The following is a 922746-nucleotide window of genomic DNA, read 5'->3' as shown; positions in this document are numbered from 1 at the left end:
AAGAACTTATCGCTATTGAAAGCGTATGTGGCGGTTTGACCTTTTTCGCTTTGCAAAGTTACACGATTAAACCCAACACCAATGACTTTAGCTTCCACCACTTTGTCGTTGATCGTGGCTTTGACTGACGCCCCTACTTTTAATTTATTTTCATTTTGAAAACCCATAAAATACTCCTTGAAATAAAATTTTATTTTGCTTTAAAAATCCGTTTCGATCGCCCTATTTAAGGTTGTTTATTTCTTTAGCATGGCTTTTTCCTCCTTGCGATGGGTTAAAGCGAAAAATAGCGCCCAATAAAGAAGCGCTCTTTTTGACTATTTCATTGAATCTCTTTCAAAAGATTGTTTTTAAAAGCTTTAATCTCGCTTTCACCCACTAATTCAGTGATGTTGTAATGTGCGATTAAAAAGTCTAATAATTTTTCGCTCCTTTCTTTAATCTCTATAAGCCCAAAAGAAGCGTGTTTAGCTACTTCCTTTTCGCTATAAGAGCCTTTCATATACTCTTTTCTTTTTTCATCAAAAGGCTTGTTGCTTAAAGAGCTGTTAGCGTTTTTAGGGATTAAGAGCAAATTCCCCAAAGCATGCACGACATGGGGATTTTTAGCCCAATTTTTTTCTTTATCGTTATAGCCTTGATCGGGTTTTTGGGGCAAGATATGTTCAATGCTCTCTATACTGCCATCAAAATTCAGAGTCGTTTGAGGGTTGTGGTGCAATTCGTATTCATAAAGCAAGTAATTCAACGCCTTGCCCCATTCATACCATTTTTTAGGTTTCCTTTTAGAATGGATATTCTCTTCAAGAAATTCTAAACCGCTATGGTTTTGTTTGTTGAAGAAATGCTTTTCTAGCTTAGGAAGCTCTTCAATCGTTAGATTTTCTTCCCCCTCTTCATACGATCTTATCGCTTGAAAAGCCGGTTTGATCAATTCGTTTTTAGCCGTATCCCTACCAGCAACCCCATAGACTAAAAACCCGAAACGCTCTAAATATTCTAATAATTCCTCTAATTCCTTAGTGGCATAAGGTTGTTTGCCACCATTTTTCCCAACACACTGTATCGTAAAAAGAGAGAGTAATAAAGGCATGAATGCATTATCGCTCAAAGCGTTTAAGCGCCGCATTTTTTCTAACAAAACACGCATTTTAGGAGTGATTTCAATCTCAAGCTTTTTGTGATCGCTAAAAATAAGGGTCATAGCCTTTTCATCAAGCGTGTGCAAGAAATTCCACGCTTTAGAAGAACAAGAAAGATAAAATAACAAATCGTCTATTTTTTTATATTCATCATCCAGGTTTGCGTCATCGTATTTTCTGTGGGCGTTAAACTCCATTTCCAATAGCCTCTCTTTAAACTTGCTGCCATTTTCGCCATAGTAATACGCCACAAAATGCTTTAAAAACCTTTCCAAATCATCGTCTTCAAACGATCTCAAATCGTAATAAATGAAAGTGTAGTTGTCGTTGATATTTTCTTGAAGGTTTTCTAATTCTTTTCCATCACAAATCTTGTGCGCTACAAAATGCAAGCGGTTTTTTAACAATTCCAAAGTGGATAGATCTTTACCACGATTGTTAATCGTTTCAAAAGAGCTGAATGGATCGATCCGGTTGTCATTCAATTCCACCACGCTAAAAAGCATTTTCTTAGTGAGAGCGTCAAGCATTTTTTCAAGCGTTTCAATGGGGGCATGAGTGATTTTTTCTTTAAAAAACGCATAAGCGTCAATCAAATTTTTAGCGTAAAAAGAAGTTTGAAACTTTTTTAAGTTTTTTTCTTCTTCAGTGATCGCCCTAAAAGCTTCACTCAAACCATAATACTTATAGGACAGAACGGGTTCAAGGTTCATTGAATCATACTTTGGGTCTTTATGTTTAGTGATCTTGGCTAAAAGGCCTAGTAAAATCAAGCTTGTAGCCAATCGCTGCTGGCCGTCTATGATTTCAAAAGCGCTATCTCCAAAATCATTCTCAAGCTCCCTTAAGGTTAGGCTATGCATGTAATGGAATTTGTTTTCTAGCTTAGAGACATGCTCTAAATCATTCCAAAAATCCTTTAATTGCCTTATCTGCCATGCATACCCCCTTTGATAGCTAGGGATTTCAAACACGCCTTTTTCAATCACTCCGTCTAAATCCAACAATTCCATTAAAATCCTTTCTTATTATTAGGTTTATGAGTTTTATAGATTATGGGTTAAAAACCCATAACCTTTTTAATTTTTTCGCTCAATCAATTTGGGTTGTCCAAGTCTTGTGCTGCGCGTGAAATGCCAAGTGTTTTTATTGACTAATTCTTCGTATTCTTGGCTCCCTTTTTGAGCGCAAACGCCCTCAACCTTTAACGCTCCTTCTTCATCAGTCCCGATAGTGTCATGATCAATCTTTAGGGCAAAAACGCTCCGTTGGACTTCAGCTCCTCTAGTGGTTGAATCCTCATTCACAATGCCAATCACATAATCCGCCTTACGCATGAGTTCAAAATGCTTGTGCTGAGCCGCTTCGCCTCGTCGTGGGCGAAAATAATCCAAAGTGCATTCATCGCACAACTCTTTAAAATCCTCATTTCCTGGAATAGTCCCTTTATAAGCGCCTGAAACCATGCACAACAACAAATTGTATTTTTCATGCGCTTTTAAATCTTCTAACTGAGTCATCGTTTTTCTCCTTTGAATTTAACTCTGTAAGCCCCACTGATAAAAATGGGGCTTATTGAATTAAATTTTCTAAAAAGGTCGTGTTGGTTAAAAAAGGGGTGGATAATAAAAAGTAGGGGATTTTTAAGTAGATTTTTATAAAAACTATGATAGCGTTGTTCTGTTTTTTGGCTTGGTTTTAATGTCTTAATGTATTTAATTTATTTGTTTGTATGCTTTGTTTTAGTAGCGATGGGTTGTTGGGTTTTTAATGTCTGAATGATTGTTTTAATGGTGTTTTTATTTCTCTTGTTTTAACTTTTTTTGGGCTTGGATTGGGTTGTTGGGGGATTGTTGTTGGGTTGTTTTGGGGGTTGGTGTTTTTTATCGCTTAGTATATTGAGTTTTTTTACTTATTACAAGTTTTTCTTATATCTAAACCCACACTCTTTTTAATGGAGCAAAAAACGCTCTCTTTTTATCCCTTTAAATTCACTCAAACGATCCTTTGAAAAAGCCCAAAAACTCTCAATATTATTGGAATGGTTTTTCCTTCTACAAACTCATTTTTTGAGCGTTTGACTCTATAGTGTGTTTTTGCTCCATGATCTACTAATCCATCATAAGACTTCCAACCATCGCCATAAATAAGATTTTCATTTAATCTATCAAATACTGGCATTTTTTAAAAGAAGTTCCACGCTCTCTTTTATTCTTTGCTAACCACATCAATATTGACTAAAATTGAGAAAGCCCTAACTCCCATAAATTTTTAAAGAATTACTCAGAGACTTTTAAATACACCATTGCCCTTTATGAGAAAATCTTACAGAGCAGTGTCTGTTGATAACGCAACGATAAAATCCATTAAAGCCAAGCTAGGGAAAAACCATTGCCATATAGTAAGCGGTAGTCAAGCAGGGGGTATGTGTAAAATAATCTCTAGGTTCAACACTCAAAACCCTTTTTCATTAGACAGTGTTCTAGGTAACACTTACAAACCCAAACCCCTTAAAGCCACTCCATTTGTCGCTAACGCAGGGTTTGGCGTTTGAGTGGTGATAGTAAGGTTAGTTTTAAACATGCTAAAATTAGCCCATATATAAAATAAATTATCCCATCGCTTTTAGCGATTTTTGCAAGGAAAGTTTATGGATGAAATTAAAACGCTCTTAGTGGATCTTTTTCCACAAGCAAAGCATTTTGGAATAATCTTAATCAAGGCGGTCGTTGTTTTTTGTATAGGTTTTTACCTTTCGTTTTTCTTGCGCAAAAAAATCATGAAACTTTTATCCAAAAAAGATGAAATTTTGTCGGATTTTATCGCGCAAGTTACTTTTATTTTAATCCTTATCATCACTACAATCATTGCACTCAGCACTTTAGGCGTGCAAACCACCTCCATTATCACCGTTTTAGGAACGGTGGGGATTGCGGTGGCGTTGGCTTTAAAAGATTACCTTTCAAGCATTGCAGGAGGGATAATTCTTATTATTTTGCACCCTTTCAAAAAGGGAGACATCATTGAAATCTCTGGCTTAGAGGGCAAAGTAGAATCGCTCAATTTTTTTAACACTTCTTTACGCTTGCATGACGGGCGCTTGGCGGTTTTACCCAATAGAAGCGTCGCTAACTCTAATATTATCAATAGCAATAATACGGCGTGTCGGCGCATTGAATGGGTTTGTGGGGTAGGGTATGGGAGCGATATTGAATTGGTGCATAAAACTATAAAAGAGGTCATTGACGCAATGGAAAAAATTGATAAAAACATGCCCACTTTTATTGGAATCACGGATTTTGGACAAAGTTCATTGAATTTCACTATTAGGGTTTGGGCAAAGATTGAAGACGGGATCTTTAATGTGCGAAGCGAACTGATTGAACGCATCAAAAACGCCCTAGACGCTAACCATATTGAAATCCCTTTCAATAAATTAGATATTGCTATTAAAAATCAAGACTCTTCTAAGTGATTGGTGTGGGGTGTGTTGATTTTAGCAAGAGCTAAAAGGTTTTTTATTAGTAATAACTGGATATAATAACTTTTTAAAAGGGGTAGAAATGGCACTAAGCGTTCAAGCGTTCAAGCGTTCAAGCGTTCAAGCAACGCTATCATAGTTTTTATAAAAATCTACCTAAAAATCCCCTACTTTTTATTATCCACCCCTTTTTTAACCAACACGACCTTTTTAGAAAATTTAATTCAATAAGCCCCATTTTTATCAGTGGGGCTTACAGAGTTAAATTGCAAGGAGAAAAACGATGGCAAAAGTAGAAGTGGAGTTAAAAAAACTCTATCAAATTTTAGTGGATGCTGAATATTTTTACCAAGTTCCCGATTACCAACGCCCTTATGTATGGGATAAGGATCATTTAGGGGCTTTGATTGATGATTTAGTGGGCAGCTATACCAACAATAGAGAAGATGAGTATTTTTGCGGCTCTATTGTGATTGCTGAAAATCCAAAAGATAAAAGATGGGATGTTGTGGATGGCCAACAGCGGCTAACAAGTTTTATTATCTTGGCTTGCACGATTTTAAAGCTTTATAAACACAGGTTAGGGCAAAAATCTAAAGATTTTATTGAAGGGAGTATCTATGATAAATACGATAAAGAAAAAGAGCGTCTGAAGTTCTTAACCGCTCAAAATTACAATAGCATTTTTGAAAACACGGTGCTAAAGAGTTTAGAGTTTGAAGACAATATTAAAAAGAGCGAGTTGAATAAGAAATTTGAAGAAAACACTTATTTGCGTAACGCCTACTATTTTAAGGAGTTGTTGGATGAGAGCATGGAAAATGGCGCAATAAGCAATATTGATGATTTTGTGATGTGGTTTTATGATCACATTGTTTTGACTAGGATTATTTGTTTTGAGCAAGACAGCGCGATGCAAATCTTTCAGGTGCTAAACGATAGGGGCCAGCCCTTAAGCCCTATTGATATTTTAAAATCCAGTTTGATGCAAGAAATCAAGCAAGATGATGAAAGGCGTAAGGACTTTATAGCCACTTGGGATAAGATAGTTGATGCTTGCAAGAGCGTTGAAGGCATAGATATTGATTTAGAAGACTTTTTTAACATGTATTTAGAATACGCTGATCCTAGCTCGTCTAAAAAGAGAGCCGATAAGGGATTAAAAAAGGTGTTCAAAGACAGCAAGAAAAACGCTTGCGAGTTTATCTATGAAGTCAGCGAGTTTATGAAGTCTTATACCGATTTGCTAAAAAAGCAAGATCGATACATTTACTTATTAAGATACCTTCCCTCTAGATTTTGGGCTAGTATTTTAACGACAGCCCTTTATGTCAAATACCCTGATTTTGACGCTTTGAAAAAGCTTTTGGTGTCTTATTATTATCAAACTTGTATTGCAGGAGGCACCATCACGCGCATCAAGCAAACAAGTATCAACATTATCAAAAATATTAAAAATAATAAGGATATTGAAACCATCCAAGAGCTTATATTGGATAATATAGCGTTTCATAACACCTTTAACCAATACCACTATAACTTATGGGATAGCTCTTCGGTTTATCCTAGCAAATGGGTGTGCCCTGTATTAGCCCTAGCCAATTATTTCATGACAGATGACGAGGAACCTAATTTTATTGCCATGGATGCAGAAACCCAAGTGGAGCATATTTTGCCTCAAAAACCCAAAAGAGGCAGTCAATGGAATGCAGATTTTGACAAAGAAAAAAGAGAAGAATGGGTAAATAATATCGCAAATCTAACCCTTTTAAAGCGTAAAAAGAACGCGCAAGCTTTAAACATGGATTTTGATGAAAAAAGACAAATTTATGGCGGCAAAGATATGAGCAGAGTGATTAGCTGTTATCACATCACTAAAGAGTTGTATAGCGATTATAGGAAGTGGAATGAGAACTCCCTCCAGAAGCGATACGACTTTTTGTATGAAATTATCACGCCTGTTTTACACATAGAAGGGCAAGAAGAGGATGAAGATGACTTTGATTTAGAATGATGGAAAACCGCCCATAAGGGCGTAAAACAAAAAAGAGTAAGTCATTTTATTGAACTATGGTTTTTTAAACCTGAATTTATTGCTGACTTCACTGAAAGTGAGCGAGAAAAACAAGTTTATAAAAGTAGTTATAAACATTCTAAAGTAGACAGAGTCACTAAAAACTGGAATGGCGACCCTAATCTCACAGATACCTATTATTTTGCTGACGCTTTTTGAGAGAGAAATAAGACTATTGCTCTTAAATTATCTGCAAGCATTGGGTAGGGCGTTTGTGGATAAATTTATAGACAGCCACAATGAAAGATTTTAGTCTAGTCAAGAATTTGTTAAAAGATACCGCTACGCAAACAAAGACAATACAAACAGAATAAGACAGCTAAAATCATTTTTAAGCTAGATTTTCTCGGTTATGTTGAAGTGGTGGGGTGTTGGAAAGAGATTTTAAAAGATGGTCTTTTATCCGATAAAGAAGTCAGTTTTTTTGTATTCCTAAATGAGCTTATTAGCGAGCCTAATTGTTTGAAAGTTTATTGATGACTGCGGGTAGGTGGTTTAACAAGCGGCTATTTGCTATTGTAATAACACTGCAGCTGATAAGAAAAACATTGTAGTGGAGTTAATCAGCGCTGATAGCTATGAGTTGGTGTGGGCAAAATTTACAGAGATTACTTTTTCTGTTTTAAAAGATTTACCTCAATCTCTCACAAAAATTAAAAGATAAGACCCATACCTTTTTTGAGAAAAACCATGATATTGATAATTATGGCGTGGCATTTAGCGGTATTGTTAAAACACGGATAGAAGTCTCTTATGGTGCTTTATAATCTTTTAGAGTGCGATTTTAGCGCTGACTTGGTATTGACTATTTGCACTTTACAGAATAAAGGATACTCTAAAGTTTTCTCTATTGAAGCAATCCGTGAAATGGAAAGAGAAGCTTATTAAAAACCGAGAAGTTGATAGGCGTGAGAGTAGTGATTGTGTGAGAGTGTATAACAGACGCCTTGAAATCATTAAAATCTCTAACGCTCTGGAAGAAGGTAAGAATGTAAGCGATAGTCTTATGGATAGCGTGTTAAACAATACTGATAAACCTAACAAAGCCAAACCTAACAATGAGTAGAGGGTTTAACTCTTATTTCTGCGTTGATCAAAGGTATAGCTTATAACAGCTTTCTGGCGTTTCATTAACTTATAAGAATAGGGGGTGTTTTGAAATAATTCCCCCTTAAAGCGTCTAAACCCCCCCCTAAAACTTAAAAGTCAGCGAACTGAAACCAAGCTTTTTAATTGTATTTTAAAAAATATTTTCCAATATTTTTTAAGTTCTTTATCATTAATGTTCAATGAAAGCGAGACTAACAAACCGCTCATTTACTAGGGCCCCACAAAAACAAGGGGCAAAAGCAAGGGTTACAATTAATCTCGTTGGATTCTTATGGCTGTGGGTGTGGATAGCTCTTCTTCAGTAGGGATTCTCAAATACTCGCCATTACCCACTTTTCTTGTTGGCTTCACTACAGGTTGAGAAGGCGTAGCGATAGACTCTAAACTCGCTCCATTGTTGTTTCTTTCAGCACCGGTTGCAATGATAGTAACACGCACATGATCAAGAGGGATATTTTCGCTAGTGTGTTGACCAAACTTAACATCAACATCTTGATTGGCTCGTTCTTGAATGGACTCGCAAGCTTGAGAATAAGCATGCATAGGGTAATCAGGGTGGTGCTCAAAAAAGACAATAATACTCTTAGCCCCATCAATAGAAGCGTCATCAAGGAGAGGCGATTGGATCGCATTTTCCACCGCTAATTTAGCAGACTCTTCGCCAGTGGCTTCACCAATACCCATTAGCGCAAACCCTTTAAAGCCAAGAGCACTTTTTAAATCGGAAAAATCAACATTAATATCCCCAGGTTTAGTGATAATGGTAGAAATACCGCTCACAGCCCTAACTAAGACATCATCAACTTCCTTGTAGCATTCTTTAATGCTGGCGTTTTTTTTCATTGTCAAAAGAACTTTATCATTAGGGATAACCAAAATAGAATCGCTAGATTGCTCCAATTCCTTCAATCCCTCTTCGGCTTTCTTGCTTTTTTGAGACCCTTCGTATTTGAAAGGCTTGGTAACGATAGCGATCGTGAGCGCTCCCACTTCTTTTGCAATTTTGACAATGGTAGGGGTGGCTCCAGTCCCAGTCCCTCCTCCAAGTCCTGTAGAAACAATGACCAATTTGGCGTCTTTGATCGCTTCTCTAATTTCATTAGCGCTTTCTTCAGCGGCTTTTTTACCCACATCAGGAATCCCTCCAGCGCCTAAACCTCCAGTAGATTCTTTGCCTAAAAGGATTTTAACCGGAGCGGGATTGTTTTTGAGGTGTTGGCCATCAGTGTTTGTTGCAATGGGGGTAACATCTTGATGCACGCCGTATTCAACCAAGTGTTTGATCATGTTAGATCCCCCACCTCCAACACCGATGACGACAATCTTAGCCCCTTTATAAGCTGGATCGCTTACTTCTTCAATATCTGCTTGACCGATATTATAATTTTCCATCTCTGATTGATGAACCATAGCCACTTTCCCCTTGAGATACGATTTTTGCAAATCTAAACTTTGATAGATAGTTAGGGGATTATACCATATTTTCTAGCTTTTGATAACTATCAAGGCGTTTTTATCGCATAAGAAACCGCTATGCTTTAAAAGATTTTAGAAATCTTATCAAGAAAACTTTTAAAAAAACCTTTTTGCTCAATGGGTTTTATAGGCAAGAAGTCGTCATTTTTAGCGGTGCTTAAAGGAACGCTAGGGGCTTTTAAATCGCTCAAATTCCTTTCTGTGGGCGATGAATGGATATGGGGGGTGGAGATTGATTGATGGGGTTTTCTCATATAATCATCGCTTTCATGATAGCGGATAATCCCTTTAGAATCTCTTTCATAATTGGTATGCCCCCCTGCTTTGTATAAAATCAAGCCGACCACGACTGAAAAGCGAGGGTCTTTCAAATCTTCAAACATGCCCATGATATTGTATTTTTCCATAGGGGTTGCCAAACGCACAGGATAATTAGTGAAATGGATTTTGGCTAATTCTTTGATCCCTTTCATTAAAGCCATTCCGCCGGTTAAAACAACGCCTCCGCCTAAATGCTCTTCTAAGCCGCTGTCTTGAATGCTCCTGTGGATAATCTTAAAAGTTTCTAATGCTCTTTCCCTCATGATGGATTGGATTTCACTAAGCGGCACGATATGGTTTTCATTGCCATCTGATCCAGTGGTGGGGATTTGGACATTTTGAGAGAGCGTTTCTCCTTCGCTTTCAAAAGAAAGATCGCCGTATTTGATCTTCACTTCTTCAGCGCAAGGGAATGGGGTGTTGAGCATGTACGATAAGTCGGTGGTTAAATGGTGAGAGCCTATGGGTAAATATTGGTTATAGCGTATAGAATTGCCGCTATAAATCGTAAGGTTGCATGTCTCTCCGCCCATATCTACGCAAGCCACGCCCAATTCTTTTTCGTCATTAGACAAGGTAGCAATCGAGGCTGCATAAGAATTGATCACGATGTTTTCAATCTCTACCCCAGATTGAATCATGATCTTTTCTAAATTTTCAATGTTATTTTTTTCTGTATAGACAATGTGGATAAAGACTTCTAAGCGAGTCCCGCTCATCCCTAAAGGGTCATTCACTTCTTGCTTGTCTAAAGTGAAGCGGTAGGGGAGGGCATGTAAAATATGTTTGTCATTATCTAAGCCTGCTTTAGCGCATGCGTTATTGATAGCGCGATTGATTTCATCTATAGTAACCACATTATCTTTGGTGCTAGCCACACCGGCAACATCTCTAATGCTTTCAGTATAAGCCCCAGAAAAAGAAACGATCGCTTTAGTTTTAGGGTGATACGATTCTCTAAAGGAGGAAATGGGGTTATTCTTATCTTCATCAGCGTTCAAACCTGCCATTTTTTTAGCGCTATTGATCACTTCTTTAATGGCACTAGAAGCATGAGCAAGGCTATTGATACGACCTCTTTTAATGGCTTTTGAATTGATTTCTTTAGAGTCTTGATGAGCGGTGCCAATGATGCGTAAAATCCCGTCTTTAAATTCAGCCACTATCGCGCAAATCTTCCTAGAGCCTATATCAACCCCTATAACAATTTCTTTATGTTCCATTATTTCCCCTTGCATTTATTGAATGTATTTGACTATCTTATAGCGTTTTTTTAATTCTTCCATCAAAGCCTTATCAAAAAATTCCGTTTTAGTGTTATTGACCAGACGCTCCATATACTGGCTTTCTTCGGCGCTAAAGGAGTGGTTGAAATTTTGTTCTGTGATTTGATAAAGCACCACTTTATCGCCTATAGTAACAAATCCCTTTTTTTCTTGGCGGTTAAAAAGGGTGTTGATGAATTTAGAGCTTTCTTCTTGGTTAAGTTCACTAATAGTGCCTCCAAAATTAGGGCTTACATAGCCCACGCTTTTTCCCTTAAAATCCTTAAGCTTTTCTTTGGCTAAAGTTTGCAACGCCGTAAGGGTTTTTTCTTGAGTCAAACGGGTTTTAAGAGCGCTTTTGGCTCCATCAAAATCTTGCAATGCGTCTTTAGTTTGAGAGACAAGCTGTACCACAATAAAACCATCTTTAAAAGGCTCAGGCTTTAGGATTTCAAGGGGCTTGAGAGCGGTGAGTTTTTGCGTGATTTCAGTGGTATAGGGGGAGTTGTTTTCTTCAAAATCTTGCGTGGTGTAATTTTGCGTGTTCCCCTTTTTTAAAGCGATATAACTCCTTAAAGCTTTTTCATTCGCTTTTTGCATGTTCAAATCATGCTTGACTTGCTCTTGAACGCTTTTAAAATCCTGCAATTTCCCCTCTTTATCCAAATAAGATGCCTTGTTTTTGTTGTAGTATTCCTCTAATTCTTTCAAATCAGATTTTTCTAAATTAGCGTCAAAATATAAGGATCGTGTTTTAAAGCTCGTGGGTTTTTTAAAGTCCTTTTTATGGGACTCATAATACTTTTTCATTTCTTCTTCATTAAGAGAGACTTTAACATCGCTAGGCTTTAGGATAAGAATGTCTAACTTGTCTTGCAATTTCGCCCAAAGCGACAGACTGGATTGCTCCAAAGGGGTGGTGGTTTTGGGGAATAGAGCGCTGATTTTTTGAACGATCAAAAGCTTTTCAACGCTTTCTTCAAAGTGTTTGGGGCGGTAATGGTTTTGTTTTAAGATATTTTTATACAATTCTTCATCAAAAACGCCGTCTTTTTGAAAAACGCTTGTTTTTCTAATCTCTTTAGCGATTTCTTGCTTCGTGGCTCCAAGCCCCAAATCCAAAGCAAGATTTCTTAATAAGGCTTGATTGATGAGAATATTAAGAGCGCTTTTTTCTAAATGCATGGCTTTGATTTGCTCTTCAGTGAGTTCTTTAAAATCAGGGATAGACTCAGCATAGGCGTCTTTAAGGCGGCGGTATTCTTGGGCTAATTCTTCTTGAGAAATCTTAATTTGTCCCACTTTAGCAGCGTTATTACTATCTAATGAAAAGCTGTATTGCCCCCAGCCTATCATTCCGGCAGCAATGAAAGCGATCGTGCTTATCCATATTGTAACTACTAAATATTTTCTATGATTTTGCATCCATTCAATCATAAGAACTCTAATCCCTTTTCAAAAACACGAATTTAGGTTTAAACAACCTTATAGTAAAATCAAATAACCTTATTTTAACCAAAGGTTATTAAAATTATCCTTATTATAGAGAGTTTTTAACATGAATTTTCAAGAAAATCTGGCCGCTTTGGATTTAGAATACCTTTGGCACCCTTGCTCGCAAATGCAAGAGCATCAAAATTTCCCCATTATCCCCATTAAAAAGGCTCAAGGGATCTATCTCTATGACTTTAACGATAACGCTTATATGGATTTAATCAGCTCATGGTGGGTGAATCTTTTTGGGCATAATAACGCCTACATCAGCCAGCAGCTCAAACATCAAATTGACAATTTAGAGCATGTCCTTTTGGCTTCCTTTAGCCATAAGCCCATTATCACGCTCTCTCAAAGGCTTTGCCGGCTTACAAACATGGACAAATGCTTTTATGCAGATAACGGCTCATCTTGCATTGAAATCGCTTTGAAAATGAGCTATCATGCCCATTTGTTAGAAAACCAGACGCACAAAAAAAAGCTTTTTTTATCGCTTTCTAATTCCTATCATGGCGAGACTTTGGGAGCGTTAAGCGTGGGCGATGTGAAACTTTATAAAGACACTTACACCCCCTTATTACTCAAAAATCTCACCACACCCGTGCCTAAAAATGACAGTGAGATAGAAAACGCCCTGAATGCTTTAAAGCGTTTGTTAGATGCGCATGCTAAAGAAATTTGCGCTTTTATTGCAGAGCCTCTTTTGCAATGTGCAGGGAATATGCATATTTATAGTGCGAAATATTTAAAGCAAGCCGTTTTATTGTGCAAGCAAAAAAATATCCACATTATTTTTGATGAAATCGCTACCGGGTTTGGGCGCACAGGGAGCATGTTTGCTTATGAGCAATGCGAGATCAAGCCTGATTTTTTATGCTTGTCTAAAGGGATTAGTGGGGGGTATTTGCCTTTAAGCGTGTTATTAACCCACAATGAAATTTATAACCGATTTTACGCCCCCTATGAAGACAATAAAGCGTTTTTGCATTCGCACAGCTACACAGGAAACGCCCTAGCTTGTGCATGTGCAAACGCTACGCTGGATATTTTTGAAAAAGAAAATGTTATTGAAAAAAACAAGGCTTTGAGCGAGTTTATTTTTAACGCGCTCCAAAACGCATTGAAAGACTTGATAGATCAACAAGTGGTGTCTCATTTAAGGCATTTGGGCATGGTTTTTGCCTTTGAAGTCTTTATCCAAACCAAAGAGCGCTTGAGTTTGGCTATTTTTAAAAAAGCTTTAACTAAAGGCTTATTACTACGACCCTTAAACAACACTATTTATCTCATGCCTCCTTACATTATCACGCATGAAGAAATTAAAAAAGCGATCATAGGGGTAGTGGAAGCGATTAATGAGTTAAAAAAAGCTGAAAACAAATGAAACAATAAAGAGCTTGAATTTAATCAAAGCGATCACTTCTTTTCTATCTATTTGATTTTAAAATCAAGCTTTTAACTTGATACTAAATTTATTCAATAAAACCTATTCAATGATTTTGGGCACTACGAAATAATGATCCTGGCTGTGCTTGTTCTGGCTTAAAATGTCTTTAGCTGTGTTTTGGCTCTTTGGCTCATCTTCTCTTAAAGGCGTGCTAAGATGTGCATCTGTTTTTAACCCATGAGTTTCTAAAGCAAAAATATTTTCCACAAAGCCTAAAATTTCTGCTAAATGGCCTTTCACGCTTTCTTTATGCTCGTCTTTAATCTCTAGCATGCTCAATTTTTCCAAGCGTTGCAATAGTTTATCATCAATTTGCATTCTTTTCCTTTAGTTTAAAATAGGGGTTCGTCCATCGTTGCTGGGGCTTTAAGGCCCATGAGTTTTAACACGCTGCTAGCGATATTGTTTAACGCTCCGTTTTTTATGGATTTTATCCCATTCCCTAAAACAAAGCAATACACGCTCCCGGCGGTGTGGTTGGTTAAAGGGTTTTGGTTTTCATCTTTCATGCATTCGCAATTCCCATGATCGCTTGTTAAAAGCATGGCGTAATCCAATTCTTTAGCCAATGAAAGGATCTCCCCTAAGCATGCATCCACCGCTTCCACCGCTTTAATACTCGCTTCAAAATTCCCTGTATGCCCCACCATGTCGCCATTAGCAAAATTCACAATGATCAAATCTGTGCCTAAATGCATTTGCTCCAACACCGCAAGGGTTACTTCTTTAGCGCTCATTTCAGGATTTAAATCGTAAGTAGTAACTTTTGGGCTTTGGATAAGCACTCGGTTTTCATTTTTAAAAGGGGTTTCCACTCCGCCATTAATAAAAAAGGTAACATGCGCGTATTTTTCAGTCTCAGCGATATGGCTTTGGGTCAGGTTGTGTTGAGAAACCACTTCAGCGAGCGTGTTTTGAACGTTTTCTTTAGGGAATAAAATAGGGTAGGGGAAAGTTTTATCATAAGGCGTCATGGTAGCGATATGGAGTTTTTTAAAAGTTTGGCGCTCAAATCCATCAAATTCTTTTTGGCCTAAAGCGCTCACAATTTCTCTAGCCCTATCATTCCTAAAATTGATAAAAATAAAGCTTTCATCATCTTGCATGCCGCAATAATTTTTAAAACAAATGGGCATGATAAATTCATCGGTGATATTTTTATCGTATTGGCTTTGGATATACTCGCTAGGGCTTAAGGGCGTGGGGTCAGTAAGCCCCATTAGGCTATTATATGCAAGTTCAATCCTTTCAAAGCGCTTGTCCCTATCCATCGCATAAAAACGGCCGCTCATCGTAGCGATTTGAACGTTTTCATTGCAGATATTTTGCATTTGCGCTAAATAAGTTAAAGCGCTTTTAGGGGCGACATCGCGCCCGTCGGTGATTAAATGCAAACAGACTTTTTTATGGAATTTTTCGCACTCTAAAGCCAGAGCGATAAAATGCTCAATGTGTGAATGCACGCCTCCATCGCTCATCAAGCCCATAAGATGCACCACGGAGCTTTTTTGGATTGCGTTTAAAAAAGCGGGGTTGTTTTTTAACTCATCGTTTTGAATACTTAAAGAAATTTTGACTAAATCTTGATACAGCACCCTACCAGCCCCAATGCACATATGCCCCACTTCGGAATTCCCCATTTGCCCTTTAGGCAATCCCACGCTCAAGCCATGCGTGTCAACCAGGCTATAAGGCAAGGTTTTAAACATCAAGTCATAAGTGGGTTTTTTGGCATGGAAGAAAGCGTTATAATCGCTATCTTTACGATACCCAATGCCATCAGTGATGATCAAAAGAGTTTTTTGCACCATTTTCAGACTTTAAAGCTCTTGCATAAGAGTGATGCGGTTCGCTAAAATCGCATTCCTTTGCCCTGGAGAGCAATTTTTGCACACTTCTTTATTTTTGGAATTTTTGGAAGCGGTTTTGGTGTTAGTTTTAGCGTTGTTTTTTGGGGAGCGTTGGCTGGTTTGAGCTGATTTTTTGGGGTTTTTAGGTTTGGCGTTTTCAAAAGGAGTACCATCCATTTGAGCCAAATACATGGGTTTATCTTTTTCTTTTTTTGGCTTGTTGGTGATTTGCTCGCTAGCTGTTTCTTTCATTTCTTGATTTTTTTCTGTTTGATTTTTTTCCGTTTGAGATTCTTGGGCGGCTAAGGTTTGGGGCATGGCGTTGCCGATAGGATCTAAATCCAAGTTACCATTAGCACTTTTTTGCAATTCTTGGTCATTACTAGACTGCGAATCAAAGATTTTGGATTCTTTCAAACGCCTGATCCTGTCTTGTATGTCTTCGTAATACTTTTCAGCTTCGGCGTTAGATTTTTCGTTTTTTTCCCAACGACTGCCCTTGTTGTAGGATTTAATCATGCCTTTTAGATTGTCGTGGTAGCGCGTTTTCCAATACATTAACTCTTTGAGAGCCACTTCAGAAGCGAACGCATCATCTTTAATGAGCAATTCCCCCATCACATTACGCAAAAAAGGGCTATCATTATGTCCATAACTTTTTAAAACGCTGGGGATATAAGAATGATACACTCCCGCGCTCGGATCCGAAAAATTGATTTTATAAACCCCTGCACATGATTCTTTCCACGCAATGCCTGCCATTTCATAACCTAAATTTTCTTTAGATCCAAATTGATAGGCGAACTTTAAGGCTTCTTTTTGCTTGGCACTAAATTCTTTAATGTTATCGCAATTGGTCATCATGACTTTAGTAACAGGCGATTTAGGTTTGTTTTTAACCCCTTTAGCGGACTTAGGCTCTGTTTTAGTGGGGTTTTCTTCTGCGGCTAAATTCAAATTTAAAAACACGCTTAAGGCTGTGCCTAACAACAAGGCTTTAAAAGGAGTGTGAGTGAGTGGGGTTAAATGTTTCAAAACGCTTACCTTTTGTATTAAGAAATAAACTAAACTAAGAATAAATTCAAGTATAATTCTAACACAATTTAGCTGACTTAAAGAGTGATTTTGTTTTCTAGGGAGAATTAAAATTTTGCATTCAGATGAATTATTAGTAGAAGTTTTGACTGAAGAATTGCCCGCGCAAGCGTTGTTGAATGAATATAAAGAAATGCCTAAAAAACTCCACGCTCTTTTTCAAAAGCATGCTATAGAGGTGCGAAATGAAACGCAAAATGAAGTGCAAAATATAGAGATTTTTTATACCCCTAGGCGTTTGTGCGTGTTGGTTAAAGATTTCCCCCTTTTCACTAAAGAAACTAAAGAAGAATTTTTTGGTCCTCCTATTGAAATTGCGTGCAACCATAAAGACAAAGCGCAAGGGTTAAACGTGCTAGGTTTAGGGTTTTATCAAAAACTAGGGTTAAAAGATCCCAAACATTTCCAAAGCGCTTTTAAAAACAATAAAGAGGTGCTTTATCACGCTAAAACCAACCCCAAACAGCCCACAAAAAACTTGATCATGCCCATTGTTTTAGAATTTTTAGAAAGTTTGAATTTCGGGAAATCCATGCGTTGGGGCAGTGTGGAAAAAAGCTTTATCAGACCCATTCATAATATTTGCGTGTTGTTTAATGGGGAAGATTTTAACGATATTGAAATCAAAGAGTATGGCTTTAAAACCAAGCAAGCCACAAAAGTGCACCGACAAGAGGGTTTTGATTTTATTGAAGTGCATAGCCCTAAAGAATATTTTGAAGTTTTAGAAAAAAACCATGTCATTTTAGACCCTAAAAAGCGCGAAGAAAAAATCTTACAAGAAATTAAAGAGCTAGAAACAAAGCATCACATCATTGTAGAGGTGGATAGGGACTTGTTAGATGAGGTGATAGCGATCACGGAATACCCTAGCGTGCTTTTGGGGGAGTTTGACAAGGCGTTTTTAAAATTACCCAGTGAAATCATTACCACTTCCATGAAAGAAAACCAACGCTATTTTGCAACTTTCAACCAAGAGAGCCAAAAAGAGGGTCAAAAATTGCACAACGGCTTTATCGTGGTGAGTAACGCTATTAATAAAGACAAGCAAAAAATCATTTTAGGCAACCAAAAGGTTTTAAAAGCCCGCTTGAGCGATGCGGTTTTCTTTTATGAAAACGATCTTAAAAAGCCCTTAGACAACGCCCCTTTAGAGAGCGTGGTTTTTGTGCAAGGTTTAGGGACTTTAAGGGACAAAATGGAGCGAGAATTGATCATCGCTCAATATTTGACGCAAAAATACGCTTCATCATTAAACATGCCTTTAGAAAAAGCCCTTGAATTGATAAACCGGGCTGTTCAGATCGCTAAAGCGGATTTACTCAGTGAAGTGGTGTATGAATTTACCGAGCTTCAAGGGATCATGGGCTATTATTACGCTTTGAAACAAAACGAAAACGAATGGGTCGCCTTGAGTTTGAAAGAGCAGTATTTGCCCGCAAGCGAAAACGCCCCCTTGCCCTCTAGCGTTTTTAGCGCGATCGTTGCTTTGAGCTTGAAATTAGACAGCTTGTTTGCTCTTTTTAGTGCGGGTAAGATCCCTAGCGGATCTAAAGATCCTTTTGCTTTAAGGCGCTTGAGTTTTGGGCTATTGAAGATCATTGCGCATTACGGGTTAAGATTTGATTTAAAAGGGGATTTAAAAAATCTCTTTGAAAAAGTGGGCGTTTATCAAAGCTTTGATTTAGAAGTTTTAGAGAAGTTTTTACTGGAGCGCTTCAATAACTTGATAGATTGTAACCCCTCTATTATAAGGAGCGTGTTAAACACTAACGAGCGAGATATAGTTGCAATCATTCAAAAAGTCAAAGCCCTAAAACGCTTTTTAGACGACCCTAAAAACGCTCAAAAAAAAGAGTTGCTTTTTAGCGCTTTCAAACGCCTAGCCAATATCAATAAAGATCAAGACCCTAACCAAACAAGCGAATTTTTTGCAAATCTTTTTAAAGAGCCGCAAGAGCATGCCCTTTTTGAAGCGTTCAATGCCCTTAAAACGAGCGCTTTTGAGAGTTTGGATAGCAAAATAGAGGCTTATTTCAGTTTGCATGCACCTTTGGAAGAATATTTTAAAAGCGTGCTAGTGATGGATAAAGATTTAGAAATCCAAAAAAATCGTAAAAATTTCTTGTGGAATGTGTATCAAAGTTTCTTAGAGATTGGGGATATTAAAGAAATTGCGATTTAGTGGCTTCAAACGCAAAATCCAGCGTTTTTTAGGGGTTGTTTTTTTTATAAGCGTGCTTAGTGGGGGTGTACTTAGCGCTAAAATCTTTACTTTGCAAGAGTTTTATAAAGAAGTAGAAACCAACTCTATGGAATTGATTGGTAAAAAAGCCGATTTCAAAAGCCGTTTGAATGAGCAGCGTTCCGTCAATTCATGGGATTTTCCCTATATTTATAATGAAACTTCTATGGTGAAAAACTTCCAAGGCATTGTAGAAGCGCAGCCAAGAACCCTTTTAATGGTAAGACCCAAGCTCCCATGGGTGAGCTCGCTTCTATCCAAAAGCCTTTCTATTAAGACCATTCAATACGATAAAAGCTATCAATTGAATAAAAATCTCGCTTTTATTGGCGCTAAACGCCTTTATTTGACTTATATCATGACTAAAGAAAAGTATCAAGTGTATGTGCAACGGGAAGCGAATTTTTATTCGCAGCTCAAAATCGCTAAAGAAAAAGTCAAAGCCGGCAGCATGAGCGAAAAGGATTATATCAATTTCAACAATTCTTACTTAGAATCCAAGCTCGCTAAAACCAATGTGGAAACCAAACTTATAGATTTAGAAAAAATGCTAGACACGATGCTAGCGATCGTGGAGCCGGTTAAAGAGGGGGCGCATTTTGACACTTATTTAGACCATTTGCATGATGTCAAGGTGATTGGTTTAGAATTTGAATACGTGCGCATAGAGCCTGAAGCTTTGAAGTTCAAATTAGATCGCTCGTTGTATGTGGATATTTTGGATTTGACGGCTAAAGATTATCAAGTGAATGCGAAATTGGCTAATAGAGATGTGTTTAATGAATTTGAGTTTGGGATTGGCGCTGAAAGTTATAACTCTTCAACCAACCTTTCTGTGGAAGTGCGTATCCCTTTGCCGGTAACGCCTAAAAATATCTATCAAAAGCGCAAATTCTTGGACTTGCAAAGCGGGACGCTCGCGCAAAATGAAGTGATGAAACGAAACATACGAATCAACGCCAACTCCTACTTAAACCAACTCAAAACCAAAGAAGCATATATTGAAACCCAAAAAGAAGCCATTGCGAACAAGAAGCGTTTGATGGAAATGGGGCGCATCGCTTATGAAGCCCAAAAAATCGGGCTTTTTGAATACCTCATTTATCAAAATTCTTACATGGACGCTCTTATCACTTTAGCTGAAGCTAAGATTGAATACATTGACATTAGCGCGCTTTTAGAAGAGACTTTAGGGGAGAGTTTGACCAGATTAGGAGAGTTGCATTGAAGCGGTTGTTATGGTGGCTCATTTTAATGGGTGTTTTTTTAAAAGCCAAAGAGTATCCAGAAATTGTTTTAGAAGAAAAAAACTTGCAACCCATGGGGTTAAGGGTGATTAAATTAGATAAAGAAATTTTTAGTAAAGGGCTTCCTTTTAACGCTTATATTGATTTTGACAGCAAGAGTTCTGTAGTGCAAAGCTTGAGCTTTGATGCGTCTGTGGTCGCGGTCTATAAAAGAGAGGGCGAGCAAGTGAAGGCTGGAGATGTGATCTGTGAAGTGAGCTCTATTGATTTGAGTAATTTGTATTTTGAATTGCAAAACAATCAAAATAAATTAAAAATCGCTAAAGATATTACTAAAAAGGATTTAGAGCTTTATAGAGCCGGTGTCATTCCTAAAAGGGAGTATCAAACGAGTTTTTTAACCAGTGAAGAAATGGGCTTGAAAGTGGAGCAATTAGAATCCACTTTTAAAAGCTTTGGCGTGGATCCCAAAAACCCTAAAGGGCAATATGGTTTTAGGATTGTGGCTAGAGATAGCGGTCTTTTAGCGTTAGCGCCTAAAAATGTGGGTGAAAAAATTCTGGCTTTCACTAGTTATGTTCGTATTTCAAAAAGCGATGATCTAATCGCTCAAATCAAATTACCAGTAGGCGTTTCTAAATCCATTAAAAGAGATTCGCCAGTCTATAATGAAGGGGGGGAAAAAATTGGCAAGATCCAAAGCGTTTCGGTGGTTTTAGACAAAGGCTCTAACACGATTTTAGCCACCGCTTTATTAGATGAGGGCAATTACCATGTGGGGGAAATGGTAGAAATGTATATTCAAGGCTCACAGCCTAAAGACTCGGTGTTAATCCCTTCAAACGCTTTGATAAGGAACGGGAAAGATTACTTAGTGTTTGTGAGAACGCCTAAAGGTTTTAAGCCTGTGGTGGTTCAAGTTTTAGAAGAACGCAGTAAGATTTTTATCGTGAGCGCTCAAAATTTGCACCCCAATGACAGCGTGGCGGTGGGATCTTTGATAGGGTTAAAAGGCATGATTAATAATTTAGGGGAAGAGTGATGCTAGCCTCTATTATTGAATTTTCCCTACGCCAGAGGGTGATTGTGATTGTTGGTGCGATCCTTATTTTATTTTTTGGGACTTATAGTTTTATCAACACTCCAGTAGACGCTTTCCCGGATATTTCGCCCACTCAAGTTAAAATCATTCTAAAACTCCCTGGCTCTAGCCCTGAAGAAATGGAAAACAACATCGTGCGCCCTTTAGAATTGGAACTTTTGGGCTTGAAGGGGCAAAAATCTTTAAGGAGCGTTTCAAAATATTCTATTTCAGACATTACGATAGATTTTGATGACAGCGTGGATATTTATTTAGCGAGAAATATTGTCAATGAACGATTGGCTAGCGTGATGAAAGATTTACCCGTAGGGGTTGAAGGGGGCATGGCGCCCATTGTTACGCCCTTATCAGATATTTTTATGTTCACCATTGATGGCAATATCACCGAGATAGAAAAACGACAGCTTTTAGATTTTGTGATCCGCCCGCAATTGAGAATGATTAGCGGCGTGGCGGATGTCAACTCCATTGGAGGCTTTAGTAAGGCGTTTGTGATCGTGCCGGATTTTAACGATATGGCAAGGCTTGGGGTGAGCATTTCTGATTTAGAAGCCGCTGTAAGGGTGAATTTAAGAAACAGCGGAGCGGGGCGCGTGGATAGAGATGGCGAAACCTTTTTAGTCAAAATCCAAACTGCATCTTTGAGTTTAGAAGACATTGGCAAGATCACCGTTTCCACTAATTTAGGGCATTTGCACATTAAGGATTTTGCAAAAGTCATCAGCCAGTCTCGCACCCGCTTAGGGTTTGTTACTAAAGATGGCGTGGGTGAGACCACAGAGGGCTTGGTGCTTTCATTAAAAGAAGCCAACACCAAAGAAATCATCGCTCAAGTGTATCAAAAATTAGAAGAATTAAAACCCTTTTTACCTAATGGCGTGTTTATTAATGTTTTTTACGATCGCTCAGAATTCACGCAAAAAGCCATTGCGACCGTTTCTAAAACCCTCATTGAAGCCGTTGTTTTGATCATTATCACGCTCTTTTTATTTTTAGGGAATTTGAGGGCGAGCGTGGCTGTGGGGGTGATTTTACCCTTAAGTTTGTCCGTGGCGTTTATTTTTATCAAGCTCAATAATTTGACTTTAAACTTGATGAGTTTAGGGGGGTTGATCATTGCTATAGGCATGCTCATTGACTCAGCCGTGGTGGTGGTGGAAAACGCTTTTGAAAAATTGAGCGCTAACACCAAAACCACTAAACTTCATGCGATCTATCGTTCATGCAAAGAAATCGCTGTTTCAGTGGTGAGCGGGGTGGTGATCATCATTGTGTTTTTTGTGCCGATTTTAACCTTACAAGGTTTAGAGGGTAAGATGTTTAGGCCTTTAGCGCAAAGCATTGTGTATGCGCTTTTAGGCACTTTAGTGTTATCTATCACTATCATTCCTGTGGTAAGCTCTCTTGTCTTAAAAGCCACGCCCCATAGCGAAACCTTTTTAACGAGGTTTTTAAATAAAATTTACGCCCCTTTATTGGATTTTTTTGTGCATAACCCTAAAAAAGTGATTTTGGGGGCGTTTGTTTTTTTGATCGCAAGCCTTTCTTTATTCCCTTTTGTGGGGAAGAATTTCATGCCCGCTTTAGATGAGGGCGATGTGGTTTTGAGCGTAGAAACTACCCCCTCTATTTCTTTGGATCAATCTAGAGATCTCATGTTAAACATTGAAAGCGCGATTAAAAAGCATGTCAAAGAAGTAAAAACGATTGTCGCACGCACAGGGAGCGATGAATTGGGACTGGATTTGGGGGGGTTGAATCAAACCGATACCTTTATTTCTTTCATTCCTAAAAAAGAATGGAGCGTCAAAACCAAAGACGAATTGTTAGATAAAATTTTAGATGCTTTAAAAGACTTTAAGGGGATTAACTTTTCTTTCACCCAACCCATTGAAATGAGGATTTCTGAAATGCTTACAGGGGTTAGGGGGGATTTAGCGGTTAAGATTTTTGGAGATGATATTAGCGCCTTAAACGAATTGAGTTTTCAAATCGCGCAAGCTTTAAAAGGGATTAAAGGCTCTAGTGAAGTGTTAACCACGCTCAATGAGGGCGTGAATTATTTGTATGTAACCCCTAATAAAGAAGCGATGGCGAATGTGGGGATTAGTAGCGATGAATTTTCCAAGTTTTTAAAATCCGCTTTAGAGGGTTTGATCGTGGATGTGATCCCTACAGGGATTTCACGCACCCCAGTGATGATCCGCCAAGAGAGCGATTTTGCAAGCTCTATCACTAAAATTAAAAGTTTGGCTCTCACTTCCAAATATGGCGTTTTAGTGCCTATCACTTCTATCGCTAAGATTGAAGAAGTGGATGGGCCTGTTTCTATTGTGCGCGAAGATTCAATGCGCATGAGCGTGGTACGCAGCAATGTCGTGGGGCGCGATTTAAACTCTTTTGTAGAAGAAGCTAAAAAAGTGATCAGCCACACTATCAAACTCCCCCCAAGCTACTATATCACTTACGGGGGGCAGTTTGAAAACCAGCAACGGGCCAATAAAAGGCTTTCTACCGTTATCCCTTTAAGCATCTTAGCGATTTTTTTCATTCTTTTTTTCACTTTTAAAAGCATTCCTTTAGCCTTGCTCATTCTTTTGAATATCCCTTTTGCGGTTACCGGAGGCCTTATAGCGTTGTTTGTGGTAGGGGAGTATATTTCAGTGCCAGCGAGCGTGGGCTTTATCGCTCTTTTTGGGATTGCGGTTTTAAATGGCGTGGTGATGATAGGCTATTTTAAAGAGCTTCTCTTGCAAGGAAAAAGCGTAGAAGAATGCGTTTTATTGGGCGCTAAAAGGCGTTTGAGGCCGGTTTTAATGACCGCTTGCATTGCCGGTTTGGGCTTGATACCCTTATTATTTTCTCATAGCGTGGGATCAGAGGTTCAAAAACCTTTAGCGATCGTGGTGCTTGGGGGCTTGGTTACCTCAAGCGCTCTAACCTTGCTCTTGCTACCGCCCATGTTCATGCTCATTGCTAAAAAGATTAAAATCGTGTGAGTTAAAGGGGTTAAAATGTTAGCTTTGGAAATTTATATTGATATTTGCTTGAAAGACGCTTTAATAGATTATTTATTTGAAAAAGGCTTTGATGATTTTTTTTATGTGGAATGCTATAAATACGCCGCTTCTTCGTTGCTTTTAAGCCAAAAAGAGCAGGTGAGCGGCCGTAAAGACTACGCTAAATTCAAGCTTTTTTTAAGCGATGAAGTGGCTTTATCTTTAGCCCAAGCTTTAAAAAACCAGTTCGCTTCTAAAGCAATGAAATTGTTTTATTCTCAAACGCATGAGTTATAAAATGCAAAAGTTCATCAAACGAAATTCTAAGTAAAAATATGTTATAACACAAACCAATAAAGGAGCTAAGATGTATGCTGTAACTTTTGATCTTGACACAAATTGCTTGAATGAAAACGGAGTGAATCTGTCAAAAGTTTATTCTGATATTCGTAAGTTCATGGAACAACACGGCTTTAAATGGCAACAAGGCAGCGTGTATTTTGGCGATGAGACCATCAACGCTGTTACTTGTGTCGCTACGGTGCAAATTTTAGCTAAGCAAATACCATGTTTTGCAAATTGCGTTAAAGATGTCAGAATGCTAAAAATAGAAGAAAACAACGATTTAATGCCAGCTATTAAAATCGTTCTATAAAACATGGCTTATTGCGAGTTTTGATAAGCAAGAGGATTCTTGTGTTATATTCGTAAAAATCAAGTATAATACCCACCATTAAATGGTGTTAGGAGCTTGTAATGGTTTTCATTCTTAAAAATTACGCCTTCTCTCTCTCTCTCTCTCTCTCTCTAGTCAGCCGTTTTATTTTTTCACACCCATATAAACCCACCCCCACATAAAAAGATAAATTCCATACAGCCCTGCCCATTTTTTAGGGATTTTTGCGTTTTATTTAAATTTTAATATAAAGGATTGATGATGTCTTTACACACACAGACAAATTTTGTAAAGTTTTTAGAACAGGTTTTAGAAGTTTTAAAAGAAGTGGAGATCGATAAATTAGAATGCTTCACGCTTTTAGAAAGCATTCAAAAACAACAGCTTGTGATACCTGTTGTGGGGAATTTTAGCGCGGGCAAAAGCACGCTGTTAAACCGCTTTTTAGGCAGTAGCGTTTTGCCTACGGCGATCACGCCAGAGACTTCTTTAGCCACTGAGTTGCACTATAGTGCGAATGAACGCATAGAAGCTTTTTTAAACAATAATGAAAAAGCAGAAAGTTTTGAATTGAATGAGCGAAGTTTTGAGGCGATTAAAAACAATGCCTCTAAATATGCCTACCTTAAGGTTTATTTGAATCAGCAAGCCCTAAAAGAGAGCGCGCCTTTAGTGTTTGTGGACATGCCTGGGTTTGATAGCCCCGTTTCAAGCCACACCCAAGCCATTGTAGAATATTTAGAAAGGGGCGTGCATTTTGTCATTCTTACAAGCGTAGAAGAAGGCACCCTCACTAAAAAAATGGTTAGGGAATTAAAAACCTTTTAGAGTTTGATAAGGGCCTTAGCTTTATTTTGAGTAAAACAAATTTAAGAGCGCCTTCGCAAGTAGAAGAGGTTTCTAGCCACATTGAAGAGCAAATTAAAGATCAGCTTGATTTGACAACGCGCCTTATCCGTTCCAATAAAGACAATAACGCTCTTTTAGAGGTGGCAGATAAAATAGACGCTGAAAGGCTTTTTAGCGCTTTGTATTTGAAACGATTGAAGTTTTTAAACTCCCAATTACAAAAAAGCTTAAAAAGCGTGATAGAAAGCTTTGATTACTCTAAAGAAAAAGCGTTAGAAGAAATGCAAGCGTTGGATTTAAGCGTTAAAGACATTGAAAAAACCTATGAAAAATTAAGGGCTAATTTAGAAGAAGAATATTCTAGCGTGGCTGTGGGATCTGTGGTTAAAGCAATAGTCAAAGATGTCAGAGAGCAAAAGCCTTATTTAGCCTCTTTAATCAACAAGCCTAACGAACTCAATAGCGAAATAGAAAGCATCATGCAACAAAGCTTGATCAAAAACGCTAAATTAGAGATTGAAAAAATCAACCTTTCTTTTTCAAAAGATTTTAGTGCAGAATTTGCCGCATTGCAAAAACCAGACAGCCCGCAATTTTCTAACAAATTGTCTGTGAGTTTTGATCGTGGAGTTGAATTAGGGATCAACGCCTTAAGCGTGATTTTAACCACGAACCCGGCTACAAGACCCTTCGCGCTGATCTTGCAAGGGTTAAAACCTCTTTTAAAAGGTTTATTGACATTCTTGTCCGGTATTTTTTCTTTCTTTAGAGATGAGGAAAAAGAGCGAAAAAAATTAGAAAACTTGATTACAGAAAAAGCGATACCAGAGGCTCAATACAATCTTAAAAAAGTTTTACCGGGCTTGTTTAACGAATGCTTGGAAAAATCCCTCAAAAACTTAAAAGACCAATGCGAACTAGAAATCACGTATAAAAAACAAGAAATCGCGCTCGCTCAAACAGAAAAAGAAAAACACCTAAACGATCTAGAAGATCAAAAACAAATCTTAGCAAACAAAATTAACGCTTTAAGCGATCTAGAACAACAATATTTAAAGGATTGATAATGAACGAACAAGAACTCACTAAAAAAAGCGCTTTGATTGAAAAGGCCATTACAGAGTATGGTTTGACAGAAAGAGCGAGGCCTTTTATCAGCGAAAACGCCGTGATTACAACCGAAGTTTTAGAGCAAACTCTAAAAGACATGCGGCCTAAAGACAGGAATCTTAAAGTCGGTATCATTGGGCGCGTGAAAGCGGGTAAAAGCTCGCTCTTAAACGCTTTGATTTTTGAGGGTAAAGAAGTTTTACCCAAAGCGGCAACGCCCATGACGGCTAGCCTTACCGTTTTAAAATACGCTGAAAAACTGAGCGCTGAAGTGGAGCTTTACAATGAAAAGGATATTGCAGAGCTTAAAAACGAACATGAAAGGTATGAAAAAGAGTTTAAAAGGATTGTTGAAGAAGAAGTCAACAAACAAAAAGAAAAACAGAGTTTTTCAAATAGGGCTAAAGAAGGGCTTAAGAATTTTGGCAACAAGTTTGGCAGAAATAAAAGCGAAGATGCGCCCAAAGAGAGGGTTTTAAGCGATGAAGAAATCTTAGCAAAGGCTGAAAGGATCGCTAAAAATGCATTCAAGGAGAATGACAAGCTCGTTTCATCGCATGATCAATACGAAAAAATAAAAAACAGCGGGGTCAATCTTAAAAGTATAGACACGCGCATTCAAGCCGATAATTTGGGAGAGTTGAATCAAAAATTGCTCCAATTCGTGGGCACGAACGGGAAGTATATGCCCTACACTAAAGCGGTGCAAATTTATTTGAATAACCCCAACCTTAAAGATTTGGAAGTGATTGACACCCCGGGCGTGAACGATCCGATCGTTTCTAGGGAAGAACGCACCAAAGCTTTATTGAAAGATTGCGATGTGGTGTTTATCATAAGCCCTTCTAGTCAGTTTTTAACGGATAGCGATATGAGTTTGTTTGACAGGGTTTCTAATAAAGAAGGCCTTCAAGAGATTTATTTTGTGGCAAGCCAGATAGATAGCGCTCTTAACAACTTTAGTGAAGTGGAAAAATCTAACCACCATCTCCCTACAGCTTTAGCAAACGCGCAAAAAGTCCTTTCATCTCAATTGGATCAAATCATGGAAGCGTTGATTAAAGCTTACCCTAACCAACAAGAGATTTTTGAAAAAGCGAAAAAAAATGGCGTCATTGTAACTTCAGGGGTGTGCTTTAGCATGCATAAAGATTTTGAAAACCAAGCTTTTTGGGAAAAAGAAAAAGAAGAGTATCACAATGCATTGCGGAATTTAAAAGGCGATTACCCTGACGCTTTTAATAGCGATGAAAAGTCCAAAGAAAGCCTGTTGTTAGTGAGCAATATGGGCGCGATTAAAGAGCGTTTAGAAAAAGCCGCTCAAGAAAAAGAAAAAATCATTTCTCAAAGATTGCAAGGAATTGTAGAAAGTCAAGCTAATAACCTCCATAAATTAATAACGCAGTTATTAGAAGATTTAGAAGGAGAAAAAAAGAGGATCGAAAGCACTGATATGGGCACGATCAAAAAGCAAATAGAGGCTTATGAAAAACTTTCTGGCGAGATTGAGACAAGTTTTAAAGAGGCGTATGAAGTATTTATCCATGAGTTTATCAAAAAGATTAGAGATGACTTGGAAGCAACATTAGAGAAATTTATCCAAAATACTGAAAAGAATAATGAACACCAAAAAGGTAAAGACGATGAATATTTTATCAAAAAAGTTAAACAAGATGGCTTTGTGAGAAATATTGCAAGATTTTTTGGCCAAGCGTTTAACGATGAGTGGGGTTATGATAAAAAAGGAAGCTGGAGAAAAGTAACGGCCATTAAAGCCGGAGCGGTGGTTGATCATTTGATAAAGATGCATGCTGATTGCGAAAAGGCCTTAAACGACAGTGCTCATTCTTTTAAAATCGTTTTTAGAAAAGAACTCTACGCTAAAGTCCTTTCTAGAATGATCGAAATTATTCATGATAATAGTTTGATTGATAAATACGCTTTCAAAAAAAGTGTGATGGCTGTCTTGGATCGCATTGAATTTAAAGAGTTTCATTACACCGATAAACTCCCTAGCGAGATGAGAGGGATAACGGGTCATTTAAAAGGCGATGAAGCCGATGCTTTTATAAAAAGTGTGGACATTCATGTAAGGGATTTTAAAGCTGAGACTAGAGGAGATGTGAAAAACTATACCAACGATTTAAGAACGAATTTAGAAAAGCAAAATTTCGCTAGCGATACGCTTCAAAAACTTCAAGAAAACACTCAAACACTGCTCGTTCAAGTTCAAAACAAAGAACAATCCATCGCTCAATTAGAAACACAAATCAAAGCTTTAAAAGGGATCCAATGAGGGCTGATTGTTTTAATGGCAATGATAGGGGCAAAAACCATCACCATCTAGGGAGTTTAGAAGAGCGCTACGATTTGATCGCTCGTATTTTGAACGCCAAAATAGAAAATCAAGGGCTGATTCAATACCAAAGCATCTTGGATAACGAGTTTTTAGAGTTCGCTAATGGCGTGGATTCGCTTAAAGGAGAGGCTCTGGCGTTATTAGCTCTCCAAGAAATCCAAAAAGAATTGCAATTAGTGGCGAGCTTCCCCAGTTTGTTTCAAAAAACCATGGTTGCAGTGGGGGGAGGGTTTAGCGCAGGCAAATCCGCTTTTTTAAACAACTTGTTGAATTTGAAATTAAAACTCCCTGAAGACATCAGCCCCACTACCGCTATCCCCACTTATTGCTTAAAGGGTAAAAGGGAAGTTTTGATGGGGCGCTCTCAAAGTGGGGGTATGGTGGAATTACCCCACCTCGCTTTTGATCGTGCGTTTTTAAAAGCCTTTGGCTTTAATTTGAAAGAGATCATGCCTTTCATGCTTTTAGGCGCTCCTAGCATGCCTTTTGAATTTCTATGCTTCATAGACACGCCTGGCCATAACCCCGGCAATCAAGGCTATACGAGTGAGGACAAAGAAGCCTCTAAAGAATACTTAAGGCACGCTAAACACATTTTATGGCTCATTAATTGCGAGTGTGGGGAGATTCAAAGCGATGATTTAGACTATTTGCAAGATTTATACGACGAAGGCAAGCAAGTTTTTATCGTATTGAGTAGGGCTGATAGGCGCACAAAAAGCCAACTAGAAGAAATCGCTAATAAAATTAAAGAGACTTTAGAAGATCATGGCATTGAGTTTAAAGGGATTTGCACTCATAGCTCTACAAGGTATCAAGAATATAAAGAGTTCAGCGAAAAAAGCCGTGTTTTCAATTCGCTTGAAAAATTTTTAATAAAGTTAAACAAGAGGAGCGAAAAACAAAGGGAAATTTTAGAATATTTATATAATGTGTTTTGGAGGTATGAAAGGGATATTAAGCGAGACGCTAGTAAATTCAAACGCTACCAAAGCGAATTGCGTTCTGTTGGATTGGATTTTATGCAAAAAGGTTTTGATGATTTTAGTGATAAAATTTTTAGAAGAATTGAGATTTTAGAAAAAGAATTTTTTCAACAAGAACAATCCAAAAGAGAGAATTTAGTGCAACTAAACGAAGTGATTAATTTGTTTAAAGAAAGCATTGATGCAGTCTTTGATAGCGCGAGCGCTTTCACTTGGGAAAAATACAAAGAACAAAACGGCAACGAAGAGGACGAGGAAGAAAATTACAGAGAGTTTGAAGAAATCCAAAAAAGGCTTAAAAGATATAAAGAAAGAAATAATGGGGTTTATCAAGATTGCTTAAACGATGAAAGGCTTCAAAATAAGTTGCAGAAATGGAGAAGAACAAAACGGCGGTGATCTGGATCGGAGCGTGAAAGAGATTTCTGATTTTTACACCCTATTTTTAATCAAAGACAGCGTTTTGATTGTAAGGGCTATTTTAAACTTATTATTGTAAAATGGCGAGTTATACAATCAATGAAATTAGGAATTGGATGGAAATTGCAGTATTTGGTGGCGGGGCGTGGGGGAGGGCTTTAGCCTTTGCTTTTGGAGAAAAGAATGAAGTGAAAATCATTTCAAGGCGGGATTTAAACGAGCCGTTAAAAAAGCTCAACGACGCTCTAATCTCTAAAGGCTCTGCCCCGATAGAGCAAGTGGATTTAGAAACAGGCTTAAAAGCAGCCCTTTATGTTATCGCTATCAGCGTGCAACATTTAAGAGAATGGTTTCAAAACGCTTCTTTACCCAAAAACGCTAAAGTTTTAATCGCCTCTAAAGGGATAGAAGTTTTAAACAAGGCGTTTGTGAGCGAGATCGCAAAGGATTTTATTGATCCTAACCATTTGTGTTTTTTAGCCGGCCCGAGTTTTGCGGCTGAAATCATTCAAGGCCTGCCTTGCGCGCTTGTCATTCATTCTAATAATCAGGCTTTAGCGCTAGAATTTGCCAATAAAACCCCCTCTTTTATCAGAGCTTACGCCCAACAAGACATTATAGGAGGTGAAATCGCTGGTGCGTATAAAAATGTGATAGCCATTGCTGGGGGGGTTTGCGATGGCTTGAAATTAGGCAATAGCGCTAAAGCGAGTTTATTGTCTCGTGGTTTAGTGGAAATGCAGCGCTTTGGGGCGTTTTTTGGGGGGAAAACAGAGACTTTTTTAGGGTTGTCTGGGGCTGGGGATTTGTTTTTAACGGCTAATTCTATTTTATCCAGGAATTATCGTGTGGGTTTGGGGCTAGCCCAAAACAAGCCTTTAGAGGTGGTGTTAGAAGAGTTAGGCGAAGTGGCTGAAGGGGTGAAAACGACCAACGCCATTGTAGAAATCGCTAAAAAATACGGCATTTATACGCCCATTGCGAGCGAATTGGCCTTGCTTTTAAAGGGTAAAAGTGTGCTAGAGAGCATGAACGATTTGATTAGACGCGTTTAAAGGAGAAAGCATGCAAGATTTTTCAAGTTTGTTATTAAAGTTACAAGAGTATTGGAAGAATCAAGGTTGTTTGGTGATCCAGCCTTATGATATTCCTGCAGGCGCGGGGACATTCCACCCGGCCACGCTTTTAAGGAGTTTGGATAAAAAGCCTTGGAATGTGGCGTATGTCGCGCCCTCTAGAAGGCCTACTGATGGGCGCTATGGGGAAAACCCTAACCGCTTGGGGAGTTATTACCAATTCCAAGTAGTCATCAAGCCAAGCCCCTCTAATATCCAAGAATTGTATTTAAAAAGTTTAGAAGTGTTAGGGATAAACCTTAATGAGCATGATATACGATTTGTAGAAGACAATTGGGAGAGCCCCACTTTAGGGGCATGGGGGCTTGGCTGGGAAGTGTGGCTTGATGGCATGGAGGTTACGCAATTCACTTATTTCCAGCAAGTGGGGGGCATTCCTTGCAACCCTATCCCTGTAGAAATCACTTACGGCTTAGAAAGATTGGCGATGTATGTCCAAAAAGTGGAAAATATTTTAGAGATTGAATGGGCTAAAAAGGATCACAAGAGCGTGCATTATGCGCAAGTGCATTTAGAGAGCGAATACGAATTTAGCAAGTATCATTTTGAAGTAGCGAGCGTGAAAAGGCTGTTAGAAATGTTTAAAAACGCCCAAGCCGAAGCCTTGCATTGCTTAGAAAACAAGCTTCCTTTACCGGCTTATGATTTTGTGATGCTATGCTCGCATTTTTTCAATATTTTAGACGCTAGAAAGGCGATTTCGGTGGCTGAAAGGCAAAATTATATCTTGCAAATTAGGGATTTGGCTAAAGGGTGCGCCATTCTTTATAAAGAGCAAGAAGAAGAAAGAGAAGAGCGCCTAAAAAACGCTCTCTCAAAGGCTTAAAATGGCGTTAGTCAAGGAAGTGTTGGGAGTTTTGAATCGCCTTTCGCCTTTTGAACTCCAAGAATCGTGGGATAATAGCGGGCTGAATTTAGGGAGTGAAAATGACGGATTTAGCCGCATTATCGCATGTTTAGAAATCACGCTTAATATCGCTCTAAACGCGCCACAAAACGCTTTAATCATCACGCACCACCCCTTAATTTTCAGGCCCTTAAAAACGCTAAATTATGAGGCTTACCCAGGGAATATTTTAAAAATCTTGATCCAAAAAAACATTTCAGTCATCAGCATGCACACCAATTTTGACAAAACGCATTTAAACAAGTATTTTGCCCACACCCTTTTAGGGTTTGATGGTTTGACAGAAAAAGGCCTTATGTTAATGAAAGAAGGCGTTAATATGGAATTTGATGCGCTATTAGAAAGGATTAAATCTTCTTTAGGGGTGGGAAAATTAGCGTGCGTTAAAAGTTCTCCAATCATTAAAGATTTAGCGTTTGTGTGCGGGGCAGGAGCGTCCATGTTTTCTTCTTTAAAGGCGCAAACTTGTTTAATTACAGGCGATGTGAAATACCATGACGCTATGATCGCTCAATCTTTAAACATCAGCTTGATTGACGCCACGCATTATTATAGCGAGAGAGGGTTTGCACTCATTGTGGCTGAAATTTTGCATTCTTTTGATTATTTGGTTACAATAGAAAGTTTTAAAAACCCCTTGCAAATCATTTAAAGGAAAGCGATGAACACCCACCTCAAACAATTGATTGAAATTTCGCATTTGGATAAAGAAATTGACTCTTTAGAGCCATTGATCAGAGAAAAACGAAAAGACTTGGATAAAGCCTTGAGTGATAAAGAAGCTAAAAATAAAGCGATTTTGAATTTAGAAGAAGAAAAATTAGCCCTAAAATTGCAAGTTTCTAAAAACGAGCAAATTTTACAAGACACCAACGCTAAAATCGCTAGTATCCAAAAGAAAATGAGCGAGATCAAATCTGAAAGGGAATTGCGCTCTTTAAACATTGAAGAAGACATCGCTAAAGAGCGATCCAATCAAGCCAATAAAGAAATTGAAAACTTGCAAAATGAAATCAAGCACAAAAGCGAAAAGCAAGAGGGCTTGAAAAAAGAAATGTTAGAGCTTGAAAAGTTAGCGCTGGAATTGGAAAGCTTGGTGGAAAACGAAGTCAAAAACATCAAAGAAACCCAACAAATCATCTTTAAAAAGAAAGAAGAATTAGTGGAAAAAACCGAGCCTAAAATCTATAGCTTTTATGAAAGGATTAGAAGATGGGCGAAAAACACGAGCATTGTAACGATCAAAAAACAGGCTTGTGGGGGTTGTTTTATCCGCTTGAACGATAAGATTTATACTGAAGCGCTAACGAGTGGGGATATTATCACTTGCCCGTATTGCGGGCGTATTTTATACGCTGAGGGTGCGTATGAAAACAGCGCTCCAAAAGAAAGCCAAAAAGAAAGCCAAGAATCAGTTTGATTGTTTAAGTTTTTTTATCTTTTATGTTTGACTTTGGGGCATCTTATTAGTGTACCTTTCATCTTTTTTTGGAGTTTTAAAGAAAAATACCGCCATTCTTTAAAGGCTCGTTTTTTTCTCAAAGACAATTTTTTAAAAAGTGAGCCGGTTTTTTGGTTCCATGCATGCTCTTATGGGGAAGTCAAATCGTTAGAGCCAATCATTCACGCTTTAAAAGAGCCGATTTTAATCAGCGTTACCACCAATACCGGCTTTGAATTAGCCGCTCAAACTTATCAGCATTCTAAACACATAGAAGTGCGTTACCTGCCTTTTGAAACCTTATTGTTTGCATGGAAAAAAAATTTGAAACACTTAAAAACTTTAGTGGTTACAGAAGCGGAATTGTGGTTTAATGTGTTTGATAGCGCTCAAAAATTAGGGGCAAAAACCATGCTCATTAACGCTCGCATCAGCGTTCGCTCTTACCCCAAGTACCAGCGTTTTTCGTTTTTTTATGCGCTTTTATTCAAACGCATTGATTTGATTTTGGCGCAAAGCAAGGACGATAAAAAGCGCTTATTGAATTTAGGGGCTAAAAAAGTGGTGGATTTTTTGAATATCAAGCGTTTTTCAAAGCCTGTGATCACTTCGTTTTACCCCAAAAACCCTAGCGCTTTAAATGTGATTTTAGCCAGCACGCATGAGAGTGAAGAGGAATTAGGGTTAAAAGCGTTTTTGGAATTTAAAAAGACTTTTAAAAATGCAAGACTGATTGTCGTTCCGCGCCACCCGGAGCGTTTTAAAAGCGTGCAAAATTTATTGCAAGATGCTTTAAAAACGACGCCTTTTAGTTTGGAATGTTTTTCTTCAAAGGGTTTTGTGGAATGCGATATTTTGTTAGTGGATAGTTTGGGGGAATTGAATAACTTTTATGCGATCGCTGATGTGGTGATCTTAGGGGGTTCGTTTATCAAAATGGGGGGGCATAACCCTTTAGAGCCGGCATTTTTTAACACGCGCCTAATCACAGGGGAACATATTTTCAACCAAGTAGCGTTGTTTGAATTGGTTAAACCCTATAAAATCGTTCAAAAAGAGGATTTATTAGACGCTCTTTTGGATTATGAGAATTTAGGCGTGGTGCGGTTTTTAGAAAACGGGCATGATTTAAACGAATTGCTCGCATTCATTAAAGGATAATATTAAAAAGGATAAATATGGAAAAAGCTTATAAATTATTGAGCGTCCAGGAAAACATTTCGCACAAAAAAGCTAAAGCTTTGATTGATTCGGGGTTAGTGAGTATAGGGGGGAAAAAATTGATGGTTGCTAGAAAGGAATTACCCCAAAACACATGCTTTAATGTCCAAAAAATTGAAAAGCCCAGCGTGATTTTTGAAGATGAAAACGTTCTAGCCCTTTTTAAACCCCCTTTTATAGAGAGCTATGATTTAGTTTCTTTTTTTAAAGGTTGGACGCTGTTGCACCGCTTGGATAAAGAAACAAGCGGGGTGATTTTACTGGTGAAAGAAAATTCAGAATTCCACTTGAAAGCTAAAAAAGCGTTTAAGGAAAGGGCGGTTAAAAAAGAATATTTAGCGCTAGCTCAAGGGATTGTAGAAGAAGAGCAAGAAATTAACGCTCCCATTCTCACCATTAAAACCACTAAAGCGTTCAGCAAGATCTCTAAAAAAGGGCAAGAAGCGATTACTAAAATCACGCCCTTAAAAATCATCAATAAAAAAACCCTTTTAAAAGTGGAAATCAAAACCGGGAGAACCCACCAGATTAGAGTCCATTTAAAGCATATCAACCACCCCATTATAGGCGATACGCTTTATAATAACGAACCAGGTTCAGCCAAACGCTTGATGCTCCATGCGCATAAAATTGCGTTATTGGGATATGAATTTGAAGCGATCGCTCCTAAAGAATTTGAATTTTAAGGATGAACATGAACGCTTGGAATACGATTTATGAGCGCTTTAACCCCATCGCTTTTAGTCTTGGCAATATTGAAGTGCATTGGTATGGTTTGGCGTATGCGTGCGCGATTGTTGTTGCATTTTACATGGCGTTAAGAATGATCCAACAAGATCCCAAACGATTCCCAGTTGCAAGAAAGGATTTTGAAAGTTATTTTTTATGGGCGGAGCTTGGCATTGTGTTAGGGGCAAGGATAGGATACATTCTTATTTATGAGCCTAACTCTGGTTATTATTTGACGCATTTTTGGCAAATCTTTAACCCTTTTGATAGCCATGGGAATTTTATTGGCATTCGTGGGATGAGCTATCATGGGGGGTTGGTGGGGTTTTTGATCGCTTCGTATCTTTACAATCGTAAGGATTTGAAAAAGCTTTTAATTTATTTGGATTTGATTGCAATTAGCCTGCCTTTAGGGTATGTTTTTGGGAGGATTGGGAATTTTTTAAACCAGGAGTTGGTGGGAAGGATTGTCCCCAAAGACAGCCATTTAGGGCAAATCATAGGCATTGTGGTGGATAATGAATTGCGTTATCCTAGCCAACTCATTGAAGCGTTTTTAGAGGGGGTTATTGTGTTTTTAATGGTAATGTGGGCTAAAAAACACACCAAAACGCATGGACTGCTCATTGTGGTTTATGGTTTGGGGTATTCCTTGATGCGCTTTATTGCGGAATTTTACAGAGAGCCAGACAGTCAAATGGGGGTTTATTTTTTGAATTTGAGCATGGGGCAGATTTTAAGCCTGCTTATGGTAATTGTTTCGTTAGGGATTTTATTGTATGCTATAAGACATTCTAAAAAAATAAAGGAAAACTAATGAAATTTTTGGATCAAGAAAAAAGAAGACAATTGTTGAACGAGCGCCATTCTTGCAAAATGTTTGATAGCCATTACGCATTTTCTAGCGAAGAATTAGAAGAAATCGCTGAAATTGCCAGACTATCGCCAAGCTCTTACAACACACAGCCATGGCATTTTGTGATGGTTACTGACAAAGATTTAAAAAATCAAATTGCAGCGCATAGCTATTTCAATAAAGACATGATTGAAAGCGCTTCAGCGTTGATGGTGGTGTGTTCTTTAAACCCTATTGAATTGTTACCGCATAGCCATTACATGCAAAACCTCTACCCAGAGTCTTATAAAATGAGAGTGCTTCCTTCTTTTGCTCAAATGCTTGATTTAAGGTTTAACCACAGCATGCAAAAACTAGAAAGCTATATTTTAGAGCAATGCTATATTGCGGTGGGGCAAATTTGCATGGGCGTGAGCTTGATGGGATTAGATAGTTGCATTATCGGAGGCTTTGATGCGTTAAAAGTGGGCGAAATCTTAGAAAAGCGTATCAATAAGCCTAAAATCGCATGTTTGATCGCATTGGGTAAGAGGGTGGCAGAAGCGAGCAAAAAATCAAGAAAATCAAAGGCTGCTACAATTACTTGGTTGTGATTAAACGAAATCAAAAACTTTTTAACTATAATCAAATCTAAATTAAGTTAGGAGTGGTATTTTGTTTAAAAGAATGGTTTTAATCGCTCTTTTAGGGGTGTTTTCAAGCGTTTCATTGAACGCTAAGAGTCTTTTAAGAGATGATGGGATTTTGATCTCTGATTTAAAGGGCATGAAATCGGAATTGTCTGATGCTCCTGCTTGGGTTTTTGAAGACCCTAAAGTCCCTTATGAAGAAATGGGCGTGGCGTATATCCCTGTCAATAATAAATATTTAGGGATTGAGCAAGCGACCTTAAACGCTAAATTGAGTCTTATCGTGGTTTTTCATGAAATCATGATGAAGTATAAAAAACGCTTCATGGAGCAATTCCATGAGTCTGAGCAAACGGCTACGAATATCAGCTACGCTATCTATAATTACCTAGCGACTAAGATTCAAGTGTCTGACACTTACACGAATTTAAAAGCTGAGATAGCTGTGGTGAAAATCAAGCTAGAGGGTTGCCAGATCGATCAGATCAAAAGGTATTTGAAAGCGAGCGTTGAAAACCTTAACGATAATGAAGTAGCCTACATTGCTAAAGTCGCTCAAAAAGAATTTGGTAATGTTTGCGCGTTAAGGTAGTTTATAGCATTCTAGCGAGCATGTTTAGGGCATGCTCTACGCTTTTATTTTGGACACTCTCTCTATCGCCTTCAAAAAAACAGCGATCAATGAGGGCATGAGATCCTGACTTTTGCACGCCAATATAAATCGTGCCTACAGGATTAGCCTTACTCCCCCCATTAGGGCCAGCCACCCCGCTAATCGCTAGCGCTAAATCCGCTTTAAAATTTAAAAACACGCCTGATAGCATTTCTTTCACGCATTCTTCGCTATAAACCCCAAAGATTTTTAAAGTCGTGGCATTGACCTTTAATATTTCGCGCTTGACCTCTTCATTGTAGCACACAATACCCCCCATAAAAACCGCTGAAGCCCCACTAACGGAAGTGAATGCATGCGATAGCAACCCCCCAGAGCAGCTTTCAGCCACTGCGATTTTTAAATTTAAAGATTTCAAGCGCTCTATTAAAGCGTTCGCGCTTTTTTTGTTATCGTCTAATTCCACAATGTTAGAGTTAAAAAGCGTTTTAAGATAAATTCTCGCTCGCTCTACATTCTCGCCTTTCAATTCAATGCAATTCTCTTTGACTTGAGAAAAAAGTTTCAAGCGCTTCAATTCCTTTTCAATCAAAATAAAACCGCTCTCATTATCCATATTCAAAAATTTAAATTTCATTTCCAACCTTTTAAAACCCTAAATTCAGCGTGCGCCACAATTCTTCCACTTCTTCTGTTTCTAAAAAAATCGTGCTTTGAGTGCGAAAAAAATTTTGGATTTTTTCTAAATCCAAGCTTTTAGCTTTCAAACAAGAGGGGTGCGCTAAAACAAACCCTTGCGCTAAAGCGACGGAATTTTCTAATTTCTTATCGCATAAAAAACAAGAGTTTTGGCTTTGCAAGCGCCCTTCAAAATTCAAAAGCGTTGCATACATTTCTAAAATCACTCTTAAGGGGTGCTGTTTGGAGAGTTTGTTAGCCCCATCGTCTAAAGTGTCAAAATAGATGCTATCCAAAGAATGCACGCCCTCTAAATGCTTGAACAACAAAAAACAAAAGCGCTGCCAAAAAAACAAGCGTTCCATTTCTCTTTCCCAAATATAGCCTAAATGCAAAATATTCCTTATTTTGGGTAAAAACTTATCATCGTTTTCTTCTTCAAAATCAATCTTACGCCCCACATTCAGCACGCTGTGGCGTTTGCCGTAGAAACGATAGAGGGTTTTGAGGTGGTTTTTAGTCAAAACGTGCACGATTAAATCCTCATCTCTTATGCTTTGTGTTTGTAAAAGAAACCCTTGCATCGCTACTCTTAAGCTAATTTTGTTTTATTATAAGCAAAACTTGGATACAATCACAATAAAACTGCAAAATTAAGGAAAAACATGGGATTTGCAGATTTCTTTAAAAATTTCAAGATCAATAAATTGCGAGAAGCGCCAAGTAAGAACGAACAACCAAGCCATTGGGTGAAATGCCCTAAATGTTATGCATTAATGTATCATAAAGAAGTGTTTAGTAAATACAGCGTGTGTTTGAAATGCCATTACCATTTCCGCATGAATGCGACTGAAAGGATTGAATTTTTATGCGATGTGGGGAGTTTTGAAGAATTTGATAAGCATTTACGGCCTAATGACCCTTTGAATTTCGTGGATAAAGAAAGCTACAAACAGCGCATTAAAAAATACGAGAAAAGGACCAACCGCCCAAGCTCAGTGATTAGCGGTGAGGCTAAAATCAACCGCATGCCTTTGCAGATCGTGGTGTTTGATTTTAGCTTTATGGGGGGGAGTTTAGGCTCTGTGGAGGGTGAAAAGATCGTAAGAGCGATTAATCGCGCGGTCGCCAAAAAAGAAGCGTTATTGATCGTTTCAGCGAGTGGGGGGGCCAGGATGCAAGAATCCACTTATTCACTCATGCAAATGGCTAAAACGAGCGCAGCTTTGAACCGATTGAGCGAGGCTAAACTCCCTTTCATTTCGCTTTTGAGCGATCCCACTTATGGGGGCGTTAGCGCGTCTTTTGCGTTTTTAGGGGATCTCATCATTGCAGAGCCAGGAGCGATGATAGGTTTTGCAGGGCCTAGGGTCATTAAACAAACCATAGGGGCGGATTTGCCTGAGGGCTTTCAAACAGCGGAATTTTTATTAGAGCATGGCTTGATTGATATGATTGTGCACAGGAAGGATTTGAAGAAAACTTTGAGCGATTTGATCGCTATCACCACGCATAAGACTTCAAAGATTTTTTAAAGTTTTTAAGATTGATGCGTTGTGTGGTGTATTCTATCGCTAAAAGTTCGCCTTTAGAGTTGGTGAAAAGCTATCAAAAACAATGCAAACAATTTGATTGCGAATTAGAATTAGTGGATTTATTCCCTAAAAATATAGTCAACGCTCAAAAAATTTCTAAAGAACTCGCTCAAAAAAGTTACTCTCTAGCCTTTGAGCCGTATTTCAACCCTAAAGCGATCAATATTGCATTGCACCCTAAAGCTAAAGGGGGCGATAGCTTTGCGTTTAGTAAAATGTTAGAAAATCATCTTAATATTAATTTCTTTATCGCTGGAGCGTATGGCTTTGAAGAAAAATTTTTAAAAGATTGTCAGGCTTGGAGTTTGAGCGAGATGACTTTTAGCCATGAAGTGGCTAAAATTGTTTTATGCGAGCAAATTTATAGGGCTTTAAGCATTATTTTTAAGCATCCATACCATAAATAGGAGGTACGCATGCGTTTTTACATTATCTTTACATTTTTATTTATTGTGGGTTTTGGCGTGTTTGTTTATAGCATTGATCCGCAAGCTTATGCTTTCAATTTGGGGAGTTATAGCTTTAATTTGCCCATAGCGGTATGGCTTATGGGCGTTTTGGGCATGTTCGCTTTTTTTTCATGGGTTTTTTTATTCAAACACAACATCAGCCATAAAATCCGCCTATACCATGAGAAAAGGGATTTTGACAAATTGCTCAAACAAATCCTGTCCCAAGACACTCAAAAGACTTTTTTAAAAACGAAATTTAAAAGCGATCTCGCTAAAAACCTTTCTCAAATCTTAGCCCGCTATGATTTAAAGGCTGATTTAAACACGCCAAATAGCGGGTGTGAAAAAGTGGATAACCTTTTTAAACATTACCACAACATAGAAAACAACACCCTTGAACCTAAAGATCACACCAAGCACTCTCTGGCTTATGATCATGCTTATTTTTCTAAACGCTTGAAAGCTTTCATGCATAACGATTTAAAAAACGCCTTTGAAGTTTTAACAAACATGCAAATCCCTTTAGACTTACGCCATTACGCTTTTATAGAAATCGCCCAAAAAGGAAGTAAAAAAGAGGTTTTAAAGGCTTTGAATGCAATGCAAGATGATTTGAACAAAGAATGCGTGAAGTCTTTTTTAAAAGCTTTTTTTGAAAAATCCTTAAACACAGACACTTTAAAGATTTCAGAGCTTTGCAAAAAGGTGGGTTATGACAAGAACGATTATTTAAAGCTCGCGCAAAAAGCGCAAAAATTCCTTGTGCCGGACAAATGGTTCCAGTTTTTTGAGATTTTAAGCCAAGAAGACGATAAGGCCCAAAAAGCCTTTTTGTTTGTGTTGCTAGAATTAGAAATGAATGATCTCGCTAAGGAGCATCTAGCGGTTTTATCTTTTGAAGAATACATGCTTTTAAACGCTTACATGGATTTGAAAAAAGAGCATCAAAAAGCCTATAAATTAGAAGCGTTTTTGTAGGGGTTTGTTTGCCTCCGCATTTTTAAGGCGGATAAAAATAGGCGGATTATGATAGGCTGTGAAACCGCCCCTTTCTAAAACAAGGGGCTTCTTAATTAAAGTATCCCAACGGACACTAACCAACGGACACTAACATGAAAAGCTTTGTTCTTTAAAGCCTGCATGGACATTTCCTACCCCAAAAAGACTAGAGGCATTTGGCTACCTTTTAGTTTAAATATAGTCTAACGGCTATGTACTTACTGCACCCTAAAGGACAGAGTTTTTCATGTTGTTGGAATAAAATGGCTCATCAAGGAATGGGCTAATTGAGTCGCCTTTAGCGCCAAATGATAAGAGGAAAGATGCTAATCCCCTAAACCTTGATAGAACTAATCCTACCATAAAAACACCTGAAGCCAAAAACACGCCTTAATTAACTATAAAAGTTTTAGCGATCAAAATTTGATGAAAACAAAGCCTTTTTATATGGATTGCAAACTTTTTTTATCCAACACTTCTTGTTGCAACGCTTTAGGGAGATCTTTGATGCATTCTTTTTTTTTGCGCTTCCGTTTTAGCATGCCTCAAACAATCCAACGCTTCGGTTTCTAAAAGTTTCCTAGCTTCAGGCGTGAGCAATTTCTCACATTCTTTTTTTCTTTTTCATTGGTGGCTTTGCTGATGTAATCCATATGAAAGGTGTCTTACAACTTTAGAAAGAGCTAAGATTAAATCCCAACTTAACTTGAAGTGAGTTTTTATTTTTCTCCTATGGATTTTTATCAATGTTTTTGAAATATTTTATTCAATATAATGAAAAAAGCCCTAAGAAGATTAAAAAAAGAAACAAACTTGTGTTTTTAAAGATTTGTATTCTTAAAAGAATGATAAGGGTATTAAGAATACCCAAAATAAAACTTTAAAAACGCATCACCATAGTGGCCATGTATGAGCCTGATTTGAAGTTGCTAGGAGCGCCTTCAGGCAATTTGATATGGAAATACTTTTGACAACCATTAACCGCTTTTTCATAATTCTTAGTGAAAGAATGATGATGGCGGTTTTCCAAAGGTCCTTTCATGTGTTTGCTCATCAACGCAGAATGCTTTAATTTGACAAACAAAAGCAAGTTTTCACCAAACAACGATTTCATTGTGAAAGTGAACGCTCGTTTGTAAAATGTCCGCTTATCAATATCAATCCCAATGATCCCACTGCCAACCGAATAGACTAAAGGTTTTGAATACAATCTCAGATCGTCGCCATTCAAAACGCTTAACAAAATCCCTAAACTTATTAGTGTCCTAACCCCATTTTCTTTCCTTAGATATAACATTATCCGTATGTTTAACAGATAAGGAAATTTAACTTAAAACACCTTAATAGTTGATTAAAAAATTAAAAAAAATGTATTTTTTTAAAAAGCGTTACGATTTAGAGTTTTGTGAAGATTTTTACAATTAATGGTTATTTTTGAATAATTTATTTTAATTGATTGATAATAAAACAAGATTTTTCCCCAATCAAATAGGGATCGCTAAAACCTTATTTTAATTTTTAAGTTTTTAGATTTTCGCCATAAAATTTTTTCAAAAGATAAAACACCCCCACAAGCAAAATGATACCGATTAAAAGCGCGAGCGAGCGAGAATGCATAAAACTTGCAACCCCCAAACTCACCGCGCTGCAAAGCATCGCAATAGTCGCATAAGGGAGTTGCGTGATAAAATGGCTTTGCACCGAACACCCCGCCCCAGTAGCCGATAGTATAGTCGTATCAGAAATAGGGCTTGTGTGATCCCCATAAACCGCCCCAGAAAGAATGGCTGAAACGATCAAAATAATATCGCTTTCATTAGCCATGCCCGCTCCAATGGGTAGCATGATTGCAAACGCTCCCCAGCTTGTGCCGGTAGAAAAAGCGATAAATCCGGAGATTAAAAAAAAGATTAAGGGCATATACACCCCCCCTCCACTATTTAAAAACTCCTTGCTTACTTGAGCTAGGTAAAGCCCCGTTTGAGCGTCATCTCTAATCACAGGCCCAATAGCCCAAGCGAGCGTTAAGACTAGCATCGCTGGCCCCACACTCTTAAAGCCATCCAACATGAGTTTTAAAAACCCCCCTTTTTCTAAAAACTTGTAAGCTAAAAGATAAGTGATAATGAGCGAAAACAGCCCCCCATAAAAGAGTGAAAAGCTCGCATCGGTGTTTTTTAAGATTACTCCAGTATAAAAAATCAACGAGGAAATGGAGATAATCAACAAAAGAATAGAAAGGGGTAACAAGCTTAAGGGGGCTAGCTTTGAAAGATCCTCTTCTTGCTCGCTATAAAAATCCTTCACGCCTATGTTTTGATACTTTTTCATGCTAGGGAGGTTGATTTGCCACAAAATAGTGAGAAACACCGCAATGAGTGCAAAAATCGCATAATAATTACTGCTTAAACTTTGCATAAGCACCGAAAAACTATCTTTCAATAAAGGCGAGTTGTCGTTATTCATGATCCCCATAATATAAGCCCCCCAACTAGAAATAGGGACTAACAAACACACCGGCGCTGAAGTGGAGTCTATGATATAAGCCAAGCGCTCTCGTGTGGAATTGTGGGCGTCGTTTAAAGACTTTGAGATTTGCCCCACGGTCAGGGCGTTAAAATAATCATCTACAAAAATAATGATGCCTGAAAAAAAAGCGATAAATTCAGGGGTTTTAGCGTTTTTAGAGTATTTTTTGGCTTTTTTGACAAAATTTTGCACGCTACCGGATTTTAAAATCACTTGACTTAAAACGCCTAAAAAGATTAAAAACCCAAAAACATAGAGGTTGGAAAGATTGAAATGAAGCCCTTTTTCTGGCTCATAGGTATAAAAAACGGCAGTGATTTTAGTGTAGGTATATTCTACGATATTTGTGAGGTTTAAAGAATGCAACAAAACAGCGCTGACTATAATGCCCACAAACAAAGAGAGCGCGACTCGTTTGGTGAAAAAAACCATTAAAATAACGCTAAGAGGAACAATAAGACTTGATGCTGACAATCCCACCGAATAAAATCCTTTAAATCAATCCTTAAATTTCAATTAAAAGAGACAATCAACATTCACAAAATTCTTTATTAAAAGAAGAGATGAATTGGTTAAAACCAATCGCTTAAAAGATTTTAATCAAGTGGCCGGGAGAGAGGGATTCGAACCCCCGGAGGTATGACCCTCAACGGTTTTCAAGACCGCCGCTTTCAACCACTCAGCCATCTCCCGCTATTTTTACAAAAGTCCCTTGCAAAAGCCCCTAATGACTACAATAATGGAGGCGACACCCGGATTCGAACCGGGGAATCAAAGTTTTGCAGACTCATGCCTTACCACTTGGCTATGTCGCCTTAATCTCTAACACTCGCATTTTTAAAAAATAAAATCACGATCAAAAATGGTGCCCAAAGCCGGACTTGAACCGGCACGGTATTGCTACCGAGGGATTTTAAGTCCCTTGTGTCTACCAATTCCACCACCTGGGCAATTCAGGCTTTAAGCCTAGAGTGGAATGAAAGATGATTCAACTACGCTCTCTAGCAAGGCTAGTCGCCTTGAACGATTGTGGTGTATTTACCAACGATGCCTAAAAAGTTGTTAGCCTCACGGCTCACCATTTTAATCTTAGTGATACCGCCACTCTTAGCTGCCTTTTCTACAGAACAATTACCAGCGGCTACAAGACTAAAAACGCTCCAACAACTCGCACGCCCCTCTTTAGAGTATTGCGTATCGTTTCCGGAAACTGGAACCGTTACCATAGTGAAAAGAGATCCAGTTGGATAAGACGACGCACAACCGCTTATCAAAACGCCCAAGCACACGCTAGCTAATTTGATCAAACGCAATCTTAAATCCTCTTAAATATTACTTAAGTTATGGAGCGGGAAACGGGGATCGAACCCGCGGCCCCGACCTTGGCAAGGTCGTGCTCTACCACTGAGCTATTCCCGCACTCTTTTATTTAAAAAGACGATTGTTATTGTATCTAAACTCAATAATAAAAGTCAAGGTTTTGTTAAATTTTCAAGTTTCTTTTAAAAATAAATTCTCTCTAATAATTTCAATAAAAATACTCAAAGGCATTTTTCAAAATAAACTATAAAAGAGCTTGCAAAAAGAGCTTATAAGCAGGTGATAGCTTTTAAAAATTGATGATAACAAAGCCTAAATTCCCAACAAAACCCATTTAAGAATTTCTAAATATGGGTAAAAAATATACAATACCTTATAATAAGATGAAAATTCATGGCATTTTGCACTCATTTTTTATTTCTTTTTAATTTGATTGCATAATAATAGCTAGCATAACACACAATCATAGGAGTTTTAATCATGAAAAAAGTCATTCATTCAACTCTAGCCCCAAAGGCTATAGGTCCTTACTCTCAAGCTATCGCTACGAACAATCTTGTCTTTGTCTCTGGCCAATTAGGCGTTGATGCAACTACCGGCGAATTTAAGGGTGCGGACATTCATTCTCAAACCACCCAATCCATGGAAAATATCAAAGCGATTTTAAAAGAAGCTGATTTAGGGATGGATAGCGTGGTCAAAACGACTATTTTATTGAAAAGTTTAGACGATTTTGCAGTGGTGAATGAAATCTATGGGAGTTATTTTACAGAGCCTTATCCGGCTAGGGCGACCTTTCAAGTGGCTAAATTGCCTAAAGACGCTTTAGTAGAAATTGAAGCGATAGCCATCAAGTGATATGGATTAAAAGGGGCTTATAAGCATGAAAAAAGAAGTGGTTGTTATAGGCGGTGGGATTGTAGGGCTTTCTTGTGCGTATTCTATGCATAAATTAGGGCATAAGGTCTGTGTGATTGAAAAAAGCGATGGCAAAAACGGCACTTCTTTTGGGAATGCCGGACTCATTTCTGCGTTTAAAAAAGCCCCGCTCTCATGCCCTGGTGTGGTGTTAGACACCCTTAAACTCATGCTTAAAAACCAAGCCCCTTTAAAATTCCATTTTGGGCTTAATTTGAAGCTTTACCAATGGATTTTAAAATTCATGAAAAGCGCGAACGCCAAATCCACCCACCGCACCATGGCGTTGTTTGAACGCTACGGGTGGCTGAGCATTGATGCGTATCACCAGATGCTAGAAGACGGCATGGATTTTTGGTATAAAGAAGACGGGCTTTTAATGATCTACACTTTAGAAGAAAATTTTGAAAAAAAGATTAAAACTTGCGATGACAGCGGTGCTTATAAAATCCTTAGCGCCAAAGAGACCAAAGAATACATGCCGGTTGTTAATGACAATATCTGCGGGAGCGTGCTTTTAACCGAAAATGCGCATGTGGATCCGGGCGAAGTGATGCACTCTTTGCAACAATATTTACAAAACGCGGGCGTGGAGTTTCTTTATAATGAAGAGGTTGTTGATTTTGAGTTTAAAAACAACCTTATTGATGGCGTTATCACGCATAAAGAAAAAATCCAAGCAGAAAAAATCATTCTAGCCACTGGGGCTAACCCCACTCTCATCAAAAAAACCAAGAACGATTTTTTAATGATGGGGGCTAAAGGTTATAGCATCACCTTTAAAATGCCTGAAGAATTAAAACCCAAAACCTCTTCTTTATTTGCGGATATTTTCATGGCAATGACCCCACGAAGAGACACCGTAAGGATCACTTCTAAATTAGAATTAAACACCAATAACGCCCTCATTGATAAAGAGCAAATCGCTAACATGAAGAAAAATCTAGCCGCTTTCACGCAGCCTTTTGAAATGAAAGACGCCATAGAGTGGTGTGGTTTTAGGCCCTTAACCCCTAATGATATTCCTTATTTAGGCTATGACAAACGCTATAAAAACTTAATCCATGCCACAGGACTGGGGTGGCTTGGCATCACTTTTGGCCCGGCCATTGGTAAAATCATCGCCAATTTAAGCCAAGACGGAGCGAATGAAAAAAATGCCGATATTATGCTTTTTTCTGCATTTTTTAGGGATTAAGGAATTTCTTTTTTAAACCCTAGTTTATTAAGGAGTTTTTATGGAAACGATTGATTCGGTGGTACGCTATTTATCTAATTTTGTGTGGGGGATTCCCATGCAAATTTTATTGGTAGGCACCGGCTTGTTTTTGACCTTCTATCTTAGGGGTTTGCAATTCAGTAAAATCTTTTATGCGATCAAAATCCTTTTTGACAAAGAGTCCCAATCTAAAGGCGATATTTCGCAATTCTCCGCCCTCATGCTCTCTTTAGGGGCAACCGTGGGTATTGGGAGTATCGTAGGCGTAGCGACCGCAATCAGCATTGCAGGGCCAGGGGCAGTATTTTGGATGTGGGTTACCGGGCTTGTTGGCATGGCGACGAAATATTCTGAGGGGATTTTAGCCGTGAAATACAGAGAAAAAGGGGCGTTTGGATACAATGGAGGGCCCATGTATTACATTAAAAACGGCCTCAACATGCCCAAACTCGCCATGGCGTTTGCGATTTTTACCATTATTGCAAGCATTGGCACCGGTAACATGACGCAATCCAACGCGGTTTCTTCCATTTTAAGCGAACAAGCGAGCTTGCCCAATTGGGTTTCAGGCTTATTGCTCACCCTTTTAACCGCTGTTATTGTCATTGGGGGGATCAAATCCATTGGTAAATTCACTTCTTATTTAGCCCCTATCATGGTACTTTTATATTTAATAACTATTATTTATGTTATTGTCAGCCATTTTGATTTAGCCCTTCAAGCCATCAAGCTTATTTTTGAAGAAGCCTTTAACCCTAAACCCGTTGTGGGCGGAGCGGCAGGCGCGTTGATGACGACGATGATAAAAACGGGCGTGGCTAGGGGGTTGTATTCTAATGAAGCGGGGTTGGGGAGTTCAGCTATCATTGCCGCAAGCGCTCAAACGCACCACCCAGTACGCCAAGCTTTAGTTTCTATGCTCCAAACTTTTATTGTAACCTTAGTGGTGTGTTCGGCGACAGCGAGCGTGATTTTAATGGCGCCAGAATATAACACCTTGCTCCCTGATGGCACGAAAATGAGCGCTAATTTGCTCACTTTAAAAAGCACGGAGTATTTTCTAGGCTCATTAGGGACGGTGGTGATTTTTTTGACCATGATCTTTTTTGCCTACTCTACGATCATTGGCTGGGCTTATTATGGGGAAAAATGCACTGAATACGCCTTTGGTGAGAAAAAGGTTAAATATTACCGCTTGATCTTTTTAGCGAGTGTCATGGTAGGGGCTATGGCTAAAATTGATTTTGTGTGGAATTTGGCGGATCTGTCTAACGGGCTTATGGCTATCCCTAATTTGATCGCTTTGATTTTATTGCATAAAGTGGTGTATTCTGAGACTCGTTGGTATTTTAGCAAGCACTCCAACAAATAAAATAACATGTTAAAAAGGGCGAGTTTTGTGGAGGTGGACACTTCTTCTTTAAGGCATAATTTTAATGCGGTCAAAAACGCTATCCCTAAAGACGCTCATATCATGGCGGTTGTCAAGGCGAACGCTTATGGGGTGGGAGCGATTAAAGCGAGCGAGATTTTTTTGCAAGAGGGGGCGCATTATTTAGGGGTAGCAACCTTAGATGAAGCCTTAGAATTGCGTTTTCATTTTCCTAAAACCCCTATTTTGATTTTGGGTTATAGCCCTAATTCTAACGCTCAAATGTTGGTTGACAATCATTTGAGTGCCATGATTTTTAGCCTTGAACAAGCGGAGGTTTTTTCTCAAATAGCTTTAAAATCCCAAAAACGCTTGAAAGTGCATCTCAAAATTGATACCGGAATGCACCGCTTGGGTTTAGAGCCTAATTTTAAAAGCGTAGAAATCATTAAAAAAATCCAAGCTTTAAAGGGTTTGGAAGTGGAGGGGATTTTCACGCATTTAAGCAACGCTGATGCCAATATCAAAACCCATGCTAAAAACCAGATGAAAGCCTTTAACGCTTTTTTAGAGCAGCTTTTGGATCAAAAAATAGAGTTCCAATACCGCCATGCTTATAATTCCGCCGGCATCCTTTCTTTGTGCAACAACAATGAAGATCGCTTTTTAAACCTTTATCGCCCAGGGATCATGCTCTATGGCTTCTACCCTTCTAATGAAATGAAAGGATCGTGTCCCACGATCTTAAAAAATGTTATCAGTTTAAAAGCTCAAATCGTTCAAATCAAACGAGTCAAAAAAGGCGAGTTTATTGGCTATGGCAAGCATTTTTACACGAATGAAGAAACTTTAGTGGGTGTTTTAGCGCTAGGGTATGCGGACGGGTTAGCGCGCGCTTTGGGCAATCGCATTCAAGTCGTAATCAATAACCAACTAGCCCCCTTGATCGGTAAAGTGTGCATGGATCAATGCTTTATTAAACTTAATGGCATTGAAGCTAAAGAGGGCGATGAAGTCATTTTGTTTGGGGATAAAAGCACCAAAGCTAACGACGCAAATGAAATCGCTACGCTTTTAAACACTATTCCTTATGAAGTCATCAGCACCCTATCCAAACGCTTGGAGCGCGTTTATGCGTGAAACCAAACCATGCAAATTTTATTTTGTGTTAGAATGCTTGAAAAAAACTTAGGATTAAAATACTAATGAAAAAAGTTTTATGCTTGATAATAAGCCTTTTTTGGGGTTTTTTGAACGCTTCTAGCTTGTATGAAAAACTTATCAATAAAGAAACGATCAGCGTTGGCACAGAGGGCATTTACCCCCCTTTCACTTACCATGACAAAGAGGGTAAGCTCACCGGCTATGATGTGGAAGTGGCTAGGGAGCTGGCTAAAGAGCTTGGCGTGAAAATCAAATTCCACGAAACTTCATGGGATATTATGCTTACAGGCTTGAAATCAGGGCGTTTTGATATGGTCGCTAATCAAGTGAGTTTGACGACTAAAAAACGCCAAGCGACTTTTGATAAAAGCTTGCCTTATAGCTACTCAGGCACAATCATGCTCGTTAGGAAAGATGAAAATCGCATTAAAGACATCAAAGATATTAAAGGCTTGAGAGCGGCTAACACTTTAAGCTCCACTTATGGGGAGATCGCTTTCAAATACGACGCTCAAATCGTTTCAGTGGATTCTATGGCGCAAGCGTTGTTATTAGTGGCGCAAAAACGAGCCGACTTGACCTTAAATAGTTCTTTAGCCATTTTAAACTACCTAAACACCCACAAAAACAACCCCTTTAAAATCGCATGGGAGTCCAAAGAAAAAGATGGGGGTGCTTCCTTTGTCATTAACAAACACCAAGAAAAAGCCCTAGAGCTTATCAACCAAGCGATGCAAAAATTGATCAATAAAGGGGTTTTGAAACGCTTGGGCGAACAATTTTTTGGAAAAGATGTCAGCCAGCCCTAATTTGTCTTTGTTTTTTGAATCTTTAGATTTGAGCAAAGAGCGTTTGGAATTGTTATTAGAGGCTTTTTACCCCATGCTAAAAGCCGCTTTTTGTATTTCTTTGCCTTTGGCGATCATTTCTTTTATTTTGGGTTTATGGCTCGCTATTGTGGTAGCGCTCATTAAGATTGCACCCCCTAAACGCTTTATTCATAGGGCTTTATTAGCGGGCGTGAATTTCTATGTGTCAATCATCAGAGGCACGCCTTTATTGGTCCAAATCGTGGTGGTGTTTTATGGTTTGCCCGCTCTTGGGGTGTATATGGATCCAATCCCGGCAGGCATCATTGCGTTTTCCTTTAATGTGGGGGCATACGCTTCAGAGACTTTGAGAGCGAGCTTTCTTTCTGTCCCTAAAGATCAATGGGATTCTAGCTTGAGTTTGGGTTTGAATTACTTGCAAACCTTTTGGCATGTCATCTTTTTTCAAGCGCTCAAAGTCGCCACGCCCAGCTTGAGTAACACTTTCATCAGCCTTTTTAAAGAAACTTCTTTAGCTTCGGTGGTTACCATTGCAGAGGTTTTTAGAATCGCACAGCAAAAAGCTAACGCTAGCTATGACTTTCTCCCTATTTATTTAGAAGCCGCTTTGATTTACTGGCTTTTTTGCTTGGTTTTAGAGATCATTCAAAAGCGTGTGGAGAAAATCTTAAATTAGGTTGGATCATTCTATTTTTAATCAATATTTGATACAATAAAGCCTAAAAAATACAAGATAAGGGGATTTTCATGGGTGTGTTTTTGGATAAGAGCATTAAAGATGTGATAGATGAATTGAATGTTCGTTATTTTTTGCCTGACATTCAGCGTGAGTATGTGTGGCTCAAAAAAGCCAATGAAAAAAAGATAGAGCAACTTTTTGACTCCATTCTTAGGGGTTATCCTATCGGCTCTTTTTTATTTTGGAAATTACAAAAAGAGGATATAGCCAAGAGCGACGAACAAGATAGCGATAAACTCAATTTCCAACTTTACCAATTCATTACAAACTACGATGAGCGAAAGCCCCACAATGAAAAAATCCGTATTGAACAAATCAAGCGCGATGATTTGTCTGTTGTCCTAGATGGCCAACAACGCTTAACATCGCTTTATATCGGGCTTAAAGGCACTAGAACGCTTAAAAAAAAGAACGCTAGAAACGATAACCCTAACGCTTATGAAGAGAAGCGTTTGTATTTGAACTTGAAACACCAACCAAACATGGACAATCCAAAAGACAATTACCAGTTTGAATTTCATGCCAAAAAGCCTGAAAACGATAAGAAACATTGGTGGTTTAAGGTGGGGGATATTTTAGAGTTGGAAAGTCTTTTGAATTATGCGCAAGAACATGGTTTAAAAGATAATGAATTGAAACTTCTAGAAAAGCTAAACGATGCTTTTCGCACCAAACAACTCATCTCATATTTTGAAGAAACGGAAAAAAATCTTAATAAAGTTTTAAATATCTTTATCCGTGTCAATAGTGGTGGGGTCAAGTTAAGCTATTCTGATTTATTGATGTCTATTTTGACAGCAAGTTTTTCAAGCGATATTAGAGAAAGAATGAACGAGCTAGTGGATGCCTTAAAAGACAAAGGCTTTTCAAAAATGGAACAAGACCAAGTGCTAAAAACCTGCTTGCTTCTCATTGGTAAAGACACTACTTTTGAATTAAATAATTTTAATAAAAATAATATCAGAGAAATTGAAGACAATTGGGAAAAAATTACAGAAAGCATTTATAGTGCTGCAAAATTATTAGAAACTTTTGGTTATGTAAAATATCTAGGTTCAGCTTATATTCTATCTAGTTTGGCTTATTTTTATTTTTTAAATCCAAAAATGGATAAGAACGATAAAGAACAAGCCCTAAAATTTGTCCGTAACGCTCAAATCACGAGTTATTTTACTCCTTCAACGGACACAAAATTAGGCATCATAGCCAATAGCATGAAAGATGCGCAAACCTTTGAGCGATTCAACCACAATTTAGCCAAACATGAAACAAGCCCTTTAAAAATCACTAATGATACTATAGAAGAAGAAGTGATGTGTTCTAGTAGCGATGCTAAAGTCTTTCCCATCTTGCAAATCTTATACCCAAACTTGAACTACCAAACCACCACTTTTCATATAGACCATATTTATCCAAAATCCAAGTTTAATGAGAAAAATAAAAAATTAAATAAAGATTTCTCTAAGTGGGGGAATCATTTATTCAACCTCCAGCTTTTAGAAGGTGCAAAAAACAGCACCAAAAAGGATAAAGACCCCGAAGTGTGGCTCAAAGAAGAATATAAAGATCAGCAAGCCATAGAAGAGTATAAAAAAAGAAACTATATTGACCCTACCTTAGAGTTAGAATGGGAAAATATAGAGGAATTTCGTAAAAAAAGAGAAGAAGCCATCATTAAAAGATTAAAGGAAGTGTTATTATCTCAGTCTTAATAAGGGTTTTTTAGCGTTAGTGGGTTTTGGTTATGGTAAAATTCTTAAAATGCATTTTTAAAGTTTTGTTGTCAAACGCTTAAGGGGAGAGTGAGCATTCCCCTAACCCACAACTAAACCCCCTAAGAAAACCGCTTTTTTTAAAAATTACTGCTTGATAAAACAAGCTTTAATTTAAACGCTAAAAGCATTTTTAATAAAGAATAAACCCTTGTTTTTGTCATCATTTTCTAGCCCTTAACTAAGGGTGTATCAAATGGACGCACCAATTAAGACAAAATCTTTTCCATAAAAATCGTAGGGAAAATTAAAGTCTCTTTGCCCAATTTCACCACGCAATCCTCTTCTTTGATTTGCAAAAAACCCAATTTTTGATAGAGGTTGCATGCCTTGATCTGGCTCTTGCTCACATGCAGAGAGATTTTAGTATAGCCCTTAATAGAAGCGTATTTCTCCACGCTTTCATAGAGTTTTTGACCCAACCCTTGAGATTGATAAGCGGTTTTTATGTGGAATTTGCACAACTCTGCTTCTTTTGGATTGACATGATTAAGCCCGCAAATCCCAATGAGCTTCCCCTTATCCCTCATTTCAAAAAATTCCCCGCCATGCTCGTGCAATTTTTGAACAAATTCGCTAATGCTGGGTAAAAGATCCAAGCGTTGGATAAACCCTAAAGGGTTATCAGCGATGCGCTCAGCGTAAAAATCCTCTAATTCATTAAGATACTCAGGCGAAAAAACTTTGATAGTCATGATTTCCTAACTTTAAAGATGAAATAATTCAATCTTTCAATGAGTGCAATGATAACAATTTTTAGCTTAAAATAATAACGCTATCTTGTATTGTTGAGTCTTTTAAAACCCTTTTTTGTTGTCCCACAAGCGGATATGAAGCCTATCGCTCAATCTAAAGCCATGCTCTATGGCTAGGGGGGCTAGGGTTTTTAGATTTTTGTCTAATTCGTTGTTAGTTGCGCCTAAAGGCATTAAAAAGATTTCATTGTTTTTTAAGGAGAGTTGTTTCAAAAGGCTTTGAATTTCTGCGATAGATTGCACGGCGTTTTTGCTGTCCAAAACAAATTTAAAATGCACGCTTTTAGCGTTATTTAAGATATTTTGTAGGGCTTTAAGGTTGATTCGTTTGTTTTCTTTTTCTAAAGATAAAGAGAGCTTGACGCTTAAGGTGAAATGCAATTCTTTCAAAATAGGGCTAAATTCAAAAAAAATAGAGCCGTTACTCTCCACAAATAAAGGGATTTTTTGGCGGTGGAAATGCTCTAAAACACTCAATAAAATAGGGTTATTGAAATACAAGCTTGGCTCCCCGCCTGTGAGAATGAAATCAAAATTCTTGTGATTGGGGGTTAAACGGGCTAATCGCTCAATCAAGGATTTAGGCTCATTATAATAATCCCAAGATGTTTTAAATTTAGGATGCACCGCATACAAACTATCGCAACCTGTTAAAATTTCATCGTTCAATAAGGTTTCACAACCAAATCCTTTGCAAGAAAGGTTACACCCCCCTAAACGCAAAAAAAGACTGGGCTTGCCTATCCTTTTTCCTTCGCCTTGTAAGGAAAAAAAGCTCTCAACGACCGGGAGTTTCATTTAAGGGATTTGGTGTAAGGGTTTAGCGTGAAAAAAGCATTTTTCTTTACCGCTAATGATTTTATTGAAAAAGTCCTTGTCTTGCCACGAGCTTTGAATGCCTTGCGAAAAGGAAATGCAATGTGGATGCACTAAAGCTTTAAAGTGGGGGTTTTCTAAATCTTTTAAAAAGCTTTCAGCATAGCCGTTTTTGGTCTCATGCACGCGCACGCTAGAGACTTTTAACTCCCCTTCGTTATTAGAAAAAACGCTTTTTTGTAAAATGCGTGAAAGGTAGTATAAAAACATGAGAGCGTAACTCTCCGCACTCAAATTAAACGAGCATTTCACGTAACGCACGCAATGATTTTCTATAAAACGCTGGAATTCAATGCTTTCTTTATCCCAAAAATGATGGGCATGATCAAAGGAGTCTATAAAGGTTTGCATTTCTTGTTGCATCAATCCAAAATCTAGCGCCATGTTCGCGCTATCTAAGCGGTTGGTTTCAATAAAGACTTCCACTTCATAATTATGCCCATGGATATTTTGAGCGCATTTTAAAGAAGAGCAATTGCGCACCACATGGCTAGCGCAAAATTTATACAATCGCCGAATAATCATTACTCATTGCCTATAACATGGCTGATAAAGGGGCAGTCTTAAATTGTAGTAGTAGCGTTCAGGGCGGTTGAAATCAATGCGCTTGATCGTGCTTTTTATCAAATCTCTATAAAGCATTTGATAGCCGCAAGTCCTCCCGCTCACGCTCCCATCTACATACAAAACCCGTTTTTGCAACACCACATCATACCAGTCCAAAATAAAATGCGAATTCGCGCTCATTAAAATTTGCTCGCTAAAGCCATTGATAGCGTAATAATCTGTAGGGGTTTGGGAGCAATAAAACTGCCCCCCAAGAAAATAACAAGGCTTATTGACTTGATCAATCAGCTGGTAATTGTATTGATAAAACGGCACAGCCGAGATATTACGAACAATGCGCGCATAAATCACATTTTTTGCTTTATCCAGTGGGAATTCCGCTTGCGTGAAGACATTATAAAAGCCTAATTTTTGCAATTCATAAACAATCACATTAATATAATAAGAAGTCATTGCATCGCTTCTGTCATAAGCCACCACGATCGTGGAATTATAATTAAACAAATAATCCCCTGTAACTTCTGAATAATACCCCATGTGCAAGCGGTGCTGGCATGCATTAAAGAAAAAAAGAACCCCAACAAGCAGTCCTAAAAAAGTCAAGCGGTAATTTTTACTCACTTTAACATTCCCCTATGCCAAGATTCCAAGCTTTTCAAATCGTCATAACTCGTTAAGTCTAAATTTAAGGGCGTGATAGAAACATGGTTTAAAGCGATAGCGTCAAAATCAGAGAGTCTTTCTTCATTTTCACGCTTTTGCCATTCTAAAGGGTGCAACCCTAGCCAAAAATAGCTTTCATTTTTGGGGTCTGTGCGCCTGTGCACTTCTTTTTTATACACTCTATAGCCTTTAGGGGTGATGCATTCGCCCTGATATTCTTGTAAGGAGCAATTGGGGATATTCACGTTTAAGAGTTTGCGCCCTTTTAAAGGGTAGCCTTTGGTGAAAATGTTTTGGACTAAATCTTGGATAATCTTTTGAGCCAGATCAAAACTTAAGGGAGTGTTTTTATTTTTGTTAGAAAGGATTTGGGAAATCGCAATGGAAGGCACGCCTTGGATGGTGCCTTCAATCGCTCCGGCCACCGTTCCTGAATAAATCGTGTCTTCGCCCATGTTAGATCCAAGATTGATCCCTGAAATCACTAAATCAAAAGAAACATGTTTAAACAACTCATTGATAGCCAAATACACGCAATCGCTTGGCGTGCCATCATCAATCCTATAATGCCTGCCTTCTTTGCCCTTAATTTTTTCGGCTCTTAAAGGCGCGGTAATGGTGATGCATTGCGAACATGCGCTTTTTTCATGTTTGGGGGCGACCACATAAATTTCTGCCATCTTTTCTAGGGCTTGTTCTAAAGCTTTAATGCCTTTTGCATGATAGCCATCATCGTTAGTGAGTAAAATTTTTTTCATGTTTTGCCTTTAAATAGAGTGTTTAGTAATGCGTTTAAATTTTCTTTCAATAAAATATGAGTGGGTTTTAATGCATTTAAATCGTTTAAAATCTCTGTTTTTAAAGTTTGGGCGTAAGCGCTCGCCTTTTCTAGCCCTAATAAATTCACAAAGCTGTTTTTAGCGCTGTCTAAATGAGTGGTTTTACCGCTTTCTTTTTCATCTTGTGTAACATCTATAATATCATCTAACACTTGAAAGCAAAGACCCATTTTTAACCCAAAATCTTGAAGCCATTTGAAAAGTTCTTCATCTTTATTGCCGCTTGCAACAAGCCCCATCATCAAGCTTGCGCTAATCAATTTAGCGGTTTTATGCTCGTGCAAGAAAGTGAGTTGCTCTAAATTTAAGGGCGTGTTTTCAAAATAACAATCCAAAGCCTGCCCTAAAATCATGCCTTTAATCCCCCCATTAGCGCTTAAGATTTTGACTAATTCCACAATGATATGGCTTTCCAATAAAGCGTTTGAGAGCAATTCAAAAGAGTAGGTGTTGAGCGCATCGCCGATTAAAACGGCTGTGGTTTCATCGTATTTAGCGTGTAAAGTGGGGTGGTTTCTTCTTAAAGCGGCATTATCCATGCAAGGCAAATCGTCATGAATGAGCGAATAAGTGTGCAAGCATTCAATGCTTAAAGCGATTTTAAAATATTCTGTTTGTTGGTTTAAATAATCTTTTTTACCCACTAAAGCACAAAGCACGGCTAAAAAAAGCTTGGGGCGAAACCTTTTGCCTCCATTAAGCACCATTTCAAAAAAGGCTTTTTCCAAATAAGGGTGGAAGCTTTCAAGGTGTGGATGGTGGTTTTTTAAAAAGCCTTCAAAACGCTCGCACTCGTTATGATAAAAGGATAAATTAGGGCTATTCATGCTTAGAATTATAACCTAAGATTTTAAGAGTTGCATAAATTCAGCTCTGGTTTTAGGGTCTTTTTTGAACAGGCCTCTCAACGCGCTTGTTTTAATGATCGCATTTTGCTTTTGCACCCCTTGCATGCTCATGCACAAATGCTTGGCCTCACAAATCACAATCACGCCCCTTGGTTCTATGATTTCATCAAAGGTTTCTGCAATTTGAGTGGTCAATCTTTCTTGGATTTGCAGGCGTTTGCTATAAATTTCAATGAGTTTAGCGATCGCGCTAATGCCGACAATCTTTTCTTTAGGGATATATCCCAAGCTAATATTCCCAAAAAAAGGGAGTAAATGATGCTCGCAAGTGGAGTAAAATTCAATGCGTTGAGCTATGATCATTTCATCGCAAACGCCTTGAAAATACGCGCTTTTTAAAGCCACTCTAGGGTCTTGTTTATAGCCTTTATACAAGAAATTCCATAATTCTTGAACCCTTTTAGGCGTGTCTTTTAGGCCTTCTCTGTTCTTGTCTTCGCCGATGTTTTCAAAAAATTGGTTGAAAAAATTTTCCATTTAAACAACGCGCCTGGATAAAGATTGGATACGATTTTTAATGCTAGGGTGGGTGCTAAACATTTCAGCGTTAAAAAGATAAGCCGCTGATCGGGTGCTATTAGTGTCTATTTCTTTATAATCGTTTTCTTTGTAATCGTTAGAAATTTTTTGTAAGGCTCTGATCATGGGCTTACTATCATGCATCAAAAAGGCCGCCCCGCTATCGGCCATGTATTCTCGTGTGCGGCTCAAATACATTTGCAAAATGAGCGTTAAAAAAGGCAAAATGATTTGCAAAACCCATAAAATCATTCGCGCTAAATTCGCCCCGCTATTCTTGCGATTCCCCATGAAAAAATACACGCTAAAATTAGCCGCTAACAGCATGATATTGCTTAAAATCCCCACGCACATGGTCAAGCGGATGTCATTGTGCCTGATGTGGCTGAGTTCATGAGCGATCACGGCTTTTAATTCATCTCTATCCAACCTTTCTATTAAAGCGCTTGTAAGAGCGATAAGGGAATTAGTTTCATTCCAACCGCTCGCAAAAGCGTTCATGTAAGGGGCGTTAATGATATAGAGTTTGGGTTCAAAATGAAGTTTAGCTTCTTTTAAAAGCTCTAATAAAAGGCTATGGATTTGATTTTCTTTAGAGCTTAAAACTTTGCTTGGATCAATAAGCTTGTATTCATCACCGCTTAACATGATAGAGCTAAAATTTTGAATGCAAACAATAATAACGACAAAAGCCACTAAAAACATGACAATAGTAATGGTAGGGGAAATTTGAAAAGTGATGAGTTTAAAAAGGGTTATGCCTAAATCGTTAGCGTTGATTCTAACAACATCCACTAACAACCCAATCAAAGCAAAAATCACGCCATAAGTGATTAAAACCGCATTCGTTTTGAGCCTGTTTTGCGCGATAATCTTTTCAAAATTCATCGTTATTTTCTCCTTTCTCATGCTTGATTTCTTTGAGCAACGCGCTTGCATAACTCCCTTTAGGCAAGTAAAATTCCAATTCAAATTGCGCTTTTTCTTTAATATATTTGGAAGTTAAATTTTCTGCAAACACCCAAAAAAACCGCCTAGAGCCTAGCGTTTTAGCATGGTTACTTAAAATGGGGTTTTGGAATTTTTTTTCAATTTCCAAACTCAAATTTTTTGCATAAAGAGCCTTTTTGCCGTCTAATAACCCGGTAGGTGCAGCTTCTTTTTTTAAAAACCTTTCGCTTTCTTTTTCTAATTCTAAAGCGTCAAAAAACTTCCCATAAGGGTAGTGGCACATCACATCGCCTTCTAGGATTTTAAAGGGGTGATTTTGGTTTTTAAGGGCTTTTAGGGCGTTTGAATGGATATTTAAATGTTTTTGTTTAAAAAACTCTAAACCCTCTTTTAAACTGAAATCGCTGATGATTTTACTGATTTCTAATCGTTTGCTTAAAAGCGAATTGAATAAATAACTTTGATAGCTTGAGATTAAGAAAGCGTTTAATTTTTGATTCTTGAATTTCGTTTCATTTTGTAAGATTTTTAAACCTTCTTGGTGGTTGTCATTAAACTTCCCGAAGCGTTGTGAACCAAAATAATTCGGCATGCCAAACTGCATGATTTGTTCTAAAACCTGCTCTGTTTTGTGAGCGTTTAGGGGGGTCATTTTCTTAAAACGCATAAAAAAGCGATTCCCCTTTAAATGCCCTAATTTGATCTTATTATGGTGGTAATTCAAAGATAAAATCTTAAGGTTTCTTTCTTGAAAGTTGCTCGTGTTTTTTTCTAATAAAGGAGCGTATTTTTTAGGGAGTGAGACAAATTGAGTCGTTAGCGCGTTTTTATCTTTCAGGCCTGCATAACCCAATTCGGCGATTTTTACCCCTAAAATTTGAGAAAAAATTTGAAGCATTTCTAAAGTGCTTAAACCGCTTTTCCTCACTTGAATAACGGCATGTTCGCCCGTGTTACTAAATTCATACAAAGGCACTTCATGCACGCAAAAATCCCTAGCGCTAGAATTGAAATGAAAATCAATGCTCGCATGGTTATAAGCATGCAATAAGGGCATAAAGTTTAAATTCATGCTTTGATCCTTGAATTGAACGCCCTTGAAAGCGAGACTAAGTCAATGTTTTCAAAATTCACTCCAGTAGGCACGCCTTGAGCGATTTTAGTGAAAGTGAGGCGGCAGTGTTGCAATTTATCTTCAATATAAAGCATTAAAGAATCGTTCGCCAAAGTGGGAGGGAAAGCAAAAATGATTTCTTTAATCTTTTCTTTAACCAGGCGTTTTTCTAGGGCGTTAAAATCCACATTTTCTATGGAATTTAGCACATGATAGCGCCCTAAAAAGTCCTTTAAATCTTCTAAAATAAACACATCTCTTGGGTGTAAAACCATGCAAAGCTGAGAATTTTGCCTGCTTTCATCAGAGCAAATCTCACAAATTTCACTCTCGCTGAGCGCGTTGCAAGATGCGCATGTTTTAAGGTTTTCTAGGGCGTTTTCTAAAGCGTGCGTGAGCTTGAGCGCCAGAAACGGGTTTTCCAAACCCAAATGATACGCCATTTTAAAGGCAGATTTTTTACCCACATTGGGGATTTTTTCTAAACAATCCACTAGATTTAAAAAGTGGTTCAAACTATTTTTATAAGTATTCATTTTGTTAGTATATCCAACTTGAGTTGAAAGAGATTAAAAGGGCTTTTATTGTTTTTAAAAGAGGGTTTAAGATGAAAAAGCGCTATAATACGCTATCTCAATTTTAAGGAATAACATGCCGCTTATCAATATCAAGCTTGTGCCAGAAAATGGAGGGCCAACAAACGAGCAAAAACAGCAATTGATTGAAGAGGTTTCAGATTTGATGGTTAAGGTGTTAAACAAGAATAAGGCTTCTGTCGTGGTCATTATAGATGAGGTTGATCCAAATAATTATGGTCTTGGGGGCGAGAGCGTTCATCATTTGAGGCAAAAAAACTAAAGAGCCTTTATAAAGCTCAAAGGTTGCGGTATGTCAACCTTTAAGGGGTGCTTGTTTTAAAGAGAATACGATTTTTTGCATGGTTATCCCACTATGAACCTGTTAAAAATAGGCTTAACGCTACCTTTAAAAAGCATAGCGCATACCAATATTTCCGGTAATATTTATATCTTTATAATCAAGCCCAAACCTAGCGCCTATACCGGCATTCACATAAAAGGTTTTGAATAATCTTAGCTCTCCGCCTGTGATAATGCTAGCAAAAGTGTTGTATCTGCCACCATCTCTATAGCTTAAGGTGTTATTACCAATGAAACGCACCATTTTATCCCCCATAGAATTAATAAATAAGTCTCTGCCCACATCCGCAATCACAAAATAATAAGAATTTTTATTGAAGTAGTGCCGACTTTCTAGGGCAAAATTGATGGTTAGAACGGATTTTTTATTAGGGTCAGCATTGGCCCTGAATTGATCGTAAATAGGATCATCCATAATACCTCTTAAACCGGACAAACCAATGTAATAATAGGCTAAGCCTACTTGGGGTTTAAAAATAACGCTTTTATCTTTAAACATGAAGTCATAGCCATAATTGATTTTAGCGTCAGTCGTCCAAGTGTTGTATTTGTAAGACTGATTGATGATTGAGAGTAGGGGGTCATAAGAGTTGATGAAAGTTTTATTGTATCCCCAAGTTTCATTCAAGCTCATCGTCAATTCGCTCCTTTTGATAAACGCTCGGCTATAAACGCCCATATTGACATTGCTAGAACCTGATTGAGTGATATTTCCATGAAAACCGCTATACCCATAAGCGGCATAGCCCCCTACAATCACGCCCTTAATAAATCGGTCATACCCTACATTGATACCATATAAAGTTCCAGTGCCTCCATTAATGAAACTAGCCCCTCCAACTCCTGTCGCCCATACATTGTTTTTGACTTTATTCCTTTGAGAGTATTTTAAAATCACATCCATAGCGTTAGGGATTGCATCAGCAAAGCGCTTGTTTTTAAGGGCTTCTAAGCGTTCTAAGAAATCAGAACGAGCGAAAGTTGAAGTGTCAGAGAGCTTGGCTAAACGGCTCATTTGTTGCGTGTAGGTGTTGATCTGTAAAATGTTAGTGGCATCATTTTTAAAATCAGGGTTAGCGATGACTTCTAAAGTGTTAGCAATATCTCCAGCGATCGTGGTTAAATCTTTAACGGAGTGGCTTTCCAAATAATAGGGAGCGAATAAAGGACTTCCTTTAGTTTCAAAGATTTTATTAAGCCAATTAATCGCTTGACTGCCCCCAGCTTGATCAATACTATCCACGCTTTGAACGCCTTGAATTTGAGCGATATATTGTTTTAAAGTGGGGGCTTGCAAGTCATTGATGGGGTCGTTAGAAACAGCAATTCTCACTTTATTATAAAGAATGGAAGTGTAAATGTATTGATTTTGAGAATCCTTAAAGCCTACAACTAAACCGCCATCTTTAATACTCACGGCTTGCCCATTATAAGTTAAGCCGTTGTTAGTCATCACCATATGCTTGCCATTAATATCAATGAGGGTGTAAAGCTTAAGGTAATTATCTAAACTGCTGCCTCCTGTGATTTGGTTGTTATACCCGTAATAAATGGCTTTAGAGCTATCAACAAGCGTGTAAGTGCCGACTTCTTTTGAAGAAGTGTTGAATTGGATTAAAGGGTTGTTGCTATTAGCCATAAGCGTGGCTGTGCCTTGAGCGTTGATAATGGCATGATTAACAGAATGATTGAGATTAAACACTAAATCGCCATAGCTGTTAAAATTCCCCATGATATTCAAACCACTAGCGTTAGTGCTTAAAGTCGCTTGCTGGTTTAAAGTGAAATTACCACCAATATTGGCGGTAGAGTTAGAAGCGTTGTTCAAAGCGTTAGTGATCGTTAAATTATTAGCCTGTAAGGTCGCATTCTCGTTAAGATTGAGCGTGCCTATGACGCTATTGTTTTTCACTTGAGACAAATCAATAGCCCCATTAGAAGCGATGGTGCCTAAGAAAGTGAAGTTGTTAGCGCGCACGCTTAAAGATTCATTCGTGGGGGTTACGCTAGAGTTTGCAGAAGAGCTGTTTTTGGTTGTGGGGCAACTGGCTAAATTGACACAAATTTCCCCTTTTTGAACGCTCACATTATTCAAACCTGCATTAAGACTCAAGCCATTCGTAGCGTTTAGGGTGGTGATATTAATATTAGAAACATCATTAGAGGCAAAGATCAATGCACCTTGATACTTGCTAAAGTCAATCGTATTATTACCATTAAAGATAATAGACTTGTTAGCGACAAAATTCAAACTACCCCCTGTAGCGTTACTAAAGGAGCTATCATTGACAAAAACATAGCCATTACTTAAAAAGTTAAAATACCCTTTTTGCCAAAAATCATGCAAGCCTCTAGGCAATAAAAGAGAGCCTAAATTGTTTTCTTTGAGCGCGTTTTGTAAAGAGGGCGGTAACACGCTCCCCAAACCTTGATTATAAATACCGCTCAACCCGCCTTGAGAAATGATATTGTTGATGATGTTATCCACTAAACCTTGACTTTCTAGCTTTTTAACCACATCTTGTCCTAAAAACTCGTTTAACAAGTCGTTCGCTACCACACCAATGTCTTTTTGCAAGCTTGCAGGAGGGTTAGTAATATCCTTTAAAATCACGCTTAAAATAGAGCTTATCTCAGAAGCGTCTATATACCCACCAATAAAATTTAAAAGCCCTTTATCGTCTAACATGCTTTTTAAAGACTGCTTAGCAAGGTAGTTTTCTATGATGGATGGGGTAACAAAATTACCAAAAATGCTTAGTTTTTTACTGATAATGTTTTGGATTCCATTCATGACTCCACTATTATTCAATAAATTGTCTAAATTATTTTGACCTATAAGTTGGCCCAAGGTTTCATTTTGCAAGCTAGCGGGTAATTCTTTACTCAAAGGGCTTAGAGCGTTTTCTATAAAGTTTCCTAAACCGCCGGCTTGCTTGATTTTTTCCATAGCCATTTGACTAAGGATATTCGCTAAATTCCCTTGATTAAAGATTTCATTAATCCCTTTTTGGCCCAAAAGGTTAAAAATATTGTCTGTAGCTTGAGCTTCTATGTTGGCTTTATTCAACACTAAATTATTAGCACTTTGAAAGGTTACATCCGCGCTCCCTCCGCTTTCAAAAGCGTTACCGCTTCCCACTGTTCCAGTGATATAAATGCTTTTAGCTTTAAAATCAGCGTTAATGTAGCCCAAATAAGCGGAAGTTGAGCCTAATAATTGTCCCAAATAAGTGTTTCTAAAAGAATAACAAGTGGCGCTATTTAATGTGCAAGGACTGCTATAGCCATCGCCTCCAAACCAAATAGAGCTAGTAGAGTTTGTAACATTATCTTGAGTAGCGCCTATAACGAGGTTCCCGTTACTAAAGGTTTGATTGATGTCGTTAGTTAAATGGTTGATAGTGTCTAGGAGCGCTTGCTTTTGCGCTTGGGTGATTTTAATCTTATCCAAGAGTTGCAACACTTCATTAATATTAGTGATATTGTCTAATTGATTGGATTCAATCATTTCTTTTAAGGTAGCGGAATTTTGAGAAAGAATCCCTAAAAGCGTTTTTAAATTCCCGCTAGAAAAACCCTTGTTATAGATATTTAAACTATTCAAGGGCTGGTTAAACGGGCTATAAGTGCCTGGGGTTTGAGGAGTTTGAGAGCCTTTAGGAGTGAAAAGACCTTTAATATTGCTTGTCAAGTAGTAAGTACCTGCTTGATTACTGCTATAATCATAGCTATAGCCGGTAGGATTTTGCTTAGAAGCTTGGTAATTATAAAGCTCAGGGGCGATATTAAAAATAGTGTTAGAAGCCGAGTTGGGGTTGTTTAAAACTTCTATAGTTAAATCCCCGTTTTTAATACTCTCTTGAATGATTTGAGAAGAATTGAGAGGGTTTATAAACGACCAAGTTTGAACATTATTATTATCGCTGTAGGTAGCGTTTTGGATTTTCATGCCATAAAAAAGGATTTTTTCATAGCCATTAGCCCCACTAATGCCAGCGATCCCTTTTTGAGCGTTTAAGATGTTGTAAGTTACAGATTTGGTAATGTTGTCAAAAATATTGATGTTGGATAAATCAATATCCCCATTATTCCCTAAAACAAACTGCCCGCTAACGCTCATTAAAGCCTTAGATGAAGAAGGCGCATAACCATTAAAATTTAACGCTCCATTAGCTGTAAGGTTGTTAAAACTCAATGAGCTTGCGCTGTCAAAATTAAAGCTTGCTGTATCAGTAGTCGTGTTGCCTCCAAAATGGGCTTGGCTTGTGCCTTGAAAATTGATATTAGCGTTTAAAGCGCTTGTGTTATTCGCTGATAAAACGCTGTTGTCTAAATTGATAGTGGTGTTGTTTGAAAAACTAGCGTTAGAAGCGTTGAGCTTGCTACTGGCGTTAAGGCTGAGTGTCCCGCCATTAAAAAAGAGGCTGCTAAAGGTTGCTTGACTCCCATTATAAATATTGAGACTCGCTTGATTGTTAAAAGCGCTTGCGCCAGTTGCATTTAAAACGCTTTGATTGTCTAAGCTTAAATTAGAATTATTATTAAGCGTTAAAGAGTTTTTAAAAGTAACTTGACTTTTATTGCCAAGCGTGATATTGGCGTTATTTTGCAAGGTTGTGTTGCCACTAAAATTGAGCGAACTTTGAGAGCTGAGCGTGAAACTGGTGTTGCCTAAAAGCTGTGTAGTAGCGTTAAAGTTGCTTGTCCCCCTAGAATACAAGACATTAAAAACCGCTTGCGTGTTATTGAAAATAAGGCTACCAGCCTGCAAATTATAAACCGCCCCGCCATTCAAACGAGAATCTGTAAAGCTTAAAGAATTGGTAGCGTTCGTGCTGATAACGCTTGATCCGCCAGGGTTTGTAAAACCGCTAAACGAAGCGTTAGAAAAGGAAATATTCTTAGCCGTAAAACTGAATTTCCCCCAAGTCATGTCGCTAAAACTAGAATTGGTTGCACTGATATTATTAATAGCGTCAAAAGTAGCATAGGAATGCTGACTGGCCCCCGTTTGAATCATTTTAGTAACGGTTTCAGCGTCATTGTAATTCAAGCCATCCATAGTGATGTTATCGCTTGCTTTAAAGGTAATGTTCGCTCCTCCGCCATCTGAGCCTGAAACGCCTTCACCGGTTTTAAAATTATTGGTCAAATAAATGTTAGCCGCACTAAAAGTCCCCGTAATATAGCCAAAGCCCCCATGCCCTATCCAAATCAAGCCGTTATCATTCACGCTCTCTGTATTATTCCCTATAATCAAAGTGCCATTGTTAGCATTGACGCTAAAACTCCTTCCTAACAAATTAGCCGTATAAGTGCTGAGCGTGTTGCCGCTTTGACCGCTTTGTCCTGAAAGATTGGGATCAATGTAATAAATGCCTTGTTTTGAGTAGGTTTGATTTTGAAGCCAATAAACCCCACCCCACACGCTTTCTGCAGATGGATTTTGAGTAGGGGGCGTGGGTGAGACTTTACTAGGGGGTGTGTTTTGCGCTGTGTGTTTTGTGGGGCTTGGTGTCGGATTTGGTGTTGGGCTTGCATGTTTAGCGTTAGCTAACTTACTGAGATCCTCTTTATAGGTGCTTTGAGCTTGTTGTTGTAAATCATCTCCTAAGAATTGAGCGATGATGGATTGGCTATTAAAAGTTTCTTGTAAGGTTTCATCTTGCCCGTTAACATCAAAGGTTGCATCATAAGTATTCTTACCCACTTCAACATGGCTAATGGCTTTATCGCCCTTATAGTTGATCAAATCCCATAAATAGCTTTGATAAACCCCATATTGGATCGCCCCATTTGTGGTGAGAATATCATAGGTTTGGTTAGCATTAAGGGTTTGATTGAGGTTAAAGATCGCGTTAGAACCAAAAGAAACACCACCTTTAAGACTAGCAAAAGGCGAACTTGAATTTAAAGTGTTCGTGCCTGAAAAACTCACCTTACTTGTATTGAAGCTATAAGTGCCTTGGTTAAAGGTGTCGTTATTAAAGCTAGCGTTGTTACTAAAATCATAAGTCCCTTGATTGAAGGAGCTGTTTTCAAAAGTGGATTGATCGCTGTTAAAATTGTAAGTCCCTTGATTGAAGTTACTGCTATCAAAGCTTGAACTAGCGCTGTTACTAAACTTATAAGTGCCTTGATTGAAATTGGTTTGATTGAAGGAGATGGTGCTGTTGTTATTATTGCCGCTAAAACTAAAGCCCCCATTCGTGTCATCTTTAAAACCGCCACTCCAGCCATTTCCGGTTGTGATATGGCTAGAGTTAAAATTAATCGTTTGAGCGTCATAAGTGCCTGTGATATACCCTAAATAACCTCCTTCTCCAAAACGGATATTCCCCCCTATATCAAGCGTGCCGCCATTGAATTTTTGCGTAAAACTAGCCCCACCACTGCTATAAGTGGTAAGAGTGTTTAAATAATAAGTTCCAGAGCCTTGAGCGCTACTAAAAAGACAATAGGAGTTGTGCGTGGGCGAATTAGCACCGCTTGCAATATTGTCTTGATAAGTCCAAGACGACCATGACCAAGTCTTACAATCGCTAGCCCTTAAGTGAGACAATCCCCCTAACGCTCCTATCAGTAAAACCGAAGCTTTTAAAAAAGATTTGTTTTTATTAAAGGGCTTTTTAACAGGTTTTAAAGCTTTTTTATGGCGTTTCAAGGATTTTTCACGCTTTAAGATCCGATTCAATGGGAAAAATTTCCTTGAAACTTTATCCAATTTGAAAGATCTCTTTGAAATAAATCTAGAAATCAATCTAGCCTTTTTAAGCGTCATTTAAAACCTCAATCGTTTTTGTAAATCCCACATTATACAATTTAATGTTAAACAAGCTCAAAAAGATTCGCAAAATGACTCAATAATGACACATAAACCGCGCCATATCCACCAAACGATTAGAATACCCCCATTCATTATCATACCACCCCATGATTTTGACCATATTCTCTAGCGTGAAAGTCAAATCAGGCGCGACAATGACGCTATGCGGGTTAGAAATAAAATCAGAGCTGACCCTTTCTTTCAAATCTATCTCTAACACGCCTTTTAAAGCCCCTTTTGAAGCTTTTATTAATAATTCATTGATTGACTCTTTAGGAGCTTTTTTTTCCAAAAACAAGCTCAAATCTATCATGGAAACATCAAGGCTAGGCACCCTCACGCTATGCCCATGCATTTTATTTTTGAGATTGGGTAAGACTTTATGCAAGGCTAGAGCGGCTTTAGTGCTTGTGGGGATAATGTTGCTTGCAGCCGCTCTAGAGCGCCGTTTGTCTAAAGGGTGGGCTAGATCAATGAGTTTTTGATCGCTCGTGTAGCTGTGAATGGTCGTTAGCATGCCCTCTTTAATACTAAAAGCTTTATCTAAAATCGCGCAAATGGGCGCGATAGCGTTAGTCGTGCAAGAGGCGTTAGAAACAATGGCTTGATTTTGATAGAGGGAATGATTGATGCCATAGACTAAAGTAGGGTATTGTTTCTCATCGTATTCGCCGATAAAGGGAGCGGATAAAAGCACCTTTTTAGCCCCAAGCAAAAGGTAATTTTCTAACATTTTAGGCTCTAAAAATTTCCCAGAACACTCTATGATAACATCCACACCCTTTAAGTCTTTAATGCCACTAAAAACAGGGATTTCTAACGATCCGATAATAAGTTTATGATTAGAGTAATGCACTTCTTTAAAAAGTAGCCCATGCACGCTGTCATGCTCCAAAAGATAAGCCAAAATTTCCCAATTAGCAGGGTCGTTGATGCCTATCACTTCTAAAGGGGGAGTTGTGTCGCTACGCTCCAAAATCGCTCTTAAAACGCATCGCCCAATGCGGCCAAATCCATTGATAAAAATTTTCATCGTAACTATTATCCTATTTTTAGACTTCAATTTCAATTTTTAGGGGGTTTTGTTTGGTATTTTACTACATTTTGCGCTATTATATTGGACCTAGCTATAGGGTTAATTAAAATTATTTATTGAGTTGAATTCAAGGAGTAAGACATGGCGTTGTATGACAGAGCGAATTCTCGCAGTGCGTATGCAGAAGATTCTTTATTGCATGAAAGCGAGCTAGTGAATTTTGTTAAAACGACTTATAAGTTCTTTGCGGGTAGCTTGTTACTAGCGACTGTTGGAGCGTTATTGGGTTTAATGAATTTTCAAGCCGTAGTGCAGTATAAATGGGTATTTTTTATCGCTGAAATTGCGGCGTTTTTTGGTTTGATGTTTTCTAAATCCAAACCTGGGTTGAATCTCTTCATGCTCTTTGCTTTCACTGCGTTATCAGGGGTTACTTTAGTTCCTTTGTTGGGTATGGTGATTGCAAAAGCTGGTTTAGGAGCGATCTGGCAAGCTTTAGGCATGACGACTATTGTTTTTGGTTTGATGAGCGTGTATGCGCTTAAGACTAAAAACGACTTAGCGAATATGGGTAAAATGCTCTTTATCGCTTTGATCGTGGTGGTGGTGTGTTCGCTCATTAACTTGTTTTTGGGTAGTCCTATGTTTCAAGTCGTCATTGCGGGAGCGAGTGCGGTTTTATTCAGCCTTTATATCGCTTATGACACTCAAAACATTGTCAAAGGCATGTATGATAGCCCCATTGATGCGGCGGTGAGCTTGTATTTAGACTTTTTGAATGTCTTTATTTCCATCTTGCAAATCATTGGTATTTTTTCAGACAGAGACAAATAGTTTGAAAAAATAGGGGGGAAATAACGCAAAAACCCAACTTAAAAATATTTTAACATTGATAACGCTTCGTTTATATTTTCTTTTTTAAGGATTGTTCATGCCTAAACGCACCGATATTTCCAATATTCTATTGATAGGCTCAGGCCCTATTGTGATCGGGCAAGCTTGCGAATTTGACTACTCAGGGACTCAAAGCTGTAAAACCTTAAAATCTTTAGGTTATAGAGTGATCTTAATCAATTCTAACCCAGCCACCGTGATGACTGACCCTGAATTTTCTCATCAAACTTATATCCAGCCCATCACCCCAGAAAATATCGCCGCTATCATTAAAAAAGAAAAGATTGACGCTATTTTACCCACAATGGGCGGGCAAACCGCTTTGAATGCGGTCATGCAAATGCACCAAAAGGGCATGTTAGAAGGCGTGGAGCTTTTAGGGGCTAAGATTGAAGCGATTAAAAAAGGCGAAGACAGGCAGGCTTTCAAAGAAGCGATGTTAAAAATCGGGATGGATTTGCCTAAAGGGCGTTACGCTTATAACGAGCTAGAAGCCCTAGAAGCCATTAATGAAATTGGTTTTCCAGCCATTATCAGAGCGAGTTTCACGCTGGCTGGGGGAGGGAGTGGGGTCGCTTATAATATTGAAGAATTTCAAGAATTGGCTAAAAACGCCCTAGACGCTTCGCCTATTAATGAAATTTTGATTGAAGAGTCCTTATTGGGTTGGAAAGAATACGAAATGGAAGTCATACGAGACAGCAAGGACAATTGCATCATCGTGTGCTGTATTGAAAACATTGATCCCATGGGCGTTCATACCGGCGATAGCATCACCATCGCTCCAAGCCTGACTTTAACCGATAAAGAATACCAACGCATGCGCGATGCGAGTTTTGCGATTTTGAGAGAAATTGGCGTGGATACGGGCGGGAGCAATGTGCAATTTGCGATCCACCCAGAGACTTTAAGAATGGTCGTGATTGAAATGAACCCACGAGTGAGCCGCAGTTCTGCGCTAGCGTCAAAAGCGACCGGTTTTCCTATTGCAAAAGTGGCTACCATGCTTGCGGTGGGCTTTAGTTTAGATGAAATCAAAAACGATATTACCAACACCCCGGCGAGTTTTGAGCCTAGTTTGGATTATATTGTGGTCAAAATCCCTCGCTTTGCGTTTGAAAAATTTGCCGGTGTTTCTAGCACTTTAGGGACCTCTATGAAAAGCATTGGCGAAGTGATGGCCATAGGGGGGAATTTCTTAGAAGCCTTACAAAAAGCGTTATGCTCTTTGGAAAACAATTGGCTAGGGTTTGAGTCTTTAAGTAAAGATTTAGAAACTATAAAAAAGGAAATCCGCCGGCCCAATCCCAAACGCTTGCTCTATATCGCTGATGCGTTCAGGCTCGGCGTTTCTGTAGATGAAGTGTTTGAATTGTGCCAGATTGACAGGTGGTTTTTATCTCAAATTCAAAAGCTAGTCAAAGCAGAAGAAAGCATTAATTCTAGCGTTTTAACGGACGCCAAAAAATTAAGAGGGCTTAAAAATTTAGGCTTTAGCGATGCAAGGATTGCCGCTAAAATCAAAGAAAATGAAAATTTAGAGGTTAGCCCTTTTGAAGTGGAATTAGCCAGAATCAATTTGCAAATCACGCCCAATTTTGAAGAAGTGGACACTTGCGCGGCGGAGTTTTTATCGCTCACGCCTTATTTGTATTCCACCTATGCCCCTAACCCTTTGCCCCCCATTTTAAAAAAGGAAGAAAAGAAAGAAAAGAAAATTTTAATCATAGGCTCTGGACCTAATCGCATTGGTCAAGGCATTGAATTTGATTATTGTTGCGTGCATGCAAGCTTTGCTTTAAAGGATTTAAACATTAAAAGCGTCATGCTCAATTGCAATCCAGAAACCGTTAGCACGGATTATGATACCAGCGATACGCTCTATTTTGAACCCATTCATTTTGAATGCGTGAAAACCATCATTCAAAGAGAACAAGTGGATGGCATTATCGTGCATTTTGGAGGACAAACCCCTTTAAAACTCGCTAAAGATTTAGCCAAAATGCAAGCGCCCATTATTGGCACGCCTTTTAAAGTGATTGATATTGCAGAAGACAGAGAAAAATTTTCCCTCTTTTTAAAAGAGCTTGACATCAAGCAGCCTGAAAACGGCATGGCTAAAAGTGTTGATGAAGCTTATAGCATTGCTAATGTGATTGGTTTCCCTATCATTGTGCGCCCTAGTTATGTGCTAGGGGGACAACACATGCAAATTTTAGAAAATATTGAAGAATTGCACCATTATTTAGAAAGCATAACGCATTCTTTAGAGATTAGCCCTAAAAACCCTCTCCTTATTGATAAGTTTTTAGAAAAAGCGATTGAATTAGATGTGGATGCGATTTGCGATAAAAAAGAAGTCTATATTGCCGGCATTTTGCAGCATATTGAAGAGGCCGGAATCCATTCAGGCGATTCCGCTTGCTTTATCCCTTCTAATCTAAGCCCTAAAATTTTAGATGAAATTGAACAAGTGAGCGTGAAAATCGCTTTGCATTTGGGCGTAGTGGGGCTATTGAATATCCAATTTGCTGTGTATGAAAACGCGCTTTATTTGATTGAAGTCAATCCCAGGGCCAGTAGGACCGTGCCTTTTTTAAGCAAGGCTTTAGGCGTTCCTTTAGCCAAAGTAGCGACTAGGGTGATGGTGTTAGAAGATTTGAAAGAAGCCCTTAAGTTTTATGATAAAAAAAATATAGTAGAGTATTCTAAAGGCGTTTATAAGCCTAAAATGCCCCATTTTGTGGCTTTAAAAGAAGCGGTTTTCCCCTTTAATAAACTTTATGGATCGGATTTGATTTTAGGGCCTGAGATGAAAAGCACCGGCGAAGTGATGGGGATTGCTAGATCTTTAGGGCTTGCTTTTTTCAAGGCGCAAACGGCTTGCTTTAACCCGATTAAAAACAAGGGGCTTATTTTTGTCTCTGTTAAAGATAAGGACAAAGAAGAAGCATGCGTTTTAATGAAGCGCTTGGTTGAGTTGGGCTTTGAATTGTGCACCACAGAAGGCACGCATAAAGCTTTAGAAAAAGCCGGGGTAAAGTCTTTAAAAGTGCTTAAAATCTCTGAGGGCCGCCCCAATATCATGGACTTGATGATGAATGGGGAAATCAGTATGGCTATCAACACCAGCGATCACAAATCTCAAGATGACGCCAAGCTCATTCGCGCTTCTGTGCTTAAAAACCATGTGAGTTACTTCACCACTTTAAGCGCGATAGAAGTCTTGCTTTTAGCCCTAGAAGAAAGTCCCAAAGAAGATGCACTATTGGCCTTACAAGATTATTTAAAATAATTTGATGGCGTTAGTGTATTTGGCTCAAAGCGATACCACTATCGGCTTGCTTTCTAAAGATAGCGAAAAACTCAACACTTTAAAAAAACGCCCTAAAAACAAAAGCGTTTTAATAGAAAGTGCTGATTTTACCACTTTAAAAAGCCTAGTGCGCGCACCCAATGCCTTTAAAAACCTCATTAGAAGAAGCGCTAAAACCACTTTTATTTATCCTAATTCAAAGGCTGTTCGTGTGATTAAGGGTAGGCATGGGGATTTTTTAAAGCGTTTTAAAACGCTTTATAGCACTTCAGCCAACCTCACCCAATGCGCTTATGATAAAGAGATCGCTTCCAATCTCGCTGATGTGATTGTGAGCGATGAAAGGGGTTTGTTTGAAAGCGCTAGCTCTAAAATATTCAAACTCTATAAAAATAAAAAAGTGAGAATAAGATAAAAATTATCAATAAAAGAGCTTGACGCTAGTCAAGTGATAATTTCTTAAAAAAGCGGTCTTCTCGGGCTAGGGGGTTTCTTAAGGGGGAGAGTTAAGTGCAAAACACACCCTATCCCCTTAAGGAAATGAGTTTTTATACCATAAAATAAAGTAACCGAGAAAAATCTTGTCCAAAAAATAACACTTTTTTAGTTATAATAACACTTTTGTTTTTTAAAAAACAATAATTATTATAAATAGGATTTTAAGAATGAACGATAAGCGTTTCAGGAAATATTGTAGTTTTTCTATTTTTTTGTCCTTATTAGGAATGTTTGAAGCAGAAGCCAAAGAAGAAGAAAAAGAAGAAAGAAAGGCAGAAAGAAAAAAAGATAAGAACACCCAACACACTCTAGGCAAGGTTACCACTCAAGCGGCTAAAATCTTTAATTACAACAACCAGACAACCATTTCAAGTAAAGAATTAGAAAGAAGGCAAGCCAACCAAATCAGCGACATGTTTAGGAGAAACCCTAATATCAATGTGGGCGGTGGCGCGGTCATAGCGCAAAAAATTTATGTGCGCGGTATTGAAGACAGATTGGCTAGGGTTACGGTGGATGGCGCGGCGCAAATGGGCGCGAGCTATGGGCATCAAGGCAATACGATTATTGATCCTGGAATGCTTAAAAGCGTGGTGGTTACTAAAGGAGCGGCTCAAGCGAGCGCAGGGCCTATGGCTTTAATTGGCGCGATTAAAATGGAAACTAAAAGCGCGAATGATTTTATCCCTAAGGGTAAAGATTATGCGATAAGCGGGGCTGCAACTTTTTTAACCAACTTTGGGGATAGAGAAACCGTGATGGGCGCTTATCGTCATAATCATTTTGATGTTCTTTTGTATTACACGCATCAAAATATCTTTTATTATCGTGATGGGGATAATGCGATGAAAAATCTTTTTGACCCTAAAGCGGATAATAAAGTTACAGCAAGTCCTAGCGAGCAAAACAATGTGATGGCTAAAATCAATGGTTATTTGAGCGAAAGAGATACCCTAACGCTCAGTTATAACATGACCAGAGATAACGCTAACCGCCCTTTAAGAGCGAATTTTACAGGCACTTTTTTGCCCTATTCTTGCGGTGATTTTAACGCTTTCCCAAACGAGAAAAACCCTAGCGATTGTTTGTTTGAAAATGACGCTAGTTTGTTTAAAACTTATAGCGTCAATTTAGTGCATAATGTGAGTTTGAATTATGAAAGAGAAGGGGGGAGTCGTTTTGGCGATCCTAAATTAAAAATTAATGGTTATACGAGCGTTAGGAATGTCCAAATTGACCCTCTTTTCAGGCCTAATGACATAGCGACCATCATTCCTTTTGCCCCAAGCTTACAACCCTCTCAAAATGAAGAAAACAAATGCGTGGCTCAAGGGGGTATTTATGATGCTATTAAACAAACTTGTGCCATTACTTTTAAAAGCCTTGGAGGGGGGTCTGTTGTCGCTAATAAAAATTTATTCATCATCAATTCCGGGTTTAATGCGAATGTGATCCACACCATAGACCATAAGAATGACAATCTTTTGGAATACGGGTTGAATTATCAAAATTTAACCACTTTTGATAAAGCGATCCCTGATAGCGAATTAGTCAAACCGGGCGATGCCCCTGACGCTTGCTTAAGGATTACAGGACCCAATGATCCTAACATGAACGGGCGCTGCCAACGGAATGGCGCTACTGCAAATGTGGTTGGGGTGTATGCACAAGCGAACTACACTTTGCACCCTATGGTTACTTTAGGAGCAGGGACTCGTTATGATGTCTATACTTTAGTGGATAAAGATTGGCAATTGCACATAACCCAAGGGTTTAGCCCTAGCGCGGCTTTGAATGTCTCGCCTTTAGAAAATTTGAATTTCAGGCTTTCTTATGCGTATGTTACTAGAGGCCCTATGCCTGGAGGCTTGGTGTGGATGCGTCAAGACAATTTGCGCTATAACCGAAATCTAAAGCCAGAAATTGGGCAAAATGTGGAATTTAACACCGAATACAGCAGTCAGTATTTTGATTTTAGAGCCACCGGTTTTGTCCAATTAATCTCTAATTACATCAATCAATTTTCTTCAACGCTTTTTGTAACCAACTTGCCCGCACAAGATATTATTTATGTGCCGGGCTATGAAGTTTCAGGGACGGCTAAATACAAGGGCTTTTCTTTAGGCTTGAGCGTGGCGCGATCATGGCCTTCTTTAAAAGGGCATTTGATCGCTGATGTGTATGAATTGGCGGCTACGACCGGCAATGTGTTTATTCTAACGGCAAGCTATGCAATCCCACGCACCGGGCTTAGCATCACTTGGCTTTCACGCTTTGTTACTGATTTGGATTATTGCTCTTATAGCCCCTATCGTAACGGCCCTACGGATATTGACAGACGGCCTAGCAATTGCCCTAAAACGCCCGGGATTTTTCATGTGCATAAGCCCGGTTATGGGGTGAGCAGTTTTTTTGTCACTTACAAGCCCGCTTACAAAAAACTTAAAGGGTTGAGCCTGAACGCTGTGTTTAACAATGTTTTTAACCAACAATATATTGATCAAGCAAGCCCGGTGATGAGCCCTGATGAACCCAATCAAGACAAATATGCAAGGGGCATGGCAGAGCCTGGCTTTAACGCTAGATTTGAAATTTCTTACAAGTTTTAAAATTTGAGCGTTGGTGTGGGGGGACTATTTTCTTTTAAGCGATCAAAAAGTAAAAAAATAAGAGCGCTCATACAAAAAGAATAAAGCTAAAAATGAGGGTTTCGTGTGGTGGGTCTAATCAAAAATGGACATTCTTTAAAAGTAACAAATATATGATTTTAATTATTTAATTTTAAACCAAGTTATAATCAAGGGTTGTTTTTTGTAAAATAGGGTTGTGGATTTTAATTAATTATTTTAATTTTTAAGTTGTTTTTGATTATAATTATAATCCTAACAAAAAGGATTAACAAAGACTTACAATTAAAATTAGGGAGAGTTGAATGAGGCAAGAAAAGTATTTCCTGACTTCTTCTTTATCGCTTTTATCGTTTTTATTATGTCCTGTGGAAGCTTTTGATTATCGGTTTAGTGGTCGCGTGGAGAACTTTTCTAAAATTGGTTTTAACAATTCTCAAATCAACACTAAAAAAGGGATTTATCCTACTGAAAGTTTTATAGATATTGTAACTTTAGCGCAAGTCAAAGTCAACTTGCTCCCCAAAGGCACTGAAAACCATAGGCTTTCTGTTTCTTTGGGCGGGGCAATTGCAGCCATTCCTTACGATAAAACTAAGTATGATATTAACCATGCTAACGGGAAGATTTTTGGCTCTATTGTAGAAAATTTCATTGGGGGCTATCATGGATACTTTTTCAATAAGTATCTTGGTCCTGCTTATGCGGGGACTTCCCAATCAGCGAGCTATCATGCAAGGCCTTATGTGGTGGATACCGCTTTTTTGCAATACGACTACAAAGATGTTTTTGGGTTTAAAGCGGGGCGCTATGAAGCGAATATTGATTTTATGAGCGGTTCTAATCAGGGGTGGGAAGTGTATTATCAGCCCTATAAGACTGAAACGCAAAGGTTAAGATTTTGGTGGTGGAGCTCTTGGGGTAGGGGTTTAGCGTTCAACTCTTGGATTTATGAGTTTTTTGCGACCGTGCCTTATTTGAAAAAGGGAGGCAACCCTAGTAACAGCAACGATTTCATCAATTACGGCTGGCATGGGATCACCACGACTTATTCTTATAAAGGTTTAGACGCTCAATTTTTTTATTATTTTGCGCCTAAGACTTATAACGCTCCTGGTTTTAAACTGGTTTATGATACGAATAGGAATTTTGAAAATGTGGGCTTTCGCTCTCAAAGCATGATCATGACGACCTTCCCTTTATATTATAGAGGGTGGTATAACCCAGAGACAAAAACTTATAGCTTAGAAGACAGCACGCCCCATGGCTCGTTGTTAGGGAGAAATGGGGTTACTTTAAACATCCGTCAGGTTTTTTGGTGGGATAATTTTAACTGGTCCATTGGCTTTTATAACACCTTTGGCAATTCAGACGCTTTTTTAGGCTCTCACACGATGCCAAGGGGTAATAACACTTCCTATATTGGTAATGAAATCTCAGTAACGACTAGGCATGCTGGAATGATTGGCTATGATTTTTGGGATAATACGGCTTATGATGGGTTAGCAGATGCGATCACTAATGCGAACACTTTCACTTTTTACACTTCTGTTGGAGGGATCCACAAGCGTTTTGCATGGCATGTTTTTGGGCGTATCTCTCATGCGAATAAGAATGCGTTAGGGCAAGTGGGGAGGGCTAATGAATATTCCGTGCAATTCAATGCGAGCTATGCATTCACTGAATCCATTCTCCTTAACTTTAGGATCACTTATTATGGGGCAAGGATCAATAAAGGCTATCAAGCAGGGTATTTTGGAGCGCCCAAGTTCAATAATCCTGATGGCGATTTCAGTGCCAATTACCAAGACAGAAGCTACATGATGACCAACCTCACGCTCAAATTTTGATTTTAAAAGATTTGTTTAAAGAAGCGGATATTTGTGGGGTTAGATCTAGTCAAATTCTTAGAAGAAGCCCTAAAAATTTAATCAAGTGGTAGCGTTAAGATTACTACTAAAACTATCGCTATAAAAATAACTTTCCAAAAACGAATTTCATGGTGGTGTTTCCCTAACGGAGTGTCGTCCGCTTGCATTTTCCTAACCCATTTATCCTAACCGCACGAAAAACTCTGTTCTTTAGGGCGAGAAGATGCAAGCGCATAGCCGTTAGGCTATATTTAAACTAAAAGATAGCCAAATACCTCCAGTCTTTTTAGGGCAAGAAATGTCCATGTAGACTTTAAAGAGCAAAGCTTTTCATGTTAGTGTCCGTTGGTTAGCGTTTGTTGGGACGCTTCAGTTAGGAAGCTCCTTGCTTTAGGAAGGGGCGGTTTCACTCAATGTTTTACTTTGCTCCAATTGGGCATGATCATAAAAAATGTTTTTAGCATTTTTTACAATCAATACTAAAGAGCTTGCACAAGCAAGCGATAACTCCTTGAAGCGGTCTTCTTGGGTTAAGAGGATACTTAAAGGGGGTTGTAGGGGGAGAATGGTTTCAAAATATCCCCTATCCCCTTAAAAATGAGTTTTACCATAAAATTTAGAATGATAAAACAAAGTTTTAAACCACAGAAACCCTAAAGCCTTGAGCGTTTGATCACTTCACCATTAAAGCGTTCTTGGGAGATAATCCCAATATTTGACAACATTTGATAAATATTTTGGGTTGTTTTTCTAAGTATAAAAATTTTAAAGCGTTAAAAAGCTTTTTGAATAATAGTTATTAATCAAGCGTTTTAAAATCTCAATAAGTTTTGAGCGTTAAGCTTTTTGTGAGTGGCAGCTTTTAATCAAGCGTTCTTAGGGGGTTAATCTCAATATTTTATAAAAGGATTTAGATCATTTTTGGAGAGGGGTTAAAGGGTTTCGTTCAAAGCCTATAAAAGGCCTTGAATTTTTTTAAAAGGCGTAGCCATAAACCCAATACACGCTATAAGGGCGGAAATATTTCACTTCAGCACCGCCAGCTTTATAGTAAGTGTTGTAAATCGTAGGGATTTGCACACCGATTTCTATAGAATGCTGGTTGTGGCTTTTCAAGTCTTTTTTCAAGATACCAAAGTTCATGCGTAAGCCCAAGTCAAACAAGAACTGGAATTTTGTAGCGGTAGGTTTGTTTGCAAGTTGAGGGCTATTTCTTAGCGTGCTGATATAGGTATCCCCTGCGAGTTGGATCCCCCCAAAGAAGCCCGCATTAAGACTTCGGCTACCAAAAGAGCGGCTAAACACATTGTAAAGCACATCAGTCCCCACCCCATAAGTGAGCAGATTGACTTGATTGTAAGTAGGGCCATTACCCACGCCCGCGCCATTATAGCTGAAGAAGCCATAGTAGCGTAAACCCACATTCTTGTTTTCTCCAAAGAATTGCTTATAACCGATTTTAGTGATAAACCCATTAAACGCATTCACTTGAGAGCTGTTACCGGCAGCGAAATTCCCAAGCCATGGGTTGGCTTTAAGCTCGTTATTCAAAGCGGTAACTTTAGCCAAAGTGTTTGTGGTGTTGTTTAACAGCTGGGTGGAACGCACCTGATTAATATCGCCACCATAGCTCACTTGATAACCGGTTGAATTGCTGATGTTAGCGTTGTTGGCTAAGGTTAAAGCGTTTTGAGAATCATTGACGATATTTTGCACCAAGCTAGTGAATTCCTTAGCGCTCAAATCATTCCCGGCGTTGGCAGAGTTGAAGACATGTTGCGCTAAAGCGGCATCCAAAAACGCTGTTGCAGCCCCGCTATCACCGCTTGGCCCCATAGTGATTGAAGCTTGCTTCAGGATGTAAGCGATTTGTTGGGCAGTAACCCCATTCCCATAAACTTGATTGGTGTTATTTTGAAAAATCCCACCCGCTTGGTTATTGGCGTTTAAGAACGAGTTCATGTAAGTCAAATAAACGCTAGCGGTGTTAAGCTCGCTGAGTTGGTTGGAGAGGTTTGCGCTCGTGGTGTTGTTATCGCCTTGAAAAATATTATTTTTGATTTGCTGACCCAAGGTTTTGATAGAGCTAACCATGTTGTCATAAAGTTGCAAGTTACCTTGGAAACAAGAACCACTGTTAGTAGTAGTGGCAGTGGTAGCACCACTAGAGGCTGTGCCGTTACTACCACATTGTTGAATGCTTGAAGTGTTCAAAGTAGGATACAAATCAATCAAATTGCCCAATTGGTTCATAAAAAGGTTACCCAAAGTCCCAGCGACATTGCCTCCTGTGCCTGCAACATTAATATTGGTGTTGTTTGTTGTGGTGGAGTTTAACAAGCCTGCTAATTCTTCAGCTTTGATCTTACCCGGGTTTTTCACTTGCTGGACCACCTGACCTAATTCATAACCAAAGGTCATAAAGCCCCCATCTTCTTCAGCGCCCAATGGGTTGAAACTCAAGCTTAACGCTAGGCTTAAAGGGGCTAAGAATCTTACTTTTTGAGATTGTGTCATTAAATTTTCCTTAATCATTTTGAATGGCTTTAAATTTTGTTTCATGTTTGTCTCTTCCCCCCTTTCTTAGAATGAATACCCATAAGACCAATAAACGCTATAAGGACGGAAATACTTCACGGTAGTCCCTGCGGATTTATAATAAGTGTTATAAATCGTAGGCACCACTACGCCAAATTCCACCGTGTGCTGGTTGTGGCGGTTGGATTTCCCGTCTAATTTACCGAAGTTCATGCGCATACCGAAGTCAAAGAGGAATTGGAAATGCGTGTTATTGACTGTGCCATGCAATTTCACATTGGGGTCATCTCTGAGCGTGGATTGGACGGTTTCACCGGCTAATTGGATACCGCTAAAAAAACCCATATCCACAGAGCGGTTTTGATACGAGCGGCTAAAGATATTATACAACACATCAGTGCCTACCCCATAAGTGTATAACCCTACGCTATTTTGAGTGGATCTAAAGCCCACGCTCGCTCCGTTATAAGAAAAGAAGCCATAATAGCGCAAGCCGATATTCCTTTTCTTCCCAAAGAATTGCTTATAGCCTATTTTGGTGTAAAAGCCGTTCATGATATTCGTTGAACGGCTGTTCCCGGCTCTGAATTGAGGCAAGTAAGGCATGCTTCTGACTTGATTGTTGAGCGCGTTGATCTTATTCAAGGTTACTTCTGCGTTGTAAAGAGCGTTAGGGAGCTGACTAGCGCGCGTGTTCACAGCGTTGGCTTGGTTGCTATTTATCTCAGCTCTATTAACTGCACTCCCACTAATGGTGTTTTTAGTCAGCTCGTTATAAACCGCTTGAGATTGATCAATAATGCCTTGCACCAAACCTGTAAAAACCGCTGAATTGAATTCTTTATTCCCAATATTGGCGGCTACGGCAGAGTTGAAAGCTTCTAAGAGCAATTCATCTTGCTTGAGCAAGTTCGCTGCGCTATTGAGAATGGTTTGTTGTTCTTTAAGGTATTGAATGGCTTGTGTAGAGTAAGTTTGACCATTTTGACTAGTTGCACCACTTGTACCACTACTAGTGCTTCCATTATTCTTAGCTATTGACTCTAAAGCGTTGTTCATCGCATTAAAAAACACATTCCCTGCATTCAAGTAAGTGAGTTGCTGTTGCATGTTAGGGAAATTGGTGTCTGTGCCGTAGTTGGTTTGGCTGCCAATCGTGCTTAAAACCCTGTCAGTCAAGCTAGGGAGCCAGTAATAGCCCGCAGCGGTACAAGCGCTTTGAGTGTTGAGAGAACTGCTACCAGCCGTCCCTGCAGCCGCGCAAGTCCCATTGCCTACTGCGCCTTGTAAAAGAGCGTTCGCAGCCACATCATTACCATTAAGCTTCTCTGGATAAGCCCCTAAAAGCGAATAAAGGTATTGAGAGAAAGCGTTGCTCAACGCCCCTGCGACATTGCCTCCGGTGTTGTTGTTGAGAATGTTGTTCGTAACATCAGCGTTAAGCTCTCTGGCGAGTTCGTCCCTTTTAGTGCCACCTGGGTTTTGGACATCTTGCATGACTTGCCCAAGCTGATAACCGACGGTAAAAAACCCTCCATCATCTTCTGCATAACTTATGCTAGCACAAAGGGCTAGACTAAGAAACAGCGTTCTATTTTTCTTTATCATAATTTTCCTTATCAATGGGATGCTCCTTGATTGAAGTTTAAATTCAGGATTTAGTTACATCAAAGCTTGCAAATAGTGTTTAGTAATACAAATTATTAGATGTAATTGTGATATTCTCACATAATAAAAATTAAACTAACCTTAAAAAACCCCTTTAAAACCCCTTATCAAGGAAATAAAGTTACAACAATTGGAGCGTTTTTACAAAAAAAAAAAAACGGGATTTTATAGGGGGTTAGCGTTAAATTTTTGGGGTTTTACAAAACGCTTTTTGGCATTTCTAAGTTTTTTAATGTAAAATCACGCCAACGCAAATAGTCATTTTAAGTTATCTCTTTTGTTGTGAAAATTTGGAGCATGTTAGGGTTTGGGGTAATAGTGGGTGGTTATCCCGGAAAGGAGATAACCAACTATGAAATTACTATTAGTGATCATAGTTTTAATGGCCACCGCAACGCCATTATACTAAAATTTTGGCTCTAGCGCAAGCTAGAGTTAAAATCTATGGTTGCTAGCGTTTTGTTTGACTAGCGTCAAGCTCTTTGATTATTGGTTATAAAAACACTTTCAATATCTTTTGAGATTTTTTAATGTAAAATCGCACTAACGCAAATAGTAATTTTTAGGTTATCTCTTTTTGTTGCGGTTATTTGGAGCATGTTAGGGTTTGGGGTAATAGTGGGTGGTTATCCCGGAAAGGAGATAACCGACTATGAGATTACTATTAGTGATCATAGTTTTAATGGCCACCGCAACGCCATTATACTAAAATTTTGGCTCTAGCGCAAGCTAGAGCTAAAATCTATGGTTGCTAGCGTTTTCATGCTTTCTTAATATTTTATAAAAATCCCACTTACGCTATAATACTCAAACGATATGACATGGTAGTAGTCCTAGTGTTAAACGAATTTGGAGTAATTAGTTTACAAACTGATGGGTTGGGAGATTGTAGTGGGTGGCACTCCGTTAGGAGACACCACCATGAAATTCGTTTTTGTAGCGATAGTTTTAGTGGTTATCTTAACACTGCCACTTTATTAAAAACGAGCTCTTAAGAGTTCTCAGCTCTTAGGGGCTTAACTATCGCTATAATCGTATCATCTTTTGCTTAAACAAACAACAAAAATTTTTACTATCTTATTGTGGTTTCAAAAGCCCTGCTTCATACAGAAACACCGAAGGCTTATGCTCTTTAGGTTTGGCGTTTTCCCTCAATTCATTTTTCGCATAAGAGAGCCATAAATTTTCTTTAGCCCTTGTGATAGCGACATAAAAAAGCCGCCTTTCTTCTTCAATGCCCCCACCGGTATTCATAAGCTTATGGTTAGGGAAGCGCCCTTCCATTAAATCAATGATATAAACATCCTTAAATTCCAAGCCTTTAGAAGCATGCACGCTCAATAAATTCACGCCCTCGCCTTGCGTGGCTTCATTTGAGCCTATTAAAGTGCCGTTTAAAAAACGCCCTAAATCCTGGTAATTTTTCGCCAAAGAGATCAGTAATTCCATTTTTTCATTGAAGCGTTTTTGCGCTTGGAGTTTTTTAAATTCGTTATAAGATCCGTCCTTATTCTTGGAGCGCTCTTTTAAAAGGCGTGTTTTAATCGTCTGAAAAAACGCGCTTTCTATGGTGTGTTTGATTAAAGCGCTAGGGGAATTAGGGGCATGGGTGTAAAGGGTAAAAAAATCGCTTAACATTTTAGCCCCATTGAGTGAGATTTTAGGGTGCATCAAAACTGGGTGCGAATGGAACGCTTTAGCTATCACGCTATTAAATCTTGAGCTGTTTTCTAAAGCAAAAATTTCTTCAAAAAGCCCCATGGAGGTGATTTCTTTTTTCTTGGTGTAAATTTTGGCTTCTTTATTGGGGTGGGTTAGGGCTGATTTGAGATCCCCATTGCCTAAAAGCATTAAGGCTTCATGAATGTCTTTAGCGGTGTTAGAGCCAATATCATTCGCATAGCTTAAAACATGAATGGCTGCCATAATGTCTTTAGGGTTAAACACCAGCGTGCAAATATCTAACGCTAACGCCACTTCTTTGGATTCAAAAAAACTCGCGCTCCCCTTTCTTTTGCTTGGCACATTGTTAGCTCTTAAAGCGGCTTCTAATTGATCCGCGCTAGCATTATTCCTAAAAATCACTGCCACTTCTTTAAAGTTCTTTCGCATCACAATGCGTTTGGCGATGTCTTGGCATTGCGCGATATTGTCGTTGTAATTTAAAAGCGTGGGCTTGTTAAAATCCCCTGATTTCACCACTTCTAAATTTTTAGGGTAAATGCGTTGGTTGTGCTGTATCACTTGGTTAGCGAGATCTAAAATTTCTTTAGAAGAGCGGTAGTTTTTAGTGAGCGTGAACACCCGGGCGTTTTTGTATTTTTGAGTGAAATTAGAAATGATAGAAATATCCGCCCCGTTAAAAGCGTAAATACTTTGATCGTAATCGCCCACGCAAAACAAGCTTGGAGGGTTGATAGCGTCTAAAATGGATTCTTGTAAGGGGTTGGTGTCTTGAAATTCATCGCAAAGCACTTCTTTATAAGGGCTAGGCGTCTCTAGCATCGCTTTTTTAAAGAGCAGTAACAAATCGTTATAGTCAATATAATTGTGCTTTTTTTTGGTGTTTTCAAATTCTTCTAAAATGTTTTCATAAAAGGTGGCGTATGGGGTGTGTTCAGGGTTTTTATTAGAAAGCCATGCGCTAAAATCTTCTTGTTTTAGGGCGTTGGTATAAAGAGAATAAAGGGCGTATAAATGCTGCGAAGTGTAGGGCTTTTTATCGTCATCTATGGCGTTTTTAGTGTCCACAATGCTTTCTAAAAGCTTTCTTAATTCTTTGGGTTGTTTTAAGCTTAAGTTAGGGTAATGCTCTTTTAAATAGCGATACGCCACCGCATGGAAAGTGCCAGCTTCAATTTTTGAGCTTAATTTGGAATATTTAGCCACCCTTGCAATCATTTCACTACTCGCTTTATTGGTGAAAGTCAAAAGCAGGATTTCTTCAGGCTTGATGCCGTTATCAAGCAGGTGTAAAATGCGCCCCACAATCGTAGAAGTCTTTCCTGTGCCAGCGCTTGCAATGATTAAATTATGCCCTTGTAAAGCCGAAGCCGCTTTTAATTGCTCAGGGTTTAATTGTAAGGTTTCTAGCACCATTTATCCTCAAAAATCTTTAGGCAAAAGAGCGTTTTCTAAAGAGCGTTGCGAGAATAAAAAACGCCCGTCGCACACAAAGCCTAATTCCTGCCAGTTGATGGCGTTGAGTTTATCGCAGAGACTTTGCAAATCTAAATTTTGGTTATAAGGGAATAGAGCTAAAATAGAGCCGTCATAATTAGGGCATTGGTGGATAAAAAAAGGGTTTTTTTGGCGCGTTTTGGTGTTGACATAAATGCGTTTTTTAGGGGATATGTGATGCATTCTCCCCCACTCAAACCAATTATTTTCATTGAATTTTTTAATCTTTCTTCCCATCAAGCTTTCTTTATGCTGGAGTAAATAATCATTAGGTTCATCCACAAAAACCATTTTTTCTAAAGCGTTAGTTCTTCTCGTGATTGAGGTGACAAATTCTAAATTCCCATGCTTTTCGTTTTTAAAAATTCTATCGCACCCGCTCACTGCCCCCACCTTGACCTGAAAAACCTCGCTTAATTTTTGCTGTAGGATTGGTTAAGGAAATACAAAATGCCTTTTTTGCACTCAAATTGCAAACCATCGTTGGTGATTCTACTGAAATTACGCTTACAAAAACGAAAAATCACGCAATTAGGCATGGCGTTTGGGAAAATCTTTTGATCGCCCAGTTCAAAAAAATGCGTTATCGTGCCTTCTTTATAGATAAATTCGTTTAATTTCACGCTGGAAGTGGATTTCAAAAAATCCCTTGGGGTGATGAAAATCAATTCGTCTTTAGGTTTTAAATGCTTGATGGCTTTTTCTATGAAAAACAAGTAGAGGTTACTCCTTTCATCAAAAAGGCTGTAATTGAGTTTTTCTTTGGTGCTTGGGGCAATATCCTTGTGCTTGACATAGGGCGGGTTACCGATAATCGTGTCAAATTGGTTTTCTAAAGGGTAGTCAAAAAAGTCCATGCAAAGGGCATTTTTAGGGCAAATTTTAGGATCGATTTCAATCCCCACAGCCTTTTTTAAGTGCTTTAAAAAACTCCCATCGCCCACACTTGGCTCTAAAACGCTCCCTTGATTTTGCCTTAAATGGAGCATGAAATCCACTATATTGTTAGGGGTGAAAACCTGCCCTAAGGTTTTAACATCTAATTGATACAAAAAAGTCTCCAAAAAATTCTCTTAATAAATATTAGCCCTTCATTTCACGCTTTCAGCTAGGGCGCTTAAAATGAAGTTTTTATTTTCCATAAAGCTTCTTTGAACGATTTCTCTGTTATTATCCCACTTGCATTGAAAGGGCAAGTTATTGGGTTGAAAAGTTTGAATACCCTTTAAAGAATTGATAAAAATATCTTTAGGATCGTTTTTATTGATTATTAAAAAATAATAATCTCTGTTGGTGTTTGTGCCTAAGTTTTTATGAAGTTTTTGGAAATATTTCTCCCATGCAATTTCATTATTGAACTCCGGCAATAAGCCACACAACGCATAATAAATCCCTAATTTGCAATTAAGATTGTCGGCGGTTTTGGTGGTAGTGATTTTAATGTTAACGGGATAAAAAATATCGTTTTCTTCAAAACCAAAATCCCACCACTCTCTGGCTTTTGGCAGTTGGATAGAAAAAGGACCCTTGATGGTGTTTAAAATTTCTTCTTCATTGACAGATGAATTTAAACGCCAGTCTTGTAAAGGTTGGGACAAACTATAAGGGTTTGTTCTTAAAAATTCTGCAATTTTGCTAAGCTGTGTGGGTATCATTAATATCCTTAATCAAAGAGGGTATTTTACCACACTCCTTATTTTAGCCTCTTATTTTTTCAAGCTAATGGCTTCTTTAATCATGTCATCGCCCGCGCCAAAGGCTTTAGCGTTCATAGAATAGCCTCTTTGCATTAAAATGAGATTGGTTAGGGCGTTCCCAGCATTCACATTGCTCGTTTCTAAATATTTATGCCTGATTTTCCCAAACTTGAGCTTACCCTCTTCGTCCCACCCTAAAATAGGGTTACCGCTTAAGGGTCTGTTTTCGCCATTGATCGTGCCTTCTTGCATTTCATAGAGGTTGCCGCCGATTTTCCTTAAGCCTTGATCATTAGTGAAAGCCAAAATCCCAATGCGAGCGACCGGCTCTACCACTCCATTACTAAAAGCGAGAGAAATCACGCCATTTTCTTCAATGCGCATGTCTCTAAAAATACCCCTAGGCTTGCCGTCTTGACTCGCTTCTAAGAGTTTAGAGTCTTGATAAGTCAAATCGCTAGAGTCATGGTTTTCGCTTTTATCTAAAGAATAAGTGAGCTTATTACCCTTAAAATCCAAAGTCATGGGGGCGGCTTTCATCTTATGCGTGGCTGAATCAAAGCCGATAATTTCCCAAGTAGGCTCATTGATAGGGGTTTTATTTTTAGGATCCACGATATAGCTTTTCACTTCCCAAGTTTGGTTTTTCCTTTTACTCGTGGGGCTTGATGTGGGATCGTTGGAATTAGTCATGTAATATTCGCTTTGAAGCAAGTATTTATCCCCGGCTTTATCATAAATATCCACTTCTGTGCTGTAATAAGGGATTTTAATCGCCACTGAATCCCTGCTAATACCCTTTTTCAACTCCATTTCATTTGCATTCAAGCCCAATTTATCCGCAATACCCCCACTCAAGCTAAAAGTGATGGGCGTTTCGCTAGGGTTAGCGATCTCTAGTAAAAGGGGGGGCTTTTTGGCGTCTTTTTCGCTTTTGATGAGGTTTAAGTCTAGCCCGGTTTTTTCTTTAAAGAGTTTTTGCAAATCGCCTAAAGTTTTGAATTGGTTTTCCCCTTTTTCAGCGTCCCCATAAGTGAAAACAAAATCTTCTTTTTTGCCATTTTCTTTTTGGATACTGATGTTTAATTTACGATTGGTGATCGCATCTATAGGTTCGTTATCATCGTTCGCTAGGGCGTTTATATCCTGGTTTAAAAAACGCTCTTTAATCACTTCGCCCTTGTCGTTTAAAAGGAATTCTTGAGCGCCCTTTAAATGGTCTTTAGGGTTTAGATTCACGCTAATACCCACTTTCGTGCTAAGCACCGGTTGGTAAGTGAGATCTTGGGGGATTTGTAAGGGCGAAAGGGTGTTGCCATGCAATTTTTCAATGTCTTCATCTCTAGCCGTGGAATTGAGCGTGCCATCTTTGATTTTTTTCAAATCAATACCATAGACATAATAACCCTCTGGGGTTACTAAATAGCCATCAGCGTCTCTGGCGAAATTGCCCGCACGAGTGAGAAAATTATCCTGTTTTTTGCTAAAGCCATCTTTATTAATGGTCATTTCCCCGTTTTTATTAGGCCCTATCACAAACCAACCTTTGCCTTGATACGCCATGTGGAATTCCCCTTCACTAGGCATGTATTCCCCATCTTTATTAGAAAGCACATTCCCTGAGCCTGTAACGCCGTAATTTCGGTCATTAGCCACAACGGATTTGGCGTTCAAAGCGTCTAAATGCGAAGAAAACAAGGTCTTAAACTCCGGATCATTGGAGCGATAGCCTAAAGTATTGACATTGGCGATATTGTTAGAAAGGCTGTCAATACCAAACTGGTGGGTCTTAATCCCGCTATAAGCGTTTAATAAAGTGTCATTCATGCGGTCTCTTTAGAGAGGGTTTGGGGTTGTTTTTGCTCTGAGAGTTTTTGATTAGGGGCTTTTTGTTCAAGCGGTTTTTGATCAGCAATGGGCTTTTGATCGGAGAATTTCTGTTCTAGTGGTTTTTGATCAGAGAATTTTTGCTCAATGGGCTTTTGATCTAGTGGTTTTTGATCCGGTTTATAAAACTCTATCGCGCTGTCTATGGGCAAAATCATTTCGCCCATTCTTAGCATGGGTTTGCCTTTGTCAAAAATCACGCTTTCCACCTCGCCCCTACCAATGCGCGTTTGCAAATACTGCTTGCTTTGTGAGTCTAGATTGTATTCAGCCTTGATCTTATAATTGCCTTTAGGGACTTTTTCGCCCTTTTCGTTTGTGCCGTCCCATTCAAAATGGATATACCCCTTTTGCCCGTTATAATTTTTCAAAGAAATCGTTTTGACTAACTCGTTGTTTTCATTCAGGATTTGAATGGCTGGCACTCCTTTAGAAGCGTCAATTTTTTCATCAAAAAAGAGCGAAAAAGAAAGCTTGTTGTTGCCATCAAAATTCGCCCCGCTCACATCGGTTTCAGCGATTTTACCTATCATGCTCACAGAATTAAGAGCGCTCACTTCCCTTAAGGCGTTATTGGCTTTTAGGCTATCGTCCATGCCTTTATTCAAGTTTTCCATCGTGTCTTTTAGAGCGCCTTGAAAGTCTTTTAAAGATTCGTTAGTTTCTTTATTGGATTTCATGGCACTTGCAACTTCTTGCATGGTCTTTTTATTTTCTTCTTGCATTTCCACTTGCGTGAGTTGGGCGGTTTGGGTGATGATTTTATCCGTTTCCATGGGGGCGGTGGGGTCTTGATTTTTCAATTGCTCTAAAAAGAGTTTCATGAAAGCGTCTTTATCCAACCCATTAGCGATTTGTGGCTGCTCTTTTTTCCTTTCTTGTGCGGCTTTAGCTCCTGTAACTTCTGCTAAATCAATGGCCATATCTTCTTCCTTATTAAAGATGCCCTATTATAGAGCAAACTTGCTTAAAATCACGCATAAAGAGTGATTTGCATGCTCGTTTCTTTGTGTTCATTGTCCGTGTTTTCTTGGTAACTTTTTAGGGCGTTTTCTTTTAAAGGGCTTAATTCCTGCTCTTTTAGTTGATCCTTTGGGGCTTGTTGCTCTTTAGAAGGATTTTGCGAAAAGCTCAAATCCACCCCTTCAAAGCCTAAAGCGTTCAAGCTGTTTTTAAGATCTTGTTGGTTATCCAAAAAGGTTTGCAAGCTGTTGTTATGAGAGATCACGCTCACTTTAAGGTTTTTACCCACTTTTTGAATCACCACTTCAACCTTACCCAACTCTTTAGGGAATAAATCCATAGAGATCTTACTCATGGGAGGTTTGTATTCTTGGATTTCTTGCTTTAATTGTTGGGTGAAATGCTTGATCGTTTCTTTAGGGGCGATGCTTTTATTGTCGCTGTTTGGGGTGTTTTGCACGTTTTGAGTGCTATTACTAGACTCTTTAGTTTTTTCTTTATTTTCGCTCACTTCTTTAGATTTTTCTTCTTTTTCTAGGGGCGTTGGAGCGTTATCGTTAGGGGGGTTAGCTCCCATTAAGGGCATTAAAAGGGGCGTTTTAAGGGCAAGTTTTGGGGTATTTTCTGGCGTTGTGGCTGTGGCTTGGCTTTTAGTGGGGGCTTTTTCTGGCTTTTTTTTAGAGAGCGTTTTATCCCTTTTAATAGCGTTCATTTGTAAAGCTTCCTTTAAAGGGGGCGTTTTTTTTTCGTTATTTGTAGGGCTTGTGTGTTCTTTATTGGGCGCGTCTTTTTTTTCCAACGATTGCAAGACGCTAGAAAGGTTGGCGGTGTTTTTAGCGTCGTTTTTGGCGAGAGTGGGGTTGGTCGTGGGGTTTTTGGGCGTTGTTTTTAAGGCAAGATGATCGCTTGCATTTAAAGGGTTTTTATTTTCTGGCGTTGTGGCCGTTTGAATGTTGCTAGCGTTCAAATCATGCTTTTGGCTGAGCGCATGAATATCTTTAAGGGTTTTTGGCTTGGTATTGTCAGTAGGGGCGGTGGGTTTTTGGGTAGCGTTAGTATTGTTAGCGTGATTGGGGGTTATAGGGTTTTTATGGAGTAAATTAGCTTGATGGGCGTTAGAAAGGGCTTCATTAGGCTTTTTTTCATTCTTGTTTGGGGTTTCGTTAGGGGTTGTTGGGTGGGTTTTTTGAATGGTTTCATGCTGGGTTTCATGTTTAGCTGTTGGGTGGCTTGTTGAATGGTTTTCTTGATGGTTGAGCAAGTCTTTTAGGGTAGGGGCTTGTTGGTTTTTAGCGATCTCTTTAGGCGTTTGAACGTGTGGGGTAGGGGTTTTTTCAAGCGTGTCTTTGGGCGTGTTTTTTAGCGCGTTTTGTGGCGTGTCTTTTAAAGCGCTAGGGTTTAAATTTTTAGGTTTGTCTTTAGGCTCTTCTTTAGAGATTTTTTGGTTTAAAAGCTTGCTGAAATCCTTTGATGCGCTTTTAGGCACATTTTTGGTGTCTTCGTTTTTAGCTTCATTCTTTAATGCACTGGTGCTAGCGCTTGTGTGAATGGGATTGATAGGAGATGGCATGGTTATCCTTTTAAACAACTCTTTTATTTTACATGGTGAAAGTCAAGCAAAAAGAGTTCCTTAAGACGGGTGATCAAATGTAAAAACGCTAAAAGCCTTTTTAAAAAATCATGGTTTCGTTTGGGTTTAATTAAAATTTGCTACAATTAGACAAAAACGATGATTTTAGGGAGATTAGCATGCAAAGTTTATGGATTTACCCGGAAAATACAGAAGCGTTACAGATCGCTTGTAAGAGCCTTTTAAAGGCGCTAAAGCCACGCTATCAAAAAATCGCTTTATTTTCGCCCATTAATGGGGAGTGCGAGGGCTTGAACTCTTTAGAGTTTCATAGCGCTATAGATAAACAAAAAGCCTTAGAGCTTGTGAGCGCTGATCAAGAAGAGTTACTATTTGAAACAATTCTCAAACGCTACGATGAAATACAATCTGTGCATGATTTTGTGATTGGTTTGGGGTATGTGCCGGATTTTTTCTTAAATACTCTTTTAGATTTAAACACCGTTCTAGCCAAGCATTTAAACGCTCCCGTTGTGGCTGTCGCGCAAACGAGTTTAGAATATCTGAAAGCCATGCATTCTCATGTTATCAAAAAAGAAGCCCCTTTCGCTCTAGGGCTATTGATGGGCGAAACGCTTGAAAAACCGGATTTTTTGAGCGCGTCTCTTTGTAAGGGCGAATTAGAAGCGAGCGTAGTTGAAAAATTATTGCACACAAAAAGCAAGATCACCACCCCTTTAGCCTTTCAAAGGAGTTTGGAAAAAAAGGCTAAGGAGCAAATTAAAAAAGTGGTTTTGCCAGAGAGCGAAGATGAAAGGATTTTAAAAGCCGTGCATCATTTGAATTTAATGGGTGCGGTGGGATTGATCTTATTGGGCGATGAAAAAACGATCCACTCTCAAGCGAAAAACCTTAACTTGAATTTAGAAAACATTGAAATCATAGACCCCAACACTTCTAGCTATAAAGAAGAATTCGCTAATCATTTGTATGAATTGAGAAAATCAAAAGGTTTGAATCGGCAAGAAGCTGAGCAATTAGTGTTGGATAAGACTTATTTTGCAACCATGCTCGTGCATTTAGGATACGCGCATGCCATGGTTTCTGGGGTGAATCACACCACGGCTGAGACCATTAGACCCGCTTTGCAAATCATTAAAACTAAGCCTGGCGTGAGCCTAGTTTCAAGCGCGTTTTTAATGTGTTTGGACACCCAAGTGCTAGTCTTTGGGGATTGCGCGATTATCCCTAACCCTAGCCCTAAAGAATTAGCCGAGATCGCTACCACTTCCGCGCAAACCGCCAAGCAATTTAATATCACGCCTAAAGTAGCTATGCTTTCTTATGCGACAGGCAATTCCGCTCAAGGCGAAATGATAGACAAAATCAACGAAGCCCTAAAAATCGCACATAGTATCGATCCCCAATTAGAAATAGATGGCCCTTTACAATTTGACGCCTCTATAGACAAAAGCGTAGCGAAGAAAAAAATGCCAAACAGCCAAGTGGCCGGGCAGGCTAGCGTTTTTATTTTCCCAGATTTAAACGCCGGGAACATCGCTTATAAAGCGGTGCAACGAAGCGCTAAAGCCGTAGCGATAGGGCCTATCTTACAAGGTTTGAACAAGCCCATTAACGATTTGAGTAGGGGCGCTTTAGTGGAAGATATTATTAACACCGTTTTGATTAGCGCCATTCAAGCGCAAGATTAATTGATAGGAGAAATTGATGGAAATTTTAGTTTTGAATCTGGGCAGTTCGTCTATTAAGTTTAAATTGTTTGACATGAAAGAAAACAAACCCTTAGCGAGCGGTTTAGCCGAAAAAATTGGCGAAGAAATAGGGCAATTGAAAATCAAATCGCATTTGCACCATAACGATCAAGAGCTTAAAGAAAAGCTTGTGATTAAAGATCATGCGAGCGGGCTTTTAATGATTCGTGAGAATTTAACGAAAATGGGGATCATTAAAGATTTTGACCAAATTGACGCTATAGGGCATCGTGTGGTTCAAGGGGGGGATAAATTCCATGCACCTGTGTTAGTGAATGAAAAAGTCATGCAAGAAATCGGTAAGCTTTCTATTTTAGCCCCCTTGCACAACCCGGCGAATTTGGCCGGTATTGAATTTGTCCAAAAAGCGCACCCCCATATCCCTCAAATCGCCGTTTTTGATACCGCATTCCATGCCACTATGCCTAATTACGCTTACATGTATGCTTTACCTTATGAATTGTATGAAAAGTATCAGATCCGGCGTTATGGTTTCCATGGGACTTCGCACCATTATGTCGCTAAAGAAGCGGCGAAATTTTTAAATATCCCTTATGAGAAGTTTAACGCTATCAGTTTGCATTTAGGGAACGGCTCAAGCGCAGCAGCCATTCAAAATGGCAAGAGCGTGGACACTTCTATGGGGTTAACCCCTTTAGAGGGCTTGATCATGGGCACAAGATGTGGGGATATTGACCCCACTGTGGTGGAATATATCGCGCAATGCGCTAATAAGAGCTTAGAAGAAGTGATGAAAATCCTAAACCATGAAAGCGGTTTGAAGGGCGTTTGTGGGGATAATGACGCCAGAAATATAGAAGCCAGAAAAGAAAAAGGCGACCAACAAGCCGAGCTTGCTTTTGAAATGTGCGCTTATCGCATTAAAAAGTATATTGGGGCTTACATGGTGGTTTTAAACAAAGTAGATGCGATCATCTTTACAGGGGGCTTGGGGGAAAATTACTCCGCTTTAAGAGAGAGGGTGTGCGAAGGTTTAGAAGGTTTAGGGATCGCTTTACACAAACCCACGAACGACAATCCGGGTAATGGGATAGTGAATTTAAGCCAGCCTAACACCAAGATCCAAGTTTTAAGAATCCCTACGGATGAAGAGCTAGAAATCGCTATACAAGCTAAAGAAATGGTAGAAAAAATAAAGGTTTCTAATGAAAATAGTTAATTTTTTAGAGGGCGTTTGTTTTGAAAAACTCCACATTGAAGCGTTGAGTGAAAATTCTTCCAACAAAGAAATCCGCATTTGCATGCCCAAAGGAGCGGTCATGGACAAACACAAAGCCCCAGGGGCTATTAGCGTGCAGGTTTTAGAGGGTAAAATCATTTTTGAAGCAGAAAATGAAAAAATAGAAATGCCTAAGGGAGCGTTAGTTAGCCTAGAAGCTCAAGTTTTGCATCGTTTGGACGCTTTAGAAAATAGCGTGATAAGATTGTCTTTAAGTAAAAAATAAGGAAAGTAAAATGATGAAAGTTGTTTTCATGAATGTTTGGTATTTGCTTTTAACCATCATTTTATTAATCATCATATGGAGGATCATTAAGTTAGTCTTAAAAGATAAAGATGACAGCAACGAAAAAGGCTAAAATAAGCGGATTTTTCTAAAAAATTAGCTTGAGAGGATAAAAAAAGTTGTTAAATCATAGCCGTTTAATTAAGCACGCTACAATACGAAAATTTTAAAAAAAGGAACAAAGATGAGCGAGCAACGAAAAGAATCGTTACAAAATAACCCTAATTTGAGTAAAAAAGATGTCAAAATCGTGGAAAAGATTTTGAGTAAGAACGACATTAAAGCCGCTGAAATGAAAGAGCGCTATTTAGAAGAGGGGCTGTATGTGTTGAATTTCATGAGCTCTCCTGGCAGCGGTAAAACCACGATGTTAGAAAATCTAGCGGATTTTAAAGACTTCAAGTTTTGCGTGGTAGAGGGCGATTTGCAAACCAATAGAGATGCGGACAGATTGCGTAAAAAAGGCGTGAGTGCACACCAAATCACCACCGGTGAAGCGTGCCATTTAGAAGCGAGCATGATTGAAGGAGCGTTTGATTTGCTCAAAAATGAGGGAGCGTTAGAAAAAAGCGATTTTTTAATCATTGAAAATGTGGGGAATCTGGTTTGCCCTTCAAGCTATAATCTAGGGGCGGCGATGAATATCGTTTTACTTTCCGTCCCAGAGGGCGATGATAAGGTGCTAAAATACCCTACCATGTTCATGTGTGCAGATGCAGTCATTATCAGTAAGGCGGACATGATTGAAGTGTTTAATTTCAGGGTTTCTCAAGTCAAAGAAGACATGCAAAAATTAAAGCCTGAAGCCCCCATTTTTTTAATGAGCTCCAAAGACCCTAAAAGTTTGGAAGATTTTAAAAATTTCCTTTTAGAAAAAAAGCGTGAAAATTACCAATCCACGCATTCGTTTTAATGTGTTTAGCGATCCCTTCTAAAGTCATAGCCATTAAGGACAATGTGGCTCTTTTAGAGACTTTAGGCGTTCAAAGAGAAGCGAGCTTGGATTTAATGGGCGAGTCTGTTAAGGTGGGCGATTATGTGCTATTGCACATCGGCTATGTGATGAGCAAGATTGATGAAAAAGAAGCCCTAGAGTCCATTGAGCTTTACCAAGAAATGATCGCCAAAATGAACGAAACGCATGAATAATCCCAATGAGCGTTAATCACCTCATTTCGCCTTTTAGAGACAAGCAAACCATTTTGGCGCTCTCTGATGCAATCAAAAAACTCGCCTCCAAACTTGAAAAAAAATTAGTCATCATGGAAGTGTGCGGAGGGCATACGCATTCTATAATGAAATACGGGCTTTTGGATTTGATGCCTAACAATTTAGAGTTTGTGCATGGGCCAGGCTGCCCGGTATGCGTGATGCCAAGAGCACGCCTTGATGAAGCTTATGAGCTTGCAAGCATGAAAGATAGCGTGATTTTAAGTTTAGGGGATATGATGAAAGTCCCTGGGAGCTATGGGAATTTGATACAAGCCAGAGAAAAGGGGCTGGATGCACGCTTTTTGTATTCGCCCATGCAAGCTTTAGAAATCGCTAAAGAAAACCCGCATAAAAAAGTCATTTATTTTGCGATCGGTTTTGAAACCACCACACCCATGACAGCTAGCGTTTTACTGAATGCAAAAAAAGAAAAAATCAAAAATCTTTTTTTCCACATCAACCACATTTTAGTGCCTCCAAGCGTGAGCGCGATTTTAGAAGATCCAGCATGCCGAATCAACGCCCTTTTAGCCCCTAGCCATGTGAGCGTGATCAGCGGCGCTCAAATCTATGCCCCTTTAGTGGAGCGTTTTAAACTCCCCATTATTGTGAGCGGTTTTGAGCCGGTGGATATATTAGAAAGCGTATTGATGCTATTAAAACAAGCCCTAAACAAAGAATATAAGCTAGAAATCCAATACAAAAGAGCGGTGAGCTATAAGGGGAATACAAAAGCGCAAGAGTTAGTGCGTGAATGCATGGAAATAAGAGAAAATTTTGAATGGAGGGGGTTAGGGAATATCAAAAACTCCGCTCTCAAACTCAAAGAAGAGTTCGCCTCTTATGACGCTGAAAAAGTCTTTAAAGAACATTTAACCCACAAGATCACAAAAGAAAACAAAGCATGCAAATGTGGGGACATTTTAAAAGGCATCGCTAAGCCCCTAGATTGCCCATTATTTGCTACAACTTGCACCCCACAAAATCCGATCGGCAGTTGCATGGTCAGCTCTGAGGGGGCGTGTGCGGCGTATTATCGTTACAAGCGCGTTTGAGCTTTGAAAATTGCTCTTTGGTGAAAGCGCTCAAACCCTCACAATCCACATTCACGCTAACCGGTTTTTTAGGGGGTTTTAGAACCGGTTTTTGGTAAGGCCTTTTCCTCACGCTCGCTTGAACGCTTGCAAAATCCAAGGGGCAATTTAGGGCTTTGAGCGTTTGTTTTGTTTCTAAAAAATGCGTTTTTAAGTGGTGGGTGTAGCGCTCTTCTTCTGTTTTAAAGGCTTTCAAGAAACTCGGGTGCGTGAAATAGATTTTTAGGATTTTATATTCTATTTTAGCGTATCTAAACCCAAGCTTTAAATCCCCTAAAGCTTGAGCCACACACTCATTAAGCAACGCTTTTTGCTTGAGCTGGAGTTTTAGATTGTTAAACGCAGACATTTGGCCGATTTTTTTAAACAGCAAAAAGGTTTCTTTCTTTTTTAAATAGCGCTCATAAATCAAAGGGTCAAAAGGGTTTTCCATGATGAAATGATAGCATTTTAGCTTGACTTTTTTAAAAAGCTTTTGTATAATGTTTCTTTTATTTTATCGTTGGGGTGTCGCCAAGCGGTAAGGCACCAGGTTTTGGTCCTGGCATTCCGAGGTTCGAATCCTTGCACCCCAGCCATTCTTTTTCTTTCATTAGCGTATCGCGGAGTAGAGCAGTCCGGTAGCTCGTTGGGCTCATAACCCAAAGGTCAGTGGTTCAAATCCATTCTCCGCAACCATCTCTTTTAATTGAACTTTTTAATTGAATCCCGTTTATGAAATCTAAAAGTGCTAAAAAGCATTTTTTAAAATATTGAATAGCAAAAAGCTTGCGAAAAACGCTAACAAACAATAAAAGAGCTTGCGAAAAGCAAGCGATAACTTGACTAAAAAGCGGTCTTTTTAGGGGGATTTAGTGGGGGTTAAGGGGGAGAGTTAAGCGCAAAATACCCCCCTATCCTCTTAAGAAATGGAGTTTCAAATTAAGAAATGGAGTTTCAAATTAAGAAATGGAGTTTCAAATTAAGAAAATGAGTTTCATTAAAGAAAATGAGTTTCATTAAAGAAAATGAGTTTCATTAAAGAAAATGAGTTCCCTTTAAAAACAACGCTTAAATATCGTTTTACCCCTAAACGAAACAAAAAACGCTAAAATCAAAAAAATTCTAAAATTTTTCCAAAATGACAAAAAAAAAAAAAACGCTTTTATGCTATAATGCTCCAAATACATATCAATGTATGGACTTTAATCACTACTAAAATCAATTTAATTTCAAAAAAGGAGATTTAATGAAAAAACACATCCTTTCATTAACCTTAGGCTCGCTTTTAGTTTCCACTTTGAGCGCTGAAGACGACGGCTTTTACATGAGTGCAGGCTATCAAATCGGCGAAGCCGCTCAAATGGTGAAAAACACCAAAGGCATTCAAGAGCTTTCAGACAATTATGAAAACTTGAACAACCTTTTAACCAAATACAGCACCCTAAACACCCTTATCAAGCTCTCTTCTGACCCGAGTGCGATCAACGGGGTGCGTAACGATTTGGGCGCGAGCGCGGCTGGCTTACTCAATGACAAAAAGAATTCCCCCGCCTATCAAGCGGTGCTTTTAGCCATCAACGCGGCGGTAGGGTTTTGGAATATCGTGGGCTATGTGACGCAATGTGGGGGTAATGCCAATGGCACAAAAAGCACTTCTTCAACGACCATTTTTGACAACGAGCCAGGGTATCGATCCACTTCCATCACTTGTTCTTTGAATGGGTATATTCCTGGATACTATGGCCCTATGAGTATTGAGAATTTCAAAAAGCTCAACGAGGCCTATCAAATCCTCCAAACAGCGTTGAAACAAGGCTTACCGACGCTGAATGAAAAGAACGGGACCGTGAGCGTAACTTATAGCTATAAATGCGCAGGAGAAGGGAATGATAACTGTAATGTGTTAAATTCCAATGGAAATAGTGGAACAAAAAGCGAAACCCAAACCATAGATGGCAAAACCGTGAACACCACGATCAGTTCAAAAGTTGTTAAATGGAGCACAAACGGTAACACCCAATCTTACACTGATATTACTACCAAAATGGAAGGAGTGCCTGACAACGCTCAAGCGCTCTTAGCGCAAGCCAGCACGCTCATCAACACCATCAACACTGCATGCCCGTATTTCCATGCACCTCATAGCCAAGCTAATGGCCCGAAGTGGGAATGGCCCTCTAACAAGCTGTGTGGCGCTTTTTCAGAAGAGATCAGCGCGATCCAAAAGATGATCACGGACGCTCAAGAGATGCTCAATCAAGCGAACATCGTTAGTGCTAACGGGCAATCATCAAACCCGGTAGATAGCCATTTCAACCCTTTCACGGGGAATACCAGCTTTGCTGAAGGCATGCTCGCTAACGCGCAAGCGCAAGCGCAAATGCTCAATTTAGCCAACCAAGTGGGGCAAACCATTAACCCTAATAATCTCACCGGGACTTTTCAAAATTTTGTTAAAGGCTTTTTAGCCACATGCAACAACCCCTCAACAGCTGGTACTGGTGGCACACAAGGTTCACCTCCAGGCACAGTTACCACTCAAACTTTCGCTTCCGGTTGCGCGTATGTGGGAGAAACCATAACCGCCCTAAACAACAGCATCGCGCATTTTGGCGCTCAAGCTGAGCAAATCCAACAAGCCGAAGATCTCGCCTACACTTTAGCGAACTTCAGCAGCCAATACAAAAAGCTAGGGGACACTTACAACAGCATCACTACCGCTATTTCAAGCTTGCCTAACGCTCAAGCTATCCAAAATGTGGTGAGCAAAAAGAATAACCCCTATAGCCCTCAAGGCATACAAGAAAACTTAAAAACCTTTAACTTCTCTCTCTCTCTCTCTCTCTCGTTTTTGCTCCACGCTGAAGACGACGGCTTTTACATGAGTGCAGGCTATCAAATCGGTGAAGCCGCTCAAATGGTGAAAAACACCAAAGGCATTCAAGAACTCTCAGAAAATTATGAAAAGTTAAACAATCTTTTAAGCAATTACAACACTCTAAACACCCTTATCAAGCTCTCCGCTGATCCGAGTGCAATCAATGATGCAAGGGATAATCTAGGATCTAGCTCTAGGAATTTGTTGGATATTAAAACCAATTCCCCAGCGTATCAAGCGGTGCTTTTAGCCTTGAATGCAGCGGTGGGGTTGTGGCAAGTTACAAGCTACGCTTTTACCGCTTGTGGGCCTGGTAGTAACAAGAGTGCGAATGGAGGTATCCAAACTTTTAATAATGTGCCAGGACAAGATACGACGACCATCACTTGCAATTCGTATTATGAGCCAGGACATGGCGGGCCAATATCCACTGAAAATTATGCGATCATCAATAAAGCTTATCAAATCATTCAAAAGGCTTTGATATTCAATGGATCCAATGGAGAAGGGATCCCAGTTTTGAGCAACACCACCACAAAGCTTGATTTTACTATTCAAGGAGATAAAATAACGGATGCCACACCAAATGAAACCATTAGTATACCAATGGAGTCATAGGAAAGCTATTTCAACCTCGTGGAATGGCGGAATATCAACACCAACCTCAGAAACTATCAACACAGAAAATAACGCTCAAGAACTTTTAAAACAAGCGAGCATCATTATCACTACCCTAAATAGTGCATGCCCGAATTTCCAGAATGGTGGTAGTGGGTATTGGGCAGGGATAAGCGGTAATGGGACAATGTGCGGAATGTTTGCTAATGAAATCAGCGCGATCCAAAGCATGATCGCTAACGCCCAAGAAGCCGTCGCGCAAGCCAAGATTGTCGCTGAAAACGCACAAAATCAGAGCAACCTAGACACTGGAAAACCCTTCAACCCCTACACAGACGCTCAATTCGCTGAAGGCATGCTCAAAAACGCGCAAGCGCAAGCGGAGATTTTAAACCAAGCCGAACAAGTGGTGAAAAACTTTGAAAAAATCCCTACAGCCTTTGTAAATGACTCTTTAGGGGTGTGTTATGAAACGCAAGGGGGCGAGCGTAGAGGCACTAATCCAGGCCAGGTTACTTCTAACACTTGGGGAGCCGGTTGCGCGTATGTGGGACAAACGATAACGAATCTTAAAAACAGCATCGCGCATTTTGGGACTGAAGCCGAGCAAATAGTCAGCAAGTGAATTGAAAGGACTTGTCCTTTCAATTAGGGGTTTTAGGGGCTTGCCCCTAACAAACTAAAGCGAATGAAATGAGCGACAAACCCTTTAGGGTTAGTAGTTTGTAAACTACTAATCCTTTTAGCAAGCTAAAACCGACAAGTCGGCAAGAGGTTTAAGTTTGCTAGCGGCAAGCCGCTAGAATACAAGGCGACAAGTCGCCTTATGTTAGGAGAACAAGCTCCTTAAAATCATGTTATCATTACAAAAAAGGAATAAGCATGGCTAACACTTCTAGCGTGAAAGACTACTCAAATTTAAGTAAAAGACAGCTTTTCAATCTCATGAATAAAAAAGAACAAGAAATTGAAAAGCTAAAAAGAGATAGGGCGTATCTTGAAAAGAAAATGGCTAAAGAGCTAGAAAAAAAAAGATAAAGGTTTTCATAACAAATTAGAAGAGTTGAATAAAATCTTACAAGAAATCAACAAAAGAGCTAATGATTGTTGTTTTGGGCATGAAAACCCAAACATTGAAACGCAACAAGCCATGAGAGAAGCGTTCAATGGTGAAAATTTAGAAACTATTGAATACTTTTCTGCATGGACAAATGAGATCAAAAGGGAAGTGAATGCTGAAAATTAAGCATCATATCTTTTTTAAAAAAGATTTTAAAAAACTTGTTAAAAACGGGTTTGATGATAGCGTTTTAAAGGAAGTCATTCTGACCTTGAGAAAGAAAGAACCGCTACCCCCCAATTCAAAGATCACGCTTTAAGGGGAGTTTGGAAGCCTTATAGAGAATGCCATATCAAAGCTGATGTTTTGCTTGTGTATTTAGTGAAAGATGATGAGCTTATTTTGTTAAGGTTAGGCAGTCATAGCGAGTTGTTTTAATGGGCAATTTAGCGAGCGGTCATTTCAAGCCCACGAACAATATCCAAGAACAACACAACGACAGAACGCTGTCCCCAAGCTATCTGATCCCCCAAGAATTTAGGGGTCAAAACGAAGTCAATTGCCATTCAAAGCAAGCAATGATTTTGAAAAATCAAATCATAGAGAACGCCCACGAAACCTACTTGATGACATTCAAGCAAAAAAGCCAAGCTAAAAGCTACCAATGGAGCTTAGTGGTCAATACCAAAGAAACGACTACCATGTCAGATTTAGAAAAATTAGCCGAGCATTTTGAGATCAAGTATGGATTTCAATGCTACCAAATCGCCATACACCGAGATGAGGGATATATGGACGAGAACAACCAACCTCACATCAACCACCACGCCCACATGGAATTTATCACTCTCAACAAAGAGAATGGCAAAAACATGTGGGGGCAAATCAATAAAGTAAAATTACGCCAAATCCAAACCGAGATCGCTCAAATTTTAGGCATGGAGCGCGGAACAGACAAGCGAGTGAGCGGGACTAAACGCATAGAACCACACAAATACGCCCAAATGAAAAACAAAGAGCGTAAAGAACGCTTAAAAGATGCCAAGTTGATAGATGAACTAACAAGTAGCATGAGCGAATTGAACACTCACGCTACAACACTCAAACAAGAACTTGAAACTAAAGCCAAAGAAATCAGCACCCTTAAAGACACCAACCAAGAACAAGCCACTAAAAACCAAGCGTTAGTCAAAGAAATAGCCAAACTAGAAAAAACCAATAAAGACTTACAACGCCCTAGTTTGTTGGACATCATCAACGAAAAATACATTGACAGCACCAAGAACAAAAAGGAAGTTGAGAGACTACAAAAAGAAAAAGAGAAATTGAAAGAACAATACGAAGAAGTGCAACAAGAACGAGACGCTTTGGAAAAAGAAATCGCTACCGCCCTAGATACCGCTAATGAACCTTTCTTTTTCACAAAAAAAACACTACAAGAAGCTGTTGAACGCAACAAAAACTTGGCTGAAGAATATGCTTTACTAAACTCAATCAACCCTACAGATGAAAATGCGGAAAAAAAAGCCGAAAAATACGAGTATTCCCCAATATTCACCAAATTTTGGAACGCTATCAAACTATTCTACAATATCATTGAAAAATTGTTTGGCGACAAGAATGCCAAAAAAGACCACCAAGACATACTAAACACCATCAGCGAACTCCAAGAACGCCCCACAAGACAAGAACTCCAAGCCAAACTTTTTACTGATTTTTTAATCTTTTAATCTTTTAATCTTTTAATCTTTTTGCTTTTTACAAAACAAAGTTGTTATTTTCAAACGCTAATCATAAAAAACACTCAAAGGCGTTTTCAATCCCACTCTATCGCTTGCGCTATAATGAACCAATATTTTTAAAGGAATCAACATGCCCAACACCACTGCCAAAAAAGATTACACTAAATACAGCGAAAAACAGCTTTTTAACTTGATCAACAAATTAGAACAAAAAATCAAAAAAATGCAAGAGGATAGGCTTTTTTTCAAAGAAAAAATGGCTAAAGAATTAGAAAAAAGAGACAAAAACTTTAAGGATAAGTTGGACGCAGCCAATGAGCTTTTGCAAAAAATCAGCCAAGCTTTTGGTGATAAAAAAGATTGTTGTTTTGGGCATGAAACCCCAAACCTTGAAACGCAACAAGCCATGAGAGAAGCGTTAAATGGTGAAAACTTAGAAGCTATTGAAGACTTTTCTGCATGGGCAAATGAAATCAAAAAGGAAGTGAATGCTGAAAATTAAGCACCATATCCTTTATAAAAAAGATTTTAAAAAACTTGTTAAAAATGGGTTTGATGATAGCGTTTTGAATGAAGTTATCCTAGCTCTAAGAAAAAAAGAGTCGCTACCCCCCCAATTTAAAGATCATGCTTTAAAGGGAGTTTGGAAGCCTTATAGAGAATGCCACATTAAAGCTGATATTTTGCTTATTTATTTGATCAAAGATGATGAGCTTATTTTATTAAGACTAGGCAGTCATAGCGAGTTGTTTTGAAGCATGTTATAATGAATCTGTCTTAATTTTAACAAAGGAATCAACATGCCCAACACCACTGCCAAAAAAGACTACACTAAATACAGCGAAAAACAGCTTTTTAACTTTTTAAATTCTATAAAGACCAAGCAAAAAAAGGCGTTAGAAAAATTGAAAGAAATCCAAGCTCAAAAACAAAGGATTAAAAAAGCGATCCAACTCAAAGAATTAAACCTAACCGAAAATGGATACACCATAGAAGAAGAGCGAGAAATCTTAGCAAGGGCTAAAGATACCAAGAACCACCTTTATTTTAAAAACATGGAGGATTTTAAAAAGCATTGTGAAAATTTATAGATAAGATTAAAAAATGCTGGTGATTGAAACGAGTAAAAAATTTGATAAGGATCTGAAAATCCTTGTTAAAATGGGTTTGATTTAAAGCTTGTATAAAGTGGTTGAAAATTTAGCCAAAGAGCAACCCCCTAGATCCCAAATACAAAGACCACCCGCTCAAAGGCAGTTTAAAAGATTTTAGGGGATGCCACCTCAAACCGGATTTATTGCTTGTCTATAAAATCTAAAAACAAGAAAATATTCTCTTATTATTAAGACTAGGCAGTCATAGTGAATTGTTTTGAACCCACCCACACCATTAATAACGCTTAACTTGTTTTATTCTAACAGCACGAAAAACTCCGTCCTTTATAGGATGCAAGATGCAAGTGCATAGCCGTTAGGTTATGTTTAAACTAAAAGGTAGCAAAATACCTCTAGTCTTTTTGGGGCAAGAAATGTCCATGCAGGCTTTAAAGAACAAAGCCTTTCACATGTTAGTATCCGTTGGTTAGCGTCCGTTGGGACGCTTTAGTTAGGAAGCCTCTTGCTTTAGCAAGGGGCGGTTTCATTACCCCTTTTTAGTAGGGGTAAAACACCGCTCACGCTTTTTTGCTTTTTAAGCACCCTCGTGTTTCCCGCTTTTTAAATACCCTCGTGTGCGCATTTCTTTACGCTTCAAAGCCCCTTCATAGCGGCGGATTTCAACCTCTGTTTTAGGCTCGTATTTAGGCATGGGGGTGGGTTTGCCATTTTCTACAGCCACCATGGTGAAATAGCATGAATTGGTGTGCGTGATTTCACGAGTTTTAATATCTTCGCTCAAAACCTTAATCCCCACCTCGCACGAAGTGTTGCCCACGTAATTGATGCTGGCTAAAAAAGTGAGCAAATTCCCTACAGGAATGGGGTATTTAAAAGTAACCCCATCCACGCTTAAAGTGACCGTCCCTTTAGCGCAATAACGAGTCGAACAGACATAAGCGACTTTATCCAACAAATTCAATAATTCCCCCCCATGCATGACATTGTTGAAATTAGCGGTTGTAGGCACGACTAAATAGCTCATCAATAATTTAGTGCGATCCGCTGTGTCTATAGTGAAATCAAAATGATTGGAATGCGATGATTGTATTTGAGGCATTGTTTCTCCTTAATTAAGATTGGTGTTAAAAATGTTTTTTGTAAAAAACATTCCAAGAACTATATATTAGTAAAAATTAAGTAATATTAAGTGAATATTAGAGGCATTAGAAAAATAATAAGAGGGTTAGCGTTAGATAATGGGTGTTGGAGAGAAAAAAGAAAGCCAAAAGGTGGCAGTTATCACAGGGGCGAGTTCTGGGATCGGGTTAGAATGTGCGTTAATGCTGTTAGATCAAGGGTATAAGGTCTATGCACTCTCTAGGCGTGCGACTTTGTGCGTAGCCTTAAACCATGCGTTGTGCGAGAGCATTGATATTGATGTGAGCGATTCTAACGCTTTAAAAGAAGTGTTTTTAAACATTAGCGCTAAAGAAGAGTATTGCGACATTTTAATCAATTCCGCCGGTTATGGGATGTTTGGGAGCGTAGAAGACACGCCTATTAATGAAGTTAAAAAACAATTCAGCGTGAATTTTTTCGCCCTTTGCGAAGTGGTGCAACTTTGTTTGCCCTTATTGAAAAACAAGCCTTATTCTAAGATTTTTAACCTTTCTTCTATCGCAGGGCGCATGAGCATGCTTTTTTTAGGCCATTATAGCGCGAGTAAGCATGCCTTAGAGGCTTATAGCGATGCCTTGCGTTTAGAGCTTAAACCCTTTAACATTCAAGTGTGTTTGATTGAGCCAGGGCCGGTGAAAAGCAATTGGGAAAAAACCGCTTTTTCAGTTGAAAATTTTGAGAGCGAAGATAGCGTTTATGCGTTAGAAGTGAATGCGGCTAAAACTTTTTATGCGAGCGTGTATGAAAAAGCCTTAAACGCTAAAGAAGTGGCGCAAAAAATCGTTTCTCTTAGCATGAGTCAAAAAATCAAGCCTCGTTATTTGATCGGCTTAAAAACCCAATTGTTATTAGCGTTGTATAAAATCCTCCCTAGTAAGTGGTATGACTCTTTATTCAGATTAATCGTTCTTGGGAGGAAAGCGTGATGCTTAAAACCTATCATATCGCCTTAGCTTGTGTGATTTTAGCGGTGGTGGTGCTGTTGTTTGGAGGGGAGTCTTTGAGTTTGGAAGAATGGCAAGAAGTGGTTATGAATGTGAAAAACCATTTCTTACACAATGAAGAACTGAGCTCTTTAAGTATTATTATTTTAGAAATACGACTACCACGAGTGATTTTAGCGCTTTTAGTGGGAGCGAGTTTGTCCGGGAGTGGGGTGGTGATGCAAACGATTTTTAGAAACCCCTTAGTTGACCCTTTTTTATTAGGGATTTCTAGCGGGGCGATGCTAGGCGTGGCGGCAGCGATAGCGATCTTTGAATCCAATATTGCCATTTTGGCGTTTTTTGGGGCGATTTTAGCCAGTCTTGCTGTCTTAGCGATGAATAGGGTTTTAGGCAATTCCGTCCTTTCATTGGTGCTTTCAGGGGTGGTGTTGAGCGCGTTTTTAGGAGCGTTAGCCGGAGCGATAAAATTCTTTGTGATCCCCCAAAAAGCGCAAGCGATTGTCGTATGGCTTTTAGGGAGCTTGTCTTTAAGCAGTTATAAGGATTGCTTGGTGGCTTTCATAGGGCTTTCTTTAGGCTTTATCCCGCTTTTTTTGTTAAGGTGGCGCATCAATTTATTGAGCTTGAGCGATGCGCAAAGTTTGAGTTTAGGCATTAACCCGGTGCTGTTACGATCGCTGTGTTTGGTGTGCGTGAGCGTTGCGAGCGCTTTAGCGGTGAGCGTGTCTGGCACGATCGGCTGGATTGGGTTAGTGATCCCGCATGTAGCGAGGTTGTTTTTTGGGGCGAATTTGCAAAAATTGCTTTTAAGTTCTTTGTTAATGGGGGCGTTTTTCTTGCTTTTAGCGGATGTGGTAGCCAAAACCATTACCCCATATGACTTGCCGGTAGGCATTGCGACAAGCGTTTTAGGAGCGCCTTTTTTCCTGTGGCTTTTATTTAGAACTAGGGGGGTGTGATGGTTTTAGAAGTTAAAAATTTGTCTTTTAAATATTCTCAAAAACTCATTTTAGATCACTTGAGTTTTAGCGTGCCAAAAAACAGCATTACCAGCATTTTAGCGCCTAATGGATCCGGTAAAACCACGCTTTTAAAATGCCTTTTAGGGCTTTTAAAGCCTTTAGAAGAAACTGAAATTAAGGCGTGTAACAAGGATATTTTACCCCTAAAGCCTTATGAAAAAGCCAAGCTAATCGCTTATATCCCCCAAGTGGAGTATTATGCGTTTAATTTCAGCGTGTTGGATTTTGTCTTAATGGGGAAAGCGACGCATTTGAATCTATTCGCCACCCCTAAAGCCAAGCACATTAAAGAAGCCACGAATATTTTAGAGCGCTTGAATTTAGAGTCTTTGAAAGATCAAGGCATTAACGATTTGTCCGGCGGTCAAAGGCAAATGGTGCTTTTAGCCAGGAGCTTGTTGCAAAGAACGCCCTTATTGTTACTAGATGAGCCTACGAGCGCTTTAGATTTAAAAAATCAAGCCCTTTTTTTTGATGCGATTAAAGAGGAGATGAAAAAACGAGAATTAAGCGTTTTGGTCAATATCCATGACCCTAATTTGGTTGCCAGGCACTCCACGCATGTGGTCATGCTCAAAGATAAAAAACTTTTTTTGCAAGCTTCCACGCAAATCGCTATGACTTCGCACAACTTAAGCACGCTCTATGACACGCCCCTAGAAGCGATTTGGCATGACAATAAGCTTGTGGTGTATGCGTTGTAAAAACAGAGAGTTTTGAGTTATAATGTCTCGTTTATTTTTATTTTCAAGGAGTTTGTGTGAAACTTAGTGCATCTGTTACCCCCCCCCCCCCAACTCTCAAGCATCACTATCCCTATAGTAGTAGCTTTTGACAATAATTATTGCATCCCTGCTAGTGTGAGTTTATACTCCATGCTTTCTTGCGCGAAGCGAGAAAAAGATGGGGTGAAACTTTTTTATCAAATCCATTGCTTGGTAGATAATCTAAGCGCTGAAAATGCAGAAAAATTAAAGCAAACTGTAACCCCTTTTAGCGCGTTTTCTAGTATTGAATTTTGTGATATTTCAAATAATAACGCTTACCCCTTTAAATTGGTTTCTGAACTTTTCTTAAGGCTCAATTCTTTCGCTAAAAAGCGTTTTTCTAAAATGATTTTATGCAGGTTGTTGTTGGCGAGTATTTTTCCCCAATATGAAAAGATTATCATGTTTGATGTGGATACTTTGTTTGTGGGCGATATTAGTGAGAGTTTTTTTATCCCTATGGATAAAGAGTATTTTGGGGCAACTAAAGAAGATTTGTCATTAGTTGGTATTCATAGCGCTAATGATTTGTTTTCATCTCGTCTTAATTGGTCTAGAGGAATGGGTGTTAAACTCAATCATAAAAGCCCAACCTTTCAAGAAGTGGAAATTCTATATCAAAACCCTTTTAATGCAGGTTTTATGCTGGTTAATTTGGCATTGTGGAGAGAGCATAATCTAGAAGAAAAGTTGATTGATTTTTTTAAAACAAGAGATGAAGGGCTTTTGTTGCCAGAGCAAGACTTGTTTGTGCTTGTTTGTCAAGGGCATATTTTAGAAATGCCTTGCAAGTATAATGTCCATCCACGCATGGTTGGGACAAAAATGATACCTAAAAAATCTGACGCTTGCATGTTGCATTTTTATGCTGATGAAAAGCCCTGGAAACATTTTAGCTACCCGTATTCTAAAGAATGGCACCAAGTAGCTTTTAAAACCTCTTTTAGCTCTTTAGCTTTTGAGAATTTAGTGGGTACAATTGAAACTTTTACTAAACTCAATAACCACAACAAAAAAGATTTTTTTGAATTTTTAAACACCAAGTTAAATAAAAAACTTCTCATACAATACATATTGTTTAAGATTTTTAAAAAGCTAGAGTCTTTTTGTTTGCGTTAGCGGGGCTTGTTAAGGGCTAATCTCTTAGGGGTTGGTTTATCAATAAATGCATTAGCATGGCTTGTGCCACCATTATACCAATTGTTTCCCCCCAATCTCACCCTATAATATCCCCCATAACCCATGGCTAAGCATGGGTTTAAAAGCGGCATTTAGAAGCTATACCTCATTCCTAAATTGGAAGCGAAATGGCCCGCATTGGAAATCAAGTTATGCCCGTAAATAAAGCCCAGATTCAAATACACTTCTTTAGCTAATTGCAATTCCCCACCCATCATCACTCTGGCATGCGTGTTTAAAGGGTTGCGAGCGGCATTGACTTTAAAGGTGTTCAAAGACACCGCATTGTGAGATCCAAAATTCGCAAACTCTTGCAAAACTCCAGCATTCAAATAGAAGTATGAAGTGTCCCCATAGTAATAGCGGGCTTCTATGTTAGCGTTAGCGTTGAATAAATGCTGACTGCTCGCGCCATTTTTTAAAGCCACTTGGTTGCTGTTGCTTTTAAAGTTGGTTGAGCCTAAATGATTGTAGCTCACGCCCACGCTTGGTTTTAACACTAAAGCGTTCCTAAAAAACGCAAAGTCATAACCATAGCTCGCTTTTGTTGTGGCGCTATAAGCTAAGTAACTATAGCTTTGATTCAAATCTGATAACAGAGCGCTTTTGAAATTCAAGCTTGATTGATCGCTCCCTACAGCCCCTTGAGCTTCAAAGTCAAATTCATGATGGTTAGCAAAAAGACGGCTATACACGCCAAAATTAGTGTTATTAGCCCCAGAGTTAAGAGAGTTCGCGCGATTACTCAAAGAGCTATAACCATAGCTTCCAAACCCGCCCACAATGGCTTCCACTTCCCCATTAAGGTAAGCATCTACGCCTACGCTTGTGCCATACAATGAAGCGTTGCCGCCACTATTCAAGCTCGTTCCCCCAATCGCATTAGCCCAAACATTGGTGGGTTTTTCATATTTAGGAGCGAACTTATACACCACTTCTGCTGCACTTTCTAAAGAAGCGAATCTTTGATCTTTTAAAGCTTGCAAGCGTTGGGCAAACGAGTCAATATTGTTGGTGTGTTTCCTAGAGAGATTGACTAAACGAGAATTTAAAATCATCGCATTGCTCAAGCTCAAAGTTTGTAAGCCGCTTGTTTTATGCTCTAAACTGGCTATGTTGTTTAAAGTGTCAGTGGCCGCATTCAATTGCTGGGTGATTTCATTAGCGCTTGTGTGATCAATCATTTGTCTGGCATAACCCGCATTATGGCTATCAACCAATAAGGTTTGCAAAAGATTTCTGCCTTGTGCGCCTGAATGGGCATAAAGCGTGTCAATATCTTTAGAGCGATCAGCCAATTCAAACACGCTTTCAATGGTGCCAAAATCATGCTGATTGATAGCGACTAAATTAGGAGTGGCTCTGTGAGCGAAAGGAGCGTTCTTTACGAGAGCGTAAGCGAAACGCGCATTGCTAGTGGTGTTGGTGGGTAAATTTGTGGTATTGCTCTCAGAACTAGTAGGTGTAGAATTATTGCCCAAATTAACAGCGATTGTGGTGTTGTTAGCGGTTTTACTAATGCCTGTATTTTTCCATGCCTTACCTTCAAGATACTTGTAACTTTCAGGGTTGTTCACCATGCTTTGGTTGCCGATGGCCATTCCGCATGCTTTAATGTCATTGAGATTGTTTTTTCGCACCACACAAATATCCATGCGGTTGTTGTTGTTATAAAGGGCTAGGCGCTCTTTGAATTGTTCTTGTGGATTAGTGCCATTAGCGTTTGTGGAAACATTATCATAGCTGATGTTTTGCGCTTTCACTAAAACATGCTCTTTATTTTTAGTGAGATTTTGAGCGTCATTAATCTTAATGAGCGGTTGGTAAAATCCGGTCGCACTATCCACATTGTTATTAAACTTCATGGCCGCTGTCTTGCCTACATTCAAAGTCGCTACACGCCTATCTTGGACAAAAAGATTCATGAGCGACCGATTGTTAGTGAAATTCCCTTGAATGGTTAAATCCAAATCTTTACCATAATCCATGCTAGCGTTATTGGTTAGGGCTAGGTTATTAAACATAAGCCCCGTTTTGCCCGGAATGTTTCCTGGAGCTCCAAAAAGAACCCTCTTAGTGATTTCAACATCGGTAACATTCCTAGCGTCAAAATAATTCCAAGGGGCATGGTAAAGCTCATCTATGACGAGTTTTTTACCGCTTTTAAAAGTAACACCCCCAGAATAGGCCGGGCTATATCCCGTTTGCAAGCTCACGACATTGATGCGCGATTTATCGCCTATATCTTCGCCAAAAATACTGTATTGACCAAAACTCTGAACACGGGTTGTAACCACCAATTCCTTAATATCAAAGTTTTTAATGTTCACATTAGTGGCAGCTGTGGTGAGTTTGTTGATATTGACCTTATCGGTAACGCCGCTAAGATCCAAAGTGCTAGTGTTTAGCCCGTTATCGCTTTTGCTGGCATCAATATCCTTAAAATGAGCGGTGTTGGCATTCACTTTTAAGTTTGTAGATTTTCCTAGATAAACATTGCCATTAAACTTAGCGGTATGGGCATCCACTCTTAAATTCACCGCTTTTCCTAGATGGATATTGTTATTAAAAGTAGCGGTGCCGTTGTTGGTATCCTCGCCAGCCTTAAATTCAAAATTCGCGCTTGAGCCTGCCAAAGCAGAACCACCCACTTGGTTATTCACTCTTAAAGTCCCCTCAACGGTGATATTCCCGGTTAGATTTTCCACTAAAAGAGAGCGCCCACTCGTTGAATTGGATAAATTGACACCGCCTTCGCCGATATTCAAATGAGCCGCATTGGTGGTAAGAGAAGCTTTATACCCTCCTGCTTTAATCGTGCCATCAGCGTTAGTGTTTAAGTGGAAAATATTCACAACCGTGTCTTTACCACCTGCAAAAGGCCCGTCAATAACTTGCGTGGGTTCAGTTTCTGTTTTTTGCGTATCGTTTTTAGTACCGCCTTGAGAAGTGTCCTTATTTTTACCCTTATAGCCTTCTTCTGGAGGGGTAACAATGTTTAACCCTGCGCTTTGCCACAAATCCAGCGTGCCAATATTAGTCTTTTTATTAGCGATAATGCCTGCTTGAGCGCCGTTGTGATCCCCCACAACGAGATGACGGAAATTCGCTTCCCCTGTTACTTTTGAAGTGTCTATCGTGCTGTATGAAGGGGCCAAATACGCTCCCACATATTGCAAACGGCCCATCCACACCTTACCCCATAGATCAACGCTCTGGTTTGAGCTTGAAACCAAATTAAGCGTCGCGCCATCATAAAGAGAGATTTCAGCGTTTTCACGGCTAGTGATTTTTTCTGAACTTTTCAAGGTTAAAACCGTAGAGCTGGCTTTCCTCCCGGCCCCAGAACCCACACGATTGTTGATTTCTAAAAAATTATCAATTAAGATATTTTTAGCGTCAAAATTCACCCTCGTAGTGCGATCAGCGCTGTCCTTGAAGCTTGTGAAAGAATTGCCATTGAATTGGCCTAAGCGCAAAGTGGCTTTTTGCATATTCACGTCTAAATCCCCACCGGTATAGTTTATAAGCCCTGAAAGGTTATAAGTCCCTACAGCGTCTTTCATATCCACTTCAAGCTTATTCCATTGCCCGCCTTTGACCCAATAATGCCTAGCAGCATTCCCCCAGTCCCAACCTCCTTCAATCTTACTGGATAAAAGGGATTTGTATAAGTCGTATTGCTTATGAGGGAAATTATTAAAACCTCTTCCTGCTTGAATGTGCCAAATTTTATCGGGTGTATCTGGGGCTTTGTTGGCTTGTTCGGCTTGTTTGAGTCCCCAGCTAAGAAGCCCTGAAACCGTTCCTACAGCGGTACCAGTAGCGATACCACCAATAATGGCTGGAATGATCACGGTGGTGAAAAAGGCACGATTCTCGCTATGTATGGGATCATTTGGCGTATTAGCCCCTAGTTCGGTGCTCATTAATGCCCCCGCTAAAGCGAGAGAAATAATAGGGCGATTGATTTTGCGGTATGTTTGTTGCGATTCCATTTTTTTCCTTTCTTATTATAAAACGATTTTTGCACAAATGGTGCGACTCTAAACGAGATGATTTCTGTTGCATTTACAATTAAGGTTATAAATATACAAATCTACAACCGATGGTTAATTTTTATCAATTTAATATAAATGAACGCAAAATCTAACAAGATTAAAAAGTAACATGGTTGAAATTTTTGGCTAGAGTGTGTAAATAGGTAAAATTTAAAAAGCTTAAAAAGTTTCTCTTGTTGGAAGTTTTGGCTAGAGTGGGTAAATAAGTAAGGTTTGAAAAGCTTAAAAAAGCTTCTCCCATGTAGTGCCTTGTGGGGTGTCCATCAAAGCGATTTTGCACTTTAAAAGCTCTTCTCTGATGCTATCGGCTTTCATGAAATCCTTTTGCTCTTTGGCGTATCTCCTTTCTTCTATCTTTTTTTCAATTTCTTGTTTTTCGCTTTCATTCACGCCTAATTGGAAATATTCAGTAGGGTTTTTAAACCCGATGCCAAGCAATTCTTCTACGAATTTCAAGTTCGCTAAAATTTCGCCTTTCAAAGCCTTGTTTTTAGGGTTTTGATCCAGTTTTTCATTCATAGAAGAAAGCATGCTTTCTAAAACGCTCAACGCTTTAGAAATGTTTAAATCATCTTGCATGCACTCTAAAATTTCTTTTTTAAAGTTTAAATCAATGTTTCCAAGAGATCCCAAAACGCGCTGTTTCAAGCGATAGATTTTATCCAAGCGTTTTTTACTCACCAACAAATCTTCTTCGTTAAAATTCAAAACAGAGCGATAATGCACCCCTAATAAATAATTGCGCAAAATTTCGCCATCATAGTTTTTGAGCGCGTCTTTAATAAAAAAGCTGTTGCCTAAACTTTTAGACATTTTTTCATTATTGATATTTACAAAGCCATTGTGCATCCAGTATTTAGCGATCTCCACGCCAAAGGCGCAACGGGTTTGGCACGCTTCATTTTCATGGTGGGGGAATAATAAATCCACTCCGCCTGCATGAATGTCAATTTGATAGGGGGTGTCAGCGAGCGCTAAAGTTTCAAAAACCATGCTAGAGCATTCTATATGCCAGCCAGGGCGCCCCTTGCCTAAAGGGCTATCAAAGCCCACATCATTATCCCCCTTATAGCTTTTCCATAGCGCAAAATCCTGTTCGAGCCGTTTTTCTTGCACTAAACCAATGCGGCCAAATTCAATACTGCTATTATGCACGCTCAAAGAGCCGTAATCTTTATCCTTGCTCGTGTCTAAATAAATATCCCCATTAGAGACTTGATAAGCGATATTTTTTTCTAAAAGCGTTTCAATCATGCGCACCATAGCGTCTAAATACTCGCTCGCTTTAGGCTCTAGGCTGGGTTTTTTCACATTCAAAGCGTTTAAATCTTTCGTGTAAGATTCAATGTAAACACTGCTTAATTCTTGAATGCTTTTATTTTCTTTGAAGGCCTTATTGATGATCTTGTCATCAATATCGGTGAAATTCCTAACCAACACCACTTCATAGCCGCTCAATTCAAGCGTGCGCCTCAACAAATCAAAAGCGATCGCGCTCCTGGCATGCCCTAAATGAGCGTCATCATACACCGTAGGCCCGCACACATAAATATTCGCCTTTTTTTCAACTAAAGGCTCAAAAAGGACTTTTTGTTTTAATTTGGTATCATAAATCAACATTTAAAAACCTTGAAAATAATAAAATAAATATAAATGTGTTATTAACGACTTGAACGCTAAGAGCAATAAGATTTCTGCGCAAGCGAGAAAAAGAATCACAAGCCATAATTTTAAAGGCTTAATTATACCCAAGAATGCTTGAAAGCCAAACGCTTTAATCGTTAAAACAAATAAAAATAACCCGCTCAAACTATTCGCTAACGCTAAACCCAAAACCCCTAAAAAGGGCATCAAACTTAAAGAAGCCACTAAACCTAAAAAAAGCGAAATTAAAGAGATTTTAGCCGCTTTTTTTTGTTCTAATTTCGCATAGAGCCATAAAGAAAAAAGTTTGGTTAGCCCAAAAGGGAGCAAGCCTAAAAGATAGAGCGAAAAGACTTGCGAAGTGATTAGAGTGTCTTTAGGGCTAAATTGCCCTCTTTCAAATAAAAGCTCTGTGATTTCTTTGCTTAACATGATCCCCCCAATGCTGCAAAAAAGCAAAACCCCCACCAAAAAAAACCACGCCTTTTGCAAGCGTTGCAAGATTAAATCCTGATGGTTGTTTTTAAGCGCGATTGCAATGCTAGGGAAAAGGGCTGTGGAGATAGCGATAGCAAATAAGGCTAAAGGGAGCTGGAAGACTCTATTAGCGTAATACAAATAAGACACGCTCCCGCTCGCTAAAAAAGAAGCGATCGTGGTGTCTAAAAAAGAAGCGATTTGCGCGCTGGAATTGCCTAAAACGCTGGGGAAAAATTGTTTGAAAAACCCTTTCAAATCCTTTTTAACTTGATTGAAGCGGTATTCTTTTTTGAGCGCGTTTTTAGTCTTAAAGCTTAACAACCCTTTTGATAACAAATTGAATAAACCTAATCTCACTAAAGGATAAAAATGCAATAAAATTTGAGCCACGCCCCCTAAAAGCACGCCATAACTCAAATAATACAACGCTTCTAAGTGCGGTTTTTCTTTAGAAATAAAAAGGGCTAAAATCATGCACAAATTGAGTAAGCTTGCGCTATAAGCGCTGGCAAAAAAGCTGTGTTTGTATTGCAAAAGCGCGCCTAAAAAAGTGGCGATAAACACCAATAAAAGATACCAAAAATTGATCGCTACAATCGGGACGCATAATTTGAGCGTCTCTTCATCAAAGCCGTAAGCTAGGAGTTTGGTTAGCCATAAGGGATTGAGTGCCACCAATAAGCACCATATGAATAAAACGCCACAAAAAATAAGCCCCACTAAACTTGCAAAACTCCCTTTAATAGAGCTTCGTATAAAGCTCGGTAAAAAGCTTTGCGAAAACGAGCCTTCCGCAAAAATACGCCTGAACAGATTGGGCAATTTGAAAGCCACAAAGAAAATATCGCTAAACACCCCGGCCCCTAGAATATTAGCCATCATCAAATCCCGTAAAAAGCCAAAAATCCTAGAGCATAAAATCCCTAAACTATTCGTTAAAAATATTTTTTTTAGCATACCAATCGCAGTTATTACCTAATTTTCAGTGTTTTTTTGTTAGCATTATGTTATTTTTCATCTTTTTATATTATACCATTTAAGGATTAAAAAATGAGCTTGGAGCGTTTTGCCCCTATAAAAATTGAGCGGTGCAAAGACATTCAAAAAGAATTGAAAAAAGCGGCCGCTGAAAATAAATTGCAAACAGAAGATCTGTGGTTTGAGATCTTAAAAACTTCTATTTTTATCAAAAACAGCGCTAAAGATGAGTTTAGCGAGGCTTTTAGTGGGGAATTGCAACAATTAGAAGAAGAGGAATATTATGAAAAAAAGGAGCTCACCCTCTATCAAACCCACGATATTAAGATCAAATTAAACGCTTACAAACGCTTTTTTGAAGTGAAAGTGGATGAAAATTTGAGCAAGATTGAGATCATTTTAGACGAGTGTTTTATTGTCCTAGACACTGAAGAGCATTACCAAGAAATGTTTGGGTACATTAAAGAGCGTTTAGCCTTTGAGGGCGTGGTGTTTCGCCACCTTCCAACAATGTATGAAAACCTAAAAATAGAATTAAGAAACCATAAAAACAAAACCCAAACCAAGCGCTTTACTTTATACGCTTCTTTAACCTTTATCCCTAATATAGAAGAAAAATCCCATTTTTTATTAGAAGAAGAATACCTTCCAACGCATTCAATCCCTTTAAGCGAACAAGAAGAATCCTTTGTTAAAGAAAATTATTATATCGCTAAAGAAAATCAAAAAGTCGCTTGGGTGAGTTACCCTAAACAAGGCAGAGAAGGCCGTAACCTTAAGGGCTTTTATGTTGAATTGCCTAAAGTTGCTAATTCGCCCACCCCCATAGGGCATGACAAAAACGCTTTTGAAGAAAGAGAAGAAAATAACGCTTTAGTGTATTACTCCAAAGCCTTACAAGGGGTTAAAATGGAGAAAGGGCGTTTGGTTTCTAAGCAAGATTTTATCTTTAAAAACGGGATCAAATCCATTGAAACGCCCAATCTTTTGGGGGGAGTGGAGAGCGATCTGGTGTTAGAAATTCAAGCTAAAGACGAGCTGAATGATGCGATTGATTCTAACCTTATTTTAGAAGCGAGCGCGATTAACATTAAGGGTAATGTGGGTAAGAATGTGATCTTAGTGGCTAAAGAAATCAATATAGAGGGGCAAATCCATCCTGAAAGCTATGTCTATGCCAATAAAGCGCGCATCACTAACCATAAAGGCGTGTGCTACGCTAAAGAGTTGGAGTGCAAGTATTTAGAGCGCGCTAAAGTGTATGCCAATAGCGTTAAAGTAGAAGCGAGTGCAGGGAGCGTGGTTTATGCGAAAGAAATCGCTTTAGAAAAGCTTAAAAGCGATAACAAGCTGTATTTTTCCAAGCAATGCTTGATTGATGAGGTGGATGGTAATGGCAACCGCTTTATTTTTTACGCTTTTGGGGGGCGAGAAAATCAAGAAGAATTAAAGATTGCTAAGCAAAAGCTCAATGCATTGGGGTTAAAATCTAAAAAAATCATCGCTCAGCACCAGTCCTTAAACCACCTGGTTAAAAACAATCAAACGATCATGGAAAAGCTTAAAAACGCCACCGAAGAAATCAAACGCTCTTTAATGCAACAAGAAAGCGTGAAAGACGCTTATAGTGAGTTTATGTTCGCTTTGAAGCGTTTGAAAATCTTAAAAGCCCAAATGCTAGAATTGCAAAAAATCAATAACGAATGCTACGCTAAACTCATTAGCATAGAAAACAGCTTCCAGCATGCAAGCATTACGACTAAAAACCCTTTCAAGCAAGAAAATATCGTGATTTATCATCGCAATTACCCTAAAGTGAGCAATTTAACCGCCATGTTAAGCCATAATGAAAGCGTGGATGTGATCTATGAAGATTATAAAATCAAAAAAATCCCTAAAAAGCGCTAAAAAAGCTAAATCATAAGAAAGAGACAAAAATGATCGTGGGTTTAATAGGGGTCGTGGAAAAAATTTCCGCTTTAGAAGTGCATATAGAAGTGCAAGGCGTTGTTTATGGGGTGCAGGTTTCTATGCGAACTTCTGCTTTGCTTCAAGCGGGCCAAAAAGCGCATTTGAAAATCTTGCAAGTGATTAAAGAAGATGCAAACCTTTTATACGGGTTTTTAGAAGAGAGCGAAAAAATCCTTTTTGAAAGGCTTTTGAAAATCAATGGGGTAGGGGGGCGTATCGCTTTAGCCATTCTTTCAAGCTTTTCACCGAATGAATTTGAAAACATTATCGCTACTAAAGAAGTCAAAAGACTCCAGCAAGTCCCAGGCATTGGCAAAAAGCTCGCTGATAAGATCATGGTGGATTTGATTGGCTTTTTCATTCAAGATGAAACTAAGCCTGTGCATAATGAAGTCTTTTTAGCTTTGGAGAGTTTGGGCTTTAAAAGCGCAGAAATCAATCCCATTTTAAAAAAACTCAAACCCAGTCTTAGCATAGAAGCAGCGATTAAAGAAGCCTTGCAACAACTGCGCTCTTAAAAAAAGATAAGTTTTTGGCTTTAGCGATTATTTTAAGCGGAGCGTTAAATACCATGTTAAGCGAGCGCTAGAAAAAAGCCATGCAGAATGGATTTAATAAAAACCTAAATTTGTTTTAAGATCTAAGGAAGCGCTTGAAAAGTTATTAGAGAGAAACAGAAAAGCAGTAAGGGATCGTTATGCGGTTACAAGTTTTGAAAAAGATGAAAAGATTTTAAGGGAGTTAGGAACCATTGCACCACTTTCTAACGATTGCAGAGATGGCGATAGCGCCTCAAACTTTAATGGTTTTGATCCTAATATAAAAAGATTCAGTTTATAAAAAACATTAGCAAAATCTCAGAATAGTGATTGAACATCAGTTATGAGCTGAGTGCTAGACATACTTGAAAAAGCTAATGCGTTTTGAAACTATAACATAAATAACCAGTCAAGGAATAATAAAAGAAAATAAATCAAACACCTGCAATCAAATCAGAGAATAAACGAGAACGATAATTGACAAGGAGAGCCATTAAGGAGTGAGCGGGTTATTACGGAGTTTGAAGTAGATAAATCAAGGAACGGGCTAATTGAGTCGCCTTTAGCACCAAATTACAAGGGGAAAGATACTAATCCCCAACCTTGATAACCCTAATCCTAACACAAAAGAATAAGAAAAGAAATAATGCTACCCGCTAAGCGTTAAAAATAAGCCTAAAAACCCATTGAAAAACTTTAGCCCTACTATAATCAAATATCAACAATTCTCATCGGAGTTTTTAAAAATCATTTTTAAACCCTCTAAAAATCAAGCAACCTTTTTATAGTTTAGTTTAGGCCCAATTGGTTTTAGTGAGGTTTTCTCTGATGGAAAAAAGCTTGTCTTTAACTTCGCTGCTACTCAATTTCCTCACTTTATCCGAATTGTATTTCAAATCGTGGCTAAGAAGAGACAGCCTGTTAGACAAATCAGCAATATCCACCCTTAACCCCTCATCTCTGGCTAATTTTAGCGCTGGGATTAGATCCGTATCTTTTGAAAATATCAAAATCCTATCGGCTATTTTTTTAAAGGCGATCCTTTGAATGTCAAGTCCCATGAGCATATCCACCTGCTTTTGTTCTAATAACGCCCTATAGCTCCCATCAAACTCCACTCTTATTGCGTTTAACTTCGTTCTGCCTAACCTCAATTCCACTTGATCCAATGAAGCGAGATCGTGTTGGAAATTTTCTACATCGCTATAGATTTTCTCCCATTTAGTCGCTTCACTGCTTTGTAAGATCTCTTCAATATCGCTGCTGGTGAAGATTTTCATCTCTGTCCCAGGACTTTTTTCATTTTGGAGCGTGTCATTCCTTTTATCCCACAACGCATGCCTAAAATCAAAGGGTGGGGTGGTGTAAAAATAAATACGAATAATCCTTTCATCATCTAGCAAAAAAGCCCTAATGGTAACGATAACATCTAAAGCGATATTGTAATTAACGCATTTTGTTTGCTTAATATCGCGCCTAAAATTCTCCCAATCCACTAATATGATCGTGTTTGCTACCATTTATCACTCCCTTATGCATATACTTAAAAACCCTCAATATAATCTTGTGTTTTTATTCTAACAAGAAACATGGATATAATAATAGCGTTTTTTAAACCTTGCAATTAAATAATAGGAATGATTGATGCGTATTTTAGGAATAGACCCAGGCAGTAGGAAATGCGGGTATGCTATCATTTCTCATGCTTCTAACAAGCTTTCTTTAATCACAGCCGGGTTCATTAATATCACCACAACGCGCTTGCAAGAACAAATCTTGGATTTGATAGAAGCACTAGATTGTTTATTGGAACGCTATGAAGTGCATGAAGTGGCGATTGAAGACATTTTCTTTGGGTATAACCCTAAAAGCGTGATCAAACTCGCGCAATTCAGGGGGGCGTTGTCCTTAAAGATTTTAGAAAGGATTGGTAATTTTAGCGAATACACGCCCTTGCAAGTTAAAAAAGCTCTCACCGGTAACGGCAAAGCTGCTAAAGAGCAAGTAGCCTTTATGGTCAAGCGCCTACTTCATATCACAAGCGAGATCAAGCCTTTGGATATTAGCGATGCCATAGCCGTTGCCATCACGCATGCACAACGCTTGAAACTCCAATAATCACCACTTATACGCCACTTCAAAGCGTGCGTTAAAACCAGGCTCTGCAATCGCTCTTTTGACAGCGTCAGTGCCTGGCATGTCTGGGCTCATGACATAGGGGCTTGTTTGATCCACATAGAATTTATTAAAAACATTGTTAAACACCGCCGAAAGCAGCAAACCTTTCCAGCGGCTTTTGGTTTTAGGGCTCCAATTGACATAAAAATTACTCACGCCATAGCCCGGTTTATGCATATGCACTAACCCTAATTGGGATCCGCATTTGGCTAGATCCGTAGGGGTTTTGGGTTTCTCAGCCGTCCCATAATCGGGCAAGTAAATATCAAACCCGCAATAATCTAAACCGGTCACAAAACGGCTAAGCCATGCAAGATTGATCCCTGTTTTAGGAATGGTGTAATCCAATTTGACGATAAAAACATTACCGGTGCTTGCAGCAAGCTCATAGCTATCCGCCATTAAATACCCCCTAGTGGTGGGCCAAGTGCGCGAGATCCCTACATTCAAACTCACGCCCTTGTATTTGAAAGTCCCGCCCACTTCATAGCCATAAATCCTAATCGCTTGACTCAAATTGGTTACAATCAATCTTTGTGCGTATTGGGAGATGAAATTATCCAAAGCTTGATAAAACGCCGCAGCCCTTCCGCTAAAATACTGGCTTGAATAATCAATATTAAATTCAGCGTTAGATCCCACTTCAGGCTTGATGTTTTTAGCGTATCGTAAATCGTTTTGGCGCATATACACGCCATCTCCTGGCATAACCCCCCTTGTTACTTGAGAATAAGTGATCTTTAAAGATAAAGGCTCAATGGGGCTAATCACAAGAGCCGCGCTAGGGCTAAAGCCTTGAGTGTAGCGGTAATTCCAATCCTTATCATAAAGCGTGTATGCATCCCATCTTACCCCGGCTCCAAAAGTGATGATTTTATGAGGCGCATAATTCGCTTGCACATAGCCTCCATAAATATTCCCATTGGCTTTCCCTCTTTGGCATAGCGTGGGGTCATTGGGGTTATTATCCACAAGACTGCAAGCGATTTGTTTTTGCCCTTTATCATTAATATAAACTTGATTGGGCCTGTATAATTCTGATTTAGGGATGCGAGCGTCAAAAACGCTTAAATTTTGGTAGTTGAATCCGTATTCAAAAAGGCTGTCTGTGGCTTCATCAATCACATGCGCGACTTTTAGGTTTAATCCGGTATTGTTTAAGAATAAATTCCTAGGCTGTGAGCTTGGCTTATCCACATCTGAAAAGCTTGGGGTGCAATACCCGCCCTCAACGCATGGGTAATTTTCTCTTTCCCATTCGCTCGCTAAAGCAGTGGGGAATTTGGCATAAACGCCGTTAGGGTCAAATAGGGGGTCAAATTGGGCGTTTCTAATGCTTGTATAAAGGGTAAAATCTAATCGTGGGTCGCCAAAAGAATTTCCCGCTTCCCTTTTGTATTGCAATGAAAGATTGTTGGCGCTATTGACAGAATGATACAAATACCTCGTAAAACTATCCAGCACATTAGGACACCCTTGAGCGCCATCAGGGCTAAAAGGGGCTTCACAAGGATAGGCTAACCCTATAGCGTTACTCCTTAAGGGGCGTGTGGCGTTATCTCGTGTCATGTTCCAGCTGAAAGTGAGCGTGTCTCTGTCGCTCAAATAGCCATTCATTTTAATTAAAGCGTTGTTTTGCTCGCTAGGCGTTCCTGGCTCCTTATCGGCTTGCGTGGGATGGAATAGGTTTTTCATCGCTGTAGCACCGCTTCTATAATAAAAAATATTTTGGTGCGTGTAATAAGCGATAATGTCAAAATGCGCGCTTTGATAAGCCGCTCTAAAAGTCTCTCTGTCCCCAAAATTGGTATAAAAACTCACCGCCCCACTCGCCGCATAATTTTTCCCCCTAGGGATAAAATCAGCCGCTCCTTTAGTTTCCATTTTAATCACTCCTGCAATCGCTCCTGGCCCTGCGCTCGCATTCGCTGCCCCTTTGGTAACTTCCACGCTTTTGAGCATGCCAGGGTCAATCACGGTGTTGCCTTGGTGGTGGTAGATATTACCATTTTGTGCAGCCCCATCCACCGTAACCCTTAAAAGCCTGTCTTCAACGCCTCTCACATAGATTTTCTGCCCCATCACGCTCCCTCCGCCGACATTCACATCAGGGTTAGTCCTAAACAAGTCTTTGACTTCATTGCTTTGGCGTTGATCCAATTCTTTAGAAGTAACCTTAAACTCATTGTTATAAGTGAAAATCCTTTTAGCTTGCGTGGTAACCTTATCTAAAGTGCGCTCTTCGCTATAGCAAGCCTCAGTGAGTAGGGGGAAACATAAAGCGTATCTAAGCTTTGGGTATGATCTTAAAAGCATCCAACAATTCTCCTTAAATTTAAAAATTCAAAAAATAAAAATCAAAAAAAAAAAACAAAATCCGCTAAAACATTGAGATAGAATAGTATGATAATTATTATTAAAACCAGATTAAAAATAAAATTTAGCGTTTAATCTTTCTTATTTTTATTAATTGTTACAAATAGAAATACTTAAGGGGGTTTTTTATTCTTAAAAAAAGGATTTTTTAAGGAAATTGAATCTTGTTAGTCTTTGTATAACAAATTATGTAATAATCACCACAAGTAATTGGTCTAGTATCATATTACGAAGTTCAAAATCATAAAAGGAAAAAAGATGGTTAATAAAGATGTGAAACAAACCACTGCTTTTGGCGCTCCCGTTTGGGATGACAACAATGTGATCACGGCTGGCCCTAGAGGTCCTGTTCTTTTACAAAGCACTTGGTTTTTGGAAAAGTTAGCAGCGTTTGACAGAGAAAGAATCCCTGAAAGGGTTGTGCATGCTAAAGGAAGTGGGGCTTATGGCACTTTCACCGTGACTAAAGACATCACTAAATACACTAAAGCGAAAATTTTCTCTAAAGTGGGCAAAAAAACAGAATGCTTTTTTAGATTTTCTACATGTGGCTGGTGAAAAAGGCAGTGCGGATGCGGTGAGAGACCCAAGAGGTTTTGCGATGAAGTATTACACTGAAGAAGGTAACTGGGATTTAGTAGGCAACAACACACCGGTTTTCTTTATCCGTGATGGGATCAAATTCCCTGATTTTATCCACACTCAAAAAAGAGATCCTCAAACCAATTTGCCTAACCCCGACATGGTATGGGATTTTTGGAGCAATGTTCCTGAAAGTTTATACCAAGTTACATGGGTTATGAGCGATAGAGGGATCCCTAAATCTTTCCGCCATATGGATGGTTTTGGCAGCCACACTTTTAGCTTTATCAACGCTAAAGGCGAACGCTTTTGGGTGAAATTCCACTTTCACACCATGCAAGGCGTTAAGCACTTGACTAATGAAGAAGCCGCAGAAGTCAGAAAGTATGATCCCGATTCCAATCAAAGGGATTTGTTCGATGCGATCGCTAGAGGGGATTTCCCAAAATGGAAATTGTCTGTTCAAATCATGCCAGAAGAGGATGCTAAGAAGTATCGATTCCATCCGTTTGATGTTACTAAAATTTGGTATCTCCAAGATTATCCGTTGATGGAAGTGGGCATTGTAGAATTGAATAAAAATCCGGAAAACTATTTCGCAGAAGTAGAACAAGCGGCTTTCACTCCGGCGAATGTCGTTCCTGGAATTGGCTATAGCCCAGACAGAATGTTGCAAGCTCGTTTATTCTCTTATGGGGATACACACCGCTACCGCTTAGGCGTTAATTACCCTCAAATACCGGTTAATAGACCAAGATGTCCGTTCCACTCTTCTAGCAGAGATGGTTACATGCAAAATGGGTATTATGGCTCTTTACAAAACTATACACCTAGCTCATTGCCTGGTTATAAAGAAATAAGAGTGCGAGGGATCCTAAGTTCAATTTAGCTCACATTGAGAAAGAATTTGAAGTGTGGAATTGGGATTACAGAGCTGAGGATAGCGATTACTACACCCAACCAGGCGATTACTACCGCTCATTGCCAGCTGATGAAAAAGAAAGATTGTATGACACTATTGGAGGGTCTTTAGCTCATGTTACTCATAAGGAAATTGTGGATAAGCAATTGGAGCATTTCAAGAAAGCTGACCCCAAATACGCTGAGGGAGTTAAAAAAGCTCTTGAAAAACACCAAAAAATGATGAAAGACATGCATGCCAAAGACATGCACCATATGAAAAAGAAAAAGTAACCCTTTTCTTTAAGCGTTCTTTTTTAGGAATGCTTTGTCTTTCAAAATTTAGGTTTTTGGACACTCACCAATTTTTTGGTGTGTGTCTTACTTTTTCATTCATTCAACGAATTTAAAAATTACAAAAAGAGTTATAGTTATGAATATGAAACGAAGGGATTTTATTAAAACGACTGCTTTAGGCGCTACAGGCGCTGTTTTAGGAGCGCAAATTCTACAGGCAGAAGAACGCAAGGGGAGTGTTGCAAAATATAAAATAGATGCTCATTATAGCATTGATTTTGATTCTGCAGAACACACTTCGTTGTTTATTCCCATGCCGAGCGTTGTAGCGAGCAATGTGAAATTACAAGGCAATCATGCTAATTATCAAAGCATGCTCAATTTTGGCGTGCCTTATTTGCAAGTGGATTTTTCAAAAAGCGCTCAAAAAAAGCAAGTCCATTTGTCTTATGAGGTCGCTAGCTACCAATTAAAGGATCGTTTGTTTGATGCGAACGATTTTGTAGCGATGGGGCGTTATGAAAGAGACGATGCGAGCGTGGCTAATATTGCCAACCAGCTCAAAGGGATCACTCCCAAAGAAAGCGTTCGTAATTTCTATGCGTTCATTAAGCATGACATGCCTAAAAGACAAAAGGCTTTAGAGGGTAAAGAAAATTTACCGAAACGAGAGAGTTTGCCTTGGTTTGCGACCATTTCAAAAGAGAGCATGTTTGTGTCCTTATGCCATGCGTGTGGGATTAAGAGCGCTGAAGTGCAAGGCTTGAAGCTAGGCCAAAACAGCGTGGTGAAAAACGCTTCTAGGGTGGAAGTGTATTTGCAAGATTCCTTATTGGCGTTTGATTTTCAAAGCGATCGCAAGGAAGTCTTTATCCCATTGAACCGCCATAAAGACATGCAGTTAGATTCTGCCTTATTGGCAACTTTTGGCGAGGCTTTCGCTCTTGTAGATGGTAGGGATTTAGGCAATTACGAGAGCAAACTTTTTGAAAGAAGAATGTCTTATACGGCTGTCTAAGGGCATGAGATTTAGGGATTTTCCTTAATGGTAAGCTTTCCTTTTTAGGGAGGGTTTGCAAAAAAGATTTAAAGGGTTGTCCTATGCGAGAATTTTTTAAGAAACTTGGATTAGAATACGCTTCTAAGCTATTTTTGGTTTATTGGCTGAGATGGATGTTGAGCGCGTTAGTCATGCTGCCTTTCATGGAGGTTTTTTATTATTTTAATTTTCCGCTGTGGCTCAATCTTTTCTTAGGGCAAACCATTGGAGCGGTGATTTTTTTCAAATTGGATAAGTTGATTTTTTCTAAAAAATAACCTTTTACAAGTTTAAAAAATCCTTAAGTTTTTTATTTCTAGGCTTTTTTAAGAAATTCAGATTTTAAAGACAAGTTCTGCCCTTCCACTTTGCAATCCACATTGTGATCGCTATTGACAAGCTTGATGTTTTTGATTTTGGTGCCTTTTTTAAGCACTAAAGATGGACCTTTAACCTTTAAATCTTTAATGAGAATAACGGAGTCTCCGTTTTGTAAAACATTATTGTTGCAATCTTTAACGATCAATTCTTCATCATTAGCCTTGCTTTCATTCCATTCATACAAACAGCTAGAGCAAACCAATTGCGTGCCGTCATGGTAGGTGTATGCGTCGTTGCATTTAGGGCATGGGGGTAAATCTTGCATGGTAATGTCCTTATTTGATTTGATATTTTCATGTTATCTAAAGCAGGGTTATAAAACGCTTTATTTTGATAAGGATTCTCTCTAACCCTAAAATCGCATTACAAAAACTATCGCTTGCTTTTTGCAAGCTCTTTTATTGTGTTTATTTTAAAAAATACCTTTGATTATTTTTAAGTTTTCTTTAGCTAGTGAGTGTTCAAAAAGCTCTTTTTTAAAACAAGTTACCAAATGCCACCAATAAGTTAAAACTCGATCCAATAACCATAATAATTAAAGTTTTTTAGGTTAATATTAAAAATCCATTTACAAACAAGGAGTAAAAAGATGAAAAAAATGGGCTTTCTTTTTTCGGCGGTGGTAGCTATCGTTGTTATGACTCATAGCTTAAGCGCTAAAGATCCGAATGTGTTGCGTAAGATTGTTTTTGAAAAATGTTTGCCTAATTATGAGAAAGACCAAAACCCATGCATAGAAGTCAAACCCAATGCCGGCTATGTGGTTTTAAAAGATATTAACGGCCCGTTGCAATATTTGTTGATGCCAACAACTCGCATTGATGGCGTTGAAAGCCCTTTGTTGCTTGATCCTTCTACGCCTAACTTTTTTTACTTATCCTGGCAGGCGCGCGATTTTATGAGTCAAAAATACGGCAAACCCATTCCTGATAGCGCAATCTCTTTGACGATAAACTCTCGCAAAGGCCGTTCGCAAAACCATTTGCATATCCACATTTCTTGCATTAGCCCTGAAGCGCGCAAACACCTGGATAACAATCTAAAAAACATCAACAGCCGTTGGTCGCCATTACCGGGCGGCTTGAACGGGCATAAATACTTGGCGCGTCGGGTAACAGAGAGCGAGTTAGTGCAAAAAAGCCCGTTTGTGATGCTTGCCAAAGAAGTGCCAGGAGCGCGCAAACGCATGGGAGATTATGGGTTAGCGGTGGTGCAACAAAATGACAACTCATTTGTCTTGTTAGCGACGCAATTCAATCCACTGACTTCCAATCGCGCTTCAGCCGAAGAGATTCAAGATCATGAATGCAAGATTTTAAATTGAAGCGAGTCAAAATTTAGGGCTTGAGCGATAATTTTAAACAGCGTTGTTAGGGGGGTGTTGCAAAACCCCCTATCTCTCTATCCCTTATGAGTTTGACTAACTCTTATCCATAACACTTCCAACAAAACCTTAAATCCGCAATCAATCGTTTTAAAAAGCCATTTAGGAACGACTTTTGCTTTATTTGGCATAGATTGAATTTCTTTACATTAAAGGATAACCATGCTTAGGTCTTTATGGTCTGGTGTTAATGGGATGCAAGCCCACCAAATCGCTTTGGATATTGAAAGTAATAATATTGCGAATGTGAATACTACCGGTTTTAAATATTCTAGAGCTTCTTTTGTGGATATGCTCTCTCAAGTCAAACTCATCGCTACTGCACCCTATAAAAACGGGTTAGCGGGGCAGAATGACTTTTCAGTGGGGCTTGGGGTGGGCGTAGATGCGACGACTAAAATCTTTTCACAAGGCAATATCCAAAACACGGATGTCAAAACCGATCTAGCGATTCAAGGCGATGGTTTTTTTATCATTAGCCCTGATAGGGGGATCACTCGTAATTTCACTAGAGATGGGGAGTTCCTTTTTGACTCGCAAGGGAGTTTGGTTACCACCGGCGGGCTTGTGGTGCAAGGGTGGGTGAGAAACGGGAGCGATACCGGTAATAAAGGGAGCGATACGGACGCTTTAAAAGTGGATAATACCGGTCCTTTGGAAAACATTAGAATTGATCCAGGAATGGTGATGCCAGCCAGAGCGAGTAACCGCATTTCTATGAGGGCGAATTTAAACGCTGGAAGGCATGCGGATCAAACAGCAGCGATATTTGCTTTGGATTCTTCAGCCAAAACCCCCTCAGATGGCATTAATCCGGTGTATGATTCAAGCACGAATTTAGCTCAAGTCGCTGAAGACATGGGCTCTTTATACAATGAAGATGGCGACGCTCTTTTATTGAATGAAAATCAAGGGATTTGGGTGAGTTATAAGAGCGCCAAAATGGTCAAAGACATCCTCCCTTCCGCAGAAAACAGCACGCTTGAATTGAATGGGGTTAAGATTTCTTTCACGAACGATTCTGCGGTGAGCAGGACTTCAAGCTTAGTGGCGGCTAAAAATGCGATCAATGCGGTTAAAAGCCAAACAGGGATTGAAGCTTATTTAGACGGCAAGCAGTTGCGTTTGGAAAACACCAATGAATTGGACGGCGATGAAAAGCTTAAAAACATTGTGGTTACTCAAGCCGGGACCGGGGCGTTCGCTAACTTTTTAGATGGCGATAAAGATGTAACGGCCTTTAAATACAGCTACACGCATTCTATTAGCCCTAATGCGGATATTGGGCAGTTTAGGACCACTGAAGACTTGCGTGCATTAATCCAGCATGACGCTAATATCGTAAAAGATCCTAGCTTAGCGGATAATTACCAAGACTCAGCCGCTTCTATAGGGGTTACTGTCAACCAATACGGCATGTTTGAAATCAACAATAAAGACAATAAAAATATTATTAAAGAAAACCTTAATATTTTTGTGAGCGGGTATTCTTCAGACAGCGTAACGAACAATGTTTTGTTTAAAAATGCGATGAAAGGGCTTAACACCGCTTCTTTGATTGAAGGGGGAGCGTCAGCAAGCAGCTCTAAATTCACCCATGCTACCCATGCGACAAGCATTGATGTGATAGATAGTTTAGGGACTAAACACGCCATGCGCATTGAATTTTATAGGAGTGGGGGGGCGGAATGGAATTTTAGGGTGATCGTGCCTGAGCCTGGGGAATTAGTAGGGGGGTCAGCGGCTAGGCCGAATGTGTTTGAAGGAGGCCGTTTGCGTTTCAATAATGACGGATCGCTCGCTGGCATGAACCCGCCTCTTTTGCAATTTGATCCTAAAAATGGCGCTGATGCCCCCCAACGCATCAATTTGGCCTTTGGTTCATCAGGGAGCTTTGACGGGCTCACGAGCGTGGATAAGATTTCTGAAACTTATGCGATTGAGCAAAACGGCTATCAAGCGGGCGATTTGATGGATGTCCGTTTTGATTCTGATGGGGTGCTTTTAGGGGCATTTAGTAATGGCAGGACTTTAGCGCTCGCTCAAGTGGCTTTAGCGAATTTCGCTAACGATGCGGGCTTGCAAGCTTTAGGAGGGAATGTCTTTTCTCAAACCGGAAACTCTGGGCAAGCTTTAATCGGTGCGGCTAATACGGGGCGTAGGGGTTCGATTTCAGGGTCTAAATTGGAGTCTAGTAACGTGGATTTAAGCCGGAGTTTAACGAATTTGATTGTGGTCCAAAGGGGCTTTCAAGCGAACTCTAAAGCGGTAACCACATCTGATCAAATCCTTAACACGCTATTAAATCTTAAGCAATAAACTAAAAGATTACTCTAATACAATATAATAGGGTAAATTTAAAGATTAAGGTTTAGTATGCATGAATACTCGGTCGTTTCTTCTCTGATCGCTCTTTGCGAAGAGCATGCGAAGAAAAATCAAGCCCATAAGATTGAAAGAGTCGTGGTCGGTATTGGTGAAAGAAGCGCTATGGATAAGAGCTTGTTTGTGAGTGCGTTTGAGACTTTTAGAGAAGAATCTTTGGTGTGCAAAGACGCTGTTTTGGATATTGTAGATGAAAAAGTTGAACTAGAGTGTAAGGATTGTTCGCATGTTTTTAAGCCTAACGCTTTGGATTATGGGGTGTGCGAAAAATGCCACAGCAAGAATGTAATTATCACTCAAGGCAATGAAATGCGTTTGTTGTCTTTGGAAATGCTAGCGAAATAACCACTAATGCAAGAAGAATTAAACGCCTACCAGCAAGAAATTAAAGACACTAGAGAAGTTTTAAAAAAAATCCGTTTGGAATTGAAACAAGTCCAAGAAATCTTGCGTAAGAAAAAAAATACCTTAAAGGGTTTGAAACAAGAAATCTATCAAAAACAATTAGAAAAAGAAAACTCCCACTCCAACAAAAAACCACAAAATACAGAAGAATGGATTTTCCCTAAAGCCCTTGAAGAAGTGGAAATTTACACTAAAGACAATCAAATCATCAAAGCTAAACCATGCAAGCGTTTGTTTAATGAAGGGCTTTATTTGCAACACCGCAGCGTTTTGCGCGAAAACAGGCTTTTAAAAAACCACCTTTCTAAAAAAGATTTTGAAATTGCGTTGCTCAAAATTGAATTGAGGGATTTGCATAAAGAAATCAAGCTCTATCAAGTCCAAAATCTTTTGAAGGACAAATAATGCCCACGATTTTAGTGAGCGCTTTAGAAGCGAGCTCCAATGTGCATTTGGAGGAATTACGCCGTAATTTGCCCAAAGATTATCGTTTCATTGGCGTGTTTGAAGGTAATGGCGCGCTTTATAGCCCAAGGGAATTTTCTATCATGGGTTTTAAAGATGTGATAGGCCGTTTAGGTTTTTTACTCAAAGTGCATAAAGAAATGGTCCAATTAGCCAAGCAAGCGGACATGGTGCTTTTAATGGATGCTTCTTCTTTCAATATCCCCCTAGCCAAAAAAATCAAAAAACAAGACCCTCATAAAAAAATCATGTATTATATTTTACCGCAAGTTTGGGCATGGAAAAAATGGCGCGCTAAAACCCTTGAAAAATATTGCGATTTTTTGGGCGCGATTTTGCCTTTTGAAGCGGGTTATTACCAACAAAAAGCCCAATACGTAGGACACCCCTTACTAGATGAGATTAAATATTATAAAAAAGATATTAAGGGTGAAACTTTAGTGTTTATGCCAGGGAGCCGAAAAAGTGAAATCGCTAAAATATTCCCTTTGTTTGTTGAAGTGGCTCGCATTTTGGAGCAAAACGAAGGGTTTAAAAGGCGTGTGTTGGTCGTGCCGAGTTTCTTTAAGGGGTTGGATTTGAAAGCTCTTTATGGAGAAGATATTGAATGTTTTGAAATTTCTTACGATGCGCATAAGAGTTTATTTGAAGCGGAGTTTGCATTCATTTGCAGCGGCACGGCGACTTTAGAGGCTGCTCTGATTGGCACGCCTTTTGTGTTAGCGTATAGGGCTAAAACGATGGATTTTTTGATCGCTAGAATGTTTGTCAATTTGCATTACATAGGGTTAGCGAATATCTTTTATAACGCCTTAAACGATGAGACTCCAGGGCTTGGGGAGAGCCAGTTACACCCCGAATTGATCCAGCATTTTTTGAGCGTGGAGAGTTTGTTAAAAGCGTATGAAACGATGGATAGAGAACGCTATTTTAAAGAAAGCTTGAGATTAAGGGAATATTTAGCCAGTGGGAGTAGCAGAAAAGTCGCCAAAGAGATGGCTTTTTTGCTGAATTTAACTTAATTTTTACTATAATCTCTACTGAATAAGCTTAGGAGATTAAATGAATAAAGAACCTATGAGTATGCATGGATACAATAAAATCTGTGCGGAATTGAAGCAATTAAAAGAGGTGGAACGACCTAATATTGTGAAAGAAATTGATATTGCTAGAGGGCATGGGGATTTGAAAGAAAACGCTGAATACCATGCCGCTAAAGAAAAACAACGCTTCATTGAAGCGAGAATCGTGGATTTGAGCGAGATCATTTCTAACGCTCAAGTGATTGACCCAAGCGTTTTAACGCACCATAAAGTGAGTTTTGGGAGCACGATTAAAATCCTTAATTTGGATAACGATAAAGAGTTTTCTTATACGATAGTAGGGAGCGTGGAGAGCGATCCGGCTAAAGGGCTGATTTCTTTTGGTTCACCGATTGCAAAAAGTTTGATCGGCAAGAGCAAGGGCGATGCAGTCAGTATCCAATTGCCTAGTGGGGAAAGCGATTTTGAAATTTTAGACATTTATTATAAAGAGATTTGTTTTGATGAAAATTAAAATCCAAAAAATCCATCCGAACGCCCTTATCCCTAAATACCAAACCGAAGGTTCTTCAGGCTTTGATTTGCATGCGGTAGAAAATGCAATCATCAAACCTCATAGCGTGGGGTTAGTGAGAATAGGGATTTGTTTGTCTTTAGAAGTGGGGTATGAATTGCAAGTGCGTACCCGTAGCGGATTGGCGTTGAACCATCAAGTGATGGTGTTAAATTCTCCTGGCACGGTGGATAATGATTATAGGGGCGAAATTAAGGTCATTTTAGCGAATTTGAGCGATAAAGATTTTACAATCCAAGTAGGGGATAGGATCGCTCAAGGGGTGGTTCAAAAAACTTATAAAGCCGAATTTATAGAATGCGAACAATTAGATGAAACTTCAAGAGGAAGCGGGGGGTTTGGCAGCACGGGAGTGAGCAAGGCATGAGCATTAAGGAAAATTTAGAGCAGGTTAAGAGCGAGTTTAAAAGCGATGAAAAGCTTTTAGAGGGGGCGTTTAGATTAGAAAAATTTTTCAAGCGCTATAAGTGGGTTTTATTGTTTATCGTGGTGGCTTTTATCGCTTATTTGGGGGATACAAAGTTGCAAGATTACAAGCATGAGCAAACTAAAGAGCGGATCACTCAAATTTATAATGAAGCGCTAGAGAGCCCTAATAATATAGCCTTACAAAACAAACTCAAAGAAGTCGCCCCACAATTGTATGATTTGTATCAATTCGCCAGAGCGAGCGAGCATAACGATGTGAATGCGTTTAAAAAACTTTCGCAATCGTCTAATGAAATCGTCAAAATTTTTGCACAATATTCTTACGCATCGCTCTCTAGAGATAAAAACTTGCTTGAAAAAAGCCCCATTCTTAAAGAGATGAGCGCTTTGCAAGCGGTGGATTTATTGTATGAGGAAAATTCTAAAGATGCGATCACAAACGCGCATAAAAATTTATCAACTATCCCTTTAAGTTCTTCATTATATGCTATGATTTCTGTTTTAAAACATTATGGAATATTAGAAGATACCCAACAAAACCTTTCCAAACCAACCCATCTAAAAAAAGAAACTATTCAAGGAACGCATTGATTTGATGAACAAACAATTTTTAATCTTACTGATAACTCTCATTATCTTCAGTGGCTGTAACATGAGAAAATACTTCAAACCCTCTAAATCCCAAATTAAAGGCGAAGCGTATTTCCCTAACCATTTGCAAGAAAGTATCGTTTCGTCCAATCGTTATGGAGCCATTTTGAAAAACGGGGCGGTGATAGGCGATAAAGGTTTGACGCAGCTAAGAATCGGTAAGAATTTCAATTATGAAAGCAGTTTTTTAAATGAGAGTCAAGGGTTTTTTATCCTCGCGCAAGATTGCTTGAATAAAGTGGATGAAAAAACAAGAAAAAGCAAGGTGGCTAAGACTAAAGAAACGGAATTGAAATTAAAAGGCGTTGAAGCAGAAGTTCAAGATAAAGCCTGCCATCAAGTGGAATTGATTAGCAATAACCCTAACGCCAGCCAACAATCTATCATTATCCCTTTGGAGACTTTTGCCTTGAGCGCGAGCGTTAAAGGGAATCTTTTAGCGGTGGTGTTAGCGGACAATTCAGCGAATTTATACGACATCACTTCTCAAAAATTGCTTTTTAGCGAGAAAGGTTCTCCGAGCACCACGATCAATTCTTTAATGGCGATGCCTATTTTTATGGATACGGTCGTGGTGTTCCCCATGTTAGACGGGCGTTTGTTGGTCGTGGATTATGTGCATGGAAACCCTACGCCTATTAGAAATATTGTTATTAGCAGCGATAAGTTTTTTAACAATATCACCTACCTTATCGTGGATGGCAATAACATGATCGCTTCTACAGGAAAGCGCATCCTTTCAGTGGTGAGCGGTCAAGAGTTCAACTATGATGGGGATATTGTGGATTTGCTCTATGATAAAGGGACTTTGTATGTGCTGACTTTAGACGGGCAGATTTTGCAAATGGATAAGAGTTTGAGGGAATTAAACAGCGTGAAATTACCCTTTGCTTCGCTCAATACCATTGTATTAAACCACAATAAATTGTATTCTTTAGAAAAGCGCGGGTATGTGATAGAGGTGGATTTGAATAGTTTTGATTCGTATAATGTCTATAAAACACCAACGATAGGTAGTTTCAAGTTTTTTTCATCTAATCGTTTGGATAAAGGGGTGTTTTATGACAAAAATCGGGTGTATTACGATCGCTATTATTTAGATTATAATGATTTTAAGCCAAAACTTTACCCCCATGCGGCTGAATTCAAGCCGTCTCAAAAAGGAGAAAAAGGAAACGCTCCTATTTATTTGCAAGAAAGGCATAAAACTAAAGAAAATAAACAGCCTTTAGAAGAAGACAAAGCTAAGCCAAAAAATAGCGGTTTTGAAGAAGAAGAAGTTAAAGCTAGAAGGCGTGAGCCTATTAATGATCAAAATAACGCTATTAAAAAAGGTGCAGAGAATAACGCTCCAAAAGAAGAGCCAAAACTCAGTCCTAAAGAAGAAAAACGCCGCTTGAAAGAAGAAAAGAAAAAAGCTAAAGCCGAACAAAGAGCGAGAGAATTTGAACAAAGGGCGAGAGAACATCAAGAAAGAGATGAAAAAGAGCTTGAAGAAAGAAGAAAAGCTTTAGAAATGAATAAGAAGTGAGCCTATGCCAGCTGGGCAATCTTTTAAAGATTTGAAAAACCTGGTTTTATGCGATATAGGCAACACGCGCATCCATTTTGCACAAGGTTATCGGCTCTTTTCAAGCGCTAAAGAAGATTTAAAGCGTTTGGACATTCAAAAGGAAATTTTTTACATTAGCGTGAATGAAGAAAATGAAAAAGCCCTTTTAGATTGTTACCCTAACGCTAAAAATATTGCAGGATTTTTTCATTTAGAAACCGATTATATAGGGCTTGGGATAGACCGGCAAATGGCGTGTTTGGCGGTGGCTAATGGCGTGGTGGTGGATGCAGGGAGCGCGATTACGATAGATTTAATCAAAGAGGGCAAGCATTTAGGGGGGTGTATTTTACCCGGATTAGCCCAATATACCCATGCGTATAAAAAAAGCGCTAAAATCTTAGAGCAGCCTTTCAAAGCCTTAGATTCTTTAGAAATTTTACCTAAAAACACCAGAGACGCCGTGAATTATGGCATGATTTTGAGCGTGATTGCTTGTATCCAACATTTAGCCAAAGATCAAAAAATCTATCTTTGTGGGGGCGATGCGAAATTTTTGAGCGCGTTTTTAGTGCATTCTGTTTGTAAGGAGCGCTTGGTTTTTGACGGCATGGAGATCGCTCTTAAAAAAGCGGGGATACTAAAATGCAAATGATGCACAATTTGAGTTTTTTAGGCATGTTTGTGGCCGCCTTGAGCATGTCTTTAGGGCATTGTGTGGGCATGTGTGGGGGGATTGTGAGCGCGTTTAGTCAAATAAGATTGTCTCAAACGACAAGTTTTTCTTACCAGCTCGCTTGCCATGCCTTTTATAATTTAGGAAGGATCAGCACTTACATGCTTTTAGGGGCTATAACGGCAGGATTAGGGCATAGCCTTAGCGTGGGCATGGGTTTTAGGGGCGCTTTATTGATGGGCATGGGGATTGTTTTAATCCTTTTAGCGCTTTTAGGATCTAAAGTGGAAAAATTAAGCTTTGAAATCCCTTTCATTTCTCTTTTGATGAAAAAAACCTTGCGATCTCAAAGCGTTTTGGGGCTGTATTTTTTAGGCGTGTTGAACGGGTTTTTGCCTTGCATGATGGTGTATTCGTTTTTAGCGAGCGTGATTCTTAGTCATAGCGCGTTTATGGGGGCGATGCTAGGCCTTTCTTTTGGGCTTGGCACTAGCGTGCCGTTGTTTTTAATGGGGGTTTTTTTGAGTAAAATTTCTACCTCTTATAGGAAATTTTTCAATCTTTTGTCTAAAAGTTTGATGGGGGTTTTTGGGCTTTATGTCCTTTATATGGGGATCATGCTCATTAACCACCAAACACCCCATGCAATGCAGCACCAAAGCGATATGATGCACCACCAAAACCACACCACACCACACCAAGAAAGCCACCATGAGCGCTAACAAAGCCCTTTTTTTAGACAGAGACGGCATTATTAATATTGATAAAGGCTATGTGAGCCAAAAAGAAGATTTTGAATTCCAAAAAGGGATTTTTGAATTGTTAAGGCATGCGAAATCTTTAGGTTATAAACTGCTTTTAATCACCAACCAATCCGGGATCAACCGAGGCTATTACACCCTTAAAGACTTTGAAAACCTCACCGCATACCTCCAAGAAAGCTTGCTTAAAGAATTAGGTTTTAATTTAGATGGCATTTATTTTTGCAGGCACGCCCCAGAAGAAAATTGCGCTTGCAGGAAGCCAAAACCCTCTTTGATTTTACAAGCCTCCAAAGAGCATCAAATTTGTTTGGAAAAATCTTTTATGATAGGCGATAAAGAAAGCGACATGTTAGCCGGCTTGAACGCTAAAGTTAAAAATAACCTCTTATTGAGCGCAAATTTTTTAAAAACTCCTCATTCTTGGATACAATGTAAAAATCTTAAAGAGATGATTGATTGGATTAAATAAGGATAATAATGCGTTATATTGATGATGAATTAGAGAATCAAACGATTTTAATTACCGGTGGGGCTGGTTTTGTGGGCAGTAATTTGGCCTTTTATTTTCAAGATAACCACCCTAAAGCTAAAGTGATCATTTTAGATAAATTCCGTAGCAACACGCTTTCAAGCAATGGTCGTCCGAGTTCTTTAGGGCATTTTAAAAATTTAATCGGTTTTAAGGGGGAAGTGATCACGGCTGATATTAATAACCCTTTAGATTTAAGGCGTTTAGAAAAGTTGCATTTTGATTATTTGTTCCACCAGGCCGCTATCTCTGATACAACCATGTTAGATCAAGAATTAGTGATGAAAACCAACTATCAGGCTTTTTTACGGCTTTTAGAAATCGCCCAACCCAAAAAGGCTAAAGTGATTTACGCTTCTTCAGCAGGCGTTTATGGTAACACCAAAGCCCCCAATGTGGTAGGCTCAAACGAAAGCCCTGAAAATGTTTATGGCTTTTCTAAGCTTTGCATGGACGAATTTGTCCGATCCCATTCAAGCGATCTCATTCAAGTGGGCTTACGATTTTTTAATGTCTATGGGCCTAGGGAATTTTATAAGGAAAAAACCGCCTCCATGGTTTTGCAACTCGCTTTGCAAGCGCTAGCGTTTAAGGAAGTCAAGCTTTTTGAATTTGGCGAGCAGTTAAGGGATTTTGTCTATATTGAAGATGTGATCCAAGCGAATGTGAAAGCGATGAAAGCCCAAAAAAGCGGGGTTTATAATGTGGGTTATTCGCAAGCCAGGAGCTATAATGAGATTGTTAGCATTTTAAAAGAGCATTTAGGGGATTTTAAAGTGAGTTATATTAAAAACCCTTATCCTTTTTTCCAAGAGTACACGCAAGCGCATCTTGAACCCACTATTTTGGATTTAGACTACACCCCCTTATACGATTTAGAAAGCGGCATTAAGGATTATTTGCCCCATATCCATGCGATTTTTAAAGAACAATACGCATGAAAAAAATCTTAGTCATAGGGGATTTGATCGCTGATTATTATTTATGGGGGAAGAGCGAACGCCTTTCGCCTGAAGCCCCTGTGCCTGTTTTAGAAGTCAAAAAAGAGAGCAAGAATTTAGGCGGAGCGGCTAATGTGGCCAATAACCTCATCTCTTTAGGGGCTAAAGTCTTTTTATGTGGGGTAGTGGGCGATGATTTAGAGGGCAAGCATTTCATTAACGCTTTAAAAATAAGAGAGATTGACACTTCAGGCGTCTTAGTAGATAAAACCCGTTGCACCACGCTCAAAACGCGCATTATCGTGCAAAACCAACAAATCGTGCGCGTGGATAAGGAAATCAAAGATCCCTTAAACGCCGATTTAAAAAAACATCTTTTAGACTTTATCGCAGAAAAAATCCAAGAAATGGATGGGGTTATCCTTTCAGATTACAATAAGGGCGTTTTGGATTTTGAACTCACCCAAACCATCATTGCATTGGCCAACACGCACCGCAAGCTCATTTTATGCGACCCTAAAGGGAAAGATTATAGCAAATATTCCCATGCGAGTTTGATCACGCCCAATCGTTTTGAATTAGAGCAAGCGCTCCATTTGAAATTAGACAGCCATGCCAATTTATTAAAAGCGCTTAAAATCTTAAAAGAAACTTATCATATCGCCATGCCTTTAGTCACTTTGAGCGAGCAAGGCATCGCTTTTTTGGAAAAAAACGAGCTAATCAATTGCCCCACCATCGCTAAAGAAGTTTATGATGTAACCGGGGCAGGCGATACGGTGATTGCAGCTTTAACGCTTTCTTTATTAGAGTCAAAAGATCTTAAAAAAGCTTGCGAGTTTGCCAATGCAGCAGCGGCTGTGGTGGTGGGTAAAATGGGGAGCGCGTTAGCGAGTTTGGAAGAAATCGCTTTGATTTTAAACCAAACGCACCCTAAAATCCTTTCTTTAGAAAAGCTTTTAAACATTTTAGAGCATCATAAACAAAAAGTCGTTTTCACCAATGGCTGTTTTGATATTCTCCATAAAGGGCATGCGAGCTATTTGCAAAAGGCTAAAGCTTTAGGGGATATTCTCATTGTAGGGTTAAACAGCGATGCTTCCATTAAAAGGCTTAAGGGGGATAAACGCCCCATAGTGGGCGAAAAAGACAGAGCTTTTCTTTTAGCGAGTTTGTCTTGCGTGGATTATGTCGTGGTGTTTGAAGAAGACACGCCCATAAAATTAATCCAAGCCCTAAAGCCTGATATTTTAGTCAAGGGGGCGGACTATCTCAATAAAGAAGTCATAGGGAGCGAGTTGGTTAAAGAAACTTGTTTGATGGCGTTTGAAGAAGGGTATTCTACAAGCGCTATTATAGAAAAAATTAAAAGGACACACAATGATTAAGGATTTGATTAAAAAAGAATTTTTAGCCCATAAGGAAGCGTTAGAAAAAAGTTTAGAAAGTTTGGAAGGAGCGTTAATCCAAAGCGTCCAACTTTTGATAGAAACTTTAGAAAATCAAGGAAAAATCCTTATTTGCGGTAACGGGGGGAGTGCGAGCGATGCGCAGCATTTTGCCGCTGAATTGACCGGGCGCTATAAGTTGGAAAGAAAGGGTTTGAGCGCGATAAGTTTAAGCACGGATACCTCAGCCCTCACGGCCATTGCGAATGATTATGGCTATGAAGAAGTGTTTGCCAGACAATTAGAAGCGCTAGGGAATAAAGAAGATGTTTTGATAGGGATTTCTACAAGCGGTAATTCCAAAAATGTCCTAAAAGCTTATGAAAAGGCTAAAGATTTGGGGATTAAAACGATTAGTTTAGTGGGGCGTGATGGAGGAAAAATGAAGCCTTTAAGCGATATAGCCTTGATTGTCCCTAGTGATGATACGCCACGAATCCAAGAAATCCATATTCTTGCCATCCATATTTTATGCGATTGCATTGAAAGGCATTTCGCTCATAAAAATTAGCCCTTAAACGCTATGCGTTTGAATTTAAACAGAAAATGATCCAATAAGATGCAATGAAAATAAAGAAAGGATCAAAAAACAATAAAAAACCCAATCAAAGCAAATCGCTTGAAAAATAAGCCCATTTTTCTGTCTTCGCTTTCATTGATCTTCTTTAGAGTGTGTCTCCATTGAAAATTGAATTTTTCACAATCACATAATCAACTTTTCGAATCGCTTCAAGGTCTCTCCCACCTGCATAAGAGATCGCAGATTGTAGATCTTGATGCATTTCAATCAGCGTATCTTTTAAGGATCCTTTATGTTGGATCCAAATTTTTTTACCTTCGATATTTTTCTTTTCACCTTTTTGGAATTCTGATGCAGATCCGAAATATTCTTTATATGCGATACCATTTTCTATTTTTGTTTCTCCAGACGATTCTTCATGCCCTGCAAAAAGCGAGCCAATCATGACCATTGTCGCGCCAAAGCGTATTGATTTTGCAATATCCCCATGCGTGCGAATGCCACCATCTGCAATAATCGGCTTTCTTGCTGCTTTAGCGCACCATCTAAGAGCCGCCAGTTGCCAACCACCAGTGCCAAAGCCTGTTTTGATTTTGGTGATACACACTTTCCCGGGCCCGATGCCAACTTTCGTAGCGTCAGCACCGGCATTCTCTAATTCACGGACTGCTTCTGGCGTGCCAACATTTCCGGCAATCACAAAAGTTTCTGGTAAATGCGTTTTGATGTGTTGGATCATTCTAATGACAGAATTTGAATGGCCATGCGCAATATCGATCGTGATATAGTCTGGCGTTAATCCTTGTTTGGCCAACTCTTCTACAAAAAGATATTCTTCCTTTTTTACCCCCACACTGATTGAGCTAATTAATTGGCGTTCCTTCATTTTTTTGATAAATGGGATTCTTGCCGCTCCATCAAAACGATGCATGATGTAGAAATAGCCATTTTCTGCTAGAAATTCTGCGATCGAGTCATTGATGATTGTTTGCATATTTGCTGGCACTATGGGCATTTTAAATGTGTGTTTACCTAATGTAGTGGTCGTATCGCACTCTGAACGGCTATTCACGATACATTTATTGGGGATTAGTTGGACATCTTCATAATCAAATACTTTCAATGACACGATCCTTTTTGCTTTAAAACATTATTTTTACCTTAATTTGAATAAAAAAGCAAGAGAAAATGATATAGGCTCGAACAAGGTTTGGGCGTCAAAGACCTTACAGATAACCACAATAAACAAGAGATACAATATTGCAAAGAAAACGCTACAATAAACTTTCTATAAGTCTAATCACAAAAAATAAGGAATCATAAGATGCTGCAAACCATCAACTTAACGCAACGCTATGCGACTAAAAAATTGTTTGAAAACGTGAATATCAAGCTGGATAAAAACAAGCGCTACGGGCTTATTGGGGCTAATGGCGCAGGAAAGTCCACTTTTTTAAAGATTTTAAGCAAGAGTATTGATTGCAGCAGTGGGGAAGTTATCATCACAAGCGGGATGAGAATGGGGGTTTTAGGGCAGGATCAATACGCTTTTGAAGATTTGAGCCTTAAAGATGCGGTTTTAATAGGCAATAAGCGTTTGTATGACGCTATCAAAGAAAAAGAGCGCTTATACACTGAAGGCGATTTGAGCGATGATAAAGTGAATGCGAGACTAGGGGAGTTGGAAACCATTTGCGTAGAAGAAGATCCCATGTATGAATGCGAAGTGGTGATTGAAAAGATTTTAGAAGATTTAGGCATTCCTAGCTCTAGGCATAACGATTTGATGAAAACCTTGCCAAGTAGCGATAAATTTAAGATCCTTTTAGCTCAAGTGTTATTCCCTAAACCGGATATTTTGCTTTTAGATGAGCCTACAAACAATTTGGATTTAAACGCCATTGAATGGCTAGAAAACAATCTCAAACGCCATGAAGGCACGATGGTGGTCATTAGCCATGACAGGCATTTTTTGAATGCAGTATGCACGCATATTTTAGATTTGGATTTCCATAGCGTGCGCGAATTTAGCGGGAATTATGACGATTGGTATATCGCTTCTACTCTGATCGCTAAACAGCAAGAGGCTGAACGCAATAAAAAACTCAAAGAAAAAGAAGAGCTAGAAAAATTTATCGCTCGTTTTAGCGCTAACGCTTCCAAAGCCAAGCAAGCCACCAGCCGCCAAAAACAACTGGATAAATTAGACATTCAAAGCCTAGCGGTATCTAGCAGGAGGGATCCAAGCATCATTTTTAAACCCAAACGCACCATTGGCAACGAAGCCTTAGAATGCGAAAATATTTCTAAAAGTTATGATGGGCAAATTGTTTTAAATCAAGTGAGCTTGAAAGTGATGCCTAAAGATAAAATCGCCCTCATAGGGCCAAATGGCGTGGGAAAATCCACGCTTTGCAAAATTTTAGTAGAAGAATTAAAGCCCGATAAGGGCGTGGTGAAATGGGGGGCGACCGTTTCAAAAGGCTATTTCCCTCAAAACGTGAGCGAAGAAATTAGCGGCGAAGAGACCTTGTATCAATGGCTCTTTAATTTCAATAAAAAGATTGAAAGCGCTGAGGTGAGAAATGCATTAGGGAGGATGCTTTTTAATGGCGAAGAGCAAGAAAAGTGCGTGAACGCTTTGAGTGGGGGCGAAAAACACCGAATGGTTTTATCCAAGCTCATGCTAGAAGGGGGGAATTTTTTAGTCTTAGACGAGCCGACTAACCATTTGGATTTAGAAGCGATTATCGCTTTGGGCGAAGCGCTTTATAAATTTGATGGGGCGGTGATTTGCATAAGCCATGACAGAGAGTTGATTGATGCGTATGCAAACCGGATCATTGAATTAGTCCCAAGCCCTAAAGGCGCTCAAATCATTGATTTTAAAGGCAGTTATGAAGAATACCTAGCGAGTAAAAAATGAAGCCACGAGACATTGAAATCATTCAAAGCGTTTTAGAAACGATTGATGAGCCTATTAACCCTACTAAAATTTATCATAAGGCCAAAGAGCTTTTTGAAAAAGGCAAGATTGCAAAAATGTTTGATTGTGGGGGCAAAACCCCACACCAGAGCGTTAGCGCTTATATTTATGAAGCCTTAAACAAGGGCGAAGAAGTGCCTTTTTTTAAGGTGCAAGAAAAACCAATTTTAATCGCTTTAAAAAGCGCGGCAAACGAGCCGGCTATGAAAGAGCCGGATTTAAGCGCTGGAAAGCCAAGCGTTCCAATTACGCATGAAAGGGATTTGCACCCTTTTTTAACCTACATGGCTTTTGATAATGAAAATTTGAAATGCTACACAAAAACCATTTTTCATGAAGAAAGTTCAAAATCGCAAAAAGGCATGGACAGATGGCTTTATCCGGACATGGTGGGGGTTAGGTTTTTACACGCCGAGCTGTCTTTGGCGTGATTGATTTAAGGACTGATGAAGATAAAAGCGCTATTTTATTGAACGCTAGATACAAAGAAAAAATTGACTACACTATGGCTCAAGAACTCAGCGAAAAAAATAAAAAATTCCGTGATTTTTTAAAGAGCGTTGTGGATTATGATCCAAAAGAGTCTCACCGCTATAAGGCCGAGTTTGATGAAATCAAAAAGAAAGATGAATTATACCCTAACTCGCAACTTTCTTTTTAAAAATGAGGTTTTAAAAAACGCTTAAAGCGTTTTTTACAAAAAATAGCAAAGAGCTTGATTTTAATCAAGCGATAGCTTATTAAAAAAGCGGTCTTCTCGGGTTAAGGGGTTTTCTTAAGGGGGTTAAGGGGAGAATTATTTCAAAATACCCCCTATCCCCTTAAGGGAATGAGTTTTATCAAAAAATAGAATTTTAAAAATTAAAAATTTTAGTTATCAGTGTTTGGTAAAAAAAGCCTTTATTGATTATAAGGGCGTTTCAAAACCCCTAAATAAAGCGCTAAAGAGCAACACGACCAAGCAATCCCTAAACAAAACCCTCCTAACACATCGCTAGGGTAATGCACCCCTAAATAAACCCTATCATACGCCATTAAAAAAATCCAAAAAAGTAAAATGATAGCGCCAATGGTTTTAAAGCGAGCGTTTGCATTAGAATAGCACAACAACAACGCCAAAGAGCCATAAAAAAGTGCAGAAGCCAAAGCATGCCCGCTAGGGAAGCTGAAGCCATGCGCTAAGGCTAATTCGCCATTCGTTGCAGGCCGTGGGCGCGCGACTAAATGCTTAAGGAGTTTTAAGGTGATTTCACCTAATAAGATGCTAGAGAAAAACCACACCCCTAAAGCGATGCGTTTTTGAAACCCAAACCACACGCTAATGAGTAAAGCGATAGAAGTGGTGAGCTTGCTTTGCGCAAACCAAGTGCTAAAAAACACGAAAGAAAGCCACGCGCTCCCTTGAATGGGGGCTGGGTTGCGGATCAAATCTATAAAAAATAAATCTAATTGTTGCACCCACTCTTGGCGTGAAGCCACCCCACTTATCATTATGCCAAATAAAATAAAAAAAACGACCCCCACCACCCCAAGCGTCTTAGCCGCTTTTTTCTCTCTCACGCTTATCGTTCTGTCAAACACCATTCAAACCCCTTTTAATTCTTTTTAAAAAGGGGATTATAGCTGATTTGTTTAAAAAATAAGTTTTACAACAACCATAAAATGGAGTAATTAAAAACCATTTTTTAAAAAATTAACAATAAAGTTTTAATTATTGGTATTTGATGAGAATAGAGTCAAAATTCCTTGTCTAAAATGCTGTTATAAAAACTGCAACACTCACAGGAATGGAAAGCAATTTAATATCAAATTTCAAGCTTGGTTCTACTTTAGAGCTTGTATTATAAATGCGTAATGAAAATGACCACCCTTCATTTAAAACTAATTCTAATGTATTGAAACTTTTAGGTTTGAAATCAAAATGAATCATTCTAGTAGGCAATTTGCTTAAAGGGATAATTCTTTTAGGCTTATTTTTCACGCTGCGATTAAGAGTGTTATTAAAATGGTATGCCTCTAATTTAGTTTTTTGCTCTCTTTCTAACAAAATCGCTTTGTAAAAATCGTATTTACCCAACAAATACTCAACCATTTTTTGTGGGACTTTATTTTTCTTATTTTCATTAATTCTTAAAACCTCTTTTTTGAAAGCTTGTAATAACGGGGCATAAATTTCTTGTTCTTTATTAGGAAAATCCCTCCACAACATGCCTTCTTTTTTAGCGTTTTTTAGTCTTTCAAAGAGTGGTTTTATAGCGTCTTTGTAATTTTGAGACACTCCAACACTCAAGCCATTTTTCTCCAAAATCCAAGTTTTTAGAAAGCCTAGAATGCTTTATGCCATCATGGTTATGTTTAACGCTTAACCCTATGCAAAATCTATCAAGATCAATTAAAATATCTCGGACATCACCTGCTTCACCGAGTTTGTCTTTTTGTAAAGATAGTGTGATTTCATTTTGCGAGTTATCTATGACTTCGCTTAATAACGGCTCACAATCCAACAAAAGCAACACGCCTTGTTTAGCGCTTTCTAAATAACGCTCTTGTAAGGATTTTTCTAAACTTCCATAAGCCCTATAACATGCATTAAACCCGTTTTGTTTATCCACTATAACCTTTTTAAAAACGCTTAATTTTTGCTCTAAAGCTAAAAACCATGCGTATTCATACGCCCTACCTTGATTGTTGCTCTTATCGCTCAATATAACACCTTATAAATACTTACAGCAATCTCTTTAGCCAAACTTACAGGCACAGCATTACCTATCATTTTATAAGCGTCGTTAAGATTTTCATAAACAAAATAAAAACCATCATCAAAACCTTGAATCCTCGCACACTCCCGCACGCTCAAACGGCGGTATAAATGTTGGTAATCTTCTATAAATCTGCAATCATTTTTGCCAAACTTAGCCATTTTGGGGGCTTGTGGGTGCAGTTGGCATTGTCTTCCTGATGCTTGTATCGTAAAAGCTTGTTCATCCCAATTTTTTACACGATTCCTGCTCATAAAGATCGGCGAATAAGAACCAATAAAATATTCATGATTGTTAATGGCGTTAGGGTTATGTTTGTTTTTGGCTAAAGCGCACACCACGCTATCTTTTAGATCCCAAATAACATCTTTTAAAGTGAGTTTTTTTAAACGCGTTGAGCCTTTAGGAAAAGCGTAATTGACTTTTAAATCCTTCCTAAAACCAATATAAAAAACCATAAGCCTTTCTTGCGCTACCCCATAGTCTTTAGCATTCACTAAATGTGTATTGACTTCATAGCCGCACTCCTTAAAAGCATCAAGGATATTTTTTACGCTCTTTTCGTGGCGTTGAGCGAGCATGCCCCTTACATTTTCAGCTAAAAAAAATTTGGGCTTAAGCTCTTTTAAAAGGCACAAATATTCATAAAATAACTGCCCCCTAGCGTCATCAATCCCTTTTAAATTCCCCGCTTCTGACCAACTCTGGCATGGCGGACCGCCAATAATCCCATCAACAGAAAAGTTAATTTCACTGGTTTGTAAATTTTTAATGTCTTTTTCTAGCAGTTGTGTATTTTTATGGTTGAGTCTGTAAGTGGGTGCGATATTTTTATCGTATTCATTGGCAATGACTATTTTAAACCCTGCTTTTTCAAAGCCTAAATCCAGCCCTCCGGCTCCAGCAAATAATGAAAGTAAATTCAAAGAATGATCCTTATATTCTGTTCAATCTCAATATCTTATAATGAAAGAATTTTACAATAAAATCGGGCTATCCTAAAGAATGGGTTAGCATTATTTAAGGTTTTAGTTATCAGTGTTTGATTAAAATAAAGCCTTAAATTTTTAAAAACCGCCAAAACAAAAACAAAAAAGGGGCTTATCTCATGGAAAACACAAACAAAGCGAGCGCGAAATCTAATAACCATGCTTCATCAGAGCGCAACGAATTGCACAACGCCATTTGGAAAGTAGCGAACGAATTGAGAGGCTCAATAGACGGCTGGGATTTCAAGCAATACGTTTTAGGCATTCTTTTTTACCGCTACATTTCAGAAAACATGACTAATTACATCAATTTAGAAGTGCGAAAAGATGATCCGCATTTTGATTACGCCAAGTTGAGCGATGAAGAAGCTGAAATCGCAAGAGGAACGATAGTTGAAGAAAAAGGCTTTTTCATCCCGCCTAGCGCGTTATTTTGTAATGTGTTAAAAAACGCGCCCAATAACGAAGATCTCAATGTAACCTTACAAAACATTTTCACCGAGATAGAAAAATCCAGCCTTGGCTTTAAATCAGAAGACAATGTCAAAGGCTTGTTTGCGGATTTAGATGTCAATAGCAATAAATTAGGGAGCTCTCATAAAAATAGGGTGGAAAAATTGACTAAAATCCTTCAAGCCATAGGGGGCATGCAATTAGGCGAATATCAAAAAAGCGGGATCGATGTTTTTGGCGACGCTTATGAATATTTAATGGCGATGTATGCAAGCAATGCCGGCAAAAGCGGAGGGGAATTTTTCACCCCCCAAGAAGTGAGCGAACTGCTCGCTAAAATTGCTCTGCACAACCAAGAGAGCATTAATAAAGTTTATGATCCATGCTGCGGGAGCGGATCATTGCTCTTGCAATTTTCTAAAGTGCTGGGCGATAAAAATGTCTCCAAAGGGTATTTCGGGCAAGAAATCAATTTGACCACCTACAACCTTTGCCGTATCAACATGTTTTTGCATGACATCAATTATTCTAAATTCCACATCGCACTAGGGGACACGCTTTTAGACCCAAAGCATGAAGACGATGAGCCTTTTGATGCGATCGTTTCTAACCCTCCTTATTCCACTAAATGGGTAGGCGATAAAAACCCTCTTTTAATCAACGATGAGCGTTTCAGCCCAGCCGGCGTGCTAGCGCCCAAAAACGCCGCCGATCTCGCCTTCACCATGCACATGCTTTCTTATCTTTCCAATCAAGGCACTGCTGCGATCGTGGAATTTCCCGGGGTGCTTTATAGAGGCGGTGCGGAAAAAAAGATCAGAGAATATTTAGTGAAAAATAATTTCATTGACTGCGTGATCGCTTTGCCTGAAAACCTCTTTTTTGGAACGAATATCGCTACTTGCATTTTAGTGCTTAAGAAAAACAAAAAAGACGACACCACGCTTTTTATTGATGCGAGTAAGGAATTCCTCAAAGAAGGCAAACAAAACAAACTCAAAGCGCGCAACCGAGAAAAGATTTTGCAAACCTACACCGAAGGAAAGCCATCAAGCATTTTTCGGCTCTAGTGGCTATGGAAGAAATCAGAGAAAACGATTACAACCTATCGGTGAACCGCTATGTGGAGCAAGAAGATACGAAAGAAATCATTGACATCAAAGCGCTTCAATTGGAGATTGCTCAAGTGGTGGGAAAGCAAAGCGCTTTACGAAACAGCCTTGATCTAATTATCAAAGAGCTAGAAGCTTAAAAGGAGGCAAAATGAACAAAATAGAGCGCTTACTCCAAACCCTAGCGCCTGATGGGGTGGGGTTTAGGAAGTTGGGGGAGGTGTGTGAAAGCACAAATAAAAAAACGCTTAAAATAAGTGAAGTGAGCGAAGTAGAAAGAAATGGTATGTATCCAGTGATAAATTCAGGGAGAGATTTGTATGGTTATTACCATGATTTTAATAATGATGGAGAAAATATAACTATTGCATCTAGGGGAGAATATGCAGGATTTATAAATTACTTTAATGAAAAATTTTTTGCAGGGGGCCTATGCTATCCCTATAAAGTTAAAGATACTAGCAAACTTTTAACAAAATTTTTATACTTTTATCTCAAAACTAATGAAAGCCAAATTATGGAAAATCTTGTTTTTCGTGGTAGTATCCCCGCTCTCAATAAAGCAGATATTGAAAATTTTCTCCAAAACAAGGGATAACATGAATTACGAAACCATCGCAGAAAGCAATGAAAGCACGGTAGTAGCGGAATTTCATAGCGATAATGAAAGGAAAAGTGCTTATGAGAGCGAGGTGCAATTAGAAGGGGAATTTATCGCGCTTTTACAAAAACAAGGCTATGCATTTAAAAACATCCACAACGAAAAAGAATTGAAAGACAATTTAAAAGAGCAGTTAGAAAAGCTTAATGATCATCATTTCACGCCCAAAGAATGGGAGACTCTTTATTCTCAATTCATCGCTAATAAAAACGATGATTACAAAGCCAAAACGAGGAAAATCCAAGAAGATCCGATTTTTAACCTAACCCTTGAGAACGGGAAAACCAAAAACATTAAAATCATTGATAAGAAAAATATCCATAAAAACGCCTTGCAAGTGATCCACCAATACAGCGCTAAAGGGGGGAAGTATGAGAACCGCTATGATGTGAGCATCCTTGTGAACGGCTTGCCTTTAGTGCATGTGGAATTGAAAAAAAGGGGCGTGGCGATCAGAGAGGCGTTTAACCAAATCAAACGCTACAAAAGGGATAGTTTTAGTGCCGAAGATGGGCTTTTTGAGTTCGTGCAGATTTTTGTCATCAGTAACGGCACGAGCAGCAAATACTATTCAAACACCACAAGAATGGCGCAAATTGAGAAAAACAACAAGGCCGATACTTTTGAATTCACGAATTATTGGGCGGATAGCCAGAATTGCAATATTGAAGATTTAATGGATTTTGCTAAGGCGTTTTTTGCAAAGCACAGCCTTTTGAACGTTTTAACGCGCTATTGCGTTTTCACCAGCAATGAGGTTTTATTGGTGATGCGGCCTTATCAAATCGTGGCAGCAGAAAGGATTTTGGAAAAAATCAAAGCCACGCATAATCATAAAACTTATGGGAAAAGCCAAAGTGGAGGCTATATCTGGCACACGACAGGGAGCGGTAAAACCTTAACGAGCTTTAAAAGCGCGACTTTAGCCAAAGAATTAGAACATGTTGCAAAGGTTTTGTTTGTGGTGGATCGAAAAGATTTAGACTATCAGACCATGAAAGAATACGATAAATTCCAAAAAGATTGTGCTAATTCTAACACCAGCACCAAGATTTTAAAAGAACAGCTTGAAAACCCTAACGCTAAAATCATTATCACCACGATCCAAAAATTAGACAAATTCGTTAAATCGCACCTTAAAGGGCATGCGATTTTTAATGAAGAAATCGTGATGATTTTTGATGAATGCCACAGGAGTCAGTTAGGCTCAATGCATCAAATCATCACTAAAGCGTTTAAAAAATACCACCTTTTTGGGTTCACCGGCACACCCATTCTTCCACAAAATTGCGATAAAAACAACCCGCTAGGCACGACAGAGCAGAAATTTGGGACATGCCTCCACCAATACACCATTATTGATGCGATCAGGGATAAAAATGTCTTGCCCTTTAGGGTGGAATACCACAACACCATTAAAGCTAAAGAAAATATTAAGGATAAAGACATTAGAGCCATTGACGCGCAAAACGCTCTTTTAGACACTAGGAGAATTAAAGAAATCGCTAAATGCATTTTAGAGCGTTTCAATCAAACCACTAAAAACAAAAAATTCAATTCCATTCTGGCATGCCAAAACATAGAAATGCTGAAAAAATACTACCAAGCCTTTAAAGAAGAAAAACACGACCTTAAAATCGCTACGATTTTTAGTTATAGCCCTAATGAAGATTTTGATGCATTAGAAGATGAAAACAATGAAAACACCGCTGGGCTAGACAAAAGCTCAAGGGATTTTTTAGAGGGCGCGATTGCGGATTATAATCAAAGGTTTAACACTTCTTTTGACACTTCGGATCAAAAATTCCAAAGCTATTATAAGGATCTTTCTCAAAAAATGAAAAATCGTGAAATTGATCTTTTAATGGTGGTGAACATGTTTCTTACCGGGTTTGACGCTACCAGGCTTAACACCCTTTGGGTGGATAAAAACTTGAAATACCATGGGCTAATCCAAGCTTTTTCACGGACTAACCGCATTTTAGACAGCGTCAAAACGCATGGGAATATCGTTTGTTTTAGGGATTTAGAAGAGGATTTGAATGCCGCTCTCACGCTTTTTGGCAACAAGGACGCTCAATCTGTTGTGTTGTTAAGAAAATATGAAGACTATTTGAAAGGCTATATTGATGAGAATAAAGAATACGAGGGCTATGAGAGTTTGATTGAAAGGCTTTTAACCGAGTTTCCCCTAAAAGAGCCGATCATTTCAGAAAGCCAGAAAAAGGATTTTATCAAGCTTTTTGGCAAGATTTTGAAACTAGAAAATATTTTAAACAGCTTTGAAAATTTTAATAAAAACGATTACATCAGTCCTAGGGATTTTCAAGACTATCAAAGCAAATACCTTGATTTTTACGATGAAATGAGGCCAGAAAAAAGAGGGGATAAAGAAGAGATTAACGATGATTTGATTTTTGAAATTGAACTCATTAAGCAAGTGGAAGTCAATATTGACTATATTTTAAACTTGATTGAAGAGTTCGCTAAAGAGCATCATTTAGAGATCCAAGGCGTTAAAAATAAAATAGAGCCGATCGTTAACTCCAGCATAGAATTAAGGAATAAAAAAGATTTGATCATGGATTTTATTGATCAATACAACAACCAGGATCAAGAAGTCCATGAATATTTTCAAAATTATATCCACCAAAAACGAGAAGAGGAATTCCAAAATATCATAGAAGAAAACCGCTTGAATGAAGAAAAAGCCTATTCGTTCATGCAGCATGCCTTTAAGGGGGGCGAAATTGATTTCAGCGGGACAAAATTCCCTGAAATCATTGAAGAAAAACCCTCCATGTTCAGCTCGCGCTATGCAGAGGTGAAAGAAAAAGTCGCTGCAGCCCTTTCTCGCTTTTTCCACCGCTTTTGTGATCTCACTAGCGCTATCTTTAAAAAAAATGGGGTTAAAAAAGATGAGATTAATGAAAAATAGTTCATTTTGTTGAACGCTTTCACATTAAATTTCAAAGACAAGCACCGCCTGATGGATTTTTTTGTAAAATACAAGAAATTTTAAGGAGGTTTTAAAATGTTGAAAGAATTACGCCAAAAACGCCCCTTAGTGCATAATATCACTAATTATGTGGTGGCGCAATTTGTGGCTAATGGCTTGTTAGCCTTAGGGGCATCGCCTTTAATGAGTGATGCGATTGATGAAATGCAGGATTTAGCAAAAATTTCTGACGCGCTCGCTATCAATATTGGTACTCTCAATGAACGCACTATTTTGTGCGCTAAAGAAGCTATCAAACATTATAAGGCTTTAAATAAGCCCATTGTGTTAGATCCGGTGGGGTGTTCAGCAAGCGCTTTGCGTTATAACACAAGCTTAGAGCTTTTAAAAAGCGAAGGGGTTAGCGCGCTTAGGGGTAATGCTGCAGAATTAGGCTCTTTAGTGGGTATTTCTTGCGAAAGCAAGGGGTTAGATTCCAAGCATTCTACCACGCCTATAGAAATTGTCAAATTAGCGGCTCAAAAATATTCTGTGATAGCGGTAATGACGGGTAAAATAGATTATGTGAGCGATGGGAAAAAAGTTTTTAGCATCACTGGGGGGAGTGAGTATTTGGCTGTGATTACTGGGGCTGGGTGTTTGCACACTGCAGCGTGTGCGAGCTTTTTAAGTTTGAAAAAAGACCCCTTAGATTCTATGGTGCAACTTTGCGCGCTCTATAAACAAGCCGCTTTTAACGCGCAAAAAAAAGTGTTAGAAAATAACGGCTCCAATGGTTCGTTCTTGTTTTATTTTTTAGACGCTCTAAGCTTGCCCATAAAGTTAGAAAATAGCCTTATTGAGGAAGCGTTATGAAAGTTTATCCGCAAGTTTTAAGCATTGCTGGTAGCGATAGCGGTGGGGGTGCTGGGATACAAGCCGATTTGAAAGCGTTCCAAACTTTAGGCGTGTTTGGGACAAGCGTGATCACTTGCATAACCGCTCAAAACACACAGGGCGTGCATGGGGTTTATCCATTAAGCGTGGAGAGCGTGAAAGCGCAAATCTTAGCGATCAGAGATGACTTTTCTATCAAAGCGTTCAAAATAGGAGCGTTATGCAACAATCAAATCATTGAATGCGTAGCGGACACTTTAGAAACCTGTGATTTTGGGTTTTGCGTTTTAGATCCGGTGATGGTGGCAAAGAATGGGGCCTTGCTTTTAGAAGAAGATGCGATTTTAAGCTTAAAAAAGCGCCTTTTACCTAAAGCCAATTTACTAACCCCTAACCTCCCTGAAGTTTATGCGCTTACAGGCGTTCAAGTGCGAGATGATAAAAGCGCTTCAAAAGCGATGGGCATTTTAAGAGATTTAGGCGTTAAAAACGCTGTGATTAAAGGGGGGCATACAGAACATTTTCAAGGGGAGTTTAGCAACGACTGGGTGTTTTTAGAAGACACTGAATTGATCCTAAACGCCAAGCGCTTTAACACGAAAAACACGCATGGCACGGGTTGTGTTTTATCTAGCTTGATTGTGGGCTTACTCGCTCAAGGGTTGGATTTAAAAAACGCTATTATAAAGGCTAAAGAACTTTTAACTATCATCATTCAAAACCCCTTAAATATTGGGCATGGGCATGGGCCTTTGAATTTGTGGAGCGTTAAAAAGCATGTTTGATGCGGATTGCTTAAAACTCATGTTTGTGGCTGGTTCGCAAGATTTCTACCATATAAAAGGCGATAGGATAAACGCGCTTTTAGACACTTTAAAATTAGCTTTACAATCTAAAATCACAGCGTTTCAATTCCGCCAAAAAGGCGATTTAGCCTTACAAGATCCCACTCAAATCAAACAATTAGCCCTAGAGTGTCAAAAATTATGCAAAAAATACGGCGCGCCTTTTATTGTCAATGATGAGGTGCAACTGGCGTTAGAATTAAAGGCTGATGGCGTGCATGTGGGGCAAGAAGACATGGCTATAGAAAAGGTGATCGCTTTGTGCAAGAAGCGCCTTTTTATAGGTTTGAGCGTCAATACTTTAGAGCAAGCCCTAAAAGCGCGTCATTTAGATAGTGTAGCCTATTTAGGGGTAGGCCCTATTTTTCCCACACCATCTAAAAAAGACGCCAAACAAGTTGTAGGCATAGAACTTTTAAAAAAAATACAAGATAGCGGGGTGAAAAAACCCCTTGTAGCGATTGGGGGCATCACGACAGATAACGCTTTAAAAATACAAAAATTTAGTGGTATCGCCGTCATTAGCGCGATCACACAGGCTAAAGATAAAAGTTTAGCGGTTGAAACACTTTTAAAAAATGCGTGAGGAATTCTAAAATTTTATATAAATTTTATCCCACTAGCACGAAAAATTTCGTCCTTTAGGACGAGAATATGCAAGCGCATAGCTGTTAGGCTATATTGAAACTAAAAAATAGCCAAATACTTTTAGTCTTTTTGGGGGCAGGAAATGCCCATGCAGACTTTAAAGAACAAAGCCTTTCATGTTAGTTTAGCGTCCGTTGGTTAGTGTTTGTTGGGACGCTTTAGTTAGGAAGCCCCTTGCTTTAGGAAGGGCGTTTTCACATAAATTTTATATAGATTAAAGATAAAGGCTTTGTTTTAGTGGGGTAATAAAATTAAAAACGCTAAGAAAATAGAGCTTAAAAAAACAAAATTTAAAAATAAAGTTTTTCGTTATTGAGATTTAGAGCGGATTAAAAAATCTAGCCTATCGTATCCAACAAACGCTCTTCAAATGCAAAAAGCATGGGGGTTTTTTCGCACGCAATTTCCACGCAAGAAAAGCCTAAAAGGGTGTTTTGAGCCTCTTTTAAAATTTCTTTAGTCCTTTGGAGGGTGGTTTTTAAAAAAAGTTGTTTTTCTTTTTCTTTCAAGTAGATAACGCCGCCAATTTCGCCTAAATTAGGATAGAGGGCGTAAAAATCAACGCTTTGTTTTTTGGCTTTCATTTGCAAAAAGGCTTTTTTGCGCTCGTTTTGAACCACAAAGCTTAAAACCTGCGATTGCAAGCTTAAAAGCATGTTGGCTATATTCAAAAACTCTTGAGAATTTTTAGCATGGACTAATTTTTCGCTTAAAAGTTCTTTGTATTCTTTTAAGGGGGTGCTGTCTTTAGCGCTTAAGATTTCTTTGATTTTTTTCATTTCAAGGGTGGGCAAATCGTCCAATGCGTCTAAGATTTTTGGGGCAGGCACTAAATTTTTAAGCACAATATCGCCCAATTGGTTTCTTTGCATGGTCGCAAAATAGGGCTGATTGATTTTCAATTCCTGTTCGCTTTTAGTGGGGATAATTTTATTACCCACTTGCAAAAGAAAAAGGCCTTTATCTTGTTTTTCTAGCACCTTTAAAAGAATGGGTAAGGTAGCGTTAAAATGGTGCGTAGCGTTTTTGGAATGAAGAGCGTTAAGCTGACTTATAGCGTTTAGGGCTTCTAGCATTAGAGGGCGTTGTCCTTGATAAAATCAAGGATTTTAAAACTGGCTTCTAGTTTGTTCATAGAAGGGATTTTTTGGGTTTTTTTATGACTGAAGAGCCATAATTCATTGTCTAATGATCCAAAAGGGCGTGAATCTTTAATGAGGTTCAAAGCGGCCACAGAACAATCCTTGCCGTTATCTTGAGAAGGTTTTAAAAGATTTTGCGCATTTTGCATGGCGTTTTGTTGATCGTCTTCGGCTTTAAAACCGATTTTAATAAATTGATTGGGATCAACAGAAGCTAACAAATCCTTATTTTGAACGCATTCAATGTTTAGCGTTCCACCCAACTCGCTTTTTTTAAGCTTATGGTTAAAAGAAATTTTAGGCGCATAGTCGCTAATGGCGGCTAGATTAAAGAGTAGGGGTTTTAAGGCATGTTTTTTTAAGTTTTTAGCGGTTTTGTTTAAGGCGTTTTCATAAGATTGGGTATCACTGACTAAAATTTTTGCGATTTCTTTAGGCAAAGGGGTAGGGAAGTTTGAGGCAATGAAAGTAACTTTTGCTCCCTTAAAATATAACGCCAAAGCCAACGCGCTCGCTTGAATCCCGCTAGAAAGATTGCTGATGATTCGAACGCTGTCAATCTTTTCCACGCTCGCGCCGCCCATAACTACCACTTCTCTGTTTTCAAAATAAGCGTCTTTTAAGAGCGTTTGAGCGGCTTTAAAAAGGATTTCTAAAGGCTCAGCCATCGCTCCATCGCCTTTAGTATCGCATGCTAAAAGGGCGTTTTGAGTGTCTAAAATGATGTGATTGAAATCCTTTAAGCGTTGCAAATTGCTTTGAGTGATAGGGGATTTAAGCATGTTAGTGTTCATGCTAGGGGCTAGGATTTTAGGGGAAGTGCAGGCTAAAAACGCCGCGCTAACGGTATTATCCGCTAAAGCGTGAGCGATTTTAGACAGGCTGTTAGCGCTTAAAGGGGCAAAGATGAGCAAATCAGCGTTAGCAGCGCATGCGATGTGGTTATGGTGCAAGGCGTTTTGGTGGTTGTAATGCCATTTTTCATTGTGATCGTGTAAGACCTTATGATGGCTCAAGGCTTCAAAGCTTAAGGGTTTGATGAATTTTTTCGCACCCTTGCTCATCACCACTTGAACACTAGCCCCGCTTTTAAACAACAAGCGCACTAATTCTAGGGATTTATACACCGCAATAGAGCCGCTCACGAGCAATAAAATGCGTTTGTTTTCCAATAATCTTAAAGGGTAAAATAAATCTTCTAAAAAATTCATAATAATTTTAATAAATCATCAGGCTCTAGCCATTGGCTATTATTATGACTGCTGTATTCAAAGTCAGGGGCGACTTTTTGGCCTTTTTCGTAGAGTTTAGTGAGCGTGTAATCTTTGGGCGTTTGAAAGCTTATAGTAGGCTGAATGATGAAAAAGTCTTCAAATTCTAGGGCTAAATGGCTTTCATCTTTAGGGATCATCACTTCATGGAGTTTTTCGCCCGGGCGAATCCCTATGATTTTAGTGGGAATATTAGGGGCTAGGGCTTTAGCGAGATCAGTCATTTTCATGCTAGGGATTTTTGGCACAAAAATTTCACCCCCATGCATTCTTTTCAAGCTTTTTAACACAAAACAAACCCCTTCATCTAAAGTGATCCAAAATCGTGTCATGCGAATATCCGTGATAGGGATTTCACTCGCCTTGTTTTGGACTAATTTCTTAAAAAACGGCACCACGCTCCCACGACTCCCCACCACATTACCATAACGCACCACGCTAAATTGCGTTTGAGAAGCGCCTTTAAAGTTGTTCGCGCTCACAAAAAGCTTATCGCTGCACAATTTAGTCGCGCCATAAAGGTTAATGGGGTTAGCGGCTTTATCGGTGCTTAAAGCGACAACCTGGCTGATTGCATTTTTTAAGCATGCATTAATCACATTGCTCGCTCCCATGATATTGGTTTTAATGCATTCTAGGGGGTTGTATTCTGCGATGGGGACATGCTTGAGCGCGGCGGCATGGATACAAATATCCACGCCCTCTAAAGCGTAATCCAAGCGCTCTAAATCCCTCACATCGCCGATAAAAAAACGCATCCTGCTGTCATTAAATTCCATGGCCATTTCGCTTTGTTTCAATTCATCTCGGCTATAAACGATGATTTTTTTGGCGTTGGTGGTTTCTAAGACTTTACGAACAAAGCATTTGCCAAAACTCCCAGTGCCTCCGGTGATTAAAATCGTTTTGTTATCCAGCATGGTTTGATTCTTTGGCATGTTTTACCAGCGATAGCCTAAAGAAGCGCTAAAGATTCTTAATTGCCCAATGTTTGGGGATTGATACAAGCTAGAGCGGTTGCTTTTAAAAGTGAAACTTCCTGCTACGCCCAAATCAAAGCCCCTAAAGTTGTATTTCGTCCCAAAAGCCACAGTATAGCCATTAGAGTCCGGAATGCCTATCGCATCTTGGGGGCTTGGGGCTTGGTCATAATCAAAAGCGCCCATCAAACGCAAACTTTTACCCATGTAAGTTACCCCTAATCTAAAGGTGTTCGTGTCCCTCCAGCCAGCCCCCATGTTCATCACGCTTTTAAAATTCGCCAAACCCACCATTTTTTTAAGCGTTTCAGCGTCTAAGGAAGCGACCGTTCCGCTCAAGCCCTTGTAAGTAGCGTTCGCAAAATCAGGGGTTACTAAGAATTTATTCCCTTGACTCCAAAAAGTGCGTTCAAACACCCCCTCAACCCTTAGGCGATCTTTAAAAAATTGATGGGCGTAGGCCAGGCTTAGAGTTTGGGGGAGTGAAACATTGATATTCAAACTGCCTTTAGTCAACACGCTCCCTAAAGAAGGACCAAGCTCTGTGATAGCCACTAAACCGCCTTGCATGTTAAAGGTAACCGAAGAATTATACACCACTGAAAACATCCCATGATCAAACACGCGCAAACTCGAACCCACCCTATAGCCCCCTGATATGCCTTGCCCGTTAGACTTTTGCACCACTTCAGTCGTGCCATAAAGATTCGCGCTCGCTTTCACTAAACCGCTATAGCCCATGATTTTTTTCAAGCCATTGTAAAACTCTTGACAGCTTTGATTGTTCATATCCCCACCGGCTTTTTGGCAATTAAGCGCCGGCTGATAGCCGATATTGCCTAATAAAGTCATCATGTTGCTTGGCACTTGATTGGCAAAAACATTATTGGGTAAATTTAAAATTTGCTCCGCGCTCAAGACCGAAGCGCCCTCTAAAGGCACATAAACGGTGTTATTAAAGCTCCCGGTCGCATAAAGCCCCCTCAAACCCACCCCCACAGAAAAGCGGTTATTAACAGTGTAACTCATGCTAGGGGCAAGCTCTACCATCATGATGAAAACGTCATGCAAAAATTCCCCCCCTTTACCATTCCATTTCATGCCCAATCCGCTAGGAGCGGTGAAACTCCCCCCAAAAGTGAAGCCGTTATGCGTGCGCGTTTTATAAAAGAATTTGGGTAAAACAAAATTAGTCGTGCCTGTCCAGCCATTCACGATTTGAGTGTCAGGATTTGAAGCGAGCGTTACGACTTTTTGATTGGTTAGATTCATTAGCCCTTGAACCCGATTGATTGCTTGTTGCAAGCCATCTGTAGCGGCCGTATTCCCGAGCGCTTTAAGGATATTGCCTAATCCTATAGTGTTGATGATGCCTAAAATATTTTGTTGGCTTTTATTGATTTCTAAGCTCGTTACCGAATACAAGCCTTGATTGGTTGTAGGGACTTTAAAGCTAAAGGCCGGGATGTTAATCACGGTGGTGGTCATTTCAAATTCGCTTCTGTTTTCGCCCCAATCGTTGGTAAAGCCCATGTTTGCCGGGTTGTAAAAAGAAGCGTCAGCGCCCCTAGCCCCAGCGACATAAGCCGATCCTAAAGCCGTGCCATTCAGGCTTTGCTCTTGGATTTTAAAACCATTCGCATAAGAGAGTAAGGGCAAGCTCAAAGCGAGTAAATGGCGTTTTTTGAACTTTTTAAGACAATAGAGTGGGGAAAAGTTTTTCATTGAAGCTCGCTATCAGCGTTTTCATTGTCTTCTAAATCTTGTAAAGAAGGCTCATAGGGTTCAATCCTAATGGCGATTTTTTGCGTCAAATTCTGGAAAGAAATCAAACCATTTTTTCTTTCATAAAGGATAATTTCTCCGCTTTTTTGAAACCTTTGGATCACATATTCAGGGGTTAGGTGGCGTTTTCCTAAACCTTTAAAAATATCCCTCCCTAAAACAATGTCATCAAACAAATCCCCATAGCTCACCTTACCAAACAAATCCCTTGCAGCAATCCATTTGGCCGAACATTTTTGGCTAAAACAAATGTTTCGTTTAGTCATATAAATATCGCCCACTTTTTGGCTGAGCTTGTAAAGGGTTACTTCAGTGTTGCGGTCTTTATCGGTTTTAATCGTGCCGTAATCATAAAAGCGAAAAACCGGCGTGTTGATATAAATGAGCCTGAACTGGCGCAATGCATTCAAAGTTTCTTCTCTTTTTTTACGAGCTTCTTCTTGTCTGATTTGCTCTCTAGTCTTAGGGGTTTGCTTAGAAAAAGGGTGTTTAGAGCAAGAGACAAAAAAGAGTGTCATGAAAAATAGCAAAAAAGCGCTTCTAAAATACCGCATAATTGATGAGGTAGAGGGTTATCCTCTCGCTCCGCTCAAAATGCGATACCAAATCCTGCCGTCTAATTTAAGCTCCATGCTCACTTGACACAAGCCGTCTTTATAGATGGTTTCAGTGATTTCAGCGTTACGAATGAGAGCGTTGACCCTCGTTTTAATCACAGAATTTTGCAAAACCATGTCTTTGACGGTGTCTTGGGCGTTCACCCTAATACCATACATTTTTTCCCCTAATTGGCGGTAACCATCAACAATAGCCGCTCGCTTGGCTAAAGCTAGAGCTTGAGAGGGCGAAATGGTGGATTCTGGAGCCACACCCATGCCTACTGCATTCAACTCAATGACATTATTAGGCGTGAGGATAGGGGTGTTAGGGATAGCGTTAGTGGGGTTAGAGCTAATGATAGGCTGATCGTTATTCTCAATGCGTGGGCTAGGGAGAGGCTGAACGCTCTTTCTAGGGGTGAAGTTGGTTGGGGGATAAATTGGGGCTTGCAAGCCATTAGCTGAAGGGGGGATTAGCTGGGCGTTAGTGTTACGCTTTTTAAAAAGACTGCAACCACTTATCAAAAGAGCGGCAACAAGCAACGAATTAATACCAAAAAAGGCAGTGTGCAAACGCATGGGCATTTTCCTTAAAATGAGTTCATCAAGGCTATTATATCATTTTTGAATGGATTTGTCATGTTGGAGTCTTGCTAAATTGTAGCAAGGTTTAAATTGATTAAGCGTTGATCATAGATCTAAAAAAGGCTCAAAGGCATTTTTTAAGATTAAATAGCAAGGAGCTTCATTTTAATTGAGTGATCATCTCTTAAAAAAGCGCTCTTTGGGGGTTATGGGGGGAGAATTTTTCAAAATACCATCTATCCCCTTAAGAGAAAGAATTTTACTATAAAAATGAGACAAAGTTCAAAAAACATTTTTAATAAAAAGCTTTAGTTATTGCCAATCAAGTGAAGCACCCAAACATTAAAGATGTTTGGGATTTTTGTTAAGGTGCTTTAAACAAAACCAAAAATTGAAAACCAAAAATTAAAAAAAGTAAAATTTTTGAAACGCTTCTTTAAGAATGGGGCTAAATTTTTTAAAATGAGTCAAAAAAGAGTTTATCAATTGCTTTTTATTAATTGCTTTTTTAATTATCAATTTTTACAAACAACGATTATTTTTAAATCCCTATATAGTAAAAATCGTGCAAGTGGTGTCCTTGGCGGGATTCGAACCCACGACCTTACGATTAGGAATCGTACGCTCTATCCAGCTGAGCTACAAGGACATTTTAGATATATTATAGAAAGTTATAAAAAGCAAGAAACTTTTTTATAAGTCCCTTGCTGAGTGAATCAAGCTTACTTGCCTTCTTCAACTTTTTGTTTAAGGATTTTACCGGCTTTGAATTTAGGCACTCGTTTGTCTTCAGTTTTATAAGTTTTATCGCTTCCTGGCACTTTGCCCTCTTTGCCTTTTTGCTCTACAGTTTCAAACTTGCCAAAACCGATCAGCTCCACGCTCTCACCCTTGCTTAAAGCTGTCTCTACCGCTAAAGTAAAGGCGTTGATCGCTTCTTCGGCTTCTCTTTTGCTGTTGTATTTACCTGCTTCTTTAACCAAATCAATAAATTCCGCTTTGTTCATGTGGATAACCCCTTTTCTAATGGATGCCAAAACTCAAGCTCATCGCCTAGCATTGACTGACTGTGAGCAATAATTATAATCAAATCCTAAAGATAAATCAAGCAAAAACGCTTTTTTAAGGGGGTTTAACCTTTAAAAAAATTAATTGGTTTGAGCGCTCTTTTTATCTTTAGCGTTAAGGATTAAAGGCGTGCCTAAAAAATTAAATTCTTTCCTTAAGGTGTTGATCAAATAGCGTTTGTAGCTGAAATGCAAGGCTTTAGGGCGATTCATTACCAGCGAGATTTGAGGGGGCTTGGTGGCAAATTGCGTGGCGTAATACACTTTCACTAATTTCCCTCCATCGCTTGGTAAAGGGTGTTTTTGGGTGGCTTGAGAAATCACGCTATTGAGCAAGCTTGTAGGAATGCGTTTAGAAAAACACTCATAGACTTCTATAATTTTATGTTTGATCTCTTCAATATGGCGCGTTTTTAAGCAGCTGGTTGTGATCACAGGGGCGTATTCTAAAAAGCGGAATTTCCTTTTTAAGACCGCCATGATCTCTTCATAAGGGGCGTAGCGGATGTCCCATTTGTTTAAAATAAGAATGATCCCTAAAGAGTGTTTATCTGCTAAAGAGCTGATCTTTTCGTCCAATTCCACAAAAGGAGCGCTCACGTCTAAAACTAAAAGTGCAATGTGGGATTTTTCTAAGGCTTTTTGAGTGCGTTCTAGCGCGTATTTTTCAATGCCTAAAATTTTGCCCCTATGCCTGATGCCAGCGGTATCCACAAAGCAAATTTTTTGATTTTTCACTAAAATGGTTTCATCTATGGGGTCAATAGTCGTGCCAGCCACGCTAGAGACGATGCTTCTTTCTTTTTTTGTGAGCGCGTTTAAAAGCGAGCTTTTGCCCACATTCACCCTACCGATAATACCCACTTGAATGATTTCTTCTCCATTATTTTCTTCTTCTGCGTTATTAGGGGTTTCTAAGCTTTCTAAAATATCTGTATCCAAATCTTGCTCTATGACTTTGGTTAAACCTAACGCATTCAATATTGCATCAATTAAAACGCTAATGCCCCTGTTGTGCGAAACGGAAATATTAAAACTCTTTGGCATGCCAAAAGAAGAAAACGCATAAGCTCGCTCTTTTTCTTTGTCGTTATCAATTTTATTAATCACTAAAAAGCAATTAGGATTGATCTTAAAAACCTCTCTAAAAAGCTTGATGTCTTCATCGCTAGGGATAGACTTGCCATCTACAACATACAAAATCAAATCGCTCATTTGAGCGGCTTTTAAATTAAACGCTTTGATTTCTTTAGATAAAAAAGCGTCTTTAGCCATGCCCCCTGTATCTAAAAGCTCCACTTCATGACCATTTAGCGCGATTTTTCGTTTGTTAATGTCTCGTGTTGTGCCTGCAAAGTCTGAAGTGATAGCGATCCTTTCTTTAGCCAAGCGGTTAAATAGTGAACTTTTCCCCACATTAGGCTGGCCTAAGATCGCAATGGTTTTTAAGGTGCTTGCATTCATCTTTCTTATCGCTTCATTTTAATCAAAATTAGATTACAATATTATAGTTATTTAAAGCTTAAATAAGGGTCTGGCATTGTTTTTGGTCAAAAAAATGGTTGTGGCAATCGTGGTTTTGTGCTTTTTAGCTTGCTCGCAAGAGGGTTTCATTAAATTGCAAAAAAAAGCCCAAGAGCAAGAAAATGACGGCTCTAAACGCCCTAGCTATGTGGATTCTGATTATGAAGTTTTTAGTGAAACGATTTTTTTAAAAAACATGGTGTACCACCATGCACACCCTACAAATGAAACACACGCTTTCGCCCAATTAATAAACGATGGAGACAATGACCCTAAAGAAACCCCTTTGATTTTATTGAATGAACCCAACGATAATGAAAAAAACCCACCCCTATACCAAAACGAGTCCCATAACAACGCTAATAATGAAAAAAACCCGTTCCTTTACAAGCCTAAAAAAGAAACCAAAAATCCAAGACTCATTGAATATTCCCAACAAAATTTCTACCCCCTAAAGAATGGGGATATTGCTTTAAATAGAGATGGGGATCAATTTTTGATAGAAATCAAATCCAAAGCCTTGAAGCGTTTTTTAAAAGATCAAAACGATAAAGATCGCCAGATCCAAACTTTCGCTTTTAATGACACGAAAACACAGATCGCTCAATTTAAGGGCAAGATTTCTTCGTATGTTTATACCACCAATAACAGCGATTTGAGTTTAAGGCCTTTTTATGAATCGTTTTTGTTAGAAAAAAAGAGCGATGATCTTTACATGACGGATAAGGCTTTAGATGCGATTGAGGTTTCAAAGTGTCAAATGGTGTTAAAAAAGCATTCAACCGATAAATTAGACAGCCAGCATAAAGCCATTAGCATTGATTTGGATTTTAAAAAAGAACGATTTAAGAGCGATACGGAACTCTTTTTAGAATGTCTTAAGGAAAGTTAGGGCTTTTATTATAATAATTTAGATTTTTTGGGTAGCATATAAATTAAATATTACAAAGTGATGAGAGAATGTCAATGTGGATCACCCAAGAAATCACGCCGTATTTGCGTAAAGAATACACCATAGAAGCGAAATTATTAGATGTTAGAAGTGATCATAATATCTTAGAGATTTTTAAATCTAAGGATTTTGGCGAGATTGCGATGCTTAACCGCCAGTTGTTGTTCAAGAATTTTTTGCATATTGAAAGCGAATTGCTCGCTCACATGGGGGGTTGCACTAAAAAAGAGCTTAAAGAAGTTTTGATTGTAGATGGGTTTGATTTGGAATTAGCCCACCAGCTTTTTAAATACGATGCGCATGTGGATTTTGTGCAAGCAGATGAAAAAATCTTGGATAGTTTTATTAGTTTTTTCCCCCATTTCCATGAAGTGAAAAACAATAAGAATTTCACGCATGCCAAACAACTCTTAGATTTAGACATTAAAAAATACGATTTAGTTCTTTGCTTGCAAGAGCCGGACAAGCATAAAATTGATGGTTTAAAAAGAATGCTTAAAGAAGATGGCGTGTTGATTTCGGTAGCCAAACATCCGCTATTAGAGCATGTGAGCATGCAAAACGCCCTGAAAAACATGGGCGAGTTTTTTTCTGTTGTCATGCCTTTTGTAGCGCCTTTAAGGATTTTGAGCAATAAGGGTTATATTTATGCGTCTTTAAAAACCCACCCCTTAAAAGATTTGATCACACCAAAAATAGAAGCGCTAAAAAGCGTGAGGTATTATAATGAAGACATTCACAGGGCCGCATTCGCTCTCCCTAAAAATCTACAAGAAATCCTTAAAGACAATATCAAATCTTAAAATGGTTTTAAAAAACGCTATCGCTCTCACAGGGGGGATAGGCACCGGTAAAAGCACCACCATTAAATTATTGCAATCGCAAGGCTATCAAATCTTAGATGCGGATAAAATCGCCCATCAATTGTTGCAAGAGCATCGGCTAGAGATCGCCCAACATTTTGGATCAAGTATTTTAGAAAAGGATGTTCTTGACAGAAAAAAACTTGGCGCGATCGTGTTTCAAAATGCTAATAAATTAAAGTGGCTAGAGGATTTTTTGCACCCCTTAATCCGTGAGTGCATGCTTAAAAAAGCCTGTGAATTAGAGAAAAATCATCAAGTGTATTTTTTAGACATCCCTTTGTTTTTTGAAGTGGGGGGTAAAAAACGCTATCCTGTGAGTAAAGTGGTCTTAATCTATGCGCCAAGAGCTTTACAAATTGAGCGCCTTTTAGAGCGAGACAAACTCAAAGAATCTGAGATTTTGCAGCGCTTAGCTTGTCAAATGGATATAGAGCAAAAACGCGCCATGAGCGATTACATTATAGACAACAGCTCCAGTTTGAAAGATTTAAATAAGCAGGTTGAACGCTTTTTAAAAACGCTCTTATAAGCTCGTTTTATACCTAAGCATGTTAAACTACCATTAAATTTTTTGTAAGGCTAAAACATGATCACTTTAAAACAAGCCCTTTCTTTATCCCAAGATGAATTAGAAACCCTTAAAAACGAAATTGACGCTAAGGTTAGAGCTTCAGATTTGAACGCTTATATTAAAGCCCCTAGCCTTAATGGCGCTAGTGCTAAGGGTGTGCCGATCCTCATTAAAGACAATATCAGCGTTAAGGGGTGGGAAATCACTTGCTCCAGTAAGATTTTAGAAGGCTATGTCGCCCCTTATCATGCGAGCGCGATTGAAAACTTGCACCAAAACAGCATGGCAGGGTTTGGGCTTTCTAACATGGACGAGTTTGCGATGGGGAGTACCACGGAGTCTAGTTGCTATGGGATCACTAAAAACCCACGAGACAAAAACAGAGTGCCTGGGGGGAGCAGTGGGGGGAGCGCAGCAGCGGTAGCTGGTGGCTTAGCGGTGGCGGCTTTAGGGAGCGATACGGGCGGGTCTATCAGACAGCCGGCGAGTTATTGCGGGTGCGTGGGGTTAAAACCCACTTATGGGAGGGTGAGCCGTTATGGTTTGATTGCGTATTGCTCTAGTTTTGATCAAATCGGGCCTATCACGCAAAATGTAGAAGACGCTTCTATTTTGTTTGACGCCATTAGCGGGTATGACAGCAAGGACTCTACGAGCATAAATCTCAAACCCACGCAAACCTTTAAAAACCTTAACAGAGACAAACGCTTTAAAATCGCTATCTTAAGGGATCACATTAAAGATGCGAGCCATGAAGTGCAACTCGCTTATGAAAACACCCTTAAAGCCTTGAAAGAAATGGGGCATGAAATTGTAGAAAAAAAGATGCTAGATTCGCATTATCAAATCTCTATCTATTATATTATTAGCATGGCTGAAGCGAGTTCCAATCTGGCTAGATTTGATGGGGTGCGTTATGGGAGAAGGGCTCAAAATATTAAAGATTTAAAAGAATTGTATCTTAAAAGCCGCAGTGAAGGTTTTGGCGATGAGGTGAAGCGCCGTATCATGTTAGGGAATTTTGTCTTAAGCAGCGGGTATTATGACGCTTATTATTTGAAAGCCCAACAAATGCGTTTGATGATCAAAGAGCAATACAACAAGATTTTTGAAGAAGTGGATTTGATTTTCACTCCTGTAGCTCCTACGAGCGCCCACTTATTCAACTACCATGCAACCCCTTTAGAAATGTATTTGAGCGATATTTACACGATTGGGGCGAATTTGAGCGGTTTGCCAGCCCTTTCTTTGCCGGTCGCTAAAGATCCTTTAGGCTTGCCCATAGGGATGCAATTCATTGCTAAGGCTTTTGATGAGCAAAGCCTTTTAGATGTTTCCTACGCTTTAGAGCAGGAATTGGATTTAAAATTAGATTAAGGATACAAAAATGAGAATTTTACAAAGGGCTTTGACTTTTGAAGACGTGTTGATGGTGCCTAGAAAATCTAGCGTTTTACCTAAAGATGTGAGCTTAAAATCTCGCTTGACTAAAAACATTCGTTTGAATATCCCTTTTATTAGCGCGGCTATGGATACGGTTACGGAGCATAAAACCGCTATCGCTATGGCGCGCCTTGGGGGGATTGGCATTGTGCATAAAAACATGGATATTGAGACGCAAGTCAAAGAAATCGCTAAGGTGAAAAAAAGTGAGAGCGGGGTGATCAATGATCCTATTTTTATCCATGCGCACAAAACGCTAGCGGACGCTAAGGCTATAGCGGATAATTACAAGATTTCAGGCGTGCCTGTGGTGGATGATAGGGGGTTGTTGATTGGGATTTTAACCAACAGAGATGTGCGTTTTGAAACGGATTTGAGTAAGAAAGTGGGCGATGTGATGACTAAGATGCCTTTAGTTACCGCTCATGTGGGCATTAGTTTGGATGAAGCGAGCGATTTGATGCACAAGCATAAGATTGAAAAATTGCCCATTGTGGATAAAGATAATGTTTTAAAAGGCTTGATTACGATTAAGGACATTCAAAAACGCATTGAATACCCTGAGGCCAATAAAGATGATTTTGGGAGGTTAAGAGTAGGGGCGGCTATTGGAGTGGGGCAATTAGATAGGGCTGAAATGTTAGTTAAGGCTGGGGTTGATGCGTTGGTGTTGGATAGCGCGCATGGGCATTCGGCGAATATTTTACACACTTTAGAAGAGATTAAAAAAAGCTTGGTGGTGGATGTGATTGTAGGGAATGTGGTAACTAAAGAGGCTACAAGCGATTTGATTAGCGCGGGAGCGGACGCTGTTAAAGTGGGTATTGGGCCAGGGAGCATTTGCACCACTAGGATTGTGGCTGGGGTGGGAATGCCCCAAGTGAGCGCGATTGATAATTGCGTGGAAGTGGCGTCTAAATTTGATGTTCCTGTGATTGCCGATGGAGGGATCCGCTATTCAGGCGATGTGGCTAAGGCTTTGGCTTTAGGGGCATCAAGCGTGATGATAGGCTCTTTACTCGCTGGCACAGAAGAATCTCCTGGGGATTTTATGATCTATCAAGGGAGGCAATATAAAAGCTATAGGGGCATGGGCAGTATTGGGGCTATGACTAAAGGGAGTTCTGATAGGTATTTTCAAGAGGGCGTAGCGAGTGAAAAATTAGTCCCTGAAGGCATTGAAGGGCGTGTGCCTTATCGTGGTAAGGTTTCGGATATGATTTTCCAATTAGTAGGGGGCGTGCGTTCTTCTATGGGGTATCAAGGGGCGAAAAATATTTTGGAATTGTATCAAAACGCTGAATTTGTAGAAATCACTAGCGCGGGGTTGAAAGAAAGCCATGTGCATGGCGTGGATATTACTAAAGAAGCCCCTAATTATTATGGGTGAATTTTAAAAGAAAACAAGACAAATTGTTAAAAAACTCGTTAAAAAGCTTGGTTTAATGAGTTTTTAAAACTTAATTGCTACAATTAAGGAAATTTTCAATAAGGCTTAGAGAAACTTTTTCATGGAACACAGAGTATTTACTATTGCTAATTTTTTTAGCTCCAATCATGATTTTATCACCGGTTTTTTCGTTGTTTTGACAGCGGTTTTAATGTTTTTAATTTCTCTTGGCGCATCGCGCAAAATGCAGATGGTGCCTATGGGGTTGCAAAATGTGTATGAAAGCATTATTAGCGCGATTTTGAGCGTGGCTAAGGATATTATAGGCGAAGAATTGGCCCGCAAATACTTCCCCCTAGCTGGCACGATCGCTTTGTATGTCTTTTTTTCTAACATGATAGGCATCATTCCTGGTTTTGAATCCCCCACGGCTAGCTGGAGTTTCACGCTGGTTTTAGCGCTGATTGTGTTTTTTTATTACCATTTTGAAGGCATTAGGGTGCAAGGCTTTTTTAAATATTTCGCCCATTTTGCAGGTCCTGTGAAGTGGCTTGCGCCTTTCATGTTCCCTATTGAGATCATTTCGCATTTTTCTAGGATCGTGTCTTTATCGTTTCGTTTGTTTGGGAATATCAAGGGCGATGACATGTTTTTGCTCATCATGCTCTTATTGGTGCCTTGGGCTGTTCCTGTAGCGCCCTTTATGGTTTTATTTTTCATGGGGATTTTGCAAGCTTTTGTTTTTATGATTCTCACTTATGTGTATTTGGCAGGGGCTGTTTTAACCGATGAAGGGTATTAAATAAATATTTTTGTTTAGGTATTGCAAGCCAAAGTTTTATTTGGCTTTAATATTTTTTAAGGGTCAAAATAAGCTCTCATCAAAATCATCAAACCAATTCAAAAGTTTAATGAGAATGCGAAAACACTATTTAATTAAATGGTAGAAGTGGATTAGATGAAAGTATCATTTGTAGCGATAATTGGAAGTCTTATGGTGGGTTATGGGTTATAAAATAAAACGCTCAAAAAACGAACTTGCAAAAAGAAGAAACCATATCAATTAAGATAGTGAGCTTTTAAAAGGATCGTTTGAGTGAGTTTAAAAGGATAAAAAAATATTTTTTGCTTGATTTAAAAGAGTGTGAGTTTTTAGGTATAAGCAAAACTTGTATTAAGAGATACGAGAAATCCGCTTAAACTATCTTAACTTTTGTTTTTTAAAACTTTGTTTATGGTAAAACTTTTAAAAGGATAGGGGGTAATTTTGAAAGCATGCTCCCCCTAATAACGCTTTTTAAAATCACCGCTTGCTTGCGTAGGTTCTTTTGTATTTTATTATCAATACTCAATTTTAATAGCTTTTATAATTTTTTAAGCAATCATTGGATACAATCCATCATACTTCTGTTTTGGATGTGTTTGGGTTTTAGAAGTGTTACTTTTTTATAACTTTTTCATATTCTTATGGGTATGTTGTTATTTTTTTAGTGGAGAATTTTATCTTGAAAAACATTTATGTAGGGAATTTGGTTTATAGTGCTACCAGCGAGCAAGTCAAGGAGCTTTTCAGTCAATTTGGCAAAGTGTTTAATGTCAAGCTTATTTATGACAGGGAAACGAAGAAACCCAAAGGTTTTGGCTTTGTAGAAATGCAAGAAGAGGGCGTTAGTGAAGCGATCGCTAAATTGGACAATACGGATTTTATGGGCAGAACGATTAGGGTAACCGAAGCTAATCCTAAAAAATCTTAATCTTAATAGCATTAGAAAATTAGAAATCGTTTTCTAATGCACTTCATTCTCTTAATGCGTCTTATTTAAATTGTGCGTAGAAGCTAAAAGGGGTTGAAACTCTTTTGAAATCCATTTAAAACTTTAATCCATTCTCAAAGCGATTAAAAATCAGTCTTGTTCTAATCAAAAATTAAAGCCTTAAATGTTTTTTAGTATTTTTATCATCTTTTGCAAGTCATACAAACTGCCACCATTTCAAATATTTAAAATGGAGTTCTCTCATTAAGGCGATTTTGGGGCTGTAGGGCTCTTCTTTTCGCGCTATCGTAGAAATTTGCTCATCATCAGCGATCGCAAAAGATTGTAACACCAGGTTTTTCACGCCATGGATAAAAGTAGCGTCCATTATTGTATCCACAGGAACAACCCATCTCTGGCTGTATTTTAAAAAAACTTTGGCGATTTTGGGCGTAATCACATAGCCTTGCGTCCCCACCCCTTCGCTATAAGCCTTAATGATCCCTATATATTCTTGTATCTCTTGGTTTTGATGATCTAATGGCTCACTTTTGACATTGGGATCATATGGTAAATGCATCAAACGCACATAGCCTAATTCTTGAATGTGTTTTTCTAAAAAATCCAAGTCCTCTTTAAAATTTTCTTTCAAAGTGATGTCATCTTCTAAAATACAAATCGGCTCATTCAAATCTATGCATTTTTCCCATAAAGAATAATGACTCGCATAACACCCAAGCTCTCCCAAACTCATAAATTTCGCATGGTATTTTAAAGCGTAATAAAACTTAGAAAACTCACTGATGAGATCGATTGCAATCCCCATGTCTTTGATGTTTTGCGCGATGAAATAGGGGTGCAAGCGCTTTTTAACTAGGGGGTGCAACCCGCCTTCAAAAGTCTTAGAATAAATCGCATCAAAAATTTCGGCTTTATGGTGGGTGGCGTTGATATTATTGAGTAGAGTTGTAGTGTCTCTAAAAACTAAACCAAATGTGTCGCACACTTTTTTATTTAAAGAAATGATAAAAACACGCAAGCCAAACTCCCATAATTTTTAATCCATTATATCGTTTTTAGGCTCTGTTTTATCATAAAACTCTTAAGGGGATAGGGGGTAAAATAGTTCTTCCACCCACAACCCCCAACTAAATCCCTCTAAAGAGCGCTTTTTAAGAGATTGCCGCTTGACTAAGCAAGTTCTTTTATCATGTTGATTGTAAAAAATGTTTTGAAGCGTTTTTAAATTTTGCGATCAATTTTTAATTAAAAATAAATAGCGAGAGAGTGAAATTGCATTGCAACTAAAATAACAAAAAACTAAAATACTTTATAAGCTTTGAAGAGTCAAATGAATGTTTGGAGCAAAAGCCCATAACCCTAAATCTAGGGTTATAAGCCTGATTTAATGGTGTTCTAAATAAGAAATCACGCTTAAAGCCGCCGTAGCACCATCGCTTGCCGCGCAAACCACTTGTTTAGGGGCAAAAATGCGAATATCTCCCGCCGCAAACAAACCTTGAACATTTGTTTTCATGGAAAAATCCACGACTATTGAGCCGTATTCATCGCATTTGCACAGCATCGAGCCGTCCTCTTGCTTCAATACCGCATTATTCACATCGTAACCCACAAAAACAAAAAATCCCGGCACAACCAATTCGCTTGTTTTGTTAGTGGCTGTATTTTTAACGCTTAAAGAAGACACACCAGCACTATCGCCCTTGATTTCTTCCACCACATAAGGGGTTAAAAACTCAATTTTATCGTTCTTTTTAGCATGCTCTAAAGTGATAGGTGCACACCTAAAGCCATCTCTCCTGTGGATGAGATAGACTTTTTTGCAGATATTGGCTAAATAAATCGCTTCTTCTACGGCGGTATCGCCCCCACCAAGCACCGCTACTTCCTTATTTTTATAAAAGAAGCCATCGCATGTTGCACAAGTGCTCACGCCTTTACCCCAATACTCTGACTCGCCTTTAATGCCTGTGCGTTTAGGACTACCGCCGGTAGCGATAATCACGCTTTTAGCTTCAAAAGTTTTGCCGTCTTCTGCCAAAATAACAAAATGAGTGTCTTTTTTGGAAACCCTTTGAATGGCAGTCATTTCGTGCTTTAAGCCAAAGCGAAAGCATTGCTCTTGCCATGGTTGCATGAAATCCAACCCGCTCACCACTTCCTTCACGCCCGGGTAGTTTTCAATCTCGCTACTGCTAGTGATTTGCCCTCCAGGCATTCCTTTTTCAAACAAAACGGCGTTCTTAACACCGCCTCTAGTGGCATAAAGCCCCGCACTCAAACCTGCAGGACCACCTCCAATAATCGCGCAATCTATCATGGCTACTAGCCTAAAAGTTTGTTCAATTGTTCTTTTAAAGCGACTTTAGTTTGCACGCCCACTAGCTGATGGACGACTTCGCCATCTTTTGTGAATAAAAGGGTAGGAATGCTTCTAATCCCAAATTTCGCACTCAATTCTTCTTGCTCATCGGTATTGACTTTACAAATTTTAGCCTTACCTTCATATTCGCTAGCCAATTCATCAATCACAGGGGATAGCATCTTACAAGGACCACACCATGGCGCCCAAAAATCCACTAACGCAACCCCTTTTTTAATGGTGCTTTCAAAATTTTCTTCAGTTAATTCAATATAGTGACTCATTGGTTACTCCTAATTATTTTATGATTTTGATTAACGAGAATTATATTAGCTTAATAATGTTAATGAAAACGCATTTATTTCCTGTAAAAATCTAAAAAGTGATATTTTCTAAAAGCTCAAAATTACCTTTTTTCACAATGAGAGCGTCAATGCAAAAATCGCTATTAGGATCTTTTTGAGACAAATAACAGCGGATCGTTTGAATGATTTTTTGTAATTTACTCGGCGTGATCGCATAAATGGGATCAAAATTTTCCCCGCTTTTGACTTCAACGAAATGCAAAACCCCCTTTTTAAAAGCGATAATATCAATTTCGCCAAATTTTGAAAAAAAATTCCTTTCTATGATTTCAAAACCTAACGATTTTAAAAACTCGCAAGCTTCTTCTTCGGCCTTTAAGCCCTTTTCTTTATGCTTGTTGTTGAAAAAGTGCATTCAATTTTCCAAGCGGATCATTTTAGGGGTATCCAACACGCTTTTTAAATTTTCAAGCTCTTTTAGGGCGTTTAGAAACGATTTTTCGCTCGTGGTGTGCGTGGAAAATAAGATTTTAGCCTTGTTGGAATGCAAGATTTCTTTTTGCAAGACATTGTTGAGCGAAATATCGTTTTTGGCTAAAATCGCGCTGATTTGAGAAAAAACCCCTTTTTCATCGCTCACCAACAAACGCGCATAATAAGCGCATTGGATTTCTTCTTTGGGTTTTAGGGGGAGTTTTTGGGGGGTTTCAAAGCCTAGCATTAAAGAGCTTTTTTTCCTTGCGATTTCTATAATATCGCTAATGACTGCACTTGCGGTAGGCTCTCCCCCAGCCCCAGCCCCATAATACAAAGTCTCGCCCACCTTATCCCCTATGACGCTGATAGCGTTCATCACCCCATCCACTTTAGAAAGCATGGATTCGTTTTTAATCATGCTTGGATGCACCCTTAATTCAATGCAATCTTGGTGTTTTTTAGCGATGCCTAAAAGTTTGATGCTATAACCAAACTCTTTTGCAAACTCCATGTCATCTGGCTCTATTTTTTCAATGCCTTCAATGAGAATTTCTTCTAATTTCGCATCAATGCCATACGCTAAAGACGCTAAAATCAAAAGTTTGTGCGCTGCATCAATGCCTTTAATGTCAAATTCAGGGTTCAATTCCGCATAGCCTAAATGTTGCGCGTCTTTTAAAGCGTCCTTAAAACTCGCTTGATTTTTAAACATTTGGCTTAAAATGTAATTGCTTGTGCCGTTTAAAATCCCTTTGAAAGAAAGGATATGATTAGCGCTCAAGCCGTCTTTTAAAGCCTTGATAATAGGGATCCCTCCGCACACGCTCGCTTCAAAGCCTATGGGGGTGTTTTTAGCGATTTGCTCTAATTCATAGCGGTGGTACGCTAACATGGCTTTATTGGCTGTAACGAAAGCTTTTTGTTTGGCTAAAGTTTTTTTAGCTAAAAGATAAGGCGCTTCAACCCCACCCATAAGCTCCACAACAATATCAATCTCCTTATCTTCTACCAAGCTTTCTAAATCGTTACTGATTTCAAAAGCATAGCCCTTGTGTTTTTGAATGTCTCGCACCACCGCTTTTTTAATGGCAATTTCCACACCGGCTCTGTCTTTTATAATCTCTTGATTTTCTTGTAAGATTTTAGCGACCGCGCTCCCCACACACCCTAAACCCACAAGCCCTATATTCAATCTTTTTTTCATGCTTTTTCCTTTAATTTCGTTTTTTTAAAACGGCGTTTTTTTCTTGCTCGCTCGCTTTTTCTATCGCTTCAAAACTCCCAAAATAATCCAACAATTTTTTCACGCTGGCTTCTCCTATGCCCTTTTCTTTTAAAAGAGCGATTTGTTTCATGTTTTTAATTTTAGTGGATCGGTGGAAGTTTATCGCATACCGGTGGCTTTCATCGCGCAATTTTTGCACCCATTGCAAGCGTTTGTCGCTAGGGAGCAATTTAAAAGTATCGCTAGGCGTATGGATAATGTCTTTAGCGCCCCCTTTAGAACGATAAGCTTTAGAATCCCTTTTTTCTTTAGAAATAGCGATCACTTCTACAAAACTCCCGCTGCTTTTTAAAATTTCTAAAGCGATGTTTAATTGCACCCTCCCTCCATCTATCACCCACAAATTAGGCGGTGGCTCTTTAATAAAATCTAAAGCCCTTCTGGTGAGCAATTCGCTCATTTGAGCGTATTCATTCAAACCTTTTAAATGGTAGCGCCGATAAGAGTTTTTTTGGAATGCATTATTTTCATACACGACCATTCCCCCCACGCATTGGCTGTTTGCATGGTGGCTTGTGTCAAAGATTTCCACCCTATAAGGCACGCACTCTAAATTGAAGAGCGAACGCACCTCTTCTAAAATTTCTTCTTCATTGGAGGTTTTTTCTTGGCTAAAAATCTCTTGAGCGTTTTTCATAGCGATTTCTATTAAAGCGAGCTTATCGCCCTTTTTAGGGATATTAAGAGTGATTTTTTTAGAGTGTTTATGATTGATAAACTCTTGCAATTCTTTAAGCGTTTCATTAGAGCAAGCACTCAATAGAATTTGTTCAGGCATTAAAGGCAAATGCGATTGGTAATGGTTAATGATTGCTTGTTTCATCGCTTCATCAGCGTCAAACCCGTTGAGGGAGTGGATTTTTTCAAACGCTGAAGAAATGATTTTACCCCCACGCATGAACATTTTCACTAGCACCGCCTTGTTGTTTTTGCCATAAAAAGCAAAAATATCCAGATCATAGAGTTTGGCTAAATCCATGCAAGTGAAAGGGGCGATTTTTTGGATTTTAGCGATCCTATCTCTATAGATTAGAGCTTCTTCAAAACGCAAATTACTAGAAAGGCGATCCATTTTTAATTGAAGTTCTTTGATGAGCCTGTCTTTATTTTCAATCATCTCTAAACATTCTTTAGCGATTTTTAAATATTCTTCTTTAGTGATTTTATCCTCGCATGGAGCTTTACAACGCTCTATTTGATAAAACATGCATGCCTTTTTATCCTTAATGCAATTTTTCTTTTGAACCAATGGGAGCAATTCATACAAACTATCCAAAATATCTTTAGCCCCGCTAGTAAAAGGGCCAAAATATTTAACGCCAGGCTGTTTTAAAATTTTTCGTGTGATTAAAGGGATAGGGAAATCAGTGGAAAAATCCATATAAATATAAGGGTAAGTTTTATCGTCTCTTAAAAGAATATTGTATTTGGGTTTGAGCTGTTTGATTAAAGAATTTTCTAAAATCAAAGCGTCTTGCTCGTTTTCTACCACAATCGTTTCTAAAAAAGCGATTTGTTTGACCATCATTTGAATGCGCAAACTTGCACGATGGTTGGGCGTGATTTCATTATTACGGACAGAAAAATAGCTTTTGATGCGCTTTTTTAAATTTTTCGCTTTACCGATGTAGAGTAATTGGTGGTTTTTATCAAAATATTGATACACCCCACTGCTATTAGAAAGGTTTTTTAAACTGGACAATAAATCAGCCATTTAATTCTCAAAAAAACTGCGTTGGTAGTGGATCAAAGAGCGCGCTTTTTCAAAACATTCATGCAAATGAGCGTCTTTAATGGGGTTATGGAACAACCCTAAAGCGCTAGGGCGATAAAATTGGGCTTGCTTTTTAACAGGGGCATAAAAATTGGCCTTTTCTAGTGAATCTTTAGGCACATAAGCCACAATTTCTAACGCATCTAACCCATCAAGCCTGCAAGCATGCCCTTGCACGCTTAAAAAATGATTGATTTCTTTAGCGACTCGTTGGTTAAATTCCTTACACGCCCAAAGATCTTTAAATGCAAAAAGCAATTTAGAATCTTTTATGAAGATAAAAAGCAAATTTTTTTGTAAACTTAAAGGCATAAAAACCTTAAGCTTTTTGAGTTTCAAAAGAGTTTCAAGCTTTTTATAAGACTTTTTTTGAATGAGTAAGGAGAAAATATTTTGTTCCATAAACTGATCTTAACATGCTTTTTAACGCTTGTGGCGCTAACCATTCAAGCTTGCGGCTATAAAGCCCCTCCATTTAATGAAAAGCCGGCTAAAAAAACTTCAAACAGCTCTAATTCTTCTATGCAAACGCCCACCAATAACACCACGCCAGAATTTTTAAATCAGCCTTAAAAACACTACTATTTAAAGGCTTTGATTTCTAGGGTTTTTGTGGCCAATCTTTGGGCCTCGCTCTCATCATGCGTTACCATAATAAAAGTGGCGTGAGAATTTTGGTGTATCTCTTTGATGAGATCTTGCAAATTCTTGCGATTAGAACTATCTAAAGCGCTAAAAGGTTCATCTAATAAAATGAGTTCTGGCCTGTGGATAATCCCCCTAATAATGCCCACTCTTTGGGCTTGCCCCCCACTCAATTCGTTAGGGAATTTATCCATAATATTCTCATCTAACCCCATTTTTAACGCTAAAACTTTGGCTTCTTTTTGAGCGGCTTGTTTGTCAATGCCTTGCAAATTAAGACAAAAAGTCATGTTTTGTAAGGCGTTTAAATGAGGGAATAAGGAATTACCTTGAGCGATATAGCCTATTTTTTGGCGTAAAAAAGCGTTGTTTGAATCAAGGGTTTCATTAAAGATTTTAATCCTCCCCAGATTGGGTTTTAAAAGCCCTAAAATCAAACCTAAAAGCGTGCTTTTACCGCTCCCGCTCTCCCCTAAAATGCATAAAAAATCCCCTTTTTGAATGCTTAAATTAAAATCTTTAAAAATCGCGCGATTGTGGTAATTAAAAGATAGATTCTCTATTGTAACGATTTCTTCCATGCTTATAACCCCATGCTTTCTAAAAAGTCTTTAGCCACTATTTGGGGGCTTTTTTTCAACACTTCCACCTGATAGTTTAAATCTTGCATTTTTTCATCGCCAATCTTTATTTTTTCTAAGAGTTCTAACACTTCAGGGTATTTTTTGACAATTTCTTTTCTTATAACAATACCGGCTTGATAATTAGGGAAAAAGCCTTTATCGTCCTTAAGCACCTTTAAATCAAGCTCTTTGATTTGAGCGTCTGTCGTGAAAACATCTAAAGCGTTGATTTTATGGGATTCAAAACTCTTATAACGCAAATTAATATCCATTTCATGCAAACTTCTAAAATGGAAGCGATAGGCTTTCACTAAACCCTTAAAAGCGTCCTCTCTTTCAAAAAAGTCAAACTCCGCGCCAAAATCAAAATTAGAGCTATGAAAGGCTAGATCGCTGAAAGTTTCAATAGCGTATTTTTGAGCGTCCTCTTTAGAAATCGCTAAGGAATAGGTGTTGTTAAAGCCCAAAAGCCCCACCCACAAAAGATTAAATTCTTTCTCATAACGCTTTTTAATCGTTTCAAAATCCACTTTTTGAGTCAAAGGGTTTTTGAGCGTATTCACCCAAGCGGTGCCGGTATATTCCACATACAAATCAAAATCGCCCCTAAGTAAGGCCGGATGGATATTCATCGTCCCTCCACCAATGCCAAACGCTCGCTTAATGGGAATATGGTGTTTTTCTAACAAAAGGCTTAAAATCTCGCCCAAAATATACTGCTCGCTGTTAGGTTTTGTCGCCACGACTAAAGGCTTTTCTTCTATGGTGTTTCTAGGCGCTAGCCATAATACGCTCGCTAGCAATAAAAAGAGGAATACCGCTAAACTGACATAAACCCTTCTTTTTTGTTTTTGGGTAGCGTTTTGAGAAAGCAGGCGTTGCAAGGCGTTTTCATGCTGGAACACGCTCACAAATTGATCCGCTAAAACGCTAAAAACCGCAATAATGAAACTACCCGCCACTAAAAGCGTGGTGTTTTGTGTGTTTAGCCCTCTAAAAATCGCTTGCCCTAATCCCCCAGCCCCAATGAGCGCCCCAATCCCAGCCATCGCCACCAACATCACCACCGCAATCCTTAAGCCCACTAAAATTTGGGGGATAGCGAGTAAGAATTGCACCCTAAAAAACAACTCTTTGGGGTTACACCCTAGCCCAATAGCGGCCTTAATGACTTCTTCTCTCCCCTCTTTTAAAGCGTTATAAGTGCTATGGACAATCGGCAATAAGCCGTATAAGACCAACACTAAAAGGGCGTTTTTTAACCCCACCCCAATCAACGGAATAAATAATGCAAATAACGCCAGCGAAGGAATGGTGTAGAGGAAATTCACCACAGGGAGTAAAAAGGCTCTAGCCTTTGAATTGTAAAACACAAAAACCCCAATCAAAACCCCAAACACCAGCACGATAAGACTAGAAAGCGAAACGATGATAAAATGTTGCGCGATCAAATCTATAAAATAAATAAAGCGATCATGAAATTCTTTTATCAAATATTTTACCACGCTTATTTTTAACACCATTGCAACTAAATGTTGTATCGCTATATCTAAAGAATGGATCAACCATTCATACAATTCTTTGATCAATTGTTTAAAAACGCCCATGCTTAGCATTATAACCAAACTTATTCTAATAAAGGGGTTTTAAAACGCTAAAGGCATTCTTTAGCGTTAGTTATAGGTTAAAATTGAAAGGTTCGTTTGCCTAAATTCGTGCTAACTTCTATCCATAAGGGCTGGTTTTCGCATAAAATTTCATAGGCTACGCTTTGATTCCTCACTAAAGAAACGCTTTTTGGCGTGGGGTAGAGCGCGCAAGAACGGCCTTGATTGATGTCAATTTTTAAGATGACCACACTCTCTACTAGAGCGCTCACCTTTAAATAATACGATTCTCTAGCCCCTTGCCATTCCAAATAGGGCGTTTTTTGGGGGACAATTTCTAAAGCCACCAAAGGGCTTTGAGCGATTTTTAAACGCATTTTTTGCTCTTGCTCTTTTAATTCTTGTTCTCTATTAATCCCTTTATCAATCAAATCAAAAAGGTTTGAAGAAGCGTCCTTATCTCTAGCGACAAGGCTTGTTAAAAACAGAAAGATTAACAAAAAAATTGGTTTCATGCGACTTATTCTTGCTGTTTGTGGGGATTGAACTCTTCATCTAAAATAGAATGGATCTTGCTCAAATCATTCGCATCGGTTGAAAAAAAGATTTCCACACGGTTGTTTTTCATTCTGTTTTCTAGGGAGTCATTAGGCGCGATAGGGTTTGTAGAGCCATAAGAAGAAAAAGACAATTGATTAGGGTCTACGCCGTATTGCATAAGGACTTTCATCACCCTATAAGCGCGATTAGCGGCCAATTCGTAATGGCTTTTAAAACGGGTTTTAGTTAAAGGCGTATCATCTGTAAAACCTCTCACATTAATATGCACCCTTTTAGGGAGTTTTTGAATGATTTTAGCGATCCGTTCAATATAAAGCATCATGTCTTGATTAATGGTATCTGAAGTAGCGTTTTCAAACAGCAAACTAGAGGGGAGCTTTAAAACAGAGCCTTGATCAATTTGCTCTAAAACACTGCCTTCGCCTTTGCGAGCGATAGTGGCTTTTGTTTCGGTGTTTTGTGAAGCCGGCTTGGAGCTTTCACTCGCCATTTGTTCTTCTTCTTTTCCTGAATCAGGGGGGATCACTAAAACCGGCTGCATCGCTTCTGGTTTGGGAGCGTAATTGAAAATTTTAATGAATTCGGTTTTTAAGGCTTCCACTTTGGATTTATTGACCGCTGAAATCGCATAAAGAGCGATAAAAAGCGCAAGCAACAACGACAAAAAGTCCGCATAAGGAACCGCCCATTTTTCGCCGGCGGGGCATTCGGTGGGTTTGTTTTTCTTAGCCATGTTTAGCCTTCAAATTGAGACTTTTTAGGCTCACCGGGAGCGATGTAATTTAAGAGTTTGTTTTCTAAATCCCTTGGATTTTCCCCATTAGCGATGCCTAAAATCCCCTCTAAAAGAACGGTTTTTTCTTTAATAATGTCTTTAGACTTAGCCTTGAGCTTATGCCCAAAAGGGCCAAAAATCGCATAAGAACACATAATCCCTGTAACAGTAGCCGTAAATGCCCCAGCGATCCCTGCTGCCATTTCAGCCGGGTTGTCTAGTTTTTGTAGAGCTAGCATAAGCCCCATAACCGCCCCCACTAACCCCATCGTAGGCGCGGTTTCGCCGGCAGTCTCCCAATAATGAGCGGCGCCGTGGTAGTATTCTTCCATTTCTTCAATGCTGATTTCTAAGCTTTCTTTAACGGATTTGAGATCCTTACCATCTATGATCATAGACAGGCCATTACGGGTGAAATCGTCTTCAATTTGCGCCACCCGCCCCTCTAAACTCAATACCCCATCTTTTCTGGCTAAAGTGGCCAATTCCACCAAATTTTTAATGGTTTCGTTTAAATTGATTTTAGGGTTTAAAAAAACAATTTTTATTTCTTTGTAAGCGGCTTTCACGTAACGTGCATGCGTGCCTGTCATGGCGGCAAAAAGCGAAGTAGGCACGATGATAATGACTGAACTCAAATGGATAATGTGCAACGGGTTACCATCTTCTAAAATATCGCCTAGCGAAATAGAAGCGACCGCCAATACCAAGCCTAGTATGGTTGATAGATCCAAAATTTACCCCTTAATCTAAATTTCATAATCTTGTAAATGCGTGATTTTATGCGCGCCACAAACCCTACATTCAGGGTTTTTGGAAGCTTGAATTTTTTTAAAATCCATCGTTTTAATATCGGCTATAAGTAAAGTATTTATAAGTAAAGTTTCAAACCCTAAAAAATATTTAAGGCATTCACTCGCTTGGATACACCCTAAAATTCCAGGCAAGACCCCAAAAAGCCCTGAAGTAGGATTTAATCCCTTTTTAGGGGGCTTGTCAAAAACACACGCTAAACATGCGCTATGGGGTAAAACGCTCATGCTTTGTCCTCTGTATTCTAAAACTCCAGCATGCGAATAGGGTTTTTGGGCTAACACGCAAGCGTCATTAATCAAAAATTTAGCGTCAAAATTGTCTGTAGCGTCTATGATAAAGTCATAAGGCCCTATGAGAGAAAGAGCGTTATTGGCCTTAAAGCGTTCTTCAAAAATCTCTATTTCAATACCCGCATTGAGTTGTTTCAAGCGGGCTTTCGCGCTAGAGACTTTAGATTGGTTTAAAAAATCCTGTGAATGGATGATTTGGCGTTGCAAATTACTCATCTTTACTACATCAAAATCTACAACGCCTATTTTTCCTATCCCAGCAGCACACAAATACATTAAAACCACTGAGCCAAGCCCCCCAGCTCCAACGACTAGAACGCTAGATTGTAAAAGCTTTAATTGGCCCTCTTCGCCCACATCTTCTAGCATGATATGGCGCAAATAACGCTCTTTTTCTAGCTGGCTTAGCAATTAAGCCATCCTTGAAACCCAAATTTTAGAATGCTCTCTTTCAGCAAAAAAACTCGTTTTATCCCCATGCCCTGGATAAATCTCTATGTCTTTAGAAAAATCTAAATTTTGAAACCTTATCAAGGACTCTTTCATGTCTTTTTCATTAGAATAAGGGAAATCATAACGGCCAATGCTGCGATAAAAAATAAAATCCCCGCTAAAAATCACCCCTTCTATTTCTATGATAGAACAGCCGGGCGTGTGTCCGGGAAAATGCCAGTATTTAATGGTCGTGTTTGCTATCTCTAAAGTCGTGCAACCTTTGTTGCAAGGCACGCTAAAATTGGGGCTAAAAACGGGCATGCCCAAATGAAAAATATCATTTTCTAGCATGAACACATCATCTTTAGGGGCGTAAATGGGGGTATTTTTAAGGATTTTTGATAGTTGGGCGCTATCCCAGACATGGTCATAATGCCCATGCGTGATTAAAATCGCTTTAGGGTTTTTGGCGTTTTCTAACACCCATTCGCTGCTAGAAAATCCGGGATCTATAATGAAATCTATCCCACTAGAAAGCTTCACAATATAAGCGTTTTCTTCCACCGCCCCACATTCTCGCCTTAAAATTTCCAAACCACTAACTCCCTACTAAACTAGCTTAAAAAATCATCAAATATCATAGCGCAAAAATAAGGCAATTTTGACTAGAATAGCGCTCTCTTATTGCGATTGAGATGAGTTTAAATGAAAGGAAAATCGTGCGTTCGTTTGGGAATTACATGCAAGAGTGGCTTTATGGAAAAAAAGGGTATTACAGAAAGGCTAGTATCGGTCAAAAAGGGGATTTTTACACTTCGGTGTCTTTGAGCAAGTTTTTTGGGGGTGCTATGGCGTTTTATATCATCAAACTTTTAGAAGAAGAAAAATTATTTTTGCCTTTAAAAATTGTAGAAATTGGCTCTCACCATGGGCATTTTTTGAGCGATATAGCCAATTTTTTAAACGCTTTGAGCGAGGGCGTGATAGAAAAATGCGAGTTTGTCAGCTGTGAGCCTTTAATAGAATTGCAAAATATCCAACAAACCACTTTTAAACAAGCCACACAATTAGATTTAACCAACTGCGATTTAAAAGGGCTTGATTTGAAAAAAAGGAAAGTGCGTTTGTCGTTTCTAATGAATTGTTTGACGCATTCGCTTGCGAAATTATCAAAGACAATCAAATGCTTTTCATCACCCATGATCACCAAAGCGTTTGGGATAATATCAACGAGCCTACAAAAGAACTTCTTAAAACCTTGAATTTAAAAGAAGGGTGCGCGCCGTTATTTTTGAACGCTTTTATTAAGGATTTGTTAGAAAAATTGGATAAGGCTTCTTCTTGGGTGTTTTTGAGCTTTGATTATGGCGATACAATAGAGAGGAAAGACATGCATTTAAGGGCTTTTAAAAACCATCAAGCGTTGGATTTCAAGGATATTTTAAACCATTTAGCTTCTTTGTATCAGCAAAGCGACTTGACTTATGATGTCAATTTTTCTTTGGTGCGTTTTTTGTTTGAAAAACACCATGCGCAATTTTCATTCTTTAAATCGCAGGCTAACGCTTTGCTTGATATGGGGCTTATGGAATTGTTGGAGGTATTTTCAAAAAGCGTGAGTTATGAAAGGTATTTAAAAGAAGCCGCTAAAATCAAACCCCTAATTAGCCCCGGAGGTTTAGGGGAGCGTTTCAAGGCGGTGGAGTTTGTGAAAAAGGGGTGAAATATAAAAAAAGATCAAAGCATTTTTAAGACTAAATCATAAAGAGCTTGCGTGTTTTTAAGGGGGGAGCTTATATCTTGGAATTTTTAGAATATTAAACACTAAGTATTTACTATTAAACATTACGATTTCAAAATTAGTTTGTTGGAAAAATGAGAGCGGCTAACCCACTTTCTCAATTAAGGTAAGAGTATCAGGACATTTTAATGAAAAAGTTTATTAAAATGCTAAGTTATAGTAAAGAAGGAAGGAATATAATACGCCTTTTGCTCTTACCTGGCGACATTATACCAAAAAAAAGGTGTTACTTGAACCCTACTTTTAACATTCTATTTTTCTTTTTTACAAAATGAAACAATTTTTAGCTTTATTTAGTTAAGGTTGGTGTTTAAAAGAAAGAATTGCTATAATTTGAAACAATTTAAAACTATTGAAAGTAAAAAAGGGGTTTTTTTGAAAATTTTTCTTTCTTGCAAGTCTTTGTTGCACCAAAAAAGTTTGGAATTTTATTTGAGCGATTGCCTTTCTCCTGTGGAAGCTTGCGACTTTGTCTTAAGCGATGATGAAAAGCTAGAGATTAGTAAGCCCCTATGCTCCATAGAAGAATGCTTAAGAAAGCCTTTCACCAAACAGAGCGTGAAAGAAGATGTAAAAAATTTTTATTGCGCCTTAAAAGAGAGCGAAAAACCTTGCGAAGAAATCAAATATTCTAAAGAGCAAGAGATCCAAAAATTATTAGAAGAATACACTCAAAAATTATGCCAAATCATCAACCAGTAAAAAAATTTAAGATTATTGGGGGGGATTGCAAGGGGCTAGGGTTGAATTTGCCTAAAATTTCTAGCACACGCCCCACCAAAGCGATCGTAAGAGAGTCGTTTTTTAACACTTTGCAAGCAGAAATTAAAGGGGCGCATTTTATAGAAGCGTTTTCAGGCAGCGCTTCTATGGGGTTAGAGGCTTTGAGTAGGGGAGCAAAGAGCGCTTTGTTTTTTGAGCAAAATAAAGACGCTCATGCCACGCTTTTAGAAAATATTTCTCTTATTAAAAACCGCTTGAAAAAAGAAATTGAAATCCAAACCTTTTTAGATGACGCTTTCAAACATTTGCCCACGCTGCGCTTAAAAAATGGCGTTTTGAATATCCTTTATTTGGATCCGCCTTTTGAAACAAGCGGGTTTTTAGGGATTTATAAAAAATGTTTTCAAGCGTTAGAAAGGTTGTTGGAACGCTTTAATCAAACAAATCTTTTAGTGGTGTTTGAGCATGAAAGCACGCATGAAATGCCTAAAAGTCTTGCAACTTTAGCTATAATCAAACAGAAAAAATTCGGGAAAACGACTTTAACTTATTTTCAATAGGAATAGGCATGGCAGAAGAACAAGAAAATACCGCACAACAACCCCCAAAAAAAAGCAAAACCCTTTTATTTGTCATCATTGGGAGCGTGTTAGTGATGCTTTTATTGGTGGGGGTGATTATCATGCTGCTGATGGGGAATAAGGAAGAATCTAAAGAAAATGCCCCTAAAAACGCCCAAGAAGTTCAAGCTAATCCTATGGCGAACAAAAATCAAGAAGCCAAAGAAGGCTCTAATATCCAACAATATTTAGTGCTTGGGCCTTTGTATGCGATTGATGCGCCTTTTGCGGTGAATTTAGTCTCTCAAAATGGCCGACGCTACCTTAAAGCTTCTATTTCGTTGGAATTGAGTAATGAAAAACTTTTAAATGAAGTCAAGGTCAAAGACACAGCGATTAAGGACACGATCATAGAAATCCTATCGTCTAAAAGCGTGGAAGAGGTGGTTACTAATAAGGGTAAAAACAAGCTTAAAGATGAAATTAAAAGCCATTTGAATTCGTTTTTGATTGATGGCTTTATTAAGAATGTTTTTTTCACTGATTTTATCATTCAATAATTTTAAATGATTGGCATAGATATTGTCTCTATTGCTAGGATAGAAAAGTGCGTGAAACGCTTTAAAATGAAGTTTTTAAAGCGTTTTTTATCGCCAAGCGAGATTCTTTTATGCAAGGATAAATCAAGCACGATCGCCGGGTTTTTCGCGCTCAAAGAGGCTTGCTCTAAAGCCCTTCAAGTGGGCATTGGCAAGGAATTGAGCTTTCTAGACATGCACATTTCTAAAAGCCCTAAAAACGCCCCCTTAATCACCCTTTCCAAAGAAAAAATGAACTATTTTAACATCCAAAGCTTGAGCGCGAGCATCAGCCATGACGCTGGTTTTGCAATAGCGGTTGTAATGGTTTCTTCGTCAAATTTATAAATAACGCACCCTAAAACCCCATAACATTCTGTTTTTAAAAAACGCTTAAGCTGTTTAAAAAACACAAAAACCTTTTTCAAATTGTTTTAATAACAAATTGTAAATAAATAAAATCAAACTTCAATTCTTAAGATAATTATAATAATTATTCTTATATAGTATGCCGGTTTTTAATTAAATGAGAAAGGTTATCATAATGAATGATTATTTGATAGTAAAAGCTCCTTATTTTTTAGCGTTGGGTGTTTTGACTTTTTCTTTTAGCTCTTTGGTGGGCGCGAAAGATAAGCACCATTTTTTAAAAAAAGTTACAACCACTGAGCAAAAGTTCAGTTCAAGCGCCCCGCTTTCTTGGCAAAGTGAAGAAGTGCGTAATGCCACAAGTTCTCGCACCGTGATTTCCAACAAAGAACTCAAAAAAACGGGTAATTTGAATATTGAAAACGCCTTGCAAAATGTGCCAGGGATTCAAATTAGAGACGCTACAGGCACAGGCGTGCTGCCTAAAATTTCGGTGCGCGGTTTTGGTGGGGGCGGTAACGGGCATAGCAATACGGGCATGATTTTAGTCAATGGTATCCCTATTTATGGCGCGCCGTATTCTAATATTGAACTGGCGATTTTTCCTGTAACCTTCCAGTCAGTGGATAGGATTGATGTGATTAAAGGAGGCACGAGCATCCAATACGGGCCTAACACTTTTGGGGGTGTGGTGAATGTCATCACGAAAGAAATCCCTAAAGAGTGGGAAAATCAAGCGGCTGAAAGGATCACTTTTTGGGGGCGTTCGTCCAATGGGAATTTTGTAGATCCCGAAGAAAAGGGTAAGCCCTTAGCCCAAACTTTAGGCAACCAAATGCTGTTTAACACTTATGGGCGAACGGCCGGGATGTTGGGTAAGTATATAGGCATTAGCGTGCAAGGCAATTGGATTAATGGGCAGGGTTTTAGGCAAGATAGCCCCACAAAGGTGCAAAACTACTTGCTTGATGCGATTTATAAGATTAATGCGACCAATACTTTTAAAGCTTATTATCAATATTATCAATACAACTCTTACCATCCAGGCACTTTAAGCGCGCAAGATTACGCTTATAACCGCTTCATTAACGAGCGCCCTGACAATCAAGATGGAGGGCGAGCCAAACGCTTTGGGATCGTGTATCAAAACTACTTTGGCGATCCGGATAGGAAAGTGGGAGGAGATTTTAAATTCACTTATTTCACGCATGACATGAGCAGGGATTTTGGGTTTTCCAACCAATACCAAAGCGTGTATATGAGCAGTCAAAACCAAATTCTCCCCTTTAAAGGGAAAGGAAAGATTAGCGCGACTAACCCTAATTGCGGGTTGTATTCTTATAGCGATACGAATAGCCCTTGTTGGCAATTTTTTGACAATATCCGCCGCTTTGTGGTGAATGCCTTTGAGCCAAAACTCAATCTCGTGGTCAATACCGGCAAAGTCAAGCAAACTTTTAATATGGGAATGCGGTTTTTAACTGAAGATTTATACCGCCGATCCACCACCAGGAAAAACCCTAGCATGCCTAATGGGAGTGGGTTTGATCCAGGGACTTCACTCAATAATTTCAACAATTATACCGCCGTGTATGCAAGCGATGAAATCAATTTCAACAACGGCATGCTGACAATCACGCCAGGGTTGAGATACACTTTTTAAATTATGAAAAAAAAGACGCTCCCCCTTTTAAGGTAGGGCAAACCCCAAAAACGATTAAAGATCGTTATAACCAGTGGAATCCCGCAGTGAATGTGGGCTATAAACCCATTAAAGATTGGTTGTTTTATTTCAATTATCAAAGAAGTTACATTTCGCCCCAATTCAGCAATATCGGTAGTTTTGTAGGCACAAGCACGGATTATTTTCAAATCTTTAATGTCATGGAGGGCGGCTCACGCTATTATTTCAACAATCAAGTGAGTTTTAACGCGAATTATTTTGTGATTTTTGCGAACCACTATTTTACCGGGCGCTATGGGGATAACAGAGAGCCGGTGAATGCGAGATCGCAAGGCGTGGAGTTAGAGTTATATTACACGCCTATTAGAGGGCTTAATTTCCATGCGGCTTACACTTTCATAGACGCTGTTATCACAAGCCACACGATGGTTACTAACCCTGCTGATCCTAAAGGGCCTAAAAAAGACATTTTTGGCAAGAAACTCCCTTTTGTAAGCCCGCACCAGTTTATTTTAGACGCAAGTTACACTTACGCTAAAACCACGATAGGGTTAAGCTCTTTCTTTTATAGCCGAACTTATAGCGATGCGCTAAACACCGTGCCTTTCACTCAATATGCGCCCACGATTAAAAATGGGGCTATCACCACCAAAACAGCGGGCATGACGCCGTGGTATTGGGTGTGGAATTTGCAAATTTCTAGCGTTTTGTGGGAACGCAAAAAGCAAAGCGTGAGCGCGAGCTTGCAAGTCAATAACATTTTTAACATGAAGTATTGGTTTAGCGGGATAGGCACTAGCCCTAATGGTAAAGAAGCCGCTCCTCCTAGGAGCATCACGGCGTATGTGAGCTATAATTTTTAAAATTTAGGGTTTCAATGGCTTGAGCAGTTGGGAATAAAAAATAATATTTTGTTTTAAATGGTTTCTTAGGGTTTGGTAATTGGGGCAAAAGATTTCCACGCAACGCCAAAAATTTTTAGAATGGTTTTTGTGGATCGTGTGGGCGAGCTCATGAATGATGACATAATCAATGGCTTCTTTTTGAGCACCAATCAACAATAACGCAAAACTCAAGCGGTTATGATAAGAGCAGCTCCCTAAAACCTTGGCGTTGTTTCTAATATTAAAACTGGTGTATGCAGTTTGCATTTTTTGCGCGATTAAGGGGAGTTTGTGATCCAAGTAAGTTTTTAGGATTTTTTTAAGATCTTTTAGGGTGTAATCGTTAGCGTTTTTAACCTCATCAAAGATGAGGATTTTGTTTTTATAAGTTTGTAGGTTAGTTTGTAGGAGTGAGTATTTTTCTTGCATGATTGGAAAGGTTTTTTTTAGCCAAATTTCTTGCTCTTTTAAAAAAGCGTTCGCCCTGGCTTGAGAGCAAGAATAGGGCATTTTGAGAAACACTTCTAAAGAGGGCGTTACGCTCAAACTTAAGGTTTTAATCTTTTTACTTTTTTGAATGGTGATAGGAATATTTTCTAACATGATGCGTATTTTACTAAAATTTGTGCTAGAATGTAATCAAGTTTAACATTGATTTTATTTGTATTAAGAATTAAGGCTAACATGCGTGTTTTTATTATCCATTTAAGCCCAAAAACTTGTCATGATTTTTCTTTAAAAGAAACCCGTATCGCTCCCCTTTTAAAGAGTCTCAAACTTCAAGGGATCTCTTATGAAATCTTTGATGCGATCTATTCTAAAACCTCTCCCACTCAATTGCACCCCTTGATTTTAGAGCATTTGCACCCTTCTTTTGCGGTTGGAGATTTGTTGGCTTTTTGTAAAGATAAAAAACACCCCCCATGCGCGTTCAAAAATTTCTTTTACGCGCTCAAGCATTGCGGGAAGAGGATGGGGTTTGGGGAGCTTGGGTGCTATGCGAGCCATTATTCTTTGTGGCAAAAATGCATAGAACTCAATGAAGCGATCTGTATTTTAGAAGATGACATCGCTTTAAAAGAGCATTTTAAAGAAAGCCTAGAGTTTTGTTACCAACACATCAACGAATTAGGCTATATCCGTTTGATGCATTTAGAAGAAAATGTGGCTAAAAAAAAGACTTCCGTTAAAGGGGTTTCTCAAATCTTAAATTTTAAAGATGGTATTGGCACTCAAGGGTATGTTTTAGCCCCAAAAGCCGCGCAAAAATTATTGAAATACAGCGCGCAAAAATGGGTTATGCCCATAGATTGCGTGATGGATAGGCATTATTGGCATGGGGTTAAAAACTATGTGTTAGAAGAATTTGCGATTTTTTGCGATGCAATGAACGCTCAAAATTCCAACACAGAAAAACAAAGGCCTAAAAAATTACCCTTAAGCATTAGGATAGGCCGATCTTTGCATAAAGGCGCGATCAAACAATGGAATATCTTGAAATTGCTTTTTCCTCACTAACAATAAAGTAATAATCGTTATTAAACATGCTATATTTCTTTTTTCACAATCTCAATTAAGTTTTGATTGGATGAGATTAGGGGGAATGAGATTTAGGGAGTTAGAATGGTTTTAAAACGAGTTACTGAAGCTTTAGAAGCGTATAAAAATGGCGAAATGCTGATTGTCATGGACGATGAAGACAGAGAAAATGAGGGGGATTTGGTTCTAGCCGGGATTTTTTCCACCCCTGAAAAAATCAATTTCATGGCCACGCATGCCAGGGGGTTGATTTGCGTGTCTTTAACCAAAGATCTAGCGAAAAAATTTGAATTACCCCCTATGGTTAGCGTGAATGATTCTAACCATGAAACCGCTTTCACGGTATCCATTGACGCTAAAGAAGCCAAAACCGGGATTTCTGCTTTTGAAAGGCATTTAACGATTGAATTATTGTGCAAAGACACCACCAAACCGAGCGATTTTGTGCGCCCGGGGCATATTTTCCCTTTGATCGCTAAAGATGGAGGCGTGTTAGCGCGCACGGGCCATACTGAAGCGAGCGTGGATTTGTGCAAATTGGCTGGATTAAAACCGGTGAGCGTGATTTGTGAAATCATGAAAGAAGATGGCTCTATGGCGAGGAGAGGGGATAAATTTTTGAGCGATTTTGCCCTTAAACACAACCTTAAAACCCTTTATGTCTCTGATTTGATCAGCTATCGTTTGGAAAATGAAAATCTGCTTAAAATGTTTTGTCAAGAAGAAAGAGAATTTTTAAAACACCAAACGCAATGCTACACTTTTTTAGACCACCAGCAAAAAAACCATTACGCTTTTAAGTTTAAAGGTGCAAAAGCCAACGATTTAGCCCCTTTAGTGCGCTTCCACCCTATCAAAGAGGATTTTGATTTTTTAACGACTGATGCGTTTGAAGTGTTTTTTAAAGCGTTAGAATATTTGAAGCGCGAGGGGGGTTATTTGGTTTTTATGAACACCCATTCTAAAGAAAATAATATCGTTAAAGATTTTGGGATTGGGGCGTTAGTGTTAAAAAATTTGGGGATAAAGGATTTTAGGCTTTTAAGCTCTTCTGAAGACAGGCAGTACCAAGCTTTGAGCGGGTTTGGGCTTAGACTTGTAGAAACGATTAGCCTTTAAAGCTTGTTTCATTTGATTGAATGCGTTGCAATATTTTTAAGATATAATAAACTCTTTTTAAGTCAAGCAATAAAGTTTGCAACCTGATGAGAGTAATAATAGAGTTTATGCTAATTTCATTAAAAATATTCCTAAAAATACTATTAAAAATATTTCTAAAAATACTATTAAAAATATTTCTAAAAACATTCCAAAAAATTTGGGTGGTTTGCGTGGTGGTTTGGGGGTTAGGCTGTAGTTTTTTAAACGCTAATAGCATTCAATTAGAAGAAACGCTCAGACGCCCCTCTAAAAATCTTATCTGGCAACACTTTAGAAAGAAGTTTAAAAAAAGCAATACGATCCCTTATGCCCCTAATAGCCGTTGGAAATATTTAGGCACGAGCATTGGGATTTTGGGCGTATCGTTGGTGATAGGGATTATAGGGTTGTATCTCATGCCAGAGAGCGTAACGAATTGGGATAGAGAAAAGTTTGGCATCAAAAGTTGGTTTGAGAATGTCCGCATGGGGCCAAAACTAGACAACGATAGTTTTATTTTCAATGAAATTTTGCACCCTTATTTTGGGGCTATGTATTATATGCAACCGCGCATGGCTGGGTTTAGCTGGATAACTTCGGCGTTTTTTTCTTTTATCACTTCTACGGTTTTTTGGGAATATGGCTTGGAAGCGTTTGTGGAAGTGCCTAGCTGGCAGGATTTAGTGATCACGCCTTTATTAGGATCGATTCTAGGGGAAGGGTTTTACCAGCTCACGCGCTATATCCAACGCAATGGGGGTAGGCTTTTTGGCTCTTTATTTTTGGGGCGTTTGGTTATTGCACTGATGGATCCTATCGGTTTTATCATTAGGGATTTAGGGCTTGGGGAAGCTTTAGGGATCCGCAATAAACATGAAATCCATTCCAGTCTAAGCCCTAATGGTTTGAATTTGACTTACAAATTTTAAAAAAGAAACCTTATGTCAAGCGACTTCAAAAACATTTTCATTAGCGCTAATAATTCTAAACGCACCAAGCTTGATTGATAACGAAAAAAGAACCAAGTGGGTTCCTGCATACTCCTATGACCTAAACAATTCCTTTACTATGGATAGCGTGCTAGGTAACACTTACAAACCCCTTAAAGCCACTCCATTTAACACTAACGCTAGGTATTGCTTCATTAACGAACAAGACCTACTCAATCAGCTCATCAATGTTGGCGCTAAGTTATCCAACGACATTTCATTAGCGATAAGACAAACAGAGAAAATAGACCTAATTTATGCGTTAGTAAAAGACATCACATACAACAGCTTAACCAAGCACTATGATTTTATCTTTGAGATGGATAACCTTTTAAGCGACCAAGATATTAATCAGTTAGTGATTGAAGTCCCTAAATCAGCCCTAAAGGGAGTAGAACTCAATCAAGTCAAAAATGTATTGATTTCTCAAATCTACAATAGAGCAACTAGTTTTAGGGGCGATGGGGATATTAAAGAATATATCAAAGAATGAACCCTTGGTATTTTAAAAGATTTTATTAAAAAAAATTATAAAGAGTTTTGATAGAATACCTTTTTTTAAAAGATGCGTTTTTAAACTAATTTTAGGAGTATTCTTGAAACGATTAGAAGTTTCTAACCAAGCCAAATTACCCACTCAATTTGGGGAGTTTTATATCCAGTGTTTTAGAGAAAAAAACTCTAATGGCTCTAAAGATCATTTAGTGATTTTCACCCTTGATTTTCCAGAAAATCCTTTAGTACGCTTGCATTCAGAATGCTTAACCGGCGACGCTCTAGGCTCTCAAAAATGCGATTGCGGAGGGGCGTTGCAAATGGCGTTAGAAAGGATTTCTAAAGAAGGGGGGCTAGTGATTTATTTGCGCCAAGAAGGGCGTGGGATAGGGCTGTTTAATAAAGTCAATGCTTACGCTTTACAAGATAAGGGCTATGATACCATTCAAGCCAATGAAATGATAGGGTTTAAAGACGATGAAAGGGATTATAGCATTGCAGGCGAGATTTTAGAATATTACCGCATTAAAAAAATACGCTTGCTCACGAATAACCCTAAGAAAATCGCCGCTTTAGAAAAATACGCTGAGGTTACAAGAGAGAGCTTGATCGTGTGCGCTAATGAACACAATCAAGGGTATTTGGAAGTCAAAAAACTTAAAATGGGGCATTTATTGTGAAAACCATGAGTGCCAAGGGGTTTTAAAAACATTTTAAAATCATGCTTTTAAGAGATTTAATATAAGGGTAAAATGATGGTAGAAGTGCGGTTTTTTGGGCCCATAAAAGAAGAAAATTTTTTCATCAAAGCGAGCGATTTAAGGGAATTGAGAGCGGTTTTACAAGAAAAAGAGAGCCTAAAAGAGTGGTTGAGCGTTTGCGCTGTCGCAATTAATGATCGTTTAATAGATAATTTAGATGCGCCTTTAAAAGATGGCGATGTGATTAGTTTGTTGCCACCGGTTTGTGGGGGCTAGGTGTTAAAAATCATTCAAGGGGCGTTGGATACTGACAAGCTTTTAAAAGCCTATCAAGAAGAGGCTTGTGCTAAAAACTTTGGAGCGTTTTGCGTGTTTGTGGGGATTGTGAGAGAAGAAAATCACCTTCAAGGCTTGAGTTTTGATATTCATGAAGCGTTGTTAAAGGCTTGGTTTGAAAAATGGCACCATAGAGCCAAAGATTGGGGCGTAACGCTGAAAATGGCGCACAGCTTAGGCGATGTTTTGATAGGGCAAAGCTCATTTTTATGCGTTTTAATGGGAAAGAATAGAAAAAACGCCTTAGAATTATACGAAAATTTTATTGAAGATTTTAAGCGTAACGCCCCTATTTGGAAATACGATTTAGTCAATAATGAACGCATCTACGCCAAAGAAAGAAGCCACCTTTTAAAAGGGAGCGGGATTTTAGCTTAAAAAGGAGTTTGAATGCAAACGATTCATATAGGCGTTTTGAGCGCAAGCGACAGAGCGTCAAAAGGGGTTTATGAAGATTTAAGCGGTAAAGCGATACAAGAAGTGTTGCGTGAATATTTGCTCAATCCTTTAGAATTTCATTATGAAATTGTCGCTGACGAAAGAGGATTGATTGAAAAATCGCTGATTAAAATGTGCGATGAGTATCAATGCGATTTAGTCGTTACTACAGGAGGCACAGGCCCTGCTTTAAGAGATGTAACCCCAGAAGCCACAGAAAAAGTGTGCCAAAAAATGCTTCCTGGGTTTGGAGAGCTTATGCGAATGACCAGCTTGAAATACGTGCCTACAGCGATTCTATCGCGCCAAAGCGCTGGCATCAGGAACAAGAGTTTGATTCTCAATCTTCCCGGTAAGCCAAAAAGCATTAGAGAATGTTTAGAGGCGGTTTTTCCAGCCATTCCTTATTGCGTGGATTTGATTTTAGGAAATTACATGCAAGTGAATGAAAAAAACATTCAAGCGTTTCGCCCCAAACAATAAGGAAAAAAGAATGCCACTCACTCATTTGAATGAAGAAAATCAGCCTAAAATGGTGGATATAGGGGATAAAGAAACCACTGAAAGAATCGCTCTAGCAAGCGGTCGTATCAGCATGAATGAAGAAGCTTATAACGCTATTGTTAATCATTGCGTTAAAAAGGGTCCGGTGTTACAGACTGCAATTATTGCTGGGATTATGGGGGCTAAAAAGACAAGCGAGCTCATTCCCATGTGCCATTCAATCATGCTCAATGGGGTGGATATTGATATTTTAGAAGAAAAAGAGACTTGCAGTTTTAAACTCTATGCAAGAGTCAAAACTCAAGCTAAAACGGGCGTAGAAATGGAGGCTTTAATGAGCGTGAGCATAGGGCTTTTAACCATTTATGACATGGTGAAAGCCATTGATAAGGGCATGGTGATTAGCGGTGTGATGTTAGAGCATAAGAGTGGAGGCAAAAGTGGGGATTATAACGCTAAAAAATAGAAAAAAATCTAATAATCTAAAGATGTTAGGGTAAAATAACATTTTGACAACAAAAGCGTGTTGGTTGCTTCGTGTTTGTTGTAGAATTTTAAAATATTACAATCAAGGATAGAACGATGAAAAAAAATGGTCATTTTAAGGATTTTGCATGGAAAAAATGCCTTTTAGGCGCGAGCGTGGTAGCGTTATTAGTGGGATGCAGCCCGCACATTATTGAAACTAATGAAGTCGCTTTGAAATTGAATTACCATCCAGCTAGCGCTAAAGCTCAAGCGTTAGACGAAAAGATTTTGCTTTTAAGGCCAGCTTTCCAATATAGCGACAATATTGCTAAAGAGTATGAAAATAAATTCAAAAATCAAACCGCAATTAAGGTTGAAGAGATTTTACAAAATCAAGGCTATAAGGTTATTAGCGTGGATAGTAGCGATAAAGACGATTTTTCTTTTGCACAAAAAAAAGAAGGGTATTTGGCTGTCGCTATGAATGGGGAAATTGTGTTACGCCCTGATCCTAAAAGAACCACACAGAAAAAATCAGAACCCGGGTTATTATTTTCCACTGGTTTGGACAAAATGGAAGGGGTTTTGATTTCAGCCGGTTTTATCAAGGTTACTATAATAGAGCCTATGAGTGGGGAATCTTTGGATTCTTTCACGATGGATTTGAGCGAGTTGGATATTCAGCAAAAATTCTTGCGAACCACCCACTCAAGCCATAGCGGGGGGTTAGTTAGCACTATGGTTAAGGGAACGGATAATTCTAATGATGCGATTAAGAGCGCTTTGAATAAGATTTTTATGGATATTATGCAAGAAATAGACAAAAAACTCACTCAAAAGAGTTTGGAATCTTATCAAAAAGACGCCAAGGAATTGAAAAACAAGAGAAACCGATAAAACAGATAAGAAAAAGAACGCTTGAACAGGTTTCTCAAAAGGGGGGTTTTAGCGTTCTTTTTAAGCGCATGTTTAAGGGCTGATGATTTAGTTACCTATACGGTCGTCAAAGAAGAAGATCTAGGATACCAACGATTTTTAGCCAAGAAGTGTTTAAGGGGTAAAACCCACCCTCCGTGTTTCACTAAGCCTAAAAAGCCAACGAGAAAGCCTTTTAACATAGACAAAAGTTCTCATTATTACGGCACAAGCGTGGTGCAAATGTCATGGCTACAGAGTAGGGAAAAATTTGAAAACCATTCAAAATACCGAGACATTCCTTTCGCTGAAGTCAGTTTGATTTATGGCTATAAACAATTTTTTCCTAAAAAAGAGCGTTATGGTTTCCGTGTTTATGTTTCTTTGGACTATGCTTATGGTTTTTTTCTTAAAAATAAAGGCATGTTAGGCGATAGTTTGAGAGAAAGCTCGCAAATCCCTAAAAGGTATAGAGAAAAATTGCAAAGGAAAGAGACTTTTATTAACGCTATTTTTTATGGCGTGGGAGCTGACTTTTTATACAAACGCGCGTTTGGAACGCTGATTTTAGGAATGAATTTCGTGGGAGAAACTTGGTTTTATGAAACAAATATTTTTAAAAAGTGGGCTAAAGATCCTTCAAGCATTTATCACCCTTACATGTTTCAAGTGATGCTGAATGTGGGGTATCGCTACCGCTTTTCAAGGTATAAGAATTGGGCGATAGAATTTGGCGCTCGCATTCCCTTTCTAACCAACGATTATTTTGAAACCCCCTTATACACCCTTCATTTCAAGCGCAATATCTCTGTCTACCTCACTTCAACTTATGATTTTTAGTTTTTTTAAATTTTTGAAAATTAGAATTAAAAGCGCTTTTTATAAACCGGAATTAAAATAAATTAAGCTATAATGACTATAAAACTTTAATTTTTAACCATTAAGGAAAAAGATGAATCTTGAAGTGAAAAAGATTGACACCGCTAACGCTTGTTTGAGTGCTAAACTTTCCATTGAAGATTTAGAAAAGCGTTATGATAAAATCGCTCAAAAAATCGCCCAAAAAGTTAAGATTGACGGCTTTAGAAGAGGTAAAGTCCCCCTTAGTTTAGTGAAAAGTCGCTATCAAGCTCAAGTTGAGCAAGACGCCCAAGAAGAAATGTTTCAAGAGATTTTAAAAAACGCTCTTAAAGAATTAGGGATTGAAGCTAAGGATCTCATCGGTAGCCCCAATTTCACTAAATTTGAAAAAAAAGACACGCATTTTGAAATAGAAGCGGATATCGGCTTGAAACCCACGATCGTGTTAGACCAGATCAAAGAGTGTGTGCCTAGCGTGGGAGTGGAAGTTCCAAATGAAGAAAAGGTTAATGAGCGTTTGAAACAATTCGCTAAAGACTATGCGAAGTTTATAGACACTGACGCTCAAAAAAAAGCTCAAAACGACGATAAATTAACGATTGATTTTGAAGGCTTTATAGACAATGCGCCTTTTGAAGGGGGCAAGGCTCAAAATTTCAGTTTGATTTTAGGCAGTAAGCAAATGCTAGGAGATTTTGAAAAAGCTCTTTTAGGCATGCAAGCAGGTGAAGAGAAAGAATTTTCTTTGACTTTCCCTAGCGATTATCATGCAGGGCATTTAGCCGGTAAAGAAGCCCTTTTTAAAGTGAAATTGCACCAGATTCAAGCGCGTGAAGTGTTAGAAATCAATGACGAACTCGCTAAAATCGTCTTAGCTAATGAAGAAAATGCGACTTTGGAGCTTTTAAAAGAAAGGGTTAAAGGGCAATTATTTTTAGAAAATAAGGCTAGGCTCTACAATGAAGAGTTGAAAGAAAAATTGATTGAAAATTTAGATGAAAAAATCCTTTTTGATTTGCCTAAAACGATCATAGAGCAAGAAATGGATTTGTTATTCAGGAACGCTCTTTATTCCATGCAAGCAGAGGAAGTCAAATCCTTGCAAGAAAATCAAGAAAAAGCCAAAGAAAAGCGTGAAAGTTTTAGGAATGATGCGACAAAAAGCGTGAAAATCACTTTCATCATTGACGCTTTAGCTAAAGAAGAAAAAATTGGCGTGCATGATAATAAAGTCTTTCAAACCTTGTATTATGAAGCGCTGATGACAGGGCAAAACCCAGAAAATCTCATTGAGCAATACCGCAAAAACAACATGTTAGCAGCGGTGAAAATGGCGATGATTGAAGATAGGGTGCTGACTTATTTCTTAGATAAAAACCTATCTAAAGAGCAACAAGAAATTTTAGAAAAAATGAGGCCCAACGCTCAAAAAACTCAAGTGGGCTGAACGGCTAAAAAGGAGAGATGATGGGATACATTCCTTATGTGATAGAGAATACCGATCGTGGGGAGCGCAGTTATGATATTTACTCGCGCCTTTTAAAGGATCGCATCGTTTTATTGAGCGGTGAGATTAATGACAGCGTGGCGTCTTCTATTGTGGCCCAACTCTTGTTTTTGGAAGCTGAAGATCCTGAAAAAGACATTGGTTTGTATATCAATTCTCCTGGTGGGGTGATAACAAGCGGTCTTAGTATTTATGATACGATGAATTTTATCCGCCCTGATGTTTCTACGATTTGCATCGGTCAAGCGGCTTCTATGGGGGCGTTTTTATTGAGCTGTGGGGCTAAGGGCAAGCGCTTTTCATTGCCTCATTCAAGGATTATGATCCACCAGCCTTTAGGGGGGGCTCAAGGGCAAGCGAGCGATATTGAAATCATTTCTAACGAAATTCTCAGGCTTAAGGGTTTGATGAATTCTATTTTGGCTCAAAATTCAGGGCAAAGCTTAGAGCAAATCGCTAAAGACACGGATAGGGATTTTTACATGAGCGCTAAAGAAGCTAAAGAATATGGCTTGATTGATAAAGTGTTGCAAAAAAATGTGAAGTGATCGCATGGCGTTATTAGAAATTATCCATTACCCTTCTAAAATCTTAAGAACGATTTCTAAAGAGGTTGTTTCTTTTGATGAAAAACTCCACCAACAACTAGATGACATGTATGAAACCATGATAGAAAGTGAAGGGATAGGGTTAGCGGCGATTCAAGTGGGCTTACCCTTAAGAATGCTGCTTATCAACCTCCCACGAGAAGATGGCGTGCAGTATAAAGAGGATTGCCTAGAAATCATTAACCCTAAATGGATAGAAACGAAGGGGTCAATGATGTATAGAGAAGGGTGCTTGTCTGTGCCGGGGTTTTATGAAGAAGTGGAGCGTTTTGAAAAGGTTAAAATAGAGTATCAAAACCGCTTCGCTGAAGTGAAAGTTTTAGAAGCGAGCGAGTTGTTAGCGGTAGCCATTCAGCATGAGATAGACCATCTCAATGGCGTGTTATTCGTGGATAAATTGTCCATTTTGAAGCGTAAAAAATTTGAAAAAGAACTCAAAGAATTAAATAAAAATCCCAAAAACAAGTCCTAGCCATGATTAACACGATATTTTGCGCGACCATGCAAAAGGGGGTGGCAGAAATCGTGGCTGTGGAAGCGACTTTCACAAGGGCTTTACCGGCGTTTGTGATTTCAGGTCTTGCTAACAATTCTATCCAAGAAGCCAAGCAGCGAGTCCAATCAGCCTTACAAAATAACGATTTCACTTTCCCGCCTTTAAAAATCACCATCAACCTTTCGCCTTCAGATTTGCCTAAATCCGGGAGCCATTTTGACTTGCCTATCGCTCTTTTAATCGCTTTGCAAAAACAAGAATTAAGCGCTAAAGAGTGGTTTGCTTTTGGGGAGTTAGGGCTTGATGGCAAGATCAAACCCAATTCTAACATTTTCCCCATGCTTTTAGACATTGCCATTAAACGCCCCCATGCAAAAATCATTGCACCTAAAGCGAATGAAGAGCTTTTTTCGCTCATTCCTAATTTGCAATGCTTTTTTGTGGAGCATTTTAAAGAAGCCTTAGAAATCTTGCAAAACCCTGAAATCAAAGCGCACACCCACATTAAAAACCTCCCTTTTGAAACGATAGAAATCCACCATAAAGAGTATTATTTTTCAGACACCTACGCTTTAGATTTTAAAGAAGTTAGGGGGCAAGCTATCGCTAAAGAAGCCGCTTTGATCGCTAGCGCCGGGTTTCATAACCTGCTTTTAGAAGGAAGTCCAGGGTGCGGTAAAAGCATGATCGTTAATCGCATGCGTTATATTTTACCTCCCTTAAGTTTGAATGAAATCCTAGAAGCCACAAAATTACGCATTTTAAGCGAGCAAGACAGCGCCTATTACCCCTTAAGAAGCTTTAGAAACCCGCACCAAAGCGCTTCAAAATCCAGCATTTTAGGCTCAAGCTCTTTAAAAGAGCCAAAACCTGGCGAAATCGCATTGGCACATAACGGCATGCTTTTTTTTGACGAATTGCCCCATTTTAAAAAGGATATTTTGGAAGCCTTAAGAGAGCCTTTGGAAAACAATAAATTAGTGATCTCACGAGTGCATAGTAAGATTGAATACGAAACCTCTTTTTTGTTTGTAGGGGCTCAAAACCCTTGTTTGTGTGGGAATTTACTCAGCACCACTAAAGCATGCCGTTGTCAAGATAGAGAAATCACGCAGTATAAAAACCGCTTGAGCGAGCCTTTTTTGGATAGGATTGATTTGTTTGTGCAAATGGAAGAGGGGAGCTATAAAGACGCGCCGTCGCACTCTTGGACTTCAAAAGAAATGCACCAATTAGTATTATTAGCTTTCAAACAGCAAAAGTTAAGAAAACAAAGCGTTTTTAATGGTAAGCTTAATGAAGAGCAGATCGAACGATTTTGCCCTTTAAATTTTGAAGCGCAAAAGTTGTTGGAGCAGGCGGCTGAAAGGTTTAATCTGTCCATGCGCTCTATCAATAAAGTCAAAAAGGTCGCTAGAACGATTGCAGATTTAAACGCTTGCGAGAATATAGAAAAATCTCACATGCTTAAAGCGTTGAGTTTTAGAAAAATTTCTTAAAATTTTTTAATAAGGGAGAGAAAATGCAAGAATACCACATTCATAATTTGGATTGCCCTGATTGTGCAGCTAAATTGGAAAGGGATTTGAACAAACTAGACTATGTGAAAAAAGCTCAAATCAATTTCAGCACCAGTAAGTTGTTTTTGGATACGAGCGATTTTGAAAAGGTTAAGGCTTTCATCAAGCAAAACGAACCGCATTTGAGCCTGTCTTTTAAAGAAGCCGTAGAAAAGCCCTTGAGTTTTACCCCACTCATCAGCACGATTATTGTCTTTTTGGGCGCGATTTTAATCTTGCACCTTGATCCTAGCCCTTTCATTGAAAAAGCGGTGTTTGTGGTGCTAGCATTAGTGTATCTCATAAGCGGTAAAGATGTGATTTTAGGGGCGTTTCGTGGGCTTAGAAAAGGGCAATTCTTTGATGAAAACGCTCTCATGCTCATTGCGACTATTGCGGCTTTTTGCGTGGGGGCTTATGAAGAAAGCGTCTCTATTATGGTGTTTTATTCAGCGGGTGAGTTTTTGCAAAAACTCGCTATTGCACGCTCTAAAAAATCCCTTAAAGCTTTAGTGGATGTCGCTCCTAATTTGGCTTATTTGAAAAAGGGCGATGAGCTAGTGAGCGTTGCACCTGAAGATTTGCAAATCAATGACATTGTGGTGGTGAAAGTGGGCGAAAAAGTGCCTGTTGATGGCGTGGTGATCAAAGGCGAGAGTTTGCTAGATGAAAGGGCGTTGAGCGGGGAGTCCATGCCTGTTAATGTTAAAGAAAATTCCAAAGTTTTAGGGGGGAGTTTGAATTTAAAGGCGGTGCTTGAAATTCAAGTAGAAAAAAGGTATAAAGATTCTTCTATCGCTAAAGTGGTGGATTTAGTCCAGCAAGCCACGAATGAAAAGAGCGAAACGGAGAAATTTATCACTAAATTTTCACGCTACTACACCCCAAGCGTTTTATTCATTGCGTTAATGATCGCTGTATTACCGCCCTTGTTTTCTATGGGGAGCTTTGATGAGTGGATTTATAGGGGGCTTGTGGCTTTAATGGTGAGCTGTCCTTGCGCGTTAGTGATTTCTGTGCCTTTGGGGTATTTCGGAGGCGTGGGAGCGGCGAGCCGAAAGGGTATTTTAATGAAAGGCGTGCATGTTTTAGAGGTGCTTACCCAAGCTAAAAGCATCGCCTTTGATAAAACCGGCACCTTGACTAAAGGCGTTTTTAAGGTGATGGATATTGTGCCGCAAAACGGGCATTCTAAAGAAGAAGTTTTGCATTACGCTTCTTGTTCGCAGCTCTTATCCACGCACCCCATCGCTTTATCCATTCAAAAAGCTTGCGAAGAAATGTTAAAAGACGATAAGCACCAGCATGACATTAAAAATTACGAAGAATTGAGCGGAATGGGGGTTAAAGCGCAATGCCATACGGATTTGATCATCGCAGGGAATGAAAAAATGCTCGATCAATTCAATATCGCGCACAGCCCTTCCCCAGAAAACGGCACGATCGTGCATGTGGCTTTTAACCAAAATTATATCGGCTACATTGTCATTAGCGATGAGATTAAAGATGACGCCATAGAGTGTTTGAGGGATTTAAAAGCGCAAGGGATAGAAAATTTTTGCATTTTGAGTGGGGATAGGAAAAGCGCGACTGAAAGCATTGCAAAAACTCTAGGGTGCGAATATCATGCGAGCTTGTTGCCTGAAGAAAAAACGAGCGTGTTTAAAACCTTTAAAGAGCGCTATAAAGCCCCGGCGATTTTTGTAGGCGATGGCATCAATGATGCGCCAACTCTAGCGAGCGCTGATGTGGGGATTGGCATGGGGAAAGGCTCAGAATTGAGCAAGCAAAGCGCGGACATTGTCATCACGAACGATTCTTTAAATTCGCTAGTGAAAGTCCTAGCGATCGCTAAAAAAACAAAAAGCATCATCTGGCAAAATATCTTGTTTGCTTTAGGGATTAAGGCGGTTTTTATCGTGCTAGGGCTTATGGGGGTAGCGAGCTTGTGGGAAGCGGTCTTTGGCGATGTGGGGGTTACGCTTTTAGCCTTGGCTAATTCCATGCGTGCGATGAGGGCTTAAAGCCTTGATCTAATCATTAAAGAGCTAGAAGCTTAAGGAGGCAAAAATGAACAAAATAGAAAAATTACTCCAAACCCTAGCGCCTGATGGGGTGGGGTTTAGGAAGTTGGGGGAGGTGTGTGAAATAATTAGAGGTAAAAGGGTTACAAAAAAAGAAATATTGGATAAAGGAAAATATCCTGTTGTATCTGGTGGGATAGGATTTATGGGGTATTTGAATGAATATAACAGAGAGGAAAATACAATCACTATAGCTCAATATGGAACCGCCGGATTTGTCAATTGGCAAAATCAAAAGTTTTGGGCGAATGATGTTTGTTTTTCTGTTATTCCAAACGAAACCCTAATCAATAGATACCTTTATTATGTATTAACAAACATGCAAAATTATTTATATTCTATTTCAAATAGAAGCGCTATACCTTATAGCATTTCTAGTAATAACATTATGCAAATCACAGAATTAAACACAGAATTAAAAGCGCGAAAAAAGCAATACGAGTATTACCGAAACATGCTTTTAGACTTTAACGACATCAACCAAAGCCACAAAGACGCTAAAGAAAGATTAGCGCACAAAACCTACCCCAAACGCTTGAAAGCCTTACTCCAAACCCTGGCGCCTGATGGGGTGGGGTTTAGGAAGTTGGGGGATATTGGGGAATATATAAGAGGCGTTACTTATAAAAAAAATCAAGAAATCAATGACCTAGAATGTGGAATTAAGGTATTACGAGCAAATAATATAACGCTATCAAATTATTTAAATTTTGAAGAGATTAAGGTTATCAATAAAAATGTAAAAATTAAAAAAGAGCAATACCTTAAAAAAAACGACATTTTAATTTGTGCTGGGAGTGGAAGTAGCGAACATATAGGAAAAGTAGCTTTTATCAATACAGATCTTAACTATGTTTTTGGTGGCTTTATGGGAGTGATTAGAATTCGTGAGGTAAATAGTCGCTTTGTGTATCATATTTTTACAAGTAATATTTTTAAACAATATTTAGAAAAATCTTTGAATACAACAACAATAAACAACTTGAATGCAAACATACTACAAAATTTTTTAATCCCCATCCCACCCCTAGAAATCCAACAAGAGATCGTTAAGATTTTGGATCAATTTTCAGCTCTAACCACCGATTTGCAATCCGGTATCCCCGCCGAAATAGAATTGAGAAAAAAGCAATACGAGTATTACCGAGAAAAATTATTGGCGTTCAAACCACTAAACCCACAAAAAGAAGTTAAAAAATGAGCATTTTTTACAATCAATAATAAAGAGCTTGATTTTTATCAAGCGATAGCCTCTAAAAAAAGCGGTCTTTTAGGGGGATTTAGTTGGGGGTTGTAGGGGGAGAATGATTTCAAAATACCCCCTATCCCCTTAAAAAATGAGTTTGAAATAAAACTTAAAAAATGAGTTTTTAAGTTTTGCTATAAGCTTAATAAAACAAATTTTAAAATGATAAAACAAAAAAATCCCATTTTTAAAAATAAAAGTTTTAGTATCACAGAGCCAAAAATACCCATAGCGTAGTGAAACCGCCCCTTGCTAAAGCAAGGAGCTTCCTAACTAAAGCGTCCCAACGGACGCTAACACGAAAGGCTTTGTTCTTTAAAGTCTGCATGGATATTTCCTACCCCAAAAAGACTGGAGGTATTTTGCTATCTTTTAGCTTAAATATAGCCTAACGGCTATGCATTTATATCTCCGCCCTAAAGGACGGAGTTTTTCGTGCGGTTGGGATAAAAAAACTTAAAAATTTTAACGCTTTTTGCAAACAAGTCTTAAGCTAAAAGGGGCGGTAAAATGGTTTTTGATTTAAGATTAAAAATGAAGTATCAGCTATTTTAACGGGTGTTTATGGCTAGGCGTTTTTAACAACCCCCTTTAAAAAGGGGTGTCAAAGGGGTTTAAAGTTTCCACACTATCTCGGTAAAAATGTGGCTTCTGTCTTGATCGGTTGCGGGTTGGCTGTCTAATTTTGGCCCGTTCCACCCCATTTTATAGCCTTGATGCATCAACACATTGTAATACTCAAACTTAATGTCGGCTGAGAAATTTTTAGTGAATTTATAGCCTAAGTTGAGCGATAGGACTTGTTCATTAGCCCTAGGCCCGTAAGTCAAACGCCCTAATAAACCCCAAAGGAGTTTCCTATGCACGCCACCGCCAAAGGCAAACACAGTAAAAGCGTTCGCATCCATCATATAAGACAAAGAGTTAAGGGTGTTCGCATAAACGCTGTTCGTCCAAAAGTCAAAGCCTAAGCGGTTACCATGGTAGCCTATCATCCAGTTAGCGTTCCCAAAGGATTTATAAATCCCAAAACCAAAATTGTATTCATTCCATTCAAACTTTTGTTTGATCATCAAGCTGTGCGCGTTTTTACCGGCTGGCATGCCAAATTGATAGGTGTCCCAAAAACTTTTAGCGTAAAAAGGATTAAGCACGGTAACATCCGTTTGAGAGCGGAACCCTAAACCGGTAAAAGTGGGGTTACTATCATAAGTGATCGTAAAGTTAGGGTCGTATTCGTTAAAGGGTGAAAAATAGACAAAAGGCTGAATGCTCCAACCCTTATAATTCCAAATGATGTAAAAGGCATGCACCCCAGGGTTTATGGTTTTTCCGTTTTTAAGGGTGTAGGTTTTGGGCGAATAGAAATTATAAAGCCACTCGTTATAGGCAAAGCCACGACCAAAAGAGCTAAACCACCAGAATTTGAAATTCCCTAAATTTAAGGTCATATCCAAGCCTTGGTTGTAACCACTCATGTAATCCGCTGGGGATTCGTATCTCCCGCCTCTAATTTCAAAAATATCTTTGTAGTTGTAGCGCAAGTAGGCGTTATAAATCACATAGTTTCTCGTGTGATCGGCATAAGTTTTTGCGCAAGTGGAAGCCGCTAAAGCTTCTTGATCGGATAACTGCGTCATTTCAGCTTGAGTCATCTTATCGTATTGGCCTTGGGTCAAATTCCCTGTAGCTAGCCCGCAAGTTGCCCATGGTTTTTGCCCCACAAGACCGCCCCAATAACCCACATAGTTCCAAGCCATAGATCCATAGGGTTTCCCTGTAACTTCGTTAATAAAGTCTTTAGTGCTATCATAAATAACAGCACCCCCCCAACCTCCAAGACTCCCGTCTAAATGATGCCCGTTAGCCGTAGCGCTTTTGGGTAAAAGCTCGGTAAAATCCACCTGCATGTAAGCCATAATCGTCATAAAGGTTTCGGTAGGGTAAATCCCTTTATTGGTATTGATGGGCTTATTGTTAAAGCCGACTTTAGAGAAACTTTCAGCACCCGCTTTAATTTTAGCGATTTTACCCAAATCAAAAGCCTGACTTTGAGAAGAGAATAAAAAAAGAAGCGTTGCGATATTTTTAGCAGATGCAACTTTATAGTTCATGTTAACCCTTAGTATAAACTAAAAATTCTAAATTGAGTAAGCCAACACCATTCAAAGAAAATTTTTTCTTACAGATCTTAGACATCTAATCAGTCTGTTCATCTTTCATCCTTTTTGCTACGAAGTCCGACTTACAAAGTTAACCCTTAACTAAGTCGTGCGTTAATACTAGCATAATATTATGGTTTTTTTTTTAATTTTAAGGATAAAATTTGCCTCTGTTAGTCAAATATGGAAACTTAAAAGCCTTATTTAATCTCAATATTATTTATTTTTTTAATTTATTCATTCCTTAACACGCTCAAAGCGTCAATATGAGAAGCTTTTTTAGACGGGTAATAAGAAGAAAGGGCTACGATAACCACCGATCCTATTAAAGTGAGGAGAAAATCCATTAAAGACAAATCTAAAGGCAAGGTATTGATGCCATAAACGTCTTCTGGGAGCGAAATGATAGGGAACACGCTCAAAAGATACATGCTCACAAACGCTAAAACCACCCCAAGGATCACGCCGCCCAAACCAATGATATTCCCCAAATAAAAAAGGTTTTTTGGATTTCTTTTTGACTGCTTCCCATGCTAAAGAGCAGGGCGATTTCTTTACGCCGGTTCATCACCACCATTAAAAGCGAGCTGATAATATTCAAAGACGCCATTAAAATAATGAGCATTAGCACAATGAATAACGCTCTTTTTTCTAACTCCATTGCTGAGAAAAAATTCCCGTTTTGTTGCCACCACCCTTCAATGCCTATGCCATGGTGGTTGATTGTTTTAAGGGTGTTGCGGATATTTTCAATATCCTTCATAGGCGTTTTAGAATAGACATGCACCCCATCATAAAGCCCTAAAGGCAATCTTCTGATCGCGCTTAAGGCTTGAATGTTAGTGTACATGTAGCTCATGTCATAAGATTTTAATCCTGAATCAAAACCGCCTTTGATGACAAAGCGTTTCATGATAGGGGAGAGGGTCAGGCCTGTTGGCTCTAATTCAGTGAAAAACAAATCGGCTTTTTGGTTGAGATCCAAATTCAAGCTATACCTCAAGCTTTTCCCTATAATCAAACTAAAAGGGTTTTTGATAAGTTCTTTTTCATCTATATTTTTTAAAGCGTCGTTTAAAACTTCATTGATGCGTCTTTCTTTAGAAAAATCAACCCCAAACACAACCCCACCATTCATAGAATGCGCGCTTTTAATCAAACTTTGGGTTTGCAAATAGGGGCTAAAAAGCAAGTTAGGGAATTCTTTTTCTAAGGCTTGAACCACCCCTTCGCTAATCCCATAAGGGCTTGTGGTATAGAGCGTTAAGGGGTAATTCATCACAAAAAGCTTTTTTTCAAATTCCTTACTCATGCCGTTCATGATCGCCATAGCCACAATTAAAACCATCACACCAACCGCCACGCCAAAGAAAGCCAACAAAGCGGTGATGCTAATGAAAGGCTGGCTTTTATCAAAACGCAAATAACGCTCGATAAGGAAAAAGATTAAGGATCTATTTGGCAAACAAGCCCTTTTTAGGCCCGCTTTTAGCGCAACAATCTTTATATTTTTTACCGCTCCCGCAAGGGCAAGGCTCGTTTCTTTTAGGGGTTTTAGAAAAAGCTTTCATGGCCACATTCAAGTCTTCATCTAAAGCCTCTTCATGGCGGTAAGTTACGCTCTCATGCTCTCTTTCTTCGCTAAAATTGTCCAAATAACGCTCTGCATCGCTAGAATCCTGCTCGTTTTCAAACTGGATCTTAGAAAAGGTTTTGATCGCTTCCATTTTAATGTCTTCAATGAGTTCTAAGAAAAGGTTGTAACTCTCTTTTTTGTATTCTACGAGAGGGTCTTTTTGGTTATAGCCTCTTAAATTAATGCCAGTTTTGAGGTTATCCATCGTGTAAAGGTGCTCTCGCCATGCGTTATCTAAAATCTGCAAATACACAATGCGTTCGATCCGGCTTCTTTGTTCGCTGTCTAAAGCTTTCATTTTGTTTTCATAATCGTTTTTGAGTTTTTCTGCGACAAAATTTTCAATAGAGTCGGCTTGTTCTAAATTTTCTAGCTCAATGTTGGTGTTAAAATCTTCTTTTAAGATATTTTTAAGCCCTAAAAGTTCCTCTTTAGATAAATTTTGATGGTCAAAAGCTTTGAGTTTAGAAAAGATTTGATTGAGCGCGTATTCTCTGTTTTCAGCGATTTTAGCGCCAATATTGTAATTGACATCTAGTAATTCATCTCTAAACTTATACACGCTTTTTCGTTGCTCATTAGCGACATCATCGTATTCTAACAAATGCTTACGGCTTTCAAAATGCAAGTTCTCCACTTTTTTTTGCGCGTTTTCCACCGCCCTTGTTACAAGCTTGGATTCAATGTGTTCGCCATCTTTAAGCCCTAATTTTTCCATCACCCCCTTAATCCTGTCGCTCCCAAAAATACGCAACAAATTGTCTTCTAAACTCAAATAAAATTGGCTTGTTCCCGGATCGCCTTGTCTTCCGCTTCGCCCCCTTAATTGGTTGTCAATCCTGCGGCTCTCATGCCTTTCAGTGCCAATGATATACAGCCCCCCAAGCTCTTTAATCTCATCGGTGAGCTTAATATCAACGCCTCTTCCGGCCATGTTAGTTGCAATCGTAACCGCCCCTTTAAGCCCGGCGTCTTTGATGATTTCAGCTTCTTTGGTGTGTTGTTTGGCGTTTAAAACGGTGTGAGGGATGCGCTCTTTTTTGAGTAAAGCATGCAAGGTTTCACTCTTTTCAATGCTGGCCGTGCCGACTAAAACGGGCTGACCCTTATCGTGCAATTCCTTAATCTTAAGAATCACTGCATCAAATTTTTCTTTTTCGCTTTTATAGATTAAATCGTTCAAATCTTTTCGTTTGATCGCTAGATTAGTGGGGATAGACACCACTTCTAAATTATAAATTTCTAAAAATTCTGTGGCTTCGGTTTGAGCCGTGCCTGTCATTCCAGAAAGTTTAGAAAACATCCTGAAATAATTTTGGAAAGTAATATCCGCTAAAGTCTGGCTCTCTTCTTTAATGCTCACGCCCTCTTTAGCCTCTAAAGCTTGATGCAAGCCCTCACTAAAGCGCCTCCCCTCAGACAAACGGCCGGTAAATTCATCCACAATCACCACTTCATTATTGGCTACAATATAATCTTTATCAATAAAAAAGAGATAATTCGCTTTCAAGGCTTGATCTAAATGGTGCGATAAGGCAGCGTTTTCAATCTTGTATAAATTATCCACTCCAAAAAGGTTTTCGGCTTTTTTAATCCCCTCTTCAGTGATCAAAATCGCGCGGTTTTTTTCATCGATCGTGAAATCGGTTTCCACTTGCATGCTTTTAGCGACTTCATCAGCCTTATTATAATTTTCCATGCGCCTATCCACAGGCCCTGAAATGATTAGGGGGGTTCTCGCTTCATCAATTAAAATAGAATCCACTTCATCAACAATGGCAAACGCATGCGATTTTTGCACCTTATGCTCTAAAGAATATTTCATGTTATCCCTTAGATAATCAAAGCCAAATTCATTATTAGTGCCATAAACAATGTCTTTAGAATAAATTTCTAAGCGTTCATCATCGTCTCGCACGCTCGCCGTGATCGTGCCTACGCTATAACCTAAGAAATGATATAAAGGCTCCATTTCTTTAGAGTCCCTATGCGCTAGGTAATCATTAACGGTTACCACATACACGCTTTCGCCCTTCATTGCATTCAAAGCCACCGCTAAAGTAGCGACTAAAGTTTTTCCCTCGCCGGTTTTCATTTCAGCGATTTTGCCGTCATTTAAAACCATGCCCCCAATGAGTTGCACATCAAAATGGCGCATGTTTAAGACTCTTTTGCTCGCTTCTCTAGTGATGGCAAAACTTTCTGGTAAGACTTCTAAAAGGGTTTTTTTTTGCAAATCTTTTTCTGCGGATCGCACGCGCTTTTTTAACTCTTCAAAAGCGTTTTGCAGCTCAGCATCGCTCATTTTTTCATAAGTAGACTCTAATGCATTGATAGCTAGGACTTTTTTCTTGTATTGTTTGATCCAGCGATCGTTTCTAGTGCCAATGATTTTTCCAATGATTGCTTTTATCATAGTAGTAATAACCTTATTAAGAGTGCTTCAATATTTTAATATAATAAAGCGTTAGTTTTTAGCCCCATTTTAGCATGGATAAAATAAAAGTCTTGTAAAATAGAGAGTTTTATTGGAACAGGATATTATTTTAAGGTTTGATTGATGAAAGCTTTTTTAAAGATTGTGATGGTTTTGATTTTTATGGGTGTTGCTCACGCTAAAGATCCTTTGATTGTTTCTAAAGAAGAAGAGGTTTTGAGCCATTTAGAAAGTTTTAGCGCGCATTTCAAACAGGTTTTAAAAAATGAAAAGCCTTTAGTTTATCATGGGGTTTTAAAGGCTAAAGCCCCTAATTGGGCTTTATGGGTTTATGAAAAACCTTTAAAAAAAGAAATTTACATGAACGATAAAGAAGTGGTGATTTATGAGCCTAACTTGTTTCAAGCGACCATTACGCCCTTGAAAGACAAGACGGATTTTTTCACCATTCTTAAGCGATTGAAAAAGCAAGATGACGGCTCTTTTAAAACGATGATCAATAAAACCACTTATCGTTTGGTGTTTAAAGACGGCAAGCCTTTTTCGTTGGAATTTAAAGATGAAATGAACAATCTTGTAACGATCACTTTTTCTCAAGTAGAAATTAACCCCAAAATCCCTACTGAAATCTTTGTCTTTAAGCCTAAAGATGAAAATATTGACATCGTGCGCCAATGATTTTAGCGATTCATTAATAAAAATTAGTTAGAATAACCAAGCTTTTGAAAATTATGGGGCTGATCTTGGATTTCGACAAATTTCTTGTCGCGCAGATAGCATGTCAAGTGCTACTTGTAAAACAGCAACAAAAATAACTGTAAACAACACAGATTACGCTCCAGCTTACGCTAAAGCTGCGTGAGTTAATCTCCTTTTGGAGCTGGACTGATTAGAATTTCTAGCGTTTTAATCACTCCATAACCTTAAGCTAGACGCTTTTAAAAGGTGGTTCGCCTTTTAAACTAAGATTAAGAACTCTTGAAACTATCTTAAGGTTTTAGAAAGTTGGACCAAAGCTAGTTTTAAGGCTAAAAAGCTAATCAATTTTCTAAGCATGTAGAAGTTTGTGTTTAGGACAAGATTTTTGGACTGGGGTTCGATTCCCCACAGCTCCACCAAATTAGAAAAAAGTATCATATAGCGTATTTAAGGAAGGTAAATGCAGAAGTTTTTCTCTCGTTTTAGAAAGTGGGCGTTGCCCTTTTATTTTGTGAGCGCTTTAGCAGCGATTGATATTGATGAAGTGACAGAAGCTCAAGCTAACAGCGTCAAATTAAGCGATCAGTTAGTGAGCCTGAGCGATAAGCTTTTAGAAAAAGCGGTGGATAGGGGGCGAAATACCGATCACTTAAAAGATCTTAGCGATTTGCATGAAAAAATCAAACATTTGCGCTTGATTTTAGAGCCTAAGCCTAAGGACAAAGAAAATAATCCTAACTTAAAAGATCATCAAGGTTCTGAAACGATTGAAATCGGCGAAGCGGTTAAAAAGGCTTTAGGTGATCCGGTATTCCCCCAAGACGCTCTAGATGCCGCTTTGCAAATTGACAAACAGCTAGATTCTTTCAAGCAAGACAATTTGATTGATGTTAAGCCCTTAAAAGATGTTTTAGCCCAACTAGAAACCGAATTGAGAAAAGCCATTGATTTCCAAAAACAATGGCTCAATTCTACCAAACCTAATTGATAGGGTTTAAAAAAAGAATTTCACGCTAACCATAAGGTTACTCCTGTCTTGTGCATCAGCCTTGAAGGCTTTGTTGAAAGGGCCGGTGAGATAGTCTAGTTTATAGCCGTTGTGCATGCTGACCACATAGTATTCTAAATCCACATCAACTCTAGCAAAAGAACCCCATTTATAGCCCAAGTTCAAGTTAATGGATCTTTCGCTCGCTCTAGTGGCATAAGTGTATCTGCCTAAAATCCCCCATAAAAACCCTCTATACACCCCCCCCACCAAAGACATACCCAGAAACAGCGTCTGCGGTAATGGCGTTACTAAAAACCCCACCATAAACGCTGTTATTTCTTATATTAAAAGGGAGTGGGTTACCATACCAGCCAATCCTTGCGTTAGCGTTGCCAAAATTTTGATAATAACCAAAGCCAAAGTTAAATTCGTTGTAGTCAAAGCGTTGGTGGATAAGAAGCGAAGAGCCCCACTCGCCGATTTTAGAGTTACGCCAATACACATCGTATAAATCTTTAGCATAAATAGGGAAAATCACATTGATAAGGGTTTGAGATCGTAACCCTAAGCCTTTGAATTTAGGGTTGCTGTCAATATGGATTTTAATCCCGGGCGCTCCGTAAATCTTAGGTGAAAAATAAAAAAAGGGCGTGGCTTGAACATGCTTACTAGAAAAATAGACTTGCACAGCATGGATGCCATCATCAACTTCTTTTCTGCCATCTTCAGTGACAATAGGGGCATACCAATCTCGTATCCATTGCCCAAAAGCCAAAGCCCTCCCAAAAGAGCTGAACCATTTTAACGCTATTTTAGAGTTGATTTTATAATCCAGTTCAAAACCCTGTGTGTAGGAACTCATAAAATCCATGTTAGAAAGGTAGCACCCTAGCTTTAGGTGGAATTTATCGCCATAAGAATAAAACAAATAGGAATTATACAGCACATAATTACGGGTGTGAGCGTCAGATTCTATGATGGAGTCTTTCCAAGGAGCGTTGCCTAAAAACCCCCACCAGCGCCCTATATAATAATAAAGCTCTGAGCCATAGATTTGGTGCGTGGATTGATCAATTAAGGTTTTGGTAGAATCGTATGCAAGCGCTCCTAAAATCCCCCCAACGCCTATTTTTAAGCTGTGTTTTTCAATGTTTTTAGGGAGCAAGTTGGAATCCACTTGAAGTTTGATCGTAGCGGTTACAAAAGTCGCTGTAGGGAAAATCCCTTCTTTAGAATTGAGTTTGGAATGGTTAAACCCCACTTTAGAAAAAGATTCCGCTACCCCACTAAACTTATAATCAAAAGCCAATAAAGGGCTTTGAGTGTAAAGAATAGAAACAACCATTAGAGGTAATTTTTGAAATTTTAACACAGAATGAACCTTTGTTTAATTTTCAATCGTATCATAAGCCTATCTTTCTTAAAATCTTATTAAAAATAAAAATATTAAGATTTTATTCTTTGTTGGTTTGCATCAATTCAAACGAATACCCTAAAGCCTGATAAATTTGATTGTGGTAATGGACTTGATTGTCTTCTAAACTCTCTTGAAAAGACTTTTTAAAATGCGGATCCAGTATGTTTAAAAACATCTCTAGCCCTATCACGCTGGAATAATTCACCCAGTCATGCTTTAAATCACTTTCTAATAAAGAAGCGTATTCTATGAGGTTGGCGTCGCTATTTTGCAAGGCATTGACAATGAATAAATCTTTTCTGTCTTTAGGCTGGGTGAGCAAAAGCAAAGAAGGGTTGAAATTGATTTGCGTGGAAAGGATTTTAAAGGGCTTATATTCTAAAAGCCCTATTTGAGAAAGGATCAGACCGCTTTTAGTGGTGGGGGTGTTTAAAATCAAGATGGAATTTTTAAAAAACGCATCATTTTTTCTAAAATTTTTAGAAAAGCTCGTGGCTTGCTTATAAGAAATATTTTGTTGGTGTTTGACTTCAATGTTTAAAGACTCCGTGATTTGCCTCAAACGCTCGCCTATCAAACCATCATCATCGTATTCAATCACGGGCGAATTAGGGCTAATAAAAGCTGTGAGCATGCTTAATTGCTCTTTATAATCAATCCCTCCAAAATACAAGCGCTCGCTTAAAGAACGCTCGGCATGATTTTCTAATTGCGTTTTATTCACCGTAGGCACATAAGTAGGGATGCTAATCGTCGTGTTTTGGAGCAAATTTTCCACGCCCTCTTTAGTCAATAAGGCTATCACAAAAGGGAATTTTTCTTTTTCAATTTCCTTATAAGTTTGCTCTAATTTTTCAGGGGTTTCTTCATCGCTGTCAAAGACTTGGATATTAAAATCATTGTCTCTGGTGTTCAAATACGCTAAAAGGGTGTTCATCACCGAAATCGCATAACGGCCCACAACCCCTTTAGGCAGTAAAATCGCTAATTCAATCTTAGGCTCATAGCTTTCTTTAGTGGGGTTTTGAGAAGCGATGAATACGGGGTTGAGTTTGTTTAAAATGTCTTGATAATAAGTTTTTAGGCTATTATCTTGATTGTTATCATCGTATTGAGACACAAAAGAAAAGATTTGATTTTGCAGCATCAAGTCTTTCAAGCATTCCAAAGAGCAAGGCTCTGTCTTAATGATTTGCTGGTGCGCTGGGGGCAAGGGGGAAAACAAATAGCTTTTAGCGTTCAAGCTTATTGCGCAAAAAGTGGAAACAACCGAAACAACCAATATAAAGCGTTTGAAAAATCTTTTTCTTAAGGCGTATGGCATTTTCTAATATCTTTAAAATGAATTTTCTAAAATTTTATTATTATAGAATAATTTAACCCTAACAAGGGGACTGATTTTACCCCTACAAAACTCAAGAGAATTTTTCTAAGACGCACAAGATCTCAGTAAAAAATGATCCTAAACCCTATAAAACCCCTATTATAGGGACACAGAGCGAGGATTAAACCCTCTTTAACTTTAATTTTTTAACCATCAAAGGGTTAAATTGCGTGCATTTTCATGCTTTGATTATCCCCTAGCGCCAATTATAGATATAAGGCCTTAAGCTAATGCAATAATCTTTGGTGGTTAATATATCCGCATGCATGCTCCCTAATTGCCCGGATAAGACTTCTTGCACTCTTCTTAAATTGTTGATCTCAGTGCTTTGCGTGCTGATTATTTTTTTCAAGTCCCTTATTTCTTTAATCAAATCCGCATTACTGATCACCTTATTGGCTTGCACTGGATCCGCACTTAAAAAAACCAACGCTACACACCAACTCACAACGATTTTTTTCATTGCCACTCTCCTTTTTATTCTTTCTGCTCAGCCACAGCCAAAGGGATCACCCCTTTTAATGGAAAACAAACTAGAGCTTGAATTTTTCCATCAAGTTAAAGTTCATGTAGCGATAGATCTTGTCCTTTTGACCCTCTAGCTTTTCGCTCACTAAATTCATGTATTCTTCTTTAGTGGGGATTCTCCCTAGTAAAGCGCACACCGCCCCAAGCTCTGCGCTGCCTAAATACACTTTAGCCCCTCTACCCATACGATTATCAAAATTGCGCGTGGAAGTGGAAAAGACGACCGCATTATCCCTAACCCTCGCTTGATTGCCCATGCACAAGCTGCAACCCGGGACTTCAGTCCTTGCCCCGGCAGCTCCAAAAATCGCATAATAGCCCTCATTAATCAGCTCTTGTTCGTCCATTTTACTGGGTGGCACTACCCAAAGGCGCGCTTGACTGGGGGGAGCGTTTTTAACGATTTCGCCAAAGGCTCTAAAATGCCCGATATTTGTCATGCAAGAGCCAATAAACACTTCATCAATAGCGTGAGGCCTTTTGCCGGTCGTATCCGCTAAAACTTCGCTCAAAGTGGCGACATCATCAGGATCGTTGGGGCAAGCCAAAATAGGCTCAGTGATTTCTGTTACATCAATTTCAATGACAGCGGCGTATTGGGCGTTACTATCTGGCTCTAATAGCACCGGCTTATCCACCCAAGCTTGCATCGCATCTCTGCGTTTTTTCAAAGTCTCTTTATCTTCATAACCGCTTGCAATCATCTCATCAATCAGCTTGATATTGGATTTCAAGTATTCAATCATTGGCTCTTTATTCAAACGTACCACGCAAGCAGCCGCGCTCCTTTCGGCGCTTGCATCGCTCAATTCAAAAGCCTGCTCCATTTTAATATTAGGCAAGCCTTCAATCTCTAAAATACGGCCGTTAAAGACATTGATTTTGCCTTTTTTCTCCACCGTGAGTAACCCTTTTTTAATCGCATAATAAGGGATCGCATTCACTAAATCCCTCAAGGTGATCCCAGGGTTCATTTCCCCTTTAAAACGCACCAACACCGATTCTGGCATGTTCAAGGGCATCGTGCCTGTAACCGCCGCAAAAGCGACTAGCCCACTCCCTGCAGGGAAACTAATCCCTAGAGGGAAACGAGTGTGGCTATCCCCCCCTGTGCCTAAAGTGTCAGGCAATCCCATGCGATTAAGCCATGTGTGGATCACGCCATCGCCTGGATGCAGTGCCACGCCCCCTCTTTGAGTGATAAAGCTCGGTAAAGTCGCATGTAAACTCACATCGCTGGGTTTTGGGTAAGCGGCGGTATGGCAAAAACTCTGCAACACAAAAGGCGCATCAAATTTCAAGCTCGCTAATTCTTTAACCTCATCTCTAGTCATCGCCCCTGTGGTGTCTTGACTGCCTACAGTGGTAACCTTTGGCTCGCAATAAGAGCCAGGCAAAATCCCCTCTACCCCACAAGCACGGCCTACAATTTTTTGGGCTAAAGTGTAGCCTTTAGCGTCGCTTTTAGGAGCTGATGGCTTTTTAAACGCTTCCGATTCGCCAAGCCCTAAGAATTTACGCGCTTTGTTAGTCAAACCCCTACCAATGATTAAAGGGATACGCCCAGAAGCCCTGACTTCATCTAATAAGGTTTCAGGCTCTAGCTTAAAGGTGCTAACCACTTTATCATTCAGCGTGATTTCGCCTTTATAAGGGTAGATTTTAATCAAATCGCCCTCTTTTAAGTCTTTAACATCAGCCACAATGGGTAACGCCCCGCTATCTTCACAAGTCGCAAAGAAAATCGGAGCGATCACCCCCCCAATCACAATGCCCCCACTCCTTTTATTAGGCACGAAAGGAATGTCCTTACCAAAATGCCACATGATAGAGTTTGTCGCGCTTTTTCTAGAGCTTCCTGTGCCTACCACATCGCCCACATACGCCACAGGAACGCCTTTAGTTTTAATGGCTTTTATGCGTTGTTCGTAATTTTCAATCCGGTTTTTTAACATGGCTTTAGCGTGCAAAGGAATATCGCTTCGTGTGAAAGCATCGCTCGCTGGGCTTAAATCATCGGTATTGGTTTCGCCATCAATTTTAAACACGCATGCTTCAATGCACTCATTCAAAGGCTCTTTATTCAAAAACCATTCTGCATTCGCCCAAGACTCTAGCACTTCTTTAGCCAAAGCGTTAGTTTTACTCATTGTGGCGATTTTATCAAACGATCCATAAACTAAAAGAGTGGTTTTTAAAGCTTTTGCGCTCTCTTTAGCGATTTCTTTATCTTGGCTTTCTAAACCCATAATCAAAGGCTCTACATTATACCCTCCAAGCATCGTGCCCAAAAGAGTGGTCGCTTCTAAAGCGCTAATGCACGTGCATTCTAGTTTTTTTTGAGATAATTTGGCTAAAAATTCCGCTTTGACTTTCGCCCCCTCATCAACCCCAGGGCTCACTCTGTGAATGAGTAATTCTTTAGCAAAAGCGGCGTTTGCGGGATCCTTCATCAAAATCTCAACGACCGCTTCCACTTGTTTAGCGTTTAAAGGGAGTGGCGGAATGCCCTCACTTTCTCTTTCTAAAACGCTTTTTTTGTAATCTTCTAAAAAATCTTTCATTAAATTTCTCCTTTTTAAATGGCGTTACTCACTAATGCATTACAAACTACTCCATGATAACAAAACTCTTTTTACTTTTAGTTAAGTTGTAAGAAACTTTAGCTACCATGCGATACAAAAAAGGATTTTAAGTGCGTTTTGGTAAAATTGACTATTTGAACATGCTCCCTTTTGATGCGTTTATCAAATCCTACCCCACCCCTTGTCATTTCAAGCAATTTTTACGGCTTAAAAAAACCTACCCCTCCAAACTCAATCAAAGTTTTTTATTCAGGCGTATTGATGCAGGCTTTATTTCTTCTATCGCTGGCTATTCATTCGCGCTTCATCCTTATTCTTTAGGCATTGTGGCTTATAAGGAAGTTTTGAGCGTGCTGGTTGTAGATACAAAAAACGCTTTTGACAAAGAGAGCGCTTCTTCAAACGCCCTTTCTCAAGTGTTGGAGTTAAAGGGCGAAGTTTTAATCGGCAATAAAGCGCTGCAATTTTATTATTCCAACCCTAAAAAAGATTTTATAGATTTAGCCGCTCTTTGGTATGAAAAAAAACGCTTACCCTTTGTTTTTGGGCGTTTGTGTTATTATCAAAACAAGGATTTTTACAAGCGCTTGTCTTTAGCGTTCAAACACAAAAAAACAAAAATCCCTTACTATATCCTTAAGGAAGCGAGCTTGAAAACCAACTTGAAACGCCAAGACATTCTGAGCTACTTAAAAAAAATTTACTATACTTTAGGCAAAAAAGAGCGATTGGGCTTGAAAGCGTTCTATCGTGAATTGTTATTCAAACGCATTCAAAAGCCTAAGCGTTTTTAAGCAAGATTAGGTTACAATCGCAAGTTTTATTAATTGATTAAGAAGGGATCATGCAAGCAAAGATAAAAAACAAACGGGTTTTGGTGAAATTTTCTGGGGAAGCGTTAGCTGGGGACAACCAGTTTGGGATTGACATTCATGTGTTAGATCATATCGCTAAAGAGATCAGAAGTTTAGTGGAAAACGATATTGAAGTGGGTATTGTGATTGGTGGAGGCAATATCATTAGGGGGGTTAGCGCGGCTCAAGGGGGGATCATCAGGCGCACGAGTGGGGATTATATGGGCATGTTAGCCACTGTGATCAATGCAGTAGCGATGCAAGAAGCTTTAGAGCATATTGGATTAGACACAAGAGTCCAGAGCGCGATTGAAATTAAAGAGATTTGTGAAAGTTATATTTACAGAAAAGCGATCAGGCATTTAGAAAAGGGTAGGGTGGTGATTTTTGGTGCAGGCACGGGAAACCCGTTTTTCACTACCGATACAGCCGCCACTTTAAGGGCGATTGAAATTGGATCGGATCTAATCATTAAAGCGACTAAAGTGGATGGCATTTATGATAAAGATCCTAACAAGTTTAAAGACGCTAAAAAATTAGACACTTTAAGCTATAACGATGCCTTGATAGGGGATATTGAAGTGATGGACGACACAGCGATTTCTTTAGCTAAAGACAATAAACTCCCCATTGTGGTGTGTAACATGTTCAAAAAGGGGAATTTATTGCAAGTGATTAAGCACCAACAAGGCGTATTTTCTATGGTAAAATAAGCCCTTAAAATTTAATGTTTTATCCTAACCGCATGAAAAACTCTGTCCTTGTAGGGTGCAAGTAAGTGCATAGCTGTTAGGTTGTATTTAAGCTAAAAAATAGCAAAATATCTCTAGTCTTTTTGGGGCAAGAAATGTCCATGCAGACTTTAAAGAACAAAGCCTTTCGTGTTAGTGTCCGTTGGGACGCTTTAGTTAGGAAGCCTCTTGCTTTAGGAAGGGGCGGTTTCACCAACTTAAAATAAAAGGATCGGTTTGAAAAAAGAAAGAACAGAGAGTTTAGTCGCTCAAGCCTTAAAAAATATTGGGAACGACCGCTACATGCTGGATAATTTGGTTTTCGCTCGGGTGAAGCAATTGAACGCTGGGGCTAAAACCTTAGTGAACATGGACCCTAAGCGTCATAAATTAGTGGATATTGCTATCAGAGAAATCGCTGAAGGGAAAATTGATATAGACAGGATAGATGAACGAAATTGACAAATCCGTTGATATCGGATTCTTACGGATTTTGGATGTTATTAAAAAAGTTAAAACCCCAAAGGGTGGCATTGAAGTCTTAAGGACTTTAATTGATTTCACGCCCAAAATTGAAAACGCCCTAACTTTGGCGACCAAAAGCCATAAGGGGCAATACCGAAAAAGCGGCGAGCCTTATATTGTCCATCCCATTTGTGTGGCAAGCCTAGTGGCTTTTTGTGGAGGCGATGAAGCGATGGTATGCTCCGCGCTCTTGCATGATGTGGTAGAAGACACGCCTTGCAAGATTGAAACCATTGAACAAGAATTCGGGCAAGATGTGGCTAATTTAGTGGATGCACTCACCAAAATCACTGAAATCAGGAAAGAAGAGCTTGGGGTGAGCTCTCAAGATCCTAGAATGGTGGTCTCTGCACTCACTTTTAGAAAGATTCTCATCAGTGCGATACAAGATCCAAGAGCCTTAGTGGTAAAAATCAGCGACAGGTTGCACAACATGCTCACTTTAGACGCTTTGCCCCATGACAAGCAGGTGCGTATTTCTAAAGAGACTCTAGCGGTGTATGCCCCCATAGCGAGCCGATTGGGCATGTCTTCCATTAAAAATGAATTAGAAGATAAGAGCTTTTATTATATTTATCCGGAAGAATACAAAAATATCAAGGAATATTTGCACAAAAACAAGCAGTCTTTACTCTTAAAACTCAACGCTTTTGCGAGCAAATTAGAAAAAAAACTTTTTGAAAGCGGGTTTAGCCATTCGGATTTCAAACTCGTTACAAGGGTGAAACGCCCTTATTCTATCTATCTTAAGATGCAACGAAAGGGTGCGGTCAATATTGATGAAATTTTGGACTTGTTAGCGATTCGGATCTTATTGAAAAACCCCATTGATTGCTACAAGGTTTTAGGGATTATCCATTTGAATTTCAAGCCCATTGTTTCTCGTTTCAAAGATTACATCGCTTTGCCCAAAGAAAATGGCTATAAAACGATACACACGACCATTTTTGATGAATCTTCTATCTATGAAGTGCAAATCCGCACCTTTGATATGCACATGGGAGCGGAGTATGGCGATTCAGCCCACTGGAAATATAAAGCTGGGGGCGTGGATAATGAAGATCATCATGGGGGCATGAGGTGGTTGCAAAATTTCAAATACCATGACAGCGATTTGAAAAACGACCCCAAAGAATTTTACGAACTCGCTAAAAACGATTTGTATCGTGAAGATATTGTCGTTTTTTCGCCCCATGGGGACACTTACACCTTACCGGTAGGGGCGATCGTTTTAGATTTTGCTTACATGGTGCATAGCGATTTGGGCGATAAAGCCGCAAACGCTTATGTCAATAACAAAGAAGCCTTACTCAATCAAGAATTAAGGAGTGGGGATGTGGTTAAGATCGTGAAAGGCGATAAAGTAACGCCTCGTTTTATTTGGATGGATCAGCTTAAAACTTCCAAGGCTAAAAACCATTTGCGCATCCAAAGAAGAAACCGCCTAAAAGAAATTGACACTAAAAGCATGATAAATATTCTAGCGACTTTTTTCGGGCGTCCTGTTTTTGAAAATGTGGATTTGAAAGATTATAAAAACTTTGAAGAAAAATTAATGGATTATGGGGTGGAAACCACCTTAACAGAAGCGATGAAAAGCTTTGAAAATTTATCCAAACTCACTGAAGAAATTGAAAATAAGGTGTTTTCTTTAAAAGAAGAAGCGATTTTAGAATATCAAGAAATGAGTTTATGGACTCGAGGTTTAAGGTATTTGGGTTTTAAAACCAATGTTTTGAATTTTTTAACCCCCAATCGGCAATGGCAGTGCAAGGAATTAGAGCATTTTAGCGTTTGTTCAAGCAACGCTTTAGAAATCAAACAAGTGTTATTGAATGATTGTTGTTACCCTAAATATGGCGATGAGATTATTGCGATTGTAACGGATTTAAAAGATCCAAAGGTGGTTGCACACCATAAATTTTGCAAAAAAGCGATGGTGGAAGTGGACGCTAAAGTGCCGATGGTTTATATAGAATGGCATAAAAGGGATCGGACGATTTATAAAATGATGTTTTATTTAGGGGAGAAAAAGTCGGTCTTAGCGGGTTTATTAACTTTTTTAAACAGGAATGAATGCAATATTGTGGGCGTGTCTTACTTAGGCTATAAAGACAAATATTCCAGCCATTGTGAAGTGAGTTTTGAAGTGGCGACAGATAAATCAGATTGGATTAGGGCTTTAATCAATCGCAAATACCAAGACAGGATTGTAGAATTGTCTAGTTTGGGCGATGCTTATGAACTATAATAAGCCCCATTAAGGAATCAACATGGAACAAAAAATCAGTACCGCCTTAAAAGAAATCGCTAGAGGCGCTAATGAAATTATTGGATTAGAATACATTAAAAAGCTGGTGAGAAAATATTATGAAACCAATGAACGCTTTATCGTTAAAGCTGGGTTTGATCCGACCGCTCCTGATTTGCATTTAGGACATACGGTATTGATCCAAAAATTGGCTTTGTTGCAACAATATGGGGCGAGAGTCAAGTTTTTGATTGGGGATTTTACCGCTATGATAGGCGATCCCACAGGAAAAAATGAAACAAGAAAGCCCCTAAATCGAGAGCAAGTCTTAGAAAACGCAAAAACTTATGAAGAGCAAATCTATAAGATTTTAGATCAAAAACACACGGAGGTGTGCTTTAATTCCACTTGGCTTGATCATTTAGGCGCAAAAGGTATGGTAGAATTGTGCGCGAAATTTTCAGTCGCTAGAATGCTAGAAAGGGACGATTTTACCAAACGCTACAAAGAAAACCGCCCCATTAGCATCGTGGAATTTTTATACCCCTTGCTGCAAGGCTATGATTCAGTGGCGATGGATGCAGATATTGAGCTTGGGGGCAATGATCAAAAGTTTAATTTGCTAGTGGGGCGCTTTTTGCAACGCGCTTATGGCTTGAATAAAGAGCAGTCTGTCATCACCATGCCGTTATTAGAAGGGCTTGATGGGGTGCAAAAAATGAGTAAAAGCTTGGGGAATTATGTGGGGATCACTGAAGAGCCTAATGCGATGTTTGGGAAGCTTATGAGCGTGAGCGATGATCTCATGTGGCGGTATTACACCCTTTTGAGCGCTAAGACCTTAGAAGAAATTGAAGACTTAAAACATGGCATTTTAAATCAAACCTTACACCCTAAAGCCGTTAAAGAAGATCTCGCTAGTGAAATCGTAGCTCGTTATTATGACAATGATCAAGCCATTAAGGCTAAAGAGCAATTTTCTAAAGTGTTTAGCGCGAACCTTTTGCCAGAAATCTTATCAGAGAGCGATTTTGATGAGGGGGTTGGGATTTTAGATGTGTTAAAACAAATTGGCTTTTGCCCATCCACTTCACAAGCCAGGCGCGATATACAAGGGGGGGGAGTGAGGATCAACCAAGAAGTAATAAAAAATGAGAGTTATCGTTTTGTTAAAGGAAATTATGTTATACAACTTGGTAAGAAAAGATTCATGAAACTAAATATTAACTAATATTAAGGAAAAAGCTATGGTATCAACACTCAAACCGCTAAAAATCGGTAAGCACACCATAAGATTCCCTATCTTTCAAGGGGGCATGGGGGTGGGAATTAGCTGGGACGAACTAGCTGGAAATGTTGCTAAAGAAGGGGCTTTAGGAGTGATTTCAGCCGTAGGGACTGGCTATTATAAAAACATGCGTTTTGTGGAAAGGATTGTGGCTAAAAAACCCTTTGAAGCGTTGAATTTTTACTCCAAAAAAGCGTTGAATGAGATCTTTGCAAACGCTAGGAAGATTTGCGGTAACAACCCTTTAGGGGCGAATATCTTATACGCTATCAATGACTATGGCCGTGTTTTAAGGGATTCTTGCGAGGCGGGAGCGGATATTATTATTACAGGGGCTGGCTTGCCCACGAACATGCCTGAATTCGCTAAGGATTTTAGCGATGTGGCGCTCATCCCTATTATTTCTTCAGCGAAAGCCTTAAAAATCCTTTGCAAAAGGTGGAGCGATCGTTATAAAAGAATCCCGGATGCATTTATTGTGGAAGGGCCTTTGAGTGGGGGGCATCAAGGCTTTAAATATGAAGATTGTTTTAAAGAAGAGTTTCAGTTAGAAAACTTAGTCCCTAAAGTCGTGGAAGCTTCTAAAGAATGGGGGAATATCCCCATTATTGCAGCTGGGGGGATTTGGGATAGGAAAGATATAGACACCATGTTAAGCCTTGGAGCGAGTGGGGTGCAGATGGCGACTCGTTTTTTAGGCACTAAAGAGTGCGACGCTAAAGCGTATGCTGATCTTTTGCCCACGCTCAAAAAAGAAGATATTTTGCTCATTAAATCGCCTGTGGGTTATCCGGCTAGGGCTATTAATACGGGAGTGATCAAGCGCATTGAAGAGGGTAATGCGCCTAAAATCGCATGCGTGAGCAATTGCGTAGCGCCTTGCAATAGGGGTGAAGAAGCTAAAAAGGTGGGCTATTGCATCGCTGATGGTTTGGGGCGCAGTTATTTGGGTAACAGAGAAGAGGGGCTTTATTTCACCGGGGCTAATGGCTATAGAGTGGATAAGATTATCAGCGTGCATGAATTAATCAAAGAGCTTACAGAGGGTTAAGTTGTAGTGCTTGTAAGGTTAGGGGTTGTTGCATGTTTTTTGTGGTTGCATTATGCTTATGCTACAACCCTTAAAATTATCAACATCGTGCCTTTTGGCTCTAGCAGCGTTAAAATCATCTTCAATCAAGAAGTTAAGAAATTCAAAGAAGTTTCGCTCAAAAATTTTAAGAGTTATTTGGAATTAGAAGCCGTTTTAACCATCCCTAAAAAGCATTACCAATTTTCTCATCAATCTTTCATTACGATCGCGCAGTTTAGCCCTAAATTAGCGCGAGTGGTCATGGGCTATACCCCTAAAATGACTTATGAAGTCAAAACCCTTAAAGACAAGCTCTATGTTTCTATCGTGGATAAAAAGCCCTTCAAAGGGCATAAGATAACGCCCAAACCACCCAAACACACCGCAATAAAACCTACCCCTAAGGTCGTTAAAAAAGAAACTAAAGAAACTAAAAAGACCAAAGAGATTAAAGAGGCTAAAGGAAAAACGCCCCATAAGCATGCACGCTCAAAGCATGTGCATCCTCCATTAAACGAAAAGAGCGCTAAAAAAGAAATTCCTAAAAAGAAATTCCTAAAAAAGAAATTCCTAAAAAGAAAAATTTTCCTAAAAAAAGAAATTCCTAAAAAAGAAATTCCTAAAAAAGAAATTCCTAAAAAAGAAATTCCTAAAAAAGAATTCCTAAAAAAGAAATTCCTAAAAAAGAAATTCCTAAAAAAGAAATAGAAAATGAGAATAAGAACCAAGTCTTTATAGAGCAAAACAATGATGCTTGGATCAAAACCAAACGCAAAAAACACAAAAAAATCGTTTTAGACGCGGGGCATGGGGGGAAGGATTGCGGGGCGATGAGCGCGAATTTGGTTTGTGAAAAAGACATTGTTTTAGAAGTGGTGAAGTGTTTGCATAAAGAGCTTAAAAAAAGAGGCTATAGCGTTTTATTGACAAGGGATAAGGACATTTATATTGATTTGGTGGCTCGCACGGAATTAGCCAATAAAAAAAGCGCAGATTTATTCATCTCAGTGCATGCCAATTCCATCCCCAAACACTCCACCTCCAACGCTCATGGCATAGAGACTTATTTTTTATCCACCGCAAGGAGTGAAAGGGCTAGGAAAGTGGCTGAGCAAGAAAATAAAGACGATGTGAATTTGATGGATTATTTTTCTAAAAGTTTGCTTTTAAATTCACTCAACACGCAACGATTGATCGTTTCTAACAAATTAGCGATTGATGTGCAATACGGCATGCTCCAAAATATCCGCAAAAATTACCCTGATGTGGTAGATGGGGGCGTGAGAGAGGGACCTTTTTGGGTGTTAGCCGGGGCTTTAATGCCTTCAATCTTAATAGAAATTGGTTATAATTCCCATGCGATAGAATCTAAACGCATCCAAAGCAAACCGTATCAAAAAATCTTGGCTAAGGGCATTGCTGATGGCATTGATAGTTTCTTCAGCAAGAATGATTAGGCAATGATTAGGTTATAGATGAATTTTTACCAAAAAATATACACGCATAAGGTTGTTTTTTCTTCTTTGTTTTTTTTGTTGTTTTTGTTTAATGTGGAAACTTTGTTGTTTTCGCATTTTAGCAACGATTTTTCCCAATTGTTTTTTTTGTTTGAAAACCATGTTTATGATTTTATTATCAAATTAGGTTACTTGGGGCTAATAGGCGTTTCTTTAATTTATATGCTTGTGCTTATTTTAAAGCCTTTCACCCTCACGCGCCAAAAATGCGCTTGCATAGGGATATTATGCCTTTCTTTCTACGCTTGGAATTTTCCCATTAAAGATTCTTTAATGGTGCTTTATTTTTTCTATTTTGCGCTGTTAGGGACTTTATTGTGGCGTTTTTTAGGGGCTAGCATGAAGCAATCTTTCTTGCCCTCTATGAATATTTGCATCGTGTGGATTTTTGCATCTTCTTTACAGAGTTTTAGGTTTTTAAGCGTGTCTGATTGCGTGGATTTTTCCCTTTTTATACTCGCTCTTATTTTGTTTATACTGGTTTTAATCTATCACAAACGCCTTTTTGGGCTGTATGAATACGCTAACACGCTCATTTTGATCGTAGGGCTTTGTGTGGTGGTGCTATGTTCTAGCATGTTCGTTCAAACCAAAGAATATTACGGCATGCGATTAGGTTTTTATCTTTTGGGTTTGTTAGGGTGGCTTTTAGAATATGTGCATAACACTTTAAGGCGCTTGGAGCATAAGATTTAAACTTGGCTCTCATTTAATAGGGATAGTTAAAGCCTTTTTGATTTCAATCAAGCGTCCTTAAAAGCTTAAAAGCGGATTTATAGCAATTTTAAAGAGGTTTAAGGATCTTTTGTTTTTGGCGTTCTTGCTCCAATTTAGCCACTTGAGCGAAGACAATCGCTACCGCTTCAAACAATTCTTCCGGTATGGCAGCGTTTAACTTCACATCTCTATAAAGCTCTCTGGCGAGCGTTTTATTTTCTATGATTTCTATATCATGCTCTCTGGCAATGCCCTTAATCCTAATGGCTAAATGATCCGTGCCTTTAGCCACTACAATAGGCACAGGGTGCTCTTCATCAAATTGAAGAGCGACGGCGTAGTGGGTGGGGTTAGTTACCACGACATTGGCTTTAGGGATTTCTTGCATCATTTTGTTAGCGGCGTTTTTCATCATCATTTGGCGGATTTTGGCTTTGATTTCTGGGCTTCCTTCTTGTTGTTTGTATTCGTCCTTAACTTCTTGTTTGGTCATTTTTAAAGAGTGGGTGTATTGGCGGCGCTTGATCACTAAGTCTATAAAAGCCAAAACAAAAAATAAAAATAAAAGCGAAGAAATGAGTAATAACGCTTTGTTTTTAAACCACAATAACTGGCCTTTTAAATTCAAAAGAGCCGCATGGTTTAATTCCCCTAAAAATAAAGAAAAAATGAAAAACCCTAGAAAAAAAGCTAAAAAAACCTTTAAGGTGATCAAACTCCCATCAAGAAGCTTTTTTAAAGAAAAAAGGTTTTTAACGCCATTGATAGGGTTGATTTTAGAAAATTTAGGCTCAATGGCTTTAGGGGCAAAGAGCCAGCCAAATTGCAAGACATTAGACAAAAACGCCACCATTACTAAAATGATTAGAATAGGCAGGATCAATAAAAAAGTGTCTTTAGCGAGCTGGTTAAAAAGCTCTTGAACGCTTTCCTTGCTAAAATCTAAAGAAAAGTCTTTCAACGCATAACGATACATCTCGCTAAAGCCATCCACCCACCATATAAAAAAAACAAAAATACTCATTAGCCCGGCCAGTAACCCTAAAAACCCCACCACTTCCATGCTTTTAGGCACATTGCCTTCTTCTCTGGCTTTTTGGATTTTTTTCGTGCTAGGGAGTTCAGTCTTTTCTTCTTCAGCCATTTATTCCCTTTTTTAAGATTTGAACGGATAATTCATAGTCTTTTAGGGTGTTGAGGTTTAAAAATTCTTCTTTTTTGTCAAAATTGATAGCGATTGAAGAGGCATTTTTTACAAGATCGCTCAGGCGGTAATTGTGTGTTTTAAGAGCGTAAAAAAGAGCCTTAAGGACACTTTGATGCCATAAAGAAATCAAATAATGTTCTTTTGTAGGATCTTTAGCATAGACCACGCTAAAGTTTTGGACTCCACAAAGAGCCTTAATGCTTTCAAAGGACACTAAGGGCGTGTCTATAGCGATAAAAAAAATATAAGGGGTTTGCAGCGTTAAAAAAGCGTTATAAATACCAACAAGGGGCGAAAAAAGATTGCTTTCTTTTTCTAAAAGATAGGGAGCGTTTAAGGTATAAGATTTTTTAGTGCTAATAACGACTTGTTTGAAAAGTTTTAAAAGGCGTGTGTATTGGTATTCTAAAAGGCTAGAATAGGATTCAAAAGGCATGAGAGCCTTATTGGATTGAGCGCCATTGATGATAAAACGAGAGCTTTTGCCCCCAGCCAGTAAAACGCAAGGAATATTACTAATAATAGGGTTTTTCAAAAGATTTATCCATGTTTGATATTGTTAAGTCGTCGTTTATTATGTTACACTAAAAGCTTAAATATAAGGGTATAAGGGATAAAGGGAGTGTTAGTAGATAGTTTTAATAGGGTTATTGACTATATTAGAGTGTCTGTAACCAAACAATGTAATTTCAGGTGTCAATATTGCATGCCTGCTACGCCATTAGATTTTTTTGATGATGAAGAATTATTGCCTTTGGATAATGTTTTAGAATTTCTTAAAATCGCCATTGATGAAGGCATTAAAAAGATTAGGATCACGGGTGGGGAGCCATTATTACGAAAGGGTTTAGACGAATTTATCGCTAAATTGCATGCTTACAATAAAGAAGTGGCATTAGTTTTAAGCACTAATGGTTTTTTACTCAAAAAAATGGCTAAGGGTTTAAAAGATGCCGGGTTAGTGCAAGTGAATGTTTCCTTAGATTCTTTAAAAAGCGATAGGGTTTTAAAAATCTCTCAAAAAGACGCCCTTAAAAACGCTCTAGAGGGGATTGAAGAAGCCTTAAAAGTGGGTTTAAAAGTTAAAATCAACATGGTTGTGATGAAAGGCGTTAATGATGATGAAATCTTAGATCTTTTAGAATATGCAAAAGATAAGCGCATGCAAATCCGCTACATTGAATTTATGGAAAACACGCATGCTAAGAGCTTTGTTAAAGGCTTGAAAGAGCGAGAAATTTTAGATTTGATCGCTCAAAAATATAAAATTATGGGCATGGAAAAACCTAAAAAAGGGTCTTCTAAAATCTACACGCTAGAAAATGGCTATCAATTTGGCATTATTGCCCCACATAGCGATGATTTTTGCCAATCTTGCAATCGTATCCGTTTGGCTTCTGATGGCAAGATTTGCCCATGTTTATACTATCAAGACGCCATAGACGCTAAAGAGGCGATCATCAACAAGAATACAAAAACTATAAAAAGGCTTTTAAAGCAATCCGTCATCAATAAGCCAGAAAAAAACATGTGGAACGATAAAAACAGCGACACTCCCACAAGGGCGTTTTACTATACAGGGGGGTAGGGGCTAAAATATTTATTATTTTAAACCTTTTTATTAAAAATAAGGCGGTTTGTTTAGGATTTTTGGTTATAGGGGCTAAGATCAAACAAAAAGGAGATTTTTATGGAAAAAATCCTAGCGTTTTTTATTTCCGGCGTTTTTAGTTTCCGGTCTTTCGGGGGGGGGGGGGGTTACTTATAAGCCTACCCTAAACCTTTTAAAATCCCCAAAATTTCTCGCTTTTTTTAAATCTCTTGTTTTTGGAGTTGAGCCATGAAAAAAGATCGAGAAAAAAATCAAAAATACAGCAACATTACAGATGTAACTATCATGGGTTCAACTAGCGAAGAGAGTGCACTTCATGCTAGGGCCAATAGAGAGCATTTCTCTAGCTTGCCTAGACTAGAAGAGATCTCAAAAGGAAAGGTAAACCCCAAGTATATTAAACAAAATATCAACCAACAGGCGGGGTATTCTGCTGAAATCAAAGAGCAAGCCCGTGTCAATGCGAATAATATTCTTGCAGGAAAACCAGAAAGGATAGCACAGTATGATGATCTTTCTAGCGGGCAAAAGGCTCAGGTTAAGACTCTTTGCCCAAACCATGCGACGCCCAAGAAGAACCACGAGATCGTGGATTATACTAGTGTGGATAAAAAGGGGAATGTCATTCCTGACACGCTCACGCAAAGTAAATTTGTGGGTAGAAATGGTGAGGAGTGTTTTAAAAAATTCTTATCTAAACCCTATAAAAAATACTTTGAAAATGGTGCGAACATGAAAATCGCTAAGGATCAGTATGGGGATTTTCAAAAAGCACTCAATACTAAGATCAAGAGCCTAGAATCTCAAATTGCGAAACAAAAGGAGTTTGGCAATTTTCAAAAAGCCGCTCATTTAGAGGAAAAACTCCAACATTGCAAAACAATCAAAGCCCATACAAGGCCTGCGAGCGTCACTAAAGGAGAGGCGATTGAAGCCAGATTGAACCCAAAGCTCTCCACTAGCAAAGATGTTGCTAGCATTTCCCATAAAGCAGGAATGAACGCTGCACAAACCGGCGCGTTGATAAGTGGTGGGATCTCAGCAATAAAAAATATCTATGAATGTCTTGCAAAGGGTAAAGATCCCAAAGAAGCGATCAAGCACACCGCCATTGCTACCCTAAAGGGTGGAGCGTTTAGTTATGGTAGCGCGTTTGCAAGCTCATCTTTTGGAGGTTGGATGCAAAGCAGCGCTAATAAAATCATCCAAAGCCTTGGCAAGGGAACAGCACCTGCGATGATTGTGACTGCTTGTGTGACAAACGCTACGGTTTTAACTCGCTATTTTTCTGGAAAGATCGATGGAACAGAGCTTTGCAAACAACTTGTGAAAGCCAACACCACTCTTGTAAGTAGTGGGGCTATGGCAGTTGCTGGTCAAGCGCTCATCCCTATTCCTGTAGTTGGAGCGATGATTGGGGCTTTTGTGGGTGCGATTCTGAGTGAAACTTGTTTTAATGCCTTTCTAAAGGCTCGTGAAGAGGCTAAATTGGCGCGCCAAAGGCGTATAGAGATTGAAAAAGAATGCCGTGAATTCATCAAGCTGTCAGAGGCGTATCAAAATCAATTTAAGGAGGTGTTTGAGTCATATTTTCATGAAACCACCAAGTTTTTCAATCAGAGTTTTGATGAGCTTGAGCGTGCACTTTATGCAGGCGATGCGGATTGGGCCATAGGAGTCAATAATAAGATCCAAGAATGGTGTGGTCAAAAGGCGTTGTCTAATAACAATCAAGAACTTTGGGAATTGATTACCAGCAATAAAGACATAAGAATGTAAAGGAGAAAACATGGAAAAAAATGATAAATATGCGGTTGTAACCAATGTGGTAGAGTCGCTAGAAAAGGGTGGTTCTTTCAATCAAAGAGATCGTGAGAAATTCGTGCAAGCCGCTAGAACGCATGGGATTGAAGACAGCGTTATTGAAGAAATGATTGACATTGGTCAAACACTCAGCCTTATCTACCGCCATGAAGATCTGATTGATGCAAGCGATTTGCCAAGAGAACAAAAGAAAGCCGTGCACGCTGAGCTTCAAAAAAGCATTGATGAAAATCTAAAAGCTTTGAAAAGTATCAGACATAGTATTCTTAATGAGAGATCTAATGCGTCCTTGGTTAGAGGAGTTTAACCATGGTTAGAGAATTTCAACCATATGGGTTTTTTTCAAGAAATCTTAAACAACAAAAATAACATTTAAAGGAGAAAACATGCCATTACCATTTATTTTAGGAGGCATAGCCCTAGCGGCAGCAGGATACGGAGTCAAAAAAGGGATTGATGCGCTCGATGCCGATTGCGAAGCTGATGAATTTATCAAAAAGGCAGAGAGCTTAAAAGAGGAAGCAACTAAAAAGGCTGAGTCTGCGGAGTCTGATTGCAAGCGCGCTTTTATGAGGTTTGGCGAGAAAAAACTCCATGTTTTAAGCCATACGGTTTCAGGCTTTTTGGATCACTTCCACCGATTGAATCGCAGTAGGATCATTATTGAAGGTATCAACATGCAAGACATTGAAGCTCAAGTATCAGATGCACGAAAAATCACCAATCAATATCGTGAAGTGGACTTTTTGGATGCTACCGGCACGCTTGGTGCGAGTGTTTTGGGGGGAGTGCTTGCAGCTTATGGTGCATACGCTGGGGTGGGCATGCTTGCTAGCACGGCTAGTGGTGTAGCGATCGCTGAGCTTAGCGGTGTTGCAGCGACAAACGCTACCCTTGCTTGGCTTGGTGGTGGGGCGCTCTCTGTGGGTGGCTTTGGTATGGTTGGGGGCATGGCAGTGCTTGGAGGGCTTGTTGCCGGGCCTGCACTCGCTATTTTAGGGGCTTTTAGCGCTTCTAAAATGGAAGAAAAGCTAGAAAACGCCAAGGCTTATTACTCTCAAGTTGAAGCAGCCGTCAAAAAAGCGGATGTGATGGTTGATAATCTTAGATCGGTTGAAAAAATGGCAGATCTTTTCACCAGACAAATCACAAAATTTGATGCGCTGTTTTTCTCGCTCTCCATAGAGGCCATCGCCACGATGAAAAAGCATAACTACGATACTTCTCGTTACACTCAAAAAGAAAAAGATCAGCTCTGCGTTACTTTTTCAACGCTCTCTAGTTTGAGCGCTCTTTTGAAAGTTTCTATCATGGATAAACACCAAAAGCTCAATGAAAAAGCAAAAAAAGCGTTCAATCTCATGCGAGATCAAATGGGTAGCCTAGAAAATGGGAATTATAGCTTGGGTGGTATCAGATTTAGGCAAGCGCAGCTTGAAGATCTAAGAGACGACGATAAGACTTCTTAAGGCTATGGTTTAAAAGAGGAAAAAAGGCAAAAAAGCGAGCATGGAAGAATCAAAAAAGCAAAAAATTCTCGATCGTTTCCCTTGCACCTCTTGTGGGCTTTGCTGTAAAAATATTACTGGGATTGTTGAACTTATTGAGTTTGACACCGGCAATGGGGTGTGCAAGTTTTTGGATTTGGAAACGAATGGGTGTAAGATTTATGAATCGCGTCCGTTAATTTGCAGGATTGATGAGGCGCATAAGAAGCTTTTTCCTCATATCCCGCGCAAGGAGTTTTATGCCAAAAATGCAGAAATTTGCAACGCCTTACAGGAAGCAAACCACATGGATGTGAGTTTTAGGGTTATTCTTACGAAATAGCATATCATAAAAATGCTAAAAAACATTTTTTATAATCAATAATAAAAGAGCTTGACGCTAGTCAAGTGGTAGCTTTATTAAAAAAGCGGTCTTTTTGGGGGTTTCTAGTTGGAGATTGCAATGGGAATTGTTTCAAAATACCCCCTATCCCCTTAAGGAAATGAGTTTAAAAACAAAGTCTTAAAAACTAAAGCAAAAAATAAAAGTTTAAAAAGGTTTTTTTATTGTTAGTTTATTGCTCCACAAACACCGCATCAACCAGGTCTTCTATAAAGCGTTCTTCATCAAAAGCGATCAAATCGTCTTCTTTTTCGCCCATTCCTAAATAAAGAATGGGTAATTTCAACTCATACAGCACGCTTAAAATCGCTCCGCCTTTAGAAGTGCCATCAAGCTTAGTCATGATCACGCCATCTAACGCCAAAGTTTCATGGAAAATTTTCGCTTGCGTTAGTCCAGAACTCCCTTGCGTGCCATCTAAAATAAGGAATTTATAAAAGGGGGCGTCTTTTAAAACTTTAGAGCAGGTACGCGCGATTTTAGAAAGCTCGTTTTTGAGATTGGTTTGGTTGTGCAAGCGCCCGGCGGTGTCTATAAAGACTTCATCTATATTTTTAGCGATCGCGCTTTCTATGGTATTGTAAGCTAGAGAGCTTGGATCGCTCCCTTCTTTAGCGCTAATGACTTGAATGTTAAGCCTTTCGCCCCATAACTGGAGCTGTTTGACTGCGGCCGCTCTAAAGGTATCGCCGGCTCCTAAAAGCGCTTTTTTATGCTGTTTTAAAGAGAGCTTGGCTAATTTAGCGATCGTTGTGGTTTTACCCGCCCCATTAACCCCCACGATCAAATGCACTAAAGGTTTGGTGGTGATGGTTTTTAAGCGCGTTTTGTCATAATAGCTTTCCCCACGCACAAAACGCAACAAAGCGACTTCTAATTGCTTGGGCGTAACCAAATCGCCTAAATGCTGTAACAAGCTCTCTATCAAATCGTATTGGATGTCAAAGCCAATCAAAATTTCTTCTAATTCTTCTTTAGGAATATTTTCACGCTTTTTTTCTTTAACCTCTTCACCCTTGATTTTATTGACAATTTTTTTGAAAAAATTAAACATAATTGTTAGTCCTTTAAGTGGGAAATATCAAATTGGAGCATTTCTACTGGCACGATCCCTTGATAAACATTGATGAGTTGGTGCTTGTGGTATAAAAGCATGTTAAAAGAATGATTTAAAGGGTTTAAACGATCAAAAAGGGCGGTGTCTTTAGGGTTTAAAATAAGGAAACCATCTTGAGAAAGCGCACTAAAATCTTTGATTGCATCGCTTGAGTAGGGCTTATTGAGTAAAACAAGAATATTCAAACGATCTTTAAAAGTTTTTTTTAAGATGTTAAAGGTGGGGGCGTAGTCTTTTAAAGAATCGTCTAAAGCGCTTAAAATCAGTAGAGTAGGGGCGTTAGCATCAGGGCTTATGTTTAAAGAATCTAAATCGCCTGTAATTGTGTATTCTTGGTTGTTTGAAGCGATAGCGCTGTAGGTTTTAGGGCTATTTTCTTGGGGGGTGTTGTTTTGAGAATCTTGAGATTTTTGAGAATTTTTGCACGCATTAAAACTTAACGCAACGATCAAAACAAACGCCATAAAACGCAACAAATAAGCCTTAATTCTCATTATGAAACATCCTTAAGAATAATTAAAATGGTAACTAATAACCTGAAATTATACTATAATGTAAGCCTAAAATTTAAGGATTATAACCATTAAAACGATTTTTAGAGATTTTTGTAAAGAACGCTTGAAAAAGGTTCAAGTAGCTAGAATAGTTAGAGATAAACTAGCTTGCAGGCTTTTGTTTTTGAAACTCAAAGATTATCAAAATATTTTATTGTATAGCCCATTGGGGCATGAGCTTGACATAAGGCCTTTGATTTTTAAGTTAAGACAAAAAAATAAGCGTGTGTGGTTGCCTAAAAGCATTAAAAAAGGTGGCGGTTTTTCTAAAGAAAATTTTAGTATTGCACCCTTTAGGTTGCCCTTAAAGCGTTTGGGGTGGTTTGATGAGCCTAATGCATCGCGCTATTATAAGCAGGAATTAGATTGCATTGTGGCGCCGATTTTAGGAATGGATACAAGCTTTAGGCGCGTGGGTTTTGGGCTAGGCATGTATGATAAAAGCTTGCCCCAATTACTCAAAAAGCCATTAAAACACCCCTTAATCGTATTTGTAAGTAGGGAGTTAGTGGTAGCTAATGGTATTCTTACAAATGCCTACGACATTGAAGCGAATCTTTACATGAATGCTCGTATCGTTATGAAGAATAATAAAAGGAAACATTATGAGCAACGGGTTAATTTACATTTCATTAGAAGTCTTGGTAGCGTGTTTGATTACCGCTCTAATCATGTATTATGTGATGAAAAAGATCTATTATGCTAGAGGGCAAACCATTTTAAAAAGCGCTTCCGCTAAAGCCAAGCTAATGGAATTTCAAGCGAAATCTTTTGTGGATGCTGAAGAGATGCGCATGAAAAGCCAAGAATGCAAATTGCAACAGCAATATGAAAACAAGAATTTGCAACTCCAAACCCATTTTGACAAAAAAGAAGCGCATTTGAAGCATTTAGAAGCGCAACACAAAGAATTTGTGAGAGATGAAAAACGCTATTTGGAAAAGGAAAAAAAAGAGCTTGAAAAAGAACGCCAAATTTTAGAACAAGAGAGGGAAAATTTTAAAAAACAGCGCGCTATTTGCAAAGAAGCTCAATCCAAGGCGCTAGACGCGATGCTCAATTACATGGCTTACACTAAAGATGAAATTAAAAGCATGATCTTAGAGCAATTAGAAGAAGAATTAGAAGCGCAAAAAAGCGCCTTAATCAGGCGTTATGAAAAAGAAGCCAAAGAAGAGGGTAGGAAAAAATCGTATGCCATTTTAGCGGAAGCGACAGCCCGTTTTGCGGGCGATTATGCGACAGAGAATTTAACAACCCGTATCGCTTTGCCGTGCTCAGATTATATTGGCCGTGTGATAGGTAAAGATGGGAAAAACATTGAAGCGTTTAAAAAGATCAGTGGGGTGGATATAGAATTTAGCGAAGATAGTAACGAATTGTGTTTGTCTAGTTTCAATCTTTATCGGCGTGAAGTGGCGAGCGAAACGCTTAAAATTCTAATAGAAGACGGCCGTATCCAGCCTAATAGGATTGAAGAGGTTTATAATAGAGTTGTGCGTAACATGGAAAAAGAATTGCTTTCTGAGGGAGAGAGCGTGGTGTTAGAATTGGAGCTTGGGGCTATGGAAGATGAGCTTAAAATCTTGCTGGGTAAAATGCGTTATCGCTCTAGTTTTGGGCAAAACGCTTTACAGCATTCTAAAGAAGTCGCCCTTTTAGCCGGCTTGATTGCAGAGCAGCTTGGAGGGGATAAAAAGCTCGCTAGAAGGGCCGGTATTTTGCATGATATTGGTAAGGCGCTCACTCAAGAGCTTGGGAGGGATCATGTGAATTTGGGCGTTGAGGTGTGCAAGCGCAATAAAGAAGATACGGTCGTTATCAATGCGATCTATGCCCACCATGGGCATGAAGAAATCATGAGCGTGGAGTGCGCGAGCGTGTGTGCGGCTGATGCGCTTTCTGCGGGGCGTCCTGGGGCAAGAAGAAAGAGCGATGAAGAATACGCTAAACGCATGCAAGCATTAGAAGAGATCGCGCTAGGGTTTGAAGGGGTTGAAAAGGCGTATGCGATGGAGAGCGGGCGAGAACTAAGAGTGATTGTCAGATCCAATCAAGTCAGGGACAATCAAGTGCCAATTATTGCAAGAAAGATCGCTAAAAAGATAGAAGAGAGCGCTCAATATGTGGGCGAAGTGGGCGTGCAAGTGGTGCGAGAAAATCGTTTCAAAACCACAGCCACGCTCAAGCAATAAGCGTTTTTAAGCCTTTTTCCCGCACCTTTTCCAAATGCCTTTAGAAAAAACTTTATAATAAATGAGCGAGCGCAAAAAAGTCTCTAGCGCGATCACTGCAAAAATAAAATCCACTTTGAAATGATAAGTTAAAAGCAAGTAAATAGGCGTGATCCTTAACCCCCATAAGCTTAAGGTGTTAATATATAACGAAACTTTAGAAATGCCAGCCCCCCTAAAGACTCCATCTAGCACAAAATACCCGATTAAGGGGGCTTGAGAGAGGCCCACAGCGATTAAATAAGAGCGCGCCACTTCCAAAACTTCTTCATCTTGAGAAAAAAGGCTCGCAAATTCTTTGGCAAATAGGATTAAAACAATCCCTAAAACCCCCATTAAACTCATAGAGATTTTTAAGATCAAATGCGCGTATTGTGTGGCAATTTTTGGCTTGTTCGCTCCTAGATTTTGCCCTATTAAAACCATTGCCGCTATCATAAACCCAAATCCGGGCATGAACGAAAAGGTTTCCACTCTAATGCCTATTTGCATGCCCGCTAACACCTTATCCCCATAGCTCGCTACAAATTTGGATAAGAGTATTAGAGAAAATAAGCTCAATAAGCGCTCAAACCCGGCCGGCCAGCCCACTCTAAACATGGTTTTTAAAAAAGAAAAATTAAAGGTTGTTGTGAATTTTAAAGGGATTTTTTTGATTTGTATCCAAACGCCAAGCGCGGCTAATTCCAAATAAGAGACGATTACATTCGCTAAAGCCGATCCCACAATCCCCATTTCTTTAAAGCCAAAATCCCCAAAAATCAAGGCTTGATTCAAGAAAATGCATGCAATGACCATGACGATTTTAACGATAAAAGGGGTTAGGGTGTCTGAAAAACTAGCGAGCGCTGAAACTAAAACATTTTTTAAAAAAATACTCGGTAACGCTACGATTAAAACTTTTAAATAATCTTGCGTCAATTGGCGTGAAGGATCTTGCAATTGCATCCAATTTAAAAAAGGCTCAATCAAAAAATAAGAAACAAACAACACGCCTAAACAAATCACAAACGCCCCAATGAAAATACTAGAAAAAGCGTTGTTGATTTGAGCAAAATCCCTAGCCCCTACAAGCCTAGAAAGAATGGCGTTAGTGCCGGTGTATAAAATGGTATTGATCCCATAAAAAAGCATCAAAAATTGCAAACCCACCCCTAAAGCCACGATATGATGGTGCGAAATTTTACCCACAAAAAAGACTGAAAGCGCGACCACCAGCACATCTAAAAAGGCATTGACCCCAGAGGGTAGGGCCAAAGAAAAAATTTTCTTAATTTGATAGATTAGCCTAATAATAACGCTCCAACCACTCCAAAAAGAATCAAAGGGAGGTTATAAACTAAAAAAGTCGGCACGCATGTGTCATAGATATGGTTGTGCTGGTTGTCTGCATTAAGCCCGCAAGTAGGCCCCATGGTGCTATCGCTAGCCGGTGAGCCTGCATCGCCTAAAGCTGCGGCTATGCCAACGAGTAAGATTGTAGATTCCGTGCTAAACCCTAATTTCGCACACAAAGGGACATAAAACACAGCGATGATAGGAATCGTGCCAAAAGAAGTCCCTATCCCCATAGTGATAAAAAGCCCCACCACAAGCATTAAAAAAGCCCCTAAAAGCTTCCCTTGGACTACGCTTGTGATCGCATTCACTAATCCCTCTATGGCATGCACTTTTTGCAACACTTCTCCAAACCCGCTAGCCACCAGCATCACAAAAGCGATAAACGCCATCATTTTCACGCTATCGTCCATTAAAGAGTCTGTTTCTTTAAACTTAATACCACGGCCTAGTAAGATGATCGCTAAAGCCAAAAAGGCGGCTAAGGGCATAGAATCGGTGGCTAATTGGATCACAAAAGCCACAATAATCCCTATAAAAGTCAAATAGTCATGGTAGTTTAATTGAAGCGAGGCGTAATTTTCTATATCAAAAGATTTTTCTTTGTAGCGCCTTGGTTTTTTGTATAGCGTTAATACCGCTAAAAGCAACCCAGCAACCATCGCTAACCCCGCTATCCACATCACTCCTGTGATTTGCGCTATGGTAGTGTTCATGCCATTAGCTTTTAATTGCTCTAAAATCGTGGTTTGAAAGATCAAGCCAAACCCCACAGGAAGCACCAAGTAGGGGGCTTGCAAGCCAAAAGTTAAAGCGCAAGCCACCGCTCTTCTATCCAATTCTAGTCGGTTCATCAAGTGCAAAAGAGGGGGGATCAAAATAGGGATAAAAGCGATATGCACCGGCACTAAATTTTGCGAAAAACATGCAATAAAAGCGATTAAAAAGCAAAAAGTGGATCGCTTGTAATCCATTAAATCTATTAATTTACTCAAAGCGACTTTAATGAGGTTGCTTTTAGCGATCGCTACCGCTAAAGCCCCTAAAAGGATGTAGCTTAATGCAATGTTTAAATTGCCTTTCATGCCGTCTATCATCACATTAAAACTCTCTGTGATTCCAAGCCCTCCCATAAGCCCTGCTATGAGAGTCGCGCTAATCATAGAAAGCATGACATTGAGCCTTAAAAGGCTAAGAACGCACATGCAAATGATGGCCACAAAGGCAGGATTGCTCCATATAGAGCTATTTTCTAGCATTTTTGCTCCTTGTTAAAGTGAAAATACCGCGCAAAAATGATAGAATTTTTGCGCTTTTTTAGCGCAAGAAACTACACCTATCATGTTCAATCCTTTCTAACCTTATTTTCTAAATCTTAAATGACTAGCTATAGCGTTTCAACAAATCGTTATAAAAATCAATGCGTCTGTCTCTTAAAAACGGCCACATTCGGCGCACTTCTTCGGTGCGTTTTAAATCAATTTCTGCATACAAAATTTCTTCTTTATCGCTCGCTTTAGCTAAAAACTCGCCTAAAGCCCCCACCACAAAGCTAGAGCCAAAAAAAGTAATGCCCCCCTTAATCACGCCACTAGGATCTAATTCCACGCCCACTCTGTTAGTCGCAATCAAAGGCAAGCCATTAGCGATCGCATGCCCTCTTTGGATCGCCTCCCATGCGTTTTGCTGGCGTTTTTTTTCTTCATTGGAATCTTCTTCTAAAAACCCGATCGCGCTAGGATAGATTAAAATTTCTGCCCCTTTTAAAGCCATAATCCTAGCCGCTTCAGGATACCATTGATCCCAACACACCATAAGCCCTAATTTCCCTACGCTTGTAGCAATAGGCTCAAAGCCCAAATCCCCTGGCGTGAAATAAAATTTTTCATAAAACCCCGGATCATCAGGAATGTGCATTTTACGATACACTCCAGCGATTGAGCCGTCTTTTTCAAACACAACCGCGCTGTTGTGATACAACCCTTTAGCGCGCTTTTCAAACAAAGAAGTAACAAGCACCACCTTGAATTTTTGAGCTAAAGCGCTAAAAAAGGCCTTATCTTCTTCAAAATACTCGCCCAAATCAAAAAATTTAGGGTTTTCGCTTTGGCAAAAATAACTATAAGGGTTTAATTCTTGCAACACCACTAAATTGGTTTTAGGGTGTTTTTTGAGCGCTTGTTCAAGCAAGTGCGCTGTATGCTCTATGGTCTTTTTTCTAGAGCCGCAATAAGCGTGCTGGAGAATGCTCGCACAAATCATTTTTCACTCTTCTTCATAATCAGAGCTATAATCTTCATAATCGTCATCATCATAGACATTCTTATAATCATCATACCCCTCATCATCTTCTTCAAAGCCCTCTAATTCTTCTTCTTCAAAATCTTCCAATTCGTCTTCGTAATCTTTCATTTCACTGCCTTTCATGTTTGATAATATCTTGCACGACTTCACTCGCTATTTGCAAACCAAAACTCGCCGTAACCGCATTAAAACTCCCAAGCTCTATGCAATGCGGAGCTTCAGGGCTAAAAACCACTTTAAAATCCCCCTTAAAACGGCGTTTTTTTAAAAAATCCCTAAATTTACGCCCGAATTTATCGCCGTAACTTTCCCACACGCTCCCCACTTGGATGTGTTTAGGGTTCAAGCGTTTCGCGCTCCCCATAGAGCTAATAAACTTCCCGTAAGCGAAATTTTGACATTTTATCGCCAAACTCGTTTTAATAGGCAAATCGTCCATGCAATCTAAAATATAATCATAATCTCTAAAATTAAATGAATTTAAAAACGCCTCATCTATGCGGCAATTTAAAGCTTGTATGCCTTTATAGAGATCTTGTAACACTAACACTTTAGATTCTCCTACCCTTTCTGATCCGATCTGGCGATTTTGATTGGTTGCATCAAACACATCTTTATCAATGATAGTGATTTGCCCTATCCCCACACGATACAAAGAATCCAGCGCAAAGCCCCCAACGCCCCCCACGCCACAGATTAAAACCTTTTGTTGGCGGATTTTTTCAAAATCGTTTTTAAACAACCACCTTATGCGCGTGAATCTATCTATGGGTTCGGACAATCTTTAGCCTTCAATAAAAATAGTGTTTTTATTGTATCGTAGTTTAAAAAATCTAAGACAAAAATTTTTGAATCTTCTTAGCCTTATGCATTTGTGATTGCAGTTCTTCTTTTTCTTTTTCTAACAATTCAATGCTTTGGGCTATCATTTCCTTAAGGCTTAAAAGCGTTTCTAAATCCAAGTTTTTTATTTGCTCTAAAGAAAGGCGCTCTATCAATGAAAAAGCCTGCTTAGAATCTTTTTTAATAAGAGCGATTTTAAAGGAATTTAATAAAATTTCAGGTGAGTTCATCCGAATGGATTTCCCTCCATGCCTCTAACAACCCCCTAGCCACATTCAAAACTAAATCAATCTTACTCGCATCATTTTCCACATTGGCTTGCGTTAAAACTTTGATTTGATGGGTGTATAAGCCTGTAAGATACACCGCCACCTCCCCCCCTTTTTCGTAATCTAAAATATTCAACAACTCCGTGAAAATATCCGTAACTCTATTAATATAATAGATCTTCTTTTCAATGTCTTCATTCTCAATACAGCGTTTGGCTTGCGAAGAAAATCTTAAAATCCCTTCATAAAGCATTTCAATGAGTTTTGCTGGGGACTCCACACTCACTCTATTGTGCTGGTAAGCTTGATAAGCGTTAGCGTATTGCATGGGTTTAATCCTTTATCCTTTAAAATTTAATCGCTCTTTTGTTTTTAATTCTTTTTGGCCGCCGCTTGATCGATCATCATTTGCACGGAATTGAATTTTTGATTCGCTTTAGAAATTTGACTATCATAAGCCGCAAAACGCTCCGCCATGATGTTGTAACGGGTTTTTAAAAGCTCTTGAGCGTTTTCTTTGTCTTTGGTCAAGCTTTTAGCGTCTCTGTCTAGAGAATCTTCATAAATCTTTAATTTAGCGTTCCCTCCGTCTATAAGATTAGCAACCACTTGATTGAATTTAGAAAAAATGCCCTCTTGGTGGATTTCTCTACCCCCCATATCCTTGCTATCGCTCCCATAGAAAAAATCTTGAGCCGCTTTAGGGTTAGAATTTAACGCGCTACTCAATTTAGCTTCATCTAAACTCATCACGCCCTTATCGTCTAAACTAAGCCCATATTTCATCAAGCTTTCTACCCCGTTATCGGTATGCACGCTATAAGAAAACACATTATTAAGAGAAGAGCGAATCGTGCGAATATCGCCCACGCCGTTAAAGATCCCAGCAATCTTAGTGTCTGCATCATAGCGCGTGTCTTCGTCTAGTTTAGGGATAAGCTCATTATAGGCTTTCACAAACTCAGTCAAGCTGTCTATAATGGCTTGATTGTCCCTGCTCACGCTGATAATGGCGGGTTTATTCGGCTCTGTGGTTTGCTCTAAAGTGATATTAACCCCGCTGATCACATCATTGACCTCATTAGTGGGGCGTGTGATGCTCACCCCATTATAAGTGAATTGTGAATCGCTCGCTTTTTGCAAATTCTTAGCCCTAAAAAGCGTGTCTTGTGAAGCTTCATAAGATTGCACCATGCCAGCATTCAAGCCTAAATCCTTCAAACTGGCCTTGCCTAAAGCGTCTTCCCCCTTGATAGCGAGCATTCCGGTTTTAGAATTGATCACAAGCTTGCCTTCTGCATTCTTAAACGCACTCAAGCCTTCTTTAGCGTTGATCGCTTGGATGATAGCGTCTGTGTTCTGCTCGCTGGTGTTGCTTTCTTTGGTTAAGGCGCTTAAATCCAGTTTTTGGCTATTCAAGCTAACCACCCCTTCTAATTTACCCTCTTTGATGGTGCGAGAGCTTTTTAGCAAATCGCTTTCTTGCGTGGTAGTTTGTAAAAACCCTAGCTCTTTAGCCTTATTCCCTTTAACTTCAATTTTTTCCCCACGCCTGTCATTAATGATTAAAGAATCCCCCCCATGAATCACATCTACAGAAATATCCCCATTAGCGATTAAATCTTTAAAATTAGGGTCATTTTCTAAAGCCTGCTCTATCGCTTTTTGGATTGCGGTGTTTTTTTGTTTGATAGAAGAGCTTTCAGGGAGCTCTAGTGTAATGGGGACTTCATGCATGCTCCCATCAGCCCCCTTTAAATTCAAACTCACTTCGCTTTTACCGCTTTCATCAACCCCTAAAGAAAGGGCGTTTTTGTTAGCGAGCGTGGATTGGAGGTGTGAGCCAAAATAAATGCGGTTGTCTTCGCCGGTGTTTTTGGTATTCACCATCAATTGGTAGGGGTCATTCCCCCCTGTTTTCATCACAATGCCCATCACTTCGCCATTGGTAGCGTCTGTGATGCTTTGAGCCACATCGCCTAGAGTCATTCCGGATTTAATATCAATAGCGTAATCCTTGTTTTGCGTGTAAAACTTGAGCGTGGTATCCACTTGGCTAAAAATATCGTCTCTTGAAGAGAATTTCGCCCCTAATTCATTAATATCGCCTTGTGCTAAATTTTGCACATCCACTTTAATGTCTTGGATAGGCACGCCAGCCCCCACACTCGCGCTCAATGCATCGCCTGTAACATTGCTTTTTCGACTGATATAAGTGGAATAATCAGAGAGCGTTTTAATAGGACCTTTTAGAGATGAAAGGAGCGTTTTGATTTCTACAAGGGCTTTTTGTTTTTCAACATTTTGCTCCATTTTTTTGTCTAAGGGTGCGATCAATGCCTTTTCATCAGCGTCCTTAAGTTTGTCAATCACATCGTAATTCAAAACCTTACTGCCAAGCCCTAATGAGCTTAATGAACCTATTGCCATTTTTTACCCCTAAATTTTAGCCTTTTTTATCAAAGATAATGCCTATCACATCGCGCATTCTTTGCATAAGATCCACGGCTTCTTTAGAGGGAATTTCTCTTAACACCTTATCCCCATTAGCGTCTTTGACAGAAACCACTAACCCTTTGATCGTGTCGTTATAACTAAAATTAATATCCGTGCCAATACGCTTCATTTCTTCATTCAAACGCTCGCTCAATAATTCTAGCTTGGGTTTGTATTGCTCAGGATCAATGGTTGTTTTAGATTCATCTATAGTGTTTTCTATAGCGTTTATAGTATTAGTGCGATTAATCTCTTTTGTAGGGGTTGTTTGAACGCTTATATGAGATGTAGAAATCCCAAGCCCACTCCCTTGAACTTCATTGACCATAAAAACCTCCAAATTCTTGCCTATAAATGTAATTATTTCTTTGTTTGTATAACCAAATATCGGCAAAAAGACGATTTGTTAAATCTTAATTGCGCGCGATGAGTTCCAAAGGGTTAATGTGTTTTTCTCTCATGGTAACTTCAAAGCCTAATCGTTGCTCAATGCGCCCTAAAACATAGCCTTTTTGGATCCGCATGCCGCTTTTAATGGTAGGGGCGATTTTATCTAGTTGGGAATAAATCGTGCGGATGCCGTTTTTATGCTCAATGATCACGACTTTTTTAAGCATGTTGATTTCTTTAGCGAACACGATTTTCCCGTCTAGCACATTACGCACCAAAGCATTTGGGGTTTTTGACACGAGCGTGATGGATTCGCTAAAGATTTTTAAATTATACACCGGGTCAATATAAGGGCCAAATTTTTGCACCACTTCATAATCGTTCAAAGGAGCGATCGTTTTTGGCCCGTTATAGCTCGTGGTGTTGATATTTTGATAAGAGCTCGCCACTTGCTTGACTTCTAAGGCTTGAGAAGATTTTTTCAAACTGACTTTCTCTTCATTTTCTCTGGTTTGTTTGATGATATTCAAGCGTTTCAATAGGGCGTTTAAATTCTGGCGCTCTTTTTCTAAAAGCGCTAGTCGTTGGTTATAGATCGCATAATCTTTTTGCATGCTCAAAATGAGCTTGTTTTGTTCGGTTTGTAAGGATTTTAAGGTTACTTCACGAGTTTTTTGCTCATCTATGACAGATGAGATTTTTTGGATACTGCTTTTGACTTTTAAGGCTTGCGCGTTGAGTTCTTTTTCTTCTTGGCTCAATTGCGACATTTTGGATAGGGTGTTTTGGTGCAAGTTTTCAAACGCCACTTGCAAAATAACATCGTTAGAAGAGGCTAAATTTTGCCCCTTTAAGGCTTGCGAAAAAAGAAAATCTTGCAAAAGTGCATCAAAGACCCTTTTTTGCAAAAACGATCGTTGTTTTTGCAAATTATCCAAAGACTTGCGGTAGTTGGTTAGGACTTTTTCTTGCGCCAAACTTTCGTTACGATTTTTTTCAAGACTCTTTTTTAAAGCCGTCATTTGGCGCTCCATCTCCACTTTTTGAAGTTCTTTAGAGCGGATCGCTTCACCCAAAGAACTCAAACGGCTGTTTAATTGGTTTTTTTCTTCATGGGTTTTTTTTAAAAGGGTTTCTTTATGTTGAATATCTTTAGCAATATCGCTCACTTTTTGCGTGTTAGCTAATAGTAGGGTGGCTAACAAAAACACCCCTAATTTATGCATGTCTACTTCTCCAAGCTACAAGTAAAACAGAAACAAATGAGACCACAAGGCTAAAAAGCAGTCCCCATAAAAAATGGTTTAAAATAAAAGTGCCTCCTATAATACCCAAAGTATCCATCGTTTTTTCAAAACCTTTTTGTGAAGTGATATAGAGCATGAGCATGGGGGCTATGAAACTAGCGATTAAAGAATCCATTAAAGCGATTTTATACAAAAACCCATTTTTAAAAGACACCGAAGCCCCCAATAAATCCATAATCTCCAACCTCTCATGGTATTGGTAGATCCAAATGCGGACTTGCTTAAACATCAATAAAACCGACAAGACAAAAACCACCAACGCAAAAATATAGACAGCCACTTTAATAAAACTTAAGAGATCATACACTTGCATGTAAGTTTTAGCAAAGACTTCAACTTTTTGAACGCCAGGGATTTTGAGCAATTTTTCTTTAATGCTTTCTAAACGCTCTTGAGTGGGGAAACTAGAAAGTTGCAAAGAATAAAAAAAGGGTAAATTTTTTTTTAATTCCTTAAGCCCGTCTAAGCCTAGAGTTTTTTGGAGAGGTTCTAAGGAATAATTAGGATCGATTTCTTTTAGCGCTATAATTTCGCTAAAATTTTGACGCAACAATTCCAAGCTTAATTTTTGCGTGCTGGCTAACACGACCGAATAATCTTCAATCAATTTTTTTTCTTTTTGCACGATCGCTTGATTGATAAATAACACGCACTCCAAGCTAAACAACAACGCCACAAGGGGAATGATAAAGGCTAAATGTTTTTTAAGAGTATTCATAAACTTCCCCATCTTCTATATAAAATTTTCGGTGATAAGCGCTAAAATTTTTAGGGAATTTGTGCGTAACCACCACGATCGTAGCGTTTAATTGCGTGTTCATGCCCCTTAATAAGCTCCAGATTTTATCGCTAGAATAATCGTCTAAATTCCCAGTAGGCTCATCGGCTAAAATGAGTTCAGGGCAGTTTGCCATAGCCCTTGCCATCGCCACTCTTTGCTGCTCGCCCCCGCTGAGTTCTTTAGGGTAGCGGTTAGCCTTATGGCGCAAATCAATATGCCCTAAAAGTTTTTCTAACTGCAAGTGGCATTCTTCTTTTTTAACACCACAAATCACCATCGGCAGTTTGATGTTTTGCTCAATCGTGTAATCTTGGATCAATTTATAGTCTTGAAAAACCACGCCAATATTTTTACGCAAATCTAAAAGCGTCGTTTTTGAAGCGTTATTCATGTTGATATTGCAAACTTCTAATTTACCGCTAAAAACTTTTAAATCCCCATAGAACGAGCGCAAAAGCGTGCTTTTACCGCTCCCGCTAGGCCCTGAAATGAACACAAAATCCTTCCGTTTGATGCGTAAATTAGCATGTTTGATGACCGGCTCGTTTTGCTGGTATTGTAAGCATAAATTATTCGCTGCAATGATGATACTCATCAAATTCCTTTAGGATATTTTGAAGCAAAAGATGCGCTTTGTAGTTGTTTAAAGTTTTTAAGGGGCTTTTATTGAGGTAAAAAACTTGATTTTTTGCCAATAAAACAAACAAACGCACAGGCCAGTCAAAATCCCCCATGCTCAATTCCACTAAAAAATCCCCTTGATTCTCATAAATATTGCAAACATGCACAAAATACCCTTCTTTAATGATTTTTGGGGTTTTTAAAATCGTTCCAACGCTCTTTTGATCAAGCGTTATTGTATCAAAAGAAAAATCAAATGCATGGTTATTGCAAGGGGTTTCATTGGATTCTAAAGAATAAATTCTTAAATCATAAATATCTTTTTTGAGTTTATTCCAACGCGCTTCATACTTGCTGACAACCGGGATTTGAGCGTTTTTTTTGATTTCTATTTCGCTTTTAAAATGTTTTAGGGCTAATTTTAGGCTGTCTTCAAAATAAAGCGCATCATCGGTGCGTAATTCCAAAAACCCTTTAGGTTTTAAAACCCTTAAAGCTTCATTTAAAAACCTTTCGCTTAACACTCGGCGGTGTTTTTTCTCATTCCATGGCACAGGGAAATGCACAAAAATTTTCTCGCATTTATGGTGTGGCATGCTCTCTAAAATTAAACGGCCATCGCCTTGCAACACATGCAAATTTTTTAAATCCCATAACTCTATTTGTTTTAAGATTTGCGCGATAGAGGGGGTGTAAATTTCTATCCCTAAACATGTTTTAGTGGGGTTGTTTTTGGCTAATTCTATCAAATGCCGCCCGCTCCCAAAACCAATTTCGGCTAAAATAGGGGCTTGATTTTCTTTGATAAAGTCTTCAAAATTCTCTAAATCAAGGGCTTTTTTTTCGCTTGCATGTTTAGAATTTTCTTGCAAATTATGCGAAATCACTTCAAAAGATTGCGAATAAATCCTTAAAGCTTGTTTTAAAACCTCTCTTTTTAAAGGCGTTGCTTTTTCGCTTTTGATTAAAAAATCATTGGCTCGCCTGATTTTTTGCAATAAAAAAATGTGATTTTTAAAACTTGCATACACACAGCTTTTAGTGGGGTGTTTTAAGCTTGAAAATTCCCTATGAAAACAAAAATCCCCATTTATTAGTGGGTATTCTAAAGGTTTGGAATCTAACTTGGCTAAAAAATGGGGCATTCAAACTCTTTTAGCGCTCTAAAAACAAACGCACTTCTTTGCTGGGGTGCGATTCTAAACCATCTTTATCCACGCTCACTACTTGATAGCGATAAGGCACACCCACTTTCATGTCCTTATCCACGAATTGGTTTTTGGTGATATTCCCAAAACGCAAAGGGGTTTTGGAGTTGGCTTCAAAACGATACACCGCGTAAGTGGCTATCTTAGCGCTTGGGTTGTTTTCCCACTGGATTAGGGCTGAAGAGTCTTGAATAGCCCCTTTGACGATAACAGGGGCTTCAGGCCTGTCAGCGGTCTCACCCATTGCAGGCTCTTTGGGTAAAGCCCCTTCAAGGTGCGTTTTGTCTAGGGCGACGACTTTATAATAACGAGCGAGGTTGTCTTTTTCTATCTTATCCACATAGGAAGTGTTGGTGGTTTGAGCGATGAATTTGTATTTATCGTTGCGGTTATTGGAAGCGTAAATGCGATAAGCCACCACATCTTCTTCTGGGGATTTATCCCAACTCAATTCAATTTGTCGCGTGAGGTTTTGACTCACTCTGACATTAGTGATTTCTTTGGGTAAATCTTTGGTTTTTCCCTCCACTATGATGCTAGGCCTAGATTTATCGCCCATGAAATTTTCTGCAACGACTTGGTAGCGGTATTTTTTCCCGTCTTCTAAATCTTTATCAAAAAATTCCACAAACAAGCGGTTTCTAACAGCCCCCACGCTGACAAATTTGCCGTCTTTATTTTGCCTTTGAATGATGTATTTAGAAACGCTAGGGTTAGGGTGCGGGCTCCAAAAAACTTTCACGCTTTTAGGGTATTCAAGGCTTGCAAACACGCTTTCTACGGGATTGATAAAAGAGGTTTTGACTGAAATAGGCTCTGAAAGGTTAGAGACTTTATCGGCTTTGTAAGTGGCGATCTGATAAGTGTAAGAACTCTCTGTTTCTAGCCCCTCATCATAATAGTGGGTCGCATAAGGGTTTTTAATGGTAGCGATTCTTTTGAGCTGGGAGTCTTTTTTCAAGCGATATAAAATAAACCCGTCAATATCGTAAGTGTCATCAATTTTAGGCCATTCAAAGCCCACTGAACTCACATCGTTAATGGTTTTAACAGAATGGACTACCGGTAGCTTTGTGTCTATATTTTCTTTATTGTTAAGGGCTGAAAAAGTATGATTCCTGGTAGAAGAACATCCTATAAAAATCGCTAATACCACACTACTTTGCACTAAAAGCATGAAGTATTTTTTCTTCATCCAAGACCTCATCTAAATTCTCCTTGTCAAAAATTTTTTTAAGATATTCTAACATATCCTTTAATAGGGGAACTTTAAAGCGCAGTTTTTGCTCGCTTCTAGGGTGTTTGAACTCTATCAAATAGGCATGCAGCATGATTCTTATTTCTTCTTTAAGGAGCGCTTCATTAAGCCCGTAAAGATTATCGCCTATGATGTGTCTGTTTAAATATTCTAAATGCGCTCTGATCTGGTGCGTGCGCCCGGTGTATAATTTAGCCCCTATCAAATTGAAGTTATTTTGAGAAGTCAGCAAGCTAGTAAATTCGCTTTTAGAATAACGGCCTTTTTCGTTTTTAATCGCCATCATTTTTAGGCGGTTATTGGGGTTTCTTGCCAAATAACATTCCACGCTCATTTTTTCTTCCTTACGGCTTAAGGGCGTTGAAAGCAAGGCGATATAGTAGCGCCCCATCATTTTAGTTTTGAGTTGTTCGCTCAAATGAACATGGGTAAAATTGTTTTTAGCAATGACAATCCCTCCGCTTGTGTCTTTATCCAAACGATGCACAATCCCATAGCGCTCTTTAGAGCCTAGATTAGAAAGCTGGTAATTTTTAGATTTTAACCAATCCACTAAAGTAGGTTCTTTCACGCTTGGGGCTTTATGGACGACTAGATTAGGGGGCTTATTCAATACTAACAAATCGTCATCTTCAAAAATGACTTCTATTTCTAAATCAAGCTCTTTTTTTAAGGGTTTTGGCGTAATTTTAGGCGTTAAAAGCGCGATTGCATCGCCCTCTTTTAAGGCTAATCCCCCCTTTTTGACCTCCTTTTTTTGACAAAACACCAACCCCTCTTTAATTAAATTCAATACCTGATTTTTAGAAATTTGCAATTCTTTGGCTAAAAATTCATCAATGCGTTTGTAATTTTTGGGGGCGATGAAAACTTTTTGCATTCAAACCTTTTATTATTTTTGCATTTTTAAAAACCATTATTCTACTCAAAACCTTTAAAAAATCCTATTCCATTATTTTAATACGCTATAATCGGCGTGCCACCACTTTAGTGGCTTAGATCATTTGTAAAGGGGGTTCTAATGGAACACGACGGATATAATAAATTGAACGGCATTTTGCGTGGATTTTTAGGCGACTCATTCACGCTTGATGGGAAAGAGGGAGGATTGAACATGAGCAAGATGCTTGAATTCATCAAAAAGGAAAAACCCAAGATGAATATTTTGCTCATGGGGGCTACTGGGGTGGGTAAAAGCTCGCTCATTAACGCTCTATTTCGTGAAGAAATCGCTAAAACAGGCGTAGGAAAGCCTATCACTCAGCATCTTGAAAAATACATTGATGAAAAGAAAGGCTTGATTTTGTGGGACACTAAAGGCATTGAAGCTAAAGATTACCACGACACCGTGCAAAGCGTTCAAAAAGAAATGGAAGAGTCTTTTGAAAAGCTTGATGAAAAAGAGGCTATTGATGTGGCGTATTTGTGCGTTAAAGAGACTTCTGGTAGGGTTGAAGAGAGAGAGAGAGCTATTAAGCTTTACTAAAAAATGGAATATCCCAACGATTGTCGTTTTCACAAACACTCAAGCCGAAGCCGGCGATGCATTTGTCCAAGAAACTCAAACAATCATCAATGAAGAATGGGGGTTTAAAGATTCCATTAGAGCCTATGTGAGGGTTAATTCCGTTGCATTTTCATTTAGGGGGTTGAAAGTCCCTGTTGAAGGTTTAGAAGAATTGGTAGATGAAACGAAAAAATGCCTTTCAGACGCTATAAAAAATAAGAAAAACCATTTTTTGCGTATTCAAAAGGTTAAGATCCAAACAAGAAAACAAGCTATGATAGAGGAATGCAAGACCATTATCCATGTTGCATCAGGCGCTGCAGGAGCGGTTGGGCTTATCCCCATACCCTTTAGCGATGCACTCGCTATTGCGCCCATTCAAGCAGGAATGATCTATAAAATGAATGACGCTTTTGGAGTGGATTTGGATAAAACTTTAGCCACAAGTTTGATCACAGGGTTGTTAGGCGTAACCGCTGTCGCGCAAGTAGGGAGAACGATCGTTAATGGTTTCCTTAAATTCATTCCTATTGTGGGGAGTGTTTCAGGGAGTGCAACCGCTGCCATTATCACAGAAGGCATTGGGTTTGCGTATTTGAAAGTGCTAGAAAAATGCTTTAATGATGAGACGGGTGAAGTCAATTTGCCTGAAATTGATATGATAACTTCTCTCTTTAAGGAGAGTTATTTCAGTTTGGATTCAATCAAACAATTAAAACCATAAAATTAAGGGGTGTGAAAAACACATGGCAGACAAAAGGATTTGGATGCATTTTGATCTTTTGCCTTTTGTGTTTATCATCCCCTTATTGGTGGTTTCTTTTGTATTGATTTTTGAGAGCAGCACGGTTTTGAGCTTGAAGCAAGGGATTTATTACACAATAGGGTTTGCGCTCTTTTGGATCGTGTTTTTTATCCCTTTCAGGAAGCTCGATCGGTGGCTTTTTGTGTTTTATTGGGCATGCGTTATTTTGTTAGCGTTAGTGGATTTTGTGGGATCGAGCAAGCTTGGGGCGCAACGATGGCTAGTCATTCCCTTTACTTCTATCACCCTACAGCCCAGCGAACCCGTGAAAATCGCCATTCTTTTATTGTTGGCGCATTTGATTAAAATCAACCCACCCCCTTTTAAGGGCTATGATTGGGGCATGTTTTTAAAGCTTAGTTTTTACATTTGCTTACCGGCGGCTTTGATTTTAAAACAGCCTGATTTAGGCACGGCTCTTATTGTGCTAATCATGGGGTTTGGGATTTTATTGATCGTGGGTTTAAGGACTAGGGTGTGGCTCCCTCTTTTAATCGCTTTAACGGTGGCTTCGCCTATCGCTTATCATTTTTTGCATGATTACCAAAAAAAGCGTATTTCAGACTTTCTTTCTGAAAAGCCTAATTACCATGTTATGCAATCCATTATCGCTATTGGCTCAGGCGGTTTTTTAGGCAAATCCAAAGAAGCTTCCACTCAAACCAAATTCAAATTTTTGCCTATTGCAACGAGCGATTTTATTTTTGCTTACTTCGTGGAGCGTTTTGGGTTCTTAGGGGCTATATTGCTTTTTGCGATTTATATAGGCTTAACTTTGCATTTATTTTTTTATATGTTTGAGAGCAACAGCGATTGGTTTTTGAAAATTGTAGCCCTTGGGATTTCTATTTTAATCTTTGTTTATTCCAGCGTGAATATCGCCATGACTTTAGGGTTAGCCCCTGTGGTAGGCATTCCCTTACCCTTATTCAGCTATGGGGGGAGTAGTTTTATCACTTTTATGATCTTGTTTGGGATCTTAGAAAACCTGCTTGCTTTTCGCTATATTTTTGGATACAATAGCAAACCGTCCTTTGGGAATTTTGGATTCTTAGCTCAGCTGGTCAGAGCGCTCGGCTCATAACCGATTGGTCGTAGGTTCAAGTCCTACAGAATCCACCACTCCCACACTTTTATCCCCTTTTTAAGTGAAGAGCGATTGAACGCTTTCGTTATGATAAATCCTTCTAATGACTTCTGCAAATAAAGGAGCTACGCTTAAAGTGGTGATTTTGTCGCATTTTTGAGCCAAAGGAATGGAATTAGTTACCACCACTTCATCTAACGCGCTTTCTTTAATGCGCTTGATTGCATTCCCGCTCAAAACCGCATGCGTGCCTAACGCCATCACAGAAGTCGCCCCTTGCTCTTTTAAAGCCAAAGCGGCTTTACAGATCGTGCCTGCCGTATCAATCATGTCATCTACTAAAATCACATCTCGCTCCTTGGCAGAGCCGATAATGTTCATCACTTCGCTTTCATTGGCTTTTTCACGGCGCTTATCCACGATGATTAAATCCAAGCCCATTTGATTAGCAAAATACCTAGCCCTTGTAACCCCACCCACATCAGGGCTAGCGATCACGGGGTTTTTGAGCGCTTTAGAGCGGATATAATCTCTAAAAACGATAGAGCCGTATAAATTATCCACCGGCACATCAAAAAAGCCTTGGATTTGCCCGGCATGCAAATCCATCGTGATGATCCTTTCAATCCCCACTTCTTGCATCAAATTAGCGACCATTTTAGCCGTGATAGGCACTCTTGGAGCCGCTTTTCTGTCCTGTCTTGCATAGCCAAAATACGGCAACACCGCCGTGATAGAATTGGCCGAACTGCGCCTTAAAGCATCTACCATGACTAACAATTCCATTAAATTGTCATTCACAGGCACGCAAGTGGGCTGGATAATAAAAATATCTTTACCGCGCACCGATTCGCTGATTTGGATATTGATTTCGCCATCGCTGAATTTCCCGATCATCGCTTTGGATAAAGGAATGCCTAAATGCTTTGACACTTCCTTACCAAAGGCAGGGTGAGCGCTCCCTGAAAAAATCTTAAACCCACGCATCTTTGTTTTAAACCCACACGCTTTCATCATTGACACTCCCTAAAATGAATTAAAAATAATTGTAACACACCCAAACTAAAAGCGTTAATTTTCAACCAAGCTCCTTTTCTAATAAATTTTTTAATGCGAGATAAGTTTCATTCAAATCAATCCCGCACACTCTGGTTTGAGCGACAACACTCATAAAATTGCTATCCCCTAAAAACCTAGGCACTAAATGCATGTGCAAATGCTCTGGGATCCCTGCTCCGGCGTTTCTGTGCAAATTCAAACCTAAATTGATCCCTTGAGCGCCATAAGCATACAACGCTTTTAATACTTTAGGCGCTAATGCATTCATGTTCAACCAAGTGTTAATCTCTAAAAGTTCCACGCTCGCTTGATGCGCATGGGGAATGATCAACAAATGCCCTGGGTTATAAGGGTAGGCGTTCATCACGATAAAAAGATCACTATCTCTATAAAGCACTCTGTTTTCTAAATCTTTTGTAGGGTTTTGAGAGATCTCGCAAAAAACACAATTCTTAACTTTCTCTTTCAAATAATGTTCGCGCCAAGGAGCGTATAAATGTTGCATGTTCATTTCCTAAATGTAATTGGGGGCGTCATTAGCAAATAAAATCAAATCGCCTTGAATCGTAGTGGCTTGCAAGATATTTTCTAATTGCCCCTTATCTTTGAGTAAGATTTTTTGAGGTTTCTTTAAATGGGATGCAATCGTTTTAGAATTTAACTCCCCTGTGATGATAGCGACATCAAAGACTTCATTGATTTTTTCCGCTAAAATTTCATTGTTTTCTGTATTGCTTTCCACTAATCCTGGCGTTACAATGACCTTACGCCCTTCATACAAGCTCGCTAAACGAATGCCCTCTAACATGCCTTTTAAATTCCCATTAAAGCTATCGTCTATAATGACTTTTTGATTCACTTCCAAAAGTTGCAAACGATGGGCAATAGGGTTGAGATCCAACACAAGCCGTTTGATCCTTTCTGTTTCTAAACCTAAATGCTTGGCGATTAAAATAGCTAAAGCGATATTATAAGCGTTAAATGCACCTAAAACTTTCGTTTCAAAACTTTCCCAAACGCCGTCTAAAAGCATTTCAAAAGAAGTGCCTTTTAAAGTGGATTGGATGTTTTTAACCAGGCTAGAATAATCTATTAAAGGGGCGTTATTAGGGGCATAGGGTTTGATTTTTTCTATGGAGTAACAAAAGGCGTTTTCTAAGCGTTTTGAATCTAATAATTCCGCTTTAGTCTCGCAAATATTTTCTAAAGTTTTAAAATATTCTAAATGCTGTTCGCCCACTTCTGCGATCACGGCAAGGTGCGGTTCAATGAGGCGGGTGATGTCTTTAATATCGCCCTTATTCCTTGCCCCGGCTTCAGCGATATAAATTTCGCTACTATCCTCTAAATTTTGGTTAATGTCGCTTGCAATGCCTAAAAGGGTATTGACGCTTTTAGGGCTTGCATGCACATTGAATGTGGTTTGCAAGATTTGATGCAAGAAATTTTTGGTGCTGGTTTTCCCAAAACTCCCGGTAATGGCGATGACTTTTAGATTTTTTAAAGAGGCGATTTTATCTTTAGCGATTTGCAAATACTGCTTGGATAAGACTTTTTCAAAGATTAAAGAAGCACTTAAAACGAACACGAATAAACACAAATAACCCAGCGCGAGCGAGATTCCGCTTAAAGAAACTAATTCTATGTTTAAGATTTCATGCAAGATTAAAAATAGCAATAAAAAAATAAAAAAGCGCTTCACCCTTGGCGTGAAAACTAGAGGCTTGTCGTTGCGCTTAGCCCAAATAACGAGCATGGGTATTTGAATAACGCCGCAAAAGAAATCAAAAACAAATGGCATTTTGAAAGCATACGATAGGATAAACACCCCTAAAGGCAACACAAAATAAATCCCATGCCAACGCATTTTATGATGCTTGGTTAAGATCCTAAACACGCTGTAATGATACCATTGCAACAAGGTCATTACATAATAGCCAAGCCCTGTTACAAAGAGCCAACGAAACGCTAAATCCAGCCAACTAGGACTTTGCATGATCATAATTCTCCATGAGTTTTTCAATCTCTTTCGCTTGGTTTAAAAAAAAGAAATGATCCCCTTCTAAAACAAATAATTTGCTTTTTTTTAATAAAGTTTGCATTTTTTGAGCGGAGCTTAAGGGGGTTGCTTTATCATCTTTACCCCAAAATAATAAAACTTCTTTCTCGCATCGTTTGAAATGATCGCTAAAGTCTTCAATAACGACTTTTTTAAAGGTTTCATACATCACTTGATTAAGATTAATGGCGTCCTTGCTCCTCAAAAACCCTAGATTCAAGCCTAATTTTTTAAAGATTTTAGCTAAAAGGATTTTACAACGCACTTTTAAAGGTTTTGGCTCTAAGATCCCTGCACTGCTCAACAAAATAAGGCGCTCGTTTTCACACAAGATCGCTACTTTCCCTCCAAAACTATGCCCAAAAATAACATGCGCTTTTTTACCCACGCTTTTTAAGAATAGATTGATGATATTAGCATAATCTTTAGTTTCTAAGACTTTTTCATCATTAGGGCTTTGATTGAAACCGGGTAAATCCACATACAAATGGTTGTAATTTAAAAAACAGCGTTGAAACGCTTGTTGCATCACTTCCTTAGAACTCCCCCAACCATGCAAAAACAGGGCGTTTAAAGGGCTATGGTGGTCTATAAAAGTGTAGGAAATGTCAAAAACGCTCCCTAAATAAGCGACACTGCGTTTGGCCATTACTTATTCTTTTGGATCTGCAACAAATAAGAGTTTTTGATTTGGATTTTAGGGGTTTTAGGTAATGATTGGGCTAAATTTTCTAGCGTTGTTTTAAAATCATCAAACAAATAATGCGCCAAACTGCCAGGAATGGGGTTGATCTCATTAAGATACACTTCATTATCTATGACAAAAAAATCGCAACGAATGATCGCGCCATCAAACAAATCGTTATAGAGTTTTTTAAAATTTTCTCTCAATTGTTCTTCTAAAGCGTTAGGAATGTCAGCTTTAGGGGCTTTGGCGCGTGAAAAATCCAAATATTTTTGCTTGAAATCCAAAAACTCTTGTTTGTTAGGCTCTTCAACATAGGAAAAATAAAAATCCTTTTTGATCTTGCAACCGGCCAAATTGTATTCTTTCACGCCTTGAATGAAGGGTTCTATCAAGACTTCTTTGGAATATTCAAACGCGCCATCTAAAGCGTAGGCTAATTCTTTTTCTTCTTTCACAACACTCACCCCTAAAGAGCTCCCGGCGCTATTAGGTTTGACAATGAAAGGAAAATCAAACTTGATCAAATCTAGGGCGTTAGCGCGGTTTTTTTCATTCAAAAGAATGTGATCTAAAGCCTTTACCCCTAAATTTTTAGCATAAAGCTTGGTTAAATGTTTGTTATAGCTCAACACGCTCGCTTCAACTCTAGGGCCTATAAAAGCGATACGATAAAATTCTAACAAGCTCGCTAATTTCCCATCTTCGCCATCGCCCCCATGCACAAGATTGATCATTAAAGGTAATTCTATGGTTTTAGCGCCTAAAAACGAGTTTTTAAACAAACCATTGTGTGCAAGCATTAGGGGGGGTAATTTTTTTTCTTTGATTTGAGCGAAGTATTTTGAATGCATGTTGGATTTTTCAATCAAGTAAAAATGATGGTTTTCATCTAAAAAAATAAAATATTTAATTTGATCTTTCAATGCTTCTTTAAGCGCGATCGCGCTCACAATGCTGATTTCATGCTCAAAACTCGCCCCACCAAATAAAACGCAAAATTCCACCATAAAACTCCCTAAAAACGATTGCAATAAAGTCTATCTATTTTACCTAAAAAAAGGCTTTTGAATTTTCTTAACTTCAAAGTTTGATGTTAAAAAACCCCAAAATATTGATCACCAATAACACGCTTAACCCAGCTAAAACGCCAGCCAAAGCGTCATCAGCCACTACCCCTAACCCTCCTTTAACTTCTTTGTCTATTGTGCCAATGAGTGAGGGCTTAGTAATATCATAGATCCTAAAAAAGATAAAGCTCAAAACCACCCCCGCTAACGATAACCCGCTAATCGCCATAGCAAGCCACATGCCCACTAATTCGTCTATCACAATGTAAGAGCTGTCATGCCTTTTAGTCTCTTCTTCTTCTTTGTCTATTTGAGCGATAGCGATAAGCCCAATAAAGATTGCCCCTAAAAACAAAGTGTTAGCCGAAAAAGCTAAAATAGGTAAGCCTAGTAACAACGCCACTAAACTCCCTATCGTTCCAGGAGCTTTTTTAGAATATCCGCTAAAAAAAAGGGTTAAAAAACACGCGTGCCAATTAAATTTATCCAATCATTGCCTTAAATTCTTTTTAATGAGAGCATTTTAGCATTTTATCCCCATTAAAAAGCGATTTTTAAACAATAAGGCTTAATTTTAAGCGCGCTTTTAGTATGATCGATTCTAAATCTTCTTTAAAAATAAAGGTTAATTTTAAAATGTTGCTTTTTACTCCAGGCCCGGTGGCGATTAGTGAAGAGATGCGTTCAAGCTTTTCTCAGCAAATGCCCCACCACCGCACCAAAGATTTTGAAAATATTTTTCAAAGCGTGCGAGAAAATTTAAAAAAAATGACAGGTTTAGAAGAAGTGTTGCTTTTAAGCAGCAGCGGGACAGGGGCTATGGAAGCGAGCGCGCTTTCCTTGTGCCAAAAGGAATTGCTGTTTGTTAATGCAGGTAAGTTTGGCGAAAGGTTTGGCAAGATCGCTAAAGCCCATTCAATCAAAGCCCATGAATTAGTCTATGAGTGGGACACGCCGGCCAAAGTAGATGAAATATTAAACGCACTTAAGGCTAACCCTAATATTGATGCGTTTTGCATCCAAGCATGCGAGTCTAGTGGGGGGTTAAGACACCCTGTAGAAGAAATCGCGCAAGCGATCAAAGAAACCAACCCAAATATTTTTGTGATCGTGGATGCGATCACCGCTTTAGGGGTTGAACCTTTAGAAATAAAACATATAGATGCACTCATTGGGGGGAGTCAAAAAGCGTTCATGCTGCCTCCGGCGATGAGTTTGATTGCATTGAGCCAAAAGGCCATTGATCGCATAGAAGAGTGCAACATAGGGTTTTATTTCAATTTAAAGAGCGAATTGAAAAACCAAAGGAATAACACCACAAGCTACACCGCTCCTATTTTGCACACTTTAGGCTTGCAACGCTATTTTGAATTGGTGCAAAATTTAGGGGGCTTTGAAGCGCTCTATAAAGAGACTAAAAGAACCGCTCTAGCCACTCAAAAAGCCGTTTTAGCGCTAGGTTTAAAGATTTTCCCTAAAAGCCCAAGTTTGAGCATGACAACGATTGTTAGCGAGCATGCTAAAGAATTGCGAAATCTTTTAAAAGAAAAATACCAGGTGCAATTTGCAGGTGGGCAAGAGCCTTATCAAGATACGCTCATTCGCATCAATCACATGGGAATCATTCCTGTTTATAAAAGCGCTTACGCCTTAAACGCCCTAGAATTAGCCCTAAACGATTTGCATTTAAGGGAGTTTGATGGCGTGGCGAATGCAACTTTTTTAAAGCAATATCATGAAATTTAAGGATCACAATGCATTATTCTTATGAAACCTTTTTGAAAGACAGCTTGGAGTTGGTGGAACAAGTAGAACGCATTTGCGGTATCCCAGAAGCCCTTGTGTGCGTGATGCGAGGGGGCATGACTTTGGCGCATTTTTTGAGTTTGCACTGGAATTTAAGGGAAGTTTATGGCATCAATGCGATTTCTTATGACACTACTAACCGACAAAACGCCCTAAAAATTGAAAATATCCCCACGATCAAAGAGCGTTTAAAAACCATTTTGGTGGTAGATGAAATCGTAGATAGCGGTAATTCTTTAGAGGCGGTGCTTAAAGTGTTGCAAGAAAAACACCCTGATAAAAAGTTTTATAGCGCGAGTTTGTTCCAAAAGACAAGCGCGAAATACAAAGCCGATGCGTTTTTAAAAGACGCTCCTGAATGGATTGATTTCTTTTGGGAAGTGGATTTGAAAAACTTCAAAAGCCATTAACATGCAAAAAGAAAACAAACAACTTTGCCTGATCTCATTGGGTTGCTCTAAAAACCTAGTGGATTCAGAGGTGATGTTAGGCAAGCTCTATAACTACACGCTCACTGATGACGCTAAAAACGCCGATGTGATTCTGATTAACACTTGCGGTTTTATTGAAAGTGCTAAACAAGAGAGTATCCAAACCATTCTAAACGCTGCGAAAGACAAAAAAAAGGACGCGCTTTTGATTGCGAGCGGGTGCTTGAGCGAGCGCTATAAAGATGAAATCAAAGAATTGATCCCTGAAGTGGATATTTTTACCGGAGTGGGGGATTATGACAAGATTGATATTTTAATCGCTAAAAAACAAAACCAATTCAGCGAGCAAGTGTTTTTAAGCGAGCATTATAATGCGCGCATTATTACGGGTTCTAGCGTGCATGCGTATGTTAAAATTTCTGAGGGCTGTAACCAAAAATGTTCTTTTTGCGCCATTCCTAGCTTTAAAGGGAAATTGCATAGCAGGGAATTAGACTCCATTTTAAAAGAAGTGGAAGATCTAGCGCTTAAAGGCTATAAGGACATGACTTTTATCGCTCAAGATTCCAGCTCATTTTTATACGATAAGGGGCAAAAAGACGGCTTGATCCAACTCATCAAGGCGATTGACAAACAACAAGCCTTAAAGAGCGCTCGTATTTTATACCTCTACCCCTCTAGCACCACTTTAGAGCTGATTGGCGCGATTGAAAACTCGCCCGTTTTTCAAAATTATTTTGACATGCCCATCCAGCATATCAGCGATTCCATGCTTAAAAAAATGCGCCGTAATTCTAGCCAAGCGCACCATTTAAAGCTTTTAAATGCCATGAAACAGGTTCAAGAAAGCTTTATAAGAAGCACGATTATTGTAGGGCATCCGGAAGAAAATGAGGGCGAATTTGAAGAATTGAGCGCGTTTTTAGATGAGTTCCAATTTGATCGATTGAATATTTTTGCTTTTAGCGCTGAAGAAAACACGCATGCGTATTCTTTGGAGAAAGTGCCTAAAAAAATCATCAACGCTCGCATTAAAGCTTTGAATAAAATCGCTTTAAAACACCAAAACAATTCTTTTAAGGCTTTATTGAATAAGCCTATTAAGGCGTTAGTGGAAAATAAAGAGGGCGAGTATTTTTACAAAGCAAGGGATTTGAGGTGGGCGCCTGAAGTGGATGGGGAAATTTTAATCAATGACAGCGCCTTAACCACCCCTTTACAACCCGGGCATTATACGATTGTGCCTAGCGCTTTTAAAGACAATATCTTACTCGCTAAGGTTTTAAGCCCTTTTTAAAAAGTCAGCCATAAGGCTAAAAGCGCGGCCAGAGCGTGGCTAGAGTGGGGGGGTTTGCGTTTTTTTTTTTTTGTTAAAATGCGTCAGAAAAATCTGTTTTGAGGCAAAAAATGAAAAACATTTATCTTGGCGTAGAAAAGAGTATTAAAGATCTTCAAAGTATTTTTAAAAACACTGATGATAAAGATGAAAAACTGCAACAATTCAACCAAGAAGCGTTAAAAGAATTCCAACAATTAGAATCTAAAAGTTTGAAAGAGCTTGAAAGCTTGAAACATAATGAAGAATGGGAAAATTTTAGCATTGCATTTTATGGGGAAACCGGTGCCGGTAAATCAACCCTTATTGAATGTTTGAGGATGTTTTTTAAAGAACAAAAGAAAAAAGATCAACAAGAACGATTCAAACAACTTGATTCACATTATCAAAAGAACTATCAAGATGATGAACGCCTTATAGAACAATACGATACTGAAATTTCTGACATTCAAAAAACATTGCAAGATCTTGAAAATAAACTGACCTCTTTAAAAGAATGCAATATATTTTTTAAAATTTTCCACTTTCTTACAGGAAATAGAAAATTTAAGGAAATATCAAAATGTTTTCAAAAATCTCAAGACGAATTAAATGATACAGAACTAAAAAAGAAAAATTATATATCTGAAAAACAAGCTATTTTAAATGAAATGGAATCATTGCAAGATGGGGCGATTATAGGCGATGGGAGGAGCGATTTCACTTTAAAAACACAATCTTATTCTTTCCAATACAACCATCAAACTTTTGTCTTGCTTGATGTTCCAGGGATAGAAGGCGACGAAAAAAAGGTTATTGATCAGATTTCTAATGCAACACAAAAAGCCCATGCTATTTTTTATGTTACCAAAACGCCTAAGCCTCCGCAAAAAGGAGAAGAGGATAAAGAGGGGACGATTGAAAAAATCCAAAAACAACTTGGTTTGCAAACAGAGGTATGGACGATTTACAATAAACCAATCCTTAGCCCAATAGCCTTAAAAGATGGGCTTATTAATGAAAACGAACAAGAAAGCTTAAAAATTTTAGATGAAAAGATGGAAGGCGTTTTAGGCAAACATTACAAGGGCCATAAGGTAGTTAGCGCCCAAGCGGCTTTCTATGGTCTTGCACAGGCTTTGATCCCAGAGACTGATTTTTATGAAAAGAAACAAAAATTTCTAAAAAGTTTTAAAGAAGAAGAATTATTGAATCAATCCCATTTCAAACCATTAGGGAGATTTATAGCCGAAGAGCTTATTAAAAACTCGCGCGCCAAAATCATAGAATCAAATTGCAATAAAGCCTTAAAAGTGGTAGAAGAATTAAAAATAACAATTCAAAATAAGATTGAAAAAAGAATCGATCCAATGATTAAAGACATGCAAGGGCATCAAGAAGAAGTTGAATATAGGTTGGATCGTTCTAAAGATAAATTTATATCAGATTTGAAAAATTCAGCACACAACGAAATCAATCAATTTGAATCTGATTTTAGAAAAGAAATGCATGAACGCATTAAAAGAGGTATTGAAGATGAAGAATGTAAAACAATTTTTAAAAATGAATGCGAACAAAGAGTTAAAGAATTGTGTGAAAACATGAAATGGCGGTTCGAAGAATGCGCGAAACGATTTGATGAACAGATAAAAGAAGATATTGAACAATTTAAAGAAAGAATTCAAGATTCTTTAGCGATTACAGAACGCATCAGCATTGATAGTGGTAATTTTGATTTTAATACTGATTTTAATATTGCTAGCGGCATTGATGGATTCGCGTTATGGGCTTCAATAGGGGGTTTGGTTGTGCTTGGGATAGTTAATATTTGGAATCCTATGGGTTGGGTTGAACTAGGTCTAGCGGGTTTTGGAATAGCGATTGGGATGGTTAAAGCAGTGTGGAGCTTTTTTGATTCAGACTATAAAAAATCCCAACAAAAAAAGAAGTGGATAAGAATTTAGTGCGAATTCGTGAAAAAAATGCACAGAAAGTAGAAAGCCTAATTGAAAGCTACAAGAAAGTCGTATTGGAAAAAATTGAAGAGCTCAAAGTTAAGCTTAACGATTCTTCTATTGGTAATTGCGAACGCATGAAAAGATTATTAAAAGAAGCCCATGAAAAATTAGGAGACATCTCTAATGACATCAATCTAATCACATCAAAACAAGGAGCAAGCAATGAATGAAACGCTAGAACAATTTAAGAAAAATCAAGAGAGGAATCAAAAAAACCTCCAAAAATTACTGGATTTTATTAAAACTGGTGAAAAATACGGCATCAATATTGAAGATTCTTTCAAAGACAAAATCCGTAATGCGATGGAAAATGTGGGCGATCAAAAACTCAAAGTGGCTTTAGTGGGAGGTTTTTCTGAAGGGAAAACATCTATAGCGGCAGCTTGGATCGAGCGATTAGACAATAGCATGAAAATAAACCACAAAGAATCCAGCGATGAAGTTAAAGTCTATGATATAGATGGCAAGATTGAGCTGGTTGACACCCCGGGATTGTTCGGGTTTGAAAAAAAAGAACACGATGACGGCAAGATAGAACGCTATAAAGATATTACAAAAAAATATGTCAGCGAAGCCCATCTTATTTTGTATGTGCTTAACCCATCAAACCCCATCAAAGAAAGCCATAAGGCCGATTTGAATTGGTTGTTTAGAACGCTCAATCTTTTATCCAGGACGATATTTGTCATCAGCCGTTTTGATGAAGAAGCGGATATTGAAGACGAAAAAGATTACAATAAAAGATTTGAGATTAAAAAAGAAAATGTTCAAAACCGACTGAATGAACTGATTTCTTTAAGCGAAGAAGAAAAAGAGGGTTTAATGATTGTCGCTGTGGCGGCAAACCCTTTTGACTTGGGGTTTGAACACTGGCAAAAGCATAAAGAAGAATTTCAAAAACTTTCGCATATCAAAGCTTTGCAAGACGCGACACAACAAAAGATTAAAGAAAATGGTGGGGAATTAACCATCATAGAAGAAGCCAAAAAAAGCGTCATTCAAGATGTTATTTACAGGCAAGCACCGCTTGCAAAACAAGCGTTGCAAGGCATTAGTAGAGAAATGGAAATCTTGAATAAAGCGATTGAAAAAAGGCGAAAGGATATTCAAGATCTAAACGGAGAAATTTCTCAAGCCCGCATTCATTTAAGGGAATTTATAACGAGGTATTTCAGCGATCTCATCCTTCAAGTTTCTGGCACCAGCCTAGAAACCTTTAATGATTTCGCTATAAGAGAAATAGGCAATGAAGGTATCAATATAGACACAAGAGTCCAAAATGAATTTGAAAGGCAAACGCAAGGGATTGTCAATGAGATTGTTAAAATCGGGACGAGTTTTAACGCTGATGTGAGTTCTTTTGAAAAATATGCCACAACGCTTGGAAGATCTGGAATTAATTTTTTAAAACAAAGCGGGTTTATCAATGCAACTAATATCAAACTGGCTAGAGATGGGATAGTGGCTGTGGGAAAATTTGTAGGCGTAGATTTGGCTTTGAAATTCAAACCTTGGGGCGCTGTCAAATTGGCAGGCAATTTGAACAAAGCTTTACCGCTTATCAGTCTTGCTTTTGAAGCATGGGATTCTTGGAACACACACCAAAAAATACAAAAATTTGAAAAAGCTAAAGAAGGAATGAAATCCGATTTTGAAAAACAAAAAGAAGAAATCTTAGCTCTCATCAACGATGAAACCGAATTCAAACAAAGATGTTTCCCAATCATATTTGAACTAGAAGAATCGTTTCAAGAATTAGAAAAAACCATTAAAAAAACGCAAGAGTTTAGTGAAGGACTTGAAAAGTGGATTAAAACTAGCGAACATTTTATCAATGGCGAAGATATTATAGATGTTGAGCCTGAAGAGGAATGAACTGAATTTGTGTTAGAATTTCAAAACCGCAAAAAGGCTTGTTGGTTAAGCTTGAAATGGGCTAAGCCAACAAGCGGTGTTTTAAATATTTTAATAAGGATAAGGTAATGATTTCTAAAATTTGTGCATCTTTTAAGCTTGCAAACGCATTCAAAGGTTTTTTATGCAAACGCATTTCAAGTCCTGGGCAAAGCACTCGCATTACCAAGATGATTTTGGATATAAAAAAGGCTTTTGATGATAATAAAGATCCATTGAATAACGCTTGTGAAGCTTTGGATTTGGTAGTGAAGTTTAAAAAAGAGCACCCGCAAGATTTTAACGAATTGTTTGAAATTTTAAAAGATCTCATTCAAGAATACGAACAAAACCCTGATGAAATCAAGCAAAACCTCAAAGAAATCCTAAAATAAGGCAAGGCATGAACCATCTTTTGATCCTTTATAACCCTTACTATCAAAAAGATGTCATCCAACAACATTTAAGCATTTTGCAAGAAAAATCCCAAGTGGGTTTTGGCAAGATCCGATCAAAGCTCAACGATCAAGAAAGGCAGCACTCCTTAGAAGAGATTTACAAAGCCACCAATGAAGAAAATTTTTTGCAGCTTTTTTTGAGCGATTACGCTAATTTGTTTGTCGCTAAGGTCATAAAAGTTTCTAAAGAGATTGATGAGAGTTTGATCCCTAGCTATTATAAAGAAAAAAATTTGGAAGTGGAAGACTTTTTCATTATCAGCGATTTAAAAGAATTAGTCAGGGAAGATTTTAGCCTTTTAAGGGATCAATTTTTAGTCAATTTCATCACGCCCAACAACCACACTTACGCCATTTATGGGAATAATTATATTTACCCTTTGCCGGTGAGGTTAAAAGAAGAGCGTTCTTATTTTTTAGGGGACGAAAAGCATTATCTAAGCGTGTATAAAAGTAAAGATTATTTAGCCATGCAAGAAAATTTCATGCGCTTTGTTTTTGGCAAAAGGCTTTTTTACCTCTTGCACCCTGATAGCATCAATAATCTCATTCATGCAGAATTAGAGCTTTTGCAAAGCCAAAACGATTTTTTGAATGATTTTACCAGCATTATCGTTAAATACTCTAAAACATTAGAATATGAAATTTATACTTTTGCTAAAAAAGTTCTTTTAAAAGCATGCAAAAAAGATCCCAACCTTTATGATTTAGCTTATGAAGTCCAAGGAAAATCTTTTACGCTTAAAGATTTTTTCACTAAAAAGCCTAATCTTGGGAGCATTAAACTTTTACTCAAACACGAAAAAGTCCAATGCCATTTAGAAGAAAGCTTGAACAAATTCATCAATTATTCTTTTCAAAAAAGCCTGAGCCTCATTCAAAACATCCGCAATGAAGCCGTTCATCAAAAAGCTCCAGGTTTGAAAGAAGTGGAAAAAATAAGGAATGAAATTTTAGGCATAGAAGGTGCAAGCTTACTAAAGGGCATTTTAACCCATAGGGAAATTTCATGAAAGAAAGCGATCTATTAAGCATGCGTTTAGCGCGAATTTGATAGTGCAAGATTTTAAAACCTATTTAGAGCTTTTAAGAGAAGGTCAAAATTTATTGGGTTTTTCAGGCGGGGTGGATTCTACTTGCTTGTTTCATCTTTTAGTTCAAGAAAATATCGCCTTTGACATCGCTTTAGTGGATTATAACACCCAAAAACAACGCCTTGAAATCATCAAGCACGCCCAAAAACTCGCCCAAACACACCATAAAAAATGCTATATCCATTACGCTCAAAAAATCACGCATGATTTTGAAATGCAAGCGAGAAAAATCCGTTATGATTTTTTTGAAACCCTAATCAAAGAGCATTCTTACAAACATTTGATTTTAGCACACCATTTGAATGACAGATTGGAATGGTTTTTGATGCAATTAAGCAAAGGGGCTGGGTTGAACACGCTTTTAAGCTTTCAAGCTTATGAACAAAGAGGGTTTTATGCAATTATTCGCCCCTTGCTCTACACCCCTAAAGACACTCTTAAAACGCTTTTTAAAGACATGAAATTTTTTGAAGATGATTCTAATTCTTCTTTAAAATTCAAACGCAATTTTTTTAGAAAACATTACGCCAATTCCTTAATGCAAAATTATTCTAAAGGCATTACCCGAAGTTTTAAATTCTTGGATCAAGAAAAAGAGCGTCTCTATCCTTTGACCCCCATTTCACAAATGCATGGGATCACTTTTTTTAAATATTCGCAAAACGCGCTGTTTATGGTGGATAAAATCTTAAAACAAAAGGGGTATGTGTTGAGTTTTTCTCAAAAAGAAGAAATCAAACACCATTTTTTTAGTTTAGAAATCGCTCAAAAATTCATCATTGAAAAAAATAAAGAGCATGTGTTTATCGCTCTTAAACCTCAACAAACTTTAAGCATGCCAAAGGATTTTAAAGACAAAGCTAGGAGATTGAATATCCCTAAACGCTTACGGCCTGTTTTATACGCAGAGTTTTTAAAACAACCAACGCATGATTTTTTAATTCGTTTTAAACAGGGTTTAATGGATCTATAAAAGAGCTTAATTTTAATCAAGCGCTCATTTTAAAGCGCTTTTTAACCTTGATTGTGTCAAAATAGGGCAAAAACTTTAATATGAGAGCGTATGGACTTTAAGAATAAAAAATGGCTTTTTCTAGCCCCTCTGGCAGGCTATACGGATTTGCCTTTTAGAAGCGTGGTGAAAAAATTTGGCGTGGATGTTACCACAAGCGAAATGGTGAGTTCGCATTCGTTAGTGTATGCGTTTGACAAAACTTCTAAAATGTTAGAAAAATCCGCTTTAGAAGATCATTTCATGGTGCAAATTTCAGGCTCTAAAGAAAGCGTAGTCAAAGAAGCGGTTGAAAAAATCAACGCTTTAGAGCATGTGAGCGGGATTGATTTTAACTGCGGTTGTCCTGCCCCCAAAGTGGCTAATCATGGTAACGGGAGCGGGTTGTTAAAGGATTTAAACCACTTGGTGAAACTTTTAAAAGCGATCAGAGAAAACACCAACAAAAAAATCACAAGCGTGAAAGTGCGTTTGGGCTTTGAAAAGAAAATCCCCCAAGAAATCGCCCATGCTTTAAATGACGCTCCAGTGGATTATGTGGTGGTGCATGGGAGGACACGAAGCGACAAATACCAAAAAGACAAAATAGATTATGAAAGCATCGCTTTAATGAAAGGGATTTTAAAAAAGCCTGTGATAGCCAATGGCGAAATTGACAGCGTGAAAAAAGCCTTTGAAGTCTTGCAAATCACGCAAGCGGATGGGCTAATGATAGGGCGAGCGGCTTTAAGAGCCCCATGGATATTTTGGCAAATCAGAAACAATACCACCGAATTACCGGCGGTTGTAAAAAAAGACTTGGTTTTAGAACATTTTGATAAAATGGTGGAGTTTTATGGGGATAGGGGGGTGGTGATGTTCAGGAAAAACTTGCATGCTTACGCTAAGGGCGAAATGCAAGCGAGCGCGTTTCGTAACTGCGTCAATACCCTTACAGAAATAAAGAGCATGCGAGAGGGCATAGAGGAATTTTTTAATCAAGAAATGTTGCAAGGTGAAGTGCCATTATGGGTAGAATTGAATCAAAAAAGCGTTTGAGGGCGGTTATTTTTTTAGCCAGTTTGGGGGTTTTATGGGGTAATGCCAGTGAAAAAACGCCTTTTTTTAAAACGAAAAATCATATTTATTTGGGTTTTAGGCTAGGCACAGGGGCTAACACGCGCACAAGCATGTGGCAACAAGCCTATAAAGACAACCCCACTTGCCCTAGTAGCGTGTGTTATGGCGAGAAATTAGAAGCCTATTATAAGGGGGGTAAAAACTTGTCTTACACCGGTCAAATAGGCGATGAAATAGCTATTGACAAATACCATATTTTAGGCCTAAGGGTGTGGGGGGATATAGAATACGCTAAAGCGCAATTAGGCCAAAAAGTGGGGGGGGATACCCTTTTATCTCAAGCGAATTACAACCCAAACACCCTTAAAACCTATGATTCTGCTTCAAACACTCAAGGCTCGTTAGTCTTGCAAAAAACCCCAAGCCCCCAAGATTTCCTTTTAAATAACGGGAATTTCATGGCGTTTGGTTTGAATGTGAATGTGTTTGTCAATCTCCCCATAGACACCCTTTTAAAACTCGCCTTAAAAACGGAAAAAATGCTGTTTTTTAAAATAGGCGTGTTTGGTGGGGGTGGGGTGGAATACGCCGTGTTATGGAGCCCTAAATATCAAAACCAAAACACTAAGCAAGAGGATAAATTTTTTGCCGCAGGCGGAGGGTTTTTTGTGAATTTTGGGGGTTCTTTGTATATAGGCAAGCACAACCGCTTTAATGTGGGGTTAAAAATCCCTTATTATAGTTTGAGCGCGCAAAGTTGGAAAAACTTTGGCTCTAGCAATGTGTGGCAGCAGCAAACGATCCGACAAAACTTCAGCGTTTTTAGGAATAAAGAGGTTTTTGTCAGCTATGCGTTTTTGTTTTAGTGTGGCTTTCGTTCTCATTAAATATTGCTCATAAAATTCAAAAGATCATTTTATCGTTACAAAAATCCACCCTTCAAAGATAAGATAAATGGGTAAAAATACCCCAAAAATCTCTTTTTTTTTTTTTTTTGAAATCCAAAAAGTCAATTTTGCTTAAAATTTTAGTAAATCTATATCAAAATAAGCCCATTGTAAGTGCATTATCACTTCATGATATTCTTACAACAAAAAAATTACTTTAAGGAACATTTTATGAAAAAACGATTTTTACTCTCTCTCTCGCTTGCGGCATCATCGCTCCACGCTGAAGACAACGGCTTTTTTGTGAGCGTGGGCTATCAAATCGGTGAAGCGGTTCAGTCCGTCAAAAACACCGGTGAATTGAAAAACTTGAACGAAAAATACGAGCAATTAAACCAGTATTTAAACCAAGTGGCTTCATTAAAACAAAGCATTCAAAACGCCAACAACATTGAGTTAGTCAATAGCTCTTTAAACTATTTAAAAAGCTTTACGAATAACAACTACAGCAGCACCACCCAATCGCCCATTTTCAACGCCGCGCAAGCCGTTATCACTTCGGTATTGGGTTTTTGGAGTCTTTATGCAGGGAACTACCTCACTTTTTTTGTAGGTAATGGAGACAAACCCGCTAATGTCACTGGTAACCCTCCTTTTTCAACAATTATCAATAACTGCTCAGGATTAGAAAACTGCGCGATGAATCAAACCACTTATGATGAGATGAAAAAGCTTGCTGAAAGCCTCCAAGCAGCCCAACAAAACGCTACCACTAAAGGGAACAATCTTTGCGCTTTATCCGGATGCGCCACAACAGACTCAGCATCAAACCCGCCAAATTCAACCGTGAGCAGCGCTCTTGAAACCGCGCAAAAGCTTATGGACTTGATCGCAAGCACTAAGACCGCTATGATGTGGAACAATATCGTCATCAGTGGTATTGCAAATACATCTAGCGCTATCACATCTACTGGCTACCCAACGCAATACGCGGTGTTTAATAACATCAAAGCGATGATACCCATCTTGCAACAAGCGGTTACGCTTTCTCAAAGCAACCACACCCTATCCAGTCAGTTGCAAGCTCAAGCCACAGGTTCTCAAACAAACCCTGAATTCGCTAAAGACATTTACACTTTCGCTCAAAATCAAAAACAAGTCATTTCTTACGCTCAAGACATTTTCAACCTCTTTAACTCTATCCCTAAAGATCAGTATGAGTATTTGCAAAAAGCTTATTTGAAAATACCCAATGCGGGTTCAACGCCTACTAACCCTTACAGGCAGGAAGTGAATTTGAACCAAGAAGTTCAAACGATCCAAAACAATGTAGCTTATTATGGCGACCGGTTGGATGCGGCTTTAAGCGTGGCTAAAGATGTTTATAACCTAAAGTCCAATGAAGCAGAGATCGTGAGCGCTTACAGTAACGCTAAGAATTTGAGCGAAGAGATTTCTCAATTCCCCCATAACAAGGTCAATACAAACGACATCGTTACCCTAGTTAACAATCCAAGCGCTCCAGCAGCGGGCCAATACAACTACCAAATCAATCCAGAACAACAATCCCAACTCTCCCAAGCTTTAGCAGCGATGAGCAAGAACCCCTTTAAAAATATAGGCATGATTAACTCTCAAAACAATAACGGGGCGATGAACGGGCTTGGCGTGCAAGTGGGCTATAAACAATTTTTTGGCGAAAGCAAAAGATGGGGGTTAAGGTATTACGGCTTTTTTGATTACAACCACGCTTATATCAAATCCAGCTTTTTTAATTCGTCTTCTGATGTATGGACTTATGGCGGTGGGAGCGATTTATTGTTTAACTTTCTCAACGATAAGGCCACTAAAAAGAATAACAAGCTCTCTATGGGGTTATTTGGAGGTATCCAACTGGCAGGGACGACATGGCTTAATTCTCAATTCGTGAATCTAACGAGTTTTAACAACGCCTACAGCGCCAAAGTCAATAATTCCAATTTCCAGTTCTTGTTTAATCTCGGCTTGAGAATGAATCTCGCTACAGCCAAGAAAAAAGACAGCGAACATTCCGCTCAACATGGTATTGAATTAGGCGTGAAGATCCCCACCATCAACACCAATTACTATTCTTATCTAGGCACTAAGCTAGAGTATAGGAGACTTTATAGCGTGTATCTCAATTATGTGTTTGCTTACTAATGGTTTAAACCCTTTTTTATAAGGGGGGTTTTATAAAATACCGCTTGATTAAAGCCAAGCTTTTGGATTATAAAACCTACAAAACCAACGGCGCGACAACAAACCCTAACGCCACGCTTAAAAAAACGACTAAAACCCCAGGGATCAAAAACGCATGATCAAACACATAACGGCCCATTTTAGTGGTGCCGGTGTTATCCATAGCGATCGCTCCTAATAAAGTGGGGTAAGTGGGTAACACAAATAGCGCTGAAACGCTCGCAAAAGAAGCCACGATGATATACAAATGCTCCGTGTGATGAGCGCTAATGCCTAAAGCGGTGATCACGCTTGGGATGAGCGCTTTAGAAGTGGCGGCTTGCGAATACAAAAGCATGGAAGCCAAAAAGAGTGCCACGGCCAATAAAAACGGGTAATCTGCGATCAAAAAAGAAGCGTAGCGCTTGATTTCATCTATATGGTTGCTCACAAAAGTATCGCCTAGCCACGCCACCCCAAGCACGCACACGCACGCTTGCATGCCGGATTTAAACACGCTTGAATGGGCGATTTCATTAGCGTTGATTTTACAAAAAAGTGTAATTAAAGTCGCCACGCTTAGCATGAAAGACACGATCGCTTGATCTCTTCCTAAAATCACTGGGCTAATCAAAGCGATATTTTTAGAAATTGCGCTCGCATAAAAAACGATCGCTACAACCCCACCAATAAAAATCCATAGCGATAATTTCGCGCTTTTTGAGACTTCTTTTTCTTCTTTGATTTTAGGGGGCGAAATTTTGCCTTCTTTCAAGCGTTCTAAATAATGCGGATCGCTATCTAATTTCAAATCAGTAAAACCCATGATAAACGCCGTGAGAATGCATGCTAAAAAAGTCGTAGGGATCCAAATCATTAAAAGAGTGAGATAATTCGCCCCCAAAGGCTCTAAAATACCGCTCATAAACACCACCGCTGCACTCACCGGGCTTGCAGTAATGCCCACTTGACTAGAGACAACCGCTAAACTCAACGGCGCTTTAGGCTTAATGTTTTGGCTTTGGCTCACTTCCACAATCACCGGAATCAAGGAAAAAACCGTATGCCCGGTGCCGGATAGTATCGTTAAAAAATACGCCACGCTAGGCGCGAGATAATTGATTTGCTTGGGGTGTTTTCTTAAAATCCTTTCAGCGATTTTGACTAAATAATCTAACCCTCCGGCCTTTTGCATCGCACTAATTGCGCTAATGACTGCCATGATAATTAAAATCACATCAAAGGGGATTTTGCCCGGGTTTAGCCCTAAAAACAAGCACAAAACAAGCACGCCCAAGCCCCCCGCATAGCCCACCCCCAAGCCCCCTAGCCTTGCCCCTAAAAAAAGCGAAAAAAGCAACACGATAATTTGAAAAAAGGTATCCACAACTAACTCTTTTTAAATTTATTTTAACAACGATTCACTATACTACAAAATCTTTAAATCCTTTTATTTTGTTTGAAAGGGCAAGTCATGGCTAAATATTTACCCACTATCGTTTTATTAGCGACAGGGGGGACGATTGCTGGGAGTGGCACAGGCAAGAGTTTGGGCCGTTATAAGAGCGGTGAGTTGGGTATCATAGAGCTTTTGAGGGCTATCCCTAGTCTCAATAAGATCGCTCATATACAAGGGGAGCAGATTTCTAACATCGGCTCACAAGACATGAATGAAGAGGTGTGGTTCAAACTCGCTAAACGCGCTCAAGAATTGCTCAATGATAGCCGTATTAAGGGCGTGGTCATCACGCATGGCACAGACACTTTAGAAGAGAGCGCGTATTTTTTAAATTTGGTTTTGCACTCCACAAAACCGGTGGTGCTAGTGGGAGCGATGCGTAACGCTACTTCTTTGAGTGCAGATGGGGCGCTTAATTTGTATAACGCCGTGAGCGTAGCGATCAACGAAAAAAGCGCGAATAAAGGCGTGCTGGTGGTGATGGATGATAGTATTTTTAGCGCTAGGGAGGTGGTTAAAACGCACACCACCCACACTTCCACTTTTAAAGCCCCAAATAGCGGTGCGATAGGGAGCGTGTATTATGGTAAGGTGCGCTATTACATGCAACCCTTAAGAAAGCACACCATAAATAGCGAATTTTCCATTGTAGAACTCAACCCCCCCTTACCTAAAGTGGATATTATTTACACGCATGTCGGCATGACCCCTGATTTATTCCAAGCGAGCCTAAAATCGCATGCAAAAGGCATTGTTATCGCCGGGGTGGGTAACGGGAATGTGAGCGCTGGATTGTTAAAAGCCATGCAAGAAGCGAGCCAAATGGGGGTTTTAATCGTTCGTTCTAGTAGGGTGGGTAGCGGTGGGATTACTTCAAGCGAGATTGACGATAAGGCCTTTATCGCAAGCGATAATTTAAACCCCCAAAAAGCCAGAGTGCTTTTGCAACTCGCTTTAACTAAAACAAATGATAAGGCAAAAATCCAAGAAATGTTTGAAGAGTATTGAAATAGTCTTTTGGATTGTTTGAAACGCTAAAGCGATTTTAGATTTTGCTTTTTGATTGGGATTTTAATCAAATCTTGGTCAAGATAGAAGTTGCCTTTAATCGCAAATTCGGTGCTTGTTTCTAAATCTCTAACATTGAAGTCTAATGTTACTTGTTTTATCACACATTGATACCCTGCATCGTCTTTTAAAACACATTCGCCTAAAATAGAATTTTGCATCCTTGCGTTAAGCCCTATTTTATATACAGAGCTTGTTTTAAGAATGGGGATTTTAATGGTTGTTGGCATATAAATGTTAGCGCTCGCTATGGTCTGCGTGGTGGCTGGCAACCTATTCACGCTCGGTCTTTCAAAAGTGCACTCCATTTGCTCGCCGCCTAAATCAAAAGGTGTAATATCAAATGTTGGGTTATTGCTAAACACTGCGGTGTTAAACGCTCGCCCTAAAATATTCATTTCATTATTTGGGTTATATGTATAAGCCATATAATATCCTTTATTAAAAAATTTAAATGGCTAAAATTATACAATACTCTACTTAAAAAACCAACAAATACAAATTACTAATAATATTTTATACAATAGATAACAGCACGCACCCCAAACGCTAAAAAGCGTTTAGGATTTCTGCTTAAAGAATTTGAAGCTTTGATGGAGAAAGGGGAGCGTTTTAAGCTTTATTTTTTATCTTCGCCATGATCATCATGATCGTGGTCTTTTTTGCCTTGTTCTTTGCCATGCCCTTTGCCATGTTTATCATGATCACCATGTTTATGGTGTTTGTGCATTTTTTCGCATGATCTCAATCCCAAATCATCATCCATGCCTTTCATGTTGCTTTTTTTAAGCACTTCTTTAACGGCTTTTTGATGGGCTTCAAAATCCGCCACGGTCATGTTGTCTGTGTTTTTAATCGCATATTCATGCAACTGCTTGTGGAACGCTTCTCTTTTGTCTTCAGGCATTTTTTTCATGCGCATTCTCAACTCTTTTTTATAATCCACAATATCCTGCGGAGCGACAATTCCAGCCATTTTAGCCAAATCTTCATCGCTCGTTTTACTGAAATCTTTGGCGTTTAGAGCCACAAACAATAACGCACCCATAGAAAGTATTTTCAACGCTTTTTTCATGTTTTATCCTTTTAAATTAAATTTTATCTCACTTAGGAGAACAATGTTCGTCTTTTTTCTTAACAGCCCTACACCAAACTTTTCTCGTATCGCCGCTGCAAACGCTCACATTAAGCCCTTTTGCCTTAATTTCTGCATCGCTTAGACCTTTGGTTTTTTCTTCTAATTCCTTACGCACTTCTTCGCGCATTTTTTTGAAATCTTCTTCACTCATTTGCGAAAGATTCTTTTTAGCGATCCGACTGAAATTCGCGCGGAATTTCTTAGCCTCTTCAGCGTTTAAGGCTTTAAGGCGTTTGGACACTTCCATGCGATAATCAATCGCTTCGCTAGAAGGCAGAGTGCCTGCTAATTTTAAAAGCTCTTCGTTTTTGAGTGGCGAAAAATCTCTAGCGCCTAAAACCTGCAGTCCAAGCAAAGCTACTAGGCAAAAAGCCAAACTCTTCCTCATTCCCAATTCCTTTGTCTAAATTTTTGCTACTTTAGCAAATTTCGGCATTTTAGCATGTTAATTTAAACCCACTATTAAACTCCGCTAAGAGTAGTAAAAAATGGGGTTTTTAAATTTTGTGCAATCATCATTTAACTTTTATTTATAAAGGTCGTTTTAAACCCTAAAATTTTAAAATACCATTTTGAATGGTTTGGTTGTATGGTGTTAATAATTTTGGCTTATTTTGAGTGAAAGGACTTGAGTAAGATGTTTGTGGTTTTTATAGAAGGTTTTGGCTTGGCTATCTCTTTGTGCGCAGCGGTGGGGGCGCAATCCTTGTTTATTATAGAGCGAGGCATGGCTAGGAATTATGTGTTTTTGATTTGCGCTTTGTGTTTTATGTGCGATATTGTGTTAATGAGCATGGGCGTGTTTGGCGTGGGGGCTTATTTCGCTAAAAATTTTTATTTGAGCCTGTCTTTGAATCTATTTGGGGCGCTTTTTACCGGGTTTTATGCTTTTTTAGCGTTAAAAACCCTTTTTCAAACCTTTAAAAAAAAGCAAGTCCAAACCCCCAAAAAACTATCCTTAAAAAAGACTTTATTGTTCACTTTAGGCGTTACTTTACTCAACCCGCAAGTGTATTTGGAAATGGTGTTCCTCATTGGCGCGAGCGCTTTGTCTTTTAACCTGGCTCAAAAATTTGTCTTTCTAGCCGGTACTTTATCGGCGGCTTTTTCTTGGCTTTTATTGTTATGCGTTTTGTCGTTACGCTATGGCTCTATGCTTTTAAACAACCAAAAAATCTTTATGGGCGTGAACCTCTTTGTAACGGCTATCATGGGGACGCTTAGTATTAATTTGTTTAAAGATTTTTTAGCGTTATTGAGCAAAACCTAAAAAGGGGCTAGTTTTAAGTCATTTTGCATTACAATACTTCTAAACAAGTTTTAAGGGTTAAAAATCAATATGCAAGTTTTAGCGTTAAAATACCGCCCCAAACATTTTAGCGAGCTAGTCGGGCAAGAGAGTGTGGCTAAAACGCTTTCTTTAGCCTTAGACAACCAGCGTTTGGCTAACGCTTATTTATTCAGCGGGTTAAGAGGTTCAGGCAAAACCAGCTCGTCTAGGATTTTTGCAAGGGCTTTGATGTGTGAAAAAGGGCCAAAAGCCGTGCCTTGCGATACTTGTGCCCAATGCCAGAGCGCTTTAAACAACCACCACATAGATATTATAGAAATGGATGGGGCGTCTAACAGGGGGATTGATGATGTCCGTAACCTCATAGAGCAAACGCGCTACAAACCAAGCTTTGGGCGCTATAAAATCTTTATCATTGATGAAGTGCATATGTTCACTACCGAAGCGTTTAACGCGCTTTTAAAGACTTTAGAAGAGCCTCCTAGCCATGTGAAATTCCTTTTAGCGACAACGGACGCTCTAAAATTGCCCGCTACCATACTCAGCCGCACCCAGCATTTCAGGTTTAAAAAAATCCCTGAAAATTCTGTTATTTCTCATTTAAAAACCATTTTAGAAAAAGAACAAGTGCATTATGAAGCAAGCGCGTTAGAAAAACTAGCCCACAGCGGGCAAGGGAGCTTGAGGGACACGCTCACCCTTTTAGAGCAAGCCATCAATTATTGCGATAACGCTATCACAGAAAGCAAAGTAGCTGAAATGTTAGGGGCGATTGATCGAAGCGTTTTGGAAGATTTTTTTCAAAGTCTAATCAACCAAGATGAAACTAAATTGCAAGAGCGTTATGAAATTTTAGAAAATTATGAAACCGAGGGCGTTTTAGAAGAAATGATGCTTTTTTTGAAAGCGAAATTATTAAGCCCTGATACTTATTCCATCCTTTTGATAGAGCGCTTTTTTAAAATCATTATGAGCAGTTTGAGCCTTTTAAAAGAGGGGGCAAATTCTGGTTTTGTGTTGTTGTTATTGAAAATGAAATTCAAAGAAGCTTTGAAACTCAAAGCCCTAGACGATGCGATTTTAGAATTAGAGCAAAGTAAAGAAAACGCTTTGAAACCTTTAAACCAACACGCTAACGCTATCCAACAAGAAAATCAAGCGCTAAAAGCCCCACCACCAAAAACTCCAATAATAGAAACCCCAGTAGCAGAAGCCCCACAAACGCCCATGCTTTCCGCTAAAGATCGCATTTTTTACAACCTTTTCAAACAAGTCCAAAAATTGGTTTATGAGCGCAACTACGAGTTGGGGGCGGTGTTTGAAAAAAATATCCGTTTCATTGATTTTGACAGCCACACTAAAACCTTGACTTGGGAGTCTTTAGCGCTTGATAAAGATAAGGAACTTTTAAGAGAGCGTTTTAAAATCGTGAAAAATATCGTTGATAGCGTTTTTGGCAAGGGCGAAAGTGTCAAAATCGCTTTAAAAAGTCATTTAGAACTTAAAAACGCCCCATTAGAAGAGACAAAAGAGTTTGATTTTTCTTCTTTAAGGGAAAAAATCTCACCCAAACCAGCCACAGAAACGACGCCAACGGCTGAAATTGAAAAAAAAGAAGTGGTTGGAAAAGAAACAAAAGCAAAAGAGGTTCAAAAAAACGACACTAAAGAGGTTAAAGAAAAAGAAACTAAAGAGTTTAAAGAAACCCAACCAAAAGAAGCCCCAACAGAATTGCAAGAATTTTTGGCTAATAATTCTGATCTCATTGAAGAAATTAAAAGCGAGTTTGAAATCAAAAGCGTGGAATTGTTATGAGAGCGCATTTAGACGAGTTAGACAAAGTGGCGGCTGCAATTTTAAAAGATGATTTTAAGGGGGTGGTGTTTTTAAAAGGCGTTGTAGGGAGCGGTAAAACGACTTTAGTTCAAGCGTGCTTGAAGCATTTGGGTTTGGATATTCAAGCGACTTCGCCCACCTTTAGCGTGATGCATGCTTATAGCGAGAGCGTGTTCCATTATGATTTTTACATGCGCGATTTAGAGACTTGCTTGGAGCTTGGCATGTTGGAGTGTCTGTTAGAAAAGGGGATCCATTTTGTGGAATGGGGCGATGAAAAATTAGAAAAAATTTTAAAAAAATACGATTTAGCTGTTAAGGTTGTAGAAATCAAAACCGAATCAAATAGCCGTTTTTATACAATAAAGATCGCTTGAAGGGTCGCTTGAATGGATATTTTAAAAGCAGAACATTTAAACAAACAAATCAAAAAAACTAAAATTGTTTCAGATGTTTCTTTGGAAGTGAAAAGCGGCGAAGTGGTGGGGCTTTTAGGGCCTAACGGAGCGGGTAAAACCACCACCTTTTACATGATATGCGGGCTTTTAGAGCCTAGTGGGGGGAGCGTTTATTTAAACGATGTGAATTTAGCCAAATACCCCTTACACAAGCGCTCTAATTTAGGCATAGGTTACTTGCCTCAAGAATCCAGCATTTTTAAAGAATTGAGCGTGGAAGAGAATTTAGCCCTAGCAGGGGAGACCACTTTCAAAAACTCTAAAGAGAGCGAAGAAAAAATGGAAAGTTTGCTTGACGCTTTCAATATCCAAGCCATAAGAGAGCGCAAGGGCATGAGCTTGAGTGGGGGAGAAAGAAGGCGTGTAGAAATCGCTAGAGCTTTGATGAAAAACCCTAAATTCGTGCTGCTAGATGAGCCTTTTGCAGGCGTGGATCCGATCGCCGTGATTGATATTCAAAAGATTATTGAAAGCTTGATTGAATTAAACATTGGCGTATTGATCACTGATCACAATGTGCGAGAGACTTTGAGCGTATGCCATAGGGCGTATGTGATTAAAAGCGGCACGCTTCTAGCGAGCGGGAACGCTAATGAAATTTATGAAAACGCTTTGGTGCGCAAGTATTATTTAGGGGAAAATTTTAAGGTGTGAATATGGCGGTTTTACGCGCAAACCTTAGCCCTAAAAATAAGTTAAACGCCACTTTAAAAGGGTGGTTACCCATTTTACAAAGCGAGCTTGAAGATTTAGAAGAAGTTTTAAAACAAAACGCCCTAGATAACCCCTTAATCAAAATTGAAAACAAACGCATTAAAAGTTTTAGCGATCGCTTCAACACCAAAAACAGCAACGATCATTTAGAAAATTTTGCAATCGCTTCCAAAAGCCTTTTTGAAACCCTAGAAGCTCAAATCATTCCCCCTCTTTTTCCCACTGAAATTTCTCAAAAAATCGCTATGGATATTATCAACGGGTTGAATCATGAGGGGTATTTTGAAGAAAATATTGAAGAAAGGGCTAAAATTTTAGGGGTAGAGAGCGGAATTTATGAGAAAGTGCGCAAGCGTTTTAGCTACCTTAATCCAGCCGGCATTGGTGCTAGAGACGTGAAAGAGGGCTTTTTATTCCAGCTAGAGAGTAGGGAATTAGACGATAACGAGCTTTATGAAGAGGCGCGAAAAATTATTTTGCATTTAGAAAAACACCATGAATTTTCTAAAGATTTTTATTATGAAAAGGCTTTAAAAATTTTAAAATCCTTTAAAAACCCTCCGGCTATTGAGTTTTTAGAAAAAGAAATAGAGGTCATTCCTGAGCTTTTTATTATGGAAGTGGATAATGAAATCATCGTCCGTTTGAATGATGAGAGCTACCCAACGATCAGTTTAGAAGAAAAGCACTCTGAAAATAGCGATTATTTGAAAGAGAAATTAAAAGAGGCTAAAGATTTGATTGACGCTTTAAATTTAAGGAAAGCCACGATTTATAAAATCGGACTCATGCTTTTAGAGTATCAATACGATTTTTTTAAGGGTAAGGAATTGCGCCCTTTAAAATTATTGGATTTAGCTAATGAATTTAACCACTCTGTAAGCACGATTTCAAGGGCCATTTCTAATAAATATTTGGCGTGCGAGAGAGGGGTTTTCCCTATTAAGCATTTTTTTAGCACCGCTTTAGACAACAGCGAGACTTCAAACGCCGTGATTAAAGACTACCTTTTAGAATTGATTAAAAATGAAGACAAAAAAGAGCCTTTGAGCGACGCTAAAATTTTAGAACTCATTGAAGAAAAATTCCATTTGAAAATGGTGAGAAGAACGATCACCAAATACCGCCAATTACTCAATATCGCTTCATCAAGCGAAAGGAAAAAGCTCTATTTGATGCGCGCTTGAAATTTAAAACATGATTTTTTAAGATTTATTTATTCTTATTCAATATCATTTGCCCTTGTATGCGTGTGAGTTCGAACTCTTGGGATACTTTAGCGAGTTGGTATAAGCTTTCTGTATTGTGCGTGTCTAAAGCTTTAATGTAAGCTTCTTTTTGTTCTTTGGTAATCACAAATGGCACTAAATTTTGCTCTAATACGCTATAAAAGATTAGCATTCTGCCTACCCTACCATTGCCATCGCTAAAAGGGTGGATTTTTTCAAACAAAATATGTTGTTCTAAAATAGCTTTTAATTTCTCTTCTTTATCTTGTAGGGCATGCATCTTATAATTGAGATTGTCGCACCATTCTTTTATAGCCATAGGCACTTGAAAATGGGGTGTCGTTTCAAAACTGGCTCCTAAAATGATATTATCAGTCGTTTTAAAAGCCCCCTTGTTAGGGAGTAAAAAATTCATTAAAATCCCATGCAACTCTCTTATAAAAAAGCTATCAACACTTTGTCCTCTATTCAGGTTTTCTAATAGAAAAGGGAGTATATTTTGATAGTTTTTCACTTCAAAAAAGGCTCTTTGAGGCATTTCTCTAGGAATGTATTCAGTAGTTAAAATGCTTATGGTTTCAGCAAGGCTCAAAGGATTGTTTTCAATAGCGGTGCTATGGTGCGCCATACGAATCGTTAAATCCATAGCGTAATCGTTAAATTCTAGTAATTCTTTGCAGTGCATCATTAAATTCTTTTTCGCATATTATAATCAAATGCTGATAATTAAATTTTTATAGTCTCAAAACTTTGTGTTGTTTAAAACTTGTTTTTAAATTTATAATTAATAATATATTAAAATAAAACCTAAATGACTTCAAAAACTATTTAAAATTCCTAAACAATTTTCCTAAATCCAAATCAAGCAATTCTGTTTGGGATCGCAATTTCAAAAGATTTTCTGCCCCTTTGATTAAATCGTTGCTAGAAATGCCATGAGAAAGAGAGATTTTAGCTTCTAAAAACGCGCTCAAATGATCGCACACTTTTAAAAGCTCCCCACAAACCCCTTGATAGGTATCGTGGTTAAAAAAAGTGAATAACTCTTCAGCGTCTTTAGTGAAAACGATTTGATGGGATTTGTCTTTATAGCGGTTTTTGAACTCGTTTTCGGTGAAGTATTTTAAATCTTCTTGAACGCCCAAAGAGACAAAGGAATAGACCTTGTTTTGCATTTCCTTTTTTTCAATCTCTTTAATGCAATGATCAAGCCCTGCAACGCTTTGTTTGATAGGCGTGATAATGTCTCTGGTTAGAATCTCGGGTAAATCATGGAAAAGCCCGCCCAAAAAATGATTGATCCGCATGCTTTTACAAGCTTTTAAATCAAAACTCAATAAATACCCCATAAGCGCCACGCATAAGGTATGCCCTAGGACGCTCGTTTGTGGCACTCGTGGGGTTTGACTCCAACGCTTTTGGAAACGCAACTGCCCAAACATGCTCACCAATTTTTTCAAATCTTCTTTTTCCCCAAAAAGCCCTTCAAACAAATGCTCGTTATTGTGGAGTTGCTTGTCAATTTTTTCTTTAATCTCTTTCACGCCATACATGTTGGGGTTAAAATGATAAATAATATCAAACTCCCATTTAGACGCATAAAAATGCGCTCTCTCTAAAATTTGGGTTTCTAAAATTTGGGGTTTGTGGCTTAAATACTCTTCTAATTCTTGCAAAGAAAAATACGCGCCAATTTCATCTTGCAAAATTTGCGCGACATAGGAGGCTAATTCCTTGCTATGGGTTTGTTGGAGGGCGTAAAAAATAGGGGGTTTAATATCGGTTAAAACCAAGCGCTCCAAAAATTCAAAGCAAAAATACTTGATTAAAAGATCTAAATCTAATTCATTGCCCCTATCTTTTAAATCTTTAGCGAGCAAATAAGCGATCATCGCTTTATGGGCTTGTTTGTCTAATTCCACAAAATCCAAAGGGCATGCTTGATCATTCCAGCGCCTAATAGACGCACCCACAAACACACGCCTTAAAAATTTAGTTTTGAGTTTAGGGGTTTTTAGGGGTTTAACAGGATGAGCCGCATACATGACTTTCCTTTTTATATTATTTTGAATATTAAAGCTATGAGCTTATTAAGAAATATTGATTTGATCGCAAAAACTTGAAAATTCTTAGCGTATCGCTATCAATATCAACTTAAATCTTATTATACGAAAAAAAGACAAAAATAAGGCTTTTATTTAAAAAAACATTATTTCTGTCAATAGATTTCGCGCTTAATGGATTTTATATTTAAAAAATCCACCCGTAATTAAAAAACACCTTAAAATGACCAGCCCCTTCATTGAAAACAAAAGAGTTTGTATAATCGCCGTTAGCAGAAACGACGCTAGCTTTTCTTTGGATTAAAGGAATGCTAATGCCTACAGAATATTTAGAATGCTTATGGCGGTAATTCAACCCGGTAGCCACATCTAAATTACCGCTCCCTTTGACTTTGTTTAACACATAGTAGCTGTTATACAAGCCCCTTAACCCACCAAAGATACCAAAAGATGAAGAAAAATTTCTTTTAACTAAAATATCGTTTTGGTTTTTATTGGTATAGGTAGTGATAAAATCAAGCAACAAATCCACCCCCCCACCATAGCTTAGTTGTTGGACTTTTTCGCTGCTCGCTTTAGCGTAATTGTATTTGATAATGCCATAATACGCTAATCCTATAAAATCATTAAAGTAGTTTTGATAACCTATCTTAGCGTTAACCCCTAAAATAGGGCTTCTAAAATTTTGTGAAGAGCTTGAAGAGTGGTAATTGGTAACGCTAGAAGTTACAAAAGTTTTTTGAATGGTGCTGAGCATGGAATTGGCTAAATCTTGCGTGTTTAAAGTAGCGTTTAGATTGTAGTTTTTTTGAGAGCTCAAATTAGCGTAATCAATGGGTAGGGCGTTTTGATTGATGAGCTGCTGCCAAACCGCCGTTGTAACCCCCACAAACCCAGCTGGGACATCTGCACAATTATGATAGATGGAATTAGGGTAGTTGCTAGGGAAAGCGGGTTGATTTGGACCATTGAAACGAGAACACACATTATAGGGGAGGCCATCAGTGTCCTTTGGCTTGCCATTATTATCCTTTTCAACTTGACCATCTTTCATCACCGGCACTCTTTGATAGGTCATGTTCCCATTATGGGTATAGCCTTTAGTGTGGCTAAATTCATGCAAAATGACTCTTAAATCTTGTAAATTGATGGTCTTAAGATTATCGCCAAAGAGTTTTTTAGGCTCTAAGGTATAAGTTTCTACTCCTAATGTGCCATATTCACCATCACTACCATATCCATTAGCTAACCCCACAACCCCTGAATTTTTTAGAACAACCGCATCAATTTCTATTTTTTTTCTAAAATTATCAACAATGCCTTGTGGTTTTAATACATGTTGTTTGGCATCTTGAGAATTGACAACCCCATTTGTTCCGGGATTCACGCAATCATTCTCCTTGCCAGTATCGCATTCTCCTCCATCTTTATTGGTAAATTCAAAAGGAGCGTTTAAAATCGCATCACCCCAAGATTGGGAATCTAAAACAGCGATCATGTTCAACATTAAATTAGTGAATTCTTTTGCGGTTTCTGGGGTAAAATTTTGCCAACAATCATTCTTGCTTGTATTATTATAACAAGTATTGAAATTGTTTGGTTTCTCATTACTATATTTCATCATAAAATTTGTCTGAATATTATTGAGCGCTTCAAACACCCTCTGCGTGTTAGCGTCAGAAGCTTGGGTGCTAGTGGCTTCAAATTTTGGGAAAAAGAAAGTATAAGGGTCAATTTTAGCAAATGCCTCTCTTAGACTATCAAATGCCTCCCCAGGTAAAACGATTTTAGAGTGTTTAGGGATAGTTTCTATCACGCCTAAATCAATCACATTACCTTGAGCGTCTGTAAAACTAAGCTTAACATTGCTTAAATTATAAGGCAAGAAGTTTTCTATAGTTAATTTACCGCCAACATATAACACTCTAACAGGGGATAAAGATGAAAATTTTAATTGTGATATAGATTTAGCGTCTGTGAACAGATTAGCCGCTCTTTTTAAAACAGCGTCTGTGGGCAAATAATCGTAAGTTGCATAAGTGTTTTTCGTGGTGGTGTATCTTTTTTCTTGCGTTTGTGTGCCTTCTAACAGCCCGGTTTCAAACCCCGCTTCTATAAAAAAGCCATTTTTTTGGTTAGATTCTAAAATACTGAACAATAAAAGTGAAGTGAATAGTTTTTTCATGATTATCCTTTGTTAGTTTATAGCGTTTTCATTATACAATTTAAGGGAATTGTTTGTTTATTTTCTTCCAAAAATTAAAGTTTTAAAAGGGTTTAAAAGAGCTTTATATTTCAAATAGAAACAAATTTTTAAATACAAGCGTTTGTTTGAGAGCTAATTTACCATTAATTAGGCTATTTTGATAAAAACTTGACGCTCAAAACTTTTAAAACCCCTAGCAAAAACCCACTCGTATTTAGCGATTTGGAACGCTTCACCCCTTTATTTTTCAAAAAAGCGCTTTACTTAGCGCATTTCTTCGCTTCAATATTCCATTCTGCGCCAGATTTAATCTGGTATTTTTGCGCGAAATTATCCATATTCAGCGCCACAGAAACATTCAACAAGCTGTTAAGATAAACCAAGGGATGGCCTTCTGGCACATTACCAAAGCTTGCGACATACGGCATTTTCCCTTCGTATTTTTTCTCAGAACCTTTAAAAATGGTTACACACAGCGTGTCATTGAGTTTGATCCCTGCTTGATTCAGTATTTTAGCGCTAATATTGCTCCAAACATTGCCGTATTGAATATCCAAAATCGGGATATTGCCTTTCACCTCCCCTTTTGTCGCTTTAGCTTTTTGATAAGGAATTTCAACAACTTTTGAAGGGAGTTTTGGCCCGACCTGCTCAAATGGGATCGCTCCAGAAGCTAGGCGTGCACCGGTGTAGGCATACACATCACGACCATGGAAAGTGTAGGATTTTTCAGAACCTTTCAAGCGGTTAGCTTTTTCATCAATTTCTCGCACGCTATCAATCCCCAAAGTTTGCGCCACCAAAGTCAGCGTGCCGTTATCTGGCGAGACGAAATACTGATTGTTTTTAGTTTTTAATACCACCGATTTACGATTAGTGCCTACGCCCGGATCAACCACGCTCACAAATACCGAACCCTCTGGCCAGTAACTAGCGGTTTGATACAAGCGGTAAGCGCCTTCCCAAATGTTATACGGAGGGATTTCATGCGTTAAATCAAAGATTTTAAGGTTATGATCAACGCTGAAAGCAACGCCTTTCATCGCCGAGACCGCCCCATCTTTTAGGCTAAAATCTGTTTGCAAAATCAAAGCGTTATTAGCATAAACAAACCCTATCTGCGCTGCTAAAAACAACGCTAAAATCGTTTTTCTCATCTGTATTCCCTTATTTGATGTTGCTCTGTGCGTAACGCTGAACAATAAAGATGAAGCGAATATTTTTCCATGGTTTCTCCTTGATTAACTTTTATAGGATTTTAGTTTGCTTTATTATACCATTTAAGAGGGACTCTGTTTTTTTAAAAATCAAGGGTTTAAAAGGATTTATTATTTTATGTTAAAACAAATTTAAAACAAGCGTTCGTTTTAGGGTGTTTTTGTGGTGTTTTTGTGGTTTAATTGCTCTTTAATGTTTCTAAAAATAGGGTTTTAGTGGCTTTGTTTTGTTTGATGCAAGCTTTTGATGTTTGATTGAAAAATGTTTTTTGTCGTTTTTTGGCATTAAAACGCAATATCGCCAATATTTTCACTATTCTCTATGTAGTATTTAAAGCGCTCTTTTTCTAATTCGTTTTTTAGGATTTGTTGTTCTTCTAAAAGCAGGCGTTTTTGGTCTTCTAGGGCGTTGATTTTACGGCTGATGTAATAAATATTGTTGCTCAAATAGATTTTTGGCGCTAACAAGGCTAAAAACGCGCCCCCAAAAACCAGTACCCCTATTAAAGCCATTAAAGAAAGACCATGCGAATTTTCATTTGCAGTCCCATCAAACAATTCCTTCTTTTCACTCTCTTCTATACGCACAAAGCGTTCTTTTTCATTCAAAAGATGGTTTTCTACACTCATGGCTTACTCATGGCTTGAATTGAAACGCTCTCATTTTAGCGCTTCGTGAACGCCTGTTGCGTTTGATTTCTTCTGGGCTTGGAGTGATGGGCTTTTTGGTTAAAATTTCGCCTAAAGCGTGGTTGTTGGAGCAAGTGCATTTGAAACTTAAGGCATCGCAAATGCAATTTTTAGCGTAATCTTTAAAAGCGTTTTTCACTAGCGCGTCTTCTAAAGAATGGAAAGAAATCACACACAAAATCGCCCCCTTAAGGTTTCTAGCGTCTTGTAAAAATGCTTTTAACTCTTCTAATTCGTGATTGACTTCTATGCGGATGGCTTGAAACACCAAAGTCGCTGGGTGGATTTTTTTATTTTTAGAAAGAGAGCTTAAAAAATCGCTCAAATCTTTAGCGTCTTTAAAGGGTTTTTTCGCGCGCCTTTCTACAATGTGGTGGGCGATTTTTTTGTATTCTTTGATTTCGCCATAGTCTTTGAAGATTTTTTCCAAAGCCACTACAGAATAGGAGTTGATGACTTTTTGAGCGTTCAATTCGCTTTCTAAATCCATGCGCATATCCAAAGTAGGCGAGTGGAAATTAAACCCTCTATCATCATCATCAAGCTGCAAGGAGCTCACCCCTAAATCCACTAAAACCCCCTTAATTTGCTCGCCATGCGTTTCTAGGGCTTCTTTAAAGCGTTTGGCAAACCCTCCGCTTAAAATGTGATAACGCCCTTCAAAGGCTTTCAATCGTTCTTTAGCGATTTCTTGAGCATGCTTGTCTTTATCAATGCCAATGAGTTTAAGGTGGGGTTTTTGGGATAAAAGGGCTTTAGAATGCCCCCCTAACCCTAAAGTGCAATCTATCAAAACCCCTTTTTCTAAAGGGGCGAACGCTTGCAAAACTTCTTGTAACAAGACACTTTGGTGTAAATTTTCTATTCCTTGCAAACAATCCCCTTAAAACCCTTAGGTGAATTTTTCAAATTCCTACTCAATGGTATCAGTTTTGTTAGCTACGCTCAAAAATTTCTTTTGATGGATAACCTTGCTTTTAAGGCGTGAAAATTCAAACCAAAATCCTTTTTATAAAGACCAAAAAGGGCTTAAAGATACCCTTTAAAGAGTTTAAAAAGTGTAGTTATACCCTAAATAAAGCGAATAATCCCGTTTCAAATGGTAATAAAGATTAGTAGCGTTAGGACCTGCACTCAAGAATTTGTTGATGAGTAGGGGAACTCTCACGCCAAACTCTACGCCGTTATGCTTATAGATATTAGCTCTCACGCCAAAATTCAACCACACTTGAAAGGCGACGGTTGAAGTTTTGGTGCTATAAGGAGCGTTAGGGTTGCAATAAGTGGGGGTGCAAACATCAGGACCTTTGGCTTCAATGATTTGTTCTTTCCAATAGTTCGCAGCCGAGCTTTTCCATGTGTTACCGCCGATAGCAACCCCACCAAAAATACCAAATGAAGCGTTATCGTTATCAATAATATCAGCTAACAAATCGCTCCCCACACCCCAAGAGACCATATCCAACTGGATTTTATTAGGTGCATAAACTTGCTTGCCTAAAGTTGCATGCCCATAATCAAAAAGCCCATACACCCTAAAACCAAACCACTTGCTTGTCATATCAAAAGACTTAAATTGGAAGAACTTTTTATAACCCACATTCAACCCAAGACCATTCAAAGCCCCATTAGCGTATTTAGCATGCCAGTTAATATTCGTACCTCCTGGGTTATGCTTATTAGCGGTAAGACCTGGGGGGCAACCTACAACGCTCCCTGTGCAATCCCCTGTGTTATAGATGTTACTATTCAAACGGGCTTGCCCAAGCTGATAATTAGTCCCTATATAAACGCCATCACCTTCAGCTAACAACGAAGAGCTTAAAACTGCGGATAGAAGCCCTAAAGCTACAAACTTTTTCATAAATTCCATTCCTTTACATTCCTATCTTTAAAATTGTCTCATAAAATAATAGCATGTTTATCCTTAATCAAGCAAATATTTTTAACTATTACGAACAAGAAATGATAATAAAACCATTCTTTTTTGAAGTATAATAGCTCCTTTTAATCCACTTTCTTATTTTAAGGAAACTCTTGCAAGATAAAACCATGATGGATAAAATCATTATTCAAGGGGCTAGGGAAAATAACCTCAAAAATATTTTTTTAGAAATCCCCAAAAACCAATTTGTTGTTTTTACCGGATTGAGCGGATCGGGTAAATCCACTCTGGCGTTTGACACTTTATACGCTGAAGGGCAAAGGCGTTATTTAGAGAGTTTGTCTAGCTATGCAAGGCAATTTTTAGACAAAGTGGGTAAGCCTAATGTGGATAAAATTGAAGGGCTAACCCCTGCGATCGCTATTGATCAAAAGACCACCTCTAAAAACCCCAGATCCACGGTAGGGACGATCACTGAAATCTATGATTATTTAAGATTATTGTTTGCAAGGATTGGGGAGCAATTTTGCCCCACATGTTCAGAGCCTATTACTTCTATGAATGCGAGCGATATTATTTCTCAAATCTGTCATTTAGAAGAAAATTCTAAAATCATTATTCTAGCCCCTATCATTAAGGATAAAAAAGGCACGTTTAATGATAAATTAGAAAGCTTGCGTTTAAAGGGGTATGTGAGGGCTTTTGTTGATGGGGTGATGGTGCGTTTAGATGAAGAAATCCATTTGCACAAAACCAAAAAACACACCATTGAAGCGGTGGTGGATAGGGTGGTTGTCAATAATGAAAACGCTTCACGGATCGCTAGCGCGGTAGAAAAAGCCCTTAAAGAAAGCTATGGGGAATTAGAAGTGGAAATCTTGCAAGAGAACGCCCCAAGCATTAGGAAGCATTACAGCGAGCATAAGGCATGCTTTAAGTGTAAGATGAGTTTTGAAGAATTGGAACCTTTGAGTTTTTCATTCAATTCGCCTAAAGGAGCGTGTGAGAGCTGTTTGGGCTTGGGGACAAAATTTAGCCTAGATATTAGTAAGATTTTAGATTCTAACACGCCTTTAAATCAAGGAGCGATCAAGGTGATTTTTGGGTATAACCGCAATTATTACGCTCAAATGTTTGAAGGCTTTTGCACTCATAATGGCATTGATACTGCGCTTTGTTTCAATGAATTGGATAAAGAGCAGCAAGACGCTCTTTTGTATGGGAATGGCACTGAAATCAGCTTTCATTTTAAAAATAGCCCTTTAAAACGCCCTTGGAAAGGCATTATCCAAATCGCTTACGACATGTTTAAAGAGCAAAGGGATTTGAGCGATTACATGAGCGAAAAAACCTGTCCTTCGTGTAAGGGGCATCGTTTGAAAGCCTCCAGTTTGAGCGTTCAAGTTGCTGGCTTGAAAATGGCGGATTTTTTAACTAAACCCATTGAAGAAGTTTATCACTTTTTCAATGATCCCACGCATTTTAGCTACCTCAACGAGCAAGAAAAAAAGATCGCTGATCCTATTTTAAAAGAGATTTTAGAAAGGGTGTTTTTTTTATACGATGTGGGGTTAGGGTATTTGACTTTAGGGAGGGATGCACGAACGATTAGCGGAGGAGAGAGTCAAAGGATACGGATCGCTAGTCAAATAGGGAGTGGTTTGACAGGGGTTTTATATGTTTTAGATGAGCCTAGCATTGGCTTGCATGAAAAGGATACGCTCAAACTCATTAACACCCTTAGGAATTTGCAAAAAAAGGGGAACACGCTCATTGTCGTAGAGCATGATAAAGAAACGATTAAGCATGCAGATTTTATTGTGGATATTGGGCCAAAGGCTGGAAGGCATGGGGGCGAAGTGGTCTTTAGCGGGAGCGTAAAAGAGTTATTGCAAAACAACCATTCTACCGCTTTGTACCTCAACGGCACTAAAAAGATCGAACGGCCCAAATTTGAACTCCCTAAAGAAAGGCATTTTTTAGAAATTAAAAATGTCAATATCAATAACATTCAAAATTTAAGCGTTCAAATCCCCTTAAAACAATTGGTGTGCATTACTGGGGTGAGCGGGAGCGGTAAAAGCTCATTGATTTTACAAACCCTTTTACCCACGGCTCAAACCCTTTTAAACCATGCTAAAAAAGCTAAAAGCTTGAATGGGGTGGAGATTGTGGGTTTGGAACATTTGGATAAAGTGATTTATTTGGATCAAGCCCCCATAGGCAAAACCCCCCGAAGCAACCCTGCCACTTACACAGGAGTGATGGATGAAATCAGGATTTTATTCGCCGAACAAAAAGAAGCTAAAATTTTAGGTTATAGCGCGAGCCGTTTTAGCTTTAATGTGAAAGGAGGGCGGTGCGAGAAATGCCAAGGCGATGGGGATATTAAAATAGAAATGCATTTCTTGCCTGATGTGTTGGTCCAATGCGACAGCTGTAAGGGTGCTAAATACAACCCCCAAACTTTAGAAATCAAGGTGAAAGGCAAATCCATTGCTGATGTGTTGAACATGAGCGTGGAAGAGGCTTATGAATTTTTTGCTAAATTCCCTAAAATCGCTGTGAAGTTAAAAACCCTTATAGATGTGGGATTAGGCTATATCACTTTAGGGCAAAACGCTACCACTTTAAGTGGGGGGGAAGCTCAAAGGATCAAATTAGCTAAAGAATTGAGCAAAAAAGACACAGGCAAAACCCTTTATATTTTAGACGAACCCACCACCGGTTTGCATTTTGAAGACGTGAATCACCTCTTGCAAGTTTTGCATTCTTTAGTGGTGTTAGGCAATTCCATGCTAGTGATTGAGCATAATTTAGACATCATTAAAAACGCTGATTACATTATAGACATGGGGCCTGATGGGGGGGATAAGGGTGGGAGAGTCATTGCGAGCGGCACGCCTTTAGAAGTCGCGCAAAATTGCGAAAAAACTCAAAGCTATACGGGAAAATTTTTAGCTTTGGAGCTGAAATAGCTTTTTGCAGGTTTTGTTTGCTTTTAATGATTGCTTAAAGTAATCCGTATACCGAACGCATGGGGGATAGATTGTATAAGTTGGATATTAGCGAAAATAATTTAACAATACAAGAATTAGTAGCCATGCCTTTAAAATTGCATGAAAGTTTGAAAAATGAGAAAATATTAAGGGGGTTAGAGACCAATGGGACACTCTCTAACCATTATAAAGACGGCATCAACTATAGCGTCTCAAACCTAAAATAGTGAGAATGAGCTACCGTTCCTCCTTATAGCTCAATTACAAGAGGTAGGCTTGGGAACCTCTAAACTCACTATTTTTAATCCTACACAAAAATTATTAATAAGGCTCTGTTATCATTAAGTGTTAATCATAAATTATAAAAAATGCTAAAAAATATTTTTTACAATCAATAGTAAAGAGCTTGATTTTAATTGTGCGATAATTTTTGTAGTGCGATCTTAGGGGCTAAAAAATGACTTTTAATTTAAAAAACTAAGAAGATTAAAACCCAACAAGATTTTATTTCTTATTGTTTTCCATCCGCATCATAATCGCTTGAATGGGATCTTTGCCGAGGAGGTTGCCAAACAAAGACCCCCTCAACAACTCGTAAAACACCTTGCTTGTTATTTTAACGGCTGTCCTCTTTGAGTCTTCAAGATATTTGGGGAATTGCCTTTTAACTTCTCTATCAATCATAGACCCCCACTTTTTATAGTGGAATTTGATCAAAAATTCCGTTTCTCGTATCCGCTCTATTTTGTAACTCCTAAACCCAACCTCCAAATACTTTCTCATCAACCACTCAATGTTGTAAGGCCCTCTATCCAAAAAACGCCTGATATTTGTGGAATTGGTTTCATAGTATCATAGTATATGGTAGGCTCGCCATTTTCAAGCAAATCAGCAAGAGTGGTGTTGTTATTATCAATCATAGGGGGCACATAAAACCCTAAACACTCATCAACCCCTAATTCCTTAACGATAAACAATCTGCAATTGATAAAATCACCATTCTTATCGTTAAGAACATCAATGATTTTATAAGAGCTACCATACCCAAAATAGATCGAGTTAGGTTTCTTCTTTATTGGCCTTTAATTCATTAAATTCATCAAAAATACCCGCCATGAGATCATCATCATTTGCAGAATGTAAAGCGGTTTTGCTATCCAATCTAACAATCGTTTCCTTATCCAATTGAACAACCACTTCGTTAGTCTCTTTATCCACTCCAACACCAATCACTCTATAGCCAAACCTATCCACTCTTTTACTCAATTTGTTGCACAACAAACCATGCAACTCCTTGTTTTTTAATTGCTTAACCATAAAATCATTCGCTAACATAAAAACTCCCCATTAATTGAACTTTTATCTTTAAATCTCTTTTTAAATCCCTTTAAGCAAAACTCCCAAATCAAGCGTTTCTAATAAATGCTTTTTTAATAACTTCATGAATTATTATAAAGAAGTTTTACAAACTACCTTTCCAAAAACAAATCTTTCTCTTTTATTTCTTTTTCTTCACTTAAAATCGCTGCCCTTTCCACTACGCCTAAAAGCTCTCGCACATTCCCATGCCAAGAGTATTCCAAAAGGCGTTTTGCGGCGTTTTTTGAAAAAGATTTTTCCCCTAAATGATACGCATCGCACACTTCTTTAAGCTTGATTTCAGCAATGGGTAAAATCTCTTCTGTCCTCTCTCTCAAGGGCGCGATGGTTATAGGCACAATTTGCAAGCGGAAAAACAAATCTTCTCTAAATTCTTTTGAAGCGATTTTTTCTTTCATGTTAGCGTTGGTGGCTGAAATGAAGCGCGCATCAATTTTAACACTCTTATTATCGCCAAGGCGTGTGATTTCTTTTTCTTGAACCACTCTTAAAAGCTTGCTTTGCAATTGAAGGGGCATTTCAGCGATTTCATCTAAAAAGATCGTGCCTTTATTCGCGCTTTCAAAAAGCCCCATTTTAGGAGCTGTGGCGTCCGTGAACGCACCTTTTTGATACCCAAAAAGCTCGCTTTCTAATAAATGCTCTGGGATAGCGGACATGTTGATTGCAACAAAAGGGTGTTTAGAGCGCTGGGAATGTTGGTGGATAAAATGAGCAAAGACTTCCTTACCCACCCCGCTTTCGCCTAATAGCATGACATTAGCGTCTGTGCTTGCGACTTTTAGGGCTTGCCGTTTGCTCTCTTCTAACGCTTTTGAAGTGGCTAAAAAGCTGTGTTTGTGTGGTTTTTTTAAAGGTTTTTCTAAAGGGTGTTTTTTTTGAAATTCTAAAACTTTTTTGGTGCGATAAATGGATTCTAACAGCAATTCTGGTTTAAAAGGTTTTTGGAAAAAGTCTTTCACGCCCAAACGAATGGAATCAATGGCTTTATTTAAGGTTGCATTACCGGTAATCACAATGGATTCATACTTGCCTTCTAAAAGGCGTAAAAATTCCAAGCCGTCCATATGGGGCATGTTAATATCTGTAATGACTAAATCAAAGCTTTCATCAAGTTTCGCTAGCGCGTCTTTAGGGTTTTTAAAACTCACAATCTCTAAATCATCTTGAAGCTCAAAAAAAAGCTCCAGGCTTTTACGCATGTTAATATCATCTTCTACAATAGCGATTTTCATTCTTCTTCCTTTCTAAAAATATCTAAAGACAGTGCATCCCCCACTAAACTCGCTTTAACGCTTAAGGCTTTGAGGTTAAGAATGCTTGTGGTGGTCGTGCCATTTTTATAACTGCGATCATAGTGCGTGATAGCGACTTGGCTTTTTAAAATGCAATCAATGACTTGCTCTTTTTCCTTTTTTAACGCTATTTCTAAAAGGAAGCGCTCTAATTGCGTTTTAAGTAGGGGGTCTTTCAAATTGGGCAAGTTGTGGGTGGTGATGGAGCAATGATAGTCTAAAACATAGGGGGCTGTTTGAATGCGGCTAACGATGGGTTTAGAGACAAAATACTCTTCGCCCATCACTCTAGAATCAACGATTTTCAAGCGGTACGAAATTAAAAATTCTTGATCTTCTAGGGGGCTAAAAGCATGCAAAAAAGCCCCTAAAAAATAAAATAAAGGACACAAGAATAAAAGAAAACGCATCACTCAAACAAATTTTGTGGTTTTTGTGCAGGAGGGGTTTCTAAATTTTCTGGCTCTTCTTCTTTAGGGCAAGAATTGACATACACGACTTTATCAGCGGTGTTTATGAGCTTTACCCCACTGGCATTTCTTCCGGTTTCTCTAATATCTTTAATAGAAACCCTAATCATTTTCGCGCTCGCAGTAAGGATCATGAGATCTAGGTTTTCATCATCTACGCTGATAACGCTCACTAGATTACCGGTTTTTTTATTGAGTTTCATGCCAATGACTCCCTTACCCCCACGATTTTGCTTTCTATACGCTTCGGCTAAGGTTTGCTTGCCAAGCCCGTTTTCACTCACGCTCAAAAGCTTGTTGCTATCATCGCTAACAACGACCGCGCTGACAACAAAATCATTTTCATTCAATTTAATGCCCCTAACCCCATGAGCGCTTCTTCCCATTTCGCGCACATTTTCTAAAGGGAATTTAATGAAAGTTCCAGAATGCGATGCGATGAGCAAATGCTTAGAGTTTTTATCCACTATTTTTGCGCTAACCAATTCGTCATCTTCATCTAAAACAATCGCTCTGATACCACAACTCCTGTTGCTCCCAAATTCGCTCAAATTGGTGCGTTTGACCACCCCATTTTTTGTGAAGAAAGCCAAAGAGCGTTCATCGCTAAAATCTTTAGTGCTTAGAGTCGCCATGATTTTTTCATCCGGAGCGAGCGAGATTAAATTCACAATAGCTTTACCCATAGCGATCCGGTTCGCTTCTGGGATTTTATAGACTTTCAAATGATACAATTGACCCTTATTGGTAATAAAGAGCAAAATATCATGCGTGTTAGCCACAAAAAAGCTTTCAATAAAATCGTCTTCATAAGTGCTGCCTGAAAGCTTGCCCTTACCGCCACGATTTTGCCTTTCATAGACTTTTAAATCCACTCTTTTCACATAGCCTTTATAGCTCATGCTCACGACCATAGGCTCATTAGCGATCAAATCCTCTATGTCAATATTTTCATAAGATTCTTGAATTTCAGTGCGCCTTGGAGAAGAAAATTGCTCTTTGACTTCTAAAAGCTCTGTTTTAACGACCTCATTCAAGCGATCTTCGCTCTTTAAAATGCCATTGAGTTCCTCAATAAGCTCTAGCAAGTTTTGGTATTCTTCTTTGATCTTATCCCTTTCAAGGCCTGTTAAGCGTTGCAAACGCATTTCTAAAATGGCCTTGCTTTGGATTTCGCTCAAAGTGAAACGCTCCATTAGGGCGTTTTTAGCCATTTCGGGACTTTCGCTCGTTTTAATGAGCTGCACGATTTCATCAATATTATCCAGTGCGATCAAATAACCCTCTAAAATGTGCGCTCTGGCTTTAGCCTTTTCTAATTCAAAAATCGTACGCCTTATGATAATGGTTTTTCTGTGGTTTAAGAAAAGGTGCAACAACTCTAAAAGCGTGAAAATTTTAGGCTCTTTGTTATAAATCGCTAGTAAAATGATGCTAAAAGTGGTTTCCATGGCGGTGAGTTTGTAGAGATGGTTTAAGACAATTTCGCTCATTGCATCTCTTTTTAACTCAATCACCACTCTAATGCCCTCCCTATCGCTTTCATCGCGCACTTCGCTAATGCCTTCAATTTGTTTTTCTCGCGCTAGATCGCTGATTTGTTCCACTAATTTGGCTTTATTGGTTTGGAAAGGCATTTCATCTAAAACGATAACCTCTTTATGTTTTGTCTTTTCCACATGCACTTTGGCCCTCACTTTCACGCGCCCTCGCCCTGTTTTATAGGCTTCAACAATCCCTGCCTTACCATAGATGATCCCACCGGTGGGAAAGTCAGGCCCCATAACAAATTCCAAAACTTCATTCAATTCAGCGTTGGGGTTTTCTAAAACATGCACTAAAGCGTCTATGATTTCATCAATCCTGTGAGGGGGTATAGAAGTCGCCATCCCTACGGCAATCCCATTAGCGCCATTGACTAAAAGGTTAGGCAGACGGCTTGGTAAAATATCCGGCTCTTTTAAAGTGTCATCGTAATTAGGCACAAAATCTATGGTGTCTTTATCAATATCCCTTAAAATTTCTTCGCTCGCCTTAGTCATTCTGGCTTCAGTGTAACGCATCGCCGCAGCGTTATCGCCATCAATAGAGCCAAAGTTTCCTTGCCCATCCACCAATTCCAAACGCATGGAAAAATCTTGCGCCATTCTCACTAGCGCATCATAAACCGCGCTATCGCCATGGGGGTGGTATTTACCAATCACATCACCCACAATCCTAGCGCTTTTTTTATAAGCGACTTTGGAAGTAAGGCCTAATTCATGCATCGCATACAAAATACGCCTATGCACAGGCTTTAAACCATCTCTAGCGTCCGGTAAAGCACGCCCTATGATCACGCTCATAGAATAAGCCAAATAACTCTCTTCAATAGAAGAATCAATCCCCACTTCTACAATATTTTTTGTTTCATTGACTAAATGATCTTGCATGTGTCTCCCTAAAATTTAATTACTTCAAATAAAGCGTTAAAAGATAACGCCCCCAAATCAAAGCCCAAAAAATAAGCCCTACCAACTGGGCTGAACTGGCTATGTCTTTGGCCTTTTTAGCTAAGGGGTGGAACTCTGTGCCTGTGAAATCCACAGCCTTTTCAATAGAGCTATTAATTAATTCAATAATCACCGATAAAAAACAAGGCGTAATCAATAGCCCCCATTCTAAAAAATCTTTGGCTAGACAGCTCGCCAAAATGATGCAAAAAAGAGCCAAAATGATAATTTGTCTGAACGCGCTCTCTTCAATCCATGCGCATTTAAGCCCGTCTTTAGAATAAAAAAGGGCTTTAAAAAGGCGTTTAAACCCTTTAGCTTTAGGAGGGACTTTGAAATCACTCATGGCTTATTTTATACGATTTGAAGAAATTTGTGCTAAGACTTTCTAACAAAGCGTTAAAAGTCAGCTTGGTGTTGTCTTTGATTTGGGCGTTAAGAGTGATCTGGGATTGTTTATCTTTAGCCATAGAGACAAAGGCTTGTAAAAATTCTTTAAAATTTTGTTGGAGTTCTGTATCATCTTTAAAATGGGATTGGAACAAAGCCATAAAATATTTTTCTAAAGAAGTCAACACGCTTTCATAAGAAACGCTAGGGGTTTGAGCGCGCAAGCTAAAATAGGGGGAAAAAAAGCCCAAACTCTCTTTATTTTGGTTGTAAAAGGCTTCTAAAAGGTTTTTAAAATGGTGCGCTTGGATAGAAACGCCTAACTTTGGTGCTAAAAAACGCAGTTTGTCTTGCAACTCTTCTATGGCTTTAGCGTCTTTGGAATTTAAGGTTTTAAAAAGAGTTTTAAGAGAGAGATTTTTTGGCATCTCCATTAAACCCTCTTGAAAAAAAGTGTAAGAAAGGATATGGTCGGTATTAGTCAAATCGCATTTTAAATTATCGTTTAAGGTTTTTTCGTCTAAAGCGTTGAATTTTAAAGAGCAGTTCAAGCGCGTGGGCTTGATTTTTTCCAACAAGCTATTCAAGTTTTTTAAAGGGATTTGATTTATTTTTTTCTGGATGGATTGTTCTAAAATAGGGGATTTGATTTGCGAATTGATAGAAAGGATAAGAGAGCTTTTATCTAAAGAATGGAGTTTGATATTTAAATCTTTAAAACCCGCAATAGGGGAGTTTTGAGAATCTAAAAAACTCACTTCTTTAGAAACGCATGCAATTTTAAAAAACCCCTTACATTCAAAGGGAACGCCTGTAATCCCCATGCCTTTGATGTTTGGGCGTTGCTCTAGATAAGCGTTAAGATGAGCGGCTAAAGATTTTTTAACCGACATGCTAGTAAAGAAGATAAACACCCCTAAAAGCACGCAAATTAAAGCCCCAATAACCACGATCCAAGACATGAATTTTTTAGTCAAAAACACCCTTTATTTTATTGAAAGTATAGTGATAGAATCCATAAAATGCGTTTTCTTATTTTTAGAGATATTGACAACATCTTGCAGTAATTTTCCACAATTTTCTTCTTCCCAAGTGTAGTTTTGCTGGTGTACAAGAATAGAAAATATCGTGTTTGTTAGGGCAAAAAAGTCGTTAGTGATGCCTTGTGTTACTTTCATAGTTTTTCCTTGTTAGGTGGAATTAAGATTATACCGAGTATTAAATCAAAAAAAAAGAAAAAGAGCTTAAAATTTTGAAAAAGTCCTAATTTGTGGCTAAATTTGTTGGGATTGAAGAAAAATTTGCTTGAGTTAAGTTATAACCCAAGCTTTTTAATGCACCAAAGAGACATAAAGTCTCTTCATAAAAAGGATTGAGCGATTTTAGCGTCTTTCTGGGGGTTGTATCCCTAGCCAATCTTTATAGAATGTCTCTATATCAGGCTCAAAATCATGGATCACAGGATACCAAGGAGTCGGTGCCTCCACATCCAAAAGAATACCGCAATCCGGACAAATATACTCCCGATACACTTGCCAGTTAGTATCGCTGGCTAAGAGTTTAGGATACACCTCTTCCATTTTTTCTGCCGTGTCGCGCACATAGATATTTGCATGCAATTTCCAATTTTCCTCTGGAGTGCAAAACGCATGACCGCATGAACATTTGATCTCCCACTTTTTTTGAGGATTTTGCACCACAAATAAATGCGGCCCCAAAGGTAAGACTATTTTGTCATCAAAATCCACCTTGTCTTGCAACACATTCAAATACATTTGAAATCTCTCATGATCTTTAGGCATGCTCAGCATTTTTAAGATCGTGTTCCAATCCAAGCTCCCCTCTACTAAATTTTTGATTTGTTCTTGTGTGTATTTTGACATAACCATTCTCCTTTATTTTTTTAAAAACTTATTTCTCATCAACCAACACAACCGTACGTACATCAGGCAATTTGCTCAAATCCATTCTGTATTTAGAGCCATAGGTGAATACACCAAGCTCATCTTCTTGCATAGTCCAGCTCTTTGGCAAGTTCCAGAATTTTTTAAAATCGCTCAAAAACTTTGGCGAAAGATCAAAGCTAGTCGCATACATGTGTTTAACCTGTTTGGAAGCTTCTTTTTCAAGGATAGCGTTTCTTTCTTGCTCCATCCATTGTTTTACCGGTATGGATCTCGCCTTCCTGGTTTCAAGAATTTCTTTTCTTCTGGCTTTCGTTTTAGTTTCATCCCCTACCCAAATGCCGTCTTTATTTTGACTCACAACCGCACCATAAACCTTGTAAGCGTATTCTGGCAATAGCTGTTTGCTGTTTAGATCTTCTAAAATAGCATTCAAATCCCTTTCAATCGGATCGCCAAATCCAGGACCGCCTTTGATGTAGTTCAAATACAAGTCATAATTGTCAAAGCAATTTTCTGTGGTGATGCATTGCTTATCCCTTTTGACTTGAGACGCATGAGAAATATGCTTTTCATAATCTCGATCAGTCGGGTTAAAATCACCGCCCAAAGGCAAGCTGGCGTTATTTTTAATCCTGTTTTCTAAATCGGTGTTGTGCGCTTCAAACCTATAGCCACTAGCTGCTGGATAGCCCCCCATCATACCCCAATCGCTATTCATATAGCCATTACCCATAAAGAACATGGTCCAATCATGCGCACCCCACACCATTCTTAAGGTTTCAAACCCATTACCGCCTCGATATTTCCCATACCCACCGGTATTGGCCTTGACATTCCTGCCTAAATAAAGAAGAGGCTCTGCCATTTCCCAAATTTCAACATCGCCCATATCGCCTTCTGGATTCCAAATAGCTGCCGCATGGTTCAAGCCATCTTTAATTGCACAAGCACCGGTCCCACAAGAACTCGTTTCAAAGCTATTCACCGCATGGATTTCTCCATCCTGGTTGATACCACCGCCTTGCAACCAATTGGAAGTGTTAGCGTTTCCAGAATTGACCTCTTCTAAATACCCTCGGCTGTAATACGCTTGAGACAAGCCTCTCCACAAAGCACTCCAGCCGGATACCAAGAAGTGCCATGCATAAGCATGCCCGGTGCGCCTATCATCTGGATTCATCCAAGTCCCTTTTTTGAGTCTGAATTGAGTTGCAAAATAAGCGCCATCATTGATGCGAGAAGTGGGGATCAATGTTTGAGTCATCATTACCCAAATACCGCTAGTAAAGGACACTTGATTGCAATTAAAAGAGTGCCACCCCCACCTAGACGCACCATCAAAGTCTAATTTCCATGTAGCGTCCTTGTTGATAGTGATTTCTACCGGAGAATGCATGATTGTGTCTAATTTAGCAAACTCAGAGCACACGCCAATATCCTTATGTGCATAAGGCACATCCACAAACGCTACTTTTCTATACTTGCCCGGTATGGTCATGGATTTGATCCTAGAAATAAGGCCTCTTCTTCCTTCTTCAATCACCTCATCAATGAATCGCATGTAAGAATCAATGCCATCTTCTTTAATCACTTCCATCACAAGATCCCTAATCATATGGCATCCTGCAATCCTAGTCCTTTCATCCAAAATCCAATATTTAGGCGTTCTTACTGATCTTTGGGATTCATGCAACCAGTCTTTAAAACTCTCATCATTCGCCCCTGTCTTACGGCAAGTGATCATGTATCCATCCCCAAATCTTTGAACCTGTCCGGTGCTCATCGATCCTGGAGTAACGGATCCGGTATCGATCACATGCGTAACGCCACCTACCCACCCAATCAATTTTTCATCGTGAAAAATAGGCACAAGGGTCATAATATCGCATGGGTGCACATTCCCAATCGCGCAGTCATTATTGGTGAAAATATCCTTATCATTGATGCCGGGGTTATCTTCCCAATCATTCTCTACCATGTATTTGATAGCCGATCCCATAGTACCCACATGGATAATGATACCCGTAGAAGTCAGCACGCTATCGCCCACAGCGTTATAAAGCGTGAAGCACAATTCCCCCTCTTGCTCAACGATAGGGCTTGCAGCAATCCTTTTGGCTGTTTCTCTAGCATGCACGATACCGCCTCTCAATTTAGAAAACATTTTTTCATAACCGATCGGATCGCTTTCTTTGAACTCTAATTTTTCAAGCCCATTATAATAACCTGTTTTTTCTGTCCTGGCTAGGATTTCATCTCTAGCTTGTTTTAAAGTTTTGCCGTTTTTCAATAAATTTGCCATTTGGAACTCCTTTATTTAATTTCTTTCAAGTGGAACAATCGGTGTTTGTCTAACTTTGTCGCAAAGCCTTTGGGTACCACGAATGTGGTTGCATCTGATTCTATGATCGCAGGTCCTATCACTTCATTTCCAGGCAGTAATTTTTCCATTTGCCACACATCTGCATCCACCCATTTCTTATGGCGATAGAATTTCCTAACGCCTATTTTGGCTTCTTTTGAAGGTGTAGCACCATGCTCTTTTTCAACCGGAATCACAGGTTTTTGTGTAGCCACAACCCCACGCATAATTACCCCAGTCACACTAAAGCCAAGCTCTGGAGAACAAGCGGATTCAGAATAAACCCGAGCGTAGGTTTTTTCATATTCTTTGACTATCTCTTCCCAATCAGCCACGCTTTGAGCCTTTGATACAGGAGAAGTGATTTCTAAATCATTCAACTGCCCCATATACTGCATCCGGTATCCAGGTCTTAAAATCACATCTTTTTGAGAAAATCCATTGATTTTAAATTCTTCAATCACTTTTAAAGTCAATTCATCCCATGCATCTTGAATAATTTTGCATGCTTCTTTTTTTGACTCGTCTGAAGAATACTGCGGAATGGCTATATCAACGCTCTTGTCGTATCTGTATTCAAAATCAGCACAAGCGCAACCAAAAGCGCTAAACCCAGCCGCCCACGCAGGCACTACCACATCCTTAAACCCTAAACCTTCTGTATAGCCATAGGTATGCACAGGCCCTGCACCACCATATGAAAAACACACAAAATCAGACGGACTATACCCTTTAGCGCTAATATTGGATCGCAAGTATTCTTTAAGCTCCAAATCAAGCAACTCAATCACACCCGCAGCCGCATCTTCTACGCTAATGCCTAGCGGATCAGCGATTTGCTCTTTAATGTGTTTTTTAGCCCTTTCCACATCTAATTTGATTAAACCGCCTAAGAAATTATCCGGATTCAAATAGCCTAAAACAATGTGACAATCTGTCACCGAAACCGTATCCAATCCGCTGTCTTTCCAACAAGTGCCAACTCTATACCCCGCACTATCAGGCCCTAGTTTGACTGATCGGCTGTGCGGATCAATACGCACAAAGCTCCCTGCACCTGCACCAACAGAATCCATAGCCACAAGCGGTAGAGAGAGGACAAGGCGTGCCATATCAGGGTCAGAAGCGATATTAAAATTGCTCTTAACAATAAGCGCCATATCAAAGCTCGTGCCGCCAATATCACTGCATGCGATATTGTCATAGCCAAGCGTTTCGCCCAGCAGTTTAGATCCAATCACCCCTCCAATAGGACCGCTCACAATCGTCCTAGCGAGCTCTTTAGCTTTCCAACTAATGGTGCCTCCATGCGTTGCCATCACACGAAGATCAAATTTAGCGCCATGCTCTTTGAAGCGGTTGCTGACTTTAGAGAGAGTTTGCCTGCTTGGTTCAGCCGCATAAGCTTCTAAAATGGTGGTGTTCATTCTGTGGCTTTCTTTTCTTTGAGGGTAGTAATCCACAGAAGCGAATACAGGGATATTTTTACCCAATTTTTCAAGCTCTTTGAGTGCAATATCTCTAACGATCCGCTCGCTTTCAGCGTTTTTATGAGATTGCAACAAGCAAATGACAATAGCTTTTGCACCCGCTTCTACAAGCTCCTTAACAGCAATTTCAACATCTTCTGAACGCACCGGAATAACCACTTGCCCCTTGACATCGGTTCTTTCTGTAACGCCTCTAATCCTTTTTAAAGGGATCAGCGGATCATCATATTTGTGCGTGTTAATATGAAGCCTTTCTTCTAGTGCATACCCAAGGTAAGATTGCAACGCCCTACCCATAGAATGCATTTGCTCAAAACCCTTATTGCAAATCAGACCCACTTCCATACCTCTTCTTTGCACGACCCGATTGAGCATCGCCGTGCCTGAATACACACAAGTGAGCAACTCTGGATAAACCTTACTGACATCTGATTTCCAATGCGATAAAGCGTCTTGCGAGCTATTATAAATAGCTAAGCTCTCATCTTCTGGGTTGCTTTGGGCTTTACCAACTACGAAACTACCATTTTCTTTAACAAAAAATGTGTCCGTCATGGTGCCACCGGCATCAATACCCATCACCTGAACTCTTGCGTCTTTCATATTCTACTCCTTTGTATTAAAGTGTTGCTCAAGGCAACCTATTAGAAGTATAGGACAGAATTTAAAATGGAAATCGTTTATTTCAAAATTAATCAATGACAATGTGAAAATTTAGTATTGTAAAGTGAATAATAGTAATAAAATCGCTCCATAAACGCCAATAATACCCATCAAAACCGCTAAAAAGTATCAAATAAAAAGAAAAAATTAAATTTATATCAAATCAAAAGGCGAAATTCAATTCTAAGGTGCCGATTTGATGGTGCTTAGGTTGGGATTGGAAAGTTTTACTAATATCGGTGATCGTAAAAGCCACCCTAAGGCTACGCCACATCATAGCCGCTCCTATTTCGCTAGCATAAACAAAGTATTCTAAGTTGGCAATCCCCCTAGTTTCAGGGCTATTGCCTTGAATGAAAATATTAAGGGGTTGGAAGCGCCCAAAAGCCCCTACAAAAAAATAGATGGAAAACTTATCGCTATAAGGCATGCCCCCATCAAAAGCGGTATTGACCTTATTGACACCGTAATCAGCGTCCAAGTTATACCCAGCCCTAAAGAGCGAGCCTAGTTGGAAATAATCCCTCGCATTGCCCAGCTCCACATTAAACCCAGGCATTAACTCCATAGAAAAAAAACGAGTCTTTAAAAGAGGGACTTTTTTAAGCAATTGGTAATGCAATTCAAAAATAAATTCGTTTTTGAGCTGTGTGTTCCAGCCATAAAATTGGGGGTCATGGCCCCATTTGTGGATAAGACGCTGTGTTTGGGCGGCTAGAGAATCTTGCCCTGTTGTGCCTAAAGAAAGCGTGAACAATTCCATGAAAGTTTTATGGCGGTTATACACATTCAAATTCACCCGTAAATACCCCCCATAAGGGTGGTTGTCATGCAAATGCACTAATTTTCTGTTTTCAAGTGAGGGGGTGTACATGTCTTGAGCGAGAGAAATGCCAAAACGAGTAACCCTAGGGCTTTTGTTAAAAAATCCTAAATACGAAGTCCATTTCATCGCTTTATTTTTAGAAAAATCAAATTCTTTAGTAGAAAAGCCTATTTGATTGCCTGCCGTGTAATACTCATCAATATAAGGATTGATATAGCCATCATTTTCAGTCATTATATTGATAGAATAGCGTTTAGAGGGCGTTAATGGGGTGGGAATATCCTCTTTTGCCCATGCAAACATTCCTAACAATAAACATAAAATAAATTTGAAAAACAAAACACTTCCTTGATGGGTGATAGGGTTATTGTAACGAAATAAGCCTTAATTATAGGAGCGTTTAAGGAATAAAAAGAAAAAACTTTTCACGCCATTTCAAAGAGTGCGGGTTTAGATAAAAAACTCACACTAAAAAATAAAACACCCCACACACGACTAAGCCTACAAAAATTAAAGTCAAAACGCAATACCCCATAATGTCTTTAGCGCCCAAACCAGCGATCGCTAATGCAGGCAAAGCCCAAAAAGGCTGTATCATATTCGTCCAAGCGTCCCCCCAAGCGATAGCCATAGAAACCACGCCCGGATCCACCCCCAAACTTTGCCCTGCAGGGAGCATGATAGGAGCTTGAATCGCCCATTGCCCCCCACCAGACGGGATGAAAATATTGACAATCCCTGCGCTCAAAAAAGTCATGAGCGCGAAAGTTTTTTCATTAGCGATGTGCGTGAACGCTAAAGAAAGCATTTGCGCTAAAGAATGCCCCCCTTCACTATGCCCTGCCATCATTCCCATAATCCCAGCATAAAAAGGGAATTGGAGCAAAATCCCCGCCACGCTCCTAGTGGAATGGTTAATCGCTTTCACATAAGCTAAAGGGGTTTTATGGAGCAAAATGCCTAAAAAAAGGAAGATCGTATTGACAATGTTTAAACTAATCCCTCCCCCTTTAAAAAAATAAACACCAAGATACCCAAAACCCAAAAAAACCAAAAGATAAGAAAGCAAGGCACTGTTTTCCAAAAAATGCGCAATCGTTTTGTCTTTTTGGTGATCAATGAGTTCAATCTCTTTGTACTCATCTTTTAAAAGCTTTGCATCAATCTCAACAATCTCCTCTTTTTTAGGGTGGATTATTGCCATTAAAAAGGGTAACCCTATAAGAATGATCCCTATAATGATCAAATTATAAGCGGAAAAAATCGTTTCGCTAATGGGGATAGCCTTTTCAATCACCCCAGCGCTGATTTTAGACAAATTCTCATTTTGGGTCGCAACGCTTAAAGGGATTGAGCCTGACAAACCGCCATGCCAGATCACAAAACCCGAATAAGCGCTAGCGATAAGCAGTCTGTAATCCACCCCTTTAACATTTTTAGCGATCTCTTTTGCAAAAATCGCGCTAATCACCAAGCCAAAACCCCAATTGATCCAATTAGCGATTAACGATAAAAAAGTAACCAACAATAGAGCCGTATAATACCCTTTCGGTAAAGACGCCAGATATTTTAAGAGTTTTTGGACCAATTTAGCGCTAGCCAAAGCCTGACCTAGCACCAAAATAAGAGCCATTTGCATAGAAAAGCCTAAAAGCGTCCAAGCGCCATTCCCCCAGCTAGAAATCACAGACGATGCATCTTGCCCTGTCAAACAATAAACAAGAACAAACACAATGAACGATAGAAGAGTCACTAAAACAAAGGAGTCCGGCAAGCATTTAGAAGCCAAAAACACGCACGCTGAAGTCAAATGCCTTAATAAAAACATAAACACCCCTTTTATAAACTACAAGTGCACTTCAAATTCAGCTTCTGTCTTTTCCTTAACTTGATCAACGCTCACCCCCTCTTGCAATTCCACTAATCTCATGGCGTTATTGGAAAACTCAAACACCGCTAAATCCGTTATCAATTGATGCACCACGCCTTTTCCCGTTAAAGGCAATGAGCATTCTTTTTTCACTTTAGATTCCCCGTATTTGTTGCAATGCTCCATGATGACAATCACTTTCTTAGCGCCATGCACAAGATCCATAGCCCCTCCCATGCCTTTTATGAGTTTTTTAGGGATCATCCAATTCGCTAAATCCCCATTTTGCGAGACTTCCATGCCCCCTAAAATCGCTAGATCAATATGCCCCCCACGAATCATGGCAAACGAATCTGCACTATTGAAAAACGAAGCGCCCGGCACCACGGTTATGGTTTCTTTTCCTGCATTGATAAGATCTGCATCAACGCCCCCTTCTAAAGGGTAAGCGCCAATCCCTAACAACCCGTTCTCGCTTTGGAATACGATATTCATCCCACTCACTTCATTAGCCACCAGCGTGGGCAAACCTATCCCTAAATTCACATACATGCCCTCTTTTAATTCTTTTGCCGCTCTTTTAATGATAGCCTCTCTCATTTCGCACTCCTTGTGGTGATTTTTTCTATGCGTTTTTCAAATTTCTCGCCTTTATAAATGTGTTGCACATAAATTCCTGGCAAGTGTATTTCATCGGGGTCTAACTCCCCAGCCGGAACGATTTCTTCCACTTCAGCGATGCATATTTTTGACGCCATCGCGCACAAGGGGTTGAAATTCCTAGCCGTTTTTCTAAACACCAAATTCCCAAGAGTGTCGCTTTTATAAGCTTTAATAAGCCCATAATCGCCTGTTATCGCTCTTTCTAAAATATATTCTTTGCCGTTAAACTCCCTTGATTCCTTGCCTTGAGCGATCAGAGTCCCAACACCGGTTGGGGTGTAGTAAGCGGGTATCCCAGCCCCTCCAGCGCGCAGATTTTCAGCGAGCGTGCCTTGTGGGGTCAAAACGACTTCAATTTCTCCGTTCAGCATTTGTGATTCAAAAATCTTATTCTCCCCCACATACGAAGCGATAATCTTTTTAATCTGTTTTTTTTCTAAAAGAATGCCCAGCCCAAAGTCATCAACACCGCAATTATTGCTCACCACAATCAAATCTTTGATGCCTTTTTTATAAATATAATTAATGGCGTATTCAGGTATCCCGCACAACCCAAAACCACCCACTAAAATGGTATCCCCATCTTTTAAGCCACTCAACCCTTTGTCTAAATCCGTTATAACCTTATTCATCTCATTCTCCTTATTTTTGTTCAACTACCACTGATATTCCTTGCCCGCCACCCACGCACAACGACGCGCAACCCACGCCATGCCCATTTCGCTTCATTTCATGCAAAAGGGTAACCAATATCCTAGCGCCGCTCGCTCCAATAGGATGGCCAATCGCTATCGCGCCGCCATTCACATTCACGATATTGGGGTTGAGTTCAAGCTCTTTTAACACGGCTATACTTTGCGCGGCGAAAGCTTCATTGAGTTCAAAAAGATTGATGTCGTTGATGTTCATTTTGACATTTTTAAGGTTGTTTTTAATCGCAATGCTTGGGCATATACCCATTATATCTGGACTGCAACCGCCCAAACCAAACCCCTTGATAGTGGCCATGACTTTTAGCCCTAACTCTTGCGCTTTTTTGGCGCTGCATAAAACCACTACGCTAGCGCCATCATTGATCCCTGATGAATTTCCTGCTGTTACCGATCCGTCTTTTTGGAAAGCAGGTTTGAGCTTTGCAAGGGATTCTAGCGTCGTTTCTCTAGGGTATTCGTCTTCTTTGAAAACAATCGTGCCTTTTTTACTCGCTATTTCAATGGGAGTGATTTCTTCTTGGAATTTCCCTGCATTGATAGCGGCTCTTGCTTTGAGTTGCGATTGGAGCGCGAACGCGTCTTGTTCTTCTCGGCTTATGTGGTATGCTTTAGCGATATTGTCTGCGGTGATCCCCATGTGGTAATCATTGAACGCATCCCATAGCCCGTCATGTATCATGGAGTCTATCATGTTTGCATTCCCCATTCTCTTTCCCTCTCGCATGTCAAACGACAAATAAGGCGCTGCACTCATGTTCTCCACGCCACCGCACACCACCACTTCATCGCGCCCAAGCACAATGCTATCATGCGCTAACTGAATGGCTTTCAAGGACGATCCGCAAACCATATTAACGCTAAAAGCATGCCGATCATTAGGGATGCCAGCGTCTAGTTGGATCTGTCTGGCGATATTTTGACCCAAACCAGCGCCTAAAACATTGCCTAAAATGACAGAATCTACATCATTTGGCTCAAGTCCGCTCGCCTTCAAAGCGTCTTTAAGCACGCTAACGCCCATTTCTCTAGCGCTCACATTTTTTAGAGAGCCTAAAAAACTCCCTACAGCACTACGCTTTGCCGCCACTATAACCACTTCATTCATGTCTTTGCCTTTAAGTTGATTTACTCAGTTCATGGTATCACTTTTAGGTGATTGACACCCTAACAGGTTTGATTTTGTTTTAGGTTTTATTTTGGATTAAGGGCGATCCGTTTATTTTTTTCACAAAAATATTATTCTTATCGTTCAATGATTGTTGCACAATTTTTTACATTCAATACAGATTGGTTTAAAAATATAAATTATTAGCTTTTAGACTAAATTATTTATTATAGATTAAAAGTTTTATTAGCGTGCAAGTTGGCATAAATGCCTATAAGGTTTTAATAGGGGTTTAATAGAGGGTTAAACAAACTCCCTAATTTCTTTTTCTAAAGCGTTGATAAACACGCTTGAATAAGATTTTTCCTTAGGGAATTTTTCTAAAAAATCGCTCAGTAACCCAAGGTATTGTTCCTTATTTAAAGCCCCTTTCAACACTTCGTATTTTAAAAAAAGCCAATAGGTGTTAAGTGCATCGCTTTGGCAATAGCTATCAATAGTGTCTTTTTTCTCCTTTTGGCTTAAATCAGGGTTATAATAAATCTTATGCACTAAATCCCCACTCACATCAAATTTACCAGGAATATTCGTCATGGAGCAAATACCATTCAAATTCAACCCCCTAACCACCCCATGATGGCTTAAGCTATCCATTAAATCCAAATGAAACTGCTCGCTATAACGGGAGCGGTAATTTTCCCATAATCATAAAAAAAAATATTTTTAGGGCTTTAAAAAATAATAAATAATTTTTCTAAAATTCACAATATTTTAAATAATAGAGTATAGATTTGTTATAGGTAATTTATTAATGGTATATCTAAACGCTTACAGAGCTTTTTAAAATCTAATATAATATTGGAATTATTTTTTAGGGCTAAATAAACAATATTTAAACTTTCAAGCTGTTGTTTATTTTGTTCACTTAAGGTGTAAGCTATAAAAATATCCGTATCTCTTGCAATGACTGCATCAGCACTTTCGGGATTGCCTTTACTCATTAATTTAACTTCTACCCTATAAACTTTACTCCTATCCTTGTTATAAAGTTTAAAATCTACTTCTCTATCATATTCTAATTTTTTGTCTTTTTTAAAATTAGTTGCGTCAATATGACTTTCTAAAATACCACAACGCTTACACAATTCCAACATTAAAGGCTTTTCAATTCTTTTTCCTATCATAGAATATGCACTTCCTCTTAAAGCAATTTTCTTGGTTGCTAGGGCATTAATGATAAGCAAGCTTTCTTTTAAGTCTAAATTAACACTAATATCTTTATAGGTAATTTTAATATTGATACCTAAATCTTTCATGTTGTCGTTTTCTAAATTTTGCAATATTTCATATAGATATTTTAAATTATTTTGTGCAATATCTAAAACAACTTCTTTAGTAGAAGTCCCATAAGTATTAAAAATAGTTTTGATATTGGTTCCACACAAAATGGCTATATCTTTTGGATCTTTGTTATCCATAACATATTGCTGATACCAACTAAAATTTATAGATTTATCATGCATTTTTGCGTAAATAATATCTTTAAAAAAAGATATAGCAAAATCTAAAAATTCTGTGTTAATAGTGTTTAAAACTACTTCTCTATAATCTTTTCCTTTTAAGAGTAAATCAATCGTATGATTTAAAGCTAATTCATTAAAATTCATTTTTTTAGATTTCCTTAAAACCAAGTTTGATTAGATTTTGAGCATATTTTGGATGTTGTTCACATAATAAAGGAATGCGTCCCATAGATTTTGCAACTATTCCAAAAGTACCACTACCGGCAAAAGGGTCGCATACAACTTCATTTTCAAAAGAATAATAATTTAGAACTCTTTCACAAAGACTTTCGGGGAATACTGCCGGATGGTCTTTACTAGACTTTGGAGCAATATACCAACAATTAGTGGTTTCTATAGGCAATTCTTTTTTTCCAAATAAAGTATTATTTTGTTTATTTGATTTTAATCGTTTTTCAGCCATTTTAATATTTTTATCTAGTAGGAAAGGGGCTTTTTTGCGATAAACCAACAAACTTTCACTCACACAATTAGGTTTGTATCCCAAAGGTTTTTTATTTTGTAAATACCCTCCAATACGATTAGGCACGCTAAAATCAGGTTTAATCCATAAAATTTCATCTACAAAGTAAAATCCATTGTCAATTAAAATTTGATGGAAATCAAAATGAATAGGGTAACGCACACTTTCAAACTCACGCCCAGCTCTCTTAGTAATCACAGGCGAAACATTAATGATAATAAAACGCCCTTCTTCTAGCACTCTAAAACAAGCCTTTAAACTTTGCGACATAGCACTTAGATAATCTTTGTAATTTTTATAATTATTATAAATTCTAGCATTATAGTAAGGTGGGGAAGTAAAAATAAGATTAATGGAATTAGGAGCAATTTTATTGAGCGTTTGTGCATTATCTCCAACTAATAAAGAAGGTTTTTCAATAATATTTTCTGTAATTTTTAAAGATGATTTTTTAGTATGGCGGTAGTCATAGTATTGTTTCATTTTTTGCATGTTTTCATTTTGATAGTATTGCAACAAGTCATCGCATAATTTTGCAAATCGTATATCCTTAGACTTATACAAAGCAGTGCGTAAAAATTGATAAATGACTTCCATGTAATGTTCTTTAAAAGCTTCTTGCTTTAAGAAAATATAGATTGTATCATCATCAAGTTGCCTACCAATAGAGCTTGCTATCTCTCTTTTTAGATCAACATTTAAATCTTGTTTAAACAATTCTAGTAATTTGTTTAAATGGTCTTCGCTAGGGTGAGAACCCATATCCTTAATGTGTTTAATTGTGTAAAACTCAAAATTTTTAATAAAACCATATGGTTTATTTTTTGATATTGTAGGCATAAAATACTCTTTATTAAAAATGTTAGATATATTGTTTCTATAATCAATCATAAATTTTCAAGCAAACTCCCTAATTTCTTTTTCTAAAGCGTTGATAAACACGCTTGAATAAGATTTTTCCTTAGGGAATTTTTCTAAAAAATCGCCCAGTAACCCAAGGTATTGTTCCTTATTTAAAGCCCCTTTCAACACTTCGTATTTTAAAAAAAGCCAATAGGTGTTAAGCACATCGCTTTGGCAATAACTATCAATAGTGTCTTTTTTCTCTTTTTGGCTTAAATCAGGGTTATAATAAATCTTATGCACTAAATCCCCGCTCACATCAAATTTACCAGGAATATTCGTCATGGAGCAAATGCCATTCAAATTCAACCCCCTAACCACCCCATGATGGCTCAAGCTATCCATTAAATCCAAATGAAACTGCTCGCTATAACGGGAGCGGTAATTTTCCCATTTGTTTTCTTGATGATAAAAAGCGTCTAAAGTTAAATTGTGTTTAAGGGCTTTGAGCGTGAGTAGGGGCATATCAAAGCCTCTACCATTAAAACTAATCAGGCGCGGCTGCTTTTCGTTAAAATATTTAAAAAAGTCTTCTAAAAGCTCTTTTTCGCTTATAAAATCCTCTTTATTCTCGTGTTTTTGACCAAAATTCCCCACTTTGACAAACTTTCCGTAATCATCGCCAATGACTGCTGCAATAGAAATAATCTCATGCAAATAAAGGGGCAGAAACTCGCTCCCGCTCTTTTCTTTTTGCCTTTTAAAACTCCATTCACAGATTTTTAGCGCATCATCTTCTTTTAATTCAAAATGCTTTTTGCACAATTCTATGTTAGGAATAGTCTCTATATCAAACACACACAACACCACATGCCCCTTAAATTTTAATACTCTGTATTTCCTTATTATATAATAATTAGTCTTATAGCGCTATAATGCTAATTTTTAATACGAAAACTATATGACAAAAATTAAAAAACTTTAATGCGGAGAATTAGAAGTGGAAGAAATCATTGTCGCTCTTGTGGGCCAGCCTAATGTAGGGAAATCATCTCTTATTAACGCTTTAAGTAACGCCCATTTGAAAGTGGGGAATTTTGCCGGGGTTACCGTGGATAAAATGGAAGTGAGTTTGATCCATAAAGAGCATCAAATCACTATCATTGATTTACCGGGCACTTACGCGCTCAATGATTTCACCACTGAAGAAAAGGTTACTAAAGATTTTTTAGAAAAGGGGCAATACGATCTCATTCTTAATGTGGTGGATTCCACCAATTTAGAGCGCAATCTAGCCTTAAGCGTGCAATTACTAGACACGAATCAAAAAATGCTGCTCGCACTCAACATGTGGGATGAAGCACAAAAAGAAGGCATTAAAATTGATACAGAAAGGCTTTCTAAAGAATTGGGGGTTGTGTGCGTGCCTACAAGCGCAAGATCCAAAGAAGATCGCTTGAATACAGAGCTTTTATTGGATGAAATTGTCAAACTTTATTCTCAAAAGACTACCAATAATGAAAGCATAAAAGTTCCGTCTCAAAGCTTTAAAGAGTCTTTAAAATACAGCCAGAGTGCTCAAAGAATCGCTAAATCAGTGATCCGTGAAAACCAACAAAATGCGAGCTTTGAACACACTTACAAGATTGATAAAATTTTGATGCACAAGCGTTATGGGATTTTGATTTTTCTAGGGTTCATGTTTATCATTTTCTCTTTGAGTTTTTTAATAGGGGGAGGGTTGCAAAAATTGCTAGAAGAGGGGTTTAAATTTTTAAGCGATAGCATTAAGGAAAATGTGGCTAATGAAGATTTAGCGTCTTTGGTGGGCGATGGCATTATTGGGGGAGTGGGGGCGACGGTTTCATTCTTGCCGTTAATCGTGGTGTTGTATTTTGGGATTTCTTTACTAGAAACGACGGGTTATATGAGTAGGGTAGCGTTTTTATTGGATGGGATCTTGCATAAATTTGGCTTGCATGGGAAGAGCTTTATCCCTTTAATCACCGGTTTTGGCTGCTCTGTGCCAGCTTACATGGCGACAAGAACCTTGCAAAATTATAACGAACGATTGATCACGCTTTTTGTAATCGGGTTTATGAGCTGCTCAGCAAGACTGCCTATTTATGTGCTGTTTGTGGGATCGTTTTTCCCCTCTTCAAGCGCGGGGTTTGTGCTGTTTTGCATTTATATTTTGGGGGCGGTTGTGGCACTAGTGATGGCTAAATTACTCAAATTAAGCGTGTTTAAAGGACAAACCGAATCCTTTATTATGGAAATGCCCAAATACCGCTTGCCTAGTTCTAGAATGATTTATTTTAGCATTTATACCAAATCGCTTTCTTACCTCAAAAAAGCCGGGACTTATATTTTAGTGGGAGCGATTTTAATCTGGTTTATGTCTCAATACCCTAAAAGCGATGCGGCCATGAAAACTTACAAACAAGAAAGCTTATTAGTGAATAAAGATACCACTCTTTCAAGCGAAGCTAAAGAAGAAAAATTAAAAGAATTGAAAACGGAATTGGATAAAAAGAATTTAAAAAATAGCATTGTGGGGAGAGGGGGGGCGTATTTAGAGAAAGTCTTTAGCCCTATGGATTTTGATTGGCGTTTGAGCGTCTCGCTTGTAACCGGGTTTATGGCTAAAGAAGTGGTCGTTTCCACTTTGGGGGTGTTGTTTTCTTTAGGGGATCAAAATGAAAAATCTGACGCTTTTAGAGAGGTGATTAGAAAAGAAGTCAGCGTGCCTAGCGGGATCGCTTTTATCGTGTTTGTGATGTTTTATATTCCTTGTTTTGCAGCGACCATCACTTTTGGTAGGGAAGCTGGGGGGATAAAATTTGTAGCGTATTTATTCATTTTTACAACCGTTGTGGCGTATTTCTTTTCACTGATAGCTTTTTATGCGACTAAAATCTTTTTTTAAAGCTTAATGATTAAACTAAAGGGTTTAAACCCTTTAAATGTTTAAAAATCCATCTCATTCTTAAAAAAATATTAAAAAATTTTTATTTTTCTTTATATTCCAATCCTTTCTGTAAATGTTCGCATCAACCGGCATTCTTTATTAAAAAAAACCATTAATTTTTATTTAAATAATAATTGTTTAAAAATTTAAGCTAAAAATAAGAATAATTATTATAAATTACGCCTTGTTGTAAAAAGGAACATTTCTTATAAAAGGTGGTAAATGAAAAGAATCTTAGTCTCTCTAGTTGTTTTGAGTCATGGCGTGCATGCGATGAAAACTCATAATTTGGAAAGGGTGGAAGCTTCAGGAATAGCTAATGATAAAGAAGCACCCTTGAGTTGGAGGAGTAAGGAAGTTAAAAACTATATTGGTTCTCGCACGGTGATTTCTAACAAACAACTCACTAAAAGCGCGAATCAAAGCATTGAAGAAGCCTTGCAAAATGTGCCAGGCGTGCATATTAGAAACTCTACAGGTATTGGAGCTGTGCCTAGCATTTCTATTAGGGGGTTTGGTGCGGGAGGTCCAGGACACTCCAATACGGGAATGATTTTAGTCAATGGGATCCCCATTTATGTCGCTCCCTATGTTGAAATTGGCACGGTTATTTTTCCTGTAACCTTTCAATCTGTGGATAGAATCAGCGTAACTAAGGGTGGGGAGAGCGTGCGTTATGGCCCTAATGTTTTTGGCGGTGTGATCAACATTATCACCAAAGGCATTCCTACCAATTGGGAGAGTCAAGTGAGCGAGAGGGCCACTTTTTGGGGTAAATCTGAAAATGGGGGGTTTTTCAATCAAAATTCTAAAAACATTGATAAAAGCTTAGCCAATAACATGCTTTTTAACACCTATTTAAGAACGGGGGGTATGATGAATAAGCATTTTGGGGTTCAGGCTCAAGTGAATTGGATCAAAGGGCAAGGGTTTAGATACAACAGCCCTACAGATATTCAAAACTACTTGCTAGATTCGTTGTATCAAATCAATGAGAGCAATAAAATCACTGCTTTTTTCCAATACTACAGCTATTTTTTGACAGACCCTGGGTCTTTAGGTATAGCTGCATATAATGAAAATCGTTTTCAAAATAACCGCCCTAATAACGATAAAAGCGGGAGAGCGAAGCGATGGGGGGCTGTGTATCAAAACTTTTTTGGGGACACGGATAAAATAGGGGGGGATTTCACTTTCAGTTACTATGGGCATGACATGTCAAGGGATTTTAAATTTGATTCTAACTATTTAAATGTCAATACCAATCCTAAATTAGGCCCTGTTTATACGGATCAAAATTATCCAGGATTTTTTATTTTTGATCATTTAAGGCGTTATGTGATGAACGCTTTTGAGCCTAATTTGAACTTGGTTGTCAATACCAATAAAGTTAAGCAAACTTTTAATGTGGGCATGCGTTTTATGACGATGGACATGTTCATCAGATCCGATCAAAGCACATGCGAAAAATCAGACATTATTGATGGGGTGTGTCATATGCCTCCTTATGTCCTTTCTAAAAAACCTAGCAACAATCAAGAAATGTTTAACAACTATACAGCGGTATGGTTGAGCGATAAGATAGAGCTTTTTGATTCTAAATTAGTGCTAACTCCAGGGCTTAGATACACCTTTTTAAACTACGATAACAAAGAGCCAGAAAAGAACGATTTTTCCGTATGGACCAGTAAAAAACAGCGTCAAAACGAATGGAGTCCGGCCTTTAATATTGGCTATAAACCTATGGAAAACTGGATATGGTATGCGAACTACCGCCGTAGTTTTATCCCCCCACAACACACAATGGTGGGCATTACTAGGACTAATTACAACCAAATTTTTAATGAAATTGAAGTGGGGCAACGCTATAGCTATAAAAATCTATTGAGTTTTAACACCAACTATTTTGTGATTTTTGCCAATCGTTACTATGCAGGAGGCTATAGCCCACAGCCTGTGAATGCCAGGAGTCAAGGGGTGGAATTGGAATTGTATTACGCGCCGATTAGGGGTTTGCAATTTCATGTGGCTTACACTTATATTGATGCACGCATCACTTCTAACGCTGATGACATTGCTTATTATTTTACAGGCATTGTCAATAAACCCTTTGACATTAAAGGGAAGCGTTTGCCTTATGTAAGCCCTAACCAATTCATATTTGACATGATGTATACTTACAAGCACACGACTTTTGGTATTAGCAGCTATTTTTATAGCCACGCTTATAGCTCCATGCTCAATCAAGTCAAAGATCAAACCGTGTGCTTGCCCCTAAACCCAGAATATACAGGGGGGTTGGAGTATGGTTGTAATTCAGTGGGGTTGTTGCCCTTGTATTTTGTGTTGAATGTGCAAGTGAGCTCAGTTTTATGGCAAAGCGGTAGGCATAAAATCACAGGGAGTTTGCAAATCAATAACCTTTTTAACATGAAGTATTATTTTAGGGGGATTGGCACAAGCCCTACAGGAAGAGAGCCTGCACCAGGGAGATCTATTACAGCGTATTTGAATTATGAATTTTAAACCTCTCTCAAGCCATTTTTTTGGCTTGAATTTTTTAACGCTACACCATTTTAAAACTCGCTACTAAATTTTCGGTCAATAAATTAAACCCATCCACTAAAATAAACACTAGAATTTTAAAGGGTAAAGAAATCATTACAGGCGGGAGCATCATCATACCCATCGCCATTAAAATAGAGCTGATAACCATATCAATCACCAAAAAAGGCAAGTAGAGTAAAAAGCCGATTTGAAACGCTGTTTTCAATTCGCTTATCATAAACGCCGGGATTAAAACGCTCAAACTCACATCATCAGGGGTTTTGGGGTTAGGCAGGTTTCTGATCCTAAAAAAAAGGGCTAGATCCTTTTCTCGTGTGTTTTTAAGCATAAACTCTTTAAAAGGCAGAGCGCTTTTTTCAAACGCTTCGGTGTAAGAAATCTTTTTATCCATATAGGGTTTGATCCCTGTGTCATAAGCCTTTTTCAAGCTAGGCTCCATGATGAAAAAAGTCAATATCAAAGAGAGTGAGACTAAAATTTGAGTGGGTGGGGTTTGTTGCGTGCCTAAAGCGGTCCTTAAAAAAGAAAACACCACGATCAAACGGGTGAAACTCGTCATCACTAAAATCAACGATGGGGCTAAAACTAAAAGCGTGAGTAAAGCGATGACATTAAGAGTGGTTACGAGTTGCTTGGGATCATTGGGGGCGTTTAAAGAGAGATTGACGCTAGGTAGTGCACTATCAGCGCTCATTAAAGGGCATATTAAAGGGCAAATGAGAATGAAAAAAATGAAAAAACGCAAAATTCTAGCCTTAAATCTTTGATGGAAAACAAGGTCAAATTATAAGATAAGGCATGTTAAAATTCTCTAAAATAACCCCTAAATTGAAGGATTTTAATGCTTTCTGTGATCATACTAGCCGCTGGAAAAGGCACTCGCATGCACTCTAGCCTGCCTAAGACTTTGCACACTCTTTGCGGGGAGCCTATGTTGTTTTATATTTTAGAAGTGGTTTTTTCAATCAGTAACGATGTGCATCTTATCTTGCACCACCAACAAGAACGCATTAAAGAAGCGGTTTTAAAGCGTTTTAAGGGAGTGGTTTTCCACACTCAAATCGTGGAAAAATATTCAGGGACAGGTGGGGCTATCATGCAAGAAGACAAAACGCCCATTCTTACCCAACATGAGCGGATTTTAATCTTGAATGCAGACATGCCTTTAATCACTAAAGACGCTTTAACCCCCTTATTGAAAAGCCACAATAACGCCATAGGATTATTGCATTTGGCTGACCCTAAAGGTTATGGGCGCGTTATTTTAGAAAACCATCAAGTTAAAAAGATTGTAGAAGAAAAGGACGCTAATGATGGAGAAAAAGCCATTAAAAGCGTGAACGCTGGCGTGTATTTTTTTGAAAGAAAGTTTTTAGAAAAATACTTGCAAAAACTTCATAACCAAAACGCCCAAAAAGAATACTACCTTACGGATTTAGTCGCTCTGGGTATTAAGGGGAATGAAACAATTGACGCCATTTTTTTAGAAGAAGAGTCTTTTTTAGGGGTGAATTGCCAAACAGAAAGAGCAAAGGCTGAAGAAATCATGCTAGAAAGACTGCGAAAAAACGCTATGGATTTGGGGGTAGTGATGCAATTACCCAAGAGTATTTACTTAGAAAAAAGCGTGAGTTTTAAGGGGGAGTGTGTTTTAGAACAAGGGGTGCGTTTGAGCGGGAATTGTTTGATAGAAAACGCGCATATTAAAGCTTATAGCGTGATAGAAGAGAGCCAAATTATTAACAGCAGTGTGGGGCCGTTTGCCCATGCGCGCCCTAAAAGCGTGATTTGTGATAGCCATGTGGGGAATTTTGTAGAGACGAAAAACGCTAAACTTCAAGGCACTAAAGCAGGGCATTTGAGCTATTTGGGGGATTGTGAGATAGGGAAAAACACAAATGTAGGGGCTGGCGTGATCACTTGCAATTATGATGGCAAAAAGAAACACCAAACGATCATCGGTGAAAATGTCTTTATAGGGAGCGATAGCCAGCTAGTTGCGCCCATAACTATCGGCTCTAATGTTTTAATTGGCAGCGGCACCACCATCACTAAAGACATTCCTAGCGGTTCTTTAAGCCTTTCGCGTGCCCCTCAAACCAACATTGAAAACGGGTATTTTAAGTTTTTTAAAAAGCCTTAAGGAGCTTGAAAAGAACTGCTGTTTTAAAACCTTATTGAGCGTATTTTTAAATAACGATTTACCTTAATCATATAATTTGTGAATAAACAAAACACTTATTGAGATTTTTGTGATATTTGGCTGATCTGTAACAATGCTTTTAATAGGGTTGTGGTATAAATATTCTTATCAAGGTGTGCCAAACATGCCTTGAATCTCAATTGATGAAAGGATTTGTTATGAGCGGGTTAAAAACATTGAGTTGTGTAGTGGTTTTATGCGGTGCAATGGCTAATGTGGCTATAGCTGGTCCTAAAATAGAGGCAAGGGGTCAGCATGGCAGAGATGTAGGAGGAGCTATTGGAGGATATTTAGGAAGAGGTGAAGGGCCTTTAGGAACTATTGGAGGGTATTTGCTTGGTCAGGAAATAGGCGATAGGGTAGAAGATCTTATCCATGATTTCATAGACAGAGAACCACAAGCTAAAGAACCACAAGCCCCAAGAGAACCTATCCGTGATGTTTATGATTACGGCTATAGTTTTGGGCATGCTTGGTAGTCTCAAATGAGCCAAGGTGATGGGGAAAGAAAATAACATGGATACTACAAAAGAGAACTTGAATGGCTCAAAAGAGCGTTTGAGTTATACTGAATACAAGACAGCAATGGGTTTGGTCGTTACAATTTGTTTCTCCATAACCAATAGGATTTTTTATGACATAAATGGTTCGGCTAGCGATCCAATCTTTAACCCTAAATACAGCTATTATGTGTGGCTAACGACTCTAATAGCGGCTTTGTTGTCTAACCTCTTGTTCAACCCAAAAGGCAGGTCGGCAGGTTATTTCATTATTGAAACTTGGCAAGGATTCCCCAAGTTTTTTAAAGCCATTTTTAAGGCTAGGTTTTTTGGCGCGTTTTATGACGCTGTGTTAGGAGCAAGACTAAGGGATTTTTATATGGTGCTTTTAACGATACCCTTTGCTATTGCTATGCATGAAATTTCGGCGTATTGTGGGCATCCTAGCAACTTCCTTATAGAGGGTTTGGTCATCGTGGGGTTTCAATATTTTCTTAAGCTTTGCGCTAAATGGGGGTGGTGATTTAACTCAAATAGCATTAAATGGGGGGGTATAAAAAAATTAAAAAACTTTAAAACTCATTCTCATTAATAGGACAGAGCCAACTTGAACTTTTCTTTTTCTTAAGCTTTTATTGATACAATTCCAAATTTAAAAAACAAACGATTTAATTCAAATTTAAGGAAAAATTTTGATTACGGTGGTTAAACGAAACGGGCGCATTGAGCCTTTGGACATTACAAAAATCCAAAAATACACTAAGGACGCTACGGACAATTTAGAGGGCGTGAGCCAAAGTGAGCTAGAAGTGGATGCAAGGTTGCAATTTAGAGACAAGATCACTACTGAAGAAATCCAACAAACTTTGATTAAAACCGCTGTGGATAAGATAGATATTGACACGCCTAATTGGAGCTTTGTCGCCTCAAGGCTTTTTTTGTATGATTTATACCATAAAGTGAGCGGTTTTACAGGTTATAGGCATTTAAAAGAGTATTTTGAAAACGCTGAAGAAAAGGGTCGTATCCTTAAGGGCTTTAAGGAAAAATTTGATCTAGAGTTTTTAAACAGCCAGATCAAGCCTGAAAGGGATTTTCAATTCAATTATTTGGGGATTAAAACCTTGTATGATCGCTATTTGTTGAAAGACGCTAACAATTACCCTATTGAATTGCCTCAACACATGTTCATGAGCATTGCAATGTTTTTAGCGCAAAACGAACAAGAACCTAACAAAATCGCTTTGGAATTTTATGAAGTTTTAAGCAAATTTGAAGCGATGTGCGCGACCCCCACTTTAGCGAACGCTCGCACCACCAAGCACCAGCTGAGCTCATGCTATATTGGCAGCACGCCGGATAATATTGAAGGGATTTTTGACAGCTATAAGGAAATGGCGTTATTATCCAAATACGGTGGGGGGATTGGCTGGGATTTTTCTTTAGTGCGATCTATCGGGAGCTATATTGATGGGCATAAAAATGCGAGCGCTGGCACGATCCCCTTTTTAAAAATCGCTAATGATGTGGCGATTGCAGTTGATCAATTAGGCACACGAAAGGGCGCGATTGCGGTGTATTTGGAAATCTGGCACATTGATGTGATGGAGTTCATTGATTTAAGGAAAAATAGCGGCGATGAAAGGCGAAGAGCGCATGATTTATTCCCGGCTCTTTGGGTGTGCGATTTGTTCATGAAAAGGGTTTTAGAAGACGCGATGTGGACTTTATTTGATCCTTATGAGTGTAAGGATCTCTCTGAACTTTATGGGCAAGAATTTGAAAAACGCTATTTAGAGTATGAAAAAGATCCTAAAATCATTAAAGAATACATTAACGCTAAAGATTTATGGAAAAAAATCTTGATGAATTATTTTGAAGCCGGTTTGCCTTTCTTGGCTTTTAAAGATAATGCTAATCGGTGCAATCCAAACGCTCATGCAGGAATTATTCGATCGTCTAATTTATGCACGGAGATCTTTCAAAATACTGCGCCTAATCATTACTACATGCAAATAGAATACACCGATGGCACGATGGATTTTTTTGAAGAAAAGCAGTTGGTAACCACAGATAATAACATCACTAAATGCGCCAACAAGCTCACCAGTACGGATATTCTTAAAGGCAAACAAATTTATATCGCTACTAAAATCGCCAAAGATGGGCAAACGGCGGTGTGTAATTTAGCGAGCATCAATTTAAGCAAGATCAACACTGAAGAAGACATTAAAAGAGTCGTGCCGATCATGGTCAGGCTTTTAGACAATGTGATTGATTTGAATTTCTACCCTAACCGCAAAGTCAAAGCCACCAATTTGCAAAATAGAGCCATAGGGTTGGGGGTTATGGGTGAAGCGCAAATGCTCGCAGAACACAAAATCGCTTGGGGGTCTAAAGAGCATTTAGAAAAAATTGACGCTTTAATGGAGCAAATCAGCTACCATGCGATTGACACGAGCGCGAATTTAGCGAAAGAAAAAGGGGTTTATAAGGATTTTGAAAATTCAGAATGGAGTAAGGGGATTTTCCCTATTGACAAAGCCAATAATGAAGCCTTAAAACTCACTGAAAAAGGGCTTTTTAACTACGCTTGCGATTGGCAGGGTTTGAGAGAGAAAGTCAAAACTTTTGGCATGCGTAATGGCTATTTAATGGCGATCGCTCCTACTAGCTCTATTTCTATTTTAGTGGGCACAACCCAAACGATTGAACCCATTTATAAGAAAAAGTGGTTTGAAGAAAATTTGAGCGGGCTAATTCCTGTGGTTGTGCCTAATTTAAGCGTAGAAACTTGGAATTTTTACACATCAGCCTATGATATTGACGCTAAAGATTTGATTAAAGCCGCAGCCGTGCGCCAAAAATGGATCGATCAAGGCCAAAGTATTAATGTGTTTTTACGCATAGAAAACGCCAGCGGTAAAACCTTGCATGAAATCTACACGCTCGCTTGGAAATTAGGGTTAAAATCCACTTATTATTTGCGCAGCGAAAGCCCTAGCATTGATGAAAAAAGCGTGTTGGATCGCTCGGTGGAGTGTTTTAATTGCCAATAATATAAGCTTAAATAAGCTAATCTTTGCTAAAATGAGATTTAAAATGATTTAAGGAAGATGAATGCTTTTTGCTATGATTGGTTCAGGGGGGTTTATCGCTCCCAAACACTTACAGGCTATTAGAGATACAGGGCATTTTTTGGATTGCTCTTTTAATATTCATGATAGTGTGGGGGTTTTAGATGAGTATTTCCCGCAATCAGAGTTTTTTACGAATATTGAAGATTTTGAAAAGCATTTAGAGCAATCTAAGGCTATGGGTAAAGAAATCAACTATTTGAGTGTTTGCACGCCCACGCACACGCATTTTGATTATATCCGTTTCGGGTTAAAATACGGCATGCATGTGATTTGTGAAAAACCTTTAGTTTTAGATCCTAGCGAAATACAGGAATTGAAAGATTTAGAGGTGAAATACCAAAAAAGGGTGTTTAGTCTTTTACCTTTGCGCTTGCATTGCGACACGCTGGCTTTAAAAGAAAAAATTCAAAGCGAATTGGAAAAAAACCCGAGCAAGGTTTTTGACATCACGCTCACTTATATCAGCGTTCAAGGGAAGTGGTATTTTTCTTCATGGCGAGCGGATGTGAATAAAAGTGGGGGGCTAGCCACTCAAATGGGAGTGAATATTTTTGATACTTTATTGTATTTGTTTGGAGGCGTTAAAGACAAAATCATCAATAGGGAAGAGCCTGATTGCGTGTGTGGGATACTCTTTTTAGAGCATGCTAAAATAAGATGGTTTTTTTCCATCAACCCAGAACACATGGGAGTGGCTAAAGAAAAGGTCTATCATAAAATGATCCTAGAGGGCGAAGAAGTCAATCTCACGCAGAGCTTTGATAATTTGTATATAGAAAGCTACAAACAGATTTTAGCTCAAGAGGGGTTTGGTTTAGATGAAGCTACGGCGTCTATCAAATTGGCTTATGAATTAAGAAACCTCTCTCTTAGCGAACCCAATGAAGATTCGCATGTTTTGTGTTGCAAGAACAAAACAGACCAATAAAAGTACCACTTTAAAAGCGTTTTTTAGGGGGGTTTAGTTATTGGTATTGGATTAGAATGGGGCTATTTTAATTTTCTTTTAGAGGGGGTTTTACTTCTTTAAAGGTTTTTTATGGATATTTATGGGTTATACATAACAATAGGGCTATTTACGGGCATTCTATCAGGGATCTTTGGCATTGGCGGAGGAATGATCATTGTCCCTATCATGCTCGCAACCGGGCATTCTTTTGAAGAATCCATTGGCATTTCTATTTTGCAAATGGCGCTTTCATCGTTCGTGGGCTCTGTGTTGAATTTCAAAAAAAAGTCGCTTGATTTTTCTTTAGGCTTGTTGATAGGGGCAGGGGGGCTAGTGGGAGCGAGTTTTAGCGGACTGATTTTAAAAATTGTTTCCAGTAAAATTTTGATGGTTATTTTCGCTCTTTTAGTCGTGTACTCTATGATCCAATTTATCTTAAAACCCAAAAAAAAAGATGCCGTAGCAGACACCAAACACCAGCATTTGCAAGGTTTAAAATTATTTTTAATTGGCGCGCTCACAGGGTTTTTTGCCATCACTTTAGGCATTGGTGGGGGGATGCTCATGGTGCCTTTGATGCATTATTTTTTAGGGTATGACTCTAAAAAATGCGTGGCATTGGGGTTGTTTTTTATTTTGTTTTCTTCTATTTCGGGAGCTTTTTCTTTAATGTATCACCACATCATCAATAAAGAAGTGTTATTAGCAGGGGCCATTGTGGGTTTAGGCTCTATTATGGGCGTGAGTATTGGGATTAAATGGATCATGGGGCTTTTGAATGAAAAAATGCATAAAGCTTTGATTTTAGGGGTGTATGGTTTGTCGCTATTGATTGTTTTATACAAACTCTTTTTTTAATTGATGAATCTATACCACTGCTATTTTAAGACCCCTAAGAGTTTCCCTTTAAAGTATTTGCATTTGTGCGCTAATGAGAGCCATTTATTGAGATTGGATTTTGATAGGACCAATTTTTCTATCTCTATGAATACCCCATTAAAACTCAGCGTTCAAGCCTTGGAGCGTTATTTCTTGGGACAACTTTTTGAATTTGATGTTCCTTTAGATTTGATAGGCACTCCTTTTCAAAAACAAGTTTGGTCTGTGCTATTAACTATCCCTTATGGCAAAACAAAAAGTTACGATGAAATCGCAAAACTCATTAATAACCCTAAATCTTATAGAGCTATTGGCAACGCTAATCACAATAACCCTATTTCTTTGATCGTGCCTTGTCATAGAGTGGTGCGTAAAAATGGTGCTTTAGGGGGGTATAATGGGGGCATAGAAGTCAAAAAGTGGCTGTTAGAATTTGAGCGTAAAAATTTAAACCAACACGCTAAAAACTTTTTAATTTTTTAAAAATGAGGTTGTAGTTGTTTTATGGTAAAAATCATTTTTTAAGGGAGTAGGGGGTGTTTTTTAACTTTCTTCCCAAATACTCGCCACTTCTTCTAAACGCTGTTTGTCAAAATGCGTGTAAATCCTGCTCGTGTTCAAGCTCGCATGCCCTAGAGCTTCTTGAACTAAAATCAAGTCATGGCGTTTTTGATAGAGCAAGGTTGCAAAAGAATGCCTTAACATGTGCGCCCCATTTTTCTCTCGCCTGAGTCCTGCAAAATTGATGATTCGCTCCACTTGCCTATACAAATACGCTTGCGTTAAAGCCATGCCTTTTTGATTGCAAAACAATAAATCATTTTTAACAGGATACAATTCCCTCTCTATGAGCCATTCCTTTAAAAGGCTTTCAATGTGGAAAGCTTTGAGCATCACCGCTCTGTATTTATCGCCCTTACCTTTAATCAAAATGGTATAACAGCCATTTTCTAAAGTAAAATCCTTTATTTTAAGCTGTAAGGCTTCATTAGAACGCATGCCTGTAAAAACAATGATTTTAATGAGTAGGCGGTTTCTCGCGCGCACTTTAGCGGACATTTCTATGGTATCAATGCTTTCTAAAAATTTTTCTAATTCTTCGCTATTTAAGTGGGTAGGGAGCTTGTTGCCTGCGCTTTGATTCGCTCCGCTGATATTTTTAAGCGTGATATTGTAGATATAAGATTTTTCATTTTCATCTTGATTTTGCTTGTCTATATAACTAAAAAGTCCTAGTAGGGCAATCCTATAATTTTTCTTAGTGGCTAAACTCAAACCTCCGGTATAAATACTCAAAAATTCAGCCAACATGACTTTGTCTATATTTTTGAGCGATTTTAAAGAAAGCTTTTGAGCGTATTCGTAAAATTTGAGTAGGGGCAGTGCATAAGTGTTGATACCCAGCAATCCAGCACTGCGAGCTTTTTTGCAAACTTTTTCTAAACGCTCTAAATTGCACGCTTGATTCAATTCATTCAAGCATTCAAAAACCTTATTTTGGTCTTTCACTTGGGAATTAGACAAGCTTGTGCATTTGTAACGCAAAAAGCGCCCAATCCATAGTAAAAGATTCTCTATTGGGTCATTTAATTCTTCTAGGGGGTGTTTCATTTAGGGGTTTTAAACTGATCTAAATCGTCATCATGCGGCGTATCGCTGGGTGCTTTTTGCGTTATAAGCACGTTCGCAATAAGTTTATGACTAACTACCTCACCTTGTTTTAAATCATCAGCAATTTTATTGATTTTAAGGTTCTGTGCTGAACCTATTTTATGTTTTTCTCTTTCTTCAATAACTTCTCTTTCTATGCTCTCTATTTTTTCAATATCAAAAACTTTAGGATAACCACGCCACTGGTTACGCTTAATAGATAATTTTATGTCATCTTCAAATGTCCCAGTAACAATCTTAGGCATGCATGTTACTTTTATTTGAACCTTATCAATTTCTTTAAAACTCATACCGCAATTGCCACTAGGCTGTTTTGAAAAGAATGTAGCTATCTTATTTTTTAAGTGTGTGAGAGATTGCGGTAATTGACTAGGCACTGAGAATATAATGTCTGGGAATTTAGTCCACACCTTATTAAAATCACTAGATAAGGCACTCACCAATTCCACCCTATAAGCGTTTTCTTTATTATGAATAGCGTTTTCACAATAGCAGATCACCTCTTGATTAAACAATCTTGCCAATAGCAACAAATAATTCCTTAAATTGAATGTCTTGCTTGGCTCGTTTTGAAATACAAAAAAACTTATTTCTTTGTTAGGCAAAAGATCGTTTTCTACCTTTTCTTTCCAATAACCAATCACTTGAATATAACCAATGTAAAAGCTCCTTTAAAAGGTCTAAACGCTGAGATAATCCCAAAAGGTAGTCCGCTCCTAATCTTCTCATACACTCTATTAAGCTTAGCGCCCTCAATTGCATAAATTTCAGCAACATAAGCCTCAGTAGGGTTGTCCTTAATATTAGAGATTTCATCGCCAAGAAAAATCTTATCGTCTTTGTCGCCAATGCCAAAAAAATCTAAAATATTTACATGCAACTTATCGTCTATCACTCTAACTTTTTTATCATTTTCAAATTCTAAAAAATCATAATTTAACAACATTTAGCACACTCCCTTTACTTTATTTGCTAAAAAGAAAATAGCCTAAGAAACTAATTCTAACACCAAAACCAAAACCATTCCCAAATGGTAAAAACAATTTTAGTCATTCCTTAATTTATTTTAGTTATGAAAACTGCACTTTTCAAACTTTTAAATCAAACCATATTATACCACTATGCCGCATTAAATCCCCCCCTTTTTAATACAAATTTTTATCCCTTTGATTTGACAAAGCGAGCGATGCGTTCGATCCCCTTTTCAATCTGTTCTTCTGAGCAAGCAAAAGACAAGCGGACATAACCTTCTAAACCAAAAGCCTTTCCAGGCACTAACGCCACGCCTTCTTTTTCCAATAACTCATGGCAAAACTGCATTGAATCCCCCCCACAAAGGCTACCGATATGGATAAAAAGATAAAACGCCCCATCAGGTTTTAAAGCATTCAACCCTTCAATCGTATTGATTTTTGCGTGGGCTAAATTGCAACGCTTTTCAAAAGCCTGACGCATCGTTTCAATTTCTTTATCCACTAACCCTTCAAGCGCCACAATGGAAGCCATTTGCGTGATGGAATTGATATTGGAAGTGCATTGGCTTTGCAAGTTATTCATCAATTTGACTAATTTTTTATCCTTGCTCGCCGCATAGCCTATCCGCCAGCCTGTCATCGCCACTGACTTGCTCAAACCATTAATGGTAATGGTGCGCTTTTTCATCTCTTCATTCACCGCCGCACAAGAAACAAACTCGCCTTTATAAATAAGTTTTTCATAAATTTCATCGCTAAGCACCCAAATTTGAGTCTCTTTTAAAACTTCGCTTAAGGCCTCTAATTCCGCCCTACTATAAAGCATACCGGTAGGGTTTGACGGAGTGGTGAGAATGAGCATTTTCGTTTTGGGGCTTAAGGCGTCTTTGAGCTGTTTAGGGGTGATTTTAAAATGGCTTTTTTCATCGGTTTGAATGAATTTGCTCACCCCCCCACTGTATTTCACAAGCTCAGGGTAAGTTACCCAAAAAGGCACAGGGATAATCACCTCATCGCCCTCTTCAATTAAGGCTTGAATCGCATTAAACAAGCTTTGCTTAGCGCCATTACTCACTAAAATTTCGCTTGGTTCATAATCCAAGTTGTTTTCTTTTTTTAATTTAAAAGCGATCGCTTTGAGTAATTCAGGGATTCCAGCTACCGGAGTGTATTTGGTAAAGCCGTCATTTAGGGCTTTTATGGCCGCATCTTTAATCGCTTGTGGGGTGTCAAAATCAGGCTCGCCCGCTGAAAAACTTAAAATATCTTTTCCTTGCGATTTTAATTCTTTAGCGAGCATGCTAATAGCGATCGTCGTGGATTCTGAAAGGGATTGGATTTTAGAGGAATACAACATGCTTAATCCTTGTTAAAAATTTGGACTATCATAACATGATCAAAAAGATTTTAATTCTAATTTTCAAAAAACTTTTAAAAATGTTTCAAAAGAAAGCGGTGGCTTATACAAGAAAACTCTAATTGAAAATTCAATTAGAGAAAAAACCAATCTTAGAAATTGTAACGATACCCTACATAAAGGCTGTATTGACGGCGGTAGGTAAAGCTCAAATTCCCATGATTAAAATAATAAACATTAATGGTAGGAATTTTCACGCCAAAGTCAAATTCTTGATGCCGACCAATATGAGTGCGAATCCCTAAATTAAAAAGGAACTGGAAAATCGCCGGATCAAGGCTATAGGAGGTGTGCTTATAAGGGCTTTTGGTTTCCAAAAAGGCCCCTGTCGTATTCCCCCAAGAGTTACCCGCAATTTGAGCTCCAAAAAAGAACCCAAAACTCGCATCTTCTTTATTGATGACATTATACAAAGTGTCAATACCCACACCATAAGTGAACATGTCAGACAGATTGCCCATAGTCCCTACTTTGGTCGCACACGGTTCGTGAAGCTCGCACACTCCGCCATTATCTGAAGTCAAAGCATTCGCTCCAAACACGGCATGACCATAATCCATAAAGCCATAATAGCGTGCACCAAACCAACGCTTTTCTCCAAAAAACTGCTTATAACCCACAGTAAGCCCCAAGCCTTGCATAACGGCTAAATAATCGGTTTTACCCACAGGGAATTTAGGGTAGTTAAACTCACTGCTTTTTGGGGGGTTTTTAACGGTTTGGGAAGCCTGACCGACTTGATAGCTAATCCCCAGATACCAAGCGTTTTTCTCGCCCTTCACTACTTTATACTCTTTTGGCTTTTCCAATTGCTTCTGCACATCTGCACCGCCTTCTGCTGCCAAAAGACTATGACCTAACACTACCGATAAACAGAGCGTTTTAAACACTACAAACTTTTTCATACAACATTTTTCCTTCTAAAAGTCTACATTTCGTATAATAATAACATAATAATCTATAAAAAACCTAAATTCTTAAGAAAAATACCCCTAAAACTTAGAATTTTAAATTTTCTAAGGGGTTTTAGCGGATTTTGCTCTGCAATTTTTCTGTTTTTGGGGGTTTCTTAATAAAGTTTGATAAATTCCAATGTTTTAAATAATGAGTATTAGGAAATAATTTATTCTTTTTTAAAACTATTCTCACAACTTTTAAGCAAAGCGAGTATTCTATTATGTGCATCTTCTTGTATTGCTTGTTTAAGTAGTTGCTCATGAATAGGTTGTTCATTATTGAACTTTTTCGTTGTTTCCTTATTCATGTATTTATTTTTTAGTTCCAAGAATATTTTTTGAAACTGCTCGCTATTTAAAATGCCTATTCTGTGCATGTTGCATGTTAGAAGTAAATAGGCTTCATCTTCTTGTATGGTCTTTCTATTTTGATTCTTCTCCCAAATATTGAGCAGAAATTTTTTTACATTTTGATTGACATCGTCGTTATTTTTTGTAATAGGAAATAAATCACAAATTAAAAGATTGGAAATCCATATCTGTGTGTCATTAGGAAGTTCCATTATTTTTTTAATGAGCGTATTGATTAGGGCTTGCTGTATGAGATCTAGCTCAGTATTATACTCAATATTGTATTGTTGTAAAATAAAGAGCAAATTTTGCATACAGCGTGGTGAACTTTCTAGGATTATTAAATACCCTCTAAAGTTCTCAGTCAGTTTTCTAATAAAAGAAAAGAGAATGCGATCCAAAATAGAAAACTTGATCTCTGTTTTAATTTTCATTTTAAATTTATTCCATTGTTTTGTAATGAAATATCCCATCGAATCGTAACTATTCCGTAGAATGTCTTCATCTATTTTTTCTTGGCATATTTCAACAATGGCATCAAATGTATTCTGATCTAACTCTATCCAAGCGCTTAATACCAAAAAATTCTTAAAAAGTCTGCTAAATTCAGTTTCAAATATATCTATTTGAACAAACTGAGAAGAAATATTTTTAAAAATCCCTATCAAGTTCTCCATTTCTACTTTAAAAACAATGTTTGTTTCTTGAAAATATTGATTGAGTTTTTTTATTAGAGTTTTATTATCGTAATATTTCAAGATGCAGTAAATTTGTCCTGATCTCAAAGTAATCAGTATTGCTTCATTATTGTTTCTTCTTTTTTCTTGGATTTGATATATTCTTAAAAAAGAAAAGAATATTTCAATCATTTGTTCAAAAAACTTCTCTTGATTTCCATTAATAATAAGGAAGCGGAAATATTTTAACAAGGTTTTTTTGAATATTCTATAAGCTTTGTTTTGATTGTTATTGAAGCTAAAAGAACTATCGCCACTACTCCATATTTCTAAGTCTCTTGTTACTTTTTCTTTTAGCTGGTAGGCTTCTATCAAGTTAATATTGAGTGTGGTGTTAATGTCTCTAAGGTATTTTATCTGTTCTCTTTTTTGGAAAGGTAATTCATAAAAACTCTCATTTAGATCTATTGATATTCTTTCTTTATGATATTTTTCTAATTTTTTATTGTTTTCATCACTATACCCATAAAATAGCGGCATATTGTACATATTATACAAACTAATATACCAAATATCATAGTTTCTTTCACGAAAGGCTTGTTTGGAATTTATTTTTAATGTCTCAAAAGCTTGAATGTCTTGTCCAAGATGGTAGAGTAAAAACGCTTTTTCTAATTCATTAAGAACACTAGAACTTTTTAGTGATATTTCACTAATTCTTTTTTTTATTGCATTATAATCAAAATTAAAAATCATTTTTCTTAGTTGTTTAGTTGAAAAAATAATTCCGCTGTAATTTTTAGAAATATCTTTTGGTTTAGCTTTTATCTCTTCTAAAAAACTTCGCAGTTCATCAGAGTGTCCTTTTTTTTCAAAAAGTTCTTGGGTGTAAAGAATGTGGATATTTTTATTTTTGTAAAATTCAAATTCAATCCTATCAAATTCTTTGGCTGTTTTAATAAAATAGATTGGTTTTACACTTTTTGAGTGAGAATTTACCCAAGAAATAATTTGTTTTACATTTTGATCACTCAATGAGTAACCGAGCAAAATCACTGTATCTGTTGAAAAAACTCCTTTAATATAGTTTTCAATCAAAGGGAAATGCTTACTATATTCTAGGTAGTCTTGCTCTTTAAATACAATGTTGTTTTCATCTAAACTTCCGTGCATTTTAATAAACTTTGCAAAGCCGGTTGAACTTCCAATATCCTTATCACTCTTTATGATATTAAAAAATCTTCCCTCTTCATTGATTGCTTGTTCAAATAGATTGTCCCAATTTGTTGTGATTAGATTTTTAATATTCAATTTGACAATTCCCAAATGCAAATCATTTTTCTTTGCATTATCAGGGATTAGAGATTTTAAAGTTTGATAATAAGAATATTCTCCAAATTGATTGTAAAATTTTTCTGCAAGGACAAGGTAATCCTCATCCTCTTTAATACCACTATAAAGACGCTTTTGAAGCTCATTGATCAAATCACCCCATTTGGGCAATTTTGATTCAGCACTTATTCCAGCTCCTGCAAATATGCTTAAGTAGTTTTCATTGTGGGCTTTCCTAATATTTTCTATTGATGTTTCAATAAACTCTTTGTATTGTTGGTTATTCACTCAAACCCCTTTTCGCTAATCTTTTCAATCAAATCCACGCTTTTTTCAGAGAGTTTGATGATCCTACAAAGGAGTTCAAAAACATATTTTCCGCCCGCATAATCGTTCGGGTTGTTTTTGATCAAACTCCCTTTGTCCTTTTTGTTGTCAATAGTGATTTGATAGCGTTCGATCACCCAGTCAATCGCGCTCTTGCCATTCAGTACATAGTCAAAGGCTTTTTTAGGGATTTTAGTGATGGTGATATTGTGGTTATAAATGATGCTATCCCCCTTTTTTGTCATTTTGCTCACATCATAATAACCCTCTATTTCGGCGTTCATTAGCGTTTTATATTCAACGCTTGTGTGCATTTCCCCGCTCTCATAGTTCAAATGCAAATCGGCTAATTCCTTGCCAAGAGTAGAGAGCGCTTTAAAATCCTTACTCAAAGCGATGCGCGGCGCTTCTTTGGTTAAGGAATTTTTGTATTTTTCCAAATAGCCTTTATGGTGGAAAATCGCATAAATGTAATAAAAAATCCATTGCTTCTGATTTGCTCAATGGCTTTTTGGGCGTTAGAGGTTAGATCGGAAGTGGTGATGATGATCCCTTTTTTAAACCTAACCTCCCCCACCCCACTTTGCAATTGGGTGAAAAAAGTCGCAAGCTCATTGAGTGAGACGCTGTCTTGATGGAATTTGCATTGCACAGCGATGTATTCTTTTGAAGTGGTTTGTATCACCATATCAATCCCGCAATCGCTATTATTCCCCCTTAATTCCCAATCGCTCCAAAGCTTAATAGACTCGTATTCATTAGCGCTATCATGCTCTTCTAAAAAACGCTTGCAAACCTTTTCAAACAAGCTCCCTTTAAGGCGTTGGTTGGGTATGGCTTGCAGTTTTTCTTTAATGAGTTTGTAGGTGTTGATTTCTGACATTTTCATTCCTTGTAGTGGCGTTAAAGTTCTGTATTATGTGAAACCGCCCCTTTTTAAAGCAAGAGGCTTCCTAACTAAAGCGTCCCAACGGACGCTAACACGAAAGGCTTTGTTCTTTAAAGTCTGCATGGATATTTCCTACCCCAAAAAGACTGGAGGTATTTTGCTATCTTTTAGCTTAAATATAGCCTAACAGCTATACACTTACTGCACCCTAAAGGACAGAGTTTTTCGTGCTGGTGGGATAAAAAATAGGATTTTAATTAACTTGCTTTATTGTTTTAGATTTTATTTTATTGCAAAACTCTTGAGGGGATAGGGGGTATTTTTTGCACTTAACTCTCCCCTTAATCCCCAACTAAAAACCCCCTAACCCAAGAAGACCGCTTTTTTAAAGAGATTATTATTTGCTTTTTGCAAGCTCTTTTATTGTTTATTTTTAAAAAATGCCTTTCAGCGTTTTTAATCTCTATTCAGCGCTTTTTAAAGCCTTAGCGATGAGTTCTAGGGGGTGTAAAAAAGAGGGGGTGTTGGGGTTGTCTAAAGATTTTAGAGCGTTATTGAGTTGCATATGGCATGCCCCACATTCTGCGCTCAAAATTCCAGCTTTGGTGTCCATGATTTCTTTAGCCCTAAGAAGCCCCACTTTAAAAGAAAACTCTGCCTTTTCGGTTTGCATGGTAATCCCCCCAAAGCCGCAACAATTATCCGGCATTTCCTTGATTTCATAATGCGAATTGAGCAAGTTTCGCACTTCTTTATGGGCGTTTAGGGTTTTTTTGGCATGGCAAGGGTTATGATAAGTAATCACTTCCTTTCTTTCATTAGGGGTTTTTTCTAAAAGATTTTTTAAAGGGGTGTGTTTTTCTAAAAACACGCTCGCAAGATAGATTTTAGGCGTGATTTTTTCCAAACGCTTCACATACAAATCCTTATCTTTTTCGCCTAAAAACACCTTGTAATAATCGTTAATGAGCATGCTAGCGCATGTGGCTTCAGGCACGATGATCGCATCCACTTCATTTAAATAGCTTTCAAACCATTCAATGTTTTTTTTCACTAAAAAAAGCGTGGTTTCTTTATCGCCGGTAAAATATGCAGGAGCCGCGCAGCATTCTTGTTTAGGAATGATCGCTTGAATGTTAAGCTTTTCTAAAATATACAACAAGCTCTCCCCTACTTGCTGGTAGTGGTAATTGCTCAAGCACCCTATAAAGATCGCCACTTTTTGAATGGGGTTTTCTAAAGGCTTAACCTCTGTGTGTTTTTGCAAAAAACTTTTTTGATTTAAAGGAGGCAGAGCGCTTTTTTTAAAGCGTTTGAACAAGCCTTTAAACGCCACTCTAGGCTCTAAACTATCCCCTACTTGCTTGAGAACGCAAGGGGCTAAAAAATGCGCCACCGAAAACACCCTATCCATTCTTTTGCGGTTTTTTAAAAGCGAAAAATAGGATTTTTTATACCATGCAATGCCATGCTTTTGAGCGATTTTTTCCCTGGCTTTTTCTATTAAGGTGTCTATGGGCAAATGAAAAGGGCAGGTTTCCACGCAAGCGGTGCATAAAAAACAAGTTTCTAAAAGGTGTTTTAAATTCGTGTCTAATTTAAGCTTGTTTTGAGCGTTTAAGCGCATCAAATCTAAAAAGCCCCTAGGCGAAGTCGCCTCATCTTTATGAATGCGGTATATGGTGCAACCTGGCACGCATTTAGCGCATTTAACGCAAGCGTCCCCTACTTCTTCAAAAATATTTTCACTCATAGCGTTTTACTGAAATGTTTTTCGCCCCCACGCAAATACGCGTCAAATTCCATAGCCATGTTTCTTACGAGCATGCCCCCTGTTCTTGTCATCTCAAAGCCTTTAGCATTGAATGAAAGCAAACCCGCTTCTTCATAAGGCTTTAATTTTTCTAATTCTTTTTTAAAATGCGCTTTAAAATCAATAGAAAATTTTTCTTCAATTTTAGAGTAATCCAATTTTAAATTGCTCATCATTTGCATGATCACTTCTTTCCTTAACACATCTTCTTTGGTTAGCGCTACGCCCCTTTCTACCGGTAAATGCCCCAAATCAAGGGCTTTTTCATACTGGTTTAAATCTTTATAATTTTGCGTGTAATAATCGCCCCCTTCGCCAATGCTCGTAACGCCAATGCCAATGGTTTGAGTGAATTTTTTCGTGGTATAGCCTTGAAAATTACGGCGTAACTCCGCTTTTTGAAGGGCTAGATACAATTCATTATCGCTTTTAGCGAAATGATCCATGCCTATCATTTGATAATTTGCTTTTTCTAAAAAACTAATCAGGGCTTCTAGAATCTCTAATTTGTCTTTAGGGCTTGGCAATAGGGTTTCATCAATTTTACGCATCGTTTTTTTCACCCAAGGCACATGCGCGTAATTAAACACCGCTAATCGGTCCGGATCCAGTTTCAAAACCCACTCCAAAGTTTTTAAAAAACTCTCTTTAGTTTGGTTGGGTAAGCCATAAATCAAATCAAAATTAATGGATTTAATGCCATAATCTCTAGCGAGCTTCACCGCATCTTGAACCATTTCAAAAGGCTGGATTCTATGAATGGCTTTTTGGACTTCAAAATCAAAATCTTGCACCCCAAAACTCAAGCGGTTAAACCCTCTATCAAATAAGGTTTGCATATGCTCTTTAGTGAAATGCCTAGGGTCAATCTCGCAACTCATTTCAATGTCTTGGCTGAAATTGGGGAAAACTTCTTGAATGCTTTGAGTGATCTCATCTAATTGAATGGGCGAAAAAAAGGTTGGCGTGCCGCCGCCATAGTGGAATTGCGCCACTTCTCTGTTCGTGTCCATCGCATTTTTTAAAAGGGCGAGTTCTTTTTTAAGATAGCTAATATAGCGGGTTTTTTTCTCTTCCAAACTAGTGTAAATGACCGAACAAGCGCAAAAATAACACGCGCTCCTGCAAAAGGGCAAATGCGTATAAAGCGATAAGGGCATGGGGTTTTTGAGGTTGTCATGGGAAAAAAACGCTTTTTTCAAACTCTCTTCGTTAAAATTTTCTTTAAACTCCACCGCTGTGGGGTAGCTGGTGTATCGTGGGCCGGGCTTAGAGTATTGTGAAAATTTTTCAAAATCAATGGTTTGCATTAAAAATTTTCCTCATCATTGCTGTCAAAATTTTCAAAATTATTTTCATTAAAAGGGGGTTGTTTGAACATGTTGTCAAAATTAAAAAACAAATTAGGGTGTTCTTTTTTGATTTGTTTGACAAAATTTAAGGTGTTGATATTGGGTAAATTCCCATCTTTTTGGCGTAAATTTTCTAATAATTGCAAAGAAACTTCGCGCACGTCTTCAAAATCAATCGGCGCTTGAATGATAATATCCCTTTCTAATTCCGCTTTAAGCCTGGCTTCAAAAGCTTTTCTGGCGTTTTCTGCCAAAAGAGAGATCACATTATCTGGCACTAAAACATAATTTTTATCTTCTTCATCAGAAATAAAATAAGCTTCATTTTTTTTAAACGCCCCTTTTTCTAACTCTAAAAGCATTTCATTAGCGCTGATTTTTTTAAGCAAAGCTCTGTTTTTTTGGGTGGTAAGGCTATTGATAAGTTTTTGTGATTTGGTTTTAGAAACTCGTTTTTTAGGTAACTTTTCCATTTATATCCTTTTTAAGCTGATTGTATCCAATTTCGTTTAATTCTCATTATAAATCGTTTTTAAATACTCTATTTTTGAAGTCAAATTGAGTAATACCATATCGGCCAACACTAACGAGAGCAAACTCTCACACACCACACTCCCTCTAATCGCAATGCAAGGGTCATGCCTGCCTTTTAACAAACATTCGCATTCATTACCCTTAATGTCTATGGTTGGTTGAGGTTGGAAAATGCTTGGCGTGGGTTTAAAATGCACTTTAACAATGATCTCTTCCCCATTGCTCATGCCCCCTAAAATCCCTCCACTACGATTGCTCAAAAACCCTTTTTGATCCATCAAATCATTATACTCTGAGCCTTTTAATAAAGAGCTTTCTACCCCTTTGCCAATTTCAACCGCTTTCACCCCGTTAAGCCCCATCATCGCTTCAGCGATTTTAGCGTCTAATTTAGCGTATAGCCCCTGGCCTAATCCAATGGGGAGTTTTTGATTTCTTTTCACGCTCCTTGCTCTAATCAAAGCCACCCCCCCTATGCTATCGTGGTTTTTGATAGCGTTTTGAATGGCTGTTTTTTGCGCTTCTTCTTGTTCTTTATCCAGGGCAAAAATTTCACTTTCTAAAGCATGATTGAAATCGTAATTTTTGGCTTCAATGCCCCCAATCTTCATAATCCCGCTTTCACAAACAATGCCAATTTCTTTTAAAAGCATTTTAGCAAACGCCCCAGCTGCCACTCTTATAGCGCTCTCTCTGGCCGAACTCCTCCCCCCACCCCTAAAATCTCTGATGCCGTATTTATAAAAATAAGTGAAATCCGCATGGCTAGGTCTGAAAAGGTTTTTAATGTTATCGTAATCCTTGCTCCTAGCCCTTTGATTGTGGATTAAAAACCCTATGGGCGTCCCTGTGCTGAAATCTTCAAAAACCCCGCTTGTTATTTCCACTTTATCGTCTTCTTTTCGTGGCGTGGTGAAAACATTCCTCCCCCCTTGACGGCGCTTCATTTCATTTTCTAATAATGCATAGTCTATTTTAATCCCACTAGGCATGCCGTCTAAAACCCCCCCTATGACGCTCCCATGCGATTCTCCAAAAGTCGTTAGCCTTAAAAAATGCCCTAAAGTATTCATTTTATCCCCTTAAGTTTTTGGAGCGCTTGATAGGCGCATTGCTGTTCGGCTTCTTTTTTACTCTTGCCTTTAGCGGTCGCATACATTTGATTTTGAATGTATAAAGCCATTTCAAATTCTTTATGGTGAGCGGGCCCTTTTTCTTTGAGTAATTGGTAAGTGGGGATCACGCAAAATTGCGCTTGGGTCAATTCTTGCAAAGCGGTTTTATAATCCACAGACAAATGTTCCAAATCCAAACGCTTGTAAGTGCGATTGAGCAAATTTTGCATGATTTTACGCACTTTATCTAACCCTGCCTCCAAATACACCCCAGCCATTAAAGCTTCAAAGGCGCTTGATAAAATAGAGGGTTTTTCCCTCCCTTTAGAGGTTTCTTCAGAAGAAGAGACGCGCAAATAATCTTGCAAAGAAATCACTTTCGCTAATTTCGTAAAACCCTGCGCGCTTACGATAGAAGCCCTTAATTTGGAGAGTTTCCCCTCATCGTATTGATAAAATTTATGGTATAGCAACTCCCCTATCACCAAGCCCAACACCGCATCGCCTAAAAATTCCAAGCGCTCGTTGTTTAAAGCGAGCTTGCATGATTTATGCGTTAAGGCTTGCTCCAATAAATGCTTGTCTTTAAAAGAATACCCTAAAGCTTTTTCTAGCGTAATATAAGGGCAATCTGCAAGCTTATTGTTTTTGTCTTTCATCTTATCCCTTTCAAGTGGCCGTTTTGACCCATTTTTGCGCTTCTAATTTAGCGAGACTATCGCACCGCTCATTTTGTGCATGCCCGTTATGCCCCTTGATCCAAACAGCCACAATAGAATGCCCTTGAGAGACTTCTAAAAATTCTTTCCACAAATCCACATTTTTGACTTTAGCAAAATTCTTTTTTTGCCAATTAATCAGCCACACATTGATCGCTTGACACACATATTGCGAATCGCTATAAAGCGTGATATTGCATGGGCGTTTTAAGATTTTTAAAGCTTCATTCAACGCCCTTAATTCCATGCGGTTATTGGTGGTGCATTGTTCGCCCCCACTGATGATTTTTTCTTTATCCTTATAGCGTAAAATCGCCGCATACCCGCCTGGCCCGGGATTGCCCAAAGAAGAGCCATCGCAAAAAATTTCAATTTCTTGCATCTAATCCACCCCCATAACATGCGTTTTTCTAGAGATTTTAAGCACCATATCCATAAACGCTAATTGGTAACACACAGGGCATCTATGGCTTTCAAAAGGAAAAATTTGTTTGCAATGCTTGCAGCGGTATTCAAAAGTCAAATTCGCTTTTATAGGGCTATTCAATAAAGCGCGTAAAACCTCTAATTCAAAGATTTGACAAAACTTACCATCTAAAAGCAACCCTTGAGAGCGCGCGATGTCTTGCAAAAGAGCATGTTTTTCTAAAATAAAAGCAGGGATATTTTGATCCCATAAAAGATCGATTAAATTTTCTAGCCGTTCGGTTTTATCGATCTCTTGCCAAAAAAGATTTTCATCGCAAGATTTTAAATAATTCAAAGCGATTTTTTTCAAATCTGGCGAATTTTTTGCCACATGCAAGATTTTATTCGCATCTTCCTTACTCTCTATTAAATGCATTAAATAAAGGTAGTTTTTGATCGTTTCAATTTCAGGGACCTCTAATTCTTCCAAGCATTCTAAAGTCTCTAAAGCCTTTGAATAATCCTTTTCTAATTCATACACATGCATGAGTTTCAATAACGCTTCCACATTCCTTGGAGAAAAGCGCAAAATCTCTTTCAAAGTGTCTTGCGCTTTTTGCAAATACCCCACGCTAAAATAATTTTTAGCCAATAAATCCAAAACAGCGGTTTTTTCTTCATCTTTTAAAGGGCGCGCTAAAAGCCCTTTTAAGATTTCAATACTCATTTCTATGTCAGCGATTTTAGAATACGCCCTAGCTAAAAACATCAAACTAGAAAATTTTACATGCTTGAAAAGCTCGTCTAAATTTTCACTACTCACATAAGCGTTTTGGTTTTGAGCGAATTTTTGTAAGAATTTTTTGTTTTTCTTTTGGGTGAAATACGCCCTAGCCTGTTCTAATAAAATGACAAGAGCGATAACAAAAGTTAATAAAGCGATAGAAAAAAGAGAATCTTTATAGAAAAAATTAAAATGTTGCACGATCTAAAGATCACTCTCTAATCATCACAATCCTAGACTTGACGCGCACTTTTTCAAAATGCTCTTCTAAAATCTTATCTTTAGATTCTTCCACTAATTTTTGAGCGATGAATTGCTTAGCTTGGCTGAAGCTCACTTCATTTTTACCCTTTTTTTCCTTGATATAAAAGGTGATAAACTGCCCCCCACCCCCATTCATAACAGGCGTAAAAGAGCCTTCAGCATGAGAAATAAAGACTTGAGCGATTTGAGGGTTTAGGGTTTTCATCTCTATTTTTTCATTGGCCTTAGTTACCCCTGGAATTTCCAAATTAGGATCTGCCATAGCCCTTTCTAAATCCTCTTGACTCGTTGAAGTGTAGCGCACGGTTTCTACTTCTGTGGGGATACTGAATTGCTCTTTGTGTTTGTTGTAATACTCGCGCATTTTGGTTTCAGAGCTAGTATCCACATTAGTGAGCAAAATATTACGCAACAATTCTTGCATTTCTAAATGTTCCTTAAGCTGTTCTCTATAGAGTTTATAATGCCCCTCAGTCATAAGCATTTGTTTGAAATGATCCAAATCCATGCCTTGCTGTTGCGCCATCATCGCCATTTCTTGGTCTAGCTTGTCATCATCTACATGGATTTTTAAGCGTTCAATTTCTTGGTTTTTAATGCGTTCAGCGATCAAGCGATCCCTTGCTTGGGCTTTGCTCACTTTAGATTTTTCTTGCTCTTCTTGGATTTGATACAGCGTGATAGGCGAGCCATTAACGAGTAAGGAAATGCCCCCCACGACTTTATCTTCAAGGGTGTTATTGGTAGCGTTATCAGGATTGCCAAAAATGGAATTGAATTGCGAGCCAGGGCTTGTCCCTTTATTTTTTTCAAGAGTTTGAGAGGTTGTCTCTTTTTCCTCAGGTTTTGGCGCATTACTTTGAGTGCCTTTATTTTGAACGCCTTTAGCGCTCTCTTTAATTTTAGGAGACGCAATTTTTTGAGATGGGCTTTTAGCGTCCCCATGATGGACTTCTGCTCTGGGCTTTCTTTTGGGTTTTACTTCTTTCTTTTCTTCGGTCTTTTTCTTTTCTTCTTTACTTTTTGCTTCCTTGTTTTTCAACTCCTTATTCTTCAATTCTTGGCGGATTTTTTTATCCAAAGAAGAATCTTGTTTCTTCCCCTCTAAGGCTTCCACTTTAGATTCAGGCTCTGCATAAACCACCCTAAACAACAACAAAACTTTTAAAACATAAGAAAAAATTCTTCTCATTAATCCAATTTCTCTTTCAAAATAGCATTCACCACGCTAGGATTAGCGCCTTTGAGATTTTTCATCGCTTGGCCTACAAAAAACCCAAAAAGCTTGTCCTTACCGCTTTTGTATTCAAGCACCTTATCGGCGTTGTTTTTAAGCACTTCTTCTATTACTTTAACTATCGCTTCTGTATCATTGACTTGAGACAAGCCCATTTGTTCAATGAGTGCATCCACATCGCCCCCACGCTCTTCTAAAAGCCTGTCTAACACATCTTTAGCGCTCTTGCCAGAAATTTTGCCCTCATCGATTCGTTTGGCTAAAGCGCCTAGCGTGTGAGCGCTAACCCCGCAATTTTCTAAAGTGATCTCAGCTTTCAAGCGCCCTAACAATTCCACGCAAAGCCATGTAACGCTCGTTTTAGCCTTAACCCCAAGATTAAGCATGCTTTCAAAATACTCTGCCAATAAAGGATCGCTCACCAATAAATTCGCATCGTCTTCTTTAAGGTTAAAATCTTTCATGTAGCGGATTTTTTTCGTGCTAGGCAATTCGTTGATCTTTTGAGCTTCTTTTAAAAATTTTTCATTGATAAACACAGGATACAAATCCGGATCTTTAAAATAGCGGTAATCCGCCGACTCTTCTTTATTACGCATAGAAAGGGTGATCCCTTTAGCAGTGTCAAAAAGGCGCGTTTCTTGAACCACCTCTTCATTATAACGCCCGCTTTCCCACGCCGCGCTTTGGCGCTCTATTTCATATTCAATCGCTTTAGCGATAAATCTAAAACTATTTAAATTTTTAATCTCCACTCTTGTGTAAAGCTTTTCATCGCCCTTAGGCCTGATGGAAACATTCGCATCGCACCTGAAATTCCCCTCTTGCATGTTCGCATCAGAAATCCCTATAAAACGCACGATAGCATGAAGCTTTTTCAAATACGCAATGGCTTCTTCGCTATTTTTCATGTCCGGCTTACTGACAATTTCTAATAAAGGGGTGCAAGCGCGGTTCAAATCCACCAAAGAATAACCGCCCTCATGGATATTTTTACCGGCATCTTCTTCCATGTGAGCCCTTTCAATACGCACGATTTTGACGCCCTCTTGAGTGTCAATTTCTAATTTCCCATCGCTCACAATAGGGACTTCAAATTGCGAGATTTGATAAGCTTTAGGCAAATCAGGGTAAAAATAATTTTTTCTTGCAAAAATGGAATTTTGATTGATATTGGCTTCAAGGGCTGTGCCTAATTGGATGGCTTTTTTAACCACTTCTTTATTCAATACCGGCAAAGCTCCCGGCAAGCCCAAACACACAGGGCAGGTGTTAGAATTAGGGGATTCTCCAAAACTTGTAGAGCAAGAGCAAAAGATTTTGGTTTTGGTGTTGAGTTGGACATGGACTTCTAGCCCGATTACAGCTTCAAACGGCATTATTTATCCTTCTTCTTATTGCTCACAATGGCAAAGGTCAAATCATTGATTTCGGTGTGCGCTTTAATGAAATCGTTGATTTCTTTCAAACTCATTTTTTGGATTTGATCAAGCAATGTTTTTTTAAAATCTAAAGGCAACCCTAAATAAAAATAGTTGTAAGTGGTGTTCAAGCGGCTAGAAAGCGTTTCATTCCTTAAAGGCTCAGAGCCTAGTAAAAACTTTTTAGCGTCGTCTAATTCTTGTTGGGTCATGCCTTTTTCTGCAAATTCCTTAACGATTTTTTTAACTAAGGCGACGCTTTTAGCTTGAGTGCTGAGCTTGGTTTGCAAATACCCGCTTGCAAAATGCGCCACTTTAGAAAAATTAGAATGGATATACACGCTATAAGCTAAGCCCTCTTGAACCCTGATTTTTTCCATCAAACGAGAGCCAAACCCTCCCCCAAGCACAAACATCATCACTTTAGATTTCGCTAGATCCTGTTTTAAGTCTTTGATTTTAAAGGGCGCGCCAAAATACACGAAAGCCTGCTCGGTGTCTTTATAGAGGATTTTTTCGCTCTTTTTATCGCTTGTTTCAAAATAAGGCTCTTCATACGCCTTACCTTGCGGCAAGAAATTAAGAGCGTTATCCAAACGCTTAAGGGTTTGATCCATTTTTAAATCGCCCCCAAGCACCACCACGAGCTTATTGAGTTCAAAAACCTTAGTAAATTGTTGTTTCAAATCGTCTAGCTTGATTTTTTGAAGGCTCTCTTTAGTGCCTAAAGACGCATTAGCTAAAGGGGTGTTAGCGAAAAGTTCTTGTTTTAAAGTCAATTTGGCTAAATAGTCAAAATCGCTTTCTTTTTGCAAAAGTTGGGCTAACATTCTCGTTCTAACTTTTTCTAAGGCGTTTTGCGTGAAATTAGGGGATTTTAAAAGCTCTTTTAAGCGCGTTATGGCTTCATCTTCGTATTCTTTCAAAAATTCTAAAGTGATTTGCAAATCTTCTGTGCTGGTATCCACATTCAAACTGATCGCTTTTTGCTCTAAAAGTTGTGCAAACCCCACCGCGCCAAGCTCTTTAGTGCCTTCGTTTAAAACTTGCGCGAACAATTTCGCTAAGCCCAGCTGATTTTTATCGCCCAAGCTCCCACCCCCCCTAAAAGCTAAATGGATAAACCCCATGGGCAACAAATGGTTTTCTTCATAAATCACAGGGACTTTAGCTTGATTGATCTCTTGGTGTGTCAAAGCGCTCGCTTGTAACCCCATAAAAACTCCTAATAATAAAATGATTAAAATTTTTTTCATGCTCTTTATACCTTTGCTCTAACAGGGTATCGTTTTAAGATTTCATAAGCGGTGTTTCGTTTAGCCGCCACACTCCCAATGTCTTCAATAAGCTCTATCATTTCCGCTTCATTCATGCAAAAACTCGTCCCGGCCGCTTTCACTACATTTTCTTCCATCATCACGCTCCCTAAATCATTCGCTCCAAACAATAAGGCTAACTGCCCTATCATAGAGCCTTGAGTAACCCATGAACTTTGTATGTTTTGAATGTTATCTAAAAAAATCCTACTGCATGCCAAATAGCGTAAATACCGATTGGAACTCGCTTTTTTAATGCTAGGGATTTCTTCTTTTAGGGGGGTGTTATTAGGCTGAAAGCTCCATAAAATAAAAGCCCTAAAGCCGCCGGTTTCATCTTGCAAATCGCGCACCCTTTGGAGATGCTCTATCACATCTTCTTCATTATCCACGCTCCCAAACATCATGGTAGCCGTGCTTTTGATCCCGCAAAGATGCGCCATTCTATGGACTTCAACCCACCGATCACTGCTCAATTTTTTAGGCGCGATCACATCGCGCACCCTATCGCTTAGTATTTCTGCACCGGCCCCTGGAATGGAGCTTAAACCGGCGTTTTTCAACCTTTCTAAAACTTCTTTTAAGGACAATTTAGAGATTTTAGAAATGTAATCAATTTCAACCGCACTAAAACCATGGATAGTGATAGTGGGGAATTTTTGAGCGATATGGCTCACTAAATTTTCATAATAGTCTATTTTGAGCTGCGGGTGCACCCCCCCTTGAAAGAGGATCTGCGTGCCACCAATAGCGAGCAATTCTTCAATTTTTTGATCAATTTCTTCATAGCTCAACACATAAGCGTCTTTTTCTTTTAGGGTGCGCTTGAACGCGCAAAACTTGCAATCCACAAAACAAATATTGGTGTAATTGATATTCCTATCCACAATGAAAGTCGTCAAGTTTTCAGGGTGCAAGCGTTGTTTCACTCTCAAAGCCCTTTGCCCTAATTCTTTCAAGGGCGCGTTTTTCATTAGATCTAACATTTCTTCTCTGTTGGTGCGCATTTTAAAACCTTGTTCCCATAGAAAATTCAAAGTGTTGCGTGTAATCGTCCATGTTAGGGTTGAAGCATAGCCCTTTACATTTCTTGCCATTGCCATCGCCCCACTGGTTGAAGAACGCTATAGGGAAGATGAGCACCAAAGGCCCCATGGGCGAAATCCATTCAATTTGTAAGCCTGTAGAAGCCCTCCAAGTCGCTCTTTCAAACCCAGCCCCTACAACGCCATAGTCTTTAAAATTCGCTGTCGTGGTGGGAGCGTTATAGAAGAAACTCCCTCTAGTTGGGGTTTTAAAGGTCAAGAAACCAAAGTCAAAAAACCACGCTAAACGCATTTTAGCCGCTTTCAACACGCCATAGCTCAATTCAGTAGAAGCGGTAAAAATCCCATCGCCTCCAAGCCACAAGCCATATTCATCTTTAGGCGTGATGGAGCCGTTCCTAAAGCCTCTCACCGTGGTTACGCCCCCCATGTAGAAAGTGGAGTTCAAGGGCAAGTAATCATCGGTGTTATACCTAAAGATATAACCTCCTTGCGTTTTAAAGCGAGCGATCAAATCTATCAATAAATATTTTTGCAAATGGTGGTAAGCGGCGAATTTACCATAAACTTTAGTGTTACGGACATTCCCGCCTAACCCGTTCCAAGAATTGAGCGTGCCAGAGCTTGGCAAACCGGACATCGTCGCATAGGAACTAAAGATAACCCCATTTCTAGGGAAATAATAATCATCGGTGTTGTCATAGCTTAGATCAAGAGTGAAAGAGCTAGTGATAGGCGTGTGGTAATCCCTATCCCAAATACCTCTTATTTCTGGTGAAGTTGTAATCGCCCCAGGACTAGAACAGCTTTCAGGTTGTAGCGGAGTCTTACCGCCTGATAAGCGGTTGATAATCACCGATGCGGGGGTAGAACATTGTCTTGGAGAAACCACTTCATTAACAGAGGAGTAGTAGCGGTTGTATAAGGGGCTACTGAAACCAAGGAGTTTGGTAACATTCAAGTTATACCCTAAGCTAATATGAGTCCTATTACCCAGCATGCGCCCAACATTCACGCCAAAGCCTCCGCCCTGCTGAATGTATTGATAGCTTATCCTATAATCCGCATAAAGGTTGATCGTAGAGCTATACCAGCTGTCAAAAATCCTTGGGTTAGTCAAGCTCAAATTCCCAGCGAACATACGCCCCGCTCCCTTTGGCATGCCAGGATAAGATCTCCCCCCCCCTGTAGCAATGTTAGCATACAAGCTCATGTTTTGCCCTGTGCCAAAAAGGTTTCTTTCGCTCACGCTCCCATTAAACATAAGCCCTCCATAAGAGCCATAGCCTAACCCGAATTGCAACTGCCCAGTGCGCCCCTCTTCCACGCTCACTAATAAATCCATAAGCGAGCTATTAACCCTTTTTTCTTCAATTTTGACTTTAGAGAAAAACCCTAAACGCCTCAAAGAATTTTCAGAATTTCTTAATTTAGTCAAGCTGTATTTATCTTTTGGCCCTAATAATATCTCCCTTCTAATGATCCTATCGCTCGTGCGCTGATTCCCTGAAATGATGACATCATTAATATGCACCATATCGCCCACTTCAATGCGATAAATGACTTTCACAAGCCCGTTTTTTTCGTCCTTATCCAAGTCTGGTTTCACCACTGCAAACGCATAGCCCTTATCAGCGATTTCGGTTTTTAAAATTTGTGCATCCGCTCTTAAATGCTCAATGTTAAAGACATCTTTCCTTTTCACTTTAAGCGCTTTTTCTAAGGTTTTTAAGGGGACTACTGGGTTGTCAATCTCTATTAAAATATCTGAAATCCTATACTGAATCCCTTCTTTGACTTTATAATGAAGCTTAGCGTCATGGGTAGAAAAATCCGTTTTCAAGAAAGGCGAAGAAATATGAGCGTCCAAATAACCCCTACGCATATACACATCTTGGATACGCATGGAGTCGTATTCTAGCTGATCTAGGCGTAACTTTCCGTCATTCAAGCCCCACATCCAGCCCATGAAATCTCGTTGCTTGTTCGCGCTCAAAGACTCAATCACACGGCGTTTTAATTTGTCGCTGCCTTCATAAATAGATTGTTTGATGTAAATACTATCCCCCCTATTCACATCAAACACGATTAATAACGCGCCCTCGCTGACCTTTTCTGTGCGCACTTCCACCACGCTCCCATAATAGCCCTGCCCCTCTAAAGCCGTTTTTAAAGCCGTTTTAGCATGCTCTAATTTTTGCTCATCAAAGGTATCGCCCTTTTTGATCCCCATTTGGGATTTTAAGCCGTCTTTTTCTTTTTCAGTCCCATAACCTTTGATTTCTACCCCGGCAATTCTGGCTTTTTCATCAAAATGAAATTCCAATATACCGCCTTCAAAAGTGGCATAAACATCTTTAAAATACCCTTGATTGAACAAGGCCAAAACAGCGGTGTCTATTCTTTTAGAATCCACAATATCGCCCACACGAATCTTTACAATCTCATTAGCGAGCATGTCAGACATGTAAGAAAGCCCCACATAAGAAATGGACTTGACTTTCATTTCTTTAGGCGTTTGATTGGCTTGAGAGGTTTCGTTTTGGGCTTCATTTTTTTGAACTTCGGTTTCTTTTGGAGAAGCCAAATCGCTTGGTTTAGAGCCGTTGTTTTCTAAAGCTTCAACGCTGGTATTCATACATGCGAAAACAAGAGAAGATAGAATAAATTTTTTAATACTGATTTCCTTAATAGATTTTAGCTTGAGTGTTGTTAGTAGCGTTATTATAACTAATCATTCTTAAAAACGCTAAAAATTATTAAAATTTCTGTATAAAATTATACAAACTATCCCTTTCTACCGCAACAAACCCAGAATCCTTGATTTTAAATATCAAATCTTCTTTGTCTAAACCATGCCGGCTCTTCGCGCCTGCTGCGCTTTGAATGCTCTCTATTTCTATCGTGCCGTCTAAATCGTTAGCGCCAAATTCTTGAGCCACTAAAGCCAAATTCAAGCCCAAAGTCGCCCAATAAGCTTTAATGTGGGGGATATTGTTTAAAAGAATGCGAGATATGGCGATGGTTTTTAAGATCTCTATTGCGCTGGGGGATTTTTCTATTTTTAAATAATTGTTTTCTTTTTGATACAACAAGGGGATAAACGCATTAAAACCCCCTTCTTTGTTTTCCACTTTAGTTTTAGGGCTTTGAGTTTTTTTGATTCTTAACATGTGATCGATGCGATGGATTTTATCTTCAATATGCCCAAACAGCATGGTAGCGTTACTCATTTTGCCTAATTTGTGCCAATAAGCATGGATTTCTAACCACCGAGAAGATCCCACCTTGCCCTTACAAATTTTACGCCTGATCTCTTCATCAAAAATCTCCGCCCCCCCACCTGGCATGGAATCCACCCCGGCTTTGAGCATGTCTTCTAACACCAATTCAAAAGGTTTGTTGAATTTGGTGCTTAAAAAATGCACTTCTGCAGCGGTCATAGCTTTTAAATGCAAGTTAGGCATTTCTTGTTTGATGGTTTCAAACACCTTTAAATACCATTCATAAGAGTAATTAGGGTTATGAGCGCTCACGATATGGACTTCTTTAATCCCCTTGTTGTAGGAGTTTTTAACCTTTTCTAGGATTTCTTCTAAACTCATTTCATAGGGGTTAGGGTTTTTTCTGTGGGCTGAAAAGGCACAAAATTTGCAAGCGTCCGCGCAAATATTGCTGGGGTTTAAATGCCTATTGACATTAAAATACACGATCTTTTGGTGCATGCTTTGGCGCAAAGAATCCGCTGCTTCCCCTAGCGTGTATAAATCGTAATCATAAAGTTTCACTAATTCTTTACTTTCAGTGATTTGATGGTCTAATACTTTTTCTAAAAAGTCCATGGTTAAATTGCCCTTTCATTTTAAAGATAAACATTGTAGCATTTTTAGACTGAGAATGCTTTTTATATATATTAGTGTAAAAAATCCCCTTTTAACCCCCTATTCAATCAAACCCCCTTTTTATCCAACATAATTCTTAATATAATGCTTTTTATGATAAAATCTAAGCCCTATTGAGCCATTAGCTGGCGTTCTTTCTCATTTTTTATAAGTTTTTAAAAATTTTCATACTCTTGTTTACTTTTTCATTATCATTTATGCTATAATTATGGGACAACTTAAACCAACACAAAGGAGATACTATGTTATCAAAAGAAATCATTAAGTTGCTAAACGAGCAAGTGAATAAGGAAATGAACTCTTCCAACTTGTATATGAGCATGAGTTCATGGTGCTATACCCATAGCTTAGATGGTGCGGGGCTTTTCTTGTTTGATCATGCGGCTGAAGAATACGGGCATGCTAAAAAGCTTATCGTTTTCTTGAATGAAAACAATGTGCCTGTGCAATTGACCAGCATCAGTGCACCTGAGCATAAGTTTGAAAGTTTGACTCAAATTTTCCAAAAAGCCTATGAACATGAGCAACACATCAGCGAGTCTATCAACAATATCGTCGATCACGCCATAAAAAGCAAAGATCATGCGACTTTCAATTTCTTGCAATGGTATGTGGCTGAACAGCATGAAGAAGAAGTGCTTTTCAAGGATATTTTGGATAAAATTGAGTTGATTGGTAATGAAAACCATGGCTTGTATTTGGCTGATCAATACATCAAAGGGATCGCCAAAGGCAGGAAATCTTAATTTTAGGGTCATTGGGTGCAAAAACTAGCCGTTTTTGATTTTGACTCCACGCTAGTGGATGCTGAGACGATTGAGTCTTTAGCGAGGGCGTGGGGGGTTTTTGATGAAGTGAAAACAATCACTTCAAAAGCCATGAATGGCGAGACAGATTTTCATAAGAGTCTTATTTTAAGGGTGTCCAAACTCAAAAACATGCCCTTAAAACTAGCCAAAGAAGTTTGTGAAAGTCTGCCTTTATTTGATGGAGCGCTTGAACTCATTAACGCTTTAAAAGAGAAAAACTACAAAGTGGTTTGCTTTAGTGGGGGGTTTGATCTAGCGACCAATCATTATAGAGATTTATTGAATTTAGATGCGGCTTTCAGTAACACGCTCATCGTGGAAAATGGCGTCTTGAATGGCTCAGTAACGGGGCATATGATGTTTTCGCATTCTAAAGGCGAAATGCTACTCTCTTTGCAACGCTTATTGAATATCAGTAAAGATCGCACTTTAGTCGTGGGCGATGGGGCGAATGACTTGAGCATGTTCAAACATGCCCATACAAAAATCGCTTTCAACGCTAAAGAAATCTTAAAACAACACGCCACGCATTGCATCAATGAGCCTGATTTAGCGCTCATCAAGCCTTTGATTTAAAAAATTTTTTTTGTAAAATACTCCTTTAAACCATAAGGACAACCATGTTTCAGCCCCTACTAGACGCCTATATAGACAGCGCTTATTTAGATGCGATAGACCATAAGCCCCCCTTAAATATAGCCCTAGCGAATTGGTGGCCTTTGGATAAAAGAGAAACCAAAGGGTTTAAGCGTTTTATCTTGCATGTTATCTTAAGCCAATATTACGAAATCACTTATCACCGAAACCCTAAAAAGCATGTAGACCTAGTTTTTAGTAATCCCATTGAAAGAGCCAGAAAAATCCTCTCCTACCAAAACGCTAAACGAGTGTTTTATACGGGTGAAAATGAAGTGCCTAATTTCAACCTCTTTGATTACGCCATAGGCTTTGATGAATTGGATTTTAAAGAGCGTTATTTGAGAATGCCTTTGTATTATGCAAGTTTGCATTATAAGGCTCAAAGCGTGAATGACACCACTGCACCCTACACTCTTAAAACTGACTTTTTCAAGTGCTCATGATTTTTTGACAGAAAAATTTGTCGCTTGTCTTTCTTTCAAAATGGCAGTGTATCGCTCAATCTTTTCTAGTTCTATTTTTTGGCAGTTCTTAATAATGCCAACTAGAGCGTTAGAGTCTTGTTCCCTCATAGCATGCATGTATTCGCTTCTAGCGCTTACTTCAATCACAAATGGCGTTAAATTAGCTTTTATGGTTTGGTAGAACATCAAGGCTCTTCCTGTGCGGCCATTGCCATCACTAAAAGGGTGGATCTCTTCAAATTCTATGTGGTGTTCTACTATCTTTTTTATTTTTTCTTCACCGCTCAAATTCAATAGCGCTTCATCTTGTATTTTCAAACACAGATCATTGATTCTAGGTTGCACCATTATTGGACTTGCAGTCGGTTTTTTAGCCCCTATGATTTCATTATAAGTGTTTTTGAATTTTCCAAAATCAGGCAGGATATTACGCATCAAAACAGAATGAAAATGGCCAATCAAATGTTCATCTATGATCTTATCTCTCTCTAAAAATTCTAAAATAAGGGGAACAAAATTGCGATAATTTTCTATCTCATGCACTTCATCCAAGCTCACCGACTTGATAGGGGTCTTTCTGTCTATTAAGATACTCATTGTATCACCCAAAGTCAGGTTGTTGCCCTCCATAGCGGAGTTGTGGTGTGCCATGCGAATAGTCAGATCCATAGCGTAATCATCAAATTCTAACAATTCTTTATAATCCATCACTTTGTCCTAGTATCTAAAATTAGTTAGCATGCATCTGTCATTGTTAAAACCGATTAAGGAGTTGGAGCGCTATTTTAAAATGCGTGAGCGCTTCTTTTTTGAGCATGGGGTTTTTGAGCATGTCTTCTAAAGCATAAGTGCTTAAAAAATTTTTTGTTTTTAAAGACACGATGCGCCCAAAGGATTCTTCTTTAAAAAGGTTTAAAAGGCGTTTGAGCAAAATCTCGCCAAACAGGATAATGACTTTTGAAGCGCTGTTGTCTAATTGCCAAGTTAAATGAGGCAGGCATGCGTTAATTTCTTCTTCTAAATTAAGGCTGTTGGAGTCGCATTTAAGGAGCGATAAAATCGTGCAATCTTTCAAAGAATAGCCAAACACTTTTTGGATAATGCTCTCTAGCATGAGCGCTTTTAAATTGTTTAAAAAATTTAATTGACTATCCAGCATGGGGGTGAGCGTGATAAAAGTGATCTTAGATTGAGCGTTTAAAAGCCCCACTACCGGTTTTGAATGTTGGTAGCGTTTGCACAGATTGCAATTTTCTATGCCCTCATGGACTTGTTTGTTAAGGGGCTTGTTTTGGGGCTTTGTAAGATTGATGTTAGTGTAAGTTTCGCCTAAAAGACGCTCCATATAAAGGGAGCGTAAAACTTGAAGGCGCGAGTGTTGCAAGGCGTTTAATCTTTATGCTTTTTGAAAGCGTGAGGGCTTAGCATGTTTTCTGGCTTGAAAATATCGTCTAGCTGCTCTTTAGTTAAGATTTTCTTTTCTAAAGCGATGTCATAGATAGAACGACCGCTTTTTAAGGCTTCTTTAGCGATCATAGCGGATTTTTCATAGCCGATGTGAGGGTTGAGTGCGGTAACGATACCAATGCTGTTAAAGACATAATCTTTGCAAATCTTTTCATTAGCCGTGATGCCTTCCACGCATTTAGTCGTCAAAGTTTCAATCGCGCGCCCTAAAATCACAAAAGAATGGAAGAGCTTGTAAGCGATAACCGGCTCAAACACATTGAGTTGCAACTGACCGCCTTCTGCAGCTAACGCCACGCTCAAATCATTCCCAATGACCGCAAAACACACCTGATTGACCACTTCAGGGATCACCGGATTGACTTTACCCGGCATAATAGAGCTACCCGGTTGCATTTTAGGCAAATTGATTTCATTCAATCCCGCTCTAGGGCCTGAGCTGAGCAACCTTAAATCGTTACAAACCTTAGAAAGTTTCACTGCAATACGCTTTAAAACCCCACTCACTTGCACATACGCCCCCGTGCTTTGAGTGGCTTCTATCAAATTGTTAGCCATGACAAAAGGACGGCCCGTTACTTCTTGGATTTTCTTTTCAATCAAGTTGCGATAATCCGGGTGCGAATTGATCCCTGTGCCAATAGCGGTGCCGCCTAAATTAAGCTCTCTTACCCAATTCCTAGCGTCTAAAACCTGCTCAATATCCCTATCAATCATCAAAGCATAAGTTTCAAATTCTTGCCCTAAAGTCATAGGTACAGCGTCTTGAAGCTGGGTGCGCCCCATTTTAATCACATGAGCAAATTCCTTAGATTTTTGAGCGAAAGCGTCTCTTAAGGCTTTTAAGGGATTGACTAAATTGCTCAAGCGCTCATAAATCGCAATTTTTAACGCGCTAGGATAGGCGTCATTGGTGGATTGGGAGCGGTTGACATGATCGTTTGGGTGGCAAAATTGATACTCGCTCTTTTTATGCCCCATGTATTCTAAAGCCAAATTAGCAATGACTTCGTTCATGTTCATGTTTGTGCTTGTGCCAGCCCCCCCTTGAATCATATCCACAACGAATTGATCGTGATATTTACCATCAATCAACAAATCGCACGCATGGCAAATCGCAATTTTAAGCTTTTCATCAATCAAGCCTAATTGCGCGTTAGCTAGAGCAGCCGCTTTTTTGACTTGAGCGAAAGATTTGATAAAAACAGGATAACTGCAAAGCTTGTCGTTGGTGATAAAAAAGTTTTCACTCGCCCTTAAAGTCTGAATCCCATAATAAACTTCATCGCTAATTTCCATTTGTCCAATGAAATCATGCTCAATACGCATAAAAGCTCCTTGTGTAATAATTGAAAAACATTCTAGCTATTGTAACCAAATCTTGGGTTATTTTTCTTTTAAACGCAACACTTTTGCCCCTAAAGCGTTGATTTTATCCTCTAATCTCTCATAACCCCTATCTAAGTGGTAAATCCTATGCACCCTACTCATGCCTTTAGCCACTAAAGCGGCTAAAATGAGAGCCGAAGAAGCCCTTAAATCGGTTGCCATCACATCGCTCCCGGTAAGCTCTGTGGATCCGTGAATGGTAGCCACATTGGTTTTTAGGCTAATGTTAGCCCCTAATCGTTGCAATTCGCTTGCATGCATGAAGCGGTTTTCAAAAAGCGTTTCTTCAATCACGCTCGTCCCCAAACATTGCGTGGCTAACGCCATGAATTGCGCTTGCATATCCGTGGGAAAGCCCGGGTATTCTTTCGTGGTGATTTCAAAGGCTTGGCGTTTTTTAGCCGGATAAATTTCTATGGAATTTTTTTGAATGTCTAGCGAGAAACCAATTTCTATGAGCTTATCCGTGATCGCTTGGAGGTGGTTAGGGATAATGTTATTAATTTTAAGCTGGCTGTTAGTGATAGCCCCCACGCACAAATAAGTGCCTGCTTCAATCCTATCCGGTATGATTTGAATGTCTTTTAAATGCAAAGCATCGCCTTCTACCCCTCTAATCTTTAACTCGCTGCTCCCAACGCCTTCAATTTCTACGCCCCCGCTTTGCAAAAACGCGCACAATTGAGTGATCTCTGGCTCTTTAGCCGCATTAATGATGCGCGTTATCCCTTTAGCTAGACTTGCTGCCATGAGGGCGTTTTCTGTGCCTGTAACGCTGATTTTATCAAATAAAATATCATTGCCTTTTAAGCCCTTTGTGGCCTTTGCATGGATATAGCCTTGCTCGATTGTGATTTCTGCTCCCAATTGTTGCATCGCTTTTAAGTGCAAATCCACAGGCCTTGCTCCTATGGCGCACCCACCGGGCAAACTCACTAAACATTCTTTAAAGCGCGCTAATAACGGGCCTAAAACCAAAATAGAAGCACGCATTTTACGCACCAAATCGTAAGTGGCTTCGGTGTGGTGCAAGGATTTAGCGCTGACTTGAAGCGTGTTAGGACTAAGCCAATTTAATTCTGCACCTAAATTTTGCAATAAGAGCGCCATCGCCTTTATATCCACCACTTGGGGCAAAGCATTGATGGTAACTTCTTGTTGGCTTAAAAGCGTGGCGGCTAAAATGGGGAGCGCGGAATTTTTAGCCCCAGAAATTTCTACCCCCCCTTTTAAAGGGATTTGTCCCACAATCTCTAAAAAGTCCAATTCTATCCTTTTTCTTTTTTGTTCTTAAGGGCTAAGCCGGTAGCGTTAGCGATTTTTTGCGTGTAATTAGGGTTAGCGTTTTCTAATTCTTGCCCAAAATTGATAGCGTCTTCTAATTCAAAAAATTCTGAAGCAACTAAATTTTGGATCGTTTCTAGCCACAGAGTTTCTTTATCTTTAGGGCAAATCTTAAAACGCTCATTAAAGCTATTTTTAAGTTTTTGCAAGGCTGGTTCGCTTTTAAGGTTTTTGATTTGTTCGCTCAAACTTTCTAAAGAGATGCTTTTAGGCATTTCTTGCTTTAAAGGGGGGCGAGAAAGCCTCCAAACAAGCCCCACCAATAACACCGGGAATAAGCATGCAAACAAAATCAAATACATGAAAGCGTAATAAGTCAAATTGCCCATGTTGATAAGGTTTATAAGCGTTTTTTATAATAAGCGTTGCTCGCTTCAATATAGCCTTCCACGCTCCCGCAATCGTATCGTTTGCCTTTGAATTGGTAAGCGATGATGCGTTTTCTTTTGGCCTGAGTGAGTAAGGCGTCTGTGATTTGGATTTCATTGTTTTTACCCGGTTTTGTTTCGCTTAAAATCTCAAAAATATCCGGGGTCAAAATATAGCGCCCTATCACGGCTAAATTGCTTGGAGCGTCTTCTTGGCTTGGTTTTTCTACCATGTCTTTAATCTCATACACCCCCTCTTCTAACAATTCGCCCCTAATCACGCCGTATTTTGAAACTTCTTCTAACGCCACTTCTTCAATGGCTACGATAGAGCATTGGTATTTTTGATACAATGAAGTCATTTGCTTTAGCACGCTCGGGTGATCGTGGCTTATGCATAAATCATCGGCCAAAATCACTGCAAAAGGCTCATTGCCTATAAGGGCTTCCCCGGTTAAAATCGCATGCCCTAAGCCTTTCATTTGTTTTTGGCGCACATAGGAAAAACAGCATTTTTCTATAATGTTACGAATGCTTTTTAAAGCGTTTTCTTTGTTGGTGCCTTGGATTTGATGCTCTATTTCATAGCTTGTGTCAAAATAATCTTCTAAACTGCGCTTGTTTCTTCCTGTAACAATCGCCATCACTTCACAGCCAGCCTCCATCGCTTCTTCTACGGCGTATTGGATTAAGGGCTTATCCACAATGGGCAGCATTTCTTTAGGGATGGTTTTAGTGATGGGCAAAAAGCGCGTGCCATAGCCAGCGGCAGGAAAAAGGCATTTTTTAATCATTATTTGTCCTTTGTAAGAGTTTGTTCTAAAAATGTATCAACAAAAATAAAATTCCCAAAAATTTCTTGATAAATCAAGTAATTGAGCATGACCCTAAAGCCATACATGCGAGTCTCGCTATAAGGCATAAGCTCCATGCTAAGCCATGGCTCAAAATGATTTTTTTCTCTGAATCGTTTGGAGCTTTCTAACCACCTCCTTAAAAACCCAGGCCCAGCGTTATAGGCGTAGGCGACAAAAAGGGGGTGGTTAAATTCTTTTTTCAAATGGTTCAAATAATAATTGCCAAATTTAAGGGCGATATTGGGGTTAAACATGTCGTTTAGATCAATATTGTCCATGCCAAGGCTTTTAGCGAAAGGCCCTACATTAAAGGGCATGATTTGCATAAGCCCTAGAGCAAAGGAGCGAGAGATTAAAGCCGGGAGCAAAAAGCTTTCTTGCCTAGCGATCGCATACGCCATCGCTTTTTCATCCACGCTTTGCCACTCAATAATGCCCTCATAAGGGGATAAGTAATAATAAGTATTGTCTTTATTGCGTTGGCTTAAAAGGTAGGTTAATTCAGGAGCGCTTTTTTCATAATACAAGCTTTTTAACATCGTATTAAACGCCCCTTCATCTTTCAAACTCAAAGTTTTTTCCTTAAAAATTTGCCATAAAAAAGGATCGTAAGTGTTAAAGGGAGGGTCTTCTTGGCTTAAATTTTGGAGATGCGAAATGATGCGGTAATTGGGCGTAGCTTTGAGTTTGCGGTTTGCATAAAGGCTATAGAGGTTTAAGGCAGGGCTTTGTGAAAGGCGCTCTAAAGTTTTTTTCTTTTTAGAAACCAGGTATTGCCAAAAAATCGCTCTATTTTTTGAAAAATCATCGTCTTTGACAACTTCTTCAGATCGTTCAAAATATTTGAGCGCTTTAGAGAGTTTTTTGCGTAAAATTTCATTGATCCCTAAAATAAAAAAGGTTTGCGCGTTGCTATGGGTGGCGTTACTTTTGGCTAGAGCGTCTTTAAAATGATCCAACTTGGGATCTAAAATCACTTGATAAATCAAGCGGTTAAACGCTGGGTAATTTTCATCTAAAAGGCGGTTTAATTCCTTAATAGGAATATGCTCTTCAAAAAGTTGGAGCTTTTTTTCATAACTCAAATGGTTAAAAAGCACGCTAAACACTTGCGCGTTAGCCTTAAACAAAGAAGCGCTCACATTCTTGCTTTGCAAAATTTCTAATTCTTCATAAAGAATGGGGTAAGACTCTTTGATTTTAGCTTGCAAGATCTTAAGGGTTTGGATAGGGATTTTATCAAAATCCTTGATTTTTGATTTTAAAGCGATAGCGATACAGCTATTTTGGAAAGCGTCTAACTCTTCTAGCATGCTTTCTAAAGCGATCTGTTTGCAATAAATATCTTCAGGCATTTTGGCATCAGGGGTTTTATCTGCATTGTCTAAGCCTTTTTCTTGCATGGCTTTTTGTAGGGCGTTATTTTTATTTTGAGTCAATTCATAGGCTTTTTTAGCGTTTTCTAAACTGGTTTTTTTATCGCTGATATAACGCCACAAATAATAATCCCTAACGATCCCGGCGGGCTTTTTCTCTAAATCTTTTAAATCCAATTCGGTTTGAGAAAAACCAATGCCAAGCATACCCATAAAAAATAAAATAAAAAAACGCATGCTTTTCTTTAGAAGCTTTTAGCGAGCATGAAAAGCCATTGGATTAAAGTCAAATCTAAAAACTTCAAAACAATGACCACCACTAAAGGAGCGAAATCCAACCCGTTAAACACCAGCTTGAATTTGGAGCGTAAAAAATAAAACACCGGCTCACACAAGCGAGCGAGGATTTGCATAACAGGGTTATTCGGGTTAGGCTGCACAAAGCTGATGAGCGAATAAATGATCACTACCCACATATAAATCGTAATGAGCGAGCTTAAAATCACGGCTATCGCATTGAGAAGAGTGGAAAATATCATGCTTTTAGCCTTAAAATTTCTTGATAATGGCTTTGAATATAAGGGAAAATCAACGGCAATTCAACGCCATGCGAGTTCCCGGTTAAAAGAATGCGCAAAGGTTTGAAAAAATCCTTACCTTTAAGCTGGCTCAATCGCATGGCTTCTTTTTTAAAACTTTCAAAATCCTTATACGCTTGAAAATCCATGCTTTTTAGGGCGTTAAAAAGCGCTAAACAACGCTCTTTGAAATCTTCGTTTTCGTAAGTTTTAACAATATCTTTTGGCTCTAAAAACAACGAAATTTTTTCTTTCAATTCTAAAAGCGTGCCGCATTCTTCTATGAATAATCTTAAAAGCCCTAAAAGATTTTTATCTTTTATTGAAGCGAGTTCTAATAATTTTTCATCGTCTAAACGCTTCAAATGCTGGTGGTTTAAGTGTTTTAAATATTTTAAATTAAAATGAGCTGGGGAATTAGAAAGGTTTTCCAAACTGAACCATTCTATCGCTTCATCAAGGCTAAAAACTTCTTTAGGCACTTTATTGCCAATAGTGATGAGGTAATTCACAATCGCAACCGGCAAAAACCCTTGGTTTAAAAGCCATTTCACGCTAGAGGCTTCGTCTCTTTTGCTCATCTTTTTACCGCTTGCTTCATCTAAAATAATGGGCAAATGCGCATAAATAATAGGATCGTTTGAGCCTAAAGCTTGTTGGATTAAAATCTGTTTAGGGGTGTTACTCACATGATCTTCGCCCCTAATGATCAGACTGATTTCATAAAGCAAGTCATCGCATGCGCAGGCGAAATTATAAGTCGGGCTTTTATCCTTTCTTAAAAGCACAAAAGAATCCAATTCATAAGGTTCAAATTTCACTTCTTTTTTGATCGCATCATTAAAAGAAACCGCATGATTTGGGGCTTTTAAACGCACCACAGGATCATGATGCTTGTCTTTTTCTAAAGTCGCCCACTCGTCTAAATACCTGAAAGGGCGTTTTTCGTTTTTGGCTTTTTCCTTTTCTTGCTCTAAAAACTCCGCGCTCGCATAGCAATAAAACGCTTTATTTTCCTTAAGCAATTTTTCTGCCATTCCTCTGTGGTAATCTATGTTATGGCTTTGATACACAAGTTTATCCCAGCTTATCCCCATAAGCTTTAAAATCTCTAAAATCTCTTGATCTTTGCCTTCAATGTTGCGTTCTTTATCCGTGTCTTCAATGCGAATGAGAAAGGGTTTATGTTGCTGTTTGGCCACAATGTAGTTAAAAATGGCTGCCCTTAAATTCCCTATGTGCATATCCCCAGTAGGCGAAGGTGCAAAACGAAGCATAAAAACCCTTTATTAAAAAATAGTTTTTGATTATACCTAAAGAATACTTAATCATGCTGTGGTAGTTCTGTTTTTAACATGAATAAGTTTTATTTAAGAGATTATCGCTTGGCTAACGCCAAGCTCTTTATGATTGGTTATCAAAAAGCTAAAAGCATTTTTTATTCAATCACTTCATAAATAACTTCTGTCTTCCAACGGGTTTTAGGGGTGATTTCTTGATTGCGATAACCAAAACTAGCCATTACTGATACCCCAAATTCTGCGGTGTTCAGGTAGCCTTTTTCTTCTAAATAAGCCTCCACTTTTTCTTGATCATACCCTTCAATGGGGCAAGAATCAATCCCTAACATGGCCGCTGCCATCATCATGTTCGCCATTTGAATGTAAGTCTGCTTGCTGGCCCAATCAAACAGGGATCGTTCGCTATTGAGTTTCATGTCATTCTCTTGGAAATTTTTGATGATTTGAGCGAACCTTGAATGAGAATCATAATCCCTTTTTTTAACTTCATGCATCACTTTTTTAACATAATCGCTATCATAGGTAACGCCTTTTCGTGCAAGATAAATGACAAAATGACTCGCTCCCTCTAAACTAGAAAGCGCTCCCCAAGCCATGGGTTTTAAATCTTCTTTCATGCGTTCATTTTTCAATAAAAGCATTTTCCATGGTTCAAGCCCGACTGAAGAAGGGGCTAACCTCCCCACTTCAACCAACGCTTCCCAATCCTTTTGGGAAATACGGCGGTTAGGATCGTATTTTTTTGTAGCGAATCGTTGGTGCTGTAAAGCAATCACTTGTTCTCTGTCCATTTTAATGATCTCCTTTTTTTAAATAATGATAAACGGCTGCCATATCCATTTCGCCTAAACCGGATTTTTCTGCTTGAGAATAAAGTTCTTCTGCTTGAAATAAAAATGGCAACTTAATCGCCTCTCCTGCTTCATTTTTGGCTAAACGAATGTCTTTGAGCATGAGCTTCAAACTAAAAGCGGCCGGATAGTTATCTTGCAGCCACATGCCTTTTTTAGCTTGAAAGAGAGGGGAATTCATGCCAGATTGGCTGACAACTTGCAAGAATTGCTCTGCATCAACTCCTAAATGTTTGGCTAATAGCAAAGCTTCTGAATAAGCAACCCCCATTTGAGCTAAAAGGCTATTAATGGATAATTTAGCCCCTGTCCCTTGACCAATTTTTCCTAAATAAAAGGTTTGACTCCCCAAATGCGCAAAAACAGGTTTGAGTTTAGAAACAACCTCTTCTTCACCGGCTGCTAAAACCAATAAAGCCCCGGTTTTTGCCGCACCAACCGATCCCGAAACGGGCGCTTCAAGGTAAGTTGCTTGATGCTCTTTAGCGGTTTTTTCTAAAGCCAAGCTTTCTAAAGGAGCGATAGTGCTCATATTCACCACGATTTTTTTAGACATCTGTTCCCAAAATTTTGGTGCTAAAACAGCATCAATCGCCGTTTTATCCGAAAGCATGATAAAAACAAGATCAACCCCACTGGCCAAATCTATAGGGTTAGTATAAACCGCTACGCCTTTTTCTTTTAAGGGCGTTGCCTTGCTCTCTGTGCGGTTATAAACCGATACCTTTAAACCTGCATCGCACAAGCGAGCCGCCATAGGAATCCCCATGGCCCCAAGTCCAATCCATCCAATTTTCATTTAACTCTCCTTAAACTAGCGTGAATACGCTACCAAACCATCTAACCAAGCTTGATGGCCATTTAACATCGCATTAGGCACAGATTTCGCTAAAGCTTTAGCAGGGACTCCCAATTGGCTTTCTTGCGTTAAAATACGCACACGATTATTATCTAGTTTTTCAACTAGCCATGCGTGATAAACTTCAAGATACTCATCGCCTTTAGCTTCATTCCAACCTCTCCAAGCCAAACGCAGTATGGTATCTTTCAATTCAAATTCTTCCACTTCTGCTTCCACCAAAAAGCCAAAAGTTTCAAAGCAAAAACGAGTCTTATCGGTAAGAATGGTGTTATCTTGATTATACATGTGGATATTCCCTGAATTTTTGTAATATTTTTCCCAACAAGATGCATCTCTCAAATGTTGCACCACTTTTTTAAAATCCAAACCCTTGATGATAACTTCATTAGACACGAAATTATCAGTCTCTCCTGGTGTCCATTTCTCAGGCCATTGAATCGCATTCATGGTGGTCATGTTTTTCTCCATTTTTAATTTTTATTTTTTTGCCCTATTGGCGAAAGGTTTATAGCATCATTAGGTAAATACCTATCTTTAACCCACTCAATCAAAAACTCTAAAGAATTGTGTTTAGGGTTAACGATGACTAAATCCAAGCATGCGTTTAAAATTTCGCCGATTTTTTGGTGCTGGTAACCCAAGCTTTGAAGCGTGCCGCCCTTAAGGGCTAAATGTTCTTTTTTAAAAGGCTCGTTAGCGTTGAAAATTTCTTTGAATAAGCCTTTGATTTTTAAGGCGTGTTTAGGGTTTTCTAGCGCATAAAAATCTAAAGCCAAATTAAAAGGCTCTAAATCATAGTTTTTTAATAAAAATTTTAATTCTGTTTTGTTATGGGTATTCAAAAAAGCTTGATGGCATTCTTTGGCTTTAGCGAATAAAACGATTATTTTTTTAGGGTATCGTAAATTTTCTAAACTTTTTGGATATTTAAAAAACCCTAATAATCTTAATTCCAAATTAAAGGGAGCGTTTTTTAAAAACTCTACTTCTTTTATTTTTTCTTGAATAACCAACTCTAAAATTTCTTGATACTCTTTAATGACTTCATGGGCGTTTTTCCCCATAAGAAGCTTATTTAATTCGCTTTGCAAGCGCTCTTTAGAAAGGTGTTTTAACAAATCCTTATATGCAAAAACCGCTTTTTTGGTGTTTATCTCTATCTTAAACCCTAAAGTCGCGCTAAATCGTAACGCTCTTAAAATCCTTAAAGCGTCTTCAAAAAACCTTAATCGCACATCCCCCACGCATGCAATCAATTGATTTTTAATCGCATTTTGCCCCTTAAAAGGATCGATCAAGCCTTTTGTAGGGCTATAAGCGATAGCATTCATGCTAAAATCGCGCCGTTTTAAATCGTCTGTTAAACGCGCGCTAAAAACCAATTCTTTAGGCTTTCGGTGTTTGATATGCCCTTTTTCAACCCTAAAAGTTGTGATTTCATAGCTTTGATGGTTTTTAAGGGCCGTGATCGTGCCATGTTTGATACCGGTTTCTAGCACCCTAAAATGGTGTTTTAAAAGAAGCTCTTTACTTTCACTCACTAAAGCGTTTGAGGTCAAATCGTAATCTTTAGGGGTAACACCCATCAAACAATCGCGCACGCATCCCCCCACCAAGTAAAGCTCATGACAAGATTTTTCATAAATGTCAAACAATTCTTTTAATTCTTCTTCTAACTCAAACACGCTTTTCACTCTTAATTTCTTTGTGTTATTATATCTTTTTAGAATTTTAAGGAATTTTGATGGGACAAGAAATTTGCGTGATCAGTTTTAGCGGGGGGCAAGACAGCACCACTTTAGCCGTATGGGCGAAAAAGCGTTTTAAAAAAGTCTGTTTAGTGGGGTTTGATTATGCGCAAAAACACTCCGTGGAATTAGAATGCGCTCAAAAAATCGCTTCTCTTTTACAACTCCCCTATGAAATCATCCCATTAGATTTTTTAGAAAATATCACCCACTCCGCGCTTTTTAAAAACTCTAACGATTTAATGGGGCATTCGCATGCGCAAAATAAAGATTTACCCAACTCTTTTGTGCCTAATCGTAACGCCATTTTTATCACCCTTTTGCATTCTTACGCGCAAAAACTAGGGGCTAGTAACATCGCTTTAGGGGTTTCACAAGCGGATTTTAGCGGCTATCCGGATTGTAAAGAAGATTTTATTAAAAGCATTGAGCATGCCCTAAATTTAGGCTCAAACACGGCGATTAAGATTGTAACGCCTTTAATGTTTTTAAGTAAAGCGCAAGAATTTCAAATGGCTAAAGATTTAGGGGTTTTAGATTTGATCATCAAAGAAACGCACACCTGCTATCAAGGAGAGCGAAAGATTTTGCATGCTTATGGCTATGGCTGCGATAAATGCCCGGCATGCCAATTGAGGAAAAAAGGCTTTGAAGAGTTTCAAGCCAAGTTGTAAAACATTTTTAAGACAAACAATCAAAGAGCGTTTAAAAAGCGTGTTTTAACGCCCTTTAAAGGTATATGCATAATTAAGATAAACGCTCACCACCCTTTTATAATCTAATTTATCCCCATAATTATCGCTATAGTAATTGACTTTAAACGCTGGCACTTTAACTCCTAATTCAACGCTAGAACCTCCAAGATATGTTTCATTACCATAACCGATCAATATCGTATTCATCACTACTCCAACGAACGCCAAATTTCCCTTGTAACTGAAAAATCGTGCGGCTCTTGACTTGATTAAAAGGGGTGAGATTGTTGCTTGCAAACCAAGTACTAGCCCCTATATCCATGCCAATCACAAGCCCTGAAGATTTTCTGGATATGTGTCTTGACGCTCTTTTTAATGTATCAGCGTCTAGCGTTCTGCCGGTCATATCTTTATAAAATATAGCGCTCGCTTTTATTCTCCGTTCAACGGATTTTTGGGATTCCCGCTTGTCGTTGGTCCAATTAATGAGCAAATCCGTATTGAAACCATAGGGTAAAAAAGCTATTAAACCGCTGCCAGGAACAGAACCAACGCCACCAAGTTGGTAACCGAAAAAAAGAGAGTGCCTAAACCCTATAATCCTTTTTTTACCCAAAAAAATATTTATACCCCAAGCTGAGTTCATTGAAAATACCGCCAGACCCACCATTTCCTGCGAATCGGTTAGCGATTTTTTTTGAATCTTTCACTTTGTTTAAAGCGTTTTGTGCATCTCTTATGGCTTTTGCACTTTGTTCGGGGAATGCTGAAATTTTTGCGTTATTGATCGCTTGATTTAAGGCGTTTTCTGCTGAAGCTTTTTCGCCGATGCTACCTTGTCCTTGAATATAGCTTCCTTCTGCAAAATTTAAACCTAAATAAAATCCGTTCCTTTCAGCGTGGAGCCAAAACGAGAGAGAGAGAGAGTTAGTAAGAGGGCTTTTTTCATGGTTTTTCTTTGGTTTAAGATTTGATATTATTGCTAGGTATTTTATCATAAAATAAGATTTTAGTATGGGGTTTTAATGAAAAACAAAGTTAAAATGAAATAACCCTAAAAACCACCGCTTAACCAACATTAAATCAAAAACATGTTAATCTTTAGTTATTTTAAAATTTAGGAAAACCCATGCATCAAAACAATAAAACTTTTTTACCCAACCAATCCGCTCATTTTTCTAAAACCATTCTTTTTTTAAACACCGGCTTTTTAGCCTATCTGTTATGCGCTTGTGGGGCGAATGTGCCTATAGAAGAAGTGATAGTCAAAGACCCTAAAGAAACCAAAGCTCAAGAAGTCGCCAGAGAAGAAAACGCCATCCAGCAAGAAAACGCCACTATTGATGCACACACCACGCCTTTAGTTAATCGTTTCAGTAATTATAGTGCCTATGGCTCTTTAAACGGCTTTTACAATTCCATAGACAACCTCAATTCACCCATGCAAAACGGGATGTATGGAGGCTATTACATGCCTTATTATTACATGCCCTATGGTTTCATGCCTTATGGATCGGGTCTTATGCCTTATGGGCCTTATGGGTATGGAGCACCGGGATACTTCCCTTACGCTTTTTATTGATTAGTTTATTCTAACATGCTATGGTAGTGTGATAAAGAAAGGCTATATAAGAGGAGATCTTATGCGTATAGTTAGAAATTTATTTCTTGTATCGTTTGTGGCGTATAGTAGCGCGTTCGCAGCGGATTTAGAAACCGAAACTAAAAGCGAAAAAAAGAGCGGTAAAAAATTTTACAAACTCCATAAAAACCATGGCTCAGAAACCGAGGCTAAAAACGACAAAAAGCTTTATGATTTCACTAAAAATAGCGGATTAAAAGGCGTGGATTTAGAAAAAAGCCCTAACCTTAAAAGCCATAAAAAAAGCGACAAAAAGTTTTACAAACAACTCGCTAAAAACAATATCGCCGAAGGGGTGAGCATGCCGATTGTGAATTTCAATAAAGCCCTGTCTTTTGGGCCTTATTTTGAAAGGACTAAAAGCAAAAAAACCCAATACATGGATGGCGGATTGATGATGCATATCCGCTTTTAAGCCCCTTATTCGTAATCCAAAAACGCATGCACTTTAAGGGTTAGGGTTTTGGGGAAATATTGCACAAACAAATCCAAAAACACTTTTTCGCCAAAAAAATCCCCCACAATAGTTACTTCTTGGACACTGAAATTTTGTGCATTATCCCAAATAAAATTCCCTAAAAATTCCGCTAAAGAATCCAAAATCCCCAAACTCAAAATTTCATTTTCCACGCCTGCGAGCCTGAAACTCATCGCACTGTGCATGATTTTTGAAAAGTTTAAAGCCATTTTCAAAGAATCGTCTTTAAGGATTTTATAATCAATCCTAGGGCCTTTAGGGCGTAAGCACTCTTTCGCCAAAGAAATAACGCTCTGCGTGCAAAAATCCTCGCTATAACCCAAAACAAACCCCAAAATGTGAAAAAAATCCAATAAATTCGCCCCCCCTAGCTGGTGTTTAGAAAGCTCTAAAAAGCGTGCGTAAAAATCAGGGAATTTGGCCTCGTAGTTTTTTAGCATTCTAGAGGCTTTTTCATCTTGTTTGAGGAGATCAAACGTTTCATTGAAATCAAACCTAGTGTTTAAAAGCGTTTTTAAAGAGCCATTAGCATGCAATAGTAGTCTTGTAGGGTGTTTGAAACTAAGATACACGATAATAGAATGCGGCGTTGTGCTTAAAAACTCTAGCTCATCTTTAAAAGGAATGGGAGCGAGATGGTTTTCTAGCGCGAATTTTTTAGTCGGCACAATCAAGCGCTTAGGGGTTTTAAAAAGCGTTTCATAATTTAAAATCGCTTCATAAGAATTATTTTCACAAAAATTATTTTCATGTGCAAAAACAAATTCTATCCCCTCATCTTGTAAAATGTGGCACAATAAATTTAATATGGGGTCGTAGGGCAGTTGGGCTATGACTTCATCGTTTTTAAAAGTGTCCTTAAACACGCTTTTTAATGGGGCTTTGATAGAGGGTTTTTCCAAACTGGCCAAATATTTAGCGTCTTCTAAAAGCAATTTAGTGCAGGTTAAAACGCTAGAAAGAGCGCTAAAAATAACGCTTTGAGAGGGCTTGTTTAAAGAAAGGGATAACGCCCCCCTAGAAGTGAAAATAGGGATAAAATCTTGCGTTTTGAGCGTCTCTTTTAATTGCGTTAAACAATCTATAAGCTCTTTAGGGCTATGGATTGCTTCCCCCTTAAAAGTCATGTTGGTAACAAAACCTGAAGTGTTGGCATAAAAAGATGCATTTTTATCCAAAAAATCTTGATTCTCTTTAGCGTTCATAAAAAGGGGTTTTGAAAGGCTTGTTGTTTGGAAAAGATTTTCATCTAAAGGCTCTGTTACTTCATTTAAAGACAAAAAGCTAAAATCTAAAGAAAAGGGTAAAACAACGCTGAGTTTTTGCGCGAACTCTAAAGTAATCTCAGCGCTCGCTTGGAGGTAAAAAGAAGTTATTTTATCCCTATAAACGCTATAAAAATGCACTTGTAAATGGAGCGCCATTTGCTCTAAAAGGGGCGTAAAAATCAAGTTTGTCTTTTCATCAACGCATTTAAAAAGAAAAACAAACGCCAATTCAAAAACCCTTGTAAGAAAGTTCAGCGATACAATCTAGGGCAATATTATTGGTGCGTTGCATGCTCACTCCCCACGCGTTGAGTTGGGTTTCTATGGCTTGTAAGGCTGTCTCTAAAGCGTTTAAAACCTCTCGTGAAAGCTTAAAAGTGGTCTCGCTCCCTATCACAAAAGGCACAAGCCCCACAATAAAAGTCTTAGGCAAATCCCCTAAAAACTCCGTGAGCCTTAAAGTGTGCAGCATTTCCACTTCATGCGCGCTCCCAGCCCATGTGATTTCTTTAGGAGCGTCCTTAAAATCAAAAGCATAAACTGATCCAATTTCAACGCCTTTAGCGCTCACGCAATCCAAAATCAAAACCTTTTCATACGAAGTGATTAAAGGAATGAGTTGCTGAGCCATAGTCCCCCCATCTACAATATCCACGCTAGGGAAAAAAGAAAAATTCCTCTTGAGATAGTGGGCTAGATGCACCCCAATCCCTTCATCGCCAAAAAGGATATTGCCAATGCCTAGAATTAAGATTGTTTGACTCATTCTTTGGTATAACCATAGCCATTAATCATAGAATCCGCCCCTGAACTATCATACCGGATAGAATGGAAAAACACCATATAAACATGCACGGGGACAAATAAAATAAACCCCCAAGTCGCTAAATGGTGGATAAAACGCACATTCGCTAACCCCCCACAAAGCGCCTCAAACCATTTAAAAGCGCTTCCTAAAAACGCCCCAAGCCCAGCGTGATAGACATTATAATAAAGCACCACCCCACTCAAACTCATCAATACGATTAAAACAACCAAAGTGAAATAAGCCACGAGTTGGATAGGGTTATACGCCCCTTTAGTGTTGGGTTTGCCGCTGATAAGAAAATACGCTTTCATTTGATCTATCCATGCTTTTGGGCTTAAAAGTTGGCTAAAACTTTTGCGTTCCACTAAACTTTCTTTAGTGAAAAAAAGATAGGTTCTAAAGATTAATGCACTAATGAGTAAAAACCCAAACATGACATGAAAAGAGCGGATATAGGCTTGTAAAAAATACATTTCTTTATAAAAGCTAGATCCAGGTTGCAAAAAAGGGTAAGCGATGTAAAACCCCGTAGCGATTAAAGCAAAAATACTCAAAGCCCTAACCCAATGGAAAAAGCGCACAAAACCTGAATACTCTTTGTGTAAAACGACCTTTTTATCCATGCGTATCCTTTTTAGAATTTAGCGAAATTAGGCTCTACTTTAAACTCGTTTAAAGACTGCCCTTTAAAATCCATCACATGCACTGAACATGCGATGCATGGATCAAAAGAATGGATGGTTCTAATGATTTCTAAGGGCTGGGTTAAATCAGAGATTTTAGTGCCAATCAAGCTCATTTCATAAGCCCCCCTTTGGCCTTGAGAGTCTCTAGGCCCAGCATTCCAAGTAGAAGGCACGACCGCTTGATAATTTTCTACCACGCCGTTTTTAATACGCACCCAATGGCTTAGCATGCCCCTTGGCACTTGACCAATGTAGCGCCCTTTATATTCTTTGTTTTTATCAATGTGATAAGGAGCGCAAGTGCTTTGATCGCTCTTTAGATTTTCCACTAACGCATCAAACGCTAAAAGGCCATTATCAGCAATCGTCTTGGCTTCAATACACCTTGCTGCCGTTCGCCCAAGCGTTGAAAACAACGCCTCTAAAGGCAATCTAGTGTCTTTTAAAAACTTAGTAGCCACTTCAGTAACGTAAGGGTTTTTAGCCGCTAAACCCACCACGACAGAACTTAAAGGGCCTACCTCCATGGGCTTACTATTATACCTGGGCGATTTGATCCAAGAATATTTATCCTTAGTGTCTAACACTTTAGTAGGGATTATTTTATTTTCAATCCCCACGCTCTCGCCGTCTTTAAAACCGGTATAATGCGGATTGGTTTGCCCGTCATAAGGGTGGAGTTGCACTTCTTTAGTGTATTCATATTGATACCAAGAATGCGTAACCTCTTCTTTAATCAAACTCTCATCAATGGGGTGTAATTTAGAAATATCCCCATCAAGCACCACCCCACTACTCAAAAGGTATTTATCCTTCCCGAGCAACACTTCTTCATAAGCGATAAAGTTCTTTAAGCCGCAGCCTTTAATGACAGATTGCTCGTTAGCGAACATTTCGCCTGCCATCACCAAATCAGGGTAGTAAGCATGGTTGATGAAATTGGCCACCACTTCAAACTTGCTCTTCCATTCCGCCAATCTCGTCGGATCTAATATATCCATCACGCTCGTAACACCCCCTACAGTTAGGCTTTGCGGATGAGGCTGTTTGGCTCCAAAAATAGCGGTCATTTTCGCCGCTTCCCTTTGGATTTCTAAAAGCTTGAGGTAGTGGCTTAAGACGATTAAATTTTGCTCTGGGCTTAAACGATAGGTTTTATGCCCATAGTAGCCATTACTAAAAGGCCCTAAAGATCCGCTTTTAGCGAAATCACTCAAGCGTTTTTGAACCGCTTTCAATTCGCCTGCACCGGTATTGATAGGATAAGGGCTGTATTTGAAAGAAAGTTTTGAAGCTTCAATAGGGTCTGCTTTTAAAGCGCTCATAATATCGCACCAATCAAGCCCATGCAAAGTATAGAAATGCACCACATGATCGTGAAAAAGCAGTGCCATGTTCATCAAGGATCGCACCAATTGCGCGTTTAATGGAGGAGTGATGCCTAGAGCGTTTTCTACCGCAGTAACACCGGCTTTGTAATGCGAATAAGTGCATACCCCGCAAATCCTTTGAGCGATAAAGCCCGCATCTCGTGGGTCTCTGCCCTTAATGATCGTCTCTAGCCCCCTAAAAAGCGTAGAGGAAGAAAACGCATCGGTGATCACATTATCATCATCTACGATCACTTCAATCCTTAAATGCCCCTCAATCCTAGTGATTGGATCAACTACTATTTTTTTTGACATCTTAATCCCTTATTGCTCTTTATTTTTGATCGCTTTAGAAAGGAGCGCATGCGCAGCGATCCCAATAGCGGTCGCGCTTAATAAAGTCGTGCCGACTTTATCGGCCACTTTATCAGCCCCTAAGCCATCAAAGGCGGTTTTAATGGAGCGGTTCGCTAAAGGCTCTTCAAAAGGGCTCATCGTATCCCAAAAATTAGGCTCAGAACACCCTATGCACCCATGCCCTGCACCTATGGGCCAAGAAGTGTGCGAGTTGAAGCGGAGTTTGGAGCAATTGTTGAAAGTGTAAGGCCCTTTACAGCCCATTTTATACAAACAAAAGCCCCTTTTAGCGTTTTCATCGCCAAAATGTTCTACAAATTCGCCCGCATCAAAATGCCCTCTCCTTTCGCACAAATCATGAATCCTGTTCCCATAAGCCCAAGAGGGGCGGTTATACGCATCCAGTTTAGGGAGAGCCCCAAACATCAAGTAATAAAGCACATTCCCCACGATATTTTTTTCACTGGGCGGACAACCGGGTACATTGATCACGGGTTTATCAATGATTTTGTGTAAGGGTTGCGCGTTAGAAGGGTTAGGGTAAGCCGCTTGCACGCCCCCAAAGCTTGAGCATGTGCCTATGGCAAAAATAGCGGCTGCGTATTTAGCGGCTTTTCTGCATTCTTCAGCCCCCGTTTCAGCGTTTGGGCCTTGAGTGAGGAAGTATTCAGTGCCTTGCGGGATACCGCCTTCTACCATTAAAATGTAATTGTTTTTATGCTTTTCTATGGCGTCATGCAAGCTTTTTTCAGCTTGAAAACCGCTCCCTACCATGATGGTCTCGTGGTATTCTAAGTTGATATAATCAAAAATGATGCTATCAATAGTGGGATCCGCACTCCTTAACAAGCTTTCGCTACAGCCGGTGCATTCTGCCATGTGCAACCAAATCACAGGCAACCTGTTCGCCACTTCCACCGCTTTTAAAGTCAAGGGAGCGAAACTAGCCGGCAAAGCTAAAGTCGCGCTCATCATGCCCGCCCACTTCAATAAATCGCGCCTAGAAATACCCGCACCCTTAAACTCATCTTGCAAGTTTTTATGCTCGTTATGAGCGTTAAACGAGCTGACTATTTCAAGGCGTTCTTCAATCTTTTGATAGGTCTTTTTTTCATCATAGAACATGACCACTCCTTAAGAGAAATTTTCATTATCTTAACATAATAAAAATAATATAGTTGTAATTGATTGTTTTTTAATTTTTATTCAGGTTAAGGGATTTTCTTTAATATTAAGTTTCATTGGATAGAATGTCCTTTTATTTTATTAAAAAAGGAACAAAATGAAAAAAGTACTCATCATTAACGGAGCCAAAGCGTTTGGGTCTTCTGGGGGGAAACTCAATGAAACCTTGACCCAGCATGCAAAAAAAACTTTAGAATCTTTAGGGTTAGAAGTGGATACAACGATCGTGGATAAAGGCTATGAAAAGAGCCAAGAAGTGGAGAAATTCTTTAACGCTGATGCGACTATTTGGCAAATGCCCGGCTGGTGGATGGGAGAGCCTTGGATTGTGAAAAAATACATTGATGAAGTCTTCACTTCAGGGCATGGAAAACTTTATACTACCGATGGCAGAAGCTCGCAAAATCCTACCAAAAACTATGGGAAAGGAGGCTTGATGCAAGGCAAAAAATACATGCTAAGCTTGACTTGGAACGCTCCCATTGAAGCCTTTAACGATCCTAATGAATTTTTTGAAGGGGTGGGCGTGGATGTCGTGTATTTGCATTTGCATAAGGCGTTCCAATTTTTAGGGCTTTCAGCATTGCCTACTTTTATTTGCAACGATGTGGTGAAAAACCCCCAAGTGGAGCAATACCTTAACTCCCTCACTACGCATTTGCATCAAGTTTTTGGTAAATAGTCTAAAATAAGGATTTTTAAACCCCCATTCCTTTAAGGGGGGCGGTTGGCTTGGTGCGGTATTCAAAGCCCCATGCTTTGTGTTTTTGGCTTAAACCATAGCATTAGCCATAGTGCCAAAATGAGGCGCTACCTACTCCACAATAAATTCTCTAGGATCCAGCTCGCAACCTACGATAAGATCCCTAAGGTTACTGCCCACAGTTTTGAAACTCGCATTGCTTACAAAGTAGAATCCGTATTTTTCAAAAGGCACGACCAAAGTGCCATCTCTATCCCTTATTTCAGCTTTTGCTTTATTCCAACAGATGTATTTTTGAGATTCATCGTCTGTGTAATATTCAAAGGCTTCTCTAGCATTTTCCAGTAAATAATTTATGACAACGCTAGCCAATTCCTTAGCTTTTGTTGCTGTTCGCCTTTGGCCATTGGGGAGCTTGACGCTTGAAAGTTTTTGGTGGGTTAAGTCATCATCAAGGGTTTTGTTAAGCTCTCTTGCGCGGTATTCTTTAGGCAAATCCTTAAACAACGCCACTTGACAAAATTGATTTGCCAGATACTCGCTCCTAGCCTTCACTTCCTCTATCCCCCAAGAGTCTGTGTTATTGATGAAATAGTCGTTTAAATGCAAGGAGCTGTGTTGTTCCATAAGCTCTATTTTTGCCTCGTAAGATTTGTTGCCAAGCCTTGAATTTTGCCCGGTTAAGGTTAGATTCCCAAAATTATTGAGGTAATTTTGTTCAAAAGTGAAATAGTCTCCCACCTTATCGCGCCATTCTTGAGTGGGGGTTTTGGGGTAGAAATGTTCCACTTCTAGATTTTCTTCTCTTGGCGGTTCGGCGTTACTTAATTTTTCTATCTCAAGCAGGATGAATTTGCACACTTGAACTGCCGATGCATTATGCGCAAGAAACGCCGCTTTAAGGCGATCGTCATTGGGGAACGCCGCTTGACCAACGCTCTTGCCCAAATACCGCTTCAATGCATCGGCTGAAACATTTTCTTCTAGCTGTCTGTATAAAGAATAAAGAACTTTGTTAAGCGCAGCGGTAGGATCTCCGCACACGCTCCGGCGCACATAGTAGCTGATAAGGATTTGCAAAATTTCATGGAAATTTTCATAATCCAATTTGCCTTCCTCAAAGTCTCTGGTGCAACGCAAGATAAAGGGCTTTGCCACGCCAAATTTGATTTTCACAAGATCTTTAATACACAAGCGTAATTTCGCCAACTGCTGCGAGTCCCCACGCTCTAAAAAATGATGATCTCTGTCTAAAAAGATTTGATAGATTCTGCCGTATTCACGCATATCGCTCATAAGGGCTTGTATGTCATTAGGGAAATTGTCTCTGTGGTGGGCTTTTAGCACGTAATACACTTCTCGCTCTTCTTTTTTTAATTTATCTTCAAAATAGATTCTTAAATAAGTTGTAATAAATTCATTCAAATCCTTTTCGCCAAGCCAATTTTCTAAAGGCACCCAATAAGTCTCATAAAGATGTTTCTGTCTGTCAGAATTTTCTCCCATCATCAGGTAGTTGCGGATGAGATCCAGCCCTTTTAATTGCACGCCGGTAGCGTTAATGCTTTCAAACACCACTTGCGGATCGTCTTCGCCTATCTTTAATCTTATGGCTACGATGTTAAGCCGCAAAAACGCGCCATAAATCTCTTCTATGCGATACCCTTTGTCTAGACACTTGTCAAGCTCTTTGGTGAAAAATTTATAGTTATTTTTAATGTGTGATACGCCTTGTATTTCATGCGATCGATTTTGCATGACCAGATCAAAGGCTTCTCTGTCGCTTTTAATGGGTTTTAAGCGCAACCTTTGTCCCGAAAGATTGAGTAGATTACCAATCTCTTTTTTTATCCCTTCATTTTGTATCTTTGTCTCTATGGCTTTAAGCAAAAGCATGATGGTAGTAATCCTTTGCTGCCCGTCAATAATGACAAATTCTTGCAACTGCCTCAAACTTTTTTCATCATCAATCAAATGCAAGATACAAGTGATAGAACCCATGAAATGCGTTTTTTTATTTTGAGAGATATTGATAATATCTTGCAGTAACTTTTCACAATTTTCTTCCTCCCAAGTGTAGTTCCTCTGGTATACAGGGATAGAAAAGATCGTGCCTGTTAAGGCAAAAAAGTCGTTAATGGTGCTTTGCGTTGCTGTCATAGCTTTTCCTTTTGAATGAAATTAAAATTGCATTGAGTATTAAATCAAAAAAAAAAAGAAAGCTTAAATTTTGAAAAAACCGCAATTTATGGGAAAAAATTTGTTGGAATTGAAGGAATTTGCTTTTTTTAAAAAAAGGATTTTGATTACTTTTTTATCATTTTATATTTTATTGTAAAAATTATTTTTTAAATAAAATCCATTCTCTTAAGGGGATAGGGGTATTTTGAAATAATTCCCCCTACAACCCCCAATTAAACCCCCATAACCCAAGAATACCGCTTTTTAAAGATGTTATCGCTTGATTGAAATCAAGCTATTTATTTTGATTGTAAAAAATGCTTTTTAGTCTTTTTGGTCTTTATGGAGCATCATAAGAGTTATACGGCATGAACAAGCGCCCATAATTAGGGTTCATGCGCAATAAATGTTCTTTAAAATTCCCATAATTACGACAGCTTGATTCAAAACCATTATCGCACGCATACGAGAACAAGTCTAACGCTCTTTGGTCATCTTGAGGCACGCCTAAACCCTTTTGATACAACACGCCTAAATTGTTACAACTCCCCAAAATCCCCCCATCGCATGCCATTTGGAAATATTTCGCCGCGTAGTGGTTATTCAACGGAGCCCCCAAATCCCCATTCGCATAAATCCAGCCTAAATTCGCGCACCCCATCATATCCCCTGCATTACAAGCCAAATAATTCAAATCCACTTGACTGAGTTGCGCCTTATCAATGCCATAAATATTATTCACATTAGACATCAAGCCGAGATTATAGCACCCCATGTCATTCCCATTTTCGCATGAAAATTTATAATAACTTATCGCTTTGTAATAATCTTTTGGGGCCCCACTCCCGTTTGCAAACATCCACCCCAAATTATTGCATGCAATCATATCCCCCCCTTGACAAGCCACCGCATACAATTGCAAAGCGTTTTCTTTATCGTTTGCATCAGCGTTTTTCTTGTTTTCATACATTTGAGCCAGATTCGCGCAAGCGGTCGCATCGCCCCCACTGCAACCCATTTCATAGTAGCGAGCGGCTTTCAATCGGTTGGTTTGAATGCCCACCCCATTAGCATACATCGCCCCCACTGCAAAACACCCGGCCGCATTGCCGTTATCGCATGATTGAGAAAAGAGCTTAAAAGCCCCTTGATAATCGCCTTTTTTAGCCAGATCAATACCGGCAGAAAGCTCGGTTTGAGCGTTTTCAGGAGAACCTAGTTTGTCCAATAAATTAGAATTGTTTTCTTTAGGGTTGATTTGGGTGTTAGGGTTTGGCACGCCCTTAGCGTTAGCGGGGTTGAGTTCAGGGGGCGTGTTTTTTGGGGCTTGATTGTTTTCTTCAGCGTTGCCAATCTGTAAGACTAAAAAAACAAGTAAAAACAAACTTTTTTTGAGCATTCTTTTAATCCTTAATGCAGGTTTTGATTCAACTCAATTTTTTTCACGCTCCTAAAAGCAATCAACTTACCATTTTGGCTATTTAAACGAAAATGCACGCCATTTTTCCCGGAAAGCTCTTTGCCCTTATAAAGATTGTTGGCATGTTTTTCTAAATTGTTATTCACTTCTAAAAGCTTTTTAAACTCATTTTCTTCAACTTCTATCACGCTCCCGGCTAGTATCGCAACGCCTGCATCCACAATACAGCCATCGCCTAGACTGATACCGGTAACGCTATTAGCCCCTAGCAAACAATTTTTGCCGATGCTAATAGGGTTGTTATTCCCTCCGCTTAAAACGCCTAAAATACTCGCTCCTCCACCAATATCAGTGCCTGCTCCAACCACGACTGATGAAGAGATGCGCCCCTCATTCATGCACACGCCCATCGCCCCTGCATTAAAATTCACATAACTAGCCCCGGGCATTTGGGTATAACCTCCGGTCCCTAAATACGCCCCAAAGCGCGTTTTTGAGCTATCTAATAAGCGGATATTATCAAATTCAGGGATTAATTGCATCAAATAGCGCGGGAATTTGTCTATAAAATCAATACTAGGGAAATTGCCTCGCATTTTTAAAGCCACTTCGTTCGTTCTGAGCCATTCTAATTCATAAGGTTGATTCCCACTCCAAGCCACATTAGAAAGCTGGTTAAAAATGCCCTCTAAATTCAAACTCCTCAAAGGGGCTTTACCTAAAGAGAGCGCTAGAAGTTTCATATACGCGCTCTCCACGCTCTCGCAAGGCTTGTCTTCAAACAAGATCACCAAGCGATAGAGAGACTCCCCACTACTATTTTTCAAGCGGTTTTCTTCTAGTGCTTTTAAAAGCTCTAAAACCACCTGGATATTTTTATGGACCATTTTATTAGAGTAGGCTTCATTCAAAAAGGGCGTATAAAAATCTAGCGCTTTTAACACAAAACTTTCATCAATCTCAACGATGCATTCGCTAGCGCTCTCTTTTAGGATTTTTTCTTTAGAAAATGCATTGCAAAACACTACATAAGAGCCTAGATTTTCATCTTTCCAGTTCAAAATGGGGTAAGTGGCGCATAAAATCTTTTTGGAAATAGGGGCAATATCCACTCTGGCAATACCAAAACCTAAAGGCTCTTTATAATGATCAGATTGCTGGTAATTGCTCACAAAATTTTTAAACTTATTCATCTTTTCCATGCCTTTAATTTAAATTTTTTTCTCTTTCTTTAGCTAAATTTTCCACTTCTGTTACAAAAGTTTCAAACAAATCCTTTTCAGCCAGCTTGTGAATGACTTTACCTTCTTTGATAATCAAACCGCTGCGATTCCCAAAAGCGATCGCCATGTCTGCATGTTTGGCTTCACCTAATGCATTCACCACGCAGCCCATCACGCTAATGTCTAAAGGGGTTTTAATGTGGCTTAGGCGTTTTTCTACCTTGCTTGCCATATCCACTAAATTGGCTTCAATGCGCCCACAAGTGGGGCAAGAAATCCAATTGATCCCCTCTTTCAAACGCCCGCTATGGCGTAAAATTGCTCTAGCCACTTTGATTTCATTCTCTAATTCCCCTGTGATAGACACGCGCATTGTATCTCCAATACCCTCCATCAAAAGCCCCCCTAAAGCCATGGCGGATTTGATGCTGGAGCTAAAAAGATTACCCGCTTCAGTAACCCCCAAATGGAAAGGATAGATCACAAGCGGGCGCAACATTCTATACGCCTCTATGGTGCGCATCACATCGCTCGCTTTTAGAGAAATCTTAAAATTGGTAAAATCCAAATCTTCTAAAAGTTTAGCGTTATACAAAGCGCTTTCTACCATGCCTTTTGGGGTTGGCCCGTATTTTTGATCAAATTGTTTTTCTAAACTCCCGGCGTTCACGCCAATTCTTATAGGAATGTTTTTTTCTCTACAAGCATCAACCACCGCTTTAATTTTGTCTTTAGAGCCGATGTTTCCGGGATTGATTCTGATTGCATCCACGCTTTGAGCGGCGATGAGAGCGAATTTATAATGGAAATGAATATCAGCGATTAAAGGCAACGGAGAGACTTTTTTCAATTCTTTTAAGGCCAAAGCGTCCTTTTCATTGCTCACTGCCACCCTAACCAAATCAGCCCCGGCGAGTTTCAATCGGTCAATTTGATTTTTAGTGCTTTGAATATCAGCGGTTTTACTAAAGGTCATGCTTTGCGTGCTTATGGGGGCATCACCCCCTATGGCTACGCCACCGATAAAAATTTGCTTGGTCTTAACCCTATTTTCTAGCATCAAACCTCTTTATAAGTTAAATTCTTTCGCTATTATACTCTTTTATATTCTCTTATACTCTTTTTTAGTTCTTTCAATAATAAACGCTTAAATTTTAGGTAAGATTAACTATTCCATTTTAAGATTAAAGTAGCCCTATGACCTTTGAGCCTTACCCTTTTGAACGATTAAGAGCCTTGTTTAAAGAAATTACCCCTAAAAAAAGGGGTTTAGATTTAGGCATCGGTGAGCCACGATTTGAAACGCCTAAATTCATTCAAGACACCCTTAAACAGCACACCCATTCGCTCAATATCTACCCTAAAAGCGCGTTTGAAGAAAGCTTGAGAGCGGCTCAAAGGGATTTTTTTAAACGCCGTTTTAAAATAGAACTCAAAGAAAACGAATTAATCTCTACGCTAGGCTCTAGAGAAGTGTTGTTTAATTTCCCTAGTTTTGTTTTATTTGATCACCAAAACCCCACTATCGCCTACCCTAACCCCTTTTATCAAATCTATGAAGGGGCGGCTCAATTCGCTAGGGCCAAAAGCCTTTTAATGCCTTTAGTAAAAGAAAATGATTTCACTCCAAGCCTGAATGAAAAAGAGTTGCAAGAAGTGGATTTAGTGATCTTAAATTCCCCTAACAACCCCACAGGAAGAACCCTTTCTTTAGAAGAATTGCACGCTTGGGTCAAACTCGCTTTAGAATATGATTTTATTTTAATTAACGATGAATGTTATAGTGAAATTTATGAAAACGCGCCCGCCCCTTCGCTTTTAGAAGCTTGCATGCTCGCTGATAATAAAGATTTTAAAAATGTTTTGGTGATCCATTCGCTCTCCAAACGCTCTAGCGCTCCAGGGCTTAGGAGTGGTTTTATCGCTGGGGATAGCCGCATTTTAGAAAAATACAAAGCCTTTCGCGCTTATTTAGGCTATACGAGCGCTAATGCGATCCAAAAGGCGAGTGAAGCAGCTTGGCTAGATGAAGAGCATGCAAAATTTTTCCGTAATGTTTATGCGAATAACTTGAAACTAGCGCGAAAAATCTTTAAAGACACGCTCATTTATCCTTATAGTTTTTATGTGTATTTGCCCGTTAAAAACGGCGAAAATTTTGCTAAAAGACTTTTTGAAAACGAAGGCATTATTACTTTACCGGCTTTATATTTAGGGCGTAATCATATCGGTGCTGACTACGTGCGTTTAGCCCTTGTTTATGACACCCCCCTTTTAGAAAAGCCTTTAGAAATCATAGAAACTTACCGAGAAAAGCATGCTTGAAACCCCAAAAGTTTTACTCAAAAATTTGCAAGATTGCAAGATCCATTTCATTGGCATAGGGGGGATTGGCATTTCAGGTTTAGCCAAATACCTTAAAGCGCAAGGGGCTAAGATCAGCGGATCTGATATTGCCATAAGCCCTAGCGTTAAGTATTTGAAAGCTTTAGGCGTAGAAATTAATATCCCGCATGATCCAAAGGCGATTAAAAATCAAGATGTGATCATCCATTCAGCCATTATCAAAGAAGACAATACCGAAATACAAAGGGCTAAAGAATTAGAAATCCCTATTTTATCCCGTAAAGACGCTTTGTATTCTATCCTTAAAGACAAGCGGGTTTTTAGCGTGTGTGGGGCCCATGGAAAGAGCAGTATCAGCGCGATGTTGAGCGCGATTTGCCCCACTTTTGGGGCGATTATTGGGGCACATTCTAAAGAGTTTGATTCCAATGTGCGAGAGAGTGCGAATGTTAGCTTGGTTTTTGAAGCGGATGAAAGCGATTCAAGTTTTTTATTTTCTAACCCTTATTGCGCGATTGTGCCTAACACCGAGCCGGAACATTTGGAGCATTATGATCACGATTTAGAGCGATTTTTCTTCGCTTATGAATATTTTTTAGACCATGCGCAAAAAAGAGTGATTTATAAAGAAGATCCTTTTTTAAAAAACTATTCTAAAGATGCTATTGTTTTAGAAAAAAAAGACATTCGCAATATTCAATACATTTTAAAAGAGGGCGAGCCTTACACTTCATTTGAATTGAAAGATTTAGGGACTTTTTTAGTGTGGGGGTTAGGCGAACATAACGCCACGAATGCGAGTTTGGCGATTTTGAGCGCTTTAGATGAATTGCATTTAGAAGAAATTAGAAATAATTTATTGAATTTCAAAGGCATTAAAAAACGCTTTGATATTTTGCAAAAAAACGCGCTCATCCTCATTGATGATTACGCCCACCACCCCACCGAAATTAGTGCCACTTTAAAGAGCGCTAGGATTTATGCTGATTTGTTAAACACGCAAGAAAAAATTATTGTCATTTGGCAAGCACACAAGTATTCGCGCTTAATGGATAATTTAGAAGAGTTTAAAAAATGTTTTTTAGAGCATTGCGACCGATTGATCATTTTACCCGTTTATAGCGCGTGTGAAGTTAAAAGAGACATTGATTTGAAAGCCCATTTTAAACATTATAACCCCACCTTTATAGACAGAGTGCGTAAAAAGGGGGATTTTTTAGAGCTGTTAGTCAATGATGAGGTAGCAGAAACGATTGAAAAGGGGTTTGTGATAGGCTTTGGAGCGGGGGATATTACCTACCAATTAAGGGGCGAAATGTAATGGGCGTAGCGGTTGTTTTATTTTTAACGCTGGTTTTATTGTTTTTAGTTTTAAGGGATTTTGGTTTAATGAGCCTTAAACAAAAAATATTAGCCTTTTTAATGGTAGGGATTATAGGGGCAAGCATCAGCGTTTATACTTACAAGCAAAACCAACAAAATCAAAAAGAAATCGCTTTGCAAAGAGCGTTTTTAAGGGGGGAAACCTTGTTGTGTAAGGGCATTAAAGTGGATAATAAAACCTTTAATTTAGTGAGCGGGACTTTGAGTTTTTTGGGTAAAAAACAAACCCCCATGAAAGACGTTCTCGTGGATTTAGACTCTTGTCAAACGCTTCAAAAAGATCCCTTAATCCAACCCTAATGATGAATAATAACAATGAATAATACTCCGTCAAAACCCCTAGAAGAAAGCCTGGATTTAAAAGAGTTTATCGCTCTTTTTAAAACCTTTTTTGCAAAAGAAAGAGGTACTATTGCTTTAGAAAACGATCTCAAACAGGCTTTCACTTACTTGAATGAAGTGGATGCGATCGGCTTGATCGCCCCTAAAAGCGTGAAAGAAAGCGATCTTATTCTTATCAAGCTCACCAAATTAGGAACGCTCCATTTAGATGAAATTGATGAGATTGTCAAACGATTGCGCTACATTGTCGTTTTACAAAACGCTTTTAAAAATTTCACGCATTTAAAATTTTACGAACGCCTTAACGCTATTATTTTACCCCCTTTTTTTAATGATTTGATCGCTTTATTGGATGATGATGGGAAAATCAAACAAGGGGCTAACGCTACCCTAGACGCTTTAAACGAGAGTTTGAGTCGCCTTAAAAAAGAGAGCGCTAAAATCATTCGTAATTACGCGCATTCTAAAGAGCTTGCCCCTTATTTAGTGGATACCCAAAGCCATTTTAAGCATGGTCATGAATGCCTTTTGTTAAAAAGCGGGTTTTCTAGCGCGATTAAGGGCGTTGTGCTAGAAAGGAGCGCTAATGGTTATTTTTATCTTTTGCCAGAAAGCGCACAAAAAATCGCACAAAAAATCGCGCAAATTGACAATGAAATAGATTGTTGTATTAGTGAAATGTGTCAAACTTTAAGCCATAGCTTGCAAAAACACCTTTTATTTTTAAAATTCCTTTTCAAAGAATTTGATTTTTTAGACAGCTTGCAAGCACGGCTCAATTTTGCTAAAGCCTACAATTTAGAATTTGTCATGCCAAGTTTTACGCAAAAAAAAATGGTTTTAGAAAACTTTTCGCACCCCATTTTAAAAGATCCAAAGCCCTTAAATTTGAAGTTTGAAAAATCCATGCTCGCTGTTACTGGCGTGAATGCGGGCGGGAAAACCATGCTCTTAAAATCGCTTTTAAGTGCGGCGTTTTTAAGCAAGCATCTCATTCCTATGAAAATCAACGCCCATCATTCCATTATCCCTTATTTCAAAGAAATCCACGCCATTATCAATGACCCCCAAAATAGCGCGAACAATATCTCTACTTTTGCAGGCAGAATGAAGCAATTTAGCGCTCTTTTATCCAAAGAAAACATGCTTTTAGGCGTTGATGAAATTGAGTTAGGGACTGACGCTGATGAAGCGAGCAGTCTGTATAAAACCCTGTTAGAGAAATTGCTCAAACAAAACAATCAAATCATTATCACCACGCACCACAAACGCTTAAGCGTGTTAATGGCAGAAAACCAAGAAGTGGAATTACTAGCCGCTCTTTATGATGAAGAAAAAGAACGGCCCACTTACACTTTTTTAAAAGGGGTTGTTGGCAAAAGTTATGCGTTTGAAACTGCTCTGCGTTATGGCGTGCCACGGTTTTTGATTGAAAAAGCGAAGGCGTTTTATGGCGAAGATAAGGAAAAATTGAACATTTTGATTGAAAATTCCAGCGCGCTAGAAAGGGAATTGAAGCAAAAAAATGAGCGTTTAGAGAACGCTTTAAAAGAGCAAGAAGAGTTAAAAAACGCTTGGCTTTTAGAAATAGAAAAACAAAAAGAAATCTTTCACAATAAAAAATTGGAATTGGAAAAATCCTACCAACAAGCCTTGAATGTGCTAAAAAGCGAAGTCGCTTCAAAAGACACCAGCTCTATGCATAAAGAAATCCATAAAGCGAGCGAGATTTTAAACAAACATAAAAATAGCCATGAAACCCCACAAATTACAACAAGCTTTCAGGCTAACGAAAAAGCGCGTTATAAAAATGAAAGCGTGCTGATCGCTCAGATTTTGGATAAGGGCTATTATTTGATAGAAACCGAGCTTGGCATGCGTTTGAAAGTGCATGGGAGTTTGTTGAAAAAAATCCAAAAACCCCCTAAAAACAAATTCAAACCCCCTAAAACCATCATTCCTAAGCCTAAGGAAGCGAGCTTGCACCTTGATTTGAGAGGGCAACGCAGCGAAGAAGCTTTGGATTTACTGGACGCTTTTTTAAACAACGCGCTTTTAGGAGGCTTTGAAGAAGTGTTGATTTGTCATGGCAAAGGGAGTGGGATTTTGGAAAAATTTGTGAAAGAATTTTTAAAAAACCACCCTAAAGTGGCAAGCTTTAGCGACGCCCCCATTAATTTAGGCGGTAGTGGGGTTAAGATCGTTAAATTGTAGTTTTTAGAGCTTATTTGATTGGAATTGATGCAAAAACCCACTTTAAGTTATCCTAAAGCAATTTTATATACCAACGCTCAATGAGAACAAAGCCTTTTAAAAGAGAATCAAAAGGGCTTTATGGCTTTAAGCCAAAACCTTTAAGATCTTTAGCCTTGATAGGCTTTTATGGCTTTTTCTAAAACTTTAATCGCGCTCTCTTTGTTTTCAAACCCCTTGACTTTCACCCATTTATTAGGCTCTAAATCCTTGTAAGTTTCAAAAAAATGTTTGATTTTATCTAAAGTGTGTTTGGATAAATCATTAATATCTTTGACATAGGAATGCGTGGGATCGACCTTATCTACCGGCAGAGCGATTAGTTTTTCATCCATCCCGCTTTCATCTTCCATGTTCAAAACCCCAACCAAGCGTGCTTTCACCACGCTCCCGGCTTGGAAAGCCACATCGCTTAAAACCAGCGCATCTACAGGGTCGCCATCAGCCCCTAAAGTGTTAGGCACAAAGCCATAATTTGCAGGGTAATTTTGCGCCCCATAAAGCACCCTATCCACCATTAAAGCCCCACTTTCTTTATCCAATTCATACTTGATATTAGAATGCTTGGATATTTCAATCACCACGCACAAAGCGTTAGCGTCATGGCTTGTTTTTAGTTTGTCTAAATTCATTACAATCTCCTTTAAATAAGTTAGTAAAAAGACTTATTCTAGCATAAAGCCCACTCTTTTTAAACCTCTTTAGGGGTTTTTAAAGGAGCGTATTGTTTGCTGTATTTGTGAAAGGCCTTTAAACACTTTCTAGCATTAAACTTATGATAAAAAAGGTTATCATAATAAGATTTTTTAGGGGGTTTTAATGAAATGTCAAGCTTTTTTGCATTTTGAATGGTGCTATTGAAAGCATGCTTGTTCAAAGAAACAGGGCAAGGCAAATAGGTAAAATTAGCCACATCATGGTAAGTGGGGTTGTTCATAAACATATCCACCGGCTCTATGATTTTAAAACGCTCCGTGGCTTCTATAAAAGTTTTAGCACCTTTAGGCGTGAGATAGTAGCCTGCCGTAGTGGCCACATACACGCTGGTGAGGTAGAAATGCTCTAAAAATAGCGCTTCTTTTTCACTATCAGCGCGAGATTCCCAAAAGGTCTCTTTAATGTTTGTTTCTTTTGCCAATAGGGATTCGTATTTTTCGGTGAGTTCGTCGTATTTTCCTATGAGTTCGTCGTATTTTCCTATGAGTTCGTCGTATTTTCCTATGAGTTCGTCGTATTTTCCTATGAGTTCGTCGTATTTTCCTATGAGTTCGTCGTATCTTGCTACGATACCCCTATACACTTCTGTCCGGGCTAAAATATTTCCAATGAAGCGGTTGAGTTTTCTTTTAATTTTTCTAAAAACCCTTTTATTAAAAGAGATTTTTGGGGGTGCTATGCAAGGATCAGATGATTCTTGTTGTGTTTCAATAATAGGGTCTTGTTGTGTGTCTTGTGTGGAATTGGGGGGGGGGGGGGGTAACTTCATTATTTTCAATGGGCGTTTCTTCAATAGGTGTTTCAGTATTCTTAACCTCTTCGATCTCTTCAGTATATACAGGCAATGCACACAAATTGGTTTTATGGCCTCCCCAATAATGCCCATAGAGTCTCACAAAATCAAAAGGGCTTTTCAAGCAATCTTCTAAAGCTTGCATGAAATTAGGCTCTAAGGCTATATCATCTTCTAAAATAACGACCGGTTGGTTTGTTTTGACGCATTCTTTCCATAAAAAATAATGGCTCAAATAGCACCCAAATTCCTGGGGTAATAATTCCTTATAACAATAATCAGAATGAAACCAATCGGATTTTAACAAACTTGGGGAATCATAAAGCTCTTGAAGTAATTTTTCAAAATCTTGGTGTTTAGGGCTAATGGCGTCAAAGATTTGAAAAACACAACGCCCTTTAAATTTTTCATTAGACTCTAAAACGAGTCTTTCCGTGTCTAAACGCCTTTGACTTTCTTTTAAAGAAATGATATAAACTTGTGTCAAATGAACTCCTAAATATTTGCATTGATTCTATCATAAAGCCCACTCTTTTTAAATCTCTTTAGGGGTTTTTAAAGGAGCGTATTGTTTGCTGTATTGTTGAAAGGCCTTTAAGCGTTTTTTAGCGTTAAGGCTATAGTAGAAAAGATTTTTAAAAATTGATTTTTTAGGCGGAAGCGGGTAAGATTTCAAGCTCTCTTTTTTAGGCTTTTGGATCGTGCTGTCTAAAGAATGCTCATTTAAAGAAACAGGGCAAGGCACATAAGTTAGATTCATCACATCATGATAAGAAGAATTATCCATAAACATATCCACCGGCTCTATGATTTTAAAACGATTCGTTGCCTCTATAAAAGTTTTAGCGCTTTTAGGGGTTAAGTAATAGCCGGCTGTGGAAGCCACATACACGCTAGTAAGGTAGAAATGCTCTAAAAAAAAGGCTTCTTTTTCATGCGTTTCGTAATACTTTTTTTGTATTTTTTTTAGGATATAGTGCATGACCTTATGGGTAGAAAGATTTAAAAATCTAGAAACATTAAAAAATTTTTTAAATTTTTCTAAAATAGGGTTATTTTTAAAAGGATAATCAAAGGGAGGAAATACAAATTCTTTGGGTAAAACATGGAATTTTGTCTCGTGGTAATACCAATAACACCCATAAAACCTGACAAAATCAAAAGGGCTTCTCAAACAATCTTCTAAGGCTTGAATAAAGTTAGATTCTAGCGTTACATCATCTTCTAAAATGATAACCGGTTGGTTTAATTTGACGCATTCTTTCCATAAAAGATAATGGCTCAAATAACACCCTAATTCAGGCAAAGTCAAACCAGCACCCACATAAGAATGATACCAATCAGATTGCAATAAACTCGGAGCGTCATAAAGCTCTTGAAGTAATTTTTCAAAATCTTGGTGTTTAGGGCTAATGGCGTCAAAGATTTGAAAAACACAACAGCCTTTAAATTTTTCGTTAGACTCTAAAACGAGTTTTTCAGTGTCCAAACGCCTTTTGCTTTCTTTTAAAGAAATGATATAAACAGAGATCACAGCTCATTCTTTAGTCGCATTTAATTCCCAAAAGACAAAATATACTCTTGCATTTCATGCACGATTTCTTCAATGCTTCTTTCGCCATTGATGGTTTTATACACCTTCTTAGCCTTGTAGAAATTTTGGATTTCCATTAAAGGGTCTAAAAACACGCGCATGCGGTTATGAAACACAACCTCATTATCATCAGCCCCCCTAGAGCGCCCTAAAACCCTTTCTTTAGCGGTTTTTTCACTCACTTCTACCTCAATCACGCTTTTTAAGATCACTTCATTTTGAGCGTTCAATTCCTTGTCTAAAGCTTGCATTTGCTCCACGCTTCTAGGATAGCCATCAATTAAAATGATCCCTTTGCTAGAACTTTTAATCGCTGAAAGGATCGTTTCTACCACAATTTCTAAAGGCACTAATTCGCCTTGAGAGGTGAATTTCTCAATCAATAAGCCTCGATCGGTCTTTTTAGCGCTCTCAGCTCGCAATAAATCCCCGGTTGAAAAATGAGCGATTGTTGCGCTGTTGTTTTTAGCAATCCATTCCGCATCCGTGGTTTTACCACTCCCTGGGGCTCCAATAATCAAAAATAGTTGTTTCAAATCATATCCTTATAAATTTATTTTCTCAAGCGAATGTGCAATTCTCTTAGTTGCTCTTCGCTAATAGGGCTAGGCGCGTCAGTCAATAAACATGAAGCTTTTTGCGTTTTAGGGAAAGCGATCACATCTCTAATGCTATGAGATTGAGTCATTAGCATGATTAATCTGTCAAAGCCTATCGCAAAGCCCCCATGAGGAGGAGCGCCAAATTTTAGCGCTTCTAGTAAAAAGCCAAATTTCTTTTGCGCTTCCTCTTCATCAATATTGATCCTTTCAAAGACTTTTTTTTGCATGTCTTCTTTATGAATCCTAATGCTCCCCCCGCCAAGCTCCACGCCATTAAGCACCACATCATACGCATACGCTTCAATTTCTTCTATGTCTTCACATTCTATATTTTTAGGCATCGTAAAGGGGTGGTGTGCAGCGTGATAGCCATTTTCAGTTTTTTCAAACATGGGGAAATTGACTACCCATAAGAAATTCAAGGCGTTTTTATCAATCAAATCAAGCATTTCAGCCACCTTTAAGCGCAAGCGCCCCATGTAATCTAACACGATTTTTTTATCCCCTGCGCCAAAAAAGACAATATCCCCAACTTGCGCGTTAGTCCTTTCTAAAATATTTTTAAGCCCCTTTTCGCTTAAAAATTTAACCAAAGGCCCTTTAATTTCATCTTCTTTAATCTGCAAATACGCCAAGCCTTGAGCCCCAAACTGGCGCACAAATTCTTCTAATTCCTTTAAAACGCTGCGGCTAAAAGTTGCATCAGCCCCCTTGACATTTAAAGCTTTGATGCGTTTGTTTTTAGGATCTTGCGCAATATTGGAAAAAATAGCGTTGGAGCTGTCCATAAAACAATCCCCCACTTCTATTAAAGGCAATCCAAAGCGTAAATCCGGCTTATCGCTCCCATAATTTTCCATCGCTTCCTTATAAGGCATGCGTTTAAAGGGTGTAGGGATAGTATGCCCAATCGCTTTAAAAACCTCTTGCAACAAATCTTCTACCACGCCCATCACATCATTTTCATCGCAAAAACTCATTTCTGCATCAATTTGCGTGAATTCTGGCTGCCTGTCCGCCCTCAAATCTTCATCTCTAAAGCAACGAGCGATTTGAAAATACCTGTCCATTCCCCCCACCATTAAAAGTTGTTTGAATAACTGCGGGCTTTGAGGAAGGGCAAAAAATTCGCCCTCATGCACCCTGCTTGGCACTAAATAATCCCTAGCCCCCTCAGGCGTGGTTTTGGACAAAATGGGGGTTTCAATCTCTAAAAAGCCTTTTTGAGCTAGAGTGTTACGAGTAATCAGAGCCACTTCGCTGCGCAATTTAAAGATTTCATAAGCATTCAAAGAGCGTAAATCCAAATAGCGGTATTTCAAGCGCAAATCTTCGTTCACATTTTTATTGCCAATTTCAATCGGTGGGGTAGCGCTTTTATTTTCAATGACTAATCCTTCTAAAACGATTTCAATTTTTCCGGTCTTTAGTTTAGGGTTTTCTAACCCAAGCCCTCTCAAACGCACCTTTCCTTTAGCCACCAGCACAAATTCGCTCCTCACTTCTAAAGCCTTTTCATAAGCTTTAGAGCTAGGATCACACACTAATTGCACTAAACCGCTTTTATCCCTTAAATCAATAAAAACCACGCCTCCGTGGTCTCTATAAGTGTTGCACCACCCGGCCACTTTGATGATTTTACCCACATCTTTTTCACTAATTTCTGTGCAGAAATGACTTCGCATGTTTTATCCCTTTAAATTAAAACAAAAATTAAATTTATGAAAGCGTTTTTTTAAGCATTTCATGGATTTCAAGAATGTTAGATTTTACCACAAAACCATCCGCTTCTAAAGATTGGGCTAACTGGCGGTTAGAATCGCTGCTCATGGACGAATTGATAATCACAGGAAGATGCTCAGTCCTGTGATCAGCTTTAATGGTTTTTAGCACTTCAAACCCTGAAACATTAGGCATTTCTAAATCCGTAATGACCACGCCGACTTGTTGGTAATGTTCTTTTTCATACAAATAATCCAACAATTCCCTCCCGTTTGGAAAGGCTAAATAACGCAATTCTAAAGTTTGAACGATCTTTTCTAAGGTTTTAAGAGCGCTTAGGGAGTCTTCAGCGATTAAAATGAGTTTTTGGCTTTGAATGGCTTTGATGCAACGCAAGGTCAAATCGTCTAAATCTTTCAAGCTAGGGAAAACATCGCTGATCATTTTTTCCACATCTAAGATTTGCATCACTCGTTGTTCATCAAAGCGAGTGAGAGCGCTGAGTTTGTTATTGGCTTCAATGCCTTGTTTATCCCCGGCGCTAATTTCAGTCCAATTTTTATGAATAATCCTCTCAATTTTTAAAACCTTTAGGGCGATTGAATGGTTAGAAAAATGGCACACGATCACTAAATTATGGTTATCTTTAACGCCATATTCTTTCAAATCACGGCTAGGATCATTTGCATCATAATGCAACCACCTTTTCACATCCACTAAAGGAATGGACTCGCCCCTAACGCTAAGAAACCCGAGCATCACGCCATCGCTCCCCCCAAGAATCTCCGTAACCTCCCCATCATAATGGATAATTTCTCTGATCTTAAAAATATTCACGCCATAAAGTTGGGCGTCTTTTTCTGTATCTAATCTAAAGCATAGAAATTGCGCTTCGTTGTTTAAGTGTAACGAAGTCGTTTTGTTAATGTCTTTTACCACCTATTCCCTCTAAACCCTATCAAAGATTAAATGTTATAATACTACCCTAATTTAGTTTAAAAGGTTTTTAGAATATGATAAAAAGCCAAAAAGAATATTTAGAAAGAATTGAATATTTAAACACCCTATCGCACCACTATTACAACCTTGATGAGCCGATCGTAAGCGATGCAGTCTATGATGAACTTTACCAAGAATTAAAAGCTTATGAAGAAAAAAACCCTAGCCGCATTCAAGCTAACTCCCCCACCCAAAAAGTGGGGGCTACCACAACCAATCCATTCAATAAAAACCCTCATTTAATGCGAATGTGGAGTTTAGATGATGTGTTCAATCATAACGAATTGCAAGCGTGGTTGCAACGCATTTTAAAAGCCTACCCTAGCGCTTCGTTTGTGTGTTCGCCTAAACTTGATGGGGTTTCGCTCAATCTTTTGTATCAACATGGCAAACTAGTGAAGGCGACCACTAGGGGCAATGGCTTAGAAGGAGAGTTGGTTACCACAAACGCCAAACATATCGCTAACATTCCCCACGCTATCCCTTATGATGAAGAAATAGAAATCAGGGGCGAAGTGATCATTTCTAAAGAGGATTTTGACGCTTTAAATAAAGAGCGCCTAGACGCTAACGAACCCCTATTCGCTAACCCTAGAAATGCCGCATCAGGGAGTTTAAGGCAGCTTGATAGCAAGATCACTAAAAAGCGTAAATTGCAATTCATTCCTTGGGGCGTGGGCAAGCATTCTTTAAATTTTCTAAGCTTTAAGGAGTGTTTGGATTTTATTGTCTCGTTAGGGTTTAGCGCTATTCAATATTTAAGCCTAAACAAAAACCACCAAGAAATAGAAGAAAATTACCACGCTCTCATTCAAGAAAGAGAGGGCTTTTTTGCCCTTTTAGACGGCATGGTGATCGTTGTGGATGAATTGGATATTCAAAAGGAGTTAGGCTATACGCAAAAATCCCCTAAATTCGCTTGCGCTTATAAATTCCCCGCCCTAGAAAAACACACCAAAATTATAGGAGTCATTAACCAAGTGGGGCGCAGCGGAGCGATCACCCCAGTCGCTCTTTTAGAGCCGGTAGAAATCGCTGGGGCTATGGTTACGAAAGCGACCTTGCACAATTATTCTGAAATTGAAAAAAAGAATATCATGCTCAATGATAGGGTTGTAATCATTAGAAGCGGCGATGTGATCCCTAAAATCATCAAACCTTTAGAGTCTTACAGAGACGGCTCGCAACATAAAATCATGCGCCCCAAAGTTTGCCCTATATGCTCGCATGAACTCTTGTGCGAAGAGATTTTTACTTATTGCCAAAACCTTAATTGCCCGGCGAGATTGAAAGAAAGCTTGATTCATTTTGCTTCTAAAGACGCTTTAAACATTCAAGGCTTAGGCGATAAAGTCATAGAGCAGCTTTTTGAAGAAAAACTCATTGTTAACGCCTTGGATTTGTATGCTTTAAAATTAGAAGATTTAATGCAACTAGACAAATTCAAAATCAAAAAAGCTCAAAATTTATTAGACGCTATTCAAAAGAGCAAAAACCCCCCTTTATGGCGTTTGATCAACGCTTTAGGGATTGAACATATCGGTAAGGGAGCGAGTAAAACGCTGGCCCAATACGGCTTAAATGTGTTAGAAAAAAGCGAAGCTGAGTTTTTAGAAATGGAGGGCTTTGGGGTGGAAATGGCGCGTTCTTTAGTCAATTTTTATGCGAGCAATCAAGAGTTTATCCAATCGTTATTTGATTTGTTAAACCCTAAAAATAGCGATGCAGAAGAAAAACAGGAAAGCTCTTCTATTTTCAGTGATAAAACGATTGTTTTAACCGGCACGCTTTCTAAACCACGGCAAGAATACGCTCAAATGTTAGAAAATTTAGGGGCAAAAATTTCTTCAAGCGTGAGCGCTAAAACCGATTTTTTGATCGTTGGAGAAAACGCCGGCTCAAAACTTTCTCTAGCAAAAAAACATGGCGTGAGCGTTTTGAATGAAGAAGAATTATTAAAATATCTTAAAGAATTGGATTCAAATTAAGCCCTTTTGTGATTTGTTTTAAAATCTTATGTTTCATATCCAGTGAAATTCTAAAGAAAAAATTCTAATTTTTATTCTTATAATAGAATTTACCTACAAAATCCTATTTTGTGGTAGAATGCGAAAGGATCTTAAAATTAGTTAAAAATTGAAGGTAACCAAATAGATTAAAGGAATGATAATGGAACACCATAAAGCGCACACAACCATTCAAGCTTTACAAGCGAAACGCAAAAGGTTGTTAACCGAATTAGCCGAGTTGGAAGCAGAAATAAAAGTGGGCAGCGAACGAAAGAGCAGTTTTAATATTTCGCTCTCGCCCAGTTTGTTGGCCGAAATAGAAGAGATAGAATACGAAGAAAAAATCAGTAAAGAGCGAAGAATCAACCATAGCGTTTTACTCTCGCCCAGTTTTATGGCTAAAGTGGATGAGTATATGAAAGAAAAAGGTTTTCCTAATCGTTCGTTTCTCTTTGAAAAAGCGTTGGAGTTTTATATGTTAAAACACCCATAAACCAATAACGGACAAAAATGAGAGAATGTCTGCATGAGAGTTTTGATAATGAAAATCAAAAACTCCGTTTCTCTAGTTTTTTAGGGGATTTCTTTTTTTAAGCTTTGGCTTTTTCCATTTTTAGAGTTGGAACGCTTTTTAAAATCGTTCCACTCGCTTGGAGTGGGTTTATCAGTAACGCTATCGCTCGTATGGTGCTAGGAAATCAACGCTTATCAACACTTCTAGGCATTAGATCAGACTATAGTTTTAAAGCACAAAACAATAATATTCCATACCACGATAATATTATACCACAAACAATTGGGAGTTGTCTCTAACCTATTCAACTAGGATTAAACGCAAACGACCTTTTTAAATTCTATCAATCTTTTTATAAAAAATGCACTCTAAATCTGTTTGAAAAAAATCTTGTGAATAAAACCTACGAACAGCGATGGACAAAAACAGCGCTTAAAAATTGACTTGGCTCTTAGCCACCACCCCCAATTGATTATTATGGATGAACCAGAAATCAGTTTAGAGCAAAACGCTCTTATAAGACTATCAAATCTCATAAGCTTGTACAACACCCAACAACTTACAAGTATCATCGCCACTCAGATCTTATCGTTTTAGAGAGTTGCGAATGGGTCTTGTTGGAATGGCAACATTGCTCAATACGAACCTTTAGATTCTATATAGAATCTATAACTAAAATTTTTAACTTTAAAGAAAAACCAACCGCAAAAGACTTATTGGCATTACTAAAGGATATTTAATAAGGGCAACTCTATCTGTCTTAAAACTTAAAATCAAATCTTATCTCACCAATACAAGTGCGCTATTTTGGACTTTTATCTATCCTGTTTTAATGCTTTTATTACTAATTTTTGTTTTTTCAAAAAATACCACTGATTTTTTTACTTTAATAGCATTATAGGTTTAATGGGACTAATTATTATTTCTAGTGCAATCTTTGGTCTCACACAAGCTATAACAAGCTTGAGAAACGCATAATATATTCTTGTTCTGCATGCTATCACCAGCAACTTTCAAACAAATAACTCTAGCATTAACCGCTTCAAGATTAATCATTGTAATCGCTTTTATCTTTATTATTCTCTCTTTTTATACGCTCAATATCATCACTATTCTTCATTTTAAATCGCTTATTTTGGGGTTTATTAGTGTTTTTTCAAGTGCATTGTTTTGTTTTTGCTTAGCAATTTTTGTAGCTAGAATTTTTCAAAACGAACAAACCCCTATTTGTTAAAACCTTAATACCACCACTTATCTCGTTTAATGGCTAAAAAGGGGGTAAGCTCTCATGCCCCCTAAAACGCTAAACGCATTCCAATATTTCCGGTGATATTAATCATTTTATAATCCAACCCAAACCTAGCCCCCACCCCAGCATTCGCGTAAAAGCTTTTAAACAACCTAACCTCTCCGCCTGTAGTGATGCTCGCAAAAGTGTTATAAAGCTCGCCTTTCCTGTAACTCAAAGTGTTGTTACCAATGAAACGCACCAACTTATCCCCCATGGATCGCACCAGCAAATCCCTACCAATGCCACCAATCGCATAAAAATAAGAGTTTGTATTGAAATAATGGCGGTTTTCAAAAGCAAAATCAATCGTTAAAACGGATTTTTTAGACGGATCAGCATTCGCTTTAAACTGGTTATAGATCGCATTGTTCATCACCCCTTCTAAACCGGTCATGCCAATATAGTAATACCTCAAACCGATTTGAGGTTTTAAAATGATGCTTTTATTTTTAAACATGAAATCATACCCGTAATTGACTTTCGCGTTCGTTGTCCATGTGTTGTATTTGTAGGATTGATTGATCATAGAAAGCAGAGTGTCATTGGAGCTAATTTGGGTTTTATTCGCTCCCCAAGTTTCATTGACGCTAAAAGTTAGCTCGCTTTTTTTGATAAAGACTCTCGCATACAAGCCCACATCCACATTATCGGATTTAGAATTAGTGATGCGTTCATAAAAACCGCTATACCCATAAGCTGCATACCCCCCAACAATCACACCCTTAATAAATCTGTCATAGCCCACATTGACACCATAGAGCGTTCCTGTGCCATTTTCCACAAAGCTCACGCCCCCAACACCAGTCGCCCAAAGGTTGTTTTTTAATTTATCCCTTTGAGAGTATTTTAAAATCACATCCATCGCATTAGGAGTAGCGTCAGCAAATTTTTGGTTTTTAAGACTGCTCAAGCGTTCGCTAAAATCCGTTGAATCAAAAGAAGCGAAATTAGAAAGCTTGGCCAAACGCCCCATTTGTTGCGTGTAAGTGTTGAGTTGCAAAACATCGGTAGAATTGTTTTTAAGATTGGGTTTAGAAAGCATGCCTAAAGCGCTAGTAATATCTTTCATTAAAGTAACAATGTGTTCAGTGGGATTGTCTTGCAAATAATAAGGAGCGAACAAGGGATTACCTCCCTTAGCCACAAAAAGCTCATGCAACCACATAATGGAATGATTGCCCGCAGATTTGATTGCATTCAAACCTCCGCCGCCTTGAATGCGTTGGATATAGTATTCCAAACTAGGGGCTTGAATGTTAATGGGTTTATCAGAAACCGTAACTTGAACCTTATCATAAAGGATAGACGAATACACCATTTGCCCTTGATTGTCTTTAAAGCTTACCACAAGACCCCCGTCCTTAATATTGACCGGTTTATCATCATAGCTTAGTGAATCACCCTTTAATTGCATGCGTTTGCCGTTAAAATCAATGAGAGTGTAAAGCTTGAGGTAATCGCTCAAGCTCCCTCCAAGAATGGTTCGATTATCATAGCCATAAACCATGCGATGAGCGTCCATAAGCGTATAAGCGCCTTGCTTTTGAGCGTTAAAATGGATTAAAGCTTGATTATTGTAAGACATGATCGTGGAAGCGCCAGCCACGCTGATGATCGTTTGATGGGTTGGGCGCTTAAGATTGAAGATTAATGGCCCTTCACTCTTCAAATCCCCTCCCACATTCAAACCATTTTCATTCGTACTAAAAGTTGCGCCCTTGATCACATTGAGATTACCGCTAATATTAGCCCTATCATTAGAGTTATTATTAAAAGCGTTATTCACAATCAAGTTATTCGCTTTAAAAGTGGCGTTTGGCTCTAAATCTAAAGTCCCAATAGTCGTATTGTGCAAGACTTTTGAAAAATCCACTAAGCCATTGGCTTTAATGGTTCCTAAGAATGCAAAATTATTCGCATTCACTTCTAGCGTTTCATCGGTTGTGGGGGTTGCGCTTAAAGAAGAATTAGTTTGAGTTGTTGTTCCTTTAGCGGTCATGCAATTTAAAACATTCACGCAAATTTGACCTTCTTTAACGCTAATATCATTTTTAGGCGCATTGAGCGTCAAGCCGTTGGTAGCGTTTAAAGTGTCCAGCGAAATGTTAGAAAAATCTTGAGAAATGAATGAAAGCTTACCTTGATATTGCGTGAAATTAATCGTATTTTTCCCGTTAAAGATAATAGACTTGCCCGCTACAAAATTCAATTCCCCTCCTGTAGCGTTACTAAACGATCCGTCATTCACAAACACATGGTTTTTAGCCACAAAATTGAAATTCCCTTTTTGCCAAAGATTGTGCAACCCTTTAGGTTTGAGCAAAGACCCCATGCCCAATTGTTTCAATTCATCTTGCAAGGATTTAGAGAGTATTGAGCCTAGACCTTGATGATAAACTCCCCCTAAGCCCTTATCGGCGACAATTTTATTAATCATTTGTCCTAAGACTTGATTGCTCATGATTTTGGTTACTACGCCCTCGCCCAATAAATCATTTAACGCTTTTTCGCCTATATTAGAAATAATGCTAGACAGCTCTTCGCTAGGGTTAGTGATGCTATTGAGAGCGATATTGACTAACACGCTCAAATCCTGTGGACCTAACCACGAAATGAGCTTGTTGATTAAGGGGGCTTGCTCAATCATTTGATTGAGAATATCCCCAAAAGTCGTTTGCTTCAAAAAGCCTTGCAATTCTTTAGAATCAGCGCTAGAACCTATTTTATCCAAGGCTTGATTCAAACCTCCAGGCACAAAATTATTCGCAAAAGCGCTCAAACTTTGCTTGCCATACCAGTTATTGATGAAATTCTCTACATTTTCAATCCCTAAAGTTTTAACAATGAATTTTTCAAACCCTGAAGAATGGGCTTGGATTTGCTCTAACAGCATTTGATCGATTTCTTTTCTTTTGACCGGATCAAGCGCGTTTAAAAGCCCGTTTTCGCCAAAAACATCGCCCACCGTTTTAGCGTTTAAAATCTCCATGATCGCGCTTTTAAAAGCGCTCACGCCTAAAAGATTATTCACTTCAGTAGGGCTAAGCAATGAGCCTAAAGTCTTAGATCCAAAATCTTTAGGGATCATGTTGGCTAAATCTTTGGGGATAGCGTTATTATTCAAGCTCTCTTCATAAACCATATTAGAAAGGATATTCGCTAAGCCTTTTTCTCCAAAAAGCTTGTCAATGCCATCTTTCCCCAAATAAGAAAAGATTTTATCGCTCCCTTGAGCGTCAATATTGGCTTGATTAAGCACTAAATTCGTCGCGCTTTCAAAAGACACATTCGCGCTCCCTCCGCTCCCCCAAGCGTTCCCGCTGCCGATTGTCCCAGTAATATAAATGTTTTTAGCTTTAAAATTAGCGTTGATATAGCCTAAATAAGGTGCGCTAGAATGAAGCAATTGCCCTAAACTAGTTTGTCTAAACATCTGGCAAGTGTTATCCCCAATCGTGCATGGATTTTTATACCCATCGCCTCCAAACCACACCACGCTATTCGTGTTGGTTCGCCCTTCTTTGATCGCCCCTACAACAAGATTGCCTTGAGAGAGATCGTAATGAGCCGTGTTGGAAAAACCATTGATAATACCCAACAAGCTTTTCCAATTTGCTTGGTTGATACTAATATCGTATTTCTTTAAGACTTTAAGAATGGTATCAAAACTATCCGCACTCTTCAAATTAAGGTTATCCAAATCCCCTGAAGCGATAAGATTAGCCATTTTAGGCAAAAACTCCTTACCTAAATTAGCAATTACGCTTAAATCTTGCTTAGTGATAGCCTGGTTATAGATGTGTAGGGCTTGTAATGGCTGGTTTTGCGCGTTATAAGTCCCAGGTATCTCATTGTTTTGATTAAAGCCTCTAATATTGCTAGTCAAATAATAAGTGCCAGCTTTATCGCTCGTGTAATTATAGGAATTAGCGCTTTCATTATAAGGGTTTTGTTGGTAAAAATACAAACTAGGAGCGAGATTGAACATTGTATTATTAGAAGTATTGTTTTGAGAGATCTGCACTTTCAAGCGGTTGTTGTATAGGGTTTCTGTAATCGTTTCGGTTGTGTTGAGCGGGTTAGTGAAACTCCAAGAATGAACGCCGTTATTAAACGAGTAATTGGCCTTGTCAATCTGTATGCCATAAAAACTAACTTTTTGATAGCCATTATTTCCTGTTAAGCCCTCAATGTTTTGAGCTTTTAAAATCTCATAAACTAAGGGCTTGTTTTTTGCATCAAATAAATTCACATTAGACAGATTCAAAATCCCTTGAGATCCAAAGCTAAAATTCCCGCTTGCATTAATCGCTAGAGCGTTACCGCCATTGCCTAAAAGGCTTAAAGAGCCATTTAAAAGAACGCTTTGAAAATTCAAGGCGCTATTATTGCTCAAATCAAATGAAGCGTTTGCGTTAAAAGTTGCCAAATTGGTGAAAGAGATTTGAGAATTGTTGGCATAGAAACTCACAGGGGCGTTAAAAACGCTATTACCATTGAAATTCAATAAACTTGAGCCGTTGAGGTTAAAATTCGTTTCCCCCACTACACTAAGAGCGTTAAAACTTGCTTGAGAACTTTCAGCTAAATTCATCGTAGAGTTATTTTCAAAAGTAGAAGCGCCTTGAAAATTGATATGGATATTTTTAGCCCTTAAATTGAGTGTCGCTTGATTGAAATTCGTATCCCCATTGAAATTAATAAGACGCACAGAGTTACCAAAATCAGGCGTTTTGCCAAATAGCGGGATGCCATAAAAGGTTACATTAGCGTTATTGAAATTCGCTTGATTGAAGCTTAATTGAGCGTTAGGGTTCAAGTTCAAGTAAGACACGCCCTTAAAAGTGGTTGCGCCGTTAAAATTCGCTACGCTGTTGTTATAAAAAGAAAGGCTTGAAGCGTTTTCTAAAATCGTTTGGGTTTGGCTATCCCCAATATTGATAGCGGCGTTGGATTTGACAGAAAGCCTGGAATGATTGAAAGTAACATTCCCATTCAATGAAGATTGATTCACATTCTTAGACACATCAATGACTATTTGAGAGTTATTGAAAATAATGTGTTTGGCTTTCAAATCGTAGCGAACGCCCCCACCCAAAATGGAATCAGTAAAAATCAAATCCGTATTGGCAACCATATTCACATACGATGAAGCGCTTTCTGTCGCTCCATTGATATTCGTCCAACCGCTAAAAGTGGTGTTTTCAAAAGCGATACGCCCTGAGTTAAAATTAAAGCCTCCCCATGTGAAATCCCTAAAGTTAGAGTTTTTAATCTCCATAGAAAGCCTGGAGTTAAAATTCGCCCATGAGTGCTGGCTCGCACTAGTTTGCAAACCCATAGCCACGGTTTGGAAATTCGTGTAATTCAGCCCGTCAGCGTTTAAGGTTTCATCAGCGTTAAAATGAATCGTTGCCCCACCGCCGGCGTTAGGATTGCCGACATTAAAATTATTGGTTAAAAAGATATTAGTCGCATTGAAATTGCCATGCAAATACAACAAATTGTTTTTACCAAACCAAATAGACCCCCCATTGTCATTAGCCTTTTCTTGAGCGCTCCCCAACAGCAAAGTCCCTACCACCGTAGCCCCAAAATTAAGCGACCACGCAAAAGCGCTAGATCCGATAAGATCTTGATTTTTATAAGGCGCGATATAGCACACCCCAACACACACAGGGGTTTTTCCTGGAATGAAATCAAATTGCTTTTTCACTTGACTCCAAATATCCTTAGAATCATCGTCTGAATGGAAAAGTGAAGAATGGATAGTGAAATATTTATAGGTGATAGAGCCAGGATTAAAAGTCTCTTCAAAAACGAATTTTTGGCCATTACTCTGGGTGAATTGCACAAAATAAGTGTTGTTATCCGTTCTTAATAAAGTCCCTTGTTCGCCGTCATAATGGATCAAGTTCCACAAATTTTTTGAAAAAAGATTATCGGCTAGAGTTTGGTTGTTATACTTGATGCTATCCCCGCTCAAAAGCGTGTAAGTGGTTTTATCTGTCAAATTCCTTTGAATGTTAAAAATACTATTGTCATTGATAGCGACTGAGCCTTTAAGGTGGCTGAAAGGGTCGCTGTTAATGAGCGTGTTTGTGCCTTTAAGGGTGATATTTTTAGTGTCATTAAACGAATAGCTACCGCCATTAAACGAGTTGTTATTAAAAATAAGGTTTTGCACCCTTGCGTTGATATTGTAGGAATTGAAGGTGTTGTTTTCTAAGGTTAAAGAATTCCCGGCGTTGTTTTCGCCCCCTTTATAAATCAAAGTGCCGTTATCATTGAAAGTTACGCCACTGATGGTGGTTGTGCCATTACTATTGGCGTTATCCACGCCAAAATTCCCCCCTCCACTCACAGACCCTTTATTCCAAGTAATGTTATCGGCTTTAAGATTAAAGCCTCCATGCGGGGTTTGGTTGCTAAAATTTGCGTTTGTTGCATTCACATTGCCATTATTAACAATGAAATTCATCCATGAATTTTGTAAACCGGCTTTATCGTTATTTAAATTTGCATTAGCGATATTCAAACGCTCTTGAGCGTTAAAGACTAAAATCGCTCCCCCACCGGTTTTAGCCCCATTACCGGAGCGAATCGTACCGGTAATATCAATTTGATTGGCTTTAAAAACGCCATGAATATAGCCCACTAGCCCCCATTCAGCCCCTGAAGTTTTCCCAAAACTCACCACGCTATTAGAAGTGGGATTCGCTCCATCAAGAAAGGGGGTGGTTTGGTTGAACACTAAAACGCTGTTAGCGCCGCTATAATCTTGCGTGAAAACGCCTGTGCCAGCGATCTTCCAAGTCGTCATGCCATTGAGATAGAACACGGTATCGCTCGCGCTATTATTGATATTTTTAAGATAAAACGCATTGTCATGGATATTCACGCAATGCGTGTAACCTAGAGTACATAAACGAGTGAGCGTGATCCCGTTGTTAAAATTTTCTTTAATGTAGTAAGTCAAGCCGTTATCAGTGAATTGGACATTGTAAATTTTAGTGTTGTTTGGTGCGGATTTATCCTCATCCACTAGCGTGCCGCTAGGATTTCCTCCGCTAGTCCAGTGCAGCATTTGGTATAAAGTGTTATTATTATCCTTATAATCCACGCTTTTAGCGTTGAGTAATTGATAAGTCTTGCCCACGCTCAAGCTATTCAAAAGCCCTTGCATGTTGAAAACAACGCCCTTATTGAAGCTAAAAGTTGTTTGAGGGCCATTCAGTTTGAATTGGTTATTCACATTAAAAGTGTCGTTATTAAAATTGGCTTTAGGGGTATTGTTGAAATCAAACACGCCCCCATTAAACGAGTTCCCACTAAAATCCACTTGTTTGGCGTTAAAACTAAACGATCCGCCATTGAACGAGTTGTTATTAAAAGCGTCTGTCTGCTCTGCATGGCTAAAATGAAACGATCCATGGTTAAATTTGCTAGAATTAAACGCATTGCTTATGCCTTCAAAAGAATAAGCGCCATTGTCTAAAACAGAATTATTTTCAATAGTGGTGTTGCCTTGAAACTTGAAATTCCCGTCTACAAAATTCGTGTTTTTAAAAGTGTAAGTATTATCAGCCCCTTGAAACTTGTAATAGGCTTTATTGAAATTCACTTTATCAAAAACGCTATTACCGGTAAAATCATACCCCCCATTCGTCCAATCGTAAAAATCAGATTGAAAAACATTAATTTTACCGCTCCCAGAGCTATCCCCTAGCGCCATAAAAGTCATGTAAGAGTTTTGTGAAGTGGTTTTTAGGTTTTTAAAATCAGCCCCGGCGATATTGATTTCAGTCGCGCCCACAAAATTTAAAGTCGCCCCTCCGCCGGTTTGAGCGCCATTCCCAGACATCATGTTACCGGTGATATAAACCCTATCGGCTGTGAAAGTGCCGGTGATATAACCCGTTTTCCCCCAATTAATTCCCTCATACCCCCCAAAACGCACCGTGCTACTGGATTTAGGGTTTGCACCATTAGCCCAAGGGGTCGTAGCGTTAAAGACTAGAGCGCTATTATTTCCGCCATAAGTTTGAGTGAATTTCGCATTAGTGTAATTCCAAGTGTTTAAGCCATTGAAATAAAAAATCGTGTTTTCTTTGTCGTCTTTAATGTTTTTTAAATTAAAAACATTGTCATGGATATTCACGCTATTGGTGTAATGGATATTATTTGCGCCATAATAAATGGATTGTAAAACAATAGAATCAGGGCTAAAAATTTGTCTGAAATGATAGAGCGTGCCGCCTAAATTGTAAGTTACATAGTGAGTGTGGGTGTTGTTAGAAGAAGCGGCGTTTTTGTTGTTGTCTTTTGTGGCTTGTGTGTTTTTAAGCCTGATAATATTCCACAAATCACTCACACCATTATAAGTGATGTTGCCATTTTTCATGCTAAAAAGCGTGTAAGAACTCCCTATGCTAGGCGTGTAATTTTGAATGTTAAAAATCGCATTAGGGTTAATGGTAACTTTACCGGTCATGTTTAAAAAAGGCGAAGTGGGGTTGTTGATCGTGGTTGTGCCTTGAAAGTTAACATGAGCATCAGGCCTATTAAAAACAAACCAACCTCCGTTAAAGGTCAAATTGTTAAAAGTAATATTGCTTGCATTAAGGATATAAGCTTCCCCCACGGTGTTAGCGTTGCCATTAGGCATGCTCCCTAAAGCACTGTTGTTAAAGGTAATACTATTAGCGTTAAGATTGAGCTTGTAATGATTGATACTAGAGTTAGTGAAAGTGATGCTCCCCCCAATGCTATTACCCCCCTTGTAAGTGAGCGCGCCATTATCATTGAAAGTTACGCCGCTAATGGTGGTTGTGCCATGACTATCCACATTATCAAAGCCAAAATTCCCACCATTAATAATCCCGCTGTTATAAGTGATCTTTCGCCCCATGACATTAAAGCCCCCATGCGGGGTTTGGTTGCTAAAATTCGTGTTTGTCAAATGCACGCTATGATTGGAAATCAAATTGATCCACGAATTTTGCGTCCCGGCTCTATTATTTTGAAAATAAGCCCCATTAGTGGTCAATTCGTTTGAGCTTTCAAAAACAAGTATTGCACCCCCACCGGTTTTCCATTCATTGCCTGATCCAACATTACCTGTAATAAAAATGTCTTTAGCCTTAAAAACCCCTGTAATAAAACCTATATAGCCCTTTTCCCCAAACCATATAGAATTATTGTTGGGCGTTGCGGAAGCGTTTTTTGTCCCTATATATAAATTGCTGTTGTTGTAATTTTGCGTGAAATTCCTACTCCCCCCAGCCCAAGTGCGTAAAGGGCTGATATAGTAAGATTTGTTGCTGTGATTTTCATTCACGCTGTTTAGCCAATACACTGAACTATTATAATCTTCACTTTGAGCGCTCAAAGCTGAGACAAACCCTAGCCCTAAAAAGATTTTTTTATTGAGAGAAAAGCTTGAATGCGTTTTGAATGCATGAGAAATTGAAGGCGAGTTTTTGATTTTGTATTTTTTAGCGATTTTCTTTTTAATGCCCTTAAAAGAGCGGTTTTTACTAAAGCGTTCATTCTTTAAATCTATTTTGCTACTTCTATAAGTCATATTTTGAACCCTTTCATGTTATATCACTACATTTCTTAATACTATCCAAAAAAAGCTCATTGTATTAATTAAAAGAAAACGACGCAACCCCTTTTATGTATTTAGTAACCAATCTCATTTACAACAACCATTAATTGGTTACTTTTTGCAACATATTTCCCTTAGAATGCATAACTATAACTCGCATGGATAAAAACGCTCTCTAAAAAATAAGAATTTTTAAAAGAATTTCTGGTTTTTGAAAAAGGGATTTTAGCCCCAAGCTCTATGCGGTGGTGTTTGTCAATCGTGCTACCAAGCCCCACATTAAATAGCCCGTTATACCCCATAAACGAACTATTTTTCATGCCTAAATGGTTGTTTTGATAAAAATACCCTATCCCAAGCCCCCCATACACCCCAAAGCTGTATTTTTTATAAGTGTAAAAGTCGCTCAATGCATCAATGTTTAAACTCAATAAAGAAGTGTTAATCGTATGAAACGCTGTGGGCTTGATGGCCATGAGATAGGAAAATTCACCCCTTAATGCTAAAGCTTTTAAAAAAGCGAATTGATACCCCCCTTTAGCCCCCCATAAAAAAGCGGTATAAGAAGAATCGCTAGCCGGTTTTATTTCAATAGGGGCTAAACCCACCATAGCCCCAAAATAAATATGACTTTTTTTAGACTCAAACGCCCCTAACAAACCCACCCCTAAAGCCAAAATTAAAACAATTTTTTTCATTCTAAAGCTTTTTGGTTTTGGTAAAACCGCTTGATTTTATCGTCTATGGGAGCGAGCAAACGATAAAACACCGGCACAATGAGTAAACTTAACACCATAGAAATCATCAAGCCCCCACTCATCGCAATCCCTATAGGGGATTTCATCGCTGATCCATCCCCACTCGCTAACGCTAAAGGCAACATGCCACAAACCATCGCAATGGTGGTCATTAAAATCGGTCTTAGACGGGTTTTGCCGGCAAATAAAATGGCTTCTTGAATGTTCAAGCCTTTTTTACGCTCTTCGTTGGCGACATCAATTAAAAGCGTTGCGTTTTTACCCACCATACCAATGAGCAAGATCAAACCTATCATAGAAAACATGCTCAAAGGCTGGTGCGCTAAACCTAAAGCAAAAAACGCCCCTGAAAAGCTTAAAGGCATGGTAACCATGATAATAAAAGGCTCTAAAATGGATTCATACAACGCTGCCAAAATCATATAAATCAACACAAACGCCGTCGCTAGAGCGATCATAAACTCCCCATTGCTTTCTTTAGCATTATCCGCTTCACCGGTGAATCTGTAATTCGCCCCTTCAACCAGCCATTCTTTAGTGTTTTTACTCACTTGCGTTAAAATTTCGCCCAAAGAAACGCCCGCACTCCTATTAGGCTGAGCGAGCACCGTAACGCTACGCTGGCGGTTGTAGCGAGAAATGCTCGACGGGCTTTGGGTTTCTGTGATTTCCACTAAAGCGTCTAAAAACATCAATTTATCGTATTTGTTACGCACTTGCAAGCGTTTAATATCTTCCACAGAAACGCGCTTATCATCAGGCACTCTAATGATCATGTCGTATTCTTTACCATCTTCTTTGAACACACTCGCTTGAGAAGTCCCAGAGAAAGCAGAGCTTACCACTGAACCAATGGTTTGAGCGCTCACGCCGTATTTGTTAGCGTTTTGCCTTAAGATTTTGAGTTGCAATTGCGGTTGCGATTCGCTCGTGCTTGTGTGATAGCTTTCAACCTTGCCTTTTAATGCAGGGCTTTCTAATAAGAATTTCTTCAAATTCGCCACGCTTTTATCCACCGCTTCTTGAGAGTGAGAGAACACATAGGTTTGAAAGGGCGAACTATCCCCACCACCTCCTATAAGAGAAACTTCAGTAAGATTGATATTCTCTAAATCTTTAGCTTCCGGTAAGCTTCTTAATTCCTTCCTTAAAGCGCTCATCAATTCAAATTGCCCCAATTGGTGTTCTTTTTTACGCTCTTCTAAAGGCTTGAGTTGCACAAAAATCTTCGCTTTAAAAGGATTTTGCGAGGTGCCATAACCCACTTGCAAAGTGGTAAATTCCACTTCAGCATGCTTTTCAATCGCTTCTTGAAAGATCTTACTCTTTTGCGTCATGTAATCTATGCTCACGCCCGGTTTAGCCTTAAGCCACACTTGAAACCTCCCCCTATCTTCTTTAAGCATGAAATCCATGCCGAGCTTAGAAGCCACAAAAAGTGAACCCACAAACACCAAAACCACCGCTATAAATATAATGAGCTTGTGGTTTAAAACCCATTGAAGTAACTTGGTATAACGAGACTCTAAAGCTTTAAAAAAAGGCTCACTCCACACATAGAAACGAGAATGCCTAGGATTAACGACTACCGAGCTTACCATGGGGATAATCGTAACGACCACCACATACGACAAAGCGATCGCTAAGGCCACCGTGATCCCAAAACTTTGAAAAAAGCGTCCGATAATGCCTTTCATGTTCCCTATAGGCACAAAAACTGAAAGCAACATTGCTGAAATCGCCACTAACGCAAAGCCAATTTCCCTCACTCCCTCATAGCTTGCTTTGCGTTTTTCCATGCCCATTTCTAGCTTTTTATGGATATTTTCAATCACCACGATCGCATCATCAATAATGATCCCTATAGACAGAGTTAAGGCTACCATGGTGAGCATGTTGAGCGAAAAGCCCATCCATTGGATAAGCGCAAAAGTCCCCATGATAGAAACAGGGATAGAAATCGCTGAAACTAAAGTGATCGTCCCGCTACGCAAGAATACAAACACCACTAAAACCGCTAAAATCGCCCCTAAAACCAAGTCAAATTTCACATCTTCAATAGAAGTGCGAATGAAAGTTGTCGTGTCCATAAAAGGCCTGATTTCATAGTTAGGGCTTATGGCTTGAATGTGTTTTAAGGCTTCATACACCCTATCTACGATTTCAATTTCATTCGTTCCCGCAATCTTTTGGATTTCTAAAACCACACCGGGCTTATCTTTAAAGCTTGCAAAAGTGTTGTCTTCTTCTAAACCGATTTCAATTTTTGCAATATCGCCAAGACGCACATGATTACCCACTTGGATCTTTTCTACATCCGCAACGCTATAACTATTCGCATTCACTAAGATTGATAATTCTCTTTGACTATTGACAATGCGCCCCCCATCAACTTCCACATTCTCCGCTTTAAGCGTGCTGAAAAGATCCGCATAAGTCAAGTTGTATTTATTCATCAAAGTAGGGTCAGCATAAATTCTAATTTGGCGCTCCCTAAAGCCGTTGAGTTGCACGCCTCCCACCCCATTGATTTTTTGGAGCATGGGTTTAATGGTGTTTTTAGCGTAATCGTTCAAAGTCGTAGCCGGCACGCTTGAACTGCTCACAAACAATGAAATAATGGGTTGGCTGTCGGTATCAAATTTATTCACGGAGGGTTTTTTAATATTGGAGTCATCAAAACGCACCGAAGAAATTTTATTGACCACATCGTTTAGGGCTTCTTCATTAGGCTTTTCTAACTCAAATTCAATGACCACGATACTCACATTTTTAGAGCTAGTGGAAGTAACCTTTTTGATCCCATCAATCCCCATCACCGATTCTTCAATCTTATCGGTTACCTTACTTTCTATGATTTCAGCGCTAGCCCCAGGATAAGTCGTAGTAACCACCACCGTAGGCATATCAATTTTAGGGAAAAGCGCCACGCTCAATTTTTTAAAGCCCATAGTCCCAAAAAAGACAATCGCCAAAGCAAACATTAAAGTCGTAATAGGACGATTTATCGCTGTTTTATACATGATAATATCCTATTGTTTCGTTTGGATAAACCCATCGCCAAAAAGCCCCACTGCCATAGGATTAGACAAAAGGGCTTCTGCACTCACTTTTCGTGTGTTTTCATCAACGGTGGGGTAAATCTTAGTGATTTTAATTTCATGTTTATTGGAATCCCCGTCTATAGAATAAGTGTAAGTATCCCCCACTTTGACCGCATTAATGTATTTGGAATCAAATTCAATGACTAATTTTCTAGCATGACTGACTAATCTCAGTAACACCGTGCTGTTCGCGCTCACCCCTTCGCCCACTTGAATGTTTTTGCTCGCTATCACGCCATCAAAAGGGGCTCTTAAAATGGTTTTATTCAATACCGCAATAGAATAAGCGTAATCAGACTCCAAGCGTTTATAAGTAAATTCATAGCCCTCTAGAGTGTTTTTATCCACCGCGCCCCCAATTTTGCTGTATCGTTGGTATTGTTTTTTAGCAAAAATGAGCTGTTGCTCGGTAGAATCGCTTTGAGCTTGCTTGTCTTGGTTATACAAAAGCAACAAAACATCGCCCTTTTTGACCACACTCCCCTCAGTAACCTTAATGCTATCCACAATCCCTGTGCTATCTAAGGTGAGCTTGGAATCTTGCATCGCTTTCACATTGAAAATCGCATACACTTTTTCGCCAGCTTCCAAACTCAAAAGACTTAAACACAATCCTATTAAAATTTTTCGTATCATTTCATTCCCTTAATGCACATAATCTTGTATTCTGTGTCCGCTATTGAAAATGTAATTGGCTTTTTGCACTTCGTAATTATTGAGCGCTAAATTGTAAGCCACTTCTGCATCAAAGCGCGTGGTTAAACCCCTTAAATAGGTCGTAAAATCCACTAAATTAGCGTCGTATTTCCTTTTAATGTTGGCAAAAGAAAGGTTAGCCGCATCCAAACTGGCTTTGGAAGATTCAATCTTAGCCCTAGCAATATCAAGCGATTTTCGGTAAAGTTGTTCGTCTTTTTCTTGCTCTAGCTTTTTATAGGCTAAATTCTTTTCATTCGCTAATTGGCCTAACATGATGGATTGCTTTTGCAAACTCAAGCCTATATCATCAAAAATATTCAAAGTCGCAGTAACCCCAGCGGTGTTTTGTTGATTGGGGTAGAAATTCCCAAAACGCCCTGTGGCATAAGCGGGTTTTTGAATCCAAAAAAGCCATGAGTCAAACACATCTATCTTGGGGTAATAATTGAGTTGCTTGTTTTGGTATCTGATTGCAGAAATCTGCTCCCTCAAAGAAACCAAATCCTGCCTTTCTCTTAGTTGCAAATTAGGCGCATCAATCGTGGTCTTTTTCAGATTTTTCACATTGAGGTTAGTGAGATACTCTAAAGTCAAGCGGTTTTGCTCCAAAGCAAATTGCATGTCCAAAATATCGTATTCGCTCAAATTCCCTTGCGCTTTCAAACTTTGCAAATCATCAATCGTCGTTAGCCCTTTGTCATAGAGCTTAGTAACCCTTTTAATGTCCGTTTTGATTTGCTCTAATTTCTTTTGCAAAGCGATCATGCGAGCGAGGTTGTTAAAATACTCATAATATTGTTGCACCACTTGCAAATACACGCTTTGGCGGCTGTATTCTAAATTAGCCACAGTGGAGCGGTAAGTCGCAGACTTTTCTTTGACATTATTCACATCGCTAAAACCATTAAACACATTCAATGTAACTTGAGCTTGGAGTTGTTGGGTGTTATAATGCTTATATTCTGGGGTATCCCTAGCTTCATTTTTAAAATTATAACTCGTATTCAAAGTGGGCAAAAACATCGCTTTGGCGATGGTGTGGTTTTTCATCGCCTGCTTAACATTGAGTTCTTGCGCTTGCAAACTGAGATTAGTGCTAGCCCCTTTAAGCAATTCATTCAACCCTAAAGGGGCTTTATCGCTTTTTTCATGGTATTTAGCAATCTCTTGATTGATCGTGGTCGCTGTTTCTTTAGGCGAGGGCAAAAAACTCGGTGTCGCTTCTAAAGAACTTGTCGGCGGATCAATGAGCTTTAAATTCTTATGGCTATAATTGTTAAGAATTTGTTTGATTTCAGCTGGAGTTTTAGAAGGGGTTTGGGCTAGGGCTAAAGCAACGCACAAACCTAATAAGCTAATGCATCTTATCAAAGTATTCATCAATCCCTCCTAGTGCTTGGTTTTAGTATGCACTAATTGCACTAAATACTTGGCGTTTTCTCTGGGTAAATCCGGCAGCATCCCATGCCCTAGATTAAAAATATGCCCTTGATTGCCCATGATTTTTAGAATCTTTTCAACGCCTTCTTCTAAAGCGTTTTTATCATAAAGCCTAGTGGGTTCTAAATTCCCTTGCAAAACATATTTATCGCCCAAAATCTTTTTTGCCATTTCTAAAGGCGTGCCCCAATCCACGCCAAACACATCAAATTCCCCATCTATGCTATCCAAATAAGCGCCAACCCCTTTAGGGAAAAGGATAACCGGAATGCGTGCATAGCGTTTTTTAAGCTCTTTGGAGATTTTTTTCAAATAATGCCAACTGAATTTCAAATAAGCTTCTTTTTCTAAAGCACTCGCCCATGAGTCAAAAACCATCACCGCATTGACCCCGGCTTGGATCTGAAGGCTCAAATACTCTATCAATTCAAGGCTTAATTTTTCTAAAAGCGCATGCAAAACTTCAGGCTCGCTATAGAGCATTTTCTTGCTTTTAGCATACGATTTACTCCCTTCGCCCTCTATCATGTAAGTCGCCAAAGTCCAAGGCGACCCGCAAAAGCCGATCAGTGCTTTCTCTTTAGAAAGTTTTTGGCGCGTTTGAGAAATCGTATCATAGACATAATTCAGCCGCTTATACGCCCCAACTTTAAGGCTATTCACGCTTTTTAGATCCGTAATCGTCTCTAAAAAATGCGGCCCCTTTTTAGGGATAAATTCCAAATCTAAGCCCATTTCCAAAGGCACTACCAAAATATCGCTAAACAAAATAGCTGCATCCACGCCCAAAATCTCTACCGGCTGTAAAGTTACTTCTGTGGCTAGATCGCTATTTTGACACAATTCCAAGAAACTCCCCGCTTTTTTACGGCTCTCTTGGTATTCGCTAAGATAACGACCCGCTTGCCTCATCATCCAAATGGGCGTGTAGGGTGTTTCTTTTTTAAAACATGCATCAATAAAAATCATCGTCAATCCTTAAAAGTTTGTCTAATGGTTGTTTTTATACTTTATAATTTTTAAAAAGAGTATTTTACCCTAAAAATCTAGTAAGATCATAAAAAGTGAAAGTGATACCAACAGAATAGATATTCAATCGTGGCGTGCCAAAGGCTTTAGAAAATTTGCTTTGGATAAAATAAAAAGGAATGCCACCCCTTGCTTCCACGCTCAAGCCAAAATTTTTAGCCGCATTGAAAAACAAGCCCACACTCCCTACCGCTGATTGGATATTGAATTGATACTTATCAATCTTAGTCCCTAAAATTTGAAGCTGATAACCTAATGCGATTTTAGGGATAACCCACCCCTTAAAAAGCCTAACCCCAGCCACTAATCCAGCGCTCATGAAATACGAACCGCCCATTCCTGCATCCAAATACCCCCCTAACAAAACTTTCTTTTTTAAAAGATACCCTGCATCAAAACCCAAAGAAGCGTCATGATAAATTTTATCCATTAAAAGGGGAGGGCGGTTTTTTAGGCGGATGGGGGCTCTTTTGATCGTGTTTGCATGCTGGTAAAGATAGCCGATTTTAAAAGATCCAAAATAGTTTTTAGTAGGCTCTAAAGGTTTAAAAAAATTTAAATCCTTTTTGGCTAACAAAACCCCTAAAAAAAGGCTGAAGGCGTAAAAAAATCTAAAAATCAAAGCTTTAATTCCAATTTTTGCTTAGAAAATTCCACGATTTTTCCATGGAATCTCGCATAAAGTTGCGCTAAAGAAATGCTGTTTTCATAAAGCGCTAAAGCGGGATTTAAATTCTCTTGAATGCCTTTTTCAAAAAAATTTTGCAATTCGTCATAATCTTCGATCTCTATGCCTAATTTTTTTAAAAAAAGATAGCTGTATTTATCCACCACCATCACTTCTTTAGCGCACGCATAGCACAAAATCGCATCTGCACTTTCTTTGCCAATGCCTTTTTGATCTAAAAGCCATTCTCTGGTAACTTCTTGTTTAAAATTTTCAAAACTTCCAAAGTCTTTTAAAATGTTTCCGCTTAAAATAATCATGCGTTTGGCTTTTTGGTTATAAAACCCGCTAGGGCGGACACATTCCGCAAGCTTTGAAAACTCTATAGAAGCGATTTTTTTAAGATTGATCTCATCATCGCTCTCTAAAATGAAAGCGTTTTTTAGATTTTCCAACGATTTTGAAACGGCTTCAAATTTAGTGTTTTGCGTTAAAATCGCCCCTAATAAAGCTTCAAATTTAAGCGCGTTTGGCCACCACCAACTAGGAGCGTTTTTCAATAGATCCAAACCCTTTAAAGCCTTTAAAATTTCAAAACTATCTAACACAATAACCGCCTGTAATGAAAAGAAATAAAAGAGTATTTTATAAAAAAGAAGTGAAAATGAAAGCAAAAAAGCCAACGCTTAAAGCGTTAGCCCCATACAGACACCTTACACAAACACCTTTCTTAAAACTAAGTTAAAAGCCTTAAGATGTTTTGTTGAACGGTATTGGCTTGACTCATTGCATAGCTGCCTGATTGCGCCAAAATGTTGTTTTTATTGAAATTCGCGCTCTCTTCAGCAAAATCCACATCCCTGATTTGAGATTCAGCCGCTTTGACATTCACTTGAGTGATGCTGATGTTATTCACGGTACTAATCATTTGATTTTGCACAGAACCTAAATCAGAGCGGACTTTATCCAACATTTTCATCGCCGATTCCGCAATATCAATCACCACCATCGCGCCTCTTAAAGTGGTTACCCCAGCTCCTAAGCTTTGATTGCCACTAGCGATTACTGCATTGTAGTTCGCACCACTAGCTGATTTGACATTAGCGTTAAAATTCCCAGTAACATCGCGCAAATTGACCGTGGTTTCTGCCACTTGAGATTCCCCAAAACCAATCGCTGTGAAACCTAAATGCTGAGAGTCAGAAGCCGAAACGACATTAATGCTCTTAGCGTCTAAGCGTGTGAGAGAAAGCCTTCCGTAGTTAGTAGAGCCTTTTGTTAAATCCTGGCCGCCATTGACCATCGTTAAAGCGCTAGGCACACCATCAGTGCTATCGGTTTTGATTTCAATCCCACGACCATCTAAACTGCGCAAATTCAAGCGCCCGTTTTGATCGGTATAAGCTTCCACGCCGGTTTCTGAAGTAACCGCATTGATCGCTGCGACTAACCTTCCGTCTGAGTCGTTTTTCTTAATGTCTGCGATATTACCCAAATGGATCCCGTTTAAGGTTAAATTACTCAAATTTCCTGATTGGACCGCCACATCGCTCGTAGTGATGACATTCGCATAAGCTTTAACCCCTGTTTGGTTAGAGTTTTTGTTGATCACTTCTGCTAACACGCCAATCCCTGTGCCTGCTGAACTAGAGATTTTCACGCTCTCTAAAGTTACATCATTCACGCCATCCACTTGTTTGAAAGTTAAGCTAATATCCCCAGAAGCCGTGATTAACGCACCTGTAGCGATACGAACTTGACCGATTTTATCTGAAGTGGTAGAGCCGATAGAAGCTTTAATGCTTTGGTTAGAATAAGCCCCTACTTGGAATTCTTTGTTGGTGAATTGACCAGACAATAACGCTTGCCCATTATAAGTAGTCGTATTACCGATATTATCCAAACCTTGGATCAAGCGAACGATGTCTGATTGGATCGCTTTACGAGACTCTGTAGTCTGCCCATCTTGAGCCGCTTGAGTCGCTTTAACCTTAACGGTGTCTAAGATTTTTAACTGCTCATCCATAGCCTTATCTGCAACTTGGATAATCCCCATGCCGTCATTGGTGTTGGCAATCGCTTGACCCAAACTGCTCGCTTGTGAACGCAAAGAATCCGCCACCGTCATGCCTGATGCGTCATCAGCCGCTTTGTTAATCCTTAAACCTGAACTCAATCTCTCCAATGAAGTTTTAAGCGCATTTTGAGTGAGTGCGGATTGCACATGCGCATTCATCGCATTGATATTTGTATTGACCTGAAAAGCCATTGTTGTAACTCCTTGTTATAAAAACCCAAAGGCATCCTTGCTTTTGGTTGGAACTATAATCGGTTAAAGTTTAAAATCTTAAAGAGCTTTGAAAATAAAAATTGAAAAAGTATGAGTTTAGGTATAATTAAAGAAAATTCACATGTAAATCTGATTGCAATGGATACCATAAAAAACATTCCATTAAGAACTTTTGTTTTACTCTATAAAAGCTCACCAAAATGTGTTGTGTTGGCATCAATTACAGTGCTATTTATCGGCATTATTCCATCTATAAATATTCTTGTTATGATAAGATTGATTGATATTGTGGTAGACCTATTGCAAAATCATACGCATTTTGAATACAGCTTGCTGTTACCAACTTTGCTACTATGGGGAGTCTTGCTGTTTTTAACGCATGTGTTCTCAGGAATTTTATCAAGCTTGCAAACCATTATTGCCGAACAATTTTCTATAAGCATCATCACTCAGCTTGCCAATAAACTCACACAGGTTAAAAATCTAAGTTTTTTTGAGGATAAAGACCATACTATCAAGCTTAACACTATCCATAATGGACTGCACATCCGCCCCCTAAATTATGTCAGTAATCTATTTTTTAACTTGCAACGCATTATAGGGCTTATTAGTCTATTTGGTATATTATTTTCTATTAGTATTTATCTACCCTTTATAATGATTTTTGCAACAGTGCCTTGTATTTTCATCTCCAACCATATAGCAAAAAAACATAGTGCTTCCATAGATAAGCTTCAAGACAAAAAAGAGAGCATACAAAATTATCTATATTCTGGACTAGATAACCAAAAGAACAAGGACAACCTATTATTTAACTTCATGCTAAATTTTCATCATAAATTTATTGAAAACAAAGAATTATATATCAATCATTTTGTGAAAATCGCCCAAAAAAACTTAATGCTTACCATATATGCTGATATTTTAATCACTACTCTAAGTATCGCACTATTTTTTCTAATGGTTTTTATTATCCTTTCAAAATTAATTGGTGTGGGAGCAATTGCTGGGTATATCCAAGCATTTAGCTCTACCCAACAGCAACTACAAGATTTATCATTTTATGGAAAGTGGTTTTTTGCTATCAATAAATACTTTGAAAATTATTTCTGTATTTTAGATTACAAAATGCCAAAACCAGAAACACAAATCAAATTAGAAGAAAAAATCCATAGCATTACATTTGAAAATATTAGTTTCTCTTATCCTAATTCAAAACTTATTTTTGAAAACTTTAATCTCTCTTTACACTCTGATAAAATTTATGCACTAGTCGGCAAGAATGCTAGCGGAAAAACCACGCTGATTAAATTATTGCTAGGGTTTTATATCCCAAATTCAGGTCAAATTATTATCAATAACAAATACTCGTTACAGGATTTAGAGCTAAACAGCTACCACCAACAAATGAGTGCCATATTCCAAGATTTTTCTCTTTATGCTGGGTATAGCATTGATGATAATCTTTTCATGCAAAACAACCCCACAAGAGAGCAATTAAAGCAAAAGAGAGAAATGCTAAAATCTTTTGATGAAAATTTTCAAAATTGTCTTAATGATTATAGCAACGCATTATTTGGAACACAGTATAATGGGATAGATTTTTCTCTGGGTCAAAAGCAACGCATAGCCACTATAAGAGCCTTTTTAAAACCAAGTCATTGTGTTGTTTTAGATGAGCCAAGCAGTACTATTGACCCCATTATAGAAAAAGAGTTTTTGGATTTTATTTTTAAAAAATCGCAATCTAAGATGGCTTTAATCATTACACACCGCATGGGTAGCGTCAAACAGGCTGATGAAATTATTGTGTTAGATCAAGGCAGACTGATAGAACAAGGCAACTTTGAAACCCTTATGAAAAAACAGGGATTATTTTATGAATTGTTTTTGAAGCAACAATACTAAAGCGATTGAGTGCTTCCTTGATTTTAAACGCTATTTCAAAAAATGTTTGGTTATTTTTAGGTATAATCTCAAAAGAATCAAATTTAAATAAGGGATACCACCATGTTTGGGAATAAGCAATTGCAACTCCAAATCAATCAAAAAGATTCTGAGATTGCGGAGTTAAAAAAAGAAGTCAATCTCTATCAAAGCCTTTTGAATCTGTGCTTGCATGAAGGTTTTGTAGGTATTAAAAACAATAAAGTGGTTTTTAAGAGCGGGAGTCTTGCAAGTTTGAACAATTTAGAAGAGCAAAGCATGCATTTTAAAGAAAATGCAGAGAGCGTTGATTTGCAAGGGGTTTCTTATTCTTTAAAGAGCCAAAATATTGATGGCGTGCAGTATTATTCATTGGCTAAAAAAACAGGTTGTGTTGGGGAATACCATAAAAGCGATTTGTTTAAGACTTTTTGCTCGAGCTTAAAAGAGGGATTGGAGAACGCGCAAGAAAGCATGCAATATTTCCATCAAGAAACAGGCTTGTTGCTCAATGCGGCTAAAAATGGCGAAGCGCATTCTGCTGAAGGATTAGGAACTGTTAATAAAACAAGCCAAGACATTGAATCGCTTTATGACAAGATGCAAAACGCCACTTCGCTAGCGGACTCCCTAAACCAACGGAGCAACGAAATCACTCAGGTCATTTCTTTGATTGATGATATTGCAGAGCAAACCAATCTCTTAGCCCTAAACGCCGCTATTGAGGCCGCACGAGCGGGCGAGCATGGGAGAGGGTTTGCGGTGGTGGCTGATGAGGTGAGAAAGCTCGCTGAAAAAACCCAAAAAGCCACTAAAGAAATCGCTGTTGTCGTTAAAAGCATGCAACAAGAAGCGAACGATATTCAAACCAACACCCACGATATTAACTCCATTGTAGGATCTATTAAGGGCGATGTGGAAGAATTGAAATCCACCGTAAAAAACAACATGATTGTCGCGCAAGCCGCAAAATACACCATCTATAACATCAATAACCGAGTGTTTTGCGGTCTAGCTAAACTCGATCATGTGGTCTTTAAAAACAATCTTTATGGCATGGTCTTTGGTCTTAATTCCTTTGATATTACCAGCCATAAGAATTGCCGCTTAGGAAAATGGTATTATGAGGGTGCAGGCAAAGAGAATTTTTCTAACACTTCAGGCTATAGAGCTTTAGAAAGCCACCATGCGAGCGTGCATGCTGAAGCCAATGATTTGGTTAAAGCCGTTCAAGAAGATCACATTACCGATTCAAAATATCTAGAACATAAAGTGCATTTAATGGAAGATAGCGCTAAACATGTTAAAGAAAATATTGATAAGATGTTTTATGAAAAACAAGACGAACTCAATAAAATCATTGAAAAAATTCAAAAAGGCGAATGATTGAAGTGCATAAAGTGTTTTCATGTTTTCTAAATCTTTAGAAGCCTTACACCATGCCAAACGATACCGCAAAAGAGAGTTGTTTGACCCTTTATTAAGGGATTACGCTTCTAATGATTATTTGGGCTTGAGCGTTAAAAAGGATTTGCTTCAAAACGCTTTTAATAAGCTCCAATTCTTTGACACTCATTCCCCCAAAGCTTCCATGCTCGTGAATGGCTACCACCCTTTGCATGCACAATTAGAAAACCAATTAGCCGCTTTGCTAGGGTTTGAAAGCGCTCTTTTAGTGGGGAGTGGTTTTTTAGGCAATCTGGCTTTAATAGACACTCTTTTAGTCAAAAACGCTCTCTTGTTTATGGACGAACACTACCATGCAAGCGGGATTTTTAGCGCCAAAGCCAAACCTAACCAAGTGGTTTTTTTCTCGCACAATGACGCTAAAGATTTGAAACAAAAACTCTTTAACGCCCCTAAAAACAAACTCAAATTCATAGCCATTGAGGGGGTTTATTCTATGGATGCAAGCATCGCCCCTTATGATTTTTATGAAATCATTCAAGAAATCCCTAACGCTTTTTTAATCGTAGATGAAGCCCATAGTTTTGGGACTATCGGCGAAAATTTACTAGGCTTTTTAGAATATCATCGCATCAAAGAAAAAGAAAAGATTATCAAACTCAGCACTTTCTCTAAAGCGCTTGCAAGCTATGGGGCGTGTATTTTAGCCCCCTTACAAGTGGTAGAGTTTTTAATCAATCGCGCCAAAAGCGTGATTTACACCACCGCTTTGAGCTTGTTAGACACCGCTTTGACTTTAGCCCATTTAGAATACTTTATTGTGCAAAAAAAAGAGTTGAAAACAAAGCTCAATCAACACCAACAGATTATTTTTGAAACCTTAGGCGTTAGAACGCTCGCAGGATTTTTTACTTTAGAATTTGAAAACAATCCCGCTCTTTTAAACGCCCATCATTTTTTGAAAGAAAAAGGGTTTTTAGTGGGAGCTATCCGCCCTCCTACGGTTTCTAAACCTCTTTTGCGCGTCTCTTTATCTCTTAAAAACAGCCTAGAAGACACCAAAGAGCTTGCAAACACCCTTTTAAATTATTCTAAAATACAATCTCCTTTTAAAAGTGGTTAAATGCTAAAAAAGATTTTTTATGGTTTTATCGTTTTATTTTTAATTATTATAGGGTTATTAGCCATTCTTGTCGCTCAAGTTTGGGTGAATACGGATAAAGATATTGCCAAGATTAAAGATTATCATCCGAGCGTTGCTTCACAAATTTTAGACCGAAAAGGGCGATTGATTGCCAATATTTATGACAAAGAATTCCGTTTTTACGCGCGTTTTGAAGAAATCCCCCCACGATTCATTGAAAGCCTTTTAGCGGTAGAAGACACCCTCTTTTTTGAACATGGGGGGATCAATTTAGACGCTATCATGCGCGCTATGATTAAAAACGCTAAAAGCGGTCGTTACACCGAAGGGGGCAGCACCCTTACCCAACAGCTCGTTAAAAACATGGTACTCACACGAGAAAAAACGCTAACCAGAAAGCTCAAAGAAGCGATCATTTCCATACGCGTTGAACAAGTCTTAAGCAAAGAAGAAATTTTAGAGCGTTATTTGAACCAAACTTTTTTTGGGCATGGGTATTATGGCGTGAAAACTGCAAGTTTAGGGTATTTTAAAAAACCCCTTGACAAACTCACGCTCAAAGAAATCGCTATGTTAGTCGCCTTGCCAAGGGCCCCGAGTTTTTATGACCCTAACAAAAACCTAGAATTTTCACTCTCTAGGGCCAATGACATTTTAAGGCGGTTGTATTCTTTAGGCTGGATTTCTTCTAATGAGTTAAAATCCGCCCTCAATGAAGTCCCCATCGTGTATAACCAAACTTCCACGCAAAACATCGCCCCTTATGTCGTGGATGAAGTGCTGAAGCAACTAGATCAATTAGACGGGTTGAAAACTAAAGGCTATATTATAAAGCTCACCATAGATTTAGATTACCAACGTTTAGCGTTAGAGTCCTTACGTTTTGGACGCCAAAAAATCTTAGAAAAAATCGCTAAAGAAAAGCCAAAAGCCGATGCATTTAATGAGAGCGAAGACGATTTAAACGCCAGCATGGTGGTTACCGACACGAACACCGGTAAAATTTTAGCCTTAGTGGGGGGGATTGATTATAAAAAAAGCGCTTTCAATCGCGCCACGCAAGCCAAACGGCAATTTGGGAGTGCGATCAAGCCTTTTGTGTATCAAATCGCTTTTGACAACGGCTATTCCACCACTTCCAAAATCCCTGATACTGCGCGAAATTTTGAAAATGGCAATTATAGTAAAAACAGCGAACAAAACCACGCATGGCACCCTAGCAATTATTCTCGCAAATTTTTAGGGCTTGTAACCCTGCAAGAAGCCTTAAGCCATTCGTTAAATCTCGCCACGATCAATTTAAGCGATCAGCTTGGCTTTGAAAAAATTTATCAATCTTTAAGCGATATGGGGTTTAAAAACCTCCCTAGGGACTTGTCTATTGTGTTAGGGAGCTTTGCTATCTCGCCCATTGAAGCGGCTGAAAAATATTCCCTCTTTTCTAATTATGGCACCATGCTTAAGCCTATGTTGATTGAAAGCATCACCGATCAACAAAACGATGTCAAAACTTTCACGCCCATTGAAACCAGAAAAATCACCTCTAAAGAGCAAGCCTTTTTGACCCTTTCAGTGCTGATGAATGCGGTAGAAAATGGCACGGGGCGTTCAGCGCGCATTAAAGGTTTAGAAATCGCTGGCAAAACCGGGACTTCTAATAACAATGTTGATGCTTGGTTTATTGGCTTTACCCCCACCTTACAAAGCGTGATTTGGTTTGGGAGAGACGATAACACGCCTATTAGCAAAGGAGCGACAGGGGGTATTGTGAGTGCACCTGTGTATTCGCATTTCATGCGTAACATTTTAGCGATTGAACCTTCCTTAAAAAGAAAGTTTGATGTCCCTAAAGGCTTGCGTAAAGAAATCGTGGATAAAATCCCCTACTATTCAACCCCCAATTCCATCACACCCACCCCCAAAAAAATAGGCGATAGCGAAGAACGCCTATTATTTTAAGCCTACATGGCTATAGGGACTTTAATGTCTCCGTAGTTGATAGAATCTTTAAAGATTTCTTCCACTTTAGCCACAAGGATACTCACCGCTTGATTGTCTAAAGATAATTTATGCAACCCTTCGCTCAAAACATCCTTATCAAAGGAACGCGCACGCACCAACGCAAACACTTCTTCATTATTAGGATTGATATAAATGCCTAAACGATCCACATTCATTAAGCTATCATAAATGGCTTGCGTCATTTGGATAAACATTTCATTAGTGATCTTTTGCTTAATGCGGTTGGATTTGGAGAGATAATCCTCTTTAAGTTTATGCACGATATTTTGAGCCACTCTTATTGTCGCTCTTTTGGTAGCGATTTTTTCTATCTCTTCAGTTTTTTTACCATCTACAATGTGCGAGCTATCCACCCCTTGCGTGAGATACTGACTGCGATTTTGCAACATCCAATAAGGCACATCTTGTAAAAAAGAATTTCTTTGTGAAGTGTTTGGGCAAGTGCAAGCCTGTAACATCAAAACGCCCAGTCCGCATAAAACTAATTGCTTGCTTTTTAAGAAAGATTTTTCTAACACGCTATCCCCTTTGATTTTGATTTTACAGAGTGTAACACAAATCTTTAAAAATTTAAACAATAATTAGGTAAAAAAATAAAAAAAATAAAATAATTAAAACTTTGTTTAAAAAATCAACACGCAACCCATAAAGCATTAGAATAAGCCGGGTTCTGTCAATGGATGGCCATTTATCTAGGGAATATTTTGCAATATTCCTCAAGCGAAGCGTGTATTAATTTAGACTTACCATGCACTTCTTGCTACAAATTGGGTTTGCCAAACAAGCTAAATTGCTCTAGCTTTGGTGGGCTCTTACCCCACCCTTTCACCCTTACCTTAAAAAGGCGGTTTGCTTTCTGTGGCACTTTCCCTTAGCTCACGCTAGCCATCCGTTAGATGGAATTTTGTCTAATGTAGCCCGGACTTTCCTCTATTTATAAAAATAGCGACCATCTTCTAATGCGTCAGTATATTAGAAAAAAGTAGCTTTAAAAGAGTTTAAAAATCAAGGGTATAGAGGATATTTTTATTCTCTTCATAGCTCACAAGGACAAGCTCATTGTTTCTAAACCCTCCAGCGCTGATGTTTTTAATCTCTTTAGGCAAGCCATAAACTTCAAGGATCTCTTCTTTTGTGGGGTCTATGACTAAAAGCGTGTTAAACTCCTTACTGAATGCATAAAGTTTATTGTCTTTTAAAGCTAGCGCGCTGATCATTAATTCGCCCAATTCCCTTTTTTCTTTAAGCTTGGCATGGCCTAATTCAAGCAAAAACTCCCCATGCACTTGTTTGTCGCTATTGAGCATGGAGATAATGATCAAATCTTTATAGCGTTTGTTAGGAGCGCTGATCAAATAAGTCAATTTAGCCCCTCTTCTTGCAGCGCTAATGTAATAATTTTTCGCCCTAGAAGTTTTTAAGCGGCTGCGTTCCACTTCATCAAAAGAGTTAGCCCCCTCTAAAAAATAAGGGAAGTTTTTAAGCGCATTAGCGTTTTTGTTAGGAGTGATTTCCACGCTCGTTTTATTATTGCCCATGATCACAATGTTTTCATCTTCATTGAAATCCGCCCCCACAAACGACCCCACCGTCGCGCTATAATAGCTATCCAACACCATGTGGCTATGAATGGTTTTTAAATCGTTACCCACAAGATAAAGGCCTTGGTTTTCTGTGATAAGCATCGTATTGTCTTCATTGAAATTCAAATCCGTAATCGCGCCATTCAATTTCAAAAAAAGCTCTTCTTTTTTTTCAATCTTTAGAGTTTTAGTAATTTCTAAAGGCGAATGGTTGTAATCATTGTCTTTAGGCAAAGCGCTCAATTTCAAAGGCTCGCCCACATCTCTTCTGCCCAAAACGCTTCGTGGGAATTTCAAATGATCCCAATTCTCCATAGACCAGACAGCTTCTTTCAAATTCCAAGAAAAGCGCACCGGATCGCTTTGCCCTATATAAGGGAAAGGCCCGGTAGAAAAAAACGCCTGTATCGCATTAGAACCCACCACAATAAAGAAAATAAAAAACGCGCTTTTTTGGAACGCGTTTAATGAACGATCTTTAAAAGGTTGGGTATTGGGGGCAAAAAAGAGTAAAAGCGCTAACAGCGCCACCACGCTAAAAAAGACAAAAAGCGCCCAAAACTGCGTGTGCAAGCCCAAAATAGCGAGCGCAAAGCCTTGCCCCACATCTTCTAAAGCATGGCTACTAGTATGATAAAAGCTCTCATACAACCCGCTGCTAGCCATGAGCAACAACAAAGCGATATATTTAGGCTTAAACCCAAAACGCACCACCAAAAGTGCCACCGCCCCTATTAAAATCATGTTGATGCGTTGCACCCAGCAAAAAATACAAGGGGAATCTTTCAAAACATAGCCAAAATAAAAATTCGCCAAACCCACAGGAAAGATCAAAATCCCTAAAACCGCTAAAGAAAAAAGGTTGTAAAATCTAGCTTCTTTATTCATGCATCCCCCTTATAAATTCATATTAGGCAAAACGCTAGAGCTATGGGCTATAAAAATAATAAGCTCCACCAACCACACCACAACCAAAATCCCAAACGCCCAATTTTCTTTTTCAGGCTTTTTTAACGCTATCCAAATAGCAGCTAGACTTAAAATCAGTCCTAAAAACTCCATGCCGTTCCTTAAAATTTTCGTAGGATTATACTCAAAAACGTATTATTGAATAAATAAAAAATTATCTAGTGGATAATTTTTGAGAGAATTATTTTAAACAAGAATGAGTTTTGCTATAAAATAAAATGCAAAATTATACAATTTGATTAGAATAGAGCCAATTACGATTTCTTTTTTAACTTCCCATAGATTTTTTTGATTAGAGATAATATTTTAAACAACCTCTCTTGCTTGTTTGTCCTAAGACTTCTTTTTAATATGCCATAACTTTGTGAAGGTCTTAAAATGCAAGACAATAAAGAAACATCGTTGCAAAACAAGGGCAGAGCGTTTTTATGCGTTGCGTCTGGAAGAAAATAGATTTGTTTAAACCGCTCTTGATCTTGAATGCTAGGGTTGTCAATAAAGAAATTTACCCATTCTATCACATCATGAATGTCTAAAGAAACTTGACTTTCTTTAAAATACAAAGCATATTCAACAGCCCCTTCTACTATTTTTTGATAAGCTTCAGAGCGGTGTTTTTCACAAGATGAAACATCTTTTTGATAGATTGGAACGCCATTTTCTACATTTAAAATAGGGTATTCAGGGCTTGTTAGCAAAAACTCCATAAAATCCCAATTATGAAAATAAATGGATTTAGGGTGTGAAAAAGGCAAGAAACTCACGCAATCATAATTTAAAATTCTGATGAGATCCACATAGCATCCAAAAACTTCTTTATTTAAAGCTTTTTGCATTAATTCTTGCGAAGAATAACCCATAGTGATCGTATCCACAATAGCAATATTGCCTTCTAAATTTTGTGAAAACAAATATTTTCTATAATTATCCAAACATTTTAACGCTAAATGGCGGCAATGTTCAAAGTTGCTATAAATATACGCGTATGCTTGTTGGTTAGTGGTGATTTGCTTCTTTTTAACTTCTTCTTCGCCTTCTAAAATACGCAAAATTTCCAAACTCTCATTCTCCACGACTTCCAAAAATACCGCTTTTTTTAAAATTCTAGGAGCATAGACATAAGCAGTTTTATATGAATTTGGATATAAAATATTAAAAATTTTTTGCAACAAATAACCATCTCGTGCAACAAACACCAAAGTGCCAATATTTCTTTTATGAATCTCTTTATAGATAAACCGGCAATAAGCAACGGCTACAATCCCTGCTTGCATCACTCCCAAAAGAAACCAATAGTCAAATTTTTCATGTGTTTGAATATAGTTCTTATAAAAAACGCACAAAGATCCTAAAATAAAGCTTTGTGCAACACTGGTTGGACTAAATGTTTTGTATTTAGGAAAAACTTCTTCTAATTGCTTCAACACGCTTTTTCTAAATAGCGTCGCTATACCTAAACTTTTAGGCATAGCATCATCTGCCCAAGAATTATCACCAATATGCAACATTTGCGTGTGAGCAATATTTTCTTGTTTTAAAACATGTTTAAACAAATCTTTTGAATGTTTAGTAAGCATTATATGATTACTGAGATAGAAATTTGTATAACCACCAAAACCTTTAGAAACTAAAATGTCTTCAAGGACCTCTAAAGGCAAATACATATCTGATACAATAACCACTCTCTTATTGTTCTCTTTAGCGAAATGATAGAGTTCTAACATCTCTAAATTTGGAATGAGCATCTCTTTTTCAGTGGCGATTTCTACTTCCTTATACGAAGAAAACTCTTTTGGAATTTGATGATAAATTTCATCTAGAGTGATGTCTTGTTCTTTACTCACTTCTCTAGATTGCATTTCTGCTAAAATCCTTGCTTGACAAAAACCTTTGATATTATATTTGGTTTCAATATACGAGAACAAATCTGTGGGTTTAATAAAAGGTCTTAAAAGAAGGGTGTCAAAAATATCAAAAGAAATCACATCATATTTTAAAACCTCACTTTTTGCCCCATCCAAAAATTTGCGCATACAAGAATCCTTTATAAAATTCAAGCATTATATCATTTTTTTTTTTTTCAAAAATACAAAAAAAGAAAGGTTATAACTAAAGAAGTGAGATAAGGAGTTACCCCCTTATTTTTTCAAAGCTTCTAAAGCGTGTTTTTTGCCAATTTCAAAGGCTTTTTTGTTTGTTTCAGCGACTTTTGCAGGGACTTTTTTAAGCATGGTGTCTAGCACGATATTTTCTTCTACGCATTTAGTAAGCTCCACAGTGATCGCTAACGCCACCACAGATTGCGTGATAATGTTACCCACTTCATCTTTAGCGATGCTAATAATGGGGATTTTATAGATTTGATACTTTTCTTCATCTTCTTTAGTAGGGGTTACTAAATTAGGGTCAATAACAACGATACCGCCCTTTTTAATATCGCTTTTAAATTGGTTATAGCTTATTTGAGCGACTGAAAGCATGAAATCAATCTCGCCCTCTTTAGCATAAGGGAAAATAATCTCATCTCTATCCAGCAAAATATCCACTTTAGTAGGCCCGCCACGCACTTGCGAAGTGTAAGTGGAAGTCTTAGTGCCATAGCCTCCGCTCACGATTTTCGCTTCAGCTAAAATTTCTCCCGCTAGCAACACGCCCTGCCCTCCAACGCCTGTGAATCGTAATTGCGCTTCCATTATTGTTTTCCTTGTGCTTTTTCAATGATTTCTTGATACGCTTCGCAATATTCTTTCCTGTCCGTGTCATGCTTTAAAATACCGGTAGGGAATTTATCCACCCTTTCTTCAGGACTCATGGCTTCAAATTGGCGTTTGCTCACTAACCGGCTTTCCATCCATTTTAGCATTTGAGACGCTTCGCCCATTTTATTCTTACGCCCTAAATTGATATGGCAATTACTATGGACATCAAAAAAGCTAAAGCCCTTGTGTGTAAAGCCTTCTTTAAGCACTCTTTCCAATTTTTGAGGGTCTAAAACGCTTTCTCTAGCCACAAAACTCGCCCCAGCGGCGGTGGTTAAAGCGCATGGGTCAAATTGGTTATCAATATTCCCCCATTGAGCCGTAACCGTCCACATGCCATTAGGCGTGGTGGGTGAAGTTTGGGAGTTGGTCAAACCATAGATGAAATTATTCACTAAAATAAAATTCAAATCAATGTTTCTTCTGCACGCATGCATGGTGTGATTACCCCCAATAGCAAAGCCATCGCCATCGCCAGAAACCACGATCACATGCTTACTTGGGTTAGCTAGTTTAATCCCTGTCGCATACGCTACGGCTCTACCATGCGTGGTGTGAACGGTGTTGCAATTCACATACGAACTCATGCGCCCGCTGCAACCAATCCCACTCACCAAGCACACATCATCCATTTTCCAGCCTAACGCATCAATCGTGCGGATGATGGATTTCAAAATCACGCCATCGCCACAGCCCCAGCACCACAAAGTGGGTATTTTATCCACACGCAAATATTCATCATAATTAAACGCCATTTTAAAGCTCCTTCAACTTTGCGATGATTTGTTTGGGCGAAATCGTGCGCCCATTAGCTTGCCCAAAGAAATGCACTTTCCTTTGCATAGCCCTTTCAATTTCTTCTAAATACTGCCCTTTATTCAATTCAATCACAAGGATTTTTTCGTATTTTTCCCCTATTTCTTTCAAGCGTTTAGCCGGGCTTGGCCATAAAGTTTTGGGTCTGAAAAAACCGATTTTTTGCTTGCTTTCTTTGTTGTAATCTTTCAAAGCTTCTTTAACCGCTAGAGAAACCGAACCATAAGCGATGATGACAATTTCAGCGCCTTCTAAATCCATTTCTTCATTTTCATTGATAATGTCTTGCTTGGATTCAATCTTATTGAACAATCTATCCATTAAATCCCCACCAATTTTAGCGTCTTCAGTAGGAAAGCCGATAGGCCCATGGTGCAAGCCTGAAACATGGTAGCGATACCCTTTAAAGAACGGGTTTAAAACAGCCGGTTCATCTTGCGCGACCCCATAAGGCTTATAGTCTTTTTTATCGCCCACAAATTCCTTGCGATTGATCGTCATTTTTTGCACTTCTTCTAAATCCGGAATTTGCACCTTGCCATACATATGCCCCACGGTTTCATCCATGAGCAAAAACACAGGAGTCATGAGCATTTCAGCCAGATTGAACGCGCGAACGGTTTCGGTGTAAGCTTCTTCCAAACTTGCAGGAGCGAGTGCGACGGCTTTAAAATCCCCATGTATGGGGTGTTTTAAGAAATTCACATCGCCTTGAGCCACACGAGTGGGCATTCCGGTTGATGGGCCTGAACGCATCACATCAGCGATCACTAAAGGGATTTCTGCCATGAAAGAATAGCCGATTTGCTCCACTTTTAAAGAAATACCAGGTCCAGAGCTCGCTGTCATAGACTTCGTCCCGCTCATGCTCGCTCCTAAAGACACGCTAATCCCGCTGATTTCATCTTCCATTTGGATAAAATGACCGCCGCATTTGGGCAGAGCCACGCTCATTGCATGCATAATATCCGAACTTGGCGTGATAGGATAGCCTCCAAAAAACCGACACCCCACTTCAATCGCCGCTTTAGCGACCAATTCATTCCCATCAGAAATAATCTCACGCATCACTTGCCTCTCCCTTCTAAAATAGTTTCCTCTAAGAGCATGTATTTGTTGGCTTTAACTTTTTCGCTTCTTTCTTGAGCGTCTTTAGAAACTTTAGCGAATTTAAAATCCTTCCTGTCAGCCACATAAATTGCAAAATCCGGGCAGTGTAATTCGCATTGCATGCAACCGATACAACTCTCTGGGTAAGCCACTTTGGCGACTTTTCCAAGCACCCTTTCTTTTTCAACCCCCATGCCAAGAACTCCAGCTGGGCATACCGATACGCAAATATCACAACCCTTGCACCTGTCTTCGTTCACCCAAACGGCGATCCCATCTGGAGCGTTCATTTTAGCCATTCATTCTCCTTTGTGCTAAAAGCTGTATTTTAAGCCCTAGCAACCAAAATTTGCCTAAAATTGTAGCAAGCCTTTTTTAATAAAATCTAAAATGTTTTAATAGTAAGAATATAAAATTAAAATGAGAAAATACTTAACACTTTTTAGTGGATTTAGGAGAAAAAACGCCCCATTAACCCTAATCATAAAAATGATTATTAGAAAGATTAATGTTTTGTAAATGCTCCTTATAAGTCGCGCTGAAAGCATGTTTTTTGTTGGGCATTTTCACAAAATACAAAAAGTTGGTTTCTTTAGGGAAAATCACAGCCCTAATCGCTTCTATACTCACGCTCCCTACGGGGTTTTTAGGCAAGCCTTTAAACCTATAAGTATTGTAGGGGGTGCTATCGTTTTTAATGCGATCTTTAGTTACTTTAATATGCGAAAACTCTTGGTAATTCAAAGCCCCATCCATTTGCAAAGGCATGCCTTTTTTTAGGCGGTTAAAAATCACGCTCGCAATCAGGGGCATTTCTTCAACATTGGCGGCTTCTTTTTGCACAATAGAAGCGAGAATGATTTTTTCAAACCACTCTTCTTTGTGGTAATACCCAAGCCATTGTTTGCTTAAAGCTTCGTGTTTTTTTAGAGATTGACCGATCAAAGCTTGCATGATTTTAAACGCATTCTCTCCTAAAGGCAAATGGTAAGTGTCCGGTAGTATCACCCCATCTTCTATCACAGAGCCGTTTAATCTTGGCGCGATGCTTTCATAAGCACCATTAAGTTCGCTTATTTCTAGTTGGTAAGTCTCGCTCAAAATTTGCGTGAAAAAATAGCGGGTTTCTCCAGGGATTAAAGTAACGCTTCTAAGAGCCACCTTCCCCTTAATCAAACGGATTAAAAAATCCCCTTTCCTTAAAGCCCCATCGCCCATGTCAATATAGCCTTTTTTAGGCATGCCCATTAGGCGTAAAAAAAGCAAATCCAAAGCGTTAATATCCACGCCCTGCTCTTTTAAAGAAAAAAACACTTTTTTGAGCGAACCTTGTGGGACAACCACCACTTTGTTAGGATAAATTGGTATACTTAAATAAAAAAGAATACTAATGAATAAAAGAAAGCATGTATCTAAGAAAGTATTTAATGTCATTATCTTGTTTGTGGTAGTATTCGCTATTTTAGTCGTCATTCACAAAACCCTTTCAAACGGCATTCATATACAAAATTTAAAAATTGGAAAGCTTGGCATTTCTCAATTATACTTAAAACTTAACAACAAGCTTTCTTTAGAAGTTGAACGGGTTGATCTCTCTTCTTTCTTCCATCAAAAACCCACTAAAAAGCATTTAGAAGTTTCTGATTTGATTAAAAATATCCGTTATGGCATTTGGGCGGTGTCTTATTTTGAAAAACTTAAGGTTAAAGAAATTGTTTTAGATGATAAAAATAAAGCCAATATCTTTTTTGATGGGAATAAATACGAGTTAGAATTTCCAGGAATCAAGGGGGAATTTTCTCTAGAAGACAATAAAAATATCAAGCTTAAAATCATCAATTTGCTTTTTAAAGACATTAAAGTCCAAGTGGATGGCAACGCCCACTATTCACCCAAAGCTAGGAAAATGGCGTTTGATCTCATTGTCAAGCCTTTAATTGAACCCAGCGCTACGATTTATTTAAAAGGGCTAACCGATTTAAAAACCATAGAATTAAAAATCAACACTTCTCCAATGAAAAGCCTAGCGTTTTTAAAACCCCTTTTCCAACGCCAGTCGCAAAAAAATTTAAAAACATGGATTTTTGATAAGATCCAATTTTCTAGCCTTAAAATTGATAACGCTTTAATTAAAGCCAATTTCACCCCTAGCGAGTTTCTCCCATCGCTCTTAGAAAATTCTGTAGCTAAAGCCACTTTGATTAAACCTTCAGTCGTTTTCAATGATGGCTTATCGCCCATTAAAATGGATAAAACCGAATTGATTTTCAAAAACAAACAACTCCTCATACAACCCCAAAAAATCACTTATGAAACCATGGAATTAACCGGCTCTTATGCCACTTTTTCCAATTTGTTAGAAGCCCCTAAGTTGGAGATTTTTTTAAAAACGACCCCCAATTATTATGGCGATAGCATTAAGGATTTATTGAGCGCTTATAAAGTCGTTTTGCCTTTGGATAAAATCAGCACGCCATCTAGCGCGGATTTGAAACTCACCTTACAATTCTTAAAAAACACCGCCCCACTATTTAGCGTTCAAGGCAATGTCAATTTGCAAGAAGGCACTTTTTCACTCTATAATATCCCCCTTTACACGCAAAGCGCTCAAATCAACCTAGACATCGCCCAAGAATACCAATACATCTACATAGAAACTACCCACACGCGCTATGAAAACATGCTCGATCTAGACGCTAAAATCGCTTTAGATTTGAATAAAAAAATCCTCTCTTTAGATTCTCTAGTCCATAAAATACGATTCAACACTAACAATAACATCAACATGCGTTCTTATGGCTTGAATAATACCCAAGATAACCCACAGCCTACTAAATTTTCTTTAGATTTAAAAAGTTTGCATTCCATTATTCAAGCGGGGGAAGACTCAGAGGTTTTTAGAAGAAAAATCATAGACACCATTAAAGCCCAGAGCGAAGACAAATTCACCAAAGATGTTTTTTACGCTACAGAAGACACTCTTAAAAACCTTTCTTTGAATTTTGATTTTTCTAACCCCAATCACATGCAATGGAGCGTGCCGCAACTTTTATTAGAGGGCGAATTGAAAGATAGTGCCTATGTGTTCAGGATCAAAGATTTGAAAAAAATCAAGCCCTATTCCCCTATTATGGAGTATTTCGCCTTAGAAGATGGCTCTTTGGAAGTTTCTACAAGCGATTTTATTAATATTGATTTTTTCGCTAAAGATTTAAAAATCACTTTACCCATCTATCACAGCAACGGCAAGCAATTCAATTCCCTCTCTTTATTTGGCTCTATCAATAAAGATGAAATTTCTGTCTATACTCCAAGTAAAAGCATATCCATAAAAGTTAAAGGGGATCAAAAGGATATTACCCTTAATAACATTGACTTGAGTATTGATGATTTTTTAGATAGTAAGATGCCAGCTATTGTGGGATTATTCTCCAAAGAACGAAAAGAAAAGCCCAGCTCTAAAGAAGTCCAAGATGAAGATATTTTTATTAGCGCGAAACAACGCTACGAAAAAGCCCATAAAATTATCCCTATTTCCACACGCATCCATGCTAAAGATGTCGTATTAATCTATAAAAAAATGCCTTTTCCTTTAGAAAATCTTGACATTGTCGCTCAAGATGACAGAGTGAAAATTGATGGCAATTATAAAAACGCCATGATCATGGCGGATTTAGTGCATGGGGCTTTGTATCTTAAGGCCCATAATTTTAGCGGGGATTATATCAATACCATCCTCCAAAAGGATTTCGTAGAAGGGGGCTTATTCACGCTTATTGGAGCTCTTGAAGATCAGGTTTTCAATGGCGAATTGAAATTCCAAAACACAAGCTTAAAGAATTTCGCCCTCATGCAAAATATGATCAATCTCATCAACACCATTCCCTCCCTCATTGTCTTTAGGAACCCCCATTTAGGGGCTAATGGCTATCAAATCAAAAAAGGGTCTGTTGTTTTTGGGATCACTAAAGAATATTTAGGGTTAGAAAAAATTGATCTTATTGGCAAAACGCTTGATATTGCCGGCAATGGGATCATTGAATTAGACAAAAACAAATTGGATTTGAATTTAGAAGTTTCCACTATTAAAGCTTTGAGTAATGTCTTGAATAAAATCCCTATTGTGGGCTATCTTGTCTTAGGAAAAGGAGGCAAAATCACCACTAATGTGAATGTCAAAGGCACTCTAGATAAGCCTAAAACTCAAGTAACTTTAGCGTCAGATATTATCCAAGCGCCTTTTAAAATCTTGCGCCGTATTTTCACGCCTATTGACATTATCGTGGATGAAGTCAAAAAAAATATTGATTCAAAAAGGAAGTAAAATGACGCTCAATGAAGCCGTTAAAGACAAAGTTTATGAAATTGTAGGAATCACCAACTGCGATGAAGCCCTTAAAAAACGCTTCCTCTCTTTTGGTATCCATGAAGGGGTGCGATGCACGCTTTTGCATTCTTCTATGAAAAAAGCCACGCTTTCTGTTAAAATCAATCATATTCAAGTGGCTTTAAGATCCCATGAAGCACAATACCTTATCGTCAAAGAAAGCGTATAAAATGAGTGTGAAACGCGCTAAAACGCGCCAAAAAGCCCAGCAAATCAAAGAACTACTCTTAAAACATTACCCCAACCAAACCACCGAATTGCACTATAAAAACCCCTATGAATTATTAGTGGCTACCATTTTAAGCGCTCAATGCACGGACGCTAGAGTGAATAAAGTAACGCCTAAATTATTTGAAAAATACCCGAGCGTGAACGATTTAGCGCTCGCTTCTTTAGAAGAGGTTAAAGAAATCATCAAATCCGTTTCTTATTTCAACAACAAAAGCAAGCATTTAATCAACATGGCGCAAAAAGTGGTTAGGGATTTTAACGGCGTTATCCCTTCTACACAAAAAGAATTGATGAGCTTAGATGGCGTGGGGCAAAAAACCGCTAATGTGGTGCTTTCAGTGTGCTTTGATGCAAATTATCTCGCCGTAGATACCCATGTGTTTCGCGCAACCCACCGCTTAGGCTTAAGCAACGCTAAAACGCCCATCAAAACCGAAGAGGAATTGAGCGAGCTTTTTAAAGACGATTTATCCCAACTCCACCACGCCTTAATCTTGTTTGGCCGTTATACCTGTAAAGCCAAAAACCCTTTATGCGATGCGTGTTTTTTAACAGCATTTTGCATTTCTAAAGCTCGCTTTAAGGCGTAATAGCTTTATTTGTTATAAAATTTATAGTAAAATTAAGATTTTATAATCAAAGTCAAATCATTCTTGAAAGAGTAGAGTTTAATGCCAGAAACAGAACTTAATAAGTTAAAAATAGCCGAAAAAGAGAAAGAAAAAGCTAGTAAGGAAAGAGAACTAGAGCTTTCCACTTATTTAGAAGAACTCATCTGCGATTATAAAAACCTTTTGGATATGGAGATCGTTTTTAGCGCCGAGCTTGGCTCTACGCAAATTCCTTTATTGCAAATTTTGCGTTTTGAAAAAGGCTCTGTGATTGATTTGCAAAAGCCCGCCGGAGAGAGCGTGGATACTTTTGTGAACGGGCGGGTTATTGGTAAGGGTGAGGTGATGGTTTTTGAAAGGAATTTAGCCATTCGTTTGAATGAAATCCTTGATTCTAACGCCATTGTGTATTATCTCGCTAAAAATTCATGAGATTGTTATTCTTGATACTGAGCACTACTTTGATGTTATTGGCTGACGAAAAAATACCTTTAAATGATGACGCTCCCATTAAACTTACGCATTGGCAAAATGTTTTAAAAGAAGTCCAACCTGATGAAAATACCAAAACGCCCCCTATCAAAGCCGTTCAAACCACGCTCACTTTTGAAACGCCCTTTAATAAAACGCCAAAAATCATGGAAGTTGAAGGCCAAAAAGTGATCGTTTTAAAAAATGCTAAACTGGATTCTAAAAAAACCATGGGTTTTAAAGAAGCCTCTTTAAACGCCTTAGAAATGTTTTCCTACCAAAATGACATCTATCTTTTGTCTAAAAAAGCCAAAGATTTAGAAGTCCAAGCTTCAAGCAGCAAGGATAAAAAACAAATCCGCTTTCTTTTTTTACCCAAAGGTTTTCACTTGGCCCCACCGCCTAGCCTTAAAGAAAACTCTCAGCAAACTAACCTTGCACAAAAAGACACCAACGAGCAAGCCCAAAACCCCTTAAACGCTTTAGAGCTAAAACCCCCACTGGATTTAAGCCATGCTTACAAGGCGTTAGCGGTTATTGCTGTCTTGCTCTTAATATTGTATATAATCAAAAAAAAAATTGTTCCTACACAAGGGTCTTTTTCTGCAAAAGATTTTAAGTTAGAAATTAGTGTTTTGGGTCGTGTGGATGCACGCCATAAAATCGTTTCCATAGAAACTCATAAGGAGCGTTACTTGGTTTTATTAAGCGACAAATACGGCCTGCTTTTAGACAAAATAAGCCCCAAAACATCTAAAGAAGATTTGATCAAAGAAACTGAAAATAATATAAAGAATTCAAAATTAGGAAATTTATATGCCGGAAAATTCTAAATTACAATCTGTTAAGTTAGGGAAAAATTTTGATCCCGTGGATCATTCTAACAGGAATTTTTTCTTTTCTCTCATTCTGTCTATATTGTTGCATTGGTTGATTTATTTTTTATACGAACACAGAGAAGATTTTTTTCCTTCAAAACCCAAGCTCGTTAAATTAAATCCTGAAAACTTATTGGTTTTAAAAAGAGGCCATTCGCAAGATCCAAACAAAAATAATCCAGGCGCTCCTAAACCCACGCTAGCTGGCCCCCAAAAACCCCCAACGCCCCCCACTCCGCCAACGCCCCCAACGCCCCCAACGCCCCCCACTCCGCCCAAACCTATAGAAAAACCCAAACCTGAGCCAAAGCCTAAACCCAAACCAGAACCCAAAAAGCCCAATCACAAACACAAGGCGCTTAAAAAAGTGGAAAAAGTGGAAGAGAAAAAAGTAGCAGAGGAGAAAAAAGAAGAGAAAAAGGTGGTGGAACAAAAAGTAGAGCATAAAAAAGTGGAAGAGAAAAAACCGGCTAAAAAAGAATTTGATCCTAACCAGCTTTCTTTCTTGCCTAAAGAAGTTGCACCACCCAGACAAGAAAACAATAAAGGCTTGGACAATCAAACTAAAAGGGATATTGATGAATTGTATGGCGAAGAATTTGGGGATCTAGGCACAGCCGAAAAAGATTTCATTAGGAATAATTTAAGGGATATTGGGCGCATCACGCAAAAATATTTAGAATACCCTCAAGTAGCCGCTTATTTAGGGCAAGACGGGACGAATGCGGTGGAATTTTACTTGCATCCTAATGGCGATATTACCGATCTTAAAATCATTGTTGGCTCTGAGTATAAAATGCTTGATGACAACACCTTAAAGACCATTCAAATCGCTTATAAAGATTACCCACGCCCTAAAACTAAGACTTTAATCCGCATTAGAGTGCGTTATTTCTTAGGGGGCAATTAAGGAGACAGCATGGAAATCACGCTTTTTGACCCCATAGACGCCCATTTGCATGTGCGAGAGGGCATGCTTTTACAAGCGGTATTGAAATATTCTAGCGAGCCTTTTAGCGCTGCAGTGATCATGCCCAATCTCAGCAAGCCCTTACTTGACGCTCCAATCACCCTTGAATATGAAGAAGAAATTTTAAAAAATTCTTCACACTTCAAACCTTTAATGAGTTTGTATTTTAATGATGGTTTGACTTTAGAAAAATTACAGATCGCTAAACACCAGGGCATTAGGTTTTTAAAGCTCTACCCCAAAGGCATGACCACAAACGCGCAAAACGGCACTTCGGATTTATTGGGTGAAAAGACTTTAGAAATTTTAGAAAACGCCCAAAAATTAGGCTTTATTTTATGCATCCACGCCGAACAAGCTGGGTTTTGTTTGGATAAAGAATTTTTATGCCACAGCGTTTTAGAAACTTTCGCCCATTCATTCCCTAAACTCACAATCATTATAGAGCATTTGAGCGATTGGCGCAGTATCGCTTTAATTGAAAAGCATGACAATCTCTATGCGACTTTAACCTTACACCACATAAGCATGACTTTAGATGATTTATTAGGGGGGAGTTTGAACCCGCATTGTTTTTGCAAGCCTTTAATCAAAACTAAAAAAGACCAAGAAAGGCTTTTATCCCTTGCTTTAAACGCCCACCCTAAAATTTCTTTTGGTTCTGATAGCGCCCCGCATGTTATTTCTAAAAAGCATAGCGCTAACATTCCAGCAGGCATCTTTTCTGCACCTATTTTGTTGCCTGCATTGTGCGAACTTTTTGAAAAACACAACGCTTTAGAAAATTTGCAAGCCTTCATCAGCGATAACGCTAAAAAAATCTATGCACTAGACAATTTGCCGAGCAAAAAAGTGCATCTGTCTAAAAAACCCTTTATAGTCCCTACACACACGCTTTGTTTGAATGAAAAAATTGCTATCTTAAGAGGGGGCGAAACGCTATCTTGGAACCTTCAAGAAATCGCCTAAAAAATACCGCTTTTTTTGTGGGGCTTTTTGTTATTTTATTTTTCATTGCAATGACGCGCCAAACCCCCCCCCTACGCTTTTATACACAATCAAGCCCTTGTTACTGAAACCCCCCCCTATTTCACTCAACTTATTATCCCTAAACCCCATGACGCTTTAAGCGTGCATGCAAGCACGCTAATCAGCCTACCTCATGGCAATCTCTTGAGCGCTTATTTTAGCGGCACTAAAGAAGGGGCAAGAGACGTGAAAATCAGCGCTAATCTTTTTGATGGTAAGTCCAATCGTTGGAGCGAAGCTTTCATTATTTTAACCAAAGAAGAGCTTTCTAAAAACGCGCATGAATACATCAAAAAATTGGGTAACCCCTTACTTTTTTTGCATAACAATAAGATTTTGTTGTTTGTCGTGGGGGTGAGCATGGGCGGGTGGGCGACTTCTAAAATCTATCAATTTGAGAGCGCTTTAGAGCCGATTGATTTCAAATTTGTGCAAAAACTCTCTTTAAGCCCTTTTTTAAACTTGAGCCATTTAGTAAGGACTAAACCCTTAAACACCACTGATGGCGGTTTTGTGCTGCCGATCTATCACGAATTAGCCACGCAATACCCTTTGTTATTGAAATTTGACAAACACCATAACCCAAAAGAGCTTTTAAGGCCAAACGCTTTAAACCACCAGCTCCAGCCAAGCCTAACCCCCTTTAAAGACTGCGCTATCATGGCGTTTAGAAACCATTCTTTTAAAGATTATCTCATGCTAGAAACTTGCAAAAACCCCACCACTTGGGAAAAAGTCATTGCAACGAATTTGAAAAACTTAGATGATTCTTTGAATTTACTCAATCTAAACGGATCGCTATATTTAATCCATAACCCTAGCGATTTGTCCTTACGGCGTAAAGAACTCCTGCTTTCTAAATTAGAAAATATAAACTCGTTTCAAACCTTAAAAATTTTGGATAAAGCCAATGAAGTGAGTTACCCAAGCTCTAGCCTTAATCCTTATTTTATAGACATTGTCTATACCTATAACCGCTCTCATATCAAACACATCCGTTTCAATATGGCTTATTTAAATTCCCTTCTCAAGTAATTGTTATGGTTCTATCTTCTTATGTGCTGAGTTTTGTATGGCTTTTTTTAATTTTCTTTTTTTTCAAACATAAGGCGTTAAAATTAAGGCTTTCGCTTTCGTTTGTAAGCGTGATTTTAAGCAATATCGCTTTTAAAAACTCTCTGTCGCTCAATGCTTTTTTAAGCAGTTTTATGGCATCCTTAAGCCCCTTTAGTTGCCTTTTAATCCTTGCGTATGTGAGCTTTTCGTGCAATTTACTCAAAAAACCCCCTTTAGAAACCTTGCAATCTTATAGCGTCATGCTATTTTTTAATGTGTTGCTTTTGATAGACATTTTAGGGTTCTTGCCTTTTTCCATTTACCACCATTTCATGGCTTCTCTTATTTTTAGCGCGCTTTTTTGTGGCAGTTTGTTTTTGAGTAGCCCTTTATTAGGCGTCATTGCTTTAATGGCTTTAACTAGTTCGCTTTTTGTCCGCTCTAACTTTCAAATCTTGGATTCTTTATTGGATTTCCCTTTGCTTCTTTTTGTCTTTTTTAAGACTTTATATCTTGTCCAAAAAAGGTTGTATCAACGCTTATGAAACCCTTATCTAATGCCCTTTTTTCACTCTTTTTAAAAGGTTTTTATTTCACCTTTTTTATGAGTTTGTTGTTTGTGTTCAATCGTATCGGCTTTATCCTTTATACAGGCTATTATAAGCATGCTTTAAAAAACCCTGTTTTTGATGAAATCATTAAAACCCTACTCAATGGGGCAAGATACGATAATCGTGTGGTTTCAGGCCTAGCGATTCTTTTTATCATCATCGGGTTATTAGGGTTATTTATCCCTAAACACCAAACCAAAATGCTCAATGTTGTAGCTTATTTTTCTATCGCCATGATTTTATTTTTAAATATTGCTAACATCGTTTATTATGGCATTTATGGGAATGTGTTTGATGAAAATTTATTGGAATTTTTCCATGAAGACACGCTCACTATTTTAAAAATGAGCAAGGAATACCCCATCCTTTCTAGTTTTTCACTCTTTGTGGTTTTGAGCGTTTTAACTTCTTTCATTTATTTCAAACTCCAAAACACCCTTTTTAAGCAAAAAAACACCTATCCAACCACCAAACCCCTTAAAACTTTCATTTTATTCATTCTTTTTTCGCTCACGCAAATGTTTTACATTAACGCGCAATTGAGCTTTGTGGGCGCGTCTTTAGATCTCAGTATAGAGCCAGCCAAAGATCCCTTTTTGATGAAAATCACCCCCGGAGCGTTTCGCAGCCTTTATCTTTTAGCGCGCAATTACAGAAAAAGCCATAACCTTAAATTCAGCGATTTTTCTAAAGAAACGCCTTTAGAAGTAGCGAAAAATTATTTTAATCTTAAAGAGAACTCCCAAAACAACCTCTATGATTTGCTTTCTCAAACAAGCCACAATAATTCCAATCAAACCATTAAGCATGTTTTTTATATCGTTTCAGAGTCCTTAAGCTCATGGCATTTTGATAAAAAATTTGATGTTATAGGGCTAACGAGCGCTTTACAAGACTTGGTTAAGAAAGATCATGCCTACATGCTCTCTGCTTTTATTGAAAGCGCCCCACGAACCGTAAAAAGCCTGGATGTCCAAATCACAGGCTTACCCTACATTAACGATAATAACTTGATCAATTCTGGAGTGATCCTGCCTAGCTTCCCTATGGCGATTGGCAATATCACAAAAACTCTAGGTTATAGAAACAACTTTTATTATGGCGGTAGCGGGATTTGGAATAAACTGACGAGTTTCACTAAAAAACAAGGTTTTCATGCCCTTTATTTCAATAACCACCTTTTAGAATTTGCAAAAAACAAGCCCTACCCTAAACCCATAGAGAGCAACTGGGGAGTGCATGATAATATTTTATTTGACTATATTTTAGAAAACACCAACCCTAATGAAAAAACTTTCAGCATGGTGATGACTTTGAGTAATCATGCAATCAAAAATGTGAATCTCAAAGCCTTTGGCGTGCCTTTAGAAAAGATCCAAAATTTTGTAGAAAAAACCCCCAAATCGCAAAATCTACCGGACGCTAATTCTTTAGGGCATATTTACTGGTATGACAAAGTGGTAGTCAATTTCATCAAAAAAGCCAGCCAAAAATTCCCTAACTCGCTTTTTATCATCACAGGGGATCATTTTGACAGGAGTTACGAATACGCTAAAAACGATTTGTATATCACTAAATCCGTGCCGCTCATTTTATATGCCCCTACCCTAAAGCCTAAAATAATCAGTCAAGTCGGCTCGCATTTAGACATCGCCCCTAGCATCATTGAATTAGTCGCTCCTAAAGATTTCCCTTTCGTGAGTTTTGGGAAGCCTTTATTTTCCAACAACACAACAAACCCTCCAAGCCACCCCAATTACGCACTAGGCTATGAAGCGATCGCTACTAAAGATTATTTTTATAACCCAAGCGTGGGGTTAAGGTATTTGAACGAAAACCACAAAGAGCAAGAGGATAAACAAAACGACAAAATAGAAGCTTCTAAGTTTTACCAGCAATTAGAATCTTTAAAAGCGCTCAGTTATTACTTGCTCTATCATGGGGCTAATCTCAAAGATTTGCAAGACAAGTAGAGTTTTGATACAAAAACTCTATTCTTATTAAGTATCAATCATAAGATTTTAAAAAAGCCTTTAAGCGTTTTAAACAAGAGTTTTTTACCTTAAACGCATAATTTTTGCTACAATAGTAAGATTTTAATTATATAAAGGACAAATGGGCATGCCAAATAGGGGCGTTGTTTTATTAGACGGGCAAGCGCTAGCTTACAATATAGAAGAGGATTTGAAACATAAAATCCAAACAATAACCGCACAAACGCACAAACGCCCCAAATTAGCCGTGATTTTAGTGGGGAAAGACCCTGCGAGCATCACTTATGTCAACATGAAGATCAAAGCATGCGAAAGGGTGGGCATGGATTTTGACTTAAAAACCCTTCAAGAAACTATTACTCAAGATGAATTATTATCCTTGATTAAAGATCATAATAGCAATGAAGATATTTCAGGCGTTTTAGTCCAGCTCCCCTTGCCCAGGCACATTGATTCTAAAATGATTTTAGAAGCCATTGACCCCAATAAAGATGTGGATGGTTTCCACCCCCTTAATATCGGCAAGCTCTGCACCCAAAAAGAATCCTTTCTGCCAGCCACCCCTATGGGCGTGATGCGTCTTTTAGAGCATTATCATATTGGAATCAAGGGTAAAGATGTGGCGATTATTGGGGCGAGCAATATCATTGGCAAACCTTTGAGCATGCTCATGTTAAACGCTGGGGCTAGCGTGAGCGTGTGCCATATTTTGACTAAAGACATTAATTTTTACACCCAAAACGCTGATATTGTCTGCGTGGGCGTGGGTAAGCCTGATTTGATTAAAGCGAGCATGTTAAAAAAGGGGGCGGTAGTCGTGGATATTGGGATCAATCATTTGAATGATGGGCGTATCGTGGGCGATGTGGATTTTACAAACGCCCAAAAAGTCGCCAGTTTTATCACCCCTGTGCCTAAAGGAGTGGGCCCTATGACGATTGTCTCGCTTTTAGAAAACACTTTAATCGCTTTTGAAAAACAACAAAGGAAGGGATTTTAAATGAAATTTTTACGCTCTTTTTATGCATTTTGCTCTAGCTGGGTAGGGACGATCGTTATTGTGCTGTTGGTTATCTTTTTTATCGCACAAGCCTTTATCATTCCCTCTCGCTCTATGGTCGGCACGCTCTATGAGGGCGATATGCTTTTTGTTAAAAAATTTTCTTATGGTATACCCATTCCTAAAATCCCATGGATTGAGCTTCCTGTTATGCCTGATTTTAAAAATAACGGGCATTTGATAGAGGGGACTCGCCCTAAACGAGGCGAAGTGGTGGTGTTTATCCCCCCCCATGAAAAAAAATCTTACTATGTTAAGAGGAATTTTGCCGTTGGAGGCGATGAGGTGCTATTCACTAATGAGGGGTTTTATTTGCACCCTTTTGAGAGCGATACGGATAAAAATTACATTTCTAAACATTATCCTAACGCCATGACTAAAGAATTTATGGGTAAAATTTTTGTCTTAAACCCCTATGCAAATAAGCATCCGGGTATCCATTACCAAAAAAATAATGAAACTTTCCATTTCATGGAGCAATTAGCCACTCAAGGTGCAGAGGCTAATATCAGCATGCAACTCATTCAAATAGAAGGCGAAAAGGTGTTTTATAAAAAAATCAATAACGATGAATTTTTTATGATAGGCGATAACAGGGATAATTCTAGCGACTCGCGCTTTTGGGGGAGTGTGGCTTATAAAAATATCGTGGGTTCGCCATGGTTTGTTTATTTCAGTTTGAGTTTAAAAAATAGCTTGGAAATGGATGCAGAAAATAACCCTAAAAAACGCTATTTGGTGCGTTGGGAGCGCATGTTTAAAAGCGTTGAAGGCTTAGAAAAAATCATTAAAAAAGAAAAAACAACGCATTAAGGTTTTTTGTGCAATTTTTTGATTTCTCTTTAGAAAGCGTTATTACAACCTCAATGAAGATCTTAGCCCTTTTAATCGCTATCATAGGGCATGAGATCATGCATGGCTTGAGCGCATTTTTATTTGGGGATAGGAGTGCAAAAGACGCTCATCGTTTGAGTTTAAACCCTATCAAGCATTTGGACATGATGGGTTCGGTGCTTTTACCTGCTTTATTACTCATTTTTCAAGCCCCCTTTTTGTTTGGGTGGGCCAAACCCGTGCCTGTGGATATGCGCTATATTGTCTCTCAAAAAGGCTCTTTAGCATGCGTAGTGGTGAGTTTAGCCGGAGTAATCTATAATTTCACTCTAGCCGTTCTGCTCGCTTTCATCACGCATTTGAGCTTTCAAAAACTAGGGATTGGTGCATTAAGCGTTGATGAATTGAATCTTTATCAGCTAGCCTTAGTAACCTTTCTCATTCAAGGCGTTCTCTATAACCTTGTCTTAGGCGTGTTCAATAGCCTCCCTATCCCGCCTTTAGACGGCTCAAAAGCGCTCGGCTTTTTGGCGTTGCATTTTAAAAGCGCGTTTTTATTGGAGTGGTTTTCTAAAATGGAACGCTACGGCATGTTGGTTGTGTTTGTCTTTTTATTTATCCCCCCTTTATCGGAGTTTTTTATCCATGCCCCCACAAGATTTTTATTTTCCTTACTCCTTTCTTAATCTTTTATCAAGGAGAGCTTATGAATAAGCCTTTAAATATTGCTCAAGTTTTCATAGGAAGCGATCATGCAGGGTTGCATCTTGCAGAATTTGTCCAGCATTTTTTAGAAGACAAGCAATTTAAAATTCAAGCTTTTTTACCCACGGCTAGAGTGGATTACCCTGATTATGCGAAATTAGTGTGCCAAAAAGTCCTAGAAAATGCGCAAAGCTATGGTATTTTAGTGTGCGCTACAGGGATAGGCATGAGCATGGGTGCTAATCGTTTTAAAGGCATTAGAGCCGCTTTATGCCTTGATGCTTACATGGCTAAAATGACTCGCTTGCACAATAACGCTAATGTCTTGTGCTTGGGCGAAAAGATTAGCGGTATTGGCGTCGTGGAAAGCATTTTGGAAGCGTTTTTCTCCACCGAATTTGAACAAGGCCGCCATGCGTTGCGCATCCAAAAGCTAGACGAATCGCTGAAATCATCAACCTAATATAGTATAATGGTATCGTTTCGCTAAAAAGGATATTGTAATAGAATGTTTACCCAATGGTTTATCATCACTATCGCTGTTGTTTTTATCCTTTATATGGGGGTGCGCACTTTCTTTTTTAAAACCGTAGCCAAACGGCAAGAGCGCACCAACGCATCCATGAAGCTCACCTTGCAAGAAGCTGAAATTTTGATCCAAAAACACCAATTACAACTCCAAAGGGCTTTAGGCAATATTGATATTCTCACTCAAGAAATGAGCTCGTTAAAAACAGAACTGAAAGCCCTTAAACAAAGGAACTCTGAATACAAAGGCGAATCGGATAAATATAAAAATCGTATTAAAGAATTGGAGCAAAAAATAGAAGCTCTCCTTTAAAAACGCTATAATAAATCAAAATTCTACAACCAATCAGTTATACTTATAAGGATATTAAAATGAATGAAACGCTCAAACAAGAACTTTTACAAAACATTAGAGAAGTGAAAGATTACCCCAAAAAAGGGATTTTGTTTAAAGATATTACCACGCTACTCAACTACCCTAAACTTTTTAACAAACTCATTGATGCACTCAAAAAACGCTACGCCCCTCTCAATGTGGATTTTATCGTGGGTATTGAAGCGAGAGGGTTTATTTTAGGATCGGCTCTCGCTTATGCACTTGGGGTGGGTTTTGTGCCTGTGAGGAAAAAGGGCAAACTCCCTGCACACACCCTGTCTCAAAGCTACAGCCTAGAATATGGGAACGATAGTATAGAAATCCACTCTGACGCTTTTAGGGGGGTTAAGGGGGTAAGGGTGGTGTTGATTGATGATTTATTAGCCACTGGAGGCACGGCTTTAGCGAGCCTTGAACTTATCAAAGCCTTACAAGCTGAATGCATAGAAGCATGCTTTTTGATAGGCTTAAAAGAATTACCGGGCCTCCAACTTTTAGAAGAACGAGTGAAAACTTTTTGTTTGTTAGAGTGCTAAAAGGGTGAGTTTTGGAAGAATACATCATTGAGTTATGGAATCAGCATGCAGCGACTTGGGGGTATCTTATTTTATTTGGGTGGAGCATTTTAGAAGGCGAGATCGGACTCATTTTAGCCGGGATCGCTAGCTATACCGGTCATATGCATTTAGGGTTAGCCATTTTAGTCGCAGGGATTGGGGGTTTTGTGGGGGATCAAATCTATTTTTACATCGGCCGCACCAATAAAGCTTACATCCAAAAAAAGCTAGAAAAACAACGCCGAAAACTAGCCCTAGCCCATTTATTGTTGCAAAAACACGGCTGGTTTATCATCTTCATCCAACGCTACATGTATGGCATGCGCACTATTATCCCTATTAGTATAGGCCTCACGCGCTATAGCGCTTTAAAATTCGCTATCATCAATCTCATCAGCGCGATGGTTTGGGCGAGCATTACCATTGTTTTGGCGTGGTATTTGGGAGAAGAACTATTGCATGCGTTAGGGTGGCTTAAAAAACACCCTTATGCGCTAATATTACTATTAGTATCTTTCTTGGGGTTAGTGCTATGGTATTTCCAATACTATAGTAAGAAAAACCACTAAAGTGCAATACAATCCTAGTTGAAAGATATGAAATTAAAAAAGGAGACTTTATGTTAAAAATCAAATTAGAAAAAAACGCTTTTGAAAACGCAAAAGCGGAATGCAGTTTAGTTTTTATTGTTAATAAGGATTTCAATCACGCTTGGGTCAAAAATAAAAAATTGCTAGAAACCTTTAAATACGAAGGCGAAGGCTCATTTTTAGACCAAGAAAATAAAATTCTGTATGTGGGTGTCAAAGAAGACGATGTGCATTTGTTAAGAGAGGGTGCATGTTTAGCCGTTCGCACCCTTAAAAAACTCGCTTTTAAAAGCGTTAAAGTGGGGGTTTATACTTGCGATACCCATTCCAAAGATAATGCGCTTTTAGAAAACTTGAAAGCGTTGTTTTTGGGCTTGAAATTAGGCATGTATGAATACGACACCTTTAAGTCCAACAAAAAAGAAAGCGTTTTGAAAGAAGTCATTGTCGCTTTAGAGTTGCACAAACCTTGCGAAAAAACTTGTGCAAATTCTTTAGAAAAGAGCGCTAAAGAAGCCCTAAAATACGCTGATATTATGACAGAAAGCTTGACTGTCGTTAGGGATCTAGTCAATACCCCCCCTATGATTGGCACCCCGGTTTATATGGCTGAAGTGGCGCAAAAAGTGGCTAAAGAAAGCAATCTAGAAATCCATGTCTATGATGAAAAATTTTTAGAAGAAAAGAAAATGAACGCCTTTTTGGCCGTCAATAAAGCCTCTCTTGGCGTCAATCCCCCCCGTTTGATCCATCTAGTCTATAAACCTAAAAAAGCGAAGAAAAAAATCGCTTTAGTGGGTAAGGGCTTGACTTATGATTGCGGAGGTTTGAGTTTGAAGCCGGCCGATTACATGGTTACCATGAAAGCGGATAAAGGCGGTGGCTCTGCGGTGATTGGGCTTTTAAATGCGCTTTCTAAACTAAGCGTGGAAGCTGAAGTGCATGGCATTATTGGTGCTACAGAAAACATGATAGGTCCGGCCGCTTATAAGCCTGATGATATTTTGATCTCCAAAGAAGGCAAAAGCATAGAAGTTCGCAATACCGATGCTGAAGGGCGTTTGGTTTTAGCGGATTGTTTGAGCTACGCTCAAGATTTAAACCCTGATGTGATCGTGGATTTTGCGACTCTCACTGGGGCATGCGTTGTGGGATTAGGCGAATTCACTTCAGCGATCATGGGGCATAATGAAGAATTAAAAAACCTCTTTGAAACTTCAGGGCTAGAGTCCGGTGAATTATTGGCCAAACTCCCCTTTAACCGCCACTTAAAGAAATTGATTGAGTCTAAAATCGCTGATGTGTGCAATATTTCTTCTTCACGCTATGGCGGTGCGATCACAGCGGGCTTGTTTTTGAATGAATTTATTAGAGATGAGTTTAAAGATAAGTGGTTGCACATTGACATTGCAGGCCCTGCTTATGTGGAAAAAGAATGGGATGTGAATAGTTTTGGAGCGAGTGGGGCTGGTGTGAGGGCATGCACAGCTTTTGTAGAAGAGCTTTTGAAAAAGGCTTGAAATGGGCTTGTCTGTAGGCATTGTGGGTTTGCCTAATGTAGGCAAATCCAGCACCTTTAACGCGCTCACTAAAACCCAAAACGCAGAGAGTGCGAACTACCCTTTTTGCACCATTGAGCCTAATAAAGCCATTGTGAATGTGCCAGACAAGCGCCTTAATGCGTTGGCTCAAATCGTAAAACCTGAACGCATCTTGCATTCTGTGGTGGAATTTGTGGATATTGCTGGGTTGATTAAGGGAGCGAGCAAAGGGGAGGGTTTGGGCAATCAATTTTTAGCCAATATCAAGGAATGCGAAGTGATCTTGCAAGTGGTGCGCTGTTTTGAAGATGACAATATCACGCATGTGAATGATAAAATTGACCCCCTAAATGATATAGAAACCATTGAATTGGAGTTGATTTTAGCGGATCTTGCCACTTTAGACAAAAGGATCGAACGCTTGCAAAAAGCCTTAAAAAGCTCAAAAGACGCTAAAAATCTTTTGGAATGCGCTTTGAGTTTAAAAACCCATTTAGAAGAATTAAAGCCGGCGAAAACTTTTCCCTTGAATACAAGCGAGGCTTTTTTAGAGTTGGACAAAGAATTGCGTTTTTTATCCCATAAAAAAATGATCTATATCGCTAATGTGAGCGAAGAAGATTTAAGCGATCTCAATGAGCATGCAAAAAAAGTCAAAAACCATGCGAAAGAGCAAAATAGCGAGTTTGTTGCCTTGTGCGCTAAATTAGAAGAAGAAATGGTTTCTATGAATGAAAATGAAGTCAAGGAATTTTTACAAAGTTTGGGCGTAGAAGAAAGTGGGCTAGAAAAGACCATTCGTTTGAGTTTTAAGGAATTGGGCTTGATCAATTATTTTACCGCCGGAATCAAAGAAGTGCGTTCATGGACGATCAAAAAAGGCTCTAGTGCGCCTGTGGCTGCTGGGGTGATTCACAAGGATTTTGAAAAAGGCTTTATTAGAGCTGAAACTATTAGCTATGATGATTTTATCGCTTATAAGGGCGAAGCTGGGGCGAAAGAAAAGGGAGCGTTACGCATTGAAGGTAAGGATTATATCGTTCAAGATGGCGATGTGTTGCATTTTCGCTTTAATGTTTAATGAAAATACGATTAAGCGTTATTTTTCATAAAATAATTGATACAAGAAAAAAAGCCTTTTAAAAAAATCTATGTAGAGTTGAGCGATATTTGCGGGTTGCAATGTGGTTTTTGCCCTAACCCCAAAAATATAAGGGGCGTGATGTCTTTAGAATTGTTTGAAAAGGTTTGCAAAGAAGCCGCCCCCCTAACTCCTATTATCACCTTGCATGTCTTAGGCGATCCTTGCAAGCTCAAAAATTTAAATCTCTATTTAAGCACCGCCAAACGCTTTTCTTTAAAAGTGGATTTAGTAACCAGTGGGGTGTATTTGCATGACTTTGAAACGCTTTTGCAAGATGTAATCTATCAAATTTCTATTTCTTTAGACGCAGGGCTAGACGATCACAACAAGCTCAACCAACACCGCTATATCCAAAAAATTTTAGAATTTTGCCATTACAAATTTGAAAAAAATAGCGAAGTGTTTTTGAATTTACGCATTCAAGATAGCACTCTTGAAAAACACCAAGATGCGATTAAACCTTTTTTGGAAACATTTGAGGTTATTTCTTTGGAAGCGTTAAAATCACAAGACCGCGCTCGTTTGTTTAAAAAAAGTTTTTTGAATATTCAAAAAACCTTTAAATGGCCGAGTTTGAACGCCCCAAACCCTTTAAACCAGGAGCCAAAAATCCCCTATTGTTATGGCTTAATCAAACAAATCGCTATTTTATCTGATGGCGTTGTCGTGCCGTGTTGCATGGACACACAAGCGAGTATTAACCTTGGCAACTTAAACCATGCACCTTTAAAAGATATTTTAAAGAGCCAAAAAGCTACCGCTATCAAAACCCATTTTTTAAAGGGCGAAGCGCTAGAGCCATTGTGTAAAAACTGCTCATACCCGTTAATCCGCTGTGAAAAATAAAACTTTTCTTTTAAGGCTAAATTTTACTTGATCCTTGAAAAAACTATTGTTTTTTAGCGCATTTTGCAATTCTCTTAATGATTCGTTAGTCATTTATTTCACAACTCTAGCGTTGTTTAGTTCACTTTAAATAAGTGGCCATTAAAAGCTTTTTTACTCTTTAATATTCTTATATTTTTTAATTTGTTAGCTCTCTCGCTTTTGTGATTGGATATTGATAAAAGCCCTACTAAAACGATGTTTAAAAAAAGGAATACAAAGATCACTAAAATTCTCACCTTAGCCACGCATAAACCCTTTTCTTGTGTTTTATCACAAAAGCTATTGATTTATTGATTCTTTTTGGTAGGATTATTTTCAAGGGGTGGTTTCCAGAGTGTAGACTGGCACCCATGAGGTTAATCTTTATCATTATAAAAATCAAAAAACTTATTTTATTCTCTGATTTAACTGAAATTTTACGCCGTTATTTTTTTATTCATAAGTGCACCTAAAACTATTTTCAAGCTTTCAAAACGATCTCAATGGTGCATGTTCTTTATCGTTTTACTCAATGTTTATCAGATTGTTTATTTAAATGGATTTTATGGTAAAATTAGATCCAATAGAGTTTAAGGGCTGAATCTCGCTCTTTATGATTTAATGGAGATGTATATAAACTTCCATTATTCTCTATTTTACAGCTCGTTACTGCTCGCATATTGGATAATTTTCACTTTCTTAGTTATCTCTTTAATCTCTATACTTTTTAACTATTTAATATTTTATCTTTAGATTTGTATTATAATTTCAAGGCAAGCCCATTCCATTGGTCTAATTTAAGCGTTCTTGCCGGCGGAATGAAAGAGTGGATAATGTCCGCATTTCCTACATGATTTTTCATCATTATTTTGTGTGATTGGCATATAATAGCATGCATTGTGTTCAGCATTCGCATGTTTCTTGCTCTTTTTGAATAAAATAATTCTCATACAAACGCAATAGTGCAATAAAAAACGCCGTAATAGTAGGCCCTACAATAATCCCCCAGAAACCAAATTGTGAAATCCCAGCAATCATAGAAAAGAAAATCAGCATTTCATTGATTTTAAGGGTGGTTTTAAAGATTCTTTTTTTGATAAAGACAATTAAAAACGGCTTGATCACGCTATCAATCAATACACCAATTAATAAAATGGAATACAAAACAATAAAAATAGTCCCATTCACATTCCCATGGTAAAGCTCATAAATAGCGATAGGGATCCAAATCAAGGCCCCCCCAACAGCCGGCACTAAAGATGCTAATCCGTATAAAATCCCTAAAGACCACCCATCATGCCCAAACCATACAATCATCACCCCAAACGCTACACCCTCTAAAATAACCGTGATCAGGGAAGTTAAAAGCACGATGCGTAAAATCCCAGCCACTTCTTCAAAAACCTTTTTGCTTTGATTGTTTTCAAGAGGTAAGACCCCTAAAAAATAACAATAAAACCTCTCCCCATAATAGAAAAAGAAAAACAACAACCCCAAGATAAACAAAGCGTCTGTAATGAGTTTGAAGCCGTATTTCCCCACATAGCTGCTTATTTTCAATAGATAGCCCGTAATGGAGGCGGCGCTAAAATTTGCTAAAAACTTGCTCACTTCATCATGAATGGTAGGAAAATGCAATAAATTTTCGGTAATCGTGTGTTTAAGCCATTTGATTAAGGCGGAAAGTTTTTCAAAATTGATTTCAAAAATAACGTTAGAACCCTTATAAACAATAAAATACAACGGCACAATCAACACGCTCGCTAAAACCAAAACGCATAAAAACGAACTGAAAACATTAGAAAAACGATCAATATAAAAATACTTAACATGAGAAAAACGCTTATTCAAAAAAACTTTCACTTGGAAAAGCCCCACGCACAAAAGCCCAGCAATCAGTGCATCCATTAAAAAATCTTGATACAAATAGAGCATCCAATAAAAACCAATTAAAAAAAGAATCCAAAAAAAATACTGAGCTTTCATGAAATTATCCCTATTAAACTAAACCAAAAATTATCAAATGTTAGCTAAAAAACGCCCTTTTTAAGGATAAAATCTCTCAATAATTTATCATTAAAATCAAAAAGGCTTGCAATTAATGGTGTTTTACAAATATTCAGGGAGCGGGAATGATTTTTTAATCACCCAAAGCTTCAAAAAAAAAGATTTTTCCAATTTAGCCAAACAGGTGTGCCACAGGCATGAAGGTTTTGGCGCTGATGGGCTTGTAGTCGTCTTACCGAGCAAGGATTATGACTATGAATGGGATTTTTACAATTCAGACGGCTCTCAAGCTGGCATGTGCGGGAATGCGAGCCGTTGCGTGGGGTTGTTTGCTTACCAACATGCTATAGCCCCTAAAGAGCATGTTTTTTTGGCCGGAAAAAGAGAGATTTCTATCCGCATAGAAGAGCCAAATACCATAGAGAGCAATCTTGGTAACTACAAAATCCTAGACACCATACCCGCTTTAAGATGCAAAAAATTTTTTACCAATGACAGCGTTTTAGCAAGTATCCCCACTTTCTACCTTATAGATACAGGCGTGCCGCATTTAGTGGGATTTGTGAAAAATAAAGGGTTATTAAATTCGCTTGACACGCTAGAATTAAGGGCTTTAAGGCATGCGTTTAACGCTAATGTTAATATCGCTTTTATAGAAAATCAAAAGACGATTTTTTTACAAACTTATGAAAGAGGGGTTGAAGATTTCACCCTAGCTTGCGGGACAGGCATGGCGGCGGTTTTTATCGCTGCATGCGTTTTTTATGACACGCCCCAAAACGCCACCCTTATCCCTAAAAGCAACGAATTTTTAGAGCTTTCGTTAAAAAATGATGAAATTTTTTATAAAGGCGCGGTGCGTTATATTGGCATGAGCGTTTCGGGCATGGGTGTTTTTGAGAATGGGTATTTTTAAGTATCATTATTATAATAGTAATCAAAATGATTTTATTTTAATTGAGCATAATGCGCTATCATTTCCAAGCTGTTTTTAGCAATATAAAAAACATCTTAAAGGAATAAAATCATGCAAGCGTTAAAATCATTGCTTGAAGTAATTACAAAACTCCAGAATTTAGGCGGCTATTTGATGCATATAGCTATTTTCATTATTTTTATTTGGATCGGAGGGCTTAAGTTTGTGCCTTATGAAGCCGAAGGGATCGCTCCTTTTGTGGCCAACTCCCCTTTCTTTTCTTTCATGTATAAATTTGAAAAACCTGCATACAAACAACACAAAATGTCTGAATCCCAGTCCATGCAAGAAGAAATGCAAGATGATCCTAAAATCGTTGAAAACAAAGAATGGCATAAAGAAAACCGCACTTATTTAGTGGCTGAAGCTTTAGGGGTTACGATTATGATCTTAGGTATTTTGGTGCTTTTAGGGCTTTGGATGCCTTTAATGGGTGTGATTGGAGGCTTGCTTGTCGCCGGAATGACTATCACTACCCTATCCTTTTTATTCACAACGCCAGAAGTTTTTGTCAATCAGCATTTCCCATGGCTATCTGGGGCAGGAAGGTTAGTGGTTAAAGACTTGGCGTTATTTGCCGGAGGCTTATTTGTGGCTGGGTTTGATGCGAGACGCTATTTAGAAGGGAAAGGGTTTTGTTTGATGAATCGCTCATCAGTAGGGATTAAAACTAAATGCTCTAGTGGGTGTTGCTCTTAGGAGTGAATGCCTTCTAGTAGGCTTAAAGCCTACTAGAAGAATCATAAATTGATAGAAGAATCTTGATTAGTGCCTTTTTTGTAAATAATAGTCTTTAGAATATGGCGTTTTACAAAAGAATTCACGCTCTCTACTTCTTCATCAGCTAATCGTCTTAAAACATCATGTTCTTCTTTAGACAGATAAAAAGTTACTGAAAAGTTGCGTTTCAGTTCATCTACAGCAACGCGCTTACGACCGGGTTTTATATTTTTATTTTCTAATTCCATTAAAATTTCCTTTTTTAGTTATGTGTAATGCAACATCACAAAGGCTATTCTAACATGAAATAAACGCTATTTTATATTAAATCTAAAGAAAAATATTTTTAGATGTGCTAGAATAACCATTTGTTACAAGATAATCTTTTTTATCAAAATAATGATGACACAGGGGTAACAAGTGGCAATAAACACCTTTTTAAAACATTCTTCTTTGGTCTGTTTGTTAGCGGTTAATTCTCACGCTTTTGATTGGAATATTTTTAAATACAATTTGGGTTTCAACATGTTTATCATGGACCATGAAGGTTCAACGCCTTATTGGGTCAATACTAACACCAATCTTAAAACCCGTCTAACTCCAAATTTTGGGATCCAATTTTATACAAAAGGTGTGGAGCAAAGCCTAACTGTGGGGGCGTATTTTTTTCAAAACTTCCATAATTATAGCACCAATTTCCCCTACCGTTGGGGGCCTACGATGTATTATAAGGCTAGGGGAAAACGTTTCACTTTTTATGGAGGGATCTTTCCTAGAAAAAACCTCTTAGGAAGGTATGGTTTGAATATTTTTGCCCCCTATTATTGGTTTATAGATCCCAACGCTAGAGGGTTTTTATTGCAATTTCAAAACCATTATTCGCCCTCAAAACCCTATTATGGGCATGCGGAGTTCATGCTAGATTGGTTTGGGGGGAATTGTTACAACACCTGTAAATTCGGGAGAAACCCTTATGGGAATGCAATGGATAGGTTTCAAATGAATGGCTCTGTTGCTTATAATTTCTTTAAGGATTTATTGGGTATTGGAGGGTATTTTGTCTTGTTCCATAACGAAGACAAATACCTTTTAAATGGGGCTGATGGCATGAAATTTAACGAAAAAAAAGCGATTGATAGTAATAATATTTATCTTATGGATCGCCTTTATTTTAACGCTTACATAGGGACAAGCCTTTTAGATATAGCCCCCTTTATGGAAAAGCTCAACGCTAGTTTTGGTATGGTTTCTGAGTCAAGCCGATTGAGGCAACTTCACAAAAATGTGCCTTTTATGAATAGCGTGGGAGGGCAATTTGACGTAGAGATTCAATACAAAGGTTTTGGAATACACAATTTATTTTATTTTGCCAAAACCCCCGAAATGCCTTTTTACAACCAATATCAATATGTTGAAATGTATTGCACGCCCTCTTATTGCCCCACACCTATTTATCGTGGCGTGCCATTCTTTCAAGCCAATTTATACAATCGTTTTGATTTGTATTACAATTGGAAAAACGACTTTGCATCCGTTAGAATCAATTTCGTGCTTAATGCAATGCGTGGAGGCTTTGATAGAAGCTTGCCTTGGTCAGAATCTTACCAAGTGTATATGACAGTTGCCTTTGATCCTTATAACCTTATTAACAAAATTGCTAGAAAAAAGTGAAAATTCTTGACAACCAGTTAATTCGTCTTATATAATGCTATTTCATTTGTAGCCATTGTTAAGCAATGATTTTAAGCTATGGAAAAGAGGTGATAGCAGTATGCCAGGGATTAAGGTTAGAGAAGGCGATGCGTTTGATGAAGCTTACCGAAGGTTTAAAAAGCAAACCGATCGCAATCTAGTGGTAACAGAATGCCGTGCAAGAAGATTCTTTGAGTCTAAAACTGAAAAGCGCAAAAAACAAAAAATCAGCGCTAAAAAGAAAGTTTTAAAGCGTCTTTATATGTTAAGGCGCTATGAATCAAGACTATAAGAACTTGAACGAATTTAAAAGTTAAGGATTATTAAAGAATGCAATTCACAGGGAAAAATGTTCTCATTACGGGAGCTTCTAAAGGCATTGGGGCCGAAATTGCAAAAACTCTTACTTCTATGGGGTTGAAAGTTTGGATCAATTATCGCAGTAACGCAGAAGTGGCTGACGCTTTAAAAAATGAACTTGAAGAAAAAGGCTACAAAGTGGCTGTCATTAAATTTGATGCGACTTCTGAAAGCGATTTTGTTGAAGCGATACAAACCATTGTCCAAAGCGATGGAGGTTTGTCTTACTTGGTGAATAATGCCGGTATCGTGCGCGATAAATTAGCCATTAAGATGAAAACAGAAGATTTTCATCATGTCATAGAAAATAATCTCACTTCAGCTTTTATAGGTTGTAGGGAAGCTTTAAAGGTTATGAGTAAAAGCCGTTTTGGGAGCGTGGTCAATGTCGCTTCTATTATTGGTGAAAGAGGCAATATGGGGCAAACAAACTACTCAGCGAGTAAGGGGGGGATGATTGCGATGAGCAAGTCCTTTGCTTATGAGGGAGCTTTAAGGAATATCCGTTTTAACTGTGTAACGCCAGGCTTTATAGAAACCGACATGAACGCCACTTTAAAAGATGAAGTCAAAGCGGATTATATGAAAAATATTCCCTTAAACAGGCTAGGGTCTGCTAAAGAAGTGGCAGAAGCGGTAGCGTTTCTTTTGAGTGATCACTCTAGTTATATCACTGGAGAGACTCTCAAAGTCAATGGCGGGCTTTATATGTAGTCCTAAACAAAGGATTCTTTTAGCAATAAAAGTTTGTAAGTAGCAAAAATCATGCTACCATTATGAGGTTATTCTAAAACAAAGAGGTTATTGTCAAATGGGGATTATTTATTTAATATTGTTTCTCATTGTAATTTATTTGTTGTATAGGATTTTAGATGTTTTGGAGCAAAAATAAACGCTCCAATAATTCAATTTAATTTTTACAAAACAAGGGAGTTTTAATCATGGCTTTATTTGAAGATATTCAGGCAGTTATTGCTGAGCAGTTGAATGTGGATGCGGCACAAGTTACGCCAGAAGCGGAATTTGTAAAAGATTTGGGCGCGGACTCTTTAGATGTCGTGGAATTAATCATGGCGTTAGAAGAAAAGTTTGGCGTTGAAATCCCTGATGAGCAAGCGGAAAAAATCGTCAATGTGGGCGATGTGGTGAAGTATATTGAGGATAATAAACTAGCCTAATCTTTTTAACCTGGAGCGTTGGTCTCCAGGTTTTATCTAAAAATTTAGTTTTAGCTAAAATCTAGTTTTATTGAATGAAAGTTTTTGAAATGAGGAGCTATTGGTGCGTCGGATTGTAGTAACTGGAATGGGAATGATCAATTCGCTAGGTTTAAACAAAGAAGATTCTTTTTTGGCGATCGCTAAAGGGGAATGCGGTATCAAAAACATAGAAAGCTTTGATGCGAGCGCGTTTCCTGTGCGTATTGCTGGAGAAATCACTGACTTTGACCCTACAGAGGTGATGAATCCCAAAGATGTTAAAAAGGCAGGTCGTTTCATTCAATTAGCCTTGAAAGCCACAAGAGAGGCGATGAAAGATAGTGGGATTTTAGACGCTCAAAATAGATGCCCTGAAGAATTGGCCAATCGCATGGGCGTAAGCTCTGGCTCTGGGATTGGCGGATTGGGGAATATTGAAGCGAATTCCATTTTTTGTTTTGAAAAAGGCCCTAGAAAAGTCAATCCCTTTTTCATCACTTCTGCGTTAGTGAACATGATCGGAGGTTTCACTTCCATTGAGTTTGGCATTAAAGGGCCTAACCTTTCTAGCGTAACGGCTTGTGCAGCCGGCACTCATGCGATTATTGAAGCGGTTAAGACCATTTTGCTTGGTGGGGCTGATAAAATGCTAGTCGTGGGAGCGGAATCCACCATTTGTCCTGTGGGTATTGGTGGGTTTGCAAGCATTAAAGCCCTTTCTACAAGAAATGACGAGCCTAAAAAAGCTTCAAGACCCTTTGATAAGGATCGCAATGGTTTTGTGATGGGGGAAGGCGCTGGGGCTTTAGTGCTTGAAGAATACGAGAGCGCGAAAAAAAGAGGGGCGAAAATCTATGCAGAATTTGCCGGGTATGGTGAGAGCGGCGATGCTAACCATATCACAGCCCCAGCCCCTGAGGGCGAAGGGGCTTTTAGAGCCATGAAAATGGCTTTAGAAATGGCGAAAGTGGAAGTAGGCTATGTGAATGCACATGGGACTAGCACGCATTATAACGATTGGTATGAAAGCATCGCTCTTAAAAATGTGTTTGGCTCTAAAGAAAAAGTTCCTCCCGTTAGCTCCACTAAAGGGCAGATTGGGCATTGTTTAGGCGCTGCGGGCGCTTTAGAAGCCGTTATTTCCATCATGGCGATGAATCAAGGGATTTTACCTCCCACCATCAATCAAGAAACGCCTGACCCAGAATGCGATCTAGATTATATCCCCAATACGGCTAGAGAAAAGCAAGTGGATGCGGTGATGAGCAACTCGTTTGGTTTTGGTGGCACTAATGGTGTTGTGATTTTCAAAAAAGCCTAGTTTCACAAAGTTAGGATTTTGAATGGCCATTTATTTAGATTTTGAAAATCATATTAAAGAAATTCAAAATGAAATTGAACTAGCCCTTATTAGAGGCGATGAGGACGCTAAAGAAATCTTAGAAAAAAGATTGGATAAGGAAGTTAAAACCATTTACTCCAATCTCACTGATTTTCAAAAACTCCAGTTAGCAAGACATCCTGACAGGCCCTACGCTATGGATTACATTGATTTGATCTTAAAAGACAAGTATGAAGTCTTTGGGGATAGGCATTACAATGATGATAAGGCGATCGTGTGTTTTATAGGCAAAATTGATAATATCCCGGTTGTGGTGATTGGGGAAGAAAAAGGCAGAGGGACTAAAAACAAGCTTTTGAGGAATTTTGGCATGCCCAATCCTTGCGGTTATCGTAAAGCTTTGAAAATGGCAAAATTTGCTGAAAAGTTTAATTTGCCTATTTTAATGCTTGTAGATACGGCCGGAGCGTATCCAGGAATTGGTGCAGAAGAAAGAGGCCAGAGCGAAGCGATCGCTAAAAACCTCCAAGAGTTCGCCTCCTTAAAAGTCCCTACTATTTCTATTATTATCGGTGAAGGGGGCAGTGGTGGCGCGTTAGCGATTGCGGTGGCAGACAAGTTGGCCATGATGGAATATTCCATTTTTAGCGTTATATCCCCAGAAGGTTGTGCAGCGATCCTTTGGGATGATCCTAGCAAGACTGAAGTGGCTATTAAAGCGATGAAAATCACGCCTAGAGATTTAAAAGAAGCAGGGCTTATTGATGATATTATCCTAGAGCCTAGCAAGGGGGCTCATAGAGATAAAATCTCAGCGGCCAACACGATCAAAGAGTATTTTTTAGACGCTCTAAGGACTATCCAACAAGACCCTCATTTCCTTGACAACCGCTATCAAAAATTAATGTCGCTTGGTTCGTTTGTAGAAAACATGCCGCACTGAAACATTGCATTAAATTTTTATGATTTTATAGAGTGAAAAGTAACGCTCTTATTTAAATCAAAAGATTAGCGTGTTGTTTAGAATAGTATAAAAACAACATTGTGTTACTAATCTATCATTTTTCTCCTTTGATTTGAATACAAAAAGATAATGCTATGCTCAATGCGTTAGATGAAAGATTTTTATTTTACAATACAAAAGTCAAGTCTAATAATTATTCCAAAAAATAAAGAAACCCCATGATACATGTAATATATGAAAAAATCAAAAGCCGTTTTTCTAAGAATTGGTCTTTAAGGGATAGGGGCAGGCATTTTGCATCTGCAAGCGTGTATTTTTTCTCACTTCTTGTCATTACAGCGGTTAATAGAAGTAGTGCAGTTGATTGGTTGTTGATGCCTGAACATTTGATTTGGTTTTTTTTGATTTCTCTTGGTGGGGAATTTGTAATAGACATGGCGTTTGGCAAAAAAAGTAAAATCTTTAAAACGCGCTTTGGGATTTCTATTGTGAGCGGCATTTCACTATTGCTTGGCTTTTTACCGGCGCATTTGTTTTTTGTAAGGTTTGGTTTTATCAATTGGTGGGCTGTCCTTTTTATAGAAGCGGGAGCTGGACTATTGGTGGGCTGTGTGATACAAAAGATTTTTTTTGGTAAATATTGGGTGGATCGCTATTATTAAGGCTCTCTTTTTTCAAATTTAAAAACGGATTTTTCATTTTAAAATTGGATAAAACTTACCCCTACTTAAGGCATCGCATCAAAAACCACGCTAATCCCACTTTTTAAAATGATAGGGTTTTTTGCATCAGTGATTTGGATAAAACGCACGCCATTGAGCAAATTAAGAGCGATTTCTTGTTGTTTGTTTTCTTTGGCAATGATTTGAATGATCTTTAAATTTTCATCATAAAAAATGATTTTTGGCTGCCATAAAGGGTTATTGGAGCTTATTTTCAAATACGCGTTTTGATTCACGCTAAGCCAATATTTCCCGCTTGCTTCCTTAAATTCTACAGGATCGCTATTTACAACTAAATCTCTTGCATTGGGGAGCTTGATCTTTTGTAAAATAAAGTCGTATTCCCACTCTTTCAAAGACACCCGTCTAATATCTATAAAATCAAAACCATGCCTTTTCATCGTCTCTATCAAAATGTTAGGGTCTAAGACATATTCCGTTTTAAGCTCGTAAGAAAAAATATTCTCACCCGAAGAGCTTTGCATTTTAATGGGCAGAACATACGAATACCCCATCATGCTCAAAGAATTATTGATGCTTTTAGCAAACGCTAATGGGTTGCTTGAAGCCTTGAAAGTGATTTTTAACATGCTTGGCTTGTCAAAATTAAACGATAAAAGCCCATTTTCTTTTAAAGTGTTGAGCAATTTTAAGGAATCCAAACGCCCCATTTGATAAAAATCCTTACGATTTTTAAACAAACGCTCTAAAAAAAGCTTGTTCATGTGATAAGATCGCTCCCCCATTAAATTCTCAATCTTATTGTTTAAAGCATCAGCGTTTAAAAGCATTCCCCCAACAATAAAGGCTAAAAAAAGATTTTTCATTGCTGGAGTTCTTTGTACTGAGACTCATTGATGGGGGTCAAACCTTTAGCTGGCTCGTATAAAAATCGTTTGGTTTTGCCATCGTTATAATCTTGCTCTTGATGGTTATTTTTAAGAGTGAGATGCCCATGCCCAAAACGCAATAACAAGCGGTGGTTTTTGGCCTCTAAGGGGTAATTTTTTTTAAAAACCTTTTGAAAAGAGTTTTTCTTCTCATCTAAATCAATCACTTCTACCCAAATATCTCGTTTAGGCATGATATAAATGGTGTCAGGATTTTCTTTGATCGCTTCTTTTTCTTGTTTTTCTGCTTTTTCTTGTTCTTTTTGTTCTTTTTGCTTTTCTTGTTTTTTGTCTGGCTTAGGCGTTGGTTCTATCTTGTTTTCTTCTGCGGGATGAGCTTCATTGAAAGAACTATTTTTAGTGCCGGATTTAATAGCGTTTTCTCGCTCTCTTTCTTCTTTTAAAGAAGAAATGTTTTGAATGATAACGATCGCTAAAATAATGACAATCACCCCTAAAACCAAAACAAAGGGTTTCCATTTGGACAATCCTTTAGACAATTTGATATTAGCCTGATTGATGCTGTAATCTATCTCAACTTTCAAAGGGTTTTTGGTTGCTTCTTCAGGGTTGGTTTCTTTATCTGGCTCTTCGCTCACGCTCTCTTTAAAAGTGCACACCCTGTCAAACTCTTTCATCCATGCACTCAAATCAAGCTTGTATTCGCGCTCTAAAATCTGTATAAAACCCTTAGCATGCACCCTTGATAAAGACTCATAACGCTTTTCCAGTATGTAGTTGATATTTTTAGAAGCGATTTTGGTCGCTTTATAAATTTCTTGCACCCCAATTTCTCTTAAAATTTGCAAATTTTTATCCAAAGTCTTAAGCGATAATTCTTCTAATGCCGCACCAGAAATGTCTTTAGAGTTTTTTTGAACATCAGAAAGATCTAAATTTTCCAAACTTTTTTTATTCTGTTCCATTCATTGACCACCTAGTTGATTTTATCCATCAAAATCCCTGCTGCCACACTCACATTGAGCGAGTCAAAATCGCGCCGCATTTTTATACTTAAGATCGTATCCATTTTAGCAAGGATTTTTTTTGACAACCCCTCATGCTCGCTCCCTAAAAAAAGAGCGCATTTTTTTAAGGCTAAATCTTCTCTTGGGCTAGAGCCTTGCATGTTCGCACCCAAACACAAAAACCCGCTCGTTTTCAACTCATTGATTAAATCCAGCGTGTTAGGCACAACGCTAAAAGGCAAATCATACATAAGCCCCAAGCTGGATCGCACAATCCCCTCATAAGCCAATTCTTTAGCAAAATCTAAAATAACGCCATCCATGCCCAAGCAATACGCGCTCCTAAAAATACCCCCAATATTCCCCACATCTGTAATACCGCAAAGCACTAAAAGTTTTTGAGCTTTTTTAATCTCTTTTAAAGAAATGGCTAGAGGCAGTTCCACTTTAGCTAAAACCCCTTGATGATTCCCCCCCTTAGCCAAGCTTTGCGCTTTTTTATTATCCACTTTAATGATATTTGGGCATGCTTTTTTGAGCGCAAAAAAAAGTTTCTTGTCTATTTCTTTAGAAAGATAGATTTCTTGCAATTTTTCTTGATGAGAGTTTAGAATATGCATAATCACTTGCTTGCCATAAACCACTGCTTGCATGCTAAACCCCTTTTATTGATCTTTTTCTTCTAACAAACGCTGGCTATAAAGCTCTTTAGCGTTTTGTTGTGTCATAGCGGCTTCAATTTTAGCCTTAATTTTAGGAGGCAAATCCAACTCCAATAACGCCGATAGCCCCATGCAAGGCTCTATTTTTTTCTCATTCAAAAGCACTAAAACCCACTCCCCTTGGATATTATTCTTTTGCAACTGCGTTATGATTTGAGAAATTTCTCCTAAATAATAGCGCTGGTGGAGTTTGGTAAGCTCCTTAGCCGCAAATAAATGCATGCCCTTAGCCAAATCGTTTAAATCCTTTAAAGTCTCTAATAATCGGTGCGGGCTTTCATAAAAAACCACTGGGGTATTTTCTTCCAAATACGCTAAAGCGTTTAAAATTTTAGCGATCCTCAAACGCCTTTCCTTGCTCTTATGAGGCAAAAAGCCGGCGTAAAAAAAACGCCCTTCTAAAAACCCGCTCGCGCAAAACGCCGTGGTGAGCGCATTAGCCCCAGGCAAAACATCGTATGGGATATTATGCTTTAAAGCGTAAGCGACTAAACTCATGCATGGATCACTCAAGCTTGGCATGCCCGCATCGCTCATCACAGCGATTTCTTTATCAAAAAAAGAAAGCTCTACTTGGCTTAAAAACTCCTGGTCATTGTGCGAATGGAAAGCGATAAATTCCCTTTTTTTAGTCGCAATATTAGGGAAAGAATGGCTAATGATAGGGTTTTGTGCAAGCAAGTGCAACAACCTCTTACTCACCCTTGTATCCTCACACAAAAAAACCTCGCAACGCTCTAAAACTTCTAAAGCGCGTAGCGTAATGTCAGCGAGATTACCTATAGGAGTGGGCAAAAAATGCAACACAAAAAGCCACGCTTTTTAAAAGAGTTACTTCAAATTGTAGCGTTGCTTAAATTTCTCTACTCTCCCTGCAGTGTCAGCGATTTTATCGCTACCGGTATAGAAAGGGTGGCAAAAACTAGAAATATCAATACGCATTTCAGGTTTAGTGCTTAAAACTTCAATTTCTTTCCCGCTCGTTACGCAAGTAACTTTGCATGGGATGTATTCTGGGTGGATGCCTTTTTTCATTAAGTGTCCTTTATTCTTAAATTTAAACTTAAAATTATAGCATAAGTAATAATAAATTAAAACCACTCTAAAGTTAAAATAAAATTTGACTTTGTTAAAAAAATTATGATAGCATAGCGAAGCATTACGAAATTCAACACTTGTGGCATGTGCCACTTATTAGCATCTTTTGGTTACACTAATTTTTTAAGAATGCTTTAGCTTTTTGTATTCATCTTAATTGAAACAACTAGAAACCTCTTTTTAATTAAAAGGAAATTTAATGAACGAAAACGCGCCTACGCATAAGAGTTCGCACAAAGTCAAAACACACACGCCAGTGAGCGGTTATCACATTGAAGATTTACGCACCTACCCTACTGAAAAGCTTTTAGAAATCGCTAACAAGCTCAAAGTAGAAAACCCTCAAGAATTCAAGCGCCAAGACTTGATATTTGAAATTTTAAAAACCCAAGTTACGCAAGGCGGATACATTCTTTTTACCGGGATTTTAGAAATCATGCCTGATGGCTATGGCTTTTTAAGGGGGTTTGATGGGAGCTTTTCAGACGGGCATAATGACACTTATGTCAGTCCTTCTCAAATCAGACGCTTTGCTTTAAGGAATGGCGATATTGTTACCGGTCAAGTGCGATCCCCTAAAGATCAAGAAAAATACTACGCTCTTTTGAAGATAGAAGCCATCAATTACTTGCCTTCAGATGAGATTAAAAACCGCCCTTTGTTTGACAACCTAACCCCCCTATTCCCTGATGAACAAATCAAATTGGAATACGAACCCACTAAAGTTACCGGTAGGATGCTGGATTTATTCAGCCCTGTGGGTAAGGGTCAAAGGGCTTTGATCGTCGCGCCCCCAAGGACCGGGAAAACAGAGCTGATGAAAGAGCTCGCCCAAGGCATCACTTCTAACCACCCTGAAGTGGAGTTGATTATCCTTTTAGTGGATGAGCGCCCTGAAGAAGTAACGGATATGCAGCGAAGCGTTAAGGGTCAAGTTTTTAGCTCCACTTTTGATTTGCCCGCAAACAACCACATAAGAATCGCTGAATTGGTTTTAGAAAGAGCTAAAAGACGAGTGGAAATGGGCAAAGATGTGGTGGTTTTACTAGATTCTATCACTCGTTTAGCGAGAGCCTATAACGCTGTAACGCCCTCAAGCGGTAAGGTCTTAAGTGGGGGCGTGGATGCAAACGCCTTGCACAGGCCTAAACGCTTTTTTGGAGCTGCAAGGAATATTGAAGAAGGCGGGAGCTTGACGATTATCGCTACGGCGTTGATTGAAACGGGTTCAAGAATGGATGAGGTGATTTTTGAAGAATTTAAAGGCACTGGGAATAGCGAAATCGTTTTAGCGAGGAATATTGCAGACAGGCGCATTTACCCGGCCTTTGATATTTTAAAATCCGGCACACGAAAGGATAATATCTTACTTGGAAAAGATCGCTTGACTAAAGTGTGGGTTTTAAGGAATGTGATGCAACAAATGGATGATGTGGAAGCTTTAAGTTTTGTGTATTCTAAAATGCAACAAACCAAAGACAACGAAGAGTTTTTAAATTTAATGAACGAAAAATAAAATCTTAAAATCCCATTAAAATAGTGTCATGAAAATAGGCGTTTTTGATAGCGGTGTGGGAGGGTTTAGCGTTTTAAAAAGCCTTTTAAAAGCGCAATTGTTTGATGAAATCATCTATTATGGCGATAGCGCTAGAGTGCCTTATGGCACTAAAGACCCCACCACGATCAAGCAATTTGGCTTAGAAGCTTTGGATTTTTTCAAACCCCACAAGATTGAATTATTGATTGTAGCGTGCAACACAGCGAGCGCTTTAGCTTTAGAAGAGATGCAAAAACATTCCAAAATCCCTATTGTGGGCGTGATTGAGCCAAGCATTTTAGCGATCAAACAACATGTGAAAGATAAAAACACCCCTATTTTAGTGCTAGGGACAAAAGCGACGATCCAATCTAGCGCTTATGATAACGCCTTAAAACAACAAGGTTATTTGAATGTTTCGCATTTAGCCACTTCGCTTTTTGTGCCTTTGATTGAAGAAAATATTTTAGAGGGCGAATTGCTAGAAACTTGCATGCGTTATTATTTCGCCCCGTTAAAGATTTTGCCTGAAGTGATTATTTTAGGTTGCACGCATTTTCCTTTAATCGCTCAAAAAATTGAAAGCTATTTTATGGAGCATTTTATCCTTTCAAAAACCCCCCTACTCATCCATTCTGGCGATGCTATTGTAGAATATTTGCAACAAAAATACGCCCTTAAAAAGAACGCCTATGCATTCCCTAAAGTGGAATTTCATGCGAGCGGCGATGTGATTTGGCTAGAAAAACAGGCTAAAGAATGGCTCAAATTATAAGGATTTGGCATGTTTAAAGATTGTTATCGCGCTATTTTTTCTCGTTTAAAACCTTTATTGCTTTCATTAGGTTTATTGTTGTCGTTTTCGCTTTGTATAGCTGATGAATATATTAGCATAAGTGATGATTGGGATTTATTTACACGACAATATAAGACATATTATTTTGAAAATGGTTTGGATAATTTTAATAAAGGCCAATACAAGCAAGCCTTTAAAGATTTTAAAACGGCAGAAGAATACGGCATTGGGCTTGGCAGTGTTTATTTAGCCAAAATGTATTTGGAGGGAAAGGGCGTGAAAGTGGATTATAAAAAAGCGCAACTCTATGCACAAAACGCTATCAAAGGGTATGGGAGCGGCATGTTAGGAGGCGCTTTAATTTTAGGATACATGCAAGCGCAAGGCTTGGGGATGAAAAAGGATTTGAAACAAGCACTCAAAACTTACACCCATATGGTTCGCATATTTTCCAATAAAGGCATAAATGTTTATAACCATACTTTCTTTAGTTTCGCTATTGCATCGCAATTCATTGATCTTTCAGGTTTGAGCGCGAATCCTAAAAGATTTGGAAAACAATTTGAAAGACTTGAGAATCTTAAGTCATCCCTTCAAGGCAACGGTGAGATACATAATATGACTTCTTACGAAGATATTGCTGAAATTTCAAGCAATATTATTTTACTCAAACAACAAATGGGGGAAATCCTTTATAGAATCGGAATCGCTTATAAAGAAGGGCTTGGTGTTAGAAAACAAAAAAGTAGGGCTAAAAAATTCTTGCAAAAATCCGCAGAATTTGGTTATGAAAAAGCCATGGAAGCTTTGTAGTTTTTAGAAAATACCCCACTCAATCTCTACTATCACTTGACTAAAATCAAACTCTTTACTTTAATCTTAAAAAATACTTTTGAACATTTTTAAATCTTATCATTGATATTCCATTAGAACAAACTAAAAAAACCAATTTTTTCAAGCCACTCTTTTTAGAATGGGATTTACCCTCTCATTCAGTTTTAACATGAATAAGTGGTGATAAATTCAAAAGGATGGGGTTTGCTCTCCCATGGAAACACTTCAGAGTGGAATTTAAGCGACTGGTAGGCTTGGATAAATTCTTCGCTAAAAACTTGCCCCTCTTTTAAATACTGCTTGTCAGCTAGCATCTCTTCTAGCGATCGCCTTAAAGTGTGGGGCATTTGTTTGATACCCTTTTCTCTGATTTCATCTAAAGTCAATTTGAAAAGGTTAATATCCATCGCTTCGCCCGGATCAATCTTATTTTTAACGCCATCAATACCAGCCATTAAAATAGCCCCAAAAGCCAGGTAAGGGTTTGATGAGCTATCCGGAAACCTAAATTCAAACCTAGCGCTATTTTTAGAAATCCCATAAGGGATACGAACGCTCGCGCTCCTATTGCTAGCGGAATAAGTCAAAATAGATGGGGCTTCATAGCCAGGAATTAGGCGTTTATAAGAATTAGTAGAAGCGTTAGTGAAAGCGGCTAACCCTCTAGCGTGGTGCAACACGCCCCCTAAAAAATGCAACGCAAACTCACTCAAGCCCTTGTAAGTTTCGCCGCTAAAAAGGTTTTCGTTGTTTTTCCAAACGCTCACATGGGTGTGCATCCCACTTCCGTTATCCCCATACAAAGGTTTTGGCATGAAAGTGGCGGTTTTGCCGTTCAAATGAGCGACCATTTTAACCACATATTTGAGTTTTTGGACATTATCAGCCGCTTCCACTAAATCCCCAAATTTCACGCCCACTTCGCCTTGCGCTTGCGCGACTTCATGATGGACGACAAAAGTTTCTAGCCCCACTTGATTTAAGACTTTCACAATTTCAGTGCGAATATCCATCATCGTATCCGTTGGCGGCACAGGCAAATAGCCCCCTTGCTTGCCCGGTCTATGCCCATAATTGACGCCGTTTTCAAAACTCCTATCCCTATTCCATTCGCCCTCTTCGCTATCCACTTCATAGTATTGGGAATTGGAAGCGTCTTTAATCTTAATGGAATCAAAGATAAAAAATTCATTCTCCGCACCAAAATAAGCCACATCGCCCAAACCTAAATCTTTTAAATGCTTTAAGGCTTTTTTAGCGATACTTCTAGGGCATTTTTCATAAGGCTGGTTTTTATACACATCATACACATCGCAAAACACGACCGCGCTCACATCCGCGCTAAAAGGGTCAATGAAGTAACGCACCAAATCAGGGGTTAAAATCATATCAGAGTGTTCAATGCTTTGCCAGCCTTTAAAAGAGCTCGCATCAAAAGGAATCCCCTCTTTAAACATGCCATGCGTTAAAGCCCCAAAAGAATAAGCGATATGATTCCAAGTGCCTTTAATATCGCTGAATCTAAAATCCACAAATTCCACTTCATTTTCTTTGCAAAATGCAAAAAATTCTTTGATCTTGCTTTCAGTATTTTGAGTTCTTACTATCATTAATGACCTTCAATTATACGAGTTTGGTTTGATTTCATAGGGGTGATTATAGCATTTATGGGGTAAAAAAGGTAAGATTTGCATTAAGTTTTATCAAGATGCATGCGGTAAAATCCGCTAAATCAAGGAGTGTTATATATGAAAGCAGAAGCAATCACTATGAAAACAGAAGCAATCACACTATTAAGATTTTTTGAAGAAAATCAAACGAATCAATTTGTCATTCCCATCTATCAGAGGTTGTATAGTTGGGAAAAGAAACAATGCGAACAATTATGGGATGATATTTTAAAAGTTGGTGGGAATGATAAAATGAACGGGCATTTTATCGGCTCCATTTTATATGTGCGAGATGATAATACGCACTCTAGCCCATTACTCATCATTGATGGTCAACAAAGGCTCACTACCATCACGCTTTTACTCATCGCTTTAAGGAATCATCTAAGCGAAGAAGTTAAAATTTTGGAAAAATTTTCGCGTAACCAAATAGAGAATGACTATCTCATCAACAGCGATAAAGATGGCGATAAGAAATTCAGGCTCATCCTTTCAGAGTCTGATAAAGACACTCTGCTATCTTTGATTGATGAAAGCAGAAGAAAGCCGAGCGAACCTTCGGAAAAAATAGTGGAAAATTTTAAATTATTTGAAGAGTGGATCAGTAAAAATACCGACAAACTAGAAGCGATTTTTAAAGGATTAGACAAACTCATAATAGTTTATATTTCTTTAGAAAAAGGGAAAGATGATCCTCAACTCATCTTTGAGAGCATGAACTCAAAAGGTGTCGAGCTCACGCAAACGGATTTGATCAGAAACTATATCATCATGGAAACAGAGGTTGAAAAACAAGAATGCTTTTATAAAAAATATTGGAGGGCTATGGAGGAGGATTTTAAACAAAATGAAACATTATTTAATAAATTTGTACGGCATTATCTCACGATCAAAATAGGAGAGATTGCTAATAAACAAAAAGTTTATGAAGCTTTTAAAAATCACCAACAAGAAAAGGGGATAGAAATAGAGGATTTATTAAAAGATTTGCAAAAATATTGCGGGTATTTTTGCCAGATCGCATTCAAAAAAGAAGAATATAAGGATCTAAACAAGGCTTTAAGTTTGCTCGTAGATTTAGAAATGGATGTGGTGTATCCGCTGTTATTGGAGCTTTATAGCGATTATAAGGATGGCGTTTTATCCAAGCAGGATTTTATCCCCATTATCGCTTTAACAGAGAGCTATATTTGCAGAAGGGCGGTGTGTGGGCTTAAATCAAATGGTCTCAATAAACTCTTTCCCTCTTTTACAAAAAAGATTGATAAAAAGCAATACCTTAAAAGCGTGGAGGAGCGTTTTGGGTCGCTAAAAGGGAATCAAAGATTTCCAAACGATTTGGAATTTAAAGAACTTTTTATCACGAGAGATTTTTATGAATTTAAAAAAACACATACTTTCTTGACAAGGTTAGAAAATTTTGACACAAAAGAGCCGGTCAATACTGAAAAATGCACCATAGAGCATGTCATGCCCCAAAAACCCATTCCAGAATGGGAAAGGGACTTGGGCGAAAATGCTCAAGAAATACATGAGAAATACCTCCACACAATAGGGAATCTCACTCTAACCGGTTATAACTCTGAGTATAGTGATAAGTCTTTCCAAGAAAAAAGAGATATGGAAAACGGCTTCAAACAAAGCCCATTAAAACTCAATCAAGGTTTGAAAGATTTAGAAGTTTTTGGCGAAAAAGAGATTCTAGACAGGGCTGAATATTTAGCAAATCTGGCTTTAAAGATTTGGGTAAGCCCTAAAACATTAGGGAGCGATAAATCTAAAAAAGAAAAAAGGTTTATGATTTAAATTCTTATAAATTTAGCCCCCATTCAAGGGAATTGTTTAATATTTTAAGCGAAGGGATTAAAAATCTTGATGAAAGGGTAACTGAAAAACTTAATCAACAATATATAGCTTATAAGTTGAAAACAAATTTTGTGGATATTGTTGTGAAAAAAAATTATTTAGAATTGTATTTAAATATGAAATTGAATGAGTTGCAAGATGGAATAAAGGAAAAACTAAAGATCGAAGATGTTTCTAAAATCGGTCGTCCATGCGTTGGAGAAATGAAAGTAAAGTTAGAATCAAAAGAGAATATCCCTTATTGTTTGGAATTAGTCAAACAAGCTTTAGAAAAGCAAAAGGGGCGGTAAAATTAGGCGATAAAAACCTAACTTATTAAAATAAAAGGTATAATTACAAATTACTTAAAACTTAAAGGGGATATTAATGAAAGTTCTGTTACTAGAAGATGTGAAAAATTTAGGCAAAGCGGGCGAAGTGTGTGAGGTTAAAGATGGCTATGGGAATAACTTCTTAATCGCTAACAAAAAAGCCAAACTCGCCACTAACGAAGTGATCAACAAATACAAAGCCGAAGTTAAAAAGAAAGCTGAAACAGAAGCCCTAGAAAAAGCGCAAAAATTGCAAATGGTAGAAACTTTGCAAACCATCACGCTAACTATCCATAAAAAAGTCGGCGCGAACGGCTCTTTATTTGGAGCGATCACCAAAGAAGAAATCACTGAGCGTTTGAAAGAAGAGCATGCAAGTTTAACTTTAGATAAAAAAGACATTGAGCTCAAACACCCCATTAAAAGCACAGGGATTTATGAGATTGAAGTCAAGCTTGGATCAGGGATTGTGGGCATGTTTAAAATTGATGTGGTGGCTGAGTAGAAAATGTTTGAAGCGACGACGATTTTAGGCTATAGAGGGGAATTTAATCATAAGAAGTTCGCGCTCATTGGAGGCGATGGGCAAGTAACTTTGGGGAATTGCGTGGTTAAAGCCAATGCGACTAAAATCAGAAGTTTGTATCACAACCAGGTTTTAAGCGGGTTTGCCGGGAGCACAGCGGACGCTTTTAGCTTGTTTGATATGTTTGAACGCATTTTAGAGAGCAAAAAAGGGGATTTGTTTAAGAGCGTGGTGGATTTTAGCAAAGAATGGCGCAAAGACAAGTATTTACGCCGATTGGAAGCGATGATGATCGTTTTAAATTTGGATCACATTTTTATTTTGAGCGGCATGGGCGATGTTTTAGAAGCTGAAGACAATAAGATCGCTGCTATTGGGAGCGGAGGGAATTACGCATTGAGCGCGGCTAGAGCTTTAGATAACTTCGCTCACTTAGAGCCTAGAAAACTCGTAGAAGAGTCCTTAAAAATCGCAGGGGATCTTTGCATTTACACCAACACGAATATTAAAATTTTGGAGCTTTAATGTCTAAATTGAATATGACCCCAAGAGAGATTGTCGCTTATTTAGATGAGTATATCATTGAGCAAAAGGAAGCTAAAAAGTTTATCGCTATCGCTTTAAGGAATCGTTACAGACGCTTGCAACTGGAAAAATCCTTACAAGAAGAAATCACGCCTAAAAATATTTTAATGATCGGCTCTACCGGTGTGGGTAAAACAGAAATCGCAAGAAGAATGGCAAAAATCATGAAACTCCCCTTTGTGAAAGTGGAAGCGAGCAAATACACGGAAGTGGGTTTTGTGGGGCGCGATGTGGAGTCTATGGTAAGGGATTTAGTCAATAACAGCGTGCTTTTAGTGGAAAATGAGCATAAAGAAAAGTTAAAAGACAAGATTGAAGAGGCGGTTGTAGAAAAGATCGCTAAAAAACTCTTACCCCCATTGCCTAGCGGCGTGAGTGAAGAAAAAAAACAAGAATACGCTAACAGCCTTTTAAAAATGCAACAAAGAATCGTGCAAGGCGAGTTGGATAGTAGAGAAATTGAAATTGAAGTGCGTAAAAAAAGCATAGAGATTGATTCCAATGTGCCGCCTGAAATTTTAAGGGTTCAAGAAAACTTGATTAAGGTTTTTCATAAAGAACAGGATAAAGTCAAAAAAACTTTAAGCGTCAAAGAGGCTAAAGAAGCCCTAAAAGCAGAAATTAGCGACACGCTTTTAGATAGTGAAGCCATTAAAATGGAAGGCTTGAAGCGCGCGGAAAGTTCAGGGGTGATTTTTATTGATGAAATTGATAAGATCGCTGTCAGTTCTAAAGAAGGAAGCCGTCAAGATCCCAGTAAAGAGGGGGTTCAAAGGGATTTGTTGCCGATTGTAGAGGGGAGCGTGGTCAATACGAAGTATGGTTCTATTAAAACAGAGCATATTTTATTCATTGCAGCAGGGGCGTTTCATCTTTCTAAACCAAGCGATTTGATCCCTGAATTGCAAGGGCGTTTCCCTTTAAGGGTGGAGTTAGAAAATTTAACCGAAGAAATCATGTATATGATTTTAACCCAAACTAAAACCTCTATCATCAAGCAATACCAAGCCCTTTTAAAAGTGGAGGACGTAGAAATTGCGTTTGAAGACGATGCGATCAAAGAGTTAGCCAAACTTTCTTATAACGCCAATCAAAAAAGCGAAGATATAGGCGCTAGAAGGTTGCACACCACCATTGAAAAAGTGCTAGAAGACATTAGTTTTGAAGCGGAGGATTATTCGGGGCAAAAGGTTACTATCACTAAAGAATTAGTCCAATCAAAGCTAGGGGATTTAGTGGCTGATGAAAACTTGGTGAAGTATATTTTATAATGAAAACTAAGGCGGGCTTTGTAGCTCTTATAGGCAAACCAAACGCTGGAAAAAGCACTCTTTTAAACACTTTATTAAACGCTCATCTAGCCCTTGTTTCGCATAAGGCTAATGCGACCAGGAAATTAATGAAATGCATCGTGCCTTTTAAAGATAAAGAAGGCTATGAGAGCCAAATCATTTTTTTAGACACACCAGGACTCCACCATCAAGAAAAATTACTCAACCAATGCATGCTCTCACAGGCTTTAAAAGCGATGGGCGATGCTGAATTGTGCGTGTTTTTAGCTTCTGTGCATGATGATTTAAAAGGGTATGAAGAGTTTTTGAGTTTGTGCCAAAAACCCCACATTTTGGCTTTGAGTAAGATTGACACAGCCACGCACAAGCAAGTTTTACAAAAATTGCAAGAGTATCAACAATACGCTTCGCAATTCTTGTCTTTAGTGCCTTTGAGCGCGAAAAAATCTCAAAATTTAAACGCGCTTTTAGAATGCATTAGCAAGCATTTAAGCCCTAGTGCATGGCTTTTTGAAAAGGATTTAATGAGCGATGAAAAAATGCGCGATATTTATAAGGAAATCATTAGGGAGAGTTTGTTTTGTTTTTTGAGCGATGAAATCCCTTATGAAAGCGATGTGATCATTGATCAATTTATAGAAGAAGAACGCATAGACAAGGTGTATGCGCATATCATCGTAGAAAAAGAAAGCCAAAAAAAAATCGTGATAGGCAAAAACGGGGTGAATATCAAACGCATCGGGACTAACGCGCGATTGAAAATGCAAGAAGTGGGCGAAAAAAAAGTTTTTTTAAACTTGCAAGTGATCGCTCAAAAATCATGGAGCAAGGAAGAAAAAAGCTTGCAAAAACTGGGTTATATCCCTAAAAGGGATATGAATTGAAAAAAATATTATCGGCTTTATCGGCTCTGTTAATGGGCTTTGTGGGATTGATTGCTAGTGATCGTTTGTCAGAGATTGTGCGGCTTTATCAAAAACAAGGCTTAGAAGTGGTGGGTCAAAAGCTGGATTCTTATTTAGCGGATAAATCTTTTTGGCTAGAAGAGCTTCAAAATAAGGACACGGATTTTGGCTATTATCAAAACAAGCAGTTTTTATTTGTGGCGGATAAATCCAAGCCTAGTTTAGAGTTTTATGAAATCAATGACAACATGCTTAAAAAAATCAACAGCTCTAAAGCCCTCGTAGGCTCTAAAAAGGGCGATAAAACTTTAGAGGGCGATTTGGCCACGCCTATTGGAGTGTATCGCATCACGCAAAAATTAGAACGCTTGGATCAATATTATGGCGTTTTGGCTTTTGTAACGAATTACCCTAATTTGTATGACACCTTGAAAAAACGCACTGGGCATGGCATTTGGGTGCATGGAATGCCTTTAAATGGCGATCGAAATGAGTTGAACACCAAGGGTTGCATTGCGATTGAAAACCAACTTTTAAGCTCTTATGATAAAGTATTGAAAGGCGAAAAAGCGTTCCTTATCACCTATGAAAACAAGTTTTTCCCTAGCACCAAAGAAGAACTGAGCATGATTTTAAGCGCCCTTTTTCAATGGAAAGACGCTTGGGCTAAAGGCGATTTTGAACGCTACATGGGTTTTTATAACCCCAATTTCACTCGCTATGACGGCATGAAATTCAACGCTTTTAAAGAATATAAAAAAAGGGTGTTTGCAAAAAACGAAAAAAAGAATATCGCTTTTTCTTCTATCAATGTGATCCCTTACCCCAATTCTCAAAACAAACGCCTGTTTTATGTGGTGTTTGACCAAGATTACAAAGCCTACCAACACAACAAGCTCTCTTATAGCTCCAATTCTCAAAAAGAACTTTATATAGAAATTGAAAACAACCAAGCGTCTATTGTGGTGGAAAAATAAGTTAGAGATAGGTGCTTAAAGTCAAAGCCGCAATAAAGACAAAGTAATGGAAACTAAAATCATTGGCACTAGAAATAATCGTCTAACTTTGCGGAGTGAAAAAGGAATGAAGCTTTAAAAATAACAAATGATTAAAAAATATTAATTAATTATGATGAGAGGATTTTAGGAGTTATAAGAGTGAAGCATGACACTGGTTTTATAGATGTGAGCGTTCCGTATTAGGGATATAAACTAAGTCTTTGTTTGGAGAGAATTGAAGATGTGGGGGAATTCACTTTGTTTTGCTTGCGTGCTTTTGGAGATGGATTAAACCTTAATGAATTATCACAAGTTACAGAGATTAATCCTATAACCATCCAAAAACACTTGGATTTTTTAGTAAAGCGGGGTTTTGTCAATGAAAAACATAAGATCAGTGCTTATGGGTGCAACATTTTAAATTTACATGCTGAAATCAACAAATTCAACCGCACAGATCGGGTGGTGTTTTTAGAAAATGCAGTGAGAGGAAAAGTAAAAAGATGGCGTGAATATGAGGAACTAGCAGCTCATCATCGTGGGTGGCTCATCGCAGGAGAAGATTTAAACCCACAAGAATTTAAGGAACTTTACAATGCACGCAAGGATATTGATCAGGTATTATGCTTATTAGATAATGCGAAAGATTTTAAGGATGTGTCAGATGAGATCATGGTGCGTTTGGAACCAAAGGAAATAGAGCGGTTTTTAGTTTTTAAGATCGATTCAAAGGTGCTAACACCCACAAAGATCGAAGGGAAAACATATATCCGTGCAACCCATGGGGAGCAGGAGTATTTTATGGAAGCAGAAACACTCTGCAAACAATTATGATAAGCATCGATCTTTTCAAAACTAATGGGCGTTTTACGCGTGGCATGCGCAACACAAAAATCATCTATAGCGCCATACGCTATGGAACAAAAGGAATTGCTAAGGTAAGTCCGGTCTTAATCTGTGTGGATGTAGCGCTTAGTTTAGCCGATATGATCCACTCCTATGGCCAATATCGCGCCGCTAAAGAACAGACCAAACAACTAGAAACAACACGCAGTAGTTTAAGAAAACAATATGAAAATCTTTTGGTAGAGTTAAAGTTAGACAAACAGAAGCTCAGATTGCAGCTTGCCCAAGATTTAGAAAGGATAGATGCTAGAATACGCAACCATGCAGACAAGATGCATCTGCTTAAATTGGCTTATGAGGGCAGTTTTGAAATTTTAAAATGCATCAAGGATCATTTAGATGAGTATGAGAAAAAATTCCCTTATGACAATGCCCAAAGAATGGTGGCTTTGCGCCAACAATACCACGAAGCGCTCACAGCGCATTGCCAAGCGTCTTTAAACTTTATAGGAGGTTAATATGAAAAGCGTTAATTTACCCACACCAAAAGGAAACTCTAAAGGGGGTTTCCTTGACAATCTCTCTTTTTCTGATGCTCTAAAGGTAATCACTGCTTCTAAAGACTTGATTTTAACAGCGATCAATACCCAAAAAAAATTATCAAAGAGCAAGAGAAGACCAAACAAATAAAAACACAAGCAAATCAAGAGATGATAGCTTCAGCCAACAGATTAGTAGAAAAGCTTGCCGAATACGAAAGAGATATGACAGCACTCAACAATACGCATGAACAAGAAATGCTCAGACTCTCCAATGAGCGCGAAAAAAATACGATGATTTTAAAAATGGTGCAAGACATCATCAATGAGTTTAAGTCGCTAAATCAACTTTTAATCCACTGCAGAGAATGTGGAAAAAACCAAATAGCGGATAATGAATTGCATGTGCAACTTATTTCTTTCCAACAAGCTTTGCTTGCATTAACATCTAAGGTGAATTAATGCTACCCTTTATTGTGGGTGGGGCTATCCTAGCAGTTGGTTTTGGGGTATTGGCGGCTTTTTTTGATGTTGAAACCGAAAAAGAAAAAGAACGCCAAAACACGCTCAAAAAAGATATAGAGGGCTACACGCACAAAGCGCAACAAGCTAAAAAACGCCACAAACACCAGCAAACCCTAAAAATCGCAGATCATTGTCTCAATATCATCCAACGCTATTTGGAAGAAATTGAAAGATTGCAGCAAGAAAAGAAAGATGTACCCACGCAATTAAAGATTGTTCTAGAGCAAATCCAACAAGAAATGAAATCTCTATCCACACAGTAAAAACATGTATTGCAAACAAATTATAACCGCTTTGAAGATACGCAACGCCGCGCTTTAGCTTATTTGGATTATTTGTCTCGTTTAAAAACTCAATTACAAGAAAAAAAGAAGTACATTAAAAGTGTTTTGGGTGAGATTAAAGAATTAAAGCAAAAAGTCAAAAAGAAATACGAGAATATCGCCCATAACCAAGAGTGGCTAGAGAGACACAGAGAATGGCGTGATGAATCGCAATTCAATAATCCAGACAATGCAGATGAGATGCAAGAACGAATGGATCGCAATAAGGACAATATTAGAAAAGCCAAAGATGTTATCACCAAGACTCAAAACAAAATAAAGAAAAAAGAATGCACCATAGATGAAATTTTAAAGCATACCCAAACTATGGAGCCAAATTATCTCTTGCCTCAAGACTTTCTTTATGTCGGAAAACTTGCTCGTGTCAATAAAAGTGAAATTTATACGCATGATGGAGATAAAAAAGCAATATTTATGGGCAACGCCTGAGTTTGGCATTTGGAGAACATAAAAAGAAGTTATGGGATTCTTATAATTCTCAAGAGGAATTTTATATTTTAATTACATGGCAAAATAAAGAAGGCTCCCGGTTTTTCAAAGCTAGCTTGTGTAAAGGTTTGCTTTATAAACACATTTTAGAAGAGAGCGTTTTTGAAGTGTCGCCTAAGTATGAAAATGCAATTGATCAGGAAATAACCAAGTGCTTGTTCCATGGGATACAACTTCTACTACCCATTGAATACAAGGAATTTAAACATAAGAAGTATACGCCAAGAGATACTTTCAAGGTGTGGGTAATAAATTATGACAGCTTGCTAAAAAGCGTATTCATCGCTGAAAAAGAGCCAGAACCCAAACACATGGATGTGATCATGCTCTTTAATGACCGACTGGGATCTCAAATTTTAAAATACGCTTATATTTTTAATGACTCTAATCTTAGTTATTCCGTGTTAGATTATCAAAAGAATGTTTTAACCTTGGGAGTCGCTCATCTGATGCTAAAATGCCGCACCACTCCTGATCATCTCGTGTTGCAAGAGATTAGAGAACTGCCTGAAAATTTCACTGAAAAACTCAATAACAAAATTTTTCCCTTAGAACGGGGTATCACCTTATGATGCCCAAAAAAGATGCTTGCGATTAGAAGTAAAAAAATACGACTTTAAGAATTTTGACAAACCCAAAATAGACACCGTGGATGCCTTTCAGGGCGAGGAGGCAGACATCATTATTTATTCCACCGTAAAGACTTATGGTAATCTTTCTTTCTTGCTAGATTCTAAACGCTTGAATGTAGCTATTTCTAGAGCAAAAGAAAATCTCATTTTTGTGGGTAAAAAGTCTTTCTTTGAGAATTTGCAAAGCGATGAAAATAATCTCTTTAGCGCTATTTTGCAAGCTTGTAGATAGATAATTTATTTCTAAATATAACCATTAGATATTTTCTATCTCAAAACGCTCTAATTTGAAAACTTATTTTTTGAATGTTTTACTTTATGGTGAGCCATAACTTTATCATCTACCAATCATCGCATGACTTTCAAAACACTCAAAAATCCTAGATGAAAGCTTGAGTTAGATTGGCTTTATTTTTTTCTTTATTTTGGAATATTTTGAAAGGTTTGGCTCAATCAATCTTAAACAAAAGAGCCAAAACATTTTTAAAGAAGAGAACCCTTAAAACCTGGTATCAGTTTGTTTTATATAATAAGGGTTGCTAAAGTCCTTAGGCGTGTGGTGCAATTCTTTTTCTATAACAGCGTCTTTAACGCAAACAACACGCAGAGCGTCAAAACGAGTCTCAACGCTAGCGCAACCGCCAAATAAAGACACCCCAACCACCACGCCGTTTCTAATCGTTTTCATTTTATATCCTTTTGTTTTAAAATTTTTAATAATTAAACTTTTTAAATTATATTTTTAATATGATATGATTTATTGTTAAACAAAAAGTAAATAAAACTAAAATAACGCTCTAAATTTTACCATTAAGTGGGTTTAAGAAACGCTTCAATCTTTAAAAAATAAGGCTCATTTCAATCAAACATTTCATTGATTTCATATTTTTTAGCGGCTTTATCTTTAAGCCATAGCGCCACTTCTAAAGCCCCTTTAGCAAAAATAGATCGGTTAGTCGCTGTATGGCTAAGCTCTATGTATTCGCCTTCTAAGTAAAACCCTATCGTGTGCTTTCCGGCGACATCACCCCCCCTTAAAGCGGCTATACCAATACTTTCTTTAGAGCGCAAACCCTCTCTATGAGTGATAAGAGCGTTTTTTTCATCATACCCCCTAGCCTTAGCACAAGTTTGATACAAACTCAATGCAGTGCCGCTCGGGGTGTCTTTTTTAAGATTGTGGTGCGTTTCTATAATTTCAATATCCGCATCTTTTAATTTCAGAGAAGCCAAAAAGGCTAATTGATTGAGGATAGCGATCCCAATAGACATGTTGTGCGCATGCAAAAGCGGCGCTTTTAGGGCTAAATTTTGCATTTTTTCTAGCGTTTTTTCTTTCAAACCGGTTGTGCCAGAGACTAAAATTTTAGGGCATTCCAAAAGAGCGTCTAGCAAGCTATCCACGCCTTTAGGGAGAGAAAAATCAATCACGCATTCGCAAGCTTTGACAAACGCTTTTAAATCATTGGTTACTAGGGGTTTGTGCGAAAAAGAGCTAAAATCTGTTTCGCATTTTTGCCGCACAAACACGCTAGATAGCTCTAAGCCCTTATACCCCCCCTTTAATTCTTCTAAAAGCAATTTCCCTATGCGACCGCTCGCTCCATAAACACCGATTTTCATGCGACTTCCTTGCTTTTAATTGTTACAACCCCATTTTAAAAGGGTTTAAAATATTATTAGGATCAAGGGCTTTTTTAATATTCCTAAAAAGCTCCATTTCGCTATCATTAAACGCTAAAGGCATGAATTTGGCTTTAGACAAGCCTATACCATGCTCCCCGCTTAAAGTCCCCTCTAAATTAATAGCGGCTTGAAAAATCTCTTCCATAGCCTTATGGCCTTTTTCTAAATCTTTTTTAGGATCTTCTAGCATGATGTTCACATGCACATTGCCATCGCCTGTATGGCCAAAGCAAGGGATTTTAAAGCCGTATTTTTGGCTGATTTTAGCGACTTCTTGCAACAAACTCGGCAAACTCGCCCTAGGAACGGTAACGTCTTCATTCAACTTCTTTTTACCATAAACGCTAATACTTTGGGAAGCGTTACGCCTTGAAAACCATAAATCCTGCTCTTCTTGTTCGTTTTGCGCCACTTTAAAACCAACGCAACCATTGGCTTTAAAATGCTTTTCTACCTCATTGAGTTGCCATGCAATCTGCTCTTTCACCACGCCATCCACTTGAGTGATGAGTATCGCTCCAGCGTCTTTAGGCAAGCCTTTAGAAAACCTCTCTTCAACCGCTTTGATGCTCAAATTATCCAAAAATTCCATCGCCACAGGCGTAACGCCGCTACTCATTGTTTTATAAACAGCGTTCATGGCGTCTTCAATGCGGTTAAAAACCCCCATCGCGCTTTGTTTTAGGGGCGGTTTGGCTAAAAGCTTTAAAGTGATCTCAGAAATCACGCCCAAACACCCCTCACTAGCGATCATCAGCCCTGCAACATTAAAGCCTGCAACATCTTTAATCGTTTTTTTACCTGCCCTTATCACTTCGCCATTGGCTAAAACCACCCTTAAAGCCATGACATAATCTTTAGTGATGCCATATTTAGCCGCGCGCATGCCACCGGCATTTTCAGCGACATTCCCCCCCAAAGTGCTTTGATTTTCACTCGCTGGATCTGGGGGGTAGAATAAGTTTAATTTTTCCACTTCGTTTTGGAAATGCTTGTTGATCACGCCCGGTTCTACCCTAGCGATTAAATTTTTAGTGTCAATCTCTAAAATTTTGTCCAAATGCTTTTCTACGCTTAAAATTAGCCCCCCACTCACGCTCAACGCTCCCCCTGTAAAACCGCTCCCAGCCCCCCTAGGCACAACGATAAGGCGGTGCTCGTTGCAATATCTTAAAATCTGGCTGATTTCTCGCTCGTTTTTAGGGAAAATCACGCCGCTAGGCAAATGCCTTTCTTTGGTAGCGTCATAACAATAAGCGTTCAAATGCGCTAAATCAGTGAAAAAATCCTCTTCCCCTACTAAGTTTTTAAAATACTGAATGTGTTGTTTTTCTAACATGACCTACTTCTTATTCATTTCTAAAGCTTTTCTTCTTTCTTCAAGCTCTTTTTCATCTCTTTCTTGATGTTCTTTAGCTCTTTGTTCAAATTCTCTCGCTCTTTGTTCGGCTTTAGCTTTTTTCTTTTCTTCTTTCAAGCGGCGTTTTTCTTCTTTAGGACTGAGTTTTGGCTCTTCTTTTTTAGCGTTATTCTCTTTTGAAACAGGAGTGTCTTTGTTTTCTTGATTTTCTTTTTCGCCTTGTTGGGTAGCGTTATTTTCATTACTTGGCTCCTTGACAAGTTCTTGATTAAGTTCCTTAGTCTCTTTTAAAGATTTAGGTTTAACTTTTTCATCTCCTTTATCCATTCCTAAAGCCTTTCTTCTTTCTTCAGTCTCCCTATCATCTCTTTCTTGATACTCTTTTTCTCTTTCTTCAAATTCCATAGCCTTTTTGGTGGCTTTGGCTTTTTTCTTTTCATCTCTTAAGTGGCGCCTTTCTTCTTTAGCGTCAAGTTTTTGCTCTGCTTTTTGGTAGTTTTTCTCTTCTAAAGTGGGAGCGTTTTCTACACCTTGATTGGCTTTTTTAGGCTCTTTAATGGCTTCTTGCTTGATTTCTCGTTTATTTTCTCTAGCGTCAATTTTTCCTTCTTTCTTTTCAATCCTCACTTCTTTTCGTTTTTCTTTTTTCACTAAAGCGTCATAATAAGCGAAATAGTTTTTAGATTGGCTGCCTGAAAAGAGTTTCCCAAGCGTACCCGCATCAATGCCCTCAACCCTAGAAAAAAACGGCGTGGAAGTTTTAGTAATGCCGCTTGTGTCCAGCTCTCTTTTTTCTAAAATTTCAAAACTCTCGCAACTTAAAATATTAAGCGTGTTGGTGGTTACAATATAAATCACCCCCACGCTATAAACGTTGCATGCTTTCCTTAAATTAGCGATTTTTGGGTCAAACCCATTCAAAAAAGTAACCAACAAATCAGAGCTAATGAAATTAATATCCGTATTCGTCGCCTTGATTTGTTCATAAAGTTCATCATTAGGAGCGATCAAAAACGCTTGGTTGTTAAATTGCCTGAAATAGACTAAATCCCCCTTTTTAGCGACCATTCTTGGGGTGGGTAAATGGCTTTGTTTCATGGATTCAAACGCTCTGAATTTAGCCGTTGCGACACCATTTTCAACGGCAATAATCACCACTTCAGCATTAACGATTTCATAATCTGAAAGTTTAGTAACGACAAAACCAAACTCCCCCACTTTCAAATCATGGGCAGGAAAACGAATGATTTTTTTGGGTAAATCCACAAATTCTATACTCACTCTTAAGGGTTCTTGCCAAGAGGCTGATTGCAAGCTTATCAAACTAGCTAAAAAAAGTCCTATCAAAAGCCTTAACATAAAATTCCTTTTAAACATTTTTAGTATTTTTAAATTTTTTTAGATGCCACAAAATGGCTAAAGACAATCCGGTGGTTTTAGCGTATTGAAAATCCGCTATAAAATCAAGGGCTTTTGATTTTTTTAAAAACAACACTTCAATCTTTTCTGTATCAATCCCCCCACCTTTTGAAACCCTCAAACTCTCGCGCACTTCAGCGTAATAAATGGTTTGCAAACTCCCGCTTAACCCGGTCGCGCTATAAAACTGGCCTATTGTTTCTAAGTTTTTAGGGCTAATTTCATAACCGCATTCTTCTAACGCTTCTTCGCAAGCGATTTCTTCTAAACTCTTATTGGCTTTATCCACAAGCCCTGCACACAATTCATAAGTGTATCCGTCAATATTTTGATCTTGATCACGCTTAAAATAAAAATGGCGTGCATAAATGGCTGGGCGGAATTGTTTCACTATGACAAAACAATCGGATTCTTTTTCATAGAGTAAAACCGCTACGCTGTCTAAAGACTTAATCATATCCCATGTTTTCTTAGTATTCTCTTCATTATAATGCATGCGTTTCAATTCTATATAATGAGAGCTAGAACAAGGCTCTAAAGACACGCTAGCATGATGGACTAAAGATTTTTGACTGGGAATATTTTTAAAATAAGACATTAAAAGCCCTCTAAAAGATAAAATGAATTGGTTTCAAAAGAATGGGTTTTAAAAAGCTCTTCTAATTTTTGCTTAGAATGCTGAGCCTTTTCTAAAAAAACCTCTCTTTGTTTGCCGTATAACTTGCTTTTAGCGGTGCGGATATAGCCTAAAGGATTGATGGGGCGCGAGTTTTTATACACGCCAAAGTGCAAGTGCGGTCCGGTGCTTAAGCCGGTACTCCCCACTCTCCCTATGATTTGCCCTTTTCTAACAAACGATCCTTTTTTCAACCCATTAGCGAATGCGCTCATGTGAGCATACACCAAGCGCAATTCATTCAAATGGATTTCAACCACTTTCCCATACCCCACCTTAACCCCTATAAAACTCACACGGCCCTCTGAAGCAGAATGGATCAAACTGCCATGTTTAGCCGCATAATCCACGCCATAATGAGGCCGTTTGACTTTCAAAACAGGATGGAATCTCCCATACGAAAAAGGCGAAGAAATGCGGGTGTATTTCACAGGGGTTTCTAGTAAAAACCCTGCCACTTCTTGCGCTTTGGAGTCGTAATAACGCCCGTTTGAATGGGAAAAAAGATAGTATTGATGCAAACGAGAGCTAATCATGGCTATTTTAATAGTCGGCTGGCCAAACGCTTGCCCCACACGATAATCTCGTGTATAAACGATAGCGATTTTATCGTTTTTTGCTAGGCGTTTAAAAGGCACGCTTTTTTTATACGCATTCATCAACTGGTTGGCTAAAAGGGGGTCATTGGTGGCTTTGACAATATCTTGATAGGGCGAAGTTTGTAACGAAAGAAGGAGGGTTTTTTCTTTACGAGTGAAGATAATGGGGATAAAGTCTAAAAAATAATCCTCCCCTTTCTTATAAATATGGATTTGCAAATCCTGGCTTATGGGGATAAGGGCTTGAATAAGCGTGTTATTAGCGTCTCTTAAAGTGTAGTAGGTAACATTGCTTTGAATTTCAGCGCTCAATTCTTTGTCTTGAGAACTTAGGTTATAGTAAAGTTTTTGAGGGATGTGGTTTTTTTCTAAAAACCCTAACAGCGTGAGCTTATCCCACACAAGCCTTTCACCCATCAAAGAATTAAAAGTTTGCTTTTTAATATTCTCATCGGCTTTTAAAAAAACTCCATCACACAAAAAAGCAACCATTAAAAAATAGATAAAATTTAAAATAATTTTCTTATGAAAAAACACCATGCAGTTGTTTAATGCCTTCAATTGGATCTGTATTTCATTAGTATAACATAAGCCATTAAAGAAAAACGATACAAGTTTAACGCACAGCCTTGTTTTATGGCTTTATGAAGCGCATTTTATTCATGCATGGTTGTTTCCCATAAATGATTTCTCTCGCCTAGACTTTATGAATACTAGATATTCGCTCCCTTTTTAATTCGTCTTATTAGTTAATTTTCAAGTATTTTTTTTAAAATCTTTAACACATCATTATGGTGCGCTTGGCTTAAAAGTCCAAAAATTTTAAGCATTTCTAAAAAAATGGAAGCGTTATTTTGGTTGATAACTAAAAGGGCATGTTCTTTGAGTGTAGCCGTCCTATTTAATAAAGGAGTAGCGGTTTTTAATTCTAAAACAGAAAAGCAAAAATACAACATGGCTTGGGTTTTAGAGCCGTATTGTTGCTCTCTAATAACGATTTCACTTAATTGATTATCGTTAAAAGAACGAATAAGCAAGGGATAAGAAATGCGTGAAAGTTCAAAATCCATGCCACCAAATTGGTGAGGTCTAAATCTTTCTCTTGTAATCATAAAATGATCTTCTATAAATTGTTTTTGTTTTTCTAAATATTCTAAATTATTTTCTAAATTTTTTAAACTGATCAAATTCAATTGTTTGGCATAATAAATAATTTCACTCAACTCATAAAGAGTTTTTATTTTACCATTAGCCCCTAAAAAATGGTATTTCTCATCTTTTAAGGTAGTGAGTTCAAACTTTTCTCTATCTGTGATGGGGACATCATAACCGATTTGCCACTCTACATAATGTTTTAAACTAAAAGGGATTTTTCTGGTCGCTGTTGAAATACCATAATCGCTAAAGGCATGTCTAGTTTTCACACGCACTTTGCCTGAAATTGAAGTTAAAGGAATGGGTATTTTAATCACTTTTTTATCATAATCAATCTTAATCAAACTCACAAGGGTGTCCTTGAAATAATTTTTTAAAATACTCTAAACGCGCTCTTTTATCTTTTAAGAAAGCGTCTTTCATTTCTAAAAAAGCGAAATGATCAATGATAATATCCAAATTGCCAAAATAATAAGGGATTTTAGGAGCGATTTCCTTAAAATAATGGATATATTGGTAATAAATCAATTTATCTTGACTGATACACACCGCATTTTCGCTTGGTGCATTTAAAAAAGTCTTGTTGCGTTTAAGAGCGTTGATGTCTCGCATAGGGAAAAAATAGCCCACGCATGCACTAACTTTTTTAGCGTTAGGGTATTTATCCACATAATTGGCTATATAGTCAAAATCGTTTAAGCATAGCGTCGTGCCGCAATCAGTTTGAAAAATAAAACGCCTAATATATCCATAGTCCATTCGCCCTCGCTCATATAAGGCTATCACAATAGGAAATTCGTTGCTTTTGGTAAAATATTTAGAAGAAACAACCAAAGCGTCTAAAAGCCTGTAGTTATCCTTAAATAGTTTTAATTGTTTAAAATTAGCTTCTTTGATGAGATAAGATAAAGGGTGTAACACACAAATAAAAGCCGGCTTTAAAGCCACAAAAGATTTTAAAAAACTTATCCCTAGATCCCTAGCTTTCAAGTCATTGTCTATCTCAAAAATAAAATCTTTGTTTTTAATGTCTTGTTTAATAAAGGAAGTTCTATCATTATAAGGGGGATTGCCCACAATAATTAAAGGCTCATCTTGGCTGATGCCATAATTTTCTCTTTTAGGATTAACTAGGGCGTTTATCATTAAAGCATCGCAATTAGGGTCAATATCCGCTCCTATTTTTCTAGGGTGCTTGAGTTTTAAAAATTCTTTATTACCACAAGCGCTATCTAAAAGCGTGTAGTTTTCAATATTGGCATGCTTTTTTAAAAGCCTATAAGCACAATCCACCAAGTAAGATGGCGTGTAGTAAGCTCCCAAATTCACGCTCTCTCGCTTGGTTAAATGTTTAGGGGTGGCGATTTAAAATCCCTCACACATCCAATTGTTTCACATCTTTAGCATGTGCTTGGATAAAGGCCCTTCTAGGCTCTACTTCATCGCCCATGCAAAGCGAAAACACTGCATCGGTTTTTTCTAAATCTTCAATTTTGAGTTTGATGAGACTGCGGTTTTCTTTATGCATGGTCGTTTCCCACAAATCATTAGGGTTCATCTCGCCTAACCCCTTATAGCGTTGGATATTCGCTCCCTTTTTAGCGTAATTTTCCACTTCTTCTAAAAACGCCAAAATATCCTTATTTTCCAAGAAATCTAAATTATAATCCGTAAGTTTTTGATAAGTGTAATTCGCTTCTTCAAACAACACTTCTTTAAAAAGGTTGTCATCTAGGTTAAATTCCACCAAGCCTTTAGGGGTTTGCACATGCAAATGCAAGCTCTCTTCAGTAACAAAAGAGCGTAGAACTTGATAATTCAAGCCCTTTAATTTTTCCAAAATGCTTTTTTCTAACACTTTCATATCAAAGCTTAAAGCGTCTTTAGTTTCAATCAAAAAGCGTAAAATTTCTAGCAAGTTGTAGCGTTTTTCTAACTCCAAAAGCGCATAGCGGTAATGGCGTGCCACTTTTAACAAACTCATCAAATCGTTCTTGCCAATCCCTTCAATATCCACTGAATTGATGCCATGCTCAATTAAAAAATGATCTAAAGCAATGCTGTCTTTAAGATAAATTTCTGTCTTGCCTTTCTTGTATTTATAAAGGGGGGCCTGAGCGATATAAACATGCCCTTGTTCAATCAATGGGCGTAAATAACGATAGAAAAAAGTCATCAGCAAAGTTTGGATATGGCTCCCATCCACATCAGCATCAGTCATGATAATGATTTTATGATAGCGCAACCTTTCTATATCAAAACTCTCTTGAATGCCGCACCCAAAAGCCGTGATCATGTTTTTAATTTCTTCTGATTTTAAGATTTTTGACAAATGGCTTTTTTCCACATTTAAAATCTTACCTTTTAAGGGTAAAATCGCTTGGAAAACCCTATCGCGCCCTTGTTTAGCGCTCCCACCTGCACTATCGCCCTCCACTAAAAAGATTTCACTCTCTAAGGGATCTTTACTCTGGCAATCGGCTAATTTTCCCGGCAAAGTGCCGACACTCAAATTGTCTTTTTTTCTGGTAAGCTCTCTGGCTTTTTTGCTGGCTTCTCTGGCTTTTGCAGCTAAAAGGGCTTTATTGGCGATGATTTTAGCTTCGTTGGGGTTTTCTTCTAAAAATTGATGGATCTTATCATAGACTAATTTTGAAACCAACGCGCGTGCATACGAGCTACCAAGCTTGGATTTAGTCTGCCCTTCAAATAACGGCTCGCTCATTTTCAAGCTCACAATAGCCACTAAACCCTCTTTAATGTCTTCAGAAATGGGGCGAGATTCTTTAGTTTTAATGTTATGGTCAATATATTGCAAGATCGCTTTAGACAAGCCCATTTTAAAGCCCGCCTCATGCGTGCCGCCCTCAGAAGTTTTAATGTTATTCACAAAGCTCAAAGTGTTTTCATTATAATCATCAGCATACGCCAAAGCGACCTCTATGGAAGTGCGCGTTTCTTCGTCCATGCTTTTAAACGAAATAATGGGGGTGAGCAACTCTTTTTTAGCGCTGTCCTTAACGAATTGTTTCAAGCCGTCTTCATAGAAATAAGTCTCTTGCAATTGGGTTTTTTCTTCTTTGAAAGCAATTTTTAAGCCATCGTTAAGATACGCCATTTCTTTGAAGCGTTTTTGCAAAATACCCGCTTGAAATTCAACGACCTCCATCACGCTTCCATCAGGGAAAAATTCAATAGTCGTGCCGCTTTCTTTAGCGTTTTTAGTCTTGCCAATGATTTCAAGCTCGCTAATGGGGATACCTTTTTCAAATTCTTGACGATAGATTTGACCCTCTTTTTTAATGGTCATGATCAAGCGTTTGCTCAAAGCATTCACAACCGAAACGCCCACGCCATGCAACCCACCTGAAACCTTATAAGTATCATTATCAAACTTCCCCCCCGCATGCAACATCGTTAAAACCACGGTGCAAGCGGGGATTTTTTCCGTGGGGTGGATACCCACAGGAATGCCTCGCCCGTTATCTTCTACAATGCATGAGCCTTCATCGGTCAAAGTGATATTGATAGTGTCGCAAAAACCCGCCATGCTCTCATCTACAGCGTTATCCACGACTTCATACACCATGTGGTGCAACCCGCCCACATTGGTATCGCCAATATACATCCCGGGGCGTTTCCTAACCCCTTCTAAGCCTTTTAAAACCTTAATACTATGGCTTTGATAATCTTGCATGCAACCAGCCTTTATAGTGTGATGGGCATCATCAAAGTAGAAATTTTAGCGTTCAAATGGCTTTGCTTTTCATCAAGGGGTTCTTGGATTAAAAACGGCGATGAAGATTCATTGCATTGTAAAACAAACTGCGTTGTCCCTAAGGCGTTCAAGGCTTCAAGGAAAAATTTCGCATTCACGCCCAAATGAAAGGCTTTTTCAATATCCAAACCTTTTTCAATCTCAATGGAAGTTTTAGCGGTTTCGCTATGTTCAGAATCCAAAGATTCAAACAAAGCGTTGTTTTTTTCTAAAGTGAGTTTAATCGTAGAGCTTAAAGAACTGCATAGCTTAATGCTCTCTTTAAATTCTTCCTTGCCCAAAGTGAAAGAAGATGCGTATTCTTTAGGGAGAATTTTTTGATAATCAGGGTAATTCCCATCAATGAGCTTGGTGAAAAAAGTGTGCGTTTCGTTTTCAATGACCGCCAACATGCCGTCGCTTTTAAAACTAAAATTTTCATAAAAAAGTTTAAGGATTTCTAATAAAGCCCGTTTAGGCAAAATGCAAGAAATGTCTTCTTCAGTAGAATGGACAGAGATGTTTTTTAACTGCGTATAAGAAAGTCTTTTAGTATCCGTGCCTACCACGGAAAGGGTTTGATGGGTTTTGTCAAATTGCATTAAAACGCCGGCTAATTCTCTTTTATGGCTGGTTTGTTCCACCACAGGGGCGATTTTTTTAAACGCATCCACTAAAAAGGGAGCATTCACTTCTAAACTCACTTTGGGATCTATAACAGGAAATTCAGGAAACTCGTCAGCGTCAAACATGGGGAGTTTGAAAGAGCTTTTATTTTGTTTGATCACCAAGCTGTCTTCTTTAGTCTCTAAAGTAATATTAGAGTCTTTTAAACATGAGATAATGTCCAAAAACTTTTTCCCATTAATGGTGCCAACGCCCTCTTTATCCGTAGATTGCGTAGAGATATAGCTTTTTAGCCCAATGTCTGAATCGCTGGCTTTCAAAAAAAGCTTTTCTTGAATGACCTCTAAATGGATGTGTGAAGCGATAGAAGAAGCGTCCTTTTTATCCAAAAAAGCTTGCAAGTAGCGCAAAGTATTTTCTAAATCGTTTTTACTAACACTGATTTTCATGGCTAAGTATTTCCCTTGAATTTTTGCCCCTATTATAGCATAAAATAACGCTTTTTTAAGGGTTCAAGCGTATTCCTACCCCTATACGATTAGAAAAAACATCGTATTCATACAAACCATCGCCATAGCCGTTAAACCACTGCGCATAAATCCCCACAAAAGGGTTAATGCGGTAGGTATAGCCTAAGCGGAAAGCGCCATGCCAGCGATCATAGCGCCAGTATTGCGTGAAAATATCATAGAGTTGCAATTCAAAATGGTGGCGCCCTCTCCTGTAATCTATTTTAGCGTTACCATAACCCATGTAATCAATCAAATTAGGGTTGGATTGATCATAGGGGACATAGGGCCAATAAGCGACCATGATTTTTAGGCCTCCCTTTTCCCACACCAAACGAAACACAGGGCGTTGCCCTGCGCTCACAGAACGGCAACCTCCCCAACGCACGTCTTTTTGCCCGTTATAATTTTTAACGATGACAGGCCCTCCTGGAAACTGGTTTTCAGGATTGCCTTCTTTATTGAAAGGTTGGTAACATTGCGCGCCCCCCACGCCATTAGAAATATGCTGCCAGCCTATCCAAATTTCAGAAAAATTCCCTATTTTACCCCCAAAAGGTTTGAAATTGATAGGATAAACATAAATGAGTTCAGGCATGAAATTGATCATTCGCATGGGAGCGGATTGAGGGTCGTTATAAATTTGAAACCAATTGGTTTGGGTATAAGCCAAATAAAGCGTGCCTTTAGTCCAAAGAATATGCCTAAATACTGGCACTCTAAAACTGATTTGGAATTTAAACTCATTGCGTTGATACGGGTTGATATTAGGATGATACCATTGAAAAATGGGGGTGAAACTATGGTAAAAAGGCAAAAAGTAAGTGCCTAGATAATCCATCATGTTTAAATATTTTTTAGCAAAATCCACCCAAGAATGTTCTTTGGGGGCTTTTTGTGGAGCGAGATACCAAGTATTGGACAAATCGTTTTGCGTTTTAACTATATGCAAATCCTGTTTGCGCAAATAATAGTTATAATCCACCTTAAAATTATCTTGTGAAAATTTTTTGCCTTCTAGCTGACAAACTATAAAGATCATAAAGAGCAAAAATTTGCTTTTCATTAAGTCTTCTTATTTTACTTAAATTGCAGGATAAAAATCGCTAAAATCACTACAGGCGCGATAAAACGAACGCTAAAATGCCATGCTTTAAAAACGCTTTTCTTAAAAAAATGCTTCGTGGCTAAAAAAGAACGCTTTTTGTTTAAAATCCATCCCACGAATAAGACTGCAAACAAGCCTCCCAAAGGCATTAAAAATGAAGAAGTGATGAAATCTAGCCATTCAAACACGCTCTTATGGGCAAAGCTCAAAAACTTAGCGTATCGTTCATTCATAGAGAGAATGACTAAAACGCCTAAAACATACACAACAATCCCTATCCATAACGATGCTTGAATGCGTGAAAAATTAAAACGATTAATGAGATAAAGCACTAAAGGCTCTACCAAAGAAACCGTAGAAGTGATCCCAGCAAAAACAAGGGCTAGAAAGAAAAAGAGGGAGACAATCTGCCCGCTCATTCCCATTTCAGCGAAAGTTAAAGGTAAGGAGATAAAAACAAGCCCTGGCCCTTGAGACACATCTGCATGGTATTCAAACACAAAGGTAAAAATCATCACCCCAGCAATGAGCGAGATCAAAATACCCGGTAAAACGATAAATAGAGAGCTTTTTAATAGATTTTCTTTTTTAGGCGTAAAGGCTGAATAAGTAATGATCGTGCCTACTCCCAAACTCAAAGAAAAGAACATCTGCCCTAAAGCGTCCATAACAACCTTAAAATTAATTTTTTGAATGTCAAAACTAAATAAAAAATGCAAGGCTTTAGGCATGCTTTCTAAAGTCATCGCATAGATTAAAAGCCCTATGAAAATCACAAACAATAAGGGCATCAGCACGACATTTAATTTTTCAATCCCTTCTTCAATCCCCTTAGAAACAAACCATATTGTCGGCAATAAGCATGCGCTAAAACCAATAATGGGCCAGATTAAACTACCATTTTGAAGCATGCTAAATTGCATTTTAGCTTGCTCTAAATTTTTAGGCAAATCAAAAGTTACGACAAAAAGATAGTAAAGCACCCAGCCTAACACCACTGCATAAAAGGATAAAATGAGAGGACCGCCTAAGAGAAAAAAAGAAGTGGAAGGGTAATATTTTTTCCTTTTAGGATCTAAGATTTGATAATTAGAAACAACATCTTTTTTACCCAAATTCCCAATGAGCATTTCTACTAAAAGCATGGCGATGCCTAAACTCAAGGTTAGCACTAGATATAAAAGCACAAACGCGCTCCCCCCATTATGGCCTACCATGTAAGGGAAGCGCCAAATATGCCCCAAACCAATAGAGCTACCCAAAGTAGCTAAAATAAAGCCTAATTTAGAAAATTTTCCCATGCCAGTCTTTTAATAAATCTTACCCACCCAAATAGAAAACACAATTAAAGGGGTAATATATTTAAGCAAGAAATACCAAACTGCAAACAATTTAGGGCCTAAAAAGTGCGAGCTGAAGAGACGCAATTTTTCTTTTTTCAAAATCCAGCCCATAAAAATAAAGGTCGCCATCCCGCCTAAAGGCATGATAATGGTGCTTGATGCAAAATCCAACCAATCAAAAAGACTTTTTTCAAAGAAAGTGAGCGAGTCTTTATAATCGTTATGAAGCGAGAGAATCAACACCACGCCCACGATAAAAATCAACCCTACAAGACCCCAAGTAGTCTTGAAACGAGAGTATTGATACCTTTCGGTAAGATACATCACGCTTGGCTCTAATAAAGCCACCGTGGAAGTGATGCCCGCAAAAGCGAGTGCAATTAAGAAAAGGACTGAGACAAGAATGCCTATCGCTCCCATTTGACCAAAAACCACCGGTAAGGAAGTGAAGATTAACCCTGTGCCTTGCGAAACATTCGCCCCGTATTCAAACACAAAGGTAAAAATCATAAGCCCTGCCACAAGAGAAATTAAAATCCCTGATAAAACCACCCAAATGGTGCTTTTAAGCAAATTCTGCGTTTTATCCGTAACAGCAGCATAAGTGATATTAATCCCTAATCCTATGCTTAAAGAAAAGAAGACTTGCCCCAAAGAATAAGTGAATACTTGAGAGGTCAAATCTTTTGGTTTGAAATCAAACATGAAATGAAAAGCTTTAGAAAAAGAATCCAAGCTCATCGCATAAAAAAGCAAACCAAAAAAAGTAGCGAAGAGCAAGGGCATTAAAACCAAATTGAGTTTTTCAATGCCTTCTTTAATCCCTCTAGAAACAATCCAGCCAGTTATAAACAAAACACTAAAAAGCCCTATGGATTGTAGCCCTATAGACTGCAAAGTTTGAGTAAAAATTTGTTCAGATTCTTGGATGCTGTTAGGCAAATGAAAACTGACGCTCACCAAATAATAAAGCACCCAGCCTAAAATCGTCCCATAAAAAGTTAGAATTAATGGCCCAGAAATAAGCATAAGCCCTGCGTATTTCCAGCGTTTTTTAGGGGTAGCGTCAAGCTCTTTAAAAGCTTCTGTAACATTTTTTTGAGTGCTTTGCCCTAGCACCATTTCAGCGATAAACATCGCCGCACCAACGCTTAAGGATAAAAATAAAAATAATAAAACAAAAGCACCCCCACCACTCACCCCAGCCATATAGGGGAAACGCCAGATATGCCCTAAACCAATCGCGCTCCCTAAAGCCGCTAAAACAAATCCTAATTTAGAAAAATGATTACCCATTCTTAACTACCAAACTCCTTGTCAATGATTGAAATTAAGGGGCTATGCCCTTAATTGCTTGATGATTGCTGTTATTATTTTTTGAAATTTTTAAAGATCCTAAAATTTAAGAAAAAACCCACTTCAAAAATACCTAAAAATATAAGGCAACGCTCTTAAATTATACTATAGTTAAGTTACATATTGTATAATTTTAATGGAATTTCATTATTTAAATTTAAAGGGAATTAATGCACTGTAGGGTATATTATGAAGATACCGATTCTGAAGGCGTGGTTTATCATGCAAATTATTTAAAATATTGCGAAAGGGCTAGAAGCGAGTTCTTTTTTAAAAAAAATGTCTTGCCAGAAAATGAAGAAGGCGTGTTTGTCATCCGCTCTATCAAAGCGGATTTTTTTACCCCTGCAAGCCTTGGGCAAGTCTTAGAGATAAGAACGCAAATTAAAGAATTGAGAAAGGTTTTTGTGGTGCTTTTTCAAGAAATTTATTGCATCCAAAACGCTTCTTTAGAGCCTATGAAGCCTTTTAAAGTCTTTGCTTCAGAAATTAAATTCGGCTTTGTCAACCGCTCCACATACAGCCCTATCGCCATTCCTAAATTATTCAAGGAATTGCTCAATGCCGTCTGATTTAGAAAAACCCACTATTATTTACCCTTGCCTTTGGGATTATAGGGTGATTATGACCACTAAAGATTCAAGCTTATTGAAAGAACTTTTAGAAACCTACCAACGCCCCTTTCAATTGGAATTGAAAAACACTTCTAAAAGCGCTAAATTTTATAGCTTTAATGTTTCTATGGAAGTTTCAAACGAAGCAGAACGGAATGAGATTTTTCAAAAGATTTCGCAATTAAAAGTTGTAGCTCATGTGCTTTAATCTCATGCACTTTAATCTCCTAAAACAAACGCCTTAAATTTTTCACCCCTTTCTTTATATGAAGAAAATTGATCCAAACTGGCCGCACTAGGTGAAAGCAAAGCGACTTCATTGTGCAATAAAACGCTTTTAATTTCTCCAACCGCTTTTTCTAACTCCAAGCAAACCTTACAAACAAGATCAAATTCTTGTGCTAAAGCCTGGATAATAAAAGCGCTTGAACCTATCGCATAAAGGCTTATTGCATAATGTTTCAACTCTTCAAAAAGGGGGGTTAAATTGACCCCTTTAATATCGCCCCCTAAAATCAAATGGATTTTTTGGTTTTTAAAGGTTTTTAGAGCTTGCAAGGTGGCATCAATGTTCGTGGCCTTGCTGTCATCTACCCATAAACGCCCCTTTTTATCCCTAAATTCCTCCATTTTATGCGAACCGATTTTAAAAGCGTTCAACCTTTTAAGGGCGTTTTCTTTATAATCTTGCCATTTTAGGCGGTTTATTTTTAAAAATTGTTCATAAACTAAAAGGGCTAAGGCGGCGTCTAATAAAAACGCTCCCTTAAAAGAAAGGGCGTTAGAAGGGATTGCTAAATTTTCTAAAATTTCTTCGCTTTTGTCAAAAAAGATTTTTTGCGCTTGCGAATTTTGCACAATTGGATGTTCTTTGAATTTTAAAGGGAGGATAGCTAGGGAAGTTTTAGGCATCAAGGTTAAAACCTTGAGTTTAGCGTTCAAATAATTTTCAAAATTGCAATGCCAGCTTAAGTGATCGGCTTCCACATTGATGAGCAAATAAATCAAAGGGTAAGCCTTGTTAGTGTAGTGCAAAGAAAAAGAGCTTGTTTCTAGCACCCACAAAGGCGATCGTTTTTCAAACAATTCAATCAAGGGCGTGCCAATATTCCCCCCACTCACAGCCTTAAAATCTTCTAAAAGCATGGTGAGCATTTCTGTTGTGGTGGTTTTGCCATTGGTGCCGCTAATGCTTATAGTAGTGGGCGTGAAAGAAGAATCAAAGAGACTATCAATATAATCGTATTCGCTCACTAAATGCTTGGCTTTTATGACTAAAGGGTGCGTGAAACTAATGCCAGGGCTGACTATTTCTAGTTGGGAATCATTAGGGTCAAAATCCTTACTGGGATAACAAAGAAAACCCTCACTATCCTTATGAAATAAAGTGAATCGGTCATCAAAAAATCCCACTTCGTTATGGTTTTTTTTCAAAAAACGCGCCAAGGCTAAAGTAGTTTTGCCATGCCCAAACAAAGAGATTTTCATTTAACGCACCTTCAAGCTTAAAAGAGCGACTAAATTACTCAGCATAGAAATGATCCAAAAACGCACAATCACTTTATTTTCTGCCCAACCCTTTTGTTCAAAATGATGATGGATGGGCGCCATTAAAAAAAGGCGTTTTTTACGGGTTTTATAGCTCCCTACTTGCAAGATCACCGATAAAGTTTCTACCACAAAAATAGACCCCATTAAAACGAGTAAGATTTCATTATGCGAAACAATAGCGTTATAAGCGATAAACCCCCCTAAAGCCAAACTCCCGCTATCGCCCATAAACACGCTTGCCGGGTTGCAGTTATACCACAAAAAGCCAAAAAGCGATCCAATTAACGCTAACGAGACAACGAACAATTCCCCCACATCTATGACTTTTGGATAGAGCAAGTATTTAGAAAATTCCGCATTCCCTGCCACATACACAAAAATAGAAAGGCTTAAAAGGGTGAAAATGCTAGGCACGCTCGCTAATCCGTCTAGCCCATCGGTTAAATTCACTGCGTTACTCGTGGATAAGAAAACCAACACCCAAAAACCAACCGCTAAAGCCGTAGGCATTTCAAACAAGGGGTTTTTTAAAAAAGGCGCGTATAAAAAAGTATCCAACCCCTTAAGGCTCAATAAAACAGACACCACAAGCGAAAGGACAAAAAGCATGCCAAATTTCATTTTCGCGCTCATTCCTGCATTACTTTGCTGGTTGATTTTGGTGTAATCGTCTCTAAAGCCTACAAAACTAAAGCCCACTAACACGATTATCCCTAACAACACATAAGGATTACCCAAAGACGCGCACAACAAGCTCGCAACAATGGTTGCAAAAACAAAAACAATGCCCCCCATCGTAGGGGTATCTTTTTTGTTTTGGTGGCCTGGCACGAAGCTAGAAATGGGTTGGTTAGCCTTTTTAGCCTTGGCCCATAGAATGAATTTAGGCATTAAAAAAAGCGTGAGAAAAAAAGCTATGAAAAACCCTAACCCTGCTCTAAAAGTCAAATACTGGAAAAGATTGATATTGAAATAGCCATATAGTAAAGAATAGAGCATGAAATCCCTTGTGATAAAATCGCTGCGCTTGAAATGAGACAAAAAAGAAAATTGTAGCGCAAATTGATTTACTTAAAAATAGCATGAATAGAGTATAATAAAAGTTCATTTTAATTTTATTTTTAGGAGTATTTCATGGAGCGTTCGTTGATTGGTAAAAAGGTTAGATCTTATTCTAAAATGTTAGTCGCTTTAGGGCTTTCAAGCGTGTTGGTTGGTTGTGCAATGAATCCAAGCGCTGAGACAAAAACACCAAATGACGCCAAAAATCAAAAGCAAGCTCAAACTCAAACTCACGAAAGAATGCAAACAAGCTCTGAGCATGTTACACCGCTAGATTTTAATTATCCAGTGCATATTGCTCAAGCCCCACAAAACCATCACTTCATAGGTATTTTAGCGCCACACATTCAAGTGAGCGATAATTTAAAGCCCTATATTGATAAATTCCAAGATGCCTTAGTCAATCAAATCCAAACTATTTTTGAAAAAAGAGGCTATGAAGTGTTGCATTTTCAAGATGAAAAGGCTTTGAGTGCGCAAGATAAGAGAAAAATTTTTTCCGTTTTGGATTTGAAAGGGTGGGTAGGAATCTTAGAAGATTTGAAAATGAATTTAAAAGATCCAAGCAAGCTTGATTTAGACACTCTAGTGGATCAAAGCTCAGGCTCTGTATGGTTTAATTTTTATGAGCCAGAAAGCAATCGTGTCGTCCATGATTTTGCTGTGGAAGTTGGAACTTTTCAAGCAATAACATACACATACACCTCTACTAATAGCGCTTCTGGAGGGTTTAATTCTTCAGTTAATATTGCCCATGAAAATTTGGATAAGAACAGAGAAGATGCGATACATAAGATTTTAAACAGAATGTATGCTGTAGTCATGAAAAAAGTTGTAACAGAACTTACAGAGGAAAATATTGCCAAATACAGAAACGCTATTGATAAAGCAAAAGGTTTCAAAAGTTCTGCACCTCAAAAAAATTAGTTCTTGAACGAATCGTTTAAAAATTAGCCTTAAAATCAGTCTTTTCAAAGACTATTTTAAGTATAATACACCATTCATTTCAATTTTTAAGGATACACAATGGCAAGAAGATGCACTTTAACTTTTAAAGGGCCTATGATAGGCAATCATGTAAGTCATGCGAACAACAAAAACAAGCGTCGCTTACTCCCTAATTTGCGATCAATTAAGATCCAATTAGACGATGGCACGACTAGACGCATTAAAGTGGCCGCTTCCACTTTAAGGACCATGCGTAAAGGGGCTTAGTTTTTAGGATTTTATCGTTTCTATCCATTTGGATTATAGGGGTGGTTTTGGTGTTTTTGATAGCGTTTTTAAAACCCCCCTTAAATCTAAACTTCTTTTTGAGATTAAAACACAACCTAAATTAGGTTTAGCGTTTTAATCAAGCTTAGAGGTAAATGCTTTCAAAAGAATTTATTTTGATCTAGGAATTGGTTTTGTTTGAAAAATTGAAATTTTTTAAAATCAAAAAAGACGATGAAAATCAGCCAGAAGTCAATTTAAATTCTGAAATTTATGAGCAATTTAAGGTCTTTAGACTCCCGCTTATTTTAATCCAATTACTCGTGCTTTTAGGCACTCTAGGATACTTTGCCCTAGAAAATTATAGCCTTATGCAAGCCTTCTTTCAAACGACTTATACCATGACGGCCACAGGGTTTGGCGCTTTAAATGAAAGCCAGTTTGGGCCTATAAGTATTTTTTTAACTTCCATTTTAATGTTTTGTGGGGCGGGAATTATCGCCTTTAGCGTGGCTATTTTAATTAGCGTGGTCAATAAAGGCACGCTTACTAGATTGATTAAGGAGAAAGGTATGATTTATAAAATCGCGCGCCTTAAGGATCATTATGTGATTTGTTACCACAATGAATACACGATTGAATTGAGCAAGCAATTCCGCTCCGCTCAAATCCCTTTTGTGGTCGTGGATAATGACCCTAATTTTGAAGAAGAGGCTATCAAACACAAATACCCCTACTATATTATAGGCGATCCGCACACCAATTTAGCCATGCTCAAAACCCACTTGAGCAGCGCTAGGGGCGTTGTGGCGTTGTCTAAGATTTTGCCGGTGAATGTGGCGTTAATGGTGAGCGTGCGCTTGTTTGAAAAGGAATTGAAACGAAAGCCCTACTACATCATTGCGAGCGCTCATAGCGATGAAGGCTTGGAAAAATTAAAAAAATTAGGGGCTGACATGGTGGTTTCTCCCACAAAACTCATGGCGCAACGGGTGAGCGCCATGGCGGTACGCCCGGATATGGAAAATATCTTAGAGCGTTTTATCAATAAAAAAGACACGCTTTTAGACTTAGAGGAAGTGATTGTCCCTAAAACCAGCTGGCTTGTGTTAAGGAAATTAAAAGAAGCCCATTTTAGAGAGATCGCTAAAGCCTTTGTGATTGGCATCACTCAAAAAGATGGCAAATATATCCCCATGCCTGATGGAGAAACGATTATTGCAAGCGAATCCAAGCTATTGATGGTTGGCACTTCAGAGGGCGTTGCGACTTGCAAGCAACTCATTGCCAATCATCAAAGACCTAAAGAAGTGGATTACATTTCATTGTGATTTTACACAGCCCTTTTTGTAAAATAAAAAACAAAAAAGCTTGACTCCCATCAAATATGAATAATAAAATTTAAAAATGCTAAAAACATCTTTTACAAAGTAAAGAGCTTGACTTTAGTCAAAAGGTTTTAGTTATTCATGTTTGATTAGAATAAAGCCAAGCTTCGCATGATAAGTTTGTGCAATGTATTTGTGCGTGAGTTTCTGGATGCTTTCTTTCAAAAAGCCTTCTTGCACTTTCAAGCCAAAAACGGCGTGATTGTCTAAAGTTTTCGCGCTTAAATAGTTAAAAAACACTTCTATTTCGTATTTCTTGCTTTTGTCTAGCGTGTAATCGCTTAAATCCTTGATTTTTTGCTCCCACCCCCCTTGAATGTAAATGATGTTTCTAATGTAGAAAATCCCGCTATACAAACCGCTAATTTTTGGCGTGAGTTCGTTTAAAACTTCATTAAAAGCCGTTTTCTTGGCTTCGTTTATCTCGCTTGTGGCTTGTTGCTTTTCTTGTAGGGGTAGTAAAAACATCGCTTTTAAATTCGTTTAACTTATTCAAAAAATGCGCGCTATCAAACACCTTAAAGCTTTCATCTTGCTTTAGGCTTTGCTCCATCAAGCGGTTAAGCATGCTTAATTCTAAGCGTTCCCTATCCTGTAGGTTTAAGCCTTTCGTTAAAGCGTGGTAAAGTTAAATAAGTTTTTTGAGTGTCAGTATTTGATTGGAGCAGAGCCTTTTAAGATTTTAAAAAGGCTAATCAAAAATATCCATTAAAGATAAAATGCTAATAAAACCTAAAACCATAAGTGATATTAAACATTATATGGCTTCGGTCAGAATACACATTATGCGTTAAAGGCTGTGTGCCAGGCCCGTTAGGATCAGCCGGGACATACATGCCACAATACCCAATACAATAGCCTTTTTTAGTGATATTGCCATAATATTCTAGTTTCAAATCCATTCTAATATTATACTTATTAGAAAAATAGCTCAAAAAGAGTGCGAGACTCCTTTCATCAGCCCTTGGGCTATCCGTCCAACGGCCTAAAATTTTCCAACTAAACCCCCTATATTGTGAGCCTACATACAAAAACCCGTTAATAACATTAGCGCCAACGATATTGTTAATTTCTGCATCATAAATACTATTCGTCCAAATGTTATACCCCAAAGGGTCCCCATAAATACCTATGTCGCCATTAGCGTTACCGATGTTTTTATAGACACTGCCCCCAAATTGCCATTTATTATAGTAAAAACGAGTGCGGAAGAAGTAGGTTTGCCCGCTCTTTCCTAACGGCACCTGTTGGAAAAGAATAATATCGTTTTGATTGGCTGGAGTGGCAAAAATCGGGAAAAACCCCACAAAAGTGCCTACAAAACGAAAACCCTTATTGTTAAAATTAGGGTTAGTGTCGTAAGTGATATTAATGCCTGGCGCATACATTCTTTGAAAGATCGCATAAAAATAAGGGTTGATTTTTAAGTTGTCTTTTTCATATTTCAAATCCGCCACCATTAAAGCCTTACCGCTTGTATAGTAACGCCCAAAATACCAAAACCAGTCGCTTGACGCTGAAGCCCTAGCGTCTGAATACATCACTCTAAACCTGGTGTCTTTATATTTGACAAAACCTTCAACCCCTTGAGTGTAAGAAGTGAACCAATCATACTCTTCAGCATCATAGCGCCCCCCTTTCACGCCAAAACTGAATTTATCTTTTTTGTAGTTGTAGCTCAAAAAAGCGTTATGCACCATAGCCAAACGAGGTTTTTGCACATGCAAACCGCTATGCCCTGCATACCAACCAATATATTGCCAAAAGATACCCGCTCCAAAAGGATCGGTCCTAGAGCCGGGCTGGCCATTAGGGATATTGTTACCTTGATAAGCGGTGGAGTCATAGGGGAGCGCTGCCATCATAGCCCCCACTTCCGCCCTCAAACCCTTGTATAAACCCATGCTCAAATTCAATTCGCCAAGCAAAGAAGTATAGCTACCTGTAGGGTAAATGTCTTTAGAAGGCTGGTATCTTTGGTTGTTAAAACCAAACTTGGTATAGCTGCTCACCTTTCCAACAATGCTCATGTTGAATTTATAAGCTTGAAGTTTAGATAAAAAGAGACCAGAAAAAAGCAAAAAAAATAGAGAGTAAAAAAAATATTCCTTAATTCCCAAAACCCTAACTCCCAAAGATATTGAATTAAAAATACAAAAAAGGCATATCTAAGAGATAGGGGAACTCTCTTAGAAACTATAACTAATGTGTGTCATCAAATGGCTTCTGTCTTGGGTAATGCTCTTTTTAATGCCACCCATGTCTTGAGGACCTTGCGCGAATGCAGAAGATTCAAACAAACCATTATTCAAGTTAAGCGGCTGACCGTTTGGCCCAAGGAAACCAGTTCCAGGGTTGTAACCCGCACGAATTTGGAACTCTAACCACACGAGTTTGAGACCCGCTTTAACATGCTTACTGAACTGATAGTCTAGATACATACCAATACCATATTCCAAAGCCCTTGGTGCGGTGGTGAAGCGTTGATAGACGCTCCAGCTAAACTTACCATGCTTACCTCCACCTTTAACATATTCGGTGAACGCATCAGCATCGGTAATGTTGTCAATCCCCGCAAACCCTAAGCTGTAGATACTGCCAACCCATTGTTCGATACCATCTACAGCGATGATGTTACCCCAAGTACCTAAGTTCATGTTAGGGTTACCAATGTTGAGATAAGCACCACCAACCACAAAGTAGTTGTTAATGTCTATGTGGTGGCGTAAAAAGAGTGTCGCACCGCCAGGACCTTGCAAGCCACGCCACTTACCATTATCTAAGAACGGATCCCAAGTGTTATAACGAGCGGGTGCGTAACGACCGTATTCGGCGTTATTCCAACGATAGTCATACAATGCATAGAAAGCCGTCCTGTTTCTAATGCCTATCCCTCTAAATTCAGGATTGGTATCATATTCTACTTTAACGCCGGGCAATGTACCTACCTCTGGAATAAGATACACATAAGGGTGGATCATTAAATTCTTAGTAGGGCGATAAATAATACCCGCTTTATGAATACCCCAAGGTTTTTCACGATAGATGGGGAACAACCACTGACCGTCAGCGATACCACGACCCCAAGAGCTAAAGAGCAAGAATTTCATCTTGTTAGTGAGCTTGAAAGTCCCATAAAAACCTTGGAACAATTGATACACCCAATCCATTTGCTCCTGCTCGGTAACATCAAAGCGCCCCATTACCATATGGACTCTGTCGCTATCATAGGTAAGATTCGCTTTATAAACTTCATAACGCCTTGAACCCCCAGGCAAGTAGGCGTTAGCCGGATAGTAGTTAGGGAACAAGCCGTTCCACTCACCCATATACTCCCAACCAATACCTCTAGGGTTAATGACGCCACCTGGTCCTGATTGCTCCCACATTTTAGTCGCATTCATACAAAGGCTCATAGAATCAGTGCCACAAGAAGTTTTATCCCAATAGCTTGGGGGAGTAAAATCCTTTGCCCACCTATCATACCTAGTGCTATCATAAACTTGTCCGCCCAAAACACCGCCTAAATTCACGGTCCATCCCCTACCTAAATGTATAGACCCCTCTAGCTTACCCGTAAGGTTAACAAAAGTTTCTGTAGGATAGATACCTTTAACAGGGTTAATAGGCGAGTGGTTAAAGCCCACCTTGGAGAAGTTAATAAAGTCCCCATGCACTTCATAAGTAACCGCCCCTAATGACCCCGTCGTGAACAATAGTGGCAAGGTAAAACGCTTTAGCAATGTAGCCGCAACTTTTCGTTTCTTTAATTTCATTCCTCTTCCTTACTTTACCTGAGAATAGATAAATTACTCTGTAGAAATAATTGTAGCATAAAAGAATATAGAATTAGTTTAAAATCAAGCTAGTTTTTCTTAAAATTTGCAAAATTTAAAATTTCAAACGCCAGTTTGCCAGTTAAGAGCTTCTATTTTTATAGCTGCTTTAAAACTGAACTATCACAGAGCCTTGATAATTAATAGCATGTTGGTAGTGCAACCATTTTTAAAACAAAAGAGTTAATAAGGCATGTTAAAAGAAAAGGCTTTTTTAAAACTGAATTTATTGATACAATAAAAAGCGTTGTTTTTATATAAAAAATAATGATAAGGATCAAAAATGAAAAAAATTGGTTTGAGTTTAGGTTTAATTTTTAGTTTGGGTTTTTTAAAAGCCCATGAAGTGAGCGCTGAAGAGATCGCTGATATTTTCTACAAGCTCAACGCCAAAGAGCCAAAAATGAAAATCAACCATGCTAAAGGGTTTTGCGCTAAAGGGGTGTTTCTCCCTAATCAAGCCATAAAAAACGATTTAGATGTGCCTTTGCTTGATGAAAAAGAAATTTCTGCATCTATAAGGTATTCTTTAGGGGGCGTGGCAATGGACGATAAAAGCAAAGTCAGGGGAATGGCGTTAAAATTAGAAAATCAAAACGCTAGCTGGACAATGGTGATGCTCAATACAGAAATCAATTTCGCCAAAAACCCTGAAGAATTCGCTCAATTTTTTGCGATGAGAATTCCGCAAAACGGCAAAGTAGATGAAGCAAAAATCAAAAAGCTTTATGAAGAAGTCCCCTCTTATAAAAATTTTGCCGCCTACACAAAAACCATAGGGATTAGCTCAAGCGTGGCTAACACGCCTTATTATAGCGTCCATGCGTTCAGGTTTAAAGACAAAAAAGGGGAATTATTGTCTGCGAGGTGGAAATTTGTGCCAACCGATGGCATCAAATACCTTAGCCCCCAAGAATTAAAGCAAAAAGATTCAAATTATTTGCTCTCTGCATTCCAACAACACCTTAAAACTAAACCCATAGAATATAAAATGTATCTGGTGCTTGCAAATAAAAATGACGCTACTAACGACACGACCGCGCTTTGGAAGGGCAAACACAAGGAATTATTAGTAGGGACACTAAAAGTTAAAGAATACGAAGGGATGGGCTGCAATAAAGATGTGTATTTCCCAGCCGATCTCCCTAAAGGCGTAGAAGCCCCTATTGATCCCTTGTTTCACATTAGGAATGAAGTTTATGGGATCACTTTTAGCAAAAGGCAATAAAAAGCTAAAATATGAGTTGATTGAAAAATGCATTTTTGTGGGTTTAGGGAAGTGGAATTTTTGTTTAAAACTTTTAAGCGCACCTACTAAAATCACTCGCTCTCTCATTTGAGGCACACCATAATCTAGGGCGTTTAAAATGGCATGTGCTATAGAGTAATGCCAATTGAAGTGCATCATAAGTTGTAACAATCAAGTTGTGCAATATCGCATAAAATGGTTTTTGTCTATTATTGATTTTTATCAAACGCCCTATTAGGCTTTTCTGTAATTTTGTAATTAAAAAAGTCTTGTGAAATATTAAAAACGCTCTGCCCTTCCATTTGTTGGCGGGTTATCCAATTCAAATCATTTTCTTTAATTTTAGAAATTTCTACGCATGCCACTTGCCCGTTAAACAAGTCAAAATGCACCACAATAGTAGGAATTTTATCTATTTCTAAACGCCTTTGAGCCTCTAAAACTTTATGCTGCTTAATATCATTAATCCCTTGAAACCCGCTTTGAACTTCTAGCAATAAATGATTATTTAACAAAAAGTCGGCCTTAGGACTTCTTTTAAAGCTTTCTATACTCTCAAAATTATCACCACCAAAAAATTTGATGGTTTCTTTTTGCGTGTTAAAAAGATAAGCGATAAAATCCTTAAAAAACTCCGCTACCAAAAACCCACGCATCCAAGAAAAACAAACCTCTTCAGGTCTTCTGCCCTGATTGGTTAGCTTATGGATAATATGAGTATCCACTATCTTTGAAAACACTCGTTCTATAGAGTTTTTAAAAAAATATTCTAATTCATGCTCACTATATTTAAAACAATAAATATTATTTATAGCACTAAAAATTTCAATGAGCCTTTTTTTGAGAGCGTTTAAATAATTGAAATCAATGCAAGGCTGTATGTCTTTAGCGCCTAAAAATTCCTTAAAAGCGTTTTGAGAATGAAAACCCAAACAATTTCTATAACCTTTAAAATCGTTATTATCAAACATTTTTACCCCTTAAAAAATCAAAGACAGCATGAGCGAGTGCTGCACTCAATAAAGGCGGCACGGCATTACCGATTTGCAATCTTTTAGCGCTAGCACTCCCACAGAATTTATAATTATCAGGAAAGCTTTGCAATCTTGCCCCCTCTCTAATACTTAACGCTCTAGAGTCTCTTGGATGGATACACCTAGAACTGCTTGGGGTAGAAAAATTTCTTGTAATAGTGGGGGCTGGTTTTTCCCACCACATTTTAGCGTAGGTATTAATATAGCCGCTTTTGGGGCGTAAACTTTCTGGCAAATCGTCTTTACTCTGCCCGTCTTTTAGCGTTTGCATAATTTCTATCAGTTTTTCATTGTTTTTAGGACTGCTATGCTCGCTTAATTCTTTAGAATTCCGCACAAATTCTAAAAAAACATTATCCGCATTTTTAAGATAACCCAAAGCATCGCCATTTTCACCGCTTTGAATGGGTGGTAAATCCCCTAAAGCGTCTTTTAGAGAAAAATGCATTTTTGTGGGTTTAGGGAAGTGGAATTTTTGTTTAAAACTTTTAAGTGCACCTACTAAAATCACTCGCTCTCTCATTTGAGGCACACCATAATCTAGGGCGTTTAAAATGGCATGCTCTAAAATATAACCTCTCTCTTTAAAAGCGTTACAAATTTGTTTGAATAATTGCCCTTTTTGCATAGACATCAAACCCACCACATTTTCAAAAACAAATATTTTTGGTTTCACTAAATCTAAGAGCCGCAAATATTCTTTAAACAGATTCGCTTTTTCATCCATTTTTCTTTTGCCAAGCGTGGAGTAGCTCTGGCATGGCGGTCCGCCTAGTAGAATATCAATTGGAATGCGCGGTAAATTATGGCAATCAAGTTGTGCAATATCGCATAAGATGGTTTGTGTCTCTTTATGATTGGCTTGATAGCTTAAAATAGCGTCCTTGTCTATATCATTAGCCCATATCAATTCAAAATAAGGGTGCATAGAAAAGCCATAGCTCAACCCTCCAGCACCACAAAAAATATCTGCTACTTTATACAAGTTACCTATTTTAAACTTAGATTTTGGATAAATACGGTCTGCATAAAAATCGGCTAATTTTTGATTGAATTGCTCAAAAGTTTGCGCTTCTTTCATGCTATGGGCGACACTTCGTGTTGGGTATTACTAGATTGGTTGTAAATTGGCGCCATTAAAAGCGATGTGATAAAGGCAATTAAAGCGACCACAAAAATATAAAAGCTCAAACCATAACTTTGCAAACTTTCAGGTGCTGCTATAGCTTTTGCGTTTAGCCAGCTTGAAAGTTGAGGGGTAAAGCCAGCGGTTATAGCATAGGCTATGTTATAAGCAAAGGAAATCCCACTAAAACGGATTCTAGCGCTAAACACATCGCTCATAAAAATGGGACAAAAATTCATAATACCAGCGCAAAAGCAAGCCAAAAAGTATAGAACTATGGTATTGACTAAACTTGGCGCATTAGAATAAAATTCTTTAAAGAATAAAAAACCAAAAAAGCCAAAGGCCACACTAAAAACCATACAAACTTTGTGTGGTTTGATTTTATCGGCTAAAAACCCTGTTAAAATAATAGAACTTACAATACTAACAAGCCCTAAAATTTGAAAATAGGTTTTTTCAAAAGGAGTGAAATTAAAATTGGGATGCATAAGGGTAAAATTGGGAACAAAAAGGATAAAAATCAAAATACAAGCAGTTAAAACCCAAGTGATAAGCATGGATACCAATATACCAAAAAGAGAGTCTTTAAACACCTCTTTAAGCGGGAATTTAACCAAGGCATTATCTTGCTTCATTTGCTGAAAAACAGGAGTCTCTTCTAAAAAGCGTCTCAAATAAACAGAAATGATACCAAAAATCCCTCCAAGCCCAAAAGCAACCCTCCAAGCCCAATCTTCAACAACAGCCTTGTCAAAAACCATATAAATCCCGATATAAACTAGACTCCCAAGCAAAATCCCAGAAACTACAGAAGCCGTTAAAAACCCTACAAAAGTGTTTTTTTGCCCTTGCGGAGCATGTTCTTGGACAAAAACCCAAGCGCCAGGCAATTCGCCACCCACAGCAACGCCTTGACAAACTCTAACAAACACTAAAAAAATAGGGGCTATGTAACCAAGATAATGGGCGTTTTCAGGGGCAAGTCCCATACTATTAATGCCAAAACTTACAAAATGATCAAAAGTTGGCATCAAAGCTAGCATAAAGGTTGGGATTACCATCAATAAAATAGAGAGCATGAACATGTTTTTACGACCAAATCTATCCCCAAAGTGGGCCATCACTATGCCACCAAGCGGGCGCGCTAGATAACCTGCAGCAAAGATACCATAAGTGTTAATTTCAGACCAAATAGGGCTAAGCGTGTTCGGGAAAAAGTGTTTGGCAATGATACTTGTAAAAAATACAAAGATAATAAAATCATAAAATTCCAAAGTCCCACCAAGTGAAGATAACCCTAAGGTTTTTATCTCTTTTTTGCTTAAATGTTTTATTAATTATCCTTTCACTAAGGCTATCGCCTATTTTAAATTTTTCATTTTGAAACTAAGGTTGATAAAATTGATACAGCTACTTTACATCTTAACGGCATTTTTTAGATAATAAGCAGTAAATGAAATTTTAATTAGCGTTCAAAAAGTGATTCATCTTATCTTTTTTATTGTTAAGCATGACTTAAATGAGTTTAAAACTCTATCCGATCATCGCATTTTGCCATCGCATTTTATCGTTTTACACAAAACCCACAAAATAGGGGGTATTTTGCGATGCCTTAACCCCCCAATCATATTTTTTTCAAAAATGCGTTTGAAGTTGGCTATTTTTTCGCCCTTTTCCTCATGTTGGGGTCTAAAATCTTTTTCCTAATCCTTAAATTCAAAGGCGTAACTTCTAAAATCTCATCTTCTTCAATCCATTCCAACGCTCTTTCTAAAAGCTAGAGAGCGCATGAATAATCTCTCCAATTATAGAAATCTTTATTTAATTTTTTAAAATAGCTTAATTGGAGATTAGGTTAAAACTATTGCCCTAATCTTTTAAGTTTCCGCCAGGTTTGTCAATCGCTTTTCTATGGACGACTTTTTCTATATTTTGAGCTTCTTGAGTGATATAGGCATGCTCATCTTTAATGTCATTTGGCCAATCTTTGCCCTGTTCTTGCACATTCCATTCAGGTAATGCGTCATCACTACTGTTTCTATAATCCGTCAGGCAAGCTTGCTCTAAAAGTTTATAGCTGATACTCGCGTCTTTGATTGCATGAAAACCAAACAAGCCTTTCACTTGAGTTTCAAAATTAGGCTGATAAATCATATAAAATTCTATTTTAGCCCCTGTGAGTATCGTATGATAAAGAAAATACCACACGCCAAAACTTCTGATGCTAGGTCTCCCTTTGACTCCTCCATCTCTATAAATATTGAGCGTGCTTTTAATCCCTCCATCCGCTTGAGAGCCACCGATTTTTTTAATTTCACCATCCACTACAATTAAATACACTCTAGCCACATTTTGCGTTAAAATACTTTTAGGCAAAGATTGATTGTTCTCATCTTTTAAATCTTTAAGATAGTTGAAATTTAACTTTGTGCTGTCTTTTACATATTCTACATCAGCGATTTTAAAGGCAGTTTTGACTTCACTGATATGCATTTTTACTCCTTGATAATCAATAATTCATGAGATTGTTTAACATGATTATTGTCGCCTCTTTCTAAACGATTTTTACCCATTCTGGTTTCGCCTTGTCCCATAGTGTATTGCCAAGATGGCTCTAAAATTTTAAAATCCTTATAAGCATTCCTTACGAATTCGCAGTCATTATAGCTTAAAATAAATGGTCCTTTATGCCTTTTTAACATGTGAGCTAATACTTCATGTTTAAAACCATTGTGGTGGATAGGAAAATTACGCATAGGATAAATCCCCTTAAACATTTTAGAATTTTCTAACACATAAGGAGGGTCAAGATAGAAAAAATCATTAGGATAAGCGAGCAAAACTTCTTCAAAACTAGAACATTCTACCTTTAAACTAGGGGCGTTAAAATCTTTAATCTTTAAAAGGGCGTTTAGATAGCGTTGTTTATCAGTATAAATTTTACTCATCCACCCTAAAAATCCCGGCCCATAGCTTAAATTAAAGTTAAAGTAATAATCTCTAGCCAAAATTAAAGGGTCTAAAACGCATTCTTTTTTATAATGGGCTTTTAACTCTTGTTTGATAGTGTTGTAAGTTTCTTGCGTAGGTTCTAAAGAGAGCAAATTATCATAAAGAACTTGTTTGTCTTTGAGCAACACTTGATAAAAATTCACTAAAATATCAAAAATATCAAAGCCTAATACTTCTAAACCTAATTCTGCTGTGCATGCAATTTCTACGCTTCCTCCACCTATAAAAGGGCTAATGATCCTACGCACATTATTAGGTATATATTCAACTATTAACCCTACAGCTAAAGACTTGCCCCCACCATATCTTAAAGGGGCTTTTATGTAGCGTTTGTAACGCCCATTACTAGAGCGTAAATTGTACAAAAAAACATCTTTTTTACTAGCGTTTTGGTTGAATAAATCCGCATGCATTCCAAAAAATTCTATTTATTTTTTCGCCCTTTTCCTCATGTTGGGGTCTAAAATCTTTTTCCTAATCCTTAAATTCAAAGGCGTAACTTCTAAAATCTCATCTTCTTCAATCCATTCTAACGCTCTTTCTAGCACCATAGTCCTAGGCGGGGTGAGTTTGATTGCATCATCGCTCCCGCTCGCTCTCATGTTGGTTAAATGTTTGGATTTGATGGGATTGACATCTAAATCATTATCCCGGCTGTGTTCGCCAATAACCATGCCCACATAAACCTTAGTTTGGGGGTTGATAAAAAGCACGCCTCTTTCTTGGATATTAAAAAGGGAAAAAGCGGTCGCTTCGCCATTTTCCATGCTAATTAAAGCCCCATTTTTGCGCGATTCCACGCTCCCGCTAAAAGGGCGGAATTCCAAAAAGCTATGATTCATCACGCCTTCGCCTTTAGTGTCCGTCAAAAACTCGCTCCTATAACCAATAAGCCCCCTTGCAGGAATTTCAAATTCCAACCTTGTATAGCCATCGCTCATGGGATTCATCGCTTTCATCTCGGCTTTTCTTTTGCCCAATCTCTCAATGATAGCCCCACTAAAATCTTGAGGCGTGTCAATCACTAAATGCTCAAAAGGCTCGCATTTAACGCCATTTTCTTCTTTAATGATGACTTCAGGGCGTGAAATGCTAAATTCAAACCCTTCACGGCGTAAATTTTCGGCTAAGATAGTGATTTGCAATTCCCCACGCCCGCTCACTTTAAACTTGCCTTCGCCCATTTCTTCGCATTTCATAGCGATATTGGTTTGCATTTCTTTCAAGAGCCTGTCTTTTAATTTATTGGCAGTAACATGCTTGCCTTCCAAACCGGCTAAAGGCGAATCATTGACAGCAAAATACACGCTCATCGTTGGCTCTTCTAAATGCATGGGATCTAAAGGCATGGGGTTATTGGGATCAACGACGCTATCGCCCACATCCATTGCATTAAACCCAGCGATCGCTACAATATCGCCCGCATAAGCGTTTTCAATCTCAGTCCTAGCCAGCCCTAAAAAACCTATGAGCTTAGTGATACGGCCATTTTCTTTACTCCCATCGCTTTTCATCAACAGCACGCTTTCATTCTTTTTAACCGAGCCATTAAACACCCTAGCGATACCGATTTTCCCCACATAATTATCATAATCAAGCGTAAAAATTTGCATTTGCAAAGGCTCATCCACGCTCCCGCTAGGGCTTGGCACATGCTCTAAAATCGTTTCAAACAAAGGCTCTAAATTTTTCTTTTCATCATCCAAACTTTTCATTGCATAGCCATCTCTAGCAGCAGCATACACTACAGGAAAATCCAATTGTTTATCGCTAGCCCCCATCGCTACAAACAAGTCAAAAACTTCATCCACCACTCTATCTGGTTCAGCGGCAGGCTTGTCAATTTTATTCACCACAACAATAGGGCAAATTCCAAAACTCAAAGCCTTTTTAACCACGAATTTAGTTTGAGGCATGACCCCTTCTTGAGCGTCCACTAAAAGCAACACCCCATCCACCATTTTTAAAACGCGCTCCACTTCGCCCCCAAAATCAGCATGCCCAGGAGTGTCAATGATATTGATTTTAGTGTCTTTATAATAAATAGCGGTGTTTTTAGAAAGAATAGTAATACCTCTTTCTCTTTCTAAGTCATTGCTATCCATCACCCTTTCATCCACTTTTTCCCTCTCACTAAATGTGCCAGATTGAGAAAGCAAGCCATCTACTAAAGTGGTTTTTCCATGATCAACATGCGCGATTACAGCGATATTTCTAATATTTTTCATAAATGTCCTAACAAGCAAAATTGATTTTAGAAGTATAACACAATATTATAATAGCCCCAAATGGCGGAATTTTTTGGCTAAATCCTGTTCTATAAAAGGGCTTTTATGGGCTTTTAAAAAATTTTCACTCTTGCAATTAGGCGGCATGAAATCGTCATTATCCCTATAAAAAAAGATAAAATAATTTTTCTTTAAATAGTAAGCTAAATGGATCAAAAACGAATCCCCCCCTATATACAAATCGCTTTCTAAAATGAGGTTTTTAACCTCCTCTAAACTGGTTTTAGTGCAATAGCGAGCGACTTCATCTTTTAAAAAAGCGTATCGTTCTTCAAAATCTAAAAGCGTAACAGAAAAGGGTTTTAAAAGTTTTAAGATGATTTGCAAATGCTCTAAAGAAATATTTCTATCATTTTCTCTTGTGAAAGGGTTGATTAAAATTTTTTGGGGGTTTTTTAAGCTCATCAAATATGAAGAGTTATCAAAAACATGCCCATAAATTTGTGAAAACAACTCCTGGCGGTTTTGATAAACATTTTTAATTTCTTTATTTGGAGTGGTTATGGAAACAAATTGGGATAAAAGAGCGCTTCTAAAATCTTGTTTTTCTAAAACCAAACGCTTGATTTGGTGCTTTTTAAGCGCTTTTAACAACCATAAAAAATCCTTCATCGCCCAAAAAACGCCTTGTTTTTTAAGATCATAAAAAGCAGGGACATTTTCAAAAACAGGAATGATTTCAAAATATTTTTCGCATTCTAAAAGTTTGGCGATTTTTAAAGTCAAATGAGTGCCTAGAATTTTAAGGGGTTGTTGCTGTTTGAAAGCGATTTCTTTTAAAAGGCTAAGCGTGATGAGATTATCCCCTAACGCCAAAAGACAAGCGATGTGCATGGTTTTTCCTGATGGTGAAATGTTTAGAGTCTTTTTTTTCTATCCCTAAATTTTTTAAATAAAATTTTTCATCAAAATTATCGTTAATAAATTGTGCAAATAAGGGCAAGCATTCTAAATCTTTTCTTAAAATTTTATGCGTTTTAAAAAGCGATTCAAAAATAAATTGCATTAAATCGCTGTTTAATAATTCTTTTAACGCATGGGCATTGATAGGGAAATTTTCTTTTAAAACAAACATGTTTGTGCTGTTTAAAAAAAGGCGTTGCTTGTTGTCATAAAAACAGACAAGCTTTGAAGAAATGAATTTATACACGATTTTTTCTTTAGCTTGATAAAGACTTAAGGGAGCGACTTGCTGGCAATTTTTTAAATCAGCGTCAATGAATTGGCTAGGGGCTTTTAATCTGTCTTTTAAAATATCTGAACCTCTAAAAATAGGAATGGTATTTTTTTCTTGTTTGGAGTGCAATCTTTCTTTATTGTTGCCCGTAACAATCCCTAAAGCAAAATGAGCGTTATTTTTTAAGGTGATATAGGGAATGGAAAAAAGGTGGTCTAAAATCTTATTTTCTTTGCTAGAGCAATGGATATTAAAAATCTTTTTAGGGTTGTTTAAAAAAGAAGAGGGCGAGCGTTTGAATGATTTATTTTGATAAACGCATGAGATTTTTTGATTTTTATTAGGGGTTTTTTTAAGCGCTAAACCCACAGCTTTAGTCATTAGAGATTTAAAGGGTTTGTTAAAATCAATCAGGCTTCTAATTTGAAACTTTAGAGCCATTTCTCGCATTTTTTTAAACACATCAATATTCAAACAACTTTCCGGTAATAATAGCCCTAAATGAGCGTTTTCTTTCAAACAATCCAAACTCGCCATAAAAAAGAGCGACGCGCTATCCAGGCTTTGAGAAAGGTTAAAACGCTGTTTGAAATTTTCTTTTTGGTTTTGATGGTATTTCTTACCCCATGGCGGGTTAGTGAAAATGCAATCAAATTGTGGGGTGTGTTTCAAACTCAAAAAATCTTTTTGCACAATATTAGGGCAATCTAAATCATAACGCTCTTTAATGCGCTTTTTAGTCAAAGCGACAGCAAAAGCGTCTGTATCATAGCCATAGATATTTTCAACCTTAAAACCCAGTTTTAAAGCATGCATGACGAAATTCCCGCTCCCCACAGCCGGATCGCAAAAAGCCGCTTGAGAGGTATCAAAATCTTTAGGGAGAGTGAATAGTTGCTCTATGATCTTATTAGGAGTGTAGTAAATGCCTTCTAAATTTCTGGTGGTATTAGAAAGCTCTTCTTCATAATAAGAACCCAAATTTTCCAAATCAGAGCTATTTTCTAATATTTCTAGGTATTTTAAAATCAATTCTTGGTGGTTATGCGTGCCTTTTAAGGATTTGTTAGCGTATTTGTTAAGCTTATTTTTTCCTAAATGATTATGACAAAAATCTAAAAAAGAGCTTGTTTTGACATAAATTTTACGATCAATCTCTAGTTTTTCTAAAAGATTGGTTTTGATCCAGTTATGCACGCTGCTATGAGAAACATTGATTAAGCGAGCGATTTCTTCAATAGTAAGAGCGTTTGAAGGCATTTGCCCGAAGAGAATACGATTTTTTGCATGGTTATCCTAATTAAAAATAATCTCAATCATACACTAATTTCAATAGAAAAGCGGGTGAAACAATTTTTAAGCCATTTTTGAATACAATAAGAGCATTTTATGATTAAGGTTAGAATAATGAGTTTGATTGTTACGCGCTTCGCTCCATCGCCCACTGGCTACCTCCACATAGGGGGCTTAAGAACAGCCATTTTTAATTATCTTTTTGCACGAGCTAATCAAGGGAAATTTTTTCTACGCATTGAAGACACGGATTTGAGTCGCAACTCCATAGAAGCGGCTAACGCCATTATAGAGGCTTTCAAATGGGTAGGGTTAGAATACGATGGAGAGATTCTCTACCAATCCAAACGCTTTGAAATCTATAAAGAATATATCCAAAAACTCTTAGATGAAGACAAAGCCTATTATTGCTATATGAGTAAAGATGAGTTGGACGCTCTAAGAGAAGAGCAAAAAGCTAGGAAAGAAACCCCACGCTATGATAATCGTTATCGTGATTTTAAAGGCACGCCCCCTAAAGGCATAGAGCCTGTCGTAAGGATTAAAATCCCGCAAAATGAGATTATCTGTTTTAATGATAGGGTTAAGGGCGAAGTAAGGGTGAATACTAGCGAACTGGACGATTTTATCATCGCACGAAGTGATGGCACGCCCACTTATAACTTTGTGGTTACCATTGATGACGCTTTAATGGGGATTACTGATGTGATTAGAGGCGATGATCACCTTTCTAACACCCCTAAACAAATCGCGCTTTATAAGGCTTTAAATTTTAAAATCCCTAATTTTTTCCATGTGCCAATGATTTTAAATGAAGAAGGGCAAAAATTAAGCAAACGCCATGGGGCCACTAATGTGATGGATTATCAAGAAATGGGCTATCTCAAAGAGGCTTTAATCAATTTTTTAGCGCGTTTGGGGTGGAGCTATAAGGATAAAGAGATTTTTAGCATGCAAGAATTATTGGAGTTGTTTGACCCTAAAGATTTAAATTCTTCGCCCAGTTGCTTTAGCTGGCACAAGCTCAATTGGCTCAACGCCCATTATTTGAAAACCCAAAGCGCGCAAGAATTGTTAAAACTTTTAAAACCTTTTAATTTTAGCGATCTTTCGCATTTAAACCCCACTCAATTGGATCGCTTGTTGGACGCTCTCAAAGAAAGATCTCAAACCTTAAAAGAATTAGCCCTTAAAATAGATGAGGTTTTAATCGCCCCTATGGAGTATGAAGAAAAGGTTTTGAAAAAACTTGATCAAGTGCTCGTTACGCCCTTGTTAGAAAAATTCAAACTAGAATTGAATCAAGCTGATTTCAATGATGAAAACGCTTTAGAAAACGCTATTCACAAGATTATTGAAGAAGAAAAGATTAAAGCGAGTAGTTTTATGCAGCCCTTAAGATTAGCCCTTTTGGGTAAAGGGGGCGGGATAGGCCTTAAAGAAGCGCTTTTTATTTTAGGCCAAACAGAGAGCGTTAAAAGGATAGAGAAGTTTTTGAAAGGCTAAAAGATTAATTCTCTTTTCATTAAGCGTCAATCATAAAAAGTTTGATTTGAATTGAGCGACAACTTTTAGCGTTAAGTTACCCGTATTTTAATGAGAACAAAGTCTTTTAATTAGAAAATTCAAGCGGTTATCATAAAGTAACCCCCTAAAACTCTAGCGTTACTTTTAATGCTAAAACGGGTGCATGGAGTTTGTTTTTTTGAAAAATAAGAGGGTTTTAAGAGAACATTAAAAAAGATTTTATCTAAAATTTTTTGTTTTGATTAAAATCAAGCTTAAAAGTTGGGTTTAGGCAGTCTTTTGGCAAAGTGATCGTTTGAGGAACAACCTCATAATGACAATAATTTCTATCTTCAAAGAGAGGTTTTATCCATAAGCGGTTTGAAAAAGGCAGACTTTCTTGATTAGGATCAATAACGCCGTTGTTTAAAAAAAGAAAAGTTTGCGCGAGTTTGGTTATTTCGTTTAAATCATGACTGACCAATAACACGCTTAAATTTTCACGCTTGATAAAATCAAGCAAACCTTCTTGCACTTCGTTTTTTAAGGCGTTATCTAAGGCGTTTAAAGGCTCATCTAAAAGCAATAAATTCTTAGCTGCGATTAAAGCCCTTGCTAAAGCGACTCGTTGGGCTTGCCCGCCAGAGAGTTGGGAAATTTTTTGCTGGCTTAGATTTTCTAAACGCATTAAGTGCAACACTTCATGGATTTTATTTGTATCTTTAGGATAAGCAAAGGCGATGTTTTGATACACATTCAAATGCGGGAATAGGGCGTAATCTTGAAACACAAAGCCGATTTTTCGTTGTTGTGGTTTTAAAAAAATCTTTTTTTGAGTGTCTAGCCATACCGAATGATTGACTTCAATATAGCCATTGCTCACTGCTTCAAGCCCTGCTAAAATGCGTAAAATCGTGCTTTTACCCGCTCCAGATTCTCCTAATAAAGCGGCAATTTCTGGTCCTTTGATTTCTAAGTCTATATCCAGATCAAACGCGCCCCTAGATCCTAAAAGGCGTTTTTTAAACCGCGCTTTTATCATAAAAACGAGCTTTGTTTTTTATTCAAAAATAGGGTAACAAATAAGAGGCTAAAACTGATGAGCGTGAGCGTTAAGGCGTATTGATGGGCTTTAGGATAATTGAGCGCTTCCGTTTCATTAAAAATCGCAATGCTAGCCACTCGTGTTTCGCCTAGTATATCGCCCCCAAGCATCATCACCACGCCAAATTCGCCTATAGTGTGCGTAAAGGTTGTAATGATGGCCATTAACAGACTGGGTTTAATGTTAGGGAGTAGGACAAAAAAAAGAGTGTAATATTCCCCTTTACCCAAGCTATAACTGGCTTCTTTTAAAGAAGCAGGCAAGGCAATCAGCGCGCTTTTAATAGGGCTTACCATAAAAGGTAAGGAAAAGATCACACTCCCTAAAACAAGCCCTTGAAAGCTAAAAACAAGTTTCACGCTGAAAACATCTTGTAAAAACGCTCCCAAAAAAGAAGAAGGCGAAAAAATTAAAAGAAGATAAAACCCTAGCACGCTTGGGGGTAAAACTAAAGGCATATACACAAGCGTTTCTGTGAAGCTCGTTAAAAGATTGCGTTTAAGGCTCAAAAAATAGCCTAAAAAAATCCCTATAGGGAGTAAAATAAGAGTGGTAATGAAAGCTAAAGAAAAGCTCAAACGCATGGTGATCAAAAACTCACTATCCATTGTTTGTCTTTCTTTTTTGCACTTTAATCCACGATATAGCCGTATTCTTTAAAGATAGCTCTGGCTTTAGGGCTGAATAAAAAATCTTTAAAAACTTTGGCTAAAGGGTTATTAGCCCCATTTTTAGTGATGATCAAGGCTTGCTCAATGGGGTGATAAAGGGTTTTATCAATGATGAAATAAGAAAGGTTTTTATCTTTTTTATCCATCAAGGATAACGCTCCAAAGCCTATTTGAGCGTTTTTAGTAGCGACAAATTGATGGGCTTGAGAAACAGAAGCGCCATAAATGATTTTAGATTTAAGGCTAGAAGTGAGTTTTAAACGATCTAAGACTTCCATGCTGGCTTTTCCATAAGGGGCTAATTTAGGATTAGCCATAGCGATACGCTTAATTTTAGGGTCTTTAAGGATCTCTAAAGAATCCATTTTTAGATTTTCACTCCATAAAACCAACACGCCTTTAGCATAAACTTCTTCTTTAAAGGGGGTTATTTTTTCTTCATAAAGCTTTTTAGGTCTGGCAACATCTGCTGAAATGAATAAATCAAAAGGGGCGTTTTGGGTGATTTGAGCGTAGAGTTTGCCTGAAGAATTAAAGCTAATGCTAATAGCGTCTTTGGGGTGTTCTTTTTGAAATTCTTTAACAAGGGCTTTTAAAGCACGCGTAAGATTGGCAGCGGCAGCGATTTTTAAATCCTGTGCCAATAGAGCGTTTGAGAAAAATACGGTTAAAAAGATAAACGCTTTGAAAGTATTTTTCATCAAACTCCCTTTGATTAAATGATTGAAGTTGGTGATTATACCTAATTTGTATCTTAAAAGTTTGAGATCGTTTGTGGGTGTGTGCCGCTTATCCATGATTTAACCAACATTTTCGCTCTCAAATTTTCATCTTTTGTGAAACCGCCCCTTTCTAAAGCAAAGGGCTTCCTAACTAAAGCGTCCCAACGGACACTAACACGAAAGGCTTTGTTTTTTAAAGTCTGCATGGACATTTCCTGCCCCAAAAAGACTAGAGGTATTTTGCTATCTTTTAGCTTAAATATAGCCTAACAGCACAGCTATACACTTACTGCACCCTAAAGGACAGAGTTTTTCGTGCTGTTGGGATAAAAAATTAAATCTTTTAGAAAAATAACCGATTTTAGGGTGTAACTTTAATTCAACAAGAAGGATTTATTATGATTAAAAAAATTGCTTGTATTTTAAGCTTGAGCACGAGCTTAGCGATGGCTGGCGAAGTGAATGGGTTTTTTATGGGTGCGGGTTATCAACAAGGTCGCTATGGTCCTTATAACAGCAATTACTCTGATTGGCGTCATGGTAATGACCTTTATGGTTTAAACTTTAAATTAGGTTTTGTAGGTTTTGCCAATAAATGGTTTGGGGCGAGGGTGTATGGCTTTTTAGATTGGTTTAACACTTCAGGGACTGAACACACCAAAACCAATTTGCTCACTTATGGTGGCGGTGGCGATTTGATTGTCAATCTCATTCCTTTGGATAAATTCGCGCTAGGTCTCATTGGTGGCGTTCAATTAGCCGGGAACACTTGGATGTTCCCCTATGATGTCAATCAAACCAGATTCCAGTTCTTATGGAATTTAGGTGGGAGAATGCGCGTTGGGGATCGCAGCGCGTTTGAAGCGGGCGTGAAATTCCCTATGGTTAATCAAGGCAGTAAAGATGTAGGGCTTATCCGCTACTATTCTTGGTATGTGGATTATGTTTTCACTTTCTAATCCATTCTTTCATTCGCTCTTCTTCATCCAATCAAACCCTAGCCAACTCTTAAAGGTTGGGGTTTTAAAAAAATCTTTTTTCATCAATAGAAAGTTTGCCTTAGTGCAGTATAATCTCAATATTTAAATTTTTATTTTCTAATATAATGTTTGCGTTTGGTGGCGTTTAAAGGTGGGTTTAGTAAGATTTAAATAATAATTATTTATATGTTTGATTAGATATTATTTAATTTAATAGTGTTATTTAATGGATCAATTTATTAAGATAGTTTTACTTTTATTTCTTTAGGACAAATAGATTCTACCCGGGGAAAGGTTTTTATGGAAAATAGCACACTTTATATTGTTATTGCTGGTTTGTGGCTTGCTGTAGGCTTTGGAATCTTTTTAAAGAAATTAGACATGCCTGTCATTATTGGTTACATTTGCACAGGAACGGTTTTAGCGGCTTTTTTCAAAATCAATGATTTTAATTTGTTGTCTGATATTGGCGAATTTGGTATCGTTTTTTTAATGTTTATGATAGGCATTGAATTTAATTTTGACAAACTCAAATCCATCAAACAAGAGGTGCTGGTTTTTGGGCTTTTACAGGTCATTTTATGCGTTTTAATCGCTTTTTTAGTGGGGTATTTTGTTCTGGGTCTTTCGCCTATTTTTTCCCTTGTTTTAGGCATGGGGCTTTCGCTCTCTTCAACCGCCATTGTGCTGAAATTCTTTGAAGATTCCAAACAGCTTAGCACGCCTATGGGAAAGAGCGCGGTGGGGATTTTAATCTTTCAAGATATTGCAGCCATTCCCATGCTTTTAATTTTGACGATTCTAGGCAGTAAGGATTCTGATGTTAGTTTCCTTATCCTAAAAACCCTGATTTCAGCAGGAATTATTTTAGTTCTTTTACTACTACCTGGAAAAAAAGGGGCTAATCTCATCTTAGAACAAGCAAAAGACACGCGCTTGCCTGAGATTTTTATAGGCACGATTTTAGTGATTGTTTGCAGCGCAGCCGGGCTAAGCCATTTTTTTGGGTTTTCTATGTCTTTAGGAGCGTTCATTGTAGGCATGGCGATTTCTAAATCGCGCTATAAAATCAATGTTCAAGAAGAATTCGCGCAATTAAAAAACCTCTTTTTAGCCCTTTTTTTTATTACGATAGGGATGCAGATTAACATTAGTTTCTTTGTAGAGAAGTTCTTTGTGGTCATTTTTTTACTCATTTTAGTGATGGGTTTTAAAACTTTCATTATTTATGCGCTTTTGCGTTTTTTTAGAGACTCTAAAACTGCCATAAAAACCGCCCTTTCTTTAGCACAAATTGGGGAGTTTTCTTTTGTGATCTTTTTAAATTCAGGCTCTCACCAACTCTTTAATTTGCAAGAAAAAAAAGGGATTCTTGGTTTTTTGCACCAAAAAAATATCTTAAATATCGCTCAAAATGACATCCACCAACTCCTCATTCTTATGGTTGTCTTTTCTATGTTAGCAACCCCTTTTATTTTAAAATACCTAGATTCCATCGCTCAATTTATTTTGCACCAAAAGAGCCAAGAAAATGAGCCGGTTAAAAAATAATTGCACAAAAACCAAATGGTAAGTTTGCTTGTATTGTCAGTGTTATGTTAAAATACAAGCCTATTAACTATACTAACAAAGGGGGCTTTTATGAAAGAGCAAGAATGGGATTTGAGCGCTTTATTTGAAAACAAAGAAAGTGCAGAAGAATTTTTAAAAACCTTACAAACAGAAGCACAAGAATTTGAGAGCGCTCATCAAAACAACCTTAAAACCTTAGATGCTACAGGATTTGCCAACACGCTTAAACATTATGAAAACTTGTTAGAAAAAATCTCTAAAGCGATGACTTACGCTCAATTACTCTTTGCTAAAAATTCCAAAGAAGCGAAGTTTTATTCGCAATGCGAAATGGCTTGCACGAATATCCAACAGCATCTTTTATTCTTTGAAATTGAATTTAAGAATTTGGACTCTAAAAAACAGCTCGCTTTCATCAAAAAGTGCAAAGATCATGCTTTTTATTTGAACAATCTTATTGAAAAGAAAAAACACACCCTAAATTTAGATGAAGAGAAGATCGCCCTAGCCCTTTCACCTGTGGGAGTGGGCGCGTTTAGCCGTCTTTTTGATGAGCATTTTTCTTCTTTAAAAATCCCTTTTGAAGATCAAGTTTTGAGCGAAGAAGAGGTTTTAGCCCTCTTGCACAACCCTAAACGCAAGATCCGTAAAAAATCGCAAAAAGCTTTCAGCAAGGTGTTAGAAAAATCCCGCCCTTTGCTCACTTATATTTTAAACATGGTGCGTAAGGATTTGCTCATTGGGACCAAACTGAGAAAATACGACAAAAAAGAAAGTTTCCGCCACATTGACAACCAGATCTCGCAAGAGAGTGTGGATAGCATGATAGAGATTGTGAACGCTCATTTTTCTCTAGTGCATCGTTACTACCACAAAAAAGCGCAAATTTTAGGGCATAAGCTCAAAGATTACGACCGCTACGCCCCCCTAAACGCTGAAAGTATCACCATGACTTATTCTCAAGCTTTAGAAGAAGTGCTCAAAGCCCTTAAAGCCTTTAGCCCAGAATTTCATAAAATCGCTTCTAAAGCGATCAAAGAGGGGTGGGTGGATTCACACCCTAAAGAGTTTAAACAAGGCGGTGCTTTTAGCCATGGTGCAGTCCCTAGCGCTCACCCTTATGTGCTATTAAACTACACGGGAAACCGCCGAGACGCTTTCACGATCGCTCATGAATTCGGGCATATGATCCACCAAGAATTGTCTAAAAAACAAGGCGTATTAAACATGGATACCCCCTTAACCACCGCAGAAACCGCTTCTGTCTTTTCTGAAATGCTGCTTTTTGAACATTTGAAAAAGAATTTAAAACCAGATGAACTCCTTTTCATGCTTGCAGGCAAGTTAGAAGATATTTTTTCTACGCTTTTTAGGCAAGTGGTGATGACTAATTTTGAAAGAAGAATCCATGAGATTGATGAAGAGTTAGACACCAAAGATTTTGATAAAATCTGGTTTGAAGAAAACCAAAGAATGTTTGAAAAGAGCGTGAAACTCACTAAAAACTACCATTTGTGGTGGAGCTATATCCCCCATTTTATCCATTCGCCTTTTTATTGCTACGCTTATAGTTACGGGCAGCTTTTAACTTTAGCGCTTTATGGGCTTTATAAGAAAAGCGATGCTAAAAGTTTTGTTAAAACCTACACGGAATTTTTAAGTTTAGGAGGGTCAAAAAGCCCTAGGGAATTGGTGTTGATGTTTGGTTTTGACATTGATAGCAAAGAATTTTGGGAAATTGGCATGCAAGAGGTGCGCCATTTGTTAGAAGAATTTGAAAGGCTGCTCGCATGCAAAGAGAATTAAGGCTTTTAAACAACAAACATTGCATGGAATACTTGCAATTTTTGTCTAAACACCATTTGAGTTTTAACCTTTTGTGTGAAAGAGATGCGATTGATTTTTCCCCCAAGCTCCCTGAAGAAATCCAAGAAAAATTCGGTCCCTTGGTGCTGTTTGTTTTAGCCGGATACACTTTAGAAAGCTTGATGATTGACACACAAAGCGTGCAATTTGAAGCTGGGTTTGGCCCTAATAATATCGGTAGCGTGGTTCAAGTAAAGTTTCCTGGCGTCATTCAAATCCTCATCAAAGAAAAAAATGAAAACATCGTTTTATTCAATCGTTGCGATTCGTGTGAAGTGTTTCAAAAAGAAGAACCACCCTTTCAAGAGCCAAAGAAAGACGAAATAGAGTCTAAAGAATGGTTAGATTCTAAAAAGGCTCTGTTTTCTAACTCCAAAAATCGTGCGATTTTAGAAAATTTACACAAAAGCTAAAGGAAAAATTGATGAGCGTTTTGAAATTGCATTTAAAAGTCTTTCGTTTTGAAGCCAAAAAAGATTACAACCCTGCTTATGAGTCCTATTTTTTAGAATACCAAGAAGATCAATACCTTTTAGATCTTTTAAAACAACTCAAAGGCGTGAGCTATAATGAAAACATCGCGCTTAAGATCAACCAAATTGCAGTGTTTGAAGACGCTAAAGTGAGCGATTTGGTGGCGTTTTTTTCTAAAGAGTGGGTGCTAGAGCCATTATCCAAACGATACGCTTTAAAAGATTTGACGATTGATGAAAAGGAAGTTTTAAAAAACTATGAAGATTTTTTCAAGCAAGTCCCCTACATCACGAAAGGCGAAAAAGAAGAATTAGAAAAATTCATTCAAATCAATTTCATCAACCCCCAAACCAACCCCAAGTATTTAGGCGATGGCTTTTTCTTGTATGTTAAATGGCTGATGAAACGCTACCCCACAGAGCGGAACCGATTGTTAGAAATGATTTCTAAGCCTGAAAGCGGTGTGATGAATTTTTTAAGCGTGGCGCGTTATCTCTATAAAAACGATGATAATATTGACCATGAGATCTATGAATTGCAAGAAATGCTCACCAATTCCACAATCAAGCCATGGAAGGATTTTGCTAAAAATCTTTTAAGCCTTTTTCAATACAACCCTAACCCTCCTAAAACGCCTAACCCCCCCAAAACTTGCACGCTCTTTAACGCTTATGCGAAGCATTTAAACGCGCAACCTCTTTTAAAAAGCACTAAGCTCTATTTAGAAAAAATGGGGCAAAAAACCATTGATCTGCCTTTTTGTTATGATGGGGGCTATTATGGGAAGATTATCAGCACGCATGATTTTCTCACGGCTTGTGCGTACAATCTGGCTTTAGCTAAAGCCAATGGCGTTTCGCTCATTTTTTGCGAAGAAGATGCGTATTTGAATATCTTGCATGCTAAAGAAATTTTAGACAACAACCCTGAAATCATCAACTCTGTCAATGAAAAATTGAAAAAATACCAGCTCGTTTATGAAAAAGGCGTTGAGGTCGTCTATCTTAATGAGTGGGTTAATGCATTTTTGGCATGGGAATTGAAAAGCCCTTTTGATGCGTTTTTAGGGGCTGAATTTTCTCGCATTAAAAAAAGCGATCATTTTTTCAATAAAATCCATTTAAAAAGCCCTAATTTTTTAGAATCCTTTCAAAATTACGCCCCTCTTTTAGAATCCAATGAAACAAGCGGCTTATTCCAATGCGCGCATTTACGCTATTTAGGGATTGATTTAGGGGCGGATTTTTTAATTACGCATTCTTTAGGGCTTTTTCACGCTTTTGAAAATTTGAGCCTTAAAGCTTCAAAAATTTACAAAAGAGATAATGACAACACCCCTACCTTATTTTTACCCCAAATCGCGCTAATGGCTATGGGAGAAAAAAACAAGCAAGCCCTAGGGCTTGAAGAGCATTATCATCAAATTACTTTCATTTAAAATGAACGCTTTTTTAAAACTCGCGCTCGCTTCTTTGATGGGCGGGCTTTGGTATGCTTTCAATGGCGAAGGCTCTGAAATGATCGCTTTAGGGATCTTTATCTTAATTTTATTTGTCTTTTTTATCCGCCCTGTGAGTTTCCAAGACCCAGAAAAACGAGAAGAATACATAGAACGGCTTAAAAAAAACCATGAAAGGAAAATGATCTTACAAGACAAGCAAAAAGAAGAGCAAATGCGTCTTTATCAAGCCAAAAAAGAGCGAGAGAGCAAGCAAAAACAAGACCTTAAAGAACAAATGAAAAAATACTCATAAAGGAAAAACATGGAAATCATTTTATTAATTGTCGCAGCGATTGTGTTATTTTATTTTTACAACACCCTCAAAGAATATTTGAAAAACCCCTTAAACCCTAAGGCCAAAACCGAAGAATACGAATTGAAAGATGACCCCTATTTGTTAGTGCAATCCAGCCCCCTAGACAAATTCAAGCAAACCCAAGTTGGCGCGTATATGCGACTTTTAAAGTTTTTAGACATTCAAAAAAACGCTTTGGATAACGCCTTAAGAACGCTTTTTATCAATGAATTAGAGCGATCTTTAAACACCGAGCAACAAAATTTAGCTAAAGAGCTTCTTAATGAGCCTGTGGATAAAAAAGAAAATTTTGAATCCTTATGCCAAGAAATCGCTGATCACACGCATGGGGAATACACCAAACGCCTAAAATTAGTGGAATTTTTGATGTTACTAGCCTATGCTGATGGGATATTAGATAGCAAAGAAAAAGAATTGTTTTTAGATGTGGGGGCGTTTTTGCAGATAGACAATCACGATTTTAACGAGCTTTATGACAATTTTGAACGCTTCAATTCAATAGAAATCCCCATGTCTTTAGAAGATGCACAAAATCTTTTTGAAATCCAAACTACCACCACCGCACAAGTATTAGAGAAAAAAGCCTTGGATTTGAGCGCTCTCTATTACCACAAAATGAATGACAACAAACGCTACAACGAGCAAGAATTTGTCTCTTTGAGAAAAATCGCTCTCGCTTCTCAACTTTTAGAAAATAATTTAAAAGACTCATAAGGGGTATAATGAAAAAGGCTATTGAATGCCCTTTTTAAAAGCCCTAGAATCTTTTGATGCACCCTTTTTAGAAAAAGAAATTTCAAAGCGTTTTAGGGATAATTTAATTTTTTTCAAATCCTATCACCCCAATCTGTTTAACGCCCTCAATACGCCTTTTAAAAATTACCAATTGCTTTTTGAAACAAATCATTTCAATCTCTTACACACGCCAACAAACGCTTTAAGCTACCCTAAAAATCAAATGATAGAAACCGCTTTCAACATGGCTTCTAACCCCTTGAATAACCCCAGATGGTCATTAGACAATAACCGCCTCTCTTTACATTATTTAAAAACTCAAAACAACCACAAACTCCCCCTAACCCTTAAAGCCACGCATGCGATCTCAAACTTTTTAAATCAAACTCACACGCCTTGCTCTTTAGGGCTATTCTTACCCCCTACCATGATTTATGGCGTTTTAGACGGCTTGTTTTTGGCTATTTTACAGGCTCAACATTACCGCTTCCATTCGCTTTATTTGTTTGAAGAAAATTTAGATCTGTTTAAAATCAGTTGCTATTTTGTGCGTTATGAAGATTTGATGATAAAAGGGGCTAAACTCTTTATTCAAGGGTTTTTTAACCCTAATGAATTGAAAATGGATTTTTTAAAACGCCCTGTTACGCATTCTTTTTTGAAACTAGAAATCATGCCCTATAAAAGCGCTTTTAATTTGCACATGCAAGAAAACATTCAAAGCTATTACAAACAAGCCTTAAGGGGTTGGGGGAGTTTTGAAGATGAATGGCTAGGGTTTAAAAACACGCTTAAAAACTTACCCCTATACAAAACCCTAAAAACCAAACCCAAAAAGATTAACGCCCCTATTTGCGTGGTGGGTAATGGGCCAAGTTTGGATTTACTCTTACCCTTTTTAAAAGAAAATGAAGAAAATTGCATCATTTTTTCATGCGGAACCGCTTTAAAGCCTTTAAAAACGCATGGCGTTAAAGTGGATTTTCAAATAGAAGTGGAGCGCATTGATTATCTTAAAGAGGTTTTAGAAAAAGCCCCCCTAAAAGACACCCCTTTAATAGGGGCTAACATGCTCAATCCTAACGCCTTTAATCTAGCCAAAGAAGCGTTGATGTTCATGCGTGGGGGGAGTGCTTGCGCGTATATAAGCCCTTTAAGCGTGGAATACGCAGCGCCTTTTGTGGGCAATGCTGGGGTGGCTTTAGCGAGTTTGATGAGCAATGAAATCTATTTGTGCGCTTTAGATTGCGCTTATATCAAAGGGTTTAAAAAACACGCTAAAAATTCCTATTATGAAAATGAAAAAGAAATTGATTTTTCATCTTTAATCAGCGTGGAGGGTAATGTTAAAGGCTATGAAACTTTTAGCGACTCGCTCTTTTTACTCTCTAAAGAAAGGATTGAAGAAGCCCTTATTTATTATAAGCCTAAAAAAGTCTATAATCTGAGCTATGGGGCTAAAATCAAGCATGCCTTTAGCATGGATCACTCTCAAATCCAATTAAAAAATTGCAACAAACAAGAAGCTATTACTCGCATTAAAACCATGTTTAGCCCCCAAAATCACCATGCCAAAGATTTAAAAAATTTGCAAAAAAACCTTATTGATTTTAAAGAAAGTTTTTTAAAATCTTTAAACACGCCCTGCCAAAGCAAACAAGAAGTGTTTGAATGGGTGGATAATTTGAATATATTGTGCCAAACAACCAGCGCTAAAAACCCCACCATAGGCATTTTATTTGAAGGGAGTATCGCGCACATCTTGCAAAGCGTTTTAATCGTTTCATTACATCTCAAAGAAAATGAGCTGACACATTTCATTAACCATTCTCAAAATACCCTAAAACAATTCCTTAAAGAAGCTTGTTTGTTATTGCAAATGCAACTTAAACAACCATGATTTTTATTTTTACACTATAATAACAAGCCTAAATCAAAGGGGTATGCATGCCGTATAACGAAATCACAAGGGTTCAAGTCCCTGCTTTAATGCATTTAGCCAAGTTGGGCTACAACTTTATTTCCCAAAAAGATAAGCCTAAACTGGATGCAACGACTAATGTTTTAACCGATAGTTTCACTCAAGCCTTTAACCAACTAAACCCCAATAAAAATGCACAAGAAACGCTTAATGGCATGAAAAAACGCTTGAATTATGATGATTTAGGCAAAAGCTTTTATGAATACTTGCTCAAAAGCGAGCATCAAATCATAGACTTTAATAACCCTAACAACAATCGTTATGAAATGATGGCTGAATTACCCTACAAATCCCTAAGACCTGATATAACCCTTTTTATCAACGGCTTGCCTTTGGTGAATATAGAAGTTAAACAGCCTTACGCCGAAAAAGGCATTAAAGAGGAAAGAGATCGCCATATCCAACGCTATAAAAACCCTGAAAACAAAGTTTTTTATAACCTCACGCAAATTTGGCTCTTTAGCGATAATTTACCCTATGATGACACAAATCCTAATCAAGGGGCGTTTTATGGCGCTTCTTATTCGCCCATTTTCCAACGCTTTGTTGAAGCCAATAAGCTAGATATTACCCCCCCCCCCCCGAAAATGATCAAAATGATCAAAACCATCAAAACCACAGATCGCTTGAAGAAATTCAAAAAAAGATCTTAAATGAATTTAACCTCAAAGACACCAGCACCCTAAAAAACCCTGAAGACACCCCCACAAACGCCCTTTTAACTTCGTTTTGCTCTCAAAAAAGGCTTTGCTTTATCCTAAAATACGGCATCAGTTTTTTACAAGAAAAATCAGATTTTAAAAAACACATTTGGCGTTATGCGCAAATGTTTGCGAGTTTGAATGTTTTAAAAGAATTGCAAAAACATTACAAAACTAACCCTAAAGACCCCTTAAAAGGCGTCATTTGGCACACACAAGGCAGCGGTAAAACCGCCTTAACCTACCATTTAACCAAAATCATAAAAGACTTTTTTAACCCCCTCAATAAAAAAACTAAATTTTATTTTATTGTGGACAGACTGGATTTATTAGAACAAGCTAAAAGCGAGTTTTTAAAAAGAGGCCTTGAAGTGCATGAGCCAAAAAATAAAGAAGAATTGAGCCAAAAATTAAAAAGCCTTAGCGTGTTTGATGGCACTCAAGGGAATGATGAAATCGTTGTTGTGAATATCCAGCGATTCAAAGACCCTAATGAAAAAGACCATGAAAATAATGAAAATAAAGATCTTTCTAACAACAATCCTAAAGAAATCGTTTCTAAAACGGAATTGCAAGAAGCGATACAAAATAACCACGATTTGCAAAGGGTGTTTATCATAGATGAAGCCCACAGGAGCTATGACCCTAAAGGTTGCTTTTACGCTAATTTGATAGAATGCGACAAAACAGCAATTAAAATCGCCCTCACAGGCACGCCCCTATTAGAAAACGACGCGCAAGATAAAGCCACTAAAAACACTTTTGGCAATTATTTGCACACCTATTCTTATATAGAATCCATTAAAGACAAACACACCCTAACGCTCAAATTAGAAATCATTGAAAAGAGTTACAAAGAAAAACTGCAAGAAATCTATCGCCTTTTGCAAGAAAGCATCACTATTGAAGATATAAAAATCAAAAAAGAGACTATTTTTAATGATGAAAAATACATTAAAGCCATGCTCTCTTATATCATTAGAGATTTATTGAATTTCAGGCAATTGAATGATGATAAAAATTTAAAGGCTATGGTGGTTTGTTTTTCAAGCGCGCAAGCTAAAAAAGCTAATGAGTTTTTTAATAAAGTTCAAGAAGAAGTCTTGCAAAACCACCCTAACCTAAGCATTTTAAACAAACTCCAATCTGACTTGATTTTGTATGATGAACCAGAAGTCAAAGAAAAGATTCATTCTTTCAAACATGAAGATACCGATATAGTCTTTGTGTTTAACATGCTTTTAACCGGCTTTGATTTACCCAATCTCAAACGCCTTTATATCCACAGAAAATTAGACAAACACAATTTACTCCAAGCCCTAGCCAGGGTGAATCGCCCCTATAACAACATGTCTTTTGGCTACCTTATAGATTTTGTAGGCATTGAAGAAAATTTTGACAAAACGACTGATGATTACTTGAAAGAATTAAACGCCTTTAATCTAAACAGCTCTAATCAAGACGATGCCAATGATATTAAAAATATATTTGCAGATCCTAAGATTTTAGAAAAAGACATTAAAAACGCCTACGATGATCTTTTTAATTACCCCATTGATGATATAGAGGCCATGACTAGCGCTATTGTCAGTATAAGCGAAATGAACGAGTTTTTAAAAGTCTCACACGCCATTAACACGCTTAAAGAACGCTACAACATCATACGGACTTCTAACGATGAAAAAATCCTTTACTTAAAAGAAAAAATGGATATTGAAAAAATCAGCAAAATCTCTTCAATGCTGAGCCAAAAAGCCAAACAACTCCATGCGTTAAAAAACATCAATGAGCCTAAAAACCCAAACGATTTAATCGTTTTAGAAGACCTCATCGCTCTTTTAGACTTTAAAATAGAGTTTAAAGAAAGCAAAGAATTGCACTTTAAAGAAAGAGAAGAGATTAACGCCAAATACCAACAAGCTAAAGAGATTTTAGAAAATAGCCCAGACAAAAAAAGTAAGGAATTTCAAAATTTTTCTAAAGAGCTTTCAAAATTGCTCCAAACGCCCACAACAAGCCAGAATTTTAATGAAATTTCTACCGCTTGCAGCGCGCTTATTTCCCAACTAGAAAAAGCCAACCAACAAACCACTAACCTATTAAATAAATATAATAATGATCCCTCTTATGCGATCACGCACAAACGCCTTATAGAAAAAACCATTTCTAACCCAACGGGTATTTTTACGCTTTTAAGCGCGCTCAAAAGCGCTATTGATGAGCGTATTTCTAAACGGCAAGAAATCTTAACCGAAGAAGATACTCTCAAAAATGCCATAAATGCAGAATTAAAGAACGCTTTCAACAAAAACCCCTCCTTAAAAGATTTACAAAAAGAAAGAGAATTTATCGCTCAAACCCTTTTTAACGAACTCACACAAAACCACCATCAAGGAAATTCCAATGCCTAATAACGCTTTATTGCAAATCAAACAAGACACCCTAAGCCTCATTGACGATTTAAAAGTCATTTGCACTAGTTTTGGCTTAGGGAACGATGGCAACGAATACAAGATCATCACGCAATGCTTTTTGTATAAATTCTTATGCGATAAATTTGAATTCTTTTTTGAACAAAAATTCCCTGACAAAACCATACAAGATTACAAAAACTTTAACGAGGAAGAAAAAGAAGATTTTTTCGCCGATGTAAAAGATAATAAACTCCCCAAACTCTCTTATGATGAGCTTTTAAACCATCTTTTTGAAAAACATTTTAACGATAACGATTTACACCTAAAACTAGATGCTATTTTTAATCGCATTTCTAGCAATAACGCCGAACTTTTTAACACCCAAAGCACGGATAAAACCACTATCGCCCTATTTGAAAGCGTCTCACAATACATTAATGAAGAATCCAAAAGGGCTAATTTTACAAGAGTTTTACTAGACAAACTCAAAAATTTTAATTTCAAACAAGCTTTTTTAAACCTACAAAACCAACAAGGCTATGACTTTTTCGCTCCCATTTTTGAATACTTACTCAAAGATTACAATAACGCCGGCGGAGGGAAATACGCCGAATACTACACCCCTTTAAGCATCGCTAGCATCATTGCTAAGCTTTTAGTAAGTGTTCCCACTCAAAGCGTCAAAATCTATGACCCAAGCGCTGGCACAGGAACGCTTTTAATGGCATTAGCCCACCAAATAGGCACAAATTCTTGCACCCTTTATGCCCAAGACATTTCGCAAAAATCCTTAAGAATGCTCAAGCTCAACCTGATTTTAAACGACTTGACCCACTCTTTAAGATACGCCATTGAGGGAAACACCCTAACGAACCCCTACCATTCTAAAGACCATCATGGGAAAATGGATTACATCGTGAGCAACCCCCCTTTCAAATTGGATTTTTCCAACGAGCATGCCGAGATTTCGCAAAACAAAAACGATTTTTTCTTAGGCGTGCCCAATATCCCTAAAAACGATAAAAGCAAAATGCCCATTTACACGCTCTTTTTCCAGCATTGCTTGAACATGCTAAATCCAAAGGGTAAGGGGGCTATCGTCGTGCCAACCGGATTCATCAGCGCTAAAAGCGGGGTAGAAAATAAGATTGTCAGGCATTTAGTGGATAAAAAGCTCGTTTATCAAGCGAAACAATCAGCCAAGCGGAGTTTGAAAAATTGATGCAACAATATTCAAGCGAACTCACAAGCCTTTTTGATGAAAGCCAAAGCTTGCAACAAGAAATTTTAGAAACTTTAGGAAATCTTAATTATGACTAAACTTTTAGATTTAAAAAATAATTCAGTAATTGCTATCAATCAAAACAACTACACTAAAGAAGACAATTACAAAAAAGTTTGTTATTTAGATACTGATAATATCACAAACAATAGAATAAATGCTTTTCTAAAAATTGATTTAACAAAAGAAAAACTGCCCTCAAGAGCTAAACGAAAATGCTCCATTAATAGCATTATTTATTCTAGCGTAAGACCCAATCAACGCCACTTTGGGATTATTAAAGAAATTCCAAAAAATTTTTTAGTTTCTACCGCTTTTATCGTAATAGATGTTATAGACTTAGAAAAATTAGACCCTAATTATTTGTATTATTATATTACGCAAGATGAAATCATTCATTACTTGCACCGCATCGCAGAATGTGGGACTTCTAGCTACCCCTCTATCACACCCCTAGATTTTCTTAATATTAAAGTCAAACTTTACCCACTAGAAACACAACAAAAAATCGCCCGCACGCTTTCTATTTTGGATCAAAAAATAGAGAACAACCATAAAATCAATGAGCTTTTACACAAAATCCTAGAACTTCTTTATGAACAATACTTCGTTCGTTTTGATTTTTTAGATGAAAACAACAAGCCCTACCAAACTAACGGCGGAAAAATGAAATTTTCTAAAGAATTAAACCGCCTTATCCCCAACGATTTTGAAGTCAAAACGCTAGGGGATAATCCCCTATGTAACACAATCAAAACGGGAGTAACCCCCTTTAAACAAAAAGTGTATTATGAAACAAAACATATACAAGAAACCCTATCTCTTAATCAAGGACTTAAAGTTAGCTATAGAAAACGCCCTAATAGAGCCAACATGCAACCCGCTATCTATTCGGTATGGTTTGCCAAAATGAAAGACACTAAAAAACACTTATTTTTAAACCAACGCATGCAATCATGGATAAAAGAAAGTATATTATCAACAGGTTTTTGTGGCTTACAATGTCAAAAACATACTTTTGAATACATAGCTTCCATGATTAAACACTCCCCTTTTGAAACAAGAAAAAACAATCTAGCGACCGGTGCTACACAAAAAGCTATCAACATTGAGGCACTAGACTATATTTTCATTCTTATACCAAATAAAGAGCTACTAGATAATTATTCCAAAATAACTAAACCACTCTATGAAAAAATCTCTAACAATATCATTGAGACCCAAACCCTAACCACGATGAGGGACTTTCTACTCCCCCTACTCTTAAAACAGCAAGTCAAACCACAATAAAAATCAAAAACAAAACCAAAAATAAGCAATACCTAAGCAAACTTATATTAAAATCTCTCTTTTTGATTGCGGAGTATGGCGCAGCCTGATTAGCGCGCACCCTTGGGGTGGGTGAGGTCGTGGGTTTGAATCCCGCTACTCCGACCATGACTTTAAAAAAACTTCAATTAATATCATTTCATTATATAATCACACTAAACAAAATCAATTTTTAAACATGATGATTGAAAGGATTTCTATTGGATCGTTTCTTTAACCGAGAGCTTTCATGGTTAGCTTTTAACACAAGGGTTTTGAATGAAGCTAAAGATGAGAGCCTGCCTTTATTAGAGCGCTTGAAGTTTTTAGCCATTTATGACACGAATTTAGACGAATTTTACATGATAAGAGTGGCGGGGCTTAAACAACTCTATGAGCATAAAATCGCCTCTAAAGGCATTGATGGCGCAAGCCCTGAAGAACAATTAGAAAAAATCAAGCGTTATTTAGCGCATGAAATTGAAGAAAGGGAATTGGAATTTCAAAAAATCCAAGCCCTACTCTTTAAAAAGGGGCTTTGCATCACCCCTTATAACAAGCTGAATCTAGAGCAAAAAGCCAAAGCTAAAACTTATTTTAAAGAGCAACTTTATGCGTTAGTCTTGCCTTTTAAGTTGGATTCCTCGCACACTTTCCCGCCTTTAGCGAATTTGACTTTCGCGCTTTTTGCCCGCATTAAAGACAAAGAAACCCAAAACACCTCTCATGCGCTCATCAAACTCCCCTCTTTTATCTTCCGTTTTGTAGAGCTGGAAAAAGGCTTGTTTGTGTTGGCTGAAGAAATCGTAGAAGCGCATTTAGAAGAATTGTTTTTAGAGCATGAAATTTTAGATTGTATGGCGTTTAGGGTAACTTGCGATGCGGATATTGCAATCACTGAAGATGAAGCGCATGATTATGCGGATTTGATGAGTAAGAGTTTAAGGAAACGAAACCAAGGCGAAATCGTGCGCTTGCAAATCCAAAACGGAAGCCAAGAGCTTTTAAACACCCTTTTAGCCTCTTTAAGGAGTTTTCAGACCCACTCTTACAAAAAGCACAAACTCACCGGCATGCATATTTATAAAAGCGCAATCATGCTTAATTTAGGGGATTTGTGGGAATTAGTCAATCATAGCGATTTTAAAACCCTTAAATCGCCCAATTTCACGCCTAAAATCCACCCCCACTTTAACGAAAACGATCTTTTTAAATCTATAGAAAAACAAGACTTGTTGTTATTCCACCCTTATGAGAGTTTTGAGCCTGTGATTGATTTGATAGAGCAAGCCGCTAGCGATCCAACCACGCTTTCTATCAAAATGACGCTTTATCGTGTGGGCAGGCATTCTCCCATTGTCAAAGCCTTAATTGAAGCGGCGAGCAAGATCCAAGTGAGCGTTTTAGTGGAATTGAAAGCGCGCTTTGATGAAGAGAGTAATTTGCACTGGGCAAAAGCCTTAGAAAGAGCGGGCGCGTTAGTGGTTTATGGCGTTTTCAAACTCAAAGTGCATGCCAAAATGCTTGTGATCACCAAAAAAACAGACAACCAATTACGCCATTTCACCCACTTAAGCACGGGCAATTACAACCCTTTGAGCGCTAAAATCTATACCGATGTGAGTTTTTTTAGCGCGAAAAATGAAATCGCTAACGACATTATCAAACTCTTCCACTCTCTTTTAACAAGCAGTGCAACGAGCAACACCCTAGAAACGCTTTTTATGGCGCCCAAACAAATTAAAAAACAAATCATTGATTTGATCCAAAATGAAATGAAGCATGAACAAGAAGGCTATATCATTTTAAAAGCCAACGCGCTAGTGGATAGCGAGATCATTGAATGGCTGTATAAAGCCTCTCAAAAAGGGGTTAAAATTGATCTCATTATCAGGGGGATTTGCTGTTTAAAGCCCCTAGTCAAAGGCTTGAGCGAAAATATTAGGGTGTATTCTATCGTGGGGAAATATTTAGAACATGCACGCATTTATTATTTTAAACATGAGAATATCTATTTTTCTAGCGCGGATTTGATGCCCAGGAATTTAGAAAGGCGCGTGGAATTGCTCATCCCGGCCACAACCCCAAAGATCGCTCATAAATTGTTGCACATTTTAGAAATCCAATTAAAAGACACCCTAAAACGCTACGAGTTAGATTCTAAAGGCCGTTACACTAAAATTTCAAACCCTAATGATCCTTTAAATTCGCAGGATTATTTTGAAAAACACGCCCTTAAAACCTTTTAGGACTATCATTCAAGCAATAAAATATAAGGATTGAAATGCTTTATTCATTGTTAAAAAAATATTTGTTTAGCTTAGACGCTGAAGAAGCGCACGAAAAAGTTTGTAAAATTTTAAGAATGCTTTCTTCATCGCCCTTTTTGTGTGATTTGATCCATTCTCAATTAGGATACAAAAACCCAAAGCTTGAAAATGAAATTCTAGGCTTACACTTCTCTAACCCCTTAGGATTAGCCGCCGGCTTTGATAAAAACGCTTCCATGATTAGAGCGTTAATCGCCTTTGGGTTTGGCTATTTAGAAGCAGGCACCTTGACGAATATCGCTCAAATCGGGAATGAAAAGCCAAGACTTTTCAGGCATATTGAAGAAGAGTCCTTGCAAAATGCGATGGGGTTTAATAATTACGGAGCGGATTTAGGGGTTAGAGCGTTTAAGCGCTTCGCCCCTTATAAAACCCCTATTGGCATCAATTTAGGCAAAAACAAACACATAGAGCAAGATAACGCCCTAGAAGATTACAAGGCGGTTTTGATTAAATGCTTAAACATTGGCGATTATTACACCTTCAACCTTTCTTCGCCCAACACACCTAATTTAAGGGATTTGCAAAATAAGGCGTTTGTGAATGAACTTTTTTGCATGGCTAAAGAAATGACCAACAAGCCCTTATTTTTAAAAATCGCCCCAGATTTAGAAATAGATAGCATGCTAGAAATCACAAATAGTGCTATTGAAGCTGGAGCGAGCGGGATCATTGCAACTAACACCACGATTGATAAAAGCCTGGTGTTTGCCCCTAAAGAAACGGGAGGTTTGAGCGGGAAATGCTTGACCAAAAAAAGCCGTGAAATCTTTAAAGAATTGGCTAAAGCTTTTTTTAATAGGACTATTCTTGTTTCTGTGGGGGGGATTAGCGGTGCGAAAGAAGCTTATGAAAGGATTAAAATGGGAGCGAGTCTGTTACAAATTTATAGCGCTTTTATTTACAACGGGCCAAATTTATGCCAAAATATTCTTAAAGATTTGGTAAAATTACTCCAAAAAGATGGATTTTTGAGCGTCAAAGAGGCTATAGGAGCGGATTTAAGATGAAATATTTTTCTAGTCAAAGACTTTTGAGGCTTTGTTCTGTCTTGTTAGTGATCTTAGGAGCGAGCATGCATGCACAATCTTACTTACCCAAACATGAGAGCGTTACCTTAAAAAACGGGTTGCAAGTCGTAAGCGTTCCCTTAGAAAATAAAACCGGGGTTATAGAGGTTGATGTGCTTTATAGAGTCGGCTCTAGAAACGAAATCATGGGAAAAAGCGGGATCGCTCACATGCTAGAGCATTTGAATTTTAAAAGCACTAAAAACCTTAAAGCCGGCGAATTTGATAAAATCGTTAAGCGTTTTGGGGGCGTGAGTAACGCTTCTACGAGCTTTGATATTACACGCTATTTCATTAAGACCAGTCAGGCTAACTTGGATAAGTCTTTAGAATTGTTCGCCGAAACGATGGGTTCATTGAATTTAAAAGAAGATGAGTTTTTGCCTGAGCGTCAAGTGGTCGCTGAAGAAAGGCGATGGCGTACTGATAATTCCCCTATTGGCATGCTTTATTTCCGCTTCTTTAACACCGCTTATGTTTATCACCCCTACCATTGGACGCCCATTGGTTTTATGGACGATATTCAAAACTGGACTTTAGAAGACATTAAAAAATTCCATTCGCTCTACTATCAGCCTAAAAACGCTATCGTTTTAGTGGTAGGCGATGTCAATTCCCAAAAGGTTTTTGAATTAGCCAAAAAGCATTTTGAATCCTTAAAAAATCTTGATGAAAAAGCTATCCCCACCCCTTACATGAAAGAGCCTAAACAAGATGGGGCGAGAACGGCAGTCGTGCATAAAGATGGGGTCCATTTAGAATGGGTCGCTCTAGGGTATAAAGTGCCTGCTTTCAAGCATAAAGATCAAGTCGCTTTAGATGCGTTAAGCAGGCTTTTAGGCGAAGGCAAAAGTTCATGGTTGCAAAGCGAATTGGTGGATAAAAAACGCTTGGCTTCTCAAGCTTTCTCGCATAACATGCAATTGCAAGATGAAAGCGTGTTTTTATTCATCGCTGGAGGTAATCCTAATATCAAAGCCGAAGATTTGCAAAAAGAAATCGTAGCGCTTTTAGAAAAACTTAAAAAAGGGCAAATCACTCAAGCGGAGTTAGACAAGCTCAAAATCAACCAAAAAGCCGACTTCATTTCTAATTTAGAAAGTTCTAGCGATGTGGCGGGGCTTTTTGCAGACTATTTAGTGCAAAACGATATTCAAGGCTTAACCGATTACCAGCAACAATTTTTGGATTTAAAAGTGAGCGATTTGGTGCGCGTGGCTAATGAATATTTTAAAGACGCCCAATCAACCACCGTGTTTTTGAAACCTTAAAAGAGCCTTATAGCATGCAATTCCATTCATCTAGTGCACTGGTTACGCCTTTTAAAAAAGATCTGAGCGTTGATGAGGCCGCTTATGAATCCTTGATCAAGCGCCAAATTTTTCAAGGCATGGACGCATGCGTGCCTGTTGGCACGACAGGAGAATCCGCCACACTCACCCATAAGGAGCATATGCGTTGCATTGAAATCGCCATAGAAACTTGCAAAAACACCAAAACGCCTTCAAACTCACGCATGAAAGTGTTGGCCGGCGTGGGCAGTAACGCCACGAGCGAGTCGCTTTCTTTAGCCAAATTCGCTCAAAAAATCGGTGCAGATGCGATTTTATGCGTAAGCCCTTATTATAACCGCCCCACCCAACAAGGCTTATTTGAGCATTATAAAACCATCGCTCAATCGGTGGAAATCCCTGTCATGCTCTATGATGTGCCAAGCCGCACAGGCGTTTCTATTGAAGTCCCAACCGCGCTCAAGCTTTTTAGAGAAGTCCCTAACATTAAAGCCATTAAAGAAGCGTCTGGCTCTTTGAAAAGAGTAACAGAATTGCACTATCATGAAAAAGATTTTAAAATTTTTAGTGGGGAAGATTCGCTCAACCACTCTATCATGTTTTCAGGGGGTCAAGGCGTGATTTCAGTGACCGGTAATTTAATGCCCAATTTGATTTCACAAATGGTCAATTGCGCGCTCAAACATGAATACCAACAAGCCCTAGAAATCCAAGACAAGCTTTTTAATTTGCATCAAGCCCTTTTTGTGGAAACGAACCCTATCCCTATTAAAATGGCCATGCATTTAGCCGGCTTGATTGAAAACCCAAGCTACAGACTGCCTTTAGTAGCTCCAAGCAAGGAAACGATTAAACTTTTAGAAAAAACTTTACAACAATATGAGGTAATTGCATGAATGGTTCCAATCACATGAAAAATAAAACCCTAGTGATTAGCGGCGCGACTAGAGGCATTGGCAAGGCGATATTGTATCGTTTCGCTCAAAGCGGCGTGAATATCGCTTTCACTTACAATAAAAATGTTGAAGAAGCCAACAAAATTATAGAATATGTGGAGCAAAAATATTCCATTAAAGCCAAAGCTTACCCCCTTAATGTTTTAGAGCCTGAGCAATACACAGAGCTTTTTAAACAAATTGATGCGGATTTTGACAGAGTGGATTTTTTTATTTCTAACGCTATTATTTACGGGCGCTCGGTCGTGGGTGGGTTTGCACCTTTCATGCGCTTAAAACCTAAAGGATTAAACAATATTTATACAGCCACTGTGTTAGCGTTTGTGGTAGGGGCTCAAGAAGCGGCAAAACGCATGCAAAAAGTAGGCGGTGGGGCGATCGTGAGCTTAAGCTCTACAGGAAACTTGGTCTATATGCCTAATTACGCCGGCCATGGCAATTCCAAAAACGCCGTAGAAACCATGGTTAAATACGCCGCTGTGGATTTAGGCGAGTTTAACATTAGAGTGAATGCGGTTAGTGGCGGGCCTATTGATACGGACGCTTTGAAAGCCTTCCCTGACTATGTGGAAATCAAAGAAAAAGTAGAAGAGCAATCGCCCCTAAAACGCATGGGCAATCCTAACGATCTGGCCGGAGCGGCGTATTTCTTGTGCGATGAAACCCAAAGCGGTTGGCTTACCGGGCAAACAATCGTTGTAGATGGTGGAACTACTTTCAAATAAAGATTTTTCTTGCAAAATATTATCCACATCCACCACAGCAAAGAGTTGCAATTCATTAAAAAATGCTTGTTGGGCTATTTTTTCGCCCCTTTGTGTGGGGCTATGCTTTTGGTGCTTTATCTTGCTTTAAGCGGAACAAAATCACTTCCAATTTCTAATCTCTTTAGCGATCAATTGGCTTATATCGTTTTGTTGTCTCTTTTTTTGTGCGCGCTTGGGTTTATTGTGGGGGCGGTTGGTTTTTATCGGCTTTCTAAAATCACGCACCATTTGAGTTTTTTTGAAAATTTTGCTTTCAGTTTTTTAGCGGTGATTTTATGCACTCTTTTAAGCTATCTTATCCCTAACGCCAGTAACGCTCTTTCGCTAATCGGTAATGGGGTTTCTATTTTTTATTTGCACAAACTCTATAGAGAATTGAGCCTTCACACTCAAGAAAAATTTTTTTTAAGCGGGTTTAGGTTGTTGCTCTTTAGCCTTATATTAGCTCTTTTAGGGATATTAACGCATGCATTAGGCATCATCTTTTTAACGATCGCTGCGATCTTAATGTGCGTGGCGCTTAGTTTTTTAGGGCGCGCGTTTTTGAATTTTTCACAAGTTTCTTTGAAAACATGAAAGTTTTAAAACTCCTGCCTAATTTTTTGACGATTTTACGCATCGTTTTAGCGTTATTTTTATTGTTTTTATTGTTAAATACGCATACTTATTTTAATTTTTTAACCCCCTTTCAAACCAACATGATCTCTTCGTTGGTTTTTTTGTTTGCCGCGCTCACGGATTTATTGGACGGCTATATCGCTAGAAGCTATAAAGCCAAATCGCGCTTTGGGGAGATTTTTGACCCTTTGGCGGATAAAATCCTTATTTTGAGCGCGTTTTTAGGGCTAGTTTATTTGGATCGTGTGAATGCGTGGATCCCGTTTGTGATTTTAGGGCGTGAATTTTTTATTTCAGGGCTTAGAGTCTTGGCCGCAAATGAAAAAAAGGATATTCCCGTCAATGCGTTAGGCAAGTATAAAACCGTCTCTCAAGTCGTAGCGATTAGCGCTTTATTGGCCAATCTAGCTTACGCCTATGCGTTTGTGGCTGTAGCGGTTTTTTTAACCCTCTATTCGGGGATAGATTATACTATTAAATATTATAAATCTTAATGTTTAAAATAGGTTTTTGGCGTTCTTTTAAAACATCTTAAGACTCTCCCCTAATCAATTAATAAATATTATTTAATTCTAATATTCTTTCGCTTTTTTAAAAAACTTTAATTCGCTCTTTTGCATGTTCATTTTAAAACGCCTTTGAGCGTTTTTGACATTTTATTTACCCCATTAAAACAAATCCTTATTTTTATCAAAAAAAAATCTTTTTATTTTATTTTTGTTATAATTGAAGCTATTTTTATTTTTAAGGAGGTGTCGCATGGAACATCAAGAGATAACGCAAAAACAAGGCGAGCTTAAAAGAGACATGAAAATGCGCCATCTCTTAATGATTGCATTTGGGGGAGCGATTGGCACAGGGCTTTTTGTAGGCACTGGGGGTAATATTGCAAGCGCTGGCCCTTTAGGGACCTTGATCGCTTATGGTTTCGGGGGGCTTGTGGTCTATTGCATCATGCTCTCTTTAGGCGAATTAGCGAGCGTCTATCCCACTACGGGGAGTTTTGGGGATTATGCGGCTCAATTCATAGGCCCTGGCACAGGCTATATGGTTTTTTGGATGTATTGGCTTGGCTGGGTGATCACGGTTGCATTAGAATATATCGCTATTGGCATGCTCATGCAACGCTGGTTTGTGGGTATTCCTGTCCATTATTGGGTTATGCTATGCATCGCATTGGTTTTTTTATTAAACTTTTTTTCGGTGAAAATTTTTGCTGAAGGCGAGTTTTTCTTTAGTTTGATTAAAGTTTTAGCGGTGATCGCTTTTATAGGCATTGGCGCGATTGGGATTATCTATCAAATCTATTTGCATGGGTTTAGTTCTATTTTTAATAACTTCTATTTTGGCGATAAGGGGTTTTTCCCTAACGGGAGCGCGGCGGTTTTTAGCGCGATGCTCGCTGTCATTTTTGCATTCACTGGCACAGAGGTGATTGGGGTGGCTGTAGGAGAGACTAAAAACGCTAGTGAAGTGATGCCTAAAGCGATCAAAGCGACCTTGTGGCGGATCGTCTTTTTCTTTTTAGGCTCGGTGTTTGTCATTTCTGTTTTTTTACCCATGAGCGATTCTTCTATCACGCAAAGCCCCTTTGTGAGCGTTTTGGAGCGCATTAACTTGCCCTTTGTTGGCATGGGTATCCCTTATGTAGCCGATATTATGAACGCTGTTATCATTACGGCGATGTTTTCTACCGCTAATTCAGGGCTTTATGGAGCGAGCCGCATGATTTATGGGCTGTCTAAACAAAAGATGTTTTTTAAAGTGTTTTCCAAGCTCAACCAACAAGGCACGCCCACTTATGCGATGTTTTTTTCCATTTCTTTTTCTCTCATAGGGCTTTTAGTCCAAATTTATGCAAAAGAAAATGTGGTGGAAGCTTTGATTAATGTGATCAGTTTCACGGTGATTATCGTGTGGGTTAGCGTGTCTATCTCACAATATTCTTTCCGTAAGCAATACTTAAAGGCCGGGCATTCTTTAGAGAATTTGCCTTATAAAGCCCCCTTTTTACCCTTTTTGCAGCTCATAGGGATCACAGGGTGTGTCATCGGTGTGATTGGCTCTGCTATGGATAAGGATCAACGCATCGGGATGATTTTAACGATTGTTTTTGCCATTGTGTGTTACATTGGATACTATTTTACACAAAAAGCTAATGAAAATAACAAAAAAGATTTGATATAATCTTTTTTTATTTTGAAGTTTAGCAAATTTTAAGGAAGTAACCATGGTGAAAAAAACTCTTTTTATCTCTTTGGCTTTAGCGCTAAGTTTGAATGCGGGCAATATCCAAATCCAAAACATGCCCAAAGTTAAAGAGCGCATAAGCGTCCCCTCTAAAGACGATACGATCTACTCTTATCACGACTCCATTAAGGACTCTATTAAAGCGGTGGTGAATATCTCTACTGAAAAAAAGATTAAAAACAATTTTATAGGTGGCGGTGTGTTTAATGACCCCTTTTTCCAACAATTTTTTGGGGATTTGGGCGGAATGATCCCTAAAGAAAGAATGGAAAGGGCTTTGGGTAGCGGCGTAATCATTTCTAAAGATGGTTATATTGTAACTAATAACCATGTGATTGATGGCGCGGATAAAATTAAAGTAACCATTCCAGGGAGCAATAAAGAATATTCGGCGACTTTAGTAGGCACGGATTCTGAAAGCGATTTAGCCGTGATTCGCATCACTAAAGACAATTTGCCCACGATCAAATTCTCTGATTCTAACGATATTTTAGTGGGCGATTTGGTTTTTGCGATCGGTAATCCTTTTGGTGTGGGTGAAAGCGTTACACAAGGCATTGTTTCAGCGCTCAATAAAAGCGGGATCGGCATTAACAGCTATGAAAATTTCATTCAAACAGACGCTTCTATCAATCCTGGAAATTCCGGTGGCGCTTTGATTGACAGCCGTGGAGGGTTAATGGGCATTAATACCGCTATCATCTCTAAAACCGGAGGCAACCACGGCATTGGCTTTGCCATCCCTTCTAACATGGTTAAAGACATTGTAACTCAGCTCATCAAAACCGGCAAGATTGAAAGAGGTTACTTGGGCGTGGGCTTGCAAGATGTGAGTGGGGATTTGCAAAATTCTTACGACAATAAAGAAGGGGCGGTGGTCATTAGCGTAGAAAAAGACTCTCCGGCTAAAAAAGCAGGGATTTTGGTGTGGGATTTGATCACCGAAGTCAATGGCAAAAGAGTTAAAAACTCAAACGAATTAAGAAATCTAATCGGCTCCATGCTCCCCAATCAAAGGGTAACCTTAAAAGTCATTAGGGACAAAAAAGAACGCGTTTTCACTCTCACTCTAGCTGAAAGGAAAAACCCTAACAAAAAAGAGACCATTTCTTCTCAAAATGGGGCGCAAGGTCAATTGAACGGGCTTCAAGTAGAAGATTTAACCCAAAAAACCAAAAAATCCATGCGTTTGAGCGATGATGTTCAAGGGGTTTTAGTCTCTCAAGTGAATGAAAATTCCCCAGCAGAGCAAGCCGGCTTTAGGCAAGGTAACATCATTACAAGAATTGAAGACATTGAAATCAAGAGCGTTACGGATTTTAACCATGCTTTAGAAAAGTATAAAGGCAAGCCCAAACGATTCTTAGTTTTAGATTTAAATCAAGGTTACAGACTGATTTTAGTGAAGTAACTTAGGGGTGGGTTGTTAGTCGCATGTCTTTGATTAGAGTGAATGGGGAAGCTTTTAACCTTTCTTTAGAAAATTTGGAAGAAGACCCTTTTGAAACTAAAGAAACGCTAGAAACGCTCATCAAACAAACGAGTGTTATCTTGCTTGCTGCTGGGGAGTCTAAGCGTTTTTCTCGCACGATTAAAAAGCAGTGGTTGCGTTCTCATCATACCCCCTTATGGCTCAGCGTTTATGAGAGTTTTAGAGAAGCCCTAGACTTTAAGGAAGTTATTTTAGTCGTGAGTGAGCTAGACTATACTTATATCAAACGCCATTACCCCCAAATCAAGCTTGTGAAAGGTGGGGCGTCGCGCCAAGAATCCGTGTGCAACGCTTTAAAAATAATTGATAGTGCTTACACGCTCACAAGCGATGTGGCTAGAGGTTTAGCCAATATGGAAATGCTTAAAAATTTGTTTCTAACCCTTCAAAACACGAACCATTATTGCATCGCCCCTTACTTGCCTTGCTATGATACGGCGATCTATTATAATGAAGTTTTAGACAGAGAAGCGATCAAACTCATTCAAACCCCGCAATTAAGCCACACTAAAACGCTCCAACTAGCCCTAAAACAAGGGGATTTTAAAGATGAAAGCAGCGCGATTTTACAAATTTTCCCGGATTTGGTGAGCTATATTGAAGGCAGTAAAGATTTGCACAAACTCACCACAAGCGGTGATTTAAAAGTTTTCACGCCTTTTTTCAACCCGGCAAAGGACACTTTCATCGGCATGGGCTTTGATACGCATGCTTTTATTAAAGACAAGCCCATGGTTTTAGGGGGGGTTGTTTTGGATTGTGAGTTTGGCTTAAAGGCTCATAGCGATGGCGATGCTTTGTTGCATGCAGTTATTGATGCGATTTTAGGGGCGATTAAAGGGGGGGATATTGGCGAATGGTTCCCTGATAATGACCCTAAATACAAAAACGCTTCTTCTAAAGAGCTTTTAAAAATCGTGTTGGATTTTTCGCAAAGCATTGGATTTGAATTGTTTGAAATGGGGGCGACTATCTTTAGCGAGATCCCTAAAATCACCCCTTACAAACCGGTGATTTTAGAGAGCTTGAGCCAACTTTTAGGTTTAGAAAAATCTCAAATCAGCTTAAAAGCCACCACTATGGAAAAAATGGGATTCATTGGAAAACAAGAAGGGCTGTTAGTCCAAGCGCATGCGAGCATGCGTTACAAACAAAAACTTTAAATGCGATAAAGGAATAATTGATGAAAATCTTAATCATTGAAGATGATTTAGCGTTAGCTAGGAGTATCTCTCATAATTTGCATGATTTAGGGCATTTTTGCGAGATCATCTCTAGCATTTCAGAAGAAAACAAAGAGCCTTATGATGTGATTTTAGTTTCCTCTAAAGTTTGCACTCAAGGGCGTTGCGAACATTTTGTGCGTTATAATTCCAAGCAAATCATCATCATGATGGCTTCGCATGTCAATGAAGACGGCGTGAATAAACCCATTCAAGCGGGAGCGAGAGATTACATTTTAAAGCCTTTTAAAATGGATGAATTGTTGCGTAAGATCCAATACCACAAAGCCTACCAAGAAATGACCGCTCGCCTTGGATTTTATGAAAATTATTTGGATTTTATCCATGCGGAATTGCCCTTGCCTAGAGATTTTTCTTACAGACCGCCCTTTATCATCCACACGCTCTCTCAAGAGCTTGCAAACGCTTATTTGTTGCAATACGCTAAAGAAAGGCAAATGGATTTTTCTTTTTTCTCCTTAAAGGACACCACTTGGAAAGATCTATACAAAAATAAAGACAAACTAGAACGCCCTTTTTATATCATGCATTTAGAAGAGCTTAAAAAAGACGAGCAATTGAAATTATTAGAATTGGCTCGTTCATGCCCTATTGTGTTGTCTTACACCCATAAAGAGCCTTTAGAGTTTCCCAGAATTATCAGCATTGAATGCGACAACAAGCCCCTATCTTTGTTTAACAATAGCACGACTTTCCTTTCCATTCAAGAATATGAAAAAGAAGCCATCAGGCATTTTTCTTCCACTTGCACCGATACAGAATTGGCCAGCAAGCTTGGCATTAGCCGTAAAAGCCTTTGGGAAAAACGCCGGAAATATAACTTACCTCGCAAATAATGGGGAAATTCTTAAGCCCTATTTTTGTGGGGCGTTAATCATAAATGTAAAAATGCCAAAAACATTTTTAAGATCAAATCTCAAAAAGCTTGCATCAAACAAGCGATAACCTCTTAAAACTTAACTTATTTAATGAGAATAGAGCTAATTATTATTAAAATAACTTATTATTTGCTGTATATTTACTATAATAGTTTAATTTTTAAAAAGAAAAATTCAATTTAAGGATTAACCATTAGACAGGCGTTTAACCAAACAAGATCCACGCATTCAAAAACCCTTTTACTAGATATTGATTGCGTGATCCCTAATATTGTTAGGCGTTTGCTCTCTAATAAAACGCTCCCTAAAAAATTTGCCACTTATAGTTTGCAAGAAGTGGGTGTTATTTTCCTTACCACTCAAATTTTATCCATCATGCGTAAAACCCGTTGCTCTAAAACGCTTTTTTTTATCACTAGAGGCAGAGAGAGTTTCCGCTACCAGCTGTGCGATTATTACAAACAAAAACGATACCAATTTGATGAAGATTTTAGATCCCTTTTAAAAGCCCTAAAAATCGCTTTAGTGGAAAAATACCCCCTGAAAAAAGGGGCTAAAATCCAGGGCGAACATTGTTTTGAATATGAAGCGGATGATATTATCTCTTTTTACAAAAAGAAAGACCCCAAAAATTATGTGATAGCCAGCATGGATAAGGATATTTTATACTCTAATAGAGGCTCTCATTTCAATCTCAAAACAAATGCTTTTTTCAATGTGAGTCAAAAAGAAGCCCATTTTTTCGCTTATTATCAATGCGTTGTGGGGGATAAGGGGGATAATATTAAAGGGGTTAAAGGGATTGGTAGCTTCAACTATAAAGATTTTTTAAACGAAGACGCTAAAGAACATGAATTGTGGGAACAGATTATTCAAGCTTTCAAAATTAAAGAAGATTTGAGCGATAGCGAAGCTAAAGAAAAAGCTCTATTAAACATGCGTTTAGTCAATATGCACCAAATGACCCACCATGGCGTGATCAAACTATGGGAGCCTGAGTTTAAAAAAGCTTTTTTCCCTAAAAAATCAAAACCGCAAAATCCTAATTTCAAAAGAAGTTCTTAAACCATTTCACAAAACCTTTTAGGCTCTTTTATTTTTTGATTTTTAAAAAATATTTTTGATGACAAAACGCATTAAGGGGGTGTTTTGAAATCATTCCCCACTCTCTTAAAATTCTCCTAACCCCCTAGAACGCTTAAAAATTACCGCTCGCTTTTTTGCAAGCTCTCTATTATTTAATCTTAAAAAAATACTTTAAGCATTTTAAAACAAAAACTTCCCAAAAAAGACAAAAGAGCTGTTTCCAAGACTTTTTCTCGTGGCTTTGGAATTATAAGCATACACATACCCCCCACCCATATCAAAAGACAAACTCCTATAAGCCCAAACCCTAAAACTACTCATTAAAGAATATTCTTGATAATCCCCAAAAGCGACCATCGCATCTAAACGCACCCTTTTAGTTTTAAGCCCACCAAAAACATAGCCTGAAATGCTGGAGTTAGCAAAATAAATCGCTGGCACACCGGGCGCGTTGATCCCACGGCCATAGAATTTAGTCCGATCGTTAAAAGTCCATAAATAGCCCTTATTGTTTCTTGCGGGAACGATATAAAAACCCGTTCCAAAATTAAAAATTTTGTATTTAAAAGTTTGATCGATCAAAAACAGGCCGGCATTTTTAGCGCTCGTAACAGCGTCAGTGTTGCCGTATTGATACATGCCATGCACTAGGGTGTGCGAAGTGAAGCCCCTAGCTAGAGAAGCGTCATACTCCAACTTACCCCCCACTTGGACTAAAACATTTTGAGTGGGCAAAGGCAAGCGAGTGTCCATTAAAATAAAAGGGATAAATTTAAAATTTTCATGCTTGTATTCTGCCCCCAAAGCAAACACTTCTCCCCCAACATACAAGCGTTTAGACACAGGATCATACGACGCTAGAGCGTTTAGGGAAGTAGCGATCCGATTGCCTTGCTCTTTATTGATTTGATGCCCATTATAAAGCATGCTATCCATAAAAATCCCAAAATAACGCATGGAATTTTGCTTAAAAGCCACAGAGACCCCTTGAATATTGCCCCCTATCCAATCAAAATCCACAAAATCGGTATTGAAACGCCCCAAAGCGATTTTAAAGCGTTGGTTAGCGTATTGGAGGTATGCATCTGAAACATCGCCAGCACTCAAGTAAGGTTTCACGTTCTTAGAACTACCAAAAAAATTCCCCAGACTAATGTAGAGGTTGGCCAAACGCTGTTTGTTATAAATATTCCAAGCCCCAATAGCCCCAATACCAAAGGACCACCCATTACTATAAGAAAAATCCACTCCAAGGCGCGCCAAAGCCCCCACATAGCTATGGGGATTTTTTTGCGTCCCTTGATTATACAATAGCCCCAGATAGCCAAAAGGTTTGACTGCAATCTCTAAGGCTTTCAAAGACAGACCATTTAAAAAAAGGATCCATAACGCCAAATGATAATATCTTTTCTTATTTTTCTTATCTTGCATTAAAAACTCATCGTGGATTTAAACCTAATATTTTAATGAAAAATCCTTTTAATTGCACTGAAATGGGGTTAAAATCTTGATCGCTACTAAACATTATCAATAAACTTGATTGACTAACACTAAAGATTTATGATAGTATTCTAATAAAACTATTTTAAAGGTGATCCATGAGTAAGAGTTTATACCAAACTTTAAACGTGAGCGAAAACGCCAGCCAAGATGAAATCAAAAAATCCTACCGCCGCTTAGCCAGACAATACCACCCAGATTTGAACAAAACCAAAGAAGCCGAAGAAAAATTCAAAGAAATCAACGCCGCTTATGAAATTTTAAGCGACGAAGAAAAACGCCGCCAATACGATCAATTTGGCGATAACATGTTTGGCGGGCAAAATTTCAGCGATTTTGCTAGAAGCCGTGGTCCTAGTGAAGATTTAGACGATATTTTAAGCTCTATTTTTGGGAGAGGGGGCTTTTCGCAAAGGTTTTCTCAAAACTCGCAAGGCTTTTCTGGCTTTAATTTTTCCAATTTCGCTCCTGAAAATTTAGATTTGAGCGCCACTTTAAACGTTTCTGTTTTAGACACCCTTTTAGGCAATAAAAAACAAGTGAATATTAATAATGAGAGTTTTAGCCTTAAAATCCCTATCGGTGTGGAAGAGGGCGAAAAGATTAGGGTTCGCAATAAAGGGAAAATGGGGCGAACAGGCAAAGGCGATTTGCTCTTGCAAATCCATATTGAAGAAGATGAAGTTTATAAGCGCGAGAAAGATGATATTATCCAAGTCTTTGATTTGCCCTTAAAAACGGCTCTTTTTGGGGGTAAAATTGAAATCGCTACCTGGCATAAAACTTTAACTTTAACCATTCCCCCTAACACCAAAGCCATGCAAAAATTCCGCATTAAAGACAAAGGGATCAAAAACAGAAAAACTTCGCATGTGGGGGATTTGTATTTACAAGCTCGTTTGATCTTGCCTAAAGTTGAAACGCTTTCTAATGAGTTGAAAGCGTTATTGGAAAAAGAATTGTAAGGACAGATGATGTGTGATTATGATGAACCGCTTTATTTGATCAGCGTTGTGGCTAAAATTTTAGGCGTGCACCCACAAACCTTACGCCAGTATGAAAAAGAGGGTTTGATAGAGCCTAGCAGGACTGATGGGAAAATGCGTTTGTATTCTCAGCGAGACATGGATAAAATCAAAACGATTTTACGCCTTACAAGGGATATGGGGGTAAATTTAGCGGGCGTGGATATTATTTTGCGCCTAAAAGAAAAGCTTGATGAATTGGACGATCTCAACAAGGAATTGCAAGACGCTCTCCACAAACACTCTAAAAACAACAAAACCCCAACGAAAAATTTAAGCACCCCCACTAATTTTTATGAATTGATTCTGTTTAAAAAATGAGTTTGAGTGCACTTTTAAACCCCAAAAGATTAGAAGATTTTTTAGGTCAAGAGCATTTAGTAGGAAAAGACGCTCCCCTATTTAAAGCCCTACAATCCAAACACTTCCCCCATGCCTTTTTCTATGGCCCTCCAGGCGTGGGTAAAACAAGCTTAGCCCAAATCATCGCCCATTCGCTAGAGCGCCCCATTCTTTCGTTTAATGCAACGGATTTCAAGCTTGATGATTTGCGCCTTAAGCTTAAAAATTACCAACACGCCCTTTTAAAACCCGTTATTTTTATTGATGAAACCCACAGATTGAATAAAACCCAACAAGAATTTTTGCTCCCCATTATGGAAAAAGATCACGCTCTAATCTTAGGGGCTAGCACGCAAGATCCCAATTACAGCCTAAGCCATGCGATCCGCTCAAGAAGTTTTATTTTTGAATTGACCCCCTTAAAAAAAAGCGATTTAGACAAACTTTGTTCTAAAGCTTTAATATTGTTAAACAAACAAATAGAGCCTAGCGCTAAAACCTATCTTTTAAACAACAGCGCCGGCGATGCTAGAGCGTTATTAAACCTTTTAGATTTGAGCGCTAAAATAGAAAATCCTATCACTTTAAAAACGCTACAATCCTTACGGTCCCATAGCCTAAATGATGGATCTTATAGCGATGATACGCATTATAACCTCACTAGCGCTTTAATCAAATCTTTAAGAGGGAGCGATGAAAACGCTTCCATCTATTATCTGGCGCGCTTGATTGCTGGCGGGGAAAACCCGGAATTTATCGCCAGAAGGCTGGTGATTTTTGCGAGCGAAGATATTGGTAACGCCAACCCAAACGCCCTTAATTTAGCCGCTTCTTGCTTGTTTTCAGTCAAACAAATCGGCTACCCTGAAGCGCGCATCATTTTAAGCCAGTGCGTGATTTATTTGGCTTGTTCGCCCAAATCTAACACGGCTTATAAAGCGATCAATCAGGCTTTAGAATGCGTTCAAAAAGGCTTGCTCTATCCCATTCCTAAACACTTATTGCCTGATTCTAAAGATTACCTTTACCCACACGATTATAACGGCTATGTCAAACAAGACTATTTGGAAAAACCTTTGAATTTGGTTTCTTCTCAAGGCATAGGGTTTGAAAAAACCCTTTTAGAATGGCTTGATAAAATAAGAAATTAATCTTATAAGTTACATAAAAATGCGACAATGGTAATAAAAAAACAACATTTTTTGATTAAATTAAAATAATAATGAGTTTTATCTATGTTTAATCGCATTATTATTGTATGATAATACTTCAGTTATGAAAATCATTTTACGAAATAAGGAAGAAATTGAACATGAAAAGATTAGAAACTCTAGAATCCATTTTAGAGCGCTTGAGGATGTCTATCAAAAGAAACGGACTCAAAAATTCAAAACAACGAGAAGAAGTGGTGAGCGTTTTGTATCGCAGCGGCACGCATTTAAGCCCTGAAGAAATCACGCATTCTATCCGCCAAAAAGACAAAAACACTAGCATTTCTTCGGTGTATCGCATTTTAAATTTCTTAGAAAAAGAAAATTTTATTTGTGTTTTGGAGACTTCAAAAAGCGGCCGGCGTTATGAAATTGCCGCTAAAGAACACCATGATCACATCATTTGTTTGCATTGCGGTAAGATCATTGAATTTGCTGACCCTGAAATTGAACTCCGCCAGAATGAAGTCGTTAAAAAATATCAAGCCAAGCTCATCAGCCATGACATGAAAATGTTTGTGTGGTGCAAAGAATGCCAAGAGAGTGAAAATTAAAGATTTTAAAGAAGTTAAAGCTTAGATAGGGCTATCCTTAATGGTTTTAAGGACTTCGTTCAGGTTAAAACGCTTGAGCTTTAGATTTTTGATTTCTTCATCGCTCAGGCGCTTCCAAGTGAAAGTCTTGCCGACATACCCCCATCTGTCATAGCTTGAAGTGAATTCTAAATCCCCATTTGAATTTTGAGTAACCCTCACATAGTAGGTTTTGCCATCATAAAAATTATACGCCTTACCGCCTTTATAAGATCTTTCGCCAACTTTAATCAAATCGCTTAAAAACACCACGCCTTTATCGCTGCGATTCCTTAACTTTGGATTAGGATTCAACTTGTCTTTTTTAGCTTTAGAGCCATCCACATCAGAAATACCATAAGCATAGAATTTCCCATTATGCTCAAAAAACTCTACAAAAGAGCTTTTCATGTATAGAAATTCCTGAGTTTGATAAATTCCAGGCAACTCCACAGCCCCTAAAAAACGACAAAAAATTAATATTATAATAAGATTCATCAATTTCATAATTTTAACTTGATCAATCCTTTAGGCGCTTTAACGACCGCTTTAAAAATCGGATCTGTCTTGTATTTTTCAAAAGACTCTCCATAAAACCTCAACGCATGCACATCGCTTTCAAAAAAGACAGCCAGCATGCCTGCATCTAAACGCAAAAAAGAAGTCTCTTTGACCGGCTCATAAACGATCAAATCTCTTTTTTCATCATAAGGGGTTTTAAGGATAGCCTTTTTTGTATCCACCACTTTAGCCCCCTCAATGCCCTTGACAATCAATTGGAAATCCACATATTGCCGGTGGCTTTCAAAAAAACCTTTCTCGCTCTCTTTGGCATGCTCTAAACAATAGCTTTGCTCTATGCTAAACATACCATGCCCTAAAGGCACTTGAAATTCTGTATTAGGAGCGAGGTTTAAAACCCTTTGATAAGCCTTGCTCTCTTTTTGCATCACATCATGCAAATACGCATGCAAAATTTCTAATTCTTGCGTTTTTTTAAACAAATGCCCAAGCGAGCTTAATTCCCCAAAAATAGCCATAATCCTTCCTTTTTGACTCTAAAATGGTTTAATTTTTCAGTTGCTCTAAGCGTTCTTTTTTAGTGCCAATATCCGTGATTTGAATGCCAAAATTCCCATCCACGATCACCACTTCGCCTTTAGCGATCACCTTGTCATCTACAAGGATTTCTAAAGGGTCATTCACCAATTGATCCAACTCCACCACGCTCCCTATATCCATAGAAACCACATCTTTTAAAATCATCTTTTTTTGACCGATACGCACCTTAACATTCAATTTCACGTCTAAAAGCATGCTAATGTTGCGGATTTCTATATTTTCTAAAGACGCATCGTGGGTTTTGGTTTCTTCAGTAGCGCTCTCTATGCTTTCTGGCTCTTTTTTAGTTTCAAATTGGCTTTCAAAAGCTGAAGTAACCAATAAAATCATTTGACTTTCTTTTAGGGCTTCCATTTTAAAAGAAAACACCATCGCCTTAGTGTAATCTTCTTTTTTAGGAAGATCTTTAGCAATTTCGGCGTTTGTGGTGGTGAAATTGAGTTTAGGGAGCAATTCTTGAGATTTTAAACTGGTAGCGATCGCTCCAAAAATATTGGAAGCCATTTCCTTGAATGCGTCCAAATCGTCATTATCCATTTCTTCCTTACTAGCCCCCTCACCTCCTAGCATCAAATCGCTTAAAGCAGTTACTAAGCCCACAGGAGCTAGCAATTCAATATGGCTCTCGCTTTTATCAATCGCGCTAATCATTACCCTTGCATAAGGCGCGCTGATTAAATTCGCTTCTTCATCATTAGAAACCTCTTTTTCTAACCCTACGCTCGGGGCTTTGCCCACTAACCCTTCTAAAGTAGAGACAACCTCTTGAATAAAAATCTTAATAAAATCTTGCATCGCTCACTCTTCTTCTATCTTCATAATATCGCCCACTTTGCCTCTGCGCTGTTCTTCTAACATTTCTAAAATCTCTTTAGTGCGCTCTTTTTCGCTATAAACCACCTCTTTAATTTGAATGGTTTTCCTATACCCTTGAAACCCCACGCTCGCTAAATAACGCTTTTTTTTATGCACATACACGCTCACTTCGTCATTGGCGATTTTATTCAAACGGATAGTATCCCCCACATCTAGATCCAACATTTCTTTCAAGCTCAATTCCACCGCTCCTAAAAACACGATCATATCCACGCTCACCCCGCTTAATAGCGCTTGCAATTCCTTGTTACGGCTCTTTTTGGAGTTGGTTTCTGAAAGCATTAAATCCCTACTCCCCATTTTAGAAAGAATGCTTTCAATGGAAATCACCGGGTAGCAAATATTCATCATCCCACGGCTATGCCCGATAATGATTTCTAAGACTACCATGATAGAAATTTCATTTTGAGCGACGATTTGAACCACATTCGCGCTGGACTCTTTAGCGTCAATCGTGGGGAACATTTCCACCACAGGCGACCACACTTCTTTTAAAATTTGCATCACTTGGCGTAAAATCGTATCCAACAAATTCAATTCAATATCGCTAAACTCTCTGTTTTGATCATATGCGCTCCCCTTACCCCCTAACAACCTGTCAATCATAGGGAAAGCGATGCTAGGGTTGATTTCTAAAACCCCCGTCCCTCCCATAGGCTTCATGGAAAAGACATTAAAACTTGTAGGGCTAGGCAAGCTCATCAAAAATTCCCCATAAGTCATTTGATCCACGCTATGGAGCTGGATCTCCACAATAGAACGCATGATAGAAGAAACTTGACTGGAGAGATTCCTAGCCATTTTATCATGGATACTCCTAAAAGAACGCAACTGCTCCTTACTCACACGATTAGGGCGTTTGAAATCATAGAGGGTAACGCTACGCTGCGGGATAATATCTTTTTTTTGGACATTTTGAATATCCACATTTTCATCAACGACCTCTAAAAGCGCATCAATTTCTTCTTGGCTTAAAATATCAGCCATGACTAGCTCCTAAAGATTGGCGCACCTTTTTTATCACTTCTTTAATAATTTGAGAAATGCGCGATTCCGTAATCCCTAAAATTTCTTTAATCTCGCTCAAATTCAACTCTTCAAAGTAATAAAGCTGGATAAGCATTTGCTCCCTCTCGCTCATTTGATTCAACACTTTTTGGACATGCTCTAATAATTCTTCTGCTTCAATCTTTTTAGTGATTTCATCTTGTTCAATCGCATTGAATTGCTCATCTATAGGCACTAACGCATAAATATCTGAAGCGGTTTTGGCTTCTCTAATCTTTTCAATATTTTCGCCTAAAGCTTTTGCTAAATACTCATCGCTAGGCTCTTTCCCATGCTCATTAAGGTATTTGGTAATCTCAAAATCAATGCTTTTAATGAGCTTCCTGTTAGAGCGAGAGATCACATCTAAAGAGCGCAAATAATCTAACATCGCCCCATTGACACGAGTTTTTGCATACCCCCAAAAAGAGTCATTCAACGCGCTCTCATAACGCCTGGCTAGTTTGATTAATTCTTCAGTGCCGATAGAAACAAGGTCGTTAAAATCAATAGAGCTGGGTAAACGCTCCTTTAAGCGAAACGCCATCGTGCGCACGGCCGGTAGATATTGGATAGCGAGCGCGTCTTGATGGTGGTGTTGTTGCTTGTCATAAGCGTTCAAAACCTTTTCTATATTTTTTTCGCTTTTTTCGCTTGGTTCAATTTGTTGGATTTCTTGGGGCATTCTATTTTCCATCGTCAAAATCATAATTTCTAATGTAATTTAAAATACTAGCCACTTCTTTTTCTCTGTTTTTAAATTCATGGTTGAAACGAAGCAAGCTCTCTTCAGTGCCTTTTTTGTCAAAAAGACAAATATCTAAATCCGTGCAAGCGATAAAAATAGACGCAAACAACAACGCAATCAAGTATCCCCCAAGCGTGGATAACACCGTCCATAATAAAATGCTCTCTGGCTCATTGAATTTCAACACCGAAAACACTAGCCCTAAAAAAAACCCCACCACAACCGAAAAATGGATAAAATTTTGAACTCTCATCAGTCTACCCCAAATACTTTAAAAGCCTTTTAAAAAAGCTTTTCAACCCTTCTTTTGGTATTTCTAAAGCGCCGGTTTCTAGTTTAGAAACTAAAAGGCTCGCTATCTGGTCAATGGATTGCGAAAACAAATCATTAGGGGCTATTTTTCTCAAAATCTTTCGCTCTCTCACATAGCGTTTCAATAAGGAGCTGTTTTCAATCGCCCCTAAGTAGTGCAATTCTAATGAAGCGATATTGTTTTTAGCCACCTTAAATAGCCTTTCATAAGTCGCCCTGCCTTCTTTGGGTTGGGCTACCATGTTAGCGATAAGAAACAATTCATCTTTATTTTTGGAGTTGATTTTAATGCATGCATACGCATCTGTAATCGCTGAAGGATCTGGCGTGGTGATAATGACCACGCAATCGCTCGCATTCAAAAACGCTTGAGTCGTGGCTCCAATCCCCGCACCCGTATCAACCACAATATAATCCAAAGAGCTTAAAACCCCCTCTTCATCTACGAACTGATCCAAAGCTTCTGCACCGCTGATGTATTTTAAAATTTCTTCGCCGCTATCCCCAGGGATTAAGCAAAGCCCGGGTTCAATTTCACAAATAATTTCTTGCAATTTGGCTTCACCTTTTAGGGCATGCAAAATATTTTTATGGGTTTTCACCCCAAAAATGACATCTAAATTCGCCAAACCAATATCCGCATCAAACACCCCCACCTTATAACCTTTTTTGTATAAAGAATAAGCTAAATTAGCGCTAATATTGGATTTTCCCACGCCTCCCTTACCGCTTGTGATAGCGATGAATTTAGTATTCCCCTTATTTTCAAAAAAACTTTTAGGGTTTTTAGCGTTCATCAAATTATCTAAGCGGCTCGCTTGATTGTTCATGCTTGTTCCTTATTAGGGTTATTAAAGCCATCTAGCATGCAATCCACTAAATATTCATTAGTCGCCACTTTCAAATCCATAGGCACTTCTTGCCCGATAGAAAGATAACTGATAGGCTTTTGGCTCTCATGAACTAAAGAAAACAAATTCCCTAACCCCCTGCTCTCATCTAATTTAGTAAAAATTAAAGTGTCAATCCCTAACACCCCAAAAGAATCATAAATATCTTTCATGTCTTCGTATTTCGTGGTTACAGAAAGCACTAAAGACACATCAATATTATAACCCCCATCTATAAATTCCTTCAACCCAGCGATTTTTTCCTTATCGTATTGCGAATGCCCTGTCGTATCCACTAAAATAAAATCGCAATATTCCAACGCTTCAATTTCTTTAGCAAAATCTTTTGCATCAATCACGGCTTCTATACTCATTTTCATTTTATTAGCATACCAACTTAATTGCTCCAAAGCCCCAATGCGATAATTATCCAAAGTGATAATGCCCACCTTGTATTTTTTAGCCAGCATCCTAGAATAGCGTGCAGCTAGTTTGGCTAGAGTTGTCGTTTTCCCCACGCCTGTTGGCCCTACAAGCATTAAAATGCGTTTTTGCCTTAGATTCAAATCTTCAGGGCGGCACAAGATCATTTTACGCAACACTTCTCTAAAATAGCGCTTGATCGTTACGGAATTTTCCCTCATGCGTAAAGGCATCAATTCCAGGCTTAATTGCATGATTTCATCTAAATGGCTGGGTTTCATCCCGCTTTGTTTGGCCAGTTTGTAAATTTCGGCAAATTCTTGAGGGATATTGACAGAGTTTGGGTTTTTCTCATCCCAAAACATGTTTTGAATGAGTTTCAGGCTGTCTCTAATTTTGCTTAATTGCAAATTAATGTCTTTAATTTCTTCTTCTTGTTTAATCTCTTTTTCTTTTCTTTCTTTTTTATAGTCGGCTTCATCTTTTAAGGCTTGCAATAAAGCGTCTTGCTTACTGGCCTCTAAAGGCGCATCTTCTAACGGGGCGTCTTTTTCTAAAGGAGTCTTATTTTTTGAAAAAGTATAATGGCGCTGACTGGATGAAACCCCGGCGAGTTTGCGCATTTCTTCCACAGTGTTTGAAAGTTGCATCACCACATCTTCTTCACTCAATTCTTCATCATACAAACTCTCCGGGATAAGGGGGGCTTTAGGGGGCTTGTTTCCTTCTTCTTCAACCGCCACAACGATTTCATAAAGCCCAGAAGAAGTGAGCGTTTTTTTACGGATTTCTTGGGTTTTAAACACTAGCGTATCCACCCCATGGTGGCTTTGAGCGATCTTTAAAGCCTCAGCGGCCGTCTCCCCACTATAGGTATAGAATTTCACCACTCCCCTTTTTTAAAAAGCATTTGTTGCAAAGTTAAAGGCACTAACACCGAATCCCTTTCACTCCATTTAGGATGAGGTAAAGTCAAATCATTTTGTCTTAAAACGACTTGATTGAAAGCGATAATATCAATATCCAAAGTTCTTGGAGCGTCTTTAAAATCGCGCTTCCTTGCACGGCCAAAACGCCTCTCTATATAAAAAACCAAAGCAAAAAACTCTCGCAAATTTAAACATGTCCTAAGGATAATCGTAGCGTTATAAAAATCAGGTTGCTTAACATAGCCAAAGGGCGGATTCACATAAACGGGCGAAGAAAAAATTTTCCCGATTTTGCTATGATTTTTAAAATATAAAAAACAATTTTTTAATATTTTTAAAGGATTTTTAAGATTAGATCCCAACCCTAAAACCACTCTGTTAGAAAAATCAAGCCTTTTTTTAAAAAGGCTAGGGAAAAAGCGGCTAGTCAGGATCTCTCGCATCACAAAAGCTCAGCCCTAGAATTTTTAATCACCACTAAATCTTCAATGCGCACCCCAAAAAATCCAGGGATATAAATCCCAGGCTCCACAGAAAACACCATGCCTTCTTCTAAAATGGTTTCACTGCGCGATGAAATATAAGGGAGCTCATGAATGTCTAAACCAATGCCATGCCCAGTGCTGTGAGTGAAATACTGCCCATAACCATACTCGCTAATCACCCCCCTAGCCAAGCCGTCCGCTTCTTTACCGGTCATGCCCGCTCTAATGCCTGAAATAGCCTTTTCTTGCGCTTCTTTGACAATATCATAAATCTTTTGACGCTCTTTATCCTTAAAACTTTGCTCCCTTTTGAACACAAAGTCTTTTGGGTCAAAAAAAGCTGTGCGAGTCCTATCAGAGCAATAACGCTCGTATTTGATCCCCATATCCAAAAGAATGCTATGCTCCGCTTTTAAAAAATCCTTAGCGCTAGGCAAGGCATGAGGTTTGCTCGCATTCGCATTCAAGGCTAAAATGGGTTCAAAACTCAAATCATAAACCCCTTCTTTCGTCAAAAAGTCTTTAACTTTATGCTGCAAATACCGCTCGCTCAAGGACTCTTTTTCATCAAAAATCTTCTTCACATACTCGGCAAAATTTTCAAAAGCTTCAACATTCAAGGCTTGAGATTTTTTGAGGAGTTTAATCTCATGCTCGTTTTTGATGATGCGTTTTTTGCGGTGGTAACTAGGCACGCCCTCTAAGGTAGTCTTAGCGCCAATCGCTGAATCCAAACGCTTATAGGTTTGTAAATTCACTTGATTAGGATCAAAAAAGAGCTTTTTAACAGAACTTTTGACAATCAAATCAATCGCGCTTTGCACTAAATCGCTAGACTCTATCACTTCCGCTAAAACGCCATTTTTAGGCTGAACGCTTTCTCTAGCTTCTTGAGTGTAGCGAGAATCAGTGATAAAAAACGAGCGATCGTCCAATTGCAAAAACAAAGCGTTATCGCAACTATAAGCGCACTCAAAAAACATCGCATTTTCATCAAGCGTGAAATGCGATTCTCTCTCTAATTCTCTCATTGATAACCCCCTTTTATTTTTGGTTGTTGATCGGGTTATTAGGATTGTTTTGTTGGGCTTCTTGGAAAGCTTTCATCTCAGCTAAAATATTGACCATCGCCATTAAAGCCATGTTGTAACCAAGCGGGCCAAATCCCATGATCACGCCTCCACAAGCCGCCCCGGTGTAAGAATTTTTCCTGAATTCTTCTCTAGCTTGAATGTTAGTCAAATGCACTTCAATGACAGGTTTGCCCGCCAACATGATCGCATCTGCAATCGCAATAGAAGTGTGCGAAAACGCTCCTGGGTTAATGATAATCCCTTCATAATCGCTGCCCACGCTCTCTTGGATCTTGTCAATGATTTCGCCCTCAAAATTGGTTTGAAAAAACTCTAATTCCACATCTAAATTGCCTTGTTTCACGAAAGTTTGCATGATTTCATGGATTTGATCTAAAGTTACCATGCCATAAAGTCTTGGGTCTCTGTGTCCTAACATGTTTAAATTAGGCCCTTGAATCACTAAAATTTTCATTATTTCTCCTTGTTTAATACGCAATGTTTGAGCATTATAGCATAAGTTTTTACCTTACCCCTTAAATCCCCCTAAGACCGCATTGTTAAGAAACTACCGCTTGACTAGCGTTAAATTTTTTGATGGTAAAAAGCGTTTTTATCCCTTTTTAAAAAAACAGCCATCATGATCATTCCTACAAAAAAACTTCCCGTAATGAAGAAGTCAAAGGGGTCAAACCCAATGCCAAAAATGAGGTAAAAAGCGAGTGTCGTTAATATAAAAAACGATATTAAAGAGTTTTGTTTCACCCCGCTCCAAAAAATCTTTACAACCGCTAATAAAAAAAAGAGCCAGATTAAAAAGCCTATGATCCCCCTAGTGGCTAAAACATGAATGATTTGATTGTCATACCTTTCATAACAAAGAATCAAATCTTTTGCCCTATAAGACTGCGACAGAGATAAAATCTCTTTTAATCTTTGGCATTTCTCGCTAGCGGCCATGCCAAAAAAAGGCCTTAAACGCAAAACCGTTAGGGCTTCTTTCCAGCGCTCCAAACGCCACCCGATACTGCTATCAGCGTCCTTTTTAGCGTAGCGTTTCAAATCCGCTTCAAAGCTTTGATTTTGAACCCTAGATTGCTCTATTGCCCCCCTTTTTTCTAAAGCGTTATTCCCCATATACAAAGCGCTCAAAACAAAACTCACAACCACCATGTAAGCTAATGGCTTGAGCGATTTTTTGGCGTATAGAATAAAACAAGAAAGGATCAAAAAAGTAATCACAAAAGCGATTGTAGCGCTCCTTGTAGAGCTTAAAATAACGACTAAAAACCCTACAAAAACAGAAAGGGTGAAAAAAAGTTTTTCTTTTTGATTGCACGAATAAAGTGCATAAATATAACAGCCTAAAACGGACACGCTCACTAAGACCACATACTCTTTAACCGTGCTAAACCCTTGCGCTCTGGGCATGTTAAAACAGATTTTTTGCACCAATGAAAGCAAGCCGTTGATAAAATTTGCAACAGCCATGCTATAAAAAAGGACTTTTTGGTTTAATTTGATTCTTAAACGGCTCGCAAAAAGCAAGCATAACGCCCCGCAAGCATAAGTTAAGGACATGTTTAAAGCAAATAAATTGTAACGGAAAGTTTGGCTATCATACATGTTAAACATGTTAGGGAAAATGCTTAAAAACACGCCCAAAAAAGCCAGAGTGAGCCATTTAAAGGGCATTGATTTCAGGTGGTTGATTTTAAAAGTCTCTTTCAAAGACGCTTGGAAATAACACCTTAAAAACAAAAAAACCATTAAAACAATCAATAAGACTTGCGTTAAAGGTTTTTTAAATGAAGTGAGAAAAAAAAGGGCAAAAATGAGAGTGAAGACAGAGTCTGCATTGAAGAAAGCTTTCAAACGCTCTTTCAACACAGATTCGCCATGATTTGAAATATCCTATAAACCGACAAAAACTTAAAAACTATCTGTCTTTAATGCCTAGCTTTTCAATCAAAACCACATAACGCGCATGATCGGTGCGTTTGATGTATTTTAACAAATTGCGTCTTTGAGCGACTAATTTCAAAAGCCCTAAACGACTGGAATGATCTTTAGGGTTAGCTTTTAAATGCTCGGTTAAAAGCTTGATCCTTTCATTCAATAACGCCACTTGCACTTCACAAGAACCCGTATCGTTTTCTTTAGTGGCAAACGCCTTAATGATTTCTTGTTTTTTCTCCAGATTCAAAGCCATAACGACCTCCTAATTGGTATGTTAAATTTAAAAATGGTGATTATAGCGTAAAATGAGTTTTTTGTGCAAATCCTTTTAAACTTTATATTATAATAAGCCTAAAAGACAAACACACTTACCAAATAAGGCATTGATTTTAGATTATGGCAAACGAACGCTCCAAATTAGCTTTTAAAAAGACTTTCCCTGTCTTTAAACGCTTCTTGCAATCCAAAGACTTAGCCCTTGTGGTCTTTGTGATAGCTATTTTAGCGATCATTATCGTGCCGTTACCGCCTTTTGTGTTGGATTTTTTACTCACGATTTCTATTGCGCTATCGGTGCTAATCATTTTAATTGGGCTTTATATTGACAAGCCTACTGATTTTAGCGCCTTCCCTACTTTGCTCCTCATTGTAACCTTGTACCGCTTGGCTTTAAATGTCGCCACGACTAGAATGATTTTAACGCAAGGTTATAAAGGGCCTAGCGCGGTGAGCGATATTATCACAGCGTTTGGGGAATTTAGCGTGAGCGGGAATTATGTGATTGGCGCTATCATTTTTAGTATTTTAGTGCTAGTGAATTTATTGGTGGTAACTAATGGTTCTACTAGGGTTACTGAAGTGAGAGCGAGATTTGCCCTAGACGCTATGCCAGGAAAGCAAATGGCGATTGATGCGGACTTGAATTCAGGGCTGATTGATGATAAGGAAGCCAAAAAACGACGCGCCGCATTAAGCCAAGAAGCGGATTTTTATGGCGCAATGGATGGTGCATCTAAATTTGTCAAGGGCGATGCGATCGCTTCTATTATCATCACGCTTATTAATATTATTGGAGGGTTTTTAGTGGGCGTGTTTCAAAGGGATATGAGCTTAAGCTTTAGTGCTAGCACCTTCACTATCCTAACCATTGGCGATGGGCTTGTGGGGCAAATCCCTGCTTTAATTATTGCGACAGCGACCGGTATTGTCGCCACTCGCACCACGCAAAACGAAGAAGAAGACTTTGCTTCAAAACTCATCACACAGCTTATGAATAAAAGCAAAACTTTAGTGATTGTAGGGGCGATTTTATTGCTTTTTGCGATCATTCCTGGACTCCCTACCTTTTCTTTAGCGTTTGTAGGGAGTCTCTTTTTATTCGTTGCATGGCTGATTAGCAGAGAGGGAAAAGACGGGTTGCTCACCCAATTAGAGAATTATTTGAGTCAAAAATTTGGCCTAGATTTGAGCGAAAAACCCCAAAGCTCCAAAGTCAAACCCCACGCCCCCACCACAAGGGCTAAAACCCAAGAAGAGCTTAAAAGAGAAGAAGAACAAGCCATTGATGAAGTGTTAAAGATTGAATTTTTAGAGTTGGCTTTAGGGTATCAGCTCATCAGTTTAGCGGACATGAAACAAGGGGGCGATTTGTTAGAAAGGATTAGGGGCATTAGAAAAAAGATAGCGAGCGATTATGGTTTTTTAATGCCTCAAATCAGGATCAGAGATAACTTACAGCTCCCCCCCACGCATTATGAAATCAAGCTTAAGGGTATTGTGATTGGTGAGGGCATGGTGATGCCGGATAAATTTTTAGCCATGAATACCGGTTTTGTGAATAAAGAAATTGAAGGCATTCCCACTAAAGAGCCGGCTTTTGGAATGGACGCTTTATGGATTGATGCGAAGAATAAAGAAGAAGCCATTATTCAAGGCTATACAATCATTGATCCAAGCACCGTTATTGCCACACACACGAGCGAATTGGTGAAAAAATACGCTGAAGATTTTATCACTAAAGATGAAGTGAAATCCCTTTTAGAGCGCTTAGCTAAAGACTATCCTACGATTGTAGAAGAGAGCAAAAAAGTCCCCACCGGTGCGATCCGCTCAGTCTTACAAGCCTTGTTGCATGAAAAAATCCCCATTAAAGACATGCTCACTATTTTAGAAACGATTACCGATATTGCCCCGTTGGTTCAAAACGATGTGAATATTTTAACCGAACAGGTGAGGGCGAGGCTTTCTAGGGTGATCACTAACGCTTTTAAATCTGAAGACGGGCGTTTGAAATTTTTAACCTTTTCTACCGATAGCGAACAATTTTTGCTGAATAAATTGCGAGAAAATGGCACTTCTAAAAGCCTGTTACTCAATGTAGGCGAATTGCAAAAACTCATTGAAGTGGTTTCTGAAGAAGCCATGAAAGTCTTGCAAAAAGGGATCGCTCCGGTGATTTTGATCGTAGAGCCTAATTTAAGAAAAGCCCTTTCTAATCAAATGGAACAGGCCAGGATTGATGTGATTGTGCTAAGCCATGCGGAATTAGACCCTAACTCCAATTTTGAAGCCTTAGGCACGATCCATATTAACTTTTAATTGATAAAATAATTGATAAAAAGGAGAATGATGCAAGTTTACCACCTTTCACACATTGACTTAGACGGCTATGCATGCCAGCTTGTTTCAAAACATTTTTTTAAGAATGTCCAATGCTATAACGCTAATTATGGGCGTGAAGTCTCAGCGAGAATCTATGAAATTTTAAATGCGATCGCTCAATCTAAAGAAAGTAAATTCCTTATTTTGATCAGCGATTTGAATTTGAATTTAAACGAGGCGCAGTATTTGCAAGATAAAATCCAAGAACACCGCTTGCAAAATAAAGACATTCAAATCCAACTCTTGGATCACCACATTAGCGGTAAAGAAGTGGCTGAAAGTTTTCATTGGTATTTTTTAGACATTAACCGCTGCGCGACTAAGATTGTGTATGAATTTTTAAAAAAGCATTACACGATTTTAGAGCCTAAAGACACGATATGGCTAGAGCCTTTAGTGGAAATGGTCAATTCTGTGGATATTTGGGACACGCAAGGTTATGGCTTTGAACTGGGTAAGGTGTGCATGCGCATGATCAACCAAAGCTCTGAATTGAACCGCTTCATGTTTGATGAAGAGAACCGCAACTATAAATTAAAGCTTTTAGAAGAAGTTAAAAACTATTTGTTTTTAGAAAATGCCCCTGTAGCCTATGATAATGATTTGTTCAAGCTTAAAAAAATCGCTTTAGGGGGCGACCCTACTACAGAAACGATGGACAATATCTCTTCAAACGCGCAAACGCATTTGCTCTCTTTAAAAAAGCACGATTGCAGCGTTTATTACCAGGATAAAAAAGGGTTTTTAAGTTATTCTATGGGGGGTATTAGCGTGTTGGCTAACCTTTTCTTAACGCAAAATCCGGATTTTGATTTTTATATGGATGTGAATGCTAAAGGGAATGTGAGCTTAAGGGCGAATGAGAATTGCGATGTGTGCGAACTCAGTCAAATGTGTTTTAATGGAGGCGGTCATAGGAATGCGAGTGGGGGCAAGATTGATGGCTTTAAAGAAAGTTTTAACTACAGAGACATTAAAGAACAAGTAGAAGAAATTTTCAATAACGCTTAAAACGCTCAAAATTTAAAGCTAGCCCCATTTTTTTAAAAAGCATGGGTAATGAAAACTCTTTAATTTTTAAAAAATGGGGTTTTGGTTACTCTATGTTTAAAACTCGTTTTTTCTTAAAATCCCCCTAATAAAATCCCCCTAACCCCCCAAGACTGCTTTTTTAAGAAATTATCGCTTGCTTTTTACAAGCTCTTTTATCCTTTGATTGCAAAAAATGTTTTTAGCATTTTTTAAGTTTTATTATCCATATTTAGATAGGGTCAAAGTTTTATTTTTGTGTTTTAATGACTGAGATCAACATGATCTTTAGTATTTTTTAATCCAAATACCTCACTCATAAAGCTACAAATAAAACCCCAACTAAGGGGGCATAATGTGATTATTATTAATATATTATTAAAATATTTTCAATGATTTACCCGCTCCAAACCCCCATTATCATCAATAGTATTTTTTACAAAAAAGCCATGGAGCTTATTCTTCACATGCAGGTTTTGGGTAACAAAAACGATAGCCTCTGCGCCTTACCGTTTCAACCGTGGAAATCCCCAAAGGCTTATCCATTTTTTGGCGGATTTGATTGATCGCTACTTCAATCACATTAGGGGTAACCATTTCAGGCTCTTCCCAAATAGCGTCTAAAAGCTGTTCTTTGGAGACGATTTGATCCCTATGCCTTGCAAGATGCGTGAGCACTTCAAAAGGCTTGCCCTTAACTTCAACTTCACGCCCTTTGTAAACAATCTTTTCTTCATCAGGGCTGATGGTCAAATCCCCAATTTCAATCACATTAGATCCCCAAAATCTTAAACGAGCTTCAATCCTTGCGACTAAAGCCTTAATGCTGCGATAAGGTTTGGCGATATAATCATCCGCGCCTTGCTCAAACGCATGGACTTCTTCCTCGCTTGTGGGGTTATCAGAAGAAACTAAAACAACGATAGAAGGATGTTTCTCTTTGATTCTAGAAACAAAACTTAAGGCATTTTTATCGCTAACCATAACTAAGTCATAATTCCTAATATCCATAAGATATTCCCCATCCTCTAAACTTTCTGTTACATCAGCCATAAAGCCTTTAACATTCAAGCCCTTTTCAATCTCTCCACCCAAAACAGAATTTTTTTCAATCAGTAGAACGCGCATGGTGTATGGACTCCTGTATTTAAGAGTAATTCAAATGTTGATTATATCATAATTTTAAATTAGTTTAAGAAAATATTAATAAAAGTTATCGCTTGATGAGTGTAAGCTCTTGAATTTAGATTGTAAAAAATGCCTTTGAGCCTTTTTTGTTAAGTAATTTGAAAATCGCTTGCTAAAAATTACAATTCTATTGTATAATTGCAAAGCCGCTAAGATTGAAGGGTCACCTCCCCCTCCTTTCCCTTTGTCTTAGCGGTTGTTTTTTTAACCCTTATTTTAAACGCTCCATTACGATTTGATCCACAACTCGCTATTTTTAAGCTATTGAAAATTTTTTAACTAAAATGATTTTTAGGCAGAAGTCTTAGGTATGCGATCTCGCTAGGGGCTAAAAACCTTAAAGGAACGCCCCAATACCCTGCGCCACTACTCACATAAATTTGAGTGGTGTCGCTGTGTTTGTATAAACCATATAAATAAGTCTGCACCAACTTGACTAAAAGGCTAAAGGGGAAGATTTGCCCTGCATGGGTATGCCCTGAAAGCATTAAATCCACAGAATGGCTTTCTTTAAGGCTTCTAATTTGTTTAGGCTGATGGGCTAAAAGGATCGTGGGCTTACTGTTATTGCGTTTTTTTAAAGCTTTATCAATATCAGGGGCAAAATTTTGATGCTTTCTTGCGAAATAATCATACACGCCGCACAAATTAACCCCATCCAAATCCACGCACTCATTCCCTAAAATCTTCAAATTTAAAGTTTCAAGAAACGATAAAATCGGCTCTATGCCGTGATAATACTCATGATTTCCTGGCACATAAAAGGTGCCATGGGTGCTTTTAAGGTTGTTTAAAGGCAGTAAAAAAGATTTGACTTTTTCAATGTTTTCATCCACCAAATCCCCCCCAATCAACACCATATCCACTTCTTTTTGATTGACTTCTTCTACAATGTAATTGACAAAATCTTTTTGCAACAAACTCCCCACATGCATGTCTGTGAGTAAAATGATCTTTAATTCCTTGTCTAGTTTGTCTAAATAAATAGGGGTTTCTTTGATTTTAGGGCGAGCCAACCCTTCATAAAACCCGCGCCAAAAATACCCTAATAACGCTAAATAAAACCCCAATTTTAAAAAATTTTTTAAACTTTTACGCCTTGAATGCAAGAAATCTATTTTTTCTACGGAATAAGAAAACCCATAAAAACTTAAAGAAAGAATAAATACAATAAAGGTTACAAACGAACATGCTGAAGTTAAAACAAATAAATAGCTAGGCATGGTGTTTCTATAAAAAGCAAAAAGCGCCTCGCCTATACTTAAAAGGATAAAAAACCCCAAATAAGCGTATTGAGAGACTTTCTTTAAGGTTAAAAACGATTTTAACATCCTAAAAGAACTATAATTCAAGAGATATAAAACCAATAAAAACGCTATGGAAATCAGCATGTCAGCCTTTTAGTTATAAAGTGTTTTGTTATACTAGCATATTAACGCTAATATCCCTTTAGAGCTAATATCCTATCAATGCCTTATCTTATAACCAAACCATTCTTAAGCGTTATGACTAAGATCATTTTTAACATTCAAAAATCCCCTTTCACCACTCAAAAAGCGTTTTAACCTTTTTCAAATCCTTATACTCCACGCTTTTGATGGTGTGATCCTCTAATTCAAAATCCACGCTCAAATCGTTAGCGTCTTTAAGGATAGCTTGAAAGCTTTCTTTGTTCACAAGCTTGACTCCCACTTTTTCGCCTAAAGAAAGCTTGAAGTGTTTAGGGGTTTTAAGCACCCTTTCTAAACCCATGGAGCTCACTTCTAAAATGTAAGCGTCTTTGAGAAAATCGCACACATCTAATAAGGGCGAAATCACCTCGCTCACTTGTTGGCAATTATCCAAGCTAACCGCCCCATTAGGGTTTTTAAGACTCACTCTTAAAATATTGCGTTCATTTTCTTTAACTAAACTCACATCATAAAGCAAGTAACCCAAGCTTTCAATCACGCCCTCTATTCGCTCTTCTATTTTTTTAGTCATGATCTTTTCCTTTAGCGATTTCATCAAATATAGCGTCTAGGCGGAGCTGTTTTTCTAAACTATTGTCCAAAACAAAACTGAGTTTTGGGCATTTAAACCACCCGCTAGCTTGCAAAACAAACTGCCTGATAAGACCCTCAGCTCTTTTTAATTTAGAAAGGATTTTGTGATCTTGTGAAAGCACAAACACAAAGGCATGGTGCTTCCCTTTAGAGCATTCCACTTTAGTCACGCTCAAAGAATTCAACTCGCTGTCATTCAAACTTGATAAGGCTTCTTGCAACAACTCTAAAAGATTGGATTCTAAGCGTTCTTTATGGGCGTTCATTAGAGGGTTCTTTTTTTATGGATTTCTTTGTAGGTCTCAAACACATCGCCCACTTTAATCTCATTATAATTTTCTAGCATGATTCCGCATTCATAACCTTTAGAAACTTCTTTAGCGTCATCTTTAAAGCGTTTCAAAGAAAGGATTTCGCCGGTGTGAACCACCACGCCATCTCTAATCAAACGCACCTTAATGCCACGAGTGATCACCCCATCGCTCACCACACACCCGGCTATCGTGCCAACTTTAGGGATATTAAAGGTTTCTCTCACTTCAGCCTGTCCGGTATGTTCTTCTTCAATAATAGGACTCATCAAGCCCAATAAGATCGATCGCATTTCTTCAATCAAGGCATAAATCACCGTGTAAGTTTTAATGCTCACATTGTATTCTTTAGCCTTATTTTTCACATTACCGGTAGGGCGGATATTAAAGCCTAAAATCACAGCATGCTCACTGCTAGAAACTAAACTTAAATCATTCTCAGTAATACCCCCCACCCCTGAGTGGATCACTTGGATTGCCACTTCTTCGTTATTAAGCTCTAACAAGCTGTTTTTAATGGCTTCTAGGCTCCCTTGCGTATCCGCTTTAATAACCACAGGAATATTTTTCAATTCCTTATTAGCGACCATTTCTGAAAGCTCATCAAAAGACACTTTAGTGCTTTTACTCAACGCTTTTTGGCGTAAATAAGTCGCCCTCTTTTGAGCTTGCAAGCGCGCGATAGAATCGTTTTCCACCCCTATTAAAACAGAGCCAGCGGGTGGCACTTCGCTCAAGCCTGTAATGAGAGCCACCATAGAGGGTTTGAGACTTTGAATGCTCTTGCCTTGATCATCAGTCATCGTCCTTACTTTTCCAAACGCCGTTTCTGCAAAAAAGCTATCCCCCACGCTCAAAGTCCCGCTTTGCACAATCACAGTCGCCACTGCCCCACGCCCTTTTTCCACGCTCCCTTCCAAAACAACCGCTCTAGCCCTACCCTCTTCTATGGCTTGTAACTCCATAATATCCGCTTGAATAAGAATGGTTTCTAGCAAATTGTCAATGCCATCGCCTGTTTTAGCCGAAACAGGGATAAATTCATATTCTCCGCCCCAATCCACAGGGTTATAACCAAGCTCAGCGCATTCGGCTTTGAGCTTGTCCGGATTGACATTAGGCTTATCCATTTTATTCATCGCAAAAATCACAGGCACATTAGCCGCCTTCGCATGCTCTAAAGCTTCAATCGTTTGTTGCTTCACCCCATCATCAGCCGCTATCACAATCACTGCAATATCTGTTACTTGAGCCCCACGATTACGCATCTGGCTAAAGGCTTCATGCCCTGGAGTGTCAATGAAAGACACCCATTTGCCATTCTTTTCTACCATGTAAGCGCCAATGTGCTGAGTGATCCCCCCAGCTTCAGTGTGAGCGACTCTTTTATCACGGATTTTATCTAGTAGCGAAGTTTTACCATGATCAACATGCCCCATGATAGTTACCACAGGCGGGCGCTCTTTTTTCACGCCCTCTAACACTTCTTCCACTTCAAATTCTTCCAAAGTGTTTTGAACAGAAATTTCCAAATGAAACTCTTCGGCTAAAATCTCTATGCTATCCTTATCCAAAAAATCGTTTTTAGTTACCATAAGCCCTAGATTAAAAAGGGTTTTAATCACATCAGCCAGATTCAAATTCGCTTTTTGCGCGAATTCATACACGCGCACTTCTTCAGGGATAGAAATCGCGCTTTGGACTACTTTTTGGCTGTTATCGTTACGAAACACACGCTTTTTTTTGGATTGCCGTTTGATGCCGCTTTCATTCATCCAAGGGTTTTTCCTTTGGACGCGCACCCTATCGTTGATATTTTGGCGGATTTCTTTTTCTTCTTCTTCGTTTAAATTGTCTTGTTCATGCAAATCAAACAATAAGATTTCATCGGTTTCATCATCATAAATATCATTGCCCTTAAAATCCCTCGCATCGCTAAAATCAATTTTATGGGATTTGTTGTTTTTGGCTGTGGGGGTGGCTTTGGGCTTGCTCGGTTTTTTAGCTTTTTTAGTCTCTTTGTCTTTTTCTTGCCATTCTTTTTTAATGTCTTCAAAAATAGCCGCCGCGCTCTGAGTGGGTTTTTTGTTTTCGGTTACGCTGTTTTGCGTTTCATTTTCTGCTTCATCATTGCGTTTAATGACTCTAAAACCGGTGCGTCTTTTAATGTTTTCATGGCGTTTGTTGTCTAAATGCTCTTGCTCAAGCTTTTTAGTTTCGCTGATTTCTTGTTTGGCGTTGGTGTTGCTAATATTATTCGTGTTATTCGCAGTGTTGCTTTGGGTGAGCTTGTTTAGGGCTTCTCGGCTTTTTTGGATTTCTTGGAGCTTTTGCTTGGCTTTTTCTATTTGAGATTGAGAGGGAGCCACCGCTTTAGGAGCGTTTTCTACAGGGGGCGTTTTGTTTTCAAAAGTATCAACAATCTCTATTCCTTTCTTTTTAAGAATGGGCGTGGGAGCTTCTTTTTTCTTTTCTTTAGTTTTTTTGGGCTTTGACTGGCTTTTTGCCTCTTCTTTTTTAGGCGTTTTGGAAACCTTTTTATTAGAAGTTTTAGGCGTTGTAACCCCATTTTCTTTATTGTCTTGTTCAAGATTTTTAGCGGGCTTGTTAGCTTGCACCTGTTCTCTAATGCCTTCCATAATGTATTTGTATAGCTTGGCCGCTTGCTCTGGGGTCATTTTGGAATTAGTTTTAAGCTCCAAACCAATATCTTTGGCTTGTTCGATCACATTTTTAAGCTCTTTTTGCGTCTTACCCAGCTCGGTTAGAATTTTTTTTAAATCAACCATATCACTCATGCTATGCTTCTCTCCTTAATCCAATTGATGATATTTTTGGTATCTTTTGGGGCATTCTTTATTTTTGAAATCGCTTTCAACAATTTTTTTTCTCCATTCTTTAAACAATTTTCACACACATAAAAACTACGGCCTTTGCCGTCAAACTCCATGATTTGATTTTCAAAACTTTTCAAGCGCAACAAACCCTTTTGAGGTTGGCACACTCTGCACGCCACGCACATGCGGATTTTAATTTCAGTCTTTCTCAATAAGGACTCCATCATTATCAAAATCTAAAACCGCTACCCTAAATTTAGGGAATTTCTTGCTCAAAACCTGCTTTAATTTAGGGGCGTCTTCTTCATAACACATGTTAAAAAACGACGAACCGCTCCCTGAAAGCGTGCTCATTAAGGCGTTATTTTCTAAAGCAAGCTTTTGGATCGCAAACAACACAGGATAAGTTTGCATGCGTTTGTTTTGATGCATCCTATCTTTTGCACAACAACGCAACAAATCCCACTTGCCTTGCACAATCGCCATGGTCATCAAGCTCGCATGCGAAAGATTAAACACGCTTTCTTGCACGCTGTAACGCTTGGGCAAAAGGTGGCGCGATTGCTTAGTGGAAATGGCTCTATTAGGGATCACCATCACCGCTTTTAAAAAAGAAGGGATTTTGGTTTTTAGACTTATCACTTTCTTTTTTTCCACAAACGCCGCATTATACCCCCCAAACACCGCTGGGGTGATATTGTCCGGGTGGTTTTCATAAATTAAAGCGGTATTGACAATATTTTCTCTGTCAAAAGCAAACCCTAAAAACGCAAACGCCGAAGCGACTGCACCCACAATCATCGCTGAGCTAGACCCCATGCCCCTTGTAATAGGGACTTTATTATGCAATAAAAATTTAAACGATCCGTCATTGCCATGCTTTTTTAAAATCTCATAAAACACTTTAGTGAAAATATTGTTGGTTAAAAATTTAGGGATCCTTTCGCCCTCCCCAACCAATTTCACCGCATGAAAATTGCTAGGCTCAATAAAAAAACGATTGCGTAAATTCAAGCTCAAACCCAAGCAATCAAAACCGGGGCCTAAATTCGCACTTGTTGCAGGAACACTCACTACCAAATTTTAAACCCCTATTTTTGATACCCTATTCTTTTTTTAAGTCCGTATTATACACTAAATAGGAGGCAAAATGTAAAACGGCGTGTTGGATTGGGTGAATTTATCTTTCTCTAAATAAGAAGGCAGCATGAAATCTTTAGGCAAAACCTTTAAATCCTTAAAATCCCTCAAGCTCTCCATTTCTTTTGAAACAAAGTATTGATTAGCATACGCTAAAATGGGCGTGTTGTCGTTAAAATCAAAACCTGTGGTTGAATAGAGTTCAAAGTCGTAAATTGAAGCTAGAGTGTGCAAAAAAATGTGCGTGAGTTTTAGGCTTGTGAAACTCCCTGGCCCTTTAGCGTAATAAACCCCTTTAATTACCGGTGAAGCAGGGTAAAGATTTTTAAAATCTTTGAATAATTGCGAGAAAACTTCCACTAAAGCTTCGCTTGTTTTTGCTTTGGAAGTGTAAGAAGCTTTTAAAGAATTGTTTTGATACACACCGAGCAAAACCCCATCGCCTAAAGAGATAAGCGCTAAATCCAATTCCAAAAAATAAACCCTAGTTAAAAATTAAGCGAACGCCTTTTGCAATGCAACTTCTTTAGCTGGATCTGTGGTCACTAAAACTTCATAATTTTTGGCGTCTGCTAAAATAGCTTTAACCAACATGGAATTGAGTTTATGACTCCCTGAAAAAGAAGTGTATTTACCCATCACAGGCATGCCTAAAACCATTAAATCCCCCATGGCGTCTAAAATTTTATGGCACACAAATTCCTTTTCGCACCTCAAACCCTCTTTATTCAAAATGCTGTTTTCATCCAGCACGATGCAATTATTCAAGCTCCCCCCTTTAGCCAAACCAATGGATCGCAAATAATTCACTTCTTGCAAAAACCCAAAGGTGCGAGCTTTAGCGACTTGCTCTTTGTAAGCGCTTTTACTAAAAACAAAATGGTGGTTTTGTTTAGAAATAACCGGATGGCTAAAATCAATCGTAAAATTCAAAGAAAGCTGGTTGTCTGGCTCAATTTTGACAAATTTATCGCCCTCTCTCACCTCAACGACTTGCTTGATTTCCATCACTTTTTTAGGAGCGTCTAATTCCTTAATCCCCGCTTCATCTAAAAGCATGCAATAAGTCAAAGCACTCCCATCCATGATAGGGATTTCTTCGTTATCCACAGAGATTTTAAGATTGTCAATGCCATAAGCATGGATAGCTGAAAGCAAATGCTCAATCGTAGAGATTCTCGCATTATCCTTACCCAACACGGTTGCCATTTTGGTATCCGCGATGTTTTCAGGTTTTAAGGGGAGTTTCACGCCCAAATCAGAGCGGTAAAAAACAATGCCTTGATTTTCTTCTAAAGGCTCTAAAACAAGCTTCACAGGAACGCCCTTGTGTAAGCCTATTCCTACTAATTCTACGGAGTGGTTAATGGTTGTTTGTTTCATAATACTTCCTTTATGTCTAGTATATCGTCATTTTTAGTGATTATTTTAATATTTTTATTGACCAAAAGCCGTTCAATCTCTTTTAGAGATAAAATTTTATTTTGAAAAACGATTTGAGCGCTCTTGACTTCTTTCAAAATCAAACACTCCCCAAAGCACACAATCGCCCCTTCGCACACCCCATAAACCGACACACAGCCCTCTGAAATGATCTTCGCTCCATTGTGGATATTACCTAAAAAAATAAGATGGTTAGCGCTATAAATCTCTTCTCCGCTCCTAATATGGCGCTCATAGATCGTTGTTTTAGGCTCTATTGTGGGGTTACTTGGTTTTGAAGGGTTGGTTTCTTTTTCTAAAGGCATGGTTTTGATATGGCGTCCGTTTAGAGCGCGATTGGTCTCTAAAAACAACAGCTGGTGTTTGTGCAAAATGGCTTTGACTTCTAATTCAATATCGTATTTAAATATAATGAGAAAATACTGCAAAAGGGCATGGTTTTTTTCTAAAAACTCTATAACCGCTTTGGGATCTTGTTTTTCAATCTCAAACGCATGCACATTTTTTTGATTCGTTTTTAACATGACTATCCTTTCATTAAAAGCCGTTTGGCTTGCTCTATGGGGGCAATGATATTGGTTTTTATCCATTGTTCGTTAAGCCATTCATTAGGTCGGACAAAAACCCCTTGCAAAAGCATCCCTAAATGCAACCCGCTCTCCAATTTTAAACCACTACTCCCCACGCTTTTATCGTCCTTTAAATGGGCTAAAAAAACGCACAAACCCAAACCATAGCAATTGATTAGACTATTACCATAAAAATCCAACTTCCCTTCAAAAACCCTTTTTATGATTGGATCAAAGACTAACGATAAATCCTTGCCAGGCCTTAAATCCACCCCTAAATGCGAAAATTGGAACAACACCTGATCATCTTTTAAAAAACGCCGTCTCTCTAAAAAATTATTCGTCATTTTAAAAGGTTCATTCAAGGGTTTTAGCGCTTGAAAATCCGAAAAATCCTTATAAAAATCCCCCTGCTTTAAAGCGATTTCTTGGATCTTTTCTAAATCTTTTAAGCGTGCATGAGAAAGCATTTCTAATAAAGTTTGTTCAATATCGTTTTGAAAAATTTCTTGCTTTAAAATCTTATCTTTTAAAGCGCTGATGTCTATATCTTTTTCCCTCACATGATGGGTTTTTCGCTTGAACAATAAGGGGGTAGCGTTAGAGTTATTGGCTTTATCTTTTGCTACAACATAAGCCTTAAAATCCCTATTTTCATAAGACCATGGCACTAGAGCGATAAAAATATTGCGCTGCTCAAATTCCAAAAGCCTAAAAGCTTTAAAATCCTTTTTTTTGATACGCACAAACGCTTGAGACAAATTTTTATCCAAAGCTTCAAAGATCACTATCGCGCTCCCCCCATAAGCGATGCTTGGGGATCGGGATAAAACTTTAATTAAAGGTTTTATCGTATCCACACACACTTCTTGTTTGAAAGACGCCTTATTGCCATTAAAAAAATTAGCATAGCTCCAATCATTAGCGTGGATTTCATAATCAAGACACTTGTCTTCTAAGCCCATGATGTCAGGCTTGATTAAAGGCACTTCTAAAGATTTGGGCTTGTCTAAGACAAGGTTTTCTTTTTCGTATAAAATCAAATCATCTTTTGTGGTTACTTTGAGCGCGTAGCGTTTGATGCCTTTTGGGGCAGTTATTCTAATCTTGATGGGTTTTTTTAAATCCCAAAAAAGCGTTTCTTGATGGTCATTGTTAGCGTTCTCTCCACCATTTAGGCTAAAACTTAACGCTCTGGGTTTTGTGACAAAAGCGTTAAAAATCAAATAACCCCCTAAAATCAAAACGACTAACGCTAAAATCTTAAACCCTAACCCCAAGATCAAGCCTTAAAAAATGAACGCGTAATTCACTAATAAAAAACTGGAGCGTTTGAATTGGTTGTTAGCCGAAATCAACAAACGCTCATCATCTTCTTTATTTTGATAAATCGCTCCCTCTTCTACCCCCATCCTCAAATAGCTAATCGGTAATTTGGTGCCAATCTCTAAGCGGTGTTTCCTATAAAGCGTCAAACTCACGCCCACATTAAAAGTGTAATCCACTTCAATCAAGGATTTCCATAAAAAATTAGGGCTTGAATAACCCCCTACAATCAAATCTCTCCCGTTTTGATTAGGCTTGTCTTGATAAAGCATAAGCCCTATCCCAAAACCCGCATAAACGCCCAAAAAATGCTTTTTCGTCTTAAAATCTAAAGGCATATCAAACAATAAATCCGTATTGACAGCCCCTAAAACATAGATAAACGAGCCTACAGGTTGCTTAAGAGCAACCTCTTTTAACACCCCTCCCCCAAGCAATAAATCCCCATAAAATCGTGTCCCAAAATAAGGCACAAAGTATTTTTGATACCCAAATTTAGCGCTAATCATAGAAACAGGCGCATTAATTTTAATATTGTTTTTAAACGCGCTAGAGCTATTCACGCCATATCTGCCTAACATTTCCCCTTGATAAGATAAGTTAAGTTCGCCATAAGCATACCCACCCCCTAAAAACACCCCACTCTTATCATCGGCTATGGAATAAGCCTTGAGTAATTTTTTCCTCTTTTTTGAAGAAAGCTTAGGGTAAGTCCGCTCTAAATATTCTTCTTCAAACTTATCCTTATCCATCTCTTTGGGCGAAACCCCTTTTTCGGTAAGCTGTTGTTTTAAATTTTTTATTTTTTCATCTAATTGTTGGTTTTCTTCTTCTAAATTGTCATAATCTGTTGCTTGAAGCCCCATAATAAGCGCCAGATAAATCAAACCATATTTAAGTTTCAACATTTTAGCCTTTACAATAAATAGTTGTAACTAATATAATAAATATTAGTGCTTTTAAAATAATATAAAAAGGTTTGCGAAGTTTCTTTTAAGGGGGGCATTTTTAGGGCTAATTCAAAGCGGTGTTTGAGGTTGAGCGTCATGCTCACCCCTAGATTTAACACTAGCCCAAACGCATTGGGCTGCGAATACCCTTTGATTTCTTTTAAATTTTGATACATCCCGTTCCACCCCACTCCAACGCCTCCAAATATTCCTAACGCAAACCTTTTTTCTTTATCAATAGGCTTATCCATCAATAGATCAATATTCAAGCTTGCGGTTTGATAAGAGACTAAAGAATCGCTTTTAAACCCTTTCATCGCTCCCCCTAAATACTCCCCATAAAAGCGTAACCCGCTAATCCCGTTAGCAAAATACTTTTGATAGCCACTCCTTAAACCATACAATAAAGGAGACGCTTGAATGCCGCTTAAAAGTTCAAACTTCTCATAAGGATGGGCATTAATCCCTATATCGCCAAGGATAGCCCCTATAAAAAAACCACTCTTATTTTTAGCCATTTGCTGGAATAAAATAGCTTCATTTTTTTCATGCAATTCCCCTTTGAGCATGTAAAGCTGGCGTTTTTTCTTATGGATTTCTTCAAGCAAACTTTTTTCATCAACGCTCTTTGCAACTTCTTTTTTTTCTTCATTAAGCTCTAGCGTTTGGGCGCGTTTTTCTTCCAAAAGAATAGGGGCGTCTTTAGAAGTATTTTCTTCAGTCGCATTCGCTTCAGTCATGTTTTCTGTATTTTCTTCAGCATGCAAGCTTAATATCAAGCTCAAACATAAAATAAGATTTCTTATTTTTTTAGAACACATATTGATACCCAATGCTTGCTATAGCTCCCCACCAAGTCCCTTTTGAAGAATTGGATTGCAAAAAAGGGAAATTATTCAAAATTTTAAATTCAAATTCAATGCGGTTTTTTTCTAACACCGTTAGAGCCAATCCTGCATTAAAAGACATTCCCCATTCCGCCGTATAATTCACCCCATGCGCTACAACCCCTAAGCCTAAACCCATATACCCCCCCATATAAAGGTATTTCCCTACAAAAGGTAAGGGAATATCCAATAAAAAATCCCCATTCAACATGACCGATTGAAACCCCACGCTCCCAAAGCCCGCTTTCTTAGGGGTCCCTCCATAATATTGGATATAAATGCGCCTGCCAATGATATTAGGCCTAACCAAGCGTGCAAAAAACGACGGCCTAAAGGTTTGATAGCCAAAACGCAAGCCATAAGCAAACAAATAATTTAAAATATTCCCGGTAATGCTAGAGCTGTTGGTTTTAACCATGATTTCGTGGTTATAAAAAAACCCGGTATTAATCCCTAAAAGAAGCCCGCTTTTAGCGTTCGCCCTCTTCAAGTCTTTAATCAATTCTTCCACTTCTTTGTCTTCATAGGCTTTATAATACTTGATGTATTTGTAATATTTTGGGTCTAGGGTGTCATAATCAAGTGCATTCAACCCTGTATAAAACCCCATTAAAGACAATAAAATAGTGTGTTTTTTAAGACCCAAAATCGCCAAATCCCTTGAATTATTTGTTAAAAGTTTCTTTCAATTATACTAAAATAATCAAAATACTCAGTTAAAATGGGGTAAAATTTTTACCCACCCTTAAAGTCATGCTACAATGCCACCATATTTAACCATAGGATTTTCCAATGAGCATGCAAACCGCTAAAACCAAAAAAATCACCCTCAACCATCTCCAAGCTAAAAAAAATCACGAAAAAATCATCGCCATTACCGCTTATGATGCCCTGTTCGCTCAAATATTTGACCCGCTAGTGGATGTGATTTTAGTGGGCGATAGTTTGAATATGAGTTTTTTCAACCAAAACGACACTTTAAGCGCGAGTTTTGAGATGATGCTCTATCACACCAAAGCGGTTTGCGCGGGCGCTAAAACCCCTTTTATCATCACAGACATGCCCTTTGGAAGCTATAAAGACAAAAAAACAGCCCTAAAAAACGCCATTAGAGTTTATAAAGAAACCCAAGCGAGCGCGATCAAACTAGAAGGGGGGAAAGAAAAGGCAAAGCTCGTTAAAACGCTCACTAATGAAGGTATTATTGTAGTGGGGCATATCGGCTTGATGCCCCAATTTGTGCGCCTTGATGGAGGTTATAAGATTAAGGGTAAAAATGAAGAGCAACAAAAAAAGCTTTTAGAAGACGCGTTGAGTTTAGAAGAGGCTGGGGTGGGCTTGTTGGTTTTAGAAGGCATAACCACCCCTATCGCCCAAACAATCACCCAACAAATCAAAATCCCCACGATCGGCATAGGGAGCGGCAAGGATTGCGATGGGCAGATTTTAGTGTGGAGCGATATGTTAGGCTTTTTTGATGGTTTTAAGCCCAAATTCGTGCGAGAATATCTTAAAGGGAAAGAATTGGTTCAAAAAGCGATTGAACAATACGCTGATGATGTGAAAAAAGGGTTTTTCCCTAACGAGTTAGAAAGTTATCATTAATGAAAGAACGGATAGTCAATTTAGAAACTTTGGATTTTGAAACTTCCCAAGAAGTGAGTTTGCGCCCTGATCTTTGGGAAGATTTTATCGGTCAAGAAAAGATTAAAAACAACTTGCAAATTTCTATTTGTGCGGCTAAAAAACGCCAAGAAAGTTTGGATCACATGCTCTTTTTTGGCCCACCGGGTTTGGGTAAAACCTCTATCAGTCATATCATCGCTAAAGAAATGGAAACCAATATCAAAATCACCGCCGCTCCCATGATAGAAAAAAGCGGTGATTTGGCTGCCATTCTCACTAATTTGCAAGCCAAAGACATTCTTTTTATTGATGAAATCCACCGGCTTAGCCCAGCGATTGAAGAGGTTTTATACCCGGCTATGGAAGATTTTAGGTTGGATATTATCATAGGCTCAGGCCCGGCCGCTCAAACCATTAAAATTGATTTGCCCCCTTTCACCCTTATTGGCGCTACTACTAGAGCAGGAATGCTCTCTAACCCTTTGAGAGACAGATTTGGCATGAGTTTTAGGATGCAATTTTATAGCCCTAGTGAACTGGCTCTCATCATCAAAAAAGCCGCCGCCAAACTCAATCAAGACATCAAAGAAGAAAGCGCTGATGAAATCGCTAAAAGGAGTAGAGGCACGCCTAGAATCGCTTTAAGGCTTTTAAAAAGGGTGCGCGATTTTGCACTCGTTAAAAATTCAAGCTTGATGGATTTAAATATCACTTTGCATGCTTTAAATGAGTTAGGCGTGAATGAATTAGGATTTGACGAAGCGGATTTGGCGTATTTATCCTTGTTGGCCAACGCTCAAGGAAAACCGGTTGGCTTGAACACGATTGCGGCGTCTATGAGAGAAGATGAAGGCACGATTGAAGATGTGATTGAGCCTTTTTTACTCGCTAATGGTTATTTAGAACGCACCGCTAAAGGCAGGATCGCCACGCCTAAAACTTACGCGCTTTTAAAAATCCCCACTTTAAACCCCCAAACTTTATTTTAATCTTGTTTAGAAAGAAAATTACACTACAATAACGATAAAATTTTAAAGGGTGTAAAAGTAGATCATTATGTTTGGCATGGGCTTTTTTGAAATCCTTGTGGTGTTGGTTGTAGCGATTATTTTTTTAGGGCCAGAAAAATTCCCCCAAGCTGTCGTGGATATGGTGAAATTTTTTCGCGCGGTTAAAAAAACGCTCAATGACGCTAAGGACACTTTGGACAAAGAAATCAATATTGAAGAAATCAAAAAAGAAACCTTAGAGTATCAAAAACTCTTTGAAAACAAGATTGAAGATCTTAAAGGCGTTAAGATTGAAGAATTAGAAGACGCTAAAATAGTGGCAGAAAAAGAGATTAAAAGCGTTCAAGAATTGATGCAAGATTACAAACAAAGCCTAGAGAACAACACGCCCCCTAACCACTCCAATGAAGAAATCTCCAACGAAGAAGTTTCTAGTGAAGAAACTTTAAATGAAAAAGTTTCAAGCGGTGAATCTCCTAAAGAGATAGAATTAACCGCTAATAGCAGCACGACAAAACACAACAAAGAAAAAGAGCATGTTTGAAGATTTAAAACCGCATTTACAGGAATTAAGAAAGCGTTTGATGGTTTCTGTAGGAACGATTTTAGTGGCGTTTTTAGGGTGTTTCCATTTTTGGAAAAATATTTTTGAATTTGTTAAAAACTCCTATAAAGGCACGCTCATTCAATTATCCCCTATTGAAGGGGTCATGGTGGCGGTGAAAATCAGTTTTTCAGCCGCTATTGTCATTTCCATGCCGATTATTTTTTGGCAATTATGGCTCTTTATCGCTCCAGGGCTTTATAAGAATGAAAAAAAAGTGATTTTGCCTTTTGTGTTTTTTGGGAGCGGGATGTTTTTGATTGGGGCGGCGTTTTCTTACTATGTGGTGTTCCCTTTTATCATTGAATATTTAGCCACTTTTGGGAGCGATGTGTTTGCGGCTAATATTTCTGCATCCAGTTATGTGAGCTTTTTCACACGCTTGATTTTAGGCTTTGGCGTGGCGTTTGAACTGCCCGTTTTGGCGTATTTTTTAGCTAAAGTGGGCTTGATTACCGATGCGAGCTTGAAAGCGTATTTTAAATACGCTATTGTAGTGATTTTTATTGTAGCAGCGATTATCACTCCCCCTGATGTGGTGAGTCAAATCTTTATGGCATTGCCTTTAGTGGGGCTTTATGGGCTTTCTATTTTGATTGCAAAATTTGTCAATCCGGCTCCTAAAGACGAGGAAGAAAACAACAAAGAAAATAAAAAGAGCGAGTCGTAGTTGAAAGAATTTGATTTAGAAAGCTATGATTATCATTTGCCTAAAGAATTGATTGCAAACTACCCCATTTTACTCAAAGAAAAGGCTAAATTACTCGTATATGAAAGGCGTTCGCAAACAATCACGCACACCACTTTTGAGCATGTTTTAGACTTTTTCCCTAAGAACGCCCTTATTGTGTTGAATGACACTAAAGTGATGAAAGCTAGGCTTTTTGGATCTAAACATGCTTTTTTGCCATCAAAAACGACCGAAGTGTTTTTCCACCGCTTTTTTAAAGACAATAGCGCTTTAACTCAAATCAAGGGCAAGATCAAAGTGGGGGATAGGATTTTTTTTGATGGAAATCATTACGCTGAAGTCTTGGAATTACTCCATAACGGACAACGCTTGATCGCTTTTTATGACCATAAAACCCCCCTAGATCAAGCAAGCATTTTAAAACTTTTAGAACAATACGGGCATATGCCCTTGCCCCCCTACATTAAAAGAGCCGATGAAAGTTTAGATGCGCGTGAATACCAGAGCGTGTTCGCTAAACATATCGGCGCGGTGGCTGCCCCTACGGCGTCATTGCATTTTTCTCAAAATACTTTAGAAAATTTATTGAAAGACTTTAAACACACTTTTTTAACCTTGCATGTGGGGGCTGGGACTTTTGCTAGCGTAGAAACTAAAGACATTAGAGAGCATCAAATCCATACAGAGGTTTTGCACATTCCTAAAAAGAGCCAAGAAATTTTGCAAAAATCCCAAAAGATTTTATGCATCGGCACGACCGCTTTAAGGAGCGTGGAATATTTCAAGCGTTTAAAAAACCCTAATCAAGAGGCGTTTGAATGCGACATTTTCTTGCATCTTGCTAACCCGATCCAGCATGTTAATTACTTGCTCACTAATTTCCACTTGCCCAAATCAAGCCTTTTGATGCTTGTGAGCGCGATGATAGGCTTAGAAAAAACCAAAGAAATCTACCAAATAGCCATAGAAAAAAAGTATCGTTTTTATTCTTATGGCGATGGGATGTTGATTTTATGAACCCTTTATTGCAAGATTATGCACGCATCCTTTTAGAATGGAACCAAACGCACAATTTGAGCGGCGCGAAACATTTAAATGAGTTAGAACCTCAGATCACAGACGCTCTAAAACCCTTAGAATTTATCAAAGATTTTAAAAGTTGCTTGGATATTGGGAGCGGGGCGGGACTTCCTGCTATCCCTTTAGCCCTTGAAAAAACTAAAACAAAATTCATTCTTTTAGAGCCTAGAATGAAAAGAGCGGCTTTTTTAAACTACCTTAAAAGCGTTTTGCCTTTAAGCAATATTGAAATTGTGAAAAAGCGTTTGGAAGAGTATCAAAACCCCTTACAAGTGGATTTAATCACCTCTAGAGCGGTCGCTAACTCTTCTTTTTTGATAGAAAAAAGCCAACGCTTCCTGAACGATAAGGGGTATTTTTTATTCTATAAAGGCGAGCAGTTAAAAGATGAAATCGCTTATAAAGACACTGAATGCTTTATAAGTAAAAAGCGCATTTATTTTTACAAATCAAAGGAAAGTCTATGTTAAGAATTTTAATCCCCCTACTCATTATTGCGTGGATCTTATGGCGTTTGTTTTTAAAGCAAAGACCCCATAAAGACAACCACAAAGACAACCATTCTTACACGCAACAAACCCCTAAAGAATTAGAAGATCACATGATTGTATGCTCTAAATGCCAAACCTATGTCTCTAGCAAAGACGCCATTTATAGCGGGACTATAGCGTATTGCAGTGAAACTTGCTTGAACGATAAGAGGTAGATATGCTTATTTTAGGACACCCTTTAATCCCTAGTTCTCGTTTTGTTTTCATTAAAAACACCGATGATATTCATTCTAGCGCCAATAACGATATAGTGTACTTTGAAGCGCACCCCAAAAATTTGGAATTAGCCCAATATTGTTTTGAAAATAGCGTCCATTTTAGCGTCGTTTTTTTGTCGCACAAGATAGAAACGGATACCTTTTTTTTATTCAACGCTTTCAAGCCGCACTATTGCATTTTTAAAGATATTAAGCAAGCCATACTCGCCCAATCGCACGCTACTAATTATTTGTTGGATAGTAAAATTTTATTTTCTATGGATTTAAACGATACCGATTTGTGGGAAATTTGCGCGAAAAATCAAATAGATGGCGTTATTTCAAAAGATTTGATTCTTTTAAAATAAGCCCTTTTTAAACAAATCTTAGTTATAATAAGCCCCTTTTAAAGGGGAGATGTCCGAGTGGTTGAAGGAGCACGCCTGGAACGCGTGTAAGGTGCAAGCCTTCGAGGGTTCGAATCCCTCTCTCTCCGCCATTTAAAAATGCCATGAATGCGAAACAAAAAACAAAAAACTCCTTTCAAACAAGCTGCGCCTTTCAGGCGTTAAAAAGATTTTCATGCCGATTTCTACATCCACCTTATGATACAAAACGATCGTGCGAAACTGCACCCCAAATTTCCCAATAGCCCTAAAATAAGTGTTATGAAAATTGAAATCTTTTAACGAATCCCATGTATTCACCACCAAATCTTTGACTTTATTGTTGAGTATCCATGTGTTAGCCGCTAGTTGCAAACCAAAGAAAAAAGCCCAGCGATTAATGGGGTTTTTAGCGTAAGCGACCATAAAATCCCCTCCCACCCCATAAGTGAACATGTTCGCTTGTAAAGTAGAGTCCTCATTGAAAAGCACATTACCATAATCTATAAAGAAATAATACCTAGAATACGCCCAATCGTTTTTAGGATTCACTTCATAGCCTTGCAAGATTGAAGCCCCTTGCAAAAGCTTGTTAGCGTTTAAGGGACGCATAAACACCGTGCCTATTTGATAAGAAGAAGACATGTAACTCAAATTTTCAGCATTTAAAATATTTAAAAAACTTATACTTAGTATTAAAATTCTTAAATAATACACTTATTCGTAAAATCCTTGTCTTTCTTTTTCAAACCATTCAATGACCCTTTCACACTGTTAGGGGTGTCTTATTTTTAACCCTTATCATAGCAAACAAACTAAATTTTTTTACAAATAAGGACACTCATTGAACGCTCCATCTTGGCCAATGATTAATGTTAGTCAAGGTAATTTTAATCAAAACATGCTATTATTTGGAACAATTTATCATTATAAGGCGTTTAGGACGCTTTGGCTGTTTAAAAAGAGCCTGATTTAAATGCAATCTTAAAAGGAGAAACGCTTTGAAACTACTGGTAGTAGATGATAGCTCAACTATGAGAAGAATTATTAAAAACACGCTTTCACGCTTAGGTTATGAAGATGTTTTAGAAGCTGAGCATGGGGTAGAAGCTTGGGAAAAACTAGACGCTAATGCGGACACTAAGGTGTTGATTACAGACTGGAACATGCCTGAAATGAACGGCTTGGATCTCGTTAAAAAAGTGCGTGCGGATAACCGATTCAAAGAAATCCCTATCATTATGATCACTACAGAGGGCGGTAAGGCTGAGGTCATTACCGCTTTAAAAGCCGGTGTGAATAACTACATTGTGAAACCTTTTACCCCCCAGGTTTTGAAAGAAAAATTAGAGGTTGTTTTAGGGACGAACGATTGAGTGTTAAAATCAATGTATTATGAGTTTTTCTTTATCTTCCCTAAGGAGCGAGAGCTTTTTGAAAGCTTTCTTTTAGACGCCACGCATCTAGCCTTGGAAGAATCAAGCCTAGAAAATTTAAAAGCGTTTGACGATAAAGAAACCATTGGATTTATAAGCCAATCTGATTGGCATTATTTCGCCACTCATAGCCCCCTAAAAAAAGATTTAAAAGAAAATGCAAAAGAAAAACCCCCACACCTTGATGATTTTATTGTTCTACGCTCTGAAAAGGATTTGAATAGTTCGCTCATTCCAGCATTAGAAGCGTTTTGTTTAAATTTGCAACAAAACTTGCAAAACGAATTTGATTTTTTCTATCTTTCACGCAATCTCGCTTCAAAAGACTGGCTAGAAGCCTACAAACAAGCCATTTTACCGGTGCAATGCGCTAAATTTTACATACACCCTAGCTGGCATCAAAAACCAAGCCATATCGCTACGGATTCTAGCATAATGATTGACCCGGCTTTAGCCTTTGGATCAGGCCATCATGAAAGCACTGCTATGTGTTTGGAATTGCTCTCTGACCTTGATTTAAAGCATAAAAACGCTTTAGATGTGGGCTGTGGGAGCGGGATTTTAAGCATCGCTTTAAAAAAACAAGGCGTTAGTGCGTTAGTTGCTTGCGATACGGATAGTCTGGCCATTGAAGAAACCCTAAAAAATTTTAGTTTGAATCAAATTTTACTATCTGTGCAAGATAAAATCATTTGTGGCTCTACGCAAAAAATTCAAGGGCATTTTGATATAATTGTAGCGAACATTGTTGCAGATGTGATCAAGAGTTTGTATAGCGAATTTGTGCGGCTTTGTAACCACACTCTTATTTTATCAGGGATTTTAGAAACGCATTTAAACTCTGTTTTACAGATCTATTATAATGGGTTTGAGGTTTTAGAGCGACGACAGCGTAACGAATGGGTCGCTCTAAAATTGCTTAAAAAACAATCAATAATTTAAGGATTATAATGAAACCAACGAACGAACCTAAAAAACCTTTTTTCAAAGTCCTATTATCCTTGCAGTTCTTGGAGGGATTTTGCTCATCTTTTTTCTACGCTCTTTCAATTCTGATGGCGGTTTTTCGGACAATTTCTTAGCTTCTAGCACTAAAAATGTGAGCTACCATGAAATCAAACAGCTCATCAATAATAATGAAGTAGAAAATGTGAGCATCGGTCAAACTTTGATTAAAGCCAGCCATAAAGAGGGCAATAATCGTGTGATTTATATCGCTAAACGAGTGCCTGATTTAACCTTAGTGCCTTTGTTAGATGAGAAAAAAATCAATTATTCTGGTTTTAGCGAGTCTAACTTTTTTACGGACATGTTAGGGTGGCTCATGCCTATTTTAGTGATTTTAGGGCTATGGATGTTTATGGCAAACCGCATGCAAAAAAATATGGGTGGGGGTATTTTTGGCATGGGGAGCGCGAAAAAACTCATTAACGCTGAAAAACCCAATGTGCGTTTTAATGACATGGCAGGCAATGAAGAAGCCAAAGAAGAAGTGGTAGAAATCGTAGATTTCTTAAAATACCCCGATCGCTATGCTAATTTAGGGGCTAAAATCCCTAAAGGCGTGTTATTAGTAGGCCCTCCAGGAACGGGTAAAACCCTTTTGGCAAAAGCGGTGGCCGGCGAAGCACATGTGCCGTTTTTCTCTATGGGAGGGAGCAGTTTCATTGAAATGTTTGTAGGCTTAGGGGCAAGTAGGGTCAGGGATTTATTTGAAACCGCTAAAAAACAAGCCCCTAGCATCATTTTTATTGATGAAATTGATGCCATAGGCAAGAGCAGAGCGGCTGGAGGCATGATAAGTGGGAATGACGAAAGAGAGCAAACCCTAAACCAACTCTTAGCTGAAATGGATGGTTTTGGGAGCGAAAATGCACCCGTAATTGTCTTAGCCGCAACGAACCGCCCTGAAATTTTAGACCCGGCCTTAATGCGTCCAGGGCGCTTTGACAGACAGGTTTTAGTGGATAAGCCTGATTTTAACGGCAGAGTGGAGATTTTAAAAGTGCATATTAAAGGCGTGAAACTCGCTAATGATGTGAATTTGCAAGAAGTCGCCAAACTCACCGCAGGGCTTGCAGGGGCGGATTTAGCGAATATCATCAATGAGGCCGCGCTTTTAGCAGGACGGAACAACCACAAAGAAGTCAAACAGCAGCATCTAAAAGAAGCGATTGAAAGAGGGATTGCAGGGTTAGAAAAGAAAAGCCGACGCATCAGCCCTAAAGAAAAGAAAATTGTTGCCTATCATGAAAGCGGGCATGCCGTGATTTCTGAAATGACTAAAGGGAGCGCTAGGGTGAATAAAGTCTCTATCATCCCAAGGGGCATGGCGGCTTTAGGCTACACCCTTAACACGCCTGAAGAAAACAAATACTTGATGCAAAAACACGAACTCATCGCTGAAATTGATGTGCTTTTAGGCGGAAGAGCGGCTGAAGATGTCTTTTTAGAAGAAATTTCTACCGGTGCGAGTAACGATTTAGAAAGAGCGACTGATATTATTAAAGGCATGGTGAGTTACTATGGCATGAGCAGTGTCAGCGGGCTTATGGTGTTAGAAAAGCAACGGAACGCCTTTTTAGGAGGTGGTTATGGAAGCAACAGGGAATTTAGCGAAAAAACCGCAGAAGAAATGGATCTTTTCATTAAAAACCTACTAGAAGAACGCTATAACCATGTCAAACAAACCTTAAGCGACTACAAAGAAGCGATTGAAATCATGGTCAAGGAGTTGTTTGACAAAGAAGTCATTACAGGCGAAAGGGTGCGTGAAATCATCAGCGAATACGAAGTCGCTAACAATTTAGAAAGCCGTTTGATCCCTTTAGAAGAGCAAGCGAGTTAAAAGTGTGGGTTTTCAAACAGATCTTTAATAAGGGTTTTAAACCCTATTATCGGTATTCTGTTTGCTTGAAATCTCTTCTTAGATTGTGTTTTTTCAAATTTGCTACTTACAACCAGCGTTATAGAGCGTTTCTAACGCTCTTTTTTTATAATTTTTTTAACGCTTGTAAGGTTTTAATTCCCATAATTGATTTTAGGATTACTTATTCTAAAATACCCCATCAAACCCATTCAAAGAGCCTCTGATGCCCATTAACCCTCTCTATTTATTCCCTAACCTTTTCACCGCTAGCAGTATTTTTTTAGGCATGATGAGTATTTTTTACGCTTCAAGCTATCAGTTTGTCATGGCATGCTGGTTGGTGGTAGCGAGTCTTATTTTAGACGGGCTTGATGGGCGCGTCGCAAGGCTTACCAACACCACTAGCAAATTTGGTATAGAATTTGACTCCTTAGCGGATGTCGTCGCTTTTGGGGTGGCTCCAAGCCTTATTGCTTACTTTTATGTGGGGTATAATTTCGGGCGCATAGGCATGGCGGTGAGCGCGTTGTTTGTGATTTTTGGAGCGATACGATTGGCGCGATTCAATATCAGCACCAACACAAGCGATCCCTATTCTTTCATCGGTATCCCCATTCCTGCTGCGGCGGTATTGGTGGTGCTTTGTGTGTTATTAGACAATAAATACCATTTTTTAGAAGGAAATACCGAAAAGTTATTTCTAAGCTTTATTGTTTTGTTAGGGGTGCTTATGGTGAGCAATATCCGCTACCCCAATTTCAAAAAAGTCAAGTGGAATCTCAAGCTTTTCATCTTAGTGTTGATTTTTTTATCGTTAGTGTTTGTGCGCCCTTTGGAAGCCTTAAGCGTGTTTATGGGGCTGTATTTGATTTATGGCATCATTCGTTGGCTCTTTTTAATGGTAAAAATTATTTTTAATAAAAGTAAGAGTGCATGAAAGAATCTTTTTATATAGAGGGAATGACTTGCACGGCTTGCTCTAGCGGGATTGAACGCTCTTTGGGGCGTAAGAGTTTTGTGAAAAAAATAGAAGTGAGCCTTTTAAACAAGAGCGCTAACATTGAATTTAACGAAAATGAAACCAATTTAGACGAGATTTTTAAACTCATTGAAAAACTGGGTTATAGCCCTAAAAAAACCCCAACCAAAGAAAAAAAAGAATTTTTTAACCCTAATGTTAAATTAATCTTAGCGGTCATTTTCACGCTTTTTGTGGTGTATCTTTCTATGGGGGCGATGCTTAGCCCTAGCCTTTTACCTAAAAGTTTGCTCACAATAAACAATCATAGTAATTTTTTAAACGCATGCTTACAGCTTATAGGCGTGCTCATTGTCATGCATTTGGGGAGGGATTTTTACATTCAAGGGTTTAAAGCCTTATGGCACAGACAGCCCAACATGAATAGCCTTATCGCCATAGGCACAAGTGCGGCTTTAGTTTCAAGCTTGTGGCAATTGTATCTCGTTTATACAGGCCAATGGTCTTATGGGCATTATTATTTTGAAAGCGTGTGCGTGATTTTAATGTTTGTGATGGTGGGCAAACGCGTTGAAAATGTTTCTAAAGACAAAGCCCTAGACGCTATGCAAGCCTTGATGAAAAACGCCCCAAAAACCGCCCTTAAAATGCAAAATAACCAACAAATTGAAGTTTTAGTGGATAGTATCGTGGTGGGGGATATTTTAAAAGTCCTCCCTGGAAGCGCGATTGCAGTAGATGGCGAAATTATAGAGGGCGAAGGGGAATTAGATGAGAGCATGTTAAGCGGCGAAGCGTTACCGGTTTATAAAAAAGTCGGCGATAAGGTTTTTTCAGGGACACTCAACAGCAATACGAGTTTTTTAATGAAAGCCACGCAAGATAACAAAAACAGCACTTTATCTCAAATTATAGAAATGATCCATAACGCCCAAAGCTCAAAGGCAGAGATTTCTCGCTTAGCGGATAAGGTTTCAAGCGTGTTTGTGCCAAGCGTGATGATTATCGCTGTTTTAGCGTTTATAGTGTGGCTCATCATCGCGCCTAAGCCTGATTTTTGGTGGAATTTTGGCATCGCTTTAGAAGTGTTTGTATCGGTTTTAGTGATTTCTTGCCCTTGCGCTTTAGGGCTGGCTACGCCTATGAGTATTTTAGTGGCGAATCAAAAAGCGAGTTCTTTAGGTTTATTTTTTAAAGACGCTAAAAGTTTAGAAAAAGCAAGGCTAGTCAATACGATCGTTTTTGATAAAACCGGCACGCTCACTAACGGCAAGCCTGTCGTTAAAAGCTTCCATTCCAACATAGAACTATTAGAGCTATTGAGTTTAGCGAGTAGTATTGAACACAATAGCGAGCATGTTATTGCTAAAGGGATTGTAGAATACGCTAAAGAACATAACGCTCCCTTAAAGGAAATTAGCGAAGTTAAAGTAAAAACGGGTTTTGGCATTAGCGCTAAAACAGATTATCAAGGCGCTAACGAGATTATCAAAGTCGGTAATAGCGAGTTTTTTAACCCCATTAACCCCATAGAAATTCAAGAAAACGGGATTTTAGTGTTTGTAGCTAGAGTGATTAATGAAAAAGAAGACGAGCTTTTAGGGGTGTTTGTTTTAGAAGATTTGCCGAAAAAAGGCGTGAAAGAGCATATCGCTCAAATCAAAAATTTAGGCATTAACACTTTTCTTTTAAGTGGGGATAATCTCAACAATGTCCAAAAATGCGCGCTTGAATTAGGGATAGATGGTTATATCAGCAACGCTAAACCACAAGACAAACTCAACAAGATTAAAGAGCTTAAAGAAAAAGGGCAAGTCGTTATGATGGTAGGCGATGGCTTGAATGACGCCCCAAGCCTTGCTATGAGCGATGTGGCGGTGGTGATGGCTAAGGGGAGCGATGTGAGCGTGCAAGCAGCGGATATTGTGAGCTTTAACAATGACATTAAATCGGTTTATAGCGCGATCCAATTAAGTCAGGCGACCATTAAAAATATCAAAGAAAATTTGTTTTGGGCTTTTTGCTATAATAGCGTGTTTATCCCATTAGCTTGTGGGGTTCTTTATAAGGCTAATATCATGCTAAGCCCAGCGATTGCGGGTTTAGCGATGAGCTTAAGCTCTGTGAGTGTGGTCTTAAACGCCCAAAGGCTAAGGAATTTTAAAATTAAGGATCATTAAATGAAAGTAACTTTTCAAGTGCCAAGCATTACTTGCAATCATTGCGTGGATAAAATTGAAAAATTTGTGGGCGAAATTGAAGGCGTGAATTTGATTGATGTGAGCGTGGAAAAAAAGAGCGTGATCGTAGAATTTGACGCCCCGGCGACACAGGATTTGATTAAAGAAGCCTTATTGGACGCTGGGCAAGAGGTGGTTTGATATAGGGGTGGTTTGATATAAATAAATGCGTTGGGTTTAATCTTGCAGGTTTTTGCATTTTGAAGCTCTAAAAAAGAATGAAATAAAAAATAGGGTTAGATTTTTTCACTAAAACCTAACCCTTAAAAATTTTTTCGCTTTTTGTATTGTTTTCAAATCAATAAGCAAAGGATAAGCATGGGTATCAAAGAAAAAGAGATCGAGCTAGAAGCCTTAAAGCGAGAGATTGCGCAAGCGGAGACGAGCTTAGAAGAGGATTTTATCAAGCACATGGTGAGTAAGACTGATGAGAAAGTGGAAGATTTGTTTTTTGGCAACAAGCCCGAGTTTTATCGGTTTGTTTTTACGGAGCAAAACAACTACTTGAGAGAAAAGCTAACCGACAAGGTAAGCAAAGCCATGAGTTTGGGCGATGAAATCCAAAGAGACAAAACAGAAAATAAATCTTTAGAAAATGGTGCGAAATTCAAAAAGAGGTTTGTGTTTGAGTTGCAAGATGATTTGATATTTTTAAAAACAAAAAGGAACACCTATAGCGCTAAAACCGAGCATGAAAATTTTCAAGAAAGATTGTTAGCGGCTAAAGACACTTTTAGATTGATCAAAGCAAATGATTTTAAAACTAAAATTTACCCCTTTCAAATCACCCTACGCTTAAAAACAAAACATGTTATTGTTTTTAAATGATTGAAAAGAGAAATCATCAAACGCTTTGTTAAAAAGGATCTTTTCACCGAGACCCTATCCATAGAAATAACGGATAAAAGAGAGCGAAAATACGCCTTAATCGCAAACTATAACCATGCAAGCGATATGATTGAGCTAACGCTTGATGATAAAACCTACACCACCACCCTCTACTATCAAAAACCGCTTTTTGACCTGATTAAAAATTCTAATTTTAATTTGACAATCAAAGACAACACGCTAGAAATAAATCAAGCTAAAAACGCCTATTCGTTTAAAGCGAAAAATACCAAAACCCTTGAAGATTAAAATGCAATGAGATTTATCCGTATTCACACAAATTTCACTAAAATCATCCCGCTAAACGCATCATTTTTATAAAATTCTATGCGATAGATTTTTTCTTGCTTGTCTAATGAAAAGCGTTTTTGAAAATCTTTAAATTTAATCGTATAGCCCGTTTCATTAGGCTTACTTTCATTAGAAACGCTAAAGCCAATCACATTCGCGCGGATATTATCCAGAGCATGGATATAAAAACTCTCTTTCACTTCAACCACGCTCCCTATCTTAACCATTTGATCCTTATTGTCAATTTGCATTTTCACTGCTTCTAAAGAATGGTCAAACTCTATGTAAAAAGGCGATAATCGTGTCATGAGCTTGTTGCCGTATTTTAAAAACACTTCTTGCTTGTTTTTGACTAGCCCTACAATGTAAGCGTTGCTCTCTATGGGGATTTGTGGGATTTTAGTGTTGTGGGGTAAAGGGAAATGGTTGAGTTTGGGGCGTAAGTTAAAAAGGGGTATTTTGGGTAGAGAGCTGATTTTTGCCCACAAACTTTTATCATTAATAAGAGCATGCACGCTGCTAGGGTTAAGCTCAAAATCGCGCTCAAAAGGGATATTAAGCTGATTGAGTAAGCCCTCAATGGCTTGCAAATGGTAAAACACTCTTGATGCTAAAGGGAGTTCTTTGCTGGCTTCATTGGCAAAAGCGCTCTTTTGGTGGTTGATCGCATAAAAAGTTAGGGCTTTTTGCATTTCTGTATCGCCTTGCGCGGTATGCGTGTTTTTTAAATGGTATTTTTCAATGGGGTGCAATAAATGGGCGTTAATGCTATTAATCGTATTGTTTGCAAAAGTGAGCAAATTAGGGAATTTCGCCCCCTTAACCTCATCTTGGTCAATAATAAAACAATTCCCCCAGCGCTTAGGGTTAAGCATCGCATCAATATAATTAGGGCGATAATACCCACCGCCATCATGCAAGTGCAAAATAGCGTCTATAGTGGGTTTTACAATCAAAGATTTAATTTCTTGGATAGTGGGGTATTCGGGGTCATTCTTGTCTAAAACGGCAAATTTGCGGTTCATATCCCCATACAAGCCCCTATGATTTCTTAACATGGAAGGCTTATTCAATACCGGAACCACCTCAACCAAGCCTTTTAAAACGCTATAGTGCATTAAAAACAAATTAGTTGCATTAAACCCTCCAGGCTCATCGCCTTGAATCCCTGCTAAAAGCAACAAATGGGGGGCTTTGTCTCTATCCTCTGCATTTTTAGGGGCTTTTTCTATCGTTTCTATGGCGTTCAAAAACACCAAAGAACACAAACCCCACACTACAAGCCATATTTTTTTCATCCAATCTCTCTACTCTTTGAAACTAAAAGATCGTTAATTATACCTAAAACCTTTTTTTAATTGAGCTTATTGGGGGCTTATTTAATATTTCCATAAAAAGGGAACGAAAAATGCTTGTGAGTGTTTAATTCTATTTAAAAGGTTTTTTATGGATATTTTAAAAACTCTTCAAAAGCATTTGGGCAATGTTGAAGTGAGCGATTTTAAAACTAGTGCGATAAACAAATCCCAACAAATCGCCCAATTCAATAGGGACATGAAAAATATTAATGAGAGCGTTGGAGCGTTGCAAATCTTGCAAATCGCTTGCAAAAAACTCTTCAATAAAAGCATGGGTTTAGAAGATAAAGACGCTTTGCAAGCTTCTATCGCTAAACAAGAATTGCAAGAAATTGTAGAAAATTGCCAGTTTTTAGCCTCCCCTTTGTTTGACACCCAGCTCAACATTGCAATTCATGATGAAGTTTTTTCTATTATTGTGGATAACCCTTTGCATTTGTTAGAAAATGCGGATGCGTTTCAAGCTTATTTGGAAGAAAAATTAAACGAAATTAAGGAATTGTTAGCTTATTTGAGTGAAAGCCTTTCAAACCCTAAAGCCTTTATGCCAAGTTTTTCAAACAAAAGCCTTAAAGATTTGTTGGGCGATGATTTAAGGGCTTAATCTAGCCCTCTAATTTAGAAAATTTGATTTTCCATAAAAAGAACGAGCCTAAAAACGCTATCACGAATAAGCCCACCAAGTAATAGCCTAAATCTGTAAATTCTAGGCTTTGTAGGGCGTTTAAAAGGCGGTTTTCAAATTTTAAATGGAGTTTCTCGCTAACGACTTGAAACAGCTCAATCAACCCAATAAAAAGAGCGATAAACACGCTCAAGGCGGTGATGGAGATATTGTAATAGATTTTTCTTAAAGGGGTTTTGAACGCCCAATCATACGCTTTTAACATGAACGCCCCATCCAGCGTGTCAAACAAACTCATGCCAGCGGCAAAAAGAATGGGTAAAGAGAGCATGCCCACCACACTCACCTTAATCGCGCTGCTAGAAAGGGCCAAAAGTGCGATTTCACTAGCGGTATCAAAACCGAGTCCAAAAAGAAAACCCACCGGATAAATATGCCACGATTTGGAAACGAAATTAAACAAGGGTTTAAAAAAGCGATTGAGTAAGCCCCTACTCGTTAAAAGCCGTTCGATCTCTTCGTTTTGTTGCTGGCTCAAGCGTTCATTAGAATGCGATTTTTTGAATATTTTTAATAAATCCACCAGAATAATCGCATTCAATAGCCCTATGATGAGTAAAAAAAGCCCAGAAACCAAAGTCCCCACTACCCCCCCTACTTCTTCTAGCATCGGCGTATGCTCTTTAGCCCAAGCGATTGCAAACGCGCTGACAATGGTCATTAAAATCACCACGCTTGAATGCCCCATAGAAAAGTAAAACCCCACACCATAGGCGTTTTTACCCTGTTGGGTGAGCTTTCTAATCGTATTGTCTATGCAAGCGATATGATCCGCATCAAACGCATGCTTTGCCCCTAGCATGTAAGCCATAGACGCCGCTGCATAAAACGAGGCGTTATTAGCCATAAAAAGCAACGCTAAACCCAAGATGTGCAAAAACACAATCGCTAAAAAATAAGGAAACCACAATTTCACAGCACGCCTTTAATAATATTTTTTGAGTAATTGTAATATAAAAAGCCTAAAGAAAGCGAGCGGTGTTAAACATTTTAAAAAAAAGTAGGCATTAAGCTAGTTCTTAAATCAAAGAATAAAAGAGAGAACTTGTTACTCCCTTTAAAGAGCGCGGGTTGAGGGATAAAAAACCGCTTAAAATAAAAAACCGCTTAAATTAGATTGAACCTTGGATTTTAGGGTTTGTTTTTTACTTATTTTTTGCAAATTGTTCTAAAAATTTTTTAAGGGGAATGAGAGATTTTGAGTTAAAATCAATCACTTCTTTTAGTCTTTCATATTCTCCTTTACATTGTTTTTTTATTTTACCTTTATTATCAAAAATATCCTTTGTCAAATTCTCTAATCCAAGCGCTTCTAAATAGGCATACCACTTACTTTTTCTTATGTTTTTAATCGGTTCATAATGTTCTTTACTTTTAATACATTCTAAGTATTTTTCAAAGCATTTAAGAAATTCATCGTGTTTAGCAATTTTTAATAATAGGGTTTCTAAATCACCATCATCTTGATTGTTAGGGAATAAAAAGATCTGTTCTTTTGGAAAATCACTCTTTTTTTCTTTGGATTTTTCTTTGAGTTTTTCACGAATATACTTAAGCTTGTTATCAAAACCTGCATCGCTTTCTTGATTCTCTTTTTTTATGTCTGCATCAAAAATAATGCACACTTGTTTGTATCTTGGGTTTTTATTATCTAAAATATTCTCGATTTTTTTACAAAATTCATCTGAGAATAATTTATCTTTACCATCTAAAGGGAATATATCAAAATGAGCTTGATATTCCCAAACATCAAGACACCAACTTAGAAAATATTTATCGCTTTGTCCTTCTGTATAAATGAGCATCTTTTTACTCATAATTATTTTCCTTAAACCTTTCTTTACCTCCAAAAAGATTGGCGCTATTCTTGAAATAAAGAGATAAATTTTCTCCATAATAAGGCTCTGCAACAATTAAATCATCGTATCGCTTCAAGCAAAACAACTTAGTTTCATGTGCAAAATCCTTTTCTCTGATAACTTGGTCTAAAATTTCTATAAATTCTTGGCTATGGGTAGTCATAAACACTTGCAAATTACCATCTTTATTGTTACTGATAAAATCAATAATATTTTTTAACAATAACCTCATGCGAGAAAAGTGCAAGCCGTTTTCCACTTCATCAATATAAATCGTTTTTGCATTATTGGCCATAAAAGCGCTTACAATATACAAATACTTAATCAAACCATCGCCAAATACAGATAACGGATTTTTTTCTTTCATGTTTTTCACTTTTAATTTGAGTTGGTTATTGGCACTAAAACTAATGGCTTGGATATTGTTATCAAATTGATTAAGATGTTTGTTTAATTCTTCTTCTAATTGGTTGTTACTGCAAATCTTGCTCACTGCTTGAATAATGCTATCTCGCCCACAAACAACATCTCTAGGCGTTATGATGGCAGCGCTTTCAAAAGGTAAAAGTTTTTGCAATTGACTGGGTTCAAAATTCTTAAATTGCCTGTTGTAGCCTGACTGATTAGGGATTGGTGGAAAATTAGGAATTTTAGCAATATTCAAATGATCGTTATAGATTTCTTTATTGTTTTTTTTAAGAGTGAAATTAAGCTGAGAGAGCACTTGAGTTTGTTCTATTATGGGTATTATTTGCGATTCTATTACCTTTTGGTTTTCACTGGCTATGAATTTTATTTGCAAGTCTAAGGCTCTTTGCGTATATTGTCATAAATTTCCGTTAGATTAGCGCATGGGTGCATGGATTTTCCCACCAAACAATACAACGCTTCTAACAAATTGGATTTATCCGCATTGTTTTGGCCGGTGATAATATTGAGTTTGGTAAAACCATCAATTTTAGTGTCCTTAAAATTCTTAAAGTTTTTAATACGAACAGACTGAATCATTGAACCTTATCCAAGTAGAAATTTGTGCTAAATTTCATATTATAACGCATGAAATTACAACAAAATTCAATGAGAAACAATAGAAATAAAAGCGTTATATAAAATTATCCTAATTGGATTATTTTTTCCCATTTAAAAACCTGACCCATTCGTCCCTATCAATTAAAAGCACATCATTAGCTTGAGCCAGTTTTTGAGCCGCTTGCGTGAAATAGCTGTTAGTGATCACGCAAGCTTTTTCGCAAGCGTAGTAAGCTTTAGAAGAGACCACCTCTTGAATGGCTTTGGGCGAAACTTTGTGCGAGTAGCGTTTGGCTTGAACCGCCCATTTGATGCCGTCTTTTTTTAAAATCAAATCCGCTCCATAATCGCCGCTTTTTTGAGTGATACTCACTTCAAAACCCTTTGAAGTGAAAAACATTTTAGAATATTCTTCAAATTCAAAGCCGTTCATGGCGTCTATTTTTTGCAAAATGCGTTTGAGTTGGCGCTCTTTATACGAAGAAATAACGCCTTGAAAAAGCACCAATATAGAAAAAACGCCAAGAATCGCTAACAATTTTAAAAGCAAATCGTTAGCTGAGGTGGCTAATTTCAATTCTAAAGATTTTTCCAATAAAACATTCCAAATTAAATAAATCCCTACCGAAAACAAAACAATAAAAATGAAAAATAAAATCTTTTTCATGCTTTAAAGCCATGTTGCATTTTCTGTAGCGTTCAAACGCTCTTCTAAATTTTGCATAAGGGAGTAATAAGCCTTGTTAAGGGCTTTGATCAGGGCGTTATGATAGGATTTGTCTTCTTGAGAAAAAAGAGAGGGGTTATCGCCTAAACGATTAGCGTAATAAACAGGCACGCTGAGAGCGGTGGGGATTAAAAGGGTGTCAAACGGGCAAGCGGTTGGTGAAACGCATTCTAAAATCAAGCTCGCTTGAAGGTTTAAAAAACGCATGACATCTTTAGGGTTGGCGTTAGGCTCTATGGTTTTTTTAAGCCTTTCTTTAATAGCTTTAAAATCCTTATAACCCTCTTCAAAAGCCATGAAAACATTGCCTGAAATATTGAGGGTGAAACCCTTTTTATCTCTTAAAAAATAAGCGATTTGCTGGGTGATCGCTTTTTTAAATTCTTTTTGATAAAAGGGCGGCACAAAATGGGCGTTAAAAAAGATTTTAGGGGGGTTTAAAGTGAATGCGGTTTTTAAAGTGCTGTTTTTAGGAGCGTCTTTATATTTTAAATGGAGCGTTGTGGTGTTAAAGATCTGACACCCTAGAAAGATAAAAACAACGCCTAAAATCCTTAGCATTCTATCAAACGCCCATGCTCTAATTTCACATGTTTAGTGGCTAATTGGAGCGTGCTTATATTGTGCGAAATGAGAATGATCAAGCGGTTTTCTTTCAATTCTAAAATGCTTTGTTTGATATTTTCTTCTGTGGCGCTATCCAAAGCAGAAGTGGCCTCATCAAAGATTAAAACTTGTGCATCTTTATACAAGGCTCTTGCAATAGCGATCCTTTGGCGTTGCCCTCCGCTAAGATTGGCGCCAAATTCATCTAAAACGCTCTCTATCCCATTAGGCATTTTTTCCACAAAATCTAAGGCTTGAGCTTTTTTCAAACATTCTTTGATTTTTATTTCATCAATTTCTAAACCATACGCCACATTTTCAGCCACGCTCCCGTTAAAAATAAACACCCTTTGAGTGACAACGCTAATCTTTTCTCTCAAGGATTTTTGAATGATACTCTCTATTTTTTGATCATTGATGAAAATTTCGCCCTGGCTTGGCTCATAAAGGCGTAAAATTAGATTCACTAATGAACTTTTACCGCTCCCGCTTTCGCCTTTTAAAGCGATGATTTCATTTTGTTGGAATTTCAAACTAATATCGCTTAAGACATAACGCTCTTGGTTATCTAGCGCATAAGCGAGCCATACTTTTTTAAATTCTATGGTGTGGATGGCGTTATCAAGCGTTAAGACCCCATCAATAATCGCCGGCTCTCTTTCTAAAATTTCATGAATCCTATCGCTAGCGACTAAAGCTTCTTGAAAATTAGAAACGATCCTAGTTAGGCGTTTGATCGGCGTATAAAGCATAAAAAGGGCTGTGATGAAAGAAAAAAACGCCCCCACGCTAATATGCCCCCTAATCACTTCATTCCCCCCTAAATAAATCACTAACGCTATCGCAATCGATCCTAAAAACTCCATTAAAGGCGAAGAAATCTCAGCCACAGCGATATTTTTGATACCGATTTTAAAAAACGCTTCATTTTCTTTCACAAAAGCCTTATGCTCTAATTTTTCGCCATTAGAGATTTTAATCGCTTCCACATTATTAAAAACTTCACTCAAACGAGCAGTGATTTTGGCGTTACTCTCTTGGTGGGATTTGGCGAGTTTTTTAACCTTACGAATGATTTTACCAATAGGAATGGCGGCTAGCGGCATGATCACTAGCCCCACTAACGCTAATTTAGGGCTTTGATAGATCACCACTCCCACTAATCCAATAATCGTTAGCCCTTCTCTTATGCTTTCTGAAAGGTAATTAGACAAACTCGCTCTAATCAATCCTATATCGTTGGTGATCCTTGCGATCAACTCGCCCTTTTTAGTCCTGTTGAAAAAATCCATCTCCATTTTGAGAAGGCTTTCTAGCATGGTGTTGCGTAATTTTTTAATAATATCAAGCCCAATGAAGTTGGTGAAATAAGTGCCAAGATACATGCCCCCACTCTTGCCCAAATACGCTAAAACCACTAAAAAAGGTAAGATTTTGAGCATGTGAGTGTCTTTATTGATAAAAATCTCATCTAGAGTAGGCTTGACTAAATAAGTCCCCCAAGCCGTGCTTAAAGCCACCACTAAAGAAGAAAATAAAACCACTATAAAACTTTTATAATGCTCTTTAAGATATTTAGAATAACGCCTGAAAAAGAGTTTCAAATGTTTAACCTTTGGATTTGATTAAACTCGTATTATAGTGTTTTTATTAGGGGATTTTTAACGCTTTAATAAACAGCTTAAGGCTATCTATTAAAATTTAGCGCTAAGGGTTGTCATCAAATGGCTTCTGTCAGAATAAAGCGCTTTAGATCCGGGTGTGGGCAAATAACTCCCCACCGTAAAGCCTGAATGCGTCATCACGCCCAGATATTCTAATTTCACGCTCGCTGTCAAACTCTTACTGATCTTATAGCCCACATTAAGAGCCGCGCTCGCTTCATTGGCTAAAGTGCCGCTAGTCCAACGCCATAAAGTCCCCCACAGCCACTTTTTATGCACGCCCCCACCAAAAACCCAGCCAGAGACTGCATCCGCAGTTACCACATGGCTTAAGGCTTGCCCTATATCATAAACGCTATTGGTCCAAAAATCAATGCCTAAAGGGTTTCCTGTCGTGCCTATGTAAGCGTTAGCGTTTTTCCACACTTTATAAAACGCTCCCCCAAAATTAAATTCATTGTAATCAAATCGTTGCCTAATGAGCAAACTTTGCCCGGCGGTGCCAGCTTTCACAGCATAACGATAAGTATCCCTTTTTAAGGGGGCATGGACAGGGAGTAAAATATAAGCCTTGGTTTCTGATCTAAAGCCCACGCCATTGAAATTAGGGTTACTATCATAGCCCACAACCACCCCAGGGCTATAGTAAGTTCCGGGAGAAAATTGGAAAAAAGGGCTGACGCTAACCCCTTTTCTTTCGTAAGTGTAATTCACTAAATGGATGCCATAATTCAAAGTGCGTCCGTTTTTAGTCACGGTTCTTGGAGAGTAGAAATCATAAATCCACTCCCCATAAGCGAACGCCCTACCCCATGAGCTAAACCACCATAATTTATGGATTCCCTCATTTTTATCTTTAACTTTAGCGCTGATTTCAAAACCTTGCGTGTAACCACTCATATAAGGAGCATTAGATTGGTAACGCCCCCCTTTAGCTAAAAAAATATCTTTATAGCGGTATTCTAAAAAAGCGTTATTCATCAAGTAATTACGGCGTATTTTATTGGCTTTAGCGTTCCCGCACGCTATAGAATCAATCACCTTGCCATCAGACCCAAGCGCACACTCATGGATACTCGTGCCATCAAGCAAGGCTGTTTTACCCCCTAAATAGCCATTCCAATAACCGATGTAATTATAAATGACTGAGCCGCCTTGATTGAATTTGGTATCATCATAAGCGATCCCTCCTAGCGTGCCGCCAACTTTTCCCTCTAAAGTATGCCCTTGATCTTTAAGGCCTTTGGATAAAAAATCCGCATAGATATTGCCCTGCCCTACAGCGGTTACAAAAGTCTCTGTAGGATAGATCCCCCTAGCAATATCAATCTTTTTTTTATTAAAGCCAACTTTAGAAAAGGACTCCGCTAAAACTTCAATCTTATAATCAAACGCTTGCAAAGAAGCGCTTAAACTTAAAAAATATACCCCACAAAAAACTTTATTCTTTAAAGGCGCGCTATTTTTCATTTTTATCCTTTTAATAGCAAATACATCTTAAAGACTATGGCTTAAAGACTATACGATTCTTAACTAATCTACAAAACAAAGAACATAATCAAGCTATTTATTTACTTTTAATTAACTCAACTATTTTTGATTATAACGAAAAATTTTTTTAGTTTCATAACAAAATGAGAGAAAGTAAATCAAAATTTAACCAAAGTGGGATTTTTACACCTATCAACTTAAAAAGTTAAGATTTGTTCTTATTGAATACAGACAATTAAAACCTTTTTATTTTTAAAAAAGGGTTTTTGTTATTTTTTTATCGTTTTAAATTTTATTTTAAAACAAAACTTATTCTCTTAAAGGGATAGGGGGTATTTTGAAATAATTCTCCCCTTAACCCCCAACTAAACCCCCCCTAACCCAAGAAAACCGCTTTTTTAAAGAGACTATCGCTCGATTAAAATCAAGCTTTCTAATATATTTATTTTTTTTTAAGTTTTATAATCAATCTATTAACAAAAACTCCAACACCGCCATGCGCATTGCCACGCCATTTTTGACTTGCTCTAAGACTTTAGATCGCTTATCTTCTAACACCGCGCTTTCTATATCAATATCCCTATGCACCGGGCCTGGATGCAAAATGATCACCTCTTTATTTTTAGCGTGATCATCTAAGCGTTTTTGAGTGATGCAATAAGCGTTAGCATAATCTTTCAAGCTCGCAAAAATAGGCGTATTGTGGCGTTCGGTTTGGGTCCTCAAACTCATTAAAATGTCTGCGAATGCTATCGCTTCTTCAATGTGATGCGTCGTTTTTAAGGAAACGCTAGGGAGCATGGAGCTTGGAGCGCACAGCATGATCTCAAGCCCTAGTCTTTGGAGCAATTTGATATTGCTATTAGCCACTCTTGAATTTTTCACATCGCCTATAAAAGCGATTTTTTTCCCTTTCAAATTTTCTAAACTGCCAAAATATTGATAAAGGGTGAGTAAATCTAATAACGCTTGGGTAGGATGAGCGCTCACGCCGCTTCCTGCGTTAATTAATGGGCATTGTGAAAATTCGGCTAATTTAAAAGGCGCGCTTGAAAAGGCATGCCGTGTGATGATAGCGTCAGGCTGCATGGCATGGATATTTTTAAAAGTGTCTATTAAAGTTTCACCCTTTGAAGTGGAGCTTGTTTGCATGTTTAATTTCACCATTTTCGCCCCTAACCTTAGGCTTGCGATTTCAAAGCTAGACACCGTTCTAGTGGAATTTTCAAAAAATAAAGCCACGATGATCTTATTGTGCATTTTTTCTTTTACCTCTAAAGAAACCGCATTAAAATCGTTCGCATAAACGCTCGCTTTTTCTAATAAAAGCTTGATTTCATCTACACTCAAATCGCTGGTTTGGAGCAAGTGTCGGCATTGTTTTGGCATAAAACCCCCTTTTAGTTATAATAAAGATTTTATTTTAGCTAAAAATGGTAGGGGTTTTAGCAAGGAATGGGCTTGAAAAATCTCTCAATACTTCTAGTGTTTTTATTCTTTTGTTTGGGGTGTGTGAGCAATTTTAATGAAGACACTTACACGCTAGACTTAGTGTTAGAAAAAAAGATTCAAGCCAGCAGGAAAGGCGAAATCACCCAAGATAATGTCCCTATCATCACGGCGATCGCCACGCATTTAAACGATGTGGATAGCGGCACTTACTATGACCATGAGTATTTTTTAGTGGAGATTTTCACGCAAAATAACGACTGGATAGATGATGGCTATATCTCTTATGAGCTTTTTGGCACAAAACCTACAGGCTCAGAACCTTTATGGGTGCGAGAAATCATAAGAGATGAATTTGATGGCATTTTAGAAACCACGAACCGGTGGAGTAGAGCCTTTTTGCTCGCTTTTGACAAATTAGATTATTTAGCGGTGCAAGAAGCTAAACTAGAACTTGATGCCTATAGTTTAGGCAAGATTGTTTTTAATTTCGCTTATCAAGTCCCCCTACCTCAATTTTAATGCGCCTAGATTACGCCTTATTTGACCAACATTTAGTGAGTAGCAGAGAAAAAGCGAAAGCGCTAATTTTAAAAAACCAGGTTTTAGTCAATAAAATAGTGATCTCTAAACCCTCTTTTATCATTAAAGAGAACGATCAAATTGAATTAATCGCCACAAATTTATTCATCAGCAGGGCTGGGGAAAAATTAGGGGCTTTTTTAGAAAACCACTTGATAGATTTTAAAGAAAAGGTTGTTTTAGATGTGGGAGCGAGCAAGGGGGGTTTTAGCGAAATGGCTCTTTTAAAAGGGGCTAAAAAGGTGCTTTGCGTGGATGTGGGGAAAATGCAATTAGATGAAAATTTAAAAAAGGACAAACGCATAGAATGTTATGAAGAATGCGACATTAGAGCGTTTAAAACGACCGAAAAAATAGATTTAGCGCTTTGCGATGTGAGCTTTATTTCCTTATATTGTATTTTAGAAGCGATTTTGCCTTTAAGTAATGAATTTTTGATGCTTTTCAAACCGCAATTTGAAGTGGGCAGAAAAATAAAACGCAATAAAAAGGGGGTGGTTATGGATAAAGAAGCCATTTTAAACGCTTTAGAAAACTTTAAAAACCATTTAAAAACAAAGGGTTTTCAGATTTTAAAGATCCAAGAAAGTTTAGTGAAAGGGAAAAATGGGAATGTTGAATTTTTTATCCATTTCAAGCGAGCCTGAAATTAAAAGCTTAGCGATCGGTAAATTTGACGGCTTGCATTTAGGGCATCAGGCTCTTTTTAAAGAATTAAAAGATCCTAAAGCCCTTTTAGTCATAGAAAAAAAACATTACACTAAAGGCTATTTAACCCCCCTAAAATACCGCGCTAAACTCGTGAACATGCCTTTATTTTTTGTGTATTTAGAAGAGATTTCACGCTTAAACGCTCTGGATTTTTTAGAACTTTTAAAAAAGAAATTCCCCAATTTAGAACGCTTGGTGGTGGGCTATGATTTCAAGTTTGGATACCAACGCCAAAATGACGCTTTATTTTTAAAAGAGCATTTTAAAGAAAGCATTATTGTGCCTGAAGTGAAAGTCCAAAACATTAGCGTGCATTCTAAAACCATAAGACTGGCCCTAGATCATGGCGATTTGGCTTTAGCCAACAAGCTTTTAGGCAGGCCTTATGAAGTGTGCGGGGAAGTCATTAAGGGGCAAGGTTTGGGGCATAAAGAATTAGCGCCCACTTTAAATATAAAAACCAAAGATTTTATCCTCCCTAGCTTTGGGGTGTATGCGAGTTTGGTGAAAATAAAAGATCAAACCTATCAAAAAAGCGTGAGTTTTATAGGCAATCGCTTAAGCGCGGATCAAAACTTCGCCATAGAATGCCATGCAATTGATACTATCATAGAAAACCCGCCCCAAGAACTCGCTTTGCGTTGGGTTGAAAAAATACGAGACAACATGCATTTTCATTCCTTAAAAGAGCTTAAAAACCAGATCCAACAAGACATCTTAATGGCCAAAGAGATTTTGAGGTAATTTGTGTTAAAATGACTCTTAAAAACCTTAAAAACGGAAAAATTTGATGCAATTGAGTAACGCTGATTTGGAACGATTAAAAAGCATGGCCAACACGCTTCGCTTTTTATGCGCAGACATGATAGATAAAGCCAATAGCGGGCATCCGGGCGTGTGCTTGGGGCTGGCTGATGTGATGGTGGTTTTAAGCTTGCACCTCAATCTCAACCCCACCAACCCTAAATGGCTCAATAGGGACAGGTTGGTTTTTAGCGGAGGGCATGCGAGCGCGTTAGCTTATAGCTTGTTGCATTTGTGGGGCTTTGATTTGAGCCTAGAAGATTTAAAGCAGTTCAGGCAATTGCACTCTAAAACCCCAGGACACCCCGAATTGCACCACACCGAAGGCATTGAAATCACAACAGGCCCTTTGGGGCAAGGCTTTGCTAACGCTGTGGGCTTTAGCATGGCAAGCCAATACGCTCAAAACCTTTTGGATAAAGAAACGATCTCTCATAAAGTCTATTGCTTGTGTGGGGATGGGGATTTGCAAGAAGGCATTAGCTATGAGAGCGCTTCTTTAGCCGGGCATTTTCGCCTTGATAACCTCATCGTGATTTATGATAGTAACCAAATCAGCATTGAAGGCGCTATTAATATTAGTTTTAGCGAACATGTTAAAATGCGCTTTTTAGCGCAAAATTGGGAAGTGCTAGAATGCGATGGGCATGACTATCAAGCCATTCATGACGCTTTAGAAACAGCCAAAAAATCCACCAAACCCACGCTTTTAATCGCTCACACGATTATTGGTAAGGGAGCCATTGGCTTAGAGGGGAGTGAAAAAACGCATGGCTCGCCCTTGAATAAAGAAGTGTTAAAACAATCCAAAGAAAACGCTTGCATCAATCCTAATGAAAGCTTTATAATTAGCCCCAAAAACAAAATGCATTTTGAAGAGGTGAAAGTTAGGGGTATCAGTTTAGAAGCCTTATGGGAAAAATCCTTAAGCCCTAAAATAAAAGAAAAAATCCATGCGTTAAAGAATTTTGATTTTAATAGCATTAATTACCCCACCTTTAAACAAGGCGAATCTCTAGCCACTAGGGTGAGTAACGGCATGATTTTAAACGCTATCGCTAAAGAATGCGAAGGCTTTTTAGGAGGGAGTGCGGATTTAGCCCCCTCTAATAACACGCATTTAAAACATTCTAGCGATTTCCCTTTAGGGCAGAACTTGCATTTTGGGATCAGAGAGCATGCCATGGGGGCTATCACTAACGCTTTAGCGGCGTATGGCTTGTTTGTGCCTTTTTGCGCGACCTTTTTTGTGTTCAGCGATTATTTAATGCCAAGCATGCGTTTGAGCGCTTTAATGCGATTAAAAGCCCTTTTTATTTTCACGCATGACAGCATTGGTGTGGGCGAAGACGGAGCGACACACCAGCCCATAGAGCAATTGAGCCATTTACGTGCTTTGCCCAATTTCTATGCTTTCAGGCCTAGCGATGCTTTTGAAAATACCGCTTGCATGCAAGCAGCACTCAATTTGAATGCCCCTAGCGCTTTTATTTTATCGCGCCAGAATTTACCCGTGCTAGATGAAGTCTCTAAAGAGCAGGTTTTAAAAGGGGCGTATGTTAAACACCCCTCTAAAAATCCTGTGATCACGCTCGTTGCAAGCGGGAGTGAGGTTTCTTTAGCTCTAGAGAGCGCTAAAATTTTAGAGCGAGAAAATATCCCCACTCAAGTCATCAGCGTGCCATGCTTTGATTTGTTGATAGAGCAAGATGAAAGCTATCTTAAAACGCTCTTTAAGGGTAAAGTTTTAGTCATTGAAGCGAGCCGCGCGATAGAGTGGTATCGTTTTGCGGATAAGATCATTTGCATGGATTCTTTTGGGAGTTCAGCAAAGGGCGATAAACTCTTTGAAAAATTTGGCTTTAGCGTTGAAAATATTACTAATCAAGCAAAAAGGTTACTCAACGCATGCATTTAGAAAAACTTTTTTTAGAAAAAACCCCCCTGTTTGTTTTTAGCTCCACTAGGCGTTTGAAACATTTCTATTTAGAGCAAGGCGAAGGGTTTTTGCCTAATGCGATGAGCATGGGGAGCTTTTTTGAACAGGCTTTTTACATCCCTAATAAAAAGAAAATCCCTAAAAGCGTGAGCCAAATTTTAATGATAGACACTATTAAAACGATCGCTAAAGAAAAAGGCTCTATCCTTGAAGGGCTTTTGCTTTTTGAAAACAGCTTTTTAGGGTATTTGGAAAGCACTTCTTTTTTATTTGATTTGTTTGATGAATTGAGCTCTGCTTGCATCAAACTCAACGAACTTTCTTCTAAAGACATTTACTTGGATTATGAAAAGCATTTAGAAATTTTAGAAATGATTTATGATCGCTACATCAAAAAGCTAGAAAAACTAGGCTTTTATGACAAAATCATGCAAGAAAAGCCCGCTATTTTAAAAGAATTTTTTGAGCATTTTTCCTCCATTGAATGGCATTTAGACGGCTTTATGAGTGTTTTTGAAAGGCAATGTCTGCTAGAAGTGGCGGAGTTAGTGCCTATCACTTTACACCTATCTTGCGATAAATACAATCAAAAATTTTTGGAATTTTTAAACCTCAAATTAGAGACAGATTGCAATTATTCCATTGACTTTAAAACCCAAAAAATCCTTTCTCAAACCCCTAATGATCAAAAAATAGAGCCAAAGCTTTATGCAAACTCTAGTTATTTAAAACAAAGCGCTTTAGTTTTGCAAACCATAGAAGAATATTTGCAAAAAGATAACGATCCTAATAAAATGGCGATCATCACGCCCAATGCGGATTTTTTGCCTTTTTTAAAGCTTTTAGACAAAAACAATAATTTGAATTTCGCTATGGGTTTAGGGGCTAAAAATTGCTCTTATTATACAGAGCTTGTAAAAATCTTAGAAGATTCAGAAAACAATGATGGTAGTTTGAGCGCTTCTGCTCTATTGGATTTAGAAAATCTCACGCTCTCGCTTTTAGAAGAACAAAGCTCTAAAGAACAAGCATCATTAAAAGAAACGCATTCTCAAATCATGCACCAGTATCATCTTTTAGAAGACACGCTTAAAAACTATAGTTTTAAAGATTTATTGCATTTGTATTTGCAAGAATTTGAAGCTAACTTCCGTTTAGATGATTCTAGTGGGGGTAAAATACGAGTCATGGACACTTTAGAGACAAGGGGCATGCAATTTGATAAAATTGTCATTGCGGATTTTAACGAATCTTGCGTGCCTAATCTCAAAGATTGCGATTTGTTTTTAAACTCTGCTTTAAGAAAATCGCTCAACCTCCCCACTTTATTGGATAAGAAAAATTTACAAAAACACTATTACTACCAACTCTTTAAAAACTCTAAAGAAATGGTGCTTTCTTACATAGAGAGCGAAACTTCAAAAGCCTCCAACATGCTTTTGGAATTGGATTTGAATTTAAAGCCTATCAAAGACGCTTACACGCTTTTTGCAACAAGCCCTTTAAAAGACTATCAAGAAGAAGACATCAAAGCCACTATCCCTAAAGGTTTTGGCTTTAGCGCTAGCTCATTAAACACCTTTTTAGCTTGCAAGCGCCGTTTTTACTACCACTATATCAAGCGTTTTAGAGAAAGCTCTAAAGATGAAAGTAATAGCACGGTAGGCAGTTTGCTCCATGAGTTATTGAAAGAAGCTTATGAAAAAAATAAATCCCCCAATCTCTTAAAAGAAAGGCTCATCCAGCTCTTAGAAAAAAAAGAAAACACCACCCCTAAAGAGCGTTTAGACACTTTGGTAGCGATTGAAAAAATCCAAGCTTTTTATAAAAAAGAACAACAACGCTTTAGTGAAAAAATCACCATTCTTGATCTTGAAAAAAGCTTTGAAACGGCCATTGAAGGCGTTCTTTTTAAAGGGCGCATCGATCGCATTGACAAGAGCGCTGACAATGAGATCATTCTATTAGATTACAAATTCAAAAGCGAATTGCAATTAGACAACATGAGTAAAAAACAAAGAGAAAACTTAAGCCCCATAGAAATCGCTCAAATCAGCCCCGATTATCAAATGGCTATCTATGCGTATGCCCTTAAAAATCTAGGCTATAAAGAGCCTATAAAAGCCTTTTTTTATGATTTGAGGAAGGGCGAGTTAGTGGAAGAAGATGGGCTTTATTTACAGGCTAAAATAAATCATTTAGTGTATTCTCTTATCCCCGAGCTCAAGGAAGAAATTGATTTTAAAAAAACTTCAGAGATTAAAAATTGTGAATATTGCTCCTTTAAAGATATGTGTAATCGTAATTTATGAAATCTAAAAAACTTTATTTAGCTTTAATCATAGGGGTTTTATTAGTGTTTTTGACCCTATCTTCATGGCTGGGTAATAGCGGGTTAGTGGGGCGTTTTGGGGTGTGGTTTGCCGCAATCAATAAAAAATATTTTGGGTATCTTTCATTCATTAATTTACCCTATTTAGCGTGGGTTTTATTTCTTTTATACAAGGCTAAAAACCCTTTTACAGAAATCGTTTTAGAAAAAACTTTAGGGCATCTATTAGGCATTTTGTCTTTGCTTTTTTTGCAGTCTAGCCTTTTGAATCAAGGGGAAATCGGCAACAGCGCGCGTTTGTTTTTACGCCCTTTTATAGGGGATTTTGGGCTTTATGCGCTTATAATACTCATGCTAGTCATCTCTTATTTGATTTTATTCAAACTGCCCCCTAAAAGCGTTTTTTATCCTTATATCAATAAAACACAAAACCTTTTAAAAGAGATTTATCAACAATGCTTGCAGGCTTTTAACCTTGATTTTACCCCCAAAAAAGAGGATTTTGAAAAAACCTCGCCAGATTTTCAAAAAAAAGAAACCCAAGACGACAAAGAAAATCCCAAAGAAAGCCCCAAAGAAAACTCTAGCAATGAAACCTTAAACCACAACACCCCCAACGAAGAATCGTTTTTAGCGATCCCTACCCCCTATAACACGACCTTAAACGCTTTAGAGCCGCAAGAAGGCTTGGTTCAAATCTCCTCTCACCCCCCCACTTACACCATTTACCCTAAAAGAAACCGACTTGATGATTGGTTTAACCCCACTACCCCCCCTTTAAAAGAACCCCAACAAGAAACTAAAGAAAGAGAACCCACGCCCCAAACTTTTACGCCCATTACGCCTACCACACCCACGCATGCACCCAGCACAAAAAATGGCAACCAAGTAGAAAATCCTAACCAAAAAACCCCCACTAACCCCCCAACAAAAGACGATCCACAAGAAAACCCTAAAAAAGAAAACATAAAAGAAAACATAGACGAAACCCCCCCAAAAGAAAACATGAAAGAAAACATGAAAGAAAACATGAAAGAAAACATGAAAGAAAACATGAAAGAAAACATGAAAGAAAAAGAGCCAGAAAATGCCCCAAACTCTCACTTAACCCCCACAAGCGCTAAAAAACCCGTTATGGTTAAAGAATTGAGCGAAAATAAAGAAATATTAGACGGATTGGATTATGGCGAAGTGGAAAAACCCAACAATTATGAACTTCCTACCACGCAATTATTGAATGCGGTTTGTTTGAAGGACACTTCTTTAGATGAAAACGAGATCGATCAAAAAATCCAAGATCTATTGAGCAAGCTGCGCACCTTTAAAATTGATGGCGATATTATCCGCACTTATTCAGGCCCTATTGTAACCACCTTTGAATTCCGCCCAGCCCCTAATGTTAAGGTGAGCCGTATTTTAGGATTGAGCGATGATTTAGCGATGACTTTATGCGCTGAATCCATTCGCATTCAAGCCCCTATTAAAGGTAAGGATGTCGTTGGTATTGAAATCCCTAATAGCCAAAGCCAAATTATTTATTTAAGAGAAGTTTTAGAGAGCGAGTTGTTTCAAAAATCCAGCTCGCCTTTAACTCTCGCTTTAGGCAAAGACATTGTGGGTAACCCTTTCATCACGGATTTAAAAAAGCTCCCCCACTTACTCATCGCCGGCACGACAGGAAGCGGTAAGAGCGTGGGCGTGAATGCAATGATTTTATCCTTACTTTATAAAAACCCCCCTGAGCAACTCAAATTAGTGATGATCGATCCCAAAATGGTAGAATTTAGCATTTATGCAGACATTCCTCATTTACTCACGCCCATCATCACTGACCCTAAAAAAGCTATAGGGGCTTTGCAAAGCGTGGCTAAAGAAATGGAGCACCGATACTCTTTAATGAGCGAATACAAGGTTAAAACCATTGATTCTTATAATGAGCAAGCTAAAAACAATGGCGTTGAAGCGTTCCCCTATTTGATTGTAGTGATTGATGAATTAGCGGATTTGATGATGACAGGGGGCAAAGAAGCGGAGTTCCCTATCGCTAGAATCGCTCAAATGGGGCGAGCGAGCGGCTTGCACCTCATTGTAGCGACCCAACGCCCAAGCGTGGATGTCGTGACCGGTTTGATTAAAACCAACTTGCCTTCAAGGGTGAGTTTTAGGGTAGGCACTAAAATTGATTCTAAAGTGATTTTAGACACCGATGGGGCGCAAAGCTTACTAGGAAGGGGCGATATGCTCTTCACCCCCCCTGGCGCGAACGGGTTAGTGCGCTTGCATGCCCCCTTTGCCACTGAAGATGAAATCAAAAAAATCGTGGATTTTATTAAAGCCCAAAAAGAAGTAGAATACGATAAAGATTTCCTTTTAGAAGAATCGCGCATGCCTTTAGACGCATCTAGCTATCAAGGTGATGACATGCTAGAAAGGGCTAAAGCGGTGATTTTAGAAAAAAAGATCACTTCTACGAGTTTTTTACAACGACAATTAAAAATCGGCTACAACCAAGCCGCCACCATTACCGATGAATTAGAAGCTCAAGGCTTTCTATCCCCAAGAAACGCCAAAGGCAACAGAGAAATTTTACAACACTAACGCCATAAACTCCTAACTTTAGCTATAAGAATAGTTGATAAAACGCCTTTAGGCGTTAAAATGTCAATGTGAAATCATCGTATCAGTGTTAATATTATGTAAAAATAATATGATGAATATCTTTTATAGGAAAATCTTAATGAAAAAATTGATTTTAGCCATCTTTTTAGCGCTGACGCTTTCGGTATTTGCCAAAGAAGTGAAAATAGTGTTTTTGGAAACTTCAGACATTCATGGGCGGCTTTTTTCGTATGATTATGCCGTGGGGGAACAAAAACCCAATAATGGTTTGACAAGGATTGCGACTTTAATCAAAAAGCAAAGAGCTGAAAATAAACATGTGATTTTGATTGATAGCGGGGATTTGTTGCAGGGTAATAGTGCAGAGTTGTTTAATGATGAGCCTATCCATCCGTTAGTTCGAGCCGAAAACGATTTGAAATTTGATATTCGTGTGCTTGGCAATCACGAGTTTAATTTTAGCAAAAGTTTTTTGGAAAAGAATATTAAGGGGTTTAATGGCGATGTTGTGAATGCGAATATTATTAAAACTGCGGACAATAAGTCGTTTGTGAAGCCTTATCTTATTAAAAACATTGATGGCGTGAGGGTGGCGATCGTGGGGTATTTGGTGCCGCATGTCCCCACTTGGGAAGCCTCTACGCCTGAACATTTTGCAGGATTGGAGTTTTTGAGTGCCAAAGAAGCGTTAAAAAAGACTTTGAAAGAATTAAAAGGGAAATATGACATTTTGATTGGCGCTTTTCATTTAGGGCGAGAAGATGAGAAAGGTGGCGATGGGATACCTGATTTAGCGAAAAAATTCCCGCAATTTGACATTATTTTTGCAGGGCATGAACATGCGGTTTATAACACAAAAATGGGAAAAGTGCATACCATTGAGCCTGGAGCGTATGGGGCTTATCTTGCAAAAGGGGTGGTTGTATTTGACACCAAAACAAAGAAAAAAACTATAACGACTGAAAATTTATCCACAAAAGATGTGCCAGAAGATGAAGAATTGGCGAAAAAATATGAATACGTGGATCAAAAATCAAAAGAATACGCTAATGAAGTGGTTGGAGAAGTCACAAAAACCTTTATTGACAGGCCTGATTTTATCACAGGAGAGGCAAAAATCACCACGATGCCAACCGCCGCATTGCAAGAAACACCTATTATCACATTGATTAACAAAGTGCAAAAATATTACGCCAAAGCCGATGTTTCGGCAGCAGCCTTATTCAATTTTGGTGCAAATTTGAAAAAAGGGCCTTTTAGAAGGAAAGATGTTGCGTTCATTTACAAATTCACCAACACGCTCATTGGAGTGCATATAACGGGTGAAAATCTATTAAAATACATGGAATGGTCATATAGATTTTACAATCAGTTGCAACTAGGCGATTTGACAATCAGTTTTGATGAAAACATTCGTGGCTATAATTTTGATATGTTTTCTGGCGTGAAATATCAGGTTGATGTTACAAAACCCGCTGGACAAAGGATTATTAATCCAACAATTAACGGAAAACCCATTGATCCCAAAGCGAAATACAAATTAGCGATCAATAATTACCGATTCGGGACATTGTCGGCATTGCAATTGGTTACAAACGCTGACAGGTATTATGATTCTTACGATGAGTTGCAAGATGGCGGGCAAATACGAGAGTTGATTATCAAATACATCACTGAAGAAAAAGGCGCGAAAGTAACCCCTGAATTGGAGCATAACTGGGAAATCGTAAACTACAATTTCCAAAACCCGTTGTTGAAAAAATTGGCAGAAAAATTAAAAGAGGGAAGCCTAAAAATCCCTACCTCAAAAGACGGGAGGACTTTGAATGTCAAATCCATTAAGGAAAGTGAAGTGGAATAAAAAATGAGGGAGTTTTAAAACCTCTCTTTTGCCATTAAAGAAAATTAGTTTTATAAATAGAATGATACGGGAGCGATCTTTTAATGATTTTCCTAATGACACAAACGCCATAATCCTTTTATTGATTCATCAAATGTTGTTGGTGTATTCCCTAACTATTAGTAAAATTACCTAAAAATTTCATATTCAAGGATAGCCATGAATCCCCAACCCGCCACCAAAAAACCCTTAAAATCTCTTTTAGCCGCTAGTTCAGGCAATTTAGTGGAATGGTATGACTTTTACGCTTATGCATTCCTTGCCCCTTATTTTGCTAAGGAATTTACCCACACTAATGACCCTACTTTAGCGCTAATCTCAGCTTTTTTAGTTTTCATGCTAGGGTTTTTCATGCGCCCTTTGGGGAGTTTGTTTTTTGGTAAATTGGGGGATAAAAAGGGGCGTAAAACCTCTATGGTGTATTCTATTATCCTTATGGCGCTAGGCTCTTTCATGCTGGCATTGCTCCCCACTAAAGAAGTCGTAGGGGAATGGGCGTTTTTATTTTTATTGTTAGCCAGGCTTTTGCAAGGCTTTAGCGTGGGAGGCGAATATGGCGTGGTCGCCACTTATCTCTCTGAATTGGGCAAGAATGGCAAAAAAGGTTTTTATGGCTCTTTTCAATACATAACTCTGGTTGGAGGGCAACTCTTAGCCATTTTTTCACTTTTTATCGTTGAAAATATTTACACGCATGAGCAAATCAGCGCGTTCGCTTGGCGTTATTTATTCGCTTTAGGGGGTATATTAGCCTTACTCTCGCTCTTTTTAAGAAATATCATGGAAGAAACTATGGATAGCGAAACAGCTCCCCAAAAAGAAAGGGGCAGTTTAAAGGAATTGCTCCACCATAAAAAAGCCTTAATGATAGTCTTTGGGCTAACTATGGGAGGGAGTTTGTGTTTCTATACTTTTACGGTGTATTTAAAAATCTTTTTAACTAATAGTTCGTCATTTAGCCCTAAAGAAAGCAGTTTTATCATGCTTTTAGCGCTCAGTTATTTTATATTCTTACAGCCCTTATGCGGGATGCTTGCAGACAGGATCAAACGCACCCAAATGTTGATGGTTTTTGCTATCGCAGGGCTTATTGTAACGCCCCTTGTCTTTTATGGTATCAAGCATGCCACTAGCGTGTATGAAGCCCTATTTTATGAAATGCTTGCATTGAGTGCGATGAGTTTTTACACTTGTATTGCTGGGGTCATTAAGGCGGAATTATTCCCTGAACATGTGCGAGCGCTTGGCGTGGGCCTGGCTTATGCGATTGCAAATGCACTTTTTGGGGGGAGTGCGAGCTATATAGCGTTAGAATTCAAACAACATGGTTTTGAAGTGGGGTTTGTGGGCTATGTCATGTTGAGCATTATTATTTTTATGGTTATGGTTATCATATTCCCTAAAAAAACCTATTTGGAATAAATTGGTTCTTGTTTAATTTTTGCTATAATTTTGCATTTAAAAGGATTATTGCATGCAAAATGGGTATTATGCGGCCGCAGGAGCAATGGCCACGCAATTTAACCGCTTGGATTTAACCTCTAATAATTTAGCTAATTTAAACACCAATGGCTTTAAAAGAGACGATGCGATTACAGGCGATTTTTTAAGGCTTTACCAACAATACCGAGAGCAACTACCCCTAGAAGATCAAACCAAAGCGAGCGCGAAATATTTGAATCGCAATCTCAATCGTGTGCCTATTCTATCAGAAATTTATACAGATAAAAGCCTTGGCGCGTTTGAAGAAACGCATAACCCCTTAGATTTCGCCCTAACAAGCCCTAACCTCTATTTTGCGATACAAACTAATGAGGGCATCGCCTACACCAGAGACGGGCATTTTAGCGTTGATAAAGACGGCTTTTTGGTTACCCTTAATGGCTTTAAGGTACTTTCACGCTCTGGCTTGAACGAACAAGGAGGGATCATGCTCATGCCTAACGCTGAAATTGAGGTGGATCAAAATGGTGGAATCACTTTTAGGGATAATGAAGCCCCAATTCAAGCGGGCGCGTTGGCTTTAGTGAGTTTTAGCGAACCAAAAAACCTTAAAAAAATAGGGCAAAACCTTTATACCTATCAAGGCGAAGGCGTCCATCAAGTCTCTGACTCTGGTGCGTTAAGGCAATCCATGCTAGAAAAAAGCAATGTCAATGCGGTGCGTGAGATGAGCGCTTTGATTGAAATCAACCGCTTTTTGGACATGTATTCTAAAGTGCTAAAAACCCATCAAGATGACATGAACGCTGAAGCGATCAACAAGCTCGCTACAAAAGCTTAAACTTTTGGTTGTTTTAAATTTATAAGGGGGTTTTTGCGATACCCTAACTCCCTAATCACGCTTTTTAAAAGCCTTGTTAATCTTTAAGATTAGTTTTAAAAGAGTTTAGAGGATTAATGCGCTTTTCTTTTGCAATCGCTTGCAAAGTCGACGGTAATGCAAGCTCCTCTTTATTTCGTAGTTTATAGCCGCTAACTATTCAATAACAATTCAACTTTACTATTTTGCTTGTTGTTTAAAACGCTCTTTTTTGTGGTATTCTGTAAGCAAACGCCCCCATTTTTCTTGTTATGGCTCTTGCGTTTTAAACTCGTTTGTGGTAGGATCAGTCCCATTAAGGTTTGAGACGCTATAGTTGATGCCGTCTTTATAATCGTTAGAGAGTGTCGCTCTCTAACTCCCTTAATGTTTTATCGCACCATTCAAATCAAGCTTTTTTATCATCAGCGTTCATTTTAAGATAGAGCCATTCTAAAAGCTTGTAAAATTTTCTTTCTGCTTCCACTAATCTTTAATTTAATTGCACCCTTTTAGCATAACAACACCATATCTAAAGAGATCTTTTTTATTTATAAATGTAATTTTTGTAATTTTATATTTTCACTCCAACGCCAAGTCAATCAAAATTTGCCAATTCTCTTTATAATGTTGTAGTTGCGACAAACTCTTTGTGTTTCCCCATTCTTGCGTCTCTTCAATAGGGATAATATAGCATTCACTCGTGCGAGTGTCTATCCCTAAAATCAAATCGCAATCTTTTTTGGTGTATTTGTAAGTGCGTTTAGGAGCATTCCTATCAATTTGAACCCCACTCCTAGAACCCCCCGTAAAATTTAAAGTTATTTTATTTTATTTGCCCTATTAAGTGGTATTCTAAAACGCTTTTTTGCTTTCTTTCGCATGCTTTAAACTCTAAATGTTTTAAGGGGTTAGCGATAGATAAAAGATAGGGTTTTTCACTTAAATTCAATACCACTACAAGCACATAATCATGGCTATAAGTTCGCGCTTGTTCGTATTCTTTTTGAGTCAATCTCAATGTTCCTTGCTTTTCTCTAATGCCCTTAACTTCCACTAAAAACGCCCGCTTGTTAGTTTGAATATAGAAATCATACCCATCGCCAAAAAGACGCATGTCTTTTAAATGCCCATACGAAAATGTTTTGATGTTTTTATAGTGGTTTAAAAAATACAATTCTGCTTCTAAACCTGTTTCTTGCATGCTTTTATAGCGGGTTGTAAGATAAGCGTTAGGGGTAATGCCTAAATTTTTGATGCCGTATTGTTCTTGCAAAAACAATTTCACAATATGGCTAAAACCCTTAACGCTTTCATCTTTAAACAAACTATCAATCCATAATTTTCTATGGATATAGGCATCGCCTTTTTGCCACCAGCCTTTGCGTTTGTTAGGAAAAAAATAATCAAATAAATCCATGCGATTTTTGATAACGCCAGTCGTATCAGCCAAGCCAATTTGGACGCAATATTCAAAAAAAGCATTTTTGGTAGAAAAGCCAAATTCTTTAATGAAATCATTATCAAATTTTGCCAAAGCATAGCCTATGAGATTTAAGATTTCATAGTTCTTATGTTTTGCCATTGAGTTAAAATTGCCTAATCAATCTTTAATATCGCTAAAAATGCATCTTGGGGAAGTTCCACTTTACCGATAGCTTTCATGCGCTTCTTGCCTTCTTTTTGCTTTTCTAAGAGTTTTCTTTTTCGTGTAATATCGCCCCCATAGCACTTAGCCGTTACATTCTTACCAACGGATTTGATCGTCTCTCTAGCGATGATTTTATTCCCCACGCTCGCCTGGATAGCGACTTCAAAAAGCTGGCGCGGGATAAGCTCTTTCATCGCTTCCACTAAAGCGCGCCCCTTTTCATACGCCTTATTTTTATCTATGATGATAGAAAACGCATCCACTATATCGCCTGCAACCCTCACATCTAATTTCACCAAATTAGCTTCTCTGTTTTCTATGGGCTCATAATCAAAGCTCGCATACCCTTTAGTGCAAGATTTGAGCTTGTCATAAAAATCCATCACAATTTCATTGCTCGGCAAAGAATAAGTGAGCATGACACGAGACTGGTTTAAATACTCCATTTTTTCTTGAATGCCTCTTTTATGATTCAATAACTGCATTAAATTACCCAAAAATTCGCTAGGCGTGATAATCGTGGCTCTCACGAAAGGCTCTTTGATGCAAGCGATATGGTTTTCAGGGGGTAATTCGCTAGGGTTTTGGACATATTTGATGCTATTATCCGTTAAATGCACTTCATAGACCACCGTGGGAGCGGTAGCGATTAAGTTAAGGCCAAATTCCCTCTCTAGCCTTTCTTTGATCACTTCCATATGCAATAGCCCTAAAAAGCCCACCCTAAAACCAAAGCCAAGCGCTACCGAGCTTTCAGGCTCAAAATTCAAAGCGCAATCGTTAAGCTGGAGTTTCAATAACGCTTCTCTCAAATCTTCAAACCGGTCCGTTTCTATAGGGTAAAGCCCCGCAAACACAAAGGGCTTAGCCGGCATAAAGCCTTCAATGGGTTTAGGGGTAGGGTTTTTAGCGTCTGTGAGCGTATCGCCTACCGCAATATCAGTAACGCTCTTTAGCCCCAAACTCACAATACCAATCTCGCCGCATTCTAAACTTTTGGTGGGGATTTTTTTCAAAGGGTTGGGGTAGTATAGCCCTAAAACGCCATGTTTTTTACCCGTCCCCATCACTAAAATTTCCTGCTCTGTGTTGATGCTCCCATCCATGATGCGCACTAGCGCTAACGCCCCTAAATAATTATCAAACCATGAATCATAGATGAGTGCTTTTAAAGGAGCGCTAGCATCACCGCTAGGGGCAGGAATAGTGGTAATGATTTTTTCTAACAAATTCTTAATGCCAATCTTAGCTTTAGCGCTCACTTCATTAGCGCTAGAACAATCAATGCCTATCGTGTCTTCTATATCCTGTTTGACTTCCAAAACATTCGCATTCGGCAAATCAATCTTATTGATCACCGGTAAAATTTCTAAATTGTTATCCAATGCGATATAAGTGTTTGCAATGGTTTGCGCTTCCACGCCTTGAGTGGCATCTACCACCAATAACGCCCCTTCGCACGAACACAAAGAGCGAGACACTTCATAGCTAAAATCCACATGCCCTGGGGTGTCAATGAGGTTTAACACATAATCTTCCCCCTTCAATGTGTAATTCAAGCGCACGCTTTGAGCTTTAATCGTAATACCCCTTTCCTTTTCAATATCCATAGTGTCCATCACTTGGCTGGTCATTTCTCTGTTGCTAATAGCGTTGCATTCAGCGATCAAACAATCCGCTAAAGTGCTTTTACCATGGTCAATGTGAGCGATAATGGAAAAATTGCGGATATTTTTCATAGGCGTTGGCGTTGTTGGTTTCATTTCTCTTGTCCTAAATCTTTTAAAATAGCGTCAGTCAAACTCTCTGTGTCTAAGCCTAAGGATTTTTCCACTAAAGCGGTGTTCCCATGCATGATAAATTCATCAACAATTTCAAAGCTTTTAACAGGCTTTAACGCGTTTTGTTCGCTCAAAAACTCTAAAATCGCGCTAGCCACCCCCCCAAGCTTGTAATTATCGCTAAAAACATAAAGCTTTTTATAAGGTGCAACCATTGAACTTAAATTGCGATCCAAAGGTTTAAGGAATCTCAAGTCTAAAAGAGCGCACTCTATGTTTTTTTCTTTTAAAGCCAGTTGGACCAAATAAGCCCTCCCCACGCCATTACCATAGCCAATGAGCAGAATTTCGCCCTCTTTTTGCAACCATTCGCTTTGCCCTAAAACAAAACCGCTAGGCTCAAAAACCCCCTCTTTTAACACAAACGACCCCCTAGGATAGCGGAAAGCGCAAGGGCTTGAATGGTATTCATTAGCAAAATGCACGGCGTTCTTTAAAGTCTCATTGTCTCGTGGGGCAAAAACGACCATGTTGGGGATAGAGCGCAAATACGACACGTCTAAAAGGCCTTGGTGCGTCTCGCCATCTTCGCCCACAATCCCAGCCCTGTCAATAGCTAATTTAATCGGTAAACTAGAAATGCAAGCGTCATGCACGATGGAATCATAAGCGCGTTGCAAAAAAGTAGAATAGATGCTCACAAAAGGTTTAAACCCTTCTTTAGCCATAGCGCTGCTAGAAGTTAGGGCATGTTGTTCAGCGATAGCGACATCAAAAAAGCGCAAAGGGTAGGCGTCAATGAGCTTGTCTAACCCTGTGCCGCTAGGCATTGCAGCGGTTACGCCTACAATTTTGTCATCTTTCTTGGCTAATTCTAAAAGGGTGTTAGAATACGCTTCAGTGGGCGATAAAGTCGCGCTTTTAGATTTTTTAGACAGACCGGTATCCAAATCAAAAGGCCCTACCCCATGCCATTTTTCATAGCGCCCTTCAGCGATTTTATAGCCTTTACCCTTTAAGGTTTGCGCATGAATAAGCACCGGCTCTTTAAGCTCTTTGGCTAATTTTAAGGTTTCAATAATAGCACCTAAATCATGCCCATTAATAGGCCCTATGTAGTTAATGCCTAATTCTTCAAAAAACACACCCGGGGTGATGAGCTTAAAAGATTCTTCAAAACGGCTCGCTAAATAATTCACGCTTTCCGGTAAGGTGTTTAAGATTTTTTTCACTTTAGAGCGGAAAGACTGATAAAACGGGCCTTTCATCAGCTGGCTAAGGGCTTTGGATAAGGCTCCAATAGGCGTGCTGATACTCATTTCATTATCATTTAATATCATGATCATGGGGTATTTCCTATCGCCTAGCTCGTTTAAGGCTTCATAAAAAATCCCCGCGCTAATGCTCCCATCGCCTAGTAAAGCGATAGGCATGCCTAGTTCTTGTTTCAAGCGAAAGGCTTTCGCCGCCCCCACGCCTATAGACACCGAAGTGGAGCTATGCCCGGCGATGAAATAATCGTATGCGCTCTCGCTGGGTTTAGTGAAGCCGCTCAAACCTTTAAATTGCCTTAAAGTGCTAAAGCTTTCAAAACGACCGGTTAAAAGCTTATGGGCGTAAGCTTGATGCGAAGTGTCAAAAATAAAAGGGTTTTTTTGGCAATCAAATAAGGCGTGCATGCCCACAATCAGCTCTACAGCCCCTAAAGAAGAACTTAAATGCCCCCCATTAGCGCTCACCACTTCTAAAATACGCTTCCTTAGCGTTTGGCACACCGCTTCCAAGCTTGCAATATCATTAGGGTTTAAATCAAAAGTTTTATTTTGCAAAATCACACCTTAAAATTATCCAACACGCTTTCTTTAAGCGTTCTAAAGCGTTCCATTAAATTCCCATCAAGACTCCCGTTAGAGCTAGTGATCATAACGCCTCCTTTAGAAATAGCCTCATTACTCTCTAACTTGATTTTGGAAGCGTTTTGCAAATGTTCGTTTAAATAAGGGTAATCCAAGGGATTGACTTTTAAGTGAATATCCGTTGCGTCTAAAACATTTTTTAAAAGCTCTTCAGCCAAAGCGAGAGCCACTTTCTGGCTATTGTCTTCCACTTCTTTAAGGATCACTTCTTTAGCCATATCTATCGCAATCGCGCTCAATTCTTTTTCCAAAGCCATTAAATGGTTTTGTGAACTTTTCATTTTTTCATCTAAAGCGGTGATCGCATGCAAAAGCTGGTTTTTTTCTTCATTCACGCTATGAGTGAGTTCGTTACGCATTTTTTCTTCGCCCTCTTTAAAGCCGATTTTATAGCCATCGTTTTTAGCGTTTTCAATCAAAGATTTGCTCTCTTCTTGAGCCTTTTCAAATTGCATTTGCAATTTCACTAAATGGCTTGAAAGCTCGTCAGTTTTTTTCAATAAACAATCGATCAAATCGTTTTCTATCGCTTTTTTTTCCAAAGGTTCTTGCGAAATAGGCGTTTCTAAAGAAGCGTGATTAGGGTTAGTTTTAGGGGGTAAATTCGCCATGCTTTTAAACTCGTATTTTTGAATGTCATGCTTATTCAAATGGTCTTTTTGGATCAAATTTTTACGGCTATTCAATGACATCTTCCTCTTCGCCCGTTTGGATCACGCCTTTTTCTTGCAAGCTTTGCACGATTTCAATGATCTTTCTTTGAGCCACATCCACATCTTTGATTTTAACCGCCCCTAAATACTGCATTTCTTCTACAAATTGCTCTGCCGCTCTGCTGCTCATGTTGTTTAAGAATTTATCCGTTAAATCTTGGGTAGAAGTTTTTAAAGCCAAAGACAAATCTTTTTTATCCGCTACTTTTAAAATCTCTCTGATAGCGAAATTGTCTAGTTTGGCTATATCTTCAAAAGTGAACATCATTTCTTTAATCGCACCGGCGAGTTTGTTATCCACGCTTTCAATGCGAGCGAGCGTGGTTTTAGCGCTCTTTTGACCCAAGCGGTTAAAGATTTCAGCCACAGCTCTTAAGCCGCCCACTTCAATTTTATAGCTGGTGAGCGATTCTAATTTGTTTTCTAGCACGGTAGAAACCCTTTTTACCACTTGAGGCGATATTTCGCCTAAATTCGCCATTCTAATGGAGATCTCGGCTTTCATTTCATCAGGAAAATAGCTCAAGGTTTCAGCGGCATTTGGGGCTTCCATGTGGGCTAAGATCAAGGCGATGGTTTGAGGGTGTTCGTTAATGATGAAATCAGCGAGTTGTTGGGGTTTGATTTTGCCTAAATAAGCGAAATTTTTTTGCGTTTGCAAGCTTTTAGTGAGTTTGTCCATCACTTTTCTGGCTTCTTCGCTCCCTAAAGTCCTGGTTAAAAGCTCTCTAGCGTATTCTAAACCGCCGGTGTTGATGTATTGGTTGGATTGGAAAATTGCAAAAAATTCCTCTAAAACCGCTGCACCGATTTGTTTGTCTGTGCCGTTTAGTTGCACGATTTGTTTAGAAATTTCTGTAATGGAGTCAATGTCTAAATGCCTTAAAATCTCGCCTGTGGTGTCTTCGCCCACTTGAATGAGTAAAATGGCGATTTTTTCACTCATGGAAAGTTCGTCTAATTGAGCCTTTTGTTTAGGGGTGAGCTTGGTTGCCATTTTTAACCTTTATCTTTAACCTTTAGCCTTTTTAGCCTTTGATGCCATCTGAAGAAATTTCATCTTTGATTAGGAGTTTAAAGAGCGTTGCGATTTCATCAGGGCGCTCTTTAAGGGTCCCTCTAATCTTTTCTAAAATAATTTCATATCTTACTTCTTCTTCGCTAAAGGTTGCATTAAGCCCTAATTGATCTTCTACTTTTTTTCTCAAATCGCCCAATTTATTCAACTCATCTTCTTCTTCATCCATTTCTTCAAACATGGATTTCACTTCCTTATCTTCATCAGGCACTACTTCTAGCATGCGCTCGCTGAAAGGCACGATCACTTTTTTATAGAAAATGAATAGCACTATAAACACCAAAACATACTTGATTAAAGGCGTGAAAGATCCTAAGATTTTTTGAGTCTTGTGCATGATTTTTTCGCTAAAGGTAGCGTTATCAATCATAGGCGCCATGGGGTTAAATTCAAAATTACTCACCGCCACATCATCGCCTCTATTTTGGTTATAGCCAATGGCTTGTTTCACTAAAGCGTTGATTTTTTTAAGCGCTTCATCGCTCAAAGGCACATATTCTAAAGTGTTCACATCATCTTTAAGCGCGATTTTATACTTGCCATCCACCACAACCGCCGCATTCAAGCGCACTAAAGTGCCAAACTCGCCCTTAATTTCGCTAATGGTTTTACCCACTTCATAATTGGTCGTGTTTTGAGATTTTTCGTATTTTTCTGGCTCTTTATTGTCCTTTAATCCTTGCACCGGGCCGATATTGCTCACCACCCCAGGCACACCGCCAACTTGCTTTTTAGAAGCGCCTTCTTTTTTTTCTTCTAAATTTTGCTCGCTCCTTACGACATTGTTAGGATCAAAAGTCTCTTTAGTGCTTTTCTTTTGGCTGAAATCAAACTCCGCATTGACCCTTGCGACCACCTTGTTTTTACCCCCCACAATAGGGGCTAAGATATTAACGATCTTACTTTCTAAAATGTTTTCAAAATTTTGTTTGTAATGCAATTGCTCTAGGGCTAATTCTTTAGAGTTTTCTAAAATATCGCCCTCGCCTAAGGACTCGCCATTTTCATTCACGATTTTCACATTATCCACGGTGAGCTTAGGCACAGAAGCGGCGATTAAGTTTTTAATCCCTAAAATTTGAGTGGGTGAAAGCTTCATATCAGGCTTAAGCTTGAGCATCACTGAAGCGCTAGGAGGGACTTCTTTAGCCACAAACACGCTGTCTTTAGGGATTGCGATATGCACATTGGCTTTAAGAATGGGGTTTAAGCTTTCAATCGTGCGCGACAATTCGCCCTCAATAGCGCGAATGAGTTTGACATTTTGATCAAAATCAGTCGCCCCAAAGTCTTTAGTGTCAAAGATTTCAAAGCCCACTTTACTCGTTTTAGGGATTCCTTGAGAGGCTAGAGTGATCCTTTCTTCATACACTTTATCTCTAGGGATAAGAATGGTATCGTCTTTGGAGACTTTATAAGGGATTTGGTTTTGCTGGAGGTGCTGTAAAATAAGAGCGTTATCGCTAGGATCTAGTCTTTCAAATAAAACCCCATACCCCCCTTGCACATAATTTTTTTCTTTAAAGGGATAGATCAATAAAAACACGATCAAAGCCGTGATCAAAACCCCCGCTGCAATCAGGGCGATTTTTTGCTTTTTATTGAGTTTGATGAAAAAATCAACAATCCGTTGTAATAATACCTTTAAATCCAATATTAAAACCTCAAATTTTTCATTCTTTTAAGCCGTTTGCTGGAATCAGATTTTTTGAAACACGCTCAAATAAACCCCTATGGAAAAACAAGCCCCTAACACTCCTAAACAAAACCCCCCTAAAACACCGCTAAAAGACACCCCTAAAACCACCAGCACTAAGCTTATTAAAAGGATCAAACCCAATAAGCTATAGGAAAGAATGTTTTGGAGCGTTTTATGCGCAATGAAATGGGGTATCAGTAAAATAAGCAGCCCGTAAAAAAGGGCTAAAGAAAGTGCAGTAGCGTTAGGGAAGTTAACATTATGCGGATCAGAAAACCACTGAATGGAGCGTGCAAAAAGGTGTTTTAAAGATTCTAAAAGGGCTTCAAACAGAATCACGCTTAACACTAGCCACACCCCAAGCGCTAAATTCTTGCGATAAAGGCTCAAAAACACCCCCACTAACAAACTCAAGGGCAACACGAATTGAGAAGAGCCTAAAAAAGCGATGCTTTGGAGCGCTTGATTTAATGCAAAATTAGAGTTAAAGGGGCTTGAGTGTATTAAATTAAAAATCGCATTATCCATGGGGTTAGTGTAACCAAAAAGGACTAAAACAGCAATCATGATAAAAAGCGCGCTAAAAACGCCTCCTAAAAGAAAAAGGGTTTTCACTGGTAATAAAAAGAATGGTTTGGGTTGTGTGGAAACATTTTTGAAAGAATTTTCAGCCATTGTTTAAAACCCTTTTAGTCAGTTCATTCAAACTTGATATTATACGCCAACAAACTTTAAAATTGCTCTTAAAAAATTTAAGACAATGGAGTTTAAACGCATAAAAGCTTTTTATTTTAATCAAACCTAGCTAATAGGAAACTGAAATTGTTTTTTTTTTTTTTGAAATCGCTTTAATTTTTGCCCTCTTTTAAAGCTTTTTAACCCTTTTTAGACTACAATGTGAGAAGTAAAAATCAAAGGAACGCATTAGTTTATGGATAGAGCCAAATTTATATTCGTTACAGGGGGCGTGTTAAGCTCTCTAGGGAAAGGGATTTCATCTTCTTCAATCGCTACGCTTTTGCAGCATTGCAATTATCAAGTTTCTATTTTGAAGATTGACCCTTATATTAATATTGACCCAGGCACCATGAGCCCTTTAGAGCATGGGGAAGTGTTTGTTACTAGCGATGGCGCTGAAACGGATTTAGACATAGGGCATTATGAGCGCTTTTTGAACAGGAATTTAACCCGGTTGAACAACTTCACTACCGGGCAGATTTTTTCAAGCGTGATAGAAAATGAAAGGAAAGGGGAATATTTAGGCAAGACCATTCAAATCGTCCCCCATGTAACCGATGAGATTAAAAGGCGCATTAAAAGCGCGGCTAAAGGACTAGATTTTTTAATCGTGGAAGTGGGTGGCACTGTGGGCGATATGGAGGGCATGTTTTATTTAGAGGCGATCCGCCAGCTTAAATTGGAATTAGGGAATGAAAAAGTCATCAATGTGCATGTAACCTTAATCCCTTATATCCAAACCACTAACGAACTAAAAACCAAGCCCACGCAACATTCCGTCCAAGAATTACGGCGCCTTGGCGTAACCCCTCAAATCATTTTAGCCAGATCGCCAAAGCCTTTGGATAAAGAATTGAAAAAGAAAATCGCCTTGAGTTGCGATGTGGAGCAAGACAGCGTGATTGTCGCCACAGACACTAAAAGCATTTACGCATGCCCTATCCTTTTCTTGCAAGAAGGCATTTTAACCCCCATTGCAAGACGCTTTAATTTAAACAAATTGCACCCTAAAATGGCGGCGTGGAACACTCTAGTAGAAAAGATTATCGCTCCTAAACACAAAGTCAAAATTGGTTTTGTAGGCAAGTATTTGAGCTTGAAAGAATCTTATAAATCCTTGATTGAAGCCTTAATCCATGCAGGGGCGCATTTGGATACGCAAGTCAATATTGAATGGCTCGATAGCGAGAATTTCAATGAAAAAACCAATTTAGAGGGCGTTGATGCGATTTTAGTGCCTGGGGGCTTTGGAGAAAGGGGGATTGAGGGTAAAATTTGCGCCATTCAAAGAGCGAGATCAGAAAAACTCCCCTTTTTAGGGATTTGTTTGGGCATGCAATTAGCGATCGTGGAATTTTGCAGGAATGTTTTGGGGTTAAAAGGGGCTAATTCTACGGAGTTTAACCAACACTGCGAATACCCAGTGGTGTATTTGATTGAAGATTTTATGGATCAAAACCACCAAAAACAAGTGCGTACCTATAATTCGCCTTTGGGTGGCACCATGCGATTAGGCGAATACGAATGCGAGATTATGCCTGAGAGCTTACTAGAAAAAGCCTATAAAAAACCAAGCATTAAAGAAAGGCACCGCCATCGCTATGAAATCAACCCCAAATACCGCCAAGAGTGGGAAAATAAAGGCTTGAAAGTGGTGGGTTTTGGAGCGAATCATTTGATTGAAGCGATTGAATTAAAAGATCACCCTTTCTTTGTAGGGGTGCAATTCCACCCGGAATTCACTTCCAGGTTGCAAAGCCCTAACCCTATTATTTTGGATTTCATTAAGAGCGCTCTTTCTAAATCTTAAACAATGAAACAAAAGCTTAAAGCTCAAATGAAAGAGCGAGTGGCTTCTATCGCTTACAATGAAAAAGGGTTTCCCAGCCCCTTTTTATTTAAAGACTTGAAAAAAGCCGCGCTCAAAATCATAGAAGCGATGGAAAAACGCACAGAGATTCTAGTCGTGGGCGATTATGACGCTGACGGCGTGATTAGCTCCACTATCATGGCAAAATTCTTTGCGAGTTTAAATTATAAGCATGCACGCATTGCGATCCCCAATCGTTTCATTGATGGCTATGGGATTTCTAAACAATTTTTAGAAAAACACCACGCCCCTTTGATCATCACCGTGGATAACGGGATCAACGCCTTTGAAGCCGCGCGATTTTGCAAAGAAAAAAACTATACCCTTATCATTACCGATCACCATTGCTTGCAAGATGATGCAATCCCGGACGCTTATGCGGTGATCAACCCCCAGCAACCGGATTGTCATTTTATCCAAAAAGAAGTGTGCGGGGCGTTAGTGGCGTTTTATTTGTGCTATGGAATCCATCAACTTTTAAAAAAAGAAAAAAGCCATTCTAGCGAGTTATTGTGTTTAGCGGGCGTGGCGACTATCGCTGATATGATGCCTTTGACTTTTTTTAACCGCTTTTTGGTTTCTAAAGCCTTGTATTTTTTGCAAAAAGAACCTTTAGGGGCGATAGGGTTTTTACGCCAAAAGGAAGTTTTTAGAAAACGCTCTTTAAAAGCGAGCGATATTTCTTTTAACATTGCCCCCCTAATCAACTCTGCAGGGCGCATGCAAGACGCTAGAGTGGCTTTAGATTTTTTAAATGCGAACAATTTGCAAGATTGCTGTTTTTTGTATGAACGCTTGAAAGCATGCAATAATGAACGAAAAATCACCCAACAACAGGTTTTTGAAGAAGCCTTTAAGCATGCGTTGGTTGGGGAAAAAATCATCATCGCTTTTAAGGATAATTGGCATGAGGGCGTGCTTGGGATTGTGGCTTCAAAATTAGTGGAAGCCACTCAAAAGCCAAGCCTGGTTTTTACTTTTAAAGAAGGGGCGTATAAAGGGAGCGGGCGCAGCTCTCAAAATGTTGATTTGATTGACGCTTTGAATGGGGTTTCTTCTTTATTACTCGGCTATGGGGGGCATAGGCAGGCGTGCGGTTTGAGCGTTGAAAAAAATAACATGGTCTCACTCTTTGAAACTTTAGAAAATTTTGATTTTAAAATCTTACCCTTTTGTGAAGAAGAACCCCCTTTGATATTAAGCCTTAAAGACATTGATAAAGAGCTTTTAGAGATTATAGAAACGGGCGAACCTTATGGGCAAGAAAACCCTGAACCCTTATTCCAAGCGCAAAATTTAGAAGTCATAGAAGAAAGAATCATTAAAGAAAGCCATCAAGCGTTGCGTTTTAAGGATAAAGAATGCATCAAAGACGCTATTTATTTTAACACTGAGCGGTTTTTAAAAGCGGGCGAAAAGGTGAGCGTGCTTTTTAGCGTGGAATTAGACGAGTATTCTAACGAGCCTAAAATGCTTGTTAAAAGTTTGTTGTAGTGCCGTTTGTTGAAGAAGAATTTGAAATTTTAAAACCCACCAAAGCCTTATTTGTGGTGCGCGATATTTTAAAATGCTCTTTAAAAGAAGCCCAACGGCACCTTGACAAACAACGCTTAAAGCAAAACCAACAGATCGTGTGCAAATCTCAAACCATTCAAGGGGCCGTTAGCTTGATTTATTTCAAGCCCAATGAAAAGCAGGGAAAGCTTGTTTTTGAAACTAAAGATTTTGGCGTATTTGACAAACCCCCTCAAGTCTATACCCACCCTAAAGGCTATTTCTACCATGAAAGCTTACTAGATTGCATCCAATCTCATTTTGGCAAAAACGCCCACCCAGCCCACAGGCTAGACTATGAAACGAGCGGGTTAGTGTTAGCGGGCAAAACCTTACAAAGCGCTAAAGATTTAAAGGCGCTTTTTATGCAAAAAAAAGTGCAAAAAACTTATTTGGCGCTAGTGCATGGGTTGGTGGATAAAAGTATCATAGTAGATAAGCCCATTCTAACGCCAGAAAACATTCAAAAAGATTTGCGCATTCGATCTCAAATTTCTCCTTTAGGCAAGCCTTCAACCACTCTTGTTAAGCCGTTAAGCTATAATTCTTTTTTAGATGTGAGCTTACTGAAAATAACCCCACTCACCGGGCGCACGCACCAGATCCGCTTGCATTTAAGCAGTGTGAATCACAGGATCGTGGGCGAAGGGCTTTATGGGGTAGTAGATGAAAACGCTAGAGAGTATATTCAATTAAAGCGTGAAAATAACGCTCCTTTACTCATGCTCCATGCCGCTAGTTTAGAATTTGAATTTAAAGGGGCGTGCTATAAAATCGCTTCCCCCATGCCCCAACGCTTCATGCCTTTTTTAAAAGATTGACTCTCATTTATTGACTATCCTCTTGATTGTTCTCTTTTGGGGGAGTGTTTTGGTTGGGATCTTCTGTATGCCTTTTTTAATTTTCTTTATCCTTGTTAGCTTTCAATTCCTCTTGTTTTTTAAGAATCATTTCTTCGGTAATGTTAGAAAGCTTGTCTTTATGAGATTTATCCTTAGAATCTTCTTGATGGTGGAACTCTTCTTGTTTTTTTGAAATGATTTCTTCAGCAATATTGGAAATTTTTCCCGCATTTTTAGCGTCTTTTTGACTGAAGCGGTTTTTTAAATTCTCTCTGATTTGCCTTTTTCTTTGAATGAGTGCAAACATTTTTTTACTGAATTGGTAGCATTTACGCGCGCTAAAAACAATCACGCCCCATTTGATTAGTAAAGCGATTAAAAGCCAAATAAAAGAGCTTGAAGTGTCCAATAAAAATTGGCGCACATCGCTATAAACCCAAATATCCACCAAAATAATTAACAAAGTGATCAAAACAGAAAACGCAATGTTTTTAAACCTAAAAAGCCACGCCACTATCACAAACCCTCTCGTGTGCCTGTGGGCTAACAGCCAGCGCTCATTCTTTTCACTGAAAAAATTCATTAGGCTAGAAAACACGCTATTTTTCTTGTTCATTTTCGCCCTTTTCCCAAACTTCTTTAAAATGCTTGGTGTTTTTTTCTTGTTTTTCTTTCAATTCTTTAGCGTGGATTTGCTCTAATAATCTTTTTTCTTCAGCTTCAAACATGATTTTTAATTCTTCTTCACTGAAATCGCTTAATTGCATGTTCTCTTTTGTCAAGCGTTTTTCTACGATTTTAACCGCCTGCTCTCTGATTTTTTGAGATTTTTCTTTAAAAAATGCCCGCTTGGTTTTTTGAAACGCTTCATTAGAATTTTTGTGGATCGTTTGTTTGCAAAAATCTAAAAAATCCTTGACTTGATGCATAATTTTCATGGTTATCCGTTTTTAAAGAGTTTTTAAGACTAATGACCCTTAAAAGAATACCAAAAAAAGATTAAAACTCTCTAGTAAAAGTATTTTCTTAAAAGAATAAGGGGAGTTGTGGCGATGCTCTAACCCCCTAAAAAACCTAAGGCTTTTTGCTTATCATATTCCATACCACATGCCTTTAGATCTGCCATTAGAAAGCAACGCACCATAAGGCCAACTATCTCGCATGCTTCTTTATGTCCTAATTCGCAAAGCCCTTTATAAGTAACTATCTCGCATGCTTCTTTATGTCCTAGTTTTCCTAATTTGCAAGCCTTTTCAAAATTTTCCATCGCTTGTTTTTCATTTTTGACTACGCCCTTACCAACATATTGCATAGCTCCTAGACTGGAACACCCACTACCACTATTTAATTCACAAGCTTTAGAGTAGTATTGAACAACTTTTTTTATATCTTTGTCTTTCCCACCATCATAGAATGTCCCCAATATAAGACACCCACTACCACTATTTAATTCACAAGCTTTAGAGAGATATTGAACAAATTCTTGTTTGGTCACTAGTTTATCTGTTGTTAACCTTGCTAACAATATGAAACACCCTCCAACATCATCTAATTCACACGCTTTAACATAGTATTGAATGGCTTTTTTTAAATCCTTCTTTACTACTCCATACCCATTTAGTTCATATACCAACCCTAAAAAACTACACCCTTCACCATCTTTTAAATCACACGCTTTAGAGTAGTATTGAACAGCTTTTTTCAAACGCTCTTTTAAACTAGGATTCTCTCCTATTACTAAATTTTCACCCTCATATAGACCTCCTAGTTCAGTACACCCCTTAGCATAGTTTAAATTACACGCTTTTTCAAAATATTCCTTAGCTTGAATATAATATTCCTTAGCTTCAAGACTATCTCCTCTAAATGTGCCACCCCCACCATGCACGGCAAAATTAAAAATCTCTTTGCCCTGATCAACAAGCTCTTTAGGGGTTGGCTCTGCCATTAACCCCCCCCCCCAATAAACACCCAATGCACCCAAGCATAAAACCCTAAAAATCGCTTTTTTAAAACTTCCTAGCATGACGCTTCTCCCTTTTATTAAAAAATTTAGACTTTATTATAATCAAATATTGATGACTAAAACCTTTTAATTTTTACAAATGGGGGTTTTAAACTTCAATTTTTATAATAAAACTCATTCTCTTAAGGGATAGAGGATATTTTGCGTTTAATACCCCTAACCCAAAAAGCGCTTTTAAAAACTATCGCTTGATTAAAATCAAGCTCTTTGATTATATGGATTTTAAAAAATATCTTTGAGCATTTTTTATATTAGAATTTTATCCCTAATGTTTTTTTAAAACCTGCTGGCAATAGCGCTCCAAAATCCTGCAAGCGCTCAAAGAGTCTAACCGGCCATCTTTGATAGCGAGCCGCTTATTTTTCCTGCCCAAATGCTCTAAATTTTCACAAGCTTCTATACTAGAACTATCTTCATTAATAAAAACGATTTCGCCCTTAAAATCGACAAGCTTGATAAAATGCTCAACGCGAATATTCGTATCCGCATAATTTTCACTAGGCTTGCCCACCACCAGCACTTGAATGTTTTTTTCTTTCAATAAAACGCTCAAATCCCTAGAGGCCTGATTCCTGTTGTGGCGCAAAATCGCTTCTAAAGGCAAGATAATACCATTGAAAAGCATGGCGATGCCAATGCGTTTTAGCCCCACATCGCATGCTAAAATCACGCTAACACCACGAAATGATTGACGCGCTTGATCTTGCCTAATAACTCGTATTCTAAAAGTTTATCCCCAAATTTGAGATACGCTTCTTCATAGCTAGGGTTTTTCGCGCAATATTCTAAAAATTCATCTTTATTTTCATTTATTTCTTGTAAATGATAGTCTTTTAAAAGGGTGTTTATAAAATGATAAATGTTAAATATCCCTTGAGCCTGCCCTTTTTCTAAAAGCTCATTAGTGCCGTCGCTCTCATTCAAGCGTTGGGGCAAAACAAATAGGGGTTTTTGGTATTTTTGGGCTAATCTCGCGCTGCTCATAGAGCCGCTTTTCAAATCCGCTTGGGGGATAATCACCACATCGCTTAAAGCGATCACTAAGCGGTTTCTCGCTAAAAAAGAGCCTTTAATGGGCATGAAATCCTTTTCATATTCGCTTAAAATCAAGCCGTTTTGCGCGATTTCTTGGATCACTTTATGGTTGTTGGTAGGATAGACAAAATCCAAACTGCAAGGCGAAAGCATGATTGTTTTTGGTAAGGCGTTTTCTTGAGCGATAATATCCACGCCTAACGCTCCCCCACTCACAATAACCGCGCCATTTTTGGCAAGCTCTTTAGCTAGCGTGATGGTGTGTTGCTTGCTATAAGGGGTGGGTCTTCTTGTGCCTATGATAGCCACTTTTAAAGGTGCATCTAAAAGCTTGGTATCGCCCACACAATAGAGCTTTTTAGGGGGGTCTTTGAGGATGTCAAAAACTTTAGGGATATTTTCTAGCGCACTGTATTGGAAATGGCTTTTCATTTTAAACTATTTAGGCAATATAATCTCCACTTCAATCGTTTCCACGCTTTGGTTGCTATCAAGGGTTTTGAAATGGATGTCTGAAGATTTAGTGTATTTTTGAATAACGGCAATGATTTCTTTACGCATTTCTTCCATGTAAGGCAAATTTAAGGTGCGCTCTTTGGCTAAAATCAATTTTAATCGGTCCGTTGCAGTAGCTGCACTCCCTTTAGTTTTAAAAAAATCAAACAAACTCATGAAAACATCCCTTTTAAAGCCCTAAAAAAGCCTTTTTTAGCCTTAAATTCCACATACTCCACTTCTTCGCCTAAAATCCTTCTGGTGATGCGCTGGTAAGCTTTTGCACTCTCGCAATCGGTGCGAATCACCGGCTCGCCCTTATTAGTCGCTGAAATAATGTGGCTATCTTCAGGAATGATCCCAATCAAAGGCAAACACAAAATATTTAACACTTGTTCTATTGAAATCATCTCGCCGCTTTCCACTAACTCAGGTTTTAAGCGATTGATGATTAAATATTTATGCACTTCTTCGCCCCTTTTAGCCCGGTTAGACTTCGCATCAATGATGCCAATCACTCTGTCGCTATCCCTTAAAGAACTCACCTCCGGCGTTACCACCACTAACGCCATGTCCGCATGCAAAATCGCATGCTCAAAACCGCTTTCAATCCCAGCGGGCGAGTCAATCAAAATATAGTCAAAATCCGCCCTTAAAGCGTTGATTAAAATCGCTACTTTTTCCTTATCTAAAATGTTTTTATCTTTACTTTGTGAAGCCGCTAAAAAAGAAAGGTTTTTAGTTTTTTTATCCACGATTAACGCTTGCGAAAGGTTGCAATTTTTCTCCATCACATCCACCACATCAAAAACAATGCGATTTTCTAACCCTAAAATCATGTCCAAGTTTCTCAAACCTATATCAAAATCAACCGCTACGACTTTTTTACCGCTCTCAGCCAGCCCGATCGCCAAATTAGCCGTGGTGGTGCTTTTACCCACGCCCCCCTTACCTGAAGTGATAGTAACTACTATTGCCATATGATTCCTTTATTTTAATGATTTATTTTTCATGATTGAATGGGGTGCGTAAAATTTCCCCAATTTGCTCTATTTTAGTCTCTTTAAGAGCTTTTCTCTCTGTGTTTAACCTGGGGTAATTCAAGCTTTTTTCTAGTAAAAAATCCTTAGCGAATGAGCCGTTTTGAATCTTTTTTAAGATTTTTTGCATGCGTTTTTCTAACAGATTTGCCATAGGCTCTCTAGCTTTAATCGCCCCAAATTCAGCGGTGTTAGAAATGTGTTTTCTCAAGCCCTCCACCCCCTTATAATGCAACAAGTCCGCTACTAATTTCACTTCATGCACGCATTCAAAATAGGCTAATTCTTCAGGGTATCCTGCTTTGATTAAAGTTTCAAACCCCATTCTTACAATCGCTTCCAACCCCCCACACAAAACCGCTTGCTCGCCGAATAAATCGCTCTCGCATTCTTCTTTAAAGCTCGTTTCTAAAACCCCCATTCTCCCCCCACCCATCGCCTTTGCATAGCTTAAAGCCACGGCTTTAGCGTTGTTTTTTGAATTTTCTTGCTCTATGGCGATCAAATGGTATAAGCCCCTATTTTTAAGGTATTCTCCTCTTAAAGCGCTCCCTGGCCCTTTTGGCGCGACTAAAATCACACCGATGCCTTTTTTAAAAGAGATTTGATTGAAATGCACGCTAAAACCATGAGCAAAGCCCACGATCTGATTCTCTTTTAAAAAAGGGATCACTTCTTTTTCTAAAACTTCCTTATGCAATTCATCTGGGAGTAACGCCATGATCACATCAGACTTTTGGACTAATTCCTTGACTTCTAGCACTTCAAAGCCCTCTGCCTTTGCTTTTGGAATACTCAAACTCCCTTGATACAAGCCAACACGCACTTTCACTTTAGAATCTCTCAAATTGAGCGCTTGGGCTTTTGCTTGAGCGCCATAACCAATAACGCCCACTTGTAAGGATTGGATAACGCCTAAATCAATGTCTTTATCGTAATAAATGGGTAATGCCAAATCAAATCTCCTAGCGTGTTTAAGCGAGTGTTTATTTTACCATAATGGGAGCGATAATGTTTAAAAACATGCAGAATATTAAAAACTCATTAAATGGTGTGCTCGGAGGGATTCAAACCCCCGACCTACAGGACCGCAACCTGTTGCTCTATTCAGCTGAGCTACGAGCACTTTTAAAAGAAGTGAAACAAAAATTATAGCAAGAAAAACTAATTTTTTACTTAAAGGATACATTTTTTCTATTATAATTCAAAGCATGCAAAAACACTACCACGAACTCATATCTTATTTATGCGATTTTTTAGAAAAAGAAGTTCACAAAAGAGGCTTTAAAAAAGTCGTTTATGGGTTGAGCGGGGGGCTGGATAGCGCGGTCGTTGGGGTGCTGTCTCAAAAGGTTTTTAAAGAAAACGCTCATGCCCTTTTAATGCCCTCTTCAGTTTCTATGCCAGAAAGTAAATCAGACGCCCTAAATTTGTGTGAAACCTTTTCTATCCCCTATACAGAATATTCTATCGCGCCCTATGATGCAATCTTTGGCTCTCATTTTAAAGACGCAAGCCTTACTAGAAAGGGGAATTTTTGCTCAAGGTTGCGCATGGCTTTTTTATACGATTATTCTTTAAAAAGCCATTCTTTAGTCATTGGCACGAGCAATAAAAGCGAAAGAATGCTAGGCTATGGCACTTTGTTTGGGGATTTGGCGTGCGCGATTAACCCGATTGGGGAATTGTTTAAAACCGAAGTTTATGAACTCGCTTGCCATCTAAATATCCCTAAAAATATCCTAGATAAGCCCCCTAGCGCGGATTTATTTATAGGCCAAAGCGATGAAAAGGATTTGGGCTATCCTTATAGCGTGATCGATCCTTTATTAAAAGATATTGAAGCGTTGTTTCAAACAAAACCCATCCATTTAGAGACTCTCATTCAATTAGGCCATGATGAAACTTTAGTGAAAAACATAATAAGCCGTGTCCAAAAAAACGCTTTTAAACTGGAATTACCCACCATCGCCAAACGATTTGATCCTAAATGAAAAGCGATAAACCCTTTTTAGAACGCTATTTTTACGCCCCCACTCTTTTGCAAAAAGGGTTGATTTTTGCACTCTACCCTTTTTCTTTAATCTATCAATGCATCGCTACCCTTAAACGAAAAGCCGCTAAAAAGTATGATTTTAAAATCCCTATTGTTAGCGTAGGCAACTTGATCGCTGGGGGAAGCGGTAAAACGCCCTTTATTTTAGAAATCGCGCCAAGATACCAAGAAGTGGCGGTTGTTTCTAGAGGGTATCAGCGGGATTCTAAAGGTTTAGTGGTGGTGAGCGTTAAAGGGAAAATTCTAGTCTCCCAAAGCACAGCCGGCGATGAAGCCTATCTTTTAGCCTTAAATTTAAAACAAGCGAGCGTGATTGTGAGCGAAAAAAGAGAGCTAGGCGTTTTAAAAGCCCTTGAATTAGGAGCAAAAATCGTGTTTTTAGACGATGGCTTTAGGTTTAATTTCAACCAATTCAATGTGCTTTTAAGACCTAAAATCCCCCCCTATTACCCTTTTTGCTTGCCTAGCGGGTTGTATAGAGAAAATATTAAAAGCTACAAAGAAGCCCATTTAGTCATTATAGAAGATAAAGATTATAAAAGAATCACCTCTATTACCCACCCCACCAAGCGCATGCTTTTAGTAACGGCTATCGCTAACCCTAGCCGCTTAGACGCATTCTTGCCCAAAGAAGTGGTTAAAAAAATCTATTTTAAAGACCATGCCCCTTTTGATTTGAAGCTTTTAGAAAAAAAGTTTCATCAAAATAACGCCACTTCCTTGTTGGTTACTTCAAAAGATTTAGTCAAATTGCAAGATTGCAAATTGCCTTTGAGCGTGCTGAATTTAAGATTAGAAATTAGCCCTAAAGTTTTGGAAAAGATTGACCATTATGTTTTTTCTTATCCTTATAATACAAAAGAACGTCTATAAACCCCTTGTCTTTAGAGATAAAGCCTTTCAAACGCCCCTCTAACTCATAATGGTTTTTTTCATAGAAAGCGATCGCTTTGAAATTATCCTCCATCACTTCCAAATGCAAAGAATTTAATTGAAACTCTTCAAAAGCGATAAATTCTAAAGCTTTTAAAATAGCCCCTCCCTTATTTTTTAAAAAAGGGTTTTTATAAATCCCCAAATACCCATGCTGATGGAAAAGATTGATTTTAGTGATAGAGCCAACCCCCAAATAAACGCCCTCTTCTTTAAACAAAAAATAGCGGTGGTTAGGTGAAGTTTTTAAATCTTCTATGAATTGCAAATGCGTTTTTAAAGAAATATTAGCGCTATACATCCATAAGGCAGTGTTTGGGTGGTTACGAAATTCTAAAACCAGCAACTTTTCTTCATCGTTTAAATTAGTAAAATCAACCGCTTGGATATTTTCATAACAATAATTTTTTTTCAAACCCCTAAAAACTCCCTTAATGCGCCCTCTAATTTGCTCCCAAAAACTAGGTTTTTTGCCCAGGCTTGATTTTTTTGAATTTGCAATTTTTCAAAATCTTTAGCTAAAGTTTTTAAACTCGTTTGTTTGAAAATGCCTGAATTTTCAAATTCCTTGCTTTGAAGGATTTGATTAGGCGCAATGGGGATAATGAGCGAGGGCGTTTGAGAAAGGGCTAATTCATAGAGGGTTTGGCCAGCAGCGCTAATGGCGCAAGCGCAAGATTTCATCAAAGAGCTAAACTCTAAAGGGCTTAAATGGCTGTAATAATGCGTGTTTTTGGGAGGGTTTTTAGGGATATGAGATGAAATGATATGCAAATTTATTTCATTATTTTCTAAAATTTTGACTATCTCTTTTAATATTTTTGGCTCGCTCCCCCCTAGCGTGATCAACACTTCTTTATTTTCTGCATTGATAGGGCGATCATAAATAAAACGAATGTCAACAGGGTAAAACCCCACCCCCAAATAATGATCTTTAGAAAAATAACTATAATGATTTGAAGCATTGAGCATGCAATTGATGATTTTAGTCTCTTTAGGGTAAAACCCCTTTGCATGCTCTTTGTCTTCTATCACCATAAGGTTTTGAGATTTTTCTTTTAAAAGATAAAAATCTTTTGAATTTAAACAATAGCTGTCCGTAATCAAAAAATCATTACCATTAACGCTCTCTAAAAAAGCGCTTATATCGTTTTGTTTGTGCAAATAAAGGCTCGCTCCAACGCCTAATTTTTCTATGTAAGAAAGGATTTTTCCACCACGCCTCACATGCCCTAAACCGCTCGTTGCAAACGCATCGCACAAAATTTTTACTGGCATGAATTTTTTAAACGGCTGTATTTGAGCTTGGCCAATTCCAAATCTTCTAGAGTGTCAATATCTTGGACTTCTAGGGGCGATAATTCTAAAGCGATAGAATTTGAGCTAAAAATGGGTCGCATTTCTTTAAAGGCTTGAGCCTTCCCCATATAAAGCAGTCCGGCGTCATGATAGAGCGTTTTTAAATCTTGCGTGCGCGCGTTTAAATGCTCTTTAAAAGCCATTTGAACGCCGTTTTCAAGGCTAAAAGAACGATAGGGCGAAGCGCTAAAGGGAGAACAAGTGAAAACATAATCCGCATTTTGATTTTCTTTTAAAGCCTCAAAGGCGCGTTTTAAATGCTTTTCTTGCAAAAAAACTGAAGCGCCATACAAACAACACGCTATATCATCATCTTTTAATTTCAATTCTTCCATGTGATAGGCCATCACCTCTAAAGTCGTAGCCCTATCGTTGGCTAAAACTTCAGGGCGTAGATTCAAAAAGCTCGCCCCATAATTCTTGGCTAGATTAACATACTCCATGCTGTCGCTAGAGATAAACACTTTTTCAAAGATCTTGGAGTTTAGTGCTGTTTCAATAGGGTAAGCGAGCATGGGCTTATTGAAAAAATCTATAACATTTTTATTTTTGATCCTTTTACTGGAGCTTCTAGCCAAAATAATAGCGATCACTCTCATGCGGTTTTCAAACGCCCTTTTCAATAAGGCATTTGGGTTTCCATCGCATCAGCAGCGAATTTCTTTTTGTTAGAATCGCTCAAATGCCCCAAATTCGTGTATTCAATCTTAGCGTCGGCTAAAAACTTGGATTGGATGGTGTTATTCCTTTCAATATCATAAGGGCGGATCACCCCACTCACTTTAAGGATTTGCTTTTCCCCATCCACTAGCACTTCCTTATTCCCATAAATGAAATAATTCCCGTTTTCTAGCACTTTAATAATCCTAGCGCTCAACACGATCTCTAAATCCTCACTCTTTTTTTGCGAGCCACCGCCTTTAAAATTCGTGTTGTTGCTGGATTTAGTGAAATTGTAATTATTCTTATCGTCTAAATACTCCGCTTCTTTTTTCTTTTTCTCATCTAAGCCGTTATAAGTGAGCCTTGGGGGCGTGGAATTACCCCCTGAAGCGCTTTTATAGTCTTTAGAGCTAGAATAATTCGCACTCGCTTTTTCAGAGACAATGATTGTGATCAAATCATTAGGCTTCATCGCTCTCCTGTCCGCAAATAAAGGGCGTTCACCCTGCCCGAACAAACTCCCTAACTTGTTCAATTCTGGGATAAATTCTTTAGAGGGGGTTTCTTCCACATAATTAGGAGGGTTAAAATCAATTCCAGGCTCATTGGCTGACATGCTCAACAAAATAGCCCCTATACAAAGCGCTTTTTTCATTCACTAGCCTTATTCACTATTTTAAGCCTCAAAATTATACTCTCTTACAAAGAATAAATGCTTAATTTTGCACAAGTTGTTGTAAAATTTAGGTCTTTATAATGAATTTAACTTGTAGGAGATAAAATTGAGAACCTTGTTAAAGATGTTGGTTGGTGCAAGCTTACTGACACACGCCTTAATAGCTAAAGAAGAAAGCGCTGCACCTTCTTGGACAAAAAATTTGTATATGGGATTCAATTACCAAACAGGTTCTATCAATTTAATGACTAATATCCATGAAGTTAGAGAAATAACTAACTACCAAACCGGTTATACTAATGTGATGACTAGCGTCAATAGCGTTAAAAAACTCACCAACATGGGATCGAATGGGATTGGCTTGGTTATGGGCTATAACCACTTTTTCCATGCGGATAAGGTCTTGGGTTTGCGTTATTTTGCTTTTTTAGACTGGCAAGGCTATGGCATGAGATACCCTAAAGGCTATTATGGCGGCAATAACATGATCACTTATGGCGTGGGCGTGGATGCGATATGGAATTTCTTCCAAGGGAGTTTCTATCAAGATGATATTGGCGTGGATATTGGCGTTTTTGGGGGGATTGCAATTGCGGGGAATAGCTGGTATATTGGCAATAAAGGGCAGGAATTACTAGGCATCACTAACACTAGTGCAGTTGATAACACCTCTTTTCAATTCCTTTTTAACTTTGGCATGAAAGCCTTATTTGTAGATGAGCATGAATTTGAAATCGGGTTTAAATTCCCCACCATTAGTAACAAATACTACACCACCGATGCACTCAAGGTTCAAATGCGTAGGGTTTTTGCCTTTTATGTGGGGTATAATTACCACTTCTAAAGGGCTTGTGAAACGCCCAAACGCTAAAGACGATTAGGATTTCTTAAAGGGCTTTAAAACCCTACACAGCTTTCTAGCATCTTTTGATAATAGCTCTTGGCTTTGAGAATTGTCTCTGTATCATCGGCTTTTAAAAGCACTTCATAATTGTTTTCAAAAGCGTTTTTGCTCCAATTCGCTGAGCCTAAAAACACGATCTTATCATCAATGATCGCTACTTTTTGGTGCATGATGCCGTAATAATTCCCGTTTTTAGCCTTAAGCCCCTTTAATAAACACACTTTAGTGTTAGGGTATTTGTCTAAATAGCCGATAGTGGATTGCTTGTTATGATGATTGCTTTCATAATCATAAATGATTTGCACCTTAATCCCCCTACTCGCTACGCTTTTAATGGCTCTTGCAATATCTCTGTGCGTGAAACTATAAATAGCGATTTTCACGCTCTCTCTAGCGTTACTAATGCCAGAAACTAAAGCGTTTAAAGCGTCCCTTTGCTCATAAGGTAAGACAAACAGGCTATTTTTAGCTTGTAAAACCCCCAAACAGCCCACTAACACGCTAACGCCAACGATTTTTTTAAATTGATCTAACATCAAATGATCCTTATTTTAAATTACACTCATTATAAAAACAACCAACCAAGTGGATTTTTGATTATAATAAAAGATTTAAAAAAAGCGATAAAAATTGACAGCTTAAAGAAGCGTTTCTTACTAAAATTAAGGAGTCCCTAAAATGAAAATGATTGTATTCAACCAAAACCCCATGATTGCAAAGTTGCTTGAGAGCGTCTCTAAAAAGTTAGAATTATCTATGGAAAATTTTAACCACTATGAAGAGCTATCCGCACGCCTTAAAAAAGATCTAGAATGGCTTTTAATAGCCGATGATGAAAGTCTGGAAAAACTGGATCAAGTGGATTGGCTAGAGTTAAAAGAAATCATCTCTCAAAACCATCTAAATTTATGCATGTATAAAAAGGGTAATGAAGCGCAGCCCTTCTTGGAAGGCTTTGAGGTGAAAATGAAAAAACCTTTTTTACCCACTGAGGTTTTAAAAATCCTTCAAAAAAAGCTTGGCTTTAATGCAAGCGAGCCAAAGTCTAGCCAGAATTTAGACCCAACTCAAGAAATTTTAGAAACCAATTGGGACGAATTAGAAAATTTAGGCGATTTAGAAGCCCTAGCTAAAGAAGAGCCTAACGCTGAAGAGCAATTACTCCCCACTTTAGATGCACAAAAAGAAAACGAAGAAGTTAAAGAAGAAGAAAAAGAAGAAATCGCAGAAACACCGCAAGAAATAGAAGCCTCCCAAGTGCAAGAAGCAGAAAAACAAGAAGCAGAAACAGAAACACAAGAAGTTACAGAACAAACACAAGTGCAAGAATTAGAAGCCTCCCAAGAATTAGAAAAACCGCAAGCGCAAGAAATAGAAACGCAAGAAGTTGCAGAAGAAAAACAAGAACAATTCAAAGAAGAAACGCAAAAAGTTGCAGAAACACCTAAAGAAAAAGAAGTTTCAAAAGAATCAGAAACTCTCCAAACACAAGAAGCAGAGACGCAAGAAATTCAAGAAGAAAAACAAGAACAAGAGCAAGTCAAAGAAAAAACGCAAGACTCCCCAAGCGCACAAGAATTAGAGGCCATGCAAGAATTAGTCAAAGAAATCCAAGAAAATTCTAACGAGGATAAAAAAGAAACGCAAGAAAACGCAGAAACGCCCCAAACACAAGAAGCAGAAACAGAAACGCAAGAAATTACAAAACAAACAGAAACGCAAGAATTAGAAAACCAAGAAATCGCAGAAAGCCCCCAAGAAACGGAAGCACAAGAAATTACAGAACAAACAGAAACGCAAGAATTAGAAGCTTCCCAAGTGCAAGAAACAAAAACGCAAGAATTAGAAAACCAAGAAAACGCAGAAACGCCCCAAAATGAAGAAGTTTTAAAAGAATTAGAAACCCCCCAAGAAACAGAAACCCAAGACCAAAAAACGCCCCCAAAAACCCAAGACAACTACGAAACCATTGAAGACATTCCTGAACCGGTGATGGCTAAAGCGATGGGGGAAGCGTTACCTCTTGTTGATGGAGCCTTGATAGAAACTTCTAATAATGAAAACGCCGCACAAACCCCTAAAGAAAGCGTTACAGAAACCCCACAAGAAAACGCAAAAATCCCCCAAAAAAGCGATGCAACTTCTAGCCCCCTAGAATTGCGCTTGAATTTGCAAGATTTATTGAAAAGCCTCAATCAAGAGTCCTTAAAAAGCCTTTTAGAAAACAAAACCTTAAGCATTAAAATCACTTTAGAGGATAAAAAACCTAATGAATAACAATTTTAATTTACTCATCCTTTCAGGCCCTAGCGGAGCGGGTAAAAGCACCCTTACAAAGTATTTGCAAGAAAAAATCCCAAAAACCCATTTTTCCCTTTCCACCACCACGAGGAAACCCAGAGAGGGCGAAATTGATGGCTTGCATTACAATTTTGTCAGCGAAGAAGAATTTAAGCAAGGCATAGAAAAAGGGCAATTTTTAGAATGGGCGATCGTGCATAACCACTATTATGGCACTTCTAAAGCCCTTGTGGAAAAAGCCTTAAAAGAGGGTAAAATCGTGATTTTTGATATTGATGTGCAAGGGCATGAGATCCTTAAAAAGCATTACCCTAACGCATGCTCTGTGTTTATTAGCACCAAAAATCAAGAGGTTTTAAAAGAGCGCTTGCTTTTAAGGGGGACAGATTCTAAAGAGACGATAGAAAAGCGCTTGATTAACGCTTATAAGGAAATGCAAAGCTTGGAGAGTTTTGACTACCTCATCATCAATGAAGATTTAGAAAAATCCAAAGAAATCATTTTGAGCATCGCCAAAACTCTCGTTTATCGCTTAAAAGCGTTTAATTTTGAAAAAATATGCAAGGCTTGGAAAAACGAATCCTTATAAAGTTTATCAATTCTTTTTCAAACAAGCTATAATTCAAAGCAAACCAACCAATAAATTCAAGGAGTAACATATGGGCGGATTTACAAGTATATGGCATTGGGTCATTGTTTTATTAGTGATTGTGTTGTTGTTTGGGGCTAAAAAGATTCCTGAATTGGCTAAAGGCTTAGGCAGTGGGATCAAGAACTTCAAAAAAGCCGTGAAAGACGATGAAGAAGAAGCTAAAAATGAGCCTAAAACCCTAGACGCTCAAGCAGCGCAAGCCAAAGTGCATGAAAGCAGCGACATGAAAAGCGCGCAAAAACAAGAAAGCTAAAAATGCACACTCTTATTAAGGGCGTTTTAGAAGAGATTTTAGAAGCTGAAGTCATTATTGAATACCCTAAAGACCGAGAGCATGGGCATTACGCTACGCCCATTGCTTTCAATCTCGCCAAAGTTTTTAAAAAATCGCCCTTAGTCATCGCTGAGGAATTGGCCCTTAAAATCAGCACGCACGCTAAAACTCAAGGGTTTTTTGACAGCGTAGTGGCTTGTAAGGGTTATATCAATTTCACGCTTTCTTTGGATTTTTTGGAGCGTTTCACCCAAAAGGCTTTGGAATTAAAAGAAAAATTTGGCTCTAAACTACCAAGCGAAAATTCTCAAAAAATCTTTTTAGAATTCGTGAGCGCTAACCCTACAGGGCCTTTACACATAGGGCATGCTAGGGGGGCGGTGTTTGGCGATAGTTTGGCTAAAATCGCTCGCTTTTTAGGGCATGAGGTTTTGCGCGAATATTATGTCAATGACATGGGGTCTCAAATCCGCTTGTTAGGGCTTTCTGTGTGGCTCGCTTACAGAGAGCATGTTTTAAAAGAAAGCGTAACTTATCCGGAAGTCTTTTACAAGGGCGAATACATCATAGAAATCGCCCAAAAAGCCCGCAACGATTTAGAACCGAGCCTTTTTCAAGAAAATGAAGAAACTATCATTGAAGTTTTAAGCGGCTACGCTAAAGATTTAATGCTTTTAGAAATCAAGGACAATTTGGATTCTCTAGGCATTCATTTTGATTCTTATGCGAGCGAAAAAGAGGTTTTTAACCATAAAGATGCGGTGTTTAAAACCTTAGAAAAAGCGAACGCCCTTTATGAAAAGGATTCTAAAATCTGGCTCAAATCTTCTTTATACCAGGATGAAAGCGATCGGGTGCTTATTAAAGAAGATAAAAATTACACTTATTTGGCCGGCGATATTGTCTATCATAATGAAAAATTTAAGCAAAACTACACCAAATACATCAACATTTGGGGGGCAGACCACCACGGCTATATCGCTAGAGTGAAGGCTAGCCTTGAATTTTTAGGCTATGATTCTCGTAAGCTTGAAGTCTTGCTCGCTCAAATGGTACGCTTACTCAAAGATAACGAACCTTACAAGATGAGTAAAAGAGCGGGTAATTTCATTTTGATTAAAGATGTAGTTGATGATATTGGTAAAGACGCTTTAAGGTTTATTTTTTTGAGCAAACGGCTTGACACCCATTTAGAATTTGATGTCAATACTTTAAAAAAACAAGACAGCTCAAACCCTATTTATTACATCCACTACGCTAACTCGCGCATCCATACCATGCTAGAAAAATCCCCTTTTTCTAAAGAAGAGGTTTTGCAAACCCCTTTAAAAAACCTGAACGCTGAAGAAAAATACCTCCTCTTTAGTGCTTTAAGCTTGCCTAAAATCATTGAAGCCTCTTTTGAAGAATACGGCTTGCAAAAAATGTGCGAATATGCAAAAACCCTCGCCTCAGAATTCCACCACTTCTATAACGCTGGCAAGATTTTAGACACCCCTAAAGCTAAAGAGCTTTTAAAGATTTGTTTAATGGTGAGCTTGAGCTTGACCAACGCTTTTAAACTTTTAGGCATAGAGATAAAAACTAGGATTTCAGTCAAGGATTAAGCTCAAAATTAGTTTTTTTGATTATAATATTCTCATTATCTTTAAAAAATAAGGAGAATATTTTGCTTAATCGTATTATAGAACACATGAACGCCCACCATGCAGAAGACATGAAAGGCTTATTGAAAAAATTCGGGCAAGTCCATCACGCTGAAAATGTTGCATTTAAAAGCGTGGATCCACAAGGTATTGTGATTGGCTACAACAACAACCAAACCTTAAGGATTGAATTCAACCAAGAAGTTAAAGACCCTAAAGACTACAAGAACGCTATCATTGAATTGTGCCAAAGCGTGGAAAAAACCCATGATTTAAAAGGCGTGGAAGAAGAAATTAAAGCTTTTAGAGAAGGCTTTGATTCTGTTTGTTTAGCGACCTTACACCCTAATGGGCATGTGGTATGCTCTTATGCGAGCTTGATGCATGATGGCAAACAATACTACATTTATGTGAGTGAAGTGGCTGAGCATTTTGCAGGCCTTAAACACAACCCCAATAATGTGGAAGTGATGTTTTTAGAAGATGAAAGCAAGGCTAAATCAGCCATTTTGAGAAAACGCTTGCGCTATAAAACCAACGCTCGTTTTATTGAGAGAGGGGCGGAGTTTGACAAAGCCTTTGATGCATTCATTGAAAAAACCGGCGGCGCTGGGGGCATTAAAACCATTCGCACCATGCAAGATTTCCATTTGATCGCTTTGGATTTTAAAGAAGGGCGCTTTGTGAAAGGCTTTGGCCAGGCTTATGATATTTTGGGCGATAAAATCGCTTATGTTGGAGATAAAGGCAACCCGCACAATTTCCCCCACAAAAAATAAACCTTTTATTCAAACCATTTAGAAATATTTCCCAAACGCCTTAGTGTTTGGGATAAATGGTATCATAAACGCCTTATTAACCCCCTTTTTTCCGCTACGCTTTGAATGTTTCTGTCTTTTTACAAAACAAGCAAAAATCTTTAAAATTTTATCAAAAACTCTTTTTTACCCAATACCATCATTAAGTCGTGAAACCGCCCCCTTTCTAAAGCAAGGGGCATGACTAAAGCGTCCCAACAAACACTAACGCAAAAGGCTTTGTTCTTTAAAGTCTGCATGGATATTTCCTACTCCAAAAAGACTAGAGGTATTTTGTAAGCTTAAATGTAGCCTAGTGGCTATGTACTTGCATCTTCTCGCCCTAAAGTGCAGAGTTTTTCGTGCAGTTAGGATAAATATCGCACCAAACATTCCAACAAAATAACTAAACTTTTTATAGTTACCTCTCTTCAAACAATCTCATTTCTTTAAAAATCATTTTCATTGGTTTAATATTTGTTTAGAAATACCACAAAAATCTTTTTTTTTTTTTTGAAAGGGCAAAAACACCCATTAATGTCAAAATCCCATCAATTTATATTATATTAACGAAAGCTTGCGGTATGGTTTTACTTAAAGACACATTTCTGCAAGACTCACCTATAAAATCAATTTATTTCAAAAAGAAAAGGATAACAACATGAGAAAAACCATCTTTTCACTCGCTCTAAGCTCGCTTCTAGTTTCCACTTTAAGCGCTGAAGACGACGGCTTTTACATGAGTGCAGGCTATCAAATCGGCGAAGCCGCTCAAATGGTGAAAAACACCAAAGGCATTCAAGAGCTTTCAGATCGTTATGAAAGTTTGAACAATGCTTTAACCAATTATAGCGTCCTAAACACCTTAATCCAGCAATCTAGCGACCCCAATGCCATCAATAACGCAAGGACTAATTTGAGCGCGAGCGCGAAAAATTTGCTAGATGAAAAAACCAACTCTCCCGCCTATCAAGCCGTGCTTTTAGCCTTGAATGCGGCAGCAGGTTTGTGGCAAGTGATGAGCTATGCGATCAGTGGTTGCGGTCCCGGTCCTAACAAAGACAAAAATGGAGGCGTTCAAACCTTTAACAACACGCCATCAAATCAATGGGGAGACACTACCATTACTTGTGGTAATGAAAAATATAAACCAGGTCAATTCAGCATTATATCCACCGCAGATTATGCAACCATCAATAAAGCTTATCAAATCATTCAAAAGGCTTTCGGGAGCAGTGGGAAGGAAATCCCGGTCTTAAGCAACACCAACACAGAGCTTAAATTTACAATCAACGAAAGTGGGAACAATGGAAATAAAGAAGTTGATACGAAAAATAACGCTCAAATTCTTTTAGAACAAGCCAGCACGATTATAACCACTCTTAATAGTGCATGCCCATGGATAAATAATGGTGGTGCAGGTCCTGCAAGTAGTGGTAGTTTATGGGAAGGAATCAATAAAGGTAATGGTAGTGCGTGTGGGATTTTTAAAAATGAAATCAGCGCGATTCAAAGCATGATCGCTAACGCTCAAGAAGCCGTCGTGCAAGCCAAAATTGTTACTGAAAACGCACAATCAGGGACAATAGACAAAGACAACAAGCCTTTCAACCCTTTTAAGGATGCAAGTTTCGCTCAAGGCATGCTCACTAACGCTACAGCGCAAACAGAGATTTTAAACCGAGTCCAACAAGTGGTGAATGATTTTGACAAAATCCCTAAAGATTTTGTAAAAGACTCTTTAGGAGTGTGTAATGAAACGCAAAATGGTCATCTCCGTGGCACGCCATCCGGCACGGTTACTTCTAACACTTGGGGAGCCGGTTGCGCGTATGTGGGAGAAACGATAACGAATCTTAAAAACAGCATCGCGCATTTTGGCGCTCAAGCCGAACAAATCCGGTTTCAAAATACTCTCTATTCTTTAAGAAAATGAGTTTTTCACTATTTTAAATAAAACTTAAGAAAATAAGTTTTACAACAAAATCAGATCTAAAACGAATATTTTTCACTCACAAAGTTTTATTTTTTAACTTTTTTCTAAACTTTTTTAAAACTTTTTCTCACTCATAAAATTTTTAATTTTTAAACTTTTTCTTTTACTAACAGAGCTTTGATCTTTCTAATTTTTTTAATTTTTTACAAAACAAAATTTTTATTTTTTTAGCGTTTAATTCTTTTTTAGTGGTGTTCCCTAGCTAGTCCGTAATCATCAGCCGCTATTGCATCAATGATAACCACCGCAAAAAGCCTTATTTTAATAAAGCCTCTTACAGATACAAGATCTGCAATTTCCGCAATCAATTCTTTACTCAACAATGGGGCAACCTTATGAGCTCCCCTTAAATTGATCTTACTCTCATTATGCACCATCAATTAACAAGTTTCAATATAATATAAAATCTTGTTTTTTTATAATTTTTATTAAGGATAAAAATGCGCGTGTTTGTTTGCTTTTTAGGGGTTTTTGTGTCTAACGGCCTGGCTCGTTTTGGCTATGTGGTCTTAATCCCCCTACTCATTTTATCAGGGAGCTTGACCCCACACCAAAGCTTCCAACTAGGCATTGCGGTGCTAATGGGCTATGTTTTTGGGAGTTTTTTAATCCAATTTTTAAGCCCGTTAATGTCATTAGAAAGCATCGCTAAAATCAGTTTTGGTTTGATCGCTTTGAGTTTTTTGGTTTGTTATTTTGATAGTATCCCTTTCTTTTGGCTTTGGATCTGGCGTTTTATCGCCGGCGTGGCTAGCAGCGCTTTAATGATTTTAGTCGCTCCTCTCTCTTTACCCTATGTTAAGGAAAATAAAAGGGCTTTAGTGGGGGGGCTTATTTTTAGCGCCGTAGGCATTGGATCTGTCTTTAGCGGGTTTGTTCTGCCTTGGATCAGCTCTTATAATATCAAATGGGCGTGGATTTTTTTAGGGGGCAGTTGCTTGATAGCCTTTATCCTTTCCTTAGTGGGCTTGAAAAACCATTCTTTAAAAAACAAACCCATTAAAAAAGAAGAAAGCAAGCTTAAAATCTCTTTGCATTTGGGGTTATTGTTAGTTTCTTGCGCCCTCAATGCGATTGGTTTTTTACCCCACACGCTTTTTTGGGTGGATTATTTGATCCGTCATTTAAATATCTCCCCCACTATCGCTGGAACTTCATGGGCGTTTTTTGGCTTTGGCGCCACACTTGGCTCTTTAATCAGCGGCCCTATGGCTCAAAAGCTAGGGGCTAAAAACGCCAATATCTTTATCCTTATTCTAAAATCCATCGCATGTTTTTTACCCATTTTTTTCCACCAAATTCCTTTACTCAATTTGAGTATTTTTGTGATGGGAGCGGCCACGACCGCTAATATCAATTTATTTAGCATGATGGCTTTAAAGATCGCAGGTGCGAAACATTTCGCTCAAGCCTCTTCTTGGGTGGTGTTTTCTTTTGGGATTTTCCAAGCGCTTTTTTCGTATCTTTTTACGATATTTTTAGGGGATTTGGGCTATCTTTTGATTTTTGTGATTTGTGGAGTGTGTTTGGTTTTAAGCTTTATTGTGCTTTTCCCTATTAAAATGCAAACAGCTATAAACAGATAGCAAAATTTAGATTTTATTCTTTATAAAACCCATAAGGGGATAGGGGTATTTTAAAAAACCCTCCCCCTACAACCCCCACAAGATCAAGAGAATATTGCTTTCAAACTCTTTTATTTTAAAAAATTCTAAAAGCATTTTTTACATTTGAATAAAATTAAAAATTATTGCGTTTCAAAACCCTTGATACCAAGCAAATTTTTAAAACCCTTTAAGGAATTTAAGATTTTTTCACGCTCTAAATGGCGCGTGATAAAAACGAGAGTAGAGTCGCTAGTGTCCTTTAAAATGTGTTTGGGCGGATAAATTGCATGCATCACGCCGTTAATGCTCACTAAAAAATCCTCCCCAATGTCAATAATCCCTTTTATGCGTAAAATTTGTGTGCCGTATTTATGCAATAACAAACTCAGCCAGATCCCAAATGCGCTCCATTCCATCGCCCCTTCAAAACGCATGCTTAAAGTTTCAAAACCTTGCGAGTGCAGATTTTTTGGTGTTGGCGGTGCAAATTTTCGCGCCCCTTTTTCGCGTGAGAAAAGATTTTCATAATCTATACTTTTCCCTATATTTTTCTTGTCAAAAATTTCTGCACTGGGGTTGATGGCTTGTATGTGTTCTTTTAATTTTATTAAAGCCACGCTGTCGTTTTGCAAGTCCGTTTTGGTCAATAAAACGCTATCAGCAAAAATGATTTGCTCTTTAGCTTCGTTGTTTATCAAATGCGTTTTAGCGTTCAATACATCCACGCAAACGATCACGCTTTGAACTTCAAAATGCGCCCCTAAAAAAGTGTCGCTCAAAATCGTCCATAAAATCGGCGCCGGGTTGGCTAAACCGGTGGTTTCAATGATGATGCGTTTTAAAATTTCGCCGCGCGATTCATAAAAATTGATTGTATCTTTTAAAGACTCCACTAAATCCAAGCGTTTGTTGCAACACACACACCCTGCGTTAAGATAAAGCATTTTTTCATCGCAATAATGCACGCTTAAAATGCGTTGATCCAAGGCGGCCTGACCGATTTCATTGATGATTAAAGCAACGCCTTGGTGGTTAAATTGGCTTAAATATTCGCTTAAAAAACTCGTTTTACCGCTGCCTAAAAAACCTGTGATGAGCGTGATAGGGATTTTTGGCATCAGTTGGTGGTGTTTGTGTGGTGGTTTAAAAACGCCAACAGATTCGAATCTAATGCGTCCATCTCTTTTTTGGCTAAATTTTGCGCTTTATCCCACAAATCGCCTAGATCATTGACGATCACGCTTTGCCCTTTTTGATCGCACAACACAAATTTTACACCTTGCCAATCATCAATTTTTAGCCCATAAAACGCCAAGATTTGATTGAGCAATCCCACTCGTTTGAACCTCGCTCTTTTGCGATCTCTGGCGTTTTCATTTGCGCTAATAAACGCACTTTGCACCCTCAAACTCCCATTACCCCCATTGAACTCATCGGTCCAATGAAAGGAATTAATAAGCTCCCCACACAAAACGCACATTTTTAACCTCCAAAAGTTAAATCATGCTACAATTCTACTAAAAAATCCATAGACTAGAATAAATCTAATGCTGTTTATATTGTATAGGAATTTTAATGCAGGATTATAGAACGCTTACGCTAGAAAATATTTACGCGCCAAATGAGATCACAGACGCGCTTTCATTGTTGCAATCTTGCGGTATTGAATCAATTGTTAATGCTTCAAATATCACGCTTCATTTTGATATTGTGGATTTAAAAACGCTTGAATTGACTGCACAAAATACGCTGATTCAAAAGACATTAGAGGAATTATATAAGATCCGCTCGTTTTCTAGTCAAAATGGCAAAATCGTATTTAAAAGCTTCAACAAAGCTAAAAAAGTCGCCCACAAAAAGCAAAACGCAAAGGCAAGATTAGCTTACGAATCTTACAAAAAAGAGTTTAGCAAAGAGATCAATGAAATTCAAAGTTATCTTAATCAAATCTATTGTGCGGATAGCTTGGAGTTTTTAAAAAAGCTCCCAAATAATTGCATAGACATAATGCTAACTTCACCGCCTTACAACTTTGGCATCAATTACAACGCAACGCAGGATGCAAATCTTTGGCAAGAATATTTTAACACGCTTTTTGCCATTTTTAAAGAGTGTATTCGTGTATTAAAAAGCGGAGGGCGAATCATTGTCAATATCCAACCTATGTTTAGCGATTATATCCCTACGCACCATTTTATCAGCAAATTTTTCATTGATGAAGGGCTTATTTGGAAAGGCGAGATTTTATGGGAAAAGAATAACTACAACTGCAAATACTGCACTTGGGGAAGCTGGAAAAGCCCTGCTGCACCATATTTAAAATATTCGTGGGAATTTATTGAAATTTTTTGCAAAAATAGCCTAAAAAAAGAGGGCGATAAAAACAACATTGACATAACCGATGATGAATTTAAAAAGTGGGTTTATGGCAAGTGGAACTTTGCCCCAGAACGCAATATGAAACAATATGGGCATGATGCAATGTTCCCAGAAGAATTAGTAAAGCGGTGTTTAAAGCTATTTTCCTATCAAAGTGATATTGTATTAGACCCATTTAATGGTGCAGGGACAACGACAAAAGTCGCCAAACAATTAGGGCGTAAATTCATAGGCGTAGACATTAGCGAAAAGTATTGTGAAGTAGCAAAAGCAAGGTTAAAAGAAGCAACAGATTTATTTAATGTAAGGGATATAATTTGAGTTCTATAAAAGATATTATACAATATTATAATATTGTGGTTAAAGCGATTGATAAAGACGCTCGGGGTCAAGATAGTAGGGCGTATGGCGGAGTTATAAGAAGCGTTAAAGGCAAATTACAAGAACATATCAGTGAAGAGATTGTCAAAATAGCATGGCAAAATATTGGTGGCAAAACTAATAGGCTTGAAATAAATTCTAATAAAATAAAAATTCCCATCAAAGATAGCTACATAGAAAGTATAGCTAACAAACAAGTAAGGGCATATATATTAGAGCATAAGAAAGATTATTATTACGGATTGAGCGTTGATAAACATATACTTGTGGATAATCAATTGGTTATGGGGATAGAATGTAAAGCCTATACGGAAAACGCTATGCTAAAGCGAATATTAGTGGATTTTCATCTCCTTAAGACTTTATATCCAAATATATCTTGTTATTTATTTCAGCTAGAAAGCCAATTGGGTGGCGATTATTCAGCCTTGCCAGAAACCCTATTTGGATCAAAACCCACGCATTCTATAATGAGCTACTTTGAAAGCGTGGATCTAAATATAGTAACCTTACTCAAAGGCGAAAGAGACATCAATAAACCCATACACAAAAATTTCAAACCTTTAGACGAAGAAATTTTAAAGAAAACAATCAAACTAATGGAAAATGAATTGAAAGTTTATTTGTAACAGTTGGTGCAAATTGCATTCGCACCAATGCGATTCAATCGTTATTTTTTTCTAGGGTTTCGTTTTAAGAAATCATCAGCGATTTCATTGAATGTTACCCAACGCACGCCCTCATGCTTATTGATATGCTCAATGATTTTTTCATGCATGAGCAACACTTGCGGGCGTCCGCTCACATCAGGGTGGATCGTCATGCTAAATACCGCATAATCCATTTCACGATAAACCCAATCAAATTGACCGATCCACATTTGCCCTATATCGTGTGGGCTTACAAAACCAAAGCTATTGGGGGATTTTTTGATAAACATCATCGGCGGTAAATCGTCCAAATACCAGTTTGCAGGGATTTCCACTAAATCTGTTTCAACCCCACGAATTAAAGGCTTCATCCAATCCTTAGCCTCCAAACTATAATCAATCTTGCTCCAACTATCCCCCACACGCACGAAATAGGGCGTGAAATCATTGTGCATGAGCGAGTGGTCGTATTTGAAGCCGTGTTTTAAAAGCAATTCGTTAGTGATATTAGAAAATTCCCACCACGGTGCCACATAGCCTGTGGGGGCTTTGCCGGTAAGATTTTTAATCAACTCAACGCTTTTTAACAAAACCTCTTCTTCTTGCTTGGCCGTCATAGCGATAGGGTTTTCATGCGAATACCCATGTGCACCCACTTCATGCCCTGCCTCTACGATCATTTTCATTTGCTCTGGAAAAGTTTCAATAGAATGCCCAGGCGCAAACCAAGTCGCCGGAAGGTGGTATTTTTGAAACAATTTTAAAAGCCGTGGGATCCCTACTTCCCCTGCAAAAAGCCCACGCGAAATATCATCAGGCGAATCCTCCCCACCATAGCTCCCTAGCCAACCAGCCACCGCATCAATATCCACGCCATAAGCCACTAAAATTTCTTTTGCCATAATCTCTCCTTATTTAAGTGAGTTTTCCAAACCCCTTTTTAGTGAGTTTGGTATCAAAATCTTGCAAATAAGGGATTTTTTGGCGTTGCGATGCGGCCTCGTTTAAATCAAGATCAGCGATAATGACTTCGTTAAATTTAGTGGCTTGTGCAATGATTTTTCCATTGGGTGCAACGATTCTTGAATCTCCTGCAAACTCTAGCGTTTGTTTTAATTTAGAATTAGTTTCTTCCCCACTATGATTGCATGCACACACAAAACAGCTATTTTCTAACGCTCTAGCCTTGCTCAATAAATCCCAATTATAAGCCCTAGCTTTGCCAAACGCGCTAGGATAGATTAAAATCTCCGCCCCTTGCAACGCTAGAATGTTCGCGCCCACGCCAAAGCCGATTTCATAGCAAATTTGCAAACCCACTTTCACGCTAAAATCCCCAAAATCCAGCGTGAAAATCCCATATTTTTTGCCCCTTTTGAAGCGCGATTTTTCATCACCCCACAAATAGATCTTGCGGTGTTTGCCAACGATTTTACCTTCTGGTGAAACGATATAAGCGCTGTCGTAGAGTTTTTGATTGGTTTTTTCAATACTGCACGCCACCACATGCGTTTTATTAGCTTTTGCAAAATCGCTTAACACCTTTAAAGTCTCGTTTTTTAGCGTTTTCTCGCCATGTTTTAGGGCTTTAAAATCTATCCCTAATGCATCATCTTGATCATTCACGCAATACCCGCTATCAAAAAGTTCAGGCAAAACGATGAGATTTGCACCTTTATTGTGGGCTTCTTTGGCTAGATTAAGGGCTAGTTGCAAGTTTTCATTCAAAGCGTAGGGTTTGGATTGCATTTGAATCACAGCGGTTTTTAGGATTCTTTTGGCGAGATTTTTTTCTTTCAAAATCCACTCCCATTTTTGTTTTTATTCTATAGGATAAAAAATTAAAAAAGGGTTAAGGGGGTTAAAAGTAATAGGAATTTGTGTCAAAACTTACCATTATTGTTTAAAAATCGCAATAACGCACTAGAGAGTGAGCTCACAAACACGCCGATAAGAAAAAACAGCCCGTTAAAAAGATTAAACGCTAAAAGCGCTCCTAAAATGCCCAATAAAACCCCATACCCCCCTAAACGCCACGCATTAAAAGACATTTCCAAACCTAAGGCGAATTTTTGGAATTTTTGCTTTTCTTCTTTTTCTGAATCTTGTTTCCTCAAATCCAAACGCTTTTTAACGCCATAATACGAAGACAACGCCACGATAAAAAACCCTAAAAACCCCCCTTCAAAATTCAAAACCCCATGAAATGCTTGAAAAAAATAAACAACGATCGCACTAACTACATTGATAGCGAGTAAAATAAGCAGGCATTGGATTTGGCACATGGGCTTTTTGATTTATTTGGTTTTATGCGTGTATTTAGGGTCTTTAGCCAATTCTTCATAGTCTTTTTGCATGTTTTTATAAGCTTTATAGACATTAAGAAAGCTCGCTAACACGCCCCAAACAACCCCAAGCCAAAAAAGCCACGAAATGCGAGTGAGCTTTTCAAGCCCATAGCCTATAGCCACGCCCATAAGGATCGCTACGACCATAGAAAGCCCTAAGCTCAAATAATTCGCCCCCTCTATAAACTTGTAGTATTTTGGCTTTTTCAAAAATTCACACGCCCTTTATGATTTCATCAAAACTCTCTTCGGCTTTAGTAATCACTAAATCAATCATCTCTTCAGTCATAGGCTCACAAATAAAGCCGGTTTCAAAACTTGAACATGCCAAATACACGCCTTTAAAGAGCATTTTTTGGTGGAATTGTGCAAACATTTCCGTATCGCTTTTTAAAGCGTCATCAAAATCTTGCACCGCATTTTCGTTAAAGAAAAAGCCAAACATGCTCCCTCTATTGAGCGTTTGTAAAGCGATATTGTAGCTTTGAGCGCTCTTTTTTAAGCCTTGAGTCAAACGAACAGCTAAAGCACTCAAGCGAGCATAAAGCGTTTTGTCTCTTTTGATTTTATACAACGCGCTCAACCCTGCACACACCGCCAAAGGGTTACCGCTTAAAGTGCCAGCTTGATACACCCCACCAATGGGCGAAAGCAAGTCCATAATTTCCGCACGCCCCCCAAAGCACGCCAAAGGAAGCCCAGCGCCTATCACTTTACCAAAGGTTACTAAATCCGGCACAATACCATAAAATTCTTGCGAACCGCTCAAACTCGCCCTAAAACCGCTCATCACTTCATCTAAGATCAATACCGCTTGGTATTTTTCACACAAGGTTTTTAACCCCACTAAAAACTCTTTTTGGGCCGGCACTAACCCCATGTTTCCTGCAATGGGTTCAATAATAACGCAACCCACATCGCCTTTTTTAAAGCATTCTTCAACGGAGTTTAAATCGTTATAACGAGCCACTAGAGTGTGCTTGCTAAAATCGCTTGGCACGCCTAAAGAAGAAGGAGAGCCAAAAGTAGCGCACCCACTACCCGCTTTCACCAATAAAGAATCGCTATGCCCATGGTAGCACCCTTCAAACTTGATCAAATCGTCTTTTTGGCTATAAGCTCTAGCGAGTCGTATTGCACTCATGGTCGCTTCCGTGCCGCTACTCACTAAACGCACCTTATCTAAACCATCATAACAAGCAATGATTTCTTTAGCTAAAGTGGTTTCTAACTCTGTGGGTGCGCCAAAAGAAGTGCCTTTTTTTAACGCTTTAATAATATTTTCTTCAATCTCTTCATCCGCATGCCCAAAAATCAAAGGCCCCCAGCTTTGCACAAAATCTATATAATGATTGTTATCCACATCATAGAGATACGCCCCCTTACCCTTTAAGATAAAAGGCGGAGTGCCTTTAACGCTCTTAAACGCCCTAACAGGCGAATTGACCCCCCCAGCGATCACTTGCTTGGCTTCATTAAAATCATTGATACTGTGCAACAACTCCATGATTTAAATTATCCCTTGATCATGCTTTCAAATTGGATCTCCACTTGCGACCAGGTCAAGCCCTCATGAAAACTCTCGCATCGTTTAGCCAAGCTCGCTAACTCGTTTTTCAAGCCAAAATTCAATAAATCCAAGACCCCTTTAATCACGATCTTACTATCAGCAATCGTGTATTGCATAGGCACTTTCACGAGCTTTTCATTCATTCTCACATAAGCGGTGAGAGAACCCGCATGATCGCCTTCTATCACATTTCTAAAAGTTACTTTGATGTTAGTGTTTTTAAAAAGAGCGAAAAAAGCTTCTTTAACATTCTTGTTTTTAGTGTCATCGCCTAAATTGACTTTCAAGCTATCCATGCTTGCACTCGCCCCTTCTAAAAGGGTTTTTAAACTATCTTGAGATTTACCCAGTTTATAAGTGATGCTTTCAAAACTCCCGCTTACGGGTGTTTTAGCCTTAGTTTTAAAGGCTGTCCATGTCGTTTTAGCCGAAGATAAATCCAAACTCACCGCTTGCAAAAACCCTGCCAACAAAGCCGATACCAAAACCATTTTTTTCATTCATTATCCTTTAATGTGATTTTATCAACAACGCTTGTTATTTTAGTGTAAATAAGCATGCTTACAACTAAAATACTTCATTTTGATAATCATTTGCACTCTAATACGGCCTAGAGATACAATTGCGTTTATTTTAAACTCTTTTTGTAAATGATGCAGACTGGATCAAACATTCTTAACCATTCATAGAAAGGTTAAAATATTCATGGCGATCGGAGTTTGAGCCTAAAACCATCTTCATGCAAATCGCCCTGGGATAAAAGCTCATTTGCACTAGGGCTAGAATAGTGTTTGGCTAAAATAATGAAATAAGCGTTGTTATGCACCCCAATGAGATTAGGCTGGAAATAAGGGAAAGTTTCAGGATTTAAAATCCATGTTGCGACTTTATTATACGCTATAGAAAGCCTTTGTCCGGCTCCACTATCCCACAAATCATACCCGTTCTCAAAAAGCAATTCGCCTGATACGCTTAACGCAAGAAGCGCGAAATTGGTATAAGCGATCCCCTTAATGCCTTTCGTAGGACCGCCATGATAATCGCTTGTATCGCTTCTAGTGATCGCGCTAGGGATAACCCCACTCTCATCTATCGCTTTAAACACCCACTCCTGCCACCGATTAGCGCTACTTTGCAAAAGGGCTTGATCGTTTAATGCAAGTGCAGAACTCACATCAAAGAGAATGCCCCACGCCCCATGGTTAGTGTTAAGAGCTGATTGAGAATACCCGCGCATCCGCTTGACAAAGTCTTCATATTTTGGGCTAGGAAATTCTTTTTTGACAAACCAATAGGCCATGTTCATATAAGGCATGTAGAAATTGATATTATCTTCGCTCTGATAAGTGTCCACGCTTTGAAGCTCTCTAGCCCAAGCGTTTAAAATTTCTATAACCTTTAAACCATATTGTTTGTTTTGGCTCACTAAATAGCCTAACGCTAAATCATAGGACATGGTAGCGGACTTTTTAAAACTCTTTGTGCATGCATCAGGCTCTCTAACCCCGGTAGAAGTGTAGTGTTTGGACGCATTAAGTTGCGCGCATGGCTGGATTTGCTTGGAGAGCTTTGTGTCAAGATGGAGTTTTTTAGGCAAATCTATAGATTTAAAATCCCTAAAAAAGTAATCTTTCTCAGCGTAAGCTTGAACGCAAATGAGTAATAAGGATAAAACAAATCTTTTCATCTCTCACCTTTGCTTGAATTTATTTTAAAAATACGACAAAATCCCACACCCTTGCATGCGTGTGTCTTTGCACATCTTATGAGCATTCTTTATAATCCCCACCACGCTACAACCAACAAAAGCATGTCTTATTTGATTAAACCATTTTCAAACACAACAACGCTTTATGACAACGCTTTTAACAACACAAATTTAAGTGCATGCGTGTTTATAGCACTAACCGCTGAAAGGGGTAAGATAAAGAGCGCGGATTTTTCATTAGGATCATTTTCAAAACCGCCCATCAATTTAGGGTGCAAAAACCCCAAATACGGCTCTAAATCAAACGCCTCTAATTTTTGCGCTTGCAAGTTTAAAAAGGCGCAAAAATCCTTAGTCATGTGATCAATCTCTTCTACAACATCGCATTTATTGAGTAACACCCCAAAAGGCTTGTTAGCCAGAGTGGGTGAAAATTTTTCTAACTCCAACCTCAAGCGTTTGTATTGCTCTTTAATATCCAAATCTAGCCTGGAAGCGTCTAAAACAAAGGCTAGAACTTTAGTGCGTTCAATGTGCTTTAAAAAGCTAATCCCTAAGCCTTTTCCCTCACTAGCCCCTTCAATGATGCCAGGAATATCCGCCATTAAAAATTCGCTTTTTTCATCTACGCTTATTACCCCTAAATTAGGCACTAGAGTCGTAAATTCATAGTTAGCGATTTTAGGTTTAGCGTTAGAGATGGTGGAAATGAGCGTGGATTTACCCGCATTAGGAAAACCCACTAACCCTATATCAGCGATGAGCTTTAATTCCAAACGCACGCATTTTTCAACCCCCTCTAAGCCTTTTTGCGCGTAAGTGGGTTGTTGCTTGGTCGCGCTTTTAAAATGCGCATTCCCTAACCCTCCCTTGCCTCCTTTTAAGGCTAACACCCTTTCTTTAGGCGTGATCAAATCAAGCCATAAAACACCATCTACAAAAACTTGCGTTCCTGGCGGCACGATAATGATCTTGTCTTCGCCTTTTTTGCCTGCGCAATTTCGTGTGCCTCCTGGAGATCCGTTTTTAGCCTTATGGTGTTTAGTGCCTCTAAAATTCGCTAGAGTGTCGGTATTGTTATCCACTTCAAAATACACATCGCCTCCATCGCCTCCATCGCCTCCATCAGGACCGCCCTTAATGACAAACTTTTCTCGCCTAAAACTCACCATTCCAGGCCCTCCCTTACCTGAAGCGATGATAATTTCCACGCTATCTACAAACACAGCTTAAAATCCTTTCTTTTATTCAGCAAATCTTTGCATGGATTTTTCCAAATGCGGCACGGCATTGAGCAATTTCTGCGTATAGGGGTGCTTTGGAGCGCTTATCACGCTATCCACATCTCCTGTTTCTACGATTTGTCCTTGATTCATCACGATAATCCTATCGCTAATATGCTCCACCACCCCTAAATCATGGCTAATAAAAATATAAGTCAGCCCCATTTCTTTTTGCAAATCTAAAAGCAAATTCAACACTTGCGCCTGAATGGACACATCTAGCGCAGACACAGGCTCATCGCAAATCACCACGCTAGGGTGCAAAATGAGCGCTCTAGCGATGCCGATTCGTTGCCTTTGACCGCCTGAAAATTGGTGAGGGTAACGATCGATCCATTCTAATTTCAAGCCCACTTTTTGCATGATTTCTAGCACTTTGGCCTTAATTTCTTTTTTTGAAAAATGAGAGTTTAAAAGCAAGGGTTCAGCGATAATTTCGCCCACTTTCCAGCGAGGGTTTAGGCTAGAATAAGGGTCTTGGAAAATCATTTGCACTTTTTTGCGGTAATCAAACCAATCCTGTTTGCTAAAATGCAAATGGCGCTTGCCGTTGAAATAAATCGCCCCGCTATCTTGCCTTTCAATGCCGGCTAAAATTTTTGCCGTCGTGCTTTTCCCACAGCCACTCTCCCCCACGATGCTTAAAACTTCATTTTGTTCCACTTCAAAACTGATCCCATTGAGCGCATGGATCACTCTTTTAGGCTTAAATAATCCCCTGTCTATCGCATAGGATTTTTTCAATTCTTTAATTTCTAAGAGCTTCATCGTAACTCCTTTTTAAAACTCAAATAATCGGTGTTTTCATCCACGGTTTCTAATCGTTTTTTGCGGTATTCTTTGCCCGGTTTAGGGATCGCGCTTAAAAGGGCTTTCGTATAAGGGTGTCTTGGATCAGCAAAAAGCTCTTTCGCGTTCGCTTGCTCCACCACATGCCCTTTATACATCACCACCACTTCATCAGCGATTTGCGCCACTACGCCTAAATCATGGGTGATAAACAAGATAGAAGTCCCCTTTTTTTGCTGCAATTCTTTCATCAATTCCAAAATCTGTGCTTGGATCGTTACATCTAAAGCTGTCGTAGGCTCATCAGCGATCAAAATTTCAGGCTCACACACCATAGCCATAGCGATCATCACCCTTTGGCGTTGCCCTCCGCTGAGATTGAAAGGGTATTCATGGTATTTATCCCCTGCATGGGGAATGCCCACGCGCTCTAATTCATAAACCACCCTTTCTAATCGTTCTTTTTTATTAAGGCTTGGGTGGTGGATTTTTAGCACTTCATTGATTTGAAACCCCACCGTGTAGGAAGGATTCAAGCTCGTCATGGGCTCTTGAAAGATCATGCCAATTTTTTTACCCCTGATTTCTTTTTGCATTTGCTTTTCTTTGAGTTGCAACAAATCCTGCCCCAAAAATTGGATGCTCCCCCCTACAATTTTCCCGGGTTTTTCAATCAGCCCTAAAATAGAAAGCGAAGTGATGCTTTTCCCGCTCCCACTCTCCCCTACAATGCAGAGCGTTTGAGACTTTTTCAAGCCAAAACTCACGCCATCCACCGCCTTATTCACGCCCTTATCGGTGAAAAAATAAGTTTTTAAATCTTTAACTTCTAAAATCATGCAAGCTCCTTTAAGAGGCGCGTTTAGGATCTAAAGCGTCCATGATGCCATCGCCCACCAGATTAAAACTCATAACCGTTAAAAAGATCATCACCCCAGGGAAAACAAGCATCCAAGGAGCGGTAGCGATATATTGCATGGAGTTCATCAACATCGCTCCCCATTCAGGCTTGGGAGGTTGGGCCCCAAGACCTAAAAAGCTCAGTGCGGCGGCTTCTAAAACCGTGGAAGCAAACCCCATCGTCGTTTGCACGATCAAAGGGATAATGCAATTAGGGAAAATCACCTTACACATCAAGCGAAGGTGCGAAGAGCCATTGATTTTAGAAGCGATCACGTATTCTTTTTCTTTTTCGCCTAGCACAGAACTGCGCACCAATCGTGCAAATCCAGGAATGCCTACAAACCCAATCGCAAGCATCGCATTCGTGAGTGAAGGCCCTAACACAGCGACCACAATCACAATCAATAAAATAGAGGGCAAAGCGAACATTATATCCATGATACGCATGATAATTGCATCCGTTTTCCCCCCAAAATACCCCGCTATTAGCCCTAATATCGTGCCAAAAAACACCGCAATCCCCATAGAAACAATCCCTATGGTTAAAGAAATCCTAGCCCCATAGATCAAGCGGCTCAAAATATCGCGCCCCAAATCATCAGTGCCTAAAAGGTATTTTGCATTCCCTCCATGCTCCCATATGGGTTTTAAAAGGCGATCTTGCGCGTTTTGCACATAAGGATCATGCGGGGCCAAAAGAGGTGCAAAAATCGCGCAAACCACCAATAAAAGCACAATCCATGCCCCTACTACCGCCGCCTTATTTTTCTTAAATTGTTGGATAAACTCTCTAAAGGATTCCATCATGACAACCTTATTCTGGGATCAATAAAAGCGTATAAAATATCCACTAAGAGATTAGCCCCAATATACATCATGGCAATGATCAAAGACATGGACTGAATGATAGGGAAATCGCGCTGGTTGAGTGCATTGACGATCCACTTGCCAATCCCAGGCCATGAGAAAACCGTTTCTGTTATCATGCTCCCCCCTAAAAGCCCGGCTAACATCAAGCCCGCTATAGTCGTTACAGGGATTAAAGCGTTACGCAAAGTATGCACAAAAATCACCCTAAAGGAACTGCACCCTTTGGCTTTAGCGGTGCGCACATAATCTTCTTTAGACACTTCTGCCATGCTCGCGCGAGTCATTCTCGCAATCACGGCGGTAGAAACCGTGGCTAACACAATACTAGGTAAAATCAAGTGTTTGATCGTATCCACAAACGCCCCATAATCTCTTGCAATCAAGCTGTCTATCAAGTAAAAGCCTGTAGGGCCATCTAAATAATACACATCGCTCAAACGCCCAAAAACAGGCAACCACCCTAATTGCACGCTAAAGATATAAATCAGCATAAGCCCTAGCCAAAACACCGGCATAGAAATCCCGGCTAAAGCGAAAGTCATGCTGGAATAATCAAAAACGCTATATCGTTTGATCGCTGCTAACACCCCAACGCTAATACCCAAAACAAGAGCCATAAATAAAGCGATCAAAGCCAATTCCACCGTAGCCGGGAAGCGTTGCAAAAACTCATGCATCACAGGCTCGCCCGTCATGATAGAAGTGCCAAAATTGCCATGCAACACATTATTGATAAAGAAAAAATACTGCTCTATTAAAGGCTTGTTCAAGCCAAATTGCTCCCTTAAAGCGTCAATAGCGGCTTGATTGGCCTTTTCGCCTAAAATCACTAACGCCGGATCTCCTGGCACTAAATGCACCATCATAAACACAATAACACTCACTCCAAACAGCGTGGGGATCGCCCACAAAATGCGCTTGATGATAAAACTCAGCATACAACCCCTTTATTTTTCTAAATACACTTTAAAGAAGCGATTCACGCTCACCCCTGTCGTTTTATAGCCTTTAACCTTAGACAAATGCGGCACTACCGAATAAGGATAGGCTAAAGGCACATAGGGAGCGTCTTTATAGATGATTTCTTGAGCCTTTAAATAGAGGGCTTCTCGCTCTTTTTGATCAGAAACCCGTTTAGCCTTTACAAGCAGATCAGAAAAGGCATCGCTCTTATAAAAAGAACCATTTTGAGTGGGTATGGCTGAAGCGGCTTGCTTGCTCCATAAGGTGTATAGGAAATTATCCGGATCTGCAATGTCTGCCATCCAGCCTGCAAACGCCATTTCATGCTCGCCTAAGCCCGTTCTTTTCAAATAAGCCCCCCATTCATACACTTCAATTTTCACATCAATGCCAATTTTAGCCAGGCTTGCTTGTATGAACACCGCTCCCTTTGGGTTACGAGTGGAAGTGGTAAAAATAGTGGTTTTAAAGCCGTTAGGATAGCCTGCTTGTTTCAACAATTCTTTAGCTTTTTTCAAATCGTATTCATAAGGTTTGATATGATAATTATAACCCCATATGGTGGGTGGGAAAGGATTGACCATTTTTTGAGCAAAGCCTTCATAAATCACTTTAATATAATCATCCACATTAATCGCATGATTGATGGCTAAGCGCACCAAAGGGTTGTTAAAATACTTTTTTTGCGTGTTCAATGAAAGCCAGTTAGCAATCAATCCGGGGCTTTTATCCACCACGATATTAGGGATTTTTTCTAACTGCTCCACTTCATTGAGGTTAGGCCCAGTCATTAGCATGATTTCGCCGGTCCTCAACGCTAAAGCGCGCGTGGAAGAATTAGGAATGGTACGCACCACCACCTTGTCCAAATAAGCTTTAGGCCCCCAATAATCTTGATTTTTGACTAGAATGATTTTTTCGTCTTTATTCCACAAAAAGAATTTGAAAGGCCCTGTCCCAATAGGTTTTTTTGCCAACTCGTCTTTTTTATTATTTTGTTCTAAATAATCGGCGTAATCCTTACTCAAAATGCTCAAAAAATCCATGCCCAAATTCGCCAAAAACGGGGCTTCTGGCCCGTTAAGCGTAAATCTAATAGTATAGTCATCTAAAGCTTCAATGCTCTTAATGATATGAGACATGCCCATGCCTTCCCAATATTTATAGCTTTTAGCCCCCGGGCTATAGTAGCGTTTGGTCTTATCCATTTGGCGTTCAAACGAAAACAGCACATCTTTAGCGCTAAATTCTACTTTTTTATTCCAGTATTTCGTTTGGTGGAAATAAACCCCTTTTCGTAAATGAAAGGTATATACAAGACCATCTGGGGATATATCCCAACTTGTCGCTAAGGCGGGTTCAATTTCTGTGGTGCCGTATTTGAATTGCACGAGCGTGTCATAAATATTGCCTGTTGCCACATAGCTTTCGCCATCAGTTACTAAGGCAGGATCCATGCTTGAGCCATCAGCGCCTCTAGCAAAAACCAAAACGCCTCCAAAACGCTTTTGCTCTTCAACAGAAAGGTTTTCTTTAGACGGATTAAGAGTGGTGTTGGGGCTTTCTAAAGCTTTCAAAAAAACCCCAAATAATAAAAGAGAAAGGGACAAACCCTTGATAAAAAGATTATTCATAAGCCAGTCTCCACAACAAATTCTATAAAGGATAGAGACCTAAATTATAAATATTTTATGGCGTTTATGGGTGTTTAACAAACACCCAAAGGTTTAATTGGCCTTTAAAAGGTTACCCTACTCCCCAAAATTCCCGCTAACTACAGAAACTTTCTTGCGGTTTCTGTCTTTATGCTCAAATTTCACAACGCCATCTGTCAGCGCATATAAGGTATGGTCTTTCCCCATGCCCACATTGTTACCAGGATGCATTTTAGTGCCTCTTTGGCGCACGATAATATTCCCTGCTCTCACAAACTCTGAGCCAAATTTTTTCACGCCTAAGCGTCTTCCTGCAGAATCTCTGTTATTCTGCGTGCTCCCTTGACCTTTCTTGTGTGCCATTGTTTAATACTCCTTATGCTACAATTTTAGTGATTCTCACACGAGTGAAATCTCTTCTAAAACCACGCTTGGTTTTACTATCTTTTCGGCGGCGTTTTTTGAAAGTAATGACTTTCTTAGCGCGCCCTTCATTGATCACTTCCGCTTCAATCTTAGCCCCATTCACAAAGGGTTTTCCGCAAGAAAGCTTGCCCTCTTTAGAGACGGCTAACACTTCCACTAACTCCACTAAAGCCTTAGGCTCTTTATTCATTTTATCCAGTAAAACAATATCGCCCTCAACGACTTTATACTGCTTACCGCCATGTTTGAATATTGCGTATGACATTTCTATTCCTTAAAAATTAAACGCTCTTTTTAAAATAAACGCTTATTATAGTGAGTATTTGCTAAAATGTAACTTTAAATTTAGATTAAATAAAACTTTTCATTCAAAATAGTTCTATTTAACCCGCCATGATTCTTGCATGCAAATTTAAAAAGCAAAAACATGTTGGTTAAAACCTCCAATCTCTTGTTTTTGGAATACTTTTAGCTTGTTTGATTTGAAAAACCAATAAGGATTGAACGATCATGCGCGTTACCTTTGGCTCTAAATACAACCAAATGAATCACTATCAAAACGCTTTGCAAAATAAAATCAATGACGCTAACACCCAAATCGCTTCAGGGCTAAAAATCCGTTATGGTTATCAAAACAGCGACATTAACAACCAAAATTTAAAATTCCAATACGAAGAAAACACCTTAAATCAAGGCATTGATGTGGCTCAAAACGCCTACACTTCAACGCTCAATACCGACAAAGCCTTACAAGAATTTTCTAAAACGATGGAGGCATTTAAAACCAAACTCATCCAATCCGCTAACGATGTGCATTCAGAAACTTCTCGCAACGCTATTGCTAACGATTTAGAACGCTTAAGAGAGCATATGATAAATATCGCTAACACCTCCATAGGGGGGGAATTTTTATTCGGGGGCAGTAAGGTGGATAGACCCCCTATTGATAGCGAGGGGAAATACCATGGCAATGGCGAAGATCTAAACGCGTTAGTCAGCTCTGATAACCTTGTGCCTTATAATATCAGCGGGCAAGATTTGTTTTTAGGCACAGATAAAGACAAACACAAGCTCATCACCTCCAACATTAAATTACTCAACCAAAACAAGCTCCACCCTGATGTGATGGACGCTTTAGAGCATTCTTCATTACCTGAAGAAGTCTTTATCAAGCCTAGCGACACCTTGCGAGAACTCATCGGTGATAACGATAAAGACCCCACCAATGACCCTAAAGAATTTTTTTATTTGCAGGGCATTAGGCCTGATGGCTCTAGTTTTAAGGAAAAATTCGCGCTGGATAAAGCCTATCAAAACCAAGAAAGCGCGACTAAAGTGAGCGATTTATTGGATAAGATCGGGCATGCTTACGGGAACACTTCGCAAAATAAAGTCGTGGATGTGAGTTTGAATAATTGGGGGCAAATTGAGATTAAAAACTTAACACCCGGGAGTGAAAATTTAGACTTCCACTTGATTTCTAGCGATGGGGATTTTGATGATTTAGACGCTTTGCGTTCTAGCGGTAAAAGGGTTACTGAATATGTCAAAAGCGCGTTTGTAACGGACAGGAGTTTGAGCCAAGTTAAAGCGATACAAAACATGTATAACCCTAATACGCTTGAAGTTCCTAGCGTGTTTGTCACCAAAGACAATGTTTTAGCCAATAAAAACACCAAATTGAGCGAGATTTTTGGCGATAAGGTAGAAACCTTAAAAATCAATGCCAGCCGTTTGGACAATACTGGCAGTATCAAAATCCCAAACCTCCCTATTTATTTGGATATTCCCATCCTTTTAGATGTGAAAAACTCCACCATTAAAGATTTGAAAGATGCGATTAAAGAACGCTTTAATAATGAAGTGGATGTGGAGGTTGGAAGCAACGGGCGTTTGAGGATCATTGATAATGCACCTAACCAATCGCCCATCTCTTTTGCTTTAAGCACCCTAGATGCTAAAGGGCTAGAAGTCGCTGGTATCCCAACAAATAATGCGAGCGAATACCAAAAAACTTACTTCAATAAAGAGGGGGCAAAATTAGAAAGCAATGTCGCTCAAATCGCTCAAAATGGCGCGGCTAATGGCTCTACTAAACTCAGTGAAGTCTCTAAGGGGAGTTTAGAAAAGAGCGTTTTTAACATGAAATTAAACGATGTTAATGGTTCGTTTTTAGAAGCGCAAATGATTTTGGATAATGGGGCTTTTTTGAGCCTTCCTAATGGCATTAAAATCCCACTCTATGACCCCACAACCGCTGATGTCCAAGTTTCTAAACCCAATGAAGTTACTTACAGGCAGCTTATGGATGCGATGAGTATTGCGCTCAATTATAGCAATATTGACCCTGCAATCTATCAGCAAATCAGCGATAACCCTTATTCAAAAGAAAGCAAGGAACAATTTATTGATTTGTTAAAACAAGCTAAAGGCAATCTTTCTGTCAATTTGAATGAAGATGGCAAAATAATGATCCAAGACAACATGCATTCAAACACGAAAATGCGGTTCATGCTTTTTGATAAAGACGCGAATGATTTTTCTCAAAACGCCTTGCACAGCGACAAACCAAGCCTTAAATTAAACGCTAATAACGCTTTAATTATTGACAAGCCAAGCGTGAATTTTTTTGATCAACTAGAGAGCGTTATCGCTTCTGTAAGAAAAGGGATTTATCGCCCGGACGCTTTAGGGGATACTTATTCTAGCGACATGCGTAATTTAGGCATTCAAAATGGCATCACCCTTATAGACCACTTGAGCGATCACATAGAAAAAATGATCGCTAAAAACGGCACTCATGGTAAGGCGTTTGAAAATATCATCAGGCGCAATGAAGTTTTAAAAACACAAGTTCAAAGCATTCGTGGGGAAACCACCGGCACGGATATGGCAGAAACTTATAATAAATTTTCCAATCTCACCAACAACTATAACGCTGTTTTGGCTTCCACGAATAAAATCAACAATTTGTCTTTAACGAAATATTTGTAACTTGTGTTTAGCGTTCTAGTGAGAGATATTAAAGAAAGATATTAAAGGCTTAAAGAAAGATAAAAATATCGTTTTTATCGCTTTAAGACTTTAAGCCCCCCTCCCTTATCCTTTATTTCGTGGGCAAATCGCCTACAGGACAAGCGGCCACGCCCACACTCGGGCGAGTGAATTTTTCTACATTTTCTTGAGCTTTTTTAGGGTCATTAACCCAAGTTTTATAGAACTCAAAAGGGCATTCTGCCACACCCTTATCCCCATCGCCACTAGCAAAAACCCCACTATAACCTCTGTGTAAGAGTTTGAAGAGTTGGTTTTGGCTTTGGTCGTATTTCCTCGCATCACGGATTTGTTGCACAGAAAGTTGAGCGTATTGGAGACCATTTTCTTCTTCCCCGCATTCGCCCAGAGTATGCCCATCAAAACCAATAATGCTAGAATGCCCGAAATAGGAATACACCCCATCAAAGCCGGTCGCATTCGCTACCGCTACATAACATTGATTAGCCCACGCCATGGCTTTCACTATCGCAATTTGTTGCTCCTTAGCCGGATACATGTAGCCTTGACAGCGCACGATGAGTTCCGCCCCACGCATCGCGCAATCGCGCCAAATTTCAGGGTAGTTCCCATCATCGCAGATAATCAAAGAAACTTTCAAGCCCTTAGGCCCATCAACCACATAGGTTTTATCCCCAGGATACCAGCATTCAATAGGACACCAAGGCAAGATTTTGCGGTATTTTTGCACGATCTCACCCTTATCATTGACAAGAATCAAAGTGTTATAAGGATTCTTTTTAGCTTGCTCATGTTTTTCCCCTGTCAAAGAGAACACTCCCCAAACCTTGTTTTTCTTACAAGCCTCAGCAAGGATTGCGGTTTCTTCTCCAGGAATGCTCGCAGCGGTGTCAAACATCTCTTGTCTGTCATACATGATCCCATGCGTGCTGTATTCAGGGAAAATAATGAGATCCAACCCTGGCAGACCTTGTTTAACCCCACCAATCACCTTAGCGATATTGCGACAATTTTCTAACACCTGTTCTTTAGTGTGGAGTCTAGGCATTTTATAATTGACTACCGCTACACCCACAGTATCTGGACTACTACTAATATCTCCATGTCTCATGTTATGCTCCTTGTTTTTTGATGAGAGTTCCTACAAACCCTCTGCTTGAATTTATAAAGTAATTGTGTAAATGGATCTATAATGAATATGAAAACTTTAATCATTATGATTATTTTTAATGGAATTTAACTTATTAGTGGCATTTGGTAACTTATTTTAAAAAAATTAGATTTTAGCGGCTCTATTTTATGGCCGTTTGATTTTCACTTCCACCAAGCCGTATAGCGCGTTAATGCAATAGATTTTAGCCACTCTTTGCAAATCCTGTAATTTTAAAGGGGCATGTTCAACAAGACCCTTTTTTAAAAGCCTTGCAACACCCGTCCCGTTCAACGCACCCGCGCTAAAATAAGGGGTTAAAAGCTTGTTGTGGATTTCTAAAATAAGATTGCTCCTAGCCCCTTCAGTGAGTTCCAAATCTTGGTTATAAAAGATTGCATCAAAAATAACGCCTTTTTTAATGAGCGCTCGAGCCTCTTGATAAAAAGGGGCATAAGTGGTCTTGTGGTATAAAAAATCATTGTGTTTGTCAATGGGGGCGTCATTCAAACGCACTTCTAGGCTTTTTAAAGGCTCTAAATTTTTATACTCTTTAATGAGCTTGCCCTTTTTGTTGAGTAAAACCCTTAAAACCCCTTCTTTTTCTAATTCAAAGTCCAAAAGATTTTCATCGTATTGGAAATTAAAGTATTGAGCGCTATTCATCAAGCGTTCTTTATGGGCGTTTTTATTGTTAATCTCTAATTTTTGATCCCTTTTGATGACTTTCATCGTCTCTACAATCTCAAATTCTATTTTGGGCATCACAAAAAAGGATTTTAAAAAACTCTCTTCGTATTCCTTTAGCACTTCGCTTTGATAAGTAACCCCACTCCCCACCCCCAAATGCAAAACATCTTCATGCACTCTTTTTTCTAAAGTGCGGATAGGCACGCTAAAAAGGGCTTTTTTTTCTCCAACCATGCCTATCGCCCCGCAATACACCCCCCTAGGGCGTTGTTCTAAATTTTCAATGATTTGCATGGTTTTGATTTTAGGGCATCCGGTAACAGATCCACAAGGGAATAACGCCTTAAAAATCTCAAACAAGCTTGTTTTTAGGGGCAATTGGGCTTCAATTTCGCTTATCATTTGATGCACGCTCGGCAAGCTGATGATTTCAAACAATTGATTGACTTTCACGCTATTTTTTAAAGCCAAACGGCTCAAATCGTTACGCAATAAATCCACAATCATCACATTTTCGCTTCTATTTTTGTCATCATTTTGCAAAAAATATCGGTTTTTTTCATCTGTTAAAGGATCATTAGAGCGAGCGATCGTGCCTTTCATGGGCTTTGTGGTGATTTTAATCGCTGTATCCAAAAACTCCAATTCAAAAAACAATTCTGGCGAAAAGCTTAAAACACTCCCAAACTCATTTTCTATAAACGCTTTAAAAGGCGTGTTTTGGTTGCGCGCTACCTCGCAAAAAACGCGCTTTAGTTTGGCTTTGGTGTTTAAAAATAAATCCATTGTGAGATTCACTTGGTAGGTATCGCCGTTTTTTAGATGCTCTTTAATGGTTTTGAACTGCTTGAAATAAGTTTTTTGATCTAAAGAGCTATGGATTTTAGGGTAAAATGCATGCTCTTTTAAAGGCTCTAGAGAGTGTTTTTTCCTTTCTAAAAATTGTTCAAAATACAAAAAAGGGGTTTGGCTTTGAAAGGTTTCATCTAAAAACGCCAAGCGCGCTTCATACAAAAGATACCCCACAAAATACCCATTCCCCCTATTTTGAGAGATAAAGTCTAGGGCGTTTTTAAGCTCGCTAAAATTGGTCGCTGTGAGTTTTTTAACGCTTTTTTGATATTTAAAATCCCCAAAAATCATTTAATTTCTAGCAATGGCTTCGTATTTGTCTATCAAAAACACCGGATTATAGCTCATTTTAGATCTTCTCAAGCCCTCTAGTCCTAGATCTTCTTCTCTGTTAGCGTAAGTTAAATGGCTAAATTCATTCAAAAGCAATTGCTGGTTGATGATTTGATACGCTCCTGCAATATCTGTGCGGGCTTTTTCAATGTGAATGAGCGCGCTCTCTTCGTTTAAAACTTCTCCAAAGCTAAACGAGACTATTTCTCCATTAACCCTAATAAGCCCCCCTTTTACATCCAAGCTTTCATAATTTTCTAAAACGCTTTGAATGCCCTTATTTTCGTTAATAAGCCCTAGATCATCGGTTTGGCTTTCTAAAAACCATGCTTGAGAGGCTTCTAAAACTTCTTTTTTATTTTGAGAGGAAATTCTTTCATAAACAAAATTCGCATGATTGGTTAAAAACTGGTTCAGGTGGTTTTTTTTCTTATGGTATTTTTTCCCTTTAAGCGCGATTAATTCTTCAATAGAATAAACATAATCGCTCCTGTCTCTGTTGTAAGTGAAATCAAACACCCCTACAAAATTGTCCCTCAAGCCATCTTTTTGCTCTAAAGTCAGAGAGTGGAATTTTAAATTTTTTTCTAATTTCAAAAGCTCTTTCACGCATTCATGCGTATTCTTACCGATAGGATAGAAATAAAAGGGCTTTTGGTTTTCATAAGTGGTTTGAATCACCAAGCAATCCTTAATCATCGCCACTTTAATGAGCCTTGCATGCTGCCATAAAAAACAATTCGTAAAACTCACATCTGATAAAACGATTTTTTGAGCGCTTAAAAACCTTGAAAACAAGTCCTTATGCTCTAGCTTAATTTCTTCAAACATGGCAACTCTCTTTTATTTTTTTAACTCTTTTAGGGCGTTTTCTTGAAATTTTCTAGAAATTTTAAAAACCTCTGCATAAAAACTCGTAAGAATTTCTTCGTTCAAATGCTTGAAACCTCTTTGATTGAGTCGTTTTAAAATTTCTTGCTCCCTTTTAGGGCAATAAATGGGGTTTTCTTGTTTGATGAGCGCGATTTTTAAAGCCACCTCTAAGCGTTTGTCTAAAAGATCGCTCAATTCATTGTCTAAAACATCAATTTCAGCCCTTAAATTTTCTAAAAGACTATCCAAACTTTTTTGCATCTGATCAAACCCCTTTTAAGCCTTCCTCTTCTAAACGCCATAAATCTTCTAAACTTTCTTTTTTTCTGATCACTCTGATTTTGTGATCTTCTAGGGCTAATTCTAAAAGTTTGGGGCGCGAATTGTATTGACTGGCCATGCTAGAGCCATAAGCCCCAACCTTTTCTATGGCCAATTTATCGCCTGGCTCTAACTCCGGTAAATTGACTTCTTTTAAAAAAGTGTCGCTGCTCTCACACACAGGCCCTACCACATCGCAAGGCGAGATCTCACCACCTTTAGAAGGCGTTATGACTCTTATTGCATGCTTAGCATGATACAAACTGGGGCGTAAAAAATCGTTCATGCCTGCATCCACGATCACAAAGCGCTTGTTTTGAGCCTTTTTTTCATACAAAACCTGCGTGATCAATTCCCCACTTTCAGCCACAATCGATCGGCCTGGCTCACAAATGATCGTCAAATCCAAGCCTTGAAGCGAGTTTAAAATCCCTTGCGCGTAATCATAAAGCTTAATCGTTTCTTCATTTTCATAGCTCACGCCAATGCCTCCGCCCACATCAAAAAAACGCAAATCTATGCCTAAAGCTATCAAAGATTTAGCGATTTTAGCCACCTTTTGGCTCGCTTCTATAATAGGCTCTAAATCTAAAAGCTGCGATCCAATATGAAAATGCACGCTAATTGGCTCTAAAAACGCGCTTTTTTTAGCCCAAAGAAACATTTCTAAGGCTTCTTTTTCTTCTACGCCAAATTTATTTTCTTTCAAGCCGGTAGAAATATAAGGGTGTGTTTTAGCGTCAATGTTGGGGTTGATTCTAACAGAAATCCTAGCCTTAATCCCTAAAGATTGAGCGATTTTTTCAATCGTTTTTAATTCCATAAAACTCTCTACATTCAAAAATAAAATGTTGAGTTTTAGGGCTTGCTCTATTTCAAACGCGCTCTTACCCACCCCGCTAAACACGATTCTATAAGGTTTAATGCCCGCTTTTAAAGCCCTTTGTATCTCGCCTAGAGAAACGCAATCCGCCCCGCTTTCTAAACTTGCCAATAAAGAAAGGATACTCAAATTAGAATTCGCCTTTAAAGCGTAACAAATCAACGATTTACGCCCCCTAAACGCCTCTTTATAGCTTAAAAAAGCCTGTTTGATTTTGTCAAAATCATAGAGGTAAAAAGGGGTTTTATAAGTTTGAAACAGCTCTCCATAATTAAACATAGAAAAACCTAACCATAAAATTTGAACGAAGCATTATAGCAAAAAAGCTAAAACACCACTCGCATGCCCACATTCCCGGTTAGATTAATATCTTGGTATTGCAAGCCCATCTTAAGCCCCACCCCCGCATTCACATACATCAAACGCCACAAATGCATCTCACCCCCTGTAATCACGCTCGCAAAAGTGTTAAAAGCTTCCCCCTTGCGATACAATAAAGTGTTTTCACCCACAAAACGCACCACATTATCGCCCTTGGATTTGATCAAAAGATCCCTATCCAACCTGGCCGTTACAAAATAATAAGAATTTTGACCAAAATATTTACGGCTCTCTAACCCCATGTTGAGCGTTAAAACCGATTCGTTAGAAGGGTTTGAATGCATGACAAATTGTTTGTAAGCGGCATCATTCATTTTGCCTTTCATGCCGCTCAAGCCTATAAAATGATAGCTCACGCCCACTTGAGGTTTTAACACCACGCTTTTTTGTTTGAACATGAAATCATAGCCGTAATTCCCGTTCACGCTCGTTGTCCAAGTGTTGTAATTGTAGCGTTGGTTGATTGCAGAGAGCAAAGGATTAGAAGAATTGATATTGCTCGCATTGCCTCCATAAGTTTCATTCGCGCTCAAAGTGAATTCGTTCCTTTTTAAAAAAGCCCTCGCATACACCCCTACATCCACATTGTTAGCCAAAGAATGGATGATGCGCCCATTAAAGTCGCTATAACCATAAGCCACATAACCCCCAAGGATCACATTTTTAACCAATCGATCATAGCCCGCATTCAAGCCATAAAGCGTGCCATTGCCTCCAGAAATAAAGCTCGCTCCCCCCACCCCTTGAACCCAAAGGTTATTTGGGTGTTTGCTAGGTTGAGAGTATTTGACAAAAACTTCGCTAGGGTTAGCGTCTCTAAAACGCTTGTTTTTAAGCTCTAACGAAGAAAAATTAGACTCCCCTTCTCTGGTCCTAAAATCAGAGAGTTTGGTCAAACGGCTGGTTTGTTGGGTGTAGCTCGCCATTTCTAAAAGATTGGTAGCGTTATCCCTAAAATTAGGGTTAGAAATCAAGCTTATGGTGTTTTGGAGATCTTTTGTCACGCCTAAGATTTCATTCAAAGAGTGGTTTTCTAAATAAATAGGTGCAAAAAGCGGGTTTTCTTTCGTTTCCATCATTAATGTTGAAAGCCATTTAACAGCGCTATTCCCCCCTATAGCTTCAATTTGATTTAACGCGCTTTGCCCTTGAATGCCCACAATGTAATCTTGTAAGGTAGGGGGTGTAAAATCCATGATCTTATCGCCATAAGACATTTTAATCTGATCATGAAGGACAGAAAGGCTTAAAATGTTGTTTTTTGGGGCGTTGTTTTGACTGGAGTTCGGCAACGCTACGCTTAACAATAACCCCTTATCTTGCAATAAAACCCGTTGGCCTAAATAAGTCAACACGCCATTATTTTCCTCTATGTGGTTCCCGTTGATATTGATTAAGGTGTAGAGTTTCAAATACGATTGCAAGCTGTTGGGGTTGATATTGTAGTTGATGTAACGGCTGCTTTTCAATAAAGTGTAAGCCGTGTTATTGGCCATGCTGTTATTGATATTTATAAAGGGTGTTTGAGTGGCGTTAAGATTGATCACGCCTCCTGCTTGAATGAGCGGATTTACAGGCGTTTGAGGGTTTTCTAAATTGAAATTAATCGTTCCAAAATGATTCAAAGCCCCCCCTACTTGTATGCCATAAACACCGGTGCTTAAAGAAGCGTTTGAAGCGATCGTTAAATTTTGAAGCGTCTCTATTTTGTGCGTGGCGTTGTTATTGAATGCACCTTGAATGTTTAAATTATTCGTTACAAAGCTAGCGTTTTTTTCTAGCACCGCTTGATTGGAAATCGTGAGGTTGTTGGCTTGGAATTGAGCGTTATTGTAAAGATACAAATTTTTAATGTTTGCAGACCCTTTGATTTTTGAAAAATCAACCACCCCATTAGCGTAAATATTGCCTGAAAAATTGAAATCATTCGCCGTAACACTCAAGCTTTCATTGTTGTTATTCAAAGCGATTTGCGTGTTATTTGATGCATTATTAGAAGTGTTATTAGTATTTTGGGTAGTATTAAGCGTGCAAGGGTTTGAGCTTGGTGCTGTTAAATCGCTTAGTTGCGTGCAACTAGCATTAATGAAAAGATCGCCTTGAGACACGGAAACATTATTATTAGCAGCGTCAATCTTAAGGCCGTTGCTCGCATTGAGTGCGGTAATATCAATGTTAGAAACTTGATTGGACAATAAATTGAGCGTGCCAGTATGGTTAGTAAAAGAAATGCGATTGTTTCCGGCAAAAATGAGCGTATCGCCTGCATTAAAAGAAAGCGTGCCTCCGTTAGCGTTAGAGAAAGTGGAATTTTGCACAAAAACATTGCCTTGCGCGTTGAAATTAAAATCCCCTTTTTGCCATAATTGACTCAAGCCATAGGGAGCGAAAAGCCCCTTTTTGCCAAGACTGGGTATCAAATCCCCCAAACCTTGTTCATAAACAGGCCCCAAACCTTTAGCCGCTAGGACTTTGTCTAAAACGCTTTTAATCTGTTGGTTTTGCAACAGGCTTTCTAAAGAATTGAGCGTGTCTTGACCTAAAAATTCGCCAATCATTTGTTTGCCTAAAGTAACCACATCGTTTTTTAAAGCATCGTTCGGTTTGACAATATCTTGCAACATCACGCTGATGACTTGCCCTATATCATTTGCAGAAATAAAGCCGGTGATGGTGTTGAACAAACTTTTTTTATCCAATAAATCATTGATGGACATGCTCCCTATCAGTTTTTCAGGGTTTTGCAAATCAACGCCCCCTAATCCGGCTAACCCCCCCACTAATCCGGTCCAAAAACCTAATTTTTGTCTGATCAAATCCTTAATCGCCGTGTTCAAACCGCTATCATTCATGAAATTATCAAAGTTATTCGCGCCTAAAAGCTGGCTTAAGGTTTGATTTTTTTGCTCAGGCGTTAGATGCCCTCCGATCACGCTATTACTCCCTAGCATGTCCGCTATCAAATTCCCTAAACCTCCGGCTTTATTAATGGATTGAACCGCCACTTCGCCTAAAATATTAGCGAGCCCTGCTTGATTGAAAACCTTATTAATGCCCTCTTGGCCTAGCATGCTAAAAATCCCATCGGTTTGAGAGCTTGTAATATTAGCTTGGTTGAGAATGAGTGAAGTTTGGCTGTTAAAAGTTACGCTGGCACTCCCCCCAGTCCCCCATGCGTTCCCGCTCCCTAAAGTGCCGGTAAGATAAACCTCTTTAGCGTTAAAAGTCGTGTTAATATAGCCCAAATCAGCCGAGCTGGATTCTAAAAGCTGCCCTAAATAAGTGCCTCTGAATTTTTGGCAGACAATATCGGTGTGATCGCAAGGCTTTTGATAGCCCAAGCCCCCAAAAACAACCGCGCTGTTCGTGTTTGTTTGCCCTATTTGAGTCGCTCCCACAATCAAAGCGCCGTTATTGAAATTTTGTACCACTGAATTATTTGCATTATCAATAAACTCGTTGATATTTTTCCAATCGCTAGGCGTGATGAGTTTTGCAAGCTGACTCAATGCATCGCCTTTTAAATCGTTCAAACTGGAAAGCGAAAAATCATTCCCTAAAATCTTTTTGATTTCAGGGTAGAGTTTGAACGCCATTTGCCCTAACGCTTTGATATTGTTGAAATTATAGCCCTTGTTATAGATATGCAACGCATCAATAGGGTTACCTTGCGCGTTATAGGTTTGCGAAACGACAGAAGAATCCGAGTTTGTATCATTGTTTATGATGGTGTTGTTATTACCGCTAGCTTGATAGGATTTGTTAGGGTCATAATAGCCTTTCACATTGCTTGTGAGGTAAAACACGCCTTGTGCATCATCGCTATAAGAATACACGCCATTAGCGTTGTTATAGACTTTTTGGTAGTTAAAGATTTCAGAGCCAATGCTATAGAGCGTGTTTTTAACGCCCGGGATTTGAGAGAGCGTAACGCTTAGTTGGTTGTCTTTAAAACTCTCGGTGATTTTTAGGGCGTTATTAAGGGGATTAGTGAAACTATAAGTTTGGTTGATAGCGTCATAGACCCCATCATTGATGTGCATGCCAAAGAAATTAATATACTGATACCAATTATCGCTCATACCCGCTTGAATGATATTATAAACACGATTTTTATTATCGCTCACACCGCTCAATAAATCAATGTTAGCGATATTCAAGCTCCCTTGATCGCTAAAAACAAGCTGGCTGTCTTTAAGATTCAACACACTGCTGTTATTGGGGCTTAAGAGATTGCCTCCTAAACTCAAGGGCGCTTTAATATCAAAGTTTTGACGGAAAGTGATGGGGCTTTGAGAAAAAGCATTATTATAGAAATTAAACGCCGTGTTAGTAGCGATAGCGCTAGAATTTTGGAAATCTAAAGAAGAATTATTGCTTAAATTAAACTGCCCTCCTAAAGAAACTGCCCCCTTAAACACGATAGAAGAATCATTCAAACTCGTAGTAATGTTAGATGAATTAAAATTAACCGCCCCATTAAAATTAAGATGAGAGCCATTATTCACAATCAAGCTTGCAAAATCGTTGATCGTGGCGTTATTAGAAACATTAATGGTGCTTTGGTTGAGGTTGAGCGAACTGGTGTCATTCAAATTCAAATCGCCTTGAATTTCAAGGGTTGAATGGTTGCTCGTATTGATTGAAGCGTTTTGAGAAAGACTGATCGCATTAGCTTTAATACTGCTTGTCCCCACTGAAACGCTTAAATTAGAATTGTCAAACAACACGCTTTTAGCTTGTATTTGATACAAACCAGAACTTAAATTCGTGCTGTTAGTGAAATTAATCGCATTGGTGGCATTGAATTTAAAAACGGATTGCGTTGCCCCCACATAGCCCCTAAAAGAGCTGTTAGAAAAATCCAGATTCAAAGCGTTGAAACCAAAATTAGGCTTGCCGCCATTTTGCGCGGTATCGTCTAAAAAATAGGAGTTTTGAGCTTGAATGTTTGCGTTAGTAGAAATAAAACTCATAGACGAACTTTGCGTGCCAGCAGCGCGGTTATACAGAGTCGCATTCGTTAAAAGAATGCCTTGAAGCCCGTTAAAATTAAGGCTCGCGCCCCCACCACTAGAAATGCGATTCCCGCTTTCAATGCTACCAGTGATGTAAATCTTTTGCGCTTCGTAATTCCCTGTAATAAAGCCTATGCATTGCAAATTCCAGCAATGCCCGCTTGCATCATTACTCCCTGCCCCCTTATTGTCCCCAAAGCGAATGATGGTATTGGATTGTGGCGCATCGCTTGCACTCGTCCATATATTTTTAGCCCCAAAAACGATTGCGCTGTTTTGCCCGGTGAATATTTGAGAAAAATCCGCTTTAGTGAATAAAGTTTTCCCGCTGGCATAAAAATCAATGCTGTTGTCGTAATAATAAATGGTGTTGTTTGCATTCCCTAAATTATTGTTATAGCTGTTAGGCATGTAGGTCATAAAACCAAGAGCGTTGTGATAATACAAATGATCCGATTTTTCCATATCCATGTAGTCAAACACCATGCTAACGCCCAAACGCCGGATAGAAATGCTGTTGGGTGAAAAAGTCTCTTGAAAATTATAGGTTTGGTTGTTGAAAGAATACACCACATCATAAACGCCATTACCCACGCTAGAAACGATCTTTTCGCTGCTAGCTCCATGCCCTTGGTAGTTGATGAGCTGCCATAGATTTTTACTAAAAGCGTTGTTGTAATCAATCTCTTTAGAAGAGCTTATAAGCGTGATAGGGTTGCCATTAATGATAGCTTCATCAATATTGATAACCGAATGAGCGCCAAAGCTGATTGTCCCATCGCCAAAAGATAGGGGGGCGTTCAGGTTTTTTAAAGTGATATTATTAAGGGTAACCTGCCCTTTCACGCTCGTGTTTGTGGGGCTACTAAAAACCACGTTATTAAAAGTTGCATTCCCTGAAATATTCACAGAGCCGGTATTGTTGAAATTAGCGTTATTTGGAGATTCATTAGCAGAGTTCCCAAAAACAGCGTTCCCGGCGATTTGTAAATTTGCATTAGCGTTCGTGAAATCCCCTATAAATGAAGTGGTCGCACTAGAATTATTGAAATTAAAAGAAGCGCTGTTGTTAAAGTTAGCGTTATTGAACGAAGCGTTTTTTGCACTAATCTCAAACGAACCGCTATTAAACTGGTTGTTATTTCCAAAAGTCAAGCTATCGCCGCTGAATTGATAACTCCCTCCATTAAAGTTGGTGTTTTCAAAAGTGGCTTGCCCTGCATTGAAAGTGAATTTCCCGTCTTTGGCCTGATTAGTGAAAGTCGTGCCATACACTAAAAGCTTTCCGTTAGCATTCAAGCCGTTCAAATTATAAGAACTATCCATGCTTTGCGTGGAAAAAGTCATAGAGCTTGAATAAATCCCGGCGTTATGCTGTTCGATCTTAGCGTTAGCGATATTGACGCTATCTACCCCGTTAAAAACCAGATTGGCCGCCCCACCTGTGCCTATACGATTGCCAGAACGCAGATTCGCCGTGATATACACATGATAAGCGCTATAAGTGCCATTGGTAGTGCCTGCACATTGATAATAGGGCCAAGTCCCGCAATGCCCAGAAAGAACGCTCCCTGAAATATCCCCAAAAGACACTATGTCGCTAGAAGAAACGCTATTTCCAGTCCATGTCGAGTTATACCCAATCACTAAATTACTATTATTCGCGCTAAAGGTTTGCTTAAACGAGTTGGTAAAACTCCCCCATATTTCAACGCTTGGCAAGTAATAAGTCCCGCTCTCTGTAAAATTTTCAGATTTAGGAATATAATATTTATGGTTATACCAAGGCATGTCAGCATTAATATAAGTTGAAGTGGATAAGTCAAATTGTGAACCGCTGATGGTAGGGGGCGGCGTGTAAGTCCCGCTCTCTAAAGCTTGGATAGTGATGGAATTAGGGCCAAAAGTTTCTTGTAATTTGTAGATGGTATCCCCTATTTTGTAGCCCACTTGATAGACTTGCGGGGTGTTAGTGGGCGAAGCGTCAGCTGATTTAGATGGTGGGGAATTTTCTAAAAGCTGTCCGGTAACCCCATTATAAGTGATCATACCCCACAAACCTTGGGCGAAACTTTGCGGCAATGAAGAGCTTTCGCTCGTTTTTAGGGCGTTTGTCAAGCCATTGAGCGCATGGTTTAAAAGATTATTATAAGTGATCCCACCAGAATTTAAAATCGTTACGCTCTTCTCGCTCCCTAAAGTTGTGAGGTTAAAAATCGTCCCTTGATTAAGAGTCACTTTTGATTTTCCAAAATCAAGGGTTGCGCCATTTTTCAAGTCATTCTTACCGCTTAAAGTAACACCGCCGGTAATGGTCATGTTGTTTGTGTCAATAGGAGTGTTGAATGCCGTGTGATTAAAGCTCGCATTCTCGTTAATGGTGATTTTACCGGTATTGTTGAAAGTGGCGTTATTGAACGAAGCGTTTTGGATCGTTAGTTGTTGGTTTGAATTGTTAAAAGCCTGTTGAAAATTCACAGAACCCTTGATAGTGGTAGCGTTGCCACTAAAAGAGCTGTTTTCAAACACAATTTGGGGGTGCTGAGCGTTATTAGTTTGATTGTTTTGGTTATTGAAAGTGAATGTCCCCCCATTAAAGGAGCTGTTTTGGAAAGTGGCTTGATTGTTGAAAGTGTATACAGCGTTACTAAATGAAGCGCCATTAAAAGTGGCATTCTCTTTAAAAGTAAAATTACCGCTATTAAAGGCAGTGTTATTGGTAGCGCTAACTTCTTTATTGAAAGTGAATGCCCCCCCATTCAATTTCGCCCCGCTAAAAGTAGCGTTCTCTTCAAAAGTGAAACTACCGCTTGCATTATTAAAAGTCGTGTTAGTAGTGCTTACATTCCCTTTAAAAGAATAGCTAGGCCCAGCACTAGAGCAATTAGCTCCTACGCCAACTTTAGCTAACGAACTGCAAGTATCCCCACTTAAAGTGGCTGAGCTTATTGTAATAGCGCTGTTAGCATTGCCCACATTCACTTGCGAAGTTTTATACGCGCTGATATTGGAATTGATAGTAACCTTATTGGCGTTCAAATTTAAAGTGGCTGTGCCCGTGTGCGTGCCAGCTCCTGATCCCACACGATTGCCCACTTCTACGCTGTTATCCACATTGATAGTCCCAGCACTAAAAGTAACATTAGTATGCCCGTTAGGATACCAAGAAGTGAAACTATTCCCACTATTCGCACCCAAATTAAAAGTAGCGTTACTGCCTAATTCAATGTCTAAATTCCCCCCATTATATTCCCCTCCGGTGTAGTTATACAGACCGCTTAAAAAATAAGTGCCGTTATCATTTTTTAAATTAGCTGTAATATTTTGGTTGTTTTGAGTGTGGTAATAATTAGCCGCATTACCCCCCGCCCAAGTTTTTGTGATGAGTTGGTTTCCTATGTATTGTTGTGTTTTTTCCTCCCATTTATCGCAACTCCATAGAGCATACCATGGATGATGCACGCATACCTTTTGGCTTTTTTCCCCCCAACTAAGCCCCAAAATATCCGTCCCATTCGCATACACCCCACTAGCAAACCCACTGATGAGTAAAGGCATAATCCATAAAGAACGCTTTAAGATGATTTTTTGATGCGATCGTTTTTTTGATTTCTTTTTAAACTTTTTCATTAAATACTGCTTTCTTTTTGCTGAGATAGTAACAAAAACCCTCCCCTTTAATCAAGCCGAGTTTTTGCTAAACAAACGCAAGAAAAACAAAGCGCACACCAACACAAGCAATTCCTTAAACAGCCATTCGCTTTGAGCATGCGAGCGGGCAAATTCATTACTTTGAAGCACAGATTCGCCTATTTTTTGAGCGTTTAAAATATAAGGCGTGTAATAAAAAACAAAGAGCAAGCACAACACCCCTATCGCCACGCCAAGGGTCAAATACACGAACGATCTTTTAGAGTAAATAAAGGAAATGATTTCATAAAGTAACACTATAAACCCCATCGCGCCCAAAAGATAATTGAAGCGCACAATGATTTGCGCCATGAGTTTCCCGCTCTCCAATAAAGTCAAATTAAACTCAGGTAGAATGCTTGGGGCTTTGAAAACAATCGGTGCAACCATCATCCCTAAAGTGATCAAAGAGCCACCCAAAATGCCTAAAAGAAGCAAATACACCCCTAAACTAATTTTTTTCATTTTCCACCTTTTTTAAGATTTTTGCAACAAATGGTTACAGCCTTTAAACTGCCACACTTGAACTAAAGGCATGAAAAATTCCAACAAAGCTTGAATATCAGTAATTTTGTCTTCCAAGCCGACAAACACTTCAATTTTCACGCCTTTTTCTAATAAAATTCTAATTGTATGATCACTATACTTGTAATTCAATAAAAATTCCAATTCTTCTAAAGAACCCCTTTTTTTAAAGTGCTCCAATCGGGCGTTTAAGCCCACGGCTTGATAAAAGTTATCCATGTAATTTTGCGGGTCTTTTTGAAAAGAAGAAAGTTGCAAGCGTTTGAACGCCAAACTCTTATGAGCTAACATGCAAGGCGAAAACAATAATAAAGAATTAATGCGGCGTTGTTGCAAGACTTCATTGTAAGCGTATTCTATCGCTTTAATAGCCCCCATAGAAAAGCCTGAGACATCATAAGCCCCTTTTAAAAGCCACTCTTCAAACAACACGCTTTCATTAACAAACCCAAAACCGCTAAAAAAACGCATTTTCACCCATTCAATAAATCATACAAATTAGAATGCTCTAAATATTCTTGCTCTAACAGCAAAGCGCTCAACCGCTTGCAAGCTGCAATTTGGGGTTTTAAAAACTCCAATTGCTCTTCATAAAGAACGCTTAAAGACTCTTTTGTAGGGGTTAAAAGAAGCTCGCTAGCCATAAATTCATTCAAAAATTTCGCTTTTTGCAAGTCTTGTTTGGACAAACTATAACGCTCTTTATAAAGCAGCTCTAAAATAATCGTCCCGCTCAAATACACTTTAATATAATTTTTAACCTCGCTTTCGCTATGGATTTTATTTTCATTAAACGCAATAAATTCCCCCAATAAAGGCGCTTTATCAAATTCAATTTCTAGCCAATACGCACTTAAGGCTTTCGCGCTTTGATACAAAGCGACCAATTCCTTTTGGTTTTCATCTAAAGTTTGGGGCTTTTTCTTGCCATAAGCGATCTTGTCTTTCACTTCTAAAATATCGCTATGAGTGATTTCTGTTCGCTGGTGTTTTAGGGCGTTTAGAGCGCTTTCGTTGATTAAAGTCGCCAACATCGCCCCACTAAAACCCACGCAAATTTTAGCGATCTTAAGATAGTCTAGCGCATGTTTTTTATTTTCTAAAAGCTTTTCTAAAATGCTTTGTCTTTCTAATAAATCCGGTAAAGAAATGAAAATACGCCGATCAAAGCGCTTGCTCCTTAATAGCGCTTCATCCATCACTTCCATTTGGTTAGTCGCTCCTATCACCACCACCTCATCATTTTGCAAAAACCCATCCATTTCGGTTAAAAGCTGGTTGAGCGTGGCTTCTCTTTCATCGCTTCGATGCCCTCCCCTAGCCTTACCCAAAGCATCAATTTCATCAATAAAAATAATAGAGGGGGAATGTTTTTTGGCATGCATGAAAAGTTCATGCACTTTTTTAGCCCCAGCGCCCACATAAATTTGAGAAAACGCGCTCCCGCTTTCATAAAAAAACGGCACTTTAGCTTCACTCGCTAACGCTTTAGCGATCATCGTTTTCCCCACTCCAGGAGGCCCGATTAAAAGCACGCCTTTAGGGAGAAAGATCCCTAAATCCTGGTATTTTCTAGGGTTTTTTAAATAGTCTATCACTTCTAACAATTCTTCTTTAACTTCATTCACCCCTGCAATATCTTCAAAACGCACCCCTAAAGTGTCGTATCGTTGGAATGCGTTTTCTAATTCGTCTTTATGCACGCTCTCTAAACTCGGTTTAGCATTCAATCGTTTGGGCAAACGCCAAAAGATCCCAAAAAGCATGCTAGAAATAAAAAAAAGCAACGCTAGATTCATTTTAGAACCCTTGCTTAAATTTTCTCGTCTTTCTATGGGCATGTTTTCTGGGATTTTATAAGTTCTTAAAAAAGCTTCTTTGTTGGTTTTATAAAGCCCTTTATTGGCATAAAAATAATTTTCATCTTCAATTAAAGTTTGTTTGGGGTGGGATTGGATCACATAGAAAAAGTCCTTACCGGATATGAGCCTAGAAATATCGCTCAAAACCAAAAAAAGAAGCAAGCAAAAAGTAAGGATCAAAAACCCTAGCGCCAACACAAGCGAGCGGTTTTTGATGCGTTTAAAAGGGTTAATGAGATTTTCTAAACTTTTAGAAAACGGCATAATTTTCCCTCTCTTTAATTTCATACTCTTTGATTTCTAAAAAACTAGCCCTTAAAGGCTTATCGCTTTTGATTTTAATGGGGTTAAAAAATTGATCCAAGGCTTTAAATTCGCCGTCTTTTTGCGCTTCCACTAAAGCTTTTAGGGGCGTGCTGCGCTTGAGTTGCAATTGCCTGAACGCCTTATTTTTATGAAAAATCAAATCTTTAATCGCATTCAAACGCTTTTTAGAAACTTCCAAACTCACGCCATCATGCATCAAACTAGAAGGGGTGTCTTTTCGTTTGCTGTAAATAAAAGGGTGGATATGCGTTAAAGGCAAGCCCTCTAAATTTTCAAACGCTTTTTCAAAAACGCTTTCACTCTCCCCCGGATGCCCCACGATAAAATCCGTACCGATAGCAAAATTTTTAGAAGCGATGGCCTCCAATAATTCCCTATCGCTTTTTATGCGGTTTCTTCGGTTCATCCTCTCTAACATGAAATCATGGCTGTGCTGTAAAGCGATATGCAAATGTTTTTCTAAAAAATCCTCTTCTAAAAGCTCTAAAAACTCATCGTTGATTTGATTAGGCTCTAAACTCCCAATCCTGATGCGTTTTAACCCGATAATTTGGCTTAATTTTTTAATCAATCTTGCGATATTACTCCCTTTATCTTTCCCATAGCTCCCCACATTAGTGCCGGTTAAGACCACTTCTTGAACCCCTTTATTGCATAAAAGGTCCACTTGTTCTAAAATCTTTCTTTCTTCAAAGCTCCTAGCCCTCCCTCTCACGCTTGGGATAATGCAATAATTGCAATCAAAATCACAACCCTCTTGGATCTTAATAAACGCCCTGGTCTTGCCCACAAACTCGCTCACCATCGTGGTGTCTAAGTGCTTGTTTTCTAAATTATCGTCTATGAAAAAACGCTTTTTTTCGTGTAAAAGAGCGTTGATCTTTTCTTTATTGTCATGCCCAAAAACGCCCTTTAAAAACCCTTTTTCAAAAAGCTCTTTGCCTTGAGTTTTCACCCCACAGCCAGTAAATAGCACCTCCTTATTCAATCGCGCCATTTTTTTAGCGTAACTCCTTACCGCGCTATCAGCCCCATTAGTCACGGTGCAAGAATTGATCACAATAATATCGGCTTCTTGTTCTTCTAAAGTCGTGCTAAAATCCTTTAAATTTTCGCCCATCACTTGCGTGTCAAAAAGATTCGTCCTGCACCCAAAAGTTTTAAAATAGACTTTTTTCATTTTTGTTCCCTTTTATTCCCAAAACCATCGCCTAGAGCATCAGCATCCACTTTAAGCAGCTTGCTGGTCGTATAAGCGATATGGATATTTTCTTCTTTCAAAAAGGCTTCAACAATTTCAGCCACAATCTTGCTCCTTAAAGACAAAGTGGCATACGAATTGGTTTGATACCACACTGAAATCTTTATCCCGTTACTTTCAGGCATCAAAAAGCATCGTGGTTTCACGCTCAAACTCCTTAAAGAATACCGGTCGCGCATTTTATTGAGCTGTTTATAGGTAATATCCGTGTATTCTTTAGACAATTCCGTAGCAATATTGAGTGCAATTTTAGAAGCTTTTTTAAAATCAGAATCAAATGTAACGCAAAAATCCACCCCATCCCAAACCGTTTTCATGCCAAAATGGCTGTAATTAGCGAACATGGTAGTGAAAATATAATTATTAGGCACAAAAATAATCCGACCCGCTCTCCTGTTGTTCGTGTAAGTGGTGAAGGTTACATCTTCTAAAATCGTAATGTGCAACATAGAAATATCCAACACATCGCCAATAAAAATATCAGTCCCCTTAGCGATACGCACCCTATCGCCCACATGCACGCTCCCTCCGATCAAAATAATAAACCACCCAAGCAAGCTCATGAATAAATCTTTCATCGCAATCGCTAAGCCCGCGCTCGCAAAGCCTAAAACCGTGACCAAGTAAGTCACATTTTCTAAATAAGAAAAAAGAAAGATTAAAACAATCACGCTCACATTCACAAAGTTAATGGCTTTATTAACGGTATAGACGCGCTCGTTATTTTCAATGTATTTACTGGAAATGATTTTTAAAATCCACGCAAACACCACGCTCAAAAGGGCGGCTAAAAACACATAAACCAATTTAAAAAGCTGGTTTTTAACCTGAGATTTAACAATGCTTATGGCTTCATCGCTGTCTTTTTGGAAAATCCCAATCGTGGTTTTTAAAATGTTTTGAGCCCCTTGCAATTCTAAGCGTTTGGCTTGAGTTTGATAAATCTCATCGCTTAGTTTCGCGCTTTTGTCTAAGGCGTGCCACTCATTTAAAAGCTGGTGTTTTTGATCTAAGAGCTTTAAAACCTCCTCTAAAGCAGTCTGGTTGCTTTTAAGGCTTTCATGCTTTAAGCGCATGTTTTTAATGAAAGAAATGCCATCAATGATTGCAATAGGGTTAGCGATATTGGGGATATTGGGGATATTGGGGCGCTCTATCAAGTCCTTAAAAGGATTGACCCCATAGCTTTCAAACATTTTTTGTTGGGATTCTAAAGCCTTTAGGGTATGCTCTAAGGTGCTAATCTTTAATAAATCCCTGTTTTTTTTAGCTTTCAAACGCCTTAATTCCTGCCTCACGCTCTCTTTTTCGGTATAAATTTGATTGTAAATCTTATAGTTTTCAAATTTTTTCAACCACACATTATCGTCTTTAGCGAGTTTTTTATCCACCAAAGCCATTTGTTTTTGTATGGATAATATCTCTTGACTTTTGTTTTGGCTTTTATCTTCTGCGTGCAACAACAAAAAACAAAAGAATAACAACACCCTTAATGCCATTTTTCTAACACCTTTAAAATCGTTTCTTTAGGGATATGAGCAGCTATTTCAAACGCTCCAATGCCTTTAGGCAGAATGAATTTGATTGTCTTGTTCTCGCTTTTTTTGTCCAAAAACAAGCTTTCATAAAATTTTTGAAGATCTAAAATTTGATAGTTGAAGATCAAATCAAATTTTTTCAATAAATTTTCTATGCGTTCATGCTCTTTTAAAGTGAGCATGCCTAAAGAAAGGGCTAACTCGTTCGCCATGCGCATGCCAATAGCGATCGCTTCGCCATGCAAAAATTGCTCGTAATGGGTCTCTTTTTCTATCGCATGCCCAAAGGTATGCCCGTAATTCAATCCGGCTCTGATATTTTGCTCTTTTTCATCTTGTGTAACGACTTGAGCTTTTATTGTAACGCTTTGAAAGATCACTTCTTCTAAACAATCTTTTAAATCCTTTGTTTCTAACACTCCTACCAAGTTTTTATCAAAACACACCGCCATTTTAATGATTTCAGCCACCCCTGCTTGGAATTCCCTTTTTTCAAGGGTTTTTAAAAAAGCCAAATCAATATAAACCGCTTTAGGCTGGTGGAATGATCCGATTAAATTCTTGCCATAAGCCGTATTAATCCCTGTTTTCCCCCCCACGCTCGCATCCACTTGAGAAAGTAAAGTCGTAGGGATATTAATAAAATCAATCCCCCTGAAATAAATACTGCTCGCAAAGCCCACCATATCGCTTATCACTCCCCCACCAAGGGCTATCATTAAAGAATGGCGGTTTAATTGCATTTCAAAGGCGTTGTTTAAAATACGCTCCAATGAAGCGAAATTCTTATGCTTTTCTCCAGACTCTATCACGCACACTCTTACTTCTAAAACATTCAAGCGTTCTAATAAATACGATAAATGCAACCCAGCCACGATGCTATCGCTCACAATGAGCGCTTTTTGTTTCCATTCAATAATGGGCAATTCCCCCAAAAACACTTTATAGCTTTTTTCTTTTAAAGGGATTAAAATTTCTCGCATCCACTCACTCCGCTACAGGGATAAAAATTTGAGGGTTATCGTCGCTTAAAAACGCTAACTTTTCCACTTTAGTGGATAAAAACCACAAATAACGCGTTTGCGTGATGCACTCTTCAAAAGGCATAAAATGCAATATGGGTTTTCTTAAAGAATTGAGATACATGATAGGGTTTTTAATATCGGTTTGAAAAATCTCAATCTTGCGGTTAAAGGTGTTGGCCAAATTTTCATAATGATTGACAATCTCGTCTTTATAGCGTTTGTTAGGGTCAAAATCATAGAGCAACAAGCCCAAATCCATTTGCATAGACACATCAAAAATCACTGAAGACATGTCTTCATTAATGCTTAAACTTTCATTCAAAACCACGATGCTTTGAGTGGTTTTAGACAAGCCAGAAGTGTTGGTTTTATAAACCGGGGTGGCTGTTTTGTGTAAGGCTCTTCGGTGTTTTTTTAAGAAAAAAAGCTCTCTGCCTACCACGATTAAGCCCATTTTTTTTTGATTGTCTTCATGGAGTTTTTGGATAAAACTTTTCCCATAAAAATCAAAATTCACTTCAATGCTTTCGGTTTCTAGCGCTAAAAATTTATGATAAAACTTAGGGCTAGTGGGGTGTAAAACCTGGATATAGAGCTTATAACTTTTTAAATGTTTGTGCAAAAATAAGGCTTGATACACATCGCGCATCATCGCTTTTCTGCTCTGTAAGCGCATATCAATATACAAATAAATGCTCTTCCCAAAAGGGGCTGGGAACTGCCCTACATTGCTCTTAACTTGATGATACACCGCGTTTAAAATTTCCGGATTGCCAGCCACTAAGAGAATGTCTCGTGGCTGAATGACTAAAGTTTTAGTGGAGAGCAAAAAAGCATCGTTGCGATAAAGCCCCACAATCCTGTATTCTTTTTGTCTGATAGAGCCAATATGCCTGTAAGCAAAAATGCTCCCAAAAGGCACATCAATCTCCATGATCTCGCCCTGCCCTAACCCAAACTCCCTAGGGGTGCTAGGGATATTAGGCAAACGAGAAATGAATTTATTGGCTAAAACTTCAAATTCATCAATTAAGATAAGTTTCTCATCTTTATTTTCTTCATTATTTTCTAAAGCTTTTTCACCATCTTTTTTCACGCTCAAAACCACGCGCATGCGTTTGAAATGGGTTTGAATGATTTTATGGATGATGCGTTGCTCTTTAGCGTCTTGTATGATTAAAAACGCATCGCTCACCTCATCGTTTAACGCTTGCAAAAGCCTGAAACTAGAAGTCGCATCAAAACAATGAAAAATAAAAGTGCTAGGGTAATTTCTAGGGATAAGGCTCTCATCTTTGACAACCACTATATAAAAATTATGATTAGAATAATGCCTTAACACCAAGTCTAAAAAATTTTTTGCTACAATGCCATCTAAAATAAGGGCGATTTTCTTCAATTCCAAACTTCCTAAAAAATGATTACGCCATTATATCCAAGATTAAGGCTTAAACAATGGATTTTCAACTCCAAGCTACTGACAAACACGCGCGAGCTGGTCTTTTAAATTTAGCCCATTCTCAAGTGGAGACGCCTGTTTTTATGCCTGTAGGCACGCAAGGTTGCATCAAATCTTTAGACGCTATTGATGTGCAAGAAATTTTAGGCGCTAAACTCATTTTAGCCAACACTTACCACATGTATTTAAGACCAGGCGAGAAAGTCGTTGAACAATTAGGCGGCTTGCATCGTTTCGCTCAATTTCATGGGAGTTTTTTAACCGATAGCGGAGGGTTTCAAGCCTTTAGTTTGAGCGATAATGTCAAATTGCAAGAAGACGGGATTGTTTTTAAATCCCATATTGATGGGAGCAAGCATTTCTTCACACCCGCTAAAGTTTTGGACATTCAATATTCTTTAAACAGCGATATTATGATGGTTTTAGACGATTTGGTGGGCTTACCCGCTCCATTAAAACGCCTTGAAGAATCCATCAAACGAAGCGCTAAATGGGCGAATCTTAGCCTAGAATACCACAAACAAAACAACCGCCCCAACAACAACCTTTTTGCCATTATCCAGGGCGGCACTCATTTGAAAATGCGCAGCCTTAGCGTGGGATTAACGCATAGCGGTTTTGATGGCTATGCGATAGGCGGTTTAGCGGTGGGCGAAAGTGCAGATGAAATGCTAGAAACCATCGCCCACACCGCCCCCTTACTCCCCAAAGACAAACCTCGCTACTTAATGGGCGTAGGCACGCCTGAAAACATTTTAGACGCTATCGGTTTAGGGGTGGATATGTTTGATTGCGTGATGCCCACCAGAAACGCCAGAAACGCCACCCTTTTCACGCATTCTGGCAAAATCTCTATCAAAAACGCGCCTTATAAATTGGATAACACCCCCATTGAAGAAAATTGCACTTGTTACACTTGCAAACGCTATTCTAAAGCCTATTTGCACCATCTCTTTAGGGCTAAAGAACTCACCTACGCTCGTTTAGCGAGCTTGCACAATTTGCATTTTTATTTGGAATTAGTTAAAAACGCTAGAAAAGCTATTTTAGAAAAGCGGTTTTTGAGTTTTAAAAAAGAGTTTTTAGAAAAATACACAATGGATCGTCAATAAAAATGCTAAAAGCATTTTTTACAATCAGAAACTAAAAAGTTTGCGTGAGCAAGCGACAGCCTCTTAAAAAAGCGGTATTCTTGGGTTAGGGGGTTTTTAGTTAGGGGTTGTAGGGGGAATTATTTCAAAATACCCCCTATCCCCTTGAGGAAGGGAGTTTTACTATAAAAATTAAATTTAAAAAACCCTATTTTTGAAAAAATATTAAGATAAGGTTTTGAGTGTCCATTCAAGGATAACAAAACCCTACCTTTGATAAATCTCAGGGTGGGTGCTTTTAAAACGCCTGTGGAACCAAAAATAACTTTCCGGATGCTTCCTGATCACTTCTTCGCACAAACTCGCTTGGGCTTGAGTGCATTCTAAAATATCCTTTTCAGCGTTATCGGTGATTTTAGATCGAATGCTTTCATAATAAGTCGCTGTGTAATGCGAATAATCATCGTTAAAATCAATGAATACCGGCTGGATGTCTATATTATAACGGCGCGATAAAATAGAAGCGATCGTGGTGTGCGTAGCGTCTTTATCAAAGAATTTCACCACCACCCCATCTTTAGGCACAACATTTTGATCCACTAAAATCCCCACCAAGCCATTGCCTTGATTATACATTTTAATGAGTTCTTTCATCGCCCCTATTTTATTGACAAAACGCACCCCAAACGCTTCTCGCCGGCTCATAATCATGTGATTGATGGGAGCGAATTTAGTCAAGCGCCCCAAACACCCCCTACCATAATCCTCATAATATTGCGCCAAAGTCGTGCCTACCGCTTCCCAATAGCCAAAATGCATGCACAAAGTGATCGCTTGGCCTTCCTTGTTTAGAGACTTCCACACATTTTCTTCATTGATGAGCGTGAAACAAGAATCGTATTCAGCCTTAGGGATAAAAATCACTCTAATGGTTTCTAAAATGATAAAAGCAAAATTTTCATAACCTTTTTTAATGATCCGTTTTTTCTCTTCTTCGCTTTTAGAATCCCCAAACACAAAATCCAAATTGGCTTTAGCGTCAAAATAACGGCGCCTATCAAAAGTTCTCATCAACCACGCCACCGATTTAATGCACCTTAAAAACCACGAATGGGGCATTTTAGCCAAAACAAACCCTAGAATATTCACTAAAAATTCCACGATAAAAATGCCCAAAATGCGCAGTTCTGTTTTAAAACCCTTGTCGTCTTTGTTCAATATTTTTTCATGGATGAGTCGTTCTTTGTAAGTCATTCTTTTTCCTTTAAAAGGTTTAAAACGCATTCTTTAATGCGTTCAGGCTCTATATTTTGGATAGAAAAATCCTTTTTATGATAGCTGGCGTTTGCATTGCTGGTGAGGGAAATATTGATCGGGCTTTCTAATTTAAAGCGCTCCATAGGGGTGTTGCCATAAAGGGTGATACTGGCTTTTTGCAACGCCCATGCCAAATGCGTGATGCCCGTATCGCCCCCAATAATCAAATCCATTTTAAAAAGCAACGCCTTAACTTCGTTTAAAGTGAGTTTAGGGAGCAATAAAATGTCGCATTGGTTTTTTAAAGCATCATAAAGCGCGACCGCTTTTTTTTCATCCGCATGCCATAACAAGCAAATTTGAAAATTTTCTAACATTAACGCTAACTCTTTAAAGCGCTCTATGGGGTAAGTTTTATTGATTTTAGAAGTTTCTAAAACAAAAAGGATTTTAGGCTTATTTTCATTCAAATTTAACGCATTGATTTTTGGAGAATTTTGGTAAGAAAACACTTTAGATCTAGAGATTAAACTCTCTGAAATCTCTTTTTTAGGCAAATTTAGGGCTTGAGAGATAAGCGTGAAATTGCGCTTTAAAATTGGCTCCTCATAAGCGATAGAAACTTTTTGCGAGTAAAACAACGCGCTCAAACCCTCTCTAGCTGAAGCGTAATCAAAGCCGACCTTTTTAGGGGCTTTTAAACATTGCGTGATGAGAGCGGATTTGATCAGGCCTTGCATGTCAATGATTATATCGTATTCATAAGCTCTTAAAGATTTAAAAAGTTTGAAAATCTTCAAAGGGTTAAAGCTTTTGAGCGCGCTTTTTAAAGCGATAGGGTGTAATTGGTCAATATAAGGGGAATGTTCTAAAATCGCGCTGAATCTTTCATCTACAAACCATTCTATTTGAGCGTGAATAAAACGCTCTTTAATTACCGCTAAAAACACCGCACTCACGATAATATCCCCAAGCGCTGAAAGCCTGACAATCGCTATTTTCAAGCAAACTCTATCATCAAAGGAATGGGCTTGATGAGTTTAGGCAGCATTTCTCTAGCTAAATAAAGCGCATCATTAGAGTGGATAATAAGCTTGTTTTTTTCTAGCGTGTATTTTAAATGGTGGCTGTCTGTAACGCACAAATTTTCAGCTAAAGAAAGGATAAAGCTCAGCCATTGTAGGGTCAAAAGGCTTGGCATCATCGCGCTCATATGAGCGATAGCGTTGTCTTTAGGGATTTTTTTATGGCTGAATTGCGCTAATAAGCAAATGATCGCCCTGTCTTGGTGGCTAAAGCCATAACTCAAAGCGTTTAAAATAAAATAGGCGCTGTGTCTATGGGCTAAATAGACGCTTAAAATCTTACCCATGCTCGCTAATTCTCCGGCGATCTTTAAATGGAAAAGGTATTTTTCATCTATTTTATGCAAAGGCGATAGGGCTTCAAACAATTTCACGCATTCTTTTTTGACTTTTTGGCTGTGCTTTTCATGGGGTAAAAAGCGATCTTTTAAAGAGATTAAAGAGGGGTTGATATTGGGGGGGAATTTATGGTAATGGTTTCGTAATAAATCGCTTAAAAACACGCCTTCTCTCACCCCTACGCCACTGGTGATCATCAAGGAAGTTTTTAAATGCTCCAACACAACTGATAAAATCAAAGCCCCGCTCCTGATGCTATCCAAACGCTCTTCATTCACCCCTAAAAGCCGTAATTTGTCTTCTTCAAGCATGACGATTTTTTCAATGAACGCTAAATTTTTATGCACGTCTATTTCATAACCATGCAAAGAATCAATAGGGTATTCAAAACGCTTCATCAACACCTTACTCAACGCCCTGATCGTCCCCCCCACCCCAAAGGCGTTTTTATGCTTAAAGGGTAATTTAGAAACCTCTTTTTGGATAAAGGCTTTAGCCAATTTGACATCTAAGGCCTTGTCTAAAAACATTTCTTTGATGCGAATCGTGCCAACATCAAGCGAAATGAGATCCTTAATCTTGCCTTTTTCAATCAACGCGCACTCGGTGCTACCCCCTCCAATATCTATCGTGATCCCTGAATTTTTATGCAACAAATTCGCGCACGCAATCCCGCCATAGAGCGCTTCTTTTTGCCCGTCAATGATTTTGATTTGCAAACCGCAAGCCTTTTTCACCCTTGCTGCAAACTCCAATCTGTTAGGAGCATCGCGCACCGCTGAAGTCGCCACGCACAGGATTTTTTTGCTTTTGTATTTGAGGGCGATTTCTTTAAACTCACTCAAGGCTTTGATGGCTCTTTGCATGGGGATTTCTTGCAAAACCCCTTTAAACGCATAACAGCCCTCAGAAATTCTAACCCTAGATTTAGTCTCAAAAAGCAAGTAAAACCCAAACTGGCTCGTCTTTTTAAAGATAGCCAAACGCACTGAATTAGATCCTATATCAATCACGGTTGTGATTTTAGCCATTATAAATAGCCTTTAATCTCGCTCTTGCAAGCTTTCGTATTTGTATTTCAATTCCTCTGTGCTTTCTGCATTGTTAGGATCCGGCAAAATCGCATCTACAGGGCAAACGCTCACGCAACTTGGCTCATCAGAATACCCATAACACTCCGTGCATCGATCCGGATCAATATTATAAATAGGATCGCCCTCTTCAATCGCCTCACTAGGGCATTCTTCTCTGCAAGCATCGCATGCAATGCATTCATCATTCACCAATAATGACATGACAACTCCTTTTAAAAAGTTTGAATACGATTTTTACTCAAAATTAGCTTAAAATTCAATCTAAAAAGACTATTTTTTTCTCATTATGAGAATGGGAGACTTTTTCTAGCACCCCTAAAGCCCCTAAATTTTTTAAAAAAGTATAATCTTGCTTGTCGGTTTCCACAAACACTCTCAAGCCCAAACGGCAAGCAAAATCTATCATGCCCTTTAAATCCTCTTTCAAAAGCTCTTCGTCTAAAATGACCCCATCAGCGCCTTGAACAAGCGATTCTAAAAGCTGGTAGTGGCTGATAAAAAAATCCTCTTGGACTATCACAGAGCTTGCATGGCGGCGCAACAACCCTAAAACTTCTAGATCAAACACGCTTGGCGCGCCTAATTCATACAAGCCTTTGAAATTAATGATGACGCAATCGGTGCGGGCGTTTTCTTGTAAAAGCCTTTCTAAAACCTCACTAGGAGTTACAAAAACATAGTCTTTAGTTTGAGAAATGACTCTGGGCAAGTAAGGGTTATACGACAAACTTTTGCCCAGCATTTCATAAGAGAGCATGCCCTCTTTTAAGGCCAGGCTTTTTTGCAAATTCTCTAAAATCCTTATTTCTTGCATTCTTGAATGATCTTATTATGCTCTTTCAATTCAGGTTCAGCTTGGATAGACTCTTTAGCGATGCTAGAAAAGATTTTTTTAGCTTCCAAACAATTCCCTAATTTGTAATAACCCCACGCTAAAGAGTCCAAATAAAGCACTGAGCCAGAATCTAGGGCTAAGGCCTTTCTCACAAAATCCATGCCCCTTTTAACATCCATGTCATAATCTATTAAAGAATACCCTAAAAAATTATAAAAGAAAGCGTCTTGGGCGTCTTCTTTGTCTTTGGTTTTAGCAAGCCATGCCTGGCGCTCTTTAGTGGCTTGCTCTAATTTTTGAATGATGGGTAGCATCTCTTCTTTGGTGAGCCTTTTATTATTCGCGCTCAAACTCTCATAATGATAAATCGCCTCTAAACCTAAAAATTTAGGATCTTTTTTTTCTTCATAGATTAAAGAAGCCTGTTTGGAAGCTTGAGCGAATTTCTTTTGCGCGGTGTATAAATCTAACAATAAACGCCTGTCAAAGGGGAACAATTCTGCGATCTGTTGGGCTTTATCAAACTCTTTTAACAGGATTAACACCCCTATGTAAAACTGGGCGTTTTGAACGATAGGGTTTTTTTCATACAAGCGAGCGAAAGTGGTTTTAGCCAAATCCAACTCATTAAATTGCGTGAAAGTGTTGAGCGCTTTTTGGCACAATTGCTCTGAGCAGCCATACCTATCTATGTGGGATTGCAACAAATCCAAGCCCTCTTTTTTACGATTTTGTAAAAAATAAATCGTAATGAGTTTTTCCAGGCTGTCTTCATCATGCACGGCATTATAAAACTTATTCAATAAGGGGAAAGCCTTATCCAAACGCTTTTGCGTCAAATACAAAGTCCCTAACACATTGTCTGTGGCTATAGTCTTTTCTTCTTTACGGATTTTGTGCAACAATTCAATCGCCTTATCAATTTGCCCCATTTGCACATAGCCATCCACTAAAATCTTATTGATAGAAATATCATTACGATTATTGGTGATTTTTTGATAGAGCATGGCTAAATGCATCGCCGTTTTAATATCCCCTAAACTCGCCGCTGAAATGGCCGCTTCTTTAGCATACACCACTTTATTGGTTTGTTTATAGAGATTCATATAGCCTTTTTGAGCGGCTGCAAAATCCCCTCTATGGAAAGCGTCTGAACTCAATAAAATTTGATGATCTTCTGAAAGGGTTTCAGCCTTGAGGTAAGAAAACAGGCTAAAAAACAATAAACTCGTTAAAAATCTTTTCTTTATTGGAATATCCATTACTTTATTTCCTTTTTTGTATAACTAAGGTGAATTTTAGCGCACTTTAGTCTCTTTGGTTTTTTGTGTGATGCCCGGACAGCTTTTGCAAAAAGCTTCCTTTTGCTCTTTAGAAAAAGTTTTCACGCCCTCCCAAAACGGAAAAGTTTGGCATTGTTTGGGGCGCACGCTATAAATCTGGCATTTTTTCGTCTCTAAATCCAAAAACACGCACGCCAAACCCAAATCTTTAGCGTCTTTTTCTAATAAAGAGAACTTATACCCCACCTTTTTAACATATTTTTGACTAAATTCTTCTAATTCCAATTGTAAAAAAGCGCTAATTGTTTGCATTTCTTGGATATTCAAAAAAATATACCCGCTTTCCCCCACGCAACACTTCGCCCCACAACCCTCGCATGCCTTATGATTAAAACTAAAATCAAAACCTTGCATCAAACTCCCTATCATTTTACTGGAAATCAATACTCACGCTAAATTGCACCAACAGCCCTTCATTATCTTTAGAAATCTTTAAGGGTAATTGGCTTTGAGCGCTGGGTAAATATTTGTTGAGCAAAGTGAAAAAAAGATAGGTTTTTTCTAATTCGCTCGCTCTAGCCATGATGAAAAATTGGGTTTTTTGAGAGGGATTTTGAGAGAGTAAGGGTTTGATTTTATAAACATCAAAACATTTTTTTAAAATCTTTTCTAAAATCCGCCTAGACTCTTCATCATTAAAAATCTTTAATAAGGATTCACCCGTTTCTTTTTGACTGCGATAGTTTGCTAGAGCGGTTTCAAAATGCCTTTGCGCGTATTCCAAAACGCTTTTTTTACGATTTTCTTCTAAAAGGATTTTTTTTAATTCCAGCATGCTAGGCCATAGAAAATACTCGGTATTGAGCCAACCAAATAAGGAAAAAATCCCCAAAAAAACAAGGTTTTTAATGATAAAACCCACATCGCCTGATTGCTCTCTGTCTAGGTGTGAAAAATGCAATGGTTTCATTTAATGGACTCCGGGTTTTTTATCAACAAGGAATTAGAAAAATTGGTGGAAACAAAATTAAACCACCCATCGCTTAAGGGGAAAAATTCCGCCCTAGAATAATCAAACATGGGGCTTAACTTGTTTTGGAATAAAAAATAAAAGGCTTCTTTAGAAGGGGTTTTACCGCTCACCACCACGCTTTGTTGGTCTATTTCAATGCTATTAATAGTGATGAGATCTGGAACAATATTCAAAAGCCCTTGCAAAACATCTCGTATATCATCATTGTAATTCAAACGCTTTTTGGCTTCTTTAATGAGCTTTAGGGTTTCATCAGTCTTTACCTGCAAGCGGCTGATTTCATGGCGGTAAAGCTTTTCTTGGATCGTTAAATCAGACGCGTTATCTTGAGTGCTTTTAATGGCGTTATGCATAAACCACACTAACCCCCCTATTACCGCAAAAGATAAAAAAATGTAAAAAACCCAAATTTTAGAAAGCTTGCTGATAAGGTATTTCGCTCTTGGTTCAATGTAACTAAAACGCATGCTTTTCATTCTCCATGCGCGCTAAAACATTCAATTGTTCCACTAAAGAAAAATCCAACCTACTCACTTCCATCATCAAAGTTTCTTGCAAATGCATTAACGCTTTTTGATGGATCTGACAGCTATCCAAAACAACCACTTTTTCCACAAAATCTATATCCCTAGAATGATAAACGCTGCGCAAACCCTCTTGCAAAACATCTGCAATCAAGGGGATATTCGTCATGCCTTCAATCAAACTATAAGCGTCCTCTGTCATTTTTTCGCTATTATCCTTACTGCTATCTAGGCCTATCGCTTCTTCAAGGCTGTCAATATCTTCTTGGATTTCACTCAAAAACAAATTCACAGCCTCATTACTCATTTCCATAGAATCTTCTTCTTTGCTCTCTATAAACTCTTCAGGTTGTTCTTCTAAAAACATAGATTGGGCTAAAAAAATCTCTTTTTTATCCGCAATCAAAAAATAAAACCTTGAACGCTCCAAAAGCAAATACAACAACGGCTTTTCTTCTAACTTGTCGTGCACAAATTCATAAATAAGGCTAAAAGGCGAAAACAAAAAATCCACATCCTGGACCTTAAAACGCTTAAAATCCTTTAAAAAATCCTTAGATTCCACATAAACGCAATATTTTTGATTGACTTCACAAGTTTGATAATCCTGATTTTCTCGCTTGATTTGTTCAAACGCTTGCTTTTCGCATAAAATCTCTTTGGCTTTAACCATCGCGCTAAAATAAGTATAGGGGTATTTTTGGCTATAACTTCTGGCGATTTTTAAAGCTTGAATGGGGACTTCGCCGTTTTTTGTTTCCACTTTCGTCTCAAAAGTTTTAAAAAATTTCTCTTTAATGCGGTGGTTTTTAATCCTTAAAATTTGAGCAGATAAAAGGTTGTGATCCACATTAAAAGAGATATACACTTGAGAGCAAAACTTCTCTTTAAACGCTTTTTTTAACCCTTTAAGCACCCAAATCCTTTGTGTGAGACTCTTGTAATTCCGTATTGCAAGAATCCATGCGCGTTTTTAAAAATTCTTTAGCCTTTGAAAGATCCCATTCTTTAGGGATGATTACAGATTCTAGCATGTAGTAATGCACTTCGCTAAAAGGTTTAGGGATTTCAAATTTATCCCAAGTGTTCAACTGCCATGCGTTTTTGCAAACCACCCGACATGCGCTAATCCCTACGCCTGATTTTTGAGCCAAAGCGATCACCCCATCCGCTATGCTGTGTCGTGGGCCTTTTGGGCCATCAGGCGTGATAGCGACATCATAACCCTCTTTTAGGCGTTTAAGCCCTTCTATCAAAACCTTAACCCCCCCTTTTTTGCTAGAACCTCTAATATTTTTAAACCCAAAGCTTTCAAACAAAACCGCCGCAATAGAGCCGTCAAAATGCTGGCTTGCAATCACATAAATACAAGGTTTTTTAAGCCTTAAATACGCAAACCCAATCATGCCAAGCTCGCCATGCCAACAGCTTACAATAAAGGGTTTTTCTTTTAAATTTTGAGCTAAAAAATAGCGGTTTTTGCAAGTTTTATGCAACAACCAAAGGACCCCAAACGCCAAGCGAGGGACAATCCTTAAAACGATATTTTTTCTGAAAATTTTTAAGCTCAACTCTTGCCCTTAACCCTACTTTTAATGGTTGCTCTTATTGGTTGTTTTTAGCACTCGCTATCAAGCGCCCTTTAGCATGAGAGATGATTTCTACTTCCACAAGCTCGCCTAAATTTCTTTTTTCTTTACAAGTTACTTCAATGAATTTCCCTGTATCGCTGCGCCCTTCAAACCCCACGATCCGCCCATCAACTTCGCGCTTATTTTCCACCAACACCACATGCGTTTTACCCACTTCAAGCCTGGCTTTTTCTTCTAAAATTTCTTTGTGTCTGTTTTGCAACCTTTCTAACCTTAGAGATGAAACTTCTAGCGGCACTCTTTCTTTCCAAGCTCCCGCTTCTGTGAAAGGGCGTGGGGAGTAAATGAAACTATAAAGCGTGTCAAAACGCACTTTTTCTAACACCTCCATCGTGTCTTCAAAATCCTTATCGCTCTCATTAGGAAAGCCCACGATAATATCCGTGCTAATGCCCACTTCAGGCGCTAAAGCCTTTAATTTTTCCACCCGATTTAAAAACCACTCTTTACTATAACCCCTTCGCATCATCTTTAACACCGCGCTAGATCCGCTCTGTAAAGGCATGTGGATACTCTTGCACACTTTAGGGTTTTTTGCAAACCTTTCTAAAAATTCATCATTCATGTGCAAGGGGTGGGGCGAAGTGAATCGTATCCTTTCAATGCCTGGAATTTCGCTCAATTTATCCAACAAATCGCTAAAATTCACTTTCGCATGATCGCTGCTGAAACGAACGCCATAATTATTCACATTCTGCCCTAAAAGCATGAGCTCTTTAGTGCCGTTATGAGCCAATTTCTCGGCTTCTTTTAAGATCAAATCCATAGGGATAGAAATTTCTTTTCCCCTAGTGTGCGGGACAATGCAATAAGCGCATTTTTTATCGCAACCTATGGAGATGTTTAATAACGATCTAACTTCAGCCTTTTTTTCAAAAAACTCAAACGCATACGCGCTTTCATCATAATCAATCGCTACCTCAACGGCTTTTTCTTTATGGATCACTTGAGAGATTTTAGACACATTCCTAGCCCCTAACACAAAGCTCACGCTTGGGGCTTTTTTCAAAATATCCGCTCCCATGTGGCTTGCAGTGCACCCGCAAACCCCAATTTTAGCGTTAGGTTTTTTGATTTTAGCGAATTGACCGATTTCTGAGAATAATTTTCGCTCAGGTTTTTCACGCACGCTGCAAGTGTTGATTAAAATCAAATCCGCCATTTTAGGGTCGTTAGTCTCTTTATAGTCTAGTTTGGAAAGCTCGCTTAACAAATGCTCGCTATCTCTAGAATTCATCGCGCAACCCATGGTTTCAATATAAACTTTCAACACGAGCCTTTAAATGATGTGCAATTCATAAAGAAAATCTTTTTCATCAGTGCTGACCCTCACCTCATCTAAATAAGCCGTATGACCCTTTTCTTTGAAAAAATCCACCGCTTTGAGCATGTCTTTATGGGCGTTTGTGGGGGCAAAATAAAAAATAGAACGCTTGTCTTCATTGAATTTTTTATACAAATCTTCTAATTCCACGCTCTTGGTGTCTGATTTTCTCGTGTTTTTGGCTAAAACTAATTTCATAGATTCTCCTTAATTGATTTAATCCTCTCATTTTAACGCATTCTGTCTTTAGAATAAATTAGACTCTATTTTAATCAAAGATTAATAACTAAAGCCTTATTTGATTTTAACATTCTTTATTTTTTAGAATTTTGTTTTTAAACCCATTCCCTTAAGGGGATAGGGGGTATTTTGAAATAACTCCCCCTACAACCCCTTTATAAGAAACCCCCTAACCCCCAAAGAGCGCTTTTTTTAAAAGACTACCGCTTGATTAAAATCAAGCTCTTTGCTATTTTAAAAATACTAAAAGCATTTTTTATTTAGAACTCCTTAAAAACAAAACCATCAATTACTTTTTTAAACCACCCTTTCCCCCCCTAAAAACAAGCATTCCACCTCTTTAGCATGCAATAAAAATTGCAAAATCGCTTGCTCTTTATTAAATTTTTCATTAAAACCAAACACGCTCAAATCCGCCCTTTTATCAGCTTGTATCTCGCCATTATTCAAAGCTAAAGCTTTAGCCCCATAAAGCGTTGCCCCTAAAAGAGCCATTTTGGCTAATTCCAATAACGGCATGTTGTGGGTGAGCAAAAACGCCCTTAATTCGTCTAAAAGGCTCAGCGAAATATTGGAACTCAAGCCATCAGTAGCCACGCTCACGCTCAAATTGGCCTCTCTAACCCTTTCTAAATCCAAAGCTTTCCCACTCAATAAGCGGTTAGAGAAAGGGCATGTGATTAAAAAAGCGTTTTTCACTTGAGATTTGATTCTTTTTAACACTTCCAAAGAAGCGAACTGGTTATGCACAAACAAAGTGTGCGTGTCTTCAAACATGTCAATGTAATCATTCGCGCCTTTATAGAGCGACTTGAAATTAGACTCTTTCAAAAAATGCTGGTAAAAATTCTCAAACCACCCTTTAGAATTTTCCACCCATTCTAGTTCTTCAAACGATTCTAAAAAATGCGTAGAAAGCAGGCTTTGTGAGTCTTTGGCTAATTGGATAACGCTCAAAGCCATGTCTTTTTGAACCGAATAAGGGGCATGCACAGCGAGAGCGGCTTTAAGTTTTGCATCTTCTAAATCTTTTAAATCCTTAAATTTTTTCTCAAACGCTTTTAATTTTTCTAAAGAATAACTGCTCCCTAAAAACTCCAAAAACACGACAGCATTCAAAGGGCTTTCTTTCAACAAACCCACTTCTATCAAGTGGTTAGAAATCGCTCCCACGCTCCCTACCCCGCTTTTTAATTGTGCAGTGATGGCGTTTTGGATAGCCCCTTGGCAATTTTCTAAAATCGCCCCCCCATTGTTTAACACGCTCCCTAACCAGCCAGAAAAACTCCCGTAATCAAAACTCGCCTTGTTGTTGGAAAATTCAAAATGGGTGTGCGCGTTGATAAAAGCGGGCAAAAGGACGGAGTTTTCAAAAAACTGCGCTTTTAAATGGGGGTATTTGAGCGTTAAGCTTTTATAATCGCCTACTTCAACAATCTTTTCATCAAAGACCACGCCATAATCTTCTAACACTTCGCATTTTTCATTACACAAAAAAACTAAAGACGCTCCTAAAATTTGCATGCACTCTCCTTAATAAATGTGGTTTGCCCTTTTAAGATCATTCTTTGAACTTCGCCATATAATTCTAAACCATAAAAGGGCGAATTTTTATTGCTCACCCTTATTTTAGCGTTTAAATCCACGATCATGAGATTGGCTAATTGATTTTCTTTCACCTCGCCTGCATTGAGTTTTAAAAATTTCGCTTGATTAGACGCCATAACCTTAATGAGCTGTTGCAAATCAATAACCTTTTTTTGAACCAAAAAAGTGTAAGCCACGCTAAAAGCGTCCTCTATGCTCTCACACCCAAAAGCGCTTTCTTCAAAAAGCTGTGCATTAGAATTTTTAGAAACATGAAGGCTTGTGAGCATAGAAATTTCGTTATTTTTTAGGGCGTCTTTTAGGGCGTTTTGATCTTTTTTGTCCCTTAAAGGAGGAGCGATTTTAAACCTAGGATCATAATCTTCATACACGCTTTCATCTAGTGCTAAATGGCTTAAAGGCGCTTGGGCTTGCAATTTCGCCCCTAAATCATTAAAGGCTTTGATGAGTTTGAGCGTGGTGATGCTATTCACTTTATCTAAAAGCACAGGGATTTGTAACGCTCTAGAAACTTCCATGAAACGCACTAATTGCGTGTTTTCAAACGCATTTTCTATAAAATTTTGCCCCAATTCATAGGCTAATTCCCCGCTATTTAGGGCTTCAAAAGAATTTTCTAAAGAGATTAAAAGGGGCAAGTTGTAAGATTTTGCATAATGGCTGATGAGCTCTAAAAAAGCATCAGACTCTACGATTAAAATTTCCCCCCCTTTATTTTTAAGCGTAGCGATGTCGGCTAGCTGGTTGTTTTTAATCGCCATGATGTTTTTAACACCGCTTTGATCGCAATTAAAAACATTGAGTAACCCTACCCCCCCTTTAAAAGCCTTTTGTTTTAAATTTTCATAGCCCTCCAAGCAAGTAACGCTCAAATCTATAAAACTTGGCAACACGAATAAATTTTTACATTCAACCACTTCTTCGCTGCCACTAGGGCTTAAGTTTTCTTTAATTTCTGCAATAAGGGAATTTTTTAAGCGGATGTCCGCTCTTTTCAAACCTTTGTCATCATAAAATGAAGCGTTTTTTAAAAGCACCATTGCCTCCTATTTTTGTAAGAAATTCGTCAAGCTTTCCATAGAGTTGGTTACAATCAACACCCCCATTAAAATAAGCACTAACCCTGAAATAATTTCAATAATGCGGTTGTATTTCTTTAAAGATTTTAAAAATAAAAGCGCTCTTTCTAGCATTAAAGCCACCAATAAAAAAGGGATCGCCAAGCCCGTTACAAACACCACCATAAGCATCAAGCCATAAGCGTCCTTACTCGCGCTCATGATCACTATGGAGGTGAATATCGGTCCGATGCATGGCGTCCAGCCTAAAGCGAAACTCATGCCTAAAAGAAAAGGGTAAAAGCGTTGCATGCCGTTAGACTTGCTCGCTAAACGGACGCTTTGAGTTTTATATAAAAATGCAAAACGAAACACGCCTAAAAAATGCAGCCCAAAAAGGATCACAATCCCCCCGGCGATATAATTCACCCAAGAAAACGAAAAGCTATGGATAAGCTTGGCCATAGACATGCCCACGCCCAAAAACACGAGCGAAAACCCTATCACAAACATCAAGGATTTTAGAAAAACCGAAACCCTTTTAGCCTTACCATCTTTAATATCCTCTAAAGAAATTTGAGAAATATAAGACATATACGCCGGGATCAAAGGCAACACGCAAGGGCTTAAAAAAGTCAAAATCCCGGCTAAAAGCGAAGTCAAAAGAGGCGCTGTTTCAAAGAGATTAACCAGCGTGTTATCAAACATCATTCAATCCTTTTTAAAAATAATTATTTCTCATCTTTATAACAAAACCTCACTGAATTTTAGGCACAATTTCGTTATTTTCTACCACAAACACCACGCTATCATTTTCTTTGATTTTATCTTCTAAAATGAGTTCAGCGAGCTTGTCTTCTACCATTTCGTATAACGCGCGTTTTAGTGGTCTAGCGCCATAGAATCTGTCAAACCCCACTTCGGCGATCAATTCCTTTGCCTTTTCATCTAAAGTAATATTAATACCCCTTTCAAGCGCTTTTTTTTGAATGTTTTCAAAGAGTATCCCCACGATATTAATAATGGCATGGCTATCTAGCGCGTTAAAGGAGATGATTTCATCTAAGCGGTTTAAAAATTCTGGCTTGAAAAATTGTCTCAAACTCTCTTTAATGGCTTTTTGTTTATCGGCTTCACTCAAACCCTCTTCTAAAAGCACACCGCTAGCGACATTGCTGGTTAAAATCAAAATCGTGTTTTTGAAATCCACCCTCACGCCCTTACTATCGGTTAAATGCCCCTCATCTAAAACCTGCAACAAGAGGTTAAACACATCCGGATGGGCTTTTTCCACTTCATCTAATAACACCACGCTATAAGGTTTTCTGCGCACCGCTTCGGTCAATTGCCCGCCTTCTTCATAGCCCACATACCCAGGAGCGGCCCCAATAAGACGACTTATAGCATGCTTTTCCATGTATTCGCTCATGTCAATTCTTATAAGATTTTTATCGCTATCAAACAAGAATTGCGCCAAAGCTTTAGCGCTCTCGGTTTTACCCACGCCTGTTGGCCCTAAAAAGAGAAAACTCCCTATGGGCTTGTTACTATCGCTAAGCCCGGCCTTATTCCTTTTAATCGCTTTAGCGATCGCTTTGAGCGCTTTTTCTTGCCCCACCACCCTTTTTTGCAATTCGCTTTCAATGTTTAAAACCCTATTCTTTTCGCTTTGGAGCATTTTTTGAACCGGGATGTGCGTCCATTGGCTCACGATTTCAGCGATATTGTTTTCGGTTAAAGCGTTTTGCAAAAGTGCACCATTTTGTTGCATCGCTTCCCATTTGTGTTGCAATTCTTCTTCTTTCTTTTCATTTTCAGGGATTTTAGAGTATTCAATTTCAGCCGCTTGTTGGTAATCCCCATTGCGTTTAAACCTTTCAGCCTCTTTTTTCAAATTTTCCATTTCCATTTTCAAGCGTGAAATTTCTTTAAACACTTCTTTTTCGTTTTCAAATTGCGCTTCTAATTTGATTTTTTCTTCTTTCAAATCGCTCAATTCTTTAAGGATTTCTTGCATGCGTTTGTGGTTGCTCTCTTTGTTTTCCATTTCAAGGGCTTGTTTTTCCATTTCTAGTCTTTGAATGGAGCGCTTCACGCTAGAGAGTTTTGCCGGCTCTGATTCCATTTGCATTTTTAATTGAGCCGCCCCCTCATCAATCAAATCAATCGCTTTATCGGGTAAAAACCTATCGGTGATATAACGGCTGGAGAGTTTAGCGCTCGCTATGAGCGCGGAGTCATTGATGGTGATATTATGGTGCGTTTCTAAAGTTTCTTTCAACCCCCTTAAAATCTGTAAAGCTTCATTGATGCTAGGCTCATTGAGTAAAATGGGTTGGAAACGCCTTTGTAGCGCCATGTCTTTTTCAAAATACTTGCGGTATTCTTTTAGAGTGGTCGCTCCAATCGTGTGCAATTCCCCCCTAGCTAGAGCCGGTTTTAAAATATTCGCCGCATCCATGCCCCCTTCACTAGCCCCAGCCCCCACAATCGTGTGGATTTCATCAATGAATAAGATCACATTCGCGCTCTTTTTAACTTCTTCAATCACCTTTTTCAAACGCTCTTCAAACTCGCCTCTGTATTTGGCTCCAGCCACTAATAAGCTTAAATCTAAAGCGATGACTCGTTTGTTTAAAAGCGTTGTAGGCACTTCTTTATTGACAATGCGTTGGGCTAACCCCTCCACAACAGCCGTTTTCCCCACTCCAGGCTCGCCCAATAAAATAGGGTTATTTTTTGTTTTTCTGATCAGAATTTGCATCATGCGAATGATTTCTTCATCTCTTCCGATCACCGGATCGAGTTTATTTTCTAAAGCTTTTTGCGTCAAATCAATGCCAAATTTTTCTAAACTTTCTAAATTAGAATCATCGTTTTTATCCTGAATAGTTCTGCCTTTTCTTAAAAATTCTAAAGTTTTTTGCAATTCTTTAGTGTCTAAATAGGGCTTTAAAACGCTTTCAAAAAGACTCATGTTAGCCACAAGATACACATCTACAGCAATGAAAGAATCGCCCGTTTTAGCCATCAAACCTTGAGCGTTTTCAAAACTTTCTATCAAAGCTTGGTTTAATTGGATATTTTGTTTGCTGATTTGTGAAACTTTAGCAAACTTATTTAATTCGCTTTGAACGCTAAGCCTTAAAGCTGGAATATCCACAGACATTTTTTGTAAGGCTTGAACGAGAATGCCTTGGGAATTATTAAGCATTGCAGAAAGCATGTGTAAGGGCGTTACTTCAGCGTTTTTGTGGTGTAAGGCTAGAGCGAGCGCGCTGTCTAAAGTCTCATGCAATTGGTCAGTCATTTTTTCAAATAAATTCATTATCAATCCTTTTTGAGTTGTAAAAATTTTTACTATTTTACACTATTTTCACTCTCAAAGGCTTTTAAGAGGCTCACACCAATGACAAACTCTCCACAATACGCTTTTTAGACAGCTCGCAATATTCTTTTTCAATTTCTAACCCCACGCTAAAACGCCCTAAAGCGTTGGCCTCTAAAATAGTCGTACCAGAGCCGCTAAAAGGATCAAAAATCGTGTCTTCCAAAAAAGAAAACAATTTGATGCAACGACTGGGTAATTCCCTTGGGAATGGGGCTGGGTGTTTCAAGCGTTTTTTGGATTCGCCGCTAAAACTCCAAAGCCCGTTCGTGTAGAGTAAAAATTCCTCTCTACTCATCGTAGAAGTTTGTTTTTTTCGTTTGTATTCGTTTTTATAAAAAACAATGATTAATTCCACAGGAGCGATAGCATAAGGCGCGCTAGCTTGCAGCCAACTCCCCCAAGCGGTGCGTCTTGAAATGTTGCTTTCATTCCAAATGATCGTATTTTGGTATTTCCAACCGCATTCTTTAGCCACCGCTGTAATATCTGCCCCCAAACTTTGTTTGCCGTGTTTATTCGTATCTAAAGGGACATTCAAGCACAACCTCGCTTGCTCCTTACCCCAAAAATAACAATTTTTAAGCCAATTTTTGCACCAATTCAAATACTCATCATAAGCCCTAAAATCGTTACTCCCTTGATATTCAATACTCAAATTATAGGGCGGTGAAGTGATGCATAAATCATAAAAACCTTTTTCAAAAGTCTCTAAAACGCTCGCATCGCCATGGTATAAACGCAATTTATCCAAACTGAAATAAGGTTTCATAAAAGCCTTTTTAAATCTTCTAATAAATTCTCTATGCCCTTGATTTTACAACTTTCATCAAAACCGCTTTTGGCTAAATAAATGCCATCTAATTCATGCTCCATAACGATCCTGGCTTTTTTGGGCTTGTCTTTAAAACTGATTTCATCATCGTTATCCGGTGTTATCATAAAGACTTTAATATGAGAAGTTATGGGCGATTGCAAAAGTTTTAATTTCCAATAAGGCGTTTCTGTGAAACGCTCCCTAAACGAATTTTTTACCGATAAAACCGCTAGAATTTTGATATTATCCTTATTGATTTGATACAGAACAATATCGGGCAAAACGCTATATTCCCCAAAATGCACCCATAAAGCCCATTTGACTTTATCCAGCTCTTTATTAACGCTCTTAGCCCTTAAGATTTTATCGTTCGTCATTTTGACATTGTTTTTAATGCAAAAATCTTTTAATAAAAGTTCTATGATTTTCTCCAACGCTCTTCCCATAGCACTCACAAAGCCTTGTCTGGCTAAAACACTAGCCTCTTCCTTGCTTTTATTTTGCTATTTAAAAAGCGTTCTTTTTCTTGCGCGTAAAAAACTTGAAAAAACTTGTAAGGCTCAGGCTGTTCTCTCATAAAATCTTTAAAACGCTCTAAAATCGTATCGGCTAAACTCAATCCAAACACCTTTATAGAAATCAATCAAATTATAATACAAAACCCTTTTATAATGGCTGGTATTTTAAACAAGGCATTCTGCTTAAAAGTATTGCTGATAAATAATATACTTTCACTAAAATAATATTGACAGAATTTCAAAGGGTTAGACATGCAATTTTTGAATCAGTCTTTAGGATTTTTTAATAAAGGGTGCTTTGAACCCATTGATAGAAATTTCATTACAGAAAGCTATCAAGCGTTAAAGCCAATTGAAAAAATTCAAAATCAATACAATAAACATGATAATGATTCATTTTTCAATGAGTTGAGAGACAGCATGGTGGCTTTATATTTAGACTATGATCTTATCAATACCCAAAAGCATGGTCTTGATGCTAAAAAAAGTTCAAGCGATGAATTTTTAGAGATCAAACAAGTATCCTTTCAAAGTAAAACTTGGAGCGCGACTTTTAATGACACTACTTTAGAAAAAGCCAAGGTTTTTTGCGATATTAAAACAACTTTAGCCGTGGGTGTATGGAATAATATTTCTAATCTTTTATTCATTGTTTATGGGAAGCACCCTGAAATGGGATTGTATTTAGAACAAAAAGTAAAAGAGTGCCATAATGAAAGCAGGCGCTCAACTCAAACGATAGGCATCAGTAAATTAATCAAAGAATTTGGTTTCAAAATGAAACCCATTGATTTAAAAGAACAAGAGCTTATCAATCTTTTTAATCTTAAATGCGGTCATTTTTCTTGGGGAAACTCCCTTGCATAAAGTTTTTATTATGGAAGCTTTGGAGTGTTTGAAAAGGATAGAAAAAGAAAGTGTCCAAACCATCTATATAGATCCCCCTTATAACACCAAGAGTTCTAATTTTGAATATGATGACGCTCATGCTGACTACGAAAAATGGATTAAAGAACATCTGGTTTTAGCAAAGGCTGTGTTAAAACAAAGCGGTTGTCTTTTTATTTCTATAGATGACAACAAAATGGCTGAAGTCAAAATCATTGCCAATGAAATTTTTGGAGTGCACAATTTTTTAGGCACTTTTATCACTAAACAAGCCACAAGATCTAACGCCAAACACATCAATATTACCCATGAGTATGTTTTAAGCTACGCCAAAAATAAAGCATGCACTCCTGGCTTTAAAATCTTACGAACGCTTTTACCCATTTATGATAAACCATTAAAAGATTTAATGCGAACGATTAAGAGCGTTTTCAAACAAAAAGGGCAAGCCCAAGCCCAACTTGCCTTAAAAAAACAAATCAAAGAGCTATCCCAAAAAGAACATTTTAATTTTTTAAAAAATTATAATTTAGTGGATGAAAAAGGTGAAATTTATTTTGCTAAAGATTTATCCACGCCTTCAAACCCACGCAGTGTAGCGATAGAAGAAATCAATCTTTTTTTAGAACCCTTAAAAAGCAGAGGGTGGAGCAGCGATGAAAAGCTTAAGGAATTGCATGATCAAAACAGACTTGTTTTTAAGAATAAGCGCCCTTATGAAAAATACTATTTAAAAGAATCGCAAGATAATTGTTTGAGTGTGTTGGATTTTTATAGCCGACAAGGTACAAGAGATTTAGAAAAATTAGGCTTAAAAGGGCTTTTTAAGACACCAAAGCCTGTAGAATTGATTAAATATTTATTGTTATGCTCCACCCCTAAAGATTCTGTCATTTTAGATTTTTTTGCAGGTAGCGGGACAACCGCGCAAGCCGTTGTAGAAGCTAATAAGGATTATCATTTGAATTGGTCGTTTTATTTATGCCAGAAAGAAGAAAAAATTAAAAATAATTCGCAAGCTACTAGTATTTTAAAAAATAAAGGGTATAACAGCACCATTTCAAATATCATGCTGTTGCGTTTAGAAAAAATTATCAAAAGAAGTGAATACGAAATTTTAAACATGAAATTTTAAAGATTTTTTCAAACCCTACGCTTTATCCACGCTCAAAATTGCAGCGCTCGCTCTGACCTTTTCGTTATCCAATTCAATTCTATCGCCCATTTTTAATGCCTCTAATTCTACCGCTTGATTGTTTTTGCTCACAAACGCCCCGAATTTGGGCAATTTCAAATGCGCATGAGCGAGTTTAAGGGCGTTGTCTAGTCTGTTTAATCGTTCTGTTTTAGTTTGTAAAAAAGGGCTTGTGAAGAGTTGGGTAGAAATTTTTTCCAAAAGCGTTTTTTTAAGGCGTAAAAATTCTAAGGTTTTATTTTCTAAAGCGATTTTTAATTTCTCTAGTTTTAAAGAATTTAAATGGTGCTTGTTTTCAAAACTCAACCGCTTTAAAGAAGCCGCTAAATGCTCTAAATGCACCTTTTTTTGATGGAGCAAGATTTTAAAAGAGCGTTGCAATTTCAAGCTAAATTCATCAAGTTTTTGCTGCCATTCCTCACTGCTAGGGAGTAATATTTCCATCGCATTAGATGGCGTAGAAGCCCTTAAATCCGCCACCGAGTCGCTCAATAAAAAATCGCTCTCATGCCCAATAGCTGACATGCTGAAAGTTTTAGCCAAATGGAGTGCATCAGCGATTCTTTCATCATTGAAAGAATACAAATCCTCCATGCTCCCCCCACCTCTAGCCACCACAATTGCATCAAAAGCGTTTTTTGTGTTATGAAAACTATCCGCATAAGCGATGCTCTCCACCACGCTTTGAACGCACCCCTCCCCTTGCATTAAGGTATTGATACAAACCAATTCGCACATCGGCCATCGTTTGAAAGCGATCTTTTGCATATCCGCCCAAGCGGCTGAATTTTGAGAAGTGATGACTGCCACTCGTTTAGGAAAACTTGGTTTGGGTAATTTATTTTTTTTATCAAAATAGCCTTTAAGGCGTAATTTTTCTTTCAATTGCTCTAAAGCCAAAGCCAATGAACCCCAATCTTTAGGCTCTATTTCAAAGCAATTGATTTGATAATCCCCCCTTGGAGGATACACGCTAATAGCCCCAAAAACAGCCACTTCCTGCCCTTCTTTTAAGGCGAATTTAAGCTTACTAGCATTCCCCCTAAATAAAGTGCATTTAATCACTGACTGGCTGTCTTTGAGCGAAAAATACGCATGCCCGCTCGCCTTATGGATAGTCAAATTGCTCACTTCCCCTTGAACCCTAACTTGCAAAAAAGTCGCTTCCAAAAGGGCTTTGATTTGTGCATTGATTTCACTCACGCTCAATGCATCCATCAATTCCTCCTTTTATAGCAAACGAGTAATATCATTGAAAAGCCCTAAAAACATGACAAAAACCAAAAACCCCACCCCCACTAGCCACAACGCATTCTGTATGATCACAGGCAAAGTGATATTAAAAATATTTTTAAAAATAACCCCTAGCATTTGCCCCCCATCTAAAGCGGGAATGGGCAGTAAATTTAAAACCCCTAAATTAATGGACAAAAACGCCCCAAACAATAAAAGCGTATGAAAGCTATTGGCATGGCTTAACGCTCCCACAATGCCTATTACCCCACTCAATTCTTTGGCTGAAGCGCTCCCCACAATCAAACGCTTTAAAGAAACTATAATCAAATCAGCGCCCTCTTTAAATTGGATCAAAGCCTTTTTGAACGCTTGGAACAAAGAATAAGAAACAACGCCCATTTTTTGCATGTCCGGCTTGATGCCTATCACCTTGTATTGGATCATTTCATTAGGGTCGTTAGAATCGCTTATCACCGCCACGATTTTAGGGGTTAGTCGTTTTTCTAAAATCTGGTTGTTTCGCTCTATTTCTACAATTAACTCGCCTTGAGAGCGCGCCACTATCCCTCTAATCCCTCTAAAACTCGCTATTTTTTGATGGTTGATAGAAAGGATTTTATCCCCCTTTAACAGCCCGGCTTCTAGCGCGTTATTTTCTAAATCGCCAATGATGGGCAGTAAGACTTTTTCCCCACTCAATGCCAGAAAAAAATACACTAAAATCGCAAAAAGAAAATTAAAAAACGCCCCCCCAAACAATATCCATAGCTTTTGAGAAGGGCTTTTTTGTGCATAGCTATCGCTATCTTCATTCATATCGCTATCTTCTTTATCCATGCCCTTTAATTTCACATAGCCCCCAAGCGGGATCAAAGACAAAGCGAATTGCGTGCCAAAAAGCCTAAAAAACCAGAGTTTTTTACCAAAACCAATGCTAAAAACTTCTACTTTGACCCCACAAAGCCTAGCAATAGTGAAATGCCCTAACTCATGGACAAAGATTAAAAACGCTAGCGTTAAAATCGCTGCAATTAACATTATACCCCTTTAGATGCAGACTCTTGCACATTTGGTTCTTTCATATTAGGCTCTTTTATGGTTGGTTCTTTTATGGTTGGCGCATTAGGGGGCGTGGGCGTTAGGGGAGGCTCTGTGGCTTTTTGGTTTTCTTGATTTTCTCGTGGAGGTTTTTGCCATAATTCCGTCAAAGCCGCCGCTTTTTTAGGATCCATTTTGGCTAAAATTTTGCCTAATTCCTGGGGCTTTAAAGCCATTAAAATTTCTAAGGCGTTTTTGGTGGGCAAATTTTCTAAAATCAAAGCCGATTTGGAATCTTTCATCTTAGAATAAGTTTCGCCAATCTTACTTTCTTTAGCTTGCTTGATTTCTCTTAAAATATCTTCATTTTCTTCTATCAAATTTTCAAGGCGTTTTTTTTCTGCAACTTGCAAGCTTTTAAAGGCTTCTTCTTTAGCGGTTAGATTTTTTAGTTTTTCTTCTATTTCTTTTTCTTTTTGGTTTAACAATTCGCTTTTTTCTTCCAAAAGGCGAGCATTTTCGGTTTGCAAGATCCTTAAAGACTGCTCTTTTTCGCTCAATTGGCGCAAATCGTCTTTCAGTTCCGCTTTTTTAGATTCAAAAATCGCAGAGCATTGCAACAATTCTTGTGCGGCTTCTTCGCTAAAAAGCGCTTGCAAAACAAAGCCTGTGAGTAAGATTTTACGCATGCAAACCCTCTTTTTGCCAGTGCAAGATCATGGCGTTTTCATCTAAAAGAGCCTGCTCTTTTTTCTCCATGATTGCTTTTTCTTTTTGTTTTTCTTTTTCTAAAATGATTTTAGCTTTTTCTAATTCTTGGTTAGCCAAAAGATAGTCTTTTTCTAAGATTTTTAAATTTTCGTGCAAAATTTCGCATTCTTGTTGGTAACGCTCTATCTCCATCCTTAAAGCGCTTTTTAATTGTTGGGTTTGTAAAAAAAGGCCCATTCCCCCAAAATTAGGGTTTTTAAACGCGCTCAAATCCATTTGTTTGTTTAAAATTTGTTGTTCATTTTGTTGCAACTCCAGGCGTTTGTTTTGAAGCTTTTGCTCTATTTTTTCTAACGCAAGGGTCTTTAATTGCACCAACACAGAAGCGAATTTTTTCATAGAAAAATCGTGTCTTCTCTTTCAGGGCTTGTAGAAATCAGGCGGATTTTTACCCCCACTTCTTCTTCAATAAAACGGATATACTCTCTAGCGTTTGGCTCTAAATCCTCTAATTTTCTCACGCCCGCGCTTTTTTCCCAGCCCTTAAAAGTTTGATAAATCGGCACGCAATCTTTCAAATCGCTAGGGAAAGCCTTTAATTTTTCGCCCTTTCTTTCATAAGCCACGCACACCTTAATTTCATTAATTTTGTCTAAAACATCTAATTTCATTAAAGCTAATTGCGTGCAACCATTCAAAGCGCAAGCGTATTTTAAAGCCACCAAATCCAGCCAACCGCAACGCCTTGGGCGTTTGGTTGTCGTGCCAAACTCAGCGCCTTGAATCCTTAAATGATCCCCCATAGGCGTAAGGTCTTCGCTAGGGAAAGGCCCGTTCCCCACACGAGTAGAATAAGCTTTTGTGATGCCTATAATCTCATTAATCGCTCTAGGGTTTAAGCCGGTGCTCACGCATGCACTCGCGCTCGTGGTGTTAGAGCTTGTTACAAAAGGGTAAGTCCCTAAATCAATGTCTAAAAGCGTGCCTTGCGCCCCTTCTAGTAAGATTTTTTCGCCCTTTTGATTGGCTTTTATTAGCATGCTGGTCGTGTCTTTGATAAAGGGGCGGATTTTTGGGGTGTATTGTTTAAAATACTCCCTCAAATCTTTTTCATAAGCTTCATTCAAACCATACGCTTCTTTAAAAGGCTCAATGGCTTTGAAATGCGCTTTTAATTTTTCTTCTAAAATTTTATCGTCTAACAAATCCCCCATTCTTATCCCGCTCCTTGCCATTTTATCCTCATAGCAAGGGCCTATGCCCTTTTTAGTCGTGCCGATGTTTTGAGATTTTTCTTTAAAAGCGTCTTTTTGCACATGGTAGGGCAAGATCACATGGGCTCTATCGCTAACAAACAAACGATTTTCTAAATTTTCAAACGCATTGATTTCTTCGCACAAATCTTTAACGCTCACGACCACCGCGCTAGAAATGATATTCTTGCATTGCGGGTATAGCACCCCTGAGGGCATTAAATGCAAAGAATGCTTAACCCCCTTATGCACAATGGTATGCCCTGCGTTATGCCCGCCTTGATAGCGCACCACAAAGTCATAATCCTTAGCGATTCTATCCACAATTTTTCCCTTCCCCTCATCCCCCCACTGGATCCCCACAACGACATCTGCCATAAAATTACCCTTAAAATAAAGTAGATTAGATTGTTTAAAAGCTTGTTAGAATACCAAAAAAAAGTAAAAAGCCCCTTTAAACTCTAAAAATACCTTTTTAAAGAGTTTAAAAACCTATCGTGTAATTGATATAGAACGCATACAAACGCCTATAATCCACATCAGCCCCATTCGCCCTCAAATACCTTTGATTGATCGCTGGAATCTTCACGCCAAACTCCATTCCATGCTGAATGCTTTGAGACGCGCTCAAAAACCGGCGGTGCATGGTGCTAGCAAAATGAGCCCTTAAACCCAAATTAAACAAAAATTGGAAATTCGTGGGAGTGGGGCTTTTTTGAAACGAGTCTTCAATTTGACTTTTTAAAGAGCTATCCCAAGTGTTACCCGCTATTTGAATGCCCCCAAACACCCCCACATTCAAGGATTGATCGCTAAAAACCCTCCTAAAGATATTCCACAAAAAGTCTGTGCCAGCACCATAAGTAAAAATATTCGCCTTAACAGCGCTACTAAGACTGCCTAATTGCGTAAAGCCGTAATCAAAGAAAGCGTAGTATCGCAAGCCTATATTCCGCTTGCTCCCAAAAAATTGCTTATAGCCCATTTGAACGCCAAAGCCATTAATAACCCCATGCTGAGAGCTTTTGCCTGGCCCAAATTGGGGCAAGTAAGGTTCATCGTAATTGTTTAGCATTCCTCCTAGTTGTTTTAAATTCTCTTGGTAGGTAGCGATTCGATCCGCAATGGTTTTCACATCCTTTTGAAGCATGGCTCCTGCACCACCGCTGTTATTCAAGCCTTCTGCGATCTGACCTAGTTTTGCTGAAGAAGTGTTATTAAAAAGCTGCATTTGGGCTAAAAGCCCTTTTAAAAACACCGAATTGCTATCCAAATTCACCCTTGTGAGCGCGTTTAAAAGCGCCACGCTTTCCGTGGCTAAAAGGCTGAATTCACTTTGAGAGCCATGGAGAACTTTTATAATTCCTACATATCCAGGAACGACTCCATTATTACTGCCATTATTGCTATTATTAACCAAGTTATACAACACATTACTCAAATACACTTGCAAGGCTTGAGCGCTATAAGCGTTTTTATCCACTTCAAAGCGTTGCTCAATTTGGGGGAGTATTTTTTTAAATTGGGTTAATTCTGCGTTGTTGTTATCAATAGTTTTATTGGTATTAACAATTTGATTGCCTATCCCTAAAAGAGCGTCCATGGTCGTGTTTGTCGCTAAGGTTAAAAGCCCATTACTCCCTGCCATGCCTACGCCCACTTGGCGGAAATCATCAATGACATTATTCCTTAGAGTGCTACCTTTGTTATTGATATTTTGTTGCGCACCGCCGATTTGATAGCCTATCCCCATATAAAAGCCATCGTCTTCAGCTAACGCCATGCTTAAAGGAAAGCTAAAAAGCAGAGCGGTTTTTAAAAGCCCCTTTTTGAGCATTTGGTATTTGCTATGACCTTGTTTCATTCTTGTATTCTTTATCTCTTTTGTATTGGTATCTTTCATCAAGAGCCTTCCTTAAAAACCGACTGAATAGCCCACATAGAAGCTAAAATTCCGCATATAGCTCGCGCTTGAGCCTTGAGTTGCAAAATACTTATGAGCGATAACAGGGATTTTCACCCCAAATTCTATCCCTTGGTCTAGCCTGTGTTTATTGAAATTGGTTTTTGCAAAGTTAGTGCGTACGCCCAAATCAAACAAGAATTGGAACGAGCTAGACTTGACATCAGGTCTTTGCCCGCTCAATAAGTTCGTTACATTCGTGCTCCAAGTTTGCCCTGCAATTTGAGCCCCAAAGAAAAGGCCTATTGTAGTCCTTTCCCTCCTTCTAGAGCGTTCAAACACATTGTATAAAAAATCCGTCCCTACCCCATAAGTAACAAGATTTGCCCCCACTTTTAAATTCGTATCGCCAAAATTCGCATAGCCATAATCCAAAAACCCATAATACCTTAAGCCAATATTTTTCTTATGGGTGAAAAATTGTTTATAGCCCATCTTGGCCCCAAAGCCATTCATGCTCGCTGACTGGTAATCTTTGAGCGAAAAGAGATTAGGGATATAAGAAATCTTATAAAGAGAGCTAGCCGAATACTCAAACTGATTCAAGCTCGCATTGATGATGTTTATGGTTCTGTCTAACCCTTGCTTATAGATGAGCTGATTTTTACTGAAACAAGACGATGCACTGCTACAGATATTTTTCTCAATAAAACTCCCTAAGTTTAAAGTCTCTCTGTCTAGAGAAATCCCGCTCTTAATCAAAGCGTTAAGCTCGCCAACCGTAGAATTAGCCCCTATCAAGCCCGTTTGCGAAGAAAAATTTTGCATGCCAGTGGCAATATCGCCCACGCTCACGCCGTTATACGCTCCATTGGTCCCGCCTGCCCCTAAAAGCATGACTTTCATGATATTTTCGTATAGCCGTTCGTTATTTTTTTGTTGGGTTACATTCACTTGCCCTAAAGCTAAAACGATGTTTTGAGCCACTAAGAGCATGCTATCAGTAATGCCGATTTGTTCTTTCCCCACATCCACCACCAAAGGCTTAATGACACCTTCTGAAGCGTATTGTTGGGATAGATCCAATAATTTTCCCAAAATCCCTAGAGATTCCTCTAAATTGACTAAGGCTGGGTTTGGTGCGCTTTGTCCGTTTGGTTGCGATGGTTGTGCATTGTTGTTTGCGCCTTCACTTAGAAGAGTTTTTGTTTTATTCCCTAAAATATCCAAATAATAGGACAAGGGAATAGCAGAGGTTTGCAACCTCACAGCCCCATCTCTTATTAATTGCTTCAATTCTTGCGCTTGGGTAAAGCCTGGATTTTTCAATTCCTGTCTGGCCAAACTCGTTTGGTAATCAATGACAAAAAACGCCCCATCTTCTTCAGCGTTGCACAAATGCATGCCCGCTAGTAAAGAAAGGGTGATCATTTTCTTAAAGGGGTAATTTTTCAAAAATATCCTTTTTGCTTTTTTGCTTCGGTAAGTGATTTTACTTCATCTATAAAAGAAACTTTCTAATTTTAAGATAATCATTCTTATTTTGCCCTTAAGTGTTTCAAAAAAACATCAAATTGACATCTTTTAAGCAAAATGTTATAATGCTCGCTTAATTTTATTTGGGGTGTTAGCTCAGCTGGGAGAGCACAACGCTGGCAGCGTTGAGGTCAGGGGTTCGAACCCCCTACACTCCACCATAAACCCCCTAAGATCGCTTTTTTAAAAAGACTACTGCTTGATTAAAGTTTGATTAAAATTTAATTGAAATCAAACTCTTTATTATATTGATGATAAAAAATGCCTTGAACATGTTCTTGCTAGTATTACCCATAATTAATTATAATCTTAGGAATTGTTTTTCATCAAGGGAGTTTGAGCGTGAGCAGTTTGTTTAAAATGCGTATTCTTAGTTTTAAAGAGAATAAGCGGGCGGTCTTTTCGCTCTATCTTTTTATTGCTTTGTTAGCGCTTTCTCTTTTAGCCCCCTTGTGGGTGAATGAACGCCCCTTATTTATCTATAAGGATAATAAGGCGTATTTCCCCATGTTTAAAAACTATGCGGAAGTGGAGTTTGGAGGCGATTTTTTCACCCCTACGGATTATAACGATCCTTATGTGCAAAACACGCTTTTAAAAGACGCTTTCATTATCCATGCACTCATTCCTTATAGCTACGATACGATCATTATGGATTTAGACTCGCCCGCTCCCACCCCCCCAAGCTTCAAACACCTTCTAGGCACAGACGATCAGGCTAGAGATGTGTTAGCCAGATTGGTTTATGGCTATCGTGTTTCTTTAGTGTTTGGGATTTTACTCACGCTTTTTAGCGTTCTTATTGGCGTGAGTTTGGGAGCGTTTCAAGGGTATTATGGAGGGTTAGTGGATTTATTAGGGCAAAGGTTGAGCGAGATTTGGAGCGCAATTCCCATGCTTTTTTTACTTATTGTGATTTCTAGCGCGTTCAATTCTAATTTTTGGATCATTTTATTTTTAGTCTTGCTCTTTAGCTGGATGGGGCTTTCTCAAGTCGTGCGCACGGAATTTTTAAAAGCAAGGAATATGGACTACACTAAAGCCGCTAGAGCGCTTGGGGTGAATGATTTAAAAATCATTTTTTACCATGTCTTACCCAACGCTTTAGTGGCGACGATCACTTATGTGCCGTTTTTAATGGCGGCTAGCATTTCCACTTTAGTGTCTTTAGATTTCTTGGGTTTTGGCATGCCTATAGGGAGCGCGAGCTTGGGCGAATTGGTCAATCAAGGCAAGGATAACCTCACCACGCCTCATTTAGCCATCGTTGCGTTTGTGGCGATTAGCTTGTTGCTTTCTGTTTTGGTGTTCATTGGCGAAGGGGTGCGCGATGCTTTCAACGCTAACATGCTCAAATAAGGGGGGTTAATGCTAGAAATCAAGAATTTAAGTTGCGCTTTAAACGCCCATTTTTCGCTCCAAAACATCAATATTTCGTTAAATTCTAGCGAAAGGGTAGCGATCGTGGGCGAGAGCGGGAGCGGTAAAAGCTCTATCGCTAACATTATCATGCGATTAAACCCCAGGTTTAAGCCTTATAATGGCGAAGTGTTGTTTGAAAAAACCAACCTTTTACAAGAAAGCGAAGCGTTTATGCAAGATTTAAGGGGCAATATGATCGCTTACATCGCTCAAGACCCCCTATCCAGCCTAAACCCTTTGCATAAAATCGGCAAGCAAATGAGCGAAGCCTATTTTTTGCACCACAAAAACGCTTCTAAAACGCTCCTTAAAGAACAAGTTTTAAACGCCATGAAACAAGTCCAGCTAGATGAAAAGCATTTGGATCGTTACCCTTATGAATTGAGCGGAGGGCAGCGCCAAAGGGTGTGTATCGCTATGGGCATTATTAATGCACCCAAACTGCTCATTTGCGATGAACCTACCACCGCCCTAGATGCGCAAATCCAAAACCAGATTTTAGACTTGCTCAAACAATTGAGCGTGGAGAAAAACATCGCCCTTTTATTTATTAGCCATGATTTAAAGGCGGTCAAGCGCTTAGCCGATAGGGTTTATGTGTTAAAAAAAGGCGAAATAGTAGAAACCAATCTGACTAAAGAGCTTTTCAATAATCCCAAACACGAATATTCAAAACTCTTGATTCAAGCTTCTCATTTACCCGCCAAAAATTTAAAAGCGCTAGATGAGACGCTTTTAGAGGTGAGGGATTTTAGCGTTTATTACTTGCAAAAACGCTTTTTTAGGCCTTCTTTAAAAAAGCCCCTTATCGCATCAGTGGAATTTTCTCTCAAAGCCAAAGAAAATATTGGCATTATTGGCGAAAGCGGGAGCGGGAAAAGCTCTCTAGTGTTAGGGCTTTTAAAGCTCGCTTTAAATAGTGGGGAAGAAAAGATTTTAGGCGAAAGCGTGGGGTCTTTAAACTCTAAGGCGTTCAAACCCTACCGCAAGATCTTGCAAATGGTGTTTCAAGACCCTTACGCTTCATTAAACCCTCGCCTAAGCATTCAAAGTATTTTAACTGAGGCTTTGCACTTCGCTTACCCTAAAGCTTCCAAAGAAGAATGGCACCATTTAGCTGAACTTTGTTTAGAAGAAGTGCGCTTGGATTCTAAACTGCTCAATTTTTACGCTTATGAATTGAGTGGTGGGGAGCGCCAAAGAGTAGCGATCGCTAGAGCGATTGCATTAAAACCTAGAATCATTCTTTTAGATGAACCTACCTCTGCTTTAGATAAGAGCATTCAAAAAAGCGTGCTGGAATTATTGTTGAATTTGCAAGAAAAACAAGACTTGAGCTATTTGTTTATTAGCCATGATTTGGATGTGATCAAAGCGTTTTGCGATAAGGTGTTAGTGATAAGTGAAGGAAAGGTCGTAGAAACGGGTGCTATTAAAGAAGTGTTTGAAAGCCCCAAACATGATTATACCAAGCGTTTGTTAGAATCTAGGCTTTAAATTTTTGTTTCAAAATTTAAAAAAATACCTTTAGCATTTTTTTAGGATTAAATAGCAAAAAGCTTGCGCTAAGCAAACGATAACTTATTAAAAAAAGCGGTCTTTTAGAGTTATGGGGTTTATAGTTGGTGGTTATAAGGGAGAATTGTTTCAAAATACCCCTATCCACTTAAGAAAATGGGTTTTTACTATAAAACAAAAAATAAAGTAAAAATTTTTAAATATCTTTAAAAATAAATTTAGCCAATAGTTTAAAAGCGTTTTAATGAAAGTATTTTATAAACAAAACGAAGAAACTTGATAAGAGGCTGTTTTTGAATAAGGGTAATTGTCAATAAAGAATGAAAACACCTTGGATTCTTTGGGTAAAATCTTCTCTTTAAAAGTTTTTTCATAGCTTTTTTTGACAAAGAGTTTAAAAGCCCGCTCTTCAACAAAATTATGAGGGTTTTTAAGAACTTCTAGGCGTAAAAAGCATTTGTTTAAACTGAATTTGGAAATGTTTTTGACTTCTACTTGCAAGGAAAAAGCGTTGCTGTAATTTAAAGGGTTAGCGTGCAAGATGCGTGTTTCTATGGGGTAAATCGCTTGAGTGAGTAAGAATTTTAAGACAAAAGGCATGCTTAAAAACGTGCTTAAAAAAGTTGCTGCCGCTATATAACTAGCTAAGCGGTTTCTCAAAAGCAAAGCCAAAAGGAGCAAAATCGCGCAAAAAAGGATTAAAACGCTCGCTATTAAAACGCTAATTAGAGTCGCTTGGCTTAAAAAACCCTTAAAAGATTCCAAAAAAGCTTGGACAAAGGCAAGAGACGCCATGCGTTTTTAAGGCTCTTTACTCTCGGCGATACTAGATTTAACCTTACTTTTAGTGTCAATCCAAATATTAGGCACAGCCCCACCTGGAGTGAGCATGATCTGGGCGTTATTGTTCGTTTTTAACGCTTCATTAAACTGGCCTTGAACTTCAATCTGACGCAATCTCAAAAGCTTGTCGCTCAAACTCTGTGAAATGCTTAAATTGGCTTGAGATTTTGCCTTAGCTTCAATCACGATCGCATCCGCTACGCCCTGAGCCTTAATCCTGTTAGCGTCCGCCTCCCCTTTAGCTAAAGCGGCTTGTTTTTGGGCTTCTTGCTTGGAGCGTTCCACCTCGTATTTCACCCTCTCTGATTCTTGGCGCGCGATTTGGACTTTTTCAATTTGCTCTTTAATCTTAGCGGGCAAAACGATTTCCCTCAATTGGATAGAGCTTAATTCCACAGGGGTGTTAGGGAGTTTAGAGACTTCTTTATTGATACCGCTATTGATAAGAGCGGCGATCTCGTTGCGCTTAATGGGTAAATCTTCAGCCGGATAGCGCCCCACGACAGAGCGCACCACATCGCGCACCACGGGATTGATGATTTTTTGCTCCCAAGACAAGCCATAAGTAGCGATCGTTTGGGGGGTGGTTTGGGGGTTTAGGCGGTATTGGACGGTGAGTTCAATAGAAACGGTCAAACCCCTACTATCCATCACATTAATAGCGTCGTTCCTAAAAATCCCTTGGTTTTTACCGGCCACGCCCATGTCTTCGGTGCGTGAAAAATTGATATTCCTAATCCTGGTATCCACAATGAGAATGTCTTGAATGATAGGCACAAAAAAGTGGATTCCCGGCTGTAAGGGGGTGGGTTCGTATTTCCCAGCGGTGATTTTAATGCCAATTTCTCCTGAGCTAATCACTTCAAAAGGCTTGGCCAAAAAAGCGATAACGCCCAAAAGGACAACAACAACTAAAACCGATATTTTTTTAGAATTAAAAGAATTAGACGGCGGAGTGAAACGCCCCCCATTATTAGATCCGTTAGGCGTGGGGTTATCTGGGGGTCTTTGAGAATTTTTCTTTTTTAAATGTTCGTTCAAATCAATGGGCATGAATTTCCTTTTTTGAATATTTTAATGGCGTTTGGGTTTTTTGGAATAACGATTCGTTTTAGGGTGCTTGTCTTTGTGGTGGTCTTTTTTGAAAGAGTGCGACTGATCAGGCTTGTGCGTTTTTTTGTGAGAGGGTTTTGGCGTTTTTTCTTTAGGGTTTTGAATCGCATCAATCTCTTGCTGGTTCAAGCCAATTTTGCTGGTTTCAAATTGCAAGCTCAAAAGTTTTAACACCAATTGAGAGGGTTCAAAAATTTCGGTGAGCTGTTCATAAAGGCTAATGATCCCTTCAGACACTTTAGCGTCATGCAAGGTTTTGATGATTTGATTTTCGTTAATGGTGGGGATTTCAAAAAGCTCAATCTCTGAATCAATTTCTTTTTGCATGCGTAAAAGCTCTTTGTATTCTAAAGGCGTAACTAGCGTGATCGCCATGCCTTTTTTGCCCGCTCGCCCGGTTCTACCAATGCGATGGATGTAGCTTTCAGTGTTTAGGGGCAAGTGGTAATTGAACACATGGCTTACACCGCTAATGTCTAGCCCACGGCTCGCCACATCCGTAGCCACCAACACATCAGCGTCATTTTTTTTAAACGCCATGATAGAAGCGCGTCGATCCCTTTGATCCATATCCCCATGCAAGGCGGTGCTTTTGTAATTTTTAGAAATAAGGAACTGGTGCAATTCATCGGCCTCTTTTTTAGTACGCGTGAAAACAATGCTTTTTTCAGGCGCTTGGGTGTCTAAAAGGCGCATGATCGCTTCAGATCTTTCATGTTCGTTGATCACATAAAAGCGTTGGGTGATGTCAGTGTTGGTGATATTAGAAGGAGCGATATGGATTTTAATGGGGTTTTCTAAAATCTTATCCGCTAGTCTTTTAATTGGCTCTGGCATCGTGGCTGAAAAAAGCAAGATTTGCGCTTCGCTAGGGAGGTAGTCAAAAATCTCTTCAATATCGTCTAAAAACCCCATATCCAGCATTTCATCGCTTTCATCTAGCACGACCACTTTAGGCACAAATTTATGGATGCGCTCGTTTTTTAAATGATCCAATAATCTTCCTGGCGTGGCGATCATCACTTGAGGGTTTTTCTTAATAAATTCGCATTGTTTTTTAACGCTCTGGCCTCCATACACGCACACGGTTTTAGTCCTGGTGTGTTTGCCTAATTTAAAGATTTCATCGCTAATTTGCATAGCCAATTCTCTAGTGGGCGTGATCACTAATGCTTCTATGGTGTGGTTGTTTTTAAGGTTATTGATGATAGGCAAAGCGAAAGCGGCGGTTTTTCCCGTACCCGTTTGGGCTTGCGCGATAACATCTCTTCCTTGTAAAATAGCCGGAATGGCCTTTTCTTGAATGGGGCTTGGGGAAGTGAAGCCGGCTTCATAAACGGATTTTAAAACCGATTCTTTTAAACCTAAATCATTGAAACTAGGCTTATGGTAGGTGTCATCATCAATTTCTATAGGGAGTTGTGAATCATCATGAATAAATTCCATGGGGGATTGACCTTACTAATTAATTTGAAACTTAAAAGCTAATAAAAGCTTATAATCTTTAGTTTATAAGATTTTTGAGTATAGCATAAAAATGCACTCAATTAGGATTAAAGTTTTTATAAAAGGCTTATGCTAAAATAGTTTTAGTGAAATTTGAGAAAGGGTTTGATTGAAACGGGTGTTTTTGTGGCTTTTTTTTGTATTAGCCTTCCACAAGCTTTTAGCCGAAAAAATAGGCGATATAGCGAGCGTGGTGGGGGTAAGGGATAACCAGCTGATTGGTTATGGGCTTGTGATTGGCTTAAATGGCACAGGGGATAAATCCGGCTCAAAATTCACCATGCAATCCATTTCTAACATGCTAGAGAGCGTGAATGTCAAAATTTCTGCGGATGATATTAAGTCTAAAAATGTCGCTGCAGTGATGATTACAGCCTCCTTACCTCCTTTTGCAAGACAGGGCGATAAAATTGATATTCACATCTCTTCTATCGGCGATGCGAAATCCATCCAAGGGGGGACTTTAGTGATGACCCCTTTAAATGCGGTAGATGGGAATATTTACGCCCTCGCTCAAGGATCAATCACTTCAGGCAATTCCAACAATTTGCTTTCAGCCAATATCATCAATGGGGCAACTATTGAGAGGGAAGTTTCGTATGACTTGTTCCACAAAAACGCCATGGTTTTAAGCTTGAAAAACCCTAATTTTAAAAACGCTATCCAGGTGCAAAACACTCTAAATAGTGTATTTGGTAAAGGGGTAGCTGTCGCACTAGATCCAAAAACCATTCAAATCACTCGCCCGGAGCGTTTTTCTATGGTGGAGTTTTTAGCTTTAGTGCAAGAAATCCCTATCAATTACAGCGCGAAAAATAAGATCATTGTAGATGAAAAATCAGGCACGATCGTTTCAGGAGTGGATATAATTGTGCATCCGATAGTGGTTACTAGCCAAGACATCACGCTTAAAATCACTAAAGAGCCATTAAATAATTCTAAAAACGCACAAGATTTAGACAGCATGTCTTTAGATGCCGCTCACAGCACGCTGAGTTCTAACGGGAAAAATATCACCATTGCTGGGGTGATGAAAGCCTTACAAAAAATTGGCGTGAGCGCTAAAGGGATAGTTTCAATCTTGCAAGCCCTAAAAAAAAGCGGCGCGATTAGCGCTGAAATGGAGATACTATGATAAACAACAATAAAGCCATGCTAGAGCAATACAATATTTCTAAACTAGCGAGTGAAGAGAAATTGAATGCGTTAGCAAAAACTAAAAACGACAAACTCCTCAAAGAGCAAACCGATTCTTTTGAAGCGCTGCTTTTAAAATTCATGCTAGATACCGCCATGAAAATGGATAACCCCTTGTATCCTAAAGCCCCAGGCGATGAGATTTACACCTCTATGTATAAGGACACGCTTTCTAAAGAATTGAGCGGGAATTTTGGTTATAGCGAAATGCTGTTTAATTTCTTAAAAGAGCAAGAAAAACAAAAACCATGAAAAAATCCAAGCGCTTAAAAACCTCTCATCTAAAACGCCATAAAACTTCTTTCAAGGGGTTATTGAAAAAGGAAAATGCGATCCTTTTAGAAAATTTCAAACCCAAAGAGAGCGAAGAATTGTTAGAAAATTTTTCCAACAAAAAAGACATGCAAGAATTATTGGAGCTTTTAAACCAATTTATTTTGCAAAGCTACAAAGTAGAAAAGGAGTTTAAAGATTATAAAGCGCTTTATGAATGGGTCATAGAGATTTTACCGCAAGCCATTTGGGTGATGAATGAAAACGGGAGCTTTTTTTATAAAAATTCTTTAGCCAACCAAAGCCATGAGGTGTTCAATAAGGCTAAATTAGAAAATTTTAACACTGAAATTGAACATGAAAATAAAAGCTATTTAGTCCAGCAGAACAGCATTCAAGGCAAGCAAATCATCACCGCAACCGATATTAGCGCTCAAAAACGCCAAGAACGGCTCGCTTCTATGGGAAAGATCTCAGCGCATTTAGCCCATGAAATCAGAAACCCTGTCGGCTCTATTTCTCTTTTAGCTTCAGTGTTATTAAAGCATGCAAACGAAAAGACTAAGCCCATTGTTGTGGAATTGCAAAAAGCTTTATGGCGTGTAGAAAGAATCATTAAAGCCACTTTGCTTTTTTCCAAAGGCATTCAAGCCAACCGCACCAAGCAAAGTTTAAAAACGCTAGAGAGCGATCTTAAAGAAGCCCTAAATTGCTATACTTACTCCAAAGACATTGATTTTATTTTTCATTTTAGCGATGAAGAAGGGTTTTTTGACTTTGATTTAATGGGGATTGTGTTACAAAACTTCTTGTATAACGCCATTGATGCGATTGAGGCTTTAGAAGAGAGCGAACAGGGGCAGGTGAAGATTAAAGCGTTCATTCAAAATGAATTTATTGTCTTTACCATTATTGATAACGGCAAGGAAGTGGAAAATAAAAGCGCTTTGTTTGAGCCTTTTGAAACCACCAAATTAAAGGGTAATGGCTTAGGGTTAGCCCTATCTTTGCAAGTCGTTAAAGCCCATGAAGGGAGCATTGCACTATTAGAAAATCAAGAAAAAACCTTTGAAATTAAGATCCTTAACGCTTCTTAAGCGATAAATGGATTTCTGTTTTGATCAAACGCTGACAACCAAAACTTTTTATTTTTTACAAAATGGGATTTTAGTTACTTTGTTTATCAATAAAACTCATTTTCTTAAGGGGATAGGGGGACATTTTGCGCTTTAACTCTCCCCCCTAACCCCCAAACCCCCTAACCCCCTAACCCAAGAAGACCGCTTCTTTTAAGAAGTTATCACTTGACTAGCGTCAAGCTCCTTACTCTTTGATTTTAAAAAATGCTTTTGAGCCTTTTTTTAAAATTCTATTATCAATATTCAACAAAAATAAGATCAAAAAAATGTTTCATTAACTCTTTTGGTGTAGGATAGCGTTCAAGGTTTTTATGAAACATAAAAACCTAAGTTAAATTTAAAAAAAAGGACTTTTGATGAAAACATTTGAAATTTTAAAACATTTGCAAGCGGACGCTATCGTATTGTTTATGAAAGTGCATAACTTCCATTGGAATGTCAAAGGCACTGATTTTTTCAATGTGCATAAAGCCACTGAAGAAATTTATGAAGAGTTTGCGGACATGTTTGATGATCTCGCTGAAAGGATCGCTCAATTAGGACACCACCCCTTGGTAACTTTATCTGAAGCACTCAAACTCACTCGTGTTAAAGAAGAAACTAAAACAAGTTTCCATTCTAAAGATATCTTCAAAGAAATTCTAGACGATTACAAACACCTAGAAAAAGAATTTAAAGAGCTCTCTAACACCGCTGAAAAAGAAGGCGATAAAGTCACCGTAACTTACGCTGATGATCAATTAGCCAAGTTGCAAAAATCCATTTGGATGCTGCAAGCCCATTTGGCTTAAGCCGACAAAAGAAGCCAGCATGAGGGATTATAGCGAGCTTGAAATCTTTGAGGGAAACCCCTTAGACAAGTGGAATGACATTGTCTTTCATGCGAGCAGAAAGCTTTCTAAAAAAGAGCTAGAAAGGCTTTTAGAGCTTTTGGCTCTTTTAGAAACTTTTATAGAAAAAGAAAACTTAGAAGAAAAGTTTGAATCTTTTGCTAAAGCGTTGAAAATTGATGAAGCGTTGCAAGAAACAATAGAGGGCAAAAAAACGGACTTTGCGATCCAATCCATGGCGAATATTCTTAGTGGGAATGAATGAGCTTATCCGCTATGGCTTGATATTTCTTGTTTTTTTAAAAGCGTTTGGGCTTGATTATGGGATAGATAAAACGCTAGAATTAAAAAAAGATGAAGCGTTTAGGGCGGTTATTAAAGACATTTCAAACCAACAAACCAAAGAAATAACGCTCTATTGGACGCTATATGCAAATAAAGGTTTAGTCATTAACATGCGTTTTAACCATTTCCCTTACCAGTTTGTTTTATACACCGATTACGCAAGAAATACCTACAATCTCAAGGTTTTTGGAGAAAAATTTTCTTCTAACAGCACCTTATCGCTTGTGTTTAAAGACTTTAAAGAAGATAAAGCCACTTTAAGGCTTTTAGCCCCCATGCCCCTTGTTTTTTCCCCTAAAGAGCCTTAAGGAATTGCATGCAAGAACAACAACTTCAAGCCATTCAAAATAAAATTACTTCTTGGATCAAAGAAATAGAAAGCGGCTTTATAGATGCATTGTTTTCTAAGATTGGCCCTTCAAAGATGCTGCGCTCCAAACTCATGCTCGCTTTATTGGATACAAAAACAGACGCTATGATTTTGGATCAAGCACTCAATTTGTGCGCGATTGTAGAAATGATACAAACCGCTTCTTTATTGCATGATGATGTGATTGATAAGGCGACCATGCGCCGAAAGCTCCCCAGCATTAACGCTCTTTTTGGTAATTTTAACGCTGTGATGCTTGGGGATGTGTTTTATTCTAAAGCCTTTTTTGAATTATCTAAAATGGAGGATTTAATCGCTCAAACCCTCTCTAATGCGGTTTTAAGGCTTTCTAGAGGCGAGATTGAAGATGTGTTTGTGGGGGAAAGTTTTAATAGCGACAAACAAAAATACTGGCGTATTTTAGAAGACAAGACCGCGCATTTTATAGAAGCGAGTTTGAAAAGCATGGCGATTCTTTTGAATAAAGATGCAAAAATTTATGCAGATTTTGGATTGAATTTTGGCATGGCGTTTCAAATCATTGATGATTTATTGGATATTACTCAAGATGCAACAACTCTGGGCAAGCCCAATTTTAGCGATTTTAAAGAAGGCAAGACCACTCTACCCTACTTGCTTTTATACGAAAAACTCAATGAGAATGAGCAAGGGCTTTTAATTTCCTATTTCAAACAAGATAGCGATGAAATCATAGAATGGACTAAGGAAAAATTCAAGCAATATGCTATCATAGAAGAAACCCTTAAGATCGCTCAAGTTTATTCTAACAAAGCCCTTGAAGCCATTAAAGGGGAAAACAATTTGATTTTAGAAAAACTAGCGCAAGATGTCATTTATAGGACTTTTTAATGGAGTTAGAAACCACAAAATATTTCACCCTAGCCTTTACGCATAAAAGCATGAGTTTAGAAATGCGAGAAAAACTCGCTATCAATTCGCCCGCAACGCTTAAAGAATTTTTACAAACCATCAAAAATCATTGCCCTAATATCAAAGAATGCATGGTCTTATCCACTTGCAATCGCTTTGAAATCTATGCGAGCTTGAAGCACAACGCTCACGCTAATGAACAAAAAAACGCCTTATTAAAAATCCTAGCCCACAATAAAAAAATGAGCGTGTCTGATTTAGAAAAATGCGTTTTAATGAATACCAATGAAAGTGCAGTCCATCATGTCTTTAGCGTGTGCAGCAGTTTGGATAGTCTAGTAGTGGGGGAAACTCAAATCACAGGGCAAATGAAAAACGCCTATAAATTCGCTTTTGAAGAGAAATTTTGCTCCAAAGATTTAACCCGATTGCTCCATTTTGCTTTCAAATGCGCCGCTAAAGTGCGGAATTTAACCGGCATTTCCAAGCAAGGCGTCTCCATCTCTTCAGTGGCGGTCAAAGAAGCGCTGAGTATTTTTGAAAAAGAAAAGATTAAGGATAAAAAAGCCCTTGTGATAGGGCTTGGCGAGATGTCTCAATTGGTCATCAAACACCTTTTGAATAAGCAATTTGAAGTGTTGGTTTTAGGGCGTAATGCGGCTAAATTTGAAGATTTTGTCAAAGAATTAGAAGAGCCTAAAAAAGTGGGCTTTCAAAACATAGAAAATTTAAACGCTCATATCAATGCATACGAATTGCTTTTTTGCGCCACTTCTTCGCCAAACTTTATCGTGCAAAATTCCATGGTAAAAGAAACGATTTTCAGGCGTTTTTGGTTTGATTTAGCCGTGCCACGAAATATTGAAAAGCCAATATTCAATAATATTTTTTTATACAGCGTTGATGATTTAGAGCCTATGGTGAGAGAAAATGTGGAAAACAGGCAAGAGAGCCGGACAAAAGCTTATGAAATTGTAGGGCTTGCTACAATGGAATTTTACCAATGGATCCAAAGTTTAGAAGTAGAGCCTTTGATTAAAGATTTAAGGGAATTAGCTAGGATTTCAGCCCAAAAGGAATTGCAAAAAGCGCTCAAAAAACGCTATGTGCCTAAAGAATATGAAAGCAATATTGAAAAGATCTTGCACAATGCGTTCAACACTTTTTTGCACCATCCTACCATCGCTTTAAAAAAGAACGCCCAAAAAGAAGAATCCGATGTGCTTGTGGGCGCGATTAAAAACTTGTTTAATTTAGACAAATCCAGCGCTCATCATGCTCAAAATTTGAATCTCTATAAATGCGAATATTACGAGGAATAAAACATGCTATTTTCAAAACTCTTTGCCCCCACTCTCAAAGAACCCCCTAAAGATGCCGTGCTAAAAAGCCATAAGCACCTAGCTCAAGCAGGATACATTTATCAAATAGGCAGCGGGATCTATAATTTTTTGCCTTTGGCTAAAAAAGTGTTGGATAAAATAGAAAATATCACACACAAACGCATGCAAGAGCATGGGGCGCAAAATATTTTAATGAGTTTTGTAGTTTTAGCGAGTTTGTGGGAAAAATCAGGCCGTTTGGATAAATATGGTAAAGAATTGTTGGTCTTTAAAGACCGAAAGGACAACGATTTTGTTTTAAGCCCCACTTTAGAAGAAAATATTACCGAGATTGCCGCTAATTTCATTAAAAGCTACAAGCAATTGCCCGTGCACCTCTATCAAATCCACACGAAATTCCGTGATGAAATCCGCCCACGATTCGGGCTAGTGAGAGCGAGAGAATTTATCATGAAAGATGGTTATAGCTTTCATGAAGACGCTGAGAGCTTGGATAAGGAATTTTTAAACACGCAAAGCGCTTATAAAGAAATTTTAAGCGATTTGGGTTTGGATTTTCGCATTGTGGAAGCGGATAGCGGGGCGATTGGGGGGAATAAGAGTAAGGAGTTTGTCGTTCTAACAGAATGTGGGGAAGACACGATTGTGGTGTGTCAAAATTGCGATTATGCAGCCAATATTGAAATCGCTCAACGCTCTAAAAGACCTGAGCCTTTAAATATCCCCAAAGCGCAATTAGCGAAATTCCCTACCCCCAATACCACAAGTGCACAGAGCGTGGCGGAGTTTTTTAAAACAGAGCCTTATTTTGTCTTAAAAGCGGTTGTTAAAAAAGTGATCCATAAAGATAAAGAAACGCTAGCGTGCTTTTTTACTAGGGGCGATGATAATTTAGAAGAGACTAAAGCCTTGAACGCTTTGAATGCTTTAGGGGCGAACGCTTTAGAATTAAAAGAAGCCAGTCAAGAAGATTTGAATCAAGCAGGGTTAGTGGCAGGCTTTATTGGGCCTTATGGCTTGAGAAAGCATGTTTCTTATATTATTTTTGACAAAGATTTAGAAGAGGGCGATTGTTTGATAGCCGGGGCCAATGAAAAGGATTTTCATGCGGTGGGCGTGGATTTAAAAGGGTTTGAAAACCTTATTTATGCGGATATTATCCAGGTTAAAGAGAGCGATTGTTGCCCTAATTGTCAAGGAGCGTTGAAATACCATAAAAGTTTGGAAGTGGGGCATATTTTTAAACTCGGTCAAGGCTATGCTAAAAGCTTGAAGGCTAGTTTTTTGGATAAGAATGGTAAGGAGCAATTTTTTGAAATGGGGTGCTATGGGATAGGCATTAGCCGGTTGCTCAGCGCGATTTTAGAGCAAAAAAGCGATGATTTAGGCTGTGTATGGACGAAAAATACCGCCCCTTTTGATGTGGTGATCGTGGTTTCTAACCTAAAAGATGAAGCGCAAAAAAAACTCGCTTTTGAAGTGTATGAAAGGCTGCTTCAAAAAGGCGTTGATGTGTTGTTAGACGACAGAGACGCACGTTTTGGAGCAAAGATGAGGGATTTTGAATTGATTGGGGAAAGATTGGCGCTGATTGTTGGGAAGCAAACTTTAGAGAGTAGGGAATTTGAATGCATCAAGCGCGCTAATTTAGAAAAACAAACGCTTAAAGATACAGAGTTAGAAGAAAAAATTTTAGAAATATTAGAGAGCGAATAAGGGGGAGAAAGTGGGAAAATTGGTGATTGGCTCTAGGGGGAGCGAACTGGCTTTATGGCAAGCGAACTACATTAAAGAACGCCTGAAAAAAGAATGCTTTATAGAAAGCGAGATTCAAATCGTTAAAACCACAGGCGATAAGATTTTAGATGCGCCTTTAAATAAGATTGGCGGTAAGGGGCTATTCACTAAAGAATTAGAAGAATTGCTTTTAAAAGGCGCCATTGATTTGGCGGTGCATTCTTTAAAAGATGTGCCGGTCGTGTTTGAAAAAGGGTTAGATTTAGCTTGCATCACTCAAAGGGCTGATGTGAGAGACACTTTTTTGAGCGCTCAATTCCCTGATTTGATGAGCTTGCCTAAAGGTGCAAAAGTAGGCACGACTTCTTTAAGGCGCTCCATGCAACTCAAATGCAAACGAAAAGATCTAGACACAGAAAGCTTAAGGGGGAATGTCCAAACCCGTTTGAAAAAGCTTGAACGCGGCGAATTTGACGCTATCATTTTGGCTGAAGCCGGATTGCGCCGCCTAAACATTCAAGGGGCGAAATACCGCAAGGCTTTTAGCACAGAAGAAATGATTCCTAGCATGGGTCAAGGGGCTTTAGGGGTAGAAATGCTTAAAAGCCACAAGCATTTTGCCACGCTTCAAAAACTCAATGACGAAAAAAGCGCGTTTTGCTGCCATTTAGAAAGAGAATTTATCAAAGGGCTTAATGGGGGGTGTCAAATCCCTATAGGCGTGCATGCGAGTTTAATGGGCGAAAAAGTTAAAATCCAAGCCATTTTGGGCCTGCCTAATGGCGAAGAGGTCATTACTAAAGAAAAACAAGGGGATAAAAACAAGGCGTTTGATTTAGTTCAAGAGCTTTTAGAAGCCTTTTTGCAAAGCGGGGCGAGAGAGATTTTAGAAAAGGCGCAATTGTTTTAATGCGTTTTGTGGTTGCGCTAGTTTTGTTGGGGTGGTTAAGTTTGGATGCTAAAGAAACGGATTTTATCTCTGATTTTGAATACGGGCTAGCGCTTTATAAAAACCCTAGGGGCGTTGCGTGCGCGAAATGCCATGGCATTAAGGGCGAAAAGCAAGAAATCACCTCCTATTATGAAAAAGGCGAGAAAAAAATCCTCTACGCCCCTAAAATCAACCATTTGGATTTTAAAACCTTTAAAGACGCTTTGAGTTTGGGCAAAGGCATGATGCCTAAATACAACCTGAATTTAGAAGAAATCCAAGCGATTTATCTTTATATCACCTCTTTAGAGCATAAAGAAGAGCATAAGAATCTCCCTAAGCCTTAGCAAAAGCGCTTGATTTATGCTAGAATAAGGCGTTATATTTTGTTTTTAATTTGTTATTTAAAAAGTCTGATGGAGCGCTCTCAAGGATTAAAATTATAAAAGAAGGCAAAAATGAATATCAAAATTTTAAAAGTATTAGTTGGGGGATTGCTTTTTTGGATCTTGCAAGCTCATTTGTGGGCAAAACAAGACAATAGTTTTCTGGGGATTGGTGAAAGAGCCTATAAAAGCGGGAATTATTCTAAAGCAGCGTCTAATTTTAAGAAAGCATGCAACGATGGGGTGAGTGAGGGTTGCACGCAATTAGGGATTATTTATGAAAACGGGCAAGGCACTAAAATAGATTATAAAAAAGCCTTAGAATATTATAAAATCGCATGCCAAGCTGACGACAGGGAGGGGTGTTTTGGTTTAGGGGGGCTTTATGATGAGGGGTTGGGCGTGTCTCAAAATTATCAAGAAGCTATTGACGCTTACGCTAAGGCATGCGTTTTAAAACACCCTGAAAGCTGCTATAGTTTGGGCATCATTTATGATCGAAAAATCAAAGGCAATGCCGCTCAAGCGGTTACTTACTATCAAAAAAGCTGTAATTTTGATGTGGCTAAGGGGTGTTATGTGCTAGGCGTGGCTTATGAAAAAGGTTTTTTAGAAGTTAAGCAAAGCAACCATAAAGCCGTTATCTATTATTTGAAAGCATGCCGATTGAATGAGGGGCAGGCTTGTCGCGCGTTAGGCACTTTGTTTGAAACGGGCGATGCAGGACTTGATGAAGATTTTGAAGTGGCGTTTGATTATTTGCAAAAAGCTTGCGGGTTAAACAACTCTGATGGTTGTGCGAGTTTAGGCTCTATGTATATGTTAGGGAGATATGTCAAAAAAGATCCCCACAAGGCTTTCAATTATTTCAAACAAGCATGCGATATGGGGAGCGCGGTGAGTTGCTCCAGAATGGGCTTTATGTATTCTCAAGGGGACTCTGTTCCAAAAGACTTGAGAAAAGCCCTTGACAATTATGAAAGAGGTTGCGATATGGGCGATGAATTGGGTTGCTTCGCTCTAGCGGGCATGTATTACAACATGAAAGACAAAGAAAACGCTATCATGATTTATGACAAGGGCTGTAAATTGGGCATGAAACAAGCATGCGAGAATTTGACTAAACTTAGGGGTTATTAAAATTTTAATCCCCCCCTAAATCGTCATCTTGTTTAATTCAAAACTTTTCAAAGATTTAAAAAGGCTTTGTTTTAAAAACCCAAGCAGAAAGCCCAAATACCTTTAGTGTTTGTGATGAACGCTGCTAATTTATAATATTCTCATGCATTCGTATTCTACGGCAAGAAAGAAGTTACGCCTTTAAAGATATGATGCGTGAGAGAATGCGTTAGAGATCAAACTCTGTAAAATCCCTATTATAAGGACACAAAGTGAAAACTAAACTCTCCCCAAGCATCAGCCTAGGAAAAAAGCCCAAATATCTTTAGTGTTGCTTTACTCCCATATAATAAGCTTTTATTCAGCATTAACAACTCTTTAATCTTTTTAAAATTTTGTTTTATGGTAAAACGCTTAAGGGGGATAGGGGTATTTGTAATTCTCTCTCTAACCCCCAACTAAATCCAACTAAACTCCCCAAAGAAGCGCCTTAGAAGAAATTACCACTTGCTTTGTGCAAACTCTTTTATTTTGATTGTAATAATTTTGAACGATAAAGAAACAGCGTTAGGCAGTAAAAATGCTAAAAATATTTTTTAGATTTTACAAAAACCAACTAAAACAAAGATAGTATTTTTAAACCCTACAAAGACCAATAAAGCGCTATTGAAAACACAACGCCCCCTATCAAAACGCTTATAAACATGCGTTTAGTGTCTTGAAACGCTACCATTAAAAACGCGCTCAAATAAAACAACAACAAAAACACGCAAAAAATCCCCACAAGCGCCTTAAACACGATGCCCACCTTAGCCTTATGCAGCATGATGAGCGCCCCTAAAAAGCCTCTTTCAATGGTTTTGATTTTTGTTTGAGCGCCTTTTGTTTCAAGGCTAATTTCATACAAAGGCGTGCCGATAGCTAACGCTCCCCTATACTCTCTAGGCTCTATCTTTTTAGGCATAGCGATATGATTTTCTTTTATAAAATCTTTTAAAAAATCCAGCCGTTCTTCTTTTTTTAAAGATTTTTCTAAAACCCATTTTTTGATGTTAGCGCCAGTGTCTTGTCTCACCCCAAAGAGCAATAAAAGCCCACTAACCGCAAAAAGAAGCGCCAAGGGAAAGAAAAAAGTGGTCGCATAAATGTGGAAATAACGCATCATTTTAATCATTATTGCAACCTGTGGCTCACGAATTTAGAAAAATTATCCAAAATTAGCCCCCCCTTTCTAAACCCTAACGCGCAAGATTCATAAGCAAAAAACACATTGGGTTGGTAATACAACCCGTTATGCGAATTGAGTTCGTAAAACTCTTGATAAATGGGCTTGTGGTTAGAATAAACGCCGTCCGTTTTTAAGAGCGATTGCATGGAAGCTTCAAAGATTTCACTATTCGCCCCTTCCCTACCAAAAGCCACTTTTTTGATTTGTTTTTTATTAGTTAAAGGTTCATAGCTCGTTTCTAACAATAAGGGGTGGTTGGGGTATCTGTCCCATAAAAGTTTTAAAAAACGCTTGGATTGGAAAAGGATCGTATAAGCGGGGTTTAAAAAAATCGTGTTTTTATTTTCCATCATGCTTTGCATCAAAAGGGCTAATTCTGGCTCATCAATAGCGATATTTTCCCATGGGATCAATTTGAATAGAAATTCATAATTCAAGCCGTTTTTAAACACGCCCTCTTCTGCATTAAACTCCACCTCATCAATATAAGAAAAATCCGTTTCAAACCCCACGCTTTGAGCGGTATCTTGCAAAAAACGCATGGTGCGCTCTTCTTCAATATTCCCCCTAACGCTTGAAAAAAGGATTTTCCATCCCTCATACATTTCTTCAAAACGGCTCGTGTCTTCGCCCAAAGTTACCATGCGTTTAAAATTCTCGCCAAGCGCTTCATAGAGATTATTGAATTGTTTGTTTTCATCATAGCCATTGGCTTTGAGTAACGCCCATTGGATCACTGCAGTTTCATAAAGCATGGTGGGGGTATCAGCGTTAAATTCTAATAATTTAATGGGCTTGCCATCAAGCCCCCCAGCCAAATCAAAACGCCCATAAATATGCCAATGCACTTCTTCTTCAAAACTCTGTTTGATCATAGGAATGAGCGCATTAGGAATATCCAATTCAAAAAAGCGTTCATTCTTAATAACCTCTTCAGCCGTTTCTACAAACATGTCATAAAGCTCATTGCAAGCGTCATAATAAGCGTCCGCTTCTTTTTGAGAAACGACCACCATTTCATCAGCGATATAAGCCGATGTATCGTCATTAGTGTGCCAATCTAAGCCAATTTCTTCTAAGATCTTATTGTCTAAAGGTTTTAAAGGAATCACTTGCATCTTTTAGCCTTTGAATAGATTAAATTATGAGATAAAGCCCCTTGTCCCAGAGCTTACCGCCGGCGAACTTGTAGGCCTATTAGAGCCAAAAAACCCGCTCTGTCCCTTACTCGCCCCACCCATGCCTGAAGCGCTAGGCACGCTTTTAGAAAAGGAATTTTGAGAGCGTTGGTAAGCTTGTGGGGATTTGTAGGTCCGTTGGGCGTTTTGCTGGTAATTGGGGTTATTGAAAAGCTTGTTACCAATATAACTCCCTAAAATCGCCCCCGCCGCGCTCCCTAAAATCGCGCTCCCCAAGCCAAAGCCTGAGCTTTCATTACTCCCTCCCCCATTATTGGGCTGGATGAGTTTGCTCGTGCCGTTATCAATCTTAGCTTCTTCTTCTTTGATGAGCTTTTGAATCTCTTCATTGCTCAGCACGCGCTCATTGCCTTGCAAATCGCGCACCACAATGTGGGTTCTTGAGCTAGGGTATTCTTCAACAACCTTGTAAGATTTATCCTTTTGCTCTTCTAAAATCACAAACGCCCCTTTTTGAACGCTTTGACTTAAATGGCTTTGCTCTTTGGGTTTGTCATCGGCATTGCTCTTACACCCCACGATGCTCACCATCACTAATGCACTCAAGCCACCCACGATCGCATAATCAGAAATCTTCCTGTAGGGTTTTTTCATGAGAATAGCCTTATACTATGCCTTATAATGGTATAAGAAAGGCACGCCCTTAATCACGCCCGATTCAAAAATCTTTTTCGTGATATTTTCCACTTTAGTGCGTAAATCTTCAGGCTCTTTTTGGGCGTTAATATCGTATTGGGTGGAATAAATCTTTTCAAGAATAGAGATTTTATCTTCCACGCTCGCTCCCCTAGCCCTAGCTTTCGCCATTTCTTCTTGAACCAAAGCCGCTTTTTTAGCCGAATTGACTCCAAGCCACCCCACTACAACCATTCTTACAGTGTTTTCTTTCAGGTGATCTCTCAACTTAGTAAGCTCTTTTTGGCAATGCGGACACATGGGGTCAGAGACAATATAAAGGATCTTATCCTTATTCTCAGCGTTAGTAGAGGGCAACTCTATCACATAATCAGCCGGCACTTCATCAAAAATAGCGTTCAACTTCGCGCTATTTTGCTGGGTGGTGTTAAGGGCTAGGATCTTTTGATTGGTCTCTGTGAGCAACTTCACATCATCGCTATTATTGCTAAAAAAGATACCGCTAAGCCCTATGACTAAATTACCATCTTTGCTCACTACAAGCGGGATATTGTATTTAGTGTCCGGATCTTCTACTACGACCATTTTCAAATCCTGGCTGGATTTCAAAGGTTTGACCTCCAAAATACGCACCTTTTTATTGGTTTGTTTTTCAATCACCTTAACTAAATTGTCTTGCATTTGTTTATTAGATGCTGGGTTTTTAGGGGCTGCCCCTAAACTCACAAGAAGTAATGTGCTCAACACGCTCGCTCTTAATATCATTAAAAACTCCTAAAGTTCAATAGTCTCAATCCCTATAATAAAAGGAATAAGCTTGTTAAATGGGTATAATACCATAAAAATCCCCTATTTTATAAGGCTTAAAAGATGATTATCATTCCTGCTAGATTAAAATCCAGTCGTTTTGAAAATAAAGTGCTAGAAGATATTTTTGGCATGCCTATGGTGGTCCGTTGCGCTAAAAACGCGAGTTTGGTTGATGAATGCATAGTCGCTTGCGATGATGAAAGCATCATGAAAGCGTGTCAAAAATCCCGCATTAAAGCGGTAATGACCTCCAAGCACCACAATAGCGGCACGGAGCGCTGTTTGGAAGCGGCTCAAATTTTAGGGTTAAAAAACGATGAAAGGGTTTTAAACTTGCAAGGCGATGAGCCTTTTTTAGAAAAAGAAGTCATTACAGCGTTGTTAGAAGCCACTCAAAACGCCCCTTTCATGGCGACTTGCGCTAAAGTCATTGATGAAGAAAAAGCCAAAAACCCTAATTTAGTCAAGGTGGTTTTAGGCCATCAAAATAACGCTTTGTATTTTTCGCGCTCCCTTATCCCCTTTTTACGAGATGCTGATGTGAAACGCCAAACGCCCCTTTTAGGGCATATTGGTATTTACGGGTTTCATAGTAGAGAGATTTTAGAAGAATTATGCTCCTTAAAGCCATGCATTTTAGAGGATATAGAAAAATTAGAGCAATTGAGGGCTTTGTATTATCAAAAAAATATTGCAGTGGAAATCGTTCAAAGTGAAAGCGTGGGCATTGACACGAAAGAAGATTTGCAAAACGCTTTGAAAATTTTTAGTTCTACTCTCATTGAGCAATGAAACCTTAAAATATTCAAAGCATTTTTCACTATCAAAAACCTTTTTTAAAATCTAAAAAAAGCAAAATTTATTAATTCTCGCTCAGTTTTATTAAAAATTTAGTAAATTTATGGCACAATTTAAACGCATTGTAAATAAAGTTTCAATTTGACACGATTTTACAAACAAAACATTACTTTAAGGAACATTTTATGAAAAAAACGATTTTACTTTCTCTTGTGGCGTCATCGCTCTTCGCTGAAAATGACGGCGTTTTTATGAGCGTGGGCTATCAAATCGGTGAAGCCGCTCAAATGGTGAAAAACACCGGCGAAATCCAAAAACTCTCCGACACTTATGAAAATTTGGACAACCTTTTAACCCGTTATAACGAGCTCAAACAAACGGCTACTAACACCGATTCAAGCACCACTCAAGCGATTAATAATTTAAAACAAAGCGCTGACAGATTGAAAACGACCCCCAATACCGCTAATCAAGCCGTGTCTTCAGCGCTCAGCTCTGCGGTGGGCATGTGGCAAGTGATAGCCTCTAATTTAGCTAGTGGCACGCTATCTACTAGCGAATACAACAAAATCAATGCAATTTCTCAATTGCTCCAAAACACCCTAGAAAACAAAAACAATGACCTTACGATTGGAAATGACTATGACCAGCTTTTAACTCAAGCTAGCACCATCATTAGCACTCTTCAAAGCCAATGCCCAGGAGTAGATGGAGGCAATGGCACACCATGGGGGATTAATGCAAGCGGGAACGCATGCAATATTTTTGGCAACACCTTTAACGCTATTAATAGCATGATAAATAGCGCTAAAGAAGCCGCTGCAAAAGCCCGAAGAGAGAACCCAGAAAATCCAAACCAACAAAGCACAGCCATCAATGCTGATTTCACTAAAAACCTTAACCAAGTGTCAAGCGTTATTAATGACACCATCTCTTATCTCAAAGGGGACAATTTAGAAACCATCTATAACACCATTCAAAAAACGCCCAATTCTAAAGGGTTTCAAAGTTTGGTGAGCCGGTCTAGTTATAGTTATTCTTTAAACGAAACCCAGTATTCTCAATTCCAAACCACCACCAAAGAGTTTGGGCATAACCCTTTTAGAAGCGTGGGTTTAATCAACTCACAAATCAATAACGGGGCGATGAATGGGGTTGGCGTGCAATTAGGCTATAAGCAATTTTTTGGGAAAAATAAATTTTTTGGGATCCGGTATTATGCCTTTTTTGATTACAACCATGCCTATATCAAATCCAACTTTTTTAACTCCGCTTCCAATGTTTTCACTTATGGCGCGGGCAGTGATCTTTTATTGAATTTCATCAATGGCGGATCCGATCAAAACCGCAAAGTCTCGTTTGGTATTTTTGGAGGCATCGCGCTAGCCGGCACCACATGGCTTAATTCCCAATTTATGAATTTAAAAACCACCACCAACATCTACAGCGCTAAGATCAACAACACCAATTTCCAGTTCTTATTCAATACGGGTTTAAGGCTTCAAGGAATCCATCATGGCATTGAATTAGGCGTGAAGATCCCCACCATTAACACGAATTATTACTCTTTCCTGGGCGCTAAATTAGCCTATAGAAGACTCTATAGCGTGTATCTCAATTATGTTTTGGCCTATTGATATGGAATTTGTTCTCATTTGAGGACAAAGCCAACTTTTTGGCTCTCAAATCATCATTTCACTTGACTTTTTACAAAAAACACACTAAAATTTCTTTTTGTTTGAGCGAAATTCCAGATTAGCTCAGCGGTAGAGTAGGCGGCTGTTAACCGCTTGGTCGTAGGTTCGAATCCTACATCTGGAGCCATACTTTTAACTACTTGATTTTTTAAACTACTTGTTTTTTTACTACTTAATTTTTTAAAACAAAACTTCATGCAATCCCGTTGGATTTAATCCACAACGCATTAACTAAAACCCCCACCACAACCCCTATCGCCAAATTATGCGTGCATAAAACCACCGCCACGACTAAAAGCATGTTCAGCGTGTCATAGAGTTTGATTTTTTTAATGTTAATAATGGATTGGAAATTAAAAGTGGTGAAAGAAATCATCACCATCACCGCCACAACTGCCACAATGGGGATCTTAACCACATATTCATTAAACGCTAACACTAACACCATTAAAGAAAAGCCGGCAAAAAAAGTAGAAAGCCTTGTGCTAGCGCCGGATTTTGCATTAATGATAGACTGCCCCACTAAAGCACACCCTGTCATTCCCCCTAAAAGCCCTGAGATCACATTCCCCAAGCCCTGCGCTTTAGTTTCTTTATTTTTATCGCTCACGCCATCTTTTAAAATAATGTCTAAAGTTTTAGCGGTTAATAAACTTTCTATCGTGCCTACTAGCGCCAAAGAAAGAGCGTAAGGCAACAATTCTATAACGATTTTAAAATCCAAATTTTTGGGGATAATGAGAAAATGAAAGCCTGAAACCCCTTGCTCAATGCTCCCTAAATTCGGTGCATGCACATCAAAAATCAAAGCGATCGCGCTGATTGCAAGGATACAGATTAAATTAGAGGGGATTTTTTTAGTGATTAAAGGGAATAAATAAATGATCAATATCCCTATAAAAAGCAACACAAACACCCCTAAATTTTGGTTTTGAAGGAATTTGAATTGCTCTTTTAAAAGCAAAAGACCTAATGCGTTCACAAAGCCATACATCACTGATTGCGGGATAAATCTCAAAAGATTCCCTATTTTCAAATAGCCTAAAAGGATTTGCAACATTCCTGTCATTAAAGTCGCCACGCCCGCATATTCAAGCCCATAGTTTTTGACCACGCCCACTAAAATGAGCGCCACTGAGCCGGCCGCTGCGCTAATCATCGCCTTTCTAGCCCCAAAAAAAGACAAAACAAAAGCCATATAAAAAGTCGTATAAAACGCCACGCCCACATCTAAACCCACCATGATCGCAAAGCCAGCGGTCTCTGGGATCACAGAAAGCCCCACCACAAAACCGGATAACAAATCTTTTTGAATGTTGCTCAACCATTCTTTTTGTATCTTTTCAAACATGCCGCTCTTTTTAATTAGAATGGCTTGATTGTAACCAAAGATTTAAAAACCAATTTCAAACCAAATCAAATTCCTTTTCTTAAATAGTGTCAAGATCTATGATATTTTATTGTAAAAAATACTCAAAATTGTTTTTTTTTTTTTTTTCAAAATATAAATTTTAAGTTAAAAATAAGTCTTTTGTGGTAGAATGGCGAATTTCATAAACATGATTATCATAGGAATGTGAAATCTTAAAGCTCTTTAAAAAGGGGCTTGATTAAAATATTAAAGGCATTTTAAAGATTAAAGAACTTAACCATAAATCAAGCGATAACTTCTTAAAAGCGATCTTAAGCGATAGCACAAAGCAATCAAAACCCTATTTTTTAAAATTAAAGAAAAATTTTTTAAAGATTACTACTCTTTTTTGATAAAGTAATAATTTAAAATTTAGGGAGTTTTTCATGGAAGAATCAACAGCGTTTATTTTGGCTCTTGTGGGGCTATTTACCGGCATTACCGCCGGGTTTTTTGGTATTGGTGGAGGGGAGATTGTCGTCCCTAGCACGATTTTTGCCCATTTTAGTTATAGCCATGCGGTGGGGATTTCGCTCATGCAAATGCTTTTTTCTTCGGTGGTAGGCTCTATTATCAATTACAAAAAGGGCTTATTGGATTTGAAAGAAGGCTCGTTTGCTGCACTTGGAGGACTGATGGGGGCGGTTTTAGGGAGTTTTATCTTAAAAATCATTGACGATAAGATTTTAATGAGCGTGTTTGTGGTGGTGGTGTGTTATACCTTTATCAAATACGCTTTTTCTAGCAACAAACAACCCAAGCATTTTGAGGAAATGCATTTTGCTTTGCATGCAAATGGCAAAACGCCCGAAAAAAAACGCGCACTCCCCTTTGTGTCTATGGATAGAACGCATGGGATTTTGATGCTCGCCGGTTTTATTACCGGCATTTTTTCTATCCCGCTAGGCATGGGTGGGGGGATTTTAATGGTGCCGTTTTTGGGCTATTTTTTGAAATATGATTCTAAAAAAATCGTGCCTTTAGGGCTATTTTTTGTGGTGTTCGCTTCTTTATCTGGGGTCATTTCTCTTTATAACGGAAGGGTTCTTGATGATATAAGCGTTCAAGCCGGGGTGATTACCGGTATTGGCGCGTTTTTAGGCGTGGGCATTGGGATCAAGCTTATCGCTTTAGCGAATGAAAAGGTGCATAAAATCTTATTGCTCCTCATTTATGCTTTAAGCATTCTAGCGACTTTACACAAGCTCATTATGGGGTAACAATTCAAATGCTTAGAAGCATTTTTTAAAATTATCCAAAAGCTTGCATAAACAAGCGATAACCTCTAAAAAAAACGCTTCTTTAGGGTTAGGAGATTTAGTTGGGGGTTGCAATGGGAGAATTGTTTCAAAATACCCCCTACCCCCTTAAAAAATGAGTTTGAAACAAAAAATAAAATTAAAAACCCCATTTTTAAAAAAATAAAAAGCTTTAATTATCCTTATTTGATGAGAACAAAAACTTAAAAAAGGGTGTTTTTAAAGCAAGGGCAATTAAAAAATGAATTATTCATTGCATTTGTTTTTGTATGTTTTTCTGTTAAAATATTGGTTGCCAAGATATTCTAAATTCTCTATTTTTATCCTAACCGCACGAAAAACTCTGTCCTTTAAGGCGAGAAGATGCAAAAGTGCATAGCCGTTAGGCTATATTTAAGCTAAAAGATAGCCTAGTCTTTTGGGGGTAAGAAATATCCATGCAGACTTAACAAAGCCTTTCGTGTTAGTGTCCGTTGGGATACTTTAGTTAGAAAGCCCCTTTTAGAAAGCCCCTTGCTTTAGAAAGGGGCGGTTTCACCAAAAGAAACGACAGACAGCTTCAGACAAGCTTAGAATTGTAGCTGATAAATTATTTAGGGCGGATTTTAGCGTTTTTTAAAATAACCTAAACGCTTAAAACCCCCCCAAAGTTAGGAGAAAGTTAAGCGTCGCTCCTTAATGCGTTTTTTTATCGTGGATGTATTTTTTCAATTCGCCCCTTTTGATATAAGGGATAAACTCGCCATAGCCCTCTTTTTCCATGTCTTTTAAAGGGATAAACCTTAAAGCCGCGCTATTGATGCAATACCTTAAACCCCCCAACTCTTTAGGCCCGTCATTAAACACATGCCCTAAATGCGCCTTACCAATACGGCTCAACACTTCAATGCGTTTCCTGTTAAGGCTCTCATCGTCTTCGTATTTCACCACATCCTTATTGATGGGTTTAGAAAAGCTTGGCCACCCGCAACCAGAGTCGTATTTATCCGCTGAAGAAAATAACGGCTCGCCTGTGGTAATATCCACATAAATACCCTCTTCTTCTTTGTTGTAATACTCATTTTCAAAGGGTTTCTCGGTGTGTTTGTTTTGAGTTACCTCGTATTGGAGTTTGGTGAGTTTTTTCTTTAAAACTTCATCGCTTGGTTTGGTGTATTTATCGCTATCTACAATCACTTCATCCGCCTTTTTCAAATCAATATGGCAATAGCCCCCGGGGTGTTTTTTCAAATAATCCTGGTGGTATTCTTCAGCCCTCACATAATTTTTTAAAGGCTCTACCTCAATGGCGATCTTGCCTTTCACTTCTTTTTGCAATTCTTGTAAGGCGTTGTCTATCACCTTTTTATCCGCATTATCCACATAGTAAATCCCTGTGCGATACTGCCTGCCCACATCATTACCCTGTTTGTTCACACTCACCGGATCAATCACCTTAAAATAATAGCGCAACAATTTGTCTAAACTGATTTTTTTAGGGTCATAGACCACTTTCACGCTCTCAGCATGATCGCTTTGGTGCAATTGCTCATAACTCGTACTCTTAGTCTTGCCGTTAGCGTAACCAGAGCTAGCGTCTATAACGCCATAAATCCTCTCCATATACGCCTCTAACCCCCAAAAGCACCCCCCAGCCAAGTAAATCACTCTTTCATCGGTTTTTGGGAGTTTAGATCCCATGTTTTCATCCGCTTGCATAATCGCTCCTATTAATATAAAAAGATAAAAAATTTTTAAATAAGATAAGGCTTTCATCAAATAACCTTTGCTTTAATTTTAATGATAGCTACCATTATAACTAAAAGATTTAAAATCAATAAATAACAGAAAGCTTGACGCTAGTCAAGTGGATAGCTTGTTAAAAAAGCGCTCTTTTAGGGTTAGGGGAATATTGAAGGGGGTTGTAGGGGAATGATTTCAAAATACCCTCTATCCCCTTAAAAGAATGAGTTTTTTACTATAGAATGGAACCTCAAACGATAAAACAAAATTTAAAAACCCTATTTTTAACCACTTTTTAGGATTAAAACCCTACATCCATTCAACAATCTTACCCACCACATTGGCCTCATAGCACTTGATGGAAGTTTTTTGACTGGGTTTTTTAGGCAAAATGGCTTTTAAAAACCCGTAATTTTCCATTTCTTTCAACCTGGCGTTCAAATTAGGGGCTTCTAAAATCCTGCCATTCAAACTCACTTCACCCAAAAAAGCGGTTTTATTGTCAATTTTTCTGTTTTTAAAGCTTGAAAGGATGCTGGCAATGACCGCCAAATCGCAAGCCGGCTCGCTGATTTTAATGCCTCCGCTCACATTAATGAACACATCATGGCGGTTTAAGGGGATTTCTAGCTTTTTTTCCAATAAAGCGATGAGCATGTTAAGGCGGTTGGTGTCAAACCCGTTCGCCAATCGTTTGGGCGCTCCAAAACTGCATTCGCTCACTAACGCCTGGATTTCTAAAATCAACGCCCTTGAGCCTTCTAAAGTAATGGTAATCGCGCTCCCCTCCATAGGCTCTTCTTTGGAAAAAAACAAGCTTGAAGCCTCTTTAGCGCTCACCAAACCCTGCTCTTTCATTTCAAACAACCCAATCTCACTCGTAGGGCCAAAGCGGTTTTTAAAACTCCTTAAAATCCTTAATTCCCTACTGGGATCGCCCTCAAAATACAGCACGCTATCTACCATATGCTCTAGTACTCTAGGGCCTGCGATGCTCCCTTCTTTAGTGATATGGCCGATGATAAAAATAGCAATATCTCTTGTTTTGGCCAAACGCATGAGCTCAAAAGTGATCTCTCGCACTTGCGAAATAGAGCCGGGCGCTGAAGAAATTTCTGGCGAATAAAGCGTTTGGATAGAATCAATCACGCAAGCAAAATAATCCTCGCTTTCAATATTGGATTTAATCACAGGCCAATTGATTTCATTAAGCAAATACAATTCTTTTTCTATGCAATCTAGTCTAGTGGCGCGCATTTTAATCTGGCTCAAGCTCTCTTCCCCGCTCACATACAAAACCTTTTGCTTATTTTTGGCTAACCCAGAAGCCACTTTTAAAAGCAGAGTGGATTTCCCCACCCCAGGACTCCCCCCCACTAAATATAACCCCCCTTTAGCGATCCCCCCACCCAAAACAATATCCAACTCGCTTTGAGTGGAAGAAAATTTCACCACTTCTTCATGCTCAATTTCCACGATAGAAACGCTTTTTTGCGCTTTTGAAAGCGGGTTTTTAAGCGTGTTTAAAACTTCTTTTTGGGTTTGGTTCAACTCTATAAAACTCTCCCATGCGTTGCATTGAATGCACTTACCCAGCCATTTGGGGCTTGTAAAACCGCAATGCTGACACTCAAATAAAGAAGTTTTTTTAGCCAAACTATCTCTTTTTAATCACACAGCTAATAGCTAAAATGGGGTTTTGGTTACTTTGTTTTATAGCAAAACTCATAGAGCCAAACTAAAACAAGTTGCAAGTTATCAAGCGCCATTTTGCTCTATTTTTCTTAAAGCTTTCAAAATATAGCGTTTGATATAAGATCCCACGCTTTCTTCTTCTTCGTTAGCCATTTTCTCTAGTTTTTGGTATTGCTCATCAGAAAAATACAAGCTCACAGCGCGAGTTTTTTTATTAGCGTCTGTTTTTGGTTTGCGTCCTAGTTTATTTTTAGTTGCCCTTAGGTGCGTTTCATCTGTGTTTTTGTCGTTTTCCATCAAATTCCTTCAATCATCATCAAAAATCGCTTTAAGCGAAAATAGCATCTTAGCATAAACAGCGTCTAACAAATAGTGTTGAATGCCTTACCCCCACCCCATCAAATGGGTAACACCCTGATATTACGATCCAACAATTCTTGCAAGGCGTTTTCAATGGCAAATAAAGTTCCGGTAGTCGCGCTCATGCACCCATCGCATGCCCCCATGTAGCGGATATACACATCAATGTAATCATCGCTTTCTTTAATGTCTAAAATCTCCAAATCCCCCCCATCCATCACAAGCATAGGGCGGATATTTTCATCAATGACTTTATCCACGGCCTTAATCTTTTGAACCATTGTCATTTCCCTGAAAGCCAACTCCCCACTTTGGGATTTATTTGCGGTGGCTTTAAGTTTTTCAGCTTCCATTTCTTCGCGCACTTCTTTAAGAATATCCACCAAGTAATAATCCCTTTTCTCATGCCCACCGGGTTTCACGCAGCTTTTACAAAAAGCCCCGGCTTTGGTGTAGTTAGTGATTTCTTCAACGCTTTTTAAGTCATTGAGCCTGATCACTTCTTTAATCGTGCCTAAACTCACCCTAGCGCACTCGCACACGATGATTTCTTCTTCAAAATCTTCAGCATTTTTCCCCAAATACATGCCGGCAGCTTTTTTGATCACATCATACGCCATCACGGAGCAGTGCATTTTTTGCCCAGGGACAGCCGGCGTGTCCGGATCGTCTCTTAAGCCTCTTTCCACATCTAAATTCGTGATTTTTACCGCATCTTGGACTCTTTTACCCAGACACAATTCTACCATCATGTCCGAGCTTGCAATCGCAGTCCCACAGCCAAAGCTTTTAAACTTCGCATCAATAATAGTATCCGTGCTTTCATCTACAAGCCAATACAACCTCACCGCATCCCCGCATGCTTCTGCGCCATAATCCGCCACAATGAGCTTAGCGTTTTTGGCTTTAGCCTGCTCTTCTGTGATGACCCCTAAATGCGTAGGGTTATCCATGCGCCTTTGAACTTCTTTAGAATACGCGTCCCAAAGGGCTGATCCCACTAAATCATGTTTTGCCATTTTAATTCCTTTATTAATATTTTAATAAGAGCTTGAAATGTTTCTCAATCTTGTAGCCGCTTGAGAGAAAACTTCAATCGTTTTGTCAATTTCAGCTTCCGTGTTAAAACGGCTTAATGAAAGCCTGATAGCGGTATGAGCCAACTCTTTACTCGCTCCAATCGCCACCATCACCGGATTAGCCTCTAAATCCTCACTCGCGCATGCGCTCCCTGTAGAAGCGGCGATATTAGAGCGGTTTAAATCCCAAAGCATGGCCTCTCCTTCAATCCCTCTCACGCTGATTAAAGTCGTGTTAGGCACACGATGGATGCGATCGCCCACCACCATCACATCAGGGATTTTCAAAAGCGCTTCTTCTAATTTGTCGCGCAATTTCCCCACCACTTCTTTTTCATAGTCTAAATGCTCTACGGCTAACCTCATCGCTTCGCCCATGCCCACAATATAAGGCACATTCAAAGTCCCGCTGCGCCTGCCATTCATATGCTCGCCTCCATGAAAAAGAGGGGTCAATCCCACCCCGCTTCTAATATACAGCCCCCCAATGCCTTTAGGCCCATGAAACTTGTGCGCGCTAAAAGAAAGGAAATCCGCATTCGCTTTTATTACATCTACAGGGATTTTACCAATCGCTTGCACGGCATCGGTATGGAATAACACGCCCTTTTGTTTACAAATAGCCCCAATTTCTTCAATAGGGAAAATGAGACCGGTTTCATTATTCGCCCACATCACGCTCACTAAAGCGGTTTTTTCTGTGATCGCTTCTTTGACTTGATCTGCGGTGATACTCCCATGCTCATTGATAGGCAAGTAAGTTACCTCTACCCCCAAGCTTTCTAAAAAATTGCAAGTGGATCGCACTGCCGGATGCTCTGCAACCGTGGTAATAATATGGTTTTTGCCTTTTTTCAAGCATTCATCAAAATACACGCCCTTTAAAACCCAATTATTGCTTTCTGTCGCGCAAGAAGTGATGATCACATCGTCTATATCCCTAGCGTTAATACCCTTATAAAGCTTGTCTAGCGCTTCTGCAATGGCCGGATGGGTTTCGGTGCCAAACTGGTGCAAAGAGCTAGGATTCCCATAATGATCCCTTAAAAAAGGATCCATGATTTCTTTGACTTTAGGGTCAATCTTGGTTGTAGCGTTATTGTCTAAATAAATTCGTTGTAACAAATGAGTGTTCTCCTTAAAAATTTTGCATAGATTTCTTATCTAGGTTAAATTATGATTAAATACAAGATATTTTCTTAATTTTAACTTAAAAATAAGATGAATTTTAAAAACATTTTGAGAAATGCGAACATCCCTCCATTAAAACCAAAGCCACTACAAACTCGCTCAAGTTTTTTTAAGGGGTCTTCCACGCCTGTCTTTCAAAGCGTCTATCCCCCCTTGTTGGTAACGCTTCTCCCACACATAGAGTTTTTGCAATTGTTTTGCGACTTCCTTTTTCGTGGGCTTAATGCCTTTAAGGTTATAAAGAGCGGTGATGATAATGGGCTTTGGGATATTAAACCTTTGGATAAATTCCAAACAATCTTTTTTGAGCTGGGAGTCCTGCTTGTTTTTAGTAATATCCACATGGCTTAAGTATTGCAACACATAAAGGCGTTTTTCTTCATCTTCTTGAGCGATTTCTGGGGCCAACTCCATCCCTTGATTAACGCTTTTAAAAAACCTATTTGAAGCCTCTTGGGGTGTGGGATAAACGCTCAAATAAGTTTCTAGTAGCGAAATCACTCTTTTTTGCTGTTCCAATAGTGCGTCTATCTTGGCACTCAAATGATTTATTTTACTTTCCATGCTTTCAATGGTAATAACCCAAAATAAATCGTTGTTTAACTATTAAAAATAATTATTCTAGTATCATACTCCAAATTCGCATGCATTTTAAAACCCACGATATGTTACAATAAGAACAAAATAATTTCAAAAAAAGGGCTTAAAATGAAAACTTTTGAAGTAATGATTCAAACCGATTCGCAAGGGTATTTAGACGCTAAATTTGGCGGTAACGCTCCTAGAGGTTTTCTCAATCCAAACGGCTTACCCACTTATTCGCCTAAAATCTCATGGCAAAAAGTAGAAGGCGCTCAAAGCTATGCGTTAGAGCTCATCGATCATGACGCTCAAAAAGTGTGTGGCATGCCGTTTGTCCATTGGGTTGTGGGCAATATTCCTCACAATGTTTTAGAAGAAAATGCTTCCATGATGGATAAAAGGATTATTCAAGGGGTCAATTCGCTCACTCAAGGCTTTATGCGCTCCTCTCTCAATGAAAGCGAAAAACAACGCTCCAACCTCAACAACAGCGTTTATATCGGCCCCATGCCCCCTAATGGCGATCATCATTACCTTATCCAAGTGTATGCTTTAGATATTCCTAAACTCGCTTTAAAAGCCCCTTTTTTCTTAGGCGATTTGCATGACAAAATGCGCAACCATATCATCGCCATAGGGAGGAAGGAATTTTTATACAAGCAGTTTGTGAGGAAATAAACTGCGTTTTTATTAGGTTTAATTAAACCTAGTAAAAGTTGGTTATTGAGCGTCAAAACGAATTTAAGGCAAGCGGAATTTTTGATACATCTCTAAAATCCTCTTTTCATCTAACATGCTTTCTTCAATCCTTGCGCCTATCAAATCGGCATGGCGTTTTTTAAATTCTTTTAAAGGAATTAGATCATCATAAACGATAGCGTTTCGCCTCTTTTTAGCCAAAGGGAAATGCCATTGCACCATTTCTCTATCTTTAATATGGTGTTTATCTTTAAGCTTTAGGACTTCATAACTCTCATCATTGTGTTGCCAAATTTCAAAAGGCTCACAATCATTATACAATAACCAATGATCTTCCCATGCGTCTAAAAACCCAAAATCCCCATCATTACGAATAAACACTTCAAGATCTTGCACCACAAAATTAATGCGTGAATACATCACAACCTCTTTGGTGTTTTTGGGGATATAAAAACTTTCATAAAGCTTCTTAGCGTCATAGATATGATCGACATCAATTTTAATAACCCACTCATTTTTAGGGATGAAAGAAAGCACATAATTATAGTAATGATAAAGTTGGTGTCATAAACTCGGGCAATTTTTTAGAATGACTTCATAAGGATAGCTGATAGGGATAAACGAAGGGAATTTTTTACAAAATTCTAAAACCACTTCTTTAGATCCATCATTGCAATCATTAAAACCAATGACCCCCCTTTGAATGGCAGGAAGCATGGAAAACAAACTCTCTTCTAAGGTGGGGATTTCATTTTTAACTCTAATAAAAGCCCATGGGTTTAAAGGGCTTTTAGGGTTTTGACTTTTTTGATCATAGTCAAAATAACCCGAATGCGTGGGATTGGGTAAAGTTAAAGTGGGATGGATAATCCTATCTGCTAAATGCCCCCCCCCCATAATTATAATTAAAAGAACTATTTTTATAAATACTCTTGTTGCGTTCAATGAAACTTTCATTATTTAAAGAGGCAATATCTAAAAACACGCTTTCTTGATGGTCATGGTTGAATAAAGCTTTTTCTTGAAGAGAATGAAGTTTTTTAGCGTCTAACATTTCCTTAATTTCACGATTGATTTCATAATAAGCGTTCCCATCATGAGTGTCTTTGACCCCCTTAAAACTACGAACACATCTCACCACAAAAGGCATCCTCTCTTTAATAAAACCCTTGATTGCATTTTTTAATCCCATAAAAACTCCTAATAATCAAACGCTACCATAAGCAAAACCCTATTATACTACACTCTTGCTACACTTTAGGCCAAACGCTCCCTAACTTCTTTGTCTAATTCCAGCACTTCGTCTAAACTAGAGAGCTTGAAAGGCATTTTAGCGTATAATTCCAAGGCTTGAGAAATGATTTGAATAAGGCCTCCAAAGGCGATTTCTTGATTCAAAAACTTCTTTATCGCGACTTCATTGCTCGCATTCAATACCACCCCAAGCTTTGGGTTTTCTAACAGCAAATCTTTATAACGCCACAAAGTGTAGCGCTCTAAATCAATTGGCTCAAACTTAATCGCGCCTAAAGCGTATAAATCTAAAGGCTTAATGGAAGCGCTCACAGAAGCTAATTTAGGGTTAATCGCATAGCTTATGGGCAATTTCATGTCCGCGCTCGCTAAATGCGCAATCATAGAATTATCTTCAAACTCCACCAAAGCATGCACGATAGAATTCCTTTCAATGAGCGCATCAATCTTTAAAGACGTGCCAAAAAGCCAATAAGTTTCTAAAACTTCAAAAAGCTTATTGACCATGCTCGCTGAATCAATGGTGATTTTAGATCCCATGCTCCAATTAGGGTGCTTGAGTGCGTTTTGAACGCTTTGAGTAGGGATTAATTCTAAAGGCGTGTCCCTAAAAGCCCCCCCACTCGCGCTAATGATCAAAGATTTGGGTTTTAAAGCCTTGTTTTGCAACAACGCCCACAAGCCAAAATGCTCGCTATCAACGGGCGTGATTTGTGAAACATCTAATAAATGCCCAGCACTCACTAAACTTTCTTTATTCGCTAGGGCTAGTTTTTTATTCCTTTGTAGGCTTTTAAAGCTCGCTTTCAATCCTGCCACGCCCACAATAGCGTTAAGGACTAAATTGGAAGCGCACTCTTCTATCATCGCATCAATGCCATCTAGCCCCACAAACACTTTCGCGCCCAAAGGCTCTAAGAATTTCAAATCGCTAGGATCTAAAATCGCCACTTTCTTGGGCTTGAAAACTTGGATTTGCTCATTGATTAAAGCGATATTTTTCCCGCAACTCAACGCTTCTATTTCTACGCCAAACTTTGTTGCGATTTTTAGGGCGTTTTTCCCAATAGAGCCGGTGCTTCCTAAAACAACCATTCAATCCCCTAAAAACACCGCCGTTTCTTTCCAAACTTCTAAAAAATACAACAACACATGCAAGCTCAAAGCCCCAAAAAGCATGGAATCCAATCTATCTAAAACCCCCCCATGCCCGGGTAAAATCTTACCGCTATCTTTGATCCCAACTTTTCTTTTCAAATAGCTTTCATACAAATCCCCAAACACTGCCATAAGAGCGATTAAAAAACTAAAGAAAAGCGCCATAAAAAAGCCTCCGCTCAATTTCCCCATGCCCACAAACGACCCCAAAACACTCCCTGCAACAACGCCAATCAATGCACCTTCTAAAGTCTTATTCGGTGAAGTGGGCGTGAAAGGGGTTTTACCTAAAAGCTTGCCTCCAAAAAACGCCCCCACATCGCTTGCAACCACCACGACTAAAAGCCAAATGATCGCTACTGCGCCAAAATCCTTATAAACCCCAAAAAGCGCAAAAAACCCAATACCCGGGTATAAAAAGGGTAAAATGGCTTCGCTATGGTGCGTTTTTTGATAAGCGATGATGCTAGCCATGACTATCGCGCCTATTAAAGCGCATTCTATAGGGCGCCCGTTAAAATACGCCGCTACCCATGACAACACTAAAATGAGATACAAACTAAAGCCCGCTTTAACTTGAAACAACCTTAACGCTTCAGAAAACCCTATCACATAAATTCCCCCTAAAACTGCCCAAAACAACAACAAATTGTCCGCATACAAAATCAAGCCTGCCACAATGATTAAAATAGCCCCTGTAATGTAACGAGACTTTTCTTTAAATAGTCCTTCTTTCACTTTCTTCCTTAATCAATTAAAAATCAATGAAACTAAACCATAGCTAAACGCGCTGATCAAAACAACTCCTACCAGATTGAGCCACAAACCGGCTTTAATCATATCCGTTATTTTAACATACCCAGAGCCATAAGCTATCGCATTGGGTGGGGTGGCCACAGGGAGCATGAACGCGCAAGTCGCGCTCAAGGCCACAGGAATGGTCAATAACAAGCTCTGATGATTTTCATAGCCCATGCCCATCGCAACCCCCCCAATCACCGGTAAAAACGCTGCAGCGGTGGCGGTGTTGGAAGTGATTTCGGTTAAGAAAATGACCATTAAAGTAACCAAAACAATGATGAATAAAATCGGTAAATGCGAAAAGCCAGAAACCAAATGCCCGATCCACAAACTCAACCCGGTTTTAGAAAATTGCGCGCTCAACGCTAACCCTCCGCCAAATAAAAGCAACACGTCCCAAGGGAGTTTTTTGGCAGTGTCCCACTCAATGAGCCTTTCACCCTGATTGTTAGCGGGCAAAATGAATAAAAGCGCAGAAACCCCCATAGCGATCACCGAATCAATCTTATCTATCTTAATGCCCCAAGATTTTAAAATCGTATCTAAAAAAATCCACCCTAAAGACGCTAAGATAAAAAGAATCCCCACAGAGATTTCCGCTTGACTCAAACGGCCTAATTTGTTTAACTCTAGCCTAACGACTTCCTTACCCCCCGGGATTTCTTTAATCTTTAAAGGGAAAATCACATAAGTGAGCAAGAGCCACGCTAAAATAAGCATGATAAAGGCTAACGGCGTCCCGAACACCATCCATTGAGCGAAATCAATTTCAATGTTGAAAGCGGTTTTCATATAGCCGGCCAATAAAGCGTTAGGCGGCGTGCCAATGAGAGTGCCTAAAGAGCCAATGGAAGCGGAATAAGCGATGCCAAGCATCAAACAAATACTGAAATTCGTGCGATAAATGGTGGTTTTTTCTTGAATCACTTGGGTAATATCTTTGCCCTTATGCGCAATATTACTCATAATGCCCCCATGCGCTTTGGTGATTTCTTCTTTTTTAAAAATTGGGTTAGAAGCGTTTTCTTTACCCACAAGCTTAGCGACTAATTGCAACACGCTCATGCCAACAGGAAACATCATCACCGCCGTTGCGGTATTGCTCACCCACATGGACAAAAAGCCTGTAGCGATCATAAAACCTAAAATCAACCTTCTAGGGCTTGTGCCTACCAATAGAATGATGCTTAAAGCAATGCGCGTGTGCAAATTCCATTTTTGCATGCTTAAAGCCAGAATAAACCCTCCCATAAAAAGGAAAATAATGGGCGATGCGTAAGAAGAACTGACGCTAGCGAATTGATCCACGCTGAAGACGCTAAAAAGCACCAAAGGTAAAAGCGCGGTTGCAGGCAAGTCAATGGCTTCTGTCATCCACCATATCCCCATTAAAACAGCCACCCCCGCCACAACAGGCATCGCTTTATGATTTAAAGCATTAAGCTTGGGGATTTCTTCTACAATATGAGGCATTTGAGCGTTTAAAGCGTAATAGATGATAAGCGCGATTAACACCCCCCCTATTAACCCCAACAAGCGCACGATCTTAGTGATCTTATCATCGGTGTGCGTATCTGTATGCGTATTAGCATGCGAATGATTTTCCATAGTGTTTTACCCTTTAAAATTACTAACCTCCATGCTACAATAAAACTTTTTCAAAACTAAGATTTTAGAAAAATCATACTAGAATAGGAAAAAGAGTGGTAAAAGAAAGTGATATTTTAGTGGTTGGTGGGGGGCATGCGGGCATTGAAGCGAGCTTGATTGCGGCTAAAATGGGAGCTAGAGTGCATTTAATCACCATGCTCATAGACACGATCGGTTTGGCGAGTTGTAATCCAGCTATTGGAGGCTTGGGTAAAGGGCATTTGACTAAAGAAGTGGATGTTTTAGGGGGGGCTATGGGGATTATTACCGATCATAGCGGTTTGCAATATCGTGTGTTAAACGCTTCTAAAGGGCCGGCGGTTAGGGGGACTAGAGCGCAAATTGATATGGACACTTACCGCATTTTTGCAAGGAATCTTGTCTTAAACACCCCTAATTTGAGCGTCTCTCAAGAAATGACTGAAAGTTTAATCCTTGAAAACGATGAGGTAGTGGGCGTAACCACAAACATTAATAACACTTACAGAGCTAAAAAAGTGATCATCACTACAGGCACTTTTTTAAAAGGGGTGGTCCATATTGGCGAGCACCAAAACCAAAACGGGCGCTTTGGGGAAAACGCTTCTAATTCTTTAGCTTTGAATTTAAGAGAGCTTGGCTTTAAGGTAGAAAGGTTAAAAACCGGCACTTGCCCTAGAGTGGCGGGCAATAGCATTAATTTTGAAGGATTAGAAGAGCATTTTGGGGACACAAACCCTCCCTATTTCAGCTATAAAACCAAAGATTTTAACCCCACCCAGCTTTCTTGTTTCATCACTTACACTAACCCTATTACCCACCAAATCATTAGGGATAATTTCCACCGAGCCCCCCTTTTTAGCGGCCAAATTGAAGGCATAGGCCCCAGGTATTGCCCTAGCATTGAAGATAAAATCAACCGCTTCAGCGAAAAAGAACGACACCAGCTCTTTTTAGAGCCTCAAACCATTCATAAAAGCGAATATTATATCAACGGCTTAAGCACCTCCTTACCCCTAGATGTGCAAGAAAAAGTCATTCATTCTATCAAAGGCTTAGAAAACGCCCTTATCACGCGCTATGGCTATGCGATAGAGTATGATTTTATCCAGCCTACGGAATTAACCCACACTTTAGAAACTAAAAAAATCAAAGGGCTTTATTTAGCCGGGCAAATCAATGGGACTACGGGCTATGAAGAAGCGGCAGCTCAAGGGCTTATGGCTGGGATTAATGCGGTGTTAGCCCTAAAGAATCAAGCCCCCTTTATTTTGAAGCGTAATGAAGCCTATATCGGCGTTTTGATTGATGATTTGGTTACTAAAGGCACGAATGAGCCTTACAGAATGTTTACCAGCCGGGCCGAATACCGCTTGCTTTTAAGAGAAGACAACACGCTCTTTAGGTTAGGCGAGCATGCCTATCGTTTAGGGCTTATGGAAGAAGATTTTTATAAGGAATTGGAAAAAGACAAACAAGCAATACAAGAAAATTTGAAACGCCTTAAAGAATGCATTCTTACCCCTAGTAAAGAAGCGTTAAAACGCTTGAACGAATTAGACGAAAACCCTATCAATGACAAGGTTGATGGGGTTGGCCTTTTAGCGCGCGATAGTTTTAGCTTGGAAAAAATGCGCTCCTTTTTTAGCTTTTTAGCCCCTTTAAACGAGCGGGTTTTAGAGCAAATCAAAATTGAATGCAAGTATAATATTTATATTGAAAAGCAACACGAAAATATCGCTAAAATGGACAGCATGCTCAAGGTTTCTATCCCTAAAGATTTTGTGTTCAAAGGCATTCCAGGCCTTAGTTTAGAAGCGGTAGAAAAGTTAGAAAAATTCCGCCCCAAAAGCCTTTTTGAAGCTTCAGAAATCAGCGGGATCACCCCGGCGAATTTAGATGTTTTGCATTTATACATTCATTTGAGAAAAAACTCTTAAAGGATTTTGAATGGACGCTTTAGAAATCACCCAAAAGCTCATCAGCTACCCCACTATCACGCCCCAAGAGTGCGGTATTTTTGAATACATTAAATCGCTTTTTCCTCATTTTGAAGTTTTAGAATGTGAAAAAAATGGCGTGAAAAACCTTTTTTTATACCGAGTTTTTAACCCTCCCAAAGAGCATGCAAAAGAGAAACATGAAAAAAAAGAACATGCAAAAGAGGAAATCAAGCCCTTGCATTTTTGCTTTGCAGGGCATATTGATGTCGTGCCTCCTGGAAACCATTGGCAAAGCGATCCCTTTAAACCCACCATTAAAGAAGGGTTTTTATACGGCCGTGGGGCGCAAGACATGAAAGGGGGCGTGGGGGCGTTTTTGAGTGCGAGTCTACAATTTAACCCTAAAACCCCTTTTTTGCTTTCTATTTTACTCACAAGCGATGAAGAAGGGCCAGGGATTTTTGGCACTAAACTCATGCTAGAAAAGCTCAAAGAAAAAGATTTGTTGCCCGATATGGCCATTGTGGCTGAACCCACTTGCGAAAAAAATTTAGGCGATAGCATTAAAATTGGCCGAAGAGGCTCTATTAATGGCAAACTCGTTTTAAAAGGCATTCAAGGGCATGTGGCTTACCCGCAAAAATGCCAAAACCCTATTGACGCGCTCGCTTCGGTTTTGCCCTTAATTTCAGGAGTTCATTTAGACAATGGCGATGAGTATTTTGACCCTTCAAAATTAGTCATCACCAACTTGCATGCAGGGTTAGGGGCGAACAATGTTACACCGGCAAGCGTAGAAATTATTTTCAATGTGCGCCATTCTTTAAAAACCACTAAAGAAAGTTTGAAAGAGTATTTAGAAAAGGTTTTAAAAGGCATGTCTTACACTTTAGAATTAGAGTCAAGCAGTTCGCCTTTCATCAGCGCTTCTCATTCAAAACTCACCAGCGTTTTAAAAGAAAATATTTTAAAAACATGCCGCACCACCCCCCTTTTAAACACCAAAGGCGGCACGAGCGATGCACGATTTTTTAGCGCTTATGGTGTAGAAGTGGTGGAATTTGGCGTTATTAACGACAGGATCCATGCCATTGATGAAAGGGTGAGCTTGAAAGAATTAGAGCTTTTAGAAAAAGTGTTTTTAGGGGTTTTAGAGGGCTTGAGTGCAGGATAAAGGGATACAACTCAAGCTTTAGCGCGTTAGCGTCCATTTATCATAGCTTTATAGAGTAGGGCAATGCTTGACAACGGCAATAGAGCTTGCTATAATAGGGATCACTTGTAAAAAAATATGCTTTAAAGGTTTTTTACCAAAGCCACTCTTAAAAGGGTGGTGGCTCAATCAACTTTTTAAAATCTTTTAATACAATCTTTACTAGTATCCCTTTTAGTGTAATAATCAAGCTCAAGCATTGACACGCAATTATTAGTAGAAAAATAATTTTTTCCTTATTTCATCAATATTTGATTAGAATTAGAGTATTGCATTTTTAATAGGGGTATATCATGCTAGGAAGCGTTAAAAAAGCCTTTTTAGGGTCTTGTGTTTGGGGGCGTTGTGTTTAAAGGGCTAATGGCAGATCCGAATGCTGAAGAGCTTGTCAATTTAGGCATAGAGGGTTACGATAAGCAAGATTTCACTCAAGCTAAGAAATATTTTGAAAAAGCTTGTGAGTTACAAAATGGCTTTGGGTGTGTTTTTTTAGGGGCGTTCTATGAAGATGGGAAAGGAGTGGGAAAAGACTTGAAGAAAGCCATTCAATTTTACACCAAAGGTTGTGAATTAAATGATGGTTCGGGGTGTCATTTATTAGGCAATTTACATTATAGTGGACGAGGCGTGTCTAAAGACGCCAAAAGAGCCTTACAATATTACTCTAAATCTTGCGATCTAAAATACGCTGAAGGGTGTGCGGTGTTAGGAATTATACATGATACAGGCGTAGGCACACCTAAGAATTTAAAAAAGGCTCTCGCTTTGTATGAAAAAGCGTGTGAATTAAACGATGGTCATGCGTGTTCTAATTTAGGGGCATATTATTATGAGGGGTATGGGGTGGAAAAAGATTTGAAAAAAGCCTTTCAATTTTTTACTAAGGCGTGCGATTTAAATTATAGCGATGGGTGTTATTTATTAGGTGAGTTGTATTATAAAGGACAAGATGTGTCTCAAAATATCAATAAAGCCTTACAATATTACTCTAAATCTTGCGATTTGAAACATGCTAAGAGGTGTGTGAAATTAGGGTTGATTTACGATGATGGTAAAGTGGTAACCAAAGATGTTAAAAAATCTTTAGAATATTTTACTAGAGCTTGCGACTTAAAACATGCTGAAGGGTGTACGGTATTAGGAAGCTTCTATCATTGTGACAAAGACACACCTAAGAATTTGAAAAAAGCTCTTGATTTGTATGAAAAAGCGTGCAATTTAAAAGACAGCCCAGGGTGTATTAATGCAGGATATGTGTATAGTGTAACAAAGAATTTTAAAGAAGCTATCGCTCATTATTCTAAAGCATGCGAGTTGAACGATGATAAGGGGTGTTATAATTTAGGGGTTATGCAATACAACGCCCAAGGCACAACAAAGGATGAAAAACAAGCGGTAGAAAACTTTAAAAAAGGCTGTAAATTAGGCGTTAAAGAAGCATGCGACGCTCTTAAGGAATTAAAAATAGAATTTTAGTCTTAATCAAGTCAAGCTAAACGCTGTGTTTAGCTAGCTTTGATGCTTTTTAATGTTTTAATGAAAGCAACCCCACAAGCTAATCTTTTTAAATAAAGGCTTTTATTACATTCATTTCAAACGCCGTTTTTAGATTGGTGTTTAAAGGGTTTAAAGCGCTGCTTAAACCCCAAGGGTTTAACCCCTACAACGCTTTCAATAGCACGCTGTTTAAGCGTTCATTAAAGCTTTTGGCGTCTTTTAAAGCCCCTTTTTCTAAAAGTTTTGCCCCATCATAAAGCAGCCAAATAAAAGCGCTCAACTGCTCTTTGTCTTCGCATTTTAAGAGTTTTTGCAAAATCGCATGGTTAGGGTTTAATTCCAAAGTTTTTTTGCTTTCAGGCACGCTTTGCCCCATTTGACGCATGAAATTAGCCATCATCGCATTTTGCTCATCGCCTATTAAAGCCACCGCTGAAGTGAGATGGTTAGAAAGCTCCACGCCCTTAATCTCATCTTTAAGATTTTCTTCAAACGCTTTTATTAAATCTTTAAACTGGTTTTTCACCTCATCATTAATTTCTTCCAAACCAAGCTCTTTTAGGCTCTCGCTATGGCTAGCATCTCTAAAGGGCGTTTTGTCGTATTCATTCACGCTTGGCATCACAAACGCATCAATTTCATCGCTCAATAACAAGACATCATAGCCTTTTTGAGCGTATTTTTCTAAAATCGGGGACGCCTTTAGTAAATCCAAATTTTCGCCCAAAAGGTAGTAAATGCTTTTTTGATTTTCTTTTAGATTCTCTTTGTATTCTTTTAAAGAAATCCATTTTTCTTTGTCTTTAGAATAGAATCTCAACAATTCCAATAGTTTTTCTTTGTTTTCAAAATCCCCATACAAGCCTTCTTTTAACACTTTCCCAAAAGGCTCATAGAATTTATGGTAATTCTCCTTATCCTTGCTTAATTTTTCAATCTCGCCCAAAATCTTTTTCACTGAAGCCGAACGGATATTGGCTAAAATCTTGTTTTGTTGCAAGATTTCACGGCTCACATTCAAGGGTAAATCTTCGCTGTCAATCACGCCTTTAATAAATCTCAAATAAGACGGCAGCAATTCTTTATCATCATCGGTGATAAACACCCTTTTAACATAGAGCTTGACCCCGCTTTTATAATCCACCCTAAACATGTCAAAGGGCGCCTTGCTAGGGATGTAAAAAAGCGTTGTGTATTCTAAAGAGCCTTCCACTTTATTGTGGATATAACTCAAAGGCTCGCTGTTATCATGTGCAAACGATTGGTAAAAGTCTTTGTAATCCTTGTCTTTCAACTCGCTTTTATTCATTTTCCATAAAGCGCTCGCTTGATTGATTTGCTCACATTTTTCTTCTTTAACTTCTTTTTTATGATCCCCTTCGCCTTCTAATTTCGTATCAGTGTAAGTTAAAAAAATAGGGAAAGGGATATGCTCAGAATACTTTTTAACAATGCTATCAATCTCCCAACGGCTCGCAAAATTAGCGTCTTCATCTTTTAAAAAGAGAGTGATTTCTGTGCCTTGCTCCTCTTTGATGCATTCATTAATTTCAAACTTGCCCTTACCATCGCTCACCCACGCATAAGCTTGATCGCTGGTTACTTTTTTGGTTTGAACGACAATTTTACTCGCTACCATAAACGCCGAATAAAAGCCCACGCCAAATTGGCCAATCAAAGCGCTGTCTTTTTTCTTATCCCCACTCAAAGCACTTAAAAAACTCTTCGTGCCTGATTTAGCGATCGTGCCTAAATGCTCGATGAGATCGCTTTTATCCATGCCTATACCATTATCTTTAACGCTTAAGGTTTTTTTCTGGCTATCAAAACTCAAATGAATGCTAGGCGTGATATTCAGCCCTTTTAATTTCTCATCGGTTAGCATCAAATAATTGAGCTTATCCAAAGCGTCGCTCGCGTTAGAAATCAACTCCCTTAAAAAAATCTCTTTATTGGAATACAAAGAGTGGATCATCAAATCCAAAAGCTGGTTGATTTCGGTTTGAAAGGTGTATTCTTGATTAGACATTGATTTTTCCTTCAATAAAATTTTTGAGATTATACAATAAAAGCGTGCTTAAAAGGGGCATGCTATGGTTTAAAAAATCGCATGAAAGGATTTTTAATTTCTTAAAAACGATAGCTCATGGAACTCATAAAATAGCTTCTGTTTTGAATGGTTTGAGCGAAATCAGGGTTGTAACCGCTTGCAAAAAACCCCACTTTATAACCCTTATGCATCGTGATTTGATAGCCATTAAACATTAGCATGAAATAGATATGTTTTTTAATATTATATTTGAGCGTAACCCCTAGGCTTTGCGCATCAGCCCTTGGGGAAAAGGTCAATTTCCCATACAATTGCACCGAAAGATTTCTAATGCTCTTTCCTACAAAAGCGTTAAGCGTCATGGAATTGGCGTTGTAAAAATTAGAATAAGCGTCTTCATAAGGGGTGTCATCTTTGGTGTCATAAAAGGGATCAATGGGTGAGCCGTTCCAGCCTAATTGAGCACTTGCATTCCCAAAATTCTTATACACGCTCCAGCCAAAACGATAAGAGCGGAAATTGATTCTTTGAAAAACAAACAAACTCGCGCTTTTTTTGCCTATTAAAGCGGCTCTGTAATAATCTTTGGACAAATAATCGCTATAGAGAGGAAACCATGCGTAAAAAGTCGTTTGGATGCGCCAAAGAGATTTCCAATAAGACTTTGTGTCATGGGTGATTTCAAATCCGGGAGCGTTAAAATTCTTAGGGTAAAACCAAATAAAAGGCGCGACTCTAATGTATTTATTTTCATAAATGAGGTTGACATTGTGCATGCCGTAGTTGATTTTTTGCTTGTAATTGACAGGGGCGTAAAAATCTCTGATGTATTGCTCATTGGCTAAAGCCCTTCCAAAGGTGCTAAACCACACTATCCTAAATTTTTTCCATTGGTAAAAAAGCTCAAACCCTTGATTAAACCCGCTCAAAAACAAAGCCTTAGAAGGGTAACGCCCTAATTTAATCCCAAAAATATCCTTATATTGATAATCTAAATACAAATTGTATAACACATAAGGCCTGGCGTTTTGAGCCTTTTGCTCTCTGGTCCATTTTTGGCTATATTGCATCAAATAGCCCTCCCATCGCCCCATGTAATACCAGTTCGCTGGCTGAAATCCTGCCTTAGGGTTGGCTTCATCAATCAAAAACTTCGTGGAATCATACGCTAACGCTCCTATTTCACCCCCCACCCCAAAACCCAGTTTGTGGTTTTCAATCCCTTTAGGGAGCAAACTAAAATCAAATTGTAAAGCCCCAGTAGTGGTTACATAACTCCCTGTAGGATAAATCCCTTTTTTGGAATTGATAACAGACTGATTGAAAGCGATGCGCGAAAACGATCCCACTCTTGCACTCACTTGATACTCAAAAGCGTTGAGAAAAACCCCATGCAAAGCTAAAAACCCTAGCCAAACTTTTTGATTAAGCACCCTTGACTAAACACCTTTTTATTGAAGTTTAATATTATGCCATAAAACGAACTCGCCCGCTCATGGTTGTTTTGAAAAAAAAAAAAAAACGATAAAATGACAAAAACCTTTTTTAGAGGATTCAATTTAAAGATTTAAGGATTGTGTGTGCAAGATAGCGTGATTATCCCTATTGTGGTGGCTTTTGATAACCATTATTGCATCCCTGCTAGCGTGAGCTTGTATTCCATGCTAGCGAACGCTAGACGTAAAACTCTTTTATAAGATCCATTGTTTAGTGGAGAATTTAAGCGCTGAAAATATAGAAAAATTAGAAGAGACTCTCACTCCTTTTAGCGCTTTTTCTAGCATAGAGTTTTTGGATATTACCCTTTCTCATAAAGAATTAGAACCACGCCATAATTATTGCAAGCTTGATGCTTTAGTGGCTAGCGAAATTGAAAAATTGTATTTAAAACTCAATTCTTTCTCTCAAAAACGCTTTTCTAAAATGATCATGTGCCGTTTCTTACTCGCTTCCCTTTTCCCTCAATACGATAAGATGATCATGTTTGATGTGGACACTTTGTTTGTGAATGATGTGAGCGAGAGCTTTTTTATCCCCCTTGAAACGCATTGTTTTGGGGCTGTGAGGGAAAAGGATTTGATCGCTATGGATAGGAATTCGGCTAAGGATTTATACGAGTTGCGCCAAATGCGAGCAGAAACTATTGGCGTTACTGACGCTTTCCCTAATTTAGAAGAAGCTCAAATCCTTTTTGACAATTACTTTAATGCAGGGTTTTTAGCCTTAAATTTAAAATTATGGCGTAAAGAAAATCTAGAAAACCAATTGATTGCCTTTTTCATTTTGAAAAACGAAAAACTTTTATTTAACGATCAAGATGCTTTGTGTTTTGTGTGCCGTGGTAGGATTTTAGAACTGCCTTATTCTTACAACGCCCACCCTAGCTTCCTTGATACGCCCTCATTCCCTAGCTTTAAAGAAGCGCGCATGCTGCATTTTTGGGGCGATAAACCCTGGAAACTCTTAAGCGTCATTGGCGCGAAAAAATGGCATGAAGTGTTGATTGAAACGCCTTTTAAAAACGCCTATTTTAACGCTCTCTTTTTGGATCACCTCTTTGATACCCTCCAATACAAAGATAAAGAAATCCAATGCAACAAAGCCCTATCTTTTTCAGACAAGCGGTATTCTTTTGAATTTCTTCTCCCTAGGCTTTCTTCTAAACTCCTTATAGAATTTTTGCTTTTTAAGATCAAGCAAAAAGTGAAGCGACTGGTTAAAAAAAGCTAAAAGCGTTTTCTATAATCTAAAAAGCTTCTTAAAGTTGGCTTTCTTGCCACCTTATGAAGCGATCTTTAAAATCAATGCGAGCAAGCATGCGTTTGCGTGGGCTGGATGTCCTTATTATCGGCTAATTTTTCCCTTTCCACTTTGTCTAAAAACGCGCTTAAATCCTGCGCCATTTTTTCAAAAATCTTAGCACTCACGCTAGTGGGGTGAGAAATCACAATCGGTTCGCCCCTATCCCCCCCTAAACGCACTTTAGGCTCTAAAGGGAGCTTGGCTAAAATCCGCGTGTGGTAAGCTTCTAGTAATTCTTTCATGGAATTTGAGCCAAAAATCTCGCTCTCTTTCTTGCAATGCTCGCACACAAAACTCCCCATGTTTTCTACAATGCCTGCAATAGGAATGTGCAATTTCTTAAACATGTCCAAACTCCGTTTAGCGTCATCTAAACTCACGATTTGAGGCGTAGTAACGGTGATCCCTGCACTGAGTGGCACGGCTTGGGCTAGAGTGAGTTGTGCATCGCCTGTGCCTGGGGGCATATCCACCACCAACACATCTAAATCCCCCCAAATAATATCGCTTAGCATCTGTTCAATCGCTCGCATGAGCATGGGCCCTCTCCAAATAAGGCTCTGCCCCTCATCATACAAAAGCCCCATGCTCATCACAGAAACGCCAAAAGCTTTTAAAGGAATGAGTTTTTTACCGCTAGGGTCCGTGATCACATCAGCGTTTTGCAAGCCCATCATTCTAGGGATATTAGGCCCATACACATCAGCGTCCAATAACCCCACTTTTTGGTTCAAATTCGCTAAAGCGATGCTTAAATTCACGCTAGTGGTGCTTTTACCCACACCGCCCTTACCCGAGCTTATCATGACCACATGCTTGATGTTTTTAGCCAGATTTTTGGTAGTGGGCTTTGGAGTTTGCGGTTTAGGCGGGGTTTTAATATCCAAATTCAAAGCTTTCACGCCTCTTTCTTGCATCGCTTTGGAGATATTTTCTCTTAAAATCGCGCTCGTTTCTTCAGAGCTTGAGGGGATTTCTATTAAAAGCCCTAATTGATTGTCATGCAAAGTGATGTTTTTGACAAAACCAAAGCTGACAATATCCTTTTCAAAATTAGGGTAGATGATCGTTTTTAACGCATTTAAGACATCTTCTTGGGTGAGCATTTTAATCCTTAAAATGATAGTATTTAAGGCTTCTTTATAACATATTTTGTTTAATTTTGCATTAAATTGATGCATTGTCAAAAATTTGCCTTAAATGGGTTTGCGCTATATTAAGTAGTATAAAAAATAAAGGGCAAGGCATGAAACTTCATAAGCGCGTTTTGAAATTGTGCAATTTTAGGAATTTGGGTAGAAAATTGCCTGCAGGATTGCTTTTAAATTCAGATTTTGAAGAAAAGCATGGGGGCTTAGTGGTTTTAGTGGGGGAAAATAATGTCGGCAAAAGCAATGTTTTAGAGGCTTTGACAATCTTTAATGATGCGGGTGTTAAACTTTGCAGCAAGGAAGATTATTTCAAAACTCATGAAAAAGATACCCTTTTAAGCTTAGAAGAAGAAACAAGCTTTAACAATAAAACCACAGATTTTTCTTGCGTGGATTTGAAAATCCGGTTTAAGGAAATTAACGAAGAAGTAAAGGAATTATCAAAAACGCTAATTGTTTATCCTTTTGAAAAGCATGTAAAAGCTTTAGGGGAACAAAGCAGTAATTTCGTTTCTATTCCCATTAACAATGACGATTATTCAAATGTTTGCACTTTTGTGAGTAATTTTATAAATCTTATAGCTTCTTGCAATTCATTAGAATCATTTTTAGATTTTTATAAAGAAAAATTAAACTTGAGCGAGCTTGTAACCAAATATGCCAATGCAACCAACAATCTGCTTCTCAAAGAATTCATTAAATATTTAAGCGGTAATAGTGAATGGATTAAAACTTTTTGTCAGTGCATCAAAGAAATCATAAAAAGCAATACGCCTGATAAAAAATACAACTCAGATGAATTTTTTGTCATGGGGGAACACAAACAAGATCAATTAGCAAAAATTTATTCTTGTTTTAAAAAACTTAGTGAAAAAGAAATCAAAACAAATATTTCAAACAAAATAAAAAGTTTAGATGAAATTTTTAAAACTACCGCCTTTAATACAAAATTCACACCAAAAACTGAAGTGAAAGATATTATTAAAGAGATAGATAAAAAATACCCTATCAATGAAAATTTTAAACAACAATTTAAAGAATTCCGATCAAATATAATCAGCCTTAAAAAGAAAGTTAAAAATTCTTTAAAAGCCCTTGATAAAACAAGAAACGATTTTGAGAAGCAAAAAGAAATACTGATCCAAAAAATTGAAAATTACTGCAAGAACAAAAAAGTTTTAGAATTTAATTATGATGTCTTGCTAGATAATATCCAACAAATATGCAAAAATTATATAGTAAGTCATGCCGTTAATGATGTGTCTAAAGACATTAAATCCATGATGTGTCAGTTTTATTTGAAACAAATAGATTTATTAGTCAATTCAGAAATTGAGCGACACAGAGACAGCAAGCTTTCTGAACCAATAAAAAGATCTTTATGGGAGAGTATAAAAATTTTAGATGAAACAAGCAACGCTTCTTTGTTCCCTAAAAATATTGATGAAATCAAGGACAAATTTGAAATAAATAAGAAAAGACTCAAACAAAGTAAAAATTATTTTGAGTTCGCAGAGTATTGCCGAGAGTGTAACCCTTATACAGCGTTTAACTTTCATCTAAATATAAACAATGGTTTATCTTATAAATTTGACGAACTCGTGCCAATCGTTAAAGAATATAAAAAGTCAAAAATCACAGATAATGACCTTAAGACTACATTATTTACTTTCGTTGATTATTCTTCCTCTCTTGAATTTAACCAATCGGATTGGTTCTTTAGAAATTCATTGTTTAGAAAAACGAGCTTTTATCCTAATGAAATTTGGAATTTTTTTGGGAGAATTTTAAAAGATGGTCAAGCGTTAGAAATAATAATATTTGACAAAAATAATGATTTAGTAATCTATAATTCTGAAAAATCGTTCAATATCCCTAAAAAATACTTGCAAGAAATCGATCAAAAAGAGATCAAACGATCAGAATATCTTTCAACTGAAGTAAAAGGCGAATACAATAATAATGTATGGCAATTTGAATTTTTTAAGAATGGCACAAGCCCTCTTTTATTTAAAGTAAGTTTTACAGAAATATTAGAAAATATTGCAGAAATTTTAGAATACAACATGCAATTAAAAATAAATTCTTTAATCGCAAAAGAATTTAACGAGCTTTTAGCGATCGCTGAAGACGAGCGTCAAGATAGTTACCAATTAAAAATTCGTGTTCAACACAATAACAAATTTTATGATTATTCAAAGAAATCTACGGCATATGAAATAAAACTTGAAATTTATGATTGCAGAAAATCCCACAATCAAAATGAACCAGTCATCTTAAGCCAGCAAAGCACCGGTTTTCAATGGGCGTTTAACTTCATGTTTGGCTTTCTTTATAATTGGGGATCACATTTTAGCCTTAACAAGAATATTATCTATGTCATGGACGAGCCAGCCACTCATTTGAGCGTGCCAGCTAGAAAGAATTTTAGGAAATTTTTAAAAGAATACGCTCATAAAAATCATGTTAGCTTTGTTTTAGCCATCCATGACCCCTTTTTAGTGGATACAGATCATTTAGATGAAATAAGGATTGTGGAAAAAGAAACAGAAAGCTCTGCGATTAACAATCACTTTAATTACCCCCTAAATAATGTGCAAAGAGACTCCGACGCCCTAGATAAAATCAAACGCTCTTTAGGGGTGGGTCAGCATGTTTTTCATAACCCCCAAAAACACCGAATCATCTTTGTAGAAGGCATCACAGATTATTGTTATTTGAGTGCTTTTAAATTGTATTTCAATGAGCAAGAATACAAAGACAACCCCATTCCTTTCACTTTCTTACCCATTTCAGGGCTTAAAAACAATTCAAACGATATGAAAGAAACCATTCAAAAACTTTGCGAGTTAGACAATCACCCTATTATTTTGATAGATGATGACAGGAAAGATGATGCCGATCAACAAGTAACAAGCGAACGATTCAAAGAAAAGAATAAAGAAATGGGCGATCCTATCACAATTTTACAACTCTCACAATGCGATAAAAAATTCAAACAAATTGAAGATTTATTTAGCGAACACGATAAAAAAGAATACACCCAAAGCAAGCGTATAGAATTGGCCATGGCTTTTAAAACAAGGCTTTTATATGGCGGAAAAGATGCGGTAGAAAAACAAACAAAAAGAAATTTTCTAAAATTATTCAAATGGATTGCATGGGCTACAAACTTGATCAAAAACTAAACGCAACAAACGATTAAAAAAGGATATATCAAATTTGATTATAATACCCCACAAATATTACTAGCGAAAGGATTTTGATGTTTAAAAAAATGTGTTTGAGCTTGCTAACTATAAGCGGTGTTTATTTGGGGGCGAAGGATTTGGATTTTAAGTTAGATTATCGCGCAACTGGGGGGAAACTCATGGGGAAAATGACGGATTCCAGTCTTTTGAGCATCACTTCTATGAACGATGAACCGGTGGTGATTAAAAATCTCATTGTCAATAGGGGTAATTCATGCGAAGCGACTAAAAAAGTGGAGCCAAAATTTGGCGATAAGTTCAAAAAAGAAAAACTTTTTAACCATGAATTAAAGTATTCGCAACAAATATTTTACCGCCTAGATTGCAAGCCTAACCAATTATTAGAAGTTAAAATCATCACGGACAAGGGCGAATATTACCACAAATTTTCTCAATAAAAAAAGCTTCTAAGCTTCTACTAGAGTGAAAGCTTGATTCATTCATAACTTCTTTAATGAAGCGATCTTAGGAGATTTGAAAGGGGGTTGCAGAAAGCATCAATAAAATACCCCCATCCCTTTAAGCGTTTTATGATAAAACAAAATAGCCAAAATCCTTATTTTTTAAAAAACTAAAAAATATTAAAGTTAGTTGCAGTAACCTATACTTAATTTTCAATTGGCTGTTGATTGAATTTTTATGTTTTTAGTTGAGATGCTACTAAACATTGGACCAATTGGGGGTCAAAAAGAAATTAAAGAAGCAGTAAAAAATAATAAAAGGATAAATATAACCGACTATTATAACAGGCAGTTATTTATCTTATGAAGTTAAAGAAAGTTATGTAGCCTAACTCAGATAAAATACATATTATGATAATAATTGGACCAATTATATAAGGAAGAAGAAATGCTATACACATAGAGTATATATAAAATATTCTACAAACTTATCCCATATTCTGCTAAAGAAACCATCATTACTAGCATCTTCATCATCCATGCCTCATAAAGCCTCTTACAACGCTTCTAATACCTGCCAATATTAATCCAATAATAATAACAGGTATTAGAATAAATATTAAATCTCTAATTAATATAAATATTATCTGTTCTTTACTTTAAAAATAATTTCTGCTATAAGAAATAAAATCCCTAAAGAAACCCCCTTTATGGAGTTTCTTTTTGAGCTTGCTCTAAAGCCATTTGTGCATGCTTGCAATCCTTTTTAAAAGACTTCGTAATAAAATTAACCTTAAGCGTAGAGTCAAAAGCTTCGTGGCATTTTTTAAGCTTGTGATCGCGCTCTTGTGGGTCTTGCAAGTAATATTTTACTGAATGCACAAAACTAAAATGAAACCCCATAGGAGGGATACGACTCTCTGGAGTGCCTTCGCAAAAATCGCTGCAATAAGTGCTTTGCGACTTTAACCCCCCCAACACCATTAAAAATAAAAAAATCATCTTTTTCATCAATACTCCTTTTAATCCTTTTTATCCCCCAAAATACACTAACGCTGAACCCCAAGTCAATCCCCCACCAAAAGCGTCTAAAAGCATCAAATCGCCTTTTTTCAAACGCCCTTCTTCATAAGCTTCACACATGGCCATAGGGATACTCGCTGCTGAAGTGTTGCCGTATTTATGCACGGTCAAAACCACTTGCTCATCTTTAAAATCCAAATGCTCTCGCACCGCTTGAATGATCCTCAAATTAGCTTGATGCGGGATAAACAAACGCACGTCTTCAGGTTTGAGGGCGTTTTTTTCTAAAATCATTTCCACATCTTTTAAAAGCGTTTTCACCGCTAGCTTAAACACTTCATTACCTTTCATGCACAAAAAAGGATTTGAATCCTCTTCTTTAGCGTTGAAAGGCGTGGGTTTGAGAGTCCTTGGCGTGTAGAGGTAATTAGAAAAATTTCCGTTTGCTGAAATTTGCACATCTAAAATGCTTTCTTTTAAATGCTTGGTTCTGCCTATCACGCACGCCCCAGCCCCATCGCCAAACAAAATGCAAGTCCCCCTATCCTTAAAATCCAACACGCTGCTCGTTTTTTCTGCCCCCACAACCAGCACATTTTCATACATCCCGCTTTCCACATAAGCTTTAGCCACTGACAAAAGGTAAATAAAACCCGTGCAAGCGGCTGAAATATCAAACGCCGGTTTGTTTTCAATGCCCAATTTCGCGCTCAACACACAAGCGGTTGAAGGCATGGCTAAAAAATCAGGGCTTAAAGTCGCTACAACCACTAAATCAATGTCTTGCGGAGTTAAATGCGCCCTTTCTATGGCTTGTTTAGCCGCTACCACTCCTAAATCACTGCTTTTTTCTCCAGCGCTAGCGAAACGGCGTTCTTTGATACCGGTCCTTTTTTCTATCCATTCATCGCTGGTATCCAAAAATTCTTGAAACGCTACATTCTTTATGCATTCGCTTGGAGCATGCATAGCAATGGATTTAAGAGAAGCGTAAAATTCCATTCAATCCCCTTAACATAGTCATCTTTAAGCGTCTTGTTGATCGCTTTGATGTGCAGAAGCGCTAGGCTTCAAACTCTCAAACGCCTTGGTGATCCTCAAACAAACCTGACTTTCAACAGCGCTAATAGCCTGATAAATCGCACATTCAATGGCTCTGGCGTTGCTCTTGCCATGGCTGATGATCACGCTTTTATTCACGCCCAACAGCGGCGCTCCTCCATATTCAGCGTAATCGGTTTTTTGCCTTAGGGTATCAAACGCATTCTTAAGCATCAAAGCCCCTATTTTAGATTTAAGACAACTTTTAATCTCGTCTTTAAAAATAGAGCCTATCGCGCTAGCGACCCCTTCAGTCGTTTTTAAGACCACATTCCCCATGAAGCCATCGCAAACCACCACATCCACAACCCCTTTGAAAATATCATTCCCCTCCACATTACCATAAAAGAAATCATAAACTTTTAACATTTTATGCGTTTCTTTAACGAGCATGTTCCCTTTAATATCTTCTTCGCCATTACTCAAAAGACCCACCTTAGGGCTATCGTAATGCAACACGCTTTTAGCGTATTCATACCCCATAAGAGCAAAATCAATCAAATATTCAGGCTTGCAATCCGTGTTCGCTCCCGCATCTAATAGCACGCTAGGGCGTTTGCCAACACTAGGCATTAAAGTGCAAATAGCAGGCCTTTCAACCCCCTTGATACGCCCCAAACGCAAGGTCGCTAAACCCATAGTCGCCCCGCTATGCCCGGCCGAAATCAAAGCGTCAGCCCCATTTTTCAAAATATCCATACCCAAGTAAATGGAAGATTCCTTACGCTTAATCGCCTCAGTGGCGGCTTCTTCCATCTTAATGTAATCTTGCGTGTGGATCATTTCCACTTTGCTGGCTAACTCTTTAGAAATAAAAGGGGTCGCTTTGTCTTTATCCCCCACTAAAACAGCGCCAAAACTCTTATTTTCTAAAGCCCTTGAGACTCCCTCAATAACGGGTAAAACCCCATGGTCAGCCCCCATTAAGTCTATTACAATTTTCATCATGCATCCTTAAAAGGCTTGTTGCAATCCTTTAAAACACTCCCTACCATTAAAGATAGTTTTTAGTATTCTTTAGTGAATTTATTAATATGGTGTGGGAGCTTCCAAGTGCCGTCTTTAGCTTTTATAGGCTTAGCCAACTTAACGCTATAATGCGTACGCCTCTTGGCCGCTCTTGTCTTACTCACTCTTCTATCAGGTACTGCCATAAATTCTCCTTATATTCAATCTGCGTAATGGTAGTCTAATTTAATAGACTCCACTTCAGAGCGTAAAATTTCGCTCAAATCAATAAAACCATTGAAAGATTCAATAACATCTAAATTATCAAAATCCAAACTTTGGCTTTGCGTATCCCACAACCCGTCTGAAATATGCAAAACCAACGACTCATCAAGGCTTTTTTTAAACTCTTTACCGCTTGCATCGCAAATAAGCACCAACTCGCCCTTGAGTTGTGCTTTCAAGCGAAACAATTTCGCCCCCACTCGCACAACTTCACCCTCTAAAACCACTCCCTCATGCTCCAAAGAAAACGCTTTAGGTGCATTAAAAGCGATTTTACGCATTTCAAATTGCATGCTTATTCTTAAACGCTCTTAATCTTAAAACTCTCTAGCGGCAAAAAAGAAAGCGATTTCATTGTGCGCGTTTTCCAAGCTATCGCTCCCATGCACCGCATTAGCGTCAATGCTTTCAGCAAAATCCGCTCTGATAGTGCCTTTTTGAGCGAGTTTGGGATCCGTCGCTCCCATGAGATCCCTGTTTTTAGCCACAGCGTCTTTACCTTCTAAAACCATAACCACCACCGGACCACTGACCATAAACTCTATCAAGTCTTTAAAAAAAGGTCTTTCTCTATGGATCGCATAAAAGTTTTCAGCGTCTTTAACGCTCAAATGCAAGCGTTTCATGGCAATCACTTCCAAGCCGTTACTCTCAAAGCGATCAATGATTTTGCCTACCACTTTCTTCTTAAGTGCATCCGGTTTAATAATAGACAGCGTTCTTTGTTTCAATTTAAACTCCTTGTGAATTGTTGATTATACAAAAATTTTTTAAAATATTACCCTTAAAATATTTTTTTAACGCTTAAAGAACGCTTTAATCTCTTCAGCCTTGTCGGTCTTTTCCCAAGTGAATGCCTCCAACTCGCGCCCAAAATGCCCATAAGCTGAAGTGAGCGAATAAATGGGCCTTAACAAATCCAGGCTTTCAATAATACCTTTTGGCGTGAGTTTGAAAACCGATTTCACGCATTTTTCCAACTCTGCGCTTGAATACTTGCTCGTGTTATGCGTATTCACATAAATGGACACCGGCTCTACAACCCCAATCGCATAAGCAAGCTGCACGGTCGCTTTATCGCAAACCCCACTCGCTACCAAATTTTTAGCCACATAGCGGGCCGCATAAGCTGCACTCCTATCCACTTTGCTAGGATCTTTCCCGCTAAACGCTCCCCCTCCATGCGGGCAACTCCCCCCATAAGTGTCCACGATGATTTTTCTGCCCGTCAATCCCGCATCGCCTTGCGGCCCACCGATAACGAATTTTCCTGTGGGATTGACAAAAAACTTGATATTGTCATGCAAATATTCTTTGGGTAAAACCTTATACACAATCTCTTCAATCACCGCTTCTTTTAAATGCTTTTGTGAAACTTCCGGGGAATGTTGGGTAGAAATGACAATCGTATCAATGCTTACAGGCTTATTATTCTCATAACGAACGCTCACTTGAGACTTGCCATCAGGCCTTAAAAAAGGCAAGGTGTTGTCTTTTCTTTTTTGAGCCAGAGCGAAAGTGAGCTGGTGCGCTAAATGAATGGGTAAAGGCATGAGCGTTTGAGTCTCTTTGCACGCATAACCAAACATAAGCCCTTGATCCCCTGCCCCAATCTCGCCATCTTCTCTATCCACGCCTTGATTAATATCAGGGCTTTGCTCGCCAACGCCATTCAAAACCGCCGCGCTCCTGTAATCAAAGCCATAAAGAGCGTCTGTATAACCAATTTTTTTAACCACTTCTCTTGCAATCTCTTGCATCGGGGCATAAACAGAAGTTTTTAACTCGCCAGTGATCATGCAAAAACCATTAGAAACTAAAGTCTCGCATGCGACTTTGGCTTTTTTATCCCGCTCAATAATGTAATCTAAAACCGCATCGCTGATTTGATCGGCCATTTTATCAGGATGCCCTTCGGTTACTGATTCTGAAGTGAAAAGAAAACTATCTTTCATTGATTGTCCTTATTAAAATCATCGTTCGTATTCAAAACGGGCTAATTATAGCTTATTTCATTCTTTAAGACTTAAAAAACCCTTTAGCTTTTTGCAACAAACTCGTTTTTTGCTGTTTCCTGAAATTCGTTCTTAAATGAGCTAGGAAATGGTGCCACTCATGGATTTCCATAGCAGGGATCGCTCCGGCAAAATTGGTGTTAGGGGGCAAGTCTTTCCCCACCGCGCTTTTGCCTCCAATTTGAGTGAATTCGCCCACATGCAAATGCCCCCCAATGCCCACTTGCCCACCAAAAACCACATTACGGCCTGTGGTTGTAGAGCCACTCAAGCCCACTTGAGAAACAACGATGCTGTGTTCACCTAAAACGCAATTATGCCCGATTTGAACTAGGTTATCAATCTTAACGCCCTCTTTAATCAAAGTCTCCCCAAACACCGCCCTATCAATCGCCGTGTTAGCGCCAATTTCTACATTTTTTTGAATCCTAACAATCCCCACATGCTCAATTTTGACATGCTCTCCTAAAGCGGTGTGTGCATAACCAAAGCCATCACCCCCAATCACACTGCCTGCATGGATAATCACATTATCTTCTAAAATCGTGTTTTGATACAAAATGACCCGAGGGTATAAAACGCAATTTTTACCGATTTTGACCCCATCAGCGATCACCACGCCCGGATAAATCAAAGAGTTTTCGCCAATTTCTACGCCCTCTCCAATAATAACATTGGGCATGATCGTTACTTTTTCAAAATGTTTAGGCTCGCTAACGCTTTCTGGATTTTTAAAAAAAGGGATTTTAAAGGCATGCGAAGCTTTAGCGAAAGCCAAATGAGGGTTATCCACAACTAAAGCTTGCATGCGTTTAGGTACTTTAGAAGATTCTTTTTTACGGATAAACACCGCCCCAGCTTTTGAATCCTTTAAAAATTTAAGGTAGCGCGCTTGATCAATATAGCTAATATCATTGGGCGTTGCTTTGTCCAATTCCGCTAATGCATGCACTTCAAAATCGTTTGAAAATTCCGTTTCAATAGAATAGGCGTTTAACAATTCGCTTAATTTCATCAATACCCCCTTTACCCTTCTTTATGCAAATCCCACGATAACACAGCTTTACTATCTTTTTCTTCCACAGCTCCCATGCCCATCACATGATAGCCAGCATCTACAAAATGCACTTCCCCACTCACCCCGTTAGAGAGATGAGAGAGCAAATACATCCCGGCATTGCCCACTTCTTCTAAACTCACATTTTTTCTTAAAGGGGCGTTGATTTCATTCCATTTTAAAATCATTCTAAAATCAGCGATCCCGCTAGAAGCGAGTGTCCTAATAGGCCCAGCTGATAGGGCATTCACTCTAATATTGTGTTTGCCTAAATCCACCGCCAAATAACGCACCGCACTCTCTAGGGCCGCTTTAGCTAACCCCATCACATTGTAATGCGCCATGTATTTAGTGCTGCCCAAGTAACTCAAAGTCAAAACAGACGCCCCATCATTCAATAAGGGTTTTAAAGTGTTTGTCAGCTCTATTAAAGAATACACAGAGATTTCCATAGCGGTGTTAAACGCGCTTTTAGAAGTTTCTAACAAACTCCCCTCTAAAGCCTCTTTAGGGGCAAAAGCCACGCTATGAACGATAAAATCTAACGATCCCAAATCCTGCTTAACGCTATTATACAGCGACTTGAAATGCTCTTCTCTGCTCACATCCAATTCATACACATAAGAGCTATCCAATTCCTGCGCAATAGGCCTTACGCGCTTTTCTAAACTCTCATTCAAATAAGTGAAAGCGAGAGTAGCCCCTTGATTGAAACACGATTGAGCGATCCCATAAGCGATGGATTTATTGTTTGCAACCCCTACGATAAGCCCTTTTTTACCTTTTAAAAATCCCATGATTTTCCTTTATAAAAATGAAATGATTGTTTTAAAATTTTCTAATTCCAAAGACGCACTCCCAACCAATAAACCATCCACGCTATCAATCCCTAAAATTTCTTTGGCGTTTTGTGTGTTCACGCTCCCCCCATACAATAAAGGCGTTTTTTGATTTAAAATTTGCTTTAAAAAACCATGCGTGAGATAAATATCTTCTAAAGAAGCGCTTTTTTTTGTGCCAATCGCCCAAATAGGTTCATAAGCCACGATTAAATTATGATAACTAAGATCAATGTTTTCTAACTGCTCATTTAAAAATTCTTTTACAGCCGCTAAACCCTTTTCTCTGGTCTTTAAATCTTCGCCAATACAATAGATGATTTTAAAATTTTTATCTTTAAAAAAATCAAACTTTTCTTTCAAAAAGCTAGGGCTTTCCTTTAAAAGCGTTCGCCTCTCGCTATGCCCTATTAAAAGCGTGTTGATTTTGAGTTCCTCTAAATGCTTTGAAGTGATTTCACCCGTAAAAGCCCCACAATCTTTAGGGTAAGCGTTTTGCGCCCCTAAAGTGAAATGCAAAAACGCATTAGGCAATAATCCCAAAAAATCAGGGAATACAAACACTCTATCACAATGCTGCGGCTTTAAAGTTTTTTCCAATTCTTTCAAATACGCATGGCTTTTAAAAATAGGCATAGCGGATTTAAAATTAGCCATTGCAATTTTTGTCATCAAAGATCCTTATTTTATAGGTGGTAACTGGCTCTTATTATACCCAAAGCGTTTAAAAAATGTAAATTTTAAACAATAGACCCCTTGAATTTAATTTTTTTCTCAATTTAAGATCTGTTTATAAGAAAAGTTATTTCAAATGTAGTAAAATTAAAGCAGTGTTTTTATTCAATGCTGTTGAATTAAAATTTGAGTTTTTTAGGAGCAATTTTTATGCAACAAGAAGAGATTATAGAGGGTTATTATGGCGCTAGCAAAGGGCTTAAAAAGAGCGGTATTTATGCGAAGCTGGATTTTTTACAAAGCACTACGGGCTTGATTTTAGCGCTCTTTATGATAGTGCACATGTTTTTAGTTTCAAGCATCTTAATTAGCGATGAAGCCATGTATAAAGTGGCGAAATTTTTTGAAGGGAGCTTGTTTTTAAAAGCGGGCGAACCAGCGATTGTAAGCGTGGTTGCAGCAGGGATCATTCTTATTTTAGTGGTGCATGCGTTTTTGGCGTTAAGGAAATTCCCTATCAATTACAGGCAATACAAGGTTTTTAAAACCCATAAGCATTTGATGAAGCATGGCGATACGAGTTTGTGGTTTATCCAAGCTTTCACGGGGTTTGCGATGTTTTTCTTAGCGAGTATCCACCTGTTTGTCATGCTCACAGAGCCTGAAAGCATCGGGCCTCATGGCTCAAGCTATCGTTTTGTCACGCAAAACTTTTGGCTTTTGTATATTTTCTTATTGTTTGCCGTAGAATTGCATGGCTCTATTGGGTTGTATCGTTTAGCGATTAAATGGGGGTGGTTTAAAAACATCAGCATTCAAGGCTTAAGGAAAATCAAATGGGCGATGAGCGTGTTTTTTATTGTTTTAGGGCTTTGCACCTATGGGGCTTATATCAAAAAAGGTTTGGAAAACAAAGATAATGGCATTAAAACCATGCAAGAAGCCATAGAAGCTGATGGGAAATTCCACAAAGAATAAGGGTAGAAAATGAAAATAACATATTGTGATGCGTTGATTATTGGAGGCGGGCTAGCCGGATTAAGAGCTAGTATTGCATGCAAACAAAAGGGTTTAAATACCATTGTTTTGAGTTTAGTGCCTGTCAGGCGTTCGCACTCTGCAGCCGCTCAAGGAGGCATGCAAGCAAGCCTAGCGAACGCTAAAAAAAGCGAGGGCGATAACGAAGATTTGCACTTTTTAGACACGGTTAAGGGGAGCGATTGGGGTTGCGATCAGCAAGTGGCCAGAATGTTTGTAACCACTGCCCCTAAAGCCATTAGGGAATTGGCTAGTTGGGGAGTGCCTTGGACTAGGATCAAAAAAGGCGATAGGCCTGCGGTCGTTAATGGCGAGCATGTTACTATCACTGAAAGAGACGACAGGCATGGCTATATTCTAAGCCGTGATTTTGGCGGCACTAAAAAATGGCGCACATGCTTTACCGCTGATGCCACAGGGCATACCATGCTCTATGCAGTCGCTAATGAAGCCTTGCACCACAAGGTGGATATTCAAGACAGAAAAGACATGCTCGCTTTCATTCATCATGATAACAAGTGCTATGGGGCGGTGGTAAGGGATTTGATCACCGGCGAAATTTCAGCGTATGTTTCTAAAGGCACGCTTCTAGCTACCGGAGGTTATGGGCGCGTGTATAAACACACCACTAACGCTGTGATTTGCGATGGAGCTGGGGCTGCAAGCGCTTTAGAAACCGGCGTGGCTAAGTTAGGCAACATGGAGGCGGTGCAATTCCACCCTACCGCTTTAGTGCCAAGCGGGATTTTAATGACCGAAGGTTGTAGGGGCGATGGAGGGGTTTTGAGAGACAAGTTTGGCAGACGCTTCATGCCCGCTTATGAGCCAGAGAAAAAAGAGCTTGCGAGCAGAGATGTGGTTTCAAGGCGGATTTTAGAGCATATCCAAAAAGGTTATGGGGCTAAATCGCCTTATGGGGATCATGTGTGGTTGGATATTGCTATTTTAGGGCGTAATCATGTGGAAAAAAATTTAAGAGATGTGCGCGATATTGCCATGACTTTTGCGGGAATTGATCCGGCTGATAGCGAAGAGCAAACCAAAGACAACATACAAGGAGCGCCTACTAATGAACCCGAATACGGGCAAGCGATGGCTAAACAAAAAGGCTGGATCCCCATAAAACCCATGCAACACTATTCTATGGGTGGGGTTAGGACAAACCCTAAAGGCGAAACCCATTTGAAAGGCTTGTTCTGTGCGGGCGAAGCGGCATGCTGGGATTTGCATGGGTTTAACCGCTTGGGGGGAAATTCTGTGAGTGAGGCTGTGGTGGCTGGCATGATTATAGGGGATTATTTCGCCTCGCATTGTTTGGAAGCGCAAATTGAAATCAACACGCAAAAAGTTGAAGCTTTCATTAAAGAAAGCCAAGATTACATGCACTTTTTATTGCACAATGAAGGCAAGGAAGATGTGTATGAAATCAGAGAACGCATGAAAGAAGTCATGGATGAAAAAGTAGGCGTTTTTAGAGAAGGCAAAAGGTTAGAAGAAGCCCTTAAAGAATTGCAAGAGCTTTATGCACGCTCCAAAAACATTTGCGTGAAAAACAAGGTTTTGCACAATAACCCTGAATTAGAAGACGCTTATCGCACCAAAAAAATGCTCAAACTCGCGCTTTGTATCACTCAAGGGGCGTTACTGCGCACTGAAAGCAGAGGGGCTCACACAAGGATTGATTACCCTAAAAGAGACGATGAAAAATGGCTTAATCGGACTTTAGCGAGCTGGCCTAGCGCTGAGCAAGACATGCCCACGATTGAATACGAAGAATTAGATGTGATGAAAATGGAAATCAGCCCTGATTTTAGGGGCTATGGCAAAAAGGGTAATTTCATTCCCCACCCCAAAAAAGAAGAGCGCGACGCTGAAATTTTAAAAACGATTTTAGAGTTAGAAAAGCTTGGAAAAGACAGAGTGGAAGTCCAGCATGCACTCATGCCTTTTGAATTGCAAGAAAAATACAAAGCTAGGAATATGCGTTTAGAAGATGAAGAGGTTAGGGCTAGGGGGGAACATTTGTATTCTTTCAATGTCCATGATTTATTAGACAAACACAACGCCAATCTAAAAGGAGAACACCATGAGTGATAATGAACGAACAATTATCGTTAGAGTGCTAAAGTTTGACCCTCAAAGCGCAGTGAGTAAGCCGCATTTTAAAGAGTATCAGTTGAAAGAAACGCCGTCCATGACGCTCTTTATCGCTTTAAACCTCATTAGAGAGCATCAGGATCCGGATTTGAGCTTTGACTTTGTGTGCCGCGCTGGGATTTGTGGATCTTGTGCGATGATGGTTAATGGGAGGCCGAGATTGGCTTGCAAAACCCTAACTTCTAGCTTTGAAAGTGGGGTGATCACGCTGATGCCCATGCCTAGTTTTACGCTCATTAAAGATTTGAGCGTGAATACCGGCGATTGGTTTTTGGACATGACTAAAAGAGTGGAGAGTTGGGCGCATTCTAAAGAAGAAGTGGATATTACCAAACCGGAAAAAAGGATTGAGCCTGATGAAGCCCAAGAGGTTTTTGAATTAGACAGATGCATTGAATGCGGGTGCTGTATCGCCTCTTGCGGGACCAAACTCATGCGCCCTAATTTCATTGGAGCTGCTGGCATGAACAGAGCCATGCGTTTTATGATTGACAGCCACGATGAAAGAAGCGATGATGATTTCTATGAATTAGTCGGCGATGATGATGGCGTTTTTGGGTGCATGAGCCTAATCGCTTGCCATGACACTTGCCCTAAAGAATTACCCTTGCAAAGCAGTATCGCTACTTTGCGCAACCGAATGTTGAAAGTGGGTAAAAGCCGCTAATTTTTTTAGTGGGTCGTTTTTGAAAATCTTTTTAGTTCTTTTAAGCGTCTTTTTTTTTAGTGGGTGTTTTGGGCTAGTTTATAAAACTCCCATTTCAAACCCCCCTATCTCTTATGACCCTTACACCACCACCATTGGGAGTTTGTATGCCAAAAATCTAAAAGAGCGCCCTAACTATAGTGCGGCCATTCTTTTAGAAGATGGCTTTGACGCTTTGTTGCATAGAGTGGGCCTTATTAGAATGAGCCAAAAAAGCATTGACATGCAAACTTATATCTATAAGAACGATCTTTCTTCTCAAGTGATCGCTAAAGAACTTTTAAATGCGGCTAATCGTGGGGTAAAAGTGCGCATCCTTTTAGATGACAACGGGTTAGATTCAGATTTTTCAGATATTATGCTTTTAAATTTCCACAAAAACATTGAAGTGAAAATTTTTAACCCCTACTATATCCGCAATAAAGGCTTGCGCTATTTTGAAATGCTCGCAGACTATGAACGCATTAAAAAACGCATGCACAACAAGCTTTTTATCGTGGATAATTTCGCTGTCATTATAGGGGGGCGCAATATTGGGGACAATTATTTTGATAACGATTTAGAAACGAATTTTTTAGATTTAGACGCTTTGTTTTTTGGGGGGGTTGCCTCAAAGGCTAAAGAAAGTTTTGAAAATTATTGGAAATTCCACCGCTCCATTCCTGTTTCATTGTTAAGAACCCATAAAAGACTCAAAAACAACGCCAAAGAAATCGCTAAACTCCATGAAAAAATCCCTATCAGTGCTGAAGATATTAATGAGTTTGAAAAAAAAGTCAATGACTTTATAGAACGCTTTCAAAAATACCAATACCCTATTTATTATGGGAATGCAGATTTTTTAGCCGATTCGCCTAAAAAAATTGACACGCCCTTGTATTCGCCCATCAAAACCGCTTTTGAAAAAGCCCTTAAAAACGCCAAAGACTCCGTTTTTATCGCTTCGTCGTATTTTATTCCAGGCAAAAAGATGATGAAAATCTTTAAAAATCAAATTGCTAAGGGGATTGAATTGAATATTCTTACTAATTCCCTTTCATCAACGGACGCTATCGTGGTCTATGGGGCGTGGGAAAGGTATCGTAATAAATTAGTGCGAATGGGAGCGAATGTCTATGAAATACGAAACGATTTTTTCAACCGCCAGATTAAAGGGCGCTTTAGCACCAAACATTCCTTACACGGCAAGACGATCGTTTTTGATGACAATTTGACGCTTCTAGGGAGTTTTAATATTGATCCGCGCTCTGCCTATATCAACACTGAAAGCGCGGTCTTGTTTGACAACCCATCTTTTGCTAAAAGAGTGCGTTTGTCGCTCAAAGATCATGCCCAACAATCATGGCATTTGGTTTTGTATCGGCACAGAGTGATTTGGGAAGCAGTAGAAGAAGGTATTTTAATCCACGAAAAAAATTCGCCTGACACTTCCTTTTTTTTGCGCTTGATTAAAGAATGGTCTAAAGTCCTTCCTGAAAGAGAACTTTAAACCCTTTTAATGCCCTTTGTTTTGCAAAAAAGCGATATTATTCGTAACGGCGGCTAAGAGCGCTGAACACACAAACACCAAGTGGATCACGACTTGCCAAAAAATGGGGTTATGCGATAAGGGCGTGTCCTTAGGAATGCTGGATAAAACATCTTCTAAACTCATGTAGCGTTTGAGCAAGAAAATCGCCGAAATGGCTACAATGGAGAGCGAAACCTTTAATTTTAAAGCGTTGAAATCCGTATGCTTTAGCCAAGTGATTTCGCTAGCATCTACCTTGTCTAGTTTAGAAACAAAGCTTTCATAGCTGGCGAGCAACACCATTAAAACAAGCCCGGCCATAAACAACAAATCCACCAAACCCAAGGCCGATAAAACCAAATCCGTTTCGCTGATCGTGTTTAAATGGCTGAGCATGTGCCACAACTCTTTCATGAACACATAGCCTAAAACCACTAACACTAATGACATGGCAATGCATAAAGGGGCTAGCAACCAACGAGTGGCAAACAACACTCTTTCAATCAATTTTTCTAACATGTTAAAACTCTTTTTGATTGTTTCTTTTTTAAAGCTTTGATTATAGCTAATTTTAAAAAACCCATAAATGACTTTTTAGCTTGTTTTTTGTAGCGCTCTTCGCTTTTGTGTTTTGATTGATTTTCATGCTTCACTCCTTGACTTGTTGATTCTTTTGTGTGATTATTACAAAATGGTTTAGAAACTGAGTTTTTATCCCATGCTAAAAACACTTTAAGTGTGCCAAGAGACCCTAACACATAAGACGAAAGGGCTTGTGTATAATCAAGGTGAGACTTTTTTAAATATTCCGCTTAATATTTTCTTATGATTTGATGCATTTTCACTGCTATTATTGTGCTGGTGTCTCATTCCTTGTCCATTCTTTTATGTTATAGTTTCAAAATACATTAGCTTTATAAGCATGTCTAGCACTTCAAAGCTTTTAACTGATGTTTAATTGCTATATAAACTAAACTATCTTTATCGTTTTGTTTGTTTATTGTTTTTTAGCATTAGTTTATTTTCATCATTTGGTTTCAAGTCTTTTGCATTCACGATCGCATAATCTAGATCGTAAATCTCTCTTTCATTCAACCGGACTCGGCTCTTGGGTAGTTGCTCTTGTATCTGTGTGGGTATATCAGATCCTACTTCTATTTTAGTGTTGCTTTCAATATTACCCGCATTGCCCCTCTCGTGTTCTAATTTTCGTTTTAACGCTTCTTTACGCTTGGTTTCTTGTTCTTTAGCTTTTAAAAATTCTTGTTCGCTTGCTAACCTTTCACTTTCTAATTTAAGAAGCTTTTCAGCGTTCGCTTGCTCTAGGGGGGATAAAGGCTCTTGACTTTTTAATTCTTTTTGTATAGGATTAGGTTTAACAGAGTTTAAAGAATTAAATGCCTTTTCTTTTGTTATTGCTTGCGGAGTAGGAATAATCGTTGGCTTCTCTGTTGTATTTTTCAACTCATAACTGCTTACTACCCAGTGATTATCTAATTCTTTATTGTCCCATGTGTTATTTAAAATCCTACTAACTTATTGTTATATTCCACAAATAAACTGCTCCGCTAAAATCAGAGACTCTTGACTTGTTAATGGTTTTTCATTTATGATTTTCTCGTTGGCGTTCTTGCTAGCGTTAAGGGTGATCCCAGAGTGTCGACTAGCACCCTTAAAATCTATAAAATTCCTACCGCTATAAAAATCAAAAATCTTATTCCCACTATTTAAATCATCTATTACTAAGCTTTACGCCGTTATTCTCCCACTCGTAAGCATACCTAAAGTCGTTTTCAAGCTTTTTAAAACTATCTAATGCCACGCTCCCATTCTTCATCGCTTCGCCCATGTTAAGCAGTTCATCGTTAGTCAGTCCGCCTGTGTTTCTATAGTATAAGTAGTATCAGTTTTGAACGCCTATTTTAGGGAGATAGCGGTAATGAGAAATTTCTTTGCAAAAAGACTGGGGAGTTTAAAAGAAATAAGCCTAAAAGAGAATGGCTCTTTTAGCTTGTCAAAGCCTTTAACGCAATTCTACCACAACAGGCTTAGTCATCTTCTTACTGACTTCTTCTGCATGCATTAAGGCTTCTTGCTTGCTTTTATAAGGGCCTATAAGGTAGCGTTTAGTGGCCCCTCTGTCTTCAATTTTATGGGGGAATTGGTTAAATTCTTGCAAAAAGGCTTTGTTGGGCGTGTGTGCAAAAACCCCCACTTGCAAATAATGCCCTTTAGTAAGATTGGTTTTAGAATCAGTCTTTTTGGAAACTTCTTTATGGGCTTCTTTTTTGACTTTAGGCTCTTTTTTAGCTATATGTTTAGCTTTATCTTTACTGGCTTCTTTATCTTTAGGCGTTACTTTAGGCTTTTTATGGGGGGTTTCTTTTTTATTCGCAGCTTGAGATTCTTTTTGAGCCACCATAGGAGCGCGTTCAACAACTTTTAATTCTTTTTTAGCTTCTTGCGTTTCTTCTGTTGTTTTCATCTCTGTTTGAGTTTGATCGGTTTGAACGGGCATGCTAGAAGTTTCATTTTCTTGTTTCTTAACATTATCCACCACTTTGTCTAGCGTGGATTCTTGTTTGGAAGGCTCCATCTCCAAGCCTTCAAAACTATCGTCTTTTTTCTCATCTTTCGTGTTGCCTATTTTTTGCATCCCACTATCGGTTTGTAAAAAAGTCTCTTTAGGAGCGACTCTCGTGCTTTTCCAAAACACCATTAAAAGCACCGCTAAAATGATAATAGCTATCGCCACAATCAAAAACACTTTTTTAGTGCCGCCCCCATTATTCTCTTCTTCTAAGATCACTTCATCCAATCTTTCTTTTTCTGACATCAAAAATCCTTTCAAAAATTGTTATAAATGCTTCGCCCAAGAGCTTCCTCGCTCTTTTGCAAACACTTCATAAGGTAAAGCTAAAATATTAAATTCCTTAGGCCATTCGTTGCTTGGGAATATTCTCCATTCTTTAGGCAACCCTTGCGCCAGCTTCATAGACAAGGTTTTAACCAGCCTTTCGCCCTCGCCCAATTCCGTATGCCCCTTATGCACATACAAATGCAAATGCCCAGGCGTTTTGGTGTTATAAGCGGTAAAATTCATAAAACCTTCCTCACGAAGCAATAACTGCGCCTTATGATAAAACCGCTCCGGATTCCTCCCATTATAATCAAACACAATATTTTCCACTTTATCGTTACGCAAGATGAGATTGTGTGCGATTTCTATTTCCCTTTTTAAATGTTTTTGAATGAGCGCGCTTGTGAGCATGGCATTGACTCTTTGGAATTTATTGTAATAGCAACGCCCCGCATAATCCACTCTCTCCCCTAGACCCGGTTTTTTTTCAAAATAATGGCTTGTATCTATCTTAATAAGTTTTAATTCCATTTCTGTCATCTTGACTTCCTTAAAAAATAGGTTGGTGGTACACAGGGAATTGATTAGCCATCGCTTTCAATTCTTCTTTCACATGCAATTGCAAACTAACATTATTAATATCATTCAAAATATCTGATATTTTATTCCCTATGATTTCAAATTCCTTAGCGCCCATGCCCCTTGCACTCAATGCCGCTGAGCCAATCCTTATCCCGCTCGTTACAAAAGGGCTGCGCGTTTCGCCAGGAATGGTGTTTTTATTCACGGTGATTCCAGCATTCCCTAATGCAATGTCAGCGTCTTTCCCGCTATAAGGCTTGTTTAAAAAATCCATTAAAAGCAAGTGGTTAGAAGTGCCATCGCTCACTAATTTATGGTTTTTTTCTTTTAATGTTTTAGCGAGAACTTGCATGTTAGATTTCACCAACTTCGCATAAGCTTTAAACTCTGGCTTTAAATTCTCTTTAAACCCCACCGCTTTTGCAGCAATTGCATGCATCAAAGGCCCGCCTTGAGTCCCTGGAAAGATCGCTTTATCAATCTTAGCCGCTATCTCTTCATCATTGGTTAAAATAAGCCCCCCTCTAGGCCCTCTTAAAGTCTTATGAGTGGTGCTTGAAACCACATGGCAATGCGGGAAAGGATGGGCATGTTCACCAGCGACTACAAGCCCTGCCACATGGGCTATATCGCCTAATAATAACGCCCCCACCACATCAGCGATTTCTCTAAATTTTTTAAAATCAATCTCCCTTGGATAAGCTGAAAACCCGCACACAATGATTTGAGGCTTAACGCTTTGAGCGATTTTTAAAACTTCTTCATAATCAATATAGCCATCTAAACCCACGCCATAAGAAAAGCTCTGGTAATGCTTGCCGGTCAAACTCACTTTAGCGCCATGCGTTAAATGCCCCCCACAGCTTAAATCCATGCCTAAAATTTTGTCATAAGGCTTTAAAAGGGCGTGATAGACAGCGTTATTGGCTTGCGAGCCTGAATGCGCTTGCACGTTAGCAAACTGGCAATTAAAAAGCTTTTTAGCCCTTTCTATGGCCAGGCTTTCTACTTTATCCACCACTTCACAGCCTCCATAATAGCGTTTGTTAGGATAGCCTTCAGCGTATTTATTCGTTAAAATACTCCCCATAGCCTCCATGACGCTAGCAAAAGTGTAATTCTCGCTCGCTATCATTTCTAAATGCTCGTTTTGGCGCTTAAACTCTTCAAAGATCAACTCAAAAATTTCACTATCGCTTTGTTCTAAAAAATAAGCCATTATTCTCCACTTTCAACATTAAAATCGTTTTTAACAGGGCGCATCGCTGGGAATAAAATCACATCTTTAATGCTTTTAGCCCCAGTGAGCAACATCACCAATCTGTCAATACCTATGCCTTGCCCTGCAGTGGGGGGCATTCCATGAGCTAATGCCCACACATAATCTTCGTCCATGTATTGGGCTTCTTCATCGCCTTTTTCTTTTTCGGCTACTTGACTTTTAAAGCGTTCTAATTGATCTAAGGGGTCATTCAATTCGCTAAAGCCGTTAGCGATTTCTTTTCCTGCAATAAACAATTCAAACCTGTCAGCAATGTTAGGGTTACTATCGTTGCGTCTGGCTAGCGGGCTAATTTCAATAGGGTATTGCGTTACAAAAGTGGGGTGAATGAGTTTATGCTCCACAAAATGATCAAACGCTTCAGCGAGCAATTTGCCATGAGTGAGATTGGACTCTACTTTGACGCCTTGCTCTAACAAATAAGCCAAAAGTTTGTCTTCTTTTTCTAAAATCTCCTTGCTAATGCCCCCTATTGTTTCTAAAGTATCTAAATAGGAAATCACGCTCGTTTGATTGAAATCCACTTCCATGTCGTTATAAATGATTTTTGAATCTAAGTTTAAAGTCTTTAGCAAGTAGTCAAACAACCTCTTGCTTAATTCAATCAGATCTTCATAAGTGTGATACGCCCAATAAAACTCAATCATCGTAAATTCAGGGTTATGGCTGTGATCCATGCCTTCATTCCTAAAATTACGATTGATTTCAAACACCGCTTCAAAACCCCCCACAATCAAGCGTTTAAGGTATAATTCTGGGGCGATCCTCAAATACCTTTCAACTTCTAAAGCGTTATGATAAGTGATAAAAGGCCTTGCATTCGCCCCGCCAGGAATGGGGTGCATCATTGGGGTTTCCACTTCCAAAAACCCTTCCATTTCAAAGAATTTCCGCACGCTAGAAACAATCAAACTGCGTTTTTTAAACACATCCTTAACGCTAGGATTGACTATCAAATCCAAGTAGCGCTGGCGGTAACGCAACTCTATATCGCTCAATCCATGAAACTTTTCAGGCAAAGGCACAATGGTTTTGCTTAAAATGTGAAATTCTAGGGCATGAATGCTTAATTCACCGGTTTTAGTGGCGAAAGGAAAGCCTTTCACCAACACAATATCGCCCACTTCTAAATGCTTTTTTAAGCTTTTAAATTCATCGTTCAATTCATTTTGTGAAACATAGGCTTGTAAAATCGCGCTTTCATCTTCAATTTTAATAAAACATGCCTTACCCATTAAACGCAAGAGCTTGACCCTCCCTACAATGCTCTCGCATTTTTCTTTGTCTTTAGGCTCTTCTAAACCCTTCACATAAGCGTATTTTTCTAAAAAAGCGGCGTTTGTCAAGCTTCGTTTCAAGCCATTTTTATAAGGGTTTTTCCCTTCTCCTCTCAAGCTGTTGGCTTTATGAATGCGTTGTTGGATGTATTGGTTAGAAAACATGTTTTGCCTTTATAGAGGTTCTTTAGATGGGTTTTGTGGGGTTGGGTTGGGTTTATCTGGGTTAGTTCTTGGCTCTAGCATGTTTTTAGGCAAATCTTTAGCCTTTTCTTTTAGGGATTCTACGCCCTTATCCATCGTTTTATCAAAAGATTCTTTAGCTTTGTTAAAAGTTTCTTTATTTTTGACTTCATCGCTCATTTCTTCAAGGTTTTCTTTAAAATTTTGCTCCACATGTTTGACGCCATCAAGGCGCATGAACTTGCTAGCAACGCTTTTCATGGTAGAAAAAAAAGTGCTCCTTTCTTGCAAGTAGGCGTTAGCGTCTTTCATCAACTCCATTTTGGAGAGTGCATAAAGGATAAAGGACAACACTAAAAAAGTCTTTAAGCATGAAAAAATAAACCCTAACGCCTTGTCTATAATGCCTAGCCCACTAAAGTCTAACACCTTGCTTAACAACACTCCAAAAGCTAAGAAAAACACCCAAATAGACGCTAGCACCAGTAAAAAACCAATGAGATTAGTCATGGTTTCATTCCCCAAATTATACAAATGCATCGAAAATAAATTTCCAACGGCCACAGAATAGCGAGACGCTAAATACACGCCAAGCACAATCCCTAAAATCCCTGCTACTTCACTCACCAAGCCATGATAAAATCCCCTAATCCCAAAGGCTACCACCACCACAAGTAACGCTAAATCAATATAATTCAAACCCTAAACCCAAACCTTTCTTTTATTCTCTATCTCTCACAAAGATAGTGAGCGCTAAAACGCCCATGATTTTAACGCCATTAAGACGCATTCTTTAGACTTGAAATTTAAAAATAATAACACAACTTAAAAAAAACTACCCTTAAAATCAAGCTAAAATTCTTTAATAAAATATAGCTATAATATTCTAAAACGATCTCAAGGTTTCACCATTTAATGATGCGTCTTATTCTGTTCCATCAAAACGCTTTTTTATTAGCATGCGTGTTTGTTTCAAGCGTGTATGCGAATGTTTTTTTAGACGCTTTTGCTATTGAAAACCCCTATATCCCTATCATACTCACAAGCTTATTAGCCCCTTTAAGCATGCTGGCGTTTTTAAAAACCCCTAAAAACAGTGCTTTTGCTTTGGGGTTTTTTGTGGGGGCGTTGTTGTTTTATTGGTGCGCTTTAAGTTTTCGCTATTCTGATTTCACTTATTTATTGCCTTTAATCGTTATTTTAATAGCGTTAGTTTATGGGGTTTTATTTTATTGGTTGCTCTATTTTGAAAACCCCTATTTCAGGCTTTTAAGTTTTTTAAGCCTTAGTTTTATCCACCCTTTTGGATTTGATTGGTTAGTCCCGGACAGCTTTTTTTCTTACAGCGTGTTTAGATTAGATCAATTATCGCTAGGGCTTGTTTTTTTGGCTTGCATTTTTTTGAGCGCGAAACCATTTAAAAAATACAGAATTATAGGGGTTTTATTGTTGCTTGGCGCGTTGGATTTTAATTTCTTTAAAACAAGCGGTTTAAACAAGGTTGGAAACATTGAATTAGTCTCTACAAGAACGCCCCAAGATCTGAAATTTGACTCAAGCTACCTTAATAACATTGAAAACAACATCCTTAAAGAAATCAAGCTCGCTCAAAATAAGAAAAAAACCTTAATCGTCTTTCCAGAGACCGCCTACCCTATTGCTTTAGAAAACTCCCCTTTTAAAGCCAAACTAGAAGATTTAAGCGGTAATATTTCCATTTTAATAGGGACATTGCGCACTCAAGGCTATGATCTCTACAACAGCTCGTTTTTATTTTCTAAAGAAAGCGTTCAAGTCGCTGATAAGGTGATCTTAGCCCCCTTTGGCGAAACCATGCCCTTACCAGAATTTCTTCAAAAACCCCTTGAAAAACTCTTTTTTGGCGAAAGCGCTTATTTATACCGCAACGCTTCTAATTTTAGCGATTTTGCATTAGATGGTTTTACTTTCCGCCCCCTGATTTGCTATGAAGGCACTTCCAAATCCGCTTACTTGAACAGCCCTTCAAAAATTTTTGTAATAATGAGCAATAACGCATGGTTTAGCCCAAGCATTGAACCCACCTTGCAAAGAATGCTTTTAAAATACTATGCAAGGCGTTATAATAAAACCATCTTGCACAGCACGAATTTTTCACCTTCTTACATTTTAAGCCCTAGTTTATTGGGCGATATTCTTTTTAGGAAATGATCATGATTAAAGCCGTTAATATTTCTCATGCCTTTGAAAAGCCCCTTTATAGTGGCGTGAATTTACACATTAAACCCAAAGAAAGCCTAGCGATTTTAGGCGTGAGCGGGAGCGGGAAAAGCACGCTTTTAAGCCATTTAGCCACCATGCTAAAACCAAATAGCGGGACGATTAGTTTGTTAGAACACCAGGATATTTACGCTTTAAATCCCAAAAAGCTTTTGGAATTACGGCGCTTAAAAGTGGGCATCGTCTTTCAAGCGCATTATCTTTTCAAGGGTTTTAGCGCTTTAGAAAACTTGCAAGTCGCTTCAATCATCGCCAAGCAAGAAATAGATCATTCCATCTTAGAAAAATTAGGCATAGCCCACACCCTAAATCAAGGCGTGGGCGAATTGAGCGGCGGCCAGCAACAACGCTTGAGCGTCGCCAGAGTGCTTTCTAAAAAACCCCAAATCATTATCGCTGATGAACCCACTGGGAATTTAGACACCACTAGCGCTAATCAAGTCATTAGCATGCTGCAAAATTACATTACAGAAGAAGAGGGGGCGTTAGTTTTGGCCACGCATGATGAACATTTGGCTTTCACTTGCTCTCAAGTCTATCGCTTAGAAAAAGAAGTTTTGATTAAGGAAAAATAAAAATGTTGCAACGCCCTAAAATTGTCGCTGAATTGAGCGCTAATCATAACCAAGATTTAAACCTCGCTAAAGAAAGCCTTCATGCCATTAAGGAAAGCGGCGCGGATTTTGTCAAGCTCCAAACCTACACGCCAAGCTGCATGACTTTAGATTCCAAAGAAGATCCTTTCATCATTCAAGGCACTTTGTGGGATAAAGAAAATTTGTATGCGTTGTATCAAAAGGCTTCAACCCCCCTAGAGTGGCATGCGGAATTGTTTGAGTTGGCTAAAAAGCTTGATTTAGGCATTTTTAGCTCGCCTTTTAGCTCACAAGCTTTAGAGCTTTTAGAGAGTCTAAATTGCCCCATGTATAAAATCGCTAGTTTTGAAATCGTTGATTTAGATTTGATTGAAAAGGCTGCTCGCACAAAAAAGCCCGTTATCCTTTCTAGCGGTATCGCTACGCATGCTGAATTGCAAGACGCTATCAATTTATGCAAAGAAGTGGATAATTTTGACATCACCCTTTTAAAATGCGTGAGCGCTTATCCCAGCCAATTAGAAGACGCTAATTTGTTGAGCATGGTTAAATTGGGTGAAAAGTTTGGCGTCAAATTTGGCTTGAGCGATCACACGATCGGCTCTCTTTGTCCCATTTTAGCCACCACTTTGGGAGCGAGCATGATAGAAAAGCATTTCATTTTAAACAAATCCTTACAAACCCCAGACAGTGCTTTTAGCATGGATTTTAACGAATTTAAAAGCATGGTTAAAGCTATCCAACAAAGCGTTTTGGCTTTAGGCGAAGAAGAGCCCAAAATCAACCCGAAGACTTTAGAGAAGCAAAGATTTTTCGCCCGCTCTTTATTTGTCGTTAAGGATATTCAAAAAGGCGAGGCATTGACTAGCGATAATATCAAAGCCTTACGCCCCAACCTTGGTCTACACCCTAAATTTTATAAAGAAATTTTAGGCCAAAAAGCATCAAAATTCTTGAAAGCCAACACCCCTTTAAACGCTGATAGCATAGAACGATCGTTGTAGGTTTGTTTTGATGAAAAAGGGGTTTTAAAATTTTGTTTATTGTTTTGGATTTATTTTATTACAAAAAATTTATTTTCTTTATTTAGGACTTTTAAGGGATAGGAGTATCGCTCTCATTAAATGTTACAACTAGAGCCTCATTTAAATTTCAATTAACTTTAATTTTTAATAAAAACAAGGTTTTGGTTATTCTGGTTTTATCGTTTTAAACTTTGTTTTAAAAACTCATTTTCTTAAGGGAATAGGGGGATTTTGAGTTCTCCCCTACAATCCCCTTAAATAACCCCAAAGATCGCTTTTTAAAAGGTTATCGCTCGCTTAAAATCAAGCTTTCATGCCAGATTTAAAAAATGCTTTTGAGTATTTTATCCATACCCAATGAAAAACTATTTCACTTTTTCAAGATACTCTTCTGTTTCCGTATTGACTTTAATCACCTCACCCTCTAAAACATGGAAAGGCACTTGCACGACCGCACCGGTTTCTAAAGTCGCTGGTTTTTTGCTCGCGCTTGAAGTGTCGCCCTTAAAATTAGGGGCCGTTTCTACAATCTTCAAAGCCACAACTTGAGGCACATCCACTGAAATCGCCTTATCATTATGCAACAAAACCTGCACTTGCATGCCATCTAACATCCATTTAGAAGCTTCGCCCACTTGAGAGTCGTTTAAAGCGATTTGCTCATAGCTCTCTATATCCATGAATTGATATGTATCGCCATCATGATAAAGGTATTGCATCGTTTTTTCCACAAGGTTAGGCTCTTCGCACTTATCCCCCGCATGGAAAGTTTTCTCAATCACTTTACCATCTAAAAACGACTTGATTTTCGCACGCACAAAAGCCGCACCCTTGCCGGGCTTGACATGCTGGTATTCTACGATCCTATAAGGCACACCGCCTAATTCAATTTTTAAGCCCTTTTTAAGCTCACTCATCCCAATTGCCATGTTGCACTCTTTCCTTGTTGATTAAATTTTATTGGCACTGCCCAAAAGTTTCATGCGCTCTTTGACCACATTTTTAAGCGCCAATTGAGCCGGAGCGAAAAACTTCCTCAAATCAAATTGGCTCTTATCTTCATTAGCCACCTTACGCACTTCTGCAATGAAAGCGATCCTTAAATCCGTGTCGGTATTGACCTTATTGATCCCCCCTTTTACGGATTCTTGTAAAAATTCAAAAGGCACGCCTTTAGAGCCTTTCAAATCGCCTCCAGCGTCCAAATAAGATTTTCTCACATTGTCCGGTATCGCGCTCGCTCCATGCAAAACCAAAGGGATATTCGTAAGCCTTTTAACCTCTTGCAAACGCTCAAAATCCAATTTTGGCTCACCCTTAAACTTAAACGCTCCATGGCTTGTCCCAATGGCTGGGGCTAAATAATCCACTTGAGATTCCTTGACAAACTGCTCCGCTTCTTTAGGATTCACCAACACGGCGTCTTTTTCATCTACTGAAATATTGTCTTCAATCCCCATCAAACGCCCTAACTCCGCTTCTACGCTCACTCCAGCGTTATGCGCCATTTTGACCACTTTAGAAGTCAATTCCAAATTTTCTTCAAAAGCATGGTGAGACGCATCAATCATCACCGAAGTGAAACCCGCTTTCACGGCTTTTTCACAACTTTCAAAAGTCGTGCCATGATCTAGGTGTAAAGCTACAGGAATGTGAGGGTAGCGTTCGCACATGATTTTCACCATGCCCACTGCCATATCAATTCCCATGTATTTGATCGCCCCTTCACTCGCTTGAATGAAAAGCGGGGAATTTTCTTCATTTCCTGCTTCAAAAATAGCGTTTAGCATTTCAAAATTCACAAAGTTAAACGCCCCTACCCCATAACCTTCCTTATGGGCTTTCAATAAAATTTCATTACCTTTAACTAGCATGACAACACCTCATCATTTATTGTTGATAACAATTTTAGCGTGTTTCCTCAATTCCTCAATTCTTTGATTCATGCGTTCTTGGAAAAGCTTTTCTTGCAACATCCCCTTAATGGTGGGTTTAGCTTGCTCATAAGTGTAAGTTACAGGGCTATCTTTAGAAATCAAATAGATAATATGATAGCCAAACTCCGTTTTAACAGGGGTTTTAGTGTAATTCCCAGGAGTTAAAGCGAAAGCGGCTTTAGAAAAATCCGGAGCCATTTGGTTTTTTTGGAATTTCCCTAAATCACCGCCATTTTGCGCGTTTTTGCTGTTAGGATCGATGGTATCACGATTGGCTAACTCAATGAATTTGGCTTCTTTTTTAGTCTTTGGCTGTTTGTCAATTTCAGAAATGATCCTTTTAGCCTCATCTTCGGTTTTCACTAAAATATGCCTGGCATGCGCTTCTTGTTTGACAAAAAGTTGATCTTTATTAGCGTTATAAAAATCTTGCATTTCTTTTTCGGGGATTTGGATTTTTTTCACTTCTTCGGCTTGTTTTTTAGCCCAAAATTCCACTAAAGCCTGTTTTTTAACCGCTTCCATCATCGCCTTAAATTCTGGAGTTTGATCCAACTTTTCTGCCTTAGCTTCATTTTCTACAAGTGCGGTGCGAATAGCCTGCTCAATCAAGGCTTCTTTTTCTTTCTCTTTAAGCTTGTCAAAATCAAAATTGGGGTTTCGTTGCTTGATCATATCAAAATCGCTTTTGGTAATGGGCCTGCCATCCACTGTCGCTAACACGCCTGCTGAAGCGTCGGTCGTTTTCTTCGTGTTATGCGTAGCGTTCGCATTATGAGCTGGCTTAGCCATCAAAAACGATGCACTCAACGCACCCACTAACGCTAAATTTAAGATATTTTTTTTCATTGTGTTCTCCACTCTAAACTAATTTTCATAATTAAATTTACATTATAGCAAATTTAAAACAAAATCAGCTATTATGATTTAGAAAACTCACATTAAGGGGTAAGAAAGGTGAGTAAAAAATGTTTGTCTCAGATATTGTGATAATATCTATTGTCCTTATTGGCGTTAGTTATATTCTTTTGGAAAGAAAAAGAATGTTAAAGAAGATTCAAAATTTCATAAAGCAGTAGTAAAAATTATAGGTATTATTATTGCTGTTTCGATTTGTTGTCCTTGGATTTGGGCAATATTGTTTTTCATATCAATGTGGTTTGCAATGAATTACATACCTTATTAAATAACTTCTCTTTATTCTTTTAACCAATCTCATGATTTATAAGCTTAATTTATAGGATAAGATTAAGGGACTTTGCGCTTAAATACCCCTTATAAAAGTGAGTTTAAGAAGGGTTTTAGGTTATGGTTTTGTCTTTATCTATCCTTAAAAAAAGCTTTGAAGATTTTTTAAGCACTAGAATGCTTTTAACCAATCTTGGCCCTGTCCTTTTAAGCTTGGCGTTTTTTGGAATTGTTTTTTACTACAACGGCGAGAGTATTGTGAGTTATTGCCAAACCTTATTGCCGCAATCTTTGAATGATTATGCCCATGCTCAAGGCTTTTTTTCTGGCGCGTTTGCATGGGTTTTTAAAGCGTTAGTGTATTTTCTTGTTTTTTGGATCGTGATTCTTTTGAGTTTAATCATCAATATTTTTGCGTCTATTTTTTACACCCCTTTAGTAATCTCTTATTTGCACCAAAAATACTATTCCCATGTGGTTTTAGAAGAATTTGGCTCTATCCTTTTTTCTGTTAAATATTTTTTAAAATCGCTCCTTTTTATGCTTTTATTATTAGCGGTTTTAACGCCCTTTTATTTCATTCCTTTTATAGGGATCTTTTTTTCTATAATCCCGCATTTCCTCTTTTTTAAAAACACCATGAGTTTGGATATAGCCAGTGCAATTTTTAATCATCAAAGTTATCAAAAACTCCAACGACAACACCGCTTGAAGCATTATCGTTTTGCATTTTTTTGCTATCTTTTTTCTCTAATCCCTTTTTTTAATTTTTTTGCCACCTTGTTGCAAACCCTCATGCTCACGCACTACTTTTTCATCCTTAAAGAAAAAGAATGCTAGATTTTATTCAAGAGCTTAGCACCCCGCATGTCAGGGATTTTTTCTTATTATTTTTAAGGGTTAGTGGGGTGCTGTCTTTTTTCCCTTTTTTTGAAAACCATTTAGTGCCTTTATCGGTGCGTGGGGCTTTGAGCTTGTATGTGAGCGCGATTTTTTACCCCACTTTAGAGTTTTCAAACGCCACTTACACGCCTGAGGGTTTCATCATTGCATGCTTATGCGAGCTGTTTTTAGGGGTGTGCGCGTCTATCTTTTTGCAAATCGTCTTTGCGAGTTTAGTGTTTGCAACCGATAGCATCAGCTTTTCTATGGGGCTTACCATGGCGAGCGCGTATGATCCCATTTCAGGATCGCAAAAACCCATTGTGGGGCAAGCCCTTTTATTGTTAGCGATTTTGATTTTACTAGATTTATCTTTCCATCATCAAATCATTTTGTTTGTGGATCACAGCTTAAAAGCCGTCCCTTTAGGGCAATTTGTCTTTGAGCCGGCATTAGCTAAAAACATTGTCAAAGCCTTTTCGCACTTGTTTGTCATAGGGTTTTCTATGGCGTTCCCTATTTTGTGCTTGGTGCTATTGAGCGATATTATTTTTGGCATGATCATGAAAACACACCCTCAATTCAACCTGCTCGCTATTGGTTTCCCAGTTAAAATTGCGATCGGGTTTGTGGGCATTATTTTAATCGCTTCAGCTATCATGGGGCGTTTTAAAGATGAAATCAGTTCAGCGTTTAGCGCGATTAGTAAAATCTTTTAAAGGATAAATATGATTAGTTTTAAAGAAGCTCTAAAAATCCATTCTAGCATTCCCCTAAAACCCTTAGAAACAGAGGTTATTTCCTTGTTTGAAAGCGCAGGGCGCATTCTAGCAGAGGATATTCTTTGTGCTCACGCCTTGCCTAAATTCAATCAAAGTGCTATGGATGGCTATGGGTTTAAAATGCAAGATTTAGGTAAAAAAACTCAAATCGTTCAGCAAATCTTTGCCGGAGATGATGCGAGCGCTTTAGAAATTAAAGAAAATGAATGCGTTAAAATCATGACTGGAGCGATGGTGCCAAAAGGGGTAGAAACGATTGTCCCTATAGAATGCATGCTAGAAAGCCATAAGGATTTCGCCCTAGCCCCTAAAGATTTTAAAATTCATGCTAATATCCGTCAAAAGGGCGAAAACGCTTCTTTAAACAGCGTCTTAGTCCCTAAAAACACCCGTTTGAATTATGGGCATATCGCGCTCATTGCCTCTCAAGGGTTAAAAGAAATCAAAGCGTTTAGGAAATTAAAAATCGCTCTCTTTAGCAGCGGCGATGAATTAGTGCCTTTAGGGCAAAACGCCCTAGAATGCCAAGTTTATGATGTGAATTCAGTGGGTGTTTTTAACATGCTTAAAAACTATAACACGCATTTTCTAGGGGTTTTAAAAGACGATAAAGATTTACAACTTAAAATATTTGAATTGCAAGACTATGACATTATCCTTTCAAGCGCGGGAGTGAGTGTAGGGGATAAAGATTTTTTTAAAGAGGTTTTGAAAGAAAAAAACGCCCTTTTTTATTATGAAAAAGTCAATCTCAAACCTGGAAAACCGGTAACTTTAGCCCAACTCAATCAAAGCATGGTTATAGGATTACCGGGTAACCCTTTAAGTTGCTTAGTCGTTTTACGAGTTTTGATTCTGCCTTTATTGGAGCGATTATCCTTGAATAAAAACTTTGAATTAAAGCCCTTTAAGGCTCAAATCAACGCCCCTTTAAAGCTTAAAAACAAACGCACGCATCTAATCTTAGGCCATTATTCAAACCACCAATTCATTCCTTACAACAACAACCGCTATGAATCAGGAGCGATCCAAGCCCTTGCACAAGTGGATTCTATCGCTTTAATTGATGAGGGAGTGGAATTGGTTCAAGGCGAAATTGAAATTTTAAGGTTTGAAAATTAAAATAGCCTTTAACAATGCTATAATGACCACTTTAAAACCCCACTCATAAAGGTTCTATTTGTGGATAATTACACTTATAGCGAATTGTTAAAAAGCTTGCAAAACAAATGCGATAATATCGCTTTAATCATTAAGCCTGAAAAGATCAAACAAGAATTAGAACGCATTGAAAAAGAGCAAGAAGACCCTAATTTTTGGCAAGATGTTTTAAAAGCTAGAGATACTAATAAAGAAAAAGTGCGCTTAAACCGCTTGCTAGAAACCTATCAAAAAACCAAAAACGCTTTAGATGAAAGCGTGGAATTGTTTGAACTCGCTCAAAACGATAACGATGAGGTTACTTTATCCTTACTCTATGAAGAGGCTCCTGTTTTAGAGCATAGCGTCCAAAAGGTAGAAATTGAAATCATGTTGAGCGGCGAAAACGACGCTTCAAACGCCATTATCACCATTCAGCCTGGAGCGGGGGGGACTGAAAGCCAGGATTGGGCGAGCATTTTGTATCGCATGTATTTGAGATGGGCAGAAAGAAGGGGCTTTAAAAGCGAGATTTTAGATTATCAAGATGGCGAAGAAGCGGGCATTAAAGGGGTAGCTTTTATCATTAAAGGCGAAAACGCTTATGGCTATTTGAAAAATGAAAGCGGGGTGCATAGGCTTGTTAGGATCTCACCCTTTGATGCGAACGCCAAGCGACACACGAGTTTTGCGAGCGTGCAAATTAGCCCTGAATTGGATGATGATATTGATATAGAAATTGATGAAAAAGATGTCCGCTATGATTATTATAGGGCTAGTGGGGCAGGCGGTCAGCATGTCAATAAAACAGAAAGTGCGGTTAGGATCACGCATTTTCCTACCGGTATTGTGGTGCAATGCCAAAACGATAGGAGCCAGCATAAAAACAAAGCGAGCGCGTTAAAAATGCTTAAATCCAAGCTTTATGAATTGGAATTAGAAAAACAACAAAATAGCGCCAAAAATGAAGAAAAAAGCGAGATCGGCTGGGGGCATCAAATAAGAAGCTATGTCCTAGCCCCCTACCAGCAAGTCAAAGACGCTCGCTCTAATATCGCTTATAGCAATGTGGAAGCGATTTTAGACGGCGATATTGACGCTATTTTAGAGGGCGTTTTGATCGCTAAAGCTTAAGTGTGCTAAAATGACAGCTCATAAATTATGGTTGCTATAAAACGCTTTTAAAACGCATAAGGAACGACAATGACACAAGAAGAATTAGACGCTTTAATGAGTGGGGGCGATTTGGAAAATTTAGAAGCTTTAGAGGCTGAGACTAAAGAAGAAGCTAAAAAAGAAACTAAAGAGGAAGTTAAAGAAGAACCCACTAAAGAGAATAAAGAAAGCTCTAGCCAAAAAATGACCGTCAAAAAAGAAGACGCTGAAAAATACGGCAAGATTAGCCCCAATGAATGGCCACCCCCTCCCCCCACTGAAGAGCATAAAGTCGTGCATCAATTAGATGATGTTACAAGAGATTCTGAAGTGAAAGCCACGCAAATTTTTGATCAATTGGATTTGATCGGAGCTAGCGCTGAAAAGATCGCCAAAATGGTTAAAAAAATCCAAGAGCCCCTAAAAAAACACCAAGAAATTTTTGAAAATTTGCATGCGCATTTCCCTAACATTGAATCTTTTAAAACCGCGCTCAATGAGCAACAAGAAATCCTAAACGCCCTAAAAACGATTGAAGAAGAAGCCAATAATTGTTCAGATAGCTCCATGCAAGCGATGGATATTATGCAATTTCAAGATATCCACCGCCAAAAAATTGAACGAGTGGTCAATGTCATGCGAGCGCTCAGCCAATACATGAACTCGCTTTTTGAAGGCAAAATTGATGATTCTAAGCGCGTGAGTTCAGCGACTTATATCACCGGCGATGACGATAAAGATCTAGCCAGCGCTGATGATATTGAAGCGTTGATCGCTTCTTTTGGAGCCAAATAAAAGTGGCGGAATTACTCTCTCCAGCCGGTAATTTAAAAAAACTTAAAATCGCTCTTAACTATGGGGCTGACGCGGTTTATGGGGGAGTGAGCCATTTTTCTTTACGCAATCGTGCAAGTAAGGAATTCACTTTAGAGACCTTTAAAGAAGGGATTGACTACGCCCATGCATTGGATAAAAAAGTCTATGCCACGATCAATGGTTTCCCTTTCAATTCGCAACTCAAACTTTTAGAAGAACACATCTCTAAAATGGCAGAGCTAGAGCCGGACGCTTTTATTATCGCTACGCCTGGTGTAATCAAACTCGCTTTAAAAATCGCCCCGCATATTCCTATCCATTTATCCACGCAAGCGAATGTTTTAAATGTGTTAGATGCGCAAGTGTTTTATGATTTAGGGGTTAAACGCATTGTGTGCGCTAGGGAATTAAGCCTAAATGATGCGGTTGGAATTAAAAAAGCCTTGCCCGATTTAGAATTAGAAATTTTTGTGCATGGGAGCATGTGCTTTGCTTTTTCGGGGCGTTGCTTGATTTCGGCCTTACAGAATGGGCGCGTGCCTAATAGAGGGAGTTGCGCGAATGATTGCCGTTTTGATTATGAATATTATGTCAAAAACCCTGATAACGGCGTGATGATGCGATTAGTTGAAGAAGAGGGCGTAGGCACGCATATTTTTAACGCTAAAGATTTGAATCTCTCTAGCCATATCGCTGAAATTTTAAGTTCCAACGCTATTAGCGCGCTTAAGATTGAAGGGCGCACCAAGTCCAGTTATTATGCCGCGCAAACCACGCGCATCTATCGTTTAGCGGTTGATGATTTTTATCATAACACCTTTAGACCCAACTTTTATACTAGCGAATTGAACACGCTTAAAAACAGGGGTTTTACCGATGGCTATTTGATGCGAAGGCCTTTTGAAAGGCTAGACACTCAAAACCACCAAACAGCCATTAGCGAAGGGGATTTTCAAGTCAATGGCGAAGTAACCGAAGACGGGCGTTTTTTTGCGTGCAAATTCACCACTACCACGAACACCGCTTATGAAATCATCGCCCCCAAAAATGCAACTATCACGCCCGTAGTCAATGAAATTGGCAAGATTTATACCTTTGAAAAACGCTATTATTTGGTGCTTTATAAGATCCTTTTAGAAAATAACACCGAGTTAGAAACTATCCATAGCGGGAATGTGAATCTAGTGCGACTACCCGCGCTTTTACCGGCGTTTAGTTTTTTACGCACCCAAGTAGAGTAAAACAATTGAGAGAATATCATGCCATTAGAAACCATCACGCTCGCTCGTATTTATGAAGAACAAGAGTTTTTTGAAGAAGCGTTGCAAATTTATGCCAATATTTTAAAAAAAACCCCCAACCATCAAGAGGCCTTAAAACAAAAGAAACGATTGGAAAAAATCCAAAACAATCTCGCTTCTTTCAAACATGATGCAATACTAGAGCGGCACTATTTAAATTTTATCAAAGGGGATTGTTTGAGCGTTGAGAATTTAGAAAAATGGCTGGCAGAATGGAATTGAAAAACATTATTTCAGAAACCCTTAATGAAATTGAAAAAATGGCTAAAACGATTGATGATTTTGATGCGGCGCAAAAAACGCCCTCTTTTTTTAAAACGCCCCCTCATTTGCAAAACACTGACGCTGAAACGCCCCCAATGAGTAACACAAAGCCAAAAACCGCCCCTAAAATAGAAACACAAGAAAAAATCGCAGAAGAAAACCCCACGCAAGAAATCATTCACGCGCAAGAAATCATTATAGAAGAAATCGCAACAGAAACCCCAAAGCAAGCGCTAATTCCAAGCGAACGGGTTTTTTTAAAAAACTTACTAGAGAGAACTTTAGTGCTTTTTAAAGGCATGCAAGCTTTAAAAGAAGAGGAAGCGATAGAGCGTTTGGATTTAGTGGCGCGTTTCTTGCAATACCAATTGAGCGTGCTTGAAAAACGCTTGGAGTCTTTGGGGGAAGAAGACACAGAATAAAAATGCTTTTGAGCATTTTTGCAATCGCATACTAAAGAGCTTGACGCTAGTTAAGCGATAACTCCTTAAAGCGGTTTTCTCAAGTTAGGGGGTTTTAGTTGGGGGTTGCAGGGGGAATTATTTCAAAATACCCCCTATCCCCTTAAGGGAATGCGTCTTGTATCTTATGCTATACTAATCGCATGTGGTTTAGGTTGCCTTCACCTATGCTACTAATAGGGGTTTTGTAAAAACAAAACAAACGAGTGCCATTCATTTTCCTCTCTGCATGATTGATATTTCGCCCCTATTATTTTAGCGCTAGTTATTTTTTTCACCTTTTCCACCTTTTTTATTGGCTAGTGCTAAATACTATTACTCTGTTTTAACTGCTCCGTATTTTGTTCATCTTTGAGTAAATCATCGTATTCGCTTGTATTTAAAATAAGGTTTTAAAAGTCCCATTTTTTAAAGAAATAAAAATAAATTTTTAACTTTTCATTCCATACAAACAAAGCCCTAAATTTCCATTAATAACTATGATAATGTTTTGAATTTTTATTTTTAAGGCATCTTTAAGGTATCTTTAGTAATAAAATGCTAGAATTAGTCCCTTAAAACATTAACAGAGTTAATCCTCTTTAAAGTTATAAAAATTATTGAAGGAGTTAGTTGAAATATGATAGAAGTTTTAATGATAGAAGACGATATAGAATTAGCCGAGTTTTTGAGCGAATTTTTGCTCCAGCATGGCATTCATGTAACCAATTACGATGAGCCATACACCGGCATTAGTGCGGCTAACACACAAAATTATGATTTGTTGTTGTTGGATTTGACTTTGCCCAATTTAGACGGGCTTGAAGTGTGCAGGCGCGTTTCCAAACAAAAACATATCCCTATTATTATTTCTTCAGCAAGAAGCGATGTGGAAGATAAGATTAAAGCGCTAGATTATGGGGCTGATGATTACCTCCCTAAACCCTATGATCCTAAGGAATTATTAGCTCGTATCCAATCGTTGCTCAGGCGTTCTCATAAAAAAGAAGAAGTGAGTGAGCCAAGCGATGTGAATATCTTTAGGGTGGATAAGGATAGCCGAGAAGTGTATATGCATGAAAAAAAGCTAGACTTAACCAGAGCCGAATACGAAATCCTTTCGCTTCTCATTAGCAAAAAAGGTTATGTGTTTAGCCGTGAAAGCATTGCGATTGAGAGCGAGAGCATCAACCCTGAAAGCTCTAATAAAAGCATTGATGTGATTATTGGCCGTTTGCGATCTAAGATTGAAAAAAACCCTAAGCAGCCGCAATATATCATCTCTGTTAGAGGGATTGGCTATAAATTAGAATATTGATTCTAATAAGGAGTTAAGGGGTTTTGCGTTTCTCTATCTTTTTTAAAGTTGTCGCTTTGTTTATGATAACGCTCTTTAGTTTTGGAGCGTTCGCTTACTATTTCGTGTCTTCTCAAATCAGCCATGAAAACTATCAAAACGAAATGCGCCATTACCAGTTTGTTACCACCATTAATGAAATTTTAAACAATTACTCTGATTATACAGCTGTGGAAGATTATCTCTATAAAATTGGTTTTAGAGAAACCACGATAGAAAATTTAGAAAAGGTTTTAGCCAAAAGACGCCACCAGTTGCACCATAGAAATATTGGGTATGCGGAAGTGTTTAAATTCAGCGACATGGTTTTTATCCTTTTAAAAAAGAATGAACATTTTGTGCTTTATAAGGATTTGCATTCGGTTTCTTACAGGAATTATTTCTTAGCTATCACAGTGGGTTTGTTGTTGATTTTATTCCTCTTTTTGTTTGTTTTTCAAAGTTTGTTGCCCTTAAGGGAGCTGCGATCTCAAGTCAATCGCTTCGCTCAAGGGGATAAAAGCGTGAGTTGCAAGAGCAAACAAAAAGATGAAATAGGGGATTTGGCTAACGAATTTGACAATTGCATCCAAAAAATCAATGCGATGAATGAATCTCGGATCTTATTCTTGCGCTCTATCATGCATGAATTGCGCACCCCTATCACTAAAGGCAAAATACTAAGCTCTATGCTCAAAGAAGAATTGTCTCAAAAACGCTTCGTTTCTATTTTTGATCACTTGAACATGCTGATTGAACAATTTGCTCGCATTGAACAGCTCGCTTCCAAAAACTACGGGAGCAATAAAGAAAAATTTTTAATGAGCGATTTGATTGATAAAATTGAAAAAATGCTTTTGATTGATATGGATAAAGAAAGCCCTATCCATGTGTCCTCTTCGCATTACATTATTGAAGCGGATTTTGAATTGTTTGCTATAGCACTAAAAAACATGATAGACAATGCAATCAAATACAGCGATGACAAACAGGTGTTTTTGGATTTTATAGGGAATAATTTGGTGGTGTCCAATAAAAGCAAGCCTTTAAAAGAAGATTTTGAAAAGTATTTGCAACCCTACTTTAAGTCTTCTAACCCAAGCCAAGCCCATGGCTTTGGGTTAGGCATGTATATCATTAAAAACGCTTTAGAGGCTATGGAGTTGAAATTGAGCTATCATTATAGCAATGGGAGGATTTGTTTCACTATCCATGATTGCGTTTTTAATAGTTTTTACGACTTAGAAGACGATGAAGAAGGGCTACCCCCCCCCCCCCGAAAAAACTTGAAAGAGATGAAAGGAATGAAAGGAACAGAAAAAGCCAATTGTGGGGCTAAAGAAAAACAATAAAGAGAGAACATGTTCAAACGATTGAGAAGATTACGAAGCAGCGAAAATTTAAGAGCGATGCTAAGAGAAACGCGTTTAAATACCAATGATTTCATCGCTCCCTTATTTGTCATAGAAAGCGATAGTTATATTAAAAATGAAATCAGCTCCATGCCCGGGGTTTATCAAATGAGCATAAAGCCTCTTTTGAAAGAATGCGAAGAGTTAGTGGGTCTGGGTATCAAAGCCGTTTTATTGTTTGGTATCCCTAAAAATAAGGACGCCACAGGAAGCCATGCATTAAATAAAAATCACATTGTCGCAAAAGCCACCAAAGAAATTAAAAAACGATTTAAGGATTTGATCGTTATAGCGGATTTGTGTTTTTGCGAATACACTGACCATGGGCATTGCGGGATTTTAGAAAACGCTTCTGTCTCCAACGATAAAACGCTAGAGATTTTAAACCTTCAAGGGCTTATTTTAGCCGAAAGCGGTGTGGATATTCTAGCCCCAAGCAACATGATGGATGGGAATGTTTTAAGCTTGAGAAACGCGCTGGATAAGGCCGGGTATTTTTACACGCCCATCATGAGCTATTCCACTAAATTTGCGAGCAGCTATTATGGGCCTTTTAGAGATGTGGCCAACTCTGCACCGAGTTTTGGCGATCGCAAAAGCTATCAAATGGATTACGCTAATCAAAAAGAAGCGCTTTTAGAAAGTTTAGAAGATGAAAAACAGGGCGCGGATATTTTAATGGTCAAACCGGCTTTAGCGTATTTGGATATTGTTAAAGAGATTAGAGATCACACTTTGCTCCCTTTAGCGCTCTATAATGTGAGCGGAGAATACGCCATGCTCAAACTCGCTCAAAAACACAACCTGATCCATTATGAAAGCGCGCTGTTAGAAACGATGACTTGCTTTAAAAGAGCGGGAGCGGATATGATTATTAGCTATCATGCTAAAGAAGTGGCTAACTTATTACAAAGGAATTGAATGGGACGAGCGTTTGAATACAGAAGAGCGGCTAAAGAAAAACGATGGGATAAGATGAGTAAGGTTTTCCCCAAGCTCGCCAAAGCGATCACCCTGGCGGCAAAAGATGGCGGGGGTGATCCGGATACGAACGCCAAGCTACGAACAGCGATTTTAAACGCTAAAGCGCAAAACATGCCTAAAGACAACATTGATGCAGCGATTAAAAGAGCGAGCAGTAAAGAGGGCAATTTAACTGAAATCACTTATGAGGGTAAGGCGAATTTTGGCGTGCTAATCATCATGGAATGCATGACCGATAACCCCACAAGAACCATTGCCAACCTTAAAAGCTATTTCAATAAAACACAAGGAGCGAGCATCGTGCCTAATGGCTCTTTAGAGTTTATGTTCAACCGAAAAAGCGTGTTTGAGTGCTTAAAAGATGAAGTAAAAAATTTAAAACTCAGCCTAGAAGATTTGGAATTGGCCCTCATTGATTATGGCTTGGAAGAATTAGAAGAAGTGGAGGATAAAATTATTATTAGAGGGGATTATAACAGCTTCAAGCTTTTAAATGAGGGGTTTGAGAGCTTGAAATTACCCATTCTAAAAGCGAGTTTGCAACGCATCGCTACAACGCCCATTGAATTGAATGACGAACAAATGGAGCTCACTGAAAAATTACTGGATAGGATTGAATACGATGATGATGTGGTCGCGCTTTATACGAATATTGAATAAAATTTGACTACTCCCCTAAAACCAGGGGCTTTACGGTGTTAGGCGGTGAGCAATAAAGTCCCCCTAAGCCCCATTTGTTTATAATAACTTCTCGCTTGTCAAAAAGCGTTTTTTATTGTTGGGCGTGATAAGTTTAGCCTTGATCATTTTTCTTCAATTTCCTAACTCTAGTTTGAGAAAAGTGTCTTTTTACCCTTAAGAATCATTTTTGTATAGGGTATTAACTTTTTGCAAAAACACTCAAAAGCATTTTTAACAAGGAAAAATAACAAAAAGTTTTGTTGCTACAAACTCGTAAAATCCTATAAAGAATGATAAAACTCTTTTCAATCTTTTATTGGATTTTAAACGAAAGCGTGTTATCGTTAGCGAATGATACGCTCACTTTAGGAGTTAGCAAAAGTTTTTAAAGCCGTTAGCGAAAGCGCCTTTAAAATTAGGAGCATGCCCTTTCAGTTCATAAAAAACTTTTTTTACTAGCAACACCAAGCGGTGCGAATGGAATCCTTAAAAACACGCTTTCTAAAGAACAGCAAGAAGACTTAAAAATTGATGGTACCACAAACTAAGTTACTCAATATATCTTGGCTCTCTTTTAGTGTGAGATTTCTGTTTTAAAACTTTTTTAAATTGGATTGAACTCCAAAGAATGAACAAAAAAGCTTACTAAAAAGGATTTTAAAATTAAAGCTTTTAGATTTTTAAAATGCGATTTTGGCTATTTTGCTTCAGGTTTTAAACGCTATTTTCTTAAAGGGGGTTTGAAATCATTCCTTACAACCCTAAACTAAACCCCCTAACCACCGCTTTTATCAAGCGACAACTTGTTAAAATCAAGCCTTTTATTCAATCTTTAAAAAACGCTAAAGACATTTTTAAAAATTATTTAGTGAAACCGCCCCTTTCTAAAGCAAAGGGCTTCCTAACTAAAGCGTCCCAACGGACACTAACCAACGGACACTAACATGAAAAGCTTTGTTTTTGAAAGTCTGCATGGACATTTCCTACCCCCAAAAGACTAGAGGTATTTTGCTATCTTTTAGCTTCAATATAGCCTAACGGCTATGCGCTTGCATCTTCTCGCCCTAAAGGATAGAGTTTTTCGTGCTAGTGGGATAAAGGCGATCTTAAATCCTAAGATTTTATTGCAGTCTCAAATCTTTTAAAAACAAATAAAGACGCTCAATCCCTATTGGAATTAGGGGGGAGTTTCTATAAGATGAGTCTAACGGCTATTTTTAAGCTTTTTTAAGGCTTGTTGCACACCAACTTACATGTCATTTTGTGCATCATCTTGCAAACCATCAGACTTCTTGCCAATCACTTCTAATATTTTACAACTACCGCTAAAGCCTAAAGCGCACCCTTTCTTATAATATAAAGTAGCTTTTTCTAAATCCTTTGGAGCGCCCTTACCCGTGTAATACATCACCGCCACATTATGACAGCCACTCCCCTCTTTAAAAGAACAACCCTTTTTATAGAAAGACATAGCCTGCTCTTCATTTTGGCTGACATTCATACCGGCTTCATACATGTATCCCAAACTCACGCAACTCGCCCCATCTTTTAAATGGCACCCTCTTTTAAAATTCGTAAGGGCTTTTTTCAAATCCTGTTCCACGCCTTTGGCGTTCCTATACATATACCCTGCAAAATTACAACTAATCCCATAATTCAAACTGCAAGCGTATTTAGAAAGAGAAAGGGCCTTGGCATAATTTTGCTTAACGCCCGTGCCATTAAAATACATAAATCCTAAGCTCCCGCAACTCACCCCACCCTTTAAGTGGCACCCTCTTCTATAGTAATATGTAGCCTTAGAAAGGTCTTTTTGCACGCCATCGCCATCTTCATACATAGAGCCTAAACTCGCACAGCTGAGATGATCCCTTAAATTACACCCTCTTCTGTAATAAAAAATGGCTTTTGTGGTATTTTGATCCACGCCATCGCCATCTTCATACATAGAGCCTAAACTCGTGCAACTCACCCCCACTCTTAAGTTGCAACTCCTCTTATAAAACGCCACCGCTTTATGGTAATTCCCTTTCTTAAGGGCTTGATTGGCCATCTTAAAATATTTCTCACCGGTTTGAGCCACCAAATGACTAAGACAGCCTGCCATTAAAAACAAAATCAAAAACCACTTTTTAGTCCAACTCTTTATCATCTCATTCCTTACAAAACTAAGCCAAAGCTCACTTAAAGAAAAATCAGTAAAACCCCAATCTAATTGGTTATTATAGTATAATATTCAAAAAAATAAATTCAACTTTAGACTAAATTTCATTAAAAAGTCTATTTTAGGAAAACAGCTTAAAATGAGTATCACTATTCCTATCGTCATTGCTTTTGACAACAATTACGCTATCCCAGCTGGCGTGAGCTTGTATTCCATGCTAACTTGTGCTAAAACAGAAAATCATAACAAAAAATTATTTTATAAAATCCATTGCTTGGTGGATAACTTAAGCCTTGAAAACCAACACCAATTAAAAGAGACTCTAGCCCCCTTTAGCGCTTTTGCAAGCGTGGATTTTATGGATATTTCAGAGCCTAGTCATTCCACTAGCTCAATAGAACCTTCTGTCATTGATAAAATCCATGAAGCCTTTTTGCAGCTCAATATTTACGCCAAAACGCGCTTTTCTAAAATGATCATGTGCCGCTTGTTTTTGGCTTCTTTATTCCCACAATACGACAAAATTATCATGTTTGATGCGGACACTTTGTTTTTAAATGATGCGAGCGAGAGCTTTTTTATCCCACTAGATGATTATTATTTGGGAGCGGCTAAAGATTTTTCTTCTCCTAAAAGCCTTAAACATTTCCAAATTGAAAGAGAGAGAGAGCCTCGCCAAAAATTTTCTCTCCATGAGCATTACCTTAAAGAAAAAGACATGAAAATCATTTACGAAAACCACTATAATGTTGGGTTTTTAATTGCGAATTTAAAACTATGGCGCGCTGATCATTTAGAAGAGCAATTGCTAAAATTAGCCCATCAAAAAGGCCAGTGCGTGTTTTGCCCTGAACAAGATCTTTTAACCCTTGCATGCTATCAAAAAGTTTTACAATTGCCTTATCTTTACAACACCCACCCTTTCATGCTCAATCAAAAACGCTTTATCCCTAACAAAAAAGAAATTGTCATGCTGCATTTTTATTTTGTAGGAAAACCTTGGGTTTTACCCTCTGCTTTATACTCTAAAGAATGGCATGAGATTCTTTTAAAAACCCCTTTTTATGCCGAATATTCCGTGAAATTCCTTAAACAAATGACAACTTTTTTAAGCCTTGAAGACAAACAACAAACCTTTGAATTTTTAGCCCCCCTACTCAATCCAAAAACCCTTTTAGAATATGTCTTTTTTAGATTGAATAGGATTTTCAAACGCTTGAAAGAAAAACTCTCAAGTTTTTAGCGTTCTCGTTTGGGCAACACGCTATAAGCGAATTTAACATAAATCGCTAAACTGATTAAAAGCACTGCCACGCCAATCGCCAAATACACCGCATAAGTGATTTTATCCGGTTCGCTCACGCTGAATTTAAACACTAACATTAACGCTTCAATGGCTAAAGCGATAATGATAGAGCCTAAAAACCTGATCATCGTGCGATGGATCGCATGGTGGTTATCCCCACTATTTTTACCCAAAACCTCTTCTTCAAAAATCGCCTTGACTAGATCAAAGGTGGCTAAAGCTAAGGTTAAAAGCACGATGGGGTGGAACACTTCTTTAATGTCAAAACTGCTAAAATTAACAATCGCTGTCCAAAAACTAGAAATGCATTTCACAAATAAAAGCAACGACACTAAAGTGAGCATGATAGAAATCATAAAATACATGACCATGCTCCCTTCGCTAAAGGTCCTGAAATACTTTGAAGGCGAGCTAATCTCAATCGCTACTCTTAAAGGAATCTGCAAACACACCACAAACACTAAATCGTTATCTTGGTCATACACCGGATACGACGCGCTCACAATCAAATGATTCCCCCTTTTAGAAGGATAAGGGTCGGTTAAAATGCAACGCTTTTCGTTGATGGCTTGATAAAAAAAATATTTATCGCTAAAGCTGGCATGCGATTCTAATTCAATCCCCTCTGTTAAATCATGCTCTAATAGCCCTTCCTTATGCCCCTGCTCTTTAAATTGGCTTGGCTTAAGCACGAGCATGCCCTTAGCGTCTAAAACAAAAAAACTCTTTGCCATTTTGATTTCAGCATGCATTTTTTTGATTTGTTTGTTTAAATAATCCAAAGTGATTTCAGGGAGGTGGTTGCGGATATTGTGCGAAAACAAATAAGTGAGATAAGCGTATAACTCGGTGCGGATCTTGGAATATTGGACAATGTCTCTACTTAACATCAAAACGCCTTTTTAAAAAATTTATGCGATGAATTGTAGCACTTGTTTTAAAGAATTGTTTAAACCACCTCTAGCGTCAATGATAAAGGAAGCGTTTTTTTCATAGAGGGCTTGGCGTTTGTTAAAAAGCTCTCTGGCTTGAGTTAAGTTGTTTAAAAGGGGGCGCTTTTCTCTTTCTTTTTGATTCAAACGCTTAATCAAGGTTTCAAAATCTATTTTTAAATAAAAAGTTGTGCCTAAACCCTTAAAATTATCATGCATGACAATCCCCCCACCGGTAGAGATAACATGGGGGGTTTTGAGCGTTTTTAATTCATCAATCAAGTTTTTTTCAAACATCCTGAAATTGTCTTCGCCAAGCTCTTCAAAAATCTCTTTCACGCTCAAGCCCACCCTTTCGCTAATGACCATGTCCGTATCCAACACTTCCAAATTCAAAGCCAACCCCAATTCTTGCGCTAAAGAGCTTTTACCGCTCCCCATAAAACCAATTAAGACTAAATGCTGCATGCTTTTATTTCAATTGCAATTCATACGCCCCGTTTTTTTCTTCTAAAAGATAGCGGTATTTCCCGTCTAAAACGAGCGTGATGCGGTAATAATCTTTGTGCGTGCCGACTTTAATTTGAGAAAAAAACTTCTGGTTTAAATCCATGTTTTGATAAATATCCAAAGGGCCTTTTTGCATATCTAACACGATTCTGTAAGGATTAACCAGCACAAAAGAGCGCAAAATCTTATAAGGGGAACGCAAAATCATCGTGTTGTTTGCCATTGAAAAATCAAAATCTTGGATCTGGTAGCGTTTTTCAAAAGAGGCTTGATTAAGGGTGTGTTGGGAGAGTTTTAAGGGGTAGTGCCAATCAATGCTTTTATCAATGCCCACGACTTTAGAATGGATAGAGCCATCAATATCCTGGTAGGTGAGCGTGATTTGTTTTAAGATCCTAGCGCTCGTGGGCAAATCCACATGGATTTCTTTAAGATAATCATCATAAATCCCGCTAAAGCTCCCTTGTAAATTCTTGGAATTGATTTCAGGCTCAAAAGGATTGTCTCTAGCCAACAACACGCTTAAAATTGCGACCAAACCTATCATCTTTTTTAACACTACCATTTTCCTTAAATTTAATCTCTAGGCCGTAATTCCCTCAATTCAAACAAACGCTTTTGCAAGTGCACATTCTTGCTTTGCAATTCGGTGATTTCTTGTTGCAAGCGTTCATGCTTGTCTCTTAAATCCAAATAGACTTCTAAAGAAGAGCCCCCAAAAAGCAACTTCCCCAAATAATACCCAAACCCAAGCAACAAAAGGAAAAAGACAATAAGCGAGCTGTGGCTATAGAAAAAGTCTCGCACTTTATTGCTTTTGATTTCATCGTTTTCAAAAAGGCTCTCAGCCATGTTTGAACAACTCTTTACCGATATAAATCCCCCCTTTTAATTCATGCTCAATCTCTAAAAGGCGGTTGTATTTAGCGATCCTTTCACTCCTTGCGGTGGATCCGGTTTTGATTTCTCCCGTATTGAGCGCAACTGCAAAATCAGCGATAAAGCTGTCTTCACTCTCCCCGCTCCTATGGCTCATCACGCATTGATAGGCATGGTGTTTGGCTAATCTTATGGTCTCTAAAGTCTCGCTAATGGTGCCGATTTGGTTGGGTTTGATTAAAATTGCATTCGCAATATTCTTTTCAATGCCCTTTTGCAAAATACTCGCATTCGTTACAAACAAATCATCGCCCACCAACTGGATTTGACGCCCTAATTCCTTGCTTAAAAACGCCCAACCCTCCCAATCGTCTTCGCTCAAACCATCTTCAATGGACACAATCGGGTATTTTGCGACCAATTCTTTATAATAAGCCACCAATTCTTGCGCGTCTAAAATCTTATTTTCACCTTTTAAATGGTAATTAAAACGCTCATCCACCAATTCGCTGCTCGCCACATCTAAAGCGAGCGCGATTTCTTCGCCCAGCTTGTAGCCGGCTTTTTCAATGGCTTGAGAAATGACTTCAAGGGGTTCTACATTGTTTTTAAAATTAGGTGCAAAGCCCCCTTCATCGCCCACGCTCGTGAGCTGGTTTTTTTCATCTAAAAGTTTTTTGAGCGTGTGATAGACTTCCGCACTCGCTCTTAAAGCTTCTCTAAAACTCTCAAACCCTAAAGGCATGATCATGTATTCTTGAAAGTCTATGGAATTATTCGCATGCGATCCACCGTTGATGATATTGAGCATCGGCACGGGCAAAGTTAGAGCGTTAGCCCCTCCTAAATAGCGATACAAGGGCAGATTTAAAGCCTTTGCGCTCGCTCTTGCTAACGCCATAGACACGCCCAAAACAGCGTTCGCTCCTAAATTAGCGTAATTAGGCGTGCCGTCTAAAGCCTTCAACCTCTCATCTACAAAGGCTTGATTGATCGCTTCAAGCCCGATTAAATTGTGTTTGATCACCGTATTGACATTTTCGCATGCCCTTAAAACCCCCTTACCCAAAAACCGGGTTTTGTCATTGTCTCTCAATTCTAACGCTTCTCTTTTACCGGTGCTCGCCCCACTAGGCACAATCGCGCTCGCTTTGGTGTTATCGCTTAAAATCACGCTGGCTTGAATGGTAGGATTACCTCTACTATCCATCACTTCTAAAGCATAAATGTCTTTAATCGTTAGCATCAAAATCCTTTTATTCCATTTCTTCTAAAGGCTCATCGGGTAAAGGCATGATCTCTTCATTAGAGCCAATACTCTCTTTAATCTTAAGAGTGATTTCATTCGCTAGGGCTTTATCTTCTTTCAATAAAGCTTTAGCGTTTTCTCTGCCTTGCCCTAGCTTTTTATCCTGATAGCTAAGCCATGCACCGCTCTTATCCACAATGTCTAACTTCACGCCATAATCAATGATCTCGCCCTCTTTAGAAATCCCTTCCCCAAACATGATGTCAAATTCCGCTTCCCTAAAAGGCGGAGCGACTTTATTTTTAACCACTTTGGCTTTGGCTCTGTTGCCGATATGCTGTTCGTTTTGTTTTAAAGCGGCGATTCTTCTAATATCAATCCTAACGCTCGCATAGAATTTTAAAGCATTGCCCCCAGTTGTGGTCTCTGGACTCCCATAACCTGTCATGCCGATTTTCATTCTTATTTGATTGATAAAAATGAGAGTGGTGTTCATTTTGTGCAAAACACCGGTGATTTTTCTTAACGCATGGCTCATAAGCCTTGCTTGCAAGCCCACATGCTGATCGCCCATATCCCCATCAATCTCAGCTTTAGGCGTAAGAGCTGCCACCGAATCCACCACCACTAAATCAATCCCCCCGCTTCTGGTGATCGTTTCTAAAATCTCTAAGGCTTCTTCGCCCGTGCTTGGTTGAGAAACGAGTAAATTTTCCGTATCTACGCCTAATCTCTTGGCATAATACACATCTAGGGCATGCTCAGCGTCAATGAACGCGCACACGCCCCCATTTTTTTGGCATTCTGCAATAATGTGCAAGCTTAAAGTGGTCTTTCCGCTTGACTCTGGCCCATAAATTTCAATGATCCTGCCTTTGGGAACGCCCCCAATCCCTAAAGCCAGATCCAACCCTAACGAGCCTGTAGAAATAGAATCAATCTTTTCTACTTGCTTATCCCCAAGGCGCACCAACGCCCCCTTACCAAAAACCTTATCAATTTGTTTGATCGCTAAAGAAATCGCTTTTTGTTTGTCTTCATCTATTGCCATTAAATTACCTTATTGAATTTGATTTGTTTATTCTATCAAATCCTAGCCTAAAATCTATTATAATAAAAGGACTTACCCCACCATAAAAGGATTTTGCTTTGATTAGTGTCGCTCATAGCCCTGATGCTGATGATATTTTCATGTATTATGCGATTAAGTTTGGCTGGATAGATTGCCCCATTAAAAATAAAACATTCCACAACATTGCCCTAGATATTGAAACCCTAAACCAAGAAGCCCTAAAAAACACTTATGATGTGAGCGCGATTAGTTTTGGGCTATACCCTAAAATTGCAAACGATTACGCTTTGCTCCCTACGGCGACAAGCTTTGGGAATGGTTATGGGCCTAAATTAGTGAAAAAAAAGGGCGTGAAATTAAAAAAAGATTTTAAAGTCGCATTGAGTGGGGAGCATACCACAAACGCCCTCTTGTTTAAGATCTATTACAAACACGCGCGCATCGTTTATATGAATTTTTTAGACATTGAAAAAGCGGTTTTGGAAGAAAAAGTGCATGCGGGCGTGTTAATCCATGAAAATATCTTGGATTTCCATAGCGAATTAGAAGTGGAAAAAGAATTGTGGGATGTTTGGAAAGAATTGATTGGAATTGATTTGCCCTTGCCTTTAGGGGGCATGGCGATTAGGCGCTCTATCCCTTTGTATCGCGCGATTTTGATCAAAAAAGCTTTGATTAAAGCCATTGAAGTCGCTTTAAAACACCAGGATTTGCTCTCTGACATGCTGTTAGAGCGCTCGCTCATTCGTGTCAATAAGGAGCAGTTAAAAACCTATTTGAATTTATATGCGAATGAGACTTCAACGCGCTTGAGTGAGATTCAAATCTTAGCCATAGACAAGCTTTTTGAATTAGGCTATCAGCATGGGTTTTATGCCCATTTGTTAAAAACTAAAGATTGCTTGCTCACTGATGCATATTTAAAATACCGCTTTTCTTAATCCAATTCCAATTTATGGGCGAGTAAATAACGGCTCACTCCATACAATAAAAGGATTTTTAAAAAATCCACTCCCCATAAAAGATAGTATTGTTTTTCTTGCAATTCTTGTTGTTGCAAGAAGTAATAAAACCCTTCATTGATGCTTAAATGAGAATGCATTAAGGGGAGCAACGAATTGAACGCTAATTCCAAAACAACCCCTGCAAGAATGAATAACAGCCCCCCTAGTAAAAAACGCACTCTTTTGATCCTAGCTGCATTTAATACGCTTAAAACAAATAAAAATTTCATTAAAACAAGTCCTAAAAACAGAGCAACGCCTATGGTTTTAGTGGGTTTTAACACAAAGGTTTTTAAAGCGGTGTGCAAGATAAATAACACGCTGGATTGCGCGTTAAAAAGAGAATACCCCAGACGCACGCTCGCCACAAACCAAAACAAACTCACGATAAAAAACACCATAGGGAGCAAGATTTTAGGGAGCAACAAAGACTCCAAACTAATGGGTAAGGAAAAGCTTAAAACCCCTCTTTTAGAAAAAAGCGCGTTGAGATTTTTGATCGCTCCCACGCTGATTGCGATTAGTAAAAACGCCCCCAAAACAAAAAAGAGCGTGTAGCTTAAAGTGAGCATCGTTGTTTCTTCAGCGCTTTGAGAGGAAAAACAAACCGCTAAAATAGTGAGCGTTATTAAAAAATTCCCTATAACAACATTCCCTACTTGCCCTAAAGCGTCATGTTTAAAAACTTTTAAAAAACCCATGAGATTATTATATCCATTTGGATAGAGATTTTGGGTTTTTGTTATTGCATGTTAATAAAAAAGGCTCAAAAAATTTTTTAAAATAATAAAGAGCTTGATTTTAGTCAAGCGATAGCTTATTGAAAAAGCAGGCTTCTTGGGTTAGGGGGTTTTAGTTGGGGATTGTAGGGAGAATTATTTCAAAATAACCCCCTATCCCCTTAAGGGAATGAGCTTAAAATAAAGTAACTAAAATCCAATTTTTAAAAAAGTTAAAAAGGTTTATTTATATTTTATTTATATTTAATAAGAATAAGTATTCAATAAAAATAAAGCCTTTAATTGTTAAAGCAATTTGTAGAAAGGCTTTGAGCGTCAAAATCTCACACAAACACTAAAACTATTTTAAAAAAGCCAATTGCTCCAAAATTAATTCTTCTTTATTTTCAAAAATGAATTTAAAAAGGATCTTATAGCGCCCCATTTTATCGCTCTCTAACAGATCAAATTTTAAAGGCTCGCATGCGTTTTTATAATCAAGCGTTCCTAATAATCTGGGCTGTAATTGGCTGGGATAAAACGCTAAATACACTTGAATTTTTGGTGCATCTAAATCAGATTTTAGCGGTTGCAATTGTGCATAAAGCGTGTTGGATTTTTCCAAAATCAAAGCGTTTTTTAAAAGGTTTTCTTGGAGTTTTTTATCCCCATGCGTGCCTTTAGAAAAATAAGGCAAAATAGGGGTTTTAGAATTTTCTGTAAGGGGCTTTAAACCCACTAAAAAACGATAATTGGATTTAAAATTTTCATAGGTTTTAAGCATGGCGTTAAAGTTTAAATCTACTTCGTTATGACCCTTAAAATACACTAAATCGTTTTTAGGCGAATTTTTTAGGGCAAACACCACCAAAAACACCACGATCCCAAGCCCAAGAATGAGCACGCTCATGATCCCTAAAGGCCAAAAGTTTTTTTCTTTCATTGATTTTCCCTCTAAGATTTTTTAAAAAAATAAACCCCCAAAAACGCGCCTAAAAGCGTCAATAACAAAATATAAATAACCACCTTTGAAAAAGTCGCTCCCTTAGGGGCGTTAAAATTTTGCGTAATATTCACACGATATTTTTCCGCTAAAACATCTACGGCGACTGAATAGCCATTAATGAGCATGGCTGAAATCCTTGAAGGCGTGTATTCTTTAGCGTTTGTAGGGAGTAAGGGAGCGATTTTTTCAAAAAAGATTTTATCAGTGTCTAACAAATCTTTAGGGTTAGCCACCAATTCTATTTTTTGAGCGTCATGGTAGAAAAAGAACACCACAAAAGGGGGCTTGAGTTGTTTTAAAAAGCCCTCTTGATAGCTTTGGCGCTCTTTTTTAGCCGCTAAAACGATAGGATTTTTTTCAAAATCCGTCATGTCAATCACAAAACGAACGCCTGTTTTAAGATAAAGCTCTTTAGAAACGCTCTCCACAAATGCAACGCTTTTCTCTGTCAAACGCCCCTTAGAATTGTTAAAGACATAAGACTCATTCGCCCACAAAAAATGGATCAAGGCTATTAAAAGCCATAAGCTCTTCATGTGCTAAACAAAAACAAGTTAGGCACAAAAGAAATAATAATCGTCATTAAAATGGTCGCTACCACCATTAAGGCTAAAACTTTTTCTAAAGTCGTGAATTTCATTTTTGACTCCCTTGATTGACCAATTCATAATTAGCCCGGTTTTGGGTGTTTTTCGTCTCTAAAGCGTTAATATCCTTATAGCGGTAATAGTTAGTGGCTTGCTCTTTTTGGATATGAACCGCTTTAAGCCCAAAGAAAACGACCACACACAATAAGATAACCACAATCAGTAAATTTCCTGCTAATCCGTTTAAAAATTTCATCTCTTTTCCTTTAATCTTCTAAGGGTTTTAGCGATTGGATAAATTCGGCTAACGCTTTCACTTGCAAGTCGCTAAAGTTTTTGTATTTGAATGATGGCATATGCCCTATATTGCCCTTTTTGCCATGCGTTAAGATATTTCTTAAAAAATTCTCTGTGCCATAGGTAGTCAAATCGGCCGCAAACACTTGATTGTCTTGCAAACCTTTACCATCACTGCCATGACAGCCCACACAGCCCATGCTTTCAAACAATTCCTTGCCCTTATCAATGAGTTGAGGGTTTTTGGTCTTTTTAACGCTAGAAATTTCTGCCATCACATAGCTTGCAATCGCTTTGGCGTCCTTTTCGTCTAATTCCATAGCGGGCATTTCCCCAGCAAGATAATCCATGCCTTTAGAGCCATGCTTAATGGTATCCATAATGCCCTCTTCTTTACCCCAGCGCACCAGATTTTGAGCGCTGCCATGCAAGCCATCAGCGGTGATTCCATGGCATTGCGAACAATGGACTAAAAAGATGCCTTGACCCATATCCACCAATTCCTTTTGATCCAAGTGCTTCCATTTGGCTTCAAATTTTTGGTTGTGCGCTTTAACTTCTTCATTGTATTGCCCAATTTGAGAAAAGCTGCTCAGAGGGTAGCCAAAGAAAAAATACCAAAAAGCCCACACAATCGCGCACATAAAGCTCACGATCCAGCCTACTGGAACATTATTGGCAAACTCCCCTATCCCATCAAACAAATGCCCATTATCCAAAAGCTCCCCTTGTGATTTGCTATCGCGCATTTCTTTAATGAGCGAACTGGATTCATAGATGGTTAAAACCAAAATCACAAGCGCTGCAATCAAGCCAAAAACATTTATATGGTCGTTTAAAAAATCCATTTCAACTTTCCTTTATGCCATTGTCATAAACTTTTTTATGGCGTGGTTCAATCAACTCATCTTCTAAAGCATCATTTAGCGCTAAATACCCATAGCGTTCATAATCCACGATGCCTTTTTTTTGCTTTCTATACATGCTAAAAATATAAGCATACAAAAAGAGCGTAAAAAGAATGGTAAAAAACGCATACGCAAAGCCTCTTAAACTTTCTAAATCCATCATTCACCCCTTATTTAGCGTTTTGATTAGCGTTAATCCTGGAATTACCCAAGCTATTCAAATAAGCGATCAAAGCCACAATCTCTAAGACTTCACCTCTCTCAATCGCTTCTAGCACCCGCTTGTCTTTCATGTCCGCTGTGATTTTTTTGGCTTCTTCTAAATAAGCTTTTTTAGCTTCTTCTGTATTCCCTAATTTCACGCCGTTTTCTGTGTCATAAGGCACGCCAAAAACCTTTTTTTGCGTCAAAGCTTCTGCATAGGCCGTGTCAAAATCGCTCTTTTTCTTAAATAAATGCTTATAGGATGGCATGATGCTGTGCGGCACGACGCTTTTAGGATCGAGCATGTGCTTTTCATGCCAATCAGTTGTGCGGTAATCCCCCACCCTATGCAAATCAGGGCCAATCCTTTTAGAACCCCACAAGAAAGGCCTGTCATACGCATACTCCCCACTCAAACTATACGCACCATATCGATCCACCTCAGCTTGGAAAGGGCGAATGAGCTGGGAATGGCAATGATAACAACCTTCTTGAATATAAACTTGTCTCCCTGCCGTCTCTAAAACCGTATAAGGCTGTAAGCCTTCAATCGGGCGAGCGGATTTGAAGAAGTTAGGTAAAATCTCTACCAACCCCGCAATAGAAAACACAAAAATGAACGCAAGAGTGAAAAAGAACGGGTTTTTTTCTAAAAAACTAAACATCTTCAACCCCCTTATCGAGACATAGGCGTGGCGTAATTAGGCTCACGCTCTAATTTTTTGCCTGCCGTGATTGTCATAAAAATATTGTAAGCAAAAATAATAAATCCAATAAAATACATAAGACCCCCAACGCCTCTAATATTGTAATAAGGGATCAGCACCTTAACCGTGTCAATGAACTGATAAGTGAGGTTGCCGTATTGATCCACATCCCTCCACATCATCCCTTGCGTGATCCCTGCAATCCACATGGACGAAAAATAAAGCACAATCCCTAAAGTCATGATCCAAAATTGGAAATCCACAAGACGCCCTGAATAGATCTCTCTTTTGAAAAGCCTAGGGGTCATGTGATACATGCTCGCAATCAAAGTGAATCCTACCCACCCTAACACGCCATCATGCACATGCCCTATAATCCAATCAGTGAAGTGCGCTAATGCATTCACGCTCTTAATGGCTTGAATAGAACCTTCTAAAGTAGAAAGCATGTAGAAAGTTGAAGCCAAAACCAAGAATTTAATGAGCGGGCTTTCTTTGAGCTGGTGCCACTGACCTCTCATCGTTAGTAGCATGTTAATAGCTGTCCCCCAAGAAGGCAAGATCAACACCACTGAAAACACGCTAGAGAGAGTTTGCACCCAATCAGGCACGGTAGAATAAATCAAGTGGTGCCCGCCTGCCCAGATATAAACAAACATCAAACTCCAAAAAGAAAACAAAGTGAGTTTGTAAGAAAAGATAGGCTGGCCGCTCTCTTTAGGCAAGAAATAATAAATCGTGCCAATCACCCCACTCGTAAAGACAAAAGCGACCGCATTATGCCCCCACCACCATTGAATGAGTGCATCATTACTGCCTGAATACAAAGAAATAGAATGCCAAACACTCCCCATATCAGCGACAAAATAGGTAGGGATAGAAAGGTTATTGAAGATATACATCACCGCTATGCCCACATAAGTAGCGATATAATACCATAAGGACACATATATGGTATTTTCTCTCCTAACGCTCATGCTCCCAAACATATTAACCCCCCATAGCACCCATGCCACAACCACAATAATATCTAAAGGCCACATCAATTCGGCGTATTCTTTAGATTGAGTAAGGCCGGCAAACAAGCTAATAACCCCTAGAATTAAAAGAGCAATCCAAAGCCAAAAATGCAATAACCCTACAAATTTCAAAAAGGGGTGTTGGTGGTAAGTGATTTTAAGCACCCTTTGACCGATATAATACCAACTCGCCCAAATCCCCCCAAGAGTGAAACCATAGATCACCGCATTCGTGTGCAAAGGACGTAAACGGCCAAAAACGCCATACTCCCCTGCAATGTAATTCAAACTAGGGAAAGACAATTCAAAGGCCAGCACAATCCCTATTAACATGCCTATTATCCCGAATGCAACCATCGCATAAAGAAACAATTTGCTAATGGAATAATCATAACTTAAAGGCACATTTTCTTGCATGCAAGACTCCTATTTGTAGTAAATTCAACAAAGACAAACATAATTATAAAACTTTATCTTTTTCAAAAAGCTTAATTTTTAATCTTTTTCTGTAACATTGTAATAACTTAATTCCATTTGAATGATATTTTTAAGCCAAACTACTACTACTACCTTTGGCTAAAGGCTGAACATGAAAAAACCAATCATTTCAATCCTTGCCCCCTTTTTTATCGCAGTGTTATTGTATTTTTTAGGCGCTCCTAATGGGCTAAACCCTAACGCATGGCTTTATTTTTGCATTTTTATAGGCATGATTGTTGGGCTTATTTTAGAGCCGGTGCCAGCAGGCTTAGTGTCGTTGAGCGCATTAGCGTTGTGCGTAGCGTTAAAAATTGGCGTTAGTAGCGAGATAGCGAGCGCTAATAAGGCTATTTCATGGGGTTTGAGCGGGTATGCGAATAAAACGGTGTGGCTTGTGTTTGTCGCTTTTATTTTGGGTTTAGGGTATGAAAAAAGCTTGTTAGGGAAACGGATCGCTCTTTTATTGATTAGATTTTTAGGGCAAACCCCTTTAGGTTTGGGCTATGCAGTTAGTTTGAGCGAATTGTGTCTAGCCCCCTTTATTCCTAGCAATTCCGCTAGAAGTGGGGGCATACTCTATCCGATCGTTTCTTCTATCCCGCCTTTAATGGGTTCTACTCCCAATGATAACCCTAACAAAATCGGCGCATATTTGATGTGGGTCGCTTTAGCTTCAACTTGCATCACTTCGTCCATGTTTTTAACCGCACTCGCTCCCAACCCCCTAGCAATGGAAATCGCCACCAAAATGGAGGTGAATGAAATCTCATGGTTTTCGTGGTTTTTAGCGTTCTTGCCTTGCGGGGCGCTTTTGATCTTGCTTGTGCCTTTATTAGCGTATAAAACCTGCAAACCCACCTTAAAAGGCTCAAAAGAAGTGAGTTTGTGGGCTAGAAAAGAATTAGAGGGCATGGGGAGGTTTTCTTTAAAAGAAATTTTAATGCTCAGCCTCACTTTATTAGCTTTATTGGGTTGGATTTTTGGCAAATCTTTAGGCTTGCATGCGAGCGCGACGGCTTTGATTGTCATGGTTTTAATGGCGTTTTGCAAGATTGTAAGCTATGAAGACATCATTAAAAACAAGAGCGCGTTTAATATTTTTTTATTGCTTGGGTCGTTACTCACGATGGCTGGTGGGCTTAAAAATGTGGGTTTTTTAGATTTTATCGGTAATGCGGCTAAAAATTTTTTAGAGCATGCCCACTTGGATCCGTTAATAGCGTTATTGTTTATCGTAGCCCTCTTTTATTTATCGCATTATTTTTTCGCTAGCATCACCGCCCATGTGAGCGCGTTATTCGCCCTTTTTATAGGGATAGGCTCGCATATTGAAGGGATAAATCTACAAGAATTGAGCTTGTTTTTAATGCTTTCTTTAGGTATCATGGGGATTTTAACGCCCTATGGTACAGGCCCATCCACCATCTATTATGGGAGTGGGTATATTCAAAGCAAGGATTTTTGGAAATGGGGGTTTATTTTTGGCTTTGCGTATTTAATCGTATTTTTAAGCGTGTGCACACCTTGGGTCAAACTCATCGCTTTTAGGTGGTTGTAGTTGGAAACTTTACACAACGCCCTTTTGAAGTGGTATGAAGAATTTGGGCGAAAGGATTTACCCTTTAGGAATTTAAAGGGCGTTAACGCCCCCTATGAAGTCTATATCAGCGAAGTGATGAGCCAACAAACCCAAATCAGCACCGTAGTTGAGCGTTTTTATTCCCCTTTTTTAAAAGCCTTCCCCACTTTAAAAGATTTAGCGAGCGCTCCATTAGAGGAGGTTTTATTGTTATGGCGAGGGCTTGGCTATTATTCTAGGGCTAAAAATTTAAAAAAAAGCGCTGAAATTTGCGTTAAAGAACATAACTCACAACTACCCAACGACTATCAAAGCCTATTAAAACTCCCTGGTATTGGCGCATACACGGCTAATGCGATCTTGTGTTTTGGCTTTAGAGAAAAAACCGCATGCGTGGACGCTAATATCAAACGAGTGCTTTTAAGGCTTTTTGGATTAGATCCTAACATTCAAGCTAAAGATTTGCAAAGAAAAGCGAATGAATTTCTCAATCTCAATGATAGCTTTAATCATAACCAAGCCCTAATTGATCTAGGGGCGTTAATTTGCTCCCCTAAACCCAAGTGCACGATTTGCCCCTTAAACCCTTATTGTTTGGGTAAAAACAACCTAGAAAAACACACGCTTAAGAAAAAACAAGAAATCATTCAAGAAGAGCGTTACTTAGGCGTTGTGATTAAAAACAACCAAATCGCTTTAGAAAAAATAGAGCAAAAACTCTATTTTGGCATGCACCATTTCCCTGGCTTAAAAGAAAATTTAGAATTCAAACTCCCTTTTTTAGGCGCAATCAAACACAGCCACACCAAATTCAAGCTCAATTTAAACCTTTATTTAGCCGCTACAAAAGATTTAAAAAACCCCATTAATTTTTATAGCCTTAAAGATTTAGAGACCTTACCCATAAGCTCCATGACGCTTAAAATCTTGAATTTTTTAAAACATAAAAACTTATTTGGGAGTTAAAGCCATGCTAAAAATACCCCTTTTTATTAGCTCTCCTTTGGGGGTTTGAAAAACCCTAGCAACCAAACATTCTAAAGAATGGCTTAGATGCGCTTTATTTCTCAACATTCCCCACTCAAAGGGGTTTCATTCTTACCAAACACCAAGCGAGCCTACTTTATCGCAGGCACCACTTCAGGGATCAAATACGCAATCGCGCTGATCACAATTCCCATGATCGCTACAAAAATAAGGGAGTATTTAACCGTAAATTTGAACAAATCGCTTTCTTTCCCGGCTAAGCCCACCGCCGCGCAAGCGATAGCGATGCTTTGAGGGCTTATCATTTTGCCCAAAGTCCCACCCACGGTATTAGCCGTTAAAGTTAAAATCTCAGGAAGGTGCAATCTTTGAGCCGTGAGTTGTTGCAAAGAGCCAAATAAAAGGTTAGAACTCGTATCGCTTCCGGTTAAAAACACGCCTACCCACCCGATCAAAGGCGAGAAAAAAGTAAAAGCTAAGCCCGTGTGAGTGAGCGCTAAGGCTAGAGTGGAGGAAATCCCGCTGTAATTAGACACATAGGCAAAGCTTAACACTAAACCAATGGTAAGAATGGGGTAGCGCATTTCTTTCAAAGTCTCGCCAAAAACGCTCACAGCATCATTCACTCGCACCCTCAAAATAAACATGCTAATGAGAGCGGCTAGAAAAATGGAAGTGCCTACGGTATTGATTAAGAAAAATTTAAACACTACAGGGAAACTCACGCTTTGGCTAGCTTCTACAAAAGGCGGGCTTTTAAAAATGTGGTTACTGATGTTATTGAATTCAAAATAAAAATTAGAAAAAGCCAACAAGCCGTCTTTTTCAAACAAAGCTTTAAAAAAAGGCTGTATCCATAACACAATGACTAAAATCAAAACCACAAAAGGGGACCAAGCGACATAGATCTTACAAATGTGATGGTTACTCTTAGTGAATGATGCGGCCTTGCCATCGCTTCTAAAAATGACTTTAGGCTGCCAAAATTTCAAAAAGAGTGCTGTTGCAACGAGTGAAACAAGCGCTGAAATGATGCCCGGTAATTCTGGCCCTAAATAATTAGAGCTTAAAAATTGCGCTCCAGCGAAAGAAAAAGCTGCGATAAAAACGGCCGGGAAAGTTTCTTTAATCCCCTTAAAGCCGTCCATTAAAAACACGATGAAAAACGGCACTAACAAGCTCACAAAAAAGAGGATCTTGCCCGTCATGGCTGAAATTAAAATCGCTGGCACGCCTACCGCGCTCGCCATCGCACTTATAGGGATACCCACCGCACCAAAAGCCACAGGAGCAGTGTTAGCGATTAAGCATAACCCGGCAGCGTATAAAGGGCTTAAGCCTAACCCCACTAAAATCGCAGCAGTGATTGCAATAGGCCCTCCAAAACCGATCGCCCCTTCTAAAAACGAGCCAAAACAAAAACCGATCAAAATCACTAAAATGCGGTGATCTAAAGTGATGGACTGAACGCTTTCTTTTAGAATTTCAAAATAGCCGGATTTAACGCTTAATTTGTATAAAAAAATAGCCGCAATGATGATCCACGCAATCGGCCATAAACCATAGAGAAAGCCATAAAGAAAGCTTGAACCTACCATGCTAACAGGCATTTTATACACCCAAACCGCAATAATGGCTGATAAGGCCACGCTCAAAAAGGCCGCTGTGTAACCTTTGAATTTAAAAACCATTAAAGATAAGAAAAACAATAAAATCGGCAATAACGCCACAAGAGCGCTCAGCCAAATGTTACCCAAAGGGTCATAAACTTGATGAAATTCTGACACTAAAATCCCTTTTAAAAAATATTCTCTTACCCCCTAAACCCCCTCCATTAAGTAGGAGTAACTGGAATAATAAAGGGGAAGACATAAGCAATAAGAGTGAAGACAATCCCCATGATGATTGCCAAAGCGATAGAGTATTTTACTGTAAATCTAAACAATTCGCTCTCTTTACCCACTAATCCCACCGCTGCGCAAGCGATAGCGATGCTTTGAGGGCTTATCATTTTACCCACAACGCCCCCTGAAGTGTTTGCCGCTAAGAAAAGCACTTCAGGCAAGCCAAGCTGTGTGGCGATGAGCATCTGTAAAGAGCCAAATAAAAGGTTAGAGCTCGTGTCGCTTCCGGTTAAAAACACCCCAAGCCAGCCTACAACAGGAGAAAAGAAAGTGAAAACATGCCCAGTATCGGCTAACGCTAACGCTAAAGTAGCGCTCATGCCGCTATAATTAGCTACATACGCAAACGCCAAAACCACGCCAATGGTTAAAATCGGCAAACGCATTTCTTTTAAAGTGGCTCCAAAAACCCCTATCGCATCGCTGACTTTCACGCGCAACAAAAACACGCTCAAAATAGCGGCTAAAAAGATGGAAGTGCCTGTTGTTAAGATTAAAGGGAGTTTGAACACGACAGGAAAATTGGTCGCTTCAGTAACAATGGGAACGGTTTTAAAAATCTTTTGACTGATAGAACTAAATTCAAACGCAAAGCTAGAAAACGCTAAAGCTCCACCTTCTTTAAAGAGCGCTTTAAACCAGGGTTGCGTCCATATAATGATTGTAATGGTGAGCAACACAAAAGGCATCCACGCCACGATCACCTTGCAAATATGGTGTTTTTCTGTGCTAATCGTTGGCTCTTTGCCATTGCTAGTGAAAATATTTTTAGGCTGCCAAAACTTTAAAAATAAAGTGGTAGCGATCAATGACACTAAAGCCGAAATAATATCCGGAAGTTGCGGCCCTAAATAATTAGAGCTTAAAAATTGCGCAATCGCAAAGCTAAACCCAGTAACCGCTACCGCCGGAAAAGTTTCTCTAATGCCCTTAAAACCATCCATTAAAAACACGATAAAAAAAGGAATACCAATAGAAAAAATGGGTAACACCCTACCCACCATTTGAGAAATCTCTAATTCAGGGACACCCACCACACTAGCCATAGCCGTAATAGGGATACCCACCGCGCCAAAAGCCACAGGGGCGGTGTTAGCGATTAAGCACAACCCGGCAGCGTATAAAGGGTTTAGCCCAAGGCCTACTAAAATCGCCGCTGTGATCGCTACCGGGCCTCCAAAACCAATCGCCCCTTCTAAAAACGAGCCAAAACAAAAACCGATCAAAATCACTAAAATACGATGATCTGGCGTTAAAGTTAAAATGCTTTCTTTTAAAATCTCAAAATACCCGGATTTCACTGAAAGGTTGTAAAGAAAAATCGCAGCGATCACAATCCAAGCGATCGGCCATAAGCCATAAAGAAAGCCATAGAAAAAACTCGTGCTCACCATTTGAGCGGGCATTTTATACACAAATAACGCAATGATGATTGAAAGCACTAAGCTTAAAAACCCAGCGCTATAGCCTTTAAGTTTGAAGACAATAAGAGAAATAAAAAAGAGTGCAATAGGCGAGAGCGCCACTAGAGCGCTTAGCCAAATATTGCCTAATGGGTCATAGACTTGATAAAATTCCATAAATTTTCCTTGAATAATTAAAAGTATTTTTTTATCTTACTTAAAAGAAAAAACTAATTTTAAGTAGCATTTAATATTAAGTCAAATTTAATGGGGTTGTAGTTTATTTTAGTAACAATATTCAAGAGAGCGGATTGATCAACTTGTGTTTCATAATCTTACTAATTTTGAGTATTATATTGTGTTTGAAACTCTTAATTTGGAATTTTAAGGAGCATTCTTTGAAAGTCAATTTCTTTGCTACATGTCTAGGGACAGCCATATATAGCAACGCATCGCTTAACGCTATCAAATTACTCCGCAAGGAAAATTTGGAAGTGGTTTTTAAAAAAGATCAAACATGTTGCGGCCAGCCAAGCTACAATTCAGGGTATTATGAAGAGACTAAAAAAGTCGTTTTATACAATATTAAGCTTTATTCTAACAACGACTACCCCATTATTTTACCCAGCGGTTCATGCACAGGCATGATGCGGCATGATTATTTGGAATTGTTTGAAGGGCATGCAGAATTCAATATGGTTAAAGATTTTTGCTCTAGAGTGTATGAATTGAGCGAATTTTTGGATAAAAAATTGCAAGTCAAATATGAAGATAAGGGCGAACCCCTTAAAATCACATGGCATTCTAATTGCCATGCTTTAAGGGTGGCTAAAGTGATTGATTCGGCTAAAAACCTCATCAGACAGCTTAAAAATGTAGAACTCATTGAGTTGGAAAAAGAAGAAGAGTGTTGCGGGTTTGGGGGGACATTTTCGGTTAAAGAGCCTAAAATTTCAGCCGTTATGGTTAAAGAAAAGATTAAAGACATAGAAAGCCGTCAAGTGGATGTGATCGTTTCAGCGGATGCGGGGTGTTTGATGAATATCAGCACCGCTATGCAAAAAATGGGTTCTTCAACAAAACCCATGCATTTTTATGACTTTTTAGCTTCAAGACTTGGGCTTTAACATTAAGAAATAAAGGAATAATCATGGAAAAACACCACAGCGACCAAGAATACGAAGAAATCATCACCGACCAATTAGGCGATCTGCAATTAAGGGAAAATTTGCGTTCTGCAATGGACACCTTAAGGACTAACCGCAAGAATCTCCTCAAAAATCGTTACAGCGAATGGGAAAATTTAAGGGAGTTGGGCAAGGAAGTCAAGCTTAAAATCTTATCCAGGCTTGATGAGTATTTGGAATTGTTTGAAAAAAACGCCACCCAAAACGGCTTTAAAATCCATTACGCTAAAGACGGCGATGAAGCCAATGAAATCATTTACAACCTCGCTAAAGAAAAAAATATCAACCGCATTTTAAAGCAAAAGTCTATGGCGAGCGAAGAAATCGGCTTGAACCATTACCTCAAAGAAAAGGGCATTCAAGCGCAAGAAACGGATTTGGGCGAATTGATTATCCAACTTATTAATGAACACCCTGTGCATATTGTCGTGCCAGCCATCCATAAAAACCGCAAACAAATCGGTAAAATTTTTGAAGAAAAACTCAACGCCGCTTATGAAGAAGAGCCTGAAAAGTTGAATGCAATCGCCAGAAAGCACATGCGCAAGGAATTTGAAAGCTTTAAAATGGGGATTAGCGGGGTTAATTTCGCTATCGCTAATGAGGGAGCGATCTGGTTAGTGGAAAATGAAGGTAATGGCAGAATGAGCACCACCGCATGCGATGTGCATGTCGCTATTTGCGGGATTGAAAAATTAGTAGAAAGCTTTGATGATGCAGCGATTTTAAACAATTTGCTCGCCCCAAGCGCCGTGGGTGTGCCTATCACTTGCTATCAAAACATTATCACAGGCCCTAGAAAAAACGACGATTTAGACGGCCCTAAAGAAGCCCACATTATTTTACTAGACAATAACCGCTCCAATATTTTGGCTGATGAAAAGTATTATCGCGCCCTTTCATGCATTCGTTGCGGGACTTGTTTGAACCACTGCCCTGTCTATGATAAAATCGGTGGGCATGCCTATCTTTCCACCTACCCTGGCCCAATAGGCGTGGTGGTATCCCCCCAACTCTTTGGGCTTAATAATTACGGGCATATCCCTAATTTGTGCAGTCTTTGCGGGCGTTGTTCTGAAGTATGCCCTGTAGAAATCCCACTAGCGGAGCTTATTAGGGATTTACGATCGGATAAAGTGGGCGAAGGCAGGGGCGTAGTCAAGGGGGCTAAAAGCACGCAACACAGCGCAATGGAAAAATTCTCTATGAAAATGTTTGCTAAAATGGCGAGCGATGGGTCTAAATGGCGTTTCCAATTGAAAATGGCTCAATTTTTCTCGCCTTTAGGCAAGCTTTTAGCTCCCATACTGCCTTTAGTCAAAGAGTGGACTAGCGTGAGGACCTTACCCGATATGGACACAAGCTTGCATGCAAAAGTCCAACATTTAGAAGGGGTGATTTATGAGTAAAGATCTTATTTTAAACCGTATTAAAGAAGCCAGAGCTAAGCATGCCATTAAAGGAGCAAACCCTGCTTATAAAAATATCATTAAAGTGGAGTTTGAGGATTTGGTGGAAGAATACAAGCATTTTCAAGCGCTGAATAAAGCTGAAGTCATTGAAAGCGCTAAAGAAAATTTAGAGCAAGCGATTTTAAAAGCTTTAGAAAACTTTAAAAGCGAAAAAATCTTACACGCTACGGATTTGGATTTGAATTTTGAAGCGTTTAAGGATTTTACTTTACAACCCTACGATAAAGAAATTGAAGCCATGCGTGAAGAATTGTTTGACATTGACACGGCTTTATTGCATGGGGTTTGTGGGATTTCAAGCTTGGGCATGATTGGGGCGGTTTCTTCGCATGCAAGCCCACGACTGCTTTCACTCATCACCCTTAATTGCATTATCTTATTGAAAAAAGAATCCATCGTGCGCAATTTAAGCGAAGGCATGCAAGCTTTAAAAAATCAGAGCCAAAACGGCGTCTTACCCACAAACATGCTCCTTATTGGCGGGCCTAGCCGGACAGCTGACATTGAATTAAAAACCGTTTTTGGGGTGCATGGGCCTCAAAAAGTCGCTATCATTCTCTATTAAAGGATAAGAATGGAAAAATTAGAGGCCGGGCAATTAGCCCCTGATTTTAGGTTAAAAAACAGCGATGGGGTAGAGATTTCTTTAAAAGATTTGCTCCATAAAAAAGTAGTGTTGTATTTCTACCCTAAAGACAACACCCCCGGATGCACCTTAGAAGCGCAAGATTTTAGCGCTCTGTTTAATGCATTTGAAAAGAAAAACGCTATCGTTGTGGGTGTAAGCCCTGATAATATGCAATCGCATCAAAAATTCATCAGCCAATGCTCTTTGAATGTGATCTTGCTCTGCGATGAAGACAAAAAAGCCGCTAATCTCTACAAAGCTTATGGCAAACGCATGCTTTATGGGAAGGAGCATTTGGGGATTATCCGCTCCACTTTCATTATCAACACGCAAGGCGTTTTAGAAAAATGTTTCTACAATGTCAAAGCGAAAGGCCATGCTCAAAAAGTTTTAGAGAGTTTGTAGTTTAACTCTCAAGCTTTTGATTTGTCTTTTGAAATCCTCAAACCATCTCGTTGCTATAGTTATTCACATACAACAAAGCAAGAGTTAGATATTAGCAATTTATTCAACAAAACGTAAAGTGGGTGAAAATTACAAGCGTATAAGGCTAGAAGCCTTAAAATACCAATAGCTCCGTTCTTTTCAAATATTGAAAAGCCTTATTCAGTTATTCTTTAGTTTGAATTGGATCTTTAAATTTTATTTATAGTTTTATGGTGAAACTCTTAAGAAGATAGAGAATATTTTATAATAGCATCTCTTTATAACCCACCTAATCCCCCCAAGATCGCATTGCAAGAGACCACCACTCGCTCACGCAAACTCTTTGATATTTTTTTAAAAAATGCCTTTGAGCATTCTTTAAATTTGGTTATTAATACTCAGTTAAAAACGCTAAATCAATTTTATTTTTGTTCAGGTTGCCAAATGGTTTTTTCTGAAGGGGTGCTGTCAGCTTCATTTTGTAAAATTTGTTGTTTGGTTTCATGACAAGCTACAAATAATAGTGCAAACACTATAGCTAAAAAAGAAATTCTCATTCAAGATCCTTTGAATATTAAAATGCTAACAATAATTATAAAGAAAAAGAGTTAAAAAAAGATTAATATTTAATCCGTTTTAATCAATACAAACAAGCCTTATTCAATTCTTAAAAACTTGTTTTTTAAACTTTATTTTAAACTCATAAGGGGATAGAGAAATATTTTACGCTAACCCCCTTAACCCCCAAAATCGCATTGCAAGAGACTATGCTTAATACAAGCTTTTTTTATTGATTTCAAGCGCGTTGTTTTTTAAGCATGTCCGCAATCAAAAAAGCGAGTTCTAGGGCTTGAGTGGCGTTTAGTCTTGGATCGCATTGCGTGTAGTAATGGCAGCTCAAACCCTCTTCAGTGATCGCTTGCGAGCCACCGATACATTCTGTAACATTCTCACCTGTCATCTCCAGATGAACCCCTGAAGCCAAACTCCCTTCAGCCCTATGGATTTCAAAAAAGCTTTTCACCTCATCTAACACGCAATCAAAAGCCCTTGTTTTAACCCCTGAATTGGTTTTCACCGTGTTGCCATGCATGGGATCAATGCTCCATAAGATATGGCGTTTTTCTTTCAACACCCCTTGTAAAAGTTTAGGCAAACGCTCTTTAATCACCTTAGAACCCATGCGCACGATCAAATTCAAACGCCCCTTAATGTTGTGCGGGTTTAAAACATCGCACAATTCTAGCACTTCGCTCACGCTCGCATTAGGCCCGATTTTCACGCCAATAGGGTTGCAAACCCCCCTTAAAAACTCCACATGAGCGCCTTTAGGATCTCTTGTCCTTTCGCCAATCCACAGCATGTGCGCAGAGCAATCATAAAACTGGTTAGTCAAACTATCCTTACGCACCAAAGGCTCTTCATAATGGAGCAGTAACGCTTCGTGGCTGGTGTAAAATTCCACTTCCCTAAGGATAGGCGTTCGCTCTATTTCCACCCCGCATGCTTGCATAAACCCTAAAGCTTGCGTGATCCGGTCAGCGATTTGCTGGTATTTTTGCCCAAAGTCGTTGTTTTTGACAAAATCCAAATTGAAACGATGCACTTGCTCCAAATTGGCTAACCCGCCTTGAGCAAAAGCCCTAATCAAATTTAAAGTCGCCACGCTTTGATGGTAGGCTTTAAGCATTCTTTCAGCCTTTGGCTCTCTTTCTTTTTTGGGAATCCCATTGATAATATCCCCTCTATAGCTTAGCACTTCTTCATCATCTAAGATTTCAGTCGCATTGGAGCGCGGTTTGGCAAACTGCCCGGCAATGCGCCCCACTTTCACGATCGGTATAGAGCCAGCAAAAGTGAGAACAATCGCCATTTGCATCATCACTTTGAACATGTCTCTGATCCTGTTAGCACTAAATTGAGAAAACGACTCCGCGCAATCGCCCCCTTGCAACAAAAACGCCTTATTATCAATCACTTGGGCTAGGCGTTCTTGCAAGTTTCTCGCTTCACCAGCAAACACTAAAGGAGGGTAAGAGCTCAATTCTTTTTTGACTCTCTCTAACTCTTTTTGATCCTTATAAGTGGGGTGTTGCTCTATCTTAAAAGAATGCCATGAAGTTGGCGACCAAGTTGTGTTTGACATTTTTATAATCCTTCTATTAATCTTTTTTAATTGCTATTATAGCTTGAAAGGCATGGATTGAATTATAGACTTTAAGAGAATAAACACGCATTCAAATTACCCTTTAATCTCAAAAAACCCTAATCATAAAAGGGCTTTATGATACAATAAACGAACTCTTCAAAAATATAAAAGGGCGGTTTAATAGCATGACACAAGAAAAAGCGGTTCCAAAAGATCCTAAAAAACTCAATTTGTTTGATTTGCGTTGGATGGCGTCCTTATTTGGCACGGCGGTGGGGGCTGGGATTTTATTTTTGCCTATTAGAGCCGGTGGGCATGGGATATGGGCTATTGTGGTGATGAGCGCGATCATTTTCCCTTTGACTTATCTAGGGCATAGAGCTTTAGCTTATTTTATAGGATCTAAAGATAAAGAAGACATTACCATGGTCGTTCGCTCGCATTTTGGCGCTCAATGGGGCTTTCTTATCACTTTGCTTTATTTCTTTGCAATTTATCCTATTTGCTTGGCTTATGGGGTGGGCATCACGAATGTGTTTGATCATTTTTTTACCAATCAATTGCATTTAGCGCCTTTCCATCGGGGATTATTGGCTGTCATTTTAGTTTCTTTAATGATGTTGGTAATGGTTTTTAACGCCACGATTGTAACGCGCATTTGCAACGCCTTGGTGTATCCTTTATGCTTGATTTTATTGCTTTTTTCTGTGTATCTTATCCCCTATTGGCAAGTTAATAACCTTTTTATCATGCCGAGTTTTAAAGAATTTGTGTTGGCTATTTGGCTAACCTTACCGGTGCTTGTGTTTTCGTTCAACCATAGCCCCATTATTTCCACTTTCACTCAAAATGTGGAAAAAGAATACGGCGCTTTCAAAGAGTATAAACTCAATCAAATTGAATTAGGGACATCGCTCATGCTGTTAGGGTTTGTGATGTTTTTTGTGTTTTCTTGCGTCATGTGCTTGAATGCTGATGATTTCATGAAAGCAAGGGAACAAAATATCCCCATTTTAAGCTATTTCGCTAACACCTTAAACAACCCCTTAATCAACTATGCAGGGCCTGTGGTGGCTTTTTTAGCGATTTTTTCATCTTTTTTTGGGCATTATTATGGGGCTAAAGAGGGTTTAGAAGGCATTATTATCCAAAGTTTAAAATTGAAAAAGGCTTCTAAAACCTTGAGCGTGAGCGTAACGATTTTTTTATGGCTTAGCATCACGCTTGTGGCTTATATTAACCCTAATATCCTGGATTTTATTGAAAATTTAGGCGGCCCCATTATCGCGCTCATTCTTTTTGTGATGCCTATGGTAGCTTTTTATAGCGTTTCTAGTTTGAAGCGTTTTAGAAATTTCAAAGTGGATATTTTTGTGTTTGTCTTTGGGAGTTTAACGGCTTTGAGCGTGTTTTTAGGATTGTTCTAATGGCTAGTTTTTCTATTTTATCCATTTTTAAAATCGGCGTTGGGCCTAGCTCTTCACACACCATAGGGCCTATGGAAGCGGGGGCGAGGTTTTGCGGGTTGTTAAAAGGTGTTTTAAAGCAAGTTGAACGCGTTCAAATCACCCTGCATGGCTCATTAGCCTTGACCGGTAAAGGGCATTTGAGCGATGAGGCGGTTTTGATTGGCTTGCATGGTATTTACGCTAACGAGTTGGATACAACAACCAAAAAAGCCTTGTTGCATGAAGTATTTGAAAACAAGGTCTTAAAACTCGCTAACCAGCATCATATCCCTTTTGATTATTCTAAAGATTTGATTTTTGACAACAAGCCTTTAGCCAGACACCAAAACGCCCTTATTTTAAAAGCTTTTAACGCTAAAAATGAGGTTTTAAAAGAAGAGACCTACTATTCTGTTGGCGGAGGGTTTGTCTATACTGAAAAAGAATTAGACAACTTGGCCAAAGAGAATGAAAACGAAAGCGTTGCTTATGATTTTTCAAGCGCTAAAGAATTGCTAGAATTGTGCCAAAAACACCAAAAAACCATTGCTGAAATCGTGCGTTTGAGAGAAAACGCCCTCAAAAACCACCCTGATGCAACGATGACTAAAATTTATCATGCGATGCTTGAATGCTATTATAATGGGGCCAATTCTAAAGAAGTATATCTTCCTGGTTTTTTGAAAGTAACACGATTAGCCCCAAGCATTAAAACGCGCTTAGAAAAACACCCCAAAAAGGGGAATGACCCCTTAGCTTTGATTGATTACATTTCGCTTTACGCTCGCGCCATTGCTGAAGAAAACGCTAGTGGGGGTAAGGTGGTAACCGCCCCTACTAACGGGGCGTGCGCGGTGGTGCCAAGCGTGCTTTTATACGCTAAAGACCATTTGTTTGAAAATTTATCGCAAAAGTCTATCAATGATTTTTTGCTCATTAGCGCAGCGATTGGCTATCTTTATAAGAAAAACGCTTCCTTGAGTGGTGCAGAAGCGGGGTGTCAGGCTGAAATTGGCGTGGCAAGCTCTATGGCTGCAGGGGGGTTAGCCTATTTGTATCAAGCCACGATGAAACAGGTTTTAATGGCTAGTGAAATCGCTATGGAACACCACTTGGGATTGACATGCGATCCGGTGGGGGGCTTGGTGCAAATCCCTTGCATTGAACGCAATGTTTTAGGGGCGATTAAAGCGATCAGCGCTTCTAAATTAGCGTTAGAAGATGCATACAAGCCTAAAGTGAGCCTGGATGAAGTGATCGCTACGATGTATGCGACCGGGAAAGACATGAATGAAAAATACAAAGAGACTTCGTTAGGGGGATTAGCCAAAACGCTAGAATGTTGAGGGTTAAGACAACTTTAAATTTAGAGGCTTAAGTTTCTAAAGAAAAAAGGTTTGTTTTTATCAAAAATAAGCCTTATCCAATTTTGATATTCTTAAAAAATTTTTAAAAAATAGGGTTTTAAAACTTTATTCCATCGTTTTTAAATTCCATTTTATAGTAAAAATCATTTCCTTAAGTTGATTTAAAAGCTTATAAGGGGATAGGGGTATTTTGAAATGATTCCTCCACAACCCCTTTTTTTAAATCCCCCTAACCTCCAATTGCAAGAAATTATCGCTTGACTAGCGTCAAGATCTTTTATCTTTTAAATGTGAAAAATACTCAAAGGCATTTTTAAATTTTATAATCAATATCCAATGAAAACAGAGCCAAAAAAATTTATACGCTTTCATACAAACTAACCAATTGCAAGGAATTATCGCTTGATTATGCAAGCTATCTATTATTTAATCTTTAAAAAATACCTTTGAGCATTTTTGGATTTTGTTACCAATATTCCATTGAAATATTTTACACGCTTCCACACAAAATGCGTTGGAATGTCTTGAAATGCCCAACCGCTAAAAACGCTTGGGTTTTTTAGGCTGATGTTGCCCGTAGGGAGAGTTTCTTGCTCTGTGTTCCTAATAGTAGGGATTTTTAGTAGGGATTTTACAGAGTTTAAACTCCAACGCATTCCTCTTCACGCATCATATCTCCAAAGGCGTAATTTTGCATGCTTCTTAGATACGAATGGGGATATTACTATGAATTAGTAGCATTCATTCTTAACCGCTAAAGACGATTGGGGTTTCTGCTAAAAAATTTTAAAAGGAGATTATTTTTAATTTTATCAATCTTATATTCAAAGATTTTTGCACAACAAAACCTTAAGCTAATCGTTAGTGCCAAAAGAGCTAAAAAGCTTAAAATTTAAAAAAGTGGTGGTTTTAAAAAGATAGTCCTAAAAGTAGGACAGAGATTTTAACGATGAAAAGCGATTAAAAGCCTAGTAAAAGAAGCACCTAAGAGACTTATCTAGCCCCCTACTCAAAAAGGCAAGCTAATTATTTTTCAGGCTCGCTAGAGTTGCTAATTTGCTTTTCAAATTCTTGTTGCATGGCTTGTTGTTGCCTTTCTTTCTTTGAAAGGCGGCGTTTTTTCTTGGGCTTTTTTTGCTTTTTTGAAGAAGTCTCTAGCTCTTTTGAAGCGACCTCTTTAGACGCGCTAGCACCCTCTATAGGAGTTTGAGCCGTATCCGTGTTAGAAAGATCCGTTTTCTTAGAAGAGCTTATAAATTCAGGGCTATCGGTATGGCTTTCAAGCTCTCCACTGCTCCTCTTTTGAAAGGCTGCCTTAGTGTCTTTCTCAGCTTGTTCTTCCATTTTCTTAAGAACGACTGCATCCACTTTTTTAGCCTTTTCTTTTTGGCTTATCCTAACCATGCTGATCAAATATTTGATATACCCATCATACATGTCCCCAAACTGCTCATGCAAAGCCCCAAAATCTGAGCCTTTGTAAAGCCAGTTAAACAAAGGGAGTGAAAGCTCTGTCCCTAGGTCTTTAAGCACATGCTTATAAAATTTCTCTCTGTCATTCACCACAAAAGACACTTTGCCATCTTTATGCTCATAATAACAGACCTTTTGCTCCACACAACTTTCCAAACTCCCCTTAAAAAAAGCTCCAAAAGCCGACAAGTCGCCCTTACTCATCTTGGTTTCAGAATACTGGTTAAAATTCTTCACGCGCTCTTTTTCCAAATTAACCATACTCTTTAAAACCCTCTTGCGGTCTTTTTTCACATTCCCCGTAGAGCCTTCAGAAAACATCACATTGGGATCAACTGTAGTGTTAATAGTGGCAGAAGCCGTTTCTGCTCTCAACAAAAAAGTCGTAGCTACTAATAAAAATAAAATTCGCTTCACACCAAACTCCTAATATATATAATCGCAACAAAAATAAATACTGCTATTCATTAAAACCTCTTTTTTAAAAAATCCACTTAAAATTCAAGCCGTTTTGGTCATCTTAAAATACAGACTTTCAAAGGGTCTTTGCTGTTTGAGTATGATACTATAAATATTAAAAAAATACAAACACCCCAAAAACTTTAAGCCCTAATCAGTGCAAAAAACCAACAAACATTCAAGTCAGCACACCCTAAGCGTTAATGCTTATGATGGCTTGGTTTTTTCCCTTTTTTCCCCTTTTTTTCATGATCATGAAAAGGACCTTCACATGCACAATCATGCAAATCCAACCCCTCTTCACGATATTCTTTCATGGTCATTGTTTTCTTTTTGTTAGCAATCACTTCAAGGATCTCTTTTTTACGCTTGTTGCGATCTTCTTGGCTTAAAGAAGCTAAATTCTTATCCATCGCTTTTTTAAAATCCGCTTTATATTTTTGACGCTCTTCTTCTTTCATCGCTTCTAATCGCTTATTGACTTCTGCACGAAACTCAGGAACTTCGCTAGGAGCGACTTTCCCGGCTTGCTCTAATAGCTGCTTATTGTCCATGCTCTTAAAATCGCTCGCATTCAAAAAAGCCCCAAAAAAAGTCCCTGCAAACAATAAAGAAAACACTAATTTTTTCATCAAATACTCCCAATTCAAAAAATAATGAAATCGCAGAGATTTTACCATTTACTCAATTAAAAATAACTTATATTCCTTATTCTTATCAAATATTGATAGGCTTTATTAATATTCTTTATTTTTTTAAAAATGGGGTAAAAACTATCGCTTGATGGCAATCAAACTCTTTTGTTGTTTGATTTTAAAAATCTTTGCTGTTTGTTGATGAGACAAGTTGCTCGCAACGACTGATGCCATGCTTTTGTGATAATGTTTTAAATAACGGCTTTGGTGTAAAAAAAGAAAGTTACAAAAGGTTATAAAGAGCAAAAGCCCTTCTCTATACCCCCCATAAGATTAACCCTACAATATCCTAGAAGCTTACAATGTAACGCCAATAAAAGGCATAGGGGCGGTGAAAGGTGAATTTATAAGTAACCCCTTCAGGCACATTGTCCGCACTAGCGGTATAGTAATTGTTGCGAATGGTTTGGATTTTCAAGCCAATTTCAAAACCTTGGTGTTTAGTGCCTAAGCGAATCCCACCATTCACTAAGACTTGGAAATTTGACGGGTGGAAACTCCCTCTATACTCTTCAGCTAAGTCCTTAAAATAATAGTTTGTTGGGCCCCAAGAAGTGCCGCCAATCGCAACGCCAACGAAAAACCCAAAATGCAAGTTCTCACGATTGAAAATAGCTGGGTTAAACAACACATCTGTGCCTGCACCATAGCCAAACATGAAACTTTGAGAACCCTTGCGAGCGTCTCGCATGCCATAGTCATTATAAGTGTAATACTTATAATAAGAGCTTGCAAAATCAAAGAACCCGTAATAACGCATTCCAAATTGCGGGGATTTCTTAAAAAAATGCTTATACCCTACAACAAAACCAAAACCATTGATAGCGTATTGTTGGTTGCTTAAGCCCTTATACCCACGAGTCCCTAGAGCGCCATGGGTAAGCCCTCCTGTTGGATTGCTTGCTGTGGGCATGTTAGGCGTGTTAGAGCCATAAGCCCCACTTTGATTACCATTACAATTCCCATGGGAACAATTTTGAGCGGTCGTGCTAAGCATACCTAATTGGTAATCAATCCCTATAAAAGCAGCATTTCTTTCACCTTTTTTGGTAGGGCTAGTCTTAATAGCGCTTTCTTGCTTCTTGGGGGTCTCTGCTGACAATAAGCTTGTCATTGCTAGAGAGATAGCACCTACTATAACAGATTTCTTCATGTATTCCTTCCTTCTACATTTTCTCTATTTGAGTTTTAAATGCTACATTCTACTATAAAATTACTTTCTTTTTGATTAAAAATAGCGATTGAATAAGAATAAATTGAAATAAAAATCAATTTTAGGAACTTTTTAGTAAAAATTCCTAAATTCTCTCACCCTTTTTAGACTAAAACTCAAACCTAACAGAGCCAATAGAGATCAAAGATGCTCTTTCACGCTCTCTAACACGCTCTTAAAGGCTTGCATGTCATTCATGGCCATGTCCGCTAAAACCTTGCGATCCAGCTCAATGTTAGCCACTTTTAAAGCATGCATGAAGCGCGAATAACTCGTGTCATGCATTCTGCAAGCCGCATTGATCCTTACCACCCACAAACTCCTGAACTCTCTTTTCTTTTGTTTGCGGTCCCTAAAGGCGTAATACATGCTCCTTTCAAGCTGTTCTTTAGCCTTTCTAAAATGCTTTCTTCTACCACTATAAAACCCTCTAGCGAGTTTTAAGACCTTTTTATGGCGTCTTCTGCGTACAACGCCTGTTTTAACTCTCATTTCTTTACCTTTCTTTTTAAAATATTTTTAGGTGCGTTTTTTAAACGACTTTCCCTTAAATAAGGGGCTTAACTCCACTTCTAACCCACAATCCCTAAGCCCTGCAAAGCAACGACATGACAGAATGCGCGTTAGTGTGATGCACATGTTTTGGCGCGTTCAAATTGGCTTTACGCTTAGGGCTTTTTTTAGTCAAAATATGGCTTTTAAAAGCACTGCCACGCTTAATCAAATTCTTTTTAACTTTGAAACGCTTGGACGCGCCACGATTAGTCTTCATTTTTGGCATGATTTTCTCCTTTCATAAGGTTAATACGATTAAAAGGCGGGTTATTTTCTTTAGTTTTTTTTTCGTTTTTAGGGGCTTCTTTAGCCTTAGGCACAAACATCCACGAAACAAAACGGCCCTCAGTTTTTGGCTCTTTTTCAGGGTTAGCCAAGTCTTCCATCATCGTTTGGACTCTAAAAAGCACATCCAGCCCGGCTTTTGAGTTTTGGCTCTCCCTACCCTTTAAAACCACCTTGAATTTGACATGCTTGTTGGATTCAATAAATTCTCTCGCATGCTTGACTTTATAGTTAATATCATTTTGCGCAATTTGAGTGGAAAGCTTGATCTCTTTGATTTCAATTTGCTTTTGCTTTTTCTTGGCTTCCTTGATTTTCTTTTCATTTTGGTAGCGGAATTTATTGTAATCCATCACCTTGCACACAGGAGGTTTTGCACTCGCTGAAATCAAAACCAAATCCAAACCTAAATTTTGAGCGATATTTAGGGCTTCTTTAGAAGAAATGATCCCATACACTTCGCCATTATCGCCCACGCAACGCACTTCTTTAAAATTAATATCTCCGTTTAACAACACTTCGCTTCTACTCAAAAACTAACCTCTTGCATTTTAGATTCAACCATACTTAAAAACTCCTTTAAGGGCATTTTATATTGAGTTTGTTTTTCTCTGTCTCTAATGGATAACATTTCCGTCTCCACTTCCTCATTCCCTAAAACTAGAATCATAGGGATTTTTTGTTTTTCGGCTAAACGCACTTTTTTATTCAAGCTGTCATTTTTATCCAGCACTTCTACGAAAATATCGCGCTTTTTGAGTTCCTCTTTTAATTTCAAAGCAAAACCATGATGCTCTTCATTAATAGGAATGAGAGCGATTTGAGTGGGCGCGACAAAGAAAGGGAAATTCCCCCCAAAATGTTCGCTCAAAATCGCAATAAACCTTTCAAACGAGCCTAAAATCGCTCGGTGGATCATCACCGGCTGTTCAGCATTATTATGTTCATTCGTGAAAGCGAGCTTGAAGCGTTCAGGCAAATTCATATCCACTTGGATCGTGCCGCACTGCCATTTACGCCTTAAAGCGTCAGTGATTTTAATATCAATCTTAGGCCCATAAAAAGCCCCTCCCCCTTCATCAATCTTATAATTAATATGATGCTCTTTTAGGGCTTCTTTTAAAGCGTCGGTAGCCTTTTCCCACACTTTATCATCGCCTATGGATTTGGTTGGCCTTGTGGAAAGCTCCATTTCATAGCTAAAACCAAACGCTTTCATGATCTTATGCGTAAAATCTAAAATCGCGCTCACTTCGCTTTGGATCTGTTCAAAAGAGCAAAAAATATGCGCATCATCTTGGGTAAATTCCCTAACCCTTAAAAGCCCATGCAACACGCCGCTTTTTTCGTGCCGATGCACCACGCCGTATTCATAAAACCTCAAAGGCAAATCTCTGTAGCTGTGTAAAGCGCTTTGATAGACTTTAATATGCCCCACGCAATTCATGGGCTTTATGCCGTATTCTTGCTCATCAATCGTGGTGAAATACATGTTTTCTTTGTAATTGTCATAATGCCCACTGATTTTCCACACATCGCTTTTTAAAATCTCAGGGCCTTTGACCGGCTCATAGCCTCTTAAAAGTAACGCCTTACTCAATAAATCTTCTATGCGCTTCCTAAGCCTTGCCCCTTTAGGCAACCATAAAGGCAAGCCCGCTCCTATTTCATCATCAAAGCTAAAAAGCCCTAGTTCCACGCCTAGCTTTCTGTGATCTCGTTTTTTCGCTTCTTCTATTTGAAAAAGATAGTCTTTTAAGCCCTCTTTAGTGGCAAAAGCGATGCCATAAATCCTAATGAGCATTTCATTTTTTTCATCGCCACCCAAATAAGCCCCAGCCAATTTAGTGAGCTTGAAATGGTTTAAAAAACGAGTGTTTGGGAGGTGCGGCCCCTTACACAAATCCTCAAACTCGCCCTGTTGGTACACGCCAAACGCATCGCCACTGATTTTACTCATGACTGCATGCTTTAATTCATCGCCCTTAAAACGCTCCAAGGCTTGCTCTCTGGTTAAAATCTCTTTAGTGATAGCGAGCTTTGATTTTGCAAACTCTTTCATTTTCGCTTCAATTTTAGGCAAATCCTCTTCGCTGATTTTTGAAGCGGTTTTGAAATCGTAATAAAAGCCTTCTTCCACCACAGGGCCTACAAAAAATTTCGCGTCCGGATAAAGGGCTTTCAAGCTTTGTGCAAGCAAGTGCGCGCATGAATGCCTAATCACCTCTAAAGCCAAAGGCGAATCATCAAAATATATCGGCTCAGTCCCCTTTAACGCCTTAACCCCATCGCTCAGTCCTAAGACTTTCGCGCTCTCTAAATCTATTATTTGCTCGTCTTTATAAACGGCAATCAGTTCCGCACTCATTCTTTAAAACTTATGTTTCCTTTCTTTAAACCTTAAAATTTAACAATCTTTTGAGCCAAACCCGCATTGCACTTGCGAATCCACTTTCTCAGCTTTAGGGTCGCTCATAGGCTTTAAACACGCTTGTAAAAACACCATACAAAGCAAATTCAATAACAACCGCCTATACAAAACTACCCTTTCTATTCAAAAATACCTAGCTAACTGACTATTATACAACAAAATCATAAACCAAAAAAATACCCCCTATTAGAAAGCTTAAAATACAAACTAGCTAAAACTAAAGCTCTATCATGCTATCATTATCATATTTTTGTTTTAAAAGACTTAATGATAATTTTAAGGGAGTTTTGTGCGATATATCAAGTTTTTCAAAGAGTTGAACAATAAAAATGTGAATCTGGTTGGGGGCAAGAACGCTAGCATTGGCGAGATGTTTCAAGAATTAGTGCCTATTGGCATTAAAGTGCCTGATGGCTTTGCGATCACTAGCGAAGCGTATTGGTATCTTTTAGAGCAAGGGGGGGCTAAACAAAAAATCATAGAGCTTTTAGAAAATGTTGATGCCACGGAAATTGATGTGTTAAAAATCCGCTCCAAACAAATCAGAGAGCTTATTTTTGGCACGCCTTTTCCAAGCGATTTAAGGGATGAAATTTTCCAAGCTTATGAAATTTTGAGCCAGCAATACAGCATGAAAGAAGCCGATGTGGCCGTAAGAAGTTCCGCTACCGCCGAAGATTTACCGGACGCTTCTTTTGCTGGGCAGCAAGACACTTATTTAAACATTAAGGGCAAAACGGAGCTGATCCACTATATCAAGTCTTGTTTGGCGTCGCTTTTTACCGATAGAGCGATTAGTTACAGGGCGAGTCGTGGGTTTGATCATTTAAAAGTTGCGCTGAGTGTGGGGGTGCAAAAAATGGTGCGAGCGGATAAAGGCAGTGCGGGAGTGATGTTTTCTATTGACACTGAAACCGGCTTTAAAGATGCGGTGTTTATCACTTCAGCGTGGGGGTTAGGCGAAAATGTGGTGGGCGGCACGATAAACCCTGATGAATTTTATGTGTTTAAGCCCACTTTAGAGCAAAACAAACGCCCCATTATCAAACGACAGCTTGGCAATAAAACGCAAAAAATGGTCTATGCCCCAAGGGGTAGCGAACACCCTACTAGAAACATTAAAACCACTAAAAAAGAATGGCAATCCTTTTCATTGAGCGATGAAGACATGCTGATTTTAGCCAAATACGCTATTGAAATTGAAAAACATTACTCCAAAGAAGCCAAACAATACCGCCCCATGGATATAGAATGGGCTAAAGATGGCGATAGCGGGGAAATCTTTATCGTTCAAGCGCGCCCAGAAACCGTTCAAAGCCAAAAAAGTAAAGAAGAAAGTCAAGTCTTTGAAAAATTCAAATTCAAAAACCCTAACGAAAAAAAAGAAATTATCCTACAAGGCAGAGCCATTGGCAGTAAAATTGGCTCAGGAAAAGTGCGCATCATCAATGACTTGGAACATATGAATTCTTTTAAAGAGGGCGAAATTTTAGTTACGGACAATACCGACCCGGATTGGGAGCCTTGCATGAAAAAAGCGAGTGCGGTTATCACTAATCGTGGGGGGCGCACTTGCCATGCCGCTATTGTGGCTAGAGAAATTGGCGTGCCGGCGATTGTTGGCGTGAGCGGGGCAACGGATAGCCTTTATACCGGCATGGAAATCACGGTTTCTTGCGCAGAGGGTGAAGAAGGCTATGTGTATGCAGGCATTTATGAGCATGAGATTGAAAGAGTAGAGCTTTCTAACATGCAAGAAACCCAAACAAAAATTTATATTAATATTGGAAACCCTGAAAAAGCCTTTAGCTTTTCTCAGCTCCCTAATCATGGCGTGGGGCTAGCCAGGATGGAAATGATTATTTTAAATCAAATCAAAGCCCACCCTTTAGCTTTAGTGGATTTGCACCACAAAAAAAGCGTGAAAGAAAAAAATGAAATTGAAAACCTCATGGCAGGCTATGCTAACCCTAAAGATTTTTTTGTGAAAAAAATCGCTGAAGGCATTGGCATGATAAGCGCGGCGTTTTACCCTAAACCGGTCATTGTAAGGACTAGCGATTTCAAATCCAATGAATACATGCGCATGCTTGGCGGCTCTAGCTATGAGCCTAATGAAGAAAACCCCATGCTTGGTTATAGGGGGGCTAGTCGGTATTATTCAGAAAGCTATAACGAAGCGTTTTCGTGGGAGTGTGAGGCTTTAGCGTTAGTGAGGGAAGAAATGGGCTTAACGAATATGAAAGTGATGATCCCTTTTTTGCGCACCATTGAAGAGGGTAAAAAAGTCCTAGAAATTTTAAGAAAAAACAATTTAGAATCCGGTAAAAACGGGCTTGAAATTTATATCATGTGTGAATTACCGGTCAATGTTATTTTGGCTGATGATTTCTTAAGCTTGTTTGATGGCTTTTCTATTGGCTCAAACGATTTAACCCAACTCACTCTAGGCGTGGATAGAGACAGCGAATTAGTCAGCCATGTCTTTGATGAAAGGAATGAAGCGATGCTAAAAATGTTTAAAAAAGCGATTGAAGCTTGCAAAAGGCACAACAAATATTGCGGGATTTGTGGGCAAGCCCCAAGCGATTACCCCGAAGTGACAGAGTTTTTAGTCAAAGAGGGCATCACTTCCATTTCTTTAAACCCTGATAGCGTGATCCCCACTTGGAACGCTGTAGCTAAGTTAGAAAAAGAGCTAAAAACCATGACTTAATTGCGCTTTGATAATAAAATGGGCCAATCCAACTTGAGAGAGTTTTTGTATGAGTTTCCATGAGATAATTTTGATGGGTGGGATTGTTTTAAAAAAGGTTGGTGATGGAATCAATCAAAACAGAAAAAACAAATACAGCTGGTAAGAATACAGAGACAGCTAGCACAAAGGCAAATAAAGAGACTCATTTTAAACAAGTGGGTGCCATTACAAATATTCTCAATTGGTGGGTTTTTTACAAAGATTGTAAAGAGGGTTAGAGGGTTTGTAAAAAAACACCCCAAGAAAAGCAATGCGGCATTAGTAGTATTGACCCATGTTGCATGCAAGAGAGCAAAAGAATTAGACAACAAAGTCCAAGATAAGTCCAAACAGGCTGAAAAAGAGAATCAAATCAATTGGTGGAAATATTCAGGACTCACCATAGCGACAAATTTATTATTAGCCGCTTGTAGCGTTGGTGATATTGATAAACAAATAGAGCTAGAACAAGAACAACAGAAAACAGAACAAGAAAAACAAAAAGCAAATAGGAGTGGGATAGAGTTAGAACAAGAAAGACAAAAGACAAATAAGAGTGGGATAGAACTCGCTAATAGTCAAATAAAAGCAGAGCAAGAAAGACAGAAAACAGAACAAGAAAAACAAAAGACAAATAAGAGTGGGATAGAGTTAGAACAGCAAAAACAAAAGACAATTAATACACAAAGAGATTTAATTAAAGAGCAGAAAGATTTGGTTAAAAAAGCAGAACAAAATTGCCAAGAAAATCATGGCCAATTCTTTATTAAAAAAGGAGGAATTAAGGCTAGTACTACTATAGAAGTAGAAGCTGAATGCAAAACCCCTAAACCTACAAAAACCAATCAAACCCCTATCCAGCCAAAACACCTTCCAAACTCTAAACAACCCCACTCTCAAAGAGAATCAAAAACACAAGAGCTTATAGCTTATTTGCAAAAAGAATTAGAATCTCTACCCTATTCACAAAAAGCTATCGCTAAACGAGTGAATTTTTACAGGCCAAGTTCTATCGCTTATTTAGAACTAGACCCTAGAGATTTTCATGTTACAGAAGAATGGCAAAAAGCAAATCTAAAAATACGCTCTAAAGCTCAAGCTAAAATGCTTGAAATGAGAAACTTAAAATCACACCCACAAGCCCACCTTTCAACCTCTCAAAGCCTTTTGATCCTTCAAAAAGTATTTGCTGATGTTAATAAAGAAATAAAAGTAGCTGCTAATACCGAGAAAAAAGTAGAAAAAGCGGGTTATGGTTATAGTAAAAGGGTGTAGTGGTTAAAAACATTGCACCCAGTTTTTAATTGTCTGTCGGCTTTTGATTTTTTATGATATTACGGCGTTATTTGATAATAAAAGAAATTCTTTTTAAAAGCTTAAACTATCCCTAAAGTAAGGTAAAACTACGGATTGCAAATAAAGCCTAAAACGCACAATAAAACTCCAAAGAGCCGACTTTTTTAATCGTAATTTGCTGATGGTTTAATAAAGTTTCTAAATGCTTAAACGAATCAAGCTCTAAGATTAGGGGGGCTTCTTCCACGCTTAAAGGGCGTCTAGAGATTAAAGCGAGCAACCCGTCCCTATCGCAAGAAATCAGTTTCTCAATTTTAGGAGCGGTGCGTTTAGGCAAACTCACGCAAAGCCCTTCAAAAAATAAAGAGCATTTTAACAATTCATCTTCGCTTAATTTAGGGGCTTTAAAGCTTGAAGGCCTGTCTATGGTGCTTAAATCCACTCTAGCGATATGGATTTTTTTTAAAAATGCAGCGATGAGTTTTAAATTATTCTCGCTATCATTCACGCCCCTAATCAACAACACTTCAGCCACTAGTTGACCTTGATAAATTTGAGAAAAATTTGAAATGCCCTCTAAAATCTTGTTAATGTCTTTAGAATAAGGCTTATCCACCTTTTCAAAGGCTTTCAAATCAATAGCGTCTAAAGAAAATTTAACGATGTCAAATTCCTTTAAGGCTTGCTGGACTTTTGGCTCATAAAATAACGAGCCATTGCTTAAAATCAAAGTTTTAACGCCCTTTAAAAAAGGCTTGATTTTTTGGATAAGCTCTAATAAATGAGGGTATAGAGTGGGTTCGCCATTAGCGGTGATGGTTAAAACATCAATGGGGGTGGTGAGATTATTGAGAGCGTTTTGAATGGCGTCAATCAAAACCTCAACCTCTATGACTTCTTCCATGCGATTAATGGGTTTGGCTTTACCCAACTCGCAATAAATGCAATTGTAATTGCATTGTTTTTTAGAGGGCGATAAATCCACGCCCAAAGACTTCCCAAAACGCCTGGATAAAACAGGCCCAAAGATGATAGGCAGATTTTCTTTAGTCATTATCTTCTTCTAAAAACACGCGCTCTTTGCATTTAATGCATTCATGCGCCTTTTTTTTGCGATAGATCCTCTCGCTCATCAAATAATTGCATTTCTCGCAGCGCTTGTTGATGGGCTTATGGTTGGATAAAAAATTGCATTCAGGGTAATTGTTGCAACCATAAAACGAGCCTTTCCTACTTCTTTTTAAGGCAATATCCCCTCCGCATTCTGGGCATTTCACGCCCTCTATCATTTCTTTTGCGTTAGGGGTGTTTTTTAAGGATTTGGTGTTTTTGCATTCAGGGTAGTTGTTGCAAGCTAAAAACGCCCCGTTTCTGCTGAATTTTTGCACCATTTCCCCTCCGCATTTTTCGCACAATTCTTGTTTAGCCTCATCATTAGCGTTTCCAACTTGCTTGACATATTTGCATTTAGGGTAATTGTTGCAAGCGATAAACTCCCCATAACGGCTATTCTTTTTGACCAATTCCCCCCCACATTTAGGGCATGATTCGCCGGTTTTTTCATGCACTTTTTGAGAGATGATATTCTTTTTCCCGGCTTCAATTTTATCCATAAAAGGGTAGTAAAAATCCTTCAAAACCTGCTGGTAATCCGCCTTATTTTGAGCGATATTATCTAATTCTTCTTCTAAAGAAGCGCTAAATTTAGAATCCACGATTTCTTCAAAATGCTTTTCTAAAATCTCTATCACTTTAAAAGCGCTCTCTAAAGCGCTGATTTGCTTTTTTTCTACCTTGATGTAGTCTCTATTTTGTAGAAGCGCAATCGTTGGGGCGTAGGTGCTAGGCCTTCCTATGCCTAAACTTTCTAAAACTTTAATCAAGCTCGCTTCTGAATAACGCGCTGGAGGTTCTGTCACATGGGTGTTACTCTCTAATTTTTCTAATTTAATGGGGTCATTTTCTTTCAAATTAGGGAGTAATTTGTCCTTATCGTCATTGCCTAAAATCTTATAATAACCATCAAAAAGGAGCTTCCTGCCACTAGCCTTAAACTCGCCTTTTTCGCAAGCCACAACCACGCTTTGGCTTTCAAAAAGAGCGTCTTGCATTTGAGAAGCTAAAAAGCGTTTGTAAATTAAGGTATAGAGCTTCAATTCTTCAGGTTTAAGGTAGTCTTTTAAAGCGTTTGGCTCTAAAATAATAGAAGTGGGTCTAATGGCTTCATGGGCTTCTTGGGCGTTTTTGTTCTTGCTGGAATAGACTTTGGCTTTAGGGGGCAAGTAGTCTTTGCCATAGTCTTTTAAAATCTTACCTCTCGCTTCTTCTAAAGCCTCTTTAGCGATATTTAAGCTATCGGTCCTCATGTAGGTGATCACGCCCATAACGCCTTGCGGGGTGGCTACGCCTTCATATAATTTTTGAGCGATACTCATGGTTTTTGTGGGCGAAAAACCTAAAAGGCTAGAAGCGCTTTGCTGTAAGGTGGAAGTCATAAAAGGAGACGGTGTGGGGGATTTTTTAGACTTTTTAACGATACTGGAAATCATATAATTTTCTTTTTCTAATTCGTTTTTAATTTCGTGAGCTTTTTTTTCATCAATAAGCTCTTGGGCTTTGAGTTTATTACCCTTATAGCTAACGAGTTGCGCTTCTAAATTTGGCTCAAACAAAGCGTCTAGCGTGAAATAGGTTAAAGGCTTAAAGGCTTTAATTTCCCTTTCTTTATCAATCACAAGTTTTAATGCCGCGCTTTGTACTCGCCCAGCGCTCAAACCTTTAGTGATTTTTGATGCAATCAATGAGCTTAATTTAAAGCCTACGATCCGATCTAAAAAGCGTCTAGCTTGTTGGGCATTGACTTTGGACATGTCAATTTGTCGTGGGGTTTTTAGGGCATTTAAAATCGCATTTTGCGTGATCTCATGAAAGACAATCCTAGGATAGCTCTCCAATTTCCCCCCAATCAAACATGCCACATGGTAGCCTATCGCTTCGCCCTCTCTGTCTTCATCGGTAGCGATATAAGTGGTCGATGCCTTTTTGGAAAGCTCTATGATTTGCTTGACAAGCTCTTTATGGTCTTTATCCACGACATAATTAGGCGTGAAGCCTGTTTCATCAATCTTAATGCCTAAAGCGAATTTGGATAAATCCCTAACATGCCCTTTAGAGGCAATGACTTCGTAACTTTTATCCAAAAAATTTTTAATGGTTTTGGCTTTTGCTGGGGATTCTACGATAATAAGGTGCTTCATTGAACGCCTTTAATTAATGATTTTATACCTATTAATGAATGATTGTAGCATAGAATTTTGACTAAACGCTTTATTAAATCATAAAACTCTATAACGGCACAAAAAATCAAAGAGTTGGAACACCCTTTGCTTGACTAAAAACAAATATCTATGCAAAGGATGCAAACATGAGTTTTAGGATAAATACCAATATCGCCGCTTTAACTTCTCATGCGGTAGGGGTTCAAAACAACAGAGACCTTTCAAGCTCGCTTGAAAAGTTAAGTTCAGGGCTTAGGATCAATAAAGCCGCTGATGATTCTAGTGGGATGGCGATTGCAGATAGCTTAAGGAGTCAAAGCGCGAATTTGGGTCAAGCGATCCGCAACGCTAATGACGCTATTGGTATGGTTCAAACCGCAGATAAAGCGATGGATGAGCAAATCAAAATTTTAGACACCATTAAAACCAAAGCCGTTCAAGCCGCTCAAGACGGGCAAACTTTAGAGAGTAGAAGAGCGCTCCAGAGCGATATTCAAAGGCTGTTAGAAGAATTGGATAATATCGCTAACACCACAAGCTTTAACGGCCAGCAAATGCTTTCAGGAAGTTTTTCTAATAAAGAATTTCAAATCGGCGCGTATTCTAACACCACGGTTAAGGCGTCTATTGGCTCAACGAGTTCGGATAAAATCGGGCATGTGCGCATGGAAACTTCTTCATTTAGTGGTGCAGGCATGTTGGCTAGCGCAGCGGCGCAAAACTTGACTGAAGTGGGCTTGAATTTCAAACAAGTCAATGGCGTGAATGATTATAAGATTGAAACCGTGCGCATTTCTACAAGTGCTGGCACGGGGATCGGGGCGTTGAGCGAGATTATCAACCGCTTTTCTAACACTCTAGGCGTTAGAGCGTCTTATAATGTCATGGCCACTGGCGGCACTCCTGTGCAATCAGGAACTGTTAGGGAACTTACCATTAATGGCGTAGAAATTGGAACGGTGAACGATGTGCATAAAAACGATGCTGATGGGAGGCTAACTAATGCCATCAACTCTGTCAAAGATCGCACCGGCGTGGAAGCGAGCTTGGACATTCAAGGGCGCATTAATTTGCACTCCATTGACGGGCGTGCGATTTCTGTGCATGCAGCGAGCGCGAGCGGTCAAGTTTTTGGGGGAGGGAATTTTGCAGGGATTTCTGGGACACAGCATGCGGTTATTGGGCGCTTGACTTTGACTAGAACCGACGCTAGGGATATTATTGTGAGCGGTGTGAATTTTAGCCATGTGGGCTTTCATTCCGCTCAAGGGGTGGCAGAATACACCGTGAATTTGAGAGCGGTTAGGGGCATTTTTGATGCGAATGTGGCTTCAGCGGCTGGAGCGAACGCTAATGGCGCGCAAGCAGAAACCAACTCTCAAGGCATAGGGGCTGGGGTTACAAGCCTTAAAGGGGCGATGATTGTGATGGATATGGCGGATTCTGCACGCACGCAATTAGACAAGATCCGCTCAGATATGGGGTCGGTGCAAATGGAATTGGTTACCACCATTAATAACATTTCTGTTACCCAAGTGAATGTTAAAGCGGCTGAATCTCAAATCAGAGATGTGGATTTTGCTGAAGAGAGCGCGAACTTTTCTAAATACAATATTTTGGCGCAAAGCGGGAGTTTTGCTATGGCGCAAGCCAATGCGGTGCAACAAAATGTTTTAAGGCTTTTACAATAATAGCCCTTGAAATCCAAAGGGGGCGTTAGCCCTTTTATAAGTTAGAATAATGGACATTTATCAAAAAAACTTACAAGCCCTTTTTAAAAAAGACCCTCTCTTGTTCGCAAAGCTCAAAGCCATTAAAGAGAACAAAAAATACGAAGTGTTTTTAGGGAATGACAGCGCGAATTTCAACCTTTTAGACAAAGAAACAAACACCCCCCTATTTGAAAAAAGCCCGCTAGATTCAAGCTTGGAGCAATATAAAAATAGCGAAATTTGCATGCTTTATCCTTATTTGTATTATTTTGGCTTGGGTAATGGCGTGTTTTATCGCTTGCTTTTAGGCAATGGGAATTTAAAGCGCTTGGTGGTGGTTGAGCCTGAAATAGAGATCATTTTCATTGTGTTGAATCTTTTGGATTTTTCCACTGAGATTTTAGAAAACCGCTTGATTTTGTTGCATGCGGATTTTTGCAATTACAACATGATAGCTTCCTTGTTTGATATGGATAAAAAGTCTCGTTTATACGCAAGAATGTATGATTTAAAAATCTTTAATGCTTATTATGAACGCTATTCTAGTCAAATGATAGAAATCAACCAGCATTTCACGCGCGCTTTAGAGCATGGTGCAATTAGCGTGGGTAATGACGCTAAAGACGCACTGATAGGCATCAAACAGCATGTCGCTAATTTGCCTGAAGTCATTCAAAGCCCTAGTTTAGTGGATTTTGTGAACACTTTAAAAAACAGAGACACCGCCATTATTGTTTCAACCGGGCCTAGTTTGAACAAGCAACTCCCCCTTTTAAAAGAAATCGCTCCTTATGCGACGCTTTTTTGCATAGACGCTTCCTTCCCTATTTTAGCTAAAGCGGGTATCAAGCCTGATATTGTGCTGTCTTTAGAAAGGGTGGATTTAACGGCGAAATTTTATGAAGAAACGCCCCTAGATTTTCAAGAAGGCGTCATTTTTGCTTTAACCTCCATTGTGCATAAACGATTGATTAAAGCGATTAAAAAAGGGGTTAAGCAATTCAGTTTCCGCCCCTTTGGCTACACCAACCTTTTTGATTTGCACCAATATGGTTATGTGGGTATAGGCATGAGTGCAGCGAACATGGCGTATGAATTGGTGGTGCATTCTCGTTTTAAAAGATGCGTGTTTATTGGGCAGGATTTGAGCTTTTCACAAAGCGGTAACAGCCATGCCAGTGGGGCGATTTATGGCGATAGGGAGATCAAGCCTAAAAAGGATAAAGACAAGATTTTTATAGAAAAATATGGGGGTAATGGGGAAGTAGAAACCACTTTAGTGTGGAAACTTTTCTTAGAATTTTTTGAAAAAGATATTTTTAACACGCCCTATAAATTAGAAGTCATTAACGCTACTGAAGGGGGGGCTAGGATTAAAGGGACTAAAGAAATGCCTTTTAAAGAAGTGTGCGAAAAAATAGATAAATCTCAGCCAAAGCCCCCCATCAATCTAAACTATCCCACCCAATTAGAACAGGCTAAAAATCTAAAAACCGCTAAACAAAAATGCGAAGAAATGATCGCATACGCCAAAGAGAAAAAAACGCAAGTTGAAGAAGTGTTTTTAAAAGTGGCAGAGTTTTTAGAAAAAGTGGAAAAACTTCATGAAGAGAAAAAATTAGAAGAGCTGGATTTTAAAGAATTAGAACATTTGAGCGCTGCAATTGATAACATTAAAGAGCTTTTTGATGACAAGCGATTTAATGCGTATTTTATGGATGCAATACAATCTTATATTTTCCATCAAGAATTGCATATCGCTGAAATCGTGTGCAAGAAAACGGATAATGAAGACGAGTTAAGAGCCAAGCAATTAGAATACATTTATGCACACAAATATTGGCTTTTTAGTTTAGCGGGTGGGATGGATTGCGTGATAGAAGCGATTAAAATGGCTTTGAAAGAATGGTAAAACCCCTTATTTAAGCGTATGTGTCTAGTTTGGAATAAATTTCAGGGATACTTTCGCCCTCAACAAGATTTGTTTCAACTTGGGATCTGTCTTTGATGGTGCCATCGTTATTGATAGCGTTTAAAACCTGCAGTCGGTCAAAATCAGGGGCGTTTTGCGTGTTGTTTTCACTAAAACCATCTTGAATATTGCTTTGTTGCAAATCTTGTTCTACTTGATCCCTATCTTTTATCGTTGCGTCATTATTGATATTATTCAAGGTTTGGAGTTGCGTGAAGTTAGGGGTGTAATGGGTGTTGATGGTCATGTTTATCCTTTCAAGCTTTTTACACGCTCAATCGTGGATCATCATTATAACAAAAATCCATTAAATCGCCCAGTCGTAAAACCTTGCATGAGTTTTCAATCAAATCAAAGACTTCCATGAGTTTAGAAAGCTCTCTGTGGTAGGCAAAAATCCCGCACCCTTTAATGAAAACAAAATATTTTTTGCTCTCTTGCAACTGGCGTAAAATTTCCGTATCCGCTCTTTCTTGCCAGCTGTCATAATCTTTGGGGTTAAAAATCGTTACTTCTTCGCCCAAAGAACGATACCCTAAATAATCTCTGGGGAGCAATCGGTTATGGCGTAAAGAATACGCCAAACTATAGGGAGGGCGTGCATAAACGATGAATTTAGCGTCCAAAAACTCCTTATACACGCTCGCATGGATAGGCGAATCTAAGCTTGCTTCTTTCCAGCGGTAATCTATTTTGTCATGCAAAACTAGTAGGGTGTTTTCATTCAATTGATCAAAAACAGCGTTTCTTTTATTGATCACAAACTGGTTAGTGCCAATGCGTGCAGAAATGGAGCCTTGATAAAGCCCAAAAAAACCCTTTCTAAACATGGATAATGAAATGCTTTGGAGCGAACGAATCAGATCGCTGTCAATGCCTCTTGTGTGTGTGTTCATGCTTGCATGATAACAAGTTTTATCTAATATCAAGATATGATTGACCCAATAGATCCAAATTAAATCAACTCTATAAAAAATCCTAATTTAATCATAGTAATTAAATTTAGTGATACAGACTAAACTTTAAAGAAAAATCCTGTAATTTTTATCACTTGTTTTAAAAAAGTGACAGATTATTAACTTTTTGCGCTATAATGCGAAAGTCATTCCATTAAAAATGGCGATTGACGAGATGTTTTTAAAAAATGATGTTAAGAAGAATTGAAGTAGGTTCTGATTTGAATAAAAAAGAGAGTTTGTTAGATGCGTTTGTTAAAGCCTATCTGCAGACCTTAGAACCCATTAGTTCTAAACGCTTGAAAGAGCTGGCGGACTTGAAAGTGTCTTGCGCGACGATCAGGAATTATTTTCAAATCCTTTCCAAAGAGGGCATGCTCCATCAAGCCCATTCTAGCGGCGCTAGATTGCCCACTTTTAAGGCGTTTGAAAATTATTGGCGCAAGTCATTGAGCTTTGAAGTTTTAAGCGTGAATGAAAAACGCCTAAAAAGCGCTAGCGAGAATTTTGGGCTTTTTGTTTTGTTAAAAAAACCCAGTTTGGAGCGTTTAGAAAGAGTCATTGAGTGCGAAAAACGCTTCTTGATTTTGGATTTTTTAGCGTTTTCTTGTGCGATTGATTACAGCGTTAAAATGGAGAAGTTTTTATTAGAGCTTGTGGGTAAAAGCGTTAAAGAAGTGCGCTTGATTGCCGCTTCTGTCAATGCGTTGAGTTTGGCCAGACAATTAGAGCGTTTGGAGTATTCCAATGCGCAAATTGCACGCTTTAATCTCATGGGGTTAAAAACGCTTTTAAACAGCCCTTTATTTTTTGACATTTTAGGGGGTAAGATTTTGGAGCGTTTGAAAAAAGGGTTGCATTTTATAGAGCCTAATCGCATGTTAGTAACACGCCCTATAAAATTTCAAGACATGCAAGCGCAACTGCTTTGTGTGGGAAAGTTGGAATGCGATTATGAAGGGTTTTTTCAAACCATTAAGGAGGAACGATGAAAGATGAACACGAACATGATTTAAGCCAAAAAGAGCCAGAGTCTTGCGAAAAGGCTTGCGCTTGTGAAAGCAAAAAACAAGAAGCGAGCGAAAAAGAATGCGAGATTAAGGAAGATTTTGAGCTTAAATACCAAGAAATGCACGAAAAATATTTGAGGGTGCATGCGGATTTTGAAAACGTGAAAAAGCGCTTAGAAAGAGACAAGAGCATGGCGTTAGAGTATGCGTATGAAAAAATTGCGCTGGATTTATTGCCGGTGATTGATGCGCTTCTTGGGGCTCATAAGAGCGCTGTAGAAGTGGATAAAGAGAGCGCTTTAACGAAAGGCTTGGAGCTTACGATGGAAAAGTTGCATGAAGTTTTGGCAAGGCATGGCATTGAGGGGATTGAATGCTTAGAAGAATTTGATCCCAATTTCCACAATGCGATCATGCAAGTCAAAAGCGAAGAAAAAGAAAACGGAAAAATCGTGCAAGTTTTGCAACAGGGTTACAAGTATAAAGGTAGGGTTTTAAGGCCTGCAATGGTGAGCATTGCTAAAAACGATTGAATTTATTTTAAAAAGAAAGGATAACGCATGGGAAAAGTTATTGGAATTGATTTAGGGACAACCAACTCTGCAATGGCAGTGTATGAGGGTAATGAAGCAAAGATTATTGCTAACAAAGAGGGTAAAAACACCACTCCCTCTATTGTAGCTTTTACGGATAAGGGCGAGATTTTAGTGGGCGAGAGTGCGAAAAGACAAGCGGTTACTAACCCAGAAAAAACCATTTATTCCATTAAAAGAATCATGGGCTTGATGTTTAATGAAGAAAAGGCTAAAGAAGCTGAAAAACGCTTGCCTTATAAGATTGTGGATAGGAATGGGGCTTGCGCGATTGAAATTTCCGGTAAAATTTATACCCCTCAAGAAATTTCAGCCAAAATTTTAATGAAGCTCAAAGAAGACGCTGAAAGTTATTTGGGCGAGAGCGTTAGCGAAGCGGTGATCACGGTTCCAGCTTATTTTAACGACAGCCAAAGGAAAGCGACTAAAGAAGCCGGCACGATTGCAGGGCTTAATGTTTTAAGGATTATCAATGAGCCTACTAGCGCGGCGTTAGCTTATGGCTTGGATAAAAAAGAGAGTGAAAAAATCATGGTTTATGATTTGGGTGGGGGGACTTTTGATGTTACCGTTTTAGAAACAGGCGATAATGTCGTGGAAGTTTTAGCCACAGGGGGCGATGCGTTTTTAGGAGGCGATGATTTTGACAATCGTGTGATTGATTTTTTAGCGACTGAATTTAAAAGCGAAACAGGCATTGAAATCAAAAACGATGTGATGGCGTTGCAACGCTTAAAAGAAGCGGCTGAAAACGCTAAAAAAGAATTAAGCTCTGCGATGGAAACTGAAATCAACTTGCCCTTTATTACAGCGGACGCTACCGGGCCTAAACACTTGGTTAAAAAACTCACTAGGGCCAAATTTGAAAGCTTGACAGAGGATTTGATTGAAGAAACGATTTCTAAGATTGAAAGCGTGATTAAAGATGCAGGACTAACCAAAAATGAGATTTCAGAAGTGGTGATGGTGGGCGGATCTACTCGTATCCCTAAAGTTCAAGAAAGGGTGAAAGGGTTTATCAACAAAGAGTTGAATAAGAGTGTCAATCCTGATGAGGTCGTGGCGGTGGGCGCGAGCATTCAAGGGGGCGTGTTAAAAGGCGATGTGAAAGATGTGCTTTTATTAGATGTTACGCCTTTAAGCCTTGGGATTGAAACTTTAGGGGGCGTGATGACTAAAGTCATTGATAGAGGCACGACTATTCCTGCGAAAAAATCTCAAGTGTTCTCAACCGCTGAAGACAACCAGCCCGCTGTGTCTATTATGGTTTTACAAGGCGAAAGGGATTTAGCAAGGGATAATAAATCTTTGGGTAAATTTGATTTGCAAGGCATCGCTCCAGCTCCAAGGGGCGTGCCTCAAATTGAAGTAACCTTTGATATTGACGCTAATGGGATTTTAACCGTGTCAGCGCAAGATAAAAATACCGGTAAAAGCCAAGAAATTAAGATTTCTGGCTCTAGCGGGTTGTCTGATAGCGAGATTGAAAAAATGGTTAAAGACGCTGAGTTGCACAAAGAAGAGGACGCAAGGAAAAAAGAAGTGATTGAAGCGAGAAACCATGCCGATAGTTTGGCGCACCAAACCCAAAAGAGTCTTGATGAGCATAAAGCGAATTTGAATGAAAATGACGCTAATGAGATCCAAAACGCCATTAACGCCCTTAAAGATTGCATCAAAAACGATAACGCTACTAAAGCGGAGCTTGAAGACAAAACGAAATTATTAGCGCAAGCGGCTCAAAAACTAGGCGAAGCTATGGCGAATAAAAACAACGCTGAGCAACCCAAGAAAAAAGACGATGATGTGATTGATGCGGAAGTGGAATAAAAACGCATCAAACTTCTTTTAAGCGAGTGGGTTTGATAAAGATCCGCTTGCCTTTCTCACTTTCATCAATGGGATACTGATTTAAAAGGTTTTATTAAAAATCCCATTTTTTAAAAAATAAATATTAAAGTTAAATGAGATTTTTATTTTTTGCATAAGGGCTGTTTTAAGAACTTGTGCTAGATGGCTCTAATTCAAAATACGCAGTGGGGATTTGATTAAATGCATTAATAATGCATTAATAAGGTGTAAAAAATAGTCGGTAATGTCTTCAAGATCGGCTTCTAAATCGTCATAGAGCTTCTGATAGCATGCGTTTTCAATAACGATCTTATCATACGCTGGGCATTTTTGACACTCTTTTTCCCCATCTTTCTCTATGGATCGACCTATACAAAGATCAATTTTTTCTGCATCGTTGCACCAATAGTAAGCAAGCCAAATGTAAAAACCTTTTTTGGGGGTTGGTTTTTCACGATTGACAAATCCCTCCCCTAAAATATCCTGACGGCAAAAGGCCATTGATGGCTCATTGGATAAATTCCCAGAGCCAAGACTAATCTTGCACACATAACCCCATGGCGCTAAAACCTTGTTCAGCCCTCTTTGGCATGAACCATACTTTGGTATTTTTGGTTTTTTACATGTTTGTTTTTCCTCTTGCGCTTTAGCGTCTATTAACGCTACAAACTCTCTTAACAAATCTTGAAACGCTTTTCTTTGCTCCTTATCCCACTCTATCGTTTTCATGACAGCTCCTTGATTACTCTTAATAAGCCAACATTTTATCCTAAATTTACCTCCATTTAATGAGTTTAGGCATAATGATAAAAATTATTGCTACCCTTTATTTAGGAGGAATGATGATCATCACCGCAATGCAAGACGCCATTGGCCACACTCCCATTTTTAAATTCACGAGAAATTACCCTATCCCAAAAGATTCCGTTATTTACGCCAAACTAGAGCATCTAAACCCAGGAGGGAGTATCAAAGACCGCTTAGGCCAATATCTCATAGAAGAAGGGCTTAGAATGGGCAAAATTACTCCCCAAACGACCATCATTGAGCCTACTGCGGGCAATACCGGCATCGCTTTGGTGCTAGTTGCACTCAAACACCATCTCAAAACCATCTTTGTTGTCCCGGAAAAATTCAGCGTAGAAAAACAACAAATCATGAGAGCTTTGGGGGCTACAGTGATCAACACGCCTACTAGTGAGGGGATTTCTGGAGCCATTAAAAAAAGTAAAGAGTTAGCCAAAAGTATCCCTGATAGCTATTTGCCCTTGCAATTTGAAAACCCTAGTAATCCCGCCGCCTACTACCACACTTTAGCCCCTGAGATTTTCCAAAAATTAGGCGCAAAGCTTACGAGCTTTGTAGCCGGGATAGGTAGTGGTGGGACTTTTGCAGGCACGGCCCAATATTTAAAAGAACGCATTCCTTCTATTCGCTTGATTGGGGTGGAGCCGGAGGGTTCTATTTTGAATGGAGGGGAGCCTGGACCTCATGAGATTGAGGGCATTGGCGTGGAGTTTATCCCTCCGTTTTTTGCAAACTTGGATATTGATGGCTTTGAAACGATTTCAGATGAAGAGGGTTTTCATTACACTAGGGAGTTGGCTAAAAAAAACGGCTTGTTGGTGGGGAGCTCTAGTGGGGCGGCTTTTGCAGCAGCGTTGAGGGAAGTGCAACGCCTCCCCAATGGCAGCCAAGTTTTAACCATTTTCCCGGATGTTGCCGATCGTTATCTCTCAAAAGGTATTTATTCATAAAAATTCAATAAAAAAGGAAAAATCATGCGCATGCAAACCAAATTGATCCATGGAGGTATTAGTGAGGACGCCACAACAGGGGCGGTGAGCGTGCCTATTTATCAAACTTCCACCTACCGCCAAGACGCCATAGGCCGCCCAAAGGGCTATGAATACTCTCGCTCAGGCAACCCCACACGCTTTGCATTAGAAGAGCTTATCGCTGATCTAGAAGGGGGGGTTAAAGGGTTTGCTTTTGCCTCTGGTTTAGCCGGGATTCACGCTGTCTTTTCGCTCTTGCAATCAGGCGATCATGTGTTATTGGGCGATGATGTCTATGGGGGGACTTTCCGCTTGTTTGACAAGGTGCTTTCTAAAAACGGGCTTTCTTGCACCATTATAGACACTAGCGATATTTCTCAAATACAAAAAGCTATCAAGCCCAACACCAAAGCCCTTTATTTGGAATCCCCTAGTAACCCCTTGCTTAAAATCACAGATTTGAAGCAATGCGCTAGTCTTGCTAAAACGCATGGCCTGCTCACTATCGTGGATAACACCTTTGCCACGCCTTATTGCCAAAACCCGCTTCTTTTAGGAGCGGATATTGTAGTGCATAGCGGCACAAAATATTTAGGCGGGCATAGCGATGTGGTCGCCGGGCTTGTAACCACGAATAATGAAGCCCTAGCCCAAGAGATCGCTTTTTTCCAAAACGCTATCGGGGGGGTGCTAGGCCCTCAAGACAGCTGGTTGTTGCAAAGAGGGATTAAAACGCTAGCATTGCGCATGGAGGCTCATCAAAAAAACGCCCTTTGTGTGGCTGAGTTTTTAGAAAAACACCCTAAAGTGGAGAGGGTTTATTACCCAGGCTTGCCCACTCACCCTAATCATGATCTAGCCAAAACTCAGATGTGCGGTTTTAGCGGGATGCTTTCTTTCACCCTCAAAAACGACAACGAAGCGACTCTTTTTGTAGAAAGCCTTAAACTATTCATTTTAGGCGAGAGTTTGGGTGGGGTGGAAAGTCTGGTAGGCATTCCGGCGTTTATGACCCATGCGTGTATCCCTAAAATGCAACGAGAAGCCGCAGGGATTAGAGATGGTTTGGTGCGCTTGTCTGTGGGGATTGAGCATGAAAAGGATTTGTTAGAAGATCTAGAGCAAGCGTTCGCTAAAATAAGCTAGAATTTCATCACAATTGATGGATAAAGGAATTAAGAAAATGAAAACACCAAAAATGAATGTAGAAAGTTTTAACTTGGATCACACCAAAGTCAAAGCCCCTTATGTGCGTGTCGCTGATCGCAAAAAGGGCGTCAATGGGGATTTGATAGTCAAATACGATGTGCGCTTCAAACAACCCAACCAAGATCACATGGACATGGCAAGCTTGCATTCTTTGGAGCATCTAGTCGCTGAGATTATCCGCAACCATGCCAATTATGTTGTGGATTGGTCGCCTATGGGCTGCCAAACGGGATTTTATCTCACGGTGTTAAACCATGACAATTACACAGAGATTTTAGAAGTTTTGGAAAAAACGATGCAAGATGTGTTAAAGGCTACAGAAGTGCCTGCGAGCAATGAAAAGCAATGCGGTTGGGCGGCTAACCACACTTTAGAGGGTGCAAAGAATTTAGCAAGTGCTTTTTTATCCAAACGAGATGAGTGGGCTGAAGTAGGGATTTAAGGGGTGGTTAGGGGGAGAATTGTTTCAAAATATCCCCTATTGTCTTAATCCCCTTAATAAATGAGTTTCTTACTGCAAAGTGAAACCGCCCCTTTCTAAAGCAAGGGGCTTCCTAACTAAAGTGGCTCAACGGACACTAACCAACAGACACTAACATGAAAAGCTTTGTTTTTTAAAGTCCGCATGGATATTTCTCACCCCCAAAAAGACTAGAGAGATTTTGCTATCTTTTAGTTTAAATATAGCCTAACGGCTATACGCTTACTTGCCACTAAAGGATAGAGTTTTTCGTGCGGTTAGGATAAAATCTAAAACGACAAACAAAGTAACTAAAACCCCCATTTTTTAAAAGATAAAGAAATTAAAGTTAAATAATATTTTTTATTTTTATGATTTTATTTTTAAGCCCAACTTAAAAGAGAGTATCTTATAATTCTAGCTTGTTAGATTTTCACTTTTTCAGTGGCTTCAAACATTGGGTTTTAATTTAATTTTGCGCCTCTCATTTTTCGGGGGGGGGGGTTATTTAGAAGCTAAACTCTCAAATTAGGGTTTGACTTAAAAATGATATTACAGGAGATGAATGGTGTTTGCTTCAGTATTTTCTTCATTGGGGGTGCGTATCGTGCTAGTCGTGTTAGCCGCGCTTTTGGGTTTAGGAGGGTTGTCCATTAGTTTGGTAAAAGTCATGCAAAAAGATGCGCTAGAGCAACTCATGGGGCATTTAGAAACCGGACAATACAAAAAGCGTGAAAAAACGCTCGCTTACATGACAAGACTTCTTGAACAGGGCATTCATGAGTATTACAAAAATTTTGATAATACCACTGCAAGAAAAATGGCACTGGATTATTTCAAACGCATCAATGATGATAAGGGCATGATTTATATGGTGGTGGTGGATAAAAATGGGGTGGTATTGTTTGATCCGGTCAATCCCAAAACCATAGGCCAATCAGGGCTTAGTTTGCAAAGCGTTGATGGGGTGTATTATGTTAAGGGCTATTTGGAAGCGGCTAAAAAAGGGGGAGGCTACACTTATTATAAAATGCCCAAATACGATGGGGGCGTGCCGGAGAAAAAATTCGCTTACTCGCATTATGATGAAGTGTCTCAAATGGTGATCGCAGCGACTTCTTACTACACTGATATTAACGCTGAGAATCAAGCGATCAGACAAGGCGTGGAGAAGGTTTTCAATGAAAACACCGCAAAATTATTCCTTTGGATATTGATAGCGACGATAGCGTTAGCGGTTTTAACGCTGATATACGCCAAATTAAGGATCGTGAAACGCATTGATGATTTAGTCCTTAAAATCAACGCTTTTAGCCATGGGGATAAGGATTTGAGGGCCAAAATTGAAGTGGATGATCGCAACGATGAAATCTCGCAAGTGGGGCATGGGGTCAATTTGTTTGTAGAAAAGGCTCGCTTGATTATGGAAGAGATTAAGGGGATTTCCACCCTCAATAAGACTTCAATGGACAAATTAGTCCAAATCACAAAAGAAACCCAAGAGAGCATGAAAAATTCCTCAACCACCCTAAATTCCGTGAAAGATAAGGCCACTGATGTGGCTAGCGTGATGAATGCTTCTATAGAGCAATCTCAAGGGTTAAGGAAGCGTTTGATTGAAACGCAAGGGCTTGTCAAAGAGAGCAAGGATGCGATTGGGGATTTATTTTCTCAAATCATAGAGGGCGCACACACTGAAGAAGAGCTGTCTAATAAAGTGGAGCAACTAAGCCACAACGCTGATGATGTCAAATCCATTTTGGATATTATCAATGATATTGCCGATCAAACGAATCTATTGGCCCTAAACGCCGCTATTGAAGCCGCAAGGGCCGGCGAACATGGCAGAGGCTTTGCAGTGGTGGCTGATGAAGTTAGGAATTTAGCCGGGCGCACTCAAAAATCTTTAGCCGAAATCAACTCCACTATCATGGTGATTGTCCAAGAAATTAATGATGTGAGCTCGCAAATGAATCTCAATTCGCAAAAAATGGAGCGTTTGAGCGATATGAGTAAAAGCGTGCAAGAAACTTACGAAAAAATGAGCGCTAATTTGAGTTCAGTCGTTTTAGATAGCAATCAAAGCATGGACGATTACGCCAAATCCGGACACCAAATTGAAGCGATGGTAAGCGATTTTGTAGAAGTGGAAAAAGTGGCTTCTAAAACTTTAGCTGACTCTTCAGATATTTTAAAAATCGCTACGCATGTGAGTGAAACAACCAAAAATTTAGACAAACAAGTGAATTTATTTAAAACTTAGTTATACAATGGGGGAGTTTATTATAAAAGGGTTTAATTGCTAAAAGTTTCAGTGATCACGGCGTGTTTTAATAGCGAAAAAACCATTGAAGACACCATTCTTTCCGTGCTTAATCAAACTTATAAAAACATTGAATACATTATTATAGACGGATCTAGCGCGGATGGTACTTTAGAAATCATTCAAAAATATAAAGACAAAATCGCTTGCGTGGTGAGTGAAAAAGATAAGGGTATTTATGACGCCATGAATAAGGGCATAAGGCGCGCGAGCGGGGATATTATCGCTTTATTGAACAGCGATGATTTTTACAAAGATGAGTTCGTTTTAGAAAAAGTGGTGCACGAGTTTGAAAACAAAAATTGCGATAGCGTGTATGCGGATCTGGTTTTTGTCAAGCCTAATTGTTTAGAAAAAGTGGTGCGCTATTATGAAAGCGGGGAGTTTCACCCTAAAACCTTACTTTATGGTGTCGTGCCAGCGCACCCCACGCTCTTTGTTAAAAAAGAAATCTATGAACGCTATGGGCTATACAAAAGCGACTATAAGATTTCAGCGGATTTTGAGATGATCATCCGCTTGTTTGTGGTGCAAAAAATAAGCTTTTCTTATTTGAAAGAAGTGTTAGTAGTGATGCGCACCGGTGGGGCTAGCACGAAAGGGTTTAAAAGCCTTTTATTAAGGAATAAAGAAAACATAAGAGCTTGCAAAGAAAACGGCATTCAAACGAATGTTTTTTCCATGCTTTTAAAATACCCTAGGAAAGTCATGGGCTTATTCAAAAGGAAACGACTAAAGAGAAGTTAGCGTTAAATCGTGGTTTGAATCTTTCTTGATGGTTGTTGTAGGTGTAAAAAACATTCCTCACTAAGGGCATTTCAATCCCTAATTGCAAGGACAAATAGCCGATAAAATCCACGATAAAACCAAAGCGGAAAGGGGCTTGGAAAAAGGTTTTTTTGGTTCTTGGAATGATCGTTGTAATCGCACCCGGTTTAATCGTATCCACCAATAACACCCCTTGCTCTAAAGCGAGACCCAAATAACTCCTAAAACGATAAATATTTTTATCTACAAAAATCCAAGAAAAATCTAACCCGCCCCCATAATTTTGCACCATTAAGGTTTGAGGCTGAGAGAGAGAAACGGAATGGAAATAATTATAGGCACTAAAGATTCTAAAACCGATCTTAGGGTGGTTTCTTAAAAAATGCTCTAAACCAGTAGCGGTGTTAAACCCTATGCTATTAGCCACAAAAGTCAAGCTTTGATTAGAAGTTGAAAAAGTGGCTTGCGAATAGTTGTATCCAAAAATGAAAAAGAATTTAAGGCTTTTTTCTAAAGCTCTTTTTAAAATTTGCTGGTTTTTGTCTAAAACTCGCTGTTTTTCACTGCTTTTATTGATGGTTGGGGGTTCAGGTTTGTCGTCTTCATTCTTATTTTTAAAATTTTCTAAGAATTTAGACCAAGTGATTTCATTAGCTTCTAAAAAGAATGGGTTCAACGATAAAAAGAGATAAACAACAAACAGAGTTTTCAAATACGACCTTAATTTTTTAGTGCATTGTGCCTAATTATCTTAAATTAACTTTAAACTACTTGCATGTTTTGACTAAACATAACCGCCGTTTATACACAATACTATATTTTACAATATGATATATTGTTTTAGATTTTGTTCTCACCAAGTATAGATCACCAACTAACATTCTTTAATTTTAAACAACGGGGTTTTTAGGTTTTGTCTTAAACTCATTTTTGGAAATAAATTGAGGTATAAAAGCAACCACAGATTTAACTCTAGCTTGTGCAAAAATTTTAGACCCTAACACACTCCAAATGCTTGCGACAAGGAAAAACCTAAAAGTTATTATTTGCCTAATTGCAGTTTAAAACAAGCTAAAAAGCCATAGAATGAAGCGACTAAACCCCCAAGCTTACAGCAAATAAAACACCTTTTCTTCTTGAAACACGCTTTTGATTTCTACAAAAAGGGTTTTTTCTATGCATTCTTCTAGCACGATGATAGGGTTAAGGCTCTCGCTCCCACTCACTAACGCCCTTAAAAACAACTCTTCTTCATAACTTAAGGGGTTGAGGCTGAGATCTTTTAAATGATTGTAGCGTTTTTCCATGAGCGTATTAAGGCTTTCTAAAGTTAAAAACAGGGTTTCATCTCTTTGACTATAGCCCACCACCACTTTTAAGCGTTGGGAAAAAACCCATCTTAAATCATTGATTCTCACTTTAGCCTTACTTTTAGAGCGCGCTAGAATGTAGCAATTCAAAGGGTTTGAATTTTTAGAAAGCCACACGCCCCCATTCAATAAGCGGTAAGTTGCAATCGTTTTTTGGGCTAAAAAAGGCTTGTCATTATTTTTTTTAGCTGTTTCTAGCTCCCTAAAAACTTGCGTTCTTTCTTCAATGCTTGCGGGTAAAATCTGGCGTTTTAGGGGCGAGTAAAGTTCAAAGGGGCTTCTGTTTTGGGATTCTTTTTGGATTTTCAAAGCGAATTGACAACCGCAATAATTTTGCCTGTAAAGCTCGTTTTCTCTCGCTAAAGCTTGCAAGTTTAAATCCAACTCGCTTTTAAAATGTTCAAAATTATCGTTTTTAAACACGATAAATTCCAAATTGTGCCTTTGCGCAATGCTCTGCCCTTTAGCGATGAGCTGGTTAGGGTCTTTTTTGGGGCTTGTGAGTAAGGTGGTGGTGAATTTTTCTTCCCCCAATTCAAAGGCTTTTAAAGCGCTCGCTTCTAAGCGTAAATCAAAGCATTCAAAACAGCGCTCGCTTTTTTCCCCTAACAATTCCTTACCTTTAGCTTTATCTAAAAACTTTTCTAATTCATAATCGCCTTCAATCAGTTCAATTTCTAGCATTTCGCAAGTGCGCTTCACGTCTTCTAAACGCAACAAGTATTCGCTATAAGGGTGGATATTGGGGTTATAAAAAAATCCTATAATTTTTTCACCCGCAAAAGCCTCTTTGGCTTTTTTTAAAAAATAAAGGTTATCCACCGAGCAGCAAATATGAATGAGCATTAAAACTGCTTTTTATTCACATCTTCTAAAATATCGTTAGAGACTTTGTCAATTTCTTGACTGATTTCTAAAGAATCGCTAGCGATTTTTAGATTGCCCTCAGTAACCGATCTTAAGGCTTCAATAGAAGCGTTGATCTCTTCTACTTCTTTAACCTGGTTTTTAATGCTCTCGCTCGTGTCTGAAATGCTTTGGACAAGAATGTTAATGTTGGCTTCAATCTCACTGAGCGATTTTTGCGTCCTTTCAGCGAGTTTTCGCACCTCATCAGCCACCACCGCAAAACCTCTGCCATGCTCGCCGGCTCTTGCGGCTTCAATAGCAGCGTTTAGGGCTAATAAATTCGTTTGATCGGCAATGTCTCTAATGATTTCTACAATGCTTTTAATGTCTTGCCCTTGCTCAATCATAGCCTCACTTTGAGAGCTCACGCCTTGAATGGAAGTGGTAATATTTTCTATCGTTTTGGAAGTTTCCATCAAGCTTTTGTGTTGGGAATTTGAAGCCTTTTCTAAATTCTGCACGCATTCTTTCAAATTCGCGCTGTCATTCGCTAGATCTTTTGCAAAATTAGACGAAGTTTCTAGCATTTTTTGGATTTCTTGCCCCAAAGCGTTAGTAACCAATTCCACCCTACCCGAAGCGTTTTGGATCCGCCCTCTAAAATCCAAACCAGAATAGCTTTCAAAGATTTTAAAAATGCTTGGCATGTGAGTCCCTACGCTTTCTTGCAAATAATCCATGATCCCGTTTAAAGCGTCCCTTAGTTCTTTTAAATCAGGGCTTGCGGGTTCAGCGTTGATACGTACTGCAAAATTCCCTGCTTTCACGTCTGAAACCACTTTAATGGTGTCTTGGACGGCTTGCCTGTCTTCTTGCATGATTTTTTGGGTTTGCAAGATATTTTTATTGATCGCTGTTTGCATGCGCCCTAGTTCATCATTGGACTTGGCTTCAACCAATTTAATATCGCTAGAATGGGCTTGATTGTTCAACAATTTAAAGAAATGAGACAAGGTGCTAGAAACGATTTCTAAACGATTGCTGACAATCGCTCGCATTAAGAGGGTGATCGCTACGATTAAAGCTAACACCATGATCGCGCTCGCTATCACCACCACAAAACGCACCGATCCCACTTGCTCATAGACCTTGTCTTTTTCAATGATTAAAGCCACCATCCAATTCAAATTGTCTTTACTTTCTGTTTTGCCTAGCATCCTAAAGGTTTCAACGGCTAAATAATTGTCTTTATGAGTAAAAGGATCCAGGTATTCTAAAGTCGCTTTAGAGCCATTTTCTAAAATCGCCATCACTTCGTTAGTGGCTTTAGGCACGCTTTTATAAATTTCGGTGATGGATTTGTCTTGCAAACTCTTATTCGCACTCAAAAGCACTTTACCCTTGATGCCAATTAAAAACAAATCGCTCCTGTTTTTAGTGATTTCATTACTGAAGCTGTCAATAGAAAGGAAAACCATCAAAGCCCCCACCACTTCTTGAGTGTTTTCATTTAATAAAGGTGAAAGAATATCAACCCCATAAACTTCCTTGCCATCAGGCATTTTCCTATAATAAGGCAAGCTTTTAGCGATTTCTTTAGTTTTCATCACTTTTTGCACTAAAGGGTTATTCCCTAATGTTTGATTTTCCACTAGCTTGATCGCATCATTGTCCCGTAAAAGCGTCCATCTCAAATCTTCTCTGTCTTTAAAAAATATGCCCACCCCAGCGACATGCGAATTAGCCAAAACAAAGTTTTTTAACAATTTGATTTTGATTTCTTTCTTGGTGTCTTGAGGGAGCATGTTTTTGACAACGCCTAGGCTCGTATAAATATTTTCAAGAACCGATTGGACTTCTTTAACCTTAAAATGCAAACCCTCTTGCATGGAATGCAAAGCGTTTTCTTTTAAAATCTCTTTCACCCTGCTATTCAAGGACACCCCTAAAATACCCACGCACACGATCACAATCAACGCCACCCACACTATGATTTTATTACTGATACTCAAACCTTTAGACAAAACACAACCCCATTATGATGAAATATCTCTTTGCCAATATCTTTTTGACAAAAATTTAGGCTCAATTATAGTCTTATAATAATAAATTAAAAATTAAACCGATCAAAGAGATCACCAATCATTCCCCTTAAAAAACCATTTTAAGCTTGCATTCGTTCTTTTAGGGTATGCTATGGCTAAAAATTATGAAGGAAGAATAATGCCTTTTGTCCCTACGCGCTCTTTGAAAGAAAGAAAGATTGATTTTATTGAAGCGATACTAAACCCTAACGCTCCCAAAAGCGGGCTTTACACTTTAGAGCGTTTTGAAACATTAGAATGGCAAGATTGTTTGAATCTGAGCTATAACGAGCTAGTAGAATGCGTGTTTGAGCGATTGGGTTTAGAGATTTCTAAAGGTTTATTGACAGACGCTTTAAAACGCTATGAAAATTTTGATAACCCTAAAAATCCAGCCCCTATTTTTGCACTCAATGAAAGGCTTTTTGTCCAAGAGCTCTACCATGGGCCTAGCCTAGCGTTTAAAGACATGGCATTGCAGCCTTTAGCGAGCTTGTTTTCCAATCTAGCGGTAGGAAAAAATGAAAAGTATTTGATGCTCGTTTCTACAAGCGGGGATACCGGCCCTGCGACTTTGGAAGGTTTAGCGAACATGCCCAATGTTTTTGTGGTGTGTTTATACCCCAAAGACGGCACAAGTTTAGTCCAAAAACTCCAAATGGTTACCCAAAACGCTAGTAACTTAAAAGTGTTTGGGATCAGCGGGGATTTTGATGATGCGCAAAACGCGCTCAAAAACCTTTTAAAAGACGATGATTTTAACGAAGCCCTAAAGATGCACCAATTAAAATTGAGCGTGGCTAATTCCGTGAATTTTGGGCGCATCGCTTTTCAAGTTGTCTATCACATTTGGGGCTTTTTAGAATTGTATAAAAAAGGCGCGATCAATTCTAAAGAAAAAATCACCCTAGCCATACCGAGCGGTAATTTTGGGAATGCATTAGGGGCGTTTTATGCTAAAAAAATGGGCTTAAATATCGCTAAAATCAAGGTGGTAACCAATAGCAATGATGTTTTAAGGGAGTTTATAGAAACAGGCCGTTACGATTTAACCAAGCGCTCATTGAAACAAACTTTCTCCCCGGCTATGGATATTTTAAAAAGCTCCAATGTGGAAAGGGTGCTTTTTGATCTTTTTGGGTTTGAACGCACGCTGGAATTGATGCAAGCTTTAGAAGAAGAGAAATTTTATGAATTAAAACCTAAGGAATTAGCCCTTTTACAAGAGCATTTTTCTTGCGCGAGCTGTTTAGATGGAGATTGTTTGAAAACCATTCAAGAAGTTTATGCAGAACACCAATACCTGATTGACCCCCACACCGCCACCGCCTTAAATGCAAGCTTAAAAACCCATGAAAAAACCCTCGTTTCTGCCACCGCTTCTTATGAAAAATTCCCTAGCACCACCCTTTTAGCCCTAAACGAGCAAAAAAAAGACGATAAAACCGCCCTAGAAGCGCTAAAAAACAACTACAACACTCCGGATAGCAAACGCCTTGATGATTTGTTTGAAAGAGAGATCAAACACCAAGAAGTTTTAAAGCTCAATGAGATCAAATCTTCTATCCTTTTGTGGTTAGAAAGCATTCATTAATCTTTTTTAAGCCATTATGCCTAATAAAGTGTCAATTTTAAGTCAAACTACACTATAATTGGATAAAAAATTAAAGGGAGTTTGATGAGAAAAATCGTTTTAGTAGCGGTAGCCTTACTGATGAGCGCTTGCGCGAGCTATAAGATCACGCCTGAACATGTTACATCCTATAATAATGGGATTCAAGTGATGACTTCCACGCAAGCCAAGTCTAAAGTCCAACTAGAAATCGCTCAAAGCAAGTTAAAAGGCTTGAACGAATCCCCCTTAGTGCTGTATGTAGCGGCACAAGTTTTAGAGGGAAATCCTGTGGTGTTTAGCCGTAAAGCCATTTCGGTGTCTATCAACCAAACGAATTTACCGGTCTTAAGCCTAAGACAGGTGATGAAATCCAGTTTTGATTTTGAGGGCATTTTACAAAGTTTTAATATTGCCGTGCCGACCACCCCTATTGATAATGTTAACATGATCACTCCGCCCATGTTTTATTACGGGCAAGGGGGATTTTTAGCGTATAACGGCATGATGTATGGGGGAATGGGCATGTATGGGCCAGGCTTTGGCATGATGATGATGGATGATGTGGAAGAGCAAGAAGTCATGCAAGAAAGCCGCCAAGCTTTGAAAATCCTAGCGATCAACTACCTTAAAAACAATACCCTTAATGTTGAAAATAAGGCTAAAGGAGGGTTTGTGGTGGTGGATACCAAAAACCTTAAAACCCCGGGCGTGGTGGTGATTAAAGTCTTTTTAGAAGATGAAATCCACACCTTTAAAATTGACATTTCTAAGGCTTGATCGCTCTTTTTTAAGCGTTTGGGTAACTTTCCCAAAGGCTTTTTACTAGCATTAACGATATTTAGTAGTTTTTAAACTCACTTTATTGTTGCATAGCTACACCCCCAAAACCCCACCAAAAAAACCCAAAAAAAATCGCTTGATAAAAATTACCGCTCGTTTTTAAAAACACCCAAAAAACATTAAGCACTAATAAAAGAAAACCCCAACGCTCAACCCCCCCATTTTTTGCGTTTATTTTTGAGAAGTTAAAAAATCCTGGATATTTTCTTTGGTTTTTTCTATCAAGGTTTTCAAACTATCGCTATACGCCCATGCAATATGGGGGGTTAAAAGCAATTTACTTTGGATCTTTGGGTTTAAAAAAACATGATCTTTTTCAAAAGGCTCTTTAACAAACACATCGCTTGCGTAATACAAATCTTTGGTTTCTAAAATCTCAGCCAAATCCTTTTCATTCACAATGCCCCCACGCCCCACATTGATTAAAATCGCCCCTTCTTTTAGACTTTGCAATTCTTTTAGAGCGATCAAATTGCGCGTGCTTTCATTTAAAGGGGCATGAATGCTCACAATATCGCTTGTTTTAAGCAATTCCTCCAAACTCAAGCGCTCATACTCTTCTTTTTTATCTTTAGGGGAATAATACACCACCTTTGATCCGAAAGCTTGAGCGAGTTCGGCGACCCTTTTACCAATTGCACCCAAACCAATAACCCCCCATTGACCCCCCTTAATAAGCCCCATTTTAATATTGCTAATGTGCGTAAAAATATCGCTTTGGCTGTATTCCCCGCTTTTGCAATAACGATCGTAATCATTGATCCTTCCCAACAAAGACAGAGCGCACGCTAAAGTGTGCTGGGCTACGGACTCGGTAGAATAAGCGCTCACATTTTTGACCTCTATACCCAAATCTTTCGCGCTTTTCACATCCACATTATCCATGCCTGTGGCGGTGATGCAAATGAGCTTGAGCTTGGGTAATTGCGTTAAAATTTCTTGAGTGATCATTACTTTATTAAGCACCATGATTTCAGCATCAATGCATCGTTCAACGATTTGATTGGACGAAGTAATCTCGTAAAAATGAAAATCCGCCACCTCTTTTAAAACCTCTAGCGCTTTTAACCCCACGCTTTTAGCGTCTAGCACCACGCCTTTTTTGAATGTTTTCATGCCTTTACTCCTAGATTTAATTTTAAAGTTATATAATTAAACCACAAAATCCCTTTTTTAAAGAAACTAAACATGCCAAAACCTAAGAAAAACACCCTCCCCTGTAGCCTTTCTGTCAAAATGTCCTATTTCATGCGGCTTCTCATTAAATGGCGTACGCGCTCTTTAAGCCATAAAATGATGACGCTGGTTCAAATTTTAAGCATTTTAGCTTTAGCGAGCAAGGCCAGTGAAGATTTAGAAGAGCAGCTCAAAAAAATCAAAGATTACATTTATAGAACCCTAAACGCTAAAATCGCATCAGATGTGTATAACCGGGTGCTTATTTTGGTGAATGAATATTGCGCTAATGAAGAATTGTTTGACAAAGAGAGCGTTAAAATCTCAGATTTACTCATTCAAGACATTCAGCTTTACGCTTTGGTAGATGAAATGCTTAAAGAAGATAAATACCAGGTCCAGCACACCATTTTAAAAGGCATCATCAAGCGCAAATACGATGAAGCCTATTCGCTCAATAGCGAAGATAAAATCCTTTTAGAATACCAAGAACGCTTGCTAGAACCTGTGCGTGCATCTTTTTCCAATAAAAAATTCAAATGACTTGGAAGCGTCGCTTACCCCTTTTTAGGCTTTTATTGAAAAATGGCTTTAAAATTGGCTAAAATAGGCGTTTCATTTTGAGAAAACAAAGGGATTGAATGGCTTTTAAGGTGGTGCAAATTTGTGGGGGACTTGGGAATCAAATGTTCCAATACGCTTTTGCAAAAAGCTTGCAAAAACACCTTAAAATCCCTGTATTATTAGATGTTACTTCTTTTGATTCTAGTAACCGCAAACTGCAATTAGAGCTTTTCCCTATTGATTTGCCCTATGCGAGCGCTAAAGAAATCGCTATAGCTAAAATGCAACACCTCCCCAAGCTAATAAGAGATGCGCTCAAATGCATGGGATTTGATAGGGTGAGCCAAGAAATCGTGTTTGAATACGAGCCTAAATTGCTAAAGCCAAACCGCTTGACTTATATCCATGGCTATTTCCAAGATCCACGATATTTTGATGCTATATCCCCTTTGATCAAGCAAACCTTCACCCTACCCCCCCCCCCCCCGAAAATGGAAATAAAAAAAAAGAGGAAGAACACCAACGCAAGCTTTCTTTGATTTTAGCCGCTAAAAATAGCGTGTTTGTGCATATAAGGAGAGGGGATTATGTGGGGATTGGCTGCCAGCTTGGTATTGATTATCAAAAAAAGGCTGTTGAGTATATGGCAAAGCGCGTGCCGAACATGGAGCTTTTTGTGTTTTGTGAAGACTTGGAATTCACGCAAAACCTTGATCTTGGCTACCCTTTTATGGACATGACCACTAGGGATAAAGAAGAAGAGGCGTATTGGGATATGATGCTCATGCAATCATGCAAGCATGGCATCATCGCCAATAGCACTTATAGCTGGTGGGCGGCTTATTTGATAAACAATCCAGAAAAAATCATCATTGGCCCCAAACACTGGCTTTTTGGGCATGAAAATATCCTTTGTGAGGATTGGGTGAAAATAGAATCCCATTTTGAAATAAAATCCGAAAAGTATAACGCTTAAGCCCACTCAAAAAGGGTCTATTAAATTCAAATCTTTGATTTTGGATCGGTTTTCTTTATAGCGAGCGTCTAATTCCAGCTTTCTATTCATGGATATTTTAATAAATTCGCTTTCTTTTTCTATACCGATGAATTTCCTCTTCAAAAGATTGGCCGCAATGCCTGTGGTGGAACTCCCGCTAAAAGGATCGCCAATGAGAGAATTTTCATCGCTCGCCATTAAAAGCAAGCGCACCAGTAATGCAAGCGGTTTTTGAGTGGGGTGCTTGCCGTTTGTTTTTTCCCAAGGCGCGATCGCTGGGAAGCTCCACACATCACGCATTTGTTTGCCGCTATTGATCTTTTTTAAAACTTCATAGTTAAAAACATGCTTGTGTTTATAGCTTTTCCTCGCCCAAATGATTTGCTCGGTTGAATGCGTCAAATAACGGCAGCTGAAATTAGGGGGAGGGTTGGTTTTTTGCCAAGTGATGAGGTTTAAAATCTTAAAATCCAGTTTTTGCAAAATGCGCCCCAAAGAAAAAAGATTGTGATAAGTCCCGCTGATCAAAAGGCTTCCTGTGTTTTTTAAAGCTTTTTTGGCGTTGTTGATCCACTGGTGATTAAACTCATCAATACCATTAACGCCCTCTTCTTTATCCCAATCGCCTTTATTGACGCTCACAATTTTACCGCTCTGTATGCTCAAGCCATCATTAGAGAGGAAATAAGGCGGATCGGCAAAAATCAAATCAAAAGCGTTTTCAAATAAAGGCAAAACCTCATTGCAATCTTCTTGATAAAGGGTGAAAAGCTCGTCTGCGCTTTCAAAAATGGGGCGTGGGGGTTGATTAGAATAAGGCAAATGGCTTTTTACTCCCCCCACTCTGCTTTAATGCCTTTATCTTTAATGTGTTTTTGCATTTTTTCATCATCTAGCACTAGATCTAAATCGGCGAATTTGACATGTGTATCAAATCCTGCTTTAATTTGTTTGTTAATGTCCTCGATAAAAGGCTTAAAATTCTCCGGACTTTGTTCTATAAGCATGTTAAGCGTTTGTATATCAATCTCTCTTTCTTTAGCTGGCAACAAGATTTTGGAGTTTGAAACCTCAGATTCTAGCTTGATAACCCCTATACCAAAGCTTTGGTTGAGCCGCCTTAATTCATTTAAAACCTCATCATCAATATCAAAAACCACCAAATACCCCTCATTAGCCCAACTGGAATTGCTCACCGCTTGGAAATAGCTCGCTTTTAGATTGGAAAAACTAATCCTAGCTTTAAGCTCAAAGGAAAAAAGCTTGTGTCTTTTTTGACCAGTATGGTGTAAAAATTTCAAAGTTTCTTCTTCATATTCATTGTAGGGAAAATATTTATTATAGGGAAAATACACGCCCACGATGTCAGGATAATTCCACTTATTTTTGCCCCCTTTGCCTTCTTTGCCTTCTTTACAATTTTTTTCATGGTGGATGGTTCTGCATAGGAGTTTGAAATCTGGATTTTCATAGAGGAATTTCACAAGCAATGGGTGCAAATCCTCTTCCTTAAAAGAGGTTTTTTGGTTTTCGGCTGTGTCTGAACACTCGCTCTGTTCATCATCTTCTTCTTTGGCATCTAGGGTTTTTTGTGGGGGAAATTCTCTTTCACGAGATTTGAGCCAATAACGAAAGGGGCTTTCTTCTTCATTTATAACATAAAATTGTTTCTTGTCTCCACGAATTGCTGTTCTAATACTAGCCTCAGGTGTTTTTCCTGTGCCGTTGCATTCTTTATCCAATCCCATTTCACAAGCTCTCTCAAAAATTTCTTTAGCGCTCAAAGGCCTTTCTGCTTGTTCTAAAACTTTTTTACCTATTTCTTTGTTAGTCATGTTCTTTTCTTTTTTATGATTGTAGTGGAAACAATTATACTCAAAATGTTTGAAAATACCGCAGTGGATAAGTGGATATAGGGTTTAGGCTGGGTGTCTCTCTTCACCCAACCTAATATTGTATTTGTAAAATCTGTAAAAGGAGTGTCGTAAAAGGAATGCTTAGAAACTATAATGTCTCATCAATACATTCTAAACAAAAAGTTTTTAAAGGCAAAAAGGCTGGCGGACAGGGAGGGATTCGAACCCTCGGTAACCTTGACGGCTACGCATCCTTAGCAGGGATGTGGTTTCAGCCAACTCACCCACCTGTCCTTGTAAAAATTAGAATTATAGTAAAAATAAGTTAAAATAAACCTTAAACTTTAATGGTTTCTAAACAAAACTAAGGGCTTTTATACTACAATTTTAATCTACAAACTAAAATAAATTTTTAAGGATACGCATGCAATACGCGCTATTATTTCCAGGGCAAGGCTCGCAATGCATAGGAATGGGGAAATCATTCTATGAAAGCCACACCCTAGCTAAAGAATTGTTTGAAAGGGCTTCTAACGCGCTTAAAGTGGATATGAAAAAAACGCTTTTTGAAGAAAACGAACTTTTAAAAGAGAGCGCTTACACCCAGCCTGCCATTTATTTAGTGAGCTATATCGCTTATCAATTGCTTAACAAACAAGTAAATGGAGGGTTAAAACCCGTTTTTGCTTTAGGGCATTCGCTCGGTGAAGTGAGCGCGGTGTCTTTGAGCGGGGCGTTAGATTTTGAAAAAGCCCTGAAACTCACGCACCAAAGAGGCAAAATGATGCAAGAAGCGTGCGCGAACAAAGATGCATCCATGATGGTCGTTTTAGGCGTTTCTGAAGAAAGCCTTTTGAGTCTGTGTCAAAAAACTAAAAATGTGTGGTGCGCGAATTTCAATGGCGGTCTGCAAGTGGTTTTAGCCGGGATTAAAGACGATTTGAAAGCCCTAGAGCCGACTTTAAAGGAAATGGGGGCTAAAAGAGTGGTCTTTTTAGAAATGAGCGTGGCGAGCCATTGCCCCTTTTTAGAGCCTATGGTTTTTAAATTCCAGGAATTGCTAGAAAAAAGCTTGAAAGATAAATTTAATTTTGAAATCATCTCCAATGCGATTAACGAAGCGTATTATAATAAAGCAAAAGCCGTTGAATTGTTGAGCTTGCAACTCACTCAGCCCGTGCGTTATCAAGACTGCGTGAAGTCCAATAACGATAGGGTGGATGCGTTTTTTGAATTAGGCTGTGGGAGTGTGCTAAAGGGGCTTAACAAACGCTTGAGCAACAAGCCCACTATAAGCGTAGGGGACAATAAAGGGCTTGATGAAGCCATTGAGTTTTTAGAAGAATACGTGTGATCAGGAGAGAGTGGTGCAAAAAATTGGCATTTTAGGGGCGATGAGAGAAGAAATAACCCCTATTTTGGAATTGTTTGGTGTGGATTTTAAAGAGGTTTCTTTAGGGGGGAATGTTTTCCATAAAGGCATTTATAATGATAAAGAAATCGTTGTCGCTTATAGCAAAATTGGCAAGGTGCATTCCACTTTAACCACGACGAGCATGATTTTAGCGTTTGGCGTTCAAAAGGTGCTTTTTAGCGGGGTGGCTGGGAGTTTGGTTAAAGACTTAAAAATCAATGATTTGTTGGTGGCTCAAAAATTAGTCCAGCATGATGTGGATTTGAGCGCGTTTGATCACCCTTTAGGGTTTATCCCAGAAAGCGCGATTTTTATTGAAACGAGCGAAAGTTTAAACGCCCTAGCTAAAAAAATCGCTAGCGAGCAAAATATCACGCTCAAAGAAGGCATTATTGCATCAGGCGATCAGTTTGTCCATAGCAAGGAAAGGAAAGAGTTTTTAACTAGCGAGTTTAAGGCGAGCGCGGTGGAAATGGAGGGGGCGAGCGTGGCGTTTGTGTGCCAAAAATTTGGCGTGCCATGTTGTGTTTTAAGGAGCATTAGCGATAACGCTGATGAAAAAGCTGGCATGAGCTTTGATGCATTTTTAGAAAAAAGCGCTCAAACTTCAGCGAAATTCTTAAAAAGCATGGTAGATGGGCTTTAGGGGTGGTTCTTTTCAAGCATAAATACTCAAAGCTTTTTAATTTTTTTAAAAATAGGGATTTTTAATTTTATTTTTATAACAAAACTCATTCCCTTAAGGGGATAGGGGGTATTTTGCGATAATACCCCCTTAACCCCCTTAAGAAACCCCCTAACCCCCAAGACCGCTTTTTTTAAGAGGTTATCGCTTGATTAAAATCAAGCTCTTTACTATGTATTTTTTGTTTAATAAAATAAAGTAAAAATTTTTGGCTATTTGCATGTTGATGAGAGCAAAACCAAATTCGTATAATTAGAATTTAAGCTATTTTTTAGTAAAATAACAAAGGAATAGGTGTATCTTATCTTATAACCTAGCTTGTTAAAAGCATGGGTTTTATTTTATGGAGTGTCCAATGAAAAAGAAAGCCAACGAAGAAAAAGCCCCCAGAAGAGCCAAACAGGAAGTCAAAATAGAAGCCAAAGAAAACAAAGGAAACAGCAAAGCTAAAGAAACTAAAATTAAAGAAGCCAAAGTTAAAGAGAACAAAGAAGCTAAAATTAAAGAGGGAAAAGCCAAAGAGACTAAAATTAAAGAAACTAATCCCACTAAAAAACTTAGTTTTAATGAAGCGTTAGAAGAATTGTTCGCTAATTCCTTGAGCGATTGCGTTTCTTACGAGTCTATCATTCAAATCAGCGCGAAAGTCCCCACTTTAGCCCAAATCAAAAAAATCAAAGAATTGTGCCAAAAATACCAAAAGAAATTAGTCAGCTCTTCAGAATACGCTAAAAAACTCAATGCGATCGATAAGATCAAAAACACCGAAGAAAAGCAAAAGGTTTTAGATGAAGAATTAGAAGATGGCTATGATTTTTTGAAAGAAAAGGATTTTTTAGAATGGAGCAGAAGCGATAGCCCGGTGCGCATGTATTTGCGTGAAATGGGGGATATAAAGCTTTTAAGCAAAGACGAAGAGATTGAATTGAGCAAGCAAATCCGCTTGGGTGAAGACATTATTTTAGATGCGATCTGCTCGGTGCCGTATTTGATTGATTTTATCTATGCGTATAAAGACGCTTTAATCAATCGTGAAAGAAGAGTCAAGGAGCTTTTCAGGAGCTTTGATGATGACGATGAAAATAGCGTGAGCGATTCTAAAAAAGATGATGACAGCGAAGAAGATGAAGAAAACGAAGAAAGGAAAAAAGTCGTCTCTGAAAAAGACAAAAAGCGCGTAGAAAAGGTTCAAGAGAGTTTTAAAGCCCTAGACAAGGCCAAAAAAGAATGGCTTAAAGCCCTTGAAGCCCCTGTTGATGAAAAAGAAGACGAGTTGGTGCGTTTATTGACTTTAGCCTACAAACGCCAAACGCTTAAAGACAGACTCTATGATTTAGAGCCTACCAGCAAGCTCATTAATGAATTAGTCAAAACGATGGAAACCACTTTAAAAAGCGGCGATGGGTTTGAAAAAGAGTTGAAACGCTTGGAATACAAACTGCCTTTATTCAATGACGCTTTGATCGCAAACCATAAAAAAATCCTTTCTAATATCACCAACATGACTAAAGAAGACATCATCGCTCAAGTGCCAGAAGCGACTATGGTGAGCGTGTATATGGATCTCAAAAAACTCTTTTTGACTAAAGAAGCGAGCGAAGAAGGCTTTGATTTAGACCCTAACAAGCTTAAAGAGATTTTAGAGCAAATCAAAAGAGGGAAATTGATTTCTGATCGCGCTAAAAACAAAATGGCTAAGTCTAATCTAAGGTTAGTGGTGAGCATCGCTAAACGATTCACGAGCAGAGGCTTACCCTTCTTGGATTTGATTCAAGAGGGCAATATTGGCTTGATGAAAGCGGTGGATAAATTTGAGCATGAAAAGGGCTTTAAGTTTTCTACCTATGCGACTTGGTGGATCAAGCAAGCTATCAGCAGAGCCATAGCCGATCAAGCCCGCACTATCCGCATTCCTATTCACATGATTGACACGATCAATCGCATCAATAAAGTCATGCGCAAATACATGCAAGAAAACGGCAAAGAGCCTGATTTGGAATTGGTGGCGGAAGAAGTGGGGCTTTCGTTAGATAAAGTGAAAAATGTGATCAAGGTTACTAAAGAGCCTATCAGCTTAGAAACCCCGGTCGGTAATGATGACGATGGCAAATTTGGGGATTTTGTAGAAGATAAAAATATTGTAAGCTCCATTGATCACATCATGCGAGAGGATTTAAAAGCCCAAATTGATGGCGTTTTGGATCAATTGAATGAGCGAGAAAAAGCGGTGATCCGCATGCGTTTTGGGCTTTTAGACGATGAGAGCGATCGGACTTTAGAAGAAATTGGCAAAGAATTGAATGTTACCCGAGAAAGAGTGCGCCAAATTGAAAGCTCTGCAATTAAAAAATTGAGAAGCCCGCAATACGGGCGCATTTTAAGAAACTATTTGCGTATTTGAGTTTCTCTAAAGCATGCGTTATTTTATTTTGGCTTTCTTGTTTTTGTTTGTGGGTTGCGTTAAAAAAGATCTTGCACTCAAAGATTTGTCTTTACCCCAAGAGGCTTCAAGCTATCTTGCAAGCCCCCAAAATGGTGGTAATAATGGTAATAGCGCTAATCGCATTGACCCCCAAGCACTAAGAGAAAGCCTAAAAGAGAGCTATCTTAAGGCGTGGTATTCCCCATGGCTAGATGCGAAAGTCAAAAGCAATAAAAAAGAAGTGTTTTGGATCCTTAAAGAGATGAATAAATCCACCGGTTATGGCGAAGATCTAAAACCCAACGCAAAGGCTTTCAATGATGAGCTTATTAAAAGCATGGATATTGAACATTACCCGAGCGCTAAAATTAAAGCCGTTGTAGTGCGAGATAGCGATGTGCGGGCTGTGCCTACTAACAAACCCTATTACCTCTCTCAAAAAGGTTACCCCTTTGACAGGTATCAAAATTCCTTGATTTTTCAAGGTACGCCGGTTTTGATCACGCATTTTAACACGGATAAAACTTACGCCCACATTCAAAGCAGTTTTGTTTATGGCTGGATTAAAGTTGGCGATCTAGCTTACATGCACGATAAAGACATAGAGCTTTTAACACAACTTAAAGATTATGTCATGCCCATAAAAGATAAAATCCCCCTTTATACAGACTATGGGGATTTTTACACCCAAGCGAGAGTGGGCGAATTATTCGCTCTCATTCCTAAAGATCTTGCTAAAAACCACAAAAAAGACGAATCTCTAAAAGCCTATGGTTTTTTGAAAGACTCTAAAGGCTATGCAACCTTACAAAGTATAACCTTGAATGAAAAAGATTTTTTTGTTTTCCCTAAAGCGTTTAATAGCGAAAACATGGCTTATTTTATAGACACCATGCTAGGGCAAAAATACGGCTGGGGTGGGCTATTAGGCAATAGGGATTGTTCGGCTTTCACCAGGGATAGTTTTGCTAATTTTGGTATTTTGCTCCCTAGAAATTCCTATGCGCAAAGCCGCTATGCGAACAATTACATGGATTTAAGCTCCATGAAAGCCAAAGAAAAAGAAGAATACATCCTTAAAAACGCCACGCCTTTTGGCACGCTCATCTATTTAAAAGGGCATATCATGCTCTATTTAGGTGCATACAACCATCAAGTCATTGTCGCTCACAGCATTTGGTCGGTGCAAACCCAAAAGCATTTCAAAACCTTGAGGCATAAAATAGGAGGCGTGGTGATCACTTCATTATGGTTGGCTGAAGAGCATAATGGGGCGTTTTCTAAAAAGAAATTATTGATTGATAGGGTGCTTGGAATGAGCGATTTGAAAGATTTTATCAATAAAACTTCAAGCCCTTTGAGTGCTAATTGATTTTCTTATATTATGATTGCAATTTATTAATTTAAAACATTTGGAGAAAGACAATGAATATGGAATTTGATGCCGTTATTATTGGTGGTGGGGTTTCAGGGTGCGCGACCTTTTACACTTTGAGCGAATACAGCTCCCTAAAGCGCGTGGCTATTGTGGAAAAATGCTCTAAATTAGCTCAAATCAGCTCCAGCGCTAAGGCTAATTCACAAACCATTCATGATGGCTCTATTGAAACGAACTACACTCCAGAAAAAGCTAAAAAAGTGCGTTTGAGCGCTTATAAAACCAGACAATACGCTTTGAATAAAGGCTTGCAAAATGAAGTGATTTTTGAAACCCAAAAAATGGCTATAGGCGTGGGCGATGAAGAATGCGAGTTCATGAAAAAACGCTACGAATCTTTTAAAGAAATTTTTGTGGGGTTAGAGGAATTTGACAAACAAACGATTAAAGAGTTAGAGCCTAATGTGATTTTAGGGGCTAATGGAATAGACAGGCATGAAAACATCATCGGTCATGGGTATAGGAAAGACTGGAGCACGATGAATTTTGCGAAATTGAGCGAAAATTTCGTGGAAGAAGCCTTAAAATTAAAGCCCAACAACCAGGTGTTTTTGAATTTCAAAGTGAAAAAGATTGAAAAGCGAGATGACACTTACGCGCTCATTTCAGAAGACGCTGAAGAAGTGTATGCTAAATTCGTGTTAGTCAATGCCGGCTCTTACGCTCTGCCTTTGGCTCAAAGCATGGGCTACGGATTGGATCTAGGGTGCTTGCCTGTGGCGGGCAGCTTTTATTTTGTGCCTAATTTATTAAAGGGTAAGGTTTATACCGTTCAAAACCCCAAACTCCCTTTTGCAGCCGTGCATGGCGACCCTGATGCAGTCATTAAAGGTAAAACACGAATCGGGCCTACCGCTTTAACCATGCCCAAACTAGAGCGCAACAAATGCTGGCTCAAGGGCATTAGTTTGGACTTGTTAAAAATGGATTTGAATCAAGATGTGTTTAAGATTGCATTTGATTTGATGAGCGATAAAGAAATCCGTAATTATGTGTTTAAAAACATGGTCTTTGAATTGCCCATTATCGGCAAAAGAAAATTTTTAAAAGACGCTCAAAAAATTATCCCCTCTCTTAGCCTAGAAGATTTAGAATACGCTCATGGTTTTGGCGAAGTGCGCCCGCAAGTTTTAGACAGAACCAAGCGAAAACTGGAATTAGGCGAGAAAAAGATTTGCACCCATAAAGGCATCACTTTTAACATGACTCCCTCTCCAGGTGCGACAAGTTGCTTGCAAAACGCCCTTGTGGATTCCCAAGAAATCGCTGCGTATTTAGGGGAAAGCTTTGAATTGGAACGATTCTATAAAGATTTATCCCCAGAAGAGTTGGAAAGTTAAAATGCAAGAAGAAAAACAAGCCCAAGAAATCGCTAAAAAAGCCATTCAAATCGTCTTTTTTTTAGGGATTGTAGTGGTGCTTTTGATGATGATAAACCTTTACATGCTCATCAATCAAATCAATGCGAGCGCTCAAATGAGCCAAAAAATCAAAAAAATAGAAGAAAGACTCAACCAAGGGCAAAAATAAGGGCTTTGGCTAAGTATGGGTAACGAAATTGCAAAATGTTCAAAGGCATTTTTTAAACTAAATACAGAGCTTGCAAAAAGCAAGCGATAGCTTTTTAAAGCGGTATTCTTGGGTTAGGGGGATTTAGTTGGGGGTTAAGGGGGAGAGTTATTCCAAAATACCCCCCTATCCCCTTAAAAAATGAGTTTTACTTAAGAAATGAGTTTTACAATAAAATCAAAAGCAATGAAACAAATTTTAAAACTTATATTTAAACTTTAAACTTTCCTTAAATTCAGCAATATTTAAGTTTATTTTCTTATAATAGTCGCTTTAATTTTATCAAAGGATTCTTATGACAAAGACCGCTAAAGTCAATGACATCGTTCGTGATTGGGTCGTTTTGGACGCTAAAGACAAAGTTTTTGGTCGCTTGATCACGGAAATCGCCGTGCTTTTGAGAGGGAAACACCGCCCTTTTTACACCCCCAATGTGGATTGTGGGGATTTTGTAGTCGTTATCAATGCCAATAAGGTTAAATTTTCAGGCATGAAATTAGAAGATAAAGAGTATTTCACCCATTCAGGCTATTTTGGCAGCACCAAGAGTAAAACCCTTCAAGAAATGCTAGAAAAAACCCCTGAAAAGCTCTACCATTTAGCCGTTAGAGGCATGCTCCCTAAAACGAAATTAGGGAAAGCGATGATTAAAAAACTCAAAGTTTATCGTGATGATAAACACCCTCACACCGCACAAACTAGCAAAAAGGACGCTAAATGAGAAAAATCTATGCTACCGGTAAAAGAAAAACCGCTATCGCTAAAGTGTGGCTCACTCCGGGTAAAGGCGAATTGAGTATCAATGAGCAAAGCCTAAACCAATGGTTAGGCGGGCATGAAGCCATTAAAATGAAAGTCATGCAACCCTTACTTTTAACCAAACAAGAGCAATCTGTGGATATTAAAGCGGTGGTTTTTGGTGGGGGCTATTCTGCGCAAGCGGAAGCCTTAAGGCATGGCATTTCTAAAGCCTTGAACGCTTATGATATTGCTTTTAGAGCCATTTTGAAACCTAAGGGCTTGCTCACTAGGGATTCAAGGGTGGTTGAGCGCAAAAAATATGGTAAAAGAAAGGCCAGAAGAAGCCCGCAATTCTCTAAAAGATAATTTCTTTTACTCCCCCTTTTTGGGGCTTTGGGAGGGCTTTGGCCATCTTTTAATTTTCTTTTTTCTCTTTTTCTCGTTTTATTAAAGCTTCAAAATAATGTATAATAATCGTTCGCTATTAAATTAGTTTTAAAAGGCAAGGGCGATGGGATCTACAAAAATTGGTTTTAAAATTGTCATCATGGTGTGCGCAGTTGTTATTGCGATTAGCGCTATTATGGGTATTATTATCAACTACAAGGTTGAAAGCGTGTTGCAACACCAGGCCACGGAATTGTTGCAAAAAGAAGCCCGACTGACTAGTTTTAAAATTCAAGGCATAATGAAGCGCATTTTTATTGGCGTTAATACCCTTGAAAAATTTCTAAGCGATGAAAACGGCTCTGTTAATGACGCTTTAAAAAGACGCATGCTCTCTGAGTTTTTACTCGCAAACCCTCATGTGTTATTGATTAATGCGATTTATACGAATAGCAATGAGCGGGCCATCACTGCGATGAATACCCGTTCAAAAATCCTTTACCCTAGCATTGCGCTCAATGAAAACATGGTCAATCAAGCCAAATCGCTCAAAGAAGCAACCCACTCAGATCCCTACTATAAAGAAATCAACGGCGATAAAATCTATGGCATGGATATTACCCTCCCCCTAATAGATAAAAATCAAAATGCTATGGGCGCGTTAAATTTCTTTTTAAACATTGACGCTTTTTATACCGATGTAGTAGGCCAAAATAAGAGTAATACCTTTTTAATGGGGAAAGACGGCAGGCTTTTGATCAACCCCAATCATGAGATCCAAGATAAAATTTTGAGCGCTATCAATCCGGATAAACGAGTCGCTAAAGCTGTGGAATATTATGACAAAAATGAAGCCGGCACTTTGAGCTACCATTCATTGAGCGGGAATACAGAAACCTTTTTAGCCATACAACCCTTTGATTTTTTTGAAGACAAAGGGGATAATAGCCATCATTGGCGTTGGGCGATTGGGAAATATGTTAACAAATCTTTAGTCTTTCAAGAAGCGACAAACACCAGATACATTATTATCACTACTTTGATTTTGGGCGTGCTGGTGTTAGCTTTTTTAGTCTTTGTCATTATCTCTAATCTTGTAACCAAACGCATTAGCAGGGTCAATAACACCCTAAATGATTTTTTCAACCTGCTCAACAACCCTAAAAATAACCATGCCATACACCTAACACCCCCAAACGCCTATGATGAAATTGGGCAAATGCAAGCTTCTATTAATGCAAATATCCTTAAAACCCAAGAAAGCATTCAAGCCGATAGCAAAGCCATTCAAAACAGCATTGAAGTGGCTAATTTTGTGGAGAGTGGGGATTTCACCCAAGAAATCGCATGCATGCCTAAAAACAAAGACTTGCAAGCCTTAAGGAACACGATTAATAGCATTATCCAGTATTTTCGCAACCAAATTGGTGCCAACATAGAAGCCCTAAACAACGCCCTAGAGCATTATAAAAATTTAGATTTCACCCACCACATCCAAGACCCTAAAGCCAACATGGAAAAAGCGCTCAATACTTTAGGGCAAGAAATTTCTAGCATGCTTAAAGCTTCTTTAGGGTTTGCGAACACGCTCAATCATGAATCCAAAGATTTAAAAACTTGCGTGGATAATTTGACCAAAACCGCCCACAAGCAAGAAAGAAGTCTGAAAAACACCACCCAATCCTTAGAAGAAATCACTAATATCATTACAACGATTGATTCTAAAAGCCAGGAGATGATCTCTCAAGGCGAAGACATTAAAAGCGTGGTGGATATGATTAGAGACATTGCCGATCAAACGAATTTATTAGCCCTAAACGCCGCTATTGAAGCTGCAAGAGCCGGCGAGCATGGGAGAGGCTTTGCAGTGGTGGCTGATGAGGTGCGAAAGCTCGCTGAAAGGACGCAAAAATCGCTCAGTGAGATTGAAGCCAACATTAATATTTTAGTTCAAAGCATCGCTGATAACGCTGAATCCATTAAAATGCAAAATAAGGGCGTGGAAAATATCCACCGCTCCATTAACGCCTTGCAACAAGATGTGCAGGATAATTTGACTATCGCTAACCATTCTTTACAAGTCAGCGATAAAATTGATGGGATCTCCCAAGATATTTTAGAAGATGTGGGTAAAAAGAAGTTTTAATTCCAAAAATGGGGGTTAAGCTTTATTTTATTGTTTTAGATTTTATTATTAAAAAATATTGTTTTAGATTTATTTTATGATCAAAATCACAAGAGAATAAAGGGCGTTTTAACAATTCTCCCCCTACAAGCCCTTTTGTAATATCCCCCTAACTCCAAAAACCGCTTTAAAAAGAAATTATCGCTTGATTATTGCAAGCCCTTTTATAAGATTAAAAAAAACGCCTTTTTTGAGCGTTTTTAAGTTTGGTGATCAATTCCCCATATCGCCCATATCGCCCATGTCTCCCATATCATCGCCACCCCCCATATCATCGTTCATGTCGCCCATATCGCCCATGTCGTCGTTGCCATTACCCATATCATCGTTCATGTCGTTCGCATTGTTCATGTCATCGCCCATGTCGTTGCTATTGCCCATGTCGTCGTTGCTGTTACCCATATCAGTATTACCGGTGTCAGTGTTATTCATATCATTGTTACCGGTGTCGGTGTTATTCATATCGCCGGTATTATCCATATTGCCAGCGTCTTTATCGTCAGTGGTATCAGTGGTGGTGTCGTTTGCATTACCGGTATCAGTGGTGTTAGCGTCCATGTGATCGTCGTTGTGATCGTCGTTGGTGGGGTTGTTAGGGTTTATGAACGCGTTACCCCCTTGATCTTTACTATCATCGGCATGGGTGTTATTCATGTTGTTGTTAATAGGCGCTTGTTGCATAGGGTTATTGATCGCATCGTTCAAATCGTCTCTGTCATCGCCATCAATTTTCAAACTCCCATCTAAATAATTCCCTACCACATCGCTGCTATGGCTCAATTGTTGCACGCTGTCTAGCGCTTTATCCACTTGAGCTTGTTGCTCGCTTGAAAGCCCTTTTTGATCTTTTAAGTCGTTGTCTAATTGGTTGAGGTTATTATCCAACTTATCCCTAACTTCCATAGCTTTATCAACAACTGAATCAATCTTGCTAGGACTCGCCCCATCTTGCTTCATTTCTTTGATTTCCCCCACTAAATGGTTAAGCTCTTTAGCTTGAGAAGTGATCGCATCTACGCTTTTAGTGGGCATGGCTTTAGTGTGGAAGAGCGAATTGTCTTTGAGCATGTGGCTGTTGTCCAAATTGACTAAGGCGCTATTCAAGCGGTTGGTTTGAATGTCTTTATTGAATTTAGGATCACGATAAAAACTCATGAGATTTGCTTGTTGCAAGGATTTATCGTCCTTATCGTCCCTATCATCATCAGTGGGCGTATCAAGCTGGTCAGTGGAAGCGTCATGGTCTAAAATCTCTTCTTGATCGAGTGCATACATGTAATTTTCTAACATCAGGTAATCTTGAATTTGCATCATGAAAAACATGTTAGGGTAGAATCCATACATGCCATCATAAAAGTCATAAAAATCATACATTCCCATGCCATACATTCCATACATGCCCATTCCCATGCCATACATGCCATAATAAGGGCTATAGTAAGAGTTGTAATAATTGTTGCTCCTGTAATAAGGGCTTTGAGCTTTTTGGCTCTCTTGTTGCTTTTTGAGATACGCCCCTACCACGCTCAAATCAGCGAGCATTTTTTGAGCCGTTTTTTGATCTTTTAAAGAAATGCCTAAAGGGATATAAATACCGGTGCGGTAGCTATAAAAAGAATCTCTAGCGATGATTTTAAGGCAATATTTCAAATTCTTTTGCAATTTTAAAGCTTGCCTTAAACGCGCATGCGCTCTAAAATTCCCCAATATACCAGAATTAAAACGCAATTTTTCCACTAACGCGCTGAATTTTTTCGCATCGCCATTAGCCGCATTAATGTAATTTAAAGCGGTAGCCCCCCACTCACTAGTGTTGCTTTTATAACCCCCAAAATTCACGATTTTTGGCGTTAACTCCCCTTTTAATTGCGAATCTTTTAAGTCAAACAACGCCCTATTCACGCTAATAGCGTTCAAGCTGAGTGTCATCATAAAAAATATTTTTACAATTTTCATTCATAACCTTAAAAAGTATCTCTTGCGAGCATTATAGACTATTTTTAGAAATCAAAATGATTTTTGAAAACAAGCCAAAGTAAAAAATCAAATCTCAAAACAAAAGGTCTTATTTTAGGCGTTTCTTTTGTTAAAAACTCTTTTAAAAACTCTTTTTAAACAAAAACCTAAAATCCCCACACAAAAGAAAAAAGAAAGAAACCAGCAGAGAGGAAACTCCCTACTGAAAGAAGGAAAGGCTTAGAAGTTGATCATGTAGTTAAAGTAGATGGAGAAGTTCCTTTTATAGAACACATCTACTGATTCACTCGCGCCCCTTTCCTTATAGAATTGGTTGGTGAATAAAGGCAACTTAAAGCCCACTTCAATCCCGCTGTGTTTAGAAAAATTGCTCCTAAAACCAAATTCAACAGGCATTTGGAAATAGCTCGTGTTCATGCTCGCTGAACAGCCTACGGTGTTATTGCAAATGTGCATTTGAGATTTTAAGTAGCTCTCTCCTTGAATAATGAATGAATCTCCCCCTAACCCAAAGCCCAAGAATAACCCTGCGGTGTTATAGCCCTCTTTGCTTTCATAGAAGTTATAAAGCGCATCAAAGCCCACGCCATAAGTGAAGTTATTCACTTGAGACGCTCCTTCCATGATTCCAAGCTTGCTCCCTACAAAGCTCAAATTAGCGTGGTTATAGCTATAGTATCCATAAGACCTAAAGCCAAAGCGTTTGGTTTTACCAAAGAACCACTTATACCCCGCCATCGCATCTACCCCATACATTTGCCCGTAATTATTGGTGTTGGTTACGCTCGGCGTGTAGGTCGCTTGAGCTTGAGCGACAGCGGTTTTAATGTTTTGATTCACATTCATGAAAGCAGATTTTTGATCCGCTAGATTGGTTTTTAGCGCGTTTAAGAAATTGATCGCATCGGTAGTGGCGCTATTACCGGTAGTTGCAAGCACAACGGCTTGCGTTTTTTGCGTGTCAGTCGTAACAAGATTAGCTAGAGCCATATCCACTTCATTAATAGCCTTATCTAACGCGCCCACAACCGCATTAGAGCCGTTTGTCAATTGTCCGATCGTCGCGCTAGAAGAATCCAAATAGCCTTTTAAAGTGCTTTGAGCGCTCGCTAGGGTGCTAAACGCATCGCTTAATCCTTGAGAATTTGAAATCACACTGCCTAAATCAGTGCTACTACTCAAAAGGTTGCTGATCGTTGCGGTTTGCTGAGACATTTGCGTTACCCCACTTAAAGTGGTGTTCATAGAATTTACGCTAACCTTACTAAACCCATCAACCGTAGCGGTGTCTTTGGTTAGCTGGCTTGCCACAGCGCTTCCGCTAGAACTTGGAGTTCCACTTGTTTCATCTTTTTTAGTTGGCGATTGGGTTAATGGCGGTGTTGTTTTTTGATCTTGCAAATCTGTGCTTAAAGTATTTTGATCTTCAGTGAGTTGATCTTCAGCGTTTTGTAAAGCTGTTTGAGCACTTTGTTCTGCTTTTTGATCGGCTTGAAAAGTTGTTTCATCAAAATCTTTAGCCTTAGCGTCGTTTTCAACTTTGGTTACAGCGTTTTGTAAATCTGTTTGAGCGCTTTGAACGGCTGTATTATCGGTTTCTACTTTTTTGGCCGCACCAGCTACAGTGGTGTCGGTGCTATTTTCATAAGCTTTATCAGTTGTAGCAGTTGCGTTGTCAGTAGAAGCAGTATTTTCAAGGGTTGTTGCTTCTTGGCTGTCGCTTGTAGCGGTTTTTTGAGCTTCTTGTTGTGGGGTTGGTGAAGCGCTTAGCGATTCACTATCTTTACCTTTATCGTCTTTTGTAGCATAATTACCAAAAACATGCGATGGTTTTTGTAAGGCTGCGTAAATTTCTAAATCGCTAGCGTTCATGCTCCCTAAAAGCACGCTACTTGCCGCTAAAGAGACAAAGCCTAATTTTTTGAATGACTTTTTCATGATTTCCTCCCTTATTTTTTCATCCAACTTGCACTTGGAACTTTAGTGTCCGGTTTAGAAGCGCTCTGCACTTGAGGGGCTGGGGCTGTTTGATTGCTGCCAAACATTGAAGTGTCTATTGGGGTGTTGTTGTTAGCGCCTGAAGTGCGGGTGGTGTTTTGGTTTTCTAAATTAGAATATTGAAACCCTCCTCCTAAAAACGCGCCGCTTTTTTCTGCCACAGACACACTAAAGGCTAACGCCACACCTAAAAAAACTTTTTTCATTTAAAACTCCTTAATGTGAGAAATCCTAAAGATTTCTTTTTTCATTGTATCCATGCAAGCCACAAAATATAGGGGGTCATCAAAGGTTAAGAATTGTCCTAATACATTCGCTTTTACACAATACAATGCCGCTTTTTAAAATTTAAGCTCTAAAGTTATATCACAAAAAGGTGATTTTTTTGTTAAGAATATGTTAAATAAAATTTTTTATTGTAAAAATGTATTAATATATATAGAATTTAAAATTTATTTATAACTAAATTTTATGGGTTAAAGAGGAGGTTTTTTATTTTATTTATCTTTTAGGGTGGTTTAAATTATAACCACACCAGCGCAACAATGATTTTAGGCTGTTTTATGGCTGGTTGGTGTGGCTAAAATTTGGAGCTTTGGGGTTTGGGATAATAGCTACCCCAAAAAGGAAACCACCAACCATGAAATCCATGAAATGATTGTTAAAATCATGGCTTAATCATTCTTGCAACGCCCTATTTACTAAGATTTTGGCTTGAGTTAAAGTTAAATGATAAAAATGCTTTTAACCTTTTTATCGCTTTATTGGATTGTTGTAGTGGGGGTTTTATTCAAACTGGCTTTGAGCGTGAGCGATTAAAGGGTTGATCACCTCATCTAAATTCCCTGAAAGCATGATTTCTTCTAAACTATATAGAGTTAAATTGATTCTATGCTCGCTCAAGCGGTTTTGCGGGTAATTGTAGGTGCGGATCCTCTCACTCCTGTCCCCACTGCCGACTTGCTCTTTTCGGTCTTTAGCGTTAGCAAGCTGTTGTTCTTCAATTTGTTTTTCATAAAGGCGCGCTTTTAAGATTTTTAGGGCCTTGTCCTTATTTTTATGCTGGGATTTTTCATCTTGCATGCTCACGCTGATATTAGTGGGGAGGTGCGTGATGCGAACGGCGGAGTCTGTGGTGTTGACGCATTGCCCTCCATGCCCACCGGCACGAAACACTTCAATCTTTAAATCGCTAGGGTTGATAGAAATCTCCACATCATCTACTTCAGGCATGATCGCTACTGTGATAGCGGAAGTGTGGATACGCCCTTGAGATTCTGTTTCAGGGACTCTTTGGACTCTGTGCGTGCCTGCTTCAAACTTGAGCCTTGAATACACGCCCTTACCCTTAATCAAAGCGATGATTTCTTTATAACCCCCTACACTGTTCTCGCTAGAGCTTACAATCTCTACTTTCCACTTTTTCAAATCCGCATAACGGCAATACGCTTTAAACAAATCCCCTACAAAAATGCCCGCTTCATCGCCCCCTGTGCCGGCTCTTAATTCTAAATAGATGTTTTTATCATCATTGGGGTCTTTGGGGATAAGCAGTTGCTTGATGGTAGCTTCTAGCTCGCTTTTTTTAATTTCTAACGCTTTTAATTCTTCTTTGGCCAGCTCGCTCAATTCTTTGTCTTCTAAAAGCTCTTTATTTTCTTTGATATTCTCTAAAACGCTCAAATATTCTTTACTCGCTACTGAGATTTCTTCAATGGAACTTTGTTCTTTGCTCAATTCGGTGAGTTTTTTAATATCATTAATGACTTCAGCGCTAGAGAGTAAGGCTGTGAGTTCGTCGTATCGTTTGAGAATGGAAGAAAGCTTTTCGGCTAAAATAGACATGCGAGATTACCTATAAATAAATTTAAAAAAAGATGCAACAATTTAAAAACGCTAAAACTTAAAAAGAATCTCAATAATAAAATTTCATTATGAGCTAAAGAAGTTAAACCGCTCTTAAAACTAAGCGAGAGCGATTTTTTTCACTGAAGCGTTAAGCCTTGAAACTTTCCTAGAAGCGGTGTTTTTCTTTAAAATCCCCTTGCTGACAAATTTATGCAACTCTTTGTTAGCGATTTTCAAACGCTCTTGAGCTTTTTCTACATCATTGACAGCGACCGCTTCACGCACGGCTTTGATGATATTTTTAATTTTGGTTTTATAGAACCTATTTCTTTCGGTTCTTTTAATGGTCTGTCTGATTCGCTTTTCTGCGGACTTATGATTTGCCATAGCCTTGTTTTAATCCCCTTGTAATGTAAAATTTGGCATAATCCTATCTAAAAATTGATTAAAAATAGTTTAAAAGGTCTTTAATAACGATGAAAATTTTTGGAACTGATGGCGTGAGAGGTAAGGCAGGGGTGAAACTCACCCCCATGTTTGTGATGCGTTTAGGGATTGCTGCGGGATTGTATTTTAAAAAACATTCTAAAACCAATAAAATTTTAATTGGTAAAGACACTAGAAAAAGCGGCTACATGGTAGAAAACGCTTTAGTGAGTGCTCTCACTTCCATAGGCTATAATGTGATCCAAATAGGGCCTATGCCTACCCCTGCGATTGCGTTTTTAACCGAAGACATGCGCTGTGATGCAGGCATTATGATAAGCGCGAGCCACAACCCTTTTGAAGACAATGGGATTAAATTTTTCAATTCTTATGGTTACAAGCTTAAAGAAGAAGAAGAAAGAGCGATTGAAGAAATCTTTCACAATGAAGGATTGTTGCATTCTAGTTATAAAGTGGGCGAGAGCGTTGGCAGCGCTAAAAGGATAGACGATGTCATAGGGCGCTATATCGTGCATTTAAAACACTCTTTCCCCAAACATTTAAACTTACAGAGTTTAAGGATCGTGTTAGATACCGCTAATGGTGCAGCTTATAAGGTGGCTCCGGTCGTTTTTAGCGAGCTTGGGGCTGATGTGTTAGTGATCAATGATGAGCCTAATGGGTGCAATATCAATGAGCAATGCGGGGCTTTACACCCTAACCAATTGAGCCAAGAAGTGAAAAAATACCGCGCGGATCTAGGCTTTGCTTTTGATGGCGATGCCGATAGGCTAGTGGTGGTGGATAATTTAGGGAATATCGTGCATGGGGATAAGCTTTTAGGGGTGTTAGGGGTTTATCAAAAATCTAAAAACGCCCTTTCTTCTCAAGCGATTGTCGCTACAAGCATGAGTAACTTAGCCCTTAAAGAATATTTAAAATCCCAAGATTTAGAATTAAAACATTGCGCGATTGGGGATAAATTCGTGAGTGAATGCATGCAATTGAATAAGGCTAATTTTGGAGGCGAACAAAGCGGGCATATTATTTTTAGCGATTACGCTAAAACCGGCGATGGCTTGGTGTGCGCGTTGCAAGTGAGCGCTTTAGTGTTAGAAAGCAAGCTTGTAAGCTCTATTGCTCTAAACCCCTTTGAATTATACCCCCAAAGCCTGGTGAATTTGGATATTCAAAAAAAGCTTCCTTTAGAAAGCTTGAAAGGTTATAGCGCTCTTTTAAAAGAATTAGACAAGCTAGAAATCCGCCATTTGATCCGTTATAGCGGCACTGAAAACAAACTGCGAATCCTTTTAGAAGCCAAAGATGAAAAATTGCTAGAATTGAAAATGCAAGAATTGAAAGAGTTTTTTGAAGGGCATTTGTGCTAAAAACCACTCAAAAAAGCTTGTTGGTTTTTATAGGGGTTTTTCTCCTTATTTTTGGCGTGGATCAAGCGATCAAATACGCTGTTTTAGAGGGGTTTCGCTATGAAAGTTTGGTTATAGATATTGTTTTAGTGTTCAATAAGGGCGTGGCGTTTTCGTTGCTTAGTTTTTTAGAGGGGGGTTTAAAATACCTGCAAATCCTTTTAATTTTAGGGCTTTTTATCTTTTTAATGCGCCAAAAAGAACTTTTTAAAGCCCATGCGATAGAGTTTGGCATGGTGTTTGGCGCTGGGGTTTCTAATATCTTGGACCGGTTTGTGCATGGGGGCGTTGTGGATTATGTGTATTATCATTATGGATTTGATTTTGCTATTTTTAATTTCGCCGATGCGATGATAGATGCGGGCGTGGGCGTTTTGTTATTAAGACAATTCTTTTTTAAGCAAAAACAAAACAAAATTAAGGCATAATCACCCTTTTTAATAGAGGTCGCGTAGCTCAGTTGGTAGAGCACTACCTTGACATGGTAGTGGCCGCTGGTTCAAGTCCAGTCGTGGCCACCATTATTACTCCAATTCTAATTCTCATTAATTCTTACTTTGTGGGTTTTTGATTTTGATAAAATTTTTATAAAATCATTCTAAAGGGTATTGAACGCGCTCCAATAACGCTTTAATAGTGGTTCAAAAACTATAATACTAATTCATTTTAAATAATAATTAGTTAATAGACGCTTCTGTTAATCTTAGTAAATCAAAACATTGCTACAATTACTCCAACCTTGATTTCGTTATGTCTTCAAGGAAAAACACTTTAAGAATAGGAGAATGAGATGAAACTCACCCCAAAAGAGTTAGATAAGTTGATGCTCCACTACGCTGGAGAATTAGCTAGGAAACGCAAAGAAAAAGGCATTAAGCTTAACTATGTAGAAGCCGTAGCTTTGATTAGTGCCCATATTATGGAGGAAGCGAGAGCTGGTAAAAAAAGTGCGGCTGAATTGATGCAAGAAGGGCGCACTCTTTTAAAACCGGATGATGTGATGGACGGCGTAGCAAGCATGATCCATGAAGTGGGTATTGAAGCGATGTTCCCTGATGGAACCAAACTCGTAACCGTGCATACCCCTATTGAGGCTAATGGTAAATTAGTGCCTGGTGAGTTGTTCTTAAAAAATGAAGACATCACTATCAACGAAGGCAAAAAAGCTGTCAGCGTGAAAGTTAAAAATGTGGGCGACAGACCCGTTCAAATCGGCTCACACTTCCATTTCTTTGAAGTGAATAGATGCTTAGACTTTGACAGAGAAAAAACTTTCGGTAAACGCTTAGATATTGCGAGTGGGACAGCGGTAAGGTTTGAACCTGGCGAAGAAAAATCTGTAGAATTGATTGACATTGGTGGCAACAGAAGAATCTTTGGATTTAACGCGTTGGTTGATAGGCAAGCAGACAACGAAAGCAAAAAAATTGCTTTACACAGAGCGAAAGAGCGTGGTTTTCATGGCGCTAAAAGCGATGACAACTATGTAAAAACAATTAAGGAGTAAGAAATGAAAAAGATTAGCAGAAAAGAATATGTATCTATGTATGGTCCTACTACAGGCGATAAAGTGAGATTGGGTGATACAGACTTGATTGCTGAAGTAGAACATGACTACACCATTTATGGCGAAGAACTTAAATTCGGTGGCGGTAAAACTTTAAGAGAAGGCATGAGCCAATCTAACAACCCTAGCAAGGAAGAATTAGATTTAATCATCACTAACGCTTTAATCGTGGATTACACCGGTATTTATAAAGCGGATATTGGTATTAAAGACGGCAAAATCGCTGGTATTGGCAAAGGCGGTAACAAAGACATGCAAGATGGCGTTAAAAACAATCTTAGCGTGGGTCCTGCTACTGAAGCGCTAGCCGGTGAAGGCTTGATCGTAACGGCTGGTGGGATTGACACACACATCCACTTCATTTCACCCCAACAAATCCCTACAGCTTTTGCAAGCGGTGTAACAACCATGATTGGTGGCGGAACCGGGCCTGCTGATGGCACTAACGCAACCACTATCACTCCAGGTAGAAGAAATTTAAAATGGATGCTCAGAGCGGCTGAAGAATATTCTATGAACTTAGGTTTCTTAGGCAAAGGTAACGCTTCTAATGATGCAAGCTTAGCCGATCAAATTGAAGCCGGTGCAATTGGCTTTAAAATCCACGAAGACTGGGGTACCACTCCCTCTGCAATCAACCATGCGTTAGATGTTGCGGACAAATACGATGTGCAAGTCGCTATCCACACAGACACTTTGAATGAAGCCGGTTGTGTAGAAGACACTATGGCAGCGATTGCTGGGCGCACTATGCACACTTTCCACACTGAAGGCGCTGGCGGCGGACACGCTCCTGATATTATTAAAGTAGCCGGTGAACACAACATTCTACCCGCTTCAACTAACCCTACTATCCCTTTCACCGTGAATACAGAAGCCGAACACATGGACATGCTTATGGTATGCCACCACTTGGATAAAAGCATTAAAGAAGATGTTCAGTTCGCTGATTCAAGGATTCGCCCTCAAACCATTGCAGCTGAAGACACTTTGCATGACATGGGGATTTTCTCTATCACTAGTTCTGACTCTCAAGCGATGGGTCGTGTGGGTGAAGTTATCACTAGAACTTGGCAAACTGCTGACAAAAACAAAAAAGAATTTGGCCGCTTGAAAGAAGAAAAAGGCGACAACGACAACTTCAGAATCAAACGCTACTTGTCTAAATACACCATTAACCCAGCAATCGCTCATGGGATTAGCGAGTATGTAGGCTCTGTGGAAGTGGGCAAAGTGGCTGACTTGGTATTATGGAGTCCAGCATTCTTTGGTGTGAAACCTAACATGATCATCAAAGGCGGATTCATTGCGTTAAGCCAAATGGGTGATGCGAACGCTTCTATCCCTACCCCACAACCGGTTTATTACAGAGAAATGTTTGCCCACCATGGTAAAGCTAAATACGATGCAAATATCACTTTTGTGTCTCAAGCGGCTTATGAAAAAGGCATTAAAGAAGAGTTAGGGCTTGAAAGACAAGTATTACCGGTTAAAAATTGCAGAAACATCACTAAAAAAGACATGCAATTCAACGACACTACCGCTCACATTGAAGTCAATCCTGAAACCTACCATGTATTCGTGGATGGTAAAGAAGTAACTTCTAAACCGGCTAATAAAGTGAGCTTGGCGCAACTCTTTAGCATTTTCTAGGATTTTTGGGAGTGTTTCTCCCTAAATCTTAGTTTGTAGCTCCCTAATTTTTTGATTATCAAAGGATTGGGGGCTTTTTTTGTTTTTATTTTTGATCAATTTACTATTTTTCTTTATGATTAGCTCAAGCAACAAAAGTTATTCGTAAGGTGCGTTTGTTGTAAAAATTTTTGTTTGGAAGGAAAAGGCAATGCTAGGACTTGTATTGTTATATGTTGGGATTGTTTTGATCAGCAACGGGATTTGTGGTTTGACTAAAGTTGACCCCAAAAGCACTGCGGTGATGAACTTTTTTGTGGGTGGGCTTTCCATTGTATGTAATGTGGTGGTCATCACTTATTCCGCACTCCACCCTACAGCCCCTGTAGAAGGTGCAGAAGATATTGCTCAAGTATCGCACCATTTGACTAGTTTCTATGGGCCAGCTACTGGGTTATTGTTTGGTTTTACCTACTTGTATGCAGCTATCAACCACACTTTTGGTTTGGATTGGAGGCCTTACTCTTGGTATAGCTTGTTCGTAGCGATCAACACTGTTCCTGCTGCGATTTTATCTCACTATAGCGATATGCTAGATGACCATAAAGTATTAGGCATCACTGAAGGCGATTGGTGGGCTATCATTTGGTTGGCTTGGGGTGTTTTGTGGCTTACTGCTTTTATTGAAAACATCTTGAAAATTCCTTTAGGGAAATTCACTCCATGGCTTGCCATCATTGAAGGTATTTTAACCGCTTGGATTCCTGCTTGGTTGCTCTTTATCCAACACTGGGTGTGAGATGATCATAGAGCGTTTGATGGGCAATTTAAGGGATTTAAACCCCTTAGATTTCAAGGTGGATTATGTGGATTTAGAATGGTTTGAAACGAGAAAAAAAATCGCTCGCTTTAAAACTAGGCAAAATAAAGACATAGCCATACGCCTTAAAGACGCTCCCAAGCTGGGTCTCTCTCAAGGGGATATTTTATTTAAAGAAGAGAAGGAAATTATCGCCATCAATATCTTGGATTCTGAAGTGATTCACATTCAAGCTAAAAGCGTGGCCGAAGTAGCCAAAATATGCTATGAAATAGGAAACCGCCATGCAGCCTTATACTATGGCGAGTCTCAATTTGAATTTAAAACACCATTTGAAAAACCCACGCTAGCCTTATTGGAAAAGTTAGGGGTGCAAAATCGTGTTTTAAGTTCAAAACTGGATTCAAAAGAACGCTTGACCGTGAGCATGCCCCATAACGAGCCTAGTTTTAAGGTCTCACTGGCGAGCGATTTTAAAGTGGTAATGAAATAAAAAGTAGGATAAAGGAAAAAGCGTGAAAAGCACTAAAAAAGACACGAGCGTGCCGCAGAAAACCCCTACTCCAAAAGCGGGTAATCATGTGGATAATGAATTTTTAATTTTGCAAGTCAATGATGCAGTGTTCCCTATTGGCTCTTACACGCATTCTTTTGGGTTAGAAACTTACATCCAGCAAAAAAAGGTTACCAACAAAGAAAGCGCTTTAGAGTATTTAAAAGCCAATCTCTCTAGCCAATTCCTTTACACTGAAATGTTGAGCTTGAAACTCACCTATGAAAGCACCCTTCAAAACGATTTGAACAAAATCTTAGAAATTGAAGAGATTATCGCATTATCCACAAGCCCCATGGAATTAAGATTAGCCAATCAAAAACTAGGCAATCGCTTCATTAAAACCTTGCAAGCCATGAACGAATTAGACATGGGTGCGTTTTTTAACACTTACGCTCAAAAAACCAAAGACCCAACCCATGCCACTAGTTATGGCGTTTTTGCGGCGAGTTTGAAGATTGAATTAACAAAAGCCTTAAGGCATTATCTTTATGCGCAAACTTCTAACATGGTGATCAACTGCGTTAAAAGCGTCCCTTTGTCCCAAAATGACGGGCAAAAAATCTTATTGAGCTTGCAAAGCCCTTTTAACCAGCTCATAGAAAAAACCCTAGAATTAGACGAAAGCCACCTGTGCGCGGCAAGCATTCAAAACGACATTAAGGCGATGCAGCATGAGAGTTTATACTCGCGCCTTTATATGTCTTAAATTTTAACCTCAACATTGAAAGGAAATTTTATGGTAAAAATTGGAGTTTGTGGTCCTGTAGGAAGCGGTAAAACCGCCTTGATTGAAGCGTTAACGCGCCACATGTCAAAAGACTATGACATGGCGGTTATCACTAATGATATTTACACTAAAGAAGACGCCGAGTTTATGTGTAAAAATTCGGTGATGCCACGAGAGAGGATTATTGGCGTAGAAACAGGAGGCTGTCCTCACACCGCCATTAGAGAAGACGCTTCCATGAATTTAGAAGCGGTAGAAGAAATGCATGGCCGTTTCCCTAATTTGGAATTGCTTTTGATTGAAAGCGGAGGCGATAACCTTTCGGCGACTTTTAACCCAGAGTTAGCGGACTTTACGATTTTTGTGATTGATGTGGCTGAAGGCGATAAAATCCCCAGGAAAGGTGGCCCAGGAATCACGCGCTCAGACTTGCTTGTCATCAATAAAATTGATTTAGCCCCCTATGTGGGAGCGGACTTGAAAGTCATGGAAAGGGATTCTAAAAAGATGCGCGGCGAAAAGCCCTTCATTTTTACAAATATCCGCTCTAAAGAAGGTCTAGATGATGTGATCGCTTGGATTAAGCGCAACGCTTTATTGGAAGATTGATGACTACTTACGCTCAAGATTCCAAGCTCAGGCTAAAAACCAAAATAGGGGCTGACGGGCGGTGCGTGATTGAAGACAATTTCTTCACGCCCCCCTTTAAACTCATGGCGCCTTTTTACCCTAAAGACGATTTAGCTGAAATCATGCTTTTAGCGGTAAGCCCTGGCTTAATGAAAGGCGATGCGCAAGACATGCAATTGAACATCGGTCAACATTGCAAGTTAAGGATCACTTCGCAATCCTTTGAGAAAATCCACAACACCGAAGACGGGTTTGCTAGCAGAGACATGCATATTGTTGTGGGAGAAAACGCTTTTTTAGACTTCGCACCTTTTCCCTTGATCCCTTTTGAAAACGCGCATTTTAAGGGCAATACCACGATTTCTTTGCATTCTAGCTCCCAGTTGCTTTATAGTGAAATCATTGTCGCTGGGCGAGTGGCACGGAATGAATTGTTCCAATTCAACCGCTTGCACACTAAAATCTCTATTTCACAAGATGAGAAACCCATCTATTACGACAACACGATTTTAGATCCAAAAACCACCGACATGACCAACATGTGCATGTTTGATGGCTATACGCATTATTTGAATCTGGTGCTTATCAATTGCCCTTTAGAGCTGTCTGGTGCGCGAGAATGGATTGAAGAAGCCGAAGTGGATGGGGCAGTGAGCGAGATCGCTAGTTCTCATTTATGCTTAAAAGCTTTAGCGAAAGGCTCAGAACCCTTATTGGCTTTAAGAGAAAAAATCGCTCGTTTAGTCACGCAAAAAATTTAAAGCTAAAAATCTAAAAAGACTAAACCCTTTAGTCTTTTTGACCCCTTTTTTTTAAAAACCTTATTCAGCGATTGGATTGAATACTGCTAATTCATGGGATATATCCCCATTCGTATCTAAGAAGCGTGCAAAGTTACGCTTTGGAAATATGATGCGTGAAAGAGAATGCGTTAGAATTCAAACTCTGTAAAATCCCTACTATAGGGACACAGAGTGAGAAACTCTTCCCATGGGCAACATCAACCTAAAAAGCCCAAGCGTTTTTAGCGGTTGGGCGCTTCACTCTGTAAAAGGCCTGAATTCCGTAACGCTGTCTTTAGAAGCGTCTATGAAGAGCGCGTTGTGTTTGGTTTTTAATGATAAATCGTTTTCCCTAGCGTGCAAGCTTTTGATGGCCCTTAAGCTTTCATCATTGCACCCAAAAGCTAGGCATTGCTTGAAGTGGCTTTTCAACAAATCTTTCAAACTACCACCAGGATTGTAATTTGAAGAAATTTGCTTGAGATCATGTGCAAAAATGACGCAATACTGCTCGTTGTCGGTGGCTTTTTCTAAAAACGATTTTAATTTCTCCAACCCTGCTTTATCATGCAATTCCTTCGCTTCGTTTAAATTGTCTATCATTAACACGCTATTAGGGATTGCAACGCTATCCAAAGCGTTTAAAGCGTTTTCTCTAGGTGCAATGCCGTATTCTTTTGTGTCAAAATACCTCATAAGGCGTTTTTCTGCATTGCAAAAAATCCATTCTTTATCTGCGCTTTTGATGTTTTGGGCTAAAAGCTTCATTAAAATTGCACGAGATTCTATGTTGTTGCTCACCACCAACAAATGCGATTCGTTGTTTTCAAACCCAATCATAAAGTCCTTTTGTTCGTAATCCACCCCTTTTCCTAGATGCAAGCGCATTGCATTAGCTTTAAGAATATTAGGTATTTTTAAACGCTCTTCACCATTATAGATTTTATGCTCTATGGGGTCAAGACCTCTTTGGTTAAATTCAGTATGGATTTTTTGGATAAAGGCTTTGAAATCATCAGGGGCTTTAGGGATACTCATCTTGGTGTGGTATTTTTTATGCCCTCCGTTGTTGTTAAAAATGCCTTCTGGCATGACAAGCTCACAAGCCGCATCATCGCCCAAAACGCTATCGCTATCTTCTGCATCCATAGGTAAAGCGATGCGGTTAGCGATTTGAGCCTTAAGGCTGCTACTGATATTAGTGCCGCGCATGGTTTGAGTGGCTAAGATTAAATGAATCCCATAGCTACGGCCCTTTTTAAGCAGAGTGTTTAAAGATCGTTCCACGCTCTCTTTCCCTTTAGTGGAGTTATTGCTAAAAAGCACCTGAAATTCATCAATCACGACAATCAGTCTGGGCATTTCCTCATGCTTTCTATAATCTTGTAAATCTTTCACCCCAAATTGCTTGAACAGACTGGCTCTTTTTTCCATTTCTTTACAAAGCCAGCTTAAAAAACTAATGCCAAAACCTACCGAACTTTCCACGCTCACCAACCTCGCATGCTCTAAAGGATTCGGATTGGTATAGGCGTTAAATTCCACCCCCTCTTTATAGTCTAATAAAAAGAGTTGGACTTCATTGGGCGCGTAGTAGAAAGCTAAATTTTGAATCAACACATGCAAGAAATTGGATTTCCCGCTCCCGCTACGCCCGCAAATGAGCGTGTGGTTTTGCGCTTTACCGATTTCAAAACGCACTTCTTTATGGTTAATATCCCACCCCACCGGCACAACCACTTCATCCTGGGAGCTTTTCGTCCAAAATTCACCCTCTCTTTGCAGGTCTTTCAACTCCCTTTTAACTTCTTTTTTTTGCTCGTAATACGCTTTGATTTTATCAGCGAATTCTTTCATGTGTTGGGATTGGATACCTTGATCGTTGATGACTTCTACATTAAGATATTTTAAGCGTTCAAAACTTGTCCTATCCCTAAAAAACTCCGCATGTTTTTTCAAATCTTCTGCGGATTTATTGTTTTTTTCGCTCTCCAAATTGACAAAGCTCAAAACCCCATTTTGAGAACCAAAACGCATGATCTTTTCCAAATAATAAAGCGCGTCTTTATTCAAAGCGTCTATCCCGCTTAAAAAAAGCGCTTTTAAAGGCAAAGGGTCTGTAGCGTTTTCATTATAATGTGCAAAATCTTTATAACCGGCTAATTTTTCTTGCAAATTAACCTTTAAATATTCATACAAATGTTTTAAAGCTTCTTCTATTTCCTTGCTTTCAGTTAAAATCCTTTGTTGGTAAATAAAGTCATTGTCTCTACTTAAAAGCCTTCTGGCCAGATTGAAAATGCCCCCCAAACTCAGTGCATCAACTAAGATCACTTCCAGTTGCACTAAAGGCGCACTAGAGAGTAAGCGCATGAGCATTTCCCTCAAAAACTGCCCGTCTCTTTCGCTCTCTATACACAAACTTTTAGGGGGGAAAGGATAAACTCTGGGCAAATAAAAGGGTTCAAAAACCTGATTGGCGCCATTCTTGCCTTTAACCTCCAACAAGCCGCAACTCAAAAATCTGGGGTAAGAACTCGTCTCATTAAAATAAAGCGTCTCTCCAAATTGCGCTTGAACTTGTCTGATACTCTTTTGGTATTCTTGAATTTGATTGAAGAGCGGGTTAAGAAAACTCTCTGGCTCTTTTTTAGCGCTCACTTTTTCTAGGTCATCGTCTAATTTTTGCAATAAAGCATTCACATCAATCATCTTTACCCTTAGATTTTAAATATTTATCGGATTTTAAATATTCATCATAGCGTTTATTGGCTTCTCTTTCATGCTCTTTGGCTTCACGCATAAGCTTATCGATCTCGCTTTGTGAATGGAAATTCGTATCAATTTGCCTCACCAAACGCTTGGCTTCTTCAATATGATCGTTGATTTTTCTTCTTTCGTGTTGGGTTTCTTGCTCTAAAATTTCTAAATCATGCACGCATTTAAGCATCTCCTCTAGCACTTCATTTCTAAGTTTCTGCCCTAAATCATCTTGCATGGCGTTTTCTGTGAAATCATCGCAAATCTTTCTTAATTTAAGGGTGCAACCCTCCCAAAAAACTTTATGAGAAAACATTTTAACCCCTTGATTCTAATTTTTTTAAAAACATTTTAAGATGCAACAATACATGCTTTGAACCATCATCAGTGTCTAAAAACAGCACCACATCAGTGCTCGTATTCAAAAGATAATACCCTCCATACCCGTCATTAGCGAAGATGATTTCTTCAGGCTCTAAAAATTCTTTCAAGCTCTGCATAAGAATAACCAATAAACTCTCGCCCTCTAAATTGAAATTCAAAACATGTTTGAACGCATAAGTCTCATTGCCCACCATGAAAGAACGCCATTGGCTAAAACCATGATTTGATCGCTTGATAAAGTCCTTAAACGCATCGCTCAAAGCCACTTTGAATCGATCTTCTACCCCTTTAAGGGCATTTTCATTGAGCGGCTCTACAAATTCCCAATTCAGTTCTGAGTTTGCAGGAATTGTTTCCATAGTGAATATCCTTTCGTGTGTTTCACCCCTAATAATAACTCTTCTCTCACTAACGCCACATTCCCTAAAATATTTGCATCAAAATGCCACAAATACCCCCTAGGAATGAACCCTTTTGCGATTTGCTCCAACTCTATTGCATCAAAGCCCAAATCCTTATCCGTGGCTTGTAAAGCCTTTAAGGCATGATGAGTGCATGCGGTTTTACTTAAATTTTCTAAAGGCACAATCACGCTAAAAACGCTATCAAACTCCGCTAAACGCAACTCATTGAATTTGACCTCATCAGGGTAGGGGTTTTGCTCATCTGCAATAAAGCCCTCTTTTTTGCTTTCTAAAAACTCGCCATAGTCCAACGCTCGTTGCTTGTAATTTTCATAAAGCTCTAAAACGGGTGCTATTTTTTGGCTCAAATTTTCTGTAAACCCCTCTAACTCTGTTTCTAACTGATCAAAGGCTTCATTGAGAGCGTTCAAATCGTTAGGGGATTCTTTGACTTTTTCCATAAAACTTTCTAAAGCTTTTTTGCAGTTTTTAATGCAATGCTTTTTGGCTAAAGTCAAGCTTTCATTATAAGCATGCACGCTTAAATCGCTTGGCATCAAATCTTCTAAATTCTTTTCAAATTCTCGCTCTTTAGAGGCTATCATGCGTTCTAAATCATCGTTAGATAAAGCGCTAGTTTTATCTTTCAAGCTCAAGCCTCCATCAAAAGAGTCCATCAAATTCTTTTCAATTTCTCGCTCTTTAGAGGCTATCATGCGTTCCAATTCATCGCCAGATAAAGCGTTTTGATGGATTTTGTCTTTCAATTCAGCGTATAAAGCATGCAAAGAAGCGCTAAGATTTTCCCTCAAGCCCTTCAAGCGTTCATCATCTGCAACTCTTTCTAACTCTGTTTTTAAACGATTAAAGGCTTCATTCATGGCGTTCAAATCGTTGGGGGATTTTTTGACTTTTTCCGTAAAATCTTGTAAAGCTTCCTTAATGTTTTTAGCGCAATGTTTTTTGGCTAAAGTCAAGCTTTCAATACCAACGCTCATCAAATCCAATCCATGCTCTTTAGGGGTTGTGGCGCAATCTCTATGAGAAGAAGCGCTGATCTTGTCTTTCAACTCAGCGTATAAAGAAAAGCTGAAATCTTCCCTCAAATCTTTCAAACGCTCATCACAAACCTTTTTGTTAGCGCTATTAAAGATCGTGGGGCTTTCAAAATCGCGCTCTTTCAAACTTTCTGGAGGTGCAATATCGTATCTTTCATCTATCGCCGCACTCGCATAATTCAAACGCTTGATAAATTCCTGATGCCTATCCGTATAAAACCCTAACCTGCTTTTAACGCCCTCCCAAGATCCCTCCACAAGATCCCTACTCGCTCTAGCTTGATTGGAATAGATTTCAAGCGCTCGCTCTAATAGATCCACATTCCTTTTGCATTTTTCTGTGTCTTCTTTCATAAATTTCAAAATCATTTCAGCGATTGTAATGGCTGCTGCAGCGGCCACTCTAGCAGGAGGCCAAATAAACGAGAGGACAGAAGCGGTTTGCAAGCCTTTTAAAACAAATCCAGCGTCATCTTCATTCCTTTTGGCTCTTCTTAATTCTTCTCTAGCGCCTTGCAATTGCATTTCAATTTTTCTGCGTTCTATTTGGATTTCTCGCGCGTAACGATCAAGATCTTTGATAAAACCACCACACTTTTCTTCTTGCAAGGATTTTTTAAAATCCCTGCAAGCTTTAACGATTTTTTTGACTTCTTCTGTGTCCGTTTTCCATTCAGCCATAAACCACCCTTTAATAATCTTCTTCTAAAACCCTAATCCTCTCTTTAAGCCATGCGATTTGCTCTTGCGCGGCTCCATCAAATTCATTGAAAGTGCTTCTCAAGTTGTCTATCACCTCGCTAAAATTATCCCTTTTAGCGTCTTGCCATGATCCTAAATTATGGAAATGGCTGCTCAAGCTGTTCACTTCCTCATTCATCAATTCCTTAAAGCGTTCTAAATGCCCTACAAATTCCCTAACCTCTTCGGTATCCATTTGCACTTTACTCATGCGTTTTCCTTTCTTTTAAAAATTTTCTTCATTAGAATCAGGCTTTTTATCGCCGCTGATTCTAATGCTTCCACCCCCATAATTAGAGGGTGGCGTGGGGCGAATCTCTAATACTTCGCCTCTTTCTCTTTTATATTTTTCTTGCTGGCTTTGGTGGTATGTTTTCATGTTTTCTATCGCAATTGTTTTATGATTGCTCCCTAAATCAGCGTTGGTGAGCAATTTTTTAGCGCCATTACCCAAGCTATTCAAATGCCCATCTTCTATCTTAAGGGACAGATTCAAACCCTTAAAATTCTCTAAAGCCTCCACCAGCTCTACCACAAGCTTTCTGTCCCAAATGGAATTTTTCAAGTCTTTGCATAGGGAAAAAACCTCGCTTAAAGATTTATGGTCATACAAAAACAAAAGGTCTAAATTTTCTAAAAATTCCAAGTTGCAACGCTCTTTAAAACCTTTTAAAAAGCCCTCTTTTAACGGCACAAAACCTTCCGTGATATTAATTAGCCCCTTATCTTTGGTGTGTTTAAACACCATGATGCTTTTTTCAATCACGACAAATGCATACGCTGGCTTGTTCATGATAGTTTCTCCACTGCGCTTTCATAGATTAGCTGGTTGTCTTTAAACAGCCCCACTTTAATGCTTTGTGAATCCACGCAACACACCTTCACATCCACATCTTCGCATTCTTCTAGCACTATGCGAATAATTTGCGCATCTTGAACGGGCAAGGTGTTGGTGTTTGCTAGGGCTTTATCGCTGTATCGTATCTCTAAAGTGTCATAGCCTCCCCATTCCTCTTTAGCTTGAAAGAGTTGGTATTCATTGGGTTTTAAAGAATCCCGATGGATTTTAGCGTGAAACTTCCCTTCCATTTCAATACCCAAATCGTATTTAAACACAGGATTAGCGCTTATAGAGGGCATTTCAATCCCTTTAGGCCTAGGCCTGCTTTCTAAAAGCCCGAAAACAACCCCCGTTTTGCAAGTAGGCTTTAAGTAAGCAGCCGTTTTAGAAACATCTTCTCCTGTAAGCGCTAAAATCTGTTTGTCTGATTTTTCTGTGCCTAATGGCTCATAAAGAATGAATTTAAAATCATTTTTAGAAACCTTTTGCTGGTAATCTTTAAGCTCGCTTTCTATCGCCTCTTCAAACGCTTGTTTGACCAGCACCGACTGGCTTGCATTCCCTCCTAAGAAAATATGAAACGCTTTGCATTGATCGTCAATGTTTTCAGCCATCACTTTAGAAAATCCTGCAAAGAAGTTTAAAACGCCTTTATTGATCTTGTCTTTTAAGAGGTTTAAAAGCTCTTTGCAATCTATTAGAAGTTCGCAATCCTTTCCTACCCCATTCTTATCAAGCAGCATGATTTTAAAACTCTCTTCAAAATCTTTTATCTTTACTTCTTCATTTTCTTCTATCGCTTCTAAAGCATGGTCGTCTAAATTCTCTAAAAAAGGGCGTAATTTAGAAGCAATCGTTTGCAAATTCAAGCGCGCTTCTCTGGAATTTTGCATCAAAGATCCAAAGCGTTGCGTATCAACCCCGTCATAGTTGGGTTTAGCGATAACCACCTCTTTTTCTTTTAGCGTTTGAAAATTTTGAGCATACACTTCCCAAGCCAACAATTCCAATAGGTTTTCACCGCCTAAAAATTTATCCCCTCCATTGCTAAAATGCGTCATCTTGTAAGCGAATTTAGGGTTGGCGCTTTTTTCCCATTTGCCAAAGTCAAAATCCGTCGTCCCACCCCCAAAATCAAACACCCCGTAATAAACCGGTTCCTCTAAGTTTTCTAACTTAAAAAACCCATAGCTTTTTAAAGCGCTAATAGCATACGCAAAAGGCTCGCTCGCTCTTAGTTCCACTTTGAAATTTTTAGCCGTTTTTTCATCGTCAAAAACATGCCTGGGTAAGGATTTTTTCAAACCTTTTTCAAAACTTTCTCTGATTTTTTCAGCCTGATGTTTTTCATACTTGATGGGATAGGATAAAAAGTATTTCAAAAACACGCCATTATGCATGTTGTTGATGCAACGGCCGATGCAGTAAGCATAGATTTCTATGGGGTTAAAATCCTTGCAATCAGCAAAGCTTTCTAAAGAAAAATCCTCATTCAAATCCCTAAAATTCTGTTTTTCATCCGATCCAGCCCATTGTTTTAATTTAGAAAAAAACCGATACAAATCATTGCCTTTAACGCCTGCAGTATTCTTTTGGGCTTCATGCGCCACTTCTATATCGTTTCTTTCTGTGAAAGGGCGGTGCTTTAGCGCATCGTATTCTGTAATAAATTTTTTTCTGTGCCTAAACTCTACGATCGTGGGGTTTTCAAATTTTTTAGCACTTTCATCATCAGTATTCCCAATAGAAAGCAAGCGGTATCGCCCGTCCTTATCCATATAGCTTGCAGTCGTGCTTTTAGTCCCAAAGTCAATAGCGACAATATCCGTTTTCAAATCGTCTTTATGCAAACTGGAGCGCGCATAAAACTTACCTTCTAAATGATCAAATCTAAACGACACGCTTTCTTTACTAGCGCAAGGCACCTCCAAATCCCAATGCCCTCCATTCAAATCCTCTAACCTGGTTTGGCTGTATGGTTCAATGCCTACCGCTACAGAATCCACTTCAAGCATCATCTTTTTAAAGGTTTCAAAATCCACATACACATTATTGTTAGAAACAAAATCTAAAGCTTGTTCTACAAGCTCATTACTGATCGTTTTAGCCGCGCTTAAATTTTCTAGGATTTTTTGATCTCCATCAGAAAGATACCTTGAAGAAGCGCTATGATTGACAATGGCATGCATCACTTCTATCGCTTTTTTAAACTTGGTTTGATCTTCTGTTGACACTTCTTTTTTGAAATTTAGCGGAATGTTCTCGCTCTCAATGATCTTGCTCTCACCTGCTAAAGACCAATAGCACAAAGTCTCTACTAAGGGGTGACCAAGAGGCAGTGTTAAACTCTCTAGGGGTTTTACCATGATATTTCCTTTATTGTTATTTTAAATCGTGTTGCGTTCTTTCTGCATTAGCGTTCAAACGCTCTAATTCATCGTTTTGTTGTTGCAATTGTGAGTGCCGCTCTTTCACATCTTCAACCTCCTTTTTGAGCTTTATGTTCTCTTCTTCTAATTTTCTCTTTTGGGATTTTAAATCCCTATTCTCGCTCGCAAGACGCTTGTTGTGCAAGTCCAACTCGCTTTTGGCTTCCATAGCCTCTAATCCCTTTAAGCGCGCCATTTCTCGCTCCAACTCTGTTTTTTCTTCGGCTATTTTTTCTTTAGCTTGCCGTAATTGGTTGTTAGCGTTCTCTAAATTTTTTTGAGCGCTTTCTAATTTTTTGAGTTTGTCAGTTAGCTGTTGGTTGTCTTTTTCTAAATTAGCGCATGTTTCTTCTAAAAACCCACACGCACCTTGCAATTGCGTTCGCTCTTGTTTGAGGCTGCCCTGCTCTTTATTGAGCGCGATAACTTGGTGGTTGAGCCTGTCATTTTCAGTTTTCAGCGCAGTGTTTTTGCTGGCTAGCTCGGTGTTTTCTCTAGTGAGCTTTTCTTTTTCTGTGAATAACTCATTTTTTTCTGCAATTAGCTTGCCTTTTTCTTTAAATAGCTTGGCTTTTTCGCTTTCCAAAAGATTGATGCGCATTACTAGTTTTTCCTTTGTTGAAGACAAATAAAACATTTCACCCTCCCATATCCACGATACTAGGCTTAATTGCGTCATTGTATGAATAGCCCCTTAAAACCACTCTTTGGATGTTTCCTGTGCTGCTTTGCTCTGGGTATAATGTTATGCATGCAGAGTTATAAGAGCTTGGCACTTCCAGACGCTTAAATTTCTTATCCTTGATGCACTCAAAAAGCAAATCAAACAATGCGACGAATTTTTCACCTTTATCGCTATTTTTATTCCTCAGCTCTTGTTGGGTTTTTTTATAAAACTCTTCCACATAGTATTTGCTGTCGCTAAGAACATACCCGATCAAATCCATTGCACTATGAGTGTCTTTGACAAACTCAAAACTCAAGCACTCTTTAACTTCCAAAAAGACTTCATAGAGTTTTTCTAATTTGTCGTATGGAGCGTGTTTTTGCTCTAGCTTGTCATTTTCTGTGGATAACCCGGCGATTTTGTTATTCAGATCTGTTTTATCTTTGATTAGATTTTCTTTTTCTGTTTTCATCTCGGCGTTTGCTTTAGTTAGATTTTCTTTTTCTGTCGTAAAGCTTCAAGATCACGGCTATTACTTTGTTTAAGTTTTCTTAATTCTTCCTCTGCATTTTCTAAATTCTTTTTTAAAGATGCATTTTCTTCTTGGAGTTGTTTAAACGCTTCCTCTTTTGGAGTGTCTTTTGAATTTTCTTGGGTGTCGTTAGAGGCATTTCCAAAAAAGAAGCCTATTAAACGAGAGAATTTCCTAAGGGGTTCAAGGTTTTTATATGATTCTTTTAATTCTTTAACTTGAGTTTCAAGCTCTTTAATTCGTTTTAAAAGCTCTTCATTTGTGGGGGGGGGGGGGTGGAAGCAGTCGTATTTTCTACAATATGAACGCCACTCATAAGAATATTTCCTTTTATGTTATATCAATGTTAAAAAGATTGTTATTATAATTTGAGAAAACTTAAAATGAGCTTTATTATCAGCACCCAAAAGCCAAGCGTTGCCACTAAAAAGTGCTCGCAACAAACACCTAATGCATGGCGTTTCATTAAGATAAGTTAAAAAGCGTTTTTAAAGCGGATTTAAAAATGGGTTTAGAAAAAAGAAAACCCCCTAGGATCTAGGGTTAAAGGCTAGTATCCCAGTGGTTTAGATTAGAAGAATAAGGGTCAAAAAGACCTGAAGGCATGTTGGTAGTGGTTTGTCTTTCTGTGTGGTGGGCTTCTTTTTTCATCGCCTTACCATCAACGCAAGCCAAACCTTGAGACTTAAAGCTAGAGCAACCACTCAATAACAACGCACCAAGCGCGCTAACCATCAAACCGTTTCTAATTGTTTTCATTTTATATCCTTTTGTTTTTAAATTTTTTCGTTTAATTCAAAATTGCTTTTAAAGCTTTTAAATTATACGGCGAGAATGATAAAATTTATTTTTAAACGAAAAGTAAATGAACTTTTTAAAAGATCAAAAATTCCTCCTATTTTGACGCTCAATCGGTAAATAATTACCACATTTAAATAAAACAATTTTAATAATTAAATTCATTTAGTATAAAAACAATCAAAAATTGAAAATCATTATTAAAAAACGCCCGTTTAAAACATGTTATAATCAAGCCAAATTCTTAAAAAAAGGTAAGCTCATGCAAAAAATCATTGACGATTCATTAGAATTAGCCAAAAAACTGCAAAATAATATCAGCCAACATTTGAGCGAGCAAGAAAAGGCGTTCCATTCTAAAATGCAAAAACTTTTAAACAACCCTGAAAATAAAGTCATGCTCATAGAGCTTATGGACAGGAGTTTCAGGTGCTTGGACAATAAAGCCCGCTTTGAAATGATTGAGCATGTTTTAGACAAATACAAAAGCCGTGAGATTTTTTCTTCATTTGAAAAGTTGCTTTTAATGGGGTTTTTAAGCTTTGGGAAAATGCTGCCCAATATGAGCGTGCCTTTCTTTGTCAATAAGATCAGAAGCGACACGAAAGCGATGGTTTTAGAGCAAGAAGAGGGCCAATTAAAAGAGCGGATTTTAAAAAGAAAAAATGAAAACATCATTTTGAATGTGAATTTTATCGGCGAAGAGGTTTTAGGCGAAGAAGAAGCGGCTGCGCGTTTTGAAAAATACTCCCAAGCCCTAAAATCCAACTACATCCAATACATTTCCATTAAAATCACCACGATTTTTTCTCAAATCAATATCCTTGATTTTGAATACTCTAAAAAAGAGATTGTCAAACGCTTAGACGCCCTCTATGCTTTAGCTTTAGAAGAAGAAAAAAAGCAGGGTATCCCTAAATTTATCAATTTAGACATGGAAGAATTTAGAGATTTAGAGCTAACAGTGGAGTCTTTTATGGAGTCCATTGCTAAATTTGACTTGAACGCTGGTATTGTGTTGCAAGCTTATATCCCTGATTCTTATGAATATTTGAAAAAATTGCACGCTTTTTCTAAAGAAAGGGTTTTAAAAGGGTTGAAACCCATTAAAATCCGCTTTGTTAAGGGAGCGAACATGGAAAGCGAAGAGACCATCGCTTCTATGAAAGACTGGGCGTTACCCACATTCTCTAGCAAGCAAGACACCGATTCTAACTACAATAAAATGCTGGATTTTGTTTTAGAGGGCGATAATTACAAATACATTCATATTGGCGCAGCAAGCCATAATATTTTTGAAATCGCCTATGTCTATACGCGCATCCATGCCCTTAATGACCCTGTTGTGTTGGAGCATTTTAGCTTTGAAATGCTAGAGGGCATGAGCTTGCAAGCGAGCCAGGAATTAAAAGAGATGCACAAACTCATTCTTTATGCGCCGGTGTGCGATGAAGCGCATTTCAACAATGCGATCGCTTATTTAGTGAGGAGGTTAGATGAAAACACCTCAAGCGATAATTTCATGAAAGCCTTCTTCAACCTCAAAGTAGGCACGAGCGAATGGAAAGACCAAGAGCAACGCTTTTTAAACAGCCTTAAAGGGATCGCTACTTTAGACAATGCCACCCACAGGACTCAAAATAGGAACGCCAAGCAAAGCGGGCACACCACTTACCCGAACAACTCTTTTAAAAACGAAAGCGATACCGATTTTATTTTAAAAGCCAACCGAGAGTGGGCTAAAAAAGTGCGCGAGAAAATGCATAACGCTCCTATTTTAGAGCTTTACCCAGAAATAGATGGGAGGTTTGAAGACCCTAATTTAACCCCTTTAGAAGTCTTTGATAAAATCCATCATAAAAAGATCGCTAGCGTGCATTTAGCCGATAAAGAAGCGATTTTAAAAGCCCTAGAAGTCGCTAAAAGCGATAAAAGCCGTTTCAGTCAAAAAAGCTTTGCAGAAATCCATGCCTTAATGAGCCAAGCCGCCCAGCTTTTTAGAGAAAGAAGAGGCGATTTAATAGGGATTTCGGCTTTAGAAGTGGGTAAGACTTTCGCTGAAACGGACGCTGAAGTGAGCGAAGCCATTGACTTTTTAGAATTTTACCCTTATAGCTTAAGGGTGTTGCAAGAGCAAAACCAAAAAACCCAATTCGCCCCTAAAGGTTTCGGCGTAGTCATTGCCCCGTGGAATTTCCCTGTGGGCATTTCCGCAGGCACTATCGCTGCCCCCCTAGCCGCTGGCAATCGGGTGATTTACAAGCCTTCAAGTTTGTCTAGCGTAACCGGGTATAAACTTTGTGAGTGTTTTTGGGATGCCGGCGTGCCTAGAGACGCACTCATTTACTTGCCCTCTAAAGGGAGCGACATTAGCGAACATCTTTTAAAAGATGAAAGTATTAAGTTTGCTATTTTAACCGGGGGCGAAGACACCGCTTACAAAATGCTTAAAGCCAACCCCACTTTAGCCTTGAGTGCAGAAACAGGCGGTAAAAACGCCACCATTGTGAGCAAAATGGCAGACAGGGATCAAGCGATTAAAAATGTCATCCATTCAGCTTTTAGCAATTCAGGGCAAAAATGCTCTGCAACTTCGCTTTTAGTGTTAGAACAAGAAGTCTATGAAGATGAGAATTTTAAAAAGACTTTAACGGACGCTACTTTAAGCCTTAGCGTGGGCGATCCTTTTGATTTTAAAAACAAAATCGGCGCTCTAGCGGACAAACCCAATG

General features: G+C 38.6%; 819 protein-coding genes, 15 tRNA genes, 2 other RNA genes and 44 pseudogenes (2 of these 880 running past the window's edge). 416 read left to right on the top strand and 464 right to left on the bottom strand.

Translation table 11 applies throughout. The annotated features are described in order from the left end of the window. From AA977_RS04610 to AA977_RS08115, 4 genes and pseudogenes are all read right to left on the bottom strand, one after another. Positions 1-167, bottom strand: the beginning of a protein-coding gene (locus AA977_RS04610) for a hypothetical protein (protein WP_064434760.1). Its footprint begins 715 nt before the window's first position; only the first 167 of its 882 coding nucleotides appear in the window; it begins with the start codon at positions 165-167; its stop codon lies off the left edge, out of view. A gap of 155 nt (positions 168-322) precedes the next feature. Continuing rightward, positions 323-2155, bottom strand: coding sequence for a DUF262 domain-containing protein (locus AA977_RS04605; RefSeq protein WP_064434759.1), 1833 nt, complete (start codon positions 2153-2155; stop codon positions 323-325). A 66-nt stretch (positions 2156-2221) separates the two neighbouring features. After that, positions 2222-2662, bottom strand: coding sequence for a hypothetical protein (locus tag AA977_RS04600; RefSeq protein WP_064434758.1), 441 nt, complete (start codon positions 2660-2662; stop codon positions 2222-2224). A 434-nt stretch (positions 2663-3096) separates the two neighbouring features. Next, a pseudogene (locus tag AA977_RS08115) lies at positions 3097-3290 on the bottom strand (IS1595 family transposase); the annotation flags it as partial. 166 nt (positions 3291-3456) lie between these two features. Here AA977_RS08115 and AA977_RS07625 point away from each other — a divergent pair. The 4 genes from AA977_RS07625 to AA977_RS08210 all read left to right on the top strand — a co-directional run bounded on the left by AA977_RS07625 (position 3457) and on the right by AA977_RS08210 (position 7763). Further along, on the top strand, positions 3457-3696 hold the full coding sequence (locus AA977_RS07625; protein ID WP_080472390.1) for a hypothetical protein: 240 nt from the start codon (positions 3457-3459) through the stop codon (positions 3694-3696). 96 nt (positions 3697-3792) lie between these two features. Beyond that, complete coding sequence (gene mscS, locus AA977_RS04585; RefSeq protein ID WP_064434756.1) at positions 3793-4617, top strand: small-conductance mechanosensitive channel MscS; 825 nt, start codon at positions 3793-3795, stop codon at positions 4615-4617. A gap of 289 nt (positions 4618-4906) precedes the next feature. Beyond that, positions 4907-6637, top strand: coding sequence for a DUF262 domain-containing protein (locus AA977_RS04580; protein WP_064434755.1), 1731 nt, complete (start codon positions 4907-4909; stop codon positions 6635-6637). 910 nt (positions 6638-7547) lie between these two features. Further along, on the top strand, positions 7548-7763 hold the full coding sequence (locus AA977_RS08210; RefSeq protein WP_014534825.1) for a hypothetical protein: 216 nt from the start codon (positions 7548-7550) through the stop codon (positions 7761-7763). A gap of 296 nt (positions 7764-8059) precedes the next feature. Here AA977_RS08210 and ftsZ read toward each other — a convergent pair whose 3' ends face one another. The 3 genes from ftsZ to AA977_RS04560 form a co-directional block, all read right to left on the bottom strand. Beyond that, positions 8060-9217 carry a cell division protein FtsZ gene (gene ftsZ, locus AA977_RS04570; RefSeq protein WP_064434754.1) on the bottom strand — a complete coding sequence of 386 codons (1158 nt, stop codon included), beginning with the start codon at positions 9215-9217 and terminating at the stop codon, positions 8060-8062. 128 nt (positions 9218-9345) lie between these two features. After that, on the bottom strand, positions 9346-10827 hold the full coding sequence (gene ftsA, locus AA977_RS04565) for a cell division protein FtsA (RefSeq protein ID WP_064434753.1): 1482 nt from the start codon (positions 10825-10827) through the stop codon (positions 9346-9348). Between the two features lie 15 nt (positions 10828-10842). Continuing rightward, on the bottom strand, positions 10843-12306 hold the full coding sequence (locus AA977_RS04560; protein ID WP_064434752.1) for a peptidylprolyl isomerase: 1464 nt from the start codon (positions 12304-12306) through the stop codon (positions 10843-10845). A gap of 121 nt (positions 12307-12427) precedes the next feature. Here AA977_RS04560 and AA977_RS04555 point away from each other — a divergent pair, with 121 nt between their 5' ends. Continuing rightward, positions 12428-13747: an adenosylmethionine--8-amino-7-oxononanoate transaminase gene (locus AA977_RS04555; protein WP_064434751.1), complete on the top strand. Its 1320-nt coding sequence runs from the start codon at positions 12428-12430 to the stop codon at positions 13745-13747. A gap of 102 nt (positions 13748-13849) precedes the next feature. On the opposite strand, the gene gatC is transcribed toward AA977_RS04555, so the two are convergent. From gatC to AA977_RS04540, 3 genes are read right to left on the bottom strand one after another with little or no spacing between them, the layout of a single operon-like run. Further along, positions 13850-14128, bottom strand: coding sequence for an Asp-tRNA(Asn)/Glu-tRNA(Gln) amidotransferase subunit GatC (gene gatC, locus AA977_RS04550; RefSeq protein WP_021435767.1), 279 nt, complete (start codon positions 14126-14128; stop codon positions 13850-13852). Between the two features lie 14 nt (positions 14129-14142). Continuing rightward, positions 14143-15621: a 2,3-bisphosphoglycerate-independent phosphoglycerate mutase gene (gene gpmI / locus AA977_RS04545; RefSeq protein WP_064434750.1), complete on the bottom strand. Its 1479-nt coding sequence runs from the start codon at positions 15619-15621 to the stop codon at positions 14143-14145. Between the two features lie 9 nt (positions 15622-15630). Continuing rightward, on the bottom strand, positions 15631-16695 hold the full coding sequence (locus tag AA977_RS04540) for a hypothetical protein (protein WP_064434749.1): 1065 nt from the start codon (positions 16693-16695) through the stop codon (positions 15631-15633). Positions 16696-16810: 115 nt separating this feature from the next. Here AA977_RS04540 and glyS point away from each other — a divergent pair, with 115 nt between their 5' ends. The 18 genes and pseudogenes from glyS to AA977_RS04450 all read left to right on the top strand — a co-directional run bounded on the left by glyS (position 16811) and on the right by AA977_RS04450 (position 38259). Continuing rightward, complete coding sequence (gene glyS, locus AA977_RS04535) at positions 16811-18940, top strand: glycine--tRNA ligase subunit beta (protein ID WP_064434748.1); 2130 nt, start codon at positions 16811-16813, stop codon at positions 18938-18940. Beyond that, the gene (locus AA977_RS04530) at positions 18930-20228 is read left to right on the top strand and encodes a TolC family protein (RefSeq protein ID WP_064434747.1); all 1299 of its coding nucleotides are present in this window, start codon (positions 18930-18932) and stop codon (positions 20226-20228) included. The genes glyS and AA977_RS04530 overlap by 11 nt, the downstream gene beginning before the upstream one ends. Further along, on the top strand, positions 20225-21289 hold the full coding sequence (locus AA977_RS04525; protein ID WP_064434746.1) for an efflux RND transporter periplasmic adaptor subunit: 1065 nt from the start codon (positions 20225-20227) through the stop codon (positions 21287-21289). The genes AA977_RS04530 and AA977_RS04525 overlap by 4 nt, the downstream gene beginning before the upstream one ends. After that, a complete protein-coding gene (locus AA977_RS04520) occupies positions 21289-24348 on the top strand; it encodes an efflux RND transporter permease subunit (protein ID WP_064434745.1) in 3060 nt (1019 codons plus the stop codon). Before AA977_RS04525 ends, AA977_RS04520 begins: the two co-directional genes overlap by 1 nt. Before the next feature lie 15 nt (positions 24349-24363). After that, a complete protein-coding gene (locus tag AA977_RS04515) occupies positions 24364-24645 on the top strand; it encodes a DUF3240 family protein (RefSeq protein ID WP_064434744.1) in 282 nt (93 codons plus the stop codon). Positions 24646-24715: 70 nt separating this feature from the next. Beyond that, the gene (locus tag AA977_RS04510; RefSeq protein ID WP_000271462.1) at positions 24716-25003 is read left to right on the top strand and encodes a virulence factor; all 288 of its coding nucleotides are present in this window, start codon (positions 24716-24718) and stop codon (positions 25001-25003) included. A gap of 282 nt (positions 25004-25285) precedes the next feature. Continuing rightward, positions 25286-26937: pseudogene (locus AA977_RS04505) on the top strand (dynamin family protein). A 2-nt stretch (positions 26938-26939) separates the two neighbouring features. Beyond that, positions 26940-29279: a dynamin-like GTPase family protein gene (locus tag AA977_RS04500; RefSeq protein WP_064434743.1), complete on the top strand. Its 2340-nt coding sequence runs from the start codon at positions 26940-26942 to the stop codon at positions 29277-29279. Then, positions 29276-30727: a dynamin-like GTPase family protein gene (locus AA977_RS04495; protein WP_064434742.1), complete on the top strand. Its 1452-nt coding sequence runs from the start codon at positions 29276-29278 to the stop codon at positions 30725-30727. Before AA977_RS04500 ends, AA977_RS04495 begins: the two co-directional genes overlap by 4 nt. Before the next feature lie 137 nt (positions 30728-30864). Beyond that, positions 30865-31803 carry an NAD(P)H-dependent glycerol-3-phosphate dehydrogenase gene (locus AA977_RS04490; RefSeq protein WP_064434741.1) on the top strand — a complete coding sequence of 313 codons (939 nt, stop codon included), beginning with the start codon at positions 30865-30867 and terminating at the stop codon, positions 31801-31803. 10 nt (positions 31804-31813) lie between these two features. Beyond that, positions 31814-32710, top strand: coding sequence for a glycine--tRNA ligase subunit alpha (gene glyQ, locus AA977_RS04485; protein WP_033790497.1), 897 nt, complete (start codon positions 31814-31816; stop codon positions 32708-32710). Position 32711: 1 nt separating this feature from the next. Further along, positions 32712-33443 carry a GTP cyclohydrolase I gene (locus AA977_RS04480; protein ID WP_064434740.1) on the top strand — a complete coding sequence of 244 codons (732 nt, stop codon included), beginning with the start codon at positions 32712-32714 and terminating at the stop codon, positions 33441-33443. Positions 33444-33452: 9 nt separating this feature from the next. After that, complete coding sequence (locus tag AA977_RS04475) at positions 33453-34211, top strand: zinc ribbon domain-containing protein (RefSeq protein ID WP_064434739.1); 759 nt, start codon at positions 33453-33455, stop codon at positions 34209-34211. Further along, complete coding sequence (gene waaA / locus AA977_RS04470; protein WP_064434738.1) at positions 34212-35393, top strand: lipid IV(A) 3-deoxy-D-manno-octulosonic acid transferase; 1182 nt, start codon at positions 34212-34214, stop codon at positions 35391-35393. A gap of 17 nt (positions 35394-35410) precedes the next feature. After that, a complete protein-coding gene (locus tag AA977_RS04465) occupies positions 35411-36139 on the top strand; it encodes an RluA family pseudouridine synthase (protein ID WP_064434737.1) in 729 nt (242 codons plus the stop codon). An 8-nt stretch (positions 36140-36147) separates the two neighbouring features. Continuing rightward, positions 36148-36999, top strand: a complete 852-nt coding sequence (lgt, locus tag AA977_RS04460; RefSeq protein ID WP_064434736.1) for a prolipoprotein diacylglyceryl transferase — start codon at positions 36148-36150, stop codon at positions 36997-36999. Further along, entirely contained in the window at positions 36999-37631 is a 633-nt protein-coding gene (locus tag AA977_RS04455) for an NAD(P)H-dependent oxidoreductase (protein WP_064434735.1), read from the top strand. Before lgt ends, AA977_RS04455 begins: the two co-directional genes overlap by 1 nt. Positions 37632-37692: 61 nt before the next feature. Continuing rightward, a complete protein-coding gene (locus tag AA977_RS04450; protein WP_064434734.1) occupies positions 37693-38259 on the top strand; it encodes a hypothetical protein in 567 nt (188 codons plus the stop codon). A gap of 1 nt (position 38260) precedes the next feature. Here AA977_RS04450 and AA977_RS04445 read toward each other — a convergent pair whose 3' ends face one another. Continuing rightward, the gene (locus AA977_RS04445; protein ID WP_064434733.1) at positions 38261-38917 is read right to left on the bottom strand and encodes a CinA family protein; all 657 of its coding nucleotides are present in this window, start codon (positions 38915-38917) and stop codon (positions 38261-38263) included. 10 nt (positions 38918-38927) lie between these two features. After that, a complete protein-coding gene (gene recO / locus AA977_RS04440) occupies positions 38928-39542 on the bottom strand; it encodes a recombination protein RecO (protein WP_064434732.1) in 615 nt (204 codons plus the stop codon). An 81-nt stretch (positions 39543-39623) separates the two neighbouring features. On the opposite strand from recO, the gene accD reads away from it, so the two are divergent. From accD to AA977_RS04425, 3 genes are read left to right on the top strand one after another with little or no spacing between them, the layout of a single operon-like run. Next, entirely contained in the window at positions 39624-40493 is an 870-nt protein-coding gene (accD, locus tag AA977_RS04435) for an acetyl-CoA carboxylase, carboxyltransferase subunit beta (protein ID WP_000505030.1), read from the top strand. A gap of 14 nt (positions 40494-40507) precedes the next feature. After that, positions 40508-40960 carry a 23S rRNA (pseudouridine(1915)-N(3))-methyltransferase RlmH gene (gene rlmH, locus AA977_RS04430; RefSeq protein ID WP_064434731.1) on the top strand — a complete coding sequence of 151 codons (453 nt, stop codon included), beginning with the start codon at positions 40508-40510 and terminating at the stop codon, positions 40958-40960. A 9-nt stretch (positions 40961-40969) separates the two neighbouring features. Beyond that, positions 40970-41983, top strand: coding sequence for a LapA family protein (locus AA977_RS04425; RefSeq protein WP_064434730.1), 1014 nt, complete (start codon positions 40970-40972; stop codon positions 41981-41983). A 473-nt stretch (positions 41984-42456) separates the two neighbouring features. On the opposite strand, the pseudogene AA977_RS08245 reads toward AA977_RS04425, so the two are convergent. The 8 genes and pseudogenes from AA977_RS08245 to AA977_RS04390 form a co-directional block, all read right to left on the bottom strand. Then, a pseudogene (locus tag AA977_RS08245) lies at positions 42457-42648 on the bottom strand (CagY family CD-EC repeat-containing protein); the annotation flags it as partial. 236 nt (positions 42649-42884) lie between these two features. After that, a complete protein-coding gene (locus tag AA977_RS04420; RefSeq protein WP_064435201.1) occupies positions 42885-43247 on the bottom strand; it encodes a hypothetical protein in 363 nt (120 codons plus the stop codon). Between the two features lie 275 nt (positions 43248-43522). After that, entirely contained in the window at positions 43523-45013 is a 1491-nt protein-coding gene (locus AA977_RS04415) for a Na+/H+ antiporter NhaC family protein (protein ID WP_064434729.1), read from the bottom strand. 125 nt (positions 45014-45138) lie between these two features. After that, a tRNA-Ser gene (locus AA977_RS04410) sits at positions 45139-45226 on the bottom strand. Positions 45227-45273: 47 nt separating this feature from the next. Continuing rightward, positions 45274-45348: transfer RNA gene (locus tag AA977_RS04405), tRNA-Cys, on the bottom strand. Positions 45349-45396: 48 nt separating this feature from the next. Then, a tRNA-Leu gene (locus AA977_RS04400) sits at positions 45397-45483 on the bottom strand. Positions 45484-45543: 60 nt separating this feature from the next. Further along, positions 45544-45837, bottom strand: a complete 294-nt coding sequence (locus AA977_RS04395) for a TRL-like family protein (RefSeq protein WP_064435200.1) — start codon at positions 45835-45837, stop codon at positions 45544-45546. A gap of 40 nt (positions 45838-45877) precedes the next feature. After that, a tRNA-Gly gene (locus AA977_RS04390) sits at positions 45878-45952 on the bottom strand. Between the two features lie 381 nt (positions 45953-46333). Between AA977_RS04390 and AA977_RS04385 the strand changes: the two genes are divergently transcribed. The 7 genes from AA977_RS04385 to AA977_RS04355 all read left to right on the top strand — a co-directional run bounded on the left by AA977_RS04385 (position 46334) and on the right by AA977_RS04355 (position 53807). Next, positions 46334-46711: a RidA family protein gene (locus tag AA977_RS04385; protein ID WP_000755741.1), complete on the top strand. Its 378-nt coding sequence runs from the start codon at positions 46334-46336 to the stop codon at positions 46709-46711. A gap of 25 nt (positions 46712-46736) precedes the next feature. After that, a complete protein-coding gene (locus AA977_RS04380; RefSeq protein WP_064434728.1) occupies positions 46737-47969 on the top strand; it encodes an NAD(P)/FAD-dependent oxidoreductase in 1233 nt (410 codons plus the stop codon). Between the two features lie 40 nt (positions 47970-48009). Next, positions 48010-49362 carry an alanine/glycine:cation symporter family protein gene (locus AA977_RS04375; RefSeq protein ID WP_064434727.1) on the top strand — a complete coding sequence of 451 codons (1353 nt, stop codon included), beginning with the start codon at positions 48010-48012 and terminating at the stop codon, positions 49360-49362. 6 nt (positions 49363-49368) lie between these two features. Then, positions 49369-50502: an alanine racemase gene (alr, locus tag AA977_RS04370; protein ID WP_064434726.1), complete on the top strand. Its 1134-nt coding sequence runs from the start codon at positions 49369-49371 to the stop codon at positions 50500-50502. Positions 50503-50567: 65 nt separating this feature from the next. Continuing rightward, a complete protein-coding gene (locus AA977_RS04365; RefSeq protein ID WP_000756352.1) occupies positions 50568-51335 on the top strand; it encodes an amino acid ABC transporter substrate-binding protein in 768 nt (255 codons plus the stop codon). After that, a complete protein-coding gene (locus AA977_RS04360) occupies positions 51319-52032 on the top strand; it encodes an amino acid ABC transporter permease (RefSeq protein WP_064435199.1) in 714 nt (237 codons plus the stop codon). The genes AA977_RS04365 and AA977_RS04360 overlap by 17 nt, the downstream gene beginning before the upstream one ends. A 71-nt stretch (positions 52033-52103) precedes the next feature. Then, a complete protein-coding gene (locus AA977_RS04355) occupies positions 52104-53807 on the top strand; it encodes a DUF262 domain-containing protein (RefSeq protein ID WP_064434725.1) in 1704 nt (567 codons plus the stop codon). 269 nt (positions 53808-54076) lie between these two features. Here AA977_RS04355 and AA977_RS04350 read toward each other — a convergent pair whose 3' ends face one another. From AA977_RS04350 to recR, 10 genes are all read right to left on the bottom strand, one after another. Next, on the bottom strand, positions 54077-54562 hold the full coding sequence (locus tag AA977_RS04350) for a GNAT family N-acetyltransferase (protein ID WP_064434724.1): 486 nt from the start codon (positions 54560-54562) through the stop codon (positions 54077-54079). 102 nt (positions 54563-54664) lie between these two features. Next, positions 54665-55420 carry a 7-carboxy-7-deazaguanine synthase QueE gene (locus AA977_RS04345; RefSeq protein ID WP_064434723.1) on the bottom strand — a complete coding sequence of 252 codons (756 nt, stop codon included), beginning with the start codon at positions 55418-55420 and terminating at the stop codon, positions 54665-54667. Then, positions 55421-56023, bottom strand: coding sequence for a 6-pyruvoyl trahydropterin synthase family protein (locus AA977_RS04340; RefSeq protein ID WP_064434722.1), 603 nt, complete (start codon positions 56021-56023; stop codon positions 55421-55423). 3 nt (positions 56024-56026) lie between these two features. Further along, entirely contained in the window at positions 56027-56686 is a 660-nt protein-coding gene (locus tag AA977_RS04335) for a hypothetical protein (protein WP_014534818.1), read from the bottom strand. Beyond that, positions 56683-57486, bottom strand: coding sequence for a 5'/3'-nucleotidase SurE (gene surE / locus AA977_RS04330; RefSeq protein ID WP_020972558.1), 804 nt, complete (start codon positions 57484-57486; stop codon positions 56683-56685). The genes AA977_RS04335 and surE overlap by 4 nt, the downstream gene beginning before the upstream one ends. Then, on the bottom strand, positions 57483-58394 hold the full coding sequence (locus AA977_RS04325) for a polyprenyl synthetase family protein (protein WP_064434721.1): 912 nt from the start codon (positions 58392-58394) through the stop codon (positions 57483-57485). The genes surE and AA977_RS04325 overlap by 4 nt, the downstream gene beginning before the upstream one ends. Before the next feature lie 15 nt (positions 58395-58409). After that, a complete protein-coding gene (folE, locus tag AA977_RS04320; RefSeq protein ID WP_021435818.1) occupies positions 58410-58952 on the bottom strand; it encodes a GTP cyclohydrolase I FolE in 543 nt (180 codons plus the stop codon). Further along, a complete protein-coding gene (gene htpX / locus AA977_RS04315) occupies positions 58953-59903 on the bottom strand; it encodes a zinc metalloprotease HtpX (RefSeq protein WP_064434720.1) in 951 nt (316 codons plus the stop codon). Further along, a complete protein-coding gene (truD, locus tag AA977_RS04310; RefSeq protein WP_064434719.1) occupies positions 59872-61017 on the bottom strand; it encodes a tRNA pseudouridine(13) synthase TruD in 1146 nt (381 codons plus the stop codon). The genes htpX and truD overlap by 32 nt, the downstream gene beginning before the upstream one ends. Continuing rightward, on the bottom strand, positions 61014-61595 hold the full coding sequence (gene recR, locus AA977_RS04305) for a recombination mediator RecR (RefSeq protein WP_064434718.1): 582 nt from the start codon (positions 61593-61595) through the stop codon (positions 61014-61016). Before recR ends, truD begins: the two co-directional genes overlap by 4 nt. A 115-nt stretch (positions 61596-61710) precedes the next feature. On the opposite strand from recR, the gene AA977_RS04300 reads away from it, so the two are divergent. Continuing rightward, positions 61711-61917: a 2-hydroxymuconate tautomerase family protein gene (locus tag AA977_RS04300; protein ID WP_050841262.1), complete on the top strand. Its 207-nt coding sequence runs from the start codon at positions 61711-61713 to the stop codon at positions 61915-61917. Positions 61918-62043: 126 nt separating this feature from the next. Here AA977_RS04300 and AA977_RS04295 read toward each other — a convergent pair whose 3' ends face one another. Together AA977_RS04295 and gap are read right to left on the bottom strand one after the other, a co-directional pair. Continuing rightward, entirely contained in the window at positions 62044-68781 is a 6738-nt protein-coding gene (locus tag AA977_RS04295; protein ID WP_064434717.1) for a vacuolating cytotoxin domain-containing protein, read from the bottom strand. Positions 68782-68860: 79 nt separating this feature from the next. Beyond that, entirely contained in the window at positions 68861-69859 is a 999-nt protein-coding gene (gap, locus tag AA977_RS04290) for a type I glyceraldehyde-3-phosphate dehydrogenase (protein ID WP_064434716.1), read from the bottom strand. Between the two features lie 144 nt (positions 69860-70003). On the opposite strand from gap, the gene AA977_RS04285 reads away from it, so the two are divergent. From AA977_RS04285 to hofG, 5 genes are all read left to right on the top strand, one after another. Next, positions 70004-70696: a Bax inhibitor-1/YccA family protein gene (locus AA977_RS04285; RefSeq protein ID WP_021435830.1), complete on the top strand. Its 693-nt coding sequence runs from the start codon at positions 70004-70006 to the stop codon at positions 70694-70696. Positions 70697-70793: 97 nt separating this feature from the next. Further along, complete coding sequence (gene carB / locus AA977_RS04280) at positions 70794-74051, top strand: carbamoyl-phosphate synthase large subunit (RefSeq protein ID WP_064434715.1); 3258 nt, start codon at positions 70794-70796, stop codon at positions 74049-74051. Positions 74052-74055: 4 nt separating this feature from the next. Then, complete coding sequence (locus AA977_RS04275) at positions 74056-74487, top strand: L-threonylcarbamoyladenylate synthase (protein ID WP_064434714.1); 432 nt, start codon at positions 74056-74058, stop codon at positions 74485-74487. Positions 74488-74737: 250 nt separating this feature from the next. Continuing rightward, positions 74738-77179, top strand: a complete 2442-nt coding sequence (locus AA977_RS04270) for a TonB-dependent receptor domain-containing protein (protein ID WP_064434713.1) — start codon at positions 74738-74740, stop codon at positions 77177-77179. 323 nt (positions 77180-77502) lie between these two features. After that, a complete protein-coding gene (gene hofG / locus AA977_RS04265) occupies positions 77503-79047 on the top strand; it encodes an outer membrane beta-barrel protein HofG (RefSeq protein WP_064434712.1) in 1545 nt (514 codons plus the stop codon). 996 nt (positions 79048-80043) lie between these two features. Here hofG and alpB read toward each other — a convergent pair. From alpB to fliK, 8 genes and pseudogenes are all read right to left on the bottom strand, one after another. Beyond that, positions 80044-81630 carry a Hop family adhesin AlpB gene (alpB, locus tag AA977_RS04260; RefSeq protein WP_064434711.1) on the bottom strand — a complete coding sequence of 529 codons (1587 nt, stop codon included), beginning with the start codon at positions 81628-81630 and terminating at the stop codon, positions 80044-80046. A 21-nt stretch (positions 81631-81651) separates the two neighbouring features. Then, on the bottom strand, positions 81652-83214 hold the full coding sequence (gene alpA, locus AA977_RS04255; protein WP_064434710.1) for a Hop family adhesin AlpA: 1563 nt from the start codon (positions 83212-83214) through the stop codon (positions 81652-81654). A 1137-nt stretch (positions 83215-84351) separates the two neighbouring features. Beyond that, complete coding sequence (locus AA977_RS04250; RefSeq protein WP_064435198.1) at positions 84352-86370, bottom strand: ATP-dependent helicase; 2019 nt, start codon at positions 86368-86370, stop codon at positions 84352-84354. 9 nt (positions 86371-86379) lie between these two features. Then, positions 86380-87518, bottom strand: a pseudogene (locus tag AA977_RS04245) (Eco57I restriction-modification methylase domain-containing protein). Positions 87519-87545: 27 nt separating this feature from the next. Then, positions 87546-88109, bottom strand: a complete 564-nt coding sequence (locus tag AA977_RS04240) for a hypothetical protein (protein ID WP_064434709.1) — start codon at positions 88107-88109, stop codon at positions 87546-87548. A 51-nt stretch (positions 88110-88160) separates the two neighbouring features. Beyond that, complete coding sequence (locus tag AA977_RS04235; protein WP_064434708.1) at positions 88161-89978, bottom strand: flagellar hook protein FlgE; 1818 nt, start codon at positions 89976-89978, stop codon at positions 88161-88163. Continuing rightward, positions 89975-90961, bottom strand: coding sequence for a flagellar hook assembly protein FlgD (gene flgD / locus AA977_RS04230; RefSeq protein ID WP_064434707.1), 987 nt, complete (start codon positions 90959-90961; stop codon positions 89975-89977). Before flgD ends, AA977_RS04235 begins: the two co-directional genes overlap by 4 nt. Before the next feature lie 50 nt (positions 90962-91011). After that, positions 91012-92571, bottom strand: a complete 1560-nt coding sequence (fliK, locus tag AA977_RS04225) for a flagellar hook-length control protein FliK (protein WP_064434706.1) — start codon at positions 92569-92571, stop codon at positions 91012-91014. Between the two features lie 179 nt (positions 92572-92750). Between fliK and pta the strand changes: the two genes are divergently transcribed. From pta to hypD, 7 genes are all read left to right on the top strand, one after another. Then, positions 92751-94283 carry a phosphate acetyltransferase gene (gene pta / locus AA977_RS04220; RefSeq protein WP_064434705.1) on the top strand — a complete coding sequence of 511 codons (1533 nt, stop codon included), beginning with the start codon at positions 92751-92753 and terminating at the stop codon, positions 94281-94283. Positions 94284-94299: 16 nt separating this feature from the next. Beyond that, positions 94300-95523 carry an acetate kinase gene (locus tag AA977_RS04215; protein ID WP_064434704.1) on the top strand — a complete coding sequence of 408 codons (1224 nt, stop codon included), beginning with the start codon at positions 94300-94302 and terminating at the stop codon, positions 95521-95523. Continuing rightward, positions 95510-95809 carry a cupin domain-containing protein gene (locus tag AA977_RS04210; protein WP_064434703.1) on the top strand — a complete coding sequence of 100 codons (300 nt, stop codon included), beginning with the start codon at positions 95510-95512 and terminating at the stop codon, positions 95807-95809. The genes AA977_RS04215 and AA977_RS04210 overlap by 14 nt, the downstream gene beginning before the upstream one ends. Before the next feature lie 10 nt (positions 95810-95819). Beyond that, the gene (locus AA977_RS08185; RefSeq protein WP_021435852.1) at positions 95820-95942 is read left to right on the top strand and encodes a hypothetical protein; all 123 of its coding nucleotides are present in this window, start codon (positions 95820-95822) and stop codon (positions 95940-95942) included. 111 nt (positions 95943-96053) lie between these two features. Beyond that, complete coding sequence (gene hypB / locus AA977_RS04205) at positions 96054-96782, top strand: hydrogenase nickel incorporation protein HypB (protein ID WP_033620152.1); 729 nt, start codon at positions 96054-96056, stop codon at positions 96780-96782. Then, the gene (locus AA977_RS04200; RefSeq protein WP_000335439.1) at positions 96782-97018 is read left to right on the top strand and encodes a HypC/HybG/HupF family hydrogenase formation chaperone; all 237 of its coding nucleotides are present in this window, start codon (positions 96782-96784) and stop codon (positions 97016-97018) included. The genes hypB and AA977_RS04200 overlap by 1 nt, the downstream gene beginning before the upstream one ends. Positions 97019-97023: 5 nt before the next feature. Continuing rightward, positions 97024-98136: a hydrogenase formation protein HypD gene (gene hypD, locus AA977_RS04195; RefSeq protein ID WP_064434702.1), complete on the top strand. Its 1113-nt coding sequence runs from the start codon at positions 97024-97026 to the stop codon at positions 98134-98136. Here hypD and AA977_RS04190 read toward each other — a convergent pair. Continuing rightward, positions 98087-98608: a hypothetical protein gene (locus AA977_RS04190; RefSeq protein ID WP_064434701.1), complete on the bottom strand. Its 522-nt coding sequence runs from the start codon at positions 98606-98608 to the stop codon at positions 98087-98089. The two genes, hypD and AA977_RS04190, sit on opposite strands and share 50 nt — an antisense overlap. Before the next feature lie 70 nt (positions 98609-98678). Between AA977_RS04190 and AA977_RS04185 the strand changes: the two genes are divergently transcribed. The 11 genes and pseudogenes from AA977_RS04185 to AA977_RS07605 all read left to right on the top strand — a co-directional run bounded on the left by AA977_RS04185 (position 98679) and on the right by AA977_RS07605 (position 105773). Next, positions 98679-98753 (top strand) — tRNA-Gln (locus tag AA977_RS04185). A gap of 23 nt (positions 98754-98776) precedes the next feature. Next, positions 98777-98853, top strand: a tRNA-Met gene (locus tag AA977_RS04180). Positions 98854-99403: 550 nt separating this feature from the next. Then, complete coding sequence (locus tag AA977_RS04175; RefSeq protein WP_253764822.1) at positions 99404-101653, top strand: SabA family sialic acid-binding adhesin; 2250 nt, start codon at positions 99404-99406, stop codon at positions 101651-101653. Continuing rightward, positions 101622-102278, top strand: coding sequence for a SabA family sialic acid-binding adhesin (locus AA977_RS08110; protein WP_172795994.1), 657 nt, complete (start codon positions 101622-101624; stop codon positions 102276-102278). Before AA977_RS04175 ends, AA977_RS08110 begins: the two co-directional genes overlap by 32 nt. A 257-nt stretch (positions 102279-102535) precedes the next feature. Next, positions 102536-102899, top strand: a pseudogene (locus tag AA977_RS04165) (hypothetical protein). After that, a pseudogene (locus tag AA977_RS04160) lies at positions 102886-103151 on the top strand (type II toxin-antitoxin system YafQ family toxin). Before AA977_RS04165 ends, AA977_RS04160 begins: the two co-directional pseudogenes overlap by 14 nt. Next, complete coding sequence (locus tag AA977_RS07830) at positions 103151-104443, top strand: plasmid recombination protein (protein ID WP_064434700.1); 1293 nt, start codon at positions 103151-103153, stop codon at positions 104441-104443. The pseudogene AA977_RS04160 and the gene AA977_RS07830 overlap by 1 nt, the downstream one beginning before the upstream one ends. Before the next feature lie 142 nt (positions 104444-104585). Then, positions 104586-104957: a type II toxin-antitoxin system HP0895 family antitoxin gene (locus tag AA977_RS04150; RefSeq protein WP_064434699.1), complete on the top strand. Its 372-nt coding sequence runs from the start codon at positions 104586-104588 to the stop codon at positions 104955-104957. Beyond that, positions 104944-105210, top strand: a complete 267-nt coding sequence (locus tag AA977_RS04145; protein WP_064434698.1) for a type II toxin-antitoxin system YafQ family toxin — start codon at positions 104944-104946, stop codon at positions 105208-105210. The genes AA977_RS04150 and AA977_RS04145 overlap by 14 nt, the downstream gene beginning before the upstream one ends. Positions 105211-105255: 45 nt before the next feature. Further along, positions 105256-105546 (top strand): type II toxin-antitoxin system antitoxin, encoded by a 291-nt coding sequence (locus tag AA977_RS04140; RefSeq protein WP_064434697.1) that lies wholly within the window; start codon positions 105256-105258, stop codon positions 105544-105546. Between the two features lie 13 nt (positions 105547-105559). Beyond that, a pseudogene (locus AA977_RS07605) lies at positions 105560-105773 on the top strand (type II toxin-antitoxin system RelE/ParE family toxin). Positions 105774-106144: 371 nt separating this feature from the next. Here AA977_RS07605 and AA977_RS04135 read toward each other — a convergent pair. After that, the gene (locus tag AA977_RS04135) at positions 106145-106669 is read right to left on the bottom strand and encodes an acyl-CoA thioesterase (protein ID WP_001135601.1); all 525 of its coding nucleotides are present in this window, start codon (positions 106667-106669) and stop codon (positions 106145-106147) included. 139 nt (positions 106670-106808) lie between these two features. On the opposite strand from AA977_RS04135, the gene AA977_RS04130 reads away from it, so the two are divergent. From AA977_RS04130 to AA977_RS04115, 4 genes are all read left to right on the top strand, one after another. Further along, positions 106809-107657, top strand: coding sequence for an SDR family oxidoreductase (locus AA977_RS04130; protein WP_064434696.1), 849 nt, complete (start codon positions 106809-106811; stop codon positions 107655-107657). Next, the gene (locus AA977_RS04125; protein WP_064434695.1) at positions 107657-108637 is read left to right on the top strand and encodes a FecCD family ABC transporter permease; all 981 of its coding nucleotides are present in this window, start codon (positions 107657-107659) and stop codon (positions 108635-108637) included. Before AA977_RS04130 ends, AA977_RS04125 begins: the two co-directional genes overlap by 1 nt. After that, positions 108637-109404: an ABC transporter ATP-binding protein gene (locus tag AA977_RS04120; RefSeq protein WP_033617843.1), complete on the top strand. Its 768-nt coding sequence runs from the start codon at positions 108637-108639 to the stop codon at positions 109402-109404. The genes AA977_RS04125 and AA977_RS04120 overlap by 1 nt, the downstream gene beginning before the upstream one ends. Positions 109405-109470: 66 nt before the next feature. Further along, positions 109471-110586, top strand: coding sequence for a glycosyltransferase family 8 protein (locus AA977_RS04115; RefSeq protein WP_172796004.1), 1116 nt, complete (start codon positions 109471-109473; stop codon positions 110584-110586). 152 nt (positions 110587-110738) lie between these two features. Here the strand turns inward: AA977_RS04115 and AA977_RS04110 are convergent, their stop codons facing one another. The 3 genes from AA977_RS04110 to murJ form a co-directional block, all read right to left on the bottom strand. Beyond that, a complete protein-coding gene (locus tag AA977_RS04110; protein ID WP_064434694.1) occupies positions 110739-114644 on the bottom strand; it encodes a vacuolating cyotoxin family protein in 3906 nt (1301 codons plus the stop codon). A gap of 285 nt (positions 114645-114929) precedes the next feature. Then, complete coding sequence (cysS, locus tag AA977_RS04105; RefSeq protein WP_064434693.1) at positions 114930-116327, bottom strand: cysteine--tRNA ligase; 1398 nt, start codon at positions 116325-116327, stop codon at positions 114930-114932. Next, positions 116328-117788, bottom strand: a complete 1461-nt coding sequence (gene murJ / locus AA977_RS04100; RefSeq protein WP_064434692.1) for a murein biosynthesis integral membrane protein MurJ — start codon at positions 117786-117788, stop codon at positions 116328-116330. 93 nt (positions 117789-117881) lie between these two features. On the opposite strand from murJ, the gene AA977_RS04095 reads away from it, so the two are divergent. Beyond that, positions 117882-119717, top strand: a complete 1836-nt coding sequence (locus AA977_RS04095; protein WP_064434691.1) for a hypothetical protein — start codon at positions 117882-117884, stop codon at positions 119715-119717. A 29-nt stretch (positions 119718-119746) separates the two neighbouring features. After that, positions 119747-120298 carry a Holliday junction branch migration protein RuvA gene (gene ruvA, locus AA977_RS04090; protein ID WP_064434690.1) on the top strand — a complete coding sequence of 184 codons (552 nt, stop codon included), beginning with the start codon at positions 119747-119749 and terminating at the stop codon, positions 120296-120298. Positions 120299-121113: 815 nt separating this feature from the next. Here the strand turns inward: ruvA and AA977_RS04085 are convergent. After that, complete coding sequence (locus AA977_RS04085; protein WP_000226360.1) at positions 121114-121839, bottom strand: NYN domain-containing protein; 726 nt, start codon at positions 121837-121839, stop codon at positions 121114-121116. 124 nt (positions 121840-121963) lie between these two features. On the opposite strand from AA977_RS04085, the gene ruvC reads away from it, so the two are divergent. Next, complete coding sequence (gene ruvC, locus AA977_RS04080) at positions 121964-122437, top strand: crossover junction endodeoxyribonuclease RuvC (RefSeq protein WP_064434689.1); 474 nt, start codon at positions 121964-121966, stop codon at positions 122435-122437. Here ruvC and AA977_RS04075 read toward each other — a convergent pair whose 3' ends face one another. Beyond that, entirely contained in the window at positions 122438-124813 is a 2376-nt protein-coding gene (locus AA977_RS04075) for a TonB-dependent receptor (protein WP_064434688.1), read from the bottom strand. A gap of 318 nt (positions 124814-125131) precedes the next feature. Here AA977_RS04075 and AA977_RS04070 point away from each other — a divergent pair. The 3 genes and pseudogenes from AA977_RS04070 to AA977_RS04060 all read left to right on the top strand — a co-directional run bounded on the left by AA977_RS04070 (position 125132) and on the right by AA977_RS04060 (position 127969). Continuing rightward, positions 125132-126649 (top strand): annotated as a pseudogene (locus tag AA977_RS04070) (catalase). 145 nt (positions 126650-126794) lie between these two features. Beyond that, on the top strand, positions 126795-127670 hold the full coding sequence (locus tag AA977_RS04065; RefSeq protein WP_064435196.1) for a twin-arginine translocation signal domain-containing protein: 876 nt from the start codon (positions 126795-126797) through the stop codon (positions 127668-127670). 83 nt (positions 127671-127753) lie between these two features. Further along, entirely contained in the window at positions 127754-127969 is a 216-nt protein-coding gene (locus tag AA977_RS04060) for a hypothetical protein (protein ID WP_064434687.1), read from the top strand. 38 nt (positions 127970-128007) lie between these two features. Here AA977_RS04060 and AA977_RS04055 read toward each other — a convergent pair whose 3' ends face one another. Continuing rightward, entirely contained in the window at positions 128008-128337 is a 330-nt protein-coding gene (locus tag AA977_RS04055) for a zinc ribbon domain-containing protein YjdM (RefSeq protein WP_064434686.1), read from the bottom strand. 192 nt (positions 128338-128529) lie between these two features. Between AA977_RS04055 and cdh the strand changes: the two are divergent. The 15 genes and pseudogenes from cdh (at position 128530) to gmhA (ending at position 141829) form a co-directional block, all read left to right on the top strand. After that, positions 128530-129396, top strand: a pseudogene (gene cdh / locus AA977_RS04050) (CDP-diacylglycerol diphosphatase). A 222-nt stretch (positions 129397-129618) separates the two neighbouring features. Then, the gene (flgE, locus tag AA977_RS04045; protein WP_020972496.1) at positions 129619-131775 is read left to right on the top strand and encodes a flagellar hook protein FlgE; all 2157 of its coding nucleotides are present in this window, start codon (positions 129619-129621) and stop codon (positions 131773-131775) included. Between the two features lie 57 nt (positions 131776-131832). Next, positions 131833-132186 carry a hydrogenase/urease nickel incorporation protein HypA gene (hypA, locus tag AA977_RS04040; protein WP_033614691.1) on the top strand — a complete coding sequence of 118 codons (354 nt, stop codon included), beginning with the start codon at positions 131833-131835 and terminating at the stop codon, positions 132184-132186. Between the two features lie 6 nt (positions 132187-132192). Continuing rightward, the gene (mua, locus tag AA977_RS04035) at positions 132193-132651 is read left to right on the top strand and encodes a nickel-binding protein Mua (protein ID WP_064434684.1); all 459 of its coding nucleotides are present in this window, start codon (positions 132193-132195) and stop codon (positions 132649-132651) included. Continuing rightward, positions 132651-133733, top strand: coding sequence for a lipid-A-disaccharide synthase (gene lpxB / locus AA977_RS04030; RefSeq protein ID WP_064434683.1), 1083 nt, complete (start codon positions 132651-132653; stop codon positions 133731-133733). The genes mua and lpxB overlap by 1 nt, the downstream gene beginning before the upstream one ends. A gap of 40 nt (positions 133734-133773) precedes the next feature. Then, positions 133774-134268, top strand: coding sequence for a transcription elongation factor GreA (gene greA / locus AA977_RS04025; protein ID WP_033619972.1), 495 nt, complete (start codon positions 133774-133776; stop codon positions 134266-134268). Next, the gene (gene dut, locus AA977_RS04020; RefSeq protein ID WP_064434682.1) at positions 134258-134695 is read left to right on the top strand and encodes a dUTP diphosphatase; all 438 of its coding nucleotides are present in this window, start codon (positions 134258-134260) and stop codon (positions 134693-134695) included. The genes greA and dut overlap by 11 nt, the downstream gene beginning before the upstream one ends. Then, entirely contained in the window at positions 134692-135348 is a 657-nt protein-coding gene (locus AA977_RS04015) for a hypothetical protein (RefSeq protein ID WP_064434681.1), read from the top strand. The genes dut and AA977_RS04015 overlap by 4 nt, the downstream gene beginning before the upstream one ends. A 4-nt stretch (positions 135349-135352) precedes the next feature. After that, positions 135353-136939, top strand: a complete 1587-nt coding sequence (pgbB, locus tag AA977_RS04010) for a plasminogen-binding protein PgbB (RefSeq protein ID WP_064434680.1) — start codon at positions 135353-135355, stop codon at positions 136937-136939. Positions 136940-136943: 4 nt separating this feature from the next. After that, positions 136944-137615: a type III pantothenate kinase gene (locus AA977_RS04005; RefSeq protein ID WP_064434679.1), complete on the top strand. Its 672-nt coding sequence runs from the start codon at positions 136944-136946 to the stop codon at positions 137613-137615. Then, positions 137606-138358: a sulfite exporter TauE/SafE family protein gene (locus AA977_RS04000; RefSeq protein WP_064434678.1), complete on the top strand. Its 753-nt coding sequence runs from the start codon at positions 137606-137608 to the stop codon at positions 138356-138358. The genes AA977_RS04005 and AA977_RS04000 overlap by 10 nt, the downstream gene beginning before the upstream one ends. Further along, on the top strand, positions 138348-138869 hold the full coding sequence (gene gmhB, locus AA977_RS03995; RefSeq protein WP_064434677.1) for a D-glycero-beta-D-manno-heptose 1,7-bisphosphate 7-phosphatase: 522 nt from the start codon (positions 138348-138350) through the stop codon (positions 138867-138869). Before AA977_RS04000 ends, gmhB begins: the two co-directional genes overlap by 11 nt. 8 nt (positions 138870-138877) lie before the next feature. Then, positions 138878-139870 (top strand): ADP-glyceromanno-heptose 6-epimerase, encoded by a 993-nt coding sequence (gene rfaD / locus AA977_RS03990; RefSeq protein ID WP_064434676.1) that lies wholly within the window; start codon positions 138878-138880, stop codon positions 139868-139870. Beyond that, positions 139867-141258, top strand: a complete 1392-nt coding sequence (gene rfaE1, locus AA977_RS03985; protein ID WP_064434675.1) for a D-glycero-beta-D-manno-heptose-7-phosphate kinase — start codon at positions 139867-139869, stop codon at positions 141256-141258. The genes rfaD and rfaE1 overlap by 4 nt, the downstream gene beginning before the upstream one ends. Then, complete coding sequence (gene gmhA, locus AA977_RS03980) at positions 141251-141829, top strand: D-sedoheptulose 7-phosphate isomerase (protein WP_064434674.1); 579 nt, start codon at positions 141251-141253, stop codon at positions 141827-141829. The genes rfaE1 and gmhA overlap by 8 nt, the downstream gene beginning before the upstream one ends. A 154-nt stretch (positions 141830-141983) precedes the next feature. On the opposite strand, the gene guaC is transcribed toward gmhA, so the two are convergent. Continuing rightward, positions 141984-142961, bottom strand: coding sequence for a GMP reductase (guaC, locus tag AA977_RS03975; RefSeq protein ID WP_064434673.1), 978 nt, complete (start codon positions 142959-142961; stop codon positions 141984-141986). 201 nt (positions 142962-143162) lie between these two features. Here guaC and AA977_RS03970 point away from each other — a divergent pair, with 201 nt between their 5' ends. Then, positions 143163-144764, top strand: coding sequence for an ABC-F family ATP-binding cassette domain-containing protein (locus tag AA977_RS03970; protein ID WP_064434672.1), 1602 nt, complete (start codon positions 143163-143165; stop codon positions 144762-144764). Next, positions 144761-145485 (top strand): annotated as a pseudogene (locus AA977_RS03965) (HrgA protein). Before AA977_RS03970 ends, AA977_RS03965 begins: the two are co-directional and overlap by 4 nt. A gap of 239 nt (positions 145486-145724) precedes the next feature. On the opposite strand, the gene AA977_RS03960 reads toward AA977_RS03965, so the two are convergent. The 3 genes and pseudogenes from AA977_RS03960 to AA977_RS03950 all read right to left on the bottom strand — a co-directional run bounded on the left by AA977_RS03960 (position 145725) and on the right by AA977_RS03950 (position 148509). Beyond that, positions 145725-146408, bottom strand: a complete 684-nt coding sequence (locus tag AA977_RS03960; RefSeq protein ID WP_064434671.1) for a phosphatase PAP2 family protein — start codon at positions 146406-146408, stop codon at positions 145725-145727. Positions 146409-146574: 166 nt separating this feature from the next. After that, positions 146575-147529: pseudogene (locus AA977_RS03955) on the bottom strand (HaeIII family restriction endonuclease). Then, the gene (locus AA977_RS03950; RefSeq protein ID WP_064434670.1) at positions 147526-148509 is read right to left on the bottom strand and encodes a DNA cytosine methyltransferase; all 984 of its coding nucleotides are present in this window, start codon (positions 148507-148509) and stop codon (positions 147526-147528) included. Before AA977_RS03950 ends, AA977_RS03955 begins: the two are co-directional and overlap by 4 nt. A 182-nt stretch (positions 148510-148691) precedes the next feature. Between AA977_RS03950 and AA977_RS03945 the strand changes: the two are divergent. The 6 genes and pseudogenes from AA977_RS03945 (at position 148692) to thiE (ending at position 156064) form a co-directional block, all read left to right on the top strand. Then, positions 148692-150277, top strand: a pseudogene (locus tag AA977_RS03945) (type I restriction-modification system subunit M). An 11-nt stretch (positions 150278-150288) separates the two neighbouring features. Next, positions 150289-150735 (top strand): restriction endonuclease subunit S, encoded by a 447-nt coding sequence (locus AA977_RS03940; protein WP_253764821.1) that lies wholly within the window; start codon positions 150289-150291, stop codon positions 150733-150735. A gap of 1 nt (position 150736) precedes the next feature. Then, a complete protein-coding gene (locus AA977_RS03935; protein ID WP_064434669.1) occupies positions 150737-153736 on the top strand; it encodes an HsdR family type I site-specific deoxyribonuclease in 3000 nt (999 codons plus the stop codon). 96 nt (positions 153737-153832) lie between these two features. Continuing rightward, positions 153833-154612, top strand: a complete 780-nt coding sequence (thiM, locus tag AA977_RS03930) for a hydroxyethylthiazole kinase (RefSeq protein ID WP_064434668.1) — start codon at positions 153833-153835, stop codon at positions 154610-154612. Next, positions 154609-155418 carry a bifunctional hydroxymethylpyrimidine kinase/phosphomethylpyrimidine kinase gene (gene thiD / locus AA977_RS03925; RefSeq protein WP_064434667.1) on the top strand — a complete coding sequence of 270 codons (810 nt, stop codon included), beginning with the start codon at positions 154609-154611 and terminating at the stop codon, positions 155416-155418. Before thiM ends, thiD begins: the two co-directional genes overlap by 4 nt. Next, positions 155411-156064: a thiamine phosphate synthase gene (thiE, locus tag AA977_RS03920; protein ID WP_064434666.1), complete on the top strand. Its 654-nt coding sequence runs from the start codon at positions 155411-155413 to the stop codon at positions 156062-156064. The genes thiD and thiE overlap by 8 nt, the downstream gene beginning before the upstream one ends. A 400-nt stretch (positions 156065-156464) precedes the next feature. On the opposite strand, the gene AA977_RS03915 is transcribed toward thiE, so the two are convergent. The 9 genes from AA977_RS03915 to der all read right to left on the bottom strand — a co-directional run bounded on the left by AA977_RS03915 (position 156465) and on the right by der (position 165019). Continuing rightward, on the bottom strand, positions 156465-157202 hold the full coding sequence (locus AA977_RS03915; RefSeq protein ID WP_064434665.1) for a hypothetical protein: 738 nt from the start codon (positions 157200-157202) through the stop codon (positions 156465-156467). Further along, positions 157202-158479 (bottom strand): bifunctional phosphopantothenoylcysteine decarboxylase/phosphopantothenate--cysteine ligase CoaBC, encoded by a 1278-nt coding sequence (coaBC, locus tag AA977_RS03910; RefSeq protein ID WP_064434664.1) that lies wholly within the window; start codon positions 158477-158479, stop codon positions 157202-157204. The genes AA977_RS03915 and coaBC overlap by 1 nt, the downstream gene beginning before the upstream one ends. Continuing rightward, positions 158476-159459: a UDP-N-acetylglucosamine 4,6-dehydratase (inverting) gene (gene pseB, locus AA977_RS03905; protein WP_064434663.1), complete on the bottom strand. Its 984-nt coding sequence runs from the start codon at positions 159457-159459 to the stop codon at positions 158476-158478. The genes coaBC and pseB overlap by 4 nt, the downstream gene beginning before the upstream one ends. 21 nt (positions 159460-159480) lie before the next feature. Then, positions 159481-161244 (bottom strand): OmpP1/FadL family transporter, encoded by a 1764-nt coding sequence (locus tag AA977_RS03900; protein ID WP_064434662.1) that lies wholly within the window; start codon positions 161242-161244, stop codon positions 159481-159483. After that, on the bottom strand, positions 161241-161858 hold the full coding sequence (locus AA977_RS03895) for an HP0838 family lipoprotein (protein WP_064434661.1): 618 nt from the start codon (positions 161856-161858) through the stop codon (positions 161241-161243). Before AA977_RS03895 ends, AA977_RS03900 begins: the two co-directional genes overlap by 4 nt. Before the next feature lie 18 nt (positions 161859-161876). Then, the gene (locus tag AA977_RS03890) at positions 161877-162482 is read right to left on the bottom strand and encodes an LPP20 family lipoprotein (RefSeq protein ID WP_064434660.1); all 606 of its coding nucleotides are present in this window, start codon (positions 162480-162482) and stop codon (positions 161877-161879) included. Positions 162483-163060: 578 nt separating this feature from the next. After that, a tRNA-Arg gene (locus AA977_RS03885) sits at positions 163061-163137 on the bottom strand. 73 nt (positions 163138-163210) lie between these two features. Then, the gene (locus AA977_RS03880; protein WP_001029065.1) at positions 163211-163495 is read right to left on the bottom strand and encodes an HU family DNA-binding protein; all 285 of its coding nucleotides are present in this window, start codon (positions 163493-163495) and stop codon (positions 163211-163213) included. Positions 163496-163636: 141 nt separating this feature from the next. After that, on the bottom strand, positions 163637-165019 hold the full coding sequence (der, locus tag AA977_RS03875) for a ribosome biogenesis GTPase Der (RefSeq protein ID WP_064434659.1): 1383 nt from the start codon (positions 165017-165019) through the stop codon (positions 163637-163639). 76 nt (positions 165020-165095) lie between these two features. On the opposite strand from der, the gene AA977_RS03870 reads away from it, so the two are divergent. The 7 genes from AA977_RS03870 (at position 165096) to AA977_RS03840 (ending at position 172055) form a co-directional block, all read left to right on the top strand. Next, positions 165096-165971 (top strand): hypothetical protein, encoded by an 876-nt coding sequence (locus AA977_RS03870; protein WP_064434658.1) that lies wholly within the window; start codon positions 165096-165098, stop codon positions 165969-165971. A 74-nt stretch (positions 165972-166045) separates the two neighbouring features. After that, positions 166046-166834, top strand: coding sequence for a spermidine synthase (locus AA977_RS03865; protein ID WP_064434657.1), 789 nt, complete (start codon positions 166046-166048; stop codon positions 166832-166834). 1 nt (position 166835) lies between these two features. Continuing rightward, a complete protein-coding gene (coaE, locus tag AA977_RS03860) occupies positions 166836-167426 on the top strand; it encodes a dephospho-CoA kinase (RefSeq protein WP_064434656.1) in 591 nt (196 codons plus the stop codon). Positions 167427-167483: 57 nt separating this feature from the next. Next, complete coding sequence (gene gatA, locus AA977_RS03855; protein WP_064434655.1) at positions 167484-168845, top strand: Asp-tRNA(Asn)/Glu-tRNA(Gln) amidotransferase subunit GatA; 1362 nt, start codon at positions 167484-167486, stop codon at positions 168843-168845. A gap of 10 nt (positions 168846-168855) precedes the next feature. After that, positions 168856-170301 carry an IMP dehydrogenase gene (gene guaB, locus AA977_RS03850; protein ID WP_064434654.1) on the top strand — a complete coding sequence of 482 codons (1446 nt, stop codon included), beginning with the start codon at positions 168856-168858 and terminating at the stop codon, positions 170299-170301. A gap of 121 nt (positions 170302-170422) precedes the next feature. Continuing rightward, positions 170423-171103 carry a F0F1 ATP synthase subunit A gene (locus AA977_RS03845; protein ID WP_021306421.1) on the top strand — a complete coding sequence of 227 codons (681 nt, stop codon included), beginning with the start codon at positions 170423-170425 and terminating at the stop codon, positions 171101-171103. 703 nt (positions 171104-171806) lie between these two features. Continuing rightward, positions 171807-172055 (top strand): RNA-binding protein, encoded by a 249-nt coding sequence (locus tag AA977_RS03840; RefSeq protein WP_000790557.1) that lies wholly within the window; start codon positions 171807-171809, stop codon positions 172053-172055. A gap of 217 nt (positions 172056-172272) precedes the next feature. On the opposite strand, the gene AA977_RS03835 is transcribed toward AA977_RS03840, so the two are convergent. From AA977_RS03835 to AA977_RS03805, 7 genes are all read right to left on the bottom strand, one after another. Continuing rightward, entirely contained in the window at positions 172273-173094 is an 822-nt protein-coding gene (locus tag AA977_RS03835) for a glycosyltransferase family 25 protein (protein WP_064434653.1), read from the bottom strand. Between the two features lie 366 nt (positions 173095-173460). Further along, positions 173461-174396: a thioredoxin-disulfide reductase gene (trxB, locus tag AA977_RS03830; protein ID WP_064434652.1), complete on the bottom strand. Its 936-nt coding sequence runs from the start codon at positions 174394-174396 to the stop codon at positions 173461-173463. Between the two features lie 5 nt (positions 174397-174401). Next, on the bottom strand, positions 174402-174722 hold the full coding sequence (gene trxA, locus AA977_RS03825) for a thioredoxin (RefSeq protein ID WP_000020199.1): 321 nt from the start codon (positions 174720-174722) through the stop codon (positions 174402-174404). A 91-nt stretch (positions 174723-174813) separates the two neighbouring features. Beyond that, a complete protein-coding gene (locus tag AA977_RS03820; protein WP_064434651.1) occupies positions 174814-175158 on the bottom strand; it encodes a YraN family protein in 345 nt (114 codons plus the stop codon). Next, complete coding sequence (locus AA977_RS03815; RefSeq protein WP_064434650.1) at positions 175159-176424, bottom strand: homoserine dehydrogenase; 1266 nt, start codon at positions 176422-176424, stop codon at positions 175159-175161. A gap of 10 nt (positions 176425-176434) precedes the next feature. Then, a complete protein-coding gene (uvrC, locus tag AA977_RS03810; RefSeq protein WP_064434649.1) occupies positions 176435-178219 on the bottom strand; it encodes an excinuclease ABC subunit UvrC in 1785 nt (594 codons plus the stop codon). Continuing rightward, on the bottom strand, positions 178220-178681 hold the full coding sequence (locus AA977_RS03805; RefSeq protein ID WP_064434648.1) for a hypothetical protein: 462 nt from the start codon (positions 178679-178681) through the stop codon (positions 178220-178222). Between AA977_RS03805 and AA977_RS03800 the strand changes: the two genes are divergently transcribed. After that, positions 178673-178852 (top strand): hypothetical protein, encoded by a 180-nt coding sequence (locus AA977_RS03800; protein WP_001874585.1) that lies wholly within the window; start codon positions 178673-178675, stop codon positions 178850-178852. The two genes, AA977_RS03805 and AA977_RS03800, sit on opposite strands and share 9 nt — an antisense overlap. A gap of 8 nt (positions 178853-178860) precedes the next feature. Here AA977_RS03800 and egtV read toward each other — a convergent pair whose 3' ends face one another. From egtV to AA977_RS03765, 7 genes are all read right to left on the bottom strand, one after another. Beyond that, the gene (egtV, locus tag AA977_RS03795; protein WP_064434647.1) at positions 178861-179505 is read right to left on the bottom strand and encodes an ergothioneine transport ATP-binding protein EgtV; all 645 of its coding nucleotides are present in this window, start codon (positions 179503-179505) and stop codon (positions 178861-178863) included. Positions 179506-179507: 2 nt separating this feature from the next. Further along, positions 179508-181163 (bottom strand): ergothioneine transport permease/ergothioneine binding protein EgtU, encoded by a 1656-nt coding sequence (gene egtU, locus AA977_RS03790; protein WP_064434646.1) that lies wholly within the window; start codon positions 181161-181163, stop codon positions 179508-179510. A 68-nt stretch (positions 181164-181231) separates the two neighbouring features. Next, positions 181232-181669: a hypothetical protein gene (locus AA977_RS03785; protein ID WP_064434645.1), complete on the bottom strand. Its 438-nt coding sequence runs from the start codon at positions 181667-181669 to the stop codon at positions 181232-181234. Between the two features lie 5 nt (positions 181670-181674). Further along, positions 181675-182448: a flagellar motor protein MotB gene (gene motB, locus AA977_RS03780; RefSeq protein ID WP_033759566.1), complete on the bottom strand. Its 774-nt coding sequence runs from the start codon at positions 182446-182448 to the stop codon at positions 181675-181677. Positions 182449-182450: 2 nt separating this feature from the next. Next, a complete protein-coding gene (gene motA / locus AA977_RS03775; protein ID WP_000366185.1) occupies positions 182451-183224 on the bottom strand; it encodes a flagellar motor stator protein MotA in 774 nt (257 codons plus the stop codon). A gap of 15 nt (positions 183225-183239) precedes the next feature. Then, complete coding sequence (locus AA977_RS03770) at positions 183240-184007, bottom strand: HesA/MoeB/ThiF family protein (RefSeq protein WP_064434644.1); 768 nt, start codon at positions 184005-184007, stop codon at positions 183240-183242. Beyond that, positions 184008-184625, bottom strand: coding sequence for an MBL fold metallo-hydrolase (locus tag AA977_RS03765; RefSeq protein ID WP_064434643.1), 618 nt, complete (start codon positions 184623-184625; stop codon positions 184008-184010). 101 nt (positions 184626-184726) lie between these two features. On the opposite strand from AA977_RS03765, the pseudogene AA977_RS07595 reads away from it, so the two are divergent. From AA977_RS07595 to AA977_RS03730, 6 genes and pseudogenes are all read left to right on the top strand, one after another. After that, positions 184727-185754: pseudogene (locus tag AA977_RS07595) on the top strand (SAM-dependent methyltransferase). A gap of 453 nt (positions 185755-186207) precedes the next feature. Next, positions 186208-186534: a hypothetical protein gene (locus AA977_RS03750; protein ID WP_064435195.1), complete on the top strand. Its 327-nt coding sequence runs from the start codon at positions 186208-186210 to the stop codon at positions 186532-186534. Further along, positions 186513-187115 (top strand): 16S rRNA (guanine(966)-N(2))-methyltransferase RsmD, encoded by a 603-nt coding sequence (gene rsmD, locus AA977_RS03745; RefSeq protein WP_064434640.1) that lies wholly within the window; start codon positions 186513-186515, stop codon positions 187113-187115. Before AA977_RS03750 ends, rsmD begins: the two co-directional genes overlap by 22 nt. A gap of 8 nt (positions 187116-187123) precedes the next feature. Further along, on the top strand, positions 187124-187675 hold the full coding sequence (gene fliL, locus AA977_RS03740) for a flagellar basal body-associated protein FliL (RefSeq protein ID WP_020972443.1): 552 nt from the start codon (positions 187124-187126) through the stop codon (positions 187673-187675). Between the two features lie 6 nt (positions 187676-187681). Beyond that, a complete protein-coding gene (gene acpS, locus AA977_RS03735; protein WP_064434639.1) occupies positions 187682-188041 on the top strand; it encodes a holo-ACP synthase in 360 nt (119 codons plus the stop codon). A gap of 196 nt (positions 188042-188237) precedes the next feature. Further along, positions 188238-190609, top strand: a pseudogene (locus tag AA977_RS03730) (TonB-dependent receptor family protein). A gap of 3 nt (positions 190610-190612) precedes the next feature. On the opposite strand, the gene AA977_RS03725 reads toward AA977_RS03730, so the two are convergent. After that, positions 190613-191233 (bottom strand): M48 family metallopeptidase, encoded by a 621-nt coding sequence (locus AA977_RS03725; protein ID WP_064434638.1) that lies wholly within the window; start codon positions 191231-191233, stop codon positions 190613-190615. An 81-nt stretch (positions 191234-191314) separates the two neighbouring features. On the opposite strand from AA977_RS03725, the gene AA977_RS03720 reads away from it, so the two are divergent. The 18 genes and pseudogenes from AA977_RS03720 (at position 191315) to AA977_RS03640 (ending at position 206471) form a co-directional block, all read left to right on the top strand. Continuing rightward, on the top strand, positions 191315-192148 hold the full coding sequence (locus AA977_RS03720; RefSeq protein WP_064434637.1) for a glycosyltransferase family 25 protein: 834 nt from the start codon (positions 191315-191317) through the stop codon (positions 192146-192148). A gap of 105 nt (positions 192149-192253) precedes the next feature. Next, positions 192254-193288, top strand: coding sequence for a bifunctional 3,4-dihydroxy-2-butanone 4-phosphate synthase/GTP cyclohydrolase II (locus AA977_RS03715; protein ID WP_064434636.1), 1035 nt, complete (start codon positions 192254-192256; stop codon positions 193286-193288). Between the two features lie 76 nt (positions 193289-193364). Beyond that, the gene (locus tag AA977_RS08105; protein ID WP_253764820.1) at positions 193365-193526 is read left to right on the top strand and encodes a hypothetical protein; all 162 of its coding nucleotides are present in this window, start codon (positions 193365-193367) and stop codon (positions 193524-193526) included. Next, positions 193501-194238, top strand: coding sequence for a DUF3943 domain-containing protein (locus AA977_RS03710; RefSeq protein ID WP_253764819.1), 738 nt, complete (start codon positions 193501-193503; stop codon positions 194236-194238). The genes AA977_RS08105 and AA977_RS03710 overlap by 26 nt, the downstream gene beginning before the upstream one ends. A gap of 82 nt (positions 194239-194320) precedes the next feature. Beyond that, positions 194321-194623: pseudogene (locus tag AA977_RS08100) on the top strand (hypothetical protein); the annotation flags it as partial. 271 nt (positions 194624-194894) lie between these two features. Then, positions 194895-195473, top strand: coding sequence for a GTP cyclohydrolase II (gene ribA / locus AA977_RS03700; protein WP_064434634.1), 579 nt, complete (start codon positions 194895-194897; stop codon positions 195471-195473). A gap of 75 nt (positions 195474-195548) precedes the next feature. Then, positions 195549-195770 carry a MoaD/ThiS family protein gene (locus AA977_RS03695; RefSeq protein WP_064434633.1) on the top strand — a complete coding sequence of 74 codons (222 nt, stop codon included), beginning with the start codon at positions 195549-195551 and terminating at the stop codon, positions 195768-195770. Continuing rightward, entirely contained in the window at positions 195771-196208 is a 438-nt protein-coding gene (locus tag AA977_RS03690; RefSeq protein WP_064434632.1) for a molybdopterin synthase catalytic subunit, read from the top strand. It begins immediately after the preceding gene. 12 nt (positions 196209-196220) lie between these two features. Beyond that, complete coding sequence (gene mog / locus AA977_RS03685) at positions 196221-196751, top strand: molybdopterin adenylyltransferase (protein ID WP_033602201.1); 531 nt, start codon at positions 196221-196223, stop codon at positions 196749-196751. A gap of 10 nt (positions 196752-196761) precedes the next feature. Beyond that, positions 196762-197238: a cyclic pyranopterin monophosphate synthase MoaC gene (moaC, locus tag AA977_RS03680; protein WP_064434631.1), complete on the top strand. Its 477-nt coding sequence runs from the start codon at positions 196762-196764 to the stop codon at positions 197236-197238. Between the two features lie 116 nt (positions 197239-197354). After that, a complete protein-coding gene (gene hpaA / locus AA977_RS03675; RefSeq protein WP_064434630.1) occupies positions 197355-198137 on the top strand; it encodes a flagellar sheath lipoprotein HpaA in 783 nt (260 codons plus the stop codon). Positions 198138-198158: 21 nt separating this feature from the next. After that, complete coding sequence (locus tag AA977_RS03670; protein ID WP_064434629.1) at positions 198159-198995, top strand: outer membrane protein; 837 nt, start codon at positions 198159-198161, stop codon at positions 198993-198995. A 112-nt stretch (positions 198996-199107) separates the two neighbouring features. Next, the gene (gene tig / locus AA977_RS03665) at positions 199108-200463 is read left to right on the top strand and encodes a trigger factor (RefSeq protein WP_064434628.1); all 1356 of its coding nucleotides are present in this window, start codon (positions 199108-199110) and stop codon (positions 200461-200463) included. 20 nt (positions 200464-200483) lie between these two features. Further along, positions 200484-201071 carry an ATP-dependent Clp endopeptidase proteolytic subunit ClpP gene (clpP, locus tag AA977_RS03660; RefSeq protein ID WP_000540573.1) on the top strand — a complete coding sequence of 196 codons (588 nt, stop codon included), beginning with the start codon at positions 200484-200486 and terminating at the stop codon, positions 201069-201071. Between the two features lie 4 nt (positions 201072-201075). Continuing rightward, entirely contained in the window at positions 201076-201603 is a 528-nt protein-coding gene (gene def / locus AA977_RS03655; RefSeq protein ID WP_064434627.1) for a peptide deformylase, read from the top strand. A gap of 2 nt (positions 201604-201605) precedes the next feature. Further along, the gene (locus tag AA977_RS03650; protein WP_064434626.1) at positions 201606-203126 is read left to right on the top strand and encodes a YifB family Mg chelatase-like AAA ATPase; all 1521 of its coding nucleotides are present in this window, start codon (positions 201606-201608) and stop codon (positions 203124-203126) included. Positions 203127-203149: 23 nt separating this feature from the next. Then, positions 203150-205210 (top strand): heavy metal translocating P-type ATPase, encoded by a 2061-nt coding sequence (locus AA977_RS03645; RefSeq protein WP_064434625.1) that lies wholly within the window; start codon positions 203150-203152, stop codon positions 205208-205210. Positions 205211-205256: 46 nt separating this feature from the next. Next, entirely contained in the window at positions 205257-206471 is a 1215-nt protein-coding gene (locus tag AA977_RS03640) for a restriction endonuclease subunit S (RefSeq protein ID WP_064434624.1), read from the top strand. 659 nt (positions 206472-207130) lie between these two features. Here the strand turns inward: AA977_RS03640 and hofF are convergent. The 3 genes and pseudogenes from hofF to secA form a co-directional block, all read right to left on the bottom strand. Then, positions 207131-208630, bottom strand: a complete 1500-nt coding sequence (hofF, locus tag AA977_RS03630) for an outer membrane beta-barrel protein HofF (protein ID WP_064434623.1) — start codon at positions 208628-208630, stop codon at positions 207131-207133. A 281-nt stretch (positions 208631-208911) separates the two neighbouring features. Next, positions 208912-210143 (bottom strand): annotated as a pseudogene (locus tag AA977_RS03625) (FtsX-like permease family protein). Beyond that, a complete protein-coding gene (secA, locus tag AA977_RS03620; RefSeq protein ID WP_064434622.1) occupies positions 210133-212730 on the bottom strand; it encodes a preprotein translocase subunit SecA in 2598 nt (865 codons plus the stop codon). Before secA ends, AA977_RS03625 begins: the two are co-directional and overlap by 11 nt. Before the next feature lie 144 nt (positions 212731-212874). Between secA and lolA the strand changes: the two genes are divergently transcribed. The 3 genes from lolA (at position 212875) to AA977_RS03605 (ending at position 214438) form a co-directional block, all read left to right on the top strand. Then, complete coding sequence (gene lolA, locus AA977_RS03615) at positions 212875-213429, top strand: LolA-like outer membrane lipoprotein chaperone (protein ID WP_064434621.1); 555 nt, start codon at positions 212875-212877, stop codon at positions 213427-213429. A 55-nt stretch (positions 213430-213484) separates the two neighbouring features. Further along, positions 213485-213869, top strand: a transfer-messenger RNA (tmRNA) gene (gene ssrA / locus AA977_RS03610). A gap of 41 nt (positions 213870-213910) precedes the next feature. After that, entirely contained in the window at positions 213911-214438 is a 528-nt protein-coding gene (locus tag AA977_RS03605) for a hypothetical protein (RefSeq protein WP_064434620.1), read from the top strand. Between the two features lie 6 nt (positions 214439-214444). Here AA977_RS03605 and AA977_RS03600 read toward each other — a convergent pair. The 4 genes and pseudogenes from AA977_RS03600 to acnB form a co-directional block, all read right to left on the bottom strand. Continuing rightward, positions 214445-215813: pseudogene (locus AA977_RS03600) on the bottom strand (outer membrane family protein). An 82-nt stretch (positions 215814-215895) separates the two neighbouring features. Further along, positions 215896-217182: a DDE transposase gene (locus AA977_RS03595; protein ID WP_064434619.1), complete on the bottom strand. Its 1287-nt coding sequence runs from the start codon at positions 217180-217182 to the stop codon at positions 215896-215898. 256 nt (positions 217183-217438) lie between these two features. Continuing rightward, entirely contained in the window at positions 217439-217705 is a 267-nt protein-coding gene (locus AA977_RS03590; protein WP_064434618.1) for a hypothetical protein, read from the bottom strand. A gap of 70 nt (positions 217706-217775) precedes the next feature. After that, positions 217776-220334 carry a bifunctional aconitate hydratase 2/2-methylisocitrate dehydratase gene (gene acnB, locus AA977_RS03585; protein WP_064434617.1) on the bottom strand — a complete coding sequence of 853 codons (2559 nt, stop codon included), beginning with the start codon at positions 220332-220334 and terminating at the stop codon, positions 217776-217778. Positions 220335-220465: 131 nt separating this feature from the next. Here acnB and AA977_RS03580 point away from each other — a divergent pair, with 131 nt between their 5' ends. From AA977_RS03580 to AA977_RS03540, 8 genes and pseudogenes are all read left to right on the top strand, one after another. Next, positions 220466-221149 (top strand): MqnA/MqnD/SBP family protein, encoded by a 684-nt coding sequence (locus tag AA977_RS03580; RefSeq protein ID WP_064434616.1) that lies wholly within the window; start codon positions 220466-220468, stop codon positions 221147-221149. A 50-nt stretch (positions 221150-221199) separates the two neighbouring features. After that, entirely contained in the window at positions 221200-221922 is a 723-nt protein-coding gene (gene pyrH, locus AA977_RS03575) for a UMP kinase (RefSeq protein ID WP_001148063.1), read from the top strand. Positions 221923-222177: 255 nt separating this feature from the next. After that, on the top strand, positions 222178-222402 hold the full coding sequence (locus tag AA977_RS03570) for a DNA-directed RNA polymerase subunit omega (protein WP_000712202.1): 225 nt from the start codon (positions 222178-222180) through the stop codon (positions 222400-222402). Next, complete coding sequence (locus AA977_RS03565; protein WP_064434615.1) at positions 222389-224716, top strand: RelA/SpoT family protein; 2328 nt, start codon at positions 222389-222391, stop codon at positions 224714-224716. Before AA977_RS03570 ends, AA977_RS03565 begins: the two co-directional genes overlap by 14 nt. A 22-nt stretch (positions 224717-224738) precedes the next feature. Continuing rightward, positions 224739-225947, top strand: a complete 1209-nt coding sequence (gene tyrS / locus AA977_RS03560; protein ID WP_064434614.1) for a tyrosine--tRNA ligase — start codon at positions 224739-224741, stop codon at positions 225945-225947. A gap of 16 nt (positions 225948-225963) precedes the next feature. Then, positions 225964-227055, top strand: a complete 1092-nt coding sequence (fabX, locus tag AA977_RS03555; RefSeq protein ID WP_033601834.1) for a decanoate oxidase/trans-2-decenoyl-[acyl-carrier protein] isomerase FabX — start codon at positions 225964-225966, stop codon at positions 227053-227055. Between the two features lie 6 nt (positions 227056-227061). Next, positions 227062-228533, top strand: a pseudogene (locus tag AA977_RS07950) (N-acetylmuramoyl-L-alanine amidase family protein). Between the two features lie 18 nt (positions 228534-228551). Continuing rightward, on the top strand, positions 228552-229289 hold the full coding sequence (locus tag AA977_RS03540; RefSeq protein ID WP_064434613.1) for a hypothetical protein: 738 nt from the start codon (positions 228552-228554) through the stop codon (positions 229287-229289). A gap of 88 nt (positions 229290-229377) precedes the next feature. Here AA977_RS03540 and flhB read toward each other — a convergent pair whose 3' ends face one another. Together flhB and mobA are read right to left on the bottom strand one after the other, a co-directional pair. Beyond that, on the bottom strand, positions 229378-230454 hold the full coding sequence (gene flhB, locus AA977_RS03535) for a flagellar biosynthesis protein FlhB (RefSeq protein ID WP_064434612.1): 1077 nt from the start codon (positions 230452-230454) through the stop codon (positions 229378-229380). Further along, positions 230447-231052, bottom strand: a complete 606-nt coding sequence (gene mobA / locus AA977_RS03530; protein ID WP_064434611.1) for a molybdenum cofactor guanylyltransferase MobA — start codon at positions 231050-231052, stop codon at positions 230447-230449. Before mobA ends, flhB begins: the two co-directional genes overlap by 8 nt. 87 nt (positions 231053-231139) lie before the next feature. Between mobA and moaA the strand changes: the two genes are divergently transcribed. The 5 genes from moaA (at position 231140) to AA977_RS03505 (ending at position 235783) form a co-directional block, all read left to right on the top strand. Next, on the top strand, positions 231140-232105 hold the full coding sequence (gene moaA / locus AA977_RS03525; RefSeq protein ID WP_080472365.1) for a GTP 3',8-cyclase MoaA: 966 nt from the start codon (positions 231140-231142) through the stop codon (positions 232103-232105). Between the two features lie 252 nt (positions 232106-232357). After that, entirely contained in the window at positions 232358-233908 is a 1551-nt protein-coding gene (locus AA977_RS03520; protein WP_064434609.1) for a hypothetical protein, read from the top strand. Positions 233909-233918: 10 nt separating this feature from the next. Continuing rightward, a complete protein-coding gene (locus tag AA977_RS03515) occupies positions 233919-234260 on the top strand; it encodes a hypothetical protein (RefSeq protein ID WP_064434608.1) in 342 nt (113 codons plus the stop codon). 79 nt (positions 234261-234339) lie between these two features. Continuing rightward, positions 234340-235422, top strand: coding sequence for a hypothetical protein (locus AA977_RS03510; RefSeq protein WP_064434607.1), 1083 nt, complete (start codon positions 234340-234342; stop codon positions 235420-235422). A 40-nt stretch (positions 235423-235462) separates the two neighbouring features. Then, the gene (locus tag AA977_RS03505) at positions 235463-235783 is read left to right on the top strand and encodes a YkgJ family cysteine cluster protein (protein ID WP_064434606.1); all 321 of its coding nucleotides are present in this window, start codon (positions 235463-235465) and stop codon (positions 235781-235783) included. 232 nt (positions 235784-236015) lie between these two features. Here the strand turns inward: AA977_RS03505 and ftsY are convergent, their stop codons facing one another. Together ftsY and AA977_RS03495 are read right to left on the bottom strand one after the other, a co-directional pair. Beyond that, positions 236016-236897, bottom strand: a complete 882-nt coding sequence (ftsY, locus tag AA977_RS03500; protein ID WP_000481624.1) for a signal recognition particle-docking protein FtsY — start codon at positions 236895-236897, stop codon at positions 236016-236018. A gap of 5 nt (positions 236898-236902) precedes the next feature. Continuing rightward, positions 236903-237454, bottom strand: a complete 552-nt coding sequence (locus AA977_RS03495; RefSeq protein ID WP_064434605.1) for a hypothetical protein — start codon at positions 237452-237454, stop codon at positions 236903-236905. Positions 237455-237578: 124 nt separating this feature from the next. Here AA977_RS03495 and AA977_RS03490 point away from each other — a divergent pair, with 124 nt between their 5' ends. After that, entirely contained in the window at positions 237579-238220 is a 642-nt protein-coding gene (locus tag AA977_RS03490; protein WP_064434604.1) for a 5-formyltetrahydrofolate cyclo-ligase, read from the top strand. Further along, positions 238198-239709, top strand: a complete 1512-nt coding sequence (gene rny / locus AA977_RS03485; protein WP_064435194.1) for a ribonuclease Y — start codon at positions 238198-238200, stop codon at positions 239707-239709. Before AA977_RS03490 ends, rny begins: the two co-directional genes overlap by 23 nt. Positions 239710-239715: 6 nt before the next feature. Here rny and AA977_RS03480 read toward each other — a convergent pair whose 3' ends face one another. From AA977_RS03480 to AA977_RS03415, 15 genes are all read right to left on the bottom strand, one after another. Beyond that, a complete protein-coding gene (locus AA977_RS03480) occupies positions 239716-241005 on the bottom strand; it encodes an MATE family efflux transporter (protein WP_080472362.1) in 1290 nt (429 codons plus the stop codon). A 26-nt stretch (positions 241006-241031) separates the two neighbouring features. Next, positions 241032-242345 carry a Na+/H+ antiporter family protein gene (locus AA977_RS03475; RefSeq protein WP_064434603.1) on the bottom strand — a complete coding sequence of 438 codons (1314 nt, stop codon included), beginning with the start codon at positions 242343-242345 and terminating at the stop codon, positions 241032-241034. Between the two features lie 124 nt (positions 242346-242469). Then, entirely contained in the window at positions 242470-243348 is an 879-nt protein-coding gene (locus AA977_RS03470) for a carbon-nitrogen hydrolase (protein ID WP_064434602.1), read from the bottom strand. Positions 243349-243351: 3 nt separating this feature from the next. Next, positions 243352-243498: a hypothetical protein gene (locus AA977_RS07815; RefSeq protein ID WP_020972388.1), complete on the bottom strand. Its 147-nt coding sequence runs from the start codon at positions 243496-243498 to the stop codon at positions 243352-243354. 1 nt (position 243499) lies between these two features. Continuing rightward, positions 243500-244171: a tRNA threonylcarbamoyladenosine dehydratase gene (locus AA977_RS03465; protein WP_064434601.1), complete on the bottom strand. Its 672-nt coding sequence runs from the start codon at positions 244169-244171 to the stop codon at positions 243500-243502. A 52-nt stretch (positions 244172-244223) separates the two neighbouring features. Continuing rightward, positions 244224-244463, bottom strand: a complete 240-nt coding sequence (locus AA977_RS03460; protein WP_064434600.1) for a hypothetical protein — start codon at positions 244461-244463, stop codon at positions 244224-244226. Further along, positions 244450-244830 (bottom strand): flagellar export chaperone FliS, encoded by a 381-nt coding sequence (fliS, locus tag AA977_RS03455; RefSeq protein ID WP_001199082.1) that lies wholly within the window; start codon positions 244828-244830, stop codon positions 244450-244452. Before fliS ends, AA977_RS03460 begins: the two co-directional genes overlap by 14 nt. 44 nt (positions 244831-244874) lie before the next feature. After that, the gene (fliD, locus tag AA977_RS03450; protein WP_064434599.1) at positions 244875-246932 is read right to left on the bottom strand and encodes a flagellar filament capping protein FliD; all 2058 of its coding nucleotides are present in this window, start codon (positions 246930-246932) and stop codon (positions 244875-244877) included. A gap of 16 nt (positions 246933-246948) precedes the next feature. Continuing rightward, positions 246949-247326, bottom strand: coding sequence for a flagella length regulator FlaG (gene flaG, locus AA977_RS03445; protein WP_064435192.1), 378 nt, complete (start codon positions 247324-247326; stop codon positions 246949-246951). An 85-nt stretch (positions 247327-247411) separates the two neighbouring features. Continuing rightward, complete coding sequence (locus AA977_RS03440) at positions 247412-248614, bottom strand: murein hydrolase activator EnvC family protein (RefSeq protein WP_064434598.1); 1203 nt, start codon at positions 248612-248614, stop codon at positions 247412-247414. Further along, positions 248607-249413: an FtsX-like permease family protein gene (locus tag AA977_RS03435; RefSeq protein WP_064434597.1), complete on the bottom strand. Its 807-nt coding sequence runs from the start codon at positions 249411-249413 to the stop codon at positions 248607-248609. Before AA977_RS03435 ends, AA977_RS03440 begins: the two co-directional genes overlap by 8 nt. Next, positions 249400-250071, bottom strand: a complete 672-nt coding sequence (locus AA977_RS03430) for an ABC transporter ATP-binding protein (RefSeq protein WP_000022315.1) — start codon at positions 250069-250071, stop codon at positions 249400-249402. Before AA977_RS03430 ends, AA977_RS03435 begins: the two co-directional genes overlap by 14 nt. Further along, positions 250046-251242, bottom strand: coding sequence for a tRNA (guanosine(46)-N7)-methyltransferase TrmB (trmB, locus tag AA977_RS03425; protein WP_064434596.1), 1197 nt, complete (start codon positions 251240-251242; stop codon positions 250046-250048). Before trmB ends, AA977_RS03430 begins: the two co-directional genes overlap by 26 nt. 10 nt (positions 251243-251252) lie before the next feature. Beyond that, entirely contained in the window at positions 251253-252500 is a 1248-nt protein-coding gene (locus tag AA977_RS03420) for a fibronectin type III domain-containing protein (RefSeq protein ID WP_064434595.1), read from the bottom strand. After that, positions 252463-253443 carry an RluA family pseudouridine synthase gene (locus AA977_RS03415; protein WP_064434594.1) on the bottom strand — a complete coding sequence of 327 codons (981 nt, stop codon included), beginning with the start codon at positions 253441-253443 and terminating at the stop codon, positions 252463-252465. The genes AA977_RS03420 and AA977_RS03415 overlap by 38 nt, the downstream gene beginning before the upstream one ends. 141 nt (positions 253444-253584) lie before the next feature. Here AA977_RS03415 and AA977_RS03410 point away from each other — a divergent pair, with 141 nt between their 5' ends. The 4 genes from AA977_RS03410 (at position 253585) to AA977_RS03395 (ending at position 255997) form a co-directional block, all read left to right on the top strand. Further along, the gene (locus AA977_RS03410) at positions 253585-254049 is read left to right on the top strand and encodes a GTPase (protein ID WP_064434593.1); all 465 of its coding nucleotides are present in this window, start codon (positions 253585-253587) and stop codon (positions 254047-254049) included. Continuing rightward, positions 253976-254794, top strand: coding sequence for a YcjF family protein (locus AA977_RS03405; RefSeq protein WP_064434592.1), 819 nt, complete (start codon positions 253976-253978; stop codon positions 254792-254794). The genes AA977_RS03410 and AA977_RS03405 overlap by 74 nt, the downstream gene beginning before the upstream one ends. Before the next feature lie 22 nt (positions 254795-254816). Then, positions 254817-255959 (top strand): FtsW/RodA/SpoVE family cell cycle protein, encoded by a 1143-nt coding sequence (locus AA977_RS03400; protein ID WP_080472388.1) that lies wholly within the window; start codon positions 254817-254819, stop codon positions 255957-255959. Beyond that, positions 255921-255997 (top strand) — tRNA-Ile (locus AA977_RS03395). Before AA977_RS03400 ends, AA977_RS03395 begins: the two co-directional genes overlap by 39 nt. A 22-nt stretch (positions 255998-256019) precedes the next feature. Here the strand turns inward: AA977_RS03395 and AA977_RS03390 are convergent. The 6 genes from AA977_RS03390 to AA977_RS03365 form a co-directional block, all read right to left on the bottom strand. Beyond that, complete coding sequence (locus tag AA977_RS03390; RefSeq protein WP_151385833.1) at positions 256020-256976, bottom strand: ribose-phosphate pyrophosphokinase; 957 nt, start codon at positions 256974-256976, stop codon at positions 256020-256022. 64 nt (positions 256977-257040) lie between these two features. Continuing rightward, positions 257041-257526 carry an HIT family protein gene (locus tag AA977_RS03385; RefSeq protein WP_064434591.1) on the bottom strand — a complete coding sequence of 162 codons (486 nt, stop codon included), beginning with the start codon at positions 257524-257526 and terminating at the stop codon, positions 257041-257043. 9 nt (positions 257527-257535) lie between these two features. Continuing rightward, a complete protein-coding gene (locus tag AA977_RS03380) occupies positions 257536-259017 on the bottom strand; it encodes a Mur ligase family protein (RefSeq protein ID WP_064435191.1) in 1482 nt (493 codons plus the stop codon). Beyond that, positions 259004-259729, bottom strand: coding sequence for a lipase EstV (gene estV, locus AA977_RS03375; RefSeq protein WP_064434590.1), 726 nt, complete (start codon positions 259727-259729; stop codon positions 259004-259006). Before estV ends, AA977_RS03380 begins: the two co-directional genes overlap by 14 nt. Next, positions 259729-260772 (bottom strand): D-alanine--D-alanine ligase, encoded by a 1044-nt coding sequence (locus AA977_RS03370; RefSeq protein ID WP_064435190.1) that lies wholly within the window; start codon positions 260770-260772, stop codon positions 259729-259731. The genes estV and AA977_RS03370 overlap by 1 nt, the downstream gene beginning before the upstream one ends. A 76-nt stretch (positions 260773-260848) precedes the next feature. Further along, positions 260849-261325 carry a phosphatidylglycerophosphatase A family protein gene (locus AA977_RS03365; protein ID WP_064434589.1) on the bottom strand — a complete coding sequence of 159 codons (477 nt, stop codon included), beginning with the start codon at positions 261323-261325 and terminating at the stop codon, positions 260849-260851. A 146-nt stretch (positions 261326-261471) separates the two neighbouring features. Between AA977_RS03365 and AA977_RS03360 the strand changes: the two genes are divergently transcribed. The 12 genes from AA977_RS03360 to sabA all read left to right on the top strand — a co-directional run bounded on the left by AA977_RS03360 (position 261472) and on the right by sabA (position 274989). Beyond that, positions 261472-262581, top strand: coding sequence for a pyridoxal-phosphate-dependent aminotransferase family protein (locus tag AA977_RS03360; RefSeq protein WP_064435189.1), 1110 nt, complete (start codon positions 261472-261474; stop codon positions 262579-262581). Between the two features lie 8 nt (positions 262582-262589). Then, on the top strand, positions 262590-263051 hold the full coding sequence (locus AA977_RS03355) for a phosphoribosyltransferase (protein WP_064434588.1): 462 nt from the start codon (positions 262590-262592) through the stop codon (positions 263049-263051). A gap of 1 nt (position 263052) precedes the next feature. Continuing rightward, a complete protein-coding gene (gene rimO / locus AA977_RS03350) occupies positions 263053-264369 on the top strand; it encodes a 30S ribosomal protein S12 methylthiotransferase RimO (protein ID WP_064434587.1) in 1317 nt (438 codons plus the stop codon). Between the two features lie 110 nt (positions 264370-264479). Continuing rightward, on the top strand, positions 264480-266351 hold the full coding sequence (locus AA977_RS08095; protein WP_436405046.1) for a GTPase: 1872 nt from the start codon (positions 264480-264482) through the stop codon (positions 266349-266351). After that, positions 266336-266575 carry a hypothetical protein gene (locus tag AA977_RS08240; RefSeq protein WP_436405045.1) on the top strand — a complete coding sequence of 80 codons (240 nt, stop codon included), beginning with the start codon at positions 266336-266338 and terminating at the stop codon, positions 266573-266575. Before AA977_RS08095 ends, AA977_RS08240 begins: the two co-directional genes overlap by 16 nt. After that, positions 266568-268280, top strand: coding sequence for a LeoA/HP0731 family dynamin-like GTPase (locus tag AA977_RS03340; RefSeq protein ID WP_064434586.1), 1713 nt, complete (start codon positions 266568-266570; stop codon positions 268278-268280). Before AA977_RS08240 ends, AA977_RS03340 begins: the two co-directional genes overlap by 8 nt. A 107-nt stretch (positions 268281-268387) precedes the next feature. Next, positions 268388-268693, top strand: coding sequence for a hypothetical protein (locus tag AA977_RS03335; RefSeq protein ID WP_064434585.1), 306 nt, complete (start codon positions 268388-268390; stop codon positions 268691-268693). Between the two features lie 8 nt (positions 268694-268701). Then, a complete protein-coding gene (locus AA977_RS03330) occupies positions 268702-269769 on the top strand; it encodes an HP0729 family protein (protein ID WP_064434584.1) in 1068 nt (355 codons plus the stop codon). Positions 269770-269806: 37 nt separating this feature from the next. Continuing rightward, entirely contained in the window at positions 269807-270823 is a 1017-nt protein-coding gene (tilS, locus tag AA977_RS03325; RefSeq protein ID WP_064434583.1) for a tRNA lysidine(34) synthetase TilS, read from the top strand. A 90-nt stretch (positions 270824-270913) separates the two neighbouring features. After that, positions 270914-271900, top strand: a complete 987-nt coding sequence (locus tag AA977_RS03320) for a tRNA dihydrouridine synthase (protein WP_064434582.1) — start codon at positions 270914-270916, stop codon at positions 271898-271900. Further along, positions 271870-272787: an outer membrane beta-barrel protein gene (locus tag AA977_RS03315; protein ID WP_064434581.1), complete on the top strand. Its 918-nt coding sequence runs from the start codon at positions 271870-271872 to the stop codon at positions 272785-272787. Before AA977_RS03320 ends, AA977_RS03315 begins: the two co-directional genes overlap by 31 nt. Positions 272788-273039: 252 nt before the next feature. Then, positions 273040-274989 (top strand): Hop family adhesin SabA/HopD, encoded by a 1950-nt coding sequence (gene sabA, locus AA977_RS03310; RefSeq protein WP_064434580.1) that lies wholly within the window; start codon positions 273040-273042, stop codon positions 274987-274989. 76 nt (positions 274990-275065) lie between these two features. On the opposite strand, the gene AA977_RS03305 is transcribed toward sabA, so the two are convergent. After that, positions 275066-276394, bottom strand: a complete 1329-nt coding sequence (locus AA977_RS03305; protein WP_064434579.1) for an anaerobic C4-dicarboxylate transporter — start codon at positions 276392-276394, stop codon at positions 275066-275068. An 87-nt stretch (positions 276395-276481) separates the two neighbouring features. Between AA977_RS03305 and AA977_RS03300 the strand changes: the two genes are divergently transcribed. Continuing rightward, positions 276482-277474: a type II asparaginase gene (locus AA977_RS03300; RefSeq protein ID WP_064434578.1), complete on the top strand. Its 993-nt coding sequence runs from the start codon at positions 276482-276484 to the stop codon at positions 277472-277474. A gap of 26 nt (positions 277475-277500) precedes the next feature. Here the strand turns inward: AA977_RS03300 and AA977_RS03295 are convergent, their stop codons facing one another. The 3 genes from AA977_RS03295 to AA977_RS03285 form a co-directional block, all read right to left on the bottom strand. Further along, complete coding sequence (locus AA977_RS03295; RefSeq protein ID WP_064434577.1) at positions 277501-277962, bottom strand: hypothetical protein; 462 nt, start codon at positions 277960-277962, stop codon at positions 277501-277503. A gap of 191 nt (positions 277963-278153) precedes the next feature. Continuing rightward, the gene (locus AA977_RS03290) at positions 278154-278609 is read right to left on the bottom strand and encodes a sialic acid-binding protein (protein ID WP_064434576.1); all 456 of its coding nucleotides are present in this window, start codon (positions 278607-278609) and stop codon (positions 278154-278156) included. Between the two features lie 28 nt (positions 278610-278637). Next, positions 278638-279060, bottom strand: coding sequence for a DUF1104 domain-containing protein (locus AA977_RS03285; RefSeq protein ID WP_033750063.1), 423 nt, complete (start codon positions 279058-279060; stop codon positions 278638-278640). A gap of 249 nt (positions 279061-279309) precedes the next feature. Between AA977_RS03285 and AA977_RS03280 the strand changes: the two genes are divergently transcribed. The 5 genes from AA977_RS03280 to AA977_RS03260 all read left to right on the top strand — a co-directional run bounded on the left by AA977_RS03280 (position 279310) and on the right by AA977_RS03260 (position 284158). Then, complete coding sequence (locus tag AA977_RS03280; protein ID WP_064434575.1) at positions 279310-279942, top strand: LysE family transporter; 633 nt, start codon at positions 279310-279312, stop codon at positions 279940-279942. A gap of 69 nt (positions 279943-280011) precedes the next feature. Then, positions 280012-281778, top strand: coding sequence for a DNA polymerase III subunit gamma/tau (locus tag AA977_RS03275; protein ID WP_064434574.1), 1767 nt, complete (start codon positions 280012-280014; stop codon positions 281776-281778). Next, positions 281775-282176: a tRNA (adenosine(37)-N6)-threonylcarbamoyltransferase complex ATPase subunit type 1 TsaE gene (gene tsaE, locus AA977_RS03270; RefSeq protein ID WP_064434573.1), complete on the top strand. Its 402-nt coding sequence runs from the start codon at positions 281775-281777 to the stop codon at positions 282174-282176. Before AA977_RS03275 ends, tsaE begins: the two co-directional genes overlap by 4 nt. A 12-nt stretch (positions 282177-282188) precedes the next feature. After that, a complete protein-coding gene (lptB, locus tag AA977_RS03265) occupies positions 282189-282911 on the top strand; it encodes an LPS export ABC transporter ATP-binding protein (RefSeq protein ID WP_000353248.1) in 723 nt (240 codons plus the stop codon). 2 nt (positions 282912-282913) lie between these two features. Next, positions 282914-284158 carry an RNA polymerase factor sigma-54 gene (locus AA977_RS03260; RefSeq protein WP_064434572.1) on the top strand — a complete coding sequence of 415 codons (1245 nt, stop codon included), beginning with the start codon at positions 282914-282916 and terminating at the stop codon, positions 284156-284158. 25 nt (positions 284159-284183) lie between these two features. Here AA977_RS03260 and AA977_RS03255 read toward each other — a convergent pair whose 3' ends face one another. The 8 genes and pseudogenes from AA977_RS03255 to hopE all read right to left on the bottom strand — a co-directional run bounded on the left by AA977_RS03255 (position 284184) and on the right by hopE (position 292249). After that, positions 284184-284885, bottom strand: coding sequence for a Fic family protein (locus AA977_RS03255; protein WP_064435188.1), 702 nt, complete (start codon positions 284883-284885; stop codon positions 284184-284186). 139 nt (positions 284886-285024) lie between these two features. Further along, a complete protein-coding gene (locus AA977_RS03250) occupies positions 285025-286245 on the bottom strand; it encodes an HD domain-containing protein (protein WP_064434571.1) in 1221 nt (406 codons plus the stop codon). 205 nt (positions 286246-286450) lie between these two features. Continuing rightward, entirely contained in the window at positions 286451-288448 is a 1998-nt protein-coding gene (locus AA977_RS03245; protein WP_064434570.1) for a porin family protein, read from the bottom strand. Positions 288449-288505: 57 nt separating this feature from the next. Further along, positions 288506-288691: pseudogene (locus AA977_RS08235) on the bottom strand (hypothetical protein). Between the two features lie 38 nt (positions 288692-288729). After that, on the bottom strand, positions 288730-289626 hold the full coding sequence (locus AA977_RS03240; protein ID WP_064434569.1) for an SAM hydrolase/SAM-dependent halogenase family protein: 897 nt from the start codon (positions 289624-289626) through the stop codon (positions 288730-288732). Positions 289627-289971: 345 nt separating this feature from the next. Then, positions 289972-290316, bottom strand: coding sequence for a hypothetical protein (locus tag AA977_RS03235; protein ID WP_033772613.1), 345 nt, complete (start codon positions 290314-290316; stop codon positions 289972-289974). A gap of 7 nt (positions 290317-290323) precedes the next feature. Further along, positions 290324-291250, bottom strand: coding sequence for a 16S rRNA (cytosine(1402)-N(4))-methyltransferase RsmH (gene rsmH, locus AA977_RS03230; RefSeq protein WP_064434568.1), 927 nt, complete (start codon positions 291248-291250; stop codon positions 290324-290326). 177 nt (positions 291251-291427) lie between these two features. Beyond that, positions 291428-292249: a Hop family outer membrane protein HopE gene (hopE, locus tag AA977_RS03225; protein ID WP_000395375.1), complete on the bottom strand. Its 822-nt coding sequence runs from the start codon at positions 292247-292249 to the stop codon at positions 291428-291430. A gap of 164 nt (positions 292250-292413) precedes the next feature. Between hopE and uvrA the strand changes: the two genes are divergently transcribed. Then, positions 292414-295239, top strand: coding sequence for an excinuclease ABC subunit UvrA (uvrA, locus tag AA977_RS03220; RefSeq protein WP_172796003.1), 2826 nt, complete (start codon positions 292414-292416; stop codon positions 295237-295239). Between the two features lie 71 nt (positions 295240-295310). Continuing rightward, the gene (locus AA977_RS07810; protein WP_154811924.1) at positions 295311-295487 is read left to right on the top strand and encodes a hypothetical protein; all 177 of its coding nucleotides are present in this window, start codon (positions 295311-295313) and stop codon (positions 295485-295487) included. Between the two features lie 277 nt (positions 295488-295764). Here the strand turns inward: AA977_RS07810 and AA977_RS03215 are convergent. From AA977_RS03215 to AA977_RS03120, 20 genes and pseudogenes are all read right to left on the bottom strand, one after another. Beyond that, positions 295765-296237: pseudogene (locus AA977_RS03215) on the bottom strand (hypothetical protein). Positions 296238-296319: 82 nt separating this feature from the next. Beyond that, the gene (locus AA977_RS03210; protein ID WP_064434567.1) at positions 296320-296595 is read right to left on the bottom strand and encodes a hypothetical protein; all 276 of its coding nucleotides are present in this window, start codon (positions 296593-296595) and stop codon (positions 296320-296322) included. Between the two features lie 134 nt (positions 296596-296729). Beyond that, entirely contained in the window at positions 296730-297875 is a 1146-nt protein-coding gene (gene flgR / locus AA977_RS03205) for a transcriptional activator FlgR (protein ID WP_064434566.1), read from the bottom strand. Next, positions 297872-298345 carry a hypothetical protein gene (locus AA977_RS03200; RefSeq protein WP_064434565.1) on the bottom strand — a complete coding sequence of 158 codons (474 nt, stop codon included), beginning with the start codon at positions 298343-298345 and terminating at the stop codon, positions 297872-297874. The genes flgR and AA977_RS03200 overlap by 4 nt, the downstream gene beginning before the upstream one ends. Further along, positions 298345-300837 (bottom strand): DNA topoisomerase (ATP-hydrolyzing) subunit A, encoded by a 2493-nt coding sequence (gene gyrA / locus AA977_RS03195; protein ID WP_064434564.1) that lies wholly within the window; start codon positions 300835-300837, stop codon positions 298345-298347. The genes AA977_RS03200 and gyrA overlap by 1 nt, the downstream gene beginning before the upstream one ends. A gap of 19 nt (positions 300838-300856) precedes the next feature. Next, a complete protein-coding gene (locus AA977_RS03190) occupies positions 300857-301243 on the bottom strand; it encodes a diacylglycerol kinase (RefSeq protein WP_064434563.1) in 387 nt (128 codons plus the stop codon). Then, a complete protein-coding gene (locus AA977_RS03185) occupies positions 301236-302264 on the bottom strand; it encodes a hypothetical protein (RefSeq protein WP_064434562.1) in 1029 nt (342 codons plus the stop codon). Before AA977_RS03185 ends, AA977_RS03190 begins: the two co-directional genes overlap by 8 nt. A 9-nt stretch (positions 302265-302273) precedes the next feature. Continuing rightward, positions 302274-302465 carry a hypothetical protein gene (locus AA977_RS03180; RefSeq protein WP_064434561.1) on the bottom strand — a complete coding sequence of 64 codons (192 nt, stop codon included), beginning with the start codon at positions 302463-302465 and terminating at the stop codon, positions 302274-302276. 204 nt (positions 302466-302669) lie between these two features. Then, positions 302670-303170 (bottom strand): acetone carboxylase subunit gamma, encoded by a 501-nt coding sequence (locus AA977_RS03175; RefSeq protein ID WP_064434560.1) that lies wholly within the window; start codon positions 303168-303170, stop codon positions 302670-302672. Positions 303171-303198: 28 nt separating this feature from the next. Next, on the bottom strand, positions 303199-305496 hold the full coding sequence (locus AA977_RS03170) for a hydantoinase B/oxoprolinase family protein (RefSeq protein ID WP_064434559.1): 2298 nt from the start codon (positions 305494-305496) through the stop codon (positions 303199-303201). An 11-nt stretch (positions 305497-305507) separates the two neighbouring features. Beyond that, positions 305508-307649 carry a hydantoinase/oxoprolinase family protein gene (locus AA977_RS03165; protein WP_064434558.1) on the bottom strand — a complete coding sequence of 714 codons (2142 nt, stop codon included), beginning with the start codon at positions 307647-307649 and terminating at the stop codon, positions 305508-305510. A gap of 223 nt (positions 307650-307872) precedes the next feature. Further along, positions 307873-308874, bottom strand: coding sequence for a lipid A deacylase LpxR family protein (locus AA977_RS03160; RefSeq protein ID WP_033601892.1), 1002 nt, complete (start codon positions 308872-308874; stop codon positions 307873-307875). Between the two features lie 124 nt (positions 308875-308998). After that, on the bottom strand, positions 308999-310363 hold the full coding sequence (locus AA977_RS03155; protein WP_064434557.1) for a TIGR00366 family protein: 1365 nt from the start codon (positions 310361-310363) through the stop codon (positions 308999-309001). Between the two features lie 18 nt (positions 310364-310381). Next, entirely contained in the window at positions 310382-311005 is a 624-nt protein-coding gene (locus AA977_RS03150; protein ID WP_064434556.1) for a 3-oxoacid CoA-transferase subunit B, read from the bottom strand. Continuing rightward, positions 311002-311700, bottom strand: a complete 699-nt coding sequence (locus tag AA977_RS03145) for a CoA transferase subunit A (protein ID WP_064434555.1) — start codon at positions 311698-311700, stop codon at positions 311002-311004. Before AA977_RS03145 ends, AA977_RS03150 begins: the two co-directional genes overlap by 4 nt. Before the next feature lie 10 nt (positions 311701-311710). Further along, on the bottom strand, positions 311711-312886 hold the full coding sequence (locus tag AA977_RS03140; RefSeq protein WP_064434554.1) for an acetyl-CoA C-acetyltransferase: 1176 nt from the start codon (positions 312884-312886) through the stop codon (positions 311711-311713). Between the two features lie 303 nt (positions 312887-313189). Then, a pseudogene (locus AA977_RS03135) lies at positions 313190-313588 on the bottom strand (3'-5' exonuclease family protein); the annotation flags it as partial. 92 nt (positions 313589-313680) lie between these two features. Then, a complete protein-coding gene (locus AA977_RS03130) occupies positions 313681-314553 on the bottom strand; it encodes a CfrBI family restriction endonuclease (protein ID WP_064434553.1) in 873 nt (290 codons plus the stop codon). A 4-nt stretch (positions 314554-314557) separates the two neighbouring features. Further along, the gene (locus AA977_RS03125; RefSeq protein ID WP_064435186.1) at positions 314558-315772 is read right to left on the bottom strand and encodes a DNA-methyltransferase; all 1215 of its coding nucleotides are present in this window, start codon (positions 315770-315772) and stop codon (positions 314558-314560) included. A 57-nt stretch (positions 315773-315829) separates the two neighbouring features. Then, positions 315830-316642, bottom strand: coding sequence for a 3'-5' exonuclease (locus tag AA977_RS03120; protein ID WP_064434552.1), 813 nt, complete (start codon positions 316640-316642; stop codon positions 315830-315832). A 133-nt stretch (positions 316643-316775) separates the two neighbouring features. On the opposite strand from AA977_RS03120, the gene feoB reads away from it, so the two are divergent. Beyond that, complete coding sequence (feoB, locus tag AA977_RS03115; protein WP_064434551.1) at positions 316776-318704, top strand: ferrous iron transport protein B; 1929 nt, start codon at positions 316776-316778, stop codon at positions 318702-318704. A gap of 264 nt (positions 318705-318968) precedes the next feature. Next, complete coding sequence (locus AA977_RS03110; RefSeq protein ID WP_064434550.1) at positions 318969-321272, top strand: TonB-dependent receptor family protein; 2304 nt, start codon at positions 318969-318971, stop codon at positions 321270-321272. A gap of 40 nt (positions 321273-321312) precedes the next feature. Here AA977_RS03110 and fliP read toward each other — a convergent pair whose 3' ends face one another. After that, entirely contained in the window at positions 321313-322059 is a 747-nt protein-coding gene (gene fliP / locus AA977_RS03105) for a flagellar type III secretion system pore protein FliP (RefSeq protein WP_001210272.1), read from the bottom strand. A gap of 96 nt (positions 322060-322155) precedes the next feature. Between fliP and glmU the strand changes: the two genes are divergently transcribed. From glmU to AA977_RS03070, 7 genes are all read left to right on the top strand, one after another. Then, positions 322156-323457, top strand: coding sequence for a bifunctional UDP-N-acetylglucosamine diphosphorylase/glucosamine-1-phosphate N-acetyltransferase GlmU (gene glmU / locus AA977_RS03100; protein WP_064434549.1), 1302 nt, complete (start codon positions 322156-322158; stop codon positions 323455-323457). Positions 323458-323675: 218 nt separating this feature from the next. Further along, positions 323676-323996 carry a hypothetical protein gene (locus tag AA977_RS03095; RefSeq protein WP_064434548.1) on the top strand — a complete coding sequence of 107 codons (321 nt, stop codon included), beginning with the start codon at positions 323676-323678 and terminating at the stop codon, positions 323994-323996. 37 nt (positions 323997-324033) lie between these two features. After that, positions 324034-324540, top strand: coding sequence for a hypothetical protein (locus AA977_RS03090; protein WP_064435185.1), 507 nt, complete (start codon positions 324034-324036; stop codon positions 324538-324540). Between the two features lie 169 nt (positions 324541-324709). After that, on the top strand, positions 324710-327076 hold the full coding sequence (locus AA977_RS03085; protein WP_064434547.1) for a ribonucleoside-diphosphate reductase subunit alpha: 2367 nt from the start codon (positions 324710-324712) through the stop codon (positions 327074-327076). Between the two features lie 61 nt (positions 327077-327137). Next, complete coding sequence (locus AA977_RS03080; protein WP_064434546.1) at positions 327138-328085, top strand: Gfo/Idh/MocA family protein; 948 nt, start codon at positions 327138-327140, stop codon at positions 328083-328085. A gap of 111 nt (positions 328086-328196) precedes the next feature. Continuing rightward, positions 328197-328964, top strand: a complete 768-nt coding sequence (locus AA977_RS03075) for a sulfite exporter TauE/SafE family protein (protein WP_064434545.1) — start codon at positions 328197-328199, stop codon at positions 328962-328964. Between the two features lie 3 nt (positions 328965-328967). Next, positions 328968-329468, top strand: a complete 501-nt coding sequence (locus tag AA977_RS03070) for a methylated-DNA--[protein]-cysteine S-methyltransferase (protein WP_064434544.1) — start codon at positions 328968-328970, stop codon at positions 329466-329468. Positions 329469-329528: 60 nt separating this feature from the next. Here the strand turns inward: AA977_RS03070 and xerH are convergent, their stop codons facing one another. The 20 genes and pseudogenes from xerH to mqnE all read right to left on the bottom strand — a co-directional run bounded on the left by xerH (position 329529) and on the right by mqnE (position 353430). Next, positions 329529-330596: a tyrosine recombinase XerH gene (xerH, locus tag AA977_RS03065; protein ID WP_064434543.1), complete on the bottom strand. Its 1068-nt coding sequence runs from the start codon at positions 330594-330596 to the stop codon at positions 329529-329531. Beyond that, a pseudogene (locus tag AA977_RS08205) lies at positions 330593-331602 on the bottom strand (hypothetical protein). The gene xerH and the pseudogene AA977_RS08205 overlap by 4 nt, the downstream one beginning before the upstream one ends. Positions 331603-331814: 212 nt before the next feature. Beyond that, positions 331815-332987 (bottom strand): pyridoxal phosphate-dependent aminotransferase, encoded by a 1173-nt coding sequence (locus tag AA977_RS03055; RefSeq protein ID WP_064434542.1) that lies wholly within the window; start codon positions 332985-332987, stop codon positions 331815-331817. Positions 332988-333139: 152 nt separating this feature from the next. After that, entirely contained in the window at positions 333140-333952 is an 813-nt protein-coding gene (locus tag AA977_RS03050; protein WP_064434541.1) for an outer membrane protein, read from the bottom strand. 218 nt (positions 333953-334170) lie between these two features. Further along, the gene (locus tag AA977_RS03045; protein WP_064434540.1) at positions 334171-336651 is read right to left on the bottom strand and encodes an SIR2 family protein; all 2481 of its coding nucleotides are present in this window, start codon (positions 336649-336651) and stop codon (positions 334171-334173) included. After that, positions 336648-337172 (bottom strand): annotated as a pseudogene (locus AA977_RS03040) (type ISP restriction/modification enzyme); the annotation flags it as partial. The pseudogene AA977_RS03040 and the gene AA977_RS03045, both read right to left, overlap by 4 nt. Beyond that, complete coding sequence (locus AA977_RS03035; protein ID WP_172796002.1) at positions 337106-337573, bottom strand: restriction endonuclease; 468 nt, start codon at positions 337571-337573, stop codon at positions 337106-337108. The gene AA977_RS03035 and the pseudogene AA977_RS03040, both read right to left, overlap by 67 nt. A 469-nt stretch (positions 337574-338042) precedes the next feature. After that, positions 338043-339332 carry a (Fe-S)-binding protein gene (locus tag AA977_RS03030; RefSeq protein WP_064434538.1) on the bottom strand — a complete coding sequence of 430 codons (1290 nt, stop codon included), beginning with the start codon at positions 339330-339332 and terminating at the stop codon, positions 338043-338045. Next, a complete protein-coding gene (gene hemN, locus AA977_RS03025; protein ID WP_064434537.1) occupies positions 339329-340702 on the bottom strand; it encodes an oxygen-independent coproporphyrinogen III oxidase in 1374 nt (457 codons plus the stop codon). The genes AA977_RS03030 and hemN overlap by 4 nt, the downstream gene beginning before the upstream one ends. Beyond that, complete coding sequence (locus tag AA977_RS03020; protein ID WP_000413489.1) at positions 340702-341217, bottom strand: DUF2603 domain-containing protein; 516 nt, start codon at positions 341215-341217, stop codon at positions 340702-340704. Before AA977_RS03020 ends, hemN begins: the two co-directional genes overlap by 1 nt. A 36-nt stretch (positions 341218-341253) precedes the next feature. Continuing rightward, positions 341254-342351 carry a chorismate synthase gene (gene aroC, locus AA977_RS03015; protein WP_064434536.1) on the bottom strand — a complete coding sequence of 366 codons (1098 nt, stop codon included), beginning with the start codon at positions 342349-342351 and terminating at the stop codon, positions 341254-341256. Then, positions 342348-343052: a ribonuclease III gene (rnc, locus tag AA977_RS03010; RefSeq protein WP_064434535.1), complete on the bottom strand. Its 705-nt coding sequence runs from the start codon at positions 343050-343052 to the stop codon at positions 342348-342350. The genes aroC and rnc overlap by 4 nt, the downstream gene beginning before the upstream one ends. A 10-nt stretch (positions 343053-343062) precedes the next feature. Further along, entirely contained in the window at positions 343063-343494 is a 432-nt protein-coding gene (gene rnhA, locus AA977_RS03005; protein WP_064434534.1) for a ribonuclease HI, read from the bottom strand. Beyond that, complete coding sequence (locus AA977_RS03000; RefSeq protein WP_064434533.1) at positions 343495-344505, bottom strand: hypothetical protein; 1011 nt, start codon at positions 344503-344505, stop codon at positions 343495-343497. A gap of 10 nt (positions 344506-344515) precedes the next feature. Further along, positions 344516-345760: a peptidylprolyl isomerase gene (locus tag AA977_RS02995; protein ID WP_064434532.1), complete on the bottom strand. Its 1245-nt coding sequence runs from the start codon at positions 345758-345760 to the stop codon at positions 344516-344518. Beyond that, positions 345760-347184, bottom strand: a complete 1425-nt coding sequence (gene gatB, locus AA977_RS02990; RefSeq protein ID WP_064434531.1) for an Asp-tRNA(Asn)/Glu-tRNA(Gln) amidotransferase subunit GatB — start codon at positions 347182-347184, stop codon at positions 345760-345762. The genes AA977_RS02995 and gatB overlap by 1 nt, the downstream gene beginning before the upstream one ends. Then, positions 347184-348482, bottom strand: coding sequence for a M16 family metallopeptidase (locus AA977_RS02985; protein WP_064434530.1), 1299 nt, complete (start codon positions 348480-348482; stop codon positions 347184-347186). Before AA977_RS02985 ends, gatB begins: the two co-directional genes overlap by 1 nt. Before the next feature lie 5 nt (positions 348483-348487). Further along, positions 348488-349549, bottom strand: a complete 1062-nt coding sequence (locus AA977_RS02980; protein ID WP_064434529.1) for a dehypoxanthine futalosine cyclase — start codon at positions 349547-349549, stop codon at positions 348488-348490. Position 349550: 1 nt separating this feature from the next. Further along, complete coding sequence (gene bamA, locus AA977_RS02975) at positions 349551-352226, bottom strand: outer membrane protein assembly factor BamA (protein WP_253764838.1); 2676 nt, start codon at positions 352224-352226, stop codon at positions 349551-349553. A 121-nt stretch (positions 352227-352347) separates the two neighbouring features. Continuing rightward, positions 352348-353430: an aminofutalosine synthase MqnE gene (gene mqnE / locus AA977_RS02970; protein WP_064434527.1), complete on the bottom strand. Its 1083-nt coding sequence runs from the start codon at positions 353428-353430 to the stop codon at positions 352348-352350. A 302-nt stretch (positions 353431-353732) separates the two neighbouring features. Here mqnE and AA977_RS02965 point away from each other — a divergent pair, with 302 nt between their 5' ends. From AA977_RS02965 to AA977_RS02955, 3 genes and pseudogenes are all read left to right on the top strand, one after another. Continuing rightward, the gene (locus AA977_RS02965; RefSeq protein ID WP_064434526.1) at positions 353733-354236 is read left to right on the top strand and encodes a ferritin; all 504 of its coding nucleotides are present in this window, start codon (positions 353733-353735) and stop codon (positions 354234-354236) included. A 15-nt stretch (positions 354237-354251) separates the two neighbouring features. Then, positions 354252-354875, top strand: a complete 624-nt coding sequence (gene serB, locus AA977_RS02960; RefSeq protein ID WP_064434525.1) for a phosphoserine phosphatase SerB — start codon at positions 354252-354254, stop codon at positions 354873-354875. 44 nt (positions 354876-354919) lie between these two features. After that, a pseudogene (locus tag AA977_RS02955) lies at positions 354920-355363 on the top strand (glycosyltransferase family 10 domain-containing protein); the annotation flags it as partial. A gap of 12 nt (positions 355364-355375) precedes the next feature. Here the strand turns inward: AA977_RS02955 and AA977_RS02950 are convergent. The 13 genes from AA977_RS02950 to AA977_RS02890 form a co-directional block, all read right to left on the bottom strand. After that, on the bottom strand, positions 355376-356110 hold the full coding sequence (locus AA977_RS02950) for a Fic family protein (RefSeq protein WP_064434523.1): 735 nt from the start codon (positions 356108-356110) through the stop codon (positions 355376-355378). Positions 356111-356156: 46 nt separating this feature from the next. Further along, positions 356157-356747 (bottom strand): uracil-DNA glycosylase family protein, encoded by a 591-nt coding sequence (locus AA977_RS02945; protein WP_064435184.1) that lies wholly within the window; start codon positions 356745-356747, stop codon positions 356157-356159. Between the two features lie 44 nt (positions 356748-356791). Further along, a complete protein-coding gene (gene aspA, locus AA977_RS02940) occupies positions 356792-358198 on the bottom strand; it encodes an aspartate ammonia-lyase (protein WP_001217499.1) in 1407 nt (468 codons plus the stop codon). A 57-nt stretch (positions 358199-358255) separates the two neighbouring features. Then, the gene (gene murA, locus AA977_RS02935) at positions 358256-359524 is read right to left on the bottom strand and encodes a UDP-N-acetylglucosamine 1-carboxyvinyltransferase (RefSeq protein ID WP_064434522.1); all 1269 of its coding nucleotides are present in this window, start codon (positions 359522-359524) and stop codon (positions 358256-358258) included. 2 nt (positions 359525-359526) lie between these two features. After that, positions 359527-359931 carry a sensor histidine kinase gene (locus tag AA977_RS02930; RefSeq protein WP_064434521.1) on the bottom strand — a complete coding sequence of 135 codons (405 nt, stop codon included), beginning with the start codon at positions 359929-359931 and terminating at the stop codon, positions 359527-359529. An 11-nt stretch (positions 359932-359942) separates the two neighbouring features. Then, entirely contained in the window at positions 359943-360764 is an 822-nt protein-coding gene (galU, locus tag AA977_RS02925) for a UTP--glucose-1-phosphate uridylyltransferase GalU (RefSeq protein WP_000591476.1), read from the bottom strand. Continuing rightward, positions 360764-362440, bottom strand: coding sequence for a lytic transglycosylase domain-containing protein (locus AA977_RS02920; RefSeq protein WP_064434520.1), 1677 nt, complete (start codon positions 362438-362440; stop codon positions 360764-360766). The genes galU and AA977_RS02920 overlap by 1 nt, the downstream gene beginning before the upstream one ends. A gap of 8 nt (positions 362441-362448) precedes the next feature. Continuing rightward, positions 362449-362742 carry a YggT family protein gene (locus tag AA977_RS02915; RefSeq protein WP_033618969.1) on the bottom strand — a complete coding sequence of 98 codons (294 nt, stop codon included), beginning with the start codon at positions 362740-362742 and terminating at the stop codon, positions 362449-362451. Then, a complete protein-coding gene (gltX, locus tag AA977_RS02910) occupies positions 362739-364058 on the bottom strand; it encodes a glutamate--tRNA ligase (RefSeq protein WP_064434519.1) in 1320 nt (439 codons plus the stop codon). Before gltX (AA977_RS02910) ends, AA977_RS02915 begins: the two co-directional genes overlap by 4 nt. A gap of 161 nt (positions 364059-364219) precedes the next feature. Next, complete coding sequence (gene frxA / locus AA977_RS02905; protein ID WP_064434518.1) at positions 364220-364873, bottom strand: NAD(P)H-dependent flavin oxidoreductase FrxA; 654 nt, start codon at positions 364871-364873, stop codon at positions 364220-364222. Between the two features lies 1 nt (position 364874). After that, the gene (locus AA977_RS02900) at positions 364875-365732 is read right to left on the bottom strand and encodes an NAD(P)-dependent oxidoreductase (protein WP_064434517.1); all 858 of its coding nucleotides are present in this window, start codon (positions 365730-365732) and stop codon (positions 364875-364877) included. 15 nt (positions 365733-365747) lie between these two features. After that, the gene (locus AA977_RS02895) at positions 365748-366251 is read right to left on the bottom strand and encodes an SRPBCC family protein (protein WP_064434516.1); all 504 of its coding nucleotides are present in this window, start codon (positions 366249-366251) and stop codon (positions 365748-365750) included. 14 nt (positions 366252-366265) lie between these two features. After that, entirely contained in the window at positions 366266-367480 is a 1215-nt protein-coding gene (locus tag AA977_RS02890) for a CCA tRNA nucleotidyltransferase (protein ID WP_064435183.1), read from the bottom strand. Between the two features lie 59 nt (positions 367481-367539). Between AA977_RS02890 and queC the strand changes: the two genes are divergently transcribed. After that, positions 367540-368217 carry a 7-cyano-7-deazaguanine synthase QueC gene (queC, locus tag AA977_RS02885; protein ID WP_064434515.1) on the top strand — a complete coding sequence of 226 codons (678 nt, stop codon included), beginning with the start codon at positions 367540-367542 and terminating at the stop codon, positions 368215-368217. A 45-nt stretch (positions 368218-368262) separates the two neighbouring features. On the opposite strand, the pseudogene AA977_RS02880 reads toward queC, so the two are convergent. Next, positions 368263-369187: pseudogene (locus AA977_RS02880) on the bottom strand (outer membrane protein). Between the two features lie 180 nt (positions 369188-369367). Between AA977_RS02880 and AA977_RS02875 the strand changes: the two are divergent. Beyond that, complete coding sequence (locus tag AA977_RS02875) at positions 369368-369820, top strand: hypothetical protein (RefSeq protein ID WP_064434514.1); 453 nt, start codon at positions 369368-369370, stop codon at positions 369818-369820. Between the two features lie 61 nt (positions 369821-369881). After that, complete coding sequence (locus AA977_RS02870; RefSeq protein WP_001223759.1) at positions 369882-370295, top strand: hypothetical protein; 414 nt, start codon at positions 369882-369884, stop codon at positions 370293-370295. Between the two features lie 5 nt (positions 370296-370300). Here the strand turns inward: AA977_RS02870 and AA977_RS02865 are convergent, their stop codons facing one another. From AA977_RS02865 to AA977_RS02845, 5 genes are read right to left on the bottom strand one after another with little or no spacing between them, the layout of a single operon-like run. Then, the gene (locus AA977_RS02865) at positions 370301-371854 is read right to left on the bottom strand and encodes a hypothetical protein (protein ID WP_064434513.1); all 1554 of its coding nucleotides are present in this window, start codon (positions 371852-371854) and stop codon (positions 370301-370303) included. A gap of 1 nt (position 371855) precedes the next feature. Continuing rightward, the gene (hydD, locus tag AA977_RS02860) at positions 371856-372392 is read right to left on the bottom strand and encodes a hydrogenase biosynthesis protein HydD (protein WP_064434512.1); all 537 of its coding nucleotides are present in this window, start codon (positions 372390-372392) and stop codon (positions 371856-371858) included. Next, entirely contained in the window at positions 372389-373057 is a 669-nt protein-coding gene (cybH, locus tag AA977_RS02855) for a Ni/Fe-hydrogenase, b-type cytochrome subunit (protein WP_033745615.1), read from the bottom strand. The genes hydD and cybH overlap by 4 nt, the downstream gene beginning before the upstream one ends. Positions 373058-373068: 11 nt before the next feature. Next, positions 373069-374805 carry a nickel-dependent hydrogenase large subunit gene (locus AA977_RS02850; RefSeq protein ID WP_064434511.1) on the bottom strand — a complete coding sequence of 579 codons (1737 nt, stop codon included), beginning with the start codon at positions 374803-374805 and terminating at the stop codon, positions 373069-373071. Between the two features lie 9 nt (positions 374806-374814). After that, positions 374815-375972, bottom strand: coding sequence for a hydrogenase 1 small subunit (locus tag AA977_RS02845; protein WP_033771512.1), 1158 nt, complete (start codon positions 375970-375972; stop codon positions 374815-374817). A 157-nt stretch (positions 375973-376129) separates the two neighbouring features. Here AA977_RS02845 and mdaB point away from each other — a divergent pair, with 157 nt between their 5' ends. Next, positions 376130-376714: an NADPH:quinone oxidoreductase MdaB gene (gene mdaB / locus AA977_RS02840; protein WP_064434510.1), complete on the top strand. Its 585-nt coding sequence runs from the start codon at positions 376130-376132 to the stop codon at positions 376712-376714. A 132-nt stretch (positions 376715-376846) separates the two neighbouring features. Here mdaB and AA977_RS02835 read toward each other — a convergent pair whose 3' ends face one another. The 4 genes from AA977_RS02835 to ispG form a co-directional block, all read right to left on the bottom strand. After that, complete coding sequence (locus AA977_RS02835; RefSeq protein ID WP_064434509.1) at positions 376847-378895, bottom strand: DUF262 domain-containing protein; 2049 nt, start codon at positions 378893-378895, stop codon at positions 376847-376849. Between the two features lie 361 nt (positions 378896-379256). Beyond that, positions 379257-380315 (bottom strand): tetratricopeptide repeat protein, encoded by a 1059-nt coding sequence (locus AA977_RS02830; protein ID WP_064434508.1) that lies wholly within the window; start codon positions 380313-380315, stop codon positions 379257-379259. Positions 380316-380326: 11 nt separating this feature from the next. Next, a complete protein-coding gene (locus AA977_RS02825) occupies positions 380327-381529 on the bottom strand; it encodes a 2,3,4,5-tetrahydropyridine-2,6-carboxylate N-succinyltransferase (protein ID WP_064434507.1) in 1203 nt (400 codons plus the stop codon). Between the two features lie 13 nt (positions 381530-381542). Then, positions 381543-382619: a flavodoxin-dependent (E)-4-hydroxy-3-methylbut-2-enyl-diphosphate synthase gene (ispG, locus tag AA977_RS02820; RefSeq protein ID WP_064434506.1), complete on the bottom strand. Its 1077-nt coding sequence runs from the start codon at positions 382617-382619 to the stop codon at positions 381543-381545. 137 nt (positions 382620-382756) lie between these two features. Between ispG and AA977_RS02815 the strand changes: the two genes are divergently transcribed. The 4 genes from AA977_RS02815 to AA977_RS02800 are packed head-to-tail and all read left to right on the top strand — an operon-like array spanning position 382757 to position 387844. After that, positions 382757-383884, top strand: coding sequence for a succinyldiaminopimelate transaminase (locus AA977_RS02815; protein ID WP_064434505.1), 1128 nt, complete (start codon positions 382757-382759; stop codon positions 383882-383884). Further along, positions 383877-385226, top strand: coding sequence for a UDP-N-acetylmuramate--L-alanine ligase (murC, locus tag AA977_RS02810; RefSeq protein WP_064434504.1), 1350 nt, complete (start codon positions 383877-383879; stop codon positions 385224-385226). The genes AA977_RS02815 and murC overlap by 8 nt, the downstream gene beginning before the upstream one ends. Continuing rightward, positions 385226-385588: a hypothetical protein gene (locus AA977_RS02805; protein ID WP_064434503.1), complete on the top strand. Its 363-nt coding sequence runs from the start codon at positions 385226-385228 to the stop codon at positions 385586-385588. The genes murC and AA977_RS02805 overlap by 1 nt, the downstream gene beginning before the upstream one ends. Positions 385589-385603: 15 nt before the next feature. Continuing rightward, a complete protein-coding gene (locus tag AA977_RS02800) occupies positions 385604-387844 on the top strand; it encodes an endonuclease MutS2 (protein WP_064434502.1) in 2241 nt (746 codons plus the stop codon). Between the two features lie 149 nt (positions 387845-387993). On the opposite strand, the gene ppa is transcribed toward AA977_RS02800, so the two are convergent. Genes ppa through AA977_RS02765 form a run of 7 tightly spaced genes read right to left on the bottom strand, consistent with a single transcriptional unit; the run spans position 387994 to position 394250 of the window. Continuing rightward, entirely contained in the window at positions 387994-388515 is a 522-nt protein-coding gene (gene ppa / locus AA977_RS02795; RefSeq protein ID WP_064434501.1) for an inorganic diphosphatase, read from the bottom strand. 59 nt (positions 388516-388574) lie between these two features. After that, entirely contained in the window at positions 388575-389369 is a 795-nt protein-coding gene (locus AA977_RS02790) for a glycosyltransferase family 25 protein (protein WP_064434500.1), read from the bottom strand. Then, positions 389308-389880: a glycosyltransferase family 25 protein gene (locus AA977_RS02785; protein WP_064434499.1), complete on the bottom strand. Its 573-nt coding sequence runs from the start codon at positions 389878-389880 to the stop codon at positions 389308-389310. The genes AA977_RS02790 and AA977_RS02785 overlap by 62 nt, the downstream gene beginning before the upstream one ends. Before the next feature lie 48 nt (positions 389881-389928). Further along, a complete protein-coding gene (locus tag AA977_RS02780; protein ID WP_064434498.1) occupies positions 389929-390927 on the bottom strand; it encodes a glycosyltransferase family 25 protein in 999 nt (332 codons plus the stop codon). A gap of 20 nt (positions 390928-390947) precedes the next feature. Further along, positions 390948-391523 (bottom strand): adenylate kinase, encoded by a 576-nt coding sequence (locus AA977_RS02775; protein ID WP_064434497.1) that lies wholly within the window; start codon positions 391521-391523, stop codon positions 390948-390950. A 17-nt stretch (positions 391524-391540) separates the two neighbouring features. After that, positions 391541-393274, bottom strand: coding sequence for an aspartate--tRNA ligase (gene aspS, locus AA977_RS02770; protein ID WP_064434496.1), 1734 nt, complete (start codon positions 393272-393274; stop codon positions 391541-391543). Positions 393275-393308: 34 nt separating this feature from the next. Then, positions 393309-394250, bottom strand: coding sequence for a chemotaxis protein (locus tag AA977_RS02765; RefSeq protein WP_064434495.1), 942 nt, complete (start codon positions 394248-394250; stop codon positions 393309-393311). A 74-nt stretch (positions 394251-394324) separates the two neighbouring features. On the opposite strand from AA977_RS02765, the gene ligA reads away from it, so the two are divergent. The 4 genes and pseudogenes from ligA to AA977_RS08075 form a co-directional block, all read left to right on the top strand. Beyond that, positions 394325-396298 carry an NAD-dependent DNA ligase LigA gene (ligA, locus tag AA977_RS02760; RefSeq protein ID WP_064434494.1) on the top strand — a complete coding sequence of 658 codons (1974 nt, stop codon included), beginning with the start codon at positions 394325-394327 and terminating at the stop codon, positions 396296-396298. A 181-nt stretch (positions 396299-396479) separates the two neighbouring features. Continuing rightward, a complete protein-coding gene (locus AA977_RS02755) occupies positions 396480-396812 on the top strand; it encodes a hypothetical protein (RefSeq protein WP_014534777.1) in 333 nt (110 codons plus the stop codon). Between the two features lie 193 nt (positions 396813-397005). After that, a pseudogene (locus AA977_RS08080) lies at positions 397006-397573 on the top strand (ATP-binding cassette domain-containing protein); the annotation flags it as partial. Then, positions 397573-398055, top strand: a pseudogene (locus tag AA977_RS08075) (ABC transporter permease); the annotation flags it as partial. The pseudogenes AA977_RS08080 and AA977_RS08075, both read left to right, overlap by 1 nt. Before the next feature lie 73 nt (positions 398056-398128). On the opposite strand, the gene AA977_RS02750 reads toward AA977_RS08075, so the two are convergent. From AA977_RS02750 to AA977_RS02710, 9 genes are all read right to left on the bottom strand, one after another. After that, a complete protein-coding gene (locus AA977_RS02750; protein WP_064434493.1) occupies positions 398129-407710 on the bottom strand; it encodes a vacuolating cytotoxin domain-containing protein in 9582 nt (3193 codons plus the stop codon). A gap of 161 nt (positions 407711-407871) precedes the next feature. Then, positions 407872-408435: an outer membrane beta-barrel protein gene (locus tag AA977_RS02745; RefSeq protein ID WP_064434492.1), complete on the bottom strand. Its 564-nt coding sequence runs from the start codon at positions 408433-408435 to the stop codon at positions 407872-407874. After that, on the bottom strand, positions 408432-411518 hold the full coding sequence (gene hefC, locus AA977_RS02740) for an efflux RND transporter permease subunit HefC (protein WP_064434491.1): 3087 nt from the start codon (positions 411516-411518) through the stop codon (positions 408432-408434). Before hefC ends, AA977_RS02745 begins: the two co-directional genes overlap by 4 nt. 9 nt (positions 411519-411527) lie before the next feature. Continuing rightward, positions 411528-412235 (bottom strand): efflux RND transporter periplasmic adaptor subunit HefB, encoded by a 708-nt coding sequence (hefB, locus tag AA977_RS02735; RefSeq protein WP_064434490.1) that lies wholly within the window; start codon positions 412233-412235, stop codon positions 411528-411530. Positions 412236-412244: 9 nt separating this feature from the next. Continuing rightward, positions 412245-413678 carry an efflux RND transporter outer membrane subunit HefA gene (hefA, locus tag AA977_RS02730; protein ID WP_064434489.1) on the bottom strand — a complete coding sequence of 478 codons (1434 nt, stop codon included), beginning with the start codon at positions 413676-413678 and terminating at the stop codon, positions 412245-412247. A 9-nt stretch (positions 413679-413687) separates the two neighbouring features. Continuing rightward, positions 413688-414707, bottom strand: a complete 1020-nt coding sequence (gene hemE, locus AA977_RS02725; RefSeq protein ID WP_064434488.1) for a uroporphyrinogen decarboxylase — start codon at positions 414705-414707, stop codon at positions 413688-413690. Positions 414708-414771: 64 nt separating this feature from the next. After that, positions 414772-415389, bottom strand: coding sequence for a hypothetical protein (locus AA977_RS02720; RefSeq protein ID WP_064434487.1), 618 nt, complete (start codon positions 415387-415389; stop codon positions 414772-414774). Further along, entirely contained in the window at positions 415386-416042 is a 657-nt protein-coding gene (locus AA977_RS02715) for a 3-methyladenine DNA glycosylase (protein WP_064435182.1), read from the bottom strand. The genes AA977_RS02720 and AA977_RS02715 overlap by 4 nt, the downstream gene beginning before the upstream one ends. 128 nt (positions 416043-416170) lie before the next feature. Continuing rightward, the gene (locus AA977_RS02710) at positions 416171-417703 is read right to left on the bottom strand and encodes a flagellin A (RefSeq protein ID WP_033751159.1); all 1533 of its coding nucleotides are present in this window, start codon (positions 417701-417703) and stop codon (positions 416171-416173) included. A 159-nt stretch (positions 417704-417862) separates the two neighbouring features. Between AA977_RS02710 and AA977_RS02705 the strand changes: the two genes are divergently transcribed. The 4 genes from AA977_RS02705 (at position 417863) to pbp1a (ending at position 424160) form a co-directional block, all read left to right on the top strand. Beyond that, on the top strand, positions 417863-419632 hold the full coding sequence (locus tag AA977_RS02705; RefSeq protein WP_064435181.1) for an ATP-binding cassette domain-containing protein: 1770 nt from the start codon (positions 417863-417865) through the stop codon (positions 419630-419632). A 102-nt stretch (positions 419633-419734) separates the two neighbouring features. Further along, positions 419735-421036 (top strand): chemotaxis chemoreceptor TlpD, encoded by a 1302-nt coding sequence (gene tlpD, locus AA977_RS02700; RefSeq protein ID WP_064434486.1) that lies wholly within the window; start codon positions 419735-419737, stop codon positions 421034-421036. Between the two features lie 22 nt (positions 421037-421058). Beyond that, the gene (locus tag AA977_RS02695; RefSeq protein WP_064434485.1) at positions 421059-422180 is read left to right on the top strand and encodes an aminotransferase class I/II-fold pyridoxal phosphate-dependent enzyme; all 1122 of its coding nucleotides are present in this window, start codon (positions 421059-421061) and stop codon (positions 422178-422180) included. Further along, positions 422181-424160 carry a penicillin-binding protein 1A gene (gene pbp1a / locus AA977_RS02690; RefSeq protein ID WP_064434484.1) on the top strand — a complete coding sequence of 660 codons (1980 nt, stop codon included), beginning with the start codon at positions 422181-422183 and terminating at the stop codon, positions 424158-424160. 2 nt (positions 424161-424162) lie between these two features. Here the strand turns inward: pbp1a and AA977_RS02685 are convergent, their stop codons facing one another. The 10 genes from AA977_RS02685 to mltG all read right to left on the bottom strand — a co-directional run bounded on the left by AA977_RS02685 (position 424163) and on the right by mltG (position 432933). Continuing rightward, complete coding sequence (locus AA977_RS02685; RefSeq protein WP_000890891.1) at positions 424163-424741, bottom strand: tumor necrosis factor alpha-inducing protein; 579 nt, start codon at positions 424739-424741, stop codon at positions 424163-424165. Positions 424742-424868: 127 nt separating this feature from the next. Further along, positions 424869-425187, bottom strand: an RNA gene (gene rnpB / locus AA977_RS02680) — RNase P RNA component class A. A gap of 34 nt (positions 425188-425221) precedes the next feature. Beyond that, a complete protein-coding gene (locus AA977_RS02675) occupies positions 425222-426694 on the bottom strand; it encodes a disulfide bond formation protein B (RefSeq protein WP_064434483.1) in 1473 nt (490 codons plus the stop codon). Between the two features lie 9 nt (positions 426695-426703). Beyond that, positions 426704-426868 (bottom strand): hypothetical protein, encoded by a 165-nt coding sequence (locus AA977_RS07795; RefSeq protein WP_121074783.1) that lies wholly within the window; start codon positions 426866-426868, stop codon positions 426704-426706. Between the two features lie 161 nt (positions 426869-427029). Next, positions 427030-428808, bottom strand: coding sequence for an HAD-IA family hydrolase (locus AA977_RS02670; RefSeq protein WP_064434482.1), 1779 nt, complete (start codon positions 428806-428808; stop codon positions 427030-427032). A 105-nt stretch (positions 428809-428913) separates the two neighbouring features. Further along, the gene (locus AA977_RS02665) at positions 428914-429468 is read right to left on the bottom strand and encodes a 2-oxoglutarate:acceptor oxidoreductase subunit OorC (RefSeq protein ID WP_000388045.1); all 555 of its coding nucleotides are present in this window, start codon (positions 429466-429468) and stop codon (positions 428914-428916) included. Beyond that, complete coding sequence (locus tag AA977_RS02660; protein WP_033619017.1) at positions 429468-430289, bottom strand: 2-oxoglutarate ferredoxin oxidoreductase subunit beta; 822 nt, start codon at positions 430287-430289, stop codon at positions 429468-429470. Before AA977_RS02660 ends, AA977_RS02665 begins: the two co-directional genes overlap by 1 nt. A 1-nt stretch (position 430290) precedes the next feature. Next, positions 430291-431418 carry a 2-oxoglutarate synthase subunit alpha gene (locus AA977_RS02655; RefSeq protein ID WP_064434481.1) on the bottom strand — a complete coding sequence of 376 codons (1128 nt, stop codon included), beginning with the start codon at positions 431416-431418 and terminating at the stop codon, positions 430291-430293. Further along, positions 431418-431759: a 4Fe-4S dicluster domain-containing protein gene (locus AA977_RS02650; protein ID WP_020972216.1), complete on the bottom strand. Its 342-nt coding sequence runs from the start codon at positions 431757-431759 to the stop codon at positions 431418-431420. Before AA977_RS02650 ends, AA977_RS02655 begins: the two co-directional genes overlap by 1 nt. Before the next feature lie 178 nt (positions 431760-431937). Next, positions 431938-432933: an endolytic transglycosylase MltG gene (mltG, locus tag AA977_RS02645; protein ID WP_064434480.1), complete on the bottom strand. Its 996-nt coding sequence runs from the start codon at positions 432931-432933 to the stop codon at positions 431938-431940. On the opposite strand from mltG, the gene AA977_RS02640 reads away from it, so the two are divergent. The 20 genes from AA977_RS02640 to AA977_RS02545 all read left to right on the top strand — a co-directional run bounded on the left by AA977_RS02640 (position 432851) and on the right by AA977_RS02545 (position 451879). Next, on the top strand, positions 432851-435784 hold the full coding sequence (locus tag AA977_RS02640) for a DUF3971 domain-containing protein (RefSeq protein ID WP_064434479.1): 2934 nt from the start codon (positions 432851-432853) through the stop codon (positions 435782-435784). The genes mltG and AA977_RS02640 overlap by 83 nt on opposite strands. Before the next feature lies 1 nt (position 435785). Further along, entirely contained in the window at positions 435786-436016 is a 231-nt protein-coding gene (locus AA977_RS02635; RefSeq protein WP_064434478.1) for a FeoA family protein, read from the top strand. A gap of 1 nt (position 436017) precedes the next feature. Beyond that, complete coding sequence (gene nth / locus AA977_RS02630) at positions 436018-436668, top strand: endonuclease III (protein WP_064434477.1); 651 nt, start codon at positions 436018-436020, stop codon at positions 436666-436668. An 81-nt stretch (positions 436669-436749) separates the two neighbouring features. Continuing rightward, complete coding sequence (fliN, locus tag AA977_RS02625; RefSeq protein WP_064434476.1) at positions 436750-437121, top strand: flagellar motor switch protein FliN; 372 nt, start codon at positions 436750-436752, stop codon at positions 437119-437121. Beyond that, positions 437118-437993, top strand: a complete 876-nt coding sequence (locus AA977_RS02620) for a hypothetical protein (protein WP_064434475.1) — start codon at positions 437118-437120, stop codon at positions 437991-437993. The genes fliN and AA977_RS02620 overlap by 4 nt, the downstream gene beginning before the upstream one ends. Continuing rightward, the gene (locus tag AA977_RS02615) at positions 437977-438948 is read left to right on the top strand and encodes an energy transducer TonB (RefSeq protein WP_064434474.1); all 972 of its coding nucleotides are present in this window, start codon (positions 437977-437979) and stop codon (positions 438946-438948) included. Before AA977_RS02620 ends, AA977_RS02615 begins: the two co-directional genes overlap by 17 nt. Positions 438949-438957: 9 nt before the next feature. After that, on the top strand, positions 438958-439977 hold the full coding sequence (gene pyrC, locus AA977_RS02610; RefSeq protein WP_064434473.1) for a dihydroorotase: 1020 nt from the start codon (positions 438958-438960) through the stop codon (positions 439975-439977). Between the two features lie 132 nt (positions 439978-440109). Then, positions 440110-441072, top strand: a complete 963-nt coding sequence (locus tag AA977_RS02605; protein WP_366648815.1) for an exo-alpha-sialidase — start codon at positions 440110-440112, stop codon at positions 441070-441072. A 5-nt stretch (positions 441073-441077) separates the two neighbouring features. Next, positions 441078-441638, top strand: a complete 561-nt coding sequence (locus AA977_RS02600) for a 3-deoxy-d-manno-octulosonic acid hydrolase subunit 1 (RefSeq protein WP_064434471.1) — start codon at positions 441078-441080, stop codon at positions 441636-441638. Further along, on the top strand, positions 441635-443677 hold the full coding sequence (locus AA977_RS02595; protein ID WP_064434470.1) for an LTA synthase family protein: 2043 nt from the start codon (positions 441635-441637) through the stop codon (positions 443675-443677). Before AA977_RS02600 ends, AA977_RS02595 begins: the two co-directional genes overlap by 4 nt. Before the next feature lie 148 nt (positions 443678-443825). Beyond that, a complete protein-coding gene (gene folD / locus AA977_RS02590; protein ID WP_172796001.1) occupies positions 443826-444698 on the top strand; it encodes a bifunctional methylenetetrahydrofolate dehydrogenase/methenyltetrahydrofolate cyclohydrolase FolD in 873 nt (290 codons plus the stop codon). Then, positions 444699-445571 (top strand): signal peptidase I, encoded by an 873-nt coding sequence (lepB, locus tag AA977_RS02585; RefSeq protein WP_064434468.1) that lies wholly within the window; start codon positions 444699-444701, stop codon positions 445569-445571. 8 nt (positions 445572-445579) lie between these two features. Next, a complete protein-coding gene (locus AA977_RS02580; RefSeq protein WP_064434467.1) occupies positions 445580-446278 on the top strand; it encodes a site-2 protease family protein in 699 nt (232 codons plus the stop codon). Positions 446279-446298: 20 nt separating this feature from the next. Continuing rightward, positions 446299-446760, top strand: a complete 462-nt coding sequence (gene rpiB / locus AA977_RS02575; RefSeq protein ID WP_033619038.1) for a ribose 5-phosphate isomerase B — start codon at positions 446299-446301, stop codon at positions 446758-446760. 45 nt (positions 446761-446805) lie between these two features. Then, positions 446806-447138, top strand: a complete 333-nt coding sequence (locus AA977_RS02570; RefSeq protein ID WP_000495091.1) for a hypothetical protein — start codon at positions 446806-446808, stop codon at positions 447136-447138. Positions 447139-447197: 59 nt separating this feature from the next. Next, positions 447198-447737, top strand: coding sequence for an adenine phosphoribosyltransferase (gene apt, locus AA977_RS02565; protein WP_064434466.1), 540 nt, complete (start codon positions 447198-447200; stop codon positions 447735-447737). An 11-nt stretch (positions 447738-447748) separates the two neighbouring features. Next, on the top strand, positions 447749-448327 hold the full coding sequence (locus AA977_RS02560; RefSeq protein WP_033603870.1) for a DedA family protein: 579 nt from the start codon (positions 447749-447751) through the stop codon (positions 448325-448327). A 50-nt stretch (positions 448328-448377) separates the two neighbouring features. Next, a complete protein-coding gene (locus AA977_RS02555; RefSeq protein WP_064434465.1) occupies positions 448378-449868 on the top strand; it encodes a leucyl aminopeptidase in 1491 nt (496 codons plus the stop codon). A gap of 1 nt (position 449869) precedes the next feature. Next, on the top strand, positions 449870-450970 hold the full coding sequence (ychF, locus tag AA977_RS02550) for a redox-regulated ATPase YchF (protein ID WP_064434464.1): 1101 nt from the start codon (positions 449870-449872) through the stop codon (positions 450968-450970). A gap of 36 nt (positions 450971-451006) precedes the next feature. After that, complete coding sequence (locus tag AA977_RS02545) at positions 451007-451879, top strand: radical SAM/SPASM domain-containing protein (protein ID WP_064434463.1); 873 nt, start codon at positions 451007-451009, stop codon at positions 451877-451879. A 924-nt stretch (positions 451880-452803) separates the two neighbouring features. On the opposite strand, the gene AA977_RS02535 is transcribed toward AA977_RS02545, so the two are convergent. Beyond that, complete coding sequence (locus AA977_RS02535) at positions 452804-453886, bottom strand: AI-2E family transporter (RefSeq protein ID WP_064434462.1); 1083 nt, start codon at positions 453884-453886, stop codon at positions 452804-452806. A gap of 115 nt (positions 453887-454001) precedes the next feature. Here AA977_RS02535 and dapF point away from each other — a divergent pair, with 115 nt between their 5' ends. Then, positions 454002-454823 (top strand): diaminopimelate epimerase, encoded by an 822-nt coding sequence (dapF, locus tag AA977_RS02530; protein ID WP_064434461.1) that lies wholly within the window; start codon positions 454002-454004, stop codon positions 454821-454823. A gap of 111 nt (positions 454824-454934) precedes the next feature. Further along, positions 454935-455582, top strand: coding sequence for a YkgB family protein (locus tag AA977_RS02525; protein WP_064434460.1), 648 nt, complete (start codon positions 454935-454937; stop codon positions 455580-455582). 22 nt (positions 455583-455604) lie between these two features. On the opposite strand, the pseudogene AA977_RS02520 reads toward AA977_RS02525, so the two are convergent. After that, a pseudogene (locus AA977_RS02520) lies at positions 455605-455851 on the bottom strand (ribbon-helix-helix domain-containing protein). 172 nt (positions 455852-456023) lie between these two features. Here AA977_RS02520 and AA977_RS02515 point away from each other — a divergent pair. The 7 genes from AA977_RS02515 to AA977_RS02485 all read left to right on the top strand — a co-directional run bounded on the left by AA977_RS02515 (position 456024) and on the right by AA977_RS02485 (position 461822). Then, on the top strand, positions 456024-457274 hold the full coding sequence (locus AA977_RS02515) for a hypothetical protein (RefSeq protein WP_033750122.1): 1251 nt from the start codon (positions 456024-456026) through the stop codon (positions 457272-457274). A 100-nt stretch (positions 457275-457374) separates the two neighbouring features. Next, positions 457375-457587, top strand: a complete 213-nt coding sequence (gene rpsU / locus AA977_RS02510) for a 30S ribosomal protein S21 (RefSeq protein ID WP_001117778.1) — start codon at positions 457375-457377, stop codon at positions 457585-457587. Positions 457588-457625: 38 nt separating this feature from the next. Continuing rightward, on the top strand, positions 457626-458369 hold the full coding sequence (gene fabG / locus AA977_RS02505) for a 3-oxoacyl-ACP reductase FabG (RefSeq protein WP_064434458.1): 744 nt from the start codon (positions 457626-457628) through the stop codon (positions 458367-458369). Between the two features lie 227 nt (positions 458370-458596). After that, positions 458597-458833 (top strand): acyl carrier protein, encoded by a 237-nt coding sequence (acpP, locus tag AA977_RS02500; RefSeq protein WP_001163094.1) that lies wholly within the window; start codon positions 458597-458599, stop codon positions 458831-458833. Positions 458834-458966: 133 nt separating this feature from the next. Next, a complete protein-coding gene (locus tag AA977_RS02495; protein WP_229307093.1) occupies positions 458967-460175 on the top strand; it encodes a beta-ketoacyl-ACP synthase II in 1209 nt (402 codons plus the stop codon). Between the two features lie 22 nt (positions 460176-460197). Then, positions 460198-461139 carry an acetyl-CoA carboxylase carboxyl transferase subunit alpha gene (accA, locus tag AA977_RS02490; RefSeq protein ID WP_001029398.1) on the top strand — a complete coding sequence of 314 codons (942 nt, stop codon included), beginning with the start codon at positions 460198-460200 and terminating at the stop codon, positions 461137-461139. Between the two features lie 239 nt (positions 461140-461378). Then, a complete protein-coding gene (locus AA977_RS02485) occupies positions 461379-461822 on the top strand; it encodes a hypothetical protein (RefSeq protein WP_064434457.1) in 444 nt (147 codons plus the stop codon). 65 nt (positions 461823-461887) lie between these two features. On the opposite strand, the gene AA977_RS02480 is transcribed toward AA977_RS02485, so the two are convergent. The 5 genes from AA977_RS02480 to rpmE are packed head-to-tail and all read right to left on the bottom strand — an operon-like array spanning position 461888 to position 465497. Then, positions 461888-462709: a hypothetical protein gene (locus AA977_RS02480; protein WP_064434456.1), complete on the bottom strand. Its 822-nt coding sequence runs from the start codon at positions 462707-462709 to the stop codon at positions 461888-461890. Next, on the bottom strand, positions 462706-463698 hold the full coding sequence (locus tag AA977_RS02475) for a hypothetical protein (RefSeq protein ID WP_064434455.1): 993 nt from the start codon (positions 463696-463698) through the stop codon (positions 462706-462708). The genes AA977_RS02480 and AA977_RS02475 overlap by 4 nt, the downstream gene beginning before the upstream one ends. Positions 463699-463709: 11 nt before the next feature. Beyond that, positions 463710-464393: a 23S rRNA (guanosine(2251)-2'-O)-methyltransferase RlmB gene (rlmB, locus tag AA977_RS02470; protein ID WP_064434454.1), complete on the bottom strand. Its 684-nt coding sequence runs from the start codon at positions 464391-464393 to the stop codon at positions 463710-463712. Between the two features lie 12 nt (positions 464394-464405). Next, positions 464406-465269: a 16S rRNA (cytidine(1402)-2'-O)-methyltransferase gene (gene rsmI, locus AA977_RS02465; protein WP_064434453.1), complete on the bottom strand. Its 864-nt coding sequence runs from the start codon at positions 465267-465269 to the stop codon at positions 464406-464408. Positions 465270-465293: 24 nt separating this feature from the next. Beyond that, positions 465294-465497: a 50S ribosomal protein L31 gene (gene rpmE / locus AA977_RS02460; RefSeq protein WP_000715278.1), complete on the bottom strand. Its 204-nt coding sequence runs from the start codon at positions 465495-465497 to the stop codon at positions 465294-465296. A gap of 262 nt (positions 465498-465759) precedes the next feature. On the opposite strand from rpmE, the gene rho reads away from it, so the two are divergent. The 3 genes from rho to AA977_RS02445 are packed head-to-tail and all read left to right on the top strand — an operon-like array spanning position 465760 to position 468706. Continuing rightward, positions 465760-467076 carry a transcription termination factor Rho gene (gene rho / locus AA977_RS02455; RefSeq protein ID WP_001004703.1) on the top strand — a complete coding sequence of 439 codons (1317 nt, stop codon included), beginning with the start codon at positions 465760-465762 and terminating at the stop codon, positions 467074-467076. A gap of 28 nt (positions 467077-467104) precedes the next feature. Beyond that, on the top strand, positions 467105-467872 hold the full coding sequence (gene murI / locus AA977_RS02450) for a glutamate racemase (RefSeq protein ID WP_064434452.1): 768 nt from the start codon (positions 467105-467107) through the stop codon (positions 467870-467872). 9 nt (positions 467873-467881) lie between these two features. Further along, a complete protein-coding gene (locus tag AA977_RS02445) occupies positions 467882-468706 on the top strand; it encodes a tetratricopeptide repeat protein (protein ID WP_064434451.1) in 825 nt (274 codons plus the stop codon). Between the two features lie 185 nt (positions 468707-468891). On the opposite strand, the gene glnA is transcribed toward AA977_RS02445, so the two are convergent. Continuing rightward, on the bottom strand, positions 468892-470337 hold the full coding sequence (glnA, locus tag AA977_RS02440; protein WP_064434450.1) for a type I glutamate--ammonia ligase: 1446 nt from the start codon (positions 470335-470337) through the stop codon (positions 468892-468894). A gap of 159 nt (positions 470338-470496) precedes the next feature. Here glnA and AA977_RS02435 point away from each other — a divergent pair. The 14 genes and pseudogenes from AA977_RS02435 to AA977_RS02380 all read left to right on the top strand — a co-directional run bounded on the left by AA977_RS02435 (position 470497) and on the right by AA977_RS02380 (position 480487). Then, positions 470497-472553, top strand: a pseudogene (locus AA977_RS02435) (GmrSD restriction endonuclease domain-containing protein). Between the two features lie 76 nt (positions 472554-472629). Further along, positions 472630-473079, top strand: coding sequence for a 50S ribosomal protein L9 (rplI, locus tag AA977_RS02430; RefSeq protein WP_000866280.1), 450 nt, complete (start codon positions 472630-472632; stop codon positions 473077-473079). Between the two features lie 3 nt (positions 473080-473082). Then, the gene (hslV, locus tag AA977_RS02425) at positions 473083-473625 is read left to right on the top strand and encodes an ATP-dependent protease subunit HslV (RefSeq protein WP_064434449.1); all 543 of its coding nucleotides are present in this window, start codon (positions 473083-473085) and stop codon (positions 473623-473625) included. Further along, complete coding sequence (gene hslU / locus AA977_RS02420) at positions 473625-474956, top strand: ATP-dependent protease ATPase subunit HslU (RefSeq protein WP_064434448.1); 1332 nt, start codon at positions 473625-473627, stop codon at positions 474954-474956. Before hslV ends, hslU begins: the two co-directional genes overlap by 1 nt. Next, positions 474956-475861 (top strand): GTPase Era, encoded by a 906-nt coding sequence (era, locus tag AA977_RS02415; RefSeq protein ID WP_064434447.1) that lies wholly within the window; start codon positions 474956-474958, stop codon positions 475859-475861. The genes hslU and era overlap by 1 nt, the downstream gene beginning before the upstream one ends. Continuing rightward, positions 475858-476859 carry a cell shape-determining L,D-carboxypeptidase Csd6 gene (gene csd6 / locus AA977_RS02410; RefSeq protein WP_064434446.1) on the top strand — a complete coding sequence of 334 codons (1002 nt, stop codon included), beginning with the start codon at positions 475858-475860 and terminating at the stop codon, positions 476857-476859. The genes era and csd6 overlap by 4 nt, the downstream gene beginning before the upstream one ends. Before the next feature lie 246 nt (positions 476860-477105). Then, on the top strand, positions 477106-477714 hold the full coding sequence (locus AA977_RS02405; protein ID WP_064434445.1) for a hypothetical protein: 609 nt from the start codon (positions 477106-477108) through the stop codon (positions 477712-477714). Further along, positions 477711-478244, top strand: a complete 534-nt coding sequence (locus AA977_RS02400; protein WP_064434444.1) for a hypothetical protein — start codon at positions 477711-477713, stop codon at positions 478242-478244. Before AA977_RS02405 ends, AA977_RS02400 begins: the two co-directional genes overlap by 4 nt. A 1-nt stretch (position 478245) precedes the next feature. Next, positions 478246-478416 carry a hypothetical protein gene (locus tag AA977_RS08070; protein ID WP_253764836.1) on the top strand — a complete coding sequence of 57 codons (171 nt, stop codon included), beginning with the start codon at positions 478246-478248 and terminating at the stop codon, positions 478414-478416. A 20-nt stretch (positions 478417-478436) separates the two neighbouring features. After that, a complete protein-coding gene (locus tag AA977_RS08065) occupies positions 478437-478727 on the top strand; it encodes a hypothetical protein (protein ID WP_253764835.1) in 291 nt (96 codons plus the stop codon). Further along, entirely contained in the window at positions 478727-479053 is a 327-nt protein-coding gene (locus AA977_RS08060; RefSeq protein ID WP_253764834.1) for a hypothetical protein, read from the top strand. The genes AA977_RS08065 and AA977_RS08060 overlap by 1 nt, the downstream gene beginning before the upstream one ends. Before the next feature lie 9 nt (positions 479054-479062). After that, the gene (locus tag AA977_RS08055) at positions 479063-479563 is read left to right on the top strand and encodes a hypothetical protein (RefSeq protein WP_253764833.1); all 501 of its coding nucleotides are present in this window, start codon (positions 479063-479065) and stop codon (positions 479561-479563) included. Positions 479564-479565: 2 nt separating this feature from the next. Further along, on the top strand, positions 479566-480195 hold the full coding sequence (locus AA977_RS02385) for a hypothetical protein (protein ID WP_253764832.1): 630 nt from the start codon (positions 479566-479568) through the stop codon (positions 480193-480195). Between the two features lie 16 nt (positions 480196-480211). Continuing rightward, positions 480212-480487: a C-terminal helicase domain-containing protein gene (locus AA977_RS02380; RefSeq protein WP_021436271.1), complete on the top strand. Its 276-nt coding sequence runs from the start codon at positions 480212-480214 to the stop codon at positions 480485-480487. Between the two features lie 267 nt (positions 480488-480754). Here the strand turns inward: AA977_RS02380 and AA977_RS02375 are convergent, their stop codons facing one another. The 13 genes from AA977_RS02375 to AA977_RS02315 all read right to left on the bottom strand — a co-directional run bounded on the left by AA977_RS02375 (position 480755) and on the right by AA977_RS02315 (position 495790). Continuing rightward, positions 480755-480943, bottom strand: a complete 189-nt coding sequence (locus AA977_RS02375; RefSeq protein WP_064434443.1) for a hypothetical protein — start codon at positions 480941-480943, stop codon at positions 480755-480757. A 170-nt stretch (positions 480944-481113) separates the two neighbouring features. After that, entirely contained in the window at positions 481114-481878 is a 765-nt protein-coding gene (gene dapB, locus AA977_RS02370) for a 4-hydroxy-tetrahydrodipicolinate reductase (protein ID WP_064434442.1), read from the bottom strand. A gap of 22 nt (positions 481879-481900) precedes the next feature. Next, entirely contained in the window at positions 481901-483280 is a 1380-nt protein-coding gene (glcD, locus tag AA977_RS02365; protein WP_064434441.1) for a glycolate oxidase subunit GlcD, read from the bottom strand. A gap of 3 nt (positions 483281-483283) precedes the next feature. Then, the gene (gene pgbA / locus AA977_RS02360) at positions 483284-484660 is read right to left on the bottom strand and encodes a plasminogen-binding protein PgbA (RefSeq protein WP_064434440.1); all 1377 of its coding nucleotides are present in this window, start codon (positions 484658-484660) and stop codon (positions 483284-483286) included. 10 nt (positions 484661-484670) lie between these two features. Then, positions 484671-485318 carry an NUDIX hydrolase gene (locus tag AA977_RS02355; protein WP_064434439.1) on the bottom strand — a complete coding sequence of 216 codons (648 nt, stop codon included), beginning with the start codon at positions 485316-485318 and terminating at the stop codon, positions 484671-484673. Continuing rightward, positions 485318-486535 carry a peptidoglycan DD-metalloendopeptidase Csd3 gene (gene csd3 / locus AA977_RS02350; RefSeq protein ID WP_064434438.1) on the bottom strand — a complete coding sequence of 406 codons (1218 nt, stop codon included), beginning with the start codon at positions 486533-486535 and terminating at the stop codon, positions 485318-485320. Before csd3 ends, AA977_RS02355 begins: the two co-directional genes overlap by 1 nt. Positions 486536-486744: 209 nt before the next feature. Continuing rightward, positions 486745-487500, bottom strand: a complete 756-nt coding sequence (locus tag AA977_RS02345; RefSeq protein WP_064434437.1) for a R.Pab1 family restriction endonuclease — start codon at positions 487498-487500, stop codon at positions 486745-486747. Next, positions 487487-488479, bottom strand: a complete 993-nt coding sequence (locus AA977_RS02340; RefSeq protein ID WP_064434436.1) for a hypothetical protein — start codon at positions 488477-488479, stop codon at positions 487487-487489. The genes AA977_RS02345 and AA977_RS02340 overlap by 14 nt, the downstream gene beginning before the upstream one ends. 46 nt (positions 488480-488525) lie before the next feature. Beyond that, positions 488526-490847 carry a DNA topoisomerase (ATP-hydrolyzing) subunit B gene (gene gyrB / locus AA977_RS02335; RefSeq protein WP_064434435.1) on the bottom strand — a complete coding sequence of 774 codons (2322 nt, stop codon included), beginning with the start codon at positions 490845-490847 and terminating at the stop codon, positions 488526-488528. An 11-nt stretch (positions 490848-490858) separates the two neighbouring features. Then, a complete protein-coding gene (gene dnaN, locus AA977_RS02330; protein WP_064434434.1) occupies positions 490859-491983 on the bottom strand; it encodes a DNA polymerase III subunit beta in 1125 nt (374 codons plus the stop codon). A 55-nt stretch (positions 491984-492038) separates the two neighbouring features. Further along, on the bottom strand, positions 492039-493109 hold the full coding sequence (locus AA977_RS02325) for a phospholipase A (RefSeq protein WP_064434433.1): 1071 nt from the start codon (positions 493107-493109) through the stop codon (positions 492039-492041). Between the two features lie 14 nt (positions 493110-493123). Then, positions 493124-494452 carry a sodium-dependent transporter gene (locus AA977_RS02320; protein ID WP_064434432.1) on the bottom strand — a complete coding sequence of 443 codons (1329 nt, stop codon included), beginning with the start codon at positions 494450-494452 and terminating at the stop codon, positions 493124-493126. A 9-nt stretch (positions 494453-494461) separates the two neighbouring features. Further along, complete coding sequence (locus tag AA977_RS02315; RefSeq protein WP_064434431.1) at positions 494462-495790, bottom strand: sodium-dependent transporter; 1329 nt, start codon at positions 495788-495790, stop codon at positions 494462-494464. A 230-nt stretch (positions 495791-496020) separates the two neighbouring features. Between AA977_RS02315 and ybgC the strand changes: the two genes are divergently transcribed. Further along, positions 496021-496422 carry an acyl-CoA thioesterase YbgC gene (gene ybgC, locus AA977_RS02310; RefSeq protein WP_000543550.1) on the top strand — a complete coding sequence of 134 codons (402 nt, stop codon included), beginning with the start codon at positions 496021-496023 and terminating at the stop codon, positions 496420-496422. Further along, positions 496412-496672, top strand: coding sequence for an HP0495 family protein (locus AA977_RS02305; protein ID WP_064434430.1), 261 nt, complete (start codon positions 496412-496414; stop codon positions 496670-496672). The genes ybgC and AA977_RS02305 overlap by 11 nt, the downstream gene beginning before the upstream one ends. Before the next feature lie 11 nt (positions 496673-496683). Here AA977_RS02305 and murD read toward each other — a convergent pair whose 3' ends face one another. Together murD and mraY are read right to left on the bottom strand one after the other, a co-directional pair. Next, positions 496684-497952, bottom strand: coding sequence for a UDP-N-acetylmuramoyl-L-alanine--D-glutamate ligase (murD, locus tag AA977_RS02300; RefSeq protein ID WP_064434429.1), 1269 nt, complete (start codon positions 497950-497952; stop codon positions 496684-496686). After that, positions 497953-499014, bottom strand: a complete 1062-nt coding sequence (gene mraY, locus AA977_RS02295) for a phospho-N-acetylmuramoyl-pentapeptide-transferase (protein WP_064434428.1) — start codon at positions 499012-499014, stop codon at positions 497953-497955. It lies immediately after the preceding gene. Between the two features lie 135 nt (positions 499015-499149). Here mraY and AA977_RS02290 point away from each other — a divergent pair, with 135 nt between their 5' ends. From AA977_RS02290 to AA977_RS02280, 3 genes are all read left to right on the top strand, one after another. Beyond that, the gene (locus AA977_RS02290) at positions 499150-500004 is read left to right on the top strand and encodes an HpaA family protein (protein ID WP_064434427.1); all 855 of its coding nucleotides are present in this window, start codon (positions 499150-499152) and stop codon (positions 500002-500004) included. A 99-nt stretch (positions 500005-500103) separates the two neighbouring features. Beyond that, a complete protein-coding gene (gene rpmB / locus AA977_RS02285; RefSeq protein ID WP_021436298.1) occupies positions 500104-500292 on the top strand; it encodes a 50S ribosomal protein L28 in 189 nt (62 codons plus the stop codon). Between the two features lie 194 nt (positions 500293-500486). Continuing rightward, on the top strand, positions 500487-501623 hold the full coding sequence (locus AA977_RS02280) for a potassium channel family protein (protein ID WP_033760907.1): 1137 nt from the start codon (positions 500487-500489) through the stop codon (positions 501621-501623). A gap of 132 nt (positions 501624-501755) precedes the next feature. Here the strand turns inward: AA977_RS02280 and AA977_RS02275 are convergent. The 4 genes and pseudogenes from AA977_RS02275 to hofC all read right to left on the bottom strand — a co-directional run. Continuing rightward, a pseudogene (locus AA977_RS02275) lies at positions 501756-502130 on the bottom strand (DUF1542 domain-containing protein); the annotation flags it as partial. Beyond that, a pseudogene (locus AA977_RS08230) lies at positions 502123-502305 on the bottom strand (hypothetical protein); the annotation flags it as partial. The pseudogenes AA977_RS02275 and AA977_RS08230, both read right to left, overlap by 8 nt. Positions 502306-502402: 97 nt before the next feature. Then, complete coding sequence (gene hofD / locus AA977_RS02270) at positions 502403-503800, bottom strand: outer membrane beta-barrel protein HofD (protein ID WP_064434425.1); 1398 nt, start codon at positions 503798-503800, stop codon at positions 502403-502405. Between the two features lie 69 nt (positions 503801-503869). Further along, positions 503870-505456, bottom strand: a complete 1587-nt coding sequence (gene hofC, locus AA977_RS02265; protein ID WP_064434424.1) for an outer membrane beta-barrel protein HofC — start codon at positions 505454-505456, stop codon at positions 503870-503872. 343 nt (positions 505457-505799) lie between these two features. Here hofC and AA977_RS02260 point away from each other — a divergent pair, with 343 nt between their 5' ends. Next, positions 505800-506744: a catalase family peroxidase gene (locus tag AA977_RS02260; protein ID WP_064434423.1), complete on the top strand. Its 945-nt coding sequence runs from the start codon at positions 505800-505802 to the stop codon at positions 506742-506744. A 17-nt stretch (positions 506745-506761) separates the two neighbouring features. On the opposite strand, the pseudogene AA977_RS07555 reads toward AA977_RS02260, so the two are convergent. From AA977_RS07555 to AA977_RS02220, 10 genes and pseudogenes are all read right to left on the bottom strand, one after another. Further along, positions 506762-506903: pseudogene (locus AA977_RS07555) on the bottom strand (DNA cytosine methyltransferase); the annotation flags it as partial. Positions 506904-506974: 71 nt separating this feature from the next. Further along, complete coding sequence (locus AA977_RS02255) at positions 506975-507736, bottom strand: hypothetical protein (RefSeq protein WP_064434422.1); 762 nt, start codon at positions 507734-507736, stop codon at positions 506975-506977. Beyond that, positions 507729-508784 (bottom strand): DNA cytosine methyltransferase, encoded by a 1056-nt coding sequence (locus AA977_RS02250; RefSeq protein ID WP_064435180.1) that lies wholly within the window; start codon positions 508782-508784, stop codon positions 507729-507731. The genes AA977_RS02255 and AA977_RS02250 overlap by 8 nt, the downstream gene beginning before the upstream one ends. Before the next feature lie 92 nt (positions 508785-508876). Beyond that, positions 508877-510262, bottom strand: coding sequence for an MFS transporter (locus AA977_RS02245; protein ID WP_064434421.1), 1386 nt, complete (start codon positions 510260-510262; stop codon positions 508877-508879). A gap of 323 nt (positions 510263-510585) precedes the next feature. Next, positions 510586-510705, bottom strand: a pseudogene (locus tag AA977_RS08200) (hypothetical protein); the annotation flags it as partial. Between the two features lie 92 nt (positions 510706-510797). Further along, positions 510798-511421, bottom strand: a complete 624-nt coding sequence (locus AA977_RS02240) for a GIY-YIG nuclease family protein (RefSeq protein ID WP_064434420.1) — start codon at positions 511419-511421, stop codon at positions 510798-510800. A 2-nt stretch (positions 511422-511423) separates the two neighbouring features. Further along, complete coding sequence (locus AA977_RS02235; RefSeq protein ID WP_064434419.1) at positions 511424-512353, bottom strand: DNA adenine methylase; 930 nt, start codon at positions 512351-512353, stop codon at positions 511424-511426. 15 nt (positions 512354-512368) lie between these two features. After that, the gene (gene typA / locus AA977_RS02230; protein WP_020972133.1) at positions 512369-514168 is read right to left on the bottom strand and encodes a translational GTPase TypA; all 1800 of its coding nucleotides are present in this window, start codon (positions 514166-514168) and stop codon (positions 512369-512371) included. A 45-nt stretch (positions 514169-514213) separates the two neighbouring features. Then, positions 514214-515062, bottom strand: coding sequence for a glycosyltransferase family 9 protein (locus AA977_RS02225; RefSeq protein WP_064434418.1), 849 nt, complete (start codon positions 515060-515062; stop codon positions 514214-514216). After that, positions 515028-516665, bottom strand: coding sequence for a class I SAM-dependent methyltransferase (locus AA977_RS02220; RefSeq protein WP_064434417.1), 1638 nt, complete (start codon positions 516663-516665; stop codon positions 515028-515030). The genes AA977_RS02225 and AA977_RS02220 overlap by 35 nt, the downstream gene beginning before the upstream one ends. A gap of 147 nt (positions 516666-516812) precedes the next feature. Here AA977_RS02220 and gltX (AA977_RS02215) point away from each other — a divergent pair, with 147 nt between their 5' ends. Continuing rightward, complete coding sequence (gene gltX, locus AA977_RS02215; protein WP_064434416.1) at positions 516813-518204, top strand: glutamate--tRNA ligase; 1392 nt, start codon at positions 516813-516815, stop codon at positions 518202-518204. Positions 518205-518448: 244 nt separating this feature from the next. On the opposite strand, the gene AA977_RS02210 is transcribed toward gltX (AA977_RS02215), so the two are convergent. Genes AA977_RS02210 through modA form a run of 3 tightly spaced genes read right to left on the bottom strand, consistent with a single transcriptional unit; the run spans position 518449 to position 520681 of the window. Then, positions 518449-519246, bottom strand: coding sequence for an ATP-binding cassette domain-containing protein (locus AA977_RS02210; RefSeq protein WP_064434415.1), 798 nt, complete (start codon positions 519244-519246; stop codon positions 518449-518451). Next, a complete protein-coding gene (modB, locus tag AA977_RS02205) occupies positions 519243-519917 on the bottom strand; it encodes a molybdate ABC transporter permease subunit (RefSeq protein WP_064434414.1) in 675 nt (224 codons plus the stop codon). The genes AA977_RS02210 and modB overlap by 4 nt, the downstream gene beginning before the upstream one ends. A 23-nt stretch (positions 519918-519940) precedes the next feature. Continuing rightward, the gene (modA, locus tag AA977_RS02200; protein WP_064434413.1) at positions 519941-520681 is read right to left on the bottom strand and encodes a molybdate ABC transporter substrate-binding protein; all 741 of its coding nucleotides are present in this window, start codon (positions 520679-520681) and stop codon (positions 519941-519943) included. A gap of 419 nt (positions 520682-521100) precedes the next feature. On the opposite strand from modA, the gene AA977_RS02190 reads away from it, so the two are divergent. The 25 genes and pseudogenes from AA977_RS02190 (at position 521101) to AA977_RS02070 (ending at position 549794) form a co-directional block, all read left to right on the top strand. Then, on the top strand, positions 521101-521661 hold the full coding sequence (locus tag AA977_RS02190) for an outer membrane beta-barrel protein (RefSeq protein ID WP_021436323.1): 561 nt from the start codon (positions 521101-521103) through the stop codon (positions 521659-521661). A gap of 321 nt (positions 521662-521982) precedes the next feature. Beyond that, positions 521983-523233, top strand: a complete 1251-nt coding sequence (locus AA977_RS02185; protein WP_064434411.1) for a cation:proton antiporter — start codon at positions 521983-521985, stop codon at positions 523231-523233. Positions 523234-523323: 90 nt separating this feature from the next. Beyond that, entirely contained in the window at positions 523324-525060 is a 1737-nt protein-coding gene (locus tag AA977_RS02180; RefSeq protein WP_064434410.1) for a M3 family oligoendopeptidase, read from the top strand. Further along, a complete protein-coding gene (locus AA977_RS02175; protein ID WP_064434409.1) occupies positions 525045-525533 on the top strand; it encodes a hypothetical protein in 489 nt (162 codons plus the stop codon). Before AA977_RS02180 ends, AA977_RS02175 begins: the two co-directional genes overlap by 16 nt. An 11-nt stretch (positions 525534-525544) precedes the next feature. Continuing rightward, entirely contained in the window at positions 525545-527032 is a 1488-nt protein-coding gene (locus tag AA977_RS02170; RefSeq protein ID WP_064434408.1) for a DUF5644 domain-containing protein, read from the top strand. A gap of 1 nt (position 527033) precedes the next feature. Further along, positions 527034-527348 carry a hypothetical protein gene (locus AA977_RS02165; RefSeq protein ID WP_014534757.1) on the top strand — a complete coding sequence of 105 codons (315 nt, stop codon included), beginning with the start codon at positions 527034-527036 and terminating at the stop codon, positions 527346-527348. 9 nt (positions 527349-527357) lie between these two features. Next, positions 527358-528125, top strand: a complete 768-nt coding sequence (locus tag AA977_RS02160; RefSeq protein ID WP_064434407.1) for a TerB family tellurite resistance protein — start codon at positions 527358-527360, stop codon at positions 528123-528125. A 25-nt stretch (positions 528126-528150) separates the two neighbouring features. Beyond that, positions 528151-530046, top strand: coding sequence for a motility associated factor glycosyltransferase family protein (locus AA977_RS02155; protein WP_064434406.1), 1896 nt, complete (start codon positions 528151-528153; stop codon positions 530044-530046). Positions 530047-530093: 47 nt separating this feature from the next. Beyond that, positions 530094-530780: a type I restriction endonuclease gene (locus tag AA977_RS02150; RefSeq protein ID WP_064434405.1), complete on the top strand. Its 687-nt coding sequence runs from the start codon at positions 530094-530096 to the stop codon at positions 530778-530780. Positions 530781-530953: 173 nt separating this feature from the next. Next, positions 530954-533239, top strand: coding sequence for a DEAD/DEAH box helicase family protein (locus tag AA977_RS02145; protein WP_064434404.1), 2286 nt, complete (start codon positions 530954-530956; stop codon positions 533237-533239). Beyond that, positions 533232-534562, top strand: a pseudogene (locus AA977_RS02140) (HsdM family class I SAM-dependent methyltransferase). The gene AA977_RS02145 and the pseudogene AA977_RS02140 overlap by 8 nt, the downstream one beginning before the upstream one ends. Then, complete coding sequence (locus AA977_RS02135; protein ID WP_064434403.1) at positions 534555-535814, top strand: restriction endonuclease subunit S; 1260 nt, start codon at positions 534555-534557, stop codon at positions 535812-535814. Before AA977_RS02140 ends, AA977_RS02135 begins: the two are co-directional and overlap by 8 nt. A gap of 69 nt (positions 535815-535883) precedes the next feature. Beyond that, positions 535884-535961: transfer RNA gene (locus AA977_RS02130), tRNA-Pro, on the top strand. A 92-nt stretch (positions 535962-536053) separates the two neighbouring features. Beyond that, positions 536054-538081, top strand: a complete 2028-nt coding sequence (locus tag AA977_RS02125; RefSeq protein WP_064434402.1) for an RNA degradosome polyphosphate kinase — start codon at positions 536054-536056, stop codon at positions 538079-538081. Between the two features lie 35 nt (positions 538082-538116). Further along, positions 538117-539172: a quinone-dependent dihydroorotate dehydrogenase gene (locus AA977_RS02120; RefSeq protein ID WP_064434401.1), complete on the top strand. Its 1056-nt coding sequence runs from the start codon at positions 538117-538119 to the stop codon at positions 539170-539172. Next, positions 539169-540503: a zinc protease PqqE gene (gene pqqE, locus AA977_RS02115; protein ID WP_064434400.1), complete on the top strand. Its 1335-nt coding sequence runs from the start codon at positions 539169-539171 to the stop codon at positions 540501-540503. The genes AA977_RS02120 and pqqE overlap by 4 nt, the downstream gene beginning before the upstream one ends. Before the next feature lie 14 nt (positions 540504-540517). Next, positions 540518-541420, top strand: coding sequence for a 4-hydroxy-tetrahydrodipicolinate synthase (dapA, locus tag AA977_RS02110; RefSeq protein WP_064434399.1), 903 nt, complete (start codon positions 540518-540520; stop codon positions 541418-541420). After that, positions 541417-542205 carry an enoyl-ACP reductase gene (locus tag AA977_RS02105; RefSeq protein WP_064434398.1) on the top strand — a complete coding sequence of 263 codons (789 nt, stop codon included), beginning with the start codon at positions 541417-541419 and terminating at the stop codon, positions 542203-542205. The genes dapA and AA977_RS02105 overlap by 4 nt, the downstream gene beginning before the upstream one ends. 9 nt (positions 542206-542214) lie before the next feature. Next, positions 542215-542823: a hypothetical protein gene (locus tag AA977_RS02100; protein ID WP_064434397.1), complete on the top strand. Its 609-nt coding sequence runs from the start codon at positions 542215-542217 to the stop codon at positions 542821-542823. Further along, positions 542820-543359: a CDP-diacylglycerol--glycerol-3-phosphate 3-phosphatidyltransferase gene (gene pgsA, locus AA977_RS02095; RefSeq protein WP_064434396.1), complete on the top strand. Its 540-nt coding sequence runs from the start codon at positions 542820-542822 to the stop codon at positions 543357-543359. Before AA977_RS02100 ends, pgsA begins: the two co-directional genes overlap by 4 nt. 265 nt (positions 543360-543624) lie before the next feature. Then, positions 543625-545052: an amino acid permease gene (locus AA977_RS02090; RefSeq protein WP_064434395.1), complete on the top strand. Its 1428-nt coding sequence runs from the start codon at positions 543625-543627 to the stop codon at positions 545050-545052. 43 nt (positions 545053-545095) lie between these two features. After that, entirely contained in the window at positions 545096-546526 is a 1431-nt protein-coding gene (locus tag AA977_RS02085; protein WP_064434394.1) for a Do family serine endopeptidase, read from the top strand. Positions 546527-546549: 23 nt separating this feature from the next. After that, positions 546550-547770 (top strand): bifunctional 2-C-methyl-D-erythritol 4-phosphate cytidylyltransferase/2-C-methyl-D-erythritol 2,4-cyclodiphosphate synthase, encoded by a 1221-nt coding sequence (locus AA977_RS02080; RefSeq protein ID WP_064434393.1) that lies wholly within the window; start codon positions 546550-546552, stop codon positions 547768-547770. 20 nt (positions 547771-547790) lie between these two features. Next, positions 547791-548687: an OriC activity response regulator gene (locus AA977_RS02075; RefSeq protein ID WP_064434392.1), complete on the top strand. Its 897-nt coding sequence runs from the start codon at positions 547791-547793 to the stop codon at positions 548685-548687. Between the two features lie 234 nt (positions 548688-548921). Continuing rightward, the gene (locus tag AA977_RS02070; RefSeq protein ID WP_064434391.1) at positions 548922-549794 is read left to right on the top strand and encodes a 5'-3' exonuclease; all 873 of its coding nucleotides are present in this window, start codon (positions 548922-548924) and stop codon (positions 549792-549794) included. Positions 549795-549995: 201 nt separating this feature from the next. On the opposite strand, the gene AA977_RS02065 is transcribed toward AA977_RS02070, so the two are convergent. Next, a complete protein-coding gene (locus AA977_RS02065) occupies positions 549996-551246 on the bottom strand; it encodes a hypothetical protein (protein ID WP_064434390.1) in 1251 nt (416 codons plus the stop codon). A gap of 167 nt (positions 551247-551413) precedes the next feature. Between AA977_RS02065 and AA977_RS02060 the strand changes: the two genes are divergently transcribed. The 4 genes from AA977_RS02060 (at position 551414) to fur (ending at position 554447) form a co-directional block, all read left to right on the top strand. Continuing rightward, positions 551414-552280, top strand: coding sequence for a DnaJ C-terminal domain-containing protein (locus AA977_RS02060; RefSeq protein WP_064434389.1), 867 nt, complete (start codon positions 551414-551416; stop codon positions 552278-552280). A gap of 9 nt (positions 552281-552289) precedes the next feature. Then, a complete protein-coding gene (locus AA977_RS02055; protein WP_064434388.1) occupies positions 552290-552661 on the top strand; it encodes a heat shock protein transcriptional repressor HspR in 372 nt (123 codons plus the stop codon). Next, complete coding sequence (locus AA977_RS02050) at positions 552658-553833, top strand: replication-associated recombination protein A (protein WP_064434387.1); 1176 nt, start codon at positions 552658-552660, stop codon at positions 553831-553833. The genes AA977_RS02055 and AA977_RS02050 overlap by 4 nt, the downstream gene beginning before the upstream one ends. Before the next feature lie 161 nt (positions 553834-553994). Beyond that, complete coding sequence (gene fur, locus AA977_RS02045) at positions 553995-554447, top strand: ferric iron uptake transcriptional regulator (RefSeq protein ID WP_064434386.1); 453 nt, start codon at positions 553995-553997, stop codon at positions 554445-554447. 21 nt (positions 554448-554468) lie between these two features. Here the strand turns inward: fur and AA977_RS02040 are convergent, their stop codons facing one another. The 13 genes from AA977_RS02040 to rpsO form a co-directional block, all read right to left on the bottom strand. Next, positions 554469-554972: a DUF2147 domain-containing protein gene (locus tag AA977_RS02040; RefSeq protein WP_033602164.1), complete on the bottom strand. Its 504-nt coding sequence runs from the start codon at positions 554970-554972 to the stop codon at positions 554469-554471. After that, positions 554969-555505: a YhcH/YjgK/YiaL family protein gene (locus AA977_RS02035; RefSeq protein WP_064434385.1), complete on the bottom strand. Its 537-nt coding sequence runs from the start codon at positions 555503-555505 to the stop codon at positions 554969-554971. Before AA977_RS02035 ends, AA977_RS02040 begins: the two co-directional genes overlap by 4 nt. A 28-nt stretch (positions 555506-555533) precedes the next feature. Further along, positions 555534-556382: a flagellar motor switch protein FliY gene (gene fliY, locus AA977_RS02030; protein ID WP_064434384.1), complete on the bottom strand. Its 849-nt coding sequence runs from the start codon at positions 556380-556382 to the stop codon at positions 555534-555536. A gap of 3 nt (positions 556383-556385) precedes the next feature. Then, the gene (gene fliM / locus AA977_RS02025; RefSeq protein ID WP_000763576.1) at positions 556386-557450 is read right to left on the bottom strand and encodes a flagellar motor switch protein FliM; all 1065 of its coding nucleotides are present in this window, start codon (positions 557448-557450) and stop codon (positions 556386-556388) included. After that, the gene (locus AA977_RS02020) at positions 557443-558219 is read right to left on the bottom strand and encodes an RNA polymerase sigma factor FliA (protein WP_064434383.1); all 777 of its coding nucleotides are present in this window, start codon (positions 558217-558219) and stop codon (positions 557443-557445) included. Before AA977_RS02020 ends, fliM begins: the two co-directional genes overlap by 8 nt. Beyond that, entirely contained in the window at positions 558197-558511 is a 315-nt protein-coding gene (locus tag AA977_RS02015; protein ID WP_001265943.1) for a hypothetical protein, read from the bottom strand. Before AA977_RS02015 ends, AA977_RS02020 begins: the two co-directional genes overlap by 23 nt. 4 nt (positions 558512-558515) lie before the next feature. Further along, positions 558516-559400, bottom strand: a complete 885-nt coding sequence (gene ylxH / locus AA977_RS02010) for a flagellum site-determining protein YlxH (RefSeq protein WP_064434382.1) — start codon at positions 559398-559400, stop codon at positions 558516-558518. Next, entirely contained in the window at positions 559397-560770 is a 1374-nt protein-coding gene (flhF, locus tag AA977_RS02005) for a flagellar biosynthesis GTPase FlhF (RefSeq protein WP_064434381.1), read from the bottom strand. Before flhF ends, ylxH begins: the two co-directional genes overlap by 4 nt. Then, positions 560767-561255, bottom strand: coding sequence for a 2-amino-4-hydroxy-6-hydroxymethyldihydropteridine diphosphokinase (gene folK, locus AA977_RS02000; RefSeq protein ID WP_020972088.1), 489 nt, complete (start codon positions 561253-561255; stop codon positions 560767-560769). Before folK ends, flhF begins: the two co-directional genes overlap by 4 nt. Further along, positions 561255-562328: an aminopeptidase gene (locus AA977_RS01995; protein WP_064434380.1), complete on the bottom strand. Its 1074-nt coding sequence runs from the start codon at positions 562326-562328 to the stop codon at positions 561255-561257. Before AA977_RS01995 ends, folK begins: the two co-directional genes overlap by 1 nt. A 13-nt stretch (positions 562329-562341) precedes the next feature. Next, positions 562342-562845: a type II 3-dehydroquinate dehydratase gene (gene aroQ, locus AA977_RS01990; protein WP_000699289.1), complete on the bottom strand. Its 504-nt coding sequence runs from the start codon at positions 562843-562845 to the stop codon at positions 562342-562344. Positions 562846-562955: 110 nt separating this feature from the next. Further along, entirely contained in the window at positions 562956-564260 is a 1305-nt protein-coding gene (locus tag AA977_RS01985) for an O-antigen ligase family protein (RefSeq protein ID WP_064434379.1), read from the bottom strand. 49 nt (positions 564261-564309) lie between these two features. After that, positions 564310-564582, bottom strand: coding sequence for a 30S ribosomal protein S15 (gene rpsO, locus AA977_RS01980; protein ID WP_001207116.1), 273 nt, complete (start codon positions 564580-564582; stop codon positions 564310-564312). 143 nt (positions 564583-564725) lie between these two features. Between rpsO and flhA the strand changes: the two genes are divergently transcribed. Continuing rightward, positions 564726-566927 carry a flagellar biosynthesis protein FlhA gene (gene flhA / locus AA977_RS01975; RefSeq protein WP_001262839.1) on the top strand — a complete coding sequence of 734 codons (2202 nt, stop codon included), beginning with the start codon at positions 564726-564728 and terminating at the stop codon, positions 566925-566927. A gap of 30 nt (positions 566928-566957) precedes the next feature. After that, complete coding sequence (locus AA977_RS01970; protein WP_064434378.1) at positions 566958-568001, top strand: 3',5'-cyclic-nucleotide phosphodiesterase; 1044 nt, start codon at positions 566958-566960, stop codon at positions 567999-568001. 474 nt (positions 568002-568475) lie between these two features. Here AA977_RS01970 and hsrA read toward each other — a convergent pair whose 3' ends face one another. The 14 genes from hsrA to AA977_RS01900 form a co-directional block, all read right to left on the bottom strand. After that, positions 568476-569147, bottom strand: a complete 672-nt coding sequence (gene hsrA / locus AA977_RS01965; RefSeq protein ID WP_064434377.1) for a response regulator-like transcription factor HsrA — start codon at positions 569145-569147, stop codon at positions 568476-568478. A gap of 335 nt (positions 569148-569482) precedes the next feature. Beyond that, positions 569483-570598, bottom strand: coding sequence for a metallophosphoesterase (locus tag AA977_RS01960; protein WP_064434376.1), 1116 nt, complete (start codon positions 570596-570598; stop codon positions 569483-569485). 151 nt (positions 570599-570749) lie between these two features. Continuing rightward, entirely contained in the window at positions 570750-571190 is a 441-nt protein-coding gene (gene rimP, locus AA977_RS01955) for a ribosome maturation factor RimP (protein ID WP_064434375.1), read from the bottom strand. Continuing rightward, a complete protein-coding gene (gene rbfA / locus AA977_RS01950) occupies positions 571183-571518 on the bottom strand; it encodes a 30S ribosome-binding factor RbfA (protein ID WP_064434374.1) in 336 nt (111 codons plus the stop codon). Before rbfA ends, rimP begins: the two co-directional genes overlap by 8 nt. Beyond that, positions 571518-574361 (bottom strand): translation initiation factor IF-2, encoded by a 2844-nt coding sequence (gene infB / locus AA977_RS01945; protein ID WP_064434373.1) that lies wholly within the window; start codon positions 574359-574361, stop codon positions 571518-571520. Before infB ends, rbfA begins: the two co-directional genes overlap by 1 nt. Further along, positions 574358-574612 (bottom strand): DUF448 domain-containing protein, encoded by a 255-nt coding sequence (locus AA977_RS01940; protein ID WP_172796000.1) that lies wholly within the window; start codon positions 574610-574612, stop codon positions 574358-574360. The genes infB and AA977_RS01940 overlap by 4 nt, the downstream gene beginning before the upstream one ends. Beyond that, positions 574599-575480 (bottom strand): homoserine kinase, encoded by an 882-nt coding sequence (gene thrB, locus AA977_RS01935; protein ID WP_033604048.1) that lies wholly within the window; start codon positions 575478-575480, stop codon positions 574599-574601. Before thrB ends, AA977_RS01940 begins: the two co-directional genes overlap by 14 nt. Before the next feature lie 54 nt (positions 575481-575534). Then, positions 575535-576014 (bottom strand): hypothetical protein, encoded by a 480-nt coding sequence (locus tag AA977_RS01930; protein WP_033604049.1) that lies wholly within the window; start codon positions 576012-576014, stop codon positions 575535-575537. Between the two features lie 21 nt (positions 576015-576035). Beyond that, positions 576036-576923 (bottom strand): UDP-3-O-acyl-N-acetylglucosamine deacetylase, encoded by an 888-nt coding sequence (gene lpxC / locus AA977_RS01925; RefSeq protein WP_064434372.1) that lies wholly within the window; start codon positions 576921-576923, stop codon positions 576036-576038. After that, complete coding sequence (minC, locus tag AA977_RS01920) at positions 576920-577507, bottom strand: septum site-determining protein MinC (protein ID WP_033602153.1); 588 nt, start codon at positions 577505-577507, stop codon at positions 576920-576922. Before minC ends, lpxC begins: the two co-directional genes overlap by 4 nt. Before the next feature lie 2 nt (positions 577508-577509). Then, positions 577510-578832 carry a M23 family metallopeptidase gene (locus AA977_RS01915; protein ID WP_064434371.1) on the bottom strand — a complete coding sequence of 441 codons (1323 nt, stop codon included), beginning with the start codon at positions 578830-578832 and terminating at the stop codon, positions 577510-577512. A gap of 9 nt (positions 578833-578841) precedes the next feature. Further along, positions 578842-579786 carry an outer membrane beta-barrel protein gene (locus AA977_RS01910; RefSeq protein WP_064434370.1) on the bottom strand — a complete coding sequence of 315 codons (945 nt, stop codon included), beginning with the start codon at positions 579784-579786 and terminating at the stop codon, positions 578842-578844. A gap of 8 nt (positions 579787-579794) precedes the next feature. Further along, entirely contained in the window at positions 579795-580649 is an 855-nt protein-coding gene (locus AA977_RS01905; RefSeq protein WP_064434369.1) for an outer membrane beta-barrel protein, read from the bottom strand. Continuing rightward, positions 580639-581361 carry a hypothetical protein gene (locus AA977_RS01900; RefSeq protein WP_064435178.1) on the bottom strand — a complete coding sequence of 241 codons (723 nt, stop codon included), beginning with the start codon at positions 581359-581361 and terminating at the stop codon, positions 580639-580641. The genes AA977_RS01905 and AA977_RS01900 overlap by 11 nt, the downstream gene beginning before the upstream one ends. Positions 581362-581507: 146 nt before the next feature. Here AA977_RS01900 and panB point away from each other — a divergent pair, with 146 nt between their 5' ends. The 9 genes from panB to AA977_RS01855 all read left to right on the top strand — a co-directional run bounded on the left by panB (position 581508) and on the right by AA977_RS01855 (position 586973). After that, positions 581508-582320 (top strand): 3-methyl-2-oxobutanoate hydroxymethyltransferase, encoded by an 813-nt coding sequence (gene panB / locus AA977_RS01895; RefSeq protein WP_064434368.1) that lies wholly within the window; start codon positions 581508-581510, stop codon positions 582318-582320. Then, positions 582320-583330, top strand: a complete 1011-nt coding sequence (gene ruvB, locus AA977_RS01890; protein ID WP_064434367.1) for a Holliday junction branch migration DNA helicase RuvB — start codon at positions 582320-582322, stop codon at positions 583328-583330. The genes panB and ruvB overlap by 1 nt, the downstream gene beginning before the upstream one ends. A 67-nt stretch (positions 583331-583397) precedes the next feature. After that, entirely contained in the window at positions 583398-583895 is a 498-nt protein-coding gene (tatB, locus tag AA977_RS01885) for a Sec-independent protein translocase protein TatB (RefSeq protein WP_064434366.1), read from the top strand. Continuing rightward, positions 583888-584625: a twin-arginine translocase subunit TatC gene (gene tatC / locus AA977_RS01880; protein ID WP_064434365.1), complete on the top strand. Its 738-nt coding sequence runs from the start codon at positions 583888-583890 to the stop codon at positions 584623-584625. Before tatB ends, tatC begins: the two co-directional genes overlap by 8 nt. Continuing rightward, positions 584626-585663 (top strand): tRNA preQ1(34) S-adenosylmethionine ribosyltransferase-isomerase QueA, encoded by a 1038-nt coding sequence (queA, locus tag AA977_RS01875; protein WP_064434364.1) that lies wholly within the window; start codon positions 584626-584628, stop codon positions 585661-585663. It abuts the gene before it with no gap. Further along, positions 585660-586196 carry a 16S rRNA (guanine(527)-N(7))-methyltransferase RsmG gene (gene rsmG, locus AA977_RS01870; RefSeq protein WP_064434363.1) on the top strand — a complete coding sequence of 179 codons (537 nt, stop codon included), beginning with the start codon at positions 585660-585662 and terminating at the stop codon, positions 586194-586196. Before queA ends, rsmG begins: the two co-directional genes overlap by 4 nt. Continuing rightward, positions 586190-586432 (top strand): PP0621 family protein, encoded by a 243-nt coding sequence (locus AA977_RS01865; protein WP_064434362.1) that lies wholly within the window; start codon positions 586190-586192, stop codon positions 586430-586432. The genes rsmG and AA977_RS01865 overlap by 7 nt, the downstream gene beginning before the upstream one ends. 2 nt (positions 586433-586434) lie before the next feature. Further along, positions 586435-586842, top strand: a complete 408-nt coding sequence (locus AA977_RS01860) for a hypothetical protein (protein ID WP_064434361.1) — start codon at positions 586435-586437, stop codon at positions 586840-586842. Positions 586843-586885: 43 nt separating this feature from the next. Continuing rightward, positions 586886-586973: transfer RNA gene (locus AA977_RS01855), tRNA-Ser, on the top strand. Between the two features lies 1 nt (position 586974). Here the strand turns inward: AA977_RS01855 and AA977_RS01850 are convergent. Next, positions 586975-587577: an outer membrane protein gene (locus AA977_RS01850; protein WP_033602146.1), complete on the bottom strand. Its 603-nt coding sequence runs from the start codon at positions 587575-587577 to the stop codon at positions 586975-586977. 284 nt (positions 587578-587861) lie between these two features. Between AA977_RS01850 and AA977_RS01845 the strand changes: the two genes are divergently transcribed. The 8 genes and pseudogenes from AA977_RS01845 to AA977_RS01815 all read left to right on the top strand — a co-directional run bounded on the left by AA977_RS01845 (position 587862) and on the right by AA977_RS01815 (position 595521). Next, positions 587862-588236 carry a chemotaxis response regulator CheY gene (locus AA977_RS01845; RefSeq protein WP_000772146.1) on the top strand — a complete coding sequence of 125 codons (375 nt, stop codon included), beginning with the start codon at positions 587862-587864 and terminating at the stop codon, positions 588234-588236. Next, on the top strand, positions 588237-589238 hold the full coding sequence (gene prmA / locus AA977_RS01840; protein ID WP_064434360.1) for a 50S ribosomal protein L11 methyltransferase: 1002 nt from the start codon (positions 588237-588239) through the stop codon (positions 589236-589238). It abuts the gene before it with no gap. Between the two features lie 8 nt (positions 589239-589246). Next, positions 589247-591144, top strand: a pseudogene (gene ftsH, locus AA977_RS01835) (ATP-dependent zinc metalloprotease FtsH). A 2-nt stretch (positions 591145-591146) separates the two neighbouring features. Further along, the gene (locus AA977_RS08050) at positions 591147-591389 is read left to right on the top strand and encodes a hypothetical protein (RefSeq protein WP_080472359.1); all 243 of its coding nucleotides are present in this window, start codon (positions 591147-591149) and stop codon (positions 591387-591389) included. Beyond that, positions 591389-592102, top strand: coding sequence for a CDP-diacylglycerol--serine O-phosphatidyltransferase (pssA, locus tag AA977_RS01830; RefSeq protein ID WP_064434358.1), 714 nt, complete (start codon positions 591389-591391; stop codon positions 592100-592102). The genes AA977_RS08050 and pssA overlap by 1 nt, the downstream gene beginning before the upstream one ends. Continuing rightward, positions 592099-594324, top strand: coding sequence for a copper-translocating P-type ATPase CopA (copA, locus tag AA977_RS01825; RefSeq protein WP_064434357.1), 2226 nt, complete (start codon positions 592099-592101; stop codon positions 594322-594324). The genes pssA and copA overlap by 4 nt, the downstream gene beginning before the upstream one ends. Further along, positions 594325-594525 carry a copper-binding metallochaperone CopP gene (gene copP, locus AA977_RS01820; protein ID WP_021436400.1) on the top strand — a complete coding sequence of 67 codons (201 nt, stop codon included), beginning with the start codon at positions 594325-594327 and terminating at the stop codon, positions 594523-594525. Between the two features lie 177 nt (positions 594526-594702). Further along, positions 594703-595521: pseudogene (locus tag AA977_RS01815) on the top strand (hypothetical protein). A gap of 23 nt (positions 595522-595544) precedes the next feature. Here AA977_RS01815 and AA977_RS01810 read toward each other — a convergent pair. Continuing rightward, positions 595545-596861, bottom strand: coding sequence for a M14/M99 family metallopeptidase (locus AA977_RS01810; protein ID WP_064434356.1), 1317 nt, complete (start codon positions 596859-596861; stop codon positions 595545-595547). 148 nt (positions 596862-597009) lie between these two features. Between AA977_RS01810 and AA977_RS01805 the strand changes: the two genes are divergently transcribed. Beyond that, on the top strand, positions 597010-597525 hold the full coding sequence (locus AA977_RS01805) for a flagellar FLiS export co-chaperone (protein WP_064434355.1): 516 nt from the start codon (positions 597010-597012) through the stop codon (positions 597523-597525). Position 597526: 1 nt separating this feature from the next. Here AA977_RS01805 and AA977_RS01800 read toward each other — a convergent pair whose 3' ends face one another. From AA977_RS01800 to pyrB, 8 genes and pseudogenes are all read right to left on the bottom strand, one after another. Then, a complete protein-coding gene (locus AA977_RS01800; protein WP_064434354.1) occupies positions 597527-598522 on the bottom strand; it encodes a HoxN/HupN/NixA family nickel/cobalt transporter in 996 nt (331 codons plus the stop codon). 229 nt (positions 598523-598751) lie between these two features. Continuing rightward, positions 598752-599423, bottom strand: coding sequence for a DUF3226 domain-containing protein (locus AA977_RS01795; RefSeq protein ID WP_064434353.1), 672 nt, complete (start codon positions 599421-599423; stop codon positions 598752-598754). After that, a pseudogene (locus AA977_RS01790) lies at positions 599416-600473 on the bottom strand (ATP/GTP phosphatase). Before AA977_RS01790 ends, AA977_RS01795 begins: the two are co-directional and overlap by 8 nt. A 118-nt stretch (positions 600474-600591) precedes the next feature. Next, positions 600592-601161: a restriction endonuclease gene (locus AA977_RS01785; RefSeq protein ID WP_064434352.1), complete on the bottom strand. Its 570-nt coding sequence runs from the start codon at positions 601159-601161 to the stop codon at positions 600592-600594. A 3-nt stretch (positions 601162-601164) separates the two neighbouring features. Then, a complete protein-coding gene (locus tag AA977_RS01780; protein WP_033618053.1) occupies positions 601165-601782 on the bottom strand; it encodes a neuraminyllactose-binding hemagglutinin family protein in 618 nt (205 codons plus the stop codon). Then, on the bottom strand, positions 601776-603431 hold the full coding sequence (locus tag AA977_RS01775; RefSeq protein WP_064434351.1) for an ABC transporter ATP-binding protein: 1656 nt from the start codon (positions 603429-603431) through the stop codon (positions 601776-601778). Before AA977_RS01775 ends, AA977_RS01780 begins: the two co-directional genes overlap by 7 nt. Positions 603432-603521: 90 nt before the next feature. Continuing rightward, positions 603522-604961, bottom strand: coding sequence for an outer membrane beta-barrel protein HofB (gene hofB, locus AA977_RS01770; protein WP_064434350.1), 1440 nt, complete (start codon positions 604959-604961; stop codon positions 603522-603524). 486 nt (positions 604962-605447) lie between these two features. After that, complete coding sequence (gene pyrB / locus AA977_RS01765; RefSeq protein WP_064434349.1) at positions 605448-606371, bottom strand: aspartate carbamoyltransferase; 924 nt, start codon at positions 606369-606371, stop codon at positions 605448-605450. A 66-nt stretch (positions 606372-606437) separates the two neighbouring features. On the opposite strand from pyrB, the gene AA977_RS01760 reads away from it, so the two are divergent. The 9 genes from AA977_RS01760 (at position 606438) to AA977_RS01720 (ending at position 619602) form a co-directional block, all read left to right on the top strand. Continuing rightward, positions 606438-606953: a hypothetical protein gene (locus AA977_RS01760; RefSeq protein ID WP_064434348.1), complete on the top strand. Its 516-nt coding sequence runs from the start codon at positions 606438-606440 to the stop codon at positions 606951-606953. Further along, the gene (gene tlyA / locus AA977_RS01755) at positions 606953-607660 is read left to right on the top strand and encodes a 23S rRNA (cytidine-2'-O)-methyltransferase TlyA (RefSeq protein ID WP_064434347.1); all 708 of its coding nucleotides are present in this window, start codon (positions 606953-606955) and stop codon (positions 607658-607660) included. Before AA977_RS01760 ends, tlyA begins: the two co-directional genes overlap by 1 nt. Further along, the gene (locus AA977_RS01750; RefSeq protein WP_064434346.1) at positions 607626-608468 is read left to right on the top strand and encodes a bifunctional riboflavin kinase/FAD synthetase; all 843 of its coding nucleotides are present in this window, start codon (positions 607626-607628) and stop codon (positions 608466-608468) included. Before tlyA ends, AA977_RS01750 begins: the two co-directional genes overlap by 35 nt. A gap of 46 nt (positions 608469-608514) precedes the next feature. Further along, on the top strand, positions 608515-610446 hold the full coding sequence (gene tkt / locus AA977_RS01745) for a transketolase (protein WP_064434345.1): 1932 nt from the start codon (positions 608515-608517) through the stop codon (positions 610444-610446). Then, positions 610437-612779, top strand: coding sequence for an ATP-dependent deoxyribonuclease AddB (gene addB, locus AA977_RS01740; RefSeq protein WP_064434344.1), 2343 nt, complete (start codon positions 610437-610439; stop codon positions 612777-612779). The genes tkt and addB overlap by 10 nt, the downstream gene beginning before the upstream one ends. Continuing rightward, positions 612776-615397 (top strand): DNA translocase FtsK, encoded by a 2622-nt coding sequence (locus AA977_RS01735; RefSeq protein ID WP_064434343.1) that lies wholly within the window; start codon positions 612776-612778, stop codon positions 615395-615397. The genes addB and AA977_RS01735 overlap by 4 nt, the downstream gene beginning before the upstream one ends. Before the next feature lie 139 nt (positions 615398-615536). After that, positions 615537-617279: a bifunctional metallophosphatase/5'-nucleotidase gene (locus tag AA977_RS01730; RefSeq protein ID WP_064434342.1), complete on the top strand. Its 1743-nt coding sequence runs from the start codon at positions 615537-615539 to the stop codon at positions 617277-617279. Between the two features lie 198 nt (positions 617280-617477). Further along, positions 617478-618740, top strand: a complete 1263-nt coding sequence (locus AA977_RS01725; RefSeq protein ID WP_064434341.1) for an MFS transporter — start codon at positions 617478-617480, stop codon at positions 618738-618740. A 52-nt stretch (positions 618741-618792) separates the two neighbouring features. Further along, a complete protein-coding gene (locus tag AA977_RS01720; protein WP_064434340.1) occupies positions 618793-619602 on the top strand; it encodes a flagellar hook-basal body protein in 810 nt (269 codons plus the stop codon). Positions 619603-620202: 600 nt separating this feature from the next. On the opposite strand, the gene AA977_RS01715 is transcribed toward AA977_RS01720, so the two are convergent. From AA977_RS01715 to AA977_RS01680, 8 genes are read right to left on the bottom strand one after another with little or no spacing between them, the layout of a single operon-like run. Next, on the bottom strand, positions 620203-620445 hold the full coding sequence (locus tag AA977_RS01715; protein WP_064434339.1) for a hypothetical protein: 243 nt from the start codon (positions 620443-620445) through the stop codon (positions 620203-620205). A 1-nt stretch (position 620446) separates the two neighbouring features. Further along, the gene (locus AA977_RS01710; protein WP_064434338.1) at positions 620447-621205 is read right to left on the bottom strand and encodes a protein NO VEIN domain-containing protein; all 759 of its coding nucleotides are present in this window, start codon (positions 621203-621205) and stop codon (positions 620447-620449) included. A 14-nt stretch (positions 621206-621219) separates the two neighbouring features. After that, positions 621220-623010, bottom strand: coding sequence for a translation elongation factor 4 (lepA, locus tag AA977_RS01705; protein WP_064435177.1), 1791 nt, complete (start codon positions 623008-623010; stop codon positions 621220-621222). Between the two features lie 20 nt (positions 623011-623030). After that, positions 623031-624881, bottom strand: coding sequence for a 1-deoxy-D-xylulose-5-phosphate synthase (gene dxs / locus AA977_RS01700; RefSeq protein WP_064434337.1), 1851 nt, complete (start codon positions 624879-624881; stop codon positions 623031-623033). 2 nt (positions 624882-624883) lie between these two features. Then, positions 624884-625660, bottom strand: coding sequence for a flagellar assembly protein FliH (fliH, locus tag AA977_RS01695; protein WP_080472358.1), 777 nt, complete (start codon positions 625658-625660; stop codon positions 624884-624886). After that, complete coding sequence (gene fliG / locus AA977_RS01690) at positions 625647-626678, bottom strand: flagellar motor switch protein FliG (RefSeq protein ID WP_000201859.1); 1032 nt, start codon at positions 626676-626678, stop codon at positions 625647-625649. Before fliG ends, fliH begins: the two co-directional genes overlap by 14 nt. 31 nt (positions 626679-626709) lie before the next feature. Next, positions 626710-628413, bottom strand: a complete 1704-nt coding sequence (gene fliF / locus AA977_RS01685) for a flagellar basal-body MS-ring/collar protein FliF (protein ID WP_064434336.1) — start codon at positions 628411-628413, stop codon at positions 626710-626712. A 45-nt stretch (positions 628414-628458) separates the two neighbouring features. Then, entirely contained in the window at positions 628459-629133 is a 675-nt protein-coding gene (locus AA977_RS01680) for a phosphatase PAP2 family protein (RefSeq protein ID WP_064434335.1), read from the bottom strand. 256 nt (positions 629134-629389) lie between these two features. On the opposite strand from AA977_RS01680, the gene pyrG reads away from it, so the two are divergent. The 3 genes from pyrG to AA977_RS01665 are packed head-to-tail and all read left to right on the top strand — an operon-like array spanning position 629390 to position 633441. Beyond that, positions 629390-631006, top strand: coding sequence for a glutamine hydrolyzing CTP synthase (gene pyrG, locus AA977_RS01675; protein WP_064434334.1), 1617 nt, complete (start codon positions 629390-629392; stop codon positions 631004-631006). A gap of 3 nt (positions 631007-631009) precedes the next feature. After that, a complete protein-coding gene (gene recJ / locus AA977_RS01670; RefSeq protein ID WP_064434333.1) occupies positions 631010-632560 on the top strand; it encodes a single-stranded-DNA-specific exonuclease RecJ in 1551 nt (516 codons plus the stop codon). Further along, positions 632560-633441: an RluA family pseudouridine synthase gene (locus tag AA977_RS01665; RefSeq protein ID WP_064434332.1), complete on the top strand. Its 882-nt coding sequence runs from the start codon at positions 632560-632562 to the stop codon at positions 633439-633441. The genes recJ and AA977_RS01665 overlap by 1 nt, the downstream gene beginning before the upstream one ends. A gap of 76 nt (positions 633442-633517) precedes the next feature. Here AA977_RS01665 and AA977_RS01660 read toward each other — a convergent pair whose 3' ends face one another. The 9 genes from AA977_RS01660 to AA977_RS01620 all read right to left on the bottom strand — a co-directional run bounded on the left by AA977_RS01660 (position 633518) and on the right by AA977_RS01620 (position 639184). After that, the gene (locus AA977_RS01660; RefSeq protein WP_064434331.1) at positions 633518-634078 is read right to left on the bottom strand and encodes a hypothetical protein; all 561 of its coding nucleotides are present in this window, start codon (positions 634076-634078) and stop codon (positions 633518-633520) included. Then, a complete protein-coding gene (locus AA977_RS01655) occupies positions 634062-634400 on the bottom strand; it encodes a hypothetical protein (protein ID WP_011577865.1) in 339 nt (112 codons plus the stop codon). Before AA977_RS01655 ends, AA977_RS01660 begins: the two co-directional genes overlap by 17 nt. A 119-nt stretch (positions 634401-634519) precedes the next feature. Beyond that, the gene (locus tag AA977_RS01650) at positions 634520-635410 is read right to left on the bottom strand and encodes a tetratricopeptide repeat protein (protein WP_064435176.1); all 891 of its coding nucleotides are present in this window, start codon (positions 635408-635410) and stop codon (positions 634520-634522) included. A 343-nt stretch (positions 635411-635753) separates the two neighbouring features. Beyond that, positions 635754-636158, bottom strand: a complete 405-nt coding sequence (ruvX, locus tag AA977_RS01645; protein WP_064434330.1) for a Holliday junction resolvase RuvX — start codon at positions 636156-636158, stop codon at positions 635754-635756. Further along, a complete protein-coding gene (gene dprA / locus AA977_RS01640) occupies positions 636155-636955 on the bottom strand; it encodes a DNA-processing protein DprA (protein WP_064434329.1) in 801 nt (266 codons plus the stop codon). The genes ruvX and dprA overlap by 4 nt, the downstream gene beginning before the upstream one ends. 6 nt (positions 636956-636961) lie before the next feature. Then, on the bottom strand, positions 636962-637195 hold the full coding sequence (minE, locus tag AA977_RS01635; protein ID WP_000051430.1) for a cell division topological specificity factor MinE: 234 nt from the start codon (positions 637193-637195) through the stop codon (positions 636962-636964). Beyond that, on the bottom strand, positions 637192-637998 hold the full coding sequence (minD, locus tag AA977_RS01630; RefSeq protein ID WP_064434328.1) for a septum site-determining protein MinD: 807 nt from the start codon (positions 637996-637998) through the stop codon (positions 637192-637194). Before minD ends, minE begins: the two co-directional genes overlap by 4 nt. Before the next feature lie 22 nt (positions 637999-638020). Next, positions 638021-639013: a ketol-acid reductoisomerase gene (gene ilvC / locus AA977_RS01625; RefSeq protein WP_064434327.1), complete on the bottom strand. Its 993-nt coding sequence runs from the start codon at positions 639011-639013 to the stop codon at positions 638021-638023. 94 nt (positions 639014-639107) lie between these two features. Then, positions 639108-639184 (bottom strand) — tRNA-Arg (locus tag AA977_RS01620). An 85-nt stretch (positions 639185-639269) separates the two neighbouring features. On the opposite strand from AA977_RS01620, the gene AA977_RS01615 reads away from it, so the two are divergent. Next, positions 639270-640052 (top strand): NAD+ synthase, encoded by a 783-nt coding sequence (locus AA977_RS01615; RefSeq protein WP_064434326.1) that lies wholly within the window; start codon positions 639270-639272, stop codon positions 640050-640052. Beyond that, positions 640049-640987 (top strand): tetraacyldisaccharide 4'-kinase, encoded by a 939-nt coding sequence (locus AA977_RS01610; RefSeq protein ID WP_064434325.1) that lies wholly within the window; start codon positions 640049-640051, stop codon positions 640985-640987. Before AA977_RS01615 ends, AA977_RS01610 begins: the two co-directional genes overlap by 4 nt. Here AA977_RS01610 and pseH read toward each other — a convergent pair. From pseH to flgH, 4 genes are read right to left on the bottom strand one after another with little or no spacing between them, the layout of a single operon-like run. Next, on the bottom strand, positions 640920-641462 hold the full coding sequence (gene pseH, locus AA977_RS01605; RefSeq protein ID WP_064434324.1) for a UDP-4-amino-4,6-dideoxy-N-acetyl-beta-L-altrosamine N-acetyltransferase: 543 nt from the start codon (positions 641460-641462) through the stop codon (positions 640920-640922). The genes AA977_RS01610 and pseH overlap by 68 nt on opposite strands. After that, positions 641459-642325: a hypothetical protein gene (locus tag AA977_RS08045; RefSeq protein ID WP_064434323.1), complete on the bottom strand. Its 867-nt coding sequence runs from the start codon at positions 642323-642325 to the stop codon at positions 641459-641461. Before AA977_RS08045 ends, pseH begins: the two co-directional genes overlap by 4 nt. After that, positions 642316-643005, bottom strand: a complete 690-nt coding sequence (gene pseF, locus AA977_RS08040; RefSeq protein WP_064435175.1) for a pseudaminic acid cytidylyltransferase — start codon at positions 643003-643005, stop codon at positions 642316-642318. Before pseF ends, AA977_RS08045 begins: the two co-directional genes overlap by 10 nt. A gap of 20 nt (positions 643006-643025) precedes the next feature. Continuing rightward, the gene (gene flgH, locus AA977_RS01590; RefSeq protein ID WP_020972002.1) at positions 643026-643724 is read right to left on the bottom strand and encodes a flagellar basal body L-ring protein FlgH; all 699 of its coding nucleotides are present in this window, start codon (positions 643722-643724) and stop codon (positions 643026-643028) included. Between the two features lie 127 nt (positions 643725-643851). Here flgH and AA977_RS01585 point away from each other — a divergent pair, with 127 nt between their 5' ends. After that, the gene (locus AA977_RS01585; protein WP_172795999.1) at positions 643852-644589 is read left to right on the top strand and encodes an outer membrane protein; all 738 of its coding nucleotides are present in this window, start codon (positions 643852-643854) and stop codon (positions 644587-644589) included. A 53-nt stretch (positions 644590-644642) separates the two neighbouring features. On the opposite strand, the gene AA977_RS01580 is transcribed toward AA977_RS01585, so the two are convergent. Beyond that, entirely contained in the window at positions 644643-645185 is a 543-nt protein-coding gene (locus AA977_RS01580; RefSeq protein WP_064434322.1) for a phospholipase D-like domain-containing protein, read from the bottom strand. 142 nt (positions 645186-645327) lie between these two features. Here AA977_RS01580 and AA977_RS01575 point away from each other — a divergent pair, with 142 nt between their 5' ends. From AA977_RS01575 to AA977_RS01550, 6 genes and pseudogenes are all read left to right on the top strand, one after another. Continuing rightward, positions 645328-646926, top strand: a complete 1599-nt coding sequence (locus AA977_RS01575) for a putative sodium/potassium/calcium exchanger (RefSeq protein WP_064434321.1) — start codon at positions 645328-645330, stop codon at positions 646924-646926. Next, positions 646919-647539, top strand: a complete 621-nt coding sequence (gene gmk / locus AA977_RS01570) for a guanylate kinase (RefSeq protein ID WP_064434320.1) — start codon at positions 646919-646921, stop codon at positions 647537-647539. The genes AA977_RS01575 and gmk overlap by 8 nt, the downstream gene beginning before the upstream one ends. A 70-nt stretch (positions 647540-647609) precedes the next feature. Then, a complete protein-coding gene (gene tatA / locus AA977_RS01565; RefSeq protein ID WP_064434319.1) occupies positions 647610-647855 on the top strand; it encodes a twin-arginine translocase TatA/TatE family subunit in 246 nt (81 codons plus the stop codon). 2 nt (positions 647856-647857) lie between these two features. Beyond that, positions 647858-649483 (top strand): arginine--tRNA ligase, encoded by a 1626-nt coding sequence (gene argS, locus AA977_RS01560; protein WP_064434318.1) that lies wholly within the window; start codon positions 647858-647860, stop codon positions 649481-649483. Positions 649484-649545: 62 nt separating this feature from the next. Continuing rightward, positions 649546-650301 carry a HugZ family heme oxygenase gene (locus AA977_RS01555; protein ID WP_033746626.1) on the top strand — a complete coding sequence of 252 codons (756 nt, stop codon included), beginning with the start codon at positions 649546-649548 and terminating at the stop codon, positions 650299-650301. A gap of 679 nt (positions 650302-650980) precedes the next feature. Further along, positions 650981-652246 (top strand): annotated as a pseudogene (locus AA977_RS01550) (SabA family sialic acid-binding adhesin); the annotation flags it as partial. Between the two features lie 254 nt (positions 652247-652500). Here AA977_RS01550 and AA977_RS08180 read toward each other — a convergent pair. Then, positions 652501-652635, bottom strand: a complete 135-nt coding sequence (locus AA977_RS08180; protein ID WP_301335551.1) for a hypothetical protein — start codon at positions 652633-652635, stop codon at positions 652501-652503. Between the two features lie 120 nt (positions 652636-652755). On the opposite strand from AA977_RS08180, the gene AA977_RS01545 reads away from it, so the two are divergent. Beyond that, complete coding sequence (locus tag AA977_RS01545; protein WP_064434317.1) at positions 652756-653901, top strand: YbfB/YjiJ family MFS transporter; 1146 nt, start codon at positions 652756-652758, stop codon at positions 653899-653901. Between the two features lie 161 nt (positions 653902-654062). On the opposite strand, the gene AA977_RS01540 is transcribed toward AA977_RS01545, so the two are convergent. Continuing rightward, positions 654063-655040, bottom strand: a complete 978-nt coding sequence (locus AA977_RS01540) for a CobW family GTP-binding protein (RefSeq protein ID WP_064434316.1) — start codon at positions 655038-655040, stop codon at positions 654063-654065. Continuing rightward, on the bottom strand, positions 655040-655402 hold the full coding sequence (locus tag AA977_RS01535) for a hypothetical protein (RefSeq protein ID WP_064434315.1): 363 nt from the start codon (positions 655400-655402) through the stop codon (positions 655040-655042). Before AA977_RS01535 ends, AA977_RS01540 begins: the two co-directional genes overlap by 1 nt. A gap of 95 nt (positions 655403-655497) precedes the next feature. Here AA977_RS01535 and AA977_RS01530 point away from each other — a divergent pair, with 95 nt between their 5' ends. Both AA977_RS01530 and AA977_RS01525 read left to right on the top strand, forming a co-directional pair. Continuing rightward, positions 655498-656622, top strand: a complete 1125-nt coding sequence (locus AA977_RS01530) for a DNA-methyltransferase (protein WP_064434314.1) — start codon at positions 655498-655500, stop codon at positions 656620-656622. Continuing rightward, positions 656619-657311, top strand: a complete 693-nt coding sequence (locus tag AA977_RS01525; RefSeq protein WP_064434313.1) for a hypothetical protein — start codon at positions 656619-656621, stop codon at positions 657309-657311. Before AA977_RS01530 ends, AA977_RS01525 begins: the two co-directional genes overlap by 4 nt. 41 nt (positions 657312-657352) lie before the next feature. Here the strand turns inward: AA977_RS01525 and AA977_RS01520 are convergent, their stop codons facing one another. The 15 genes from AA977_RS01520 to rplU all read right to left on the bottom strand — a co-directional run bounded on the left by AA977_RS01520 (position 657353) and on the right by rplU (position 670112). Continuing rightward, positions 657353-658234, bottom strand: coding sequence for a polysaccharide deacetylase family protein (locus AA977_RS01520; protein WP_064434312.1), 882 nt, complete (start codon positions 658232-658234; stop codon positions 657353-657355). Positions 658235-658247: 13 nt separating this feature from the next. After that, complete coding sequence (locus AA977_RS01515) at positions 658248-659132, bottom strand: carbon-nitrogen hydrolase family protein (RefSeq protein ID WP_064434311.1); 885 nt, start codon at positions 659130-659132, stop codon at positions 658248-658250. An 83-nt stretch (positions 659133-659215) separates the two neighbouring features. Further along, complete coding sequence (locus AA977_RS01510; protein WP_064434310.1) at positions 659216-659617, bottom strand: hypothetical protein; 402 nt, start codon at positions 659615-659617, stop codon at positions 659216-659218. Positions 659618-659629: 12 nt separating this feature from the next. Continuing rightward, on the bottom strand, positions 659630-659890 hold the full coding sequence (locus AA977_RS01505; protein ID WP_033613846.1) for an AtpZ/AtpI family protein: 261 nt from the start codon (positions 659888-659890) through the stop codon (positions 659630-659632). A 4-nt stretch (positions 659891-659894) separates the two neighbouring features. Beyond that, complete coding sequence (gene hemL / locus AA977_RS01500; protein ID WP_064434309.1) at positions 659895-661187, bottom strand: glutamate-1-semialdehyde 2,1-aminomutase; 1293 nt, start codon at positions 661185-661187, stop codon at positions 659895-659897. A gap of 8 nt (positions 661188-661195) precedes the next feature. Further along, positions 661196-661750 carry a YceI family protein gene (locus AA977_RS01495; RefSeq protein ID WP_064434308.1) on the bottom strand — a complete coding sequence of 185 codons (555 nt, stop codon included), beginning with the start codon at positions 661748-661750 and terminating at the stop codon, positions 661196-661198. Positions 661751-661953: 203 nt separating this feature from the next. Further along, a complete protein-coding gene (locus tag AA977_RS01490; RefSeq protein ID WP_064434307.1) occupies positions 661954-662937 on the bottom strand; it encodes an alginate lyase family protein in 984 nt (327 codons plus the stop codon). Positions 662938-663101: 164 nt separating this feature from the next. After that, entirely contained in the window at positions 663102-664184 is a 1083-nt protein-coding gene (gene obgE / locus AA977_RS01485) for a GTPase ObgE (protein WP_064434306.1), read from the bottom strand. Between the two features lie 18 nt (positions 664185-664202). Further along, positions 664203-665009, bottom strand: a complete 807-nt coding sequence (locus tag AA977_RS01480) for an ABC transporter ATP-binding protein (protein WP_000770469.1) — start codon at positions 665007-665009, stop codon at positions 664203-664205. After that, a complete protein-coding gene (locus AA977_RS01475) occupies positions 665006-665869 on the bottom strand; it encodes an ABC transporter ATP-binding protein (RefSeq protein ID WP_064434305.1) in 864 nt (287 codons plus the stop codon). The genes AA977_RS01480 and AA977_RS01475 overlap by 4 nt, the downstream gene beginning before the upstream one ends. Before the next feature lie 10 nt (positions 665870-665879). Then, on the bottom strand, positions 665880-666737 hold the full coding sequence (locus AA977_RS01470; protein WP_000443370.1) for an ABC transporter permease: 858 nt from the start codon (positions 666735-666737) through the stop codon (positions 665880-665882). Beyond that, positions 666737-667741, bottom strand: a complete 1005-nt coding sequence (locus tag AA977_RS01465; RefSeq protein ID WP_001916986.1) for an ABC transporter permease — start codon at positions 667739-667741, stop codon at positions 666737-666739. The genes AA977_RS01470 and AA977_RS01465 overlap by 1 nt, the downstream gene beginning before the upstream one ends. A gap of 9 nt (positions 667742-667750) precedes the next feature. Continuing rightward, entirely contained in the window at positions 667751-669400 is a 1650-nt protein-coding gene (locus AA977_RS01460; protein WP_064434304.1) for an ABC transporter substrate-binding protein, read from the bottom strand. A 117-nt stretch (positions 669401-669517) separates the two neighbouring features. After that, entirely contained in the window at positions 669518-669784 is a 267-nt protein-coding gene (rpmA, locus tag AA977_RS01455; RefSeq protein ID WP_000940619.1) for a 50S ribosomal protein L27, read from the bottom strand. Between the two features lie 13 nt (positions 669785-669797). After that, entirely contained in the window at positions 669798-670112 is a 315-nt protein-coding gene (gene rplU / locus AA977_RS01450) for a 50S ribosomal protein L21 (RefSeq protein ID WP_000119324.1), read from the bottom strand. Positions 670113-670357: 245 nt separating this feature from the next. On the opposite strand from rplU, the gene flgL reads away from it, so the two are divergent. Further along, entirely contained in the window at positions 670358-672841 is a 2484-nt protein-coding gene (gene flgL / locus AA977_RS01445) for a flagellar hook-associated protein FlgL (RefSeq protein ID WP_064434303.1), read from the top strand. A gap of 112 nt (positions 672842-672953) precedes the next feature. On the opposite strand, the gene AA977_RS01440 is transcribed toward flgL, so the two are convergent. The 13 genes from AA977_RS01440 to AA977_RS01380 all read right to left on the bottom strand — a co-directional run bounded on the left by AA977_RS01440 (position 672954) and on the right by AA977_RS01380 (position 694990). Next, positions 672954-673973, bottom strand: coding sequence for an aliphatic amidase (locus AA977_RS01440; protein ID WP_024368932.1), 1020 nt, complete (start codon positions 673971-673973; stop codon positions 672954-672956). Between the two features lie 186 nt (positions 673974-674159). After that, positions 674160-675845 carry a bifunctional chorismate-binding protein/class IV aminotransferase gene (locus tag AA977_RS01435; RefSeq protein WP_064434302.1) on the bottom strand — a complete coding sequence of 562 codons (1686 nt, stop codon included), beginning with the start codon at positions 675843-675845 and terminating at the stop codon, positions 674160-674162. Then, entirely contained in the window at positions 675846-676718 is an 873-nt protein-coding gene (locus tag AA977_RS01430; protein WP_064434301.1) for a DUF2156 domain-containing protein, read from the bottom strand. It abuts the gene before it with no gap. 12 nt (positions 676719-676730) lie between these two features. Further along, on the bottom strand, positions 676731-677021 hold the full coding sequence (locus AA977_RS01425; RefSeq protein ID WP_001172487.1) for a chorismate mutase: 291 nt from the start codon (positions 677019-677021) through the stop codon (positions 676731-676733). Positions 677022-677025: 4 nt separating this feature from the next. Beyond that, positions 677026-678243, bottom strand: a complete 1218-nt coding sequence (lysA, locus tag AA977_RS01420) for a diaminopimelate decarboxylase (RefSeq protein WP_064434300.1) — start codon at positions 678241-678243, stop codon at positions 677026-677028. 47 nt (positions 678244-678290) lie between these two features. Beyond that, a complete protein-coding gene (gene imaA / locus AA977_RS01415; RefSeq protein WP_064434299.1) occupies positions 678291-686993 on the bottom strand; it encodes an immunomodulatory autotransporter protein ImaA in 8703 nt (2900 codons plus the stop codon). Between the two features lie 51 nt (positions 686994-687044). Then, positions 687045-687518 (bottom strand): DUF4149 domain-containing protein, encoded by a 474-nt coding sequence (locus tag AA977_RS01410; RefSeq protein WP_064434298.1) that lies wholly within the window; start codon positions 687516-687518, stop codon positions 687045-687047. A 12-nt stretch (positions 687519-687530) separates the two neighbouring features. Further along, positions 687531-688049 (bottom strand): pimelyl-ACP methyl ester esterase BioV, encoded by a 519-nt coding sequence (bioV, locus tag AA977_RS01405; RefSeq protein WP_064434297.1) that lies wholly within the window; start codon positions 688047-688049, stop codon positions 687531-687533. 2 nt (positions 688050-688051) lie between these two features. Then, positions 688052-689704, bottom strand: coding sequence for an AAA family ATPase (locus AA977_RS01400; RefSeq protein WP_064435173.1), 1653 nt, complete (start codon positions 689702-689704; stop codon positions 688052-688054). Then, the gene (mtaB, locus tag AA977_RS01395; RefSeq protein ID WP_064434296.1) at positions 689691-690947 is read right to left on the bottom strand and encodes a tRNA (N(6)-L-threonylcarbamoyladenosine(37)-C(2))-methylthiotransferase MtaB; all 1257 of its coding nucleotides are present in this window, start codon (positions 690945-690947) and stop codon (positions 689691-689693) included. Before mtaB ends, AA977_RS01400 begins: the two co-directional genes overlap by 14 nt. Then, positions 690944-692527 (bottom strand): mechanosensitive ion channel family protein, encoded by a 1584-nt coding sequence (locus AA977_RS01390; protein ID WP_064434295.1) that lies wholly within the window; start codon positions 692525-692527, stop codon positions 690944-690946. Before AA977_RS01390 ends, mtaB begins: the two co-directional genes overlap by 4 nt. Next, entirely contained in the window at positions 692518-693549 is a 1032-nt protein-coding gene (gene aroB, locus AA977_RS01385) for a 3-dehydroquinate synthase (RefSeq protein ID WP_064434294.1), read from the bottom strand. The genes AA977_RS01390 and aroB overlap by 10 nt, the downstream gene beginning before the upstream one ends. Before the next feature lie 4 nt (positions 693550-693553). Next, positions 693554-694990 (bottom strand): COG3400 family protein, encoded by a 1437-nt coding sequence (locus AA977_RS01380; RefSeq protein WP_064434293.1) that lies wholly within the window; start codon positions 694988-694990, stop codon positions 693554-693556. 56 nt (positions 694991-695046) lie between these two features. Between AA977_RS01380 and tgt the strand changes: the two genes are divergently transcribed. Next, positions 695047-696162 (top strand): tRNA guanosine(34) transglycosylase Tgt, encoded by a 1116-nt coding sequence (gene tgt / locus AA977_RS01375; protein ID WP_064434292.1) that lies wholly within the window; start codon positions 695047-695049, stop codon positions 696160-696162. 246 nt (positions 696163-696408) lie between these two features. Here the strand turns inward: tgt and AA977_RS01370 are convergent, their stop codons facing one another. From AA977_RS01370 to AA977_RS01280, 19 genes and pseudogenes are all read right to left on the bottom strand, one after another. After that, complete coding sequence (locus tag AA977_RS01370; protein WP_064434291.1) at positions 696409-697395, bottom strand: lipid A biosynthesis lauroyl acyltransferase; 987 nt, start codon at positions 697393-697395, stop codon at positions 696409-696411. Then, positions 697392-698402: a lipopolysaccharide heptosyltransferase I gene (waaC, locus tag AA977_RS01365; RefSeq protein ID WP_064434290.1), complete on the bottom strand. Its 1011-nt coding sequence runs from the start codon at positions 698400-698402 to the stop codon at positions 697392-697394. Before waaC ends, AA977_RS01370 begins: the two co-directional genes overlap by 4 nt. Next, complete coding sequence (locus tag AA977_RS01360) at positions 698399-699853, bottom strand: Ppx/GppA family phosphatase (protein WP_064434289.1); 1455 nt, start codon at positions 699851-699853, stop codon at positions 698399-698401. The genes waaC and AA977_RS01360 overlap by 4 nt, the downstream gene beginning before the upstream one ends. Before the next feature lie 12 nt (positions 699854-699865). After that, complete coding sequence (locus AA977_RS01355; protein WP_000055471.1) at positions 699866-700117, bottom strand: YfhL family 4Fe-4S dicluster ferredoxin; 252 nt, start codon at positions 700115-700117, stop codon at positions 699866-699868. Positions 700118-700172: 55 nt separating this feature from the next. Continuing rightward, positions 700173-700730, bottom strand: a complete 558-nt coding sequence (locus AA977_RS01350; protein WP_064434288.1) for a beta/alpha barrel domain-containing protein — start codon at positions 700728-700730, stop codon at positions 700173-700175. Next, entirely contained in the window at positions 700718-702013 is a 1296-nt protein-coding gene (locus AA977_RS01345; RefSeq protein ID WP_064434287.1) for a tetratricopeptide repeat protein, read from the bottom strand. Before AA977_RS01345 ends, AA977_RS01350 begins: the two co-directional genes overlap by 13 nt. A gap of 36 nt (positions 702014-702049) precedes the next feature. Then, positions 702050-702448: a YkgJ family cysteine cluster protein gene (locus tag AA977_RS01340; protein WP_064434286.1), complete on the bottom strand. Its 399-nt coding sequence runs from the start codon at positions 702446-702448 to the stop codon at positions 702050-702052. Positions 702449-702464: 16 nt separating this feature from the next. After that, complete coding sequence (locus AA977_RS01335; RefSeq protein ID WP_033601713.1) at positions 702465-703004, bottom strand: hypothetical protein; 540 nt, start codon at positions 703002-703004, stop codon at positions 702465-702467. Beyond that, entirely contained in the window at positions 703001-703534 is a 534-nt protein-coding gene (locus AA977_RS01330) for a hypothetical protein (RefSeq protein ID WP_064435172.1), read from the bottom strand. Before AA977_RS01330 ends, AA977_RS01335 begins: the two co-directional genes overlap by 4 nt. Beyond that, positions 703524-704507, bottom strand: a complete 984-nt coding sequence (locus AA977_RS01325; RefSeq protein ID WP_064434285.1) for a DUF8569 domain-containing protein — start codon at positions 704505-704507, stop codon at positions 703524-703526. The genes AA977_RS01330 and AA977_RS01325 overlap by 11 nt, the downstream gene beginning before the upstream one ends. Beyond that, a complete protein-coding gene (locus tag AA977_RS01320) occupies positions 704500-705162 on the bottom strand; it encodes a lysophospholipid acyltransferase family protein (RefSeq protein ID WP_064434284.1) in 663 nt (220 codons plus the stop codon). Before AA977_RS01320 ends, AA977_RS01325 begins: the two co-directional genes overlap by 8 nt. A 34-nt stretch (positions 705163-705196) precedes the next feature. Further along, positions 705197-706513: a tRNA (N6-isopentenyl adenosine(37)-C2)-methylthiotransferase MiaB gene (gene miaB / locus AA977_RS01315; protein WP_064434283.1), complete on the bottom strand. Its 1317-nt coding sequence runs from the start codon at positions 706511-706513 to the stop codon at positions 705197-705199. A gap of 9 nt (positions 706514-706522) precedes the next feature. Then, positions 706523-706765 (bottom strand): nuclease, encoded by a 243-nt coding sequence (locus tag AA977_RS01310; RefSeq protein WP_000780064.1) that lies wholly within the window; start codon positions 706763-706765, stop codon positions 706523-706525. Between the two features lie 339 nt (positions 706766-707104). Further along, positions 707105-708331 carry an adenosine deaminase gene (locus AA977_RS01305; protein WP_064434282.1) on the bottom strand — a complete coding sequence of 409 codons (1227 nt, stop codon included), beginning with the start codon at positions 708329-708331 and terminating at the stop codon, positions 707105-707107. Beyond that, positions 708319-709452, bottom strand: a complete 1134-nt coding sequence (locus AA977_RS01300) for an amidohydrolase family protein (RefSeq protein ID WP_064435171.1) — start codon at positions 709450-709452, stop codon at positions 708319-708321. Before AA977_RS01300 ends, AA977_RS01305 begins: the two co-directional genes overlap by 13 nt. 9 nt (positions 709453-709461) lie before the next feature. After that, complete coding sequence (locus tag AA977_RS01295) at positions 709462-710181, bottom strand: cytochrome c biogenesis protein CcdA (RefSeq protein WP_064434281.1); 720 nt, start codon at positions 710179-710181, stop codon at positions 709462-709464. Between the two features lie 49 nt (positions 710182-710230). Further along, complete coding sequence (locus AA977_RS01290) at positions 710231-712801, bottom strand: ATP-dependent Clp protease ATP-binding subunit (protein WP_064434280.1); 2571 nt, start codon at positions 712799-712801, stop codon at positions 710231-710233. A 73-nt stretch (positions 712802-712874) separates the two neighbouring features. Further along, a complete protein-coding gene (locus AA977_RS01285; protein WP_064434279.1) occupies positions 712875-713633 on the bottom strand; it encodes a DNA-methyltransferase in 759 nt (252 codons plus the stop codon). Next, positions 713630-714297 (bottom strand): annotated as a pseudogene (locus AA977_RS01280) (BsaWI family type II restriction enzyme). The gene AA977_RS01285 and the pseudogene AA977_RS01280 overlap by 4 nt, the downstream one beginning before the upstream one ends. Positions 714298-714448: 151 nt before the next feature. Here AA977_RS01280 and AA977_RS01270 point away from each other — a divergent pair. Together AA977_RS01270 and AA977_RS01265 are read left to right on the top strand one after the other, a co-directional pair. After that, a complete protein-coding gene (locus AA977_RS01270; RefSeq protein ID WP_033749907.1) occupies positions 714449-715063 on the top strand; it encodes a hypothetical protein in 615 nt (204 codons plus the stop codon). Further along, a complete protein-coding gene (locus AA977_RS01265) occupies positions 715056-716219 on the top strand; it encodes a DNA methyltransferase (RefSeq protein ID WP_064434276.1) in 1164 nt (387 codons plus the stop codon). The genes AA977_RS01270 and AA977_RS01265 overlap by 8 nt, the downstream gene beginning before the upstream one ends. Positions 716220-716234: 15 nt before the next feature. On the opposite strand, the gene xseA is transcribed toward AA977_RS01265, so the two are convergent. The 7 genes from xseA to hopF form a co-directional block, all read right to left on the bottom strand. Continuing rightward, positions 716235-717497, bottom strand: a complete 1263-nt coding sequence (xseA, locus tag AA977_RS01260; RefSeq protein WP_064434275.1) for an exodeoxyribonuclease VII large subunit — start codon at positions 717495-717497, stop codon at positions 716235-716237. Between the two features lie 12 nt (positions 717498-717509). Further along, complete coding sequence (gene rseP, locus AA977_RS01255; RefSeq protein ID WP_064434274.1) at positions 717510-718556, bottom strand: RIP metalloprotease RseP; 1047 nt, start codon at positions 718554-718556, stop codon at positions 717510-717512. Continuing rightward, positions 718553-719242 carry a MotE family protein gene (locus tag AA977_RS01250; protein ID WP_064434273.1) on the bottom strand — a complete coding sequence of 230 codons (690 nt, stop codon included), beginning with the start codon at positions 719240-719242 and terminating at the stop codon, positions 718553-718555. The genes rseP and AA977_RS01250 overlap by 4 nt, the downstream gene beginning before the upstream one ends. Then, entirely contained in the window at positions 719235-719663 is a 429-nt protein-coding gene (locus AA977_RS01245) for a flagellar export protein FliJ (protein ID WP_064434272.1), read from the bottom strand. Before AA977_RS01245 ends, AA977_RS01250 begins: the two co-directional genes overlap by 8 nt. After that, a complete protein-coding gene (purA, locus tag AA977_RS01240) occupies positions 719660-720895 on the bottom strand; it encodes an adenylosuccinate synthase (protein WP_064434271.1) in 1236 nt (411 codons plus the stop codon). Before purA ends, AA977_RS01245 begins: the two co-directional genes overlap by 4 nt. 106 nt (positions 720896-721001) lie before the next feature. Further along, positions 721002-722420: a Hop family outer membrane protein HopG gene (gene hopG, locus AA977_RS01235; RefSeq protein WP_064434270.1), complete on the bottom strand. Its 1419-nt coding sequence runs from the start codon at positions 722418-722420 to the stop codon at positions 721002-721004. A gap of 12 nt (positions 722421-722432) precedes the next feature. Next, positions 722433-723875 (bottom strand): Hop family outer membrane protein HopF, encoded by a 1443-nt coding sequence (gene hopF, locus AA977_RS01230; protein WP_064434269.1) that lies wholly within the window; start codon positions 723873-723875, stop codon positions 722433-722435. Between the two features lie 166 nt (positions 723876-724041). Here hopF and AA977_RS01225 point away from each other — a divergent pair. The 3 genes from AA977_RS01225 (at position 724042) to nikE (ending at position 726875) form a co-directional block, all read left to right on the top strand. Then, a tRNA-Ala gene (locus AA977_RS01225) sits at positions 724042-724117 on the top strand. 175 nt (positions 724118-724292) lie between these two features. Further along, the gene (locus AA977_RS01220; protein ID WP_172795998.1) at positions 724293-725315 is read left to right on the top strand and encodes an ABC transporter permease; all 1023 of its coding nucleotides are present in this window, start codon (positions 724293-724295) and stop codon (positions 725313-725315) included. Positions 725316-725324: 9 nt separating this feature from the next. Continuing rightward, positions 725325-726875, top strand: coding sequence for a nickel ABC transporter ATP-binding protein NikE (gene nikE, locus AA977_RS01215; RefSeq protein ID WP_064434268.1), 1551 nt, complete (start codon positions 725325-725327; stop codon positions 726873-726875). 276 nt (positions 726876-727151) lie between these two features. Here the strand turns inward: nikE and AA977_RS01210 are convergent, their stop codons facing one another. From AA977_RS01210 to AA977_RS01200, 3 genes are read right to left on the bottom strand one after another with little or no spacing between them, the layout of a single operon-like run. Beyond that, positions 727152-727691, bottom strand: coding sequence for a DUF2393 family protein (locus AA977_RS01210; RefSeq protein WP_064434267.1), 540 nt, complete (start codon positions 727689-727691; stop codon positions 727152-727154). 6 nt (positions 727692-727697) lie between these two features. Continuing rightward, the gene (locus AA977_RS01205; protein ID WP_033751441.1) at positions 727698-728792 is read right to left on the bottom strand and encodes a prohibitin family protein; all 1095 of its coding nucleotides are present in this window, start codon (positions 728790-728792) and stop codon (positions 727698-727700) included. 21 nt (positions 728793-728813) lie between these two features. Beyond that, positions 728814-730298 (bottom strand): DEAD/DEAH box helicase, encoded by a 1485-nt coding sequence (locus AA977_RS01200; protein ID WP_064434266.1) that lies wholly within the window; start codon positions 730296-730298, stop codon positions 728814-728816. A 169-nt stretch (positions 730299-730467) separates the two neighbouring features. Here AA977_RS01200 and AA977_RS01195 point away from each other — a divergent pair, with 169 nt between their 5' ends. The 12 genes from AA977_RS01195 (at position 730468) to AA977_RS01140 (ending at position 740940) form a co-directional block, all read left to right on the top strand. After that, positions 730468-731493 carry a flagellar basal body P-ring protein FlgI gene (locus AA977_RS01195; protein ID WP_064434265.1) on the top strand — a complete coding sequence of 342 codons (1026 nt, stop codon included), beginning with the start codon at positions 730468-730470 and terminating at the stop codon, positions 731491-731493. Beyond that, positions 731490-731807, top strand: coding sequence for a hypothetical protein (locus AA977_RS01190; RefSeq protein ID WP_064434264.1), 318 nt, complete (start codon positions 731490-731492; stop codon positions 731805-731807). The genes AA977_RS01195 and AA977_RS01190 overlap by 4 nt, the downstream gene beginning before the upstream one ends. Next, positions 731804-732925, top strand: coding sequence for an acid survival sensor histidine kinase (gene flgS, locus AA977_RS01185; RefSeq protein ID WP_064434263.1), 1122 nt, complete (start codon positions 731804-731806; stop codon positions 732923-732925). Before AA977_RS01190 ends, flgS begins: the two co-directional genes overlap by 4 nt. A 398-nt stretch (positions 732926-733323) precedes the next feature. Further along, positions 733324-733758 carry a DNA starvation/stationary phase protection protein gene (gene dps, locus AA977_RS01180; RefSeq protein WP_020971924.1) on the top strand — a complete coding sequence of 145 codons (435 nt, stop codon included), beginning with the start codon at positions 733324-733326 and terminating at the stop codon, positions 733756-733758. 19 nt (positions 733759-733777) lie between these two features. Then, entirely contained in the window at positions 733778-734062 is a 285-nt protein-coding gene (locus AA977_RS01175) for a DUF2018 family protein (protein WP_064434262.1), read from the top strand. Continuing rightward, positions 734055-734450: a hypothetical protein gene (locus AA977_RS01170; RefSeq protein WP_064434261.1), complete on the top strand. Its 396-nt coding sequence runs from the start codon at positions 734055-734057 to the stop codon at positions 734448-734450. Before AA977_RS01175 ends, AA977_RS01170 begins: the two co-directional genes overlap by 8 nt. 8 nt (positions 734451-734458) lie before the next feature. Then, positions 734459-735382: a polyprenyl synthetase family protein gene (locus tag AA977_RS01165; RefSeq protein ID WP_064434260.1), complete on the top strand. Its 924-nt coding sequence runs from the start codon at positions 734459-734461 to the stop codon at positions 735380-735382. Next, complete coding sequence (hemA, locus tag AA977_RS01160) at positions 735382-736725, top strand: glutamyl-tRNA reductase (RefSeq protein WP_064434259.1); 1344 nt, start codon at positions 735382-735384, stop codon at positions 736723-736725. Before AA977_RS01165 ends, hemA begins: the two co-directional genes overlap by 1 nt. A 3-nt stretch (positions 736726-736728) precedes the next feature. Next, a complete protein-coding gene (proS, locus tag AA977_RS01155) occupies positions 736729-738462 on the top strand; it encodes a proline--tRNA ligase (protein ID WP_064434258.1) in 1734 nt (577 codons plus the stop codon). A 10-nt stretch (positions 738463-738472) separates the two neighbouring features. Beyond that, positions 738473-739393: a hydroxymethylbilane synthase gene (hemC, locus tag AA977_RS01150; protein WP_064434257.1), complete on the top strand. Its 921-nt coding sequence runs from the start codon at positions 738473-738475 to the stop codon at positions 739391-739393. Then, positions 739393-739761 (top strand): c-type cytochrome, encoded by a 369-nt coding sequence (locus AA977_RS01145; RefSeq protein ID WP_064434256.1) that lies wholly within the window; start codon positions 739393-739395, stop codon positions 739759-739761. Before hemC ends, AA977_RS01145 begins: the two co-directional genes overlap by 1 nt. A gap of 111 nt (positions 739762-739872) precedes the next feature. Further along, positions 739873-740940: a tetratricopeptide repeat protein gene (locus AA977_RS01140; protein ID WP_064434255.1), complete on the top strand. Its 1068-nt coding sequence runs from the start codon at positions 739873-739875 to the stop codon at positions 740938-740940. A gap of 622 nt (positions 740941-741562) precedes the next feature. On the opposite strand, the gene AA977_RS01135 is transcribed toward AA977_RS01140, so the two are convergent. The 4 genes from AA977_RS01135 to dsbK are packed head-to-tail and all read right to left on the bottom strand — an operon-like array spanning position 741563 to position 744747. Further along, positions 741563-742093 (bottom strand): hypothetical protein, encoded by a 531-nt coding sequence (locus tag AA977_RS01135; protein WP_064434254.1) that lies wholly within the window; start codon positions 742091-742093, stop codon positions 741563-741565. Then, positions 742093-743265 (bottom strand): glutathionylspermidine synthase family protein, encoded by a 1173-nt coding sequence (locus tag AA977_RS01130; protein ID WP_064434253.1) that lies wholly within the window; start codon positions 743263-743265, stop codon positions 742093-742095. The genes AA977_RS01135 and AA977_RS01130 overlap by 1 nt, the downstream gene beginning before the upstream one ends. Before the next feature lie 24 nt (positions 743266-743289). Next, positions 743290-743940, bottom strand: a complete 651-nt coding sequence (locus AA977_RS01125; protein WP_064434252.1) for a UPF0323 family lipoprotein — start codon at positions 743938-743940, stop codon at positions 743290-743292. A 15-nt stretch (positions 743941-743955) separates the two neighbouring features. Further along, positions 743956-744747 carry a protein disulfide-isomerase DsbK gene (gene dsbK, locus AA977_RS01120; protein ID WP_064434251.1) on the bottom strand — a complete coding sequence of 264 codons (792 nt, stop codon included), beginning with the start codon at positions 744745-744747 and terminating at the stop codon, positions 743956-743958. Between the two features lie 105 nt (positions 744748-744852). Between dsbK and kdsB the strand changes: the two genes are divergently transcribed. The 3 genes from kdsB (at position 744853) to AA977_RS01105 (ending at position 747414) form a co-directional block, all read left to right on the top strand. After that, positions 744853-745584, top strand: coding sequence for a 3-deoxy-manno-octulosonate cytidylyltransferase (gene kdsB, locus AA977_RS01115; protein WP_064434250.1), 732 nt, complete (start codon positions 744853-744855; stop codon positions 745582-745584). 191 nt (positions 745585-745775) lie between these two features. Beyond that, the gene (gene hopA, locus AA977_RS01110; protein WP_064434249.1) at positions 745776-747227 is read left to right on the top strand and encodes a porin HopA; all 1452 of its coding nucleotides are present in this window, start codon (positions 745776-745778) and stop codon (positions 747225-747227) included. Positions 747228-747339: 112 nt separating this feature from the next. Continuing rightward, positions 747340-747414 (top strand) — tRNA-Asn (locus tag AA977_RS01105). Between the two features lie 66 nt (positions 747415-747480). Here the strand turns inward: AA977_RS01105 and AA977_RS01100 are convergent. Next, positions 747481-748638, bottom strand: coding sequence for a SulP family inorganic anion transporter (locus tag AA977_RS01100; RefSeq protein WP_021436565.1), 1158 nt, complete (start codon positions 748636-748638; stop codon positions 747481-747483). Positions 748639-749084: 446 nt separating this feature from the next. Here AA977_RS01100 and AA977_RS01095 point away from each other — a divergent pair, with 446 nt between their 5' ends. Then, positions 749085-749918 (top strand): sulfite exporter TauE/SafE family protein, encoded by an 834-nt coding sequence (locus AA977_RS01095; protein ID WP_064434248.1) that lies wholly within the window; start codon positions 749085-749087, stop codon positions 749916-749918. A 714-nt stretch (positions 749919-750632) separates the two neighbouring features. Here the strand turns inward: AA977_RS01095 and msrB are convergent. From msrB to AA977_RS01065, 6 genes are all read right to left on the bottom strand, one after another. Continuing rightward, a complete protein-coding gene (gene msrB, locus AA977_RS01090; RefSeq protein ID WP_064434247.1) occupies positions 750633-751712 on the bottom strand; it encodes a peptide-methionine (R)-S-oxide reductase MsrB in 1080 nt (359 codons plus the stop codon). A 276-nt stretch (positions 751713-751988) separates the two neighbouring features. Further along, positions 751989-753335 (bottom strand): DNA repair protein RadA, encoded by a 1347-nt coding sequence (gene radA / locus AA977_RS01085; RefSeq protein ID WP_064434246.1) that lies wholly within the window; start codon positions 753333-753335, stop codon positions 751989-751991. 102 nt (positions 753336-753437) lie between these two features. Then, the gene (locus AA977_RS01080) at positions 753438-753671 is read right to left on the bottom strand and encodes a ribbon-helix-helix domain-containing protein (protein WP_064434245.1); all 234 of its coding nucleotides are present in this window, start codon (positions 753669-753671) and stop codon (positions 753438-753440) included. 101 nt (positions 753672-753772) lie between these two features. Beyond that, complete coding sequence (locus AA977_RS01075; RefSeq protein WP_020971900.1) at positions 753773-754753, bottom strand: iron-sulfur cluster assembly scaffold protein; 981 nt, start codon at positions 754751-754753, stop codon at positions 753773-753775. Between the two features lie 21 nt (positions 754754-754774). Next, complete coding sequence (locus tag AA977_RS01070; protein WP_064434244.1) at positions 754775-755938, bottom strand: NifS family cysteine desulfurase; 1164 nt, start codon at positions 755936-755938, stop codon at positions 754775-754777. A gap of 165 nt (positions 755939-756103) precedes the next feature. After that, entirely contained in the window at positions 756104-756568 is a 465-nt protein-coding gene (locus AA977_RS01065; protein WP_064434243.1) for a helix-turn-helix domain-containing protein, read from the bottom strand. A gap of 144 nt (positions 756569-756712) precedes the next feature. Between AA977_RS01065 and AA977_RS01060 the strand changes: the two genes are divergently transcribed. Then, positions 756713-757264 (top strand): YbhB/YbcL family Raf kinase inhibitor-like protein, encoded by a 552-nt coding sequence (locus tag AA977_RS01060; protein WP_064434242.1) that lies wholly within the window; start codon positions 756713-756715, stop codon positions 757262-757264. Positions 757265-757327: 63 nt separating this feature from the next. Here the strand turns inward: AA977_RS01060 and AA977_RS01055 are convergent. From AA977_RS01055 to AA977_RS01035, 5 genes and pseudogenes are all read right to left on the bottom strand, one after another. After that, a pseudogene (locus AA977_RS01055) lies at positions 757328-758182 on the bottom strand (beta-1,4-N-acetylgalactosamyltransferase). Beyond that, positions 758157-758477 carry a hypothetical protein gene (locus AA977_RS01050; RefSeq protein ID WP_064434241.1) on the bottom strand — a complete coding sequence of 107 codons (321 nt, stop codon included), beginning with the start codon at positions 758475-758477 and terminating at the stop codon, positions 758157-758159. Before AA977_RS01050 ends, AA977_RS01055 begins: the two are co-directional and overlap by 26 nt. Positions 758478-758542: 65 nt before the next feature. Next, complete coding sequence (gene dxr, locus AA977_RS01045) at positions 758543-759634, bottom strand: 1-deoxy-D-xylulose-5-phosphate reductoisomerase (protein ID WP_064434240.1); 1092 nt, start codon at positions 759632-759634, stop codon at positions 758543-758545. Further along, positions 759635-760435 (bottom strand): phosphatidate cytidylyltransferase, encoded by an 801-nt coding sequence (locus AA977_RS01040; RefSeq protein ID WP_064434239.1) that lies wholly within the window; start codon positions 760433-760435, stop codon positions 759635-759637. Between the two features lie 12 nt (positions 760436-760447). Beyond that, the gene (locus AA977_RS01035) at positions 760448-762106 is read right to left on the bottom strand and encodes an SLC13 family permease (RefSeq protein WP_064434238.1); all 1659 of its coding nucleotides are present in this window, start codon (positions 762104-762106) and stop codon (positions 760448-760450) included. Between the two features lie 95 nt (positions 762107-762201). Between AA977_RS01035 and mnmG the strand changes: the two genes are divergently transcribed. The 4 genes and pseudogenes from mnmG (at position 762202) to AA977_RS08220 (ending at position 766759) form a co-directional block, all read left to right on the top strand. After that, positions 762202-764067, top strand: coding sequence for a tRNA uridine-5-carboxymethylaminomethyl(34) synthesis enzyme MnmG (gene mnmG, locus AA977_RS01030; protein ID WP_064434237.1), 1866 nt, complete (start codon positions 762202-762204; stop codon positions 764065-764067). Between the two features lie 10 nt (positions 764068-764077). Continuing rightward, positions 764078-765244 (top strand): succinyl-diaminopimelate desuccinylase, encoded by a 1167-nt coding sequence (dapE, locus tag AA977_RS01025; protein WP_064434236.1) that lies wholly within the window; start codon positions 764078-764080, stop codon positions 765242-765244. 399 nt (positions 765245-765643) lie between these two features. Next, positions 765644-765922: pseudogene (locus AA977_RS08225) on the top strand (tetratricopeptide repeat protein); the annotation flags it as partial. Then, positions 765911-766759, top strand: a complete 849-nt coding sequence (locus AA977_RS08220) for an SEL1-like repeat protein (protein WP_436405047.1) — start codon at positions 765911-765913, stop codon at positions 766757-766759. The pseudogene AA977_RS08225 and the gene AA977_RS08220, both read left to right, overlap by 12 nt. 184 nt (positions 766760-766943) lie before the next feature. Here the strand turns inward: AA977_RS08220 and htpG are convergent, their stop codons facing one another. Continuing rightward, complete coding sequence (gene htpG, locus AA977_RS01015; protein WP_064434234.1) at positions 766944-768809, bottom strand: molecular chaperone HtpG; 1866 nt, start codon at positions 768807-768809, stop codon at positions 766944-766946. Positions 768810-768910: 101 nt separating this feature from the next. Continuing rightward, entirely contained in the window at positions 768911-770263 is a 1353-nt protein-coding gene (locus AA977_RS01010) for an outer membrane family protein (protein WP_064434233.1), read from the bottom strand. A gap of 147 nt (positions 770264-770410) precedes the next feature. Here AA977_RS01010 and AA977_RS08035 point away from each other — a divergent pair, with 147 nt between their 5' ends. After that, positions 770411-770527, top strand: a complete 117-nt coding sequence (locus tag AA977_RS08035) for a glycosyltransferase family 8 protein (protein WP_064434232.1) — start codon at positions 770411-770413, stop codon at positions 770525-770527. Positions 770528-770540: 13 nt separating this feature from the next. Beyond that, positions 770541-771560 (top strand): glycosyltransferase family 8 protein, encoded by a 1020-nt coding sequence (locus tag AA977_RS01000; protein ID WP_064434231.1) that lies wholly within the window; start codon positions 770541-770543, stop codon positions 771558-771560. Positions 771561-771631: 71 nt separating this feature from the next. On the opposite strand, the gene AA977_RS00995 is transcribed toward AA977_RS01000, so the two are convergent. Continuing rightward, complete coding sequence (locus AA977_RS00995) at positions 771632-772813, bottom strand: Mrp/NBP35 family ATP-binding protein (RefSeq protein WP_064434230.1); 1182 nt, start codon at positions 772811-772813, stop codon at positions 771632-771634. A gap of 65 nt (positions 772814-772878) precedes the next feature. Here AA977_RS00995 and AA977_RS00990 point away from each other — a divergent pair, with 65 nt between their 5' ends. Both AA977_RS00990 and AA977_RS07925 read left to right on the top strand, forming a co-directional pair. Further along, positions 772879-775971, top strand: a complete 3093-nt coding sequence (locus tag AA977_RS00990; protein WP_064434229.1) for an AAA family ATPase — start codon at positions 772879-772881, stop codon at positions 775969-775971. A gap of 77 nt (positions 775972-776048) precedes the next feature. Next, the gene (locus tag AA977_RS07925) at positions 776049-776432 is read left to right on the top strand and encodes a hypothetical protein (protein WP_064434228.1); all 384 of its coding nucleotides are present in this window, start codon (positions 776049-776051) and stop codon (positions 776430-776432) included. Positions 776433-777143: 711 nt separating this feature from the next. Here the strand turns inward: AA977_RS07925 and AA977_RS00980 are convergent. The 10 genes from AA977_RS00980 to AA977_RS00935 all read right to left on the bottom strand — a co-directional run bounded on the left by AA977_RS00980 (position 777144) and on the right by AA977_RS00935 (position 784375). Further along, positions 777144-777446: a hypothetical protein gene (locus AA977_RS00980; RefSeq protein ID WP_033601765.1), complete on the bottom strand. Its 303-nt coding sequence runs from the start codon at positions 777444-777446 to the stop codon at positions 777144-777146. 21 nt (positions 777447-777467) lie between these two features. After that, on the bottom strand, positions 777468-778460 hold the full coding sequence (locus AA977_RS00975; protein ID WP_064434227.1) for a ketoacyl-ACP synthase III: 993 nt from the start codon (positions 778458-778460) through the stop codon (positions 777468-777470). A 24-nt stretch (positions 778461-778484) separates the two neighbouring features. Further along, positions 778485-779504 carry a phosphate acyltransferase PlsX gene (plsX, locus tag AA977_RS00970; protein ID WP_064434226.1) on the bottom strand — a complete coding sequence of 340 codons (1020 nt, stop codon included), beginning with the start codon at positions 779502-779504 and terminating at the stop codon, positions 778485-778487. Between the two features lie 62 nt (positions 779505-779566). Further along, on the bottom strand, positions 779567-779713 hold the full coding sequence (gene rpmF, locus AA977_RS00965) for a 50S ribosomal protein L32 (protein ID WP_000290428.1): 147 nt from the start codon (positions 779711-779713) through the stop codon (positions 779567-779569). Between the two features lie 15 nt (positions 779714-779728). Continuing rightward, a complete protein-coding gene (locus AA977_RS00960) occupies positions 779729-780085 on the bottom strand; it encodes a DUF177 domain-containing protein (RefSeq protein WP_064434225.1) in 357 nt (118 codons plus the stop codon). A gap of 24 nt (positions 780086-780109) precedes the next feature. Beyond that, positions 780110-780523, bottom strand: a complete 414-nt coding sequence (gene ndk / locus AA977_RS00955; protein WP_000813731.1) for a nucleoside-diphosphate kinase — start codon at positions 780521-780523, stop codon at positions 780110-780112. 66 nt (positions 780524-780589) lie between these two features. Further along, positions 780590-781747 (bottom strand): methionine adenosyltransferase, encoded by a 1158-nt coding sequence (gene metK / locus AA977_RS00950; RefSeq protein ID WP_064434224.1) that lies wholly within the window; start codon positions 781745-781747, stop codon positions 780590-780592. A gap of 64 nt (positions 781748-781811) precedes the next feature. Continuing rightward, a complete protein-coding gene (gene lpxD / locus AA977_RS00945; protein ID WP_064434223.1) occupies positions 781812-782822 on the bottom strand; it encodes a UDP-3-O-(3-hydroxymyristoyl)glucosamine N-acyltransferase in 1011 nt (336 codons plus the stop codon). 11 nt (positions 782823-782833) lie between these two features. Beyond that, a complete protein-coding gene (fabI, locus tag AA977_RS00940) occupies positions 782834-783661 on the bottom strand; it encodes an enoyl-ACP reductase FabI (protein ID WP_064434222.1) in 828 nt (275 codons plus the stop codon). A gap of 9 nt (positions 783662-783670) precedes the next feature. After that, positions 783671-784375 carry a triose-phosphate isomerase gene (locus AA977_RS00935; RefSeq protein ID WP_064434221.1) on the bottom strand — a complete coding sequence of 235 codons (705 nt, stop codon included), beginning with the start codon at positions 784373-784375 and terminating at the stop codon, positions 783671-783673. A gap of 213 nt (positions 784376-784588) precedes the next feature. On the opposite strand from AA977_RS00935, the gene AA977_RS00930 reads away from it, so the two are divergent. The 4 genes from AA977_RS00930 to clsC are packed head-to-tail and all read left to right on the top strand — an operon-like array spanning position 784589 to position 789768. Next, positions 784589-785356 carry a fumarate reductase cytochrome b subunit gene (locus AA977_RS00930; protein WP_064434220.1) on the top strand — a complete coding sequence of 256 codons (768 nt, stop codon included), beginning with the start codon at positions 784589-784591 and terminating at the stop codon, positions 785354-785356. Between the two features lie 9 nt (positions 785357-785365). Next, positions 785366-787510 carry a fumarate reductase flavoprotein subunit gene (locus AA977_RS00925; RefSeq protein WP_064434219.1) on the top strand — a complete coding sequence of 715 codons (2145 nt, stop codon included), beginning with the start codon at positions 785366-785368 and terminating at the stop codon, positions 787508-787510. Then, complete coding sequence (locus AA977_RS00920) at positions 787503-788240, top strand: fumarate reductase iron-sulfur subunit (RefSeq protein WP_001282382.1); 738 nt, start codon at positions 787503-787505, stop codon at positions 788238-788240. The genes AA977_RS00925 and AA977_RS00920 overlap by 8 nt, the downstream gene beginning before the upstream one ends. Positions 788241-788259: 19 nt before the next feature. Continuing rightward, a complete protein-coding gene (gene clsC / locus AA977_RS00915) occupies positions 788260-789768 on the top strand; it encodes a cardiolipin synthase ClsC (RefSeq protein ID WP_064434218.1) in 1509 nt (502 codons plus the stop codon). A gap of 6 nt (positions 789769-789774) precedes the next feature. Here clsC and AA977_RS00910 read toward each other — a convergent pair whose 3' ends face one another. The 8 genes and pseudogenes from AA977_RS00910 to AA977_RS00870 form a co-directional block, all read right to left on the bottom strand. Further along, positions 789775-790308, bottom strand: coding sequence for a TIGR00645 family protein (locus tag AA977_RS00910; RefSeq protein ID WP_064434217.1), 534 nt, complete (start codon positions 790306-790308; stop codon positions 789775-789777). Beyond that, on the bottom strand, positions 790302-790547 hold the full coding sequence (locus tag AA977_RS00905) for a hypothetical protein (RefSeq protein ID WP_080472356.1): 246 nt from the start codon (positions 790545-790547) through the stop codon (positions 790302-790304). Before AA977_RS00905 ends, AA977_RS00910 begins: the two co-directional genes overlap by 7 nt. Before the next feature lie 271 nt (positions 790548-790818). Then, positions 790819-791638 (bottom strand): annotated as a pseudogene (locus AA977_RS08030) (DUF3519 domain-containing protein); the annotation flags it as partial. 174 nt (positions 791639-791812) lie between these two features. After that, positions 791813-792625, bottom strand: coding sequence for a hypothetical protein (locus AA977_RS00890; protein WP_064434215.1), 813 nt, complete (start codon positions 792623-792625; stop codon positions 791813-791815). Between the two features lie 21 nt (positions 792626-792646). Continuing rightward, on the bottom strand, positions 792647-793189 hold the full coding sequence (locus AA977_RS00885; RefSeq protein ID WP_033619182.1) for a DUF1882 domain-containing protein: 543 nt from the start codon (positions 793187-793189) through the stop codon (positions 792647-792649). A gap of 10 nt (positions 793190-793199) precedes the next feature. Then, a complete protein-coding gene (locus AA977_RS00880; protein WP_064434214.1) occupies positions 793200-794450 on the bottom strand; it encodes a serine hydroxymethyltransferase in 1251 nt (416 codons plus the stop codon). After that, positions 794450-795955 (bottom strand): lysine--tRNA ligase, encoded by a 1506-nt coding sequence (lysS, locus tag AA977_RS00875; RefSeq protein WP_064434213.1) that lies wholly within the window; start codon positions 795953-795955, stop codon positions 794450-794452. Before lysS ends, AA977_RS00880 begins: the two co-directional genes overlap by 1 nt. A 9-nt stretch (positions 795956-795964) precedes the next feature. Continuing rightward, positions 795965-796672 (bottom strand): CvpA family protein, encoded by a 708-nt coding sequence (locus AA977_RS00870; RefSeq protein ID WP_064434212.1) that lies wholly within the window; start codon positions 796670-796672, stop codon positions 795965-795967. Between the two features lie 219 nt (positions 796673-796891). Between AA977_RS00870 and AA977_RS00865 the strand changes: the two genes are divergently transcribed. From AA977_RS00865 to pseI, 3 genes are read left to right on the top strand one after another with little or no spacing between them, the layout of a single operon-like run. Then, on the top strand, positions 796892-798163 hold the full coding sequence (locus AA977_RS00865) for an apolipoprotein N-acyltransferase (RefSeq protein ID WP_064435169.1): 1272 nt from the start codon (positions 796892-796894) through the stop codon (positions 798161-798163). A gap of 2 nt (positions 798164-798165) precedes the next feature. Beyond that, positions 798166-798807 (top strand): ABC transporter ATP-binding protein, encoded by a 642-nt coding sequence (locus AA977_RS00860; protein WP_033601776.1) that lies wholly within the window; start codon positions 798166-798168, stop codon positions 798805-798807. Between the two features lie 2 nt (positions 798808-798809). Further along, complete coding sequence (gene pseI, locus AA977_RS00855; protein WP_064434211.1) at positions 798810-799832, top strand: pseudaminic acid synthase; 1023 nt, start codon at positions 798810-798812, stop codon at positions 799830-799832. Positions 799833-800218: 386 nt separating this feature from the next. On the opposite strand, the gene efp is transcribed toward pseI, so the two are convergent. Genes efp through cbf2 form a run of 3 tightly spaced genes read right to left on the bottom strand, consistent with a single transcriptional unit; the run spans position 800219 to position 802639 of the window. Further along, positions 800219-800782 carry an elongation factor P gene (efp, locus tag AA977_RS00850; RefSeq protein WP_000974267.1) on the bottom strand — a complete coding sequence of 188 codons (564 nt, stop codon included), beginning with the start codon at positions 800780-800782 and terminating at the stop codon, positions 800219-800221. Positions 800783-800803: 21 nt separating this feature from the next. Then, positions 800804-801727 (bottom strand): class II fructose-bisphosphate aldolase, encoded by a 924-nt coding sequence (locus AA977_RS00845; protein ID WP_064434210.1) that lies wholly within the window; start codon positions 801725-801727, stop codon positions 800804-800806. A 12-nt stretch (positions 801728-801739) separates the two neighbouring features. Beyond that, a complete protein-coding gene (cbf2, locus tag AA977_RS00840; protein WP_064434209.1) occupies positions 801740-802639 on the bottom strand; it encodes a peptidylprolyl isomerase CBF2 in 900 nt (299 codons plus the stop codon). Positions 802640-803098: 459 nt separating this feature from the next. On the opposite strand from cbf2, the gene AA977_RS00835 reads away from it, so the two are divergent. The 12 genes from AA977_RS00835 to AA977_RS00780 all read left to right on the top strand — a co-directional run bounded on the left by AA977_RS00835 (position 803099) and on the right by AA977_RS00780 (position 814150). Continuing rightward, positions 803099-803818 carry an EI24 domain-containing protein gene (locus AA977_RS00835; RefSeq protein ID WP_064434208.1) on the top strand — a complete coding sequence of 240 codons (720 nt, stop codon included), beginning with the start codon at positions 803099-803101 and terminating at the stop codon, positions 803816-803818. Then, positions 803812-804579, top strand: coding sequence for a flagellar biosynthetic protein FliR (fliR, locus tag AA977_RS00830; RefSeq protein WP_064434207.1), 768 nt, complete (start codon positions 803812-803814; stop codon positions 804577-804579). Before AA977_RS00835 ends, fliR begins: the two co-directional genes overlap by 7 nt. A 9-nt stretch (positions 804580-804588) precedes the next feature. Beyond that, a complete protein-coding gene (locus tag AA977_RS00825) occupies positions 804589-805764 on the top strand; it encodes a molybdopterin molybdotransferase MoeA (protein ID WP_064434206.1) in 1176 nt (391 codons plus the stop codon). A 60-nt stretch (positions 805765-805824) separates the two neighbouring features. Beyond that, positions 805825-806916, top strand: a complete 1092-nt coding sequence (gene prfB, locus AA977_RS00820) for a peptide chain release factor 2 (RefSeq protein WP_033744830.1) — start codon at positions 805825-805827, stop codon at positions 806914-806916. Positions 806917-806985: 69 nt separating this feature from the next. Continuing rightward, the gene (gene cheZ, locus AA977_RS00815) at positions 806986-807732 is read left to right on the top strand and encodes a protein phosphatase CheZ (protein ID WP_064434205.1); all 747 of its coding nucleotides are present in this window, start codon (positions 806986-806988) and stop codon (positions 807730-807732) included. After that, positions 807729-808994 (top strand): peptidase U32 family protein, encoded by a 1266-nt coding sequence (locus tag AA977_RS00810; protein WP_154811902.1) that lies wholly within the window; start codon positions 807729-807731, stop codon positions 808992-808994. The genes cheZ and AA977_RS00810 overlap by 4 nt, the downstream gene beginning before the upstream one ends. Before the next feature lie 18 nt (positions 808995-809012). Beyond that, complete coding sequence (locus AA977_RS00805; RefSeq protein ID WP_001127824.1) at positions 809013-809276, top strand: tetratricopeptide repeat protein; 264 nt, start codon at positions 809013-809015, stop codon at positions 809274-809276. Next, positions 809267-809740, top strand: a complete 474-nt coding sequence (locus AA977_RS00800; protein WP_064434203.1) for a CiaD-like domain-containing protein — start codon at positions 809267-809269, stop codon at positions 809738-809740. The genes AA977_RS00805 and AA977_RS00800 overlap by 10 nt, the downstream gene beginning before the upstream one ends. A gap of 658 nt (positions 809741-810398) precedes the next feature. Beyond that, positions 810399-811076, top strand: a complete 678-nt coding sequence (arsR, locus tag AA977_RS00795) for an acid response regulator transcription factor ArsR (RefSeq protein WP_000573727.1) — start codon at positions 810399-810401, stop codon at positions 811074-811076. Positions 811077-811099: 23 nt separating this feature from the next. Continuing rightward, entirely contained in the window at positions 811100-812446 is a 1347-nt protein-coding gene (arsS, locus tag AA977_RS00790; RefSeq protein ID WP_064434202.1) for an acid-sensing histidine kinase ArsS, read from the top strand. A 9-nt stretch (positions 812447-812455) separates the two neighbouring features. Beyond that, positions 812456-813427, top strand: a complete 972-nt coding sequence (gene hemB / locus AA977_RS00785) for a porphobilinogen synthase (protein ID WP_064434201.1) — start codon at positions 812456-812458, stop codon at positions 813425-813427. Continuing rightward, positions 813428-814150, top strand: coding sequence for a YebC/PmpR family DNA-binding transcriptional regulator (locus AA977_RS00780; protein ID WP_064434200.1), 723 nt, complete (start codon positions 813428-813430; stop codon positions 814148-814150). Positions 814151-815420: 1270 nt separating this feature from the next. Here AA977_RS00780 and AA977_RS00775 read toward each other — a convergent pair. Further along, positions 815421-816323 (bottom strand): tetratricopeptide repeat protein, encoded by a 903-nt coding sequence (locus tag AA977_RS00775; RefSeq protein ID WP_064434199.1) that lies wholly within the window; start codon positions 816321-816323, stop codon positions 815421-815423. Positions 816324-816474: 151 nt separating this feature from the next. Between AA977_RS00775 and rfaJ the strand changes: the two genes are divergently transcribed. Beyond that, the gene (gene rfaJ, locus AA977_RS00770; protein ID WP_064434198.1) at positions 816475-817578 is read left to right on the top strand and encodes an HP0159 family lipopolysaccharide 1,6-glucosyltransferase; all 1104 of its coding nucleotides are present in this window, start codon (positions 816475-816477) and stop codon (positions 817576-817578) included. Here the strand turns inward: rfaJ and AA977_RS00765 are convergent. From AA977_RS00765 to recA, 6 genes are read right to left on the bottom strand one after another with little or no spacing between them, the layout of a single operon-like run. Beyond that, positions 817575-818531 (bottom strand): PDC sensor domain-containing protein, encoded by a 957-nt coding sequence (locus AA977_RS00765; RefSeq protein ID WP_033614964.1) that lies wholly within the window; start codon positions 818529-818531, stop codon positions 817575-817577. The genes rfaJ and AA977_RS00765 overlap by 4 nt on opposite strands. A gap of 21 nt (positions 818532-818552) precedes the next feature. Beyond that, positions 818553-819041, bottom strand: a complete 489-nt coding sequence (locus AA977_RS00760; RefSeq protein WP_064434197.1) for a shikimate kinase — start codon at positions 819039-819041, stop codon at positions 818553-818555. Between the two features lie 4 nt (positions 819042-819045). After that, positions 819046-819642 (bottom strand): AMIN domain-containing protein, encoded by a 597-nt coding sequence (locus AA977_RS00755; RefSeq protein ID WP_172796009.1) that lies wholly within the window; start codon positions 819640-819642, stop codon positions 819046-819048. Between the two features lie 17 nt (positions 819643-819659). Beyond that, positions 819660-819935, bottom strand: a complete 276-nt coding sequence (locus AA977_RS00750) for a hypothetical protein (protein ID WP_064434195.1) — start codon at positions 819933-819935, stop codon at positions 819660-819662. Further along, complete coding sequence (eno, locus tag AA977_RS00745) at positions 819928-821208, bottom strand: phosphopyruvate hydratase (protein WP_064434194.1); 1281 nt, start codon at positions 821206-821208, stop codon at positions 819928-819930. Before eno ends, AA977_RS00750 begins: the two co-directional genes overlap by 8 nt. 10 nt (positions 821209-821218) lie before the next feature. Further along, positions 821219-822262, bottom strand: a complete 1044-nt coding sequence (gene recA, locus AA977_RS00740; RefSeq protein WP_000963132.1) for a recombinase RecA — start codon at positions 822260-822262, stop codon at positions 821219-821221. Between the two features lie 98 nt (positions 822263-822360). On the opposite strand from recA, the gene AA977_RS00735 reads away from it, so the two are divergent. After that, positions 822361-823224 (top strand): menaquinone biosynthesis family protein, encoded by an 864-nt coding sequence (locus tag AA977_RS00735; RefSeq protein ID WP_064434193.1) that lies wholly within the window; start codon positions 822361-822363, stop codon positions 823222-823224. Here the strand turns inward: AA977_RS00735 and AA977_RS00730 are convergent. The 8 genes from AA977_RS00730 to ccoN all read right to left on the bottom strand — a co-directional run bounded on the left by AA977_RS00730 (position 823221) and on the right by ccoN (position 829151). Next, positions 823221-823988: a hypothetical protein gene (locus AA977_RS00730; protein WP_064434192.1), complete on the bottom strand. Its 768-nt coding sequence runs from the start codon at positions 823986-823988 to the stop codon at positions 823221-823223. The genes AA977_RS00735 and AA977_RS00730 overlap by 4 nt on opposite strands. A 379-nt stretch (positions 823989-824367) precedes the next feature. Then, positions 824368-824949, bottom strand: a complete 582-nt coding sequence (locus AA977_RS00725; RefSeq protein WP_064434191.1) for a hypothetical protein — start codon at positions 824947-824949, stop codon at positions 824368-824370. Positions 824950-824960: 11 nt separating this feature from the next. Continuing rightward, entirely contained in the window at positions 824961-825548 is a 588-nt protein-coding gene (locus tag AA977_RS00720) for a hypothetical protein (protein WP_064434190.1), read from the bottom strand. A 100-nt stretch (positions 825549-825648) separates the two neighbouring features. After that, positions 825649-825855, bottom strand: coding sequence for a DUF4006 family protein (locus AA977_RS00715; RefSeq protein ID WP_000670523.1), 207 nt, complete (start codon positions 825853-825855; stop codon positions 825649-825651). Positions 825856-825865: 10 nt separating this feature from the next. Then, positions 825866-826744 carry a cytochrome-c oxidase, cbb3-type subunit III gene (ccoP, locus tag AA977_RS00710; protein WP_064434189.1) on the bottom strand — a complete coding sequence of 293 codons (879 nt, stop codon included), beginning with the start codon at positions 826742-826744 and terminating at the stop codon, positions 825866-825868. Position 826745: 1 nt separating this feature from the next. Further along, the gene (locus AA977_RS00705) at positions 826746-826964 is read right to left on the bottom strand and encodes a cytochrome c oxidase, cbb3-type, CcoQ subunit (protein ID WP_033755534.1); all 219 of its coding nucleotides are present in this window, start codon (positions 826962-826964) and stop codon (positions 826746-826748) included. Between the two features lie 10 nt (positions 826965-826974). Beyond that, a complete protein-coding gene (ccoO, locus tag AA977_RS00700; RefSeq protein WP_064434188.1) occupies positions 826975-827673 on the bottom strand; it encodes a cytochrome-c oxidase, cbb3-type subunit II in 699 nt (232 codons plus the stop codon). 11 nt (positions 827674-827684) lie between these two features. Next, positions 827685-829151 (bottom strand): cytochrome-c oxidase, cbb3-type subunit I, encoded by a 1467-nt coding sequence (gene ccoN, locus AA977_RS00695; protein WP_064434187.1) that lies wholly within the window; start codon positions 829149-829151, stop codon positions 827685-827687. A gap of 172 nt (positions 829152-829323) precedes the next feature. Here ccoN and AA977_RS00690 point away from each other — a divergent pair, with 172 nt between their 5' ends. After that, positions 829324-830772, top strand: a complete 1449-nt coding sequence (locus AA977_RS00690; protein WP_064434186.1) for a DASS family sodium-coupled anion symporter — start codon at positions 829324-829326, stop codon at positions 830770-830772. Continuing rightward, the gene (locus AA977_RS00685; RefSeq protein WP_154811899.1) at positions 830773-831759 is read left to right on the top strand and encodes an adenine-specific DNA glycosylase; all 987 of its coding nucleotides are present in this window, start codon (positions 830773-830775) and stop codon (positions 831757-831759) included. It begins immediately after the preceding gene. Between the two features lie 152 nt (positions 831760-831911). Here AA977_RS00685 and AA977_RS00680 read toward each other — a convergent pair whose 3' ends face one another. Beyond that, positions 831912-833567 (bottom strand): L-lactate permease, encoded by a 1656-nt coding sequence (locus AA977_RS00680; RefSeq protein ID WP_064434185.1) that lies wholly within the window; start codon positions 833565-833567, stop codon positions 831912-831914. Between the two features lie 47 nt (positions 833568-833614). After that, a complete protein-coding gene (locus tag AA977_RS00675; RefSeq protein WP_064434184.1) occupies positions 833615-835264 on the bottom strand; it encodes an L-lactate permease in 1650 nt (549 codons plus the stop codon). 221 nt (positions 835265-835485) lie between these two features. Here AA977_RS00675 and AA977_RS00670 point away from each other — a divergent pair, with 221 nt between their 5' ends. Genes AA977_RS00670 through AA977_RS00655 form a run of 4 tightly spaced genes read left to right on the top strand, consistent with a single transcriptional unit; the run spans position 835486 to position 838779 of the window. Beyond that, positions 835486-836214 carry a (Fe-S)-binding protein gene (locus AA977_RS00670; RefSeq protein WP_033601801.1) on the top strand — a complete coding sequence of 243 codons (729 nt, stop codon included), beginning with the start codon at positions 835486-835488 and terminating at the stop codon, positions 836212-836214. A 23-nt stretch (positions 836215-836237) separates the two neighbouring features. Then, positions 836238-837683 carry a LutB/LldF family L-lactate oxidation iron-sulfur protein gene (locus AA977_RS00665; protein ID WP_064434183.1) on the top strand — a complete coding sequence of 482 codons (1446 nt, stop codon included), beginning with the start codon at positions 836238-836240 and terminating at the stop codon, positions 837681-837683. After that, positions 837676-838311 (top strand): LutC/YkgG family protein, encoded by a 636-nt coding sequence (locus AA977_RS00660; protein WP_064434182.1) that lies wholly within the window; start codon positions 837676-837678, stop codon positions 838309-838311. The genes AA977_RS00665 and AA977_RS00660 overlap by 8 nt, the downstream gene beginning before the upstream one ends. 9 nt (positions 838312-838320) lie before the next feature. Then, entirely contained in the window at positions 838321-838779 is a 459-nt protein-coding gene (locus AA977_RS00655) for a peroxiredoxin (protein ID WP_033744853.1), read from the top strand. Between the two features lie 443 nt (positions 838780-839222). Here the strand turns inward: AA977_RS00655 and AA977_RS08175 are convergent, their stop codons facing one another. Both AA977_RS08175 and AA977_RS00650 read right to left on the bottom strand, forming a co-directional pair. Continuing rightward, the gene (locus tag AA977_RS08175) at positions 839223-839357 is read right to left on the bottom strand and encodes an HP0135 family lipoprotein (RefSeq protein ID WP_154811898.1); all 135 of its coding nucleotides are present in this window, start codon (positions 839355-839357) and stop codon (positions 839223-839225) included. A gap of 239 nt (positions 839358-839596) precedes the next feature. Further along, complete coding sequence (locus AA977_RS00650; protein WP_064434181.1) at positions 839597-840946, bottom strand: class II 3-deoxy-7-phosphoheptulonate synthase; 1350 nt, start codon at positions 840944-840946, stop codon at positions 839597-839599. A 188-nt stretch (positions 840947-841134) separates the two neighbouring features. On the opposite strand from AA977_RS00650, the gene AA977_RS00645 reads away from it, so the two are divergent. Both AA977_RS00645 and AA977_RS00640 read left to right on the top strand, forming a co-directional pair. Further along, entirely contained in the window at positions 841135-842376 is a 1242-nt protein-coding gene (locus AA977_RS00645; RefSeq protein ID WP_033771045.1) for a serine/threonine transporter, read from the top strand. Continuing rightward, positions 842376-843743, top strand: coding sequence for an L-serine ammonia-lyase (locus AA977_RS00640; RefSeq protein WP_064434180.1), 1368 nt, complete (start codon positions 842376-842378; stop codon positions 843741-843743). Before AA977_RS00645 ends, AA977_RS00640 begins: the two co-directional genes overlap by 1 nt. Positions 843744-844790: 1047 nt before the next feature. On the opposite strand, the gene AA977_RS00635 is transcribed toward AA977_RS00640, so the two are convergent. From AA977_RS00635 to AA977_RS08170, 8 genes are all read right to left on the bottom strand, one after another. Further along, the gene (locus tag AA977_RS00635) at positions 844791-845654 is read right to left on the bottom strand and encodes a hypothetical protein (RefSeq protein WP_064434179.1); all 864 of its coding nucleotides are present in this window, start codon (positions 845652-845654) and stop codon (positions 844791-844793) included. A gap of 242 nt (positions 845655-845896) precedes the next feature. Beyond that, a complete protein-coding gene (locus AA977_RS00630) occupies positions 845897-846328 on the bottom strand; it encodes a DUF1104 domain-containing protein (RefSeq protein ID WP_064434178.1) in 432 nt (143 codons plus the stop codon). 352 nt (positions 846329-846680) lie between these two features. Continuing rightward, positions 846681-847544 carry an outer membrane protein gene (locus AA977_RS00625; protein WP_064434177.1) on the bottom strand — a complete coding sequence of 288 codons (864 nt, stop codon included), beginning with the start codon at positions 847542-847544 and terminating at the stop codon, positions 846681-846683. Positions 847545-847745: 201 nt separating this feature from the next. Further along, positions 847746-848096, bottom strand: a complete 351-nt coding sequence (gene rplT / locus AA977_RS00620) for a 50S ribosomal protein L20 (protein WP_001264156.1) — start codon at positions 848094-848096, stop codon at positions 847746-847748. A 94-nt stretch (positions 848097-848190) separates the two neighbouring features. Then, positions 848191-848385: a 50S ribosomal protein L35 gene (rpmI, locus tag AA977_RS00615; protein ID WP_001125542.1), complete on the bottom strand. Its 195-nt coding sequence runs from the start codon at positions 848383-848385 to the stop codon at positions 848191-848193. After that, the gene (infC, locus tag AA977_RS00610) at positions 848366-848977 is read right to left on the bottom strand and encodes a translation initiation factor IF-3 (protein ID WP_064434176.1); all 612 of its coding nucleotides are present in this window, start codon (positions 848975-848977) and stop codon (positions 848366-848368) included. The genes rpmI and infC overlap by 20 nt, the downstream gene beginning before the upstream one ends. Next, positions 848974-850812 carry a threonine--tRNA ligase gene (gene thrS, locus AA977_RS00605; RefSeq protein ID WP_064434175.1) on the bottom strand — a complete coding sequence of 613 codons (1839 nt, stop codon included), beginning with the start codon at positions 850810-850812 and terminating at the stop codon, positions 848974-848976. The genes infC and thrS overlap by 4 nt, the downstream gene beginning before the upstream one ends. 39 nt (positions 850813-850851) lie before the next feature. Continuing rightward, positions 850852-850983 carry a hypothetical protein gene (locus AA977_RS08170; RefSeq protein WP_001892720.1) on the bottom strand — a complete coding sequence of 44 codons (132 nt, stop codon included), beginning with the start codon at positions 850981-850983 and terminating at the stop codon, positions 850852-850854. A gap of 181 nt (positions 850984-851164) precedes the next feature. Here AA977_RS08170 and ppsA point away from each other — a divergent pair, with 181 nt between their 5' ends. Continuing rightward, positions 851165-853591, top strand: a complete 2427-nt coding sequence (ppsA, locus tag AA977_RS00600; protein ID WP_064434174.1) for a pyruvate, water dikinase — start codon at positions 851165-851167, stop codon at positions 853589-853591. Positions 853592-853695: 104 nt separating this feature from the next. After that, positions 853696-854887, top strand: a pseudogene (locus AA977_RS00595) (DUF874 family protein). A gap of 148 nt (positions 854888-855035) precedes the next feature. Here the strand turns inward: AA977_RS00595 and AA977_RS00590 are convergent. Continuing rightward, positions 855036-855962, bottom strand: a complete 927-nt coding sequence (locus AA977_RS00590; RefSeq protein WP_064434172.1) for a radical SAM protein — start codon at positions 855960-855962, stop codon at positions 855036-855038. After that, positions 855955-858165, bottom strand: coding sequence for a type I DNA topoisomerase (gene topA / locus AA977_RS00585; protein ID WP_064434171.1), 2211 nt, complete (start codon positions 858163-858165; stop codon positions 855955-855957). The genes AA977_RS00590 and topA overlap by 8 nt, the downstream gene beginning before the upstream one ends. Before the next feature lie 167 nt (positions 858166-858332). Between topA and AA977_RS00580 the strand changes: the two genes are divergently transcribed. After that, positions 858333-859877: a flagellin B gene (locus AA977_RS00580; RefSeq protein ID WP_000010011.1), complete on the top strand. Its 1545-nt coding sequence runs from the start codon at positions 858333-858335 to the stop codon at positions 859875-859877. A 49-nt stretch (positions 859878-859926) separates the two neighbouring features. Beyond that, positions 859927-861810: a motility associated factor glycosyltransferase family protein gene (locus AA977_RS00575; protein WP_064434170.1), complete on the top strand. Its 1884-nt coding sequence runs from the start codon at positions 859927-859929 to the stop codon at positions 861808-861810. Between the two features lie 10 nt (positions 861811-861820). Here AA977_RS00575 and AA977_RS00570 read toward each other — a convergent pair whose 3' ends face one another. Both AA977_RS00570 and AA977_RS00565 read right to left on the bottom strand, forming a co-directional pair. Next, complete coding sequence (locus AA977_RS00570; RefSeq protein WP_064434169.1) at positions 861821-862117, bottom strand: hypothetical protein; 297 nt, start codon at positions 862115-862117, stop codon at positions 861821-861823. Positions 862118-862136: 19 nt separating this feature from the next. Then, entirely contained in the window at positions 862137-862766 is a 630-nt protein-coding gene (locus AA977_RS00565) for a class II aldolase and adducin N-terminal domain-containing protein (RefSeq protein WP_064435167.1), read from the bottom strand. A gap of 251 nt (positions 862767-863017) precedes the next feature. Between AA977_RS00565 and AA977_RS00560 the strand changes: the two genes are divergently transcribed. From AA977_RS00560 to dnaK, 3 genes are read left to right on the top strand one after another with little or no spacing between them, the layout of a single operon-like run. After that, positions 863018-863818 (top strand): HrcA family transcriptional regulator, encoded by an 801-nt coding sequence (locus AA977_RS00560; RefSeq protein WP_064434168.1) that lies wholly within the window; start codon positions 863018-863020, stop codon positions 863816-863818. Further along, on the top strand, positions 863815-864369 hold the full coding sequence (gene grpE / locus AA977_RS07920; RefSeq protein WP_064434167.1) for a nucleotide exchange factor GrpE: 555 nt from the start codon (positions 863815-863817) through the stop codon (positions 864367-864369). Before AA977_RS00560 ends, grpE begins: the two co-directional genes overlap by 4 nt. Before the next feature lie 27 nt (positions 864370-864396). Beyond that, positions 864397-866259, top strand: coding sequence for a molecular chaperone DnaK (gene dnaK, locus AA977_RS00550; protein WP_064434166.1), 1863 nt, complete (start codon positions 864397-864399; stop codon positions 866257-866259). Positions 866260-866425: 166 nt separating this feature from the next. Here the strand turns inward: dnaK and AA977_RS00545 are convergent. Continuing rightward, positions 866426-867009 (bottom strand): annotated as a pseudogene (locus tag AA977_RS00545) (hypothetical protein). 113 nt (positions 867010-867122) lie between these two features. On the opposite strand from AA977_RS00545, the gene AA977_RS00540 reads away from it, so the two are divergent. From AA977_RS00540 to AA977_RS00520, 5 genes are all read left to right on the top strand, one after another. Further along, complete coding sequence (locus AA977_RS00540; protein WP_064434165.1) at positions 867123-868037, top strand: PLP-dependent cysteine synthase family protein; 915 nt, start codon at positions 867123-867125, stop codon at positions 868035-868037. Positions 868038-868061: 24 nt separating this feature from the next. Continuing rightward, entirely contained in the window at positions 868062-869204 is a 1143-nt protein-coding gene (locus AA977_RS00535) for a cystathionine gamma-synthase (RefSeq protein ID WP_064434164.1), read from the top strand. Positions 869205-869241: 37 nt separating this feature from the next. Further along, the gene (locus AA977_RS00530; RefSeq protein ID WP_020971794.1) at positions 869242-869709 is read left to right on the top strand and encodes an S-ribosylhomocysteine lyase; all 468 of its coding nucleotides are present in this window, start codon (positions 869242-869244) and stop codon (positions 869707-869709) included. Between the two features lie 583 nt (positions 869710-870292). Continuing rightward, the gene (locus AA977_RS00525) at positions 870293-871990 is read left to right on the top strand and encodes a methyl-accepting chemotaxis protein (RefSeq protein WP_064434163.1); all 1698 of its coding nucleotides are present in this window, start codon (positions 870293-870295) and stop codon (positions 871988-871990) included. A 36-nt stretch (positions 871991-872026) separates the two neighbouring features. Further along, positions 872027-872797: a glycosyltransferase family 2 protein gene (locus tag AA977_RS00520; protein ID WP_064434162.1), complete on the top strand. Its 771-nt coding sequence runs from the start codon at positions 872027-872029 to the stop codon at positions 872795-872797. Here the strand turns inward: AA977_RS00520 and AA977_RS00515 are convergent. The 3 genes from AA977_RS00515 to AA977_RS00505 form a co-directional block, all read right to left on the bottom strand. Beyond that, entirely contained in the window at positions 872769-873530 is a 762-nt protein-coding gene (locus tag AA977_RS00515; protein ID WP_064434161.1) for an outer membrane beta-barrel protein, read from the bottom strand. The two genes, AA977_RS00520 and AA977_RS00515, sit on opposite strands and share 29 nt — an antisense overlap. Before the next feature lie 397 nt (positions 873531-873927). Continuing rightward, positions 873928-875034: an epoxyqueuosine reductase QueH gene (locus tag AA977_RS00510; protein WP_064434160.1), complete on the bottom strand. Its 1107-nt coding sequence runs from the start codon at positions 875032-875034 to the stop codon at positions 873928-873930. After that, complete coding sequence (locus AA977_RS00505) at positions 875034-877061, bottom strand: methyl-accepting chemotaxis protein (RefSeq protein WP_064434159.1); 2028 nt, start codon at positions 877059-877061, stop codon at positions 875034-875036. The genes AA977_RS00510 and AA977_RS00505 overlap by 1 nt, the downstream gene beginning before the upstream one ends. A gap of 199 nt (positions 877062-877260) precedes the next feature. Here AA977_RS00505 and thrC point away from each other — a divergent pair, with 199 nt between their 5' ends. Both thrC and AA977_RS00495 read left to right on the top strand, forming a co-directional pair. Next, positions 877261-878715: a threonine synthase gene (gene thrC / locus AA977_RS00500; RefSeq protein ID WP_064434158.1), complete on the top strand. Its 1455-nt coding sequence runs from the start codon at positions 877261-877263 to the stop codon at positions 878713-878715. Positions 878716-878799: 84 nt separating this feature from the next. Beyond that, on the top strand, positions 878800-879513 hold the full coding sequence (locus AA977_RS00495) for a hypothetical protein (protein ID WP_021436703.1): 714 nt from the start codon (positions 878800-878802) through the stop codon (positions 879511-879513). A gap of 234 nt (positions 879514-879747) precedes the next feature. On the opposite strand, the gene AA977_RS00490 is transcribed toward AA977_RS00495, so the two are convergent. After that, a complete protein-coding gene (locus AA977_RS00490) occupies positions 879748-880692 on the bottom strand; it encodes a D-2-hydroxyacid dehydrogenase (RefSeq protein ID WP_064434157.1) in 945 nt (314 codons plus the stop codon). Positions 880693-880764: 72 nt separating this feature from the next. Here AA977_RS00490 and AA977_RS00485 point away from each other — a divergent pair, with 72 nt between their 5' ends. The 3 genes from AA977_RS00485 to futC1 all read left to right on the top strand — a co-directional run bounded on the left by AA977_RS00485 (position 880765) and on the right by futC1 (position 882292). Beyond that, positions 880765-881295, top strand: coding sequence for a hypothetical protein (locus AA977_RS00485; RefSeq protein ID WP_021436706.1), 531 nt, complete (start codon positions 880765-880767; stop codon positions 881293-881295). Between the two features lie 98 nt (positions 881296-881393). Then, a complete protein-coding gene (locus AA977_RS00480; RefSeq protein WP_064434156.1) occupies positions 881394-881855 on the top strand; it encodes an O-fucosyltransferase family protein in 462 nt (153 codons plus the stop codon). Further along, entirely contained in the window at positions 881852-882292 is a 441-nt protein-coding gene (gene futC1, locus AA977_RS00475; protein ID WP_064434155.1) for an alpha-(1,2)-fucosyltransferase FutC1, read from the top strand. Before AA977_RS00480 ends, futC1 begins: the two co-directional genes overlap by 4 nt. A 6-nt stretch (positions 882293-882298) precedes the next feature. On the opposite strand, the gene AA977_RS00470 is transcribed toward futC1, so the two are convergent. The 3 genes from AA977_RS00470 to AA977_RS00460 all read right to left on the bottom strand — a co-directional run bounded on the left by AA977_RS00470 (position 882299) and on the right by AA977_RS00460 (position 884463). Then, a complete protein-coding gene (locus tag AA977_RS00470; RefSeq protein WP_064435166.1) occupies positions 882299-883135 on the bottom strand; it encodes a DNA-methyltransferase in 837 nt (278 codons plus the stop codon). A gap of 8 nt (positions 883136-883143) precedes the next feature. Further along, entirely contained in the window at positions 883144-884148 is a 1005-nt protein-coding gene (locus AA977_RS00465) for an HTH domain-containing protein (RefSeq protein ID WP_064434154.1), read from the bottom strand. 223 nt (positions 884149-884371) lie between these two features. After that, positions 884372-884463: transfer RNA gene (locus AA977_RS00460), tRNA-Ser, on the bottom strand. Between the two features lie 130 nt (positions 884464-884593). Here AA977_RS00460 and fabD point away from each other — a divergent pair. From fabD to AA977_RS00415, 9 genes are all read left to right on the top strand, one after another. Continuing rightward, positions 884594-885523 carry an ACP S-malonyltransferase gene (gene fabD / locus AA977_RS00455; RefSeq protein ID WP_064434153.1) on the top strand — a complete coding sequence of 310 codons (930 nt, stop codon included), beginning with the start codon at positions 884594-884596 and terminating at the stop codon, positions 885521-885523. A 10-nt stretch (positions 885524-885533) separates the two neighbouring features. Further along, positions 885534-886229, top strand: coding sequence for a 5'-methylthioadenosine/adenosylhomocysteine nucleosidase (locus AA977_RS00450; RefSeq protein ID WP_064434152.1), 696 nt, complete (start codon positions 885534-885536; stop codon positions 886227-886229). A 394-nt stretch (positions 886230-886623) separates the two neighbouring features. Continuing rightward, positions 886624-888669, top strand: coding sequence for an RNA polymerase sigma factor RpoD (gene rpoD, locus AA977_RS00445; protein WP_064434151.1), 2046 nt, complete (start codon positions 886624-886626; stop codon positions 888667-888669). Between the two features lie 13 nt (positions 888670-888682). Then, positions 888683-890062 carry an SH3 domain-containing C40 family peptidase gene (locus tag AA977_RS00440; protein WP_064434150.1) on the top strand — a complete coding sequence of 460 codons (1380 nt, stop codon included), beginning with the start codon at positions 888683-888685 and terminating at the stop codon, positions 890060-890062. 53 nt (positions 890063-890115) lie between these two features. Continuing rightward, positions 890116-891468 carry an FAD-dependent oxidoreductase gene (locus AA977_RS00435; protein WP_064434149.1) on the top strand — a complete coding sequence of 451 codons (1353 nt, stop codon included), beginning with the start codon at positions 890116-890118 and terminating at the stop codon, positions 891466-891468. A gap of 1 nt (position 891469) precedes the next feature. Beyond that, a complete protein-coding gene (locus tag AA977_RS00430; RefSeq protein ID WP_020971771.1) occupies positions 891470-891658 on the top strand; it encodes a DUF5408 family protein in 189 nt (62 codons plus the stop codon). A gap of 334 nt (positions 891659-891992) precedes the next feature. Beyond that, the gene (rplM, locus tag AA977_RS00425) at positions 891993-892418 is read left to right on the top strand and encodes a 50S ribosomal protein L13 (protein WP_000167675.1); all 426 of its coding nucleotides are present in this window, start codon (positions 891993-891995) and stop codon (positions 892416-892418) included. Beyond that, a complete protein-coding gene (rpsI, locus tag AA977_RS00420; protein WP_001227269.1) occupies positions 892415-892804 on the top strand; it encodes a 30S ribosomal protein S9 in 390 nt (129 codons plus the stop codon). Before rplM ends, rpsI begins: the two co-directional genes overlap by 4 nt. A gap of 145 nt (positions 892805-892949) precedes the next feature. Then, positions 892950-894971 (top strand): methyl-accepting chemotaxis protein, encoded by a 2022-nt coding sequence (locus tag AA977_RS00415; RefSeq protein ID WP_064434148.1) that lies wholly within the window; start codon positions 892950-892952, stop codon positions 894969-894971. Between the two features lie 252 nt (positions 894972-895223). On the opposite strand, the gene AA977_RS00410 is transcribed toward AA977_RS00415, so the two are convergent. The 5 genes from AA977_RS00410 to rpsT all read right to left on the bottom strand — a co-directional run bounded on the left by AA977_RS00410 (position 895224) and on the right by rpsT (position 901220). Continuing rightward, on the bottom strand, positions 895224-896966 hold the full coding sequence (locus tag AA977_RS00410; protein ID WP_064434147.1) for a hypothetical protein: 1743 nt from the start codon (positions 896964-896966) through the stop codon (positions 895224-895226). 240 nt (positions 896967-897206) lie between these two features. Further along, entirely contained in the window at positions 897207-898925 is a 1719-nt protein-coding gene (locus tag AA977_RS00405) for an outer membrane protein (RefSeq protein ID WP_064434146.1), read from the bottom strand. A gap of 11 nt (positions 898926-898936) precedes the next feature. Further along, complete coding sequence (locus AA977_RS00400) at positions 898937-899191, bottom strand: hypothetical protein (RefSeq protein WP_064434145.1); 255 nt, start codon at positions 899189-899191, stop codon at positions 898937-898939. Positions 899192-899771: 580 nt separating this feature from the next. Continuing rightward, complete coding sequence (gene prfA / locus AA977_RS00395) at positions 899772-900830, bottom strand: peptide chain release factor 1 (protein WP_064434144.1); 1059 nt, start codon at positions 900828-900830, stop codon at positions 899772-899774. Positions 900831-900950: 120 nt separating this feature from the next. After that, positions 900951-901220, bottom strand: a complete 270-nt coding sequence (rpsT, locus tag AA977_RS00390; RefSeq protein WP_001273618.1) for a 30S ribosomal protein S20 — start codon at positions 901218-901220, stop codon at positions 900951-900953. Positions 901221-901309: 89 nt separating this feature from the next. Between rpsT and glmM the strand changes: the two genes are divergently transcribed. The 10 genes from glmM to AA977_RS00340 all read left to right on the top strand — a co-directional run bounded on the left by glmM (position 901310) and on the right by AA977_RS00340 (position 909379). Next, positions 901310-902647 carry a phosphoglucosamine mutase gene (glmM, locus tag AA977_RS00385; RefSeq protein WP_064434143.1) on the top strand — a complete coding sequence of 446 codons (1338 nt, stop codon included), beginning with the start codon at positions 901310-901312 and terminating at the stop codon, positions 902645-902647. Next, positions 902641-903114, top strand: a complete 474-nt coding sequence (gene lspA / locus AA977_RS00380; RefSeq protein ID WP_064434142.1) for a signal peptidase II — start codon at positions 902641-902643, stop codon at positions 903112-903114. The genes glmM and lspA overlap by 7 nt, the downstream gene beginning before the upstream one ends. A gap of 17 nt (positions 903115-903131) precedes the next feature. Beyond that, positions 903132-903207: transfer RNA gene (locus AA977_RS00375), tRNA-Val, on the top strand. A 269-nt stretch (positions 903208-903476) separates the two neighbouring features. Further along, positions 903477-904193: an urease subunit alpha gene (gene ureA, locus AA977_RS00370; RefSeq protein WP_000779229.1), complete on the top strand. Its 717-nt coding sequence runs from the start codon at positions 903477-903479 to the stop codon at positions 904191-904193. A 3-nt stretch (positions 904194-904196) separates the two neighbouring features. Then, on the top strand, positions 904197-905906 hold the full coding sequence (gene ureB / locus AA977_RS00365; protein ID WP_064434141.1) for an urease subunit beta: 1710 nt from the start codon (positions 904197-904199) through the stop codon (positions 905904-905906). Between the two features lie 190 nt (positions 905907-906096). Further along, complete coding sequence (ureI, locus tag AA977_RS00360; RefSeq protein WP_000901267.1) at positions 906097-906684, top strand: acid-activated urea channel protein UreI; 588 nt, start codon at positions 906097-906099, stop codon at positions 906682-906684. Position 906685: 1 nt separating this feature from the next. Beyond that, positions 906686-907198, top strand: a complete 513-nt coding sequence (ureE, locus tag AA977_RS00355) for an urease accessory protein UreE (RefSeq protein ID WP_064434140.1) — start codon at positions 906686-906688, stop codon at positions 907196-907198. 22 nt (positions 907199-907220) lie between these two features. Then, positions 907221-907967: an urease accessory protein UreF gene (locus tag AA977_RS00350; protein ID WP_033754072.1), complete on the top strand. Its 747-nt coding sequence runs from the start codon at positions 907221-907223 to the stop codon at positions 907965-907967. 30 nt (positions 907968-907997) lie between these two features. Continuing rightward, positions 907998-908597: an urease accessory protein UreG gene (gene ureG / locus AA977_RS00345; protein WP_000238766.1), complete on the top strand. Its 600-nt coding sequence runs from the start codon at positions 907998-908000 to the stop codon at positions 908595-908597. After that, the gene (locus tag AA977_RS00340; RefSeq protein WP_064434139.1) at positions 908597-909379 is read left to right on the top strand and encodes an urease accessory protein UreD; all 783 of its coding nucleotides are present in this window, start codon (positions 908597-908599) and stop codon (positions 909377-909379) included. Before ureG ends, AA977_RS00340 begins: the two co-directional genes overlap by 1 nt. 279 nt (positions 909380-909658) lie before the next feature. On the opposite strand, the gene AA977_RS00335 is transcribed toward AA977_RS00340, so the two are convergent. The 10 genes from AA977_RS00335 to AA977_RS00290 form a co-directional block, all read right to left on the bottom strand. Further along, a complete protein-coding gene (locus AA977_RS00335) occupies positions 909659-912112 on the bottom strand; it encodes an FtsK/SpoIIIE domain-containing protein (protein ID WP_064434138.1) in 2454 nt (817 codons plus the stop codon). Beyond that, positions 912105-912476 carry a hypothetical protein gene (locus AA977_RS00330; RefSeq protein ID WP_064434137.1) on the bottom strand — a complete coding sequence of 124 codons (372 nt, stop codon included), beginning with the start codon at positions 912474-912476 and terminating at the stop codon, positions 912105-912107. The genes AA977_RS00335 and AA977_RS00330 overlap by 8 nt, the downstream gene beginning before the upstream one ends. A 1-nt stretch (position 912477) precedes the next feature. Then, a complete protein-coding gene (locus AA977_RS00325; protein ID WP_064434136.1) occupies positions 912478-912903 on the bottom strand; it encodes an SMI1/KNR4 family protein in 426 nt (141 codons plus the stop codon). Then, a complete protein-coding gene (locus AA977_RS00320; RefSeq protein WP_064434135.1) occupies positions 912873-914687 on the bottom strand; it encodes an HNH endonuclease in 1815 nt (604 codons plus the stop codon). The genes AA977_RS00325 and AA977_RS00320 overlap by 31 nt, the downstream gene beginning before the upstream one ends. 10 nt (positions 914688-914697) lie before the next feature. Then, positions 914698-914958, bottom strand: a complete 261-nt coding sequence (locus tag AA977_RS00315; protein WP_020971752.1) for a hypothetical protein — start codon at positions 914956-914958, stop codon at positions 914698-914700. 15 nt (positions 914959-914973) lie between these two features. Beyond that, the gene (locus tag AA977_RS00310; protein ID WP_064434134.1) at positions 914974-915540 is read right to left on the bottom strand and encodes a hypothetical protein; all 567 of its coding nucleotides are present in this window, start codon (positions 915538-915540) and stop codon (positions 914974-914976) included. Next, positions 915537-917954, bottom strand: a complete 2418-nt coding sequence (locus AA977_RS00305) for a hypothetical protein (RefSeq protein WP_064434133.1) — start codon at positions 917952-917954, stop codon at positions 915537-915539. The genes AA977_RS00310 and AA977_RS00305 overlap by 4 nt, the downstream gene beginning before the upstream one ends. 16 nt (positions 917955-917970) lie before the next feature. Then, a complete protein-coding gene (locus AA977_RS00300; RefSeq protein ID WP_064434132.1) occupies positions 917971-918696 on the bottom strand; it encodes a coiled-coil domain-containing protein in 726 nt (241 codons plus the stop codon). Next, complete coding sequence (locus AA977_RS00295; protein WP_064434131.1) at positions 918656-919156, bottom strand: hypothetical protein; 501 nt, start codon at positions 919154-919156, stop codon at positions 918656-918658. Before AA977_RS00295 ends, AA977_RS00300 begins: the two co-directional genes overlap by 41 nt. Positions 919157-919759: 603 nt before the next feature. Next, positions 919760-919975, bottom strand: coding sequence for a hypothetical protein (locus AA977_RS00290; RefSeq protein WP_000849482.1), 216 nt, complete (start codon positions 919973-919975; stop codon positions 919760-919762). A 301-nt stretch (positions 919976-920276) separates the two neighbouring features. On the opposite strand from AA977_RS00290, the gene AA977_RS00285 reads away from it, so the two are divergent. After that, on the top strand, positions 920277-922746 hold the 5' portion of the coding sequence (locus AA977_RS00285; protein ID WP_064435165.1) for a bifunctional proline dehydrogenase/L-glutamate gamma-semialdehyde dehydrogenase. Its footprint extends 1088 nt past the window's final position; the window shows 2470 of its 3558 coding nt (coding positions 1-2470); it begins with the start codon at positions 920277-920279; the stop codon falls past the right edge of the window.

Source organism: Helicobacter pylori (genome assembly GCF_001653455.1).
Taxonomy (GTDB): Bacteria; Campylobacterota; Campylobacteria; order Campylobacterales; family Helicobacteraceae; genus Helicobacter; species Helicobacter pylori_A.
This window is presented reverse-complemented; position numbering and strand designations above follow the sequence as displayed.

Excerpts from the sequence above, each read along its gene's own strand:
- AA977_RS04605 (WP_064434759.1), bottom strand. The coding sequence starts at position 2,155 with ATGGAATTGTTGGATTTAGACGGAGTGATTGAAAAAGGCGTGTTTGAA.
- AA977_RS04600 (WP_064434758.1), bottom strand. The coding sequence starts at position 2,662 with ATGACTCAGTTAGAAGATTTAAAAGCGCATGAAAAATACAATTTGTTG.
- AA977_RS07625 (WP_080472390.1), top strand. The coding sequence starts at position 3,457 with ATGAGAAAATCTTACAGAGCAGTGTCTGTTGATAACGCAACGATAAAA.
- mscS (WP_064434756.1), top strand. The coding sequence starts at position 3,793 with ATGGATGAAATTAAAACGCTCTTAGTGGATCTTTTTCCACAAGCAAAG.
- AA977_RS04580 (WP_064434755.1), top strand. The coding sequence starts at position 4,907 with ATGGCAAAAGTAGAAGTGGAGTTAAAAAAACTCTATCAAATTTTAGTG.
- ftsZ (WP_064434754.1), bottom strand. The coding sequence starts at position 9,217 with ATGGTTCATCAATCAGAGATGGAAAATTATAATATCGGTCAAGCAGAT.
- ftsA (WP_064434753.1), bottom strand. The coding sequence starts at position 10,827 with ATGGAACATAAAGAAATTGTTATAGGGGTTGATATAGGCTCTAGGAAG.
- AA977_RS04560 (WP_064434752.1), bottom strand. The coding sequence starts at position 12,306 with ATGATTGAATGGATGCAAAATCATAGAAAATATTTAGTAGTTACAATA.
- AA977_RS04555 (WP_064434751.1), top strand. The coding sequence starts at position 12,428 with ATGAATTTTCAAGAAAATCTGGCCGCTTTGGATTTAGAATACCTTTGG.
- gatC (WP_021435767.1), bottom strand. The coding sequence starts at position 14,128 with ATGCAAATTGATGATAAACTATTGCAACGCTTGGAAAAATTGAGCATG.
- gpmI (WP_064434750.1), bottom strand. The coding sequence starts at position 15,621 with ATGGTGCAAAAAACTCTTTTGATCATCACTGATGGCATTGGGTATCGT.
- AA977_RS04520 (WP_064434745.1), top strand. The coding sequence starts at position 21,289 with ATGCTAGCCTCTATTATTGAATTTTCCCTACGCCAGAGGGTGATTGTG.
- AA977_RS04515 (WP_064434744.1), top strand. The coding sequence starts at position 24,364 with ATGTTAGCTTTGGAAATTTATATTGATATTTGCTTGAAAGACGCTTTA.
- AA977_RS04510 (WP_000271462.1), top strand. The coding sequence starts at position 24,716 with ATGTATGCTGTAACTTTTGATCTTGACACAAATTGCTTGAATGAAAAC.
- AA977_RS04500 (WP_064434743.1), top strand. The coding sequence starts at position 26,940 with ATGAACGAACAAGAACTCACTAAAAAAAGCGCTTTGATTGAAAAGGCC.
- AA977_RS04495 (WP_064434742.1), top strand. The coding sequence starts at position 29,276 with ATGAGGGCTGATTGTTTTAATGGCAATGATAGGGGCAAAAACCATCAC.
- AA977_RS04490 (WP_064434741.1), top strand. The coding sequence starts at position 30,865 with ATGGAAATTGCAGTATTTGGTGGCGGGGCGTGGGGGAGGGCTTTAGCC.
- glyQ (WP_033790497.1), top strand. The coding sequence starts at position 31,814 with ATGCAAGATTTTTCAAGTTTGTTATTAAAGTTACAAGAGTATTGGAAG.
- AA977_RS04480 (WP_064434740.1), top strand. The coding sequence starts at position 32,712 with ATGGCGTTAGTCAAGGAAGTGTTGGGAGTTTTGAATCGCCTTTCGCCT.
- AA977_RS04475 (WP_064434739.1), top strand. The coding sequence starts at position 33,453 with ATGAACACCCACCTCAAACAATTGATTGAAATTTCGCATTTGGATAAA.
- AA977_RS04465 (WP_064434737.1), top strand. The coding sequence starts at position 35,411 with ATGGAAAAAGCTTATAAATTATTGAGCGTCCAGGAAAACATTTCGCAC.
- lgt (WP_064434736.1), top strand. The coding sequence starts at position 36,148 with ATGAACGCTTGGAATACGATTTATGAGCGCTTTAACCCCATCGCTTTT.
- AA977_RS04455 (WP_064434735.1), top strand. The coding sequence starts at position 36,999 with ATGAAATTTTTGGATCAAGAAAAAAGAAGACAATTGTTGAACGAGCGC.
- AA977_RS04445 (WP_064434733.1), bottom strand. The coding sequence starts at position 38,917 with ATGAAATTTAAATTTTTGAATATGGATAATGAGAGCGGTTTTATTTTG.
- recO (WP_064434732.1), bottom strand. The coding sequence starts at position 39,542 with ATGCAAGGGTTTCTTTTACAAACACAAAGCATAAGAGATGAGGATTTA.
- accD (WP_000505030.1), top strand. The coding sequence starts at position 39,624 with ATGGGATTTGCAGATTTCTTTAAAAATTTCAAGATCAATAAATTGCGA.
- rlmH (WP_064434731.1), top strand. The coding sequence starts at position 40,508 with ATGCGTTGTGTGGTGTATTCTATCGCTAAAAGTTCGCCTTTAGAGTTG.
- AA977_RS04425 (WP_064434730.1), top strand. The coding sequence starts at position 40,970 with ATGCGTTTTTACATTATCTTTACATTTTTATTTATTGTGGGTTTTGGC.
- AA977_RS04385 (WP_000755741.1), top strand. The coding sequence starts at position 46,334 with ATGAAAAAAGTCATTCATTCAACTCTAGCCCCAAAGGCTATAGGTCCT.
- AA977_RS04380 (WP_064434728.1), top strand. The coding sequence starts at position 46,737 with ATGAAAAAAGAAGTGGTTGTTATAGGCGGTGGGATTGTAGGGCTTTCT.
- AA977_RS04375 (WP_064434727.1), top strand. The coding sequence starts at position 48,010 with ATGGAAACGATTGATTCGGTGGTACGCTATTTATCTAATTTTGTGTGG.
- alr (WP_064434726.1), top strand. The coding sequence starts at position 49,369 with ATGTTAAAAAGGGCGAGTTTTGTGGAGGTGGACACTTCTTCTTTAAGG.
- AA977_RS04365 (WP_000756352.1), top strand. The coding sequence starts at position 50,568 with ATGAAAAAAGTTTTATGCTTGATAATAAGCCTTTTTTGGGGTTTTTTG.
- AA977_RS04360 (WP_064435199.1), top strand. The coding sequence starts at position 51,319 with ATGTCAGCCAGCCCTAATTTGTCTTTGTTTTTTGAATCTTTAGATTTG.
- AA977_RS04355 (WP_064434725.1), top strand. The coding sequence starts at position 52,104 with ATGGGTGTGTTTTTGGATAAGAGCATTAAAGATGTGATAGATGAATTG.
- AA977_RS04350 (WP_064434724.1), bottom strand. The coding sequence starts at position 54,562 with ATGACTATCAAAGTTTTTTCGCCTGAGTATCTTAATGAATTAGAGGAT.
- AA977_RS04345 (WP_064434723.1), bottom strand. The coding sequence starts at position 55,420 with ATGAAACTCCCGGTCGTTGAGAGCTTTTTTTCCTTACAAGGCGAAGGA.
- AA977_RS04340 (WP_064434722.1), bottom strand. The coding sequence starts at position 56,023 with ATGATTATTCGGCGATTGTATAAATTTTGCGCTAGCCATGTGGTGCGC.
- surE (WP_020972558.1), bottom strand. The coding sequence starts at position 57,486 with ATGAAAAAAATTTTACTCACTAACGATGATGGCTATCATGCAAAAGGC.
- AA977_RS04325 (WP_064434721.1), bottom strand. The coding sequence starts at position 58,394 with ATGAATAGCCCTAATTTATCCTTTTATCATAACGAGTGCGAGCGTTTT.
- folE (WP_021435818.1), bottom strand. The coding sequence starts at position 58,952 with ATGGAAAATTTTTTCAACCAATTTTTTGAAAACATCGGCGAAGACAAG.
- htpX (WP_064434720.1), bottom strand. The coding sequence starts at position 59,903 with ATGAGAAAGGAGAAAATAACGATGAATTTTGAAAAGATTATCGCGCAA.
- truD (WP_064434719.1), bottom strand. The coding sequence starts at position 61,017 with ATGAATTTAAACTTTATGCCCTTATTGCATGCTTATAACCATGCGAGC.
- recR (WP_064434718.1), bottom strand. The coding sequence starts at position 61,595 with ATGAATACTTATAAAAATAGTTTGAACCACTTTTTAAATCTAGTGGAT.
- AA977_RS04300 (WP_050841262.1), top strand. The coding sequence starts at position 61,711 with ATGCCGCTTATCAATATCAAGCTTGTGCCAGAAAATGGAGGGCCAACA.
- AA977_RS04295 (WP_064434717.1), bottom strand. The coding sequence starts at position 68,781 with ATGACGCTTAAAAAGGCTAGATTGATTTCTAGATTTATTTCAAAGAGA.
- gap (WP_064434716.1), bottom strand. The coding sequence starts at position 69,859 with ATGAAAATTTTTATCAATGGATTTGGCCGCATTGGGCGATGCGTTTTA.
- AA977_RS04285 (WP_021435830.1), top strand. The coding sequence starts at position 70,004 with ATGGCGTTGTATGACAGAGCGAATTCTCGCAGTGCGTATGCAGAAGAT.
- carB (WP_064434715.1), top strand. The coding sequence starts at position 70,794 with ATGCCTAAACGCACCGATATTTCCAATATTCTATTGATAGGCTCAGGC.
- AA977_RS04275 (WP_064434714.1), top strand. The coding sequence starts at position 74,056 with ATGGCGTTAGTGTATTTGGCTCAAAGCGATACCACTATCGGCTTGCTT.
- AA977_RS04270 (WP_064434713.1), top strand. The coding sequence starts at position 74,738 with ATGAACGATAAGCGTTTCAGGAAATATTGTAGTTTTTCTATTTTTTTG.
- hofG (WP_064434712.1), top strand. The coding sequence starts at position 77,503 with ATGAGGCAAGAAAAGTATTTCCTGACTTCTTCTTTATCGCTTTTATCG.
- alpB (WP_064434711.1), bottom strand. The coding sequence starts at position 81,630 with ATGAAACAAAATTTAAAGCCATTCAAAATGATTAAGGAAAATTTAATG.
- alpA (WP_064434710.1), bottom strand. The coding sequence starts at position 83,214 with ATGATAAAGAAAAATAGAACGCTGTTTCTTAGTCTAGCCCTTTGTGCT.
- AA977_RS04240 (WP_064434709.1), bottom strand. The coding sequence starts at position 88,109 with ATGATACCCACACAGCTTAGCAAAATTGCAGAATTTTTAAGAACAAAC.
- AA977_RS04235 (WP_064434708.1), bottom strand. The coding sequence starts at position 89,978 with ATGAATGACACTTTATTAAACGCTTATAGCGGGATTAAGACCCACCAG.
- flgD (WP_064434707.1), bottom strand. The coding sequence starts at position 90,961 with ATGGCCATTGATTTAGCAGAAGTTACAGGAGCTAAAGCCGCACAAGAA.
- fliK (WP_064434706.1), bottom strand. The coding sequence starts at position 92,571 with ATGCCATCTCCTATCAATCCCATTCACACAAGCGCTAGCACCAGTGCA.
- pta (WP_064434705.1), top strand. The coding sequence starts at position 92,751 with ATGCAAAGTTTATGGATTTACCCGGAAAATACAGAAGCGTTACAGATC.
- AA977_RS04215 (WP_064434704.1), top strand. The coding sequence starts at position 94,300 with ATGGAAATTTTAGTTTTGAATCTGGGCAGTTCGTCTATTAAGTTTAAA.
- AA977_RS04210 (WP_064434703.1), top strand. The coding sequence starts at position 95,510 with ATGAAAATAGTTAATTTTTTAGAGGGCGTTTGTTTTGAAAAACTCCAC.
- AA977_RS08185 (WP_021435852.1), top strand. The coding sequence starts at position 95,820 with ATGATGAAAGTTGTTTTCATGAATGTTTGGTATTTGCTTTTAACCATC.
- hypB (WP_033620152.1), top strand. The coding sequence starts at position 96,054 with ATGAGCGAGCAACGAAAAGAATCGTTACAAAATAACCCTAATTTGAGT.
- AA977_RS04200 (WP_000335439.1), top strand. The coding sequence starts at position 96,782 with ATGTGTTTAGCGATCCCTTCTAAAGTCATAGCCATTAAGGACAATGTG.
- hypD (WP_064434702.1), top strand. The coding sequence starts at position 97,024 with ATGAGCGTTAATCACCTCATTTCGCCTTTTAGAGACAAGCAAACCATT.
- AA977_RS04190 (WP_064434701.1), bottom strand. The coding sequence starts at position 98,608 with ATGGAAAACCCTTTTGACCCTTTGATTTATGAGCGCTATTTAAAAAAG.
- AA977_RS04175 (WP_253764822.1), top strand. The coding sequence starts at position 99,404 with ATGAAAAAACACATCCTTTCATTAACCTTAGGCTCGCTTTTAGTTTCC.
- AA977_RS08110 (WP_172795994.1), top strand. The coding sequence starts at position 101,622 with ATGAAACCATTAGTATACCAATGGAGTCATAGGAAAGCTATTTCAACC.
- AA977_RS07830 (WP_064434700.1), top strand. The coding sequence starts at position 103,151 with ATGGGCAATTTAGCGAGCGGTCATTTCAAGCCCACGAACAATATCCAA.
- AA977_RS04150 (WP_064434699.1), top strand. The coding sequence starts at position 104,586 with ATGCCCAACACCACTGCCAAAAAAGATTACACTAAATACAGCGAAAAA.
- AA977_RS04145 (WP_064434698.1), top strand. The coding sequence starts at position 104,944 with ATGCTGAAAATTAAGCACCATATCCTTTATAAAAAAGATTTTAAAAAA.
- AA977_RS04140 (WP_064434697.1), top strand. The coding sequence starts at position 105,256 with ATGCCCAACACCACTGCCAAAAAAGACTACACTAAATACAGCGAAAAA.
- AA977_RS04135 (WP_001135601.1), bottom strand. The coding sequence starts at position 106,669 with ATGCCTCAAATACAATCATCGCATTCCAATCATTTTGATTTCACTATA.
- AA977_RS04130 (WP_064434696.1), top strand. The coding sequence starts at position 106,809 with ATGGGTGTTGGAGAGAAAAAAGAAAGCCAAAAGGTGGCAGTTATCACA.
- AA977_RS04125 (WP_064434695.1), top strand. The coding sequence starts at position 107,657 with ATGCTTAAAACCTATCATATCGCCTTAGCTTGTGTGATTTTAGCGGTG.
- AA977_RS04120 (WP_033617843.1), top strand. The coding sequence starts at position 108,637 with ATGGTTTTAGAAGTTAAAAATTTGTCTTTTAAATATTCTCAAAAACTC.
- AA977_RS04110 (WP_064434694.1), bottom strand. The coding sequence starts at position 114,644 with ATGGAATCGCAACAAACATACCGCAAAATCAATCGCCCTATTATTTCT.
- cysS (WP_064434693.1), bottom strand. The coding sequence starts at position 116,327 with ATGTTGATTTATGATACCAAATTAAAACAAAAAGTCCTTTTTGAGCCT.
- murJ (WP_064434692.1), bottom strand. The coding sequence starts at position 117,788 with ATGCTAAAAAAAATATTTTTAACGAATAGTTTAGGGATTTTATGCTCT.
- AA977_RS04095 (WP_064434691.1), top strand. The coding sequence starts at position 117,882 with ATGAGCTTGGAGCGTTTTGCCCCTATAAAAATTGAGCGGTGCAAAGAC.
- ruvA (WP_064434690.1), top strand. The coding sequence starts at position 119,747 with ATGATCGTGGGTTTAATAGGGGTCGTGGAAAAAATTTCCGCTTTAGAA.
- AA977_RS04085 (WP_000226360.1), bottom strand. The coding sequence starts at position 121,839 with ATGGTAGCAAACACGATCATATTAGTGGATTGGGAGAATTTTAGGCGC.
- ruvC (WP_064434689.1), top strand. The coding sequence starts at position 121,964 with ATGCGTATTTTAGGAATAGACCCAGGCAGTAGGAAATGCGGGTATGCT.
- AA977_RS04075 (WP_064434688.1), bottom strand. The coding sequence starts at position 124,813 with ATGCTTTTAAGATCATACCCAAAGCTTAGATACGCTTTATGTTTCCCC.
- AA977_RS04065 (WP_064435196.1), top strand. The coding sequence starts at position 126,795 with ATGAAACGAAGGGATTTTATTAAAACGACTGCTTTAGGCGCTACAGGC.
- AA977_RS04060 (WP_064434687.1), top strand. The coding sequence starts at position 127,754 with ATGCGAGAATTTTTTAAGAAACTTGGATTAGAATACGCTTCTAAGCTA.
- AA977_RS04055 (WP_064434686.1), bottom strand. The coding sequence starts at position 128,337 with ATGCAAGATTTACCCCCATGCCCTAAATGCAACGACGCATACACCTAC.
- flgE (WP_020972496.1), top strand. The coding sequence starts at position 129,619 with ATGCTTAGGTCTTTATGGTCTGGTGTTAATGGGATGCAAGCCCACCAA.
- hypA (WP_033614691.1), top strand. The coding sequence starts at position 131,833 with ATGCATGAATACTCGGTCGTTTCTTCTCTGATCGCTCTTTGCGAAGAG.
- mua (WP_064434684.1), top strand. The coding sequence starts at position 132,193 with ATGCAAGAAGAATTAAACGCCTACCAGCAAGAAATTAAAGACACTAGA.
- lpxB (WP_064434683.1), top strand. The coding sequence starts at position 132,651 with ATGCCCACGATTTTAGTGAGCGCTTTAGAAGCGAGCTCCAATGTGCAT.
- greA (WP_033619972.1), top strand. The coding sequence starts at position 133,774 with ATGAATAAAGAACCTATGAGTATGCATGGATACAATAAAATCTGTGCG.
- dut (WP_064434682.1), top strand. The coding sequence starts at position 134,258 with ATGAAAATTAAAATCCAAAAAATCCATCCGAACGCCCTTATCCCTAAA.
- AA977_RS04015 (WP_064434681.1), top strand. The coding sequence starts at position 134,692 with ATGAGCATTAAGGAAAATTTAGAGCAGGTTAAGAGCGAGTTTAAAAGC.
- pgbB (WP_064434680.1), top strand. The coding sequence starts at position 135,353 with ATGAACAAACAATTTTTAATCTTACTGATAACTCTCATTATCTTCAGT.
- AA977_RS04005 (WP_064434679.1), top strand. The coding sequence starts at position 136,944 with ATGCCAGCTGGGCAATCTTTTAAAGATTTGAAAAACCTGGTTTTATGC.
- AA977_RS04000 (WP_064434678.1), top strand. The coding sequence starts at position 137,606 with ATGCAAATGATGCACAATTTGAGTTTTTTAGGCATGTTTGTGGCCGCC.
- gmhB (WP_064434677.1), top strand. The coding sequence starts at position 138,348 with ATGAGCGCTAACAAAGCCCTTTTTTTAGACAGAGACGGCATTATTAAT.
- rfaD (WP_064434676.1), top strand. The coding sequence starts at position 138,878 with ATGCGTTATATTGATGATGAATTAGAGAATCAAACGATTTTAATTACC.
- rfaE1 (WP_064434675.1), top strand. The coding sequence starts at position 139,867 with ATGAAAAAAATCTTAGTCATAGGGGATTTGATCGCTGATTATTATTTA.
- gmhA (WP_064434674.1), top strand. The coding sequence starts at position 141,251 with ATGATTAAGGATTTGATTAAAAAAGAATTTTTAGCCCATAAGGAAGCG.
- AA977_RS03970 (WP_064434672.1), top strand. The coding sequence starts at position 143,163 with ATGCTGCAAACCATCAACTTAACGCAACGCTATGCGACTAAAAAATTG.
- AA977_RS03960 (WP_064434671.1), bottom strand. The coding sequence starts at position 146,408 with ATGGTGTTTGACAGAACGATAAGCGTGAGAGAGAAAAAAGCGGCTAAG.
- AA977_RS03940 (WP_253764821.1), top strand. The coding sequence starts at position 150,289 with ATGAACAAAATAGAGCGCTTACTCCAAACCCTAGCGCCTGATGGGGTG.
- AA977_RS03935 (WP_064434669.1), top strand. The coding sequence starts at position 150,737 with ATGAATTACGAAACCATCGCAGAAAGCAATGAAAGCACGGTAGTAGCG.
- thiM (WP_064434668.1), top strand. The coding sequence starts at position 153,833 with ATGTTGAAAGAATTACGCCAAAAACGCCCCTTAGTGCATAATATCACT.
- thiD (WP_064434667.1), top strand. The coding sequence starts at position 154,609 with ATGAAAGTTTATCCGCAAGTTTTAAGCATTGCTGGTAGCGATAGCGGT.
- thiE (WP_064434666.1), top strand. The coding sequence starts at position 155,411 with ATGTTTGATGCGGATTGCTTAAAACTCATGTTTGTGGCTGGTTCGCAA.
- AA977_RS03915 (WP_064434665.1), bottom strand. The coding sequence starts at position 157,202 with ATGCTAGAAGCCCTAAACGCTATAAGTCAGCTTAACGCTCTTCATTCC.
- coaBC (WP_064434664.1), bottom strand. The coding sequence starts at position 158,479 with ATGAATTTTTTAGAAGATTTATTTTACCCTTTAAGATTATTGGAAAAC.
- pseB (WP_064434663.1), bottom strand. The coding sequence starts at position 159,459 with ATGCTGGATAACAAAACGATTTTAATCACCGGAGGCACTGGGAGTTTT.
- AA977_RS03900 (WP_064434662.1), bottom strand. The coding sequence starts at position 161,244 with ATGAAAAACTTTTCCCCACTCTATTGTCTTAAAAAGTTCAAAAAACGC.
- AA977_RS03895 (WP_064434661.1), bottom strand. The coding sequence starts at position 161,858 with ATGCGGTATTTTAGAAGCGCTTTTTTGCTATTTTTCATGACACTCTTT.
- AA977_RS03890 (WP_064434660.1), bottom strand. The coding sequence starts at position 162,482 with ATGCGTTTGCACACTGCCTTTTTTGGTATTAATTCGTTGCTTGTTGCC.
- AA977_RS03880 (WP_001029065.1), bottom strand. The coding sequence starts at position 163,495 with ATGAACAAAGCGGAATTTATTGATTTGGTTAAAGAAGCAGGTAAATAC.
- der (WP_064434659.1), bottom strand. The coding sequence starts at position 165,019 with ATGAATGCAAGCACCTTAAAAACCATTGCGATCTTAGGCCAGCCTAAT.
- AA977_RS03865 (WP_064434657.1), top strand. The coding sequence starts at position 166,046 with ATGTGGATCACCCAAGAAATCACGCCGTATTTGCGTAAAGAATACACC.
- coaE (WP_064434656.1), top strand. The coding sequence starts at position 166,836 with ATGGTTTTAAAAAACGCTATCGCTCTCACAGGGGGGATAGGCACCGGT.
- gatA (WP_064434655.1), top strand. The coding sequence starts at position 167,484 with ATGATCACTTTAAAACAAGCCCTTTCTTTATCCCAAGATGAATTAGAA.
- guaB (WP_064434654.1), top strand. The coding sequence starts at position 168,856 with ATGAGAATTTTACAAAGGGCTTTGACTTTTGAAGACGTGTTGATGGTG.
- AA977_RS03845 (WP_021306421.1), top strand. The coding sequence starts at position 170,423 with ATGGAACACAGAGTATTTACTATTGCTAATTTTTTTAGCTCCAATCAT.
- trxB (WP_064434652.1), bottom strand. The coding sequence starts at position 174,396 with ATGATAGATTGCGCGATTATTGGAGGTGGTCCTGCAGGTTTGAGTGCG.
- trxA (WP_000020199.1), bottom strand. The coding sequence starts at position 174,722 with ATGAGTCACTATATTGAATTAACTGAAGAAAATTTTGAAAGCACCATT.
- AA977_RS03820 (WP_064434651.1), bottom strand. The coding sequence starts at position 175,158 with ATGCACTTTTTCAACAACAAGCATAAAGAAAAGGGCTTAAAGGCCGAA.
- AA977_RS03815 (WP_064434650.1), bottom strand. The coding sequence starts at position 176,424 with ATGAAAAAAAGATTGAATATAGGGCTTGTGGGTTTAGGGTGTGTGGGG.
- uvrC (WP_064434649.1), bottom strand. The coding sequence starts at position 178,219 with ATGGCTGATTTATTGTCCAGTTTAAAAAACCTTTCTAATAGCAGTGGG.
- AA977_RS03805 (WP_064434648.1), bottom strand. The coding sequence starts at position 178,681 with ATGGAACAAAATATTTTCTCCTTACTCATTCAAAAAAAGTCTTATAAA.
- egtV (WP_064434647.1), bottom strand. The coding sequence starts at position 179,505 with ATGGAAGAAATCGTTACAATAGAGAATCTATCTTTTAATTACCACAAT.
- egtU (WP_064434646.1), bottom strand. The coding sequence starts at position 181,163 with ATGCTAAGCATGGGCGTTTTTAAACAATTGATCAAAGAATTGTATGAA.
- AA977_RS03785 (WP_064434645.1), bottom strand. The coding sequence starts at position 181,669 with ATGAAACCAATTTTTTTGTTAATCTTTCTGTTTTTAACAAGCCTTGTC.
- motB (WP_033759566.1), bottom strand. The coding sequence starts at position 182,448 with ATGGCTAAGAAAAACAAACCCACCGAATGCCCCGCCGGCGAAAAATGG.
- rsmD (WP_064434640.1), top strand. The coding sequence starts at position 186,513 with ATGCCAAATCATCAACCAGTAAAAAAATTTAAGATTATTGGGGGGGAT.
- fliL (WP_020972443.1), top strand. The coding sequence starts at position 187,124 with ATGGCAGAAGAACAAGAAAATACCGCACAACAACCCCCAAAAAAAAGC.
- acpS (WP_064434639.1), top strand. The coding sequence starts at position 187,682 with ATGATTGGCATAGATATTGTCTCTATTGCTAGGATAGAAAAGTGCGTG.
- AA977_RS03725 (WP_064434638.1), bottom strand. The coding sequence starts at position 191,233 with ATGTTAGAAAATATTCCTATCACCATTCAAAAAAGTAAAAAGATTAAA.
- AA977_RS03720 (WP_064434637.1), top strand. The coding sequence starts at position 191,315 with ATGCGTGTTTTTATTATCCATTTAAGCCCAAAAACTTGTCATGATTTT.
- AA977_RS03715 (WP_064434636.1), top strand. The coding sequence starts at position 192,254 with ATGGTTTTAAAACGAGTTACTGAAGCTTTAGAAGCGTATAAAAATGGC.
- AA977_RS03695 (WP_064434633.1), top strand. The coding sequence starts at position 195,549 with ATGGTAGAAGTGCGGTTTTTTGGGCCCATAAAAGAAGAAAATTTTTTC.
- mog (WP_033602201.1), top strand. The coding sequence starts at position 196,221 with ATGCAAACGATTCATATAGGCGTTTTGAGCGCAAGCGACAGAGCGTCA.
- moaC (WP_064434631.1), top strand. The coding sequence starts at position 196,762 with ATGCCACTCACTCATTTGAATGAAGAAAATCAGCCTAAAATGGTGGAT.
- hpaA (WP_064434630.1), top strand. The coding sequence starts at position 197,355 with ATGAAAAAAAATGGTCATTTTAAGGATTTTGCATGGAAAAAATGCCTT.
- tig (WP_064434628.1), top strand. The coding sequence starts at position 199,108 with ATGAATCTTGAAGTGAAAAAGATTGACACCGCTAACGCTTGTTTGAGT.
- clpP (WP_000540573.1), top strand. The coding sequence starts at position 200,484 with ATGGGATACATTCCTTATGTGATAGAGAATACCGATCGTGGGGAGCGC.
- def (WP_064434627.1), top strand. The coding sequence starts at position 201,076 with ATGGCGTTATTAGAAATTATCCATTACCCTTCTAAAATCTTAAGAACG.
- AA977_RS03650 (WP_064434626.1), top strand. The coding sequence starts at position 201,606 with ATGATTAACACGATATTTTGCGCGACCATGCAAAAGGGGGTGGCAGAA.
- AA977_RS03645 (WP_064434625.1), top strand. The coding sequence starts at position 203,150 with ATGCAAGAATACCACATTCATAATTTGGATTGCCCTGATTGTGCAGCT.
- AA977_RS03640 (WP_064434624.1), top strand. The coding sequence starts at position 205,257 with ATGAACAAAATAGAAAAATTACTCCAAACCCTAGCGCCTGATGGGGTG.
- hofF (WP_064434623.1), bottom strand. The coding sequence starts at position 208,630 with ATGAACTATAAAGTTGCATCTGCTAAAAATATCGCAACGCTTCTTTTT.
- secA (WP_064434622.1), bottom strand. The coding sequence starts at position 212,730 with ATGATAAAAGCAATCATTGGAAAAATCATTGGCACTAGAAACGATCGC.
- lolA (WP_064434621.1), top strand. The coding sequence starts at position 212,875 with ATGAAAGCTTTTTTAAAGATTGTGATGGTTTTGATTTTTATGGGTGTT.
- AA977_RS03605 (WP_064434620.1), top strand. The coding sequence starts at position 213,911 with ATGCAGAAGTTTTTCTCTCGTTTTAGAAAGTGGGCGTTGCCCTTTTAT.
- AA977_RS03595 (WP_064434619.1), bottom strand. The coding sequence starts at position 217,182 with ATGCCATACGCCTTAAGAAAAAGATTTTTCAAACGCTTTATATTGGTT.
- AA977_RS03590 (WP_064434618.1), bottom strand. The coding sequence starts at position 217,705 with ATGAAAAAAATCGTTGTGAGTTGGTGTGTAGCGTTGGTTTTTTTAAGT.
- acnB (WP_064434617.1), bottom strand. The coding sequence starts at position 220,334 with ATGAAAGATTTTTTAGAAGATTACAAAAAAAGCGTTTTAGAAAGAGAA.
- pyrH (WP_001148063.1), top strand. The coding sequence starts at position 221,200 with ATGCAAGCAAAGATAAAAAACAAACGGGTTTTGGTGAAATTTTCTGGG.
- AA977_RS03565 (WP_064434615.1), top strand. The coding sequence starts at position 222,389 with ATGAACGAAATTGACAAATCCGTTGATATCGGATTCTTACGGATTTTG.
- tyrS (WP_064434614.1), top strand. The coding sequence starts at position 224,739 with ATGGAACAAAAAATCAGTACCGCCTTAAAAGAAATCGCTAGAGGCGCT.
- fabX (WP_033601834.1), top strand. The coding sequence starts at position 225,964 with ATGGTATCAACACTCAAACCGCTAAAAATCGGTAAGCACACCATAAGA.
- AA977_RS03540 (WP_064434613.1), top strand. The coding sequence starts at position 228,552 with ATGAATTTTTACCAAAAAATATACACGCATAAGGTTGTTTTTTCTTCT.
- flhB (WP_064434612.1), bottom strand. The coding sequence starts at position 230,454 with ATGGCTGAAGAAGAAAAGACTGAACTCCCTAGCACGAAAAAAATCCAA.
- AA977_RS03520 (WP_064434609.1), top strand. The coding sequence starts at position 232,358 with ATGAAAAAAGATCGAGAAAAAAATCAAAAATACAGCAACATTACAGAT.
- AA977_RS03515 (WP_064434608.1), top strand. The coding sequence starts at position 233,919 with ATGGAAAAAAATGATAAATATGCGGTTGTAACCAATGTGGTAGAGTCG.
- AA977_RS03510 (WP_064434607.1), top strand. The coding sequence starts at position 234,340 with ATGCCATTACCATTTATTTTAGGAGGCATAGCCCTAGCGGCAGCAGGA.
- AA977_RS03505 (WP_064434606.1), top strand. The coding sequence starts at position 235,463 with ATGGAAGAATCAAAAAAGCAAAAAATTCTCGATCGTTTCCCTTGCACC.
- ftsY (WP_000481624.1), bottom strand. The coding sequence starts at position 236,897 with ATGTTTAATTTTTTCAAAAAAATTGTCAATAAAATCAAGGGTGAAGAG.
- AA977_RS03495 (WP_064434605.1), bottom strand. The coding sequence starts at position 237,454 with ATGAGAATTAAGGCTTATTTGTTGCGTTTTATGGCGTTTGTTTTGATC.
- rny (WP_064435194.1), top strand. The coding sequence starts at position 238,198 with ATGAAAAAGATCTATTATGCTAGAGGGCAAACCATTTTAAAAAGCGCT.
- AA977_RS03475 (WP_064434603.1), bottom strand. The coding sequence starts at position 242,345 with ATGCTAGAAAATAGCTCTATATGGAGCAATCCTGCCTTTGTGGCCATC.
- AA977_RS03470 (WP_064434602.1), bottom strand. The coding sequence starts at position 243,348 with ATGATTTGTGCGAGCATTCTCCAGCACGCTTATTGCGGCTCTAGAAAA.
- AA977_RS07815 (WP_020972388.1), bottom strand. The coding sequence starts at position 243,498 with ATGAAAGATTACGAAGACGAATTGGAAGATTTTGAAGAAGAAGAATTA.
- AA977_RS03460 (WP_064434600.1), bottom strand. The coding sequence starts at position 244,463 with ATGAACTCACCTGAAATTTTATTAAATTCCTTTAAAATCGCTCTTATT.
- fliS (WP_001199082.1), bottom strand. The coding sequence starts at position 244,830 with ATGCAATACGCTAACGCTTATCAAGCTTACCAGCACAATAGAGTGAGT.
- fliD (WP_064434599.1), bottom strand. The coding sequence starts at position 246,932 with ATGGCAATAGGTTCATTAAGCTCATTAGGGCTTGGCAGTAAGGTTTTG.
- flaG (WP_064435192.1), bottom strand. The coding sequence starts at position 247,326 with ATGGTCAATGAAGTTCAAGGGAGTGGGCTTGGGATTTCTACATCTCAT.
- AA977_RS03440 (WP_064434598.1), bottom strand. The coding sequence starts at position 248,614 with ATGCATAAATTAGGGGTGTTTTTGTTAGCCACCCTACTATTAGCTAAC.
- AA977_RS03435 (WP_064434597.1), bottom strand. The coding sequence starts at position 249,413 with ATGAATACTCTTAAAAAACATTTAGCCTTTATCATTCCCCTTGTGGCG.
- AA977_RS03430 (WP_000022315.1), bottom strand. The coding sequence starts at position 250,071 with ATGAGTATCATCATTGCAGCGAATAATTTATGCTTACAATACCAGCAA.
- trmB (WP_064434596.1), bottom strand. The coding sequence starts at position 251,242 with ATGCCCCATTTTTTAGCCAAGTTAGATTCCAAACCTTTAGAATACCCA.
- AA977_RS03420 (WP_064434595.1), bottom strand. The coding sequence starts at position 252,500 with ATGAAGAAAAAATACTTCATGCTTTTAGTGCAAAGTAGTGTGGTATTA.
- AA977_RS03415 (WP_064434594.1), bottom strand. The coding sequence starts at position 253,443 with ATGCAAAAAGTTTTCATCGCCCCCAAAAATTACAAACGCATTGATGAA.
- AA977_RS03410 (WP_064434593.1), top strand. The coding sequence starts at position 253,585 with ATGGAACACGACGGATATAATAAATTGAACGGCATTTTGCGTGGATTT.
- AA977_RS03405 (WP_064434592.1), top strand. The coding sequence starts at position 253,976 with ATGTGGCGTATTTGTGCGTTAAAGAGACTTCTGGTAGGGTTGAAGAGA.
- AA977_RS03400 (WP_080472388.1), top strand. The coding sequence starts at position 254,817 with ATGGCAGACAAAAGGATTTGGATGCATTTTGATCTTTTGCCTTTTGTG.
- AA977_RS03390 (WP_151385833.1), bottom strand. The coding sequence starts at position 256,976 with ATGAAAGCGTGTGGGTTTAAAACAAAGATGCGTGGGTTTAAGATTTTT.
- AA977_RS03385 (WP_064434591.1), bottom strand. The coding sequence starts at position 257,526 with ATGCAACATTTATACGCTCCTTGGCGCGAACATTATTTGAAAGAGAAA.
- AA977_RS03380 (WP_064435191.1), bottom strand. The coding sequence starts at position 259,017 with ATGCAAAGTCCTAGTTGGCTGGATTTAGCGTTTCGTTGGCTCTTTGTA.
- estV (WP_064434590.1), bottom strand. The coding sequence starts at position 259,729 with ATGGCCAAACGCAGTGTCGCTTATTTAGGGAGCGTTTTTGACATTTCC.
- AA977_RS03360 (WP_064435189.1), top strand. The coding sequence starts at position 261,472 with ATGTTGCTTTTTACTCCAGGCCCGGTGGCGATTAGTGAAGAGATGCGT.
- AA977_RS03355 (WP_064434588.1), top strand. The coding sequence starts at position 262,590 with ATGCATTATTCTTATGAAACCTTTTTGAAAGACAGCTTGGAGTTGGTG.
- rimO (WP_064434587.1), top strand. The coding sequence starts at position 263,053 with ATGCAAAAAGAAAACAAACAACTTTGCCTGATCTCATTGGGTTGCTCT.
- AA977_RS08095 (WP_436405046.1), top strand. The coding sequence starts at position 264,480 with ATGAAAAACATTTATCTTGGCGTAGAAAAGAGTATTAAAGATCTTCAA.
- AA977_RS03340 (WP_064434586.1), top strand. The coding sequence starts at position 266,568 with ATGAATGAAACGCTAGAACAATTTAAGAAAAATCAAGAGAGGAATCAA.
- AA977_RS03335 (WP_064434585.1), top strand. The coding sequence starts at position 268,388 with ATGATTTCTAAAATTTGTGCATCTTTTAAGCTTGCAAACGCATTCAAA.
- AA977_RS03330 (WP_064434584.1), top strand. The coding sequence starts at position 268,702 with ATGAACCATCTTTTGATCCTTTATAACCCTTACTATCAAAAAGATGTC.
- AA977_RS03320 (WP_064434582.1), top strand. The coding sequence starts at position 270,914 with ATGGACTTTAAGAATAAAAAATGGCTTTTTCTAGCCCCTCTGGCAGGC.
- AA977_RS03315 (WP_064434581.1), top strand. The coding sequence starts at position 271,870 with ATGGGTAGAATTGAATCAAAAAAGCGTTTGAGGGCGGTTATTTTTTTA.
- sabA (WP_064434580.1), top strand. The coding sequence starts at position 273,040 with ATGAAAAAACGATTTTTACTCTCTCTCTCGCTTGCGGCATCATCGCTC.
- AA977_RS03300 (WP_064434578.1), top strand. The coding sequence starts at position 276,482 with ATGGCTAAATATTTACCCACTATCGTTTTATTAGCGACAGGGGGGACG.
- AA977_RS03295 (WP_064434577.1), bottom strand. The coding sequence starts at position 277,962 with ATGGCTTATACATATAACCCAAATAATGAAATGAATATTTTAGGGCGA.
- AA977_RS03290 (WP_064434576.1), bottom strand. The coding sequence starts at position 278,609 with ATGAAAAAAGCGTTGAAAATACTTTCTATGGGTGCGTTATTGTTTGTG.
- AA977_RS03285 (WP_033750063.1), bottom strand. The coding sequence starts at position 279,060 with ATGAGGAAGAGTTTGGCTTTTTGCCTAGTAGCTTTGCTTGGACTGCAG.
- AA977_RS03280 (WP_064434575.1), top strand. The coding sequence starts at position 279,310 with ATGTTTGTGGTTTTTATAGAAGGTTTTGGCTTGGCTATCTCTTTGTGC.
- AA977_RS03275 (WP_064434574.1), top strand. The coding sequence starts at position 280,012 with ATGCAAGTTTTAGCGTTAAAATACCGCCCCAAACATTTTAGCGAGCTA.
- tsaE (WP_064434573.1), top strand. The coding sequence starts at position 281,775 with ATGAGAGCGCATTTAGACGAGTTAGACAAAGTGGCGGCTGCAATTTTA.
- lptB (WP_000353248.1), top strand. The coding sequence starts at position 282,189 with ATGGATATTTTAAAAGCAGAACATTTAAACAAACAAATCAAAAAAACT.
- AA977_RS03260 (WP_064434572.1), top strand. The coding sequence starts at position 282,914 with ATGGCGGTTTTACGCGCAAACCTTAGCCCTAAAAATAAGTTAAACGCC.
- AA977_RS03255 (WP_064435188.1), bottom strand. The coding sequence starts at position 284,885 with ATGCACTGCAAAGAATTACTAGAATTTAACGATTACGCTATGGATTTA.
- AA977_RS03250 (WP_064434571.1), bottom strand. The coding sequence starts at position 286,245 with ATGTATGCGGCTCATCCTGTTAAACCCCTAAAAACCCCTAAACTCAAA.
- AA977_RS03245 (WP_064434570.1), bottom strand. The coding sequence starts at position 288,448 with ATGAAAAAACTATTCACTTCACTTTTATTGTTCAGTATTTTAGAATCT.
- AA977_RS03240 (WP_064434569.1), bottom strand. The coding sequence starts at position 289,626 with ATGAGAAAAACGATTTTAGCGTTGTTTTTAGCAGCGCAGATAGGGTTT.
- AA977_RS03235 (WP_033772613.1), bottom strand. The coding sequence starts at position 290,316 with ATGAGTGTAGAAAACCATCTTTTGAATGAAAAAGAACGCTTTGTGCGT.
- hopE (WP_000395375.1), bottom strand. The coding sequence starts at position 292,249 with ATGGAATTTATGAAAAAGTTTGTAGCTTTAGGGCTTCTATCCGCAGTT.
- AA977_RS03210 (WP_064434567.1), bottom strand. The coding sequence starts at position 296,595 with ATGTTAGCGAATGATTTTATGGTTAAGCAATTAAAAAACAAGGAGTTG.
- flgR (WP_064434566.1), bottom strand. The coding sequence starts at position 297,875 with ATGAAAATCGCTATTGTAGAAGATGATATTAACATGCGTAAAAGCCTG.
- AA977_RS03200 (WP_064434565.1), bottom strand. The coding sequence starts at position 298,345 with ATGCGTTTTCTTTTATTCTTGTGTCCTTTATTTTATTTTTTAGGGGCT.
- gyrA (WP_064434564.1), bottom strand. The coding sequence starts at position 300,837 with ATGCAAGATCATTTAGTCAATGAAACAAAAAATATTGTAGAAGTGGGG.
- AA977_RS03190 (WP_064434563.1), bottom strand. The coding sequence starts at position 301,243 with ATGAGTGATTTCAAAGTCCCTCCTAAAGCTAAAGGGTTTAAACGCCTT.
- AA977_RS03180 (WP_064434561.1), bottom strand. The coding sequence starts at position 302,465 with ATGAAAGTAACACAAGGCATCACTAACGACTTTTTTGCCCTAACAAAC.
- AA977_RS03175 (WP_064434560.1), bottom strand. The coding sequence starts at position 303,170 with ATGTCAAAATACACACAAGAACAAATCAAAAATTTAGTAGAGGGGAGC.
- AA977_RS03170 (WP_064434559.1), bottom strand. The coding sequence starts at position 305,496 with ATGGCAAATTTATTGAAAAACGGCAAAACTTTAAAACAAGCTAGAGAT.
- AA977_RS03165 (WP_064434558.1), bottom strand. The coding sequence starts at position 307,649 with ATGAAAGACGCAAGAGTTCAGGTGATGGGTATTGATGCCGGTGGCACC.
- AA977_RS03155 (WP_064434557.1), bottom strand. The coding sequence starts at position 310,363 with ATGTTTTTATTAAGGCATTTGACTTCAGCGTGCGTGTTTTTGGCTTCT.
- AA977_RS03150 (WP_064434556.1), bottom strand. The coding sequence starts at position 311,005 with ATGAGAGAGGCTATCATTAAAAGAGCGGCAAAAGAATTAAAAGAGGGC.
- AA977_RS03145 (WP_064434555.1), bottom strand. The coding sequence starts at position 311,700 with ATGAATAAGGTTATAACGGATTTAGACAAAGGGTTGAGTGGCTTAAAA.
- AA977_RS03140 (WP_064434554.1), bottom strand. The coding sequence starts at position 312,886 with ATGAATGAAGTGGTTATAGTGGCGGCAAAGCGTAGTGCTGTAGGGAGT.
- AA977_RS03130 (WP_064434553.1), bottom strand. The coding sequence starts at position 314,553 with ATGAATTTTAATGAATTAGCTTTAAATCATACGATTGATTTACTCTTA.
- AA977_RS03125 (WP_064435186.1), bottom strand. The coding sequence starts at position 315,772 with ATGCCTACAATATCAAAAAATAAACCATATGGTTTTATTAAAAATTTT.
- AA977_RS03110 (WP_064434550.1), top strand. The coding sequence starts at position 318,969 with ATGAAAAGAATCTTAGTCTCTCTAGTTGTTTTGAGTCATGGCGTGCAT.
- glmU (WP_064434549.1), top strand. The coding sequence starts at position 322,156 with ATGCTTTCTGTGATCATACTAGCCGCTGGAAAAGGCACTCGCATGCAC.
- AA977_RS03095 (WP_064434548.1), top strand. The coding sequence starts at position 323,676 with ATGAGCGGGTTAAAAACATTGAGTTGTGTAGTGGTTTTATGCGGTGCA.
- AA977_RS03090 (WP_064435185.1), top strand. The coding sequence starts at position 324,034 with ATGGATACTACAAAAGAGAACTTGAATGGCTCAAAAGAGCGTTTGAGT.
- AA977_RS03080 (WP_064434546.1), top strand. The coding sequence starts at position 327,138 with ATGCTTTTTGCTATGATTGGTTCAGGGGGGTTTATCGCTCCCAAACAC.
- AA977_RS03075 (WP_064434545.1), top strand. The coding sequence starts at position 328,197 with ATGGATATTTATGGGTTATACATAACAATAGGGCTATTTACGGGCATT.
- AA977_RS03070 (WP_064434544.1), top strand. The coding sequence starts at position 328,968 with ATGAATCTATACCACTGCTATTTTAAGACCCCTAAGAGTTTCCCTTTA.
- xerH (WP_064434543.1), bottom strand. The coding sequence starts at position 330,596 with ATGAAACACCCCCTAGAAGAATTAAATGACCCAATAGAGAATCTTTTA.
- AA977_RS03055 (WP_064434542.1), bottom strand. The coding sequence starts at position 332,987 with ATGTTGTATTCCTCTAAAATCCAATCCCTTTCAGAATCCACGACGATC.
- AA977_RS03050 (WP_064434541.1), bottom strand. The coding sequence starts at position 333,952 with ATGAAAAAGTTTGTAGTGTTTAAAACGCTCTGTTTATCGGTAGTGTTA.
- AA977_RS03035 (WP_172796002.1), bottom strand. The coding sequence starts at position 337,573 with ATGTCAGAAATCAACACCTACAAACTCATTAAAGAAAAACTGCAAGCC.
- AA977_RS03030 (WP_064434538.1), bottom strand. The coding sequence starts at position 339,332 with ATGAGTGAAAATATTTTTGAAGAAGTAGGGGACGCTTGCGTTAAATGC.
- hemN (WP_064434537.1), bottom strand. The coding sequence starts at position 340,702 with ATGCAAACCATTGATTTTGAAAAATTTTCACAATACTCTAAGCCCGGC.
- AA977_RS03020 (WP_000413489.1), bottom strand. The coding sequence starts at position 341,217 with ATGGAAAAGTTACCTAAAAAACGAGTTTCTAAAACCAAATCACAAAAA.
- aroC (WP_064434536.1), bottom strand. The coding sequence starts at position 342,351 with ATGAATACTTTAGGGCATTTTTTAAGGCTAACGACTTTTGGAGAATCG.
- rnc (WP_064434535.1), bottom strand. The coding sequence starts at position 343,052 with ATGAAAGACAAAAACAATAAGCTTGCAGATTGCCCTTATATTACGCTA.
- rnhA (WP_064434534.1), bottom strand. The coding sequence starts at position 343,494 with ATGCAAGAAATTGAAATTTTTTGCGATGGCTCTTCTTTGGGCAATCCC.
- AA977_RS02995 (WP_064434532.1), bottom strand. The coding sequence starts at position 345,760 with ATGAGAAGAATTTTTTCTTATGTTTTAAAAGTTTTGTTGTTGTTTAGG.
- gatB (WP_064434531.1), bottom strand. The coding sequence starts at position 347,184 with ATGCCGTTTGAAGCTGTAATCGGGCTAGAAGTCCATGTCCAACTCAAC.
- AA977_RS02985 (WP_064434530.1), bottom strand. The coding sequence starts at position 348,482 with ATGAAAAAAATTTTAATCATTTTATTATTAGGAGTTTTTATGGGGTTA.
- AA977_RS02980 (WP_064434529.1), bottom strand. The coding sequence starts at position 349,549 with ATGCGCACCAACAGAGAAGAAATGTTAGATCTAATGAAAAACGCGCCC.
- bamA (WP_253764838.1), bottom strand. The coding sequence starts at position 352,226 with ATGAATACCAGCGTTGAAGCTTTAGAAAACAACGGCTCTAAACCAAGC.
- mqnE (WP_064434527.1), bottom strand. The coding sequence starts at position 353,430 with ATGGACTTTTTAGAAAAAGTATTAGACCATCAAATCACTGAAAGTAAA.
- AA977_RS02965 (WP_064434526.1), top strand. The coding sequence starts at position 353,733 with ATGTTATCAAAAGAAATCATTAAGTTGCTAAACGAGCAAGTGAATAAG.
- AA977_RS02950 (WP_064434523.1), bottom strand. The coding sequence starts at position 356,110 with ATGGATTATAAAGAATTGTTAGAATTTGATGATTACGCTATGGATCTG.
- AA977_RS02945 (WP_064435184.1), bottom strand. The coding sequence starts at position 356,747 with ATGGAGCGTCTTTTAGGCGAAACTTACACTAACATCAATCTTACAAAG.
- aspA (WP_001217499.1), bottom strand. The coding sequence starts at position 358,198 with ATGCGTATTGAGCATGATTTCATTGGACAAATGGAAATTAGCGATGAA.
- AA977_RS02930 (WP_064434521.1), bottom strand. The coding sequence starts at position 359,931 with ATGGGCAATTTGACTTATTACGCTTTCATGTATTTGATTTTGTTTGCA.
- galU (WP_000591476.1), bottom strand. The coding sequence starts at position 360,764 with ATGATTAAAAAATGCCTTTTTCCTGCCGCTGGCTATGGCACGCGCTTT.
- AA977_RS02920 (WP_064434520.1), bottom strand. The coding sequence starts at position 362,440 with ATGCGTTTTTTTATTTTATTTTTTATGGGTATGCTTGGCATTGGTTTT.
- AA977_RS02915 (WP_033618969.1), bottom strand. The coding sequence starts at position 362,742 with ATGATATTTTCCACTCTTCTCAATGCGATAGCCGTGATTTTAAGCTCG.
- gltX (WP_064434519.1), bottom strand. The coding sequence starts at position 364,058 with ATGCTTCGTTTTGCACCTTCGCCTACTGGGGATATGCACATAGGGAAT.
- frxA (WP_064434518.1), bottom strand. The coding sequence starts at position 364,873 with ATGGACAGAGAACAAGTGATTGCTTTACAGCACCAACGATTCGCTACA.
- AA977_RS02900 (WP_064434517.1), bottom strand. The coding sequence starts at position 365,732 with ATGAAAATTGGATGGATTGGACTTGGGGCCATGGGGATTCCTATGGCG.
- AA977_RS02895 (WP_064434516.1), bottom strand. The coding sequence starts at position 366,251 with ATGACCACCATGAATGCGATTCAATGGCCTGAGAAATGGACACCAGGA.
- queC (WP_064434515.1), top strand. The coding sequence starts at position 367,540 with ATGGGACAAGAAATTTGCGTGATCAGTTTTAGCGGGGGGCAAGACAGC.
- AA977_RS02875 (WP_064434514.1), top strand. The coding sequence starts at position 369,368 with ATGCATCAAAACAATAAAACTTTTTTACCCAACCAATCCGCTCATTTT.
- AA977_RS02870 (WP_001223759.1), top strand. The coding sequence starts at position 369,882 with ATGCGTATAGTTAGAAATTTATTTCTTGTATCGTTTGTGGCGTATAGT.
- hydD (WP_064434512.1), bottom strand. The coding sequence starts at position 372,392 with ATGAGTCAAACAATCTTAATTCTAGGCATTGGCAATATCCTTTTTGGC.
- cybH (WP_033745615.1), bottom strand. The coding sequence starts at position 373,057 with ATGGATAAAAAGGTCGTTTTACACAAAGAGTATTCAGGTTTTGTGCGC.
- AA977_RS02850 (WP_064434511.1), bottom strand. The coding sequence starts at position 374,805 with ATGTCAAAAAAAATAGTAGTTGATCCAATCACTAGGATTGAGGGGCAT.
- AA977_RS02845 (WP_033771512.1), bottom strand. The coding sequence starts at position 375,972 with ATGTTCTATGATGAAAAAAAGACCTATCAAAAGATTGAAGAACGCCTT.
- mdaB (WP_064434510.1), top strand. The coding sequence starts at position 376,130 with ATGAAAAAAGTACTCATCATTAACGGAGCCAAAGCGTTTGGGTCTTCT.
- AA977_RS02835 (WP_064434509.1), bottom strand. The coding sequence starts at position 378,895 with ATGACAGCAACGCAAAGCACCATTAACGACTTTTTTGCCTTAACAGGC.
- AA977_RS02830 (WP_064434508.1), bottom strand. The coding sequence starts at position 380,315 with ATGCTCAAAAAAAGTTTGTTTTTACTTGTTTTTTTAGTCTTACAGATT.
- AA977_RS02825 (WP_064434507.1), bottom strand. The coding sequence starts at position 381,529 with ATGAATAAGTTTAAAAATTTTGTGAGCAATTACCAGCAATCTGATCAT.
- ispG (WP_064434506.1), bottom strand. The coding sequence starts at position 382,619 with ATGCTAGAAAATAGGGTTAAGACCAAGCAAATTTTTATCGGTGGCGTA.
- AA977_RS02815 (WP_064434505.1), top strand. The coding sequence starts at position 382,757 with ATGACCTTTGAGCCTTACCCTTTTGAACGATTAAGAGCCTTGTTTAAA.
- murC (WP_064434504.1), top strand. The coding sequence starts at position 383,877 with ATGCTTGAAACCCCAAAAGTTTTACTCAAAAATTTGCAAGATTGCAAG.
- AA977_RS02805 (WP_064434503.1), top strand. The coding sequence starts at position 385,226 with ATGGGCGTAGCGGTTGTTTTATTTTTAACGCTGGTTTTATTGTTTTTA.
- AA977_RS02800 (WP_064434502.1), top strand. The coding sequence starts at position 385,604 with ATGAATAATACTCCGTCAAAACCCCTAGAAGAAAGCCTGGATTTAAAA.
- ppa (WP_064434501.1), bottom strand. The coding sequence starts at position 388,515 with ATGAATTTAGACAAACTAAAAACAAGCCATGACGCTAACGCTTTGTGC.
- AA977_RS02790 (WP_064434500.1), bottom strand. The coding sequence starts at position 389,369 with ATGAAGTTACCCCCCCCCCCCCCCAATTCCACACAAGACACACAACAA.
- aspS (WP_064434496.1), bottom strand. The coding sequence starts at position 393,274 with ATGCGAAGTCATTTCTGCACAGAAATTAGTGAAAAAGATGTGGGTAAA.
- ligA (WP_064434494.1), top strand. The coding sequence starts at position 394,325 with ATGATAAAAAGCCAAAAAGAATATTTAGAAAGAATTGAATATTTAAAC.
- AA977_RS02755 (WP_014534777.1), top strand. The coding sequence starts at position 396,480 with ATGGAACACCATAAAGCGCACACAACCATTCAAGCTTTACAAGCGAAA.
- AA977_RS02750 (WP_064434493.1), bottom strand. The coding sequence starts at position 407,710 with ATGACTTATAGAAGTAGCAAAATAGATTTAAAGAATGAACGCTTTAGT.
- AA977_RS02745 (WP_064434492.1), bottom strand. The coding sequence starts at position 408,435 with ATGAAAAAAATTGTTTTAATTTTGGCTTTAGGGGTGGGTTTGTTAGGG.
- hefC (WP_064434491.1), bottom strand. The coding sequence starts at position 411,518 with ATGTATAAAACAGCGATAAATCGTCCTATTACGACTTTAATGTTTGCT.
- hefB (WP_064434490.1), bottom strand. The coding sequence starts at position 412,235 with ATGATACGAAAAATTTTAATAGGATTGTGTTTAAGTCTTTTGAGTTTG.
- hefA (WP_064434489.1), bottom strand. The coding sequence starts at position 413,678 with ATGAATACTTTGATAAGATGCATTAGCTTATTAGGTTTGTGCGTTGCT.
- hemE (WP_064434488.1), bottom strand. The coding sequence starts at position 414,707 with ATGATTTTTATTGATGCATGTTTTAAAAAAGAAACACCCTACACGCCC.
- AA977_RS02710 (WP_033751159.1), bottom strand. The coding sequence starts at position 417,703 with ATGGCTTTTCAGGTCAATACAAATATCAATGCGATGAATGCGCATGTG.
- AA977_RS02705 (WP_064435181.1), top strand. The coding sequence starts at position 417,863 with ATGGATACCATAAAAAACATTCCATTAAGAACTTTTGTTTTACTCTAT.
- tlpD (WP_064434486.1), top strand. The coding sequence starts at position 419,735 with ATGTTTGGGAATAAGCAATTGCAACTCCAAATCAATCAAAAAGATTCT.
- AA977_RS02695 (WP_064434485.1), top strand. The coding sequence starts at position 421,059 with ATGTTTTCTAAATCTTTAGAAGCCTTACACCATGCCAAACGATACCGC.
- pbp1a (WP_064434484.1), top strand. The coding sequence starts at position 422,181 with ATGCTAAAAAAGATTTTTTATGGTTTTATCGTTTTATTTTTAATTATT.
- AA977_RS02675 (WP_064434483.1), bottom strand. The coding sequence starts at position 426,694 with ATGAATAAAGAAGCTAGATTTTACAACCTTTTTTCTTTAGCGGTTTTA.
- AA977_RS07795 (WP_121074783.1), bottom strand. The coding sequence starts at position 426,868 with ATGGAGTTTTTAGGACTGATTTTAAGTCTAGCTGCTATTTGGATAGCG.
- AA977_RS02670 (WP_064434482.1), bottom strand. The coding sequence starts at position 428,808 with ATGCGCAAATTTTTGGATGGGGCAAAAAGTGAGGTTTTAAAATATGAT.
- AA977_RS02665 (WP_000388045.1), bottom strand. The coding sequence starts at position 429,468 with ATGGAAGCGCAATTACGATTCACAGGCGTTGGAGGGCAGGGCGTGTTG.
- AA977_RS02660 (WP_033619017.1), bottom strand. The coding sequence starts at position 430,289 with ATGGCGTTTAATTATGATGAATATTTGCGTGTGGATAAAATACCCACT.
- AA977_RS02655 (WP_064434481.1), bottom strand. The coding sequence starts at position 431,418 with ATGCGTGAGATTATTTCTGATGGGAATGAATTGGTCGCTAAAGCGGCG.
- AA977_RS02650 (WP_020972216.1), bottom strand. The coding sequence starts at position 431,759 with ATGGCTAAAATGAACGCTCCAGATGGGATCGCCGTTTGGGTGAACGAA.
- AA977_RS02640 (WP_064434479.1), top strand. The coding sequence starts at position 432,851 with ATGAATAAAAGAAAGCATGTATCTAAGAAAGTATTTAATGTCATTATC.
- mltG (WP_064434480.1), bottom strand. The coding sequence starts at position 432,933 with ATGACGACTAAAATAGCGAATACTACCACAAACAAGATAATGACATTA.
- AA977_RS02635 (WP_064434478.1), top strand. The coding sequence starts at position 435,786 with ATGACGCTCAATGAAGCCGTTAAAGACAAAGTTTATGAAATTGTAGGA.
- nth (WP_064434477.1), top strand. The coding sequence starts at position 436,018 with ATGAGTGTGAAACGCGCTAAAACGCGCCAAAAAGCCCAGCAAATCAAA.
- fliN (WP_064434476.1), top strand. The coding sequence starts at position 436,750 with ATGCCAGAAACAGAACTTAATAAGTTAAAAATAGCCGAAAAAGAGAAA.
- AA977_RS02620 (WP_064434475.1), top strand. The coding sequence starts at position 437,118 with ATGAGATTGTTATTCTTGATACTGAGCACTACTTTGATGTTATTGGCT.
- AA977_RS02615 (WP_064434474.1), top strand. The coding sequence starts at position 437,977 with ATGCCGGAAAATTCTAAATTACAATCTGTTAAGTTAGGGAAAAATTTT.
- pyrC (WP_064434473.1), top strand. The coding sequence starts at position 438,958 with ATGGAAATCACGCTTTTTGACCCCATAGACGCCCATTTGCATGTGCGA.
- AA977_RS02600 (WP_064434471.1), top strand. The coding sequence starts at position 441,078 with ATGGTTCTATCTTCTTATGTGCTGAGTTTTGTATGGCTTTTTTTAATT.
- AA977_RS02595 (WP_064434470.1), top strand. The coding sequence starts at position 441,635 with ATGAAACCCTTATCTAATGCCCTTTTTTCACTCTTTTTAAAAGGTTTT.
- folD (WP_172796001.1), top strand. The coding sequence starts at position 443,826 with ATGCCAAATAGGGGCGTTGTTTTATTAGACGGGCAAGCGCTAGCTTAC.
- lepB (WP_064434468.1), top strand. The coding sequence starts at position 444,699 with ATGAAATTTTTACGCTCTTTTTATGCATTTTGCTCTAGCTGGGTAGGG.
- rpiB (WP_033619038.1), top strand. The coding sequence starts at position 446,299 with ATGAATAAGCCTTTAAATATTGCTCAAGTTTTCATAGGAAGCGATCAT.
- AA977_RS02570 (WP_000495091.1), top strand. The coding sequence starts at position 446,806 with ATGTTTACCCAATGGTTTATCATCACTATCGCTGTTGTTTTTATCCTT.
- apt (WP_064434466.1), top strand. The coding sequence starts at position 447,198 with ATGAATGAAACGCTCAAACAAGAACTTTTACAAAACATTAGAGAAGTG.
- AA977_RS02555 (WP_064434465.1), top strand. The coding sequence starts at position 448,378 with ATGTTAAAAATCAAATTAGAAAAAAACGCTTTTGAAAACGCAAAAGCG.
- ychF (WP_064434464.1), top strand. The coding sequence starts at position 449,870 with ATGGGCTTGTCTGTAGGCATTGTGGGTTTGCCTAATGTAGGCAAATCC.
- AA977_RS02535 (WP_064434462.1), bottom strand. The coding sequence starts at position 453,886 with ATGAAAGCTCAGTATTTTTTTTGGATTCTTTTTTTAATTGGTTTTTAT.
- dapF (WP_064434461.1), top strand. The coding sequence starts at position 454,002 with ATGGTGTTTTACAAATATTCAGGGAGCGGGAATGATTTTTTAATCACC.
- AA977_RS02525 (WP_064434460.1), top strand. The coding sequence starts at position 454,935 with ATGCAAGCGTTAAAATCATTGCTTGAAGTAATTACAAAACTCCAGAAT.
- rpsU (WP_001117778.1), top strand. The coding sequence starts at position 457,375 with ATGCCAGGGATTAAGGTTAGAGAAGGCGATGCGTTTGATGAAGCTTAC.
- fabG (WP_064434458.1), top strand. The coding sequence starts at position 457,626 with ATGCAATTCACAGGGAAAAATGTTCTCATTACGGGAGCTTCTAAAGGC.
- acpP (WP_001163094.1), top strand. The coding sequence starts at position 458,597 with ATGGCTTTATTTGAAGATATTCAGGCAGTTATTGCTGAGCAGTTGAAT.
- AA977_RS02495 (WP_229307093.1), top strand. The coding sequence starts at position 458,967 with ATGATCAATTCGCTAGGTTTAAACAAAGAAGATTCTTTTTTGGCGATC.
- accA (WP_001029398.1), top strand. The coding sequence starts at position 460,198 with ATGGCCATTTATTTAGATTTTGAAAATCATATTAAAGAAATTCAAAAT.
- AA977_RS02485 (WP_064434457.1), top strand. The coding sequence starts at position 461,379 with ATGATACATGTAATATATGAAAAAATCAAAAGCCGTTTTTCTAAGAAT.
- AA977_RS02480 (WP_064434456.1), bottom strand. The coding sequence starts at position 462,709 with ATGAAAAATCTTTTTTTAGCCTTTATTGTTGGGGGAATGCTTTTAAAC.
- AA977_RS02475 (WP_064434455.1), bottom strand. The coding sequence starts at position 463,698 with ATGGAACAGAATAAAAAAAGTTTGGAAAATTTAGATCTTTCTGATGTT.
- rlmB (WP_064434454.1), bottom strand. The coding sequence starts at position 464,393 with ATGCAAGCAGTGGTTTATGGCAAGCAAGTGATTATGCATATTCTAAAC.
- rpmE (WP_000715278.1), bottom strand. The coding sequence starts at position 465,497 with ATGAAAAAAGGCATCCACCCAGAATACATCCCATGCAAAGTTACTTGC.
- rho (WP_001004703.1), top strand. The coding sequence starts at position 465,760 with ATGAACGAAAACGCGCCTACGCATAAGAGTTCGCACAAAGTCAAAACA.
- murI (WP_064434452.1), top strand. The coding sequence starts at position 467,105 with ATGAAAATAGGCGTTTTTGATAGCGGTGTGGGAGGGTTTAGCGTTTTA.
- AA977_RS02445 (WP_064434451.1), top strand. The coding sequence starts at position 467,882 with ATGTTTAAAGATTGTTATCGCGCTATTTTTTCTCGTTTAAAACCTTTA.
- glnA (WP_064434450.1), bottom strand. The coding sequence starts at position 470,337 with ATGATAGTAAGAACTCAAAATACTGAAAGCAAGATCAAAGAATTTTTT.
- rplI (WP_000866280.1), top strand. The coding sequence starts at position 472,630 with ATGAAAGTTCTGTTACTAGAAGATGTGAAAAATTTAGGCAAAGCGGGC.
- hslV (WP_064434449.1), top strand. The coding sequence starts at position 473,083 with ATGTTTGAAGCGACGACGATTTTAGGCTATAGAGGGGAATTTAATCAT.
- hslU (WP_064434448.1), top strand. The coding sequence starts at position 473,625 with ATGTCTAAATTGAATATGACCCCAAGAGAGATTGTCGCTTATTTAGAT.
- era (WP_064434447.1), top strand. The coding sequence starts at position 474,956 with ATGAAAACTAAGGCGGGCTTTGTAGCTCTTATAGGCAAACCAAACGCT.
- AA977_RS02400 (WP_064434444.1), top strand. The coding sequence starts at position 477,711 with ATGATAAGCATCGATCTTTTCAAAACTAATGGGCGTTTTACGCGTGGC.
- AA977_RS08070 (WP_253764836.1), top strand. The coding sequence starts at position 478,246 with ATGAAAAGCGTTAATTTACCCACACCAAAAGGAAACTCTAAAGGGGGT.
- AA977_RS08065 (WP_253764835.1), top strand. The coding sequence starts at position 478,437 with ATGATAGCTTCAGCCAACAGATTAGTAGAAAAGCTTGCCGAATACGAA.
- AA977_RS08060 (WP_253764834.1), top strand. The coding sequence starts at position 478,727 with ATGCTACCCTTTATTGTGGGTGGGGCTATCCTAGCAGTTGGTTTTGGG.
- AA977_RS02375 (WP_064434443.1), bottom strand. The coding sequence starts at position 480,943 with ATGAAAACGATTAGAAACGGCGTGGTGGTTGGGGTGTCTTTATTTGGC.
- dapB (WP_064434442.1), bottom strand. The coding sequence starts at position 481,878 with ATGAAAATCGGTGTTTATGGAGCGAGCGGTCGCATAGGGAAATTGCTT.
- glcD (WP_064434441.1), bottom strand. The coding sequence starts at position 483,280 with ATGTTAGAAAAACAACACATTCAGTATTTTAAAAACTTAGTAGGGGAA.
- pgbA (WP_064434440.1), bottom strand. The coding sequence starts at position 484,660 with ATGTTAAGGCTTTTGATAGGACTTTTTTTAGCTAGTTTGATAAGCTTG.
- AA977_RS02355 (WP_064434439.1), bottom strand. The coding sequence starts at position 485,318 with ATGTCTTATTTTAAAAATATTCCCAGTCAAAAATCTTTAGTCCATCAT.
- csd3 (WP_064434438.1), bottom strand. The coding sequence starts at position 486,535 with ATGGTGTTTTTTCATAAGAAAATTATTTTAAATTTTATCTATTTTTTA.
- gyrB (WP_064434435.1), bottom strand. The coding sequence starts at position 490,847 with ATGCAAGATTATCAAAGCCATAGTATTAAGGTTTTAAAAGGCTTAGAA.
- dnaN (WP_064434434.1), bottom strand. The coding sequence starts at position 491,983 with ATGAAAATCAGTGTTAGTAAAAACGATTTAGAAAATACTTTGCGCTAC.
- AA977_RS02325 (WP_064434433.1), bottom strand. The coding sequence starts at position 493,109 with ATGAAAAGCAAATTTTTGCTCTTTATGATCTTTATAGTTTGTCAGCTA.
- AA977_RS02320 (WP_064434432.1), bottom strand. The coding sequence starts at position 494,452 with ATGGGAAAATTTTCTAAATTAGGCTTTATTTTAGCTACTTTGGGTAGC.
- AA977_RS02315 (WP_064434431.1), bottom strand. The coding sequence starts at position 495,790 with ATGGGTAATCATTTTTCTAAATTAGGATTTGTTTTAGCGGCTTTAGGG.
- ybgC (WP_000543550.1), top strand. The coding sequence starts at position 496,021 with ATGCACTGTAGGGTATATTATGAAGATACCGATTCTGAAGGCGTGGTT.
- AA977_RS02305 (WP_064434430.1), top strand. The coding sequence starts at position 496,412 with ATGCCGTCTGATTTAGAAAAACCCACTATTATTTACCCTTGCCTTTGG.
- murD (WP_064434429.1), bottom strand. The coding sequence starts at position 497,952 with ATGAAAATCTCTTTGTTTGGGCATGGCAAAACTACTTTAGCCTTGGCG.
- mraY (WP_064434428.1), bottom strand. The coding sequence starts at position 499,014 with ATGCTCTATTCTTTACTATATGGCTATTTCAATATCAATCTTTTCCAG.
- AA977_RS02290 (WP_064434427.1), top strand. The coding sequence starts at position 499,150 with ATGGAGCGTTCGTTGATTGGTAAAAAGGTTAGATCTTATTCTAAAATG.
- rpmB (WP_021436298.1), top strand. The coding sequence starts at position 500,104 with ATGGCAAGAAGATGCACTTTAACTTTTAAAGGGCCTATGATAGGCAAT.
- hofC (WP_064434424.1), bottom strand. The coding sequence starts at position 505,456 with ATGAAATTAAAGAAACGAAAAGTTGCGGCTACATTGCTAAAGCGTTTT.
- AA977_RS02260 (WP_064434423.1), top strand. The coding sequence starts at position 505,800 with ATGAAAAAAATTGGTTTGAGTTTAGGTTTAATTTTTAGTTTGGGTTTT.
- AA977_RS02255 (WP_064434422.1), bottom strand. The coding sequence starts at position 507,736 with ATGTTTGATAATAACGATTTTAAAGGTTATAGAAATTGTTTGGGTTTT.
- AA977_RS02240 (WP_064434420.1), bottom strand. The coding sequence starts at position 511,421 with ATGCATATCAGTGAAGTCAAAACTGCCTTTAAAATCGCTGATGTAGAA.
- AA977_RS02235 (WP_064434419.1), bottom strand. The coding sequence starts at position 512,353 with ATGCATGCGGATTTATTCAACCAAAACGCTAGTAAAAAAGATGTTTTT.
- typA (WP_020972133.1), bottom strand. The coding sequence starts at position 514,168 with ATGAAAAATATTAGAAATATCGCTGTAATCGCGCATGTTGATCATGGA.
- AA977_RS02225 (WP_064434418.1), bottom strand. The coding sequence starts at position 515,062 with ATGCACATCGCTTGTCTTTTGGCGTTAGGGGATAATCTCATCACGCTT.
- AA977_RS02220 (WP_064434417.1), bottom strand. The coding sequence starts at position 516,665 with ATGCCTTCAAACGCTCTTACTATTGAAGAAATCGCTCGCTTAATCAAT.
- gltX (WP_064434416.1), top strand. The coding sequence starts at position 516,813 with ATGAGTTTGATTGTTACGCGCTTCGCTCCATCGCCCACTGGCTACCTC.
- AA977_RS02210 (WP_064434415.1), bottom strand. The coding sequence starts at position 519,246 with ATGATAAAAGCGCGGTTTAAAAAACGCCTTTTAGGATCTAGGGGCGCG.
- modB (WP_064434414.1), bottom strand. The coding sequence starts at position 519,917 with ATGGATAGTGAGTTTTTGATCACCATGCGTTTGAGCTTTTCTTTAGCT.
- modA (WP_064434413.1), bottom strand. The coding sequence starts at position 520,681 with ATGAAAAATACTTTCAAAGCGTTTATCTTTTTAACCGTATTTTTCTCA.
- AA977_RS02190 (WP_021436323.1), top strand. The coding sequence starts at position 521,101 with ATGATTAAAAAAATTGCTTGTATTTTAAGCTTGAGCACGAGCTTAGCG.
- AA977_RS02185 (WP_064434411.1), top strand. The coding sequence starts at position 521,983 with ATGGAAAATAGCACACTTTATATTGTTATTGCTGGTTTGTGGCTTGCT.
- AA977_RS02180 (WP_064434410.1), top strand. The coding sequence starts at position 523,324 with ATGAAAGAGCAAGAATGGGATTTGAGCGCTTTATTTGAAAACAAAGAA.
- AA977_RS02175 (WP_064434409.1), top strand. The coding sequence starts at position 525,045 with ATGCAAAGAGAATTAAGGCTTTTAAACAACAAACATTGCATGGAATAC.
- AA977_RS02170 (WP_064434408.1), top strand. The coding sequence starts at position 525,545 with ATGAGCGTTTTGAAATTGCATTTAAAAGTCTTTCGTTTTGAAGCCAAA.
- AA977_RS02165 (WP_014534757.1), top strand. The coding sequence starts at position 527,034 with ATGAACGCTTTTTTAAAACTCGCGCTCGCTTCTTTGATGGGCGGGCTT.
- AA977_RS02160 (WP_064434407.1), top strand. The coding sequence starts at position 527,358 with ATGGAAATCATTTTATTAATTGTCGCAGCGATTGTGTTATTTTATTTT.
- AA977_RS02155 (WP_064434406.1), top strand. The coding sequence starts at position 528,151 with ATGCCCTTTTTAAAAGCCCTAGAATCTTTTGATGCACCCTTTTTAGAA.
- AA977_RS02150 (WP_064434405.1), top strand. The coding sequence starts at position 530,094 with ATGCCGTATAACGAAATCACAAGGGTTCAAGTCCCTGCTTTAATGCAT.
- AA977_RS02145 (WP_064434404.1), top strand. The coding sequence starts at position 530,954 with ATGTTTGCGAGTTTGAATGTTTTAAAAGAATTGCAAAAACATTACAAA.
- AA977_RS02135 (WP_064434403.1), top strand. The coding sequence starts at position 534,555 with ATGACTAAACTTTTAGATTTAAAAAATAATTCAGTAATTGCTATCAAT.
- AA977_RS02120 (WP_064434401.1), top strand. The coding sequence starts at position 538,117 with ATGCTTTATTCATTGTTAAAAAAATATTTGTTTAGCTTAGACGCTGAA.
- pqqE (WP_064434400.1), top strand. The coding sequence starts at position 539,169 with ATGAAATATTTTTCTAGTCAAAGACTTTTGAGGCTTTGTTCTGTCTTG.
- dapA (WP_064434399.1), top strand. The coding sequence starts at position 540,518 with ATGCAATTCCATTCATCTAGTGCACTGGTTACGCCTTTTAAAAAAGAT.
- AA977_RS02105 (WP_064434398.1), top strand. The coding sequence starts at position 541,417 with ATGAATGGTTCCAATCACATGAAAAATAAAACCCTAGTGATTAGCGGC.
- pgsA (WP_064434396.1), top strand. The coding sequence starts at position 542,820 with ATGAAAGTTTTAAAACTCCTGCCTAATTTTTTGACGATTTTACGCATC.
- AA977_RS02090 (WP_064434395.1), top strand. The coding sequence starts at position 543,625 with ATGGAACATCAAGAGATAACGCAAAAACAAGGCGAGCTTAAAAGAGAC.
- AA977_RS02085 (WP_064434394.1), top strand. The coding sequence starts at position 545,096 with ATGGTGAAAAAAACTCTTTTTATCTCTTTGGCTTTAGCGCTAAGTTTG.
- AA977_RS02080 (WP_064434393.1), top strand. The coding sequence starts at position 546,550 with ATGTCTTTGATTAGAGTGAATGGGGAAGCTTTTAACCTTTCTTTAGAA.
- AA977_RS02075 (WP_064434392.1), top strand. The coding sequence starts at position 547,791 with ATGAAAATCTTAATCATTGAAGATGATTTAGCGTTAGCTAGGAGTATC.
- AA977_RS02065 (WP_064434390.1), bottom strand. The coding sequence starts at position 551,246 with ATGCAAGATAAGAAAAATAAGAAAAGATATTATCATTTGGCGTTATGG.
- AA977_RS02060 (WP_064434389.1), top strand. The coding sequence starts at position 551,414 with ATGAGTAAGAGTTTATACCAAACTTTAAACGTGAGCGAAAACGCCAGC.
- AA977_RS02055 (WP_064434388.1), top strand. The coding sequence starts at position 552,290 with ATGTGTGATTATGATGAACCGCTTTATTTGATCAGCGTTGTGGCTAAA.
- AA977_RS02050 (WP_064434387.1), top strand. The coding sequence starts at position 552,658 with ATGAGTTTGAGTGCACTTTTAAACCCCAAAAGATTAGAAGATTTTTTA.
- fur (WP_064434386.1), top strand. The coding sequence starts at position 553,995 with ATGAAAAGATTAGAAACTCTAGAATCCATTTTAGAGCGCTTGAGGATG.
- AA977_RS02040 (WP_033602164.1), bottom strand. The coding sequence starts at position 554,972 with ATGAAATTGATGAATCTTATTATAATATTAATTTTTTGTCGTTTTTTA.
- AA977_RS02035 (WP_064434385.1), bottom strand. The coding sequence starts at position 555,505 with ATGGCTATTTTTGGGGAATTAAGCTCGCTTGGGCATTTGTTTAAAAAA.
- fliY (WP_064434384.1), bottom strand. The coding sequence starts at position 556,382 with ATGCAAGATTTTATTAAGATTTTTATTCAAGAGGTTGTCTCTACTTTA.
- fliM (WP_000763576.1), bottom strand. The coding sequence starts at position 557,450 with ATGGCTGATATTTTAAGCCAAGAAGAAATTGATGCGCTTTTAGAGGTC.
- AA977_RS02020 (WP_064434383.1), bottom strand. The coding sequence starts at position 558,219 with ATGATTTTGACGATGGAAAATAGAATGCCCCAAGAAATCCAACAAATT.
- AA977_RS02015 (WP_001265943.1), bottom strand. The coding sequence starts at position 558,511 with ATGAGAGTTCAAAATTTTATCCATTTTTCGGTTGTGGTGGGGTTTTTT.
- ylxH (WP_064434382.1), bottom strand. The coding sequence starts at position 559,400 with ATGAACAATCAAGCGAGCCGCTTAGATAATTTGATGAACGCTAAAAAC.
- folK (WP_020972088.1), bottom strand. The coding sequence starts at position 561,255 with ATGCGAGAGATCCTGACTAGCCGCTTTTTCCCTAGCCTTTTTAAAAAA.
- AA977_RS01995 (WP_064434380.1), bottom strand. The coding sequence starts at position 562,328 with ATGAGAGAATTAGAGAGAGAATCGCATTTCACGCTTGATGAAAATGCG.
- aroQ (WP_000699289.1), bottom strand. The coding sequence starts at position 562,845 with ATGAAAATTTTAGTGATTCAAGGGCCTAATTTAAACATGTTAGGACAC.
- rpsO (WP_001207116.1), bottom strand. The coding sequence starts at position 564,582 with ATGGCTTTGAATCTGGAGAAAAAACAAGAAATCATTAAGGCGTTTGCC.
- flhA (WP_001262839.1), top strand. The coding sequence starts at position 564,726 with ATGGCAAACGAACGCTCCAAATTAGCTTTTAAAAAGACTTTCCCTGTC.
- AA977_RS01970 (WP_064434378.1), top strand. The coding sequence starts at position 566,958 with ATGCAAGTTTACCACCTTTCACACATTGACTTAGACGGCTATGCATGC.
- hsrA (WP_064434377.1), bottom strand. The coding sequence starts at position 569,147 with ATGCGCGTTCTACTGATTGAAAAAAATTCTGTTTTGGGTGGAGAGATT.
- AA977_RS01960 (WP_064434376.1), bottom strand. The coding sequence starts at position 570,598 with ATGCTGATTTCCATAGCGTTTTTATTGGTTTTATATCTCTTGAATTAT.
- rimP (WP_064434375.1), bottom strand. The coding sequence starts at position 571,190 with ATGACTAAAAAAATAGAAGAGCGAATAGAGGGCGTGATTGAAAGCTTG.
- rbfA (WP_064434374.1), bottom strand. The coding sequence starts at position 571,518 with ATGAACGCCCATAAAGAACGCTTAGAATCCAATCTTTTAGAGTTGTTG.
- infB (WP_064434373.1), bottom strand. The coding sequence starts at position 574,361 with ATGAGTGATATGGTTGATTTAAAAAAAATTCTAACCGAGCTGGGTAAG.
- lpxC (WP_064434372.1), bottom strand. The coding sequence starts at position 576,923 with ATGAAACAAACAACCATTAACCACTCCGTAGAATTAGTAGGAATAGGC.
- minC (WP_033602153.1), bottom strand. The coding sequence starts at position 577,507 with ATGTTAAAAACGAATCAAAAAAATGTGCATGCGTTTGAGATTGAAAAA.
- AA977_RS01910 (WP_064434370.1), bottom strand. The coding sequence starts at position 579,786 with ATGTTGAAACTTAAATATGGTTTGATTTATCTGGCGCTTATTATGGGG.
- AA977_RS01905 (WP_064434369.1), bottom strand. The coding sequence starts at position 580,649 with ATGTGTTCTAAAAAAATAAGAAATCTTATTTTATGTTTGAGCTTGATA.
- panB (WP_064434368.1), top strand. The coding sequence starts at position 581,508 with ATGAGCATGCAAACCGCTAAAACCAAAAAAATCACCCTCAACCATCTC.
- ruvB (WP_064434367.1), top strand. The coding sequence starts at position 582,320 with ATGAAAGAACGGATAGTCAATTTAGAAACTTTGGATTTTGAAACTTCC.
- tatB (WP_064434366.1), top strand. The coding sequence starts at position 583,398 with ATGTTTGGCATGGGCTTTTTTGAAATCCTTGTGGTGTTGGTTGTAGCG.
- tatC (WP_064434365.1), top strand. The coding sequence starts at position 583,888 with ATGTTTGAAGATTTAAAACCGCATTTACAGGAATTAAGAAAGCGTTTG.
- rsmG (WP_064434363.1), top strand. The coding sequence starts at position 585,660 with ATGAACCCTTTATTGCAAGATTATGCACGCATCCTTTTAGAATGGAAC.
- AA977_RS01865 (WP_064434362.1), top strand. The coding sequence starts at position 586,190 with ATGTTAAGAATTTTAATCCCCCTACTCATTATTGCGTGGATCTTATGG.
- AA977_RS01860 (WP_064434361.1), top strand. The coding sequence starts at position 586,435 with ATGCTTATTTTAGGACACCCTTTAATCCCTAGTTCTCGTTTTGTTTTC.
- pssA (WP_064434358.1), top strand. The coding sequence starts at position 591,389 with ATGCCCATTAACCCTCTCTATTTATTCCCTAACCTTTTCACCGCTAGC.
- copA (WP_064434357.1), top strand. The coding sequence starts at position 592,099 with ATGAAAGAATCTTTTTATATAGAGGGAATGACTTGCACGGCTTGCTCT.
- copP (WP_021436400.1), top strand. The coding sequence starts at position 594,325 with ATGAAAGTAACTTTTCAAGTGCCAAGCATTACTTGCAATCATTGCGTG.
- AA977_RS01810 (WP_064434356.1), bottom strand. The coding sequence starts at position 596,861 with ATGAAAAAAATATGGCTTGTAGTGTGGGGTTTGTGTTCTTTGGTGTTT.
- AA977_RS01805 (WP_064434355.1), top strand. The coding sequence starts at position 597,010 with ATGGATATTTTAAAAACTCTTCAAAAGCATTTGGGCAATGTTGAAGTG.
- AA977_RS01795 (WP_064434353.1), bottom strand. The coding sequence starts at position 599,423 with ATGAGTAAAAAGATGCTCATTTATACAGAAGGACAAAGCGATAAATAT.
- AA977_RS01785 (WP_064434352.1), bottom strand. The coding sequence starts at position 601,161 with ATGAAAAAGATTTTATTTTTCATTTTTATTGTTTTGTTTTCGGTAGGG.
- AA977_RS01780 (WP_033618053.1), bottom strand. The coding sequence starts at position 601,782 with ATGCTAAGGATTTTAGGCGTTGTTTTTATCTTTCTAGGGTGTCAGATC.
- hofB (WP_064434350.1), bottom strand. The coding sequence starts at position 604,961 with ATGAAAAATAGCGCGCCTTTAAAGAATAAAGTTTTTTGTGGGGTATAT.
- pyrB (WP_064434349.1), bottom strand. The coding sequence starts at position 606,371 with ATGCCAAAACAATGCCGACACTTGCTCCAAACCAGCGATTTGAGTGTA.
- AA977_RS01760 (WP_064434348.1), top strand. The coding sequence starts at position 606,438 with ATGGGCTTGAAAAATCTCTCAATACTTCTAGTGTTTTTATTCTTTTGT.
- tlyA (WP_064434347.1), top strand. The coding sequence starts at position 606,953 with ATGCGCCTAGATTACGCCTTATTTGACCAACATTTAGTGAGTAGCAGA.
- AA977_RS01750 (WP_064434346.1), top strand. The coding sequence starts at position 607,626 with ATGTTGAATTTTTTATCCATTTCAAGCGAGCCTGAAATTAAAAGCTTA.
- tkt (WP_064434345.1), top strand. The coding sequence starts at position 608,515 with ATGCAATTGAGTAACGCTGATTTGGAACGATTAAAAAGCATGGCCAAC.
- addB (WP_064434344.1), top strand. The coding sequence starts at position 610,437 with ATGCATTTAGAAAAACTTTTTTTAGAAAAAACCCCCCTGTTTGTTTTT.
- AA977_RS01735 (WP_064434343.1), top strand. The coding sequence starts at position 612,776 with ATGAAATCTAAAAAACTTTATTTAGCTTTAATCATAGGGGTTTTATTA.
- AA977_RS01730 (WP_064434342.1), top strand. The coding sequence starts at position 615,537 with ATGAAAAAATTGATTTTAGCCATCTTTTTAGCGCTGACGCTTTCGGTA.
- AA977_RS01725 (WP_064434341.1), top strand. The coding sequence starts at position 617,478 with ATGAATCCCCAACCCGCCACCAAAAAACCCTTAAAATCTCTTTTAGCC.
- AA977_RS01720 (WP_064434340.1), top strand. The coding sequence starts at position 618,793 with ATGCAAAATGGGTATTATGCGGCCGCAGGAGCAATGGCCACGCAATTT.
- AA977_RS01710 (WP_064434338.1), bottom strand. The coding sequence starts at position 621,205 with ATGGCAAAACATAAGAACTATGAAATCTTAAATCTCATAGGCTATGCT.
- lepA (WP_064435177.1), bottom strand. The coding sequence starts at position 623,010 with ATGAAAAATATCCGCAATTTTTCCATTATCGCTCACATTGACCATGGT.
- fliH (WP_080472358.1), bottom strand. The coding sequence starts at position 625,660 with ATGTCATTGAATAGCCGTAAAAATTTGATCCAAAAAGACCATTTGAAT.
- fliG (WP_000201859.1), bottom strand. The coding sequence starts at position 626,678 with ATGGCAACCAAGCTCACCCCTAAACAAAAGGCTCAATTAGACGAACTT.
- AA977_RS01680 (WP_064434335.1), bottom strand. The coding sequence starts at position 629,133 with ATGGCTGAAAATTCTTTCAAAAATGTTTCCACACAACCCAAACCATTC.
- pyrG (WP_064434334.1), top strand. The coding sequence starts at position 629,390 with ATGGATAGAGCCAAATTTATATTCGTTACAGGGGGCGTGTTAAGCTCT.
- recJ (WP_064434333.1), top strand. The coding sequence starts at position 631,010 with ATGAAACAAAAGCTTAAAGCTCAAATGAAAGAGCGAGTGGCTTCTATC.
- AA977_RS01660 (WP_064434331.1), bottom strand. The coding sequence starts at position 634,078 with ATGAACAAGAAAAATAGCGTGTTTTCTAGCCTAATGAATTTTTTCAGT.
- AA977_RS01655 (WP_011577865.1), bottom strand. The coding sequence starts at position 634,400 with ATGAAAATTATGCATCAAGTCAAGGATTTTTTAGATTTTTGCAAACAA.
- AA977_RS01650 (WP_064435176.1), bottom strand. The coding sequence starts at position 635,410 with ATGGCAGAGCCAACCCCTAAAGAGCTTGTTGATCAGGGCAAAGAGATT.
- dprA (WP_064434329.1), bottom strand. The coding sequence starts at position 636,955 with ATGAAAAGCCATTTCCAATACAGTGCGCTAGAAAATATCCCTAAAGTT.
- minE (WP_000051430.1), bottom strand. The coding sequence starts at position 637,195 with ATGAGTTTGTTTGATTTTTTTAAAACTAAAGGGAGTGCAGCTACTGCA.
- minD (WP_064434328.1), bottom strand. The coding sequence starts at position 637,998 with ATGGCAATAGTAGTTACTATCACTTCAGGTAAGGGGGGCGTGGGTAAA.
- AA977_RS01615 (WP_064434326.1), top strand. The coding sequence starts at position 639,270 with ATGCAAAAACACTACCACGAACTCATATCTTATTTATGCGATTTTTTA.
- AA977_RS01610 (WP_064434325.1), top strand. The coding sequence starts at position 640,049 with ATGAAAAGCGATAAACCCTTTTTAGAACGCTATTTTTACGCCCCCACT.
- AA977_RS08045 (WP_064434323.1), bottom strand. The coding sequence starts at position 642,325 with ATGCCAGTAAAAATTTTGTGCGATGCGTTTGCAACGAGCGGTTTAGGG.
- pseF (WP_064435175.1), bottom strand. The coding sequence starts at position 643,005 with ATGAGAGTGATCGCTATTATTTTGGCTAGAAGCTCCAGTAAAAGGATC.
- flgH (WP_020972002.1), bottom strand. The coding sequence starts at position 643,724 with ATGAAAAAAGCGCTTTGTATAGGGGCTATTTTGTTGAGCATGTCAGCC.
- AA977_RS01580 (WP_064434322.1), bottom strand. The coding sequence starts at position 645,185 with ATGTTAGATCAATTTAAAAAAATCGTTGGCGTTAGCGTGTTAGTGGGC.
- AA977_RS01575 (WP_064434321.1), top strand. The coding sequence starts at position 645,328 with ATGAAAATGATTGTATTCAACCAAAACCCCATGATTGCAAAGTTGCTT.
- gmk (WP_064434320.1), top strand. The coding sequence starts at position 646,919 with ATGAATAACAATTTTAATTTACTCATCCTTTCAGGCCCTAGCGGAGCG.
- tatA (WP_064434319.1), top strand. The coding sequence starts at position 647,610 with ATGGGCGGATTTACAAGTATATGGCATTGGGTCATTGTTTTATTAGTG.
- argS (WP_064434318.1), top strand. The coding sequence starts at position 647,858 with ATGCACACTCTTATTAAGGGCGTTTTAGAAGAGATTTTAGAAGCTGAA.
- AA977_RS01545 (WP_064434317.1), top strand. The coding sequence starts at position 652,756 with ATGCGCGTGTTTGTTTGCTTTTTAGGGGTTTTTGTGTCTAACGGCCTG.
- AA977_RS01540 (WP_064434316.1), bottom strand. The coding sequence starts at position 655,040 with ATGCCAAAAATCCCTATCACGCTCATCACAGGTTTTTTAGGCAGCGGT.
- AA977_RS01535 (WP_064434315.1), bottom strand. The coding sequence starts at position 655,402 with ATGTGCGTTTTGTGTGGGGAGCTTATTAATTCCTTTCATTGGACCGAT.
- AA977_RS01530 (WP_064434314.1), top strand. The coding sequence starts at position 655,498 with ATGCAGGATTATAGAACGCTTACGCTAGAAAATATTTACGCGCCAAAT.
- AA977_RS01520 (WP_064434312.1), bottom strand. The coding sequence starts at position 658,234 with ATGGCAAAAGAAATTTTAGTGGCTTATGGCGTGGATATTGATGCGGTG.
- AA977_RS01510 (WP_064434310.1), bottom strand. The coding sequence starts at position 659,617 with ATGTGCCAAATCCAATGCCTGCTTATTTTACTCGCTATCAATGTAGTT.
- hemL (WP_064434309.1), bottom strand. The coding sequence starts at position 661,187 with ATGGAGTTGTTGCACAGTATCAATGATTTTAATGAAGCCAAGCAAGTG.
- AA977_RS01495 (WP_064434308.1), bottom strand. The coding sequence starts at position 661,750 with ATGAAAAAAATGGTTTTGGTATCGGCTTTGTTGGCAGGGTTTTTGCAA.
- AA977_RS01490 (WP_064434307.1), bottom strand. The coding sequence starts at position 662,937 with ATGAAAAGATTTGTTTTATCCTTATTACTCATTTGCGTTCAAGCTTAC.
- AA977_RS01480 (WP_000770469.1), bottom strand. The coding sequence starts at position 665,009 with ATGAAGCTCTTAGAAATTAAAGAATTGAAAAAATCCTATGCGATAGAC.
- AA977_RS01475 (WP_064434305.1), bottom strand. The coding sequence starts at position 665,869 with ATGATTTTAGAAGTTAAAGATTTAAAAACTTATTTTTTCACCGATAAG.
- AA977_RS01470 (WP_000443370.1), bottom strand. The coding sequence starts at position 666,737 with ATGGAATCCTTTAGAGAGTTTATCCAACAATTTAAGAAAAATAAGGCG.
- AA977_RS01465 (WP_001916986.1), bottom strand. The coding sequence starts at position 667,741 with ATGCTGAGTTTTATCATCAAGCGCATTTTGTGGGCGATCCCCACGCTG.
- AA977_RS01460 (WP_064434304.1), bottom strand. The coding sequence starts at position 669,400 with ATGAATAATCTTTTTATCAAGGGTTTGTCCCTTTCTCTTTTATTATTT.
- rpmA (WP_000940619.1), bottom strand. The coding sequence starts at position 669,784 with ATGGCACACAAGAAAGGTCAAGGGAGCACGCAGAATAACAGAGATTCT.
- rplU (WP_000119324.1), bottom strand. The coding sequence starts at position 670,112 with ATGTCATACGCAATATTCAAACATGGCGGTAAGCAGTATAAAGTCGTT.
- flgL (WP_064434303.1), top strand. The coding sequence starts at position 670,358 with ATGCGCGTTACCTTTGGCTCTAAATACAACCAAATGAATCACTATCAA.
- AA977_RS01440 (WP_024368932.1), bottom strand. The coding sequence starts at position 673,973 with ATGAGACATGGAGATATTAGTAGTAGTCCAGATACTGTGGGTGTAGCG.
- AA977_RS01435 (WP_064434302.1), bottom strand. The coding sequence starts at position 675,845 with ATGATTTTTGGGGATTTTAAATATCAAAAAAGCGTTAAAAAACTCACA.
- AA977_RS01430 (WP_064434301.1), bottom strand. The coding sequence starts at position 676,718 with ATGTTTGAAGAAATTAAGCTAGAGCATAAGGACTTGTTTTCAAGGTTT.
- AA977_RS01425 (WP_001172487.1), bottom strand. The coding sequence starts at position 677,021 with ATGCAAAAAAGTTTGGATAGTCTTTTAGAAAATTTAAGGGCTGAAATT.
- lysA (WP_064434300.1), bottom strand. The coding sequence starts at position 678,243 with ATGTTTAATTATGGAGAGCTGTTTCAAACTTATAAAACCCCTTTTTAC.
- imaA (WP_064434299.1), bottom strand. The coding sequence starts at position 686,993 with ATGAAAAAGTTTAAAAAGAAATCAAAAAAACGATCGCATCAAAAAATC.
- AA977_RS01410 (WP_064434298.1), bottom strand. The coding sequence starts at position 687,518 with ATGAAAAAAATTAGTTTAGGGGTGTATTTGCTTCTTTTAGGCATTTTG.
- bioV (WP_064434297.1), bottom strand. The coding sequence starts at position 688,049 with ATGCGTTTTTTTAGCGGTTTTGGGTTTGTTAATGAAAGCGTGTTGTTT.
- AA977_RS01400 (WP_064435173.1), bottom strand. The coding sequence starts at position 689,704 with ATGCCGTTTTCTAAAAGTTTAGAAAATCTCATTAACCCTTTTAAACGC.
- mtaB (WP_064434296.1), bottom strand. The coding sequence starts at position 690,947 with ATGAAAAAAGTCTATTTTAAAACTTTTGGGTGCAGGACGAATCTTTTT.
- AA977_RS01390 (WP_064434295.1), bottom strand. The coding sequence starts at position 692,527 with ATGGCATTAAGGGTGTTGTTATTCTTTTGTTTTTTGTTGTTGCACGCA.
- aroB (WP_064434294.1), bottom strand. The coding sequence starts at position 693,549 with ATGCGAGAAATTTTAATCCCTTTAAAAGAAAAAAGCTATAAAGTGTTT.
- tgt (WP_064434292.1), top strand. The coding sequence starts at position 695,047 with ATGGATTTTCAACTCCAAGCTACTGACAAACACGCGCGAGCTGGTCTT.
- AA977_RS01370 (WP_064434291.1), bottom strand. The coding sequence starts at position 697,395 with ATGACTTACAAAGAACGACTCATCCATGAAAAAATATTGAACAAAGAC.
- AA977_RS01360 (WP_064434289.1), bottom strand. The coding sequence starts at position 699,853 with ATGGCTAAAATCACAACCGTGATTGATATAGGATCTAATTCAGTGCGT.
- AA977_RS01355 (WP_000055471.1), bottom strand. The coding sequence starts at position 700,117 with ATGTCATTATTGGTGAATGATGAATGCATTGCATGCGATGCTTGCAGA.
- AA977_RS01350 (WP_064434288.1), bottom strand. The coding sequence starts at position 700,730 with ATGCAAGAAATAAGGATTTTAGAGAATTTGCAAAAAAGCCTGGCCTTA.
- AA977_RS01345 (WP_064434287.1), bottom strand. The coding sequence starts at position 702,013 with ATGGATATTCCAATAAAGAAAAGATTTTTAACGAGTTTATTGTTTTTT.
- AA977_RS01340 (WP_064434286.1), bottom strand. The coding sequence starts at position 702,448 with ATGCAAGGTTTTGATTTTAGTTTTAATCATAAGGCATGCGAGGGTTGT.
- AA977_RS01335 (WP_033601713.1), bottom strand. The coding sequence starts at position 703,004 with ATGAAACCATTGCATTTTTCACACCTAGACAGAGAGCAATCAGGCGAT.
- AA977_RS01330 (WP_064435172.1), bottom strand. The coding sequence starts at position 703,534 with ATGCGTTTTAGTTACATTGAACCAAGAGCGAAATACCTTATCAGCAAG.
- AA977_RS01310 (WP_000780064.1), bottom strand. The coding sequence starts at position 706,765 with ATGAAATTAGTTTTAGCCAAAAACACGAGAAAATCAGACACCAAGAGC.
- AA977_RS01305 (WP_064434282.1), bottom strand. The coding sequence starts at position 708,331 with ATGCAAATTTTAGGAGCGTCTTTAGTTTTTTTGTGTAATGAAAAATGC.
- AA977_RS01295 (WP_064434281.1), bottom strand. The coding sequence starts at position 710,181 with ATGTTTGATAACACGCTGGTTAATCTCTTTGAAACAGCGCCTCTTTTG.
- AA977_RS01290 (WP_064434280.1), bottom strand. The coding sequence starts at position 712,801 with ATGAATTTATTTGAAAAAATGACTGACCAATTGCATGAGACTTTAGAC.
- AA977_RS01285 (WP_064434279.1), bottom strand. The coding sequence starts at position 713,633 with ATGAAACCTTATTTCAGTTTGGATAAATTGCGTTTATACCATGGCGAT.
- AA977_RS01270 (WP_033749907.1), top strand. The coding sequence starts at position 714,449 with ATGCAATTTTTGAATCAGTCTTTAGGATTTTTTAATAAAGGGTGCTTT.
- xseA (WP_064434275.1), bottom strand. The coding sequence starts at position 717,497 with ATGGATGCATTGAGCGTGAGTGAAATCAATGCACAAATCAAAGCCCTT.
- AA977_RS01250 (WP_064434273.1), bottom strand. The coding sequence starts at position 719,242 with ATGCGTAAAATCTTACTCACAGGCTTTGTTTTGCAAGCGCTTTTTAGC.
- AA977_RS01245 (WP_064434272.1), bottom strand. The coding sequence starts at position 719,663 with ATGAAAAAATTCGCTTCTGTGTTGGTGCAATTAAAGACCCTTGCGTTA.
- purA (WP_064434271.1), bottom strand. The coding sequence starts at position 720,895 with ATGGCAGATGTCGTTGTGGGGATCCAGTGGGGGGATGAGGGGAAGGGA.
- hopG (WP_064434270.1), bottom strand. The coding sequence starts at position 722,420 with ATGAAAGATACCAATACAAAAGAGATAAAGAATACAAGAATGAAACAA.
- nikE (WP_064434268.1), top strand. The coding sequence starts at position 725,325 with ATGCTAGAAATCAAGAATTTAAGTTGCGCTTTAAACGCCCATTTTTCG.
- AA977_RS01210 (WP_064434267.1), bottom strand. The coding sequence starts at position 727,691 with ATGGCGTCTCTTGCCTTTGTCCAAGCTTTTTTGGAATCTTTTAAGGGT.
- AA977_RS01205 (WP_033751441.1), bottom strand. The coding sequence starts at position 728,792 with ATGCCCATTGATTTGAACGAACATTTAAAAAAGAAAAATTCTCAAAGA.
- AA977_RS01200 (WP_064434266.1), bottom strand. The coding sequence starts at position 730,298 with ATGGAATTTATTCATGATGATTCACAACTCCCTATAGAAATTGATGAT.
- AA977_RS01190 (WP_064434264.1), top strand. The coding sequence starts at position 731,490 with ATGATAAACAACAATAAAGCCATGCTAGAGCAATACAATATTTCTAAA.
- flgS (WP_064434263.1), top strand. The coding sequence starts at position 731,804 with ATGAAAAAATCCAAGCGCTTAAAAACCTCTCATCTAAAACGCCATAAA.
- dps (WP_020971924.1), top strand. The coding sequence starts at position 733,324 with ATGAAAACATTTGAAATTTTAAAACATTTGCAAGCGGACGCTATCGTA.
- AA977_RS01175 (WP_064434262.1), top strand. The coding sequence starts at position 733,778 with ATGAGGGATTATAGCGAGCTTGAAATCTTTGAGGGAAACCCCTTAGAC.
- AA977_RS01170 (WP_064434261.1), top strand. The coding sequence starts at position 734,055 with ATGAATGAGCTTATCCGCTATGGCTTGATATTTCTTGTTTTTTTAAAA.
- AA977_RS01165 (WP_064434260.1), top strand. The coding sequence starts at position 734,459 with ATGCAAGAACAACAACTTCAAGCCATTCAAAATAAAATTACTTCTTGG.
- hemA (WP_064434259.1), top strand. The coding sequence starts at position 735,382 with ATGGAGTTAGAAACCACAAAATATTTCACCCTAGCCTTTACGCATAAA.
- proS (WP_064434258.1), top strand. The coding sequence starts at position 736,729 with ATGCTATTTTCAAAACTCTTTGCCCCCACTCTCAAAGAACCCCCTAAA.
- AA977_RS01145 (WP_064434256.1), top strand. The coding sequence starts at position 739,393 with ATGCGTTTTGTGGTTGCGCTAGTTTTGTTGGGGTGGTTAAGTTTGGAT.
- AA977_RS01140 (WP_064434255.1), top strand. The coding sequence starts at position 739,873 with ATGAATATCAAAATTTTAAAAGTATTAGTTGGGGGATTGCTTTTTTGG.
- AA977_RS01135 (WP_064434254.1), bottom strand. The coding sequence starts at position 742,093 with ATGATTAAAATGATGCGTTATTTCCACATTTATGCGACCACTTTTTTC.
- AA977_RS01130 (WP_064434253.1), bottom strand. The coding sequence starts at position 743,265 with ATGCAAGTGATTCCTTTAAAACCTTTAGACAATAAGATCTTAGAAGAA.
- AA977_RS01125 (WP_064434252.1), bottom strand. The coding sequence starts at position 743,940 with ATGAAAAAACCCTACAGGAAGATTTCTGATTATGCGATCGTGGGTGGC.
- dsbK (WP_064434251.1), bottom strand. The coding sequence starts at position 744,747 with ATGATATTAAGAGCGAGCGTGTTGAGCACATTACTTCTTGTGAGTTTA.
- kdsB (WP_064434250.1), top strand. The coding sequence starts at position 744,853 with ATGATTATCATTCCTGCTAGATTAAAATCCAGTCGTTTTGAAAATAAA.
- hopA (WP_064434249.1), top strand. The coding sequence starts at position 745,776 with ATGAAAAAAACGATTTTACTTTCTCTTGTGGCGTCATCGCTCTTCGCT.
- AA977_RS01100 (WP_021436565.1), bottom strand. The coding sequence starts at position 748,638 with ATGTTTGAAAAGATACAAAAAGAATGGTTGAGCAACATTCAAAAAGAT.
- AA977_RS01095 (WP_064434248.1), top strand. The coding sequence starts at position 749,085 with ATGGAAGAATCAACAGCGTTTATTTTGGCTCTTGTGGGGCTATTTACC.
- msrB (WP_064434247.1), bottom strand. The coding sequence starts at position 751,712 with ATGAAAGCCTTATCTTATTTAAAAATTTTTTATCTTTTTATATTAATA.
- AA977_RS01080 (WP_064434245.1), bottom strand. The coding sequence starts at position 753,671 with ATGGAAAACGACAAAAACACAGATGAAACGCACCTAAGGGCAACTAAA.
- AA977_RS01075 (WP_020971900.1), bottom strand. The coding sequence starts at position 754,753 with ATGGCAAAACATGATTTAGTGGGATCAGCCCTTTGGGACGCGTATTCT.
- AA977_RS01065 (WP_064434243.1), bottom strand. The coding sequence starts at position 756,568 with ATGGAAAGTAAAATAAATCATTTGAGTGCCAAGATAGACGCACTATTG.
- AA977_RS01060 (WP_064434242.1), top strand. The coding sequence starts at position 756,713 with ATGAAAACTTTTGAAGTAATGATTCAAACCGATTCGCAAGGGTATTTA.
- AA977_RS01050 (WP_064434241.1), bottom strand. The coding sequence starts at position 758,477 with ATGGGATTAAAAAATGCAATCAAGGGTTTTATTAAAGAGAGGATGCCT.
- dxr (WP_064434240.1), bottom strand. The coding sequence starts at position 759,634 with ATGGTTGTTTTAGGAAGCACCGGCTCTATTGGGAAAAACGCCCTAAAA.
- AA977_RS01035 (WP_064434238.1), bottom strand. The coding sequence starts at position 762,106 with ATGGAAAATCATTCGCATGCTAATACGCATACAGATACGCACACCGAT.
- dapE (WP_064434236.1), top strand. The coding sequence starts at position 764,078 with ATGGACGCTTTAGAAATCACCCAAAAGCTCATCAGCTACCCCACTATC.
- htpG (WP_064434234.1), bottom strand. The coding sequence starts at position 768,809 with ATGTCTAATCAAGAATACACCTTTCAAACCGAAATCAACCAGCTTTTG.
- AA977_RS00995 (WP_064434230.1), bottom strand. The coding sequence starts at position 772,813 with ATGCATCAATTTAATGCAAAATTAAACAAAATATGTTATAAAGAAGCC.
- AA977_RS00990 (WP_064434229.1), top strand. The coding sequence starts at position 772,879 with ATGAAACTTCATAAGCGCGTTTTGAAATTGTGCAATTTTAGGAATTTG.
- AA977_RS07925 (WP_064434228.1), top strand. The coding sequence starts at position 776,049 with ATGTTTAAAAAAATGTGTTTGAGCTTGCTAACTATAAGCGGTGTTTAT.
- AA977_RS00980 (WP_033601765.1), bottom strand. The coding sequence starts at position 777,446 with ATGAAAAAGATGATTTTTTTATTTTTAATGGTGTTGGGGGGGTTAAAG.
- AA977_RS00975 (WP_064434227.1), bottom strand. The coding sequence starts at position 778,460 with ATGGAATTTTACGCTTCTCTTAAATCCATTGCTATGCATGCTCCAAGC.
- plsX (WP_064434226.1), bottom strand. The coding sequence starts at position 779,504 with ATGAAAATTGTAATAGACTTAATGGGGGCTGACCATGGGGTTTTACCC.
- rpmF (WP_000290428.1), bottom strand. The coding sequence starts at position 779,713 with ATGGCAGTACCTGATAGAAGAGTGAGTAAGACAAGAGCGGCCAAGAGG.
- AA977_RS00960 (WP_064434225.1), bottom strand. The coding sequence starts at position 780,085 with ATGCAATTTGAAATGCGTAAAATCGCTTTTAATGCACCTAAAGCGTTT.
- metK (WP_064434224.1), bottom strand. The coding sequence starts at position 781,747 with ATGAAAGATAGTTTTCTTTTCACTTCAGAATCAGTAACCGAAGGGCAT.
- lpxD (WP_064434223.1), bottom strand. The coding sequence starts at position 782,822 with ATGAAATTAAGCGAATTGTTAAACGCCTATTCTATTGAAACGGAATTT.
- fabI (WP_064434222.1), bottom strand. The coding sequence starts at position 783,661 with ATGGGATTTTTAAAAGGTAAAAAAGGGCTTATCGTAGGGGTTGCAAAC.
- AA977_RS00935 (WP_064434221.1), bottom strand. The coding sequence starts at position 784,375 with ATGACAAAAATTGCAATGGCTAATTTTAAATCCGCTATGCCTATTTTT.
- AA977_RS00930 (WP_064434220.1), top strand. The coding sequence starts at position 784,589 with ATGCAACAAGAAGAGATTATAGAGGGTTATTATGGCGCTAGCAAAGGG.
- AA977_RS00925 (WP_064434219.1), top strand. The coding sequence starts at position 785,366 with ATGAAAATAACATATTGTGATGCGTTGATTATTGGAGGCGGGCTAGCC.
- AA977_RS00920 (WP_001282382.1), top strand. The coding sequence starts at position 787,503 with ATGAGTGATAATGAACGAACAATTATCGTTAGAGTGCTAAAGTTTGAC.
- AA977_RS00910 (WP_064434217.1), bottom strand. The coding sequence starts at position 790,308 with ATGTTAGAAAAATTGATTGAAAGAGTGTTGTTTGCCACTCGTTGGTTG.
- AA977_RS00890 (WP_064434215.1), bottom strand. The coding sequence starts at position 792,625 with ATGTCAGAAAAAGAAAGATTGGATGAAGTGATCTTAGAAGAAGAGAAT.
- AA977_RS00885 (WP_033619182.1), bottom strand. The coding sequence starts at position 793,189 with ATGACAGAAATGGAATTAAAACTTATTAAGATAGATACAAGCCATTAT.
- AA977_RS00880 (WP_064434214.1), bottom strand. The coding sequence starts at position 794,450 with ATGGCTTATTTTTTAGAACAAAGCGATAGTGAAATTTTTGAGTTGATC.
- lysS (WP_064434213.1), bottom strand. The coding sequence starts at position 795,955 with ATGTTTTCTAACCAATACATCCAACAACGCATTCATAAAGCCAACAGC.
- AA977_RS00865 (WP_064435169.1), top strand. The coding sequence starts at position 796,892 with ATGCGTCTTATTCTGTTCCATCAAAACGCTTTTTTATTAGCATGCGTG.
- AA977_RS00860 (WP_033601776.1), top strand. The coding sequence starts at position 798,166 with ATGATTAAAGCCGTTAATATTTCTCATGCCTTTGAAAAGCCCCTTTAT.
- pseI (WP_064434211.1), top strand. The coding sequence starts at position 798,810 with ATGTTGCAACGCCCTAAAATTGTCGCTGAATTGAGCGCTAATCATAAC.
- efp (WP_000974267.1), bottom strand. The coding sequence starts at position 800,782 with ATGGCAATTGGGATGAGTGAGCTTAAAAAGGGCTTAAAAATTGAATTA.
- AA977_RS00845 (WP_064434210.1), bottom strand. The coding sequence starts at position 801,727 with ATGCTAGTTAAAGGTAATGAAATTTTATTGAAAGCCCATAAGGAAGGT.
- cbf2 (WP_064434209.1), bottom strand. The coding sequence starts at position 802,639 with ATGAAAAAAAATATCTTAAATTTAGCGTTAGTGGGTGCGTTGAGTGCA.
- AA977_RS00835 (WP_064434208.1), top strand. The coding sequence starts at position 803,099 with ATGGTTTTGTCTTTATCTATCCTTAAAAAAAGCTTTGAAGATTTTTTA.
- fliR (WP_064434207.1), top strand. The coding sequence starts at position 803,812 with ATGCTAGATTTTATTCAAGAGCTTAGCACCCCGCATGTCAGGGATTTT.
- AA977_RS00825 (WP_064434206.1), top strand. The coding sequence starts at position 804,589 with ATGATTAGTTTTAAAGAAGCTCTAAAAATCCATTCTAGCATTCCCCTA.
- cheZ (WP_064434205.1), top strand. The coding sequence starts at position 806,986 with ATGACACAAGAAGAATTAGACGCTTTAATGAGTGGGGGCGATTTGGAA.
- AA977_RS00805 (WP_001127824.1), top strand. The coding sequence starts at position 809,013 with ATGCCATTAGAAACCATCACGCTCGCTCGTATTTATGAAGAACAAGAG.
- AA977_RS00800 (WP_064434203.1), top strand. The coding sequence starts at position 809,267 with ATGGAATTGAAAAACATTATTTCAGAAACCCTTAATGAAATTGAAAAA.
- arsR (WP_000573727.1), top strand. The coding sequence starts at position 810,399 with ATGATAGAAGTTTTAATGATAGAAGACGATATAGAATTAGCCGAGTTT.
- hemB (WP_064434201.1), top strand. The coding sequence starts at position 812,456 with ATGTTCAAACGATTGAGAAGATTACGAAGCAGCGAAAATTTAAGAGCG.
- AA977_RS00780 (WP_064434200.1), top strand. The coding sequence starts at position 813,428 with ATGGGACGAGCGTTTGAATACAGAAGAGCGGCTAAAGAAAAACGATGG.
- AA977_RS00775 (WP_064434199.1), bottom strand. The coding sequence starts at position 816,323 with ATGATAAAGAGTTGGACTAAAAAGTGGTTTTTGATTTTGTTTTTAATG.
- rfaJ (WP_064434198.1), top strand. The coding sequence starts at position 816,475 with ATGAGTATCACTATTCCTATCGTCATTGCTTTTGACAACAATTACGCT.
- AA977_RS00765 (WP_033614964.1), bottom strand. The coding sequence starts at position 818,531 with ATGTTAAGTAGAGACATTGTCCAATATTCCAAGATCCGCACCGAGTTA.
- AA977_RS00760 (WP_064434197.1), bottom strand. The coding sequence starts at position 819,041 with ATGCAGCATTTAGTCTTAATTGGTTTTATGGGGAGCGGTAAAAGCTCT.
- AA977_RS00750 (WP_064434195.1), bottom strand. The coding sequence starts at position 819,935 with ATGGCTGAGAGCCTTTTTGAAAACGATGAAATCAAAAGCAATAAAGTG.
- eno (WP_064434194.1), bottom strand. The coding sequence starts at position 821,208 with ATGCTAACGATTAAAGACATTTATGCTTTAGAAGTGATGGATAGTAGA.
- recA (WP_000963132.1), bottom strand. The coding sequence starts at position 822,262 with ATGGCAATAGATGAAGACAAACAAAAAGCGATTTCTTTAGCGATCAAA.
- AA977_RS00730 (WP_064434192.1), bottom strand. The coding sequence starts at position 823,988 with ATGGGTTTTTTAAAAGTTTTTAAACATGACGCTTTAGGGCAAGTAGGG.
- AA977_RS00725 (WP_064434191.1), bottom strand. The coding sequence starts at position 824,949 with ATGAAAGAAAAAAACTTTTGGCCTTTAGGGATCATGAGCGTGCTCATT.
- AA977_RS00720 (WP_064434190.1), bottom strand. The coding sequence starts at position 825,548 with ATGAAGAGCTTATGGCTTTTAATAGCCTTGATCCATTTTTTGTGGGCG.
- AA977_RS00715 (WP_000670523.1), bottom strand. The coding sequence starts at position 825,855 with ATGAAATTTTTAAACGGATTAGCAGGAAATTTACTGATTGTGGTTATC.
- ccoP (WP_064434189.1), bottom strand. The coding sequence starts at position 826,744 with ATGGATTTTTTAAACGACCATATAAATGTTTTTGGCTTGATTGCAGCG.
- AA977_RS00705 (WP_033755534.1), bottom strand. The coding sequence starts at position 826,964 with ATGGATTTAGAAAGTTTAAGAGGCTTTGCGTATGCGTTTTTTACCATT.
- ccoO (WP_064434188.1), bottom strand. The coding sequence starts at position 827,673 with ATGTTTAGTTTTTTAGAAAAAAACCCGTTCTTTTTCACTCTTGCGTTC.
- ccoN (WP_064434187.1), bottom strand. The coding sequence starts at position 829,151 with ATGCAAGAAAATGTGCCTTTAAGTTATGATTATTCCATTAGCAAATTG.
- AA977_RS00690 (WP_064434186.1), top strand. The coding sequence starts at position 829,324 with ATGAAAAAACCAATCATTTCAATCCTTGCCCCCTTTTTTATCGCAGTG.
- AA977_RS00675 (WP_064434184.1), bottom strand. The coding sequence starts at position 835,264 with ATGGAATTTTATCAAGTCTATGACCCATTAGGCAATATTTGGCTAAGC.
- AA977_RS00665 (WP_064434183.1), top strand. The coding sequence starts at position 836,238 with ATGGAAAAACACCACAGCGACCAAGAATACGAAGAAATCATCACCGAC.
- AA977_RS00660 (WP_064434182.1), top strand. The coding sequence starts at position 837,676 with ATGAGTAAAGATCTTATTTTAAACCGTATTAAAGAAGCCAGAGCTAAG.
- AA977_RS00655 (WP_033744853.1), top strand. The coding sequence starts at position 838,321 with ATGGAAAAATTAGAGGCCGGGCAATTAGCCCCTGATTTTAGGTTAAAA.
- AA977_RS08175 (WP_154811898.1), bottom strand. The coding sequence starts at position 839,357 with ATGAGAATTTCTTTTTTAGCTATAGTGTTTGCACTATTATTTGTAGCT.
- AA977_RS00650 (WP_064434181.1), bottom strand. The coding sequence starts at position 840,946 with ATGTCAAACACAACTTGGTCGCCAACTTCATGGCATTCTTTTAAGATA.
- AA977_RS00645 (WP_033771045.1), top strand. The coding sequence starts at position 841,135 with ATGACACAAGAAAAAGCGGTTCCAAAAGATCCTAAAAAACTCAATTTG.
- AA977_RS00640 (WP_064434180.1), top strand. The coding sequence starts at position 842,376 with ATGGCTAGTTTTTCTATTTTATCCATTTTTAAAATCGGCGTTGGGCCT.
- AA977_RS00630 (WP_064434178.1), bottom strand. The coding sequence starts at position 846,328 with ATGAAAAAATTAGTGTTTTCTTTATTGTTTGCAGGGACTTTTTTTGGG.
- AA977_RS00625 (WP_064434177.1), bottom strand. The coding sequence starts at position 847,544 with ATGAAGAAATCTGTTATAGTAGGTGCTATCTCTCTAGCAATGACAAGC.
- rplT (WP_001264156.1), bottom strand. The coding sequence starts at position 848,096 with ATGAGAGTTAAAACAGGCGTTGTACGCAGAAGACGCCATAAAAAGGTC.
- rpmI (WP_001125542.1), bottom strand. The coding sequence starts at position 848,385 with ATGCCAAAAATGAAGACTAATCGTGGCGCGTCCAAGCGTTTCAAAGTT.
- thrS (WP_064434175.1), bottom strand. The coding sequence starts at position 850,812 with ATGAGTGCGGAACTGATTGCCGTTTATAAAGACGAGCAAATAATAGAT.
- AA977_RS00590 (WP_064434172.1), bottom strand. The coding sequence starts at position 855,962 with ATGACTAAAGAAAATCTGCCTATCATCTTTGGGCCTGTTTTATCCAGG.
- topA (WP_064434171.1), bottom strand. The coding sequence starts at position 858,165 with ATGAAGCACCTTATTATCGTAGAATCCCCAGCAAAAGCCAAAACCATT.
- AA977_RS00580 (WP_000010011.1), top strand. The coding sequence starts at position 858,333 with ATGAGTTTTAGGATAAATACCAATATCGCCGCTTTAACTTCTCATGCG.
- AA977_RS00575 (WP_064434170.1), top strand. The coding sequence starts at position 859,927 with ATGGACATTTATCAAAAAAACTTACAAGCCCTTTTTAAAAAAGACCCT.
- AA977_RS00570 (WP_064434169.1), bottom strand. The coding sequence starts at position 862,117 with ATGACCATCAACACCCATTACACCCCTAACTTCACGCAACTCCAAACC.
- AA977_RS00565 (WP_064435167.1), bottom strand. The coding sequence starts at position 862,766 with ATGAACACACACACAAGAGGCATTGACAGCGATCTGATTCGTTCGCTC.
- AA977_RS00560 (WP_064434168.1), top strand. The coding sequence starts at position 863,018 with ATGTTAAGAAGAATTGAAGTAGGTTCTGATTTGAATAAAAAAGAGAGT.
- grpE (WP_064434167.1), top strand. The coding sequence starts at position 863,815 with ATGAAAGATGAACACGAACATGATTTAAGCCAAAAAGAGCCAGAGTCT.
- dnaK (WP_064434166.1), top strand. The coding sequence starts at position 864,397 with ATGGGAAAAGTTATTGGAATTGATTTAGGGACAACCAACTCTGCAATG.
- AA977_RS00540 (WP_064434165.1), top strand. The coding sequence starts at position 867,123 with ATGATCATCACCGCAATGCAAGACGCCATTGGCCACACTCCCATTTTT.
- AA977_RS00535 (WP_064434164.1), top strand. The coding sequence starts at position 868,062 with ATGCGCATGCAAACCAAATTGATCCATGGAGGTATTAGTGAGGACGCC.
- AA977_RS00530 (WP_020971794.1), top strand. The coding sequence starts at position 869,242 with ATGAAAACACCAAAAATGAATGTAGAAAGTTTTAACTTGGATCACACC.
- AA977_RS00525 (WP_064434163.1), top strand. The coding sequence starts at position 870,293 with ATGGTGTTTGCTTCAGTATTTTCTTCATTGGGGGTGCGTATCGTGCTA.
- AA977_RS00510 (WP_064434160.1), bottom strand. The coding sequence starts at position 875,034 with ATGCTCATTCATATTTGCTGCTCGGTGGATAACCTTTATTTTTTAAAA.
- thrC (WP_064434158.1), top strand. The coding sequence starts at position 877,261 with ATGCCTTTTGTCCCTACGCGCTCTTTGAAAGAAAGAAAGATTGATTTT.
- AA977_RS00495 (WP_021436703.1), top strand. The coding sequence starts at position 878,800 with ATGAGAAAAATCGTTTTAGTAGCGGTAGCCTTACTGATGAGCGCTTGC.
- AA977_RS00490 (WP_064434157.1), bottom strand. The coding sequence starts at position 880,692 with ATGAAAACATTCAAAAAAGGCGTGGTGCTAGACGCTAAAAGCGTGGGG.
- AA977_RS00485 (WP_021436706.1), top strand. The coding sequence starts at position 880,765 with ATGCCAAAACCTAAGAAAAACACCCTCCCCTGTAGCCTTTCTGTCAAA.
- AA977_RS00480 (WP_064434156.1), top strand. The coding sequence starts at position 881,394 with ATGGCTTTTAAGGTGGTGCAAATTTGTGGGGGACTTGGGAATCAAATG.
- AA977_RS00465 (WP_064434154.1), bottom strand. The coding sequence starts at position 884,148 with ATGACTAACAAAGAAATAGGTAAAAAAGTTTTAGAACAAGCAGAAAGG.
- fabD (WP_064434153.1), top strand. The coding sequence starts at position 884,594 with ATGCAATACGCGCTATTATTTCCAGGGCAAGGCTCGCAATGCATAGGA.
- rpoD (WP_064434151.1), top strand. The coding sequence starts at position 886,624 with ATGAAAAAGAAAGCCAACGAAGAAAAAGCCCCCAGAAGAGCCAAACAG.
- AA977_RS00440 (WP_064434150.1), top strand. The coding sequence starts at position 888,683 with ATGCGTTATTTTATTTTGGCTTTCTTGTTTTTGTTTGTGGGTTGCGTT.
- AA977_RS00435 (WP_064434149.1), top strand. The coding sequence starts at position 890,116 with ATGAATATGGAATTTGATGCCGTTATTATTGGTGGTGGGGTTTCAGGG.
- AA977_RS00430 (WP_020971771.1), top strand. The coding sequence starts at position 891,470 with ATGCAAGAAGAAAAACAAGCCCAAGAAATCGCTAAAAAAGCCATTCAA.
- rplM (WP_000167675.1), top strand. The coding sequence starts at position 891,993 with ATGACAAAGACCGCTAAAGTCAATGACATCGTTCGTGATTGGGTCGTT.
- rpsI (WP_001227269.1), top strand. The coding sequence starts at position 892,415 with ATGAGAAAAATCTATGCTACCGGTAAAAGAAAAACCGCTATCGCTAAA.
- AA977_RS00415 (WP_064434148.1), top strand. The coding sequence starts at position 892,950 with ATGGGATCTACAAAAATTGGTTTTAAAATTGTCATCATGGTGTGCGCA.
- AA977_RS00410 (WP_064434147.1), bottom strand. The coding sequence starts at position 896,966 with ATGAAAATTGTAAAAATATTTTTTATGATGACACTCAGCTTGAACGCT.
- AA977_RS00405 (WP_064434146.1), bottom strand. The coding sequence starts at position 898,925 with ATGAAAAAGTCATTCAAAAAATTAGGCTTTGTCTCTTTAGCGGCAAGT.
- AA977_RS00400 (WP_064434145.1), bottom strand. The coding sequence starts at position 899,191 with ATGAAAAAAGTTTTTTTAGGTGTGGCGTTAGCCTTTAGTGTGTCTGTG.
- prfA (WP_064434144.1), bottom strand. The coding sequence starts at position 900,830 with ATGTCTATTTTAGCCGAAAAGCTTTCTTCCATTCTCAAACGATACGAC.
- rpsT (WP_001273618.1), bottom strand. The coding sequence starts at position 901,220 with ATGGCAAATCATAAGTCCGCAGAAAAGCGAATCAGACAGACCATTAAA.
- glmM (WP_064434143.1), top strand. The coding sequence starts at position 901,310 with ATGAAAATTTTTGGAACTGATGGCGTGAGAGGTAAGGCAGGGGTGAAA.
- ureA (WP_000779229.1), top strand. The coding sequence starts at position 903,477 with ATGAAACTCACCCCAAAAGAGTTAGATAAGTTGATGCTCCACTACGCT.
- ureB (WP_064434141.1), top strand. The coding sequence starts at position 904,197 with ATGAAAAAGATTAGCAGAAAAGAATATGTATCTATGTATGGTCCTACT.
- ureI (WP_000901267.1), top strand. The coding sequence starts at position 906,097 with ATGCTAGGACTTGTATTGTTATATGTTGGGATTGTTTTGATCAGCAAC.
- ureE (WP_064434140.1), top strand. The coding sequence starts at position 906,686 with ATGATCATAGAGCGTTTGATGGGCAATTTAAGGGATTTAAACCCCTTA.
- ureG (WP_000238766.1), top strand. The coding sequence starts at position 907,998 with ATGGTAAAAATTGGAGTTTGTGGTCCTGTAGGAAGCGGTAAAACCGCC.
- AA977_RS00340 (WP_064434139.1), top strand. The coding sequence starts at position 908,597 with ATGACTACTTACGCTCAAGATTCCAAGCTCAGGCTAAAAACCAAAATA.
- AA977_RS00335 (WP_064434138.1), bottom strand. The coding sequence starts at position 912,112 with ATGATTGATGTGAATGCTTTATTGCAAAAATTAGACGATGACCTAGAA.
- AA977_RS00330 (WP_064434137.1), bottom strand. The coding sequence starts at position 912,476 with ATGTTTTCTCATAAAGTTTTTTGGGAGGGTTGCACCCTTAAATTAAGA.
- AA977_RS00325 (WP_064434136.1), bottom strand. The coding sequence starts at position 912,903 with ATGGAAACAATTCCTGCAAACTCAGAACTGAATTGGGAATTTGTAGAG.
- AA977_RS00320 (WP_064434135.1), bottom strand. The coding sequence starts at position 914,687 with ATGGCTGAATGGAAAACGGACACAGAAGAAGTCAAAAAAATCGTTAAA.
- AA977_RS00315 (WP_020971752.1), bottom strand. The coding sequence starts at position 914,958 with ATGAGTAAAGTGCAAATGGATACCGAAGAGGTTAGGGAATTTGTAGGG.
- AA977_RS00310 (WP_064434134.1), bottom strand. The coding sequence starts at position 915,540 with ATGAACAAGCCAGCGTATGCATTTGTCGTGATTGAAAAAAGCATCATG.
- AA977_RS00305 (WP_064434133.1), bottom strand. The coding sequence starts at position 917,954 with ATGGTAAAACCCCTAGAGAGTTTAACACTGCCTCTTGGTCACCCCTTA.
- AA977_RS00300 (WP_064434132.1), bottom strand. The coding sequence starts at position 918,696 with ATGACGCAATTAAGCCTAGTATCGTGGATATGGGAGGGTGAAATGTTT.
- AA977_RS00295 (WP_064434131.1), bottom strand. The coding sequence starts at position 919,156 with ATGAAAACAGAAAAAGAAAATCTAATCAAAGATAAAACAGATCTGAAT.
- AA977_RS00290 (WP_000849482.1), bottom strand. The coding sequence starts at position 919,975 with ATGAAAACAATTAGAAACGGTTTGATGGTTAGCGCGCTTGGTGCGTTG.